Source organism: Ruegeria sp. AL7 (assembly GCF_056536105.1).
The window spans coordinates 452109-1362763 of sequence record NZ_JBQFJF010000001.1 but is presented as its reverse complement, the minus strand read 5'-3'; the positions used below and the strand labels follow the sequence as shown (position 1 = coordinate 1362763).

The following is a 910655-nucleotide window of genomic DNA, read 5'->3' as shown; positions in this document are numbered from 1 at the left end:
ATTCAGTAAACAAATGGGCAGTATCTGAACCCCGAACCAACTATGGTGAGTGAAATGACCCCAAATATCAAAAAGATATCGGTTGCCGCCTTTCTGACTGCCACGGTCGCTGTTCCGGCAGCCGCAGAGCTGAAATACGAAAATAACAGCGGCGGCTATGTGCTGCTTTACGGGCAGTTAAACCCGGCCTTGATTTCGGTTGATGACGGCCAAGATACCGAGACCCGAGTCCTCGACAACGATCTGTCGAACAGCCGGGTTGGCCTGCGTCTGATGCAGCCATTTGGCCAGAACGAGTTTACCTTCCGCTTGGAATCGGCGTTGGGCTTGCCGAACTCGACTGAATGGAACCAGAACGGTACAAACTTTAGCGGCTGGACCCGCGACGATATCCGGTTTGTGGATTTTGCCTTGAAGGGCAGCTACGGCAAGTTCTCGGCAGGTCAGGGCAGCATGGCGGCAGATGGTGCTGCAGAAGTGGACCTGTCCTATGTCGGCACCGCGCTGTATTCGTTTACAAACGATGAGAACTCTGGCTTTTTCTATCGCGGCACAAACGGTGTGCTGAGCGGTATTACGGTTGGTGACAGTTCCAGCAACTTTGATGGCTCACGTCGTGGGCGCGTCCGGTATGACACTCCAACGGTTAACGGATTCTCGGCCGCTTTTGCATATGGTCAGAACATTCTGTCCAGCAGTGACGATGATGACTACTACGATGTCGGCGTGTTCTATGAAAACACCTTTGTAGGCGGTGTAGAGTTTGCGGCAGCTGTCGCGTATTCGGTGCGGGAGCGGGATGACAATTCAGGAGATCGCAAGGATACAATCGGTTCGGCCTCGGTGCTGTTGCCCAGCGGTCTGGGGTTCACGATTGCCGGCGGCACGCGTGACGATGACCGAGCTGGCCAGACGGACCCGAATTACTGGTACGGCAAGGTCTCGTACGAGGGGAACTGGGTATCCTGGGGTAAGACAGGTGTCGGCATCGACTATTATGACGGCGCGGATTTCGAGACCAACGGGTCCGACACCAAGGCATGGGGTATCGCTGTCGTGCAGAAGGTCGAAGCGATCAATACCGATGTTTATCTGAAGTATCGCAACCACGATTTCGATGACGGAACGTCGTTCGAAAACAACGAAGCCTGGGTACTGGGCGCGCGCTGGAAGTTTTAATTGCCTTCCAGCGAGCCAACACGAACGCCCCGGTTTTCGGGGCGTTCTTTTTTGCCAAAACCAGGTTGATTCAGCCTTTGCCCCTTGCACGTTGGCGGCAGGGCAAATAGAAGGCGTCAAATTTGCCCGGCGCGCCCGTTTTGCGCGCCCCGAATCCTATGGGGACTACCAAAATGCAGGTTACCGAGACGCTGAACGAAGGTCTGAAACGCGGCTACAACATCGTTGTGACCGCAGCCGAACTGGACGACAAGGTCAATGAAAAGCTGACCGAAGCACAGCCGGAAATCGAAATGAAAGGCTTCCGCAAAGGCAAGGTGCCGATGGCGCTGCTGAAAAAGCAGTTTGGCCAGCGCCTGCTGGGTGAGGCGATGCAGGAATCCATCGACGGTGCGATGAACAAGCATTTTGAAGACAGCGGCGACCGCCCCGCGCTGCAGCCCGAAGTCAAGATGACCAACGAGGACTGGAAAGAAGGCGACGATATCGAGGTCGCGATGTCTTACGAAGCGCTGCCCGCGATCCCTGAGGTCGATCTGAAATCGGTCGCGCTGGACAAGCTGATCGTCAAGGCGGATGACGCCGCTGTCGAGGAAGCGCTGAACAACCTGGCTGAAACCGCTCAGGACTTCAAAGCCCGCCGCAAGGGTTCAAAAGCCAAGGATGGCGACCAGATCGTGTTCGATTTTGTCGGCAAGGTTGATGGTGAAGAATTCGAAGGTGGATCGGCCGAAGATTACCCGCTGGTTCTGGGCTCGAACAGCTTCATCCCCGGTTTTGAAGACCAGCTGGTCGGCGTGAAGGCCGAGGAAGAAAAAGACGTCAACGTGACCTTCCCGGAAGAATATGGTGCCGAACACCTGGCCGGAAAAGACGCGGTCTTTACCTGCACGATCAAGGAAGTGAAAGAGCCGGTAGCAGCCGAGATCAACGATGATCTGGCGATGAAGTTCGGCGCCGAGGATCTGGCCGCTCTGAAAACTCAGATTTCGGAACGCCTGGAAGCAGAATATGCGGGCGCGTCGCGCGCTGTCATGAAGCGGGCCCTGCTGGACGTGCTGGACGAAAAAGTGTCGTTCGACCTGCCGCCGTCGCTGGTCGAAGCCGAAGCCAAGCAGATTGCACATCAGCTGTGGCACGAGGAAAACCCTGAAGTAACCGGTCATGACCACGATGAGATCGAACCCACCGATGAGCACAACAAGCTGGCCGAACGCCGCGTGCGTCTGGGTCTGTTGCTGGCCGAGCTGGGCCAGAAGGCAGAGGTGGAAGTCACCGACGCCGAGATGACCCAGGCGATCATGAACCAGGCGCGTCAGTACCCGGGTCAGGAACGCCAGTTCTTCGAGTTCGTGCAGCAGAACGCTCAGATGCAGCAGCAACTGCGCGCGCCGATCTTCGAAGACAAGGTTGTCGACTATGTGTTTGAGCTGGCCCAGGTCAGCGACAAGGAAGTCAGCAAGGATGACCTGCAAAAAGCCATTGAGGCACTGGAAGAGGAATAATCCTCTTCCTTCCCTCTTTGCTAAGAGAGGGGTAAAAAAAACGGAGCCGCCTGAGATCAGACGGCTCCGCATGGGTGGCTTTTGTGTCTATGAGGTGAGGGGGTCAGGCCTCATGAGCAAAAGCACGGGGGGTATCTAGCAGAGCGATCTTCTGCTCTGGTGTGAACGTATCCGAGAGCGCTTCGATCAGCTTCAGAACGTCTTGGCGTTCAGCTTCGTTTCTTGCGGCGCTCATCTGTTCCACAAAATACTTCTCAAGATCAGTCAGTGGCTTGTGATCCTGATTGGCCGGGCTCTGGGTTGCTGCCTTCTTGGCTGCAAACAGTGCCAGTGCCTCTTCGTCATCCATAAAGACGTTCTCATGGATGCCTGCAAACTCACGCAGGCCCGAGATGCGTTCATCAGTACAATCCAACAGCGCGGCCAGTGCCGAAACTTTCCCCATGGGAACCGTTTCGCCGACATAGTCATATGGCGCGCAGTTCGACCGTTTCAGGACCCGGTCCATAACCGGATCGATTACGGTGATGATATCCTGAATGCCTGCGTTCTTGGCATATTCCAGAGAGCCGATCATCAGCTCGCAGGTGGCATAAGAGACAGAATTCTTTTCCTTGCCGCGTGTAAGACGCTGCGTGTCCACGCAGAAGCGTGTCGATTCCCACATGGTTGCGCTGCGAAGTGGTGCTTCCCCGCAAAGGATTGCCGAAAACACATCCGACAACATATGAGGTCCTGTGGTCTGAAGGGCACGCACGGCTGCGACGACATTCCCCCCGTCGTCGAGTCCGATTACATATGCCGGGTCCAGATGATCGAATTCATCAATTTCCTTACCGTCTTCGATCTTTACGTCCCATCCAAGACGTCCGCCAAAAACACGTGCTCTCAACTCGAACATTTCGTCAAGAACTTCGCTGAACATATGTCTGTTCAGGCCATCTACCACGATGATCATTTCTTCCCCCTTCGAGTGGTTGTTCGGTAATATTGACGTTACCGCTCTCGAAGGATTTTTCTATTGGGGGATTCCCGTATTTTGGCGGAATTTGGGGATTTTTTTGTTTATCCCGGGGTAATAAGCCCGATCGCTATCGCCCGCCCTACGGCCTGAGGGGTGGTCAGCGCACTAAGCTTTTCCCGGCTCGAACGCAAGTGTACTTCTACGGTTCGGTGCGAAATCGACAAAATATCGCCGATATCCTGCTGCGACTTACCTGCAGCGACCCATTGCAGGATTTCCGCTTCGCGAGAGGACAATGTCGGATGATATAGTGCGCCGGTCAGCTGATCCGAGGACACGACGTTGTCGTGGATGTGCACGGCCATGGCCTGCAAATCGCCGATAAAGTTCGTGTAAAGCTTACGCCACTCTTCCTTGCTGCAATTTCGGGTAGCGCTCAGCAGGCCAATATCACCGTAAGGGCCGCGTACCGGGATCGTAACACCCTGACTAGGCAAGCCAAAATCATGAGCATCCCGGAACACGCGTTGAAAGTCCGGACTTCTTTCCAGACGGCTCCAGTCCACCGGCGCAATACTGCGGCGAGCCATGTGGATGGTCGGATCAATCATGATCAGACCCTGTTTCTGGTAGTGCTCAGTCCAGGCGTCGTCATAGGTGACAAAGCCAGCCACAGTTCCTGCCGCCGGATTCATACCAGCATAGGCAGCATGATCCATGTCATGCTTCTCACAGATTTGCCTTAGAAATTCGGTATATCGAACTTCTGAATCCGGCAGGGTGCTCAGATCGACAATTTCCATGTGGCGCCTACCAGCTGTGGCCCATCTTGCTGCCCGATGGTGTCGTCGAGCATGCGTATTACACAGAGTGGAACCCGTTTACCTCACCAAGTCAGAACATCATACTTTTCTAAACATGACAAGGAGAGGTCTAAATTGTCTGTGCAATATCGCATATTGCGACACCCAATAGAACATTTTTGTCACTATTCAGTTTCAAGTGCTGATTCCGATCGAATTCTGACGCGAATGACCGTCAGGGTGTTGGCCTAAGCCCGGTTTCGACCAGCATTCCTCGGGCTTTAGCTTCGGGATAAAAACCTTTGGCGTACAGAAAAATTGCCCTGCGTTGGTCCCCATCTGAAAGCATCCACGCCCCGCGCAAGTACTTCCCGGCAAACTCAAGGTTGGTGTCGGCGTCCAGCAAACCTTCGGCTTTGCCGGTGTATCCCATCGAGCGCGCCGTGGCTGGCAGGATCTGAAGAAGGCCGTAATAGGGCCGGTTGACGGCCCATGGTCGATGTGTGCTTTCGCGAATGGCCAGCTTGTGAACCAGCTCCCGCGGAATTTCGTAATGGTCCGCCCATCTGTTGATCGAAGCTCTCAGCTCGGGCGTTTCATTCGGGTGGAGCGGCGGGTCAAAATGTGGCGTACCCGCCTTGGAGACCTGGTCTGCCCCGCAGGCAACCAACGACACAAATAGAAACAGTGCCAGGAAACTATGGCGCAGATAAACAAGCATTTTTCGGTCCTCTGGATTTCGGCGGCAATGATACGGAACGACAATGAGCCTTCAAGCGTACACGGGAAAATGGGCTGAAACTTGCCGGTACGACTTGTGAATACAAAGGGAAAAAAGAAAAGGCCGCGCGTTGCGCGGCCTTTAGAATGCTCACAAGCAGCCAGATCAGGCTTTGGCTTCGTCTTCCGCAACCGGTGCCGCGTCGGCAACCATGTCATCATCATCCGAAGCGGCCGAGCCGATGTCGTCGAACAGTTCGGCGATCTCGAATTCAGCAGCGGCTTCTTCTTCAGCAGCCAGTTCCTGAATCGATTTGCCCGAAGCCTGCAGTTCGGCTTCTTCTGCCGAACGGGCCACGTTCATTTTGATTTCGACTTCAACCTCGGGGTGCAGTTTCACTGCGACAGTGTGCAGACCCAGTTCCTTGATCGGGGCGATCAGGACAATCTGTTTCTTGTCGACGGTGAAACCTGCTTCGGTTGCGGCGTCAGCGGCGTCACGCGGGGTGACCGAACCGTACAGAGCGCCGGCATCCGATGCCGAGCGAATCACGATGAACTGCTGACCGTCCAGCTTTTCAGCCAGTGCTTCAGCTTCTTTCTTGGTTTCCAGGTTGCGGGCCTCAAGCTGCGCTTTCTGGGCTTCGAACGACGCGATGTTGGCGTCGGACGCGCTCAGGGCTTTGCCTTGGGGCAGCAGGAAGTTGCGGGCGTAGCCGGGCTTAACGTCAACGACATCGCCCATCTGACCCAGTTTCGCAACGCGTTCCAGCAGGATAACTTGCATGTCAGTCTCTCCTTACTTCACAGCGTAGGGCAGCAGGGCGAGGAAGCGGGCGCGCTTGATAGCACGGGCCAGTTCACGCTGCTTTTTCGCTGAAACGGCGGTGATGCGCGAAGGCACGATCTTGCCACGCTCAGAGATGTAGCGCTGCAGCAGACGGGTGTCTTTGTAGTCGATCTTCGGCGCGTTCTCACCCGAGAACGGGCAGACCTTGCGGCGGCGGAAAAATGGTTTTGCGGCCATGGTTTAGAGTCCTTTTCTCAGGCGTTGATCAACGGCGCTCGCGGCGTTCGCCACGTTCGTCACGCTTCTGCATCTGAACCGACGGACCATCTTCGTGGCCGTCGACCTTGATGGTCAGAACGCGCATGACATCTTCATGCAGACGCATCAGGCGTTCCATTTCCTGCACCGCGCCCGAGGGGGCATCGGTTTTCAGAAAGGCATAGTGGCCCTTGCGGTTTTTGTTGATCTTGTAGGCCATCGTCTTGACGCCCCAGTACTCGCTATCAACCAGCTTGCCGCCGTTGTCAGCCAGAACGGTGCCGAAATGTTCGACGAGGCTTTCCGCCTGCGCGTTGGACAGATCCTGACGCGCGATCATTACATGCTCATACAGTGGCATGTGCACTCCTGTTTATATCAAGGCGCATTTCATAGGCGGGGCCAAACATTCCTTCGCGACCCTGCCACGAGAGGCTGCGCGATTCATATGACTGCGAAGGATGGCCCCGTATACACGTCTGAGCCGCAAGGGCAAGCCCTGCCACACATGCCTCTGAGACGCCGCCCAAATTCCTTTGGGTCGCCCAATTGCTGACGCTTTTCGGCTCAAAGTTGTTTTGCATACCGGGCATCAACCGGATCAACAGAATTTCGAAAGTAACCTTAAAAGGGTGACGCGTTATGACCGCTACTAACACAAACGCATATCAGGAAAACGTTGCCGGCTCGCGCTTTGAGAATTCGGTGCCGGTAATGATCACATTTGCACCGAACTGGAAGGCCCGCCTGATACTGGCGCGGATGGTCGGGGCGTTTTTGATCGTTTCCGCGTTTTCAATGTGGTTGATGCCCGGATCGGTCGTTGGCGCAGATGTTTGGCCGATCAAGATGGCGGCATCCATGCTGTTTCTGGTCGTTGGCGTCGCCTTGTTGACAATCGAGGTTTTCGACCCGCGCCCTGACGCCTATTTCGACCCGATCCGCCGCGAAGTCCGGGTATTGCAAAAGAACGAAGACGGACGCCCTCAGACTGTCCTGCGCCGCAGCTATGACTCGCTGGGTGGGGCGCGTTTTGAAGAGAATGAGGTTCACCTGTTTGACGTGGACGGAAGTCTTTTGATGAAGCTGCCGCTTGAATCGGCGGATGTCAGCCGGGCGCTGAAAGGGCAGCTCAGCAAAAGCGTAACAATTTTCGGTTGATTTTTATTCTGTTCAAAAAAGAACAGAAGTTGTGAATCAAAAAAGGTTGTGTGCCGCCCTTGGGCGGCACATTTTGTATTCAAGCAGTCCTGACGGACTGCATTCACAAAACCGCGGAGATTGATATGAAATCCACCCTTCTTGCTGCTGCATTGGCCGTATCAGCGACAACGGCATTCGCCAGCGCCGAGAAATACGTGTTGGATCCCAGCCACAGCCAAGTCATTTTCAGCTATGACCACCTTGGGTTTTCAACCACGACTGGCATGTTTTCCGGCTTTGAAGGCGAGATCATGTTCGACCAGGAAAACCCCGCCGCTTCGAGCGTGAGTGTGTCGATGCCCGTTTTGGAGATGTTTACCGGCTGGAAACCCCGTGAAGATCACTTCATGACCGAGGATTTCTTTGGCGCGGCCGAAGGAGATTTGATCACCTTTACTTCGACAGGAATCGAGGTGACTGGTGAAAACACCGCGAACATCACCGGCGATCTGACGATGAACGGTGTGACCAAATCGGTTGTTCTGGACGCAAAGCTCAACAAGGCTGACACCCACCCGATGGCAAACAAGCCCTGGGCTGGTTTCAACGCGACAACAACGCTTGTCCGTAGCGAATTCGACCTGGGTCAGTTTGCACCGTTTGTCAGCGACGAAGTGCAAATCCAGATTTCGGTCGAGGCACAAAAAGCCGAGTAATCACAGAATCACGAACAGAAAAACGCCGGTGATCAAATCACCGGCGTTTTTTTTGCCTTACTGACCGCGTCCCGCTGTGAGTTCTACGGATACTGCGACGGTAAAGCCCAGCGAGTCTTCGGTAGGCTGCGATGTGCCTACATCAAACTCCAGCCGGTTAAGCTCGATTGTGCCCGCCATGGTGGCTGTGTCGCCCTGAAGATCCAGCGAGAAGGGCAAAACGACATCGATCGACTTGTCGCGAATTGTAAGCGGACCGCGCGCCTCGTAACCATTTTCGGTTTTATAAAGGTCGGCTTTGAACTGAGCAGTCGGGAACCGGGCGTTGTCGAAGAAATCCGGTCCCATGGCCTGATCGGTTACGGTTCCAAGACTAAGCGAGCTGATGGCTATCGTGACATCGACAGACCCTGCCGGGCCCGGCTCTGTGGGTTCGTCAAAAGTAATTGCGGCCGTCCAGTCCGAAAACGAACCTGTGACGGGGCTATTCAGTTGCGAAATCGTAATCGACAGCGTGCCGTTCTGAACCTGCCATTCGGATTGAACCTCGGTCAGTTGGACATCCGGTGCTTCACCTACGTTAGGGGTAAGCTTACCCGTTGCCCAGCCTCCGGTGACGACGACACCCCAGACCACCAATGCGGCGACGGCTGGAATCAGTGAATGGGTTTGATGTGGTGGTTCCGGCACATCAGACAGGCCCGGTAACATCCGGCGCAATGTGCCGTCCTTGTCGATGACGTGATGTTTCAGCGCACCTGCAACGTGTAGGACAAGGGAAACAACCAGAACCCACATGAAAAGCCAATGCAGAACTCCTGTAACCTCGGCCACGGCGGTGGATTTCGGTACAAAAGGCAGATTTTGGCCGAAGGGCCAAAGGATTGGGGCAAAGCCTTCGGTCGCGGCGTGGTGAATCCAGCCGGTCAGCGGCACAAGGACCAGCGAACCGTAAAGCAGCCAGTGGACGGTTTCAGCGGCAAAGGCTTCGGGCTTGTTGTCAGCATTCAGAAGGCCGGGCTTGGTTTGCGTGAACGCCCAAAGAATGCGGGCCAATGCCACGAAGAACACGGTAACCCCCACGGTTTTATGCAATGAGAACACGCGCGCCGCACGGGCAATTTCCAACTCGGTAGGGGCCGTTGCCGAGTGCAGTACCGCATGCGCCAGATTATCTGCGACCCAGCCGAGGGGCAAAGCCGTGAAGATCAGCAACGCGGTCAGCCAATGAAACGTCTTTGCGATGCTGCCGTAGCTTGAAAAGGAATTGGTCGATTGCATTTGTCGCGCGCTCCGGGATTCTTGGGTGTGCCCAAGGTAAAGCCGGATGAAACAGACACAAGTGAGCGCGGGTGCACACAAAAGGTGCCAGAATGCAGAAAGCAGGCAATGCTTGTGCCAGACGGTCAGTCAGTTTACACCCCGCCGCAACCTGACACCATCCATGAGGTTGCAATGACACTCGCGTTCGTTTTCCCGGGGCAAGGCGCCCAGACCGTAGGTATGGGCAAAGCTCTGGCTGAGGCTTACCCGGCGGCTCAGGCCATCTTCGATGAGGTGGACGACGCGTTGGGCGAGAAGTTGAGCAGCCTGATCTGGGATGGCGATATTGCTGACCTGACACTGACCCAGAATGCCCAACCCGCGTTGATGGCAACATCGATGGCAGCCATGCGCGCTTTGGAAGCCGAAGGCGTATCTGTCAGCAAGGCGGCTTTTGTGGCGGGGCATTCACTGGGTGAATACTCGGCCCTGGCCGCGGCGGGTGCCTTGTCTGTTGCAGATACAGCGCGTCTGTTGCGCACCCGTGGTCAGGCCATGCAAAGCGCCGTACCCGTGGGCGAGGGGGCCATGGCCGCCATTCTGGGGCTGGATCTGGAGGCCGTGCGCGCTGTGGCGGAAAAAGCCGCACAGGGCGAGGTCTGTCAGGCCGCAAATGACAACGATCCTACGCAGGTCGTCGTGTCGGGTTCAAAAGCGGCTGTCGAACGCGCAGCCGAGATCGCCAAGGAAAAAGGCGCAAAACGTGCTGTTATGTTGCCTGTAAGTGCTCCATTTCACTGCGCGCTGATGAAACCTGCTGCAGATGTAATGGCAGAAGCGCTTGCTGCCGTCGAAATTAAGGCCCCTGTCATACCTTTGGTGGCTAATGTGCGCGCCGAGGCTGTCAGCGATCCGGATCTGATCCGTCAATTGCTGGTCGAGCAGGTGACAGGTTCGGTTCGCTGGCGGGAAAGCGTGCAATATATGGCGGCACAAGGCGTGACCGAAACATGGGAAATCGGCGCTGGCAAAGCGCTGTCCGGTATGATCCGCAAGATCGATCGCGAAATCGCGGGTAAGGCTGTGGGCACACCGGAAGACGTCCAGAAGGCCATTCAGGCCGAATCGTAAGCTCAATTCGCGTTGTAACCGACGCAGCAAGAGGGAAACCGAATGTTTGATTTAACAGGTAAGAATGCGCTGATCACCGGTGCTTCGGGCGGTATCGGAGGCCACATCGCACGTGCGTTGCATGGCGCAGGTGCAACGGTTGGGTTGTCCGGTACACGCGTTGAACCGCTTCAGGCTCTGGCCGACGAACTGGGCGAACGCGCACATGTTCTGCCTTGCAACTTAAGTGATCCGGAAGCCGTTGAAGCGTTGCCAAAGCAAGCGGCCGAGGCGATGGGATCGGTGGACATTCTTGTAAACAACGCCGGAATCACGCGCGACAATCTATTCATGCGCATGTCTGATGAAGAATGGCAAAGCGTCATTGATGTGAACATGACCTCGACCATGAAACTGTGCAAAGGGGTGATCCGGGGTATGATGAAGGCGCGCTGGGGCCGGATCGTCAATGTCTCGTCCGTGGTGGCCGCAATCGGTAATCCGGGGCAGGCGAACTATGCCGCGTCGAAGGCCGGTATGATCGGGTTTTCCAAAGCTTTGGCTCACGAAGTTGCGACGCGCGGAATTACTGTGAATGCCGTGGCACCTGGATTTATCACGACGGCAATGACAGAGAAACTGACCGAGGAACAGAAAAAGGGTCTGTTGCTCAAGGTTCCAGCCGGGCGCATGGGCGATCCGGAGGAAATTGCAGCTGCGGTTCTGTATCTTTCCAGCCCCGAAGCGGGCTATGTTACCGGAAGCACCTTGCATGTGAATGGCGGTATGGCCATGTTGTGAGCGCGACAGGGGCGAGTGCGAAAGCGTTTGCCTCTTGCGTCGACTATGCTATAGGCGGCGCATCTATGCGGGGCCGGTCGTTCAGGTCGGCCTTCTATTTCCCGGTTCGCCGGGACCGAAACCGCCCAAAACGGGCAAACCAAAGCCAACCCGTGCGGGCAAGGGCAGAATCGGGCGGACCGCCCTGTAAAGGAATGAGGAATAGACATGAGCGACGTCGCAGATCGCGTTAAGAAGATCGTTGTTGAGCACCTGGGTGTTGAAGAAGATAAAGTCGTGGAAAACGCGTCCTTCATCGACGATCTGGGCGCAGACAGCCTGGACACTGTTGAGCTGGTCATGGCCTTCGAAGAAGAGTTCGGCATCGAGATCCCCGATGACGCAGCCGAGACCATCCAGACCTTTGGCGACGCCGTCAAGTTCATCAGCGAAGCGTCCTAAGCGTTTCTTTCTGATTAAAATCGGCGCTTCCGGGCAACGGGGGCGCCGTTTTTTTATGCCCGGCCGAATTTCGGGCTTGCGTGGCTATTGTGGCCTGCGCACTGTTTCCACTGAGGCAAAACTCAAAGTGGACAGGGCATGATAAGATCCACTCCGATGATAAATACCGCGCGTTTGACGCTGTGCGCTATGCGCCCAGAGGACTTTGACCGGTTCGCGGAAATCTGGCGTAACCCTTGCGTCGTGCGGCATATCGGCGGTTCTCCCCGATCGCGTGGCGAAGCGTGGGATTCTTTCCTGCGTAATGCGGGGCATTGGCAGATGGCCGGTTTTGGTCAGTGGGGCGTAATGCAGCAATCGAATCGCAAGCTGATCGGGCAAGCCGGATTCTTCTATAGCAACCGATGCATGGGCGACGATTTCGACGGCTTCCCCGAGGCAGGGTGGGTTCTGGTCCCCGAAGCACAGGGGCAGGGATTGGGATACGAGGCCGCCAAGGCTGCGCATGACTGGTTTGACCGGGTGATTCCCGGACCGTTGGTCGCGATGATAAACGCGTCCAACACGTCTTCGCAGAAACTCGCCAAGAAGCTTGGCTATGTTCTGATGCGGGAAGGGGTGTATAATGAAACCCCGGTGCATTTGTTACGACGCAACGGACCGCCAGCCCGCGCATAGATTCGCCACTTAATCAGTATGCCGCAAAATGGCCAAACTGTGCCGATCCCGGAGATTTCGGGCGGGCTTTCTGGATGTATGCTGCCGGGGATTTTCAGAGCGATTGAGCGGAGGACCAAGCTCATGAGGATTTACCCCACGATGGAACTGCAGAACGGCCGGTGCGTCTCGCTGGACAAGGGTCGTCTGGAAGAAGCGATGATCTGGCACGTGAATCCGGTAGAAACCGCACGGAGCTGGGCAGAGGCGGGTGCCGAATGGATGCACCTGACGGATTTCGACGCGATCGAGGGCAAGGATACCAACGCGCAGCTGGTCGAAGATATCATTCGCAAGGCCGAGATTCCGGTGCAGTTGGCGGGTGGCATGCGCTCGCGCGAGCAGATTGAGCGCTGGATCGACAAGGGCGCGGGTCGCATCGTGGTTGGTACGCTTGCTGCGCGTGAACCGAACCTGGTCAAGGATCTGGCCAAGCTGCACCCGGATCAGATCGTGCTGTCGGTTGATGTCTGGCAAGGCTTTGTCATGACTGACGGCTGGCGCAGCCAAAGTGCGTTCACGCCCGAAGCCTTTATTGACGCGTTCGGTGATGCGCCTTTTGCCGCCATCGTGGTAACCGATATCGACAGCGACATCGAAGATGTCGAGGCAAAGCTGGGTCTGATCTCGCGATTGGCAAACCATTCGCGTACCCCGGTGATTGCCAGCGGTGTCGTGCGCACGGCAGACGATATCTCGCGGCTGGCATACATCCCCAATATCTCGGGCGCGATTGTCGGGCGCGCGTTGTTCCGCAAGACACTGGACTTGGCCAAAGCACTTGAAACTGCCAAATCGGCCCACGAGCCAGTCGCGCAGTTTCAGTAAGCAACTCCGCCCTTTCGGCTGAACGCGCGAAAGGGCGGTTTTGACAAGCGCCGAATTTCCGGTTTCCTTGGGCATTCGGCGGCAGAACGCCGGGGCGGAAAGAACCGTTGCTCTTGCCCCCGCACCCCGGGCCGGGGTATGAGCGGTTCTCATAACAGGAAGCAGGCAAGAGGCACTTCATGCGCAGAGTCGTTGTAACCGGTCTTGGATTGGTCACTCCTTTGGCCAGCGGGGTCGAGGAAACCTGGTCGCGGCTGCTGGACGGAGAGTCCGGCGCAGGCCCAATCACGCATTTCGATGCAGAGGCAAGCGGGGTCACAACGACCTACGCCTGCGAGGTGCCGCGCGGCGACGGAACCAACGGGACCTTCAATCCCGATGACTGGATGCCGCTGAAAGAGCAGCGCAAGATTGAGGATTTCATCCTGTATTCCATCGCGGCCGCCGAAATGGCCTGCAAGGATGCAGGCTGGCTGCCGGAAGACGAAGAATCGCGCCTGCGTACCGGTGTTCTGATCGGCTCGGGCATTGGTGGTCTGGGATCGATTGCCAATACCGCGAACCTGATCCGCGACAAGGGTCCGCGTCGGGTATCTCCGTTCTTCATTCCGGGCGCACTGATCAACCTGGCCTCGGGTCAGGTATCAATCCGCCACGGGTTCAAAGGGCCGAACCACTCGGTCGTGACCGCATGTTCAACCGGGGCGCACGCAATCGGCGACGCCAGCCGCATCATCCGGGCGGGTGACGCGGATGTCATGGTGGCAGGTGGCGGCGAGGGCTGTATCTGCGAGATCGGTATCGCCGGGTTCAACGCATGTAAGGCGCTGTCGACCAAATATGCAGATAATCCCAAGGCTGCCAGCCGACCCTATGACGTGGACCGTGACGGTTTCGTTATGGGAGAGGGCGCTGGCATCGTGGTTCTGGAAGATTACGAGCACGCCAAGGCGCGTGGTGCCAAGATTTACGCCGAAGTTCTGGGCTATGGTATGTCGGGCGACGCCTATCACATCACCGCCCCGTCCGAGGATGGCGACGGGGCCGAACGCTCCATGAGAGCGGCGTTGCGCAGCGCCGGGCTGGAGCCGAAAGACCTGGATTACATCAACGCGCATGGCACCTCGACCATGGCGGACACGATCGAACTGGGTGCTGTCGAGCGCCTGTTGGGCGAGCATGCCGGGAATGCGACGATGAGCTCGACCAAGTCGGCAACCGGTCACTTGCTGGGTGCTGCGGGTGCGATTGAGGCGATATTCTCAATCCTGGCGATCCGCGATCAGGTCGCACCGCCAACAATCAACCTGGACAACCCGGCAGTTGAAACTCCGATTGATCTTGCCCCCAACGCCAAGCGCGAGCGTGAGATTAACGTGGCGTTGTCGAACTCGTTCGGGTTTGGCGGAACCAATGCCAGCGTGATCTTCGGAAAGGTCAGTTAAATGTGGCGGGCCATCGCTTCGAATGCGCTGACCATCCTGGTGGTCGGCCTGTTTCTGGTGGGCGGTCTGATCCTGTGGGGACAGTCGCAGTACAAGGCCGAAGGCCCGCTTGAAACTGCGATTTGCCTTCAGGTCAAAAGCGGTTCGAATATGACACGTGTTAGTCGCGATCTGGAAGATCAGGGCGCCATTCGCAGTTCAATTCTGTTTCGGATGGCCGCTGACTATACCGATCAGGCGCAGCGGTTGAAAGCGGGCAGCTTTCTGGTGCGCGAAGGCGCGTCGATGGCGCAGATCATCGAAGAGATCACCAGCAGCGGCGCCAGCACTTGTGGGTCGGAAATCGAATACCGTATCGGTGTGACACGCACCCAAACCCGCGTGCGTGAACTGGACCCGGCAACATTGGATTTCGTCGAGATTGCTTCATTTGATGCGGCAGAGGAAGAAACGCCTGATGCCTATACCGAGAAGCGCAACGAGGCTGACACGCGCTATCGCGTGTCGCTGGCCGAAGGTGTGACCTCATGGCAAGTGGTTGAAGCTCTGAAATCATTCGAAGCGCTGTCAGGTGAAGTGACCGAGATCCCGGCTGAGGGCATGTTGGCCCCGGACAGTTACGATGTTGTGGCCGGACAGGATCGCAATGCGATTTTGCAGGCCATGCAGGACAAGCAACAACTGCGGATCAACGCGGTTTGGGAAAGCCGCCAAGGCGGGTTGCCGCTGGACACTCCGGAAGAGATGCTGATCCTTGCGTCTATCATCGAAAAGGAAACCGGTGTTCCGGAGGAACGCGGCCAGGTCGCCAGTGTGTTCGTGAACCGCCTGAAACAGGGAATGCGGCTGCAAACAGATCCGACCGTCATCTATGGCGTGACAAAGGGGCAGGGCACATTGGGTCGCGGGTTGCGGCGCAGCGAACTGAACCGTCCGACACCGTGGAACACCTATCAGATTGACGGGCTGCCCCCGACGCCGATTGCAAATCCGGGTCTGGCGAGCCTTGAAGCTGCGGTTGCGCCGGATGACACCAACTATGTGTTCTTCGTCGCCGACGGCTCGGGCGGTCATGCGTTTGCAGAAACCCTGCAGGAGCATAATCGCAACGTTGCCAAATGGCGCGAAATTGAGGAACAGCAAAGCTCGGGGAATTAAGCCCGGCGGGTTGCTGGATTTGCCAACGAAAACGCCGACGCCGGTATAGCAACTGGCGTCGGCGTTTTCTTTGGCAGCCTCTTCAGCCCTTAGGCGGCTGAACGTCTTTTGTTGGGACGGCGCCGTCTGCTGCTGGAAGGTTTCCCATCCCCGTTGGCTGGTTTGGGCTTGAACCCGCGACGGCGGTTGTTTTGACGACGTGCAGGTTGCTGAACCTCGACCCCTTCCGGCATGGTGCCGCTTGTGATAGGGATTTCAATTTTCATCAGCTTCTGGATCTGACGCAGCAGGTCAACTTCTTCCGGTGCACAGAAAGCGATCGCTTCCCCCTCGCGCCCGGCACGGGCGGTGCGCCCGATACGGTGGACGTAATTGTCGGGTACGTCGGGTAGGTCGAAGTTGATGACATAGGCGACACCGGGGATGTCGATGCCACGCGCGGCAACGTCGGTGGCCACCAGTATGTTCACCTCTCCAGCGCGGAAGGCATTAATGGCCCGGTCACGCTGGCCCTGGCTTTTGTTCCCGTGAATTGATGCTGCGTTGAAGCCATCGGCGACCAGCCCTTTCATCAGCCGTTCAGCGCCGTGTTTTGTGCGGGTGAAGACCAGCGTCAGTGCATCCGCGTCCTGAGACAGGATTTGGCGAAGTTTAGAGGGTTTTTCGGCTTTTGGAACAAAATGAAGGGACTGAGTGATCTTGTCCGCCGCCTTGCCCGGGGGCGAAACCTGCACCCGCTGTGGATTGTTCAGATAGGCACGGCTGAGCTCCTCCATCTGTTTTGGCATTGTGGCCGAGAACAGCATGGTCTGGCGGGGTGTTCCCAGTGCAGGCGCGATGCGACGCAGAGCGTGAATGAAGCCCAGGTCAAGCATCTGATCTGCTTCGTCCAATACCAGATGGCGCACCGAACCAAGGTCAACAGCGCCGCGTTCCATCAGGTCAATCAGGCGCCCCGGGGTGGCGACCAAAATATCGGTGCCGCGGGCAAGGAACATCACTTGTTTGTTGATCGACTGGCCACCAACAACTGTGGCGACCCGCAGCTTTGTTCCTTTGGTGAGGGTGCGCAAACTGTCGGCGATCTGGTTCACCAACTCGCGGGTGGGGGCGAGGATCAGCGATTTGGCTGTTTTGGGATCGGGCTTGCCGGGCTGCGCCAGCAGGTGGTCGATCAGGGGCAGGCCAAAGGCCAGTGTCTTGCCGGTGCCGGTTTGGGCCAGCCCGAGGATGTCATGCCCGTTCAGGGCCAGCGGAATGGCCTGGTTCTGAATCGGGGTGGGTTGAGTAAAATTGGCGCGTTTCAACGCGTCGTTCAGTGTCGGCGCGAGGCCGAGCATGTCGAAGTCGAACAAAAAATTATCCTTTACAGCCCGCAGGTTAAGCCCCGCGAGCAGGTGATGACTGGCCACGTTCATGTGACCGGCAGGGTTGAGCGAGACCTCGGGATGCGCGAGCGAATCCAGCGCCATCCGGCCATCGCCTAAAGAACCCTGCGTGAAGGGGAACTGGGAGTTATGTGTTGGCGCTGTGGGGCCTGAAGCCCGACGATGCTCACGCGGTGGCGCCGTGATGAGGGGCACATGAGGGTTTCGGGGGGAAATGTCAAGGACTGGTTTTGCAGCGCGCCGGACCCTGCGGCGCCGAAATCGGGTGATGCGGGCGATTTTGAGCGCGATTTCGGAAAACGTCAGGTTTGTACACGCGTCCGCGCGGGGGTTGTGCAATTTGTACACGCTGAAAGCGGCACGGGGTAACCCTGTATTAACCCCTCTGGTCGGTGAGGCGGTCAGGGCCAGGGAGGCAAAAGGGCGGGGCGGCGTTTAGGCCGAGGGTTACTACAGCCGGAAATTCACTGTCCGTTAACCCGCACCGTACGATCCCTGTTGCGTACCTGTTGCGTAAACCCTTGACTTTGCGCGCTTTATCCCGTATAGGTTGTGTCATGCTAGAAGAAGTGGGCGAACGGCCTCGGGGTTACCCGGTGGCCGTTCTTTCGTTTCTCTCGTGCGGAGAACACTCACGCATGAGGTCACAGGCAAACATGACTTTGATTACCCCGGAAGAGCGGATTTCCCAGACGGCTGAACTGTTGCAGTCCCTGGAAAGGTCCATTCGCGATCTGCGGCAAGCGGCAGAAGACCTGCGCAAACAGATCGGTGCCGGGGAGGATGCAGATCTTGCTGGTTCAGCCAAGCAACTCGGTCAGCTGGAGGGGCTGATCCGAAGTTGCCAGAAAGTGGAGACAAGCTTTGTCGAACAACATTACAGACAAGCCGGAATTGCCCAAGGAGGGTACGCGCTCGACCTTGAGCGGGCCCGATTTGAGATCGGGTGCAGGCTGGCTCGCCTCCGCCAATGCTGCGGTGCGGGAGAGATTTCTGAGTGAGATCGGGGAGGGGGGACTGTGTGCCCTCCCTTTCCTGTTTGAATTCTGGGCGCTGCCGCATCAATTGCCGCCTGAGGGCGACTGGCGGTCCTGGGTGATCATGGGCGGGCGTGGCGCGGGCAAAACGCGGGCAGGGGCCGAATGGGTCAGATCGATGGTCGAGGGGTCGAAACCGCTGGACAAGGGCGAGGCCAGCCGCGTGGCGCTGGTGGGTGAAACATTCGATCAGGTGCGCGATGTCATGATCTTTGGCGACAGCGGGATATTGCAATGCTCGCCCCCGGATCGGCGGCCCAAGTGGAAGGCATCCGAACGCAAGCTGATCTGGCCCAACGGGGCCGAGGCGCAGGCGTTTTCAGCACATGATCCCGAAGGGTTGCGCGGGCCGCAATTTGATGCGGCCTGGGTGGATGAGCTGGCCAAGTGGAAGAAGGCGGGCGAGACCTGGGATATGCTGCAATTTGCGCTGCGCTTGGGCGAGAGGCCCCGGGTCTGCGTGACCACAACGCCGCGCAATGTGAAGGTTTTGAAGGATTTGCTGGCGTCGCCGTCCACCGTGCAGACCCATGCGCCGACCGAAGCGAACCGGGCCAATCTGGCGGCGTCTTTTCTGGAGGAAGTGCGCGCGCGCTATGCAGGCACGCGGCTGGGGCGGCAGGAGCTGGACGGGGTGCTGCTGTCAGACGCGGAAGGCGCGCTGTGGACGGGTTCGATGCTGGAGGCGGCGCGCTGCACGCAGGTGCCCGAATTGGATCGCATCGTGGTGGCGCTGGACCCGGCGGTGACGTCTGGGTCAGGCGCGGATGCCTGCGGGATCGTGGTGGTTGGGGCGCAGGTACAGGGGCCGCCTGAGGCGTGGCGCGCCTATGTGCTGGCTGACCGAACGGTGCAGGGCGTGGGCCCGGCAGGCTGGGCGCAGGCGGCGATTGACGCGATGGATGAGTTCGGGGCCGAACGGCTGGTGGCCGAGGTCAATCAGGGCGGGCAACTGGTTGAAGAGGTGGTGCGGCAGGTGGACCCTCTGGTGCCTTATCGGGCGGTACGGGCTTCGCGCGGCAAGGTCGCGCGGGCCGAGCCCGTGGCGGCGCTGTACGAACAGGGGCGGGTGCGCCATGTGGCCGGGTTGGACGCGTTGGAGGAGCAGATGTGCCAGATGACCGCGCGCGGGTTTGAAGGGCAGGGCTCGCCCGACCGGGTCGATGCGCTGGTCTGGGCGTTGCATGAGTTGATTGTGGGGCCTGCGGGGGTGTATCGGAGGCCTAGGGTGCGGGCGTTGTGAGGGCAAGGGCATGAAATCCACACTTTTGAAATTACTTGAGGACTGTTAGGCCGCCTTCGTCTTTAGGGTGTTTATTTTGACACATTAACAACTTTTGATTTAACCGGGTTTGGCTATCTTGAGTTTTGATCTTCAAAATCAAATTGAAACAAGAGCTTATAGCTCCTACTTGTAAGTTCACTGAGGCATCCATGAAGAAAAAACTGTATTTGTTGGCAATCAGTTCGGGCATATTTTTCTTTGTTCTCGCCCTCTATTTCTTCGGCCACGCGATGTGGGACTTCCACGATGACGTCAATAATTTTGGCATAGCCTACAAGTTCTTCGCGGCGAAAATTTGCGCAATTTTTGGCTTGTTACTCATGACGTCAGTCTTGTTCAACGTTGTCGAAAGGTTTGTTTTTGCGCCGCTGATAATCTTGATAAGCGGCGCAATCGTGCTGCTTGTCGGTTTTTATGTGGTCAAAGACGAACCTTGGAGGTTTCAATACGTCGACGAAGTTGGGTTTCGCGTGCCGCGGGGATACGCTTCTGGTTTAGGCAATGAAGCGCCGGGCGCAGCTTTGATGGCTGTAATCTGCATTGATGATTTGAGCCCCGCTCGTAAACAAAATGGTGAACATTGCGAAGACACATACTTTTACTTGGCGCACACTACGTTCCCATTCTATCGAGTGCTTAGCGAAGATAGGGAAACATCGTGCACCACATATTCGGGCGGCGAAAGTTGTCGTTCCACAATCGACACTGAGATGGGACAACTGAATTATGGAGTAAAGTCCCTCGACGTAAGCCCCTTAGATGCGGAACAATATGAACGTAGGTTGCTTGAACTGATAAATAGTTGGCGGATTGAGAAAAACGCGGATGCGCTAAAGCAATGAGCTTTTAGACAACCCGTTGCCCTCCCCCCGTACGCCCCATTCCCAAGGCTTAAACGTCTTTCCGTCATAACTCCTTTCAACAAGCCGGGCAGAGCGGCGGCAGAAAGGAGCACAGATGGTATTCGATTTCTTGCGTCGTGGATCGGCTGGGAGCGCGCCCGAGGCGAAGGCGAGCGCGACGGGGCCTGTGGTGGCGTGGCAGACCGGCGGGCGCGTGGCGTGGAGCCCGCGGGACACGGTGTCGCTGACGCGGACGGGGTTTTCGGGCAATCCGGTGGGGTTTCGGTCGGTCAAGCTGATTGCTGAATCGGCGGCGGCTCTGCCTTTGATTTTGCAGGGTCAGGGGCAGCGTTTCGATGCGCATCCGATCCTGGCCCTGTTGCGACGCCCGAATGCGGCGCAGGGGCGGGCAGAGATGCTGGAAGCCCTGTTCGGGCAGTTGCTGCTGTCGGGTAATGCTTATGTCGAGGCGGTGCAGGCTGAGGACGGGCTGCCGGTTGAGCTGCATGTTCTGCGCTCGGACCGGATGAGCGTGGTGCCGGGGGCGGATGGGTGGCCCAAGGCCTATGATTACAGTGTCGGTGGCAAGACGCACCGGTTCGCGGCCGAGGCCATCTGTCATATCAAGACGTTCCACCCGCAGGATGATCACTACGGGTTCTCGCCGATGCAGGCGGCGGCGACGGCGATTGATGTGCACAACAGCGCCTCGCGGTGGTCGAAATCGCTGCTGGACAATGCCGCGCGGCCCTCGGGGGCGCTGGTGTGGAAGGGCGGTGATGGGCACGGAATGATGGCCGAGGAGCAGTTCCGCCGCTTGTCCGACGAGATCGAGCAGAACTATCGCGGGGCGCGCAATGCGGGTCGGCCGATGGTTCTGGAGGGGGGGCTGGATTGGAAGCCGATGGGCTTTTCCCCCTCGGACATGGAGTTTCAGAAGACCAAGGAAGCCGCCGCCCGCGAGATCGCGCTGGCCTTTGGGGTCCCGCCGATGCTGCTGGGGATACAGGGCGACGCGACCTATTCGAACTATCAGGAGGCCAACCGGGCGTTTTACCGCCTGACCGTGCTGCCCCTGGTGACGCGGGTGGCGGCGGCGGTGTCGGAGTGGCTGACGGGCTTTACCGGTGAGGATCTGATCCTGAAACCCGATCTGGATCAGGTAACGGCCCTGTCCGCCGAGCGGGATGCGCAATGGGCGCGGGTCAACCGGGCGGAATTCCTGAGCGATGTAGAAAAACGCAGGTTGCTGGGGTTGCCGGAGCGTGCCGATGGCTGAGGGGTATCCGCCGTTCGACTGCGCGCCGGGGCTACGTCTGGCCGCGCATGAGCGGGTGGCCGAGATCCAGCACGCGCATCTGTGCAGGCGGCTGGATCAGATCGAAGAGATGATGGAGAGGCTGGAGAAACGGCTGTGGCTGACGGTCTATGGCGTGGCCGCAGTGATCCTGGCGCAGGCGTTTCAGTCATTTCTGGTGGTAACGCCATAAGTTCAGTGGGTTACATGGAGAAGTTCATGGATTTAGAACATAAGTTCGCAGGGTTCGGTGACATCCTGTCAGTGACCGAGGATGCGATGATCGAAGGCTATGCCAGCCTGTTCGGGCAAGTCGATCAGGGCAGTGATACGGTGCAACGCGGGGCCTATCGCGCCTCGCTTGAGGGGCTCGCCAAGGCGGGTCAGCGGGTCAAGATGCTGTGGCAGCACGACCCGGCGCAACCCATTGGTGTCTGGGACGAGGTGCGCGAGGACGACAAGGGCCTGTGGGTCAAGGGTCGCCTGCTGGAAAGCACCCAGAAAGGCCGGGAAGCGGCCGAGCTGATCCGGGCGGGTGCGATGGATGGCCTGTCGATCGGCTATCGCACCAAACGGGCCGTAAAGAATGACAAGGGCCAGCGGGTCCTGACGGAACTGGAGCTGTGGGAGGTGTCGCTGGTGACCTTCCCGATGCTGCCCAGTGCGCGGGTGGCGGCAAAGGGGAGCGACCCCGACGCCGAGAACACCTGGCGCAGTATTGCCGAGGTGTTTGACCACGCCCGGCAGGAGCTGGCGCGGACCTAGCGCGCCTCAAACCCACCCAAAAACAGGACATGCTGATGAGCAAGACCGAGATCCCGGCCTTGACCGGAGAGGGTGCGCCCCTGGTTCAGGAGGTGAAGCAGGCGATGGCTGGCTTCGTGAATGAATTCAAGGGCCTGAAGGCTGAAGTTAAAACCAAATTGCAACAGACAGAAGAGCGACTGACCATGCTGGATCGTAAATCAACCATCGCGGCGCGCCCGCATCTTGCGGCCTCGACCCTGGACGGTGCCCCGCACCAGAAGGCGTTCGACGCCTATGTGCGCTCGGGCGAGGATGACGGGTTGCGCGGGCTGGAGATGGAGAGCAAATCGCTGTCCACAGCCGTCAACAGCGATGGCGGGTATCTGGTCGATCCGCAGACTGCCGAGACGATCAAGTCGGTTCTGAACGCAACTGCGTCGATCCGTTCGATTGCGTCGGTGGTGAATGTCGAGGCGAATTCGTTCGATGTGCTGATCGACCATACCGATGTCGGTGCCGGCTGGGCAGATGAGAATTCGGCCACTTCCGAAACCGGAACCCCGTCGATCGATCGCATCTCGATCCCGCTGCACGAGTTGAGCGCGCTGCCCAAAGCCTCGCAGCGCTTGCTGGATGACAGCGCGTTCGATGTCGAGGGCTGGCTGGCCGGTCGGATTGCCGACAAGTTCGCCCGTGCCGAGGCGGCGGCCTTTATCACGGGTGACGGTGTGGACAAACCCAAGGGTCTGATGATCCACCGTGCGGTTTCCGATGACACATGGTCCTGGGGTAGCCTGGGGTATGTTGCCACCGGCATCGATGGCGGCGTCGATGCGGATGCGATTGTCGATGTGGTTTATGCGCTGGGCGCGCAATACCGGGTCAATGGCACATTCGTCATGAACTCGAAAACGGCGGGTGTGATCCGCAAGCTGAAAGACAGCGATGGCCGTTTCCTGTGGTCGGACGGTCTGGCCGCCGGTGAGCCCGCGCGCCTGATGGGCTATCCGGTACTGATTGCCGAGGACATGCCGGACGCGGCCTCGGACAGCTTCTCGATCGCGTTTGGCGACTTCAAATCCGGTTACACCATCGCCGAGCGCCCCGATCTGCGCGTGCTGCGCGACCCGTTCAGCGCCAAGCCGCATGTCCTGTTTTATGCGACCAAGCGTGTGGGCGGCGATGTGAGCGACTTTGCAGCCATCAAGCTGGTGAAATTCGGCATCGCCTAAGCGGTGGCGAATCCGGGGGGCCATCGGCCCCTCGGGCGGCGGGCGCGGGCCGGGGTGAGATCCCCCGCGTTGTCTAGCTGCTCCCCTCCGTCCGAGCAACGTGGGGCGGCGCGTGCCCGTCATTTTCCTGACTGAGGCCCCCGGTGGGGTCCGAGATTGCGGAGTGAATGGATGATGTTGATCGAAGAAACCGCCATCGCGGATGCGGCGCTGCCGGTGGATCAGTTCAAGGCGCATCTGCGGCTGGGCAGGGGCTTTGCCGAGGATGACGTTCAGAACGAGGTGTTGAAGGGGTTCCTGCGGGCGGCCATGGCCGCGATTGAGGCGCGCACCGGTAAGGTTCTGATCGAGCGCGACTTTTCATGGAGCCTGAGCGGTTGGCGCGATCCGTCGGGCGAGGTTTTGCCGGTTGCTCCGGTGACATCGGTGCAGGCCGTGACGCTGACCGATGCGGCAGGTTCTGAAACCGTTGCGGATGCGGCGGTGTATCGGCTGGAACGCGATGGCCAGCGCCCGCGGTTGCGGCCGGTCGGGTCGGCCCTGCCTGCGATTGAAACGGGGGGTGCGGTGAAGATCTCCTTCACGGCCGGGATGGCCACGGATTGGGCCGGTTTGCCCGCCGATCTGGGCCAGGCGGTACTGTTGCTGGCCGCGCACTATTACGAATACCGGGACGAGACCGCGCTGGGCGCGGGGTGTATGCCGTTTGGCGTCACCAGCCTGATCCAGCGCTATCGGATGGTGCGCTTTGGTGCGGGGGTGGTGCAATGAATACGCCGCGTCTGAACCGCAAGCTGGTCCTTGAGGCCCCGATGCGCAGCGCTGACGGGGCCGGAGGATATACCGAGGCATGGGCCGCGCTGGGAACGCTGTGGGCCGAGGTCACGGCGCGCAGTGGCGCGGAACGGCAGATCGCCGGCGTTTCCGTCTCGCGCGTGGGGTATCGCATCGTGGTGCGGGGCGCGCCCGAGGGATCGACCATGCGCCCGGCGCCGGATCAGCGGTTTCGCGAAGGCAATCGCCGTTTCGTCATCCGCGCCGTGGCTGAGCGCGACGCGCGCGGCCAGTACCTGACCTGTTTCGCGGATGAAGAGGTGGCGGCATGAGTTATGGCGTATCAGCCGCCCTGCAGGCGGCGGTGTTTCAGCACCTGACCGGGGATGCGGATGTCAGCGGCCAGTCCGGTGGCGCGATCTATGACGCGGTGCCGACGGGAACGGTTCCGCAGACCTATGTGACATTGGGCCCGGAAGAGGTCCGCGACGCTTCGGACCGGTCGGGCGCGGGTGCGATCCACCGCTTTACGGTTTCGGTGGTGTCCGAAGCCGCCGGGTTTGGCGCGGCAAAGACGCTGGCTGGGGCGGTGTGTGACGCGCTGGACAATGCGCCGCTGGTTCTGAGCCGCGGGCATCTGGTCGGGCTGTGGTTCGAGCGCGCCTCGGCTCGGCGGACCGGGACCAGCGGCAGCATCCGCCAGATCGACCTGAGATTCCGCGCCCGCGTGGAAGACGACTAAGCAATCAACGGAGAGAGCACATGGCTGCCCAGAACGGAAAAGACCTTTTGGTCAAAGTGGATATGAACGGCACGGGCCTGTTCCAGACCATTGCGGGCCTGCGGGCCACGCGGATCAGTTTCAACGCCGAAAGCGTGGACGTCACCAGTCTGGAAAGTCAGGGGGGTTGGCGCGAGCTGTTGTCGGGGGCGGGGGTCAAATCGGCCTCGATTTCCGGCTCGGGCGTGTTCAAGGATGCAGGTACGGACGAACGTGCGCGGCAGCTGTTTTTTGACGGCGAGACCCCGGCGTTTCAGGTGATCATCCCCGATTTCGGCATTGTCGAGGGGGCGTTTCAGGTGACGGGCATCGAGTATGCGGGCTCACACAACGGTGAGGCGACCTATGAGATGAGCATGGCAAGCGCCGGTGCGCTGAGCTTTACGGCGCTGTAATCGCATGGCCAATCCGTGGACGGGCGAGGTGGCACTGACCATCGATGGAGAGCGGCGGGTGCTCAAGCTGACGCTGGGCGCTTTGGCGGAACTGGAGCAGGAGCTGAACACCGGATCCCTGGTCGAGCTGGTGCAGCGGTTCGAGGGTGGCGCGTATTCCAGCAGTGACGTGCTGGCGCTGATCGTTGCCGGATTGCGGGGCGGGGGCCGGGATACCAGCCGCGCCGACCTGCTTCATGCCGAAATCGAGGGCGGCCCGATGGCTGCGGCCAAAGCGGCGGCCGAGCTGCTGGCCCGCGCCTTTATGGTGCCGGAAACGACATGAGCGGGTTCGACTGGCCCGCCCTGATGCGGGCCGGGTTTCTGGGGCTGCGGCTGACGCCGGACCAGTTCTGGCGTCTGACCCCGGCAGAACTGCGGCTGATGCTGGGGCAGGGCGCCGGGATGCCCGCGATGAACCGGGCAGGCCTTGACGCGCTGCTGGCCGCCTTCCCGGACAAGCAACAAGGAGAGCGTGATGACGGATCGTGACGGGTTTGACGACTTGCAGGAACGGGGCGCAGCGCTGGGCGATGCCCTGGGTGATGCTGCGACGATGGCCGCGGCGTTTGACAGCCAGATGAAGCGGATCAGCGCCGCGTTCGAGGAAACCGGCAAGGATGTCGCCACGTTGGAGCGGGGCATGTCCAGCGGTTTGCGCAAGGCGTTCGATGGCGTGGTTCTGGACGGGATGAGCCTGTCGGGCGCGCTGGATGTGCTGAAGAACTCGCTGATCCAAACGGCTTATGCCGCCGCAATCAAGCCGGTGACGGACCATTTTGGCGGATTGCTGGCAAACTCGGTCGGCGGGTTGGTGCAGGGTCTTCTGCCCTTTGCCGATGGTGGCAGTTTCAGCCAGGGCCGGGTGATGCCCTTTGCCAATGGCGGCGTGGTCAGCAGCCCGACGATGTTTCCGATGCGGGGCGGCACCGGGCTGATGGGCGAGGCCGGCCCTGAGGCGATCATGCCGCTGGCGCGCGGCGCGGACGGCAAGCTGGGCGTGCGCACGCAGGGCGGCGGGCGTTCGGTGAATGTGGTGATGAACATCACGACCCCGGATGTGCAGGGGTTCCGCCGCTCGCAGGGACAGATTGCAGCACAGATGAGCCGTGCGTTGGGGCGCGGCAATCGCAACAGGTAAATCAGGGAGCAGGTGATGACTTTCCACGAGGTGAGATTTCCCGCCAGCCTGAGCTTTGGCTCGGTCGGGGGGCCCGAACGGCGCACGGATATTGTGACGCTGGCCAACGGGTTCGAAGAGCGCAACACGCCCTGGGCCCATTCCCGGCGCAGGTATGATGCGGGGCTGGGGATGCGCTCGCTGGACGATATCGAGACGCTGATTTCGTTCTTCGAGGCGCGGCAGGGCCAGATATATGGGTTTCGCTGGAAGGACTGGTCGGATTTCAAATCCGGCAAGGCCACGCTGGATGTCGATGTCGGAGATCAGGTTATCGCACGCGGCGACGGTGTGCGGACTGTGTTTCAGCTGATCAAGACCTATAGCTCGGGCGGGGTCAGCTATGCCCGCCCCATCGTCAAGCCGGTGCTGGGGACGGTGCGTCTGGGGCTGGATCAGGATGAGATCCGGGAGGGTGTGGAATTCGAGGTTGATCTGGCAACCGGCCGGATCACCTTTGCCGACCCGCCACCGGAAGAGGTGGATATCACCGCCGGATTCGAATTCGATGTACCGGTGCGGTTTGACACCGACAAGATCCATACCAGCGTCGCCAGTTTTCAGGCCGGAGAGGCGCCGAACGTTCCTGTGGTCGAGGTGCGTGTCTGATGGCTGTGGATGAACAGGGCCTGCACGCGCATCTGCAAAGCGGAATGACCACCGTGTGCCGGTGTTGGGCGATCAGACGCCGGGATGGTCAGGAATACGGGTTCACCGATCATGATCTGGAGCTTGGCTTTGACGGATTGACGTTCCGGGCCAGCACCGGATTGACGGCGGCGGCCATCGAACAGGCCACCGGCCTGTCCATTGACAACACCGAAGCCATGGGCGCGCTGTCGGATGCGGCCATTCGCGAGGAGGATATCGAGGCGGGGCGGTTCGACGGGGCCGAAGTGCGCGCGTGGCTGGTCAACTGGGCCGACCCGGATCAGCGTATCCTTCAGTTCCGGGGCTCGATCGGGGAATTGCGGCGCGCAGGCGGTGCATTCCACGCCGAGTTGCGTGGCCTGACAGATTTGCTGAACCGCCCGTTGGGGCGCGTGTATCAGAAGCCTTGTACTGCCGTATTGGGGGACCGGACCTGTCGGTTCGACATGGATACGCCCGGCTATTGGATTGAGGGCGCCGTCACCGGTTTTGATGGCGGAACCGTTCTGCTTGTTGCGGGCGGGGCAACCATCGATGACGGCTGGTTCGAACGCGGCAGGGTCGACGTTGTGTCGGGAGCGGCGAAGGGGCTCTGGTCATCAGTCAAGCATGACCAGCAGGTGGCGGACGGGCGGCAGATCACGCTCTGGTCCGGTTTCGGGGAAAGCCTGGTGCGGGGTGACACGGTCAGGCTGCGGGCGGGGTGCGACAAACGCATGGAGACCTGTCGTTTGAAGTTCAACAACCTGCTGAACTTTCAGGGCTTTCCCGATCTTCCGGGCGAAGACTGGGTGATGGCCGTTCCCAAACAGAGCAAAGCCAACAGCGGAGGGAGCCTGAGGTGACGATACACAGGCAGGATATTGTCGCAGAAGCGCGTAGCTGGCTGGGGACGCCTTATGTGCATCAGGCCTCGACCAAGGGGGCGGGCACGGATTGTCTGGGCCTGCTGCGCGGCGTCTGGCGCGCCGTGATCGGGCAGGAGCCCGAGGCGGTTCCGGTCTACAGTCTGGACTGGTCCGAGCCGCAGGGCGAGGAACGCATGTGGGCGGCGGCGCGGCGGCATCTGGTCGAAAAACCGGCCGCCGATTTTGCGGTCGCAGATGTGCTGCTGTTCCGGATGCGCGATGGCAGCGTGGCCAAACATCTTGGCATCGTCAGCGTCGCAGGCCCGGAACCAAGGTTCATTCACGCCTATTCCGGCCATGGCGTCGTCGAGAACGCGCTGAGCGGCCCATGGCGCCGCAGGGTCGTTTCCTGTTTCGAATTCCCGTTGGAGGTGCTCTGATGGCTACTATTCTTCTTTCCGCAGCCGGGGCGGCGCTGGGCGGGTCAATTGGCGGAACGGTCGCGGGCCTGTCCACCGCGATCATCGGCCGGGCCATTGGCGCGACGGTTGGGCGGGTCATCGACCAGAGGTTCTTCAGCCAGTCCGTCATGGGCAGTGGCAGCGAAGTCGTCGAAACAGGCCGCATGGACCGGTTCAGGCTGACGGAAACCGGCGAGGGTGCACCGGTGACCACGGTCTTTGGGCGTATGCGCGTGGGTGGTCAGGTCATCTGGGCGTCGGACTTTCTTGAGACCGAGACCCGGGAAACGCAGGGCGGCGGAGGCGGGGGCAAAGGCAAACCCAAGGCCCCCGAAGTGACCACCGTCAGCTACAGCTATTCGATTTCGCTGGCCATTGCCGTTGGTGCAGGCGAGATCGCCGATGTCGGGCGCATCTGGGCAGACGGGGAAGAACAGGACCGATCCGGGCTGAACATGCGCATCTATCACGGCACGCAGGATCAGTTGCCCGATCCCCTGATCGAAGCAATCGAAGGGGCGGGTACGGTGCCGGCCTATCGCGGTACAGCCTATGTCGTGATCGAGGATTTCCCGCTTGCGAGTTTTGGCAACCGGGTGCCGCAGTTCTCGTTCGAGGTGGTGCGCCCCGCGCAGCGCGACATGCCGGATTACCCAAGCGCCCTGCCGCAGATCGTGCGGGGCGTGGCGGTGATTCCGGGTACGGGCGAGTATGCGCTGGCCCGTTCGCAGGTGAATTATACGCAATCCGGGACAAGCTGGGCGGCCAATGTGCATTCCGCGTCGGGTGTATCGGATCTTGTGAGCTCGACCCGTGCACTGGAGACCGAACTGCCAAATTGCGACGCGGCCTCGTTGGTGGTTTCGTGGTTCGGTGACGATCTGAGATGCGGCACATGCAGGATCCGGCCCAAGGTCGAACAGAGCGACACGGACAGCCGCAACATGCCGTGGATCGTGTCGGATCAGGTCCGCAGCACGGCGGGCCAGGTCGCGCGGCAGGACGGCCGCCCGGTCTATGGCGGAACACCCGCAGACCCGGCGGTGGTCGAGGCGATCCGACACCTCAACCAGTCGGGAAAACGGGTCATGTTCTATCCGTTCATCCTAATGGAGCAATTGCAGGGAAACGGGCTGCCCGATCCCTGGTCAGAGGCCACAAGTCAGCCCCACCTGCCTTGGCGGGGACGGATCACGCTGGATGTGGCGCCGGGGCGCGCGGGGTCTGCTGATCAGACCGCGGCGGCGGACGCGCAGGTGGCCGCGTTCTTTGGGACGGCAAGTGCTGCGGATTTTACGATCAACGAAGGTTTTGACGCCCCGGTGGACATCGGCGGCGGCAGCGGCAGCAGTGGCTCGGGCCCGGTGCTTGGCGGGCGGCCGGATGATCGCGGGCCTGGCGATTTGCAATGGGTAAACGGTGGCGGCACGTTTGGCGGCTTGCTTGGCAATGGTCCGGTTCCGGCCACGAAGATCGTCAAATACTCTGGCCCGCAGGAATGGGGCCTGCGCCGGTTCATTCTGCACTATGCCATGTTGTGCAAAGCGGCTGGTGGGGTGTCATCCTTCTGTATCTCGTCCGAGATGCGTGGCCTGACCCAGATCCGCGGGGCCTCGGGGTTTCCCGCCGTTGCGCAACTGCGTGCGCTGGCGGCAGAGGTGCGCCAGATTCTGGGCCCGGACACCAAGATCGGCTATGCGGCGGATTGGAGCGAGTATTTCGGATACCAGCCGGATGGAAGCGGAGACAGGTATTTTCACCTCGACCCGTTATGGGCGGATGATAACATCGATTTCATTGGCATCGACAACTACGTGCCTTTGTCTGACTGGCGTGATGGAGAAAACCACGTGGACGCCGAGGCAGGTGCGCCGTCGGTCTACGACCTTGGGTATCTGCGCGGCAATATCGAGGGGGGCGAGGGGTATGACTGGTATTATGCCGCGCCGGAAGAGGCCGAGGCACAGATCAGAACGCCCATCGAAGATCAGGAGCATGATGAGCCATGGGTCTGGCGCTACAAGGACATGCGCGGCTGGTGGTCAAATCTGCATCACGAGCGGATCGGCGGTGTTCGTCAGCCCAATCCGACCGACTGGGTGCCCGGATCAAAGCCGATCTGGTTTACCGAGTTGGGATGTGCGGCAATCGACAAGGGCACGAACCAGCCGAACAAGTTTCTGGATCCGAAATCGTCTGAATCGCTGTTGCCTGCATATTCAAACGGGCTGCGTGACGATTTCATTCAGGTTCAGTACCTGGCGGCGACCCTTGGATATTGGAGCGACCCGAACGTCAACCCGGTGTCGCAAGTCTATGGCGGACCAATGCTGGACCTGGCGAATGCCTATGTCTGGGCGTGGGATACCCGCCCGTTTCCGACCTTTCCAAATCTGCGAAGCCAGTGGGATGATGGGTCAAACTATGACCGGGGGCATTGGCTGAACGGCCGGTCCGGCTCGCGGACGCTGGCCTCGGTCGTGACTGAAATTTGCCACGCGGCAGGGGTGACAGATATCGATGTTACCGGGCTTTATGGCGTGGTTCGGGGATATGTCATCGAAGATGTGACAAATGCGCGGTCGGCTTTGCAGCCGCTGATGCTGCGCTATGGGTTCGACGCGATCGAACGGAACGGCATCTTGCGCTTTCAGATGCGGGATGGCTATGGCGCGATTGCCCTGAACCCCGATCATCTGGCGATCAGCGGTGATCTGGATGGCACGGTTGAACACCGGCGTGAAGCCGAGGCCGAGATGACGGGCCGCGTGCGCCTGCGCTTTGTCCAGTCGGATGCGGATCACGATCTGGTTGCGGAAGAGGCAGTTCTGCCCGAGGACAGCACGCATTCTGTCTCGGTCAATGAGATGCCGTTATCCATGACACGCACCGAAGGCCGGCAAACGGCTGAGCGCTGGTTGAGCGAGGCCCGTGTTTCCCGCGATACGGTGCGGTTTGCCTTGCCGCCATCGCTGCTGCATCTGGGCGCAGGTGATCTGGTGCGGTTGTCAGAAACCGAAAACAGCCCCCTTTACCGGATTGACCGACTGGAATCGGCCGATCTGCAACTGGTCGAGGCGGTTCGGGTTGAACAGGGCGTGTATAAGGCATCGCAATTGCGCGACGACCCGGCGGTTGTCAGACCCTATGCCGCGCCCGTTCCCGTGCTGCCGATGTTTCTGGACCTGCCGCTGATCACCGGGGCAGAGGTCCCGCATGCACCTTATCTTGCGGTGACCGCTGATCCCTGGCCGGGGGCCGCGACGGTTTATTCCTCCTCAACCGATGAGGGGTACAGCCTGAGTGATGTGATCCCCGGTCAGGCCATTGTGGGCGTGACCGAAACACCGCTGAGGCGCGCCAGTATCGGCGTCTGGGACGAAGGCCCGGCCGTGAAGGTGCGGCTGTTGGCCGGTCAGTTGGAATCGCGTCCGCGTGGCGCGGTTCTGAACGGTGTCAATCTGGCGGCCATCGGCGACGGAACACCCGGCAACTGGGAGGTGTTCCAGTTCTCGGATGCCACGCTTGAGTCCCCCGGCGTTTACGCGTTGTCCGGGCGGTTGAGAGGCCAGTTGGGGTCGGATGCCCTGATGCCGGATGTCTGGCCGGACGGGTCCATATTCGTGTTGCTGAACGATCAGGTGCAGCAGACCAACCTGTTGCGCAACGAGCGGGGATTGGCCAAACACTATCGCATCGGCCCGGCGACCCGTGGTTACGATGATCCGGCTTACCAGCACCTGATCGCCTCATTCGACGGCAATGGTTTGCGCCCGTTTTCCCCGGTTCACCTCCGGGTGCGATCCGACGCAACCGGCGATCACCTGACCTGGGTGCGGCGCACCCGGTTGGATGGGGATGACTGGTCAGGGCTGGAGGTTCCACTGGGCGAGGAAAGCGAATCCTATCTTGTGCGTGTCTTTGCTGGGGGAACCCTTGTCCGTGAAGAGATGACATCCCTGCCAGGGTGGTCCTATTCGGCGGCATTGAAGGCGGCAGATGGTCTGACCGGGTCATATGAGGTCGGGATTGCGCAGGTGTCGGCCATTTACGGCCCCGGTGCGATGGCGCAACTGGTTGTCGGGTAAGCGGCCCGATGCGACCGCTATTGCACGGTGATGTAAGTGCCGCGGCGCGCGCCTTGTTGGCGGCGCCGCCGCCAGAGCGGACCCGCTTATGCGTCCGGATGATCCATGAGGCGGAACTGGCCGACAATCACCGCGCACGCACGGGTCGGCTGCATCCGGTTTACGGCAACGGATCGTTGATGGCGGTTGCGCGCAACCGGGTGCTGGCCGATGAGCCGGGGTTTGACGATTTGCAATATTGTCAGTGTTTCTCGCTGGTTTTGCACCATCTTGCCGAGTTTCTGATCACCCAGTTGCGCAGCTGACGCATTTGCTGGCGGCCAGATCCAGATACAATCGCCCATCGGGAATACGGTCGCCGCAATCCTCGCAATAGCCGTATTCCCCCTCGTCCAGACGCTTTAACGCGACCTGAAGGCGGCGGGTTTCGACATTGCGATTCACCTGTTGCGCCTTTGCCATCGCCTGGTTTTGCAACGCATCCATAAGGCTGAGCCGACCAACCGCCTGCTGATCCAGTTCAACAACGGCCTGAGCCTGCTGGCCTGATGCGGACAATTGATCCAGTTCGGCCAGACGCTCGTGAATTCGTGTTTCAAAATATGCGCGTTCGGACTCATTCATTTTCGTTGTATCGCGGATCACGGGTTTGCGTTTGGCCTTTTTGCCACTAAATGGCATTCTAGGCGCAGCAAAGGATCAAAAGCTATGTTTGAAAAACGCAGCCCCGTGACACCGGTCGATCCGGTCTGGAACCGTATCACATCCGAGGCCCAAGCAGCCGTCGAGACAGAGCCGCTTATGGGCGGGCTTGTGCACGCCTGTATCCTGCATCACCGCAGCCTTGAGCGTGCACTGTCCTATCGGATCGCGGCCAAGCTGTGTTCGAACGAAATGTCGATGATGGTTCTGCGCGAGATCGTGGACGAGGCTTATGCAAACGATCCCGGTTTGCTGGAAGCCGCCCGCGCCGATCTGATGGCGGTTTACGAGCGTGATCCGGCCTGCCATCGGTTGTTGCAGCCCATTCTGTATTTCAAGGGCTATCAGGCCATGCAGGCCTATCGCGTCGCGCATTGGCTGTGGCGCAAGGGGCGTTATGATCTGGCCTATTTCTTCCAGATGCGATCGTCGGAGATTTTCGGCATCGATATTCACCCGGCCGCGAGGATCGGCAAGGGGATCATGATCGACCACGCCCATTCCATCGTCATCGGTGAAACCGCCGTGGTCGGAGACAACGTGTCGATGCTGCATTCGGTGACGCTGGGCGGAACCGGCAAGGAAGAGGAAGACCGCCATCCCAAAATCGGAGACGGTGTTCTGATCGGGGCCGGGGCAAAGGTTCTGGGCAACATCAAGGTCGGCCATTGCAGTCGTATCGCCGCCGGTTCGGTGGTGTTGCAGGACGTTCCGCCGTGCAAGACCGTTGCCGGTATCCCGGCCAAGATCGTGGGCGAGGCCGGATGCGATCAGCCGTCGATCTCGATGGATCACATGCTGGGCAAAGATCAGTAGGTTGATTTGAACTAACAAAAAAGGCCGCCTTGATATTCGAGGCGGCCTTTTTTTTGCGAGCTCGGTATGGCTTACGCCAGCATGACCATCGGGTTTTCCAGATTGTCGACAATGGCCTTGAGCAGCTCGGCCCCCAGCGCGCCGTCGATGACCCGGTGATCAACGGACATGGTGACAGACATCACCGTTGCCACGGTCAGCTCGCCATCATCCCCGACAACCGGTTTCTTGACGCCGGTGCCGACGGCCAGAATACCGGCATGGGGCGGGTTCACGATGGCGTCGAAATTGTCGATGCCGAACATGCCCAGGTTCGAGATGGCAAAGGTGCCGCCCTGATATTCATGCGGAGCCAGCTTGCGTTCGCGTGCGCGGGCGGCAAGGTCTTTCATCTCGGTCGAAAGGGCTGACAGGGATTTCATGTCAGCATCTTGCAGGACCGGCGTGAACAACCCGCCTTCGATTGCGACGGCAACAGCCACATCTGACGGTTTCAGTTGCAGCACCCGGTCACCTGCCCAGACGGCATTACAAGCCGGAACCTGCTGCAACGCGTTGGCGACAGCCTTGATGATGAAGTCATTGACGCTTAGCTTGACGCCGCGGCCTTCGAGTTGCTTGTTCAACTGACCACGGAAATTCAGCAGCGCATCAAGCTTGATATCGCGGCGCAGGTAGAAATGCGGAATGGTCTGTTTGGCCTCGCCCAGACGTGCGGCGATGGTTTTGCGCATACCGTCGAGCTTGATTTCCTCGTACGGGCGGCCTTCGTACATCCGCGCGACCATATCCGCCGATGGACCAGACGGAGCTGCTGGGGCAGCTGCGGGCGCGGCGGCGGCGGGAGCAGTGGCAGGAGCTGCTGCCGGAGCGGTGGCAGTTGCGCCTTCAACATCAACCTTGACGATGCGACCATGCGGGCCGGAACCGGCAATCTGCGTCAGGTCGAGACCTTTTTGCGCAGCAATCCGGCGGGCCAGAGGCGAGGCAAAAATCCGACCACCATCAGCCTTGGCCGGAGCGGCCGGGGCAGGGGCGGCCGCCTCGGGTGCCGCCGGCGCGGCAGCCTCGTTGCCCGCGACGGCTGCGGGGGCAGCCGCCGTGGCTGCAGCCGGGGCCGTGCCAATGTCATCGGCGCTTTCGCCATCTTCCAGCAGAACCGCGATGGCGGTGTTGACCTTGACCCCTTCGGTCCCCTCGGGGATCAGGATCTTGCCGATGGTGCCTTCGTCAACGGCCTCGAACTCCATCGTGGCCTTGTCGGTTTCGATCTCGGCCAGCAGGTCACCGGAGGAGACGGTGTCGCCTTCCTTGACCAGCCATTTGGCGAGCGTGCCTTCCTCCATCGTCGGGGACAGGGCGGGCATCAGAATTTCTGTAGGCATCTGTCTGTCGCTCCTTACCGGTAGGTCACTTGTTTGACGGCGGCGATCACCTCATCGGTGGTGGTCAGGGCCAGCTTTTCGAGATTGGCGGCATAGGGCATCGGAACGTCCTTGCCGGTGCAGTTGATGACCGGTGCGTCGAGGTAATCAAACGCCTCCTGCATCACGACCGAACTGATGTAGCTGCCGACGGACCCCTGCGGCCAGCCTTCTTCCACTGTCACCAGACGGTTGGTCTTCATCACCGAGTTGATGATGGCGCCAGTGTCCATCGGGCGGATGGTGCGCAGGTCGATCACTTCGGCGCTGATACCATCTTCGGCTAGCTTGTCGGCGGCTTCCAGCGCGTATTGCATGCCGATGCCAAAGCTGACGATGGTCACGTCCGAGCCCTCGCGCCAGATGCGGGCCTTGCCCAGCGGAATGGTCAGGTCATCCACCTGCGGCACCTCGAAAGAGCGACCGTAGAGGATTTCGTTTTCCAGGAACACAACCGGGTTGGGGTCGCGGATGGCCGATTTCAGCAGACCTTTGGCATCAGCAGCCGAATAGGGCATGACGACCTTCAGACCGGGGATCTGCATGTACCATGCGGCGTAGTCCTGGCTGTGCTGTGCGGCCACGCGGGCGGCGGCTCCGTTGGGGCCCCGGAACACGATGGGGCAACCCATCTGACCACCGGACATATAGAGCGTTTTGGCCGCAGAGTTGATGATCTGGTCAATCGCCTGCATGGCGAAGTTGAAGGTCATGAATTCGACAATCGGTTTCAGACCGCCGAAGGCCGAACCCACCGCGATACCGGCAAACCCGTGTTCGGTGATCGGGGTGTCGATCACGCGTTTGGAGCCAAATTCATCCAGCAGGCCCTGCGAGATTTTATAGGCCCCCTGATATTCGGCGACTTCCTCGCCCATCAGATAGACGTTTTCATCGCCGCGCATTTCCTCGGCCATTGCATCGCGCAAGGCTTCGCGCACGGTTTCGGACTTCATCTCAGCATCCGCGGGCCAGTCGGGTGACAGGTCCACCGCCGGAGCAGCGGGGGCTGCTGCGGCAGGAGCCGGGGCCGCGGTTGCTGTGGGGGTGGCCTCGGGCGCCGCTGCGGCTGCGGGGGCTGCTGCGGGCAAGGCTGAGGCGTCTTCGCCTTCTTCGACCAGCACCGCGATGGGGGTGTTCACCTTGACCCCTTCGGTGCCCTCAGTGATCAGGATCTTGCCAACGATGCCTTCATCGACGGCCTCGAATTCCATTGTTGCCTTGTCGGTTTCAATCTCGGCCAGGATATCGCCCGAGGATACGGTGTCGCCTTCCTTGACCAGCCATTTGGCCAGCGTGCCCTCTTCCATCGTGGGGGAAAGGGCGGGCATGAGAATTTCGGTTGCCATGTCTTATTCGTCCTCTCAGGCGTAAATATCAGTCCAGAGCTCTTCGACCGAAGGCTCGGGGCTTTCTTTCGAGAATTCGGCGGCCTGATTGACGATCTCCTTGATTTCCTTGTCGATCGCTTTCAGGTCATCCTCGGTCGCGTGCTTGCCGGTCAGCAGCAGCTCACGCACATGTTCGATCGGGTCGCTTTGTTCGCGGACCTTCTGAACCTCTTCGCGGGTACGGTACTTGGCCGGGTCAGACATCGAGTGGCCGCGATAGCGGTAGGTCTTGATTTCCAGGATATAGGGGCCTTTGCCCGCGCGGCAGTGCGCGACAGCCTTTTCGCCTGCTTCCTTGACCGCCAGCACATCCATGCCATTGACGATCTCGCCCGGAATGCCGAATGCCTCGCCGCGATGGAAGATGTCCTTGGTCGAGGTCGAGCGGGACTGAGCGGTGCCCATGGCGTACTGGTTGTTCTCGATCACGAAAATCACCGGCAAGCCCCAGATGGCCGCCATGTTGAAGGTCTCATACACCTGACCCTGGTTCGCGGCACCGTCCCCGAAATAGGTGAAGGTCACGCGGCCGTTTTCCTTGTACTTGTCGGCAAATGCCAGCCCCGCGCCCAGCGGAACCTGCGCGCCGACGATACCATGCCCGCCGTAGAAGTGCTTTTCTTTCGAGAACATGTGCATCGAGCCGCCCTTGCCTTTGGACAGGCCACCGATGCGCCCGGTCAGTTCGGCCATCACGCCGCCCGGATCCATGCCACAGGCCAGCATGTGACCGTGGTCGCGATACGAAGTGATGCGCTTGTCGCCTTCCTCTGCAGCGGCCTCAAGCCCGACAACAACGGCCTCTTGTCCGATATAAAGGTGGCAGAACCCGCCGATCAGGCCCATGCCATAAAGCTGACCGGCCTTTTCCTCGAATCGGCGGATCAGCAGCATCTCGCGGTAGTATGTCTGGAGTTCTTCCGCAGAAACATTTGGTTTCTTTGTGGTTTTTCGCGCAGCCATCGTGGCGATCTCCCCCTTTCGGACAGATAGTTTAGCGTTAAACTATCTCATAAAGCATTTGGGGCTTTCTGGCGAGGGGAAATGTGACGCAGCGTTCGGCGCGGCGCATCCCGGCCGAAACGCCGGGCGTGTGTTGCTTTTTCTGAAAAGGGTCCTTGATCAGCGGATCACAATTTCGTCCGACCGGATCATACCCAGAACCGAGCGCGCCTGCTGGTCCAGCAGGTCCAGATCCAGATAGGTGTCGGACAGACGCCGTGTCAGGTTTTCCATCTCGGCGATTTTGACATTCAGTTTTTCCAGACTGCGTGACAGAGCGTCCCGTTCCGCCGCAATTTCGACCCGCCGAAACAGGCCGTAATCCCCCTGAACGGCGGCAAAGGTGAAATACACACCTAGCATGAAAGCCACCGAGAAGAAGAGAACTGCACCCAAACCGGGCCGATGGGAACGGGACACTCTGTTTACCGCCGTATGAAAACTTGCCTCAATAACGGGCTCTTTCCGAGCCTCTGATCGCACTATGTCACAGGCGATTCGGGTTGTGAATCCCCTGATTCGGTTTTTTCATCAGTATTTCGTGTGCGTCCCGGTCAAAGCTCAGCGCCAGGACTGAAGCTGCTGATTTCTTGCAAGCGTCTGCTCTTTCATACAGGTCCAGTAGAACATCGGCGCAGCGCTGCCGCCGCCGGATAGTTCCTTGTCGCAAGTGGCGTCCCGCGCCTTAAGCCACGCACGTTGTTCCGCCAGAAGGGCATCGCCGTTGCCGCGCGCATCAGCGACCGGCTTGATCTGTTTCCATAACCGGTTGAGGTCGCGGTCAACGGCTTCCCATTGTTCCTTGGCACAGAAATTTGCGTCAAGCTGTGTCTGGCCACCGCAACTGGATTGTGCCGTTGCAGGCCACGGCATTGCAAGAAGGATGAGCAGGTATAATGACCTCATGGTATAATCCCCCAATCAAATAGGGGATAATACCATGAACCGTGACAAACGGCCAAATGCGGCCAGCGTCACTTATTGTTCCAGCGCAGCGACACCGGGCAGGGTTTTGCCTTCCATCCATTCAAGGAACGCACCGCCTGCGGTCGAGATATAGGTGAAATCCGTGGCCGCACCCGACGCGTTCAGCGCCGCAACCGTGTCACCGCCACCCGCGACCGAAATCAGCTGACCTGACCGGCTGAGGGCTGCGGCTTTCAGGGCCGCGGCATTGGTGGCCGTGTCGAACGGCTCCAGCTCGAACGCGCCCAGCGGGCCGTTCCAGATCAGGGTCTGGCTTTTGTCGAAAATCGCGGTAATCGCGGCGACGCTTTCAGGGCCCGCGTCCAGGATCATGCCATCCTCGGGGCACTGGTCGGCTGGCAGAACCTTGTGGGGTGCGTTGGCTTCGAATTTCTCGGCCACCACAATGTCACGCGGCAGGACGATCTGGCAGCCCGAGCTTTCGGCTTTGGCCAGAATTTCGGCTGCGGTGTCCTTCATTGCGGTTTCAGCCAGTGATTTGCCAACGCTGATGCCTTGGGCGACAAGGAATGTGTTCGCCATGCCACCACCGATCACCAGGTAATCGACCTTGTCGATCAGATTGCCCAGCAGTTCCAGCTTGGTCGAGACCTTGGCGCCGCCGACAACCGCCGTTACCGGGCGCTTGGGCGCACCCAGCGCGCTTTCCAGCGCCTGCAACTCGGCCTGCATCAGACGGCCCGCACAGGCGGGCAGCAGACGGGCGATGGCCTCGGTCGAGCTGTGGGCGCGGTGCGCGGCTGAAAACGCATCGTTGCAATAGACATCCCCCAGCTTGGCCATGCCAGCGGCCAGATCGGCGTCGTTCTTGGTTTCGGCCGCGTGATAGCGCGTGTTTTCGAGCAGCAGGACCTGACCGGGTTGCAAGGCTCCGGCGGCCAGTTCCGCCTCGGCCCCGACGCAATCGGCGGCAAACAGAACCTTGGCACCAAAAGCGCTTTCCAAAGTCGGGACCAGTTGTTTCAGTGACAGGCTTTCACGCCGTTCGCCACCAGGACGGCCAAAATGGGCCAGAAGGATCGGTTTGCCGCCAGCGGCCAGAATATCGCGCACCGAGGGGACGATCCTTTGGATACGGGTGGCGTCGGTCACAACACCGTCAACCACGGGCACGTTGATATCCACACGCACCAGCACGCGTTTGCCGTTCAGGTCCATATCGTCCAGTGTTTTCCAGCCCATTGTGCGATCCTTGTCGTTGGCAACCGATTTAGGCGGTTCTTTTCCTGCATTTTGCCCTCAGGTCAATGCGTCACTTGGCATTCGCACGCGTGCGTCATAGGTATTTGCGCAAGATAAACGACAGGAGGGCCTCATGGCCGAGATCAAAGACCCCGAAAACACAATCATCATCGAGCTGAAAGGCGGCAATGTCGTCATCGAGCTGCTGCCGGATGTAGCGCCTTTGCACAGTGCGCGGATGAAGGAACTGGCCCGTGGCGGTGAATATGACAACGTGGCGTTTCACCGTGTGATCGACGGTTTCATGGCGCAAACCGGCGACGTGCAGCATGGCGATATGGAAGACGGGTTCAACCTGCGCATGGCGGGCACCGGCGGTTCGTCACTGCCGAATGTTCCGGCAGAATTTTCCAAGCTGCCCCATGATCGCGGCACGCTGGGCGCGGCGCGCTCGCAGAACCCGGATTCGGCCAATTCGCAGTTCTTCATCAACTTCAAGGACAATCACTTCCTGAACGGTCAGTACACGGTCTATGGCCGGGTCATCGACGGGATGGAGCACGTCGATGCGATTGTACGCGGCGAGCCGCCTGCAAGCCCGGACCGCATGATCAGCGTCAAGGTGGCCGCAGATGCATAAACTGGCTGCGGCTTTTGCCCTGCTGGCAAGCCCGGCGCTGGCCAGCGGTTTGCAGATCGAGGTCGAAGGGGAAGGGGCCAATGGCACAATCTCGATCGACCTGTTCGAAGATGTGGCACCCCAGCATGTGGAACAGATCACCGCTCTGGCTGCTGACGGTCAGTATGACGGCGTCGTGTTTCATCGCGTAATCGATGGCTTCATGGCGCAAACCGGCGACGTGCAATACGGCAACTCGGGCGCGGACGGCTTCGACATGCGCTATGCCGGGCGCGGCGGGTCGGATCGCGCGGATCTGCCGGCCGAGTTCTCGGACGTGAGTTTTGACAGGGGTGTTGTCGGCATGGCCCGGTCCAGCGATCCGGATTCGGCCAATTCGCAGTTCTTCATCATGTTCGCCCCCGGCCCGTTTCTGGACGGCCAGTATACCGTGGTTGGTCAGGTGACCGACGGTATGGATGTGGTCGACGCGATCAAGCGGGGCGATGGCCAGAACGGTGCGATCATCGGTGCACCGGATGTGATGAAAAAAGTTACCGTTACCGAATAAGATGATTTAGCCCGGCTCAAGCGCCGGGCTTTTTCTTTGGCCTATTGATCGATGAAATCGCGGATGGCACGGGTATAGGCACCGGGATCCTGAAAAGATGCGAAGTGGCTGACATCATCCAGAACAAGCAACTTGGCGCCCGGAATCGCGTCAGCAATTGCTTGTGAATGCGCCATCAGAATGGCCTCGTCATGTGCGCTTTGAACCACAAGTGTCGGGACGGTGATCGATGACAGCGCCTCAAGCCCACCGGGTTTTTCGGTGCCCCACATGGCGGCCACCCCACCAAGGAATGCCTCGAACCCGTCAGGAGTCGGGGACATGGCCGCATAATCTTGCGCCATCATGCCCACATAAGTGCCAAACACCTCGTTGGTTTCCACCGAAGGATCGATCCCGTCCAGTGTGACATTGCCTGCATGGGCAAAGTGACTGGCCAGCCGATCCGGGTTGGTTGTCGAGATTGAATACCCGATATTTGCCCCGTCGGACCAGCCGACCAAGTGCACCTGATCGACCCCCAGATGATCCAGCAGCGCCAGATAATCCTGCGACAACAACGCGTAGGAATAGGGGCTGCCATCGTTGGTGGATCGTCCATGGCCGCGCGTATCCGCCACAATCACCCTGTGGTCCTGCGACAGGTCGGCAACCTGCGCGGCCCAGACATCGCCATGGGCAAGCCCACCGTGGATCATCAGAACCGGGGTGCCGCCCGCCTCGCCATACGTGGCGTAATACATGTCTATGCCGTTGATCTCTACCGTGCCCGCTTCGGTGGCGGCGGGCATCTGGGGGGCTTGCGGGATGCTCAGCCATTTGTCTTCGGCCCAGCCTGCCGTCGCGGCGCAGCTTAGGAAAAGTGCTGTGGTAAATATCTTCATTGTATCCTCCCGTTGAACCAAAGGCCGTGACCTAGCCAGATTTGACGGAAGGATACCGTGTTTTTCAGAAAACGGGATAATTACCTTTCCCGCGCGGATCAGTCATCCGAGGACATTGCCTTCCAGATCAAAGCGCCGATTGCGCCGCCAATCAGGGGGGCCACCCAGAACAGCCAGAGCTGAGCCAAAGCAGGGCCGTCGGCAAACAGGGCAACGCCGGTTGAGCGCGCCGGGTTGACGGAGGTATTTGTCACCGGGATTGAGATCAGGTGGATCAGGGTCAGCGCCAGACCGATGGCAATCGGAGCGAACCCTGCAGGTGCCTTGTCCGACGTCGCGCCCAGAATGATCAGAATGAAGAAAGCCGTCATCACGATTTCGATGATCAAAGCCGACATCAACGAATATCCCTGTGGCGAGGCCTCACCATACCCGTTTGACGCGAACCCACCGACACCAGCGAAATCGGGTGCGCCACTGACGATCAGGTACAGAACCACTGCGGCGGCAATTGCGCCAATGACCTGTGCAACCCAATAGGGCAGAAGGTCTTTGGCCGGAAACCGCCCTCCAATCATCAGGCCCAAACTGACCGCCGGGTTGAAATGCCCGCCCGAGATTGGGCCGACCGTGTAAGCCATCGTCAAAACGGTAAGGCCAAAGGCAAAGGAAACACCAAGCCAGCCGATGCCGACATCTGCCACACCAGCCGCCAGAACGGCACTGCCGCAGCCCCCCAGAACCAACCAGAACGTGCCGAAGAACTCGGCAAGTAGTTTCGATGACATAGAAAATCCTCCGCCCAATAATGAGGTTAACCGTAATTCAAGAATTAGCTTATGTTAAATTGTTGCGAACGGGGAATTTTTTTCGACGCTTCCTCAATCGGGTCAGAACGGACCGCTGTGCCATTGAGCGGGATCAAGATGAAAAAGCTTTGACAGCTGTTCATAGATTGCCGGGTCAGAGGATTTCAGTTCCTTCGGCCGTTCAAAGAACACTTCGACCGAAACGGCAAAGAATTCTTCGTGCCCTTCCGCGCCGTAGGGATCGATCACTGTAGGTTTTCCGTTTTCCACGGCATGAACATGTGTCTTGTAACCGTTCAGAAAGGCGGTTTCCCACTCGCCAAAGCTTTGGCCATTGCTGAGCACGGGAACACCATTGGTTGCGCCCGAGAGGTCATCAAGCTGGTGCGCGAACTCGTGAAAGACGACGTTCCGGCCATCGTGATCATTCAGGGCACCGCGCTGGCTGTGGGCCCAGGACAGGATCACGGGGCCGCGGTTCCAGCTTTCCCCGCTGCGGATGATTTCCTGTTCGGTGACGACATAGCCACTGTGACGGCGCTGTTTTGATTTGAAGGCACCGGGGTAAACCAGAATGGTCGTCAGGTTGTCGTACCACTGGTCCGTATTCACCACGAGCAGACAGGCTTGCGCGGCAATCGACACCTGCATGTCTTCGGTGACGTCCAGCCCGTCGCAGCCGACGAAATCGACCTGATCAAGGAACAGGTTGATCTTTCCTTCCAGCGCCCCGCGCAAGTCTTTGGGCAGTTTCCGGATTATCGGCACCTGAGCGTTCACAATATCGCGCTGGTGCTGGGACAGCGATGTGGCCAGCAAGGTCAGGCGGGATTGTCTTTTCGACCAGAAGTGAAAGGCCGCAGCGCCAGCGATCAGCGCGACAACCGTCAGAAAAAGCAACATGGATCGACTGTAGCGCGATCAGAAAGGGACGAAAACGGGAAACCCGGACATAACGGCATGCAAAAGAAAAGACGCCACGGGTTTCCCCACGGCGTCCTGACAAGAAATGCAGTCTGCTTACTGTTTGACTTCTGCCGCCGGGTTCGATCCGGCTTTGGCACTGCGGCCAGGGTTGAGGGGGTCGTCCTGACGCTGAACCGAGCCTTCGAAATGCGCTCCGCTTTCGATGGCAATGGTCTTGTGGATGATGTCGCCTTCGACCCGGGCCGTCGATGTCAGGCGAACCTTGAGACCACGCACGCGGCCAACGATGCGACCGTTGATCACAACGTCATCTGCGGTGACTTCGCCCTTGATCGTTGCCGATTCACCAATGGTCAGCAGGTGGGCGCGGATGTCGCCTTCGACGGTGCCTTCCACCTGAATGTCACCGCTGGTCTTGATATTGCCGGTGATGTGCAGATCCGAGGACAGAACCGAGGCCGGCGGCTTGGGTTTGGGTGCCATTGCAGGTTTCGCGTCAGCCGGAGCAGGAGCCGCTGGGGTCGCCGGAGCGGCAGGTTTGGCCGCCTCAGGTGCTTTGGGTGCGGGCTCGTTGATTTTGCTTTTAGAAAACATTTTTCGCAGCCTTGATGTAAGTCATTGGGTTTACGGGATTTCCGTTCACGCGCACCTCATAGTGCAGATGCGTGCCGGTGGACCGTCCGGTGCTACCCATATCAGCAATATGATCCCCGCGCGAGACCCTTTGGCCGACCTTTACGTTGATCTTGGTGTTATGAGCATAAAGTGTCTCAATTCCGAACGCGTGCTTGATCTTCACAAGGCGTCCGAAGCCTGATTGCCAGCCGGCATGCGTGACCACACCATCAGCGGTCGCGAATATATCGGTGCCTTGCGGTCCTGCAAAATCGACACCGTTATGCTGCCGGCGACCACCGGACTTGGGGTCACGCCGGTTGCCGTAGCCACTGGTGAAACGCACGGCAGAATGTACGGGATTGGCGAAGGGGGCCTTTTCCGCAGCAATCCGGTACAGGTTCAGCTGATCCATCTGGCGCAACAACGTGTTTGCGCGGACTTCTTCGGGCGAAAGCTCGTCTTCTTCGCCGCGTGTGCTAAGGGATAAAGGGGTCAGCGGACCGCCCATACCGCTATATCCGCGCCGGACCTCTTCGATGATGCGATCGGTGGGCATTCCGGCCTGACGGAACATCTTGTCCAGAGGTTCGACCGAGATGACCATCGCCTCTTCTAGCTGGCGGAAGATCTCGTCGCTGCGTTCCTGCATTAGACGGATTTCAAGTTCCAGATCGTCCCGCTGTTCCAGCGCGTCCTGCGCGTTGGAGGCGATCAGATCGCGTTCTTTGGCCGTCCGCGCCAAAGCGTCGGTCATGAAGGCCATCTGTACCGGGGCGCTGGAAACCGCGGCATACATATCAGAGCCGCTGGTGTCCTGTTTCAATTGGGCCAGCTCTGAGCGCGCCTCTTCGCGCTGCTTCATCGTGGCGCGCAATGTCGTCTGGATAACTTCGATACCTGTCTCAAGTTCGCGGCGACGGTTTTCCGAGGCCAGCAGCTCCGACTGCATCGCGGAAATCTGGTCCAGCGCGGCATTGAACCGGTCCTGAGCGGCCAGTGCTTCATGCGCGCGGGAATCGCGTTCTGCCGACAGGGTGTTCAGGCGTTCCTGATAGATGGCTTGATCGCGCTTTGCCTGTTCCCGGAAATTCCCGGCCCCGATGCTGTCCATCAACAGTATGGCTGTCGCAACCGCTGTCCATCCGACCATGACGGCAACTCCGGCCACTGCGACCACCTGAGTTTCCGAACTGAGCCGGATAAACCTTGTGTCCTTGTCGGATTTCAGAAAGACCCGGCGTTCCGGGAAATGCCGCTCAAGCAGTGAGTGCAGTTTTATTGTCAGACGTGTTCGCACGCGCCCTACCTTTCATCCCCAAGATCGGAACCGGTCGTGAGTGCCTGCCGTCCCTTGGGCCGATTGCATAAAGCGGCAGCGGCGTTCGGGCAAGTTTGTTGACCAATCAGGTGCAAATGGCGCTGAAATCCCGCAAAGATCGGCGAGATTTTGCCGAAAATAACGCAAAAGTGTCAGTTCGAGAGGTCTCCGGGCGCAGGCAGGTCTTCGGTCAGGGGCCAGTAGAAATCGGGGGGCAACCCGGCCTCGGCCCGTTTTTTTTCGTTGAAGGGGGGCTTGAGAACACCGTGGAAGTACCGCCGGACCAGCGCGTGAAACACATCCTTGGGGTCGGCGTTTTCCCGGCCACACAGGAAGTGGAACCATTTTGAGCCGTAAGCGACGTGGCCGACCTCTTCGGCATAGATCACTTCGAGCGCGGCGATGGCCTGTTCGGCCTTGGCCTTGCGGAATATCTCGATCATGCCGGGCGTCACGTCCAGCCCGCGCGCCTCAAGCACCATGGGCACAACGGCCAGCCGCCCCATCAGATCTTCGGCAGTATCCTCGGCAGCGCGCCACATGCCAGCATGGGCGGGCAGGGCGCCGTAGTGGCTGCCCATCTGTTCCAGACAATCGCAAACCATCTCGAAATGGCGCGATTCCTCTTCGGCGCATTTCACCCAGTCATCGTAGAACCCGATGGGCATGGGTACATGGCCAAAACGCGCGATGATGTCCCAGTGCAGATCGACGGCGTTCAGCTCGATATGGGCAACCGCGTGCAGCAGGGCAATGCGCCCGGCTTCGGTACCCGGTTTCCGTTTGGGTACCTCACGCGGGGACAACAGCTCGGGCTTGTCCGGGCGCGCGGGGGACAGGGGCGGTGATGCGGTGCCGATCTCGATGGGTTCACCCTCGGCCTTGCGGGAGGCAAACCACGCGGCGGCATGGGCTTTGGACAGGGCGGTTTTGGCCCGCCCGTCCGCTGTTGTCAGAACCTCTGTCGCCATCTGTGTCAGTGTTTTGGGCACCGGGTCGCTCCGCCTTTGGCATGTCAGCGCGGGTGATAGACCGGATGGCGCGGCAGGTCGAGGGGGGCTTAGATCGCCTTCACCGCTTCCAGCACCTCATCCACATGGCCGGGCACCTTGACCTTGCGCCAGACCTTGGCAATGCGTCCTTCGCTATCAATGACAAAGGTCGATCGCTCGATCCCCATCGATTTCCGGCCATACATGTTCTTTTCAACCCATACGCCATAGTCCTCGCAGACGGTCGAGCCTTCGTCCGACAAGAGCGGAGTGGTCAACCCGTGTTTGGCGACAAACTTGTCATGCTTGGCGACGCTGTCCCGCGAAATGCCGAAAACGTGAGCCCCTGCCTCGGTAAACGCCTGAAGCTGCTCTGAGAAACCGATGGATTCCTTGGTGCAGCCCGGCGTATCATCACGGGGATAGAAGAACAAAACCACGGTGCCACCGCGCAACGCCGAAAGCGTCACCTCGCCACCGCCGTCGCGCGGCAAAGTGAAGTCGGGGGCGATGTCTGAAACGTCGGGCATTGGAAACTCCGCTAAAGGTTTTTAAAGGCTGCCCTTCATCATAGGGCAACGCGTGCGGGTTGGAAGGCGTGGATAGCAAATTGAAGCAGCACGAAGACGACGAAGCAAAGCCGGGCAAGCCTGTGCGCCGTCGGTCGCGCCGCCGCACCGCTGGTCTGTGGGCCATGCGTGGGGCCATCGTGCTGGTGCTTCTGGCGATGTTCACCGGTTTCATGGTCGTGGGGCAGAGGATGCACGCACCTGTGTGGCTGCGCGACAGGGTCGAAGCCCGGCTGGAACGGGCGCTGGGCGGGCTGCAAATCCGGTTTGGAGACGTCAGTTTCATCATCCACGAAGGCTGGCGCCCCCGTCTGCGGCTGACCGATGTTGCCATCAGTGACGCCGCAGGCCAGCAGATTGCGCAGGTATCCGATATGCGCGCCAGCCTGGCCATGCGTCCCTTGCTGCGCGGTCAGGTCCGGCCCAAGCGCATCATTCTGAGTGGCGCGCAGATCGCCATGACCCGCGATCAGGACGGGGCGCTGACCCTGACCGTGGGATCGGGCAGCGCGCCGGTGCAGGAAGCGCCGGACCTTGCACAGCTGATCGAGGGATCGGACGAGGTCTTTCAGTCTCCGCTCCTGTCGGCGCTGACCTCGGTCGAACTAGATGCGATTACGCTGGATTACCGCGACCTGCGGCAGGGGCGGTCGTGGGTTCTGGACGGTGGGCATATTCAGGCGAACCGCAGTGACAACGAAGTGCGGCTTGCGACCGGGTTTTCGGTTCTGGCCGGGCGGGACTATGTCAGCAGTATCGAAGCCAACTATACCAGCGTGCTGGGCACGCCTGCCGCCAGCTTTGGCATCTCGGTCACCGATCTTCCGGCCGAAGACATAGCAGGCCAAAGCCCGGCCCTTGCCTGGTTGCAGGTTCTACGCGCACCGATTTCAGGGGCTTTGCGGGGCAGTGTCGATGAGAACGGGGCCACAGGAACCGTGTTCGCAACCCTCAATCTGGGGGCCGGGGCGGTGCAGCCCAACCCGGAAACGCGCCCGGTTCCTTTCGAATCTGCCCGCACGTATTTCACCTATGACCCGAAAGCCCAGATGCTGGACTTCAATGAGGTATCGGTGGTGTCGGCCTGGGGCACAGTTCAGGCCGATGGAAAGGCGTTTCTGCAAGGGGCTGAGGACGGTGTGCTGGACAGTCTGGAGACGCAGTTGCGCTTGTCCGGGATCAATGTGAACCCGGCAAATCTTTTCCCGGAGCCGATTCAGCTGTCGCGTGCCAGCGTGGATTTCAAGATGGCGTTCAACCCGTTCCAGTTGCGCCTTGGCCAGATGACCATCGAGGATCCGGGTCATACCGTGCGCGCCTTCGGGGTTTTGCACGGTCGTCCCGATGGCTGGGCTGTGGCGCTGGATGCCCATCTGGATCAGATGAGCTCGGACAATGTTCTGAGTTACTGGCCCGAGCGTCTGGCGCCGAAGCCACGGGAATGGGTGACGGAAAACCTCTATCAGGGGGTTTTGTCGGACATGGATTTCGCCCTGCGTCTGGAGCCCGGTTCCAAACCGGACCTGTATCTTGATTTCGGGTTCGAGCAAGCCAAGGTTCGCTTTGCAAAGACCCTGCCGCCAATCGAAGATGCACAAGGTCAGGCCAGTCTGATCGACAGCCGGTTTACGGTCACCGCGCAGCAGGGGGTGGTGGTCGCCGATGACGGGGGGAGTGTGGATGCCGCGGGGACGTCCTTCATCATACCTGACACGGATATCAAGAAATCCGCACCCGGCATCGCGCGTATTCAGACAAAGGGCAGCGTGACCTCTGCGTTGTCGCTGCTGGACCGACCACCGCTGGAATTGCTGAGCAAGGCCGGGTTGCCCGTTGACGTTGCCACAGGCACGGTTGCGTTGACCGGAACGCTGTCTCTGCCGTTGATAAAAGAGCTGAAGTTTCAGGATACCGAATTTCACTTCAACGGAACGCTGGCCAATCTGTCCAGTGACCGTCTGGTACCGGGATTTTCTGTAATTGCCCCGATGCTGAATATTTCCGGCAATCAGTCGGGTGTTCAGATTCAGGGACTGGGGCAGTTCGGCGATGTTCCGCTAGAGGCGCTTTGGCAGCAGCCTATTGACGGCGAAACCGAACAGCGTAGCACCTTGACCGGCCAGATCGAACTGTCCCCGCGTCTGATGGATGAGATCAGGGCCGGCCTGCCGCCGGGGATGCTGACGGGCAAAGGGGTTGCCGATATTACACTGGGCCTGGGCGCTGGGGCACCTCCGAAACTGTCTGTTGTTTCGGACCTTCAGGGCGTGGCGCTAGCTATCCCTGAACTCGGTTGGCGCAAGGCGGCGAACACCAAAGGATCGCTGACTGCCGACGCGACGTTGGGCGCGCAGTTGAAGGTGGACGACCTGCGGATCAACGCAGCGGGACTGCGCACAACCGCATCCATTTCCTTTCACGAAAACGGTGAATATGACCGTATCCAGTTCAGCTCGTTCGATCTGGGGGACTGGCTGGCGGTTCCGGCGGAACTGATCGGGCGGGGGGCTGCTGTCCCGGATATCCGCGTCTTAGGCGGAGTGCTGAACATGGGGCGTGCAAACTTCGGGGAAAGCAGCGGAGGATCGGGTGGCGGCGGGGCCCCCGGGCCGAATCTGGACGTGGCACTGGACCGTCTTCAGGTCACCGAAACTGTCGCGCTGACAGGTTTCCGGGGGGCGTTCCAGACAACCGGTGGCGTAAATGGCACTTTCACAGCGCGGGTGAACGGCGGAGCGGCTGTTGCCGGTCAAGTGACCCCGCGGGGAAATCGAAGCGCCGTTGACCTGACGTCGAAAGACGCGGGGGCCGTTTTGCGATCAGCCGGGGTTCTGACGCAGGCGCGCGGCGGTGATCTGGACCTCAAGCTTGAACCGGTGGCTGCGCCCGGCAGTTACGACGTGATCCTGAAAATCGTAAATACGCGGATCACCGATGCCCCGGCCATGGCCGCGATCCTGAACGCGATCAGCCTTGTTGGTCTGCTGGACGAGATGGCCGGGCAGGGGATCTTCTTTTCGGCGATTGACAGCCGCATGAGGATATCGCCCACTGACATCAAAGTGCTGAGTGGCAGCGCTGTTGGCCCGTCAATGGGGCTTTCGTTTGATGGCACAATCGACACCGTGAACAGCCTGCTGAACCTGCGGGGGGCGATTTCACCAATTTACCTTCTCAATGCCGTTGGCAGCGTGTTTACCCGCAAGGGTGAAGGCGTCATTGGGTTCAATTACACGCTGACCGGGCCGATATCCTCGCCCAAAGTCGCGGTGAACCCTCTGTCCGGTCTGGCGCCCCTGTTTCTGCGTGATCTCTTGCGTCAGCCTGCGCCAACGGTCTCGGACGGCCCCAATGCTGCGCCGGTGGAACCAGACGAGCCAAAACCGACTTTTGGCTCTCCTCCCAGTGATCGCTGAGGGGATATGGCAGAATCTTTTTTGGGGTTGTAAGGCGCGGTCATGAAGCTCAGCGATTTTGATTTCGACCTGCCCGACGACCTGATTGCAACGCGGCCTGCCTGCCCGCGATCCTCTGCGCGCCTGCTTGTGGCGCAGGGGGGTGGTACAGTGGACAGCCACGTGTTCGATCTGCCCGATTTCCTGCGTCCGGGTGACCGGCTGGTGTTGAACGACACACGCGTTATCCCGGCGCGCCTGAACGGGCGGCGCCACAGGGACAGCGCGCAAGGCCCGGTTTCCGCCGGGATCGAGGCCACTCTGCTGGACCCACAGGCCGATGGCACTTGGTCTGCGCTCATCAAGCCGCTGAAGAAAGTGAAGCCGGGGGAAGAGATTGTATTTTCCGCCGATCTGAGCGCGACGCTGGATCGGGTGGAAGACGGGCAGGCCTTTTTGCGCTTCAATCTCAGCGGTCAGGATTTCGACAAGGCGCTGGATCAGGCCGGTGTAATGCCGTTGCCGCCCTATATCGCCGCCAAACGTCCGGCGGACGAGCAGGACAAGATGGATTATCAGACCATCTGGGCCCGCAGGTCCGGTGCGGTGGCAGCGCCGACCGCCTCGTTGCATTTTGACGATGCCCTGATGCAGGCTTTGTCGGAACGGGGTGTCGCCGTCACACATGTGACCCTGCATGTTGGCGCCGGAACCTTCCTGCCGGTCAAGGTCGAGGATGTGACAACCCACAAGATGCATGCCGAATGGGGGCAGGTCAGCGCCGAGGCTGTTGCCGAGATACAGGCCACAAAAGCTGCGGGCGGGCGTGTCATCCCGGTGGGCACCACTGCCCTGCGCCTGATCGAAAGTGCTGCGCGTTCGGGCGCGATCGAACCGTGGGAAGGTGACACCGATATCTTCATCTATCCCGGTTTCCGGTTTCATGTGACCGATGCGCTGATGACAAACTTTCATCTGCCAAAATCCACGCTGCTGATGCTGGTTTCAGCGTTAATGGGTCAGGACCGGATGCGCGAGGTTTACACCCATGCCATCGCACAGAAATACCGGTTCTTTTCTTATGGCGATGCGTCGCTTTTGATCCCCGGATAGGCGCGCATACGGCATCACCGACAGGGAATGTCGTAGACAAGCGCGATGGAAGCGGTCTTTGATCGCAGAACAAAACTCAAACAAGGTTGGCACCTATCGGAGGCCCAAATGATTCAGGTTCTGTCCAGCGCATGGGCATTGTTGCTCGGCATGGGGTTGCTGATGGTCGGAAACGGCCTTCAGGGCACGATCCTGGGTGTTCGTGGACAGCTTGAGGGATTTTCGACCCTTGAGATGTCTTTTGTAATGTCAGCTTATTTCGTTGGTTTTCTGGGCGGTTCACGGCTTGCGCCCGAGATGATCCGGCGTGTTGGCCATGTGCGGGTCTTTGCGGCACTGGCGTCTTTCATTTCGGCCGTGATGATCATGTATCCGATGCTGGCAGACCCGATTGCCTGGGTTCTGGGGCGCGTGGTGATCGGGTTCTGTTTCTCGGGTGTTTACGTCACTGCGGAAAGCTGGCTCAACAACGCAGCCAATAATGAAAACCGCGGGCAGGCCCTGTCGCTTTACATGATCGTTCAGATGTTGGGTATCATCGGCGCGCAGGGCCTTTTCCTGTTGGGCGACCCGGCCGGGTACGAAACATTCGTGATCGCCTCGATCCTTGTTTCGGTTTCTTTCGCACCGATTTTGCTGTCGATCTCACCAACTCCGGCGTTCGATACCACCAAGCCGATGACGTTGCGGGAGTTGATGAAAAGCTCTCCGCTGGGGTGTGTCGGCATGTTCCTGCTGGGGGGCGTGTTTTCGGCGCAGTTCGGGATGTCGGCGGTTTATGGGGCTCAGGCCGGATTGTCCTTGGTTGAAATCTCGGCATTTGTGGCGGCGTTCTATGTTGGGGCAATTGTCCTGCAATACCCGCTGGGCTGGTTTTCCGACCGGATGGACAGGCGTTTCCTGATCCTGTTGGTCGCGGCAACCGGTGCAGTTGGCGCCGTCAGTGGTATGCTTTATGGTTTTTCCTTCGAAATCCTTCTGGCGTCTGCTTTTGTGATCGGCGGAATGACCAACCCTTTGTATTCATTGCTAATTGCGCACACCAACGATTTTCTGGAATACGAAGATATGGCCGCGGCATCCGGCGGCCTGATCTTTATCAACGGCCTTGGTGCAATTACCGGACCTGTTATCACAGGTTGGCTGATGGGGGATGCAGTGTTTGGCCCTCCGGGCTTTTTCCTGATCATCGCCGTGTTGCTTGTCGCGTTGGCCGCCTATTCGGTCTACCGGATGACCCAGCGTGCAGCAGTTCCTGTTGATGAAACCAGCACCATGTCGACGCTTTATCCCACCGCGTCGCCCGTTGCATTCGAGGTTGCACAGGAAGTTGCGATAGAGGCGGCAGAAGCCGAGTTCGAAGAGGGCGCGCGCGAAACCGCTTGAGACACGAAATTATGTCGTTTGTGTTGCAATATGTTACTGTAACAGTTCTGTAAAAGGGACTTAAATGACGTTACGTCTGGGGCGCGGGCAATTGACGGAGTTTAAGGCAATGGTAACGCCTGAAGAAGTATTGAGTTTTTGGTTAGATGAAGTTGGCCCTAAGGGTTGGTATCTTGAAGATGAGGCGCTGGATGCAGACATTCGGGCGCGGTTTCAGTCAACTTGGGAAGCAGCGGCAGCGGGTCGGTTCTCGCTCTGGCTGACTTATCCCAGTGGGGCGCTTGCCTATATCATCCTGACAGATCAGTTCCCGCGCAACATGTTCCGGGGGGAGGCGCGTGCCTTCTCGACCGATCGTGCGGCGTTGGCGGCAGCAAAATGCGCAGTCGACAAAGGCTGGGACAAAAAGATCGACGAACCGGCCAGACAGTTCTTTTATCTGCCCATGATGCACTCGGAAAACCTGTGTGATCAGGAACGCTGCGTGCGTCTGATCTGCCAAAACATGAGCAGCGACGCAAGCAACCTGCTGCACGCCAGAGCGCATCGCGAGGTGATCCGCAAGTTCGGTCGTTTCCCGTATCGGAACGCGGCGCTGTCCCGCAGCTCGACCCCGCATGAAACTGCCTATGTCGATATGGGCGGGTACGGCACGACCGTGCGCGAACTACAGGCAACGGGCTGAACGCGAAGCCGCAACCGCGCTTTGGCCGCGGCTTCGCTTTATGACTCAGGTGTGCATCCCCGCAATGCCAAAACGCGTTCCGCCGCGATATCGGCACCGGTTTGGATCGCCTGCGCAATCAACACTTCTGGCGTGTCAGCAAGTTCCGAAATCCGCTCCTGAACCGTTTGCAGCTTCTGTTCTGCTGCATTCAGGCGCCCCAGCGTTGACCGGAGGTTTTGCGCGGCTTGGCTGTCTGCCAACGTGTCTTGTTGTAATAGTACCGTCAAATCAGTCCTCAACGCCGCAAGCTCGTCCCGAATGCCCTTTGCCTCATCCCGGATGGGGGCCACGGCCTGAACCGTTTGCGAGACTTCAGCAGTGATGCTTTCGGCTTTCGACGCCAGTTTCCAGCCCAGAAACAGGCACAGCGCAACAAGTATCAATGTGGCGTTGAGCAGGGCAAGCAGCAGATCTTTCAGAGTTTTGGCCATGGACAGCCCCTTGAATGGGTTGAGAAAAGAATAGGTCCGACCGGTGCCGGCGTTTCTTTTCTAGCCATTGCATGGCCCGGGGTATAGGCTGAAATCCGCAAGTTAAGGCATCGCTTACCCTGCGTCCTATTTGTCGCGGGACGGGTATATTGATGCGTTCCGAATAATAGTTTAATGGTAAACTAAATTTTCAACTCCTGCGCCGAGAGGAACACATGGCTGCACAATCCTATGATCTGATCGTAATCGGGGCTGGCCCCGGCGGCTATGTCGCCGCAATCCGCGCAGCCCAGCTGGGTTTGAAAACTGCGATTGTCGAGCGCGAGCATTTGGGGGGGATCTGCCTGAACTGGGGCTGTATTCCCACCAAGGCGCTGTTGCGGTCGTCCGAAGTGTTCCATCTGATGGAGCGCGCCAAGGATTTCGGTCTGAAAGCCGAAAAGATCGGATATGATCTGGATGCGGTGGTCAAACGATCCCGTGGCGTAGCTGCGCAGCTGTCAGGTGGCATCGGCCATCTGCTGAAGAAGAACAAGGTTGCCGTTGTGATGGGTCAGGCCACGATCCCTGCAAAGGGCAGGGTCAGCGTCAAGACCGACAAAGGCACCGAGGAACTGACCGCCAAGAACATCATTCTCGCAACCGGGGCACGGGCGCGGGAACTGCCGGGCCTTGAAGCTGACGGCGATCTGGTCTGGACCTACAAGCACGCGCTGCAACCGCCGCGGATGCCGAAAAAACTGCTCGTCATCGGGTCTGGTGCAATCGGCATCGAGTTTGCCAGCTTCTACAATACGCTGGGCGCAGACACCACGGTCGTTGAGGTGATGGACCGGGTGTTGCCGGTAGAAGATGCCGAGATCAGCGCATTGGCCAAGAAGGCGTTCACCAAACAGGGCATGACCATCATGGAAAAGGCCATGGTCAAGCAGTTGGATCGTGGCAAGGGGAAAGTGACCGCGCATATCGAGGTTAAAGGCAAAGTTGAAAAACAAGAGTTCGACACAGTGATCTCGGCCGTCGGGATCGTTGGCAATGTCGAAAACCTCGGTCTGGAAGCTCTGGGCGTCAAGATCGACCGGACACATGTGGTTACGGACGCGTATTGCCGCACCGGGGTTGAGGGCCTTTATGCGATCGGTGACATCGCGGGCGCGCCCTGGCTTGCGCACAAAGCAAGCCACGAGGGTGTTATGGTCGCGGACCTCATCGCGGGTCAACATGCGCACCCGGTCAAACCCGAAAGCATCGCAGGGTGCACCTATTGCCAGCCTCAGGTTGCCTCGGTTGGATATACCGAAGCAAAAGCCAAAGAGCTGGGTTACGACATCAAAGTCGGCCGCTTCCCCTTTATCGGCAATGGCAAGGCCATCGCTTTGGGTGAACCGGACGGGCTGATCAAAACCGTATTCGATGCAAAAACAGGCGAGTTGCTGGGCGCCCACATGATCGGTGCCGAAGTTACCGAACTGATTCAGGGATATGTGGTTGGTCGCCAGTTGGAGACAACGGAAGAAGACCTGATGAACACCGTCTTCCCGCACCCGACACTGTCAGAGATGATGCACGAAAGCGTGCTGGATGCCTATGGCCGCGTGATCCATATGTAAGATCGGCGTATTTGCCCCGACCGGGTGGGGGCTCTGCCCCCGCCGCGCGTGCCGCGCGCCTCCTCCGGGATATTTTGGGCCAGATGAAGCAGGGATCCTTTATTCATCTGGCTGCAAATACCCCGGAGCGCGAGGCAGAGCCCCGCAAAAGACCTATTTGTTCAAAGCATCCAGAATGCGCGCCCATGACCGGATGCCCTTGTGGAAGCTTTTCACGTCATATTTCTCGTTCGGCGAATGGATGGCATCATCTTCGTTTGCATAGCCAACCAGCATCGAGTCGAGCCCCAGAACGGTGTTGAAATAGCCGACAACAGGGATTGATCCCCCCATTCCAGTGAACACTGCCTCGCGGTCCCATTCATCCGACAGCGCACCGCGCGCGGCTTCGAATTCGGAGCGGGTGATATTCATGACCGAAGCGGGAGAGCCTTCCATGTCGTTGTCCCAGACCACTTTGGCGTCAGGGGAGAGCCGATCCTCGACATGTTTGCGGATTTTGGCGCGCAGTGCGTCCGGGTCCATGTCACCAACAAGGCGGCAGGTAATTTTGCAATGGGCCTTGGACGGAATAACGGTTTTGGAGCCCGCACCGTTATAACCGCCCCACAGACCGTTCACTTCGAGCGTCGGTCGTGCCCATTGTTGCTCCAAGGTGGAGTACCCCTTTTCGCCATGCGGTTGGGTGTAGCCGACCGAATTCAGATAATCCGCTTCGTCGAAGCCGCAATTCTGCCATTGGCGCAACTGGTCTTCGGGTACTTCATGCACACCTTCGTAGAACCCGTCGACCGCGACCCGCCCGGTTTTGTCGTCATAAAAAGAGGTCACGATTTTCGACAGTTCGCGCAGCGGGTTCAGGCCCGGGCCGCCATAGTGGCCGGAATGCAGGTCGATGCGCGGTCCCACGATGGTAAATTCGTCCTTCAGCATGCCCCTCAACTGCGCCGCAATCGACGGAACGCCGCGTGACACCATGGATGTATCGCAGACCAGCGCCAGATCCGCTTTGAGTTCGGCGGCATTTTCCTTGAGGAAAGGAACCAGTGAGGGCGAGCCCGATTCTTCTTCGCCCTCGAAAAAGAAAGTGATGCGGCAGGGCAAGGATCCGTGTACGGCCTTCCAGGCGCGGCAGGCTTCGACAAAAGTCATTAGCTGGCCTTTGTCGTCTGACGCTCCGCGTCCGCGGATGACCGGTCCGGTTTCGGTGTCCTCAATGGCGGGATCGAATGGATCCCGGTTCCACAGGTTCAACGGATCGACCGGCTGCACATCGTAGTGGCCATAAAACAGGAAATGCGGCGCAGTCGCGTCCTCACCCACGTGGCCAACAACCATCGGGTGGCCCGGTGTTTCCCGTTTCTCTGCCGCAATCCCGATGCTGTTCAGATCGGCGACCAGCCAGTCCGCGGCGCGGCTAACCTCGGCCTTGTATGCGGGGTCAGTCGAGATCGACGGGATGCGCAGCAGTTCCATCAGGCGGTCGATCGAGGTTTGCAGATCTTCGTCAATCCGGTTCAACACGGCGTCTAGCGACATGGGGGGCTCCTGCCTGTTTTTTGTTCCCGCGAACCCTAGCAGCGTTGTCGGCGCCGTCCAGAGTTGTTGACACGAATTGCGGCCCGGCGGTGTAAGCTTTGGGTAGGGAGGCGGGACCTGCGTCGTTTCCACGCGTTCGATGGCCGTAACTTTACTTGTCGGATGGGGTGCAAACTTATATTTGATGCAAATCAAAGTTGGGTTCACCTTTTCGGCTGTAACCAGCTGAATAAGGGAACACAAAGCCACCGAAACAGGGTAAGCTGTGGGAGGTGGCGAAAATATCGCCCAATGGGAAACCGGATACGGGCGTTCAAGGAGGGTCCTTTGGACTATACTGCTCAGCTCGATTCAGCGATTGCCAGGCTGCATGATGAAGGTCGTTACCGGACCTTCATCGATATCGAACGTCGCAATGGGTATTTTCCCCATGCGGTGCGCACACGTCCGGACGGGTCACAGCAGAACATCACCGTATGGTGCGGCAACGATTATCTGGGCATGGGGCAAAACCCGGTCGTTCTGAATGCAATGCACGAAGCTGTTGATGCAGCCGGTGCAGGTTCAGGCGGTACGCGCAATATCTCGGGCACCACGGTTTATCATAAAAGGCTTGAGGCTGAACTGGCCGATCTTCACGGCAAGGAAGCCGCGCTGCTTTTTACCAGCGCCTATATCGCCAATGACGCAACGCTCAGCACGCTGCCCAAACTGTTCCCGGGCCTGATCATCTACTCTGACGCGCTGAACCATGCCTCGATGATCGAAGGCGTGCGCCGGAATGGCGGGGCCAAGCGCATCTTCCGGCACAACGATGTGGCGCATCTGCGCGAGCTGCTTGAAGCGGACGATCCGGCCGCACCCAAGTTGATCGTATTCGAGTCGGTTTATTCTATGGACGGCGATTTTGGTCCGATCGAAGAGATCTGCGATCTGGCAGATGAGTTCGGCGCACTGACTTATATCGACGAAGTGCACGCGGTAGGCATGTATGGCTCGCGCGGCGGCGGTGTGACCGAGCGCGATAACCTTGCCCACCGGATCGACATCATCAATGGCACGCTGGCAAAAGCCTATGGCGTGATGGGCGGCTATATCGCGGCCAGCGCCAAGATGTGCGACGCCGTGCGGTCATATGCGCCGGGCTTTATCTTTACCACGTCCCTGCCACCTGCGGTTGCGGCCGGGGCTGCTGCATCGGTTGCCTACCTGAAAACTGCACCTGAACTGCGTGAGCAGCATCAGACGCAGGCCAAAATCCTCAAGCTGCGGTTGAAGGGGATGGGGTTACCGCTGATCGACCACGGAAGCCATATCGTGCCCGTGATCGTTGGAAACCCGGTCCATACCAAGAAGCTCAGCGATATGCTGTTGGATGATTACGGCATTTATGTGCAACCGATCAATTTCCCGACCGTTCCGCGCGGAACCGAGCGTCTGCGCTTTACCCCTTCTCCGGTGCATGGGCCTGACGAAATGAACCGTCTGGTACAGGCGATGGACGAACTTTGGTCACATTGTGCGCTAAATCGCGCCGAACTTGCCGGTTAACCTCACGCCAAAGTGTGCAACGTATTTGCCGCGTGTTAAGCTTACGCTAACAAAATCGGCGGACGAATCGTTTTGGGGATGATTCGCCGCTAACGCGAAACGCGCGACAGGCAGAATGGGGCAGCAGGAATGATTGGGCGCAGATCACAGCGCGAATCTGATGAGGATGTAGATGTCAGACCGAAAGGGTTTGACGACTACGAGGTACGCCTTGGTGACAAGATGCGCGGCGAACGCGCAACCATGGGCAAATCCCTGTTGGATGTTCAGCGCGAGCTGAGGATCAAAGCCAACTACATTGCTGCCATCGAAAACGCAGATCCTGATGCCTTTGACACGCCCGGCTTTATCGCCGGGTATGTGCGTTCTTACGCGCGTTATCTGGGGATGAACCCGGATGAAACCTTCTCGACTTTCTGCGCGGAAAGCGGTTTTTCGGTCGCGCATGGCATGTCGGCCGAGGCTTCGGTGGTGCGAAAGCCGACCGGCGCGCTTCCGGCGCGTGGGCCAATGGGGCGCGATCCCTTCATCTCGCCCAATACGCCGTATATTCCGGGCAAGGAATCTCTGGTCAGTCAGATTGAACCGCGCGCTATCGGATCGTCGCTGGTGCTTTTGGCGGTTATTGGTGGCATCGGCTATGGCGGGTGGGCGGTTCTGAACAAGATCCAGCAGGTACAGGTCAGCCCGGTTGAACAAGCGCCTGTGGTGCTTTCCGACCTTGATCCGCTGGATGCCGTGCGCGGCGGCGTTGTCGATGATGCGGTTGCTGCGGCGAACACCGAGGCACTGGACCGCCTCTATCGTCCGCAGGCCTTGGATGTTCCGGTTCTGGTTGCCCGCGATGCGCCAATTTCGACCCTTGATCCACGCGATGTCGGAACCTTCCGCCCGCCAAGCCTGCCGCAGTTCGAAGTCGCCGAAGTGCACACGGTTGAACGACCATCCTTGCCGCAGGTCGTGGAACAGATTGATACCATGCTGAAAATCGTTGCTGTCGATCCTTCTTGGATGCGGGTGACGGCGGCGGATGGCAGTGTTATTTTCGAAGGGACCCTTGGAACGGTCGAGCAAGGCAGTGTCTTTGAGGTTCCGCTAACGGAAGAACCACCGCTGTTGCGGGCAGGGGCGTCGGGATCGGTTTATTTCTCAATGAACGGTGAGCACTATGGCCCGGCAGGGGCACCCGGCACGGTTACCAAGGGGGTGATCCTTTCGAAAGACGCGGTGTCTGAAGTTTATGCCGTTGCCGATCTTGAGGCGGAACAGAACAGCGCTCTCAAGCAATTGGTGGCTGAACTGCAAACCGAGGCGACAGAAGCGCCCGCCGAGTGATCTTGCCATTGCGGTAACCCCTTTGCCGGACTATCTACAGTCGCAACTCAGGCAGACGCGGATCCGTCCTTATGTCCCTTAATCACGTGCGCCCCTGGCGTGACATATATCGTCGTAAATCCCGTCAAATCATGGTCGGTAACGTTCCCGTCGGGGGGGATGCCCCGATCGCCGTTCAGACCATGACCAACACCCTGACCACCGATGTGGCGGCAACGGTGGCGCAAGTTCAGGCCGCAGCCGAGGCTGGCGCGGATATCGTGCGCGTTTCAGTCCCAGATGAGGCGTCGGCTAAGGCATTGAAAGAAATCGTGCGCGAAAGCCCGGTGCCTATCGTTGCGGACATCCATTTTCACTATCGCCGTGGAATCGAAGCGGCCGAGGCGGGCGCTGCCTGTCTGCGTATCAATCCCGGCAACATCGGCGATGAAAGTCGGGTGAAAGAAGTCATTCAGGCCGCGCGCGACCACAATTGCTCGATCCGCATCGGCGTAAATGCAGGCAGCCTGGAAAAGCACCTGCTTGAGAAATATGGCGAACCGTGCCCCGAGGCGATGGTCGAAAGCGGGTTGGAACATATCCGCATCCTTCAGGACAATGATTTTCACGAGTTCAAGATCAGTGTGAAGGCCAGCGACGTATTCCTGTCCGCCGCCGCGTATCAGGGCATAGCCGAAGCCACTGATGCGCCCATCCATCTGGGTATCACCGAGGCGGGCGGACTGGTGTCCGGCACCATCAAATCTGCCATCGGGTTGGGCAACCTGCTGTGGATGGGGATCGGCGACACGATCCGCGTCAGCCTGTCTGCCGATCCGGTGGAAGAGGTGAAGGTTGGCTTTGAAATCCTCAAGTCCCTTGGTCTGCGCCACCGGGGCGTCAACATCATCTCATGCCCGTCCTGCGCACGGCAGGGGTTTGACGTCATCAAGACCGTCGAGGCGCTGGAACGCCGTCTGGAACACATCAAGACACCGATGAGCCTGTCGATCATCGGCTGCGTGGTCAACGGGCCGGGCGAGGCGTTGATGACCGATGTCGGGTTTACCGGTGGCGGGGCCGGGTCCGGGATGGTCTATCTGGCAGGCAAGGCCAGCCACAAGATGTCCAACGATCAGATGATCGACCACATCGTGGAACAGGTCGAAAAGAAAGCCGCGGAACTGGATGCGGCTGCGGAAGCCGCAGAGTAGTGTGGGGTTGGCTGTGTCGGTAAGGCAGGCATAGCGACCTTACTCATCCCTTGCCCTGATGCCTGAGCTGTTGCAAACTTGTTTCGTGACTGAACGATGCCTGTTTCGCCGCTGGTTCTGTTGGTAAACAGACCCGCGCGGACCCATGCTTTGGGAGGAGTGTGTCATGACATCCAAGACCGCAGGCCCTACGCCACCTGAGAACCTGACGCCACACCAGCAGGCCATGCCCAAGGTCAATCGGGTTACTTCGGATGACATAAAGGCGTCGCTGAAAGCTGGGTTTTCCGATTTTCTGGCGCGCCCCTTCATGAGCGGTTTCTTCGGGCTTTTCTATGCGGCTTTCGGAATCCTGATGGTCTGGAGCTTGGTCTGGCTTGGCAAAATCTGGATGATCATTCCTGCGATTGTCGGATTTCCTCTGGTCGCGCCTTTCGCCGCTGCAGGACTTTATGAGATGTCCCGGCGGTTACAGAAGGGCGAGAGTTTTGGCTGGTATGAAATCCTCACTGTCATGGCCGATCAACGCAAGCGCGAAATGGGCTGGATGGCCTTTGTCACGCTGTTCATTTTCTGGGTTTGGGTTTATCAGGTCCGGCTTTGGCTTGCGATCATCCTGCAGAATTCATCCTTTTCGGATTTTGACGGATTCTTGAACATCATCTTGTTCACTCCGCAGGGGTGGACATTCCTTGCAATCGGCACCTGTGTCGGGGCGTTCCTGTCGGCTGTCCTGTTTTCGGTCACTGTCGTCGCCATGCCTATGCTTCTGGACCGGGAAACAAATTTTGTTTCAGCCATGTTGACGTCTTTACGCGTCGTCTCGGAAAGCCCTGTGGTCATGCTCGGCTGGGCAGCGATCATCTCGGTCACAATGTTATTGTCGATGGTTCCGGCGTTTATGGGCTTGATCTTTACCTTGCCGATCCTTGGCCATACCACGTGGCATCTCTATCAACGGGCCGTGGAACCGGCAGACGGCTGAGGTCAGTGATCAGTCCGCCTTTTTGTCTGGGGGCAGCTGTGCCGCCCCCAATACCTATCAACCCTGTTCTGCGCGAACGCCATCTGCAATCTGCTGCATCTGATCGGCGGGCAGATAGCCGCGCAGCAACTCGGTTCCCAGCACGAATGAGGGCGTGCCCGAAATCTGCATCCGTTGCGCCAGGGCACGGGTGCGGCTGATCTCATCCGTGACGCTGTCGCTGTCCATCGCGGCGATGATCGCGTCACTGTCCAGACCCAGCCCGTCAGAGATGCGGCGAAGAGTTACTTCTGAGGGTTCACCGCCGAATTCCATCAGCGCATCGTGAACCTGTTTATAGGCGTCATTGCCCGCCACTTGCTTAGTTGCCACCGCAAAGCGCGAGGACAAAACAGATGCGTCGCCCAGAATTGGCAGTTCTTTGATCACAAAGCGAATGTTGCCATCGCTGGCCAGCAGGTTTGCCACTTCGGGCACCGCGCGGCGGCAATAGCCGCAGCGGTAGTCCATAAACTCGACCAGTGTAATATCGCCGTCCGGGTTGCCGCCGACCCAGCTATAGCCATCGTCGAACAGTTCTTCCGCATTGGCGGCGACCAGTTCTTTGTCGGCGGCCGCTTCGGCCACTGCGTTTCGCTGTTCGAGGATATTGATTGCCTCGATAATGACTTCGGGGTTTTCCAGCAGGTATTCGCGTACCTGAGCGCCAAACTCTGCCTTTTCGGCATCATTCATCGCGTTCAGGTCCAGCGCCTGTGCTGAGGTCGCCGCCATGGAAAGCCCCAGAAGGGCAGGTGCAGCATGTCTGAGGATCATTTCCGTTTCCTTTTGTCTTTCTTGAGTCGTTCTGAGGCAATCAGCACGTCTTGTGCCCTTTGCCAACCCGGAGAGCCTTCGGGCAATTGCGCCACGGCCCGTTTCGCGTGAATTCCGGCATCCTCCATCCGACCTTGCAGCGCGTAACGCTCTGCCGTCACGGTCGAAGCCATACCGTTATTTCCGACCTGCGCGTAAGCCACACCCAGGTCCTGCATCAGGCGTGCGTTACGAAAGTCGCGCGCACGCGCCTGTTCCAATGCATTCAATGCCTGTTTTGTTTCCCCTTGCGCCAGCAGGGCGCGCCCATAGCCCGCAAGGATCAACGCATTGTTCGGGGCCTTTTCAACAGCGCTTGCATAGGCTTTAACAGCCTCGCTTACCCTTCTGTTTTCCAACAGGATTTGCCCCTTTAGGTCGTAATAGAACGGGTCATCAGGACGTTCGGCAAGTGCCGCGTCTATCGCGGCACGGGCGCGGGACAGATCGCGGTTCTGATGATAGGCCGAAGCCTCTCGCATCAGGCGGATGTCGCGATAGGGTTCTTCACCGGCACGCCGCAAGGTCCAGCTGGGTGACCGCAGAAAGGCCGACAGCTTGCCTTTAACCCGCGCAAACCAGTAATCCGAATTGGGGTTTGGAACGGCGCGGTCGCCAAACTCGTCCAGGAACGCCTCGGCGGCGCGCAGACGATCACGGCTTGTTGGGTGTGAGCGCATATAGGGGTCCTGATTGGCGACACTCAGCAGTTCCTGACCGGCGAACTTCCGATGCAGTTCCACCATCCCGCTGGGTGAGATTTCGGCCCATCGCAGGTAACTTGCGGCGCTGCGGTCAGCGGATGCCTCTTCCGCGCGGGTGTGACCCAGAAAACCGCGAATTGCTGCGCCTTGGGTGCCAGCAGCGATCCCGATGGCGGCCTCGCCCCCACCTGCCGCAGCTGCCAGCAGGGCCAAAGCCGTGCCGAGGCTGGCGTTGCGCTGCGCCGCTTTCAGGTTCTCAGCCCGTCGTGCCAGATGACCATTCGAGATATGTGCGGCCTCGTGGGCGATGACAGCCTGCAACATCTCGGGGCTTTCGACGGTCAGAATCAGCCCGTAGTTCACATAAATCGCGTTGTAGTCGATGACGAATGCATTGAACGTGTTGTCGTTTACGACCAGAATCTGAACCCGGTTCGTGTTCAGCCCCGCAGCCCGCAACACCGGAAAGGCCAGTTCACGCAGGCCATGTTCGATATCAGGGTCGCGGATCAGGCTTTGCGCGTGCGATTGAACCGCTGCCGCCAGCCAGACGACAACGGCAACCATCAGGGCCGGGATTGACGCCAACCGGGATACGCGCTCAAAAGCCATGACTGCAACATGGGAGATGGGCATGAGAAACTCAACCCGGTCCGGGGTCGATCCCTTCATCGTGATGGATGTGATGGAGGCGGCACGCAAGGCCGAAGAGGCAGGTCGCCACGTGATCCACATGGAAGTCGGCCAGCCCGGAACCGGCGCGCCCAAGGGTGCGACCGAAGCTTTGGCCGCAGCGATGGAGCAAGGCCCGCTGGGCTATACGGTTGCCCTGGGTCTGCCCGCCCTGAGGCAGCGGATCGCCCGGCTTTACGGCGATTGGTACAATGTCGACCTGAACCCCGAGCGGGTGGTGATCACTCCTGGCTCGTCCGGCGGATTCCTGCTGACCTTTACCGCTTTGTTCGACAGTGGCGACCGTGTCGGTATCGGGGCGCCCGGCTATCCGTCCTATCGCCAGATCCTGAAGGCGCTGGGTCTGGTCCCGGTCGACCTGCCGACCGCGCCGGAAAACAGGTTGCAGCCCGTCGCAGCAGATATTCAGGGAATGGACCTGAAAGGGCTGATGGTGGCTTCACCCGCAAACCCGACCGGTACGATGTTGGATCGCGCCGCCATGGGTGCCTTGATCGAGGCGGCTCATGGGCAGGGCGCGTCATTCATCAGTGACGAGATTTACCACGGGCTGGAATACGAAGCCAAGGCCGTGACGGCGCTGGAACTGACAGATGAATGCTATGTGATCAACTCATTCTCGAAATACTTTTCGATGACCGGATGGCGCGTAGGCTGGATGGTGGTGCCCGAGGATCAGGTGCGCGTGGTCGAACGTATCGCTCAGAACATGTTCATCTGCGCCCCCCACGCCAGTCAGGTCGCAGCGCTGGCTGCCATGGACTGCGACGACGAATTGCAAGCCAATCTGGACGTGTACCGCCGCAATCGCGCGCTGATGCTGGACGGGCTGCCCAAGGCCGGGTTTTCGAACATCGCGCCGCCCGACGGGGCGTTTTATGTCTATGCCGATGTGTCTGATCTGACCGATGACAGCCGCGCATTTGCGGCCGAGATTCTGGAACAGGCCGGTGTGGCTGTGACACCCGGGCTGGATTTTGACCCGCAGCGCGGCCATACCACATTGCGTTTTTCCTATGCGCGCGCGACGGATGACATTCAGGAAGGGCTTGAGCGTTTGCGCCTGTTTATGATCCGGCGCGGTGCTGTCACGGAACGGGCCTGAGCCGTTCACAAACCGCCCCTTGTGGTATAGGGTGACCGACAAACGATCTCGGGAAAACTTGAGGCCATGAGCAGGATCTTCTTTAGCATTGCGCTGTTCTGGGCGTTGGCTGGTGGTGCCATTGCGCAGGATTTTAGCGCGTTGGCGCGTGTCCAGCCTGACCAGAGCCGTATTACGGATGTCGGGCGTACCGGTGTTCGGGTGGACATCGCCCTCAGTCAGGGCGTTCCCTACAGGATTTTCACCTTGCAGGATCCCTACCGTATGGTTCTGGACTTCAACGAAGTGGATTGGGTCGGGCTGACCCGCGAAGATTTCCTGCAATCCGATCGCATCAGCGGCGTGCAGTTCGGCGCATATGTTCCGGGTTGGTCACGTCTGGTGCTGGAACTGGGGGCACCGATGGCAGTGACGAAAGCAGAAATGTCGGTGGCAGAGGATTCGGGGGCTGCATTGTTGTCGCTCGACCTCAAGGGGACGGATTTCGATGCCTTCAACGCCTCGGCAGGTGCGCCGCGAAACCCGGGCTGGGACTTGCCGGAACCGGCGGATGTGCCGCAAGCCGCGGTGCGCAGTGCCGACCGACCCTTGCGTGTCATGCTGGATCCGGGCCACGGAGGCATTGATCCGGGGGCCGAGACTGACGCGATTGATGAAAAAACCCTGATGCTGACTTTCGCGCGTGAGCTGCGCGAAATCCTTCTAAGATCAGGCGGGTACGAGGTGGTTTTGACACGGGTCGACGATCAGTTCGTCTCGTTGGAGCGCCGAATTGCGCTGGCGCACCGGGCCGGTGCGGACCTGTTCATTTCGCTGCATGCTGATTCCCTGTCCGAAGGGCGGGCGCATGGCGCGGTGGTATATACCCTGTCCAACGATGCCTCGGATGTGGCCAGTGCGAAGCTGGCAGAACGGCACGACCGCGGGGATTTGATTTCCGGTATCGATCTGAACGGGGCAGATGATCAGGTCACGGATGTCCTTCTGGACATGGCCCGTCAGGAAACGATGCCACGCACAAGCACGCTGGCCAAAGCCATCGCAAATGGTCTGGCACAACAAGGCGGGCCGATGAACGGCAAACCCCTGCGTACCGCATCTTTTTCAGTACTCAAGGCGGCGGACATCCCGTCGGTTCTGGTCGAGCTTGGATTTCTGTCCAGCCCCAGAGACCTCAAGAACCTCAAAGATCCTGATTGGCGGGCAAGAATGGCGCTTGGAATTCAACGAGGGCTTGAGGATTGGCGCCATCAAGATGTGATCCGCAAATCCCTTATTGGCCAGTGACCTTGCGGCGCAAAACGGCTAGAATACGCTCGGTGTTTTGACCCTTGGGCGGCGCATCACTATATAGGCGGCACCGCGAGAAAAAGGCAGTAACGTGATCCGGTTCATTCTTTCGATTTTCGGGGCGATTTTCAGCCTCGTGACATTGGGTATTTTCATGGCCGCGCTGGTGATCGGTGCGGTGTTCTGGATGTATGGGCGCGATCTGCCCAGCCACGAGTCGCTGGCACAGTACAAGCCACCCACGATCAGCCGGATCTATTCGGGTGAAGGCAAGCTGATCGATGAATTCGCGCAGGAACGCCGCCTGTTTACCCCGTCCGAGGAAATCCCGGATCTGGTGAAGCAGGCGTTTATTTCGGCGGAAGACAAGAATTTCTACAACCATCAGGGCTATGACCCGCGCGGCATCATTGCCGCCGGGGTCGAGGCGGTGCGGACCAAGGGCGAAACCGTTCGCGGTGCGTCGACTATTACGCAGCAGGTCATGAAGAACTTTCTGCTGTCCGGTGACCGCCGGGCCGAGCGTAAGATCAAGGAAATCATTCTTGCGACCCGGCTTGAGGATACATTGGACAAGGAACAGATCCTCGAACTTTATATGAACGAGATCTTTCTGGGCCAGAACTCTTACGGTGTGACTGCCGCCGCGCAGACCTATTTCAACAAGACCCTGCAGGAACTTGCCCCGCATGAGGCCGCCATGCTGGCTGCCATGCCCAAAGCGCCGTCAGATTACCACCCCGTTTGGCAAAAAGAGCGCCTTCTGGCCCGGCGCAATTACGTGTTACGCGAGATGCAGCAGAACGGTTACATCGATCAGGCGACTTATGAGGCCGAGGTCGAATTGCCATTGCGTTCGGTCCAGAACGGAGATTTTGAAAGCTTCCGTACAGCCCTGCCGCCCCGCGACTATTTCACCGACGAAATCCGTCGCCAGCTGAGCGAAGATTTTGGTGAGGGCGAGTTCTTTACCGGCGGCTTTACCGTGCGTGCATCGGTGGATGAGGAAATGCAGGTTGAGGCCGCACGTGCCCTGCGCGAGGCGCTTGAGAAATACGACCGCTCCCGAGGCAAATGGCGCGGAACAGGTGACGTGATCCCGGAAGAACAACTGGCGGATGAGGCGCAATGGCGCGAGGCGCTGGCGGCCGTGGAAATTCCGCGCGACGTCATTCTGCCAACCCGGTGGTATCCCGCCGTGGTTCTGGGCATGACCGACCAGCAACTGACCGTTGGTGTCGAAGAAGGTCCTGCCGATGGGATAATCCCGCGCGCGGACATCAAATGGATGCAGGGTGATTTTGCGGCCAACTTCAAGCGTGGTGATGTCATTTTTGTCGTTGCGGGTGAAGATGGGCAATGGTCGGCGCGCCAGGTGCCCGAGGTACAAGGCGGCTTTGTCGCGATGGATGTGAACTCGGGTCGTGTTCTGGCGATGCAGGGCGGGTTCTCGTATCAGGATACCGTGTTCAACCGGGCCACACAGGCACAACGCCAGCCGGGATCGTCGTTCAAGCCGTTTGTCTATGCTGCCGCGCTGGACAGCGGATACAGCCCCGCGACCATCGTTGTCGATGCGCCAATCGAAGTGAACACGCCGCAGGGTCTGTGGCGCCCCAAGAACTCCTCCAACAAGTTCTACGGCCCTACACCTTTGCGAACAGGGATCGAACAGTCGCGGAACCTGATGACCATCCGTCTGGCGCAGGAAGTTACAATGCCTGTCGTTGCGGGCTACGCGGAACGGTTCGGTGTCTATGACCGGATGGGCGCGTTTTTGGCCAACTCGCTGGGGGCCGAGGAAACCACGCTTTACAAGATGGTCGCGGCCTATGCGATGTTCGCCAATGGCGGCCAACGTGTGGAACCGACTCTAGTCGACCGCATTCAGGACCGGTTCGGAAAAACCATCTATCGCCACGATGACCGTCAGTGTCTGGACTGTAACTCGACCTGGCTGGAACCAGATGAATCGCCGACCCTTGTCACGGATCGCGCGCAGGTCATGGATGCGATCACCGCCTATCAGCTGACATCGATGATGAAGGGCGTGGTGGATCGCGGGACAGCATCCGGCGTAGTGAATCTGCCGGTGCCAACAGCAGGCAAAACCGGAACCACCAACGACTCCAAGGATGCGTGGTTCATCGGCTTTACGTCGAACATCGTGGCCGGTTGCTACATCGGTTATGACCGACCGCGTCCGATGGGACGTGGGGCCTATGGTGGCACGCTGTGTGGCCCTGTGTTCCAGAGCTTCATGGAAAAAGCGGTCGAAAAATACGGCGGCGGTCCGTTCGAAGTGCCGGAAGGTGGTCATTTCATCAAGATCGACCGCTTCAGCGGGGCCCGTCTGCCCGATGATGCCACCGGTGACTATGTCGTGGCCGAATTCTTCCGCGACGGCGTCGATGGTTTTATCGACCGTGTCTATGATGGTGGTTTTGCCATCGGATCGGACCTGCCATTGTTTGAAGAAGTCCAGCGCGCGGGCGTACAGGTTCAGACGTCGACGGGCCAGACCGTGACCGTTGGTCCGAAAGCTTCCCAAGGGGACCTGAGCACCGGTGGGCTTTACTGACAAGGCGCGTTCCAATTGGCTAAAACCCCGCTGATTCCGCATTCTTTGTTGGGGGCACCCGGACAGTTGCGCATTTCTCCGGGCGTCCTCTCGGGCCAGCACGTGTTTCTCACCGGCATGACCGGAAGCGCGGCGGACGGCTCGATGCCAAGCGATCCGGAACAACAATTCCGAAACGCCTTTGCAAAGATTGCAGAGGTCTTGAAGGAAGCCGACCTTGGATTGGATGCGGTGGTCGAGATGACGACCTACCATGTTGAAATGCGAGATCATTTCGACGTGTTTGACCGCGTGCGCCTTGAGGTTCTGACCGCGCCTTACCCGGCCTGGACCGCAGTTGAAGTTGCGGGATTGCGACGGGAAGGGGCGCTGGTGGAAATTCGGGCGATTGCGCATCTTTCTGATTGAAAGCACGATAGCTGTTTCAGCATCCAGCCTGTCTTGTGGTGTCTCGCACCTCTTGCTATCACGCAGGCCTGATTGAGCAAGTTGGGACAAGACCATGCGCGCCGAAACCCAGAACATCGTGGCGGATATCAAAAAGTCACTGGAGCTGCTGGCGCAGCGTATGGACTATGAAACCGCGCCGCATCGCCTTGAGGAATTCAACGCGCGCGTCGAAGACCCCAACCTTTGGGATAACCCTGAAAACGCGCAGAAACTGATGCGCGAGCGGCAGATGCTGGTCGATGCAATCGAGACGTATGAATCCATCAAGACCGACCTCAACGACAATATCGAACTGATCGAGTTGGGCGAGATGGAGGAAGACCAAGAAGTCGTTCAGGATGCCGAAGCGGCGATCAAGACGCTGAAAGCCAGAGCCGCCAAAAAAGAGCTTGAGGCGCTGCTGGACGGTGAGGCCGACAGCAATGATACGTTCCTCGAAATCAACTCGGGCGCGGGGGGAACCGAAAGCTGCGACTGGGCGTCGATGCTGGCGCGCATGTATGTGCGCTGGGCCGAGAAAAAGGGTTACACTGTCGAGCTGCAATCCGAGACACCGGGCGAAGAAGCGGGGATCAAATCCGCAGCCTACAAGATTTCCGGTCACAACGCCTATGGCTGGCTGAAATCGGAAAGCGGCGTACACCGGCTGGTGCGGATCTCGCCCTATGACTCGGCAGCAAAACGCCACACGTCTTTCAGCTCGGTCTGGGTCTATCCGGTGGTCGACGACAATATCGAGATCGAGGTGAACCCGGCCGATATCCGCATCGACACCTACCGGTCTTCGGGGGCTGGTGGCCAGCACGTGAACACCACCGACTCGGCTGTTCGGATCACGCACATCCCGACCGGGATTGTTGTGACCAGCTCGGAAAAGTCGCAGCACCAGAACCGTGATATTGCCATGAAAGCCCTGAAATCGCGCCTGTACCAGCAGGAACTGGATCGCCGCAACGCGGATATCAACGCGGCGCACGAGGCTAAGGGCGATGCGGGCTGGGGCAACCAGATCCGGTCTTACGTCTTGCAGCCCTATCAGATGGTCAAGGACCTGCGAACCAATCACGAAACCTCGGATACCAAAGGGGTTCTGGACGGGGATCTGGACGGATTCATGGCGGCAACCTTGGCCCTGAACGTGGCAGGCAAAAGCCGATCCGAGGCGCAGGGCGACAGCTAAGGTGACACGCCAGCGTTCCTTTCCGGACCTGCTGAAAGGGCACTGGCAGCTAATCCTGATCACCGGTCTGGTCTTTGCGCTCTGGAACACGCCGTTTGTTGTTCCGCTGAAAATTCTGGTCGTCTTTCTGCATGAGCTGTCTCATGCCGTGACAATCCTACTGACTGGCGGTTCGGTCGAGAGTTTCACGATCTCACCCCAGCAAGGAGGGATGGTGATCGGCCGGGGCGGCAACAGGTTTCTCAGCCTGTCCGCCGGCTATCTCGGCTCGCTTGTGTTTGGCATGGCGTTTTTGATCATCGCCTTGAAAACAAATGCTGACCGGGCTGTTTTGGCTGTTTTCGGCGCAATCATGTGTCTGATCGCACTGCTGTACATACGCGATGCTTTCGCCTTGCTGTTTTGCGCAGGCGCCGGGGCCGCAATGATTGCGACAGCGTGGTTCATGAGCCACGAGGTCAGTGATCTGGTGCTGCGCGTCATCGGGCTGACCAGCATGATCTATGTCCCGTTTGATATCTTTGATGACACCATCCGACGGTCCGGCGCGCGCTCGGACGCGTTCCTACTGGCCGAGGAATTCGGCGGCACCGCGATGCTGTGGGGTGGGGTCTGGCTGGTGTTGAGTAGCGCGGCCATTGCCGTTTGCCTACGGTATTGGCTGGGCCGGGACAGCAACCTGCCATTGCACCGCAAAGCACTGTGATGCTGTTGTTAGTAAGACAAGAAAAGATACATCTAAACAGTGGGTTTAAATGAGGTGAACCGCTCGCTAGGCTGTCGAAGACCAACAACAGACTGGCGTGTTATGGACCTGACCCGGATATCTGCCACAGAGCTTCTGAACCAACTGGCTACCCGGCAGGTTTCGGCCACAGAAGTCATGCGGGCCACGCTGGATCGCACTGCCAAAGTCAACGGTGACGTGAACGCCATCGTGGCGCTGCGGGACAAGGGCGAGCTGATGGCCGAAGCGCAGACCCGCGACAGCGGCCCTGTCACTGGCCCGCTGCACGGACTGCCAATTGCCGTCAAGGATTTGGTCAATGTGGCAGGTATTGTCTCTTCGCATGGATCGCCTGTTTTCAGGGATGTCGTCCCTGACAGGGATGATCTGATTGCCGCTAGGATGCGGGCCGCGGGCGCCATCCTGATCGGCAAGACCAATACGCCGGAGTTCGGGCTGGGTTCGCACACGTTCAACCCGGTCTATGGTGCGACGCGCAACCCGTATGATGCCAGTTTCACCTGCGGTGGCTCATCCGGTGGTGCGGCAGTGGCTTTGGCAACGGGTATGGTGGCATTGGCCGACGGGTCTGACATGATGGGCAGCCTGCGCAACCCGGCGGCCTGGAACAACGTCTACGGCTTTCGCCCAAGCTGGGGCAGGGTGCCGTCTGATCCTGTGGGTGACAGTTTCCTGCATCAACTGTCCACGCTGGGGCCGATGGCGCGCAGTCCCGAAGATTTGGGTATCCTGCTCGACGTGATCTCGGGGCCCGATCCGCGCCTGCCATTGGTCGGAGAATATACACCGGTTTCCCCAGTGGTCGCAGCAGATCTGAACGGGCTGCGCATTGGCTGGCTGGGCGATTGGGGCGGGGCCTTTCCAGTTGAAGCCGGAATCCTTGAGCTGTGCCGGGATGCGTTGAAGGTGTTCGAAGCGCGGGGCGCGCGTGTTGAACATGTCGCCCCGCCTTTCGATGCCGAACGGTTATGGACCAGTTGGATCACCCTGCGGTCCTGGACTGTCGCCGCAGGGCTGGAACCTTTGGCTGAACGACGGGACCATCTGAAAGACACAGCCCAGTGGGAGCTGGACCGGGGTCTGACGATGAGTGCCATGGACGTGCATCACGCCAGCGTAATTCGGTCAGAATGGTTCCGGCGCGCGGCGGAACTGTTCGAGCAGTTTGATGCCCTGGTCCTGCCATCCGCACAGGTTTGGCCGTTTGGGATCGAAACGCCATACCCCACCCGGATCGCGGACCGCGCAATGGATACATATCATCGCTGGATGCATGTCACGGTACCGGTCAGCCTGATTGGCTTGCCTTGTCTGGCCGCGCCCGCCGGGTTTGGTGTGCAGGGCCTGCCCATGGGCTTTCAACTGTTTGGACCAAAAGGATCGGATCAGAAATTACTGTCGGTCGGGGCGGCGTATCACACCGAAACCGACTGGCCTAACAAGAGGCCGGCGATGTCATAACGCCGATCAGGGAGGAGACTAAATGGAAAAGCCATTTGGCGTTCCGGACATGCGTCCGGTAGATACAGCCATGCTGCGCACAGCGTTGAAGCGCGCCTGGGCCGACTTTCGGCGCGCGCCGCAGTTCGGGTTGATCTTTGCCGGGTTATACGTGCTTGCGGGATGGGCGATGGCATGGGTCACCATCCAGACTGGTACAACCTTCTGGCTGGTTCTGGCAGCTATCGGCTTTCCACTGATCGGCCCGTTTGCCGCTGTTGGCCTTTACGAGGTGTCGCACCGGCTGGAACAGGGCGAACCGCTGGATCTTGGTGCAATCTTTGGTGTCGTGCTGCAACAAAGCCGCCGGCAATTGCCGTCGATTTGCGCCATCATCGTCGTGGTGTTTCTGTTCTGGTTTTTCCTGGGGCACATGATCTTTGCCATGTTCCTTGGGCTGGCCACGATGACTAACGTGTCATCCTCGCTTGAGGTCTTTCTGACGGCGAATGGCCTGACAATGCTGGCTGTGGGCACGGTGGTTGGGGCGGTATTCGCAACCGTTCTCTATATGATCACCGTATTGTCGATCCCACTGCTGCTGGATCGCGAACTGGATTTTGTCACGGCAATGATTGCAAGTTTTACCTATGTGTCCGGGAATTTTCCGGTGATGCTTGCCTGGGGGGTAATCATCGCTGTTCTGACGTTCCTGGCCATGGTGCCCTGGTTTCTGGGCCTTTTGGTGGTTCTGCCACTGTTAGGCCATGCCAGTTGGCACCTGTATAGGCAAATCACCCAAGTCGAAGGGGAGGGCACATCGTCCTGAGAAAACCGCTCAGGGATACTGTGCCGGATTGTTGGTCGACAAGCGCGCAGCGGCGAAAATCGCCGTTGCATCGTGCCCGAGATATTTCAGAACCACGGGTTCCGGTGCCTCAGGGGCGGCCGGGCTTATGACCGTGCCGCGCCACTGAACCGCTGTTCCCGTGGGATCGGGTGAAATCATATAAACGCGGCTGTTCTGACCCGCTCGCTGAGAGGTCAGCATATAGACGGAACTGCCGGTGCAGGCGACGATCCCTTGTATTTCGCGCGCCTGCGGCGTTGCTTCGGGCATCGCGGCGCGCGAGACATATCCGCGTATCAATGTGCATTGGGCCAGTGGTCGGGCGTGCAGCAAGGTCATGCGGTGCGAGGCCGAGACGCTTTCGATCACGGCATAAAACCCCGGAGAAAACGCAGTTCTGGCGATCATGTCCACACCTGATCCCAGAAACTCAGTCAAGGCCGCCGCTGCGGGGTGGTCCTCGATCTTTTCAATTTCGTCCAGGGGCTTCAGGAGGATGCGCGCATCCACGTCGAAAAACCGGCAGATGCGATCCAAAACATCCGGCCGTGGAACACTTTCGCCCGAAAGATACCTGTTGAACTGCGTCCGATTCACGCCAAGCTTGCGGCACAGTGCCGAGACCGACCGATACCTTCGTGCCAGTTGCCGCAGATTCGCGCCAAACATAGCGCGAAGTTCAGCCGGGCTGCGAATGTCGTCGGTCATGGATGCCCACGCCTTGCTAAGTTTCCTGAAAAACCATCGCAGCACTGGAACCAAGCCCCGGCGCGCATTGAAAAATCGTACAGGTTGACCCCAAGCAACGTATCCCCACGTCGCGTTGCGCGTTGAGGCTAATGCCATAAAGCGCAATGGCAATAGGCTTTATCTGAAAATGCCTAATCTTTACCCGGAAAAGCTTACCCTATGGCAAATTTAGCGCATAGAAGGACGTGTGGGTTGATTTTGCAAATGCCCACCAACTCAAAGATGTGCTCCCGCCTTGGATGCAGGAAAAGCCCCAAGGCGGGTATATTGTTCAGTCGCCGCGCAGCAGGGCCGCCACGCCGGTGCGGGCGATTTCCATCAGGCCCAACGGGCGCATCAGGTCAGCAAAAGCGTCGATCTTGTCCGGCGCACCGGTGATCTCGAAGATGAAAGAGTTCAGGGTGCTGTCGACCACATTGGCACGGAAGATGTCAGCCAGGCGCAGCGCCTCGACGCGTTTGTCGCCTTCACCCACGACCTTGATGATGGCCAGTTCGCGTTCAACCGAAGGGCCTTCGACCGTCAGGTCATGCACGTCATGGACAGTCACGATCCGCCCCAGCTGCGCCTTGATCTGTTCGATCACCTGCGGTGTGCCGGTGGTGACAATGGTGATGCGGCTCAGGTGTCCTGTGTGATCCACCTCGGCCACGGTCAGGCTTTCGATGTTGTAACCCCGCCCCGAGAACAGGCCGATCACACGGGCCAGGACACCGGGTTCGTTCTCGACCAGCACGGCAATGGTGTGGCGTTCCTGCACGTCCGAAAAAGTAGGCCGTAGGTTATAGGCCGAATGGCGGTTGGAGCCTTTTTTGATATGTAGGGCAGACATTTATGTCCCTTTCATCATCCTGTGTTTGCCGGGCGCAACGGTCGCCCGGCGGTAATCCTCGGACGGTATCAGACCAGAACCGAACCTTTGCTGTCGATCACGCCCTGCGTCTCGGCCTCGCCCAAAAGCATCTCGTTATGTGCCTTGCCCGACGGGATCATGGGAAAGCAGTTCTCGTGCTTCTCGACCAAACAGTCGAAGATGACCGGGCCGTCGTAGTTGATCATCTCCATGATCGCGTCGTCCAGATCGGCGGGGTCGGAACACAGGATACCTTTGGCGCCAAACGCCTCGGCGAGTTTCACGAAATCGGGCAGGGCTTCGGACCAGCTGTGCGAATAGCGCTCGCCATGCAGCAGTTCCTGCCACTGCCGGACCATGCCCAGACGCTCGTTGTTCAGGATGAACTGCTTGACGGGCAGGCGGTACTGAACGGCCGTGCCCATTTCCTGCATGTTCATGAGCCAAGAGGCTTCACCGGCGACGTTGATTACCAGCGCGTCAGGATGAGCCATCTGCACACCGATGGAGGCGGGGAAGCCGTAGCCCATCGTGCCCAACCCGCCCGATGTCATCCAGCGGTTGGGATCTTCGAACCCAAGATATTGTGCCGCCCACATCTGATGTTGCCCAACCTCGGTCGTGATATAGCGATCATGCTTTTTCGTGAGCTCTTCAAGACGTTGCAGCGCGTATTGCGGTTTGATCGACTTTTCGCTGTTGGTGTAGGACAGACAGTTGATTTTGCGCCACTCGGAGATCTGCGCCTGCCATTTCTTGACGGCTGCCGCATCGGTCTTGCGCCCGCGTGACTTCCACACCTTCAGAATGTCTTCCAGTACATGCGCCACGTCGCCGACAATCGGGATGTCCACACGGATGACCTTGTTGATCGAAGACGGATCAATATCGATATGGGCTTTCTTCGACTTTGGAGAGAACGCGTCGATGCGCCCGGTGATCCGGTCGTCGAACCGTGCGCCGATGTTGATCATCAGGTCACAGCCATGCATCGCAAGGTTCGCCTCGTAAAGGCCATGCATCCCCAGCATCCCCAACCAGTTTTCGCCCGACGCCGGATAGGCACCCAGACCCATCAGGGTTGAGGTGATCGGGAAGCCCGTGGAATCCACCAACTCGCGCAGCAACTGGCTGGCTGCGGGGCCAGAGTTGATGACGCCACCGCCCGTATAGAAAACCGGCTTCTTGGCTTTTTCCATTGCTGCAACAAGCTCGTTGATTTCCTCCAGATCGCCTTTCAGCACTGGCTGGTAATGCGAGGTCGAAGGTTTAGGACTGTTGTATTCACCCGTGGCAAACTGCACATCCTTGGGAATGTCGATCAGAACCGGGCCGGGACGGCCCGACTTGGCCACATGGAAGGCCTCGTGCAGCGTCTCGGCCAGCGAATTCGTGTCCTTTACCAGCCAGTTGTGTTTGGTGCAGGGGCGGGTGATGCCAACGGTGTCGGCCTCCTGAAAGGCATCCGATCCGATCATGAAGGTCGGGACCTGCCCGGTCAGAACCACAATCGGGATCGAATCCAGCAACGCATCGGTCAGGCCGGTAACGGCGTTTGTGGCACCGGGACCAGAGGTTACAAGCGCAACACCAGGCTTGCCGGTCGACCGCGCATAGCCTTCGGCGGCGTGGATTGCACCCTGTTCGTGACGCACCAGAATGTGGCGAATGTCGTTTTGCAGAAAGATCTCGTCATAGATCGGTAGGACGGCGCCACCGGGGTATCCGAATACCGTGTCCACGCCCTGATCCTTGAGGGCCTGAACCACCATCTTTGCGCCGGTCATCTCACGTGTCATCTGCTTTGCTCCGTTCGCGACATGTGTCTTGCGTTTGACAAAAAAAAGCCCCCGAATTTTCGGAGGCGCATGGGTTCGATTATGGTTTACCGTTACCGGCCCATGCGCGTGGTTCCTACGATTACGACTAGCGTTCTCATCGCCAGAGGCTCCTTTTTGCTTGCAGGGGACATTATGGTCGGGGGGGAGGAGCGTCAACAGGCAAATCTACCAATTTTCTATCTCAATGGCGGTATTTTGCGAAATTTTGTTGCGCAGATTGCCGCATGCCCGGAATTTCCGGGAAAAGGGTGGGCGTTCTCCTGAGGGCGGGACATTTATGAAGGTCTGAATGCGGCAGGCCGATGTCTGAAACTGGCATGATCCGGCGTTTTGTCTGGGTCACGCTGACCTTGTGTGCGCAAACGAGGGAGGCAGAGCATGTTACAGGACCTGGTAGATCTGGGGCAGTATCCGATCGATCGCCCGGATTCGCCAGCTTACAGGCGATTGATCGGGGATTTGCGGCGCGAGTTGGAACAGGACGGATGTGCGGTTCTACCGGGTTTCGCACACGCGCAAGGGATCGAGCTGTTGGTGCAGGAGGCAGATGAGGTGGCACCCAATGCACACCGGTCTTTCAATCGCACAAATGCCTATTTCACCAAAGACGACCCACGGTTCGACGCCGCCCATCCGATCAGACGGTTCTATGACCGTTCGAACGCGTTTGTTCCTGCCGACAATTTTGCGCATTCCGGTCCTTTGCGCAGGATTTACGAGTTTAGCGGATTTCTTCCTTTCATTCGGGATGCGCTGGATGAGCCTGAGGACCGCTTCTTTCGTTACGATGATCCATTGGCAGACGTGATCATCAATGTCGTGGAGGAGGGGCGGGGCTTTCCCTGGCATTTCGACACCAACAACTACACCGTGACACTGGCGATCCAGAATGGCGAGCAGGGCGGTGCATTCGAATACGCACCCAATCTGCGCACAGCCGAGGATGAAAATTTCGATCAGGTCGCGTCGGTTCTGGACGGAAACAAGGCGCGCGTTCATCGGCTGGACCTGCAACCTGGGGACCTACAGATATTCAAAGGCCGCTATTCCCTGCACAGAGTCGCCCCGGTCAAGGGCACACGGCGGCGGTATGTGGGGATCTTTTCATTTGTCGAGGCCGAAGGCATGTGCGGCGGGATCGAGCGGACGCAGCAGCTTTATGGACGCGTGTTGCCGCACCATTACGAGCGTGCGGGTTTGCGAAGGGATCAGTTGCTGGATTAACAGATCATCACGGGTAAACTGAAACTATTTCCTGTTCGGAGCTTCAGATGCCCAAGATTTTGCAACTTACCCCATTTGTGCTGTGTTCATCCTTGCAGAACCAGATTGATTTCTACTGTAAGCGACTAGGATTTACCTGTAGCTTCAAGCAGGACAATTACGCATTTTTGTCACTTGGCCCGGTCGCCATTCGGTTGTTGGAATGCCCACCGCGAGAGGATGGCAAGGCGTTGGGCGACGACCAGTCGTTTTATATTGATGTAGACGATATCGACGGCTTTTATGAAAATTTGCGGGCTGGGTTGGCCGATCTGCCCGAGGGGCGCGTTCGGCCTCCGTTCGACCAACCTTATTTGCAGCGTGAGTTTCATATTCTGGATGAAGACGGAACACTTGTGTTCTTTGGTCAGGATATCAGACCCCGGGCGTGAACGCTCCCGCCTGTTATCGCTATGCCTGCGGCAAGCCTCCTCTAGTTGGGTAAGGCAGCACTGGGCTGCGACCGCGCATCGATCAGAAGCCGACCCCGGTGCCTTGCAGCATGCCATGTTCCAGCGCATAGCGGGTCAGCCCGGCGGTCGAGGAAATTCCCAGTTTGCGCTTGATGTTCTTGCGATGCGTTTCAACCGTTCGCACCGAGATATCCAGCTTTTGTGCAACCTCTTTGTTTGATTTGCCCTGCGCCAGTTCCAGCAGAATTGTTTGCTCGCGCCCTGTCAGCGCTTCGCGTGCGTTGTCGCCTTTGGGTTTCAGGGATCCACTTGCGCCGGTGCACAGATACTGCTCACCCCGCATGACCGCATCGATGGCCTGCTTGATCTCTTCGGTTGGGACATCTTTGAGAACATAGCCTTTTGCACCGTGGCTGAGCGCGGTCGAAATATATTCGGGGCTGTCATGCATCGACAGGATCAGGATACGCGTATCGGGCAGTCGTTCCAGAATGATTTCCGTGGCGCTGAGGCCGCCGAGGCCAGGCATGTTCAGGTCCATCAGGATGACATCCGGGGAAAGGCCAACCGCATGATCCACCGCGGCCTGACCGCTGCCGAGTGTCCCAACCACTTCGATATCGTCGTAGCTTTCAAGGATCGACTGAATGCCCTCGGCCACCATGGGATGATCGTCGACAATTAGAACTCGGATATTCTTGGCGCTCATGTACCGGCCTTTCGGTTCGGAGTTGCGTCTTCCTGCGGTGGCAACAGGTGGCTCAGCGGCAGACTGGCCTCGATCACCGTACCGCCGCGCGGCCCGCGTGATGACAGAATACGCAGCGATCCGTCAAGTTGTTCAATTCGTTCCTGCATGTTGCGCAGGCCGATGCCTGTGGTCGGGGTCCCGGATTCTGCGCGCAACCCACGGCCATTGTCGGTGATCCGCATGGTTGCGCCTTTCTTGTGGCCACGCAGGTCAATTGTAACATAAGAGGCATCCGCGTGGCGTTCGATATTTGTCAGCGCCTCTTGTGCGATGCGATAAAGCGCGATCTTGCTGTCCTGATCCAGCCGGTTTCGGAAAACGACGGTGGAAAATTCGGTCTCGATCCCGGTTCGTTCGCGAAAATCGTCGGTCAGAGCCTTCAACGCAGGTCCGAGACCAAGGTCGTCCAGCACGCCGGGGCGCAGGTCGCGGCTGATGCGGCGCACCTCGGTGATGGCGGTGCGAAGATGGTCGATGCCTTTGTCCAGCGGATCGCGCGCACCCGCATCATCGCCGCGCAACAGACGGCGGCGCGCATTGTCCAGCGCATAGCGTACCCCCACAAGGATCTGGCTGATGCCATCATGCAGTTCGCGGGCAACCCGGCCGCGTTCTTCTTCCTGCGCGTCGAAGACACGTTGCGTCAGTTCCTTCAGCTTGGCATCCGCCAACCGCCGCTCGCGAATGTTCAGCAACATGCCCGAGGCAAAGACAATCAGAACGGCAGCAACAACAATGGCGCCGATATACATGAAGGTGCGCTGCACGCGGGCCTCGACCTCGGCCCTTGCGTTGGCGACCGTGGCGACAATGTCGTCAATGAAGACCCCGGTACCCACGACCCAGCGCCAGTCCTGCAACCCGACGACATAGGCGATCATCTGCGCCTCATCCCCGGTCGAGGGTTTTTCCCACATGAAGCTGTGCCACCCGGCCCCTTGACGGGCGAGGCGAATGAACTCGTCAACGATGGGCGTGCCATCGCTGTCGGTCAGACCTTCCCAGTTGCGGTTGATAAATTGTGTCTGACGGGGGCTGACCAGATTGTTGCCATCATAGTCGTAAACAAAAAAGAACCCGTCCTGCCCATAGATCATTGCCGAGAGTATCTGCGAGACAAGGTTCTTTGATACCTCGTCATCCGGTTCAGCGCGGCCGTAGATATAGGCAAAACCATTGCGCGCCTGCGTCACGTAGTTGCGCAGTTCTTCTTTCTTGGCTTCGATCAGGCTGCGCTCCAGAGCTTCGATCTCGCGCTCGGCGGTCGCACGCGCCTCATATGCGACAAGCACAGCGATTGCGGCCACGGCCACAACCAGCGGGATTGCGGCCACCAGCGACAGTTTCTGCGCATAGGTCAGCGAGACCAGATGTCGAAGTCTTTGCATGGACGAATCGATACGCAAGCGGCGGCAAAAATGCAAAAAGATTGGCGTTGGTCTGTGAAATTCCGGTATTTGGGCCGTTTTTATTGGAGTTTTCATTCGGAAATTTCACCGCATCCCCAAAAGAAATCGGTTCTCTACGCAGTAGTAGGTATTCCCTTTCGCTTCGCTCACATTAGGCTGACGCGCACTGAATGCGACAGGTCCGGTACTGCCGGATCGTGACTATGAAGGGGAGGAACACTCATATGGATCGTCGTTCATTTCTGAAAAAATCCGCGCTGGGCGGCTCGGCAGCTGCAGCAACCGCTCTGGCGGCTCCGGCCTATGCGCAGGGACAGCGCACACTGACCATGGTGACCTCGTGGGGTCGTGGTCTGGCTGGCGTGTTTGACAGCGCGCAGCGTTGTGCCGACAGCATCAACGCGATGTCGGATGGCAGCCTGAATGTCGAGATCAAAGCGGCAGGCGAACTGGTTGGCGCGTTCGAGGTGTTTGACGCGGTGTCGTCCGGTCAGGCCGACATGTATCACGCCGCTGACTATTACTTTGTCGGTCAGCACCCGGGCTATGCGTTCTTTACGGCCGTGCCCTTCGGCATGACCGCACAGGAACTGGTGAACTGGTACTATCATGACGGCGGTATGGAGTTGCATGATGAGCTGGGCGAAATCTTTGGCCTGAAGTCCTTCCTGGCCGGCAACACCGGTGCGCAGGCGGGCGGCTGGTTCTCGAAAGAAATCAACAGCCCCGAAGACTTCAATGGTCTGAAGTTCCGTATGCCCGGTCTGGGCGGTAAAGCACTGGGCAAACTGGGCGCGTCTGTTCAGAACATCCCCGGTTCCGAAGTGTATCAGGCGCTGTCGTCCGGCGCGATTGACGGAACCGAGTGGATCGGACCCTGGGCCGACGAAAAGGCGGGCTTCCAGGAAATCACCAAGACCTACTACACCGCGGGCTTCCACGAGCCGGGCGCAGGTCTGTCGCTGGCAACCAACCGCGACGTGTTCAATGAACTGACACCGGCCCAGCAGAAGATCATCGAGATTGCTGCCGCAGAAGCACACCAGTGGAACCTGGCGCAATTCCTGGCCAACAACGGTGCAGCGCTGCAGCGCCTGCAGGCCGGTGGCGTCAAGGTCCTGGAATTCCCTGACAGTGTCTGGGATGCGTTCGGCAAGGCCAGCCAGGAAGTTCTGGACGAGAACATGGGCGATGAGCTGTTCAAGAAGATCCATGACAGCGCAATGCCGTCGATGGCGGCTTCGTCGGCATGGAACAACCTGTCGTCGGGTGTCTACACCGCACAGCGTGACCGTGTTCGCGGCTAATCCTTCCTGATCAAAGGAAAAACGGTTTCCCCGCGCCTTGCGGGGAAGCCTTTCCCGTTGCGTGAAAGGACTTGGGCAAGCCACAATGGGCCTGCGCGCAACTGAGACGACCTGGGGATAACATGCAGGACGAAAACGGTATCTCGTTCTTCGGCGCCCTGTGGAATGGACTGGTCTGGTTCATTCAGAACATTGCCGAAGCCTTCTATAATTTCGGATATGCGATCACGCATCCGCAGCTCTGGCTGGACTGGTCTGACAAGGCGTCGATCATGCGCTTTGTGTATTACGGCGGTTCGGTCGAGTTCTTCTTTGTGGTGTTCACCTTCTTTTTGGTTCTGACAGCCGTCGGGTTGTATTACCGGAACTTCATGTGGGCCATCGTGCGCGGCCTTGAAGGTTTTGCAAACACCACCGGGCGGTTCTTTGCCTGGGCGGGGCTGCTGATGGTGATTCAGCAAATTGTCATCGTATTCATGCAACGGGTCTTTACCCGTCCTGATATGTCCTTCGGTCTGGGCATACCGTTCCAGATGGATATCAGCTGGTTCGCGGAAGAGCTGAAACTGTATAACGCCATGGTCGTCTGCCTGTGCTGTACCTACACATTTGTGCAGGGCGGGCATGTGCGCGTTGATCTGATCTATGCCGGTATCAGCCACCGCGCCAAGCGTGTGGTCGATATGTGCGGCGCGTTGCTGTTCATGATGCCAATGGCGGTGCTGACCTGGATGTACGGCTGGTTCTTCCTGTGGCGTCACTTGATCGTGCCGAACCCTTCCGCCAGTGATGCGTTGGACCGTCTGGTTGCCAAATCCCGCGCCCTGCGTTGGAACGTGGAAACCATCGGGTTCAGCCCCAACGGGTTCAATGCTTACTTCCTGTTCAAGATCCTGCTGGTGGCGTTTGCAGCCATGGTGTTCCTGCACGCCATCGCGTTTTTGTACCGGTCGTATCTGGAATACGTGGAAGGACCGGACAGCGTTGGAAAATACCTCGACAAGGACAGCCTTGGTGAGGGTGAAGAAGCCTATGAAGGCGCGCATTAAGGGCGGAGACAAAGACAATGCTATTCGGACTTGATGGCGTCGAGATAGGCCTCATTATCGTATTCTTTTGCCTTTTCGGGGGCATTCTTTCTGGCTTTCCGGTGGCTTTTGCCATCGGCGGGGCAGGGATAATATCCTTTGGCATCATCGCCGCGCTGGACAGCGCGGGGTTGCTGATCCACCAGGCGATTGACGTCGGATCGCAAAGTTATCGGGACCTTGTGAACTCCGGGATCAAGCCGGACACCATATCCGTGTTCCGATACCCGGATTTGCCAAGGCTCGCCGAACCTGTTTTTGCCTCGGGCTGGGAAACCGCGCTGGACCGCAACGTGTCGTTCATCGTGAACCGAATGAACGAGCGCGTGCTGGCCGGGCAATCCATCGAGACCCTTCTGGCCGTGCTCATGTTCGTCCTGATGGGCATCACGCTGGAACGTTCAAAGATTGCCAACGATCTGCTGACGACGATGGCACGTGTTTTTGGCCCGCTTCCGGGTGGTCTGGCCGTGTCAATTGTGGTTGTGGGGGCGTTTCTGGCGGCTTCGACCGGTATCGTTGGCGCGACCGTTGTGACGATGGGCCTGCTGGCGCTTCCAACCATGTTGCGCAACAACTATTCGCCGGAACTGGCGACCGGTGTGATCGCGGCATCGGGCACCTTGGGGCAAATCATTCCACCGTCGATCGTGATCGTCCTGCTGGGCACATTGGCGGGGGATCTGTATTCGACAGCGCAGGAAACCCGGGCTGTTGAAGCCGGTTGTACCGACGCGCTGACCTATCTGGGTGAGCCTGCGGTTGTCTCGGTCGGGACGTTGTTCCAGGCGGCATTGCTGCCGGGGATCATGCTCGCGCTGCTCTACGCGCTTTACGCCTTTGGCTATGCATTGCTGAATCCACACAAAGCGCCCGCTGTGGCTGTGTCCGGTGGTTCCGGGGAACCCATTACGCGGTCAGAAGGCCTGACATGGTTGCTGGGTGCGCCTGTAGCCCTGATCGTCGGTGCGGTCCTTTTGGGCAATGTCGGTGTGATCGGAAGCCAGAATATCTCGGTCTCGGCCTTCTCGGATATCGGCGAGGGTGCGTCGCTGAGGACCAACGTTTCGGCAGAGTGCAAGGCGTCGATGATCGATCTGCACGGGCAAGTTGCCTGGGATCAGGCTGTTGCCGAGCAGGAGGCCATTGATGCCGCTGGCGGCACAACCGAAGCGCATCGCCTGACAGAAGAGGAACTGGCTGCTGAACAACAAAAAAGGATTGCCGACGCGGCGCCGATCGGCACTGGAGTGGCGGTTACCCTTGTTCTGCTTGGTCTGACCCTGGTTCTCGGCCGTGGTATCGCACCGTCGCGGTCACCGCAGCCGCTGATCCTTGGCGCGATCGGGCTGTTGCTGATGGCACTGGTCGATATCCTGATGATATCGCCGACCACATCCTCTGGCGTGACTTTCGTGCTGCTCGCCCTGCCGTTCGCGCTGGCCATGTATGGTTGCAAAGAGGCTGCGGCCCGCTGTGCCACAAACGATCTGATCCGCGTGGTCTTCCCGCCGCTTGTTCTGATCATAGCGGTGCTGGGCTCGATCCTGGGAGGTGTCACCAATCCGACACCAGCGGCTGCGCTGGGCGCGGGTGGCGCGATCATGCTGGCGGCCTATCGCAAGCTGCAGGATCAGGGCCGTTCGGGCAAAGTGGTCATCTGGTCGACCTTCGCCGTTGTCATTGCGCTGCTGATGGGGGTCAACTTTGACCTGCGTATCAATCAAGGCAGTGTGACGGTGGAAACCTGGATCGCCTTCATCATTGCTTATGCGGCCTATCTGTACGCCCTGTTCGGGCTGCTGTACGGATGCTGGGTGCTCTATTCCAGCGGTGTTTTGACCCCGGTGGTGCGTGAGACAGCCAAAGTGACCTCGATGGTGTTCACCATCCTGATCGGATCGCAGTTGCTGAACCTCGTGGTGATTTCATTCGGAGGGGAGCATTATATCCAGCAATTCCTGAAGAGCTTTGACAACGAGTTCACGGTTTTCCTGATCGTGATGCTGGTGCTGTTCATTCTGGGGTTCGTGCTGGATTTCCTCGAGATCATCTACATCGTGATCCCCATCGTGGGCCCGGTGATCTATGGCGGCTCGTTCGATCCGAAATGGGTCACGATCATGGTGGCGGTGAACCTTCAGACGTCGTTCCTGACGCCACCTTTCGGGTTTGCGTTGTTCTACCTTCGAGGGGTTGCGCCGAAAGAGGTCACAACAGGTCATATTTATCGCGGGATCGTTCCGTTTGTTCTGATCCAGGTGATGGGGATCGCGATCTTGTGGTTCTTCCCGACGATTGTCACGATCGTTCCGGACCTGATGCCAAACTGATCCGATCCGGAAGAGAATATTGCAAAGGGGGCCGGCTGGCCCCCTTTTCTGTTTATTTCGGGCAAGGGGCCAGCCCCTTCTTGGCCTGCGGCCAATTCATCCCCGGGATACTTATAGCCAGATGAAGATGCGGATCAGGTGAACTGGATCAGGTCCCAGCGATTGCCGAAGGGATCACGCCAGACAGCGACGATGCCATAGGGTTCGTGGCGTGGGTCTTCTTCGAAATGGACATCCCCGGCGCGCATATCTGCGTGGTCACGATAAAAGTCATCGGTTTGCAGGAAGAACCCAACGCGCCCGCCGGTCTGGTTGCCTATGGCGGCGGTTTGTTCGGGTCCGTCAGCCTTTGCCAGAAGAAGACAGCCGCTATCCGAACCGGGAGGCGCGACCAGAACCCAGCGCTTGCCATTGCCGAGGTCTATGTCCTTGATAAGTTGGAAGCTGAGCGTCTTTGTATAAAACAAGATGGCGTCGTCGTAATCCGGCACCACAAGGGTGACGGCATGCAGGCTTTGTTTCATCGCGCGGTCAGCCTTTGGTCGGGTGCCGGTCAGGGAGCTGGATATTGGCGACCTGTTCGGCGATTGGCGGCGCCGACAAGGGGTGATGCGATGTGCCGGTATAGGCATCCGGATCACTGATTTTTTGCCAGCCCCCCTGAATATAGGCCTCGAGCCCTGAAAACTTGGCTTTGTAGCCCATCTTGGGGCTGCCGGGGACCCAGTACCCCAGATAGATATAGGGCAGGCCCGCCTCACGTGCGATGTCGATATGGTCGAGGATCATGTAGGTGCCGAGTGAGTTCTGCGGCTGTTCCGGGTCGTAGAAGGAATAGACCATACTTAGCCCGTCATCGAGCACATCGGTCAGGCTGACGGCGATCAACTCGCCCGTTTCAGGATCGGCATATTCCACAACGCGGCTGCGGATCGGTGTTTCCTCGATCATCGCGGCGAATTCGAAAACATCCATGTCAGCCATGCCGCCATCGGCGTGACGGGTATCAAGATAACGGCGGAACAGCTCGTATTGCTCATCCGTGGCCCATGGCGAGGTTGCGCGGCGTTCCAGGTAACCATTCCGCCTTGCTGCGCGCTTCTGGCTTTTGGTCGGCCTGAAGGCTGAAACATCGATCCGGGCCGACAGGCAGGCTGCGCAATCCGTACACGAAGGACGGTAGAGTACATTCTGAGACCGGCGAAATCCTTGTTGAGACAGGGAGTTGTTCAGCTGTTCAGCCCCTTCGCCTTGCAGGGCGGTGAACAGTTTACGTTCCATCCTGCCGCCAAGATAAGGGCAGGGCTGCGGTGCCGTGACATAGAATTGTGGCGCAATTGGCAGCGTATGTCGCATGAAATCCCCATCCAACCTCGGGAGGGATGATAGCAACCGTTCCCGAGACCGCCAAGTGTTTCACGCAACCTTGCGTCAGGCCCGTTGGTTGATCATCACGGTGCCCAGAAAACTGTCGGTCAGACCCTGGCCACGGGCGCTGGTCATCATCATGATGACCGAGATGATCTGGACCACGGGAAAGGCCATGCTGACAAAATAGCCGGCAGTGTGGGCAAGCGCCTTGCCCAAGTCCATTCGTTCTCCGAACGCGTCACGCAGCTCGATCCCCATAAAGCGCATTCCCAGCGTGGCTGAGCCGTTGGCGATGGTCACCACCCGGTAGACGAAACTGACAACGGCGTAGATCAGGGCCAGGAAAAACAGACCCAGAAACGCAGTAAAGAGGATTGCCACCGTGCAAAGCAGCGAAATGAAGGCGATATCGAACAGCCAGGCGACAAAGCGTTTGGTTGTCACGGAACGATAGAAATCGGGTTGGGTGTCCGGGTTGGGCAGATGGTTCATTCGATAGGTCCGAAAAACTGGGGTAGGGGCACCCTGTCCCGAAACACCGGGGCAGGGCAAGGTCAATCAGGCGGGCTCGCCCTTGCCGTCTTCGTCATGGTTCTCGCGGGCGCGTTCATCCATGAATTGGTCGAATTCGGCCTTGTCCTTGGCGTCACGCAGGCGGCGCAGGAATGCTTCGAAATCCTGTTGTTCGCGTTCCAGGCGGGCCAGTGTATCTGCTTTGTAGGCGTCAAAGGCGCTGTTGCCCGAGGGCTTCATTGCACTCATGTGGCTGTGCCAGGATTTGCGGCGGTTGCAGGATTTGCTGAACATGCGTTTGCTCCAGATCATATAGGCCAGCAGGGCAAGTCCAACGGGCCAGAAGAAGATAAATCCAAGAACCATGGCGGCGATCCAGGCCCCTTTGCCTTTGTCATCCAGCCAGGCCTCGGTTCGATAAAGCCATCCCGGATTCGCGGGGACGGCGGGGTCGGACAATGCGGTCATTTGAGCTCTCCAGGGTTGATGTAAACTCTATTCACATTGCATAGATGGGGTATCGTTTGGTTGGGTGCAAGGGGTAATGTGAAAAAGATTTACATTAAGCAATCCGGTTGACGTTTCAGGATCTGGCTCGCAGGTTCTGGGTATGGATATGACGGACAACAAAGCTGCCCCTGCACTAAAGGACATTCTTGAACTGGAAACGCAGGTCTGGGTGGCGCTGGTTGAAGGCGATGCAAGCGCCGACCGCGCCTTGCTGAGCGCGGATTTTCTGGGCGTTTATCCCACGGGTTTTGCCAATCGGGACGATCACGGCGGGCAATTTGCAGATGCGCCAACGATGGCCGAGTTTGATCTGAGTGATGCCCGGTTACGCATTCTGACCCCGGATATCGTCTTGTTGTCCTACCGTGCCGACTACCTGCGCCCGGGCGCAGATCGGCGCGAGGCAATGCTGATTTCATCTTTGTGGGAAAGAAGAAACGACGTTTGGATCAACAGCTTCAGTCAGGATACGCCGGTTCAGGTAACCTGATCAGAATGCCCCATTGACGATTACGCGCCGCAATGCGCAGGGTGCGCGCATGACTGACGCTCTTGCCATTACCCGCCTTCCGCGTGCGTTTGATCCGTCTCTGGGCGATGAAACCCGCGCTCTGATACCTGATCTGTCGCAGGAGATGGGAGAGCTGGTGGCGGGAACCGCCGGGTCCAGCCCATATCTGAAAGGCTTGATCGAGCGTGAAAGGGAATGGCTGCCTGATGCCTTATTGCGCCCGGATCAGGCACTGTCTGAAGTCATGGCGGATGCGCGTAAGCTGCCGACGGATCAGCTGAAATCCGGCTTGCGGCAGGCCAAGCGGCGGGTGGCGCTGTTGACCGCGCTTGCCGACATTGCAGGTGCCTGGCCGCTTGAAAAAGTCACCGCGGCACTGACCGATTTCGGGGCACTGGCCGCGGATACTGCGGCCAAGGCCGAGATTGCGACGTTGATCCGGCGCAACAAACTGCCGGGTATGACCGAGGACGATATCGAAACTGCCGCCGGGATGGTCATTCTGGCCATGGGCAAGATGGGCGCGCATGAGCTGAACTACAGCTCGGATATCGATTTGATTGTGCTGTTTGATGAGACGCGGTTTGACCCCGATGACTTCTACGAGGCCCGGCAGGGCATGGTGCGGGCAACGCGGAACTTCTGCGCGACGCTCAGCGACAAGACTGCCGATGGCTATGTTTTCCGTACCGATCTGAGGCTGAGGCCAGATCCTGCCGTAACACCGGTCTGCATGGCGATGGAGGCCGCTGAACGGTACTACGAAAGCCTCGGCCGCACGTGGGAGCGCGCGGCGTATATCAAGGCCCGTCCGTGTGCCGGAGACTTGGCTGCGGGGCAGCGGTTTCTGGACAGTCTGCGCCCTTTTGTCTGGCGTCGCCATCTGGATTTTGCCGCCATTCAGGACGCGCATGATATGCGTCTGCGGATTCGCGAAAACAAAGGTACGGGCGGGGTCTTGTCGATCCCGGGCCACGACATGAAGCTGGGGCAGGGCGGTATTCGCGAGATCGAGTTCTTCACCCAGACCCGTCAGTTGATCGCAGGCGGTCGCGATCCGGATTTACGGGTGCGTGGAACGGTTCCGGGGTTGGCGGCGTTGGCGTCAAAAGGCTGGGTGCCGCAGGATGTTGCGGACAAACTAACCGATCATTACCGGGCGCATCGCGAAGTCGAACACCGCATTCAGATGGTTCATGATGCACAGACGCATAAGGTGCCGAAATCACCTGAAGGCATTGAACGTATCGCCTGTCTGATGGGGATCGAAAGTGATGAACTGAAACAGGACGTGAAGAACCGCCTGACCGAAGTGCACGAACTGACCGAAGGATTTTTTGCGCCCGGGCCCGGTCCTGCACCTGTGGCGGCGCAGGATGTAGAATTTGACCAGAGTGTTCTGGCCCGGTGGACGACATATCCGGCCTTAAGGTCCCAGCGCGGGTCGCGGATATTCGAACGGTTGCGGCCCGAGTTGCTGTCGCGTCTTGCCAAGACAGCCAAACCGGATGAGGCGTTGATGGCGCTGGATGGGTTTCTGTCTGGCCTTCCCGCCGGGGTTCAGCTGTTTTCCTTGTTCGAGGCCAATCCGCAACTGATCGACCTACTGGTCGATATCGTTGGCACGTCTCACGCTCTGGCCTCGCATCTGTCGCGCAATGCCTCGGTTTTCGACGCGGTGATCGGCGGCAGTTTCTTTGCCGATTGGCCGGGGCAGAAGGAATTGCAGGTCGAACTGGCCCGTGCGCTGGCGGAAGAGTCTGACTATGAAACCCGGCTCGACTTTGCGCGGCGCTGGTGTAAGGAATGGCATTTCCGGGTCGGCGTCCACCACTTGCGGGGTCTGATCGACGGGGCACAGGCAGGCCGGCAATATGCAGAGCTTGCACAATCGGTGATTGCCGCCATCCTGCCATATGTTGCCGAAAATTTCGCCCGCAAACACGGGCCCGCACCGGGGCGCGGAGCGGCGGTGTTGGGCATGGGGTCGCTGGGCGCAGGACGGATCAATTCGCAATCCGATCTGGACATGATTGTGATCTATGACCCGCAGGATCAGGACATGTCCGATGGTCCGCGCCCTCTGGCCACGCGCACCTATTATGCGCGGTTCACGCAGGCGCTGATCACAGCACTTTCAGCTCCGATGTCACAGGGGCGGCTGTATGAGGTCGACATGCGCCTGCGCCCGTCCGGCAATCAGGGGCCGGTTGCCACCAGTTGGGCCAGCTTTACCAATTATCAGCAGAATGAGGCCTGGGTGTGGGAACATCTGGCCCTGACCCGTGCTCATGTCGTTGCGGGTGATGCCGGTTTGGCAAATGATATCGAAGCGTTCCGCGTCGGGTTTCTGTCGCGCCCACGCGAGCGGGACAAGGTTTTGCGCGAAGTCGCCGAGATGCGAACGCGTCTGGCCGCAGCCAAGGCACCCGCCGGGATCTGGGATGCCAAAAACGGGCCCGGCCGCCTGATGGATATCGAACTGATGGCCGAAACCGGTGCCTTGCTGGCAGGGACTACCGCCCGCGACGTATCCTCGGGCCTCGATGGTGCCGTCGCTGCCGGGTTGCTGGATGTCGCGCAGGCGCAATCCCTGAAAGACTGCTACAGCCTATGCTGGTCGGTGCAATGTGCGGCCCGGCTTCTATCGGGCAAAGTCATCGAGGCGGAGCAGATCGGTGAAGGAGGTGTGGATTTCCTGTGCCGTGCCACCGGGTTTAAACAGGTCGATGCACTGCAACGGGCATTACAGAAGAGTTACACAACCGCGGCCGACCTGATCGGCAGCGTGATCCAAGAGGGCGAAGATGGCACGCAGCACTGATCCCAATGACCACAAAGGTCTGATCCAGGAAGCCTATCGCATCGAAGGCATCACCTTGCCGGAATGCCGCAGCATATTTCTGGACTGGGCGCTCAGCCTGCCCGAAGAGCGTGACCAGAACACGGCGCTGACCGAGTTGCATGCGGCATACGCGCTGCACAGCCCGGACCATCCCATGACTCAGGTTCTGTCCGAGGGCCTTCAGGGGGCCCAAACCCCGAAACGGCGTGGCGGCTGGCGCTCTCGGAACCGCTAGGGCTTTTCCATCGGCACATTCGCGACTAAGAGAGCGCCATGACCCAAACTGCCGACCGCCCCCGTATCCGCCTGAAACCCAAAGCCAACGCGCGCGGGCTGCGCCATGGCTTCCCCTGGGTCTATGCAAATGACATTGTCACAGACCGCCGCACGCGCAAGATCCCCGCGGGCGCACTGGCGATTCTCGAGGATGACAACCGCGCGGCGCTTGCGCTGGTGGCGGTCAACCCTGACTCAAAAATCATGTGCAGGGTGCTGGATCGTGATACCACCGCACAATTGGACAATACTTGGTTCGAAACCCGCCTTAGCCGCGCCCTTGCATTGCGTGAACGCTTGTTTGATGCGCCTTTCTACCGTCTGGTCCATGCCGAGGCCGATGGCTTTCCCGGTGTGATCATCGACAGGTTTGGCGATAGCTGTGTCATCCAGCCCAACGCGGCCTGGGCCGAGGTGCATCTGGATACGCTCACCGAAACGCTAGTCAAGGTCGCAGGCGTGACGACGGTGCTGAAAAACGCCTCGGGACGCACGCGCGGGCTGGAAGGGCTGGACGATGAGAACCTGACTTTGCACGGCACCGCACCCGACGCACCCCTGCCTGTGCCGATGAATGGTGCCACGTATATGGCCGACCTGACCGGAGGTCAGAAAACCGGCCTGTTTTACGATCAACGCCCCAACCATGCCTTTGCCGCACGGCTGGTACATCCCGGAGCGCAGGTGCTTGACGTGTTCAGCCATGTTGGCGGCTTTGGCCTGGCGATGCTGGCCGCAGGAGCCGGACAAGCCCTGTCCGTCGATGGGTCTGCTGCCGCGCTGGAACTGGCCGCCAAAGGTGCCGAGGCTTCGGGCCTTGGCGACAGGTTCCAGATACGGCAGGGCGATGCGTTCGATGTGTTGACCCAATTGGGGGACGAGGGTGCGGCGTTTGACGTGGTCATCTGTGACCCACCTGCCTTTGCCCCGTCAAAACAAGCACTGGATGCGGGATTGCGCGCTTATGAGCGTATCGCGCGGCTTGCCGCACCTCTGGTCAAATCCGGCGGCTATCTGGGGCTGTGCTCGTGTTCTCATGCCGCCGATCTGGGGCGGTTCCGCGATGCCTCCTCCCGCGGGATTGGCCGGGCGGGTCGACAGGCGCAACTCATCCACACCGGATTTGCCGGGCCGGATCACCCGCAACTGCCGCAACTGGCGGAAAGCGGCTACCTCAAAGCGGTGTTCTACCGCCTATGAAGGCTGTTCTCGACACTTGCGTCCTCTATCCCACGGTCATGCGCGAGATGCTGTTGGGTGCTGCGCGATTGGGGCATTTCACCCCGCTCTGGTCCGCCCGCATCCTCGAAGAATGGGCCCGCGCCGCCCGTAAGCTGGGCCCGACGGGTGAGGCGCAGGCGCGCGCCGAGATCGCGTTGGTGCAAGCGGCCTGGCCGGATGCTGAACGTCCAACGAATGAGGGTCTTCAAAACCGTCTGTGGCTGCCGGACGCCGCAGATATCCACGTGCTGGCTACAGCAATAGCTGCTTCCGCTGATCTGATTGTCACGGTTAATGCCAAGGATTTTCCCAGAAATATCCTGACTGATGAAGGGCTTGACCGGCAAGACCCCGACAGCCTGCTGTACGGCTTTTGGCAATCCAATCCAGAAGGCATGAGCACACTTGCCACTCAGGTCCTTGCCGAAGCCAATCGCCTCTCAGCCGAAAAATGGACCCTTCGCGCGCTCATGAAAAAAGCCCGGCTTCCGCGATTGGGCAAGGCACTCGCCACCTGAGTGGGATCCAGCTTCATCTGGCCCAAAATATCCCGGAGAGCGCGAGAGGCTGGCCTCTCGCAGCACAGGCTTCACTGCTGTGCCCAACGCTGTTCAAGCTTTTCCAGCGCCGCAACACGTTCATCTGTCTTGGGATGGCTCATCAGCCATGCCGGGACCACCCCGGCGCGTTGCTGTGTCAACTCTTCCAGCTTGTGAAACAGTGATTTCTGCGGACCGATTCCGATACCGGCTTTTGTCAGCAAGGCGGCCGCATATTCATCCGCTTCATACTCATCCCCCCGCGACAGGCGCGAGGCGATCAGTGCGGTCAACGCGTTGGCAATCATCGCTCCGACAAAAGGGATGAACCGGTTCAGGACCATGATCAGCGCCGTGCGCATCGCATTCTGCCCCGAAAAATCGATCATCCGCCGCCGCGCGTGACCTAGTGCTACATGGCCCAACTCATGCGCGATTACACTGGCCATTTCCTCAGCCGAAACCTCGCCGTTGCGGAACTTGCGGTAAAATCCCCGCGTGATGAATATCCGCCCGTCCGGTGCGGCCAGCCCGTTCACCGGGTCGATCTCATAGATATAAACCGGAACCCGCTCGATCTCGAGCGCGGCAGCCAGCCGGTCGGTCATGCGCTTGAGGGCCGGGTCAACAAGTTCGGTCGACTTTGCGTCCAGTTCCCGATGGGTGCGCCAGACGGAAATCCGGTACATCACAATTCCATAGGCAATGGCCAGCAGGATAGGGGTCAGACGCAGCATGGGCTAGATATGGGTTTTCAACACCCCAAGAGCAAATGGAAAATAGAAGCTTCTCACAATCCAGCCGCATTTCAAAGTGAGGCTGCAGAGCGCGACCGTGTTCATGGATCGCTTTCAGGTTGCGGAAGCGTACGTCCAATTTCATAGCAACGTTCCAAAAGCGCCTGTCGCCGCGGGGCTGATCCGGTCGCGCCATGCAACAGCTCGAGTTTCCGGGGTGAAAACCCGAAATACCCGAACGTGCCTTTGGTCCAGAGTGTCTCAAGCGCGTCGGTGTATCCTTTGGCTTCCATTTCGTCAGAACGCGCACCGGCTGGCACCAACAGTAATCCTGTTCGCGACCTCTGGAGGGACTTTTCCGGGTCGTCCAACTGATCGTAGGCCCAGTCCCACATCCACACGCGGTCGACCCAGCCTTTCATCATCGAAGGCATTCCCCACCAGAACAATGGAAAGGCCAGGCAGATTGCATCGGCGCGCGCAATCCGTGTTTGTTCCGCAAGTATGTCTTGCGGTGCGCCCGTGCCTGCTTCGCCTTCTATATCCGCCATTGACCAGCGTGGATCGAACCCTTCTGCATGCAAATCCGCAACCTCGGTGGTATGGCCAGCCGCCTTTGCGCCTTCGCAGAGTTTCGCGACAGCGGCGGCCGTAAAGGAGTTCGGCTTTGGGTGATCCAGGATTGTCAGCAGATGCACAGTCAGCTCCTCAGGTTTTCAAACGGCAACCGGGTTACTGTGAAAGCTCAACCCTGCTTGAGGTCAAGGTATTAATCAGCAGGAATACCTGATGGTGTGTTTCACCGCGTCAGCTCGCGCATTCCCTTTTCCAGACCAGCCAGTGTCATGGGCACCATGCGATCTTCAAAGATGTCGCGGATCATGCTGATGGAATGGGTATATTCCCAGTATTTCTCGGGCACCGGGTTGATCCACAGGTTTGACGCCCACTGTTCGCGCGCGCGTTGCAGCCAGACTTGCCCGGCTTCCTGGTTCCAATGTTCATTGGCACCGCCGGGATAGGCGATTTCATAGGGGCTCATCGAGGCGTCGCCGACAAAGATGCACTTGTAGTCGGATCCATAGGTGCGCAGCACTTCGTGGGTCGGGGTCTGTTGGTTCCAGCGGCGGCGATTGTCGCGCCAGACCCCTTCATACAGGCAATTGTGAAAGTAGTAATATTCCAGATGCTTGAACTCGGTTCTTGCAGCGGAAAACAGCTCTTCAACCACCTTGATGTGCGGGTCCATCGAGCCGCCGACGTCCAGAAACAACAGCACCTTCACCGCGTTGTGACGCTCGGGCCGGGTTTTGACATCCAGATAGCCATGCTCGGCCGTGGCGCGGATGGTGCCGTCCAGATCCAGCTCTTCGGCTGCTCCCTCCCGCGCCCAGCGGCGCAGGCGTTTCAGGGCGACCTTGATGTTGCGGGTGCCCAGTTCAACCGTGTCGTCCAGGTTCCTGAATTCCCGCTTGTCCCAGACCTTGACCGCACGCTGGTGGCGGCTTTCTTTCTGACCAATACGGACGCCTTCAGGGTTGTACCCATAGGCCCCGAACGGAGAGGTTCCGGCGGTGCCGATCCACTTGTTGCCGCCCTGGTGGCGGCCTTGTTGTTCCTTGAGTCGTTCGCGCAGTGTTTCCATCAGCTTGTCGAAACCGCCTAGCGCTTCGATTTCGGCTTTCTCCTCGTCCGACAGGTGTTTCTCGGCCATCTTGGCGAGCCAATCGGCGGGGATATCGACAGCTTCCAACACCTGATCGAAACTGATCTCGCCCAAGCCCTCAAAGCTGGCGGCAAAGGCGCGGTCGAACTTGTCGATATTGCGCTCGTCCTTCACCATCGACACGCGGGCAAGGTAGTAGAACGCTTCAATATCATAGGTGACCAGACCCTTTTTCATGCCTTCCAGAAAAGTCAGATACTCCCGGAGCGATACCGGGATGCCCGCTTTGCGGAGGTTTTCGAAAAAGGGCAGGAACATCGCGTCACGCCACCATGCGAAGCAGAACCAGCGAGATCACCAGCCCCACAAGCGCAAAAGCGATCCCATATCCGGCGGCATACTGCGCCATGTCGGCGCCGTTTCCATTGCGTTTTTTTGCGGTCAAAGCGCCCAGGATTGCACCCAGTATCGCCATTCCCAGTACTAGCAACATATGCGTTTCATCCGTCTTTCGTGCTGTCAGCGGGGCGTCGGCCACTGTTTTGAGCCAGAGATTGAGCCACCAAATCCGAACCGAACCCGTATCGCGCCCATCCAAGGCTGTCCAGCCTGACGGCACGTGCCTGCTGCAATTGACCGGCCTGTTTCAAGGCCTCGGATTTCAACAGCAGCAAGGTTGCCAGCAGCGAAGCGTTTTCCGCGCGGGCCATCACGTCGATGGCCTGATCCAGTTCGGGCAGGACCTCGGGCCCGCGATCCTGCGCAAGCGCAAAGGCTGCGGTCTGGGTTGAGACATAAGCCTGATGAACCTCGGTTCCGGGCGTCGCGCGAAGAAATTGTTGCGCGATCTTGAACTGCCGCTGGGCTTCTGCCGGATCACGAAACTGCTCCATCCGGCCCATCAGGTAGTGGGGATAGGCGCGGCGGTGATCCGTCCATCCCTGTTGCTGCCCGATGCGGGCTGCCTTTTGCGCGGCGCGCATCTGTCGGGGGGAACCCGGCCCCGGTCCCAGTGATTTCTGGATCGCGTTGATCCACTCTCGGGGGGTATTTGTGGGGGGTTGCGCAGCTAGTCGGTCGCCGCGTGGATTCAGACGGCTGAGAATTCCGGGGATAACGGCAGCGACCTGATCGCGGGTCATGCCGGTGTGCAGTTCGGGCGCATAAGCCGCGCGCAGGATCAGCATGTCGAACCCGGTCAAGACCGTATGAATATTGTCGTCGTTGAACACCGAATCCGGCAGATGATAGAGGTCGTTCAGAGGACCGAGGGCCTGTGCCAGTTCTTCGTGCAGACAATCGCGCATTTCCTGCGGGCTGACGTCGTAGGGGATAAAAATCCCCAATCTTTCGCGCTGGCGCAGCTCAACCCAACTGCTTTTGGGTTTGCGGCGGTCGCGCTGATACTCAGCCAGGCTGGACGCGTTTGGCACCACGAAACAGGCCGCGTTTGGCAGAATTTGCAGAATGTCCTTCTGGCTGACCGCTTCGATCGTGATATTGGTCTGCCCGTCGTTGATTTGTCGGATGTTGATACCCGCCTCGCGCTTCAGGCGGTTCAGCAGCCGGGTCAAATCCTGCTGCATACTTTGTGTCGGCGATCCGGTCAGGCGAACGGTGATCGGCGTTTCGAACCGGGTGAAAACGGGCAGGGCGGCCCCGCTTTCGAGTTCGAAATGCAGGGACAGGAAATCCGACGCGATGTTCGTATTGGACCGTGCCGGTGGAGAGGGACGCGGTGCCGCAAAAGACTTGGCCGGCGGCAACGCCACTTCGACATATGGGACATCGTTCCCGAGTTCGATTGTCTCGACAGATGTGCAGCCAGCGACAACCAGCGCCAGAAAAAGGGCGCCCAAACGCATCATGGGCGGGCGTACTTGATGAACGGTGTCAGGGTGCCGATGCGATCATAAAGGTGGCGTGCCGTGGTGTTGAATTCTTGCGTCAGCCAGTAAACGGATGGGGCGCCCTGGCGATCCGCCTCTTCATAAACCGCCTGAATCAAGGCGCGACCGACGCCCGTTCCTCGGGTTTCAGGTCGGGCGAACAGGTCTTGCAGATAACAGACCTTTTCCACTTTCCAGGCGTGGCGATGAAACAGGTAATGCGTCAGTCCGACCAAAACACCATCCTGTTCCGCGACAAAACAGGAAAAATCCTGCGGGTCGTCGCCGACCAATCTGGAAAAGGTTGTTTCATACACGTTTTCAGGCAGGGTGGTTTCATAAAACGCCAGATAATCCCGCCACATTTCGGCCCACTGATCTTTGTCCTCGGCCCGCAGGGTCCGGATTGTCAGAGCGTTCGCCAAGTGATGACCCCAATACTGCTTCTTTGCAACGCGGTTGCGTCAGGTATTTCGATGCTGACACCCGGGATACCCAATGGCAAGCCGTGATCACAGATTGTTCACACGCAGGCTAGCGTTTGCCACGTGCCATGAATGCAAGACGTTCGAACAAATGCACATCCTGTTCATTTTTCAGCAAAGCGCCATGCAGCTTCGGCAGCGCGCTGGCCCCGTCACGCCTGAGGTCTTCCGCCGTCAGGTCTTCGGCCAGCAACAGCTTCAGCCAGTCCAGCACCTCTGAGGTCGAGGGCTTTTTCTTGAGCCCTTGCGTCTCGCGGATTTCATAGAATTGCGTCAGTGCGGCAGTCAGAAGTGCGTCCTTGATGCCGGGGTGATGCACATCAACGATCCGGCGCATCGTCGCCTCATCCGGAAAGCGGATATAGTGGAAGAAACAGCGGCGCAGGAAGGCGTCGGGCAGCTCTTTTTCGTTGTTCGAGGTTATGATGACGATAGGGCGGTGCTTGGCCCTGACCGTCTCGCCCGTTTCATAGACATGGAACTCCATCTTATCGAGTTCCTGCAACAGGTCATTGGGGAACTCGATATCCGCTTTGTCGATTTCGTCGATCAGCAGAACAACCTTTTCGTTGGCGTCGAAGGCCTGCCACAACTTGCCCTTGCGGATATAGTTCGACACATCATGGACACGCTCTTCGCCCAGTTGGCTGTCACGCAGGCGGCTGACGGCATCATATTCGTAAAGACCCTGCTGCGCGCGGGTGGTGGATTTCACATTCCACTCGATCATTTTCAGCCCCAGCGCACCGGCTACCTGTCTGGCCAACTCGGTCTTGCCGGTACCGGGTTCGCCCTTCACTAACAGGGGGCGCTCAAGCGTGACAGCGGCGTTCACGGCAATGGTCAGATCGTCGGTGGCGACATATTCGGCTGTACCTTGGAAACGTGCGGTCATGGGCCTCTCGTGCGTATATTGCGTTGGACGGGCAGCTTGTGGTTTCCGGGTTACAGAGCGGCAAGGTTTTTTACAACCCGCGTCCCTGCGTCGCCCGGCGGGAATTGTGCTGCAACTCCAAGCCCTTTTGCTTGATTCCGATGTAGACCTTTCCCGGACGTTGTACCTCTCGCCCCAAAAAAGCCTGTCAAATTTCATAGAAATACAAGGTTTTGTTGATGTTTGTCTCATAGTTAGACAAATCCGCGGGGGTGCACTGTTGCGCAACGTTTGTGTAGTGACATTCCACCGCCCGTCGGCTAAACGCTGCGCAGAAGGGAGAGCCAAATGTCAGCTGAAACAGCCTCGAACGACGTTACTGGCCATACCGAGGGAGCAAATATGAAGCAGGAAGTTTTTCTGCCGGAAGATTACCGTCCGGCCGAAGATGAGCCTTTCATGAATGATCGTCAGCTTGAGTATTTTCGCCGCAAGCTGCTGGATTGGAAGACAGAGTTACTGGCTGGTAGCCGCGACACCATCGAAGGGCTGCAAGACAACACCCGTAACATTCCGGACGTCGCGGACCGCGCCAGCGAAGAAACAGACCGTGCGCTGGAACTTCGGACCCGTGATCGTCAGCGAAAGCTGGTCGCCAAGATCGACTCAGCCCTGCGCCGGATTGATGATGGCGAATACGGGTATTGCGAAATGACGGGCGATCCGATCTCGCTGAAACGTCTGGACGCACGACCGATTGCAACCATGACACTTGAAGCGCAAGAGCGCCACGAGCGTCGCGAAAAGGTCCACCGCGACGATTAATCGCCGGGTATGTGTGAGAAATCCAAACGCCGGGGCCTGTGGCTCCGGCGTTTTTGCGTTATGCGGGTGTCATGAAGATAGACGGATTGAAATTCTGTGTAATCGGCGGTGGAATCGGCGGCCTGGCCTCGGCACTGGCGCTGCAACACCGTGGCGCGCATGTCACGCTTCTGGAGCAAGCCCCGGCTCTGACCGAAGTCGGTGCTGGTTTGCAGATCAGCGAGAACGGGATGCGCGTTCTTCATGCACTTGGCGTCACAGGTCTTTCTGTCGGGCAGAAATCCCATGGAACTGTCTTGCGCGATTACCGAAATGGGCGCGTGGTCAGTCGGCTGCCAGGCCCCGCAGCTGGTCCGACCTACTACTACCACCGTGCCGACCTTCTGAACCTTCTTCATGATGCGGCTTGTGACGCAGGCGTGAATATCCGCTTGGGTGCCAAAGTTTCGCATGTGCAAAAGCACCCCAACGAGGCAGAGGTGGTCTTGGCGTCAGGCGAGCGAATTCGCGCAGAATGCGCCATTGCGGCCGATGGCGGCCGCAGCGTGCTCCGCCCGGCTCTGAACGGGGCAGAGGCGCCGGAGTTCACGCATCAGGTGGCCTGGCGCGCCACCATACCCTGGCAGCCCGGTCATGATCCGGTTTCAGCATCCCTGACGATGGGGCCGGGGCGGCATGTGGTGACCTATCCGTTGCGCGACGAAAGCATGATGAACATTGTCGCGGTCGAAGAGCGTTCGGACTGGCGGGAAGAAGGATGGCGTCAGATGGGCGACCCTGACGAGTTGCGTAGGCGATTTGCAGATTTCGGTGGCCCCGTGCGCGACATTCTGTCGAAAGTCACGGATGTGCATCTGTGGGCATTGTTTCTGCGGCCTGTCGCGCAAAACTGGCAGAATGGCCGATTGGTTCTGCTAGGGGATGCGGCCCATCCAACATTGCCATTCATGGCACAGGGTGCATGTCTGGCGCTTGAAGACGCCTGGGTGTTGGCGCGCGCGTTTGACGAACGATCGGGTATCACCAGCGCGCTGGCAACCTATGAAACGACCCGCAAACCAAGGGCGCAGCGCGTTGTCGCGGCGGCCGGGGCAAATGCGCGGAACTTTCATCTGCGCGGTCCAGCCCGATTGGCTGCGCAATGTGTGCTGAGGGTCGTTGGTGCCCGGTTGTCCCAACGCTATGAGTGGATCTACAGTCACGACGTCACGGCTGCTTAGGGCCTCAAAGATCCAGGTCAATCCAGACGGGAACGTGATCGGATGGCTTTTCGTGCCCCCGAACAGCCGCATCAATCTGGCAATCCCGCATGAGGTCGGCCGCTTGTGGCGTCAACAGGAAATGATCAATCCGAATTCCGTCATTCCGGTTCCACGCGCCAGCCTGATAATCCCAGAAAGAATAGTGGTCCGGACCCTGCATTGTCGCGCGGAAGGCCTCGGTATAGCCAAGGTTCAGTATTTTTCGAAAGGCGGCCCGGCTTTCCGGGCGGAACAACGCGTCTTCCCGCCAGGCATCGGGGCGTTTGGCATCCTCGGCCTGTGGGATGATGTTATAATCACCCGCCATTAGCGCCAGCTCTTCTGATTCCATCAGACCCTTTGCGCGCTCATAAAGCCGTTCCATCCAGGCCAGCTTGTAATCGTATTTCGGTCCGGGTGCCGGATTCCCGTTGGGCAGATACAGCCCACAGAGGCGCAAGGCCTTTTTGCCCACGACGGTCGCCTCGATCCAGCGTGCCTGTTCATCATTGTCATCACCGGGAAGGCCGCGTGATACATCCTCCAGCGGAAGCTTCGACAGGATCGCGACACCATTGAAGCTTTTTTGCCCGTGTGTTTCCACGTTGTACCCGCGATCTTCAAACATCTCGCGGGGGAAGTTTTCGTCGACGGATTTGATTTCCTGAAGAAGAACAACGTCGGGTTGGGCATCGTCCAGCCAGCGGGGCAGCGCCTCGGTTCGCGCCTTGATGCCATTGATGTTGTATGTGGCGATTTTCATGCGCGATCCTCCGAAGCCTTGTGGCAACCTATCGCTCAGAACGGGCCCAGCGGCAAGTCGGAGATCGGACTAGCGAGGCTCTGCCTCGCGCTCCGGGATATTTTTAGCCAGATGAAGAAACGGATCCTTAACCATTTTCTCGATACTTGAAAGGGCGGTACAGGCGGGGACGCCGATGACCTCGCCAGGTGAAGCTCTCTGGTCGTTATGGTCAGAGAGTGGATTCCTGCTTCATCTGGCTGAAAATATCCTGGGGGTGTGGGGGCAAAGCCCCCACCGGTTACATTGAAAACGACGTGCCGCAGCCACAGGACGAGGTGGCGTTGGGATTGTCGATCACAAACCGTGCACCGATAAGCTCCTGAGTGAAATCGATCACAGCGTTTTCAAGAAAGGGCAGAGAGACAGGGTCGACGATGACTTTCTGCCCTTTGCCTTCAAGAATGAGGTCGTCGGAGTTTGGCGTATCCAGAGCAATTTCATATTGAAAACCGGAACATCCACCGCCCTCCACTGCGACACGCAGGGCTTGCCCCTGTTCCGCGGCACCGATTTCGGCAAGGCGGTCAAAGGCGCGTTCGGTGACTGATGGGGGCAGATTCATGCCGGTCTCCAAAGGTTTATTTCCCAAGCGTCCTACAATATATGAAACCAAAAGACAGGCGACAAGGACAAGGCCTTTGGACAGAGCGGGTTTTGCTTCGGACCCAGACCGCGCAAGGGGGCGGCTGGTGCCAGAGGAAGAGAGCAGCTTCCGGTCAAGCTTTCAGCGTGATCGCGACCGGATCATTCACGCCAGTGCGTTTCGGCGGCTCAAGCACAAGACGCAAGTCTTTGTCGAGCATGAAGGTGACAGTTATCGAACACGGCTGACCCATTCCATCGAAGTTGCTCAGGTCGCGCGAACAATTTCAGGGGCGTTGGGCCTGAATGCTGAACTCACCGAAGCTGTAGCGCTGGCGCACGACCTGGGTCATACGCCCTTTGGTCATACGGGTGAGGACGCCCTCCACGCGCTGATGGCACCTTACGGGGGGTTTGATCACAACGCGCAGGCCATTCGGATCGTAACCAAGCTGGAGCGGCATTATGCCGGGTTTGACGGATGCAACCTGACTTGGGAATGTCTGGAGGGTATCGCCAAGCATAACGGTCCGGTTGTTGGCGATCTGCCCTGGGCCCTGGCTGAATGCAACCAGGGCTTTGACCTTGAACTTCATACCCATGCAAGTGCCGAGGCGCAGGTGGCGGCCTTGTCTGATGACATTGCTTACAACAATCACGACCTTCTGGATGGGTTGCGTGCGGGGTTGTTTGAAGATGATGATCTGCGCCACCTTCCGATCGTGGGGGCGTGTTACGCAGATGTGGATGCGAAATACCCCGGTCTTGATCCGTATCGGCGGCGTCATGAAGCACTGCGGAGGGTTTTTGGGGTCATGGTGGCGGACGTCATCACAACGTCGCGCGACTTGATCGCGGCCTCGGGCGCGCAGTCGGTCGAAGAGATTCGCCATCTTGGGCATCCTGTCATCCAATTCTCGGTCGGGACTTGGGCGGATCTGAAACAAATCAGGGCGTTCCTGTTCACCCGGATGTATCGCGCGCCCAGCGTCATGAAGGTGCGGGCCGAGGTTGCAACGGTTGTCGAAGACCTGTTCCCGATCTACCTGAACGATCCGAAACAGATGCCCGCACGCTGGCACGAGGATATTGAAGCTGCGGCGGACGAAACTGCTCTGGCCCGGATCGTATCGGACTATATTGCAGGAATGACCGACCGTTTCGCTTTGCAGGATCACGCGCGGCTGACGGGCTGACTGGGCCGCAATGACACGGGTAATGGTCCATGTTTGCGACCTTTATTGCGGGTTGATTAGTACCTTGCGCGGGCGGGAAGCGATGATCAGAAGCCGTACGACGGACAGCGCGCAGGGTATTTGAAATTTCAGACAGAGGATATCTGGGCGCCATTGGCAGACATTGGGCGCAAACCATGTCCAAACAATAGGCGTCCATTGACCTTGCCGTGATGCGTGGTAAACCGCCGGGCAAGCAAAAGGACATCCGAAATGAACCTGTTTTCCGAGATCCGCGGCCTTGTACTGGACGCGCTGGCACAGATGCAGTCCGAAGGCGCGTTGCCCGAGGGGCTGAATTTTGACAACGTGGCGGTCGAACCGCCGCGTGATGCGGCGCATGGCGACATGGCGACCAACGCGGCGATGGTGCTGGCAAAACCGGCCAGGATGAAACCGCGTGACATTGCCGAGGCATTGGCAGGGAAGCTGGTGGCGGATGATCGGATCACCAGCGCCGATGTGGCGGGTCCGGGCTTTCTCAATTTGCGGCTGGCACCGTCGGTCTGGCAAGGCGTGCTGGCGGCCGTGCTGGAGAAGGGCACCGATTATGGCCGCTCGACTATGGGCCATGGGCAAAAGGTCAACGTTGAATATGTTTCGGCCAACCCAACCGGTCCGCTGCACGTGGGTCATACACGGGGCGCGGTTTTCGGGGATGCTCTGGCAAGCCTGTTGGCCTATTCCGGCCATGACGTGACCCGTGAGTATTACATCAACGACGGCGGTGCGCAGGTGGATGTGCTGGCGCGCTCGGCTTACGAACGCTATCGCGAGGCCAATGGTCTGAGCCCCGAGATTGCCGAAGGTCTTTATCCTGGCGACTACCTGATCCCGATCGGTGAGGCGTTGAAAGAGAAATACGGCGACAGCCTGATCGACAAGCCGGAAAGTGACTGGCTGGAAGAGGTGCGTGAGTTCTCGACTGACGCGATGATGGATCTGATCCGCGCTGACCTGAAAGCGCTGGGCGTCGAGATGGATGTGTTCTTCTCGGAAAAATCTCTCTATGGCACTGGTCGGATTGAGGCCGCATTGCAATCGCTGACTGACAAGGGCCTGATCTATGAAGGCGTGCTCGAGCCGCCGAAGGGCAAAAAGCCCGAGGATTGGGAGCCACGCGAACAGACGCTGTTCAAATCGACCGAACATGGCGACGACGTCGACCGCCCTGTCAAGAAATCGGATGGCAGCTGGACTTATTTTGCCCCGGATATTGCTTATCACTATGACAAGGTGACCCGTGGTTTTGACGCACTGATCGACGTGTTTGGCGCCGACCATGGCGGCTATGTCAAACGGATGAAGGCGGCTGTTTCGGCACTGTCCGACGGTAAGGTGCCGCTTGATATCAAGCTGACACAGCTGGTGAAGCTGTGGAAGAATGGTGAGCCGTTCAAGATGTCCAAGCGGGCAGGGAACTTTGTCACGCTGCGCGATGTGGTCGATCAGGTGGGCCCGGATGTGACGCGGTTTGTTATGCTGACCCGCAAGAACGACGCGCCGTTGGATTTCGATTTTGACAAGGTGCTGGAACAAAGCCGCGAGAACCCCGTGTTCTACGTTCAGTATGCACATGCCCGTGTCATGAGCGTGCTGCGCCGTGCGGCCGAGGCTGGAATTGCGGCTGATGATGCGATCCTTGCGGACGCTGACCTGAGCAAGATCGATCATGCCTCGGAACTGGTTGTTGCCAAGAAGCTGGCAGAATGGCCACGGCTGGTCGAGATTGCCGCCCGGACCAATGAACCGCACAGGGTCGCCTTTTACCTTTATGAACTTGCAGGCGACTTTCACGCGTTGTGGAACAAGGGCAATGACGAGACGCAATTGCGTTTCATCCAGGATGGCGATGTTGCCACAAGCCAGTCAAAAATCGCTTTGGCCCGGGCCGTTTCTGTTGTGATTTCAGCGGGCTTGGGTATTCTTGGCGTTACTCCGGCGCAGGAGATGCGGTAAAAAATATCGCCCGAACCGCCGGTATGAGGTAGGCAAGAAATGACCCGCGGGCCTTATTTTCAGGCGCGAAACGGGCAGTGAGGCGGACATGGCGAGTTACGATTACTCGGGGCATCAAAGCCCCGGGCAGATTCATTACCCGAATCAAGCGCATTCTGATGATGTGTATGATTTTCCCGAAGATATGCAGGAAGATGACGCGCCGCGAGGCTCGTTTGGTCTGGGCAGGGCAGTCAATTTCCTGGGGGCTGTTGCTTCCTTGGCGCTGGTCGCTGGTGTCGGGGTCTGGGGCTATCAACTGATCATGCGCGATGTCAGTGGCGTGCCGGTTGTTCGCGCCGCCGAAGGGCCGATGCGTGTACAGCCGGAAAATCCGGGTGGAACACCCGCCGATCATCAGGGCTTTGCCGTGAATGCCGTCGCCGCCGAAGGCAGCGCTGCGGCGCCGGCCGACCGGTTGATCCTTGCACCGCGCCCGGTGTCCTTGACAGACGAAGATCTGCCCGCCGGAGAACTGAAGCCGACCCCTGCGCTGCATGTTGTCGAAGAACCTATCACCACGCAGGAGGCCGCGCGCCTGCGCCAGAACGCAGTAGATGCGCTGGTTGCGGAATTGGCGGGTGCGGCAGCAGAAACGCAGCAAGAGTTCGAAGACGGTGTGCAACTGGCATCGCTGACCACCCCTGATGAAGAACCCGCCATTGACCCGGCAGATTTTGCTGCGGCCTTGCCGGACCCGAGCTTCGCAGAGTTGCCGGGTGTGCGCCGATCGTTGCGCCCTGTGACGCGTCCGGCACGGTCCACCCGCAGTCAGGTCGCGCCCAGCGAGAATTCCGAAGACGCCATCAATGCAGCGGTGAAAGCTGCGGTCGGGGTGGATGTTGATCCGGATACACTGGCAAAGGGAACCCGGCTGGCGCAGCTTGGAGCTTATGACAGCACGCAAGTGGCACAGGCCGAGTGGGACCGATTGAATGGTCAGTTTGGTGATTATTTGTCGGGAAAACAACGAGTTATCCAGAAAACCTCAAGTGGTGGACGGACCTTTTACCGCCTGCGTGTTCTGGGGTTCGAAGACCTGAGCGACTCGCGCCAGTTCTGCGCTGCTCTGGTCGCGCAAGGCGCTGATTGTATCCCGGTGGCCGTGAGGTGAAGTTCGGAGCAGCGATCACAGATGCTGAAGGACTGCGCCTGACGCAGGAGGAAAGAGACCTGTTTCACCAGATGAACCCGTTTGGGTTCATCCTGTTCTCCCGCAATATTGAAAGCGCCGATCAGGTGCGGGCCTTGTGTGATGATTTCCGCGAGGCCGTTGGGCGCAACTGTCCCATTACCATTGATCAGGAAGGTGGGCGCGTACAGCGTTTGCGCGCACCCTTGGCTCGCGAATGGCTGCCGCCGCTGGATCATGTGATCAGGGCGGGTGATCAAGCGGAACGCGCCATGTACCTCAGGTACCGCCTGATTGCGGATGAGCTGTTTGGTCTGGGCATCGACAGCAACTGTGCCCCCATGGTCGATGTGGCGCGGCCCGAGACCCATGCGTTTCTGAAAAACCGCTGTTATGCCTTTGACCCCGAACAGATTTCCAGGGTCGGCAGGGCCGTGGCACAGGGCCTGTTGGACGGGGGCGTTCTTCCGGTTCTCAAGCACATTCCCGGCCATGGCCGGGCCACTCTGGACAGTCACCATGACCTTCCGCACGTTGATTTGCCGCTGGTAGAGTTGGAATACAGCGATTTCGCGCCGTTCCGCGCCTTGAACGACCTGCCGATGGGGATGACGGCGCATCTGGTCTTTGATCAGATCGATCCCCGGCCAGCCACCATTTCTGCGGCCATGATGGGCCTGATCCGAGACAATATCGGCTTTGGCGGCCTGATCATGACCGACGATATCTCGATGAAGGCGCTCAGTGGGGCGTTGACGGACCTCACTCGCCAATCTTTGCAGGCGGGCTGCGATGTAGTCCTGCATTGCAATGGCAGTTTTTCTGAACGTGCCGCTGTAATGGAAACTGCCGGAGAAATGTCGGATGTGGCACAAGCCCGCGCAGAACGGGCGCTGGCGACGCGCAAACGCCCGCGGGAACTTGACATCCAAGCCGCCGAAGCGGAACTATCTGCCCTAATGGGCGGGCAGGTATATGAACGATAATCTTTTTAGCGAAGACCCTGTCTCGGTCGCGGATCGTCTTGCGGCCGAAGCGCTGATTGTTGATGTCGACGGGTTCGAAGGCCCGTTGGATGTTTTGTTGACCCTTTCACGCACGCAAAAAGTGGATCTGCGCAAGATCTCGGTTCTTGCGCTGGCGCAGCAATATCTGGCCTTTGTTGAAAAGGCACGTGCGCTGCGCATTGAACTGGCCGCCGATTATCTGGTCATGGCGGCGTGGCTGGCCTTTCTCAAGTCCCGTCTACTGCTACCGCCAGACCCCGATGACGACGGGCCATCGGGTGAAGAGCTGGCCGCGCATCTGGCGTTTCAACTTGAACGCCTGCAGGCGATGCGTGACGTCGCTGCACGGTTGATGGCCCGCGACCAACTGGGGCGTGATTTTTTCAAACGCGGGCAGGGCGAGGACGTCACCCGCATTCGCACCGTGACTTATTCTGCCACGCTGCTGGACCTGATGCAGGGTTATGCCCGTATCCGCACCCGTGACGAATTCCGCCCCTTTGTGATGGACCGCGATGCGGTGTTCACGATGGAGCAGGCACTGGAGCGGATGCGCCCGCTGATCGGTTTTGCGGGGACGTGGACCGATATGGAAACCTATCTGCCCGATGGTTGGGATATTGACCCGGTGCGCCGCAGATCGGCGACGGCTGCGACTTTTGCGGCCTCGCTGGAACTGGTGAAAGAAGGACATATGGAGATCAAGCAGAGCGAGACATTCGCGCCGATCCAATTGCGCAAGAGGACCCAGACACGTGACTGACGCCCCAGAAGAAACCGGCACCCTGTTCGAGGCGCCACCCTTGGCGGAACAGGAGCGTATGGTCGAGGCCGTTTTGTTTGCCAGCGCCGATCCGGTGACGATTGCCGACCTTGAGGCGCGGATGCCGCATGGAAGCGACGCCGCGCAAGCCGTTGAACTGCTTCAAAGGCGTTACGAGGGGCGCGGCGTGCGCGTGGTACGCGTTGGTGAGGCATGGGCGATCCGTACGGCCCCTGATCTGGGCTTTCTGATGCAGAAGGAAACGGTTGAGACTCGCAAACTCAGCCGCGCCGCAATTGAGACATTGGCGATCGTGGCCTATCACCAGCCCTGCACCCGCGCCGAGATTGAGGAAATTCGCGGCGTATCAGTCTCTCGCGGGACGATTGATCAATTGCTAGAGATGGAGTGGATCAGGTTGGGCCGTCGCCGCATGACACCGGGTCGTCCGGTGACATTTGTGGTGACGTCCGAATTTCTGGATCATTTTGGGCTGGAGAACGCCCGCGATCTGCCGGGTCTCAAGGAATTGAGGGCTGCGGGATTGTTGGAAAACCGGCCTCCACCGGGGACGATCCCGCTGGGCGAGGGGCGCGAGGACGAAGTGGACGAGGACCAGTCGGAACTGTTTGAGGAATAATAACCCGGACAGGTCGCTACAGGTCAGGCGCGGATCCTGCGGCAGTAAACGCGGGTTATCCGACGCATGCACCGTTGAAAGAAATTCTGAGGATCAGACGGCCGCTTTGAAGTGCTTGGACAGTTTCAGGCCTTGCCCCTGATAGTTCGATGCAATCCCGGCACCATATAGCTGCGTGGGCATCTCAGCCATTTTCTCATAGACAAGACGCCCGACCACCTGTCCGTGTTCCAGCACGAAAGGCGCTTCGTGGCATCGCACCTCGAGCACACCACGTGACCCGGCACCCCCGGCGGCTGCATGGCCAAAGCCGGGATCGAAGAACCCGGCATAATGCACTCGGAATTCACCAACCATCGCCAGATAAGGTGCCATTTCGGCGGCATACATCGGCGGGATATGGACCGCCTCGCGGCTGACAAGGATATAGAATGCGCCGGGGTCAAGTATGATGCGACCGTCCTTGGTGCGCACTTCCTCCCAATAGTCCTGGGGGTCGTATTCGCCAATTCGGTCCAGATCGATTACCCCGGTATGGGGCTTGGCGCGATAGCCGACCAGATCGGTGTCGGGCAGTTGCAGATCGACCGAAAAGCCAAGACCATCATGAATCACAGCAGGCCCGTCCACCAACGGCGATTCGGCGTGCAGGGCGGTCAGTTCGGCGTCAGACAAGACGGCCTGACCCTGACGGAAACGAATCTGGTTTAGACGCATACCGGGTCGGACCAGAACCGAAAACGAACGTGGACAGATCTCGGCGTACAGCGGGCCTTTGTAGCCTGCGGGCACGCGATCGAACTCGGTGCCACCATCGGTGATGGTACGGGTCAGAAGGTCAAGCCGTCCGGTCGAGCTTTTGGCATTGGCGACGGCGGTCATGTCGCGGGGCAGGGCAAGCGATTCCATCAGAGGCACCAGATAGACGCAGCCCTTTTCCAGAACAGCGCCGTCCGAGATGTCGATGCGGTGCATTTCAAACTCGGCCAAGCGATCCGTAACGGTCTGTCCTTCGCCCGCGAGGAACGAGGCACGCACTCGGTAAGCAACTGTTCCTAAACGCAAATCAAGGCTGGCCGGTTGAATTTGCGCTGGCAGAACATCGGGGTTGGCGGCAATCTCTCCGCGCGCGATCATCGCTTCGATTTGCTGGTTCGCGCAAACACCTGTCATCTCGATCCCCTCATGTGCCAGAGCGGGATCTGGCCTTTGTGCCATAAACGTCGGTGTGATTTGGTCGGGCTAGCAGGACTCGAACCTGCGACCTTCCGTCCCCCAGACGGACGCGCTACCAGGCTGCGCCATAGCCCGACGTTGGGCCGTTCATAAAGATTTTCCCGGCAGGGGCAAGAGGAAAACACTGCCTTTTTTCCTAACCCGTCGCCTGTGTTTCAACACGATCCAGCCAACGGCGCAGGTCTTTTGCAATTGGTGCAATCCGGCGCAGAAGTTCGTCGTCAAAGTCGGCGCACTTCCACGCCAGCGAAGCAATTCCGCCCATCAGGGGCGTTGTGTTCAGGTCAGACTCTGGTTCTTGTTCTGACACAGCCGCGGGAAGTGCTTCGGCCTGCACACCTTCATTCACCGGCTGCTTGGCCGGTCCGTCCAGATCCATAGGGATTTGTTCGGTGGCTGCAGCTGGTTTGGGTTCGAACGGCACCACAGTACCTTGAACGGGTTCAATCAGGGCAGGGCCCGGTTCGTCCAGAGGCGGAGACAGTGCTGCGACATGTGCGACGCCTTGCTCGCGCAGGATTCGCTGCACGCCCTTGATTGTGGTCCCGTCTTCATGAAGCAGTTTCTTGATGCCCCCCAGAAGACGCATGTCATTGGGGCGATAATACCGGCGCCCGCCCGCGCGTTTGACCGGTTTGACCTGAGCGAACCTGCTTTCCCAGAATCGCAAAACATGGGCCTGAACCCCAAGCCAATCCGCTACTTCACTGATCGTGCGAAACGCGTCGGGAGACTTGCTCATATCCGCGTGACCCTGGGTTACTTGCGATTCCCGACGGCGACGCGATCTTTCATAAGATGCGACGGGCGAAAGGTCAGTACGCGGCGGGGCTGTATCGGAACTTCTTCGCCGGTTTTGGGGTTGCGACCGACTCGCGCGGTCTTGTCGCGAACACTGAATGTACCGAAGGACGAAATCTTCACCTGCTCACCGCGCACCAGAGCGTCGGACATGTGGTTCAGAACGCTTTCGACCAGCTGCGCACTTTCGTTACGTGAAAGCCCGACTTCGCGAAAGACGGCCTCGCTCAGATCCATTCGAGTCAGTGTATTGTCGCCCATGTCATTTCCCCTGTTGCTGTCAAAGCATATGGGTATGGCAAATTCGCTGTCAATATCAATGAATTGCAAGCAGCTGTGTAAGCTGGATTGCGCCGGTTACCAGCGCAGAACCACCGCGCCCCAAGCCAGACCGCCGCCAATCGCTTCGGTCACGATCAGGTCGCCGGGTTTGATCTGCCCGCGTTGTTTGCCAACCGACAATGCCAATGGGATGGATGCAGCCGAGGTGTTGCCGTGATCCTGAACGGTCACAACCACGTTTTCCATCGGCAGGCCCATCTTTTTGGCCGTGCCCTGAATGATGCGAATATTGGCCTGATGAGGAACAATCCAGTCGACGTCAGCGCATCTCAGCCCGGCGCGGCTCAGGGCTGTCTCAGCGGTTTTGGTAAGCTTTTCAACGGCATGTCGGAAGACCTGATTGCCCTGCATCCGCAGATGCCCGGTGGATTGGGTCGAAACACCCCCATCGACATAAAGCAGGTCCTTGAAGCGCCCATCCGAGTTCAGATCGGTTGCGAGTATGCCGCGATCCGCAGCGGTGCCTTCGCCGTCCTGCGCTTCGAGTACCAATGCGCCGGCGCCATCCCCGAACAAAACGCAGGTCGAGCGGTCGGTCCAGTCCATAATCCGGGAAAATGTTTCGGCACCAATGACCAGCACGCGTTTGGCTTGGCCGGACAGGATCAACGCATTTGCGTTGCTGAGCGCGAAAACGAATCCCGCGCAGACAGCCTGTACGTCGAAAGCAAACCCCCTGGTCATGCCCAGCCGGGCCTGAACCATGGTCGCGGCAGAAGGAAAGGTCAGGTCCGCGGTCGAGGTCGCCAGGACAATCGCGTCGATATCATCCGCTGTCAGGCCCGCATCGGCCAGCGCAGCCTCGGCAGCTTTGGTGGCCAGGTCCGACGTCGTTTCGTCATCGGCGGCAAAGTGACGGCGTTCGATCCCCGACCGGGTTCTGATCCACTCATCCGTCGTGTCCAGCGTTTTCTCGAACTCGGAATTTGGAACAATACGTTCCGGCAAATAATGCCCGACACCTACTACAACTGAACGGCCTGCCATTTTTGAGGTACTGCCTTTTTTGTTATTTATCGGTCTGCGGCGCAGCTTGCGCGGCATCTTGTGCAAGCTGGGCCGTGGATGCAACCCGCGCAGCTAATTTTTCGGCAAAGCCGGACTGTGCCAGGGTAAAGGCCAGTTTGATCGCCGCCGACACTCCGGTCGCATCTGCCCCGCCATGGGATTTAATAACTGTCCCGTTCAGACCCAGAAACACGCCACCGTTTACGCGCCGCGGATCAATGCGCTTTTTCAGGCGCTGTAGCGACGTGATGGCCAAGACCGAAGCCAATCGGGACAACGGAGAGTATTTGAACGCCTCACGCAGAAGATCTCCGATCAGGCTGGCGGTGCCTTCACCCGTTTTTATCGCGACATTGCCGGTAAACCCATCGGTAACAATGACATCTGCCTTGTCACCGGGAATGTCGCTGCCTTCGACAAAGCCAACAAATTCGAAATTCGCCTGTTCCGCGAAATCCGAGATCAAGGCGTGTGCTTCTTTCAGTTCCGCGCGGCCTTTATGCTCTTCTGTGCCAACGTTCAGCAGCCCAATCCGGGGTCGGTTCAGGGCCATGCCGTTGCGCGCATAAGACGCGCCCATCAGGGCGAATTGCAGCAAGTCCTTGGCGTCGGCGCGTACATCGGCGCCCACATCCAGCATTACATTGAACCCCTGCGGGTTGCGCGAAGGCCACAGGATCGCGATTGCGGGGCGGTTCACACCCGGCAATTTGCGCAGACGCATCATCGACAGGGCCATCAGGGCACCGGTGTTCCCGCAGGACACCGCGCCATGGGCTTCGCCCTGACGAACCGCTTCCAGCGCGGACCACATCGAGGTCTGCTTGCCGTTGCGCACAACCTGGCTGGGCTTGTCCTCCATCGTGACAACGTCGGGGCAATCACGAAAAACGACGCGCCCTTCAAGGACACGTCGTTTGGCAACCAGCTTGCGCAATACCTGTTCGGGCCCGTGCAGCAGGAACCCGATATTCGGGTTCTTGCCAGCCGATTTTGCCAGACCTGCAACGACGACAGCGGGGCCTGCGTCCCCTCCCATTGCGTCAACCGAGATGGTGATCCGTCCGGCGTGCGTGGGCTGATCGTTCATGCCTTGGCCTGTGCTCGATCAGGCTTAGGCTGCGTCTTCGTCCAGATCGATTTCGTCGGCCTGTGCGACGACTTCGCGATCGTCATAGTGGCCGCAAGATGCACAAACGTGGTGCGGGCGTTTCAGCTCGCCGCAGTTCGGGCATTCGTTCGGGTTTGCAGCAACCAGAGCGTCGTGTGCGCGGCGGTTGTTGCGACGCGACTTGGAAACTTTGTTCTGTTGGACGGCCATGGTCTCAACCTTTGTCTGACTGGGGGCCGCAGATTCGCTGCCGACCCGGGTTTCGTAGTTCGTTTATCGTGGTTTGACGCGCGTTTAGGCGACGAGCCCCGCAATGTCCAACCCAAAATCCGATGAGCGCGCGAAAATACTGCGATTCTCGGCATGTTCAAGCGATTTTTCTGACCGCCTGCTATGACAGGAAATCCGGCACCTGTCACTCGTCTTTTTTTAGCACATCGCGCAATCCTGCCAATCCTGCAAAGGGTTTGGCATCGTCATCCGTCATCGCCTGTTTGCCCGGTTCTGTGTAGGCAGCCTGACCCAGTTCCGCGCCGTCTTTCCGTGGATATTGTGGCAGAGCCAGAGACAGGGTCTCGATCATGACAAGGGCCGGATCGATTTCAGGTCCCAAAGGCTCAGATTCGTCATCTTCCGGGATCTCGAACTCTGGATCATCAGGGTCCGCCCAATCCGCAAGAAATGTCCGGTGCACTGGAATGTCGATCCTTGTCGTCACCGGTTCCAGCGTCACCACGCAAGGTTGGGTGACAGTTGCGCCGAGTTTGCCGTTCAATACCCAGTCCCGTTTGCCTTGTGCCCGCAGTTCGCCGGAAAAGCTGAGCTTTCGCAGCCCCAGCAGCCCAAGGTCTTGCCTGATTTGCTCAAGCACGGTGGTTGCAGGGCGCAGATCAAACCGTGTCGGGGCGTTCTGTGGCAGGTCAGACACCCGAAATGATGTCGTGTTGCTCATTCGTGAGCCTTTCTATGTGTTGAACCGTGGCAGCGGTTTATGTAATCGGATAGAAGCCGAAGAAGGCCAAGGCAAGAGGGTGCAGATGTTGAAGGTAGTGAACCAGTTGAAACCAGCTGCGAAATCGCTTGTGTTTGTTGCCTTTCTGGCTGCGACCGGAGCTTGTACGGCTGTCTTCAAGAATCACGGCTATGTGCCACCGGCCGAGGAACTGGCGGAAATCAAAGTTGGCGTAGACACGCGGGACAGCGTGCAAGAGGCCATCGGCGCGCCGGGCGCATCCGGCGTGGTTCGGGATTCGGGCTATTATTACGTCCGCTCTCGCGTGCGTCACTACGGTCCGAAACGGCCCGAGGTGGTATCCCGCGAGCTGGTTGCCATCAGTTTTGATCAGCGCGGTGTCGTCAGAAATATCGAACGCTTCGGTCTTGAGGACGGGAATGTGATTGCTCTGGAGCGCCGCGTTACCGATTCCAACGTTCAGGACAAAGGCTTCCTGCGTCAGCTGCTGGGCAATATCGGCAACTTCAATCCGGCCAACATTCCGGGCGCCAACTAATTTGCGCCAAAACCTTGCGGTGGTCACAGGGCAGTCACATGTCTTGTGCTAACGGTGTCGTACCGACGCCTGAGGGTCGGCAACCGTGGAGGACGCGACCGTGGCAACGGCAGTTTTGTTAAGCAAGGGGCGCTATCGCGCCAGACTGGCGCAATCGCCCGAGGATATCAGAACAGCTCAGGCATTGCGGACCTTGGCTTTTGGCACAGAGCAACCGGACAGCGACGAGTTTGATGCACGCTGTAGCCATATCCTGATCGAGGATATGCGCTCGGCAGACCGGCTGGTCTGCTGCTTTCGGATGCTGACCATGGATAGTGGCGGCGAGATCGGGCGAAGTTATTCGGCACAGTTCTACGACCTGACCTCGCTCGAAGGCTTCGAAGGCCGGATGGTTGAAATGGGACGATTTTGTATCCACCCCAATCACAGCGACCCCGACATCCTGCGTGTCGCCTGGGGGGCAATGACGGCCTACGTTGACCGGAACAACGTCGAGATGCTGTTTGGATGTTCCTCTTTTGCCGGAACCGAAACTGAGCAGTATCTGGATGCGTTTGCGATGCTCAAACACCGCCATCTGGGCCCGAAACGTTGGTTGCCGCGTGTGAAGGCTCCGGATGTGTTTCGATTTGCCGCGCGTCTGCGGCGCAGACCGGACGTGAAAAAGGCAATGCTGCGGATGCCACCCTTGTTGCGGACCTATCTGATGATGGGCGGTTGGGTCAGCGATCATGCAGTGGTGGATCGCCACATGAACACGCTGCACGTTTTCACAGGGGTGGAAATCGGTGCGATCCCCCCGGCACGCAAACGTCTGTTGCGGGCGGTGGCCGGGTAGATTGAGTATTTTTCAAAAGGTGAAGACGGGGCGTTGACGCAATGTGTCAGCCGGTTTAGCTGGCGCACATGGCGAGAATTCCTTTGTTGCAGATGTCCGGCATTTCCCTGACTTTCGGGGGTGACCCGGTGTTTTCCGAACTGGATCTGGTGGTTCAGCCCGGCGATCGTGTTGCGCTGGTGGGGCGAAACGGGTCCGGAAAATCCACGCTGATGAAAGTGATGGCCGGTCTGGTCGAGGCGGATCGGGGCGAGATTGTCGTGCCGCCCGGAAAATCCGTTGGCTATATGGAGCAAGATCCGACGATGGAGGGCTTTGCCACGTTGGGGGATTACGCGTCCAGCGGGTTGGAGCCGGGAGAACTTTACAAGGTTGAACGGGCCGGTGAAGGGTTGAAGTTCGATCCTTCACGGGCAGTTGAGACGGCTTCGGGCGGAGAGAGGCGGCGGGCTGCGCTGGCCAAGCTGATGGCCGAAGCACCGGATCTGATGTTGCTGGACGAGCCGACCAACCATCTGGATATCGAAGCCATCGCGTGGCTGGAACGCGAACTTGGCGCGACCCGAGCGGCCTTTGTGCTGATCTCGCATGACAGGGCCTTTCTAAGGGCGCTGACGCGGGCAACACTTTGGATCGACCGGGGGGCTGTTCGGCGACAGGAACAGGGCTTTGAAGCCTTTGAGGCCTGGCGGGACAAGGTATGGGAGGAAGAAGACCAGCAACGCCACAAGCTGAACCGCCTGATTAAGTCCGAAGCGAAATGGGCGGTTGAGGGCATTAGCGCCCGACGCAAACGTAATCAAGGCCGGGTGCGGGCCTTGCAGGCGTTGCGGGCCGAAAAGGCGGCGCAGATCAAACGTCAGGGTTCGGCTGCAATGGCATTGGAGGCCGGGCCAAAATCAGGCCGTAAAGTGATTGAGGCCAGGGCGCTGGCCAAAGGGTTTGGCGACAAGCAGATCGTTCGGAACTTTGATCTGCTGGTACAGCGCGGCGACCGGGTGGCCTTTGTCGGGCCGAACGGTGTTGGCAAAACAACGTTGCTGAAGATGCTGCTGGGGCAGGTGGAGTCGGACGAGGGCTCGGTTTCCTTGGGGACGAACCTTGAAATCGCGGTGTTCGATCAGACCCGTGCCCAACTGGACCCCGAGATGAGCCTGTGGGACAGTCTGACCGGCGATCCGGAAATGCGGGTGTCGGGCAAGGCCGATCAGGTAATGGTGGGCGGGCAGCCCAAACATGTTGTAGGGTATCTCAGGGAATTTCTGTTTGACGAACGGCAGGCCCGAGCAGCCATCAAATCCCTGTCCGGTGGGGAAAAAGCCCGATTGCTTCTGGCCAAGCTGATGGCGAAACCCTCGAACCTATTGGTGCTGGACGAACCGACCAACGATCTGGATGTCGAGACGCTGGACCTGCTGCAAGAGCTTTTGGACGATCACGACGGCACCGTTCTGCTGGTTAGCCATGACCGGGATTTTCTGGACCGCGTGGCGACAACCACCATAGCGATGGAGGGTAACGGACGGGCGACAGTCTATGCTGGCGGTTGGTCGGATTACATAGCGCAGCGCGGTGACGTAATCGAAAAAAGTGTAGAAAAAGCAAAAGCTCCAAAGCCAAAGATCAAGCAGGAAGAAAAACCGAAATCCGGCCTGTCCTTCTCAGAGAAGCACCGGCTGGAGAAACTGCCTGCCGAGATCGCGCGTCTTGAGGCCGAGATCGCCAAGCTGGAAGAGTTGATGTCCGATCCCGAGCTGTTCACGCGCGAGCCGGTGAAGTTCCAAAAAGCGACCGAAGCGCTGGTTGAGAGGCAGGAGAAACTCTCGGCCGCTGAAGAGGAATGGCTGACGCTCGAAGAGAAGGCTGAAAGCGCTTAGCGCACCAGACGCCTTGCCGGATTACCTGCCACGGTTTCTCTGGCGGGGACGTCTTTGGTAACGATGCTGCCTGCGCCGATTGTGGCGTAGTCGCCTATGGTTACGCCGGGCAACAGGATCGCGCCACCGCCAACCCAAACCTGCCTGCCGATGGTGACGGGCAGGCCGATTTCCAACCCTTGTGCCCGATCAGCCGGGTCCTTGGCATGATGGGCGCAGTAAATCTGAACATTGGGGCCGAACATCGTGTCGTCGCCGACTCGAACGGGGGCCGTGTCCAGAACCACGCATCCGGCATTGAAATAAACCCGGCTGCCCAGATGGATGTTCATTCCATACGCGCAGTGAAAAGGGGCTTCGAGAAAACAGTCCTCGCCGACATGGCCCAGCAGCGCGTGTAGTTCCGGGGCCATCGCGCCGCGTGTGTCGGGCGGACAGGTGTTGTGAGCGTGAACAGCCCGTCGTGCCCGCGCGCGCAGATCGTCCAACTCAGGATCGAGACAGCAGTACCACTGCCCGGACTGCATTTTCTGGCGCTCCGACATAGGGCTGTCTTACCGCATCCGCAGAGCGCCGTCGATGCGGATGACTTCGCCGTTCAGATAGCCCATTTCAACGATGAAACCGGCCAGCCGCCCGTATTCCTTAGGGTCGCCCAGGCGGACCGGGTTCGGGACGTCGGCGGCCAGTTGTTGCTGCACGTCTTCAGGAAGGCCCGCCAACATCGGGGTCATAAAGATACCCGGCGCAATGGTCATGACGCGAATCCCGGACGAGGCCAGATCGCGGGCCATTGGCAGGGTCATGCCAACAACCCCGCCTTTCGATGCAGCATACGCCGCCTGTCCCTTTTGGCCGTCGAATGCGGCAATAGATGCAGTGTTGATGATCACACCGCGCCCCCCGTCCGGTTCGGGTTCATTCTTTGCCATCTCGGCAGCGGCCAGCCTTGAGACGTTGAATGTGCCGACAAGATTGATGTCGATCGTACGCTGGAACGCGTCCAGCGGGTGGGGCCCATCCTTGCCGACTGTCTTGATTCCATAAGCGATACCCGCGCAATTCACAGTCGCGGTGATCTTGCCCATCTTGTCCATGCCGTGGCGCACGGCAGCTGCGACCGAGGTTTCGTCGGTTACATCCGTCAGCGCAAAATATCCGCCGATTTCGGAGGCGACTTGAGCGCCACGGTCCGCGTCACGGTCCAGAATAGTGACTTGCGCGCCCTGCGCGGCAAAGTGACGGGCGGTGGCTTCACCCAGACCGGATGCGCCGCCGGTGACAAGAGCGGCTGTGGTGGACAGGTGCATCGGAACTCCTCCCTGGGATATGAACAATTGTTCAATAACTGCTTTGCAGGGGCGGTGTCCACATCTTTGAGCCTGAACGCCTAAAGGGGCGGGGCGGACTGACCGCCGCCGGGTCAATACGCATCTTTAAGGCATCTTAATCCGCGCTTCACGAAAACGCGCCTGTTCGTGAACGAAGTAATCACAGCCATTGCGTGTTTTTTCGTCAGGAGGTTCCGATATGGTAAATGGTATGAAACAAACACTGGGCGCTGTTCTGGCTGCACCTGTCTTTGGGATTGTGGTTGCCGGCAGTGCTGTTGCAGCGCCGGAAACGTGTAACTGGAAAACGGCTCGAAATCTTGCGAATGCAGGCGACTATGCCGGTTTTTGCGATTGTGTTCAGGTGACCCCGAGCTTTCTGGACAGACTTCAGAAGCGACCGGATTTTGAGACAACGCTGCGCGTTACCGGGGCGCAATGCCCGGGCCTGGCCGCTTTGCTGACAGATGTGCCAACGGCAAGCCAGTCCGGTCTGGCAGAGAATCGGGGTGAAAGTCGCGGTTCAGAACCCGGCGGGGCGGGATTTGCGAACGCGGCTGGTCCAGACGGCCTCGGTGGTGGCGGAGAACCTGACAACGGCGGCCAAGAACCCGGTGGTGGCGGTGGACAGCCCGGCGGCGGTGACGGAGAGCCCGGCGGTGGTGGCGGAGAACCCGGCGGTGGCGGTGGAGAGCCCGGCGGTGGTGGCGGAGAACCCGGCGGTGGCGGTGGAGAGCCCGGCGGCGGTGGCGGGGAACCCGGTGGTGGTGACGGTGAACCCGGCGGTGGCAAAGGCAATAACGGCGGCGGAAAGGGCCATAACGGCGGCGGCAAAGGTGGCGATAAGGGTAACAATGGCGGCGGCAACGGCGGCGAGGGCAGCAGTCCGGGTCGCGGAAACAACGCCAATGACGACGAGGGCGAAAGCGACCGGCCCGGTCGCGGAAAGGGACGTCAGTAGCTTTGCCCATTCCAAAATAGATACGGCCACCCAATCGGGTGGCCGTTTCCTGCTTTGCAATCAAAGGTGAAAGGGGCGTCAGCCCAGTTGCACCAATGCGTGGCGTTTCTTGCCTGCACTCAGCTTGATCGGGGATGACAATGCGCCCGCATCGATCATCAAACCCGCATCCGTCAGCGGAGCGTCGTCCAGTTTGGCCCCGTTTTCGGCAATCAGGCGCTTGGCCTCTTTGCCGGATTTGGCCAGGCCTGATTTGACAATGATCTGGACGATGGACATGCCGTCGCCCAGTTCATCCGCGCTGAGGGTCAGGGTGGGCAGATCGTCTCCAACGCCACCTTTTTCGAACACTTCACGGGCCGTGGCTTCGGCCGTTGCCGCAGCTTGCGCCCCGTGGAGAAGGGCTGTCACCTCATTGGCGAGGCGGATTTTGGCCTCATTGATCTCGGACCCGGCAAGCGCGCCAAGACGGTCACATTCATCCACCGGCAATTCGGTATAGAGCTTCAGGAACCGCCCGACATCCGCATCGGTGGTGTTGCGCCAGAACTGCCAGAATTCATAGGGCGAGCGCATCTCGGCGTTCAGCCAGACCGCGCCATCCTGCGATTTGCCCATCTTCTTGCCGTCGCTGGTGGTCAGCAGGGGTGAGGTCAGGCCGTAGATTTCGTGATCCAGCACCCGGCGAGTCAGGTCGATACCGTTGACGATGTTGCCCCACTGGTCGCTACCGCCCATTTGCAGAACACAGCCATAGCGGCGGTTCAGCTCCAGAAAGTCATAGGCTTGCAGGATCATGTAGTTGAACTCGAGAAACGACAGCGATTGCTCACGATCCAGCCGGGATTTCACCGATTCAAAGCTGAGCATCCGGTTGACCGAGAAATGCCGCCCGATGTCGCGCAGGAAATCGAGGTAGTTCAGATCATCCAGCCATTCGGCATTGTTCAACATCAGCGCCTTGTTTTCGGCATCAGTGTCGTAATCGATATAGGCCGCGAACACTTTCTTGATGCCCGCGATGTTTTCGTCGATCTGTTCGGGTCCCAGCAGGGGGCGTTCATCCGCGCGGAACGAGGGATCGCCCACCTTGGTGGTGCCGCCACCCATAAGGGTGATCGGCTGGTGGCCGGTCTTCTGGAACCAGCGCAACATCATGATCTGGATCAGGCTGCCCACATGCAACGACTTGGCCGTTGCATCAAAGCCGATATAGGCCGGCTTGCACCCACTGATCAGCGCGTCGTCAAGGCCCTGATAATCGGTGCAGTCGGCGAGGAAGCCGCGCTCGATCATCGTGGCGATGAAATCCGATTTGGGGTGGTAGGTCATATCGTGCCCTCGGGGTTTGTGTTGCGCCGCACTGTATAGGCGGCGCTGCGGATGAGGAAAAGCCACCTTTTCACTCTAAAACCGCGTGCCGTGATATGCGCGCGCAACTAGGTGGCCGGGGTGTTGATCCTGAGGCGCGAAGTCGGAAAAAAACCGACGCCCCCAATCAGAAGGCTTGCCAAGGCGGCATAACAAAAGCACCTTGACCAAGCTGCAACCCAGAGGTGAAGTCCAGAACTCCGGGCACGGCGGAAACAATGCCAGATCAGGAGGCGGGCGTGGGCCAAACCATCAAGAAACACGGAATGGTTCGGGCATTGGGCGCGATGTCCGGTACGTCGCTGGACGGGGTGGACGCTGCGGTGGTGGAAACCGACGGGCATTCCATCGCTGGATTCGGGAAAAGCGGCTATCGCGCCTATACCGACGCTGAACGCGATGTGCTGCGGGCGGCTTTGGGGCAATGGCACGGCCCGCAGGTCGATGCGGCGGCTGAAATGGTAACCATAGCCCATGCCGAGGCGCTGTCCGAGTTCGAAGATGTAGATCTGATCGGCTTTCACGGCCAGACGCTGGCGCATGAACCGCGCGGGCGTGGCACATTGCAGGTGGGCGATGGTCTTGGTCTGGCGCAGGCGCTGGGGCGCCCGGTGGTCTGGGACTTCCGGAGCGACGACGTGGCGATGGGGGGCGAGGGTGCTCCGCTTGCGCCGTTTTTTCACTTTGCCTGTGCCAAGTGGTTTGGCGCGGACCGCCCCTTGTGTTTTCTGAACCTGGGTGGTGTCGGTAACCTGACCTATGTGGACCCAAGCTTTGATGGTCCCGAGGCGCTGGGGGCGCTGCTTGCCTTTGATACGGGGCCAGCGAACGCGCCGGTCGATGACCTGATGCAGGCCCGGCTGGGGCAGCCGATGGACCGGGATGGTGCGGTTGCGCGCAATGGCACCGTCGAAATGGGTGCGTTGGAGTTGTTTCTGGCTGAGCCTTTCTTTGCACGTATGCCGCCCAAGTCGCTGGACCGGAACGATTTCTCTGAGATGATCGACCTGGTGAAAGAACTGGGTGACGCTGACGCGGTGGCGACCCTGACCGGGATGTGCGCAGCGGGGGTGGTGCAGGGGATGGAACATTGTCCGCAACCGCCGTCTTGCGTGCTGGTTACAGGCGGTGGACGGCGCAATCCGGTTTTGATGGAGATGCTGCGCGTGTCCCTCGACTGCCCGGTCGAACCGGTCGAGGCCGTGGGGCTGGACGGTGATATGCTCGAGGCGCAGGCTTTTGCCTATCTGGCCGTGCGTGTGGCGCGGGGATTGCCAACCTCGTGCCCGGGAACAACCGGGGTGAAAGCGCTGGTGGGTGGCGGCATGGTCAGTACTGTGAACGCTCAACCGGTGGGTTGAGGTTGCATACAGGTAACGGCTAACGCGTTATCGACACACAGGCTTGCCACTGCGACGGGCTGTGTCGAAGTGAAAATGCCCTTTGTGATACCGGTCAGCATCAGGACCAAGAACAGTTCCAAACAGGCCACAGGCTCCGCTGTGCAACTCTCGTAACACGGTGCTTTGATCGGTGTCGCTCCATCCGTCCTGAACGGTGATCTGCGTTCCGTCCTGCAACACGAAGGTCGAGATATCGATGGCCCGACCTCGCGCATGTTCGGAGATGCGCGCATAGGGCTGGTTGTTCCGCGTCTTGCAGGCATAGTGGCCAACAACCCGCATCCCCTTGAGACCACCACCCAGTTCGGCGAAGGCGGGTTTGGCGACGTTTTCGATCCACGTTTTCAGCGTAACGGCTGTCTGACAGTCCATCAGCGAGAACTGGCTGAGCGCAATGTCCGAAATTCTGTAAATCCGAACCGGGTTGGCGATGCCGCAACCTTGCGCTTTTCCAGCCAAAGACGTGCGGGTTTCGCCCAAGATGGTCCAGTCACCACAGACCGCCCCGCGGTCACGCATACGCTGGCGACCCACTTCAAACTGGCGGAACTTGCAAGGGCGCAGCGCAGGGCGTTTCGAGATCAGCACCGCAGGTTCGACAGTCGCGGCAGGTTCTTTGTGTTCGGTTGCGACTTCCTCCTCCAGATCGGGCAGCGCCAATTCGGATGAAAGGGGGGATTCTGCACAGGCGATCTCGGCGTTTGCAAGACCGGTGTTTGCGAACAGAAGCAGATGGATCAGGAAGATGCGTTTCACAATCACTAGATGCTCCGTTGCCTGCGGTTGCGTTTACAGAATGATAAATGCGTAACTTTCTGTAAACTCACCTTTTCAGAGCATTCCAAGATCAGCTTATCCACGCGGGATATCAAACCCAGGTTCTGCCAGTTGGAATCCATCGAACTGAAATCCGGGAGACACTGTACAGCTGACCAGTGTATAATCACCGGTGCTGCGTGCGGCCTGCCAATGGCCGGTGGGAACAATCAGTTGAGGCGCGCCCCGAGACAAATCGGGCGACAGCACATGGTCGGACGCCGGACCCTTGTCTGTTGCGCTCAAGGACAGAATCAGTGGCGCGCCCGCGTGGTAGAGCCAGATCTCGGTCGCGTCGACCCGGTGCCAGTGGCTGCTTTCTCCCGCCTGCAGCAAGAAGTAGATGCAGGTGCCGGTCGGGCGGCCTTTGTTTTCGGCGCGCCAGGTTTCCGCGTACCAGCCTCCCTCGGGGTGAGGTTGCAGGTTCAGGCGGTCGATGATCTCTTGTGCGGTCATGTGGCCCCTCGTGTGTTTGGCGCAATTATGCACGGCAAGGTGTGATCCGCTATGGTATTCGTGCGCACGGGGAATATGTTTGCCGCATGACATTGACCATTCCTTTCGATAACTCATATGCCCGCCTGCCGGACGCGTTTTTTGCGCGACAGGAACCTGCGCCTGTACGCGCGCCCAAGTTGATCGCGTTCAATGATGATCTGGCACGGCTGTTGCAGGTCCATCCGGGCGACGTGCAAGAGATGGCGGAAGCCTTTGCAGGTAATCGCATCCCCGATGGTGCGGACCCCATCGCGCAGCTTTACTCCGGGCATCAGTTTGGCCAGTACAACCCGCAGCTTGGGGACGGGCGTGCGGTGCTGTTGGGCGAAACTGTCGGAACGGATGGCGTGCGGCGGGATGTTCAGCTGAAAGGCTCGGGCCCGACGCCGTTTTCTCGTCGAGGCGACGGCAGGGCTTGGCTGGGTCCGGTTCTGCGCGAATACGTGGTGTCCGAGGCGATGCACGCGCTGGGCATTCCCACAACACGCGCACTGGCGGCGGTAGAGACCGGTGAAACCGTGTTCCGGGAGGGTCCGATGCCCGGTGCGGTGCTAACCCGGGTTGCAACCAGCCATCTACGGGTAGGCACCTTTCAGGTCTTTGCAGCGCGGGGGCAGTTGGACAATCTGCGGCGCCTGACAGACTACGCAATCGCGCGCCACTATCCCGGGGCCGAAGGGCCAATGGGCCTGTTGCGGGCCGTTCGGGATGCGCAGGCCCGCCTGATCGCGCAGTGGATGAGCGTGGGCTTTATCCATGGGGTCATGAACACCGACAATTGCTCGATCGCGGGTGAGACCATCGATTATGGCCCCTGTGCCTTCATGGACGTTTATCACCCCAATACGGTCTACAGCTCGATAGATCGGATGGGCCGTTATGCCTATTCCAACCAGCCAGATATTGCTGTCTGGAATCTGGCGCAGCTGGCAACCTCTTTGATCCAGCAGATGGACAACAAGGACGCCGCTGTTGAGGAGGCGACCGAGATCGTGCATGCCATGCCAGACCTGCTGCAACAGAACTGGTTGGTCCGGTTCCGGGCAAAGGTCGGACTGACGACCGCTGAGGAAGGCGATCGGGCGCTGATCACCGATCTGCTAAAACGCATGGCCGAGGGGCAGGCTGATTTCACCAACACCTTCCGTGCGCTGGGCAAAGATACCGCGCGCGACCAGTTTATCGACCCGCAGGCCTTTGACAGCTGGGCAGAGGGCTGGCGTGCTCGCTTGGCACGTGAGGCGTCACCGCATGACGTGATGACCGCAGCGAACCCAGCCTTTTTTCCGCGCAATCACCGTGTCGAGCAGATGATCCAATCAGCGGTGGCGGGGGATTACCAGCCGTTCCATCGGCTGAACGCCGTCCTCGCGCGGCCTTACGACGATCAGGCAGATGCGGACGATCTGAAACGGCCCCCGACCGATAACGAGGTCGTGCACGCCACGTTCTGTGGTACGTGACGGTCAAACATCTCTGGTAGTCGCTCGGTGCGGTATGGTTTCGCGGGGAGGGGCGAATTGTTTTGTCCGGTCTAAATCGGTGTTGGATGCGCTGAAACTGCGGCACTTCCGTCCTGCCGCTCCCGGATGAAATGAGGGGAAACCCATTTGTTTCTGGCCGCGTCACGTGCCGGGTTTTTAAGCGAAATACCATTCCAAGGCGACTTCCCCGGTTGCCGTTGCTGCGAAGTGAAACTGAAGGGTTGCGTCCGGCGGCAGGCGTGTCACTTTGGGTCAAGCCCACTGGTCAGATCTATATGCAGTCATCTTCCACCCTTCGCATTGCCAGCTATAACATTCAGAAATGCCTCGGGCTGGATTTCCGGCGCCAGCCGCAGCGCATTTTGCAGGTCATCGAACATATGCAGGCCGATATCGTTGTGTTGCAGGAGGCCGACAAACGTCTGCCGCCGCGCCCGGCGGCCCTGCCGCATTTCATGCTGGATGAAGCCGGTTGGCAGATCGTCGATCTGGGCGGTGCCGGCAGTCTGGGCTGGCATGGCAACGCGGTGATCTGGCGTGGCGAGGGCCTTTCGGTCCGGCGGACCGGACATCACGAATTGCCCGGGCTTGAACCGCGCGGCGCGGTCCGTGTCGAATTTGATACCCCTATCGGGCCGTTGCGGGTGATGGGTATGCATCTGGGGCTGTTGCCCGCATCGCGACGTCAGCAGATCTCGCATATCAGGCGGTTTGATAAAGAGCTGGAGCAGATGCCGACTGTCTGGGCGGGGGATTTCAACGAATGGTCCCGACAGCCGATTCTGGATCACCTGGCACCCGAAATGCGTTTCCTGCCCCCCAAGCCAAGTTTTCCCGCCGCGCAGCCGCTGGGCGCGCTGGATCGGATCGCGCTGGGCGCGGGCGTCAGGGCCACTGCGCATGGTGTCCATGACGCGCGCCCCGCACATATCGCATCGGATCATTTGCCGGTTTGGGCTGATTTGGCGCGCGTGGCTTAACTTCAACGGAAAAGAAGAAATCCCTGTGGCGCAAAGTGCGCAGACATACTAAGACAGACACCCGAGCAATTCTGAGGGGCATCATGTCGGAAACGATTATTGGACGTTGTGAGGCCAAAGGTCTGCGCATGACCGGTCAAAGAAGGATCATCGCGCAGGTATTGGAACAAAGCGACGACCATCCGGATGTCGAAGAACTGTACGCGCGTGCTTCTGCCATCGACACAGGCATCTCGATTGCGACGGTGTATCGTACGGTCAAACTGTTCGAAGAGGCCGGTATTCTGGAGCGTCTGGAGTTCGGCGATGGGCGGGCCCGTTACGAGGATGCCGAGCGCGATCACCACGATCACCTGATCGACATGCAGTCGGGCGAGGTCATCGAATTTGTCGATCCCGAGATCGAAGCCCTGCAGGAAAAGATCGCCGCCAAGCTTGGGTACAAGCTGAAAGGGCATCGGCTGGAACTGTACGGCGTACCGCTCAAGCAGGAGTGATCCATCACAAATCGCGAACGGCCCCACCACGTTAATTCATTGAACGTTTCGGGAATTGGCTTGCCAGACGTCGCCGGTTGCGGTTCATGTGCCCGGACACTGCACCCCAAGTACCCTTTTCCTGTGGACGCGCGCATGAATAACGTAAACGGCATCCTTTTGCTGATCGGCTCGATGGCGGCCTTTTCGCTTGAGGATATGTTCATCAAGTTCCTGTCGGGCGCTGTGCCGACCGGTCAGATCATGGTGTGTCTGGGTGTGTTCTGCGGGCTTGTCTTTGCGGTGATGTCGGTGGTCACCCGCAAACGCATCTTCGATCCCGTGGCGTGGAAACTGCTGCCGATGCTACGCGCAGGGACAGAAGGATTCGGTGCCGTGACCTTTGTCACCGCGCTGTCGCTGATCGATCTGTCCACTGTCGCCGCCGTGTTTCAAGCCATGCCGCTTGCCGTGACCATGGGCGCGGCCCTGTTTCTGGGAGAGCAGGTCGGCTGGCGCCGCTGGAGCGCCATTGGTGTCGGCTTTGTCGGTGTTCTGATGATCATTCGCCCCGGATTGGAAGGGTTTCAGCCAGATTCACTGTTTGTCGTTCTGACCGTGTTTGCGATTGCGGCGCGTGATCTGATAACCCGCAAGCTGGATGTTCGGGTGGCTTCATCCGTTGTGGCGATGCAGGCGTATATCGCAGTGGCGCTGGCCGGGTTGCTGTTGATGGTTATTTCAGGAACACCCTTCGTGCCGGTACAAAGCGACCAGGCAGGTCCGTACCTGGGGGCGATCGGTTTTGGTGTTCTAGGGTATTACGGCATCGTCACGGCCATGCGGGTTGGCGAGGCTTCGGCCATGATGCCATTCCGTTACACGCGTCTGGTGTTTTCGATCCTTGCCGGAATGCTGATGTTCGGGGAACGCCCTGACGCGCTGACAATGGCAGGGGCGAGCCTCATCATCGGATCTGGCCTGTACACCTTTATCCGCGAGCGACGTTTGGCGCGCAATCTGGTCCCGGCGTGAACCTGTTGGCGCAAACAGCAAACTGTTAGCCCTAAAGGTCGGTAAATATGCGTGTTAGCGATAACGGAACCGGTTTACTTTTGGCCGGTTGCTGTTATGACGCGTGCAACCGACTGCAGCCATAGGGACAGACCTCATGAGCACCATTATTGACATCCACGCGCGCGAAATTCTGGACAGCCGGGGCAACCCGACAGTCGAGGTCGACGTGATTCTGGAGGACGGCACCATGGGCCGCGCCGCCGTACCGTCCGGTGCGTCCACCGGCGCACATGAAGCCGTTGAAAAACGCGACGGCGACAAATCCCGCTATATGGGCAAAGGGGTTCTGGAAGCCGTGGCCGCCGTGAATGGTGAGATCGCCGAGGAATTGGTGGGCTTTGACGCGACAGAACAAGTGGCCATCGATCAGGCGATGATTGAACTGGACGGAACCAATAACAAAGGCCGTCTGGGTGCCAACGCCATTCTGGGCGTCTCGTTGGCCACAGCAAAGGCAGCAGCCGATTTCACCACGCAGCCCCTTTATCGCTACGTCGGCGGCACCTCGGCCCGCGTACTGCCGGTGCCGATGATGAATATCATCAATGGCGGCGAACACGCCGACAACCCGATCGACATTCAGGAATTCATGATCATGCCAACCTCGGCCGCGAATATCCGCGAGGCCGTGCGAATGGGGTCCGAAGTGTTCCATACGCTGAAGAAAGAACTGTCTTCCGCGGGGCTGGCCACGGGCGTGGGCGATGAGGGCGGATTTGCCCCCAACATCGCCAGCACCCGCGAGGCGCTGGACTTCATCCTGAAATCCATCGAAAAGGCGGGCTACAAACCCGGCGAAGAAATCCACCTGGCCTTGGATTGCGCGGCGACCGAGTATTACAAGGATGGTAAATACGTTCTGGCGGGCGAGGGGATCACCCTGACATCCGAAGAAAACGCAGCCTATCTGGCGGCGCTGGTCAATGACTATCCGATCATCTCGATCGAAGACGGCATGTCCGAGGATGACTGGGACGGCTGGAAAGCCTTGACCGACGCCATCGGCGACAAGGTGCAGCTGGTGGGCGACGACCTGTTTGTGACCAATCCAGCGCGCTTGGCCGAAGGCATCAAGCGCGGCTGCGCGAACTCGATGCTGGTCAAGGTGAACCAGATCGGATCGCTGACTGAAACCCTGCGCGCCGTCGATATGGCGCACCGTGCGCGTTACACAAACGTGATGTCGCACCGTTCGGGCGAGACCGAGGATGCCACCATTGCTGATCTGGCGGTGGCGACCAATTGCGGTCAGATCAAAACTGGCTCGCTGGCGCGGTCGGACCGGTTGGCCAAATACAACCAGTTGATCCGCATCGAGGAATCACTGGGCGAGGTTGCGGAATACGCGGGCGCGTCGATCCTTCGCAAATAACGCGCGTGGTGCTAGGCTGGCCCCTGGGTTTAATCCGGGGGTCGCATTGTGCTGAACATCATCGAACCGGAAACGCCGGACCAGTTTGAAGCGGTTCGGCGTTTGTGTTGGGATTACAGGGATTTCCTGCTGGCACTGGATGAAAGAACCGCCCAAATCGTTCAGGCCTTCTACCCAAGCGAAAAATACACCCGTGTAATGGACAACATCGACGCGGAACACACGCCGCCGAACGGTGGGATCAAACTGGCATTACTGCATGGGGAACCGGTCGGCTGCGGCATGTTTCACACGTACGAGCCTGGTGTGGCTGAAATCAAACGCGTATTTGTAACTGACGCAGCAAGGGGGACCGGCGCAGGCTGTGCCATCATGCTTTCGCTGATCGAAATGTGTCGAGATCTTGGGTTCGACTATATTCGAATGGACACCGGCAAACCCCTGGAAGCGGCGACTCGGTTATACCTGTCTTTGGGCTTTCACCTGCGCGACGCCTATTACCAAACTCCTGAAATCGCACGTGACCACCTGCTTTTTTTCGAGATGCCGCTATTTGAGAATGACACGCGCGGGCCTGAGAAAAGTTAGAGTTTTCAGGGATATATCCGTCTGTTTTGGAGGTTTTTGACAATAAAAATGTGGCTTATCTATTCTTATGTGTGAACTTGTTACTTATCACGTCCACACCGAATGCCGTAGTTTGTCTTCATTGCAGAAAGGAGACTACGATGTCTGTATCCAAATTCCTTCTGATAATCGCCACAACGTCCATCACAGTATTGTCCGCCTGCGCGGGTCCGGGAACGTATCCGATAACCGGAGAACAGGTTTCGTCGAATGACCCGGTTCAGGACATGAATCCGGCAAATATCTTCCGCGGCGAGTCGCGCTAAAGTACCTTGCTCATCAGCATATACCTGTCACGTTGTCTGAACCCGGTGCGCAGATAGAGCTTTTGGGCAGATTCATTGTTTCGGTCGACTTCCAGATGAAGAGCCATCAGGCCTGCCCCGGCAAGAGCTTTGGGCAGGTCCAAAAGAACCTCGGTGGCAATGCCGCGGCCCCGAACGGCGGGGCGTATATAGATCTCGTCCACGAAACCGTCCATGCCGCCGAACTCGACTGACCAGCCAAAGGTCAGGATGATATATCCCAAAGGCGCGCGCCCGGGTCCGATCAGATAGACACAGCCATGAGGGATGCCATCCAGCATGGGGGCGAGGGCATTGCGTGTCTTGTCGGCGTCCTGTGTCAGCCCGGCCTCTGTATGAAAGGCGGTGACCAGCGTCATAAGGCGATCCAGATCTTCGGGGCGCGCAAGGCGGAGGGCGGCGCTCATAATCTGGCCAGCCTTTCTGTCAGCAAGGTGAAAAAGCCGTCAGCGTCGATTTCCCCCATGAACAACGCATTTGGTGCGCGGTTGGTGACACCCCACCAATCCGCAACGGTCATGCCCAGGGTCAGGTCGGACCCTGTTTCAATCTCGACATTCACGTGGCGACCCGAAAACAGCTCGGGGCGGATCAGATAGGCGGTGACGCAAGGGTCGTGCAGGGGGGCGCCTGCGCTGCCGTATTTCTCTTTGTCGAAGCGTTCAAAGAAATCCGTCATCTCGGCCACGGCATGTCCAACCTTGCTGTCCAATGCGCGGAACGCGTCGTTTCGTGATTTGGTCACCAGCGCTTTGTGTGTGACATCCAATGGCATGACAACGATTGGCCTTCCGGATTTAAAAACGATATCAGCAGCTTCTGGGTCGACATAGATGTTGAATTCAGCGGTGGGGGTGATGTTACCGACTTCGAAATATGCCCCGCCCATCAAGACGATTTCCTGCACGCGGTCGATAATATCGGGGGCTTTGCGAAATGCAGTCGCGATGTTTGTCAGCGGCCCCAGTGGACACAGGGTCACCGTCCCAGATTCTTCAGCGCGCAGGGTGTCGATGATGAAGTCCACAGCGTGACCTTCGGCCAAGGGCATCTGCGGATCCGGCAGGACCGGGCCATCCAGCCCGGTTTTCCCGTGCACGTGTTCCGCGGTGACAAGTGGGCGGTTCAGCGGTTTGTCGCAGCCCGCATAAACCGGCACATCCGTACGTCCGGCCAATTCACAAACGATTCGGGCGTTCTTGGCCGTGAGGGCGAGCGGGACGTTACCCGCGACGGCCGTGATACCCAGAACCTCGATCTCGTCCGGGCTGGCCAGCGCCAACAGTATGGCGACGGCGTCATCCTGACCGGGATCGGTGTCGATGATGATCTTGCGAGGGGGCATAGGCGTCTCCGGGGGGTCGTGAAGGTGGGACACTCGCAAGTGTCGGATCGCTTGTCTACCCGTTTCTGGTCGCCGCCAGTGCATCCACCGGCGGGAGTTTGCCGTTGGCGCGATGCTCTTCCGTTTTGACCTCGTCCCACAGCGCATCCATCTCGGCCAGATCGCTTTGCGTGGGGGTCTTGCCCCGTTCGGCCAGCCGGGCTTCGACCTTTTCAAAGCGACGGGTGAACTTGGCATTGGTGCGACGCAGGGCGGCTTCGGGTTCGATGCCAAGATGACGGCCCAGATTGACCATCACGAACAGCAGATCGCCGAACTCGTCTTCCAGCGCGTCGGCATCCATTTTGTCGCGCGCCTCTTCCAGTTCGGCCGCTTCTTCGGTGATCTTGGCCAGAACATGGCTGGCGTCAGGCCAGTCGAACCCCACCCGAGCGGCACGTTTTTGCAGCTTATGCGCGCGCAACAGGGCGGGCAGGTTTGCAGCCACACCGTCCAGTGCACCTTTTTGTTCTTTGCCCGCCCGCTCGGCGGCTTTGATGGCTTCCCAATCTTTGGTTTGCTGGTCGGCCGACTTGTCGCGGGATTCATCGCCAAACACATGCGGATGGCGGCTGACCATCTTGTCGGACATGGTGCGCACCACGTCCTGAAAGGTGAAATGTCCTGCTTCTTCTGCCATTTGGGCGTGAAACACGGATTGGAACAGCAAATCCCCCAGCTCTCCCTTAAGCTCGTCATAGGCTTCGCGTTCGATGGCGTCAGCGACCTCATAGGCCTCTTCGATCGTATAGGGGGCGATGGTCGCGAAATCCTGTTCGATGTCCCACGGGCAGCCAGATTGCGGATCGCGTAGGCGGCGCATGATTTCCAGCAGCCGTTCGATACCTGCATTGCTGTCATGGATCAGAGGATTTTCAGCCATTGCGAACCCTTTCATTCCGGTGTCAGATGCATCCATTCCGCAGTCCCGATCAGGAGTCCACCCCAGATGCCCGTCGTCAACCGAATTGCCGATTTCTCTGCCGACATGACCAGATGGCGCCAGTATCTGCATACCATCCCCGAGTTGGAATTCGAATGCCATGAAACGGCAGCCTTTGTGGCCGAACGTCTGCGTGAGTTCGGGGTTGATGAGTTGCATGAGGGGATCGCGAAAACCGGGATGGTCGCGATCATCAACGGGCAGGGCGACGGGCCGACGATTGGCTTGCGCGCTGATATGGATGCGTTGCCAATTACCGAGGAAACGGGCGTTGACTATGCCTCTCAGAACCCCGGAAAGATGCATGCCTGCGGCCATGACGGGCATACTACCATGCTACTGGGCGCGGCACGTTATTTGGCCGAGACGCGAAATTTCAGCGGTCGTGTGGCGCTGATCTTTCAACCCGCCGAGGAAGATGGCGGCGGTGCTGGTGTGATGGTCGAAGAAGGCATCATGGACAGGTTCGACATCTCGCAGGTCTATGCGCTGCACAACGCGCCGGGATTTGCCGAAGGGACATTCTATACAACGCCGGGGCCGATCATGGCGGCTGTCGATACTTTCGAAGTGCATATTCAGGGTGTTGGCGGTCACGGTGCGATGCCGCATGAAACCCGTGATCCGGTTATGGCGGCCTGTGGGATTGCGCAGGCCATTCAGACCATTGTCAGCCGCAACCATTATGCGCTGGATGATCTTGTCGTCTCGGTCACGCAGATCCACACCGGCACGGTCAACAACGTGATCCCGGATACGGCCTATATCAACGGTACCGTTCGAACATTCGACCCGAACGTCCAGCAGATGGTGATGCGGCGCATGGCCGAGATTGTCGAGGGGCAAGCCAAATCCTATGGGGTCGAGGCGCGATTGGAATACAATGTAGATTACCCTGCCACCATCAATGATGCCGAAAAGGCGGGATTTGCGACCGAGGTGGCGCGTGAAATATCCGGAGACGACCGCGTCACCGGCAATACCGGGCGCGAGATGGGGGCCGAGGATTTCTCGTACATGCTGCAAAAGCGCCCCGGTGCTTATTTGTTCCTTGGGCAGGGCGAAGGCGCAGGGCTGCATCATCCGAAATACAACTTTAACGACGAAATCGCGCCGGTGGGCGCGTCGTTTTTCGCGCGGATCGTGGAAAAAGCGCAGCCGTTGAGCTGATAAAGGTTCGGGAAAGGGACTACAGAAGACATGGCACTGGAAGACGCAAGAAACCAGGTGGATGAGGCATTCACCAATCCGGACCTCAAAGGGTTGTCTTATGAAAATACGTTCGGCGGGGCGACGTCTTTTCTGCGGCGGCTTTACACCAAGAACCTGAAGGGTGTGGACATCGCCGTTACTGGCGTGCCGTTTGATCAGGCAGTTACGAACCGGCCCGGCACGCGCCTTGGCCCGCGGGCGATCCGTGAGGCCAGCGCGCTTCAGTCGCCCGATGCGCCTTATGGCTGGCCCTTTGATGCGCTGAGTGAACTGGCGATCGTGGATTATGGCGATATGGCTTATGATTACGCCAATATCCCGGCCTTTCCTGACACGCTGACCGACCACATCCGAACCATTCTGGCTGCTGATGTGGCGTCGGTCGCGTTGGGTGGCGATCACTATATCAGCTTTCCGATCCTCAAGGCCTATGCCGAGAAATTCGGGCCAATGTCCCTGCTGCAATTCGATGCGCATACCGACACATGGGCCGACGACGACATGTCCCGCGTGGATCACGGGACAATGTTCTACAAGGCGGTAAAGTCGGGCATTGTCGATCCGAAACGCTCGGTCCAGGTGGGTATTCGCACGACGAATGAGGATACGCTGGGCGTGAACATCATCGATGCGCGCGAGGTTTATGAATCGGGACCAGCTGCTGTGGCAGAGAAGATCAAGAACATTCTTGGTGACAGCCCCGTTTACCTCAGCTTTGACATCGACGGTCTTGACCCGGCTTTTGCCCCTGGTACGGGCACGCCAGTCTGGGGTGGATTAAGCTCGATTCAGGCGCAAATCATCCTGCGCGACATTGCCGGGATCAATATCAAGGGCGGGGACGTTGTCGAAGTATCGCCGCCCTTTGACACCTCAGGTGCGACAGCGATTGCTGGGGCCCATGTGGCGACGCAGATCATTTGCCTGTTGGGGTGGAACAAGCTGGATAAAGCAGATGGGTAAACCCGCAAGGGTTCACGTTAACCAACAGTTAGCCATGCTTAAGGTATGTGCTGGATCAAGTGACGAACAGGGACGGGACCATTACGCACATGACCGAATTCAACCAACCACTTAGCGGGAATGATCTGGCCCGGTTTTCCGGGCCGAACACATTCATGCGCCTGCCGCAGGCCTCCTCGCTTGAGGGGTTGGATGTGGCGGTGCTGGGGGTGCCGATGGATATCGGCACGTCGTGGCGGTCGGGCACGCGCTTTGGCCCCAAGCAGATCCGCGGCGAAAGCGCGATGATCCGGCCCTATAACATGGCCACCAGAGCGGCCCCGTTCGACAGCTTGCAGATAGCCGATATTGGGGATCTGGCGATCAACACCTTCTCGCTTGCAGACAGCCTCAGGATCATCAAGGAAAGCTATGACGCCATTTTGGCGAAAGGCGTGATCCCTGTGGCGATGGGGGGCGATCATTCGATCACCCTGCCGATCCTGCGAGCCATCAAGGCAATACACGGGCCCGTGGCGCTGGTGCATGTGGACGCTCATGCCGATGTGAATGACGAGATGTTCGGTGAACGCGAAACCCACGGCACCGTTTTCCGTCGTGCATATGAAGAGGGGCTGATTGTTCCCGACAAGACGTTCCAGATCGGCATTCGCGGCTCGGGTTATGCAGCCTCGGATTTTACCGAGGCTAAGGACTGGGGCTTCCGCCAGTTCCCCGCATGGGAGCTGTGGCAGCAGAACCTGACCCAGATCGGATCGCAGGTTCGCAAGATCATTGGGGACCACCCGGTTTACATCTCGTATGACATCGACAGCCTTGATCCCGCATACGCTCCGGGCACCGGCACGCCGGAAATCGCAGGGCTGACGACACCGCAAGCGCTGCAACTGATCCATGCCCTGCATGGGGTAAACGTAGTGGGATGCGATCTGGTCGAAGTTTCACCCCCTTATGATCCATCGGGCAACACTGCACTGACAGCAGCCAACCTGATCTATGAGATGTTGTGCATCCTGCCGGGTGTGACGTCGCGGTAAGACGCGGTGGAATGTCTTGCCGCCGGTTTTGCTCCGCTTAGGGTTCACAAAAGGGATGGAGCGGGATGAAAAAGATGGCTTTGTGGGCAGTGGTTGCGCTTGTGGTTGGGGCGGGCGCCTATGTCCGGCTGGCACCGTCAGACCCTGCGCGGTGGCACGTCGCTTTGGTTTCGCCCGAAAGCCAGAACTTGCCGGGTGGTGCGTTGCGCGTTGTTGAAACCGGTCCCGACGGGTTGCAGCGTCTTGACAAGGTTGCCCAAGCCACGCCGCGCACCACGGTTTTGGCGGGTTCGGTCAGTGAGGGCATGATCACCTATGTTACCCGCACGAAATGGATCGGCTTTCCCGACTACACCACGGTACAGCAGGACGGCGACACGCTGCGCATCCATGGCCGCCTGCGGTTTGGCCGCAAGGATTTCGGGGTAAACAGGGCGCGGGTCGATGGGTGGTTGGCGCAATTCTAGTCGTTGCGCAAACGGTCAGGACGCATCGTCCAAATCTATGGGGTCGAAAGGCTCACTCTGTAATTTGGACGACAAACACCCTTCCTGAACCTCGCGCCACATAGGAACGTTCAGGGACATCTGGCATTGTGCGGTGAACATGCGTCCGTCGACCTGAAGGCAGATCATCTCACCCAGTTCGATGCGAGACCCGGATGTGTCGGTGCAATAGCAATCCCGCGTCTTGCCGTCAGGGCCGATGTAATCGGCGAGGGCAGGCGTGGTTGTCAGCAGCAGAGCAAGTAAAACCCGTTTCATGGCCGCGAGCTTAGCATGACGTTGCCCTTGACCAAAGCCCCCGGATGAGAGACACCGCCGGGATGATCCCCGAAGAACGTCTTGAACAGATCACCCAGCGTTTTCAGTACCTCGAAGCTGCCATGGCCGATGGCGCGTCGGGTGGTGATATTGCGGCGCTGGCCAAAGAATATTCCGACCTCAAGCCTGTGGTCGATCAGATCATGGCCTGGCGACAGCTGGTGGGGGATCTGGCCGAAGCGCAGGCGATGCTGACTGACCCGGACATGAAAGAGCTTGCCGAGGAGGAAATCCCCGAGTTGCAGGCCCGCATCCCCAAGGCGGAAAACGCGCTCCAACTGGCACTGTTGCCAAAGGATGCGGCAGATGCCCGTCCGGCGATGCTGGAAATTCGCCCTGGCACCGGCGGGGACGAGGCCGCTTTGTTCGCAAGCGATCTGTTGCGCATGTATCAGCGTTACGCCGAGGCGCGTGGCTGGAAATTCGAGATTATCGAAGAGCAGGCCTCGGATCTGGGCGGCATCAAGGAAGTAGTAGCCCATATCAAAGGCGACAACGTCTTTGCGCGACTGAAGTACGAATCCGGCGTCCATCGGGTGCAACGCGTGCCCGAAACCGAAAGCGGCGGGCGCATTCACACCTCGGCGGCGACTGTGGCGGTTCTGCCCGAGGCCGAGGATGTAGACATCCAGATCGACGCCAATGATATCCGAATCGATACGATGCGAAGCTCGGGCGCGGGCGGACAGCACGTGAACACGACTGACTCGGCTGTGCGGATCACGCATCTTCCGACGGGATTGGTGGTGACAAGTTCCGAGAAGTCCCAGCATCGCAACCGCGAGATCGCCATGCAGGTTCTGAAGACGCGCTTGTACGATCTGGAGCGGCAGCGGATTGACAGTGAACGCTCGGCAGATCGTGCCAGTCAGGTTGGCTCGGGGGATCGCTCGGAACGCATTCGTACTTATAACTTCCCGCAAGGGCGCATGACCGACCACCGGATCAACCTGACGCTCTATAAGTTGGATCAGGTGATGCAGGGCGATCTGGACGAGGTAATTGATGCGCTGACGGCGGATGATCAGGCCCGGCTGCTGGCTGAGATGGCACAATGACAGGTCTGCAAACAGCGGCACAGGCGATGGTGGCGGCGACAGCGCGCCTGCGTGCGGCCGGTGTGGACGATCCGGCGCGCGACGCGCGTTTGTTGCTGGCCCACGCTGCACGGATTGAAGCCAGCCGGGTGACGCTGATTGCCCCAGAAGAATTACAGCCTGAAATTGCCGAGCGTTATGATCAGCTGATCTCCTTGCGTGCCATTCGGGTTCCGGTGTCGCATCTGTTGGGTGAGCGGGAGTTTTACGGCCGCAGGTTCCGCGTCAGCCGGGATGTCCTTGATCCGCGCGCAGAAACTGAAACCCTGATCGAAGCGGCGTTGAGCGAACCATTTGATCATGTCCTCGACCTAGGGCTGGGCTCGGGGTGTATCCTGATAACCCTTCTGGCCGAACGCAGCAGTGCCACGGGCGTGGGTGTTGATCTGAGCGAAGCCGCCTGCCTGCAAGCCAGTGCCAATGCGGTTCAGCATCAGGTAGAGACGCGGATTGAGATCCTTCGATCAAACTGGTTCGAAAACATTGAAGACAAATTCGACCTGATTGTTTCCAACCCTCCGTATATCTCAGTGTGTGAGATGGAAGAACTGTCGCCCGAAGTGCGTGAGCACGAGCCGCGCATGGCCCTGACGGATGAGGGGGACGGGTTGGGCGCGTATCGTCGGATCGCGGCGGCGACCCCGGATTTTCTGTTGGCGGGCGGGCGAATTCTTGTCGAAATCGGTCCGACGCAGGCGGCAAAAGTGTCAGCCTTGTTCGATGCCGCTGGGTTGGTGGACGTCCGGGTAATCCCCGATCTTGACGGTCGCGATCGTGTCGTCGGCGCAAGAATGCCGGGATGAGCGGCGGGTTTGCGGCAAAAAACGCCGACCTGTAGAAAAAAGCTGGTGAAAATCCGAGATTCCTCTTGTCTGCGCCGTCAGGACATGCTTACTCAGGATTAGTCGGCGAGGTTGACGCTGTTGCAGCGCACCCCTGACGCCAAGCCCAAAAAGTCGACTTCCCGTCACGGCAAACGCCTTAGAGCAGTGCAAAACACGGGTTGAGCGACAGCGCATTGATAAGGCTGACGTAAAGTAAGATGAGATCTTCCAAACCCCGTTCGCGGGCCAAGAATAACCGCAATCGTCCTTCTGGCGGCAACGTCGTAAACCGGGTTTTTGACAGCTCGGGTCCCGAAGGCAAGGTCCGTGGCACGCCGCAGCAGATTATTGATAAATACAACCAGTTGGCACGTGACGCTCAGCTGTCGAATGACCGCGTGGCGGCAGAAAACTTCCAGCAACACGCGGAACACTACCTGCGGATGCTGAGCGAAGCGCAGCGCGAGATTGACGCGCGCCGTGAAGAGCAGGAGCGCCAGAACCGCGAACGCCAGGCCGAGCGCGACCGTGAACGTGCCGAACGTCAGGAACGCGAAGCGACCCGCCAGGCTGATCCGGCCGAAGCACCGCAGCCTGATGTGATGGACCTGTCTCAGCAAGTTTCAGAGCCCGATAGCGGTCTGGTGGAGACCCCGGAAAACAAAGAAACCCCGGCGGCTGAAACACCGGAAGAGGCGCCGCGCAAGGAAAAACCCGCGCGCAAGCCACGCGCCCGGAAGCCCAAAGCTGCACCCGAGGCAAAAGAGGATGCTCCTGCCGACACGGGGGACGCACCGGAGGCGGCAGAATAAAGCCGATGTCCAAAGAACCAAGCCCCGAGGTTTAACTCGGGGCTTTTTCGTTTGATCAGGTTTTCTTAACTTCGCGCGCCAAAGCGCAGAACGCTTCCAGCGGGACTTGCTCGGCACGGTCCGTGGGCTTGATACCTGCAGCCAGAAGGCGGTCTTCGATATCCGGGGCAACGCCTTTGAGTGAGGCGCGCAGCATCTTGCGGCGTTGGTTGAAGGCGGCAGCCACGACGCGCGACAGGGTGGCGGCATCGGCGGAATAGCGTGGCTCGGGCAAGGCGGTCAGGTGGACCACGGCGCTTGAAACCTTGGGCGGCGGAGTGAAGGCCCCGGGGGGAAGCAACATGGCGATACGTGCCTCTGCCCGCCATTGGGCAAGGATGGCAAGGCGTCCATAGGCTTTGCTGCCGGGTTGGGCAACAATACGCTCGGCCACTTCGCGTTGGAACATCAGCGTCAGGCTCTGCCAGAATGGGGGCCATTCGGGCGGTGTCAGCCAACGCACCAGCAGCTCGGTGCCGACATTGTAGGGCAGGTTGGCGGCGACGCGGATTGGCGGTGTCAGATATTCAAGCGGGTTGATCTCCAGTGCGTCGCCGTTGATCACCTCAAGCCGACCCGGATACGCGGCGGCGATGTCGTTCAGGGCGGCAATGCACCGTATATCTTTTTCGACGGCCACGACCTTGCGCGCGCCTTCGGACAGCAGGCCTCGTGTCAACCCACCGGGACCGGGGCCGATTTCAAGCACATCGCATTCTGACAAATCGCCGGCTTGTCGGGCGATCTTGGCAGTCAGGTTCAGATCCAACAGGAAATTCTGCCCCAGCGATTTGCGCGCCGAAAGCTGGTGGGTTGCGATGACCTCGCGCAGAGGGGGAAGCGTGTCTATAGCGCTCATGATCGGAATACCTTGGCGCCTGTGAAAGGGGCTGTGCCCGAGATTTTTGTGCCTCCGGCGGGGATATTTTCAGCCAGGTGAAGGATCAAGAGCTTTTTACCATGCGTTGGGCAAGTTTCAGGGCTTCGATAAGGCTGGAGGGGTTGGCGATGCCTTTCCCCGCGATGTCCAGTGCTGTTCCGTGGTCGGGTGAGGTACGGATGAACGGCAGGCCAAGGGTGACATTCACGCCCCGGTCGAAATCCAGCGTCTTGATCGGGATCAGGGCCTGATCGTGATACATGGCGATGGCGGCGTCATAGCGGGCGCGGGCGGCTGCGTGAAACAGCGTATCCGCAGGGTGGGGGCCTGTAATCGTCGCGTCCTCGGGGTTCAGATCAGCCAGCATCGGAGCAATCCAGTCGAGCTCCTCTGTGCCCATCTTGCCGCCTTCACCTGCATGCGGGTTCAGGCCTGCAACTGCGATCCGGGGATGCGCGATACCGAACTGATCACGCAAACCGCGTGCAGTGATTTCAATCGTTTCGCGCAGAAGATCAGGGGTAAGTGCCGCGGGAACTTGTGACAATGGAATGTGAATCGTCGCGGGAACGACGCGCAACTGCTCGCTGGCCAGCATCATGACTACCCGGCGGGTTCCGGAAAGGGCTGCCAGAAACTCGGTATGGCCAGGAAAGGTGAACCCTGCGCCGTCAATCAGGGCTTTCTTGTTGATCGGTGCGGTGCAAAGCGCTGCGGCCTCACCGGTCTGTACCAGTTCGGTACCGGTTTCGATGGCATCAACCACCGATGGCGCGTTGGCCGGATTCGGCTGGCCGAATACGTTCGCGGCGGGAAAATCCATCTGAAGAACGGGCAGGGCCCGGCCACAGGCTTCAGCAACCTGACTTGGGTGTTCGATTTTAGCAACGGGTGTGCCTGCTGGCAGGTGGCTGGCGTCCCCGATATAGAAGAACGGGCAGGCATCGCGCAGTTCAGCCCACGCCTTGGCCGCGATTTCCGGGCCGATACCGGCCGGTTCGCCGCAGCTGAGCGCGACGGGCCGTATCATTCCTGAGTAATGACAGCGTCAGCCCGCAGCTGCTCCACCAGACTGGCCGCAAAGGCCTGAAGACGTTGCTGCGCCAGCGCGTTGGCGACATCGCCCCGAGAGGTGTCTTCGCCCAGATCCCGCGTGCGGTTGCACAGCATCAGAAACACAAGCGTCTGACCATTGTTGCGGGTCAGAGTCGCCGACGCTTCGTTCCGGTCCAGCTTGGCCAGTTCCACGGCAATATCACCGGGCACCTCGGAAGGTGCGGCTTCGACCCGGTCCAGAACTTCGGCGGGCTGATCCTTGGCAATGCCATAGAGATCATCACAAGTGTCGATTTCTTCTTTCAACTTCGCGGCCCGCGAAAGGGTTTCGGCGCTGCGCCCGCCAGGCAGGTAATAGGCGGCATAATCCAACTTTGAAATGCGCGGAGCGCCGGTTGCGACTTCGCGCAAGCCCCGCATCTGAAACAGGGCAACCGCGTTCGGCAGGGTGATCGGGTCGGTGATCTCACCGGTCTGAAGCCCCAGGATGACAGGTTGAAGCGCCGGGGGCAGGTTCGAGATGTTCAGCCACTCCAGACGTCCACCCTGACCCCGTGTTGCGGCTGCGGAATACTGAGCGGCGGCAGCAGAAAACGCGTCCTGCCCTTCAAGGCGCGAGATTTCTTCGGCCAACAGCTCAGTCTGGGCAACCGTTTGCGGGTTTACCGGGATAATGATTTCGGACAGCAGGACCTGCAATCCGCCACCGCCCGTCTGGCCCAGCGCGCGATCAATCTCATCCTCGGTCGGGCGCGCCTGCGACAGATAGCGCGAGCTGATGTAGTCGCGCCATGCCAGTTGATCCGCGACATAATCCCGGACCGTTTCAGGGTCGACGCCCGCGTCGCCGAGAAGTTTCAGGAATTGTTCGGATGACAATTGTCCGCGCGAGGCGAATTCGTCGATGCCCAGCTGAACGGCCTCGGGCGTCGCTTGTACGCCGGCGCTGCGCATGACCTGCCTGCGCAGTTTTTCATCAATCAGGGCATCCCTGACGTCAGCTTCGTTACCACCGGGCAAACCCAGAACATTCAGGAATTGCAGGCGCTGTTCAAGCTCGTACCAGGTGACAATATCCTGATTGACGCGGATCGCGGGTGAGAACAGGCTTTGCGCGCTTCCCTGAAGAGGCGCGATTGCAAAAACTGCGGCAACCAGTGCCGGTGTGACCGGTTTAAGCCAACCGGAACGGAGAAACCTGGAGAAACCTGATATCAACTGCATGTTCTCTTGTATGTCTTGCCACCGCCTTCAAGGGCGTACCCTGTCAGAGAAAGGGTAAAGCCGAATTCTGTCGAAGGCTCAATAGTGGATGTTGAAGTAAAGCGCCGACTTACGGACATGTTAACCCGAACGCATTCGTTCTGATAGGTCACACCCAGACCCAACCGGATCGGTTCCGACTCAGCCAGATCGTAGCGCGCCAGAGCATTGGTCAGCCAGTTCTGATCGACCTGGTAGCGTCCGAGAAGCAGAATTTCCGAGATTTCTTCGGTGATGTTTTCCGCCGGGTCCGGTTCCTGCCAGATATAGCTGCCGGAAAGGCCGGCATTTTCGGATGCCCATGCGCCGCGCAGTTCGGCTTTGACAAAGCTGAAATCCCCGTCGATCAGACCGCGTCCGGCAAGTGACCAGCCATTGGCCGTGCTGATCTGCCCGGCCACCAGCAAATCCGACGATGTGCCCTGCAATCCCGATGTCAGCGTGAAGTTTGGATCGGCGTCGGCCCGAAACACTTGGCCCACAGTCGCTTGGGCCTGCCAGCCACCCGCGCCATACCGGGCCCAGTTCAGGCCAACCACACCAGTGGCACTGTTCTCGCGCTGATCTTCAGCAGGGAACCGCGAGAGGGACAGAAGGTTACCCTGATCGAATTCCTGAAAAGTGCTTTCATCATTCGGAACATCGGTGTCCGATACATGTGTCCATCCGAACTGCGCAATCGGTTCGAGGAACTGAACAGCCCCCGATTCCTCGCGCCGGGTCATTGGATAACGGAGAGTCAAAGCCGCGCGCGGCGTAGATCGGGTCACGTTGTCGGGGTAGTTGCTGTCGTGACGAATGTTGAAAGTGTCAACCGACGCCCCAAGCGTGGTATCGACCCGCAACCCCGATGAGAAAGTCCAGCTGCGTAGCCATTCGGCATCGAAGGTGGCCCGTGCCATGTCGCGACCAACAACATCTGTATCGCTGGTGCGTTCGTGCGCATGACCGATGAATGCCAGCCGAACCTCGCCCCCTAGCGTGCTGGGAAAATAGCGTTTTTCATAGTTGAGGTCGAAGACGCGGGACGGGATTTCGTCCTGATTTTCGCTGTCCCGAAGTGTTTTGTAGTAGATCAGGCCGGTTTTGAACGCACTATCGCGCTTGATCCGCTCCAGTGCGATTTCGCTGCGCAAGCGGTCCAGATCCGGCAAGCCGTAATCGGCCAGATAGGCATCGTCGGATGTAGTTTCCAGATTGAAGGTCAGACGGAAATCGTTCTTCAGATTGAACCAGCCGGTGGCAAACAGGTAGCCGCGATCCTGATCGGGTTGCACATCATCCCGTGTATAAGCGCCTTCCACCTGAATGCGTCCGTTCACAAAGGCCTGACGATAGCGGTATCCCAGAGTTGTCGTCTTGGCTGAGATGTAAGGCGTAAGTGTCAGGTCCTTGTGATCGCCAAGTTTGAAGAAATACGGAACCTGAACGCCAGTGCCCAATTGCGAGGTGCTGCGGATCGAAGGAACCAGAAAGCCGGTTGCCCTCTCTAGCGTTGGGTCGGGCAAGCGCAGATAGGGAAAGTAGAATACCGGATAATCCAGGACCCGAAGCTGCGCGCCTTCGAAATATAGTTGCCGTTCCAGTTGATCATGCGTGACTTTGCGCGCCCTGATCTGCCACAGAGGCGGCCTGCCGTCGGTGCAGACATGACAGGATGTGGCTGAAACCTTGCTGAATTGTGTATAACGTCCTGCGGCCCGTTTCGCCTGAACCGAGGCGATCTGTACCTGCTGTTCAAACACCATGCGTGCACCGATCAGCAGTCCGTTCTGAATTCCGCTGTCCAGTTGCCCTGAATCCGCCAACAGCGTGGTTTGACCACCCTGATCGATACGAATGGGGCCTTCCAGTGTCAGCTCGCCAGTCTCGCGGTCATACGTGATACGATGGGCGGACAACTTGGTGTCGCCCTGAAAGGCTTCGACATTGCCTTCAGCCACAAGTTTGCGCTCAGGCGTGATGAATACCTTGTCGGCCACCAGCAAGGCAGGCTCTTGTTGCGCTTGTGTGCCCTGTGGTTGTGGCCGGCCTTGGGATGTCTGTGCTGCAGTTCCCGCCGGTACGGACAAAGCCAGTGCACTGGTGAGCAATACAGGAACGATATGCCGCATCAGCCGTCCTCCGCATGCAGTAGCAGACCAAGAGACAGCAGAATTGCGGCAAAGGGCGGTGCCCAGGCAGCGATATAGATGGGCAATTGTCCGTTTTCCCCGAGGATTTGCGCGAAATTGCGCACGAAATAGATGGCAAATCCAAGCAGAACGGCTGTCAGGACGGCGATCCCTGTGCCGCCGAACCGAACGTGGCGCATGGTAAACGCGGCCCCGATCAGAACCATCGAGATCAGAAAGAAAGGCCGGGCCAGCTGTACCTGCAGCCAGACCTCATATTGTTTGGTCGAAAACCCCGCCTCGCGCAGGTCGCTGATCAACTGGGGCAGGTCATAAACTGAAACCGAATCCTGTTGCCCAAACGTATCCATGATCCGCTGTCGGGTCAGCGAGGTCGGCAGCTCCAGACGCTCGTGCACAACTGAATTGGATTCAGGGTTTTGCCCATCCTGCAAGGCCCAGGTTTTTGCCTGATACAGAACCCAGTTCCCGTCTTCCAACTCTGCCCGATCCGCAACAATTTGCTGGGTTGGTTTGCCATCCCGCCCAAAGGTGATGACGGTAACACCGTCCAGCCGCAGCTTGTCTTGGTTCGATGTTGCCCGGGCGTGGATAACGGCCTGCCCATTCTCGGCAGACTGGCGCAGCCACAGGCCCTCGCTGCTGATCGAAAGGGCCGAACTGCCGTTGTTTCGGTATGAATCCGACAAGCGGCGGAACTCTTCGGATGTGGCCGCCGCGATGGGATTCAACAGTGCAACGGCCAGAGCGCCGATGATCAGCGACAACAGGACAGGGGCGACCAAAGCGCGGATGCCCGAGCGGCCAGTTGCACGGGTCACCACAAGTTCGGACGTACGTGCCAGCCCAACGAACAGCGCGATGGTGGACAGGATGACCAGCAAAGGCAGCATTTCGCTGATGGCGGCCGGTGTATTCAGCAGTGTGAGGTGGAGCAGCTGGGCAAAAGACAGGTCGAAATCGTCAAAGCGGCGAATCTGTTCGATCAGATCGATGAGAATCATCAAGGTCAGGAAAATACCTCCGATGACCATGAAGCTTTGCAGAAACCGGCGGGCAAAATAACGGTCCAGGATCATAGGCGCGACCCCGCTGCGCCTGTAGTGCGGGGCGTCGGGCCGATATCGCGCCTGCGCAATGCTGTGCGCGACGGCGTATGCCTGCCCTCTCGTACCACGTCTTTCTCCCCCGAGCCTGCCGGTCATTTTTTCGGGACCTTAATGCAATTGAAAGGCGGGGAAAACTGCTATCTGGTCAATGCGTGCCCCGCGGGCTAGGTCTTGGGGAACAGAATTCGAGGAGTGTACAATGAGCAGTCTGATACCGATCCGTTTTCAGGAATTTGACCTGGAGGCTATGGCGCAGGCCGGAGGGCGCGTCGCCATCATCATTCCGGACGACGGTAAGATGGGCCCGGCAGCCCGCAGAGCCAACCGTCTGACGAAGGGCGGGTTGGCGCGGCTTGTTGAAAGCGAGAGTTTCAGAAAGTCGAAGACAGGGGACGTCATCTCGATGGCATGGCCCACAGGAATGGCGGCAGAGGCGCTGGATGTTCTGGTTCTGCCACGTCGCCCTGAGGTCGGCGAAGCCCGCAAGGCAGGTGCAGCCCTTGCCAAACTGGCGGGCGGAAAGGACATGCTGGTGATGGTTGGCAATCACGCGCGCGTCGAGGATCTGGCACTGGGGATTGTTCTGCGCAGCTATGAATTCGACGCGCATAAAACCAAGGAAAGCCAGAATGCTGGCACAGTGACAATCAGCCACTCAAAGCCTGCTGAGGCCGAGGCAGAATTCGCACCTCTCTATGCAATTGCTGACGGGGTTCGGATGACGCGCGATCTGACCAATGAACCGGCAAATGTTTTGACCACCACCGAATTCGCGGACCGCCTGGTTGAGATGCAGGGGCTGGGTCTTGAGGTCGAAGTGCTGGACGAAGACAAGCTGGCCGAGTTGGGGATGCGCACATTGCTAAGCGTCGGGCAGGGCTCGGACAGCCCTTCGAAAGTGGTGGTGATACAGTGGAATGGCGGTGCCAAGGACGACGCGCCTCTGGCTTTGGTCGGAAAAGGCGTAGTGTTCGACACGGGTGGTATCTCGCTCAAACCAGCTGCTGGCATGGAAGAGATGACCATGGACATGGGCGGAGCCGGAGTTGTTGCGGGCACCATGCGCGCGCTGGCCAAGCGCAAGGCAAAAGCCAATGTCGTGGGGCTGGTTGGTCTGGTCGAGAATATGCCATCAGGTAACGCCACCCGTCCGGGTGATGTGGTCAGGTCTATGAAAGGTGATACGGTCGAGATCATCAACACCGACGCCGAGGGCCGTCTGGTTCTGTGTGACGTGATGTGGTACGCGCAGGAACGGTTCAAGCCGGTCGGCATGATCGATCTGGCAACTTTGACCGGTGCGATCATTATCGGGTTGGGCCATGAGAATGCTGGTGTCTTTTCGAACAATGACACATTCTGCGATGCCTTCCTGAAATCTGCCAAGGCCGAGGATGAAGGCGCCTGGCGGATGCCATTGGGCGATGCCTATGACAAATTGCTGAAATCGCGCATTGCCGACATGAAAAACGTGGGCGGTCGTCCCGCGGGTTCAGTCACCGCCGCGCAATTCCTGCAGCGTTTCGTGAAAGAGGAAACGCCGTGGATTCACCTGGATATTGCGGGGGTCGCCTCGGTTGCCGACGAGACATCTTATGCGCCCAAAGGCGCCACCGGCTGGGGCGTACGCGCACTGAGCCGGTTTGTGCAGGACAATTTCGAGTAGGCATATGGGCGCTGTCTATTTCTACCACCTGACCCGCCAGCCGCTGGAGCACACCTTGCCTGCGCTGCTGGACAAGGCGCGGCAAGCCGGGTGGCGGATAGCCGTGCGGGGTACTGACCCTGCACGGATGGACTGGCTGGATGAAAAACTTTGGCTGGGACCCGAGGACGGGTTCCTGCCCCATGGTCGCGCAGGCGGTCCGCATGACGCGGACCAGCCGATCCTGCTGACCACCAGCGCCGTGGCGGGAAATGGCGCGACCTGCATCATGGCCGTGGATGGAGCGCCGGTCGAGGCGGAAGAAGTCGCCGCGCTGGAACGGGTTTGTATCCTGTTCGATGGCAATGACGACATGGCTGTACAACACGCGCGCGGGCAGTGGAAAGCGCTGACGGATGCCGGATGTTCCGCACAATACTGGTCGGAGGAGTCCGGGCGGTGGGAGAAAAAGGCCGAAGCCTGACCGGCCCGCAATTTTCAGGAGATACGACGATGCAGAAGAAGCCTTTGGGCCGTACCGGAATTATGGTGAGCGATCTGTGCCTTGGCACGATGACATTTGGCTCTCAAACATCTGAAACGGATGCGCACCGGCAGATGGATATGGCGCTGGACGCGGGGATCAACTTTGTCGACGCGGCCGAAATGTACCCGGTGAACCCTGTCGCGAAGGAAACGATCGGGCGCACCGAAGAGATTTTGGGAAACTGGAATGCCGCCAATCCTACCCGCCGGGGTGATTATGTTCTGGCGACCAAGCATTCCGGCGCGGGGCTGTCCTTTGTCCGTGATGGTGCGCCGATCACCGCCCGCACCATACCCGAAGCGATTGAGGGGTCTTTGCGACGATTGCAGACCGGGTACATCGACCTCTACCAGTTCCACTGGCCCAATCGGGGCAGCTATATGTTTCGGCAGAATTGGGATTATGCGCCGTCTGGCGAAAACACGGACGAAGTGCTGAGCAACATGCAGGAATGCCTTGAGGCATTGCAGGCTCAGGTGGACAAGGGCAATATCCGTGCCTTTGGCCTGTCGAATGAAAGCGCTTGGGGAACCGCGCAATGGCTGCGGCTGGCCGAACAGATGGGGGCGCCGCGCGTGGCATCGGTGCAGAACGAATATTCATTGCTGTGCCGCCATTTCGACACCGACCTGGGTGAGTTGAGTGTGCATGAAGATGTTGGGCTGATGGCGTTTTCCCCTTTGGCGGCAGGATTTTTGACCGGGAAGTATCAAAATGACTGCGTCCCCGACGGATCGCGTATGTCCTTTGTGCCCGAGATGGGAGGCCGGAAATCCGGTCGTGTTTTCGAGGCGGTTGCAGCTTATCTGGACATCGCCGCGCGGCATGGTCTGGATCCGGTGCATATGGCACTGGCGTGGTGCCGGACGCGCCCGTTCATGATGTCGGCAATCTTCGGGGCCACGACCGTTGCACAGCTGGATCATATTCTGGCGGGCGTGGATCTTGAATTACCCAAGGATGTGTTGGCCGAGATCAGCAGGGCGCATCGGGCGCACCCGATGCCGTTTTAGGGGCTCTGCCCCCGTCGCCTTTGGCGACGCCCCCGGGATATTTTGGGCCAGATGAAGGTGGATCCGGTCAGTGATGGGTGGGATGCGCGCGTTCGTGTCTCAGGTCGCGGGCCGATTGACCGTGGGCGGTGCGGAAAGCGCGGGCAAAGCTGGATTGTGAGGCAAAGCCGGTGGCGAGCGCCACATCCATCAATGGCATATCAGTGTCGGTGACCAGACGACGGGCCTCGGCCAGGCGCAGTTGCAGATAGTGGTCCTGCGGCGTCGTGTTCAGGCGCAGGCGGAACTGTTGTTGCAGCGTCCGCGGGCTGGTGCCTAGGCGATCTGCGATATAGGCCAGCGGCAGGGGATCATCCAGTGACGCCTGCATCATTGAGTTGGCCTTTGCGGTCAGTGCTGTGTGGCGATGGGGTACGCCTGTGCGGCTTTGCGGTTTTCCAGGGTCCGGAGCGCCATCGTAAAGGAACAGGCCCGCAACACGCGCGGCGAAACTCGCGCCGTGACGGGCGGCGATGATGTGCAGCATCATCTCGACAGCCGGAATTGCGCCACCCGAAGTCAGGCGGTTGCCCGAAACGGTGAAGCGGTCGGTGCGCACATCAACTTCGGGAAACCGGGTGGCGAAATTTTCGAGGTCTTCCCAATGGGTTGTTGCCAGGTGGCCGTCCAGTAGCCCGGCCTCGGCCAGAAGCCAGGGACCGCCATCAATGCCTGCCATCGTTGCGCCGGTGCCGGCGATGCGGCGCAGACCAGCCAGAAGGCTGGGGGTGGCGTGGCGGGCCAGTTGGAACCCGGCGACCACGATCATCAGGTCGCAGGATTGCAGCCGGGCCAGTGGAATACCGGGCACTTGCAACGCACTTGTCAGCATTGCGGGTTCTGGCGTCGCGGTCACATAGTCCCAGTCAAAGGCCGGGCGGTCTGCCAGACGGTTCGCGGCCCGCATCGGGTCCACCGCAGAGGCAAAGCTGAGCGTGTTGCATTCGTCCAGCACAAGCACCGCGGTTTTCAGGGCGCGGTGTTCCGGTTGCAGTATGTTTTTTGCGGATTTCATCAAGTTTGATTCGCATATTGCCAAGTGGTTTTCCCAAAGCTGCGCCAGAGTCGGGTCAGAACGCAAATCGGAATCCGGGGAAAAGCCTGGGGAAAACCCAAGGCAGAACCGGGTATAACTTGGGGAAAACACCATGCCTCTGGAAATGAACCGCGAAGTCTTTATTACCTGCGCCGTAACCGGCTCGGGCGGGACGCAGGACCGCAGCCCGCATGTGCCGCGGTCGCCGCGGCAGATCGCCGACAGCGCAATCGCTGCCGCCAAGGCCGGGGCGGCAGTGGTACACTGCCACGTGCGCGACCCCGAGACCGGTGCGCCAAGCCGCAGGCTGGATTTGTACCGTGAGGTGACAGACCGCATCCGTGACGCTGATGTGGACGCTGTTTTGAATCTGACCGCAGGGATGGGTGGCGATATCGTATTCGGCGGTGTTGAAAACCCGTTTCCTGTGGCCGAGGGCACCGACATGGTTGGCGCTTCGGAACGCGTGGCGCATATTGCCGAATGCTTGCCCGAAATATGCACCTTGGACTGCGGCACAATGAACTTTGCCGAGGCCGATTATGTTATGACGAATACGCCCGGTGCATTGCGCGCCATGGGCAAGATGATGACTGATCTGGGTGTGAAGCCCGAAATCGAAGCCTTTGACACCGGCCACCTGTGGTTTGCAAAGCAACTGGTGAAGGAAGGGATTCTGGCACCAAACGCTTTGGTCCAGCTGTGCATGGGGGTACCGTGGGGCGCGCCGGATGATCTGAATACCTTTATGGCGATGGTGAACAACGTGCCGGATGACTGGACCTTCAGCGCGTTTTCACTGGGACGGAACGAGATGCCGTTTGTCGCGGCTTCGGTTCTGGCGGGCGGCAATGTGCGCGTGGGGCTTGAGGACAACCTTTGGCTGGATAAGGGCGTAATGGCCGAGAACTGGCAGCTGGTGGAACGTGCGGGATCCATCATCGAGAATATGGGCGCGCGCGTGATCGGCCCTGACGAAGTCCGTGCGAAGCTGGGGCTGACCAAGCAGGCACCTGTTGCAAAATAATGGACACGCGGGTTTTGGGGGCCAGCCCCCAAGCCCCCGGAGTATTTCTAAAAAGATGAAACATGCGCAGCCAGTAGGTGGGAAATCATGAAAACGGCAGCAATTATTGGGGGCGGAGTTATCGGTGGTGGATGGGCCGCGCGGTTCCTGCTCAATGGCTGGGATGTGCGGGTGTTTGATCCCGACCCCGAGGCGGAACGCAAGATTGGAGAGGTGCTGGACAACGCAAGACGGTCCTTGCCGGGGCTGAGTGACGTTCCGTTGCCAGCCGAGGGCTTGCTGAGCTTTCACAGCGACATGGCCGAAGCGGTTAAGGGTGCGCGTTGGATACAGGAGAGCGTGCCGGAGCGTCTGGATTTGAAACTGAAGGTTTACAAAGGCTTGCAGGAGGCTTGCGATCCGGGCGCGATCATCGGATCCTCGACCAGCGGGTTCAAGCCGTCCGAACTTCAGGACGGAGCGCTGCGCCCCGAGCAGATCTTGGTGACGCACCCCTTCAACCCGGTTTACCTGTTGCCTTTGATCGAGCTTGTACCAACGGACAAGAACCCGCCCGAGATGATCGAACAGGCGCAGGACCTGTTGAAATCGCTCGGGTTTTTCCCGCTGCACGTCAAGAAAGAGATCGATGCGCATATTGCCGACCGGTTCCTGGAAGCTGTCTGGCGCGAGGCGCTGTGGCTGGTCAAGGATGGCATTGCGACGACCGAAGAGATTGACGAGGCCATCCGTATGGGGTTCGGCATCCGCTGGGCACAGATGGGTCTGTTCGAAACCTACCGCGTGGCCGGTGGCGAGGCGGGGATGCGGCATTTCATGGCGCAGTTCGGGCCTGCCTTGAAATGGCCGTGGACCAAGCTGATGGATGTTCCCGAGTTCACTGACGAACTGGTCGATTTGATCGCCAATCAATCTGACGCACAATCCGGGATGCATTCGATCCGAGAGCTGGAGCGTATTCGCGACAACAACCTTGTTGGCATGATGCGGGCCCTCAAGGCGCAGAATTACGGCGCGGGTGCGGTGCTGAACCAACATGACGCACGGTTGAAACCCGGTGCGCTGCCGACGCTGGATCAAGCGGATCTGAGCCAGCCCATCCTGACCCTGTCGCGGGCCGTTCCGCTGGATTGGACGGATTACAACGGCCACATGAACGAAGCGAAATATCTGGAGGCCTTTGCCGCCGCCACCGATCGGTTCATGGAAATCATCGGATGCGATGCGGATTACATCGCCTCGGGCGGCAGCTATTTCACAGCGGAGAACCACATTCGCTATGTGGATGAAGCTCATGCCGGTGCAAAAATCGACGTGTGCACGCAGATGCTGTTGGGGCAAGGCAAGAAACTGCATGTGTTCCACAGCATGTACGAGGGCGACAAGCTGCTGGCCACGGGCGAAAGTTTTCTGCTGCATGTCAGTCTGGAAACCCGTCGCCCCAGCCCGCCATCTGCTGAAATCGAGGCAGCTATGGCGCGGGTTGCAGAGGCTCAGGCCGGATTGCCTTATCCCGAGGGCGCAGGCGCAGCGATCAGGAAGCCTTCATGACGCGCCGGGTTCTGGTGACGGCTGGCGCGTCAGGCGTCGGCCGGGCCATGGCCGAGGCGTTTGACGCGGTTGGCTATGACGTCCGGGTTACTGATATCGATCAGGCGGCGTTGGATATTTTGCCCGAACATTGGACCAGGCACCGAGCCGATGTTGCGGACGAAGCAGACATGCGCACGGTATTTGACGCCGTCCGTTCGACGGGCGGGTTGGATGTGCTCTGCGCCAATGCCGGTATTGCCGGCCCGACAAATGCCATTGAGGATATTGATCTGGACGCGTGGCGTGCTTGTGTCGCGGTCAATCTGGACGGTGCTTTTCTGGCGGCAAAATATGCAGCGCCGCTGATGAAAACGGCGCGGGCGGGCAGCATCATTCTGACCTCGTCGACAGCCGGGCAGTATGGCTACCCGTTCCGGGCGCCCTATGCGTCGGCAAAATGGGCGGTCATCGGGTTGATGAAAACACTGGCGATGGAGCTGGGGCCCTATGGCATCCGTGCCAATGCCATTTGTCCAGGCGCAGTTGAAGGCCCTCGGATGGAGGGCGTCCTGACCCGCGAGGCCGCAGCCAAGGGCATGACCCGTGATGAGGTCTATCGGGGCTATGCCTCGGGCACCTCAATGGGGCGCTTCGTCGAAGCGCAGGATGTCGCCAATATGGCAGTCTTCCTTGCCTCAGATGCGGCACGTCTGGTTTCAGGTCAGGTGATTGCGGTGGATGGCCACACGGTCAACCCGGACCCGAAATTGTAACTCAGCCCTGGTTTGGACCACGGATCTGGCGGATGGTCTGACGGACTGCCTGCCAGTCCTGGGCTTCTTGCCGGTTTCCGGCAGCTTCGCAGTCGCGCATTTTTTGCGCGGCTTCGGCCTCGGCTTGGTCTCCATGGGCGGCAAAAAGTGCACGTGCGTATTGAGCGGTTTGAATTGCGTCCATTCCTGTGCTCCTCCGTCTGTGTTCGGAATGCCTTATGGTTCGCGCCACAGTAGAATAGCACAGGTTGGATGGCGCTGCATCACCAGTCGCGGGAAACCGCCGTTCTGAGGCGACGCAGATGGTTTGGAAAGTCCCGGGCGGCCACGTCGGCCTCGCGTACCAGTGTGTCGAAATGGCGTGAGAATGTCTCGATCCGATCCCGGTCGCGGAAGGCCATATAGTGACTTCCTGCGTAAAATACACAAAGCAGCGGGCCGAAAATCGTCACGGGTGCGGAATAAAGCCGTTTTGCGTCAAACAGATAGATACGCATCCGCGGATAGAGCTGTTCGCACAGCGCCAACAGGTGATCGATCTGTTCCAGCCGAACCTCGGGGCTGAGACCCTGATAATACCCAGTGGCGCTTGCAAAGCTTTCGATTTCGAATAACGGCATGGCGATCTCATAGTCTGACTGGGCGCTGCGCATCCATGCCAGACGATCCGCCGACGCGCCGATGGCTTGGTCAGCGGTCCGGCCCAGATGCGGGGCGTATTCCCATTCCAGTATCGAACGCGTCTTGAGCATGTCGGGCAGGGTGGCCGGGACATAGCGGATTTTGTACCCGGCGGCCTCCTGATGCCACTCGAAGATACGTTCATCGACAAGGGCGCGTGGGGCCTCGGTAAAGGTCAGCGAGCTAGCCAGAAGCTCAGCCGCGCTTTCCGGCCTGTCAGATAGGCTCAGCAACCAGTCGGCCGAAACGCCGAGCGCCGCTGCACATCCGCCAACAACATGGGCGTTGGGCAACCGCGCGCCATGATCTGTCAGCAATTGGGAAACGGTCGAGCGGTCAACGCCAATATTGCGCGCAAGGGCACTTTGGCTGACATGGCGCTCTTCCATCGCGCGGGCGAGGCGGAGACGAAATTGCGCGGCACGATCGCGCTTGTCGATATTTTCCTGCATGCCGTGATTTTTATCATATTTGATTAGTTTTGTTAATCATATTCAGAATTTTCAATGCCGGGGTCCGGATGTAACGCTTTGAGTAAGAAAAAAACGGGGTTCGGAATGGAAACGCGGCGAAGATCAGTCGTGAAAGCAATCGTTTGGAATGCGATGGGGTTGGCGATCATGACAATGGTGGGCCTGTTGGCAACAGGCTCGGCCGCTGTAGGAGGGGCGCTGGCGCTGGTGAACACGGCCATCGGCCTGACGATGTACGTGATTTACGAAAGAATTTGGGCGAACATTTCGTGGGGCCGAAATGGCTGACCCCACGACACCCAAATCGCCCGAATGGGGCACGTTTTTCCTGATCGTCTTGTGTTATGCTGCGTGGCTTGCCGGTCTGTTCTGGCTGGCAAACACATCCTTGTGGTTGGCTATCCCTGCTCTGGGTGTTGTTGCGGCTTTGCATTCGTCACTGACGCATGAGGCCCTGCACGGGCACCCATTTCGTGCCAAAAGGCTGAACGAGGCGTTGATGGCACTGCCGTTGACATTGGCAATTCCGTATAACCGCTTTCGGGACCTGCATCTGGCGCATCATCAGGATGCCACCCTGACAGACCCTTATGACGACCCGGAATCGAATTATCTGGATCCGCATATCTGGTCGGGATTGCCGCGGCTGGCGCAGATGATCCTGAGCCTGAACAACACGCTGTTGGGGCGGATGGTACTGGGGCCTGTCCTTGGTCAGGTTCTGTTTATGCGTGACGAATGGCGTGGGTTGATGCGCGGGGACAGGGCGATCCTGCTGGCATGGGCTGTGCACCTTCCCGGCGCGGCGGTGGTTCTGTGGGTAGCTGCGCAATCGGCCATGCCGGTTTGGGCCTATCTGGTCGCGGCCTATATGGGGCTGTCGCTTTTGAAGATCCGCACGTTTCTTGAGCATCGTGCACATGAAAAATCCCGCGCCCGCACGGTTATAGTCGAAGATCGCGGACCTTTGGCGTTTTTGTTTTTAAACAATAACCTACACGTCGTTCATCATATGAATCCGGCGGCTCCGTGGTATCGCTTGCCTGCATTGTACCGCGACGGAAAGGACAGGTATTTGGCTTGCAATGAGGCTTATGTTTACCGGTCCTATGCACAGGTTTTCCGGCAGTATTTCTTTCGCGCAAAAGACCCTGTGCCACATCCGCTCTGGCCAAAGCCTTGATTTGACGACACAACGGGTGGCATGAGTCTCTGGATCCCTGTCACAATTGCTGCCGCCAGTTTCCAGACTGTGCGTTTCATGCTGCAAAAGTCGCTGGCCAGCGTGAAACTATCCGCTGCAGGTGCAACTTTTGCGCGGTTTGCCTATTCCATGCCGTTGGCGGTTATCGGGCTATATGTTGCGTTGCAGATAACCGGGGCGAGCATGCCTCGGCTTGGCAGTTTGTTCTGGCTTTACGCGGTCATCGGAGGGACAGCGCAAATCCTTGCAACGATCTGCGTGGTGGCGTTGTTCAAACAACGCAATTTTGCCGTTGGAATTACCTTCAAGAAAACCGAGGTGATCCAGACCGCGATTGTTGGTTTTTTGGTCTTGGGGGACAGTGTGTCGCGGGGCGCATTGTTCGCGATCCTGTTGGGGTTGATGGCTGTTCTTTTGTTGTCAAAAACACCCGGAGGGGCCGGACCCTGGTGGCGCCATCTGACCAATCGGGCTTCGCAATTGGGGCTTGGATCAGGTGTTTTGTTTGCGTTTTCCGCCGTCAGCTATCGTGGGGCTTCACTGCAACTGGGCGATATCGATGCGTGGTTCCGAGCGCTGGTAACGTTGGCCGCAGTGGTGACATTCCAGTTCGCCAGCATGGGGATATGGCTGCTGTGGCGCGACCGGGCCGAACTGCGGGCAGTCTGGCAAACGAGAAAGACCGGGGTATTTGTCGGCCTGTCCAGCCTCGGCGGCTCGTTTTGCTGGTTCTGGGCCTTCACCTTGCAGAATGCGGCTTATGTCAAAGCGCTGGGGCAGGTTGAGCTGATCTTTAGCCTGATGGCGTCGATCCTGTTCTTCCGCGAGACGATCACCCGGCGCGAAATCGCCGGGATGATGTTGCTTGGGTTTTCGATTTTAGCGCTTGTTCTGGCAATTTAGCTGGCGCGACGTTCGTCAAAGCTGAGCGCGATGAAGCTGGGCAGGTGATCTCCCATGCCCACGACGGCCGGACCGGTGTCTTCCTTGCGCCCACGACTGCGCCCCTTCGGTTCGCGAACCTTTTTGCCTTCTTTCGGGCTCTCGGGGGCTTTGGCCTTTTTCTCAGGCTTTGGCTGTTCGGGTCTGGGGTCGTCCTGAACCGGGTTGTCTATGCGCGGGATGTCTTTCTGGATCAGCTTCTCGATCGCAACCAGTGCTTTTTCGTCGCGTCCCGAACAGATTGTGATGGCTTTACCTTCACGGCCGGCGCGGCCGGTGCGGCCAATGCGGTGCACATAATCCTCGGGATGGCCGGGGACGTCGAAATTGAACACATGGCTGACGGCTGGCACATCCAGGCCACGCGCAGCCACGTCTGAGGCGACCAGCAGGCGCAATGATCCCTCACGGAAACCGTCCAGTGTTTTCATCCGCTGCGACTGGTCCAGATCGCCATGGATGGCGGCCGCGTTGTAGCCGTGTTTTTTCAGGGATTTTGTGCAGATATCCACGTCAGTCTTGCGGTTGCAGAAGATGATCGCATTTGTGCATTTGTCGCCTTCAGCATCGATCAGCGCACGCAGAACCTTGCGTTTGTTGCTGGCTTCGCGGTCCCGACGGCCGCCTTTGAACATGACCACGCCCTGTTCGATGGTCTCGGATGCGGTCGCCTGACGGGCAACTTCGACCCGGGCAGGGGCCGACAGGAACGTGTCGGTTATCCGCTCGATCTCGGATGCCATGGTGGCTGAGAAGAACAGGGTCTGACGGGTGAAAGGTGTTAGTGAGAAGATGCGTTCGATATCGGGGATGAACCCCATGTCGAGCATACGGTCCGCTTCATCCACCACCATGATCTGCACGCCGGTCAGCAACAGCTTGCCGCGCTCGAAATGATCCAGCAGACGGCCCGGCGTGGCGATCAGAACGTCGACGCCACGGTCAATCAGGGCTTCTTGCTCTTTGAAGCTGACACCACCGATCAACAGCGCTTTGGTCAGTTTCAGGTGTTTGGTATAGGTGTCGAAATTCTCGGCCACCTGAGCGGCCAGTTCCCGCGTCGGGCACAAAACCAACGAACGTGGCATACGGGCACGCGCCCGGCCACGGGCCAGCAGTGTGATCATTGGCAGCGTAAAGCTGGCGGTTTTACCCGTGCCTGTCTGAGCTATGCCCAAAACATCGCGTCCTTCCAATGCGGGCGGAATCGCACCTGCCTGGATCGGAGTTGGGGTTTCGTATCCGGCTTCCTCAATGGCTTTGAGGACCTTCGGGTTCAGGTTCAGTTCGTTAAACTTTGTCATGTAAGTCCGGTTGAATGCGGACACTTGACCTGGCCCGCGCGTATAAGATGTGCCGGGCCCGGATGGCCATGCGCGTGATGCGACATTTCGGCTTGGACGCGGACATAACAAAAACGTTGGTCGGGGTCAAATGAAGACCGCTGCATCAGGGTTTCATCGAGACAGGTTCGAGTTTTGCGCAACAATTCAGCAACTTCCGGGAAAGTGTTTCGCCAATTTCCCGTCCAGATTCAACACGCGGTGGCGGATCAGCCCTTTCTGCTCCAGCCGGGCGCGGACTTCTGGGTCAGCGCCGCTCATCTCGTTGAAGAACGCGCGCAGCCCGTCCTCGCCGTGTTCGCTTTCAATCCAGCTGAGCAATTCATTCTTGTTCAGCCCCCCCATCTCGCGCGGGGCATTCGGGGCCATGCCAGCCTGATACGAGCCGCGATCCAAGCGGAACGGATAATGTGCAATCCAGTGATCCCAGTCCGGCGCGTGGCGGTGGCATAGATCGACCTGCGCAAGTTCGTATTTACACGGCAGCAATTTCCCGTTCTGAAACAGGTTGTGGATACGAAAACTCAGACGTTTCAATCCCGTGCGCGCAAACAACTTGCCCTGTACATGGCTGAGGAACCCGCCAAGGACGAAAGCCCCATAGTTGGGATAAAGCATCTCAATCAGCTGTGTTCGGGCCGGGCTTTGTGGAACATGCGCCTTGTACAGGTCTTCGCCGCCTGCCAGCGCCTCGATTGGGCGGACCCGGGCGGCGTGAACCTTGTCCCCGATATCGCGCAACACATCCGAGATTGGGGTCGGCGACCACAGAAACTCGTCAACATCGATATGGGCCAGCCAATCCAGGTGCGTTTCACGATAGGCATAGGTGGCGTTGACCGATTGGCGAACCTGGTGCTTGTCCGGTCGTGTGCGTTTTAGCTTTTGCCAATAGGCATCATCGCAAACCTGTACGCAAACACTGGGATGTGCCTTCAGCGCCTCGAACGTGCGCTGGTTCGGCTCATCCAGATAGATATAGATGGTCTCGGCACCCAGATCGAGGTGATAGGCTACGAACCGAAGGACGTCTTCGGTCGGTCCCCTGACCATCGACACGACACCCCATGTGGTCATGTGCGCTGCGCGCGCGCTTCGCGCATGAGTTTCAGGCGGCGAAAGACACCGCCGGGATCACTGTTGAGCTCGGTCATCAAGTGATCGACCAGTGGCGCGATGGTGGTGTCGCTTAGGGCTTTGGTCCAGACCGGAGCAATCAGATTGACGTCCAGTCCGCCACTTCCAAGGGAAAACCCTTTCATCTGATAGGGCAGCGGGACGTGTTTCAGTTTTTGATACGGAAATGGTGTTGCCGGGGGCAGCTGCGAAAAGCGCCTCTCGAACTCATAAAGCTTCATCATGCCGAACAACATGCGCAACGCATGACCAACCTCGCGCTGGGTTGCAGTTTGGCCGTGGTCCGCAAAGGTCTGAACCGACGAGACCAGCCACCGCAGATCAAGCGTGGACAGAAGGTGGTCCGACTGTTCGTCCCAAAGGCGGCAAAACAGAAGCGGGGCGTGGCGCGGGAAGGACCGCTTTCGCAGGTTCGAGATCAACTGGGCATTCAGGAAAGCAAGTTCTGAATTTCCGACAAATTCCCGCGCTATCTGAGCGCGCTTGCGATCCCAGCTTGTATTAGGCTTTGGCGGGGGCACAGTCGCACTTTCGGGCAATGCACGACCGGCCAGTTCAATGAGGTCGATGTCAAGGTCAGGCAACGAGGTGGTGCCGAACTGAAACGGGCTGCGCCGGTTTTCATACCTGTCCAGCATGTCGGGCAGACCGCCGGGGAAAGTCAGTTCATCCTTGCTCATGCGCGCAGAATTGCACAGGCAGACTCGGCTGTGCAATCAGTGAGTTGGATCACACCATCATCTCTTTGGTGGCGGTCAGGTTCAGGGCGGGATAGTCCCGAACCACCCGGTCGATGTCCCATTGCAGCCGGGTCAGATAGACAATGTCGCCGTCATGGTCGTGCGCGATGTGCTGCTTGTTTGCATTCACAAACTTTTCGACCTCGGCCTTGTCACCACTGACCCAGCGGGCCGAGGTGAACTGAGACGCCTCGAAACGCACGGGCAGGCCGTATTCCATCTCGATCCGGCTGGCGAGCACTTCGAACTGCAACGCACCGACAACGCCGACGATAAAGCCCGAGCCAATCGAAGGTTTGAACACCTTTGCCGCGCCTTCCTCGGCAAACTGCATCAGGGCTTTTTCCAGATGCTTGGCCTTCATCGGATCGCCCGCGCGGACGCCTTGCAGCAGTTCCGGCGCGAAAGAGGGGATGCCGGTGACGCGCAGCGCCTCGCCTTCGGTCAGCGTGTCACCGATGCGCAGCTGGCCGTGGTTGGGAATGCCGATGATATCTCCGGCCCAGGCCTCTTCTGCCAGTTCCCGGTCAGATGCCAGAAACAGCACCGGGTTTGAAATCGCCATCGGCTTTTTCGACCGTACATGGGTCAGCTTCATGCCGCGCTTGAAATGGCCGGAGGCCATGCGCACAAACGCCACCCTGTCACGGTGCTTGGGGTCCATATTGGCCTGCACCTTGAAAACAAAGCCTGCGACCTTCTTTTCATCCGGCGAAATCTGGCGGGGTTCGGCTGATTGCACTTGCGGCTGCGGGCCGTAAGCGCCGATGCCTTCCATCAGTTCCTTGACGCCGAACGAATTGATGGCCGAGCCGAACCAGATCGGGGTCATGTGCCCTTCAAGCACCGCCTGCGGGTTCAGCGCGGGCAGCAACTCGCGCGCCATCTCAACCTCTTCCAGCAGCTTTTCCAGCAGATGTTCGGGTACGTGCTCTGCGAGTTTCGGGTCATCAAGCCCGTTAATCTCGATGCTCTCTGCCACCTTGTTCCGGTCGGCGCGGTCCATCAGCTCCAGCCGGTCGCGCAGCATGTCGTAGCAGCCGATGAAATCACGACCTACGCCAATCGGCCATGCGGCGGGGGTGACGTCGATGGCCAGCATCTCCTGGATTTCGTCGATGATCTCAAACGTATCGCGGCTTTCGCGGTCCATCTTGTTACAGAAGGTCAGGATCGGCAGATCGCGCAGGCGGCAGACCTCGAACAGTTTTTGCGTCTGGCTTTCGACACCCTTCGCGCCGTCGATCACCATCACGGCCGCATCCACGGCCGTCAGCGTGCGGTAGGTATCTTCCGAGAAATCGCTGTGGCCGGGCGTGTCAACAAGATTGAACCGGAAATTGCCATAGTCGAACGACATGGCCGATGCGGAAACCGAGATTCCGCGATCTTTCTCCATCTGCATGAAGTCCGAGCGTGTCCGCCGTGCCTCGCCCTTGGCGCGCACCTGACCGGCCATCTGAATGGCGCCCCCGTACAGCAGGAACTTTTCAGTCAGCGTCGTTTTGCCCGCATCCGGGTGCGAGATGATGGCGAATGTCCGGCGACGGGCAATCTCGGGCGGCAGGGCAGGTTGGTTCGAGGTATCAAGCATGACCGCGCGTATAGGCGGGGAATCCTGCCGAGGCAAGACAAAGGGGCTGGTTCGAATCACGGCCTTGTGGCTATAAGAACATATAGTGAACAAATAATGGAGTAATTCGATGGATTTGAAAGAGATTGCCAATGAATTGGTGGCTGGCTGCCGTGAGGACCGCGCCAAGGAAAATCTTGAGAAATTGTATGCGCCGGACGCAGTTTCTGTTGAAGCGGTCGATTACTCAGGCATGGGGCGCGAAGTACAAGGGCGTGACGCGATCCGTGGCAAACATGAATGGTGGGAAGGAGCCCACGAGGTTTCTGGCGCTTCGGTCAGCGACCCGTTTGTGCACGGCGAGGACCGCTTTGCGGTGATTTTCGAAGTGCAGGGTAAGGTAAAGGAAACCGGCGAAGCCTTTGATATGCGTGAAGTGGGTGTCTATCACGTCGCAGATGGCAAGATCGTTCGCGAAGAGTTCTTCTACTGATCCCAAGCCATTTCTGGTCTTCCCTGTCTGGCCGATGCTAGACATGCGGCAATGACTGACAGGGAGGATCCGATGGACCTTGGTATAAAAGGAAAGCGCGCGCTGGTCTGTGCCAGCAGCAAAGGGCTGGGTTTGGGCTGTGCCGAGGCTTTGGCTGAGGCTGGCGTAAATCTTGTGATGAATGCGCGTGGTTCGGACGCTTTGGAGAGCGAGGCGGCACGCCTCAGGTCAGAGCATGGCGTCGAGGTACAAACAGTCGCGTGTGACGTGACGACTGCGGAAGGGCAGGCGCGGGTGATCGAAGCGGCGCAGGGCGTTGATATTCTTGTGACAAATGCCGGTGGACCGCCGCCGGGTTTATGGTCGGACTGGGAGCGTGATGATTTCATCAAGGCGCTGGATGCCAATATGTTGACCCCCATTGCGTTCATGAAAGCGCTGCTTCCCGGAATGATGGACAAAGGTTGGGGGCGGGTGGTGAACGTCACCTCACAATCCGTGCGCGCGCCAATTGCGGTGCTGGGGCTTTCGAATGCAGCCCGCACGGGTTTGACCGGATATGTCGCGGGAACTTCACGCCAGGTTGCACCGCATGGCGTGACCATCAACAACCTGCTGCCCGGCATTCATGCAACGGATCGCGCGGATGCGCTGGACAGCGGCGTGGCTGCCCAGCAAGGCATCTCGATCGAAGGCGCCCGCGCAAACCGTTCGGCGACCATTCCTGCACGACGCTATGGAACGCGGCAGGAATTCGGGGCTGCCTGCGCGTTCCTGTGCTCTCAACATGCGGGGTTCATCGTTGGTCAGAACATTCTGCTGGATGGCGGCGCAACCAATTTGACGATGTGACCATGGCGCAAGGGTTTTCGTTGAAAGATCAGATGTTCAACGCTGAGAAAGTGAATTATCTCAGCGGTTTGTTTTCCGGTTCTCGTGCAGAATTTGATGCTCCGGCATTCCGATCTGCGGTCATGTCGCGATTGCTGGAGTTAGAGCTGAAGGATCGGATCATCTGGATCGCCACTTGCCTGCAACAGGCGGTGCCCGGTGATTTGCCTGCCGTTGCCCCGACGATCCTGCGCGCCTTGCCCGCACCTTTGGATCCGACGAAAACGGATGACGATTTTGGCGATTTCATCTTTGCGCCGGTCGGTGAGTGGGTAGCGACCATAGGTCTTGAGCATGTTGATCTGGCTTTAGACGTGATGGAGGAACTGACACAGAGGTTTTCCATGGAATGGGCAATCCGACCGTTCCTGAACCATGACCCGGACCGGGTGTTGCGGCGGATGCAGGACTGGTGCTCTCATGACAGTTACCATGTGCGCAGGCTGGTCAGCGAAGGGACGCGCCCCCGATTGCCATGGGGGCAGGCGGTCGCATTGGGTTTGCAGGACCCGCTGCCATTGCTGGACAAGTTGCACATGGATTCGACGCGGTATGTCACCCGGTCCGTATCCAATCACCTGAATGACATCACCAAGAAAGACCCGGATCTGGTATTGGATCGCCTGAAGGCGTGGCGCAGCCAGGGGCATCAGAATCTGGACGAGCTGGACTGGATGACGTCACACACCCTGCGCGGGCTTGTGAAAGCGGGGCATCCTGAAGCGATGAAGATGTTAGGCTATGACCCGGACGCAGAAATTGAGGTCGCGGTCAACCTGACTTCCGAAGCTCGGATTGGTGACGCTTTGGCCTTTTCAGTCACTTTGAAAGGGGTTGGAGAGCTGCCAGTTCTGGTTGACTATGTCATTCATTTTCAAAGACCTGGCGGGAAAATCTCAGCCAAGGTGCACAAGTTGAAGCAGGCGGCTTTGAAGAACGGGGAACTGACGTTGGAAAAACGCCACAAGTTGAAGGGCGACGCCACAACATTCAAGTTGGTTCCCGGCGCGCACCGGCTGGAGGTTCAGGTAAATGGCAAAATTCGTGCAGGCGTGGACTTCGACCTGCTTGGGTAAAACCGCGCAGGACCGCTCACGCTTTCGTCAAAAACGCCTTCCCCGGATTGCGAACCCCCGGCGGCTGCATTAGCTCGTACATGACCATTTGCGAGGGAAAAGCGCGATGAAACATGAATCGGTGCAGAACTATTATGGTGAAGTCCTGCAAAGCAGTGCTGACTTGCAGACCAATGCGTGCTGCACGCCTGACGACATGCCCGACCATGTCAAAAAGATCCTTTCAAAGATTCATGACGACGTTCTGACTCGCTACTATGGCTGCGGTCTGATTGCCCCACTTGATCTTGAAGGCATGTCGATCCTAGATCTGGGGTGTGGGGCCGGGCGGGATGTATATGCCTTGTCCGCCATGGTCGGTGAGACGGGCCGGGTCGTGGGTGTCGACATGACGCCCGAACAACTGGACGTCGCCCGCGCGCATCAGGAATATCACGCCGAGGCGTTTGGATATGCCCGCAGCAATGTGGAATTCCATCACGGCTATATAGAAAAACTGGATGAGCTTGATCTGGAACCCGGATCGTTCGATATCATCGTCTCGAACTGTGTCATCAACCTGGCCGCGGATAAGAATGCGGTTCTGCGCGGCGCACATAGGTTGTTGAAAGAGGGCGGCGAGATGTATTTCTCGGATGTCTATGCAGACCGCCGTATTCCGCAGGCGATGGCCGAAGACGAAGTTCTTTATGGCGAGTGCCTGTCCGGCGCGCTTTATTGGAATGATTTCCTGTCAATGGCTCGAACGGCCGGTTTCGGCGACCCGCGCCGCGTGACACATCGTCCGCTGACGATCGAAAATCCCGTACTGGAAGAGCGTGTTGCGCCGTTGAAGTTCCTGTCCGCGACATACCGTCTGTTCAAACTACCTGCATTGGAACCGGCTTGTGAAGATTATGGGCAAGCCGTGATCTATAAGGGAACCGTGCCAAACGCACCGCATGAATTTGGTCTGGATGACCACCACGTTATAGAAGCCGGCAAGGTGTTTCCGGTTTGCGGCAATACCTGGATGATGCTGAAAGAAACGCGATTTGCCCGTCATTTTGACTTTATCGGCGATTTTTCGACCCATTATGGTATTTTCGAAGGCTGTGGTGGCGAAAGCCCGTTTGAAGCCATGGGTGCATCTGTCGCTTCTGGCGGGTGTTGCTGATCCCTTGCACCTGAGGGGCGGGGTTGCTATCCCCGCTCAAGCCCGATGGATTTGATCGGGAAAGGTAACGGGGTCCATCGGTGACAGGTAACGCAATTCCACCGCGTCTGGAAATTCGCAACATTATCCGTCGGTTTGAGGGGCGGGTTGTTGTGGATAATGTTTCGCTGACAGTTCAGGCAGGCAAGGTGACCTGTCTGCTGGGGCCGTCGGGCTGCGGGAAATCCACCACGTTGCGCATGATCGCCGGGGTCGAGATGCAGGACTCGGGTGAGATTTATGTTGATGGCAAGCTGATCTGCGACACCGTGTTCCGGGTGCCTCCGGAACGGCGCGAGATCGGACTGATGTTTCAGGACTTTGCACTGTTCCCACATCTGAGCGTGGCCAAAAACGTAGCCTTCGGCCTTAAGGGCAACAAGGACGAAAAACGCGCCCGGGTCGAGGAGTTGTTGCAGAAGGTCGACCTGATGCGGTTCATCGATGGTTTTCCGCATCAACTATCGGGTGGCGAGCAGCAACGCGTGGCGTTGGCGCGTGCCCTGGCGCCGCGCCCGCGCATTATGCTGATGGACGAGCCGTTTTCGGGCCTCGACAACCGTTTGCGTGATGGTATCCGTGACGAAACGCTGGCCATTCTCAAGGAAGAAGATGCCGCCGTACTGCTGGTCACGCACGAGCCGGAAGAAGCGATGCGCATGGCCGACGAGATCGCCCTGATGCGGCGTGGCAAGATCGTGCAACAGGGCGCGCCCTATAACGTCTATACGCGTCCCGCAGACAAGGCAGCGGTGGCGTTTTTCAGTGATGTCAACGTTTTGCGAGCGCAAGTGAATGGCGCATTGGCGGACACGCCCTTTGGTCAGTTCCTGGCGCCGGGCATTCCGAATGGTACGGATGTCGAGATCGTTTTTCGCCCTCAGCACATCAAGCTGGACTTTGACCGCAACGGCAAGGGGCCATTGCCGACACCAACAGATGGTGTGGCAGCCCGTGGTGTCGTTGAACGTGCGCGATTTCTGGGCAATGAAAGCCTGGTGGAGTTCCGCATGGACTATGATGGTTCGATCCTGAGGGCGACGGTTCCGAACGTGTTTGTCCCCAATCCGGGCCGGGTGATGTGGCTGACCATCCGCCGCGACAGATGTTTCGTTTTTCCCGAGACTAGGCGCTGATCCTTCGATTTCCGCCCAAGTGGTGCGCGAAATCCTCAGATTGCGGGGCCACGTCGCTTGCCGCAACGCAGGCCCGGGTCTATCAAGAGCCAAACGCGGGGGTAAATCGGGCACATGCGAATTCTTCTGACCAATGACGACGGGATCAATGCGCCGGGCTTGATCACGCTTGAGGCGATTGCAGCTGAGCTGGCCGGACCGGATGGAGAAGTCTGGGTGGTCGCGCCCGCGTTTGAACAGTCCGGGGTCGGGCACTGCATCAGCTATACCCACCCGATGATGGTCGCCAAGCTGGGAGAGCGGCGCTTTGCAGCCGAAGGATCGCCTGCCGATTGTGTATTGGCAGGGCTTCACGATGTCATGTTGGATACCCCTCCCGATCTGGTTCTGTCCGGCGTGAACAGGGGTAATAACTCGGCCGAAAACACGTTGTATTCCGGTACGATCGGCGGCGCGATGGAAGCGGCATTGCAGGGCGTCCCAGCGATTGCCCTGTCGCAATATTTCGGCCCTCGCAACCTGGGCCTAGACGACCCGTTTGAGGCAGCCGCCCGGTATGGTGCAGATCTGGTGCGCCGGATTCTGGACGCAACTCCGGCAGAACAGGGTGATTACCGGCTGTTCTACAATGTGAATTTCCCACCGGTTCCGGCAGACGATGTTCTGGGCACGCGGATTGCGGCGCAGGGGTTTCGGCGCGATACGCGTTTTTCGGTCGAACCGCACAGTTCACCTTCGGGGCGGCGGTTCCTGTGGATCAAGGGCGGCTATCAGCACAATCCGACCGCACCCGGAACGGATGCGGCTGTTAACCTGGAAGGCTATATCTCGGTCACGCCGATGCGCGCTGACCTGACTGCACATGACATGCTGGAGGCATTGAAGGCGGTCGAATGAGCGGACTGGACCCTGAAACTGTAATGCAATTCCTGTTTGCCCTGCGCAAACGGGGGGTCACGGATGCGCGCGTGTTGGCTGCGATGGAGCAGGTGGACCGCGGTCGCTTTGTCACCGGCCTGTTCGCAGGGCGCGCTTACGAGGACATGCCGCTGCCGATTTCCTGCGGTCAGACGATCAGTCAACCCTCGGTCGTTGGTCTGATGACGCAGGCCCTGAACGTGAGGCCCCGGGACACGGTGCTCGAGATTGGGACAGGTTCGGGTTATCAGGCAGCTATCCTGTCCAAACTGGCCCGCCGGGTCTACACAGTGGAACGCCACAGGCGGTTGGTGAGCGAAACAAGCAAGCTGTTTGCCGACCTGGGCCTGACGAATATCACTTCGATGTTGTCGGATGGGTCATTTGGCCTGCCGGAACAAGCCCCTTTTGACCGGATCATTGTCACAGCCGCAGCCGAGGATCCTCCGGGCCCGCTCTTGGCGCAGCTGAAAATCGGGGGTATTATGGTTTTACCCGTGGGCCAGTCGGACGCGGTGCAGCAGTTGATCAAAGTGACGCGCACCGAAGATGGTCTGGACTATGACGAATTAACGTCTGTCCGTTTCGTGCCCCTTCTGGAGGGGCTTGGAAAGGACGAGGCGTAATAGGCTTAAAGAATTGGTCGCCGGAACTCCGGGTAACAGGGGCAGGCGTTGAGGACAGAATTATGAGAGCAGTATCCAAATCAGCAATGCGCCGCTGTGCGACCGGGGTGGCCGCTCTGGCCATTCTGGCCGGGTGCGAGGGGCCTCTGGATTATGACCTTCGCGGGCAGATCGGTGGCTTTTCGACCACCAATGCAGCGCAATCCGCGACGGCATCCCGCCCGGCACCAGACAGCAGGGGTGTCATTACCTATCCGAACTACCAGGTGGTCGTGGCGCGCCGCGGCGATACGGTGCGGGACGTGGCCGCGCGGGTTGGCCTGCCCGAAGGCGAGCTTTCGCGTTTCAACGGTCTTCAGACAACGGACACGCTAAGAGAGGGTGAGGTTCTTGCACTGCCACGCACTGTTGGTGCTGGCAGCGGTGTGGACATCGCGTCGGTTGCCGGGTCGGCAATTGATCAGGTGCCGTCGTCGGGTTCGGTTCAGACCACAACACTGGAACCCGCGAAACCGGCACCAACACCCGCGCCGGTGTCAGCTGGGCCGGAGCCGGTCAGGCACAAGGTCAAGCGGGGTGAGACGGCCTATACAATCTCGCGCCTCTACCAGGTGCCGGTTGAATCTCTGGCGGAATGGAACGGGCTGGGATCTGATTTTACCGTGCGTGAAGGTCAGTACTTGTTGATTCCGGTCAAGAACCAGCCAGCGCCCAGGAAAAATGCGGCTAGTGCCGCGCCCGTTCCCGCCACGGAGGTGACGGAACCGGGACAGGGATCACCGACGCCGACGCCACCCAGCGCTACGCAGCCCTTGCCGGATGAAAAAGTTGCGCCTTTGGCCGAGGCCCCCGACGTGACCGCCGAAGCGCCAACCAATACGCGCACATCCGCGCTGTCCCTGCCGGTTGGCGGCACTATCATTCGCGGCTATGACAAGGGCAAGAATGAGGGCATCGACATCGCTGCCGCTCCGGGTACGTCGGTCACAGCTGCCGAGGCTGGTACTGTCGCGGCGATCACAGCGGACGCGGATCAGGTGCCGATCATTGTGGTCAAGCACAACAACGATCTTCTGACTGTCTATGCAAATGTCGACAAGATCACTGTCAAGAAAGGCGATAAGGTACGCCGTGGCCAGAAGCTGGCTCAACTGCGGGGCGGCGACAATGCCTATGTGCATTTCGAAGTCCGCAAAGGGTTCGAGTCCGTGGACCCCGAGCCCTATCTGAAGTGAAGCTGGATGGCCCGTACCGGGCCATGCCTTCGGCGAGAGTATTTCTGAAAAGATGAAGCCTGTCAGGCGTACGGGTCATAATCACTCAGGCGTTTTCCGGGTTCGTCGGCGAAGATCTCCGGAAGGGGTGAAACTGCTTCGATCAGGTCGATGCGAAAGACACGAAATCCATTGCGCAGCTCGCACCAGGCGGTAAGGGTCCAGACCCGCCCCCAGTATTCCATATGGAGCGGGCGGATGGTGCGTTCGGTCAAAACGCCGTCAATGCGGCGATAGGACAGGTGAAGTTTCTGACGTGATTTGATGGCTGCACGGATCGGGGCCATATGGGCAAGGCCCCTTGCGGCATCGGCAAATGGGTAGACCGCGAATTTCCAGCTGTCCGCCTCGGCCACGACCTGCGTTGGCAAAACAGCGTCGATCTTGTCGGCAAGCGACTGTGCGGCAGCCTTCAGGTCAGTATCCGCGGCCTCGGCCACGATGGCCATGCCAAGATTCAACGCCTCAAGCTCGGCTGTGGTCAGGTTCAACGGGGGCAGGGTGATCTGCTCGCGCACCATGTAGCCGACACCGCGCTCTCCCTCGACCGGAACGCCCGAGGCAACAAGCGTATCCATGTCGCGATAGATGGTGCGGACCGACACCTCAAGCCGGTCCGCAATGTCCTGCGCGCGGTGCAGTTTGCCATCGCGCAGGATCTGGATGATATCGAACAGGCGGTCAGTGCGGCGCATGACACGCCGTTCTGACTGCGTTTAGGCAGTCATGTTCCATAGGACTTTCTCGTGACGCATCTGGATACTATCGGGATTGATGACCGCCATCATGCCTGCCGCACATTCCTGTTGCGGAAACTGCGCAGCGGCGTCCTCTGCCGCTTTCAAATCTGTCCAGACAACATAATCGGTCCAGCGACCATCTTCGCCCTGGCTAAGCTGCCGATGGGCGAAGCCCGGCGCGCTGCGCACAAAGGCCTCAGAAGCCTGACTGAGTTTCACGAACTCTTCCGGCGTGGTGCCATTGGCCAGCGTGAAGGTGACGATTTCAGCAACGTGGGTCATTTAATTCTCCATTGACCTTGTTTCGATGCCAAAGCCCTAACGGATAACAACTGACATAAACCTGTCAGTTGAAAATTGCGACCCCTTAGGTTTCACGCGTTTTCCACAAATTTTGCCCGCAACCCGTTGCAGATCCCTTTTGAGACCAGCGATCGAGGCGTAAAGACTGAGTCAGTTCATGTTCCCGGCGCGCAAACGTGCCGACGAAAAAGGAGAGAAGACATGCTCAACAATATCGGCCTTCCTGGCCTGCTGCTGATCGCCGTTGTGGTTCTGGTTCTGTTCGGGCGCGGCAAGATCAGTTCGCTGATGGGCGAAGTTGGCAAAGGCATCACCGCGTTCAAGAAGGGCGTCAAGGACGGTTCGGAAGAGCTGGAAAAGGACGCTTCTGAGCTGGCCAAGGACGTCACACCTGAAGCCGAGAAAGACAAGGCGTAAGCGCAGATGTTTGATCTGGGCTGGACCGAGCTTCTGGTCATCGGCATCGTTGCCCTGATCGTTGTGGGGCCAAAGGACCTGCCGGTGCTGTTCCGCAATGTCGGACGTTTTGTCGGCAAGGCACGCGGAATGGCGCGCGAGTTCAGCAGCGCCATGAACGAAGCCGCCGATCAGGCAGGGGTGAATGAGATCAAGAAAGGTCTCAACGCTGCCGTGAACCCTGTGGGATCGGCCATGGACGGTGTCAAGCAAGCCGCGCAGGAGATGGCGAAAAGCATCGATCCCACAAAGTTCGATCCTGACAGCGAAACAGGGAAACTGGCGGCCGAGCGGGCCGAGCAGGCCAAAAAGGTTCAGGCGTCAGCCGCCCGGGCCACCGCCGAGCGCAAGGCCAAAGAAGCAGCCGATGCGCTGGCCAAGGCAGAAGAGGCCGAAGCCGCGCTGAACACTGAAAGCAAGACATGAGCAAAACCGACGAGATTGACGATTCTTCGGCCCCGTTGATCGAACATCTGGCCGAACTGCGCACACGGCTGATCCATAGCGTTGTGGCGTTTCTGGTCGGTATGATCATCTGTTTTTCAGTGGCGACGCCGATCTTTAATTTCCTGACCAATCCCCTGTGTGACGTTCTGGCTGAGCGCGGGCAGGATTGTAGCCTGATCTTCATCTCGCCACAGGAAGGGTTCTTTGTTGCGATCAAGGTTTCCCTATTGGGTGGGTTCATTCTGGCATTTCCCTATATCGGGATGCAGATGTGGCGCTTTGTAGCACCGGGCCTCTACAAGTCCGAGAAAAACGCGTTCCTGCCTTTCATGCTGGCTTCGCCCTTTATGTTTCTCCTGGGCGCAAGCTTTGCCTTCTACGTCGTCACGCCTCTGGCCTATGACTTTTTTCTCGGGTTCCAGCAATTCGGGGCTGAGGGTGAAGCCGTGGCCGACGGGGTCAACGCGGCACCGCTGAGTGTGGTGTTCCAGGGCTCAGCCCAGGAATATCTGAACCTGACGATCAAGTTCATCGTGGCCTTTGGATTGTGTTTCCAGTTGCCGGTTCTCCTGACTCTTATGGGGAAGGCAGGACTGGTCAGTGCCGAGGGGCTGGGCGCTGTTCGGAAATATGCGGTGGTCGGCATTCTGGTTCTGGCCGCAGTCGTCACACCACCGGATGTCATTACGCAGATCATACTGTTTGTGGTGGTGTACGGTCTGTACGAGATTTCGATCTTCCTGGTCGCGCGAGTTGAAAAGAAACGCGAGGACCAGTTGCGCGCTGACGGTTACTACGATGATGAAGCGGAAGCGGATGATGACCTGATGCAGGAGTTCGAAGACGACAAGTAAGTCTGCCGACGAAACCAAAAGGGCGCGCCATCCAATGGCGCGCCTTTTCCATTGGAAACTCTTGTTGTGCCAATTGGAACGTGCTTTGAACCCCTCAAGACAAAACCGGAGGCCCACATGGACGACCAAGCCCTGAACCGTATCGCCGAGGCGTTGGAACGCATGGCACCGGCTCCTTTGGTGGCGCCTGATTTTGCCGTTGCTCCAGCATTTGTGTGGCATGTCGAACCGGAACGACTGGAACCTGTTACGCAAGTCAACCGGGTCGATCTGGATCTCCTGGTCGGCATCAATCGCTCTCGCGACACATTGATGGACAATACGCGCCGGTTTGCAGCAGGGTACAAGGCAAATAATGCGCTGCTCTGGGGGGCTCGGGGGATGGGAAAGTCGAGCCTTGTAAAGGCCGTGCACGGCTCACTGAGCGCTGATTACGCCGATCTAAAGCTGGTCGAACTGCAGCGCGAGGACATGGGAACGGTCGCACGGTTGCTGAACCATCTGCGCGCAGCACCCTACAGGTTCATACTGTTTTGCGATGACCTGTCGTTCAGCCACGATGACCAGCATTATAAATCTCTCAAGGCTGTTCTGGATGGTGGCATTGAAGGCAGGCCGGAAAATGTGGTCTTCTATGCCACTTCGAACCGCCGCCATCTGATGCCGCGGGATATGATCGAAAACGAACGGTCCAGCGCCATCAATCCTTCCGAGGCGGTCGAAGAAAAAGTCTCGCTGTCGGATCGCTTCGGCCTGTGGCTTGGGTTCCATCCCTGTGATCAGGACGAGTATCTGGCGATGATCGACCGCTATTGCGCCTTCTATGGCGTTTCAGTTGATGCACAGACCCTGCGCGCCGAGGCAATTGAGTGGCAAGCCACGCGCGGGTCGCGCTCTGGCCGTGTCGCCTGGCAATTCTTCGTCGATCTGGCCGGGCGCAACGGCGTGCATATCGCCTGATCCCGGCTTCACCTGGCTGCAAATATCCCCGCCAGAGGCATGGCCCGTCAGGGCCATTTCCTAAAGCAGCGCCAGAATCCGCGCGGCTTCATCCTTGGTGCTGTTCAACACGCTCCGGTCTTCCCCGGGATGAAAGCGCGCGCGGACGGCCGTGGGCATCGGCGCGGGTTCGACAACCGAAACCCGCGGACCGGTGCGTTCAGTTTCGACGGCCCAGCTGCGGGCCAGAGCCATCTGCGCGGCCTTGGTGGCACCGTAGATGCCATAAAACTTCTCGCCAGCCTTCGGATCGTCAAAAAACACCGCATGGCCACTCTCGCCCAGAAGGGGTGAGACATAGGGGATCAGAACCGAGGTCGCGTTTGCATTTGTGTTGATCGCCTTGGCCCATTCCTTGGGGTCAACAAAATGCACTGGCGTCAGTGCTGATGTGTGGATGGCTGTGTGCATCCACAGGTCAACCTTGCCCCAACGGTCATGGATGCCACGACACAGGGTCGCCATGGCGTTTGGATCGGTGATGTCCATGGGGGCCAGAGTGGCTGACCCGCCCTTCGCCTTGATACGATCGTCCAGCTCTTCCAGCCCGCCGGTGGTCCGGGCGACGGCGACGATATGGTATTCAGGTGCCAGCGCTTCGGCCAGCGCAGCGCCCAACCCGCGAGAGGCCCCGGTGATAAGGGCGATTTTTGTCTGATCGGTCATGGCTGCGGTTTGAACCCCTGCGCGAGGGGCGTCAAGTCGCGATTAGCTTCCGGGAATGGCGATCCGCTTGGTCTGGCCGCTTTGTCGCAGCATGATACCCTGTTCGTCGATTGCTATCACCGTACCCGAGGCGACACGGCTTCCGGGTTCAACCTCTTTCACGCGGCCCGATGACAGGCGTACCAAGGCGTGCAGTTCGGTTTTGGGCCCGAACACCCCCAGAACAGAAACAGAGTTCTTGTTTAACGCGCCCTGCTGTGTGGCCGCGCTTTTGACATTGGTGTTTGACATGGTCCGTGGCCCGGCATGAGTTCCGAACCCCTTATTTCGAGTGAGTGGTTGCCGCCCGATATCAAAACGATCAGGTAAGCAAAAGACCCTCACGGACACGGGGCTTCACGACGTAGCGACCCATTTGTTAGTCCCTGTGATCGTGCAAGAATCGCCGGCGGGTTGTGGCAGATTTCCACTCATCGGTGGAACAGTATAGATGCGGGTTATACTGAACAGGGCTATCCTCTCTGGATGCCGAACGGTTTGATTCGCTGTCTGAAAAGTAACCGGACCTGCCCTAAATGGGCGAGGCCCTTCAGCCTGAGGCCAGTTTGGCCGCATTCCAAGACCCGCCCGGAACCTGCATATCCGCGCGTTTCTGGCTGACACGGCTGCTGTTTTCCAGACTGTCCAGGTAATCCGCGCTAACGCTGCCTGTAATGTAATTGCCATCAAAGCAGGAACAATCAAATCCCTGGATGTCCGGGTTGCCTTCCTGGGCCGCCCAGATCAGGTCCTCCAGATGCTGATAGAACAGTGCATCAGCGCCCAGCTCTTCACGGATCTCTTCGATCTCTTTGCCATTTGCGATCAGCTCGGCCTTGGTCGGCATGTCTATGCCATAGACGTTGGGGTATTTGACCGGCGGCGAGGCGCTGGCCACATAAACCTTCTTGGCCCCGGCGTCGCGGCACATCTGAACGATCTTTTTGATGGTGTTGCCGCGCACGATGGAATCGTCGATCAACAGAACGCTGTGGCCTTCGAATTCCAGCGGAACGGCGTTCAGCTTGCGGCGGACGGATTTCTGTCGCTCGGCCTGACCCGGCATGATGAAGGTACGCCCGACATAGCGGTTCTTCACCAACCCCTCGCGATAGGGGATGCCGGTGATTTTCGCCGCTTCCAGTGCCACGGGGCGGGCGCTGTCGGGTACGGGAATGATCCGGTCGATTTCCAGGCCCGAGTCCTGAATTTGTTTCGCCAGCGTCTGTCCCATGCGCATCTGGGTTTTATAAACCGAGACACCGTCCAGCAGTGAATCCGGACGTGCCAGATACACATACTCGAAGATACAGGGCGTCAGCTTGCCTTCGACCGCCTGAAACTCGTGCATGTTGCCTTTCAGGTCGATCAGGATGGCCTCGCCCGGGCGCAGATCGCGCAGCTTTTCAAAACTGTTGATGCCAAAGGCTACGTCTTCCGAAGCAAAGGCATAATCGTCCCCCTGACCGTCGACATTGCGTTTTGCGACCGAAAGGGGCCGAATGCCAAATGGGTCGCGGAACGCCAACATGCCAACACCTGCCACCAGACAAATGACTGAATAGGCGCCCTGAACCCGCTCCATCGTCATCTTCACACCGGCAAAGATGTTTCGGATCGGGTCCGAATTGCCGTTCACCTTGATAGCGTCAGCCACTTTGTCGGCCAGCACGTTCAGCAGGATTTCCGAATCCGATGTGGTGCGCAGGTGGCGGCTGTATTTCCCGGTCACTTTCTCGCGCTGTTCCGCTGTGTTGGTGATATTGCCGTTGTGAACAAGATAGATACCGTAGGGTGCGTTCACGAAGAAAGGTTGCGCTTCGGCCGCGCTGAGTGATCCGGCCGTGGGATAACGAACATGCCCCATGCCGACATGACCCAGAAGGGTTTCAGCATCCTGGGCGTTGAACACGTCCTTGACCAAACCATTGGCTTTCTTTTCCCGGAAGAATTCGCCGTTGTAGGTCACGATCCCGGAGGCATCCTGACCCCGGTGCTGTAACATCAGCAACCCGTCATAGATCTCAGCAAAGACATCATGTGTCCGGCTTGCGATTCCTAAAATCCCACACATTCAAGGGGCTCCAACTTCTATGACGATATCATTCGAGGATTGACCGCAGTTCGGCACCGAACTTTCTGCATCTTCAGCGCGGAAATGTTCGCTACACAGGAACAAGACGCCGTTAGGGCGACCATCACTGCGATCAGCGCGCATTCATACAGAAAGTACAAGATGGGTGGCTCCGATTCCGTGGCAGGTTGGCCCCCACATAATGCCTATTGGCGTGGCTGTCATCAAAGGATCACAATAGCCAAATGCCGCAGGCCAAGTTTGCGTATGTCGACGTAGAAAAACGAAGATGGTGACATGCGCAAACATATGTGCTGTCATGCATTTGATTGCATACATTAACTGCTAAAACTCAGCACCTCGGGGGGACCTGAATGTGGCAGCATAAACCTCCTCACAAGAACCAGGAACGGATCAGGCAGCGGTGCCATCGGTGCCGAGGATTGGGGCGCGCATCGTGCCAGATCTGTAACGGAGCGGGTGAGATCGCCAAAAGCAGAGATATCTTTGGAAAACCGATCTTCAGTCGATGTGACGGGTGCTTTGGTTTGAAAACAATCCGCTGTACCGTGTGCGGTGGCGAGGGGTTTGTCTGATCTGCAACAAAAAAGCCCGGCAGGGCCGGGCTTTCATGAATTGGTGATCTGCCTCTATCAGCCGTTGGAAGGTGCAGTTGTTGCCGGTTCAGCGTTTCCTGCCGTGCAACTGGCGACCAGCTGTTCATACTGAGTCGTAACCCACCCCAGAGCCGCCTCGGGGTTTTGTTCCTCAATCTGGCCGCTGAACTGTTCAAACACCTTGGCCGACCGGCTTTCATCAACAATTGTGTAAGACTGGCCGGTCATCACGGTGTCGTAAACGAAGAATGCGATCGCAACCAGAAGAATGCCACGAGCGATGCCGAAGAACAGCCCCAGAGCCTGATCCAGACCGCCAAGGGCCGAGCGCTGGACCAGTGATGAAAACAGCGGTGTGAAGATACTGACCACGATCAGCGCCACCGCAAAGACCGCTGCAAACCCGGTGATCACGGACAGTTCGCAACTGTCACGCAGGAAATCTCCGACGACCGGGATTTCCTTGACCAGAGGTACAGCCTGCGGGGCGAAGATGAACGCCAGAACGGCCGCCGCAACCCAACCCGCGATGGCCAGAACTTCGCGCATGAACCCACGCGAGTAGGCCAGCAAGCCTGACAGCACGATGATCAGGGCAACCACCCCGTCGATTATTGTAAAACCTTCCATGGCCCTCGCCTGTTCTTCTTCTGCCCCTCAAGGCGCGACTTTAACCTGCTCCGAAGGTTTCGCCAACAAACCCCACCAAATCTGAGGGTCGGGTGAGTGTCAGACCTGCCACAGTACCGGTTTTGCCACCTGCCGGAGCTATTGCCGCTGTGAAACCAAGTTTTTGTGCTTCTTTCAACCTGTTTTCTGTCTGCGGAGCCGGTCTAAGTGCCCCGGATAGCGAGATTTCCCCGAAAACGACGGTGTCTGAGGGCAGGGCCGTGTCTTCGCGTGCGCTCAGCAATGCAGCAGCAACGGCCAGATCGGCGGCGGGTTCACTGACTTTCAACCCGCCGGCCACGTTCAGATAGACGTCGAGACCGGCAAAGGGAATGCCGCAACGCGCTTCGAGCACGGCAAGGATCATCGCCAGCCGCCCGCTGTCCCAGCCCACCACTGTCCGGCGTGGTTGCGAATGGGGGGACGGGGCGACAAGGGCCTGCAATTCGACCAAAACGGGCCGTGTGCCCTCAATCCCGGCAAAGACCGCAGAGCCAGGGCTGGGCGTACCGCGTTCGGACAGGAACAAGGCCGAGGGGTTGGTGACCTGCGACAGCCCTTTGCCTGTCATCTCGAACACGCCAATTTCGTCGGCGGGACCAAAGCGGTTCTTGACCGCCCGCAGGATACGAAACTGGTGGCCGCGCTCGCCCTCGAAATACAGCACCGTATCGACCATGTGTTCGACAACACGGGGGCCTGCGATCTGGCCTTCCTTGGTGACGTGTCCGACCATGATGATCGACACGCCGTGCCGTTTCGCAAAGGCGGTCAGTTCATGAGCAGCCGCCCGGACTTGCGACACGGACCCCGGCGCGCTGTCGACATTGTCGGCCCACATGGTCTGGATCGAGTCGATGATCGCCAGACCGGGTTTCTCGGCTTCAAGCGTGGTAAGAATGTCGCGCAGGTTGGTTTCGGCAGCAAGTTGCACCGGCGCATTTTCCAGCCCAAGGCGGCGCGCCCGCATGCGAACCTGCGCACTGGCTTCTTCACCCGAGACATAGATTGTCTTGACGCCAGCACGGGCAAAGCGGGCGGCCGCTTGCAGCAGCAGGGTGGATTTACCGATGCCGGGGTCGCCGCCCACCAACAGGGCAGATGCGGGAACAAGCCCGCCACCAAGCACCCGGTCCAACTCTTCCACTCCGCAGAGTGTGCGGGGTGGCGGGGTTTCCTCGGTCGACAGGTCGGTGAGCGTCATCGACCGCCCGCGTTTCGAGCCCAGCGATTTCTTGGCTGGGCCTGCCGACAGAGGTACGTCCTGGATGATCGAGTTCCACTCGCCGCATCCGTCGCAGCGGCCCGACCAGCGGGAGTGGGATGCGCCGCAGGCGGAGCAGGAGAAGGTTGGTTTTGCCATGACGTCTTGGTGCCCGAGGACGGGCGGTTCTTCAAGCCCTTGCTGGGCTTTCCTCGTCGTCAGCGCCCTATGTCCGAGCGATGGATTTGCAGTGGCGTTCGGTGAGAATGCCCAAAGCGATGGAGGCAAGGATGCAGGCCGTGAACAGGTAGAGACCCCATGCGGTCTCAACAGTGGCGTAAAAGATGCCCTTGGCCAATGTGATGTAAAGCGCGATCAGGAAGATATCCGCCATCGCCAGCTTGCCTAGGATACTCAGCGCAGGCTGCACACGGGCATCTAGCAGGTTCCACTGTATCAGCGCGGTGCCAATGGTTTTGATGTAGGGCGCGAAGAGGGCAAAGATGGTGACGACCAGCGCAAGGAAGATGTCGGATTTCCAAAGCGACTGGAGGCCGGTGATGACGCTGATTTCGCTAAGGCCAAAGATCGGCAGGAACCCCGCGCGCATCAGCGGGGCGAACCACGCGACGGGGTAGAAAACCAAAAGTGACAGTGTTGCGAAACGCAATATCATGGCGGCCAACGCTATTAAGTGTGACCGCCTGACATTACGGTGTTGGATCGTGGGTTCAAGGATGCTTGTTCAAAAGCTTATCCTGCGCGCTTCATACGAGCCATCAGGTTGGTTTTGAGAATGAACTGATGGAACAAGGCAGCCAGAAAATGCAAGACAATCAGAACAAGCATTAGCGTTTTCAGGATCTCATGCACTTCGGCGGACGCTGCTATCCCACCAAACCAGGCCAAGGCACCTGAGGCGGGCACCAGCACCATCAACGCATAGAGTGAGAAGTGCGTGATATGTGCGGCGAGCTTCATCGCGGCTGTTTCTTTTTCCGGTAGCGGCGGCGCGCCGCGGGTCAGACGTAGTGCAATCCGCCAAATCGCGAGCGCAAGGACAAGCAATCCTCCGAATACATGAAGAGCAACTGGTGCTTGAAAAGAGACAGGCAATCCGCGTTCGAATTGATCCCAGGCTTCAGACATCGGCTCGTGAAAGAGAAATTGAATTGCGATCAGAACGAAAATGACCCAGTGAAGGGCGATTTGCGCGCGAGAATACGAATTGGGCATGGGGAAGCTCCGACAAACTTTAACGTTGCTCTGGTTTAACGCAAAACTGTCAGATTTCCGTCGATGATTTTTGAATTATTTGTCCAGCATCACTGCTATCACCGCACCGCCTCAATCGGCCCCACAGCGCTCCCACTGATGAACTGCTCCACATAGGGATCACCCGAGGCATCCATCTGGCTGACAGGGCCGGTCCACTGGATCACACCTCCGTGCAGCATGGCCACGTTGTCGGCAATCGCGCGGACCGAGCTCATGTCGTGGGTGATGGTCATCGCGGTGGCGCCCATCTCGGTCACGATTTCGCGGATCAGGTCGTTGATGACGCCGGACATGATCGGGTCGAGGCCGGTGGTGGGTTCGTCAAAAAAGATAATCTCAGGCTCGGCGGCGATGGCGCGGGCAAGGCCCACACGTTTTTGCATCCCGCCTGACAGCTCTGCCGGAAAGCGGTCGGCCACGTCGGATTTCAGGCCTACGCGGCGCAGTTTTTCGATGGCGATCTCGCGCGCTTCCTCGGTTGGGCGTTTCAGGGATCCACGCAGCAGGCGGAATGCGACGTTCTGCCAGACGGTCAGCGAGTCAAACAGGGCCGCACCCTGAAACAGCATCCCGAACCGGGCCAGAAACGCGTCGCGGTCGCCTTTGGTTGCGTCCTTGCCGTCGACATAGATCATGCCGCTGTCGGGTTTGATCAGGCCCAGGATACATTTGAGGGCAACAGATTTCCCCGTGCCGGAACCCCCGATGATGACCATCGAGGTTCCTATGGGTATCTCTAGGCTCATTCCACGCAATACGTGGTTGTCGCCAAAGGCTTTTTCTACGTTCTCCATCCGGATCATAGCGAGAAGAACACCCCTGTGAGAACAAAGTTTGCGGCCAGGATCAAAACGGCTGCGGCTTCGACCGAGCCTTTGGTTGCGCGGCCGACGCCCTGTGCGCCGCGGCCCGAGTTCATGCCGTAATAGCAGCCCATGATAGCCGCGATCACACCAAAGGCTGCGCCCTTGACCAGAGACGATACAATGTCGCGCATCTCGAGGAAATCGACGGTGTTTTTCAGATAGGCCGCCGGGTTGAAGCCCAGGTTCTGCGTGGCGACAGTGTACCCGCCCGCAATCCCGATAACGTCACCCACCGCGACCAGCGCAGGTACGGTGATCAGGGCGGCTAGCACACGCGGAGCAGTAAGATACTTCATTGGGTGGGTCGACAGCGTGACCAGAGCGTCGATTTGCTCGGTCACTTTCATCGTGGCGATCTCGGCCGCGATGGACGAGGTCACGCGCGCGGCGATCATCAGGCCGACCAGCACCGGGCCAAGCTCTCGCACCATGCCGATGGCGACAATCTGGGGCACGACGGCTTCGGCGTTGAACCGCGCACCGCCCGCATAGATTTGCAAGGCCAGCGCGCCGCCGGTGAAAATGGCGGTCAGGCCGACGACGGGCAGGGACAGCCAGCCGATATTCAGCAGGGCCATCCCGAATTCGCGCGGATAGAAGGGTGGGCGCAGGATGTGCGACGCTGCATCAAGCGCAAACAGGGCCACCCGGCCAAAGGCCGCAAGCAGGCCCAGCACGGTGCGGCCCAGCCCCCCCAGCGCGCTGATTGGGTTCATTCCACGTAGCCCCGCGAATAGCGATTGCCCATTGATGTCAGGATTTCATAGCCAATTGTACCAGCAGCCTCGGCCAGATCATCAACGGTTTGATGACCGTTGAGAATGCGCAGGCGCTCCGGGTCTTTCGGCAGGTCCGTGACGTCCACGGTGATCAGGTCCATTGAGATACGTCCAACAACCGGGCAGGGTTGGTCGCCCGCAAATGTGTCGATGCCGCCGCCAATGGCGCGATGCAGGCCATCTGCATAGCCGGCAGCAACGGTGGCGATCCGGGACGGCCGACGCGCCACCCAGGTGTTTCCATAACCCACGGTCTCGCCGACAGCCAACTTGCGCACCTGAATGACAGGAAGGTCAACGGTTACGACAGGCTTTGCACCGGCAAAGGGCATTCCGCCATAAAGACCAATACCCGGGCGACAGAAGTCAAAATGAAACTCAGGCCCCAAAAGCATCCCGCCCGTCGCTGCCAGGGAGCGCGGCGCAGCGACCCCATCAGTCATGTCGCGGAAGGTTTTCAGTTGTTGCTGGTTCATCGGGTGGTCCGGCTCGTCCGAGCAGGCCAGATGAGACATGATGAGCGCCGGGTTCAAGGCTTCGGCCTTGGGACGTAACTCAGCCCAGTCAGCAGGTTCAAGACCAAGCCGGTTCATACCACTGTCCAGTTGGATACCAAACGGGTGGTCGGGCAGGGCTTCTGTATGGCGTTGAAACTGTTCTGGCGAGTTGATCAGCGGTATCAGGTTGTTGCCGCGCAGCAGATCGGCATCGCCTTCCATATGTCCCGAAAAAACGAAAATCATCGGGCCGGGGCCAACGGCCTCGCGAACGGTTGTGCCTTCTTCTGCAGCAGCCACGAAAAACTTGCGAACACCTTCTTCTGCCAACGTGTCGCTGACAGGTCCTGCGCCCAGCCCATAGGCATCTGCCTTGACAACGGCACCGGTTTCGACCCCGGTCTTCGCGTCGAGTGTCCGCCAGTTTCTGGCGAGGGCCTGAAGATTGATCGTCAAACGTGCAGTACTCATGGGACTGTTCATGACATTGCGCCGTCCAAGGTCAAGAGGGAAAGGGCTTTTTCCGCGACAGATTGCGCCCATCAAACGAAAGGTACGGCGGAAAACACCCAAAAAAGCAGACATTTTGGCGACTTACTGCTGTGTTAAGCCGTTTTCGGGATTGTCTTCACATAGGTGTTAAAGTGATCTTGTGAACAAGATCGTCCCATCGCGGCAAAAATCGGTGCGGCGGCATATCCCGAGGAAATCATGGATTTTTATATCGATCAAACGCCAGACCCGTTCGAAACAGCCCGGTTTTTCGCAGATGTGTTTTCGGCGTCGGAAGGCCCGGACGAGGGGGCGGTTATCGAAGCTTTTGTTCAAGAGGTGATCGATACCACCCCACCACAGGATCTGATGGTGTGCACCGCGCGTCACGATCAGGTGCCGCTTGGCTGCGCCATCTTTTCCCGATTGCTGTTTCCACAGGACGCGCGCCGGGTTTTTATCCTGTCGCCTATGGCTGTCCGAACAGACAGGCAAAAAGCCGGGATTGGGCAGGCTTTGATTGCTTATGGTCTGGATTGCCTGCGGGCATCAGGCGTGAACGTGGCGCTCACCTACGGTGATCCCGCTTACTATCGAAAAACAGGTTTTGAACAGATTTCTGAGGCCACTGCACAACCGCCGCAAAAGCTGAGCCATCCGCACGGCTGGCTGGGGCAATCGCTGGATGGTCAGGCGCTTGCGCCACTCAGCGGCCCGTCGCTATGTGTTTCCGCGTTGAACAATCCGGCGCTTTGGTGAGTGCGGGGTTCAATCTGTCAGAAAACAGGCGGGCGGACCTCATTCTTGGTTCGCGCACCAGATCCTGAATCGCGCGAAAAGCTCAGAGAACGTTATTGCTTTGCCAACAATCAAAGGAAAGTCGGGAAAACCCAAGTAAGGCTGTCCTTTCGCGATCAATAACCTTCGATCTCACCACCCTGCTGCCACGGCTTGACCAGATTGCCAAACCGGGTGAATTGCGCCTCGAATGACAGCTCGACCGTGCCGATTGGACCGTGGCGCTGTTTGCCAACGATAATCTCGGCCTTGCCGTGCAGGCGTTCCATGGCCTGCTTCCATTCTTCCATCTTCTCAAGCTCGTGATCGCCGGGTTTTTCACGTTCTTTGTAGTATTCTTCGCGGAACACGAACATCACGACATCGGCGTCCTGTTCGATCGAGCCTGATTCCCGCAGGTCAGACAGCTGCGGACGTTTGTCGTCGCGGTTTTCGACCTGGCGGGAAAGCTGCGACAGGGCAATCACCGGAATGTTCAGTTCTTTGGCGATTGCTTTCATGCCCATTGAAATCTCAGCAATCTCGTTAACCCGGTTGTCGGACATGCCGCGGCACAGTTGCAGATAGTCGATCACCAGCAGGTCCAGCCCATGTGTGCGTTTCAACCGTCGCGCGCGTGCGGCAAGCTGAGAAATCGGAAGGGCGGGCGTGTCGTCGATAAAAAGCGGGCAGGCTTCAAGTTCTTTGGCCGCATCAACGAAACGGCGGAATTCGGCCTCGGTCATGTCGCCCTGACGGATCTTGTGGCTAGAGATTTCGGACGCCTCGGCCAGAACGCGCCCGGCCAGCTGTTCAGCGCTCATCTCAAGTGAGAAAAAGCCGACGACCCCGCCGTCAATTGCGCCTTCGGAACCATCCGGTTTCAGACCGCGTTTGTATGCTTTGGCCACGTTGAAGGCCACGTTGGTCGCCAGCGAGGTTTTCCCCATCGACGGACGACCTGCGAGAATGATCAGGTCCGAGGGGTGAAGACCACCCAGTTGTTTGTCGAGATCGACCAGACCGGTCGAGATCCCAGCCATGCCGCCACCGCGCTGGTAGGCTTCGTTGGTGACATTGACGGCTTCTGTGACCGCCTTGAGGAAGGACTGGAACCCCTGTTCGGTCTGGCCCTGCTCGGAAAGCTGATAAAGCTGTTGTTCGGCCTCGACGATTTGTTCTTTCGGTTCGCTGGCTACATCGACCCGCGCGGCCTTGTCGGAGATGTCGCGGCCCAAGCGGATCAACTCGCGCCGGATGGCGAGGTCATAGATCATCTGGGCGTAGTCATGTACCGCAAAGGCACTGATCGACGCGCCGGCAAGCTTGACCAGATAAGCTGGCCCGCCCAGTTCCTTCAGGCCCTCATCCTCGGCCATGAAGGATTTCAGCGTCACAGGCGAGGCCAGCGCGTTCTTTGCAATGCGTGCGGCGGCGACCTCATAGATGCGGGCATGAACCGGGTCATAGAAATGCTCGGACCCAATGATCGAAGCGACCCGGTCGTAAAGGTCGTTATTCGTCAAAATTGCACCCAGAAGCTGCTGTTCAGCCTCAATGGAATGCGGCATGGTTTCGGCGTTCTGAATATGCGCCGCTGCCTGCTCGATACTGCTGATCTCGTTCATCATGTCCCCGCTGCCCGTTCCGAGGTTCTACACGCCACACCCCGGTTCAAGCTATCTGCAAATGAATGGGGGTAAGTTGGTATAACTGCCCCCCGCCTTGGGATAACTGCCCACCCCAATGGGGATAACTTAGCCCTAGTTTTACACGGGCGCAGCGTTACCGCAACATTTGGTGTGTTGGCTGGATATCTTGACAAGATAGGCGCGCTTTGATGCGATTCGAAAATCAACTATCCCCAAGCCATCCACAGGCTGAAAATCACGATTTTCGCGCGTCCTGCCAGCCTCGCGGATCGTTCAGAAACGCCTCGACCCCGTCAAGTGTTTCCTGATCAAAGGCTTTTTGCGCCTTGGCCTCGGCCAGAACATCCCACCACGTGCAAAGGTGATGCAGCTTTACACCATGGTCGCCCAGCGTCTTCTCGGTTTCGGGGAAGATGCCGTAGTAGAAGATCACAGCCGTATGCCCGCAGGTGGCACCAGTTTCGCGAATTGCATCGACGAAGGACAGTTTCGAACCGCCATCGGTGGTCAGGTCCTCGACCAGCAGCACACGTTCACTTTCGCTCATTGCGCCTTCAATACGGGCGTTGCGCCCGTACCCTTTGGGTTTTTTGCGCACGTAGGTCATCGGCAATGCCATACGTTCGGCCACCATCGCGGCAAAGGGGATGCCCGCAGTTTCGCCGCCCGCAATGTTGTCAAAGGCTTCAAAACCTGCGTCCCGCATCACCGTAACGGTCAGAAAATCCATCAGCGTGGAACGAATTCGCGGGTAGGAGATCAGCTTGCGGCAATCGATATAGGTCGGGCTGGGAAGGCCACTTGCCAGCGTGAACGGCTCGCGCGCGTTGAAGTGGACGGCCTTGATCTCCAGCAGCATCCGGGCCGTCAGGCGAGCGATTTCAGTGCTATCGGGAAAAGAACTGGGGATCATGGCGGGACCTCGGCGATGAAATGATGTTTCGGGCTGATAGCCCGACCCTTGGCCCGGAGTCGAGAGCTGTTGGAACAAAAGAAAAGCGGACCCCCCTAAGGTCCGCTGTTTCCGGGTAGTCAGCTATGCGAACACCATTGTCGCTGCGTTACCCTTGCCCGAACATGTTGACCCACCGGATCAGCATTGGTGCCAGACAAATCAGCAACAGGACAGGCATCATGCACATGGCCATCACAGCAGACATCTGCACAGGCAGACGGTTTGCCTTTTCCTGGGCGCGAAGCTCTCGGTCAAGCCGCATGTCAGTGGCGAAGCGGCGTAACGATGCGGATATGCTGGTGCCGTACTGGTTGGATTGCAAAAAGGCGTTCGCGAACGAGTTCATCTCGTCGATACCGACCCGGTTCGCCATGTCCAGAAAGGCGGCCTGACGTTCTTTGCCTGCTTGCAACTCCAGTTGAAGAACCGAAAACTCCTGCGAGATTTCCGGAGCTGCCTTGGCCATTTCATGCGAGACCCGGATCATCGCCGCGTCAAAGCCCAGCCCGGCCTCGATAGCGACTTGCAACAGGTCGAGCGCGTTCGGCAGGCTGTGTTCGATGGCCTGGCGGCGTTTCTTTATGCGGCGCCGCAACCACAGTGCCGGGCCATAAAAGCCCAGAACCATCAGTGCCGTCACGATCTGCATCGTGTTAACCCACGTAACACCCTGCAAAAGGTCGGCGATCCCTAACTGAACTTGCGTTTCGATCGGCAAAGCCATGGTTGCGACGAACGCGGCAGGCAACACAAATCCTAGGACGACCCGAAAGGTATAATAGGTGCGAATGGCGTGCTTTTGCCGAATCCCGGCCTGTTTCAACAGCTTCCCGATCCTGGAGCGTTCGCGTTTTGACGACGGGACGAAGGCCTTCAGCAGCCCGTGCGGGTCGCTATTGTCACCCTGGATAAGGTCAAAATCCTGCCCATGCCCTTGTGAAACCGACCCAACGCGCATACGGCGTGCTGCCGTGTTTTCACTTGCCGTAAATCCGGAAAGGCCCATGACGACAAAGAAAACACTAAGGGCAATTCCGACCAACAGGATCAACTGCGGTGTGATGCGCGGATCGTTTAGAATGTCCTGAAATATATCCATATCCCAATTCCCCTTAGAATCTGAATTTAACCAGCCGCTTCAGGATGAAACCCTGGGCAATTGTCAGGCCAATGATCACCTGGGCGAAATACGGAAACAGCGGATCGCTGCGTACGTCGCCGTAAAATGTTGGGGAGGAGACCTCGATCGAAAGATAAATGATGACCGGCAAAATCGTGAGGATAAGGCTGCTCAGGCGACCTTCGGCGGAAATTGCCTTGATCTTCTTTTGCATCGTGTGCCGGTCCCGGATGGTCTGGGACAGAATGCTTAGAACGCGGGACAGGTTGCCGCCAGTTCCATGCTGAATGCCGATACTTACAGCAAGGTATTTTGCATCCTCTGTTCCGACGCGGTGCGCAAAGTCGTGAAAGGCGGTCGCGACGTCATCACCATAGTTGATCTGGTCTTTGATGATGCCAAACTCTGACCCGATCGGATCCGGCAGATCAGAGGCAACGTTTCCAACCGTCACTGCAACGGGATGCCCCACCTTCAGCCCCCGGGCCATCAGGTCTAACGCGTCTGGCAGTTGTTTCGTCAGTTTCTTCGCGCGGGCGTCTTTCATGGCGACCAGCACGATAACCGGGCCGATGAGGCCGAACACAGCGCTCAGAATGACTGCCAGTTCCGGTGCAAGGAACCGGGAGGCCCCGAAAAAGATCATCAAAACCAGAAGGGAGACGGCGAGAACCACCCAAACCGGGTTGACCGCCAAACCGGCTTGCACAAGCAGACGACGAAACCGCGTAATCAGCCCGGCTTTTTCACCAGCAGCCAGCATTGCTGGATCGCGAAGCAGCTGCAACACCTGATCCGTCGAAGCCCCGTTCTGGATCAGTTTCATGCGGCGGTTTCTGGCTTCGCCATGCGTTTCCTTGCGCGCCAGAAGCTGGTGAACGCCTTCGTAGGCGAGCAGAATACCCAGAAAAATCGAAATATAGATCAGGATGTTCAGTATGTTGGGCTGAAGGTCAATCATGATGTCGTCACCCCATGAATAAACATGTTGGTGTCCACATCGACACCCGCCGCCACCAGCTGGTCGAAGCATTTTGGCCGTATTCCGGTTGGCAGGAACTCTCCCAGAACGTCGCCGTTTTCAGACTTGCCACGGCGCTTGAAGACAAAGATGTCCTGCATCGTGATCGTATCGTCTTCCATGCCCGTGATTTCGGAAATACTGACGACCCTGCGTGTCCCGTCGCTCAGACGGCTGAGTTGCAGGACGATCTGAATGGCCGAGGCGATTTGAGACCGGATGGTTCTGACGGGCAGGTCCGCCCCCAGCATCGTCACCATCTGTTCGACCCGGCTGAGCGCATCGCGGGCCGAATTCGCATGTACGGTCGTCATGGAGCCGTCATGCCCCGTATTCATGGCCTGAAGCATGTCAAAGCATTCGGCACCACGGACCTCGCCGACAATAATGCGGTCAGGCCGCATCCTGAGCGCGTTGCGCACCAGATCCCGCTGCGTAATCACCCCTTGACCTTCCGAGTTGGGGGGACGGGTTTCCAAGCGGACGACATGGCTTTGCTGCAACTGAAGTTCGGCCGCATCTTCGATTGTCACGATACGCTGCTTGCCGTCGATATAGGATGAAACGGCGTTCAGCATTGTTGTCTTGCCCGAACCGGTGCCGCCAGAAATCAGAATGTTCAGCCTGGCTTCGACCAGCGCGGCCAGAAGCTTGGCTGCCTGTTCGTTCATGCTGTCCCGCTGGACCAACTTGTCGATGGTCAGAGGATTGCGCGAGAATTTGCGGATCGACAGCGCCGGCCCATCAACTGAACACGGGCGGATAATCGCGTTGACCCGGCTTCCGTCTTCCAGACGCGCATCGACCCATGGCTGGGATTCATCAATACGGCGGCCGACCCGGCTGACGATCTTGTCAATGATCCGAAGCAGATGGCGTTCGTCGCGAAAGCGCACGGAGGATTGCTCCAGCAGGCCAAATCGTTCCACATAGACCTGATCATAAGAGTTGACGAGAATGTCGTTGATGGTCGGGTCTTCCAAAAGGGGTTCCAGCGGGCCCAGACCCATCACTTCGTGAATGAGCTCATCAACAAGGGCCGTAAATGCCTCGGACCGTAAATGAAGGCGTTCGGCCTCGATCAGCCCTGTGACCAGCGCGGCGATCTGACGTTTCAGTTCGGACCGTTCGACCTTGTCGATCACTGACAGGTTCAGACGGTCGAGAAGCTCACTGTGCAGGCGGCTTTTAAGCTCTAGATGTGCTTGCAGGTCAACGTCCACCGGCTCTGGTGTTGCTTTGGACTTTGGCACCTCGATCGGCCGTTCCAGAACCAACACGTTCGACTTGGACGCGGCCCGGCGTGATTTGTACTCGTTAAACACGGCGATCTCCCATTATGCAGTTTTTTGTGTGGCTGGCCGGGTGCCTTCGGACATGGACGCAGCCAGTTTCGTCAGGGCCTTGCCAAGATCCGAATGCGGCTTCATGTCCACAATCGGTCGTCCCAGATCGACCGCGTTTCGCGCAATCTTGGGATTGTCCGGCAGCCAGTGCTTCAGTTTCGTTTCCAGCACTTTTTCGGCCTCGCGAACGTGTGCGGGTTTGATCAGCGTCTTCCGTTCGCGGTTCACGACAACCTCGACGGGCAGGGCCACGTTCGCCTCGCGATAGAAATCGATCAGGCGCCGGGTCTGGCGAACGCATGGAACCGTCGTGTCAGTAACCAGCGCCAGTTGGTTCGCGCGTTTGAAAATGGGTTCGACCCATTCCACAACGGCACAGGGCAGGTCGATGACAACATAATCGTACCGGCGCTGAAGCAGGTCGAGCATCCCTTCGATCAAGCCCGGTCGTATGGACTGAAGCGGAACCAACGGCGCGGGCGCGCACAACACATCCATGCCGAGCGTGTGGTTCTGAAGGATTGATGTCAGGAAATGATCATCCGGCTCTTCCTGGTTTTCGATGAGCTGGAGGCATCCTCCATTATCTTCAAGATCCAGAAACACGTTCGCGTTTCCAAATTGCAGATCGAAATCCAGAAGCGCGACGCGGCTTTTCGCCTTTTTCCTAAGGAATGATCCTTTTCCGCCCGCCAGCGAGCAGGCAAGGTTTACGGCGACCGTCGACGCTCCGATCCCACCGCGGGATTTTGCAACCGGGATCACCGTGCCAAGGGCAGAGGGGCCATTTTGAATGTACCCTTGCGGAAGTGAACGGGAGGAGATTTTTTCTGCTACTGCGGCTTTCAGCCCATCCTCGTCAATGGACAGGGGCAGAACCTCGTCGATGCCGATTTTCCGCAACTCGCGGGCGACCGAGATCGAAACGTCATTCTGCGTCAGCGCAACAAACAAGGTGTCGTCTTGTCGATGGGTCAGCAGGTCTTTGACAGCCAGAACCTCGCCCGCGTCGCAGGGGTCGATTTCAAAAATAACCAGGTCATGCTTGAATGCCAGATTGCGCGCCGTGCCGTTCAACGCTTTGAACGAACCCGCATTCTCTGAGATTTCGTTATTTTGACCGGCGGGAAAGGCATTGGCGACCACCTGAGCGACGGTTTCGCTTTCAGATACAAGCATGACGGAATGTGAATTGAGATTGGAAACGTTCTTAACCATTAACCTGACTCTCCTGATGCCAGGTCTTCGGCAGGCAGCGAAACGCTGAAATTGGAAAACCCGGCTGTTGAAGGAATTGTGCTGCTGGTCGCGCCCGCGGCATTTGCAAGCGCGGCCAGCGGCGACACGAACTGAAAATCATTCAGGTTCAGCTCAACCGTGACCATGGGTGTGTAAGGGCCACCCAGGAAGCCCAGATTGGAATTGAAGTCATAGGAAAACTGCAAGGCGTCAATCGTCGTGCCGGGGGGCAGCAACGGGTTGATGCGCCCCCAGATTTCAGATGCTGTGGTGTTGGTGGCGTCACCCACACAAGCTGGCGTTACGGGGTCGGCACATACGCCAGCCGACGCACTGCATGGGGTGCCAAAGCGAGGGGACAACGCGGATGTTCCCCGCGTGTGGGTTTGTGGCACACCCGGACAGGCCGCAGGGCGCACCACAGCGATGCGCGCCGCCAACTGTGCGGCTTTTTGCGCGTTCACTCCGCTGTATGATAGCCGGCCAAAGTCCAGCAATGCCAGGAACAGGAAGGAAAACAGGGACACAACCAAGGCAAACTCAACAAGAACCCCACCATTTTGGTCGCGCAGCATCTGGTCCGCGACCTGGCGCAAGATGGCGCGGTTATTTCGCAACCGTGTCATTGGCCAAATATCCGCGATGTGTCAGCGACGTCGGTGGTTATCGATGACGCGCCGCTGCCGAAAAGCTTCAGAATGCCCCCCAGCGGAAACTGAACGGTGATATTGGCGCTTACCTGACCGACGGGTGCCGGGTTTATGCGATACGTGCCCGACACGCAGGACAAGCTGGGCGTTACTGAGTTGACGGTTATACTGGGTGGAAACAGGCTGTTGCCATGAATGTCACGCTCGACAATCCCTTTCAGAGTTGTGCTGAGCCCCGCGACAGTTCCGCCAGACGAACAGATATCCGAGGGCGTGACGCGCGACATATAACGGCTGGCATCACGGACCCCGGCAATGACCGACTGGTACGACCACATGAGGCGTGCGGATTCCAATGTCACCGCCAACAGCAGCAGCATAATCGGCATGACAAGGCCAAACTCGACAAGGATCGCACCATCTTCGTTTTTGGCGAAGCGTTTGAAAGGGGATCTGAGGCGAATACACATGAACACTCTGCCCCTATCGATACAACTGTACGACGTCGCGAAAGATGCCGCCGAACCCGTTGCCGCCGCTGCCAACACCGGTCACATCGGGGAAACCGACGACCTCTCCGTGGATGTCGAAACTGGGGGGCGAGCCGCCGTCATCACCCACCGGTTCAGTCAGGAACACGGCAACAAATTTTGTGACTGGAACTCCGGTGGTCGAACCGGATACCGGGTTTTGCGCGCAATCAACACCAGCAGCCGTAACAACGCGCCGCGCCGGGTCTTCGGACATCTGGCTGGAACACATCGGGCGGCCGGTTTCAGCAAGCGAAGGGTCCAGAATGGAGCTTGCGTTCGGCGGCGCGTGTGGGTTTGAATTTCCGTAGGCTATTTCCCTCAGATACATTCCGTACCGCGTTCCTGCGAAAACGGTATCCGACCCGGACAGCGCGGGCAGATGTGTGTCGCTGCCGATGCCGTCGGCAATCCCATCTGCCAGATCGTGGTTTCGATTAAGGTACCCGGTTCGATCCCAGTTGCCGTCACCGAAACGGTTGTTTCCACCGCAGGTGCCCGCCGTCATGCACAGGTCGCGCCCCAAACCTGTTGTATCAGGGGTCGTCTGTTCATTACCCTGAATGCAAGCGCCGCCACCGTTGCTTTCAATCCCCTTGATCACATTTGGTGCGGGCGCGAAATCGATATTGTTCTTCTCACCGTTGAGAACCGAGCGGTAGATGTCAAAGCGGACGTTGAATGCAGCGTTGGTAATGCCGTTTTTCTGGCCGGGTTCGGTGTTCAGACCATTGGTCAGAACACATTGGGTGATCTGGCTTTGCGCCGCGATCAGACAGGCCAGCTTATTGCCCCCTTCGTCGGCACATACACCCGAGCTGTCTTGGAAATTCGCCAGATCAATAAAGCCGAAATTGCCCGGACCCCAAGCCGTTCCGTTGCCGCCACTGCGCAGCAATATCTGGTCGCCTACGGTCAAAGTGGATTCCCAATTCGGGGGCAGGCAGAACATTAGGGGTGAGATATCGCACGCCGCTTTCGAGTATCCGGCCACTGCCTCGGCTGAAACGCTGGCAGCAGAAAACCCAGCCCCACCAAGCATTTTGTCCAGCGCCGAAGCCAGGCTCATCGTCAGGGATTTAGGTGTCAACACGATCTGCGCGAACCTGGCCTTTCGTGGATCGGTTGTAATATCTGCGCCAAGCGGGGTCAGATCCGATGCCGGAAGCGCCGAGTGAAACAGGAGGGTATAATCCGAAGATCCTGAAAGCGTGGTCGCCCCGTTTGCGAATGTCTGGCTGTCGCTGACAAGATTTGCTGCTGCATTTGTGGCTCGCGTAATCGCGTCCGGTTGGCCGTCCAACTCTCCCGCTGCGGCCAAAGCTACGTTGTCGGCGAATGACTGAAGCTCTGCATGTGTCGAATTCAACCGGCCAACGTCCAGTGTGATTGCAAAGAACCCAAGGAATGCGACCAAAGCAGTGCCCCACAGGATCGCGACGGTGCCGTTCTCCTCTTGGGCGAATGCGGATATGATAGCGCGAGTTGGCATGGCTGAACTTATTGACCGGGTGTCTGACTGACTTTGATTGGGCGAATGCGGGGTTTGACGCGCGGAGTCGCGGACGCCGGCGCAAGCTGCGCATCTTTTTGGGTATCAGGTTGCAATTCGGCGGCGGGCGCAGTTTCTGTTGCCTGTTCCGCTTCTTCCTGTTGCCGCTGGATGGTCACAACCTCAGTCTCGGTTCCCCGGCGCAGCTTTACAGTGGGTTGAATATCCACCTTTTCTACCGGTCCTTCCTCCTGCAACAGATCGCGCAGGCGAACCATCTCCATGGGTTCATCCTCGACGCTGTCCAGGGTGCGCAGTGTCAGGCTCAGGGTTCCGGCCTTTTGAGCCAGGGCCAGACGTTGACCTTGCTGCGGGGTCACTTCCACCGTAATCGTGCGGGCGACCTCCGGCTGATCGCTTAATTCTTCCGACTGCTGGTCCACGCCAATGACGCGAATATTCTGCAAGATGGTGACCGCGCGCAGGTCCTGCTTGGCACCTTGGGTCAAGACGATATCAACGTGATCGCCTGGGGTAACAAAACCGCCCACGGCTGTTACAGCATCGACCTCGATCGCCATGGCGCGTGTGTTTTCACCCAACTTCTGAACAAGGGTGACTTTTTCTCCAAAGTTCGAAACCTTGGAAAGAAGCATTACTTCGCCGGGATAGAACCGGCCCTTGGCGCGCCGCAGCTGACGGCGATTGTTTGGAACAAGTACATCAATGTCCGTGAAAACTCCGGCCGGGAGCGCCTCGCGCGGCCAGGGGTGAATTGTGACGTCGTGCGCTTCGATCGTTTGACCAAACGCGATTTCTGATCGGGCCACGTAGATCTCAACCAGATCGGCATCTGGCGAGACACCGGCAGTGCTTGTCTTAAACTGAATGTGATCTTTCGCCAGGTAAACGGAACCGGACGCTATCGCAATTCCAAACAGTGTAGAAATGATTGGCCTGATACGCATCACTCTCTCCAACAATTACGTTCTGAAATATGGAACTTCGGTCGTCTTGTTTTCGCGAAATTCCTGGCGGTGAACTCTGCGCCGCAACAGTGGCGCGGCGGCACAGAGCTCTGTATTTTGGTAAGTGTGTTTGGGTCAGCAGGTCGCGCTACCCAGAGCAGCGCATGCACCAGTCACGTTTGTGTTGGTAGTGGTGCCCAGATACGAGAATGCGCCAACTGCAATCGACGCCACGACCAAAAGAGCCAGGCCATATTCGACAATTGCTGCACCGCTTTCATTCTTAACAAACTTCTTCATGAATTTAGTCATTATTTCCCCCAAATAGGTTAGACGTTATCAGCGCTCCGTATTCTTGAGCGCAAGCCAGGCGAAAATGCATTAGCTCGGGAATCAGAATAGGAACGGGGGAAATGCGTGCCTTCCTTCAAAGGTAATTGAAATACACCTTTTGGTTGAATTAATTTAAGAAAATCACCCTTTTGGGCGAATACATTTAACCCTGCGTTAACAACGTATTAACGTTCAGCGAATCGCCCTTTTTCGGAAACAATGAATTGAGCCGGGTCGCAATTGTGAGCGGGATGGTGGTTGATTTTTACTGACCGGTCTGGCGTTTGCGGATTGGCATCGTGCGGTTCAGTGATGACAAGACTTAGAAAAGCATATTAAAAACAGATATATAAAGTTTCTTAAAAGCCTTTGTTTGAAAACTTCCCGCGCAGACAAGCCGATAATTCCGGTTGCTGTGACTTCGAAAGGAACACAAATTTGTTGTAGTAACCCGAACCTGTTTGTTTGGTCGGTCTGTTTAGTTGAATGGTTAATTGTTATGAGTGTGAGTTTTTTAAAGAGCGCTCAGGCGAGGGAGAGTCTGGACTTTGTAGTGGAGTGGACTCAGGCCCTATGCGGTAATGGCTCCGTGTCTCGATCCGTAAATTGTTTAATGCGCCTGGCAAATGCTGATGCGGTTCTAATTGTCAGAATGCAGAAAAAGGATTGGAAGGCAAAGCATATTGCGCGCTGTTGTGTCCAGCAGGGGAAAATCTGGCCTTCACAGCCGCAAACGCAGGCAGAGTTGGTTATTGGAGAATGTATATCAACGGCAAGGCCGGGTTCAGTCTGGAAACTATCAGACTTGGTGTTATCCGACGCATCACCAATCTCCCATTGTCGGCCCCAAAGGCCTGAGGGGCTGGTGGAGGTTATCCTGATTCCGCTGGACGTAACCGGGGCGCAGGTTGATTACATTGAGCTTCACTACAGTATTCACCCGCAGACCTTCGAACTTGATCTGATAAGTGCGCTGGCTCCAACATTATCGTCTGGCTGGAGCAAACGCTTGCCTGGAACAGTTGCTGCCAACTCCGAGGTTCTTCGGAGTCACCGGTCCAAGTTCAACAGCAACAATCGCTTTGTTCCGATCCTTGATCCACATAATCCGGCCGACCTCAGCAGATGCGAGTTTCGGGTATGTGCGATGATGAAAGAGGGAATGACTGTGAAGACGATTTCGGAGACTCTGTCCATTGGCCCGACAACAGTTCGTTCGCACCTAAGTTCCATATTTTCCAAAACAGGGGCGACGAGCCAGGTCGAGCTTTTGCATCTATTGAACCGAAGCGTTGATGCTGACAGGGGTTTTGCTCAGATCGCGGGTTAGCGAACCGAATGGATTGCTATCAGGACGGTCTGAAGACCTTTTTTTGATCTTTTAAGGATCCATCTGTCGTCATGGTCCTACCCATTGTTGTTCCATGACGGTCGAACAACTGCTGAACTTAGTCGCAATTTCGTCGGCTGTCTTGTAAGTTTCTAAATTTCGGCCGCAATTTTGCTCTCTATAGCAATGTAGGGAATCTGACTCGTTCGCCATGACCAACTGCCGCTTTCGTGGGGAGGAAACAACCCTACGGAGTGGGGAGAGCGCGTCAGATTTTTATGCTCTTCCAGTTTGATTGTATCTGTTGACGAAAAAATATCCTGTTTTGTTAGCTACTTAGTCGTTGTTCATGATTTCGCGACAACATTAACATAATGTGAACAATGTATTCTCTGAGTGTTCAACTGGCTCGGGGCATACTGATCGCACAGGCCGGGCAAACCACGTCCGGTTGAATGGAAGGGGAACAGCATGATCAAGACTGCTATTGAGGTTGCGCCGTATGCATGTGCGACAATGCAACCCCATAATCCCGTCATGAACGGCGAAGTTTCAAGTAATACAAATTCGAGCAGCAGTCGCTTCCCTCCTATCGAAAATGCACTGACAGAAATCGTAAATAACAAGCGACTAGAAGAGGCGAACCGGGACTTCTGAAAATCAGACGTCCGATGGATTTCCGGATCAACTTGATCAGGGAAAGATAAAGCCCGCTCCGAATTGGAGCGGGCTAAATTTTTTCTCAGTAACCTTTGCCAACTTGCGTCGGGCATAAGCGCAATACAACCTGGCGGTCAGGATCTTAATGAGAAAGTCGGGCCAGCCAAACGGCTGGTAATCACTTAGCTGGCCCGGTCTTCTGCCCACTTCATGAGAATGAAGGCAAAAGCTATTAGCTATCCAATCCGAGCATTGCCTTTACAGCAGCCTCGACCTCGTCGGTGACGGGTTTGTTCGCAGCGTCTTCCAATGCTGCGCGCTCATCGAGTGACTGCTGCTCAACGGCGTCTGCCAGGTCTTCGACGTCTTGCACGGCTTCCTCGTACTCCAAGGCAGCCTGTTTTTCGGCATTCAGGCTGTCAGCGGCATCTTTGGAAGCTTGCAGATCATCGTTTGCGTCCTGAAGTGCGTCCTCGATATCAGGATTGGTGCCTCCCGCATCTGCCAGTTGCTGTTCGAGATCATCGACGATGTCCTGCTTTTCCTGAACATCGGCCAGCGCATCCTCAAGGTCGTCATTGATTTCAGCGCTGGAGCGCTCCGGCGGGGTCATATCATCCAGAAGGTCTTGTTTTTCGGCAAGCTCAGCTCGGATGCTGTCGCCAGCCAAAACCGTGTCGCGATAGGTTGCAATGCGACCGACGCGCGAATTCGGAGCAGCGTTCTGAAGGGCCTTCTCACTTGCGTTGGCTGCGTTCAGTGCGCCCAGTTCCGAAGGGTGGACGCCCAGCGCGGCAGCCAGTTTGTTCCCTTTCTTGTGGGAATCGGTCAGGTCCGTTTCCTCGACTTGAACCTTGGATTTTGTCGCGTGCGCTGACGGTGCGGTCTTGGTCTGAGTTTTCTTGGACTTCTTACCGGTAAACAATTCTTTCAAAGAGAACGATTTTCCCTTCGAAGATTTTGACTTCGAACCCTTTGCGCCAGAGGTAGTGCGCCCCGACTTACCGGCGGATTTTGAACCACCACTTTTAGCCGCCCCATTACCGCCGCCTTTGCCATTTCCGGCGCCGTCGCTGTTTCCTTTACCGCCGCCGTTTCCTTTACCGCCACCATTGCCCCCACCGTTGCCATTACCGTCTTTGGCATAGGCCACATCAGGAAGGGCAACTGCCGCCACAATTGCGGTGGAGCCCAACATTGCGATTGCGAGAGCGGAGGCCTTCAGCACGCCGGTCAAATTGGTTTTCATAGCGGTCCTCGTAGGTCGAACGCGGGTTTCATTTGGGCCGGCAGTGTGTTTCGCGCTTTGCACACACAGAAAACGCTTGCCGGAATCAATATCTGACAGGTGCTATCTAAACCCATCATCATTGAACCCACGCCGAACTGTTCGTTCATCGCCAGTTCATGTTGAAATCGATAGATTGTTAAGGTGGTTGCGCAGTAAAGAGTGCTGAAGATGAGAAAGCTCTTAACCATCTTGTTTCTTGTTGCCGTTCTCCAGCCCGGAGAAGGCAATGCAGCCGTTCGTGAGCTGAAGCAGGCAGAACTGCGCAAAGCAACAACCTCGGGCAACGCAATCCGGTTGCAGAAAGTCATCAAAGGGGTCGAACAGGTCTTTGGCGGTACGCCCATTGATGCGCGAGCTTTTCAGGCCGACAAAGTTTACTACCGCGTGCTGGTTAAAAAACCGAACGGGAAGATTGTCAGTGTTATTGTTAACGCAAAAACCGGCGTTGTCGTTTCCAACAGGTCCAAGATCGGCAAACAAATCTCAGAAGCGGCCAAATCTGCGCCCGGAAACTCGGCCAATGCGAAATCTCAAGGCAAGTCTTCTGCCAACGCAAATGGTGGTCAAAGCGGCAACCGTGGGAACAGCGGTGGCGGTCGCGGCAATGGTGGCGGCAATTCCGGAGGTAACGGTGGCGGCAACTCCGGTGGTAACGGTGGTGGCAACTCGGGTGGTAACGGTGGTGGCAACTCGGGTGGTAACGGTGGCGGAAACGGCGGCGGCAACGGGGGTGGTAAAAAGTAATGGTTAAACTGCCATTCGCACGCCTATAATTCCCAAGTATGAGAGTTTTACTGGCAGAAGACGAACCGCACCTTTGCGAGCAGATCAAGAAACTGTTGAACGCTGAAGGTCGGGTCGTGGACATTGTGAACAGCGGCCTGGAAGCTTTGCATCTGGGTGCAACAGAACCCTATGACATGATCATCCTCGATATTGGATTGCCGGAACGCGATGGCATTTCAGTTCTGCGGGAATGGCGCAGCGCGGGCATCAAGACCCCGGTGCTGATCCTCACGGCCCGCGATGGCTGGAGCGAAAGGGTCGACGGATTGGACGCAGGCGCGGACGACTACATGACCAAGCCATTCCATATGCCCGAACTGGCAGCGCGGGTCCGTGCCATACTGCGGCGGCAGAGCGGTCAGTTGAATCCCGTCGTCGAAATGGGAAATGTTGTGCTGGATACCCGCAACGGGCGTGTAACGGCGGATGGCGTGCCCATCGACCTGACCGCGCAGGAGTTGGCTGTTCTTACATATCTGGCCCATAATGTTGGGCGTATGATCTCAAGGACCGAGTTGTCGGAACATATCTACGAATACGATGGAGACAGGGACTCGAACACCATTGCCGTCTTCATAACCCGTCTGCGCAAAAAACTTGGCCCTGATCTGATCACAACGATTCGGGGCCGCGGATACATGATCGACTCTGCCTGATGTTATCCCTGCGTCAACGGGCTCTACTGGGGGGGATCGCGTCGGGTGCCCTTTCAGTGGGTGTTGGTACGCTGGCCGTGTTCTCGTTCATCAATGCCCGCGTTTCAGACAGGTTTGATACCGCACTACTTGATCGTCACACGCAACTGGTCGTTGGGTTGAGCGTTACGACCCATGACCCGGATGCGCTGCGGAATCTGATGTTCGATCCAGCCTATGGCACACCGTATTCCGGCAGATACTGGCAAGTCAGCAACAGCGAAGGTGAGATCTTTACGTCGGCTTCCTTGTTTGATGAAGTCATTGCCGAACCGCCGGGGAACCCTGATGTAACGACGCTTTGGAACACGCCTGGTCCGGAAAGCGAAGCTTTACGAGGAGCCTTTCAGAAAATTACCTATGAGGATGGAACGGTCTGGGGGGTCAGCGTTGCCGAAAGTCAGGCCCAGCTTGTCGCGGAACGCCGCGCTGCACAACAAAGCCTGCTTCCGGTTTTTGCGCTGGTTGGTCTGATCGGTGTCGTTGGGTCGCTACTTCTGACGTCAATCATCCTGACGCCACTCAGAAAGCTTCGGTCAGATGTGGCGCATCGTTGGGATCGGGACGAAGACCTTAGGCCAGGCGATTATCCAGAAGAGGTGTCTCCTCTGGTCGAGGATCTGAACCAGCTCTTGCGTCGAAACCGGGAAATCGTATCGGGATCACGTCGTCAGGCGGCAGATTTGGCCCATGCCCTGAAAACGCCTACTGCAATCATGCGCAATGAATTGGTGCTGTTGTCCGAAGCGGGAGGTTCTACGGAAACCGCTGTGGAAGCTCTCGACCGCATTGACGCGCAACTGGGCCGGTCTTTGGCCAGAATGCGGGCGCTGAACACTGCAGATTTGACCCATTCTCGTGCTGATCTGTCTCATTCGATTGATCGACTGGCGCGTCTGTTCACCACCATGGCCGAGCGCGAAGGAAAGTCATTGGAAATCGAACGCGACCCGGGTCTTTGGGTGCGTATGGACGCGCAGGATATCGAAGAAGTTTTGGGCAACCTGCTGGATAACGCGGTCAAATGGTGCAAACATAAGGTCCGCGTGACGGCCATGAGAACCTCGAACGGGATCGAAATTGTGATTGACGACGATGGTCCGGGAATTCCTCAGGACGCTCACCGCGAGGCGCTGCGATCGGGGGGGAGGCTGGATACCTCTGTTTCGGGCAGCGGCCTTGGGCTGGCCATCGCGGTTGATTTGTTAAAGGCCTATGACAGTCGACTTGATCTGGGTGCATCCAGCTCGCTTGGCGGTCTGGAATGCCGGATCGTAATTCCGAAGGGAACCAATGCGCATCCTGCGACGGGCTGATCATTTGCCCTGAAGGTTCAGGGTGCTTTGGGTGTGACGTAGGTGGACAAGGCGCCAAAACAAGAAAAGCGGACCCATGACAGGTCCGCTTTTGCCCTTGCGGGCGATAGGCAGCCAAGGTGGGCTTAGCTGCTCATGTCATAGGCCCGCTCACCATGTACCGAGAGGTCGAGGCCATTTGTCTCGGTCTCGGCGTTTACGCGAAGTGGTGTGATCAGTGCAACCAGTTTGACCAACACAAACGTGACAGCTGCCGCAAAGACACCCACGATAACCAGCCCGCCCAACTGTGCGGTCCATGTGCCAAGGCCGAACAGGGCGATCATGATGGTGCCGAAGATGCCTCCGACGCCATGTACTGCGAACACGTCCAATGTATCGTCGATATTCAGCTTGTTGCGCACCAGACTGACGGCTTCCTGACACAGAATGCCCGCGACAGCACCGATGATGAGGGCCTGAACCGGACCCACAAAACCCGAAGCGGGCGTGATCGAGGCCAGACCTGCAATTGTCCCGGTGACAAGACCCACCATCGAGGCTTTGCCAAAGCGGATGCGTTCCCAAAGCGCCCATGTCAGTGACGCAGTTGCGGCGGACAGGTGGGTAACGGTCATCGCCATCGCAGCGCCACCGTCCGCGGCCAGTTGCGAACCGCCATTGAAGCCGAACCAGCCGACCCACAGCATCGCGGCGCCGACCATGACATAGCCGGGATTATGCGGCGGGGTCGTTCGGTTTCGGCGCGGGCCAAGGATGACGGCGATGATCAGGGCTGCCAGACCAGCGGTTTCGTGCACCACGATACCGCCAGCGAAATCACGCACGCCAATGTCACCCAAAATACCACCATCGGACAGCATTCCACCGCCCCAGATCCAGTGAACCACCGGCGCATAGCACAGCAGCATCCACAGCGCCGAGAAGGTGAGCACAAAGCCAAAGCCCACCCGTTCAACATATGCGCCCACGATCAGGGCCGGGGTGATGATGGCAAAGGTCATCTGAAAGGCAAAGAACAGGATTTCTGGGAGAGTGCCAGCAAGGCTGTTCACATCAACACCGTTGAGGAAAGCCTTGCCCAAACCACCCCAAAGCCCACTTTCACCGGGTCCAAAGGCGATGGAGTACCCGGCCACCAGCCACAGAATGCTCATCAAACAGGCAATGGCAAAGCAATGCATAAAAACGCTGAGCACGTTTCGGGCACGTACAAGCCCGCCGTAAAACAAGGCCAGACCCGGTAATGTCATGAAAAGGACCAGTGCTGTAGCAACTATGATCCAGGCTGTATCGGCTCCATTCATGGGCCGCTCTCCTTTTCCCTGCATGGTTTCCCGGGCAGGTCATCTGACAACGCCCGGGATCGAGTGAGTGTATGTGCAGAGCCTTGAAGCGGAGGGCAGGTGAGGAAAAAAGAGGCAATACCCGAATTGGTCGCCTATTTTGTCGCCTTTTGTTCAAGTGATGACAGTTTTGGCGGCTATGGGCAGATAATGCCTAAAAAAGGTGCGCGTTATGAAAGCCCGGTCAGAAGCAACGCCAGCGCATGATCCCGCGCGGCGCGGCGCACCGCATCCCGCCCTTGCGCGCCAAACTCAATCGTTTCTGTTCGGGTTTCCCGGCCTTCTCTGGCCAGTCCGAAACATACGCGCCCTTCGGGTTTGAATTCAGACCCGCCCGGCCCGGCAATGCCGGTAATCGCGACGGCAAGCTGCGCTTGTGAGTTGCGCAATGCGCCTTCGGCCATTTCGCGAGCGACCTGCTCGGACACTGCGCCGAAAGCCTGCAGGGTTTCTGCCAGCACACCCAGCATGTCCTGCTTGGCCCCGTTGGTATAGGTAACAAAACCCCGATCCACGACGGCCGAGCTGCCGGGTATATCCGTCAGGGCCGCAGCGACCATACCGCCGGTGCAGCTTTCCGCAGTGGCGATCATAACGCCCTGCGCTTTGGCGCGGTTCAGCAGGTCGGGCACGTTCATAGGCCCAGAACCCCGTGCGTGATGCCAGCCAGAACCATCACGCCAACGGCTGCGAAAATACCCGCAATCACGTCGTCCAGCATCACTCCCATAGGATCGCCGCGACGATCTGCCCAACCGACGGGGCCGGGTTTGGTGATGTCGAACAGGCGGAACAGAGCGAACCCGGCAACCCAGCCGGGCCAGAGGGCGGTAATGTCGATCCCATGCGCCCAGGACGGATATGAGATCGCCCAGAGGGCAATGAACTGGCCCGCGACCTCATCGATGACGATTTCCGACGGGTCGTGATCGTCCTGGCCGTCGGTCATCACGCGCGTGGCCCACAGGCCGCCTGCGAACACCACGAGCGTTGCGATTGCCAGCAATGGGAATCCGCCCAGCGTGTGCAGGACCCAAGCCATCGGCAGCGCGGCCAGCGAACCCCAGGTGCCGGGGGCAGGGCGTATATATCCGACGCCGCCAACGGTGCCAATCAACTGCGCCGCGTTCATGATTTCACCAGACAGGCCGTCGCAATCGATGCGATGCCTTCACTGCGACCGGTGAAGCCCAGACGCTCGGACGTGGTGGCCTTGATCGAGACCTGATCGGCACGCAAGCCCATGATTTTGGACATTTCTTCGCGCATAACAGCGGCGTGAGGGCCAATCTTCGGGTATTCACAGACCAGCGTACAATCCACGTTCGAGATGCGATACCCCATCTGTCCAGCCAGTTCGACCGCGTGACGCAGAAAGATCTCGCTGGCGGCCCCTTTCCATTGCGGATCCGAGGGAGGAAAATGCTGTCCGATATCGCCTTGCGCCAATGCGCCATAAATCGCGTCGGTTACAGCATGCATCCCGACATCAGCATCCGAATGCCCCTGCAACCCGCGATCATGGGGAACCTTCACACCGCAAAGGACCACATGATCCCCGTCGCCAAACCGGTGCACGTCATAGCCGTTGCCAAGTCTTACATCCATATCCATTCCCATGATACGTTCCGCCCGGGCAAAATCCTCGGGGCGAGTGATCTTCAGGTTGTCCGCATCGCCCGGTACGATGCAGACATCTACCCCCGCAGCGCGTGCAACCTCAACATCATCAGCAGCACCGCCCGGATGCGCCGCATGGGCGGCGGTGATGGTGTCATAATGAAAGCCTTGCGGTGTCTGTGCCGCAAACAGGTTGCTGCGGTCTTGCGTGCCTGTCACGTCCCCGTCTTGTCCTATCCACAAGGCGTCAGTCACCGCTAGTCCGGGGGCCGCGGCCTGATGTGCATCCAATGCGTGCAAGACGTCCTGAATGGTGCGCGACGAAACGCAAGGTCTGGCAACGTCATGAATCAGGACGCGCTTCACGTCGAGGTGCGCCAGGGCCTTCAAACCATTGCGTACAGAACCCGTGCGATCTGTGCCGCCCGAGGCGAGGATCAGATCGGTGCCACGAAACTCCTCCCAGGCCAGAGTGTCTTCGTCGGATAAGACCAGAACGATATGAGCGACCTGTCCGCGGAACCGATCGATTGTCCAGTCTGCCACGCGACGACCTGCAAGGCTGCGCCACTGTTTTGGGACGTCGCCCCCTGCGCGCATGCCGCGGCCTGCGGCGACTATGATGGCAGCTGTGGTCATGCAGCGCGCCCTCCATTTTGTTGCGTTTGTTTAGGCGGCGGTGATTGCAGTGGCAATCACCTATGGTCTAGTGATTAAAAAATAGGCAGATGATGGTTTTGCGGGCTTGTTGCGCGTCGTTTTGTTGTTCATATGCGTGGAATTCGATATCAGAACTGCAACTGCCCAAGGATTAAGCACGTTGACTTTGCGCTTCGCTGACAAATTCGTAACATCGCCGGTTTTGCTGGCCCCGATGGCCGGAATCACAGATCGCCCGTTTCGGGATCTGGTTATGCGCTTTGGCGCCGGCATGGTCGTCAGCGAAATGGTCGCCAGTCAGGAAATGGTGCAGGCCAAACCCGGAGTGCGGGAGCGCGCCGAACTGTCTGCAGATGTGGAAAACACGGCGGTGCAACTGGCAGGGCGCGAGGCGCATTGGATGGCCGAGGCCGCCCGTCAGGTTGCTGATCGGGGCGCGCGGGTGATCGACATCAACATGGGGTGTCCCGCCAAGAAGGTGACAAATGGGTATTCCGGTTCGGCCCTGCTGAAAACACCGGACCACGCACTGACGCTGATCGAGGCCGTTGTCAGTGTAGTCGACGTTCCAGTGACATTGAAAACCCGTCTGGGGTGGGATGACACCCTGCTGAATGCCCCCGAGGTTGCGCGCCGTGCACAAGAGGCAGGCGTTCAGATGGTTACGATCCACGGACGCACGCGATGCCAGTTCTACAAGGGGCGCGCTGACTGGAGCGCAATCCGGGCCGTGAAACAGGCCGTGTCGATTCCGGTTATTGCGAACGGAGATATTGTAGACACAGCAGCCGCACGAACCGCATTGGAACAATCTGGTGCAGATGGGGTCATGGTCGGGCGTGGCGCACAGGGTAAACCCTGGCTACTGGCGCAGATCAGTCACGACCTTTACGGGGCGGATGCGCCGGATATTCCGGTCGGGAATGACCTGATCGACATGGTGCGCACGCATTATCAGGCGATGCTGGGATTTTACGGTGCCGATCTGGGCCTGCGTGTCGCCCGCAAGCATCTGGGATGGTACATGGATCAGGCCGCAACCCCTGCGCCGCTGCGGCGGGCGGTTCTGACGTCGCGCAGCACGGATGAAGTCCTGCGTCTGCTTGGGGACGCACTTGCCGAAACGGGCGAGGTGGCGGCATGAATTCCAACGCCAACATCTGGAACTCATTGCCGGTTCCGGCTTTTATTATTGATGAAAACGACCGCATCGCAGATGTGAATTCGGCGGGCGAGGGGTTTTTGAATGCCTCGCGCCGGTCGGTAATCGGGCACCCGGTATGGGACCAGATCGCCGTTGACGCGCCGCTGGAGGAAGCATTCCTGCGCGCCCGCTCGCAAGGCACGCCACTGTTCGTAAACGATGTGGATGCGGGTTCAGGGAACCGTGCGCCGTTGCAATGTGCGTTGCAGATCGCGCCTCTGGTCGGCCATCCGGGGTCGATGATCATGATCATATCTCCTCGTGAACTGGCGGGCAGGATGACCTTGGGCAACACGGTCAAGTCAGCGGCGCAGTCGGCGATTGGCATGGCCGAGATGCTGGCGCACGAGATTAAGAACCCGTTGGCAGGGATTACCGGTGCAGCGCAACTGCTGAGCATGAACATTTCGTCACAGGATCTTGAACTTACAGACCTTATTGTGGCCGAAAGCCGCAGGATCGTGAAGCTTCTGGAGCAGGTCGAGCAATTCGGCAACTTGCAGAAACCGGACCTCAGGCCGGTCAACATCCACGATGTGCTGGACCGTGCAAGGCGGTCCGCGCTGCTGGGATTTGGCGCGGATATGACAATCATCGAGGATTACGATCCTTCATTGCCGCTGGCCTATGGCGATCCGGACCAGTTTCTTCAGGTGGTTCTGAACCTGCTGAAAAACGCATCCGAGGCTGCGGGGCCGCAGGGTGGTACGATCCGTCTGCGCACTTATTTCGAACATTCCTTCCGCCTGCGCCGAAGCGACGGATCGGGTCATTCCCTGCCGTTGCAGATCGAGATCATCGATGACGGTCCGGGCCTGCCCGAGGATATCCGTGGTGATATCTTTGACCCGTTCGTGTCGGGCAAGGAAAACGGCACTGGTCTGGGGCTGGCGCTGGTCAGCAAGATCGTTTCCGACCATGACGGCTGGATTTCCGCCGACTCCGTGCCCGGCCGCACCGTATTCAAACTGTCGCTGCGCCGCGCGCCGCGAGATGCAACCGAACACAAGAAGGAGAGCACCTGATGGATGGCACCGTACTGGTTGCGGATGACGATCGCACAATCCGCACCGTTCTGACTCAGGCGCTGACGCGGGCCGGATGCAAGGTGCACGCAACATCTTCGCTGACCACCCTGATGCGTTGGGTCGGCGAAGGCAAAGGCGACGTGGTGATCTCGGACGTTGTCATGCCCGATGGCAACGGGCTGGAGATGTTGCCGAAGATAGCAAAGGATCGCCCTGGATTGCCGGTTATCGTGATTTCGGCGCAAAACACGATCATGACCGCAATTCAGGCGGCTGAGGCTGACGCATATGACTATCTGCCCAAACCGTTTGACCTGCCGGATTTGATGAAACGCACGGCGCGGGCGCTGGATCAGAAGCAGCGCGCACAGCCGGAACCCATACAGGCAGGTGGTGAACGCCCGGATGAGCTGCCTCTGGTCGGGCGCACGCCAGTCATGCAGGCCTTGTATCGGTTGGTCGCACGCGTGATGAATACCGACCTGCCGGTTATGATCTCGGGTGAAAGCGGAACGGGTAAGTCGCTGATTGCTCGGGCAATTCACGACTTTTCGGATCGGCGTACATTACCCTTTGTCACAGTCACCGCAGCCGACCTAAGCGATCTGGAGGGCCCGGCCCGCGTGATGGCGCGGGTGCGTGGCGGTACGCTGCTGATAGATGAAATCGCGGATATCGGCGATGAAATTCAAGCCCGCGTGGTGCGTATGATGGATACGCCCGGTGATCATGTTCCGCGTTTCATGGCAACCAGCCAGACAAACTTGACCGATGGGATGGAAAACGGCCGTATCCGTCAGGACTTGTATTATCGTTTGTGTGGGGCGACGATCCACGTGCCCTCATTGCGCGAAAGGGTCGACGATATTCCACTGCTGGCCGAACATTTTCTGGCCCGGGAGGAGAAGGAAAATGGCAACAAGCGGTGGCTCAGCCCGGAAGCGGTTGAGTTGGTGCGGCGCTATTCATGGCCGGGGAATGTGCGGCAACTGGAAAACGCCGTTCGCCGTTTGGGGCTGACCAGTCGGGCAGATGAGATTTCAAAGGCCGAGGTGGAAATGGTGTTGGGCAGCCAGCCCGAAGCTGCACCGGTTCTGAGCGGCGGCGAACGCGAGAAGCTTTCAACCTCGGTCGAGCGTCACCTGCGACGGTATTTCGATCTGCACGGCAATATATTGCCGCCACCGGGCCTTTATCAGCGGATATTGCGTGAAGTTGAGGCCCCGCTGATCGAAATCGCACTGGATGCAACTGGTGGAAACCAGGCAAAATGTGCTGATTTACTGGGGATTAACCGAAATACGCTGCGAAAAAAGATTACAGATCTCGATATTCAGGTGACACGGCGCCGCAAACTGATGTAATATCGCCACACAAACCGTGGCATCCCGGCATCTGTCGGGAATAGACCACGAAATATGGCGGTAAGCCGCACAAGCGGCACATCAGGATGAGGGCAGACGGTGGCAACCCGAGCACAGAGCGGGATGATCCCATCGATTGGTCGATGGCGTAAATCACGGAAACTGCGCAATTTCGGCACCTTTGGGCTGGTCCTCATGGGGCCTGTTCTGGCGCTTGCCACATATCTTGTCATTGGTCCCTTTGACCTAGGTGCGACCGCGCCGACATTGCGGCTGATTCTGCTGGCCGATCTTGTCTATGTTTTGGTCGTTGCGGCTTTGGTGCTCAGTCAGTTGGGCAGCCTAATTGCGGCCAGACGGGCCAAGTCGGCGGGCTCGCGCCTGCATTTGCGCCTGATCGGGGCGTTTACGCTGCTTGCGCTGGTTCCGACCGTTACGGTCGCCATTTTTGCCGGACTGACCGTGAATATCGGCCTGGAAGGCTGGTTTTCGGATCGCGTGCGCCAGGTTGTCGGGTCTTCCCTGACGGCGGCAGAGGCTTATGAGCAGGAACATCGCAGCGGTCTGACGCAGGACGCTACGGTTCTGGCGCGGTTCCTGAACAATGCACGTTCGGTGGAGTTTTACATTTCTGATGCCGAACTCCGCGAGGTTCTTGCGCAGGGGCAGGCCCGGATTCAGCGCGGATTGCGCGAAGCCTATGTCATCGACGGAACGGGCGAAATCCGGTCGCGCGGGGATCGGTCCTATCTGTTCAACTATGAGGCACCAACAGCCGAGCAAATGACGGAAGCGGTAGATAAGGGGCTGCTGATCATTGCCGACTGGCCGAATAATGAATTCCGCGCGCTTGTACCTCTTACCGCTTATCTGGACCGCTACCTCTATGTCAGCCGCGAGGTGGATGGGCAGCTGTTGACGCTGCTGGATGACACCAAGGAAACGGCGCAGTTCTATCAGCAGCTGGAAAGTGAACGGGGCAGGGTGTTGTTCGAGTTCGGTCTGCTTTATCTGGGCTTTGCGCTGATCCTGATCCTGGCTGCGATGTCGCTGGGGATGTGGTTTGCCGAACGCCTGTCGCGCCCGGTCGGACGTTTGACCACGGCGGCGCAGCGGGTCGGCGCTGGAGATTTGAGTGTCCAGGTCATCGAAGAGGCCAGCGACGACGAAATTGCGATGTTGGGCCGATATTTCAACCAGATGACCCGACAACTAAAAGGGCAGCGGGACACGCTGCTGGAAAATACCCAGCAAATCGAAAGCAGGCGTCGCCTGTTTGATTCCGTGCTCAGTTCGGTCACGTCCGGTGTTGTCGGCGTGGACCCCGATGGATGCGTTACGTTTGTCAATCGCTCGGCTGAACGCTTGCTGGACTGGTCGCGTGGTGAAGAACACCTGGCTATCGGCATTGCGGTTCCCGAGTTTTTGCCTTTGTTTGAAAGTCTCAAGGACAGCGGGCAGGAGGCTGTTCAGGGTGAGGTTAAGGTCACACGCAAGGGGCAGCTTGAAAACCTGCTGGTTCGCATGGCTATCCGTCGCGGAGAGGATGGCGGGCTGGAAGGCTATGTGGTTGCCTTTGACGATGTAACCGATCTGGTCAGCGCGCAGCGAATGGCGGCGTGGGGTGACGTGGCCCGCCGCATTGCACATGAAATCAAGAACCCATTGACGCCGATCCAACTCAGCGCAGAGCGCATCAAGCGCAAGTTCGCCCGCAAACTGGATGAGGAAGACAGCGGCAGCCTTGAATCGATGACCGGTGTCATCGTGCGGCAAACAAACGACCTGCGGCGTATCGTGGACGAGTTTTCCAAGTTCGCGCGGATGCCCGAACCCGTTCGCCGCGAAGAGGACTTAGTCGAACTGGTGCGCGAAGCCGTTCTTTTGCAGCAGGCGGGACAGCCGGACGTGCAGATTGACGCTGACCTGCCGCAGCAGCCAATCATGGCGGATGTAGATGCGACCATGCTCAACCAGGCGTTGACGAACCTGATTAAGAATGCCGGAGAAGCCATTGCAACTCTGAAAGAAAAAGGGGCCCCGGACAACCTGGTGCCACAGATCAAGGTGGCGGTTTCAAGCGATGATGCGGGTACAGTCATCACCATTGCAGACAATGGGATAGGTCTGCCGGAAGACCGGGCGCGTTTGTTTGAACCTTATGTAACGACACGCGACGAAGGGACCGGGTTGGGTCTTCCGATCGTCAAGAAAATCATAGAAGAGCATGGCGGCGCGCTGACCCTTGAGGACGCGCCCGTATTCGACGGACAGGACCATTTTGGCGCAATGGCTGTGATCCGTTTGCCTGGGGCAAGTATGTCCCCAACCGTTGCGCCGCAGAAGCAGGCAATTAGAACCAACAAACTGAAAGCAGGCCAAAGATGAGCGACATTCTGATCGTAGATGACGAGCGCGATATTCGCGAGCTGGTGTCCGACATTCTGGAGGACGAAGGCTATTCAACCCGGCTGGCAGCCAACTCGGACGAGTGCATGGCGTCGATCAATTCCGAACCGCCGGGTCTGTTGATCCTGGATATCTGGCTGAAAGACAGCCGCATGGACGGGATTGATATCCTCAAGACGGTAAAGCGCGATAACCCGGATGTGCCGGTGGTGATTATTTCGGGCCACGGCAACATTGAAATTGCAGTAGCGGCTATCAAACAGGGTGCTTACGACTTTATCGAGAAACCGTTTAACATTGACCAGTTGATGGTGGTGATCCGCCGCGCGATGGAGACGTCTCGTCTGCGGCGCGAGAACGCGTCGCTGAAGCGGAAAGAAGTCAACAACTCGGATATGATCGGCAAATCCGCGTCGTTCCGGGCCATGCAGGGGCAGTTGGACAAAGTGACCAAATCAAACGGTCGCGTCATGCTGCGTGGACCTGCGGGTTCTGGCAAGGAAATCGCTGCGCGTTATATCCATGCCCACTCCAACCGTGCGAACGCTCCGTTCGTGACCGTCAACTGTGCCGGGATTGAGCCTGAGCGTGTGGAAGAAGTTCTGTTTGGCCGGGAATCGGCCGAACGCGGTGTGGAATCCGGATTGCTGGAAGAAGCCCATGGCGGCGTGGTCTATTTTGATGAAGTTTCCGACATGCCTTTGGGCACACAGTCCAAAATCCTGCGGGTGCTGGTGGATCAGCAATTCCAGCGCGTGGGTGGCTCGGACAAGGTGCGCGTGGATCTTCGGGTGATCTCATCAACCAACAAGGATCTGGATGATGAAATCGCCGCCGAGCGTTTCCGGGAAGAGCTGTATCACCGTCTGAATGTGGTTCCGATCTCCGTTCCCTCACTCGAGGACCGGCGCGAGGATATACCGGTACTGGCCCAGCACTTCATCGAAATGTGCAACGAAACCCAAGGGTTGCCTATGCGGGAGCTGTCGGACGAGGCGGTCGCTTTGCTGCAGACAATGACCTGGCCGGGTAACGTGCGCCAGTTGAAGAACCTGATCGAACGTGTTTTGATTCTGGGCGACGGCACCGGCCCGATTGAGGCGCGCGAGCTGCCCAATGAAGAAGACAAGGCCGAAGAGTCGGGCCGCGTTGTCTTGTCGGGTGCGCTGGCCACTTTGCCGCTGCGCGAGGCCCGCGAAGCGTTCGAGCGGGAATATCTGCTGACCCAGATCAACCGCTTTGGCGGCAATATCAGCCGCACCGCCAGCTTTGTCGGCATGGAACGCAGTGCGCTGCATCGCAAGTTAAAGTCGCTGGGTGTTGTGACCTCGAACAAATCTGGTGCGCGGGTCGCGCAAATCGACGAACCCGAACCGGCAGAGTGAGTCTGGGGGCATAGTTCACGGGCAGACGGATGTGAGGAACTGATGGCGAGAACGGTGAACTCTGATCTGTCTGGCCGGTTCGTCGAAGGCTACCCGGCTTTTGGCAGGCGGTTAAAGCGACTTCGACGGTCGATCGGATTGAAACAAGCTGCGCTGGCCGAGGTTCTGCAGGTCGATCAGACCACGGTTTCCAGATGGGAGAACGGGGTTCAGCTTCCAACGCCTGATCAACAACACTCGGTGTTTGCTGCGCTGGCTCCTTTCAGGGCGGATGACAACGCGCTAAGACGGCTTGTCGTGAACTCGGCAGACTGCATCCATCTGGTTGAGGAGGCCAGCCACCTGTGCCTGGCCTATTCCCGCAGGCGGGCGCGGGACTGGAAAACCACCCAACGGGCACTGCTTGGCGTGTCCCTCTGGCAATTTGCGACGGACGAAATCCGTCAGGCTGAGGCCGAGCTACAGGACGAGGGATGGTGGGATTTGCAAGCGCCCAACCCCAAGGCGTTTGTAACCTCCGAAGCGCGGCACGACCGTATCCGGATCAGTGCCGGACAGATCACCTGGGAACGGTTGTACCTGTCGGATGGAACGCCGGTCCGGCTGGTCAGTGGGGCACGGTCGGGACGCGCATAATTTATGCGTATTCCTGTGCGGTCGGGTGCAGTAGAACCGGCTTATGCCCCATCCATTACGCATCTTGTTACAGGTTTTGTTGCTTTGGCTTGCCGGGCTAGGTGCGGCGACCCAATTCGCCAAGATTGCGGTTCCTTTTGCTCAGGTCGCAGCCCTCTATCCTGCGCACGCGGACAAGATTGGCTGGCTTTTGTCAGTCATCAGCCTGATTGGCGCGATTCTTGGTGCATTGTCCGGCGCGATAGCCGGGCGGGTTGGGCCTGTCCGGTTGCTGATGTTTGGCTTGACCCTTGGCGGGGCGGTGTCCCTGTTTCAGGCCAGTATCCCCGGTTTGGGCCTGATGCTGGTCAGCCGCGTTGTCGAAGGGGTCTCTCATCTGGCTATCGTTGTCGCAGCACCAACACTGATTGCGCAAATCACGATTGGAAAATGGCGCAACGCGGCAATGGTTTTGTGGAGCAGTTTCTTTGGTGTCGCCTTTGCCCTGAACGCATGGCTTGGGCTTCCCTTGATCGCTCAGGTCGGGCTGCCGGTTTATTTTGCTACCCATGGCGCGCTGATGTTTCTGATCGCCGTCCTGATCGTATCTTTCCGTCCCAACAGTGCATCGGATTTGGTAAACAATCCCTTTTGGAGCGTGCGAATACTGATTGACATACACGTACAGACCTATCGCTCTGCGTTTGTGTCCGCTCCGGCGCTCGGGTGGTTCTTTTACACGCTGACCTTTGTCTCGTTGCTGGCCATTCTTCCGGGAAGATTGCCGGACGATGTCAGTGCGATGATTGCTGGTCTGATGCCGTTGGCCGGGATCGTGATTTCCTGGCTTACCGTCCCGGTTTTGCTGAGCGTTTGTTCTGGTGTTTTTGTTATTAACCTCGGTTTCGGGCTGTCTATCCTTACGATAGGCGCCCTGTTTCTTGGTGCCCCGTTGCCCGTTGTCTGCGTTGCGCTTTTTGCGGTGCTGGGGCTTGTTCAGGGCGGCAGCTTTGCGGCGGTGCCGCAGTTGAACTCGACACCCGAAAACCAGGCGCTGAGCTATGGTGCCATGGCGCAGATGGGGAATGCGGGTAACCTTTTGGGCACACCTGTTTTGCTTGCAATACTGTGGCGTACTAGTGAAGCGGGCATGTTGATTGCCGTGGTCGGGTTCTATGCTGTTGCCATGGCGCTTCATCTGTGGCTTGCCGCGCGGCGCAAACGCGCTTCAACCGGACTGGAATGATCAATCGCGCGGTACCGTGGTTCTTCTTATCCGGATTGCCCCGGTGTGATGATCTGAAACGACCCGTCATCGAACTTCACAAAACATGAGGCACTGTTGAGGGGCGGCAACGTCGTTGTTCGCGCCAGTGGCACTCGCGATTTCACATTTTGCTTGCAGGGCGGCAAGCTGACAGGGCGAAATCCCTTTTCGGCCATGCATTGCGCCTCGACCGTGTTTCGCAGGCCCTGGTTCACATCGACGGTATATACCCTGCCGGGTTGCCACCAGCCTGGGGATTGATAGCAACGACCTCTGCCGTCACAATATGTGCGCCCGGGCCAATAAGTCGGCGGGCTTTGGCGGATCTGATTGGCAACCGGCACCTCTTTAACCGCCCTAAGCTGGCACTGGGTGGTCTCTTTTTGCAGACGTGATACGGTTTCACCCTCGCGATAGTAAAGCGAGAGCGGCCCGCACGAGGACAGCACCATCAGAGGCACGAGCATAGGAAACAGCGTTTTCATATGCTTATCTTGCCGCAGCTGATCGGCGATGACAATTCAATTGACCGCTTTGGGGCCATCTGTCATTCAATCCTTTCAGGCAGAAGGGCCAGAAACATGAAGGTCATTATTTGCGGCGCGGGTCAGGTCGGTTGGCAGATTGCGCGGCACCTTTCGGGTGAATTGAACGACGTCACCGTTGTCGACAACAATCCCGATCTGGTACGGCGGGCGACCGAAACGCTGGATGTGCAGGGGATCGCCGGGTTTGCAAGTTACCCCGATGTGCTTGAAAGGGCAGGCGCGCGCGATGCGGACATGATCATCGCTGCGACCCATTCGGATGAGGTGAACATGGTCACCTGCCAGATGGCGCATTCGGTCTTTTCGATCCAGCGCAAGATCGCGCGACTGCGGTCGAAATCATATCTTGAGGCGATCCACTCGGACCTTTACCGGCGCGATCATCTGCCGATTGATGTGGTGATCAGCCCCGAACGCGAAGTTGCCGCTGCTGCGATGCGCCGCCTGTCGGCCCCGTCCGCCTTTGACACCGAGATTTTCATGGACGGCAAGGCGCAGCTTTTGGGTATTCGCGTGGATGAAGACTGCCCGATCGTGAACACACCTTTGCGGCAACTGACCGATTTGTTCTCAACGCTCAGTTCGATCGTAGTGGGGGTGCGTCGCGATGGCACGCTGTTTGCACCAGAATCCGAGGATCAGCTGTTTGTGGGCGACGAATGCTACGTCTTTACCAATGTAAAAGACGTGGATCGCACTATGGAGGTGTTTGGCAAGACCCAAAAGCGTCAGGATCGTGTGGTGATCGTGGGCGGGGGCAATGTCGGGCTTGAAGTGGCGCGAACTCTGGAAGAACAAAAAAGCCGCGTGCGCGCCAAAATCGTCGAGCGGGATCGCCGATGCGCCGAGATCGCCGCCGAGGCGCTGGAACGAACGATTGTGCTGCACGGTGATGGCCTTGATGCCAGTTTGTTGAGCGAAGCCGGTATCGACAGAGCGGATGCAATGCTGGCGGTTACGGATGACGACCGCACGAACATGCTGGCCGCTGTACGCGCCAAGGCCGAGGGTTGTGCCCTGGCGATCGCTTTGATCAATGATCCCAGTATGGTGGCCCTGATGGGACCTTTGGGGATTGATGCGTATATCAATCCGCGGGCAACCACCGTCAGTTCGATCTTGCGCCACATCCGTCATGGCCGGGTGCGACAGGTCTACTCGATCGGAGATGCTGAGGCCGAAGTGATCGAGGCTGAGGTTCTTTCAACCTCTCCCATGGCGGGTCAAAAGCTGCGCGATATCGATTTTCCCGAGGGCGTACTGGTGGGGGCCGTGCGCAAAGGAGATGAGGTTATGCGACCGACGGGCAGCCTCAGGATCGATGAAAAGGATGTCGTCGCGATCTTTGCCATGGCCAACGACGTGCCTGAGGTCGAACGCCTGATGCAGGTTTCAATCGATTTCTTCTGATGGCGCATGCGGGGATACAACAGATCGGGCTATTGCGGCGGTTGCCGCTGTTTCTTCTGATCTGGGCTATTGCGTCACTGGCCATGTGGATTCCGGCAGTTTACGCGCTGGCGCTGGATGATCACGATACATCGCGGTCGTTTTTGTACTCCGGTATCATAGGGTTGTTTCTGGTCGTCAGTGTCGCACTGGCCTCGTCCAACCGTGTGCCAAGGCGCGGAACTTTGGGACAATTGGCGGTGATGCTTGCATGTTTCACCATTCTGCCTGTCTTTCTTGCGATTCCATTTCACGATGCGCTGGGAACGACCACATTCCTGAACGCCTATTTTGACATGGTCAGTGCCCTGACAACCACGGGGGCGGATCTGTTTCCGGATCCAGACCGCCTGACGGCCCCGCTGCACCTGTGGCGCGCCTTGGTTGGATGGATGGGCGGTTTGCTGATGTGGATTGCCGCCGCGGCAATCCTTGCGCCTTTGTCGCTGGGTGGGTTCGAGGTCACGGCCCGCGGTCAGCCGGGTCGCCCGGTATCGGGTGTTGCGCAAAGCGAACGCGTTGATCCGCGCGGTCGACTGATCCGTGTGGCAAAGGGACTGACCCCGGTCTATGCCGGGTTGACGGCTGTGATCTGGATCCTTCTTCTGATCGCAGGCGAAACCGGACTGACAGCCGTTTGCCACGCAATGTCGGTCATGGCGACGTCCGGAATTTCTCCGGTGGGCGGCATGGAAGGCGCGCAGGCGGGCTTCACGGGTGAGGCGATCTTGTTTTTGTTCCTGTTCTTTGCCCTTTCGCGCCTGACATTTTCGACCGACACGGCGACATCCGGTTATTCCCGACTGGATACGGACCCGGAGTTTCGCATTGGCCTGATGATTGTTCTGGCCGTTGCGGCGTTATTGTTCTTTCGCGTTATTGCTGGTGTTACGGAAATCGGTGGGCAAATCGAGCCTTTACAGGCATTGCAGGTCATTTGGGGTATGCTGTTCACCGTTCTGGCCTTTCTGACAACCGCCGGGTTTGAAAGCGCAAACTGGGATGATGCGCAGCAATTATCTGGTCTGGGAACGCCCGGATTGTTGCTGATGGGGCTGGCCCTGATCGGTGGAGGGGTTGCGACCACGGCTGGCGGCGTGAAACTGCTGCGGGTTTTTGCCCTGTACTTGAACGGTGCGCGCGAGATCGACCGGTTGATCTATCCCTCATCCGTCAGCGGGGTTGGAGGTGGCAACCGACGCATTCAAAGGGACGGCGCGTTTATCGCCTGGATCTTTCTGATGCTCTTTGCGCTGACACTGGCGGTGTTCAACCTTTTGCTGGCCGCAATGGGGGCTGGGTTCGAACAGGCCATGGTGCTCAGCGTCGCAACGCTCAGCACGACGGGTCCGCTGATTGAATTGGCCACTGATGTTCCAATCCGGTTGATCGACCTGTCCGCAGGGGCCAAGCTGACGCTGTGCGCGGCGATGGTCATTGGCCGGCTCGAGACGCTTGCGATCATCGCCCTGATCACCCCTTCGCTGTGGCGGGATTGAACCGGTTGGATCCCGTCGTCTTTAGTGCTTAATTTTTCGTCTGGAATATCTTACCGCGGCACTCCATACTCACCGGGAGGGAGCGCGTTGGTCCGCAACGCGTAGCAAGAACAATGGCGAGATTATCATAATATGGCTTCGGACAGACAGAATCTTCAGGATGCTTTCCTGAACAATGTACGGAAAGCTAAGGTTCCGGTTACAATTTTCCTGATCAATGGCGTGAAATTGCAGGGTGTGATCACCTGGTTCGACAATTTCTGTGTATTGTTGCGCCGCGACGGACAGTCGCAGCTGGTGTACAAGCACGCGATTTCAACCATCATGCCATCACAGCCGATCAACCTGTATGAGGGCGAAGACGCCTCTTGATGGAACATGACCGGACGCGCACCCGGGCCTGGGTGCTGCATCCCGAAATCAAATCAGATGAACAGCGCCGCGTTCCCGAACCTGCGCTGGCTGAGGCGGTTGCGCTGGCCGCCGCTTTGCCCGATCTGGATGTGATCGGGTCTGAAATCGTACGCCTGCAACGCGCCCAACCCGGCTATTTGTTTGGCAGTGGCAAGATCGAAGAACTGGGTGAGCGGCTTCGTGAAAACGAGGTTGAGCTGGTTCTGATCGATGGACCGGTAACACCGGTTCAGCAGCGCAATCTGGAAAAGGCATGGAAGGTCAAGATCCTCGACCGGACCGGGCTGATCCTTGAGATTTTCAGCGACCGCGCACGTACCCGTGAAGGGGTGTTGCAGGTCGAAATGGCTGCGCTCAGCTATCAGCGGACACGGCTGGTGCGGGCCTGGACCCACCTTGAACGTCAGCGTGGCGGTTTGGGATTTGTCGGCGGACCCGGCGAGACCCAGATCGAAGCCGACCGCCGCGCCATTGACGAACAACTGGTGCGTTTGCGCCGCCAATTGCAGAAAGTGGTCAAGACCCGCACCTTGCACCGTGCCGCGCGCGCCAAGGTGCCCTATCCGATCGTTGCATTGGTTGGATATACCAATGCCGGGAAATCTACTCTGTTCAATCGGCTGACCGGGGCCGAAGTGTTGGCCAAGGACATGCTGTTTGCCACGCTGGACCCTACCATGCGCCGCGTGCAACTGCCCGATGGCCCGGAAGTGATCCTGTCGGATACGGTGGGTTTTATCTCGAACCTGCCGACCGAGCTTGTGGCGTCTTTTCGGGCCACGCTTGAAGAGGTGTTGGGTGCTGATCTGATTGTTCACGTGCGCGATATCAGCCATGAAGAAACCGAAGCACAGGCGCAGGATGTCGAAGCAATCCTGACCTCGCTTGGTGTCGACGCAGAACGCCCCCGGCTTGAGGTTTGGAACAAGACTGACTTGCTGAGAACGGAAGAAAAAGACGCCGCGTTGGCGAGGGCGGATCGCGATCCGGCCATATTTGCCATTTCGGCAGTTACCGGCGAAGGCGTGACCCCTTTACTGTCCGAGATTGCAGCAATTCTGCAAGGGGCCCGGCACGAGGTTGTTCTGAACCTGACCTTTGCGGAAGGGAACAAGCGGGCGTGGTTGTTCCGGCAGGATGTTGTACAATCTGAAGAGCAGACCGAAGAGGGGTTTCGTATCACTGTTCTTTGGACAAATAAGCAGGCCGCCCAATTCGACACACTATAGATACAGTGAAATTGCGGAAGATGGCTGATACAATGGATCAAAGAGTATTCCTGACCGGATTTATTGATGTCCCGGCGGACCGCCTTGAAGATGTGCGCGCCGCTCTGCCCACGCATATCGCCCTCACAAAGGCGGAAGAGGGTTGCCTGTCGTTCGACGTTGTCGAGGATCAGATCACACCCGGACGGTTCACTGTTTCAGAGGTTTTTGTGAATCAGCAGGCCTTTGATGCGCATCAGCAGCGGACGAAGGCATCCGAGTGGTTTCTGATTACACAGGGAATACCGCGGAGTTACACAATTGAAACCGCAAGCGACCGTCTGGACTAGATTATCGCCCGTCTATCTGTCGCTGATAGTCATCAGGGTCGAACCAACCCAAGGATGACTGAACTAGATTGTCGGGTGTCAATTCCCATTCTTCCCAACCGCGCGCAACGACATGATTACCAGTCTGTGAGTGGTGCCCTTCCAGCGTCCAGACAAATAGGGCATGAGATCCGGCCCATCGCATCATGTCGCAGCGCACCTCCAGATCAGGAAAATCGGCGTAGAAACCCCGGGCCATATCGGCAATCGCTGCGCGCCCTTCGATCGGGTCACCTCTGTTGATTGTAATCCGTCCGTCCAGCGCGAAAAAACTGGCAACGGCATCGGCGTCACCTGAACTCCAGGCGATTGCGTAATCCCGGGCAAGGTTGTTCAGAGTATCCCGAATGCTGGCCATAGTTTCCCCCTGGTCCGAAACAGTTCGCCCGGTGATGGTAGGCGAAACTGCCGCATGGCGTCCACGGTCCGGACAAAAAGGGGCGGGGAGTCGCCGAAACCCTGATGCTTAACGTGGGATCAGATTGGTCACTCCGACAGCAGCGGCGCGGGCAAGGTCAAGGTCCAGCGACATGGGAATATACTCGCCACGCCGCCACAGCTGCGCCTGATCGTCGTAATAGCGCGACAGGAAATGGCCCGATTGGCCGGTAGCCGTGATAAAGACCGAACTGTTGGGATCAGCAAAGTCATACACACCGCGATACCCCGCCCCGTGCACGTTCTGAAACGGGTCGAGCCCTTCGCCCGACGTGCGCCCGCGCAGCAAGGTGTTGTCACCGCCACTGGTCGATTGGCGAATGTTCACAAAATACCGAAGTATCGGCACGTTCCCCAGAACCGGGTGATCGTGGGTTGCCTGATGGGCATCACCCCAGCGTAAGGATTCCAGTGCGCTACCGTAACGTTCAGTGATCCAGATCAGCGCATCATCCAGCGCAAGTCGAGCCATTTCGGTGCAGGTTTCAACCGGCGCGCTTTGTCGTACATCGCACCAGACACCGGCGCCATCAATGTCACGATAGACCCGTTCGATGAACAGGGGCTCGACATGTTTGAATTCGCTGGCCAGCGGCCCAAGCTCGTCCGAAATCAGGCGGATCTGAAGCGCCCGCACCCAGGCTGCATAGATCAGCGGTTCGGGCAGGTGCTCGTTCATCTCGCCGTTCCAGTCCGCCAGCAGCGACAGCGCAATCTGGCGCTGTCGTTCGGGCGTCCCTTCAGGGGCCGAGGCACCGGTGTACCAAAGGTCAGCACCGATCAGCGGCAGCAGAGAGCGCGCGGTGAAACTGACCGTATCCAGTTGCGCCTCAATGAAACTGTCGCGGGTATGCACCTCACGCGATTGCATCAGGCGTTCCCAGCGATGTACGCGCTGAGTGTCACCCCACTCGTAGGACACATGATCCGGGAACGGGCGGTCGATGATCTTGTTGTTGGTGTTGCCCAGAACGCCACCGGCTGGGGCCACGAATTCCGGGTTGTTGGCGTAGGGCAGGCGGCCTTGCCAGCGGTTTGCTTCGATCCAGCCGGGTGTCGGAATGCGTCCGCGGCTTTGGTTTTGCAGATCACGCCGGGGCATGGCGCCAATCAGTTTCATCCCTATTGTCGTTTTGTCGACCAGTGACAGGTTTTGCGAGGGCGCAATGAATTGCCGGGCCACGGTTACGGCGTCCTGCACGTTGTCCGCGTTCATCAGGGCCATGGACGCCGTCATCGAAGTGTCTTGCGGGCTGAGCGCCGTCCAGGACAAAGACGCAACATGGCCCGGCGGTGTGATGGTTTCCAGCTTGTAATCCGTACCGGGCAACACTGGCCCGTTTTCAGTCCAGCGCAGCGTCAGTGTAACCGGAGCTTCCCCTTTGATTTCAATGATCGAAGGACGGGTCTGGAATTCCTTATAGCCATCCGGGGTCAGGTATTCTTCGGGGTTTTCCGGGTTCAGCTGCTCAATATGAATGTCCTGATCGTCAAGATAGGATGACGTCACCCCCCAACCCAACCGGTCACTGCGGCCGGTCATGATTGCGGGAATACCTGGGATCGAGGCCCCAATGACGCTTCCCTTTGCCAGACCAAGATGCGCCAGATACCACACGCCGGGTGCTGTGAAGCCCAGATGTGGGTCGTTGGCCAGCAACGTCCCACCGCTTGCCGAGCGCGAAGGCGCAGCAGTCCAGGCGTTTGATGCCCCCGCCAGCCCGCGTTTGGGAAGGGGTGACAGAGGCGTTTCAGGAAAACTCGTACCAGCGGCATAGCGCGGAAGGTTGGGAAACAGCGAAGCGTATTCAGGCAGCGCAGCAATGCCGGGGCCGGGAACATCGGGCAGAATGTCTGCCAGTCTGTCAGGATTGCTCAGCATCAAAGACGTACGCGCGCGCAGAACCTCGTCTGTCAGGTGACCGGACAGTTGCAGTGCCATAAGTTTGATCACGGCAATACTGTCGCCCGGTTGCCAGGGTGAGACGGGGGCATTGAACAGGAACATTTCAGGCGCGCCGCGCCCCAATGCCTCGTCGTTGATCTCGGTCAGGCGTGCGTTGACCCCGGCCGCATAAGCACGAAGGGCGGCCTTAGTATAGTCGTCCTGTACCTCAACCGAGCGATGGGCAAGGCCGTACAGATCCAACCGGCGCAGCAGCTTGTCAACGCGCAGGGTGCGCGGTCCAAAGATCTCGGACAAGCGACCCTGTGCAGTGCGGCGCATGACCGTCATCTGCCACAACCGATCCTGCGCGTGGGCATATCCAAGACCGAAAAACACATCCGGGTCATTTTGGGCCAGAATGTGCGGCACATTGGCGGTGTCGCGCACGATCTCGACCGGAGCGGTCAACCCGTTGACTTCGAGCGTCTGGTCATAATCCGGCAGGGATTGGCTGGCCAGAAAATAGACAAGGCCCATTGCAGCGAGGATCAGCATGATCAGACCCGACACGATGCGCACCAGCCAGCGGAAAACAAGACCCATTACTGCCCCAAATTCTAGTACATGAAGGTTGCGCGGAGATTAGTGGATGGCGGGTCCAACCGAAAGAGGAACGCGGCAAGAACCTGTGCGGAAAGGATGAAAACAAACACCCCACCGCAGCATTCCGCCGTGATGGGGTTTGTCAGAAGAAGTGGGAAGCCCGAATTATGGAATAATGCGGGTATATTTCGTGCCTTCCACGGTCGCACCGATCTGAAGCCCAGCCTGTCCGAAGATGGCAGCCAGAACGGGCGTGCGCAGTGTCGTTGTGTCTGTCGACAGGGAATCGCCCTGATCGCTGACCACATAGCCAATATCCGCTCCGGCTGTCCAACCACTGGAGCGACGGAAGTCGTTCAGGGCGTCTTCGGTCATGAAAAACAGAACATGCGCATATTGCTGCGCACCGATCTGTAGCCCGGCCGTGCCCTTGACGGCCGAGTAAAAGTCAACTGTTGCACCGTTGATGCGCAGCGCGCCGCGACCGTAACCGCCACCGAACACGAAACCGGCTTCGGTAATCAGCGGCATGACCAGCATGCCGTTGGCCTTGTTCGCAATCTCAACCGTATTGGGATAGCGGCTGTACATCTCGGTCAGGGTGGCGTCGACACGGGCGTCGATTGTTGCTGCGTTGGAATTGCCGACACCGTTGCCGCAGGCGGCGGTCAAGCTCAGACCTGCCATGCCCAAGGCAAAGCCGCGACGATTCAGTCGGGGGGAGTTGGAACTGCTCATGGTTTTATATCTCTGTAACTGTGCCTGATATGCCGGGTGATCCCGGTCTTGGCGGCAAGGATACGCCGATCAGGGCGATGTGTCACGGGAAAGCTGCCCGATCGGGCAATCTTATCGGCGAAATATCGCGAAACTTGCGGGCTTTATCCCTGCAGGATGCGCGCAACCTGAGGAGAGAAATAGGTCAGAATTCCATCGCAACCGGCGCGTTTGAAGGCCAGAAGGCTTTCCAGCATCACCTTCTCGCCATCGATCCAGCCGTTCTGGGCTGCGGCCTGGATCATCGCGTATTCGCCCGATACCTGATAGGCATATGTCGGCGCACCGAAACTGTCTTTCACGCGGCGGCAGATATCCAGATAAGGCATGCCCGGCTTGATCATCACCATATCCGCGCCTTCGGTCAGATCGCGTTCGATCAGGCGCAAAGCCTCGTCCGAGTTTGCAGGGTCCATCTGGTATGTCTTCTTGTCGCCCGTCAGGGCCCCCGATGCGCCGACCGCGTCGCGGAAGGGTCCGTAAAACGCACTGGCATATTTTGCGGCATAGCTGAGGATCATCACGTTGTGATAGCCTGCACCTTCCAGCGCGCGACGCATTTCCCCGATCCGGCCATCCATCATGTCCGACGGGCCGATGATATCCGCACCGGCGTCGGCCTGTGCCAGCGTCATCTTTACCAGTGCCTCGACGGTCTGGTCGTTGACGATTTCGCCGTCAACGACATATCCGTCGTGACCGTTGATGTTATACGGGTCAAGCGCCACATCCGTCATTACGGCAATGTCCGGAGCCGCTGCCTTGATTGCCCGGATGGCCCGGTTTGACAGGTTGTCGGGGTTCCATGCCTCGGCGCAGTCTTCGGTTTTCAGTGCCGGGTCGGTGTAGGGAAAGATGCAAATCGCAGGAATCCCAAGGGCCTTGGCCTCGACCGCCGCTTTGGCAATCAGGTCAACCGATCTGCGAACCACACCAGGCATCGAGGGCACGGGCTCTTCAATGCCTTCGCCATCGCGTACGAAAACCGGCCAGATCAGGTCATCCGTTGTCAGAGTGTTCTCACGCACCAGCGCACGAATTGCCTGTGATTGACGGGCGCGGCGAAAGCGGGTCATGGGAAATGGGGCAATGGTCGGTTTCATGGCGCGTTCTCCTTGAACATTCGTGCATTGGGTGGCATGAATTCACAAAGGTCTCAAGGGTATCAATGGACGCGCGCCTAGATGGAACCCCCCTGAGTAGTGTGAATAAAGGGTTGGGTTTGGACTGGTACTCTTCGATCTTTGAACTCATCGACATGCGCAGCTTTTCGAATCTGTGGTTCTGGATCGTACTGGCGGTACTCTGGTCGTCGGCCAGCCACTGGGTGATGGGCATCCCATATGATCTGGTTGTCCGTGCCCGCCGGATCGGAGGTCAGGTCGAAACCGATCTGCTCGACATCGTTCGCATCCATACAAATCGGATTCTGCTGATTGTCGAGATGTCTGGCACCATCCTTTTGGCGTTTGGGTGTTTTCTGTTTACCGGGATGGCCACGCTTGGGTTCTATTATGACGTCGAATTCGCGCAGGCCCTGTTTTTACTTTTGTTCCCAATGACCTTGGTGCTTTTGATCAATATCGTGCATGCAAGGCGTCTTCGGCGGCAGGAATTGACGCTTGAAACTGTCTCAAAAACAATTTCCCGCTGCCGACTGTATACCCAGATCATTGGCATGATCTCGATACTGGTCACTTCGTTCTGGGGCATGTATCAGAACCTTTCGATTGGCGTTCTGGGATAGAAGATTCTGAAAGGCGAGGCGATGAAGGCTCCGAACCACGTGACAGTTGGCGGCGCCCCCGAAGGGTTTGACGCGCAGCTGGTGCTGAACGAGATTGCCCGCAGCAAGGGGCCGGTGGCCCATGTCGCACGCGATGACAAGCGGATGGAAGCGATGCGTTCCGCACTGGCGTTCTTTGCGCCTCAGATGCCTGTCTTTGTGTTTCCGGGCTGGGATTGCCTTCCTTATGATCGGGTCTCGCCCAATGCGGATATCTCGGCGGCGCGCGTCGCCACACTGGCGGCGCTGGTTCACCAGATGCCCCAACAGTATGTATTGCTGACCACGCTGAACGCCGCGACCCAACGCGTCCCGGCACGAGAGGTTTTGCGAGAGGCGGCGTTTACTGCCCGAGTTGGCCATCGCATAGATGAAACCGCTCTGCGAAACTTTCTGGTGCGTATGGGGTTCACACAAAGTCCAACGGTGATGGAACCCGGCGATTACGCCATCCGTGGCGGCATTATCGACATCTTCCCTCCGGGAGAGACGGGCCCGGTTCGGCTGGACCTGTTCGGTGACGTTCTGGACGGTGCGCGACGCTTTGATCCGGCGTCCCAGCGAACAACCGAAAAGCTGGACATCGTTGAACTTGCACCGGTGTCCGAAGTCATCCTGGACGAGGCCGCCATAACCCGGTTCCGTCAGAACTATCGCATCGAGTTTGGTGCCGCCGGTACAGATGACCCATTGTATGAGGCCGTAAGCGCGGGCCGCAAACATCAGGGGATCGAACATTGGCTGCCGTTCTTCCACGAAAAACTTGAGACGTTATTCGACTATTTGCCGGATGCGGTGATCACTGTCGATGATCAGGTGACGCCCGCGCGTCTGGCGCGTTGGGATACGATTGCCGATCAGTACGAAACCCGGCGACTGGCGCTGGAAAACCGATCCCGTATGGACACGGTCTATAAACCCACACCTCCGGGGTTGTTGTATCTTGACGATACCGCCTGGGAGGCGGCGGTCGCGGATCGTCGGGTTTTGCAGTTCAGCCCGCTGCCGCAAGCCTCTGGCCCCGGTGTCATAGACGCGGGCGGACGTATCGGACGCAACTTTGCACCGGAACGCCAGCAGGAAAGCATCAGCTTGTTCGGTGCTTTGGCCAGTCACATCACTGCAAAGCTCGACAAAGGACCGGTGCTGATCGCCTCATATTCCGATGGCGCGCGGGAACGCCTGACCGGCCTGATCGAAGACGAAGGGTTGGCCGAGGCGATACATGTGGCCAATGGCACCCGCATTGGAAAACGCGGCTTGCACCTTGCCGTCTGGGCGTTGGAGCATGGGTTCGAAACTCCTGATTTAGCGGTGATCGCTGAACAGGATGTGCTGGGCGACAGGCTGATCCGTCAGCCCAAAAAACGCCGCAAGGCCGAGAACTTTCTGACCGAAACCCAATCGCTCAGCCCCGGTGATCTGGTTGTACACGTGGATCACGGCATAGGTCGTTACATGGGCATGGAGGTCGTCACCGCAGCCGGTGCTGCCCATGAATGCCTGTTGCTGGAATATGCCGAGCGGGCAAAGCTGTACCTGCCGGTCGAAAACATAGAATTGCTGTCGAAATACGGACATGACGAAGGTCTGCTGGACCGTTTGGGCGGCGGCGCGTGGCAGGCAAAGAAGGCCAAGCTGAAAGAGCGCATCCGCGAGATGGCCGATAAGCTGATCCTCATCGCCGCTGAACGCGCGCTGCGCAAAGCCCCGGTCATGGATCCGCCGCCCCACGCGTGGGAGGAATTCAGCGCGCGATTCCCGTATCAGGAAACCGAAGACCAGTTGCGGGCGATCTCGGATGTAATGGAAGATATCCATTCCGGCGCACCAATGGATCGTCTGATCTGCGGTGACGTCGGCTTTGGCAAGACCGAGGTTGCCATGCGTGCCGCATTTGTCGCAGCCATGTCGGGCGTTCAGGTTGCGGTTGTAGCGCCCACCACCCTGCTGGCCCGCCAGCATGCCGCGAGTTTCAGGGAACGCTTTCGGGGGTTCCCGCTGGAGGTGCGGCAATTGTCACGCTTTGTTTCGGCGAAAGAAGCCCAAAAAACCCGTGACGGGCTGGCCCGCGGGACAGTGGACATCGTGATCGGAACGCACGCGCTTTTGGCCAAGAACATACGGTTCAACAATCTGGGGCTTCTGATCATTGACGAGGAACAGCATTTTGGCGTGGGTCATAAGGAACGGCTGAAACAGCTGCGCTCAGACATTCACGTGCTGACCCTGACCGCGACACCGATCCCGCGAACGCTGCAACTGTCGTTGACCGGCGTGCGCGACCTGTCGATTATCGGAACACCTCCAATCGACCGACTGGCAATCCGCACCTATGTCAGCGAGTTTGATGCAGTCACAATCCGAGAAGCGCTGCTGCGTGAACACTATCGTGGGGGGCAAAGTTTCTATGTTGTACCGCGCATCTCGGACCTGCCTGAGATCGAAGAATTTCTGAAAGATCAACTGCCTGAGCTCACTTACGTGGTTGCCCATGGCCAGATGGCAGCGGGTGAGCTCGATGATCGGATGAACGCGTTTTATGACGGCAAGTACGATGTGCTGCTGGCCACAACAATCGTCGAAAGCGGGTTGGACATCCCGACCGCAAACACGATGGTCGTGCACCGTGCGGACATGTTTGGCCTTGCCCAGCTCTATCAGATCCGGGGGCGCGTTGGGCGCTCGAAAACCCGTGCTTATGCTTACCTGACCACCAAACCGCGCCAGAAACTGACTGCTGCCGCCGAAAAACGCCTGCGTGTTCTGGGCTCGCTGGACACGTTGGGTGCCGGCTTTACTTTGGCCTCGCAGGATCTGGACATACGTGGTGCGGGCAACCTGTTGGGTGAAGAACAATCCGGCCAGATGCGCGATGTCGGCTATGAGCTTTACCAATCCATGCTGGAAGAGGCGATTGCCAAGATCAAAGCCGGCGAGATGGAGGGGCTGTCGGATGCAGACGATCAATGGGCCCCGCAGATCAATCTGGGTGTGCCGGTTCTGATCCCCGAGAACTATGTGCCAGATCTGGATGTGCGCCTGGGGCTCTATCGCCGCCTGTCATCGCTGTCGACAAAGGTCGAACTGGAAGGCTTTGCTGCGGAATTGATTGACCGTTTTGGCAAATTGCCGAAGGAGGTGAATACCTTGATGCTGGTTGTGCGGATCAAGGCCATGTGTAAACGCGCAGGGATCGCAAAGCTCGACGGCGGACCGAAAGGCGCGACCATCCAGTTTCACAATGACAAATTCGCTTCGCCGCAGGGACTGGTTGAGTTCATTCAAAATCAACGCGGTATGGCCAAGGTCAAAGACAACAAGATCGTCGTGCGCCGGGACTGGAAAAAAGACAGCGACAAGATTAAAGGGGCTTTTGCAATTGCCCGCGATCTTGCTGAAAAAGTGGTCGCCGCGCAGAAAAAGGTTAAAGCAGGTTGAGATGTGGGAGGGGGCTCTGCCCCCGCTGCGCGTTCCGCGCATCTCCCCCGGGATATTTACGGCCAGATGAAGAAGCGGATCCCTGCTTCATCTGGCTAAAAATATCCCCGCCGGAGGCATCGTGTGTCAGCACGATCAAGACATTTTAGCTACGCATTGCCGCCTGCGCACAGAAGCAGGACGCAGCTACCATTCGGTCGGCGCGGGCCAACGCCTGGTCGAGCCGCTGTTTGATCTGCAGGACTTCGACCTGTTCGCTGCGTGCCTTGAGGCAATCGTAAAGGCCCTTCAAACTCCATACGTTGTCAGGATGTATCGAGGCGCGACTTAGCGTGCCGCCCAAACCCAGATCTTCACGATAGACGTTTTCAGCTTCGGACAGCCGTCCTTGTTCGAAAAGAAGCGCCCCAAGCGCGTGGCGGGTCGGCTGCATCCATCCCCAGGGTTCGTCATAGGGCAAGGTATCGTCCAACTCGACCGAGCGGCGCAGATGGGCAAAAGCGATTTCAAAGTTGCCCTTGCGGTACTCGATCTCACCGCGCAGCATTTCCCGCGCAATTTCCAGCAGGTCAATCACACGGTTGTTGTGCAGCCTGCGTGTTTCCGGAACGCATTCCTTGGCAGCAAGGAACAGATTTTCTTCGGCCTCGGCATTGGCGATATCACCGGTTGCTGCATGAGCGATGGCGCGCGCGTAGTGCGTTGTGGCGGTCAGAGTGCGGAACAGGTCAGGATCTGAGGGCAGTTTCAGTGTCTTAGCCTCGTCCCAGCGGCCAAACCGGATCAGGATGTGAGGGCCCATGGACATGTAGCTTTCGAAGTAATCGGCCATCGGGGGACTTTCGACGCGCAGCAATTCTTCGGGCGTTGTATCCCACAATCCCTGATTTGCACGTAGGGCGGGTTCGATCTGTCCAAGAAAAAGCGCACCGTAGATGGCAAAGTGATAATTGTGCTGGCGATAGCCTGTGTAGATGTTGAACGCGCCTTCGCGCTCGTAATATTTCAGGTCGGCTTCCGAGGCTTTTTCGTTCCAGTGTACAACGTTGTGATAGTGTCCGCAAAGCACATCGATATGCGTCGGCATATGTACCAAGTGGCCTGCATCCGGAACCAATGTGCGCAGGACATCCCCTGCTTTCAGGGCTTTCTCTGGTGTTGGAGACATTTCCATCAGATGAACATAGAGGTGCAGCAGGCCTGGGTGAGACATCGCAGACGGATCGTTTGCCATGGCCCATTCAAGCGCATCCTGCGCTTCCTTCGTTGCCGCGCCCTGGGCGGGTTGGCCCGTTTTCAGATCCCACATCTGCCATGGTGTCAGGTTCAGCAGCGCTTCGACATAAATGGTACGCAAGTCGAGGTGGTCCGGGTGTGCCGCAAATGCCGTGCGCATCGCGTCGGCAAAACCGTGGTCCCATTGGTGCATGTCCTCCACCGGACTACGTTGCGGGTAACGCGCAGGTAGGGCCTGAATCAGGGCCTGTTCGACGGCAGTGCACCTTGCCAGCAGACCAAGGGCTTTCTGCATCGCGTCGTAAGACCGTGCCAACGCTTCTTCCCGACCTCTCTCATCCAGCAGGTCCCACGGGAGGTTGTAGTTTGGTCCGGCGGCATACGCGACACCCCAATAGGCCATCGCGCAATTCGGATCATGCTCGGCCGCGCGTTGAAAACAGACCAGCGCCTCTTCGTGATTGTAACCGTATGTCCAGTTTAGGCCACGGTCAAACCACAGCTGAGCTTCGGGACTGGATGTGGAAATCGCGCAGGAATAGCTGCCCAGATCGTAGTAATCGCACATCGCAGTTCCTCCCCTTAAGTTCTGGGTAGGATAGCGTGTTTCACCCGCGATTCACAGGTCAGGCTGGCAGCCGTTCTTCGATGCGACCCATGTGGATCATCAGGCCAAACGCCAGAACGCACATACTCAGGATGCCAATTGTCAAAGGCGCGATGGACCCGTTGAACAGAAGCCCGATCGGCGCGGCGATTGCCGCGGCCAGTACGGTTGAAATCGACCCGACAACCGACGCGGCCATGCCCGCGATGTGGCCCATGGGTTCCATGGCAATGGCATTCAGATTGCCGATGGTTACACCAGCCATGAAAAAGACCATCGTCTGCCAGAAGACAAACAGGGCAAATGACATCGCGGGCGAAAGGTTCGCCATGTTCAGGATGATGACGACAGACGTGATGGCTATCTGCGCGCCGAAGGCGAATGTGACCATCCGGCGCATCCCGACGCGCACCACCAAAGCTGCGTTCAAAAGGCTGGCCGAACCTGACATCAGGGCGACAAATCCGAACCAGAAGGGAAAGCTGTCGGCCCGATCATGGACCACATCATAGACCGGTTGCACCATAGTCAGCATGGTGAACAAGGTCCCCATGCACAAGGTTTGCACGAAGATAGACAAACGCACAGTGGGATGCGCAAACATTTCGTTCACAGCCGCAATCATCAGATGCAGACGGAAGGGGCGGCGGTCCTCGACAGCCAGAGATTCGGGAAGTCGTGTGCTCATCCACAACACGACGATCAGAGCAAACAGGATGAAGGACACGAAGATCCCGCGCCAACCGAAGAGAACGATAACACCAGCGCCCAGCATCGGAGCCGCTGCTGGTACCAACGTAAAGATCATCATGGCAATCGAGATGATGCGTGCCATTTCCCGGCCCGAATACAAGTCACGCGTGATGGCCATCGCCACGACACGTGGCCCGGCAGCGCCCAGACCCTGCACAACACGCGCAATCAGTACCAGTTCCAGCGAAGAACTGGCCCAGGCAACAGCCGAAGCCGCAATGTACAAAAGCGCTCCGCAAAACATCACTGGCTTGCGCCCCAGCGCATCCGATAGCGGGCCGGTAAAGAATGTACCGATACCCATTCCCAGAACGAAGGATGTCAAGATCAGTTGGGCGCGATTGACGTCATCGGGGCTAAGCTGCGCGCCGATTTCGGGCAGGGCAGGCAGCATTGAATCGATCGAAAACGCGATAGTGGCGAACATCATTGCGATCAGCGCAATGAATTCCGCCTTCGACATGCGGTTGGCCATGAAGCACTCCTAACCTGTTCGCGCTATCACGGTGAATCGGGTTAGACCAGACTGGAAATTCGCACAGACCTCTGTGCTATTCTGCAGGAGAAGCCTCAAGTTGAGACATGATCTCGGCGATCACTTTCTCCCACATTTCAGGTGGTTGAGCACCCGGAACGGCATGTTGGTTGGCAACTATGTAGGTCGGGACCGAACTGACGCCCATTTCGCGTGAGTGGGTGTCGCGGTTTCGAATATCCTCGCGGTCAGCGTCGGATTTCAGCAGCTTCATGACCACTGCGGCGTCCATTCCGGCGCTGTCTGCGATGTCAGCCAAAACTTCGGGGTCGCCGATATCGCGGGCCTGAACGAAGTAGGCATCGAACAGCGCATTGACGACAGCATTCTGTTTGCCTTCGATCCCGGCCCAATGGATCAGGCGATGTGCATCCAGAGTATTGGGTGTGCGTTTCATGCCTTCGAAGTCAATCTTCAGACCGGCGTTTTCAGCGTGTTCAACCACGGGCGCATAAGCACGTACGGCACCGTCCTTGCCACCGAACTTGCGTTCCAGATATTCGCGACGATCCATACCTGCGTCCGGCATATCAGGGTTCAACTGAAACGGATGCCATTCGATGACAAAAGGGTGCTCGGGCACATTGGCCAATGCTTTGTCCAGATGCGTTTTGCCGATATAGCACCACGGGCAGATCGGATCGGACAGGATGTCGAGCTTGACGGTCTGGGTCATGTGGCTGGTGCCTCGAAATAGGCCGGCAACGCCCGGCGCAGGAGTTTGCCATTGCCACCGGTGGGCAGCACAGGCAGGTGGATGAAGGCGCGCGGTTGTTTGTAACGTGCCAGATTGGCCTCGACATAGGCGCGCAGGGCCGCATCGTCCAGCTTTTCCGGGCCGGTATAGAAGGCTGCTATCACAAATGTGTCCGGTTTGACCTCGACCGCGGCCGCGCCGACCTGCGTGATACCGGGAAAACGGGACAGGGCGGCTTCTACCTCGACCGGAGACACGCGGTAGCCTCCGGCATTCATCATGTCGTCGTCCCGGCCCAGATAACAGATCTGGCCGTCCACAGCCATTGCCCCTTGATCTCCGGTCAGGAACCATTCGCCTTGCATCCGGGTTTCAACTTCATCCGGTGCATTGAGGTAGGTCAGCATCAATCCAGGGTCAGACCGATGAATGGCGATGGTGCCTTCTTGCCCCTGCAGCACCGGGCCGTCCGGGCCCAGAATGGCCACGCGACGACCCGGTTGCGGGTGCCCCAATGCGTCGCCGCGCGCAGGATGGGCCGGGCTGGAGGATATGAAGGTCGAGCATTCAGACATGCCATAGGCTTCGAACAACTCCGTACCGGTGGCGCTTAGCCATTTCTCGTGCAGTGCGCGCGACAGCTTTTCCCCCGCGCATAAACCGTGGCGAAGGTCAGGCAAGTTGATTTGCTCATACTCTTGCACCAATTTGCGAAAGACCCCCGGTGCCGCGGCAAAGATCGTTGCGCGATGCTGGCGGAGCAGAGCGGGCAGGGCGGAGATGTCCGTGCCCGGTTCCGGGATCAAGGCGGTTGCGCCGATGGTCCACGGGTCCATCAGACCGGTGCCAAGTGTATAGGTCCAGTTGAACGCTCCGGCGTGACACAGCCGATCGGACGCGCGCAGACCATACCAACCATCAACCATCATCTGCCGCGCCCAGATTGCCCGATGGGCGTGGGCCACGGCACGCGGACTGCCCGAGGTTCCCGAGGTGTAGACGACATATGCCATGCGCTCGGGGTCGCCCAGGTCATAGCTGGCGGGTGGAATTTCGCGCATGGCCTTTAATGCATCCAACTCGATCTGTCTGGGATGAGGCGCGCATGAGACAGCGGGATCACGAAGAACCGCAGCCGGGGACAGATCGTCGATCATTCTGGCGGTTTCGGGTTCCGTCAGTTGCGACGAAGTCGGCACCGGAATGATACCCACTGAAATCGCGCCCAGATAGGCAATCGGGAAATCCACCGTATTGCCGAGCCGCATCAGAACGGTATCGCCGGGTGTCAGACCTGATTGCAGCAACCCCGCGCCTGTGCCCAACACGGCAGATTGCAGGTCGCGATAGGTCCAGTCCTGCGCGCCGTGGGGCATTAGTACCGACAACGCCACTTTGTCAGGGACCTGATCGGCACGGCCAAGGACATGCGCCGCCAGATTGAACGGTGCGGGGCAGGGCGCGGGCGCCCCCTGATCGAAGACAGATAACATGGCCATTGGCTAACGCGGTGTCTGGCGCGTTGCAAGCGCGGCTGGCCAAGCCTATAGAGAATGGCATGAGCACCCAAGATCCCAAATCCCTGATCCGAATTGCCCGCGATTCCGGCGATCACACCGAAGTTGAACCGCTGGACCTTGGCGCGCGCGTGCGCGAATTGCGAAAAGCGCGGAAATGGACGCTGGAGCAGGCCGCCAGTCAGGCCGGTTTGGCCCGTTCGACGCTCAGCAAGATCGAGAACGGGCAGATGTCACCTACCTATGACGCGCTCAAAAAGCTTGCGGTTGGGTTGGAAATCTCGGTGCCTCAGCTTTTCACACCGCCGCAGCGGGACCAGGTCATCGGACGGATGGCGATTACCCGGATGGGCGAAGGGGCGGCCCACGCGACAACGACCTACGAGCATGAGTTGCTGGCCGAAACCCTGACCAAGAAGCACATGCTGCCCTACCGTGCGCGGGTTCGGGCGCGATCCATGGACGAATTCGACGGCTGGGTGCGCCACGATGGCGAAGAGTTCATGTATGTTCTGACCGGTGTTGTCCGGCTTTATACCGAATTCTATGAGCCGGTTGAAATGCGCAGGGGTGACAGCGCCTATTACGATGGCAGCATGGGCCACAACGTGATCTCCGTCAGCGACGAAGACGCGACAATCCTTTGGGTCACATCACTTGCTTAGCGACGCGCGGCAGAATTCTCTGTTCAGACCTTCGGTGAACAGGAAATCTTCGACCTCTTCATGAGCTTCGTTCATGGTCAACTGGTGACGCTCTGCCAGATAGGCTTCGAACCCTTTACGGTCTTTTGATACGCGCATCATGTCCTGGTCACGCAAATTCGGAAAACGCCGCTTTGCACGTGCGTAGGCCGCATTCCAGTCTTGTGTCAGATCCGTCCAGTTCATCATGTATGAGCTTTCCTTATGTAGCGATTAGGACTGCTCTCCCCCTCTTTAGGGTACGTAATGGGTGCCGTAAGGGAAGACATGACAAAATGTCGCAGCATGTCTCGGCATTCCTTTTACAAGATTGTGCCTCTGCAATACCTGCGGCAACAGGGCGGCAGGCTCGAAACTGTTGAAAGTACCTGCGGATCAGGAGACCTGTTTGGTGCGGAACCGGGTATTCCCGGCGCGCAGGTTGCAAAGGCGACCTCCATCTTTGGGCAATGTCTAACTACCGCAATTCAATGCAGCTTTTGACGTTGACCGAAGCAGGCTGAAGGAGGGTCTCATGGGATCGACCGGCATCCGATATGGCCTGCATGTGAGGCTGCGACCTGCTGTCGCCAAACGTAGACCTGAGTGTGATGGCCATGTGCTGAATTCCGCCGACAGGCGTAGTTTTCCGGGGCCAATCGTGCAGGGAGCGTAAAGGAATCGCGTATTTCAAGGGGTCCGCCAACACCCCGCGGTGAACAGCCGGTGTCGTGTAAAGCCCGGCTGTCCTGATGTTCAAGTGATTACCCGGCGTCGTACCACCACACTTCCGGCATGTATTGTGGTCCGTCGCCATAGATTGGCACAGTCTCAGGGAACTTGAGCTCGCGGATGTGGGCAATCCGCCCGACATCAAAACTCCAGATCGGGATGACATAGCGACCAGCCGTCAGAACCCGGTCAAGTGCGCGGGTTGCAGCAGTGAAATCTTCACGTGTTTCCGAGACAAGCATGGCGTCAATCATCGCATCAACAGCGGGCGAGGCCACGCCCATCAGGTTGCGTGTACCGGGTGTGTCCGCGTTCTCGCTTCCCCAATACAAACGCTGTTCGTTGCCGGGAGACAGTGAAAGAGCACGCCGGAAGGGCGTAACATCAAAATCCAGTTCCCCGGTGCGCCCGACATACTGCGCGTTGTCGACCTGCTCCGTCGTAACCTGAATGCCAAGCCGTTCCAGAGCGCGGGAATAAATCTCGACCACCGACGCCATCTCGCTATCCCCCTGCTGTAGCAAGACCGTCATTTTGAACGGGTCACCATTCGTGTTGCGCAAAACCCCGTCCTGAACGGTCCAGCCCGATTCGGTCAGCAGTTTGGTGGCTTTGCGGATGTTTGCGCGGTTGCGGGCTGAACCGTCGCCCTTCGGCAGTTCATACCCTTCCAGCGTGCCGGGGATCAGATCCGAGGCAAAGGGTTCCAGCAGGGCTTTTACCTGCCCTTGGGCCGGTCCGGGCTGCATGGCCAGGTCTGAGCCCGAGAAGTAGGACGTGATCCTTGGCTGCGTCCCACCAGTGATCGTGTCGTTGATGAATTCGAAATTGAAGGCCAGCGTCAGGGCCTCGCGAACGCGCCAGTCGTTAAACGGGGCTTTGCGGGTGTTCATCACGAACCCGGTCATGCCTGACGGTTTGCCATGCGGTATCTCGGTCTTGATGACATCACCGCGCTGAACGGCGGGGAAGCTGTATTGCGTGTCCCATTTGTCGCCGTTGAACTCACGCACCGCTGATAGTTCACCGGCTTTGAAGGCTTCGAACAGGACGCTGCCGTCGCCGTAGAACTCGATCCGCATTTCGTCCAGATTCATGGTGCCGCGGCGGAACGGGATATCCTGCCCCCAATATTCGGGGTTGCGACGAAGGTTCACATAGCGCCCCGCCTCGTAGCTATCGATCACATAGGGGCCGGTGCCGATTGGGACATCTTGCAAGGCGGCGTCGGCAAAATCCTTGTCCTGCCACTGCGCCTTTTGCAGGATCGGACGCATCCCTGCGAGCAGGGCAAGTTCGCGATCAGGCACGTTGAAAGTAATCCGAACCGAACGCGGGCCGGTCTGTTCGATCCTGTCGACTTTGTCCCAAAAACCGCGATAGCGCAGATGCCCCTGAGTGCCGAGCGTCTCATATGACCAAATCACGTCGTCAATCGTGACCGGGCTGCCGTCAGAAAACCGGGCCTCTTCCCGCAGGGTAAATTCAACCCACGACCGGTCCGGCGCCGTCTCAACTGATTCGGCTAACAGCCCGTAAAGTGTGAAAGGTTCGTCCCAGGATCGCCCCATCAGACTTTCATGGGTCCAAAATGGCAATTGCCAGGGCGAGGTGCCTTTTTGCAAAAACGGGTTCAGGCTGTTATAGCCGCCGGTATTTCCGAAAACGACTTTGCCTCCTTTGGGGGCATCGGGGTTGGCATAGGGTAGGGACACAAAATCCGGTGGTAGGGCCGGGTCCCCATACATAGCTATGCCATGTGACGATTCTGCATGGGCGACAGAGATCATGAAAATGCTTGCGATTCCCGCCGCAAGTGGTCGAAACGGTCGGAGAAAATCCGGGCTCATTTTGGAAACAATCCTGCTCTGGCCTTATTTTGTTGGGATTCACCGTAGTGATGATTTTTCATATTATCAAACTTTTAGCTTGGACGAAGGCGTGGAATTGCTTATAAAGGATGCACTGCTCGATAGGTTTCTTGCCTGTATGAAACCTGCCTCAATAACTTAACGCCCGCTTCGTGCGGGCGTTTTTTTTGGCTGCTTGAGAAGTGTCAGGCTGGGATTTCAGGCAGTTGTGTTTCCCCGTTTTCTTTGCAGGTGCAGCATGGCATTGTGCACCAAATCATCGCTTCAGGGAGAACGGTCATGAGCCTTTCCGGCAAAACAGCAATCATCACGGGGTCTAATTCTGGCATCGGTCTGGGGGTCGCGCGCGAGCTGGCGAAGGCCGGAGCAGATGTTGTCCTGAATTCCTTTACGGACCGAGACGAAGATCACGCGCTGGCCGCTGAGATTGCCAAAGAGACCGGAACCAAAGCGCGTTACATCAAGGCGGACATGTCAAAAGGCGAAGAGTGCCGGGCGCTGATTAAGCAGGCCGGAGCTTGCGACATACTTGTGAACAACGCGGGCATTCAGTTTGTGTCCCCGATCGATCAGTTTCCGGCGGAAAAATGGGATGCGATTATTGCGATCAACATGAACTCGGTCTTTCACACGACCGCTGCCGCACTGCCGATGATGCGCAAGGCGGGTTGGGGTCGTATCGTGAATATCGCCTCGGCCCACGGCCTGACGGCGTCGCCATTCAAGGCAGCCTATGTTGCCGCCAAGCACGGGGTGGTGGGGATGACCAAGACCGTTGCGTTGGAAACCGCGCAAGAACCTATCACCTGCAACGCCATTTGCCCGGGCTATGTGCTGACACCCCTGGTTGAGGCCCAAATCCCGAACACGATGAAAGAATACAATATGAGCCGCGAGGAGGTTGTAAAAAACGTGCTTCTGGAACGGCAACCTTCCAAGGAATTCGCCACGGTTGAGCAACTGGGCGGGACAACCATTTTCCTGTGCTCGGACGCAGCGGCGCAGATCACGGGAACCACGATTTCTGTCGATGGCGGCTGGACCGCCTTGTGATTGGCCTTGGGGGCGCTGCCCCCAAACCCCCGGAGTATTTCTGAAAAGATGAAGGGTGAAGGCGGTGGTACGGATCAATCTGGCTTTGCAGGGCGGCGGTGCGCATGGGGCGTTCACCTGGGGTGTGCTTGACCGACTGCTGGATGAGGAAGACATCGAGGTTGCCGCGATCACCGGTACATCCGCCGGTGCGTTGAACGGTGCGGCGTTCAAATCGGGGATGGTTCATTCAGGACGTGAGGGTGCGCGTGCGCAGCTGGACGGGCTTTGGAGGCGTATGGGTGCGATTGGAGACATGCGTATAGCCAATTGGTTTCGCGGGTTGGAACCGGCCGCAATCGCGCAGGCGATGGAATATTCGGTGCCGTTTTCAATCGGTGATGCCTGGTCGCGGATGGTGTCGCCTTATGCCTATGGTCCATTCTACAGCAATCCGCTGGAGCCGGTGGTGGACAGGTTCAATTTTGCGGAAGTATGCGCCGATGCGGGACCCCGCCTGTTTGTGTGCGCCACCTGCGTGAGAAGTGGGAAAATCCGCGTCTTTACTGGCGAGGAGGTCTCGACAGATGCCATTCTGGCTTCAGCTTGCCTGCCGACCCTGTTCAAGGCAGTCGAGATATTTGATCCAAATACTAACCGGGTCGAAGCCTACTGGGATGGCGGTTATACTGGTAATCCGGCGCTCTATCCGCTGTTCAACAATGACCTGCCGGATGACGTAGTGATCGTGAATATCAACCCGTTGGAGCGCGACGCGGTACCGGTCACACCGCAGCAGATCCAGAACCGGATCAACGAGATCAGCTTCAATTCCTCCCTGTTTCGCGAATTGCGGGCAATCAGCTTTGTTCAGCGGCTTCTGAAAGAGGGCAAGCTGAAGGCCGGGGACATGAGCCGCGTTCTGGTGCATATGATTGCGGATAACGAGTTGATGAGCAGCCTGTCTGTTGCCACCAAAACCGTGCCCAACCCGGTTATTTTGCACAAGCTGAAACAGGCGGGGCGGGCGGCAGCGGATCGTTTTCTGGCCAAGCACAAGAGTGATCTGGGCCAGACCAGTACAGTCGATCTGCCGACCATGTTCGGTTAATCACTCGGGTGGTTGCGTAGGGTCTTTTTCGTTAGGATAAACGAGCCCGGCCGAGATCACCAGTTTCGCGGCATCCTCAATTGTCATGTCCAGCAAAATTACGTCTTCCGCCGGGAAAAACAGCAAAAAGCCCGAGGTCGGGTTGGGGGTGGTCGGAACAAAGACGCTTAGCAGCTCTCCTCCGGTCTCTGCGCGTTTGCTGATTTCGCCCCTGGCGGTTGTCGAGACGAACCCAATGGCCCAGATCCCGCGGCGGGGGTACTGGATCAGGCAAGCCTTTTCAAAAGAGCGTTCGGTTTGGGCAAATACGGTTTCCGAGATTTGTTTGATCCCGGAATAGATCGAGCGGACGACCGGCATCCGATCTACCACGCTTTCGGCGAACAGGATCAGGGACCGGCCCAGAATGCCTTTGGCGATCCACCCTACAATCACGGTAAAGATCAGGAAGATCACGACGCCCACACCGCGCAGGTTGATACCAACGTATTGTTCCGGTTGGAACTGATGAGGCACCAGTGGCAAAACGGCACTGTCGATCCAGCCGACTACCGACCAGATCAGCCAAACCGTCAGCCAGACCGGTGCAATGACAACGAGGCCGGTCAGGAAAGATGCGCGCAGCCGTGCCAGCATGCCAGGGCGGCGATGATGCGGTTCTTCGTCGAACGGTGTATTCATCTTGGTTCCGAGTGGTTATCGGGATTTAGGTAGTCAATCGGTATCCATGGCACAATAGGCTTGCGTTATCCCTGTTCTGCCAGTGCCCGTGCAATCGCCGCCGCAAGGCGCGCATTGTTGCGCACGAGGGCAATGTTGGCGGTCAGCGAACGTCCTTCGGTCTTTTCAAAGATACGTTGCAGCAGATAGGGCGTTACATCTTTTCCGGTGATCCGATGCGCATCTGCATCAGCCTGTGCCTCGGCGATGATGGGGGCCAGTATTTCGGCAGGGATCTGATCCGAGATCGGGATCGGGTTGGCCACCAGCTGCCCGCCGGGCAGGCCCAACGCGCGACGGGTTGCATGGGCCTTGGCGATAGCCTCAGGAGTGTCCATGCGCAGGGGGGCGGCATAGGGTGATTTTGCAGACCAGAAGGCAGGAAACGCATCCTGGCCATGGGCGATGACGGGCACACCCAGAGTTTCCAAAACCTCAAGAGTTTTGGCCAGATCAAGGATGGCCTTGGCCCCGGCAGCGACGACAGTGACTGGAGTATGGCCAAGTTCGTGCAGATCAGCCGAGATGTCGAACGTGGTTTCGGCGCCTTGATGCACGCCACCGATGCCGCCGGTGGCAAATACCTCGATCCCGGCATAATGCGCGGCGATCATGGTGGCGGCGACGGTTGTGGCTCCGGTACCACCGGTCGAGATGCAGGCCGCCATATCTGCGCGCGAGATTTTGGCAACGCCTTGCGCCTGACCCAGCCATTGCAACTGGTCAGGCTCGAGCCCCACGTGCAATTTGCCTTCAATCACCGCCATGGTCGCCGGAACCGCCCCCGCATCGCGGATGTCCTGTTCGACCTGCGCCGCAACTTCGACGTTTTGCGGGTAGGGCATGCCATGGGTGATGATGGTGCTTTCCAGCGCAACGATGGGATGACCCGCGTCCTTGGCAGCTCGGACCTCGGCTGAATATTGAATGTCGATCACAGTGGGGTTTCTCCGGAAACGTAGGTTGCTGCGGCATGTAGAGCGCGGGTCAGAGCCTCATCACTCGATGCGCCGCCGGATTCTGAGGCGATATGAGCCGCCATGAAGGTATCCCCGGCGCCGGTCACACGGGTGACCAGAACGGAGGGGGGTGTTTGGGTCAGAATTTCGTCCGAACTGCCGACCGTGGCCGAGCTGCCGCCATCGGTGACCAGCACGCGCAGTGCGCCACGATCCAGAAGGCCCTTTGCGGCAGATTCAGAATCGGTGAATTCACGCTGGCACAATATTCCTGCTTCTTCGAGGTTCACATAAAGCGTGGCGCGGGCATGTTTCAGGAAGGGCAACAGGCGCTCGGCCTTACCGGGCGAGGCCGGGGCAACACGCAGATCGGCACGGGCAAATGCAGGGCTTTGGGCGATTTCTTCCAGCAGGTTCAGGGTCAGGTTGCCGTCAAGCGCAATGGGCCCCTCAAAGGGCGTGTTTTCATAGCCAAGCGGGCCGTGCATCAGCGGACGCAGAATCTTAGCGCCAGCGGCTTCCAGCGAATGCGCGTCGGCAATGGCCGCGATCAACCCGTTGGCACCTTCGACGGCCATATATCGGTCGGTTGGCAAGTCCTGCGAGCGATAGATGTGATCCGTGATCATACCAAGGCGGGAACAGGCATGAATCAACTCGTCGCCTTCGGGGTCGCGGCCAATGGCGGTCAGCAGGGTTGGCGTCATACCAAAACGCACCAGCGTCATGGCTATGTTCATCGCAACACCACCCGGCAGGCGGGTAATCCGGCCAGGCACGTCCGAGCCTTGCCGCATGGCACTGGCCGATCGCCCGATCACGTCCCACAGGACCGAACCGATACACAGGATATTACTGTTCTGAGTCATAAAGGACGTCATGCCGCAGCGGTGATGCCCATGCAAGTCAGAACGTTACCGCAATCAGAGATTTACGGTGCACAGGTCCGATATGACCTTTGGGCTTGCGATCTGCGGCCTTCGCGGGAACAATCGAAAGCAATGATTGGTGATTTGATTTTCCTGTTGGAGCTTTTCGTATGAATGGCCCTGTTTTCCGCGCCATCTTTCGAACCCTCAAAACCTGTGCCCTGAGTTTTTTTGTTCTTGTAGCTTTGCATCCCGGATCCGGCAGAGCGCAATCCGCCCCGCCGACCGTCGTTGATTTCTGGGTCAAGTCCGACACTTTGTTTCTAGAGTTGAAATGGAATGCCGAGGCCATGTTAACCGGGAACAATCCCGCGCAGCCCGCGGCGTTTTCCGACGATCCAAACTACAAATCCTTGCGGCGACTGGTTTCCTCTGAACTGGAACCCCAGATCAGAGAGTTCGTTCAGCTCTGGAAACATAATCTTATCGTGGAGGCACCAGAGCGATTGAGTTTGTCTTATGAAGGTGTGCGTATTCCTGTAGTGGGGGATACGGAAAAAGTACGCATTTCCAAACTGTTGCTGACTGCACCTTTACCCGATCAGGTGTCAAACCTGCGTCTGAGCTGGCCGTCAGAAAGCGGACCCATCGTTCTGCGACAGCAAAATGTCGCGGCCCCATACACCGGGTATTTGGCTGCCGGTGAAGCCAGCCCGCTGATCCCCTTGCAAGGCGGGGCGTCTCTGACAACGCAACAAACATTGCAGACATATTTCACAAAAGGGGTCGATCAGTTTCTCCGAAACCCAATTAAGCCATCCATTCTTGTTTTGGCGCTAGTGTTTCTGTCTTTGAAATTGCGCCCAGTGGTATCTCAACTGGTGTTCCTGTCAGCGGGCGCTCTGATCGGGCTTGGGCTGGGTTTGCATGGCGTATTGGATGCAGGAAAAGTGAGCGAGGCCCCGGTTCTGGTGGCTTCGACCATCGTTCTGGCGCTGTGGAACCTGGTTGCCCGGCGATTGCAGGTCTGGCGTTTGTTGGCGGTTCTCGCCATTGGCGGTCTTCAAGGTCTGGTAATTGCCTCGGCCCTGGTCGGGATCGGAGTGCCGCCAGATCATCTGCCCCCGGCCATCTTGGGCTTTGGCGCCGGGAATATTCTGCCGCTTTTTGCCGTGGCCCTTGCCGGGCTTGCTCTGGCGCTTTTGTTTTCTGGCGGCTCACACCGTATACGAGGCCGGGTATCGGTTCTGGCCTCGATGCTGATTGCAGGTGCCGGGGTCTACTGGATAGTCGAGCCTTGGGTGCAGGGTTAAGGCAACGCGGCCAGCAGCGTTTTCAGTGCGCCAAGCGGATCGTCACTGCCCCAGATCTCATCGCCGATGCCAAAGAAATCGGTGCAGGGGGCCAGATCGCGGATCAATTCGGGCGTCAACCCACCTTCGGCCACAACCGGAACCTCGATCATCTCGGACCACCATTGGAACAGGTCCTTTTCGGCGCGGGTCCCATCCCTCAGTTTGGCCGAGCCGACAGGACCGAAAGCCACATAATCCGCCCCGTTTTCACCAGCAGTCATGCCATCATGGCTGGACGCGCCGCAAAAGCTTCCGACGATTGCATCGGCGCCCAGTTCCTTGCGCGCGGTGCGGACCGAGCGTGCAGCATCATCCAGGTGCACCCCGTCCAGCCCCAAACGCTGCGCCAGCAATACATGGTTCGAGATCACGATGGCCACGTCGCGCGAATGGGCGACTTCGCGACAAGCGTCCGCTGCACGGGCGATGGTATCTTCGTCGCTTCCGGCCAACGCGAGGCGGATACAGGCAATCTCGACCCCGTCCAGCACAGTCGCCAGCTTGTTCGTGAACGTGCTCAACTCGATGGTCGGAGGCGTGATCAGGTAAATCTGCGGCTGCTCGGGGGTGTCCATGGGCGCGTCCTTCGGCTTTCAGTCTTTGGCGCGGTTTAGCGGATTGCGGCTGGGAAGCAAACTTTTATGGATCAGAGCCTGCAAATAACGCCCCTGCGCCTTGCCCTGCAAGAGCCTGCCAATTACAGCAGGCCAAGTTTTCTTAAGGTGAGCCATGCCCAGCGACAAACCCCAGCCTTCCTTCGTGCTTGTGCGCCCGCAAATGGGTGAAAACATCGGTGCTGCTGCGCGGGCGATGTGGAACTTTGGGCTTGACCGGATGCGTATCGTGGCCCCGCGTGACGGCTGGCCGAACCCCAAAGCGGTGGCAATGTCCAGCGGCGCAGGGCGCTTGCTGGATGAGGCGCAGCTGTTTGACGACTTGGCCGGGTCGCTGGCCGACAGCACGTTTGTCTTCGCCACGACAGCCCGTCAGCGGGGCTTGACCAAACCTGTCTACAGCCCAGAACACGCAATGAAGATTGCCGCCGGAAAGATCGCGGCAGGCGAGAAGGTTACCGTTCTGTTCGGCCCTGAACGCGCGGGGCTAGAGAATGAAGACATCGCCAAGGCCAACGCGATCATCTCGGTGCCGGTGAACCCGGAATATGCCTCGCTGAACCTTGGTCAATGCGTATTGCTGACCGCCTATGAGTGGATGCGCCAGACCGGGGATGTGGTGCATGAATCGACCGACCTGGGCAAAGGTGACTGGGCCACTGGGATCGAGGTCGAAAAACTTGTCGAGCATTACGAGGATAGGCTGGAGGAGGCGGGGTTCTTCTACCCTCCCGAAAAGGCCGAAGGGATGAAGGTTAACCTGCGCAACCTGTGGTCGCGGATGCGAATGACACGGGCCGATGTGCAGATGTTGCACGGGATCATGCGTCAGATGGTCCGCTGGAAGGATAAAGGCTGAGGCTGGACCTATCTTCACCCAAGCCCTAGCTTGCGACAAAATCAGGACATGAGGACAGCATGAGCGGTAAGCGCAGCATCTTCGAAGAGGTCACGGACACCAAAAAACAACAGGCGGTTCAACCCGGTATGATCGACCGGGGGCGCGGCGGCGCGCGCAATGCGATCCGCGTCTGGCTGATGATCCTGTTTGCTCTGGTCGTTGTGATGATCGCGGTTGGCGGCTTGACGCGCCTGACTGACAGCGGCCTCTCGATCACCGAATGGCGCCCGATCACCGGAGCTTTGCCGCCGATGACCGAAGCGGACTGGCAGGCAGAGTTCGACAAGTACAAGCAGATTGACCAATGGCGCATCCAGAACCAGTGGATGGAACTGGGTGATTTCAAATCCATCTATTGGTGGGAATGGGGCCATCGTCAGTTGGGCCGCATGATCGGTTTGGTCTGGGCCGTTGGATTTCTGACCTTTCTTCTCACCCGCAAGATCCCGACAGGGTGGATGGGAAAGCTGATCGTTCCGGGTCTTCTTGGCGGTCTGCAGGGCGCTGTTGGTTGGTGGATGGTGGCCTCGGGCGTCACCCAGGGTGAAGGCATGACGGCTGTTGCAAGTTACCGTCTGGCAACGCATTTGGGGCTGGCTTTTGTGATCCTGGGAGTCCTGGCCTGGTACATCTTTGAACTCGGCCGGGAAGAACGTGACCTGATGCAGGCGCGCCGGGCCAAAGAGGTCAGGCTGTTTTCATTGTCCACAGGGCTGATGCACTTCGCCTTTTTACAAATACTCATTGGCGCGCTTGTCGCCGGGATCGACGCCGGGCGGTCTTACACCGACTGGCCGCTGATGGGAGGGCAGTTGCTTCCACCGGATGCGACTATGTTGGAGCCGATGTGGCGAAACTTCTTTGAAAGCCCCGGTCTGGTACAGTTCATCCACCGATGTGCAGGGTATCTGCTGTTCATCTTCGCCGTTGTCGTCTGGCGACGTGGCAGCGGCAGCGCGCATCCGCAGACGCGTTTTGCCTTCAACGCTGCTTTCGCCGCGCTTTCGTTACAGGTCGTCGTCGGCATCGTGACCGTGGTTTACGGCGCGCCATGGCAGGTCGCTATCTTCCACCAGTTTATGGCCGTCATCGTTTGGACGCTGATCCTGCGCGCGCGGTTCCTCACGGCTTATCCAATCGCAACATCTGTGCGCGGAGTTTGAAATTATGACCGCTTTCAATGAACTGATGACCTTTCAGCGGGAAACTTCGGCTTTGGGCCAGATCGCCGGTCGGCTTGGCTGGGACCAGGAAACCGTTATGCCGCGCGGCGCTGCGCCACAGCGCGCCGAAGAAATGGCAGCTATCGAATCTGTCCTGCACGCACGTCGTTCTGATCCTCGTGTTGCCGAATGGCTGGATCAGGCCGCGCCTCAGGATGAGGTCGGCAAGGCGCAGATGCGTGAAATCCGGCGCGCATATGATCGCGCGGTGAAGGTGCCTGCCGATCTGGCGACGGCGATTGCCCGTGTGACATCCGCTGCGCAGGGAAAGTGGGCGCAGGCGCGCGCGGACGAAGATGTCTCGGCCTTTCTTCCGGTTCTGGAAGAGGTCGTATCGCTGAAACGACAGGAAGGCGAGGCGCTGGCGCAAGGGGGCGACGTATACGACGCCATGGTCGAAGATTACGAGCCTTACACGACCAGCGCACAGATTGCGGATATCTTCGACCAGATGCGCCCACGACTGGTGGCCCTGCGCGCCGCTGTGCTGGAGCGGCCCGAGCCCGCTGCCCTGAACCGCAGTTTTGATGAGCAGACCCAGATGCGTCTGACACAAAAACTGGCGGTCGCCTTTGGCTATGACCTGAACAATGGCCGCGTGGACAAGGCGGTTCACCCGTTCAGTTCAGGCAGTGGTCTTGATGTCCGCATCACCACGCGAACCAGCGAAACGGACCCGTTCAATTGTTTCTATTCCACCATTCACGAGGTGGGCCACGCCGCCTATGAACAGGGGATCGACAGGAAATACCTGCTGACACCGCTCGGGTCTGGTGTGTCGATGGGCGTGCATGAAAGTCAAAGCCGGATCTACGAAAACCAGTTGGGTCGGTCGCGGGCCTTTACCGGTTGGTTGTTCGAACAAATGAAAGAGGCGTTCGGCGAGTTCGGCATTGCCGATCCGGATGCGTTTTATGCGACGGTCAACCGCGTCCATAACGGCTATATCCGCACCGAGGCGGATGAGGTTCAATACAATCTGCACATCATGCTGCGGTTTGATCTGGAACGCGCGCTGATGGCCGGAGACTTGCAGGTCGGCGATCTGGAAGCCGCCTGGAATGATCGGTTCAAGGCAGATTTCGGTTATGCGGTCGACAAGCCCTCGAACGGTTGTTTGCAGGATGTGCATTGGTCGGTTGGGTTGTTCGGTTACTTCCCGACATACTCGCTGGGCAATGTCTATGCTGGGTGCCTCTATCAGGCTTTGCGCGGTTCAGAGCCCGATCTTGATGCGCAACTGGCTCGCGGCGACACCACCGGTGCAACCGGCTGGTTGCGCGAGCATGTGCAGCAGCATGGCGGCCTTTATGCGCCGCGCGAGGTGATTGCCCGTGCCAGCGGTGTTGAACCCGGACCGGACCCATTGCTAAGCTATCTTGAGGCCAAGTTCGGCGCGCTCTACGATTTGTGAGTTTCCGAATTGCCTCCCAAGCGTTAGAATCGGTGCACCGATACCATCGCCTGGGAGGCAACGATGACCGGAAAAGCCCGCAAGAAAGCCAGTGATTTTGATCCGCGTATCCTCGAGATATTCGACGGATATGTGCACGGCACGATGTCCAAGCGTGAGTTCATCTCAAAAGCCGGTAAATACACGGCTGCCGGAATGACAGGCGCAATGATTCTGGACCAGTTGCAACCCAATTACGCCTGGGCGCAACAGGTGGCCCCGGACGATCCCGCGATCCAAACCATGGTGGTCGCATATGACAGCCCGGATGGGCATAGCGAAACCAGCGGCCTGATGGCGATGCCGGCAAATGCCGAAGGAAAATTGCCAGCGGTACTGGTCGTGCACGAGAACCGGGGTCTAAACCCCTATATCGAGGACGTTGTGCGCCGCGCGGCCAAGGCCGGTTTTCTGGCTTTTGGACCTGATGGGTTGTCGCCCCTTGGCGGCTATCCCGGTACTGATGAAGAAGGGCGAGAAATGCAGCGCTCGATGGACCGGGAAAAGCTGATGGCGGATTTCTTCGCCGCCTTTGAATTCCTTCGTGATCATGAACTTTCGACAGGCAAGGTTGGCGCTGTCGGCTTCTGCTATGGCGGAGGTGTTTGCAACGCGTTGGCCGTAGCCTATCCGGACCTTGCGGCCTCGGTGCCATTCTACGGTCGGCAACCACCAGCCGAAGATGTTCCGTCCATCGAAGCACCTCTTATGATCCACTATGCCGGTCTGGATGAGCGTATCAACGCTGGATGGCCTGCATATTCAGAGGCGTTGAAAGCCAATCAAAAGAAATTCAGCGTGCACTTCTATCCGGACGTCAATCACGGCTTTCACAACGATACGACGCCCAGATATGACGAAGCCGCGGCAAATCTGGCATGGAGCCGGACCATCGCTTTTTTCAATACCTACCTGACATGAACTGAACCCCGGGAACCGTCGAACCGGTGCCCGGGGTTACTGTCATTCTTCCTCGTCGCCCTGATCGGCGATCCACGCGACGCTGACGACTTCTTCGCCCTTGCCGGTATTGAATACCTTCACGCCACCTGCGGAACGTGAGCGGAAAGAGATACCATCGACCGGCACCCGGATAGATTGGCCTTTCGATGTGGCCAGCATGATCTGATCGTCGATCTCGACCGGGAAGGATGCAACCAAGTCCCCGCCGCGCATGGCCTTGTCCATCGCCGCCACACCCATGCCGCCACGTCCGCGCACAGGGTAGTCGTGGCTTGAACTCAACTTGCCTGCACCACCAGCGGTGATAGTGAGGATAAGGTTTTCGGCAGCCGACATCTCGGCGTATTTCTCCTGACTGAAATCGCTGCTTGCTGCGGCTTCCTCGTCTTCACCAGCGTCTTCTTCGGTAAGCCCCGCAACCGCACGCCGCATCTTGAGATAGGCCACACGATCTTCGGGTGTCGCCTCGAAATGACGGATCACGGACATCGAAACGACGCGGTCACCGTTGGTCAGCCTGATCCCCCGGACACCTGTGGATTCCCGCGAGTTGAAGACACGCACGTCAGTTGTCCGGAAGCGGATCGCGCGGCCGGAATTGGTGACCAGCATCACGTCTTCGTCTTCCGAACAGATGCGCGCATTCACCAGTTCAATGCCGTCGGGCAGCTTCATGGCAATCTTGCCGTTACGCCGGACATTGGTGAAGTCCGACAACCGGTTACGACGCACGTCACCTGCGCTGGTGGCAAAGACGATCTGGAGGTTTTCCCATTCCTCGTCCGGTACATCCACGGGCATGATCGCGGCGATGGAAACGCCAGTTGGGATCGGAAGGATATTGACGATGGCCTTACCTTTGCCGGTGCGTCCGGATTGGGGCAAGCGCCAGGTCTTGAGCTTGTAGACCATCCCGTCCGTCGTGAAGAACAGCAGCTGTGTATGGGTGTTTGCAACGAAGAGGTTGGTCACAACGTCCTCTTCCTTGGTCTGCATCCCCGACAGGCCCTTGCCACCGCGTTTCTGGGCGCGGAAATCTGCCAGCGGCGTGCGTTTGATGTACCCGCCCGAAGTGACGGTCACGACCATGTCTTCACGCTCGATCAGGTCTTCGTCTTCCATGTCACCGGACCAGTCGACGATCTCAGTGCGGCGGTCGACCGCGAACTGTTCACGCACGCTGCGCAACTCATCAGCGATGATGCTCATGATCCGTTCGCGCGAGGACAGAATATCAAGGTATTCCTTGATCTTGGCCGCCAGTTCTTCCAGCTCGTCCGTAACCTCTTTGACACCCAGTTGGGTCAGGCGTTGCAAGCGCAACTCCAGAATGGCACGGGCCTGAACCTCAGTCAGATTATAGGTGCCATCGTCATTCATCTTGGACAGAGGATCATCGATCAGGCGCAAATAGCCTTCGATGTCGGAGGCAGGCCAGCGACGGGTCATCAGTTTTTCGCGGGCCTCGGCGGCGTCCGCCGACGACCGGATCGTTGCGACCACTTCATCGACATTGGACACGGCCACAGCCAGACCACACAGGATGTGGCTGCGTTCGCGCGCCTTGCGCAGGTCATAGGCCGTACGGCGGGCAACGACATCTTCACGGAAGTCGATGAACGAGGTCAGGAACCGGCGCAGGGTCAGCTGTTCGGGGCGGCCACCATTCAACGCCAGCATATTGCAGCCAAAGGAGGTCTGCATCGGCGAAAAGCGGTAGAGCTGGTTCAGCACCACCTCGGGCGTCGCATCGCGCTTGAGCTCGACCACAACGCGTACGCCGTTGCGGTCGGATTCGTCCTGTACATGGGCCACGCCTTCGATCCGCTTCTCGCGCACGGCCTCGGCGATCTTTTCAATCATCGCGGCCTTGTTCACCTGATAGGGAATCTCGTCGACAACGATGGCATAGCGGTCCTTGCGGATTTCTTCCACCCGGGTCTTGGCGCGGATGATGACGCTGCCGCGGCCCTCCAGATAGGCCTTACGCGCACCTGAGCGCCCAAGCATCACACCGCCGGTTGGAAAGTCGGGGCCGGGGACGTATTCGATCAACTGTTCTGATGTAAGGTCGGGATCGTCGATCAGCGCCAGAGTCGCATCGACTACTTCGCCAAGGTTGTGCGGTGGAATGTTTGTCGCCATCCCCACGGCGATACCTCCGGCACCATTGACCAGCATGTTCGGGAAACGGGCCGGCAGAACTGTCGGTTCCCGGTCCTTGCCGTCATAGTTGTCCTGAAAATCGACCGTTTCTTTTTCGATATCAGCCAACAGGGAAGCGGCGGGCTTGTCCATCCGCACTTCGGTATACCGCATAGCCGCCGGGTTATCGCCGTCCATCGAGCCAAAGTTGCCCTGACCATCCAGCAGCGGCAGAGACATCGAGAAATCCTGCGCCATCCGCACCAGTGCGTCATAGATCGCACTGTCACCATGCGGGTGGTACTTACCCATCACGTCGCCCACCGGGCGTGCCGATTTGCGGTACGCCTTATCGTGCGTGTTCCCCGTCTCGTGCATTGCATAAAGGATACGCCGGTGCACCGGTTTCAGCCCGTCGCGCAAATCAGGGATCGCGCGGCTGACGATGACCGACATGGCATAGTCCAGATAGGACGTGCGCATTTCGGATTCGATGGAAACCGTCGGGCCGTCATAGACTGGGCGCTCGGGCGGGGTTTCATCCATGTTTTCAGGAATTTCTGGCGTATCGCTCACGTAAACTGCCCGTGTCTTGTTCTGGGTCTATATCTTGTGGGTGTATCTTATCAGACCCGGCACATAAGGTGCAAGCAAGCAGCGCCTTTACGGGGAAATTCCCCGGTAATACTCAAGTAACATATTGTTATATAAGTATTAGAAGGTTTTCGTGGTATCTTGAGCAGGCCTTGTATCAAACAGGAGGTCTGCATGAATCCAAGCGAAACCGAATTGATGCTCAAGGGGTACGGGCTGACGACGGCGGAGTTTTTCTATCATATGCCAGACTATATCCACGTCTTGAACACGTTCATCTGGCAGGATTACGACCTTGCGCCGGATCATCCGAAGTTGTTCAAATTCATCGACTTCTGGCAGCGCGAAATCGAAGGCCCGCTGCATTCCGTCAAATTCACCCATCGCAAAATGATCGCACCGGGTGAGTGGCGCAACATGGTAGGAGAGTTTCGTGTGAACTGAGCGAGGGACAGGCGCAGTTTCCGTTGGTGCATGCTCTTCAAACAATGAACCGAAGCGGTCGGCGCGTGTCTGATGATGCGTCTGAAATGAAATCAGGAACTTCCTGACCCAATCAGCCAGAACAACTGGCGCCGCCCAGCACGCAGAATTTGGCACAGTGGGGGTGGTTCAGGTGAACGTCAGCCTCGGATTCGGCCAGAGAATGACCCATCTCGAACTCCGGCTCGTAGGGCAGCAGGGTGCAGGCCAACACGGCAGGCCGGTCAGCGCCTTTCCGTTTCACCACCATGCGGGCGCTGGCACACATCAATGCATCGGGTGACTTACTCAGTATTCCCCAGCAAGCCGTTGTAATCTCGGGTACTTCGACAGTTTCGTCCATCTCGGGAAACAGGACGGTCTGTGCCGGGTTATGCGGGTCAATGTCAAAGCCGTGATCTGAAAAGAATGCGGCGTAACCCGCGCGACTTTCCGTGTCAGACTCATCCCAAACGGTGCGTCCGGCGACAGCCATGTTAAAGCCGTGATCGCGCAGCCACTTCATACCCGTCAGGGTTTTTTCAAAGCTTCCTTTGCCGCGTTCAAGGTCGTGCAGTTCTGCCCGGTAATGATCTACGGAAACACGCAGGGTCATCTTGTCATTGAATGTCTTTTGCAATGCCAGCAGCCCGTCGCGCATCTTGCGGCGCATCATCGGGGCCATCGCGTTGGTCAGAATCAGCACTTCGTACCCACGCTCCAGCGCGTCGCGTGTCATGTCGATCATCTCGGGGTTCATGAAGGGCTCGCCGCCCGTAAAACCAATTTCACGCACCGGCCAATTGCGGGCTTTGATCTGATCAAGATAGTCACGAACCTCGTCCGCAGTGATATAAACCAGCGCGTCATTGGTCGGGCTGCTGGCGATATAGCAGTTGACGCATTCAATATTGCACAGCGTGCCGGTATTGAACCACAGCGTCTGAGGGTTGGTAAGGGAAACCTTTGCGCGGGTCTGGCCGTCGGCCGTTACCAGTTTACGCTGAAACTTGCCGACATTGGCAAGCTGAGGGGCGTTGTCTTTCATTCCCACATCCGGTTCGTTGAAGTTGTCGAACTGATCTAGCCCTTTGTCGCGGGTTTGGTAAGTCTGGCACAGGGGTTCTGACAGAGTTTTGAACAGCGAGATTTATTGAATTTTGGTTGCGCTAACATTGGACATGCTGGAAGTGTCAGGGTAAGGACAACTCATGGTTTCACGTGTCATCCCTGTTGATCCATTTGATCTGATCATTTTCGGCGGCACCGGTGATCTGGCGCAGCGCAAAATCCTGCCTGCGCTTTACCGTCGGTATTGTGCGGGTCAGTGGCACGAGGATGCCCGGATAATAGCAGCCGCGCGTGCCGGTCATTCGGCGGATGATTTTCGAAACATGGTAGCTGCGTCGCTGCATCGGCACGCTTCGGAACGGGCGCAGGATTCGCAAGCCCTGAACCATTTCCTGCAACGGGTCGACTATGTGTCGCTGGATGCCCTGACGACGGATGGTTGGGATGTACTGAGTGAAAAACTATCGCCCGACCGGGTTCGCGCTTTCTATTTCTCAGTCGGTCCCAGCCTGTTCGGACCATTGGCCCAGCGGGTTAGGGCGTATGATCTGGTGACAGAAGAAACCCGTATTGTGGTCGAAAAGCCGTTTGGACATGATTTGGCGAGCGCACGGGAGTTGAATGCAACACTGGCCGCGCATTTTGATGAAAATCAGATTTACCGTATCGACCATTATCTGGGCAAGGAAACCGTCCAGAATCTGATGGCGGTCCGGTTTGGCAATATGCTGTTCGAACCGCTGTGGAACAGCCAGTATGTCGACCATATCCAGATAACGGTTGCGGAAACTGTTGGTGTCGCAGGGCGCGAAGACTATTATGAGCGGGCGGGTGCGATGCGGGACATGGTGCAGAACCACTTGATGCAGCTGCTCTGCCTGATTGCGATGGAACCTCCGGCCAAGTTTGATCCTGACGCAGTTCGGGATGAAAAGCTTAAAGTGATCCGGGCGCTTGATCCGGTTGAACCGCACCACATCGTGCGGGGGCAGTTTGCGGTCGGTCCAGACGGGCCGGGGTACCGGGACTGCGTTGGCAATCCGCGATCAACCACCGAAAGCTATGTGGCGTTGAAGGCCCATATCAGCAATTGGCGTTGGGCAGGTACGCCGTTCTACCTGCGCACCGGTAAGCGTCTGGTGGCGCGCTCGTCGGTGATCAACGTGATGTTCAAGGACGCGCCGCATTCGATATTCGGGGAAGAGGCGGGGCGCCATGCAAATACGTTGTCGATCCGGTTGCAGCCGAACGAGGGGATCACGCTGAAGGTGACGATCAAGGAACCCGGGCAGGGGGGGATGCGACTGATCGACGTTCCCTTGGACATGAGCTTTGCCGAAGCCCTGGGCCCCGAAAATCAGGACCCGCCAGATGCGTATGAACGCCTGGTGATGGACGTGATCCGCGGAAACCAGACCCTGTTCATGCGCGGGGATGAGGTCGAGGCCGCCTGGGCCTGGACCGATCCGATCATCGCCGGATGGTTGGCACGTGGGGATGTGCCCAAGCCTTATGACAGCGGCAGCACGGGGCCGGGCGACGCCGAACTTCTGATGAAACGTGACGGACGTCACTGGCAAGGGATAAAGCCATGAAAATTCAGGAATATGCTGATCGCGAAATGCTTGCCATCGACGTGGCCAACGTGCTGGCGGGCGACCTTGAGGCCGCATTGCTGCACCATGATACCGTTGCAATGGCCGTTCCTGGGGGAACAACTCCGGGCCCTGTTTTTGATAGCCTGTGTGCCGCTGATCTTGAATGGGATCGTGTGCGTGTGTTGCCGACGGATGAACGCTGTGTGCCAGCAGATCATGACCGCTCGAACGAACGTTTGATCCGCGAAAGGTTGCTGACCAGCCGGGCCTCTGTGGCACAATACATTCCGCTTTATGTCCCTGATTCAGAACCTGAGGCAGCGTTGCCCGAAATCGAGTCGCTGATTGCGCCGGTATTGCCATTGTCGGTGCTGGTACTAGGAATGGGCGAAGACATGCACACGGCCTCATTGTTTCCGGGAATGGAAGGGCTGGACGAGGCATTGCGCAGTGATGCACCTACGTTGATCGTCGCCCGGACCGAAACGCAGCCAGAGGCGCGAATTTCCTTGACCGCTCCGGTCCTGGACGGGGCGCTGTCGAAACATCTGATCATCTATGGACAGGCAAAACGCGCCGTTCTTGAAAAAGCCATGTCGCTACCACCGGAAGAGGCACCGATCGCCGCAGTTCTTGGTGGCATGACCGTACACTGGGCGGAGTAAAGCAATGCATCTGGATGCTTTGAAAACACTGGCTCAGACGACAAGTGACCGTCGTATCCTTGACCTGTTTGCGGCAGATGCAAACCGGGCCGAAGTATTTTCAGCCTCAACCGGGGATGTGGTATTCGACTATTCAAAAACACAGATCGATGATGTGGTGCGATCCGCGCTCATTCAATTGTGTGCAGAGGCTGGTCTTGCGTCTCGGCGTGATGCGATGTTCGCGGGCGAGAAGATCAACGAGACCGAAGGGCGCGCGGTGTTGCACACGGCCTTGCGCAACCTTGATGGCGGGCCGGTTGAAGTGGACGGTCAGGACGTTATGCCCGAGGTTCTGGATACGCTGCAACGGATGCGCGTGTTCGCTGAGGAGGTGCGTGGCGGTGCTATCGCTGGAGCGGGGGGCAACTTTACCGATGTGGTCAATATCGGCATCGGCGGGTCAGACCTCGGCCCTGTCATGGCCACATTGGCGCTGGCACCTTATCACGATGGACCACGGGTGCATTACGTCTCGAACGTGGATGGGGCGCATATCGCGGATACGTTGCGGCAGCTCGACCCGACGCGCACGCTGGTCATTGTCGCCTCAAAAACCTTCACCACAATCGAAACAATGACCAATGCACGCACCGCCCGCGCGTGGATGTCCGAAGGCGGGGGCGATCCGTCGCGCCAGTTTGCCGCCGTTTCCAGCGCTTTGGACAAGACGAAAGCCTTCGGTATTCCCGAGGCGCATGTCTTCGGATTCGCCGATTGGGTCGGTGGGCGTTATTCGGTTTGGGGGCCGGTCGGCTTGCCGGTCATGATTGCTGTTGGTTCAAACGCATTTGACGCGTTTTTACGCGGCGGGCAGGCGATGGACCTGCACTTCCGCTCGGCTGACTGGGATGAAAACATGCCTGTGATGCTGGCATTGGTTGGCATCTGGCATCGTCAGGTTCTGGGGCATACAAGTCGTGCGGTGCTGCCTTATGACCAGCGCCTTTTGCGTCTGCCCGCTTATTTCCAGCAGTTGGAAATGGAATCGAATGGCAAATCCGTGGCGATGGAAGGCTCAACCCTCGCAATGCCTTCAGGTCCTGTCGTCTGGGGTGAGCCGGGCACCAATGGACAACACGCGTTTTACCAGCTGATCCATCAGGGTACGGATGTCATTCCCTGCGAATTCATGGTTGCGGCCGAGGGGCATGAACCCGAACTGACCCATCACCACCGTCTGCTTTTGGCCAATTGTCTGGCGCAGTCCGAGGCCCTGATGCGTGGCCGTTCGTTCGAAGAAGCGCGTCAGCGTATGGCGCAGCAGGGGTATCTGGGGGATGAACTTGATCGACAGGCCCGGCACCGGGTTTTCCCCGGCAATCGTCCCTCGACAACATTGATTTACCCCAAACTCACACCGTTTGTGTTGGGTCAGATTATTGCGCTTTACGAACACCGGGTGTTTGTCGAAGGCGTGTTGCTGGGCATCAACTCTTTCGACCAGTGGGGGGTTGAGCTGGGCAAGGAACTGGCCAACTCGCTTGGCCCCATCGTGGATGGCGAAGAAAGCGCCGAGGGCAAGGATGGGTCGACCGCAGCATTGGTCGCCTACGCGCTGAAACACCGGGATTAGGCGACGGGATGTATTCCGCTACCGGTGTGGGTTGCATTCTTTTATTGTCAGACAATTAAATGATTGGCAGGGTTCCTTATAGGAAACGGCTGGACTGACGTGACGGGGAACACCCCTGCCTGTCTGTGCCAGACGGAACAGGCAGGGGCCAGGCAAGGTCCCGCCCATGACGGGAGGATGTCCATGCTGGGACAGATGATGACACAGCCTTTGCTGATTTCGTCGCTGATTGATCACGCACAGCGTTACCACGGTCAGACCGAGATTTTCTCGGTCGAAACGGATGGATCAGTGACAGAAACCAATTGGTCCGAGATAGCCGTGAACGCCCGGCGTTTGGCGTCGGCCCTGACGCAGCTGGGTCTGGAGCCGCAGGACAGGGTCGGGACGCTGGCCTGGAACAATCGTCGGCATCTGGAGATCTATTATGCCACCTCGGGTGCGGGATATGTCTGTCACACGGTCAATCCGAGGCTTTTTCCTGAACAACTGACGTATATCATCAACCATGCTCAGGATCGGGTGTTGTTCTTTGATGCAACCTTCGTCCCGCTGGTTGCCGCTTTGCACGGTGCGCTGACGGATGTTCGCCATTTTGTTCTGATGGGCCCCCGCAATGATGACGCTGCAGCAAAGATACCCGACCTGAAATTTTATGATGAGCTGATCGAAACCGGTGACGCGGCCTTTGATTGGCCTGAACTGGATGAAAACACCGCGTCAGGGCTGTGTTACACGTCGGGTACAACCGGCCATCCCAAGGGGGTTCTTTATTCCCACAGATCGACGGTCCTGCACAGTTTCGCGTCGAATACGCGCGACGTGATAGGCTTTTCGGCGATGGATGTCGTGATGCCCGTCGTTCCTATGTTCCACGTTAATGCATGGGGCTCGCCTTATGCCTGCGCCATGTCCGGATCGCGACTGGTTTTACCCGGCCCGGATTTGCATGGCGAGGCGCTGGTCAATCTGATCGACACCTATGGCGTGACGCTGGCCATGGGGGTGCCAACCATCTGGCAGGGACTGTTGGCGCATGCGGCCAAATGCGGGACGAGTTTGAAAAGCCTCAAACGGACCGTGATTGGAGGTGCCGCTTGCCCACCTTCGATGATGGAGACTTTCCGGAATAAATATGGCGTAGATACGGTACATGCGTGGGGAATGAGCGAGATGAGCCCACTTGGTACGGCCAACTACCCATTGGCCAAACATCTGGTGCTGCCGCTTGAAGAACAACACCTTATCCGTCTGAGTCAGGGTCGGCCACCGTTTGGGGTTGAACTGAAAATCGTGGATGATGATGGCAAAGATCTGCCACATGACGGTGAAACGCAGGGCGATCTGATGGTGCGAGGGCATTGGGTACTGGACAGCTATTTCCTGATGCAGGATCAGGATCTGTTGCAAGACGGTTGGTTCGCCACAGGCGATGTCGCAACGCTGGACGCCGATGGTTACATGACCATCCGGGATCGATCCAAGGACATCATCAAGTCCGGAGGGGAGTGGATCAGCTCGGTCGAACTTGAAAATATCGCTGTTGCGCATCCGAAACTGGCAACTGCCGCCGTGGTCGGTGTTCCGCATCCGAAATGGGACGAACGCCCCTTGCTAGTTGCAGTAAGGGCCGAGGGCGAAAACCCAAGCGAAAAGGAACTTCTGGCCTTCTTCGAAGGGAAAATTGCCAAATGGCAGATTCCGGACAAGGTTGTTTTTGTTGACGCGCTGCCGCTGAACGCAACCGGAAAGGTGCTGAAACGCAACCTGCGTGCAGATTTCAAGGATGCCCTTGCGGGGTGAGATGTGATCTAGCGGGGTAAATTGGCTCCGGCGGTAGGGATCGAACCTACGACCAATTGATTAACAGTCAACTGCTCTACCGCTGAGCTACGCCGGAACGGTCCGCGCCGTATAGCAACCGGAGTATCCGGCGTCCAGAGGGCGGATATTATTTTTTCAACGAAAAAGCCCCAGAATACCGATGTGGTTTCTGACCCTGACAAAAGGTTGAATATTGGGAAGTTTTGGCTCCGGCGGTAGGGATCGAACCTACGACCAATTGATTAACAGTCAACTGCTCTACCGCTGAGCTACGCCGGAACTGAGGGGCGTATAGCAATCCGGATTCCCGGCGTCCAGAGGTTAAGCACGCGAACTTAAATTTTTTTTCGGGCGTCAAGGATCTCTGCGAAAAATTGCGGTGGCAGATAGTTCGCCGTGTGGTGACACCTGTTTTTTTCCAGTCAGATCAACGAGGTGGGCAAAAACGTTCCGCTCCGCGGCTGGCAGCAGGGTTGCGGGTGTGTCGGTGTAGATACGCTTGGCCAATTGCCGCGCCGTTCCGTCTGCATCCTCCAAGGCAGTCAGAATCTGAGCTTCGCGGTTTTGCCTGTGTCGGATCAGCCAGTCCAATCGCGCGGCAGGGTCTGAAATTGGCGCACCGTGGCCCGCGTGAAAAACCGACCAGTCGCGCGCGCGCAGGCGGTGGCAGGCTGTCATGAAATCGGTCAGGTCTCCGTCCGGTGGTGACACCAGCGAACTGGCCCATCCCATCACATGGTCGGCGGTGAAACAGGTATCCTGCCATGCCAGGGCAATGTGGTTTCCCAGATGCCCCGGAGTGTGAATAACCTCAAGCTGCCAGTCATCGCCAAAGATGACCTCACCATCCGCAACCTCGATATCCGGACGAAACGCGGTGTCGATGCCTTCGCCACCTCCGGCCAATCCACGCGCTGCAAGGGTCGCCATAACAGCGCTGCGACCGGATTCGGGACCACCAAACGCATAGATCGCAGCCCCTGTTCGCGCGGCAAGGGGTGCTGCCAAGGGTGAGTGATCCAGATGTGTGTGCGTGACGACTATGTGGCTGATTCTCTGGCCAGGTCGCAGTTCACTCAGGATCGCGTTCAAATGCTCTGCGCTTGCGGGGCCGGGATCAATGACGGCAATGTCACGATCGCCCAACAGATAGGTGTTGGTGCCGCGATAGGTCATCGGTGACGGGTTGGGGGCCAGAATGCGCCGAAGACCCGGTTGCAATTCTGTCGCAACACCAGCGGGTGGATTGAATTCGTCTGGTGCCTGCATTCTGTGCTCTTTCTCTTGTCCGGGCAGCCCGCTAGGTTTAGCGCATGTCCACGCACTGGCTCAAACCATATATGCCACGCAGCCTTTACGCCCGGGCAGCATTGATTCTGGTTCTTCCTGTGATCGTGCTGCTTCTGGTCGTTGGAGTTGCTTTTCTTCAAAAGCATCTGGAAGATGTCACTGACCAGATGACGCGCGCAGCCTCAAGGGAAGTGATGCTGATCACCACCATGATGGAGGGGGCCGAGACGCAGCACCAGGCATTGGCCGAAGTGCGCCCGGATCTTCTGGCGCTGGAAATGCAGGCCAGATTTCTGCCCGCCAACGAAACTCCCAAAATTGACCGTCCACGGTGGTACGACTTCATAGCACCGCAGGTCGAGGCCGAGCTTCGTGCAAGGTTGCCAGAGCTGAGTGCTGTAGCGTTGCCAAGCAGCCGCGAAGCGCGTCTGTACCTGGATACACATCTGGGGGTGCTGGAACTGACCTTTGACCGGCGCAGATTGTCGCCAGCGGCGCCGCATCAGTTGATCGTGACGATGCTGTTTTTCGCGATCATAATGACCTCGATTTCATTTCTGTACATGCGAAACCAGTTGCGCCCTATCACACGGCTGGCCAATGCGGCGCAGGCGTTTGGACGAGGGCGGAGCGTACCATATTCACCGGGCGGTGCCATCGAAGTACGCGCGGCGGGGAATGCGTTTTTGGATATGCGGTCACGGATCGAACGTCAGATCGAACAACGGACGCTGATGTTGTCCGGCGTCAGTCATGACCTGCGCACGCCTCTGACGCGCCTGAAACTTGGACTGGCAATGTTACCTGAGGATGAGGCACGACCTTTGCTACAGGACGTGGCGGAAATGCAATCCTTGGTTGATGCATTCCTCGAATTTTCGCGCGGGGCGTCCGAAGGATCGCCCGAGGAAATCAACCCGGCGGAATTTGTTCGACAGATTGTGGATGACGCCAATCGGGCAGGGCATCGGGCCGAGTTGGTCACTGTCGAGGGTGAGGGAACGGCAATGCTGCGCCCTATGGCTGTTCGTCGGGCCGTTGAAAACCTGATCGGCAACGCCGTGCGCTACGGCAGCCGTGCTGAGGTCAGCCTGTCGCTGAACGCCAAGTCGATGCGCATCCGTGTCGAAGATGATGGCCCTGGAATTCCCGCAGAGCAGCGCACAGAGGCGGTCAAACCCTTTACGCGGCTCGACCCAGCGCGCAACCAGAATCAGGGCAGTGGCGTGGGTTTGGGGTTGGCGATCGTGGCGGACGTTGCGCGCGCCCATGGTGGAACTCTGAGACTGGCCAAAAGTGAACGCCTGGGCGGTTTGTGCGCGGATATAATTATTGGCCGGTAAACGCCTGGCACCTTTGCCGCTCCAAACCTGCGCCAATATGACGATGTTCTGAGCCGAGGCGCTGGATTTCTCGCGAGATGATTTCGGAGTTTTTAGTAAGACCTGTCATCCCACGGCGATTAAACCGAAAGCGAAAATCGATGAACTGAATAAATTCTTCTGATTTCCAAGCGTATGTGGACAGGGTACGCAAGACGTGACGAACGCCTGAGGTCATAAATACAAACAAAACCAGCAGGATGGGCGGTGTGTTCAAGGAACGTGGCGGTGATTTGGTAGGCCCGGAGGGACTCGAACCCCCAACCAAAGCGTTATGAGCGCTCTGCTCTAACCAATTGAGCTACAGGCCCGCCTAGGCGCATTGCGTATCACGGTGAACAGCCGCGTCAAGCCTGACCGTTGCAACAAACGCCACAATCGAATAACCCGCCCGCAAAGCATTCAAAAGGAACTGGCCATGACAGCGGGCAAGAACGGAATCACCTATGCCGATGCAGGCGTGGATATTGACGCGGGCAATGCTCTGGTTGACCGGATCAAGCCCGCAGCAAAGCGAACCAACCGCCCCGGTGTGATGAGCGGTCTGGGCGGTTTTGGCGCACTGTTCGACCTGAAAGCTGCTGGGTATCAGGATCCCATTCTGGTTGGTGCCACGGACGGGGTTGGTACAAAACTGCGAATTGCGATCGATACCGGCGTCGTGGATGGGGTTGGCATCGATCTGGTGGCCATGTGTGTCAATGACCTGATCTGTCAGGGGGCCGAGCCCCTGTTTTTTCTCGACTATTTCGCGACAGGCAAGCTGGACACAGATACAGCCGCGCGGATCATTGAAGGAATTGCCGAAGGCTGTGCACAATCCGGCTGCGCTCTGATTGGTGGCGAAACTGCCGAGATGCCAGGCATGTACCCTGATGGCGATTTCGATCTGGCCGGCTTTTCGGTCGGGGCAATGGAACGCGGCGCTGACCTGCCTTCCGGAGTGCAGGCGGGGGACGTGCTGCTTGGTCTGGCCTCGAACGGAGTGCATTCCAACGGGTATTCACTGGTACGTAAACTCGTCGAACTGTCTGGTCTGGGCTGGGATGCACCGTGCCCCTTTGGTGAAGGTTCGCTGGGCGAGGCGCTGCTTACGCCAACGCGCCTTTATGTCAAACCGGCCCTGTCCGCGATCCGCGAAGGTGGAGTTCATGCACTGGCCCATATCACCGGTGGCGGTCTGACCGAGAACCTGCCGCGCGTACTGCCGGAAGGGTTGGGGGCCCAGATTGATCTGGACAGCTGGCAATTGCCGTCTGTTTTCAGCTGGATGGCGCAGATTGGCGGTATCGCGGAAGCTGAGATGCTCAAGACCTTCAACTGTGGCATCGGTCTGATCATGGTGTGCGATCCAGATAAGGCCGATCAGCTTTCGACCTTGCTGGCCGAGGCTGGCGAGACGGTGTCGCGGATCGGTACGGTCACCGAAACGCCCGGAGTTGCCTATTCGGGCAAACTGCTGTGAACCACAAGCGCGTCGCGATCCTGATTTCTGGGGGCGGGTCCAACATGGTGTCGCTTGTCGACAGCATGACCGGTGATCATCCGGCGCGGCCCTGTTTAGTCCTGTCCAACGATGCGCAGGCGGGGGGGCTGAAAAAAGCTGCGGACCGTGGCATTCCGACCGCAGTGGTCGATCACCGGCCATTCAAAGGCAATCGCGCAGCCTTTGAGGCTGAGTTGCTAAAGCCTTTGGAAGACGCGCGGCCGGATATTGTCTGTCTGGCCGGGTTCATGCGGGTCCTGACCGCGGATTTCGTAACGCGCTTTCAGGGGCGAATGCTGAACATCCACCCCTCATTGCTGCCCAAATACAAGGGGTTACATACCCACGCCCGCGCAATTGAAGCGGGCGATACGGAGCATGGCTGCTCGGTCCATGAGGTGACGGCGGCTCTGGATGATGGCCCAATTCTGGGTCAGGCACGGGTGGATATCGAACCAGCGGATACCCCGGAAACTCTGGCTTCAAAAGTTCTGATCCGGGAACATGAACTTTATCCAGCGGTGCTGCGCCGCATTGCCGAAGGCAACAGGTCACCCGTTCTCATGCAGTGAGGTTCCGAGGGTGATTTACACTCGCCTGAAAATCGTCCTATGGTCGTCGGTATCGCTTGGGGGCGAGGGAAATTACGGGCACTCACAAGAGCAAGAGCAAAACTAGTACGGCGCATGAAAACTCTGACGACGACGCAAGAACTGGCTGATTTCTGCAAGGCGGCCGCAAGCTATCCATACATCACAGTCGATACCGAGTTTCTGCGCGAGCGGACCTATTATTCGAAACTGTGCCTCGTGCAACTGGCGCTTCCCTCTGATGATGAAGACAGCGCGGTTCTGGTTGATCCGCTGGTTGATGGCCTGTCTCTCGAACCGCTGTATGAGCTTTTCCGAAACGAGAACGTGGTCAAGGTGTTTCACGCCGCGCGTCAGGATCTTGAGATTTTCTGGGTCGAGGCCGGTGTTTTTCCCAACCCGTTGTTCGACACACAGGTCGCCGCAATGGTCTGCGGGTTTGGCGAGCAGGTCGGCTATGAGACGCTGGTGCGGAAAATCTGCAAACAGGGCGTCGACAAGACGTCGCGGTTCACCGATTGGTCCCGTCGTCCTTTGACGGAAGCCCAGAAAACATATGCATTGGCGGATGTGACGCATCTTCGCAAGATCTACGAATATCTTGCTGCGGAACTCAAAAAGACGATGCGCAGCCACTGGGTGGCTGAAGAGCTGCGGACGCTGACACAGCCTGCCACGTATGACATTCGCCCCGAAGAGGCGTGGAAGCGGGTCAAAACGCGAACCAACTCGGCCAAGTTCTTGGCTGTTGTGCGCGAGCTGGCGCAGTTCCGCGAAAGGTATGCGCAGGAACATAATGTACCGCGCAACCGGGTCTTCAAGGATGACGCCTTGATCGAACTGGCGTCGACCAAGCCCAAGACAATCGCCGATCTCGGTGGATCGCGCCTTTTGTTGCGCGAGGCGCGAAAAGGACCGATTGCCGAAGGTATTCTTGCTGCGGTGACGAAGGGCACAAATTGTCCGCAGGAAAATCTGCCGAAGATCGACAATTCCCGTGACAACCTGAAGGTCAACCCGGCTTTGGCCGACTTGCTTCGGGTTCTGCTGAAATCCAAAACCGAAAGTTCGGGCGTTGCGGCCAAGCTGATCGCAACAAGTTCCGAGTTGGACCAGATTGCCGCGGGCGAGCGAGAATTGCCCGCGATGTCAGGTTGGCGTTACGAAGTCTTTGGTGAAGACGCGCTGAAACTGTGCGAGGGGAAAATCGCGCTGGCGGCCAAAGGGCAGGCGGTCAAGGTCGTCTCACTTTAACGGCGATTACCGCCGCCGCGATTCCAAGGTGTTCTGTTGCCCGACGACACGGATCAGGCGAATGCCTTCAAGATCCTGAGTCGAAACATTTATGGCATCCGACACCATTCTTGTTCGTTCAGATCCTTGCGGGGTCTCTGAGTTGGGGTAGTTCACGCGGAATACAAATTCCAGAATTCCCTTTTCTTTGTTTTCTTCTGAATTAACCGAAACCAAGCGTGCGTTATAGGCACCCTGCCGAAGCGCGGTGCCAGAGGAATAAATGATCGCGCCTGACGGTATTGGCTCGATCCGCAGCTCATCGATTTTGGCGATTGGAACACTGGTGTCTTCGGCATCTGGGCGCGAAAACAGGCCGCTTCCCTCTCTTGCCTTGGGAACCAACGCATCGGCGGCATTTGGGTCCGGCGGTGTTTCAGACTTCACAGACTTGCTGGAGCCAAACCAGTTTGACGGATTCACCCGCGAGTCGCGCCAGCTGCCGCAGGCAGTCAGGGTCAGCATGGCGATGATAAGAACGAACAGAGACTTTTGCATAGACCCACTGCTTTTCACACGAATTCAGACAATGGGTTAGCGTATATTCTTCGCGTTGAAAAGCCACAGCTGGGGCTGGACAGCAGGTGGTCGTCGGCATAGGTCACATTGTGATTTCAACGAAAGGATCACTGCGCCATGGCCACGCCTGCCTTTGAAGACATTGTCGAGGATTTCGAGTTTCTCGAAGACTGGGAAGACCGGTATCGCCATGTCATCGAACAGGGCAAGGCGATGGAGCCTTTGGATGACGCGTTGAAGGTTCCGGCGACAAAGGTTCACGGCTGCGCCAGTCAGGTCTGGCTGCACCCGATGATCGAAGCAGGTGTGTTCAAGTTTGATGGTGACAGTGACGCGCTGATCGTTCGCGGGCTGATCGCCGTGCTTCGGTCCCTATACAACGGTCTGCCGGTGTCCGAGGTGCCGCAGGTCGATGCGGCAGCGGAACTGGCCCGATTGGGCTTGAACGATCATCTGTCAGCGCAGCGGTCCAATGGTCTGCGGGCCATGATTGAACGCATCCGCCAGGTCGCGCAGGAAAACGCCTGAGGTCACTCAGGGCGGTTTGCCCAGTCTGACAAAGTGGTTTCCAGATCGCCGTAGCCGGTGAAACGCCGTTCGAACGCCAATCCCATGCGGTCCGCGCATTCCCGTGCGCGTTCGGTCAGTTTCGGATCGTCGATCTGGGCCTGATAAATCAGTTTGGTGTAATTGCCGAAATACATGTCCCGCAGTTCCGGGTGGCGATCCAGACCCAGTGGTTTCCAGACAAATGCGTCGAACTGGCGGGCCAGAAAATCAGTCAGGTAGAAGGCAGTTGTTTCGTCCTCGCCGCGTTCCTGAAAGGCCTGATTGCCTTCGAAGAACGAATAGCAATGAGGGCCTTTTACCATCTCGACGCCCAGTTTTTCACAAGCGGATTGCAGCAGACCTCCGGTTCCGCAATCGGCGTAAACCACATAGATTTTTTCGAACCTGTCGCGGTGTTTGGCCACGCTGTCTTCAACTGCTTGGGTGATCCGTTCCGGATGAACATGCAGGATTGCAGGCAGGCAGGTCAGCGCCATGTGATCCCAGCCGTTGCGCGTTTTGATATCCAGAATTTCGCGCGCAAGCGCCCCGCAGGCGATCAGCAGGATGCTTGCGTTTTCCACGCCGTCATAGCCTTTGGTCGTCAGGCTTGCATCATCTGGTAACGTATCGCTTGGCATGGATCGGCATCCTTATGGGCTCTTAGCACAAGAGAATGAAAACAGCTTGCAGGCAAGCCTTCTTCCGACATCTCGTGTCAGGCTGCCGACGTTCGTGTTTCGAATGCCGATAACAGAGGCCGAGCGGGCGGGCCGTAGGCGACAGTACCTTGCTTTGATATCTCGGGGAACAAGGACAGGATCTCTTGTCGGGCTGACTGTTCAAGGGCGTTCCAGCTTTGGGCACCGGGATGAAAGCTCTCGCTCAGGCAGCCTTCCGACCAGAGCAGCTCATGCTGATCAAACAGAATGTGAATGTAGGTTACGACCCCGCCGGGTTTGAGGATGATGTCATGTCCGTTGATCAGGTGTTTGGCGGGGGCCAGTGCTTCGTTTTGGCCGGTATGCAGTTCCAGGCGCCAGCTCTGGATCAGCATCCTGTGTTGCTGAGACACCAGCAGATCGCGGGTGTTCCCAAGCGCGCCTGCCTTGAACAGGACCGGCGCGAACACGCCAACCGCCTGAACCCGCCGCTGCCCGACCCAGCGCACCGTTTGAAACCCGTGATCAAGGGTTTCCACCCAGTCGCCGGGGCGCAGCGTTTCCACTGGGCGTTCCCCTTTGCGGGTTCTGATCAGCGTGCCAGAGGTAAAGCAGGGGACCAGGTCCCAGTCTTCACGGCTGGACACCATGCCTGAATATCGATTGCCAGCAAGGCTGTTGAAGGTGATCGAATGTATAGGCCCCGCTTCCAGAGCGGCTTGATCTGCATTGGCCGAGAACTCAGGCACCAAATATGTGTTGCCATCCACATCCTGCGCGACAACGGCAGTAATGTTTGCACTTGTGCCGTCAAAATAAGTGACGGTGGCGTGGTACACTGATGTGCCATCAAAGGTTTGCGGCGCGCCGCCGTCGATCGAAAACCGATCATTGGCAGATATGTTGTTCATGTCATAGGCAGAGCCGGAGTTTCCAACCACGTTCCACGTCACGCTGTTATGCGCCAACGGCGCGTCCGCGTGACCGAAGGTTTGCCCAACCAGGGCAGAGGCGTTTTCGGCGACATTGTTGCCCTCGGCGATATCGATATCGGCAAGTTTGCCCAACGAAATGGCTGTGAAAGACTGCGGCACGGAACCCCCGAAACTTGGACGTTTCGGTTTTTTAACCGCACTTTCGTTTACAAACGGATAAACGATACACCTCATGAAGGGGCGGAGCGCTAAAACGAAAAAGACCGCCCGAAATGGGCGGTCTTTTAAGAAAAACCTTAAAGGTCTTAGCCAGCCAGTTGGTTGTGCTTGCGGCCCACGAAATCCTTGGCGGTTTCCACTGCAACCGCAGCGTCACGGCAGTAGGCGTCTGCACCGATGGCTTTGCCGAACTCTTCGTTCAGCGGCGCGCCACCGACCAGAACAATGTAATCGTCGCGCACGCCCTGTTCGACCAGGGTGTCGATAACGACTTTCATGTAGGGCATCGTGGTGGTCAGCAGGGCGGACATGCCCAGAATGTCGGGCTGTTCCGTTTCCAGTGCTTCCAGGTAATTCTCGACCGGGTTGTTGATTCCCAGATCTACAACCTCGAATCCTGCACCTTCCATCATCATCGACACAAGGTTCTTGCCGATATCGTGGATGTCACCCTTCACGGTGCCGATGACCATCTTGCCAACACGCGGAGCACCGGTTTCGGCCAGCAGCGGCTTGAGGATCGACATACCGCCTTTCATCGCGTTGGCTGCCAGCAGAACCTCGGGAACGAACAGAATGCCGTCGCGGAAGTCATGGCCCACAATGGTCATGCCGCCAACCAGAGCTTTGGTCAGGATGTCATACGGCGTCCATCCGCGTTCCAGCAGGATATTGGTGCCTTCTTCGATCTCTTCTTTCAATCCGTCATAGAGATCGTCGAACATCTGATCGACCAGTTCGTCATCATTCAGTTCGGACAGGACGATATCTTCTTCGTCGGACATGGGGTATTCCCTGTGCTGGGCGGGCCATCGGCCCGTGGTGGCATTTTTTCCGTTTTGGCCAAAACGTCGCATTCTGACTGTGACGATTGCGACGTTGGTCGTTTCGGGACCGACCTATATGCCAAAAATGGCACCGGCTCGATTGAAAAGTCTGCAATATTATCCTGTTTATTTTTCATCAATGCTTCCCGGTTTCTTCGCGGGGCTGGCTTGCACAGGATTCGTTTCAGGCTTATCGTGCGGTAGGAACAAAAAGGGAACACATGTGCCGTGAGCATCGGGCATATCATCAAAGCAAGGGGGGTGACGTCCAATACGACCGGGCGTTTTGAACGGTTTGCAACGCAGGCTGTTGATGACGGGTGGGACATCGATGAAGAGTTGCCGCCCTTGCGAACCGAGACGCGGGATGAGGTGGCGCGCAGTGCCATCACCTTTAACCGTTCACCTGATTTGCCTTTTGATCGTTCGATCAACCCATATCGGGGGTGTGAGCATGGCTGTGTCTATTGTTTCGCCAGACCAAGCCACGCCTATCTGGGCTTGTCCGCAGGACTGGATTTCGAAACCCGCCTTGTTGCGCGCCCCAACATGAGCGTTGTTCTGCGCAAGGAACTGTCGGCGAAGTCCTACAAGGTCGCCACGCTCGCGATCGGGACAAACACCGACCCTTACCAGCCCATCGAAAAAAACCGCCTGATTACAAGGTCGTGCCTTGAGGTCTTGCAAGAATTCAACCACCCGGTCGCAATCGTGACCAAAGGAGCATTGATTGAGCGTGATCTGGATATTCTGGCTGACATGGCTAGCCGGGGATTGGCGCGGGTTGGTATATCGCTCACCACGCTGGATGCAGGTCTGTCCCGGCGGATGGAGCCTCGCGCACCGTCTCCGGCGCGTCGGTTGCAGACGATCAAAGCGTTGACCGATGCGGGCGTTCCGGTTCGCGTAATGACCTCGCCTATTGTGCCTGGGCTGACAGATCATGAGTTGGAGAACCTGTTGGACTCTGGAAAAGAGGCGGGCGCAGATGCGGCAAGCTGGATCATGTTGCGATTGCCCCGCGAAGTATCTCAGCTTTGGCAGGACTGGCTGGCAGAGCATGAACCCGCCCGTGCAGAAAAGGTCATGTCCAAGCTGCGTGAAATGCATGGCGGGCGCGACTATGATCCACGCTGGGGGCACAGGATGCGGGGTGAGGGGGAATACGCCGAGCTCATCGCCCTGAGGTTTGCTAAAACCTGCAAAAGACTGGGGCTTTCGATCAAATCCGCTCCGTTACGATGCGACCGGTTTGCAGTTCCGCCGCAACCCGGGGATCAAATGAGCTTGTTCTGAAACCAAACGCCGAACCGTCCGCTGCTTCAGTAACGAAAGCAAAAGACCCCGGTTTAACCGGGGCCTTCTGGATTGATTGCGAACTCAAACGGCTCAGCGGTTTTCGATGTCTACGTAGTCGCGCAGCGTCTCACCCAGATACAGCTGACGCGGACGGCCGATCTTGTTCTGTGGATCTTCAATCATTTCTTTCCACTGGCTTACCCAGCCAACAGTCCGCGAAAGTGCGAAGATTGGTGTGAACATTGAGGTCGGGAACCCCATCGCCTCGAGGATGATACCCGAATAGAAGTCAACGTTCGGGAACAGCTTTTTGTCGGCGAAATACGGGTCTTCCAGCGCTTCGCGTTCCAGCTCTTTAGCGACCTGCAGTTTCGGGTTGTCTTCAATGCCCAGGAGATCCAGAACCTCGTCGGCCGACTGCTTCATCACCTTTGCGCGTGGGTCAAAGTTTTTGTACACGCGGTGGCCAAAGCCCATCAGGCGGAACGGGTCGTTTTTGTCTTTGGCACGGGCGATGAATTCGGGAATGCGATCTACGGTACCGATCTCTTCCAACATTTCCAGACATGCCTGGTTGGCGCCGCCGTGGGACGGCCCCCACAAGCAGGCAATACCAGCGGCGATACATGCAAACGGATTTGCGCCCGATGACGATGCCAAACGCACGGTAGACGTTGACGCATTCTGCTCGTGGTCCGCGTGAAGCGTGAAGATACGGTCCATCGCGCGGCTGAGGATCGGGTTGACCTCATATTCTTCGGCGGGAACGCTGAAACACATGCGCAGGAAGTTCGACGCATAATCCAAATCGTTGCGCGGATACACGAAAGGCTGCCCTGTGTGGTATTTGAAAGCCCATGCTGCGATTGTCGGCATTTTGGCGATCAGGCGATGCGAGGCGACCTCGCGCTGGTGCGGGTCCGCGATATCGGTCGAATCGTGATAGAAGGCCGACATTGCGCCGACAACACCGACCATGATGGCCATCGGGTGCGCGTCGCGGCGGAAACCACGGTAGAAATACTGCATCTGCTCATGCAGCATGGTGTGGCGTGTGATTGTGGTTTCGAATTTCTCCAGATCTTTTGCGACCGGCAGCTCTCCGTAGAGCAGCAGGTAGCAGACCTCAAGAAAGTGCGATTTTTCGGCCAGTTGGTCGATTGGATAGCCGCGGTGCAGCAACTCGCCTTTTTCACCATCGATAAAGGTTATGGTGCTGTCGCAGCTTGCTGTCGAAGTGAAACCGGGGTCATAGGTGAATACACCTGCCTGACCGTAAAGCTTTCGAATATCAATGACATCCGGACCGGCGGTCGGGGTATGAACCGGCAACTCATACTCTTTGCCGTGAACGGTCAGAGTGGCTGTTTTGTTGCTGTCTGTCATGGTTATCCCTTCTTCATTCATACGCATGCCAAAGAAACCTCGGGCAGTGCGGGCAACGACTGCGCGCTTTCGCGCAGTCCGGGTGTTAGCGGAGCAGCGTTACCCGTTTATGAAATTCGGGTTACTTCGCTGCTTCTGAAAGCCGCGCCAGGGTTTCATCCCGTCCCAGCACAAGCATCATGTCAAAAACCGAAGGCGTGACGGCCCGACCAGCCAACGCGGCCCTGAGCGGGCCAGCCAGCTTGCCGAACGTGAGCTCCTTTGACTCGGCAAAGGAATTCAGGGTCTCCTCCAGTTCGTTCCGAGACCAGCTAGCATTTTGCAGCTGCGGCGTCAATTCTCCCAGTATACCGTCGGATACAGATGCCAGCGCCTTTGCCGCTTTCCCGTCGGGAACAATCGGGCGACCTGCCAGAACAAAATGAGCCTTTTCAAGGAGTTCAGGAAAAGTCCGTGCCCGATCCTTGAGGCAATACATCGCACGTTCCAAATCACTGGATTGTGAATCTGTCAGGGGCGGTAAAGCGGCTGCGGCCAAGTACGCTTCGATTTCACGCCGCAGCGCAGCATCATCAGAGATGGCGATGTGTTGACCACACAGGTTTTCCAATTTTTTCAGATCAAACCGGGCAGGGCTTTTGCCGATGCCGTTCAGATCAAACCAGTCCTTTGCCTGTGCATCCGTAAAGAATTCATCGTCACCATGACTCCAGCCCAAGCGGGCCAGATAGTTGCGCATTCCAGCGGCGGGATAGCCCATGGCCTGGTATTCCTGCGCGCCAAGCGCGCCATGGCGTTTGGACAGTTTCTTACCGTCTGGCCCGTGGATCAGCGGAATATGGGCCCAGACCGGAACATCCCAGCCCATCGCCTCGTAAATCATCATCTGGCGCGCCGCGTTATTGAGGTGATCGTCGCCGCGAATGACATGGGTAACACCCATATCATGATCGTCGACCACCACCGCCAGCATGTAGACCGGTGTCCCGTCGGAACGCAGCAAAACCATGTCATCCAGTTGGTCGTTGCGAATGGTCACGTTGCCCTGAACCTGATCGCGGATCACTGTTGTGCCGTCCTGCGGAGCCTTGATGCGAACGACAAATGGCAGGTCGGGATGTGCTGAAGGATCAGCGTCACGCCAGGGGCTGCGGAACAGGGTCGACTTGCCCTCGGCCCGTGCCTGTTCCCGAAAGGCGGCAATTTCGTGCTGCGTCGAGAAGCATTTATATGCCTTTCCCTCGGCCAGAAGCTGGTGCGCGACTTCAGCATGCCGGGCAGCTCCTTCGAACTGGCTGATTACATCGCCATCATGATCCAGTCCAAGCCATTCCATGCCCTGAAGGATCGCGGCGGTCGCCTCGGGGGTCGAGCGTTCCCGGTCGGTGTCTTCGATCCGCAGCAGGAACTTTCCACCACGTCCGCGGGCGTAAAGCCAGTTGAACAATGCGGTGCGCGCGCCACCGATGTGCAGAAAACCTGTGGGCGAGGGGGCAAAACGTGTGACGACCTGTTCGGACATGTTGAGGATTAACCTTTTGGTAACCGTATCTGGCATAGTTTGACGCCTGTCTAACGAGCCCGAAGGACGGGGGCAACCATGCGTGTTCTTGCACGGGTCGAGGCCGCGCTGCTGCACCAGACAGGGTACCTGTTTCCGTGGACGCCAGTCATGCTGGCAACGGGGATCGGTCTCTATTTCGGTGCCCGGAGCGAGCCCGGCTGGCCGGTATACGCAGGTCTGTTTTGCTTGTTCCTGGCTCTTTTTGCCTTAAGCCGCCGGCTGCCACCGGGGGTGGGAACGTTAGCGACCGGGGGGGCGCTGATTGCGGTCGGTGTCATACTGGCAGGTACTCGCGCCCATATGGTGGCAGAACCGGTTCTGTCCTGGCGGTACTATGGCCCTGTCGAGGGGAGGGTCGTCGCCATGGATCGGTCTGCCTCGGATGCGTTGCGGTTGACGCTCGATCAGGTGCGCGTAGGGGACGTACCGAATGAGCGCAGGCCGCGACGCATCCGTCTTTCTGTTCATGGCGCGACAGACCCATTTGCGCCTGGGCAACGGATCATGACCACAGCGCATCTTTCGCCGCCGCAGGGCCCGGTTGAACCTGGAGGGTTCGATTTTCGTCGCCATGCCTGGTTTCAGGGGCTGGGTGCAGTCGGGTATACCCGCGTTCCTGTTTTGACGATTGCGCCAGCCAAAGACGGTATTGGCGGTGTTCGGATTACCGCAATCCGAATGGCGATATCGCGGCGAGTGAAACAAATCCTGCCCGGAGAAATCGGTGGGTTTGCTGCTGCCGTCACCACAGGTGATCGCAGTGGTATGGGGCAAGAGACGCTCTTGTCCCTGCGCGCGTCGAACCTGGCGCATTTGCTTGCCATTTCCGGGCTTCACATGGGGTTACTGACGGGTTTTGTTTTTGTGGCCTGTCGCATTGGTTTGTCACTGATCCCCTACGTGGCATTGAGGCTACCTGTTCGAAAAGTTGCGGCTGTGTTCGCGCTGATCGCGGCAACGCTTTATTTACTGTTGTCCGGCGGGAATATCGCAACCGAACGCGCCTATGTCATGGTCAGTGTCATGCTGGGGGCCGTGTTGATCGACAGGCGTGCGATCTCGTTGCGTGCGGTTTCTGTTGCTGCGCTGATCGTTCTGGTTCTTTGGCCCGAGTCGCTGCTGAGCCCGGGGTTTCAGATGTCCTTTGCAGCAACGACAGCCTTGGTCGCCGTCTTCGGCGCATTGCAAAAGGTGGGTCCGTTACCGGGCCCGAATTGGTTAAAGCCGATTGCTGGCGTGGTTATGTCCTCGGCGATGGCCGGGCTTGCCACGGCCCCAATTGGCGCTGCGCATTTCAATACGATGTCTCACTATGGATTGCTGGCGAATCTGCTGTCCGTGCCCGTGATGGGCCTTGTTGTTGTACCTGCGGCAGTTGTCGCCGCACTGGCGGCCCCATTTGGGTTGGAGGCTGTCCCGCTGACCGTTATGGGCTGGGCTCTGCGTTGGATCCTGTGGGTGTCAAACTGGGTGTCGCATCTCGGCGGTGCTCAGGGTTTTGTAGTCAGTCCGCCCTGGTATGTATTGCCACTTGTTGCTGTTGGGGCTTTGTGGCTGGCCTTGTGGCAAGGGCGCGCGCGTTGGTACGGGGTCGGGCCCGTCATTCTTTCATTTTTGCTTTGGAATTCGGGCCACAGGCCAGATGTTCTGATTGCAGAAAACGGGGGGTTGGTCGGCGTGATGACCTCTCAGGGTCGGGCCCTGAGTAAAAGCAAAGGCAGTGGGTTTGTCGCCAGCGTCTGGCTGGAGAATGACGGTGACGGTGTTGATCAGATTGCGGCAGCAGGCCGATGGCCGGATAGCAGCACCGTTCAGCGATACCCTTATCAGGATATGGAAATCATCCATATTTCGGGCAAAAAGGCTGCGCGCGCGTTCGACGAATGCAAACACAACCAGATCATTGTTTCGACGGTCGCGCTGCCCCTTGCGGGCGCGTGCGCCATCTTCGATCCGGATCACCTGAGCGAAACCGGCAGCCTGTCATTGTCGGACGGAAAGCTGACTTCCAGCGCAGAACTGACAGGCCAACGGCTCTGGTCCCCGAAGCCCGCCGGGGACCGTCGTTTGAAGCAAGATTAATAGGTCCGGATCAGACCGACTAGGCGACCCTGAACCTTGACCATTTCTTCGGGAAGAACGCGCGTCTCATAAGCCGGGTTGGCCGCTTCGAGAGCGATAGCGTTGCCGCGGCGGAAAAATCGTTTCAGCGTTGCTTCCTGATCTTCTACCAGTGCAACCACGATATCACCGTTATCAGCAGTCGCGGTTTCGCGGATGACAACCACATCCCCATCATTGATGCCCGCGTCGATCATCGAGTCGCCGCGAACCTCAAGCGCATAGTGCTGGCCCTTCCCGGACACCATGGGGCCGGGGACCGCCACGTGATGCGACACGTGGCTGATCGCCTCAATGGGGACACCCGCCGCGATCCGGCCCATCACCGGCAATTCCAGCGCGTCCACAGCAACCGGCTCAATATTGGTCGGGCGGGGGCCTTTGGGTCGGTCGCCTTCGATCACGCGGGGTGAAAATCCGGTAGTTGGTTCACCGCCTAGGCTTTCGGGAAGCTTTACGATTTCAATCGCGCGGGCACGATGCGCGAGGCGACGGATAAAGCCGCGTTCTTCCAGCGCAGTGATCAGCCTGTGAATGCCGGATTTCGACCGAAGATCAAGCGCGGCCTTCATTTCATCAAAACTGGGTGGAACACCGTCCGCCTGCACGCGTTTTTGGATGAATTTCAACAAATCCAATTGCTTCTTGGTCAGCATCGCTCATACCTCGTCGCTCATGCGTTTTCTTTTGTTCTACGCATGTTCACGTTTTGTGTCAATAAATTTGGGCGAAGTTCAGATCGGCAGGTACTGAACCGTTTCCCCGGTCTTGCGGGCGGGATCGTTCGGGGGACGGACCAAAAGGGCGTTCGCCTGCGCCAGAACGCTAAGGAGAGAGCTGTCCTGATCTGCACAGGCCCGGATACCCGTTTCGCCCAGAACCGCGCGCATGTAATGCTCGCGCGGGCCATTTTCTGTCAGTGGTTCGGTCAAGCGGGCAGACCGAAACGGCGGCAGAACCATTTCCAGCCCCAACATCCGGCGCACCATCGGGGCAAGGAACAGGTAGCCACAGACCATCGCGCTGACCGGGTTTCCCGGAAGTCCGACCATCGCGGTGCCACCAATGCGACCAGCCATCAGGGGTTTTCCGGGGCGCATTCGGATCTTGTAGAAAGACCGATCCATCCCCAAGCCCTGCGATACATCAGACACAAGGTCGTAGTCACCAACCGACGCGCCGCCAATTGTCACGACGAGATCGGCCCCTCGCGCCAGATCAAACGCAGTCTCAAGCGATGAAACCGTGTCCCGTGCAATCGGAAGGACACGAACCACAGCACCGAGCCCTTCAAGTAATGCCCGCAATCCAAACGTGTTAGACGCGATAATCTGGTCCGGTCCCGGTTCTTCGCCGGGCATAACAAGTTCGTCGCCGGTCGAGATCAGAGCAATGACGGGTTTTCGAGAGACCGGGACCCACGCGATATTCATCGCAGCCATCAGGGCAACGTCTTCGGCGCGGATCAAACGCGGTGCCGTGATGGGCGTGCCTGCCATAAAATCCACACCGGCAGGGCGGATGTTCGTTTTGGGGCCGGGGTGGTCTGTGATCGTGATCAGATCGCCACGCCGGTCGGTATCTTCCTGAATCACAACGAAATCCGCGCCATCGGGAACCGGAGCGCCGGTAAATATACGCACGGCCTGACCGGGGCCCACCGAGCCGTCGAAACGACGACCCGCAGCGGATTCGCCCACCACTTTGAACATGGCATGAAGCTCGACTTCGTCGGCTTTGACGGCATAGCCATCCATCGAAGATGCGGCGAAAGGAGGTTGGTCGCGCGTTGCCACAACCGCGTGCGACAGAACACGTCCCGCGGACTGGGCCAGTGGAACCTGTTCCGAAGGTAGAGGGCCGACAAGATCGAACAGCAGGGCGCGCGCTTCTTCGACGGTAATCATTTCGCCTCGTAACGCCCTGATTTTCCGCCGTCTTTGAGGCTTACATGAATGCCGCCAATTTCCATCGCTTTGTCGACGGCTTTGGTCATATCGTACACAGTCAAGGCTGCGGTGGAAACGGCGGTCAGGGCCTCCATTTCAACTCCGGTTTGACCTGACGTCTTGACTGTCGCTTCGATCTGAACACCCGGCAGATCCGGGTCGAGGGTCAGTTCAACGGCAACCTTGGTCACTGGCAAAGGATGGCAGAGCGGGATCAGATCCGGCGTCTTCTTTGCACCCATGATACCGGCCAGGCGGGCAACGCCCAAAACATCGCCCTTTGCTGCGCGTTGTTCTGAAATGATTCCATAGGTTTCCGGCGCCATTTTCACGTGACCTACAGCTACGGCTATGCGATCTGTGACCTCTTTGCCCGAGACGTCGACCATGTGCGCCTGACCTTGAGCATCGAAATGGGTCAGCGGCATCACATCACTCCGGGGATAAGCGGATTGGACAGGATGTGGCGGGTGGCCGCTTCGACATCGTCCTGGCGCATCAGGCTTTCGCCGATCAAAAAGCACCGGGCGCCATAGCGCGCAATATCCCGCAAATCTTCCGGGTTGCCCAACCCGCTTTCACACACGATAGTACGGTCTGCCGGTACCAGTTTGGACAGGCGTCGTGTTGTATCAAGAGTGGTCTCGAAGGTTTTGAGATTGCGGTTATTTATGCCAATCAATGGGCTTTTCAGTTGGGCTGCGCGTTCAAGCTCGGCTTCGTCGTGCACCTCAATCAGAACATCCATCTCCCAATCGAAAGCGGTTTGTTCCAACTCGGCTGCCTGATCATCGCTGACGGATGCCATGATGATCAGAATACAGTCGGCTTCCAAAGCACGTGCCTCAACCACCTGATAAGGGTCATAAATGAAATCTTTGCGCAAAGCGGGCAGAGATGTCGCGTTACGCGCTTGTGTCAGATATTCCTTGGCACCCTGAAAGCTGGGCGTGTCGGTGAGCACGGATAAACACGCAGCACCGCCTTCTTCATATGCCTTAGCCAAGGCAGGCGGATCAAAATCAAGCCGGATCAAACCCTTGGAGGGACTGGCTTTCTTGACCTCAGCGATCAGGCCGTAACCTTGCCGGGACGCAGCTTGAAGCGCTGCGGCAAACCCGCGGGTTTCCGAAGCGGCACGTGCTTCACTTTCCAGCGTTTCCAAGGACTTCTGAGCCTTGTCTGCTGCGATTTCTTCCAGTTTGTAGGCTTTGATCTTGTCCAGAACGGTTTCGGTCATGCGGCCTCCTGAGTCTTGGCGGCCAAGGCCGTAATTTTGTTTTTGGCTTCACCGCTGTCGATGCTCTCGGCGGCCATGGCCACACCTTCGCGCAGATCACTTGCCGCATCAGCGACAACCAATGCCGCGGCAGAGTTCAGCAACACTGCGTCACGATACGCGGACGGGGCGCCGTCCAGCAGCGCACGAAATGCGATGGCGTTCTCTTCAGGGGTTCCGCCGAGGATGTCTTCGAAAGGGTGCACAGGCAGGCCAGCATCCTCGGGGTGCAGCTCGACCTCTTTGATCACGTCATCTTCCAAAGCGGCGACCCAGCTGATACCGGTGATCGTCAACTCGTCTGTCCCGTCCGATCCGTGTACCAGCCACGCGCGGTCTGACCCCAGCAAGCCTAGTGTTTCAGCCATGGGGCGGATCAGCTCGCGGCTAAAGGCACCCGTCAGTTGCCGTTTGACACCGGCAGGGTTGGTCAGCGGGCCCAGGATATTGAAAATCGTGCGCGTTCCCAGTTCCTGCCGCGAGGGCATAACATGCGCAATAGCCGGGTGATGCATCGGTGCCATCATGAAACCGATACCGACATCTTTCAGAGCACTTTCAACAACTTGTGGTCCAACCATAACGTTGATACCCATTTGCCCCAGTGCATCCGCTGCGCCGGATTTGGAGCTTAGGTTGCGGTTGCCGTGTTTTGCGACTGTCACGCCAGCACCTGCGACGACAAATGCAGTCGCGGTCGAGATGTTCAGGGTGCCTTTCCCGTCTCCGCCCGTGCCAACGATGTCGATCGCCCCTTCGGGCGCCCGCACGGCATTGCACTTGGCGCGCATCACAGCCGCGGCCGCGGCATATTCATCAACCGTTTCCCCCCTTGTACGCATGGCCATCAACAGCCCGCCAATCTGGCTTGGCGTGGCTTCGCCGTTGAACAGGATGCCAAAGGCGGTCTCGGCCTCTTTACGGGTCAGCGGACGATCGGCGGCTGCTCCGATCAACGGTTTCAGCGCGTCGCTCATGCGGGGACTTTCAGTTCTTGCAGGAAGTTCTTGAGAAGGGCGTGACCATGCTCGGAAGCAATCGATTCAGGGTGGAACTGAACACCGTGAATAGGCAGTTCCTTGTGTTGCAGCCCCATGATCGTGCCGTCTTCCAGCTCGGCTGTGATCTCAAGACAGTCGGGCAGCGTCTCACGCTCGACCACCAGCGAATGGTAGCGTGTGGCTTCAAAGGGCGATGGAAGGCCAGCAAAGACGCCTTTTCCGGTGTGGTGCATGATGCCCATTTTGCCGTGCACAATTTCGTGGCACCGAACCACCTTGCCACCGAACGCCTGTCCAATGGTCTGATGCCCAAGACAAACCCCCAAAAGGGGTGTTTTGGTCTCGGCCGCCGCTTCGGTCAGAGCCAGACAGATGCCCGCCTGATCCGGGTCGCAGGGGCCGGGGCTTAGCAAGATGCCAGCCGGGTTCATGGCCATTGCTTCCTGTACATCCAGCGCATCATTGCGGCGAATGACCATTTCGGCACCAAGTTCGCCCAAATAATGTACCAAATTGTAGGTAAACGAGTCGTAGTTGTCGATCAGCAGCAGCATATGGGCACTTATCTTCGCTTGGGCATTTCGGGCTGGCGATGCAACCCCGGGCCACGGTATAATGTCCGCACATACATGCTCAGGCTTGGGCGGCAGCGTCAAGAGGACATACGGTTTCTGACGCCTCCAATTGACCGAGCGCCACACCAGATGGCGCAGAGCAGGGCGAGGCAGGGAAAAGAGGCGAAAGGCAGGAAATATGGGCGGATTTTTCGGAGGAATGGTCGCAGGGGCGATCGTTGTTTTGATCTTGGGTGCGGTCGTGTCGCTCAACACGCCGATGGTCAATACGCCGGTTGTTGCGACCGAAGCACCAGCGCCGACGATTTCAGAAACACCAGAGGCGCCTAGTGAACTTGCCGAGGACGTTTCTGATGCCGATCTGGTGGAACTGGCCCCGCGTGCGCCAGAAGCCGCCGATAATGCCAGCGAAGATCTGGCCGACCTGTCCGGGCTGGAAGCGTCATCCGAGCCGCAGCCCGAGGTTGGTAAAGCGGCTGAGGCCCCGAACGAGCCCACTGCAACGGTGGCGACCGAAGTGTCTGTCATGACCGAAGCCCCCGCTGCGCCGCCCGAGCCTAGCCAGGTGCCCGCAGTTCAGCAGGAACAGTCGTTGCCGGTTGTAATTGATGAAACCCCCACACCGCCGATCGAGTCCGACACAACCGAGGTCGCAGTTCTTGAGCCCGAACCAAATCTGTTGCCACAGGTCGAGGCTGATCCACAAACAAATGACGCCACGACTGATAATTCATTTGAAAGCAGTCCGATTGCGGTGGAAGGGGATGAAGACACCTTGCCCCGCGAGCTTCCGCGCATTGCTGCGCTGCCTCAGATCGGGGGAGAACAGGAAGAAAGTACCAGTTCGATCGTCGGAAAACGTATCCTGCCGTTGACGGAACGAGATGATGAGCCTGTTGCAGAACAGGCGATTTCCGAACAGCCATCTGCGGAAAAACCGATTGAACGTTTTGCCGCCAAGTTCGAGAACCCGGAAGCTAAGCCGCTGATGTCGATCATTCTGATTGATGACGAAGGCGCATTCGGTGCCGAAGCGTTGCAGGATTTCCCTTACCCGATCAGCTTTGCCGTAAACCCGTCTGATCCGGATGCGGCGGAAAAGATGGCACGGCACCGCGCGGCCGGGTTCGAAGTTCTGGCCCTTGCGGACTTGCCCGAGGCAGCAAGCGCGCAGGATGCCGAAGTTTCCTTGTCTGTGTGGCTGGACACCTTGCCTGAAACAGTGGGTATTCTGGAAGGCGTGAACAGCGGCATTCAAGGAAATCGCAAGCTGGCCGATCAGGTCGCGGCGATTGCCGCCGGAACCGGACGCGGGTTGATCACACAGGACAATGGGCTGAACACTGTCCAGAAGTTGGCGGTTCGCAATGGCATTCCGTCCAGCGTAGTGTTCCGCGATATCGATGGGGCGCGACAGGATCCCAGAATCATGCGCCGGTTCCTGGATCAGGCCGCGTTCCGGGCAGGTCAGGAAGGAACCGTTGTCATGCTGGGGCGGGTACGGCCCGAGACAATCTCGGCCCTGTTGCTGTGGGGTCTTGAGGATCGCGGCAGCCGGGTAGCGATGGCGCCGATCTCGGCCGTCTTGATGAAACAGGTACAGTGACAGCTTGAAACAGGGCGGTGATCAATTGATCAGCCGCCCTTGTTTTTTTAACTGTTGCCGTTTCCGGTGAACCGAGCGGCATCTTCCGCCGCGCGCCGAATGGCGTTTGACTTATGGACAGTCTCCATAAACTCGGCCTCGGGGTCGCTGTCATAGACAACACCGCCGCCAGCCTGAATATAGAGTTTCTGATCCTTCACGATGGCCGTGCGCAGGGCAATGCACATGTCCATGTCACCGCCTGCGCTGAAATAGCCAACACCACCGCCATAGACGCCGCGTTTTTCCGGCTCAAGCTCGTCAATGATCTCCATCGCCCGCACTTTCGGCGCACCCGAGACGGTGCCCGCAGGCATCCCGGCAAAGAAGGCGTCCAGCGCATCTTTGTCTTCCGCCAGCTCACCCACCACGTTCGACACGATGTGCATCACATGGCTGTAGCGTTCGATGATGAACTCTTCGGTCGGGCGAACTGTGCCGATTTTGGACACGCGGCCGGTATCATTGCGCCCGAGGTCCAGAAGCATGAGATGTTCGGCTAGCTCTTTCTTATCGGCCAGCAGGTCAAGCTCGTTCGCTTTGTCTTCCTCGGGGGTCGCGCCACGGGGACGTGTGCCTGCAATCGGGCGAATGGTGACTTCGCTGCCGAACACCCGCACCAGAATCTCGGGGCTGGCCCCAACGACCTGAAAACCGCCGAAGTTGAAGTAGAACATAAACGGCGAGGGGTTGGTGCGCCGCAGCGAACGATAAAGCGCAAAAGGCGGCAGCGGAAATTCCTGCGTCCAACGCTGCGCTGGAACTACCTGGAAGATATCGCCAGCACGGATGTATTCCTTGGCCTTTTCAACCGCTTCCAAATAGCCGGATTTGGTGAAGTTCGACACCGGCGCCGCAATTTCGCGCGCGTCGCCCAGATCACGGGTTTCGGCGGGCATCGCGCGTTCCAGATCGCGGACCGCATCCATCACACGCTCGGCCGCCTGCGCATAGGCAGCTTTGGCAGATTGACCGTCGCTGGCCCAGGCGGGTGAAACCACCGTCACCTCGCCTTTGACGCCATCCAATACTGCGACAACAGACGGGCGCAACATGATCGCATCTGGCAGTCCCAGCGGATCGGGGTTCACGTTCGGCAGGTATTCGACCAGCCGGACCATGTCATAGCCCAGATATCCAAACAATCCGGCGGCAGCCTGAGGCAGGTCGTCTGGCAGTTCAATACGGCTTTCGGCCAGCAAGGCGCGCAGATTGTCCATCGGATTGCCGTCCTGCGCAGCAAAGGCGTCGGCGTCGAACCGCGCCGAGCGGTTCAACTCGCACGTTTCACCGTGACAGCGCCAGATCAGGTCCGGTTTCATGCCGATGATCGAATAGCGGCCACGCACCTCACCGCCCGTAACCGACTCCAGCATGAACGCATCTTTCTGCGCTCCCGTCAGTTTGAGCATCAACGATACGGGTGTGTCCAGATCGGCGGCGAGACGTGTGTAAACCACCTGGTTTTCGCCCGCTTCATAGGCGCGTGCGAAGGTATCGAAATCGGGTGTCAGGGCCATCTTGGTCTCGCTTAAAAGCTCGCCTGCACGGCGTTCAGCGCCTGCTGATCCACGACCGGGCGGGCGCGGGTCTGAGCGTCCCGTACGTATGCGTCAAAAATATTCTGTGACAGCGCCTGATCCATCTGCGTTGCCAGTGCGTCGCGCAACCGGCGCAGTTCGTCGGAATCCTCGGGGGGCAGAACCTCGTCCAGACGCACCAGCAAGGCTGCACCATTTCCACCAATGACACGCAACTCACCGAGTTCCATCTGAAACACTTCATTCATGAAACTGGCGGGGACGTCATCAAGAAACGCGGTACGCGTCAGTGCGTTTTCAACGCGGAAGGGCAGGCCAGTCGCTGCGAAGTCACCATCAGTGGCCAGTAGGCTCAATGCGGCGTTTGCTTTGTCCAGCAAGGCTTTGTTGGTCTCTGCCTGTACCCAGGCAGCGGCGACACGGTCGCGTGCGCTTTCCAGTGGTTCAGGGCGACGCGGCAGAACGTCGTTCAGGCGCAAGGCAAAGATCGATCCATCTTCGAGAAATGCGATTTCAGGGAAATCTCCTTCTTGCACGGCTTCGGCCGCCGCGCGGAACCCGTCATAGGCCGCTATGTCCTCGGCGCTGTCTCGGGTCCAGTCGATCTGACCCAGTTCCATTTCGGTTTCATTTGCCAGTTCTTCCAGAGTCGCACCGCCAGCCAGCATGTCGTTTATGTCTTCGGACTGAGACTCGATCAGGCGGCGGGCGCGTTCTGTCGCCAGTTCTTCGCGCAGGGCCGGTTCGGCCTCCTCAAAGGGAACGCTGTTTGCAGCCAGGGATCCGTTGACACGGAACAGGGCGGGGCCAAATACCGATGGCAGAGGGCCGACAACAGCATCAAGCTCTGCCGCGAACACGGCGTCGGCGGCCTCGCCCAGATCCTCACGCGTCAGGTCGCCGAGATCGATATCGGAAAGTTCCAGATCACGGTCACGAACCAGTTGTTCAAAGGTCGTTCCGCCGACCTCAAGTTGCGCCTTGGCGTCGTTGGCTGCTTGTTCATCCGGGAAATTCAGGCGCTCAACCAGACGGCGTTCCGGTTGATTATATTCGTCCGACCGCTCTTCAAAAAGTTTGCGAAGGGAATCTTCGTCAACCTTAACCGTGTCCACCAACATGTCCGGAGACAGAATCGCATAAGTCAGCTGTTTGGTACGGGGCAGGGTGAACTGTTCAGCGTTTTCGTCATAGAAGGTCTGAATCTGCCCGTCAGTCGGTTCGGCCACGGGGGTTTCCAATGCCTCGGCCCCTGCCGTCGCAACGGTAAAGCTGCGACGGGCGCCAATGTAGTTGGCCATCGTTTCTGTCACGGTGGCAGGCATTTCCACACCCCCCATGATCGCACCTTGAACGATCGTACGGGCGGATTCTTTGCGCAGGTCCGTCTCGAACTCGGAATCTGTCATGCCGACTTGTTCAAGCTGAAAGCGGTATGCCTCGCGGTCGAAACTGCCGTCTACGCCCTGAAAGGCCGGAACTGACACGATCTCTTTTTGCAGGTTCTCATCCCCTATGGAAATCCCAAGCTGGCTCACCTCGTTGTCCAGCGCCGCCAAGGCCGTCAGGCGAGCAAGCGCGTTTCGGTCCAGCCCCAGATCGCGTGCCTGCGACATTTGCAGGGGCTGACCCGATTGCGCCTCAACCGCGCGGATCTCGCGCTGTAACTCGCGGACAAAATCATCGATCGAGATGCTTTCATCACCAACTTGCGCCACGGTACGGACTGTGCCGCTCAGGTTGACGGCGCCGAACCCCGCGAGCCCCAGCATCAGCATGCCCATCAGAATCCAGACAAAGGTTTTCGAAAGACTTTTAGCGCCTGCGGCCATGGTGCCCTCTTGTTATTACGGCAGCGTTCTGCCCTGTCGGTTGCCGCCTTGAATACGACGCACACCGCCGGGGGGCAAGCTTAGAAGGACAGGCCCTGCAACCGTTCGAACAATTGGCCCAAACCTGTGCGGTCGAGGTTGGCGAAGGCAATGCGCACTTGCCGTTTCCCGTCCGGGTGGTGATCGGGCGTGAACATGGTGCCGGGCAATAGCAGAACACCGGCTTCACGCACCAAACGCCGGGCAAGTTCGTCGGACGGAATGTCAAACGGGTGCTCCAGATAGGCGAAATACGCCCCAAGTCCCAAAAGGCGCCAACCTTCGGATTCCAGCGCGGGCATACCCTCAAGGATGGCAGCACGACGGTCGAGTATTTCGTCGCGTTCCCCTGCCAACCATTGCGACAAGTTTTGCATACCCCACAGCGCGGCGAACTGTCCGATCTGACCAGGGCAAATGGCAACGGTGTCAAGAAACTTTTCGACCTCAGCCAAAAGGGAAGGGCCCGTTGCAATGGCGCCGACCCTGTGACCCGTCAGCCTGTAGGCCTTAGAGAAGGAATAAAGGTGGATCAGCGTCTGATCCCAGTCTGGTTGTTGGAACAGGTCATGTGGCGGCCCGCTGCGGCTGTCGAAGTCACGGTAGGTTTCGTCGACGATTAGGTGAATCCCGGTTTCGCGCGCCAGCTCAAAGAAGGCGCGGACAAGGTCCGCCGGGTATTCAACGCCGCCGGGATTGTTGGGCGTGACCAGAGCGATGGAACGTGTTTTGTCCGTGATCAGCGCGCGTGCGCGCTCAGGGTCGGGCAGTAAGTCGTCGCCGGTCTTCAGGCCAACTGCATGGACACCGGACATATCCAACCACATTTTATGATTGAAATACCATGGGGTTGGAAGAATAACCTCATCCCCTTCGCCGGTGATGGCCGAAATCACTGCTGAAAACGCCTGATTGCAGCCTGAGGTAATTGCAACCTCAGATGCCTCAACACTTGCTGCGTAATGCGCGCTGATCTGCGCAGCCAGTTCTGCGCGAAGATCATTATTTCCCAGCACAGGGCCATAAAGATGCGCATGGTCTTCGCGCACGGTAAATTCGGCCATAGCCTCGCGCAACGCCAGCGGCGGCGGGTCAACCGGTGCCGCCTGGCTGACGTTGATCAGCGGGCGTTCGGGTGGGAACGTAACGCCCTCGAGCCATCGGCGCGCTTCCATCACTGGCGGCGCGAATGTTGCGGCGGTCCGGCTGAGCGTCATGTGCTGCCTACTGATCTGAATTCAATCGGTGCCCCGATAGGGCTCGACATATTGAAGGGCCATATCCCACGGGAAAAAGATCCATGTGTCCTGACTGACTTCGGTGATGAACGTATCCACCATAGGGCGTCCCTTGGGCTTGGCATAAACCGTCGCAAAATGCGCGTTCGGATACATCTCTCGAACCAGTTCCAGGGTTTTCCCGCTGTCCACAAGATCGTCGATGATCAAAATTCCGGTTCCGTCGCCCATTAACTTGGCATCGGGTGCTTTCAGAACTTCCGCCTCACCCTGAGCTTGATGGTGGTAGGATTTGACGCTGACCGTATCGACGGTACGAATATCCAGTTCCCGGCTGACGATCATAGCAGGGGCCATGCCGCCACGGGTGATCGCCACAACAGCACGCCAGCTGCCATCATCGGGGCCTTGCCCGTCCAGACGCCACGCCAATGCGCGCGAGTCGCGGTGGATCTGGTCCCAGCTGATGTGAAATCCTTTTTCGTGCGGCAGGCGGTCCTTAGCGCTCATGTTCTTAACCTTTTTCCACGTCAGGGGCGTCAACGGCCTTCATTCCGACAATATGGTAACCCGAATCCACGTGCAGATTCTCTCCGGTGACGCCGCTGCTGAGGTCCGACAGCAGGTACAGGGCCGACTTGCCGACATCGTCAATGGTCACGTTGCGGCGCAGCGGAGAGTTGTACTCGTTCCATTTCATGATGTAGCGAAAATCGCCAATGCCGCTGGCAGCCAGGGTTTTGATCGGGCCGGCCGAGATCGCGTTCACGCGAATACCGTCCTTGCCCAGGTCCTCGGCCAGGTATTTGACCGACGCTTCCAGAGCGGCCTTGGCAACACCCATCACGTTATAGTGGGGCATCACCTGCTCGGCTCCGTAATAGGTCAGTGTTATGGCACTGCCGCCTTCGGACATCATCTTTTCCGCGCGCTGCATAACCGCGGTGAACGAATAGACGGAGACATCCATCGTCAGCGTGAAATTGGCCCGGCTGGTATCCACATAACGTCCACGCAATTCGTTCTTGTCAGAAAAACCGATGGCGTGAACGATAAAGTCCAGCTTGCCCCATTTCTCTTCCAGCGCCGAGAAAAGCCCATCAATTGAAGCCTCATCGCTCACGTCGCAGGGCAGAACGATTTCGCTGCCCAATTGCGCAGCCAGCGGGTCCACACGTTTTTTTAAAGCGTCACCCTGATAAGAAAAGGCAAGTTCAGCTCCGGCTTCGGACAAGGCGCGGGCGATTCCCCATGCGATTGATTTGTCATTGGCCAGTCCCATGATGAGGCCACGTTTGCCGGCCATCAACTGATTTGACATGTTTGGTTCTCCGCCTGTCTTCGCGTTAGATTGGCATGGTTTATGCCATTGGTAGCGCTGCATCAAGGCCGTGCGCTCTTGCTCGCAGCGGGTTCTCGCCTTAGGCTCGTCATTAATACTTTCCAGGGGATGGAAATGACCGAGCGTGATGGCATCTTTGCTGGCTCCGATCCGTTTAAAATTGCGGCCCGGTGGTTAGCTGAGGCTGAAGAAACTGAATTGAATGATCCGAATGCGATTGCGCTTGCAACCGTTGACCCGGATGGTTTGCCAAATGCACGCATGGTTTTGCTGAAAGAAATCGAAGCGGATTCATTTGTATTCTATACAAACTACGAAAGCGTCAAAGCGAATGAGCTGGATACGTCGGAAAAAGCTGCATTTGTAATGCATTGGAAATCTTTGCGGCGTCAACTTCGTGTTCGTGGTACAGTATGTCGTGAAAACGGGCCCCAGGCTGATGCGTATTATGCATCAAGGTCATTGAAAAGCCGGTTGGGTGCCTGGGCTTCAAAGCAGTCACAACCGCTTTCAAGTCGGACAGCTTTGATGGCAGAGGTCGCGAAAGTGACCGCTAAACTTGGGCCGAATCCACCTCGTCCTCCATTCTGGGGCGGGTACCGATTAACGCCGACAGAGATTGAGTTCTGGGCTGATGGAGCATTTCGCTTGCATGACCGGTTCAGATGGAAACGAATTGAGCCGGGATCGGCATGGCATGTTGAAAGGTTGAATCCATGACGTTCACGTGTCGTGAAATGCAACAGGCAGAAAGTAAACGATTTTTTCAGCTTGAATTTGCCCGCCAATCCCATAAACAACAGACCCTTAACGAACTGCTAAAATTCGCGATGGGAAAACCGTGCCAGAAGACCTGAACAACATGTATCGCGTCCGTGGACACGTGAAATGGTTCGATCCCGCCAAGGGATACGGCTTTGTTGTGTCTGACGAAGGCGGCCCGGATATTCTGTTGCATGTGAACGTATTGCGCAATTTCGGCCAAAGTTCCGTCGCGGACGGAGCGGGTATCGAGATCATGACACACCGCACGGACAGAGGTGTTCAGGCGGTTGAGGTTGTTGCAATTGACCCGCCAGCGCGCGCCGAGTCGATGATGTTGGCCGATTTCGCCGAGTTGGATCCGGACGCTATTGCAGAAGCCCCTCTGGAGGCCGCGCGGGTGAAGTGGTTCGACAAAGGCAAGGGCTTCGGGTTCGCAAATGTTTTTGGGCGCGGTGAAGACGTGTTCTTGCATATCGAAGTGTTGCGGCGCTCGGGGCTTGCTGACCTCCAGCCCGGAGAGGCGCTTGCGATGCGCGTAATTGATGGCAAGCGCGGCCGAATGGCGGCGCAGGTTCTCGCCTGGGAAGCCGCGCTGGACGGCTGACACTTCGATGACTCGTTTTCTGGTATTCTGGACACTTCTGATCACACTGTGGACAGGGGGGGCGTTTGCTGCGTGCAGCGTTGATCATATCACTCTCCGAAACGACAGCGCGACAATCCGATTTGACGTGGAATTGGCGGTTACGCCTCAGGAACGGTCAAAGGGGTTGATGTTTCGCGAGTCGTTGCCGAATCGATCTGGTATGCTGTTCGTGTTCGATCCACCGCAACCTGTCGCGTTCTGGATGAAGAACACACTGATTCCGCTCGACATGATATTTCTGGACCGTACGGGCACAGTGTCACACGTGCATGAGAGTGCGATTCCCGGCGATCTGACACCGATTGAAGGTGGGGATGCCGTTTTTGCGGTGCTGGAAATCAATGCCGGATTGTCCGCGCGCTACTCTATCGGCGTCGGCACTCAGATGCAGCACGAAATTTTTTCGCAAGGTCCTGCGATTTGGCCCTGTTAGGGCTTTTCAAATCAGATTGTCATCGTTAGGAAGGCGCACGGTCCGGGGCGTGGCGCAGTCTGGTAGCGCACCTGTTTTGGGTACAGGGGGTCGTAGGTTCGAATCCTGCCGCCCCGACCACTTCCTTCACATTCTCATGTGGGCGTTCCGCCCATCGCCAGATACAACGAGCTGATCGCCTGATCCAGCGCGTCACTTTCCAGTGGAACCTCAACGATTGCTCCGGTTTTCTGCGGCACTTTAAAGTACGATCGTGCGTCGACGCGATAGCCGGAACCTGTTTTTGACGATGTCAGGCGCATGACACTTTGGGGCAGGTCCTGCGGAAATCCGTCATAGTTCAGAATCAAATAGGCTGCCGCTTTTGGGGGCAGGTATTCGCTGCACTCAAAAGCCTGTTTGCCGATTTTCTCAAATACCTTGCCGGGTCCAGAACAACTGGATTCAAATGCCTCAAACAACCTTTGAGGCTGCGTTTCGAACAGCGCGCTACGTGACGGGGTGGGCGTTTCTTGTGGCGTGCAGGCCACGATACAGGCAAACGCGGGGATAAAGCGAAGCAACTTCATTCATTTGGCCTTTCTCATTCCGAAGTGAACCTTTGGTCGTTCAGCGTGGGTTCGACAGACCCGGCGAAGATGATTCCTTTACAGCCTAACCAGCGCGGCGTTGGTTGATCAAATACAGATAACTATGCTGGTAAAAACGGTAATTCGATTTGAGACTTCGAGTTGTGACCGAGAATTTGCCGAAGGCGAGCCTGTGGAGGAATCGGACCTTGAGTTTCACACCCCTCGTGTCCGGGTCTGGTCAACAAAAAAGATTTCAAATTTGGCTGAAAAAGGGCGTTGACCTTCTATGGCAATATACGCCAAATTGTATGAGCCGAAGAGATTGCCACAATATCTGGTGTTCAAGCCGGGACGGCAACAGGCGAGGGTCGGATAAGCACAGTCTATTAACGTGCAGCCGTTGTAACGGCTTTTTCGCTGTCCAAAACAGCGACCAGTACCTTTGTGCGCTTCTGTCGGCGTTGCGGTTGGTGCTCCGCAACTCAAAATGTAGTGCCGTGAACCGAAAATTAGGCGGAATTTAACTAGGGCTGCGGACATGAAGATTGAAAGAAAATTCACCAAACCAGATCAGGATGCCTATTCGGAACTGGATTTTGTGTCTGCGACATCTGAAATCCGAAACCCCGATGGAACCATTGTGTTCCGCCTGGAAGGGATCGAAGTTCCGTCAACCTGGTCGCAGGTGGCAAGCGATGTGATTGCCCAGAAGTACTTTCGCAAGGCTGGTGTCCCGTCCAAACTGACCAAAGTTAAGGAAAAAGACGTTCCTGAATTCCTGTGGCGGTCGGTTCCCGCTGAAGATGCTGAATTCGAAGGCGAAATTTCCTCCAAGCAGGTCTTTGACCGGCTGGCCGGTGCGTGGGCATACTGGGGGTGGAAAGGTGGCTACTTTTCGACCGAAGAGGATGCACGCGCCTATTTCGACGAAATGCGGTACATGCTGGCGACTCAGCGCGCCGCCCCAAACAGCCCGCAATGGTTCAATACTGGCCTGCACTGGGCTTATGGAATCGACGGTCCGGCGCAAGGGCACCATTATGTCGACTACAAGACCGGCAAACTGACCAAATCCAAATCCGCCTACGAACATCCGCAGCCACATGCCTGCTTCATCCAGTCCGTCGATGATGATCTGGTGAACGAAGGCGGCATCATGGATCTGTGGGTGCGCGAAGCACGGTTGTTCAAATACGGCTCGGGCACCGGGACCAACTTCAGCCATCTGCGTGCGGAAGGCGAGGCACTGTCGGGTGGCGGCAAATCCTCGGGCCTGATGGGCTTTCTCAAGATCGGCGACCGCGCCGCCGGCGCGATCAAATCAGGCGGGACAACCCGTCGGGCAGCAAAGATGGTTATTGTCGATGCGGATCACCCCGATATCGAACAATTCATCGAATGGAAGGTAATCGAAGAGCAGAAAGTGGCCTCGATCGTTGCCGGATCGAAGATGCACGAGAAGATGCTGAACGGTATTTTCGAGGCCATTCGCTCTTGGGACGGTGCTGCCGAGGATGCCTATGATCCCAACAAGAACGAAGCGCTGAAAAAGGCGATCCGCGAGGCGAAAAAGGTAGCAATCCCGGAGACTTACATCAAACGTGTGCTGGATTATGCCAAGCAGGGTCACGACAGCATCGAATTCCCGACATATGACACGGACTGGGACTCAGAAGCCTATAGCTCGGTTTCGGGCCAGAACTCGAACAACTCCATCCGCGTGACCAATGCGTTTCTGACCGCTGTTGAGAAAGACGCCGATTGGGAGCTGATCAACCGCACCGATGGCAAGGTTGCCAAGACGGTCAAGGCGAGGGACCTGTGGGAGAAAGTCGGTCACGCTGCATGGGCCTGTGCCGATCCAGGTATCCAGTTCCACGACACGGTCAACGAATGGCACACATGCCCCGAAGATGGTGAAATTCGCGGATCGAATCCGTGTTCGGAATACATGTTCCTGGATGACACGGCCTGTAACCTGGCCTCGATGAACCTGCTGACCTTCCTCAAGGATGGTGAGTTCCAGGCAGCCGACTACATGCACGCCTCGCGCCTGTGGACCCTGACGCTGGAAATCTCGGTGACCATGGCGCAATTCCCGTCAAAGGAAATCGCGCAGCTGTCGTACGACTTCCGCACTCTGGGCCTGGGTTACGCAAACATTGGCGGCCTGCTGATGAACATGGGCTACAGTTATGACTCGGATGAGGGGCGGGCAATCTGCGGTGCCCTGACCGCGATCATGACCGGTGTGGCATATGCCACTTCAGCTGAGATTGCCGGTGAGCTTGGCCCGTTCAAGGGATACAAGCGCAATGCCGACCATATGCTGCGCGTTATCCGCAACCATCGCCGCGCGGCGCAGGGGGTGACCGAGGGGTATGAGAAGCTGGCCGTCAAGCCGGTGCCTCTGGACCATGGTAACTGCCCCGACAAGCGTTTGGTCGATCTGGCCATGTCGGCGTGGGACGAAGCGCTGAGCCTTGGCGAGCAGAACGGTTACCGCAACGCACAGGCCACTGTGATTGCCCCCACCGGCACCATCGGTCTGGTGATGGACTGCGACACCACGGGAATCGAGCCCGATTTTGCGCTGGTGAAGTTCAAGAAGCTGGCAGGCGGCGGTTACTTCAAGATCATCAACCGCTCGGTACCTTCTGCGCTGGAAAAGCTTGGCTATTCCTCGTCGCAGATCGAAGAGATTGTATCCTATGCGGTCGGCCACGGCACCATCGGCAACGCGCCGGGGATTAACCACACCTCGCTGACCGGTCATGGCTTTGGCCCCAACGAACTGGCCAAGGTGGACGCCGCGCTGGAAAGCGCCTTTGACATCCGGTTCGTCTTCAACCAGTGGACCTTGGGTGAAGATTTCTGCACCGGCGTTCTGGGTATTCCGGCGACAAAGCTGAATGACCCAACGTTTGATCTGCTGCGGCATCTGGGGTTCACCCGCGCGGATATCGATGCGGCCAACGACCATGTCTGCGGAACCATGACATTGGAAGGTGCACCGCATCTGAAGGAAGAACACTACGCGATCTTCGACTGCGCCAACCCGTGCGGCAAGAAAGGCAAGCGTTTCCTTGGGGTTGACAGCCACATCACCATGATGGCCGCAGCGCAAAGCTTTATTTCGGGCGCGATCAGCAAAACGATCAACATGCCAAATGACGCGACCATCGAGGATTGCCAGAAAGCCTATGAACTCAGTTGGTCGCTGGGTGTGAAGGCCAATGCGCTGTACCGAGACGGCTCGAAACTGTCTCAGCCCCTTGCGGCTGCGCTGGTTGAGGATGATGACGAGGCGGCCGAGGTGCTGGAAAGCGGCTCAGCACAGGAAAAAGCCGTCGTTCTGGCCGAAAAAGTGATCGAAAAGGTTGTGGTCAAGGAAATCATCCGCAGCCATCGCGAGAAACTGCCGCATCGCCGCAAGGGGTATACTCAGAAGGCAATCGTTGGCGGCCACAAGGTGTACTTGCGCACGGGTGAGTTTGAAGACGGTCAATTGGGCGAGATTTTCATCGACATGCACAAGGAAGGCGCTGGCTTCCGGGCGATGATGAACAACTTTGCCATCGCCGTGTCGGTCGGCCTGCAATATGGCGTGCCGCTGGAAGAGTTTGTCGACGCCTTCACCTTTACCAAGTTCGAACCGGCAGGGATGGTGCAAGGCAACGACTCGATCAAGAACGCAACCTCGATCCTGGATTACATCTTCCGCGAACTGGCCGTGTCTTATCTGGACCGTACCGATCTCGCCCATGTGAAACCCGAGGGTGCTACCTTTGATGATCTTGGCCGCGGAGAAGAGGAAGGCGTTTCCAACGTCTCGGAAATCAGTGAAACTGCGGCGTCCAAGTCATTGGAAGTGTTGAAACAAATCAGCTCGACCGGGTATCTGCGCAAGCGTCTGCCGCAGGATTTGATGATGTTCAACGGCAGTTATGGCGACGTGGCCGGAATGTCGGAAACAGCAACTGTGTTCGAAGCGCCTGCCACCGAAACGGCAGTGGCAACCGGGATGGACGCCCGCACCAAAGCCAAGATGCAGGGCTATGAGGGCGACCCCTGTGGCGAATGCGGAAACTACACGCTGGTGCGTAACGGCACTTGCATGAAGTGCAACACCTGCGGCGCGACAAGCGGGTGTAGCTAAGAAATTGAAGGTTGGGGACCGGTGTTGGCGCACCGATCCCCGGCTGATCTCGCAATCGGTTAGCACGCTGCGAGATAAACCAAATCCGGCCCAAGAAGGGTCGACAGTTGAAAGGAAGACAGATCGGATTTTGGGGATCAATAGTGTGCTTGGAAATACAGAGTTGTCCCGAGACTTACCAACAAGAAATCGCGACCGCCTGTGAATAAGGAGCCAAATAAGATGGCGAATGAGAAGAACTATTGGACTCAGAAAAGGCCAGACGGCCAATGGGAATCTAAGCGCGAAGGAGCAACACGAGCTTCCAGCGTTTCGTCTACTCAAGCAGAGGCGTGGGAGAAGTCGAAAGACTTCGCGCGTGAACGCGGAGGAGAAGCATATCTCAAGGGTGAGAATGGCCGTATTCGCGAGCGTAACACTTATGGGAAGGACCCTTACCCTCCAAAGGGGTAGCTGACTTTAGCGCCCCGGCACCCCGGGGCGTAGGGGTCGGACGCTGCCCTAAGTAACCGACCCCGACGAATACGGAGAACAGGTCTGAGACTTACCGACTGACCTTTCTCCACTCGGCCGACATGCCCGTGTTGGCCGGGAACAGGGTGGGGCGGAATATTTGCTCCTTCCCACTCTTTCACGGGGCGGGTGCGCTCGCCCCATGCGCAGTCCAGGCCGCAGGCAAAAAAACACCGGGCGGTCAACGAAATGAGCCTGGAAGGCGAAACTGACAGGGGGCTTCGGCCCCCTTTCTTTTTACCCGCCGAGTCGTCCCGAATAAGCGCCACATTGCCGGATTGAGGTGGTCCTGTCGGGCAAGAGCCGCCGATACAGGTTTTGCCGCCTTCTTCAGGCGGAGGGCCGCAAACCCGACTCGGGCAAACACGCGAAGATTGGCGTGAAATCACGAAACTCTACCAAAGCGCGTGACGCGCCGGGGTGTCCATGTGCTTCTGGGCGCTGTCCGGACGTAAACACAAACACACCTTTCAGGAGGCACTGAAATGAAATCGCATTATTTGATCGGGCTTTCCGTGGCCGTTCTGGGCTTGCCCGGCGTTGCTTCGGCCCAATCCTCAGCCGATACCAACGGTGATGGTCTTTTGACCATCGAGGAAATTCAGGCAGTCGTACCGGAAATCAACGCTGACACTTTCTCGGCCATGGATGCCAATGGTGACGGAGCGTTGGATGCAGACGAGGTCGCGATCGCGCAGGAGGCAGGATTGCTGCCGCCCAGCGACGGGTAGGCATCGAGTGAACAGGCGGCCCGATCCATTTCGGGCCGCCTTTTCCATCACCTTAGGCGGGAAGATGGATTTTGAATTTTTTCCGAATCTCGGCGTCCAGAACCGGGTCGAACCTTGCAGGGGAAGGGGTGGAAAGGATTTCCTCTTTCCGGGCTACGGCTTTTTCCACCAGATCGGGCTTGCCAAGCTCCACCCACTCTTTCGGCGAGGAGCGATCTCCGAATGTTGGATAGACGTAATCTGACTGCATCCGGCTCAGCGTTGCGTCAGTTCCCAGATAGTGGCCTGGGCCGCCCATGCATACCGCCGCCATTTGATCCAGTGCCAGCGTGTCATCCGTCACCTCGATCCCGCGTACACAGCGTAGCGCCTGTCCGATCAGATCGTCGCTGAGGATCAGGCTTTCCAGGCAGAACCCCAGCAACGAGGCATGCATCCCGGCCGCCTCATATACCATGTTCAGACCGGACAGACCTGCCATGACATTCGAACACATCTGTTCCCAGCCGGCCTGCATATCGGGCAGTTTCGAATCCGATGCGCCAGCCGCAGCACCGCCCGGAAGGTCATAGAACCGGTGCATCTGGGCACATCCGGCAGTCAGAAGGGCCTGTTCCCCTGACCCGATCGACATGGCACCGGTCCGCAGGTCCAGACCAAATGGCCAGGTGCCAAAAATCGCCGGGGCACCGGGACTTACGGCATTAACATAAACCAATCCCGCCAGGCATTCCGCAGTTGCTTGCGTGATCGCACCGGCGATGGTCGACGGCGCTGTGGCACCGGCCATACCGGCAGATAGCAACAAGACAGGCATACCGGCCTTGATGCATGCTTCCATCACTTCGCAGCTTTCGGTTGCGAATTTCATTGGAGGAACAACAAAGCAGTTCGAGTTCGAAATGAAGGGTCGCTCGCGAAATTTGTCTTCACCGCCCGCAATCATATAGATCATCTCCATCGCCGGAGCGACGTGGCTTGGCTCGGTGAAGGATGTCCCGACATGTTTGAAGGACCCCGAACAGCAGGCGTAAATCGTGTTGAGGTCCATTTCGAGGTTGTCGGCGATGTCACGACAGACCATTGGCCGTTGCACAAAGTGAATGTTATCAAGCTGTTGGCAGATACGTGCGGCATCGTGCAGATCTTGCACGGTGGAATGGCGATATTCCCGACCGTGCACGTCAACCATGGACACGGCGGCTCCGGCCGTACCGTAGTGCACTTTGGTGCCGGACAATTCCAGATCGGTGTTTCCATCCCGGCTGTACAAAGTGACCGAGCGGTTCGCCTTTGCAATCGTGTCCTCGACAAGGGCGCGCGGGAAACGGATACGGCCATCGTCGCCCAAGGTGCAGCCCGCACCGACCAGATAGTCAATGCCACTTTGCGGGGCGTCCGCCAGGCCAATGGTTTCAAGCGCGGTCAGTGCTGCTTCGTGGATGCGTTCGATCTGCGCCTGCGTCAGTACATTCAGGACGCCGCCTTCCATTCCGGGGCGGACTGGTCGCAGGTGTTCGGGCAGCGCGGTTGCACGGGCAGCACGGCGCGCGGCGCGGCCGCCACTGCGCGATGAATTGCGGGGTTGGTCGTTCATTTCAAGAATCCGGTCGTTGAGTGATGTCTTAAGGTGTCAGCAAGCACACCTTTACGGCCGTCCTCGTGCGGCACGACCGCGATCTGCCCCAATGGTGCGGCTGATCAGGCTGATTTTCCAGTCGTCGTCTGCCATTTTGCCCCTCAACGTCTTGCGCGACCATTCCAAAACGCGGCGACACAATCTGTTCTATTTGCGACCTTTGATAATTATTCACATGGACAATTCTCACGGCTTTTGGGGTCAGAGAACCAAACGCCGAGATTTTCACACGTTTTGGAAGAAATCTGTTATACTGCATTCACTTACTTCCAAGGTCTGCTGAGCGGAGTTGAATTATGACCAGCAGGTCACAGATTGAATTGAAGTCATGCCTCTGATCGAAACCAGAGCGGTGTTGCATTGAGCCCGACTATGAACCCTTTTTCCGTCCTTGTTGTTGCGATATTGATCGCCGGAGCTAGCCCTGTTGCGGCTGAGGATTGGACTGGCGGGTATGCAGGCTTCAGTTTTGGATTTGCAGATGCCGACGGTCCGGGCGGTGCGAATGGCGATGATACGGCCTTTGGTGCGCATCTGGGCTATGATCAGGACTTTGGGAATTTCGTTCTGGGCGGTGAGTTGGAATATAACCGGCTGTCCCTGAACCTTGGCCAGTCTCAGGGCAGTCTCGACAGCATGACCAGCTTGAAACTGCGTGGCGGATATGAATTCGGTAACGCTCTGGGATACGTGGTCGTAGGCGCGGCGCGGGCTGATACGTCGATCGACAGTGACACGGCAGCGGTTTACGGAATCGGATTGGCCTATCCGATTGGCGAGAATTTCGTTATCAGCGGTGAAGCGCTGCGGCAGAATTTCGACGATGTCACCCGATCCAGCGGCAGTCTGGACACCAATGTTTTCAACCTGCGTACGACATTTCGGTTTTAGATGCGGCTATTCAGCCGCGTGTCGCTTGGCGAGCTGCGCTGAAAACGCGCACAGGGTTCTCAAGGCACTGACAAATTTCTCATCATCCACGGTCATGGCAACCCGAATGTGACCCGCTGCGGCTTTGCCAAAGCTTTCGCCCGGCATGACGGCAATCGCATGAGTGTCCAGCAGGGCGTTCGCAAACCCTTCGCCCGTCAGCCCGGTCGCCCGTATATCCAGCATCAGATACATAGAACCCTGCGCCGGGACGAGCCCCACTGTGTTCTGCGCCGCCAATATGTCGATCGCCAATGAACGGCGGCGACGGAATGGCGCGGCGATCTTGTTTTCAAGTTCGTGTCCTGCGGTCAGTGCAAAGCTGGCCGCGTCCTGAATGAACCCCGGAACGCCATAAGTTGTATGAGTAGCCAGATCTATCAGGTGGCGGATCACGTATTCCGGACCAACGATCCACCCGCATCGGGACCCGGTCATGGCATGTGATTTGGACATTGATCCAACCACTAAGGTACAGTCGGCCATTCCGGGCAGCGCGCGGGCAGACAGGTGCTCGCCCTCCCAGATCTGGGTGTCATAGACTTCGTCTGATATCAGCCACAGGTCACGGCGTTGGCAAACATCGGCAATGGATTCAAGTGACTGACGGGAATACACCACTCCGGTCGGGTTGTTCGGCGTGTTGATCAACAGCGAAACCGCGCCTTCCGCCGCTGCATCAATCAAATCTGCGCGCGGTTGAAATGCATCTTCTGCGGTGGTTCGAACAGCGCGGGCAATGGCCCCGGCACCGCGAATCGTTCCGGGGTAGGTGGCATAATACGGGTCCAGATACAGCCCGGTGTCGCCGGGATCGCACACCGCCATATGCGCGGCGAAAAGGGCGGACTGCCCACCGGGCGTGATCAGTACATTGTTACGCGTCGTTGGGATACCTGTGCGGGACTGAACCCGGGCAGCAACCGTATCGCGCAGCAAATCTGTTCCGGGCACCGTGGCATAACCGGTGTGACCGTTGCGGGCCGACAGGTCCATAGCGTGCCGGATCGACGGGTCGGTACGAACGTCATGCTCGCCGATTGTCAATTCTGTCACGGCATGCCCTTCATTCAGCATCCGTCGGGCCCGATTGAACACCTCCCACCCGTCGCTGCCGCCGGTGATCTGCGTGATGCGCTTGGACAATTCCATGACAAGGGCCCCGGTTACTCTGCGCTGAATGGGGCAGAGCGGCGGACGTTTGTCAATCAGCTTCGCGGCGCTATCGAGGCCTGAAGTTTTTTGGTCAATGATGCGCGGACAAGGTCATAGGACACAGTCAAACGATGGCGCATTTCGTCTGCACCGGTGTCAAACGGAAGACGCACCCAGCTGCGGTGGAAATAGGGGGCTTTTACGCCGATCCCGGTGTCTATCAGCATCTGCGCCGTTTCGATATCGGGCGTTTTTACGGAAACACCGTCATTTGCGATCCCGATACAGGCGAACATTTTGCCACCAATTTTCCAGGCGTCATGGCCACCGCCCCAGGGATCGGACAGTTCAGCGCCGGGCAGCGTTTTGCAGATGGAATTGACGAAATCTCGGTCCATGTTCGGCACTGTGCCGAACGGGGATGGCAAACTCAACACTTGGCTTGGGAATGATCCCATGCTAACCGATGTCCCATGAACCCGGTGACCTGCATCATTATTATCTGCTGCATTACCTGCTGATTTATCAAGCGGGCCGGTTTCTTTCGTTTTCATCCCTGAGACAAGTTGCTAAGCCCGCGCCAACGCGTAAGCCTTTACTGTTTCTTAGGAGCCCGACCGATGACGACGATCAAGCTGCACAACACACGGACGCGGACGAAGGAAGACTTCGTACCGATCGATCCTGAAAACGTGCGGATGTATGTCTGTGGCCCAACGGTCTATGATCGTGCCCATTTGGGTAATGCCCGCCCGGTGGTTGTGTTCGATGTGCTCTACCGCGTGTTGCGCCATGTCTATGGCACAGAGCACGTGACCTATGTGCGCAACTTCACCGACGTGGACGACAAGATCAACGCAACGGCATTGGCGCGCAAACAGGCGGGCGCAGAAGGCACGCTTGAGCAATTGGTGCAGGAGCGGTCGGACGAGACCATCGATTGGTACTTGCACGACATGGGCGCGTTGGGAGCGTTGGAACCCAACCAGATGCCACGCGCGACCCAGTATATCGCCCAGATGATCGCGATGATCGAAGACCTGATTGCCAAGGGTCACGCCTATGCCGCCGAAGGTCATGTTCTGTTCGCGGTCGACAGCTGGAAAGAAAGCTATGGCAAACTGTCTGGCCGGTCGGTCGATGACATGATTGCGGGCGCGCGGGTCGAGGTGGCTCCATACAAGAAAAACCCGATGGATTTCGTGTTGTGGAAGCCTTCGACTGATGATCTGCCGGGCTGGGACAGCCCGTGGGGCCGGGGACGTCCGGGCTGGCACATCGAATGCTCGGCCATGAGCTATGAACTGCTGGGCGAGAGCTTTGATATCCACGGGGGTGGCAATGACCTGATGTTCCCGCATCATGAAAACGAGATCGCCCAGAGCAAATGCGCTCACCCGCATGGGGAGTTTGCGCGGGTCTGGATGCACAACGAGATGTTGCAGGTTGAGGGCAAGAAGATGTCCAAATCGCTGGGCAATTTCTTTACCGTGCATGATCTGTTGGAGCAGGGTGTGCCGGGCGAGGTAATCCGCTTCGTCTTTCTGCAGACGCACTATCGCAAGCCGATGGACTGGACCGAGAAAAAGGCGCGTGAGGCCGAGGCGACGCTGCGCAAGTGGCGGGCGCTGACAGCGGGCATCGAGCCCGCAGCCAGCGCGGCACCTGAAGTCATCGCAGCACTAAGTGACGATCTGAATACGGCAGGTGCCATGAGCGAGCTTTATCGTCTGGCTTCAGACGGTGACGCCGCAGGTCTGCTGGCCAGTGCGCAACTGCTGGGTTTGCTTTTACCTGAGATGAGCGACTGGGCAGATACCGCATCTGTCGATTTGACCTCTCATGCGGACCGTTTAGCGAAGGCACGCGAAATCGCGATGCAAAGCAAGGACTTCTCAGAAGTTGATCGCTTGAAGGCAGCATATATTGCGGCGGGGCTTGAGGTTCGAATGAGCAAGGACAGTGTCGAACTGGTGCCTGGCGCTGGTTTTGATGCTGCCAAGCTGGAGGAGGTCTGATGACTAAGGAACGCCTCTACCTCTACGACACAACCCTGCGCGATGGGCAGCAAACGCAGGGCGTGCAGTTTTCGACCGCAGAAAAAGTGCAGATCGCGCAGGCGCTGGACACTTTGGGCGTGGATTACATCGAAGGCGGTTGGCCCGGCGCCAACCCGACCGATAGCGCGTTTTTCGAGGTGGCCCCAAAGACCGCGGCCCGGTTGACGGCGTTCGGCATGACCAAACGCGCAGGACGATCAGCCGAGAATGACGATGTGCTGGCAGCCGTGATGAATGCGGGAACGCAGGCTGTTTGTCTGGTCGGCAAGTCGCATGATTATCACGTCACCCACGCGCTTGGCATTTCACTGGAAGAAAACACGGAGAACGTGCGCGCCTCGGTCGCGCATATCGTCGCGCAGGGGCGAGAAGCGCTGTTTGATGCGGAACATTTCTTTGACGGCTACAAGGACAATCCGGAATATGCCGTGGATGTTTGTCGCGCAGCGCTTGAGGCTGGCGCGCGGTGGGTTGTCCTGTGCGACACAAATGGTGGCGCTTTGCCGTCCGAGGTCGGGCGGATTGTATCCGAGGTGATCGCAGCCGGGCTGCCCGGTGATCGGCTGGGCATTCACACCCATAACGATACCGAAAATGCCGTTGCCTGTTCTCTGGCTGCTGTTGAGGCCGGTGCACGGCAAATTCAGGGTACATTGAATGGTTTGGGCGAACGTTGCGGCAATGCGAACCTGACCGCTTTGATCCCGACGCTGTTGTTGAAGGAACCCTATGCGTCGCAGTTTGATATTGGTGTCAGCCGTGAGGCTTTGGCTGGTTTGACCCGGATCAGCCGGATGCTGGATGATGTCCTGAATCGGGTGCCCAGCAAGCAGGCGGCTTATGTCGGGGCGTCGGCTTTTGCACATAAGGCCGGACTGCACGCCAGCGCGATCCTCAAGGACCCATCGACATATGAGCATGTGGACCCCGCAAGCGTCGGGAACGCCCGCATCATTCCGATGTCGAACCAAGCTGGTCAGTCAAACCTGCGCAAGCGTTTGACCGAGGCTGGTTTGCGTGTTGAGGCAGGTGACCCCGCACTTGGCCGCATCCTTGACCAGATAAAGGCCCGCGAGGCGGATGGATATTCCTATGACACCGCTCAGGCCAGTTTTGAACTGCTGGCGCGGGAAGAGCTGGGTCAATTGCCTGAGTTCTTCGAGGTCAAGCGTTACAAAGTCACCGTTGAACGGCGTAAGAACAAATACAACAAGATGGTCAGCCTGTCCGAGGCCGTTGTTGTCGTAAGAGTGGATGGTGAAAAGAAGCTGTCTGTCAGCGAATCCATGGACGAGTCAGGCAGCGACAGGGGGCCGGTGAACGCCTTAGCCAAAGCCTTGGCCAAGGATCTGGGCCAGTATTCACAGGTGTTGTCAGATATGCGTCTGGTCGACTTCAAGGTGCGGATTACGCAAGGCGGCACCGAAGCGGTCACGCGTGTCATCATCGACAGCGAAGACGGGCAGGGGCGGCGCTGGTCCACCGTGGGCGTCAGCGCGAATATAGTCGATGCGTCTTTCGAGGCGCTTCTGGATGCGATTCAATGGAAACTGGTGCGCGATTGTGATCCGAAAAAGGCAGCAGCCGAGTGAGCGTGGTCTTTGACCAAGACGTCAAGGCCTGCGCGGAACTTGTGCAACGGGCTGATCCAGATCGTTTCCGCGCTGCGATGGCTGCACCGGTGGCAGACCGTGCAGTCCTATTCCCGATTTACGCGTTAAACGTCGAAGTTGCCCGCGCGCCCTGGGTGACGCAAGAGCCGATGATCGCCGAGATGCGGCTGCAATGGTGGCGTGACGCGCTACAGGAAATTGCTGAAGGGGCAACCGTACGGCGGCACGAGGTAGTAACACCCTTGTCACAGGTTCTTTCGCCCCATCTGGCTGGTGTTTTGGATGAATATGTGGCCGTAAGGCGTTGGGATATATATCGTGATCCGTTCGAGGATCAGGAGCACTTTGACGCCTACATCGATCACAGCACGGGCTCATTGGTTGTTGCATCAGCCCAGGCGCTGGGGGTGGCCGATGAAACTGTGTTGCGTGACTTTGGATATGCGGTTGGGGTGGCGAACTGGCTCAGGGCTATTCCTGAACTGGAACAACGCGGGCGGATACCGCTTTTGGACGGTACCCCTGAAGGGGTGCGTGCCTTGGCCGGAACCGCATTAAATCGCCTGCAAAAAGCCAGATCGCATCGGGCTGAGATTTCGGCCGAGGCACGGCCAGCATTATTTTCCGGGTGGTTGGCCGAACGGATTTTGAAGCAAGCAATAGCTAGCCCAGAACGTGTTGCCTCCGGTGATCTTGTTCCGGGAGAAATACAGCAACGGCTGTCCTTGATGTGGACTGCGGGCAGCGGGCGCTGGTGATCAGGCCCGTTCCGGGTCGGCCGGTCGCAGAACCAGCCACAACAGGGCGCCGCCTGCCAGTGTCAGCAATGGGATCATAGCAAGATTGACTGCTGTCCACCCTTCGACCGGGGAACCGCCCGAGCAGTTCATCAATCCACCCGAAGCCAGCGAGGCCATAGTCACTCCGCCAAACACCAGCAGGTCGTTGAGGCCCTGCATCCGGCCGCGCTCCTGCGGCTCATGCGATGCGGCCAGCATCGTGGTCGCGCCGATAAAGCCAAAGTTCCACCCAACACCAAGAAGAATGAGAGCGACGAAAAAGTTCCCTAAATCAACGCCCTGCAAGGCGACCAGTCCAGCGGCTGCAAGAATTGCCAGACCCAGCGCCACAATCCTTTCGATGCCAAACCGGGCGATCAGGTGACCCGTAAAGAAACTGGGCACATACATGGCCAGCACGTGGCTGGTGACGATGTCAGCCGCGTCATTGGCCGAGTAACCACAACCTACCACGGCCAACGGCGTCGAAGTCATCACAAGATTCATCAGCGCGTAAGATACCATGGCACATATGATGGCCACGGCGATGCGGGGTGTTTTCAGCAATTCCAGTCGCGACCGCCCCTTGGGCTCGGTGCCGGTGGGTTTTGCAGGTGTTGGGATATCAAGGAAGAAGAACAGGGCGGACCCCAGAACATTGATCCCAATAACAGCCAGATAGGTGCCCAGAAACGGGATGACGTAGGCTTCGGACGTGAGCTTTACGATCTGCGGGCCAATGATGGCAGCTGCCAATCCACCAGCCATGACATAGGAAATCGCTTTGGGGCGGAACTCGTCCGATGCGGTGTCCGCTGCGGCGAACCGGTAGAATCCGTGGGCGCTCATGTAGATGCCTGTTAACAGGCTGCCGACAAGGAAGACGGGGAAAGAGCCAAGAAACAGGCCATAGGCTCCGATCAGCCCGCCCAACGCACCGGATGTTGCGCCAACAAGGAACCCGACCCGACGCCCCCATTTTTGCATGATGGCCGAGATCGGCGTGGCTGCCAGCATCGATCCCAGAACAATCAGCGAAATGGGCAATGTTGCCAGGCAGGGATTGGTCGCCAGCGACTGACCCGCCAGCCCTCCGACGATGAACATCATTGGCATCTGTGCGCCCAGAATGGCCTGCGCCGCCACCAAGACGGCAACGTTGCGTTTGGCCTGACGGTCATCGGGAAGGGTCGAGATCATGGTCATGGCGGAATGGTTATCGGCTAAGTGTTTGCGGCACAAGCCGGTTGCATCTGCGGCACATGCGCCTAACGTGCCAGTGACAACCGAGCAGGGAGGCTACATGCCCGTTGGCCGCATCATCGAAACGCCGGATTGTGTGGCGGAAGGGGCTGATTGGCTGGCCCAGAGCTGTCCGCGCATGGCCTATGCAATGGAACAGACTGGCCCATTGCCGTTACGTCGCCGTCCCGACGGGTTCGCGCAACTGCTGAGTGCCATTGTCAGCCAACAGGTCAGTGTGGCTTCGGCCAATGCAATATGGAAACGCCTGCAAGATGCCAAATTAACGGGTCCGCGAAAGATCATGTGGGCAACGGATGACGATCTGCGGGCCGTAGGGTTAAGCCGTCAGAAGATCCGCTATGCAAAGGCGTTGGCAGAAGCGCGTATAGATTACAAAGCGTTACGTGATGCCTCTGATGCGGAAGTTGTGGCCACGTTGACGCAGGTGTCTGGCATCGGCGTCTGGACTGCGGAGATATATGCCATGTTCTCGCTTGGTCGCGCTGATGTGATCGCACCTGGTGATCTGGCGCTGCAAGAGGCCGCGCGCATCCTTTATGACCTGCCCAACCGCCCAATGGATAAAGAACTGCGCAAGATGGCCGAGGCCTGGTCGCCATGGCGCTCGGTTGCGGCGCGGGTGCTGTGGGCCTATTACCGGGTTGCAAAGCAAAGAGAAGGGATCAGATGACACGGGTTTTGAATGCGCTCCGGAAAGAGCCTGTTTCGGGCGACACGCGCTCGGTTGTGGTGTTCGTGCATGGCTATGGCGCAAACGGTGCCGATCTGCTGGGTTTGGCCGACCCGCTGGGTGAACATCTGCCCGACACATTGTTCGTGGCCCCGGACGCGCCCGAGCAGATCCCCGGAATGCCGAATGGCTTTCAGTGGTTTCCGATTCCCTGGATTGACGGGTCGTCTGAGGAAGAGGCGCGCAGGGGCATGGAAATGGCGGTCGAGGACTTTAATGCCTTTCTGGATGCGCTGATGGTGGATGAAGATGTTCTGCCCGAACAGGTAGTCCTGTTTGGTTTCAGTCAGGGCACGATGATGAGCTTGTATGTCGCGCCCCGCCGCGAAGACCCCGTGGCCGGAATTGTCGCTTTCTCAGGCCGTTTGCTAGAGGCGGACCTTCTGGCAGACGAAACTGTCAGCCGGATGCCGGTATTGCTGGTGCATGGCGACGCCGACGACGTCGTCCCGCCGCAATCCTTGCCCGAAGCGGCAGAGGCCCTGCAATCCGCCGGTTTCAAAGAGGTCTACGCTCATGTCATGAAGGGCACCGGGCACGGCATCGCCCCGGACGGGCTGAGTGTGGCCCTGGCCTTCATGCGCGACAAGCTGAGCCTTTAGCCGGTAAGATTAAATCAGCAGAACACTGTCGTTTCGCATCGGATTAAGACCAAAGATGCGCTTCCGCAAACTCGACTGAGTTTCCGGCCGGGTCGCGCACGTACAAAGATCGTGCGCCTCCGGGCCAGTCAAATTCTGCGTCTACGGGGACATTCCAGTCCAGAAGGTGCTTGCGCATTACCGCGATTTCATCACGGGTCAGTACAAGACACACATGCCCGGCACCACGGGCGCCATGTGGCGGAACGGGCATGTCCGGGTTGAGGGGCGGCTGTTCCGTCTGTTCCGGGTTAAAGATCAGCAGGACCGATCCGCCAATTCGGTAAAACACGTGGCGGTCGGCGACACGCTGAATGCGTTTCAGGCCCAGTACTTCGCCGTAAAACTGTTCTGCTGCGTCCAGATCATCGACATAAAGCGACGCTTCCAGAATCGCCGAAGGGGCCGGTATTCCGGGAGTTAGTTTCATGACTCAAGTTTAGCAGATCAGGGCAGGGTATGTCACCGGCGCGGTCGACGGTCGCGTTTTCGTTGCGGTGTGGTGTTCAGGGATGGCATGGGCAGGCTGTCCCACTGGCCCGGTTCCAGATCGTCCAGAGTCCAGTCTCCGATTCGATAACGGATCAGGCGCAGGGTCGGCAGGCCCACGGCGGCCGTCATTCGACGCACCTGACGGTTTTTGCCCTCGCGTATGGACAGTTCTATCCAACTGTCTGGAACTGTCTCGCGTTCGCGGATTGGTGGGGTGCGGGGCCACAGGTCGTCTGGCTCGTCGATCTGGCGCACCTTCGCCGGACGGGTCAGGCCGTCTTTCAACTCGACGCCGTTTCGCAGCGCTTTCAGGGCGGTTTCGTCCGGGATGCCTTCGACCTGAACCCAATAGGTTTTTGCCATCTTGTGCTTGGGATCCGATATCTGCGCCTGCAACTTGCCGTGGTCAGTCAGCAGCATCAAACCTTCGCTGTCACGATCCAACCGACCGGCGGGATAAACCCCGGGCAGATCGATGAAATCGGACAGTGTACTGCGCGGAGTATCCCCATTGTCGCGGTCGGTGAACTGCGGCAGCACATCATAAGGTTTGTTGAAGCGAATGAACCAGGACATGACCCGCGCATACCCCGAAGAGTGCGTCCCGCGCAAGCTGTGGATAACTGTCATGCGCCTGTTACGGATTCGCATTACCCAGTTTGCGACATATTGTGGAAAATCAGGGCTTGTCAGAGTATTAACACGATATATAGTTATACTAAGGCCGGGGCGGGTGTTCCCCGCTCTGATGTCAAAAACGGGCAGAGCAGAGCGAGGAGCGATTCTGATATGGACGGAGACTTCAGGACCGAATTTGTCAGGGAGCCTGGTGCGCTGAAGCATCATCCGGCATTGGTTTTGAACGCCGATTATCGCCCCCTGTCTTATTACCCGTTGTCCCTGTGGCCCTGGCAGGAAGCGATCAAGGCCGCCTGGCTGGATCGCGTCGACATCGTGGCCGAATACGACGAAGTGGTTCGCAGCCCAAGTACTCAGATCCGAATACCTTCGGTCGTTGTTCTGAAAGACTATGTAAAACCCAGAAAGCGCGTGGCCTTCACGCGCTTTAATTTATTTCTGAGGGACGAGTTCCGGTGCCAGTACTGTGGCAGCCGCGGTGATTTGACCTTTGATCATGTGGTGCCACGCGCCGCCGGTGGGGTGACCAGTTGGCAGAACGTTGTGGCGGCGTGCAGCCCGTGCAACCTGCGCAAAGGGTCGAAATCGCTGCGTCAGGCAGGAATGAGCCTGCGAAAGCCGCCCCGTCAGCCTGACGCCGAAGCACTGCGCAATGTTGGTCGGAAGTTTCCGCCCAATCACTTACACGAAAGCTGGATCGATTTTCTGTATTGGGATGCTGAGCTGGACGAATTCTAGGCCTTGCTTGCCCGCCACGCCGCGAGCCAGATCAGTACCAGAACAGCCGAGGCAATGGCATTCCATCCGGCCATCGAGATGTTGAACATTTCCCACGGGATATCGTCGCAGCGAACCAAAGGCGCAGACATAATCTGATCGAACAGATCGTCATTCGACATCCCACTGATGCTGCCGGATGTGCAACTGGTCGGACCTTCCCACCACCCTTGCTCAACGCCAGCGTGATAGAACCCGATGCCCGAAGTGGCGGCGGCGGCCATTGCACCACAGAGGGGCAGGAAACTTAGCCTTGGTAAGGCCAACGCCAAAACGCCAATCGCGATTGCGACCCCATGCGGGTAGCGCTGCCATATACACATTTTACACGGGGCAAGGCCGCCCAGATATTGAAAGCCGAAAGCTGCCAGCAGAAGGGCCAGGGACCCAAGACTTGCCAGTGCGATAAGTTGTGAACGTCTCGTCATAGGTATTTCACCACCAGGAAGCCGCCGAACAGGAGGACGATGAACAAGGTGAACATCAGCCCCAAGCGTTTTTCAATAAATTCACGGATCGGCTCGCCAAAGCCCCAAAGCAAGGCCGCAACAAGGAAGAACCTGAGCGCTCGTGCCAGTATCGACGTTGCGATGAATGTCCCAAGCGGCATTCCTGTCCAGCCGGACATGATGGTGATGACCTTGTACGGGAAAGGCGTCACTCCGGCGGCCAGGACCGCCCAGAACCCGAAATCGTTGAAGCGGGTGTTGAATTCTTCCATCGCATGGGCCTTGCCCATGGATTCAAGAATGGGCTGCCCCAGACTTTCATAGAAAAACGCACCAATCGCATAGCCCAGCATCCCTCCCAGAACCGAAGCCACCAGAGCAACAGTTGCAATCAGCCAGGCGCGCGACGGGCGCGCAAGGATCATCGGAATCATCAGAACGTCGGGGGGGATTGGAAAGAACGAGCTTTCGACAAAAGCCACTACGGCCAGCGCCCACAGCGCATGAGGGTGTTCCGCCAGACGAATTGTCCAGTCATAAAGCGATCGCAACATTTAGCACTCAAATCCCGTTCTCGACCCGGGAAAGCCAAACCACGCACCTGACGGCCCGTCAACCATCGCAGTGGAAACAAATGGATTATTGGATGATTTTTGCCTCTGGACCTTCCCTTTGATGGGCGCTAATCCAGTGTCCGTGGCCCAAGTGGCGGAATGGTAGACGCAGGGGATTCAAAATCCCCCGGTAGTGATACCGTGCCGGTTCGAGTCCGGCCTTGGGTACCAAAGTAAAAACAGGGAGTTAGGGGAACCTGCTTCCTGTTTTTTCTTTTCGGGCCACTTGCGTGTTCGCACACTTAATTCTTACTTTTCGATCTGGTCTGGTTCCTTTCAGTCCTCTGGTATCAACTTCTCCCTGCGAAATGGCACCATATACGACCCGCTGTTGAACCGACCTGAACAAATTTGGGAGCAAAGATCAGGAAGACCGATCTGGCGGGTATTCCTGTGTGCCAGAGGGGAAAATTCGAAATTTGCGCTCATATATGCGGATTGATGCGAGTCAGGCTGGCGCTGGCCTTGACATTGAAAGTATCTGAATGAACCCTCAAAGGGGTTGGGAGAAACTGGAAAATTCAACAGGTTGCACCTGCTGTAAGGCGGGCCGATCATCGTTATCGGCACAGTTTTATGGGCAGATGATCGATTTGAATTCCAACTGCCAGACAAAAATGTGGGAGTATTGAAATGAGAAACAGCAGCAAATTGAGCCTCGGCGCGTTTGTAACCGCAGCCATGTTGGCTCCGGCGGCTTATGCCGAAGAGTTCATTACAATCGGTACCGGCGGCGTGACCGGTGTTTACTATCCGACAGGTGGCGCGATCTGCCGTCTGGTGAACAAAGGCCGGAAAGAACACGGTGTCCGCTGCTCGGTCGAATCGACCGGTGGCTCGGTCTACAACATCAACACAATTCGCGAAGGCGAGCTGGAATTCGGTGTTGCCCAGTCCGACTGGCAGTATCACGCGTATAACGGCACCTCGAAATTTGAAGAGGCCGGTCCTTTCGAAAATCTGCGCGCCGTCTTCTCGGTCCACCCCGAGCCCTTTACCGTTGTGGCCCGCGCCGATGCAGGCATCACAAACTTTGAAGACCTGAAAGGCAAGCGCGTGAACATCGGGAACCCCGGTTCCGGTCAGCGCGGCACCATGGAAGTTCTTCTGGGCGAAATGGGCTGGACGACCGATGATTTCGAACTGGCGACAGAGCTGAAAGCGGCTGAACAATCGGCTGCCCTGTGCGACAACCAGATCGATGCTATGGTTTATACCGTTGGTCACCCGTCTGGTTCGATCCAGGAAGCCACCACAGCCTGTGACTCGGTTCTGGTGAATGTCAGCGGTGAAGCCGTGGACAAGCTGGTCAACGACAATTCGTTCTACCGTACTGCAACCATCCCCGGTGGCATGTACCGTGGTTCTGACGGCGACACCCAGACATTTGGCGTAGGAGCGACTTTTGTGACTTCGGCAGATGTGTCGGACGACGCGGTATATGCGGTGGTCAGCTCGGTCTTTGAAAACTTCGAAGACTTCAAAAAACTGCACCCGGCGTTTGCCAACCTCAAGCCCGAAGAGATGATCGCAGATGGCCTGTCGGCACCGCTGCATCCGGGGGCCGAGAAGTATTACAAAGAAAAAGGCTGGATTCAGTAAACCAGACCTGACGCAGGGCGCTTTTTAGGGCGCCCTGCACAACGCCTGTACCAAGCAGGTGAGTCAGAAGGTCAAAAATGGCCACGACGGGGAGACATTTGATGAATTCCGACACTCAATCCAATCGTCCGCTTTCCGAAGAAGAGCTTCAGGATCTGGTCGCATCATCCGACGCGGGCGGGCGTAATCCGGTCGGGAATGTAGGTGTCTTCCTGGCCATTGTAGCCGCGATCTGGTCGATTTTTCAGGTTATCCTGGCGTCGCCGCTCGCGAACTACGTGTTGCCGGGCAGTGTGGTAAACAATGCGCGGCAATTCCATCTTGCCTTCGCTCTGTTTCTGGCATTTGCGGCATATCCAGCGCTGAAAACCAGCCCGCGTGGCTTTATCCCGATTCAGGATTGGATCATGGGCTTGGTCGGTGCGTTCGTCGCGCTGTATGGCTATTTTTTCTATGACAAGATCGTAAATGCAGGCGGTTTGGCCGACGATACGGACAAATGGGTCGCGTTGCTTGGCTTGGTGCTACTGTTCGAGGCCGCGCGACGCGCGCTTGGCCCGGCCATGGCAATTATCGCGACGATCTTTTTGGCCTATGTCTTCTTTGGCGCATCTGAATGGGTGCCGGAAGTTATCCGCTGGAAAGGTGCGAGTCTCAAAAAGGCGATGAGCCATATGTGGATCACGTCTGAAGGCGTGTTTGGCATCGCATTGGGCGTTTCCACGAAGTTTGTGTTCCTGTTCGTGCTGTTTGGCGCGCTGCTGGATAAGGCCGGGGCAGGGAACTATTTCATCAAGATGGCCTTTGGTGCGCTCGGGCATCTGCGCGGTGGTCCGGCAAAGGCGGCCGTTGTTGGTTCTGCCGCAACCGGCCTGATCTCGGGCTCGTCGATTGCCAACGTTGTGACAACCGGAACATTTACCATTCCGCTGATGAAGCGAGTGGGCTTTAGCAGTGAACAGGCCGGATCGGTCGAAGTGGCCTCATCGGTCAACGGTCAGATCATGCCACCTGTGATGGGCGCGGCTGCCTTCCTGATGGTGGAATATGTGGGCATCTCATATGTCGAGGTGATCACCCACGCCTTCCTCCCTGCGGCGATTTCTTACATCGCGCTGGTCTATATCGTGCATTTGGAAGCTGTGAAGCGAAACATGCCGACTTTGGGCGACCGTGACGTGCATCTGGCGCGAACCGTTGTGGGTATGTTGGCTTTCTTCCTGGTGTTTGCAGGGCTTTGTTACGGCTCGCAATTCCCGGTCGATGCTGTAACAAGCTGGGTACCGTCTGCGGCAGGCCTGGTGCTGAGCTTGATCGTCTGCGCGGTTTATGTCGGATTGCTCTATCTGGCCGCTCAGGTGCCGGACCTTCAGCCGGACGATCCGAATGCAAAAGAGGTCACGCTTCCTGTTATCGCTGATATTTATAAGGCAGGTTTGCATTACCTGCTGCCGATCATCGTTCTGGTTTACTTCCTGATGATCGAACAGAAATCGCCGGGACTGTCGGCGTTCTGGGCGACCGCTTTGCTGTTCGTAATCCTGCTGACGCAGAAACCGCTCAAGGCTCTTTTCCGGGGGCAGAGCAATCTCAAGAACACCTTTGTCGATGGCGTCGCTGACCTGTGGCAGGGGTTGATTGATGGTGCACGGAACATGATCGGTATCGCGCTGGCAACTGCCACTGCGGGCGTGATCGTCGGCACAGTGACTTTGACGGGTGTTGGTCAGGTAATGGCTGACCTGGTCGAGTTCCTTTCAGGCGGCAATCTTATCCTTATGCTGGTCATGGTTGGGCTGCTCAGCCTGATTCTGGGCATGGGTCTGCCGACCACGGCGAATTATATCGTTGTCAGCTCGTTGATGGCCGGGGTCGTCGTTGAACTGGGCGCGCAAAGCGGGCTGATTGTACCGTTGATCGCTGTGCACCTGTTTGTGTTTTACTTCGGGATTATGGCCGATGTTACACCGCCTGTTGGGCTTGCAAGCTTCGCGGCGGCTGCTGTGTCGGGCGGTGATGCGATCAAAACCGGTTTCACGGCGTTCTTCTACAGCCTGCGCACCGTGGCACTGCCTTTTGTGTTCATCTTCAACACTGATCTTCTTTTGATCGACGTTACATGGCTTGAAGGGATCACGGTGGCCGTTTTCGCGACCATAGCGATTCTGGTCTTCACGGCGGGTACGATGGGGTATTTCCTGACCCGCAGCCGTATCTATGAAAGTGTCGCGCTCGTTCTGGTGGCATTTGCCCTGTTCCGACCGGACTATTTCATGGATCGCATCTCGCCTCCGTTCAAATCGGTTGAACCTGCTGCATTTGAAGAGACCATTGGTCAGACACGGCCGGGAACAGATGTACGCCTGGTCGTCGCGGGCCCCGATTTCGATACGCTCGAGATGGTGGATACAACCGTTGTTGTCACTGTGGGCGACGAAGAAGGAGGGGCCGCGCGAGCCGAGGCGATGGGCTTGCTGCTGGTCCCCGAGGACGGACTGATCAAGCTTGACGAGCCGCTGTTCGGCACGCCAGTGGCCGACGATCTGGGCATCTTCGACTACTATGGCGATGAACCCGTACGCCTGGCCTCGGTCAGCTTACCGTCCGACCAGCTGCCCAAGCAGTTGGTTTATATCCCAGCGATGATCCTCTTGGGACTTATCGCGTTCCTGCAACGCGGCCGTGCCGCCAGACAAGGGGTGCCCGCATGACACGTTCTGTTCTGTGTGCCATTGATATCAGCAATGGCGAGATTGATGCTCCGGTCCTGAAGAAAGCCGCAGCTTTGGCGGATCTGGAAGGGGCACAGTTGGATGTTGTGACTGTGTTGCCCGATTTCGGGGAAAGCTGGGTGTCCGGGTTCTTTGAATCCGATTTTCACGACAAGGCGTTGGCTGAGGCGCAGGCCAAACTGACGGCGCTGTGTATTTCGGCATTGGGGGCCGAGCGCAATGAAAGCATCCGCCATGTCGTTGCGACAGGCACAGCCTATCAGGAGATTCTGAAAACCGCCGAAAGCGCCGGTTCCGATCTGATTGTGATCGGCGCGCATAAGCCGGATTTTAAGGACTACCTGCTTGGCCCGAATGCCGCGCGAGTGGTGCGGCATTCCAACGTCTCGGTGTATGTCGTTCGCTGACTGATTTTCCAGCGCGCAAAAGATCGCGTCGCTGGTCGTGAACAAATATCGGGTTGGTTCAGTAGCCTGTCATCTCAAGATAGCCAACGCCTTCATGGCTGCCGGTTACGGTGACAGGGCCTTCCCAGTATTCGAAACTGGTACCCATCCACACATCAGGTGTCAGGGCGGAGACCTGAATTTCTATGCCCCGGTCCACAAGATCGACTTGCCAGTGTGTCGGGATGTCACGCCCGGCAACCTCGTTGGTACTCAGCGGCAAAAGGCTGATTGAGCCGTTGGGGATGGCCTCAGTACTGCCGTCTGAATTGATCCAGGTGGCCGAAGTGAAGTCGCCTCGGTCCCCGCGCAGGCGAAAAGCCATCAATTTATCGCCGCCCTCAAAACTGAGCGAGAACCAATCCCAACCCCTCTGATCTGCCGCCAAGGGTTGTGAGGACCATTCCCGATCCAGCCAGCCCTGACCGGTTACACGGACTTCACTATCCGGCAAATGCAGCACGCCTTCGACAGAATAGAAGGGCTGCGAGTAATAGTAACTTGCCTGCCCATCAGAAGATTTGACCGAATAGCCCGCGTCTCCGTGAAGAACCAATGGCCCTTGCGCAGTCAGCGAAAGGTCATAGCCGAAGTCTTTACCATTTGCCGTCAGCGACAGGCTGTCCAAATCCGATCCGGCCATGCGCCATTCATCAATCCAGGCCTCAAACGGTTGTGCAGTTACACCGGCCTGCCCAATCCCCCCGCGTGATAATCGCTCGGTAAAAAAATGAGCCTTGGGGGTCGTAACAGCAGCATGACCCATCCAAAGTTGCGGGCTTTGCCATCCGTCGCTGTCATAGGGCTTCAGGGCTGACCGGAACAGGGTCCATTGAATGCCATAGTCCAGGCCGTCGTCCCCTTGGAGATTGGCCGTCAGATACCACCATTCGATGCGGTAGGCCGGGTGGGGGCCGTGGTCCCTTGGGAAATCAAACTCATACCCGGCTACTGGCACGTCAAAGCCTTCGGCCGACCCGCCGAGACCTGCGTAGCCCTGCGCCCAAAGCGGTATCGGGTGGAGCCACATAAGAAGGAACAGGAGGGTCCTAACGTTCATTGGCGAACACTCTCAGCAGATCGGCGGGTGGCAGGCGCAGCATCCGTAGCGCGGGCAGGGCGGCGGCAAGCAGGGCAGCAAGAAGGGTCAGTAGAAACAGCCACAGCCAATCCCAGGGGAAGACGAACATCGGCAGGCGCCAACCAAAAGCCTGAACGTTGATCACCGTCAGCAGAACCCATGCCAGAACAAGCCCAAGTGGCAACGCCAGACAGGCGGTCAACGCAGCCAGCAATAGGCTGCGCAACAGTTCCAGCCCTGCAAGTTGCGCCCTGTTCAGCCCCAGCGCCCAGACCGGTGCGATCTGTGGCAGGCGCTGGGTCCACAGGGTCAGAAGACTGGTGAGAATGGCAAATCCCGCCACGCCGAGGGTCAGCACATTCAAGGCCGAGGTCACGACAAAAGTCTTCTCAAATATCGACAGCGACTGCGCCTTCATTGCAGCTTGCTGTACGACAGCCTGACGTGGAAGGTTGAACCGTTCCCTCAAGGTTTGCGCCATTTCGGTTGCGTTTTCGGGGTTTAGACGAATGCCAAAACGGCGGGCCTCCGTACCCGGAGCGATCCGGTTCAGTTGGTCCATCGAGACGATGGCTTGCCCGGTAGGATTCCCATAATCCGAATAGACCCCGGCGATGGTCAGGATGTGGTCCGGCGATAAGGCCAAAGCACCGCCGGGCCAGAGATCGGCACGTCGCGCCAGTTGCTCGTTGATCAGAACCGCACGTCCGGCCATGACGTCATCCCATGCATTCGGCGTTGAGGTGATCACTGGCCAGTTCTGCCGATAGACCGGATCATCCACGACACCGTAAAGAAACAGAGGCCCCGTTTCGTGCGACAATTCCACATTTCGGATTGGCAGAATGGCTTCGACCTGAGGGCGCAGCCAGTCGGTAATCTCCTGCCCCTGATCGTCGTCGCTGGCAGTCAGGTAGAGTTCTGACGTCAGGCGCTGGTCAAGCCACCCGACGAATGTCAGCCGGAAGCTGGACACCATCGTGCCTACGCCGACATTCGCTGCCAAAGCCAGCAACAGCGCCATCAGGGCAAGTGACAATCCGGGCAATTGTGCCCGCATATCTGCCCAAACCCATTGGGCAACAGGCCCCCGCGCCGCGCGGCCGCAGAGTGAAAGCGTTAGAGACAAAAGCGCAGGCAACATCAACGCTGAACCGGTTAGCAAGCCAGCCAACAGGGCAAACCCGGCGATCAGCCCCCCGAAAGTGACATAGGCCAAACCGCCACCCAGAATCATGATCAGACCCATCGCCGCAGCAAGATGGCGCGCGCGGGGGTCGCCCCGCCACGCTTGAACGCCCGGACTTGCCAGCAGGGGCATACGCGACAGGCGCCACAATGCGTGACCGCTGGCCAGTAAAGTGCCAAAGACTGCCATGGCGATCCCTGCCAAAACCCATTGCAGTTGCAGCGTCAGTTGCCCTGTTACTGGTGCGCCGTAAAGGCCACGCAACGTGGCTGCGACATCAGGCAGAAGTGCTCCGGCCAGAAAGAAGCCCAAAAGCAACCCGACGAGCCCACCGATCAGGGCCAGAAAAGTCAGCTCGGCAAGGATCAGCCAGACCAACAATCGCATCGAAACACCCAATGCCCGCAGGGTACGGATGATGCCTCTGCGTTGTGCAAAGGCCAGCCCGACCGTGCCGTTGACGATAAAAAGGCCGACCGCAAAGGACAGCAATCCAAAGGCTGACAGGTTCAGGTGGAAACTGTCGGTCAGCCGAGCAGTGTCGATCTTTTGTGACGGGCTGATGCGTTCCAGCTCTGGCGCGATCGTGGTCAGGGGCTGAAGCCCGCGGGGTTGATCGGGCAGAATAATGAGCCGCGAGACTGAACCGGGCTGATTCAGAAGACGTTCGGCAACGCCGATATCCGTCAGGATCACATCCGGCGGCAGCGCTGAGGTACTGAGAACCGGGGGCAGAGTATCGTGACCGCGCAACAAGTGCTCCAACTCTGTCGAAACCAGCAGGCGGCCCGGAGCAGTCAATATGTCCGCCGGGTCGGGCGGCGCACCGCTTTGCTGGGCCTCGGTAATTGCGGGCAAGGCGGGATAGGCCACCATATCCACGCCCATCAAACGCAACGTACGTCCAGCGACCCGATAAGGGCCTTCCAGTACGGCGGCCACCTGCCATCCTGCGCGACGCAGGTCGACATAACGGGACATGGGGATGAAACCGGCTGGATCGCGCAATTCGCCAAACTGCCCAAGTGCCAGTTGGGCGTTGGCACGGGAATAGCTGGCGCGGGCCTCCGCATTGATGGCCTGTACAGCGGACCACAGACCAGTTGCCAGGGCGATACCGATCAGCAGCGTTGCCAGTTGCAACCAATGCACCCGCCAATGGGACAGCAGGGCCTGGACGACGGCAGATGTCATTGGATGCACCCGCCGCTCAGGCGTAGGTGCGTGTCCAGTCGGGCCGCGATCTGCGGGGAATGCGTCACCAGCAGCAAAGCTGCGCCAGTATCAGAAACAAGTGACAGCATCAGGTCCAGCACTTTGGCGCTGGCGGTTTCGTCAAGATTGCCTGTCGGTTCGTCCGCCAGCAACAGTTTCGGGCGCGCTGCCATGGCGCGTCCGATGGCCACCCGCTGTTGCTGTCCGCCCGACAAGCTTTCGGGGTAGCGGTCCAGCAAATCCAAAAGCCCAAGCCGTTCGGCCAGTTGCCCAGACCAATTGACATCCTCTGTACCTGCAAGGCGGGCATGAAAGGACAGGTTTTGCCCCACGGTCAGCGATGGGATCAGGTTGAACTGCTGGAACACCAGCGAAACCTTACTGCGCCGCAACTCGGCCCGGCCCGCATCATCTAAAGGGGATAGCGGCGTGCCATCCAGCGTGATTTCTCCACCGTCGAAACTGTCCAGGGCGGCGGCCAGGTTCAGCAAAGTGCTTTTTCCACTGCCGCTTTCACCGGTCAGTGCAAGCGTTTGTCCCTGATCCAGTGTCAGAGACACGTCGCGCAGAACGGGCCGCCCGCCGGGGTAAGTTTTCTGAACTCGGTCGATGATCAACAGCATGAAGCGCCCTTTTTGCAGAGGATGTGCGTTGGACTTCCCAACTGTCCAGTGCAGACCTTACTCCGGTTCCTTTCGCCGCAGGCTACTTCATCTGGCGGCGGGGTTGTGCCTTGTGGTTCTAAAGGTCATTGTGCCCAGGCAATCCATGGTCGAAATTCAGGGTGAGAATACATGACGTTGCTGCATCAGATCGTTTGGGGCAGTACCTTTCTGGGTATTTGCATCCTGATCGAGATTCTCTTTCTGACCTGGTGCACGATGTCCATAATCAAGATGGATAAAAAATGGGTCACACGCGGGGTGTTTGTGGCAACCGCGGGGCCGATTGCTGTTGCCTTGGGGTTCATTATCGCGACGCACACCATACAGGTCTGGATTTGGGCTATCGTCTGGGTATTGCTGAATGTGCTGCCGGACTGGAACTCGGCCATCTATTTCTCGTTGGTGACGTTTACGACGCTCGGATACGGCGACATCGTTCTGGGTGAAGGGCTGCGCATCTTCGGCTCGTTTGCTTCGGTCACCGGGCTGTTGGCGTTTGGATTGTCGACCGCGTATCTGGTCGCATTGATGACCCGCGTTTTTCAGGAGAAGTTCTTTTCCTAAAGGATCGGTGCAAACAACCGCGCCAGTGGCGCACCAAAGCGGATGTGGGCCGGTTGTTGACGCAACCTGCGGGTCAGTTCGTAACTAGATTCGAAATCTTGTTGTAGCATCTGGTCGACGGCCTGCGCAGCCCGGGCATCAAAGAACAGCGCCATTGCTTCGAAGTTGAGGCGGAAGGATCGGTTGTCGAGGTTTGTTGTTCCAACAGCGGCCAGCGTCTCGTCAACAACGAACGCCTTTTGATGCATGAACCCACCGGTATAGCGGAACACGCGTACGCCGCAGTCGCGGATTTCATCGAAATAGGCAAACGCGGCCAGCCAGGGCAGGCGATGGTCGATCATGTCAGGAACAAGGATGCGTACATCCACACCGCGCATCGCGGCATGTTGCAGGGCTGTCATGACATCGATGTCGGGTACGAAGTAAGGCGACGCAATCCACAACCGTTCTTTTGCCTCGGCGATTGCCGCAAAGAACATCATGGCGCCAGTTTCGGTTTCGTCTCCGGGCCCGGTCGCAACCAGCAGGGCATTCATGTTCTGTTCGGATTCACTGCCCGCCCAGTCAAGTTCATCAATCAGGTCTTCGTTATGTGCCCAATGCCAGTCTTCGGTGAAGATAAGCTGCAATTGCCGGACGACATGACCGGACATCATGATGTGAGTGTCGCGCCAGTGGCCGAAATGCGGATGCTTGCCCAGATATTCCTCGCCAACATTGTGGCCACCGATAAAGCCTGTCTCGCCATCGATAATGACGGTTTTGCGGTGGTTTCGGTAATTCAGCTGAAACCGAAAATTCGGGCCGCGTTGTTGACGAGGGTCGGCGACATCAATCCCGGCTTCACGCATGGTATCCAGATACGCGCGCGGCAAACCATAACTGCCGACTGCATCGGTCATGAAACGGACGTGAACCCCACGCTTCGTCGCCTCGATCAGCTTGGATTGCAGTTTGCGGCCCAGTGCGTCGTCTCTGATGATGTAGAACTGAATGAGGATATAGTTCTTCGCCTTGTCGATGGCGTCGAAAATGGCGTCGAATGTGGCGTGCCCGTCAACCAGCAGCCGGGCACCGTTTCCGCTGGACACAGGAAGATGCGCCAGAAACTCGAACGGGCGCGGATTGATCGACATAGACGAGGGATCGGGCCTTGAGTAATCGGCAAAGGTTTTGATCCCTTCAACAACCCGCTCACTTTTCTGGCGCGCGATGCGATATCCGTGAAAGCGATGGTGTCCCAGAAAAAGATACAACGGCACCGCCAGGAAAGGTGCTGATACCAGAAAGACCACCCAACCAACTGCACCCTGCGGTGTCCGCGCGGTTTGCGCCGCTCGGATCGAAAACACAAATGCAGCCACGTACAACGTGAATACAAAGATAGATACCAGCGCTGTCCACATGGGGTCTTACGTCTTTCGGGCCGTTCAGTTTGCCCCAGTGTAGATGCGTGACCAGTCTTGCGCCATATCGACAATGATCCATCCCTTGTCAGAACCCTGATCCAGCCCGTCTGCCAGCTTTCCTATTGGGCTTTCGCGGTCATAGGCCCATTCGCGTTCGGCGTCCGTGTGGTGGATCAGAATTCCCAAACGCGGGCCATCACCCGACGTTGTCCAATCCAGCATAGCGAAATCTCCGTCCGAGTTGCCTGCGGCCAGAATCGGGCGTCTGCCAATCGTGCGTTCGATATTGATCGGCTTGCCTTCCTTGTCATCGATGAAGGCTAGCCCCGGTGCCTTGATGATCGTCGGGTTGCCGTCGATCACCTTATAGGTGCTGTCTGCATAGCTCCCCAATATCTGTTCCGGCGGGATACCATATGCATCCTCGGCAAAGACGCGCATGAAATGAATGCCACCGCCGGATACGATGTAGGTCTTGAAACCTTCGTCACGTAGATAACGCAGCAACTCGACCATCGGCTGATAGGTCATCTGGTCATAACGAAGGCCGGTGTTGGGGTGGCGTTCGGTTTCCAGCCACTGCGCAACAGCTGCCTGAAATTCTTCGACGCTGGTGCCAGAATGCGATGCGTTGACAACTTCGATCAGCGCCTCATGCCCGCCTTCAAGAACGGTCGCTAGATCACCCTTTGCAGCAGCTTCCAGAGCAGGAGTTGTCAGGATCGACGGGTCCCGCTTGGCCAGATCGGCCAGACGATCCATGGCGAAAAGGAACTGAAAATACACCGGCTGTTCGGCCCAAAGCGTTCCGTCATTGTCGAATACGGCGATCCGATCATCAGGCGTCACGTAATGAGCTGAGGCAGGGTCGGTTACCTCGTCAACAAACGAAACGATTTTCGCTTTAGATTCTAAATTGTTCCATGACGGCAAGGGGTCAGCGATGGCGACCGTCGCTCCTAGCACACTGCACAATATCAAAAATAGACGCACGGATTATTCCTCAATTTTCAACCGCTAATGAGAAGGGCCGGGGCCCCGGTATCGGGACTCCGGCTTTGCTGTGTCTTGGATCAAACAGTCAGGTTCACGGTGCGCCCGGAGGTGACGTCAACTTCTCCATCACCTTGTCGAGGCTGAAGCTCGCCGCTTCCTGTCGGGGTGGGTATTCCTTGAAGGTTTCAAGGAACTGCGCGACATAGGCCTGCGCAGGTACCAGCATGTAGGCACGGTCGAGCATCCAGTCATAGTAGGTGTTCGATGTGCGGTAGCCACGCTCGTACGGGTCGCGTCGCAGGTTGGTGATCAATGGCACGCGCAGAGGGGTCAGTGGCTCCATCCAGGCGCGCAAAGTTGCCCATGCCTTCTGTTCCAGGAAGGTGATTTTCCAATCACCGAAGCGCAGTGCCGCAAGGTCACCATCGTCCGTGAAATAGAAGATTTCCCTGCGCGGACTCTTGTCTGTTTCGCCGGTCAGCAACGGCAAGATGTTGTAGCCATCCAGATGCACGCGATAGTCGCGCCCGCCGCCAACTTCGGCCACGGTGACACCTTCCAGAAGATCTTCTTTCACGGTTTCGTTGCCAGCTGCAGCCAGGAATGTCGGTAACCAATCCATATGATGCACGATCTCGTTCGACACAGCACCTTCGGTAATCTTGCCGGGCCACCGAACCATGGCAGGTACGCGCCATGCGCCCTCCCATTGGGTATTCTTTTCACCCCAGAACGGGGTCATCGCGGCATCTGGCCAAGTATTCATGTGCGGACCATTGTCGGTCGAGTAAAACACGATGGTCTTGTCGGCGATGCCCAGCTCATCCAGCGCAGTCAGGAAGTCGCCAATATGCATATCATGTTCGATCATGCCAGCCGTATACTCATCTACCTGCTTGCCGACGATTTCATTGGCCTTTGCCCATTTCTCTTCGGAAACATGCGTGCGGAAATGCATCCGGGTGCCTGACCACCAGACGAACCACGGCGTGCCGCTTTCCTCTTGTTTGCGGATGAATTCAATCGCAGCTGCCGCGGTTTCATCGTCGACCGTTTCCATACGCTTCTTGGTCAGCGGGCCGGTATCCTCGATCTCACCACCCGCTGTCGACTTGATTACACCGCGCGGGCCAAAAGCTTGTCGGAAGGTTCTGCCATCGGGCAGAACAGCATCATTGGGATAGTCGATGTTTTCCGGCTCTTCCTCGGCGTTGAGATGGTAGAGGTTGCCAAAAAATTCGTCAAAACCGTGGTTTGTCGGCAGATGTTCATCCCGGTCGCCCAGGTGGTTTTTTCCGAACTGACCCGTGGCGTAGCCTTCCGCTTTCAGAAGGCCCGCAATGGTCGGGTCTTCGATCTGCATGCCTTCCTCAGCGCCCGGCAGGCCAACTTTGGACAGGCCCGTGCGGAAAACGGATTGCCCCATGATGAAAGATGATCGCCCAGCCGTGCACGACTGTTCACCGTAGTAATCCGTGAACATCATACCTTCTTCGGCGATACGGTCGATATTGGGTGTCTGATACCCCATCAACCCCCGCGTGTAGGCCGAGATGTTGGACTGACCAACATCGTCGCCCCAGATCACAAGGATATTCGGTTTCTGGTTCTGCGCCCAGGCGGGTATGGCCAGTGTCAACGTGGCGGTTACCACGGCAAGTCGGCGCAAGTTACTGCGCCAGGTGCCGGATAGCGAACGTGGAGGTAACATGGTTTGCTCCTGATCTGAGAGGATCTTGGCGACCCCAAAGGAAATGAATCACCCGGCGTTCAAATGCATGAACAACGCGGCAGCAAAGTGTTGATTCCCATATTGAAAATCTTTGGTAGCAGGAATCGAACACCATTAGCATAGGTTACTTCTTGCGTCGGAAACTCATCATATGATTATATCGCAAAGTACAAATGTGAGACAAAATGAATAATCTGAAGCTATTACGAAACACCGGATGGTTCAGTGAACGCTCGTCAGAGTTTCAGGCCGATTTGGCAGCCCTTGGCATACCGAAATCGGTAGAGGCGGGAGAGACGCTGTACCACTACGGTGATCCGGCAAATGGAATCTACGCGATTCTCAGCGGTGGTGTGCAGATAACGGCCCCAGCGGACGATGGTCAGGAGTTCGTTTTGCACCGCGATGGCGCTGGGTTCTGGATCGGCGATCTTGCGTTGTTTGCTGGTGCACTGCGTCTGGTCAGTGTTGTCACGACGCAAGCCACTCAAGCCTTGTTTTTCCCTAACCTGAGCATCTCGCGGTTGATTCAGAACAATCCTGACTACATCCGGGATTTCTATGCGTTGACGCATGAGAATATGCGGACCGCTTTGCGCATCATGGCAAATCTGGCTGTGACGGGAACGGAGAAGCGGCTGGTCTTGAGGTTGCTTCACTTGGACGAAGGGACCTCGAAAACCGAAGGCTGGATTGATGTTTCGCAAGACGATCTGGCAGCGATGATTGCTGTATCGCAGCCGACTTTGCACAGGAACCTTCACCGGCTTGTGGATTTGGGGTTAATCGAACTGGGGTATGGCCGGGTTCGACTGCTGGATCGGGGCGCATTGATAGCCAGTTGTCAGACCTGAGGTTTCGGGTAGCGACACCGGCATGCGGTTCAATATACGCGGACAGGCTGGCCGCTGTGTACGGTACCCGACGAACTTAAGCCTACGCCACGCCGTGGTTCAGTTTTTCGCACGCGCCTGACTGTCCTCCTCGCCCAATTGGCCGTCCAGAGACATCATGATTGCGACCGGGCGTAAAGCAGGGATGTGGCTGAACACGATCAGGATGCAGACCGTCAGTGGCACGCTCAGGAAAGCACCGATCAGGCCCCAGACAGTTGTCCAAAAGGTCAATGCCAGAATAACTAGGAATGTCGACATGTTCAGCGAACGTCCCAGCATGGCCGGATCAAGGAAGTTACCGATCAGGAATTGAAGGGTGCCGCACCCAAATAAGATAATCAAAAACGGAACGATCGTATCAAACTGAACAAGCGCGATCATGGCTGGGAAAAACACCGCTATGATCGACCCGATCGAGGGTATGAAGTTCAGAGCAAAGGTCAAAACGGCCCAGGTTTCCGCATATTCCAAGCCAAGAACCCTGAATACAAAATAGCTGATGCCCGCTGTGATCAGGCTGATCAGCGTCTTTACCCCAACATATCGTTGCAGGCTGATCGATATGGCATCAAGCATGGTCGCAAAATCTGCGCCGGTTTGGGGGTCACCAGCCGCAAGTTGAATTTTCTTGCGAAAGGCCAGACGCTCGGCCATCAGGAACGCGACATAGAGGCTGATCAGAAAGAACTGGTTTAGCAGGGACGTAGCGCTGCCCAGCAACAGGCGTGCGACATAGGTCATGTCGATGCTGACCAGATTGTCGCGGATGAAAGTGGTGACATCGTTGCCGACAAGACCGGTTATGCGCTCAACCGCCCCGTCGAACTGGTTTTCGTAGGTGCTGACGGACCGAGCAAACTGCGTTGCCTGACTGCCCAGCACGTACATGATCATGAACAATCCCACCAGAACCACGGTCACTCCGGCGATATTGGCCAACCAGACCGGAGCACGGGTCAGCGCGGTAACGCGGTCGCTCAGCGCAATGATCAGAACGTTGACCAGCAGCGCCATGGCAAGAGGGATCAGGAAGTTCGCCCCCGCATAAAGCCCCAACACTATCAGCGTCGCGATAATGCAGGTGTCGCGGACAACAGACAGTTTTAGCCTGGGGCGAGCCGTGAAATCTTCCTGATCCGGGATCATTCAGTATCCTGTTTATCTGTTCTTACGCAGGCTGGTGATCGCCCCGCTTTTTCCAATCCTGCACCTGCAATCCGTTTTTAGCAATGCAGTCAGCCGTTTGCAGATCGGCATTTGTCACTTTGATACCGATGACGGGTTCTGTGTTTTATTTCGGCAGGTTAGGGTTGCAGGATGACAAAGCCCACGATTCCCCCGTTTGGCCGCCCGCTTCAGGCACTGTGGCTGGCACTTCGCCGGTTCGTCAGGAAAAACGGACCTGTCATGAGCAGCCACGTCGCCATGTCGCTGATGATGGCCCTGTTTCCCTTTGTGTTGTTCACCGTGGCGCTGGCCGGGGCATTGTCGCAGGACTATGTCACTGATGAGTTGATTGATCTGCTGTTCGGGGCATGGCCCAAGGATGTTGCGGACCCTATCGTGGCCGAATTGCGTGCCGTTCTGGCCGGGGCAGGGTCGGGTGTGATTACGCTGGGTGGCTTACTTGCGATCTACTTTGCCTCCAACGGGGTTGCCGCAGTTCGCGCTGCGATGAATCAGGCCTATCACGATCAGGACAGTTGGCCTTTTTGGAAGACCCGGCTTTTGTGTCTGGTTCTGGTTATCCTTGGCGGTTCGGCAATCCTTGTTATTGCAACGGTCGAGGTGGTCTTGCCGGTCTACACGAAACTGGTGGCAGAGCATACCGAAGCTCCGGTAGCGGACTGGCTGTCCGTAGATCGCCTGCGGTGGACGTTTACCGTGGCCGTTCCGGCAGGCACCGTCCTGCTGGCTCATCTAATCCTGCCAACCCGCAGGCACAGCCTGACCCAGATCCTGCCCGGCGTCATACTGACATTGGTTTTGTGGGCAGCTGGCGGATGGGCATTTTCAGTCTATATCAGCCAGTTCGCCACCTACAGTGCCACATATGCGGGTTTGGCCGGGGCAATGGCTGCGCTGATCTTCCTGTATCTGTGTTCTGCGATGCTGATCCTTGGCGCTGAATACAACGGCGCATTAATCGACCTTCGGAACGCCGCTGAAGGAGATATGGCATGAGATTTGCCATTCTGGCGGCTTGCTTAACCCTCGCAAGTGAAGGGCAGGCGCAGTCACTGGAATATGTCGGGTCGGATCAATGTTCGGACTGCCATCAACGCGAGGCCGAGGCATGGGCTTCGTCTCATCATGCCTTGGCCTGGACGGAAGTTGGCGACGGCCATCTGGTCGCCGATTTCGATGGAACCCGGTTCGTGCAGAACGGGATGACGGTTGAATTCACTAAACAGGCAGACAGGTTCACAGCTCGTGTAACTGAAAAAGACGGTGCGACGACGGCATATGATGTGCATTCCGTCGTTGGGATTACGCCTCTGCAACAATTTCTGTTTGAAACCGAACCGGGGCGGTTGCAAAGTTTTGATGTGGTCTGGGATACCGAGCAGAAGCGCTGGTATCACTTATACCCCGATCAGGATCTGCCGCCAGAAGACGGGCTGCACTGGACGGGCCCTTACAAGAACTGGAACGCGCGCTGCGCCGAATGTCACGCCACAGGGTTTGAAAAGAACTACGACGCGCAATCCAGAACATACTCTTCCCGACAGGCTGAGATTGGAGTTGGCTGCGAAGCTTGCCATGGACCGGGGTCGGCACATATCGATTGGACCAAAGGGCAGGGCGTTGCCGGGGGTCTGAGTGATAGAGGCTTTTCGATGAGCTGGGGCAAGGGCCAGACCGAGGCCGAGATCCAGCAATGCGCCGGATGTCATTCGCGGCGCGAGGCGCACGGCAACGGAAATCCTTTGCCGGGAACCCCGTATCATGATGCCTATAACCTGGCTGTGTTGCGGCCCGGTTCGTATCATCCGGACGGGCAAATACTTGATGAGGTCTACGTTTACGGCTCATTCCTGCAATCCAAAATGTATGCCCGAGGGGTCGGGTGTATGAACTGCCACGAGCCACACAGCGCGCAGTTGAAGGCCGAAGGCAACGGTATTTGCACGCAATGTCATTCCACGGCCGCAAACCCTGAATTCCCGACGCTAGCGAAACAGGAATACGATACCCCCAGTCACCATCATCACGTTATGGATAGCGCGGGTGCCCAGTGCAAAAGCTGCCACATGATCGAACGCACTTATATGGGAGTGGACGGTCGCCGGGATCACAGCTTTCGCGTGCCGCGACCGGATTTGGGATTAGGGGCTGATGCCTGCACTGATTGCCACCAGAATAAGGATCAGGTCTGGGCTGCCAGCCGGATCAAAGGGTGGTTTCCTGACACAGCCAATCGGGGCGCACATTTTGGTACGGTATTCAAAGCTGCTGCCGATGGTCAGTTGAATACGCCAGAGGGTTTGATTTCTGTCGCAACGGATCCCTCGCAACCCGCTATCGTGCGCGCAACAGCGGCGTATTTGCTGCAACCTTTTGGCTCGCCCGAAGTTGCCGCGCGCACAGCGCCACTGTTGCAGGAAGACGATCCGCTGATACGCGCAAATGCAGCAGCCTTGCAGCGTCAGGCGAGCCCTACGGATCGTGCGCAAAGGTTAGAGCCACTTTTGTCTGATCCTTTTCGCAACGTTCGCATTGCCGCCGCCAAGGAGTATCTGAGTATCCCTCCTCAAGCTCTGACGCCTCAGCAACAGGGTCTGGCCGGGCAGGGTATGGCCGAGTGGCAGGCGGCGATCTCGAACAGGCTGGATGCCCCTGAAACGCATCTGGTTCTGGGGGGCATGGCGTTGACGCTGCGCAACGCCCCGGCCGCCGAACGGGCCTTTCGCGAGGTTGTCGCGCTGGACCCTCAGCGCGCCGAAGCGTGGCCCATGGTGGTACAGCTGGCTCAGATCAACAGCGGCCCGGAAGCCGCACGTATCGCCTTACGCGAAGCCTTGATCAGGTTGCCCGATGACCCGGCCTTGCTGCAATTGTTGCAACAACTGGGCCCCTGATCCGGCACAGGCTTGCCCGATTTGTTCCATCTTCACGGCAAGATTTTACGCTAACAGCATTTCAGAACTGTTGTATTGAGGTGATGCATGTCCACTGAGTCAACAAGACAGAAAGCAACCGGGCCGAACCCTGCTACGCTGGCGCAGCGCATTGAAGAGCTGCGCAATCGCGAGCCTGTATATGTTTCGCACGGGGATACTCTGATGTTGCAGGGTATGGCGGCCACGTCGTTGCGTGAACAACGTCTGACCGGAAACCGTATCCGTTTGGAAGATTAAGTTCAGCCGCGAAACCCGGTTGCTATAACGAATTTCTCGGAGCTGTCCGAACGGGATGCGGGCGGTTTCACATGCGCCACTTTCTGAAATTTCTGCTTCAGAAGTTTTTGCAAATCGCCCTCGGCGCCGCCAGCAAGAACCTTGGCTATAAATGTGCCACCTTCTTCCAGCACGTCAAAGGCGAAATGGGCCGCAGTTTCACACAGCGCGATGATCCGCAGATGGTCGGTCTGCTTGTGACCCGAGGACGCTGCGGCCATGTCCGACATTACAACATCCGCCTTGCCACCCAGCCAGTCCTTGACCTTCTGGTCGGCGTCATCCTCCATGAAGTCCAGCACATGGGTATCGGCACCCGCAACCGGTTCGACTTCCTGTAAGTCGATGCCCAGCACCGTTCCGATCCGTTTCCCCGATTTTTCACCAAGCGCGTTTACCCGTTTGACTGCAACCTGGCACCAGCCACCGGGTGCGCATCCCAGATCAACAACCCGTGCTCCGGGTACGAGAAAGCGGAACTTGTCGTCAAGTTCCATGATCTTATACGCGGCCCGCCCACGGTATCCTTCGGTCTGGGCGCGCTTGACATACGGGTCGTTCAATTGCCGTTCGAGCCAGCGGGTCGAACTCAGCTTGCGACCACGAGCGGTTTTTACCTTTACCTTCAGGTCACGTTGCCCGCGCCCCGAGTTGTTTTTGCCAGTTGGTGTCTTCGCCATCAGAACGGTCCGTCTTCCAGTACCCCGTCCGCGCTCATCTGTGCATAAAGCAGGCCCTCGCGCAGCCCCCGATCTGCCACGGAAAGGCGATCAGTGGGCCAACAGCGTAACAATGCCTGCAAAATGGCCGAGCCGGACATGATCAGGGCCTGCCGGTCTTCCCCAATCCGAGGATCCCGGCGGCGCCCATGAGGGCCGAGTTCTAAATACCCGCGTATCACTTTGTCAATCTGGTCACTGGTCATACGCAGCCCGTCAACTTTGGTCCGGTCATACCGCTTGAGCCCCAGATGCGATGCCGCAACCGTAGTGACAGTTCCGCTGGTGCCGACGATCTGAAAACCTTCACGGGTTTGTTCATCTTTGTAAGGTGCGAAATCGGCCAGGTTTTCTTCGAAAAACCAGCTCATTAACGCAAACCGCGCGGCGTCGTTTTCGACGTCATTGAACTGATCCCGCAACGTGGCAACACCCAGCGGCACGCTGATCCAGTCCACGACTTTTGCAGCCGGAAAAGGGCTGTCGACCGTGTGAAATCCGTTATGCAAACGCATGATCGCAGCCGGGCGGTCACGGCGAGGGACAGACGAAATGTCGATCCAGACCAGCTCGGTCGAACCGCCGCCAATATCGACAACCAACAGCTGTTCGGTCTTGGTGGACACCAGCGGGGCGCAGGAAATCACCGCCAAACGGGCTTCTTCTTCGGGTTGGATGATTTCAAGCGTCAGCCCGGTTTCGCGTTTGACCTGTCGGATGAATTCGCGGGAATTCTTGGCGCGGCGGCAGGCCTCGGTTGCGATCAGACGCATCCGTTTCACTTTGTTCCGTTTCAGCTTTTGCTGACAGATTCGCAGCGCTTGAACGGTGCGTGCCATCGACGCCCGCGACAGACGTCCGGTGCGTTCCAGACCCGCGCCCAGCTGCACGGACTTGGAGAAGCTGTCAACCACATGAAACCCGCTGCCCTTGGGCTGGGCTATCAACATGCGGCAACTATTTGTTCCCAAATCCAGAGCCGCATACAGGGCATCCGGATCGGGTCTTGCCGGCGCGGGGCTTTCGACCGCTTGCGGGAACGCGCCCGCACCTTTGGGACGCTTGGGCGCCATCGTAACGCCCTCCGATTTTCGAGTTGATTTGACCCTAGGCGGCGCATCGCCGACGTGCAAGCGATTTCCATTTCGAATTTAGTCTGGATGTCACACGCCGTTCATACTGAGGTGCGATTTGAACTTTGATCCCGGTTGAGGGATTCTTGATCGCAATTAGCCGCAGACGGAGCCTGCCATGAAAGATGAACGTGTCCTGACCTTTGACGAATTCGATGAAGTGGTGAATCCGCGCCCAGAGGTATGTGAGTTTGACCGCGTCGTTGAGCGTGCCTTATCACGTCGTGGGTTTCTGGGCGGCGTATTGGCGATGGGAAGTTTCACGGCGTTGGGTGGGGCGCTGCTTCCGACTGGTGTACGTGCAGCCGCAGATCGCTTTGCGTTCGAGGCGATTCCGGCGTCAACTGCCGATGACGTCATCGTGCCGCCGGGCTACCAGGCCGAGGTGATGGTGCGCTGGGGTGATCCGCTTTGGTCTGATGCGCCCGAATTCGATCCGGCCACCCGTGGAACTGCCGCCAGTCAGGAACGTGCATTCGGTGATAACACCGACGGTCAGGATGTGTTTCTGCACGAGGGTCACGTTCTGCTGGTCGTAAACAACGAATACACCAATCGCGATATCCTTTGGGGAAACAACCCGGACGCCAAGGCCGCCTCGGATGACGATGTTGCCAAAGGCATGATGGCGCATGGTGTGACGGTGGTCGAGATTGCAGCTACCGATGGCAAGTGGGGCATTGTTAAGGATAGCCCGTATAACCGCCGCATCACGCCGCAGACAGACATGTCACTGACGGGCCCTGCCGCGGGCCATGATCTGTTGAAAACTGCCGCTGATCCGACAGGCACCACCTCTAAGGGCACCTGGAACAACTGTGGCAACGGCATGACCCCATGGGGGACGTATTTGGCCTGTGAAGAGAATTTCAACGGCTACTTCTCGGCTGAAGACGAAAACCATGAAGTCAGCGCCGAACTTCAGCGCTATGGCGTTTCGTCCAAAGACTGGGGATACGGATGGGCCGGAATTGACGAGCGTTTCGATGTCTCGAAAAACCCCAACGAGCCGAACCGCGCAGGCTATGTTGTCGAAATCGACCCAACCGATCCGGCCTCGACGCCTCGCAAGCTGACCGCGCTTGGTCGGTTCAAGCATGAAAACGCCGAGGCCATTGTGAACAATGACGGTCGCGTCGTCGTCTACATGGGCGATGATGAACGGGGCGAGTTCCTGTATCGCTTCGTCTCGGAAGGTGTTTATGCCGCTGGTGTGGATACGAATGCGCTGCTTGAGAACGGTACGTTGTCGGTTGCAAAGTTCAACGACGACGGGACTGGTGAGTGGCTGGACCTGACCCCCGAAACAACTGGTATGACGTCGCAGGCCGAAATCTGCATCCATACGCGACAGGCAGCGTCGGCCGTGGGCGCGACCACTATGGATCGCCCGGAATGGGTTGCGGCCAATCCGAACGCGCCCGAGGTCTATTGCTGCCTGACCAACAACAAGAACCGCGGTGTGAAACCGAATGCCGGTGGCGACGACACTTCGGTCAACGGGCCGAATCCGCGCGAGGCGAACAAGTACGGTCAGATCGTGCGCTGGCGTCCTGAAGGCGGAGACCATGGCGCATCGGGGTTCGGATGGGACCTGTATGTACTGGCCGGAAACCCGACCGTGCATCAGGATGCGTATGGCGGTTCGGACAATGTCAACGCCGACAATATGTTCAACTCGCCCGATGGGCTGAAGTTTGACAGCAACGGCCTGCTGTGGATCCAGACCGACGGCAAATACAGCAACGAGGGCGACTTCGAAGGGCAGGGGAATAACCAGATGCTGGCAGGCGACCCTGTTACCGGTGAAATCCGTCGTTTTCTGGTTGGCCCGAACGAGTGTGAGATCACTGGGCTCAGCTGGTCGCCGGATCGCCGCACCATGTTTGTTGGTATTCAGCACCCCGGTGAAGACGGCAACAGCCACTGGCCCGACGGTGGTAGCTCGGTTCCACGTTCAGCCATCATTGCGGTTACTCGTCAAGACGGCGGGCTGGTCGGTTAACCCTGGCAAGACGCGCTGAATCAAGCTTCGGGCGGGTCATGCCGTCCGGGGCTTTTTGTTCATTATGCAGCGCTCTCATAGTGACAATGAGAATTTTGGTATGCGTTTTCGCCGCGAGACGGGTTAAAACCCCGCCACGCCACCGTGGGCGAAAACGTCGCTTGAAAAGCGCCGGGTGTCGAAAACCGACCGACCCATCCCCACATTGAAGTTTAGAACCGGCCCATCGGGTTAGGAGGAATCACAGTAATGCCTGACGTCACCATCGTGTATTGGCGCGACATTCCCGCTCAGGTCATCGTCGGCAAAGGCCGTCGCGGCGCGAAGCGGCAATTGGAAGAACGGTTCGAGCAAGCCATCGACCGCGCCGCCATGAAGGTAAACGCCAAGGACAGTGATGCCTATCTGGCCGAATGGCGCAAGGCCGAGCCTTTTGCGGTTGATGGCGACCCGGCAGAAGTAGCCGAGGCCGAGGCCCTGCGTCTGGAAAAGGAATACGATCAGGACCGCATTAAAGCGCTGATCGCAAATGACGGTTGGGCATAAGCCCGGATCTTAATGGGAGGCCTCAATGGCTTTGCTGAACTTCAAGAAACGTGATGTGGTCGAAAACAGCCCTGTGAACCCGACCGTCGAAGCCTTCCTGCAAGGCTATTCGATCGAGGTCATGCCGCGGACCGCCGAAAAGGTCGAGGATTTCCGCGCTCTGCTGCCCGAGGGCACACGCGTTTACATTGCCCATATCGAAGGTACCCCGATTGAAGATATGGTCAAGACAGCCAAGCGGATTGCAGCCGAAGGCTATCCTGTCATGCCCCACTTCCCGGCGCGGATCATCAAGGATGCGGCGACGTTGGAAAACTGGATCTCGATGTACCAGGGCGAGGCGGGCGTCGAGCAGGCGCTGTTGCTGGCCGGTGGCGTGACAAAGCCGCATGGCGATTTCGACAGTTCCATGCAGCTGATGGAAACCGGTCTGTTCGACAAGGCAGGGTTCAAACGTCTTCATGTTGCCGGTCACCCCGAGGGGAACAAGGACATCGATCCCGATGGGTCCACCAAGAATGTCGATGACGCCCTGCGCTGGAAACAGAAATTCAACGAGACCACGGATGCCGAGATGGCGCTGGCAACCCAGTTTGCCTTCGATGCCAAACCGATCATCGCCTGGGCAGATAGTCTGAAAGAGGCGGGTATCGACCTGCCCATCCACATCGGTATCGCCGGTCCGGCCAAACTGCAGACCCTGATCAAGTTCGCAATTGCCTGCGGCGTCGGCCCGTCGCTGAAAGTTCTGCAAAAGCGCGCCATGGATGTGTCGAAGCTTCTGCTGCCCTATGAGCCGAATGATGTTGTGACTGAATTGGCCAACCACAAGGCGGCCAACCCGGATTTCAACATCACCAACGTGCACTTCTTCCCGCTGGGCGGGATCAAAACCAACGCCAACTGGGCGATCAATAACGGCGGTGCCGCGGCGCAGCCTGCAAACTCCTAAGGAACGGACATGACCCGAACAGTCGTAGAATCAAAAACAAAAACAGCCGTCCTGGGCTTTGACGAACCGTTCTGCGTGATCGGTGAGCGGATCAACCCGACCGGTCGGAAAAAGCTGGCGGCCGAACTGGAAGCAGGCGATTTCTCGACCGTCGAGAAGGATGCCCTGGCGCAGGTGATGGCGGGCGCGACCGTTCTGGATATCAATGCGGGCGTCGTCTACAACTCGAACCCCAACCCGAACGAGACCGAACCGCCACTGATGCGCAAGATCGTTGAGCTGGTGCAGGGTCTGGTCGAAGTTCCGCTGTGTATCGACTCGTCGGTTCCCGGTGCTCTGGAAGCGGGTCTTGAGGCGGCGGAAGGTCGCCCGCTGCTGAACTCGGTCACAGGTGAGGAAGAGCGTCTGGAGCTGGTTCTGCCGCTGGTCAAAAAATACAACGTTCCTGTTGTGGCAATCTCGAACGACGACACAGGCATCTCGGAAGACCCCGATGTCCGTTTCGAAGTGGCCAAAAAGATCGTTGAACGTGCCGCTGATTTCGGCATCCCTGCGCACGACATCGTTGTTGATCCGCTGGTCATGCCGATCGGCGCGATGGCAACTGCCGGTCAGCAGGTGTTTGCTCTGGTCCGTCGCCTGCGCGAGGAGCTGGGCGTTAACACCACCTGTGGCGCGTCCAACATCTCGTTCGGCCTGCCGAACCGCCACGGCATCAACAATGCCTTCTTGCCGATGGCAATGGGTGCCGGCATGACCTCGGCGATCATGAACCCGGTGGCTCTGCCAGTGACGCAGGCGAAGATTTCCGAGAAAAAAGAAGCCGTTGCCGCGGCGGGCATCATCCTGCCCGAAGGCATGGATGACGAGGCGTTCGTTCAGATGTTCGGCCTGGGCTCCACCAAGCCGCGCGCCGGTAAGGAGATGGAGGCCATCCGCGCCGCCAACCTGCTGACCAACAACGACCCGCATGGTGGGGAGTGGATCAGGTTCAACAAATCACCTGACGAGGCCGGTGGCGCAGCCGGTGGTCGTCGCGGCGGTGGCCGTCGTCGCCGCGCCTGATTGCATCAACAAAAAACAGCAAAGGCCGGGCACTGTGCCCGGCCTTTTTCGTTTGCCCCTGATCAATGTCGATTTTGCGCAAGGGTTCAGGATATCTTGATCCGGGACGCAACGATCAGGTGGCACCATGCGTAAATATCACCCCCCGAAACTCTCAGAAGCGGATCTGACCAAGAGGTTGGGCAAAAAGGAGTATTTCGAGCAACTGATTGATCTTCAGGCCAAGCTGGCCAGGATTCAACAAGCGTATCTGTTTCACGGGCTCAAGGGTGTGCTGGTGTTCGAGGGTTGGGATGCGGCAGGCAAGGGGGGAACCATTCGCAGGATCAGCCAGGCTCTGGACCCGCGCAGCTTTAAGGTCTGGCCAATTGGGGCACCCCGGAACTACTACCTCAACCGGCATTACCTGCTGCGGTTTTGGGAACGTTTGCCACCGTCCGGAGCAATATCCGCATTCGACCGCAGCTGGTACGGGCGCGTGTTGGTCGAGAGGATCGAGAACCTGACCCCGGAAATACGCTGGCGCGCTGCTTATCAGGAAATCAATGATTTCGAACGCATGCTGGTCGACGATGGTGCCCGGATCGTCAAGCTATTCTTCCACATCTCTGAAGATGAACAGATGCAGCGGTTTACTGAACGGCTGAGAAACCCGCTGAAGCGCTGGAAATTGACATACGAAGATTTCAGGAATCGCGAGAAATGGGATGTTACCGAGATCGCCGTGGATGAAATGCTGGCCCGGACGTCGACCGATCTGGCACCGTGGCACGTGATACCGGCCAATAACAAAAGATACGCGCGCATCAGCGCCATGAAAGCCATTGTCAAAGCGTTTTCAGCCGGGGTCGATCTGAACCCGCAACATCTGGACAGCCGCACGCTTGAGGCGGCCATCCAGGCTTTGGATGTAGATGACTCGCTGATCGACAGTCTTCGTGCGCGGACCGAGTGACTTTTTCCGGGCAACCTGAAACGATCCGGCTTGCGTGTCAGGGAACTCTGGTTATATCTCAGGGGTGCGGCGGGTATGATGTAATGGTAGCCTGTCAGCTTCCCAAGCTGAACGCGCGGGTTCGATTCCCGCTACCCGCTCCAGAACTTTCAGGTCAGACGGCGATTTCCGGTGAAGGCCTGCTCCGGCAGGCATGGGGGTCGTATCGGGACGTTCCACCAAATTGACTTGTGCCAGTGGATATCTCCGGTTTTGGGCATCCCTCTCGCGATTGGTAGGATTCCGGGCGTCTTATGATAGAGTGACCCCATCACTGTTGAGCAGAGCCCAACTATGCGGGAAATTGATCAGACCGGCACGAGTACACCCCAAGAGCCTTGCGCAGGTGATGTTCATGCCTTTCTGGAGAGCCTGACCGGCCCGTCCCGTGGAACGGTTTCCTGGCTTGTTGACAGCGCATTGACTGTTTCTGTTGGCGAAGGCCGTGCGCTAGGTCTGCGCCTGAAAGACAACACGCCGCCCCATGACGAAGATATCGCAACGCTTCAGTGGACCGAGGGGGGCTATGTGCTCAACGCGCTGGCAGGGCAAGACATCTGGGTCAATGGCCACAAGATTGTCTCGGCAACGCTGAAACACGGCGACATGATCGAATTTGGCGAATTGGGTCCGATATCCCGGTATCGCATTTGTACTCAGAGGTTTCCCATTCGTCACACGGTCGAGGATATCCTGAGTGACGCCTATGCCTATGCGCGGTCAAGTCGCCGACCCTTTGCCCAAAGAATGTCGGGTGCGCTGCGTGAGAGTGGGCGAAGGCTTGTTTCTCAAACCACTATGTTCTTCAGGATTACGGTAGTAGCCGCGATTGCGCTGATCGCAGGTCTGCTGTTCCTGCTTTATCAAAACGACCGGAGACTGGCCGACAGCCTGCAACAGGAAGCTCGCAAGATTGAAGCTGTGGCGACCATGCTTAGCCAGACGCGGGAAGATGTTCTAACCCCCGAAGACCTTGTGGCGTTGAGGGAAGCCTTTCAGAACCAGCTGATATCAACCGAGCAGCGGTTGGGTACCCTTGAACAACGCGCGGGGGCGTCTACGCGGGTCATCACCGCCTCTACTCAATCCGTGGCTTTCATTCAGGGCGCCTACGGATTGCGTCATATCGAAAGCGGTAAACTGCTGCGCCACGTGTTGGGGCCGAACGGAGAGAAGTTGCAAACACCCTTCGGACAACCCTGGATCGAACCGGACGCAACAGGCGAGCCCGCGGAGTTCCAGTTCACTGGCACCGGATTTCTGCTGGAGGGTACGCCGCTGATGGCCACCAACCGCCACGTTGCCTTGCCCTGGACATCCGGCGACCAAGCTCAGGCACTGAAAAACGCAGGTCTTGAGGCCGAGATGCTTCGGTTGCTGGCCTATCTGCCAGGTCAGACCGATCCGATCGAGGCTACTTTGGACCGGTTCAGTGAAACCGCTGATCTGGCACTTTTGTCGGTTGATCCAAACCGTATCGAGGGGCTGGGATTGCCACTGGCGGAAGATCTTCCACGAAGCGGTGACGAAGTCTTTCTGCTGGGGTATCCTACTGGCCTGAAATCATTAATTGCGCAGGCGGGGCCGGAATTTCTGAAAACGCTCGAGAAAGACGGGTCCGTCAATTTCTGGACGATCGCCGCACGGTTATCTACGCAAAACCAGGTTCAACCTCTCGCCAGCCGAGGAATCGTGGCGCAGACAAGTCCAGGTGCAGTCGTTTACGACGCAGAAACAACGTCAGGAGGAAGCGGAGGGCCGGCCCTGAACCGCAAGGGAGAGGTGGTCGCGATTAACGCCGCGATCCTGCCAGAGTTCGGGGGTTCAAACATCGGGGTTCCGGTTTTGCACCTGAAAACCTTGCTGAATGAAACTGTCAGCCAGTAATCAATCACTGGTCTGGAACGGCGATTTTTGAACAAAGAATACGACCACCAACGGAACGATCACAGAAATCACGGCCACGGCGACCAACAGGTGTCCAAGTTGGCTGTAATCGGCAATCGATGTGACGACACCGGTTTCCGGGTTGGTTACCGCGCGCGACACCACGAAAATCTGGTTCAGGTATTTCGTTGCCAAACTGCTGGCCGACAATGCCATGTTGGTGAATGACGCCATGACGGCAAAGAAAGTTGCCTTCAGATGCACAGGAGCATTCCGTGCGATCCAGGCCAGCATCGGAACCATCGCGATTTGACCCAGCGGAGATTCAACTGCGGTGTCGAGGACTGCGATGAACCTTGCGTCTACGATCCCGCTAGTATGCGCAGATGTCCATTCATGCACGCCGTAATACAGCGCTAGGTTGGGCAGGGCGAGGACCCCCGACGCGATGGTCAGAATGATGACGACCTGCGCAATCGAGCGGTTGGCCATAAATGGTCTCAGGACGATGAGGCCCACCAATGCAAGCAGGGACGTCAGAAGCGCCAGGATTGCCAGGAACTGCTCGTCAAACCCCAACTCGTCGATTTCGAACCAGGTCAACCCCGGCCCGGGCAGAGGAACCGCACGAAACACGAAAATGATTATCGCCGTACCAATCAGAGCCTTTGCCTGATTTGGGTTCAGTTCCTTCACCAAGCGCGACATCAGGTACAAAATCACACTCAGTGAGACTGCAAAAATAGTTTCCTGGGCGAGTTGGAAATTCGATGTTCCCAACACAATGCTCAATACGACAAAGGCGAGACCGCCCAGCAGGATCGGCCATTTGACCTCGGTGGTTTCGTCAGGGGTATGCGGGGGATGACCAAGGCGAAGACGTTGACGCTGTATCAAACCGTGCAAAACCACACCGCTGACGGACAACAGGGGAATGACAAGCGCGATCAGATAGACGCTGCCATACAATGCAAGGCGGTCTGATTTCTGCATGCCCTCGGTTCCCGAGAACACCCAGATATTGACCGCGGCAACGGCCGCGAACCCAGAGAAAATGGCGATCCTTCCCAGTGTTTGCATAGTTGTATGCTGTGCACGGGTTTCCTCGGGCGAAAACGGCTGCCCGTCGGGATTGATCTTTGGAACGGCTTCGACTGTCATCGCGTCGGCGACAACATCCTGAATGGCATAGCCGGAAGGCGCCAAGAGCAGGGCAATGATGTACCAATGTTCCAGCGGCATGACATCAGCCATATGTCCGGGAAAGGCTACAAGCCCGTACATGGTGAGCAGGGACAAGGTGATCAGGGTTGCCCCCAATAGGATCAGCAATGACTTCCACCGCCAAAACAGATCAACAATATGACCCAGCGGCATTTTCAGGATCCAGGGAAGCCCGGCCCAAAACGCCAGCCCGGCAACAAAGGATGCGGATAGGTTAAGGTAGTCCTTAAGAAAGAAGGCGCCGACGACCGATGTCAGACCAGAAACACCGGCGGCAAAATAGACCATGAGCGGTGGCAGGTAGGACCATTGCATCTGTCGGGCCAGATCAACAAAGGTTCTATGCCACCATGCAGAAAGCCGCGCTCCTGTAGAAGGCTGGTCAGTGGTCATGTTCACGTAAATCGCATCGCAGGATTTCCTTGACCCAATGATACAGGCTTACAGAAACGCGGACGCAAAAAGCAACAAACTGGTCACCACCCCAAAGAGGGGAACAACAAGAGGCACGCGGAACTGCGGTTCTTCGAATTCAGCCCTGGTCTTCAAAAGGATCAGTGACAGATTGACCAGCACAAAGACTCCCAGAACAATTTGAGACGTCCGCTCGGCCAGAATGGCGATTGGAAGCGTTTGGGTCAGCAACAGGATTATTGCCGTGACCATGATTGTCGCTACCGTTGGTGTCTGAGTGACCTGAGATACCGTAGCCAGAAACTTTGGCAAATGATCCCGATCCGCGAGCCCGTAAATCACGCGGGATGCCATGATCATCTGGATCAGAACACCATTGATCGTCGCAACGATGGCAATGGCTGAAAACCCCTGCTGGATAACATCGGGCGCGTCCGTAAAAATCAGGGCCAGCGGCGCGGCGGACGTCGAAAGGACATCGATCGGCACCACATACAGAACAGTCATGGACGTACCAAGATACAAGACCGTAGCCAGAATAAGCGTCAACAGGATCGCTTTCGGGATTGTTCCGGCGGGGTCTTTAACTTCTTCAGCGACATTCGCCATGTCCTCGAAACCCACAAAGGCGAAAAACGCCAGAAGCGAAGCGGCCAATATCCCTCTCCAGGCGGTTGGGTCCAGCCCGGGAACCATCTGGGTGAGCGCATAGCCCTGAGGCTCAGGAAGGGACAGGCCCCAACCAATAACGACAAGTAGCCCGCTGATTTCTATGATGGTAATGACTGCCGCCACCATTACCGACTGCGTGATCCCCCATAGGGCGATCAGCCCCATGATCAGAACTACACCGATTGTCAGACTTGAAATGCCTAAACCTGTAAGCGTTTGAAGGTACGACGCGGCCCCGATAGCCACGGCCGAGGCCGAGATGATGCCCGAGGCGGCCACCGCGAGACCGACCAGCACGGCCATCCAGCTTTTCTGAAACCCAGCTTCGACATAGGCGGCCTCACCCGCACTCACAGGATATCGGGTTGCCAGTTCTGCGTATGACAGGGCGGTCAGCGCAACAACAAGCGCAGCAATCAGGAACGAAACCGCGGCATACGGGCCCGCAATCCCGGCCGTCGCACCAACAAGCACGTAAATTCCAGCGCCCACGGTTACCCCAAGCCCATAGAGCGTAAGCAGCGGGGTCGTCAGCGCCCGCCGCAGCTTTGGTGTCTTTTGTTCAACGATGGACATCATCTATCCGCCAATTGGAATGCGTTGCGTGTCTTGGTTTGACATTAAAGTTTCTCTGCTTGGTCCCGTTGCCTCGATCATATGAGTGACTGACGTGCGGTTGGCCCCGAGAAGCCAGAGCGTAGTCGGCAGAAGAGCGCGCCTCGCATTTGCCGCGCCCGTGGAGTGAAACCTTCGCGCCGTTGAAGTACTGATCACCGGTAAATTTGCTTGGGGTCAGGCAGGTGAGCGTCGGGCCCGTTGATATATTCGTACTTCACTATGTGGTCACTTTGCGTGCTTTGACTCAGGTCAATGAAAGCGGATCGTCACACTGAATCGTAGACCGGTGCGCCTTTTACACGCAATGAACCGCCGAACTTTCTGAGCCTTAAGGAATGCGGTCAAGCAAGGAGTCTCGGGTGACCAAATGGGTCAAAAGCTCCAAAGACTGGCCCGCAGAGTTCGTTTCGATCATTCGTATCAACTCCTGCGCAGCCTTTTGACCCATTTCACGGTGGGGCACGTGAACCGTTGTCAGGGCAGGGCTGACAATGCGCGCGATTTCGATGTCGTCAAAGCCTGTAATCGACACGTCTTCGGGCACTCGGAGCCCCATTTTCTGCGCCTGCCTCAATGCGCCGACTGCCAGAACATCGTTTCCGCACAAAACTGCGGTCGGCGGCATGTCAGTCGCCATGAGATCCCTGAATGCCGTCGCGCCATTTTCGAATTCATACGTGGTTTCGATCACCATTAGGTCATCCGGCTGCAGGCCGTGTTCAGCCATGGCGCTTTTTATCCCAGCGATCCTGAGCCGCGCCCGGTCATTACCCGAACTGATACCCGATATCGTCGCAAGACGCGTATGTCCCTGTCTGATGATCTGGTCTGCCAGCGCTTTCATGGCCTTGCGGTTGTCGAACCCAACTGACGGCACAGGTTTATCCGGCAGAAAGGACCAGGCAACCAGCGCGGGCACTTTCCGTCTGTCCAGATAATCGTAAATATCTGCGTCCCTGTCATGACCGATCAATAACAGCCCATCCGCACCCCGTGCGACCAGGGTTCGGATCTGATCCTTTTCCGCTTCGGGCTCATAGGCTGAACTGGAGACCAGCAGCGTGTAACCACGCTGATGTATCTCTTCCTGAAACGCCTGCAACCCCCTTGCGAATATCGCGTTTTCCATGGTGGGGATGATGGCGCCAATGGTAAATGACCGCTTGGCCGCCATCACGCGGGCCGCGAAATTTGGCGTGTACCCCAATTCCTCGACCGTCGACAGGACACGCTTGCGCGTTGCTTCAACAACTTGTTGCGGGTTGTTCAGACACCGGGACACTGTCGCGGTCGAAACACCCGCGGCCTTGGCAACGTCATCCAGTGTCGGAGCAGACCGATGTTTTGACATTCTCGAACTCTCAATTCCAGTTGGCTTAAGTTAATCGCATTTTTCAAATGATGAAAGCACCAATGTAAGCGCTTGCAATATTGATGTAAGCGCTTACAAAGGTGTTGAGCCGATTCTGAACGGGAGTCCCGGAAATGGTCCTTGCTGCATCTGTCGTCGTTTTCGCGATCTATTTCGCCAACGTTGCTTTGGGTGCTTTCGCAGGCCGCGCGTTTCTTGGTGACGTAGGAGAGATGTTGGTTCTGTTCGCGGCGTCGATTTTGTTCGTTGTCGCGATTCTGAAAAAGGAAGCTGACCGAAACGCAACAGACGGCAGCTGAACTTTTGCTTGGGAGGGCAATTCATGAACAACGACGAGATTGAACTGACGTCAACAGAACGTCGCAACTTTCTGAAGCTGAGCGCAAGTGGCGCGTTCACGGCCGCATTGGTTGCCGGGGCAGGGGGTGTTTTGTGGTCTTCCGAGGCTGCCGCGCAAACCGCAAAAGAAGAGAGTGAGCGCGAAAAGGCCGCAGACCACGTTATGACGGTGGCCACAGCCTATGTGCTGGGTGCGTCGCGCAGCTATCCGATCATGCAGCTGGATCTGAAGGAAAACATCCAGAATGCTACCAACGGCAAGGTCTATGTCAAATTGGCCCCCGGTGGTCAGCTTGGCGCGGGCGGTGCGCTGGTGCAGAAAGTACAGGGTGGAACCATTCAGGCCGCGCAGCACTCGCTGTCGAATTTTGCGCCTTTTGCGTCCACGGTCGACCTGATCAACATGCCGTATCTGTGCGGGTCGAACCAGCGCTTCACCAACCTTGTCCATTCGGACACGTGGAAAAGCGAAGTCCACCCCAAGGTCGAGGCGGCAGGCTTCAAGGCGTTGTTCTACGTGAATATCGATCCGCGTGTTGTCGCAGTCCGGCAGGGTGGCAATGCGGTCATAACACCGGGGGACATGGGCGGGATCAAGTTCCGCGTTCCCGGTTCGAAGATGCTGCAACAATACTATCGCATGGTTGGTGCCAACCCGACGCCTGTGGCATGGGGTGAAACACCTTCGGCGATCAAGCAGGGTGTTGCCGACGCGCTCGACCCGTCAGTTGGAGCACTGTATGTCTTTGGTTTCAAGGACATCCTCAGCCATGTGACCTTCACGCAGGCCGTTCCGGACAGTCAGGTTTATTCCTGTAATCTGGAGTGGTTCAACTCGATGCCTGCTGACGTGCAGGAAGGCATCATGTGGGGTGCCGAGATGACTGGTCATCAGAACCTGTCCAAGGTTCCGTCGGCCCGCGCCTATGCCATGGCCGAGTTGAACAAAGCTGGTGTTGAATTCCATTCGCTCAGCGATGATCAGCTGGCGGAATGGCAGGATGCCGGTGGGTATCAGCGTTCGGAATGGGATCCGTTCAAGACGGAACTGGCCGGTTCGATGGACAACTTTGAGAAGCTGGTCGAAGCGGCTGGTACGCAGGGCAAATACTACGTCCACGACGCCTAAGGTGAAACCCGTGGGCGCCTGTCGGCGTCCACGATTCTTGTACCGCGCGGCCGACAGTGGCCCGTCAAGGCAGGTACGGACCGGGCTGTCCCATCGCCGGAGGATCAGATGACCGTTCTTCAGAACATTGACCGAAACGCCGAACGCTGGTTGCTGCTGGTGTTCTACGTGATGCTGGTGATCACCATGGCCATCGAGGTGCTGCGGCGCGAGATATTCGCCTATTCCTCGATCTGGGGCGAGGAAATCGTGCGGTATTCCTTTATCTATCTGGCTTGGATCGGTGCTGCTGCCGCGGTGAAAGAGCGCGCTCATATCCGGATCGATGTGATCATGCACTATGTCGGGCCGCGCCCCAAGGCACTGCTTTATATCTTCGGCGATCTGGTGATGTTCCTGGTGGCGATCATCGCACTCTACTGGTCGTATGAAGCCGTGCACGTTTCAGCCAAGTTTGGTTCCGTTACGGACGGATTGCGGATTTCCAAGGTTTGGTTCCTGATGGCCGTGCCGACCGGGTTTGCCCTGATGATCTGGCGGCTGATCCAATCCCTGTTGCGCGATCTGAAATGTCTTCGCGACGGCACGCCCGTCTTCGAAGGCGACAAACTGTTTGACTGAGGAGAGACCGGATGCTTTGGAACTCCCTCAATCAAACCGTTGAACTGGGCTGGGATTTTTATCTGCCGGTGATCCTGTTTGTTGCCCTGATCGCTTTGGCCGTACCGGTTTGGGCGGCCATTGGAATGGCTGCGATCGTAATGCTGATCATGTCCGGTGACCTTCCACTCAGCCTTGTCGGAGAGAGCCTGTTTACCGGCATCGACGCTTTTGCCCTGACTGCCGTGCCCCTGTTTATCCTGACCGGGGATGTTCTGGTTCGGACGGGGTTGTCACGCAAGTTTCTGGATGTTGCCGAGGCTTTGACATGCTTCGCCAAGGGCGGCTTCGGATCGGCCACGGTGCTGGTCTGCGGAATGTTTGCCGCGATTTCGGGATCGGACGCCGCCGGGGCTGCTGCGGTTGGCAGGATGACCATCAACCGGTTGGTGGAAAGCGGGTATCCGCGCCCCTACGCCTGTGCTCTGGTCGCGGCCGGTGCCTGCACCGGCATCCTGATACCGCCCTCGATTGCCTATATCATCATCGGCCTTGTGCTGGGTATTTCCGCATCGACTCTTTTTCTGGCCGCCCTGATCCCGGGTCTGGCTATCCTGGTGTCGATCCTGATCACCAATATCATCATGAACCGCCTTTATGCATACGAAGGCGGCGGCATGATGACCATGGGGGAGTGGTTGGCCAATCTGGGCAAGGCGCTCAGGTCTGGCTGGTATGCCTTTATCGTGCCTGGGATTATCTTTTATGGCATCTTTTCGGGCCGACTTACGCCGACTGAGGCTGGTGCCACGGCTGTTGTCGTCACCATCATCATGGGCTTCATCCTGCGTACGCTGACATTGGCGGATTTTCCGTCGATGCTGGTCAGCTCTGCAAAGGTGAACGGGGTGATCCTGCCGATCATCGCGTTTTCCGCTCCGCTGGCCGAGGCGCTGGCGATCATGGGTGTTCCTCAGGGGTTTGTCACTTCGGTGACCTCGCTGACAGACGACCCATATCTGCTGATCCTGTTGATGATCGGCATCCTGATCGCAGCGGGCTGCGTCATGGAGACGACGCCGAATATCGTCATCCTGGCACCTATCCTGAAACCACTAGCGGACAATATCGGCATGAATGAGATCCAGTTCTGCATCATGATGATCACCGCGCTGGGAGTGGGTTTTATCACCCCGCCGCTGGGGCTGAACCTGTTCGTCGTATCTGGCATTACCGGTGAATCCATTCTGAAGATTGCCGCCCGAGCCGTGCCTTTCGTATTGACCATGCTGATCGTGGTGATCCTGATCGCCTACGTGCCAGCCGTGTCGACAACATTGCTCCCTGAAATCTACCAATAGGACCTGCTGAACATGCCTCGTGAATATCTGAAAAAGGCAACTTTAACGGCTCAATCACACGCCTCAGAGGTGCATGATACGGTGAAGACAATTCTGACCGATATCGAGGCGGGCGGTGATGCAAAGGCAAGAGAATACGCCGCCAAGTTCGACAAGTACGAAGGGAATGTCTTGCTGACCCCGGCTGAGATTGAGGCCGCCTGTGCAAAAGTTTCCGAAAAGCTGAAGGCCGACATCCGTTTCGCCCACGACAATGTGCGGCGCTTTGCCGAGACGCAGAAAGCGACCGTATCTGACGTTCAGACCGAGATCGTTCCGGGCTTCGTTGCTGGGCAGAAGGCAATTCCAGTGGATGCTGCAGGGTGTTACGTGCCAGGGGGGCGATACAGCCACATCGCCAGTGCGATTATGACAGTGACCACCGCGAAAGTTGCGGGATGTCGCCACATCACGGCCTGCTCGCCCCCGCGTCCCGGCGAAGGGGTCGCGCCTGCCATCGTTTATGCGGCGCATATCTGCGGGGCCGACAGCATTCTGGCCATGGGGGGCGTGCAGGGTGTTGCCGCCATGACCTACGGCCTGTTTGGTCTACCGCGCGCCAACATCCTTGTGGGCCCCGGCAATCAGTTCGTGGCCGAAGCCAAGCGCATCCTTTACGGCAAGGTTGGTATCGACATGATCGCAGGTCCGACCGACAGTTTGATCCTTGCCGATCAGTCCGCCGATGCGCATGTCGTCGCCACCGATTTGGTCAGTCAGGCCGAGCACGGATACAACTCGCCGGTCTGGCTGGTCACCGATGATCGCGACCTTGCGCAAAAGGTGATGGAACTGGTGCCTGCGCTGATCGCAGATCTGCCGGAACTGAACCGCGAAAACGCCTCGGCCGCATGGCGCGATTATGCTGAGGTTATCGTCTGTTCCAACCGCGAAGAGATGGCCGCCTGTTCCGACGAATACGCACCTGAGCATCTAACGGTTCAGGCTGAGGATCTGGATTGGTGGCTGGAACGGCTGACCTGTTACGGATCGCTGTTTCTGGGCGAGGAAACAACCGTGTCATACGGAGATAAAGCGACCGGTACGAACCATGTTCTGCCAACCTCGGGCGCGGCCAGCTATACTGGCGGGCTGAGTGTCCATAAATACATGAAGATTGTGACGTGGCAGAGGGCCACGCGCGAAGGGTCGAAGCCCATTGCCGAAGCGACCGCGCGGATATCGCGGTTGGAAGGAATGGAAGGTCACGCCCGTGCCGCAGATGTGCGTCTTGCAAAGTATTTCCCGGACGAGCAATTCGACTTGACCGCCGATGGATGACCCGCGCTCATTGTTTGACCTGACTGGCCGGGTGGCGTGTATCACCGGTGCCAGCTCGGGACTTGGGCGGCAAGTGGCACGGACTCTTGCCGCAGCAGGTGCGCGTGTTGTCGGTATAGCCCGGCGCAGCGAGGCATTGGCGCAGATGCAGGCCGAGATTGGCACGCGCGCTGCAACGGTTGTTGCAGACGTTGCAGATCGAGATGGGGTAAATGCGTTGACACAGGCCGTCGCTTCCAAGTTTGGCCCTCCGGACATACTGGTCCATGCGGCTGGGGTGAACACGCGTGAGGCTGCGGATGATGTTACTCCTGAGGGGTGGGATGCCACGCTTGCCCTGAACCTCAGCGCACCGTTCTTCCTCAGCCAGGCGATGGTTCCGGCGATGAAGGAAAAGGGGTGGGGGCGAATTGTCAATTTCGCCTCGCTGCAAACAACGCGCGCTTTTCCAGGTGGTATCGCCTATGGCGCGTCCAAGGCGGGGATCGGGCAGTTGACACGCGCCATGGCCGAGGCGTGGTCGCCCTTTGGCATAAACGCCAACGCCATCGGACCGGGGTTCTTTCCCACCGAACTGACGCAGGCTGTGTTCGACGACCCCAAGCGCGCGGAACGGAACGCCGCGCAAACCTGTATCGGACGCAATGGGCGGATGCAGGATATCGACGGGCCGATCCTGTTCTTATGCTCTCGGGCATCTGACTATGTCACGGGACAGGTTCTGATGGTTGACGGAGGGTTTACTGCCAAATGAAGGCTCTGGTTTACAAAGGTGTTGAACACATGGTTTTTGACGATGTGCCGAATGCCGAACCGGGCGCATCGGAACACCTGATCCGGGTCGAGGCGGTTGGCATCTGCGGATCGGACATGCACGCCTATCTGGGCCATGATGCACGTCGCCCAGCGCCCCTGATCCTCGGGCACGAGGCAGCCGGTGTCATAGCTGATGGTATCCGCGCCGGTGACCGGGTGACGATCAACCCGCTGGTAACCTGTGGCCAATGCGCGGCATGTCGGGCGGGTCGCGAGAATCTGTGCCCGGACCGCCAGATCATCTCGATGCCACCGCGCGAAGGGGCGTTCGCGCAATATGTCTCGATGCCAGGCAGAAATCTTGTCGACGTGCCCGATGATGTCCCTTTCGCCAAGGCTGCGCTGGCCGAACCTCTGGCGGTAAGCTGGCACGCAGTCAGACTGGGGATCGAGGCTCTGCATTCTGCGATGGACCGCCGCGCCTTGGTGATTGGCGGAGGGGCTATTGGCCTTGCGGCGGCCTTGGCCCTGCGGGCGCAGGGTATTGAAGACGTTACAATCGCGGAACCAAACGCGTTGCGCCGGACTTATCTGGCGGAAATCGAAAGTTTTGCACTTGTGGATGCGCCCAATGGGTCTTTCCCGTTGGTCATTGATGCTGTTGGATATGCCGCGACACGGTCGGTCGCTTCGGCTCTGGTCGCGCCGGGTGGCGTGATCGCGCATGTCGGATTGGGTGAAGATGCCGGAGGTCTGGACGTGCGTCGCATAACCTTGCAGGAGATCACCTTTATCGGAACCTACACCTACACCGCGCAGGATTTCCGCGACACGGCTCAGGCGATCTTTGACGGCCGTCTTGGCGCACTGAATTGGGTTGATGAGCGTGCACTGGCCGATGGCGCGCAGGCGTTTCGCGATATCCGCTCTGGCTCTGTAGCCGCACCAAAGATTATCCTGAGACCCTGGGGATAAACCTGACAGAACTGGAGGCCACCATGTATAAGAAAATTCTGGTCCCGATGGCTTTGGATCACGGCATATCACAACATACGCTGGAGGTCGCGCGTGGCTTGTCCGAAAACGGGGCCGAGATCATCGGATTGCATGTCTACGAAATGCCACAGGGATCAGTCAGCGCCTATCTCGACAAATCCGCAGTGGCCGAAGGGTTCGAGCGCGCGAGGCGGGCATTGTTGCAAAAAGTTGACGGGCTGGATGGTGTGAAAGCCGAAATTATCAAAGGACACACCGCCCGCACCATCATTGACTACGCTACCAGCAACAATGTGGACTGCATTGTTATAGGTTCGCACAAACCGGACCTGAGCGACTACTTTCTGGGATCGACAGCGTCACGCGTTGTTCGTCATGCCCCCTGCGCTGTACATGTGCACCGCAGAACCTGATTTCCTTAATCGCGCCAAGCGCCCCAACAGGACCAACAGCCCGACCATGAACATAGACAAGAAGATAACCGACGATCTGGTGGCCAACGATATCTCGTTCGTCACCACCGTCCCGTGCAAGCAACTGGCAGGTGTCATCGCTGAAATCGACCAGCGAGAGGACATCCATCACATCCCGTCCAACAAGGAAGACGAGGGGATGGGCCTGTGCGCCGGGGCATGGATGGGCGGCAAGCGTCCCGCGATCATCATGCAAAACACCGCAATCGGTGTGACGATCAACACACTGGCGACACTGATCCAGTTTTATCGCATGCCATTGCCGATGCTGATTTCCTATCGCGGAGAGCTGCGCGAACCGGTTGCCTGCCAGGTTGAAATGGCTGTGCACACCAAAGCGCTGCTGGCTCAGCTGAATATTCCGACTTATCACTTCCACCATCAGTCAGATGTTGAGGAGCTCGACACGATCCTCAAATACACCTTTATGTGCAACAAACCGGTCGCCATTCTGACCGATGCCAGTTTCTGGGGAGGCTATGGCGACCAATGATCCGCTCTGAAATTCTGAAAGAAATCGCTCCGATCCTGCGCGATCAGCTTGTTGTTTGCAACATCGGCATTCCAAGTCAGGAACTGCATGCCATCGACGACCAGCCCACCAATTTCTACATGCTGGGCACGATGGGACTGGCCTCATCCATCGGTCTGGGTCTGGCCTTGTCGCAGCCCAAACCGGTTATCGTGATCGATGGGGACGGGTCGGTTTTGACCAATCTGGGTACCTTGCCGACCATCGCCAACAACGTGGCGGACAACTATATCCTGTTGATCGTCGATAATGGGTCGTACGGGTCCACTGGGGATCAGCCGACATATGCCGGGCAGAAGACCTCTCTAGCGAAAATGGCGGAAGCCGCAGGATGCGAGCGCGTTATCGAATGCCAGGCCGAAGACACCGGCCGCGTGCTGCAAGAAGCGCTGGATTCGAAACAGATGACCATCATCGTGGCCAAGTGCGAAAGCGGAAATGCCAAGATGCCTGTTATCACTATGGATCCGGTGGTGATCCGCGACCGGTTCATGAAGGCCGTACAGGCCTGATGTTATCCAGCGCTATCCACAGTTCCGAGGACGCCCGCCGCCTCGCGCGGCGGCGTCTGCCGTGGATGGTATTTGACTATATCGACGGTTCCGCCGGGTCCGAGGTTGGCGCAGCCCGAAACAGGGCTGCACTGGATGCGCTGACCCTTCGCCCTAGAATTCTGAAAGATGTCAGCGAAAGGTCGCTTACTTGTTCCGTCTTTGGGAGGTCGACCCAACGCCCGTTTGGCATCGCACCGATGGGGATGTGCAACCTGTCGGCCCCCGGTGCAGATCTGATGCTGGCACGCCTTGCGGCGCGGTACGAGGTGCCGCTTGGGGTCTCAACCGTCGCATCGACGCCAATGGAAGACCTGATTGTCGAGGCAGAGGGACATGCCTGGTTTCAGCTGTATTTCAGCGGCGATGGCAGTGGCACCTTCAAGTTGGTCGAGCGCGCAAAGGCTGCGGGGTACGAAACGCTGGTGCTGACGGTGGACGTGCCCGAAGTGGGACGTCGACCGCGTGAATTGCGCCATGGGTTTAGGATGCCATTCAAAATGGGCCCGAAACAGGTGCTTGATTTTGCGCTTCACCCCCGGTGGTCGCTATCAACGCTACTGCGGGGCAAGCCCGAAATGGCGAATTTCCTGATGGACGGATATGATTTTGATCGCCGGGAAAGCCGGGCCAAGGCGACTTGGGAGACACTGGCCCGTCTGCGCGACCAGTGGGCCGGGAAACTGGTGGTCAAGGGCGTTCTGGATGCAGAGGACGCGCTGAACCTCAAGTCGGCAGGTGTCGATGCCATTCAGGTCTCAAGCCACGGTGGCCGCCAGTTGGACAGTGCGCCCGCGCCGATTGCCGTATTGCCTGAAATTCGGAACGCCGTCGGTCCGGAATATCCGCTGTTTTACGACAGCGGTTTGCGCTCGGGCGAGGATGTTTTGAAAGCCTTGGCAAACGGCGCAGATTTTGCCTTCTTCGGCCGCATCCTGCAATTTGCAATCGCGGCAGAAGGGGAAGAAGGGCTTGAGCAACTGTGGTCTGTGCTGAGTGATGAAATGAGTATTGCCATGGCGCAGATGGGCGTTTCGTCGCTGGGCGAGGTGCGTCTCGAAACCTGAAACCAGTTTGGGGAACGACCCGAGGCGTACCTGCGAGTCGTTCCTATGCTGGTTTAACCGCGGCGTCTGCGACGGCGCCCACCGCCTGTTTCGCTCTCTCCACCTGTGTTGAAGCTTGGATTGGGCAGCGTGACAACCTGCGCCAGTTCCGGAAACGGATCGGTTTTGTGCGGGATCGCGTTGGCGGCCACGAAATGATCCTGGAACTTCGGCTCAATGGCGGTTTCGATCTTGGTGATCTCGCGCACGACGCGTTCGATTTCAGCGCGTGATCCGATATTGCACAGCGCAATCCGTGCACCTGTACCAGCGGCGTTACCCGCGCTGGTGACCTTGTCAAGCGGTGCATCAGGGATCATGCCCAGAACCATGGCGTGCTTGGTCGAGATATGAGCGCCAAAGGCACCGGCCAGAACCACACGATCCACCTTGTCAACTTCCATCTCGTCCATCAGAAGGCGCGCACCGGCATAAAGCGCGGATTTTGCCAGCTGGATGGCGCGGATGTCGCCCTGCGTGACAGTGATGCGGGGGCCGCCTTCGGCGCTGGCGTCGTGAATCAGGTAAGCATGTGTGCGGCCTTCAGGAATGCAGCGGGCCGTTCCAGTCTGCTCGGCCGATCCGATCAGGCCGCTTTCGTCCAGAAGTCCAGCCATACGCATCTCGGCCACAGCTTCGATAATGCCCGAGCCGCAGATGCCGGTGATACCAGTGGTGGCGACATCAAGGTCAAAGCCGTCTTCGTCCGACCATTTCTCGGACCCGATGATGCGAAAGCGGGGTTCCTTGGTAAGGGGATCTATTTCGATCCGCTCGATCGCACCGGGTGCAGCGCGCTGGCCAGAACTGATCTGAGCGCCTTCAAACGCAGGCCCGGTAGGTGAGGAACAGGCCAGAACGCGGCTGGTGTTGCCCAGCAGGATTTCGGCATTGGTGCCCACATCGACGATCAGAACCAAATCCTCGGATTTGCCGGGTTCTTCGGACAGGGCAACCGCCGCACAATCCGCGCCTACATGGCCCGCGATGCAAGGCAGGATGTAGACCTGCGCGCGGGGGTTCATGGTGGTCAGTTCCATCTCGCGTGCGGGCAGGGACATCGACTCGGACGTGGCCAGGGCAAAGGGCGCCTGACCCAGCTCGACGGGATCCAGACCCAGCAGCAGATGGTGCATGACCGGGTTGCAGACAAACACCGTTTCAACGATCAGCGCGGTGTCAATGCCAGCTTCTTCGGCGATTGAGGTGGTCAGATCATTGATCGCCTCGCGCACGGCTTTTGTCATTTCCCGATCCCCGCCGGGGTTCATCATGGAATATGAAACACGGCTCATCAGGTCTTCGCCAAAGCGGATTTGCGGGTTCATCAGACCCGATGACGCTTTGACTTCGCCGGTTTCCAGGTCGGTCAGATGAGCCGCAATCGTAGTTGAGCCGAGGTCGATGGCCAGCCCATACATCCCGCCTTCGTGCAGGCCGGGCCAGATTTCGACAATGCGTGCGACGCTGTCCTTGTGGCCTTTGTGAACTGCCACAGTGACCTCCCATTTGCCTTTGCGCAGAACCGGTTGCAGCTTGGACAAAAGTGACAGATCCGCTGTGACCGCGTCAATTTTCCACTGCTGGCGCAGTGCGCGCTCAAGGCGCTCCAGATCGCCGGTTGGCGAATGCATGTCGGGTTCTTCGACCACCACGAAATACAGACGCGTTGCTGAATCCATGGTGATGGCGCGTGCCGTGGCGGCCTTGCGAACGACCTGACGATGTACCTGGCTTTCTGGCGGTACGTCGATCACGACATCGCCCTGAACCGAAGCCTGACAGCCCAGTCGACGACCGGGTTTCAGACCGCGCTTGTCGTCGTATCGTTGCTCGACAGCGTTCCATTCGCTCAGCGCATCCTTGGCCACCGTGACGCCGTGCTTGGGAAACTCGCCATAGCTTGGGGTGATCTGACACTTTGAACAGATACCACGGCCCCCGCAAACCGAATCCAGATCCACTCCCAATTGGCGGGCTGCGGTCAGAATGGGCGTTCCGACAGGAAAATGCCCGCGTTTGCCGGACGGGGTAAAGACGACAAGTGGGTCGGTGGTCATGAGTGACATGCCTTTTTGTGTTCGCGCGTTTTCCCGGCAAGATATGGGTTTGAGCGCAAAGGGAAAGGGCTATCAGCGGCACGATTTGCGCGGCATGCGTCGTTTTCTTCGGCTGTATAGGCAACTGGAGCCACAGAGTTGCCCCCAAGGGCTTTTCCTTTGGTTCAATCCATGCAATAGGGTCACCGCCAAACGGGCTTTTGCATGGGGTATTCAGATGCAGATTCGTGAGGCACTCACCTTTGACGACGTTCTTCTGGTTCCGGCCGCATCTTCAGTGCTGCCGGCAACAGCGAACACCACCACGCGTGTCACGCGTGAGATTACCATGAACATCCCGCTGCTGAGCTCGGCCATGGACACTGTGACCGAGGCGCGCATGGCCATTGCCATGGCACAGGCGGGAGGTATCGGGGTCATCCACAAGAACCTTTCCGTAGAAGAGCAGTCTCGCGAGGTTCGCCGCGTCAAACGGTTCGAATCGGGTATCGTCTACAACCCCGTTACCTTGCGTGCGGATCAGACCCTGGCCGATGCGAAGGCTCTGGTCGAGCGCTATAATTTCACCGGTTTCCCGGTGGTTGACGCAGATGGTCGCGTGGTTGGTATCGTGACCAACCGGGATATGCGCTTTGCCAATTCAGACGACACGCCGATCAAGGCGATGATGACCTCGGAAAACCTGGCAATGCTGAAAGAACCCGCTGATCTGGAAGAGGCCAAAAGCCTGATGCGGGCCCGTCGTATCGAAAAACTGCTTGTCGTTGATGGCACGAGAAAACTGACAGGTCTGCTGACGCTGAAGGACACCGAACAGGCCGTTCTGAACCCAACTGCGTGCAAAGACCGGCTTGGCCGCCTGCGAGTGGCTGCCGCGACTTCGGTTGGAGACGCGGGATTTGAGCGGTCCGAGCAACTGGTGGCTTCGGGCGTGGATATCATTGTTGTCGATACGGCGCATGGTCACTCTCAGGGCGTGCTGGATGCGGTGAGACGGGTCAAAACCCTGTCGAACGAGGTTCAGATCATTGCCGGAAACGTAGCTACAGGCGAGGCGACCAAGGCGCTGATCGACGCAGGCGCTGACGCCATCAAGGTTGGTATTGGCCCCGGCTCGATCTGTACAACACGCATGGTGGCGGGCGTTGGTGTCCCTCAGCTGACCGCGATCAGTGATTGTGCCGCCGCGGCGGGGGATGTTCCGGTCATTGCGGATGGTGGCATCAAGTTTTCGGGCGATTTTGCCAAGGCAATTGCCGCCGGTGCGTCGTGCGCCATGGTGGGTTCGATGATCGCGGGCACAGACGAAAGCCCGGGTGAGGTCATTCTGTATCAGGGCCGGTCGTTCAAATCCTATCGCGGTATGGGCAGTCTTGGTGCGATGGCGCGCGGATCGGCGGATCGGTATTTCCAGAAGGACGCGGCAAATGACAAGCTGGTACCCGAAGGGATCGAAGGGCAGGTTCCTTACAAAGGATCAGCCAGTGCAGTGATCCACCAGCTTGTTGGTGGTTTGCGCGCTGCAATGGGATACACCGGCTGCGCGACCGTCGAAGAGATGCGCAGAAACTGCCAATTCGTGAAGATCACGGGCGCAGGTCTGAAAGAGAGCCACGTGCACGATGTTCAAATCACACGTGAAAGCCCGAACTACCGGGTGATGTAAGCCGTTGCGCATGACATACGGCACCCTAGCACGGGGTGCCGTAGTGATTTTGGATTGGCCTGTCACGGCCTTTTTCAGCAAAGGTAATCCGTGATGACACCTGCTGCCCGCGTTCAGGCCTCGATTGAAATTCTGGATGAAATTCTCGCCGGGGCCCCGGTTGAAAAGGCGCTGACCGGCTGGGCGCGGCGCAGCAGGTTTGCGGGCTCCAAGGATCGGGCAGCTATTCGCGATCATGTGTTTGACGCTTTGCGGTGCAAACGCTCATTTGCTGCGTTGGGTGGTTCCGGAACTGGTCGCGGCCTGATGATCGGCGCCTTTCGCGCATCGGGTGAAGATCCGGTTGAGTTGTTTACCGGCGACCGCCACGCGCCCGAAGCCCTACAAAATGAAGAAGTATCAAGGGATTTTGAATCCGAAGCCGAGAGATATGATTTTCCTGACTGGCTGTGGCCAAAGCTCGTCTCATCCTTGAACGATGCCGCCGTTCCTTGCGCATTGGCATTGCAGGAACGCGCTCCGGTTATTCTGCGGGTCAACTTGTTGAAAACGGATGTAACCCGGGCGATTGATGCTTTGGCGACCGACGGTATTTCAGCCCGTCCAACGCCGATATGTGAAACCGCTCTGGAGGTGACAGAGGGCGCGCGTCGGATCGCGCAAAGCCAGGCATACGCTCAGGGTTTGGTCGAGCTTCAGGATGCGGCAAGTCAGGCGGTTGTTGCTTCCTTGGATCTGCGCCCTGGAATGCGCGTTTTGGACTATTGCGCTGGGGGCGGCGGCAAGTCGCTTGCGATTGCTGCCTACAAGGGTGTCGAGGTTTACGCTCATGATGTGAATGCGCGCCGAATGAAGGATATTCCAGCGCGGGCAGAACGGGCAGGGGCCAGAATAACCATCCTGAACAGCGCGGAACTTGCTGGTCACGGGCCTTTTGACGTCGTTTTGGCCGACGCCCCGTGTTCTGGCAGCGGTTCGTGGCGGCGCGCACCGGCAGGCAAATGGGCGTTGACTGAAGACCGTTTGCAAGAACTCACGGTCATTCAGGCTGACATTCTCGCAGATATCACGCCATTGGTCCAAGCAGGTGGAGTGCTGGCTTATGCAACGTGTTCGGTTCTTGCCGACGAGAACGATGCGGTTGTCGACAGGTTTCTGACAAAACATGCGGGCTGGCGTGAAACCTTCCGGCAGGCATGGCAGGTAACTCGCGGGTCCGACGGGTTCTTTACGTCACACTTGACGCGCTGATCTTTCGGTAAATACAACCTTGGGTAGCTAACTTGTTTTTTAACGCCGTTAGGCGAGTGTTAACCAATTCTACCTGTTATTACCGCAAAACCTGTGCCCGAGCCGTTTATGCCTGACATCACTGAATTTGTTCCAGCCCCTTCAGCCGCCAATACTCCATCGGTGTTTCGGATCGGGTCGTTAGTGTTTGTGGCGCTGTTGATCAGCCTGGCACCTGCGGTTGGGTTTCTGCCGTCGGATTGGACAAAAGGTTTGCTGGCAACAGGCATTTCCCTTTTGGTTGTGGCGCTCTTGTTTGGGATCAAGGGGGCGATTACGAACAGGCATTTGCAACAGATATCAGCCCTTTTGGCCGCTTTCGCAGAGCGCGAGGATGCTCCGGTCGTGATCTCAAACGGGTATGGTGACATATTGGCCGCGAACGTCCTGGCGGACAAAAAGCTGGGGGCCATACGAGGCGAAAACCTAGCCCGCTGTTTGCGCTCCAGGTTTGCTAACCCTTCGGCGATCTTGTTGAGCCTACAATCGCGGGCGCAATCCACAGGAAGCGCCCAGAGCGAGTTTCCCGGTGGCGATCGGACTATTTCGGTTTCCGTGCACCGATTGCGGCCGGGACTGTTCTACTGGAACTTTAGCTGTGTTCAACAGGATAGCTGGCAAACCCTTGGCTTGCCGGTCGTAACCCTTGGACGCGCAGGTGACGTATTGCGCGTCAATGCCACGGCCGAGCGTTTGTTTGGTGCGCACCCTGCCAGGGCGCAGGATATTTTCAGCGAAGCCGAACCGCGGACCGGGGCTGTCAACGCAGTCAGGACCCGCGATGGTCATATTCTGGCAGCCGTGTCCGAATTTTCTCAATCCGGGTCGGAACGAAGCCTTTGTTTGTTACCGATTACGCAGATGCCCGCACAGGATGCGGTCATGTCCTTCTCTGACCTCCCGGTTCCAATCCTCAGACTTTCCGAGGACGGCATCATTCTGGACAGTAATCGGCTGGCGGCGAAACTGTTGGGAAAGAAGCAGCTTGAAGGCAGTAACATCAGCGACATCATGCGGGGCGTAGGGGGCCCTGTGCTGGATTGGTTGAAACGAACCGAGGCGCATGAAGAAACGCAGCGATCAGAGTTTTTGCAGTTCATTAGGGACGACAAGGAAATCTTTGTTCAAGTCACCCTGAGCCGTGTGTTTGTCGATGGAAAGATATGCCTGATCGCGGTTCTGAACGATGCGACTGAACTGAAGACTCTGGAAGCTCAATTCGTTCAGGGCCAGAAGATGCAGGCCGTAGGGCAATTGGCCGGAGGTGTTGCACATGATTTCAACAACCTGCTGACGGCCATTTCCGGTCACTGCGATCTGCTGCTGTTGCGCCATGACCAGAATGACCCGGACTACGGGGATTTGGTGCAGATCAATCAGAATGCCAACCGGGCCGCCGCGCTGGTCAGTCAGCTTTTGGCGTTTTCGCGAAAACAGACCCTCAGGCCGGAAGTGTTGGATCTGCGTGACACGATCTCGGACCTTATTCACCTGCTGAACCGTTTGGTTGGCGAGAAGGTGCAATTGACGCTGAGCCACGATCCGGTGCTCAAACCCGTGCGGGCGGACAAGCGTCAACTTGAGCAGGTGCTGATGAACCTTGTCGTTAACGCACGAGATGCCATGCCGGACGGTGGTGAAATTCGCATTGAAACCAGTGTGTTGACCCTTTTGCAGCCTCTCATGCGGGACAGGGCAACCGTACAACCGGGCGACTATGTGACAGTCAAGGTTGTGGATGGCGGTGTTGGTATCCCAGCAGATAAGCTGCAGAAGATTTTCGAACCCTTCTACACCACGAAACGAACTGGTGAGGGCACCGGGTTGGGGTTGTCAACGGCCTACGGGATCGTAAAGCAAACCGGTGGGTTTATCTTTGTCGACAGCGCAATTGGACGGGGCACCGAGTTCACTGTCTTTCTTCCGGTTTGCGCGACGACGTCCGAGGTCGAAACTGAATCGCCAGTCCAGCCCGAAGCCCAGAGCGCCAGGCAGGGCGAAGGCGTGGTGCTGCTGGTCGAGGATGAGGCGCCTGTTCGCGCCTTTGCGACCCGCGCCCTGCGGCTGAAAGGTTACACCGTGCTCGAGGCGGACTCGGCGGAAGAGGCGCTTCGACTGCTTGAAGATTCCGCGTTAAGTGTTGATGTATTCGTCACAGATGTTGTCATGCCAAGAATGGACGGGCCCACTTGGGTGCGCAAGGCCATGGAGACGCGCCCGGATGCGCGTGTGATTTTCGTGTCCGGGTATACCGAAGGCGTTTTCGGCGATACCGGTCCGGATATTGCCAACTCAACCTTTCTGCCCAAACCGTTTTCCCTCACCCAACTGACAGAGGCCGTGTTTCAACAACTCAACTGATGGATCACAATGCGGCTTTGTGCAGCGCAAATTCTTCCGGGCAGGCATTTCGAAACTTCTGTTCGGTAGCAGGTGACAGATGCAAATCTCCCGGAGGCGATACGTTTTCGCGCTTCAGGTCGATCTGCATGTCCAGACGTGTTTGCAGAAAGTCCAACACCTTGTCCTGATGTTCGTATTTGAAGATATGACGAGCGCCAGCACTGTCGTTGCGGGTACGGAAGAATTGCGCCTGGCTGCCGACATTTGCGAACTCGGGACGTGTGTCCAGCAAATAGGCTTGAACGAATGCGTCAAAACTCATGTCACGTGTCGAGCGCGGTTGACCTATCAAGTCTTCACGACTGCGAAACCGGTACCAGCTGCCCAGCCAATCCAACGGCTCGCGCACAACGGCCATAATTTCCATCTCGGTATCAAACAGTTTTCGAAACATGGTCTGGAAAAACCGGTCATACCGACGCACCGGGGCGTGTTTCAGCTCAGGTGGATGTGTCACGATGAGATCGGCCCGGTCACGCAACGCCGTGTGATAAGCCGTGCTTCCGGTCTTGGGGACTGAAAGAAAAGCAAGTCGTTCTTTATAAAAAACAAGCATTTATCGGTTCCCAAGGTTGCCATGCTTCTTATGCAGATTGTCGTAAACGACTCTTTAACACAATTGCAGAAGACTGATTTCTGTAAGTTTTAGTTGAAATGTTCTCTTTTTGATCTCATAAGGAACAAGAGGCGAACAAAGCAGCGATTGCCGCCCGATTAAGGGTGTGACAAAAGGGAAGGCGACAGGACAATGGCGGATCTTCTGACAATGAGCGACAAGAAAAACGCAGACAAGCAAAAGGCGCTCGACAGTGCGCTGGCCCAGATCGAACGGCAGTTCGGCAAGGGGTCGATCATGAAGCTGGGAGAAGATGCCCGGCAGGATATCGAGGCGAGCTCGACCGGGTCGCTGGGTCTGGATATCGCGCTGGGTATCGGCGGGCTGCCGATGGGGCGTATCGTTGAGATTTACGGGCCTGAGAGCTCGGGTAAAACCACTTTGACCCTTCATTGCATTGCTGAGCAGCAAAAGCGCGGCGGAGTTTGCGCGTTCGTAGATGCGGAACACGCTCTGGACCCGCAATATGCCCGCAAGCTGGGCGTTGATCTGGATGAGCTTTTGATCTCCCAGCCTGACACCGGTGAGCAGGCGCTTGAAATCACAGATACTCTGGTACGCTCGGGCGCAGTCAATATGGTTGTTGTCGACTCGGTCGCTGCCCTGACGCCGAAATCGGAACTCGAAGGGGACATGGGAGACAGCAGCGTGGGTGTTCAGGCCCGGCTGATGAGCCAGGCAATGCGCAAACTGACAGGCTCGATCAGCCGTTCGAACTGCATGGTCATCTTCATCAACCAGATCCGGATGAAGATCGGCGTGATGTTCGGCAGCCCGGAAACCACAACCGGTGGCAATGCGCTGAAATTCTACAGCTCGGTTCGGCTGGATATCCGCCGGATTGGCGCGATCAAGGACCGGGATGAAGTGGTCGGGAACCAGACCCGCGTCAAAGTTGTGAAGAACAAGGTCGCACCGCCGTTCAAGCAGGTCGAGTTCGATATCATGTATGGCGAAGGCATCTCGAAGATGGGCGAATTGCTGGATTTGGGTGTTAAAGCTGGTGTTGTCGAAAAGTCCGGGTCCTGGTTCAGCTATGGTGATGAGCGGATCGGGCAGGGGCGTGAGAACGCCAAACAATACCTGCGGGAAAACAGCCGGGTGGCGCTGGACATCGAAGACAAGATCCGCGCGGCGCATGGGCTGGAATTCGATATGTCGCCAGGCGTTGCCGAGGATGACGATATTCTGGAGGCCTGATGTCCTGAGGTGGGTAACCCCTGACATCTGCGCAAAGACTGTAACACTTGAAACAAGGCGGCTTGATCGGGTCGCCTTGTTTCGTTCCTGTGTGCCTCTGCTGTGGACACTCACCTGACACGGGGCTAAACCAACGGAGACCAAGATATATGTGCGCCGAGAGAGCCCTATGCCAACCCTGAACGACATCCGATCGACTTTTCTGAACTACTTTGAAAAACAAGGGCATGAGATCGTCGCGTCCAGCCCGCTGGTGCCGCGCAATGACCCGACACTGATGTTCGTGAACTCAGGCATGGTGCAGTTCAAGAACCTGTTTACCGGTCTGGAAACCCGCGATTACAAACGCGCCACCACGGCCCAGAAATGTGTGCGTGCGGGCGGCAAGCACAACGATCTTGACAATGTTGGCTATACGGCGCGTCACCACACGTTTTTTGAGATGCTGGGAAACTTTTCATTCGGGGATTACTTCAAACATGAAGCGATCCCTTTTGCCTGGGAACTGATCACCAGGGAATTCGGTATCGACAAGACCCGCCTGTTGACCACCGTCTATCATACCGATGATGAAGCCTTTGAAATCTGGAAAAAGGTCGGTGTGCCCGAGGACAGGATCATTCGCATCGCCACCAATGACAATTTCTGGCAGATGGGTCCGACCGGACCTTGCGGCCCGTGCACCGAGATCTTCTATGATCACGGCGATCACATCTGGGGCGGCCCTCCGGGATCACCCGAGGAGGATGGCGACCGATTCATCGAAATCTGGAACGTCGTTTTCATGCAAAACGAGCAGTTCGAAGATGGCTCGATGGTCGAACTTGACATGCAGTCGATCGACACAGGTATGGGGCTCGAACGGATTGGGGCGCTGTTGCAGGGCAGCCATGATAATTACGACACCGACCTGTTCAAAACCCTGATCGAGGCTTCGGCGGATGCGACCGGTGTCGACCCCTATGGCGACCAGAACGTGCATCACAGGGTGATCGCGGATCACTTGCGGTCGACCTCGTTCCTGATTGCAGACGGTGTGATGCCCAGCAATGACGGCCGGGGATATGTTCTGCGCCGGATCATGCGCCGCGCCATGCGCCATGCGCACCTGCTGGGCGCCAAGGATCCTGTCATGCATCGCCTGGTGCCTACGCTGGTGCAGCAGATGGGCGGGCATTATTCTGAACTGAAACAGGCGCAACCGCTTATCGAAGAGACGCTGCTGCTGGAAGAAACCCGGTTCAAGCAGACGCTGGACCGTGGTCTGAAGTTGCTGGATGATGAGGTTTCAGGGCTTTCCGAGGGGGCACCCCTGTCAGGTGAAGCGGCCTTTAAGCTTTACGACACGTATGGCTTCCCACTGGATCTTACGCAGGATGCGCTGCGTGAAAAGGGCCTGAGCGTCGACACGGACGGTTTTGACACCGCGATGGCTGAACAGAAGGCCAAGGCACGTGCTGCATGGGCCGGGTCAGGTGAAGCAGCGGATCAGGTTGTATGGTTTGATGTGCTGGATACCGCCGGTGCGACGGATTTTCTGGGCTACGATACCGAGAAAGCCGAAGCGCAGGTTGTCGCCCTGGTTGTTGATGGCGCACTGGTTGACAAGATCGACGCGGGCAGCAGCGGTTGGGTCGTCGTGAACCAGACCCCGTTCTACGGGGAGGCCGGCGGTCAGGTCGGCGATACTGGCGCGTTGCGTAGGCTGGAGGATCGCGATCACCTGAGCCGCGTGGAGGACACGAGGAAGTTTGCCGACGGCAAGGTCTATGCTCATAAGGTAGCAGTTCAAAGCGGCGTTGTTTGCAAGGGCGACGCGGTAGAGTTTGAGGTTGATCACGCCCGCCGTTCCGCCATTCGCGCCAATCACTCGGCCACGCACCTGCTGCATGAAGCCCTGCGCGAAACGCTGGGTGACCACGTGGCGCAGCGCGGCTCGCTGAACGCGGCGGATCGTCTGCGGTTCGACTTCAGTCATTCCAAAGCGCTGAGCCTGGAGGAAATCCAGAAAGTCGAACGTGAGGTGAACGATTTCATCCGCCAGAATTCGACTGTTGAAACCCGGGTCATGACACCCGACGACGCGCGCGCATTGGGCGCGCAGGCCCTGTTCGGCGAGAAATATGGTGACGAGGTTCGTGTCGTCTCCATGGGCAAGGCACCAACAGGCAAAGGCCATGACGGCGATACGTGGTCGATAGAACTCTGTGGCGGCACACATGTGCGCCAGACAGGTGATATCGGCACCTTTGTTGTGTTGGGTGACAGCGCCAGCAGTGCAGGTGTGCGCCGGATCGAAGCGCTGACCGGGGATGAGGCCTTCCGCTATCTTTCGGCACAGGATCAACGTCTGGCTCAGGTGGCATCGGAACTGAAGGCGCAACCGGACGACGTGGTGGCGCGCGTGAAAAGCCTTCTGGACGAACGCAAGGCCTTGCAGAACGAAGTGGCTCAGTTGCGCCGGGATCTGGCTATGGCTGGCGGGGCCGGTCAGGGCGGTGATGCCGAGGCGCGGGATGTAAACGGTGTGAAATTCCTGGCACAAGCGCTCAGCGGTGTTTCAGGCAAGGACCTTCCCGCGTTGATCGACGAACACAAAAGCCGCCTTGGATCGGGTGCGGTGTTGCTGATTGCGGATACGGGCGGCAAGGCGGCCGTTGCGGCTGGTGTGACAGAAGACCTGATCGGACGGATTTCGGCGGTGGATCTTGTCAAAGCTGCGGTAATCGAGTTGGGCGGAAAAGGCGGCGGCGGTCGTCCTGATATGGCCCAGGGCGGCGGCAAGGATGCATCAAATGCAGATGCGGCAATCAAGGCCGCACAACAGGTTTTGGGAGGTTAATATGGCTGCTCTTTGGATTGCGCATGTCACGGTGACGAACACTGAGGCTTACGGCAAATACGCGGAACTGGCCGGACCGGCCATCGCCAAGCACGGGGGCGAGTTTATCGCCCGTGCTGCACGGTACGTTCAGCTGGAAGGTAAGGAACGTCCACGAAACGTAGTGGCGCGCTTCCCAACGCTGGAGGCTGCGGTTGAATGCTATAACTCGGATGAGTACCAGCAGGCCCTGAATCACGCGCGCGGCGCAAGTGAGCGTGAACTGGTTGTGGTGGAAATCACCGAGTGACATATGGGCCTTGCGTCCAAGGCGCTGATATTTCCAAGAAAACCGGCAGTGAATAAGCAAGATTCGGCTTATGTCATGTTTGGTTGATACTGATTAGCACGCGACAGCGGGCTGTTTTTTGTTTAATTGATTTAATTCAATCACTTACCCTTTGATGCTCCTGTTCTGTCGAATGGGTCCTGGCAGAATTGTGGCCGCGCCAACAAAATTCTTACGTGAAATTGTCAGATTCTCGGACGAATTTTCGCCCCGTTTCCTTTGCAGGTTCTCAAGAGATTGCGCGAAACGCCTGATCACAGATAGTTTCAAGAAACAGAATGTGGTGCAGTTGGACATGCAATCGTTCGAAGAACATCGGATCGGGGAACTCGCATGATTTCATTCGCGAATTTAGCCAAGAGGTGTGTTGCCGCTCTTGCATCGGCTGCGGCGCGCGCATTGGGTATCTGCACCGTGTGTATCGGCGTAATCGCCTCCGCACCTGTCGCGCAGGCATCCGACGGCGTCTTTATCCCAATCGTTGCGTCTTCACCTCCGCCCTCAGGCGCAATCAACCTATGCAACCAATATAACTGGGCTTGCACTGCAAAACGCTCGGTCACGTTGTCCAGCCACCAAGAGCTGACGGTGGTAAATCAAGTGAATCGCCGCGTAAACGCGTCGACCCGGGAAGTTACGGATCAGTCCCAGTACAAAACGCGCGAGCGATGGGCCTTGCCAACACCCAGAGGCGGTGATTGTGAAGACTTTGCATTGTTGAAGAAGAGGGATCTGATCCATGCCGGGGTTGATCCAAGTAAGCTTTTGATTGCGACCGTTCTGGACACACGCCGGACGCCTCATGCGGTTCTGGTCTACCGCTCGGCGCAGGGCGACCTGATCTTGGACAATCTCACAAACCGGATCAAACCCTGGACAGCTACGCGCTATTTGTTCCTGCGCATGCAAGATCCGAAGCGGCCCAGTCAATGGGTCGGCGTTTACGGGCGCAGCTGACCTCAGCGGTATATTTACCTACCCAAAATCTTACCCTTGGACGCAGATTTGGTCTGCGCCCAAGAGTGTAGTCTTTGACCTTACGCTTGGACGGATTAATCCGAACGTTTTGCGTATCGACGTATTCCAGCCCCGAAGCCTCGACCAGCAGAGTTTTTTCTATCGAATATGCTCCGCGTTCCTAGGGCCGGTTCGCTGGTATTCGGTTTCGTCTTTATCAGTCTTCTTCGTGCTCTTCACCACCGGGCTCTTCACCACCGGGCTCTTCACCACCGGGTTCTTCCCCACCGGGTTCTTCTCCACCGGGTTCTTCGCCACCGGGTTCTTCGCCACCGGGTTCTTCGCCACCGGGTTCTTCACCACCGGGTTCTTCACCACCGGGCTCTTCACCACCGGGTTCTTCACCACCGGGCTCTTCGCCACCGGGTTCTTCACCACCGGGCTCTTCGCCACCGGGTTCTTCACCACCGGGTTCTTCACCACCAGGCTCTTCGCCACCGGTTGGGTTACCGCCGCCACCATTGGGGGGCGTGCCATTTTCCTGGGAAGGTCCGTCGCCGGATCTCTGGTCTGAGACACCGATCGATGCGGTCGGGAAGTCACTTAGCAGACCTGCCAGCGGGGCGCATTCTGCACCGACGCGCGCCAGAATCTGATCGAAGTCATGACGGCGTTGAATGTAGCGGATCATGCCGGATGTCACAGCATCGCATTCGCACAAAACCTGCGCGGACGCAGCGGATTGCCGTGCTGTTGCAACCGTACATGTCCCAGCGGCAAAGGTTTCACCGGCAGGTGAAAGCAGAAAAGTTGTCGCAATAAAAAACAGTGGAAACTTGCGAGCTCTATTACCCATTTTGAACTCCTTGGAACTCGATAACTAAACTACGTCCTTCTATGCACCATTCCCATATCGGTGTTTGTGAAGGACGTCACACTTCTGACGTGTTTTGACCATAATTCGAGGGCGCCTACAATATCTTGTTGGTGAGGCCCGGGGCGGAAATTTTCAACCATGCGGAGAAAGGTGTTAGTTTTCAAATAAAAACCGGGCAGTGAGCCCGGTTTTTCTGATTTCGTCTTTTGTCGTATTGGAAGCAAATATGCCACACTATTGCCATTGTTTCCGTTTGGTCAGTTTGCAACCTGAGGGTGTTCTAGGCAGATTTGGCCATCCGCTTACGCTCGTGCGGGTCAAGAAAACGCTTCCGCAGGCGCACCGCGTTTGGTGTAACTTCCACCAGTTCATCATCGTCGATATAGGCAATTGCCTCTTCCAGTGAGAACTGAATATGCGGCGTCAGGCGGACCGCGTCGTCGGATCCACTGGCGCGCACGTTTGTCAACTTCTTGCCTTTGAGCGGGTTCACTTCCAGATCGTTGTCTCGCGAGTGTTCGCCGATCACCATACCCTGATATACGTCTGTTTGCGGACCAACAAACATACGGCCACGTTCTTCCAGGTTCCACAGCGCATAAGCCACAGCCTGACCTTTCTCCATCGAGATCAGAACGCCTGCGCGACGGCCCGGAATTTGCCCCTTATGTGGCGCCCAATCGTGGAACACACGGTTCAGTACACCGGTACCGCGCGTGTCGGTCAGAAATTCGCCGTGGTAACCAATCAGACCACGGGACGGGACATGGGCGATGATCCGCGTCTTGCCGGTACCAGCCGGGCGCATCTCGACCAGTTCACCTTTGCGGGCGCCGGTGATCTTTTCGATAACGGAACCAGAATATTCGTCATCCACGTCGATGGTGACTTCTTCGATGGGCTCAAGCCGCTGCCCGTCTTCCTGACGGAACAGAACCTGAGGGCGCGAGATGCTAAGCTCAAAGCCTTCTCGGCGCATGTTCTCGATCAGAACGCCCATTTGCAGCTCTCCGCGGCCCGCAACTTCGAACGCCTCGCCGCCGGGGGTGTCGGTGACACGGATGGCGACGTTCGACTCGGCTTCTTTCATCAGGCGGTCACGTATGACGCGAGATTGAACTTTTTTGCCGTCACGGCCTGCTAGTGGAGAATCATTGATACCGAAGGTCACGGTAATGGTCGGCGGATCGATGGGCTGCGCGGGCAGGGCCTCAGTGACCTGAGGGGCAACCAGCGAATCCGCTACGGTGGCTTTGCTCATGCCAGCGATGGTCACGATGTCGCCTGCTTCGGCCACATCGATGGGCTGCTGGGCCAGTCCCCGGAACGCCAGGATTTTCGTGGCGCGGAAGTTTTCGATGACCGAACCATCGCGGCTGAGCGCCTTGAGGCTGTCGCCAGCCTTCAGCGTACCGCTTTCCACACGGCCGGTCAGGATACGGCCGATGAAGGGATCGCTGCCCAGTGTCGTGGCCAGCATCCGGAAGGGTTCATTTTTGTGATCGACCTGCTTCGGAGCAGGAACATGATCGACGATCAGGTCGAAAAGCGCGCTCAAGTCCTTGCGGGGGCCGTCCAGCTCCATATCCGCCCAGCCCGAACGGCCCGAGGCGTACATTGAAGGGAAATCCAACTGGTCGTCATCCGCGCCGAGGTTGGCGAACAGGTCAAAGCATTCGTCCAGCGCGCGATCCGGTTCGGCATCCGGCTTGTCGACCTTGTTCAGAACCACGATCGGGCGTAGGCCCAGCGCCAGTGCCTTGGACGTTACAAACTTGGTCTGGGGCATCGGGCCTTCTGCGGCGTCCACCAACAGAACAACACCGTCGACCATGCTGAGAATGCGCTCGACCTCGCCGCCGAAATCGGCGTGGCCAGGGGTGTCGACAATATTGATGCGCGTGTCTTTCCACTCAACCGAGGTGGCCTTGGCCAGGATGGTGATGCCGCGTTCACGCTCCAGGTCGTTACTGTCCATGGCGCGTTCCGCGACGGCCTGATTTTCCCGGAATGCACCGGATTGTTTGAGCAGCTCGTCCACCAGGGTCGTTTTGCCGTGGTCCACGTGAGCGATGATTGCGATGTTGCGCAGGTCCATGAGAGGTCAGCCTTTGAACGGGAAGTTGCCGCGCGCATAACGCGGCGCGGCAAAATATACCAGCCCTAACCGGCCTTCAGTGCCCGGCAGTCTTTGAAAAGAGGTGAATGATCAGGATTCCCGCCAGAATCATCGCCAATCCGAGTATTGCCGGCCAATCCAAACGCTGACCGAAAACGATAAAACCGATGAGCGCGATCAGAAAGATGCCTAGTCCGGACCAGATAGCATAAACAATGCCGACAGGCATGACCTTCAACGTCATCGCCAAAAGGTAGAATGCAAACGCGTACCCAACGATAACGATCACGGATGGCCAGAACCGCGTAAACTGCTGGCTGGCTTGCAGGGCCGTTGTGCCAATGGTTTCAGCCAGCACAGCCAGCAACAGATACAGATAGGCTTGGGGCATTTGAATACCTCGGAAAAGGGTGCGTCGGGTGGCCTGAGGGTGATTTGTGTGAGTGAAATACGCGGGCCGTCATGTTGTCTACAAGATTACCTTGGGTCAGGTATACCTGACTGTTTTTTCAGTCGAATGAATGTAATATTCGCTGCATATTTTTTCATTTTGTTAACGAGTTTTGAGCGATGACGTTATTTGCGAAATCAATCATATTTGCTTCGGGTCTGATAGTGGCGATTGGGTGGCTTGCTGACGGGGGGTCCGTCGAAGTGAATGCAGCCAACTTGGTTCAACAGTTTGATGGTAGTAGTGTTTTTTGAACGCCGCTAGAAACCAAGCAAGAAAGAAGGAGCCTTCAGGCTCCTTTTTTTATGCTTGAGGATCGGCTGTTTTACCATTTTCGAAATGCGCAACCAGTTGCGGTTGCAGCCAGTCCCATAGCTGAGGCGCTCCCGCTGCAATAGCTGGTCGGACACGCGTTACAATCTGGTCGAATTTCACTTTGTATTCGACCCATGACCCGCCACCTGTTTCCAGATTTGCTATGGGTGTCTGAAAGCGGTCAACAGCCTTTGCAAACCTGGCTTCTGCGGTCTCAGCCGCCTCAAACTCGTGCCAAAGTTCAGTAAATGGCCTGTGTTGACAGTCAGGCAAAAGGCCAAACAATCGCTTGGCGGCGGCCTGTTCCTTGGCTTCCTGTTCCGCGTGGTCGACATGTCCGTGGATCGGGTGGTCGCCCGCGTCGATTTCGACAACATCGTGCAAAAGCAACATCTGGAGGGTTCGGTCCACTTGAACGTCCGAATGCGCGTATTCTGACAATACCCATGCGTAGAGCATGACATGCCACGAATGTTCCGCCGAATTCTCGAACCTGTCACTGGCCATCAGGCGTGACGCGCGCAGAACGGATTTCAACTGGTCCGCTTCTGTAAGAAACGCCAATCTTTTCGTGAAGGCGTCATCCTGAGGGTCCGAGTTGGTCAAGAGGTTTGTGGCATGCTGGTGGGCCAATGGAAACGCATGGGCCAGATACGCTGCGCGACCGTCTGCCAGATTCGACCGCGCAATCTCCACATGATCCTCTCGTGGGTCGGCGGCGCACAGAACCTGAAACAGCGGCTGGCAGCGATCCAGAATCTTGGCAAACCGGGCATCCGGGGTTTGGTCCGCCTCGAATTCGTGCCAGAGCGAAAGAAATTCCTGCGCCTGTTCGTCGGGCAACAGGCCAAACAATTCTTGTGCTGCGGCCTGTTCAGCCTCGGCCACGGTGTCCCAATCCGTGTTGAGGTGAATCGGGTGATCACCTGTCACGATCTCAACCAGATCATGCAGCAGCAACATGCGGATGACCCGGTCGACCGAGATGTCCGGCCCGGCCAGCGGTGCCATGACCATTGCCCACAAAGCCAAGTGCCAGCTGTGTTCAGCAGAGTTTTCCGGCCTTGATTGGTCAAGCAGGACATTTGCCCGCTCGACCAGTTTCAGATTGTCGGCCCGTTTCAGAAATGCGACCTGCGCAACCAGGCGATCGGTCATTGCTTTTCAATCGCCTTGAGTTTCGCGCGATGCGAAGCGAGGCGCTTGATCACGAATTGTCTGGCCTTGCGTTCAGCCAGACGCACGCGGATTTCTGTCAGGAAAGCCTCTTCCAGAGATTGAGACGCCGCACCAAGAACTTCACCCACTTCCACAAAGAACCGGTCTTCGCCGGTTTCGTCCATGACCTTCATCGTATCTTCGGCCAGTTTGGCCGCGAGCGATGTGATGGTGTCGGACATTAGCGGGTGTTCTCAGTCAGCCGACGTTTCACATAGTCGCTGACATCTGTGATCAGCGTGTCCATGTGGCGATCCTGGAAGAAATGATCCGCGCCCTCAACCTCGTTATGGGTGATCGTGATCCCTTTTTGCTCGTGCAACTTGTTGACCAGCGCGGTGGTATCCGCTGGTGGTGCCACACGGTCAGCCGATCCGTTGATGATCAAGCCCGAAGACGGGCAGGGCGCAAGGAAGGAAAAGTCATACATGTTGGCAGGCGGCGACACGCTGATGAAACCCGTGATTTCGGGGCGGCGCATCAGCAACTGCATTCCAATCCACGCCCCAAACGAAAAGCCCGCAACCCAACAGTGTTTCGAGTTGTTGTTCATGGATTGCAGGTAATCCAGGGCAGATGCTGCATCGCTCAGCTCGCCTACGCCCTGATCATATTCGCCCTGGCTGCGACCGACTCCGCGGAAGTTAAAGCGCAGCACGGTGAAGCCCATGTTGTAAAAGGCATAGTGCAGGTTATAGACCACCTTGTTGTTCATGGTCCCGCCGAACTGAGGATGCGGGTGAAGCACGATAGCGATCGGTGCGTCTTTTTCCTTTTGCGGGTGGTAGCGGCCTTCCAGGCGGCCTTCGGGTCCGGGAAAAATCACCTCGGGCATGTGTGCTTTGGTCCTGTCATTTTCGTGCGGGTATCCGGATATACTTGACTATAATCGTCGGACACCTTAGAACGGTTCTAATTACATTGCTTGGCGCAATCGCGCTGTCAGTCGGAGATACGCACTGGCAGCGTCGGCGTCAATGATTTCGCGCAGATCCGGCTAAAAGGGGGCAGGGCATGAAGCTTTCGACCAAAGGGCGTTACGCGATGGTCGCTTTGGCGGATATTGCGCTTCAGCCAACAGACCGGCTGGTAACCCTGGGCGAAATCTCGGAACGGCAGGACATTTCTCTGCCGTATCTTGAGCAGCTTTTCGTCAAGCTGCGTCGCGCGGAACTGGTTGCTTCTGTCCGTGGGCCCGGAGGGGGGTATCGTCTTGCACGCCCCGCGTCCGAGATTCGCGTGGTCGAGGTTCTGGCCGCTGTGGATGAGACAGTTGATGCGCTGCAAAAAGGGGCCGGAGCATCCGGTGCGTCATCGGGTAGCAGGGCGCAATCCCTGACGAACCGCTTGTGGGAAAGCCTGAGCGCGCATGTTTATGTCTTCCTGCACCAGACGCGCCTGTCGGATGTGATCAGAAACGACCTTGCGCCTTGCCCGGCAGTTCCAAGCCTGTTTTCCGTCGTCGATGAATGAGCTGGGTAAGTCGAACATGCATATGACTTCTGTGCAGGAAAAGATGTATCCATGAAACGTGTTTATCTGGATCATAACGCGACTACGCCGCTGCGACGCGAAGCGCGCGAGGCAATGATCGCGGCGATGGATGTGGTCGGGAACCCGTCATCTGTTCATGCGGAAGGACGTGCCGCAAAAGCGCTGGTCGAACGCGCGCGGGCGCAGGTCGCCGAGGCCGTCGGTTGCCGTCCGCAAGAGGTCATATTTACCTCTGGCGCGACTGAAGCGGCGCGGGTTCTGCAAAATCGCCCCGAAGGCTGCGACGTCTTTGTCGACAGCACTGCCCACGATGCGCTGTGGTCGCATTTCGATCTGACCCATTGTAGCGAGCATCCCTTTGGCCCTGGGCACATATTGGCGATGGGGCTTGCGAACTCCGAAACCGGAGTCATCACGCAGCCGCCACAGAAAGTTGAGAACCAGTGGCCCTATGGCGCGCGGCGCGCGGACTGGCTGTTGCTGGATATTACGCAGGTTGTCGGACGTATTCCATTTTCCTTCGCCTGGAGCGGCGCTGATATGGCGATCCTGTCGGCGCATAAGATTGGCGGGCCAAAAGGTGTTGGCGCTTTGATCCTGCGGCAAGGTATCGATATCGAACCTTTGGCCAGCGGTGGCGGACAGGAAATGGGCCGAAGATCTGGTACTGAAAATGTGGTGGGCATTGCCGGATTTGGCGCGGCTGCCGAGGCTGCTCAGCGCGATCTGGCGGATGGAGTATGGGAAAAAGTCAGAGAACTTAGAAATATTCTAGAAAACGCCCTTGAGGCTGGTGCAATATCTACTATTTTTGTCGGGAAAGATCAGGAGCGACTCCCGAATACCCTCTGTTTCGCGACGCCCGGCTGGAAAGGCGAAACGCAGGTGATGCAGATGGATTTGTCTGGCTTTGCCATCAGTGCGGGATCCGCCTGTTCCAGCGGCAAGGTCAAAACCAGTCGGGTTCTGACGGCAATGGGATTTGATGAGACGGTGGCGTCATGCGCAATCCGCGTATCGCTGGGGCCAGAGACGACTGAAGAAGATGTGCTGCGTTTCGCCGAAACGTGGCTTGAAAAAGAGAAAAAGCATCGCGCGCGGGCTGCGTGATCTGACGGAGGGTAAGTCATGGCCGCTTTGGACCAGACCCAGGTAAAAGAAGGTGTCGATCAGGAAACCGTGGACGCGGTTCGCGAGGTCGGCACATACAAATATGGCTGGGATACCGATATCGAGATGGAATACGCGCCCAAAGGCGTGAACCCGGATATCGTCCGTCTGATCTCGGGGAAAAACGATGAGCCCGAGTGGATGACCGAATGGCGTCTGGCCGCGTTCGAGCGTTGGACCAAAATGGAAGAACCCAAATGGGCGATGGTTCACTATCCGCCAATCGATTTTCAAAACCAGTATTACTATGCCCGCCCCAAATCGATGGAAGAGAAACCCAAATCTTTGGATGAGGTTGATCCAAAGCTGCTCGCCACTTACGAGAAGCTTGGTATCCCTCTGAAAGAACAGATGATTCTGGCTGGTGTTGAAGGGGCTGAGGATGCACCTGCCGAAGGCCGCAAGGTAGCGGTCGATGCAGTGTTTGACTCGGTTTCCGTGGGCACGACCTTTCAGGCCGAACTGAAAAAGGCAGGCGTGATCTTCTGCTCGATCTCTGAGGCGATCAAAGAGCATCCCGAATTGGTCAAGAAGTACCTGGGAACCGTGGTTCCGGTTTCAGACAACTTCTATGCGACACTGAACTCGGCTGTGTTCTCGGATGGTTCGTTCGTCTACATCCCGCCGGGGGTTCGCTGCCCGATGGAACTAAGCACCTACTTCCGGATCAACGCCGAAAATACCGGTCAGTTCGAACGCACTTTGATCATTGCTGATAAGGGCTCGTACGTCTCATATCTGGAAGGCTGTACCGCACCCCAGCGCGACACGGCGCAACTGCATGCCGCTGTGGTCGAGATCATCGTCGAAGAAGATGCCGAGGTGAAATACTCGACCGTTCAGAACTGGTTTCCGGGGGATGAAAACGGCAAGGGTGGTATCTATAACTTCGTGACCAAACGCGCCGACTGCCGGGGTGACCGGTCCAAGGTGATGTGGACACAGGTGGAAACCGGATCGGCCGTGACATGGAAATACCCGTCCTGCATCCTGCGCGGCAATGAAAGCCAGGGTGAGTTCTATTCGATCGCGATAGCCAACAATTATCAGCAGGCCGACACCGGCACCAAGATGATTCATCTGGGCAGGAACACCAAGTCGCGCATCGTGTCCAAGGGCATCAGCGCGGGCAAGGCCCAGAACACCTATCGTGGGCTAGTGTCGATGCACCCGAAAGCCAGGGACAGCCGGAACTACACGCAGTGTGACAGTCTGCTGATCGGCGACAAATGCGGCGCACATACGGTTCCCTATATCGAGGTCAAGAACAACTCGAGCCGCGTTGAGCACGAGGCGACGACGTCAAAAGTGGATGACGATCAGCTGTTCTACTGCCGTCAGCGCGGCATGGACGAGGAAGAAGCCGTGGCTCTGGTGGTCAACGGGTTCTGCAAAGACGTGCTTCAGGCGCTTCCGATGGAGTTTGCGATGGAAGCACAGCAGTTGGTGGCCATCTCACTTGAAGGTTCGGTTGGGTGATGACGCGGTCACCCGGAACCCGCATCCGTAAGGATAATGTGCTGACCTGGCTTGGGTACGCATTGCCGGTTCTGGGCGGTCTGCTTGGCGTGGCCTACGTCAACACCCATTACATGGAATTCATCAACCCGGTTTGGGCGGTAGGTGGCGGGGCAATCCTGGGTTGGATTCTCGCCAGACTGATCCGCAGATTGCTGGGCTAGAACAATGCGGGGTCACAGTGCCCCTTGCGATACGCAAAAGGACAAAAAATGCTGGAAATCAAGAATCTGCACGTGAAACTTGAAGAAGAAGACAAGCAGATCCTAAAGGGTGTGGACCTGACGGTTGAAGCCGGCAAGGTACACGCGATCATGGGGCCGAACGGGTCAGGCAAGTCAACACTCAGCTACGTGCTGTCGGGCCGCGACGGGTACGAAGTAACCGAAGGTTCGGCCACTCTGGACGGTCAGGACCTGCTGGAGATGGAACCGGAGGAACGCGCAGCAGCAGGTGTTTTCCTTGCCTTCCAATACCCGGTTGAAATCCCCGGAGTTGGCAACATGATCTTCCTGCGCACCGCAGTAAACGCGCAGCGCAAGGCCCGTGGAGAAGAGGAACTGTCTGCCGCAGACTTCCTGAAAGAAGTGCGTGCCAAGGCCAAGACGCTAAAGATCGACGCGGATATGCTTAAGCGCCCGGTCAATGTTGGTTTTTCGGGCGGTGAGAAAAAGCGTAACGAAATCCTGCAGATGGCTATGCTTGAACCGAAGATGTGCATCATGGACGAAACCGACTCGGGCCTTGATGTGGATGCGATGAAGCTGGTCGCCGAAGGTGTGAATGCCCTGCGGGACGAAGGCCGTGGGTTCCTGGTCATCACCCATTACCAGCGCCTGCTGGATCACATCAAACCTGACGTCGTGCACATCATGGCCGATGGCCGCATTGTCAAAACCGGAGGCCCGGATCTGGCGCTTGAGGTTGAAAACAACGGTTATGCCGACATTCTGGCCGAGGTGAACTGATGGCTTTGCCGCAAGCGAAACAAACCGCAACCGAGGCGCGTCTGGCTGCGCTGACCATGCCTGACGCGGGCTGCACCCGCGGTGCACGCGAAGACGCTCTGGCGCGTGTTCTGGAATCCGGGCTGCCGGGGCGCCGGGATGAGTATTGGAAATACACCCAGCCCGACAGTCTGATTTCTGCCGAGGCTTTGCCTGCGGCGGTGTTTGTCAATGATGAACCGGTACTTTTCAACGACCTCGACCGTTTGAAAATAGTCTTTGTCGACGGGGTGTTCAGCGCCGAGGAATCCGATGAGCTGTCGCTGGACGGTGTCAAGATCGACCGGATTGAAGACATCTGCTGCAAAGACATTCATTGGGCAAAAGACCTGTATGGCGTTCTGGAAGCGCGTGGCCAGTCCCCGGTTCAACGTCCGTTGGCTGCATTGAACACGGCCTTTGCGTCGGACGGTGTCGCCATTCACGTTACGGGCAAACCCTCTAAACCGATCAACCTGATCTATCGTCATGCCTCACCGACATCCGACGCGATCCTGCATCACGTTATTCGTGTGGAAAGCGGGGCCGAGGTGACAATTCTTGAATCCGGTCCGGCGGCGTCGCGTTTCAACAAATGCATGGAGATTGAAATCGCCGACAAGGGGACGCTGCATCATGTGCGGGCACAAGGCAGGGACCATGAACGTCGCGCCGCGACCCATATGTTCACGCGTTTGGGGGCAGAGTCGGTCTACAAGTCCTTCACCTTGACAGCGAATGGGGTGCTGACCCGTAACGAACAGGTTGTTGAACTGACCGGCGACAATGCTGTGGCGCATGTGGCCGGGGCCTGTGTTGGGGATGGTGATTTCCACCATGATGACACGGTGTTCATCACCCATGACGCGGTGAATTGCGAAAGCCGTCAGGTCTTTAAGAAAGTGCTGCGCAACGGTGCGACCGGAGTGTTTCAGGGCAAGATCCTTGTAAAGGAAGGGGCCCAGAAAACCGATGGGTACCAGATCAGCCAATCGCTGCTTTTGGATGATGACAGCCAGTTCCTCGCCAAGCCGGAGCTAGAGATCTACGCCGATGACGTGGCGTGTTCCCACGGCTCAACCTCGGGGGCGATTGACGAAACAGCGCTGTTCTATCTTCGGTCTCGGGGTGTACCGGTCAAGGACGCGACCAACATGTTGACGCTGGCATTCCTGGCCGAAGCGGTGGACGAAATCGAAGACAGTGCTTTGGCAGATGAAATCGTAAGCCGTCTGGAAGGGTGGCTGGCGCGCCGAAGCTGATGGCCCTGTCGTCGGATATCCTGGCAACGTACCGGGGGCCGGGGCGCGTGGTGCGCAGGCTTCTGGATATGGGTCAACGAGAAGACCGGGCGCTGATCTTTGTCATGGCGTTTTGTGTGGTGGCATTCATCGCCCAGATGCCTGGCCTTGCCCGTAAAGCGCATCTGGAAGGCGTTGAGCTGAATATGCTATTGGGTGGTGCTCTGCTTGGATCAGTGTTCATTCTGCCCTTGGTTTTTTACACGCTGGCACTGGTATCTCATTGGGCGGCACGCCTGTTTGGCGGGCAGGGAAGCGCTTATGGTGCGCGCCTGGCACTGTTTTGGGCGCTGTTGTCCTCTGCGCCGCTGGTTCTGCTGAACGGCCTTGTCGCCGGATTCATCGGGCCAGGGCCTACCTTGACGTTTGTAGGTCTCGCCTGGGTTGCTGTTTTTGTCTGGTTCTGGGTATCCGGTCTCAGACAAGTGCAAAGGTCCGTCGCATGAATTCGAGTTTTCTGGGAAATCTGGCGGTCTTGACGATCAAGAACCCGGCCGAAGCGGCGCGACGGCTGATGGCGCTCAAGCTGGGGCGAGAAGTGCTTTGGTTGGCATTTGCGCTGGCGGTCGTTTTGAACTGCGTTGTCCAATTGGGAATTGATCTGTCGATAACAATGGCGGCGGGTCAACCCTCTCCTGCGCTCGAAAGCATTCCCATGGTTTTGGTGCGCTCGGCCGGGGCCATGATGCTGAGCATTGTCGCGTTCCTGCTGGTCGGGCGAATGCTTGGAGGTCTGGCGAGGTTCGATGATCTGATGGTTCTGACGATCTGGCTGCAATTCCTGCAAATAGCCGCCTTGGTCGTGACGCTGATCTTGAGCCTGACCCTACCGTTCCTGATGATGATGACATTGTTGGCGACAGCAATCCTGAGCCTTTACGTCACGCTTCATTTTCTGAACGAAGCGCATCAGCTCGGGTCGCTCTGGAAATCCTTTGCGGTAATTGTGTTGTCAGCCCTTGTCGCCATCCCTTTTGTTCTGTTTCTAAGCCCAACCGGGCCCGTCTAGGAATACCACTCTTATGTATGATGTGCAGAAAATCCGCTCTGACTTTCCGATCCTGTCGCGTCAGGTGAATGGCAAGCCTTTGACGTATCTCGACAATGGTGCTTCGGCTCAGAAACCTCAGGTGGTCATTGACGCGGTGACGCGGGCCTATGCCGAGGAGTATTCGAATGTCCATCGTGGCCTGCATTTTCTGTCCAATCTTGCGACAGAGAAATACGAGGCCGTTCGTGGCACGATCGCGCGGTTTCTGGGGGCATCGAACGAGAATGAGATCGTCCTGAACTCTGGTACCACCGAAGGGATAAACCTGATCGCCTATGGCTGGGCTATGCCGCGACTAGAAGCGGGGGATGAGATCGTTCTGAGTGTGATGGAGCACCATGCAAACATCGTACCCTGGCATTTCCTACGCGAACGACAGGGTGTCGTGTTGAAATGGGTCGATGTCGACGCAGAGGGCGGGCTTGACCCTCAGGCGGTAATCGATGCAATCGGGCCGAAAACCAAGCTGGTTGCTGTGACACACTGCTCGAACGTGCTGGGTACGGTCGTGGATGTGAAAGCCATAACTAACGGCGCACATGCCAAGGGCGTTCCGGTTCTGGTTGATGGCAGTCAGGGTGCCGTTCACATGCCAGTAAATGTTGAAGAGATTGGGTGCGATTTCTACGCAATCACAGGCCACAAGCTTTATGGTCCGTCAGGGTCGGGTGCGATTTTCATCAAATCCGAACGCATGGCCGAGATGCGCCCCTTCATCGGTGGCGGCGACATGATCAAAGAGGTCAGCAAGGATCAGGTCATCTATAATGACCCGCCAATGAAGTTCGAGGCCGGCACGCCGGGGATCGTACAGACCATCGGTCTTGGCGTGGCGCTGGAGTATATGATGGACCTGGGGATGGAAAACATCGCTGCCCATGAATCCAGCTTGCGCGATTACGCGATACAACGTCTGACCGGACTGAACTGGTTGCAGGTTCAGGGCACTCGCCCGGACAAGGCAGCGATTTTCAGCTTTACGCTGGACGGTGCTGGCCATGCACACGACGTTTCTACCATTCTCGACAAGAAAGGTGTTGCGGTTCGTGCCGGTCACCACTGTGCAGGGCCGCTGATGGACCACCTGGGGGTGACGGCAACATGCCGCGCCAGTTTTGGTCTCTATAACACTACCGATGAAGTAGATACGCTGATCGAAGCGCTTGAATTGGCGCATGATCTGTTTGCCTGATTTTGGTCTTGATAAGGGTGCGGCAATCGCGATTTGCAGTTGCACCCGGATTGGAACAAGGTTAGCTAACGGCCAAGGCACCTGTAGCTCAGCTGGATAGAGCGCTGCCCTCCGAAGGCAGAGGCCAGAGGTTCGAATCCTCTCAGGTGCGCCACCCAATATTCAACGTCGGATTGAAATCGGAAGCCCTGAGCAGCGGACTTGTCGATTGGATTGCTTAATGCGTTGATCGTGCAGTCATCACAACGGCCCATGAGTGCAAAAATACTGCTGAGTTGCAGTATTTGAGGGAGGGATTCGCTGTCGGGTATCGGGAGTTATTGTAGTAGTTGATTTGGCGGCTCTGCCGCCAATCGCCACAAATGTTAGAAAACCGAGTGGGAAACTCAGTCAGTCAAAAATTCCAAACAGAACCGATGTGTTCAGGTTTTACCCGCGCCAGGTGCGAACCACGCCGCAATCCATGTGTACGAAGTTCGATCCATAATACTGACCAACACCGCCTGCGCGGCACGACATCGCCGCCTTGGCCATCTGCGATACCGAGCGGGAGGCAAGGCGCAAATCAGCTGCTTGCCCTTCCATGTGAAGCGAGTTGCGCGCCACACGGCGGGATCGGGAACGCAGCATTGCGTTGGTCTGAGGTGAGCGATATCCGGACAACAGCATGTAGGGTTCGTTGACATCCAGCAAGCTGTGTGATGCCGCCATGATATCAATCGTGCGTAAATCGATGGATTTTACCTGATCTGTGCGCCAATCACGCATGAAGTTGTTCACTTCTTTGACAGCGTCCTTGATATACTTACCATCGACCCAATAGATCATATCCAACCGTTCGCCAGTGCGACCGGAATACATACGAATGCGACGAATATCGCCGCCACCGCGTAAAAAGCCTGCTGCGTTGGAGTAGGTGGGTGCTGCTACGACTGCCGTTGCTGCAAACGCTCCCAATAGGGCACGCCGGGTCAAGCCCGAGGAACTGCTCTCTGTCATTTTGGTTTCGTCCCGTACTGTTCCTGCCTGCACACGATGTTACGTGCACTGTCTTAATTATTCCCATCCCAGATGCGGGATTTATGGCACAATCGGAATCGACGGCCAAGAAGTGTTTCATTTTTACCTTTTCAAGGGGGAATTTTCGGCAGTTTTTTGCGCATTTGCCACAGAGCATCACAAATATTTCGCAGTTGTGGGCTTTGGGCCGCGCAGCCGATGCAAACGCGCATCAGGCCCACGAAGAAGCGATTTGGTAAGGATATCGTGAGTGGACAAGCGTTCTGGCACGACTGCATAGTTGATCGACGTATAAATCACCAGTTCAAACTATTGAATTCCAAGGCCATCCTATGTTTTCTGTTCTCCGCACCAGTACCAGCATCCTGTTTGCCGCGTGTTTCGTGGCTACCGCATCCGTCGCCAATGTGTCGTCTGAAGCTACGCCAGGAACTGCGTTTCAGATGGCGATGGCTGAACATACTCAGCAGGCGCCGCAACTGGTTGAGTTCTACCGGGCAAACGGGTTTTTGCCGCTTTGGGTCGGCGATACGCCTGAACACACTCAACGCCGGGCGGCGCTGATCAATGCGCTTACGAATGCGCATCTGCACGGCCTTCCACAGGCCGAGCCGACTGTTGCCGCCGTGATGGAGAAGATGGAAAAGGCCCGTTCGGTGCGCGATCTCGGTGCGGTTGAAGCAGAACTTAGCCGTATCTTTGTCGAATATGCCGACGCGCTTTATGCGGGCGCAATCCGGCCCGGCAGTGTGGATGATGGGCTGGTTCGGTCCGTAGAACGACGCAGCACTGTTGAGCATTTGCTGGGAATAAGCACTCTGGGCGCGGCCTACTTTACAGTCTTGGCGCCGCAATCACATCAATACCGCGCATTGATGAAGCAGAAGCTGTCCTTGGAAAAGCTGGTATTTCAAGGGGGATGGGGGCCAACAGTTCCCGAAAGCAAACTGGAATACGGCGACACGGGACCGAATGTTGTCAAGCTGCGCGACCGTCTGGTGGTGATGGGTTACATGAAACCGTCCGCCAGCCCGTCTTTCGACAGCGCGTTGCTTGAAGGCGTTCGTGCCTTTCAATCCGCGCATGGGCTTGAAACCGATGGTGTGGCGGGCAAGGGGACGATTGCCGAAATTAACCGTCCAGCCACAGACCGGTTGAAAGCCGTTTACGTTGCGTTGGAACGCGAACGCTGGCTGCCTCGGGAACGCGGCACGCGTCATATCCTTGTGAACCAAGCCGACTTCACGGCCAAGATCGTGGACGAAGGGCAAGTCACTTTTGAAACCCGCGCAGTCATCGGTAAAAATGTGCATGATCGAAGAAGTCCGGAATTTTCGGATGAGATGGAGCATATGGTGATCAACCCAAGCTGGCATGTTCCCCGCTCGATCGTGACCAAGGAATACCTTCCGAAACTGCAATCAAACCCGAATTCCGTGGGACATATTCTGATAACTGACAGAAGCGGCAGGCAGGTCGATCGGGGTGCGGTGGACTTTACCCAGTTTACGACCAGCAATTTTCCTTTCGCAATGCGCCAACCGCCCAGCCAAAGCAATGCGCTGGGTCTGGTGAAGTTCATGTTCCCCAATAAGCACAACATCTATCTGCATGATACTCCACAGAAAAACCTGTTCTCGCGCGAAGTTCGGGCCTTTTCACATGGGTGTATCCGCTTGGCCCAGCCATTTGAATTTGCTTACGCCTTGCTGGCCAAACAAGAGGAAGATCCAAAGGCATTCTTCCATCGCGTTCTGAACACCGGAAAAGAGACCAAAGTCAATTTGGAACAGAAAGTTCCGGTGCATCTGATTTACCGCACGGCCTATATCGGGCCCAAAGGCGAAGTGCAGTATCGTCGCGATGTCTATGGGCGGGACGGCAAGATTTGGGATGCCCTACAAAAGGCAGGGGTGGCCCTGCCGGACGTTCAGGGGTAAGCACAGGGCAAATCCTGCCAAAAGGAAGCCCGCCATGCAGTTTACCGTACAACAGATCGCCGAGTCTCTGGGTGCCGAATGTCAGGGTGATGGCGGCCTGACGATTGTGCGCGCCGCCGAACCAGGCGACGCGGGCCCGACAGATCTGGCGATGGCTATGTCTCCGAAATACGCCGAGGCACTTACCAACGGAGCCGCTCGTGCGGCCGTCCTTTGGGAAGGGGCCGATTGGCAGGCGATGGGATTGCGTGCTGCGATCTTTGTCAAACGTCCACGTATGGCGATGGCTGGCATTACTTCCATGCTGGACCGGGGGCAGGGGGTCGAGCCGGGGATACACCCTTCGGCCGTGATCGATCCAACAGCTGAAATCAGTCCTGACGTCGCGATTGGACCGTTGGTTGTTGTGGGCGCGCGCGCCCGGATCGGCGCAGGCTCTGTCATAGGGGCACATTGCGCGGTGGGAATGGATGCCATATTGGGCGACCAGGCAGTGTTGCGCGAAATGGTCAGCATTGGCGCGCGGGCGCAGATCGGAGATCGTTTTATCGCTCAACCCGGTGCCCGGATCGGAGGGGACGGGTTCAGCTTCGTAACACCCGAAGTCTCGGGCGTCGAAAATGTACGCAAGACAATGGGCGATCAGGGTGAGGCCAAAGCTCAGAGCTGGCTGCGCATTCATTCGCTGGGTGCGGTGGAAATTGGTGATGACGTCGAAATTGGTGCGAATTGCACAATCGACAATGGCACGATCCGAAATACGTATATTGGCCACGGTTCCAAATTGGATAATCTGGTCCATGTCGGGCACAACACCCGAGTCGGTCAAGACTGCCTGTTGTGCGGTCAGACTGGTGTGTCGGGTTCGGTTGAGATCGGAAACAACGTGGTTCTGGGCGGTCAGACCGGCGTTGTCGACAACATTTTCATCGGGGACGGGGTTATTGCCGGAGGCGGCACCAAGATACTTTCCAACGTACCCGCTGGTCGCGTGATCATGGGGTATCCCGGCGTCAAAATGGAAACGCATACAGATATTTACAAGGTGCAACGGCGCTTGCCCCGTATCGCCCGCGACGTCGAGGCATTGAAAAAGGCTGTTTTCAAACAGAACCCGAGCGATTAAATCAACCTCAAACTGATAATCAGGGGATCGACATGAGCATCAGCGACCGCGTCATCGCGATCATTGCAGAGCAGGCCGTTCTGGAGCCATCGGATGTAACGCCCGAAAGCACGCTGGAAGATCTGGGTATCGACAGCCTCGGGCTGGTCGAAAGCATATTTGCCATCGAGGAAGAGTTCGACATTTCGATTCCTTTCAATGCCAACGAGCCCGAGGCCAATGACTTCGATATCTCCAATGTGGCCGCGATCATCTCTGGGATCGAAAAGCTTGTGTCGGAAAAGGTCTGACACACGCTCATGAAACGCGTTGTCATTACCGGAGCAGGTACGATCAATTCGCTGGGCCATTCGGTCCCTGACACGCTGGAAGCAATGCGCGAAGGTCGTTGTGGTATTTCGGAACTTGAATTCCGGGATGTTGATCGGTTGGCCATCAAGATCGGCGGACAGGTCCGGGGTTTCGAGGCGGAAGGGCGGTTCAACCGACAGCAGATGTCGCTGTACGACCGCTTCACGCAATTCACCCTGACAGCAGCCAAAGAGGCGATTGAACAGTCGGGCATCGAATTTCACGGCGAACTCGCGGCCAGATCAGGCGTCGTTCTGGGGACCGCGGGCGGTGGTGTTTCGACCTGGGATGACAATTACCGTTCCGTTTATGAGGACGGGAAGAACAGGGTACACCCCTTTGTCGTTCCAAAGCTCATGAACAATGCCGCCGCCAGTCATGTTTCAATGGAACATAACCTAAAAGGCCCCAGTTTCACCGTGTCGACGGCGTGTGCGTCATCAAACCATGCGATGGCTCAGGCTTTTCAGATGGTGCGCAGCGGCGCGGCTCCGGTCATGGTTACGGGCGGGTCCGAATCGATGTTGTGTTTCGGCGGTGTAAAAGCCTGGGAAGGGCTGCGCGTGATGTCGAAAGACGCGTGCCGCCCGTTCAGTGCCAACCGCAACGGAATGGTGCAGGGCGAAGGGGCTGGCGTCTTTGTCTTTGAGGAATACGAACACGCCCGCGCCCGAGGGGCCGAAATACTGTGCGAAGTTGTCGGCTTTGCCATGTCATCGGATGCCTCGGACATTGTGATGCCCAGCAAACAAGGGGCCGCGCGTGCCATGGCCGGTGCCTTGGCCGATGCGAAGTTGAACGCAAAAGATGTGGGTTATATCAACGCGCATGGCACCGGAACAGCTGCAAATGACAAGACCGAATGCGCAGCCGTGGCCGACGTGTTTGGGCCGCACGCAGACGATCTGATGATATCGTCCACGAAGTCCATGCACGGCCACCTGATAGGCGGGACCGGAGCTGTTGAGCTGCTGGCCTGCATCATGGCACTGCGGGACGGTGTCATTGCACCGACGATTGGATATGAGGAACCGGACCCGGAATGCGCGTTGGACGTGGTACCGAACGAAGCACGCGAAGCAAAGGTCGACGTCGCGCTTAGCAACGCATTCGCCTTTGGTGGGTTGAATGCCGTACTGGCCCTGAAGCGGGTTTAGTGAAAAAGCCGCCGTTAATAAAACGGCGGCTTCCACGGATGTTTTTTCTTAGTTTGTGTTGACGTTCAGAGCGTCAAAGCCCGATGTGAAGCCGGAGAGCGACATGTCCATTTCAAGAACCTGATCCGGGAAACGGGCGGGAACCAGTGAAAACGTCGCTTTGGTACCAGCTTTCATCGCGTCGATATCCCCTTGGCTAAGACCTAGTTGCGCGATGCAGCCCACGGGAACGCATTGGTGGTAGTTGTACAATTTACGCGGCGCGCCATCGATTGACAGGGCCAGTTGCGCTTGCAGCAGAGTTTCGAGGGGTACGATCACATTTGCCCAAGCAACGGCGGCACCACCTTCTGGCAGTTTCCCGATGGATACTTCTGCGATCGGATCACCATTTTTACCCTCCAGAACCTGAACGATGGCGCAAGGATCCTCGCCTTCCTGTGCCTTGATACAGGATACGTCCCAATCGCCGAATTCTTCCTTTACGAACTGTTCTCCGACCCGGGGGCCTTCCTGACCAAGGTCCAGACCGGCGTCTGGCGCGGTTGTGGTTGTGTCTTGTGCATACGCTGCGCCGGATAGCAGAACAGCGGCGACCGTGTTGAACGAGAGGATTTTCTTGAACATGAATGCCTCGGGTTGATGATTGATCTTTTTGCTTCGTTTAACACTCTTCTGAACCAGTGTCAGGCACTAACAGAACAGCCTTTGCGAACGTGAACGGATTCTTGCCTGAGGCCTGGAACCGCACCTTCGGAGATTAGAAAAAGGGAGCTGTTCGACCAGCTCCCTTCCCCATAAGTTTCTCCCCGTCGGACTGGCCGACTTATTTATGCGCAAACCCTACGGAAGGGGCGCACACGGGTCAACAGCTATCCTCATTTTTTAATCTATGCGCCAGAATAATAATCCGATGGCCAAACCAAAAAGGCCGTGCCAGCAGGCACGGCCAGTCGACAGGGAGGAAGTCTGCCCCGCACTGCAAGGCAAATAGACTATCGCAGTCAAAGGTTAACTTTGTATGCTGGCGGCAGATCGGTGAACAATAAGGCAATGTTAATGGGCACGAATATCTTTTTGGGCGGTGGCGGTGAAAACTATGGCCAGCCGCAGGAACTGGCGTTGAAATATGCCAACCGCCACGGGTTGATTGCCGGGGCAACCGGTACCGGCAAAACCGTGACATTGCAGATTCTTGCAGAAGGTTTTTCTCAGGCGGGTGTCCCGGTATTCCTCTCGGATGTGAAAGGGGATCTGTCTGGTCTGGCCCTTCCTGGAAGCGAGGCCCACAAACTGCATCAGGCCTTTCAGGACCGGGCCAGTCGGATCGGGTTCGAGGATTTTGCCTATTCTGCCTGCCCGGTGACATTCTGGGATTTGTTCGGTGAACAGGGCCATCCAGTGCGCACGACGGTGACAGAAATGGGCCCGCTGTTGCTGTCGCGGTTACTGGAGTTGAGCGACGCGCAGGAAGGTATCCTGAATATCGCATTCCGCGTGGCCGACGAAGAAGGGATGCCGTTGCTGGACCTCAAGGATCTACAGGCGCTGCTGGTCTGGATCGGAGAGAATCGGGCGCAACTGTCATTGCGATACGGCAATGTATCCACGTCCTCGATTGGGGCGATCCAGCGACGTCTGTTGGTTCTCGAGAATCAGGGCGGAACAAAACTGTTTGGCGAACCGGCGCTGGATTTGGCCGATCTGATGCGAACTGACGAAAACGGGCACGGAATGGTGAACATTCTGGCATCAGACCAGCTGATGGCAGCCCCACGGCTATATGCAACGTTTCTGTTGTGGCTGTTGAGTGAACTGTTCGAAGAGCTGCCAGAGGTCGGAGACCCCGAAAAACCAAAGCTGGTGTTCTTTTTTGACGAAGCCCATCTGTTGTTCGACGATGCGCCAAAGGTTCTGGTGGACAAGGTCGAACAGGTCGCCCGCCTGATCCGTTCAAAGGGTGTGGGTGTATACTTCATTACTCAGAGCCCCGCCGATATCCCGGAAGATATTCTTGGACAGCTGGGCAACCGTATACAGCACGCATTAAGGGCATTCACGGCGCGGGACCGAAAGAACCTGCGGCTGGCCGCTGAAACCTATCGCGAGAACCCGACTTTTAACACGGAAACGGCAATTCGCGAAGTCGGTGTGGGGGAGGCCGTCACCTCAATGCTGCAAAAGAAAGGTGTTCCGGGCGTGGTCGAGCGTACGCTTATTCGTCCGCCGGGATCTCAGCTGGGGCCAATTTCAGATGCCGAACGCCGGGATATCCTTGCCGCCTCGGCGATGGCAGGAAAATACGACAAGAGCGTAGATCGAAAATCTGCCTTCGAGATTCTTCAGGCGCGGGCCCAAGCTGCGGCCAATGCCGCAGAACTGGCCGAATCCGACGAAGTTCTTGAAGCGCAATCGCCGATCGAACGCGAATATTCTTCGGCCCGCAGATATTCGGGCAGCCGGGTCGGCCGGTCCTCCTCCCGGGTTGAGCGCAAGCAGGACACGTTTGCCACGGCAATGACCGAAGCGGTGATCAAAGAGCTTAAGGGCACAACCGGGCGCCGGATCGTGCGCGGTATCCTCGGCGGATTGTTTCGCAACAGGTAAAAACGTAGCGTCCTTGGTGGGCGCTACAGCGTTTACTTCAGTCGGCGTTGGCCTTCCTGGCGACAATAGGCGTCAGCCTCGGGAACAGACATCTTCGTGGCTGGGAAGTCGATTGCACGGTCCCAGGTCACGCGATCCTGACGATACAACTGACAGGTCACGACACCTTTAGGTGTCTGAACCTTGACGGGCGTCGTCTCAAGATCTTCGGGGCTGGGGACACAAGCGGATACCGCAACCGCAATAGCCGGAAACAGAATGAGTGATTTCAGATGTGGTGCTTTCATTTTCTACTCTTGTCTACTCGTCTTGTTGATCGATTGAAACGGCATAGGCGAGGGTGAGTGCCAGCAACCTGCCGCAAATCGAAAACACTGTGGTGGGTTCGTTTATTCAGAAAAACCTTAAGAATCAAGAAACCGCGCCAGATAAGTGGCGCGGTTTTGCGCATTGGAACGTGGCGCGGACCTATTTCTCGGGGATCAGACCCCTTGGGCTGAATCTGAGAACAATCAACAGGATCAGGCCCATCGTGAACAGGCGCATATGTGCGGCACTATCAATAAGATGTGCCTTCAGCGCGCTGCCATCCGGCAAGCCTGCAGTGATAACACTCATCAACCACAAGCCAATCGGTTCGACCTGAACCCACAAGAACCATATCAGGAACGCACCCAAAACGGCCCCGAAGTTGTTGCCCGAACCGCCAACGATCACCATGACCCAAACCAGGAAGGTAAAGCGCAGCGGATTGTAAGTGCCCGGCGTCAGCTGTCCGTCCAGAGTGGTCATCATCGCGCCTGCGATGCCGCAAATGGCCGACCCTAATACGAAAATCTGCAAGTGGCGACGGGTGACGTCCTTGCCCATCGCTTCGGCTGCAATTTCATTGTCGCGGATTGCGCGCATCATACGGCCCCACGGGCTTTTCAGCGCCATTTGCGCCATCCAGAGCAGCACCAGAAGAACCAGCATGAACAGCAGCGAATACCCAAGTTTCACCGAGAGGGTGGATGCAGTGACCGGATCCAGCCCCAGCCATTCGGCGCGGGCAAGAAAAGCCGGATCTTGCTGCAAGTCAACTTCATACCCGACAACCGGGGAGGGACGCGGGATGCCATAGACGTTCTTCACGCCGCGGGCCAACCAGTCCTCGTTCTTCATGACGGCGATGATAATCTCGGCGATACCCAGTGTGGCAATTGCCAGATAATCTGACCGCAGCCCTAGCGCGGTTTTGCCAATCAGCCACGCCGCCCCGGCAGCCAGCAGACCTCCGGCAGGCCAGGCCAGCAAAACGGGCAGGTTCAGTCCACCGATGTTACCGGCAATCGCCGGGTCAATGGCCTCGACCGCGGCAACATTGGGGTCGAACACGGCCCTGTAGAGGAAGAAGCCGACGATAAGGACAGTGATTATTGTGAGCGTTTGCACCCGGCCTTTGGGTATTCTTGTTGCCACCAGTACGGCTGCAACAACGGTGGCAGCCCCCAGTAGCAAGGACAGAACGATACCATAACCGCCTGCGCCCCAGGCGCCCGGAGTAGGCTCTGTCGAAACCAGAACCACGGCCAGACCACCCAGCGCGACGAAGCCCATAACCCCTACGTTAAACAGGCCCGCAAAGCCCCACTGCAGGTTCACACCGATCGCCATGATGGCCGAGATCAGCCCCATGTTCAGGATCAGAACGGCAGTGTTCCAACTTTGCGTGAAACCGGTCAGCAGAATCAGACTGCCAACAGCTATGAAAAGCAGAGTGTTTTTGACAGATTCGGTCATACTGCTTTTCCCTTGAACAGGCCCGTGGGCTTAAACAGAAGCACGATCAGCAGGATGACAAAGCTGACAGCGAATTTGTAATCGGTGGACAGGAGCTGGACCAATCCGGACGGCTCCAGGTTTTCGGGGGCCACATAGGTCAGTACTTTTTTCCAGGCATAGGTGATCGTCACCTCGGAAAACGCGATGATGAACCCGCCGGCAATTGCGCCCAGTGGGTTACCAAGGCCACCCACGATGGCCGAAGCGAATATCGGCAGCAGAAGCTGGAAATAGACGAAGGGTTTAAAGCTCTTGTCCAACCCGTAAAGAACACCCGCTGTGGTCGCCAAGGCGGCCACGATGATCCAGGTGATCATCACAACACGTTCAGGGTTGATGCCGGACAAAAGCGCCAGATCCTCGTTGTCGGAATAGGCGCGCATCGATTTCCCGGTTCGTGTTTTATTGAGGAACCAGAACAACAAGGCCACGGCAATAACGGCCACTATCAGTGTAATCCCTTGCGAGGTCTTGATAGCCAGCCCCTCTTGTAGGCCTGTCATGGATTTGAAGTCCCGCGCGGATATCAGGAATCTTGCACCGTCCGAAAACTTTTGGTCATCCGGCCCGATGATAAAGCGCACCAAACCGTTCATGATGAACATTACACCCATTGATACGATCACAAGGATAACCGGCTTGGCCTTTTGTTCGCGGTAAAAGCGGTAGACCAGCCTGTCCGTGACCAACACCAGCAGGATGCAGCCAAGGATGGCAAAGGGCAGGGCGAGCAGGGCAGTCGGCAACGGCCCAAAGCTGACACCAGCGGCCTGTAAGCCCCAAGTGACAAGCACAGCGATCATCGCCCCAAAGGCCATGGTGTCACCATGGGCAAAGTTCGAAAACCGCAGGATGCCGTAGATCAGGGTCACGCCAAGCGCTCCCAATGCCAGCTGGCTGCCATAGGCAATCGCAGGCACGATGACAAAGTTGGCCAGTGTGACCAACGCGTTCAGTAAATCCATGAATTCTTCTCACTGTCCGGGTGCGGCTTTATGGCATGTGTACCATTGGTAATTCAACACACGGCTATGGTTTTCAACGAATTGGGCGAACGTTTTTTGCCAGGGTAACGCGGAACCAGCAAGGCTTGTGAGTTTCCGAGAACCAAACGCGCAGGTGAAGCCGCGCGACTTTTGAGGTCAGCGTGGCCACCCGGCAGTATTGCTTGGATGCAAAGTCACGCCTGAACGTCTTGGCATTTGCCGAAATCTTCGTCGGCATGGGGACCTTTGACAGACAGATCATAGGACATGTCGTCAAGTTGAACCACCAGCGTCATCACGTTCTGACCTTCGATATACATGAACGTCATGCTTCCCACGCCTTTGAGGATCACTGCATCGCCTGCGGCTATTGGGGTTTCAATGTTACCTTTGTCACCGTCCGCGGCACGGCTAAGGCGGATTTCGCTGCCGTCGCGGTCGGAGGTGCACAATAGGTGGCGTTCTTCGGCTACTGCCTGAGTGGCCGAAAATAGGGCAAGCGGCAAAGCGATCCAGAGTTTCATAGTCTGCGGGTCCTTGTCTTCGATTTTGCATTCGCCTTCGAACTGTCGAGCCATTGGTTCAGTAATATGGCCCGACCGGCGTGGATGGCCCGCCTAAAGCTCCATTATGTCACAAATTGAACTTAAGCGTGTTTTTTGCCCTTTGAATCACGCGTGAAAATAACCGATTTGGTCTCGTGAAAGAGCCATTAAAACAAATAAATAATAGTCATGTTTAACGTCCTCAAATTTAACGCACCATTATCCTGACATATTGAAAACACAATCAGACATGGGTTGAGCGATTCAGGTTCAAAGTGACCCGCGCCGGGCCGTTTTGTCTGCCAATCTAGGGCCCCAGATTGTTTTTGTCTCAAGCTGAGCGCACACCACCTCACCAGGCCTCAAGTTCCGGTGAAATAGCTGGTTCAGGTCTATGATACGAAAGGGTTTTTCCTAAGTTCACTTCGTTGAGCTGCGGAAGATGTGATTGTCGAGCGCAGCCAGTACCGAAATATAAGGCTGATCTCGCGAGCGTAATAGCGCGCGAGGGCAGGCATAAGTAACCGAAGGAAGAAACTCATGAGATTTACCGCGCTGATCACGGCTGGCCTGTTGATGCCCACATTCGTACAAGCTGCAATCGACGACCCGCTGAATGGCGCGGATTTTGTCGTCAATTGCCTCTCCGACAAAAACGGGGGATCGGTGACTCTGGCGCGGTCGGGTGAGACGGACAAGGGGTTCATCGTGGCCGAAAACATCAAGGGCGAGGCGCAGATTATTCCCGGTCTGAACTCGCTCACCTTCCTGCATATCATGGATCAGGACGTGGTGACCTTTGTGGTGGATTTCGATAACCTGCACTATGACATGTCGGTCAAAGGTCCACATGCCGCGAATGACTCCGGATATTGTAGCAATCCGGCGGGGTGAGAATTAGGAAGGCGGTTGCACTTAGTTATGCAGTGATTTTCTACACTGTTTTCCTTGAAGCAACGTGTTTCTGCGAACCCACTGCTAGAATGAGGAGGACGGTGCGCACCAAATGGGAGTTTGTGCGCCGTCTCATCCTCAACCGCCCAAGAAACTCTTTCTCACTTCCGGATCAGCCAGCAATTCCTTGCCCGTACCGGTATAGGCGTTTCGCCCCTGAACCAGCACATATCCCTTATCGGCAATCTCCAGTGCCTGGCGGGCGTTTTGTTCAACCATCAGGATCGGCAGGCCGGTGCGTGCGACCTCGATGATGCGGTCAAAAAGCTCATCCATCACGATGGGTGAGACACCTGCGGTGGGCTCGTCCAGCATCAGGACCTTGGGTTGCGTCATCAGCGCGCGACCCACGGCAACCTGTTGGCGCTGACCGCCAGACAGTTCGCCGGCAGGTTGGTTGCGTTTGTCACGCAGAATTGGGAACAGATCATAGACCTGCTCCATCGTGTCCGAGAAATCGTCGTGACGGATAAAGGCACCCATTTCCAGATTTTCCTCGACAGTCATCGAGGTGAAAATGTTCGATGTCTGAGGAACAAAGCCCATACCGCGGATCACGCGATCTTGTGGGGTGAGGCTGGTGATATCCTCGCCGTCCAGACGTACAGAGCCCGCGCGCACATCCAGCATCCCAAACACGGCCTTCATCGCCGTTGACTTGCCCGCACCGTTGGGGCCGACGATAACGGCGATCTCACCCTTGTCCACGGCAATGGTGCAGTCATGCAGGATATCCGGGCCTTTGCCATAACCGCCGGTCATGGTGTCGCCGATCAGAAACGGGCCGCCTTCAACGCGATGAGTCGTCCCGCTTTTACGATGGGCAGGCGTCATTGTTCCGATACCTTGCGTGTTGGTAATCGATGCGTCCTTGTTGCCCTTGTCGTCCTGATAGGGGTTGTCGCTCATGCCAGCGGTCATGTCTGGGCCTCCAGCTTGTCTTTGTTTTTGAGGCCGGTGCCAAGATAGGCTTCGATCACGTGCTCGTTTGCCTTGATCTCATCCAGAGTACCCTCGGCCAAAACCTTACCCTCGGCCATGCAGATGACCGGGTCGCAGATCTTGCCGATGAAATCCATGTCGTGCTCGATGACAACAAACGTATAACCACGCTCTTTGTTCAGGCGCAGGATCGTATCAGCGATGGTCATCAGCAGGGTGCGGTTCACGCCTGCTCCGACCTCGTCCAGAAATACGATCTTGGCGTCCACCATCATGGTACGACCAAGTTCCAGCAGTTTCTTTTGACCGCCCGAAACCTGACCGGCCTTGTGATCGGCCAGATGTTCGATGGTCAAAAACTCCAGCACCTCGTCTGCCTTGGCTTTCAACGCGCGCTCTTCATCAGCGATGCGCTTGCGTCCGAACCAGGTATTCCACAGCGCCTCACCCGATTGCGCACCGGGCACCATCATCAGGTTTTCGCGGCAGGTCATCGACGAGAATTCATGCGCGATCTGGAACGTGCGCAGCAAACCTTTGTGAAACAGCTCATGCGGAGGCAGGCCAGTGATATCTTCACCATCCATAACCACCTTTCCGCTGGTCGGAGGCAAAACACCGGCGATCACGTTGAACAGAGTGGTTTTTCCGGCCCCGTTGGGCCCGATCAGGCCGGTGATCGACCCTTTTTGGATTTCCAGCGACGCCCCGTCCACCGCGTGAAACCCGCCGAAATGCTTATGCACGTCCTCGACGACGATCATGGTATCCCCTTGCCTTGTCCCCGTGAAACGAGGTGCAGCCTTTTGTCATTGAAACAGCCCGGACACAAGGCCCGGGCTGTCTGATTTTATAGCTTGATATGCGGGATCAACGGAAGTTGACGGTCTTGTTTTCGCCGTCGGTCACTTCGATCTCGCGGTACGACCCTGCGCTTTCGCCGGGGCCGATCAACTCGACACCGGACGCGCCGACATAGTCGATGTCCTGACCGGCGGCCAGCAGTTCCAGACCTTTGGCCAGTTCACCCGGATAGATCTTTTCACCCGGCGCATTGGCGACGTCCATAACTTTGCCCGCGTAATCTGCCGGGTTGGTCGAACCGGCGGCTTGCATGGCGAACATGAACAGCGCTGCCGCGTCATAGGATTCGGGCGAATAGGGCGACGAACCGTCAAATCCGGCTGCTTCGGCCAGTGCAAAGTACTTTTCTGCACCTTCACCACCCGACCCGGCGATCTGACCGAACGAGCCGTTCAGGTCGGGGCCGACATTTGCGGGCAGCGAGTCGCCAATCATGCCACCGGGCAGACCAAAGGTGTCAAACGCACCGCTGTCCAGCGACGACTGGATGATGCCCAGACCACCCTGGTCCAGATAACCCGCGACAACCAGAATGTCTCCACCGGCCGAGGCCAGCGCGCCAACTTCAGCCGAATAGTCGGCCTTGCCGTCTTCATGCGCCGTAACGATGGTCACTTCACCGCCAACCGCTTCGAAGGACGTCTGGATCGCATCGGCCAGACCTTTGCCATAGTCGTTGTTGGTATAGGTCAGCGCGATCGAGTTGATGCCGCGATCCTTGAGGATATCAGCCATAACCTGACCTTCGCGCGCATCCGACGGTGCGGTGCGGAAGAACAGGCCGTTGTCCTCCATGGTCGACAGGCCGGGCGAGGTCGCCGAAGGCGAGATCATGACCATGCCGTTTGGAATGGCAACGTTTTGCAGAATCGCGCCGGTTACACCCGAACAGTCGCCACCGATGATGCCTGCAACGCCGTCTGCGATCATACGCTCGCCGTTCGAGGTGGACAGACCATTGTCGATACAGCCGGTATCAGCACGTACACCAGCCACGCTGGCACCGTTCATGAACTTGCCGGATTCGTTGACTTCGGCGATTGCCAGTTCCGCGCCCGATCCCATGGCAGGGGCCAGCGATTCAATCGGGCCGGTAAAGCCGATCAAAATCCCCAGTTTGACATCTTCGGCCATGGCTGCGCCGGCCAGCAATGCAGTTGCTGCAGTTGCAGTAAGCAGCTTTTTCATATGGTTACTCCCAGTTGTGAACGTATTCGTTCTGGCGACGACCCTAGGCAAGCTGTTCGGAAAAGAAAAGTCCTAACGCAAACCTGTCTTTTTCGTTTGAAATCCTATCTGTTTTGTTGGGACTCACCCCTGATTGTCACCGAAAGGGACCAGAATGCTCAGAACGGCGATGATTCTGTCTTTCTCACTCTGCGCCTGGAATGCCGCAGCCCAAACGTTGTCGGTTTCAGCCGGGATGGTCCAGCTGGAAGAAATGGTCGGCGGGTTGGAGACCCCATGGGCGGTTGGCATTTTACCCGATGAAAGCTTCCTCGTCACGGAACGGGATGGAAGGTTGCTGTATGTGCGAAATGGACAAGTTGGGGATGTTTCAGGCGTTCCAATGGTTGCGGCTTTGGGGCAGGGCGGATTGCTGGACGTCACGATCTCACGCGATTTCAATCAAAGTCGAGAGGTCTTTCTGACCTTCGCAAAACCTCAGGGCGACGGTGCAGGGACTGCGGTTGCGGTTGCGCGCCTGTCCGAGACTGGCAAAAACCTTCAGAACCTTCGAGTAATTTTCGAGGCATCGCCAGGTGGTACGGGTGGTCGGCATTTTGGCAGCCGTGTGGTCGAAGCGCATGATGAGACATTGTTCGTGACCTTGGGCGAGCGGGGACAGGCGGAGAATGCACAGGATCGGTCCAATCCTTTGGGCTCGGTCATTCATATCAACCACGATGGGACGGTTCCGGCAGATAACCCCTTTGTCGGGCAATTGAATAGCGAACCCGAGATATGGTCATACGGTCATCGAAATCCACAGGGCGCGGATTTGGACGCGCTTGGCCGACTTTGGATCTCGGAACACGGGGCGCGGGGTGGAGATGAAATCAACCAACCCCGCGCAGGTGCCAATTACGGCTGGCCTGTTATCTCGTACGGCACACATTATTCGGGTGAAAAAATCGGCGAGGGCACCAGCAAGCCTGGCATGGAGCAGCCGCGCCTGTACTGGGACCCGTCCATCGCGCCGTCGGGGTTGATGGTCTATTCCGGCGGCATGTTTCCCGAATGGCGGGGCGACATTTTCGTGGGCTCGCTGAAATTCGACTATATCGCGCGGCTGTCTGGGGATCCACTGCGCGAGGTCGAGCAGATCAGGGGACCCGAAACCGAACGGGTCCGCGACATCGTGCAGGCCCCTGATGGGGCAATCTGGTTCATCTCGGTCGGGAAAGGGGCGGTTTACAGGCTCGCCCGTTCGTCCTAGGAGTGTCGGAATGCACTTCATAGAGGATTGATATGTTCCGCATTCTCGCAACGATAATCTTGTGCCTTTTGGCGGTTCCCGCTGCGGCGGACGAGGTTTTTCCGACCTATGCCGATTATGAAACCTTCGTCGATACCAAGATGAAGAACCGCGAATTTTCGAACGTCGTCAAACGGTTGGGAGGCGCTGATGAATACACGCCGCAGGAGATGGAGGTTCTTCAGGGCCAACTGCGCGACCTTGTTCCATATTACCTGACCCACGCCAACGTGGCCAAGCGGGTCGAGCTTGAAAACGGCTTCACGCAGGAGATGCGGGTGTATTGGAATGACAAGAACAGCTATGTTTTCATCTACACGGTATTGCACGAACGTGACGACGGTCTGATGGTTCTCAGTTTTTCCCTCAACACCAATGTTACGCCCATTCTGGAGAAATTCTAGGCGCTCAGACCGATAGCCGCCCGCTCTGCGCACCACGCTCGCGATAGGGCGTGGTGTTGTAATGCGCGCGGTAGCATTTCGAGAAATGGCTAGGCGAGGCGAACCCACAGGCCAGGGCTACGTTGATGACGCTCATATCGGTTTGCATCAGCAGGTTCCGCGCCTTATGCAAACGAAGCTCCATATAGTACCGCTTGGGCGAGCGGCTGAGATAACGCCGGAACAGTCGCTCAAGTTGGCGGGTCGACATGCCGACTTCCTTGGCCAGAATCGAAGGTGAGATCGGCTCTTCTATGTTCTTTTCCATCATCAGGATGACCTGACTCAACTTGGGGTGACGTACGCCAATACGCGTCGGTGTAGACAGGCGCTGCGTGTCCTGATCTGTCCGGATAGACGAATAGATCATCTGATCCGCCACCGCATTTGCCAGGTCTTCGCCGAAATCGTCTGCAATCAACTTGAGCATCAGATCGATAGAAGAGGTCCCCCCAGCCGTCGTCATACGACTGCCGTCAATCTGAAAGACTGCTTTCGTCAACTCGACCTCATCGAATTCTTCGATGAAACTGTCGGAGTTTTCCCAATGTATCGTCGCCCGCTTGTTGTCCAGCAGACCGGCCTTGGCCAAGGTATAAGCAGCCGTGCACAGACCGCCGATCCGCAATCCGCGCCGTGCCTCGCGCCGCAACCAGTTCAGAATGCGTTTGGTGGTCGCGGCTTGTACGTCAACGCCCCCGCAAATCAGAACGACATCGTCGCGTTGCAGTTCGTCCAGGTCACGATCCAGTTTGAATTCGGTTCCGGCTGAACATGAAATCGAATCTCCGCCTTCACCTGAAAGCGTCCATGTATAAAGTTGTTTGTCGGCCATGCGGTTTGCGATGCGCAGGCTGTCGAGCGCCGACGCAAAAGACAGCAGCGAAAACTTGTCCAGCAGGACAAAAACGAAATGGCGGGGTGTGGCCCCAGCATTTTCCACCGTGACTGCTTGGCGTTGCACTTGCATGACAAAATGTCCCTAATTCTGCGCGGGAAAACCTGGTATCCGGCGACGTATTTGGCAGTCACCATGATCAAAGCTTGTTTGCGGCGTCAAGAGGCGCAAATGGGATATGGTCACTCTTCATTGCTTTTTGTATAGAGGCGACCTGAACACTTCAGCGGAGATCAAAGCTATGACCGAATGGCAAAAGTCGAACTGGCGCAACAAGCCCCGGGTTCAGATGCCAGACTATACCGACGCGGCCGCATTGGCCAAGGTCGAGGCCCAGCTTTCGCAGTATCCCCCGCTGGTCTTTGCCGGTGAAGCGCGGCGCCTCAAGCAACATCTTGGTGCCGCCGGTCGCGGCGAGGCCTTCCTGCTTCAGGGCGGGGATTGTGCTGAAAGCTTTGAACAATTCAGCGCCGATGCGATCCGTGACACCTTCAAGGTGATGCTGCAAATGGCGATGGTTCTGACCTACGGTGCCAAGGTGCCCGTGGTAAAGGTCGGTCGCATGGCCGGTCAATTTGCAAAGCCGCGCAGCGCCCCGACAGAGGTTGTGAATGGTGTAGAACTGCCCAGCTACCGCGGTGACATTATCAACGAATTGGCGTTCACGCCCGAAGCGCGGATTCCGAATCCCGGCAAGATGTTGCAGGCCTACACACAGGCGGCGGCCACGTTGAACCTGCTGCGTGCCTTTTCAACCGGTGGCTTCGCCGACATGAGCCGTGTTCATTCGTGGACGCTGGGCTTTACCGACGAACAGGACGTTCAGAAGTACTCCGAGGTGGCAGACCGCATTCAGGACACCATCGACTTCATGGAAGCAGCTGGCATCACGGCAGACACGACGCACGAATTCTCTACTGTTGAATTCTACACCAGCCACGAAGGTCTGTTACTGGAATATGAAGAGGCGCTGACCCGTCTGGATTCGACCTCGGGCAACTGGCTGGCCGGGTCTGGCCACATGATCTGGATCGGCGACCGTACACGCCAGCCTGACGGCGCACATGTCGAGTTCTGTCGTGGCGTTCTGAACCCGATCGGTTTGAAATGTGGTCCGACGACGACGGCCGAAGACCTCAAAGTTCTCATGTCGAAGCTGAACCCTGAAAATGAAGAGGGCCGCCTGACCCTGATCGCGCGCTTTGGTGCAGGCAAGGCGGGTGAACACCTTCCGCGTCTGGTCAAGGCCGTGAAGGAAGAAGGCGCCAAGGTCACCTGGGTCTGCGACCCGATGCACGGCAATACGATCAAATCGGCCACGGGCTACAAAACCCGCCCGTTCGATTCTGTCCTGCGTGAGGTGCGCGATTTCTTTGGTGTGCATCAATCCGAGGGCACGATCCCTGGCGGTGTCCATTTCGAGATGACCGGTCTCGACGTTACCGAATGCACCGGTGGTGTGCGTGCCGTGACCGAAGAGGATCTGTCGGATCGTTACCACACCGCCTGCGACCCGCGCCTGAACGCGTCTCAGTCTCTGGAACTGGCGTTCCTTGTCGCGGAAGAACTGACCAACCTGCGCCGTAACGGATCAAAACGCGCCGCAAGTTAAGCGATAGAAAAGAAAGAAAAACAGCGGGCCAACGGTCCGCTGTTTTTATTGTTCCGGGTGTTCAAACTGGTTCAGTCATCGCGCGACACGACCAGACGGAGGTGTTTGGCCGCGCGTTTGAAATCCGTTTGGTCTTCGGCAAAACCGTCAACGGTTTGAGGCACAGCAGGAACTGGTGCCTGAACTTCCGAAAACGATTTGATCCGCGTATCCGTAATCGAAAATCTGCGTGGGGTTTTACCAATCGCACCATCCGCAACCATGACGCCCAGAACCCGGCTGACGTCGCCCAGATCGCTTTTGAGCGGCAAAAGGATCATGCAGGCCTGCATCCGGGTACGTCCCAGTATCCCGCTCGAATCCAACCCCAGTTCGGCAACGGCGGGTGCTGCGAAAACCTGCTCCAGAACGTCCTTAAGACTGGCGCGGTCATCAGGTTGAAAAAAGGCCGTCACAGGCATGCCGCGAACCTCCATCCCCGCAAGCGCGTTCAAGTGGCTTCCGGCAAGACGAAACCGGGCCAGTCCGGGCGCGATCCGTTCAAGAATGAAAGTATATTCAAGTATGTTTTCCAGTCCACGCGGGTCGACCTGAGACCGCATCGGAACACCGTCACCGCTCAGCAATGCAGTCCAATACGCCTCGGCCTGGCGGATCGGCGTAAGGCTGCGCCCACTGTCAAAGCGATCCATTGCGACGATCTTTCCAAATTCTGACCCGGAACCAGTCCCGAAAAAGGTTTTCATTTTCTTCACCCGAACGTCAATTGGCCGCCATTTTCATAAAATGCAACACAACCGGAGCATTTGTGGCCTGCAAGCCATTACCAGGGGTAGTTTGACTCGGGTTTATTCAATTTTGGAGTAATTCTTTAACGAATGGTTAACTTACGCCAAACAAATGCTGCCTCAGCAAACTCTTGCTCTGCACCGGCCAATCGCATTAGGTGCGGCACACATCCAAAAGGGTGAGGTCACAGGAAAGGACAGTCATGATCAGATCCATGACCGGGTTTGCCTCGGGGAAAGGGGAATACGGACCGCACAGCTGGACGTGGGAGTTGCGCAGTGTTAACGGCAAAGGCCTTGATATGCGCCTGCGCGTCCCTGATTGGCTGACCGGGCTTGAGGTGGCCCTTCGGGCCGCGCTGTCAATATCCCTGAGCCGTGGGAATGTGACCCTGTCAATGCGTCTGACCCGCGAGGACTCTGCCTCGGAACTGGCATTGAACGAGGTCGCTATGGCCGCTGCCCTGAGCGCTTTGGAACAAACACACAAGATGGCAGCTGCGCGCGGTATTGCTCTGGAACCGGCGCGCGCCTCGGACCTTTTGGCACTCAAAGGCATGTTGGATGCAACCGCAGATGCGGATGATCCCGCGCCGCTGGTTGCGCGCCTGACCGAAGATTTCAACGTCCTGTTGGCCGCTTTTGTCGATATGCGCCGGGCCGAGGGCGAGGCGTTGGCTACTGTGCTGAACACACAGCTGGACCAAGTTGCGGCGCTGACAGCTCGGGCAGCTGATCTGGCCGTGCATCGTAAGGACAAGATGGCCGCGACATTGCGGGACAATCTGGCGCACGTACTGGACAACGCGCAGGGCGCGGACCCGGATCGCGTCGCGCAGGAACTGGCTTTGATCGCGGTCAAAGCCGACATTACCGAAGAGATCGACCGCCTGTCTGCACATGTGGCCGCAGCAAGAGAGCTGCTTGTGCAGGACGGGGCTGTCGGACGCAAGCTTGATTTCCTGATGCAAGAGTTCAACCGCGAAACCAACACGCTATGTTCCAAGGCTCAGAGTACGGAGCTGACGGCTGTCGGGCTGGAACTGAAGGCGGTGATCGATCAGATGCGCGAACAAGTGCAAAACGTAGAATAAAGATGGGAACGACTGATATGGCGGATCGCCGAGGCCTTTTAATCATCCTGTCTTCCCCGTCCGGGGCAGGCAAATCCACCCTGGCAAAGCGGCTGATGGACTGGGACAAGGACCTTGAGTTTTCGGTTTCGGCCACAACCCGTGCCCCGCGTCCGGGGGAAGAAGATGGGCGGGACTACTATTTTCTTTCTGAAGACGAGTTCAAGCAGAAGGTCGCCGATGGCCAGATGCTGGAACATGCGCATGTCTTCGGTAACTTCTACGGCTCACCCGCTGATCCGGTTCGCAGTTCGATCCACGCAGGCAAGGACGTGCTGTTCGACGTGGACTGGCAAGGCGAGGTTCAGATCCGCAACTCGGATCTGGGTAAGCATGCGTTGTCGATCTTCATCCTGCCGCCTTCGATCCCCGAACTGCGCCGCCGTCTGGAATCACGTGGGCAAGATAGCGATGAAGTTATCGCAAGGCGGATGCTCAAAAGCTGGGACGAGATCAGCCACTGGGGCTATTACGATTATGTCCTGATCAATGACGATCTTGAGGCGACCGAGAAGAAGCTGAAGACCATCGTCAGCGCCGAACGGATGCGCCGTATTCAACAGCCAAATCTGCAACAGCACGTGCGCAAACTTCAAAACGAATTCGAGGGGCTGTCATGACGATCTACGCTTTAGGCGAGCACATGCCCGAAATTCACGAGGACACGTGGGTTGCGCCCGATGCCAACCTGATCGGCAAGGTTGTGCTGGAACAGGGCGCCTCGGTTTGGTTCGGCTGCACGATTCGCGCAGATCACGAGGAAATCCGCGTTGGTGCAGGTAGCAACGTTCAGGAAAACTGCGTCATGCACATCGACGCCGGGTATCCTTTGTCGATCGGTCCGAATTGCACCATCGGACACAAAGTGATGTTGCACGGGTGCACAATCGGAGAAAATACTCTGATCGGAATGGGCGCGATTGTTCTGAATGGTGCCCGGATCGGGCGGAATTGCCTGATCGGGGCAGGGGCCCTGATCACGGAAGGCAAGGAGATTCCGGATAATTCCCTTGTGATGGGGTCTCCGGGCAAAGTGGTGCGCCAGCTTGACGAGGCCGCAGCAAAACGGATTACCCTAAGCGCGCTGCATTATCAGGAAAACATGCGCAGGTTTCGGGACACTCTGAGACCTGTTCAATAAAGCGCGCGGATTGATCGGGGTTTGAAGCATGTCAGATGACCTTCTAGACGGATTTGTTCAGGCCATCCCAATGCCCGCGCTGATGGTGGATCAGACCGAACGGATCATTGCCGCCAATACGGATGCGAAAACCCTTTTGGGGCAGAATATCGTGGGGCGGCATTTTGCGACCATCCTGCGGCAGCCACAGGTTCTTGAAGCGATTGAACAAAGCCTTCAGTCCAAAGGAACCAAGGCAGCGCGTCATCTTTCCAATGATGGCGCGCAAGACACAACGTTTGATGTGCAATGCCGGTATATGAACGGGGTCGGAGCCGTGTCGGGCGGGGCCGTTCTGTCCACTTTTCAAGATGTCACGCATCTGGAGCAGGCAAGTCAGATGCGCCGCGACTTTGTTGCCAATGTCAGTCACGAATTGCGGACGCCTTTGACGGCGCTGATGGGCTTCATTGAAACCTTGCGCGGCCCTGCACGTTACGATCCGGCTGCGCGCGACCGGTTCCTGCAAATTATGGCCGATGAAGCCAACAGGATGAACCGGCTGGTTGGCGATCTTTTGTCACTGAACCGCGTGGAAAGCGAAGAAAGAGTTCGCCCAAATAAACAGCTGGAGCTGACAGGGCTGCTGCAATCCACCATGAACTCGTTGCGCCCCCTTGCGGAAGAGGCGGGCGTGACGCTGACGCTTGACGCACAGGACGGCCCACTTTCCGTGATCGGAGACAGCGATCAGTTACGGCAGGTATTCACCAACCTGATCGAAAACGGAATAAAATACGGTGCCAGCGGTGGCAGCGTCACAGTCAGCGTTCTGTCATCAGAGCGTGACGCGGCGATGCGTGGACCTGGGGTGCGGGTGAAGGTCATCGACAAGGGGCCAGGAATTGATTCCGTACACCTGCCACGTCTGACCGAGCGATTCTATCGCGCCGACAATCACAGATCCCGGCAGTTGGGTGGAACGGGGCTGGGGCTGGCCATCGTCAAGCACATCGTCAATCGCCACCGCGGACGGTTGCGCGTGGAAAGTGAGTTGGGAAAAGGTTCCGTCTTTACGGTCATCTTACCACGGTAGCCCTTCCCACATTACCGCCCTTCAAAATCTGCCTCGTTTCGATTTTCTGACTCGAAATCTCAGGATATTCGAGAGTTGTCATAAAAGCGTTACACACTTGTCACAAAAGGCTTACGCACGACCCCTAGGGGTGCACGCAGGATCATCATGGGGGTGATCAATCATACCTTTTCAAGGAGACTGAAATGTCCTTTGTGAAACTGTCGGCTTCTGCGCTGGCAATCGCCGCCGTCTCGGCAACCACCGCTGCTGCCCGTGACAACGTTCAGGTTGCCGGTTCGTCGACCGTTCTGCCATATGCCTCGATCGTTGCGGAACTGTTTGGTGAGAACACCGATTTCCCGACCCCGGTTGTTGAATCGGGCGGTTCGTCAGCTGGTCTGAAGCGTTTCTGTGAAGGTGTTGGTGAAAACACCATCGACATTGCAAACGCATCGCGCGCGATCCGTGAAAAAGAAATCAAAGCCTGCGCCGAAAACGGTGTGACTGACATCATGGAAGTCCGCATCGGTTATGATGGTATCGTTTTTGCAAGCCAGCAGACCGGTCCTGCCTTCACCGCTTTTGAACCTGCCGACATCTTTAACGCTTTGGGCGCAAAAGTTCTGAAAGACGGTGAAGTGGTTGATAATCCTTACACTACTTGGGCCGAATTCAACCCTGAACTGCCTGATGTAGAAATCGCTGGCTTTATTCCGGGCACCAAACACGGCACCCGTGAAGTGTTCGAAGAAAAAGTTCTGCTGATCGGTTGTGAAGCGACCGGCGCGATGGAAGCCATGATTGCTGGCGGTATGAGCGAAGACGACGCAGAAGATGCATGTCTGGCCGTTCGTACCGACGGGAAAGCGGTCGACATTGATGGTGACTACACCGAAACGCTGGCGCGTATCGACACCAACCCCAATGGCATCGGCATCTTCGGCCTGGCGTTCTACGAGAACAACACCGATAAGCTGAAAGTGGCAACCATGTCGGGTATCGCTCCTTCGACCGAAACCATCTCGACCGGTGAATATCCGGTTTCGCGCCCGCTGTTCTTCTACGTGAAGAAAGCCCATATCGGCGTGATCCCCGGCCTGAAAGAATATGCCCAGTTCTTTACCCACGACGAAATCGCAGGCGCTTCGGGTCCTCTGGCAAACTATGGTCTGGTTGCGGACCCTGAGCTGGCAAAAACTCAGGATGCAATCGCCAACGAAGTAACCATGGGTTCGGGCAGCTAATCCCGCCTTTGGTTCGAAATACCGGGGGCGGCATTTCTGTCGCCCCCACATTTTTCAGCTTTCCCGGCCAAGACCAAATGGGGGTTTCATGCCGATAGTATGGCTCGTTCTGATCGTGCTAGCGATTGCTTCAGTCGGTTACGTGTTGGGGCGCTCACGCGCCCTGCAAAGCGCCACAGGAGATATCCGGGCTTTGCACTCGCTGCCGTCGTATTATGGCGCAAATGTCGCTCTCAAGACGATCGTACCCGCATTCGGCCTTATGATCCTCTGGTTGCTGGTACAACCGCTTTACGTGAACTCTCAGGTTTCTGAAACGATCTCGGGTTCTGCCATCCAAGACGGCTCGTCCCTAAATCTGGTCATGGCCGAGGTCCGTCGCACCGCGTACGGTCTGGACAACGCGGTTGCCGCCGGGCAGATACCCGAGGAACTGGCGCGCAACGCGCGCGCGGATGTAATCGACATGACCCAGCGTCTGAAGGATGCCGGGCAGGTGGTGACGTCGGATATCACGCAACCTGTGCTGCGCGCGGCGCAAACCTATCGGATCATGAATGCGACCGGCTATTCGATCATGGCAGTCGCCGTCATACTGACCGCACTCGCCGGTGCTGCGGTCAGCTGGTTTCAAACTCGCGCGGAATACCGCGCGCGTAATGTGGTCGAGCAGGGGGTGCGTATCCTGTTGCTGGCGGCCGCATCCATCGCAATTCTGACCACTGTCGGGATTGTCCTGTCCCTGGTTTTCAACACTTGGGAATTCTTCAAGCTCTACCCTGCTACCGATTTCTTTTTCGGTACGACATGGGCCCCCAGCTTTTCGGGGCGCGGCGGGTCGTCTGAGCTTGGTATTATTCCCTTGTTGTGGGGGACATTCTATATCTCGCTCGTTGCCCTGCTGGTGGCCGTCCCGATCGGGTTGTTCGCCGCGATTTACCTCAGCGAATACGCCTCCCCCCGTGTCCGCGCCGTAGCAAAACCGCTGCTCGAGATTCTGGCCGGTATCCCGACCATCGTTTACGGCCTATTTGCGCTGCTGACCGTTGGTCCGCTTTTGCTTGGCCTGTTCGGGGATGAGGGGCTTGGCTGGATGAAAGCTGGCACGGCAGTCATGACCGCTGGGTTGGTCATGGGCATCATGCTGATCCCGTTTGTGTCCTCTTTGTCCGATGACATCATCAATGCGGTGCCGCAGGCCATGCGCGACGGCTCTTACGGATTGGGCGCAACGCAATCGGAAACCATCCGTCAGGTCGTTCTGCCAGCTGCGCTTCCGGGTATCGTGGGGGCGATCCTGCTGGCCGCATCGCGCGCCATCGGTGAGACTATGATCGTGGTTCTTGGGGCAGGGGCGGCAGCACGGCTGAGCCTGAACCCGTTTGAAGCCATGACGACGGTCACCGCAAAAATCGTGAGCCAGCTAACCGGAGACGCGGATTTCGCTTCGCCCGAAGCGCTTGTGGCCTTTGCACTGGGCATGACCCTTTTCACCCTCACGCTTGGGCTGAACATCTTTGCCCTCTACATCGTGCGTAAGTATCGGGAGCAATACGAATGACCGACGCCAGTATGCAAAGTCCTGAAACAGGTCATCGCTCTGTCTCGCTGACTGTAGCGGATGCACATACCAAAAAACGCGCAAATGCAGAGAAACGATTTCGGGCCTACGGGATTGTCGCTATTGCAACGGGCCTGTTCTTCCTGATCGTTCTGTTCGCCTCAATCCTGTCGCAGGGTATTCCGGCCTTTCAGCGCACTGTTGTCAGCGTGGATTTCACCTTGTCCGCTGCGCAGCGAGACGAGGCGGAAGGTACGTTGTTCAAGACCAAGGCCTATTCCAACCTGTTCATCGCTCAGCTGAGCAAGGAACTGGAAGACCAAGGGATCAGCGTTGATTTCGACGAAGAGGCGATCGAACGTCTTCTTGGTAAAATCGGCGGTACAATCCGAACTTACTATGCCGATAACCCCGGCAAGCTGGGTGATCCGGTCAAGTTTGATCTGGCCGCCTCCAGCCGGGTCGACGGGTATTTCAAAGGCCGCGTGTCCCGTGACTCCTTGCAGGACAGCCGGTTTCTACAGCTAAGCGATCTGGATCTGGTTGATGCGCTGGAACAGGCGGGCATCATCAAGCAGGCTTTCAACTGGCCGTTCATCACCGGCGCGGATTCTGGCGTTGACAACCCGGGCGGTGCCGGCATCGGCGCCTCGGTCATTGGGTCGTTTTTCATGATGCTGGTGGTTTTGGGCCTGTCGCTGCCCATTGGTGTGGCAGCGTCGATCTATCTTGAAGAATTCGCTCCACAGAACAGGTTCACCGACCTGATTGAAGTGAACATCTCGAACCTTGCAGCCGTGCCGTCGATTGTGTTCGGTATTCTGGGTCTGGCCGTGTTCATCCAGTTCATGCACCTGCCACAATCGGCGCCGCTGGTTGGAGGTCTGGTTCTGACCCTCATGACATTGCCGACGATCATCATCTCGACCCGCGCCTCGCTGAAAGCGGTTCCGCCGTCGATCCGTGATGCAGCGTTGGGGGTAGGGGCCTCGAAAATGCAGGCTGTGTTCCACCACGTACTGCCTTTGGCCGCACCAGGCATTCTGACCGGCACCATCATCGGTCTGGCACAAGCCTTGGGTGAAACTGCACCGTTGTTGCTGATCGGCATGGTAGGCTTTGTGGCGCGGGGATATCCCGACGGGTTCCTTGCCGGCTTTACCGAGCCGAACTCGGCAATGCCCGCCCAGATTTACACTTGGGCCGCACGCGCTGATGTCGGGTTCTACGAAAAGGCCTGGGGCGGAATCATCATCCTTTTGATGTTCCTGCTGACCATGAATATCATCGCTATCATCCTGCGCCGCCGCTTTGAACGCCGCTGGTAATTGGGGGCAATAATGAACGACATGACACGAGTGGAGAGAACCGTGGACTCCAAAGACATCAAGATCAACGCGAAGAAGGTTCAGGTTTATTACGGTGATACCCACGCCATCAAGGACGTGAGTGTTGAGATCGAAGACAAGACCGTCACGGCCTTTATCGGCCCTTCGGGTTGTGGAAAATCGACCTTCCTGCGGTGTCTGAACCGGATGAACGACACCATCGATATCTGCCGTGTCGAAGGTGATATCCTGTTGGACGGCGAAGACATTTATGACAAGCGGGTCGACCCCGTTCAGTTGCGCGCCAAAGTCGGCATGGTGTTCCAAAAACCGAACCCGTTCCCCAAGTCGATCTACGACAACGTGGCCTATGGTCCGCGCATCCACGGCTTGGCCAAGAATAAGGCGGAACTGGATGAGATCGTTGAGAAATCCCTGCGTCGAGGCGCAATCTGGGATGAGGTCAAGGACCGTCTGGATGCGCCTGGCACGGGTTTGTCAGGGGGGCAACAGCAACGTTTGTGTATCGCGCGCGCCGTGGCAACCGAACCGGAGGTCCTGTTGATGGACGAGCCGTGCTCGGCGCTGGACCCGATTGCAACCGCACAGGTCGAAGAGTTGATCGACGAATTGCGTTCCCGATATTCGGTTGTGATCGTCACACACTCGATGCAGCAGGCCGCGCGCGTCAGTCAGAAAACGGCCTTTTTCCACCTGGGTAATCTGGTGGAATTCGGTGAAACCGGTCAGATTTTTACCAATCCGGTCGATCCGCGCACGGAAAGCTACATTACAGGCCGTATCGGCTAAGCACAGGTATCAAACAATGAGCGAACAACATATTGCATCTGCTTTTGACCGCGACCTCGAAACAATCCAGGCGCATATCATGAAGATGGGCGGTCTGGTTGAGGCCGCTATCATGGGCGCGGCGCGCTCGCTTGAAAGCCGTGACGTTGAGCTGGCCCAGGAAATACGACAAGGTGACAAGGCCATCGACGCGTTGGAAGACCTGATCGACGAGGAAACCGCGCGTCTGATTGCATTGCGCGCGCCCACGGCCAGTGACCTGCGACTGGTTCTTTCGGTCCTGAAAGTATCCGGTAATCTCGAGCGGATTGGCGATTACGCGAAGAACATCGCCAAGCGTACGACCGTTCTGGCCAATGCGGGCGAGATCAGCGGCAGCGCAGCTGCCTTACGCCGCATGGCGCGCGAAGTTGAACGTATGCTGCGCGACGCGTTGGACGCCTATATTCAGCGCGACGCGGAACTGGCCACCGACGTCATCAACCGCGATGAAGAGGTCGACCAGATGTATAACGGCCTGTTCCGCGAATTCCTGACCTTCATGGCTGAAGATCCGCGCAATATTTCGGCCTGTATGCACCTGCATTTCATCGCCAAGAACATCGAGCGTATGGGCGACCATGTAACCTCGATTGCCGAGCAGGTGGTGTATCTGGTTACAGGCGACCGCCCGACCGAGGCTCGGCCCAAGGCCGATATAACGTCGCAAACAGCGTAGGAGAGGCTTGAGATGTCCGCAGATCAACCGACGGTTCTGGTGGTCGAGGATGAGTTGGCCCAACGCGAGGTGCTGGCCTACAACCTTGAAGCCGAAGGTTTTCGCGTCTCAAAGGCGGCCAACGGTGACGAAGCTATGCTGCTGGTCGACGAAGACTGCCCGGATATCATTGTTCTGGACTGGATGATGCCCAACCTAAGCGGGATTGAGGTTTGCCGCCGGCTCAAAAGCCGTCCGGACACACGCTCGATCCCGATAATCATGCTGTCGGCCCGATCAGAAGAGGTAGACAAGGTTCGCGGGCTGGAAACTGGTGCCGACGATTATGTGGTCAAACCATATTCGATCGTCGAACTGATGGCGCGTGTCCGAACACAACTGCGCCGCGTCCGACCGGCAACTGTTGGCTTGCGACTGGAGTACGATGACATCATTCTGGATTCGGAAACCCACAAGGTCAGCCGTGACAGCAAGCCCTTGAAACTGGGTCCAACCGAATTCCGGCTTCTTAGCACGTTCATGGAAAAGCCGGGCAGGGTCTGGAGCCGTGAACAATTGCTGGATCGGGTCTGGGGACGCGACATCTATGTCGATACGCGTACCGTTGATGTACACATTGGACGACTGCGCAAAGCCTTAACGCAACATGGCGGGGATGATCCGGTTCGCACAGTCCGCGGTGCCGGTTACGCGTTGGGATAATTCGCATCAGACCTGTGTTGATCGCATTGGTCTGATGGCTGATTGCAATGGAATCTGAGTATATCTCGGTTATTTCCTATTAGCGTGTAATTTGTATTATGGTAATAATGCAATACTTGTAATACAGAACGCAAGCCAACACATTGATAACACTGTAACGAACCTGCCCGGAATACGCATGGAGCTTGAGAACAAAACTGTCGTTGTCACCGGCGCTGCCCAAGGTATTGGTCGTGGTCTTGCAGAACGGTTTTCCCAAGAAGGTGCACGTGTAATCTGCTCGGATGTCGATATCGCTGGCGCAAATTTGGTCGCAAAGCAAATTGGTGGTCAGGCGTATCCCTGCGACGTTTCCAGCGAAGCGCAGATCAAGGCTCTGATTGATTTTGTTGAAGAAACTGTCGGTCCAATTGACCTGTTTTGCGCAAATGCCGGAATTCTGACGCTTGGCGGTCTCGATGTTGCGGACGAAGATTGGGATCGGATCTGGAAGATCAATGTCATGTCCCATGTCTGGACTGCTCGCCATCTGGTTCCACGCATGGTTCGTCGCGGCGGCGGATATATAATGATAACTGCGTCTGCGGCAGGTTTGCTGAACCAACCTGGTGCAGCCCCATATGGGGTTACCAAACACGCGGCTGTAGGATTTGCCGAATGGCTTTCGCTGACATATGGCGCTGAAGGATTGAAAGTCTCGGTCCTGTGTCCGCAGGCGGTACGTTCGAAAATGACCGAAGGCCATGAAATCTCAGTAGCTTCGATTGATGGGATGCTTGAGCCCAGAGATGTGGCTGAATCCTGTGTGCAAGCTATTCGAAATGAACGGTTTTTGGTTCTGCCTCATCCACAAGTCGCTGATTATTTGCAATTCAAAGCGGCTGATTACGATCGGTGGCTTATCGGAATGCAGAAGTTAAATCAAAGGTTTATGGGCAATACTTAAGGTTGTGCGCGAATTCTGCGCATCAATCCTTCCTGTGCGACAGATGCAACAAGGGTACCGTCCTCGGAATAGATCGATCCACGGTTAAAACTGCGTCCCTGCCCCGTCCACGGCGAATCCATCACGTACAGATGCCAGTTCTGAAAATTCACCGGCGCGTGAAACCATAGCGCGTGGTCCAGACTTGCGCCGTTGAACTCTCCGCTAAACCAGCTCAGACCGTGTGGCCGCAATCCAGAGGACATCAGGTTCATGTCAGACGCATAAGCCAGCAGTAAGTGCTGTGTTCTGGCGTCAACGGAAGCGGCTGCAGGCATACGGAACCAAGTCTGGTTTCGATCATCAGAGACTTTCGGTGTGAATGGATCCAGGTGATCGACTTCCCGAACCTCGATCGGGCGCTCGCGCAGCAATTCGCCTCGTAACCTTTCTGGAACACGTTCAACATATGTTTTACGCAATTCAGATCGGGACGGGTACGCTTCCGGTGCGTTCACGACGGGCATCGGATGCTGATGGTCCCAACCTTCGTCCCGGACATGAAAGGATGCCGACATGTTCAGGATTTGCTTTCCATGCTGAATCGCAACCACACGGCGGGTTGTGAACGAACCTCCGTCTCGCGCGCGATCAACTTGATAAATAACGGGTTTCTCTGGATCTCCCGGGCGAATGAAATAGGCGTGTAGCGAATGGCACAACCGCTCTTCAACAGTCCGATACGCCGCAGCGAGCGCTTGCGCGATGACCTGTCCGCCAAAGATGCGTGTGGGCGTTTCACCGCCCGACCCTGTCCCGCGAAACAGATCGACCTCAAGCCGTTCAATATCCAGAAGATCCAGTAAGATACGTTCCGCTTCGGTCATCGTCTGCTCGCAAGTTGTGTCGTCCGGCACCGGGTATCAGTACAGAGGAAATCATTCAATCATGGCCGCATGAACCAGTGCCTTGAGTTCGGCGCGGGATGGGTACGAACTTGAGGGGGACAGTTGGGTAAAGAAAATCGCCGTCAGGTCATTCTGCCAGTCAATCCAGAAATAGGTCGACGCCATTCCACCCCAGCTGAAATCCCCGATAGAGCCGGGAACCCTTACCAGACCGGGATTCAGAACAACCGCACCGGCTAGCCCAAAGCCCATTCCTTCCATCGGTTGCTCTGCGAAACTCTGCGGACCCATTGAAGCAATGTCCCCGGGAAGGTGATTGCGCATCATGAAATCGACGGTTTTCGGGCCAAGTATGCGGTACCCGTTCCCGGCCCCCCGATTTCGAAGCATGTCCGCGAATTTGGCATAATCATCGATTGTCGAAATCAGACCGCCACCGCCGGAAAAGGTCGTCGTGTTTTCGAACGGGGATTCTATGTGGGAATCGAACAGTCTAAGGCTTTCGCTACCGTGATCCGCGGAATTCAGCGCCATCGCGTCGCCAGCCAATGGGGTGTAAAGCGATGCGAAACGATCCCCTGCCCCAGCGGGTACGGAAAAACCTGTTTCGCGCATGTCCAGCGGCTCAAGGATTTCGCTTCGAAAGAACTGCTCCAATGACTGGCCCGAGACCAACTCGATCACACGACCCAGCACGTCAATCCCGACCGAGTATTCCCAGCGAGCACCGGGTCGGAACGCCAGTGGCAGCCCTGCCAGATCGCGCACAAGGTGTTCCAGAAGTCCCTGATTAGGTTTGAAAATAAGGTCCTGTTCATCCATCGCTTGGGGCAAAAGCCCGGAGTTGAACGGATAGCTTAGCCCACTGGTATGCGTCAGTAACTGATGCAGAGTGGGAGGCGGTGCAGCCTCGGTCTGATCCAGTCTCTCCGCCCCCGGGACCAGCGCGTGCATATCTTTGAATTCAGGCAGAAACTCAGACACAGGCACGTTCAGGTGAACAAGCCCGCGTTCGACCAATGTCATCAACGCGACCGATGTGACCGGTTTGGTCATGGAATAAATGCGCACCAACGTGTCCCGTTGGAAGGGCCGGCCAGTCTCCAGGCTGCTGAGACCACAGGCATGAAAAAAGGCCTCATTCCCTTTTTGGCGCAGCAAAAAGGATGATCCGGCATATTTGCGCTGCTCAACATAGTTTTCCATCCAATGGCTCAGCCGATCTAGCCGGTTTTGATCAAACATGGATTGCCTGTTGGACATTTGGGAACTTCCGTGAGGTTCTAAACTGCGACTGTTTAAGCTTGTGACCTGAAATAGCAGCAAAAAGTTGCGTGTTGCAGAGAAATTCGTGAACGGACTTCATCAGCGTGCCTCACAATGGAATGCTAGACTGATTTCGACGCAGATTCGCCTGAAGTTCAATGAACAAGATTTCAAGGGACCGAAAGGGAGGAACCCCATGACGCAGACCATAGACTTCATTTACGATTTTTGCAGCCCGAACGCGTTTCTCGCCCATAAGATGCTCCCCGATCTTGCCGAGCGCTATGACGCAAGCATTACTTATGTTCCTGTCCTGCTGCCTGCGGTGTTCAAGGCGACGCATAACCAAAGCCCATTTCAGGCGTATTCCGAAAACCGACAGAAGACAGCCTATTTGACGCATGATCTGCACCGGTTTGCCCGCCGTCGTGGGTTGAGCTTTCATATGAGCCCGCATTTTCCGATCAACACAAAACTTGCCATGCGCGGCGCGTGTTTTGCCAATGGAAAACCTTGGGAAGTCAGATATATAAACGCGGTTTTTGATGCAATATGGGTACATGGTCAGAAGGCGGACGAGATCGGTGTTCTTTCGGATATCCTGCATGAAAATGACTTGCCCGTTCGCAAAATTCGCGAAGCCATGGCGAGCCCCGACGTTAAACTGAAACTGAAAGAGATAACCAAGTCGTCGGTTCGGCGAGGTGTGTTTGGGGTTCCCAGCATGTTCACCGGGGCTGAGCTGTTTTTTGGAAAGAACAGCCTGCCAAACCTTGAGGTTGAGCTTTCAAGGCAAGATAGTGACACAAAAACAGCTTGATAGGTCGTCATTCTAATGTGGACTCAAGAGCTTTCAGGCCGTGCTGGGCGAATATAGGAACATATGCGCCAAAAGCCTTTGCGTGGTCGGGGTCTGACGCGTTCCCATTCAGCGCGCGTTTGTAGACACCCTGTAGAATGCCCGCCATGCGAAAGAAATTGAAGCCCAGATAAAAGCCGAAATTGTCTATGCCATCCAGGCCTCGACGTCTGCAGTATTGGGCGATGAAAGCCTCATCGCTGGGCAGGCCTAGACTATTTCGATCCACACCCGCCAGCCCCCGACCCTGTTTTCCCGGCGGCAACTGCCATTGCATGATTACTGCGGCCAGATCCGCATAAGGGTGACCGATCGTCGACAGTTCCCAATCCAGCACCCCGATACATTCCGCCCGGTTCGGCGCAAACATCAGGTTGTCGATGCGGTAATCCCCATGCACCAGCGTGCGCTGCCCGTCATCGGCCGGTACCGAGGTCTCGAGCGCTGAAGCCAGCGCATCCATATCCGCAATGGCCGAGGTCTCGGACGCGCGGTATTGCTTGGTCCAGCGCGCGATCTGACGCTCGTAATAGTTGCCAATCGGCCCATAGTCAGACAGGCCAACGGCATCGATATCCACCATGTGCAATTGGGCAAGAACCCTGTTCATTTCGTCAATGATGGCGGCGCGGGTTTCGTTGCTTTCTTTGGGCAGGGTTGGGTCCGGAAACACCCTGCCCTGCAAGCGTTCCATCACATAGAAGGCCGAGCCGATGACGTTGTCGTCTTCACACAGCAGATACATCTTGGGCACCGGAACCTCGCTCCCGGCAAGGGCGCTTTGAACCCGAAATTCGCGATCAACGGCATGTGCCGATTTCAGCAATACGCCGGCGGGCTTTCGGCGCAGCACATAGGCTTTCTCTGGTGTGCGTAACTCAAACGTCGGGTTGGATTGCCCGACATCAAATTTCCTCGCCTCCAATGGCCCGTTGTAGCCGGAAAGATGCGCGCTCAGATACGCATCTACCGCCGCCAGATCCAGTTTGATTTCGGTTTTCATTGGCTGTCTTCCCGTCACAGGGCCTCGGCAAAGATGTTTCCGGCGGTCACCACGTTGATCCCACCCGAAACCGGGATCACTGCGCCTGTCACATAGCTGCCGCCGCGACCGCACAGGAACAACATACAGCCTGCAATATCCTCGTCCCGTCCGACGCGACCCAGAGGTACAGACTTGCCAACCCGTTCTCTGGTATCTTCATCGGCTGTCGCAAAGGCAGTCATGCGCGACACAAACGGCCCCGGAGCGAGTGCGTTAACCGTGATGTGGTGCGGTGAAAGTTCCTTGGCCAAGACCTTGGTCAGGTGCAAAACAGCAGCCTTTGAGGCCGAATAGCTGTAGGCCCCATCGCCCATTGGGACTTCACCCATGACTGACCCCACATTGACAATGCGCGCCGGGTCTTCGGCGGTGCCTGATTTCATTAGCATTGGCAAAAGCCGCTGGGTCAGTTCGAATATCCCTGTCACGTTGACAGACATGACCTTTTCCCATGCATCGTAGGGAAATTGCCCCATAGGGGCACCCCAGGACACCCCCGAATTGTTCATCAGGATGTCCAGTGTGTCCGTACGCTCCTGAATGTCAGAGACCAGCTTGCCTATACCGGCTGCGCTGCCAATGTCACCGGCAAAGCCTTCGGCGCTGCCCGGCGCGTCCAGCGCGTTCAGTTCTGCAGCGACCTCGGCACAGGCGTCTCCTTTTCTTGAGGCAATGAGCACGCGCGCACCCGCCCGTACCAGCGCCTCGGCTGCCATGCGGCCAATACCTGTAGACCCACCTGTTACCAATGCGGTTTTGCCGTGAAGCGAAAAGAGGGTGTCGGGGGTCATTTTGTGCTCCTCAGTTTCTTTGGCACCGGTTCATCGTGATACAAATTGCATTCCTCTTGCCGTGGCGGCAGGCGTTGGACCGCAGCGTTGACAAAAAACCATGCTGCACCAAAACTTCCTCGACACAAAGTACAGGCAGAACAGAGGCGGTATGCAAGCATTACTCAGCGTCGCACCGGGCGGTCCCGAAACCCTGGAGCTTACGACCCTACCCGACCCGAAGCCGGGCAAAGGTCAGCTTTTGATCGGTGTGAAAGCAGCGGGCGTGAATTTTCCGGACACGTTGATTATCCGCGATCTGTACCAGATGAAGCCGCCACGGCCCTTTGCTCCGGGCGGTGAAATTGCGGGTGAAGTTCTGGCTGTGGGCGAAGGCGTCAATGGATTTAAGCCAGGCGACCGTGTTTTGGCCCTAACCGGGCATGGTGGGTTTTCGACCCATGTCACGCTCAAGGCGGACACTGCAATCCGAATTCCTGATGCGATGCCCTATGAAGATGCCGCCTGTTTCATTTTCACCTACGGCACGTCCTACCACGCGTTGAAGGATCGGGCGGAGATTCAACCCGGTGAAACCCTGTTGGTACTGGGTGCCGCCGGAGGTGTGGGGTCAGCCGCCATTGAACTGGGCAAAGCCATGGGTGCCAGGGTGATCGCAGCCGTTTCATCACCGGAAAAGGCCGAATTCTGCCGCCAGATTGGCGCTGATGACGTGGTGATTTACCCGCGCGACATGGACAAGGAAGCACAAAAAGCCTTCTCAGCCGAAGTTAAGAAACTTGCCGGTCCTGACGGCGTAGACATCGTCTACGACGCTGTTGGCGGTACGCTGGCCGAACCGTCCCTGCGCAGCATGGCCTGGAAAGGTCGTTACCTTGTCGTCGGTTTTCCAGCGGGCATTCCGCGGATTCCCTTGAATCTGGCCCTTTTGAAAGGATGTCAGATCGTTGGTGTGTTTTGGGGCGCGTCAGTTTTCCGCGACCCAATCGACCATGCTGACAACGTCAAGAACCTGTTCGATCTTTACACAGCCGGCAAAATCAAACCGCGAATTAGCGCGCGGTTCCCGCTTGCCCGCGCGCACGAGGCGCTTGAACAATTGTCGCAACGTTCCGTTCTGGGAAAAATCGTTGTCACCATGGCGGAAAGTTGAAGCCGGGAATAAAACAGCGACCCGCTTCGTACACCGGTTTTTCGACTGTACTCGATCCGGCAAAGGCAGGTAGACAACCCAACCTTTAGGCGTCTATGTACCATTAATGGGGATCGTGAAGACATGCACAACGTTTTGGTATTGAATGGCCCAAACCTCAACCTGCTTGGCACACGGCAGCCCGAGGTTTACGGCAGCACCACTCTGAAGATGATCGAGGAGGAGTGCCAGCGCCATGGCGCGTCCATTGGCCTTGAAGTCTCGCATCTGCAATCCAACCATGAGGGTGTGTTAATTGATGCGATCCACGGCGCACGCGGTGTGCAGGATGGCCTTGTGATCAATGCGGGGGCGTTCACACACACGTCGGTTGCGCTGATGGACGCCATCGCGTCAGTTGAACTGCCGGTTGTCGAAGTTCACCTATCCAACATCCATGCAAGGGAAGCATTCCGTCACAAGTCCTATATTGCGCCTGTTGCTCTGGGTCAGATCTGTGGCTTTGGCGCCCAAAGCTATGTTCTTGCTCTGGACGCGCTGGCCGCGCATTTGAAAGCAGGTGGCACGGCATGACCCTCAGGGAATATCTGCGGTTTGTCAGCTATGCCAAGACCCTGGAAGACCTGTGGGATGCGCATTGCCGACAGATGGCGGAATTCGGGTTCGATCGTCTTATCTACGGCCACACGCAATACAGGACGGCAACCTCATTGGGTGATCCAGAGGACTTTGTCATTCTGACTAACCATAACCGTGCCTATGTGGATGGCTTCATCAAGGACGGTTTGTATTTTCACGCCCCCATGTTGAAATGGGCGCTGGACAATGAAGGTGCCGCCAGCTGGAAAATGTTGCTGGACATGCATTCTCGCGGGTCGATGACCGATAAAGAGCGTGAGGTTTTCGAGTTCAACAAGTCCATGGGCGTCGTTTCTGGTTACACCATCAGTTTCAACTCGGTCTCTGTGCGCTCGAAAGGGGCGATTTCCCTATCCGCCAAGGAAGGGATGAGCCAGGAAGACATTGACGCGATCTGGCAAGAGCATGGTGAAGACATTCTTTTGATGAACAACGTTGCGCATCTGAAGATCCTGACATTGCCTTTCAACCCACCGAACCGGGCCCTGACAAAGCGTCAGCGCGAGGCGTTGCAATGGGTTGGTGACGGAAAAACCACGCAGGACATAGCCTTGCTGATGGGCCTGACAGCGGCAACTGTCGAAAAGCATCTTCGACTCGCCCGTGAGGCGTTGTCGGTTGAAACGACGGCTCAGGCTGTTTTGAAGGCATCTTTGCATAATCAGATGTTCATTATGGAAGTTTAGGAGTGTTTTTATGACGCCATCCCGCGTCAGTTTACCCTAGGTAAGGAAATCACTACTTTTCAAATCTAACCTAAAAGTTGCAAAGTGAGAGTGTTCCGTGAGTGGTGGCTTTAGCCAGGGAACATTCGGTTGGATCTTTGCGATTTCAAAGCTCTCCAATCACTCTGACAAGGGGGCGCCTATTCGTCCGCGTACCTGTGTCGGAATTTTGGGGGGCCTCGACCATCCCCATCATGCGGGGCCCTCCAATCCTTCACTTCTTTGCCAATTCTCTGATGTGCCACCAACAAAAAAGGGCTACGCGACGCGTAACCCTTTCACTTTGTTCAGCAAGGCCCCTGTCGGAGCCTTTCTTTAGCCCTGAGCAGCTTTTGCGACTTCGGCAGCGAAGTCTTCTTTTTCCACAACGATGCCTTCGCCAACTTCCAGGCGAACAAAGCCGGTGATGGTTGCGCCGGCTTCTTTTGCAGCGGCTTCAACGGTCAGATCAGGGTTCACAACGAATTGCTGGCTCAGCAATGTCGATTCGGCGACGAATTTTTTCATGCGACCTTCGATCATCTTTTCGATCACCTGCTCCGGCTTGCCGGATTCGCGGGCGATGTCCATCTGAACCTGCTTTTCCTTCTCGACAATTGCCGGGTCCATGTCGGCCTCGGATAGGGCAGCCGGGTTCACAGCGGCGATGTGCATCGCAACCTGCTTGCCGATAGCTTCATCACCACCCGACAGTGCAACCAGCACACCGATTTTGCCCATGCCGCTGGTCGCAGCGTTGTGCACATAAGACACAACTGTTTCACCTGACAGTTTGGCCATGCGGCGCACCGACATGTTTTCGCCAATGGTGGCGATCTTGTCGGTCAGCGTGTCGGCAACGCTTTTTCCGCCCAGATCAGCGGCCAGCAGTGCTTCGATGTCGTCCACACCTTCAGCAGCGTTTGCAATCTTGCTGACCATTTCCTGGAACTCAGCGTTTTTCGCAACGAAATCGGTTTCCGAGTTCACTTCGACAGCAACACCGTTGCCACCGTTGACGTGAACAGCAACCAGACCTTCTGCTGCGGTACGGCCTGATTTCTTGGCCGCTTTGGCCAGGCCTTTGGTACGCAGCCAGTCAACGGCGTCGTCCATGTTGCCGCCGGTTTCGGTCAGCGCTTTTTTTGCGTCCATCATGCCTGCGCCGGTCGAGTCGCGCAGTTCTTTAACCATTGCTGCTGTGATTGCCATCTTTTGGCTCTCCTCAATTCAAACGGAATTGGGGCAGGTCATACCCTGCCCCATATGTCATTTACGTGACGGGCAGCTTACGCTTCGGCAGGGGCTTCTGCGGCTTCTTCCGCAAGAGCTTCTTCAACCGGAGCTTCTTCGAATGCGCCCAGATCAACGCCTGCTGCGCCCATCTGCGCGGTCATACCGTCCAGAGCGGCGCGTGCGGCCAGATCACAGTACAGAGCGATTGCGCGTGCCGCGTCGTCGTTGCCGGGAATGATGTAGTCAACGCCATCGGGCGAGCAGTTGGTGTCGACTACAGCCACAACCGGGATACCCAGTTTGTTGGCTTCTGCGATGGCCAGTGCTTCTTTCTTGACGTCGATGACGAACAGCAGGTCCGGAACGCCGCCCATTTCGCGGATACCACCCAGCGACGCCTGAAGTTTGCCTTGGTCACGTTCCATGCCCAGACGCTCTTTCTTGGTCAGGCCTTCTGCGCCCGATTCCATGGCTTCGTCGATCTGGTTCAGACGGTTGATCGACTGGGAAACGGTTTTCCAGTTGGTCAGCGTGCCGCCCAGCCAGCGGTGGTTCATGTAGTACTGAGCCGACTTTTCAGCCGCTTCAGCGATCGGGCCAGCTGCCTGGCGCTTAGTACCAACGAACAGAATGCGGCCACCTTTTGCGACGGTGTCACGAACAGCCTGCAGAGCCTGATCCAGCATCGGAACGGTCTGGGTCAGGTCCATGATGTGGATGCCATTGCGCGAGCCGTAGATGAACGGGCCCATGCGGGGGTTCCAACGCTGTGTCTGGTGACCAAAGTGAACGCCAGCTTCCAGCAGCTGACGCATGGTGAACTCGGGAAGAGCCATGCAATTTTCCTTTTCCGGTTTACGCCTGGGCGGGGGTGAAAGAAGCGGACGCTCCAACCGGCGGTCTTGATGAGGATGTCTCCCTCAAAAAGGCCAAACCCCGCCTGCGGGTTTGAATGGCGCGCGTATAAGGCAGGTTTGCGCGCTACGCAAGGGCCAATCGCCCCTATTTTTCAAGCTGCGCCAATGCGTGCGCATGCCTGACGGCGTCTTCACAATGGGCGGCCAGAGCCTTGCGGTTTTCAAAGTCGCTGACCCGCGCTGGCGCATGATATATTAGTTCAACAGTTCCTTGCCGACGTGCGCCAAGGGTCTTCAGCAAATGCGGCCCGAACTCCATATCCCCCCACCAGCCATAAAAGCGTTCTGGCTGGCCTTTGGGCGCGTGAAACACCACAGAAACGGGTTGGATATACATGAAATCACGCAACTCATCTGCAAAGAACGCGGCGAAAAGCGTTGTTTTGAAAGGTAAAATGCGAAGCCCGTCGGTTGAGGTGCCTTCGGGGAAAAACAACAGTTTGTGACCCACTTTCAGGCGGGTTTCAAACAGCTTGGTTTGTTCCTTGGCTTTCTTGCGATCCCGTTCGATGAACAGCGTCCCGGTCGCACGGGCCAGCCAGCCGATACCGGGCCATTTGGCAACTTCTGCCTTGGAGACAAAATAGACCCGCTTGCGCGCGTTCAGAGCAAAGATATCCAGCCAGGACGTGTGGTTTGCCACCACCGCCCCCCTCTCTTTCATCAGCGCGCCTGATGTGCGGAACCCGATGCCAAGAATTCGAAACGCGTTGCGGCAGACAAACTGTGTGATGAACGGCGTCACAGGTCGCCGGACGCCGAAAATCGGATACTCGATCAGGCGAACGGCCAGAAGGATGATCAGGCCACCAAAGACAAGGGCCGCCAGCGGGACTCCGCGCAGAATGACCAGAACCCATCCGGTAACGCCCAGCTCGATCGGATCGGGCGCGTCTTCACTATTCCAGAGCGGGTCGTTCACAGCGTCACGCCCCGCCATAAATTCGACGCTGCCGTTCATTCATGCGCGTCGTGTCGAGGATCAGGCACACATCCGTTGTGTTGAAGGTGTGGTCGATAAAGGCGCCCTCGCCCACGAAACCACCCAAGCGAAGGTAGGCTTTGATCAATGCTGGCACCTGAACCATGGCGGCGCGGCGGTCCAAAGCCTCTGGTTTCACAAGGTCCATCGACTGAAAAACATCGGGCTGCGCCCGTACGCGCAACTCTGGCGGAGCCAGATGGTTGTGGTGAAGCATCGACAAGGGCTGCGCCAATGTGGCCACGTCTGTTCCGTGAAAACTCGCAACGCCGAACAGCACCTCAATGTCACGTTCCGCTACATAAGCGGCCAAACCGTTCCACAGGTGGTACATTGCCGTACCCCCACGGTAGTCGGGGTGCAGGCACGACCGTCCCAACTCCAGCAGTTTGCGCCCACTGTTCTTGAGAACGGTCAGGTCATATTCATCTTCGGAATAGAATTGTCCCAGTTCCGCAGCACGTTCGCCCGGTAACATCCTGTAGACGCCAATAATTTCGCCGGTGTGATCATCATAGGCCAACATATGATCGAAATACGGGTCGAAACGGTCTTTCTCGAGGCCAGCATCGTGATCAACCATCTCTCCGCCGCCCCCCAACTCACGCACGAAGACGTCATAGCGCAGGCGTTGAGCTGCTTGCAGGTCGGCTTCGGTCTCGGCCAGTTTTACGGTGAAAGAAGGGCCAGTATCCGGCATATGGGGTGATCCGTGTTCTTTTGGCTGCTGATACCGCAGTTTTTCAGCCAAAGGCAACAAGCCCCGCTTCGGTCAGCGTTGTTAACCTTTCCTAAACCACTTTCACAGATCAAAGACCGGCATCAGGGCGATGCGCGTTCCGTCGATCACCACTTTTCCCTGCTCGCGAAAGTTCACGGTGATCTTGCCTGCAATGTTGGACTGAACCTGTCCGACGCCCCATTCGGGAAAATCCGGGTGGCGGACAAACATGCCCGGTGCAAGTATAGCATTCATGTCTGTCATAGGGGCCTCCGGGACGTGCGGCAGATACAGTCGGAGGTACGCATGGGCGAGAGCAACGTCAACCTGGCCGAATTGATCGGTTCGCGGATTTGCCATGATCTGATCAGCCCGATCGGCGCGATCACCAACGGGCTTGAGCTGTTGGATATGGTGGGCGCCGTACAGGGCCCCGAGATGGAACTGATCTCGGGCAGTGTCGGAAGTGCCGGGGCACGTATACGCTTTTTCCGCGTTGCCTTTGGCTCGGCCAGTGATCAGCCGCTTGGTCGGACCGAAGTAACCGAACTGCTGAAAGATATCGAGCGTGCCGGGCGGATACGGGTCAACTGGAACCTGACCGGGCCTGTGCCGCGTAATCAGGTCAAACTGGCCTTTCTGGCGCTTATGTGCTGCGAAAGTGCCATGCCGCTGGGCGGCGCAGTCGAGATCGTCAATCAGGGCAACAATTGGATAGTGACCGGGGTTGCAGACCGGTTGAATGTCGATAGTGATCTTTGGAAGAACGTCGTGACAGGTCGGTTTCCCACCAAGATCACGCCCGCGCACGTTCAGTTCGCGTTGTTGCCTGAAACGGCAGCTGCGATGGGCCGGCGGATTGCCGTTGAAACCTCGGCAACCCGCGTGTCACTTCGGTTTTAAGCCCGGATCGTTCCGTTCCCGCGCACGAGATATTTGAAACTGGTCAATTGCGCCGCCCCAACCGGTCCGCGCGCGTGCATCTTGCCCGTCGCGATTCCGATTTCTGCCCCCATGCCAAACTCGCCACCATCCGCAAACTGAGTCGAGGCATTGTGCATCAGGATTGCGCTGTCCAGACGCTCAAAGAAACGGGCCGCAGCCGTGTCTTTCTCGGTCATGATGCAATCGGTGTGGTTCGAGCCGTATTGCTGAATATGAGCAATCGCGGCATCAATATCGGCAACGGGCTTCGCCGCGATCACGCTGTCGAGGAACTCTTTTCCCCAGTCTTCCGCCGTAGCAGCAACTGTACCCTCCCCAGCGAGGACACCGTCGGCGTGAACCTCGACGCCTGACTGGACCAGTGCCGCAACCACGTCACGCCCCAGTGTGTCGGCGATATCCTGATGAACCAGCAAGCATTCAGCGGCTCCGCAAATACCAGTGCGGCGAGTCTTGGCATTCAGTACCACTTCCAGCGTTTTCTGCGGATCAGCAGCCTTGTCGATGTAAATGTGCACGATGCCTTCGAGATGGGCAAAGACCGGCACACGGGCCTCTCGTTGTACAAGGCCCACCAGTCCCTTGCCTCCGCGTGGAACGATGACGTCGACATAGTCGGTCAGCGTCAGCAGCTCCTGCACCGCGGCGCGGTCGCGTGTGGGCACAAGTTGAATGGCGTCTTCAGGCAGGTTCGCGGCCTTCAGCCCTTCGACCAGACAGGCATGGATCGCGGTTGAGGAATGAAAGCTTTCGGATCCGCCACGCAGGATTACCGCATTGCCCGATTTCAGGCACAGCGCCCCGGCATCCGCAGTCACGTTGGGTCGGCTTTCGTAGATCACGCCAATAACCCCCAACGGTGTCCGGACGCGCTGGATGTTAAGGCCCGTGGGCATATTCCACTCAGACAGAACCTCACCCACCGGGTCGGCCTGCTCCGCGACGGTTCTCAGTCCGTCCACCATGCCCTGAACACGCGCCTCATCAAGCATCAGGCGATCCATCATTGCGGAGCTCAGTCCCTTGTCGCGGCCGAATTCCAGATCTTTTTGATTGGCTTCGATGATCCGTGCCCGATTGGCCCAAACCGCATCTGCGGCTGCAATCAGCGCCGCGTGCTTTCGTTCAGCTGTTGCGAAAGCCAGTTCACGCGAAGCGGCTTTGGCACGTTTCCCAAGATCTTCCATCAGAGCAGGAATGCTGTTGAAGTCTTTCATATCGCGTGCCTTTCAGATCATCTTATTGAAGGTTAAAGGGCCAGGTCGTCCCGGTGGATCAGGGCTGCGCGACCGGGATAGCCCAGCGTCGCTTCAATCTCAGAAGACTTACGCCCCTTGATCGCATCGGCTTCCTGCGCCGTATACCGGCTGATCCCCTGAGCCAGACGGCGGGATTCCAGATCAAGGACGGCGACAGGATCGCCACGACCGAAATCTCCGGTCACTTCCACAATCCCGGCAGGGAGCAGGCTTTTGCCATTGGCCAGTGCCTTGGCCGCCCCCTCGTCCACGGTAATTTCACCCCGAGGTTTCATCGCCGAAATCCAGCGTTTGCGGGCTGCATGTGGATCCAATGTCGCGGTAAACCATGTGGAATTGGCACCGTTTTCGAGCGTTTTCAGAGGGTTCAGAACCGACCCTTCGGTAATCGCCATGGCGCAACCGCCCGCGGTTGCCATCTTGGCCGCCAATAGTTTTGTCTTCATCCCGCCTTTCGACAGGCCCGAGCCCGCATCACCGGCCATGGCTTCAATCTCGGGTGTGATCCTGTCGATTGTCTCGAAGCGCTTCGCCGAAGTGTCTTCCTTAGGATTGCCCGAATAGAAGCCATCCACATCCGACAGCAGAATCAGTTGGTCGGCCCCTACTGTCACGGCGATTTGCGCGGCCAGACGGTCATTGTCGCCATACCGGATTTCGTCCGTTGCAACCGTGTCGTTTTCATTGACGATCGGAACGACGCCCAACCCAAGCAGAGTTTCCAAGGTTGCGCGTGAGTTCAGATACCTGCGGCGATCTTCGCTGTCTTCAAGCGTCACCAGAACCTGCGCCGTGGTGATCCCATGGGGTGCCAACGCTTCTTCATAAGCGCGTGCAAGCCGGATTTGCCCAACCGCAGCAGCTGCCTGTGACTGTTCCAAGGGCAGTGCCGCCATCGGCAGGCCCAGAACGCCGCGACCCAGTGCAATCGAACCGGACGAAACAAGGATTACATCTTTCCCCTGCCCCTTGAGCCAGGAAACATCCTGCGCCAACGACAGCAGCCAGTCAGACCGCAGCAGGCCGGTGTCGCGATCAACCAGCAAAGCCGACCCGATTTTTACCACCAAACGGCGTGCCGAGGTCAGGGTTGCCAAGGCTGTGCCTCCTCAGCGGGTTTCTGACGCACACGGTTGTCGTCAATCTGGCTGCGCAGCGCCCGCAGAACTTCGGTTACACCCAGATGTGCCACACCGGACATGGTCATGACGGGGCCGCCCACGGCCTCCTCAAGCTCTGCGACGGCATGGGCACGTTCTTCGTCATCGAGCGCGTCGATCTTGTTCAAAACAGTGATCCGGGGCTTCTCAGCCAGTTCACCGCCATAGGCTTCTAGCTCGTGAATGATCGTGCGGTAATCATCGGCGACCGTCGCAGAGGTGCCGTCGACCAGATGCAACAACACGGCACAGCGTTCCACGTGACCCAGAAAACGGTCACCAATGCCACGGCCTTCATGAGCGCCTTCGATCAGGCCCGGGATATCGGCCACAACAAATTCGACGTTGTCCACGCCGACAACGCCAAGATTGGGGTGCAGCGTGGTAAACGGATAGTCGGCAATCTTGGGCCGCGCATTCGACGTGGCCGCCAGAAAGGTCGACTTGCCTGCATTCGGCATACCCAAAAGACCCACATCGGCGATCAGCTTGAGCCGCAGCCAGATTGTGCGGTCAATCCCCGCCTGCCCCGAATTGGCGCGGCGCGGGGCCTGATTGGTGGCAGATTTGAAATGCAGGTTGCCAAAGCCGCCATTGCCGCCCTTGGCCAGCAGAACGCGTTGCCCGACTTCGGTCAGGTCGCAGATGACGGTTTCTTCGTCTTCGTCCAGGATTTCAGTCCCAACCGGAACACGCAGAACGATATCGTCCCCATCCTTGCCGGTGCGTTGCTGCCCCCGGCCCGGTTGCCCGTTTTTGGCGAAGAAGTGTTGCTGATAGCGGAAGTCGATCAGGGTGTTCAGCCCATCCACAACTTCGGCCCAGACAGACCCGCCTTTGCCGCCGTCCCCGCCATCGGGGCCGCCGTATTCGATAAACTTTTCGCGTCTGAAGCTGACGCAGCCGCTACCGCCGGCCCCGGACCGGATGTAGACCTTTGCGAGATCGAGAAATTTCATGTGTGTCCCCTACTGCAAAGGCCCCATCGGCCACAAGTCAGAGTTTTTTACTGTATGTCCAGGTGGGCACATTCGCATCGCGCGCCACCGAATAGCTTTCCGCATCGCCCAGATACTGGAACCCGCAATGGGTCAGGACCCGGGCCGAGGCCGGATTATCCTGAAACACACTGGCAAACATCGTCGCGTTTTCCAGCGGGTTGGCGTTAACAAGCGCTTCCACAGCCATCGAGGCAATGCCCGTGTTCCAATAGATCGGCGCGACCCAATAGCCGACTTCAGACTGATTCCGATCGAGCCGTTTCAGCGAAATCACACCGATCAGTTCCGGGCCACCGTCCTTGGTGGCATCCATGACCCAGACGTCCTCGTCCCGGTTGTCAGCCATCGAACGGGTTACAAAGGCTTCGATCGAACCGGGGGCCAGTGGATGTGCAATACTGGTGGTCATCCGCGCCACGCGCTCATCACCTGCATAATGCTCGATAAGGCCCATATCTGACCGGCGCAGGGGGCGCAGGTCGAAACGCTCGGTTTCAATGACCGGCTGATTTATTATTGTCTCAAGCTTCATTGGTGTGTTCCTCCTCCGAACAACACGAATAGTACGGACGCGACCGTAAGACCCGCCAACGTCCACATCAGATATTTTTCCGCCGGGCGACCTTCAACCGCATGCGCGATTCTATCCCCCGCAAAAGTCCAGATCGGGTGCAAAACAATCTGGCAGATCAACAAACTAAGAGCGATCGTGAGCGTTGCGTCAAAGCTGGACGTCCCCGCCGCGACAAAGCCCGTAAAACCTGCAACAATCATGGCCCAGGCTTTTGGATTCAGCGGATGCACGATCAACCCTGCCCAGAATCCCGGAACATCACCAACCGCAGTTTCGCGCGACAGTCGCAAATTCGCGATCTTCCACGCCAGCCAGCAAATATATGCAGCCGAAGCATATTTCAGCGCCGCAAAGACCGTCGGAACCTGTTCCGCCAGTTCCAGCAGACCAAAGCCCACGGGCCAGATAATCAGCTGCTTACCAAGCACGACACCGGCCACAAAAGGCAATGCGGCGCGAAACCCATAGCGCGCACCCGTTCCCAGCAGGACCATGTTGGCCGGCCCTGGCGTGCCAACCTGAGAGGCGGCAAATATCAGGAAACTGGTGGTTGCGACTGTCATTGGTTCTTTCGATCACGACTGCGTTAAAACGAGAAAGGGGACCGGCACTTTGTGCCGGTCCCCCATGAATTTTTCTTAAACCTTCTGGGTCTCGGCTTACTCTGCGGCCTCCGCCACTGGCAGGACCGAAATAAAGGTGCGGTTTTTAAGTCCCTTGTGGAACTTCACGGCGCCATCGACAGTTGCAAAGATGGTGTGATCTTTGCCAATGCCTACGCCTTCACCCGGCCAGAACTTGGTGCCGCGCTGACGCACGATGATGTTGCCTGCGATAGCGGCCTGGCCACCATACAGTTTTACGCCAAGGCGACGACCAGCTGAGTCGCGACCGTTACGGGAGGAACCGCCAGCTTTTTTATGTGCCATTCTCTCTCTCCTTAGCCTTTAGCCAATTCTTTGGCTTGCTCAACCCATTCGGGTTTCACTTTGACCGTTTCGATAGCAGCAATCTGCTCATCCGACAAGGCGGCCAGAGCGGCAAAGCTCTCGATACCGGCCTCAACCAGCTTCTTGGCGGCGGCAGGGCCGACACCGTTCAGTTGGGTCAGATCGTCAGCAGCGGCAGCAGCGGGTGCTTCAGCCTTGGCTTCGGCTTTCTTGGCAGGCTTTGCAGCGGGTGCCGCCTCGCCAGCCGGAGCGGAACCGGTTGCAGCTTTGATGCCCGATTTGTCGGCGCCCGACGCAAGAATGTCGGTGATTTTGACCAGTGTCAGTTTCTGACGGTGGCCAACGGTACGCTTCGAGCTGTGCTTACGACGGCGTTTGACGAACTTGATGACCTTGTCACCTTTGATCTGTTCGATCACTTCGGCCTGAACGCCTGCGCCTGCAACGAAAGGTGCGCCAACGACCGGAGCGTCACCGCCCAGCATCAGAACATCGTTGAATTGAACTTTTTCACCTGCGTCGGCAGCCAGTTTTTCAACGCGGAGGATATCGCCCGCCTGAACCTTGTACTGCTTGCCGCCAGTCTTGAGGACCGCAAACATGCGTCTTTCCTTTTCTAACCCGCGTTCTGTGGTCCCCGGTTGGGTGTTTTGGCCCCAAGAAACTTGAAAGCCACCTCGAACAGCGCGCCCTTTTCGGGCTGTGTGAATGGCCCCTGACAACGTCATGAGGGCCAAATAATAACGATACCCGGCGCGGAAAACCGGCCGGGATGCGCGCTTATCCATAGATTACAGGTAAAAGTCAACACCAAAGCGGTGTCAAAGATCGGACGCCCTCAGCGCCTGTGCAACCGCCTGCCCCAGGCGATAGGAAATATCATTGAACATGCGATCAAAGCCGTCAAACACGGCGTCATTCAGGGCCTGTCCCGTCTCGGTTCTGGAAAACGCGATATTTTCGCGCATCTGAGCCTCGTCCAACGGGCGGTAGGCCATAAGAAGAAACGAGAAAAGCCACTCTTCGGTGTCCTCGGCCCGGCTGTCTTTCTGCAACAAAAGCTCTGCCAGCAGTTCCTGATCATCGGTCCGCGCATCAATATCAAGTCCCTGAAAGAAGCTGTAGTCAGACGTCAATGCCCCCTGAACATTCTTTTCGATCAGGTCATTTGCCTCGATATATTCCTTGACCAAAGCAAACTGAGCGGTGCTGCGTTCTGCGGATTTGTAGGCTTCTCGGGCCATGTCTTCGATTGCCTGATCCGACAGGGCGCGCCGGGCCGAGTTTTCCAGTGTTACGATGGTCTGGCCAAGATCGCTTTCAAAAAACAAGATGGCCTGATCAAGCTGAACATCGGACAAACCATCTTTGAAGGCGTTCGTCATGTGTTGCCGCATCCAAAGTGGATCGTAGATACGATTGACCTGCGACTCGAAAAAAGCGCCGCCCTTGTTGTCCAAAAAAGTATCGTCAAGAGTCTCGCGGTGGCCCTGCCCCTCGTGAACAAGGATTTCCATCACCTGTGTCAGACGCATGGCTTTTGCCAATCGATCGACTTTTCCATCGGCATAAAGCGGCAGTGCCCAACACAAGGCGACCACAAATGCCAGAATAGCGCGCTGCATCAAATGTCCTGTGCCGGGTGCAATTCGGCCATCCGCGCCGCCAGAACCTCGAACCTCATGGCCATGATCTCATATTGGATGGCGTTCAACAGCTCGTAGACTTCCTGCATCAGCGGCTGTTCCAGCGCGTCAACATAAGTATCCACATCAGCGTCGGAAAAATCCTGATAGGTGTAGGCCGCACCCGCCAGATTAGAAAGTTGCAGTGACTGACGCATTGCCGGTTCATTTCGCTTGATCAATTCACGCAGTTCATCTCCGTTCAGCTGCAACTCGATGACGCCCGATGCGCTGGCCGCCAGCAGGAAGCGCACCTGAATTTCCTGCAAGGCACGCAACGCCGTACCTGTGGAATCGATCGCCGTGTTCATGCGTTTAAAACTTTCGACCCGTTTCGATCCGCTTTTGATCAGGTCAGAGATGATCCTTTGGCCTGCCAATTGCTTGACGTCATCGTCTTCTTGCATGTGTGAGGCATTTTCGGCCTCGACCAGACGCTGCCCCAGATCAGACGCGTAAAACTCCACCGCGTGTAAAAGGGCCTCGTCGCTTAGGGTCTGCTCCAAAATGGACACCGCGGTGTCGTGCATTGCACCGACTTCAAAAACCTCGTCCGTCAAACGAGACCAGTCCGAACCGAACCCCTCGGGGTCGACACCCAACATCTGCGGCGCGGACCGTGAACTCAGGGCGATGCTTTCAAGAGCTACGTCAAAGCCCGTTGTGATCAGAAAAGCCTCAATCCGATCCCGGTTCGCTGCGGAAAGCTCAGGAGGAACCAGAACGAGTGCCAGAAACGAGGCGAGAAACCAAAAGGCGATGCGGCGTGCAAACTGTGTCATACCTTTCAGAGTAGGTGTTTTGCGCTGGCAGGCAACGGAAAATCCCGGCAATCACGATTTCCGGAATTTTCTGCTTGCGCCCCCGTTCGTTCCTGACTAAATCCCCCCCTCACAGACCCCCGCGGAGAGGTGCCGGAGTGGTCGAACGGGGCGGTCTCGAAAACCGTTGTGGGTGCAAGCCCACCCAGGGTTCGAATCCCTGTCTCTCCGCCACATTCCCAATATCGAAGGCCGTCAGAAAACGTCTTCCGGTCTGATTTGGGTTCTCAACAAATTGCAAGTGGTCCGCTGTAAGAAACTATAGTGGCCTGGGTCACCCGGCGTGTTCTTGCCGTGAAATCTGGTGCAATCAGCGTAGCACGGCCCAAACCTGTATTCTGCTGAGAATTCACAGGAATTCCCCTTTGTATATCCGCTACATTTAACGCATCCCGGCGACACATTTTCCAAAGGAGACACACATGTCGCGTATTCTCATCCTCCTCATCATCGCCGCTGTCGGTGTTGGTGGTTACTACTATCTCAACCAGTCCGAACAAACCCCGGCTGAACAAGTGCAATCCGCAACGCAGGAGGCGGGCGATGCAGTGGCTGATGCCGCGTCAACCGCTCAGGAAGCTGCGTCTGATGCGCTGGAAGGTGCAACAGAACAGTCCAGCGAGGCAGCTTCATCCTTGACCGAACAGGCGCAGGAAGCCGCATCGTCGGTTGCCGACCAAGCCAGTGAGGCAGCTTCGTCTGTTGCGGAACAAGCATCCGAGGCAGCACAGCAAGCCGGTGATCAGGTGGCGGCGCTGGCGGGTCAGGGACAGGAATTGCTGAGCTCCTGGATTCAGGAAGGCAAGCTGGACCCCACCAATTTCGACTATGAAGGTATCATGAGCTCGATTCAGGACAGCACATTGGCCACGGATCTGAAAGAACAGGCGATCAAGATTGTAAATGACATTAAAGAGTCGCCTGAAACCATCGCCTTGAAGATTCAGGAACTGACCGCGCTGTTGACGCAGCAGTAACAAAGAAGGGGCCGGTTGCCAGTTTCCGGCCCCTACCCCGCACGCCAATTTTCCAGTCGTGCCCTTACGTTATCGTTTCTCTGAATTGACCCAGTGTTCGGCTTTTGATTGGCTGCCCCGACAACACATCCTCACCCCGAGGTCGCCCGTTGGCAATCTCCTGTTTAAGGGGGTGTGCGCATTGAACAAGCCATCTTGAGGATGATCCCATGACTGACCTGCCCCAAACAATGAAAGCTGCCATCCTGAAACACGGCGGGTACTCGGCCACTTCGACCGGACCGGTTATCGAGGATGCAGCAGACTGGCTTGAAGCAGCAGAGCTGCCCGTTCCCAATCCCGGCCCCGGTCAGGTTTTGATCCGCCTGCGCGCGTCGTCGGTCAATCCATCCGACCTCCACTTCATCAAGGGTGAATACGGTCAGCCGCGCGTCAAAGGTGCCGCGGCCGGTTTCGAAGGCTGTGGCGACGTCGTTGCAACCGGAAAAGGTGCCGAGGCGCTGAAGGGACAGCGTGTCGCTTTCGTGGCCGCAGGTTCCGGTGCCTGGGCGGAATACATCGTGACGCAGATGCAAATGTGTATTCCCTTGCGTCCGGATATTTCAGATGATGACGGGGCCGCGCAAATCGTCAACCCTCTCACCGCGATGGCGATGGTGGATATGGCAAGGGAAGACGGCGATGCATTTGTGATATCCGCAGCGTCCAGTCAACTGGGAAAACTGATGTGCAGCCTCGGGCGTGATCTGGGGTTGAAACCCATCGCGCTGGTGCGCCGGGCCGAGACAGTCGATATGCTGAAAAGTCTTGGAGCAGCCGAAGTGCTTGTGACGTCCGATCCTGAAATCGTCGAGAAGTTTGCCGCGATAAGCGCCACGCTGAAACCTCGGGTCTTCCTTGATGCGTTGACGGATCAACTGTCCGAGAAACTGTTCTGCACCATGCCCAACCGGGCGCGCTGGGTCAGCTACGGCAAACTTTCGACCGAAGCGCCAACGCTTTCTCAGACCGGCCAGCTGATCTTCATGGGCAAACGGATCGAAGGTTTCTGGCTGACGCACTGGATGATGTCGACGCCGCCCGCTGACCAGATGCGGGTTGTGGCCGAAGTTCAGGCCCGCTTTGCCGATGGTCGCTGGAAAACGGATGTTTCCGAACATCTTACACTCGAAAATCTTGTGTCGAATCTTGCCGATGCGCTGAAAAAGAGTGACGGAAAGGTGATTATCACCCCATAGTAGAACTCACCTGCGTTACCGGAGGATACACGCGGGCGGACGAAGACGCTGGAAAACCGGTGGAGGGAGGACAGTGTGGATAACGCGCAGCTGCTGATTAGCGGGCTGGCGAACGGGTGTGTCTACGGCCTGATCGCGCTTGGCTTTGTACTGATCTACAAGGCTACCGAAGCGGTGAACTTTGCGCAGGGCGATATCATGATGCTGGGCGCATTTGTGACCATCGGCCTGACAAATACCGAACACATGGGGTTGCCGTTCTGGCTCGCTCTGCCGGTATCATTGGGAATCATGGGCGCGCTTGGTTTTCTTCTGGATCGCCTGATCATTCGCCGCTTGTTCGGTGAAAGCCAGACCGCCGTTGTCATACTGACCATTGCTTTGGGCTTTGTGATCCGTTTCATTGCCGGTCTGATCTGGGGGCACGAGCCGCAAACGCTGCAAAACCCGCTTGCGGGCAAAGAAGTGCGCATGGGCGGTCTTGTACTGGGGATGGAGGATGTCGCGATAATCGTTGTTACGGTGCTGCTGACATGGGCACTCTATGTTTTCTTCAGCCGCACCAAGCTGGGTCTGGCGATGCAGGGCGCCTCGCAAAACCAGCTGGCAGCTTATTACATGGGCATTCCCGTCAGGCGTGTTCAGGGATGGGTCTGGGCTTTGGCCGGAGGCGTTGCAGGAATTGCCGGAATTCTCTTTGCTGCAAAAGGGGCTGTGGATCCGACAACAGGATTGCTGGGCATCAAGGCGTTTGCCGCCGCCGTTATCGGCGGGTTCGGCAGTTTGCCGGGTGCATTGGCCGGAGGGCTGATTGTCGGCATTATCGAACCCTTCGCCAGCCGGTACATTGCGGCAGGTTACAGCCAGGTCGCACCATACGCTTTGCTGCTTGCCGTCCTGATCTTCCGGCCAAACGGGCTGTTCAGTCAGGTCCGGGTCAAGAAGGTCTGAGCCATGCGGATCGTTTTCAAAACCGACTACATACAGGATATCCGCCCCTGGAAAGACGGGTTCCAGCTGCGCCTTTATCTGCTTCTACTGTTTGTCGTAGCGGCCGCGCCTTTCGCACTGGACGATTTCTATCTGGGTGAACTGACAAACGTTCTGATCTGGGCCATCGCCGGTCTGGGTCTGATGATCCTGACCGGACATACAGGGCAAGTCAGCCTGGGCCATGCGGCCTTTCTGGCCTTTGGCTGTTACGCCAACGTGGCCCTGATTGAGGCAGGCGTTCCTTTTCTAGTCGCGTTTCCGCTGGCCGGAATTCTGACCGGGATCGCGGGTGTTACCGTCGCGGTCCCTGCCCTGCGGCTTCACGGTATCTACCTGGCGATCTTTACCATGGCGCTGTCCATCCTGATGGATGACATCATCGTTCTGTCCGAGCCGATCACTGGTGGTGTCGCGGGTAAATATATCGGCGGGGTCGAGATCTTTGGCCTTACGGTTGATCGCTGGGGGACGCCTGATCTTTTTTACTGGCTGGTTCTGTTCGTCACCGTTCTGGTCACGTTGGGATATATAAACCTGCTGCGGGCCCCATTGGGTCGCAGCTTCATCGCCGTGCGCGACTCCGAGGTTTCGGCGCAGGCGATGGGTATAGATATCGCGCGAACAAAGATGATTTCATTCGCCCTGTCCTGTGCGGTTACAGGTTGGGCCGGCGCGTTGATGGGTCTGTTTGCTGGTGCGTTTAACAATGAAACCTTCAGCGTCCTGATCTCGATCCAATTGCTGATGATGATTGTTATTGGCGGGCTGGGCTCGATCCATGGCGCGTTTCTGGGCGCGATTGTCATCGGGTTCTTGCCGCAGTTTCTATCGATTTCAAAGGAATATGTCGGCGCGATCATCGGCGGAAACACCGTTGCCATTCCGGGGCTGGAGTTCGGCATCTTTGGCATGATCCTGATCGGCTTCATCCTTTTCGAACCCATGGGCATCTATGGCCGCTGGCTGAAAATCCGCACCTGGTTCGAACTGTTTCCCTTCTATCGCAAGGACATGTTCAAACGGCAGAAATCCTATCTCAAGACGGAGCGTCTGAGATGAGCTTGCTGGAATTTGAAAACGTTACCCTGAAATTTGGTGGTCTGACGGCCGTGGACAATTTGTCCTTCGAGGTTCAGAAGGGCGAAGTTTTTGCCATAGTCGGGCCGAATGGCGCGGGCAAATCGACGGTCTTCAACCTGATCTCGCGCTTTTACGAACCGTTTTCAGGGTCGATTAGGTTTGATGGTCACGATCTGCTTCAGGTCAAACCGTCTGGCGTGGCGGCCTTTGGTGTGGCGAGAACCTTCCAGAACATCGAGCTCTTCGAACACGCAACTGTCCTGCAAAACCTTTTGGTCGGACGACACAGGCATCGGACTACGAACCTGATTTCAGAACTTTTGTTCACCCCTGCAGTTCGACGGCAAGAGCTGGAGAACCGGGAAAAAGTTGAAAAAATCATCGATTTCCTCGACCTGCAGGCTTATCGCGACAAGATGATTTCAGGGCTGCCTTACGGCGTGCGCAAAGTGGTCGAAGTGGCACGTGCCCTGGCGACTGATCCCAAGCTACTGTTGCTGGATGAACCGGCGTCGGGGCTGTCGGTGGAAGAGACGACCGATATGCGCTGGTGGATCGACGATATCCGGCGGCAAATGGGAATTACCGTGCTGATGGTCGAACACGACATGGGATTGGTATCAGGCGTGTCCGACCGGGTCCTGGCCATGGCAGATGGGGCAAAGCTGGCCCTCGGGCCACCTGCAGACGTGCAATCGCATCCGGCCGTGATCGAGGCATATCTGGGGAAAGCCTCATGAACGCTCCGATCTTGCAAGTTCGCAATATCGAAAGTTTCTACGGTCCGATCATGGCCATTCGGGGCGTTTCTCTGGATGTGCACGAAGGAAAAATCGTGTCGATCCTTGGCGCAAACGGCGCAGGCAAAACCACTTTGATGAAAACCATATCTGGAGTGATGGACCCGGAAAAGGGAACGATTACCTTTGACGGCGGTGACATCCAGGGCTGGGAGCCGCACAAGGTTGTCCAGCGCGGGGTGGTCCACATCCCGGAAGGGCGCGAAGTGTTTCCTCTGTTAACGGTTGATGAAAACCTAAGCCTCGGCGCCTACACCCGCAAAGACAAAGACCAGATCGAACAGGATCGTGAGCTGGTTTTTCGTTATTTTCCGGTTCTGAAAAGCCGTCGGTCGCAAGAGGCCGGAACCCTTTCGGGTGGGCAGCAACAGATGCTGGCCATAGGGCGCGGATTGATGGCCAGACCTCGTATCATGTTGCTGGATGAGCCGTCTTTGGGCCTGTCCCCTCTGCTGGTGCAAGAGATCTTCGGCATTCTCAAGCGCTTGAACGAAGAGCAGAATATGACGATGTTGCTGGTTGAACAGAATGCCAATGCGGCGCTGGAACTGGCGCATCACGGCTATGTCATGGAGGTGGGTCGCATCGTCATGGACGGGGCCGCGGACGCGCTTTTGCGATCCGACGATATCCAAAGCTTTTATCTTGGAAAACAGGAAGAAGGCGCGCGCGAAAGCCGCCGCTGGAAGCGGAAAAAGACGTGGAGGTAAAACGGATGGACGCCACGCCCCTACCCCCTCAGGTCGTGATAAACGGCGTTCAGTTCAACGCAACAACGGGTCAGCGACCGGTACGAGTTGATGGCTGCATCACCATTGCCGAGTTGTTCCAAAGCCGATGTGCCGAACTGGGCAGCCGAACGGCGCATCGCGAAAAAGACCTGGGTATCTGGAAATCCTATTCCTGGGCCGATTACTGGCAGCATGCCAAATGGATCGGGCTGGCCTTGCGCAAGCTGGGACTGGAACGCGGCGATGTGGTTTCAATCCTGTCCGAAGATCGCAAGGAATGGGCTTGGCTCGACATGGGTATTCAGGGTGTTGGCGGTATCGCTTCCGGCGTCTACACCACGGATTCCGCCAGTCAGTTGCAGTATCTGATCAACGACAGCGGCAGCCGGTTTCTGATTGTCGAGGACGAAGAACATCTGGACAAGTTTCTGGGAATTGAGACCGAGGTTCCCGATCTGATCAAGGTAATCATCCTTGAGGACGAAGGATTGCATGACCTGAACCATCCGCGCTGCATGATGATCGACGAGCTGTTCGCCTTGGGCCAAAAGGCAGAACTGGCCGAGCCCGGGCGCTTCGAAGCGGAAATTGCATTGGCCAAACCGCAGGACACTGCCTTGCTGGTCTATACGTCGGGAACAACGGGTCAGCCGAAAGGCGCAATGCTTAGCCATGAAAATATTCTGGCGGCCATCGAATCCGCGGCACGGGCGCTGCCAGCGCTGCCCAGCGATGAACAGCTGTGTCTCCTGCCTCTGTGTCACATTCTGGAACGTAATGTCTCGGTCTATTTTCCTTTGGCGGCCCGCTGCACTGTCAATTTTGCCGAAAGCCCTGAAACTGTTTTTGCAAACCTTCAGGAGGTTTCGCCGACAACCTTCACAGCGGTGCCAAGGGTTTGGGAAAAGATCTACTCACATGTCCAGATCCTAACACAGGAAGCCACGCCTTTGGGGCGGCTGGCATTCGGTTTGGCATTGAAAGCTGGTGCGCGCCGTGCCGGATATCTGAGCGCAGGCCAACCAGTTCCATCCGGCGTCGCCACCAGATTCTGGTTCTGGGATCAGCTGGTTTTGAAAAACCTGCGCCGGATGCTGGGTCTGGATAAACTGCGACGAGGCGGAACAGGTGCCGCCCCAATCTCGACTGATCTGCTGAAATGGTACTGGTCCATCGGCGTGCCGTTGGTGGAAGGGTTCGGGATGACCGAAACTTCGGGCCTTGCCACGCTCAACACCACAGACAGCAATAAGATCGGAACCATAGGCAAAGCCGTCGAAGGGTGCGACATCCGCATCTCGGACGATGGTGAAATCCAACTGAAGGGCCTGAACATTTTTCAGGGATACTGGCGCAACAACGCGAAGACGGCAGAAACCTTCACCGCCGATGGCTGGCTGCGTACCGGGGATATGGGGTCAATAGATGAGGATGGCTATGTCACCATCACGGGCCGCCTGAAGGATATCATTATCACCGCGGGGGGTAAGAACGTCACCCCAGCCGAGATCGAAAGCCGCCTTAAGTTCAGTCACTATGTCGCGGACGCAATCCTCATCGGGGACAGGCGTAAATTTCTGACGGCACTGATTATGATTGATCAGGAAAATGTCGAAAAATACGCGCAGGGCCATAAAATCCCCTTCTCGAATTTCGCCTCGCTATGCGCAGCACCGGAAATCAGGCAGTTGATCAGTTCAGAAATTGCCGCTGTGAATGCAGAGTTTGCGCGGGTCGAGCAGATCAAGGATTTCCGTCTGATTGACGTCCTGCTGACCGCTGAAGACGACGAGCTTACAGCCACGATGAAGCTGAAGCGCGGACTGGTCGAAAAGAAACACGGGCATCTGATCGAAGACATGTACACTTGACCAAAAGATTAACGGGAGGAAAGAGATGAAGAAATTACGTAACAGGCTGGCGGCTGCATCACTGCTGACAGCATCGGCAACACTTGGTTGGGCGCAAACACAGGGCGTGACCGATGATGAGATTGTCATTGGTTCTGTCAACGACCTGAGCGGGATTTTTGCCGCGGTTGGTGTTCCGGCAACCAAAGGTGCAAATGTCGTCTTTGATCGGGTGAATGCGGCTGGCGGCGTGCACGGGCGCAAAATTCGTTACGTGGTCGAAGACAACGGCTATCAGATGCCGCGAGCCATGCAGGGCTATAACAAACTGCTGAATCGCGACAAAGTATTCGCCATGCTGCAATCGCTTGGCACGCCGATGAACATGGCAGGGTTCAAGCTGTTGGATCCCAAAGGCATTCCCAACGTAGCGCCTCTTACAGCTGCGCGTCAGATGTTGCAGGAACCCATGCGGAACAAGTTCACCTCCTTCTCGACCTATTTCGATCAGGCGCGCGTTGGCGTGAACTATCTGGCAGGCGAGTTTGGCTCAAAGACGGTCTGCACCATGTACCTGCCGACAGATTTTGGTGAGGAAATTCTAGAAGGCAGCAAGGCCGGAGCCGAAGAGGCCGGGATCACTTTTGGATCAGAAACCACCCATAAACCGGATGAAACGGACTTTGTCGGATCGCTGAGCAAGCTCAAGGAAGAGGGTTGCGATATCGTCACCATGGCGCTTGGGGTGCGGCAGGCAATCACCGTCGTGGGCACCGCAAAGAAAATGGGCCTGACTGATATGAAATTTCTCGGCACCTCGGCCAGTTTCCTAACGGTCGTGGCGCAGGTGCCCGGTGGCGTGACTGATGGATTCTACGCGGCAGCTTCGTGGCAGGATCTTTGGGCGCGTGCGGATCAACCTGCCCCGGCCGCATTTATCGAGGAATACAAGGCAGCCACAGGCGAAGATCCGGTCGGATTTGCCATGCTGGGTTATTCGGCGGCTGAAATGATGGTTAAGGCGTTGGAGGCCGCAGGCCCTGATCTGACGCAGGACAGTTTCATCGCAGCGATGGAAACGCTGGATTATCAGGACGATCTGGTTGGCAACCACATCACCTATGGTCCTGAGGATCATCAGGGCGCGGATACTGTGTTCGTCAACGTTGTTGAAAACGGTGCGTGGAAACTCGTTCACGAAGAATGAATCCCTGACCCGCGCAAAGCAAAAGGGCTCGCAAGTGCGAGCCCTTTCTTTTTGGTATTCCCGGCGAATTAACGCTTCGAGAACTGGAACGAACGGCGGGCTTTGCGCTTACCGAATTTCTTACGTTCCACAACGCGGCTGTCGCGGGTCAGGAAGCCAGCGGCTTTCAGTGCGCCACGCAGGTTCGGATCATAGAGTTGCAGCGCTTTCGAGATGCCGTGCTTAACCGCACCGGCCTGACCGGTCAGGCCACCGCCTTTGACGGTTGCAACAACGTCGAATTCACCTTCTACGCCGGCAACCTGGAACGGCTGGCGCAGGATCAGCTGCAGAACGGGGCGTGCAAAATAGACGTCCTGATCTTTGCCGTTCACGGTGACCTTGCCGGAACCCGGCTTGATCCAGACGCGGGCAACAGCGTCTTTACGCTTGCCAGTGGCATAGGAACGGCCCAGCTCGTCACGTACGGGTTCACGCACGATGACTTCTTCGGCCACGGTTTCAACGCCTGCGACGGCGCTCAGCTCTTCGAGAGTATTGATCTGATCAACCATCGGTCATTAGCTCCGGGTGTTTTTCTTGTTCATGGACTTGACGTCCAGAACTTCGGGGGCCTGGGCCTCGTGCGGGTGCTCGGCACCGGCATAGATACGCAGGTTGGTCATCTGCTGGCGCGACAGGCGGTTGCCTGGCAGCATGCGCTTGACGGCCTGGAAGACCACGCGCTCGGGGTGCGCACCTTCCAAAATCTGCTGTTTGGTGCGCGACTTGATGCCGCCCGGGTGGCCAGTGTGCCAGTAGAAGTTTTCTTCGCGCTTCTTGCCGGTCATCTGGATTTTGTCAGCGTTGATCACGATGACGTTGTCGCCCATGTCCATGTTCGGGGTGAACGACGCTTTGTGCTTGCCACGCAGGCGCATGGCGACGATCGAAGCAAGACGGCCCAGAACAACGCCTTCGGCGTCGATCAGGATCCACTTCTTGTCGATGTCTGCAGGTGTTGCAGAAAAGGTTTTCATGGCAGGATAGTCCTGTTTGATGTGAAAGACCGCCCCAGCGGAGCGGCCCGAATTCGATGGACGGGTTTTATGAGGTGCCTGCACGCAGGTCAAGCAACACTTGTCTTATTTATGTATGTAAAAACAAGAACTTAAAAAATAGGTATTATTTTACCCCACCCTCAAACGCTGATTTGTTCAGGCGGATTGTCCAATAGTATGCGCAGGCGTTGCATCGCGTCCTCGAACCGTTCCAGCGACACATGGCCATTCATGGCAATACGTACCGCGTTCGGCGCGCGCCCATCGCGCAGCGCGAATTCGTCGGCGGATCGGAGCTGTATCCCTTCCCTCTCGGCCGCGCGACTGAATGCAGCCGACCGCCAGCCAGACGGAAGGCTCAGCCAGACAAAGGGAACGTCCGGGCCCCAGTTCAGATCAAACCCACCCAGGGTATTGACGGCAACGCGTAGATAATCCCCCATCCGCGTGCGCACATCCTTGGCGATCTGGCGCGTGCGCGGATCGGACAGCAAGTGACGGGTTAATTCCGCCAAGGGTTGGGCTAATCCGAAATATCCGTATTCAGCGGACCGGCGCAAATCCACACTTCTTTCTCTGGGGGCGATAGCAAAACCCACACGCAATGCCGGTGTCAGAATCTTCGAGATTGATGACACGTGCCATCCCCGTTCAGGCGCCAGCGCCCGAAAGCTGGGCTCTCGGGCTTCGCCCATGCGATAGCAGTCATCTTCAATGATCTGCAAATCAAAGCGACGGGCAATCTCAACGATCTCTTTCCTCCGCTCCAACGGTGTGTGCGCGCCCGTTGGGTTCTGAACTTCTGGCGACACACAGACGGCCTGCGCTGTGGTCTGGCGCAGAACATGCTCCAACGCTGCGGGATCGACACCCCATTTGTCCATCTTCACACCGACCACTTCCGCGCGCATCAGTTCGCCTGCGCGACGGAACCCGGCATAAGACAGGTCCTCGACCAGTACGACAGGTTTGGGCCCGCGCAGGATCGTCTGAAACACAACGCAAAGCCCGTTCTGGCCACCATGTGTCAACACAATATCATCATGGGTCAGTGCACCCAGCGGAAGATCTGACAACCAGTCCACAACCGCCTGTCGCACGGGCTGGTACGCATCGCGCGTCGGGTAATTCAGAAACAAACCCGGATCGGCTTGCGACACTTTTTTCAGACATTCACGGATCAGGGACACCTGCCCCATATCCGCCAACCTTGGGCTGAACAGGCTTACATTGGCATTGTACTTGTCGTCGCGAAGATGCAGTTGCCGCGCCCAAACGTCGTCAAGAATGGGCGATTTCGGCGGCGCAACAAATGTACCACGTCCGACTTCGGCTTGTAACAACCCCTCATCTGTCAGGATTGTATAGGCGCGCGCGACTGTACCAGGTGTTATTTGCAGACGATACGCCAGTTCGCGCACCGGAGGGAGTTTGACACCGACTTCCAAAGATTTGTTATCTATGGCTTTTCGAATTGTGTCAGCAACCAGAGTGTATTTCGGTCCTTTAGATTTTGACAGCGCCTCTGGCCAAATTGTATCCATTACAATTCTTCCTTTGCTTTTGACACAATTTCGAATGTATCAGTCATGTGTACCAAGTACAGCTAATTTGTGTCAATACAATTTGAAAGGAATTCCGAGATGACACGCACAATGCACACCCCCGCCCTTCTGCTGCTGACCGACAGCCCCCGGCTGCCTCTGGCCGCTGCACTGGCCGTGCGGTTTGCGGCAGCGGTCACTCAATGGGAGCGTCGTCGCCGCAGCCGCGTCAATCTTAGTTATCTGGATGACCGCTTGCTGAAAGACGTCGGTCTGACCCGTCATGATGCGCGCCGCGAAGTAAAGCGCCATTTTTGGCAGATTTAACTGATCCCCAGTCCCATTATTGGGACCTCTTCCTGGGCCGGGGCTTGTCCCCGGTCTTTTTATCCGAATTTCGCGGCTGCAGACCCTGCAGGTGGCAGGGAATAGGTCATCGTCGCTCTGGCAACTGGGTCTTCTGCGCCATCGGAATACATAAGCACGTCACCGACGGCCAAAGTCCGGCCCAGTTTCAGCAGGCGACATTTGGCGATCATGTCCGTGTTGCCTTCTGGTTTGCGCAAAAAATCCAGGGAACTGTTCGTTGTGACCGCCAGGGATTGACGCCCTTTTCGCGCCAGAACCATTGCGTATACACAAACATCGGCCAACCCAAACATGGATGGCCCCGAAACCGTGCCCCCCGGCCGCAAATGCTGATCCTGCACAACAAGGCGCATGGTGATTGTATCTTCGGTCAGGTCCTCGACGACAAAGTCTTTGTGCACCTGCGGGAAAACCTGCTTAAGGTATTGTGACAGTTCGTCCCGGTTCAATGCCAAAGCCATGCTTTCCCTCCTGCTCATACCGACCTAGAGTTGGCCCAACATGGGATCGGAGGGCAAGATGGCAATTCTGGAACGTAACGACACTGGCGCTGTTGCGCGGCTTACAATGAACGCCCCAGAGCGGCTGAACGCGCTGAGTGACGAGATGCTGTCGGCGTTTCAGGCTGAACTGGACACGTTGCGTGAAGACACGTCGATCCGGGCAGTGATCCTGGCGGGTCAGGGCAAGGCTTTTTGCGCCGGTCACGACCTGAAACAGATGACGGCCGGACGCCAGTCCGAAGATGGCGGCAAAGCTTATTTCAATGACCTGTTTTCGCGCTGCGCGAAAGTGATGATGTCAATCCAGTCCCTGCCCCAGCCCGTCATCGCACAGGTCCACGGCATTGCAACCGCCGCCGGGTGTCAGTTGGTGGCCACCTGTGACATGGCCGTCGCCGCCGAAGACACGCGGTTTGGAGTGAACGGGGTTAATATCGGCTTATTCTGCTCCACCCCAATGGTGGCCCTCAGCCGCAATATCCCCAGAAAGCAGGCATTTGAGATGCTGACAACAGGAGACTTCATATCAGCTGAACGTGCTGCCGATTTGGGTTTGGTCAACCGCGTTGTCCCCGAGACGCGGCTTGAACACGAAGCCAATGCGCTTGCAGAACAGGTTGCCTCCAAGCTGGGAGTCGCTGTCAAAATCGGTAAAGAGGCTTTTTATCAACAGCTTCTGATGCCGCTGGATCAGGCCTATGCCTATACCGGCGACGTAATGGCGCAAAACATGCTGTACCGGGATACAGAAGAAGGCATTTCAGCTTTTATCGAAAAACGTCCCCCAAATTGGTCCCAATAATGCAATTGTTTTGCACATTTTTCGCCACTGTTTTGAATTTTGCACTTTTCAAAAGGGCGACACTGTGGCAAAGCTGGGTCGAGGCCAAGGCCTCAGGACACTTTTGGGTCGCCGTGGGCGGAAGGTCCCTCCAGCTGGTCTCTCTCACCAGCGCTGACAATCCCGCAGCGGCGACCCCAAGACCCCTTTCATAAAATTCGCGAAACCGCTTTGCCTCAGTTGCGCCCGATTGTGGTCTGCCCTATGTGGCATCGCATGACACAAGTTTTGCATATTGTAGGCGGCGGCATGGCCGGGTCAGAAGCGGCCTGGCAAGCTGCTGAAATGGACGTGGATGTTGTGATCCACGAAATGCGTCCGACCATCGGCACCTTTGCACACCAGACCGGCAATCTGGCGGAAATGGTGTGTTCGAACTCGTTCCGCTCGGATGATGATGAGCAGAATGCCGTGGGCCTGCTGCATTGGGAAATGCGCGCCGCCAATGGGTTGATCATGACAACGGCCGATGAACACCGCCTGCCAGCCGGTGGAGCGCTGGCTGTGGATCGTGACCCGTTTGCAGAAAGCGTGACCGCAAAACTTCGCGCCCACCCGCGCGTGACGGTAACCGACGAAGAAGTGACGACCCTGCCCGACGAAGGCCAGTGGATCTTTGCGACCGGCCCCCTGACGTCGCCCGTGCTGGGCCAGGCCATCCAGACCGAGACAGGGTCTGACGCACTTGCCTTTTTCGACGCCATCGCACCGATCGTCTATGCCGAGAGCATCGACATGAGCAAAGCGTGGATGCAATCACGCTACGACAAGGGCGAGACCGAAGAAGAACGCACAGCCTATCTGAACTGTCCGATGGACCGGGATCAGTATGAAGCCTTCATAGACGCGCTTCTGGCAGCAGAAAAAACTGAATTTCACGAAGGAGAGACAGCAGGTTACTTCGACGGTTGCCTACCCATCGAGGTTATGGCCGAACGCGGTCGCGAAACGCTGCGCCATGGACCGATGAAACCGGTCGGGCTGACCAACCCGCATGAGCCCGACGTGAAACCTCATGCGGTGGTGCAGCTGCGCCGTGATAACGCTTTGGGCACCTTGTTCAACATCGTGGGTTTTCAGACCAAGATGAAATATGGTGCCCAGACCGAAGTGTTCCGTATGATCCCGGGTTTGGAAAATGCCAGCTTTGCCCGGTTGGGTGGCATCCACCGCAATACGTTCATCAACTCTCCCACGCTTTTGGATTCGCAAATGCGGTTGAAATCCAAACCCAACATCCGCTTTGCCGGACAGATCACGGGTGTGGAAGGCTATGTAGAAAGCGCCGCGATGGGGTTGCTGGCTGGTCGGCTTGCCGCTGCTCAGATTTTGGGGCGTGACCTACCCGCTGTTCCGCAAGACAGCGCAATGGGTGCTTTGATTCACCACATTACGGGTGGTGCCGAGGCTAGGACCTTTCAGCCGATGAACGTGAATTTCGGCCTGTTTCGCCCCGTGGATGGTCTGAAAGGCGGGCGTCGGGGTCGTAAAGACCGGTACAAGGCCTATACCGACCGGGCCAAAGCCGAATGGAGTACCTGGTTGGAGCATTGCTGACTGGACGCGTAATGCGGTCTCAGCCTAGCATGCTGGAATGAACGACACGTTTCTGAACAGCACATACAATCTCGGCACGCCTGAAGCGACTGAAGCGCATTATCAGAACTGGGCTGCAACCTATGAAAAGGAAGTTGGTGAACACGGTTACGCCACGCCGGGCCGTGTAGCAGCGGCTTTGTGGTCTTTCGCACCGAAGCCTCAGACACCTATTCTGGACTACGGCTGCGGCACCGGGTTGTCAGGGCTTGCCCTGCGCGCAGTTGGCTTTGAGGTCATCGATGGGATGGATCCAACAGAGAACATGCTTCAGGAAGCCGCCAGCAAAGGCGTTTACCGAGCATTGACCGGATTCGATATCGCCAAACCCGCGCCGTTGAAGCGTGGGGAGTACACGATGATCACAGCCATAGGAGTGATCGGAAAAGGTGCTGCCCCGCCCGAGACACTGGATTTGTTGATGCACGCACTGCCCAAGGGTGGTTTGCTTGGCTTTTCGCTGAACGATCATGCGTTGGCGGACCATAAATTCACTTGCCGTCTGACGGATTGGGTCGACATGGGGGCAGCACGTTTGTTATTTCGTGAACACGGTCCCCACCTGCCTGGTATCAACCTTAACTCTGACGTGTATGTATTAGAAAAAGCGTGACTCTTGTAACGCGCTTTGCGCCATCTCCAACAGGCCCCCTTCACCTTGGGCACGCGTATTCTGCGTTGGTTGCCAGCGATAGGGCCGCTTCTGAAAGCGGCCGGTTCTTGCTGCGAATTGAGGATATCGATCGATCCCGCTCACGACAGCTATGGGAGGATCAGATATACAGCGACCTCAGATGGCTGGGGCTGACATGGCCTGAACCCGTAATGCGCCAATCGGATCGTATGTACGTTTACCATAAGGCGCTGGACCAGCTATGGGCGCAGGGGCTTTTGTATCCGTGCACGTGTAATCGCAAAGATATCGCAGCAGCAGCCAGTGCGCCGCAGGAAGGCGCACCCATGCTTGGACCCGACGGGCTTGTTTATCCCGGGACCTGTCGAAAAAGGTTTGCTGGCAAAGATTTATCGAACCTTCCTCGTCCAACTCAGGACCCCTTGCGATTGGACGTGGTCAAGGCGTGTCAGGCGGTCCGCAACCCGGACAGGTACCAATTTCTTGAGTTGGGATCGGGTCCGGACGGCGAAACCGGCATTATCACTTTCACGCCTGATGAGGTAGTTACCACCATAGGTGATGTAGTTCTGTCCCGCCGCGACATGGGGACGTCGTATCACTTGTCCGTTGTGCTTGACGATGCCGCTCAGGGCGTAACACAGGTGGTTCGAGGGCGGGACTTGTTCGAAGCAACCCGCATCCACGTTCTTTTGCAGGCGTTGTTGAACCTACCGACACCCGAGTATTTCCATCATGATCTGATCCGCGATGATGCCGGCAAACGGCTGGCCAAACGCGACGATGCCCGCGCAATTGCAAAGTACCGGGCCGACGGAGCCAGCCCAGATGACATACGCCGAATGGTTGGGCTTTGACCCCCTATTCCATTGGCGCCATCAGTTCAGTTTCCACCCCACCCCGAACGGCGGTAAAAAAACAGGTTCGTCGGTTGGTATGACAGGCTGCTCCGGTTTGACGGACGAGAACCAATAGGCAGTCCCGGTCGCAATCGATCCGGAAATCCACCAATTCCTGCACATGGCCCGAGGTTTCGCCCTTGATCCAGAAAGCCTGCCGCGAGCGTGACCAATAGGTCACCCGCCCGGTTTCGAGGGTCTTTTCAACCGCCTGTACATTCATCCATGCCATCATCAGAACCTCGCCTGATGTTTCATCCTGCGCAATCGCCGGGATCAGACCCGCCTCATTAAATCTCAAAGTAGAAGGATCAAACACGACTGGGTCAGACATCTCAAAAACCTTTTGCATCCGGTGGGCTCGCCACTATGTATGGGTAACACACGACGAGGGAAAGCCATGAGCGGCGAGAACGACCTGATTAAGCTGTACTCTGGGCGCATTCTGGCGCTGGCTGCGGATATTCCGCATCTTGAGCGACTGGAAGATCCCGATGCAACCGTCAAGAAACGCTCACCTTTATGCGGATCGACTGTAACTGTGGACATCAAGGTTCGCGATGGTCAGATCAGTGCCTTTGGTCAGGACGTCAAAGCCTGCGCTTTGGGGCAAGCGTCCGCCTCGGTCGTTGGGGAAGCGATAATTGGCGCGTCGCGGGCGCAGGTCGAAGCTGCGCGCGATCAGTTGGCGGCCATGCTCAAGACTGGCGGCCCTGCACCTGATGCGCCGTTTGATGGGCTTGAGGTGCTTATGCCCGCACGGGATTATAAAAACCGCCACGCGTCGATCCTGCTGGTTCTGGATGCCACGGCTGAGGCCATGGCGCAGGCTGAACAGGCAAACTGCGCCTGATTATAGCTATTTGGCGTAAACCCGTTTACCCTCTGCCCAGATTTCAGGAGGGATGGGTTTGAATAATTTGCTCGAGCATTTCGTGACGCTTTGGGTCGTTATCGACCCGATTGGAACAATTCCCGTTTTCATTGCAGTTACGGCCGGATTGGACGCGGCAGGTCGGCGGCGGACAGCGATGTTAGCAGCCGTGATAAGTGCTGCCGTATTGCTGTTCTTCCTTGTATTTGGTCAGGTGCTGATCGAAGCGCTGGATATCGGGTTGAATTCGTTTCAGGTCGCTGGCGGCATTATCCTGTTTTTGTTTGCCCTGACGATGATCTTTGGTGAAAGCAAACAAGAGATCGAACAACGGCAAGCCGAAGAAGATCGTGAAGACGCGTATCACCAGCAGAACCCGGCGATTTTCCCACTTGCCGTGCCTTCACTGGCATCCCCCGGCGCAATGCTGGCAATCGTTATCCTGACTGACAACCACCGTTACAGCATCGCGGATCAGGGTATCACAGCGCTTGTCATGCTTTCCGTATTGCTGGTTGCGTTTGTACTGATGCTTTTGGCCGAGCCCATTATTCGGCTGATCGGTCATTCAGGCGCGGCAATCATCAGCCGTGTCATGGGGATGATTTTAGCCTCGGTTGCTGCCAACTCAGTCCTGTCCGCGCTGTTGGAGATCTTCAAAACCGGCCAATTGTAAAAAAAGCCGCCGCGCTTTCCGGGCGAAAGGGCGGCGGCAGGTATTGCGTGTCTCGTGTGGGGTCCGGTGTACCGCGCGGGGCCGAGGCATGGCCCCTCAAGGGGTTTGGGACAGGCAGGTCACCCTTGACTGAAATGGGGATGACAGCGCGGATTTTTCGGCACGAGATCGCAGGCAGAAAGGCTTAGAAACCAACCGGTAGGTGAAGGGCCACCATCAGCATCACGACCAAAGACAACACGCCAACGGCATCCTGCAGGATGGTCGATTGCGCGCGGCTGAAAGCGGTCTTGATCTGGGTCAGCATAGGGTCACCTCCGGTCAGAGTTTTAATCCTTTGTTGACCTTTTGTTCTCATATTTCCAAGCGCAGGTAAAGAACTTTTTGAGAACATTTGTGAACTTTAGAGAACATTATAGCTAACCCACTGAAATCAAACGGATCGCCTGATCCTGTTTCATCAACCACAACAGTACGCGTGCGGCCCGTCCCCTGTCCGAGGTCAGTTTGGGATCGGTCGTTAGCAGCGCCCGCGCATCGGATTGGGCGACGGCCATCAATCCTGCCTGACGTTCCAGGTCCGCGATATGGAATTTTGGCAACCCGGATTGCGCAGTCCCGATCAGATCGCCCGCGCCTCGCATCTCAAGGTCAGTTTCCGAGATTCGGAAGCCATCTTCTGTCTCGCGCAGAACCTCCAGCCGCTTACGCCCCCCCTCGCTGAGCGGTGGTTGATACATCAGCAAACAAGTGGATTCCGCATCCCCGCGCCCGACGCGCCCCCGCAACTGGTGCAATTGCGCCAGCCCAAAGATCTCGGCCCGTTCAATGACCATGATCGTTGCGTTGGGTACGTTCACGCCGACCTCGATCACCGTCGTGGCAACAAGGACCTTTGTTTGCCCGTTCTGAAACGCGCTCATCGCGGCGTCTTTGTCGGCGGGTGGCATCTGTCCGTGAACCAGTCCCACCACTCCCTCGCCTAAAATGGCCCGCAAACGTTTGAAGCGTTCCTCGGCCGCCGTCAGGTCCGAAACTTCGGATTCGTCGACCAGAGGGCACACCCAGTAACACTGTCGCCCCTCATCAATCGCTCGCCGCAGGTGGGCGATGACTTCGTCCATGCGCTGTGTGTTGACAATCGCCGTTTTGATCGGTTTTCGCCCCGGAGGCTTTTCATCCAGCACCGAAACATCCATGTCGCCATATTGCGCCAGCGCAAGACTGCGTGGGATCGGGGTGGCGGTCATTACCAGAACATCGGCCCCCTTGCCTTTTTCCGACAATTCCATTCTCTGCCGCACGCCAAACCGGTGCTGTTCGTCGACGATGGCCAATCTCAGCGCCTTGAATTCAACATCACTTTGAAACACTGCATGTGTGCCAACCAGAATGTGAATATCGCCTTGTTTAAGTGCCTCAATCTTGGCACGCCGCTCCGCGCCCTTATCACGTCCGGTAAGCAGTTCCAGAACCACTCCGGCCTGCTCGGCCAGTGGGCGCAACCCTTCCAGATGCTGGCGTGCCAGAATTTCGGTCGGGGCCATCATCACGCCCTGCCCGCCTGCCTCAACGGCGATCAGAAGCGCCATGAAGGCCACCAGCGTCTTACCGGCGCCGACGTCGCCCTGTAACAGTCGGTTCATTCGGGCGTCAGACGCCATATCAGCCGAAATCTCATCAATAGCGCGCGTTTGTGCATCAGTCGGGCGATAGGGAAGGCTTGCCAGCACTTTAGATTGCAGTGCCCCGGTTCCCACGCTGACGATCCCCCGCGACTTGCGCTCTCGCTGCCGGGCCAGAGCGAGCGTCAGCTGATGCGCAAACAATTCGTCATACGCCAATCTCTGACGCGCAGGGGCAAACGGCGCGACATCATCAGCGCCGCGCGGATTGTGACCGGCGTGAATGGCCGCAGACCAGCTCGGCCAGTTTTGCTGTGACACCTGCGCCGGATCGATCCATTCCTCTAGCTTGGGTGTGCGTGTCAACGCGCTGCGGCTGGCCTTGAACGCTGTTTTCTGGGTCAGCCCTTGCGTAAGGTGGTAAACCGGTTCGAATTCCGGGATATCTCCGGCTTGTTCAACGGGCAGCATGTGGTCAGGGTGCACCATCTGCGCCATGCCGTCGAACAGTTCCAACTTGCCGGAAACCACGCGGCGAGATCCTTGCGGCAAAACTTTTTTCAGATATTCACCACGTGCGTGGAAAAAGACCAGATGGAAATCGGCCTGACTGTCTTCGACATGAACGCGATAAGCCCCTCCCTTGTTGTGAGGCGGCCTGTGCGGGCCGACTGTCACTTCCACGGTCAGAGTGGCTGGCAGGTCCACCCCCTGAATTGTATCCCGCCTGCGCCGGTCCACCACGGCATAAGGCAGGCTGAACAGAACATCGCGCGGGGATTCCACCCCGGTCTGCGCCATGGCCTTTGCCGTCTTGGGGCCGACGCCATCCAACGTTTCCAGCCCCGCAAATAGCGGGAAAAGCTGTTCGGGGCGTCCGCTCATGCGCCTTCTATCAGCTGAAGCCAGCCATCCTCGTCCAAAGTTTCGATCCCAAGTTCCGCCGCCTTTTTCGCCTTTGACCCGGCTCCGGGCCCCGCGACCAGAATATCGGTTTTCTTGCTGACAGAGCCGGAAACCTTAGCGCCCAACGCCTCGGCTCGCGCTTTGGCTTCGGCGCGGGTCATCTTTTCCAGCGTTCCGGTGAACACTACGGTTTTACCCGCCACCGGACTGTCCGAGGCTGGCGCGTCGGGGGCGATAACCGTCAATTCGTTGCGCAGCGTGTCGAAAGCCCGTCGTTCCTCTTCATTGGCAAATGCGTCCGACAGTGAAAGGCCAAGCGTTGCGCCAATACCGTCGATGCCGATCAGCTCTGCCCAGGCGGCATTGGCGTCGGCTGCGACATTGGCCTCCGCGGTGGCTGCGTCCCGCACTTCTTTCACGCGCGCGCGACGCCCTTCAAGCTGCGCTGCCGCACGCTCTGCATCTTCCGCCTCATCGGCCTGCCGTTGGGCCAGCGCGGCCGGGCGCGCAGTGTCCAACGCGAGTGCCATCGCATCCCAATCGCGGTAAAAAAGCGCCAGATCGCGCGCACCGACTTCACCAACATGTCGAATGCCCAGTGCGAACAACAAGCGCGCAAAGGGAATTATCCGCTTTTCATCAATGGCTTCGAACAGGTTCCTGGCGGATGTTTCGCCCCACCCGTCCCGGTTTTTTAACCGCGTCAGACTGGCTGCGTCCCGTTGTTCCAGCGTGAAGATATCAGCTGGCGCATTGATCGGAAGGGTTGGATCCCCATAGAACATTTCAATCTGTTTTGCACCCAGCCCTTCTATATCAAAGGCTTTGCGCGACACGAAATGTTTTAGTTTTTCAACGGCCTGCGCGGGACAGATCAGGCCGCCGGTGCACCGTCGAACCGCGTCGCCTTCTTCGCGGATCGCATCACTCCCGCATTCGGGGCAATGTGTCGGAAAGGCAAAGGGGCGTGCATCGGCGGGGCGTTTGGGCAAGTCGACATCCGACAGTTTGGGGATCACGTCGCCCGCGCGATAGACCTGAACCCAATCGCCCACTCGGATATCTTTTCCATCACGGATCGCGCCGCCTTTGGCATCGCGCCCTGCGATGTAATCTTCGTTGTGCAATGTGGCATTGGAGACGACCACTCCGCCAACCGTTACAGGATGCAACCGTGCCACGGGGCTAAGCGCCCCTGTTCGACCAACCTGAATGTCAATCGCCTCCAATCTGGTCCAGGCCAGTTCGGCTGGGAACTTATGCGCAATTGCCCATCTTGGCGTCGTTGAGCGGAAACCCAGACGTGCCTGCAAAGACAGATCGTTTACCTTGTAGACGACCCCATCGATGTCATACCCCAAGGTCGCACGCTGCGCTTCGATATCCCGGTAATGAGCGATCATGTCCTCAGTCGTGGCACATAGGCGCGTCAAGGAATTCGTGGGGAACCCAAGCGTCGCAAGACGCTCAATCGCTCCCATCTGGGTATCCGCCAAAGGCTCTGACAGTTCACCCCAGGCATAGGCGAAGAAGCGCAATGGGCGGGATCGGGTAACTTCCGAATCCAGCTGGCGCAGTGACCCTGCCGCCGCATTGCGCGGGTTGGCAAAGGGTTTGCCCCCCCGTTCAGCCTGCCGCTCATTCAACGCTTCGAAATCAGAGTGGGACATGTAAATCTCACCCCGAACCTCAAGAACGTCAGGCGCGTTTTCAATCTGCTGTGGAATATCAGAGACGGTGCAGGCGTTGGCGGTTACGTTCTCGCCAACTTCACCGTCGCCCCGCGTTGCGGCCTGAACCAGCTGTCCGCTCTCATAGCGCAAGGACAAAGACAGGCCGTCAATCTTGGGTTCGGCTGTGAAAGCCAGCGGCGCGCCTGCATCAAGGCCCAGATATTTGCGAATCGAGGTGTCGAAATCGGCAATGTCCCCATCGTCGAACGCGTTGCCCAGTGACATCATTCGGACGGCATGAGTAACTTTCGAAAACCCGTCCGCCGGTTTGGCACCGACTTGCTCTGTTGGGCTGTCAGCACGTTTCAAGTGGGGGAAACGCGCCTCGATCTCGGCGTTTCTGCGTTTGAGGGCATCATAATCCGCATCCGACAACTCGGGCGCATCTTCTGCGTGATACAGCGTGTTGGCTCGGGACAGGATGTCCGCCAACCGCGCCAGTTCGGCACGCGCCTCATCATCCGTCAGGTCTGATATGGGAATGGAATTGGTCATGGCCTCGCCCTGTCACGCGTTCTTGGACCTCAGTGATAGGGCGAGGTCATGGCCAGGTCCAGATGTGCTGAGCCGTGAGTGCAACGTGCCGCCCTGGACTACCAGCGACACAAACGGTTCAAATCAGAGGCCGACCGCCATTCTCGTCTCGTCCAGAGTGTTGCTTTGCGGATCGCGCAACACGTAACCCCGGCCCCATACGGTTTCGATATAATTCTCGCCACCCGTTGCGTTGCTGAGTTTTTTGCGCAGTTTGCAGATGAAGACGTCGATGATCTTCAACTCGGGTTCATCCATGCCGCCGTATAGGTGGTTCAGAAACATTTCCTTGGTCAGAGTCGTGCCCTTACGCAAGCTGAGCAATTCCAGCATCTGGTACTCTTTTCCTGTCAGGTGCACGGTTTTTCCGTCCACCTCAACGGTCTTGGCGTCCAGATTCACAGCCACGCGACCAGTGTGGATGATGGACTGCGAATGCCCTTTCGACCGGCGGATGATGGCATGAATGCGAGCCACCAGTTCTTCGCGATGGAAGGGTTTGGTCAGATAGTCATCCGCGCCAAACCCGAAACCTTTGATCTTGCTGTCCGTATCATCTGCGCCCGAAAGGATCAGGATAGGTGTTTCCACCCGGGCAATCCGCAACTGGCGCAACACTTCATGCCCGTTCATGTCCGGCAGGTTCAGGTCCAGCAAGATCAGGTCGTAATCGTAGAGCTTTGCCAGATCGATACCTTCTTCGCCAAGATCCGTTGCATAAACGTTTAGGTTCGCATGCGTCAGCATCAGTTCGATGCTTTTAGACGTGGTCGGATCATCCTCGACAAGAAGTATACGCATTTTCACTGCTCCAATTCGGGTCAATAATTCCAATTAAAATCAAACCTGACCAAGAATGGTTAATCTGACGTTACCGTTGAATCATTTATTCTCGCTCTCCTTTAAGTTGTCGATACTTTTTTAAGGCCGTGGCTTTCAAAGCCTCGACACCGTGTTCCGCGACCAGGGAAACCCAGCCGTTGAACTCTTCGTCACTTATGCCGTATTTCTGTTTTGCCTCAGACAGGCTGATCAGCCCGTAAAGCACACCACGCACGACCAGAATCTTGCGTGAGGCCACCCACCGCCTTGTGCTTGTCGGCGGCAGATCGGCGCGCGTCAGTATGGACCCATCCGGCAAAGAAACAGACCTTGGCCCTTCCACTTTGTGCAAATACATCGCTTTACCCTTTTTGCTGCATCAAAGCTGGCACCAGCCTACTTAAGGTCGTATGAAACCGCCCCTTGAGAGTGTGTAGAATTTTCCTATATTCTGCCGGTCTTTCTTAACCCGGACAGGAACCGCCAATGGCCCTCGACACCGAGACCCCGCTGAACTCGCTTGGCTTTGCCAAACCGCCCTCGGAAACGCGGGTGGTTGTGGCCATGTCAGGGGGCGTCGATAGCTCCGTCGTCGCGGCTTACTTGGCCGATCAGGGCTATGATGTGGTGGGGGTGACACTGCAACTCTATGACCATGGCGCGGCTTTGGCCAAGAAAGGGGCGTGCTGTGCCGGGATCGATATCCACGATGCGCGCCGCGTGGCAGAAGAGCGTGGGTTTCCCCATTATGTTCTGGACTATGAAAACATCTTCAAGGACGCGGTGATCGATGAATTTGCGGAAAGCTATCTGGCAGGCGCAACACCCGTCCCCTGCATTCGCTGCAACGAGCGCGTAAAATTCAAGGACCTTCTGGAAACCGCCAAGGATCTTGAGGCCGACTGTATGGCCACCGGGCACTATATCCAACGCAAGATGGGGCCAAACGGCCCGGAACTGCACAGCGCCGAAGATGCCAACCGGGACCAATCCTATTTCCTGTTTTCGACGACGCCGGAACAGCTTGATTTCCTGCGCTTCCCGTTGGGTCACCTGCCCTCAAAAGACGCGACCCGCGAAATGGCGGCTCAATATGGGTTGTCTGTGGCGGACAAACCCGACAGTCAGGACATCTGCTTTGTGCCCGACGGCAATTATGCCAGCGTCATTGAAAAGCTGCGCCCCGGTGCTGCGGAACCGGGTGAGATTGTTCATGCCGATGGCCGCGTTCTGGCACAGCATAACGGGGTGATCCATTACACGATCGGCCAAAGGCGCGGCTTGGGCATCGGCGGCCTGAGCGAGCCGCTTTATGTGGTCAAGCTGGACGTGGACAAAAAACAGGTCGTTGTCGGCCCCAAAGAGATGCTGGCAACGCGTGTCGTTCCCGTGCGTGAGATCAACTGGCTGGGCGATGAAGCCTTCACATCGCGCGAAGAATGGCACCTGTCAGTCAAGGTCCGTTCGACCCGCCCCCCGCGCGAGGCCATTATTCGACCGCTGTCCGACACCACTGCTGAGGTGGAATTGCTGACACCCGAAGAAGGCATCTCGCCCGGTCAGGCCTGCGTCTTCTATGCCTCGGAAGGCAGCCGCATTTTTGGTGGCGGCTGGATCTGGCGCGGATACTAGGCCGAAACCGGTTCAACCTCTGGTTCGATCTGGATCTGAAGCGCATCGTTGAACCGGTTGAATGCACCGCACAATGCGATGCGCCAGGTTAACTCGACAATCTGGGCATCGCTGAACCAGTCCCGCAGGTTGAAAACTTCGGCGTCGCGCATGCGACCTGAACGTGTCGTTACCGCCTCGGCGTATCGCACGACAGCCTTGTCGCACGCGTCCAATTCAGGGTGGTTTTCGACATCTGGCAGGCGCGCCGCGCCTTCGGGGCTGAGACCTGCAACCGTCAACAGCGGAGTATGATGCGAGACGCAGTAGTCACAGGCGTTCAATTTGGAAACCGTTACCATGGCCAGTTCCAGCGCACGACGCGGCAAGGTTTGCTGTTCCCGCAACGCCGTCAACATCCCTGCGACATGTTCCAGAACCGGTGGGCAATGTGCGGCAACCCGGGCCCAATTGTCGAACGGGCCATAAGCACCCAAAGCCGCATGTGACGCGCGTGTCTCGTCTGCCATCTCGGCATCTGCCAAAGGGGGGATGCGGGTCATGATGAAAGCTCCTTTTCCGCGAGGATATCTTAAGTCCGCTCCGCAGCAACAGACGCTCGCGGATCACAAACCCGAGACGGAACGCCGGAACAAGCCTGTTACAGGGTATCCGTGGGCGAATTGAAGAGGATATAGAGCCCGACGCAGACCATGATGTATGGGGCGATCCGATCCATACGGGCAACGCGTGGCCCCAGGCTTTTGGCCCGAGGGGCGCCCCAAGCCGCGGTAAAGACCAGAACTGAAGCAGCCAATGCTGCGCCGATCAAAGCGGCAACACGGTATGAAGGGGCAGAATCCGCCAATAGCGGTGTCATGACCGCGAAACTGTCAATCGACAGGCTCAGGAACAGGGTAACCACCGATGTTACGGCCCCTTTTGCCTCGGTTCCTTCAGAATTGGCCCCGAAAAACTGCCGCCAGATTCCGCGCAAACCAAAGGCCAGTGGTACAAGACCCAGAAACCCGATCCAAAACGGTGCGCCGCTCTGGTCAACACCCAATGCGACGGTCATGGCCAATGTCAGAACAATTGTCTGCGCGACGGCAAAGCCAATGATGGCGCGGCGTTGCTCGATCACCAATATCAAACCCAGTAGGACGGCCAGATTGTCCAGATTGGTGGATATCATGGCAACCCCGGCTGAAGCGGCGAACAGCGTGTGATCAAGCATGCTCAATCTGCATTCTGTCCAGCACAGCTCGTGCCGCCCTCAACCCCGGTGCTTCTCCTCCGCGCCCCAACCGTTCCATTGTCAGGTTCATCGCGAGTTGCTGAGCGTCAGGGGCATTGGTCACATCATGCAGGGCTTTGGCGATCTTGTCCGGCTGGCAATCGTTCAGCAGGCATTCAGGCACGGCGCGTGTTTCAGATACCAGATTGACCAATGTAACAGTGTCCAGCTTGACCATGCGTTCGGCCATTTTCTGGGTCAGCCAATTGAGTTTGTAGGCGATCACCATAGGTGTATTCTGCGCCGCCAGTTCCAAAGAAACCGTACCCGAAGCGGCCAGCGCGATACATGCCGTGCCAAAAGCCGCGCGTTTTTCGACCGTGGCTTGCCCGGCCCCCATTTGTCGCGGGTCGAGCACTATTGGTGCGCCCGGCCAGCTTTGCGTCAGAGCGTTGACCAGGTCAGTTGTCGCACCCACGGTTGGAACCACGACACGATAACTGGGATGGTCCGTCAAAAACAGCCGCAATGCCTCACCGAACGTGTCTGCCAGACGTTCGATCTCACCCCGTCGCGATCCGGGCAGAGCCAGCAGGACTGGTGCATCCCCTAGGTCGTACCTGCTCCGGAAGGCCGCAATCTCGGCCTGTGTTGCCGTCGGTTCGCTGGCAACAGGGTGGCCGACAAAGTCGCACTCCATCCCTGCCCGCTCCATGTATGGCGGCTCGAACGGAAGCAGTGCCAGCACATGGTCGATGACCTTTGCCATTTTATCCGCCCGCCCCGGACGCCAGGCCCAGACACTGGGCGCAACGTAATGCACGGTGCGAATACCACTGGCGACTTTGACGATTTTGGCGACACGCAGGCTGAAATCGGGGCTGTCGATGGTGATCAGAACGTCCGGCCGCGTGTCCAACACTGCTTGCGCGGTCTCCGAGATTCGACGCTTGAGGTGGAAAAACTTCGGCAGAACCTCGATCAAACCCATCACCGAAAGTTCCGACATCGGAAACCGGCTGGTCAGCCCCTGAGCAGCCATCAAAGGTCCGCCCACCCCGTCGAACTCAATATCGGGGATCAGGGATTTCAGCCCCTCCATCAACGCGCCGCCCAGCCGGTCGCCCGAAGGTTCACCGGCGACCAGAAAGACGCGCATCAGACCGCCCGCTCGCGAATATACAGGAACAGCCCAAGACGGTTACATTCGGCGATGACCTGTTCTTTTTCCAAAACCAGCACACCGCCCTTTTCCAGAACGATGCCAGACAAGCCTGCCGCGACCGCATCCGTGACGGTGTCGGGCCCGATGGCAGGCAGATCAGCACGCCGATCTTGATCGGGCTTTGGGCCTTTGAACAGTATGCCACCCCCCGCGTCCGGGCGTTGCGTCAGGGATTGAAGCATCCAGGCGGTTCCAAAGCTGCCCTCGACTGCCAACACCTGCCCTTTTGAGACAGCACAGGCCTGACCAATATCCGCAGCCCCCATGGCCCGCAGAATTCCGGCAGCACGATCTGCATCTGTCATGTCACTTTCGGATGGATGCACTTCGGTCAGACAGCCCAAAGGCGGTAAAAGGCTTGGGGCGATTTCCTGCGCTGCCCGGACTCGCATACCTGCGCTTTCCAGCAGGCCAATGACAGCCCGCAAAGCTCCGTCATCACCCGACAGCATGGCCTGTTGGATCACCGGAACCAACGGCATCGTTGCCGCGTCAATACGCTTGGGATCAACCCGCGGGCGCCGAACGGCGCCGGCCATACAAATCTCGGTCACGCCCTTCGCCTGAAGCCCGGCAATAAAACTGCCAAGCTGTTCAAGCGGAAACACGATATCTGCGACCAGATCATCCGGCAGGAACCCTTCCATCGCGCAGATCAGCGGACGTTCTGCCAGCTGGGCAACCAATTCGGTCGGCAGCGCCCCGGTTCCCGCAATCACCGCAAGCATGTTCCTATTTCCTCGGTGTCAGGAACGACCGATCGCTGTGTCCGGTGACAAAATCAACGATCCGCTGCACATAGTCGCTGTCGTTACCCTGACCAAGACGGTTGGCGCGATCCATGAACGTTCCATCGCCTTCAGACAGCTCCTTGAACGCGGCACGCAATGCCGAGATGTCTTCGCGCGAAACACCTTTACGCTTGAGACCCACGAGGTTCAGACCTTCAAGCTCACCCCGGGAGGCTTGTACCAAACCGTAGGGAATGACGTCCTTTGGCACCATGGTGAGCGCACCGATGATCGCCCCGCGACCAACACGCACCCACTGGTGCAGGCCCGAAATGCCACCGACGATCACATCATCCTCGACGATGCAGTGACCAGCTGCCCCTGCGTGGTTCACCATGATAACCCGGTTGCCGATCTGCACGTCATGGGCCACATGAACGCCTGCCATCAGCAGGCAATCATCCCCGATCCGGGTTACACCGCCGCCACCTTCGGTCCCGGTATTGATCGTCACGTGCTCGCGAATGCGGTTGCGCTGACCGATTTCAAGGCGCGTGTTTTCACCGCCGAATTTCAGGTCCTGCGGAATCTCACCGATCACCGAAAAATTAAAGATCACGGTGTCTTCGCCAATCGATGTGTCACCGGTCACAACGACATGAGACTTCAGTTCGACCCGATCAGCCAGTTTTACATTGGCGCCCACATAGCTGAAAGGACCGATGACGCAATCCTGCCCGATCTGCGCCCCGTCTTCGATAATCGCGCTGGGGTGGATACCGCTCATGTTGTTTTTTCCATATCCCAATCGACATAGGCCGAGAATTCTGCTTCCGCTGCCACTTCACCATCAACAGTGGCCCGGCCACTGAACTTGAAAAGCTTGCCACCCTTCTTGCCGCGAACCGTTTCGACATGCATCTCCAGCACGTCGCCAGGAACAACTTTCCTGCGGAATTTGCACTTGTCTATGCTCATGAAATAGATCAGCAACTCGGTGTCGATGACATCCATCCCAACGCCCAGCATTACGCCTGCTGTCTGCGCCATCGCCTCGACGATGGTAACACCCGGCATGATCGGTGTTCCCGGGAAGTGGCCCTGGAAATGCGGCTCGTTCATGGTGACGTTCTTGATACCTCGGGCTGATTGATAGCCAGAGATGTCCACCACCTTGTCGACCAGCAAAAAAGGATAACGATGCGGCAGGATCCTTTGGATCAACTGAATATCGGCGCTTTTGGGTTCCGTTGTCATGATTCAGGTATCCCGTTCTGAATGTTTCTTTTTCAGCGTGGTTAGCAATACAGCCTCGCAAGGGCAAGCGAACCTATTCGCTTGTGTCCTTCTGCAAACCGCTGCCATCGCCAATTGCCGTGTTCACACGGATTATCGCGGCCTCGGTGATATCTGACGTGCTTACAACGACATTGGAGCGTTCGATGATCACGCTGGCCCCGAATTCGCGTAGCAAATCAACAAGGATCGGGCGAACAATTTCAAAAAACGTTTGCTGCGCGTCCTCGCTGCGACGTGCCAGCGCGTCCAGCTTTGCCCTTTGTCCGTCTCGATGGGACTGAACCTTGACATCGAACGCTTCGGCCAGCGGGCGAAACTCCTCTGCTGGCATGGTCGTGCGCTTTTCGGTCAGGTCTTTTTCTTCTCGGCTGAGTTCCGCGACAATCCGTTCATTTTCTTCCGCAAGCATTGCGCTTTCTTTTTCGATCTCGCGCAACACACGTTGCCCAAATGCGGAATTCTTGAACAGCTGCTCACCGGACAACGTAACCACGCTGGCTTGCGGAACACCCAGCTGCTGCGCATCAGCCGAAAGGGCCTGAAACAGCATCATAAATGCACACAGGGCCCAAAGCGGGCCCTGTATCGAGGTAAAGAACCTGTTCGTCATCGCAGATCAGAACCGGGCCTGAATGGTCAGGTCAAAGTTCTGTTCCTTGTCGAACGTCTCCTTTTTCAGAGCCTTCGAAAAGTTGAACTGCAAAGGTCCAAACGGCGTTTCCCACAAGACCGAGATACCGATAACGTGACGAATGGACCCGTCTGCGCCAACGATATTTGCCCCTGCGGTGTTCACATCGTTGATGTTGTAAAGGTTTCCAACGTCATAGAACAGACCGCCCCGCAGGCCCAGTTCCTCGGGCAGACCCAAGGGAAAATCGGTTTCAAAACGCGCGACCCAGTAATAGTTGCCGCCGATGGCATCGTCCTGACCATTGGACAAATCACGCGGGCCAAGACCCGCAGGCTCAAAACCGCGGAAAGTACGAGGCCCCAACACAAAACGGTCGACGGTGCGGCTGAAGTCATTTCCACTCCAATTCAACGCACCCAGCTCCAATGTGGCCCGTAGTACCACTTCTTCATTCCAGACCCGCGTTTGAGCGATACCGCGCGCAGTGGTTTTGAAATACTTGTTATCACCGCCAAGGCCTGCCGCGTCGACGCCTACCTCGAACAGAACACCAGAATTCGGGTCCAGACCACCAATCCGGCTGTCATAAATGTAGGACAGTCCCAGTGAACTGGACGTCCGTTTGCCTTGTGCGATCTCGGATGCGATCACTGCGCCATTGGTCTGATTGCTTTGTTGCGTCATCTCGCTGCGGTCCCAGCCATAGCGCAGACGAAGAGCGGACAGTTCACCGATTGCATAGGTCAGCTGAGGTGTGAAGAACAACGAGCTCGTGTCGTAGCTGGCAAAGCCGGAATTGGTTGCCGACAGTCCCAGTCCAAGATCGAAACGCAGCTTTCGGCCCAGCAAATAGGGTTCGGTAAAGTTAATCGTGTACTGTTCTGAATCCTGTGCTGTCGAGATCGAAACACCAAGATTCTGACCGCGTCCCAGGAAGTTTGCCTCGTTCAGGCCGATTGCAATCCCGAAGCCGTCTGTGACCGAATAGCTGCCGCCAAGGCTCAGCGAACCTGTAGGCTGTTCCTCGACATCCACATCCAGAATGACCTGGCTGGGTGACGATCCTTCCCGAGGCTCGACCTCCGCAACTGCAAAGAACCCAAGCGCATTGATGCGTTCCGCGGCCTGACGGATTTCACGCGGGTTGAAGGGGTCACCTTCTACAGTGTCAAACTGGCGGCGGATCACACGGTCCAGCGTGGTGGTGTTGCCTTCGATATCGATCCGTTCAACAAAAATCCGCGGACCTTTCGTCAGAACAAATTCAATGTCCAGGGTAAGATCACGGTCATTGCGCGTCACACGCGGTTCAACCCGCAGGAAATCGACACCCTGTTTCAACCCAAGGCGTTCTTGCCGCGCGATCGAGTTTTCCACCAGCGTCGGCGTATACGTCACGCCCGGTTTGATTTTCAGCACATCCTGATAAGGCGCTGCATCAACGCCGGCGATTTCACTAACCGTCGTGATCTTTCCAAACGAGAACTTTTGGCCTTCGGTGACGTTCATCACCAGAAAGAACGCATCCCGTTCGCGGGTAAATTCGACGTTGGCGCTGTTCACACGGAAATCGATATAGCCCCGCGAAAGGTAGAAATCGCGAATGACCTGTTTGTCGAATTCAATGCGGTCGCCGATAAACGTGTCGTTGCGGAAGAATGTCCGCAGGAAGGTTGCCTGCTTGGTTTCCAGAACCCGGCGCAACCGGCGGTCCGAATAGGCGCGGTTGCCGACAAAGCTGACGCGCTCGACCTCAATGGTCGTGCCTTCTGCCACTTCAAAGACCAGATCAACCCGGTTGTCGCTGCGACGGATAATGCGAGGAATAACGGTTGCCGCGACGCGACCCTGGGCGGAATACACTTCGGCAATGGTGTCGGCGTCTGCTTCGGCCGCCTGTGGCGTAAAGACCCGGCGGGGTTGCGACGAGATCACGTCCAGAAGAACGTCGTCTTTGACGCGAGCGTTCCCTTCGATGCTGATCTGGTTGATCGTTGGATATTCCTGGACCTGAATGACCAGAGTCGTGCCGCGCGGCGTCAGTTCAACTGTCTCAAATACACCACTGTCAAGCAAACGCTGATAGGCATCGTTAAGCTGCCCGGCAGTTACAGTCTGGCCCGGTTCGATTCCGGTCCGAGCGATAATTGTTCCGGTTTCGATCCGGCGGTTCCCTTCAACATCGAACGAGTTGATTGTGTAGTTTTGCGCCGATGCCGCATGCGGAAACGCCAGTAAACTTACCGCAACAAAAAGGAAAAAAACCGTTAGCGCCTGCCACAAAATATTGTTTGTCGGCATATGCCCCCCGCAGGATGTGCCTGCGTCTCGCCTGTCAGTCATTTTATGCTCTACCCAGAATTTTGAGACTTTAATGCTGAGTAACGGGATTGAATGAGCTTGTCAAAAGGCGATATCGAAGCAGTCAGGCAGACGACCACGCGACAACAGACCTACGATTTTCCCGAGAATCACATTCCCGCCAGATAGGCGGCTCCAGCCATCGCCAACGCTGTAACGGCAAAACTCAGCATAACATCCCAATTCAACATGAAGAGGAAGCTAAAGCTTTGATACGATTTTTTCAGCGTTTTGGACATGACTGTTCCCTTTAGACGGGAATATTGTAGCGCTGAAATATGGCGGTAATGCGGCTGGAATCTGCTCCAGCCGCCACATTCAGCAGAACAGGTCGTTGCTGACCGAAAACAGCATCAGGGTCAGAATGATCGAAATTCCAATGCCCATGAGTATGCGCATCGCCCGGTCGCTGGGCGGTTTCCCGGCAATGGCCTCGTAGGCGTAGAAGACGAGATGTCCGCCATCCAGCGCCGGAATGGGAAACAGGTTCAACAACCCGACCGCCGTCGACAGGACAGCAATGAAGAAGATAAAATTCTGTGCCCCCTGGCTGGCCATCGCCCCCGAGGTTTCGGCAATTCCGATTGGCCCCGAGATGTTGCAGGTGCTGATTGCACCCGTCACCATGTGCCACATGCCGGATAAGGACCCTTCGATGATGCGTCCAGTCTGGATGACACCGCCCTTTAGGGAATCGAAAAGACCAGCCGGTACGGTTGCAGGCTCAAGCATCATGCCGCCGACGATTCCGATGCGCCAATGGGTGACAAAACCACCATCAGGCTGCGGTTCATCCGTGCGCCGGGGCGCCAGGGCAAATTCCAACTCGGACCCATCCCGCCAGACTTCAAGCAGCAAGACGCGGCCGTCCGATCCTTCGACATGATCCTTTAGCTGTTCGAAGGCAAAGATCGGTTCACCATTGACCGAGGTGATGACATCCCCTTGCTTCAGTTGGATATCCATAGCCGCGCTACGCGGAGCAACCTGACGGATCAGCGGCGGAAGCATCCAGGGGGCCTGAACCTCAAGGGGTTGGCCATCGCGGATCACGGAATAATCCAGAACCGGTTGAACAGGCAGCTGATCGATGAATTCCTTCCATGCGACTTCTTCGTCATAGTCCGGTGTCGGACGACCGGCGATAGCCGTAATCACATCGCCTTCGCGCAATTCCTGCACGGTGCCTGGCAAAGGCTGCAACGCGCCAACGGTCAGGGGTTCGCGCGACACGCCCTGTGACCAGAAGATCAGGCCAAAAACCAGAATGGACATGGCGAAATTAAAGACCGGGCCAGCCGCGACAGTTGCTGCCCGTGCCCATAGCGGGGCGCCGTGCATGGTGCGGCGCAACTCCTCAGGATTTTGGGTCGCGATGTCTTCCATCGCCTCTTCATCCTTGCCCGAGGCCGCATTGGCATCGCCCAGAAATTTCACGTATCCACCAAAAGGCAACACTGCGATCTGCCACTTGGTTCCGCGTTTATCCTTGCGGCTCCAGAGCACCGGCCCAAACCCGAGCGAAAAGACTTCGGCATGGATACCAGACCACCGGCCCACAATGTAATGGCCATATTCATGCACGGCCACAATGACCGACAGCGCAATAACAAAGGCAACAATCGTCCACAGCAGATTGCCGAATTGCGGGATCAGCGAAAGTACGTCCAAATTTCTATCCTGCTCGTTCCATCACAGTGTTATCGACCCACTGACGTGCCAGATGGTCGGTTTGCTGCACGTTATCAAGTGTCATCGGGGCATCAATAAGGCCACCCGTTGCGTCAAACCTGTCCAATACGGCAGAAACGGTATCCGCCATATCAAGAAAGCCGATCCGGCCCGCAATGAAGTGATCCAGCGCGCGTTCCTTGGCGGCATTGAATACTGCGCCAGCCAGCCCACCACGCTGCATCACGTCCCAGGCGAGTTTCAGGGCTGGATAGCGTGTCAGATCCGGTTCGTTAAAGCGCAGCTGTCCCAGCTTTGCGAGGTCCAGCCGCTGAACCGGCAGCTCCTGCCTGTCGGGCCAGTGCAACGCATACCCAATGGCGTGGCGCATATCGGGGGCGCCCATATGTGCCATCATCGCGCCATCCCGAAACCCGACCATTGCATGGACAATGGATTCGGGATGAACCAAAACTTCGATCTGATCCGGGGAAACTCCGAAATATTCTTTTGTTTCTATGACTTCCAGCGCCTTGTTGAACATCGAGGCACTGTCGATCGTGATCCGCTGGCCCATATCCCAATTCGGATGGCTGGACGCTTGTTCGACGGTGGCGTTTGCCAGATCTTTCAGCGGCCAATCGCGGAACGCTCCGCCACTTGCGGTGATAATCACCCTCTCGACAGCGTCGATATCTTCACCAACCAATGCCTGAAACACCGCCGAATGTTCACTGTCGACAGGAAGCAAACGCGCGCCATGGTTTTTTGCAGTGTCCAGAACCAATGATCCTGCGCAGACCAATGTTTCCTTGTTGGCCAAGGCCAGTGTTGTTCCTTGTTTCAGGGCTTCGATCCCAGGCGCAAGGCCCGCTGCTCCGACGATGGCTGACATGACCCAGTCCGCCGGGCGCGCTGCGGCCTCGGCGATCGCACGCGGCCCGGCCGCCGCTTCGACCCCACTTCCGGCCAGTGCGGCACGCAAATCCTCCAACCTGTCTTCGTGTGCCGTGACAGCTAGATCGGCGCGCAACCGACGAGCGTCATCGGCAAGTTGTCGAATATTTGCGCCGCCTGTAAGGGCCACCACATCATAGTCTTCGGGTTTACGCGAAATCAGATCAAGCGTGTTTTGCCCGATCGAACCCGTGGCCCCAAGAACGGAAATCCGTCGCATTACATCTCACCCGGCGTGTACAAAAGCCCTGCGATCAGAACAAACACCGCAGCCCCCATCATGCCGTCGAACCGATCCAGAAAGCCGCCATGGCCGGGGATCAGATTTGAACTGTCCTTGACCCCGAATTTACGTTTGATCGCGCTTTCGATTATGTCACCCGCCTGACTGGCCATTGATGCGAGAACGGAAACAACAACAAAGGCAAACCCGAAACCCGCGTGGCTTGCGAAGACGATACCGACACAGGCCGCGGCAGCCCATCCGCCTGCCGTTCCCGACCATGTTTTCTTGGGGCTGACCTTTGGCCAGAACTTGGGTCCACCGACCATTTTACCCACAAAATAGCCCGCCACATCGGTGGCAACCACCACCGCGATCAGCCAGACCATCCAGCCAAAACCCGAGTTTTCGCGAATGGAAATGAAACCCAGACCAGCCGCAACAATCCAGACCGCGAACATTCCGTACAGGGGTTTCGAGCGGCTGATCTGTCCCATACCCACCAAAGCCGGCGCAAGCACGACCGGGAGCGTGTACAGCGCTGGCAGGTGGTAGCTGAGGATAACGGCAAACGCAGTCAGAACGCCCAACTGGACGGCCACACCCTGGCTTTCAGGGTCAATCATCCGAACCAGTTCCCAGGTCATCAGGCCACAAGCAGCCGCAATGAAGACCTCGAACCAGAGACCGCCAAGCCAGACTTCGATGGCCCCTATTGCAACCAGAACGGCGGCAGAAAGGACCCGGCTCGTCAGATCAGACCACCGGCCATCACTCATGCCAGAACCGCCCCGTACCGACGCTCTCTGGCCCCATAGTTGCGACAAAGCCTTTCGAGTTCTGCGGCAGTGAAATCCGGCCACAAGGTATCTATGAATTCGTACTCGGAATAGGCGGACTGCCACAGCAGAAAGTTCGAAATCCGTGCTTCTCCACTGGTGCGAATGACAAGGTCAGGATCCGGAAGAACGCGCGTGTCCAGGTACTTAGGTAACGTTTCTTCATCCACATCCTCGGGTTTAAGCCGCCCGTCGGCCACATCCCGCGCGAGACGTTTGGTGGCGCGCGCCACCTCGTCCCGACCGCCATAGTTCAGGGCGACCGTCAGATGAACAAGGTCGTTGTCCTTGGTTTCCTCTTCCAGTGAATCCATCAATTCGATCAGTTTCGAATCCAACCGTACCCGATCACCTATGAACCGAACCCGGATGCCATTGTCCGCCAGGGTCCGTGTCTCCTTGATGATGTAGCGCCGAAACAGGCTCATCAACCCGGCTACCTCAACCTGCGTTCGTTTCCAGTTCTCGGTCGAGAATGCAAACACTGTCAGATACTTGATCCCCAGATGCGGGCAGGCCTCGACAACCTCGCGAACACGCCGCGCACCGGCATGGTGCCCAAACAACCTGGGGCGACCACGCGCCTGCGCCCAACGGCCATTGCCATCCATGATGATAGCGACATGGCGCGGGCCGCAGACCGGATCGGTTTGGGGATCTTTCGGCATCAGACCAGATCAGACCTGCATGATTTCAGTTTGCTTGGTTTCAAGCGCCGCATCGACCGCCTTGATCATCGCATCCGTGAGATCCTGCACTTCGCTTTCCCAAAGCTTCTGGTCGTCTTCAGACATACCATCCGCTTTTGCCTTCTTGATCTGATCCATGCCGTCCCGGCGCACATTGCGGATCGCGATCCGGGCGCTTTCCGCATATTGGCCAGCGACCTTGCCCAGTTCACGGCGACGCTCTTCGTTCAACTCGGGAATCGGCAGCATTATGATTGTGCCGTTCAGCTGTGGGTTGATGCCCAATCCGCTTTCGCGAATGGCCTTTTCAACCTTTCCTACCAATGACTTATCCCACACATTTATAGTGACCATGCGCGGCTCTGGCACGTTGACGGTGCCCACCTGGTTGATCGGTGTCATCGAGCCATACGCGTCGACCATGACAGGTTCCAGCATCGAGGCCGAGGCGCGCCCGGTTCTCAGCGAGGCAAATTCGGTTCTCAGATTGGCCATTGCGCCATCCATACGGCGTTTCAGGTCATCGGTGTCCAGTTCGAAGTCGTCAGACATGCTGCTCACTCCCCGTATTCAGGTACTCTTTGGATGGGTCTTACGCCATCACATTTGGGATGTATAGCAATCATGAGGCGGTTTTGTACCAATGGCCAGAGGTGTTGCGATCATTTTGTACCAAACGCGCCTGCGCAAAACCCGACACGGCGTCGTATCGGGTTTAGGCTGTCAACTGCGCTCAGGCATTCACATCGACAACAACGCGCCCTTTGACCTGCCCTTTCAGGATATCGGCACCCAGTTGCGGAAGGTCGGACAAGGCCGCTGGTTGAACCATCGACTCAAGCTTGTCCATCGGCAGGTCGGTGGCAATCCTTTTCCAGGCACGAACCCGGTTTTCATAAGGCTGCATCACACTGTCGATGCCAAGAAGGTTCACACCGCGCAACAGGAAGGGAATCACCGTTGCAGGCAGCGCCGCGCCACCCGCCAGACCCACGGCCGCGACCGAACAGCCGTATTTCATTTGCCCAAGCACACGCGCCAGCATCGCACCGCCCACGGCATCCACGCAGCCCGCCCAGGTTTCACTTTCCAGCGGGCGCTTGGTTGTCTCATTCAGCTCATCGCGGGGCACTATTGTCGTTGCGCCCAGCGATTCCAGATAATCCCCGGTTTCAGGTCGCCCGGTCACGGCCGCCACTTCATACCCGAGATGGCCCAGAATGGCAGTCGCCACCGACCCAACACCACCGGCCGCCCCGGTTACCAGAACCGGGCCGCGATCGGGGGTCAGCCCGTGATCCTCCAGCGCCATCACGGCCAGCATCGCGGTAAACCCGGCGGTGCCTACGGCCATCGCCTGCCGGGCATCGAGCCCATCCGGCAGAGGCACAAGCCAGTCCGCCTTGGCACTGGCTTTCTGCGAATATCCACCCCAATGCGCCTCGCCTACCCGCCACCCGGTCAGAACAACCTTGTCACCCGGCTTGTAACGCGCATCGGTCGATGCCTCGACGGTACCGGCATAATCAATTCCGGGAACATGCGGATACGCCCGCACCAAACCGCCCCCTTTGGGGGACAGACACAAACCATCCTTGTAGTTCACTGTGGAATATTCAACCGCGACCGTGACGTCGCCATGCGGCAAATCATCCAGCGTAAGCTGCCTGACCGACGCGCTCGCCAAACCGCTTTCTTCGTCCTTGTCCATCACAAGTGCATTGAACATCTCTCAATTCCTTTCGTGTTTCTGTAACCGGCCCGCTGCTTCACCTGGCCCCAAATATCCCGGGGGAGTCGCGCAGCGACGGGGGCAGCGCCCCCAAAACCCCCCTTTAAATCCAGAAATGCGACTGCACGGTCGCGCGGCGCATCCCATCTGGCGTTTCCACGTCCAGCTCCGTTCCCGCATCCCAATGGCTCAGGCGTACCATGCCAATGGCTACGTTGGTGTTGAAATCGGGTGACCACGCGGCCGAGGTCACCTGCCCCACACGCTTGCCGTCGCCGTAAAGGTCCCATGGACGGTCGCAGCCAGGCACCGGATCGCCCGCAATGGCGATGGGGCGGATTTGCTGAACGGGCCCCTCCTTGGCCACACGCAGCAACGCGTCCCTGCCGATACAGCCAATCGCGGTATGTGTGTTGCAGAACTTGCCCAGACCGCACTCATGCGGGGTGTTGTCGTCGGTCATGTCATTGCCATAGGACAGCAGACCGCCTTCAATCCGTTCGATCAGGTTCGGGCATCCGGCGCGCACCTGCAAATCTTCCCCTGCCGCAAACAGAGCGTTCCACAGGGGCATGCCGATATCGCTGCCTTCCACATAAATCTCGAACCCGCCCTGTTTGGAATAACCGGATCGCGCCACAGCCAGATCGCGACCTTCAAACTGGAACATATCGAATTTGAAGAACCGGATGTCGCGCACCCGGTCGCCAAAGACACGCGCCATCAGATCGTCAGCTTTGGGACCCTGAACAGCAAGAGGTGACACATCCGGTTCGTCCACCAGCACATCCAGACGATATCCAACGGCGATTCCCTTGACCCACAACAACAGATCGCTGTCAGCGATTGAAATCCACCAGCGGTCTTCGGACAGTTTTACCGCAACCGGGTCATTCAGCATACCGCCGGTTTCATCCACGATGGGGACATAGAAACATTGCCCCGGCAGCATTCCCCGCAAATCGCGCGGGGTCAGCATCTGCATCAGGCGCGCGGCGTCCGGTCCGCGCAGCTCGATCTGCCGCTCGCACGCGACATCCCAGACCTGCACATGGGATTTCAGATGCCGGTAATCGGCTTCGACGCTTTCGAAGACCGTGGGCAACAGCATACGATTATAAACCGTGTACCCCTTGACCCCTGCGGCCTCGACCCCATCTGAAAACGGTGTGCGCCGCAAGCGGCGAGAGGCGGAAATCTGCGGCATTCAAACCTCCTTGGGCATAAAGACGATATCGCTGACGGGCGCTTGCGACCCAACTTCGGTCAGCATCTTGCGCATTTGACCCCGGTGGTGGGTCTGATGGTTGAAGAAATGGATCACATAGTTTTTGTAAGGCATTGTGACATCGATCTCTTTTACGATTAAGCAACAGGTGATTGGCCCGATAAACAGGTCAGTTCCTGATGCGACAACTATTGCAGAAACGCGGCCAACTGCGAGTTTTGCCAGTGTTTCTAGCGCGCCACATCTTGCGCAAACGCGCCTGTGATCATCACTTGGGCCCGTGCCAATCAATCGGACAGATTTCAGCCGACTTGCCGCCAAAATCCCAAACGCGCCCGTAGTCGCGCACTTTCGACTTGGTGCCACGCGCCACGATGATGTCAGGACCCATCCAGTATTTTGAGTTTGAAACCATCACGGGATGCTCGGGGTCTTTGCCTGCCAGCATCTCGATCTCACCCTGAATCTTGCGACCTATCATGATGCGACGTTTGGTGCCGTCACGCTCGATCTGAACCGGCGCCCGTTCGGCCCCGATGATTTCACTGACGAGCATGGTGAACAGACCGGTGGTGCCGCCCGCCTGCCCGCTGAAGATTTGCAGCAGCCCGTTATAGGCTTTGCCGCTGGCGCGTTCATCTACGTAAGCCGCCACTTTCCACTGGCCTTCACCCATCCGGCCGGGAATATCGACCAGCAGGCCGACATTCAGACCCGACAGGTCCTCGCCCTCGTAATGGCCCTCATCAACGATAATACCCATCCAGGCATGACAATGCCCTTCGGTCGGAGGGTGCGCGCCCAGTGAAACGACGCAGGGACAGAACACATCGCACGAGCAGTTCAGGATCAACTCCCCCTTGATGGCCCAGTCCGTCGGGCTCATCTCGCGCCGTTTGGGATTAGGCATACGGCTGTCGATACGCTGGCTGACGGGCAACCGATCGGCATCTGGTTTTCTGTTCTTAGCCATTGGCTTATCCTCCGTAGCTAATAGGGTAGACGAGCAGGAAAAGACCGCCCGCAATCAATGCAACTCCCACCGGTCGGGTTACAGCATGCCCGATCTGGGGAAGTTTTTCCAAAACCATGAACAGGGTCGCAAGACCCATCCACAACAGGCTCATGACGCCGCCTACAAAACCCAGCGCCATGAAACCCCAGCAGCATCCGACGCAGAAGGTACCAAGGCCCAGTCCCATGCGAACGCCGCCCGCAAATCCGGTTTTCCAATGGCCCAGGAAATAGGTCATCGGGGCGTGGCACACGCCATGGCAGACCTCTTTGACGCGCGAGAACTGAAACGCGCCAACCGCTATCATCAACCCGCCCGCAACCCAGCCGGATCTGGCAATGCCTAGCATGTCGATCACGCCACCAAACAGCAAAGCCAGTTGCGTTCCCGCGATCACAGCCGCAAACCCGACCCAAACCAAGGAATACCCTGCAAGCACACCCAGCCACCCGGCACGGGTGCCATTGGCACTGCGGATCAGGTCGTCATAACTGCGCAGGGTTGGCACAAGCGTCGGCAGCATCATGGCGGCCATCATGATCGCCCACATCCAGAACAGCGTGCCAAACTCGGCCATCGGCATGTACATGTCCATGCGCGGGTCCATCGCAGCCATCGCCTGCCCCATGGGCCCCGGACGACCGATCAGGTCAAGATCCATGTCGCGGCCCATCGCGAACATGACCCACCATGCCCACAGGATCAGGACATAAAAGCCCAGCCACATTCCGCTGCGTAGCCAAGTACGACTCACTTCGGCCTCCCGACTCAACTCTCTTGCTTTTCAAATGTCAGACTTTTAAATGTCAGACAAATAAAAATTTGCTCAGGGTCTTCTGAACATGAAAACCGCGCCTCGGAAAACCGCCGACCTGTCTGCCCAGATTGCACATGCCATCCGGGACGCGATTGTCTCAGGCGAGTTGATCGTGGATGCGCGCCTACCCTCGGAAGCGGAACTTTCCGAGCAATTTCAAGTCTCGCGCCCAACTGTGCGTGAGGCTTTGAAACGACTGGCGGCGCAATCCCTGATCCGCACGCAGCGTGGCGCAACCGGAGGTGCGTTCGTAAACCGTCTGAGTTTCGAAGATGCCTATTCGCAGCAGATCACTACCTCGACCCTGCTGCTGTCGATGAACGCGGTCAGCTTTGATACGGCCTGCGAGGCCCGCTATGCGCTGGAACGGGCCTGTGCCCCCCTGTCTGCCCAAAGACGAACGGCGGATCAGCTTGCCACGATGCGGGCGGAAATCTTTCGCCAGTCCCAGCCCGGTCTGACGGATGAGGCGTTTTGTGCTTCAGACGTCACCTTTCACAGGGCCCTGGTAGACGGGGCCGACAACCCTGTCCTGTCCTATCAACTGGCTGGCGCGGTCGAGGCGATGCAACCTTTGATGAACATGATTACCTTCACAGCTCGGTCGCGCGAAGAAATCATCGCATTGCACACCAGAATTGCGGACGCGCTTGAAGCCAGAGACGCAGATATTGTCGACACGGCGTTGGTCGACCTGGAGCATTACACACAGCAACTGGCCCACGATGTGGCCGAACGCAAACGCAAACCGGCCTGAAGGCTTAGACGGAAACATACTTTCAAAGGCAGAGGTACGAGCAGGCAGAATGTCATCCGGCGCCAAGACCGGAACTCTCAATAAGAATTGAATGACAATGATTTACGGGAGGACGTTATGAACAAAAGACCGGACCCAACCTTTTATCCGTCGGCCAAGCTGGCGATGGAAGGCCCCGCTGAAACGCTTGCATTCACGCTGATGCTCAGCCCCGATTTTTCGCAACCTGACGGGCTGGCAGTTGTGAATGTCGATCCGACCTCGGCCGATTTCGGGAAGATCGTGCACCAGGTGATCATGCCCGAAAAAGGCGACGAGTTTCACCATTTCGGTTGGAATGCCTGTTCCTCGTCGCTGTCTCCGCTCAGCGGTCATGCCTTTCTGGAACGACGCTATCTGATTATCCCCGGCATCCGTTCCAGCCGGATATATATCATCGATGTAAAGAACCCGCTTGAGTCGAAGATTCATAAGATCATCGAGCCCGAGGAAGTCTTTGACAAAACCGGGTATTCACGACCGCACACGATTCATTGCGGGCCGGAAGGCATCTATGTCAGCACGCTGGGCGGCGGCGGCGCGGACGGCACCGATGGCCCTCCAGGTATTTTCATCATGGATTGTGAAACCTTCGAGATCATCGGGCGCTATGAGATTGAGCGCGGCGTGCAGGACAAGCACTATGATTTCTGGTGGAATCTGCCGCGCGATTACATGGTCAGTTCCGAATGGGGCCTTCCCCCGCAATTTGAAAACGGGTTGGTGGCCGAGGATCTGCTTTCGAACAAATACGGTCACCGCATCCATTTCTGGAACCTGCGCAACCGGACCAATATCCAAACCATCGATCTGGGCGAAAACCACCAGATGGCGCTGGAAATCCGGCCCGCGCATGACCCGGTCAAACAATACGGGTTCTGTGGTGTTGTCGTCGATACCACCAACCTGCAAGGCGCAATCTTTACGTGGTGGCGCAATGAAGATGGCACGTTCGAAGCCAAGAAAACGATCACCATCGACCCACAACCCGCTGATCCAGATGATCTTCCTGAACTTCTGAAGGGGTTTGCCGCCGTACCACCACTGGTCACCGATATCGACCTGAGCCTGGATGACAAATACCTTTATGTCGCTTGCTGGGGCACCGGCGAGATGCATCAATATGATGTATCCGATCCGATGAACCCGACCCTTGCCGGGAAAGTTGAAATCGGAGGTATTGTAAAAAAGACCAAACATCCGAACGGACAGACCTTTGGCTATGGGCCACAAATGGTCGAGATCAGCCGCGATGGTAAACGCGTTTATTGGACCAATTCACTTTATTCCACGTGGGACGATCAGTTCTATCCCGAAGAAGGCGGCGCGGCCATGGTCAAGGCCGATGTCGGCGAGAATGGCGGGCTGGTTTTGGACCCGAAGTTCTGGGTTGATTTCCCCAAAGGATATCGCAGCCACCAAATCCGGCTGGAGGGTGGAGATTGTTCAACCGACAGTTTCTGTTACCCTTCGGTCTGAATTGGAGATCCTGATGACATCAACGGCTGGCCTTTGGCTGGCCGTTGTTCTGAGCGGCGCGTATCACGGGCTGAACCCCGGGATGGGCTGGCCGCTGGCGGTTTCCTCGGCCCTGATGGAGCAGCGCCAGTCCGCCCTGTGGCGCGCGCTGGCAGCTTTGGCCGGCGGGCATTTTGTTGCCATGCTGGGTGTCCTTCTGCCCTTTGCCCTGATGGCCGTTCTGGTCGATTATCAACGGGAAATCCGCATCGGGGCTGCGTTGATTGTCGTTGCAATGGGGCTTTACATTGCGATCACCCGCCGTCACCCCCGTTTTCTGTCGCGCATACCGCCCAGCAAACTGGCGCTGTGGTCGTTTCTGGTGGCTCTTGCGCACGGGGCCGCCCTTATGCTGGTTCCGATCTATCTAGGCCTGTGCCAGTTGGATGAACTGGATGCCGGTCATCAGGCGATTTCCAAAATCATGACAACAAACGGTCTGCTGGTTCTGGGAGTTGCGGCCTTGCATACCGCCGCCATGGTTCTGGGCGGAGGGTTTCTGGCCTTCGCTGTCTATCGTTGGTTGGGGCTGCGTTTTCTGTCCCGCAGCTGGTTCAACCTTGAACTCATCTGGGCGCTCAGCCTTGTTTTGGTTGGTCTTTTGGGGCTGTGGTCGGCGGTTTAATCGCTTTCCTTTGGGCCGCAACACACTATCCTCAGGTGCTGATATTACAATTCAATGAGGCCCGGATGATCACGACCCTGAATGTCATTGCCGCGTTGCTGACAATCGGTTTTGGCCTGTTCGGCTTTCTGGCGCCAGTTCATACCGCCAACGCGCTGGATCTGGCACCCACCAACAGCACCATGGGTCTGAGCGAACTGCGCGCTTCGGTCGGAGGGCTGTTTGTCGTCTCGGGCATTGCTGTCATCTGGCTGAATTCTCCGATGGCCTACACGATGTTGGGCATTGTCTATGCCGGTGCCGCACTGGGCCGCTTCCTGTCACTGGCGCTAGATAACCCGCCTTTTTTGAAGGCAGCGACTTTTGGAGGAATCGAACTGGTTCTGGCGACATGGTTGATCGCCGCCAACTTCAATAGGGCCGCGTAACGATCTGTAATTAAAGCTAACAAAGATGTGCAATCCAGGTTTGCATCCGTCGCTGACCTCACCTATATATGAGGTGTCCTTCGGGACTATGGACATAAACGCGCTCGTAATAAGCGGATCGGACCCGGGGGCGGTACCCGGCGGCTCCACCAAAATCCTTCGTTTGAGGATCACGGGGCCGAAACAGGATCGACGAACGTCTAAAGGGGTAAGCTTTGTCTCGGCTGTCTGCCACCGTTACCGGCGAAAACAGTACAATTGCAAACGACAATCGTGCTCCGGTTGCAGTTGCTGCGTAAGCAGTAACAAGACCGAAACTTAAGTCCTTGCGCCTAGCCGCGTAAGGCGGGGTTCGCAGGTACCTGGCAACAGAAACCTGCACTTCCCCCCAATATGTCTGAGATTTATGCCGCCTTTGCGCAGATTCAGAGTTTGTTCATTCCTTTTTGCCATCGTGTTCGCAGTTGGACAGGAGCGTTGGGATGACGAATTCAGAGATACTCAGATCCTGGTATTCTGAGGTTTGGGAAAACGGAAACACCGAGGCGATCGATCAGTTCTTTGCGCCCGAAACCATGGCCGAGGGGCTGATCCCCGAAATGCAGGTGGGTGCAGACGATTTTCGGGATCTCGTCACGGCATTTCGCCATGTCCTGGGGGATATCAAGGTGGATTTGCCCAAGATCATCGAGAATGGCGATTGGGTATCCGCAATCCTGCATGTGCAGACGTGCCGGGCCGATAACGGTGCCCCTTTGGAGGTGACCGGTCAGGTCATGGCCCGGTTCAAAGACAATAAGATGGTCGAAGCGTATAATCATTTCGATTTCATCTCGTTTTTTGAAGAGATGGGTCAGTTTCCCGCCGATACCCTTCCCGTGTGCATGACCGGTCAGCGGCTCGACTGGTCCTGACGGTTCAAACCGCAATCTTGACCCCCTATGTTCTTGCGCGGTAGCACTGACTCAGGGGGTCAGCTTGCGAACACCCCGTGAGGCGTCAGCCCAAGCTTCGCATGGATCCGAATGACTAAAGGAGACATGCTATGGCTGCTCTTAACGCCATTACACCGACCCAATTGAGCCGGTTAATCGGAACGCCTCAGGCGCCTGTTCTGATCGATATACGCACTGATGCGGATTTCAGTAAGGATCCGCGGCTGATTCCGGGATCAATTCGCTGTCCGCACACGGAAATCGACGCGATGAGTCGTCTGATTGGTAACGACCCTTGTGTAATAATCTGCCACAAGGGCAAAAAGCTCAGTCAGGGGGTAGCGTCCTGGCTACGAGGGGCGGGCAAAAACGCCGAACATCTGGAAGGTGGGTTTGAAGGGTGGCACGAACAGCGTGAGGCGCCGTTGATCCCCCAGTCGGTATTACCGGCGCGCGTTAATGGCAGCACATTGTGGGTTACGCGCCAAAGACCCAAAATTGACCGCATCGCCTGCCCCTGGCTGATCCGCCGGTTTGTCGATCGCAATGCACGGTTCCTTTTCGTCGCGTCGGAAGAAGTTCAGGGAGTCGTTGATCACTTTGGTGCCACCCCCTTTGACGTTCCGGATACATTTTGGACGCATCAGGACAGCGGCTGCACATTTGACACGATGATCCGGGCATTTGACCTGCGAACCGAGGCGCTTGAGCGTATGGCCCGGATCATTCGCGCTGCAGATACCGACCAGCATGATCTGGCCCCGGAAGCCGCTGGGTTGCTGGCGTTCTCGGTCGGTTTGTCCCGCCAGTATCGCGATGATCATGCTCAGCTTGAAGCCGGGTTGCACCTTTATGATGCCCTGTTCCGCTGGGCACGCGACGGGTTTGATGAAAAGCATGACTGGCCATCGGGTCATGGCGCATGAGACCTACGGCACTGGACCTTTTCAAGGTATTCGGACGGATCGGCCTGTTGTCATTTGGGGGCCCGGCTGCCCAGATCTCGTTGATGCATCAGGAGCTGGTCGAGCGCAGGCCCTGGCTGGATGAACAGACCTATCTGCGCGCGCTTTCCTTGTGCATGTTGCTGCCCGGTCCCGAGGCAATGCAATTGGCTACCTACGCAGGCTGGCGCTTGCGCGGTGTCGCGGGCGGGTTGATTGCGGGCAGCCTGTTCGTTTTGCCAGGGGCGTTTGTCATTACTGTTCTGGTCGCGCTTTATTCAGCATACGGCGACATTCCACTGGTGCAATCCGCATTTACCGGCATCAAGGCGACCGTCATCGTGATCGTCCTGCAAGCCCTGCGCAAGCTGTCAGGTAAGGCGCTGACGGATATGGAACATCGTGTCATCGCAGGCCTGTCGTTTCTGTCAATCTTTCTGTTCAACCTGCCCTTCCCGCTGATCATTCTGATCGCGGCCCTGTGGGGGTATTTGCGTTATAATGGATCCATTGGGGCAACCGATGTTCAGGACACGCCGAACTTTGCCCGTTCGGCCCGGACGATAGCGGTCTGGTTGCCGCTTTGGCTGGGGCCGCTTGTTGCGTTAACACTCAGCGGCCATCAATTGCTCAGCGATCTGGGGTGGTTCTTTGCCCGTCTGGCTGTTGTGACCTTTGGCGGCGCCTATGCCGTTCTGGCCTATATGTCGCAAACGGTTGTGGATCAGTATCACTGGATCAGTGCAGACCAGATGATTGACGGATTGGGTCTCGCAGAAACCACCCCCGGGCCATTGATACTGGTTACACAGTTTGTCGCCATGCTGGCGGGACAGATCAACGGTGGGTTCTCACTGGCGCTTGCTGCGGGCGCTGTTGCGCTATGGGCAACGTTTGTGCCCTGCTTTTTGTGGATTTTCCTGACGGCCCCTTACCTTGACCGTCTGGCCACACGTCCCCGCCTGTCTGCCGCCCTTCACGGTATCACCGCCGCTGTTGTCGGAGTGATTCTCAACCTTTCCGTGTGGTTTGCCCTGAATGTTCTTTTCGAATCGGTGCCAAACATGAATTTGGGTCCGGCGGCAATACCCGTGCCCCAAGTGTCTTCGCTGAACATTCCGGCTCTTGCATTAACCTTTATCGCTGGCATATTGATATTTCGACTAAAATTGGGGATCGGAACAGTGTTGGTTCTGATGTCACTGGCAGGGCTGGTTGCGCATAATATCTGATCAATCCGATCATACCTGCCCTTTCGTTTCCGAACAAAACCCCTATGCTGAGCTTAACCACTTTTGAGGATGACACATGTCGCAAGGCATCGACTATGGCAATCTGATGCACACCGCCATGCGCGGGCTTATCAAGACTGTGCTGACGGATGTATCGAAATCCGGTCTGCCCGGAGCGCATCACTTTTTCATTACCTTCGACACACGCGAAGATGGCGTGGATATCGCCGATTGGCTGCGCGACCGGTATCCGGAAGAAATGACAATCGTCATGCAACACTGGTTTGAAAACCTCGAGGTCGGAGAGAACGGATTCGCCATTACCCTTAATTTCGGAGACGCGCCGGAACCGCTTTACATCCCCTATGGCGCGATCAAGACCTTTGTCGATCCATCGGTGGAATTTGGACTGCGGTTCGAAAGCCCGGACGACGAAGATGAGGACGATTATGTTGCAGAGGACTTGATCGAAGTCGAAGAGGAAGAACAGGCGCATCACGACGCCGATGTCGTGTCGCTGGACAGCTTCCGCAAATAAGCCTTTGAGCCCCGCCCTGCGCGGGGTTCAGCGTTTCATCAGAAATGTTTCGACAGATCGGGATTTCTGACCGTCTATGAAGCGCGAGAATGACAGGTTCAGCCCGTCTTCGGCCAGGGTTCGGTCGAACTGCTGCAATTCATATCCGCCGTCAACGTCAATGAACAACGAAAACACCGTCAGCGTTTCGCCTTCGATACGCCCCCAGACGAAGGGTTCACCTTTCATCGGATCCAGCGGAACCTCATGACCGAACACGTTGCGTTTCATTGCGGCCGAAAATACATCCGGGCGGTCCGAGGGCACGAAGTCGATGGAAAACTGCTGTTCTTTTACCCGCCCGTCCAGCTTGTAGGTCGTGGTTTGCCAGCTGACGTTGAACCCGTTTTTGGTCTCGAAAATGGAAACGCTCATATCCCGCGGGGTTGAGGTTCCGTCCGCATCCACGACATTTGCCGAGCCCACATAATCCCCTAGGAACGGGGTAATGTCCGCGGCGCGCGCAGATGCGCCCAGAACAGACAGCCACAAAGCACAGACAGCAAATAACACGATCGCTTTTTCAAGCGTAATGCGATGGAAATTCGACATCTTGTCCTCCAAGGCGGCTACGAACCTATTGTAGCTGAGAGGGGGCCGCGCACAATGGCACATTCCCTGACGATAACAATAAAAGTGACGCACCCCGCGCCTATACCTTTGACGCCCTTGGGTTTAAGGTGCGCGCAACTGGCCGATTGCGTCACGGCTTGGCTGCGGCTAAACGGCATACAACAGCATACCAGACGGAGTGACAGATGTCTCAGACCCGCACCGAATCCGACAGCTTTGGCCCGCTCGAGGTTCCTGTCGACAAGTATTGGGGCGCGCAAACGCAGCGTTCGATCATGAACTTCCCGATCGGTTGGGAGAAACAACCCATTGCCATTGTGCGTGCGCTGGGCGTGATCAAGCAAGCCTGCGCGATGGAGAACAAGGCGACCGGAAAACTGGATGCCAGGATTGCCGATGCCATCATTCAGGCCGCGGGTGAGGTGATCGAAGGCAAGTTTGACGACAACTTTCCGCTGGTCGTCTGGCAGACGGGTTCCGGCACCCAGTCGAACATGAACTCGAACGAGGTCATCGCGAACCGCGCCATCGAAATTCTGGGCGGTGTCATCGGTTCAAAAGACCCCGTGCATCCGAACGATCACTGCAACATGGGTCAGTCGTCGAATGACACCTTTCCCACCGCGATGCACATCGCCACAGCGATGAGTGTTCGTGACGTCCTTCTGCCTGGGCTTGAAAAACTGGCCTCTGGTCTTGAGCAGAAGGCTGATGAGTTCAAGGACATCATCAAGATCGGCCGGACTCATACGCAGGATGCAACGCCTCTGACACTGGGGCAGGAATTCAGCGGTTATGCCCACCAGATCCGTCAGGGGATTGCACGCGTTCACGCAGCGCTGCCCGGCATCTACGAACTGGCGCAGGGCGGCACCGCCGTCGGCACCGGCCTGAACACCCAAAACGGTTGGGGCGAAGCGGTTGCAGGCCATATGGCGCAGATCACCGGCTTGCCCTTCGTGACTGCGCCGAACAAGTTCGAAGCGCTGGCCGCCCATGACGCCATGGTCTTTATGTCCGGGGCTTTGGCGACCATCGCGGGCAGCTGCTATAAAATCGCCAACGACATCCGTTTCCTGGGCTCTGGCCCACGTTCGGGGCTTGGCGAACTGATCCTGCCCGAGAACGAGCCCGGCTCGTCCATCATGCCCGGCAAGGTGAACCCGACCCAGGCCGAGGCGCTGACACAGGTTGCGGCGCATGTGATGGGCAACAACGCCGCGATGAATTTTGCAGGCAGTCAGGGCCATTTCGAGCTGAACGTCTATAATCCGATGATGTCCTACAACCTGTTGCAATCCATCCAGTTGTTGGGCGACGCTGCCGACAGCTTTACCGAGCGGATGTTGCTGGGCATCAAGGCCAATGAGCCGCGCATCGACAAGCTGATGAAGGAATCGCTGATGCTGGTGACGGCGCTGGCCCCGACCATCGGCTATGACAACGCCACCACGGTCGCCAAGACCGCGCATAAGAACGGCACAACCCTCAAGGAAGAAGCCATTGCGCTGGGGTTTGTGGACGAGGCAACCTTTGATGCCGTTGTGCGCCCCGAACAGATGATCGGCCCGAAAGACTGATGGGCAAGCCGGTCAACCTGAACCGGTATCGAAAAGAAAAGGCGCGGGCCGAAAAGAAGGCCCGCGCAGACCAGAATGCCGTCGCCTTTGGGCGCACCAAGTCCGAGAAAACAATCGTCAGGCTTCAGCAGGACAAGCAGAGGCGTGACCTTGACAATCACGAGCTGGATGAATGAGCGGTCGACCGATAAAACGTTCATTGACCCTCAAAGGACACCGGACATCAGTCTCGCTTGAAGATGAGTTCTGGCGGGCATTTCGCGACATTGCGAAAGAAAAAGATCAGCCAATCAATGCACTGGCCGCGCAAATTGATGTTGACCGCGACCCGGAAACCGGATTGGCCTCGGCTATTCGCGTGTTTATTCTGAACTGGTACCGAGACAAGGTTTAACGCTTGTCAGATCTTGGCTGTTGGGTATAACGTCCTCAAGGAACAAAAGGGGTACATTCATGGGTAACACGGTATTGGGACCTGACGGTCAACCTCGGTGTTCCTGGTGCCAGGCAGCGCCGGAATTCTTTGACTATCATGACAACGAATGGGGGTTTCCGGTCTCGGATGATCAGCGATTGTTCGAAAAACTGTGCCTGGAAAGTTTTCAATCGGGTCTTAGCTGGCGCACGATCCTGAACAAGCGCGAGAATTTCCGAGAAGCGTTTTACGGGTTTGATTTCAACAAGATGGCCGAGTTCTCTGAAGCCGATGTTGAACGTCTGCTGCAAAATGATGGGATCATTCGCCACCGGGGCAAGATCGAGGCGGTGATCAACAACGCCCGCCGCGTGCAGGAACTGGTGGCATCGGAAGGATCGCTGGCGGCTTATGTCTGGCGGTATGAGGCGGAAACCCCGCCGCCGCCACAATCGACATCCACATCGCCCGAGTCGGTGGCAATGTCGAAGGACCTCAAGAAACGGGGCTGGAAATTTGTTGGTCCCACGACGGTGTTTGCGTTCATGCAGGCCATGGGGCTGGTCAATGACCATGCCAAAGGCTGTATCAGCAGAAAAAAAGCGGCACAGTTGCGCCGCTCTTTCACGAAACCTGTCTGAGGATCAGACAGAGGCTTTGAAGATCTTGTCGATATTGCCGCCCAAGGCGGCGTTGAAATCGGCGTCCGACTGCTGTTTCGAGAGACCTTCGGTCAGTGCGCGCGAGAAAGACGCAATCATCTTGCCGTTTTGCCCCAACAGGTCGCAGGCCTCTTCGGTCGAATACCCACCTGACAGCGCAACAACGCGCAGAACGCGAGGATGGTCGGCCAGTTCGTCATACAGGTTTGCCTGTGTCGGGATCGTCAGCTTCAGCATGACCTCCTGCCCCTCACCCAGCTGGTCGAGGTTCTTCAGGATTTCAGCTTTCAGAATCTCCTCGGCCTCAGCCTTGGTTTCTGATTGAATGTTGACCTCAGGCTCGACGATCGGAACCATTCCGGCGTCAGTCACTTCGCGGGCAACGTCGAATTGCTGGGCAACCACGGCCGCGATGCCTTCGGCATTGGCCTCGTGGATGACCGAACGTTCTTTGGTACCGAACACGCCTTCTGCCTTAGCCAGCGTGTCGGCCAGACCGGGGATCGGTTTCATCAACTGAACACCGTTGGCCTGATCCTCAAGGCCCTTGTCGATTTTCAGGAATGGCACGATTCCTTTGACCGACCAGAGGTAATCAGCGACTTTGCGGCCCTCGATCTCTTCACCAAGGGTGCGTTCGAACAGGATCGCACCGATGACTTTGTCTTTGGTGAAGTCATTTGCCAGAATGATCCGCGCGCGCATCTTTTGAATTTCGCCGAACATCTCAGCGTCCGAGCCGTAGGTCGACGCGTCAACGCCGTACAACGCCAGAGCTTTCGGGGTCGAGCCGCCGCTTTGATCCAATGCCGCGATAAAGCCTGCGCCGTTGATCATCTGCGCGCGCTGTTCTGCTTTGGCCATAATGTTTTCCCGTTCAATGATGATTCCGATGTCTTCCCCCGCATACATCACAGTCAGGACCGATGGTAGTTTGTTAGCGCTCAACCAGCCGCAACCATATGCCATCCCTGGATCGAACGGTCAGATGGGCCACCGGAACCGGCGTTTTGCCGCTGATTGTTTCGAATTTGAAATTCCGCACCAGCATCGACAGGATCAGCGGCCCTTCGACCATGGCAAACCCGGCCCCGGTACAGACGCGGGGACCTGCGGAAAATGGGATATATGCCTTACGCTGGCATGTTTTGCCGTTTTCACTGTTCCAGCGGGTGGGGTCAAAGCCGTCGGGGTTTTCCCATAACCGTTCGTGACGGTGCAGGTGCCAGGGGCTGATTACGATTTGTGACCCGTTGGGAACGTCCCTGTTTCGGAACTGGTGTGGGCACTTGGCCTCTCGCACCATCATGGGAACCGGCGGGTAAAGGCGCAGTGCCTCGCGAAACACGTCGCGGCTGATCTTGAGTTTGGAAACCGAGGCAAAGGTCGGATCGTCCAGAGCGGCAGCTTCGTCAGCAATCCTTTCCTGCCATTCGGGATAAAGCGCCAGCAGATACAATGTCCACGCCAGGGCCGATGCGCTGGTTTCATGGCCTGCCAGAAAGAAGATCGCGACCTGATCAACCATTTCCTTGGGCCCGAAAAACTGACCGGTTTCAGGGTCAGCGGTCGTCATGATCTTGGTTGCCAGATCGTAGGGGGCGGTTCCGGCCTTGATCGCCTCTGCCCGCTCATGGGTCAGGTCAGTGATCAGGTTACGAATGTCTTCGGCGTTTATCCGTGTCGTCCGGGAGTGGAATCGAGGCATCCATTTGGGCAGCGGAACGAAAGCTGCAAGGTTCAGCAGAGGTTGTTCACGCTGGTAGTTGCGGAACTTTTCAAACACCTTGCTGGCTATGGCGTGGTCGATCGGCACCGAAAACAAGGTGCGAAAAATCACATCTGCTGCGGCGTGGTTTGTCTGTTCTTCGACTTCGATCTGTTTACCGACATGGGGGCGCAACCGCTCAACACAAGCGTCTGCCGCGGCCAGCATGGCGGGAAACGTGTCTTTCAGCCGCCCGCCCTCAAATGCCGGGTCAATGATGCGCCGCTGTCGTTTCCACGTCTCTCCATTGGTTAGGAACACCGAATTTCCAAGCAAGGGGCGCAGGCCTTCGCTGATCCGGCCCGATTTAGGAAAATCTTCGGGGCTTTTCCTGAGGACGATGTCAATCAGGTCCGGTTCATTGACCAGGAAAGACCGGAAGAAGGGTGTCCTGAATTCGGCCATCCACGCGCGATAAAGGCGCGCTGGCTGTGCAGACAGCAGATCCTGACGAAACAGTTTCAGGTAACGCAATAGGGAAACCTTGTCTGCGCGCGGCTGGGGCTTGGGCGGGATCATGGGCGAACCGAAGTGTATTTGGACACAGGCGTCTCAATCCGGCTGCGTGAGGGGGCACGTCCTCGGAAACGCTGTTTCAGCGTCAAAGGGCCTGCTGTAATTCGGAAATAGTCGTAAATACCCGGCGTATCGAATGCGCAAAGGTACTGAAAATGCAGCCGGAAGAACCGCCAGCGCAGGGCTTTCCAACGTTCAGGCGCCAGAGTTTGCGTAAAGGCCGCCGACAGGACAAGCGGCCAGCGTTTGTCCGGCCTGGCCACCCCTGTAACGGCCACCGGATCACACAGCGCAAATGCGCAGCCATCCCCGGGGGCCGAGACATCGACCCATGTGATGGCTGAACTGGGGGAAAGGAATTGAAGGTCGGACCGAAGGTCCTGCGCATTTGGCAGAAAGGACACCATAGGCACCACCTGCCCCAGGCTGAGGAACGACAACTCTGCCCCTTGTTGCGGCACCGCCCTGTCGCGGATCAGGTCGGCCAGAACAGACACCCCCAGGTGCGCGCCCGAACTGTGGCCTACCACCAGAACCTCATCTACACCGGATATCAGCGCCGCTTCAATCGCCTTGCGGAATGCGGCCAGCCTGTCTTTCAGTTCGCGCGGAGTTTCCCCCTTCAGCTGCGCGGAATAGGCATAATCATGCATCAGGTAGTAGGCAAACAGCCGGTTGTCGATTTTGCGGAACCACAGCATCAGCGCAACCGCAACGGCGATACCCGGAAACAGGCCCCACCAGCCGGCCACAACCACAGATGCCCACACGACCGCAAGCGCAACCAGCAACTGAGACACCAACATCGCCACCGGATAGAGCGCCGCAATCACCGGGCCTTTGCGCAACCGCATGAGGCGCCACAAAGCACCGGTCGAAATGTATATCCACGCCGTGTGCGCCAACTTCGCATAGGTTGCTGGGATCGATGCGGACATGCTGTCGCGCACGATGTCTGACCAGACCAGTACTTCGATCTCTGTCTCAACAGACGCACCGTCCTGCATTGATGTCACGGACCAGCCGAACAGACCTTTTGCGGACTTAGGGGCAATCGTGATCTCATATCCTGAAATCCGGGCCTGCGCTTGCGACTCGGTTCGGTAAAGCTCGCGATATCGTCGCGGCGGCATCGGGTCATAACCGGGGATGTAGAACACCCGGCGTTTGCGCACCTGTGACTGATTTCTCTGACTGCTCATGCCTTTACCTTCTGCCGCGCAGGTTAACGCAGGCTTTAGGTCAAGGTAAGGGGGGCAGACGCTCAGCCGAAATTCGCAAGTGCCGGGAAGGTTTCCAGCAACCACCAGCTAAAGCGTGTGAACAGGCCTGTCACCAGCATGATGCCCACGAACAGCAGCAGCCCGCCCATGACCTTTTCGATCACACCCATATAGGGCTTGATCCGGTTCATCACCGTCATAGAGCGGTTGAGGAACATGGCAGCCAGCAGAAACGGAATACCCAATCCAGCCGCATAAACACCCAGCAACAGCGTTCCACGCGCCACCGAGGCCTCGGATGCCGCAAGGGACAGGATCGCGCCCAGTTGGGGCCCGATACAGGGCGTCCAGCCGAATGCAAAGGCCAATCCAAGAATATAAGCACCAAAGACCGAGCCACCGGAATCACCGGTTTCGATCCGCGCTTCGCGGTCCAGAAAGGGGATGCGGAAGACGTTCAGGAAATGCAGACCAAAGACAATGACAACGGCACCGGACAGTTTGGCGAAAAGTACCTGATTTTGCAGCACAAACGCCCCGAAGGCAGATGCAGTGAAACCCAACAGCAGGAAAACCGTCGACAGGCCCAACACAAAGAACAGCGCTGACATGGTTGCCTTGCGCCGGGCGCGGGCCTCATCCTGCATCTCGTTGATCGTGACACCGCTCATATATGCCAGATAGGGCGGCACGATGGGCAGCACACAAGGCGACAGAAAGCTGATCAGGCCACCCAGCAGGGCAACAAACATGGCGGGCAGCAGCCCCGCGTCTATGATTTCTATTCCGAACATGTTTTAGCACATAAGTGATGAATGGCGGTCCGTCACGGGGCCAATGAGTCACATCCTCGTGCTTAGAATCTGGACAATATTACAACTTCGCCCTATCCCGAAAATCATGTCAGAGATTACAGATACGCTGGATGCGCTGGGCCTTCTGTGCCCCCTGCCCGTCCTCAAGGCCCGCAAACGGCTAAAATCCATGCCGCAAGGTTCTGTGCTGCGTGTACTGGCTGATGACCCGGCAGCCATCATCGATGTCCCGCATTTTTGCGCCGAAGCTGGCCACACATTGCTGTCTCAGGATTTGGATGGCGAACATCAGGTCTATCTGATCCAAAAATCCGACTGACTTAATGATATGAAAAAGGCGGGCAAATCTGCCCGCCCTTTCATCAGTTGCCCAACGACCACCATCCGCGCCGTTTGGGCCTGTCGGATTCTGGCTCAGGTTCATCTGCCACAGTTTCAAGCACCGGTTCAGGTTCTGCTGCCACGGGTGTTTCTTCCACGGGCGCGTCTTCGACCGGCTCATCGGCAGATTGAACTTCAGGTTCTTCCACCGCAACGATCGCTTCAGCTTGGGCGACTTCCTCAGTCTGCTCGGCAACCTCTGTTGCTTCAGGCGCAGCATCAGCGGCCTCAGCGGCTTCGCTTTGCTCGGCGACAGTCGCCTCGGCAGGTTCGGATTCAGCGTCTGAGGCCGCCTCTTCAACCGTCGGTGCATCAGCCCCGGCATCGGCATCAGTTGCTTCTGTCTGTTCCGAAGCCTCTTCTGCCACCGCATCTTTCTTACGACGGCGCGGAGCGCGCTTGCGTTTGGGTTTGGCGGGTTTTTCCTCTTCCGTCGCTTCGGCTTCGGTTGCCTCGACGGCGGTCTCGGTTTCAGCGGATTCGCCTGCGGCATCCTCCTGCTCTGCCCCTTCACCGTCATCCGCGCCCTGTTCCGGCGCGTCACCATTGCCCCCGCCCTTCTTGCGACGACGACGGCGGCGCTTGCGCTTGGGTTTGGTGTCATCTTCGGTCGGCGCGATATCCTCTTCGGTTTCGTCATCTTCCGAAGAATCGACCAGATCCATCAGCGAGGCATCGACCGACACAACAGGTGCTGTCGCTTCGGGAACGATGCGGCTGGCGGTCTTGAATTTCTCCATCGAGAAATCCGGGCTGACCAGATGCACATCGCCTTCGATCCGTACAGACAGGCCATAGCGCGATTCGATCTGTGCAATATGCTCGCGCTTCTGGTTCATCAGGAAGTTCGCGATACTGACCGGGCAGCGCACCAGAACCTCGCGTGAGCGGCGGCGGGTGCCTTCCTCTTCGATCTGACGCAGGATCGACAGTGCCATGTTGTCGTCCGAACGGATCAGGCCGGTGCCGTGGCATGCCGGGCATGGCTGCGTGGTCGCCTCGATCATACCGGGGCGCAGCCTCTGACGGCTCATCTCGAGCAGGCCAAAACCTGAAATCCGACCGACCTGAATGCGGGCACGGTCGGTTTTCAGTTTGTCCTTCAGACGCTTTTCAACGGACGCATTGTTCTTGCGCTCGTCCATATCGATGAAATCGATGACAATCAGACCGGCAAGGTCACGCAGACGCAACTGGCGGGCCACTTCTTCCGCAGCCTCAAGGTTGGTTTTCAGCGCCGTTTCCTCGATCGAGCCTTCTTTCGTGGCCCGGCCCGAGTTCACGTCGATTGCCACCAGCGCTTCGGTCACGCCGATCACGATATACCCGCCAGATTTCAGCTGAACAGTCGGGTTGAACATCCCCGCCAGGTAGCTTTCCACCTGATAGCGTGCAAACAGCGGCAGCGCGTCCTCGTACCGTTTCACATTCTTGGCGTGCGACGGCATGATCATCTTCATGAAGTCTTTGGCGATGCGGTATCCGCCTTCGCCCTCGACCAAAACCTCATCGATATCGCGGTTATAAAGGTCCCGGATCGACCGTTTGATCAGATCGCCTTCTTCATAGATCTTCGCAGGTGCGATGGATTCCAGGGTCAATGCCCGGATCTGCTCCCACAGGCGTTGCAGGTATTCATAGTCGCGCTTGATTTCCGATTTGGTGCGCTTGGCTCCCGCAGTCCGGATAATCAAACCCGCCCCTGTGGGCACATCAATATCCGCGGCGATTTCTTTCAGTTTCTTGCGGTCAACCGCGTTGGTGATCTTGCGGCTGATCCCACCGCCACGGGCGGTGTTTGGCATCAGAACACAATAGCGACCGGCCAGCGACAGATATGTCGTCAGGGCCGCCCCTTTGTTGCCGCGCTCTTCCTTGACGACTTGCACCAGCAACACCTGGCGCACTTTGATCACTTCCTGAATCTTGTACCGGCGCGGGCGTGGCTTGCGCGGAGGGCGGATGTCTTCGCTGTCGTCTTCCTCGGCCACGGATTCAATCGTGTCATCTTTCGCGGCAGCGTCAGCGTGTTCTTCATCCGCGTCGCCATCTTCTGCGTCCTGGTCATCTTCAGACAATTCAGACGCTTCATCGCCATCGTCAGCGCTTGAAGCATCCGCCGCGTCATCAGAATCCCCTGCTGCGTCGTCTTGTGAAGACTCAACTGTTTCAACCTCAGCCTCGTCTTCCGAAGCCGCTTCCTCTGCAGTGTCATCTGACACAGCTTCCGGCGCTTCGTTGTCCTCAGGCTCCTCAACAGGTGTTTCAGCGACGACTTCCATTGGCGATGTCCCCTCGGGCACCTCCATGTCCGCTTCGTCACTGTCGTCAAAATCGATGGTTTCCATACCGGTCGGCTCGGTCGAAACTTCCATCGTTTCGACCAAATCGTCCGACTTCAGATCCGCGGCCTTCGATCGGGACCGCGAACGTCGCTTTTTCGGCTTGCCCTCGTCGGCCTCATCCCGCGCCTTCATGGCCTCGGCATAAGCGCGCTCTTCCTCCATCAACGCCTCGCGGTCGGCGATGGGGATCTGGTAATAGTCCGGGTGAATTTCCGAGAACGCCAGGAAGCCGTGCCGGTTCCCGCCATAATCCACAAAGGCCGCCTGAAGCGACGGCTCAACCCGTGTTACTTTTGCAAGATAGATGTTGCCAGCAAGCTGGCGCTTGTTTTCGGATTCAAAATCGAACTCCTCGACCTTGTTTCCGTCGACCACCACGACGCGGGTTTCCTCCGCGTGGGTGGCATCGATAAGCATTTTCTTAGCCATGTGTCCTTGGTGCACCGCGCCAAACGCGTTGTCCTGACCCGTCCAGGTGGACAGGCACATTTGGGGAGGTGTCTTGTCAGGGCGATATTGGACGGCGCGCGGCAGGGTCTGGCGCTGTGGCCCCCTGCCCGGTCACTCAATCGTTGCGCGCGCGTCATCGCGGTTCTTCTCCGACAGGCGCGTTAGCCGCAGCCTGCCCATTATTCCTTTCGCCCGACATGTCGGACTCAGGTACTACATTGCCCCAAATGAGGCACAATCGGTCTGCTTTGCGGCGAACAATCCGTCATCACCATCAGCAAAGCAGCGAAACTCAATGATTCGGGGCTTATGGACACAAAACTGGCCCGGCCCGTCCGGACACAATAAAAGCAGTCCTGTGGAAAAGACAATGGGCAAACTGCACCGCCCCTGCGACGGCGTGCGGGATCGCCTTCATCTGGCCAAAAATATCCCGGGGGAGTCGCCAAAGGCGACGGGGGCAGAGCCCCCGCCACAAAGTTTACAGATAGTCCGACCGCTGGAGGCCGTATTTGGCCATCTTTTCATTCAGCGTCCGGCGCGGCAGGCACAGCTCATCCATCACAGACGCGATTGAGCCTTTGTGCCGCCGCATAGTGTTATCGATCAGCATCCGTTCAAAGGCTTCGACATATTCCTTCAGCGGCTTGCCTTCAGTGGTCATGACCGGCTGCATTTCCTCGTGATCCGACATCAACAGCGAGGCGATCGTTCCGGACCCACGGCGCGATTGCAGCACCGCGCGTTCGGCAATGTTGATCAACTGGCGCACGTTCCCCGGCCAGGGTGCCTGCAACAGCTGCGCGGCTTCCTGAGCGCTTACCTGAGGCGCATCGCAGCCGTATTCTTCGGCGAACTGCTCGCTCAGACGGGTAAACAGGGTCAGAATATCCTCGCCCCTCTGGCGCAGGGGCGGCATGGTGATGCGCAAGGCGGCCAGTCGGTAGAACAGGTCCGGCCGTAAGACATCTTCGGAGGTTTTTCCCGCCTCTTGCAGGTTCGAGATCGCTACGATGCGTGTCTCGGCCGGCGTGCCCTGCTCGTTCATCACGCTGAGCAGCTTGGCTTGCAGGGAATCGTTGAGCGCTTCGACATCTTCCAGAACCAGCGTTCCGCCCCGCGCCTCTTCGATGGCGGGCAATTGGGCGTCTTCAGGCATCATCGGCCCAAACAGACGTTTGGCCAACGCGTCTTCCTCGTGCGCCGCGCAGGACACCAGCACAAATTTCTTGCCGGCACGGCTTCCAACCGCATGCAGGGCGTGTGCGACAAGCGTCTTTCCGGTCCCTGTCTCTCCGTCGATCAGCACATGGCCATCCGCCTGACCTAGATCGAGGATATCCTCGCGCAGGCGTTCCATAACCGGGCTGGCACCGATCAGTTTGTTCATGATCTGGGTGCCGCCGGACAATTCCCGGCGCAGCGCGCGGTTGTCCAGCGTCAGACGCCGCGCATTGCTGGCCCGTTTGGCCAGTTCAGACATGCGGTCGGGGTTGAAGGGTTTTTCAAGGAAATCGAATGCACCGACACGCATCGCCTCGACAGCCATCGGAACATCGCCGTGACCGGTGATCATGATCACGGGCAAGGTGCTGTCAGCGCCCATCAGCTTTTTGAGAAGCTGAATGCCGTCCATTCCGGGCATCTTGATGTCCGAAATCACTATCCCCGGATAATCCGGACCCAACACCTTGAGCGCATCTTCCGCGCTGGCGAAGGTTTCCGTGTCATAGCCGGACAAAGCGAGCCACTGGCTGATCGATTGGCGCATGTCCTGTTCATCGTCAACAATGGCAATTTTCATGGCTTGTGCCATAGTCATTCCTCGTTATTCCGCGGCTTCAAGGCCGTCGCTTCCCAGTGCAGGCAACTGCATTTCAAACACCGCACCGCCATATTGGCCGTTGCGTGCAGTCAGCCGTCCCCCATGGTCGTTCACGATCCCCGACGAGATGGCAAGCCCCAGACCAACACCGTCTCCGGGCTGTTTGGTTGTGTAGAACGGCTCGAACAGGTTTTCGATATCCTCGATTCCGTGCCCGTTGTCGCGTACGGTCAGCACAGCCGTGTCACCAGCTGCCAGGATGATTTCCACATCTGGCTCCGCCACTGATTTGGTGGCGTCCAGCGCGTTTCGCAAGAGGTTGACCATGACCTGCTCGATGCGCATTCGGTCCCCCATCACGATCACGGGTTCCTCTGGTACGATCTGTGTGATCTTCACGTGTCGCTGACGCAATTGCGGCTCCATCATCGACAGCGACGAGGCCAGCGCTTCACCAAGATTTACTGGTGAAAACGCATCCGCACCCTTGCGCGCATAAGACTTGAGCTGCCGGGTAATTGCCCCCATCCGTTCGATCAGACCATCGATGCGGCCAAAGCTGGCAAGGGCCTCTTCCGGGCGGTTGCGGCGCAGCAACAGGCGGGCCCCGGCCAGATAGGTTTTCATCGCCGCCAGTGGCTGGTTCAGCTCGTGACTGACCGCCGCCGACATCTCGCCCAGGGCAGCCAGTTTCGAGCTTTGCGCAAGAGTCTGTTCTGCCAAATCCAGCGTCTTTTCAACCCGTTCACGTTCAGCGATTTCCCGCTGCAGCCGCGCGTTCAATGCGCGAAGCTCTGCCGACTCGCGCTGGAACAGGGTCATGCGCAACGTGGCACGGCGGCTCAACGCATAGAACGCAAGCGCCAGAAGAATCGCAAACCCCATGATTTCCAGCGCCAGAACGCTGTTCACCTTTTCCCGGATCGAGGCATAGGTCGTGAACGAGGTCATCTGCCAGCCGCGGAACGGAATGCGCGTCTCGATCCGCATCACCGCTTCGCCCTGAAGATAGGCATCAGGCGGCAGCGCGGTCCAATCGGTTGTTGCCCGGATGGCGCGCTGGATCGCACCTTGTGGCGGTTGGCGCAGCATCGCCGTGTTCTCATCCAGCCCGCGCCACCGGGGTTCAGTAGACAGAATGATGTTGCCGGTGCTGTCGGTAACCATCACTGCATCCGAGATACCGGCCCAGGCGCGTTCGAACTTCTGCAGGTCAACCTCGACGACGATCACCCCCAGAAACTCCGCCCCGTTCTCCAACCGGCGCGAATACACAAAGCTGTATCCGCCTGCATCCTTGGGAATAACGGAAAATATCGTCGCGTTCGAGCGGATCGCATCCACAAAATAGGGTGTGTTCCGGTGCCCCTCGCCCAACCTGTTCCGGTCGGTCGCGGCAACTGTGCGCCCGTCGCTGTCCAGCAATACCAGTGAGGCCGCGCCGATCTCTTCCACGAATGAAATAAGGCGCTGTGTCGACAGGGTGTAATCGCCTGACTGCAATGCCGAAATCAACGTCGGGTCGCGGGCAAGCAATTGCGGAACAATCGAGTTGCGGCGCAGTTCACTCAGCAAGTTGCCCGAATACAGCGTCAGCCGCAGTTCCGCCCGGTTGCGCGTGGATTCGGTGAACCTGTCGGTCAACAGCCGGTTCGTGACCCACACCGTTGCAATTGTAGCGACCAGCAGAACAAGAACCGCCAGCCGCAACCGCCAGCCCAGCGGTGCACCACGAAACGGTTTCAGCATATTTGACCAGCCAGATCGAACTTCGGGGTTCATGGCGAAAGGTTACGCCCCGGCGGGCGAGACCTCAAGTCACGCCGCTTCAAACACACCTGACAATGCGCGGAACAACGCCACCCCGTCTGTGCCGCCATGACCCTGATCAGCTGCGCGTTCGGGGTGCGGCATCATGCCAAGAACGCGGCGGTTTTCCGACAGGATTCCGGCGATATCCCCGATCGAGCCGTTCGGGTTTTCGACATAGGTAAAAGCGATCCGGTCCTGATCTTTCAGCGCGGCCAGTGTCGCGTCATCCGCAAAATAGTTGCCATCGTGGTGCGCAATCGGAATACCGATCACATCGCCTGCGTTGTAACCGCTGGTAAACGCGCTGTCGCTGGTTTCGACCTTCAGGCCGACGGTCTTGCAGATATATTTCAGCCCGGCATTGCGCAGCAACGCGCCCGGCAAAATGCCGGTTTCGGTCAGAACCTGAAAACCGTTGCATATTCCAACGGCATAACCGCCACGTTGCGTGTGTTCGACCACGGCCTTGCAAATCGGCGATTGCGCCGCGATTGCGCCGCAACGCAGGTAATCTCCGTAAGAGAACCCGCCGGGAACACCCACGATATCAATACCTTCAGGCAAAGCCGCGTCTTTGTGCCAGACCATATCGACCTGAAAACCGGCCTGCTCAAAGGCGACGGCAAGATCTCGGTCACAGTTGGATCCGGGGAATACGATTACGGCTGCACGCATGGTGGGCCCTCCTACGAGACAAAATCTGTGACAACCGCAACACCCGGAGGCGTTGGATGGTCAAAAGCGGCAAGCTCGGCGCTTACCTGGTTCAGGGTTATTTTCCGGGTCACCAGCGGGCTCAGGTCGACCCCTTGACCCGCGATCAGCGACAACAGCGACGGATAGCGCCAGCTTGGCATCCCGCGGGTGCCAAATACGGAGAGCTGACCAGAATAGAGCACATCCATCGGCAGCGACATCTGCGCATGGTCCCCCGCGGGCATTCCGATTTGCACCATGCGGCCCATTTTACGCAGGGATCGCATGGCGGAAACGGTCGTGGCTTGGACGCCAAGCGCCTCGATCGCAACATGTGCACCGCCACCGGTGATGTCTTTCACCGCCTGAGGGGCATCACATGTCGCAGCGTTGACCACCGCATCGGCGCCCAGAGTTTTGGCATAGGCCAGCTTGTCCTCGACGATATCGACAACGATTACACGCGCGCCAAGCGCCTTGCCCAGAAGAAGTGTTGATATTCCGACGCCGCCGCCGCCAAAGACAGCGATCCACTCACCACCCTGCACTTGCGCCCGGCTAACAAGCGCCTGCCACGCCGTGGTTACGCGGCACCCCAATGCGGCAGCGATTTCAGGCGCGATGCTGTCGGGCAAGGATGTCAGGTTGGCATCGGCATGAGCCACGGCAATATATTCAGCAAAAGCCCCGTCACAGGTAAAGCCGGGTACGACCTGGTTCGGACAGATTGTCTGATGACCCTGCGCGCAGTCCGGGCAATGCCCACAGGCAAGGATAAAGGGCGCAATCACCCGGTCCCCGACACGCCACCGTGTGACGCGCACACCGACCGAGACCACCTCGCCGCAAAACTCGTGGCCGGGTGTCATGGGCAGGACAACGTCGGGGTCTGAGCCCGACCAGGCGTGCCAGTCGGACCGGCACACGCCGCAAGCCAGCACCCGCACCACAACACCGTCTTCGGTGGGAACCGGGTCGGGGATCGTCGACACCTCAAGCGGTTGACGATAGGTGATCAGACGCGCGGCCCGCATTAATCAGACCAGTTCGATCTCGTAGCGTTCGATGACGGTGTTGGCCAAAAGCTTTTCGCACATCTCGGTCACGTCTGCCTCGGTCGCGCCATCGGCAAGCTCAAGATCGATGACTTTGCCCTGACGTACGCCTTCGACCTGATCAAAGCCCATTGCACCCAATGCGTGCCGTACTGCTTCGCCCTGCGGGTCCAGCACCCCGTTCTTGAGCATCACATGAACCCGTGCTTTCATTTTGGCAACTCCAACTGTGGGCCGCATACAAGGCCCATTTCGTTGCGCGGGGGATAGCGCGCCTGATGGGTTTCGACAACCCTGTTTCAAACGCAGTTTGCCGCAGGCGAGTGACGATCCTGCGCCGTCAGTTGGACCTGAGTAGTTTTGTTGGCGCAGCAGCTGGAAACTTCGGAATAGTCATCTGATCAAACGGCCCGGCCACACTCAAACACCCTGCTCGGCCAACAACTTGGCAAAGGCAAAACGCCGCCCTGAGTGGGCGGCGCTGCTGAGAAGGAGTGTTTAGTTGATCAGCGTCGGCTTGGTGACATTACTGGCAGGCAGCACACCCAGCCTTCGGGCGACCTCGGAATAGGCATCTGTCAGACTGCCCAGATCGCGGCGGAATACATCCTTGTCCAGTTTCTGACCGGTCTTGATATCCCACAGGCGGCAGCTGTCCGGGCTGATTTCATCCGCAACGACCAGCCGCTGATAGTCGCCTTCAAACACGCGCCCGATTTCGATCTTGAAGTCAACCAGACGAATACCCACCGCCAGCATCACGCCGCTCAGGAAATCGTTCACGCGCAGCGCAAGGCTGAGGATGTCGTCCATGTCCTGCTGGCTGGCCCAGCCAAACGCGGCGATGTGTTCCTCGGTGACAAGAGGATCGCCCAAGGCATCATCCTTGAAGCAATATTCAACGATCGGACGTGGCAATTGCGTCCCTTCGGCAATGCCAAGACGTTTCGACATCGAACCGGCCGCGTAATTGCGCACGATCACTTCCAGCGGAATGATCTCGCAATTGCGCACCAGTTGTTCACGCATGTTCAGGCGCCGGATGAAGTGGTTCGGAATGCCAATCTGGGTCAGCCCGGTCATAAAGAACTCGGATAAACGGTTGTTCAGCACGCCTTTGCCGTCAATCACGTCCTTCTTCTCGGCGTTGAATGCGGTGGCGTCATCCTTGAAATACTGTACGATGGTGCCCGGCTCGGGGCCTTCATACAGAATTTTGGCCTTGCCTTCGTAGATTTTCTTGCGACGCGCCATAAGCGACCTTTCCAGACTGGCGAAAGGGAATGAGTCCCTTCACGTTGGCGTCCTCATAGTGCAAGCCCTGCGTTCCCGCAAGTTCGCTGCCCCGAGGGCCTTTGACGCAGCGCAAATACCTTGCACCCAGAGTGTCCTATTGTCATATCATCAGTGAGAAACGGTAATCCAAGGGGTCCCCAACCAATGACCACATTCGACGAACGTGAAGCCGCGTTTGAAAGCAAATTCGCCCATGACGAAAAGATGCAGTTTATCGCACGGATGCGCCGCAACCGCTTTATGGCTGTCTGGGCGTCTGCGCTGAAGGGCGAAACTGTTGAACAGGCACGGAAATACGGACAGGAACTGGTTCATACCGACCTGCAGCATGTCGGCGAGGACGATGTTGTCGAGGCAGTCAAAGCCTACTTGGGTGATCTTGCAGATGAAGCCACGATCCGTTCGAAAATGGCCGAGCTTCTGGTTGAGGCCAAAGAACAGGTGATGGCGGAAGGCGAGCATTGATTGCCTGAAATGCAAAACTCATGATCTTCATGAGTTTTATGAATTTGATTTGACGCCCTGGTCATGAGACATGGGGCGTCTCTGTTTTTTTGCAGCGTTTATACGCTTTTTCTGGAATAACCCTATGACAAACGCGCTGAGCAAACTTCTGGACACCAAAGACGCCATCCTTGCGGACGGTGCAACGGGGACCAACTTATTTAACATGGGTCTGCAATCAGGTGATGCACCTGAGCTGTGGAACGTGGATGCTCCGGACAAGATCAGGGCGCTGTATCAGGGGTCAGTCGATGCGGGCAGCGACCTGTTTCTGACCAATACGTTTGGAGGCACTGCGGCGCGTCTGAAACTGCATGATGCGCAGAACCGCGTGGGCGAGCTGAACCGTATCGGCGCAGAACTTGGACGTGAAGTCGCAGACAAAGCCGGGCGCCCTGTTGTCGTGGCCGGATCGGTTGGACCCACCGGCGAGATTATGGAGCCGGTCGGCAGCCTGTCGCATTCCGAAGCGGTTGAAATGTTTCATGAACAGGCCGAGGCTTTGAAAGCGGGCGGGGTTGACGTTCTTTGGGTAGAAACCATCAGCGCGCCCGAGGAGTTCCGCGCGGCAGCCGAGGCCTTTGCACTGGCCGACATGCCCTGGTGCGGCACGATGAGCTTTGACACGGCCGGGCGCACAATGATGGGTGTCACCTCGGCCGATCTTGCGCTTTTGGTTGAAACCTTGCCAAACCCACCGATCGCTTTTGGGGCCAATTGTGGTACCGGCGCGTCGGATATCCTGCGCACGGTTCTGGGTTTTGCTGCGCAAGGCACCGAGCGCCCGCTGATCTCAAAGGGCAATGCGGGCATTCCGAAATACGTGGATGGCCATATCCACTATGACGGGACACCCGAACTGATGGGTCGGTATGCTGCCATGGCGCGGGATTCGGGCGCCACAATCATTGGCGGGTGCTGCGGCACCATGCCCGATCATCTGCGCAAAATGCGCGAAGCGCTGGATACCACTTCGCGCGGCGAGCGCCCGACACTGGATCAGATCACCGAGGCATTGGGGCCGTTTTCGTCGGCTTCCGACGGAACCGAGGACGACGCGGGCCCCGAACGCCGTACGCGTCGCCGCCGCCGCGCCTGACGCTTATCAACGCCCTTCGAATTTCGGAGGGCGTTTTTCCATGAACGCCACTACACCTTCAGCAAAATCCCGCGACCGGCCACATTCACCTTGAAGATGCGCCTCGGTCGCAAGCTGCTGCTGCAATGTGTTTTCGTACGTCCCGCGAATGGCACGTTTGATCGCGCCATAGGCCGCCGTTGGACCTTTGGCCAGATATTCTGCCCTTTTGTGCCAATGTGCGGCAAACGCATCATCGGGCACAGCTTCCCAGATCATACCCCATTCTTCGGCCTGCCGGGCGCTGATCTTGTCAGCAAACAAGGCGGCCCCCATCGCTTTGGCCAAGCCCATCTGGCGCGGCATGAACCAGGTGCCCCCGGCATCGGGCAGCAAGCCGATACGTGCAAACGCCTGCAGGAAGTACGCACTCTCCGTTGCAATAACCACATCCGCACACAGCGCAAGGTTGGCCCCTGCCCCCGCAGCAGGTCCGTTTACAGCAGCGATCGTCGGAACCGGACAGCTGTGGATGGTTTCCAGCATCGGCTCGTATTCGTCGCGCAATGATCGTTCCAGATCGATCTTACCGGTCGATGATGCATCGCCCAGATCCTGCCCGGAACAAAACGCCGGACCTGCCCCGGTGATAACGATACAGCGCGCTTTAACCGCAGCGTCTTTCATCGCGTGGGTAATCTCTGCCCGCATCCGAGTGGTCAGCGCGTTCATCTTGTCCGGTCTGTTCAGGGTCAGAACCGCCAGACCGTCCGATATGTCCAATAGAACCGTTTCGTAATTCATGAAGACTTTTTCCCTCGCGCCACGTGTTTCAGCACATTTACTTGTCCGGGCAGGTTGGGAAAAGCAGAACCAAACGTCAGTCTTCAAGAATTTGGCGAAGGCGTTCCTGTTCTTCTGCGCTTAGAGCTTCGGTTTCACCTGAAACCTGCGCCCTGGCGCGTGTGCGAAGAAAGTTCAACCCGACTGCGGCAGCGATCAGCAACATGATTGGCCCGGCAAGCCACAACAGCAGATTCGAACCGCTGGTGGTGGGCTTGAGCAAGACATATTCGCCGTAGCGGTCAACGATAAACGCGACAGCCTCTTCGTCGCTGTCACCCGCAACCAGGCGTTCACGCAAAAGCAAGCGCAGATCGCGTGCCAGTTCAGCGTTGCTTTCGTCAATGCTTTCATTGCGACACACCAGGCATCGCAACCCAACACTCAGGTCGCGCGCGCGCTGCTCCAGAACAGGGTCGTCCAGAACTTCGTCAGGTTGTACCGCAAACACCGGCGCTGCCAGCAGCAGCAGGATCAATACAAGGCGTTTCATTCTGCGGGTACTCCGCCAGCGGGGGATTTGCGCGCACCTGCGGCGACACGGAACCGCCTGTCGCTCAGGCTAAGGACACCGCCGAGCGCCATCAGGATACATCCACCCCAGATCCAGTTCGCCAAAGGCTTGATATAGGTGCGCATGACCCAGCCGCCATCTGCCTGCTGATCCCCGATGACGACGTAAAGATCACCAAGAAAACGATAGTCAATCGCGGCCTCGGTCGTCGGCATGCGTGCAACGGGATAATCCCGTTTCTCGGGATGCAGCGTTCCGATGACGCGACCGCCCTTTTCGACCAGAACATCAGCCGTGGTTGAAAAATAGTTCGGCCCCTGAACCCGTCGCACGTCCTGCAATGTCAGTGTAAACTGACCCACTTCGAACGGCTGGTTCAGTTGCGCCACACGGATATCTTCCGCCTCCCACGCGGTCAGACCGGCAATCGCAAAGATCGTGACCCCAAGACCGGTATGGGCAACTGCCTTACCCCAATCGGCTCCCGGAAGTCGGATCAGACGTTTGAAGCTGCCATTGCGGCCTGTCCGGCTCCACAAATCAATGGCGGCGCCGAATGTAATCCAAGCCCCCAGGAACAAGCCTACGGGTCCTAACGCGCTGCGACCGGTCTGCATCGCCCAAACCAACAGCGCAATCGCCAGCGCCAAACCAAAGGCATAGCGCAGGGACCAGGCCGTTTTGCCCAGCCGACCGCGTTTCCACGGCAGCATTGCCCCGATTGGCAGGATAAGCCCCAGCAAAACCATGAACGGAGAAAACGCCGCGTTGAAAAACGGTGCCCCAACCGAAAGTTTGCGGTCAAACATCATCTCGGCCACCATCGGCCACATCGTCCCAACAAAAACGACGAAGCAACTGACCGCCAGAAGGACATTGTTCACGATCAGCGCGCTTTCGCGGCTGACCATGCCAAAAACGCCCTTGGCCTCCATCGCTTGCGCGCGTGCGGCAAACAAGGTAAGCGCGCCGCCGATGAAGAAGACCAGAATGATCAGGATGAACACACCGCGTTCCGGATCATTGGCAAAGGCGTGAACCGAGGTCAGCAGCCCTGATCGTACGATAAACGTACCGATGAGGGAAAATCCAAACGCGATGATTGCCAGCAGAATGGTCCAACTTTTCAATGCTTCGCGCTTTTCCACAACAATTGCCGAGTGCAACAGCGCCGCCGCCAGCAGCCAGGGCATGAAGGACGCGTTTTCGACCGGGTCCCAGAACCAGAAGCCGCCCCAGCCCAGCTCGTAATAGGCCCACCAGGATCCCAGCGCGATACCGATGGTCAGGAAAACCCAGGCCGCCAGCGTCCAGGGGCGTACCCACCGGCCCCAGGCCGCATCAATGCGCCCTTCGATCAGGGCAGCAATCGCAAAGCTGAATGCCATGCTCAAGCCGACGTAGCCGAGGTACAGAAACGGCGGGTGGAAGGCCAGCCCGGGGTCTTGCAGCAGCGGGTTCAGGTCGCGCCCGTCAAACGGAGCGATGGCAAGCCGGTCAAACGGGTTCGACGTGAACAGGATAAAACCGAAAAACGCCACGGCAATAGCCGATTGAACGGCCAGAACACGGGCTTTAAGTGTCGGTGGCAAGCCGCCACCAAAGAAGGCCGCCATCGCACCAAACAGGGTGACAATCAGCACCCACAGCAGCATAGATCCTTCGTGGTTGCCCCATGTTCCACTGATCTTGTACAGCATCGGCTTTGCTGTGTGGCTATTCTCGACCACAATCCTGAGGGAGAAGTCAGACGTTACAAACGCCCAGATCAATGCACCAAATGCAAACGCTGTCAGCAGGAACTGGACGATCGCGGCGGGCTCTGCAAAGCCCATCCAGCCGGCCCAGCGTTTTGAGGCGCCGATCAGGGGAACAACGCTTTGCACAATTGCGACAAAGAACGCGAGGATCAGGGTGAAGTGGCCAAGCTCTGTAATCATGCCCCGGAATATACGCCGGTGCGGAACCGGGGGCCATGACCTTTAGCTTGTTCTGCACGCACAAAGTGTCGCGGGTCAGATACCGCGAAGCTTTCGCCAATCGTTCAGCGCCTGGTTTTCCTCGGGACGTATGACATCGATGTTCAGCACAGCATCCGGACCGGGATCAGCAACTCCCGGGCTGTCGCTCTGCATCGTGCGCCAGGCCTCGATATTGCTCATGACCGTTGGCAGTTGCGTCATGGTTGAGCGGATATCCCGCTGAAAATCCTGCATTTTACTTTGGTGACGCGCGCCAAAGTAAAACGATACGATCACGCCCAGCAACCACCACAGCGGCTCTGGGACCAAGGCTATGCCCTGCATCCGTGCGGCAAACCATATTGGGTCGACCATGGCGGCAACAAACAAGCCAAGCGTTCCCAATGCCAGCGCCGGGCGCGGTAACCTGTTCACGCCGTCCATGACACGGTCAAAAAGACCCTTCTGAGGTGCCTGAAATTCGCTACCGAACTGCACCATGGCCTGAGTTTGAATCTCATTGGCGCGTACTGCGCCTGCTTCGGTGTTTTCACGATAGAGTTCTGCGGTTTCCTGTAAGACGTTGCGCCCGTTACCAAACAAAAGCGCCAGCACACCTGAAATCAGCCCCATGCCGCGATCCTTCTGGTAAATTCGCTGTCCGAAAGATGATAACGCGGCGAAAGAAATTCTTCGGCCCGTTTTATCCAGCCACCTTTGCCGCCTGATCGGCTACGCGCGTATTTTCTGGATGCAGGCCGCTGATCAGCAAGGCGAAAATAGTAGTTTCGCCGCGCAATCCCGTAGGCGTCGCGCAGGACATCGGGCTCTGGCTGCGCCGCGCTTTGGCAGGCCGCCACGGTTTGCGGGCCTATCACGCCGTCGGCGGTGACGTTAAACCCCATTTCCTGTAGCAGCCGCTGAAGGATCTTCACCGCCTGCGCACCGGCATTCACATACATGTCGAAAACCGAAGCATGCAGGGTTTCGGGAAGCTCCGCAATGTGCGGCTTGTCGAAATAGTGCTGCACAAAGATGTCGACCGCTTGTCGAGCGGACACTGCGCGCACATCCGCCTCGTCAACCCGACCGTCGCCAGTCAGATCCAAACCCAGCCTGCGCAGGGTGTGAATCGTGACCCCGAACTTGGTTGCCCCGCCCGGATCGTCGGGGTCATCAACAAAGCCCCCTTCACGGGCCACAATCTCTTTGGCAATTTGCCGAACCGTTTGCATACCACCCTCGTAACGTTAGGTGGCCACACCGTTTCCGACAGAAATTAATGATTTAAAACGAAACGGAGCGCTGCATGCACCATGCACGCAACGCTCCGTAACAGAGTCAAACGGCTTCAGCTTTCTTCCGCGCCTTTGTAGACACCTTGCTCTTTCAGAGCGTCCATGACCTCTTTCGGCATGTAGGTCTCATCATGTTTGGCAAGAATTTCAGTCGCTTCAAAGACGCCGTTCACGTAACTTCCCGTGCCGATCATTCCCTGATTTTCCGAGAAAAGGTCAGGCAGAACACCTGTGAACGAGACCGGAACGCTTTCGCCGCCATCCGTTACAACAAAACGGATGGTTTCGCCCTGTCCGCGGATGATCGAGCCTTCTTCAACCAAGCCGCCAATCCGAAACACTTCGGTCGGTTTCGGCGGCTCTGCAATCACCTCGCTGGGCGAGCGGAAAAAGTTGATCCCGTCCTGCAATGCCCAACCAATCAACGCAGTTGCCGCCACCAAGGCAACAACTGCCACCAGAATGACTTGTACGCGCCGACGTTTCTTGAGCGTTTTCATACCATCCTCACGGGAAAAGCGGGGCCATCATCAGGCCCAGAGTTTCATCTTCACCTAACATCAGGTTCGCGTTCTGCAAGGCTTGCCCACTGCTACCTTTTGTCAGGTTATCCAGCGCCGCAATCACAATTGCGCGCCGCTCAATCCGATCGGCCACAACACCGACGTGACAGAAATTCGACCCCCGCACATGGTGGGTCGAAGGGGTCTCACCCATCGGCAGCATCTGGATGAACGGCTCATCCGCATAGGCTTTGGCAAGCGTTTCGTAGATGCTGTGCGGGTCACCCTTCACATAGGTTGTGGCCAGAATACCCCTGTTTGCAGGAATAAGGTGAGGCGTGAACTGCACATGCACAGCCCGACCGGCAAGTTTCGAAAACTCCTGATCGAACTCGCCAAGATGCCTGTGTGTCCCTCCGACGGAATAGGCATTGCTGCCTTCGCTCAGTTCAGCGTGCAGCAGGTTTTCCTTCAGTGACCGCCCTGCCCCTGATACGGCGCATTTCAGATCAAGAACGATATCGTCCAGATCAATGACCCCGGCGGATATCAGTGGCCGCAGAACATATTGCCCGGTCGCCGCATTGCACCCGGTACCCGCAACAAGCCGTGCCCTCTTGATGTCTTCGCGGTAGAACTCGGTCAGACCATAGATCGCCTCTTCCTGCTGTTTTAGCGCGGTATGCGGATTACCGTACCATTTTTCGTACTCGTCGGGGTCTGCCAGCCGGAAGTCTGCGGACAGGTCAATGATTTTCAGGCCTTTCGGCAAGTCCCGGATCACTTCCTGACTGGTTTTGTGCGGCAAGGCGCAAAAACACAGGTCGACCTGCGCAAAGTCGATCTCGGAGATTTTGCACAAGTCCGGCAGATCCAAGTGGCGCAGATGCGGGAAGACCTGCGCCATTGTCATGCCAGCCTTACGTTCGGCGGCCAACGCGACGATATCCATGTTCGGGTGCTCGGCGATCAGCCGCACCAGTTCAGCGCCGGTATAGCCCGAAGCGCCCAGAATTGCGATTTTATGGGTCATTTCAGACCTCTTTCACTTGAGTGTCACATGTTTCGACCGCCGATGCGACGGCCTTGAAATAAGGGAAGCAGAGCGGCTGCGTCCTTGACCTAAGTCAGGCAGCCTGGAACGTGATTTGTCGTCGGAGGAACTGCGTCGCCCGGTCGCTGACAACATTGGGTTTGCCCGTTGTCAGAAAACCACTTGGGCCCTCGCCCAACATGGTGGGATGACGTTGCAGGTAATCTGCCAGACTGTCAGCAACAAGCGCACCCTGGCTGTAAACCTGCACATCTTCACCCAACGCAGCCTGGAATGCTTCGGCCATCAACGGGTAATGCGTGCAGCCCAGAATAGCGGCCTGAGGTTCCGGCATCTTGCGCTTGAGCGCATCCACATGGCTGCGCACCAAGGCTTCGGCCAGGATCATGTCGCCGTCTTCTATGGCATCCACAACGCCGCCACAGGCCTGTGCCTCGACATCCACACCGATGGCCCGAAAGGCCAATTCACGCTGAAAGGCCCGACTGGATACCGTGGCAGGCGTTGCAAACAATGCCACATGTTTGACGGCCACTTCGCGCGGCGGAGAATTGTCGCCCCATTGCCGTTCGGTCAGTGCTTCGATCAACGGGACAAAAACGCCAAGAACGCGTTTGCCGCTGGGCACGCCTTCTTCCTGCATCCGCCGCAACGCTGCGGCGCTGGCCGTGTTGCAGGCCAGAATCACCAGATTGCAGCCACGCGACCACAGATCCTGAACCGCCTTGCGGGTCAGTTGATAGATATCCTCGGCATCACGCACACCGTATGGCGCGTGTGCACTATCTGCAAAATACAGGAAATCAACGTCCGGCAGACGTTGCTGCGCGGCACTCAGGACGGTCAGACCGCCCAAACCGGAATCGAAGATACCTACTGCCATTAGATCCTTCAGGCGCGATGCCGTTCCTCAAACTCATAGCCGTAGTCATAAGACTTCAACGGCGTTGGAGACAGCTCATACGTGGCTTTGCGCAGGAAATCCATCATCTTGCGCGTATCCTTGCTGAGCGGGTCCAGAATGTCACGGCGTATCGGCTCTCCGATCACGACTTTCACCGGTGTATCAACGCGTTTCTTGAACTCTTTGATCAGCAGGCCCATCCGCAAAGTACTGTGCAGATGGCTGGCGATCTGAAACAGACGAGACGTGTGGCCATCAAAGAAAACCGGGACAACTGTGGCATTCGATTTGGCCACCATCCGCGCGGTAAACCCGCGCCAACCCGGATCCATGGGGTGGGAAAACGGCTTAACCCCGGTGCTGACCGTCCCGCCGGGAAAAATGCCGATCGCCCCGCCTTCGCCCAGATAGCTGAGCGCGGTTTTGCGGGTCTCAAGGTTCAGCTGCATCGCCTCTTTCGTTTCATCAAACGAAATTGGCAGAATGATGCGATTCAGGTCTTCGGCCTTGCGAAACACCCGATGGGCCAGAATGCGGAAATCACCCCGTGTCTCGGACAGGATATGTCCCATCATCAGGCCATCCAGAATTCCGTAGGGATGATTGGCAATCAGGATCAGAGGACCGTCTTTCGGAACATTCGAAAGCGATCCCCCTGCCACGTCCAGTGTCAGCCCATAACGTTCAACCATCACGGCCCAAAAGTCGCGCCCATTGGCAACGTCTTTCTCGTACCCGTCCGCACGTTTGATCAGGCGCATACGGCCTGTGGTGTTCTCCATCAGCTTGATAACCATCCGCCCGCCTTTAGTATCGGCGGAATGCGCGTAGGAAATGTCGCGAACGGCATGACGACGAGAAGGCATATGGGTCTCCGGTTTGTTGCCTGCAAAATAGGTGCAAGTAACAATTTTGCCTAGCTATCGTGACACGCTTGTGACGTTTTATTCCGCTGCAGTCTGCAACCCTGCCCCCCCGCCGCGAATGACGGCCAGCAACTCCTCGCGCCGCTTGGCTGCTTTGGCCTCGTTCTCGCGCAATACCGGGCCAAATCCACGGATATCCAGCGGCAAACGGGCCAGGGCGGCAATCGCATCGCGCGTGGTCTGCGACACAAGCGGCAGAACTTCGCGCATGTCCTTTTCATATTGACGGATCAACGCACGCTCCATCCTGCGTTCCGACGAATAGCCAAATATATCCAGCGGCGTACCGCGCAGCGCCTTCAACCGGGTCAAAAGCTTCAATGGGCCAATGACCGACTCCCCGAAAGCACGTTTGCGCGGTCTGCCGTTGCTGCCCGATCCCCCCAAAAAGGGCGGGGCCAGATGGAATGTCATCTTGAAATCGCCATCGAACTCGGCAGCCGCTTTGTCACGGCTTGTCAGAAGAAGGCGCGCGACTTCGTATTCATCCTTGTAGGACAACAGCTTGTGATAGCCTTTTGCCACCGCTTCGCGGATATCCGCATCCTCAACACTGTCGACCAGCTTGCGATACCGCTTGGCCAGCCGCGCACCTTGGTAGTCGGTCAGATGGCTTGCGCGGAATTCGATCTTCTGATCCAGCGATTTGGGAATCTCGGTCACGGTCGGGGACAGAATGGACTGTACCTCTGCCGGATGAAGAACCGCCCAACGCCCGATATCAAACGCACGCTTGTTCCGTTCAATCGTAGTTCCGTTCAATTCGATGGCATCAAAGATCGCCTGATGGCTGACGGGCAACAACCCGCGCTGCCAGGCCGCGCCAAAGATCATCATGTTGGAATAGATCGAGTCGCCCATCACGGCGCGTGCCAACTCGGTCGCGTCAAACAGCGAGACATCTTCTTTCAACCGAGCCTGGAGGGCCAGTTCCAGCTGGTCGGCAGGAATGCGGAACTCGGTATTGCGCGTAAAGTCGCCTGTTACCGTCTCATGGCTGTTCACAACGGCGCCTGTATGGCCTGTGCGCGTCAGGCCCAATGTTTTGGCTCCGGCGGACACCACCAGATCACCGCCGATCAACGCATGGGCTTCGCCGGTTGCGACGCGGATGGCGCTGATGTCTTCGGGTGCGTTGGCCAGACGGCAATGGATGTGTACCGCGCCGCCTTTCTGCGCCAAGCCCGCCATTTCCATCATGCCCGCGCCTTTGCCGTCAATCTGGGCAGCCTGCGCAAGAATTGCGCCCAGCGTGACAACACCGGTTCCCCCGACACCCGTGATCACCACGTTATGCGTACCGCTGATTTTGGGCAGCACCGGCATTGGCAGGTCCGGCAAGTCGATTTCGGTTGTTGCCTCTTTGCGGATCTTCGCCCCCTCAAGCGTAACGAAGGACGGGCAAAAACCGTTCAGGCAGGAATAATCCTTGTTGCAGCTTGACTGATCGATGGCCCGCTTGCGCCCGAGTTCTGTTTCCTTGGGTACGATCGACACGCAGTTCGATTGCACCCCGCAATCGCCGCAGCCCTCGCAGACATCGGTATTGATAAACACGCGCTTGTCCGGATCCGGGAACGTGCCGCGTTTGCGGCGGCGGCGCTTCTCGGCCGCACAGGTCTGAACGTAGACAATGACCGAAACACCCTCGATCTCGCGGAACTTCTCCTGCACCTGCATCAGTTCCGCACGCTCGAACGTCTGAACACTCGACGGCAGAGCCTTGAAGTTCACGTCTTCTTTTTCGTCATAGACCAGAGCAACCTCACGGACACCCATGGCTTTGACTTCGGCAACGATCCGTTCTGCAGTCAGATCGCCTTCATTCTCCTGCCCGCCCGTCATGGCGACGGCATCGTTAAACAGGATCTTAAAGGTGATGTTCGTGCCCGCAGACAACGCCGCACGGATCGCCTGAACGCCCGAGTGGTTATAGGTGCCATCGCCAAGGTTCTGGAACACGTGTTTGGTGGTCGAAAACGGGGCCTCACCGATCCAGTTCGCGCCTTCACCGCCCATCTGGGTAAAGCCGGTGGTATTCCGGTCCATCCACTGAACCATGTAATGACAACCGATCCCTGCATAGGCACGGCTGCCATCCGGGACTTTGGTCGAACTGTTGTGCGGACAGCCCGAGCAGAAATACGGAAGCCTTGTTGCGATTTCCTGTGCGTTGTCGGCCCGGCGCGCCTCGGACAAAGAGGCCAGCCCGGCCCGAATACCATCGGTTTCACGCCCTTCTTCGATCAGGATTTCACCCAGCTTTTCAGCAATCATGATCGGGTCGAGCGCGCCACGGGTCGGAAACAGTTCGTCGCGGTGCAACGTACCGGCACCGCCCTTGTACCACCCATAAACCCGGCGGCCGCGACGGTCGTCAAAGATAGCCTCTTTGACCTGAACTTCGATCAGCTTGCGCTTTTCCTCGACGATCACGATCAGGTCCAGCCCTTCGGCCCAGTCGTGGAACCCGACCATGTCCAGCGGGAAGGTCTGCCCCACCTTGTAGGTGGTGATCCCCAGCCGTTCGGCTTCGGATTCATTGATATTCAAAAGCGACAGCGCATGGGTCAGGTCCAGCCAGTTCTTGCCCGCCGCAACAAACCCGATCTTTGCACCCGGTTTGCCCCATATCCGCCTGTCCAGCTTGTTGGCATGCGAAAACGTCTCGGCTGCAAACCTTTTGTAATCGATGACGCGCGTTTCCTGCAGGTGCGGCGTGTCCCCCAGGCGGATATTCAAACCGCCTTCCGGCATATCGAAATCAGGTACGACGACCTGCATTCGGTCGGGGCGACCATCCACAACCGAGGTAACCTCGATTGTGTCCTTCATGGTCTTTAGCCCAACCCAAACCCCAGCAAAACGGCTGAGCGCAAAGCCGTATATTCCGTAGTCGAGGATTTCCTGCACACCCGCCGGGCTGACGACAGGCATATACATATCTACCAGTGACCATTCGGACTGATGCAACACGGTCGAGCTTTCGCCGGTATGATCATCACCCATCGCCATAAGCACACCGCCATGCTTGGCGGTACCGGCCATATTCGCGTGGCGCATGACATCACCGGACCGGTCTACGCCCGGCCCCTTGCCGTACCAAAGCCCAAAAACCCCATCGAACTTGCCGTCTCCGCGCAAGCCGGCCTGTTGGCTGCCCCACAGCGCCGTTGCCGCCAGATCTTCGTTCAATCCGAACTGAAACGTAACATCGCTTTGGGATAACTGCTTTTGCGCCCGCATCATCTGCTGATCAACAGCGCCAAGTGGCGAGCCACGATATCCAGTCACCAGCCCCGCAGTGTTCAGTCCCGCCAGCCGGTCTCTGGCCTTTTGCATCAGCATCAACCGGACAAGCGCCTGTGTTCCGTTCAGAAGAACGGGGCTTTTCTCAAGATCGAACCGGTCGTTTAACGTAATCTGTGGCTGACTCATCAGACGTCTCCCCTCGCCAGATCAGTGTGCATGTACTCAGCGCATTTTAGGTCATAATTTCTGACCTGTATAGGTTTTATGCACTGAACCGTAACGATTTCGGCCTTTGATTGTAGAACTTGTTACCTGTTTCATATAGGCGTTCGAAAAGATAACGAAAGTTGCGGCGATGGATTGGGACAAGCTTAGAATATTTCACGCGGTGGCCGATGCGGGCAGCCTCACACATGCCGGGGACAAGCTCAATTTGTCTCAATCCGCCGTGAGCAGACAGATCCGTGCGCTGGAAGAGTCATTGGATGCCACCCTTTTTCACCGTCACGCCCGGGGGCTGATTCTCACCGAACAGGGTGAATTGTTGTTCGACGCCACATCCGCCATGTCAAAACGGCTGGACGCAGCTGCCGCACGCATTCGCGACAGTGAAGAAGAGGTCTTTGGCGTTCTTCGGGTCACGACGACCTTTGGGTTCGGCACACTGTGGCTCGCCCCTCGCCTGCCCAAGCTTTATGAACAATATCCTGATCTGAACATCGACCTGATGCTGGAAGAACGAGTTCTGGACCTTCCCATGCGAGAAGCGGATGTCGCCATTCGCATGAAGGAACCCAGCCAGGCAGATCTTGTGCGAAAACGCCTGATGACGGTTCAGATGGCGCTTTACGCGACGCACAACTACATCGAAGCCCATGGTGGAATGCTGAAATCTCTGGAGGATATCCAAAATCACCGGCTGATCTGTCAAACACCCGCGGCACCCCAGGTGGGCGCCAGCGCGGCCATGGTTCGCCACCTTATGACCTACAATCCCGCATCCCTGTTGACGGTAAACAACTACTTCGGCGTCCTTCAGGGAGTGTTGCACAATCTCGGCATTGGGGTTCTGCCAGATTACGTCACACAGGATTTCCCGCATCTTGTGCCAGTTCTGTCGGATGTCGAAACCGCTGACGTGCCGGTCTATCTGGCTTATCCCGAAGAACTCCGACACTCCAAACGTGTCGGGGCGTTCCGCGACTTTGTGCAGGACGAGATCATCGCACAGCGCAAACAACTGAAAAAGATGGGAAAACTTTAGCTATGCATAAATGGCATAGCGGGCATGAGGACATTTCAGGGTTAAATTCCTTGAACGTTTACAATCTGACCCCTAAATGAGCACTCGAAGGCGGTGATGCTGAAACGCTCATCATCTTCATACCTCCCTGTTGGACTACGGCCGAGCTTATTGCTCGGCCTTTTTTTTGCTCTAGGCGTTGCATCAAGTCAGCGAAAGCTCTGGGAAAAATACACGCATAGGCATATGATCCCAAAAAAACGAGATAATTTCGTGTTCGAGGGAGAATCATGTTCCACCCATTCCGCCTTATGTTGGCGATTGTCTGCACTCTATTTTTGGCGGTTCCGCTTTATGCGCAAGATACCGGCTCAACTTCTTCAGTGACCATTCCGGACGATCTAACACCTGAGCAGGTCGATGGTCTGGTTGCCCGCATGTCAGATGACCAGGTGCGCGCCATTCTGTTAGAGCGCCTTGATGCGGTCGCCGAAAAGCAGGCTGCCGAGAAGGCGAACGTGGAAGACCCGCTGACCGAAATCAGTGAGATATGGGCCGAGATGGTCTCGTCCTGGACACATGTTCTGACCACGCTTCCCAATATTGTCACGGCACAGATAACTGCGTTTGGCAATTTCAGCGACACGTTTGGAACGTCCGGCGTCCTTACCCTGTTTGGGCTTATTCTTTCTGTGTTGATTGCGGGTTTCATAGCCGAGAAACTGTTCATTTTCCTGACCCGTCGCTGGCATGAAGCGACCGAAGTTGGGGATGAGGCCGATCTCAGGGGCGCCATCAGTTACCTGTTCCGCAGGTTCTGCCGCGAAATTGCCGGGCTGATCGTGTTCTATGTTGTCATTCGCGCGATTGGTCGCGGGCTTCTGACACCCGAACAGATCACTTATGCCGCTCCGTTTGTTTTCTATCTGATCTGGATTCCACGCCTGGGGGCTGCGGCCTCACGTTTTGTTCTGGCACCGGAGAAGCCAAAATATCGGCTGGTGAGTATTGACGACCATTGGGCAAAATATCTGCATCGCAATCTGATCGGGCTGTTGATCCTGATCGGGTTCACACTGTTTGTTGTGCGATTCAACGCCCTAAATGGTATCACAGGGGACGACACACGCATCGCCTTCTGGCTGAATGCGGCAATCCATGTCTATATCGCCGTCATCGCTTGGACCGCGCGCGACGGGTTGTCTCAGATGATGCTGGGAACAGACCCGGACCGCACAAAATTCGATGAAGAAGTTGCGCATTATTATCCCTACTTCGCCATTGGCGTTTCGGTGACAATCTGGCTGCTGGTCGAATTCCTGGTCGCGCAACGCGATCCGTCGACGCTCAGATTGCTTGGAGGTGGTGCGCATTTCACAACCATGTTCTGGTTGCTGATTGCCCCTGCCCTCGACACTTTGATCCGCGGGCTGGTGCGCCACTTGCAGCCGCCAATGTCAGGAGAAGGCCCGCTGGCCGAACGCGCTCATCGCGCGGCCAAGCGCAGCTATATCCGGATTGGGCGGGTTATTGCGGGTTTGGTCGTGGTTTTCATGATCGCCCGCACGTGGCATCTTGACCTGCGCAATGTCGCCTCGGCCGGTGTCAGTGCCGAAGTTGGCGGCGCTGTCATTGAATTCCTTCTGATCATTGCGGTCGGCTACATCCTGAACGAGGTTGTTTCACTATGGATCAACCGCAGGCTGGCCAAGGAACAGACCGCAGCTGAAGCAGTCGACGAGGAAGCAAGCGGTGAAGGCGGCGGTGCCGGGGGCTCTCGTCTGGCGACGGTTCTGCCGCTGATGCGGATTACGGCCCAAGTCACAATTTCGGTAATCTTTGGCCTGCTGGCCTTGGGTGCGCTGGGTATCAACATCACACCGCTTCTGGCCGGTGCCGGTGTTCTGGGTCTGGCCATCGGCTTTGGTGCTCAGAAACTGGTGGCGGATATCGTCGGTGGTGTTTTCTTTCTGGTCGATGATGCCTTCCGCGTCGGCGAATATGTCGATGTGGGCGGAACCACCGGAACGGTCGAAAAAATCTCGATCCGTTCAATGCAACTGCGTCATCACAGGGGGCCTGTGCACACAATCCCTTATGGTGAAATCCAGAAGCTGACGAATTACAGCCGTGACTGGGTGATTATGAAGCTGAAGTTCACCGTGCCCTTCGATACCGATCCCAACAAGGTCAAGAAAATCTTCAAGAAGATCGGGGCCGAGATGATGGAGGACGAAACCCACAAAGAAGGCTTCCTGCAACCCTTCAAGTCTCAGGGTGTGTTCGACTTCGACGATGTGGGCATGATCATTCGCGGTAAATTCATGGCCAAACCGGGCAAGCAGTTCACCTTGCGCAAGGAAATCTTCAACAAGGTCAAGGCCGAGTTCAAGGCCAACGGCATCGACTTTGCCCGCCGCGAGGTGCGCGTTGCAATTCCCGGGCTGGAAGAGGTCGAGCATCTGACGCCCGAACAGAAGACTGCTGTTGGCGCCGCAGCTGCTGCCGAGGTCAACAAAGACCAGGGATCGGCGTAACCTTCGGGGTTTACGTCGGCGATTTGCAGCAGGACTGCTGTACGGTTATTCGGAACCGGCTGTGATGCCGGTTCCGTTTTTCTTTGAAAGACGCGACCTGCGCCGACTTGACCCTTTCCACACGCGCGTGCTTGCCCTACAAGGCGCGCAATCTCGGCCCACTTGGACACAGGACAGAAGATGCAAGAGCCCGCCATCACACCCGATCTGATTGCCGCACATGGGCTCAAGCCCGAGGAATATGACATGATCCTCGAGATCATCGGGCGTGAACCGACCTTTACCGAGCTTGGCATTTTCTCGGCTATGTGGAACGAACATTGTTCTTACAAGTCGTCGAAGAAGTGGTTGCGCACTCTTCCGACCTCAGGGCCTCAGGTCATTTGCGGACCGGGCGAGAATGCCGGTGTTGTGGATATCGGCGACGGTCAGGCCGTTGTTTTCAAGATGGAAAGTCACAATCACCCGTCTTACATCGAGCCCTATCAAGGCGCGGCAACGGGTGTCGGCGGCATCCTTCGGGACGTGTTCACCATGGGTGCCCGCCCGATCGCTTCGATGAACGCGCTGTCCTTCGGTGAACCCGGCCACCACAAAACCCGCCAGCTGGTCAACGGCGTGGTCGAAGGCATTGGCGGCTATGGCAACTGTTTCGGTGTGCCTTGCGTTGGGGGCGAGGTCCGCTTTCACCCGGCTTACAACGGCAACTGCCTTGTGAACGCCTTTGCCGCCGGTTTGGCCGACAGCGACAAGATTTTCTACTCTGCCGCGTCGGGCGTGGGAATGCCTGTGGTTTATCTGGGTGCCAAGACCGGACGCGACGGTGTTGGCGGCGCGACGATGGCCTCGGCCGAGTTTGACGACACCATCGAGGAAAAACGCCCTACTGTTCAGGTGGGTGATCCCTTCACCGAGAAACGCCTGATGGAAGCAACGCTTGAGCTGATGCAGACCGGTGCCGTGATCTCGATTCAAGACATGGGTGCTGCGGGCCTGACCTGTTCCGCGGTTGAGATGGGCGACAAGGGCGGTCTGGGCGTACGTCTGGATCTGGAAAACGTCCCCCAGCGCGAAGAGAACATGACAGCTTATGAAATGATGCTGTCCGAATCTCAGGAACGCATGCTGATGGTTCTCAAACCCGAACTTGAGGCCGAGGCCCGCGCCGTGTTCGAAAAATGGGATCTCGATTTCGCAATCGTTGGCGAAACCATTGCCGAAGACCGCTTCCTGATCATGCACAACGGTGAGGTCAAGGCCGATCTCGTCCTGTCCAAACTGTCTTCGACCGCGCCCGAATATGATCGCCCTTGGGTGCCGACGCCCGAAGCCGAAGAACTGGCTGAAGTGCCTCAGATCGACCCGATTGACGGCCTGCGCGCCCTGCTATCGTCGCCCAACTACGCGGGCAAGCAGTGGGTTTATGAGCAATACGACACGATGGTGATGGCGGATACAAACCGGACACCGGGCCTGGGTGCGGGTATGGTGCGCGTGCACGGCACCGACAAGGTGCTGGCGTTTACCTCTGACGTGACCCCGCGCTACGTCCGCGCCAACCCGGTTGAAGGCGGCAAACAGGCGGTGGCCGAAGCCTACCGTAACCTGACGGCTGTTGGGGCGAAACCGTTGGCTACCACCGACAACCTGAACTTCGGCAACCCGGAAAAGCCCGAAATCATGGGCCAGTTTGTTGGCGCTATTCAGGGCATCGGCGCCGCAGTCGGCGCGCTGGATATGCCGATCGTGTCCGGCAACGTGTCGCTGTATAATGAAACCGACGGTCAGGCGATCCTGCCCACCCCAACAATCGGCGCTGTCGGGCTGCTGAACCACAGCGATGAAATCATCGGCAACGAGGTGCGTGAGGGTCACGTGGCTTTGGTGATCGGTGAAACCAAAGGCCATCTGGGTCAGTCAGCCCTTCTGGCCGAAGTCTTCAACCGAGAAGATGGCGACGCGCCGCATGTGAATCTGGACGCTGAAAAACGCAACGGTGATTTCATTCGCGCCAATCGTGGAATGATCAAGGCCTGCACAGACCTGAGTGATGGCGGCCTTGCGCTGGCGGCCTTCGAACTTTCCGAGGCCGCCGGGGTTGGCGTGTGCCTGGATGATGCACCGACGGAATTCCTGTTCGGGGAAGATCAGGCGCGGTATCTGGTCGCGTGCAACTTTGATCAGGCCGAGGCGTTGATGATCGCGGCGGGTCAGGCAGGTGTGCCGCTGGTCTCGGTTGGCCGTTTCACCGGCGATACGATCAGGATCGGCGGCTCGGAGGCCTCGTTAGAAGACTTGACGGCCATTTTCCGCAACAGTTTTGCCGACGCCGTCGCCTGATCAGGCTGAATAAAACTCGCTCGAAACCTGCGCCCTGAATAAGCGCAGGTTTCGTCGTTTTGGCGCATTCATGTGCACTTGCGCGCCCGGTTCAGGCGCTCTACATCTTTGGAAAGACCTTCAGGAGTTACCTACATGCCGATGAGCGCCCATCAAATCGAACACCTGCTGCGAGAAGCTTTTCCTGACGCGGATATTCAGGTCGGCGGCAACGACGGTGTTCATATGTCCGCCATGGTGGTGGACGAAAGCTTTCGCGGCAAAAACCGGGTGCAGCAGCAACGCGCGGTTTATGCGGCCCTGAAGGGCAAGATGGATGGCCCGGATGGAGAGCTGCACGCACTGGCGTTGACGACGAAAGTGCCTGAGTGAGTGCAACGTTTTGGGCATATGCAATTTGGAGCGCCGTTTTTGTCGCGGTTCTCGGAATTTATGTGCTGGCAATATTTCTGCGAAGCCGATCGACGAGAAAACCCAATACGCGCCGTCCCAAAGGAGCGACACCCAGCCAAAACTCAAGCGTGGTGACGTCGACAACAGGTACAGGCAGGGGTGGCCATGTAAGCACCGTGGTCATCCCACGTGACCCCCAGGCCTACGCAAAAGCGATGGTTCCCAAAAAATGAGTTCATGGCAGGTTTGGATATCAGCAATCGCAGCCTTGATAGTTGCCGCCGCGCTGATCGAAGCCTATGTGAAGCGGAACAGAAAACGCAACCTCGCCGACATGCGTCCAGATCCGGGTAAACTCAGCAAAGTGGGCGGCCTTGAGAGATACGGGCTTGATCCGGTGAAAATGGCGCAGGCCGAACACCGGCGGCTTGAAACGGAAGGATGGGCACCCAGTTTGCCCAGTGATGGAACAATCCCCGCAGATGCGGATGAAAAGGAAAAACAAGATGACCGACGTTAAGACCCAGATCGACCAAACCGTCAAAGCCAACGATGTGGTGCTGTATATGAAAGGCACTAAGGAAATGCCGCAATGCGGGTTCTCCTCGCGCGTGGCTGGCGTGTTGAACTACATGGGCGTTGAATACACGGATGTGAACGTTCTGGCCGATGAAGAGGTGCGTCAGGGGATCAAGGATTATTCCGACTGGCCCACTGTGCCCCAGCTTTACGTCAAAGGTGAGTTTGTTGGCGGCTGCGATATCATAACCGAGATGACTCTGTCGGGCGAACTGGATGCGTTGTTCGACGAAAACAACGTCGGCTACAACAAGGAAGCAGCCGACAAAATTCGCGAAGCAAACGCGTAATCCAGCCTAACGGCTGGAACAACCCCGGTAGATCTCCTGCTCAACGGCGGCGCCTGCCGCCAAATAGCTTACGGACGCGTCCCACCCTTTCGAGCGCAGGATGTAGGTTCCACCATCACCAATGGATTCGTAGCGGATACCAGACCCGCTTTGGACCTGACGCATCACAACCAGAGAATTGTCCACCAAGGTTGCCGCTGCACCCGTACTGTCCGGCGCGTTGAAATAGGTGACAGGCAGCGGTATTCCGTTCTCGCAGGTGAAAGTGACAGACAGAATATCGATTTCAGCCAATGCTGTTGTCGCGGGCGTAACCAGCGCCGCCGCACAGATGAATTTGCGCAGGAACCTCATCGTGCCTTTTTCTCCTCAACTACTGCGGCCAGTGCTTCGGCCCGTGCGGCCAGTTCGGCCAGCGTATCCGTAACGGATGGCGGAACCACGGCCACTTCGATGCGCTCAGGTTCGGGCGCCGGGGCGCTTCGCAGCGCCTGAAGCTCGGCTTCGGCTGCGGCCAGTTTCCCTTCGAGCGATTTGACCTTGTCCTCTGTCGCCGCAGTCTTGTCGGCCAGCATCAATCCGGCCATCAGCAACATGCGGGATTCCGGCATACGACCGATCTGATCGGACAACACCTGCGCCTCGTCGTCCAACACTTTGGCAGCAGCGTGCAGAAAGGGCTCTTCCCCGTCCCGGCAGGATACGTCAAAACCGCGCCCGCCGATATGAATGGTCACTTCGGGCATTACTCTACCTCACCTTCAACAAGTTTCGCCTGCGACAGCAGAGGTTCCAACCTTGCAAGAACGGCCTGCGCTTCGGCGGCGTCTGACGCCTGTGCCGCGCGCGTTGCTTCCAGTTCCGCGACGGTGGCCCGGTTCAGCAGCTCGGCATCTGCGACACCTTCGGCGGCGGCGGCGCGCAATTCGTCTATCGCAGTGCGCAACTGCTCGTTTGCCTTGCGCATCCGTTGCAGATCGTCGTCCAGCCGCGACATTGCAGCGCCGTGGCTGGTCCGTTCAGCGCGCAGCATCTCAAGCTCGGCGCTCAGGTCGTCGACGCGGACAGTGTCTGACAGTTCTTCCTTTAGACGGCTGTTTTCCGCCTTCAGCGCCTCCAGCTCGGTGCTATTGTCCAATGCGGCCTTGGCTTCGGCCAATTCAGCGCGCGCGGCTTCGACCGATGCGATTTTCGCACGGGCTTCTTCCAGCTCGGATCGCAGAGCGTCTGTTTCGGCTGTATCGGCCGGAGCGGTTCGCAACTCCTCAAGATCGGCACGCAACCCGTCCACTTCCTGTTCGTGCTGTTCCTTCAGGGTTCTCAGACGTTCCTGAAGCTGCGCGTTCGCAACTTTTTCATCTTCAAGCGCTGCCTGGAGGCCGTCATCTGGCCGGGCATCTACGGTCGCACCGCCCAATGCGTCGACGCCCGCTCCGATACGGTCCATCGCCGCAATAATGCGGTGCTGTAATTCCTCAAGTTGGCTCATGCCCCTGTCACCTCTTTATCAAGGTTCATTCTGTCGCGAAGCGATCCGAATCAAAATCGAATCCCGCCTGCCGCCAGTCTAACGGAATGCGACAGAAAATACCCACTGTTTGCTTTCAACCACTTGGGCCGCGCACTTCAAGCAATCCAAGCGGATAAACCCCGGTTCTGCTTGCACTTTGAGTGCTGAGTGGTATTGAGCCCGCAATCTGCTTTTTATCCAAAGGAACAACGCCCGTGGACCTGACTGCGCTGCGCAATGCCAACCCCGAACACTGGGACAAAGCTGCGGCCATCCGCACATTGACCCTTGATGCCGTCGCCGCTGCAAACTCCGGACATTCCGGTATGCCCATGGGCATGGCTGATGTCGCCACCGTCCTGTTCGAAAAGCATCTGAAGTTTGACGCCTCGGCCCCGAACTGGCCGGATCGCGACCGCTTCATCCTGTCCGCAGGCCATGGTTCGATGCTGGTTTATTCGTTGCTGTACCTGACGGGATATGCAGATGTGACACTGGAGGAGATCAAGAATTTCCGTCAGCTGGGCGCAAAAACCGCAGGCCACCCCGAAAACTTTCTGGTCGCTGGTGTTGAGACCACGACCGGCCCGCTGGGTCAGGGTATCTCGAACGCCGTGGGCTTTGCGATGGCCGAAGAAATCCAGCGTGCACATTATGGCAAGAAGGTTGTTGACCACTATACCTATGTCATCGCAGGCGACGGTTGCCTTATGGAAGGCGTAAGCCAGGAGGCAATCACGCTGGCCGGTCGTCACGAGCTGAGCAAGCTGATCGTCTTCTGGGATAACAACAACATCACCATCGACGGCACCGTCGATATCGCGGACCGCACCGATCAGGTTCGTCGCTTTGCGGCCTCGGGCTGGCATGTGATCGAAATCGATGGTCATGATCCCAAGGCCATCGACGCGGCCATCGTTCAGGCGAAGAAGTCGAACAAGCCGACCATGATTGCGTGTAAAACCCACATTGCTTTGGGCCACGCGGCGCAGGACACGTCAAAGGGGCACGGCGCGCTGACCGATGCGGATCAGCTGAAGGACGCCAAAATGGCCTATGGCTGGGCGCATGATGCGTTTGACGTGCCTGCCAATGTCAAATCCGCATGGGAAGCCATCGGATCGCGTGGCGCTGCCGAGCGTGCGGAATGGGAAGCGCGTTTTGCACAACTGTCCGAGCGCAAGCAGGCTGAGTTCACTCGCGCTTATGCGTTCGAGGCCCCCAAACGTCTGGCCGGAGCCATTCGTGCCTTCAAAAAACAGATGTCCGAAGATCAGCCAAAACTGGCCACCCGTTCGTCGTCGGAGAAGGTCCTGAACGTTGTGAACCCGATCATGACCGAAACCGTTGGTGGTTCGGCGGACCTGACCGGATCGAACAACACAAAATCGGCTGATATGGGTGTATTCCTGCCGGAAAACCGCAAGGGCCGCTACATCCACTACGGTATCCGTGAACACGGCATGGCGGCGGCGATGAACGGTATGGCCCTGCATGGTGGTATCCGTCCCTATGGCGGCACGTTCATGGCCTTCACAGATTATGCCCGCCCGTCCATGCGCCTGGCGGCACTGATGAAGATCCCGTCTGTCTTCGTAATGACTCATGACTCGATCGGTCTGGGCGAGGACGGCCCGACCCACCAGCCGGTCGAACACCTGGCGATTTCGCGCGCAACACCCAACACTTTTGTGTTCCGCCCCGCTGACACCATTGAAACCGCCGAGGCATGGGAACTCGCGCTGACCTTCAAGGACAGCCCGTCGGTCCTTTCGCTGACCCGTCAGGGTGTTCCAACGGTACGTACCGAGCACAAGACCAAGAACCTGACCGCGCAGGGTGCTTACGTTCTGGCCGAAGCAGAAGGCAAGCGTCAGGCGATCCTGATTGCCACAGGTTCCGAAGTGTCGCTGGCCATGGAAGCCAAAGCGATGCTCGAAGCCGAAGGCATCGGCACCCGCGTCGTCTCGATGCCCTGCATGGAGCTGTTCGCCCAACAGGACGAAGCCTACCGCAAGCGCGTCCTTCCGGCAGGTCCGGTCCGCGTTGGCATCGAGGCTGCGGTTCGTGCTGGTGGTTGGGATCGTTGGTTGCTGGGTGAACGTGGCCGCGAAGCCAAAGCCGGGTTCATCGGCATGTCCAGCTTTGGTGCCTCGGCCCCTGCCGGTGAGCTGTACAAGCATTTCGGCATCACCGTCGAAGCAACCGTGGCCAAGGTCAAGGAATTGTTGGGGCTGTAAATCAGTCCCATCTGATCGAGCAAAGGGCGGCCTTGGCCGCCCTTTTCATTTGGGTTCAGCCTTAACCCGAAGTGCAAGTTCTTCATAGGCTTTCAGAGCGTAATCCAACCGCAACTCATACCGTCCTTGCACCACCACTTTCTCAGGTGCTTGCAGGCCGAGGCAAGACAACGCTTGGCGAAGATGTGTTCCAGACAGCGGGACATAATTAGCCGATTGACCCACTAAAGCGTTGTAAAAGCGTCCCCCGAACCAACGGCTACGCTCCTGCGCCCTGAAAGCGGAATCAACACGAAAATGCAAGAAACTGAGAAGCTCGGATTCATCGAATGGGACTTCGTCGGCCGCAACATTCAAAGCAGAAATAATTGTGGATCTGCCTTTTGATCCGCGCGTGCCCACTTTTCGAATAAGCGGGCCATCGATGGTCGTGCCCAGACGGTAACGGGTCAATTCAGTGTTTCGCATTCTTACTTAACAGTGGTGCTATGATCCGGGTCGCAACAGGGATCAAAACCAATCCCCAAGCCAAACCAAATACGCCATCCATCGTGGCCTTGGATACCCACTCAACCGCACCAACCCATTGATCAGACACAGAATGCCCAATTGCATAGGCCCAATCATGGATATGATGGCCCAACCATCCAAAGCCCAACACCTCCATCCCGTGGATCACAATTGACCCGCCGACCCACAGCATCGCCGCAGTTCCGACAACGGACAATGTTTTCATCACCCCGGGCATTGCCTTGACCAACCCTCGGCCCAGACCGCGACCGATAGGTGTTGGCGCGTTCTGCGCCAGATAAAGCCCAACATCATCCATCTTCACGATCAGAGCCACCGACCCATAGACGGCCACCGTCACGCCGATCCCTACAACGGCCAGCGTCGCGGCCTGCATCCATAGGTTCGGGGCTTCAATCGCCGCCAGTGCAATGGTCATAATCTCGGCAGACAGAATAAAATCGGTCTTGATCGCGCCCTTGACCTTCTGCTCTTCCAGATGGCCAGGGTCCCGGTTTTTCATATCCTCTTCAATGACATGGCTACCATGAGGAAACAGGACGTGAAAAATCTTCTCGGCGCCTTCAAAACACAAATATGATCCACCCAGCATCAACAGGGGGGTAATCAGCCACGGGGCGAAATTGGCCAGCAACAAGGCCACCGGCAACAGGAGTATGATTTTGTTGAAAACCGAACCGCGCGCGATACGCCAGATGATCGGCAATTCGCGCGCCGGGGCAAAGCCCTGAACGTATTTCGGTGTCACTGCGGCGTCGTCGATGATCACTCCCGCAGTCTTGGCCCCAGCCTTGCCCGCCGCAGCCACGACATCATCCACCGATGTCGCCGCAACCTTGGCGATCCCGGCCACATCGTCCAACAAGGCCAAAAGACCACTCATTGCGTTTCCTTTCCCTTTCGCTGCCGCATCTGGACCCTACCTGATCCAACGGCTAGCGCAAGCGTTAGCGCAACCGTCGCAGGTTTGCGCTAACACCTTAAAAATATGCCGTTTTTGCCCTTTTGAGATTCCCATTTCGCCGCTATATGGCCCTCAACGCAAGCGCATCAGGAGACGTCACATGACCATCAAGGTCGGTATCAATGGTTTTGGCCGTATTGGCCGCTGCACCCTGTCGCACATCGCCGCGTCGGGGCGTAACGACATCGAAGTGATCAAAGTCAATGCAACCGGCCCATTGGAAACCTCTGCGCATCTGCTGAAATATGACAGCGTTCACGGGCGTTTCCCGCGCGAAGTTTCGATCGAAGGCAACACAATGGATCTGGGCCGTGGCCCGATGCAGATGTTTTCGACCTACGATATGAATGAACTAGACTGGGAGGGCTGTGACGTCGTTCTGGAGTGCACCGGTAAATTCAATGACGGCAACAAGGCCAAAACACATCTGGATCGCGGTGCAGGTAAGGTGCTGCTGTCCGCCCCCGGTAAGAACGTGAACAAGACCATCGTTTTTGGTGTGAACCACAACACCCTGACCGCGAACGACAACATGGTGTCGAACGGCTCCTGCACCACAAACTGCCTGGCCCCGCTTGCCAAGGTGCTGGACGAAGGTGTCGGCATTGAACACGGTATCATGACCACCATTCACGCCTATACCGGAGACCAGCCCACGCTGGACCGTCGTCACAGTGACCTCTATCGCGCCCGCGCTGCCGCGATGTCGATGATCCCGACCTCAACCGGTGCTGCCAAAGCTTTGGGTGAAGTTCTGCCAAACCTGAAAGGCCGTCTGGACGGGTCCGCCATCCGGGTCCCTACCCCGAACGTTTCTGCGGTTGACCTGACCTTCCGCGCGTCGCGTGACACTTCGGTGGCCGAGATCAACGCAATCGTCGAAGAAGCAGCCAAAGGGCCGATGCAGCGTGTTCTGGGATATGAGCCCGCACCGCTGGTATCAACCGATTTCAACCACACCGAAGAAAGCTCGATCTTCGCACCCGATCAGACCCGCGTCGTCGATGATCGCATGGTGCGCGTGCTGGCCTGGTATGACAACGAGTGGGGTTTCTCGGTTCGCATGGCAGACGTAGCCGTCGCCATGGGTCGCCTTAACTGACCTTTCGGACTTCGCTTGTACGTTGGTGCCCGCTCAGGTTATCTGGGCGGGCATTTTCGTTCGGAACCGACATGAACAATCAAATCGCTATCTGGCTTGGCGTCCTGTTGCTTGGGGGCATAATGCTGGACGTAGCCTTGTATGGAACCGAGCACATGTTGTTCCTCGGTAAGAAGCTGTACGACTTTCTGGACTGGCTCGCTTTTTGGCGATGAGAGAGGTTTTTCTTGACATTTCGCTTGATCTGTAATTGTTAGCGCTAACTCATAAAGCTGAGATATTGTACGGAGCGAACCATGACCCTGAAACTAGCGATCAACGGATTTGGACGGATCGGGCGCGGGGTTCTGCGCGCGGTGATGGAAAGCGGGCGTACAGACGTTGAGATCGTTGCGATCAACGACTTGGGCAAGCCCGACATGAACGCGCATCTGTTCGAATTTGACAGCGTTCATGGCCGTTATCCCACCCCTGTCACGCTTACAGACGCCGGTCTGGATGTGGGGCGCGGCCCGATCCGCCTGAGCAGTGAGCGTAATCCCGAAGACCTGCCCTGGTCTGACATCGACGTTGTTCTGGAATGCACCGGTGTTTTCCGCACGCGCGAAGCGGCTGAACGTCACTTCAAAAACGGTTCACGGAAAGTTCTGATCTCAGCCCCTGCACGGGGTGACGGCGTTGTGAAAACCATCGTCTTTGGCGTCAACGACAGCGAGTTGACGGCCGAAGATCTGGTCGTTTCGAACGCATCCTGCACCACGAATTGTCTTTCTCCCGTTGCCGCTGCTCTGGACGCAGGTCTTGGTATCAAACATGGCAACATGACCACCGTTCACGCTTACACCGCCAGCCAGCCTGTGCATGACACGGTTGGAAAAGACCCCTACCTGTCGCGCGCCGCAGCCCTGTCGATGATCCCTACCACAACCGGTGCAGCCGCCGCTGTGGGGCTGGTACTGCCGCAACTCAAGGGCAAATTGACGGGTCAGGCCATCCGGGTACCAACCCCGAATGTTTCAGTCGTTGATCTGGTTGCCGAGGTTTCGCGCCCAACGACCGAAGATGAGGTCAATCAACTGTTCATTGATGCCGCAGCAAAGATTCCCGGTGTTCTGGCGGCGGAAAGCCGTCCTCTGGTCTCGGTCGATTTCAACCACGACTCGCACAGCTCGACGGTGTCACTGGCAGAAACCAAAGTCACCGACGGTACGCTGGTTCGCGTGTTGGCCTGGTATGACAACGAATGGGGCTTTTCGAACCGGATGCTGGATACGGCCGCCGCGATGGGCGCCCTAGCCTAACCGCTCACGCAGTGCCGCATTGACACGGGGCGTGACGAATTTCGACACGTCTCCGTTCAAACGGGCAATTTCTTTCACCAGTTTTGAAGCAATCGCCTGATGGCGTGCCTCGGCCATCAAAAAAACAGTCTCGATCGAGTCGTCCAGTGCGCGGTTCATACCAACCATCTGGAATTCATACTCGAAATCCGCGACAGCGCGCAAACCGCGGACGATGATCTGCGCACCGACATCCCTTGCGCAATCGATCAATAGATTTTCGAAGGGATGAGCGATAATTTCAGTGCCGGTTTGTTCGGTCAGTTCGGCGCATTCGGCCTCGATCATCGCGACGCGCTCTTCCAGCGAGAACAACGGGCCTTTGTCCCGGTTGATGGCGACGCCAATGACAAGTTTATCCACCAATGCAGCCGCCCGGCGAATGATATCGATGTGCCCTATGGTGATAGGGTCAAAGGTTCCCGGATACAAACCAACCCGCATCACGCCCTCCTGCGCAATAAAATTTCTGCGCAAGCAAACACAACTTTGCTGCAGGTGCAAGTGATTGCTTTGGCACCCCTTGCTGTTAGTGCCCCATTATCATGCCTTCCAGGGCATCTTTTTCCATCGCCAGTTCGGCCAGCTGGGCCTTTACCACGTCACCAAGTGTGACGATGCCGATCAGTTTACCGTCTTCGACAACCGGCATATGGCGAAAGCGCCCTTCTGTCATGCGGGCCATGATATCCTGAACCGAGGCCTGACGCGTCGTCGTGATCAGGTCCTGCGTCATGTAGGATTTTACAGGCTGGTCGAGACAGCCACTACCGCTGGCGGCAAGCTCGCGGACGATGTCGCGTTCAGACAGAATTCCAATCGCGGTTTCTCCGCCATCGTCAGAAACAACAACCGTCCCGATCCGCTTTTCCGCAAGAATCTTCGAGGCTTCTGAAACCGTCGCCATTGGCGCCACCGTTACAACGCCGTCTGTCGCTTTGGACGTCAGGATAGCCTGTACCAACATGAAGAATTCCTCCGGAATAATAACACTTATTCCAAAGCGTTGCGCGATTGTGGCGACCTGTCAAGCACCGGCATCTGCTTCCAATCGAAGCACTTCCTCGCGAATACCGCGCGTCAGGGCATCGGCAAAGCGGTTCAACCGTTCGTTGCGCTGATCTCCTTCATGCCGGACCAGATAGAAACTGCGCGTCAGACTCACTTGATCCGTCAGGATTTTCCGAAGCCCCTGATGGAAAGGCAACGTAAAGTCATGTGCCACGCAAACGCCAGTTCCCAAACTGACCTGCCGCAATTGCACCGAGACCGAGTTCGATGCAAGCGCGACACGGTCAACCCCAATATCGTTCAGGTAATCCAGTTCCCGGTCAAAGATCATGTCGGGAATGTAACCGATCAATCGGTGCCCCTTGAGGTCAGCGACCGAGTGGATTGGATCGTGACGTTTCAGATATTCATCGGTCGCGACCATGTGCAATTTGTAATCACTGACTTTTTTGACCAAAAGCTGCCCTGCGGTTGGCGCGCTGACAGTCACGGCCATATCGGCCTCGCGACGGGACAGGTTGATCACCCTCGGCAGAGCCAGAATCTGAATATCCAGTTCCGGGTTTGAATCACTGATCCTGGCGCAGACCTGGGGCAACAGGTAATTTGCGCTGCCATCTGGCGCGCCGATCCGGATTTGCCCGCTGAGTGATTTCGTGGATCCCGCCACGGCTCCGGCCGCTGCGCGCATCGCCTCTTCTGCATGCAACCCATGCTCCAACAGGCGCTGCCCTGCCGGTGTCAGGACATAGCCCTGCTGCGACTTGGTGAACAACGCAGAATCCAGCGTCGTTTCCAATCGCGCAACACGTCGCCCCACGGTGGCGGGATCGATTTTCAGGATACGACCAGCGGAGGAAAGACTTTCCTCGCGCGCCACGGCCAGAAAGATCCGCATATCGTCCCAGTTTGGAGTCACACCGTTTCCTTTTGCATTTTTGCAAAACTCTTTTGAGACATTGCCTCTGTTCGCGGGATTTCTGCAAGCCTATTGTGCGCACAAATCTATCGGAGGAGTTATTGATGCAAGATCTGACCCATTTCCTGAACGGCGAAATGGTCGCCGGTACATCCGGTCGTTTCGACAACGTCTACAACCCGGCAACGGGCGAGGTTCAATACAAGTGCCCGATGGCAAGTGCTGCGGAAACCACGGCGGCGATTGAGGCCGCAGCCGCTGCCCAGCCGGAATGGGGCGCAACCAACCCTCAGAAACGTGCACGTGTCATGATGGCAATGGTCGGCCTGATGAACCGCGACATGGACAAACTGGCCGAGGCACTAAGCCGCGAGCACGGCAAGACCATTCCCGATGCCAAGGGCGACTTGCAGCGTGGTCTGGAGGTGATCGAATACTGCATCGGTGCACCGCAGATGCTGAAAGGCGAGTTTACCGACAGTGCAGGCCCCGGCATCGACATGTATTCCATGCGCCAGCCGCTGGGTGTCGTGGGTTCGATCATGCCCTTTAACTTCCCTGCGATGATGCCCCTGTGGCATGTCGGTCCTGCACTGGCCTGCGGTAACGCCGTTGTTCTGAAACCGTCCGAGCGCGACCCCTCGGTTCCGCTGATGCTGGCCGAACTGTTTATCGAAGCCGGTCTGCCCAAGGGTGTGTTCCAGGTCGTGAATGGTGACAAAGAGGCCGTTGATACGATCCTCGACAGCGAGATCATTCAGGGTGTCAGCTTTGTAGGGTCTACCCCGATCGCTCAGTATATCTACAGCCGTGCCACCGCAAACGGCAAACGCGCCCAGTGTTTTGGTGGTGCCAAGAACCACATGATCGTCATGCCCGACGCCGATCTGGATCAGGCCGCCGACGCGCTGGTCGGTGCCGGGTTTGGCGCAGCAGGCGAACGCTGCATGGCAATCTCTGTTGCGGTTCCGGTTGGTGAAGAAACCGCGGACAAGCTGATCGAAAAGCTGATCCCGCGCGTCGAAAAGCTGAAAGTGGGCCCCTACACCGCTGGTGACGATGTCGACATGGGCCCTGTAGTAACCGCCGCCGCGAAAGAGCGTATCCTTGGTCTGATCAATTCGGGTGTCGAGCAAGGCGCAAAGCTGGTCGTCGATAACCGTGATTTCAGCCTGCAAGGTTATGAGGACGGCTTCTTTGTCGGCCCGCACCTGTTTGACCACGTCACTCCGGACATGGACATCTACAAACAGGAGATCTTTGGCCCGGTTCTGTCGACTGTCCGTGCAGGTTCCTACGAAGAGGCGATCGGTCTGGCGATGGACCACGAATACGGAAACGGAACAGCGATCTTTACCCGCGACGGTGACACAGCGCGCGACTTTGCCAGCCGGATCAATATCGGCATGGTGGGCATCAACGTTCCGATCCCCGTTCCGCTGGCCTACCACACCTTTGGAGGTTGGAAAAAATCCATGTTTGGTGATCTGAACCAGCATGGCCCGGACAGCTTCAAGTTCTACACCCGCACCAAAACAGTGACCGCACGTTGGCCGTCGGGCATCAAGGAAGGTGGCGAGTTCAACTTCAAAGCCATGGACTGATTTCAGCCTGCACGACTATGAAACCCGGCCCCATTCAGGGCCGGGTTTTCGCATTTTTCCGCCGACCGGCTTTCAAATTCCCCGCGCTCACAAGAAATTCAGGTGCGTCACTCTGGAAAATTGCGACCAATGGAAATATCTTGCCGCCAAATACACAGCGAGCAGTGAAATTACCGGAGGCAACCTTGTCCCAATCCCGAATAACCCGTCGTTCCGCCCTGCTGGGCGTTGCATCCCTGATGGCGACCCCCGCCCTTGTTCGGGCCCAAAGCACTGATGCTTTCCCGCAAACCGAAGACGCGATCAGCACACAGTTGCCGGTACGGCGCAATGTATCGTCCTTCGCGCAACAAAACTGGCAGGACCATTTTGATGAGCTGGGCGTAGGTTGCCTGTTGGCCGACATTACCAGCCGCGCGGTTCACTATTGGGCGCCGGATGGCACTTATAAGCTGTACCCCAGCTCTGTGCCCATGAGCGAAGAGCTTACAAAACGCGGCTACACAAAAGTTGTGCGCAAGACCGAGTTCCCAAGCTGGACACCGACCGCCTCGATGCGCGAGCGTGACCCCAGCCTGCCCATTCGGATCGATGGCGGTGATCCCGGAAACCCACTGGGCACCCGCGCGATGTATTTGGACTGGCCCGCTTACCTGGTTCATGGCACGCATGATACCCGCAAGATCGGCCGGCAGAGCTCGTCTGGCTGTATCGGCCTGTACAACCAACATGTCGAGGAACTGTATCCGCTGGTCCAGATTGGCACACAGGTTCGTTTGGTCTGATCTACCAGCTCAGAAAAGCAAAAGCCCCGGTCATACGCCGGGGCTTTTGACTCTTCAGGAACAGAGCATCATTCCGGCAGGATAACAGTGTCGACCACGTGGATCACACCATTGCTTGCTTCAATATCTGCCTGTATGACCTTGGCGTCATTCACTTTGACGCCGTTTTTGGCATTCACGCTCAGCCGATCACCCTGAACAGTCAGAACCTTCGCGCGCTTGCCAGCGATGTCGCCAGACATCACCTTGGCTGGTACAACATGGTACGTCAGGATCGACACGAGCTGATCTTTGTTCTCCGGCAACAACAACGTTTCCACCGTGCCTTCGGGCAATGCAGCAAACGCCTCGTCTGTTGGGGCAAAGACGGTGAATGGACCTTTTCCTTTCAGGGTATCTACCAAACCTGCAGCTTGAACTGCGGCAACCAACGTGTTGAATGATCCGGCCGCTACAGCGGTATCAACGATATCTGCTGCCTGCGCCTTGAGCGGCATGGCAAATGCAAATGCGGCGGCTGCGCCCATAAAAGTACGACGTAACATGGCTGTCTTCTCCTCTCCAGCTTGTTATGGAAAGAGGTACGGGGCTTTCGTCACGCCGGATCAGTCTGAGATCACTTTTCTTTTAGCTGCACCCAGATGCTTTGCGCGCGCCCTTCAGCCAAAAAGGGCAAATTGGCGACAGCATCGGGCCGATCCTGTTGCAGGTAATATCCCGGCCAAAGCATTGAATACGCGCCAGATTGCAGCAAAGCGTGCAACATGTACTGCTCACCCCAGCCCGGGCAGTCATAGAAGAACCGCTTGGGGTATTCGTAGGGCAGAAAAACATCGTGCACATGGATCACTACTCCGGGCTTCAGTGTCGGAATGATGCGGCAGAACAAGTGCGCGACGTCGTTGCTCATCCGCACAACATGGCTGGAGTCGATAAACAGGACGTCGCCGGCTTCCAGCTCTGAAAACAGTACCGGGTCGGCCTCTTCCAGCCGTTTTTGTTCGAACCGATTAACAACATGGGCAATGTCAGCGCGGGGATACGGATCGATTGCCGTAATCGTGGTGTCAAACCCGCCATCGATGGCCGCCTGCCGGGTTACTCGGGTCGAATTACCACATCCAACCTCGATCACCCGCCGGGGCTGAAACCGTCGGATCATCAGATACAGGGCATCCGCATCCGGGCTGTCGTAATAGCCGTTTCCAGCACGATAGCCGGTCTGATTGCGCTCAGGATCCTTCAGCGCCTCTAGCGCATTCTTGTGTGCAGCGTATTCACTGACCAGCTGAGAGATATCAAACCCGTCCATTCCCGGCGACAGGGCATAGACGGGGCGCGTCAGACCTCCGGCAGCCTCAAAGGCTTCCAGCCGCGCGCGCTCATCCTGTTCGGTGATCTTGTCGACCAGTCTTACCCCCAGTTCATCCAGGGCGGCGTTGATCTGTGGGAATTTTCTGGGTTTCAAGTCGCTGGCTCCGTAGTCTTTGCTGCGCTATTCCATACCTTTGCTGGTCGTTCCTCTGCAAGGACAAGCCGGGCAAACCCTTGGCAAAAAGAAAATTTCCGTATTCACTAATCAAAATAACTACCGCGAGGGCCGCCATGCAGCAGGAATTCACGATCGGGATCGAAGAAGAATACCTTCTTGTAGACCGCGACAGCCTCCAATTGTCCGAAGCTCCCGAAGCGCTGATGGAAGCCTGTCAGAATGATTTCGAAGGACAGGTCAGCCCCGAATTCCTGCAATGTCAGATAGAAGTCGGCACCCGCCCGCATGCAACCGTTGCTTCGGCGCGCGAGGACCTGAAACGCCTGCGCTCCTGTGTATCGGAACGGGCTGCGGAATATAACCTGTCACCAATAGCCGTGTCGTGCCACCCTTTTGCGAACTGGAAGGATCAGCATCACACCCGAAAGGAACGCTATGATGCGCTGCAACACGCGCTTGGGGGCGTGGCCCGCCGGATGTTGATCTGCGGCATGCATGTTCATGTCGGGATCGAAGACCGAGCCTTGCGTTCTGATCTGATGCCGCAATTGTCTTACTTCCTGCCGCATCTTCTGGCGTTGTCAACGTCCTCGCCTTTCTGGAACGGCGAGGATACGGGCCTGTCGTCGTACCGTCTGACCGTCTTTGACAATCTGCCACGTACCGGTCTGCCACCGGTCTTTGCAAGCTGGGGCGAATATGAGCGCACCACGGGTATTTTGATTGAACTTGGGGTCATCGAAGATACCACTAAGATCTGGTGGGACCTGCGCCCCTCGCATCGCTTTCCAACGCTTGAAACGCGGATTATGGATGTCCAGCCAAGGTTGGAACACACGCTTTCACTGGCCGCCCTTGTTCAGGCGTTGACCAGAATGTTGTGCCGCTTGAAAGATCGCAACTTGCGCTGGCGGCAATATGATCGCTTTCTGATAGGTGAAAACCGCTGGCGCGCGCAGCGATATGGTGTGGGCGAAGGATTGATCGATTTCGGCGATCGCTCGATCAAACCCATGTCCGACCTGATCGGTGATCTGATGGGATTGCTGGCCGAAGACGCCGAGGCACTGGGCACAATGTCGGAACTGGCCCGCCTGCGGCAGATCGCCGAAAACGGCACCTCGGCCACACGCCAGCGCCGCGTTCATGCCGAGGCTTCCGCGCGCGGGGAAGATCCTGGCAAGGCCGTCGTGCGCCACCTGATCGAAGAGTTCCACGCGGATCTTTAGACACTGGCGACAACAGTCCCCTGCCCAGAGCCATTGTTGAGCCTGCAAAATTTCTGTAAGAATTCAGAAATAAACAACTGTTCAATTCATTGCCGATGGGAGGGAGCGCCATGGATTTCGCACTCAGCGAGGAACAAACAGCCATTTTCGACATGGCACATGCCTTTGGTCAGGAACATATCGCCCCTTTTGCCCGGCAATGGGAGGCTGATGGAACGATCCCCAAAACCTTATGGCCCCAAATCGGAGAGCTTGGCTTCGGCGCCCTTTACGTGTCCGAGGCCAGCGGTGGGTCAAACCTGACCCGTCTGGATGCAACTCTGGTTTTTGAGGCCCTATCGATGGCCTGCCCGTCGGTCGCGGCGTTCCTGTCGATCCATAATATGTGCGCCAAGATGCTCGACAACTTTGCAGACGATGACCTCAAGGCGCGCATCATGCCCGATGTTCTGAGCTTGAAAACTGTGTTGAGTTATTGCCTGACCGAGCCCGGTTCTGGATCGGATGCGGCAGCGCTGAAAACACGCGCCGAACGGACCAACGAAGGCTATACGCTGAACGGAACAAAGGCCTTCATTTCAGGCGGCGGATATTCCGACGCTTACGTCTGTATGGTGCGTACCGGCCAGGACGGGCCCAAAGGAATTTCGACCGTTTACGTTGAAGACGGCACGCCCGGCCTCAGCTTTGGCGCGCTCGAGCAGAAGATGGGCTGGAAAAGCCAACCCACCGCGCAAGTTCAGTTCGACGATTGCAAGATACCGGCCGGAAACCTTGTGGGCACGGAAGGTGACGGATTCAAATATGCGATGATGGGGTTGGATGGCGGACGGCTTAACATTTCTGCCTGCTCGCTTGGGGCCGCTCAGGCCGGGCTGGATATGACGCTGCAATACATGTCCGAACGCAAGGCTTTTGGCCAGTCCATCGACCAGTTTCAGGCCCTTCAATTCCGTCTAGCGGATATGGAGATCGAATTGCAGGCCGCGCGTACGTTCCTTCGGCAGGCAGCCTGGAAGCTGGATCAGGGCGCGCCGGATGCCACGAAGTTCTGCGCCATGGCCAAGAAGTTCGTTACCGAGACTGGATCGAAAGTTGTGGACCAGTGCCTGCAATTGCATGGCGGTTATGGCTATCTTGCGGATTACGGCATCGAAAAGCTTGTGCGTGATCTTCGTGTGCACCAGATATTGGAAGGCACGAACGAGATCATGCGTGTGATTGTATCACGCCAATTGCTTGCCAATCGCTGAGGCACCCATGTCAGATATCGATATCCGCACCACAGGCCGTGCCGGGCGTATCACCCTGACCCGTCCTCATGCGCTGAACGCGATGACATATGACATGTGCATGGCTATCGACACAGCGCTGCGCAACTGGCGCGAGGACGATGAGATTGACCTGATCATCCTGGACGCCGAAGGGGAAAAGGCCTTCTGCGCGGGCGGTGATATTGCTGAACTTTATGAAACTGGAACCAAGGGCGATTTTTCTTACGGTCAGATATTCTGGCGTGACGAATACCGTCTGAATGCCCTGATCTTCGAATATCCAAAACCGGTCATCAGCTTTCTTCAGGGATTCGCGATGGGCGGCGGTGTTGGCATCGGATGCCATGGCAGCCATCGAGTTGTGGGAGAAAGCGCAAAGATTGCCATGCCAGAATGCTCCATCGGACTGGTGCCGGATGTCGGCGGCTCGTTGATGCTGGCCCTTGCACCTGGACGCGCGGGTGAGTTTCTGGGAACAACGGGCTATCGGATGGGGCCTGCGGATGCGATCTATGCAGGGTTTGCCGACCTTTTCATCCCGCAATCACAATGGTCCGATCTGATCGAGTTGCTCGAAGCCTCTGGAAACGCTGAACTGTTGGCTGACCACGCCGATACACCGACTGATGGTGAATTGGCGAACTTGCAGGCGCAAATCGATCAGCATTTTTCCGGTGAAACCCTTGGCGACGTTCTGAACAGTCTGCGCAGCGACGACAGTGAGTTTTCAGCGAAATCTCTGGGCATGCTGAGGAAAAACGCACCGCTTTCCGTGGCTTGCACAATCGAGGTTCTTCATCGCCTGCGCTCCCCTTCTCTGACCATACGCCGAGCTCTGGAGATGGAGTATCGTTTCACCCACCGCGCGATGGAGCATGGCGATTTTCTGGAAGGCATCCGCGCACAGATCATCGACAAGGATCGCAATCCGAACTGGCAGTTTCCTGACATGAACGTCCCTCTGGTGGCCGTGTCGAAAATGCTGCAGCCACTGGGTGCGGACGCCCTGACTTTCGAAGAGGATTAAGAGATGCAAATCGGTTTCATCGGACTGGGAAACATGGGCGCGCCAATGGCGGCCAATCTTGTAAAAGCCGGTCATCAGGTTATTGGCTTTGACACAGCAGGCGTGACGGTTGAAGGGGTAACTCAGGCCGCAACCGCTTCGGAAGCTGTTGCAACGGCCGATGCTGTCATCACGATGCTGCCAAACGGTGCGATTCTGAGGGCTGTTGCCGATCAGATCATTCCCGCAATGGCACAAGGTACCGTGCTGATCGATTGCTCGACAGTTGATGTGGAAAGCGCGCGGGCGGTTGCCGATCAGGCCATCAACGCCGGACTGTTGTCCGTAGACGCGCCGGTTTCAGGCGGCATCGGTGGTGCTGCGGCTGGCACGCTGACCTTCATGGCTGGCGGATCAGAAGCCGCGTTTGCCAAGGCATCCCCTCTGTTCGACATCATGGGGCAGAAAGCTGTTCACTGTGGTGAGGCCGGTTCCGGTCAGGCTGCCAAGATCTGCAATAACATGATCCTTGGTGTCACCATGATTGCAACCTGTGAAGCCTTCGCATTGGCCGACAAGCTGGGTCTGGACCGGCAAAAGATGTTTGACGTGGTAAGTACGTCGTCCGGATACAGCTGGACGATGAACGCCTATTGCCCTGCCCCCGGTGTCGGCCCGCAAAGCCCTGCGGACAATGGGTACGCCCCCGGTTTCGCGGCCGAACTGATGCTGAAGGACCTGCGCCTCAGCCAGCAGGCGGCAGAGAGTGCAGATGCAGATACGCCAATGGGTCAGGTTGCCACCGCGCTTTATGAGCAATTTGTCGAGAACGAAGATGGCAAGGGACGCGATTTCAGTGCCATGCTGCCACGGTTCGAAAAGCGCAGACGTGACTAAGACAACTGGCGGCATCTTGCCCAACGATTTGACAGATGTTGGGCAAGCGACCATCTAGGCAGTCATGAACAAAAGGCCCCGGCTGGCCAAATCGCAAAGGAAGGCGACATGACGAGATTTTTGGTGACGACGGCAACTCTGGCGGCTTTGGCCCTTTCCCCGATTGCCGCGGGTGCAAAGAACAAGGCCGGGCATTGCCCTCCGGGTCTGGCCAAGAAATCCGTTCCCTGTGTGCCGCCGGGTCAGGCAAAGAAAATCTATCGCGATGGTGACTTCATTACCAACGATTACCGCTGGATCAATGACCCCTATCGCTATGGGTTGAACCGAAACTACTCATATGTCCGTGCAGGTGACTACGTGTACCGGGTCGACCCCGAGACACGCAAAGTATTGAACCTGATTGGTGCGATCGCAGATATCCTGAACTGAGGCCGCGTCTGGGCACTTATTCTGCCGCGACGCGCGCCCCTTTCAGCATCGGCTTCAGGTATCGCCCGGTGTGGCTGCGTTCAACATCGGCTATGTCTTCCGGTGTTCCGGTGGCGACGATTTCGCCACCGCCATCACCACCTTCAGGCCCAATGTCGATGATATGATCCGCGGTTTTAACCACGTCCAGATTATGTTCAATCACCACGACCGTATTGCCCTGATCGACAAGTTCGTGCAGCACTTCCAACAGCTTGCGCACATCTTCGAAATGCAGACCTGTTGTCGGTTCGTCGAGAATATAGAGCGTTCGTCCGGTTGAACGCTTCGACAGCTCTTTGGACAGCTTTACCCGCTGCGCCTCGCCACCTGACAACGTCGTGGCTTGTTGACCCACCTTGATATAGCCAAGACCCACACGCGCAAGGGCGTCCATCTTGTCCCGGATTGAGGGCACGGCCTTGAAGAACTCCTGCGCATCTTCCACTGTCATATCAAGCACATCCGCGATGGATTTGCCCTTGAACTTGATCTCAAGCGTCTCGCGGTTATACCGCGCCCCCTTGCAAGTTTCGCAAGTCACGTAGACGTCAGGCAGAAAGTGCATCTCGATCTTGATGACACCGTCACCCTGACATGCCTCACACCGCCCGCCTTTGACGTTAAAGCTGAAGCGACCGGGTTTGTACCCGCGTGCCTTAGCCTCAGGCAGGCCGGCAAACCAATCTCGGATCGGGGTGAAGGCCCCGGTGTAAGTCGCCGGGTTTGAACGCGGCGTTCGCCCAATGGGGCGCTGGTCGATGTCGATGACCTTATCGAGGTGTTCCAGCCCCTTGATGGTTTCACAGGGTGCTGGTGTCTGACGCGCCCCGTTCAGCCGCATTGACGCGGTTTTGAACAATGTCTCGATCGTGAGGGTGGATTTACCCCCGCCCGACACACCGGTGACACAAACGAATTTGCCCAAGGGGAAGTCGGCTGTGACATTCTTCAAGTTGTTGCCCGTGGCTTTGACCACCGTGACTTTCTGCTTTTTGCCTTTACGGCGCTGCACCGGAACCGCGATTTCACGCGTTCCCGCAAGGTACTGCCCGGTAATAGAGGCCGCATCTGCCGCGATTTCCGCAGGCGTTCCGTGACTGACCACCTGCCCGCCATGTACGCCTGCCCCCGGACCGATGTCGAAAACATAGTCAGCTTCACGGATGGCTTCCTCGTCATGTTCTACAACGATCACCGTATTGCCCTGATCCCTCAGGTTCTTGAGCGTATCCAGAAGCCTGTCATTGTCACGCTGATGCAGTCCGATCGAGGGCTCATCCAGCACATAGAGAACCCCGGTCAGCCCCGAGCCGATCTGACTGGCCAGACGAATACGCTGGCTTTCGCCACCCGACAGTGTTCCGCTTGAACGGGACAGCGTAAGGTATTCCAAACCAACGTTATTCAGGAAACCAAGTCGCTCGCGAATTTCCTTGAGGATGGCGCGGGCAATTTCGTTTTTCTGGGCGCTCAGGTGGTTGGGCGCATCTTCGATCCACGCCAGAGCCTCACGGATCGACATCTGCACCACCTGCCCCACATGCAGCCCGGCGATCTTTACCGCCAGCGCTTCGGCCCGCAGCCTGTAGCCTTCGCAGGCGCCGCAGGGGCGATTGTTTTGATATCGTTCAAATTCCTCACGAATCCACGCGCTGTCAGTTTCGCGGTACCGCCGTTCCATATTCGGGATCACGCCTTCAAAACTGCGGGTCACTTGATAGACGCGCCCGCCTTCGTCGTACCGGAACAGAATTTCATCATCCCCGGACCCTCGCAGAAAGACCTCCTGCACATTTTTAGGCAGGTCTTTCCAGGGCGTGTTCTTGTCAAATTCGTAATGGCGCGCGATGGCCTCGATGGTTTGCAGGAAATATGGTGATTTGCCCTTGCGCCACGGGGCCAAAGCACCATCGTAGAGTTTCAGCGTCTGGTCCGGCACCACCAAGCGTTCATCGAAAAACAACTCGACCCCAAGACCGTCACAATCCGGGCAGGCACCGAATGGCGCGTTGAACGAAAACAGGCGTGGTTCGATTTCGGGAATGGTGAAACCGCTGACCGGGCAGGCAAAATTCTCGCTGAATGTGATGCGTTCCGGATCACCTTCACGCGGGGCAGTTTCCAAAATGGCAATCCCGTCCGCCAAGTCCAGAGCGGTGCGCAGGCTGTCGGCCAGGCGCGTTTCCATTCCTTCCCGTACAACCAGTCTATCAACAACCACATCGATATCGTGACGGAATTTCTTATCCAATACAGGCGGTTGATCCAGTTCGTAGAACTCTCCGTCCACCTTGACGCGTTGGAAACCCTGTTTGCGCAGCTCCAGGAATTCTTTTTTGTACTCACCCTTCCGGTCGCGCACGATGGGGGCCAGAAGATAGCCGCGTGTGCCGTCTTCCATTGCCATGATCCGGTCGACCATGTCCTGCACTTGCTGCGCCTCAATCGGTTGCCCGGTGGCTGGGCTGTAGGGCGTTCCGGCGCGGGCAAACAGCAGACGCAGATAGTCATAGATTTCGGTTACCGTGCCCACAGTTGAACGCGGGTTCTTGGACGTCGTCTTTTGTTCAATCGAAATTGCCGGAGACAGGCCGCTGATATGATCGACATCCGGCTTTTCCATCATATCCAGGAATTGCCGGGCATAGGCCGAAAGGCTTTCGACATACCGGCGCTGGCCTTCTGCATAGATGGTGTCAAACGCCAATGAGGACTTCCCCGAACCCGACAGTCCGGTGATGACCACCAACTGGTCCCGAGGGATATCAACGTCTATACCTTTGAGGTTATGTTCGCGCGCGCCGCGCACCTCGATATTCTTCAGCTCAGCCATATGCGGCCCCCAACAAACAAGTGGTTAAGAGATAGGCGAGCCAGACCAAGACTCCAACAGAAAAGTTAGAACATTTAGTGAACAGTCGAAATTTCGCCGATTAGAACCTTCAATGATCAATGGATTGGGAAAAGGTGCCCGTAAAGGCGCAACCGTTGATCTGTTTGAGGAGGAAAATGGCGCGGTTGACGGGGCTCGAACCCGCGACCCCCGGCGTGACAGGCCGGTACTCTAACCAACTGAGCTACAACCGCGCATCTATTTTCGTGGCCTTTTGCCTGGACCAAGGTTGGCAGCGGTGGCGCGGTTGACGGGGCTCGAACCCGCGACCCCCGGCGTGACAGGCCGGTACTCTAACCAACTGAGCTACAACCGCCCGCTGCATGTTCATTGCTGAACGTTTGGGTGTATTATGGCTACGCTCGGGCAGCGTCAAGCGGCGTTTTCAAGTTTTTTGCCAGATTCCAGAATTTTGTATACGGCGCGATTTTTTGCGGATGCCACGGGTTCTATTTCCCTTGCAGCCAACCTTCGGGAAAGATATCACCCGGTCCCATGGGTGATTAGCTCAGTGGTAGAGCGCTTCGTTCACATCGAAGATGTCAGCGGTTCAAATCCGTTATCACCCACCATTTTCCAGATCACACCGATGCCCAAAATGAAACGCTGGTTTCATGCAGCGTCTTGGCGCTGCATGGTGCGGTCTTCACTACATCCCTCAACAAAAAAGGCGAAGCTATTGCTTCGCCTTTTTTTGATTTACCAAAGACTTAATGCGCGGTCGCGGAAGGTCCGGTATTACCGGGCGACGCGGCCGCCGCTGCTGCGGCCTCTTCCGCGGCTTCGTCCCATTCGATCGGTTCCGGTTTACGCACCAAAGCATGTTCCAGAACTTCCGAGACATGTTTGACCGGGATGATCTTCAGCCCTTCTTTGACGTTGTCCGGGATATCCGCGAGATCCTTTTCATTCTCTTCCGGGATCAAAACGGTCTTTATCCCACCACGCAGCGCGGCCAGCAGTTTTTCTTTCAATCCACCAATCGGCATCGCATTCCCGCGCAGTGAGACTTCGCCGGTCATAGCAATGTCTTTCCGAACCGGAATACCGGTCAGAACCGAGACAATCGAAGTGACCATGGCCAGACCAGCCGATGGGCCATCCTTGGGTGTCGCGCCATCCGGCACGTGAACGTGAATGTCGATCTTGTCAAACTGCGGCGGTTTCACACCGATCTGAGGTGAAATCGACCGCACATAAGACGAGGCCGCGTCGATGGATTCCTTCATCACGTCGCCCAGCTTGCCGGTGGTCTTCATCCGCCCTTTGCCGGGCAGTTTCAGCGCCTCGATATGCAGCAGATCACCCCCTACCGAGGTCCAAGCCAGACCGGTAACAACACCAACCTGATCGTCCTGTTCAGCAAGACCATAGCGGAACTTCGGCACGCCCAGGAATTCATCAAGATTGTCCGGCGTCACCGTGACGGATTCAGCCTCTTTCTTGATGATCTTGGTCAGCGATTTCCGCGCCACCTTGGCGATTTCACGTTCCAGGTTCCGCACCCCGGCTTCACGGGTGTAGATGCGAATGATCTTTTGGAGCGCCTCGTCAGTCAGATCAAACTCCTTGGTTTTCAGACCATGGTTCTTGACCTGTTTGCCGATCAGGTGCTGTTTGGCGATCTCGCTCTTTTCCTCTTCTGTGTAGCCGGCCAGCGGGATGATCTCCATCCGGTCCAGCAGAGGCCCGGGCATGTTGTAGCTGTTCGACGTGGTCAGGAACATCACGTTCGACAGGTCATATTCCACTTCAAGATAGTGGTCCATGAACGTGCTGTTCTGTTCCGGGTCCAACACTTCCAGCATTGCCGAAGCCGGGTCGCCACGGAAGTCCTGCCCCATCTTGTCGATTTCATCGAGCAGGATAAGCGGGTTCGTGGTCTTCGCCTTTTTCAGCGCCTGGATGATCTTGCCGGGCATCGAACCGATATAGGTGCGACGGTGACCGCGGATTTCGGATTCATCGCGCACACCGCCCAGCGAGATGCGAATGAACTCGCGCCCCGTGGCTTTAGCAACGGATTTACCAAGCGAGGTCTTACCCACACCCGGAGGGCCAACGAGGCACAGGATCGGACCTTTCAGCTTCTTCGAACGCTGCTGCACCGCGAGGTATTCAACGATCCGCTCTTTGACCTTCTCGAGACCATAGTGATCAGCATCCAGAATGTCCTGCGCCCGGCCCAGATCCTTTTTGACGCGGGATTTCGTGCCCCAAGGCAGCGACAGTATCCAGTCCAGATAATTGCGCACAACGGTCGCTTCGGCAGACATCGGCGACATGTTCTTGAGCTTCTTCAGCTCGCCTTCCGCCTTTTCCAGCGCCTCTTTCGACAGCTTGGTCTCGGCGATCTTGGCTTCCAGTTCGGCAACTTCATTGCTGCCGTCTTCGCCATCGCCAAGTTCCTTCTGAATGGCCTTCATCTGCTCGTTCAGATAATACTCGCGCTGCGTCTTCTCCATCTGGGATTTGACGCGGGTCTTGATCTTCTTCTCGACCTGCAGAACAGACATCTCGCCCTGCATCAGGCCATAGACCTTCTCAAGCCGCTCGCTGACGCTGAGGGTTTCCAGAAGCTCCTGCTTTTGTTCGACTTCGATGCCCAGATGCCCCGACACAAGGTCGGCCAGCTTCGCAGGCTCGGTTGTATCGCCTACTGCGGTCAGTGCCTCTTCGGGGATGTTCTTGCGCACTTTGGCGTAACGCTCGAACTCGTCCGCGACAGTGCGCAACAGTGCTTCGGTCGTGGTGACATCGCCGGGAATTTCTGTCAGGTATTCCGCACGGGCTTCGAAAAACTCTTCGTTCTCCAGAAACTCGGTGATCTGAACGCGCGCCTGCCCTTCGACCAGCACTTTTACCGTGCCATCGGGCAGCTTCAGCAGTTGCAGCACATTTGCCAGAACGCCGGTGCGGTAGATGCCTTCTTCATCCGGATCGTCAACGCCGGGATCGATCTGGCTGGACAACAGAATTTGCTTGTCATCCTGCATCACCTCTTCCAGCGCGCGGACCGATTTGTCACGGCCCACGAAAAGCGGCACGATCATATGTGGGAACACCACAATATCGCGCAGCGGCAGGACGGGGTAGGAGGAATTCAGAGGCTCTTGCATGCTCTATCCTTATCATTGGCAAGACGGCACTTGTCCCTCATCGAGGCAACATTTGACCGTCTCCTGTCTTGGACGATAAAGGTGGGGCCTCATCGCCCGTTTTCAACCTTACCGCCATGTATCACCAATCAGAATGAACCGAGGTTTGGCGGACTGCAAGGCGTGCCGGGAACATATCCACCAAAATAGTAGAATACGCCCCGGTCTTGCGCGATCAATCGTCAGAAAACAGCCCGGCTGCGCAGAACTCGCGGTTTTCGCCTTGGAGGCGGCAAAACATCACAGCGGTTCGATATCCCCCTGCGCGCGCTGCGCGTGGAAATCGGCTTGCCAGACTTCGAACGCACCCGCGGCAATCGCGTCGCGCATGCCGGCCATGATCTCCTGAAAATAATGCAGGTTATGCCATGTCAGCAACATGCCGGAAATCATCTCATTCGCACGGAACACGTGGTGCAGGTAAGCGCGGGAATAATTCGAACAGGCTGGGCAAGTGCACTGCTCGTCCAGCGGCCGCGGATCGTCTGCGTGACGGGCATTCTTGATGTTCACCACACCGTAGCGGGTGAAAACCTGCCCTGTACGCCCGGACCGCGAGGGCAACACGCAATCCATCATGTCGATCCCGCGGGCAACAGCACCGACGATATCGTCGGGTTTGCCAACGCCCATCAGATAGCGCGGCTTGTCCGATGGCAGGAAATCGGGGGCATAATCGAGGCAAGAGAACATGGCCTCCTGCCCTTCGCCGACGGCCAGGCCACCAACTGCGTAGCCTTCGAAACCGACAGATTTCAGCGCCTCGGCGCTTTCTTCGCGCAGGTCTTTTTCCAGCCCACCCTGCATGATGCCAAACAGCGCATGCCCCGGACGATCGCCAAACGCATCGCGCGACCGTTCGGCCCAACGCATCGACAGGCGCATCGACTCGGCAATGCGGTCACGATCCGCTGGCAGCGCAGGGCATTCATCGAAACACATGACAATGTCCGAGCCCAACAGGCGCTGGATCTCCATCGACCGTTCCGGCGTCAATTCGTGCTTTGACCCGTCAATATGGGATTTGAAGGTCACGCCCTTTTCAGTCAGCTTGCGCAAACCGGCCAGCGACATGACCTGAAATCCGCCGGAATCTGTCAGAATGGGCCGTTCCCAGTTCATGAATTTGTGCAGTCCACCCAGTCGATCAATACGCTCAGCGGTCGGGCGCAGCATCAGGTGATAGGTGTTCCCCAGCAGGATGTCTGCCCCCGTCGCGCGAACGCTTTCCGGCATCATCGCCTTGACCGTTGCCGCAGTGCCAACCGGCATAAAGGCAGGCGTTCGCACGTCGCCGCGCGGTGTGCTGATCACACCGGTTCGGGCTTTGCCGTCTGTGGCTTTCAGATCAAAAGAAAACTGTTGGGTCATGTCATCGCCTCGGGTCGCCGAACCGGGCAGGCTTTGCCCGATCCGGTCGGTCTTTGCAACCCGTCAGGGTAGCGAGGCAACACGGTCTGTAAACAGTTGAACAACCCCTGCCCCATCCACGTCGCGGCAGACCCGAACTGCGGGACGTTCCGGGTCAGGTTGCGTCGCCCCCTTCTGGTCGCCTTCGGTGACAACCCGAAGACCTGTTTCAACCATGTCGAACATGGCACCGTGAGAACAAGCAATCACAGCGGTCGAATCGTGCAGGCCGCAGCCTTCCAGACCACCGACGTCCTTGTAGAACTTCAGGTAAAAGCGTGAGATATCGCGCAGAAAGGATCCCATGTCAGGTGATCGCATTGCCAGGCTTTCGAAATCTGCAGTCTCGTAGAGCGTTTTCAGCGTGACATCCAAGCCGACCAGTACGGTTTCCGGCGGTGTGGCAAAGACCTCTTCAGCGGCAATCGCATCATGATAGATGTTGGCCTCGGCATGTACTGTAATATTACCAGGGCAGTACACCGCCCCGCCCATAATCACCAAACGCCCCAGATTGTCGGCGAATTCCGGATCCAGACGAATGGCGTTGGCGATGTTGGTCAGGGGGCCCACGGCGCACACCACCAGCTCTTTCTTGTGGGTTCGCGCCATATCAACCAGAAATTCAGCAGCCGGCAGGGCGTGGTTGCTTCCAATTTCGGGAATTTCAGTCAGGTCACCGAATCCTTCGGGACCATGCACATGTTCGGAGGGCGAATGCGTATCGGCACCCAAGGCAACCGCAGCCCCTTCCGCGACAGGCAGATCCAGACCCAGCTTATCAAGCAGGAACCGGGCATTGCGGCTGGATTGGTGAACATGCGTGTTTCCGAACACGGTGGTCAGGCCGATCAGCTCGATCTCGGGCGCTGCGGCGGCATAGGCGATTGCCATGGCATCATCGATGCCAGGATCTGTATCGATTATCAGTTTCATCCAAGCCCGATACCGCAAACAATTAGGGATGCAAAGCGGTCACAGCACTATTTTTCGATACAGCGTTTTACTATTGGAGCATTTGCATGGGGCTGCTTTCCACTCATACCAGAGTTGAAATCGGGCGACTCAATCGCCACATGTATACTATAGTACACAAAAACAAGAGGACAGTATGACCGAAGACCAAATCATCGGATTGCTTTCGTCAAACATCATTTACCTGCTGGCTGCGGTGCTGGTAATTGTTATCATTTTCAAAGGCATCAAGATTGTGCCTCAGTCCGAAAAATACGTAGTTGAACGGTTTGGGCGCCTGCATTCCGTGCTTGGCCCCGGCATCAACTTTATTGTTCCGCTACTGGACATTGCGCGTCACAAGATCTCGATCCTGGAACGCCAGCTGCCAAACGCGACGCAGGACGCAATCACCAAGGACAACGTTCTGGTGCAGATCGATACATCGGTCTTCTACCGTATTCTCGAACCTGAAAAGACGGTCTACCGAATTCGTGACGTAGATGGCGCGATTGCCACCACTGTCGCCGGGATCGTTCGCGCCGAGATTGGTAAGATGGATCTGGATGAGGTTCAGTCGAACCGGTCCCAACTGATCACGCGTATTCAGGAAAGCGTTGAAACAGCTGTCGATGACTGGGGTATCGAAGTCACCCGCGCCGAGATTCTGGACGTAAATCTGGATCAGGCCACCCGTGACGCCATGCTGCAACAGCTGAACGCCGAACGAGCCCGCCGCGCACAGGTGACAGAAGCCGAGGGCAAGAAGCGCGCAGTCGAGCTGCATGCCGACGCCGAGCTTTATGCGGCGGAACAAACCGCCAAGGCGCGGCGCATTCAGGCCGAAGCCGAAGCTTATGCCACAGGTGTGGTCGCCAAGGCCATTCAGGATAACGGCATCGAAGCTGCTCAGTATCAGGTTGCCTTGAAACAGGTTGAAGCCCTGAACGCGCTTGGAAACGGTACTGGCAAGCAAACCATTGTTGTGCCTGCCAACGCACTGGAAGCCTTTGGTGACGCGTTCAAAATGTTAAAAGGAGGAAAGTGATGGCTGACCCCTTCTGGTTGACCTGGTGGATCTGGCTGGCCGCCGCATTGGCGCTGGGTATCCTTGAGATTTTCCTGCCCGGTTTCATCTTTCTGGGCTTTGCAATCGGAGCCGCAGTCACGGGCCTTATCCTTGCCGTATCCGGAATGGCTCTGTCTTTGAATGTATTGGCGCTGATCTTTGCAGTGATGTCACTGATTGCGTGGCTTGTTTTGCGGAAACTGTTTGCGTTGCCGAACGGTCAGGTCAAAACTTTCAACCACGACATCAACGACTAAATTGCCGCGGCGCCCCAATCGGCGCCGCCGCCCTACTGGACCCTGTTGCTCCTATTCCCTATATAATCGCTCAGGCAACTGACCCGAGGCAAAGATGACTCACCCGAGCGAACAGTTTGAAGGCACACCGCTGATTGCGCCGTCAACCATTGAGCACCCCCTGTACGAGCCCGTGGTCGAGGCGTGTCGCACGGTCTACGATCCGGAAATCCCGGTGAACATCTATGACCTCGGCCTGATCTACACGATCGACATTTCCTCGGACAACGCCGTGAAGGTGATCATGACACTGACAGCACCCGGTTGCCCTGTTGCCGGCGACATGCCCGGATGGATCATGGAAGCGATCGAGCCTGTTGCAGGCATCAAAGAGGTTGACGTGGAACTGACCTGGGAGCCGCCCTGGGGTATGGAGATGATGTCAGACGAAGCACGTCTGGAACTGGGATTTATGTAGGCACCTGCCACAGTTTCCCGGCTATTTGTCACAAAACATTGGCGTTTTTGTTACCTGCTCGTGCTGTCCCTGTCACAATGATGCAGGAAAAGACCTGTGGACGGCACCAATCAGTGTCGCCTCGGGCCAGACATGATTTGACCGCCCCCCGAGTTCCGGCCCCGAAACACGGACCGTTCTTGCCCGAGAACGGTCCTTTTCTTATCCAGATCACCAATCGTCGGGTAATCAGTTCAAGTTGCAGGTCTTTTTGATTTCCGCAGATCTGGCATCCAGTTGATTGATGTAGTCCCCCGATAGCATTTGCAGCCGTTTGTGCTCGGTTCCCGTCACCAGCCCCAAAAGTGCTCCGGCGGGGGTTATGGCGGCAACGCTTTCCAACTGTTGGTCCTGCGCGTGTTTCCTCTCGGCCGCGATGGCGCGCAGATCGCCCTCGGCGGTCGCGCAGTTTACCGGATGCCTCTCTCCATCATTGGTGGCCACCGCACCATCCGGGACAAACAGAAGAACTGCAACAGCAAGTACCGCGCCCGTCAAGATCGAATTAAAAATCGCCTGTAAGCTTTTCACAATATTATCCTTTCCGACGGTATACCAAAGCAAACCGAGTAAACGGCCGACTAACTTGAACCTATTCAGTTCCACGACCTTACGGTCGAATGTTTTCAGCGAACCCATTCTGAATGCCGGGTTGTTTCATCCGGATAAAACTCTTTATAACACACCGTCTTGAGCCTTGGCCCCCTGAGCCCTAAATTAAACGCAACGCGCGACAACGGAGACTTACATGTTCGGCATTCCCGGCAAGCAGGCTGTGACCATGACGCCTAAAGCCGCAGAACAAATCACCCGCCTGATGAACTCGGGTGGCCACGCTGGCTTGCGCATTGGCGTCAAGAAAGGCGGCTGTGCGGGCATGGAATACACCATGGAATATGTCGATCAGGCTGATCCGCATGATGAAGTTGTCGAACAGGATGGAGCACGCGTCATGATCGCGCCAATGGCGCAGATGTTCCTGTTCGGCACTGAAATCGATTACGAGGTGTCGTTGCTGGAATCAGGATTCAAGTTCAGGAATCCGAATGTCGTCGACGCCTGCGGTTGCGGTGAATCCATCAAATTCGATGAAAGCATCACGCAGCAATCCTAGTTTGCGCCGGATAATCCCGTGACACGGGCCAGACAGAACGCAGTATTGTCGATCATAGCGCTTGAACTCACCCGATCCGTGGAATTGTAAGATCGCGTCGACAATGCTATCCGCATCCTAAATCATCGAATGATCAGGGAGATACGGGTATGCGGCGCAGGCTTGCGGCAGGAAACTGGAAAATGAACGGAACCGGTGCTGCGCTGAGCGAGCTTGAAGCACTGTGCAAGTCCTACCCAGACGCTTCGGTCGATATCCTGATCTGCCCTCCGGCAACATTGCTCAGCCGCGCAGCGGACACCGTACGCGGGTCAGCGGTTACCGTCGGCGGGCAGGATTGCCACGCGGCAAGCGCGGGCGCGCATACAGGCGATATCAGCGCCGGGATGCTGCTGGACGCGGGCGCGACGTCAGTCATCCTGGGTCATTCCGAACGTCGCGTAGACCATGAAGAGCATGACGAGGATATACGCGCCAAGGCCCGTGCAGCGATGGACGCGGGGTTAAAAGCGATCATTTGCGTAGGCGAAAGTCTGGAGCAACGCGAGGCGGCCAATACGCTCGACATAATCGGCGGTCAGATGTCGGGGTCGATCCCGGATCAGGCAACCGGCGAGAACCTGATCATTGCATATGAGCCGATCTGGGCCATCGGCACCGGCAAGGTTCCGACGCTTGATGAGATTGGGGAAGTTCACGACTTCATCCGCGCCCGGCTAGAGCGCCGCTTTGGCGAAGGTGTGGGCCGCTCTGTCCGTCTTCTGTATGGTGGGTCGGTCAAACCCTCCAACGCGGCGGAGATCTTTGCGGTTTCAAATGTCGATGGTGCGCTTGTGGGTGGCGCCAGCCTGAAGGCCGGGGATTTCACGGGCATTATTCAGGCGCTGGAGAGCGTCTAGGATTCGCCTTTACTCGGCAATATCTTCGGCCCAAAGCTCTGGCTTTTCTTCGATGAACCGCTGCATCAGTGCGATGCAGTCAGGATCGTTGACTATCACCACCTCGACACCGCGTTCGCGCAGGAAGTCTTCGTTGCCACCAAAGTTCTGGGTATCGCCGATCACCACACGCGGGATACCAAACTGAACGATAGTGCCCGAGCACATCATGCAAGGTGACAACGACGTGTAAAGAACCGTATCCCGATAGGTTTTCTGACGTCCCGCTTTACGCAAGGCATCCATTTCGCCATGTGCGATCGGATCCCCGCCCTGCACACGTTGATTACGCCCTTGTGAAACAATATCGCCACCCCGCGCCAGAACTGACCCGATCGGGCATCCACCTTCGTCAAACCCGGCTTTGGCCTCGTCATAAGCAACGCGTAGCAGGCGCTTGTCGGTCTCGGTCAGCATTCCGGTCTCCATTTCCCGTGTTTCCTGAACCCTGCCCAAGCGCAATAGCTTGGTCAATAAAGGGCTCATGCCAGCTTCATCAGGATAAGACCCGACACGATCAGAAGGGCCGCGAGAATCCGCGCAGGGCTTAGGGCTTCGCCCAGAAACAGGATACCGACACAGAACGCCCCCACTGCCCCAATACCCGTCCAGATGGTGTAAGCCGTGCCTAATGGCAGGTCGCGCATCGCCAGCGCCAACAGGCCGAAAGAGCCGATCATCGAAAGAGCCATCAAGGCCGTAGGCCACAATCGGGTGAAACCAGCCGATTGCTTCATCGCTACAGCCCAGACGATTTCCAACAGGCCAGCAAAAAGAAGAAAGATCCAGGGCATATGACAACCTCGTATTCGTTCGGGTCGTCCCGAAAGATGTCCCATTATGGGGAGGTCGTCCTCTGAACCCTAGTTAAGCACTTGATGCCGGGGTTCAAGATACGAAAAAGCCGGGCAGTCGAAACCGCCCGGCTACGTGCATCGTCAAACCACCTAATTGGTTATGATTTCCGGGCCCATGAAGGTGTTGGGCAGGAATGTCGAGATCCACGGAATATACGTCACCATAATCAGGAAGACGAAGAGAACAGCGAGGAACGGCAGCGCCGCCTTCACAACGCTCATCATCGGCATACCCGCAACACCCGACGTTACGAACAGGTTCAAACCGACCGGAGGTGTGATCATCCCGATCTCCATATTCACAACCATGATGATGCCCAGATGGATCGGATCAATACCCAACTCGATGGCAATCGGGAACACCAGCGGTGCGACGATCACCAGCAAGCCCGACGGCTCCATGAACTGACCACCGATCAGCAGGATTACGTTGACCACGATCAGGAAGGTTACCGGTCCAAGACCCGCTGAAAGCATGGCGCTAGCAATGTGCTGCGGCACCTGTTCGTCCGTTAGAACATGCTTAAGGATCAGCGCGTTGGCGATCACGAACAACAGCGTCACCGTCAGCTTTCCTGCCTCGAACAGAGTATGCTTGGTGTCGGGATGAAAGAACGCCGTGACCAAAGCGTAGGGCTTTTTCAGCAGCGGCAGGTTCTCTGCGTCCCCTTCCGTACTCAGCGGCCCCATGTCCTTGTAGACGAAACTGGCGATGAAGAAGGCATAGACGGCAGCAACAGCGGCGGCCTCGGTCGGGGTAAAGATACCCCCATAAATGCCACCCAGAATGATAACGATCAGGAACAGGCCCCAACCGGCCTCGCGGGCCGAGGTAAAGACCTCACCCCACCCCTTCCATTCACCCTTGGGCAGGTTCTTGACCTTTGCCATGACATAGATGGTGATCATCAGCATGAAGCCAGCCATCAGACCGGGAATAACGCCAGCCAGGAACATACGCCCAACCGAAACTTCGACGGCGGCAGCATACACAACCATCACGATGGACGGAGGGATCAGGATGCCCAGCGTACCCGCGTTACAGATCACACCAGCGGCAAACTCTTTGGAATACCCAACCTGGCGCATACCTGCGATGACAATCGATCCGATCGCCACAACCGTGGCCGGGGACGATCCTGACAGCGCGGCAAACAGCATACAGGCAAACACGCCCGCAATCGCCAGACCGCCGGGCAGATGCCCCACGCATGCAATCGAGAAACGGATGATCCGACGCGCTACACCACCTGTCGTCATAAAGGACGAGGCCAGAATGAAGAACGGGATCGCCAACAGGGTGAAATGCCCCTCGAACGCCTCAAACAGCGTGCCTGCGACAGAAGCCAGCGAACTGTCGGAATAGATCAGCAGGAACAGGGTCGAGCTGAGGCCAAGTGCTACCGCAATCGGAACCCCGATCAGCAGCAGGCCGATGACCATCGAGAAAAGAAGGATAACGTCCATCAGTCATGCACCCCTTGTTGTGCGCGGACTTCTTCAATCTCGTCCTCGACTTCGTGGCTGGCGACAAGGCGATCGGTCTCACCACGCCAAATTTGAACGGCGACCTGCGTAAACCGGATCACGAGCAGCAGCATGGATACCGGCAGAACCAGGTAAGGTACGACCTTGGGCAGTTTTTCATACCCCTCGCCATAGTTGATCAGGTCTTCCAGAAAGCGCAGCGGCGCGACCATGGGGATGTCGTCTACCTCGTAGAAACTCTGGCTGCGTGCGCCGAAATCAAACCCGGTAGGGAACCAGCGGCCCGATGTTGGCGGCAGATCTGCAAAGACGGCCCAATAATCATATGCCCCTTTGAGCATCAGCAGAGAAAACACCAGACAGCATCCAACCGAGACCAGCGCCATTAGGCGCCTCGGTGCTGGCGCCAGCATGTTCAGGATTGCATCCACGCCCAGATGAGCATGTTTTTTGACTGCGTAAGACGCGCCCAGCAGCACCAGCCAGCCAAACGTGAACACTGTCAACTCAAGTGCCCATAGGATATTGGAATTAAAGACAAACCGCGCAATCACGTTGGCAAATGTAACGACCGTCATAAGGCCCAAAAGCAACGCGATCAGGGTTTCTTCGATATGGTCGATCAGCCCGCCCTGGCCGGAGTTCGCACCAGACATCTTTCAGTCCCCGCATTTTATTGAAGAGAGAGTTGAGAATGGGGCGGGCCATTTCAGCCCGCCCGGCCTGCGCGTCGAATACTCCCCAGTCCCCGGACGCGCGGTCTTTGACCGGATCAGAACCCGGCGTTGATGGCCTGTGCCGCGTCGATCTTGTCCTGACCCACGTCACCGGCGAATTTGTCCCAAACCGGTTTCATCGCGTCGACCCAGGCCTGACGCTGTTCAGGGGTCAGTTCACGGATGACGCCGCCTGCATCGATGATCGACGCTTTGGCCGCTTCGTTCACAGCAAAGGCTTCTTTGTTCCGGGTCTCTGTAACTTCGGCCAGAATAGTCAGGAACTGATCCCGCACCGCCGGATCAAGACTGTCCAGCCAATCCACCGATGTCACGACCAGATAGTCGATGATGCCGTGGTTGGTTTCGGTGATACCGTCCTGCACCTCAAAGAACTTCTTGCCGTAGATGTTCGACCAAGTGTTCTCCTGCCCGTCCACAACGCCCTGTTGCAGCGCGCCATACACTTCCGAGAATGCCATTTTCTGCGGGCTACCACCGATGGCTTCCATCTGTGCCACCAGCACATCTGACGACTGCACGCGGAACTTCAGACCGTTTGCATCCGACGGATCAACCAAAGCCTTGTTGGCCGACATCTGCTTCATGCCATTGTGCCAGAACGCCAGACCTTGCAGGCCACGACGCTGCATGCTGTCTTTCATCGCCTGCCCCTCGGCCGAGGCCTGGAACGCGTCTACAGCGTCGACATTCTTGAACATGAACGGCAGGTCAAACAGGCGGAACTGTTTGGTGAACTTCTCGAATTTCGACAGCGAGGGCGCGGCCAGCTGCACGTCGCCCTGCAACATCGCTTCGAGAACTTTGTCATCGTTGTAGAGAGTCGAGTTCGGGTAGACCTCAACACACATCGTGCCGTTCATTTCATCGTTGACCCGCTGTTCCAGCAGCGAGGCCGCGATGCCTTTGGGGTGTTTGTCGGTGTTCGTCACATGCGCGAACTTAACGACGATTTCGCCTTCATCGCATGCAGCCATACCAGCCGTTGCGGTTACCGTCAGAGCAAGCGCAGTTGCTGCCGTTGTCAGAAGCTTCATCTGATATCCTCCCAGAGTTCTTTGAAACTTGCAGTCGACGCTGGGTAAGCGCCGTATGGTGTGCAGTGAAGCGACTCAGGGTAAAGCACACAACTTTTGACTGCGATTACAGGAAATGTCTGATTACCTGTTTGATACCAAGGCGTTACATCTTTGCTGGTTCGGGTTCTGCACTTCACAGTTCTGAGCCGTGCGAAAACTCGCACATTCTCAGAGAGGCTTGTGCGGATTTCCGCACAAATTTCGAATCAGTTCATCCGAATCAGATGCGCCATTCCGGTTCCTGCTTATCTGCGGTAATCCTCGGGACGAATCTGATAGCGCGCCAGCTTGTCGTAAAAGGTCTTGCGCGGCAGCTTCAGCGCCTTGGCCGCATCTGACGCTTTTCCATTGTGGCGGCCCAAAGCTGCAATCAACAAGGATCGTTCAACCCGCGCCATCTGTTCGCTCAACCCCAGATCCGTTGCCTGCGTAACCTCCTCGGGCATTCCAAGAACAAACCGCATTGCTGCTGACATCAGAGAACGGGCGTTGCCCGGCCAATCGCTGGCCATCAAGGCCGCCAGATGTTCAGACGAAATCTCGGGAATTGCGATGCCTGCCTGCTCGGCCGCTTGCGCCACATAGTGGCGAAAGATGACCGGAATGTCGTCGGGGCGTTCCGCCAGTGAAGGAACACGCACCCGCATTACATCCAAACGATAAAACAGATCAGCGTTGAACCGCCCTTCCGAACTTAACGCGGATAGGTCGGCGGTTGTTCCTGCAATAATACGCCCCCCCGGACCGCGCTCGATGATCTCCAACGCCGCAAACTGCGTGGCTTGGGGCATGGCGGACACTTCGTCCAGAAACAGGGAACCACCCACGGCATCGCCGCAGCTTCGGGCAAGATCATCGGGGCTTAGGCTTGAAGCCGGACGTTTGACAAAAGGCCCCTGACCAGCGGGTGACATCAGGTGAACCACTTCGGCCACTTTGGATATGCCGCTGCCCGGTGGGCCTGTAACAAGAACTTCGGCCCCTGTCGGTGCGACGGTCCGCACGCGGTCCCGCAGCGCTTCGGCTTGCGGAGACAGACCAAAAAGCAAACGTGCTGCCGGGTCCCCCCTTTCAAGTTCGGATTTTAAGGCGCGCTGTTCCAACACTTGGGTGCGGGCTGCGAATGCGCGTTCAAGAACGTCCATCAGGTCAGACGCAGCGCAGGGTTTTTCGAGAAAATCAAACGCTCCTTTTCCGATGGCTTCTACGGCCATTGGGATATCACCTTCTCCGGTCAAAAGGATCACCGGAAGCTCGGGGTCGATGTCCCGAGCATACGCCAACAAGTGGAAGCCATCCCGCCCGGGCATTCGAATGTCCGAAATAATCACACCGGGGAAATCCCGCCGAATATGATCCTTGGCCGCCACAAAAGAACCGGCTGTTGTCGGTGCGTAATCTGCAAGTTCAATGGTTTGCGCCAATGCCTCGCGAACAGCTGCGTCATCATCGACCAACAGAACCCTGCGCATCATGCTGCCTCTTCTTTCCCGTAGGGCTCCAGCTCGACGGTAAACACTGCGCCATCAGCCGTGTTTGCCCCGCGGATTTCACCCCCAAAGCTTTGAACAAGACCATATGATATAGAAAGACCAAGCCCCAGACCTTCAGAGGAACCTACGCTTTTGGTCGAGTAAAACGGCTCGAACACCCGGTCGGGGTCTTCGATCCCCGGTCCGGTATCCTGCACAGAAACGCGCAACCGGTCTTCTTCGTGCATCACAATCGAAATGTACCGCTTGGGTCTCCCCAGCATCGCATCCGCCGCGTTATTGATCAGATTAACAAAGACCTGCACCAAGCGGACTTCACCCCCCCAAACATAAACCGCAGCCTGTCCCGGTTCCCATTCCAGCGTCACATCATCGTCACGCAATCGGGTTTCGGTCAATTCGACGGCAGTTTTCAGAACCTGCACCAGATCGACCCGGCCCATCGGTTCGCTTTCGTTGCGGGCAAACGCGCGCAGGTTCTTGATGATCCGGGCCATGCGGGCGGCCATTTCCGAAATACGCCCAAGGTTTTCGCTGGCCCTGTCGCCTTTGCCGCGTTCAAGAAAGGCCGTACCATTGTCGGCGAACTGCTGGATTGCCATCAACGGTTGGTTGAGTTCGTGGCTGATCCCCGCCGACATCTGCCCCAACGCGCTGAGCTTACCTGCCTGCACCAGCTCTGCCTGCGCTTTTTTCAGTGCTGCTTCGGCCTCCTGACGCTCTGCAACTTCGCGGCGCAATGCGGTGTTTGCTTGGGTCAAAGCACGGGTACGCTGCGCCACCCGGCTTTCCAGAACCGTGTTGGCATTCGCCAGCGTCCGTCGCCGTTCCATCGCAAGATACAGCATCGCGCCAAACGCCAGGCAGATCGCTGCGACCGCCGCCGCCTGCAACCCGGCAAGTCGCCGGGCCGGGGCCACGTCCACCAAAACCTCGGCGGTCATATCGATCACAGGCAATTCAAGCGTTAGGTGCAACGCATCGCGTGGCAAATACCGCCCCCAGTTCAGCCGCCACAATTCATGCTGGCCGACCCGCGTCGCGGCAAAATCCACCGAGGCACCCTCTGGCGGTGTCAGCCCGGACTGGCCAACCTCGCGGCTCCAGAACAGCAAGTCCGACCGGTTTGAGATGAAGACGACGCCGTCAGAATCAACAAAGAAAACGGCTTCGGTACTGCCCCGCCAAGTTTGTTCAATATCCTGGACATCGGCAACCACCATCACTGCACCTTCGACTTGCCCGGAGGCGGCAAAAGTCGGAGCGGCATAGGAATATATCCGGTCGCCACTGTCCGGAGCTACCTCATGCGCTGTGCCAGCCGCACCCTGCATGGCGCGCCTGAACGCTGGATGTGCGGACATGTCTCGCTGTGCCACTGGCTGTGCGGCGACCAGAACCCGACCGCTGCGATCCAGGTACATCATGTTGACGGCCGCTGTCTTGTCGGCAACGTCCAGCAACATCGCTTGCGCGTCATGTATTTGTGTCGGTGTATCCAACGCGTGCAAGGCGGGATGTGTCGCCATCAGAACCGCCAGTTCCTGGTAGACCTGCATCTGGGTGCTGAGCCGATCCGCCGCCAGTTCAAGGTCGGCTTCGGCCTTGTCGCTTAGCTGAGACAGCGCCTGACGATAGCCATAAGACCAAACAAAACCTGACAGCAGCCCGACAGCGGACAAAAAACCGACAATGATCCAAACTCTCTGCATAGACAGGGTCTTGCATTCAACGCGGCTCGTGGCAAGTGTGCGTCGCATGAAGTCATTCTCGCAATCCCCGACAGACCCGGGTTTCGTTCAGAACCCCTACCCTTTCTATGATCAGGCCCGCGCTGCTGGTGATCTGTTCTATTGGCGCGACTACGATATGGCTGCTGCGACGTCCTGCCGTGCCGTGCGGGCACTTCTTCGCGACCGCCGGTTTGGGCGGGAAGTTCCGCCTGAATGCGCGATACAGGGCCCCGCCCATTTGGCCCCCTGGCTGGCTATCGAAGCCCATTCGCTGCTTGAAGCTGAACCCCCGCGACATACCCGCCTAAGGGCGCTTGTTATGCGCGCTTTCACGTCGCGGGAAATATCTGCGTTGCAGCCTTCCATAGAATCGCTATGCCACAGTCTTGTCGAGGCGTTTCCGAATACACCTTTCGATCTGCTGAGCGCTTATTGCACTCAGGTCCCGGTGGTAACTATCTGCCGACTGTTGGGCGTTCCCGAAGACATGGCGCCCAACCTGTTGCAGTGGTCGCATGACATGGTCGCGATGTATCAGGCCAACCGGACACAGGCGACCGAGGATAAGGCCGCCAAGTCCTCTCAGGAGTTCACGGATTTCCTGTTGGGATACATTAAACAACGACGCAACGATCCGCGTGACGATTTGATCACCCGGCTTATCAGCGCCGAGAAGGAAGGCGAAAAGCTGTCCATCGACGAACTGGTCGCAACATGCATCTTGCTGTTGAATGCAGGTCACGAAGCAACGGTGCATTCGCTGGCGAACGGTGTGAAAACCCTGTTGCAAACACATACCAGCCCCGACGTTCTAGGCCCGGACCAGATCGACGCAACGATTGAAGAAATCCTGCGCTATGACCCGCCCCTACACATGTTCACACGCTATGCGTATGAAGACGTTGATATGTTTGGGCATTCGTTCAGACGCGGTGATCAGATCGCACTTTTGCTTGGCGCTGCAAACCGCGACCCTGCGGTCTGGGATGAACCCGACAGGTTTGATCCGACGCGCTCGATTGAGGTCAACACAAGTTTTGGTGGAGGCATCCATTTTTGCGTCGGCGCACCTTTGGCAAGGTTGGAAATGCGCATAGCTCTGCCCATTCTGTTCAACAGCTGCCCGAACCTGCGGCTTGCCGATCCGCCGACCTATTCAGACAGCTATCACTTCCATGGTCTGGAACGGTTAATGGTTCAGGTCTGACCTGTATAAGGCGCGGATCGATCCGGCGCTGGCAGTACCTGCCTTCTATGCCCCTTCAACCAATGCGTTGAGGGGAAGCATCGTTGTGGACTTGATTTCTTCCATCGACAATAGCGCGGTCACATTGTGCACCCGTACCTCCGAAATCAGCGACTGGTAGAATTGATCATAGGCGCGCGCGTTCTTGACCCGAACCTTGAGAATATAATCAATGTCGCCTGCCAGCCGATGCGCCTCCTGCACTTCGGGATGTTCGCGCAATGCCTTAAGGAACTTGCGCTGCCACTCAGCCTCGTGTTCCGACGTGCGGATCAAAACAAAGAAAGTCGCCTCAAACCCTAGCGCTTCGGCATCCAGCAAAACCGTTTGCTGACCAATGATTCCCGCACTCTTGAGCTTACGAATACGATTCCAGACAGGCGTCTTTGAACTGCCGACCCGAGCCGCTATTTCGTCCAGTGACTGCCCTGCATCACGTTGCAGCTCGGCCAGAATTTTCCGATCCGTATCATCTATCCGCACCGACATTCCAATATTCCTTCCACATCGAAGCTTTCGTTCCAAAATTTTGTTTCGATGGAACGTTTGTCCTTATTTGAGCGCCCATATGGCGCTTTGGTGGGAATATTTCCTATATTGAGGGTCAAGTCAAACCACACCCGAGATGATCCGATGCAGGACGTTCGCACAACAGGCACCAAAGGGCATGTCGACTTTGTCGGCGCAGGTCCGGGCGACCCCGAGTTGCTGACACTCAAGGCGCTGACTGCGTTTGAGCAGGCTGATGTTGTGCTGCATGACCGCCTTATCAGTGAACCCGTTCTGGACATAGCCGGTCAAAGCGCCGCTTTGGTTGATGTCGGCAAAGTCGGGTTCGGCCCATCCTGGAAGCAAAGTGATATCGACGCTCTTTTGGTCGAATATGCCCTGAAAGGTAACCGCGTGGTCCGCCTGAAGTCCGGCGATCCCACTGTCTTTGGTCGTCTGGATGAAGAGATTGAGGCCGTCGAGGCGGCTGGAATCACGTGGCAGATCATTCCCGGTATCACGGCGGCCTCTGCCGCGGTGGCTGGTATCGGCCAAAGCCTGACTCAACGCGGCCGGAATTCCTCGGTGCGGTTCCTGACCGGGCATGACATGAAAGGTTTTGCCGATCATGACTGGAATGCCCTGGCACGGGCCGGTTCGGTTGCTGCGATCTATATGGGCAAGAAATCTGCCCGCTTTATCCAGGGTCGCCTGATCATGCACGGTGCCGATCGCGCCACTCCAGTCACACTGGTCGAAAACGCCTCGCGTCCGAACCAGCGGATTCTGGCCACCACACTGGATCAACTGCCCGCCGATCTGGCCGCCGCCGAAATGGACGGACCAGCCCTGACATTCTATGGCCTTGCCCCGCGCGAAGCAACGCAGGCCGTAACCGAATTCAACAAGGAGCTTGCCTGATGGCCCGCGCTTTTACCCCCAAAGTCGTCACCGCAAATGATTTGCTGATAGGTGACGTCATTTACCAGACCGAAGATGACAGTTGGACGCGTGATCTGTCGCAAGCGGAACTGATCACTGACGAAGCACATGCACAGGTGCGTCTGCTGGATGCGGCGCGTCAGGCAAATAAAGTCGTGGGCACTTATCTGGCCGATGCCGTTGCGGGCAAGAACGGCCCCGAGCCCACCCATTTTCGGGAAGATTTCCGCCGGACTGGTCCGTCCAACTATGCCCACGGCAAACAGGAAACTTCCCCGCAGCCCCGGGCCTGACCTCTGGCCATCTCTCTCCCCTTCAAGGCCCCAAGGTTCGGGGCTGCAAACAAGGACAGCTAGACATGTATCGCTACTCCGAGTTCGACACAGCATTTTTGGCAGAACGTAACGCGCAGTTCCGCGCCCAGGTGGAACGCCGCATCGACGGCTCGTTGACCGAAGACGAATTCAAGCCGCTGCGCCTGATGAATGGGCTGTATCTGCAGCTGCACGCCTACATGCTGCGCGTCGCCATTCCCTATGGCACGCTGAACAGTGCACAGATGCGTCAACTGGCGCTGCTGGCCGAGAAGTGGGACAAAGGCTATGGCCATTTCACCACCCGTCAGAACATCCAGTACAACTGGCCAAAGCTGAGCGACGTGCCGGATATGCTGGACGCGCTGGCCGAGGTTGGCATGCACGCCATCCAGACTTCGGGCAACACCATTCGCAACGTGACCGCCGACCACTTTGCCGGTGCCGCTGCAGATGAGGTCGCTGATCCCCGCCCTTACGCCGAATTGCTGCGCCAGTGGTCGACCGACCACCCGGAATTCCAGTTCATGCCGCGCAAATTCAAGATCGCCATCACTGGCAGTGAAAACGACCGCGCCGTGATCAAGGCGCATGACATCGGCCTGCAACTGGTTGAGCGTGACGGCGTTCTTGGCGCGCGCGTCATTGTTGGCGGTGGCCTTGGCCGTACGCCCATGATCGGCAAGGAATTGTCCGAGTTTGTCGCCTTTGACGACCTGCTGGCTTATCTGGAAGCCACCGTTTCAGTTTGGAACCAGATTGGTCGCCGTGACAACAAGTACAAGGCACGTATCAAGATCACCGTGCACGAGCATGGCATCGACGCTATCCGCGCCAAGGTCAACGAACGCTTCCTGAAGGTCCGCCCGCAGTTCAAAGGCGCGGATATGAACCTGCTGGAAGAGATCAAGGGCCACTTTGCACCGCCTGCCTTCCGCCATGCTTCGGTTGCGTCGTTTGAAAGCGCCTATACCAACGATCCGGTCTTCCGCTCGTGGGTCGACACCAACATCGCGCCGCACAAGAATGCGGACCACGCGATTGTAACGATCTCGATCAAGAAGCATGGGGCAACACCGGGCGATGCAACTGCCGAGCAGATGCGCGTTATGGCCGATCTGGCCGAAGAGTTCGCCTATGACGAGCTGCGCATCAGCCATGAGCAGAACGTGATCCTGCCGCATGTCCACAAATCGGACTTGCCTGCAATTCACGCCAAGCTGAAGGAATACGAGCTGGCAACCGCCAATATCGGTCTGATCAGCGATATCATCGCCTGCCCCGGCATGGATTATTGTGCGCTGGCGACGGCGCGTTCGATCCCGGTTGCTCAGGAAATTGCAACGCGGTTCGAGGACCTGAAGCTCGAGCATGACATCGGCCACCTGAAGATCAAGATCTCAGGCTGCATCAACGCCTGTGGTCATCACCATGTCGGCCATATCGGCATTCTGGGTCTGGACCGCGCAGGCGTGGAAAATTACCAGATCACTCTGGGTGGCGATGCGACCGAAACTGCGGCAATTGGTGATCGCACCGGTCCGGGCTTTGCCTATGACGAAATCGTTCCTGCCGTAGAGCGCATTGTCGACACATATCTGAACCAGCGTGCAAGCGCAGAGGAGACATTCCTGGAAACATATCGCCGGGTGGGCATGGCGCCGTTCAAAGACGCCCTCTACCCCGAGGCCCGCGCAAATGCCGCTTGACCTGATCCAGACGGAACTGGGCCGGGACAGACGCGAACTGACTGAACGTGTCGAAGACCTGAATGCCCGGTTCCGGCACCACAGCGCCCATGATGTCATGCATGGAGCAATTGATGAGATCGATGAGCTTGCTCTGGTCTCGAGCTTTGGTGCGGAATCCGTCGTTCTGTTGCACATGGCGGCGGTGGTGAACAAGGCAACGCCCGTTCTTTTCGTGGACACGCAAATGCTGTTCACCGAAACGCTGGAATACCAGCAGGAGGTGAGCGAGCGTCTGGGGCTTACCAACATTCGCATCATCCGGGCCGAGGATGCAGAGGTTGAACGCGAAGACCCATACGGCGCATTGCGCCTGCGCGACACGGACGCGTGCTGCAACCTGCGCAAGACTTTCCCGCTGCAAAGGGCACTGGTGGGGTTCGATGGCTGGATAACCGGACGCAAGCGGTTTCAGGCAGGCACGCGCGCTGCGCTGGAATTCTTCGAGGTCGAGGACGGAACAGGCCGGATCAAGGTCAACCCGCTCGCCCATTGGGCGCCCGAGGATGTGCGGGCCTATATGGAAGAAAACAACCTGCCCCGGCATCCGCTGGTGGCCAAAGGATACCCTTCGATCGGCTGTGCGCCCTGCACCTCGCCTGTCAAAGAGGGCGAAGACCCCCGCGCCGGACGGTGGCGCGACCAGAACAAGGAAGAATGCGGCATCCATTTTGTCGATGGCAAGATGATGCGCATCGGAGAGAAAACATGAACGTAATCGTAACGGATGAGGGCTTTTCGCCCGATGACTGGACCGACGGCTTTGTCACTCTGGATGATGCCGCCAATGACGTGGTCGCGCTGGACGTGAGCTCGGAGACAGACCCGGACGAACTGTTTGACCGGTTGGGCGGCACGAGGCTGGTTCGGGTAGACTTCCCGTCTTTCGCAGATGGTCGCGGATTTACCATCGCCCGCACATTGCGCCTGAAGGGCTACAAAGGCCGGCTGCGCGCCAAAGGGCATGTGCTTGCCGATCAATACGCCATGGCGCGCCGCAGCGGCTTTGACGAGGTCGAGATCGACGGAGAACTGGCAGACCGCCAATCCGAGGATCAGTGGCTGGCCCGCGCGAACTGGAAAGAGAATAACTATCAGGCCCGCCTGCGCGGCTGATCCCGCGATTGCCAGCCTGTGACGCAAAGGGGGCAATCTGTCCCCTTTTCCTGACTTGGATCAAAGATTAAACGGAGATGTCGGTTTAGCAGACCGGCAGGTAAACGATGACAGAGATGAAGCCCGTGAGCGAAGCAACCGCCGTAAAAATCCCCGTCCTGCCGGACGCGCAAACTGTAACCGATGTCAAACACTGGACCGACAGCCTGTTTTCATTCAAGGTGTCTCGCCCGGCCTCGCTGCGTTTCCGTTCGGGCGAGTTTGTGATGATTGGTCTTCTGGGTGACAACGGCAAGCCGTTGCTGCGCGCCTATTCCATCGCCTCGCCCTCGTGGGATGAAGAGCTGGAGTTTTATTCGATCAAGGTTCAGAACGGCCCGCTGACCTCGAAATTGCAACATATCAAACCGGGTGACCAGATTATCCTGCGTCCCAAACCGGTTGGCACATTGGTGCATGACGCCCTGCTGCCCGGCAAGCGCCTGTGGTTTTTTGCGACCGGCACCGGCTTTGCGCCTTTTGCCTCGCTGCTGCGTGAACCGCAGACCTATGAGGACTATGACGAGGTCATCATCACCCACACCTGCCGCGAAGTGGCAGAGCTGGAATATGGCCGTCAGCTGATCGACAGCATCCGTCAGGACGAACTGTTGGCCGAACTGATCGGTGAAGGATTTGCCGACAAGATCCGCTATTACCCGACCACCACACGGGAAGAGAGCCCAAAGATGGGTCGCATCACCACTTTGCTTCAGGACGGCACCGTGTTTTCCGACTTGGGTATTGACGGTGGCATCAAGCCCGAAACCGACCGTGCAATGGTTTGCGGTTCGTTGGCTTTCAACCTGGATATCAAGGAAATCCTCGAAGGGTTTGGATTGCGTGAAGGTGCAAACTCAGAACCCAAGGAGTTCGTGATCGAAAAAGCCTTTGTCGGCTAAAGCAACCCTGCGTTCAGGGCTTTGCCACCCTGAACGCGAAAAACACCGGCAGAAAACAAGTTTTTTCGCATTACCCTGTATTTATGCCGCTTGAAGTGCGGCTCTGCCCGGTTTAAATTCCGGGCTCGAAATTCTGCAATCATCAAAGGAATGAACCCATAGCTCGCAGACCTCACAACGCGCCGCCACAGAGAGACACCGGCCCGCGCGTCAATGATAAGATCCGTGCCCCCGAAATTCGCCTGATTGGCGCCGAAGGTGAAAACGTCGGGGTGGTTCATCCCGCCAAAGCCATGCAGATGGCCGCAGATGCAGGTCTTGATCTGGTCGAAATCTCGCCCAATGCGAACCCACCGGTCTGCAAGATCATGGATTTCGGCAAGTACAAGTACGAAACGCAAAAACGCGAAAACGAAGCGCGCAAAAAACAAAAAGTCATCGAAGTGAAAGAGGTCAAGTTCCGACCGAACACCGATACGCATGACTATGACGTCAAAATGAAGAACGTCTTTAAGTTTCTGGAAAAGGGCGACAAGGTCAAAGTCACCCTGCGCTTTCGTGGCCGTGAAATGGCACACCAGAACCTGGGTCGCGAATTGCTGGAACGTGTGGCCGAAGACATCAAAGAGGTCGGCAAGATCGAAAACATGCCGAAGATGGAAGGCCGTCAGATGGTCATGATGATCGGCCCGCTTCCGCATAAGTAATCTGCTTAAAAGACAGAAACGATCAAAGCCCCTTCGCTGCCGAAGGGGCTTTTTTGTTCAGGTCGCGCGTCTGCTTCGTAACCAGTTGACCGCATCTCTGAAGTCGAAAAGCAAGGAAATTATGTCAACGATCAGAAGCACCCAAAGAAACTTGATAAAGGCAATGCTCAGGGTCGCATCGGAAAACAACAAAAGCGTTACGATGACAACCAGTGGAACCCAGCACAGAATGTGCGGCAAAGCCATCGCACCGCTCATCCCGCGCGCAACCGCCATGATGGGTATGTTCAGCGCCATACCGGTAATCGCCAGAACAGCGATGAGCATCCCCTGCGGCTGATCCAGGAAAGCAAGCGGAACCAAATTAACCGGCACCAATATTACGGCCACCCAGATCTGCACCCAAAGGGGAAGCGCGCGGAAACTGCGCCAAATATCCAGCGCCATTGATTTCGCCTTTTCAGATACTTCTCCCGCGACACTAACAAATAACCTGCGGGCGAACAGTGCGCTCACGGTAATGTCAAAGCACGGCGGAAATGGCGCGTTCCAGTTTGCTGACGAGTTCGCCTATCTGTTCCTCTTCGATGATAAAAGGCGGCGCCAGCAGGACGTGATCGCCGTTCCGGCCATCCCGCGTGCCTGCCATGGGATAGCAAATCAACCCTTCAGCCAGTGCTGCCTTTTTCACCTTACCTGCGATGCCGCGTGATGGATCAAAAGGTTCCTTGGTGTCACGGTCAACGACCAGTTCAACACCTCGGAACAACCCACGACCACGGATATCTCCCACGTTCGGGTGCTGTCCGAATGCTGCCTCAAGGGCAGATTGCAGCTTGTTGCCCATGACCCCGGCACGCGCAGGTAAATCCCGTTCGGTCAACTCACGGACCACCGCCAATGCGGCGGCTGTGGCGACTGGATGACCGACATAGGTGTGCCCATGCTGGAAAAACCCTGATCCATCGCGGATCGCGTCATAGATTTTACCGGTGCACAGCATGGCTCCGATTGGTTGATATCCAGCCCCCAACCCCTTGGCAATACAAAGAATATCCGGTTCGATACCGTCATGATCGCAGGCAAACATGTGACCGGTTCGGCCCATACCGCACATCACCTCATCCAAGATCAGCAACACACCATAGTGGTCGCAAATCTCGCGAATACGCTTGAAATATCCTTCAACCGCAGGAACTGCGCCAAGGGTGGCCCCGACCACTGGTTCGGCCATAAATGCCATGACCGTATCGGGACCCAGCCGCAGGATTTCAGTTTCCAATTCATTCGCCACACGCTGGCCGTAGTCAAAACTGCTCTCGTCTTCCGGTTTTTCAGCATATTCGTAGCAGGCAGAGATATGGGTCATCTCGATCAGCATCGGAGCGAATTGTGCCCGTCTCCATGCGTTACCCCCTGCGGACAAAGCCCCCAAAGTGTTGCCGTGATAGCTTTGCTTTCGCGCGATAACGTGACGGCGTTCAGGTTGTCCGATTTCTAGAAAATATTGGCGCGCCAGTTTGATCGCCGCTTCGGTCGCCTCCGACCCGCCCGAAACAAAATACACACGGTCCAGATCCCCCGGTGCATGCCGGATCAACAATTCGGCCAAAGCCTCGGCCGGTTCCGATGTCATGAACCCGGTATGTGCAAAAGCGATCTGTTCCACCTGTTGCTGTACCGCTTGGATCACGGCCTGATTCGAATGACCCAGACATGATACCGCGGCATCACCGCAATCCAGGTATCGCTTGCCCTCTGCATCAATCAGATAACAGCCATCGCCGCCAACCGCGACGGGGAGGTCCGATTTCGTGTGACGTGGGAAAACATGACTCATTTCTTTGCCCTTCCAAGCAATTCAACTAATGCTGCGACCGAAGCCGCGTTATCTGCCCAAGGTCTGCCATCCGGCCCCGTCAGACTGTTCTCAAACCCAACCCGCACGTCACCACCGCGTCGTGCAGCCTCGGCCAGACAGGCATGTTCTTGCGCACCAAAGGCGCACACCATCCAACGAGCCGGGCTTTTTGGAAAAGCCTCGAGATCGGCTGGCATAGATTGCTGTCCATCGCTGTATCGCCCCAGAACAAGCAAACGGTCTGTCTGGTTCGCCTGTACGATGCCCTGAGCGCGCCAATGGTCCAGTAATCGTGCGTCCTCTGCATCATACAAAATGTGCTGAACCCGTGTGCCCTGATCCGCGCATTGTGCATAGACCCTGGGTGCAAGGTTAAGGTCGCGGGCGATTTCACGCACCGAGATTGAGGCCCATTCAGGTCGCACCTTTCGCAGACAGTCCAGTTGCGATGCTACGTCGAACTGCCCGGCGGCTTCAGTCGTGATCTGTAGCTTCATTTCTGGAACCTCGCGCTGCAATTCCGCGAGCGTTTCCCGGTACAATCCGGCGTCCAGTGAATGCCGTCCGTCTGCATCTCGAATATGCAGATGCAACCCGTCCGCACCCGCAGCATGACAATCCCGTGCTGACGTGACGATCTGATCAATCCTGAGCGGTAAGGCGGGATGATCCAACGCGCTCCGCCGGGCGCCGTTTGGCGCAACCAGAATGTAGGGCCTGTCCAAGCTGTCGGTTGTTTTTGATGTCATAGCACCACCCAAGTCTTTGCCTTCAGTTAGAGTCGCCGGAAGACGTTTTCAATTTACACAAAAGAAAACATATGTTTCTTTTCTGCATGGCACCTACCCTTGCAGCCTTGACCAGCCAAATTCGGCGCGAGATCGACGAGATGCCTGCGCAGATGCAAGTCGCGGCGAAGTATATCATCGACCATCCCGGTGATTTCGGCCTGAACCCGGTCCGGGTGACCGCTAATCGGATCGGCATCAGCACCAGTGTTCTTGTTCGACTGGCACAGCGTATGGGTTTCGACAGTTTTGACGCCTTCCGCCACCCATTTCGCCTTGCCCTCACAACAGACAGCGAAGACAGGATAGGTCAAGAGTGGCTAACCACATCACCCGGCCAAGACCTTTTCCACGGCGCACAGGCCAGATTCGCGCGCAATGAGATGAATGTTGTGTCCCGCTCTCTGCGTCTGATGGAGCCGAATTTGGCCAAGCGTGCCGTTGAGTACATGGTGTCTGCACGTCGCTGTTATGTGACCGCCACAAGGGCCAGCCATGCGCTGGCCTATTACTTTCACTACGCCGGCCGTATGGCCCATCCCGGATTACAGCTGATACCTCGGCACATGGGCTCGGCCATCGACGACCTAGTCGAGGCCACGTCCGAGGATTGTTTGTTTGCCGTCACGGTCCATCCCTATTCCGCAGATACGATCCAGTCGATGCGCTTTGCCCGCGACCGAGCCATGAAGATTGTGTTGCTGTCGGATAGCGAGGTGATTGCCCCCGGCGTCAATCCGGATGTGGTTCTTAGCGTCAGCACCCGCACATTACATCCGTTTTCAAGCTTTTCTGGCGCGATGGCGGTTCTGGAATGCCTGCTCGGTCATCTCTTCGATGCAGGGGGCGAAGCTGCCCGGGATAGGGTCGAACAGTTTCAGAAAGCGCGGGAGGACACCGGCGCGTATTGGCGACCCGGCGTGTTGCCAAGGATGAGAAAACCCTAGAATATCAGTAATAAACTGGCCGCAAGCGCGGTGTGATAGGCCGTATCACGAACCTTGGCGGCGGTCAGTCGTTTCGTTTCGCTCGCGGCTGGGGTCTGGTTGGGATTTCCTTCAGCAATCCGCCAACACCCATTCCGGCAATATCTGCGCCTGTTGTTTCAATCCCGCATGCGACACGCGACAGCACCCAATCCGCCCCATTCAACGCCGGAGAGCGGGCGCATCCCGGCAAACCGATCACAGGTCGGCCTTGCAGGTCTCCCAGAAACAGCAGGTTTCCCGGATCAACCGGCATACCAAAGCGATCAATCGTCCCACCGGCCTGCCGAACGGCCGACGGTGCGACATCGTTTGGGTCCGAGGTGGCCGAACCCGTCAATATCATTAGCAGATCACCCTTCCCCTTAGAAATCGCGCTGGTCAAGGAATCTGTTCGATGCGGAACAATCTGCACATCCGAAAGCTCCATTCCCAATGCCTCGACCCGTCCCCGAATGGCGGCAATCCCCTTTTCGTTCGGTGGCCCACCGGGTATCTCTGAGACAACAAGACCGGCTGTCCGATGAACTGGCCGCGCCAAACGCACAGCCCCTTGTGCCAGACCGGCGGCACGCTGAACATCAGCCTCTGGCACGGCATATGAGATGACCTTGATGGTCGCCACCATGCCGTTCGCACCCATTTGCTGGTACTGCGGAACGGTCGCAACGGTAATCATTGGATTGACCAGATTGAACAATTCAAGTGCACGAACATCGAGCACGGCAACCCCTGGCCCCTCGGCCAAAAGGTTTACCCGCCCGGTAAATGCCTCGGTAACCCGCAAGTTGGCTGATGCCGGATCAGGTGCCAGCGCAGACGCCAGTTTGCGTGCCGCCTGATCTTCATGGCAATCACCGGTATCCAGCCGGGCAACAATGACCTCGCTTAGACCAGCCTTTTCCAGTTGCGCCAAATGTTCCGAGCGCAATTCAAGCCCTTTGCGAAACTTTCGCCCATCCGCTGTAACCGAATGCGCCAGAATGGCCCCCTCTGCCTGGGACACCGGCACAGGCCCAAATTTCATGCTTTCCCTCGCAGAACGGCCGTTATCTGTGCCAGTATCGCAACCGCGATTTCCGAAGGACCGGCGGCCCCGATATCCAGGCCAATGGGACCATGAATGCCAGAGATTTGCGCATCGGTGAAACCGGCCGCTTTCATACGCTCAATGCGCTTGGCATGGGTGCGTGTTGACCCCAATGCACCGATATAGAACACATCGGCGTCCAACGCGGCTTGTAGCGCCGGATCATCGAGTTTTGGGTCATGTGTCAGCAGGACAATAGCGGTCCGCGCGTCCAGTCCAAGATTCGCAACGGCTTCATCCGGCCAATCCGTCAGGATCGTTTCACCGGGAAAACGCGCACTGGACGCGAAGGCGTCACGCGGGTCGATAATTGTTGGATCATAGCCCGCAATCCGCGCCATCGGCACCAGAGCCTGCGCAATGTGAACCGCCCCAACAACCAGCAACCTCAGCGGTGGGTTATGTACTGCGACAAAGGTCTGGCCATCCTCTTCGAACCCTGACCGATCCATACGCAGCCTGTCGGCATAAGCGTTGCGGCGCAGCGCCCTGCGCCCGGTCTCGATGTTGACTTCGTAGGCAACGGGCGTTCGAGCGGCCCGAGCGGCAACCAGTTCCGCCAACATAGATTCTGGCAGGACTTTTCCTATGGGTTCGACAAGAATGCGTATGGTCCCCCCACAGGCCAAACCAACCGCGAAAGCATCGTCGTCACTGACCCCGAATTCAAGCAAACGCGCTTCGCCTTCATCAATGGCTTCAAGCGCCTCGACGATAACAGCACCTTCGACACATCCACCAGAAACGGAACCTTCGATCCGACCATCGCCGCCAATCACCAATTGGGATCCCACCCGCCGCGGCGCACTGCCCCAGGTTTCGACAACTGTAGCGAGCGCCGCGCCGCGCCCGCTGCGGTGCCAGTCAAGCGCCGTTTCAGGACTGTTGTCGAATCGCTTCATCGGAACCTCTGGATGACCTATTACACCAACATAAGCGGGATTTGCGGGATGAAAAGCGCACCAAGCTTACCAAAAGGTCTATATTGGACCCCATTAGGCAACGCCACGGCCTGAAAGATATTCAACAAATCATAGCATTGATTGTTTGTGACCCGAGTTCTAGCCTGTACAGGCAACCGGCATCGGGTCTGGCTTGCATACCAAACAATTCATAGATCGGAGACATGCAGTTGAAACGTATTCTTGCACTGGGCGCGGCAGTTGGTCTTTTGACGTCAACCGCAGCGTGGGCTGACACATTCCAACGCTATGGAGAGGTTGAAGGCTGGAAAGTCTTCATCGACAATGAAAAGAAATCCTGCCTGATCGAGGCCGTCGATGATGCGGAAAACGTCGTTCAGATGGGACTGACCGAAGATCGCGGTGTCGGATATGTCGGCGTGTTCACCAAGGCTGAAACCGATATCAAACGTGGCGAGACGCAAGAAGTTGCTATCCTGCTGGGCGACAACATCTATCTGGGTGAAGCGACCGGCATGAAAGGTAACATCACCAAAGGCTATTCCGGTGGATATGTCCTGTCGGACAGCCCTCAGTTCGCGGATGATCTGGCCAAGAAAAAGGTCATGATCGTTTTCCCTGAGACAACATATGCCTTCACAGTCGATCTGACAGGCACTTACAAAGCCATGGAGATGGCCCGCAAGTGCAATGAAGAACAGCTGTCGTAAGCTGCTAGTCGGAAAGCGCGGCCATCAGCCGCGCTTTCTGCCCATGATCGTCGGGTTGTGAAATCGCTGTGGCCAAGTCTTCGAGTGAGGCAATCGAATGCCCTGCGCGAAAACTGTCAACATGCGGCAGCATCGCGGCAACCCCTTGCGCCCTGGGCGCGAACCCGTCCCAACGCAACAAGGGATTCAGCCAGATCAGGCGTTTTGAGGACAGGTGCAGACGCTCAATCTCTTTCCTGAGGAGCTCGGGATCACCTCGCTCGAGCCCGTCGGTGATCAGCAGAACAACCACCCCTTGCCCCATCACCCGGCGTGACCAGTCCCGATTGAATTGATGCAGGCACTCGCCGATACTAGTGCCGCCCTCCCAATCCTGTGCCTCGGCACCTGCGGCGGCAAGTGCCGCGTCTACATCTCGTTGGTGCAGGTGGCGCGTTATGTTGGTCAGGCGTGTGCCGAATGTGAAGGCATGGACCTTGGCCCAACCCGCTCCCTTGGTGTTCGATACCGTGTGCAGGAAATGCAGGATGATCCGACTGTACTGGCTCATCGAGCCGGAAATATCGCAAAGTGCGACAAGATTTGGCCAGCGCGGTTTGGGTTGTAGTCTGGCAATATCGCGCAACTCACCCCCTTGCCGCATGGCCGCGCGCAAGGTGCGGGCACGGTCGATGCGGTGCCCCAGATGGCTGGTCTGCCCGCGGCGTGATTCAATTGGCTTTACTGGCAGTGTCATCCGCGCCAATACGCGCTTGGCCTGCGCGATTTCGGCGGTGCTCATCTGCTCGAAGTCCAGATTGCGCAGCCGCTCCTCGGACGATGCAGTCTGGGTTGCGTCGATTTCGATCTCGGTTTCGTCTTCCCCTTGTCCTGCAGCGTCCGGCAAATCACGCTCAACCCCGTCCAGCAGCGCCTCAGCTGCGCGCTTTTCACCGGCATCGGCCTTGCGTTCTTCCTGAACGCCGCGAATTGCAGGAAGCATCATAGCCATCATGTGTTCCATGTAACGCGGATCTCGCCAGTACATTCGGAAGACTTGCGCAAAAACCACGCGGTGTTCCGGGCGGTTCACGAAACAGGCGTGTAAGGTCCAATAGAAATCCTGTTTCTCGGAAAAACCTGCCGCCTGCACCGCACGAATTGCGTCGATCACACGACCGGGTCCGATTGGCAGCCCAGCCTTTCTGAGTGCGCGGGCAAAATGGGTGATGTTGTGCGCCAGCTTTGGGTTGTCTGGGATATCCAGCGGAAGTTGTTCGGCCATCAGACGTTATGGGGGCTCTGCCCCCATACCCCCGGAGTATTTGGAAAAAGATGAAACATCAGACCGGTTCGAGCGTGGCCTTGGCCTCGTCGAGGATGCGTTTGGCCTCGGACCCCTGAAGTTTTTGAATGTCGTCCTGATATTTCAGGATCGCACCCAGCGTGTCGCCGATCACCTCGGGGCTGAGGTTCAACACATCCAGCGCCAACAGGCATTTCGCCCAGTCGATGGTCTCGGCCACACCGGGTTTCTTGAACAAATCCTCGGTGCGCAAACGTTGAACGAAGGCTACAACCTCGCGACTAAGCCCTTCCGCAGCTTCAGGCGCGCGCGCATGCAGAATTTCGATCTCACGTTCGAAATCAGGATAATCAACCCAGTGATACAGGCAGCGACGCTTGAGGGCATCGTGCACTTCGCGGGTCCGGTTCGACGTGACAATTACAATCGGTGGTTCGGGTGCTACAACAGTGCCCAGTTCAGGAATCGTGACCTGAAAATCACTCAGAGCTTCCAGTAGAAAGGCTTCGAACGGTTCATCGGTCCGGTCCAGTTCGTCGATCAGAAGAACCGGCGCTCCATTTTCGTCCGGGCGCATTGCCTGCAACAAGGGGCGTTCGATCAGGTATTCATCCGAAAACAGTTCCGCCTGCAACGCGCCCCGGTCGGCCCCACCTGCGGCCTCGGCCGTTCGGATCGCGACCATCTGCGCCGGAAAGTTCCATTCGTAAACGGCAGAAGACGCATCCAGACCTTCGTAGCATTGCAGACGGATCAGGCGCCGGTTCAACCCGGATGCCAGAGCCTTGGCGATCTCGGTCTTTCCCACCCCTGCCTCGCCTTCCAGAAACAACGGGCGTCCAAGCTTCAGCGACAGGAACACAACCGTCGCAAGGGCGCGACCACAGACATAGCCCTGACGACCCAGCATCTGCTGCACGGCATCGATGGAAACTGGCTGTGTCATGGAACCCCTTTCTGCTTTAGGGATAAACAGGTCATGCAACCGTCTGGCCGTCAAGGCCTCAACCTTTCTCAGAGCTACGACGTTCAGGTCGGTTGACAAGATTTTCTTTGTGGCTTGCGCGGACGCAGTTGGTCTTTCGCAACAGCTATGTTAGCGGAAGGCCATGACCGACACCCTTACGCTCCACCGCCCCGACGACTGGCACCTGCATCTGCGCGATGGCGCGATGCTACAAGCCGTTCTGCCCGAAACCGCGCGCCATTTCGCCCGTGCGATCATTATGCCGAACCTAGTGCCGCCGGTTGTGCGTGGCGACCAAGCTGTCGCCTATCGAGACCGCATTCTGGCGGCCCTTCCCGACGGTATGACGTTCGAGCCGCTGATGACCCTGTATCTGACCGAAAATACAGATGCCGCAGATGTCGCAGCGGCCCATGCCAGCGGTGTGATCAAAGCCGTCAAACTGTATCCTGCCGGGGCTACGACCAACTCTGCCTCGGGTGTGCGCGATTTCGACAAAGTGCGCCCGGTGCTTGAGAAGATGGCCGAAATCGGCTTGCCCATGTGCGTACATGGCGAGGTGACGGATCCCGAGATCGATATATTTGACCGCGAAGCCGTGTTCATCGACCGGGTTCTTGATCCGATCCGCAGATCGACACCAGGCTTGCGTGTGGTGATGGAACATATCACCACGTCCAATGGTGTGGATTATGTCAAAGCCAACGTGATTGATCTGGGTGCAACGATCACGGCGCATCACCTGATTATCAACCGCAACCACATCCTGGTTGGTGGCATCAAACCGCATTACTACTGCCTTCCCGTTGCCAAGCGCGAAGAACACCGTCTGACCCTGCTATCCGCTGCAACATCGGGCGATGCGCGGTTTTTTCTGGGTACAGACAGCGCCCCGCACACGGATGCAAACAAGGAAATGGCTTGTGGCTGTGCCGGTTGTTTCACAGCGACCAACACTATGTCTTTGGTCGCCGAGATGTTTGACCGGGAAGGTGCTTTGGACAAGCTGGAAGGATTTGTGTCGCTCAACGGGCCAGGTTTCTATCGCTTGCCCGTGAACCAGGAGATGATCACCCTGACCAAGGGTGAGCCCGTTTCGTATCCCTCAAAGATTGACACAGGCGATGGACCGGTCACTGTGTTTGACCCGGGCTTTCCGTTGCACTGGCGCGTGGCTTAACCCGCCACTTGTTCGGCCAAATCGCAAGCACGTCCCCCGGTGCGCAGCATCGACCAGATCGAGTCCGCCTCATCCGCGCCGATCAGCTTGGTCGCTTTGTCGCGCACGCGATCCTCGCGGTCAGACAGCGGCATTGGGTTCAGCAGATCATGCGTTGCTTCGCGGCGAATGCCATCGCGACGCAGCAGGGACAGATGCGACTGCGTTTCTGACAGGCTTTCATCTGCCTTGACCGTGATGCGGTCGCGCAAAGACGTTATACGCGGGTCGAGGCAGACCTTGTCAGTGAAACTGCCTGGCAAAGCCGTATCATATCCCAGCGCCTGCATCGCGATCACTGTCCGATAGGAAAACTTGGCTCCCAGTCCGGTTGTCGGCGACAGCTGATTGCACACACTCATCCAGCGCGGATGCGTTTTTATCTGGATCTCGGCGACCTCGGGTTCTGCTATGTCCAACTCCCGCGCAGCTTCCAGCGCGGCGTGAAGACCGTGGCAACAGGCGTGAAACTTGTGGCTGACCGTTTCAAACAGCCATTCATCGCCCAACCCATCCAGAGCAGTTTGGTCTGCTGCGCCTTGATGCGTTGCGCCAAACCCAAAAGGACCTTCCAGCGCGTCGGCGTTGACCTGAAAACCGCGCTGCACCAGCAAGGCGGTCTCGACCCCTGCCGAGGCGGCAAGTCCGGCGTTATACGGCTTGCCCATGGTTCCGAACTGCGCCTTCAGCCCCGCCGCACGCGTTGCCGTCAGACCCAGAACCATTCGCATCTGGTTTGCGTTAAACCCCAGCAAACGGCCAACAGCAACTGCCGCCCCGAAGGCACCGGATGTTGCCGTCTGATGAAACCCTGCCTGATAGTGGCCGCGTCCCAGCCACAAGCCAATTCGGATTGAGGTTTCCATACCCACCAAAACGGCTTCGAGCATGTCGACTAGAATACGGTCATCCCATTCGGCCACAGCAAGGGCTGCGGGCAAAATGGCGACGGAAGGATGCCCGATATGGGCGAAATGCGTGTCATCGTAATCCAGCGCGTGGGACACCGTGCCGTTGACCAAAGCCGCACCGCGCAGCGGTGCCGAGTCGCCGCCAAAGAGATGTGCCTGAGGATTCCCACCCTCGGACAGTATCATGTCGCGAACCGTGGCTGAGACGGGTTCGCGCACGCCTGCCCGGCCCACAGCGACCCAGTCAAGAACGGAAAGCGACGTGACGATTCTTGCCTGAGACGACGTCGAAACCGGGCCTGCCGCAAATGCGGCCAATGATGCTGTAAATTCCGTCATGCGCGTAGTCTAGCGTGCGCCTGACAAGGGTAAAGACCTAGCTGTAGAGTTGTTGCGCGCGCGCCTCGAACGCGCGCACGATCCGATGCATGGCTTCGTTGAATACCACGCCGATAATCCCTTGCAGGATGGCATTCTTGAATTCGAAGTCCACATGGAACGAGACGTTGCAACCCCCATCAGGCGCGTCCTCGAACTGCCAGTCGGATTTCATGTATTTGAAGGGGCCGTCCAGGTATTCGGTGTCGATTTTCTTTTGATCCGCAAACAGGGTTACCTTGCTGCCAAATCGTTCCCGGAAAACCTTGAACGAGATGACCAGATCTGCCTCCATCACCTCAGCCTCTTCCAGCGCATAGGTCTTGCGAATGCGGGCAGCAGCGCACCACGGCAGAAATTGCGGGTACTTGGCCACGTCGGCAACCAGGTCGTACATCTGCTGGGCTGTATAAGGCAGGTGGCGGGTTTCCGAATGGATAGGCATGACGTCCGGTATTTGCAGGTGACAATGGCGCGTCATGTCGTATGTTGCGCGCCAAAGATCAAGGGGGCTGCGATGACTGACCGCGCATATGTGATAGATGAGATGATCTCGGCAAAGGCCATCGCTGCTCGAATCGAGGAGCTGTGTCGCGACATTTCGGCAGAGTTCGAAGACACCGACAAGCTGGTGGTCGTGGGTCTGCTGCGCGGCAGCTTTGTATTCATCGCCGACCTTGTGCGCGAACTTGACCTTCCGATCGAAGTGGATTTCCTTGAAGCTTCTTCTTACGGAGACGCGATGGAGAGCAGCCGGGAAGTTCGTATTCTCAAAGACTTACGCGGCGCAATTGAAGGGCGCGACGTGCTGGTTGTCGAGGATATCGTTGACACTGGCCATACGTTGAACCATGTCACCAAGTTGCTGCAAAGCCGTAACCCCGCGCGCCTGAAATCCATTGCCCTGCTGGACAAGCCGAGCCGCCGCGAAGTGGATTTCCGATCAGACTGGATCGGGTTTGAGATTCCAGACGAATTTGTCGTGGGATATGGAATTGACTACGCCCAACGCAATCGCAACCTGCCCTATATTGGCAAAGTCCGCTTTACAGACGAATAGCTGAGCGGGCAATTTACAGATCTCGTGCTCAGACCCGTTTAAAAATTCAATTTTTAGAATATCATTGGACAATTATCGCCTCGTCGCTTTATCTTTCAGGAAGTAGCAGGAGTATTGATAATGAAGCGGTTTTTCGCGATAGCGGGCGTCTTTTTGGCGATCGTGTCCCTTGCAGGTGCGTCTTATGCAAAAGACAACAAAGGCAAAGGGCAAGGTGCCAACAAAACCAAAGTAGAGAAATCCATTAAGTCAAACGGCAAAGCTGTTCCGCCTGGTCAAATCAAACGATACACCCGAGGTCAGAAATTGCCGAACGACCTGCGTTTTGATTATATTAACGACCTCGACAACTGGAAGCTCAAGCCACTGAAGCCGGGGCAACGGTATATTCGGGTCGACGACGAAATAATCTCGATATCGGATGATACGAAGACTGTAATAGAAGCTGTTGGAATCGTTGGCGATCTGATGAACTGAAAGCCTCGGTCCTAGCAGTCGCGGCCTAACACAGCTTCGATGGCCTTCAAAAATACCCCGGTCCCAATCGGAATAAGCGCATCCGGGAAGTCGTAGTCCGGGTTGTGCAACTGGGGATGGTCGCTCCCCGACCCCAACCAGAACATGGCGGTTTTCGCGCTTTTTCCAAACTGGCCGAAATCTTCTGAAAACCGCTGTGGCTGATCGGTCAACCTGCAAGAAACGCCCTGCTCCGTGCAGGCCTTGGACAGGATCGAAACTGCTTCCGGGTGATTGGCACAAGCCTCAAACACTTCGTCATAACTGATTTCGACCGCCAGCCCTTCGGCTTTGGCCGCTTCGCGGACCAGCGACTCAGCGTCGGTGATCAGTTGCGCCATTCTCGCGTCCGTGACGGTGCGAAGCGTCACCCACAGCTCGGCCCGCCCCGGTGCTACTCCGACCGTGCGCTCACCCAACGTGGCATGTGTGACGGTCGTCAACGCGTAATCGTCATTCAGATCCCCGCCGCCGCCTAACGCGGTCAAAGCCGGCATCAGGCGTGCCAGCGCACCGGCAGGTGACACCCCATCTTGCGGAGCGGCAGCATGTGACGTCTTTCCGGTCAGAACGATCTGCATCCCGCGTGAGGCGCAATTGGCAGAACCGCTGCAAATTTCGACCGCCCCCAACTCCAATCCCGGTAAGTTGTGCAAAGACAACACCAGGTCGGGCGCAACCTCGGCGTATTGGGGATCAGCTCGGAAAGCGATTGCACCATGGCCGGTCTCTTCGGCTGGCTGGAAAATCAATACGACGCGGCCCTTTTTGGGGCGTTGATGATTCAACACGTCTGCCACGCCCAGAACCATTGTCATATGACCGTCGTGGCCGCACAAATGCCCTTTGCCCGCGACCTGAGATACATGGGAATGGTTCGCCAACTCCTGGATCGGCAGCCCATCCAGTTCGCAGCGAATGCCCAGCGTGGGACCGGGTTGGCCACTTTCGAAAACAGCAGCGATCCCGTGCCGACCTATTCCGGTCATAACATGGTCAGCACCAGCGTCGCGCAGAAATTCAGCCACCCGCGCCGCGGTTTTCTTTTCTTGTCCCGAAAGTTCGGGGTGTTGATGCAGCTCGTGGCGCAGACGAGTCAGTCGCGCGATCTTATCCGGTGTCACGCTTTTTGTAGCTTTTCTAGACGCGCCGCGCGCAGTCGGGTGAAATCGTCACCAGCGTGATAAGAAGACCGGGTCAAAGGTGTCGCAGATACCATCAGAAAGCCTTTGCCGTATGCCGCCTTTTCGTATGACGCGAACTCGTCGGGTGTAACGAAACGATCAACGCCGTGGTGTTTCGGCGTTGGTTGCAGATACTGGCCAATCGTCAAAAAATCGATATCCGCCGCGCGCATATCATCCATGACCTGGCGCACCTGCTGTTCGTTTTCGCCAAGCCCAACCATGATGCCAGACTTGGTAAAGATCGACGGATCAAGTTCTTTCACCCGCTGCAAAAGACGCAGGGAATGGAAGTACCGCGCACCAGGGCGAACCTCGGGGTACAAACCCGGTACGGTTTCCAGATTGTGATTGAAGACATCCGGCTTCGCCTGAACCACAATTTCCAGAACATCCGCATCGCATTTCAGAAAATCGGGTGTCAGAATCTCGATCGTGGTTTTGGGAGAGCGGTGCCGCACCGCGCGGATGGTCTGCGCAAAATGCTCGGCTCCTCCATCGCTCAGATCATCCCGGTCGACAGAGGTGATAACCACATGGTTCAGGCCAAGTTTTTCGACTGCATGTGCCACCCGGCCGGGTTCAAAGGCGTCAAGGTCGTCTGGGCGACCGGTAGCGATATTGCAGAATGTGCAGCCACGGGTACAAATCTCGCCCATGATCATCATGGTGGCGTGACCCTGGCTCCAGCATTCGCCGACATTGGGGCATCCTGCCTCTTCGCAGACGGTGACCAGATTGTTGTCGCGCATGATCCGACGCGTATCTGCATAACCTTTGCCGCCGGGTGCCTTGACCCTGATCCAGTTCGGTTTCTTGGGCTGCGCATTATCCGGGCGGTGCGCTTTTTCCGGATGGCGCTGTTCGGGGATCTTCAGATCTCGCACGGGCAATTTTCCTGACTTTGGGTCAATCCTGTCGCTCATAACATAGACAGATGCGCAGTGTTACACCAGCGGCGCATAGCCGCTATGCAACGCCGCCGTGCATAAGCAAGAGCACGATTGCAAATTCCCGTTTTACCGCATGTTTTCAATGCCTAATGAGAAGAGATTATTAGTTCAAAATGCGGCGTTTCGTCGATTGAAGGTAGTTTGGAACTGTTTTAAGTCACAACAAAATCACAAGTGAATCACAGGAGCTTGACCATGAAATCCGGCGCAATTCTGCCCAACGTGACCTTTCACACCCGTGTCCGTGATGACTCAATCGAAGGACCAAACCCATTCCGTTGGGAAGACAAGTCCACCGCTGACTATTTTGCAGGAAAACGCGTGATCCTGTTCTCGTTGCCCGGTGCGTTCACGCCCACCTGCTCGACATATCAACTGCCCGGCTTTGAAAACGGGTATAGCGATTTCATTGCCCGGGGCGTCGATGAAATCTACTGCATGTCTGTCAACGACAGCTTTGTGATGAACAAATGGGCGCAAGATCAGGGCCTGACCAACGTAAAGGTCATTCCGGATGGATCGGGCGAGTTCACCCGCAAAATGGGTATGCTGGTTGACAAGGATAATCTGGGCTTTGGCATGCGGTCATGGCGCTATGCGGCCATCGTAAACGACGGCGTTGTCGAAGCTTGGTTCGAAGAACCTGGCCTGATGGATAACTGCCCAGAAGATCCCTATGGCGTGTCTTCGCCCGAAAACCTGATGAAACATCTTCAGGCAACGGCAGAGCCCGAACTGGCCTGAGTATCAACAAGACAAATAAAGGCCCGTTATGACGGGCCTTTTTTTGTGCCTTCAGCCAATCATGCGGTCGCGTTCAGCCTGATCCTGATAGTGGCGTTTCAGCCGCTGTAATGCGATCCGCAGAACAATCTTGCCGGATCGTGCAGACCAGCCCATACGCTTTTCCGCCAGTTCCAACCCTTCGAGATAGCAACAACACCGCAGGGCAACGTCACTTAGTCCGGGGCCAAGATCAGACAAGGCCCGCGCCACGCGATCCCGCGCATCGGATGACCCCTTTCCTCCGTGGCTTTCACTGTCATAACAGCCACGGCCACCAGCCGTAAGAAACCGGTCCCAGTTCTGTGAAACCTGTGGGCCAATCTGCGCCAATTCGAAATCTTCGCGCAAACGCTCTCCGGCGCTGACAAGCGATTCATCCAGAAAAGGCTTGCCATCGCGGTCACGCCTGCGTGCAAGGGCAACCAACGGGCTTTCCGTGGCGCTATAGCGAATGCGCTTGATCCGGTCAGCCGCCCCGGCCGACGTCTTAGACTGAAACAACGACTGGGCTTCGGCAAATCCAAATTCAGTCCCCACCCGCGCCTTGTTTTCCGCTTTCGCAATCAGGTGGCTCAGGGCCGTTCGGCCAGCTGCAGAAATCCGATACCGTGAAATACGACCGGGGTTATCGCAGGAAATCCAGTCCTTTAAGGCCAGAGCCTGAGCGATCTCGCAATCGACGACCGCGGTTCTGGTCGCTCCGGCGTTGCCGGTGTCGCGAACGACTACCGCTTTGTCCATTTCTTCAGCCACGGCAAGAACCGAACCGGTTTCACTCAGGCGGCGCAAAATGCGCAATGCTTCTCTTTCGAACGCTTCTTCCTGGGCAGCTTCATCCGCGATCACGACCGCGTCGCCTGCGTCATCGGACATGGAAAAATGTGTTTCTGCCAGCGATTGCAAAGCAGCATCCACCAATGGATCGTCACGGCGCATCTCGATACGCCGGATTTGCCGGAGGATGGTTGACGCATGGCAGCCTGCCGATCTCGCGATATCGCGGATCGAGCGTCCGGTTTCGGTATGAGCAAGGTATCTTTGCGCCCCCTCTGGAACCCATGCCGGAATGGTGAAAGCCATGTTGTTTTCCATGATTATTTGCCCTCGTCGACAAAACAAAATGTCACTTTTCGCCCTCGGATTGCGGGTTAACCAAATCTAACTAGAGGTCCATTCGTTACTCGTTCGTTAACCTCACAAGGCGCGAACCAGATTTGATTCAAAAAGATAAACAGTCGTGAAACCATCGTTCGGAGAGGCTGTCACGCAGGCAACACCCGCTTAGGTTGTGCATTTAATGGTCCCGTAAACCCTCAGACACAGGACACATAAGATGCAGGACCTGATGACAATGATCTCAACGCTTCACCGCCCACGCATGTTGGCAAGAGCCGCCAATTTCGGAGCGAGAGAGTACAACCGGGACAGGCATCTGCAACGTATTCTGGGATACGGATCATTGCCGGGTTCAGGTCAGGCCCTGCTGCGACTGATGGAGATGGAAAAAGAGGTAAATGAACTGCGCAAAGAAGATGATGCCGCATACTCTCTGGTCCGGCATCTCGACATTCTTATCGCGCTGTTGGGTGAGGCGCGGCTGTATCAGGCCAGCCGCGCCCCGGTCCTTCAGTAATCAGGAGAACGCATCCGGCAAGGAGGCCTTTTTCTCGGCGATATAGGCTTCCAGCGCTGCGGCTGTATCCGGTTCCATATGCGGTTGCTGGTAATTAGCCAGCAGGTGTTCAACCCGCGCAGAGGCCAGAGCCCGCGTATCACGCGCGCCTTCTTCCTGCCAGGTTTCATATGGCTTGTAGTCCAGCAGATCGGACTTCCAGAACGATTCCTTGAAGTTCGCCTGCGTGTGGGCACATCCTAGGTAATGCCCGCCCGGGCCAACTTCCCGGATCGCATCCATGGCCTGCGCGTTTTCGTCATAGGCCACGCCCTTGGCCAGCGAATGCAAAACACCCAACTGGTCGGCATCCATAACGAATTTCTCGAAGTCGGCCACCAGGCCGCCTTCCAGCCAGCCGCAGGCATGCAACATGAAGTTCACGCCAGCCAACAGTCCCATATTCAGCGAGTTCGCTGTTTCATAAGCCGCCTGCGCATCCGGAAGTTTCGAGCCACAGAACGATCCTGCGGACCGATAGGGCAAGTTCAGACGCCGCGCCAGCTGACCCGCGCCATAGGTGATATGCGCAGCTTCTGGTGTTCCGAAGGTCGGGGCACCTGAATTCATGTCGATCGAAGTCACGAATGCACCAAAGATCGCGGGTGCACCGGGACGGACGATCTGGCTGTACGCCACACCGGCAAGAACCTCGGCCAGAACCTGTGTCAAAGTACCGGCTACCGAGACCGGCGCCATCGCGCCGCCCACAATAAAGGGCGAGATGATGCAGGCCTGATTGTTACGTGCATAGACTTCCAGCGAGCCCATCATCACATCGTCGAATGTCATCGGCGAGTTGATGTTGGTCAGCGACGTCATCACCGTGTTTTGCTGAACGAACTCCTTGCCGAACAGGATTTCGCACATTTCGACCGAATCCTGCGCCCGGCTGGGATCGGTCACAGAACCCATGAAAGGCTTGTCCGACAGGGTCATGTGCGCCTTCAACATGTCCAGATGGCGCTTGTTCACCGGAATGTCGGTCGGCTCACACACAGTACCGCCCGAATGGTGCAACCACTTGGACATATAGGCGAGTTTCACGAACTTGTTGAAGTCGTCCATCGTCGCGTATCGACGGCCGCCCTGTGCATCGCGCACGAAAGGAGGGCCGTAAACCGGGGCCAGAACCATGTTTCGACCACCGATTACGACCGATTTCTCGGGGTTGCGGGCATGTTGGGTAAACTCGCTGGGCGCAGTTTTGATCAGCTCACGAGCCAGGCCACGCGGAATGCGCACGCGTTCACCGTCGATATCCGCGCCAGCGTCGCGCCAGCGTTCCAGAGCGGCAGGGTTATCAACAAAGTTAACACCGATCTCTTCCAACACGGTTTCCGCATTGTTTTCGATGATCTCCAGTGCCTCTTCATTGAGGATTTCGAAGTTCGGAATGTTGCGTTCGATGTATTTCGCGGTCTCGATACGAACTGCAGTCCGCTCGGCACGGCGGGCAGCGCCACCGCCACCTCTCGCCCTGCGCCGGGTGTTTGCCTCGGTCATGAGAAGATCCCGTGTTGTTGGTTAGATTGAGCGTTTGATACAGGTTTGCCGGAACGCAAGCATAGGGATTGCGGCACGTTGGGGGAAAAAGCGACATTGCCGTTCTGCAATCCCGCCAACGGGCTGCCATTGGGGATAATCGGATTTTGGAAAGTGCGGCCCAATTGTTACCGCACCTGTCTACTTCGGATCACGAACGGCGGGAAACACGAGTGCCGAAGGCCTGTGTGGCGATCTTCATCGAATCCCGCGCCGGAATCGGACCTCGCTCTTGCGAAATGTGCAGGCTTGCCCTAAGGCGCTGACATGACCCAGACATCCCACGACCGCCTTCTGATCATCGACTTCGGCAGCCAGGTTACGCAGCTTATTGCCCGCCGCCTGCGCGAACTGAATGTCTATTGCGAAATTCACCCTTACCAGAATGTCACGATGGATTTCGTGCGGGAAATGGCCCCGCGCGCCGTGATCTTCTCGGGCGGGCCGGACAGTGTGACGCGCGAAGGGTCGCCCCGTGCTCCGCAAGAGATTTTTGACTACGGCGTGCCGATTCTGGGCATCTGTTATGGCCAGCAAGTGATGATGCACCAGCTTGGCGGCAAGGTCGAAAGTGGCCATGGCACCGCCGAGTTCGGTCGGGCTTTTGTCACGCCAAAAGACGAACTGGAAATTCTGAAGGGCTGGTTTGACGACGGGGATGAACAGGTCTGGATGAGCCACGGTGACCACGTCAGTGAAATCGCGCCGGGATTTCAGGTCTTTGGCACATCGCCTAACGCGCCCTTTGCGATCACAGCCGATCCAGCGCGCCATTTCTATGCCGTGCAGTTCCACCCCGAGGTGCACCACACGCCCAAGGGCGCGAAGCTGTACGAGAACTTCGTCAAGCTGGCCGGTTTCAAGGGCGACTGGACCATGGGGGCCTATCGCGAGGAGATGATCCGCAAGATCCGCGAGCAGGTTGGTGACAAGAAGGTCATCTGCGGTTTGTCGGGCGGCGTTGACAGCTCGGTCGCGGCGATCCTGATCCACGAGGCGATTGGAGACCAGTTGACCTGCGTCTTCGTTGACCACGGGCTGTTGCGCAAGAACGAGGCGACAGAAGTCGTCGGCATGTTCCGCGACAACTACAATATCCAACTGATCCACGCGGACGAATCCGAACTGTTCCTTGGCGAGCTTGAAGGGCAAAGCGACCCGGAGACCAAACGCAAGATCATCGGCAAACTGTTCATCGACGTGTTCCAGAAACACGCCGATACCATTGAAGGGGCCGAGTTCCTGGCCCAGGGAACGCTTTATCCGGATGTAATCGAATCGGTGTCATTTTCGGGCGGTCCTTCTGTAACCATCAAATCGCACCACAATGTCGGTGGCTTGCCGGAAAAGATGGGCCTGAAACTGGTCGAACCCCTGCGAGAGCTGTTCAAGGATGAGGTTCGCGCGCTTGGCCGTGAACTTGGCCTTCCGCAGAGTTTCATCGGGCGTCACCCCTTCCCCGGCCCCGGTCTGGCAATCCGCTGCCCTGGTGAAATCACACGTGAAAAGCTGGGTATTTTGCGGGAAGCCGATGCAATTTATATCGACCAGATCCGTAAACACGGCCTCTATGATGACATCTGGCAGGCTTTTGTCGCCATCTTGCCAGTGCGCACCGTAGGCGTCATGGGTGATGGACGCACCTATGACTATGCCTGTGCCCTGCGGGCCGTAACATCTGTCGATGGCATGACCGCGGACTACTACCCGTTCAGCCATGATTTCTTGGGCGAAACGGCAACGCGGATCATCAACGAAGTCAAAGGCATCAACCGGTGCACCTATGACATCACATCGAAACCACCCGGCACCATCGAGTGGGAATAACCGGTGGGTATCTGCGTAAAACTTAACTGATTGAGCTGCAAAACGTCCTTCTCATTCAAGCTATTGTTCAGGGCAGTCATCTATACGACCTTGAATCTGGTGCACCTTCGACGTTTGAATGGCCGGGCAAACCTAGCCTGCTTATCATAAGCTCTTGGCCTTGCGGTCTTTTGGCCGCGCGGCTACGCGACGAACCTGAGGGACGCCCGAAATGAGCCATGCGCAGAAAGACGTGTTGAAGGCCGGTCTTTGGATGACGGGTGCGATCGCCTCATTTTCATCCATGGCGGTTGCAGGGCGTGAGCTGAGTTCTGCGCATGATACCTTTGAAATCATGATGTATCGCAGCATCGTGGGGTTCGTCGTTGTTGCAACAGTCCTGACTTTAACTCGCAACTGGCATCAGGTTTCAGCCGAACGGCTGGGGTTGCACGCCCTACGAAACACTTTACATTTTACAGGGCAAAATCTCTGGTTCTACGCCGTTGCAGTGGCTCCTTTGGCACAGGTTTTCGCGCTGGAGTTCACTCAGCCGCTTTGGGTGATCCTGCTCTCGCCGCTGTTTCTGAACGAACGGTTGACCCCGCTCCGGTTGATAGCGGCGCTAATTGGGTTTTCAGGGGTTCTGATCGTCACGCGCCCAGGCGCTGCCCCGTTGAGCCCCGGCTTAATAACAGCGGCGGCATCCGCGGTATTCTTTGCTTTTACAACGATTACCACTAAGAAGCTCACGCGTTTTGCCAGCATTGGGTGTATCGTTTTCTGGCTGACTGCAATGCAAACGGTCCTTGGGGCCACAGCCGCTGGCATCGACGGTCAGATTGTGCTTCCGACAATGCAAACCGCGCCCTACTTGATTCTGGTTGGGTTGGCGGGTTTGCTGGCGCATTTTTGCATTACCAATGCCCTGTCTATCGCCCCGGCAACCGTCGTCATTCCCTTTGATTTTGCACGCCTTCCGACAATCGCGGTGATCGGAATGATCCTCTATCACGAGCCCATCGACCATTGGGTGCTGATCGGCGCCGCTATCATCTTTGCAGGCATTTTCCTGAACATCTGGTCCGAAAATCGTAACAGTTTAGCAACAGTTCAGAACTGTAGTGGCAACAAGTAACGCACCGTCACCAGTTGACCTTAAACTAACTGAAAAGAAAGTATCGCGCATTACACACGAGTAGGCGCTGGACTCACTCAATTCTTCGCCAGGCAAATACTCGAAAAAGTTCGGGAGGACAGAATGAAAACAACACTACTCGCAACGTGCGCTTTGTGCGTTGGAGCAACGGCTGGTTTTGCAGGCGGCCTGGACCGCAGCGGTCAGGGTATCAACCTGATCTTTGAAGAAGGCTCTGCAGTTCAGTTTCGGTTGGGGTATACCGACCCAAGCGTGACCGGTACGATGCCAGACGTTTTTGGCACAAATGGTGGCCAACCCGTTGATTCAGGTGAAGTTGCGAACGACTTTTTTACACCGCACTTGGGGTACAAAACGGCGCTTACAGAAAAGCTTGATTTCGCCATCATGTATGATCAGCCCTTCGGTGCCGATATTCAGTACGCGAGCACGTATCCCTTGTCTATCAACCCAATTCCCGGCGGTCGAACCGACAGCCTGAGGGCGACAGCGGATACAGATGCCATCACAGCGCTGCTGCGCTACAAATTCGATGGCGGGTTCAGTGCGATCGGTGGTATTCGCGCGCAGCGCGTCAAGGCCTCGATAACTGTTCCCATTACCGCAGGCTATCAGGTGGATACCAGCGCTGATACCGCATTTGGGTATGTTGTTGGTGTCGCCTGGGAAAAACCCGAAATCGCAGCACGTGTATCGCTGACTTATAACTCCAAGATCAGCCACGACCTTTCGCAGACAGAATCGCTCAATCCGCCTCCTATCCCACCAATTCCGCCGGGGACTGTGGCAACGTTCAACACCACAAGTGAGATTGAAACACCGCAGTCAATCAACTTGGATTTCCAGACCGGTGTGGCGCCCAAGACATTGTTGTTTGGCTCGATCCGTTGGGTCGACTGGCCACAGCTTGTGTATAACCCGCCAAACTATCCGCCGACCACGAACCTGGTTGACTATGACGAAGCCACCTTCACCTACTCTCTGGGTTTGGGCTATCAGTTCTCGGAAGAGTTTTCTGGTGCTGTGACACTGGGCTACGAATCTTCCCAAGGTACGCCGGTGTCGAACCTCGGCCCGACAGATGGGTTCTGGAGCATCGGTCTGGGTGGCACCTATTCTCTTGAGAATGCCAAAATTTCCGGTGGTGTACGTTACACGGATATCGGAGATGCCACCGCGAATGGCGCCGGTCCGGCGGCACGTGGTACATTCACAGGCAACAGCGCCTGGAGCGTTGGTTTCCAGATCACATACGCTCTGAACTGATCTGAGTATCATATGTTCCTACAAAGCCTCGCAGTTTCTGCGGGGCTTTTTCGCATGAACCGGGTCGCCGTTGGTTAACTTCAATGAAACAGTGCCCGTATGGATGCACAAAAACACCTCTCTCTTCGCGCCTGGGCCGAGCTTTTGTTGCTTGGACTGATCTGGGGCGCCTCCTTTGTTTCCATCCGGGTCGCTCTGGACACGCTTCCCGTGATGACGTCGGTTTTGCATCGCACATTCTGGGCCATGCTTGTCTTGTGGCTGGTGACTTGGATCAAGGGGATCAAGGTGCCGCGCTCGCCCGGTATCTGGGGCGCTTTTTTGGTCATGGGGCTATTGAACAACGTCATCCCCTTTAGCCTGATGGCTTGGGGGCAGCTGTACATTGACACGGGTCTGACGGCGATCCTGAACGCGGCGACTGCGATCTTCGGCGTTCTGATTGCAGCACTGTTATTTCGCGACGAACGATTGACAAAGACCCGGCTACTGGGTGTCTGCTTGGGCTTTCTTGGTGTCTCAATCGCGATCGGAGTGCAGAATTTCTTGAATTTCAGCCTGCAAAGCACCGCTCAGATTGCAGTGTTGACCGGAACAGTTTCCTACGCATGTGCCGCGGCTTGGGCGAGGCAAACGTTATCGCACCTTTCCCCAGTGATTGCCGCCGCCGGTATGCTGACGGCTTCGACAGTGCTGGTATTACCAATAACACTAGCAGTTGATGGAATACCCAGCTTGGCGTTACCCGCGATAACCTGGGCGGCCATCGGGTATTATGCGATAGTCGCAACGGCCGGCGCATATCTGCTTTACTATCGGGTTTTGGCAATGGCCGGCAGTGGCAATCTGATGCTGGTGACGCTTGTCATACCCCCGGTCGCTATTGTTCTGGGCGCATTGCTGCGCGAAGAGTCCCTGTCCCCAAACGCCTTTCTGGGCTTTGCCGTTCTGGCGATTGGCCTTTTGGTTCTGAATCGTTCGTCCCGGCCCAATTGACGCCGTGCGCTGCCCGATTTAGCTAGGGCAAAAAGGACAGCGCAAAATGATCTACACCTCAGCCAATGACTGGCGCACCGCAAGCCGCAAGAAAGTGCTGTTCTTTGGCATGTCAGGATTAGGCAAGACCTACGTATCCAACATCCTCAGAGATTCCGGGAACTGGTTCCACTACTCGATCGATTACCGGATCGGAACGCGCTATATGGGCGAGTACATCACCGACAATGCCAAGGCCGAGGCCATGAAAGTTCCGTTCTTGCGTGAACTGCTGTTGTCGGATTCGATCTATATCGGTTCGAATATTTCATTCGCCAATCTGACACCTGTTGCTGCTTATCTGGGCAAGCCGGGAAACCCCGATCTGGGCGGCTTGGACATGCCGGAATACCGCCGCAGGCAGGAACAGTTTCGCTTGGCCGAAATTCATGCGCTGCTGGACACCGAATACTTCATCGACCGCGCCGAGCGTCTGTACAAATATCCTCACTTTATCTGCGATACGGGCGGATCCATCTGCGAGTGGGTGGATCCCAAAGACCCAAGGGATCAGGTTTTGTCCGAACTCGCGCGGCACACCCTCATGATCTGGCTGAAGGGTGACGAGGGTCATACGGCCGATCTTGTGCGCCGTTTCGACAAGGCCCCAAAACCCATGTCCTATCAGGCCGATTTCCTGACCCGTTCCTGGACAGAGTATCTGGATCAACACGGCTGTGCAGAGACCGAGGTCAACCCCGATGATTTTGTCCGCTGGACCTATGCACAAGCCCTGGCCCATCGTCAGCCCCGGTACGAGGCGATGGCAAAGAACTGGGGCGTGACGATTGATGCCAATGACATCGGCAAGATCCGCGATGCGGCCGATTTCGATGAGTTGATCGAACGTACCCTTGAGGCCAGACGCAATAACGCCTAACTACCAGTTTTCCCTAATCTCTTCGAAGTCAGACACATGCCCATCAAAATCCCCTCAGATCTGCCCGCTTTCGACGTCCTGAACAAAGAGGGCGTTATGGTCATGTCCGAGGATCAGGCAATGCGTCAGGATATTCGCCCCCTGCGCATCGGGTTGCTGAATCTGATGCCGAAGAAGATTCAGACGGAAAACCAGTTTGCGCGCCTGATCGGCGCAACCCCGTTGCAGATCGAACTGTCTTTGATCCGTATGACGGAACACCAGACAAAAACCACCGCCGCCGAGCATATGTCCGAGTTCTATCAGCCTTTTCAGGAGGTCAAGGACCATAAATTTGATGGCCTGATCATTACTGGCGCGCCAATCGAGCATCTGGAATTTGGTGACGTCACCTATTGGGATGAAATCAGCGAAATCTTTGACTGGACTCAGACAAACGTACATTCAACCTTTGGAGTTTGTTGGGGCGGGATGGCGATGATCAACCATTTTCATGGTGTCCGAAAACACATGCTGGATGCCAAGGCCTTTGGCTGTTTCCGTCACCGCAACCTGAACCCTGCATCACCTTTTTTGCGTGGGTTCTCAGACGATTGCGTTATCCCAGTCAGCCGCTGGACGGAAATGAAACAAGATGAGATCGACGCCGCGCAGGGTTTGACGACCCTGCTGGGCAGCGACGATGTAGGCCCTTGTCTGGTCGAGGATCCCAGCCACCGCGCGCTGTATATCTTCAACCATTTTGAATATGACAGCGACACGCTGAAACAGGAGTATGATCGCGACGTCGCCAATGACACGCCCATCAACGTGCCGATCAACTACTATCCGGATGATGACCCATCCAAGACACCTCAAAACCGTTGGCGCAGCCACGCGCATCTTCTTTACGGAAACTGGATAAACGAAATCTATCAGACGACGCCTTTTGATATGAGCGAAATTGGCCGCTAAAACATTGATATCCTTTGGCCTCATCATTCTGGGCCTTGCCGTTGTGACTGCGTGGCGCAGCGCCCGGAACGAAGCACAGGCAGAAGCGGCTTTCCCACCCGAAGGCCAGATTCTTGATGTCGACGGGATCGCCGTTCATGCGGTTATCATGGGGAATGGGCCGGATGTTGTCCTTCTTCACGGCTCAAGCGGCAACACCCGCGACATGACCTTTGCGCTGGCACCCATTCTGGCGGAAAACTACCGCGTCATCGTTTTTGACCGGCCCGGCCTGGGGTTTTCAGAAAGTTTCAACCCAGACGGTGAAACGATCACGGAGCAAGCGGATATCCTGCAAAAAGCTGCTGCCCAACTTGGGGCGGAAAAGCCAATCGTTGCGGGCCAAAGCTATGGCGGTTCAGTGGCACTTGCATGGGCGGTCACAAGGCCCGAGGATCTCTCGGCGCTTGTTCTGATCGCACCTGCTGCCATTCCGTGGGAAACGCCGCTGGATGGGTTTAACCAATTGGCATCTACCACGGTCGGCAACGCGCTCGCCCTGCCCCTGATCTCTTCCTTCGTGCCCGATTGGTACGTGACACGGGCATTGGACACTGTATTTGCGCCCCAATCGGCCCCCGCTGGATATGCTGAACATTTTGGGCCCGGCCTGACCATTCGGCGCAGTTCCATGCATGCAAATGCCAAGCAACGGGCCAACCTATTGGATGAGATAACCCAATTGCAGCCGCGATACGGTGAGATTTCAGTGCCAACCGAAATCGTTCACGGCACCGCCGATGACACTGTCGGCCTTGAATGGCATTCGCAACGTCTGATCCAGCAAATCCCGCAGGCCGAACTGGTCGCGTTACCGGGGATCGGTCACATGCCGCAGGTTGTCGCAGCGCCCGAAGTTGCTGCCGCAATTGATCGTGCAGCGCAGCGTGCAGGTTTGCGTTAATCCAAGCTCTAATCCATAGTCGGATATGGGTTTTATCGCGAGGTGACATATGGCTCGGACCGAAAAAGGTTCTATCGAGAAGTATTTTCAGGATAGCGCGCCCAAAGCTATGCGGGATGAGATCGAGAATTCGAAGAAAGGCGATATCCTGAACCCGACCTACCCATATAGCGAGAAGATGAAACCCAAGGACTATGAAGAGCAGATGGAACTGCTCCAGATCGAGCTGGTCAAAATGCAGTCTTGGGTCAAGGACACGGCGCAACGGATCGCCATCATCTTCGAAGGCCGCGATGCTGCCGGTAAGGGCGGAACGATCAAACGGTTTCGCGAAAACCTGAACCCGCGCGGCGCGCGCAATGTGGCGCTCAGCAAACCCTCGGAAACTGAACGCAGTCAATGGTACTTTCAGCGCTACATCCCGCACCTGCCTGCAGCCGGCGAGATCGTGTTCTTTGACCGCAGCTGGTACAATCGCGGCGTGGTCGAAAACGTCTTTGGTTTCTGCACCCGGGAAGAGCGCGAGCGGTTCTTTCGTCAGGTTCTGCCGCTTGAAACGGGTCTGGTCAATGATGGCATCAAACTCTTCAAGTTCTGGCTCAATGTCGGGCGCGCTGAGCAACTAAACCGTTTTCTGGCCCGTGAAACCGACCCGTTAAAGCAATGGAAACTCAGCCCGATTGACGTGGCAGGGTTGGACAAGTGGGATGAATACACACAGTCGATTTCGGAAACTCTTACCCGGTCACATTCAGACATATCTCCTTGGACAATAGTCCGGTCCGACGACAAGAAACGCGCCCGTCTTGCAGCAATTCAAACGGTCCTGCACACGCTGGACTATGATGAGAAGGACGCAAAATGCATTGGTGGCATTGATCCCCTGATCTGCGGTGGTCCGGATGTCTGGGAAGCGTAGATTGCGTTTTCGCCCTGCCCGGCCAAGGCTTTCAAGGGCAAGTGTTGGACGACCGGGTGTATTTGGTCTATCCCCTTGTCTTCCAATACCTAATCGAAGAACCTGAGGCCGGGATGTCGAAACGCGGTTATCATCACGGAAACCTAAAGCAAGCTCTGATCGAGGCAGCCTTGTCCTTGATCGAAGAAAAGGGGCCGACAGGTTTTACGCTATCTGAAGCCGCCAAAACCGCTGGCGTAACACCAGCCGCAGTCTATCGCCATTTTGAAGGGCGCGAAGACCTTATCGCCGAAGCCGCACGGCAGGGATTCGAGATGTTCGCGGACCTGATGCAATACGCTTATGACACAGGCCAACCCTCTGCCCTGTCCGCCTTCGAGGCAACCGGGCGGGCCTATCTGGCTTTTGCCCGGAAGAACCCCGGCCACTACATCGCCATGTTTGAAAGCGGAATTTCGTTGAATCGCACCCCAGAATTATCCATGGCCGCCAATCGGGCCAAATCGGTTCTCGAGAAAGCAGCCGCTGACTTGTCGCAACATATTCCACCAGAAAAGCGCCCGCCCGCGTCGATGTTCAGCGCGCACATCTGGGCGATGAGCCATGGCGTGGTCGAATTATACGCGCGCAATACCGGGGCGACGTCTCCCTTCCCCCCGGAAGACCTGCTGGAAAGCGGCATTGGTATCTATCTGCGAGGGCTGGGTCTGATCCCTCAGGATGACTGACACCTTTCAAAAAGTTCGACTGCTTTGCGGTAAGCTCAGCCCGGACGTTACGTTGATAAGATTCATCTCGCCCATTCCCTTTATGTCGACACGTCCCAGGTCCGAGACCTGAAACTCGTCAATCAGGGCGTATTTCATCTCTTCCGGCGCAACGATTTTCATAGGATTGGCGAATATTTGCAGTCGGGACGCGATATTTACCGCCGGACCGAAAACGTCGTAGACGTATTTCTGAATGCCCACGACAGACCCGACTGCGGCCCCCATGCCCAAACCGATCCGGGCCTGCCATTTGTGCGGATGGCTTTCGTTACGGCGTTCGAGATAACGCAGGAAACGTACCGCGCAATGAGCCACTGCAGTCGCGTGATCGGGTGTCGGGTCAGGCATGCCTGAGACCGCAAGATATGCGTCACCTATTGTTTTGATCCTTTCACACCCGAATTGTTCAACGATCCTGTCAAACGCCGTGAAAATGTCGTTCAACTCACTCAGGGTCACTGTCGGGTCGGTCTTGGCCGCGAAATCGGTGAAACCCACAAAGTCCAGCATGACCACAGACACCTGCTTGTAGAGCTGCGGAGTGACGACACCGAAGGTTTTGAACTCTTCATAAACAGCCCGTGGCATCAGGTTCAGAAGCAGGCGTTCAACCCGTTCTTTTTCGCGTTCCAGTTCTCGTGTGTTGCGTTCTACCATGGTGGAATAGCTGTCGATCATGCTTTCCAGCTCGCGAATGCGCGTGATGTTCTGGCATTCGACAATCAGAACCTGCTCGGACAATCCGCTTGCCAACGAAACTGCGACCGCAAAGATCAAGGTCCGCCGCTTTGGTTTGATCTGCAACTCAACCGAATATCTCAGGCCCGATTGCTTGACGTCTTCCAGTTCTTTGGGATCAAGGGCAGGCAGAATGTCCGTAAGAGTACTGCCGTTCTCGGGGGTTCCAAACCACTCTGCGAAAGGTCCGTTATGAAACACGAACTGAAGATCCGAGGCGCGCACCACGGCAATGCCGACACCGATGGCGCGTAACAGCTGTTCGTTTATCGCATGAATGCTCATGCCGCGTTTCGGGCGACGATAATTGAACGCTTCCCTTCAATTGCAGCCAGCGCGGTTTTGATATCCTGATCGGACATACCATGCACGCTCAGCGCTTCGCCAAACAGCTCAGCCATCACATCAAATTCGTCGTGTGAAATACCCAGATGCCTGTGAACGGCTTCGATCCTGTCATCACTGAATGACGCCGGTCCGCCAATCAGGGACGATACGAATTTCGTCTGATGATCAATCAGCCGAGGCATGTCGATATCTTCAAAATAATGGCCGATATCATCCGAATCCAACGCCATTTCATAGAAGGTCATCACGACACGGCTGATTGTTTTGAAGCCACCGTATTTATCATAAAGCGTTTGCGCCACACGAAAACCCAAGAGTTACCGAACAAAAACACTGTAATTCTATATCAAATGGACATTTTTGTTAATGTTTATGGTATTTTTTTCGTTTTCCGGCTTAACGCGCGTTCATTTTAGGAAAAGCAAAAGTGTCCGGGATTTAAAATCCTGCGCTTTCGAAGACCCGGCGTGGTACACGAAACCAAGTTGTACACAGCCAAGACGCCGGGGCTGGTTTGGGTTTCTGTCTAAGGGGGTAATGGCGGAGAGACAGGGATTCGAACCCTGGAGACGGTTCCCCGCCTACACACTTTCCAGGCGTGCGCCTTCGACCACTCGGCCACCTCTCCGTGCCGGCGATGTTTGGACCAATGTCATGAGATTTGCAAGGCCCCAAATCGGTGAAATCACCGGAAAGGATCAATTAAATCCGGTAGTCTACCCAGAGCGTCAAGCGACCAGAAACGCGACCTTTCAGCTGTCGGACTGGTCGTCAGATTTCATCGCCCGCGTCAGGGTCCAGATCAGATTCTGTCAGTTCAACTGGCTTTCCTGCCGTTGAATCGGTTGTGTTCTGTTTGGGCGCAAGGCCTGCCTCTTTAACCTTGTTCGAGGTCTGCAAAGCTTCGGGATTGCGCAACCAGATATCACGCTGTGCAAACGGCACCTCGATACCCGCTTCCAGAAAGCGCCGATTGATCTCGTGGTTCATGTCGGATTTGACGGATAAAACCCAGTTCACATCCCGTAGGATCGCTCTGATCTCGAAATCCAACGCATCCGCTCCAAATCCCTGAAACACTACACTGGGCGCCGGGTTGGCCAGAACCATCGGGTGGTTGTTTGCGACCTCGCCCAGAATGGTCTCGACCAGCCGTGTATCTGTTCCGTAGGCGACACCGACCGGTACAATCACCCTACCGATGGTATTGCCACGTGTGTAGTTGGTGACGACGCCGCTGATCAGGTCCGAGTTTGGAATGATCACATCCGTTCTGTCGAACGTCTCGATCCGGGTCGATCGGACGGAGATGTCACGCACGTAGCCCATCATCCCGTTCACATCTATCCAGTCACCCTTGGAGATCGGCCGTTCGACCAGAAGGATGATGCCGGACACGAAATTAGACACAATCGTTTGCAGGCCAAAGCCAATACCGACAGACAGTGCACCAGCGACAATTGCCAGCGACGACAGATCAAACCCCGCGACCATGATCGCTGCCAACGCAGCCAGAAAGATCCCGATATACCCAGAGCCAGCGACAATCGCATTCTGCCCGCCCGGATCGATGCTGGTTTTGGGCAACAGCGAGTTGCGCAACCCGCTTTGCAACAACCGTGTCAGCGTATATCCGATTGCGAAAACAGCGATAAATGTCAGGAAATTGCTGGGCGAGATCATGACACCGCCGATGTCAAAGCCAAGCAGCAGACGTGACCACACCTCAAGCAGGTCCGTTTCGCGCGCGCCCCAGTATATCGCCAGAACAGGCAGCGCGACGATGGCGAGTGCAAAGCCCACCAGGACCGAAAAAAGAGAGTCGCGCGCAGCGTCGCCCTGCCCTGTGATCCATCCGTATATCTGACTGACGAACCGTTGGAAAATCGCCAGAGCGGCAATCAGAACCAGCGTTTTTACCGCCGGAAACACGATCGCTTCGGCCGCATTGGTATAGCCGGCCAGTGCCAGTACGGGTGTTGCGATCCCCAGCAGGAACATGGCCTTGCGCAGGAATTCCAACAACTGGCTGAATCCGGCGGCCCGGGTAGACGCCGTCTGGTCCAGCAGGCGGTCGTTCGTTCTGATCTGCCGCACGCGGAGCAAAAGCAATGCCGTTCCAACAATCACGGGAAAGCTGATCACCGCACGAGTCGCATCCGAGACGTTTTCGATCTGCTGAAACAGAAGCGCCAGTTCGTGCAGGATCAACATCAAAGCCAACAGATCAATGTATATCCGCAATTCGGTAATCCGAGCAGCAGACAGGCGCTTGAATCCTTGTGAAGCGCCAATCACGTAAATCTGTCGGCCAATCCAGTCGTAGAAGAAGGCAATTGCCGCCCAGTAGGGGATTTTTTCCAGCAACAAACTGCCTCGCAGACCCGGAATACCCGAAAGACTGATTGCGGCGATGGCGGCAACGACACCGATCCATGGCAACAGAATCCGCAACAGAGAAATGATGAAGGACCAAACACCAGTGCCCGCTCCGCCCAGCAACCTCAGATAGTCGCCGCCCCGTTCGGACCAACGTTTGCCGAAGATCAGTAAAACCGCGGCCAGGATCACCAGAAACAAGATTCCCAAGCCACGATCACGGATACGTTCTTTCACTACGTCCGAACGCAGGTTGGTAATTGTTTCATTTGTCAGGCTCTGAAGCGCCTCTTTTACGTCTTGCCAAGCAGGTCCCCAATATACGGGGTTGATCGGTGACGGCCCGCGCTCAAAGAATTGTTTTGTCTGCCGCGTCCGGATGATCCGATCGATTTCACTGATCAATCCATTTGCGCGGGTATAAGCTTCTTCGGAAATGATGCGCGGCACCCGCAAACTGTTGAGCTGCTCATTAAGATGAGTTCGCAATTTAGCGATGTCTTCAGGTTCGGCCGCGTCCCCTTCGGGTTTTGGACCAAGCGCCTTGATCTGGCTTTCCAGCGTTGCGATACGGTCTGTGTTGGCGCTGCGTGCCTTGTTAAAGTCCTCTCGGTAACCGTTTATTTCAGAACGTAAATTCTCAAACGCAGCGTTTGACGCACGGTTCGCTTCAATCACGGACTCGGCACGGTCAGCCGTTTTTATCCAGCCCCGGTAATACTCACTTTGCCTGTCGGTCAGCTGCGCGACAGCACCGCCTGCGAGCCCGACAAGACACAGGAATACCAGTGTCAGAAACAGGCGAACCTGCCTCGGCATCACACGTCCTCGAAAACGCCGGGAATGCTGCGCGGTGCTTCAGTCATCCAATCCGGCACCGGCAATTCTTTCTCGCGCAGGAAATCCGGGTTGAACAGCTTGGACTGATACCGCGTGCCATAGTCGCAAAGGACAGTCACAATCGTGTGGCCCGGCCCCATTTCTTTGGCCAGACGCACGGCGCCCGCCATGTTGATCGCGGTTGACCCGCCCATGACCAGCCCCTCGTCACGGAGCAGGTCAAAGATATAGGGCAACGCCTCGGTGTCAGTGATCTGATAGGAATGATCCGGCGTGAACCCTTCCAGGTTCTTTGTTATCCGAACCTGTCCGATACCTTCGGCAATCGATCCGCCCTCCATCGCGATTTCACCGGTGGTGTAGTAGGAGTAGAGACCCGCACCCATAGGATCGGCCAGACCGATTTTCACACCCTTGGGCTGCAACGCTTCGGCAACCCCGGCCAACGTACCGCCCGACCCGACAGCACAGATAAACCCGTCGACCTTACCGTCTGTTTGTTCCCAGATTTCGGGTCCAGTGGTTTCAACATGGGCCTGACGGTTCGCCACGTTGTCAAACTGGTTGGCCCAGATTGCCCCATTGGGTTCCGTCTGCGCCAATTCCTCGGCCAAACGCCGGGAATAATGCACGAAATTGTTGGGATTGCGATAAGGTGCAGCCGGAACTTGAACCAGTTGTGCACCGGCCAGCCGCAGCATGTCTTTCTTTTCTTCCGACTGGGTTTCCGGGATCACAATCACGGTCTTGAACCCCATTGACGCCCCCACCAGCGCCAGACCAATACCGGTATTGCCGGCGGTGCCTTCCACAATGGTGCCACCGGGCTTCAAATCGCCCCGCGCAATGGCATCACGGATAATATAGAGTGCAGCACGGTCCTTGACGGATTGACCGGGGTTCATGAATTCGGCTTTGCCGAGAATTTCGCAACCAGTTTCTTCACTGATGCGGCGCAGCCGGATCAGCGGTGTTTTTCCTACTGCGTCAGCAAGATCTCGTGCAATGCGCATGATGGCCCCTTGTCGTTTTGTACCATCGAAGATTTACAGCCGCACCGCCGCGACCACAAGCGGGATAGTCACCCGCGCAATCTGTCCCGGTGGCGGGCCAGCCAATAAGCCAGAGACACCAATTGTAGATCCTTGAAAACATGGCGATCCGTCATGTCTATGAATTCGTCGAACGGCAGGATTTGACTGCGGATGTCTTCACCTTCTGTGTCCAGGCCACCGGTGATTGTGGTGTGCGTCAACTCACCCAGACCAACATAAAGATACATGAACCCGGTGGAAGATCCGCTCGAGGTGTAGGCACCGCCAGCATATTCCAGCCTGTCAAAACGAATACCCGCCTCCTCCATCGCCTCTCGATGCGCGGCCTGTTCGGGTGTCTCGCCCGGATCAATCATCCCGGCCACCGCTTCCCAAAGCCAGGGTTCCGGATCGTTGTTCAGGAAAACCGGCGGTCTGAACTGTTCCACGATCAAAACGGTATCACGGACCGGATCATAGGGCAGAACGCCGACCGCACTGCCCTGCAACAAGCTTCCACGGCGCAGCACCGGACCCATGCTGCCGTCATGCCGCCGGTGTTGCAGATCGATTTCCTCCATCCCGAAATAATCGAGATACACCCGGTCATGGCGATGCACGATCACGTCATTTGCAATGTCCCGCGGATCACCGGTTCGCCGCTGCCCGGCCATAATCTTCGACCAGGCACGCGTTTGAGTGGCGCGAATACTGCGGGCCATGACCCGGGGGGCGACCTTCCCGAAATAGGCCATCTCCTCCTCAGCCGCGAGCGTTGTGAGTTCGCCCAATCTGTCCGCCCAGTTCTGAAGCGACCACAAATCACCCGGTCTCCAGGCATCGGGTGCCGGAAAAAAGACCTGCGCTTCGGCCTCGGTCCCGTCTTCTAATTCGACTTTCAAAGGCTTCAGATCATAGTCGAAAGACCCTTCGTAATAATCCAGCCTGGCCAGATCCTCAGGCGACAAGTCCTGCACGAGCAACCCTTCGGCACTGGCGCCTTCCGTTTCCAGGATCATCGGGAAATCCTGCCCCTGGACAGAATGGACAGCATGACCTCGAAGTCGGGCGGGCCGTGCTTTGCTTTCGCTCAGAGGATGACCAAGAACGCGTTCCAACAACGGCAAGTGCCGCAGCGTTCCATAAAAAAACAAATCAGACAAATTCGATCTCTCTTGTAAGGAAACGGATCAGCGCCACGAACGGTTGGCCTGTTCTGTGGCCAGCCCCGAGACAACGGCACCAATCAGGAATGCAATCAGGATTTCCGGATAAATCAGCAGCTTACCGTACTCAATCCCGATTTTGAAAATGGCCAGTATGGCCTCGAACGGGCCACCGTAACGATTGCGCATGGCAAGCCGGAACATTTCATAACAGCCCTGCACGAACAGCGCCCAGAAAATCAGCGAGGCGACACCAGTCAGCCCATTGTTGATCCCAGAGATCCAGCCGCGCCCTGCACGCTTGCCCATGATGCCCCACCCGCAAACCGCGCCAAGGCCCATGTTAACCAGGGTAAAGTACCCATAATCCTTACCTTCTTCGCCGTTCTCGATAATCATGCCAGAGACAATGAATGCCAGCACGATGAGGCAAACGGCGGCTACAAGACGCGAGGCAGTGGGCATGTTTCGGTCCGTCAGTTAACTTGCTTTGCTACGGTGATCTGTGTCACATCGCAATTGCGCGTGTCAAAGGCTGCGCCACACGCTGTCAAATAATAATTCCACATGCGGCGAAAACGCTCATCAAAGCCCAGGTCTGCGATCTGTTCCCATTTTGCATTGAACGTTTCATACCACCGCCGCAGCGTCAGGTCGTAACTTTTGCCGAATTCTTTCGACTTCACCACATTCAGACCGGCCTGATTGATCTGCTGCCGCAGGATCGAAGGTGAAGGAAGCATTCCACCCGGAAAGATGTATTTCTGAATGAAATCAACACCATTCTTGTAATAATCCCAGCGGTGGTCACCTACGGTTATGATTTGCAAGGTCGCTTGCGCCCCTGGCTTCAGCCTCTCACGAACGGTTTCAAAATAAACCGGCCAGTATTTTTGACCGACCGCCTCGAACATCTCGATAGAGGCGATGCCATCATATTGCCCACGCTCGTCTCGATAGTCTTGCAGCTTGAATGTCACCTGATCAGAAAGTCCTGCTTTTTCAATACGTTCATTGGCAAACTTGAACTGCTCCTCACTAATCGTAAGGCCGGTTACATGCAAACCCCGCTCTTTCGCGGCATATTCGGCAAAACCGCCCCAACCGCATCCGATTTCCAGAATGTGGTCACCGGGTTTGGCCCCCATTTCATCGACAAGGCTGGCATATTTGGCAGTTTGCGCCTTCTCAAGACTTTCTTGCCCGGTCTCAAAAATGGCGCTGGAATAAGTCATCGTGTCATCCAGCCACAAACCGTAGAAGTCATTGCCCAGATCATAGTGGTACGAGATATTCTTTTTCGCCTGCGTCCGGTTATTGCGATGAAGCCAAAACCGCAGCCGTTCATAGGCCTGGACAAGGAACTTTCCAGTAAACCCGTCATAGACGGTTTCGGACCCCAGATGGACAAGATCCATGAATGAGCGCAGATCAGGCGTGCTCCAATGTCCTTCAAGGTAGGCATCAGAAAACCCCAGTTCGCCTTCGCGGATCAGACGGGCAAAAACATCTCCGTCGTGGATATCGATCTGAGCAACAGGCCCTGCCTTTGGCCCCTCTGCGCGAAAGATGCGGCCATCGGGCAATGTTATGTCTAGTCGCCCCGACTCCATTCGGGCCAGCATCTTGAAGACCTGGGCGAAATACCTGGGCAGGTCCGACTGCCCCTCTATCGTCGTCAGCACCATCCGCTCTCCCCTCTGCGGCACGGGTATCAGGCTAGGCCGCGATTTTGTTTCTGGCAAGTTTTCAGTTCCTTAGTGGGATTTTCGGCTTTCATACGCACGCAAGGCGCGGTTTCGTCCATCCGCCAGTTTCACGACAGGTTCGGGATAATCCGCCTGCGGACACAGGTTCCATGACCCGGGAACCGCAGCGAAATAGGAAAGTGCAACGTCACTGGGTTTCGTCTGGCCTTCGGCGATCCAGCGCCGCAGGTAAGACCCCTGCGGATCAAACTTTTCGGCCTGCGTTTCGGGGTTGAATATACGAAAGAAGGGCGACGCATCGGGGCCTGATCCCGCAACCCACTGCCAGCCCATGGCGTTACAGGCTGGGTCCCAGTCAATCAGGCAATCCTCGAACCAGTTCATCCCGATTTTCCAGTGTGTCATCAGATGTTTGGTCAGGTAACTGGCAACAATCATCCGGGCCCGGTTATGCATACGGCCTGTCACATACATCTGCCGCAGGCCAGCATCGACGACAGGAATTCCGGTTCGGGCCTGCCTCCAGGCGGCAACTTCAGGGTGGTCCGGATCGATATTCCACGGGAAATCATCCCATTCCGCTTTCCAGTTATCAGTCAGCAGATGCGGTGAGTGATACATCAGGTGATAGGCAAACTCACGCCAGACCAACTGCCGCAGAAATGCCTCGGCGCCGGGGGTTCCCGTCATCGCAGCCTGTTGAACCCTGTGCCAGACCGTGCGTGGCCCGATCTCGCCCAATGAAAGGTATTCTGACAGGTTTGATGTTCCGTCCAGATCCAACCGGTCACGGTCATTGGAATAACGGGGGACCTGGTCGAGAAAGTGCTCAAGTCGATCGCGGGCGGCCTTCTCTCCGGGTTGGACATAGGGGCGCACGATTGCAGCGCCTCGGTACATGTCCGCACCCATATGCCAGGTACTCAGTTTATCACTGGAAGGCCAGGTTGCAGGCCCCGCCAAGCGTGACACCAACGCATCCGGCGCTGGCACGTCCCGCCGCTGAACCGCGCGCCACATAGGAGTGTAGACACGAAACGGCTGGCCCTGCTTTGTTGCGACCGTCCAGGGCTCAAAAAGCAAATGACCAGGAAAGGACTTTGCGCTTACACCCAGTTCGGTCAGCGCCGTTTTGATCTGTGTATCGCGTCTGATCGACGCTGGATCATAGGCCCGCGACCAATAGACAGCCTTTGCGCCCGTCTCTTTGACAAGTGTCCGCAATTGCTCAAGCGCATCGCCACGCCGCAGGATCAGACGGCTACCAAGCCTCGTCAGAGCGTCGCAAAAGACCTCCAGACCCAACCCCAACCGCCATTTTGGGGCCGCGCCAAGGTGTTGCACAAGAAGGTCATGAACAAAGACTGGTATGATCGGACGGCCGCTTGCAACAGCAGCAGTCAATGCCGGATGGTCCGACAGGCGCAGATCCCGTCGGTACCATAAGATGATCGGAGACCGCTCGTTTTCCATATCCACCCTGAGGTTTTCTTCGTTCTACGAAGCCCCAAGCTGAGTGGATCACAAAACGTGTTCAAGCGCCTCCAAAAGCTGATCAATCTCCTGCTGCGAGGTATAATGTGTAAAGCTGACCCGCAAAACGCCCTGTGCCAGATCCACGCCCATCGCTTGCAATGGGCGCACAGCATAAAAGTCGCCTCCCCCCGCCATAACACCGTATTGCGCCAGTTCTGCTGCAACTGACTCAGCGGGACGGTTCAGCGACAGCGCTACCGTCGGCGCACGCCGGGTGGCATCTGAAGTGCCGATCAGACGTACCGCGTTGCGGTCCTTTACCGCATCCAGAACCGGTTGAAGTAAGGACACCTCATGCGCGCGCATCAGGTCATGGGCAAAGGCACCCTGCTCTGCTGCACCGGCGTCAGGCCCACCGTGATGCGTGCACAGGAGCTCGACGTAATCGGCCATACCTGCACTTGCCGCAATCTGAGCATGATCCGGGCCTGCCGGGGTAAAGCGCTTGTAAAGAACGTCGGCGTTGAAGTAGTGCGCTTGGTTGGGCAGCAACTCTCCCAGTGTTCGGCGAATGACCATGCAGCCTTGATGCGGGCCAAAAGTTTTATAGGCTGAAAACAGATAGATATCCGGCCCCAAATCGCCAACATTCGGAAACCCATGCGGGGCGTAAGATACGCCGTCCACGCAGACAAATGCACCAGCCGCGTGGGCAATCGCAGTGATCTCGGTGACCGGGTTAATCTCTCCAACGACATTGGAACAATGCGGGAAACAGACCAGACGCACTTTTTCGTCCAGCATATTTTCCAGATCCTGCGGGTTCAGTGATCCGGTTTCAGGATCGATCTGCCACTCCCGCACTTCAATCCCTGCCTCGGCCAGACGACGCCATGGGCCCGAATTTGCCTCGTGATCCTGATTGGTCACGACAATCGCCTCGCCAGGTTTCATCCATTGCCTGAACGCCTGTGCCAAAACATAGGTATTCTGTGTCGTCGAAGGGCCAAAGCTCAGCTCATCGGTTTCAACACCCAGGATGGCGGCCATGCGCACGCGTGCCTCATCCATCTCGGCACCTGCAAGACGGCTGGCCTCATAAGGGGCGTAGGGCTGAACCTTTCGCTGCGTATAGAACCGCGTCAACCGGTCGATCACCGGCTTGCAGGTATATGACCCGCCCGCATTCTCAAAAAACGCCTGTCCTTTCAGGCTGGGTTCGGAAAAAGCCGGAAACTGTGCCCGAACGAAATTGATATCCAGAGAGCTCATGCCTCATTGCTCCTTAGTTGTGCTGTCATATCAACAAGATGCCCGCTCATGTTTCCGGACATCTCAGAAATCATGGCAGGTCTTCCAGCCCAGCCTGTGCTTGCGCCATGAGCTGACGAAACACCGGGCAGCCCTTCACTTCGGAAGGACAACGCTACTTAGACAGCACCATCCGCGACCGTCAAGCTGAAGCAAAAGAAAAAGCCCGGCGGGGTTGCCGGGGCTGAATTTCTAACACTCTGGGGCAGGTCTCGTTCGGGCCTCAACCCTGAACTTTGGTATATGTCCCCTCGCCTGCAAGAATACCACGGAAACCTCCGGGCTCATCCAGACCAAAGACGATCAGAGGCAGGTTGTTGTCACGCGCCAGCGCGATGGCTGACGCATCCATGACCCGCAACCGCTTGGCTAGAACGTCGTCATAGGTGACCGTGTCATAACGCACCGCGTCGGCATGTTGTTTGGGATCCTTGTCGTAGACGCCGTCGACACCGTTCTTGCCCATGAAAATCGCCTCACACGCCATTTCATTGGCGCGCAAGGTCGCCGCGGTGTCGGTGGTGAAATACGGGTTGCCGGTGCCGGCCGCAAAGATGCAAACCCTTTTCTTTTCAAGGTGTCGTACGGCGCGGCGGCGGATATACGGCTCGCACACTTCATCCATGCGAATGGCCGAAATGACCCTGGTGAACACCCCAATCTCTTCCAGGGCAGATTGCATACCCAGTGCGTTCATCACCGTGGCCAACATCCCCATATAGTCTGCTGTCGTCCGCTCCATACCCTGAGCAGATCCACTCAGGCCCCGGAAAATGTTTCCGCCACCGATAACCATGCAGATCTCAACGCCCAGATCGTGAACCGATTTCACCTCTTGCGCGATGCGTTGAACTGTCGGCGGGTGCAGGCCAAAGCCCTGATCCCCCATCAATGCCTCTCCTGAAATTTTCAACATGACACGTTTGTATGTGGTTTTCGGGGTTTCGGCAGTTTCAGAAGACGGGGAAAGGCTCATGTTGCGCTCCGGGCTGGCACGGGGTTAATTTCCGGCGCAAAATGAAGCAAAAGCTCCGCAGGTTCAATGCGGTTGGTGAGGATTGAGGCAACCGCATATGACCCGGCGATCAACAGACGCGATATTTCAGCAATTACCCCCTATTCCCGACGACAAACCTGTCCTGATTGCAGGGCCGACGGCATCCGGGAAATCAGCACTGGCGCTGGAGATCGCCGAACGGCATGGCGGGGTCGTCGTCAATGCAGACGCAAGTCAGGTCTATGACTGCTGGCGAGTGATCTCGGCCCGACCATCTGTCGAAGAAGAAACACGCGTGCCGCATCTGCTCTATGGTCACATCGCCTATGATCAGGACTATTCTGCCGGTCACTGGCTGCGAGAAGTGGTGCCACTGCTAACCGGGGGCCAGCGGCCAATCATTGTCGGCGGGACAGGATTGTATTTCTCGGCCCTGACCGAAGGCATGGCCGAAATTCCTGCGACCCCAGCGCAGGTGCGGGCCGAAGCAGACTTGCTGACCGTTGCCGAGCTGGTCGCCGGGGTCGACGAACAGACACTGTCTGGCCTGGATATGCAGAACCGCGCGCGCGTGCAGCGCGCTTGGGAAGTGCAGCGCGCCACTGGTCGCAGCCTGTTATCTTGGCAGGTCGATACGCCACCGCCAATTTTACGGCTGGATGATGCGGTTCCTATCGTTTTTGACGTCGACAAAACGTGGCTTCTGGATCGGATTGAACGCCGTTTTGATCAGATGCTGGAGCTGGGCGCAATCGACGAAGTACGCGCCATGCGGGATCGTTTCGACCCCGCTCTTCCCGCCTGCAAAGCCATTGGTGTGCCAGAGCTTATGGCCTATCTGGATGGAACACTGACTTTGGATCAGGCCCGTGAACGGGCCACAATCTCGACCCGGCAATTTGCCAAACGTCAACGCACGTGGTTTCGGGCAAGAATGAAAACATGGAATCACGTCGATTTCTCAAAGTGATATCTGGTGTTGTTCATTCCGCTGGATTTGATAGCGAAAGCAATTTGATCAACAGATAAAGAAGAAGTTTCTCGTCTTTTATCAGTAATTTGACATCGAAATTCCGCAAGAGGCTCCCCCTGCGGTGTGTCATATAGGTATATCCCTATCGAAATATCAACAATGCGGTAACGTCGTTTTTGTGCATTTTATGTCGATTCCGAACGTTGACGTTGAGTGATTTCTGGTGCCGAATGGCGGCATGGGGATGCACAGAGTCCAAAAACCGGAATCCTTCTTTCTTTCGACCGGACAAGCCCGCGTCGCTTAGAACAAGAACAAATCAACAAAATCAATGTCACAGGGAGACATTTATGACCAATACGGCAATCACCAACGACAAGGTGCACTGGGCGGCCGAGATGCACGCGCAGGAATACCGTGACGGCAAGCTTAGCCGCCGGGAATTTCTGGTCCGCGCGACGGCGCTGGGTGTCGCTGTACCGACGGCCTATGGTTTGATCGGTCTGCAATCGCCTGCGGCGGCACAAGAGCCGCAGCGCGGTGGTACCATCCGCTACCAGATGGAAGTGCGCGCGCTCAAAGATCCGCGAACCTATGACTGGACGCAAATTGCCACTTTCACAGCAGGCTGGCTGGAGTACCTAGTTGAATACAACAACGACGGCTCGTTCAAGCCAATGCTGCTGGAAAGCTGGGAAGCCAACGCCGACGCCACCGAATACACATTGAACGTTCGCAAGGGCGTAAAGTGGAACAATGGCGATGACTTCACAGCCGAAGACGTGGCCCGCAACATCGAAGGATGGTGTGACGCTGGTCTGGAAGGCAACTCGATGGCATCGCGTATGGCGTCGCTTATCGACGAAAGCACTCAGAAAGCTGCGGACGGCGCAATCACCGTTGTCGACTCCCATACTGTCAAACTGAAGTGCAACGCGCCTGACATCACGATCATCCCGGGCATGGCGGACTATCCCGCCGCAATCGTTCATAGCAGCTTCGATGCGAACGACATGCTTTCAAACCCGGTCGGCACAGGTTTCATGCTGCCTGACAGCCACGAAGTTGGCGTTAAAGGCGTGCTGGTGCGCAACGAAGGCTTCGACTGGTGGGGATATGAGGCCGGAAAAGGCGGCTATATCGACCGCATCGAGTTCATCGACTACGGCACTGACCCGGCTGCATTCCTTGCGGCTTATGAGGCCGAAGAGATCGACATGAACTGGGAATCTGTTGGCGAATTCGTCGACATCTTCGACGGAATTGGGCTTGTGCGCTCGGAAATCCCGTCGGGCTTCACCATCGTTATCCGCCCGAACCAGTTGGCCGAAGACGAAAACGGCAACAAGATCTACGGCGACAAGCGCGTTCGTCAGGCTTTGGCCATGGCGGTGGACAACGAAGTGTGCCTGGAGCTGGGCATGTCAGGCTACGGCATTCCGGCTGACAACTGCCATGTCGGGCCGATGCACCCCGAACATGACTCGGCCGTGACTCGCATCCCGTACGATCCTGCCGGGGCGAAAGCCCTGATGGATGAAGCGGGTATGGGTGACTTTGAGCACGAAGTTCAATCGATCGACGATGACTGGCGCCGTAACACTACGGCAGCGGTTGTAGCGCAACTGAACGACGCGGGTATCAAGGCCAAGCATACAGTTCTGCCGGGATCGACCTTCTGGAACGACTGGACGAAATACGCCTTCTCGTCGACGAACTGGAACCACCGCCCATTGGGTACGCAGGTTCTGGCGCTGGCCTACAAGTCAGGCGTTGCCTGGAATGAATCAGGTTTCGCCAATGCAGAGTTCGACGCCCTGCTGTCCGAAGCGAACTCGATCGCAGATGTCGACAAACGTCGTGAAGTGATGGCCAAACTGCAGGGGATCATGATCGACGAAGGTGTCACGATCCAGCCTTATTGGCGGACAGCGATGCGCCATCACCGCGACAATTTGGTGGGTGTCGAAAAGCATATCGCAGACCTGCCGCAGCTTTATAAGTTCGGCTTTACGTCCTGAGCCAAAACGCAAAAGGCCGCGCCACCCTGGCGCGGCCTCTTCGTCCTGAATGCGACGAACAAATAATAACAGCTAAGCGTGGCGTTCCATGAAACCCGCGCTAGCCGACCCACAGGGGCAAATATGGGACTTTTCATTCTAAGGCGCGTTGGCATCATGCTGTTGACGGCATTGTGTCTGACATTCCTGGTTTTCTTCTTGACCAACCTCTATCCGAATCTCGAGAAGCTGGCGAAAACGCAGGGCAACTTTCGGATGTCGGATGAACAGGTTGAGAGCTACCTGAGCAAAAATGGTTACCTCCAATCCACTCCGATAAAATACGGCGAATGGCTGGGTGTCCTACCATCTTATCGGTACACGAATGAAGACGGAACCGTTCAGGGAAGATGCATCCTGCCGGGCAAAACCGCCGAAGAATCTCCGAATTTTTGCGGAATCCTGCAAGGGTATTGGGGCTATTCGACTGTCTTCAAAGAAGAGGTTTCGACCGTTGTTGGCAACAGATTGGCTCTGACTGGCCGTCTGATGCTCTGGGTCATGCTGCTGATGGTTCCGTCTGCGTTGATCCTTGGTGTTTTGGCAGGAATGAAAGAAGGATCTGCCACCGACAGGACGCTGTCGACCTTCGCCATCACAACGACGGCGACACCGGAATACGTCTCGGGCGTGATCTTTATCGCCATCTTCACCTCTTCTGCAGTTGGATTGAAGTGGTTCAAGGGTACGGCCACGCAAGCGATGGAGAACCCGACCTTTGAAAACTTCTTCCTGCCGGTCCTGACCATTGCGCTTTATGGGATGGGCTATATTGCACGGATGACCCGCGCCTCGATGACCGAAGTGATGACGGCGCAATATATCCGCACCGCGCGCCTGAAGGGTGTTTCGTTCCCGAATATCGTCATGAAGCATGCGTTGCGTAACGCGCTGATCGCACCGTTCACCGTCATCATGCTGCAGTTCCCCTGGCTGCTGAATGGTGTAGTGATCGTCGAGACCCTGTTCAACTACAAGGGCTTCGGCTGGGCGCTGGTTCAGGCCGCGGGCAATAACGACATTCAGCTGTTGCTGGCGATTTCGGTCGTGTCGGTCTTTGTGGTGCTGGTGACCCAGCTGATTTCGGATATCGGCTATGTCTACCTCAACCCGCGCATCCGCATTTCTTAAGGAGGGTTAGATCATGGAACCACTTACCTGGACCGGCTCTATCGCCTTCCTGAACCCGCTTTTTGCCCTTGGCCTTGCGCTAATGCTCTTGTCAATTGCCGTCTGGATGCTGGCCAGCATCGTGCTGCCCGAAGACCAGATGACGGTGAACCCGGACGGTACGTTAAGCTCAAGCTCGGGCCTGCGAACACTGATACAACTTGCACTGCGCTACAGTTTCTTGGCCAGTGTCGGAATCGCACTCGCCTATATCGTACTGGGCGTACTAATGGGCACCAGCGCCGGGATTATTGGCGCCATGTCCCAGCAGTTTTTGCCCGTCTGGGTGTCGTTGATCATCCTTTATGCCATGTCGATCGCTTTCAAACGCAAGCTTGGCCTCTACGGCAAACTGTTTGACAGTCCCATCGGCATGATTGGCTTTGGCCTTGTGATGTTCTGGGTTTTCACCGGGGTATTCGGCGCGATGGATTTGATCGTCACGCATGACCCGCTGTCGCAGGTTTCGGGCATGAAGAACAAAGTGCCAGGTACGCCACTGTCCAATCTGGAGGACGGTCAATACGCCTGGTATCTGCTGGGTGGCGACAATCTGGCCCGCGATGTGTTCAGCCGCATGGTCAAAGGGGCATGGATTGTTGTTCAGATCGCCCCGCTTGCCACGATGTTTGCCTTCATGGTTGGCATCACGCTGGGTCTTCCGGCAGGCTATTATGGTGGTCGGCTGGATACTTTGCTGTCGTTCCTTGCGAACCTGATCCTGGCCTTCCCGGTGATCCTGCTGTTCTATCTGCTGGTCACGCCCGAGATCGTTGCGACCGGTGTACCGAACTATATGGCGGCCGTCTTGTTCGTATTCCCGATCATCTTCCTAGGTGTGCTGCTGAACTCACGCTACTATACCAGACCGAACTTCCGAACACCGCTGCTGATCGGAGTTTTGGGGGTAGCGGGTTGGTTCTACCTGTCTCTGATTTCGACCGGTGGCTACATCATCAATACCGACGCCTATCGTATCTGGGGGCTGCCGACCTATCTGGATCTGTTCGATATTCCAGGCGGTATTCTGGTGGTCTTTGTCTCGGTGGTCTTTGTGAATTCGCCGACCGTGTTCCGCATCGTGCGCGGACTGGCGCTGGACATCAAAACACGGGACTACGTGGCGGCAGCACAAACCCGTGGCGAAGGTCCGTGGTACATCATGTTGTGGGAAATCCTACCCAACGCGCGCGGCCCGCTGATCGTCGATTTCTGTCTGCGTATTGGCTATACCACCATCCTACTGGGAACCTTAGGTTTCTTTGGTCTGGGCCTGCCACCTGAAAGCCCTGACTGGGGTTCGACGATCAACGAGGGGCGCAAGCTTTTGTCGATCTACCTGCACCCTGCTCTGCCACCCGCGCTGGCCTTGTTGACGCTGGTTCTGGGTCTGAACCTGCTGGCCGACGGGTTGCGCGAAGAAAGTCTGAAAGACTGATGTGAAAGCGACCGGGGGCCAGCCCCCCGGACCCCCCGAGATATTTTTAGCCAGATGAAGAGGATCCCCTCGATCTGGCGAGGAGATACAAGATGAGCAAGATGGCGGATTATGACGGCCCGATCCTTGAGATCGACAAGCTGTCGATTTCCTTCTTTACCCGCCTGCGGGAAATTCCGGCCGTGATGGATTTCTCTGTCAGTGTGCAACCCGGTGAAGCTGTTGGTCTGGTCGGTGAATCCGGTTGCGGCAAATCCACGGTGGCGCTGGGTGTCATGCAGGACCTTGGCAAAAACGGTCGCATCGTTGGTGGTACGATCAAGTTCAAGGGTCGTGATCTGGCGGAAATGAGTTCAGACGAATTGCGCGACATACGCGGCAATGAGATCGCGATGATCTATCAGGAGCCGATGGCCTCACTGAACCCGGCAATGAAGATCGGTAAGCAGCTGATGGAAGTGCCCATGATTCACGAGGGCGTCAGCGCGGAAGAAGCGTATTCGCGCGCGCTGGAAGTTGTCACCGATGTGCGCTTGCCGGACCCCGAGCGAATGCTCAACTCGTTCCCGCACCAGCTGTCAGGCGGTCAACAGCAGCGCATCGTGATCGCGATGGCCTTGATGTCGAAACCGGCGCTGCTGATCCTTGACGAACCAACAACGGCACTTGACGTGACGGTTGAGGCTGCCGTGGTCGAGCTGGTGAAGGATCTGGGCAAGAAATACGGCACCTCGATGCTGTTCATTTCGCACAACCTCGGGCTGGTTCTGGAAACCTGTGACCGGCTTTGCGTGATGTATTCGGGTGAGGCGGTCGAGCGCGGCTCGATCAAGGATGTGTTTGACGAGATGCAGCATCCTTACACGCAGGCCCTGTTCCGGTCGATCCCGCTGCCGGGGGCCGACAAGAATTCGCGTCCGCTGGTGGCTATACCGGGGAACTTTCCCCTACCCCATGAGCGGCCCCCTGGTTGTAACTTCGGTCCGCGCTGCGACTATTTCGAAGAAGGTCGCTGTGACGCCAAGGACATCCTGATGGAGGCGGTGCCCGGAAATGACCGGCACCATACCCGTTGCCTTAAATTCAAAGAGATTGACTGGAACGCACCAATCACGGTGGGTGAACAGAAAGAGAAAGGTGAGATCGGCAGGGTCGTTCTGAAGATGGACAACCTCAAGAAATACTATGAGGTTGCAGCAAATGCCCTGTTCGGCGGTGGCGAAAAGAAGGTTGTGAAGGCAAACGAAACGCTCAGTTTCGAGGCGCATGAATCCGAGACATTGGCCATTGTGGGCGAATCCGGTTGCGGCAAGTCCACCTTTGCCAAAGTTCTCATGGGTCTTGAGACGGCCACGGACGGGCAGATTCTTCTGGACAACCGCAATATCGAACAGGTGCCCATAGAAGAGCGCGACGCAAAGACCGTTGGTGAAGTTCAGATGGTGTTTCAGAACCCGTTCGACACGCTGAACCCGTCGATGACCGTTGGGCGCCAGATCATCCGGGCATTGGAAATCTTCGGTGTTGGCAATTCCGAGGCCGAGCGCAAGAAGCGGATGCTGGAGCTGCTGGATCTGGTAAAACTGCCGCGCGCCTTTGCCGACAGAATGCCGCGTCAGCTGTCGGGTGGCCAGAAGCAGCGCGTAGGTATCGCGCGCGCCTTTGCCGGCGATGCGCGCATTGTGGTAGCCGACGAGCCCGTATCGGCACTGGACGTTTCGGTGCAAGCTGCGGTGACCGACCTGCTGATGGAAATTCAGCGCGAGCACAAAACCACGTTGCTGTTCATCAGCCATGACCTTTCCATCGTGCGATACCTCAGCGACCGAGTGATGGTGATGTATCTGGGCCACGTGGTCGAGCTGGGCACAACTGATCAGGTTTTTGCCCCCCCCTACCACCCTTATACCGAAGCGCTTCTGAGTGCTGTTCCCATCGCCGATACATCGGTCGAAAAGCAGCACATCGTACTGGAAGGTGATATTCCTTCAGCCATGAACCCGCCACCGGGATGCCCGTTCCAGACACGGTGTCGCTGGAAATCCGAAGTGCCTGACGGCCGCTGCGAGTCACATGTGCCACCGGTGCAGACATTGGCCGAGGGTCATCAGGTGAAGTGCCACTTGTCCGAAGAGGTGCTGGCACGGATGCAACCCGTGATCAAAGTCGCGGCCGAGTAGGTTTGCGGATCTTCACTGGAAAGGGCCGGTCGTTGACCGGCCCTTTCTGTGAGCGCCGCGTTTCACGAGGAAACTGGCGGCGCCTGTGAGTGGTGGTTCCCTGTAAGACTCTCAGCCGGTCATGACATTGTTGCCGAAATGCATGAACTCCTGGTTCATACCAGCAATCTCTCCGGCCTCCAGTTTCAGGCTGGAACTGTCAAGCATCTGATAGCTTTGCTGTCCCTTTACCCACTCGTCTGCTGATTGCAGCGTGGTCAGCGTATAAGACGTGACTTCGTTCAGGTAATGAGTTGGGATAATGATCTTGGGCTTTAGCTTGGCCACGATGTCATTACCCTGATCGAAACTCAGGATATGTTGCGACCCGTCTACCGGAAGGGTCAGAACATCGACCTGTCCGACGGCGTCCCAAAACTCCTGAGGCGGATTGTGGCGATTATCACCCCAGATCAGCGTACGAATGCCGCCTGTTTCCACCAGATAGACCACCATATCCATATGACCCACATTGTTCGGTGGGCAGGCTTCGACCCCAAACTCGGCCAGTGCATTGGTCCAGTTGTACCACCCCGGCGCCACGCAGGCATGTTTATCTGCAAAACCGGTGATCTTGATATCGGCGAACTCGAAATTGCCCACCATCCTGTCCAGCACCATGGTCGAGCTTGGTCGTTCGATCGCGTCGTGATCGAAATGCGCATGTGTCGACAAGGTAATGTCCACCGGGATCTGGGGGAATTCATTGCGGAACCAAAGCCCCCACGCGCCCGACGGGTCATCACGCCAGGGGTCGAACAGGACCGTTGCGCCGTTGGGCGAGGTGATCTTTATGGCGCAATGGCCATAATAGTCGATACCGACAACTCCGGCACTGGCCTGACCCGTCGATCCCTGCAGGTCGATCACGTGGTTATTGTTTCCTGGCTGCAACCAGGCTTGCGATTGCGCCTCGGCCGGTTTTGCCCCCAGCACTGAAGCTGTCGCGCCAACACCGGCAGCACCTGCCGCCATGAAAAATGACCGCCGAGACAGCCCCGGTGCCAGATGATCCCTGTCCCCTTTCAGGATGGTCGGTTTCAGATCCTTGCGATCCATATCTTTGTACCTCTCTGTTGGACGTGCGCCGTTTTTCCGCACCTCAACCCAGAGGGTAACAAGCCAAAGCACATCGGCTCAGACCGAAAAAATGGGGGTGAAATATGGGGGCAATCCCCATATTCGGCATTCACGAAATCGAGAGCAAATGACTGCGCAGGTTTTGATCCCGTCCCTCAAGTCCTAGTTTTCGACGAATGTTGTTGCGGTGAAAATCGATTGTCGACGTCTCTCGGGACAGGGCCTTGGCAATGTCCTTTGTGGTTTTCCCAAACATGACCATCTGTGCAATTTCCATTTCGGTCGGGGTCATTGCCGCGAAGGCATCCGTCAACTTGTCAGACAGCGAAGATGTGATCTCGTTCAGGTTCTTTTCGACCAGCTCAAGATAGACAAATTGCGCCTCGTCGCCGGAAAGCTGCGCCCGAACCTTTTCAAGATACGGCAAAACTCTGCTTCGAACCTGCTCGACGATTTCGTGATCCCGGTTCTTGCGGTCATCGTCGAGACTTGAGAGCAATACGCGCAACGCTGTGTTCGTCTCCTGCAACTCTCGGGTTCGATCCGAAACACGCGTTTCAAGCTGGGCAAGTGTTTCGTTCAGTTTCTCCTCCAACGCGCGTCTCAGATAAACCTCTTGCAACAAAGCCAAATCCGACTCGACCATGCGCGCGAACTGCGCCAGCCCCTCTCGGAACAACAAGGCCCGCCGGTTCTGTTTACGGTCCAGAACACAGATTGTGCCAAACACCGAGCCATCGGGCCATTTCAGCGGTAAGCCGATGTAAAAGGTCATTCCGTGTTCCAGGTCGTCGTTGTCCGCCCAAACCGGATCACATTTGGCGTCCTCGACCACCAATTCTCCGTCACGCTCCAGAACACCCTGGCAATATAGCTTGGGGTTCAACTGGAAACTCAGACCGACCGGATATGGATTCTCGGGGTGATCGGATGTGATCAAAACCGCATGATCCGGCGCGTCGGTTTTCATGATCAGGCTTGCGGGCACGTCGGCCAGTTCTGCGACCAGATCAACAAGTTGCTGCCAGTTTGCCAGCGTTTCTTTGGGAATCTGCGGGTGATCAGCAGGCATAAGGGGCCTCACCAGTTATTGGGCGATACCCTGTCAGGTTAGTTGGAGGCGTTACACTGAATCAAGAATACGACACTCTGCGGCGCAGCATCGGTTTCAGCCGCCCCAGATAATCTTTACGTAGTTCTGGGTTTCCTTGTACGGCGGGATACCACCATGCTTTTCAACCGCATCAGGCCCCGCGTTATAGGCCGCCAGCGCTAAAGGCCACGATTTGAACTTGCGGTACTGCCAGGACAGATATCTGGCACCGCCTTCGAGGTTCTGCTTGGGATCATGCGGGTTTACGCCCAAAAGCTCAGCCGTTTGTGGCATAAGTTGCGCCAATCCCAACGCACCTTTATGTGACTTCGCCTGAGGGTTCCATCCACTTTCCTGCTGCACAAGACGCAAGAACAGATCTTCAGGGATGTTGTGAAGGCGGGCAACACGCCGCGCGATTTCCAGATACTCTCCGCGATATTTTCCTGAATATCGTTTGCTGACCTGATCGCGCGTTGTTTTGGGTTTCAGCCGGGCCGAGTCGCGGTACTGGGTTGCCGCACGAGAATCCAGAACCTTCGCCTGTTTCAGGAAAATATCCTTGCGGCTTTTGCTGGACAATGTTTGTGCCTGCACCGGCGCAACGGCCAATACAAGGCAGGCAACGGAAAACCCAGCAACCCAAGAACGCATCTTTGCTTATCCTGCTCGATCAAAACCAGTGGGAGTATAGGTATTCCCGCAAAAAATGAAAGCTTGGTAAATAGTACAGTAAGACTCTTGTTCGACAGTGTTGTATCAACTGTTTTCAACCATGATGCAGGCCGTATAGGGTCTCACGAAACTCATTGCGCCAGATTCGGTGCATTTACGCAGAACAGAACGAGGATTTACATGGCGGGTTCAGTCAACAAGGTCATTCTGGTGGGAAATCTTGGCCGCGACCCCGAAGTCCGGTCGTTCCAGAACGGTGGCAAAGTGTGCAACCTGCGCATTGCCACCTCGGAAAACTGGAAAGACCGCAACACGGGTGAACGTCGTGAACGGACAGAATGGCATTCGGTTGCTATCTTCTCGGAACCGCTGGCCCGCATCGCCGAGCAATATCTGCGCAAGGGCAGCAAGGTTTATATCGAAGGCCAGCTGGAAACCCGCAAATGGCAGGATCAGTCCGGTCAGGATCGGTACACGACCGAGGTTGTCCTGCGCCCTTATCGCGGGGAACTGACCCTGTTGGACGGTCGTAGCGAAGGCGGTGGCGGCAGCGGCGGCGGTTATGGTGGCGGCCAGGCCGGTGGCGGTTACGGTGACCCCTATGGCGGTCCATCCAGCTCTCCGGCGCCTGCATCGGGCGGAATCGACGACGACGAGATTCCGTTCTAAGTAAAACGGAGAAACAACATGACATGGTCCTTCTCTCTCGGCCGATTGCTCGGGTCCGAATTGAGGGTCCATGTCACCTTTTTTCTGCTGCTTGCATGGGTCGGTTTTGCCGCGTTCTCAGCCGGTGGCATGCCAGCCGCGATAGAGAACCTTCTCTTTGTTCTGGCGCTGTTTGCCTGCGTTGTCGCGCATGAGTTCGGTCACGCCCTTATGGCGCGGCGCTATGGTATCAAAACCCCCGACATCACCCTTCTGCCCATCGGCGGCCTGGCCCGACTTGAGAGAATGCCGGAAAAACCCATGCAAGAGGTTCTGGTGGCGCTTGCGGGTCCGGCAGTGAATATCGCAATCTTTTTTGGCCTTGCCGTGCTTGGCGCAGGGATGCCGCTTGAGACCCTCGCGCAATTGGAGTCACCAAATGTGAGGATTGTGGACAAGCTGGCCTATATCAATCTGCTCTTGGCCATCTTCAACTTGATCCCGGCATTCCCAATGGACGGAGGCCGCGTCTTTCGCGCCCTTCTGTGTTTACGCATGAATCGTGTCAAAGCCACCCGAATTGCAGCCGTTGGTGGCCAGGTTGTTGCCATCGGGTTTGGATTTCTAGGGCTGAGCTCCGGCAATCCAATTCTGGTATTGATCGCCGTATTTGTGTTCTTTGCAGCCAATGCAGAAAGCCAGGAAGTCGCTTTGCGATCTGCGGTTCGTCGTGTTCTGGCCCGTGACGCGATGATCACTGAGTTTCACGCACTTTCTCCCAGTGATACGCTGAGCACAGCGGCACAAGCCGTCATTCACACCACTCAGCACGAGTTTCCGGTACTGGACTCAAATCATACTTTGCTGGGTTTTGTGACACGCGATCACCTGTTCACTGCCCTGGCAAGCGACCAGCCCAGAACTGCGCCCGCGACCTCGATCATGGATGCCAACGTTCCCGCAGTCTTGCTGACAACCGGCCTTGAGGACGTGCTGGAACACCTGCACAATGGGGCGCCAGCCATTGCAGTTCTGACCCATGGCGGTCACATGATCGGTTACATAACCCGCGAAAACATTGGCGAGCTGATGGTTATTCAGGGCCGTTAATTCCCTGCGTCACACCGGGGCCAGCGCGTCCGACAGAACCGACAAGACCGCATCCTTCGGCACATCCGAGGTCACAAAAGCCTGACCAATTCCGCGGGCCAGGATAAACCGCAGCTGGCCGTCCACAACCTTTTTGTCCTGCCCCATCAGATCCACCAGCGCCTCGGCACTTGGCAAGTCACCGGGAATATCAGCCAGGTCCGTTTTCATGCCCATCGCCCGCAGATGCGCGCGTACCCGGCTTGGGTCTTCTTGCGAACACAGGCCAAGGCGGGACGAAAGCTCGAACGCAAGTGCACAGCCGATGGCCACGCCCTCGCCATGCAAAAGACGGTCGGAATAACCTGTGGCGGCCTCCAAGGCATGGCAGAAGGTGTGCCCCAGATTCAGCAGGGCGCGGTCACCTTGTTCGGTTTCATCCCGAGCCACAATATCGGCTTTCATCTGAACCGAGCGGGTTACCGCACGCACACGTGCGGCCATGTCGCCCGAGGAGACGCTTTGCCCGTTCACCTCAAGCCATTCAAAGAATTCCGCATCCCCAAGCAAGCCGTATTTCACCACCTCGCCATACCCTGAAAGAAAGTCCCTCTGGGTCATGGACTGCAACACAGATGTATCTGCCAGAACCAGCGATGGCTGATGAAAAGCGCCGATCAGGTTCTTCCCCTGAGGGGCGTTGATCCCTGTTTTCCCCCCGACAGAGCTGTCGACCTGCGCCAGCAAAGACGTGGGGATTTGCACGAACCGAACGCCTCGGCGCAGGACGGCCGCGGCAAAGCCTGCAAGATCACCAATTACCCCACCACCAAGGGCCACAACAACGTCGCCGCGTTCAACCTTTTCAGCCAACAGCCACTCAACCGCGCGTTCAAAATGTGGCCAGCTTTTTGTTGCCTCTCCGGCGGGTAAGGCCAGCGCGGACATTTCGGTCCCGGTGGCTTTCAGACCCGCACGCAGCGTTTCCAGATGCAGATCAGCGACACTTTCATCTGTCAGGACGGCCACCTTAGGACGCGCCAATAGCGGTGCAATCCAATCGCCCGCGCGCGCCAGAAGATCCGGACCGATTTCTACGTCATACGACCGGTCCCCAAGTTCAACGTGTACTGTTTGATGCATTATCTGATTTCCAAAACATCAGGGCGCGCCAACAAGGCGTCGACAACCCGGTCCACCATATTCTCGATCGAAGTTTCGCCATCCGAATCCACGATCAGATCCGCCTCGGCGTAAACCGGAACACGCGCCTCGTAGAGGGCTTTCAATGTCGCATAAGGATCGGCAGTACGAAGCAGCGGGCGCGTGTCCTTGTGGCGGACACGGCTCCACAGAACTTTCAGGTCTGCCCGCAGCCAGACCGACGCACCCCGCATGGTGATCATACGCCGGTTGTCAGGCTGAAGAAACGCCCCGCCACCCGTTGAAAGTACGCCTTTTTTGTCATCCAGCAGGCGGCTGATAACCTGTGATTCTTTGGTGCGAAAAAAAGGTTCCCCGTCCCGCTCAAAGATTTCGGGGATGGTCATGTTCGCAGCTGATTCGATTTCGGCATCGCTGTCCAGAAAGGGAACACCCAGTCGAGCGGCCAAAGCACGACCCACGGCTGACTTTCCGGCCCCCATCATACCGACCAGGACCACGGTTTTGTGCAGATCAAACCGGGTCTGCGCGTCCGCTGAGTGCGTGTTATGCTTAATTTCGCTCATTTCACCGTGAATGACGTGATCTTGGGAAAAATGCCAGTTATAACTTGGTCAAAATCAAAAATTGAGGCAGCGTGACGCCATGAGCCGTCTGATCAAATTCCTGATATATGTTCTGTGCCTGGCATTCATCGGGCTGGTCGCCTATGCCTATGTCGGTCCATTCTTTGGTGCGGATTTCTCTGCGCCTCAAAGTGAAATTCGCGAGCCGGTTGCACTGGATGTCAACTAAGCAACTGCTTTTGGCAATCACACTGGCCGGGTCGGCACATGCGCAGGAACCTTTATCCGCCATCGAATGGCTGACAGACCCGCCGGAAAACCTGCCGGGAACCGTTCTGCTGGAACCACCGGTTACGCAAGATGGCGCATTGCCGGAAATTGAGGTGACTTCGCTTGAGGCACTGTCGCAGCCGCTGGGCCTTGTTTCGTCCTCTGTCACCGGTCTGCCCGTCGACCTTTGGCAGGGCAGCGATGCGGATCGCCTGGCCGAACTGATCGCCGACGTCCACGTGCGTGACAACCCGGCCATGCAGCGATTGTTGTTCACGCTGCTCTTGTCTGAAACCCGCGCGCCGTCAGGGCCTCTGGCCGAAGAAATCCTTTTGCTTGCACGGCTGGACCGATTGATGCAACTGGGCGCTGCTGATCCGGCGCAGTCGCTTGTTCAATTGGCCGGGCCCACTGACACGCAGGACCGTTTCAAGCGCTGGTTCGATGCGACGCTCTTGACCGGGGATGAGGATCGTAGCTGTACCGCCCTTATTGCTGAACCGCATCTTTCGCGGGACTATGCGGCTCAGATCTTCTGCAAGGCCCGCCGCGGGGATTGGGTTTCAGCCGCGCTGACACTTGAGGCAGCGCATGCGCTTGAAATCCTTCCACCAGAGGATCTGGCGGTTCTGGACCGTTTCCTCAGCCCGGAACTGTATGAAGGCGCAGCTTACCTGCCGCAGCCGGAAAACCCTGATCCCCTGACGTTCCGTTTGTTTGAGGCAATTGGCGAACGGCTTCCCTCCGCTCCGCTGCCACGGGCGTTTGCCAATGCGGATCTGCGCGATGTCGCAGGTTGGAAAGCACAGATTGAAGCAGCGGAGCGGCTGACCCGAATTGGCGCATTAACCCCCAATCAGCTGCTGGGTCTTTATACTGAGCGTGATCCGGCAGCCTCAGGTGCTGTCTGGGACCGGGTTGCTGCCGTTCAGCGATTTGAAAGCGCGTTGGACACCGGGAACGCGGAAGCGATAGGAAAGACTTTGCAGCCGGTCTGGCAACAGATGCGTGGTGTCGGGCTTGAGGTTCCGTTTGCCGAACTGTTCGCCGAGCGCTTGTCATCTGTCACATTGCCGGTTGCCACCACCGAAAGCCTGCGCTGGCGTATTCTGATGCTGTCCGGGCTTTACGAACAGGCCGCCTTGTCAACACCTGACACATCCAACGACACCCAGTTTCTTGCCGCTTTGGCACAAGGCGACCCCGGGCGCGCGGTGTCCCCGTCCCCTTTGGCTGATGCCGTCGCTCAGGGGTTTGAATGGGCAGCGCCTGTGCCAGGCGACATTGATGCGTTGCTGGCCAACGGTCAATTGGGCGAAGCCATTATTGAAGCCATGCAATTGTTTGCACATGGCGCGCGGGGCAATCTGGTGGATATGACAGCGGCAATTGCAACATTCCGGCGCGTTGGGCTGGAGGACACCGCGCGACGTGCGGCCCTGTCCCTTTTGATCCTGCAAGAGCGTTGATCATGGGCTCTCCGGCGTCAGATGCACTGTGGATTTCAACGTTCTTGCAGGCGCAGGCGGCAGAGCTTGGCGCTGCGACCAATACGCTGCTGGCCTATGGGCGCGACCTGAAAGATTTTACCGAATGGCTGGACCGCAAGAAATCCGGATTTGATCAGGCAGATCGCGACCTGATCGAAGCCTACCTGATCGACTGCGATGCACAGGGCTTGTCACGTTCGACCCGCGCGCGGCGTTTGTCTGCTATAAAACAGCTGTACCGGTTTGCCTTTGAGGAAGGCTGGCGCGCGACCAATCCTGCCATTCAGATCAAAGGTCCCGGCCGGCAGAAACGGTTGCCCAAGACGCTGGATGTGCTCGAAGTTGACCGTTTGCTGGAGGCCGCCAGACAAACCGGGCGAACCGAAGCTGACAGGCTAAGAAACACCTGCCTGATGGAAGTTTTGTACGCCACAGGAATGCGGGTGACTGAGCTTGTCTCCCTGCCCGTCTCTTCGGCCCGTGGCGATCCCCGGATGCTGCTGGTGCTGGGGAAAGGGGGTAAAGAGCGAATGGTCCCCCTGTCGCCCCCGGCCCGGGATGCTTTGGCCGCGTGGCTGACCGCGCGGGACGAGGCCGAGGACTTGGCCGCGGAAAAAGGCGCTCAGCGCTCGCGCTTTCTGTTCCCATCACGCGGAAAGTCCGGTCATCTGACACGGCACAGGTTCTTTTTGCTGGTGAAAGAGCTGGCTGTACGGGGTGGTGTTTCTTCTGAAAAAGTCACACCACACACGCTGCGCCATGCATTCGCCACGCATCTGCTGGCCAACGGCGCTGATCTGAGATCGATCCAGACGTTATTGGGCCATGCAGACGTGGCGACGACCGAAATCTATACGCATGTTCTGGATGAACGTCTGGCGGAACTGGTGTTGCAACATCACCCGCTGAGCAAGGACCGCAATGAGGACAAGGGCTAAGACCTTGATTCAGCGGGGCGACGTCCCCATAACGGATGCAGTACACAAATCTATCAAGGACCAATGGAACCCTCACCTTCTATGTTCGACGGCGCATTCTGGGTTACGACCGGCGCTATCCTGTTCCTGCTTATCCTGTCCGGATTTTTCTCGGGCTCGGAAACGGCGCTGACCGCCTCGTCAAGGGGGAAACTACGCGTTCAGGCCGACAAGGGATCGCGCGGGGCTAAAAAGGCGCTGGAAATAACCGACGACAACGAACGTCTGATCGGGTCGGTTCTGCTGGGCAACAACCTCGTCAACATTCTGGCCGCGTCACTGGCGACGGCGTTGTTCACACGTCTTTTCGGTGAAAGCGGCGTGGCATTGGCAACGCTGGTCATGACCTTTCTGGTGTTGATCTTTGCCGAAGTGCTGCCCAAGACATACGCCATCACCAATTCCGAAAAGGCCGCTGCGGCCGTTGCGCCGATCATTAGCGTGGTCGTGACAGTGTTTTCGCCTGTTGTCGCGGCCGTACGTTTGTTAGTGCGTGGCGTATTGCGCCTGTTCGGAGTTCAGATCGATCCTGACAGCAACATTCTGGCCGTGCGCGAAGAAATCGCAGGCGCCCTGCAACTGGGCCATTCGGAAGGGGTTGTCGAAAAAGAAGATCGCGACCGCATCCTCGGCGCACTGGATCTGGGCGACCGCACGGTGGAAGAGATCATGCTCCACCGTTCCAACATCGAAATGATCGATGCGAACGCCCCACCCGAAGCTATCCTAAGGCAATGCCTTGAAAGCCCTCACACTCGTCTGCCTGTTTTCAGGGACGAGCAGGAGAACATAGTTGGCGTTGTTCACGCCAAGGACTTGTTCCGCGCGATGTATGCACAGGCTGGCAGCAGCGATGGCGGCACCGACCGGCTGGCCAGCTTCGACATCGGCAAGGTCGCAAATGCCCCCTATTTCGTTCCGGAGACCACAACTCTGGATGACCAGATGCGCGAGTTTCTGCGAATGCACGGTCACTTTGCGCTGGTGGTGGACGAATACGGCTCATTGCGTGGACTGATCACGCTTGAGGATATTCTGGAAGAAATCGTGGGCGAAATCGCCGATGAGTTCGATATCGCCGAAGAGGTGCCGGTCGTGCGGACGGATGATGGCCAATTCCTTGTCGAAGGTGCTATGACCATTCGCGATGTCAATCGTGCGCTGGACTGGTCGCTACCGGATGAAGAAGCCAACACTCTTGCTGGTCTGGTCATCCACGAAGCCCAGATGATCCCGGTTGTTGGGCAAGTGTTCTCGTTCCATGGCTTCCGGTTCGAGGTTACAGCACGCGAAGGCAATCGTATCACAGCCCTGAAAGTGCGGCCCTTATAGGGTTTGGACGCTAGACAAAAACGACGCGCTCTGTCGCTCGTTTGACAGAATGCTTTGCCATTGATCTGCACCGTCCTACCAGAAAAGGAGGAGCGGATGAAAAACACATGCCAGGTGGTCGTCATTGGTGGCGGTGTGGTCGGATGTTCGGTTCTTTATCACCTGACCAAGCTCGGGTGGTCGGACGTCATGTTGCTGGAACGGTCCGAACTGACCAGCGGATCGACCTGGCATGCGGCAGGCGGGTTTCACACCCTCAACGGCGACACCAACATGGCGGCGCTACAGGGATACACGATCAGGCTGTATAAAGAACTGGAACAGATCACCGGCATGTCCTGTGGCCTGCACCACGTGGGCGGTGTGACACTTGCCGACAATCAGGACCGGTTTGATATGCTGCTGGCGGAACGCGCCAAGCATCGGTTCATGGGGCTTGAAACAGAAATCGTCGGCCCGGAAGAAATCAAAAAGATCGCGCCCATTACAAATATCGACGGAATTATCGGTGCTCTTTATGATCCGCTGGATGGACATTTGGACCCCTCAGGCACCACCCATGCCTATGCCAAGGCCGCGCGAATGGGCGGTGCCACAATTGAAACCCATTGTATGGTGCGTGAAACCAACCAGCGCCCCGATGGAAGCTGGGATGTCGTCACCGACAAGGGCACAATCCATGCCGAACACATTGTTAATGCAGGCGGGCTTTGGGCACGTGAAGTTGGCGCCATGGCCGGTGTCTATTTTCCCCTGCACCCGATGGAGCATCAATATCTTGTCACCGACGCGATCCCACAGATCGAAGCAATTATCGATGCGGGTGGCGAGCATCCGCATGTCATGGATCCGGCAGGTGAAAGCTATTTAAGGCAGGAAGGGCGTGGCCTGTGCATCGGGTTCTACGAACAGACCTGCAAGCCCTGGGCAGTAGACGGCACCCCGTGGGATTTCGGGCACGAGTTGCTGCCCGATGACTATGACAAGATCACCGACAGTATCGAATTCGCGTATCGCCGCTTTCCTGTGCTGGCTGAGGCTGGGATAAAATCGGTGATCCATGGGCCGTTTACCTTTGCCCCTGATGGCAACCCGCTGGTCGGCCCTGTACCCGGAATGCGCAACTACTGGTCGGCCTGCGGTGTCATGGCCGGGTTCAGTCAGGGTGGCGGCGTTGGCCTGACGCTGGCGCAGTGGATGATCGAAGACGAGCCCGAGCGCGATGTGTTTGCCATGGATGTTGCCCGCTTCGGAGACTGGATCAGCCCAGGTTACACCCGCCCCAAAGTCATTGAGAATTATCAGAAACGCTTCAGCGTCGCCTATCCGAACGAAGAACTGCCTGCCGCGCGCCCCAACCGCGCAACACCAATGTATGACATCTTCAGCGAGCTGGGCGCGGTCTGGGGGCAGCAATACGGCCTTGAGGTCCCAAACTATTTTGCGCAGGAAGATGAGCCGGAGTTTGAAACGCCATCCTTCCGCCGCTCGAACGCGTTCGCGGCGACAGGGCGCGAAGTGCGGGCGGTGCGTGAAGCTGTGGGTATCAACGAAGTCCACAATTTCGGCAAATACCGCATCACCGGACCCGATGCTCGGAACTGGCTGGACCGGATCATGGCTGGCCGCATTCCGAAACCCGGTCGGCTGTCTTTGGCCCCGATGCTGTCGCACAAGGGCAAGTTAATCGGCGATTTCACTGTTTCCTGCCTGACTGAAACCGAGTTCCAGCTTACGGCGTCTTATGGCAGTCAGGCCTTCCACATGCGGTGGTTCCAGCAAAACGCTCAGGACGGCGTGAGGATTGAAAACGTCAGCGACCGGTTGAACGGCTTCCAGATTGCCGGCCCGAAGGCAACGCAGGTTCTGGCAGCCTGCACCCGAGACGACTTGGCCGATTTCAACTTCCTGAACGTGCGCCGGATGACTGTCGGCATGACCGACTGTATCGTTCAGCGTGTCAGCTATACGGGTGATCTTGGTTATGAAATCTATTGCGACCCCTTAGCGCAGCGTCAGCTTTGGTGGACGCTGTGGGAGGCCGGACAACCTCACGGCATTGTTCCGTTCGGAATGCGCGCAATGATGAGCCTGCGGTTGGACAAGTTCTTTGGCTCATGGATGCGAGAGTATTCGCCAGATTACACCGCCGCGGAAACGGGATTGGATCGTTTCATTGCATTCAGCAAAAACACCCAATTCATCGGCCGCGATACAGCGGAAGCAGAACGGGCCAATGGAACCACCCGCCAGCTGGCAGCCTTCGAGGTTGAAACAGACGATGCAGACGTCAACGCCTATGAACCGATCTGGCTGGATGGTTCGGTTGTCGGTTTTTGTACCTCCGGCGGCTATTCTCATTTTGCGCAAAAATCCGTCGCCATGGGCTTTCTGCCGTCCGGGCGCATAGAAGATGGTCTGGAGGTTGAAATCGAGATTCTGGGGCAGATGCGCAAAGCAAAGGTTATCTCGACACCTTTGTTTGACCCAGATGGCACACGCATGAGGGGATGACAGCACACATGACTGACAGCAGTGTGGCGCAATGACCGAAATCCCCATCATCCTGCTTGCCGCCGGTCATTCCAGCCGTATGGGCGGGCTGGACAAGCTTATGCAGCAAATCGATGGCATTCCACTGCTGACCCGCACTGCGACCATTGCGCGTGGTGTGGCGCCTGTCCTTGTCGCCCTGCCACCGCGCCCGCACCCAAGATATGATGCTCTTGCAGGAATGGACGTACAGACCATTCCCGTTCCGGACGCGGCAGAGGGAATGAACGCCAGTTTGCGCACCGCTATCGAATACCTTCCTGTAGACGCACCCGCAGTCATGGTTTTGCTCGCTGATTTACCTGACCTGACCCAAACCGATCTGAGAACGATCTTTAAAGCACGCCAATTGCATCCCGACAATGTAATCTGGCGCGGAACAACCACAGATGGAAAGCCCGGGCACCCGGTGATCTTCGATCGGACGCTTTTCACTCAGCTTTCGGCATTACACGGCGATCACGGCGCGCAGGCGGTGGTTCGGTCACAACAGGGTGGCGTATTCCTGCAACCCCTTCCCGGTCAAAACGCGGTTATGGATTTGGATACGCCGGAAGATTGGGATGCTTGGTGCAAGAAGCGTACTTCTTGAATAAACACGGCCCGGTCGATATCGACCGGGCCGGTGCCCAATACAGGACTACCACTTTCCACAATTCCAAAAGTTTGACCAATAGGTCTTAAAGACACTCTGGTTCCCTAGCAGCTAAACCTAAACAAGACCCCCTCGTTAACACGCCGCTAAAACTTCCGGTAACTGAGTTAGCCGCCAGCGCCCCCTAGCGCTTTTGGCTTCCCCTCACTTGGGCAATTTCATCCTCACTTATCCGATCCTTAGAAACAACGTAAAATTGGAAGAATAGGTTAATTTCGCGCACCTCGATTTGGCTTTTAGGCAACATAGCCCCAGGGCTTGTTCAACCTATAGGCGATCCAAGTCCGGTGCGCATATCAACGATTCGGGATTAAGCGCAAACTTATGCACCCATTCAGCTGCCTGTCAGCAAAGTTACAGCGTCAAGTCCGATGACTCCCGGACTCGCCCACAACCATTGGAAGAGCAGCATTTTTCCCCACTGTTCAGTGAAAGCATTGTCAACAAAACAATGAAAATTCAACTTTTTTGAAAGTTTGACGTCTGTTTTGGCAACAATCCTCCGATTCGCCTTCGACCTACCCGGTTAAATAAGCGAATCCTGATCAACGTCCTTCGCCACAAAACACCCGCTTTGTGGCAAAATTAAGATTTATTAATTGATCAGTCAGGAAACCCCAATCCTGCCAGTGCATCTCATGTCTCAACGCGCAACGGAAATTGCGTGATCAAACCAGGAGACAGAAATGAGCATCCGAAAATCTTCGCTTTTACTTCCCCGCACATCCAACTGGATGGGGGTCAGCGCATTGGGCGCAGCCATGCTGGCCACAACCGCTTTACCTTCGATGGCGGATGAGGCGCTTGCCGATCTTGTCGAATCCGTTTCCCCTTCGGTTGTAACCATCATTGCCGAACAAAAGGCCGCCCCAAGCCCCGCACAGGGGCAGAATTTTGATTTCGACGGTCATCCGTTTGGGGAATTCTTCAAGCGCTTTGGTGGGCCTGAAGGATTCAACATGCCTCAACGCGGGCCGGCACAAGGGCTCGGGTCAGGGTTTGTACTGGATGAAGCCGGTTATATCGTCACCAATCACCATGTGGTGGACAATGCCGCGACTGTAATCGTTCGCCTAAGTGATGACCGGACATTTGAGGCCGAGGTAGTTGGCACCGACCCGCTGACAGACATCGCAGTCTTGAAGATCGATGCAGGCCCGGGTCTGCAAGCTGTCGAACTGGGTGACAGCGATGCAATCCGCGTAGGCGAAGATGTCGTAGCGATCGGCAACCCGTTTGGTTTGAGCTCGACGGTCACTACCGGCATTGTGTCGGCTAAAGGTCGCAATATCTCGGACGGGCCTTATGCCGAGTTCATTCAAACGGACGCCGCCATCAACAAGGGCAACTCTGGTGGCCCGCTTTTCAACATGGACGGCGACGTGATTGGTGTAAACTCGGCCATATATTCCCCCAGTGGCGGATCTGTCGGGCTGGGATTTGCCGTAACCTCGAACATCGTTGAGCATATTGCGGCCGATCTGCAGGATGACGGGCAGGTCAGCCGTGGGTGGCTGGGTGTATCTATCCAGAATATCAGCCCGCAGCTTGCGGCGGCACTGGGAATTGATGCCTCCTCGGGCGCACTGGTGGCAGATGTTGTCGCCGACAGCCCTGCAGATGGCGTTCTGGAGCAAGGCGATGTTATCCTGTCCTTCAACGGCGAAGCCGTAGACTCCAGTGGTGACCTGCCCATTCTGGTGGGCACAACCAAGGTCGGCACCGCCAGTAATTTGACCATTCTGCGCGATGGCAAACAGGAAACGGTCACTTTGACCGTTGGCCAGCATCAGGCAGCGGCGGCTCAGTCCGACACCCCTGTCGAATCCGAGGCGGCAGGCTCGTCGCTTGGTGTCACCGTGGCCCCCCTGACCGAAACGGTGCGGGCCGAGGCAGGTATCGCTAAAGCCGTCGAAGGTGTGGTCGTCACAGACCTGCAACCGGACAGCCCTGCGGCTCGGGCGGGTCTGCAACGTGGTGACGTGATCGTGAAACTGGGCAACCAAGACACGTTCACACCCGAAGCGCTGAAGGCGGCACTGGACAGCGAAAAGACGGACCCGGCACTGGTATTGATCAATCGGGCCGGCAGCCAGATCTTCGTTGCCGTCGAACTGGTCTGACCAACACTATGCGCGCGCCGCTTGATGGGGAGATCCGGCGCGCGCCTCACCCGGCGGACCTGAGTTGTCCGCTGTCCGTCGGGCTTGCCGGGTGCGTGCCCAGCACCCGGCAAGATATTCTGCATTCCATGGGCTTTGTTTGGATAATGTGTTTAAATCCCAAGGGAAAAGGAGCCAGATCATGAGCCGCCGTCTGTTGATCGTCGAAGATGACACTGACACCAGGGATTTCATTGCCAAAGGGTTTGGCGAAGAAGGCTATGTGGTCGAAACGGCTGCTGATGGCCGCGAGGGATTGTACCACGCAACGGATGGCGGGTTTGACGCCATTGTGCTGGACAGGATGCTTCCCGGTCTGGACGGGCTGTCCCTGATCAAATCCCTGCGTGCAGCAGGGCTGAAAACACCGGTCTTGATGTTGACGGCCATGAGCGCAGTGGACGAGCGCGTCAAAGGATTGCGATCAGGCGCCGACGATTATCTGGTCAAGCCCTTCTCGTTTCAGGAACTTCATGCACGGATCGAAGCCCTGTTACGACGTCCGCAAGAATCCGAGGAAACGCCGACTCTGACCTGCAAGGATCTTGAAATGGATCTTCTGACCCGCAAGGTTACGCGGGACGGCCATGAGATCACGCTGACGCCCCGTGAATTCCAGATTCTTGAATTCTTCCTGCGCCGCAAGAACCGTGTCGTGTCGCGTACCATGCTGCTTGAGGGCGTCTGGGATTATCATTTCGACCCGAACACCAACGTTGTGGATGTTCACATCTCAAAGCTGCGCCGCCAGTTGGATGAAGGCGGAGACACACCTTTGATTGAAACTGTTCGCGGAGCAGGTTACATGATGTCCGATGGATAACCTTCGGCTTTCCCTTAATAATTCACGAACAAGACTTGTCGCCACCAGCATGGTGCTAAGCACGTTCCTGACCGCGTCCGTGCTGGCATTGGTCTATGTGACGGCCAACAGAAGCATCGAATCCGAGACCCGATCAGTCGTGTCCGCCGAACTGACCGGGCTTGCAGATGAATATGAACGGCGCGGGCTGATCGGGCTGATCACAGCGATCGAACGCCGTCTTCCAAGCGCACCCGACCGAGACGCGCTGTATCTTCTGGCGGATCGGCAAGGCGTCAAGCTTGTGGGTAACCTGAAAACCTGGCCGGTCAATGTGACCGCCGGAAGCGGTTGGGTCGACCTTGAGTTGCGCAGGGCTGACAATGACCAACTGGTGCCTATCTCGGCGGCATCGATCCGCCTGCCCGGTGGCGAACGCCTTTTGGTGGGACGGGATGCGGCGGCCCGTCAACAATTCGACCGAGTGTTGTTCCGATCTCTGGCACTGGCGCTAGGGATAGCATTTGTTCTGAGCGTGATCACCGGCTGGCTATTCACACGCCTGGTGTTTTCACGCCTGTCGGACATTGCAAGCACAGCCGAAAACATCGTTTCCGGCGATCTTTCCAAAAGGATGCCCCTGCGCGGAACCGGAGATGAATTTGATCAGGTCTCTGGAACGCTGAACAACATGCTCGACAGGACCGAAGAGCTGGTCAGTAATCTGCGCACCACCTCAAACTCTATCGCACATGATTTGCGCTCTCCTTTGTCCCGTCTTCGTCAACGGGTCGAATCCCTTTCCGAGCCCGGCAAAAGCGATCTGGACCGCGAAATCGACATTGCGCGGGCAACGGGAGAAATCGACCATGTTTTGCGGGTCTTGGGACAGCTTACCGAAATTTCGCGGGCCGAGGCTGGTCTGGGTCGCGAACAATTCGAAGACATTGATTTGCAGCAACTGGTTGGCGATGTCGTAGAGCTTTACGATCCGGTGGCCGCGGATCAGGACATCCGTCTTGAGGTTATAGGCTCTGCCCCCGCAATTCAGGGGCACCGGCCCCTCCTCTCGCAGGCTCTTTCCAATCTGCTGGAAAACGCTATGCGCTACGCACCGGCAAATACCACAATCACGATCTCAATCGGTACCGAGGACGGATTTGCCCAATTGCAGGTTCGGGACCGTGGTCCGGGTGTTCCGCCCGGAGAGTTGGATCGCCTTCAGCTTCCGTTCGTCACGCTTGATCCGGCGCGCACGGAACGCAATGCGGGATTGGGGCTCGCGCTGGTTGCCGCGATTTCTCATATGCATGGCGGGACATTCGCAGCCCGAAACTGCAACCCAGGTTTGGAAACCACGATCAATCTGGCAATTCAGAGTTAACCCGGCAGTCCGTTTACCGCCAATATCATGTTTTTATAACGTTTATCCTCGGTGACATCCGCACCGAACCAATCCGGTGGGACATAGGCATTTGCGGCTTCACTGGTATGGAATTCAACTTCAACCAAACACAGGGGTTCCAGGCCGCCTGAGAAAACATCCAGCTCGAACTGGTGGCCGTCCGGCATTTGATCCGTGTAACGTACCTTCTCGACCCGGCGTCCTCGAGTTTCCGGCCAGAAGGTTTCAAACTGGTCCCGGGTTATCTCTGTCTCACGCTCAACACGTACAAGATCACCGCCTCCTTTTAAGGTCAGGAAAAACACATCGTTCTTTTGCCGCAGACGCAATTCGGTCGAGTCCTCCGGCGCGGTGAGGTACCCCTGACGCACCACTGCTTTTTCTGCACGGCTCAAGTCCGGTAAATTTGCCACCAGAAACTTGCGCTCAATTTCTGTGCTCATCGGAGCGCCCCCACTCAATCTTCCAGCTTATCAAACAGCACCCGATATGCCGTACCAGCCGCGCCGCGATCTGCGTAAGTATTGGCAAAGGCCCGATGCTGCGCCATTGAAAAGAACGCCCGCAGCTTATCTGATGCATATTGTGTTTGTCGAAAATGCTAACCGGTTGACCAAATAACCGCTCGGTCAAGGTTGTGCGACTGACGGGAACAACGATCTCATCGGCGGCTCGAAAACAGACCCCAGACGCACCCCCAGAATCGCGATTGCACAGCAAAACCTGCCGACCGGTTTGCACACAGACATAGGCAAGGTTCACGGAAGTCTCGGTTTGTCCAACACCGCCCTTATTGCAGTAAAAGGCAATGATTTTCATTCCTTACTCCTTTTTGTGGTGAAACAGACTGCGGAACATGTGCCGGATTTCTTGCCCGTCAAACTGATGGAAACTTGCGACAACGCGCTTTCTTTCCGTCTTTTGGTGTTGATCAAGCACAGCGATTAGGCCGCCCACGGACAAACCGATCTGCGCGTCCACGCGGCCTTGCGTATCGGCGCGAGACGCAACAAAGGTCATCAACGCATCTTGCTGAACAGAATAGTCGTTGAACAAACCAAGACTATCCTGAAGTTTTTTCAATGGCTTAAGGATCATTTTCAAACCATTCCAATCGAATAATGGGGCAAACAATTCCATCAGATATCTTAGTTTTTTGCATTCGATACGAAGGTCATGCACCGTCCTGTCTGGTTTATCGTCGCTTATGCCGCGCGCCAGTTTGCACACCTTGCGATAGCGCTTCCAGATCAGCGCGCAGGCATAGTCATACGCACCGAGATGCGCGTTTGGCCCAAGGTCCAAGTGATCTGAACCTGCGAACATTGCGGTCAGGTCGGTCATGGACGTCGTGTAGTCGGCGCTGCGCAACCAGCGTGACAGGCGCAGTTGCTCTTGTGTACGATCCGTTTGAAACTGATCAAACATCTCGGACAGTCCTGAGTGAAGGTTCGGCGGGATAAGATTGAAATACTTGTCTTTTTCCAGAAGGTAGACATCCAAATCACGCAGAGGTCCGGTACGGGTCATGAGGTCGGAAAAGACCCGCTTCAGCTCGGCCGTCTGGGCCTCGGACAACACACCCTTGAACAGGCTGATCACTGACCTGATCTTGCGCAACGATACCCGGTAATCGTGCAAAAACTCAGTGTCGATATCAGCGATCACGCCCTCTTCGTTTTGCCGCGCAACTCGCAGATATGTTTGAATGATTTTTGCAGCGACTTCGATGGAAGGTTCTGCTTGACCAATCTTCAATTCAGGCTTGGCCTGATAGGGAACCATGTCTGGAACCAGGCTGGAATAGAGCGTTTCAATATCATGAACACCGCCCGTAATGCTGGCGAGAGCAGAGCAGACCAACTGATAAGCCTTCTTGTACCCACGCAACTGCTGAATTCGTACAATGGTCGCCTGCCCTGATTGCGTTGACATGTACGTTAAAGTTCCCCTGACTTGAATCTTTTGCTGATCATCAAGCACGGTAATGGTCTTTGCCTTGATCTCCCCAACACCGATCTGCGTCAGCGCCCGCAGTTCAGGAAAGTCGCTCAGCGCCTTCTGAACCGGCCCTTCTGGCAAGTCCCGCGCAAACCGCAGATGCCCCGAGTATTGCTGAGACAAAGGGCCGTGATCCTTCCGCAGCAGGTGCAACATCCCGCCAGTATGGATTAAAGCACGACCGGAGGCGCGCAATGACTGATCGTGACAATCGAGCAATGCGAAAGCTGCGACGGAGCTATCGGGTGAAGCTTTTCGGGAAAACCCGGCAATGGCATGTGCCAGAGCCGTTTCGTCAATCTTCGCTGGGAAAATGAACTGATCGCCTGACGATCTGGTCATGATAGGCCTTTCCAGTTCAAATTCAGAAACCCCTTTACAGGTTTCTCAACGGTCATTTGCGCGCCCGCCCCTTTGTTTAGTGGGCTGCCCCAACGCCATTCTGGGTTTTCTTGTTCAGTCTCGGCGGAACCCGAAAGGACATCAAGGCATTATGACTGCGACCGAGTGTATTCACGGGGTGACAGGCCCCGGGCGCCGAAGTAAGACACCGCTATGAGCGAACCAGTATCTTCAATCCGAAACCTTGGCCCCGCCTTTGAACAGGCCTGCGCCCGCGCTGGTATTCATTCGGCTGAGGCGCTGCGTGAACTGGGGCCGGACGAAGCCTATGCTCGCCTGTTGCGCGCCGGCACCAGGGCGCATTTCATCGGATATTACGTTCTGGTGATGGGATTGCAGGGCCGGCCGTGGAACGACTGCAAGGGTGACGAGAAAAAAGCCCTGCGCGAAAGGTTCGACACAATCAAAGCCGGTAACGGGGCTGCTCCGGAAAACCAGATGATTGCAGATCTGGACGCCATCGGGGTTCGTGTTGCACCAAAGGACCTAAAGCAGGTCTGAACGATTAAGGCCGCACCCAACCAAGGATGCGGCCCCAATCTGTCGGCAATGGCTGTGGCTTAGCCGACCAGCTCAATGCCCGAGAAGAAATATGAGATTTCAACCGCTGCGGTTTCCGGAGCGTCCGAACCGTGGACCGAGTTTTCACCGACCGATTCCGCGAATTCGGCGCGAATGGTGCCGGGGGCTGCGTCTGCAGGGTTGGTTGCGCCCATGACTTCACGGTTCTTTGCAATGGCACCTTCGCCTTCCAGAACCTGAACAACAACCGGAGCCGACGACATGAATTCGCACAGTTCGTCATAGAACGGACGTTCGGCATGAACGTCATAGAACTTGCCAGCCTGAGCTTTGGTCATGTGAATGCGCTTTTGCGCCACAATGCGCAGGCCAGCTTCTTCGAACTTGGCGTTGATCTTGCCGGTCAGGTTGCGGCGGGTTGCATCGGGTTTGATGATCGAGAATGTGCGTTCCAGTGCCATGTCGGCCTCTCCTTATAATGTGACGCGGGACCCGCGCCGAAATCCATCGCGCGCCGGGTATCACGGACTTTGGCCCATGAAAAGTGTAATGATGCCTTGCCCGTGGCTTTGCAATTCAGATTGTGTCCGGCAAAGGGTCGACGCGGTCCAGTCGACGGACGTAAAGCACCGCCAGTAAGCCAGCAAAGCTACACGCCCACATCATGCCCAGTACCAGATACGGCCCATTTTCGGGGCTAACGAACGCGCCGGTCATTGAGGTCAGAACAGCGCCCAAAGCCACGATCATTGCCCCCGACAGCCCTGCCGCGCTTCCTGCCAGTCCGGGGCGTACTGACATGACGCCAGCCGCGGCATTGGCATTGGTCAAACCGTTGCCAAAGCCGACACAGATTGCCGAGCCGAAGAAGACCCAAACCGATCCCAGATCAGCGAGAAACAGCATCAATCCACAAAACGGCCCGGTCGAGGCCACGATCCGCCCCGACAAGATCATCGTCGTCAGCCGCGTCCGAGCCGCAATCCGACCGGTGACAAAATTGCCAACCATGAACCCGCCGGTGATGATGCCAATCCCCAGCCCCAGCGTTGCTGGGCTCAGGTCGAACCACGCTGCAGCAACCAGCGGCGCACCGGTGATAAAGCTGTAGAACCCCCCAATCGAAAACGCCGCGCATAAGGCGTAACCCCAGAACCTGCGGGCACGGAACAGGTGTGGATACTCGCGCAGTTGGGCACCAAATGTGGAAGAGCGGTTGGTGTTGGTCTCGCCCATGTCGAACCAAAGCAGCACCAGCAACCCTGCCCCAAGCAACGAGTACAGGACAAACCCCGAGCGCCAACCAAAAAGCATATCCAGCGCCCCACCCAACATCGGCCCAAGCATCGGGGCCAAAGCCATGGCCATTGCGACGTAACCGAGTTTGCTTGCCGCCTCATTCGGTGCGTAACGGTCTCTGATCGACGCGCTGGACAGGACCGAGCCCGCGACGACAGCAGCCTGAAGCAGGCGGAAGCCAAGAAAAACCCAGATCGATCCGGCCAATGTGCATCCGACCGACGCGAGGGAAAATATTGACATACAAATCAAAAGGATAGGCCTGCGCCCAAAGCGATCCGATAACGGGCCCATGATCAGTTGCAACACTGCCGAAATCGCCAGATACCCCGCGACCGACAGGTTCATTAGGCCGTAATCCACGGCGAAATCTTCGCTCATATGCGCGAGCGACGGCAGGAACATGTTGAGCGTCAGCACCGACAGCGCCGTGGCAAAGATCAACGTGATCAGGGATGGAGGCGTCCGGGCCGCGCGCATGTGGAAAACCGCTTCAATAAGCAAACGAGACAGCGCTAACACATTGCTTGACGCTTGAAAACGCCAAGCCGCTGGCGGCGGCATCACACCTCTGCTAAGAGCGCCCCATGTTACGGATCGAAGACATCACCTATGCCGTTGAAGGCCGCCCATTGTTTGATGGTGCCAGCGCAACCATACCAGACGGTCACAAGGTTGGCCTTGTGGGCCGGAATGGCACGGGAAAGACCACGCTTTTTCGCCTGATCCGCGGGGAGCTGGCGCTGGAATCGGGCAATATTGCGGTCCCCAAGCGCGCCCGCATTGGCGGGGTCGCGCAAGAGGTCCCCTCGTCCAACGTTTCGCTGATCGACACTGTTCTGGCTGCCGATACCGAACGCAGCGCCCTGATGACCGAGGCTGGCGACGCAACGGATCCCACGCGAATTTCCGAAATTCAGACCCGGCTAGCCGATATCGACGCCTGGTCAGCCGAGGCGCGCGCAGCCTCGATCCTCAAGGGGTTGGGGTTTGACGACGCAGACCAATTGCGCCCCTGCTCGGATTTTTCCGGTGGCTGGCGGATGCGCGTGGCCTTGGCGGCGGTTTTGTTCTCGCAACCGGATTTGTTGCTGTTGGACGAACCGACCAACTATCTGGATCTTGAAGGCGCGCTATGGCTGGAAAGCTATCTGGCGAAATATCCGCACACGGTCATTATCATCAGCCATGACCGGGGCCTGTTGAACCGTGCCGTAGGGTCGATCCTGCATCTGGAGGATCGTAAACTCACCTATTACGCGGTGCCTTACGACAAGTTCGCGGAACGGCGGGCGGAACGTCTGGCGCAGGCGGAATCGGAAAACGCCAAAGCCAAGGCCCGCATCGCACACCTGCAAAGCTTTGTGGATCGCTTCCGCTACAAGGCGTCAAAAGCTGTACAGGCCCAATCGCGCCTGAAGATGATCGAACGCATCCAGTTGGTCTCAACCCCGCAAGAGGCCGCGCTGCGTGCGTTTTCCTTCCCCGAACCCGAGGAGCTGTCGCCGCCGATCATCCAGATCGAAGGCGGCGTCACCGGCTATGGCGAGATCGAAGTACTGCGCCGTCTGAACCTGCGCATCGATCAGGATGACCGCATCGCGCTATTGGGTAAGAACGGTCAGGGCAAATCCACCCTGTCCAAACTGCTGTCAGACCGCCTGCCCCTCATGGCGGGTAAGATGGCCCGCAGCAACAAGCTGCGCATCGGGTATTTCGCTCAGCATCAGGTGGACGAGCTTTATGTGAACGAAACGCCACTGGACCACCTGCGCCGCCTGCGCCCGGACGAGGCGCCTGGCAAGTGGCGCTCGCGTTTGGCGGGGTTCGGCCTGAACGCAGCTCAGGCGGAAACCGAGGTTGGCCGCCTGTCGGGTGGGCAAAAAGCACGCCTGTCGCTGCTGCTGGCCACCATCGACGCACCGCATATGCTGATCCTCGATGAACCGACGAACCATCTGGATATCGAAAGCCGTGAGGCGCTGGTCGAAGCACTGACCGCCTATTCCGGCGCTGTCGTGCTGGTCAGCCACGACATGCACCTTCTGTCGCTTGTTGCCGATCGGTTGTGGCTGGTCTCGGACGGTACGGTCAAATCTTATGACGGTGACCTTGAATCCTACCGGGCCCTTTTGCTGGCGCGTGACAAGCCGGTGAAAGAAAAGCCGCAAACAGAGAAGCCCAAACGTACCTCGCGCGATACCATGCTGGCACTGCGGGCGGACCTGCGCAAATGCGAGGACCGGGTCGAGAAACTGACAGAGATGCACGACAAGCTCGCGGCAAAACTGGCCGACCCGGCTTTATACGAGGACGACAAGATCAACGATCTGGAAACCTGGAACCGCAAATTCGCCGAGGTGGTCGAGGCCATGCAAAAAGCAGAAGCGCTTTGGATCGCCGCTGCCGAGCGACTGGAACAGGCAGAAACGGTATGAGCGATCCCGTTGTTGAAACCAAAGCGATGATCGCGGGAATGCACCCCGAAATTCAACCCGACGAATTCGCATTTGTGGTCTGGCCCGAAGATATGGACTGGCCCGACGGGACACGCGCCAGTTATGTCGAGGCCGAAGGGCTGTCTTTAATCGTTCCGATTAATTGTGCACCAAAAGAGGCGGTCGCTATGCGTTGTATCACGCTTCAAGTGCACTCCTCGCTCGAAGGCGTGGGTCTGACCGCTGCGGTCTCAGAGGTGTTGGCACAGGCCGGAATTCCGGCGAACATGGTTGCGGGCTATCACCACGATCATGTTTATGTTCCCTCCGGACGGGCCGAAGACGCCCTAAAAATTTTGAAACATCTGCAACAGAGTAGCAAAGAGTGATTGACACCGCATTTCTGATCACTGCGTTCACAACGCTTTTCGTGGTTCTTGATCCACCGGCGCAAACGCCGATTTTTGTGGCCCTGACCCAGAACATGGATTGGCACACGCGCCGCTCTGTCGCGATACGCGCATGCCTGACGGCAGGCGGCATTCTGGCCATGTTCGCGGCCTTTGGCGAAGCGTTGCTGGGTTTTGTCGGCATCTCGATGGAGGCGTTTCGCGTTGCGGGAGGTGTTCTTCTGTTTCTGACCGCGCTCGACATGCTGTTTGAACGCCGGACCAAACGTCGTGAAAACAGTGCCGAAGAAGAAGAACATCCGGACCCGTCGGTGTTTCCGCTGGGCATCCCACTGATTGCAGGACCCGGTGCGATTGCCACCATGATCCTGCTGGCCGGTCAACATCCCGGCATTCAGGGTCTGGCGGTTGTCATCGGCGTTATGCTGGTCGTTCTGGCAATGGTTTTTGTGATGTATCTTACATCCGGGGCCGTGGCACGGCTTTTGGGGAAAACCGGGCTGAACGTGTTGACCCGGCTTCTTGGGATGCTGCTGGCTGCATTATCTGTTCAGTTTATTCTTGATGGCCTCAAGGCCTTTGGATTCGCATCTTAAGCCCCCATATTAACAAGGTTAAGGGGATTTCCGGGAACCGCATGGACAGTTTCGATATTGGACGCCTGATCTATCTGGCCCTGCTGGGGGCGGCGCTGCTGATGTGGTTTGTCACGCATAATCGGCAGTCGCTTGGCAAGACGTTTCAGCAGGTCATGGCATGGGTGTTCATTTTTGTCGGGGTCATTGCACTGGTCGGTCTGTGGGAGGATATTCGTTCCTCGGTCGCTCCCGCGCCGCAGATGAGTGTCACCGGTAACTCGGTTGAGGTTCCCCGCGCTTATGATGGCCATTATTACCTTCCGGTTCTGGTGAATGGTGAGCTGATCACCTTTCTTGTCGACACCGGTGCCAGCCAGATCGTGTTGAACGCGCGGGATGCCAAACGGGCAGGCATTGATCCCGATCAGCTGAACTATTTCGGGCGCGCCTTGACTGCAAACGGTGAGGTGCGTACCGCGCCGGTGCGGCTTGAGACCCTGACGATAGGACCCATTACGGATCAGAACGTTTCGGCCTGGGTCAACGAGGGCGAACTGGATAAGTCTCTTTTGGGGATGGAATATCTGCACCGTTTTTCAAGCATTCAGTTTGCGGATGGCAAGCTGATCCTGTCCCGTTGATGCTCCTCACCTCTTGAGAACAAAAGTGGAACATGATAGCTTGCGGGCATGTCTGCTCAGCTTCTTGGTCCCAAACCTGCACGTCAGATCCCGGGGATAAATCTCCATTCGCAGATCACCCTGCAACCGGGTCGCGTGCACGAGGCTTGCGGCCCCGCCCGACGCAGCTTTGCCATCTGGCTGGCCGGTCAGACACAGGGTCCCGTGCTGTGGATTTCCCCCGCGTGGGAGCCCGCCCAACTGAACCCCGACGGAATGATGGCCTTTGCTGATCCGGCGCGTTTTCTGTTCGTCCACCCCACCCGCGCCGAAGATCTGCTATGGTGTATTGAAGAGGCGCTGCGCAGCGGGGCCATCCCGCTGATCATAGGCGACCTGCCCGGCGCGCCGGGGCTGACGCCGGTGCGGCGGATGCATCTGGCCGCAGAACAAGGCGGTACGATGGGCCAAGCCCCGCTTGGCTTGCTGCTGACGCCCGGTGATGGCGGCGCACAAGGGGTTGAGACACGCTGGCACATGGCCGCCGCCCATCAGGGGGATGCCAGGCACTGGACCCTGACCCGCCGCCGCGCCCGCGCCCTGCCCCCGGTCAGCTGGCAGGCCACTCAGACTGCTGCCCGCACCGGTCTGCACCTGAAACGCATTGAAACAGAGGACATTCTGACGTGAAGCCGCAAGGATCACGCAAGATGTGACTCGCCAAACTCCGGATCGCACCCTAGCGTCGCCGCATGCGCCATCCGATCCATGACAGCCGCTATTCCTGGATTCGCCTTCTGATCACGCTCGCCATCGCAACTGTGGCGAATGTAGGGATGTGGGCGGTCATCGTGGTCATGCCTACTGTCGAAGCAGAATTCGGCGCCAGTCGCGCTGAAGCCTCGATGCCATATACGCTTACGATGATCGGATTTGCGCTGGGCAATATGTGGCTAGGACAACTGGTGGACCGGCTGGGCGTGACACGCGCCCTGATCGGCGCCGCTGTATTAAGCGCCTTCAGCTATCTATTGGCAACGCTGGCCCCGAATATAACACTACTATCTGCGGCGCATCTGCTGGTCGGGCTGGGAACGTCGATCGGGTTTGGCCCCTTGATCGCCGATATCTCGCACTGGTTCATGAAGCGGCGTGGGTTCGCCGTCGCATTGGTGGCCAGCGGAAACTATATCTCTGGCGCAATCTGGCCCACCCTGCTGTCCGGCATTCTGTTACGGGATGGCTGGCAACAGGTCTACCTGACATTGGCGCTATTGACGCTGCTGGTTGTCATCCCCCTGTCCTTGCTGTTGCGTCGTCAGGTCCCGGTCGAAGCACACAGCACAGCCGCGGCCACAGCCCGGATCAACGCGCGCACTGTCGGCGTTTCACCACGCGTGTTACAGTACATCCTTGGCCTGGCTGGTATTGGATGCTGCGTAGCGATGTCCATGCCACAGGTCCATATCGTGTCGTATTGCGTCGGGCTGGGATACGGCCCCGCAGTGGGGGCCGAAATGCTATCGCTGATGCTGCTAGGTGGCGTCGCCAGCCGTATTCTCTCGGGCCTGTTGGCCGACCGTCTGGGCGGCGTCATGACGCTCTTGATCGGCTCAGTCTTGCAGTGCATCGCCCTGTTCCTGTTCCTGCCATATGACGGGATGGTCTCACTTTATGTGATCAGCTTGCTGTTCGGTCTGGCACAGGGTGGCATCGTGCCCAGCTACGCTTTGGTTGTCCGTGAATACATGCCGCCGCAGGACGCCGGGGCGCGGGTCGGATTCGTCCTGATGATGACCATCCTTGGCATGGCGCTTGGCGGATGGATGTCAGGCTGGATTTACGATGTCACCGGAAGTTACCAACTGGCCTTCGTCAACGGAATTCTTTGGAACGGTTTGAACATTGCCATCGTTCTGATGTTGATCAAAAGATCCCGCCCCAGACGGGACACGGTCATGGCGTGACACACCTGACCCGCCGCTTGGTGCTTGCAGGGATGGTGGCTCTGCCTTTGGCCCGTACGGTGCAAGCCGCGTTGCAGCCATACATTTTGTCAACGAAAGCCACCGTGGTTGGTTTTACCTTTGATCTGTCAGGTATCCCTCAGACCGGATCAATGCCGATTCGGCAGGCGGACGTACAGATTGACATACACCGCCTGCAAAACAGCCGGGTCACGGTGGTGCTGGATGTCAACAAGGCCAGAACACGCTTGCCCTTTGCCCGCATGCCGATGCTCGGCCCCGGTGTTTTGGGCGCCGAAACCTACCCGACAATTCAATTCGTATCGACTGACATTCAATTGGGGGCCGATGGGCGCATGTCGAATGGTGCTCGTGTCACGGGGGAACTGAGTATCCGAGATGTGACGCACCCCATAACTTTGGATGCCAACCTATACCGCCAGCCCGGAACAGCCGCGAACGACCTCAACCGCCTGTCCATAGGTTTGACCGGGACATTGAACCGGCACGATTTCGGTGCCTCGGGTTATCCCGATCTGGTAGGACAAAACGTCGGACTGGACATACGTGCCGAGATCATTCGTGCAACCTAATCGACAAAAAGCAAAAAACGACTGGATAAAGTCGAATAGTTGCGCGCATTGTCCGGTGACGCCGCCTATCTGAGAAAACCATGCGCACGATCATTTCATTTGCCGCCCTGTTTCTTTCGGTCATTCTGCTTCAGCTTTCAACGGGCGGCGTCGGGCCACTTGATGCCATTTCCGGGATCACCTTAAGCTTTTCGACCGAACAGATCGGTATGCTGGGTTCAGCGCATTTCCTTGGCTTTTTCATAGGTTGCTGGTGGGCGCCGCGTCTGATGGGCAGTGTCGGGCATTCCCGCGCATTTGCCGTATGCACAGCGCTGGGCGCGATGGGGTTGATCGGGCACACCCTGACAGACAATCCTTATGTATGGGCGGCGTTGCGCATCGCCTCGGGCACATGTGTGGCAGGTAGTTACACCGTCATCGAAGCCTGGCTGAATGCAAAAGTGACCAATGAGACACGTGGACGAGCCATGGGCACCTATCGCATCGTCGATATGGGTGCCTCGCTGAGTGCTCAGTTGATCATCGCCGTCCTGCCACCCGCCTCGTATGTTTCCTATAACCTCTTGGCGATCCTTTGCTGCGCCTCATTGCTGCCGCTGACACTGACACGCGCAAGTCAGCCGAAGACGCCCGACGCCCCGCGCCTGCGCCCGAAACTGGCATGGCACAGTTCGCCGTTGGCCGTTGCGGGCGTCATTGTTTCGGCACTCAGTTCAGCATCTTTCCGAATGGTCGGGCCCGTCTACGGTCAGGAAGTCGGGTTGGGAGTGGATCAAATCGCCTTCTTCCTCGCCTCTTTCGTTCTGGGCGGGGCGCTGGCGCAGTATCCGATGGGATGGCTCGCGGACAAATACGACCGGCGCTGGGTCTTGATCTGGCTTTCGGTCGCGGCGGTACTAAGCTGCGGGGTCACAATGGCGGCAAGCGACACGGGAACCGTCGGTGTCATGCTTGCAGCGGCGCTTTTTGGGTTCACGACATTCCCAATCTTTTCGGTGTCATCCGCACATGCCAACGATTTTGCGACAACCGAACAAAGGGTCGAGTTGTCTGCCGCCTTGATGTTCTGGTACGCGCTGGGGGCTATTGCGTCACCCTATATCACGTCAACACTGATCCAGGATTTTGGACCCAGCGCGCTGTTTGCATTTGTCGCGGTCGGCCACATATTCCTGATCGGCTTCGGCCTGGCCCGGATGCGGTCGCGTCCAACACCCGCGGAGAGAACCAATTACGTCTACGCACCGCGTACATCCTTTACGGTCGGAAGGTTGCTGAAACGCGCCCGCGAGGAATGAAAAGCGGACCCGCAGCCCTGCATTGCGCAGAGTCTGCGTATTGGCTGACCACAATCTGACCGGTTGACAACGGCCATCGGCGGCTGGGTCGCCCTATCAGGCGCGCGTTACAAATCAGAGTTATTCCAGTCATCTACGAAACCGGGCTTTTGCTGAGCGGTGACTTAGGTTAGACGAACGCGCAGTTAGATACGCGGAAACGGAATATGGCTCGGATTCTCATCACCTCGGCGATCCCTTACATCAATGGGATCAAGCATCTCGGCAATCTGATCGGCTCGCAACTGCCTGCCGACTTGTATGCACGCTACCAGCGTGGCCGGGGGAACGAGGTCATGTTCCTGTGTGCCACCGACGAACACGGCACCCCGGCCGAACTGGCCGCTGCCAAAGCTGGAAAGCCGGTGGCCGAGTATTGCGCGGGCATGTACGAAATTCAGGCCGACATCGCCAAGCGTTTTGGGATGAGCTTTGACCACTTTGGCCGCTCATCCAGCGAGCAGAACAAAAAGCTGACCCAACATTTCGCCGGGAAACTGGATGCGGCCGGGTTGATCCGCGAGGTCACGGAAAAGCAAATCTATTCCAACGCAGATGGTCGCTTTCTTCCCGACCGCTATATCGAGGGCACCTGCCCCAATTGCGGGTATGAGAACGCACGTGGCGACCAGTGTGAAAACTGCACCAAGCAGTTGGATCCGACCGACCTGATTGAACCGCGCTCGGCCATTTCGGGCTCCACCGATCTGGAAGTGCGTGAGACCAAGCACCTCTATCTGCGCCAATCGGCGATGAAGCATCAGCTGGATGCCTGGATTGACAGCAAAACTGACTGGCCGATCCTGACCACATCCATTGCCAAGAAATGGCTGCATGATGGCGACGGGCTGCAAGACCGGGGGATCACCCGCGATCTGGACTGGGGCGTTCCGGTCAAGAAAGGCGAACAGGACTGGCCCGGTATGGAAGGCAAGGTGTTCTATGTCTGGTTCGATGCGCCGATTGAATACATCGCCTGTGCCAAGGAATGGGCGGATTCGACCGGGAAACCCGATTCCGAGTGGGAACGCTGGTGGCGTACCGATAAGGGTGCGGACGATGTGCGATATGTCCAGTTCATGGGCAAGGACAACGTGCCGTTTCACACGCTTTCTTTCCCCGCCACTATTCTGGGGTCGGGCGAGCCGTGGAAAATGGTCGACCACCTGAAATCCTTCAACTACCTGAATTACGACGGCGGCCAGTTCTCGACCTCGCAGGGGCGTGGCGTTTTTATGGATCAGGCGCTCGAGATTCTGCCAGCCGACTACTGGCGGTGGTGGCTGCTGAGCCATGCGCCGGAAAGCAGCGACAGCGAGTTCACGTGGGAGAACTTCCAACAATCGGTGAACAAGGATCTGGCCGATGTTCTAGGCAACTTCGTCAGCCGCATCACCAAGTTCTGCCGCTCGAAATTCGGTGAGGTGGTGCCCGAAGGCGGTGACTTTGGCGAGCGTGAGAACGCTCTGATCGACGAACTCACCAAACGCGTCCGCGCTTACGAGGCGCATATGGAAGCAATGGATGTCCGCAAGTCGGCTCAGGAACTGCGTGCCATCTGGGTGGCTGGCAACGAATACCTGCAAGCAGCGGCACCGTGGTCAACCTTCAAGGAAGACCCCAAACAGGCCGCTGCACAAGTACGCCTGGGCCTGAACCTGATCCGGTTCTATGCCGTGCTCAGCGCGCCGTTCATCCCTGATACCTCGGCCAAGATGCTAAGCGCCATGAACACGCTCGACACCAGCTGGCCGGAAGACGTGGCCGCAGCGTTGAACGCGCTACCCGCGGGTCACGACTTTACCGTGCCAGACGTTCTGTTCGCCAAGATCACAGACGAACAGCGCGAAGAATGGCAGGCAAAATTCGCCGGTAAACGCGGCTGACCGCCCTGATATTCGAAAGCTCGAACGGGGGCCGTTGGCCCCTGTTTTCGTTCGGCACCTCGGAACGGGCCGACACCTAAACCAGCTTAGTTGCTGTAATTTTTGGCGTCATCGCAAACCACCTCGGGATTCATCGCGCTTGAGAATTCGTGGCAAACAAGCCATCCTGCAAACAAGTTTTGTCGACTCGCGCGTTTGTGACCGCCGGGATGGACACCAATTGTTTCTGAAATGCACGAGGCTTTCGCCATGTCCCAAGTTTTCCCTTTTCTAACTCAGGTCCGCAATCCAATCGCCACCGCATTATTGCTGATATCCCTGGGACTGGCCCAACCTGCAACTGCACAGGACGAAGGGGCGGCACCGAAAGTTACGATTGCGGCCGCCTACACCGAGGAAATCACCGACGAGGCTTCCTTCATAGGGCGCGCTCAGGCGATCAATAAGGTCGATATCGTGGCCCGCGTGAACGGTTTTCTCAACAGCCGGAATGTCGAGGATGGGGCTACGGTCAAGGAAGGCGACCTGTTGTTCACCATCGAACCTGACCTTTACGAGGCGACATTGGAGGCCCGAAAAGCCGATCTGAACCGGGCCGAGGCTAATCTTGAGTTGGCCAAGGTGGACCTGGCGCGTAAGGAAGAGCTTTACAAGCGCGACGCGACACCTGAATCCGAACGCGACATCGCGCGGGCCAACGAACTGGTCGCCGAGGCTCAGGTCAAGGCCGCAAATGCAGCGATCCAGCAGGCCGAACTGGACCTCAGCTATACACAGATCCACGCGCCTTTTGATGGACGTATAGGCAGCATCACCACCAGTGTCGGTGATGTGGTCGGCCCGACCAACCCGCCGCTGGTGAACATTGTAAGCGAGACGCCGATCTATGTGAATTTCTCGCTCAACGAAAAACTCTTTACTTCGGTTCTTCAGACCGTTGGCGCAAATTCCGCTTCTCTTGCGGACAGCCCGCAAAGCCCCAATGTGCATATCACGCTGCCAAATGGAACAAAGCTGGATGAAACGGGCAGGATCGTATTTGTTGACAATCGTATCGACCCGTTGACCGGCGCGATCACAATGCGCGCCCAGTTCGAAAATGCCGACCGTTTGATCCTGGACGGTGCATTCGTGAATGTGCAGATCGAAGCGTTGCAACCGACCTTGCAAGTTCTGGTGCCGCAAGCTGCGCTGCAACGCGACCAGCGCGGTGACTTTGTGCTTGTAGTAAACGACAAACAGATGGTGGAGCAGCGATACATCACCACAGGCAACACGGAAGGTACCGCCATCATCGTTACCGAAGGTTTGCGTGAAGGCGAAAGCGTGATTGTCGAGGGCCTGCAACGGGTCCGCCCCGGCGTGGCTGTTGACGCGGTCGTCGCCTCTGAACAGCCGGGAGAGTAATCGATGTTCTCAGCCCTGTTCATCAGCCGGCCAAAGCTGGCGTTTGTCATCTCGCTGGTGCTGACCATCATGGGTGGCATCGGTTATCTGGTGCTGCCGGTCGCGCAGTTCCCGGACATTACCCCGCCCGTGGTCAACGTCTCCACCAAATACACCGGCGCAAATGCGGAGACAGTGGAAAACACCGTTGCCGCACCGATCGAGGCGCAGGTCAACGGTGTGGACGACATGATCTACATGACGTCCAGATCGTCTGACAACGGCTCGTATTCGTTGGACGTAACCTTCGAAGTTGGCACCGACCCCGATATCGCCTCGGTCAACGTGCAGAACCGGGTGGCGCAGGCAATGTCGTCGTTGCCCGCCGAAGTGACATCTTCGGGCGTTGTCACACAAAAATCGTCGACCAATATGCTGATGCTGGTCACGCTGACCTCGCCCAATGGCACCTATGACAGCGTGTTTCTTTCCAACTATGCCTCAATCAACCTGCGCGATGCGCTGGCGCGTGTGCAAGGCGTGGGTAAGGCTGATGTTCTGACCAACCTTGAATACGCCATGCGGGTCTGGATGGACCCTGACAAGATGGCAGCCCTGTCCATCACACCAGGCGATGTAATCAACGCGATCCGCGAACAGAATATCGAAGTGTCCGCCGGTTCGATCGGTGCGCCACCTGTTCCCGAAGGCCAGACCTTTCAATACACGATCAAGTCCAAAGGGCGACTGACATCCGCCGAAGAATTTGGCGATATCGTGATCCGTACCGGAGATGCTGGCGCAATTGTCCGCGTAAGGGACATCGCCCGGGTTGAGCTTGGCGCACAGTTCTACTCGGCATCCGGCTATTTTCAGGCCGTGCCTGCCACCGTCATCGGCATCTATCAAGCCCCCGGCGCAAACGCCCTCGCCGTTTCAGAGCGCGTGCAGGCGGAACTGGAGCGGCTGTCCCGCGCATTCCCGTCGGATGTCGAATATGATGTCCCCTTCAACACGACCGACTTTGTCGAAGCCTCGTTGAATGACGTTGTTTCCACACTGATCCTGACCTTCACACTTGTGATCTCGGTCGTTTTTGTGTTCCTCGGCAGTTGGCGTGCCACGATCATTCCGGCGGTTGCCATCCCGGTCTCACTGATTGGCACGTTTGCTTTCTTGCTGGCCTTCGGCATGTCTTTGAACACGATCTCGCTGTTCGCACTGGTTTTGGCCATCGGCATCGTGGTTGATGACGCCATTGTCGTGGTTGAAAACGTCGAGCGCATCATCGCTGATGAGGGGCTGCCCCCGGCAGAAGCCACCCGTAAGGCAATGGGGCAGATCACAGGCCCGGTCATCGCGACCACGCTGGTTCTGTTGGCGGTTTTCGTGCCGGTGACATTCATGCCGGGCATCTCAGGGCGGTTGTACTCTCAGTTCGCTGTCACGATCTCGACCGCTGTTGTGATCTCGTCCATCAACGCGCTGACACTGTCACCTGCCCTGTGCGGGCTGGTCCTTAAGGCCCGCTCAGGGCCGCCCAAAGGGCTGCTTGCGCTGTTCGAAAACTTCATTGGTGGCGTTCGTAACTGCTATGTCGCTATTGTGCGCAAACTGCTTGTCTTTCCGGCTATCGCGCTGGCCATCGTGGTTGGTCTCGGCATGGGAACAGGGGCAATCATGTCGAACACGTCCGCCGGGTTCATCCCGCTGGAAGACAATGGCTATCTCTTTGTCGACGTGCAACTGCCTGACGCCGCGACGCTGGAACGGACCGAGGCCGTGACAAAGCGCCTTGATGACCAGATACGCGAGATCCCGGGTGTGTCCAGCACCGTTCTGATCAATGGCTTCTCATTGCTGAACGGCACAATCACCAACGGCGCTGCGATCTTCGTGAACCTCGACAACTGGAGCGAACGGCAGGAGGAAAACCTGAGCGCCGAAGCCATTTTGGCTAAGGTGCTGGCCATCGCGAATAATGAGACCGCAGCCTCGACCGTTGCCTTCAACCCGCCACCAATTCAGGGTCTCGGCATGTCGGCCGGGGTCGAGATGGAGGTGCAGCAAACCGGTGGCGGTTCACCGCAGGATCTGGCATCGGCTGTGGGGTCGTTTGTCTATTCGGCCAACCAACGACCCGAGATCGGGCAAGCCTATACGACATTCCGTGCCAACGTTCCGCAGCTGTTCGTGGATCTGGACCGCGAGAAAGCCAAGACACTGGACATCTCGGTGGCTGAAATCTTCCAGACCATGCAGGCCCAGCTGGGGTCGTATTATGTCAACGACTTCAACCTGTTTGGTCGCGTCTATCGCGTAATGATCCAGGCGGAAGGCAGCTATCGCGACAATGTCGATGACATTGCCAGCCTCTATGTGCGTTCACAGAAGGGCGACATGGTGCCATTGGGTACCCTGATTGACGTGGAAAACGTTTTGGGGCCGGTTCTGCTGAAGCGGCATAACCTGTTCCGGTCGGCAACGGTGACAGCGGTGCCAGCGCCGGGCCTGTCCAGCGGCGATGCGATCACAGCGATGACAGAGGTCTCTGCTTCGGCTCTGCCGCCGGGATACTCGTTCGAATGGACGGGAACGGCACAACAACAATTGGCGTCCGGCAGCTTGGTGATCGTCATTCTGGGGCTGGCTATCCTATTCGGTTACCTGTTTCTGGTTGGACAGTATGAAAGCTGGACTATGCCGGTCTCGATCCTGCTGTCTGTGGTCGTGGCCCTGTTCGGGGCGGTGGCCGCGGTTGCCATCGTTGGCAGTGACATCAACCTCTATACGCAGATCGGTATGATCATGCTGGTGGGCCTTGCTTCGAAGAACGGCATTCTGATCGTCGAGTTTGCAATGGAACAGCGCGCCAAGGGTCTTTCGATCAAGGACGCTGCCGTCGAGGCAGCTCATCAGCGGTTCCGCGCTGTCATGATGACCGCCCTGTCTTTCCTGCTAGGCGTCGTACCGCTGCTGGCTGCCAATGGTGCGGGTGCGGCCAGCCAAAAAGCCATCGGTGTCGCCGTGTTCGGTGGCATGTTGGCCGCGACGCTGGTTGGCGTAATCGTGGTGCCTGTCCTCTACGCTCTGATGCAAAGCATGCGCGAGTGGCTGAAAGGCAGTAAAAACGATCCCGGCCCTTCAGAAGAAGCGGCCTGATCCGATCAAAGCCCCGCCCATCAGCGGGGCTTTTTTCTGGTGTCAGTCTGATCTTTCCCGCCGCCGTTCAGAGAGTTCGCGGATCACCACCTTTGCCTCTGGTGTCGGTGCCTGCTCGACCCGGCGATAATCCGATCCATCCCGGTTCCGTGTCAGCAGCCCACATGAAATCATGGTCCGGCGCAGGGTTGCAGGGTCATCAAAACAATGTTCGGCATTGAGGCACGTGTTGACCTCACCCTCTTGCAGCACCGCGGCTGCCGGTACCGCAGACCAGAGCCCCCACAAAGACAAAGTCTGCACCGATCGTTTTGACGGCCATTGTCGAAGCCTGCCTTGTGCGTCGAACAGGTGCAATGTACGCTCAACCGTGCGCATTTCAGCAGCCGGTTGTTTCGGACGGGCCTTGATCCGCCTGGCAGCAGCACTGGTGGCGCGCATATGTTGCACGTTCTGAAACCCGGCGGCACGAGCGACCATATTCATCAGTGTCAGGTGCGACGGGCTGGAGTCGCCAAGCTGTTGGGACAGGGTGCGCACGAATCCGGTCAAATCATCGGCGTGCAAGGGTACAGGAGTTTTGCTCATCACAAATCCATATCGGGCGTTTGCGCGATCGTTGGTCGCTGACTTGACGAAACAACGCCCTGATGGTTGCGATAGTTTCACATACATTGGCAGGTTTAGCACTCTGGGTAAGAGCAGCGACGCCTCGGTGTCTGCCGACCGTGACCAACGGCTAGCACAACACGCATCACCCGCCAAGAGGATAGAAAGATGGATCAGGCCTTGCCGGGGGCCAGCCGTTCAGCCATCCAACCGTCGATCCGCGCGATCTGCTCCGCACTCAGTCGCAGGCCCAGCTTGTTGCGCCTCCAGACGACATCTTCGGCGGTCCGTGCATATTCCTTGTCGATCAGCCACGCGACCTCCCGCGCGGTCAGGGTTGCGCCAAAATCCTCACCCAGATCAGACAGCTGCTGCGCATCCCCAAGGACATCTGTTGCTTCGGTTCCATAGGCCCTGATCAGGCGTGCAGCCCAGGCGGCACCCAGAAACGGATACGCGGCCTGAAGCTGATCAGTCAGGGCTTCAACAGCGTCAACCGGAAAGTCACCGCCCGGCAGCGTCACACCGGCGGTCCAGGGGCCCGGCATATTCGGAAAAAATTCACCAACCTTCTCCAGAGCACTTTCCGCAAGCCGTCGATAGGTGGTGATCTTGCCGCCAAACACGTTCAATACAGGCGCCCCACCCTGCGCATCGACCTTCAGCGTGTAATCCCGCGTTGCGGCGGTGGCACTGCTGGCGCCGTCATCATAAAGCGGCCGCACACCGGAATAGGTCCACACAACATCTTCGCGGGTCACAGCGCGCTTGAAATACTTCGATGCGAAAGCGCACAGATACTCCTGCTCGGCCTCGGTACAGACGGGTTTCGTGTCAGGGTCTGGGTGATCCTGATCCGTTGTGCCGATCAGGGTAAAATCCTGCTCGTATGGTATGGCGAAAATGATGCGGCCGTCTTCGCCTTGAAAAAAATAGCACTTGTCGTGGTCATACAGCCGGGGCGTCACAATATGGCTGCCCCGAACAAGCCGAACACCCTCGCGTGAGTTGACACGGATCTTGGTCTGGATGATGTCACCGACCCAAGGGCCACCCGCGTTGATCAGCATTCTGGCCCGGACAAGACGGGTTTCGCCGCTGTTGCGATTACGAATGGATATCTGCCAAAGGTCGTCCACCCGCTCGGCCGAAATCACCTCGGTTCGCACCATGATCTGCGCACCGCGCGCCTCGGCGTCGCGGGCATTCAGGACCACCAACCGTGAATCTTCGATCCAGCAATCAGAGTATTCATAAGCCGTTTCGAACTTGTCCTGTAACGGGACGCCTTCCGGAGCCGATCGCAGGTTCAGTGATGTGGTGCCCGGCAGAATTTTGCGGCCACCCAGATTGTCATACATGAACAAACCCAACCGGATCAGCCAAGCCGGACGCCGCCCCCGCATCCACGGCATGACCGTACTGAGCAGCCGGGAGGTCGGCGTTTCCGAGTCAAACCGCATGTCCTTGTGGTAGGGCAGCACAAAGCGCATCGGCCAGCTGATATGCGGCATCGCGCGCAACAGGGTTTCACGCTCGATCAGAGCCTCACGGACCAGACGGATTTCGAAATACTCCAGATAGCGCAAACCGCCATGAAACAATTTCGTCGAGGCTGATGACGTGGCCGAGGCCAGATCATTCATCTCTGCCAAAGCAACTGACAGCCCGCGACCAGCAGCATCCCGAGCGATGCCGCAACCATTGATCCCACCACCGATGATAAAAAGGTCCGTTGTCTGAACGTCCGCTGACTGCATGCCAATGATTCCTTGTCAGGATGGATGATAGGCATTTGCCAGAACATCCTTCGTATGGTCAATGTTTATGTTCGATTTTTTTCGTTTTGCAACATGAACCTGAAATTTTCTAATACCTTCCTTGCAAAATCGGCCAAAAAGAACAAAAACGAAAGGAACACTTCAAGTTTGGAAACACCATGTCCCTATCTTTCCGCCAATCTGACATTCTGGACATTGCCGGGGCCGAAGGCCGCGTCACCGTTGACGGGTTGGCCGAAAGATTTGGTGTCACGGTCCAGACGATCCGGCGCGACCTGACCGAGTTGGCCGAGGCAGGTAAACTGGATCGGGTGCATGGCGGCGCGGTGCTTCGCTCGGGCGTGTCAAACATCGGCTATGAAGACCGCCGTGCCCTGAACGCCGACGCCAAGACCCGTATCGCACAGGCTTGCGCCACCGATATCCCCGACGGCGCATCGATCTTCATGAACATCGGAACCTCGACCGAGGCCGTGGCGCGGCAATTGCTGATCCACAAGAATCTGATGGTTGTGACCAACAACATGAATGTCGCAAACATTCTGATTGAGAACCCGGATTGTGAGGTCGTCATGGCCGGTGGCGTTCTGCGGCGCACCGACGGCGGGTTGATCGGAAATCTGACCGTATCGACCATTCGGCAATTCAAATTTGACCTTGCCGTAATCGGCTGTTCAGCTTTGGACACTGACGGAGATCTTCTGGACTTCGACTTTCAGGAGGTACAAGTCAGCCAGACCATCATTGCGCAGGCACGCCGCACATTTCTGGTTGCCGACCATTCAAAGTTTTACCGCTCGGCCCCGGCGCGCATCGCTTCTTTGGCTGAAATCGATGCGATTTACACGGATGCGCCGTTACCTGGCGATCTGCACCTGCGCGGTCAGGAATGGCAAACGGACATCGTCCTGTGTAACTAGCGGACATTAAGAATAGTCCCCAAATTACCGCGCCGCTTGCCAGATGCCACCCGGCCTGACACTATCGTTTGCATAAAGATATGTGCACGGGAGGGGAGCACCGGGCCATGATTGCGCTTTTATTTGCGTTACTTACTGCCACGATGGGGCTCAACTATTTCAACATGACGAAGGCAGGCAATGCGCTGTTCTTCCTTACGATAGCCCTGAGTATCTACTGGTTGAAATTCCACGCCACCAGTCAGCTGACAATTCAGCTTTGAGGGCCTCATCATGACACCCGAACTGTCACGTACACTAAACGCGATCGGAATGCTGGCCGTCAGTCTCGTTCTGGCGCTGGCGTTCTTCTATCAACTTGTCCTTTACGAACTGCCCTGCCCGCTTTGCCTGTTGCAGCGTGTCGGCTTTGTAGCCGTCGGCGTCGGGCTGGGCCTGAACCTGCTTTATGGCGCGCGACCGCAGCACTATGCCATCATGCTGATTGCAGCTTTGTATGGCGGCAGTGTTTCGATCCGGCAAATCCTGTTGCACATTGTGCCTGGAACCGGCCACTACGGATCGCCCGTTCTGGGGCTGCACTATTACACTTGGGCGGGCATCGCCTTTTTCCTTGTCCTGCTGGGTACTTCGTTCATGCTGCTGTTTGATCGCCAATATGACTCGGGCGCGGCCAGCGAGGTACGTTTTGGGGGAAACAAGCTGGCCAAAACCGCCTTCTTTGTCATGCTGGCACTTGCCGTACTGAACGCCGGTTCAACTCTGCTGGAATGCGGACCGGGCGTTTGTGATGACCCGCCCACGGATTACAAGTTGATTGACGAACTGAAAACGAATGATTGAGGATACCCTAACCTTCCCCTGATGGAGGCACACAAATGGGACTATTGGGCCAGCCGCTGGGCTATTATGACTATCTGACATTGGTCGCGCTGATCCTGCTGCTTGCAGCAGTTATGGCGCTGTTCCTGTTCATTATGGGCCTTCCGGGGCGGATCGCGATCAAACGTAATCATCCCCATGCCGAAGCCGTAAAGATCATGGGATGGATGGGGTTTTTGGCTGTCGTGCCTTGGGTTCACGCCTTCATGTGGGCTTTCCACGATGGCGTCACGGTCGATATTCGCCGCGGCCCGGACGAGGAAAAAGATGCCATCCGCGATGAAATCAAACGCCTGGGCGGTAGGGTCAAACCCGAATACCAGGATCGTCTGGACACAGATGACACACAACCCAGTTAAGACCGAAGGACCCTAATTCCTATGTTCGTCGCCCTCGGCATCACGCTGTTCTACATCATTTTCGTCTGGCTCATTTTTTTCAAGCTGGAATGGCTGAAGTTCAACATTGCCTGGGGCATTGTTTCGTTCTGGGTGGGTGCACACCTGCTGTTGATCTTCCTTGTGGCATTGCGCTTCTTTCAGCCGTTTTCAGCAGACAGCCACGTGGTACGTTCGACCATACAGATCATCCCCAAGCTGACACAGCCGACGATTCTGTCCGAGGTTCTTGTTGAACCGAATACACCGGTCGCAAAGGGCGATCCGCTGTATCGGTTCGATGATACGGTGTTTTCGCTGGCGGTCGATAATGCGCAGGCCCAGTTGGTGGCGGCACAGCAGAATGCCAAAATCCTTGAACAGGATGTCATTGCGTCGACCGAAGCTGTCGAACGGGCCAATGCGCAATTGGCCTATGCGCAAACCCAACAGGCGCGGTATGAGAATCTTGTTCCGGCCGGAGGCGCCCGTCAGGACGATCTGGATCGATGGAACGAACAGGTGACGGAAGATCAGGCCGCCCTCAAACAGGCTGGGGCCAACCTGACCAAGGCTCAACTGGCGCTGGAATCGCAGATTGACGGCGTGAACACGGGCATCCTTCAGGCGCAGGCGCAATTGGCCGAAGCCGAGTATTTTCTGGAAAACACAACAATCTATGCGCCTGAAAATGGCATGATCGTCTCACAGCAGGCCCGCCCCGGATTGGTAGTCGGTGACGTCCGGTTGGGTGCGATTGCCAGCTTCGTGACTGATGAAAGCCCTTATATCCTTGCCACATTCCGCCAGCAGAACCTGAAATTTGTCGAACCGGGACAAGAGGTCGAAGTCGCGCTTGATCTTTATCCCGGTGAAATCCTGACGGGCAAGGTCGAAGCGATCTGGTGGGCCACCCGTCAAGGGCAACTCATCCCGTCGGGCCGCCTGCCCGGTTTCGAGCTGCCCAAACTGCCCGGTCGGATTGCGGTTCAGATCACCGTCGATGTGCCGGAAGACCACATCTTCCCAGCGGGCGGCCATGCCGCTGTGGCAATCTATACAGGCCAGGGCAAAAGTTTTGAGTTTCTGAGGCGCATCAACATCCGCCTTTATTCCTTCGCCAACTTCATCCGACCCCTGGATATCTGAGGATGCGCGCCATGACACTCCGCAGGTTGTTGGGAACCGCCATTTGCGCCGCCACTCTCGCGGCTTGCACACCCGTTGGACCGGATTTTGTGCGCCCCAATTCACCTGTCGTAAAACAATGGATTGAGGTCAACAACCCCAGCGCCAGTCAAAGCGGGCTGACGTCGCGCAGTGCGCCTGTCGTGAAATGGTGGCAGACATTCAATGATCCGACCCTTAACAAACTGATTGCCGAGGCCTACGCCCAGAACCTGACACTTCAGGTCGCTGGTGCGCGGGTTTTGCAGGCGCGCGCGCAACTGGGTATCGCCTTTGGCGAGCTTTACCCGCAGTCGCAGGCCACTGGCGGCTCGCTTGAACGGCGCCAGATCAGCGACAATCTGGGGCCAATTTCGGATGTCAATCGCGTCATCCCGCTGGATACCGAGTTCTCGACCTCGCAAGTCGGCTTCGATGCCCAGTGGGAGTTGGACGTCTGGGGCGCGCAGCGGCGCGGCGTTCAGGCCGCGCGATCCAATCTGGCCCTGCAAGTAGCAAACTACGACGACGCGTTGGTTACGCTGACCGGGGACGTCGCCGCGCTTTACGTCAATATCCGGGCGTTGCAGGAGACGCTGGCAATTGCGCGCGAGAACATCAAATTGCAGCAGGACTCGGCAGACCTGACTCAGCTGCGGTTCAACAATGGCGTCACCACGGAACTGGATGTGCAAGAATCCACCGCCCTACTGAACAACACTAAGGCGCTGGTACCGGAACTGGAAAGCGACCTGCAACAGACCAAGAACGCGCTTGCGGTGTTGTTGGGCACGACACCTTCACGCATGACCGGTCTGTTGGGCAATACCGGACGCATTCCATCGGCCCGGGCAAATGTGGCTGTGGGCGTTCCCGCTGAATTGCTGCGCCGCCGCCCGGATGTGCGCGCGGCTGAACTGGCGGCAGCCACGCAATCAGCACAGGTGGGCATCGCGATGGCGGATCTGTATCCCCAATTTATCCTGTCGGGCGCGATCGGTCTGCAGGCATCCGGCGGGCGCGATCTGTTCAGCGGTGGCAGCACCACCGGTCTGGCCAGTGCCGGTGTGGTCTGGAATGTGCTGAACTATGGCCGCATCAAGAACAATGTTCGCGCGCAGGACGCCGCTTACCAGGCGCTGATTGCGAATTATCAGAACACTGTGCTGACCGCTTATTCCGAGGTTGAAAGTGCCATGGTCGCTTATGCGCAGGCACGTAAGCAGGTCGGGTTCTATCAGCAAAGTGTCGAAGCCTCACGCAAAGCTGCCGAAATCGCCGTCAGCCAATATACAGATGGCATTGCCGATTATTCGCGCGTGCTGAACACCCAGACCGCACTATTGCGGTCGCAAGCCAATCTGATCGAGGCGCGGCAGCAGGTATCCAGCAACCTGGTGGCGGTTTACAAGGGTCTGGGCGGCGGATGGCAAATCCGTCAAAATCAGGAATTCCTGCCTGAAACCGTTCTGGCCGAGATGGCCTATCGCACGGATTGGGGCGATCTGCTGCAGAAAACCCCAACCCGCGCAAGCCTGAATTAGGTGCTACTTGGTTAATCCACGCAATCCGCCCGAGATCAGAATATTAACCTCATAGAGGATGCGGGGCGCGGCCAGCCCACCGGGGCTGGCCAGATAGTTCGGGCTCCATTCCGGATCGAACTTCTGCTTGAACGCACGAAGGCCCTCAAAATGGTAGAACTGTTCGCCATGTTCGTAAACGAACCCACCGATGCGGTTCCAAAGCGAAGCAAGCTGACGGTTTTCGATCCCTGAGAACGGTGCGGCACCCAGTGAAAACCAGTGAAACCCCTGCTGCGCCCCCCAATCCATCATGTCGGCGAAAAGAGCGTCCATGACGAAACTTGGGCTATCGGGTTCATAACGCATGAGGTCCAGTGACAGCTCGGACTTGTTCCCTCCTTGGAACAGATTGGCAAAGGCCATGATCTTGCCGGTATTGCCATCACGCAGGATCGCATGATCGAAATAGGACAGGTATTGATCATCAAATCCCCCCAGTGCAAAGCCCTTTTCTGCACCGGCCTTTTGCGCAAGCCAGCGGTCTGAAATCCCACGCAAATCTGACAACAGAGGCGCCAGTTCTTCCTTCGGAATGATCTCGAACACATATCCTTCGCGTTCAGCACGGTTCTTGGCCTGCCGGAACCGCTTGCGCGACTTTCCGTCCAGCGAGAAATCGTGCAATGACACCCGCGCAACCTCGCCAATCTTCAGGATCGACAGTCCAAGATCCAGAAAAGTCGGCAGATATTTGGTCGAGACACTGTAGAACGCGCAAAGTTTACCTTCGCGATCCGCCATTTCCCGGAGCTGCCAAATCAGTTGCTGCCCGGCCCTCTCGTCACCAACCGGTTCTCCTTTTGAAATCAGCGCATTGCCCGTGTCTGCATACGCTAAGAATGCGGTCTCATCCGGTGAGATCAGGAATTGCTTGTCACCGGTGAGCGAGATTTGCGACTCCGTATCCTCACTCTCCATCACCAGCCGCTCGACAACCTCTGGGATTTCAACCCGCTGTGGTGTCGGAACCTCACGCCCGAACAGAGAGTTCACGGCAACAATGCCCACGATCACGGCCACAACAAGGCTGGACCGCAGAAAGCGCGAGGCGTCACCGTTCCAGGCAAACTGCCACCACAGATCGTTTTGGTATTCGACATGTGAATATGCAAACAGCCCGATCCAGAAAATCACTGCCAGCAGAACCACGACACTGATCAACCATGGGATGTTCAGCCGAAATATCGACGCACCACTGACCCGGTAGAACGCGCCACGAAACATAGCCAGCAGCCCAATCGTTCCCAGCATCGAAAGCGCTTCGTGGATGTCGAGCCCCTTTGCAAGCGAAGCGAAAAACCCTGCCCCCATCAGCACCATCGCAACGATCCATGCCCGGTAGAGCTTGCGGAACAACCCGCGCGAGACCAGCAACAACAATACGCCTACGACGCTGCCTGCAAGATGCGAAGCCTCAACAAACGAAAGCGGCAGCATATCTTTCAGCGTGCCGAGCTTTTGCGCCCCAGCTGGCAAAGCGCCCGACACCAGCAAGATCACTCCGGCCACTGCCGCTACTCCGGCCGCGACCATCGGAACCATGGGACGGATCACGCGATAGACCCAAATAGCGGCACCGCCGATCATGTGTCTTTGGGTCAAGACCGATGCAACGGCAATGGAAAGGCTGGCGACTGCAAATGGCAAAAAAGTGTAAACCACCCGGTACAGCAGCAACCCAGCAATCACATCCGAACGACCCGACGCCCCCAGACCGGCAATCAATGTCGCCTCAAACACGCCGATCCCACCCGGCGCATGGCTTAGGATCCCAACGGCAATGGCAGCGATATAGATCGTGAAGAAGTACGGGTACCCGACACCCAGATCATCCGGCATCAAAACGTAAAGCACCATGGATGCGCCAAATAGGTCGCCAATGGCAGCCAACGTCAGCAGGCCCGCCAGTTTCCCTCCGGGCAGATCGAAACCGACGCCCGCAACAGCCAACCGCCGGCCACCGCTGGACAACCATATGAACATCGCGACAAATGCAGCCAGCAAGCACAATCCTATGATGGTTTCGGCCGTTTCGCTGACGGGCATCACCTTGGATATTCCATCCGGGTGCAGGGTCAGCAATAAGCCCAAAATCAGGATCAGACCCATCCAGAACGCCACCCACGAGGTCGCGATTACGCCAGCCACCCGGCCAAGGTCCAAGCCAAGCGACGCGTATATCCGATACCGGATCGCGGTTCCCGTGATGTAGGAAAACCCAAGGCAGTTCGACACCGCGTATCCGCTGGCTCCGGCCATCCCCGCCACAGGTAACGGCACCTTGCCATCTGCCACGCTCTGTACCGCGAACACATCATAGAGCGACAGCGACAAAAAGCTGAACGCTGTCCAGCACATCGCAAAAACCATCAATTTCCATGATGTCGCCGAAATATCGGTCTGGACATCCGACCATTTCACATGGGCCGACAGATCGTGCAAAACCGAAAGGGCAATCCCGGTAATAACGACCGGTATCGCGATGCGCAGCCAGGGTTTTTCCAGCAGACCAGCAAGTCGTTCGGCCCACTGTCCGGCCAAAGGTTCGTCACCATTTTCAGATGTGGTCATGCCGCAAGCCTTCCGGAAATACTGAACCCTTAGTCAGCAAGCGGCCTACCTAAGGGTAAGTCGCACCCTGTCTACTCACAAACTCTGGCACAAGTCGCATTCATCTCAAAGCACTAGAGCCGCCCCTTGCGTGTTGACAGCAGCAGGTTCGTTTCCGAACGTGTAACGCCGTCGATCCTGCGAATATGAAACAGAACCTCGTCCAGTTCGGCCAGAGTTTCAGTACTGATTTCGGCAATCAAATCCCAACTGCCGTTGGTCGAATGGACCGCCGTGACCTGCCGCATGGCTCCGATCCGGGACATCACGCGCTCGGTGCCGCGCCCCTCGATTTCCAGCATCATCAGCCCACGTACCGGGCTTTGTGCCAGATCCCGACGCGTCAACACGGTAAAACCGACGATCTCACCGGATTGCTTGAGCCGTTGCAAACGGCTGCGCACCGTCGTGCGGGTCACACCAAGCGTTTCCGACAGCTCTGACAGGCTGGCGCGCGCGTCGCGCTGCAATGCGCCCAGCAGACGACTATCCAATTCGTCCATATCACTTTCCCATTAAGGAACTTCCTGAACCATTTTGAGCATTTTGTGCTCTTCACGCAAGACACAGTGACGGCCTAAATGAACCACATGGAACGCAAAAACATCATTTTAGTCGGCGCGCCGATGGACGCCGGAAAACGGCGTCAGGGTTGCCGAATGGGTCCCGACGCATATCGCGTGGCCGGGCTGGATCAGGCCTTGACCGATCTTGGTCACTCCGTTTGCGATTGGGGCAACGTACAACCTGAAGAAACCGGCTTGCCTGAGCATCCGCACCTGTTCGCGCTGCCCGAATGCATCGGTTGGACACAAGCGCTGAGCAAGGCCGCATTAACAGCGGCTGAACAGGGCATTCCAATCTTCATGGGCGGCGATCACGCATTGTCCATGGGAACCGTGACCGGGATGGCCGCCTATGCTGCTAAGGTCGACCGCCCACTGTTCGTTCTGTGGCTGGATGCCCATAGTGACTTTCACACCCCCGACAGCTCAGACAGCGGCAACCTGCATGGCACACCCGTCGCCTATTTCACAGGAAGGTCGGGATTCGAGGCGCTTCCGCCCTTACCCGCTGTCGTGCCAACGGACCGAGTCGGCATGATTGGCCTGCGCTCTGTCGACCCGGCGGAACGTTTGGCGCTGGAACAGGACCGCGCCATGCTGGCCGACATGCGCAGCATTGACGAACATGGGATCAAGGCGCCGTTGCTGGCGTTCCTGGATCGCGTGAAAGCCGAAAACGCTCTTCTCCACGTCTCGTTGGATGTTGATTTCCTGGATCCGGCCATTGCCCCTGCCGTCGGCACCACTGTTCCCGGCGGTGCGACCGAACGCGAGGCTCATCTGGTCATGGAACTGCTACATGAAAGCGGACTGGTCAGTTCTCTGGATCTTGTCGAACTGAACCCGTTTCTGGATGAACGTGGCCGCACTGCAAAGCTGATGGTCGATCTGGCCGCCTCACTTATGGGCCGCCGCATCTTTGACCGCCCCACCCGGAGTTTCTGATGACCCAACCTTCTGAAAAGGCGCTCGTGCCTTTCGTGTCCGTCGACAACATGATGCGGCTGATTCACCACATAGGTGTCGAACAGATGATCGTACAGATCGCCGATCAGATCGAATCCGATTTCAAACGGTGGGAAAGCTTTGACAAGACCCCGCGCATTCCGGCGCATTCACCCCACGGAGTGATTGAACTGATGCCCACCTCGGATGGGGAGGCATATGGGTTCAAATACGTGAACGGACATCCCAAAAACACCTCCGAGGGTCTGCAAACTGTGACCGCATTCGGATTGCTGGCGGATGTTTACACCGGGTATCCCACTCTGCTGACCGAAATGACGATGCTGACTGCATTGCGCACGGCGGCGACGTCCGCTCTGGTCGGGCGCTATCTTGCCCCAAAGAATGCCACGACCATGGCCATGATCGGCAATGGGGCGCAGTCCGAATTCCAATGCCTCGCTTTCAAGGCAATGTGCGGGATCGACACTGTCCGGCTTTACGATACCGATCCCGGTGCAACAGCGAAATGCACCGCAAACCTGCAAGGCAAAGGCCTGACGGTCATCCCATGCAAGACGCCGGAAGACGCTATTGAAGGTGCTCAGATCATCACCACTTGCACGGCCGACAAGAAATACGCCACCATCCTCACCGACAACATGGTCGGCCCCGGCGTCCACATCAACGCCATCGGTGGCGATTGTCCCGGCAAGACTGAATTGCATCGGGATATCCTGCTGCGCTCGGACATCTTTGTCGAATACCCCGAGCAAACCCGGATCGAGGGCGAGATTCAAGCGCTGGATGCTGATCATCCCGTGACCGAGATGTGGCAGGTTATGACCGGAGCTGTCAAAGGGCGCACAGACGACCGCCAAATCACCCTGTTCGACAGTGTTGGCTTCGCGATCGAAGATTTCTCAGCCCTGCGCTATGTCAAGCAGGTGATCGAAGGCACTGCGTTCTTTGAGCCTCTGGACATGTTGGCCGACCCGGACGATCCGCGCGACCTGTTCGGAATGCTGATGCGGGCCGGTTAGGCGCGCCTAAGGGGGCTCTGCCCCCGCCGCCCGTGCCGGACGCCTCCCCCGGGATATTTATTGGCCAGATGAAGCAGGGGATCCGTTCTTCATCTGGCTTTAAATATCCCGGAGCGCGAGGCAGAGCCTCGCATCCTACCTACCCCGCAAGCGATGGCAGGTAGAGTACAATACCAGGAAATGCCACAAGCATTGCTATGGTCAGGGCGTCGGCCACGAAGAAGGGTGTCACACCCCGGAAGACATCCTGAACACTCAAATCCGGGCGCACCCCGGCGACGACAAAGCAGTTCAACCCAATTGGCGGCGTAATCAGGCAAAACTCGGCCATCTTGACGACCAGAATTCCAAACCAAATCGCGCACATCGGCCCGGACATGCCAAACGCACTGTCTGCAGCACTGACCGTTTCACCACCGTTCAGCGCCATGACCGCCGGATAAACAACAGGCAAGGTCAAAAGAAGCATTCCTATCGCATCCATGAACATGCCAAGCACCGCGTAAGCCAGCAGAATGCAGATCAGGATCATCATGGGTGACATTTCAAGGCTGGTTATCCAGTCAGAAAAGGCGCCGGGAAGATCTGCGAACCCTAGAAACCGCACATAGATCAGAACGCCCCAGATGATCGAAAAGATCATTGCGGTAAGCTTGGCCGTCTCCAGCAGCGCGGATTTGAACTCGCTCCAACGCATCCCGTGAAACAGGGCGAAGCAGAAGACAATGAAAGCGCCGATTGCGCCGCCTTCCGTCGGCGTGCCCCACGCTTTTTCACCAAACGGGTTATAGACAAAGCAGATGATGATCAGGATGACGGCGACAATAGGGATGGCTCCGGGAAGGGCCGAAAAACGCTGTTTCCATGTAAAGCCTGTGACCGGGGGACCGACGGATTTGAAAATCACGGCGATCCCGACAATCAGCACGGCATAGATGATCGCGGAAAACGCACCCGGAATGAACCCCGCCAACAGCAGCTTCCCAACGTCCTGCTCGACGATGATCGCGTAGATCACCAGAATGGCCGATGGTGGAATCAGTGATGCCAGCGTTCCTCCGGCGGCCACCACACCAGCAGCAAAGCGTTTGTTGTAGCCAACCTTCAGCATTTCCGGGATCGCGATGCGGGCGAAGACGGCAGAGGTGGCAACCGAGGCACCCGAAACCGCGGCGAAACCGGCGGTGGCGAATACGGTTGAAACCGCCAACCCCCCGGGAACCCAGGCGACCCAGCGTTTGGCAGCTTCAAACAACGCCCGCGTGAGACCTGCATAATAAGCCAGATACCCGATCAGGATAAAGGTCGGGATCAGGCTAAGAGTATGAGAGGCAACTTTGGAATGCGGCACTTGCCCGGCGGTTTTGACCGCAACAGTCAGCGCTTTACCGAACCGCGCCGGATCATACCCAAACTTGGCCCAAAAAATCCAAACAAGTCCAATTAGCCCGGCCAAGCCCGCAGCGAAGGCCACGCGCATGCCGACCACGACAAAGACCAGAAGCCCGCCCGTGACCCAGAGGCCAATTTCTATCGTGTCCATAAATCAGTCCTGCCCTTCGAACTGTTCGGCCTCAGCCGCTGCTTGTGCTGCCGCGTCCTGTATCAACGGAACGGCCACCGGAGCTTCCAGTCCCAGCCATAATGCGCGGCCATAGCCCCAAGCCTGCAAAGCAAGCCGCAGGCACAGTACGGAAAACGCGATGGGGGCCAGTAGTTTCGCCGGCCACAATGGAATTCCGATATCAATGGAACTGTCGCGGCTCCACAATGGTGCGCCCAAGTCAAAGGAGCGGTCGAAGTGAGACCAACTGCCCCAAACCAGTGCAAGCATCAGAAGCAGGATCAAAACCACCGAGACAAGTTCGAACAGCCACAACCCTCTGCCGTGAAGGCGCGACAGAACGATGTCCATGCGGATGTGGCCGCCATCGCGCTGAACATAAGAAATGCCCAGAAATGCGATCAGTGGCATCGCCTGTTCGATCCAGTCAACATATCCCGGCAATGGGGCATTCAGAGCATTGCGCCCACTGACCGAGATAACGGCCAGGACCATCAAGCCAAATACTGCCAAACCGCTGATGAGCGCCAGAAAACGCTCCAGTTTCAACAACTGCTGATCCAGCTGGCTCAGACGGCTTCCGTCCACCAGCACTGTGGCCTGTCCTGCCATTCCAGTGTTCCCCAATATTCGTGTACCGGGTGCCTGGCAGGCACCCGGGCTCAGGATCAGTTGCCGCCGCGCTGTTGCGTCAGCGTCATCTGCACGAGATCATAAAGATCCTGCGCTGGCAGCCCCTGTTCCGTCATTTCCGCGATCCACTTTTCACGGATCGGGTCGGCTGCTTTGGTGCGGAATTCTGCAATCACGGCATCATCAATCATGACTTTCTGGACACCCTTTTCTTGCAGAACGCTGTCCCATTGCTCGAGCAATCCGTCGTAATTTGTCAGGTAGTGGTCAATCGCCTCATCAATCGAGCTATCCAGCGCCTCGCGATGCGCGGCTGGCAGGGCCTCATAGGCGTCAATGTTGACCACGACCGGGCAGTTTACCGTTCCCGGGTTCAGGTTTGCCGTCCACCAGTCGGCTTCGTTGATTGTTCCGAAAGACAGGTGTGCGTGCTGGGCAAAGGCCACGGTGTCGACGACACCGGATTCCATGGCATTGAACGCCTCGGTTGCGGGAACTGATGTCGGAACACCTCCGACCGCCTCGAAGGCTTGCCCCAAACCGCCAGTTGCACGGACCCGCATTCCGTCAAAATCAGCCAGTTCATCGCGCGGCTCGCCAGTGCCGACCAGATTATATTGCGGCATCGGTGAGGTCATGATGATGCGGGCGTTCCATTGCGCCATCTCATTCTTGACTGCGGGGTGGTCATAAACCGCATGACTGACCGCCACCTCCTCCTGCAGGTTGTTCACGCCAAGGAAGGGCAGCTCCAGAACAGTAATCGCGCGGTTTTTGTCGCGGTGGTAACCTGCACAGAACTGAGCCATCTCGAAGGCGCCGATTTCAATGCCGTCCAGATTTTCGCGCGGCTTGGACAACCCGCCATAGCTGACATTGATGGTGAATTCACCACCGGTTTTTTCGCTAACAAGTTCGGCCAGTTTTTCAACATGTTCAGTGAAGGCACGACGCTTACCCCAGACCGATGCGTTCCACTCAGTAGCAAAAGCTTCACCGACAAAGGCAAAGCTCAGGGCGGCGACAGCGGCGCCGCTCAACATCTTTTTCATCATTTGATCTCCCATTGATGCGCCTCCTCCCGAGGCGCTTGAGGATCAAGCTAGCGCCAACATTCTACTGTGCCAACCCTGCCTTGGTTTTCCGCTGGTATCAGAAGAAGTTCCCGATTGGATTGCGCATGCAGGAAAACCAGGTGTTCGTGAACTGACCCCCGCATGTGTCAAGTACTGCAAACAGGGCATGTGTTACACCTATCCATTTACTTTAAAAAGATTTTTACGAAATTTGCGCTTTTTCTTTACTAGATGTGGCCGCAGTTAGAAATTTTTTTACAAATAAATTCAGGGATTCCGGCAATTTATTTATTTATTTTCAGAACTCGGTAATATTCGACCTTGGGGAGGAACGGGATCGACATTGCCGGACCAAGTGGCAAAAAATGTCCCAACGCAATCCAGTCCAGAGGGAGGAGCCTCAAAAATGACCACCGCTGCCCAGGCAGATGCCAAGACCTATCCGCCATCCGCAGAAACCGTCGCCCGTGCGCATGTTGATGCCGAAAAATATGCCGACATGTACGCCGCTTCGATCAGTGACCCCGACGCATTCTGGGGCGAGCAAGGCAAGCGCGTTGACTGGATCAAACCCTTCGCCCAGGTCAAAGACGTTAACTACGATTTCGGTTCGGTTAAAATAAACTGGTATGCTGATGGCACCTTGAATGTCTCGGCCAACTGTCTGGATCGCCACCTGAAAACCCGCGGTGATCAAACGGCAATCATCTGGGAACCGGACGATCCAAATGACCCGGCTCAGCATATCTCTTACGCAGAACTGCACCGCCGCACCTGCCGCATGGCCAACATCCTTGAATCTATGGGTGTGCGCAAAGGCGATCGCGTCGTCATTTATCTGCCTATGATCCCCGAGGCCGCTTATGCCATGCTGGCCTGTGCGCGGATCGGCGCAATTCACTCTATTGTTTTTGCGGGCTTCTCGCCGGACGCACTGGCTGCCCGGATCAATGGCTGTGACGCCAAGGTTGTGATCACAGCGGACGAGGCTCCGCGCGGTGGTCGGAAAACGCCGCTGAAATCCAATGCCGACGCGGCGCTGCTGCACTGCAAGGATACGGTCAAGTGCCTTGTCGTCAAACGGACCGGTGGCCAGACCACCTGGATCGACGGTCGTGACTTTGACTACAACGAAATGGCCCTTGAGGCGGACGACTACTGCGCGCCTGCCGAAATGAGCGCCGAAGATCCGTTGTTCATCCTATACACCTCCGGCTCGACAGGTCAGCCAAAAGGCGTTGTTCACACAACCGGCGGTTATCTGGTTTACGCCGCAATGACGCACGAGATCACCTTCGATTATCACGAAGGCGACGTGTATTGGTGTACTGCGGATGTGGGCTGGGTGACCGGCCACAGCTATATCGTCTATGGCCCCCTGGCCAATGGTGCGACCACGCTGATGTTTGAAGGCGTTCCAACTTTCCCCGACGCGTCGCGCTTCTGGCAGGTTTGCGAAAAACACAAGGTGAACCAGTTCTACACCGCGCCCACAGCGATCCGCGCCCTGATGGGTCAGGGCAAAGAGTTTGTCGAGAAATGCGACCTCAGCGATCTGCGCACTCTGGGAACCGTGGGTGAACCGATCAACCCCGAAGCCTGGAACTGGTACAACGAAGTGGTCGGCAAGGGCAAATGTCCCATCGTGGATACATGGTGGCAGACGGAAACCGGCGGTCACCTGATGACCCCCCTGCCCGGCGCCCATGCAATGAAGCCCGGATCGGCAATGAAGCCGTTCTTTGGCATCGAACCAGTGGTGTTGGATCCGCAGTCCGGCGTCGAGATCGAAGGCAATGGTGTCGAGGGTGTGCTCTGCATCAAAGACAGCTGGCCCGGCCAGATGCGCACCGTCTGGGGCGATCATGAGCGGTTCGAAAAGACCTATTTCTCGGATTACAAAGGCTACTACTTCACTGGTGATGGTTGCCGTCGCGATGAGGATGGCGACTACTGGATTACCGGGCGCGTGGACGATGTGATCAACGTGTCCGGCCACCGCATGGGAACGGCCGAGGTGGAAAGCGCACTGGTAGCACACGCCGCCGTCGCAGAAGCCGCTGTTGTCGGATATCCTCATGAAATCAAGGGGCAAGGCATCTATTGCTATGTCACTTTGATGAATGACCGTGAACCAAGCGAAGAGCTCCGCAAGGAGTTGCGCACCTGGGTCCGGACCGAGATCGGACCGATCGCCAGCCCCGATGTGATCCAGTGGGCCCCGGGCCTGCCCAAAACACGCTCGGGCAAGATCATGCGTCGCATCCTGCGCAAGATTGCCGAAAACGATTTCGGTTCGCTGGGTGACACTTCGACACTGGCCGACCCGTCGGTGGTCGAAGACCTGATCGAAAACCGCGCGGGCAAGTGAGGATGTGATGGACGCTGCTACGATCACCACACCCGCAGTACTTATCCTTCTCGGCCCTCCGGGCGCCGGGAAGGGCACGCAGGCCCGGATGCTGGAAGAGAAATTCGGACTTGTTCAACTCAGCACGGGTGACCTGCTGCGCGAAGCCGTTGCCGCAGGCACCGACGCAGGCAAAGCCGCCAAAGCCGTGATGGAAGCCGGTGATCTGGTCAGTGACGAGATCGTCATTGCGATCCTGCGCGACCGTATGGCGCAACCAGATTGCGCCAAGGGTGTCATTCTGGATGGGTTCCCACGCACAACGGTTCAGGCCGAGGCGCTTGATGGTTTGCTTGCGTCCAATGACCAAAAGATCAACGCAGCAATCAGCCTGGAAGTGGAAGATGCCGAAATGGTGATCCGCATCTCGGGCCGCTACACCTGCGCGGGCTGCGGTGAAGGGTACCACGACCAGTTTAAGAAGCCTGCCGAAGACGGTAAGTGCGACAAGTGCGGCAGCACCGAATTCAAGCGCCGCGCGGATGACAACGCTGAAACCGTGGCTTCGCGTCTGGCAGCTTATCATGCGCAGACCGCGCCGCTGATCACCTATTACGACGGTCACGGTGTTCTGAAACGCATCAATGCCATGGGCAGGATCGAGGATATCGCGGGCGATCTCGAAGGGATCGTCAGCGACGTGATGAGTTAAGGGGAGGAGATAAGCCGCAAGGCTTTGATCCTAAAAAGAATACTTCAAAAGACCGCTTTGGCGGACTGGTGGAGTTTTGCCTGACACCACACGGTGTTGGGCATTGTCGAGAAGCGGACCGACGCACTGGAGGAGTTGGGCACCGGGCCGCCAAACGAGGAAGCGAAGGAGGAACCCGCAATGGCGGATCAATCTACAAACTCCGCGCAGGCAGCCGAAGCCGATAAGGGCTATTGGCAGGCCAACCTGCGCCTCATCTACATCAGCCTCGTGATCTGGGCGCTGGTGTCATTTGGATTCGGCATCCTGCTGCGTCCGCTGCTGTCGGGCATCGCCGTCGGTGGTACTGATCTGGGCTTTTGGTTCGCTCAGCAAGGATCGATCCTGGTCTTTCTGGTGCTGATCTTCAACTACGCCTGGCGCATGAACAAGCTGGACGCCGAACACGGCGTGGATGAAGAGTAAGGGAGAGCGGGGATAATGGATCAGTTTACCATCAACCTGCTGTTTGTCGGCGCATCCTTTGCGCTGTACATCGGCATCGCGATCTGGGCCCGCGCGGGTTCCACATCAGAGTTCTACGCCGCCGGTCGCGGCGTACACCCGGTCACCAACGGTATGGCGACAGCGGCAGACTGGATGTCTGCGGCCTCGTTCATCTCGATGGCGGGCCTGATTGCCTTTACCGGCTATGACAACTCGACCTTCCTGATGGGATGGACGGGTGGCTACGTGCTGTTGGCCCTGCTGCTTGCGCCTTACCTGCGGAAGTTCGGCAAGTTCACCGTATCGGAGTTCATCGGCGACCGCTTCTACAGCCAGACAGCACGCATCGTTGCGGTGATCTGTCTGATTGTTGCATCGGTGACCTACGTTATCGGTCAGATGACCGGTGTTGGGGTTGCCTTTGGCCGCTTCTTGGAAGTGTCGAACACCACCGGGCTGTTGATCGGTGCAGGCGTTGTGTTTGCCTACGCGGTGTTCGGAGGGATGAAGGGCGTGACCTATACACAGGTCGCTCAGTACTGCGTGCTGATCACCGCCTACACCATCCCTGCCATCTTTATCTCGCTACAGCTGACCGGCACTCCGATTCCGGCACTGGGTCTGTTTGGCGACACTGCAAGCGGTGTACCGCTGCTGACCAAGCTGGACGGCATCGTGACAGAGCTGGGCTTCAACGAATACACGGCCCATCACTCGAACACGCTGAACATGGTGCTGTTCACCCTGTCGCTGATGATCGGTACCGCCGGTCTGCCGCACGTTATCATGCGCTTCTTCACCGTTCCCAAAGTTGCTGATGCACGCTGGTCGGCTGGCTGGGCGTTGGTTTTCATCGCGCTGCTGTATCTGACCGCTCCGGCTGTTGGCGCAATGGCCCGCCTGAATATCACCGACATGATGTGGCCCAATGGTGGCATCGAAGGTGGTGCCGTTACAGTCGAACAGATCGACAATGATGCTCGGTACGACTGGATGGCCACATGGCAGAAAACCGGTCTGCTGGATTGGGAAGACAAGAACGGCGACGGCAAGATTCAGTACTACAATGACAAGTCTGAATCGATGCAGGCGATTGCGGAACAAAAAGGCTGGGTCGGTAACGAACTGACCAAGTTCAACCGCGATATCCTGGTTCTGGCCAACCCCGAGATTGCCAACCTGCCCGGTTGGGTGATCGGTCTGGTCGCTGCTGGTGGTCTTGCGGCTGCTCTGTCGACTGCTGCGGGCCTGCTGCTGGCGATTTCGTCGGCCGTGTCTCACGACCTGATCAAGGGCGCAATCAACCCGCAGATCTCGGAAAAAGGCGAGCTTCTGTCGGCACGGATTGCGATGGCTGTGGCGATTGCTGTAGCGACCTGGCTGGGTCTGAATCCTCCGGGCTTTGCAGCACAGACTGTTGCTCTGGCCTTTGGTCTGGCGGCAGCCTCGATCTTCCCGGCACTGATGATGGGGATCTTCTCGACCCGCATCAACAACACCGGTGCTGTTGCCGGTATGCTGGCAGGTCTGGTCGTTACACTGGTCTACATCTTCCTGCACAAGGGATGGCTGTTCATTCCGGACACCAACTCGTTCACCGATGCTGATCCGTTGCTGGGTCCGATCCAGTCGACCTCGTTCGGCGCTGTCGGTGCCATGGTCAACTTCGCTGTCGCCTATGTTGTGGCTGGCATGACCAAGGAAACTCCGCAGGAGATCAAGGAACTGGTCGAAAGCGTTCGCATTCCCCGTGGTGCGGGTGCAGCTCAGAACAAGTGAGCATGATGCGGTCGTTGGCTCTTGCCTTCGACCGCGTCTTTCGATCCACTACTCCCGCCCGGCATACCACTGGGCGGGATTTTTTCACCAGAACATCGGAGACATCAGATGCCCCTGTCCCATGATGAAATCGCCCGGTTTCTGAAGTCCGTTCATCCCTATGACGCGTTACCGGCTGATGCGCTGGATCAGATCGTAAAACAGATCGAGGTCTGGGAAGTCGAGGAAGACACCTCGGTCTATGAACTTGGCCATGCACTTCCCGGCGTGTTCGTGATCTATGAAGGACAGGTTGAAATCACCGATGAAAATGGTGCTGTTGTCTCTCAACTGGGCTTGCGCAATTCTTTTGGAGAGCGCGGGCTGCTGAAAGACGGCAAGGCAGCCACCAAGGCGCGTGCGCACACTCCGTCGGTCCTGATAGTATTGCCACCGGATCTGGTGCGCGAGTTGATCGATGGTCACGATGTGGTCGCCAAATTCTTCGACCGGACACGCGGCGACCGCAGCAGCCCGCAAAGCCTTGCGACCAGCTCCATTGATATTCTTATGGCACCTAACCCGGCCACCTGCCCCGCAGACACGCCTGTTCAGAAAGCGGCGCAGATCATGCGCGACAAGCACATCTCGTCGCTGTGCATCACGGACGGCGACACGTTGCAGGGCATCGCAACGCTGCGGGATATCTCGGGCAAATACGTTGCGGACGGACTACCTCCTTCCACGCCAATTTCCGAGATCATGACCGCGAACCCCGTCACCCTGTCACCCGGCGACATTGGTTCAGACGTGTTGCACATCATGATGGAACGCGGCATCGGCCACGTCCCGATTTCCGAGGGCGGTCGGCTGGTCGGTATTGTCACACAAACCGACCTGACACATTATCAGGCCGTGAACTCGGCCGAACTGGTGCGACGCATCGCGCAGGCAAATACCGCCAAAGATATGGCGCGGGTAACGGCGGAAATCCCACAGCTGCTGGTGCAACTGGTTGCAGGCGGGAACCGGCACGAAATCGTCACGCGCCTGATCACCGACATTGCTGACACGGTTACCCGGCGCCTTCTGGCCCTTGCCGAACAGAAACTGGGCCCGCCCCCTGTGCCGTATCTGTGGCTGGCCTGCGGCTCGCAAGGGCGGCAGGAGCAGACAGGCGTGTCGGATCAGGACAACTGCCTGATGTTGGATGACGGCGTGACCGATGCGGATATGGAATACTTTACAAAGCTGGCCAGGTTCGTGTCGGACGGGCTGGATACCTGTGGCTATTTCTATTGTCCCGGCGACATGATGGCGACCAATCCGCGCTGGTGTCAGCCGGTGCGTGTCTGGCGCGACTATTTCAAGGGATGGATCGCCAAACCGAACCCCGAAGCGCAGATGCTAGCCTCGGTCATGTTTGACTTGCGCCCGATTGGCGGCGCGTTCGACCTGTTCGCCGACCTGCAGGCCGACACATTGGCCGCAGCTCGGGCCAATTCGATCTTCGTCGCACATATGATCTCGAACTCGTTGAAACACACGCCGCCGCTGGGTTTGCTGCGTGGTTTTGCGACCATCCGGTCGGGCGAACATCGCAATACGCTGGATCTGAAACACAATGGTGTTGTTCCGGTCGTGGATCTGGCGCGGATCTACGCCTTGCAAGGCGAACTGCCCGAGGCCAATACCCGCGCCCGCCTGAAAGCGGCTGAGGCCAATGGCGTTCTCAGCGCGTCGGGCGCACACGACTTACTGGACGCCTATGATCTGATCGCCGAAACCCGGCTTGAACATCAGGTCCAACTGGTCAAATTGGGCAAGAAACCAGACAATTATCTGCCACCTTCCGATCTTTCGGACTTTGAGCGAAGTCATCTTCGTGATGCCTTCGTTGTGGTAAAAACGATGCAATCGGCGGTCGGCCACGGCAAGGGAATGCTGGGCTGACATGCATCTGAAGAACGGAGTGACACGATGTTTCTGGAATTGATCGGCACTGTTTTTGCGGGCTTCGCTTTTGCGGGTATCGTTCTTGTGCTGAACAAGCTGACCGGAGGGCGGTTGCCGAAATGGGTTACTCCGGTCGCGGCGGGTTTGGGGATGATCGCTGTGACCATCTCCAGCGAATATTCCTGGTATGACCGTACGCGCGAACAGCTTCCCAAGGAGATGGCAATCGTGCAAGAGGTTGAAAGCCGCGCCCTCTACCGCCCGTGGACCTACGCCATGCCCTTCGTCGACCGCTTTGCCGCCATCGATACCGTGTCGGTGCGAACAAACGAAAACGTGCCAGATCAACGGCTTGTCGATCTTTACTTCTTCGGCCGCTGGGCCCCGGTTTCAAAACTGCCCGTGGCCGTAAACTGTGCCGAGAATCGTCGCGCCAACCTTGCGGACGGTGCTGAGTTTTCCGATGACGGACGTCTTCTGAATGCAGACTGGATATCTGCCGGGCCTGCCGACCCCATCATCGACGCCACCTGCGGGGTTTGACCATGCTCACAGGGTTAAGCCTCAGGCTCCGGATATTTTTGTTTTTCTGTCTGCTTGCGCTCGGCGGGATATCAATCAGTTCCGCCGCCCTGTGGATCACCTATGCCCGGGCCGCACAACCTGACCTGTTTGATGACTTCATCTTTGCCGAAGTTCTGATCGGGTTTGGATTGCTGGCTTTGATCGCAGGTGTCTGGCTGTTGTTTGACGACAATGTCGCCAAGCCGATCGAACGGCTTTCAGCGCAATTGCGGGCCCGCGCTCATGCCGGTGTCAGCACCGATCTGGATATGCAGGCCGCGCGATACCTGGGCGATCTGGCCCCGGCAGCGGCCGGCCTGGCCGAGCAACTTGCCGCGAATGCCATGCACACGGCCGAGGCGGTGGCAGCCGAAACCGCTCATCTGGCGGCAGAAAAACAGCGCCTCACCGCCCTTCTGACCGAAATCCCGGTCGCCATGTTGCTGGCCAGTCCGAAACACCAGATCGTTTTGTATGACGGACAGGCGGCCGAGGTGCTGGCCCAGATCGCGCATCCCCGCCTGAACGCCTCGCTCTTCGAATACATCGAATCGACGGGGTTGACGGACGCGTATGGGAAGTTGTGCAAATCTGGTAAGGATGTCTTCTGCACCCTGACCAGCGTGGACGGCCGACAAACCTATTCGGCCCGCATGAAGCCACTGGGGGACGCACCCGGTTACATGCTGGTGTTCGAAGACAGCGTTGCCCGTATGTCGCCAGATGAGGCCCGCCCGCTGGTCTATGATTTCGAGTTGCTGGACACACCGGGTGACGGCGCGTTCGAAAACCGCTCTTTGCAGGATCTGTGTTTTGTGGTCTTCGACACGGAAACAACCGGCTTGCTGCCACACAAGGATGAGATCGTTCAAATCGGCGCGGTCCGCGTTGTGAAAGGCAAGATCGTCGCGGGCGAGCATCTGGACATGCTTGTTGATCCGGGCATTCCGATCCCTGCCGCCTCGACACGCGTGCACAAGATCAGTGATCGCATGGTTCAGGGCGCGCCGGATATCGTCAAAGCCGGGCGTGTGTTTCACCAATTCTCGCGCGATGCGGTGATCGTGGCGCATAACGCCCCGTTCGACATGGCGTTCCTGCGCCGCCATGCCATGCGTATGGAAGTCGAATGGGATCACCCGATACTCGACACTGTTCTGTTGTCGGCTGTTTTGTTCGGCGCGAGCGATACACATACACTGGACGCACTTTGTGAACGGCTGGACATCACTATCCCCGAGGCGCTGCGCCATACGGCATTGGGTGACGCAGTGGCAACAGCCGAGGCACTGGTCAAGATGCTGCCCATCCTGCAGGCCCGCGGGTTGAACACCTTTGGCGAAGTCATCGTCCAGACCCGCAAACACGGGCGTCTTCTGGAAGACCTGAATTAACGCTGAAATTTGCAAACGCCGTTCAGCTTTTCGTGGACAATCCGGGCCACGCATGGCACCTGATGCGCGGCCAAGGAACACGCGCGCGATATGACGGAAAAGATTTTCACACCGACCCCGGATCAAAGCCACGCCTTTCGTGAGGCGCTGGGATGTTTCGGAACGGGCGTCACCGTGATAACTGCGCAAACCGATGACGGCCCACGTGCAATCACCGTAAACTCGTTTGCGTCGGTGTCCCTGGACCCGCCGCTGGTGTTGTGGTGCCTGGCCAGAGAGTCAAACCGCTTCGACACTTTCAGCACCTGCACGCATTACTCGATCCACGTCATGGCTCAGGATCAACAGGATCAGGCGCTAAGATTTGCTCGTGACGGTGTCGATTTCACCCATGCCGAGTGGACGACGGACGAGGCTGATCGCCCACAGCTGGCCAATTGTCTGGCACGGTTTGACTGCCGGTTGCATGCCCGGCACGAGGCCGGAGATCATCTGATCATTGTGGGTCATGTGGATCAGGTCATGTACCGCACCGGCAAGGGTCTGATCTTCAAGCGCGGTCAGTTCGGCGGGTTTGTCGACCCTTTCTAGTCGTCCAGCGACCCATGCACCGCCAGAACCTCTAGCTGTGCGTCTTGCGGAGTGATCACACGAAAGGCTTCGTGCACTCCTGTCTCAGACAATTCTCTGGCGACGGTCAGCAGCGTGTTGGCGGCATGGTCTTCACACAGCTCTGACATGTGATCGATTTCGTTCTGTGCCACGCTCAATGCCGCTTCGACCGAGGGCGCTCCGTAATACTGCACGAAATGTTCTGCCAGATTGCGGGTGACCTGATCCCTTTCAGCCGCTTCGATCTGAGTTACCGCCACAAATGTCACCCGGCCAAAGGTTTCCAACCCCAGCCAGCCATTCGCAAAAGCCTGACGCGCCTTACCTTCCAGATCCGCGCCGCTCCAGTTCGAAAACTCGAACCCGCCCGAAACGCACCATTCGCCGGTACGTGCCGGAGAATGGAACACGTTCATGTCGCTTTCATCGAAATGGATCGCGCGGGCCAGTTTCATCGTCCGTTCTCCAATAGTTCCGTCAGCGGGCGCAGGCGGGTGTTGACCCCGTCGCGGATCAGCATTCCAAACCTCTCATCCGTGCCAAGGAATACACCGCCATCGTCCAGTGGCTCACCTACCCCACGCAGCAGGCCCATCCATTCGGCATGCAGGGGCGCGTTGCCATCCTCCTGCCAGCGGTTGAGCCAGGTCAGCATATGGCGTGACCAGCTTTCGACCAGTTGCGTGGCCGAAACCTCGGCACAACCTTCATCGTAAAGGGCTGTGACATCCGGCGTTTCGCCGGGCGCGCTGCTGGTTTGCATCAATGCGAGCTCCCAGCCGACAATCAGCCAATCCGGTTCTTCTTCCGCGTTTTCCCCGGAGGCCGAAACGCGGAACACACCGCATTTCGCACCATTCACACAAATCAGACCATCCCACCCCAGATGCACTGCCACTTCGGGTGGGGCCAGAGCGCCCAGCGCATTCTGAAACCCAACGGCACAAAGCGGCAGCATCGCCATCGCGTCCCGAAGCGGCACCTCGGGCGCGAAAACGATCGCGACACGCAGGTAATCGGCCTGAATGTTATAAACAACCGCCCCCGCATCGCAGCCCAAAGCCGCCATAGCCTGGGCGCGTTCAAACGGGTCTTCCCCACCCTGAACCGGGTGACCCGTCAACAAAGGGGGAAAGACCGGTTGGCTCATGCGGTGCCTTTGGCGATCATGTCGCGGGCGATCTTGCGGAAAGCCTCAGCCTGAGGGCTGTCTGGTTTGCTGACCACAATAGGCGCACCCCCGTCTGCGGCGATACGAATGTCCAGATGCAACGGGATTTCACCCAGCAGCGGCACGCCCATCGCCTCGGCCTCGGACTTGACACCACCATGACCAAAGACGTGTTCTTCATGCCCACAGTTCGAACAGATATGCGTGGACATGTTTTCGATCATCCCAACGATAGGCGTCTTGAGCTGATTGAACATATCGATTCCCTTGCGGGCATCAATCAGCGCCACGTCCTGCGGCGTCGAGACGACAATAGCGCCGTCCACCTTGAATTTCTGGCTCAGCGTCAGTTGCACGTCGCCGGTACCGGGCGGCAGGTCGACGATCAGCACGTCCAGGGCACCCCATTGCACCTGGCTCATCATCTGTTGCAGCGCCCCCATCAGCATCGGCCCGCGCCAGACAACGGCCTGCCCTTCATTGGTCATCAACCCCATCGACATCATGGTGACGCCGTGGTTGCGCAGCGGCAGGATAGTCTTGCCATCGGGGCTGGCCGGACGGCCCGAGACACCCAACATCCGAGGCTGCGACGGCCCATAAACATCCGCGTCCAGCAATCCCACGCGCCGCCCTTCTGCGGCCAGCGCACAGGCCAGATTGGCCGACACGGTGGATTTGCCCACACCCCCTTTGCCAGACGCAACCGCGATGATCCGGTCGACACCGGGAACGGCCTGCGGTCCAGTTTGCGAGGGCTTGGGTTTCGGCTTCAGATCCGGCGGCGCCTTGTCGGAATGAGCAGTCATCAGGGCCGATACATTTGCAACGCCCTCAACCATCTGTGCGGCCTTTTCAGCTGTTGCGCGCACAGGTTCCATCTTTTCGGCATGCTTCGGGTCGATCTCAAGGACAAAGCGAACCGTATCGCCCTCGACATTCAGCGCACGCACGATGCCCGCACTGACAATGTCCTGACCTGAAACCGGATCGGTGATCTTTTTCAGGTTCGCCAGAACCGCGTCACGAACACTCATGCTGTTCTCTCCTTGGTATGCCCCGCCGACAGGGGCGTGCGTGTCGACATGTATTGGTCGCCGCTCATTGCATGTGTCTCCGTCTCTTTCTGTTCATTTGACGCGTAACAGCCTTCATAGTTAGGCTAAACCATGCGCCTTGTCTTGTTGTGCCTGAGCCTGACGCTCACCGCCACCCCCTCCTTGTCGCAGGAGGCGATTGGCCTTGCGGCTCCGGCAGAGGTTAACGACTCCGGTCTGTTGCAACATATCCTTCCTCGCTTCTCTCTCAAGACCGGGATACGCGTTGTCGCAGATGATGCCGGTGCCATGGTGCTGGTAACCGAACCACCCGGCGATCCTGTCTTTGCCCGTGGTGGCGTGGTTTATCACCTGCGGATCGAAGGCGATGATCGTCAAATCCGGTTTCGCGACTGGCTGCAATCAGAGATCGGCAAGCGCACTGTCGAAAGCTTTCCTCCTGTGGTGGGTGAACCGTTCAGCGCCAGCTTTGATCCCAAGGTCACCCAGTCGGACGATACCCTGGACGGCAACACCGTGTTGGGCGAAGAACTGTCGATGACCCATTGTGGTCGATGTCATGTGATTGGCCCCCGCAATCGGATGAACGGGCTTGGCTCGACCCCCTCTTTCGCCGTCCTGCGCGCGATGCCGGATTGGTCGGAACGGTTCGAAGCGTTCTTTGCCCTCAATCCCCACCCCGCATTCACGCAGATCGACGGGTTGACACCGCCCTTTGATCCCGAGCGCCCATCCCCAATTCACCCGGTCAAGATGACGTTGAACGATCTTGAAGCCATCCTGGCGTTTGTTTCGCGCATAGACGCCGCTGATCTGGGCGCGCCGCTAAAGCTTCAGTGATCCTTTCTATCCGAATAGTAATCCTCGGTGGTAACGACCCGAGGCTTGGGTTTTGACTGGAACGGATTGTCCTGCTGCTGGAAATGAGCATTCACCCGGCAATTGTCGCACATCTGGATCATCCGTGCCTGATCCGATGTGGCAAACATCGGGTGCGTGCCCGAAAGCTTTTCCATGATCCGTTCAACGGTTGATTTAACCCCAAACAAAGCCCCGCATTCGATGCAGGCAAATGGCTCTTCCTCGTTCAACACCTGCTGAGACAGAGCAGCTTCGCTCAGGTCCAGTTGCGGCACCAAGGTGATCGCGTCTTCGGGGCAGATCGTCTTGCACAATCCGCATTGCAGGCACGCATCCTGCTGAAAGTTAAGCTGGGGCTTGTCAGGGTTATCCATCAAAGCCCCGGACGGGCACAGCGACACACAACTAAGACAGAGTGTGCAACTGTCTGTATTCACTGCAACTGCACCGTAAGGCGAACCTTCAGGCAATGGCAGCGGGGCACCAGCCTGCGGGTTAAGGGCCTGTGCTGCCAGCCGTGCGATTTGTCGGCGGTTGCCAAGCGGCAAGACCGGATCTGCCAACGGTTGGGGTACCTTTTGCGCATACAGCAAGTCTGCCATCCCATCAGGGTCCACCTCTTCAATGAACCCGATTCCATCCGAACTGGTTATGGCACGTGCCAGTTCAATTTCGCGATCCAGCGCATCCCGTTCCGTTGTCGGTGCCAGCAGCACATCCACACGCGCAAATCCATGCGCCAGCGCGGCCAGCATTTCCGAATGACCGAACCCGGATATCACTTTCAATTCCAGCGGGATAACATCCGAAGGTAATCCCCGGCCGAACCTCGCTGCAAGCCTTATCATTTCGGCCCCGTGGGCGTCGTGCACAAGCAACCGGGGTGCGATACCGCCTGCCCTTCGGTACGTGCGCGCCAGAATATGCATACGTGACAATAAGGCCGAAACAGGTGGATCTTCATAGGTTATCGCTGTTGACGGGCAGACCGCCGCGCATTCGCCACACCCGGCGCAGACCATCGGATCAATCGCCACATGCTCGCCCGAGGGTGTGATTGCACCGGTTGGGCAGATATCCAGACAGTTTGAGCATCCGACCTGTTCCGCCCGCGAATGGGCGCAAAGTGTTTCCTCCAGTCGCACGTACAGAGGTTTTTCGAATGTTCCGACCAGTTGGGCGGCGTCAAAAGCCAGACGTTCTACAGAAACCGCATCCTTGGGATCAGCCCGCAAATACCCTTCGCGCTTGGCCGGAGCCTGCACAAAGGGCGTGCCCCCCGTCAGGTCAACAATGATATCGCAGGCCGATTGCGCCCCATCTCTTGGTTCCGTCCAATTGAAAGCACCTCTGCCTGCGGGAACCACTTGCTGCACATTGTCCAGACGCAAGGAAAACCCACCCAGAGCACCCGAAACAGACCGCAATTGTCCCCGAATGACATCGAAGGCCCGAGAGTCTGGCTCAGCCTGATCCGTGACCAGAACGGTTACCGCCAGTGTTCGGGCCAACCTTTCCGCCAGTCCAAAGGCAACGGTACCAGGACCAATGATAAAACACGTGCCTTCGCTGATAACATCAACGCTGGGCGTCACCGGTTGCGGCAGGAACGCTTCGGCAGCTAAGGCAGCCATTTTGGCCGTCGCATCCGCGCCCTGATCGGACCAACCGGCGCGATCCCGCAGGTCGACAAAGCCGGGAATTTCGACATTCATATCTTCGGCAAGCGACCGGAACACCTCTTGTTCCTGCAGACAGGCGATGACGGTATCGCCCTCTTGCATCAAGGATGCAGCAGATTGCAGTTCTTTTGTGCAAAGCGCGGTATGCACCTTTGAACAGGTAATTCCGCAGGCGCTTTCGATTCTGTCCGGATCCAGCGCCTGAGTTCCCGCGCAATCGCAGAGCAAAAGTTTCGTGCCCATGTCCCCTCCCTCGGGAAGCAATCCTGATCCTTTGCACTTTAGGGTGCATTCCCGATGAGGCAACTTCAACCCTGCACAGCATGCAATTCGCCGGTCAGAATTTCGCGGCAAAATCCCCTAAAACAAAAGCCTTCTCAGACTTTGATCACGAAGACGCTACTGGGAATACGACCAAAGTATTAACGCGCAGGCTTGGCACGCGGCTATTTTGTGTACCATAGTGGACATGGAAAGGCAGGGGAGAGCCTTTCGGGGAGGATCCAGTGGCCAAGGCCGCAAGCCAGATCGACATGCCGGTTGGCGTCATTGTGCGCAAAACACCCGGGGTCACACGTTGGGCCCGCTGGAACTGGCGCGCGGTCGCCGTGTTGCCCGGTGCAGGGCCAGCCGATTGGCAGGAACTGCGCCGCGAAGGCGAGGCGGTCGAATACCACGCTGCCACCCTTCCCCTGACCCTCTGGGCGGACGAGACTGAAGCCTACCTGGTCAACCTGTCGGACGGGCAACCCTCGATCTATCTTGTACTGCGGAATGAGCTGAAGGGCGACACGCCCCTGAATGCAGTTCTGATCACCGCTTCTCCGTTCCAGGGGCAGGATTACGCGGACACCGGCGAAGAGATTGTCGAGAAAATCCCAATGACCGAAGGGTTGATCGCCTGGGTACGGGATTTCACCCTGAAACATCACCAGCACGAAGTGTTCGTCAAGCGCCGTCGCGACAGAAAGCGAACCGATTTGGTGGAGGATGGTAAGGGCGACGCGCGCATCCGTCAGGCATCGGATGTATTTCGCGCACCAAGACGGGTGCTGCAATGACAGAGCGGCGTGATTTCTGGTCGCGCCGAAAGGCAGCCGTTCAGGCCGAAGCTGAAGCCGAGGCGCTGGTCCTTGAAGAACAGGTGATCGCAGCCCATCACGCCGAACTTGAAGAAAAGAGTGACGCCGAGATTTTGGCCGAATTCAACCTTCCCAATCCCGATACCCTCGGACCCGGCGATGATGTTTCCGGCTTTATGTCCAAGGCAGTGCCTGATCGCCTGCGGCGCCGCGCCCTGCGGCGGTTGTGGCGGTTGAACCCTGTTCTGGCCAATGTCGACGGGCTGGTTGATTACGGCGAGGACTACACCGATGCGGCCTGCGTGATCGAAAACATCCAAACCGCCTATCAGGTTGGAAAAGGCATGCTGGCGCATGTCGAAGCACTGGCCGCCGACCCCCAAGAAACGGAAGAAAACGAAATCGAGGCTGATACGCTCTCTGAACCAGAGGTCGTGCCGGTTGACCCTGATCCCGTGCCACAGCCGGTTTCAGTTGCTCAGGTAGAAGAGCCGGAAGAACTCGAGCGTCCCCCGTCGCCACGTCGAATGACATTTGAATTTGAAGGATGACCGAATGACCGCAAGTGACGCGCACACTCTAGATGTTTCAGCCGAGGATCGACTGCGCGCGGATTTCTATAACTTTCTGGGTCTGTTACTGGCAGGTCCTCCGGATCAGATGTTGCTGGACCAAATGGCTGGTCTGGTCGGAGATGACACGGATCTCGGCAAGGCCGTTCAATCCATGGCACGGGTTGCTAAGGTCACCAAGCCAGCCGCTGCCGAACGGGAATTCAATGCGTTGTTCATCGGATTGGGCCGGGGTGAGTTGCTGCCATATGCCAGCTTCTACCTGACGGGCTTTTTGAACGAGAAACCCTTGGCTCAGCTGCGCAATGACATGGCGGTTCGCGGGATCACACGTGCCCAAAACGTGTTCGAGCCCGAAGATAACATCGCCTCATTGATGGAGATGATGGCCGGAATGATCGTCGGGCGTTTTGGCGGCCCGGCTTCCCTGGATGACCAAAAGGCATTCTGGAGCAAGCACATCGGCCCCTGGGCCACGCATTTCTATTCGGATTTGGAAGCAGCCGAGAACTCGGTCCTTTATGCATCCGTCGGCACTGCCGGGCGGGTGTTTATGGAGATCGAGCGCGAAGCGTTCCGGATGACGGCGGGGTAATCCGCACATCGCCGGTGTCCCATGGGCACCAAACCGCAATTGGGAAAGGAGGTTCCCATGAGCAAGACCAAGGAAGAAGGCGCCACGCGCCGTGACTTCCTCAAACTGGCCGGTACCGCAGCGCCTGCTGCCGTTGCCGCCGCCAGCCTGACCGGGAAGGCCGAAGCCGCGGCGCTACCGACCGACGAAACCCGCATTCAGGATACTGCGCATACACGCGCCTACATCGAGAGCACCCGGTTCTAGGACCGGACGCTTTCACACCCGGCAGACGGTTGCGATTGGCCCTGACGTCGGTTTCAGCAGTACCAAGCCAGCCGTGGCTGACACGGCGCGCAAGGGAGGAAAGACATGCTTAGGAAAAAGACCAACGGGGTTGCGAGACGCCCCCAGCGGACAAGTATCCTGTCCCAGGTCGGCGAGAAAACCGTCGATCGCCGCGCATTCCTGCGTGGCTCGGGCCTGACGATCGGCGGCCTTGCCGCGATCAGCGCCACAGGTGGAACCGTGACGCCAGCCAGTGCCCAGACAGCGGCCAATCAGGCCGTCGAAAACATCAAATCCGTATGCACCCACTGTTCGGTCGGCTGTACTGTCGTCGCCGAAGTACAGAACGGTGTCTGGGTCGGGCAGGAACCCGGCTGGGACAGCCCGTTCAACCTGGGTGCACATTGTGCCAAGGGGGCTTCGGTTCGCGAGCACGCCCACGGCGAGCGCCGCCTGAAATATCCGATGAAAAAGGAAGGCGGCGAGTGGAAGCGCATCAGCTGGGAAGAGGCGATCAACGAGATCGGCGATGGCATGATGTCGATCCGCGAAGAATCCGGGCCCGACAGCGTGTATTGGCTGGGCTCTGCAAAGCACAATAACGAACAGGCCTATCTGTTCCGCAAATTCGCCGCCTACTGGGGCACGAACAACGTGGACCATCAGGCCCGTATCTGCCACTCGACCACGGTTGCGGGTGTTGCGAATACATGGGGCTACGGCGCCATGACCAATTCGTATAACGACATCCACAACTCGCGCGCCATCTTCATCATCGGCGGCAACCCGGCTGAAGCGCACCCTGTCTCTCTGCTGCACGTTCTGCGCGCAAAAGAGCAGAATAACGCACCGCTGATCGTCTGCGACCCGCGATTTACGCGCACCGCGGCCCATGCGGATGAATATGTCCGTTTCCGCCCGGGCACAGACGTTGCGCTGATCTGGGGCATCCTGTGGCACATCTTCGACAACGGTTGGGAGGATAAAGAATTCATCCGCACCCGGGTCTGGGGCATGGACCAGATTCAGGATGAGGTGGCCAAATGGACGCCTGAAGAAACAGAACGCGTCACCGGCGTGCCTGGCTCGCAACTGAAACGCGTTGCCCGAACTATGGCGAACAACCGCCCCGGCACGGTCATCTGGTGCATGGGCGGCACACAGCACACCAACGGCAACAACAACACCCGCGCCTATTGCGTGCTTCAGCTTGCGCTGGGCAACATGGGTACCTCGGGTGGCGGTACCAATATCTTCCGCGGCCACGACAACGTGCAGGGCGCGACAGACCTTGGTGTTTTGTCCCACACCCTGCCCGGCTATTACGGCCTGTCTGCGGGCGCATGGGGCCACTGGAGCCGCGTCTGGGGTGAAGACCTGGATTGGCTGAAGGGCCAGTTCGCCACGATCAAGGGCAAAGACGGCAAGGACAAACCGCTGATGAATGAAAGCGGTATCCCGGTATCCCGCTGGATCGACGGTGTTCTGGAAGACCCTGCGAACATGGATCAGGACAACAATGTCCGTGCCATGGTTCTGTGGGGTCACGCGCCGAACTCGCAAACGCGGGGTCCGGAAATGAAAACGGCAATGGAAAAGCTGGACATGCTGGTCGTGATCGACCCGTATCCCACTGTCTCGGCCGTTCTGCATGACCGCACCGATGGCGTCTACCTTTTGCCTGCCTGTACGCAGTTCGAAACCCGTGGCTCGGTCACCGCGTCAAACCGCTCGTTGCAGTGGCGTGACAAGGTCGTTGATCCGCTGTTCGAAAGCCTGCCGGACGAGGTCATCATGGCCAAGTTCGCCAACAAGTTCGGCTGGGCGGATCGCCTGTTCCGCAATATCGAGATGGAAGACCCCGAGACCCCGAATGTTGAAAGCATCACGCGTGAATTCAACTCGGGCCTCTGGACCATCGGATATACCGGGCAGTCGCCAGAACGCTTGAAAAGCCATATGGCCAACCAGCACACGTTCGACCGAACCACGCTGCAAGCCATTGGTGGACCAAACGACGGCGAATATTATGGTCTGCCCTGGCCGTGCTGGGGAACCGCTGAGATGGGTCATACGGGGACTCCGAACCTCTATGACATGTCCAAACCGGTGGCCGAAGGCGGCTTGACCTTCCGCGCCAGGTTCGGAGTGGAACGCGATGGCGACAACCTGCTGGCCGAAGGGGTCTATAGCGTTGGATCAGAAATTCAGGACGGATACCCTGAATTCACGATGCAGATGCTGATGGACCTTGGCTGGGACGGCGACCTGACGGCTGAAGAACGCGCTGCAATCGATGCCGTTGCAGGCCCCGAGACCAACTGGAAAACCGACCTTTCAGGTGGTATCCAGCGGGTGGCGATCAAGCATGGCTGTGCGCCCTTCGGGAACGCCAAGGCCCGCGCGGTCGTCTGGACCTTCCCGGATCCGATCCCACTGCATCGCGAGCCGCTTTATACGAACCGGCGTGATCTGGTGGTGGACTATCCAACCTACGAAGACCGGCACGCCTATCGCCTGCCCACCCTTTATGCTTCGATCCAAAAGAACGACTTTTCAAAGGATTACCCGATAATCCTGACGTCAGGTCGTCTGGTTGAATATGAAGGCGGCGGCGAGGAAAGCCGGTCTAACCCATGGCTTGCTGAACTTCAGCAGGACATGTTCGTCGAGATCAATCCGCGCGATGCCAACAACCTTGGCATTCGGGACGGGCAACAGGTCTGGGTCGAAGGTCCGGAAGGCGGTAAGGTCAAGGTGATGGCGATGCTGACCAATCGGGTCGGTGCCGGTGTCGCCTTCATGCCTTTCCACTTTGGCGGCCATTTCCAGGGCGAGGACTTGCGGCACAAATACCCCGCCGGTGCTGACCCCTATGTTCTGGGCGAAAGTTCCAACACCGCCCAGACTTATGGCTATGATTCAGTGACCCAGATGCAGGAGACCAAGTGTACTCTCTGCAAGATCTCGGCAGCGTAAGGAGGACGATTAATGGCTAGAGCAAAGTTTCTCTGCGACGCTGAACGCTGCATCGAATGCAACGCCTGCGTAACCGCGTGCAAGAACGAGCATGAGGTACCCTGGGGTATCAACCGCCGCAGGGTGGTGACGATCAATGACGGCAATCCGGGCGAACGCTCGATCTCGGTGGCCTGTATGCATTGTTCGGATGCGCCCTGCATGGCGGTGTGCCCGGTCGACTGCTTCTATCAGAACGAAGAAGGTGTTGTCCTGCACTCCAAGGACCTGTGCATCGGTTGCGGTTATTGCTTTTACGCATGCCCGTTTGGCGCGCCGCAATACCCGCAGGCAGGCAATTTCGGTTCACGCGGCAAGATGGACAAATGCACCTTCTGCGCCGGTGGTCCCGAAGAAAACCACTCGACCGCAGAGTTCGCCAAATACGGTCGCAACCGGATCGCCGAGGGCAAACTGCCCATCTGCGCCGAAATGTGCTCCACCAAGGCCCTGCTTGCCGGTGACGGCGACGTGGTGTCGGCTGTTTACCGCGAACGCGTCGTGGCGCGCGGTTTCGGCTCGGGCGCCTGGGGCTGGGGTACTGCCTACGACCAGAAAGACGGCTAAGCCGCTGTCTGCACAAAGCAATGGACAACCCGCTCGGCGCGGGTTGTCCGATCTTGGAATTTGACCGAGGTTCAGATGCTCCGCTTTCTCATCGCTTTTCTGTTCACCCTTGGACTGACCTTTTCGGCAGCCGCCCAAACGACCGATGACAGCAACGCCACGCCTGAAAGGGCGGGAACCGGCGGAGCGACGACCCTCGAAGACATTCTCGCCCGGCAACGTGGTGAGCAGGTGGATAACGGATATCGCTCCGGCAATACCGGCCAGAGCAATGTCGAGGGTCTGATGGGTCAACTTGGCACCCGTGGTGTCGCGTCGGACAGTGATGTATATCGTGCGTTGCGCTATGGCTCGGCCAATGTGACCGTATCGTCAAACGGCCCCGCTGCAAGCGTGTTGATACAGGATGGCGGCATGTGGTGGCTGAACTTCCGCAGCGGACCGCTGCGCGAATATGGCACTTACATCATCGCCGGGATGCTGGGCATCATTCTGCTGTTCTTCCTGATCCGTGGGAAAATCCGCATCGATGGAGAGAAAACGGGCCGCACGGTTACCCGCTTCAACGGGATTGAACGTTTCGGTCATTGGCTGTTTGCAGGATCGTTCCTAATCCTCGGCATTACTGGTTTGCTCACGCTCTATGGCCGCGACTTCCTGATTCCGATCTTCGGCAAGGAAGGTTTCGCTACCATCGCACTGGGCTGTAAGTGGCTGCATAACAATCTGGCCTGGGCCTTTATGCTGGGTCTGATCATCGTCACGGTGAACTGGATTGCTCATAACATTCCCAACCGGACCGACCTGAAATGGCTCGCCGCCGGAGGGGGGCTGTTCACCAAGGGCAACCACCCGCCCGCCCGGAAATTCAATGCGGGGCAAAAGATCATTTTCTGGGCCTGCATCCTTCTGGGCGTGTCGATCAGCCTGTCCGGCTTGTCACTGCTGTTCCCGTTCGAGATGCCCCTGTTCGCCAAAACCTTCTCGGTCGCAAACGCCACGGGCATTCCGCAGGCGCTGGGTCTGACCTTGCCGGTGCAGATGTCACCGCAGGAAGAGATGCAATTCGCCCAAGTCTGGCATGTCATGATTGCCTATGTGTTCATCGCGATCATCGTCGCTCATATCTATCTCGGCTCGGTCGGGATGGAGGGCGCGTTTGACGCCATGGGAACCGGAGAGGTCGAGGAACAATGGGCGCGCGAGCATCACTCACTCTGGCTGGAAGAGGTGCAGAAAAAAGAGGCTGACACAGCAGCCGCCTCACCCGCTGAATAGATGCGTGGGCTGGTTCTGGCGCTGGTGCTGGTGCCCCTGCCCGCCGTGGCAGAATTCTTCACGCTGAAAGGGCATGGCGGCCCCATCATGGGCATCGCCGCCGCGCCTGACGGTCGCATCGCAACAGCCAGTTTCGACAACTCTGTGGGCCTTTGGACCGGGCAAACACCAGAATGGTACGAAGGGCACGAAGCCGCCGTGAACACAGTCGCGTTCAACGGCTCCGCTTTCTATTCTGCCGGAGACGACTTCACCCTGCGCAAATGGCCCGGCGGTGAAGTCATTGGCCGACACAAGGGCAAGATTGTCAGCCTTGCGGCTTCAGAAACCGTAATTGCGACCGCCAGCTGGGATGGAACAATCGGCCTGTGGCCTATCGATGGCACAGAACCCGCGCGGCTTGGACCGACCGGCAGTGGCGTGAATGCGGTCGCATTCTCACCTGACGGCACACAGCTATTTTCGGCGGGCGTCGACGGCGCTTTGCGGCTATGGGATGTATCCAGCAGGCAGGAAAAAAGGCGTCTGGTCGAGCACGGGTTCGGCATCAATGAACTGGCCCTGAATGCACAGGATAACTGGATCGCCTATGGTGCGGTTGACGGTGTTACGCGTATCCTTGACCTTGCCACCGGGGAAGAGCGCGATTTCACTCTGGACCGCCGCCCGATCCTTGCCCTTGCGCTCAGCCCGGATCGGAAACTTTTGGCCGTAGGCGATGGCGAAGGGTATATTATGGTCATCGACACCGTCGATTGGCGCATTGCACAGGATTTTCGCGCCACGTTGCGCGGTCCGGTCTGGGCTTTGGCATTTTCCAAAGACGGTAAAAACATCCATGCGGGCGGACTTGACGAGGCGATGTACAGCTGGCCTGTGGACGCTCTGTCCGACCAACACCAGATGGCCTCGGCAGAACCGAGTTTCCTGAAAAATCCTGATGAGATGGATAACGGGGAACGCCAGTTTGCGCGCAAATGCTCGATCTGTCACAGCCTGTCTTCCGATAACGAACGACGTGCAGGCCCCACCCTGCACGGTGTATTTGGACGTCAGGCCGGCACGGTTCAAGGATATTTGTACTCGGATACATTGCAAGGCTCTGATATCATTTGGAATGACGAGACAATAAATGCCCTTTTCGACGAAGGGCCAGACCACTACATTCCAGGGTCGAAAATGCCGATGCAGCGGATTGCCAAATCACAGGATCGCCAGGACCTTATCGCTTTTCTGCGTCGCGCAACAACTGACCGGAACTGAACCGGAGGAGCCCATGAAAGCCTTTCTCGCCGCTGTCGCCGCGATGGTCGTTATTGCAGGCGCAGCCCCATTTGTGCTGGAACAGATCGGGTTCAGCACCGCTGACACCACATCCGGCGCCGCCGTGCGCCTCGACTGAATGCCACAATACCTGACCACCCGTGAACTGGCCGATCTGCTGCGCATTGGCGAGCGGAAGGCTTATGACCTTGCCTCGTCAGGCGAAATACCGTGCGTGCGCGCCATGGGTAAGCTGTTGTTTCCGCGGGCCGAGATCATTGCCTGGCTCAACGCGTCGCGATCCGGCCCACAGGTTGCCGAACCGCCCCTGCCCCCGATCATAGCGGGCAGCCACGATCCCTTGCTGGACTGGGCGTTGCGTGAAAGTGGATCGGGGCTGGCCACCTATTACGACGGTTCTTTTGACGGGCTGATCAGGCTCAGCGAACGCAGCGCGCAGGCCGCTGTGTTGCACATCCACGAAGATGGCGGATTCAACAAAGAATCCCTGCAAGACACTTTGGGCGAAGCCCCGGTAATCCTGTTTGAAATCGCCCGACGTGAGCGTGGATTGCTTCTTGCTCCGGGCATATCCGACATCATTTCCTTTGACGACCTCACGTCCCGCACCGTCATTCTGCGTCAGGACAGTGCGGCGAGCCAGCGCCTGTTTGACGCCCAACTGGACGCCCACGGCCTGCGCCGGGATGATCTGGATATTCGACCAGGCTGCGCACGCACAGAAGAAGAGCTTGCGATCGCGCTGCATGACCGGAAGGCCGAGGCCGGTTTTGGGCTTGGCGCCCTAGCCGGTCTCTACAACTTAGGTTTTGTCCCCACTCATTCCGAGCGGCTGGATCTTGCCATCTGGCGTCGGGCCTTTTTCGATCCGCCGATACAGAAACTGCTAACCCTGTTGCGCTCGGGTCAGTTCGCCCAGCGGGCGCGCGAGTTCGGCGGCTATGACCTGTCTGGTCTTGGCACGATCCACCACAATGGGGCCAGCGGGTGAAAATCCACCCGCGCCTTCATCTTTTCAAAAATACTCGCCCCGCAGGGGCTGGCCGCAGGCCAGCTTATTGCGCATTGGGGAAAAACACCTGCTGACCGTCCAGCTGGAAAGAGGCGATCGCCTGCTGCCCGTCGAGCCCGGTCAACCAGTCGATGAAACGCTGACCAGCGGCCGCCCGTACATGCGGATGCTTTTCAGGATTCACGAGGATCACACCATATTGGTTGAATAGACGCGGGTCGCCTTCGACCAGGATCTCAAGATTGCCTCTGTTACCAAAGGACAGCCACGTCGCCCTATCTGTCAGAGTGTACGCGTCCATGCCGCTGGCAACGTTCAGCGTCGCCCCCATACCTGAACCGGTTTCCCGATACCAACTGCCGGACGCGCCGGTTGGGTCAAGCCCCGCAGCCGACCAATTCCGCAGCTCGGCCTTGTGCGTTCCACTGTCATCACCGCGCGACGCAAACGGGGCTTCAGCCTTTGCAATCGCTGTAAGAGCGCTCAGAATGTCGGCACCACCGCGAATTCCGGCGGGATCTGCCTTGGGGCCCACCAATACAAAATCGTTATACATCAGGTCCTTCCGCTCCACGCCATATCCATCAGCGACGAATTTCTCTTCGGCGGATTTGGCGTGAACCAGCAGGACGTCCCCGTCACCATTGACCGCATTGCGGATTGCCTGACCGGTTCCTACGGCCACAACCCGCACGTCAATGCCCGACTCGGCCTCGAACCACGGCAGTATATAGTCCAACAGCCCCGAGTTCTGGGTGGATGTCGTAGACTGCACGACAATGAACGGTGTCTCTGCCAAGGCCGCATTTGCCGACAGACCAAGGGCCATCACTGCCGCCCGAAGTATTGCGCGGAACATCATTTTCTCCGTTTTATCTTTTAGGTAACCAATCCACCCGCGAGGTAGCGACGCGATGCTTCGCTTTCGGGGGTATCCAAAACCTGTTTTGCTGGGCCGTGTTCAACCACATGACCGCCCTGCATCATGACCACATCCGAGGCCAAACGACGGGCCTGGCCAATATCATGTGTCACCATCACGATCCGCACACCCCGCGCCGAGGCGCGCAGAACCATACGTTCGATCATCTGTGTCGCGCCGGGATCAAGGGCACTGGTGGGCTCGTCCAGAAACAGTGTTTCGGGCTCCAGCGCCAAGGCACGCAAAATGGCCAACCTCTGGGCCTCGCCGCCCGAGAGAGACCGGGCGGATTGCCGGGCCTTCCCCTCCAGCCCGCCTTCAGCAAGCAACTCAGCGATACGCGCCTTTCTTGCCGTTCGCCCCATGCCCTGACGCTTGAGGACAAAGCCCAGGTTGGCAGCAACAGACCGTCGCAACAGAACCGGTCTCTGAAATACCATGGCTTGGCGCGTTTTCTGCGCGGCGCCCAGAGGGTTTCCGTCCTGCACCACCCGCCCGCGATCCGGCGAGATCAGGCCATGCAAGCACCGTAGCAACAGACTTTTTCCCGCACCGTTGGGGCCAAGAAGCAACGTCGGCCCCGGACCATCCAGAACCAATGAAGGAACATCCAGCAAAACCTTGCCGTTGCTGCGAATTTGCACTTTTTCAACCGTCAGACAGTTCGACATCTCGCAGATCACGTCACGCATGGCGCAACCCCTCCTGTTCGGCCCGCAAACTGACCGCGCTGACCATCGCGTTTACCGCAATTGCAATCCCGATCAGGATCGCCCCCAGCGCCAGTGCCAGCGACAGATTTCCCTTCGACGTTTCAAGCGCAATGGTTGTCGTCATCACGCGGGTCACATGATTGATGTTTCCGCCAACGATGATAACCGCGCCCACCTCGGCGATGGCGCGTCCGAAACCGGCAAGCAAGGCCGTGACAAGTGCCAGTCGCGCATCCCACAACAAAACCGGGACCGAGGCCAGCCGTGACACGCCCAAGGACCGCAGCTGTTCTGAATATTCCTCAGCCAACGTTTCAACAACCTGGCGCGTCAGAGCCGCGACAATGGGAGTGACCAACACCACCTGCGCGATGATCATGGCGGTCGGAGTGTACAAAAGCTCAAGCACCCCCAAGGGGCCCGAACGGGACAGCATCAGATAGACCAGCAGGCCCACGACAACCGGTGGAAACCCCATCAGTGCATTCATCAGGACGATCAGCATCCGGCGGCCGGGGAACCGGGCGACGGCCAACGCAGCCCCCACGGGCATTCCGATCAGAGCAGAAACAAGCACCGCAAACACGGACACTTTCAGAGACAACAGCACAATTGCCCACAGCTCAGAATCTCCCCCAAGGATCAAGGCAATCGCAGCGCTGAATTCTGATGAAAATTCCTGCATTTTATTCCCTATAGTCGACCCTTCGTATAAAAACGCGTAAGTTTACAGGGAAATACTACTTTATATCGGTGCCAAGTACAGACACAATTCCGACACCACGAATGCGAAACGCGGCCCCGATTGGGACCGCGCTTTTGACCTTCAAACTAACGGTTAGCGTCAGTTCAGAGCAGCGTCCGTAATCTGGTGCGTCCAGGCCCCTTCAGGTGTCTTGGTGATCACCGGGTCAGAACCTCCGGCCAGCAGGGTACCAACGGTGCGATCAAAATCCGCCGGGTCCAGCGCGCCGTTCGAACCTGCGGTCAACTTGGCGATCTCACCCATCATGCGTTTCTGATGTTCTTCCGTCTGCGCACCCGTTGCATCGTTCTCCAGCACGATATCCGCTGCTTCATCGGGGTTCTCCTCGGCGTATTTCCATCCTTTCATCGAGGCGCGAACAAACCGCTGCATCTTGTCGGTGAAGGCCGCATCGCTGAGATTTTCTTCCAGAACGTAAAGACCATCTTCCAGCGTCGCGACACCCTGGTCTTCGTATTTGAAGGTTACCAGTTCATCCGGGCTGACACCGGCATCGATGACCTGCCAGTATTCATTGTAGGTCATGGTGCTGATACAATCCGCCTGACGTTGCAGCAGCGGATCGACGTTGAAGCCCTGTTTCAGAACTTCCACACCGTTGTCGCCTTTCCCATCAGTGCTGATGCCCAACTGGCTCATCCAGCTCATGAACGGAAATTCATTGCCAAAGAACCAGACACCCAGCGTGCGATTCTTCAGGTCCTCAGGCGACGAAATACCGGCATCTTTCCAACAGGTCAGCATCATGCCTGAGCTTTTGAACGGCTGGGCGATGTTCACCAACGGCAACCCTTTTTCACGTGCGGCCAGAGCGGCAGGCATCCATTCAACGGTCACATCAGCACCGCCGCCCGCAATCACCTGTGTCGGAGCGATGTCAGGCCCGCCGGGCAGAATGGTAACGTCCAGCCCTTCTTCCTCGTAAAAGCCCTTATCCTTGGCAACGTAGTAGCCCGCGAATTGTGCTTGCGTGACCCATTTCAGTTGCAGTGTCACTTCATCCGCCGCCAGCGCCGTACTGGCTGCCAGACCAAAGGCGGCAACCGCCCCGCTGAATAGCTTATTCATCTTCATTTCTCCTAGTTGCTTGTTGCGCCCCGATTTTCAGGGTCTGTTGATTTTCTTCGTCTTATCCGCGTTGTGAGGGGTGCCAGAACGTCACCACTTTTTCGATTCCCGCCACCAGGCCATAAAAAGCCGTACCCGCGATAGCGGCAACAACGATTTCGGCCCAGACCATATCCAACGACAATTGACCGACGCTGGTGGATATCCGAAATCCCATGCCCAGTGTCGGCGATCCGAAGAATTCAGCCACGATGGCGCCAATCAAAGCCAAAGTTGTTGAAATCTTCAACCCGTTGAAAATGAAAGGCATCGCCGCAGGCAGCCGCAGCTTCAGAAAGCTCTGCCAATAGCTTGCTGCATAGGTTTCCATCAAGTCACGCTGCATCGCGGTGGCCTCGCGCAGTCCGGCCACGGTGTTGACCAGCATCGGAAAGAACACCATCACAACGACCACCGCCGCTTTGGAATGCCAATCAAACCCGAACCACATGACCAGAATGGGTGCCGTCCCAACGATGGGCAAAGCCGCGACGAAATTCCCGACTGGCAACAGCCCCAAACGCAGGAAATCCCACCGATCGACGGCAATCGCCATAAGGAAGGCCGATCCACAGCCGATGACATATCCGCTGAGCGCCCCTTTCAGGATTGTCTGAACAAAGTCGGCCCAAAGAATGTCAAGGCTACCTGCAAATCGCACTGCTATGGCAGACGGTGCCGGCAGAATGACCAGCGGCACTTCAAGCCCACGGACCACCAGCTCCCAAGCTCCAACAATGGTCAGACCAAAAATCACCGGTGCCAGAAAGCGTACCATCTGGCTGTCGGCTTGCGGGCCACTGGCCAATCGGCTGTTCAACCACCAGCCGAAAGCCCACAGCAGCAAAGCAAAGACAACCAACATCATTGCGCCATCCCCATCCGCTTCAGAACCGACCGTTCAATCAATCCCAACAAACCGACCAGGCAGGCAGCCAGAATGGCCGCAGCAAACAGCGCTGACCATATCTGCACGGTTTGACCATAGTAACTGCCTGCCAGCAACCGAGCACCCAATCCTGCGACAGCGCCTGTCGGCAGCTCACCCACGATTGCGCCGACCAACGACGCCGCAATACCGATCTTCAACGAGGTGAACAGGTATGGCATCGACGCGGGCAGGCGCAGTTTCCAGAACCCCTGCGATTGGCTGGCATTATAAGTCCGCAACAGGTCAAGTTGCATCGCGTCAGGGCTGCGCAATCCTTTGACCATGCCGACGACAACCGGGAAAAAGCTCAGATACGCTGATATGATCGCCTTGGGAATGATCCCCTGAACCCCGACCGAGTAAAGAACCACGATAATCATCGGAGCCAAAGCGATAATCGGGATCGTCTGGCTAACGATAGCCCATGGCATGACCGACAAATCCATCACGCGGCTATGCACGATCCCAACGGCCAACAGGACACCCAGCCCGGTCCCGATGACAAAGCCCAGCATCGTAGCGCTGAGTGTCACCCACCCATGAAAGATCAGCGATCTTTTCGAGTTGATTTTCTTCAGGACGGTTGTATCCCACAGTTCAATCGCAACCTGATGAGGTGATGGCAAACGGGGCTTGCCTTGCTCCCAAGCTACTGGAATCGCGAACGAATTATTCAGAACCAGACCGAACTCTCCCAGATCCCGGCGCGCACTTGCGGTGGGTGGCTGAACCTCGGCACCGCCACGTTCAAGCTCGGTCAAAACCCCTTTGATGTTCATCGGAACGCAAGCGACATACCAGAACAGAACGATCACGGCGACGACGGTGAAAACGGCTATGATCTGCTTCATGCGTGCCACTCCATTCGATAGACGGGCACTGTATCCGGCGGTACGGGTGGTTCTTCGGCAGTTACCTCGAACCCTTCACGGCGGTAAAACCTCTGCGCTGCCTGATTGGGTTTGTGTGTTGTCAGCCAAAGATGGGTCCGACCCTGCTTCGCCTTGGCAACGAAACGCTTGCCAATTCCCTGCCCCGTCCGGCTGCAATACAACGCACCGATTTTACACTGCGCCGGATCTATGGACATGTAGCAATCAACCGGATCACCCGCGACCCAGATCTCGCGACTGTCGAACGCTTCGTGGATCAGGGTCGCCAATTCCTCCACCGGCAATTCATCAGGCATCCATTCCGTCTGCGAGGCCCAGTTGTAAATCACGCGGGCACAAGCCGGCACGTCACCTACCACGGCCCGTCTGATGGTTTCTGCCGCCGGATCAGTCGTCATAAGAATGCCCCGCCCGCAACCCGTCACGAACACGATGGGCCACTTCGATGAATTCCGGAGTGTCACGAATGTCCAACGGCCGTTCCTTTGGCAGCGGGCTGTCGATCACATCCGTAATCCGCCCCGGCCGTGGGCTCATCACGACAATTTTGGTGCTCAGATATACGGCTTCGGGAATCGAATGCGTCACGAATCCGATGGTCTTTTCAGTTCTTGCCCAAAGCGCCAAAAGCTGCTCGTTCAGGTGGTCGCGCACAATCTCATCCAAAGCACCGAACGGTTCATCCATCAACAAGATATCAGCATCAAAGGCCAAGGCCCGCGCGATGCTGGCGCGCTGCTGCATCCCGCCGGATAACTGCCATGGAAACTTTCCGCCAAATCCTTCAAGATCAACCAGTTCCAGGACTTTTCTCACCCTTTCTTCCTGCTCGGACGCGGAATAGCCCATGATCTCAAGCGGCAACTTGATGTTCTTTGCTATGGTGCGCCAGGGGTAAAGGCCCGCCGCCTGAAAGACATACCCATAGGCCCTGTTCCGCCGCGCTTCGTCCGCGGTCATTCCGTTGACAGTCAGCGACCCGCCGGTCGGTGTCTCCAAGGCCGCGATGCAGCGCAGGAAAGTGGTTTTTCCACAGCCCGAGGGGCCAATGAAACTAACAAATTCACCCTTGTCGATCGTCAGGTTCACGTCTTTCAACGCGTGAACAGGCCCGTCATTGGTTTGAAAGGTGAGGTCAAGCTGCCTTGCTTCGATGACGTGCTGGGTCGTGCTTTCAGTGGTCATTCTACTGCCTTGAAAAGAGTGGTGCCGGGGCCGCCCAGATAGCGGCCCAACGGATCAAACCCCCGTCGCCGGGATACCTGTCCGCTCAACTGGCCGAGGGGCGGTTAGTTCTTTCCACGCGCTCAAAGCCTTGTTGACGGTCGTATTTGCCTCGCGCGCAACGAACTCGCCATGGCCTTCCTGCGTGCGGATTTCACCATCATGTACCGCAACCTGTCCGCGGGTCAGCGTAAAGCGCGGCAGGCCTTTGACCTCTTTGCCCTCAAACACGTTATAGTCAATCGAAGATTGCTGCGTACTGGCTCTGATCGTTTTCGTTTTTTCAGGATCCCACACGACGATATCTGCATCCGCTCCAACAAGGATCGCGCCTTTTTTCGGATAGCAATTCAGTATCTTGGCGATGTTTGTTGAAGTCACCGCAACAAATTCATTGGGCGTCAGGCGTCCGGTATTCACACCATGCGTCCACAGCATCGGCATCCGATCTTCCAGACCACCGGTCCCGTTCGGGATCTTGGTAAAATCCCCAACTCCAAAGCGTTTCTGTTCGGTCGTAAAGGCGCAATGGTCGGTTGCCACAACACTCAGCGATCCTGATTGCAGGCCATTCCACAGGCTGTCCTGGTGCTGCTTATTGCGGAACGGGGGGCTCATGACCCGCCGCGCGGCGTGGTCCCAATCCTGATTAAAATATTCGCTTTCATCGAGGGTCAGATGCTGAATCAGCGGCTCTCCCCACACCCTCTTGCCCTGCATTCGGGCTCGGCGAATGGCCTCATGAGACTCTTCGCAGGATGTATGAACAACATACAGCGGCACGCCCGCCATATCTGCGATCATAATGGCCCGGTTTGTGGCCTCACCCTCTACTTGCGGCGGTCGGGAATAGGCGTGCGCTTCCGGGCCAGAGTTCCCCTCGGCCAGAAGCTTGGCACTCAGTTCGGCAACGACGTCTCCGTTCTCGGCATGCACCATTGCGATGCCGCCCAGTTCGGCCAAACGCCTGAACGAAGCATAAAGCTCATCGTCATTCACCATCAACGCGCCTTTATAGGCCATGAAATGCTTGAACGTGTTGATGCCGCGCGTCTCGATCACGGTCTTGAGGTCGTCAAATACCTGTTCCCCCCACCATGTCACCGCCATGTGGAACGAGTAGTCGCAATTCGCCCGTGTCGATTTGTTGTCCCAACGCTTCAGGGCATCCAGCAGGCTTTCGCCCGGATTGGGCAGTGCGAAGTCAACAACCATAGTCGTGCCCCCCGCCAGGGCCGCCCGCGTACCGCTTTCGAAATCATCGCTGGAATAGGTGCCCATGAACGGCATTTCCAGATGGGTATGCGGATCAATCCCACCGGGCATCACATAACAGCCGGTCGCGTCCAGCTCGTTATCACCTTTCAGACCCATCCCGATCCCGGTGATGACGCCGCCTTCGACCAATACATCCGCCTTGTATGACAAATCCGCGGTGACAACGGTTCCGTTTTTTATAACAGTACTCATTTTGAACTCCCTGATGCGGTCTGCGCCGCTTGCTTCATCTGGCCAAAAATATCCCGGGGGAGTCGCCCTTGGGCGACGGGGGCAGCGCCCCCTATTCCACGATTTCGGCAGTCTCGACCACGGCATGCAGCAGGACATCTGCCCCGGCTGCCGCCCAATCCTTGCTGATCTCTTCAGCCTCATTATGGCTCAGCCCGTCGACACAGGGGCACATGACCATGGCGGTCGGGGCCACACGGTTGATCCAGCAGGCATCATGCCCCGCGCCCGAGATGATGTTGGTATGCGAATAGCCCAGCCTTTCAGCCGCATCGCGCACGGCAGACACGCAATCGTCGTCGAACTTCACCGGATCGAAACCGCCGACTTTCTCGAATTCGATCTGCAGGCCCATTTCTTCGACAATATCTTCCGCCGCCACCCGCAGGCGATTTTCCATGTCGGTGATCACCTCCAGCTCGGGCGAGCGGAAATCGACTGTGAAAACGACTTTTCCGGGGATTACGTTGCGAGAATTCGGGAATACGTCGATATGCCCCGCGGCACCCACCGCATGCGGTGCATGAGACCAGGCGATTTCGTCCACTTTCTCAAGAATGCGCGCCATCGCAAGCCCGGCATTCTTGCGCATCGGCATCGGGGTTGAACCGGTATGGGCATCCTTGCCGGTCACCGTGACCTGTGTCCAGCTCAGACCCTGCCCGTGGGTGACGACGCCAATATCCTTTCCTTCGGCTTCAAGGATCGGGCCTTGTTCGATATGCAACTCAAAGAAAGCATGCATCTTGCGCGCGCCGACTTCTTCTTCGCCGCGCCAACCGATCCGGTTCAGTTCATCCCCGAATTTCTTACCCTCGGCATCTTCACGGTTATAAGCCCAATCCTGCGTGTGCATTCCCGCAAAGACACCAGACGACAGCATGGCGGGCGCATATCGCGTCCCTTCCTCGTTGGTCCAGTTGGTCGCCACGATGGGATGTCTTGTCTTGATCCCGAGATCATTGAGCGTGCGGATAATCTCTAGCCCGCCCAGAACGCCCAGAACGCCGTCATATTTTCCGCCGGTCGGCTGCGTATCCAGGTGCGAACCCACATAGACCGGCAAAGCGTCCGGGTCGGTGCCCTCACGATGCGCAAACATGTTGCCCATCTGGTCCAGCCCCATGGTGCATCCAGCCTCTTCACACCATTTCTGGAACAAGGCGCGGCCTTCGGCATCCTCGTCAGTCAGAGTTTGCCGGTTATTCCCCCCCGCAACACCGGGACCGATCTTGGCCATCTCCATCAGGCTGTCCCACAACCTGTCGCCATTGATCCTGAGATTCTGCGCCGGAGCTGCCATTGTCTTATTCCCTGTTTGCTTGCGATTTTGCTCGCTCTTGGTGTCTTGATTTGACCAACTGGTCAAACTCACGCTATCACGGGTTCGGTATCAGTCAAGAAATTGCGCGGCAAAGCCTGAAATTTCAGTGTAATCCGTGCCTATCCGACGAAAAAAGAGACACACTGAAATCATGCCGAAAGACCGCGCACCAACTCGTATCCAGAAGAAGAACCGAGCCGCGATTCTCGAGGCTGCCCTGAATGTGTTTTCCGCACACGGGTTTCGTGGGGCAACCGTCGATCAGATTGCTGCCGAGGCGGGGTTGAGCAAACCCAATCTCCTCTACTATTTCGCGTCGAAAGAAGCGATCCACACCGAATTGCTTTCGGGCCTGTTGGAAACCTGGCTGGCGCCCCTGCACGATCTGGATGAGACCGGTGATCCAATGGAGGAAATGCTGGCCTATATTCGCCGGAAACTGCAAATGAGTCAGGAGCTACCACGGGAAAGCCGCCTTTTTGCCAATGAGCTTGTGCAAGGAGCGCCCCGCATTCACGACGCTTTGTCCAATGATCTCAAACAACTGGTTGACGAAAAGGTCACCATTCTCACCAATTGGATGGATCAGGGCAAAATCGCGCGGTTGCACCCTTATCATCTGATGTTTTCGATCTGGGCGTTGACGCAGCATTATGCCGATTTCGACGTTCAAGTGCGGGCTATTCTGGGTGACGAAAACCCGTTTGAGGGTGCAGAACCCTTTGTCGATACGCTGTACCGAAAGCTTCTGACGCCATGAATGCAGGGGCCGCGTCAGCGGCCCCTCAGGGATATTCCCTGTCTCAATCATTCCGCTGCTTTGGCCATCGGATTGTTCGGGTGCGTGGTCCAGTTCGCATAGGTCGGCTGAACCTCTTTCCCGGTGCGCGGATCGATTTCACCCGCCGCCATCGGCACCATCGAAATACAGCCTTCCACCGGGCAGACATCAACGCAGAGGTTACAGGCGACGCATTCGTCATCCATCACCTCGAACACACGGTCATCCGACATTGAAATCGCCTGATGGCTGGTATCTTCACAGGCGGCATAGCATCGGCCGCATTTGATGCACTGGTCCTGATCGATCTTGGCTTTGGCGATGTAGTTCAGGTTCAGGTATTGCCAATCGGTGACATTGGGCACCGCGCGCCCGATCACCTCATCAATGCTGGTATACCCCTTTTCATCCATCCATTCCGACAGACCTGCAGTCAATTCATCAATGATCTTGAACCCATAGGTCATCGCAGCGGTACAGACCTGCACCGTGCCACAACCCAGTGAAATAAACTCGGCCGCATCACGCCATGTGGTGACACCCCCGATGCCCGAGATCGGCATGCCATGCGTCGCCTCGGCCCGAGCGATTTCGGACACCATCGACAGGGCGATCGGTTTCACGGCAGGGCCGCAATATCCTCCGTGGCTGCCCTTGCCATCGATCGAGGGTTCTGGGCTGAACGTGTCCAGATTGACGCTGGTGATCGAATTGATCGTATTGATAAGCGACACCGCATCCGCGCCACCATTTCTGGCCGCCGCCGCAGGTTTCCGGATGTCGGTGATGTTCGGCGTCAGCTTCACGATGACCGGACGGTCATAGTATTGCTTGCACCAACGCGTGACCATCTCGATATATTCCGGCACCTGCCCCACGGCGGACCCCATGCCGCGCTCACTCATCCCGTGCGGGCAACCGAAGTTCAGTTCGATTCCGTCCGCGCCGGTTTCAGCCACGCGCGGCAGAATGGCTTTCCAGGCTTCTTCCTCGCAGGGCACCATGATCGAAGCGATCAGGGCGCGATCCGGATAGTCGGCCTTGACCCGCGCCATTTCCTCGAGGTTCACCTCAAGCGGGCGGTCGGTGATCAGTTCGATATTGTTCAGTCCCAGCAAACGGCGGTCGGCACCGTAAATCGCGCCATACCGCGGGCCGTTCACATTTACGACCGGCGGTCCCTCGGACCCCAGCGTCTTCCACACAACACCGCCCCAACCGGCCTCAAACGCGCGACGAACATTGTATTCCTTGTCCGTCGGCGGCGCAGAGGCAAGCCAGTAAGGGTTGGGGCTGGAAATGCCCAGAAAGTTAGTCGTCAGATCGGCCATGGCTTCTCCCTTCCCGGCTCAGCCGGATTTTTTGAATATCATTTCGGTCGGACGTATGCGCCCGGCCTTGAGGTTTTTGACGTAGTTCTGGAACTTTTCGGGTGCCGTCTCGCCCATCATCAGGTGAATGCCCAGCGGTGCCGGGCCGGATTCGGCAATCTTTGCAAAGACGTCCTCGAAGAACTGTATCGCGAATTCGGTGCGATCCGTTTCTTTCACCAGTTCAAAACCCGCGGCGCTTGCCGCAGACTTGTAAACATCCGGCGCATCCACGAACGAGGTTTCGGCAACAGTGGACCACGGCAGAGGGAAAGCCAGCGGCTCGTCCACGTCTCCGGCCATCACATCGAACAGGGCAAAAGTACCGCCCTTGGCCAGCGCCCGCGACACTTCGGCGAACAGCCCGGCCTTGTCCTTTATGTTCATGCCCACATGCATCATGACGGCCAGGTCGAACCCAGCATCCGGCACCGGCATGTCCAATGCGCTGCCCACATGAAAGCTGGTTTTCGAGGAATGCCCGACCATATCGCTGAGCACCTTGGCGGTTTCAACGAATTCCGGTGTCAGATCGACGCCTGTTACTGTCGAGTCATAGCGATCCACGACATAGCGAGAGGTCCCGCCGATACCGCATCCGACATCCAGAACACGGGTCGCATGGGTCGGCGACAACTGCGCAAACAGGTTGTTGGTCGCCAGAACGCCGCCCGTATGGAACTCGTCCCCTGCTTTCAGGTCTGCGACCGTGGCCGCATCCGGATCGATACCGCTGGCCTCAAGCGCCGCGCGGACGCGGTCGGTCAGTGCTCCGGTGGTGTAGTGTTGCGCTACGGCTTGTTCGATCTGGGACATGGGAATACCTCAGCAGCGAAAGGAATGGGGTGAATACCCCATCCTATCACGAAACCAGCGTCGCGTGGATGTCCATCGCTGCATCCCGGCCTTCGGCAACAGCCGTAACGGTCAGGTCTTCGCCCCCCGCCGCGCAATCTCCGCCTGCCCAGACACCGGCCACAGAAGTGCGTCCCGCACCGCTGACAGCGATCTTGTTGCCGTCCAGCTTCAGCCCTTGCGGCGCACCTTCCAGCGTCTGACCGATGGCTTTGAGAACCTGGTCTGCCCGCAGCCGGACCGTCTCACCGGTTCCGGTGAGTTGGCCGTTCTGGCTTGAGGTATACTCCAGTTCTATCTCGGCGGCAGTCCCATTGCCGTGTACCGCCACCGGCTGCACGTTGGTCAAGATCTGAACCCCGTGCGAGGCTGCCAGATCCTGCTCGTACCGGCTGGCACCCATGGCGTCGCGGCCCCGGCGATAGGCAATGGTGACATTCTCGGCACCTAACAATTTGGACTTTACCGCTGCGTCCACGGCAGTCATGCCTCCGCCAATCACGACGACGTTCCGCCCGACAGGAAGCTGTGCAAGATCACCAGCCTGCCGCACGTCCGAGATGAAATTGACGGCATCCCGCACGCCGTCCTTGTCAACACCATCCGCGCGCAGGGCATTCACCCCGGCAAGTCCGATGGACAGGAACACCGCGTCGTAGTTTTTGACCAGACCATCCAGTGAGATGCTTTCACCCAGAACCGACCCGGTTTCAATCGAGATACCACCGATTTTCAGCAGCCAGTCGACCTCGGCCTGCGCAAAATTGTTGGTCGATTTATAGGCGGCAATCCCGTATTCATTCAGACCGCCCGGTTTGGGTTTGCCTTCGTGGATCACCACGTCATGGCCCAGCATGGCAAGGCGATGCGCGCAGGCCAGACCAGCAGGCCCTGCCCCCACGACAGCAACCGTTTTCCCGGTTGATGCCGCACGCTCAAACGGATGCGCGCCCAAGGACATAAGATCATCCGTCGCAAAGCGCTGTAGTCGCCCGATCTCGACCGGCTTACCTTCGGCCGCCTCACGAACACAGGCCTCTTCGCACAGTGTTTCCGTCGGACAGACACGGGCGCACATCCCGCCCAAGATGTTCTGCTGAAAGATCGTTCGCCCGGCTGACTGCGGCTGTCCGGCCTGAATCTGACGGATGAATAGCGGAATATCGATGTCTGTCGGACACGCTGTGACGCAAGGCGCGTCATAGCAGAAATAACAACGGTCTGCTGCAACTGCGGCCTCATGCGGGGCCAATGGCGGATGCAGATCGGTGAAATTCGAGGTCAGCTCATCGCTTGAAAGCCGCCCGGCGACGATGCCGGGTGCCATCTGGCCCTGTGCCATCACTCTACTCCCTGTAGATATGTTTGTTATGATCTCAGCTTGCCACAAATAAATTTTTTATCAATTGGTAAAATTTGTCAGGTGATCAAAAAATTGAAAATCCGGGCCTTAAAACCCGGATTCACTGGCATTTTGGTTAATTTCAGGGCCGAAAAGCTTTCAGACCATTTCGCCAAGATGGTGGGACTTGGTCCAAACCCGGGCGCCGTCAGGCCCTGCAACGGCCCGCGAGTGCGTTCCGGGCGGCAAGCGCAACCAGTCCCATGTCGAAAATTCCTCCCCCGATTCACAGAAACTGCCGCTTATGACAAACACTTCCATTCCGTCGCGCGCATCCAGCTCGACCACGTCCCCCGCCGCCCATGTCCGCACAAAAACGTCCTCATGTTCATCTTTGAACAGTTGTACGTCAGAATCGCCATTTATCGAGCGGCGCACCTCGGTACGGTCTTGCGGGTCAAACTGGTGCAGCTTGACCAGAATGGTCGCGCCTTCCGCTGCAGACGGAGTGTGCGAGGACGTCGGTGGATTGCGTACATAGCTGCCGACGGGGAAATCTCCGGTCTCGTCCTGAAACACGCCGTCCAGCACCAGATATTCCTCGCCGCCGTCATGGGTATGGGCAGAAAAAGCGCTGCCGGGCGCAAAGCGGACAATGGTCGTTGCGCGGGCCACCTCATCACCAATCCGGTCCAGCATTTTACGCTCGACGCCAGCCGCAGGGGAAGCGACCCATTCGCTATTGTCAAAATGAACTGCGACCCGTTTTGTGAAATCCGCATTGATCCACATGTGTAACCCTTTCTGCTACGACCCCTGAAAGAAATGGGATCGCGTGATGAAATTTCAAATTTTCCGCTTTTGACGCCTTGGGCCGCTTGCTGTAATCCGAACTTCAAGGTGCACGGTCAAACACCTGTCGGGAAACGGGCATAGATGCAGGCAACGTCACAGAAATTCAACATCGCGGTCGTCGGTCAAAACAACCGCCTGCAATACGAAGCCCTGTTGTTTGCGGCTTCACTGCGCCATTCTTCGCCGCAATTCGAGGGCAAACTGTTTGTCGCCACGCCCAATCCGGGGCCACGCTGGAAACAGGATCCCCGCATTCAGGACGAAGAAGTTCTGAATGCCCTGAAACAACTGGATGCCGAAATTCTGCCCTTCGACTCGCATGTATTCGGTGAAAGCTATCCCTACGGCAACAAGATCGAAGCGCTGATGGCCCTGCCGGAAGATGAGCCCTTTGTGTTCTTTGACACCGACACGCTGATCACTGGCGAGATCACATCTGTACCTTTTGACTTCGACCGCCCCAGCGCATCACTGAAGGTTGAAGGGACATGGCCCAAACCAACGCTGTATGGCCCCGGCTTTGACGGTATCTGGCGCGCGCTTTACGCCCGGTTCGGGTTGGATTTCGAAAGCTCGCTGGACACCGATCAACCCCATGATCACTGGCGGCGGTACCTGTATTTCAATGCAGGCTATTTCTTCTGCAAATGCCCGCGGAAATTTGGTGAGCGTTTTCTGGACTACGCCAGGACAATCCGCGACGAAAACATTCCGGAGTTGACTGGCCAAAGCCTTGACCCCTGGCTGGATCAGGTCGCCCTGCCCCTTGTCATTCACTCGTTCGGTGGCGGTCGTGATGTTTTGCCCCCCGGTTTGCTGGACGGGTCCGTCAGTTGCCATTATCGCCTGTTTCCCTTGCTTTACGCCCGTGAAAGCGACCATGTGATAGACGTCTTGGAAACCGTCGTCGCTCCAAACAAGGTCAAGAAGGTTCTCAAGCAATACGAGCCACTGAAAAAGATGGTGCTGCAGGGGAAAGGCGCAAAAGTCCGCGCCCTGTTTGACCGGGATCATCTGCCACGACGTGAACAGGCCATCCGCAACACGATCAAAAGCAAGGGCCTCTGGCTGCGCTGACAGGATCGTTGTGCGCAGGCGGGCAATGGCCTACAGATTTCGCAAGACAAATTCCAACAGGAGATTTCAAGATGTCTGACGGCCCCACCTACGGTTTCGACACGTTGCAAATTCACGCGGGCGCCCGCCCCGACCCGGCGACCGGAGCGCGCCAGACACCGATCTATCAGACAACTGCCTATGTGTTCCGCGATGCAGACCACGCAGCGGCCCTGTTCAACCTGCAAGAGGTGGGCTTTATCTATTCCCGCCTGACCAACCCAACCGTCGCCGTTCTACAGGAACGCGTGGCGACTCTTGAAGGCGGCGTTGGTGCTGTTTGCTGTTCGTCCGGGCACGCGGCCCAGATCATGGCGCTGTTCCCGCTGATGGGTCCGGGTTGCAATGTGGTCGCCTCAACCCGTTTGTACGGCGGCACGGTCACGCAGTTCAGCCAGACGATCAAACGTTTTGGCTGGTCTGCCAAGTTTGTCGACACCGATGATCTGGACGCGGTGAAGGGCGCAATCGATGAGAATACCCGTGCGATTTTCTGCGAGTCCATCGCCAATCCCGGCGGCTATGTGACGGATATCCGTGCGCTGGCGGACGCGGCTGATGCAGCGGGCATTCCGCTGATCGTCGATAACACCTCGGCCACGCCCTATCTGTGCCGCCCGATTGATCACGGCGCGACCCTGGTCGTGCATTCAACCACCAAGTACCTGACCGGCAACGGTACGGTCACCGGCGGTTGCATCGTGGATTCGGGCAAGTTCGACTGGTCGGCAAATGACAAGTTCCCCTCGCTCAGCCAACCCGAACCGGCCTATCATGGACTGAAGTTCCACGAGACCTTTGGCCCGCTGGCCTTCACCTTCCATGGCATCGCCATCGGTCTGCGTGATCTGGGCATGACCATGAACCCGCAGGCAGCCCACTACACGCTGATGGGGATCGAAACACTGTCGCTGCGGATGGAGCGCCACGTAGAGAACGCCCAGAAAATCGCAGCGTGGTTGGAAGCGGATGACCGGGTGGACTACGTCACCTATGCGGGATTGCCGTCATCGCCTTACAAAGACCGGGTCAAATCGCAATATCCACGTGGCGCTGGCGCATTGTTCACCTTTGCAGTGAAGGGCGGCTATGACGCCTGTATCAAGCTGGTCAATGCGCTGGAAATCTTCAGCCACGTAGCCAATCTGGGCGACGCGCGCTCGCTGATCATTCATTCGGCATCGACCACGCACCGTCAGTTGACCCCGGAACAGCAGGAAGCCGCAGGCGCAGGTCCGGGCGTGGTGCGCGTGTCCATCGGGATCGAGGACGTGAACGATCTGATTGCCGACCTTGATCAAGCCTTGGCCAAAGCAACCGCCTGACCATGACCCAGCACGACACAAACAACCTTGGCCAGCCCATCGGTTTACCGGTTTCGGGTGACTTTCCACGCCCGACGCCACCCTATACGCCGATGGTGGGCCGGTATTGTTCTGTCGTGCCCCTTGATGTGAACAGACATGCGCCCGGATTGTTCCGGGCGTTTGCAAAGGACACGGATGGCCACAACTGGACCTACCTGCCCTACGGCCCGTTTGCTGGCGAACCTGAATTCGAAGACTGGGCGCGCGCCAACTGCATGGATGCGGACCCGATGTTCCATACTGTTCTGGACGGTGATGACATACCGTTGGGCATGGCTTCATATTTGCGGATCGAACCCGCTGCCGGAGCGATTGAGGTCGGGCATATCCATTTTTCACCCCTGCTTCAGCGCAAACCGCAATCAACCGAAGTCATGTATCTTATGATGCGGCGCGTGTTCGATGAACTGGGTTACCGGCGTTACGAATGGAAATGCGACGCGTTAAATGGTCCGTCGCGCAGTGCGGCAGAGCGGCTTGGGTTCACCTTCGAAGGCGTGTTTCGCCAAGCGACCCACTACAAAGGACGCAACCGCGACACAGCCTGGTATTCAATCATAGATACCGAATGGCCACGCATCCGCGATGCATTCGAGGCCTGGTTGTTACCCGAAAATTTCGACGCTTCGGGCCAACAACGAAAACCGCTGATGGCCCGCGCGAAGGGTTGATTTCATTCCGAAATCTCGAACACCATCGAGACGCTGACAGACACCGAAACCTCGCCACCTGCCACAGGAACACCCCCTGCGTCAGCCATGCTCATCATGCGCATCTCGGGCATCGGGCGCACGCCCCCCGTTTGTTCCGAAATCGTTTGCACCGCGCCAAGGGTTACACCCGCGGCCTGCGCCAACTGCTCGGCCTTGGCCATAGCTTCGCCGACAGCTTGCGCGCGCGCTTGGGCTTCGATTGGTTTGGTATCCTGCACCCCAAAGCTCAATCCACCAAAATCGTTGGCGCCATCCTGAATGACCGCATCCATGATGCTTCCAAGCTTGGACAGATCACGCACACGCACAAACACGCGGTTCGAGGCTGCGAACCCCGAAATTTCCGGTGTTTCCCCATTCTGCCCGTGCCGCCCAGACCAAACAGGGGAAAGCGACAGATCGCGGGTCTGAATATCGCGGTCTTCAATCCCCATCCCGGTCAGGCGCGCAAGAACCTTCGCAACTGCGTCCGAGGTGGCCTGCATCGCTGCCGAAGCCTCGGCATTTTCATTTGTCACACCCAATGTGATCGTCGCCATATCGGGGGCAACATCGATGGTTCCGGTTGCGTCAACGGTGATGCGACGTTCTTCCGCATGGGCAAGTCCAGCGGTCGTTGCGGCCATCATTGCGGCCAGAAAAGCGAATGTCTTCAATGTTATCACTCCGATTTGCTTGGGTTAAAGATGGGTCGGCGATGCATTGCCATACAAGAGGAGAGTTTGCCTTTTTCTTTCCCTCGGCAAGTTCCTGCTTTAATGTCGGTCTGCGAACGCCATGGTGTTTGCATTGACGTTGATAATTATGGTTCCTGCGGATTATGAAACCTGCCTTTGCGCTGTCTTTTTCTGCGACCGGAATATCACTGTATCATCACTCGGATGACGAATGGTTCGTTATCGGCTCGATTCCCTTGGATTCGCCGGACCTGTCCGGTCAGATGCAGGTTTTGCGGGAAAACGCCTTTGCGTTGGAAAACGACCTAAGCTGCAAGCTTGTTTTGCCTTCCGAACAGGTTCGATACCTTCAGGTTGCAACCGATGACTTGCCCCCCGAAGACACGGTCGAACGTATTGAGAGCGCACTTGCCGACGCAACGCCTTACGCTTTGTCCGAGCTCAGCTACGACTATCAGACCGAAGGCGGCACCACCTATGTTGCAGCTGTCGCGCAGGAAACGCTGAGCGAGGCGCGGGCCTTTGCCTCGGACCATGGATTCGTACCGGTTTTGTTTTGCGCCGAGGAAGACGCAGACGCATTCCCCCGAGAAGCATTGTTCGCGCAGCGTTCAGGCACATCGGAAACCCGACCAGCAGAGCTACCGCTGTCGGTAAAAAACGCAGACCAGCCCGAACCGGCAAAATCCTCTGGGAAACCAGCGCATCCCATTGCAGGCGCAGCGGCACCAAACGTGTTTCTGACCCCCGAAACACCTGACAATAAGTTTGCGACTACGAAAGCGCAGGCACCGCGTTTTGCTATCCCGGCATTTGCCGCGGCGCTTCTTCTTGGTGGCGCTTTCGGCGTTTGGCTGGCCTTGGACAGCGGTGGAGAAACAGATCAGGCCGCACCGAGCCCAATTCCAACCGAGACAGGTGTTTCCGAGCCGGTTATCGACGCCCTGCCACCGATAGTGCCCGAAGTTGCGGCAATTGCCCCCCCGGAAAACTTGCCCGCTGACCCTGCTCTGGACAGGGACGTGCCCCCAACTCCGGAACCTACTGACGCCGAAGCCGAAGAACAACCGGAACTCACGCCTACCGACGCGGCAATCCTTGAGGCGCTCAAGGTGGCCCCGACCCCTGTTGAATCTGTGGCTCAGGACCCCGAGGCAGATGAGAATATCAGCGCTGCCTCCGGTGTGAATGTAACGCCTCCGGCCGCTTTGGACGTGCCAGAAGCCCCGGAACCGGACGATCTGTATCTGACGTCGATTGACAAATCCGACCTGTCCAGCGATGCGGTTGCCCTGCCTCCGGCTTCCAGTTTCGATACTGACGAACCCTTTGTTCGGGACGTGCAACATGGCATAGCAGGAGCGCGGTTCAATCTGGATGATCGCGGGCTGGTAACGCCCACGCCGGAAGGGACGCTGAACCCGGATGGGATTGTCGTTTATCAGGGCCGACCGTCGAAGGTTCCGCCAGCAACGCCAGTGCGTTTCGAAGATGAACCCGTACTTGACGAGGTCGACGAAAGACTGGCCGGTCTTCGCCCCAAACCTCGCCCCGCAGATCTGGTCGAGAGCTTCGAACGCGGGCAGTTGGGGGGGCGGTCGCTGGCAGAGCTTTCGACCAAGCGACCAAAAGCACGCCCGGACAGTCTGCAAGCGCGCACAGAAATCGACGAGACGCCAACCGCATTGGCCGTTGTCCGCGTCCCGCGCCCCAGAGTGCGCCCGGCGGGTCTTGTTACTGCAAAGGCATCTGCTTCTGGTAACTCCAATCTTGGATCAACGGCCGCGCTGGACCAGAGTTCAGACGACGCCGGATCGTTTCAGGCGAAATCGGTCGCGCCCAAGATTCCCTCAACCGCGTCTGTAGCCCGGCAGGCCACGCTCGATAACGCGATCAATTTGCGTCGCCTGAATCTGATCGGCGTTTACGGCACACCCGCAAATCGGCGCGCCTTGGTCCGGCTTCCCAGTGGGCGCTACAAAAAACTGAAAGTTGGGGACAGTATTGACGGCGGCAAGGTCATCGCTATCAGTGACAGTGAACTGCGTTATCAAAAGAAAGGTCGCAACGTGACCCTGGCGATGCCACGCAGCTGACATAGGCGCTCAAAACCGTGTCCGATCACCTGTAGACAGGCACGTCAGAGGCAGCAGAACCGCCCCCGACTTATTGGTTCATTTGGATCAAGCCGCGGAAATCTCGCCGCTTTCGATCTGTTCGCGCTCGATGGATTCAAACAGCGCCTGGAAGTTCCCTTCGCCGAAACCATCATCACCCTTGCGCTGAATAAACTCGAAGAAGATCGGGCCAATCACCGTTTTCGAGAAGATCTGCAACAGAATGCGCGTCTCGCCCCCGTCAACGACACCTTCACCGTCGATCAGGATGCCGTGTTTCATCATCCGGTCCAGCGGCTCTTCATGGCCGACCACGCGGGTCCTGGACATCTCGTAATAAGCTTCATTCGGACCCGGCATGAACTTCAGGCCGTTTTCAGCAATAGCATCGGTTGACGCGTAGATGTCGTCGCTGCCCACTGCGATATGCTGAATGCCTTCACCTTTGTATTTCTTCAGATAAGACACGATCTGCCCGGTCTCACCGCGGTCCTCGTTGATCGGAATACGAATACGACCGCAGGGTGATGTCAGCGCGCGGCTATAAAGGCCGGTGAATTTTCCCTGAATGTCAAAGAAACGAATTTCACGGAAGTTGAACAGGTCGCCATAGAACTTGAACCACTTGTCCATGTTGCCTTTGTAGACATTGTGCGTCAGGTGATCGAGATAGAAGAACCCCTCGCCCCGAGGTTTGGATTCCTTGATCCATTCGAATTCCTGATTATAGGGCGATGTGTCGTAGTACTGATCAATGAAATAGATCAGCGACCCGCCAATACCCTTGATCGCAGGCACATTCATGGTTTTGTCAGCGTGGTCGTAAGGTTCCGCACCTTTTGACACGGCATGCTCGTACGCTTTTTGCGCGTCCACGACCCGCCAGCCCATCGACGGCGCACAGGGCCCATGTTCAGCCACGAACTTAGCCGCAAAACTGTCCGGGTCAGCATTCAGGATATACGTCACATCCCCTTGCTGCCATAGCTCGACGGCAGGATCTTCCTTGTGGCGGGCCACCAGATCAAACCCCATCTTTGCGAACAGATCACGCAGCTCCTGCGGTTCTGGATGGGCGAATTCGACGAATTCAAACCCATCTGTACCGGCAGGGTTTTCTTCGCTGATCACGGATTTCGGGGCATTGTGCGGGAAAGGACCCATGGCGCGTCTCCTACGAAAACAGGAATTTCTTTGCTGATTCAAAAATACGACTTTTCTGACGCTGTTTCTGCGCATTGTTTTCGTATAAACTGCAAGATGACGCGCAAAACGCGCATAAAAGTTAATAAAACCAGGATTTTTCCGCACATGCTGGATGCAACCGACAAGCGACTGCTTTCCGCGCTGCAAAAAGACGCGCATCTGACGGCCCATCAACTGGGTGAAATGCTGAACCTGTCGCCCAGCCAAGCGGGACGTCGCCGACAGCGGCTTGAAGTCGAAGGGTACATCACCGGATATGCTGCCCGGCTGGACCCGCTGAAACTGGGCCTGCAGGTGCAGGGGTTCGTTCAGGTGCATCTGGGCACCCATGGCCCCGAGCAATCCGCAAGCTTTGCCCGCATGGTCGACACCCGCCCCGAGATTACCAGCGCATGGACGATGACGGGCGAGGCTGACTATCTGCTGCACATCTACTGTGACGACCTGTCCGCCCTCAACAGCTTGCTACATCAGGTGATCCTGCCGCATCCTGCCGTTGCACGAGTACAGAGCCAGATTGTAATGGATCAACTTAAACGCGACGCCCCCCTTCCCACCTGAAAAGGTTCCGAGGACACACATGGACGACTTTCTATATCAGGCTTCAATCTATCTGGCAGCGGCAGTCATTGCCGTTCCCCTGTCTGCCAGACTGGGGTTGGGATCCGTGCTGGGTTATCTTGCCGCCGGGATCATTATCGGACCCGCACTGGGCCTTGTCGGAGCGGAAACCGAAAATCTTCAGCATGTGGCCGAATTTGGCGTGGTGATGATGCTGTTTCTCATTGGTCTGGAACTGGAGCCACGCGCCCTGTGGGACATGCGCGACAAGTTATTGGGTCTGGGCGGATTGCAGGTGTTGCTGTCAACAGTCGCGATTGCTGCCGTGGCCATGTACGCCAACCATCCCTGGTCGGTTGCCCTGGCGGTAGGGTTGACCCTTTCGCTTTCATCGACCGCGATCGTTCTTCAAACCCTGTCAGAAAAAGGCCTGATGCAGACAAACGGCGGCCGCGCGACATTTTCGGTTCTGTTGACGCAGGACATCGCGGTGATCCCAATTCTGGCTTTGTTGCCACTGCTGGCGCTGCCCGCCATGCCACGTTTCCAAGCAGATGGATCGATTGACCGGGGGGCTGGAGGATCACATGGCGCAGGCGATCACAGTTTGTCACTGGTCGAAGGGCTGCCGGGCTGGGCCGTCACCCTTGTCACAATCGGCGTGGTGGTGTTTGTCATTCTGGCCGGTGTCTACCTGACAAGACCGTTGTTTCGCTTCATCCACGCAACCCGTCTGCGCGAGATGTACACCGCACTGGCACTGATGATTGTCGTGGGCATTTCGTTTCTGATGACACTGGTCGGCCTGTCACCTGCCCTGGGCGCGTTCCTGGCAGGCGTTGTTCTGGCCAGTTCTGAATTCAGACATGAAATGGAAAGCGACCTTGAGCCGTTCAAAGGATTGTTTCTGGGGCTGTTTTTCATCACGGTCGGTGCCGGAATAGACTTCGGTTATTTTTTCAACGACCCGCTGGACCTGATTGGACTGGCGCTGCTTGTGATACTTGCCAAGGGGATCATCCTATTTCTGGTGGGCAAGGCCTTCAAACTGCGGGGGCGTGATCACTGGTTGTTCACCCTTGGGTTGGCGCAGGCTGGTGAGTTCGGTTTTGTCCTGCTGGCATTTTCGACGAAACAGAATGTCATTCCGCCCGACCTGTCGCAGAAACTGCTAATGATCGTTGCTCTGACGATGTTAATCACGCCTCTTCTTTTCATCGTCTACGATGCGTTGTCGCGGAAGATTGGCGATTCCGCGGCCAGCCCTGAACCTGACGTGATTGACGAAAAGGGCCCGGTCATCATCGCCGGCATTGGTCGCTTTGGTCAGATCGTCAACCGGCTGGTGCGGGCCAGCGGTTTCAAGACAGTCGTTCTGGACCACAATATTGAAACCATTCAGCTGATGCGCCGATTTGGCGTCAAAGGCTTTCTGGGCGATCCCACTCGGCCGGAACTGCTGCGCGCGGCGGGATTGGACAAAGCATCCGTTCTTGTCGCCGTTATGGACGATCACAAGCAAGTCACGCGGCTTGTCAGCTATGCCAGACGGCAGCGTCCTGACCTTCACATCATCGCACGCGCCCGCGACCGGACCCATGTGTACGAGTTGTATCAGGCGGGTGCCAATGACATCGTGCGGGAAATGTTCGACAGTTCGCTGCGCGCAGGTCGCTATGTTCTGGAGAATATCGGACTGAGTGAATACGAAGCAGCCCAGGCCGAGCAGACGTTTTACAACCATGACAGGAAGGCAGTGCGCGATCTGGCCGAGCTTTGGGTCCCCGGAATGCCAATCGCCGAAAACAGGAAATACATCGAGCGTTCGCAGGCGCTGGAAAAGGATCTGGAAACCGCGCTGCTGGAACTGGCTGAAGAGCACGCCAAGAAATCGGCCTGACCCAAGCCTTTGCCCGGGTCAGGTGCGAGTTCAGCCGTCAGAAACCCCAGCTTCGGCAAAGGTAGCCATGCCGGAATGACAGGCGACGGCACTTTTCAGAATGTTGATCGCCAAGGCCCCGCCGGACCCTTCGCCCAACCGCAGGCCAAGGCTCAGCAACGGCTCTTTACCCAATTTTGCCAGCACGGCACCATGGGCCGCTTCGGCGCTTTGGTGGCCTGCCACGGCATGATCCAGCGCGCCATCGGACAGCTTCCATAAGCAGGCTGCGGCGGCCGAACAGATGAACCCGTCCAGGATCACCGGGATGCGCAACACCCGCGCGGCAGCAATTGCACCCGCCATCGCAGCAATCTCGCGCCCGCCAAGACAGCGCAGGATGTCCAGACCATCATTCGACGTGTGTTTCGCGACGCCCTCGGCCACGACACGGGTTTTGTTGACCAGACCGGCGTCATCCACACCGGTTCCGCGCCCTGTCCAATCGGACGCGTCGCCACCAAACAGCGCGCAGGCAATAGCCGCAGCCGGGGTGGTGTTGCCAATCCCCATTTCGCCGACCACCAAAAGATCGGATTGCGGATCAACGGCCAGCCAGCCAGTGCGCAACGCGGCCAGCAATTCATCCTCTGTCATGGCTGGGGCTTGGGTGAAATCCGCGGTCGGCTTGTCCAGATCCAGCGCGTGAACATCCATCTTCGCGCCTGCCGCCCTTGCCAACTGATTTATCGCCGCCCCGCCATGTTCGAAATTCATCACCATCTGCACGGTTACTTCCGGCGGAAAGGCCGAAACACCCTGCGCGGTAACACCGTGATTTCCGGCAAACACAATGACCTGAGGCGCGCTGATTTGTGGACGGGCGTCCCCTCGCCATCCTGCATACCAGACCGCAAGATCCTCAAGCCGACCAAGCGCACCAGGGGGTTTGGTCAATTGTCCATTTCGTTCGGCCGCGCCCTGCACCGCAGCGGCATCCGGGCCCGGAGCCCCCGCCAGGACAGCACGGAACGTGTTCAAATCATTCAGTTCAGGCAGCATGAAAGCCTCATTGCATCAGAGTGGTCCTGCGTGTTTAACCGAAGGATCGAAACCAACAAGACCCCGAAAGGCACGGGCGTGCAAAAAAACGACACCAAACCGTTTTCCCTGTGGGATGTTCCGCTGGCCCTGGTGCTGTTGACCCGCCTGCCCCTGCCCCGTTTGCCCAAAGCCGTGTTTGCCCGGCAGGCACAATCGGTATGGGCATTTCCACTGGTTGGGCTGGTCGTTGGCGGGCTGGCATGCCTGACCGGTTGGCTGGCGATGGGGTTTCAACTGCCCCCGTTTGTCGCAGCCTCGTTGCTGGTCGCGGTACTGATCCTGTTGACGGGCGCTATGCACGAGGATGGTCTGGCCGACACGTTCGACGGGCTTTGGGGCGGTTTCACCGCTGAACGTCGGCTGGAGATCATGAAGGACAGCCAGATTGGAACGTACGGCGTGCTTGCCTTGATGATCTCGCAGATTTTACGAATATCCGCGATTTCCACCATGCTGGCTGTTGGTCCGATCTGGATGGTTGTTGCAGCTTGCGTATTTTCCCGCGCCCTGATGCCAGCTCTAATGGTTCTTCTTCCAAACGCCAGAAAGTCGGGCCTGAGCCATTCAGTTGGCACCCCCGGCGCAGGATCAGCCTGTATCGCTGTGGGCATCGCGATTCTGGTCGCTTACAGCTTGTGCGGAAGTCTGGCGCTTACCGCGATACTCTTCGCGGCTTTGATCGTCGCTGTTTTGGGGCTCGTCGCGAAGACCAAGATCGGCGGTCAAACCGGAGACATTCTGGGCGCATCACAACAATTGGCGGAAATCACATTTCTGCTTGCCATCAGCGCCCAGATCTAAGACGCGCCCCCGGTTTCAATTCGCAACGTATCGCCGCAATGTTTGCAATGCACGGCGTCGGGGTCGTGCCGGTACAGCCCGCAGCTGGGGCATTTGTGGCGGACCTTCTGTGGCGCGAAAATCGCCTGCGCCAGCCGGACGAACAAGGCTACGCCAACGACCATAATGAAGACGGAAAACATTTTGCCGCCCGGTGTGACCAAAGTGATGTCGCCAAACCCGGTCGTGGTGAGCGTCGCCATGGTAAAATACAGCGCGTCTATGTAAGGCGTTTGCGCGTCTTCGGGGATAAAAAATACCAAAACGGCCGTCGAGGTGGCAAAAACAAAGACCAGCAGGTTGATCGCCGCAATAACTGCGTCCTCGTGCGTGCGGAAAAAACGGCTGTCGCGCCGCAGATCCCAGAGCAGGTGATATGAATGGATCAGACGCAGGGCACGTAAAATCCGCAGGAAAGCGAGGTTGCCTGTCAAAAACGGATCAAGCACCAGCGAGAGGATGACCACGATATCCGCCACTGTGTAAATCTGGCGCAAAAATCTCCAGCGGTCTTTTGAGATCCAGAGCCGCGCAGAGAAATCCAGAAAAATCAGCACACCGACCAGTTGGCTTGCAACGGTTAAGCCCGGCCCATGCGGGATGTGCGCCGTCCCGACAAAGAAAATGATTGTCGCAACATCGAACAGGATCAGCGCATACCGAAACCAGACCGAAACAGGGTCGTGTCCGATGTACAGGTATTTCACAGTCTGCTTCATGTGCGTCCGGTAATCTGCTGCATACACAGTGAAATTAGCGCCACTTGAACAATTCACCAAGCCACGAAAAAGGCCGCCCCAAATTTGGAGCGGCCCGTATTGTCAATGTATCTTCGATCAGGCAGCGCGTGAGGTCAGAACCTCGTCAACTTGTTTGGCGGCTGACACCTCGCCAGCGCCCGAAACAGCCGCGACCTCACGGGTCAGACGCTCCAAGGCAGCTTCGTACAGCTGGCGCTCAGAATAGCTCTGCTCGCGCTGATCATCGGTGCGGTGCAGGTCACGGACCACTTCGGCGATCGAGATCAGATCACCCGAGTTGATCTTCTGCTCATATTCCTGCGCACGGCGGGACCACATGGCGCGTTTCACCTTGGCCTTGCCTTTCAGCGTTTTCATCGCCTGGCTGATCACATCGGGCGAGCTGAGCGACCGCAGACCGGATTCGGTTACCTTGTTGGTCGGCACGCGCAACGTCATCTTGTCTTTCTCAAATGAGATGACGAACAGCTCAAGCGAGAATCCCGCGACATCCTGTTCCTCGATCGAGATAATCTGGCCCACGCCATGGGCGGGGTAGACAACATAGTCGTTCGGGCGGAACTCGAGCTTTTTCGACTTTGTCATTCAGTTTTTTTCCTTGCTAGCGGACGGGACACGGACAACAAAAGCACCACATGCGGGGACTGTCTCAGCCCCGTCAGGCGGCGATATTGTCACAAATTCAAAACTCCAAAGTGAGCATACTTACGGAGCGCATCCCAATCTCGGTCATCATGTGGAAATAGTATATCACAAATTTACGACGCCCGAAAGTTTACCTTACGGGAATCTTTTGTATTCAACCTTGATTCAACAGGTTGTACTGCGACCTTTATGTCAAAAACAGGCTGCTTGGAACGAATCACTCAGCCGCCTTCGCCGGGCGCTTCCGAGAAATACTTCTCCATCTTGCCCTCTTCACCGTCACGCTCCTCCGCATCTGGCAGCGGGTCTTTCTTGGTGACGATCACCGGCCATTGTTCGGAATACTTGCGATTGAACTCGACCCACTCCTCCATACCCGGCTCGGTATCGGGGCGGATCGCGTCGGCGGGGCACTCGGGCTCGCACACTCCGCAGTCAATGCATTCGTCAGGATGGATGACCAGCGTATTTTCACCTTCGTAGAAACAGTCCACCGGACACACTTCGACACAGTCGGTGTATTTGCAGGCGATACAGTTTTCGGTGACTACATAGGTCATGGTCGGATTCCTGTTTGCGGTTTGAGCGACTAGCTAATTCAGTCTGGCCCGCTCTTCAAGACAGGATCAGTGATCTTCCGGGCGAGAAAGATCAATAGCGCGTCGATCTTTCTTGGTTGGTCGACCTTTTCCCTCGAAACCCGGATTTACAGGAGGCGCTTCCTGCTTTTCGGTCATATCAAAGTACAGCGTTTGCGCCTCGGGCGCCGGACCGCGGCGTTCCCCCAGTTTTTCCACACGTATAACGCGGACAATGCGGCCCTGCGAGAAGGTCAGAACGTCACCGGGGACCACGGCCTGCGCCGGTTTCAGCACCCTGTTTCCATTCAGCCGGACATGGCCACCACTGACCTGTTTGGCGGCAAGGCTGCGGGTCTTGAAGAACCGCGCCTGCCACAACCATTTGTCAATTCGCAGTTTGGCCTCGGCCATCTTGCGTCAATTGCCGTCCTTCAGACCCATAAGCGCTGCGGCGAACGGGTTGTCGGGATCAATGGCCTTTTCCTTTTTCGGTGGCCGTGACGAGAAGGTCTTGGCACCCTGCGGCTTGCCGCCCTTCTTGCCGTGCGGTTTGCCACGGCCGTCCTGCGGTTTGCCCCGTGGTTTCCCCTTGCCCTGCCCCGGCTCGCGGCGCGGGCCACGGTTCGGCTGGCGCTGACGACCCCAGGTGAAGGTGTAGAACACTTCAACCTCGGGTTCATCCGACGCAGGTTCCGCAACCTGACCTTCTGCGACGACCTCTGCTGCCGCCTCAGTGCTTTCGGTGGCCTCGGCTGGCGCGGCGACCTCTTCTGAGGCCGTGTCAGGTGCTGGCGTCTCATCGATAACGGCTTGTTCAGCCGCCTCTGTCTCAGGCTGCTCTACCGGGGCCGGTTTGACCTTGTCACGCTCGCCGCGCTCGGCTTTGTAGCCGAGCCCCTGCATCAGGTCTGCAAACTGTTCAAGCGTCATGCCAGTGATCGACAGCATATCCGGCTTGGCTTCGAACCCGCCACGGCTATCTTCCGAACGAAGCATGTCCGCCAGACGTTCCAGCATATCGATACGGATCGATCGGTCGCCCGCATCGCGGTAGCCGCACATGGTATCGTAACCCTGCGGTGCATCCTTGGCGACCGGCACTGTTACCAACCCCGGAGGCGGTGCTTCGGGGAATTCCTGCAAACCGCCATACAGCGCCCACAACACCAGGCGCAGACGCGTCGGTGCGGGCTTCAGCAAGAGCGGCATGAAGATGGTGAACTGGCCAAACCGGATACCGTGCTTGCGCAAGGCGCCGCGGGCGTCCTGATCCAGATCCTTGACCTCTTGCGCGACACCGGCGCGCGGAAGAACACCCAGCGCCTCGACCATGCGGAAGGCAAATCCTTTGGCCAGCCCGTTGAGTTCCTCATCGCGCGACAGATTTAGCAATGGCTCGAACAGCGCAGCGATCTTGCGGTCGATGAAGTGCTGCAACCGGCGCCGCACCTTCTGTTCAACATCCGGACCGGCGGCCTCATCCACAAAAACCTCGACCACGGGCTTGAGAGGTTCGGCCCCGGCAACCAATTTGCCAACGGCATATTCGCCCCACATCAGGCCGCCCTGATCGGTGAAATCAATTTCGGTATCGGGCGCATTGTAGAAGCGATCGGCACGCAGATGGAATTGCGGCGCGAGTGCTTGCAAAGATGCCGATTTGAGCGCTTTCGCTTCGGTTCCTTGCGCGCTTTTGTCCGGGCTGAACCGGAACCCTTCCAAACGACCGACGAATTCGCCTTCGACGGTCACTTCACCCTTGTCATTTACTTCGGCCAAAAGGGCCTCCTTCTGTTTGAGCCGCCGCAACAAAACCGATGTACGCCGGTCCACAAATCTTTGAGTCAGTCGCTCATGTAGTGCGTCAGACAGTCTGTCTTCTACAGTGCGCGTTTCGTCACGCCAATGTGATTCGTCACGCACCCAACCGTTTCGTTGCGCAACATATGTCCAGGTGCGAATATATGCCAACCTTTTGGATAACGCATCGATATCCCCATGGGTTTGGTCAATCCGCCGTATCTGCCGGGCCATGAAATCATCAGGAATACTGCCGCGTTCGTGCAGGTGGCCATAGATCACTTCCAGCAGACTGGCGTGCTCTGCATGGCTGATGCCGCGAAAATCAGGGATTCTGCACACATCCCACAGCAATCGGATGGATGGACCGTCACTTGCACGGGCGGCAATCTCGGCCTGTTGTGACAGCGATTTCAACACATTCAGGTCATCAGCAGGGCGGGCTTTGATCAGGTGTTCGTCACTCGGGCTGACCTCAAGCGAGCTGATCAGCGCATCAATCGAACCAAACCGGAGGGCGGCATTCCGCCAGTTCAGCTTTTTCATCGGCGTAAACCGGCTGTCCATGATTGCCTGCGCGACACCTTCGTCCAGCGGCGGCGCCTCTCCGGTCACGCCAAAGGTGCCGTCCGACATGCCACGCCCGGCACGGCCTGCGATCTGGGCCAGTTCATTCGGGGCCAGCGGGCGCATCCGCCGCCCGTCGAATTTGGTCAGGGATGAAAATGCAACGTGGTTTACATCCAGGTTCAAGCCCATGCCGATGGCATCTGTGGCAACCAGATAATCAACCTCGCCATTTTGATAAAGTTCCACCTGGGCATTCCGCGTCCGTGGGCTCAGGGCCCCCATGACCACCGCCGCGCCACCTTTCAGGCGGCGCAGAAGCTCCGCGATGGCATACACATTCTCAACCGAAAACCCGACAATAGCGCTGCGGGCCGGCATCCGGCTGAGTTTCTTCGAACCGGAATAGACCAGCTGCGACATCCGCTCGCGTCGGACAAACTGCGCCTCGGGCACCAGCGCCGCAATCGGGCCGCGCATCGTGTCAGACCCAAGAAAAAGCGTCTCGTTTGTTCCGCGCGACCGAAGCAGGCGATCTGTAAAGACATGGCCGCGCTCGGGATCGGCACACAACTGGATTTCATCAATCGCCACGAAATCCGCACCCATACCTTCGGGCATCGCCTCGACAGTACAGACCCAATACTGGGTCCGGGGGGGTACGATCCGCTCTTCACCGGTGACAAGCGCAACAACCGACGGCCCGCGGATGGCGACGATCTTATCGTAGACCTCGCGCGCAAGCAGACGCAGCGGCAGACCGATGACACCTGTGCGGTATCCCAGCATCCGTTCGATTGCGTAATGGGTTTTACCTGTGTTCGTAGGGCCCAAAACGGCCACTATTCGGGATGACCCGCTCACCTTTGCCCCCTGCCCGGACCTTACAGCGCTGCGCCGTCAATCTGCGGCTTCAGTCGATTCACCGCATTGGTTACTTCTTCGTGGTGGGGATGTATAGCCAATGCCCGTGAATAGGCCTCGTAAGCTTTGTCAGGTTGTCCGATAATCTCAAAGATCAGGCCCAGACCGTAGATTGCCTCGTAATTGTTGGGGTTCAGGGTCAGGGCATGTTCCAGATCGGCAGCGGCCATGCCAAACCGTTCGATCCCGAAAAAGGCCGAAGCGCGCAGGTGCCAGCCTTCAGCAAAATCGGGCGCATGGTCCGTCAGGGCGGTCAGATGTTCCAGTGCCGCACTTACGTCTCCGTCATCCAACGCTTCGCGGCCACGTTCCAGCAGCAGATCGGCCGATGCTGAACCGGACTGGGCCCACAAAGCTTGCAACTGCCGATCCAGAGCAATGGCCTGATCGGGCGTCGATTGGGCAAGTTGTTGCAGCAATTCGCCCTCGTCCCGTGAATCCGCCTGTTGCGCAAGGCAAGTGGAGGAAATCGTGACTAGGACAAAAAGTGCCGCGACGATACCTTTGAGATTGTGGATTGCAATGCTCATAACAATAGTCAGTGTAGCGTTGCGACCGGGGATGTCCATTCACGGCGCACTAACAATATGAGGAAAAACATGAGCGAGACACTTGAAAAGGCAGCCGCCGCTTTGAATGAAAAACTGGAAGGCGGCGCGTTTGATGCCTCGGCCAAGTTTGATATCGCCGATCTGGGTGCCATTGTCCTGGATTCCAACGGCGCGCGGGTCAGCGACGATGATGCTGATGTCACCCTAAGCGCGGATGCCGACACGTTTGAACAGATCCTCAGCGGTGAATTGAACCCGACAGGTGCGTTCATGTCCGGCAAGCTGAGCATTGATGGCGACATGGGTGTTGCCATGAAGCTGGCATCGGTACTGGCCTGATGGAGTTCTCGCCGGCCCCTTTGTTTGAAGACGTGGCCGGCGGCCCCGCCGGTGGAAAGGCCCACTGGTTGACGACGTCGGATCAAAAACGCATCCGCGTTGCTCACTGGCTTCCGGACGGAAAGGCACATGGCACTGTCATGATGTTTCCGGGACGCACGGAATACATTGAAAAATACGGCAATACTGCCAGCGAATTCGTAGAGCGTGGGTTCGCCATGCTGGCCGTCGACTGGCGCGGTCAGGGTCTTGCAGATCGGTTGCTGGACGATGCTCGGGTCGGACATGTCGATCAGTTCACCGATTACCAGCAGGACGTTCAGGTCACCCTGAAACTTGCAAGCGCGCTGGACCTGCCGAAACCATGGTACGTGGTCGGGCATTCGATGGGCGGTGCAATCGGGTTGCGTGCCGTCATCGAGAATGGCTGCTTTGCCGCGTGTGCCTTCACGGGCCCTATGTGGGGAATTTTCTTTACTCCGGTCATGAAACCCCTAAGCCGCGTGACAGCCTATTGGGGCACAGCACTTGGCCTGGGCGAGCGCACACCCCCCACCACAACGCTCAAAAGCTATGTTCTGTCGCAACCTTTCGAGGGAAACATGCTGACCCGCGACCCGGACATGTACCGGATGATGCAGGATCAGTTGAACGCACATCCTGAACTCGCGCTGGGTGCCCCTTCAAACCTGTGGCTGCGCGAGTCGCTGGACGAATGTGCATGGTTGATGGAACAGCCCGCCCCGAAAACTCCTTGCCTGACATTTTTGGGCAGCCATGAGCAAATTGTGGACCGCAAGGCAATTCGTGCGCGCATGGCCAATTGGCCCAACGGAACGCTGATCGAAATTCCGGATGGTGAACACGAGGTGCTGATGGAAGCACCCGAGGTTCGAGGGCCTGTTCTGGACCAGATCGCGGCGCATTTTCTGGCCAACCAGGCCAATGGCGCTTCCAAGCTGGTTTCCTCGTAAACCTTTTCACCTTTGGGATTGGCCGCTTGTGATCCGGGCGCGCCAGCCCTAGATGTTTGCAAAAGCAGTCTACTAAAGGTGACCCATGCGCGACCTTCCCTTCCCTGTCCGTGACGCGAACGCAACCGGTGGTTCCGGCAATCTGGGCAATCTTCCGGAATGGGATCTGAGTGATCTCTATACCTCGGAAGACGCACCCGAATTAGCGCGCGATCTGGATTGGCTGGAAGGTGAATGTGCCGCGTTTGCTGCTGATTACGAAGGCAAGCTGGCCGATCTGGAGGCCGCAGACCTGCTGACCTGTGTGCATCGCAACGAAAAGATCAACGCCATCGCCGGGCGTATCATGTCCTTTGCCGGTCTGCGCTATTATCAACTGACCACAGATGCAGAGCGCGCCAAATTCCTGTCGGACATGCAGGAAAAGATCACGATCTTCACCACTCCGCTGGTGTTCTTCACGCTCGAGATCAACCGGATCGAAGACGATGTTCTGAAAGCGCATTTTGCGGCGAACACGGATCTCGCCCGCTACGAACCTGTGTTCCGTCGCATCCGCGCAATGAAGCCCTATCAGCTGTCTGATGAACTGGAAAAGTTCCTTCATGATCTGGGGGTTGTCGGCGACGCGTGGGAACGTCTGTTCGACGAAACGATTGCCGGACTGGCATTTCATGTCGACGGTGAAGAACTGAACATCGAAGGCACCCTGAATCTGCTGACGGAACAGGACCGCGCGAAACGTGAGGCCGCGGCGCGTGAACTGGCATCGGTTTTTCAGGACAACATCAAAACCTTCGCCCGCGTTCACAACACGCAGGCCAAAGAGAAAGAAATCGTTGATCGCTGGCGCAAGATGCCGACCGCTCAGACCGGGCGTCACCTGTCGAACGACGTCGAACCCGAAGTGGTCGAGGCCCTGCGCGAGGCGGTCGTGGCCGCCTACCCCAAGCTGAGCCACCGCTACTATGAGCTGAAGCGCAAGTGGCTTGGACTGGACGTCATGCAGGTCTGGGACCGCAACGCGCCCCTGCCCATGGAAGACACGCGTATCGTGAATTGGGAAGAGGCCCAAAAGACGGTGATGAACGCGTATGATGCCTTTGATCCCCGCATGGGCGAAATCGCGGCGCCTTTCTTCTCAAAAGGATGGATCGACGCGGCGGTGAAACCGGGCAAAGCGCCGGGGGCCTTCGCCCATCCGACGGTCACCGATGTCCACCCCTATGTGATGCTCAACTATCTGGGCAAACCGCGCGATGTGATGACGCTTGCCCATGAACTGGGTCACGGCGTCCATCAGGCGTTGGCCGCCGGTCAGGGCGAGATGCTGTCATCCACCCCGCTGACGTTGGCGGAAACCGCCTCGGTCTTTGGTGAGATGCTGACATTCCGCAAGATGCTGGACCAGGCCGAAACCCCGGAACAGCGCAAGGTACTGCTGGCCGGCAAGGTCGAAGATATGATCAATACGGTGGTCCGCCAGATCGCCTTCTACGACTTTGAATGCAAGCTGCACGCCGCCCGACGTGAGGGCGAGCTGACCCCGGATGACATCAACGCCCTGTGGATGAGCGTTCAGGCCGAAAGCCTTGGCCCCGCATTTGAATTCATGGACGGGTACGAGACCTTCTGGGCTTACATCCCGCACTTCGTCCACTCGCCCTTCTACGTCTATGCCTACGCCTTCGGCGACGGCCTCGTGAACGCGCTCTATTCCGTTTACGAAAGCGGCGCGGATGGGTTTGAGGACAAGTATTTCGACATGCTGCGCGCTGGTGGTTCAATGCACCACAAGGAATTGCTGGCCCCGTTCGGCCTGGACGCCAGCGATCCCAAGTTCTGGGACAAAGGCCTGTCGATGATCTCAGGCTTCATTGACGAGCTGGAGGCGATGGAGGGCTGAGACACCCTCGACAGAGGGTGGCGACATCTGCCTAGCTGAAATAACCTGCCATGCTTGGCAATGTCACACCCAAGGGGCTCCTGAATGCCCGCTAAGCGGACAATGCCGACCTTGAGCGAGTGGCGCTAGGATGCCAAAACATCTCATGGAAAAAATTAGTCAACAGTTGCTTTACCAGAGGCTTCGAAATCGAGTGATCGAACTGCTCGATACGTATTCCTCCTTGGATGGCATCGCTACTCTCGGCACCTACGAGACGATTGAAATGGTCAGTGACTGGTTGCCGCTCGACTACGCAGAGGCTCCCAAGGTATTCAGCGAAAAAGAAAAAGTGGTCATTGAGAAATTCATGGCGCTTGCCACCGCTGCAGCTGACGTAACTGAAGAAAACACATGGAACATTGATTGGTTTAAGAATTCCGAGGAATGGGTACGCGTGTCCGAATTTGCCGAAAAAGCGTTAGCTGTCTTCTCTGAACGCGGTCGATTTTCTGAGGAAACTGAAGAAGTCTTTTCAAACTAGCAACCGGTCAATCAGGGCTCAAAGCAGCCGCACCTGAGATCACTTCAACTGGCTGTCCTTCGACCCCCGCCGATTGACGCCGCCACGTGCCTTGAACGCACCATCCCGTTCCTGCTGGCAATCAAGGCACAGCTTCACGCCCGGCAAAGCAACGCGGCGTTTTTCAGGGATCGGCTCTTCGCATTCGGCGCAATGGGTCAGGCTTTCACCAACAGGCCGCTTTTGCGCCTGCATCCGCGCCAGTTCATCCGAAATCGACGCTTCGATCTGTTCGCTCACTGCGCCGTCGCGCGCCCAGCCTCCGGCCATGGGTCATCTCCTGCTAAACGTAAGCAAAAGGATAGCCGAGCCTGCGCGCAAAGGGCAAGTTACAGCGAAACTGCGCCCTCGAACACGCGGTCAATCACCTCTTGCGTCCCCCGAGAGAATTCCAGCGGACAGGGATATTCTGCCCCTTCCCTGACCGAGCGGCAGAAGGCCTCGACCTGAAGCTTGTAATGGTCTGCGCCGGGGAACCGGGTGACCAGCACCTCAAGCCCCGGACGATGCAACTCGACCCGGGCTTCACCAAACACACGCGCATTAAACGGTGTAGTCAGGCGGATCAGGCCATTTTCCCCGTGAAACACCATTTCCTGATGGGGATGCATCCGAATGGACACGTAGCTTGAGTAGGTAAAACCGGGGAACTGCGCGCGAATTTTGGTGAAGATGTCGATATCATCCTGCCAACGGATGGCTGACTGTATCGCCACCGGTTCCTGCCCCGTTGCAAACCGGGCTCCGCCAATTACGTAAACACCGATGTCTCGCAATCCGCCGCCGCCCGTTTCAGCGCGGTTTCGAATATTCTGGGTATCTGCCCGATTGTCGAAACTGAACGCTCCGGTTACGTGCACCAGATTGCCGATTGCACCATCCGCAATCAGTTTACGTGCCAGTTGCCACTGGGGGTGATGCACGATCATATACGCCTCGGCGGCAAGCAAGCCGCTTTCGTCGCGCTTTTGGATCAATGCGTCAAACTCGTCCGCCTTCATAGTCATCGGCTTTTCGCACAGCACATGCTTGCCGGCATCCAACGCTTTCAGGCTCCATTCCACATGAAGATGGTTGGGCAGTGGTATGTAGACCGCATCAATACCAGGGTCCGCCAACAGCGCATCATAGCTTTTGAACACGTTCAGATCGGGACAGAAAGACGAAAAAGGTTCAGCCTTTGCCGCATCTGACGTCGCCAGTGCAGCCAGTCGCGCCCCGTTGGCGGCATGTATCGCCGGTGCCATGTATTCACGCGCGAATTTCGCGGCACCTAACACGCCAAACTGAACCGGTTTTTGCATAACGCTCTCCATAGATGTTTGAACCCCAAAGGGTTCGTGACCCTGCGAGATCCGCAGGATCGACCTGTCACACCTTCATCGAAATGAAACGCGTCCTTGCAGTACCATAGCTTTGGCCCTGCGGCCATTCTTTTGGCTTCACAGTCCGGATAGCGGTCATACGCGTTCAGCAGGAAATGATCTGTCAGGACGCGCCGGGCATGTGCGCGAAGAGGCGGTTTCTTCGCACAGATGAAATACCAGCCCGCAGCTATTGCAGGCTGGCATTGTGGTCAGCTGACACCCAGCATCCCTTTTTCACGTGCCAGATCCCGCATTTTCTTTTGCAGCTTCTCGAACGCGCGAACTTCGATCTGACGGATCCGCTCGCGGCTGACATTGTATTGGGCGCTGAGGTCCTCCAGCGTAACCGGTTGATCCAGCAACCGGCGCTGGGTCAGGATGTCCTTTTCACGGTCGTTCAACACGTCCAGCGCCGCAGCAAGCAACTCGCGACGCGCTTCCAGCTCATCGCGCGCCTCATAATCTCCGGCCTGGTCGGCGTCTTCATCCTCAAGCCAGTCCTGCCATTGCATCGTGCCTTCGCCTTCGGACCCGACCGTGGCGTTCAGAGACGCGTCCCCGCCGGACATACGGCGGTTCATGCTGATGACTTCCTCTTCGGTCACGCCTAGATCATTGGCAATTTGCGCGACGTTTTCGGGGCGCAAGTCGCCCTCTTCCAGTGCACCGATGCGCGCCTTGGCTTTGCGCAGGTTGAAGAACAGTTTTTTCTGCGCCGAAGTTGTGCCCAGTTTCACCAGCGACCATGACCGCAGAATATATTCCTGAATCGAGGCGCGAATCCACCACATGGCATAGGTGGCCAGACGGAAACCCTTTTCAGGGTCAAAACGTTTGACCGCCTGCATCAGGCCCACATTGGCTTCGGAAATCACTTCGGCTTGCGGCAGACCGTAGCCGCGATATCCCATGGCAATCTTGGCCGCCAGCCGCAGGTGCGATGTCACCATCTTATGCGCGGCTTCTGTGTCCTGCTCTTCAACCCAGCGCTTGGCCAGCATGTATTCTTCTTCTGGCTCAAGCAGGGGAAACTTGCGAATCTCCTGCATATAGCGGTTCAGGCCGCCCTCGGGCGTCGGCGCGGGGAGATTTGCGTAATTTGCCATTATGATGTCCCTCCGACAAATGTTTAAGTCTTTAACATAGGATATGGGTAAAGAACCCATCCTGTTCAAGAGGTGCTGCTAACAGTCTGAAATTAATCTTTCATGAAGGAAAGATAAGAAACTCTTACTCACAGGACTTTGCTTATTATGTCAGCGGTGCACGAAGCGCGGCAATCAGGTTCTCCATGTCTTGCGGCAGTTCGGCTTCAAACCGCAGGTTTTCGCCGGTCACCGGGTGCTCGAACCCCAATACGGCGGCGTGAAGCGCCTGCCGGGGAAAGCCGGACACGCATTCGGCGGCGGCAGGCACAAACGCCTTGGTCGCCAGTTTCCGCTTTCCACCATAGACCGGATCCCCGACAAGCCCATGCCCGGCATGGGCCATATGAACGCGGATCTGGTGCGTTCGCCCGGTCTCGAGCCAGCATTCGATCAAAGCCAGACCAGCAGGCGCACCAAATGTTTCAACAACCCGCGCGCGTGTCACAGCGTGGCGCCCGCCATGAAACAACACCGCCTGCCTTTGACGGTCGGTCTTGTGCCGCGCAAGCTGGGTCGTCACACGCATGATGTTGCCCGGCTCAAAGCTGACACCTTTGACGCCGCGCAAACGAGGATCACTTGCATTCGGAACCCCGTAACACACAGCACGGTAATAGCGCTCGACGCTATGTGCTGCGAATTGCTCGGCCAGCCCGTGATGCGCGGCGTCCGTTTTAGCGACCACCAGAAGACCGCTGGTTTCCTTATCGATCCGGTGAACGATACCGGGGCGTTTCACCCCCCCAACACCTGACAAAGCGTCACCGCAATGGTGTAGCAAGGCGTTGACCATCGTACCCCCGGGCGAGCCCGGCGCGGGGTGCACGACCATGCCTGCTGGCTTGTTGACGACGATCACGTCTGCGTCTTCGAAAACAACCTCAAGCGGGATGTCTTCAGCACCGATATGGCTGTCTTCCGCCTCGGCTACAGTTATGGCGACCTGCGCCCCTTCGGACACTTTGGCCTTTGGGTCCTGAATCCGGGTCCCGTCGATCCGAACCGCGCCATCCTCGATCAGGCGCGCCAACCGCGTGCGCGACAGGTTTTCACCGTCTGGCACATCCCGCGAAAGCGCCTTATCAAGGCGAGGCGGCGGATCGGCCGCGATCTGAAACTCAATCTGGCGGGTGCCCATGACTGTCCCTTCCGAACCCCAAGAACCGCAGGAAACCCCGCAGCTACGATTGCTGCGGCGGATGGTCATGCTGCTGACCGCGGTGATGATTGGCGGGGTTCTAGTGACATTCGCCCTGATTGTCATCCGCCTATCAGACCGCACCCCCACCCTGCCGGATCAGATCGACTTACCCGATGGTGCCCGAGCGCAGGCCCTGACCATTGGATCCAACTGGTATGCGGTCGTGACCGACGACAACCGCGTCCTGATCTATGACAAGACAACAGGAAAGCTGCGTCAGGAAATCGCCGTCGAGTAACCGGATCAGTTCGGGAACAGACGGGTGCCGACCCAGGCCTCACCCATCTGCACATCCAGTTCGGGCGTACGCATCTTGCGTTTTCCGCCAAACGGGCAGAGCGTGATTTCGCCCAGATAAATCTTGTCGCCAATTACATAAAGGTCCACCCGCGCAAACTCGACACGTTGCCCGACGGCTTCGGCAATTGCGACCATATCGTCAAACACCTCTGGCTTGGGCTCGGTGTCATCGCTTGTCTGGAAATACAGCTCTTTCGGGATGAAGTTGAAATCCCGGTCGTGGATCATCTGCACATGCCCTCGAGAGCGGTCCCGGTCGACCTGAACAATCTGGACCTTTCCGGCGACAACCCAGAATTTCCAGTCGATGATGTCCTGACCTTCTGCCGCCAGATCCTCTTCAAGGAAATAGCGCGTTTCGATCGTGGAATACCACCATTCTGCCGCCCAGAAGCCGTGGGGAATGGGTTTATTGCTCCAATTGGTAAGCTTTTCCTGGGCCAGGTTGCGGTCTTCTGTGTTCATGGGCCAGGTGATCCTGTGGTTTTGCCCCTGCCCGTTATTGCATTTGAGCCAATAGCTGCCGGGCTCGAGGTCGAGGTCTTCCGGCAACTCAGGCGACGATGAAACCCAATAGCGCTTCACCGGTGTAACGAGGTTCCTGGCTGGTTCTGGGATATAACTTTCCGCCGTCAACTTATCCGCCGCCGACACTTCGGGCATCTCGGCAAACAGCTTCATGACCAGCATCTTCTCAGTCACGGTCTTGGGGTTGCTCAAGTCAGGCAAATAGCGCTGATTGTTGGCAAACCTCGACAATGACATAGACATGGCATTCAACCGCAATGCGTCATTGGCATAGTGATCCCAACCTCGCTGATGACCCGATTGGGGTTTGTCATTCACCCCATAAAGCCCTTTGTCTTTTATCTTATCCAATTCAACCTGGGCCAATTTGAAGAACTGCTCAGAATTTGCGACCTGAGCTACGGACATCACGCCGTTGGTGGCCTCACTGATTTCCTCTTTGCTGATCCGCAAATCCGGAAGCGAGTCGGGAAACTCAATTTTCTGCGGCGCGCCCCGCCCTCTGCGTGGCAAAGGTGCATTGGCAGGACTGATCCCCAAACCGCGCAGCCTTCGATCCAGAAATGAATGACGTTTTACACCCTTGGCAATCCACCAACGCATCCGACGGCCCCAAAGATGGACGGCCTGCGTCTGATCCGTAAGGTACTTTTTTCGAAACTCCCGCGCTGGAATGTCGTTCGCCTGCCCCGTTTGCCGAAACGGCAACGGGTAAAACACCGGGGGTGGGCTGGCGTGTTCTATCTCGCCATGATGTCGCAGAAACCACGTCATGACACCGGGTCCGTAAACACTGTGTGCCTGATCCGAGGCATGAGGCAACTCACCGGCCTTTTTCTGGCGCTCCAGATTCTCGCGTTCCTCACCTTCTACCCAAGGACGGATCGGGAATGGATCAAGACTGTATTCCGTATACGCTTTCAGCGCGGGGCTGTCGGACGGCAACCGCATGATCGCATTGCAGATCGTATTGCGATTGAAGAAGCCGAAAATATGATCCGCTTTCGGGATCGGTTTCAAAGAAATCACATCCGTATCGCACCAGAGAAAATCGGTTTTTTGCATCAGCTGCAGCCTGAAAATATCAGATTGCGGAACCGGTGTTTTAAACTGGTTGTTCATAATGAACCGCTGCGGTTCGTGAATTTCGTTCGCCGAAACCAGTTCGATACCTTCGGGTACATTCTCGACTTCGTCATAGTGGAACAGCACGACCCTGTGTCCGTTCGCGACAAAAGACAAAAGGCACATCTGTTCCAGAAAACTGAGAGGACCTTCCAACCAGAGCATTCCGATTGTGGGAAGAGTATTTTCCGCGGCCATATGCAGTTTCTCCGAAGGCGGGTTTTTCAGGATTCAGGCTGTTTTTCGCTGGAAGACGGTTGCTTGTCTGCCGAAAGACGCGCGTGCAATCCGCGGTCTTTAGCAACAAATTCTACAGCCGGCTTATTAACAAGCGTCTGGTAAAGCGCGTTGTATTCTGGCTGTTTGAGAAGGTCTTCGATCAACGCCTTGTGCCACAGGAATGCTTTTCGGTGCAGCCGCGCAAGCCGTTCGTCGGACTGAAACTCCGCCATCAATGCGTCAACTTCGTCCTTGTACCTGAGGATCGTCTCATCCGCCGCCCCACCCCTGTTCCAACGGTCCCAGTATTCCGTTCCCAACGTCTGGGACGAGTGATTAGCTCGCCCACGGCTGCGCTTTGCCAGATAGGCTTGTGTGGAGCGGACCGCATAGTGATTGATCTGTGCAATCTCAAATCCAAAAGGCGGTGCAACATGATTCCCAAAAGGTGCGGGTTCTTTCGCGTGCCCCCCGGGAACAGACCGGAACACACCTGCCTCAAACTCGGACTTGGGATGCGGGTTGTGCATACCATAGCGGAGATAGACTTCACCCTGCCGGAAAAGCGATTTGACGAACCGGCGCCCCGCCCCGCCCTGCTCATACTCTAACTCACCATCGAAAAACTGCTGCGTCACTGGCGCGTCGCGCAACACATGGCGACCGCTGTTCGAGAATATCTTCCATGGAATGGAAATGACATCCACACCCGGTGTGGCCTCGATCAGGTCGTCCACCTTATGGTTTCCGACATGAATATTCAGAAACTCATCCGCATCGCAGACATAGACCCACTTGGCTTCTTTCACTACGGGCAAACGGCGGGCCTGCCTCAGAGCTGATCTGTGAATCCCGCCTGTTCCCACGCGGTTTCTGTGAAACTCAACATGACCCAGGGCCTCAAGACGGCGCAGAATTCTGTTCGTACCGTCCGTGCAATCGTTGGTGTAAACAATGATCCGGTCGAAACCCAAAGCTTTATGATGAGCCACCCATTCCAGAATATATGGGCCCTCATTTTTCATTGCAGAGATGAGGATTTTTTCAGGCTTGTTCGTCACTGCCATTCACCCCAGACGCTTAGTCGCCCTGTTTCTTGCTGTCGTCTTGCGGAGTGATTTTTTCTATAGCGATCTGCGCACCAGCAATTGCCCGGATACGCAATTCACGGGGGTGTTTGCCCAGAAACTCGTTGACGGCCCGGATCACCCCGTCGCCCCACCAACCGCGACGGTGGTAATCATCAAACGCCATGATCCCACCCGCTTTGATCTTGGGAAACAACGCCTCCAGGTCCGCAGTTACTCCTTCGTAAGAATGATCCCCATCGACATAGGCAAATGAAATGCTCTCATCGTCAAAGAGCTTTAATGCCGGCACCGAGAAATCGCGAATGATGCCAACCTTGCCTTCCTCGATCTCTTTTTCGAAGGACGCGACGACCTTCTGGAAGATGGCTTCCATCTTTTCGTCTTCGGTCCGACCGACAAACGCCGTTGTATGCGATTCCTCGCCAATATGTTTCCAGGGATCGATCAGAAACAACTGACTGGGTTCAAGCAATTTGAGGATTGTCGGAGAAAACTCGCCCTGCCAGACACCGATCTCAACAGCCACCCCGCCCTTGGGAAGGCGCGTCAGGAACGTACGACGTATCGCGTCTTTTGTATTCTTGCGCTTGGTTGCCTTGTCTGCGTTCGGTTTATTCTGGCTGCCGGGAACAGCACCGATCACTCTGGGTTCGTTTGACATCTCGACCTCACTTGCAGACGGGTATTGAATTCACACGAAACCCGTTTTGTTTATTGGGCAATGGCTAACATGTCGTTGCTTCAAGAACCAGAAGCTATGTGTCGTTTTTGGAAAGTGGTGGCAACTTGTCGATACCAAGCCACGGAGGCTCGAGGCTTGTAATCCGATAGTCACTCGCTTTACTCGCAAGAAAACGGTTAATAGCCGAAGACATTCCGGAATAAGACCCTTTGCCCCGCCTGTAGGATGTAAAAGCGATACTTCCGCCCGGAGCCAGAACCCTGTCGATCCGGTTCAGCAATTGCAACATGACACGCTCGGCGCGAACGCCGCGTATGATCACGACGCCCACACTTTGATCCTGAAACAGCTTCAGCATCAAAGGCGGCAGCGCCCGGTAGACCCTCAGACGCCCCGCAATGATCGGTTCGCGGAAGTACTCCAGCAATGCATAGAACGTGCGATCCAGGGCCTGTAGATTACTATCTTGCGTTGTATCCTTGCAGGCGAATGTATCCCACGACAGCCCCCATGGCCCGATGATCGTCAATTGAGCAACTGCATCCAATGCGAGTATTTCTTCTACAATTTCGGTTTCGACATGCCCGATCAAAACCCAGTTCTTCTTGCCGCTGATTGACCGCAAGAACCGCTGTCGCTGCTCTTTCGTTCTTTCAACCTCCGGAGACACTGGCGGCAGGAAAGATGGGTCCTTCGGATCGAACGGCAAGTCCACCTGTTTTGCATTAGTGATTAATGCATGCTGCGCCGCCGCTTCTTCGTACTCCATGGCCGTTCCCAGAGAATCCAGCCGGGTAAACCAAGGGTAGTTATTGGGTTTTGAGTTTTCAGGTTTGGACATCTTGCCCAAGCGCGTCCATTTCGCAACTTGCGCGAAAGAAACTTCGGGGTCTTTGTAGGTCTCGGCATCAAAGGAAAGATCGCCTTCTTCCATCACGCCCAGATCCAGCGCCTTGATATATCGCCCCCCGGCAAAATTCTTGTACCGAGTTATGAATCCCTGCGCGGCCTCTGTTTCACGTATCTCCGAGATACGGCGCTTGTGATAAGCAACAGCTTTTTCGTGCAAGTCTCCCAGAACACGATCCGCACGTAGTTCATCATACGATTTTCCAAGGCGGTCCAATTTGGAAAGGACCGATAATTCTTCAACCTTGTTGAAGCAATGCATGTGCCAATAGGCTTGTCCCGTTGCCTCCATCTTGGGATGAAACGCGGTTGTGTTTACATCCCCCCGCAGCCGCTTCATCAGATAACTCTCAATGGACCGGACGGCATAGTGGTTCATCCTGAAAAACTGCTGCCCAAAGGCCGCGCCAGTCGTGGAATGAGACCAACCGTTTCGCCGCATTGCAGGTGGCAAGGGATCTCCGTCACCATCGATCCATGCAAAGCTTTCAGCCTTGCCGGCGATTGGGCCACGCGGACGGTGTGTGTTGATCGCCCGATAAGACCCGTTGTTTCTGACAAGCGATTTGAAGGCACGCACATTCTGCGGTGTGACCACCCCCAACTCTGCTGCAGATGTGAATTGTTCGATCACAAACTTGTCTTCAAACTCGACAATCCCATTGTGTCCGAACATCTGCCATATCGCGGCAAATCCGTCTGCATGTGGAAAGGTGCGAAACATATCGTCCAGCGTGCCGTCCCCAACACGGATATCGAGAAATTCGTCGACATCACAAACCAGAATCCACTCGGCCTCAGCGTACCAGGGATGTTCCATAGCGTTCGCATAGGCCGACGCCTGCGGCCCATGCTTCCAGGGACCGGGGTTATCGATATGCACCAGAAAACCCAGTTCCTCGCATCTTTTCAGGATCGCATCGGTGCCATCAGAACAGTCATTCGAATTGACTATGAAATGCGTGAACCCGATCGAAAGGTAATAGGCGATCCATTCAAGGATGAACGGCCCCTCGTCTTTCATCGTTGATATGACAAGTCTCATCGCACCTACCCGCAACCTTGGCTCGCAAACTCAGGACGAAGGGAAAAATCGCATCATTGCAGAGGTATGGCGCGCTTCCCAACACCTGGCTTAGTTACGGGCCTCGGATTTGCAATGCAAGAGAACAGACCAGAACGGCAAAGCCTGCTTCGCGTAAGCCAATTAGAATATCACAAGATACGAGAAGATTTGGTGCGGTCGAGAAGACTCGAACTTCCACGGGAGTTACCCCACAGCGACCTCAACGCTGCGCGTCTACCAATTCCGCCACGACCGCACTGCCAGTGACTTGGTAGAGCGGCGTATAGACGTTGGCGCGCGCGATGTGAAGAGGCAAAAACACGCTGGTTTAAAAACCTTCGCGGCAGCCTTATCTAAGCCGGTAAACAACACAGTTTCGATCTGACAGGAGCCGCAGATGACTTCGCCCGACACCCGCCCCATCATCCAAATCGATATCGTGTCAGACGTCGTGTGCCCGTGGTGCATAGTCGGGTTTCGCCAGCTTGATGCGGCTTTGAAACAGCAGGGCATCCAGGCCCAACTTCGCTGGCACCCGTTCGAATTGAACCCGAACATGCCGCCTGAAGGGCAGAACCTGCGGGAACACATCACTGAGAAATATGGCTCGACCCCTGAACAGAGCCAGCAGGCACGCGACAGGCTAACGGCGATCGGGGCGGAACTGGGGTTCACCTTCAACTTTGATGAAGACAGCCGGATCGTGAATACATTCAAGGCGCATCAGTTGCTGGATTGGGCCGAAGGTCAGGGCCTGCAACATCAATTGAAACTTGCGCTTTTCGACGCGTATTTCACCCGGCAACAGGATGTTTCCGACATTGAGGTTCTGTTGCAGGCTGTTACTTCTGCCGGGCTGAACCCTGATTCCGCACGGCAGGTGCTTGAGACCGGGGAGCATATCGCTTTGGTGCGAGAGAAACAGCAGTTCTGGACCAGCCGGGGGATCTCTGGTGTGCCGTCCATGGTATTTGGCGGAAAATACCTGCTGACGGGCGCACAAGGGGTCGATACCTATTCTCGGGTGCTGCAACAGTGTTTGGCCGAAGCGGCCTGACCCCTCTTCCCCTGCCCGCTTTGGGCGGATATGAGGCCGCCATGGAATGGAAAATCACCGATGGTCTGACCAGTTATGACGACGCCACCGCCTTTATGGAGGCGCGCGTCGCCGGGATTGCGCGCGGCGACGCGGAGGAGTGCATCTGGTTGCTGGAACACCCGCCGCTTTATACAGCAGGCACGTCGGCAAAGATCGAAGACCTGACCGATCCTGACCGCTTTCCGGTTTATGCAAGCAAACGCGGCGGCGAGTACACCTATCACGGGCCCGGTCAGCGTGTGGCCTATGTCATGTTGGACCTGAACAAGCGCGGGCGCGACGTGCGCCAATTTGTGAAGCAGCTGGAAAACTGGGTGATATCGGCACTGGCTGAATTCAACGTACACGGCGAAATACGCGACGGACGCGTTGGTGTCTGGGTGCGGCGCGACGACAAACCGCTGACGGTGACCGGCAAACCGGCAGAGGACAAGATCGCGGCAATTGGCTTACGTTTGCGAAAATGGGTTAGTTTTCATGGCATTTCGGTCAATGTCGAACCGGACCTGGAGCATTTTTCGGGCATTGTTCCCTGCGGGATCAGCGAATACGGCGTGACCTCGTTGGTGGATTTGGGTCTTCCGGTCACCATGGATGATCTTGATGCGGCCTTGAAGACAACCTTTGAGGAGGTTTTTGGCGCTTCGGAAACCTGATTCTGTCTGGGGTTCAGCAGTCGTCGAATCAGATTCTGTCGCTCCCCGATACAACAATATGGATGGGCGGAAGGCTCTGTTTCCGAAACACGTCGCAATTTACCAAGAACGATCCAGTTTTACGGTATTCTTTAGGCAAATTTTAATTCTCTGGGATACACCGGAGTTGTTAACGAGTAATATGAAACTGCCAATCAAGAGTGAGTGGTATGTTAAACCGGTGATCAAGGGCTCGCCCTCGAAATCCGAGAAGTGTTTGGTTACGAGTCTGCCGTTCCGACCCCAAATCGGAACGGCAATTCATTTCCCCCTTCCCGCTTAATCTTATGGCCAATTCGCGTTGCAAGGGAGCAGGCGATTTCTGCGTTATCCGGCTATTGAGTCACTTGGTCGGTCCCAAGGAAGGGTTTCGGGATATCTTGTCTCCGGTCGCGGCGATATGCGCGGGCGGGTGTGGGTAATCGTCCGGATTATCACCTCACAGACAGACCGTAAAATATTGACTACAAAGCGAGTTTTATCTTCTCCGCATGTTCGGCAATCAGGTCGAAATCACCCATTTTACCAGACGGGCGCATCGACACGCCGTCATGACGCGGCAGGATGTGAAAATGGAGGTGGAAAACCTCCTGCCCGCCTGCGGTTTCGTTGAATTGCTGAATGGTTACACCGTCCGCCTCGAAGGCTTTCATCACTGCACGAGCCATCTTTTGAACGGTGTTCATAACCGCCGCCAGTTGGTCGGGCGTGGCATCCAGCACATTGCGGCAGGGCGTTTTGGGGATCACCAGCAAATGCCCATCGGCACGAGGCATGATGTCCATAAAGGCCAGTGTGTCGGCGTCTTCGTAAACTTTTGACGAAGGTATCTCGCCGCGCAGAATTTTGGCGAAGATGTTGTCGGGATCATAATCCATGGTTGCCATCCGTTCCTTGAGGGGCTTTTGCCCGAGTTGTGGTCCACCCGCCCCGCCGGGTCAAGCCGGGGGATTGAGCCGTGAAATGTACAAAATGTACCGGGTTTTCAGAGGGCGTTGTACGTTTTGTACACTTGGATTTGGCATGAGATCACATCCTCAGAGACAGATGCGGCGCGTTCCCGACAGGTGATGCCTGCCTAGGCAGCAGAGTACAGATTTCGCAACTCTTAATCGGACGTAAACTGGTTAAGTTTTTGAGAAATTCATCCAGGTCGAGTCAAAGGTCCGCCAGATGGACGAAGCTGACGTTCGTCAACTAGGCCGCGCCGACGCCTTTTAACGTTGTCAGAGCGGCTCTTGGGATTTCCGACGGTCGGAACGTGAAGTTGATCAGAGTTATATACAGGTATAGCGTGAAAGAGCATCTTCAGACCGTTCAGACTTCAGAAGGATTTCGTAAATGCCGGCTCTCTTCCGTATTCCAATAACCGTGCTGTCGTTAGCCTTGGCCTGGTCACCGGCAATGTCTCAGGATGGATCATCCATCCTGTTCACCAACGTGAACGTGTTTGACGGCGAAAGCGAACAACTACTGGAAGGTGCGAATGTCGTCGTAACCAACAACTTGATTACTGCGGTTACCACGGAACCTCTCGCTGTAGCGGGCGGGACAGTCATCGATGGTGGCGGGCGCACGATGATACCGGGGCTCATCGACGTCCACTGGCACACTTCATATTGTTGCGCGGCTCAAACCACCGTGATTTCCGGAGATATACTCGAGATCGCAATCCGGGGTGCCATGGGATCGGAAGACACGCTGATGCGCGGATTCACGACGGTGCGAGACGTCGGCGGCAATCCCTTCGCGACAAAGAAGATGATCGATGCGGGCGAAATTCCCGGCCCACGAATCGTGCCTTCTGGCCCTCCGATTAGCCAGACGGGCGGTCATTTTGACTACGGTGCCTACCAGGACGCGCCTTCAAACCCGGGTGACTCGCTTTGGTATTGGAACCGTGTGGGGCTGATGCTGATCGCGGACGGGGTTGACGACGTCACACTGCGCGCCCGCGAAGTCATGCGCATGGGCGCTTCGCAAATCAAGATTTCTGGCGGTGGCGGTGTTTCGTCGGTCTATGACCCGCTCGACATGAGCCAATACACGCTCGAAGAGTTGAAGGCATTCGTCGCGGTTGCAGAAAGTTACAATACCTACGTCGCCTCGCATATCTTTACCGATGCAGCTGCCCAAATGGCGATTGAAGCCGGGGTCAAAACCATTGAGCACGGCAATTTGCTCAGCAGGGAAACCCTACAGATGATGAAGGACAACGGCGTCTGGTTGTCTGTCCAGCCATTGCTTGACGACGAGGACGCTTTCTCATTCAGCGACCCAGTTAGCACAGCGAAATGGGTGGAGGTTACTGATGGCACCACGACCTCAATCGATATGGCCAAAGAGATCGGCGTGAAGGTCGCATTCGGCACAGATATGCTTTTCGATGCGGAGCTTGCGAAAAAACAAGGCAAATTCCTGGCGAAGATGAAGACTTGGTACACGCCATACGAGGTTCTGAAAATGGCGACCTCGACAAATGCTGAATTGATAGAACTCGCCGGACCGCGCCACCCGTACCAGGAAGGCCCGCTTGGTGTGATCCGGGAAGGCGCTTATGCTGATCTGATCCTCGTCGATGGCAATCCTATGGACGATATCGATCTGGTCGCGGACCCCGATGCAAACTTCGACCTGATCATGAAGGACGGCAGGATATTCAAAAACGAGATCGAGTGATCAGCATTTCTTCAAGGTGTTCCGAACGCTGTGTGAGCCTATTAGATGGCAGGCTAACTCGATGCGCCTCAAGGTGCGCGACAAGGGCGGGGTGGGCCACAGGTAGTTCGCTGCGCAAGCACGAATGTCTTAGAAGGTCTCGGCGCTCCCCCCTTCCCTGTCCTCGGTTCGGGTGATTGGCCAGAGGCAAAGGTTCACGCCTTTCCGGTCAGCTTTGAGAGACGGACCCATTGCGGGCGACCTGAACACAGGCGCCAGGCCCGCTGTATCACCAGCCCCCCCGAACGCTCAGATCCCGGCTTCTCGAACACCCGTTTTCAAGGGGGGTGCGGCCATTTATCTTGATCCAGATCAAACTCGGCCATTGAAGGTCGCCCCTACGCATTCTAAAACCAGCAGGAATCCCGCGCGTTGGAGAGGTCCGGCTGCGCGGTGTAGTTGCAACAGGAGGCACCTATAATGGCAGACGCAGCCATTCATGGTCACGACCATGAAGACCAGCGCAGCTTTTTCCAGCGCTGGTTCATGTCGACCAACCACAAGGACATCGGGATTCTGTACCTGATCGTTTCGGCTCTGGCCGGTCTGATCTCGGTTCTGATGACCGTTTACATGCGGCTTGAACTGATGCACCCCGGTGTTCAGTACATGTGCCTGGAAGGCTTCATGGCCGACCCGTGTACGCCCAACGGGCATCTGTGGAACGTGATGATCACCTATCACGGTGTTCTGATGATGTTCTTTGTTGTCATCCCTGCCCTGTTCGGCGGATTTGGCAACTATTTCATGCCGTTGCAGATCGGCGCGCCGGATATGGCGTTCCCGCGGATGAACAACCTGTCCTTCTGGCTTTATGTTGCCGGTACCTCGCTGGGTGTGGCCTCGCTGCTGAGCCCGGGTGGTAACGATCAGATGGGTTCGGGCGTGGGCTGGGTTCTGTACCCGCCGCTGTCCACGACCGAGGGCGGCATGTCCATGGACCTTGCGATCTTTGCCGTACACGTATCGGGCGCCTCCTCGATCCTCGGCGCGATCAACATGATCACCACCTTCCTGAACATGCGTGCCCCCGGCATGACCCTGTTCAAGGTGCCGCTGTTCAGCTGGTCGATCTTCGTCACCTCGTGGCTGATTCTGCTGTCGCTGCCGGTTCTGGCGGGCGCGATCACCATGTTGCTGATGGACCGCAACTTTGGCTTTACCTTCTTTGATCCGGCCGGTGGCGGCGATCCGATCCTGTATCAGCACATCCTGTGGTTCTTTGGCCACCCGGAAGTGTATATCGTGATCCTGCCCGGTTTCGGCATCATCAGCCATGTCATCGCGACCTTCTCGCGCAAGCCGATCTTTGGCTATCTGCCGATGGTCTGGGCGATTATCGCAATCGGTGTGCTGGGCTTTGTCGTGTGGGCGCACCACATGTACACCGTTGGCATGTCGCTGCGTCAGCAGGCCTATTTCATGCTGGCCACGATGGTCATCGCGGTTCCGACGGGCGTTAAGGTCTTCTCGTGGATCGCGACCATGTGGGGCGGTTCCATCGAGTTCAAGACACCGATGCTGTTTGCCTTTGGCTTCCTGTTCCTGTTCACCGTTGGCGGTGTGACCGGTGTGGTGCTGTCGCAGGCTGGCGTGGACCGTGCCTATCACGACACCTACTATGTGGTGGCACACTTCCACTATGTGATGAGCTTGGGTGCTGTCTTTGCGATCTTTGCGGGGATGTATTTCTACTTCGCAAAAATGACCGGTCGCCAGTATTCCGAGTTCTGGGGCAAGGTTCACTTCTGGATGTTCTTCATCGGCGCCAACCTGACCTTCTTCCCGCAGCACTTCCTGGGTCGTCAGGGCATGCCGCGCCGCTACATCGACTATCCCGAAGCGTTCGCGCAGTGGAACTATGTTTCGTCGATCGGCGCGTTCATCTCGTTCGCCTCGTTCCTGCTGTTCTTCGGCATCGTGATCTACGCCCTGCTGCGTGGCGCACGCGAGACCCGGCCCAACTACTGGAACGAGTATGCGGATACGCTGGAATGGACCCTGCCCACGCCGCCGCCCGAGCACACGTTCGAGCAGCTGCCCAAGCAGGAAGACTGGGACAAGGGCCACGCGCACTGATCCCGACCTGATCCAAGAAACCCCGCCCAGGTGGCGGGGTTTTTCTTTGCCCTCACCTCGCGTTCGCCAAGTGCCCCGAAATCAGCTATGATGTGCGGACGGAACAGTCGGAGGGTCGGCAATGCCCGAGATCGACTTTTGGTATTCCATTGGCAGCACGTACAGCTTCCTGACCGTGATGCGTCTGGAGGAATGGTGCGCCCAGCATGACGCCACGGTGAACTGGCGCCCGTTCAACGTGCGTACGGTGATGTCGGCCCAGCAGAATATTCCTTTTGCCGGAAAGCCTGTGAAATCGGCTTATATGTGGCGCGACATCGAACGCCGCTGTGCCAAGTACCACATCCACGCCAACCTGCCCGCGCCCTATCCGATTTCCAATCTGCCACTGGCCAATCAGGTTGCGTTGCTTGGAATGATGGATGGCTGGGGCGTGACGTTCACCCAAACGCTCTATCGCATCTGGTTCGAGGAAGGGGTGGAAGCCGGTCGCGAAAGTGCGCTGTCCGAGGCGCTTTTGCGGTGTCAGCAGGACCCCCGACTGACCCTGGCACGCGCGCAAGGCGACGACATTGTCGCAGCCCTTGAGGCGGAAACCGAAACCGCCGTCAAACTGGGTGTTTTCGGCGCCCCCAGCTTTGTTGTCCGGCAGGAGGTGTTCTGGGGTGACGATCGTCTGGATGACGCCCTGTCCTGGTCTCGGGTCGGCCACGTCGTCTGATCAAAACCCGTCGACATGAGGCGGCGCTGCGCTATGTTCGCGGTATGCCCTATACGTGGAATCAGACCTCGGAAACCGAACAGGAACTGCGGCTTTGGCCGCATAACTCGCTGCCGCCGCGGGGGGCGATGATCACGATCCTGTCGGTGTTCCTGTTTGGCCTGATCCCGCTGCTGGCCACGCTTGGTTCCGTGATCCTGTGGGGGTTGCTGCCGTTTCTGCTGATCACTGTGCTGGGGCTGTGGCTGGCCATCAAGACCAACTACCGCGCCCGCAGTGTGTTCGAGGTACTGACCCTGTCGGGCACACATGCGCGGCTGGTGCACCACACCCCCGGCAAAGAGCAGCACGAATGGTCTTGCAACCGCTATTGGGCGCGGCCCGCGATGCACGAGAAAGGCGGCCCGGTTCCGCATTATGTCACCCTTGTCGGAGACGGGCGCGAGGTCGAAATCGGGGCGTTTCTGTCCGAAGATGAGCGGATCACGCTTTATGACGAGCTGGTCCTAAGACTGCGCGAGCCGGTCGCGCAGTAATGTTTTCCGAGGCCCAGTGCCTCAGCAATCTCCGTTTGAGGCTGCGCACAGGTGATCCTTGACCATAGGACCGACCTTGCCGAAATCCATCTGGCCGGTATAGCGCGTTTTCAACTCGCCCATCACCTTGCCCATATCGCGGATCGAACCCGCGCCGGTTGCCGTGATGGCGGTTTGAATGGCCTTGCTGACCTCATCGTCATCCAGCTGTTTGGGCAGAAATTCCTCGATCACCTCGACTTCGCGAATCTCGCGTTCGGCCAGATCCAGGCGACCGCCCTCTTCGTAGGCGCGGGCGCTTTCCTTGCGCTGCTTGGTCATTTTACCAAGGATTTCAAGAACCTCTGCGTCGCTGCATCCCTTTGCTTCTTCATTTTCGGACGCACGTGCCGCGATGTCGCGGTCTTTGATGGCGGCGTTGATCAACCGCAGCGTCGACAGACGCTCGGCTGCTTTGTCTTTCATTGCTTGCTTCAGGGCGGCATTCACCCGTGATCGCATGTCCATTTGGTTTGTCCATCCCCATGACAACGGAACCCCGACCATATCGAAACAAAAAGCCTGACACAACCGGGGGTGAATACAGCTAAACCATTGAAAAACAACAATAGCCCAAAAATTGAACAGACTTGACCCAGACGCGCAACCCCCTTAGGTATGCGCCGATTTACCCTACAGGAGAGTCGCGCCATGGCCCCGAATGCCCCGTCCAAGCCCACCGCATGTCTGGCTTTGGCCGATGGAACCCTGTTTTACGGCGCAGGCTTCGGCGCGACCGGGCAAACCGTGGCCGAGCTGTGCTTTAACACGGCGATGACCGGATATCAGGAGATCATGACCGACCCGTCTTATGCCGGGCAGATCGTGACCTTTACATTCCCTCATATCGGCAATGTCGGCGTGAACCCGGAAGATGACGAAACCGGTGATCCGGTCGCGGCGGGCATGGTCGTGAAATGGGATCCGACCGAGCCATCGAACTGGCGCTCGGCCGAGGAGCTCAAGGGCTGGCTGGCGCGTCGGGGGCGCATCGCCATCGGGGGTGTCGATACCCGCCGCCTGACCCGTGCCATCCGCCAGCAGGGCGCGCCGCATGTGGCGCTGGCCCATGATCCCGAGGGAAATTTCGACATCGAGGCGCTGGTCGCCGCCGCGCGTGGTTTTGCAGGGCTGGAAGGCATGGACCTGGCCAAGGATGTCACCTGCGCCCAAAGCTATCGCTGGGATGAGATGCGGTGGGCCTGGCCGGATGGGTACCAACGTCAGAAGGCCCCTGCCCACAAGGTCGTTGCCGTTGACTATGGCGCCAAGCGCAACATCCTGCGCTGCCTCGCATCCGCTGGGTGTGACGTTACCGTTCTGCCCGCGACTGCCACCGCAGCCGACGTGCTGGCGCATCAACCTGACGGTGTGTTCCTGTCGAACGGCCCCGGCGATCCGGCGGCAACGGGTGAATACGCCGTGCCGATGATCAAAGAGATTCTGGAGACGACAGACCTGCCTGTGTTCGGCATCTGCCTTGGACACCAGATGCTGGCGCTGGCGCTGGGAGGTCAGACGGTCAAGATGAACCATGGCCACCATGGCGCGAACCACCCGGTCAAGGATCTGGACACCGGCAAAGTCGAGATCACGTCGATGAACCACGGTTTTGCTGTCGATGCGCAATCCCTGCCGGATGGCGTCGTGGAAACCCACCGGTCGCTGTTTGACGGTTCGAACTGCGGTATCCGCATGGCGGATAGGCCGGTTTATTCGGTGCAATACCACCCCGAGGCATCGCCCGGACCGCAGGACAGTTTCTATCTGTTCGAGCGTTTCGCCGAGGCCATGGAAAAGAAGAAAATTCAGGCATAACTGCTTGTCTGTGCAGTGTTAACCGGGTGTTAACCCTGATCGAACAACCCTGAGCGCAGGTAACTGCGCCAGGGTTTTGTTATGGCTGAGCTTGATCTTCTGGATTTCACGTCCGCCGCACCGATCCCCGCGCCCGGGTATCGGAAACCGTTGGGCACCTGCCTGCTGGAAACCGGAGCTATCACCCGATCCCAGCTGGACCATGCGCTGAGCCAGCAAACCAGACAGAACGCACCGCTGGGAGAGATACTGGTCGGAGAAGGCTATGCCACCCGGCAGGACGTGTTGAGCGCGCTGTCTGCGCAATCCGGCTGGCAGATTGCCGATCTTGAACAGATCCCGCCGATGCCGGAACTGAGCGGGTTGATGCCGGTCGACTTCTGGCTGAAACACAATGTCATCCCCTGGATGCGGATTGGCCCCCTTGTTCTGGTGGCCACTGCCCGGCCCGACCGGTTCGCGACCGTGACCGCCGGGATGCGGGAGTGTGATTACGCCGTGATCCCGGTGCTGGCGGCATCCGATCAGATCGACCGCACGATTGCGCGGCAATTCTCGGGGTCTTTGGCCAGATCGGCGGAAACGCGGGTTGATCCCGCGCAAAGCTGCCGCAACTGGACCCTCAGGTCGCGCGTGGGGCCTTCGGTGGCCCTGTTGTGTGTGCTGGGGCTGTTTGCCGTATTCCCGTCCTTTGGTCTGCTGGCGATGCTGGGCATGGCTGTGGGAACTCTGGTGCTGTTTGCGGTCTTTCGGATGGCTGGCACGCTGGCTTATCTTTGGCATCGCCTGAGAACGCAGCCGGACCACACCGAAGCGGCCATCACATTGCGGCAGCCCTGCGTGTCGATCATGGTGCCATTGTACAAGGAGCGCGAGATCGCGAACGCTCTGGTGCACAGGCTGCAGCGGCTGACCTATCCCAAGGCGTTGCTGGATGTCATCCTTGTGCTTGAGGAAAAGGATGACGTGACGCGCAATGCCCTTGCACAGGTGAGCCTGCCCAGCTGGATGCGCATCGTCGAGGTGCCCGAGCTGAACGGGCTGACCACCAAACCCCGCGCCATGAATTACGCGCTGGATTTCTGCCGGGGCGACTTCGTTGGCGTCTGGGATGCAGAGGACGCCCCACAACCGGATCAGATTGAGCGCGTGGTGGCGCATTTCACCCAGGCCGCGCCGGATGTGGTGTGCCTGCAAGGAGTTCTGGATTACTACAACCCGCGCACCAACTGGCGGTCACGCTGCTTTACCATCGAATACAACAGCTGGTTCCGCGTGATCCTGCCGGGGATCGCCCGCATGGGGCTGGTAGTGCCACTTGGGGGCACCACGTTCTTTTTCCGTCGCGACAAGCTGTTGGAACTTGGCGGCTGGGATGCCCATAACGTCACCGAGGATGCTGATCTGGGCGTAAGGCTGTACCGGGCCGGGTACCGGACCGAAATGGTGGATACCACAACATATGAAGAGGCGAATTTCCGGGCCTGGCCCTGGGTCAAACAGCGCTCGCGCTGGCTCAAGGGGTTCATGGTCACGTATCTGGTGCATATGCGCAGCCCGCAAAAGCTGTGGCGTGACCTTGGAGGTGCCAGATTTCTGGGCCTTCAGGCGTTCTTTCTGGGTACGCTGGGGCAATTTCTGCTGGCACCCGTTCTCTGGGTATTCTGGCTGTCGAGTCTGGGGCTGGCCAATCCGATGGGACCTATTCTGCCGCAATCCATCTCAAACGCGCTGATCGGGCTGTTTCTGGTGGCAGAGGGGCTGAGTATCGGCGTTGGCCTGATCGCCGTATCCGCGCGTGAGCGGCGGTTTCTTTTGCTTTGGGTTCCGACGATGTTTCTTTATTTCCCGCTGGGCGTGATTGCCGGTTACAAGGCGCTGTGGGAATTGGCGACCAACCCGTTTTTCTGGGACAAAACCCAGCACGGGCAGGCCAGCGAAGACGAGCCGCTGACCTGATAATCACTTGTCGCGGCGGCTTGCGTCCTGTTTCAGGCGCGTCATGAACGCGATCGAGATATGGTCCTTGAGCGCCCGCCCCGCCGCCTCTTCATCGCGCGCGGCAATGGCTTCGACAATGCCTTTATGTTCGCTCTGGGCAATCTCTCCGCGCCCCTGCACGGCCAAGGACGTAGTCGCCATCAAGGCCATTGTCCGGTGCACCAGATCAAGCTGCTGGACAAGGTAGCGGTTGTGCGAGGCCAGATGGATCTGTTCGTGAAAGCGCCGGTTGGCACGTGACAGCGCCATCGGATCGCCCACCAGCTTGTCATCTTCGAGAACCATGTCCTGAAGAACCCTGATCTCTTCTTCGGTGGCGTGTTTGGCAGCCAGCCGCGCGGCGAGCCCTTCCAGTTCGCGCCGCACGATATAAAGCTCGGCCATCTGGTTGTGGTCCAGCGACGCCACGATCAGTGACCGACCGTCCCGTTCCAGCAGAGACTGGGTTTCCAGGCGTTGCAACGCTTCGCGGATCGGGGTGCGCGACACCCCGAACCGTTCTGCCAGCTCGCTTTCCACCAGACGATCGCCGGGCTTGTAGACGCCGACATCAATGGCTTCGAGTATCAGGCTATAGGCATCCTTGGTGGGGGATCGGGTCTGGCTCATGGGGTATTCTGTCTCCTCGTTCGGACATGTCTATCCGTCTCTGGGGGCGTCAATCAAGTACGGCATTGAAAACACCCCGCCCGCGCCCTAAACCCAAGCCATGGTCAAACCGTCCTTCAGTCATGTCACGCAATGGGTGTTCGATCTGGATAACACCCTCTATCCGCCGCATATGCAGCTGTTCGATCAGATCGAAGTTCTGATGACGGATTACGTGGTGCAGGCCATCGGCGTGGACCGGGCCGAGGCCGACAGGCTGCGCGGGCAGTACTGGCGCCAATACGGCACTACGCTGGCCGGGTTGATGGCCGAACATGATCTGGACCCCGAGCCCTATCTGCACGCGGTGCATCAGGTGGACATGAGCCATATGGACCCGGATGCAGAGCTGGCCGATCACATTCGCGCCCTGCCCGGACGGCGCATCGTCTACACCAATGGCAGCGCACCCTACGCCGAGCGGGTTTTGCAGGCGCGCGGGCTTTCGGGGCTGTTTGATGCAATCTATGGCGTCGAACATGCCGGGTATCGGCCAAAGCCCGAGAAAGCCGCCTTTGAAGCCATCTTTGCACAGGATGGCATTCAGTCTGACAAGGCCGCCATGTTCGAGGATGACCCGCGTAATCTGGCCGCCCCGCATGAGATGGGAATGCGCACGGTTCATGTCGCCCCGGACCCGCATGAGGCCGATCACATCCACCATCACACGGATGATCTGACCGCATTTCTGGCCCGCCTGCGGTAGCCTGTCACACTGCGACGATCCGTACGTTCTGCACCCGCATGCGCAGCCCTATATGCGCTGGAGCGACGAACAGAACGGAGAGCCCCATGAGTGCGATCGAGATGCCCGGACGCCTGCCGGTTTGGCAGCGCCTATTCTTTGCAATTCCGGTTTTCGGGTGGCTGGCCCGCGACGCCGCCAACGCCAAGGCGGAGGACCTGTATTATACCGTCGGCGCGGTCCTCAGCATGTGGGGCTGTTCCGCCATGGTGTTCGGCCTTCCCGGCCTTTACATCCCTGCCCTGATGATGGTGCCGGTGATGTTCCTTGTCCTGATCCTGATCTCACGCGGCTGAGATACGGGACAGGATGTCACTTGGCGCAGGGGGCGGAACCGAACTAGGGTCTGCCCGAACTGATGAGAGGCGCCATGACTGACAGTTGTGACATCCTGATTTCCGGCGGTGGAATCGCCGGTCTGACCGCAGCGGCGGCGTTTGGAACCGCCGGGTTTGACGTGGTGTGTGTAGATCCCGCGCCACCGATCACCGAACGGGATGTGGACGGGTCTGACCTGCGCACCACCGCCTTTCTGCAACCTGCGCGCGGCCTGCTGGAGCAATGCGGCCTGTGGGCACGGCTGGATGCACATGCGGCCCCCTTGCAGATCATGCGTATTGTCGATGCCGGCGGGGACGTGCCCGAACCCCGCGTCATACGCGATTTCAACGCCGCTGACATTTCCGAGCAACCGTTTGGCTGGAACCTGCCCAACTGGCTGTTGCGCCGGGAGATGGTCGCGCGGCTGGCAGAGCTGCCGAATGTCGATTTCCGCCCCGGCACCGGCACCGTCAGCCTGTTCACCCGCACTGCCGAAGCCCGCGTTGGCCTGAGCGACGGCAGCCGCATCCGCTGCAAGCTGGTGCTGGCGGCAGATGGGCGCAACTCTCCCATGCGCGAGGCCGCCGGTATCAAAGTGCATACAACACGGTATGGGCAGAAAGCGCTGGCGTTTGCGGTGACGCATCCTGTTCCTCACGAGAATGTCTCGACCGAGATACACAGGTCTGGCGGGCCGTTCACGCTGGTTCCGCTGCCCGATTGGCAGGGGCAGCCTTCGTCCGCCATTGTCTGGATGGAACGCGGGCCGAATGCCGTTGACCTGTTGACCCTTGATGCCGAAGCGTTTGAGGCTGCGATGACGGAACGGTCCTGTGGCCTGTTTGGCCCCTTGAGGCTGGCATCGCGCCGGACGATCTGGCCGATCATCAGCCAGTCCGCGGAACGGCTGGCGGGTGAGCGCATTGCCCTGATGGCCGAGGCCGCGCATGTGGTGCCACCGATCGGCGCGCAGGGGCTGAACATGTCATTGGGCGATCTGCGCTGCCTGCTGGATCTGGCGCAGTCCCGGCCCGAAGATCTGGGCGACGCGCAGATGCTGGACGCCTATCACAAGGCGCGCCACACCGAGATCGAGATGCGGGTCAAAGGGATTGATCTGCTGAACCGCGCCTCGATGATCGAGGCGCGCCCGCTGCGGGATGCGCGCGCAATGGGGCTGAGCGCGCTGTATTCCCTGCCGCCTGTGCGCAAGACGCTGATGCAGATGGGCCTTGGCGTTCGCTAAGGCCCGGCCCGTTTACAGAACCTGATCCAGCACACGCTTCAGGCGCGCGATGGTGGCGTCCACATCATAAAGCTTGTCCAATCCGAACAGGCCCAGACGGAAGGTGCTGAAGCCTTCGGGTTCGTCACATTGCAGCGGCACCCCGGCCGCGATCTGCATCCCCAGAGCGGCAAATTTCTTGCCGTTCTGGATTTCGGGGTCCGAGGTGTAGCTGACCACAACGCCGGGCGCGCCGAAACCGTCAGCAGCCACCGAGACAATACCATACTCCTTCAACATCGCCCGCACGCCGTCGCCCAATGCCCATTGCGCCTTGCGCAGCTTTTCGAACCCGTACCCCCTGGTTTCTGCCATGGTATCGCGGAAAGCCAGCAGCGCATCGGTGGGCATTGTGGCGTGATAGGCGTGACCACCGTTTTCATAGGCCTGCATGATCTGGCGCCACTTCTTCAGGTCGATGGCGAAACTGTCCGAGCTTGTCTGTTCCAGACGCGCCTCGCCCCGTTCGGACAGCATGACCAGACCGGCACAAGGCGATGCGCTCCAGCCCTTTTGCGGGGCCGAGATCAGCACGTCGACGCCGCTGGCTTTCATATCCACCCAGGCACACCCGGATGCGATGCAATCCAGCACCATCAATGCACCCACCTCATGCGCCGCGCTGGCCAGGGCGGTCACATAGTCATCCGGCAGGATGACACCCGCCGCCGTTTCAACATGCGGTGCGAACACAACGCCGGGTTTCTGTTCGCGAATCGTTGCGACGACCTCGTCAATCGGTGCGGGCGCAAAGGGGGACGGGCTGGCATTGCCGGTCTCGCGCGCCTTCATCACAGTGGTCGAGCTGGTCAGGGCGCCGCTTTCGATGATCTGGCTCCAGCGGTACGAAAACCACCCGTTCCGGACCACAAGAACATCCGCCCCGCGCGCGAATTGCCGGGCAACCGCCTCCATCGCATAGGTACCGCCGCCCGGAATGATGGCCACCCCGTCTGCCTTGTACACCTCTTTCAGCATGGCCGAGATGTCGCGCATTACCCCCTGAAACTTTTGGGACATGTGGTTCAGCGAGCGATCGGTGAATACGACCGAGAATTCTTCGAGCCCGTTCGGGTCAACGTTCTTCAGCAAGGCAGGCATATGGCGTCCTTTCAATATCGTCAGTGCAGTCTTGGTCTCTTTACCTTGGCCAGTAAAGCCATTTCGCGACAAAAAGTGACGCGACGGAATGCGGGTAAAATCGACCCATTCGGTGCTGTATAACACTGGGAACACAAGAAAATGACGCCAACCAGTGTCACTTCCCCTTTACACTTCTGCTTGCTTCTGAACAGATGCGCACACTTTTTACTTGAAGGGATATTTTTCCTGTGACGATACAAAAGCGTATTAACTTCCAGTCCGTTCGAGATGAAGTAAAACGACGTATTGAAAGCCGCGTGTGGCCTCAGGGATCATTGCTGCCGACCGAAACGCAACTGGCCGAAGAATTCAATTGCGCCCGCGCGACGGTGAACCGCGCCCTCAGGGAACTGGCCGATCAGGGTTTCATCGAACGCAAGCGCAAAAGCGGCACGCGGGTCAAGAAAGAGCCCAGCAAACACGCCAAGCTGGAATTCTCGCTGGCGCGACAGATGGTCGAAAGCCAGAATGCCGCCTATCGCTATGCGCTGGTGGAACGGACTGTCGAGGCCTGCCCCCGCTGGCTGTCCTCTCAGCTTGATGTCCCCGCCGAGACGCGGGTTCTGCATGTCGTCTGTATGCATTACGCAGACAACCGCCCTTTCCAGCTTGAAGAGCGCTGGATCAATATCGAAACCGTCCCCGATGTGGAAAACGCCGACCTGACCCAGCAAGGACCGCATGAGTGGCTGCTGAATGCCGCTCCGTTCAACGATGCCGAGGTTGCGTTCTGCGCGATTTCCGCTGACGCAAGGCTGGCGGAATTCATGGGCACCACGGCGGGCGCGTCGATGATCCAGATGGAGCGCACCACCTGGAAAGAAGACAAACCGATCACGTTTGCCCGCCTGACCCATCATCCCGGATACTACATCCGCACCAGATATTAAGGCACGTCACCCAATCGGACCGGGCAGCCGTTCCTCGCTCAGCAGGACGTTCGCCTCGACATCGCCTGCGCCGGGCAGCGTCATGATCCGGCGCCGCAACACGCGTTCGAAATCGGACAGGTCCCGCGCCACGACGCGCAAGCGGTAATCGTACAGACCCAGAACATGCTCGACGGTCTGTACTTCGGGGATGGCGCTGACGGCGCGTTCGAAATCCTCAAGGCTGATCTGACCCTTGCGCGCCAGCTTGACCCCCAGAAACACGGTCACGCCGAACCCCAGCGCCTCGGCATTCAGGCGCAGCCTTCGGCCCTTGATGATCCCGGCGTCCTCCAACCTGCGGATACGCCGCCAGGTGGCGGGCTGAGACAGGTTGAACCTCCGACCCAGCGCACCTGCGCTTTGGGTGGCGTCCTGTTGCAACGCGCGCAGCAAACGGCGGTCGATCTCGTCCAGCTCGATCATACCGGTAACACCTCGTCCCGTTTGACCCGCGCGATATGCATCAGCGCTTCGATATCGGCGATATGCGGCAGGGTCAGGATCCGGTCCCGATAAAGCTGCTGATAGTGCTTCATATCCCGCGCTATCACCGACAGGCGGACATCCACCCGGCCCAGAAATGTCTGGATTTCGATCACCTCGGCCACGTTGCGGGCCTCTTCCATAAACTCGTCAAAGGCGCGGGCCTGTGTCTTGTCCAGGGTGATCCGAAGCGAGACTTCGACCGCATAGCCCGTCGCGGCCCAGTCGATCACCGCCTCCTGCCCTTCGATGATCCCGGCCGCCTGCATCTTTTCCAGCCTGCGCCAACAGACACCTGCGCTGATCCGGCACAGATCGGCCAGTTCCGCAGTGGTCAGGCTGGGGTTCGCCTGAAAGTGGCGCAAAATGCGCCGGTCGATATCGTCAAGCATGATTTTTTCAGTATTTTCCGTTTTCAGGAATTATTCTTCATCTTTTTTGCAAATACTCAAGTCCAACCCTATCGCCAATCCGACGCACGGCAGGTAGAACCGCCCCAACCAAACCAGAAAGGACCGGCAAAATGCGCGTCTATTACGATCGCGATTGCGACATCAACCTGATCAAAGACAAGAAAGTGGCTATCCTGGGCTATGGCAGCCAGGGCCACGCCCATGCGCTGAACCTGCGCGACTCGGGCGCCAAAAACCTGGTCATCGCCCTGCGCGAAGGCTCGCCCTCGGCCAAGAAAGCCGAAGCGGAAGGTCTGCAAGTGATGGGCATTGCCGAAGCGGCTGCCTGGTGCGACGTCATCATGTTCACCATGCCCGACGAATTGCAGGCCGAGACCTACAAGAAATACGTTCATGACAACATCAAGCCCGGTGCCGCCATCGCGTTTGCCCACGGCCTGAACGTCCACTTCGGCCTGATCGAGCCGAAGGACGGCGTTGACGTCATCATGATGGCCCCCAAAGGCCCTGGCCACACCGTGCGCGGCGAATACACCAAAGGCGGCGGTGTGCCCTGCCTGGTCGCGGTTCACAACGATGCAACCGGCAAGGCGCTGGAAATCGGCCTGTCCTACTGCTCGGCCATCGGTGGCGGCCGTTCGGGCATCATCGAGACCAACTTCCGCGAAGAATGCGAAACCGACCTGTTCGGCGAACAGGCCGTTCTGTGCGGTGGACTGGTCGAACTGATCCGCTGCGGCTTTGAAACTCTGGTCGAGGCCGGTTACGCACCCGAGATGGCCTATTTCGAGTGTCTGCACGAAGTGAAGCTGATCGTTGACCTGATCTATGAAGGCGGCATTGCCAACATGGATTACTCGATCTCGAACACGGCTGAGTATGGCCAGTATGTCACCGGTCCGCGCATCCTGAAATACGACGAGACCAAAGCCCGTATGAAAGCGGTTCTGGACGACATCCAACAGGGCAAATTCGTCCGCGACTTCATGCTGGAAAACGCCGTTGGCCAGCCGACCATCAAAGCGTCGCGCCGCGCCAATGACGAGCATATGATCGAAGAGACCGGCGCCAAGCTGCGCGGCATGATGCCGTGGATCTCGGCCGGCAAGATGGTCGACAAAGAAAAGAACTAAGTCTGACCGATGTCAGGCAAAGGGCGGCCCAGGCGGTCGCCCTTTTTCATTTTAAGACCGCTTTGGCAAAGCATTCACCCAGAACGATATCCCATCCCGTATCGTAGCCGCCGCGCTTTTCGGGCGCTTCCCCTGCCCAGACGTCCCAGCCGGAATGCGTCAGGGTGACTTTGGCCTGCCCCGAACCACAATCCTCAAAACGCACATCGACGCGCGTTGGAGACTCCCTGCTGGTGCCCGGATGCCAGGTGAATGCCACGGATTGGCCGGGATCAATTGCCAGCACCTGACCCCAGTCGGCACGGGTTCCGTCGAACATGACCTCATAGACCGCGCCACCGATCCGGGGTTCAATAACCACGTCCCTTGCCGGTTGTCCCTGCGATGCGGAAACCGCGTGGCTGTCCAGCGGCCACCATGTCCCGATGCGGTTGACGAAGATATCGAAAGCGCGCGCAGCAGAGGCACTTACGACAATTGTTTTGACAATCGGGTCTGTCATGGCCTCTCTCCTGCTCTGGTCACCTCATCTGCAAAGCTGTTCATCACGTCGGTCCAGTACCGGTCGAGCCATGAGCGCAGCTCTGCCAGCCCCTCGGGGCGCACCGCATAGATCCGGCGCGTCCCTTTCGCGTGGCATGTCACCAGTCCGGCATCCGACAGCACCTTGAGATGTTGAGAGACGGCCGGTCGGCTTACCGGCAGCTTTGACGCAAGCTCACCCACTGCCTGAGGCTGGCTGGCGACGGCTTCGAACACCTGCCTGCGGGTTGCATCGCCCAAAGCTGTAAATGTCATATCGTAAGTCATTGCTTACGGTAAGTGTAAACTAACGTTAAGTCAAGATCAGCCCGTGACACCGGCGCGCACGCGGGATAAGGGGATGGAATGGTTGAACAACCCACGAAGCAGGACTGGAGCGGCGTTTTTACGCTGGGGCTTATTTGGGGCGGCACATTCATGGTCGTCGCGATGGCTTTGGAAGGTTATGGCCCGATTACCGTGGCGACATCGCGCACCACATTGGGGGCGGTGACGTTGCTTGTCCTGATGCGGATCACCGGGCGCCGCATGCCGGTTTTGACACCCGCGCTGACAACATCAATCCTGCTGATTGGCGTGTTGTCGACTGCGGTGCCTTTCATGCTGCTCAGCTGGGGGCAGCAATATGTACCCTCGGCCTTTGCAGGGTTGTCCATGGCTGCAATTCCGCTGATGGTGCTGCCGCTGGCGCATTTCTTTTCCGATGAGCCGCTGAACCTGCGTCGGTTTCTGGGCGTGTGCCTTGGGTTTTCCGGCGCATTGGTCCTGATCGGACCCGGTCTGGCAAAACTGGGTCAAGGGACCGAGCCGCTGGCGCAGCTGGCCTGTGTCTCGGCTGCCCTCTGCTATGCCTCGACATCGATCCTGACGCGGCGTTGCCCGCCGGTCGAGCCGCTGGCGCTGGCCGCGCTGACCCTGCTGGTCGGCGCTGTTCTGCTGGTGCCCATCATGCTGCTGGTCGAAGGCATCCCCACATGGCAGGGCAACCGCCCATCGCTGGCCCTGATCGTGCTTGGCCTGATCCCCACAGCATTCGCCAATTTGCTGCGGGTTTCGATCACCCGCAGCGCCGGGTCGGTGTTCCTGACACTGGTGAATTATCAGGTGCCGATCTGGTCGATGGTGTTCGGGGCCTGGATCCTGTCCGAGGCCCTGCCCCTGCGATTCTACGTCGCCCTGGCCCTGATCCTGACGGGCATGGCCATCAGCCAGTGGTTCAGCCTGCGCAGAGTTCTGTTCGGGCGCTAGCCTGCGGCGGCTTCGACCTCGGCCACGATACTGTCGACGACCTGGACCAGCAGCGCGTCATCCTCGCATTCGGCCATAACGCGGATCAGCGGCTCGGTGCCGGATTTACGGATCAGCAACCGTCCCTGCCCGTTCAGCCGCGCCTCGGCATCGGCAATGGCAGCTTTAACGCTTTGAACTTCAAGCGGAGTTTGACCGTTGGCATAGCGGACGTTCTTCAACAGCTGCGGCACGGTTTCGAACTGCTTGGACAGGTCCGAGGCTTTGCGACCGGACAGAACCATCTCGGCCAGGAAATGCAGACCGGCCATCAGGCCATCGCCGGTGGTGGCATAATCGCTCATCACGATATGACCGGATTGTTCACCGCCCAGGTTGAAGCCACCTTCGCGCATACGCTCGACCACATAGCGGTCGCCGACCGCCGTGCGTTCCAGTCGCATACCATGTGACGAGAGGTGCCGTTCAAGCCCCAGATTGGACATCACGGTGGCTACTAGGGCATCGCCTTTCAACTGCCCGGATTTTTTCCAGGCCGTCGCCAGCAGTGCCATAAGCTGATCGCCATCGGCGACCTGACCGGTTTCGTCGACGATAACGACCCGATCCGCGTCGCCGTCCAGACAGACACCAACGTCAGCGCCATGCGCCACGACGGTTTCGGCAGCCAGTTGCGGCTTGGTCGATCCGCAGTTGAGGTTGATGTTCTTTCCGTTGGGCGCAATGCCAACCGGGATCACGTCTGCGCCCAGTTCCCAAAGAACCTCGGGCGCGGTGCGGTGGGCGGCGCCGTTGGCACAGTCGATCACCACCTTCAGGCCATCCAGACGCACATCGCGCGGCAGCGAGGATTTCACACGCTCGCCATATCTGAACCGGGCGTCATCAACACGGCGCGCCCGTCCGATGTTCTGGGCCTGAGCAGGCCGGACACCTTCGTCGATCAGCTTTTCGATGTCTATCTCGGCCTGATCGGACAGTTTATAGCCGTCGGGGCCAAAGAACTTGATACCGTTGTCCTCTGCCGGGTTGTGGCTGGCCGAGATCATGACACCCAGATCGGCCCGCATCGAGCGCGTCATCAGACCCACCGCAGGCGTGGGGACCGGCCCCAGCAACAGCACATTCATTCCTGTTGAGGTCAAACCGGCGGTCAGCGCGTTTTCCAGCATATAGCCGGACAGGCGCGTGTCCTTGCCGATGACGACCCGGTGCACACCGGTCGCATCGCGCCGGAAATAGCGCCCCACCGCAGCCCCGATGCGCAACGCCATTTCCGCCGTCATCGGATGCGTGTTGGCCGTGCCCCGCACCCCGTCGGTTCCGAACAGCTTGCGCATTGGTGTCACTCCGTGATTTTCCGTGAGACCGGATTACCGGACAGCAGCCCATAGGCGCAAGGCCTGAGCAGTCTCGGCGACGTCGTGAACGCGAATGATCTGCACGCCCTGGGACAATCCGGCCAAAGCCACGGCAATTGAACCCGGAGCGCGGGCAGTCTTGTCCGGTTCGCGTCCAATTGTTCCGATAAAGCCCTTGCGGGACACGCCCAGCAGGATCGGGCAGCCAAGCCCGTGAAACAGGCTGAGATTGCGCAGCAAGGTCAGGTTATGATCCTCGGTCTTGCCGAAACCGATGCCCGGATCGACCATGATCAGGTCGCGCCGAAGCCCCAGGCTTTCCAGCAGAGCGATCTGGGATTCGAGGAAGTCGTAAACATCCAGCAACACGTTGTCGTAGCTGGGGTTTTCCTGCATCGTGGCCGGATCGCCCTGCATATGCATGACGCAAACTGGTGTGCCCTTGGCGGCGCAAAACGGCGCCAGTTCGGGATCGAAGGTGAACCCCGAGACGTCGTTGACCAGCCCCGCGCCCGCCGCATACGCCGCTTTGGCGACGCTGGCTTTGCGGGTGTCGATTGAAATTAGGGCATCCGTTTGAGCGCGAATCGCCTCGATCACCGGGCGGGTGCGGGTAATTTCCTGATCTGCCGGAATGAAATCCGCGCCCGGGCGCGTTGATTCCCCGCCGATATCCAGAATGGTGGCCCCATGCGCCACCATCCTTGCAGCGGCATCGCGGGCGGCCTCGACCGAGCTGTGAACGCCCCCGTCCGAGAAACTGTCAGGCGTGGTGTTGAGAATGCCCATGACATGCGGCACCTGCATATCCAGCCCGGCGATGGGTGCGCGCGGGCCGGTCAAACGCGCCAGCGCCCCACCGGGAATATCCGATGCCGACATGATCTGCGGTGTAGTATCGCGCCCAAGCGTTTCGACATGGGTAAACCACAGGGGCTGACCGGCCAGAGAATACGCGCCAGCGGGCCGGGTCTGGCCGTGCTGAACCAGCGGTCTGAAATAGATGCTCACAATTGGGCCTGATCCACGGCCACAGCCCGCAGGGGGGTTTTGGGCGCTTTCGGCAATTCGCCGCCGATGACCATCATCTCACTGGCTTCAAAGGTCGCGGCAAACCATGCGGCCAGAGCCACGGCGTCGGAGGGCGCGGCAGAAGGGCCATCCACCGCGTCCAGAACGATCTTGGACGGGGCCCAGACGCAGATCTGGCCGTTCTTCATGGCCCAGTCCAGTTCCGTCCGAGTTGAAACCACCTTGCAGCGGTGATCGCGTGCGGCCAGAACCCACGCGTTTTGCTCGATCGCAAGCAGGTCAATCCGGCGCTGTGTCATTGCGTGGCCGGTTTGCGGCGCAGCCAGGTCTGACGCCCCCACACACAGGATCAGCGGGCGCTGGCGGTTCTGCAACTGGTCGATCCACCCGGTCAGATTGTCCGAGGCGATGGCGTCATTCGACAGGTAGACCAGACGGGGATGCGGGCGGTCTTCCTCGGTCACGTCGTGATGAACCGAGTCTTTCCCGCGCACGATCTCGACCCCAAGAGCGCCCGGACCACGATCCAGTTTTTCGATGCGAACAAAGACCCTTACAGCCTGAGGTTCATGCAAGATACGTTCGGCCACACGTTCGGCCAGGGTTTCAAGCAGGTTCAGACGCTCGGCCGCGAGCTCATAGGCAATGGATTCCGTCACCCGGTCATAAGACAGGATGCGATCCACATCGTCGTCAATGGGGTCAGTAAGAGGCCGGACTTCGACGACGATATTGAAACAGATCCGCTGGGTTGTTCCCCGCTCGGCCTGAAACGCACCGATTTCAACCTCGACAATATGGTCGCGCAGGGAAATGCGGTCCAGCGGCCCTCGGGGCGAGGTCGCCTCGGACCGTTCGGACGGGTGCGCAAATGCCAGTCGGATTTCAGAACTCATGGGTCCGGCCTTTTCGGCTTGTTGCAGGGCTTGCCCACTATAGGCGTTGCAAGCGCCTATAACATTCAAACAAACGCCATTCCAACCGCCGAATGCGGCGTCAGGTGACGCGAAACCAGCTCATCATACCCGAAGCGGCATGGCCCAGCATATGGCAATGCAACAGCCAGTCCCCCGGATTATCCGCGACCAGCGCGATCTGGCGGGTTTGTCCGCGATCAACCAAAACAGTGTCGCGCCACGGGCCAAGCGATCCGTCCGGCTGGATCAGTCGGAAGTGGTGGCCGTGCAAATGCATGGCATGTGGAAAGACTGTTTCATTGACGAACTCGATCCTGTGAAGGCCGCCGGTCCGGGCGTCCAGAAACGGATCGGACGGGCGTTCCGCATAACCGTTCAGGGCCCAGAACCGGCCCAACTGCGCCAGTTCCTGGCCTGACAATTCAGTGTCCCCGATCCGGGCGTTGTCCAGCCAGCGCATCGCCCCGCCTTGCAGGGACATCCGGTGCAATGGAGCGGATGAGACATCCTCGATGACCGGCAAAGGGTTGGGCGGCAACGCTGCCACGCCTTGTCGTGGCGCGGGTGAGAGAGGTTCGTCGACATCGAACCGAACGATGCCAAAGGCACCGTCGCGTTCAACACTCACCAGACTTGCCGTATCGCCCGCAGCCACGACATCCACAACCAGATCGATACGTTGTGCGGGGGCGATTGGGAAAGCCCCCGACAATGGGATCGGCGTTCCCAGTGGCATACCGTCAAGGGCGACGATCCACCCTGACAACCCGTCGAGATCCAGGTCGAAAATCCGCGCGTTGGAGGCGTTGATCAGGCGTAGCCGGAGACGGTCGTTCCGTCGCGCCTGAACGCGCGGGTCAAGGGATCCGTTAACAGTGATGATATTCCCCAGTCGGCCAGCGTGGCTGAGATCATGGCCATTGTCGAAATCATCCGTGATCTGGGCGGTTTCAGGATCAAGCCTCCAGTCGTCCAGCATCAGCACCAGATCCTGATCCACATCGGAGGCCGCGGTTTCTTCGACGATCAGCGGCCCGTAAAGCCCGCGCGCAACCTGTTCCATCGACTGGTTATGCGCATGATACCAATAGGTCCCTGCGTCGGGAACGACGAAGGAGTAATCAAAGCTTGCGCCCGTCTCGACCGCGTCCTGTGTCAGGCCGGGCACGCCGTCCATGGCGTTTTCAATGCGAATGCCGTGCCAATGGACCGACGTGGCTTGCGGAAGCTGGTTCATCAGGGTGCGCTGGATGCGGTCGCCCTGCCTGACACGCAGTTCAACGCCGGGGACAGACCCGTCATATGTCCAGACTGCCGTTTCAGGATAACTTGCAGGCGCGATCGGGTGTTTGGTTACACGCGCATTAAGCGGTGCAAAACCCGCGCTGGCCACACGCGGCATCAGCAATGCAGCGGCGGCGGATTGCAAAAGGTGTCTGCGGTTCAAAATCATCACGGGCCTCCTGGCCCGCAATATAGGATGCAACCTGCCCCGCGCCAGCAAGCTTCCAGCGCGGGTGCGTCAATCAGTTGCTCGCTGTCCGGTAGTTGTGGCGGTAAAAAACATGCACGCCGATTTTCGCCGTCTGTTTATAGACCCGCGACCAGGATGGGCGAACCGACGTCGTGTGATAGTGCGTCGCCCCTTCGGTCAACTCATCCGCCACACCATCAATGGCTGCCCGCGCGACTTTTGCCACACGCTCATACGCCGTTTTCTCGTGGATGACCTCTTTGCGGCCATCGCAGGTGTATGTGAACTGGCACTGGTATTTCTTGCCGGTCCCCTGATGGATCACCCCGCACAGGGAATCCGGGAAACGGCTGCTTTTGACCCGGTTCAGGATCACTTCGGCAACCGCGAACTGGCCGCGCACGCTTTCGCCGCGCGCCTCGAAGTACAGGGCTTCGGACAGGCATTTCCAGTTTTCACCACCAGAGGCCTTTGGTTGCTGGTCAAGCCAGTCTTTGGAGAAGGACACTTCGACAGGTTCAGCCGCCTTGCGTGGCTGGAACAGCTTGAAATAGTCCCGAAAACTTTGCGCCGGCAGTTCACTGCGGGCGACAAGTTCTTGTTTTGCAGTATCAGTCGCTTCCTTCTCGGCGAAGGACGCACTCGGCAGCACGGTTGCCGCCACTGCGGCAACAGCCAATATGTAACGTAGCATCAGATAACCTCGCACAGGCACATCACGCGCCATACCCTCCCCCGGCGGGCGCGACGAGGCTGATACCCCAGACTGAGGCAAAGGTCCAGTATCTTGAAAAAAGCAAGTGGAAAATCGCCCGTAGCGAAAATATTTTTCGCCTACGAGTGACCGTATAACCCACTATTTCTTGGGGTTCGGCGCAGTGTCAACCCCCAAGTCTGGAGGAAATCGCCAGTTGAGCGGCAGCCAGCCGAGCGACCGGAACCCGGAACGGTGAGCATGACACATAGTCGAACCCAAGATCGCGACAGATGGCAATTGATTCGGGGTTCCCGCCGTGTTCGCCACAGACCGAAAGGGTCACATCCGGTTTCGCGGCACGCCCGCGCTCTGCCCCGAGTTTCAGCAACTCGCCCACCCCGTCCGGATCAAGAACGTGGAACGGATCTTCGGTAAAGACCCCCTGTCGCACGTAAGCGGACATGAAACGACCGGCATCGTCGCGGGACAGGCCGTAAGTCATCTGTGTCAGGTCGTTTGTACCAAAACTCATGAAGGCGGTCTGCGGCGCGATCTCTTCCGCGCGCAGACAGGCGCGTGGCGTTTCGACCATGACGCCCAGCCGGTATTCAAATTTCTGCCCCCGTTCCGATTCAACGGCGGCGGCGACCGAGTCGATGCGGGATTTGACCAGTTCAACCTCGCGCTTGGCGGAAACCAGCGGGATCATCACTTCGGGCACCACCGGGGCACCGTTTTTTCGGGCCTCAAGCGTGGCTTCGAAAATCGCACGCGCCTGCATGTCGTAGATCTCGGGCACGGTGACACCCAGACGAACGCCGCGCAGGCCAAGCATGGGGTTGTATTCTGTCATCGCCTCGACCCGGCGTTCGACGTCGGACACGGGCAGGTCCAGCGCTTCGGCCAGTTCCCGTTGCCCGGTGCGCGTTGTCGGCAGGAATTCATGCAAGGGGGGATCGAACAGGCGGATGCAGACAGGCTGGCCTTCCATGATCCTGAACAGCTGAACAAAATCCTCGCGCTGCATCGGAAGCAGGCGTGCCAGCACTGCCGCCCTGCCCGCCGAGGTTTGCGCAAAGATCATTTCGCGCATCACGATCAGACGACCGGGGTCAAAGAACATATGTTCGGTCCGGCACAGACCGATCCCCTGAGCCTGAAAGTTCCGGGCCGTCTGCGCGTCAGCCGGTGTGTCGGCATTGGCGCGGATGTCGATGTCACGCTCGGCATCGGCCCAGCCCATCAGCGTCTGGAAACAGTCATCCAATGCGGCCTCGAGCATGGCGGGCTGACCGGCCAGCACCTGCCCCGAGCTGCCATCAATGGTGACAATATCGCCGGTTTTAAACACCCGCCCATCCGGTGCGGTCAGCATCTTGTCTTTCGTCTGAAACCGCATTTCCGAGGCCCCGACGATACAGGGCAGACCCAATCCGCGCCCGATCACGGCCGCGTGGCTGGTCATGCCGCCCTTTTCGGTCAGAACCGCTACAGCGGCGTGCATCCCGCGCACATCCTCGGGCGAGGTTTCCCGGCGCACCAGAACACATGCCTCGCCACGGGCGGCGCTGGCCTGTGCTTCGGCCGAGGTGAACACGATCTTGCCGGTCGAGGCACCGGGGCTGGCACCAATGGCCGTGGTCAGCACGTCGCGGCGTGCATCGGGGTGGACCTGACGGTGCAGAAGTTCGTTCAGCGCGTGCGGGTCGACACGCATCACCGCTTCTTGCGGCGGTATGATACCGTCTTCGGCAAGACGTACGGCAATGCGCATGGCCGCGCGGGCCGATCTCTGCACCCGGACGCCATCCAGAATATGCACAGTGCCATCCTGAATGACGAATTCGACCTGCATCTCTTCGCGCAGTTTCTGGCGCATCAGGGCGGCATGCGTTTTGACATCGGCAAAAGCATTGGGCGCGACCTCTTCCAGCGAGGGGCCGCGCGGGTCTTTTTCCAGAAACAGGGCGGCCACATCCTTGCCCAGTGCATCGCGCCCCTGGCTCTGGCTGAGGTAGCGACCGGTGATCTGTGGCATACCGGTTGTGGAATCAACCAGTTGCAGAACACCCGATCCGCATTCCCCTTTGCCGACGCCGGGGATCATCTCTTGAATGACCAACCCAAGTCCGGCATCAGCGGGTGCCCCCTTGGCCTGCCGCAGCAAGCGCGCGGACGTCCCGTCCCATGCACGTGCCATTGAGCGCAAAACGCCGATCAGCTGTTCGCCCCTGTCCTGCGGAAAGACCTCGTCGGTTTCATCCTCGTAGGCGCGCAGCGAATGGCGCAACCCCTCGCGGCCATCAGCGTCAATGTCATCAAACACATCCGCATCCAGCCGCGCCACGTGGATCGCATAGCTTTGAACGAACCTCAGATACAGGGCTGCGGCGGCCTCGGCCCCCATGGTGTCGGACAGGTCGACATAACGGGCATCGTTCATTCCGATATTGAGAACCGCGCCGGGACCACCCCAATCGGGGTCTTCGGAACTGGGTCGGACGCATAGCAACGAGGTCGGGTCGAACTGTTCGAGGATCGCCGCAATATCCGGGATCGCCCCTTCTGCAATCTGGTGAACGGCATCAAATGACAGCGCAACGGTTCGGGGCACCGGCAGGTCCAGCCGGACCAGACGTTGCAGACATTTGGCCCGCCCGCCATGTGTATGGGCGGTGACAGGCGCGTCGGATGTAATGAGCGTTGTATTCGGATTATTCTGCACTGCAGCACCTTTTGGTTTGCGTGCAGCATAAGCGCTTGCGCCCTTCACGCAAGTGCGTTGTGGGCGCGCCTTCCAGCGCGCCCGGTCGTTTACCCTTCGATCCGGGTCAGATCGGCCACGCTGGAGCAGATCTGCCGGATCTGGCTGAGCAGGTTCAGCCGGTTGCGGCGAACGATATCATTGTCGGTGTTGACCTGCACATCCTCAAAGAACGCATCCACCGGCCCGCGCAGCCCCGCCATGGCGGCCATGGCCGTGGGGAAATCTTCGGATGTCAGCGCGGGTTCGATTTGCGCCTGTGCTGCATCCAAGGCCGCAAACAAAGCCTTTTCGCTGTCTGTTTCGGCGAATTTCACATCCGCACCGTAGGAATACTCCACCCCGTCCTTTTCCTCGGCCTGGGTCAGGATGTTGTTGGCGCGCTTGAAGCCCTGCACGAGGTTTTCGCCATCTTCAGTCGCGATCACCGCGTTCAGCGCGCGGGCGCGTTTGACCAGCAGATTGAGGTCGTCATTGCCCTCCATCGCGATACAGGCATCGATGACGTCGTGGCGGATGCCTTCGTCGCGGAGGAAGACCTTGAGGCGGTCGTGGAAGAACGAGAGGAGATCGTCGGATGCGTCGGGGATCTTCTTTTCAAGGCTCAGGAAATCGGCACCTGACACTTCGCCCAGCCTTTCCTTGACAGTCTGGAAGGCTGCGCCAAACACGCCGTGATCTGCGATTTCATCCAAAAGTTCGTCAACGTTTTCCGCCGCCAGCGCCTCGTTTGCAGCGCTTTCAGCACGCAGCAGCTGTCCGTCGAAAAACCGATCCAGATGCAGGCGCAGGTCATTGTCGAGCACCAACCGAATAACCCCCAACGCAGCACGGCGCAGGGCAAACGGGTCTTTTGAGCCGGTAGGCTTTTCATCAATCGCCCAGAACCCCGCCAGCGTGTCCAGCTTGTCGGCCAATGCAACGGTCACCGACAGCGGAGCCGTGGGCACATCATCCGACGGCCCCAAAGGCGAGTAGTGCTCTTGCGCGACAGCGGCCAAGGCGACATCTTCGCCTGCCGCTTCGATGTAATACCGCCCCATAAGGCCCTGAAGCTCGGGGAATTCGTAGACCATTTCCGAGCTGAGGTCGGCCTTGGCCAGGCGCGCGGCTTTTTTGGCCTGATCGGCATCGGCACCGGTCACTGGCGCCAGTTCGCGGGCCAGCGCGGCGATACGGCCGATCCGGTCGGCCTGCGTTCCCAGTTTGTTGTGGAAGGTGACGTTTTCCAGCGCGCGGGTCCATTGTGCAATGTCCGATTTGGCGATGCGCAGGTCATTTTCCCAAAAGAACTTGGCATCCGCCAGACGGGCCGACAGAACTTTCTGATTGCCCGCCAGAATGGTCGCGCCATTGTCAGCGGTTTCGCGGTTCGCAACAGTGACGAACCGTTCAATCCGGCCCGTTTTGGGATTGCGGACCGAGAAGAACTTTTGGTGTTCCTTCATCGAGGTTTGCAGCACCTCGGGCGGCAGGTCGAGAAATTCGTCGTCAATCTGTCCCATCAGGACGACCGGCCATTCGACCAGCCCGGCGACCTCGGCCAGCAGGCCCTTGTCTTCGACCAGCTCAAGACCAGCGGCAAAGGCCATGTTCTGGGCGTCGTTCCAGATGTGCTGGGCGCGTTCCTCGGGGGAAAGAACCACGAAAGCCCGCTTCAGCTTGGCCGCGTAATCGTCGAAAGAAGTGACCGAAAAGCGGCTGGGCGCCATGAAGCGGTGGCCTGCTGTGGTGTCGCCGGACGAAATGCCGTCGACATCCATTGGCACGACTTGCGCCCCGGTCTCATCCGTCAGAATGCACAGGATCGAATGCAGCGGGCGCACCCAGCGCAAGCTGCCACTGCCCCAGCGCATGGATTTTGGCCAAGGGAAATTGCGGATGGTGGTTTCGAGCACCTCGGCAATGATCTCGGCCGCGGGGCGACCAGCCCTTTCGATGGTGGCGAAATAGATGGCGCCCTTGGGGGTTTCGCGTTCTTCCAGCTGATCACGGGTCAGTCCCGCGCCGCGCAGGAACCCTTCGATTGCTTTATCAGGCGCGCCGACCTTTGGACCCTTGCGTTCTTCCCGGATGGTGGGGCTTTTCGCCAGCAGCCCCTCGACCGCTAGCGTCAGGCGGCGGGGCGTGGTCAGGGCGGCCGCGCTTGCATAGGTCAGACCGGCCTCGACCAGACCATCGGTAATCCGCTTCTTCAGATCCTCGCCGGCACGGGCTTGCATCCGTGCGGGGATCTCTTCGGAGAACAGTTCGATCAGCAGGTCGGGCATTGTCGGTCCTTAGAAATTGACGATCGTCTGAATGACGATGGCATTGGCGATATCCACAAAGAAGGCGGATACAAGGGGCAGCACGATAAAGGCAATAGGCGATGGGCCATATCGCTTGGTCACGGCTGTCATATTTGCGATAGCGGTGGGGGTGGCCCCCAACGCAAAGCCGCCAAACCCAGCGGCCAGTACAGCCGCGCGATAGTTGGACCCCATGACCGGGAACAGCACCCAGAGGACGAACAGCACCGCAAAGAGCGTCTGCGCTGTCATGATCACGGCAATAGCCATGCCCAGCTGCGCGATGGTCCAGAGTTGCAGGCTCATCAGCGACATTGCCAGAAACGCGCCCAGCGCAAATTCCGAAATCAGCGCCAGCGATGGTGTGCGCGACACTTTCGGAGCGCCGGGAAACAGCGCGTCCCGCAGATTGGCGATCACGATGCCCATGATCAGGCAGGGCACGAACAGCGGCAGTTTCAGCCCGGCGGCGGCAATTGATTCATTCAGTGCATATCCCAAGATGATCGCCAGGTTCAGGTGCAGCAGGACGCGCATGACGGTCAGATGATCGATGCTTGTGGTGTGCCCGTCATGCTCATCCGGCAATCCGACGCTGGGTTCTTCGTCAGGGCGGTCAGACGTCAGGCCGCGCCGTTCGACCAGCAGGCGCGCAATCGGGCCGCCAACCAGCGCGGCAAGCACCAATCCAAGGGTGGCGACGGCCACACCCAGTTCGGTCGCGCCGTCAAGCCCCGTTGCCTGCGCCACGTCCGGCGCCCATGCGATTGCCGTACCGTGCCCACCGATCAGGGCGGCCGATCCGAACAACACACCGGCCTGTGCGGGATAGCCGAAGATCGCCGCCCCAGCGGCACCAATCACATTCTGAAAGACAATCGTCGCCAGTGTGAGAATCAAAAGCAAGATTAACGGCTTACCGCCCGCAATGAGGTCAGACAGGCGGGCATTCAGGCCGATCCCGGCAAAAAACAGGACCAGCAGGAAATCGCGGGCTGTCAAGCCAAAGGACAGTTCGATCCCGAAGACCAGATAGAGCGTCAGAACCACCAGCGAGGCCAGCAGGCCCCCTGTTACGGGTTCGGGGATGTTGAAATTGCGCAGTGTAGCGACACGGGCATTGATCTCGGCCCCGATCAGATAGACCGCAAACCCCAGAGTGGCCGTCAGGAAATCGGGGATTTCTATGACATGGCCCAAGGTCTGCTCCTTCAGTTTTCCGGGCGCGGCGGACATTCCTCGCCCACGACGGTACCGTCATAGGCTTTTTCACCGCAATTGTTCAACGCGTGCCAGACATAACCCTTGCCATCCGCGGTGATCGCCACAATCCGGTCGACACCGAAATGGATGTTCTTCACCCCCATGAACGCCCGCGCCTGCCCGGATTCAAGCGCTTCCGCCAAAGACACCGCATCGTAGCATTCAAACCATCCCGGTGCGGTCAGGGGTTCGGAGTTTTCGACAGGCACGTATCCAGCCATCTGGTCCGGCGACAATTCGGTCTCGAAACAGGCGCGATACCGGATAGGCGAACTGTCGGCGTCGATTGCCTGAAACCCGGAATAGGCGATGGGTTCCGGCACACCGCCTGCATCCGTCATCAGGGCAACGTCCTGCCCCGGTTGCGGTTCGACCTCATAATAATAGCCGTAGACCTGTAGATAATACATGCCGAGGCCTGCCACGATGGCCGACAGCAGCAGAAGAATTGCCAGCAGTTTTCCCGTCATCTTTCAGGCCGCCTCTTTCAAGTTCTTGTAAAATAGGACAGGTTTCATCGGGGAACAGGCAGAAACGAGGTCAACACGATGGAATCCACCCTTGCCGTCGGATTTTTCGGCGCATTGTTTGCGATCATGAACCCGGTCACCAACCTGCCGGTGTTTCTGAGCGTCACTCAGGACCTGTCCGCCGCCGAACAGCGCAAGATAGCGGTCAAAACCGTGATCTACTGCCTGATCCTTGGCGGTGCCTTTGCCCTGGTCGGCAGTCAGGCGCTTGGCCTTTTTGGCATCAGCGTCAATCATCTGCGCGTCGCCGGTGGTCTGGTTGTCATGATGATCGGTCTGAACATGCTGAACGGGCACGAAAGCACCTCTCATCACGGGACGAAGGGGGAGAAGGACGCTTACCCCGAACCCGACACCGTCGCCTTTTATCCGCTGGCCTTTCCCATTCTGGTCGGCCCCGGCACCATCACCACGCTGATCCTGTATGCACACCAGATCAAGAAGCCCATAGAAGCCCTTGTTTATGCAGGCGTATTCCTTGCCGTTGTTGGCCTGCTTCTGATCACGTTCTGGAACGCGGCCTGGCTGGCCCAACGCCTGTCCGACACCGCGCGCGTGATCATGAGCCGCTTTATGGGGATGATTCTGGCGGCTATCGCCGTCAGCATGATCGCGGACGGCCTGAAAGCCCTGTTGCCGGGGCTGGCCTGATCGCCTCATCCGGCGCTGAACCCGGCGGCCTCGGTCTGCACAAAGGCATCCGCGCATTGCTTGGCCAGCGCCCGCACGCGTCCGATATAGGCCTGTCGTTCGGTGACCGAGATCACGCCCCGCGCATCCAGCAGGTTGAAGATGTGTGACGCCTTGATGCATTGGTCATAAGCCGGGTGCGCCATGATGATGCGCTTGCCAGTTTTCGGATCGTCATGCGCCTGCGCCAGGATAGTGGCGCATTCAGCCTCGGCCTCTTCGAAATGGCGCAACAGAACCTCGGTATTGGCCACGTCAAAGTTCCAGCGGGCGTATTCCTCTTCCGTCTGTTTGAAGATATCGCCGTATTTCAGCGGGCTGGGCGATTGCGGATCGTTGAACGGCATGTCCATCACGTGGTCGATGCCCAGCACATACATGGCCAGACGCTCGAGACCATAGGTCAGCTCACCCGAGACAGGCGTGCAGTCATGGCCGCCGACCTGCTGGAAATAGGTGAACTGGCTGACTTCCATTCCGTCACACCAGACTTCCCAGCCAAGCCCCCATGCGCCCAGTGTGGGGCTTTCCCAGTCGTCTTCGACAAAGCGGATATCATGCAGATCCATGTCGATGCCAATGGCCTGAAGGCTGCCCAGATACAGCTCTTGCAAATCCGGAGGGCTGGGTTTGATCAGCACCTGATACTGGTAGTAATGCTGAAGCCGGTTGGGGTTTTCGCCATAACGCCCATCCGTGGGACGGCGCGACGGCTGAACATAGGCTGCGGCCCATGCCTTGGATCCCAGCGCCCGCAAGGTGGTTGCGGGATGGAACGTCCCTGCCCCGACCTCCATGTCATAGGGTTGCAGAATCGCACAGCCTTTCGAGGCCCAGTAGGACTGAAGCCTGAGGATGATTTCCTGAAATGAACGCGGTGCGCTGGTCGGTTCGGTCATGACATTCCCTCTGGGCGCCCCGTGCGCCCGGTTCCGGTCGGTTTGGCCCTTCCTATGCAAGGGGCCGAGGGGCGTCAACGGGGCTTTGGGCTGTGGCTGTATCTGCGCGGCCACACCACAAATTCCCCGCATTCTCAGCATGGTATTTGGCAAATGAAATCGCGTATTCTGCACCTCAGTACAAACACCGCATAACACGGGCAGACAATGACACGCGTATTTTCAGCAATTCTTTTGTTTCTTCTGGTCGGCCTGCGCGCCGCGACCGCACAACAAGACCCCGGCGTCTGGGTTCAGGTCGAGGCGCAGCCCTCGCTGCGCGAAGCGCAGGACCGGGCGCAAGCCTATGCCAGCACCCTGCCCGATGTGAACGGGTTTCGGCTGAACAGTGGCTGGTATGCCATCGTCATTGGCCCCTATTCGCGCGGCGATGCCGAGCAGGTTTTGCGCGTATACCGGGCTGAGGGACAGATCCCGCGTGACAGCTTTGTCGCGTTTTCAAGCGCGTTGGGGCAGCAATTCTGGCCCGTCGGCGAAAACGCGGTAAACCGCGACGTCGTAAGCGCGCCGACGGAACCGGCAGCACAGGCGGAAGAACCCGTGGCGGTTACGACCCCACAGGTTTCGGATGAAACCCGCGCACAAGCGCTGCAATCCGAGCGTCTTTTGACCGCGCAGGAACGGAAAGACCTGCAAACGGCCCTTCAGGCGGCGGGTTTCTATAATTCGACCATCGATGGCGCTTTCGGTCAGGGAACCCGCCGGTCGATGGGCGATTGGCAGCGGTTCAACGGCTATGAGGCGACGGGCGTTCTGACCACGGTGCAGCGCAAGGCCCTGATGGATGAATACAACGCGCCGCTGATCTCGGCCGGGATGGACCGGTATTCCGACGACGCGGCCGGAATTGCGCTGGACATGCCGTTGGGTACAGTCAGCTTTGACCGCTATGAAGCTCCGTTCGTACATTTCAAAAGCGCCTCGGATCTGAACACCCAGGCCCTTTTGATCAGTCAGGAGGGTGACAAGAACACGCTGCGCGCCCTTTACCAAGTGATGCAGTCGCTTGAAATTGTTCCGCTGAACGGCCCGCGTGAGCTGGGCCGCGACCAGTTCACCCTAGAAGGGCGCGGCAATGGGATAGTGTCATTCACGCAGGCGCGGCTGGCCGATGGGAAAATCAAGGGCTTTACGCTGGTCTGGCCCGAAGGGGACGAGGCGCGCCGCCTGCGTGTTCTGGCTGCGATGGCGACCAGCCTGAGCACAACGGACGCGGTTCTGGATGCCGCCGCCGGTGCGGATGCGGAACAGCGCATCGATCTGGTCTCGGGTCTTCAGATCCGCAAGCCCCGGTTGTCGCGGTCGGGCTTTTTCGCTGGCGCGGACGGTACGGTTCTGACGGTATCCGAAGCCGCCGAAAGCTGCACCCGGATCACCCTGGAGGGGGATCAGGAGGTGCAACTGGCGCTGACGGACCCGGAACTTGGTGTTTCGGTCCTGCGCCCTGCAAAAGCCCTTGCACCGATGAGTGTTGCTGCTTTCAGCACCACCCAGCCGCGCATCCAGTCCGAAGTGGCCGTATCCGGCTTTTCCTATCAGGGGGCTTTGGGCGCACCGACGCTGACCTACGGCCAAATCGCGGATATCCGCGGCCTGAACGGCGAGACAGGTGTCAAACGGCTGGCGCTGAACGCTCAGCCCGGAGATGCGGGCGGGCCGGTCTTCAACGACAGCGGCAACGTGGTTGGTATGCTGCTGCCCACACCGTCCGAGGGGCGCACCCTGCCCGCGTCTGTCAGCCTTGCGGCGACGGTCGAGCGGTTGACAGAAATCCTGACGAAAGCCGGTGTTTCCGGGCAGTCGAGCGAGGAAACCACCCGGATTTCCCCTAACGAGCTGAACCGGCGCGCGACCGGAATGACGGTTCTGGTACACTGCTGGGACTGAGCCCGCGCAGACATTGAAACCAGACGTTGAAACACCAAAGCGCCGCATGAAGATGCGGCGCTTTTTGTTACAGAATGTCCGGGGTCACGTGGATCAAGGTCGGGACAGGCGCATCGAACGCCGCGCGAACCGCGCTCTGCATCTCAGCCAGAGATGAAGGGGCTGAGGAAAGCGCGCCAAAAGCCTCGGCCAGTTTGCAGAAATCCGGGTTATACGCCACGACCGCATTGGGCGCGATCTGGCTGCGGACCATGCTGTCTTCGATTTCTTTCAGCTTGCCATTGTCCCACAGGATGATCGGCAGCGACAAACCCAGTTCGACCGCAACACCCAGTTCCTGCATCGTATAGTGGAACCCGTAATCCCCGGCGATAACCGCCGTTGGTTTGCCGCGCCGCGCCACCGCGCCGCCAATTCCAGCCGGCAAACCATAGCCCAGCGTTCCGAACCCGGTCGGATGATGCCAGTGATGCGGATAGGCCATGTCCCACACTTCTTTCGCGACATAGGCGAATTGGGTCATGTCGGAATAGATCATGGTATCTGCGGGCATCGCCGCGCGCAGCGCATCGGCCACTGCTACAATTCCGGGCCGTTCGGCATCCACCTCGGCCCGCCACCGGGCACGGGTTTCGGAAATTTCGTCGGGCGACCAGCCGGTTGCCGGTTTCAGGTTTTCGGTCGCCTGCCACAAGGCGCGGGCAAAGCTTTCGCTGTCGGTTTGCAGTTTGATCGCGGCGCGATGGTGGTCGGACAGGACTTCGGGATCAAGGTCAACCCGGATCAATGTTGCCGAATGCCCAAGGTCGCTGCGCCACAGATCGACCTCGCCCAGTTCGGCGCCGACCGCGATGACCAGATCCGCTGAGGCGATAACCTCGGCGCTGCCGGGGCGCGGCAGGGATGCGCCGAAATCCAGCGGATAGTTTGCGCCTGGCAGCCCGCGCCCTGCATAAGTGGTAAAGCAGGCAGCCCCAAGCTGTGTCAGAATCTGCCGCCAGTCGCTGGACTTGCAACCGCCCCCCAGAATGAACAGCGGCCTGCGCGCAAGGTTCAGCATCGAGACAACAGGCGATACGTCAGGCGGCAACGCTTTGGTGCGCAACGCGGGCTGGCTGGGGAAAGGTGCCGGATCAGCCTCGGCCTGCAACTGCGCGATTGGCACCTGAATGTGCTTGGGGCGCGGGCGCGACAGCTCGAATTCTTCAAAGGCGCGTTCGACCAGCGCATAGGCGGCCTCGGCCGTGTTGGCCTGTGCCGACCAGTCGGCAACGGTTCCGGCCGCAAGGCGCTGGTCCTTCATCTGGTGCAACTGGCCGCGCAAGGCCTGTGTTTCATCAAGGCAGGACGACACCACCAGCATCGGCACCGAGTCGCTGTAGGCTTGTCCGATCGGCGTCATGATGTTGCACAGGCCGGGCCCGGTGATCACATAGGCAACCCCCGGCTTGCCGGTTGCGCGGGCATACCCATCGGCCATGAACCCCGCCCCCTGTTCGTGACGGGCCAGAACATGTTGGATGCCAGCCTCTTCGATGCCGCGGTACAATTCCTGATTGTGAACGCCGGGTATGCCGAAAATCACGTCCACGCCACGATCCTTGAGCATATGCGAAATCTGCGCGCCAAGGGGTCTTTTCATCAGCCTCTCCAGAATTGAACGGTGAAGATCGCGTAAACGGCCAACAGCTCGAGCCGCCCGACCAGCATCCCGATTGTCAGCAACCATTTGGCCGTGTCGTTGAGATTTGCGAAATTACCCGCTGGTCCGATCTGATCGCCCAGACCGGGACCGACATTGGCCAGCGCGGTCGCCGCCCCGGAAACGGCTGTGATGAAGTCCAGGCCGGTCAGCGCCAGCGCCCAGGACAGCACGCCCATCGACAGGACGAAGAACATGAAAAAGCTCATCACCGAGGTCAGAATGCCCTGCCCCACGGGCCGCCCATCATAGAGCGGCACGAACACGCCATGCGGAGACCTGATCCGTTTGATCTGACTTTTGATCGAGGCGAATAGCAGCTGGTAGCGGAATATCTTGATCGAGCATGCGGTCGAACCCGCGCAGCCGCCAATCAGGCCGATCAGGAAGAACATCATGATCGGAAAGCTGCCCCAACCCATGTAATCGACACTGGCATAGCCGGTGCCCGAGATGATCGAGGTGATGTTGAACAGAGATTCCCGAAACGCCTGTTCCCAGTGATGCGGAAAGACCGATGTCAGGAAAATCGACATGATGATGACCAGAACCAGAATGGTCGCCAGAAACGCGCGAATTTGACTGTCTTTCCACAAGGACGCTGTATGGCCGTTTGCCAGCTGGACATAGCGCACAAAAGGAAGCGCCGCCAATATCATGAACACCGACGCCGCATATTCGGCGGGGCCCGAAAAGGTTCCGAACGAGGCGTCATAGTTCGAGAACCCACCGGTCGAAAGCGTTGTCAACGCATGTACCAGCGCATCGAAAAAGTTCATTCCCAGACCGGCGTAAACCAGCGCGCAAACCAGTGTCAGGAAAACATAGATGAGCGAAATCTGACCCGCGATCTCTTGCGCGCGAGGCAGGATTTTACCCATTGTTTCAAAGCCTTCCGAGCGGAAGATCTGCATGCCGCCGACACGCAGTTCGGGCAGGAACACCATGGCGACAACGATGATCCCGATACCCCCCAGCCATTGCAGGATACCACGCCACAGCAATAGCCCCTGCGGCAGGGTATCCAACCCGGAAATCACCGTTGAACCTGTTGTTGTCAGGCCGGACATCGCCTCGAAATACGCGTCGACAAAGCGCAGCTCGGTTTCACCGAACAGAAACGGAATTGCCCCAAACAGGGGCAGCGCCGCCCAAACACCGGTTGTCAACAGGAAGGTCTGGCGGATGGTCAGCCCTTCGCCCACACCGTTCGAGCAGCTCATCGCCAGAACGGTCCCGGTCAGCGTCGTGATAATGGCGCTTTCCAGAAATACCGGCCATTCGCCGCGCCCCTCGATCAGGTCCGCGAGCATAGGCAGCAGCATGGTCGCCCCAAGAATGGCGACCAGCAAGCCAATCACATATCCGACCGGGCGAAGATCCATCATGACGCGCAGGGTTGGCGTGCCAACCCGACCGTGTCAAGCAGATGATCCCGGTTTACCCGTCAGTTTTTGACATCTGTTCCGGGCATCACAGGCGGTTTTGACGGGGCGCGTGATTTTCGCGCCTGCGGTTTGCGCGGTTCCGTCGCCGGGGCTGGTTTCGCCTGCACCTTGGCCGGGGCAGGATCGGCCTGTGTCGGCTTGACCTGCGCTGCCTGAACAGGCGCCGGTGTCGCAGGGGTGGGCTTGGGCGTTACGGGCGACACGGTTTCGGTCGCAGGTGTCGCCGCGGATTCAACAGGCTTCACTGCTTTTTCATCACTAACCGCTGGTGTCGGTTTGGCTGCCGCCGGGGGTGCCGCCGTGGGCCGCGGACTGGCTGAAAACTCAACCGGTTTGGCTACCGGCTTGGCCAGCGCAGGTTTGCGGGCCAGCTTTTTCTTGGGCGTTGATGATTTCACCGGTACGCGTTTCGTGCGCGCCACGGCGGGTTTGGGTTTGGCCGCCGTTTTTTCCGCCGGAGCTTCCACAACTGGACCCGGTGCTGATGCTGCCAGATGCAGGGCGTGGACCGGCACCATCGGCAGTTCAAGCGCCGAACGGGTCATGATCTGTGCAATCTTGATCTGGTTGACGATCGCATAGCCAGCCATGCGTATAGCCGCGGCCTGAAGCTCCAGCGGTTGGGTAATCGGATTCATTCCATAGATCTCCTGTGAAAACGATGCAGCCAGAAAAGTAAGGGTAAAGCGCCCTGCCCGCTCGGGGGGTCCGGGCGGAGGTTGGGGTCTTGCAGTCCAAGGCGTCTCACGTCTCGGCTTCCTTTCGGGTGACACACCATTGAGCGCGCCGGTGTGCCGAAGCTGCATTCCCCGTCAGGATACAGGAGTTTTTCACGCAATTGCAGCATTTTTGCTGCACTGCGGCGAATGAGCGCCGATCAGGTAAATCTCTGATTAAATTCTAGCCACTTACCCGAGACGTTCAGCCAACGTGAAACAGGGTCGTAAACAGTTTCGGGTCAAGGCTGGACGCGGCGAAGGTTGGGCCTTCGGTCAGAATCGACACGGCGTCATGGCTGTGCAGGCTTTCCTGATGGCTTGCGACAACGCGAAAATCACCGACGTGATGATCTGCCAGCAACTCGGCACAAAACAGGCGCGCGGCATCTTCGACGAAGATCGGATTGGCTGCGTTCAATTCGGCGAAAGCCTGTTCATCTTCGCGCTTCACCATCACCTGCGTTTCCGTCGGAACCGCACGGCGGCACAGCGCAATCAGGTCTTCAAACCACAGGCAATCCGCATCGCAATCCACGACAACCGAAATCCGCGCGACGGAGCGCTGCGAATGCGGCGTCGCCAGCTGACCACGCATCGACCGGGCGTGTTCGCTGAGTTCCAGCGAACAGGGGCAGGTCGAGGAATAGACATAGTCAAGGTGCATGATCTTCTGACGCACACCGTTCTGTTCGACCAGTTCCAGGGCGATGTCGTAATACTGGTACCCCTCAAGGCCCGAGCGCAGGCTTTTGATCCTGTCCGGGTAGGAAAAGCGCATCTGGATACGGGCGTCGAAGCTGTCCAGATCGGACATGTAATCGTCCAGAGCGGATTCCATAACCTCAAAGCTGAACGTCCGTTCCGCATGTTTGTAGAAAGACCGCATGATCCGGGACATGTTGATGCCCTTTTTCTCGGCCTCGAGGCTGACCGTGCCGGTGATCGAGGTTTCCAGCGTCAGGTCTTCGCCCTCTTTCCGGTGGAACCGGATCGGCAGGCGGAAGTTCGAAATACCCACATGTTGGATCTGCTGTTTGGCCCCACGGATCAGGCTGGACGGGCCGTTCTGCAAATCTGGCAAGGATGCGCGGTACGCCGCATCGACGGTAAAGTCATCGGGGTAAGCGCGCGAAAAAGGCGGATAGTTGCCCGCTGCCAAACCGGGCAGCAGCCGGGCCACAGCCGGGTCAAGCTGGTTTATCTCGGCTTCCGAGGCAGATTTGGCCCATTGCCGCAGAACGTTCAAAGCCTCGGCAGCCTTGTCCCGATCCGGTTTTTCATCAATGTCGCGCGGGTGAACATTCATCAGCGGCGGTTCCTTGGTTGGTCGTCGGACTATATATGACTGATGGTCTAATACCAGTCTAACCCGATACGTCGGCAATAGCAGCCCGGATTGAAAAATCCGGCGCAAAACCGTCATCTCGCAACAGTTAGCGCCTTTTAAAGGTGGGAACAGCGGGCGGCACGCCTGGCTGCCGCCCGAAACAAAGTGGCCGCTTAGGCACGCAGCCTGCCCCCCAGTACAAAAAGCGGGGGGCTTTGGTTTATTTCTGCGAGGCTTCCAACGCTTGCCGAAGGTCGGCCAGCAAGTCACCGGCATCCTCAAGCCCGACGGAAAAGCGGATCAGACCCGGTGCAATGCCCAACTGGTCCTTCTGCGCGTCGCTAAGACGCTGGTGCGTTGTTGTCGCCGGGTGCGTCGCGATGGATTTGGCATCGCCCAGATTGTTCGAAATCACCGGGATGGTCATCGCATTCAGGAAGGCAAACGCTGCATCCTTGCCGCCCTTGATGTCCAGCGACAGCACGGTTCCGCCCTTGCCGCCCAACTGGGTCTGAACCAGCGCGTTCTGGGCATGGGTTTTCAGACCGGGGTAAAGTGTACGTTCCAGCGCCGGGTGCCCTTCCAGCGCCTCGGCAATCTTTTGCGCGCTTTCGGCTTGAGCATTGACCCGCAGCGCCATCGTCTCAAGACCCTTGAGCATGATCCACGCATTGAACGGGCTCAGCGCGCCGCCGGTATGCTTAAGATAGGGTTCAACGGTTCCTCGGATGAAGTCCTTGGTTCCGATGATCACACCGCCCAGCGCACGGCCCTGCCCATCGATATGCTTGGTCGCTGAATAGACGATCACATCCGCACCCTGCTGGATCGCGCGCGAGAACACCGGGGTCGAGAACACGTTGTCCACCACGACAACGGCTCCGACCGCATGGGCCAGATCGGCCACGGCGGCGATATCGATCACCTCAAGCGTGGGGTTCGACATGGATTCAAAGAAAACGGCCTTGGTGTCCGGGCGGATCGCAGCCTTCCACTGTTCCAGATCGGTGCCGTCAACAAAGGTCACGTCCACGCCATAGCGGCTCAGGATGTTTTCAAGGATATAGAGGCACGAGCCGAACAGCGCCTTGGCCGAAACGACATGGTCCCCGGCCTTCAGCATCGAGGTCAGCGCGCCGTTGACGGCGGCCATACCCGAGGCCGTCGCAAACGCATCTTCGCCGCCTTCCAGCGCCGCGATGCGCTGCTCGAACATGGACACGGTCGGGTTGCCGTAACGGGCATAGATGAACTCGTCCGGGCCACATTCCAGAAACCGGGCCTCGGCCTGTTCAGCGTTTTCGTAGACGAAACCCTGCGTCAGAAAAATCGCCTCGCTCACCTCGTTATACTGGCTGCGACGGATGCCGCCATGGACGGCTTGGGTGCGTTTGTTCCAGTTCTCGCTCATCTCAATCCTTTCAGCCTCGGGTGGAGGCAAACAAAAAACCCCAGACGCGGCCAAGCGAAAGGGGTCTTTCATCCTGACCTTTTAGCGGTGTTGTTTAGCGTGGCCCGCAATCCGGTAACAAATCGCCACGTAGCTTCAGGATCGCAATACGCCTCGGGCGGTTCTCGGTCAAGCCCGGCCTGCGGTTCGGTCACGCTTTCGTAAGCGGTACTTGCCGAACCGGCAGAAACCCGCATGATCCCCGTCAACATCAGGAGAACACATGGCTGACCCGATTGATCTGTATTTCTGGCCGACACCGAATGGCTGGAAAGTTTCCATCGCTCTGGAGGAGATGGAGCTGCCCTACACCACCCATCTGATCAATATCGGCAAGGGTGACCAGTTCGACCCCGCGTTCCTGAAAATCGCGCCCAACAACCGGATGCCCGCCATCGTCGATCCCGACGGGCCGGACGGCGCACCTGTTTCGGTTTTTGAAAGCGGCGCGATCCTGATGTATCTGGCCCGCAAGACCGGGCGGTTCTATGGCAGGACCGAGCGCGACCGGATCGCGGTCGAGGAATGGCTGATGTGGCAGATGGGAGGCGTTGGCCCGATGGCGGGTCAGGCGCATCACTTCCTGAAATACGCCCCGCAACTGGACCCGCCGCAGGACCTGCCCTATGCCAAGGACCGCTACCGCGCCGAGGTCGCGCGCCTGTACGGCGTACTGGACAGGCGGCTGGCCGAAAACGAGTATGTCGCGGGCGATTTCTATTCCATCGCCGACATGTCGATCTGGGGCTGGGCCAGCCTGTGGGAAGGCCAGCAGCAGGTGCTGGAGGACAAACCGCACTTTGCCCGCTGGCTGGAGACCGTCAGCGCCCGCCCAGCCGTTCAGGCCGGACGCGCGTTGTATGCCGAGTTGCGAGGGGATCACCGGGACAAGCAGGCGCAGAGCGTTTTGTTCAAGCGGTAAGACTTATGGGCTGCTTTGAGGCCTCACCTGACCTTGAATTTTCGTGCTGCATGCGCTCGCAGAACAGAAAATTTTTGCATGCGCGCAAACTCTCGTGTCGCGGCGCGGCGGGAAATCCGGCCATTCATGCAACATGCAGCAATTCTGAAACCGCGAAATCACACAGCGCGGACCTTCCAGACCTTGAGGTTTTCGCATACTGCTGTCGCAGAAAGACCCGTGCAGTTGCAGCATCACGCTCGTGGCGCCGCAGCAGATTTCCCGTTTCCGGCCATTCACCCGTGCAGCTTTGGCCAATATCCATACCGACCATTCGCTGCAGGCTGATCGTGCGATTGAGGCGCGCAACAAACCGATCTTTGTGAGGGAAAAAATCAACGGCGAGCGCGATTTTGTCCCATTCATGGCTCCGGTGAAATTCAGCTCAACCATTTTGCCTGCGAGTTAGGCTGTGCATGGTTTGGCTTGAGGAGCACACATGGTCGACGTGCAGGGCCAGGATCTCCCTAAAACAGTCTGCGGCCTCGTTGGGCTTTTGCACCTTAGGGAGTAACAAACCAAACGTCATCCATCTCTCGGGCTCGATTGGAACCACAGAAACCCTGCATCGAAACGGGTGGGCAACCATCTCATCCGCAATCGTGATCCCAGCACCTTCCGCGACCAGAGCGCAGGCCAGCTGCGATGCAGAAACTTCGTGCGTTTTGCGCGGCGTCACGCCTGCCGAATTGAATGTGTCATCCAACTGATCGCGCAGCAGCAGCCCATGCATCAAACGAATGACGGTATCGTTGGCGAGCTGATCGGCGGTCACTTGGTCTGCATCCGACAACGGATGGTCCTTCGGCAGAATGGCCAATGCCCGGACCCGGACCAGCGGTGCCGTCCGAATATCAGGATGGCTGACCGGAAGGGCCGCGATGCCGATGTCGTATTCCTGCCCGGCCAGCCATTTTCCAGCCTCGCGGCGGGCGCGCACATCGAGGGTCACGTTTACGTCAGGGTACGCTTGAATGAACTGCCCGACAGCGGGCGCAGACAGGAATTGGGCAATCCGTGGCATCGTCACGATCCTGAGGCTTTCGGTCCGGCCCGCCCGGATTTCCCCTGCAATCCGGGGAATCTCGTCAAGATTGTCGAGGATGCGCCCGGCCTCGCGGTAGAACGCAATCCCTTCTGTGGTGGGGGACAGGCTGCGCCCGCTGCGGTCAAACAGCCTTAGTTTCAGTTCAGCTTCCAGACCGCTGATCAATCGGCTGATGGCAGGCTGGCTCAGATGCATGACCTCAGAGGCGGCGGCGACGGAGCCTTCGGAAAAGGCATAGCGGAAGGCGCGAAGCGCTTTGATGTTCATAGCCTCGACTCTTTACTATTTTGCAGTATTAGATGCTATCTTTGCAGAAATCGCAATCCAAGCGCCTGCTAGAAAGGCTGCGTCACTATTTTTGGAGGAGCCCAAATGAAACGCAGAGCATTCCTTGGTGCTGTTACAGCTGCGGCGGCGCTGGTCGCGACCGCCACTGCCAGCCACGCGGCTGACTGGCCAAAACGCCCCATCAACCTGGTCGTGCCTTACAAGGCCGGGGGCGGGACAGACGCCTATGCGCGTGCCATCTCTGCCGCCGCAGAAGGTGTGCTGGATGTGCCGGTTGTCGTCGTGAACAAGCCCGGCTCGGGCGGGCTCAATGGCGCCAATGCCGTGGTCGGGGCCCGGCCTGACGGATACACGATGATGATGACCTCGGGCGGGTCGTTCCTGCTGTCGACCATGACGCGCGACACCAAAATCGACGCGCTGGACAGCTTTGATTTCGTGGCGCAGGTTGGTCAGTTGCGCACGTCTCTCATGGTGCCGACGGGCAGCCCCTATCAGACCGTGCAGGATGTCATTGACGCGGCAAAGGCAGATCCTGGTTCGCTGCGTTGGGCCCATTCCGGTCGCGGTGGATTCCACCATGTGGGCGGTCTCGGCTTCCTGGCCAATAACGGGATCGAAGCGCAGGATGTCCCATTCAAAGGCGGCGGCCCAACCCGTGCGGCCCTGATCGGTGAGCAGGCCGATTTCGGCTTCCTTGGGGTGCAGCAGCTTCGTGGATTTGAAGAGCAACTGCGCGCCCTGGCCGTCAACAGCGCTGACCGCGACACGATCATGTCCGATGTTCCCTCCTTCGGAGAGCTGGGCGTTCCCTTCGCCGCCGTGTCGTCTCCCGTGATCGTATTCGCGCCCAAAGGCACACCGACCGAAGTCATTTCCGCCATGGAAACGGCACTGGCCGAGATTGCCGCCAAGCCGGAATTCGCCGAGCTTCTGGCCGAACGCGGCACCGGCCCGGTCTACGCAAGTGGGGCAGACGCCAAGGCCACATTGACCGCAATGAAAGCGGATGCCGCTCCGTTGGTCGAGACCTTGAACAACTGAGCCGGGCGGTGGTCTGGCCGGCATCAGCTCCGGCCCGGCCATCCCATCTCAACTATTTCCGAAGGAGGACGCCATGCGGGATATGGTCGAAGGAATTGTACTCGCGCTATTGTCTCTGATCGCGATCTGGGGCGCCTGGCAGGTCCCTGCCGCAAGCCCCGGCGACACCTGGGCCGGCGTCGTGCCATTCGCTGCCTCGGTTGCCCTTCTGGCGCTTTCAGGCCTGTTGTTGTTCAGCGGGATGCGCGCCACGCAGACAGGTCACGACGTTGCCCAAGAACGTGACACCGGCACGCTCGACATCCTGATCCTGTTTGCGGTTGCGCTGATCTATCAGCAATCCTTCCGCTGGTATGGCTATGTCCTGCCCACGGCAATTGTTGCTCCGGTGGTTCTCTACATCTTCGGTGTCCGCAACTGGATCGAGCTGGCTGTATCCATGATCGCCTGCCCGCTCATCTTCCACATCATCTTCTTCGAGCTGCTCGGTGTCTTCCCGCCCTATGGCGAGGTGTTCGACCTGCTCGACTGGTTCCGGGGGTAAACCTAATGGAGATCTTTCCCGCCCTTCTGTCGGTCATCACCGATCCGACGCTTCTGTTCGCCATCGTTCTGGCTGCTGCCGTCGGCATGATCGTCGGCGCCACGCCCGGCCTCACCGCCTCCGCGGCCATCGCAATGCTCCTGCCCATCACCTTCTACATGTCGCCACTGTTTGCGCTGGCGTTCCTCTATGTGATCGGCAAATCCGGGCGTTATGGCGGCTCGGTTGCCGCGATCCTGTTCAACACGCCCGGAACGGCGGCAAGTGCCGCAACGCAGATCGACGGCTATCCGCTGGCCCGCGCCGGCAAGGCCGGAAAGGCGATGAAGGTCGCCACAATCTCGTCGGTCATCGGTGATTTCATGGGTGATGTCATGCTCGTGATCGGCGTAGGGTTCATCGCCGCCATCGCGCTCAAGCTCGGCCCGCCCGAAACCTTCGCCATCTATTTCGCAGCCTTCGTGGTGATCGGGTCGGTGATCGGAAAATCGGTCACCAAGGGCCTGATCTCGGCCCTGCTCGGCATCCTCGTGGCCATGGTCGGCCTCGATCCGATCTCCAGCGAGGAACGGTACACGTTCGGTTCGTTCGAGCTGTCGAACGGCATCGGCCTAGTCCCGCTCATGATCGGTGTCTTCGTGCTGGGCGAGGTCTTTGCCCAACTCGAAGAGCGCAAGAAGGCAAAAGGCGAGGTCCGGGAAAACGAAAGCGATCCCACCGGGCACAGCCTCACTTACGAAGAATACAAACCCTGCATCCCGCACGCCGTCCGGGGCGGGTTCATCGGGGCGGGGATCGGCGTTCTGCCGGGGCTCGGCTCGGCCATCGCGGCCTTCATCTCCTACGGCGAGGGTAAGCGCCGCGCCAAGAACCCCGAGCAATGGGGCAAGGGCGCATTGGAGGGCGTCGCCGCGCCCGAGGCCGCCAACAACGCTGTGTCCGGCCCGTCGATGGCACCGCTTCTGACCCTCGGCATCCCGGGTTCGACCATCGGGGCCATCCTGCTGGGCGTCTTCCTGATCCACGGCATTCAGGTCGGCCCCACCCTGTTCCTAACGGACAAGGAACTGGTCTATCAGCTCTTTGCCTGCGGGATGTTGGGGATCCTTGCCTACGGGGTGATCGGCTATTTCGGCGCCACGCAGGTCGCGCGCCTGATCCTGAAAGTTCCGGTCAACGTGCTCTACCCGCTGATCTTCATGACCGCCTTTGTCGCCGCCTATTCCGCCCGCGGTTCGATGTTCGACGTGACCGTCATGACCGTGGCCGGTTTCGTGGGCTGGCTGATGCGCAAGTTCGACTTCAACGTTGCGGCGTTCGTGATCTCGTTCGTGCTGGCCAAGGGGGCCGAGGAAACGTTCCGTCAAGCATTGCTGATGTCCGATGGCGGCGCGCTCATCTTCATCGAACGCCCCATCGCCGCCGGTTTCCTGCTGCTCGGGCTCGTCGCCATGGGCTTGCGCATCCGGTCGATCATGAAGGAACGCCGGATCGCAGAGGGTGGGCTGGACGATGCTTGATTACCGAATCTACCGCAACTGCTTCTCCTCCGCCGAAATGCGGAGGATCTGGTCCGAGCCTGCCACCATCGCCGCCTGGCTGAAAGTCGAACAGATCCTTGCCCGCTGTCAGGCCGATCTGAAACTGATCCCCGATAACGCGGCTGCGGTGATCGAAACTGTCGGCGTCTCCGATCTGGACACCGAAGCGCTGGCCGCCGAGATGGACCTGGTCGGCCGCCCCATCGTGGGGCTGGTGAAACAGCTGCGCGCGCTGGCGGGCGAGCACGGGTGCCACGTTCACCACAGGGCCACCACGCAGGACATCATGGATACGGCCACGGTCATGCAGATGAAGCTTGGCCTTGCGGAAATTGAGACCGGCACAACCCGGCTGATCGGTCTGCTGGACGGCCATATCCGCGCCCACCCCTCGACCGTGCTAATGGGGCGCACCAATGGTCAACACGCCGTTCCCGTGAAATTGGCAACCAAGCTGACCGTCTGGCGCTCGGAGCTTGTGCGGCGCAACGAGGCTTTGCAGCAAGCCGCTACCCGAGGTCTCAACGTGCAGATCGGCGGCCCGGTCGGAGACCTGCGAGGTTATGAGAACGGTTCCGGAGAACGGGTCAAATCCGCTGTTGCGGAACGTCTCGGCCTTGGCGTTGTCGAGCCGCATTGGCAGAACGCCCGCGATAGCATAGCGGATATCGTCGCTGCGCTCGGCGTCCTTTGCGCCTCGCTCTGCAAGATTGCCCACAATATCAACCTGCTGTCATCATCCGACATTGCCGAGGTCTCCGAAGATCATGTCAACGGCAAGGGTGCGTCCTCGTCCATGCACCACAAGCGCAATCAGCGGGCTTCCGAATTCATGGAAGCAGTCTCCCGCCTTGGCCGGCAGCAAGCCGAACAGATCGGAGAATTCACGCTGCATGAACATGAAAGGTCGGGCGGTGCCTGGATCGGAGAATGGGTGATCGTGCCCGAGGTGTTCCTGCTCACCTCCGGGGCTTTGCACTGGGCTCAGGCACTGTTTGAGGGGCTGACCTTCCATCCCGACATGATGGCGGAGCGGTGCCGGGCTTCGGTCGCTGAGCCAGCCGTCTGATGTGCTGGCGCTGCCGCCGCTTTCTAAACATTTGCTGTCATCATTGACAATCAACTCGCATCTCCCTAAATGCTGTCAAAGATGACAATTTAAGGTGACCCGATGCGATCTTTCAAACTCCCCTCAGCCGCTGGCCTTGCCGCAGCCCTCGGATGCGGGGCGCTCGCCCAATCGCCCGAAACCGCTCCCCTCTCTGTGACCGTCGACGGGCTTCGGAACGGGAACGGCGCGGTGATCGTGGCAGCCTTCGATCAGGCCGAAGCCTTTCAGGCGATGGACATGACCAAGGCCGCCGCGATGGCCCTTGTTCCGGCCGCAGGCACAAAGGTCGCGGTCACCTTTCACGATCTGCCGCAGGGGGCTTATGCCTTTGCCGCGTTGCATGACGAAGATCTGGACGGCGACCTGGACATGAAAGGCGAAGTGCCGACCGAGGGCTACGCCTTTGCCGCCATGGGGCGCCGCGGCTTGCCGTCGAAATTCGAGGATGCGGCGGTTACCGCTGGCGAGGCCGCTGTATCGACATTGCGGCTGAAATACTGGAACTGACATGGTTGGGCGTCCTTCAAACCGCGACGAACGCTATGCGCAGGTGATGCAGGCACTGGTGCGATGTGTGGCACGCTTTGGATTAGAGGGCGCCTCTCTGACCCAGATTGCAGCCGAGGCCGGGCTGACCCGCCCGCTGATCCGGCACCATCTGGGCAATCGCGAAGAAATGATTGCGGCGCTGCAGGACTATGTTCTGCACAGCTTTGCCGAACAGACCGAGGCCCTGATCGAAGCCCTGCCGCCGGACGCGGCCGGTGCGGCGCTGGTCGATCTTCTGTTTGCCGACACCGCCGGGTCGTCCCCGGATATGGTGCTGGCCTTCGCTGCGCTGACAGCACGCGCTGCCGAGGACGCCGACCTGCGCGCCGCCTGCCGCGAGTCCATGCTGGGCTTCGAGGCCGCGATCACCCAAGTGCTGCGCAAAGACTACCCGCAAGCCGACCATCACGCCGTCGACGCCGCGGCCCATGGCATTATCGCGCTGTATCTGAACGTGGCGTCCCTGGCGCCGCTGAGCATGCCGCAAGACTGGACGCAAACCGCCTACACCCTCGCGCGTAACCTGCTGGAAGGATTGAACGACCCATCATGAATCAGACCCGCGCACTCAACTACGTCGCCTTCGCCGCGCTGATGATCACGACGGCACTTGGCTATCAGTCGCTCTGGGGGCTGCTGTTCCTCTACTGGACGGTCCAGAGTTACCACACGGGCTATGCGTTCCTGCTGTCGGACGTGACGCGCGAAGAAGACCCGGTTCTGTACTGGCTGATCCTGATCGCCTGGATCGTCTTCTGCATCCTGCTGGTGATGGCCGATTTTCTGCCCGGTTGGGGCTGATACCATTCTTAGGAGTACTTGAATGACCCGAATGCTGCACCTGCTGCCCGTCGAGGCCTATACCTCGCAGGCGTGGTTCGACCGCGAAATGCGCGACATCTTCTCAAAAACCTGGCGCTACGCGGGGTTCATGGAGGATGTCAGCGAACCCGGTCAGTACATCACCGTTCAGGCCGGACTGAACAACATCTTCATCGTGATGGGCCGCGACCGCCGCCTGCGTGCGTTTCACAACATCTGCCGCCACCGCGGCACGCAACTGATCCGCGCCGTCGGCAAGACGCAAAAGGCGCTGACCTGCCCCTATCACGACTGGACCTATGATCTGGAGGGCAACCTGATCTCGGTGCCCGAAGAACAGGAAGAATTCGGTCAGGTCGACAAATCCTGCCTGGGCCTGAAACCCGCCAGGGTCGACATCTGGAAGTCGATGATCTTTGTGCACCCCGACCCCGACGCGCCCTCGATCGCCGAATGGTTCGGGCCGGTCGAGCCGCATATCGGCCCGCACGTTCCCGAAGAACTGGTCGAATACGAAGAACTGAACAACAGCTACGAGATCAAGGCCAACTGGAAGGTGGTGGTCGAGAATTACATCGACGTCTACCACCTGAGCCATCTGCATTCGAACACGCTGCAGATGTATGACCACAAGGCGGCGAAATACCACTGGGAAGGCCCCCACTACATGTTCTGGGAACCGCCGGTCGAGGCATTCCTAAAGGATCAGGAGGCCAAGCTGATCGCCCCACGGGTGATCCCAAAGGACATGAACGGCGCCTGGGTACCGATGCTGTTCCCGGGGATCGGGCTGGCCGGGTCCGAGGATGGCTGGAACATCTTCATTGTCGAACCGCTGGGCCCTGAACTGACCCGCGTCAGCAACCGGGGGCGGGTCTCGAACAGCTCTGGCTGGGATTTTGCCAAGCAGGAAATGCGGTCCTCGAATTTCTGGACCAAGTTCGGCCTCAGCGGCAAGTACGAAGACCATGACGCCATGAGCGAGGATGACCCGATGGTCGCGGGCGACTTCACCGGCGAGGATATCTATGCCTGCGAACAGCAGCAGAAATCGTTGAAATCCCCTTATTTCGAAACTGGTCCCGCCGCCGTCGGCGAAAGCCCGGTGGTCGATCACCAGAAGGTCGTTCTCGAATGGTTGGGAGAGGGCAAATGAACGCACGCAGCTTCCACCCGCTGACCGTTCTCGACACCCGCGACGAAATCGGCGGCATGGCCAGGACGGTCATGTTCGACGTGCCTGACGGCCTGCGCGAAACCTTCGCCTGGCGGCCCGGCCAGCACCTGTCGTTCCGCATTGCAGTGAACGGAGAGGAACAGCGCCGCAGCTACTCGATCTCGTCCTCGCCTTTCACCGGTGATCCGCTGCGGATCACAGTGAAGCGGGTTCGGGACGGTGTGGTCAGCAACCACATCAACGACAACGTGCGGAAAGGAGACGTGATCGAGGTGATGCCGCCCTTTGGCGGGTTCTGCCTCGATCCCGGCGCAACGTCGCGACGCACGCATTACTTCTTTGGCGCCGGCTCTGGCATCACACCGCTTTATGCGATGCTCAGCTCGGTCATGGCGGCAGAGCCCAACTCCTTCGCGCATCTGGCCTATGGCAACAACAACGAAAAATCCATTCTGCTGCACGATGAACTGAACGCCGTCTGGGAAACCAATCCCGAGCGGATGACGGTCCATCACATCTTTTCCAAACCCGGTTTCTGGTCCTCTGCCGATTACTGGCGCAAGGGCATTATCGACAAACCCGCGATCGAGGCGCTGATCGCCGAGAACCCACCCTATGCGCAGGACGCGCACTACTATATCTGCGGGCCGGGCGGGATGAACAAGGCAGTCAAGGCCGCATTGATGTCGCTCGACGTGCCCGCCAACCGCATCCACATGGAAAGCTATGGCGGCGTGGCAGAGCTCGACACCAGCGTTGAAGGCGTGGCCGCAACGGCAGACATCACACTCGGCGGCACCCGGCATTCCATCGACGTGGCCAAGGGGCAAACGGTTCTCGAAGCGGCCAAATCCGCAGGGCTGAAACCACCCTTTTCCTGCCAGTCGGGCGTCTGCGGCGCCTGCCGCGCCAAGCTGACCAAAGGCGATGTCCACATGCGCGCCCGCATGGCGCTCGAGGACGCGGATATTGCGAAAGGGGCGATCCTGACATGCCAGTCGCTGCCGGTGACGGAAGCCCTGACGCTCAGCTATGACTGATCGCTTCAAGGGCGACGAGGCCGGTACATTCTTCATCGCATGTATCGGCCTCACCCTGGTGACCTGGCGCATAAGCTTCACACTCGGCGCCTATGGCGAGGTGTTCTACACTGATTTCATCACCATCTGGCTCGTTTCGCTTGCCGCATTGGCTGCAGGTATGGTGATCGAGCGGACAGAGGACAACGTGCGCTATCTGACGTGGTGGGGCAGTGTTCTTCTTCTGTTGCCAAGCACGATGATGACCGCAACATTCTGGGCTCCTGACGTTACCGCGCTGCAAGGTGTCTTGCCATTGCTCCTTCTACCATCCATCCCTTACATCGCGTACATTCTGCTTTCCGTCGCAGTGCCAGAAGCGATTGAATTGCACAACCGCCGCCTTTTGCTCAGGCTGATTGTCATTGTATTCTCAGTCAACGTGGTCAGTTTTCTGGTCGGCATATTCAACTATGTGTTCATGTCCTGCGATGATTTCGCCTTGGCCGGAGATCTACCACCAAAAAACTGCTGGAGCGCTGCACCAAATTGAGTTGTTTGGGTACGCGTATGAACATGAAGGCCAATGTATTGACTACAGCCGTTCTTATTTGGCATCGCCTGCGATGGTTTCTCTGCGATCAGTTCCAGTGACCGGTTCTCCCGCTGCCTTGCAGCGATAAGGTTCGGACCTGTGTGAAACTTCTAGTGCCGTGTGCATTCGCAGCGTGAAAGTTAAATTCACAGGTTGGGCTCGAAGCTGCCCAATGCGTTTGCGTCGTTCGCCAATGAAGCAGCAAGCTGACAACGGCCATTCAAACCACCAGTAAACTGAGGCGTCAGCGCTGTGCTGATGTCTGGGTTTGGCGGGAGGATTGGAGGGCGCACAATGCCAAGAGTCCAACTTCCCGCTGTCACCCCGAAACGAAGAGCCTGGAACAAGGGCCGGATTATCGGCCAGAAACGACCACTGTTGCCGAAACAGGTCTGGGCGATCCGCGCGCGGCTCGAGCTGGCGGGCAACCTGCGCGATCTTGCGCTGTTCAACGTGGCCATTGATAGCAAGCTTCGCGGATGCGATTTGGTGAAACTGGCCGTCGCCGACCTGGTGAGGGATGATCGCGTTCGCGAACGCGTGTCCGTGATCCAGAGCAAAACCAAGCGGCCTGTTCAGTTTGAACTCTCTGAAAACACGCGGGATACCATTGCCGCATGGATCAAGTCACCGGAGATGCTCGGCTGCCGTTTCATGTTTCCCAGCCGGTTTCACGACCGCCCGCATATCTCAACACGCCAATATGGCCGGCTTGTGTGGGATTGGGTGGCCGCGATTGGGCTGGAGCCCAGCGGATACGGCACCCATTCGCTGCGCCGGACCAAAGCAGCGGAAATCTACCGCAAAACCGGAAATCTTAGGGCGGTTCAACTGTTGCTCGGGCACACAAAGGTTGACAGCACAGTCAGATATCTTGGTGTCGAACTTGAAGATGCGCTGAGTATCGCCGAGCAAATCGACATTTGAACCACCATGGCGGGCGGCTCTTGCCGTTCGCCAATTCAGACCAGACCTACGGTCGCACCGCGGCAGTGGTTCGGTTCGAGCCCAGAGTGCCGGATGCTGCGCAGACGTAATTGCCGGACAACCATTGAAACCCGACGTTAGCGATATTGAGGACGGCCCGGAGCTGCCGTCCATTGGACAACTTCAATGCTGCGTTGCGGTTCGTCAAACCTGCAGTTCGCTGCCAGCGCGAGACAGGGGGAAGGCCAGTCGAACAGTTCGCGGATTTTCCGGGCCTTCAGCCAAACGCCTTACACGCGCGCAAACAGTCCCAGCAGTTTCAAGGCCGCATCGGAGCTTGGCTGAAGCGGCCAATAGTCCAGTTCGGACACCGAAGTTACGAGAGGTTGAGTACACGATACTGAATCTTGGGTGTAGTTTGCTATCTGCCCCCAAGAAATCCAATTCTATATCGCTACACAGTACTCAAACCGACCGCTCAGACCTAGATCCATCTATCTGCTCAATGTTAACCTCGGCCAGCGAAGAAATGACGCAATCCGCAGCCGTTAGTTCACTCTCGTGATCTTCATGAAGAAGACCTACGCAATAGAAACCACCATTCTTTGCCGCTTCGACACCGGAAGAGGAATCCTCGATCACGATACATTCATCCACATTAAGCCCCAGCCCGCTGGCGGCGGTGAGGAATATATCAGGGTTGGGTTTCCCTTTTTCGACATCGTCGCCTCCGATAACAACCGGAAAGGCATCCAACAAACCAGCTTTTTCGAGAACGGCTCGGACATTGGCGCTGCTGGAAGCGGCCGCCAGCCCGTAACCCTCCGACTGGCATTGTCTTACGAGGTGCACAGCAGCATCGAAGACACGAAATTCGCCTCGCTCGATCATTTCAACATAATAGTCATTTTTTTTGTCTGCGGCGGTTCTGACTTCATTCTCCGAATGCCGGGTCATGACCGCGCGCGCGCCGTCATAACGAGGGCGCCCATCGACAAGTCGCCGGTATTCCGCCCTTCCAAACTCATACCCGTATTCTTCGAACATGCGTTTCCAAGCAGCAAAATGCGCCGGTACGGTGTCGACCAAAACACCATCGAGGTCAAAGATCAGTCCTTTGATCGGCATGCTGAATCTCCTGGTTCGAGCCTGTGCAAGAAACACGTAGCATGTAAGGATTTTTCTTCAATCGGCTGGCATGTGAATGTTTATATGGCATAGTTATTCACGCTGTCAGGATCCTGCTAACGAACAATATTGAACAAATGATCGACGTTAAAAAACTTCCATTTGAAGAACGCGCCCAGTGCGCTGCCTATATGCGCGCAACGCACAACATGTCGCAGGTAGAGATAGGAGCAATTCTTGGTGGCCTGTCTCAACCGCATGTATCGCGGTTACTGAAACACGCTGAACGCCAAAACTACTTGGTCATCGAACAACGCTTCGTCAAAGAACAATTCTCAGACGAGTGGATTGCCCAGATGGACGAAATGCTGGCTCCTTCAGGGTTGAATTCTGATCTGAAGCGATATTGCAACAGGAACAAGCTTAGACCGCCTCGGCTTGGGGTGTTTGAAAGCGGCCCGGGGAACACCGAGGCTGCGCTGTCACAGCGCCGTACCAGGTTTGGACGAACCGCATCCGGACGATTGATAGAACTGATCGAGAAATCGAACGTCATCGGCGTTGCGTGGGGTCGAACAATCAAGTCTCTGGCAGAAGGGATTGCAGCCTCAAGGCAGCCCATAGATAAGTCGCAAAAGACTGAGTTTGCAGCGGTTTGCGCAGAATTGATGTCGCTGGCTCAGCATGGATACTCTGCCAGCCGGCTTGCCGGAACGTTTGATGAGCTATTTAACGATCAGCCGGAGGATAGCCCTCAGCTCACTGGTTTCCCGGCATACATACCCCGTCACTACGATGAGACCATGCGCCGTTCCATTTGGCAGTACATCTCTGACACCCCGGGATTTCACCGCGTGTTTTCGGGTCCAGACGCATTGATTGATAAAATGGATATGTTGATTTCCAGCGTCGGGTCTTCAAGCACTCCGGTTCTGGGCAGTTTTGAAGAGCTGGTTCAGGCTGGCGGGTTAAGGGCTGACGATCTCCGGCAATTGGTCGTCGGGGACCTTGGCGGTATTTTGATCCCGAGAACCGAAATTTCACAGGCCAAGATGGACCTGATTGACGAGCTGAATGGGCTGTGGACCGGGATCAAAACAGAGCATGTCAAAGCCATCGCAGATCGGGCATTTGACGATCCTGATCAAAGTGGTGTTGTGGTCGTCGCGATTCAGAAGGAACGAGGCGATACGGTATTCGAACTGATCACCCGGGGACTTGTTAACGAATTGCTCATCGATCACGCGGCAGCGGAACAACTGCACACGCGCGTTGCTGAGGCTCTTGCAGACTGACGATAGCACCTCGGCACACCTTGACCATTCCTGCGAGAAAAATCTTGGTTGTCACGCAGGCTGCGGTGCTAAGACCGCTTCCTCTCCGGAAATCAAAGTAACAGGATGGCCCATCACCTCGATATCCTCTTTCGTGCCGGACGGAGCAATCAGCTTAAACCGACACTCGTCATGAGAAATCAGAACTTCGACGTCATTCCCCTGCCACTTCAGATTAAACCGGATGCCGGACCATGCCTCGGGCAGCCAGGGTTTGAACGTCATCTTGCCGTGCTTGACCCGGAACCCGCCAAACCCACAAACAAGCGACTGCCAGGTGCCACCGGCCGATGCGATATGCATCCCGTCCTGTGTGTTTCCCTGATTGTTGACCAGATCAACAAAGGCAGAACGTTCGAAATAGTGATGGGCCGAGGAAATGTCGCCAACTTCAATCCCCATGATCGAATGAATGGCCGGGCTAAGTGATGACTTGTGCATCGTGCGTTTCTCGTAAAACGCGTAATTCGCCTTTTTGATTTCGTCTGAAAACTCGTCGGGCAAGAGATAATTCAACATGATCACGTCAGGTTGCTTGAGCAGCATCGAGCCATTCAGTGAAAAGTGATCATGCCCCTCGGGGTAGACTGGCATACGGTTTTTGTCCCATTCGGTGATGGGAATGTCCTTGAGCTGGAAATACCCTTCAAACTGTTCGATCAGATTGCGGGAGGGATCAAATGGAACATAGATTTTTTCCGCTGTTTCCAGCCACTGATCCACTTCTTTTCGGGTTAAATCCAACCGTATCAGCAATTCGTCATGAACTGCTGAAGTGGTTTTGCTGAATTCTGCGAAAACGCGAGCCGATTGTTCAAGGTGCCATTTCGCCATCCGATTGGTGAATGTGTTGTTGTCGACATGTTCGTGGAACTCGTCCGGCCCGATAACATTTGTCAGCTCGTACCGGTCCTTGTCTTTGTTCCATTCCAGCCGACTGATCCAGAACCGGCTGGTTTGATACAAAACCTCGGCACCGAAATCGCGAAGGAAATCTCTGTCTCCGGTCGCCGCAACATAACTGAGGATGCCATATGCCACGCATGCGGTGACGTGAATCTCTTCTTCTCCGGTCCAGATACGGTTCGCACCGTCCGCTGTCCATTTTGGCGTTGTCTCTACTCCGGTATCAGCAGATTCCCACGCGTACTGCGCGCCCTTAAGCCCATTCATTCGGGCGTTCTCAAGTGCGCCGTTCAACGTGTTGAAACGGTATTTCAGAAGGGCTTTGGCTGTATCCGGCTGCGTGAAAATGTAGAATGGCAGCAGGAAGATCTCGGTATCCCAGAAAACGTGCCCTTTATACCCCTCGCCTGACATGGACTTGGCGCCGATGTTCGCGCGCGGGTCGTTTTCGTTTGCGGCAATCAGCAGATGATAGATGTTGAAACGCATTGCACGCGTTGCTTCTAGATCACCCGTCACCACACAATCACAGGCGTCCCATTTTTCGCGCCAGGCTGCGGCGCTTTCGCTCAGACAGGCGGAAAATCCCTTGGCATGCGCGGTCTCAAGGGAGGCTTCGCACTTGGCCGCCATTTCCGCGCCGTTCAGATCTCGCGATGTATAAATCGACACCAGCTTTTCGAAAGTCAGACTTTGCCCGTTGAGCGCCTCGACAGAAACGGTTTGTGAAACCTGCTCATAGCCACGATTTGCGACTTTGAACTCGCTGAAGGCAGGACAATCCAAGGCAGACGCCATGCCAATCGAAATGCCAGTGTCCAGTGTCAGAGTTTCGATATAGGACGCATCGCTGCTTGCATGTGACTGAGTGACCTTCATGTGCCGGCTTTTGGCCCACTTCTCCCATTTAACTTCGGGGTGGAAGACGGGATTTCCCTGATAAGCTGGCAGGCGGTCCAGATTGTATCGATGGGCATCAAGGGCGCTTTCGACAGTGATCTCCGAGGAGTAGTTCTCAGGCGTAACCGTCAGGCGAATGCCACAGATGTGCTGATCGGCAAAACTCGCAAATCGGATGCTGGTGATGCGAGTGCGACGGCCTTTGCTATCTTCAAAAACCGTATCTCGGTGGAGAAATCCGGTCTGCAGATCCAACACGCGCTTGTGTTCGACCACTTTACACGTTTGGACATCCAGAATTTCACCTTCGACACGAACCCGAAGCGGCAGCCAGGTCGGCACATTGACCTGATCGATCACCGTCGAGTCATGGTGATCGTAAACACCAGCCAGATAGGTGCCAGACAGCTCTCCTTTGTGACCCTCTTCCAGCGATCCACGTGTGCCCTGATAGCCGTTGCCGACCGTGAAAATGGTCTCCTTGAAGTTCGCTTCATCCAGATTGAATTGGGTTTCTTCAATCAGCCAGTCGCTACTGCTCAGCATTGTCTGCATGTCAGGGCTCCATTCGGGTGATATTTCGGGTAATTCAGTCGCCGTAGGTTTCGGCAATCTGACGTTCGGTTTCTTCCAGTGATCCGTAGACATCCAGCTCGCTGCTCGAGCAGCGCTGCGCCCCGGCACAGTTGCCGAACTGGCAGGCTTTGACGAAGTCGCGGGTCTTGAGGTAGCCAAAGGCCAGGCCACCAGCAAAGCTGTCACCGCAGCCCGTGGTGTCGACCACATCCTCGACAAGCACCCGCTTGACCAGATGTTCCCGCATCCGGCCGGTTGCATCCTTGTGGTAGACGGCGCAGCCGTGTTGATCCAGCGTGACGTAGAGCGCCTTGACGCCCAGATCCAGGCAGTGTTGGGCGAACTTGGGCAACTGGTCCATCGTGAGTTCGCTTATTTCCTGCAACTCGTCAGAACCGTATTCTCCCTTGAACCAACTGCATTGAGCCTCTTCCAAATTCATCTTTAGAAGGTCGATATGTGGAAGCCAGCGATCTCGGTCGATCCAGAATTTATGATACCGTTCGCCATGTGCAGAACACCCGCTGGTGGGGCCATGCGCATCAAATACAACCAGACCATCGCTGTTGGCCTTGATGTATCGAATCGTTTCCAACGGAACCTCGAAATCCGTGATCGGAACGAAAACGAAAGCCTCGCAATCCATCAGGTCTTCGATGTCGTCGGGCAGGATCGGGTTCATGAAACCCGTTTGCTTTTCGTTGCGATGGTTCTGATCGACGTAGACAAGATCGATCACCGCGCCCTGATCAGCGTCGCCCGTAACATGGCCGACATCCAGATACGGAAACTCAGACAGCAAGTTGCGAACATTATCGACGTCTGACCGGCGTACATGGCTGACGACGTTGATCCGCGAACCCGGACCGGCCAGCGAGGACATACAGACCGCTGTATAGACCGCGCAGCCAAATTTATTGAATTTCTCACCCTGATAGCTGGTGATGTTGTCCCTTGGGATCGGGCCAAGGACTGCGACATTGATCTTGTCAGACATTTCGGTCCCTTGCTTTTATTCGCTGTTTTGTCGACGGGCGTATGCGTGATTATAGCAGCTTCAGTTCTGATAGATCTGTTCGCTGGTATAGAACCCGCCGTCGATCAACGTGCTGTCGATCGTATCTTTTGACACTGCAAAAACAGGAGTGATAACCGTCGGGATTTCCGTGAAACCGTTGTCAATTAGCGTATGGTCTCCGATCAAATCACTAACTTCCGCATCCGGAGACTGCGCAATTTTCACGGCAATATCCGCCGCCTCATAGGCCAAAGGTTTAATTTGCTTCCAGATTTCCAGCGCCTGCACATCGTTTGCGACCATCTGGACATTCCGCAGATCAGCGTCTGAACCGGCAACAAAGACCTGATCCGCCGATGCCAGATCCTCGTCCGACAATGCTGCCAGAACCCCGAAAGCAAGCCCGCTGTTATTGGCAATGAATGCATCGATGTCGTTGTCATATTCGACCAGAAGGTTTTCGGCAGTGTCTCTGGCCATATCCGGTGACCAGTCCACGTGGCTGCGATCTGCAACAAGTTCGAGCCCCGGATGATCGGCAATCACTTTCAGCACACCGCTGCTGAGCGCTTCGGCATTGGCATCACCGGGCTGACCGCGGATCAGGGCAACCCGACCCGCCACTTCACCACGGGTATCATTCAGCCAGTCCACCATCGCTTCGGCCTGAAGCTGCCCGACAGCCCAACTGTCCTGCATGACCATGACGTCAAGCGGCCCGTCCTGCAGCATCGAGTCGTATCCGACCACTTTGACGCCCTGTTCGTGGGCCAGATCAACCAGTGCTCCGGCGGTTGCGGTGTTGACAGGTTGCAGAACCAGAACGTCCACCCCCGATTCCAGCATTTCCTCAACCTGCTGCAACTGACGCAATGGATCATTGCCGCTGCTATCAAAGATCACATCTGCGCCTTGGGATTCCGCGCGTGCAATGAATAGGGATTTGTCAGTCTGGTATCTGGCTTCCTGCATGGTCTTGAGCAGGAACCCGATTGTAGCGTTGTCCTGCGCTGCCGCGATCATTGGTAGCGATGCGGATAGAAGGCCGGCCAAACCCAAAGCTCTGAGGCCGTTTGTGCGTAAGGTTGCTAAAATGGACTGGACCATCGCTTACCTCCCAACTGTCATTCAAGTTTTCGGGGATTTTGGCTTTGCCCCCGGTGCGTGTGACCGGGGGCAGGCCAGCAACATTATTTCTTCTGCATCACATCGAACCAGACGGCGAGGATGATGATCAGGCCCTTGATGATCAACTGATAGAACGTGACCACACCAAGCAGGCTCATGCCGTTGTTCAGGACCCCGATCAGCAGGGCACCGATGATGGTTCCACTCACCTTGCCAGAACCACCCGCCAGACTGGTACCGCCGATAACGACCGCGGCGATCGCGTCAAGTTCGAACATCGTTCCAAGATTGGGCGAGGCACCGTTCAGACGCGAGGCCAGGATAATTCCAGCTAGGGCCGACAGGACTGAAATGACCGTATAGACAATCATCTTGGTGCGGACGACGTTGATGCCGGACAGGCGAGCCGCATCTTCGTTTCCGCCAAGCGCATAGAGGCGGCGACCAAAACGGGTGCTGTTCAGCGTATAGATCCCGGCAAATGCAATGACTGCAAAGATCGCAACAGGAACGGGGATCCCTTTGTAGCTGGTGAACACGTGGAAGGCCAAAGCAAAACCACCAATCATCACCGCCCCATTGACCAGCAGCTCCTGCATATTCACTTCGACGCCATGCGCCTTGCTTTGCTGAACATCTCGGAAGATCGAATAAACAGCAAGCGCAGCACACACGATCAGCACGATACTGGACATCATCGGCGGGATATAAGCACCACCAATCAATGGAAACACATTACTCGTTACCGGTACAGAACTGCCATTGGTCAGGGTCAGTGCCAAACCGCGTGCGATAGTCAGCATTCCAAGGGTTATGATGAATGGGGGTATGTTGAACTTGGCTATCCAGAACCCGTTCCACAGACCTATTCCAACACCCACGATCAAAAGGGTTGCAGGTACCGCCAATATGGTCGGCACGCCCCATTGCATCATGAGCGTACAGACGACCGCTGATAACCCGACGACAGAGCCAACGGATAGGTCAATACCCGCAATCAGAATGACCATGGTCATGCCTACGGCAATGATCCCGATGATGGTAACCTGACGGGATAGGTTGCTAAGGTTCCTTGCGGTGAAAAATGCGTCGTCGGCAAAGCTGAGCCCAACGACAAGCACGATCAACGCAATTAGCGTCGCGTTGTCCTTTATGAAGTTTATCAGGTGGTTTTCCTTGGCGCCATTGACGCCAACACCTGCAACGTTGCTGTCAGCACTCATTTGCTTCCTCCCTTATGCGCTGCCGGTGGCATACGCCATGATTGCTTCTTTCTTCGCATCGTCCCGTCCAAAGTTTGACACGATCTCGCCTTCGCACATCACCAGAATCCGGTCACACATGCCCAAGACCTCAGGCAGTTCCGAAGAAATCATGATGACGGTGACACCTTGTAGGACCAGTTCGTTCAGCAGCTTGTAAATCTCGACCTTGGCACCGATATCGATCCCACGTGTGGGTTCATCCAAAATGAACACATCCGGCCGTGAGTTCAGCCACTTACCCAAGATGACTTTCTGCTGGTTGCCGCCGCTCAGCGTACCGATGACCGTGTCAATCGACGGTGTTTTAACGCCCAACTGGTCGACATATTCCTTAACGATCTTGCGCTCCTGCTGGGTGTTGATAATGCCCAGAACCTTTGAACTGATCGTCTCAAGCGAGGAAATCGTCGTGTTGAAGGAAATGGATTTGTCCAAAAACAGCCCCAAAGCCTTACGATCTTCGGTCAGCAGCGCGATGCCGGCATCAATGGCGTCCTTCGGCGATTTGATGTCCAGCTTTTGCCCGTTCAGCTTCACTTCACCGGTGGTCTGGTCCGGATAAGCACCGAATACACCGCCAACCAGTTCGGTCCGGCCAGCGCCCATTAGCCCGGAGATGCCCAATATCTCGCCTTTGCGGGCAACGAAGCTGGCGTTCTTGACCAGATAGCTGCCAGGCAGGTCGGGGTTTGTGACGGACAGATCGTTGACCTCCAAAGTCACCTCACCCGGTGTGAAATCGACCTTGGGGAACATATCTTTGATGTCGCGTCCAACCATTCGGGCGATGATCTGATCAAGCGTGATATCCGCGATAGGCGTGACGTCACCGATGGTCTGGCCATCGCGCAGAACCGCAATCCGGTCGGCGATCTGCTCAATCTCTTCCATTTTGTGCGAAATGTAGCACATGCAGACACCGTCGGCTTTCAGCTTGCGGATGATACGGAAGAGATCCTTGACCTCCTTATCTGTCAGCGCCGACGTCGGTTCGTCCAGCACCAGTATCTCGGCCTTGAGCGACAAAGCTTTGGCAATCTCAACCATCTGTTGTTTGCCCACAGTGATGTTCTGCACCAGATCGGTCGGGCGAATGTCATTGATGCCCAGTTCGGTCAGCAGCTTCTGGGTTTCGGCAAAGGTCTGGTTCCAGTTGATCCTGCCCTTGGCATCGGTGAACTGGCGATCCAGAAAGATGTTTTCGGCGACAGACAAACCGGGGATCAGGTTGAGTTCCTGGTAGATGATACCGATGCCTGCTGCCTCGGCCTCTTTTGTATTCGCGAATCGGACCTTTTCGCCGCGCAAATAGATATCGCCTTCGTAGGTCGGATAGGGCCAAACTCCACTGAGCACTTTCATCAACGTGGATTTGCCCGCTCCGTTTTCTCCCATCAGCGCCAGAAGCTCACCCGAGCGGGCTTCGAAATTGACATTATTCAGGGCGCGGACACCGGGAAAATCCTTGATGATACCCTGCATTTTCAGGACGACTTCAGACATGCTTTTTCCCATCACATTCAGAAAGGTATTTCGGACGTTCCCCACCCTGACCGGCAGTTTCTCCGTGACGGGTTAAGGAAGGAGGGCACCATAAAGCTGCGCGCGGGGAGTACACGCATAGGGAGCCAGATGGCGAAACGCCCTCCTTCAGGAAAAGGTCCCGAGGATCAGTTCCCGTAGACTTCTTCCTTGGAGTAGAAGCCGCCAGCGATGATCGTGTCATCGATGTTGTCCTGTGTCACAAGCGTGATCGGGGTCACGATTGTTGGCACATCGGTGAAGCCGTTGTTGATAACCTTGTCCACCTCGACCAGATCAGCAGGAGCAGTGTCCGGCGCTTTAGCCAAAGCCACTGCAACTTCTGCCGCGGTTTCAGCCAAGGGATCGATCTGTTTCCAGATTTCAACGGCTTGCTTGCCTTGCGCGACGTATTGGATGTTGGCCAGGTCGGCATCAGATCCGGCTACAAACACTTTGTCTGATGAAGCCAGCCCCTGTGCTTCCAATGCCGCGATAACTCCACGGGCCATGCCACTGTTGTTGGCGATAAACGCGTCGATGCTGTTGCTGTTTGAGGTCAGCGTATTTTCCGCAGTCGCCATGGCCTTCTCAGAGGACCACCCTTCATGGGCCTGATTTGTTACCAGCTCAAGCCCCGGGTTCGCTTCGACAATCTCCAACACACCGCTGCTCATGGCAATCGCGTTAGAGTCGCCGGGTTGACCTTGAATCAGGGCGATCTTGCCGGACACCTCTCCGTTCTTCTCCTGCAACCATTCGACCATGGCTTCGCCTTGCAGGCGACCCACGGCCCAGCTGTCTTGCATCACCATCGCATCCAGCGGCCCGTCCACAAGCATCGAGTCATACCCGACAACGCGCACACCTTCGCTGTTTGCCATGCTGACCATGCTACCAGCAGTACCGGTATTCACCGGCTGCAACACGATGACATCTGCTCCCTTGGCGAGCATGTTTTCAAACTTAGCCAGCTGGGTCAGCTCGTCATTGTTCGCTGAATCAAAGATAACTTCGGCGCCCAGTTCCTCAGCTTTCGCAGTAAACGCGGCGCGGTCGCGCTTGTAGCGCTCTTCCTGCATGGTTTTCAGCAGAAAGCCAATTTTGACATCGCCTGCAAACGCTGTCCCGGCAGTTAGTGCGACAGCGGCGACAGACAGCAAGGCGGCTCTACGGGTAATGGTCTGCAAAAGGGACATATTTCCTCCAGTGTATGTTCCTTGGCTGCCGGTCCAATTGGGTCGGCAACGCTAAATGCTTCGCAAATTGTGCTGGATATCGGCTAACCGGTAAGAACAAGCATCAATCCCAAAGCGATAACGCTAACATAGCGGTGAAGTTTGAGAGGAGAATTTGTATATTTAGAAAGCATAAATATTCACAATGCCATTGAGACTCCTGCGCCCAAAGGAATTTTACATATTTAACAACACCATAATAGATTGCCACTCACTAATTGAATACATTGAATCCTCTTGGGCAGGCCGCGACAGAGCTGTGCCATAATCGCAAAGCGGGTTGCAAAGCCGCGAATTCGGCAATCAAACATCCTGATGAGATAGCCAGGCCGACACCGTCCGGTGGTTTCTCTGTTTGCGTGCTCAAGCGGACCAATAAGTTAATTCACGCAGACGTCGTCGAATGACCGCTAAGCAAGACTGGGAATGGCTTTTCGCGAGAGCAGCGAAGGTCCGGTTTATCCTTGCTGTTTTCGCCGCCGGCGCGAAGGACAAAAAAGCGGCCGTTCAGATCACGAACGCCAATGACGGTATATTCCCGCTTCTCGTTAGTCGGTCGTGGTTGCAGCGAAAGGGCGGTTCGAATTTCGCGCCTCAGACTGGCATTGAATGACCGCTCTGACGACATCGGCTGCATCGCAGCGATGAGCGTGCCGCAGCTGCAATAGAATGCTGCATTAGCAAACACCTGAAATGGCAATGGCAGCAAAGTCCGCTAAGCGGACTAACCCTCTCCCCCACACCAACACATCCTGTATCCCCGGAATATCCTCGATCCTTGCCGCGATCGCATGGGTTACCAAATGCGCCCTCTGCATCCGGCCCTGCAACGCCCCCGGCGGAGAATCCTTGGCGTGGGGCGACCTGTCAGCGAAACTGGAATTCAGGTTCCGCGGGGAAAGACATGGAAATTCCTGTCCAGTGCCCATTGCGCAGCCTTGCAACGTTCCGCCCGTCAACACGCATCCGGGTCGTCAGGACAAATGCGGCCTGCCCTTTGCGCGCCCCGGCTTTCTGGGCTGCGCCGTCAGAACGCTCGGCCCTGTCGAACAGCATCCCATCGGGTTTTGCCGACCGCCGGGACCGAAAGTTCGGAACCAAATGCGGCTTTCGATCCGTTTCGTCAGACGAGCGCGACGCCTCAATCCGCTTGAGTTGCTGCAACTCTGACCGAAGCCTTTTTGCAGTCTCAGCCTGTCTGCGTTCGAAGGAATAAGCGCTTAGCGCCTCATCGATCATTCGGGCGGTATGAACATATCCCGCTGAACGCGTGAGTTCCGAGAGCTCTGCCAGACGGTCGGAAATCCGGCTTTCGTCCCGAGAGACGGTATTTTCGAGCGATCCTTGGTGCGTTGCGTTGGGCATCCGAACTGACTCTGAAAAGACGTTGAGTGATGCGCAATCCGGCCCGAGCTTTGACACAAGCCGATGCGCAAAGATGCGTGTCACTACGCGCCCGGCGCCGGAGAGTCGACCATCCCGCGTTCAAGTGGCGGAAAAGCGCCTTAATCGCGCATTTGAGGCAAAGAAAACATATCGCCCGTTCTTCAGGCGCGGGTTTGCGGCACGGCGACGGACAATTTAGGATTGATCCGCACGACAGACCTAACCCTGCCCCTGCACCAGCAGGTCCAGCATGCCCGAGATATCCTCGATCTCTTCCGCGATCACGTGGGTCACCGAATGCGCCCGCTGCATCCGGCCTGTCACCTTCAGCAACCGCCCCGAGATCACCGCACGGCGGAAGCGTTCGTAGATTTTGCGCCAGACCACCACATTGACGATCCCGGTCTCATCCTCAAGCGTCAGAAAGATCACGCCTTTGGCCGTCCCCGGCCGCTGCCGCAGGATCACCAGCCCGGCCACGGCCACACGCGCCCCTTCGGGCGGGGCCTCCAGCTGGGCGGAGGACAGACAGGACGGCGGTCGCGGCCAGTCCCGGTTTGAAACCGCGCGGAGAAAAGGGGCAACAAGCATAAGAACAAAGATAGAACAAAATACAGGAAAGTCCAGACACGGCGTGAGGAGTCGCAAATGAGGCTGGAAACACCTAACTCCCTTCACTAAGGAAGGTTTCGAACATCGCAAAAGGAAGACGCACGCAATGGCAAAGATCACCTATGTCGAGCATGGCGGTACCGAGCACACTGTCGAGGTCGCCAACGGACTGACCGTCATGGAAGGGGCCCGTGACAACAATATTCCCGGCATCGAGGCCGATTGCGGCGGTGCCTGCGCCTGCTCGACTTGCCATGTCTATGTCCACCCCGACTGGGTCGAGAAGATCCCGGCCAAGGACGACATGGAAGAGGATATGCTGGATTTCGCCTATGAGCCTGACCCGGCCCGCTCGCGCCTGACCTGCCAGATCAAGGTGACCGACGCGCTGGACGGTCTGATTGTCCAGATGCCCGAAAAGCAGATCTGATGCTGTCCAAAGCGCCGCGTCAGCCCGCCCGCCTGTGGCAATGTCGGGTGCGCAGCGCTTTGCTCCCTTTTGGCCTGTGGTGCGCGCTGCCAATCGCTGTCACGGCAGACACCATCACCGACGCCCGCTTCACGGAACCAACCACGCGATACGCGCATGGTGTTTTGGGCGACAATATCGAATACGGCGCTTTGGAGCTTGTGGTCGATGACACAGTCGTAACGGTTCGTCTGCCACAGGACCGTGTATTCGAAGACCTTGCGCCGCGTCTGGCAGACATCGACAAGGACGGCGCGGTTGAAGCAATTGTCGTTGAAACGCAGAACACAACAGGCGCTCAGCTTGCGATCTACAACGCCGCTGGCGAAAAAATAGCGGCCACTCCTCATATCGGCGCACGTTTCCGCTGGCTCGCCCCGGTCGGTGCTGCTGATCTGGATGGTGATGGCAATATCGAGATCGCCTATGTCGACCGCCCCCACCTGGCCAAAACCCTGCGCATCTGGCGCTTCAAAGATGGTGGACTGACCGAAATCGCTGTTCTGCCCGGCCTGACCAACCACAAGATCGGTGAGGATTTCATTTCCGGCGGCCTGCGGAGCTGCGGCGACCATCCCGAAATGATCCTCGCCAGCGCCGACTGGTCGCGGATCATCCGTGTTTCCTATCAGGATGGCTGGCACCTGACGGACTTGCGCCCGCTCAAACAGCGCGACAATCTCACATCAGCCCTGAAGTGCTGATCAGCCTCTTCATCTGGCCAAAAATATCCTGGAGGGTGAGTGGTTGAAAAGAAATCGTCCAGCGGACGATTTCGACCGCGAACCCGCGCAGTGCCGGGAGGCCGCAAGGCCGAGGGGGCAAAGCCCCCTGCCCGATCATCCCTCCAAAGCGCGCCAGCCGATATCGCTGCGATAGAACCCTTCAGGCCAATCCACGGCATCAACCATCTGGTACGCCCGGTCGCGCGCCTCTTGCAGCGTTTTTCCGCGCGCGGTCACGTTCAGAACGCGCCCGCCGACGGCCTGCACCTGCCCCGCAGCCTCGCTTGTGCCCGCATGAAACACCATGTTGCTGCTGTCCTCGGGCAAGCCGTCCAATCCTTTGATGACCGTGCCCTTCTCGTAGGTTCCCGGATAACCTTTGGCCGCCATCACGACCGTCATCGCGTGATCATCGGCCCAGTTGACCCGCATTTCGCCCAGCCGCCCTTCGGCGGTGGCATGCAACAGGTCCATCGCCTGCGCGCCCAGACGCATCATCAGGACCTGACATTCCGGATCCCCGAAACGGACGTTATATTCCACAAGGCGCGGCTGGCCGTCCTTGATCATCAGCCCCGCATAAAGAATTCCCTGAAACGGTGTGCCCCGGCGCTTCATCTCGGCGATGGTGGGGCGCACGATCTCTTCAATCGCGCGCGCTTCAACTTCCGCGCTCAGAACCGGCGCCGGAGAATAGGCACCCATCCCCCCGGTGTTCAGACCGGTATCCCCTTCGCCCACCCGCTTGTGGTCTTGGGCCGTGCCGATGGACAGGATGTCTTGGCCGTCGCACAGAACAAACAAAGACGCCTCTTCGCCGTCCATAAACTCTTCGATCACGACCTCGGCCCCGGCCCCCCCAAAGGCACCGCCGAACATGTCGTCAATGGCGTCAAGCGCCGTGTCTTCGTCCATGGCCACGATCACGCCCTTGCCGGCGGCCAGACCATCGGCCTTGACCACGATGGGCGCGCCCTGTTCGCGGATATAGGCCTTGGCGGGCTCGGGCGCGGTGAACCGCGCATAAGCGGCGGTGGGCGCGTGTGCCGCGTCGCAGATTTCCTTGGTAAAGCTTTTCGAGGCCTCCAGCCGGGCCGCTTCGGCAGACGGTCCGAAAACCAGCACCCCGGCTTCGCGCAGGCGATCCGCCACTCCGGCGGCCAAGGGAGCCTCGGGGCCGACAATCACGAAATCAATCGCGTTTTCCTCGGCAAAGCTGACAACTGCCCCACCGTTTTCGATATCCAGAGCGGCACACTCCGCGATCTGAGCGATCCCGGCATTGCCCGGCGCCACGATCAGACGGTCGCATTTTGGGTTTTGCATCACTGCCCAGGCCAGGCTGTGTTCGCGCCCGCCGCTGCCGAGAATAAGGATGTTCATGGGGTCGTCTCCGATCTGCTTGGCCTCGCCTGCGCGGCGTTCTAAGCTGGGTGAGCAATTGAAACAAGGCGCTGAAATGTCCGACCTGCTTGATGACCCGATTCCGGGCCAAAACACACCTGAATACACGGTTTCCGAGGTCTCGGGCGAGGTGAAGCGCACGCTGGAAGGCGCGTTCGGGCGAATCCGTGTGCGCGGCGAAGTTGGCCGCGTGTTCAAGGCCCGGTCCGGGCACCTGTACTACGACATCAAGGACGACCGGAACGTTTTGGCCTGCACGACATGGAAAGGTCAAGTTTCCAGCCTCTCGGTCGTGCCAGAGGAAGGGCTGGAGGTTGTCGTCACTGGTCGCCTGACCGCTTTTGGCGCGCAATCCAAATACAACCTGAATGTCGATGAAGTTGCCGTTGCCGGTCAGGGCGCACTTATGGCCTTGCTGGAAAAGCGCAAGAAACAGCTTGAGGCCGAAGGTTTGTTTGCGCCCGAGCGCAAGAAGCCCCTGCCGTATCTGCCGCAGATCATCGGCGTCGTGACATCGCCTTCGGGCGCGGTGATCCGTGACATTCTGCACCGGCTTCGGGACAGGTTCCCGCGAAAGGTGCTGATCTGGCCCGTGGCCGTGCAGGGCGCAAACTGCGCCCCCGAGGTTGCCCGCGCCATCGAAGGGTTCAACCAGTTGACACCCGGCGGCGCACTGCCCCGTCCTGACCTGATCATCGTGGCCCGTGGCGGTGGGTCGATCGAAGATCTTTGGGGCTTCAACGAAGAGAGTGTCGCGCGAGCCGCCGCCGCATCGGACATACCGCTGATTTCGGCCGTTGGGCATGAAACCGACACGACCCTGATCGATTTCGTCTCGGACCGCCGCGCGCCTACACCCACAGCTGCGGCAGAGCTGGCCGTGCCGGTCCGCATCGAACTGCTGGCCTGGACCGGCGAGCAAGGCGCCCGCCTGTCGCGCGCGGCAACGGACGCGGTGCAGCGCCGTTCGCAAAGGCTGCGCGATTTGTCCCGCGCCCTGCCGCGCCCGGACAGCCTGTTGAACTCCCCCCGGCAACGCCTTGATTTGATTGCGGATCGCCTGACCCCGGCTTTGACGCGAGGAGTGCAAAACCGCCGCCTGCAAGTTGTGGAACTGTCAGCCCATCTGCGCCCGTCAACTCTGCGCGGTCTGGTCTCGGCCCGGCAGGAATCACTGCGCAACCTGTCGTCGCGCCTGTCCCTGCGCCCAATTCAACGCGAGATCGGCCAGCACGCGCAAAACCTTGCCCGGCTTGGTGACCGGATGAACGCGGCGCAGACCACGCGGCTGGATCGTCTGAAACATCAGCTTGAGGCCACAGACCGCCTGCGCGAAACGCTCAGCTACAAGGCGACGCTGGAACGCGGATATGCCGTGGTTCGCGCAGATGGGAATGTCATCACGACCAAGGCCGAGGCCGCAAAACACACGGTGCTGGACATCGAATTCGCCGATGGCATTCTTGGCACCGGGACAGCCGCAAAGCAGACCAACCGGAAATCCAAACCGGATACACCAGATCAAGGATCGTTGTTCTAAGCCATGCTGACAATCTGGGGCCGCAAAACGTCATCGAATGTTCAGGCCCTGATGTGGTGCGTCGGAGAGATGGATCTGCGCTTTCACCGCCACGATGCAGGGCACAGATTCGGCGGGCTGGACACCGATGCCTTTCGCAAGCTGAACCCGAACGGCACCATCCCAGTGCTACAGGATGGCAATCACCCACCGCTGTGGGAAACCGGCGCAATCCTGCGCTACCTGGCGAATGCCTATGGCGGGAATGCGTTCTGGCCACGCGACCCGGTTCAACGGGCCGAAGTCGACAAATGGGCGGAATGGGCCAAGATCAACGTTGCGATGGATTTCACGGTGCCCGTGTTCTGGCAGGTTGTCCGGACCGCCCCGGCAGAGCAGGACCAAAACGCGATTGAGCAGGCCGTTGCCGCGCTGGATAGCAAACTGGCACTTGCCGATACCCGGCTGTCAGAAAACACCTACCTGTGCGGGCCCGATCTGACGGTGGCCGATATTCAGCTGGGACATATCCTTTATCGCTATTACGACATCGCGATATCCCGCGCGGTCCTGCCCAACCTGCGGCGCTATTACGATAAGCTGACAGAAAGACCTGCATATCAGGAGCATGTCATGCTCAGCTATGATGAGCTTCGGGTAACCTAGTCAGACACCGACGTCGGGGCCATAACACACCATTTCTTCCCCGATATCTTCCGCCTCGTACAGCTCGGTCGCCTGCGGGTCGCCTTCAAACTGCGCGACAAGGCCACCACCGGATCGCGTAAAGACCCAGCATTGCGGATCAAACCGGTCTTCATAGATGAAACAAATCTGTTCTTCCTGCTGATACCATACACCTTCCTTGCAATCGCCATCCAGAAAAGACCAGATCACGCGGCGGTTGGGCAAATAACGTTCGACCCCGTAAACCTGCCCTTCGAACCCGTAAAACAGGGTCTTGCCCTGCGTATAGGTGTCGAATTCGGGGCCGGACAAAGGGGTCTGGGCCGCAGCGGGCGGTGCGGCAAAACAGGCGAGAATCATCAGCGCTCGGAACATATGCCCATTGTGTCAGATGCGATCCCGCTATGCCATTCACCCTTTGGCCAGGGGTTGGGGAAACATGCTTAACTCAACGTAAGCGCTTGATTATATGCCGCGCTCGGGATGAAGGTATTCGAAAACCGCGGTGAGGTGACATGACAACCCTTCTCTTCTGGATCGCCCTTGGCTGCGCATTGGGATACCTGCCCCTGACGGCCCGACCAGCCAGTTCCTTGCGCACTGTGCTGAAAACCACCTCGGTCGCCGCGCTGGCAGTCATTGCGGTTCTGCAGGGCAGCCCATGGATGCTCGCCGTTGCACTTGCCCTGTGCGCAACCGGGGACGCGCTGTTGTCGCGTGAAACGGATGCCACGTTCATGGCCGGCATTGCCGCATTTGCCGCCGGGCATCTGGCCTATATCGCCCTGTTCCTGTCGCATCCTGCCAGCTCCGCCAGCCTGATCTGGGATGCCCCCGCGATCGTGTGGTCTCTGGTCATTCTGGGCATTGTCATGGCCACACTGCTTGCCCCCCGCGCCGGAGACCTGAAAGGCCCTGTTCTGGCCTATATCCCGATCATCCTTGGCATGGGGATCACCGTGCTGGCGCTGCCCCAGACAGGTGCCTTGCGATGGGCATTCCCGGCTGCAATCGCCTTCATCGCGTCCGATCTGATCCTTGCTACGGAAAAGTTCCTGCTGCCTGCGAACCACCCCGCCCACAAGCTGACGCCCTATCTGATCTGGCCGCTCTACTGGGGCGCGCAATTTGGTTTCGTCTTTGCTTTTGCGTGACCCTTTGCAACTGCCGCAAATCCGCATTAGGTGAAAGGAACACCTGCGGAGACCAAATATGGCGTTTTTCTCAAAGCTAAAGGACAAGCTGTTCAAATCCTCATCCCGCCTCGAACAGGGGCTGGACGCCATCGTCGAGGATGGTGGCGAGGAAACCGCCGTTCCCGACCCTGTCCTCCCCGAACCTGAGCCCGAACCGCAACCGGTTCCCGAAATCCCGACCCCTGAACCGGCGCAGGAACCGGCTGAACAACCTGCCCCCGCCCCGGCGGATCCCACACCAGCTGCCCCGCCACCAGAAGTCCCTGAATCCAAAGGCATCCTGAACCGCTTGTTCAGCCGTGGCAGCGCTGCCACAGAAATACGCCGCACGCTGGATGACGACATGCTCGAGCAACTCGAAGAGCTGCTGATCGCTTCTGACATGGGCGTCGACACCGCCCTGCGTGTCACCTCGAACATGGCCGAGGGGCGCTTTGGGCGCAAACTCTCGACCCGGGAAATCAAACAGTTGCTGGCGCAGGAAGTGGCCCGCGTGATGGAGCCCGTGGCCAGGCCCCTGCCGATCTATCCCAAACGCCCGCAAGTGGTGCTGGTCGTCGGCGTCAACGGCTCGGGCAAGACCACGACCATCGGCAAACTGGCCAGCCAGTTCAAGCAGGCTGGCAAAAAAGTCGTCATCGCCGCCGGTGACACCTTTCGCGCGGCGGCCGTCGAACAATTGCAAGTCTGGGGCGATCGCGCCGGGGTTCCGGTTCTGACCGCGCCCGAGGGCTCGGACCCCGCCAGCCTCGCCTTTGACGCGCTGACCCGGGCTCAGGCCGAAGGCGCGGATCTGCTGATGATCGATACCGCCGGACGCCTGCAAAACCGCACCGACCTGATGGAGGAACTTGCCAAGATCGTCCGCGTCATCCGCAAGGTTGACGAGACCGCACCGCACAACACCTTGCTGGTCCTTGACGCCACCACAGGTCAGAACGCGCTGAGCCAGGTGGAAACCTTTCGCAAGCTGGCCGATGTCTCGGGCCTGATCATGACCAAGCTGGACGGAACCGCCAAGGGCGGTGTGCTGGTCGCGCTGGCCGACAAGTTCGGCCTGCCGATCCACGCTATCGGGGTGGGAGAACAGATCGATGACCTTGCCCCCTTCGATCCCGAAGAATTCGCCGCCGCCCTGACCGGGCTCGACAAGGGCTGATCCGCCACTTCATCTGGCCCCAAATATCCTCGGGGGTGTGGGGCAGACAGCCCCCACCCCTCTCCGCCCTACAAAAGGTCTGCGTATTTGAGCGACTGGCTGATCTCACTAGAAGGCACCGAAGCCGGTCACCAACTGGCGCTGGCACTGGCGTTGATGGCCGCTTTCCTGCACGCCGCGTTCGGAGCGCTGCAGAAAGGCCGTCATGATCCATGGCTGTCCCGCGGCGCTATTGACGCCAGCTATGGTCTGATGGCCGCCCCGTTTGCCTTTTTCGTGGTACCCTGGCCTGAACCTCATATGTGGCCGATCTTCGCCCTCGCCTGGCTGATCCACATTGCCTACAAGACGCTGCAGGCCGCGGCGTACACCAAAGGGTCCTACACTGTCGTCTATCCCGTCGTGCGCGGGACAGGCCCGCTGTTCACTGTCATCGGTGCCTATCTTCTATTCGGCGAAACATTCTCGACCGTTCAATGGCTGGGCGTCGCAACCCTGTTGGCCGGGATATTTGGGTTGGCCGCCTATAATTTCCGGTTTCTCGAAACCAACCGGGATACGCTGGGCATCGCGTTGACACTGGCGATCATCACGGGCCTGTTTGTCGCCCTGTACACCACCTATGACGCTTATGGCATACGCGCCACCGCCGACCCGTTCACATTTCTAGCCTGGTTCTTCATGATCGACGGTGCGGCCATGCCGGTCTATGCCTTCCTCAGATGGCGCGCGATGACGCATCGCCCTGCGCCCGGCCCGCTGATGTTGCGGGGGCTGGCCGGCGGGATCATCGCGCCTTTGTCCTTTGGGTCGATCATGCTGGCCACACGACTGGACAAAGTCGGCGAAGCCGCCGTGCTGCGCGAAACCTCAACCGTCTTTGCGGCGCTGATCGGCTGGCTTGTCCTGAAGGAAACCGTTGGCCCAAGGCGCATTGCATTGATGGCATTGATTGCACTCGGCGCCGTAATAGTTGAAATGGGCGGGTAAGCAGCAGGACATACCGATGACAGGCAAAAAAGACATCAACCCATTTCTGAAACAGGCGTTGGAGCTTGGCCCGCCGCTGGCCTTCTTCTTCATCTACCTGCGCTTGCGTGATGACAGCTTTCTGATCGGTGGCACCGAGTATTCCGGCTTTATCATCGCCACGATTATCTTCGTCCCTTTGATGCTGGGGGCAATGGGTATCCTGTGGTATCTGACCGGCCAGCTTAGCCGGATGCAGATTTTCACGGCCTTCATGGTCATTTTCTTTGGTGGCCTGACCGCATGGTTCAATGACGAGCGGTTTTTCAAGATGAAAACCACGCTTGTCTATGGCCTGTTCGCCCTGATCCTTGGCATCGGGTTGCTGCAAAAGAAATCTTATCTGGCTTATGTACTGGATGAATTGCTGCCGATGAAGCACGAGGGCTGGATGATTCTGACGCGCCGCCTATGCGCCTGTTTCGCTGTTCTGGCCGCCGCAAACGAGTTTGTCTGGCGCACCATGTCGACCGACCTTTGGGTCAAGATCGAAACCTTCGGATTTCCCATCGCGCTGATGGCCTTCCTGATGCTGCAATTCAGCATCTTGCAACGCTACATGGACGACCCGGAACAGAAATAACTGCCCTGACGTCGCCATACCTGCAAAAACAAACAAAATTCTTGGCTTAGCCGCCGAGCTATGGGAAGTTGTATCACCACCCACACTCACACCTTGCCCAAGATCGGTGTATACATGACGGCCTTTCCCACCAGCGGCTTCCTTTCCGAAGCCTCCGACGGGCTTAGAGAGATGCTTTCGGCGCAAGCGACCGACATCTCGCTGGCTCAAGGAGAAACCCTTTTCGAACAAGGCGATGAAGGGGATTCGCTCTATGCCATTCTGGAAGGCACGCTTGAAGTGTCCTTTCTGGCGATGAGCGGTCGAAAGCTGACATTGACGCTGATGCGCCCAGGTGAAGTTTTTGGCGAGATCGCTCTGTTTGACAACGGCCCGCGCACGGCGACTATTGCCGCGGCCGAGCCATCGCGCGTCCTGCGTGTGCGTCGCAATGACGTCATGAACCAGATCAGAAAACAGCCTGACCTTGCCGTGGATCTGATCCGGTTGGCCGGACTGCGGATGCGATGGATGGGGTTGCAGCTGAACGAGCAGGTCTTTTTGCCCATGCCCATTCGACTGGCCCGAAAGCTGCTGCATCTGTCGGAATTGCAGGACGACCCGACGCAGCGCATCACCCTGTCGCAGAGCGAACTTGCCGAATTTGTCGGGGCCACGCGCGAGGCCGTTTCCAAGACAATCTCGATCTGGAAACGCGACAATATTGTCGAATCCTCGCGCGGCGGATTGCTGATTCAGGATTTCGATGCTTTGCGGGAACTGGCCGATTCCGAACTTATCTGAACCAGTGTGATCTGGTTCACATACGAGAGGGTTTGTGTTGACCTAAGGTGAAGTTGTTACCGTAGGAGGTCAGAGAATCATCCCCGATATCTGTCCACTGATCTCTCCCTGTATCTGAGCCATACGCAATTACTGCGTATGGCTCATTTTCTTTCTGCATGCCTCTTCAGGTGTTCAGGCAATGAAAAAGGCCGGGCGCTTGTCCCGGCCTATTCAAATCACTCTTCCAGGCTTAGCGCCACAAATCGCGGCTCGCCCCCCCTGCGGACCAAAAGCAGCAGGGATTTCCGCCCAGCCTCTCGCGATTGGTCCATTCGGGCTTCCAGGTCCGCGATGGTTTCCACCTTTTGCTGACCCGCTTCCGTGATCAGGTCACCCGCACGCAACCCTTTCGCGTAAGCCTCAGACGCTTCATCGACATTCGAAATCACCAGACCTTGGGCATCTGCATCCAATCCCATATCCGCACGCAGCGTATCTGTGAGCGGGGAGATGGTCAGCCCGAGAATATCGGCGTTTTCTTCGACCGGAGCATCCTGCGTTTCTTCTTCGTCATCTTCTTTGCTTTCTGCGTCCTCGCGGCGTCCCAGCGTGACCAGAATTGTCTGTGTGCCGCCATCGCGATGCACAATGACCCGGACAGCTTTGCCGACTTCTGTTTCGCCAACCTGACGGACCAGACCACGGGTGTCTTCGACCTCGACACCGTCAAAGCTGATGATCACGTCGCCTGCTTTCAGACCGGCCTCCTGGGCGGGGCCTTCCGGAACATCGCTGATCAGCGCGCCACCGGGCTTTTCCAGCCCCATGGCCTCGGCCATGTCCTCGGTCACGTCCTGAATGCGGACACCCAGCCAGCCGCGCCGGGTTTCACCAAACTCGCGCAGCTGATCGACAACCTTCACTACCACGTTCGACGCCATCGAAAAGCCGATGCCGATCGAGCCACCGTTGGGCGACAGGATGGCGGTGTTCACGCCGATCACTTCGCCGTCCATGTTGAACAACGGACCGCCCGAGTTGCCCCGGTTGATCGCCGCATCCGTCTGGATGTAGTCGTCATAAGATCCGCTGAGCGCCCGGTTGCGGGCGGATACGATACCAGCGGATACAGAAAAGCCCTGACCAAGCGGGTTGCCCATGGCAATAACCCAATCACCCACACGCGCCACGTCGCTGTCGCCGAATTGCACGTATTTCAAGGGGCCGGACGCTTCGACCTTGAGCAGCGCGATATCGGTTTTCTCATCGGTTCCGATGACCTTGGCCACCAGTTCTTTTTTGGGCTGCCCGTCGCCGGGGAAGAATTCCACAAGGATTTCATCAGCTTCCGCAATGACGTGATTGTTGGTGACAATGTAACCATCTTCAGAGATCACAAAACCCGACCCAAGGGCGTTGCTGCGTCGGGGCGGGCTGTTGTCATTGCCGCCATTGCGATCCTGAAACTCGCGAAAGAAATCCTCGAACGGAGACCCCTCGGGCACGATACCCTGTGGGCCTGTCTGACCTTCGATCAGGGTGCTTGTGGTGATGTTCACCACGGCCGGGCTGATCTTTTCCGCCAATGGCGCCAGGCTTTCGCCTCTGGCCTGGGCGGAAACCGACTGCGCCAGCACAAGCAGTGTACCGGCAAAGGCCAGCCACAACAGCCGCATCCAAACACTCACGTCGTCCCACCGGACGGATAAACTGCGCGCTTTCGCCTGCACTTGAGCTCTCCTTGTCGACAATCTTGCCAAGGCCTGTTTCGGCCTTTCTTAGTTTCCAATGTAGTCAGTTTGACCCGGTGAGCAACTCGGGATCGCAGCGAAATCACCCGCACGTGAAACCGCCCCGTCAAAAGCCCAGTTGATATGCCCCCCAGAGCAGGATCAAACCGCTGACAACACAAAGTAACCCGGCCAGTCGCCGGGCCTGTACGGGCATGGCGCGCAGCGCCTCCAGCATCCGTTCGATAAGCGAAGGGGCCAGCGCATAGGCCAGCCCCTCGACAATCAGTACCAGCCCGAAGGCCAGAAGGATCATGCCCATCATTCGGACGGTGCCGCCGGAACACTCCGCCCTGTGGGTGAACCCAGGTAATTGAAAAATTCGGAATCCGGGCTCAACACCAGCGAGCTGTTACCGCCTTGCAGCGCATTCTGATAGGCCGTCAACGAGCGGTAAAATTCAAAGAACTCCGGATCGGCGCTATAAGCTTCGGCAAAGATCGCGTTGCGTTCGGCGTCGGCTTCACCGCGGGTGATCTCAGCCTCACGGCGCGCATCCGACACCAGTTCAACCACAGTCCGGTCAGCCTGCGCGCGCACACGTTGCGCCGCCTCGTTACCACGTGCGCGTTCATCTGTCGCTTCACGTTCCCGCTCGGCCTTCATCCTGTCAAATGTGGCCTCAAGGTTGGCCTGCGGCAAGTCGGTCGCTTTCAGGCGCACGTCGATTACGGTGACGCCTAACGCCTGCGCTTCGGCAATCGCGCTATTTCGAATGCGCAGCATCAAGGCTGCACGGTCCGAGCTGAGGATGTCACGCGAGGAAACCGAACCCAGTACTTCGCGGGTTTCAGCACGCAGAATGCGGTCCAGACGATCCTCGGCCACCGGGATACCACCGACGCCAACGGCCTGACGGAACTGTTCCAGATCAGAAATTCGATAACGCGCAAACGCATCAACCACCAGACGACGATCATCCAGCGGAGTAACTTCCAGCGGGTGGACATCGATGGACAGGATGCGGTTGTCATAGCGCACTACTTCTTGAATCACCGGTATCTTGAACGCCAGACCTGGCTCCTCCTTCACCGCGACAACGCGGCCAAATTGTAGAACCAGAGCACGTTCGCGCTCGTCCACGATGAAAATCGAGGAAAGAACACCGACTACCGCGATGAAAACGATCGGCAAAATAAATGTCGTCTTACGCATCAGTTGCTCTCCCCAGAAGGACTACGGCGCAGCTCATTCAGCGGCAGGTAGGGCACGACGCCCTGCCCTTGTCCACTCGAACTCGGGTCTAGAATGATCTTGTCGACGTCACCCAAAATCTGTTCCATCCGCTCCAAGTACAGACGCTTGCGAGTCACGTCCGGTGCCTTGGAGTATTCTTCCAGAACCGCGCTAAAGCGGCTGGCCTCACCCTGAGCACTATTGATTTGTTGGGCGCGGTACCCTTCAGCCTCTTCCAGAATCTGTGCGGCTTCACCGCGTGCCTCGGCCAGCACACGGTTGGCATAAGCGTCTGCCACGTTCTGCAACCGGTCACGTTCTTGCGCGGCAGCCTGGACATCGCGGAAGGAGGCGATCACGTCCTGTGGCGGGTCGGCTTTGTCAAAGTTGACGCGAATGATGTTCACACCCGAATCGTAGCTGTCCATTGTATCCTGAATCAGCACCTGCAAACGGTCGGCGATTACGCCGCGATCACGGTTAAGGATCGGTGCAAGCTCGCTTTGCGCAATGATCTCACGCATCGCGGATTCGGACACGGCTCGGATCGTCTGGCGCGGATCACGCAGATTAAACAGGTACTTGGCCGGGTCGTTGATGTTCCAGACAACCTGATAATCTATGTCGACCACATTCTCGTCGCCGGTCAGCATCAGGCCATCGTCGCTACCACGCGCGCCACCCATGTCTTCGTTCTGTTCGCGGGTCACCGGTATGACCTCGGCGGTTACAAACGGCCATGGCGCAAAGTTCAGGCCCGGATTGCCGACGGCCGAGAATTCGCCCAGAAACAGTTCGACAGACTGTTCTTCGGGTTTGACAGTATAAAAGCTCGCAAGCCCCCAGACTACTGCAGCTGCAACAAGGCCAATCGCAACTGTGCCCTTGGTAAAGGCCGGACCGCCACCGCCCTGATCACCGCTACCGCCACGGCCACCGCCGCCACGGCCGCCCATGAGGACGCGCAGCTGTTCCTGGCCTTTTTTCATCAGTTCGTCGATCTCGGGGATATGCGGGCCATCGCTTTCGGGGGGCTTGCGCCCGTCCCCGTTGTTACCCCGATTTCCTCCGCCACCGGATGAGCCTCCGCCCCCCCAGGGGCCGCCGCTGTTGCCCGCCATAAGTATCTTTTCCTTCGTTTTGGACCGTGTGATCACGGGTTCCCTTGTAACGTGTGTGCGCGCGCTTGCAAATCAAGCCGTGCGCACAGGTTGCCGCATTGTCACCAGTTCTTCGGCCATGACCGGGTGAACTGCAACCGTACGGTCAAAATCTTCCTTGGTCGCGCCCATCTTTACGGCGATTCCCGCCAGCTGGATCATCTCGCCGGCACCGGGGGCGACAATATGGCAACCCAACACCTTGCGCGTCGCCTGAGAGACGATGAGTTTCATCAGCACCCGCTGCGTGCCGCCAGCAAAAGATTTCTGCATCGGCTTGAAAGATGTGGCATAGACCTCGATTGGTTCCTGCGCTGCCGCCTCTTCTTCGCTGAGGCCTACGGTACCCATCTCAGGCTGAGTGAAGATCGCAGTCGGGATCAAGTCGTGATCCACCGGTGTCGGATTGCCTTTGAATACGGTTTCCACAAAAGCCATCCCTTCACGGATCGCAACCGGTGTCAGGTTCACCCGGTCGGTCACATCGCCAATGGCATAGATCGAGGGCACAGCGGTCTGGCTGTATTCATCCACGATGATCTCGCCCTTACGGCCGCGTTCAACGCCCAAAGCCTCTAGCCCAAGGTTATCGGCATTCGGCGCACGGCCCGTGGCATACATCACCACATCAAAACTCTGCTCGGAGCCGTTGGTGGCCTTGACCCAGATCTTGTCGCCCTGCTTTTTCATCTCGAGCACATTGGTGCCCAGATGCAGGTCGATGCCGTTCTGACACATTTCTTCGCTGATCAGTCCACGCGCCTCGTCATCAAACCCCCGAAGGATCTGTGCGCCGCGATAGAACTGAGTCGTCCTGACCCCCAGCCCGTTCATGATCCCGGCAAATTCACAGGCAATATAACCGCCCCCAACGATCAGGATGCTTTCGGGCAGCTTGTCCAGGTGGAATATCTCGTTCGACGTAATCGCCAGTTCCGAGCCCGGAAAATCCGGAACAACCGGGCGACCGCCGGTGGCGACAAGAATGTGTTTGGCCGTTTTGCGGGTTCCGTCGGCCAGCTCGACCGTGTGGGCATCCACAAGGCGCGCACGATGGTCAAAGCTTTCGACGCCGTTGTTCTTCAGGATATTGCGATATATCCCTTCCAACCGATCAAGCTCGGCCACCAGCTTGCCGTGAAAACTGTTCCAGTTGAACGCGCCGGGCTGAATGTCCCAGCCATAGGCCTGCGCGTCCCCGACCATGCCCGAGTATTCGCTGGCAAAGACCATCAGCTTCTTGGGTACGCAGCCCCGGATCACACAGGTGCCGCCATACCGGTCTTCTTCGGCCAGCGCGACCTTGGCGCCGGTTTCACCCGCCGCAACACGCGCCGCGCGGACCCCGCCCGAACCTCCACCGATGACAAAAAGATCATAGTCAAAGCTCATGCCGGGTTCCTTCGTTCAACTTGCAAAATTCTCTGGATATCTGGGTGTAAAAAACCCTGTGCCAACCCCCGGCGTGGAAAATTCGAACTTTCATAGCCACTTGCCGGAGGGACCTGCACGATACTCAGTCCGAAAAATCGGAAAACAGGTTATCGCGCGATCTGCTGAGCAGCTGATCCATTGCGACCGTACCCGCGTTGATATCACGCAGCTCGACCCGGCCATCGCCATGGCCGATCACGACCTTGTCGCAGATGTCGATGAACAGGCCATTTTCCACAACACCGGGCACCTGGTTCAGGATCAGCGCCATCTGGCGCGGGTTGCCGATGCGCTTGAGGTGCAGGTCAAGGATGTGGTTGCCCTCATCGGTCACAAACGGGGCCTCGCCATTCATGCGCAGCGCCGAGGATGTCCCAAGCACATCCATCGTATCCAGAGCTTCCTCGATCAATGTGCGTGTTGTCTGCCAGCCAAAGGGAATGACCTCGACAGGCAGCGGAAAGGCCCCCAGAGTTTCAACTTCTTTGCCTGCATCGGCGATGACGATCATCTGGTCGCTGGCCGTGGCCACAATCTTTTCCTGCAGATGCGCACCGCCACCGCCCTTGATCAGGTTCAGGTCCTGATCGAACTCATCCGCGCCGTCGATGGTCATGTCCAGCCAACCGGCCTGATCCAGTGAAATGACGTCGATACCAACCTCGCGGGCAAGCTGCGCCGTGCGGGTCGAGGTTGGAACACCCTTGATCCGCAGTCCGTCTTCGCGCACCCGTTCACCCAGACGGCGCACCAGCCAGGCGGCTGTCGATCCTGTTCCAAGACCGACACGCATCCCGTCTTCGACCATGTCGGCGGCACGGTACGCGGCAACATATTTCGCGGTGTCGATTGGCGACAGATCTCTGGTCATGGCAGCTTTCCCAGTTTATTCTGACCGAGTTATAGGGAATGCGTCAGACGACTGCGACCCCATTTTGCGATCCGACTGGTGTTAAGATGTCTCAGGACTACGCGTTTCCTGTCGGAAAAGTCGCAATCATGTCTTACACCCACATCTTTGCGCTGTAAGTTGCGCGCATGTTGACCCGGTACCGCCTGCATTACGCCCCTGACAACGCCTCGCTGGTGATCCGGCTGGCGCTGAACGAGATGGGCGTAGCTTATGAAACCGTGGTGGTGGACCGCCGCCAGAACGAGCAGGACAGCGACGCGTATCGGTCGCTTAATCCCAACGGGCTGATCCCGGTTCTGGAAACGCCGCAGGGCCCGATCTTTGAAACTGCGGCGATCCTGCTTTGGCTGACAGAGCGCCATGGTCAACTGGCCCCGACGGCGGATGATCCTGAACGCGCCGGATTTCTGAAATGGCTGTTCTTCGCGTCCAACACGTTGCATGCGGATCTGCGCATCCTGTTCTACGCTGAAAAATACATAGACGCCTCACAGGCCGACACGCTGCGCGCGGGCATCCGACCCCGGTTGCTGCAGCACCTGCGGCTGCTGGATGCGCTGGCGCAACGCGGGCCTGAGTGGTTTCGCGCAGGTGTCCCATCGGTTCTGACCTATTATGTCGCCTGCATGATGCGCTGGATGGCCCTGTACCCCGTAAGTGCTGACCGCAGCTGGTATCAACTGGCCGACACGCCGCATCTGCAGAAAGTGCTTCTGCACCTTGAGACATGCCCCGCCACCCGTTTGGCAATCGCTGCGGAAGGTTTGGGCGTTACACCCTTCACATCCCCTACTTACGCTAATCCCCCGGAAGGCTCGGCTATCTGATATGTTCCTATCTGTCTTCGATATGTTCAAAGTGGGCATTGGCCCGTCTTCATCTCACACAATGGGCCCGATGGTGGCTGCGGCGCGCTTTCTGGACATGATGCGCGCGTCCCCCTTTGAATTTACGGGTCTGAAAGGTTCACTGCACGGCTCGCTGGCCTTCACCGGCGTCGGCCACGCGACCGATCGGGCGACCATTCTGGGTCTGGCGGGCTTTGTTCCCGACACCTATGACAACGAAAAGGCCGAGGCCGCGCTGGCCGATATAGCACGCACGCACACCGTAACGCCCGAAGGCCTGCCGACGCTTCATTTCGATCCCAAGGCGGATCTGATTTTTGACTACGACAACAATTTGCCCGGGCACGCCAACGGGATGATCCTGATGGCTACCGACGCACAGGGCGATGTCATCCTGCGGCAGGTGTTTTATTCGATCGGCGGCGGCTTTGTCCTGACCGAGGAAGAACTGGCCGAAGGGAAAGACACCGATGAAGGCGACCCGGTCCCGTTCCCGTTCAAATCCGCCGCAGAAATGCTTGAGATGGCCAAATCCAGTGGCAAGACCATAGCCGGGATGAAGCGCGCGAACGAGATCGCGCGGGGCTGCGCTGACAGTTTTGCCAAAGGCTCGGCTCGCCTGTGGGACGTCATGAATGCCTGTATCGAACGCGGCTTGACCACCGACGGCATCCTTCCGGGCGGTTTGAAAGTGCGCCGCCGCGCGAAAGGCATCTATGATGCGTTGATGGCCGAACGCGGCATGAACCTGACCGCGCCGCACACGATCAACGACTGGATGAGCGTCTATGCCATGGCGGTCAACGAGGAAAACGCGGCGGGCGGGCAGGTTGTCACCGCGCCCACCAACGGGGCCGCAGGTGTTCTGCCCGCTGTTCTGCGCTATTACCTGGATCACGTACCGGGCGCGTCCGAAAGCCATATCGAAGATTTCCTGCTGACCGCAGCGGCCATTGGCGGGTTGGTGAAATACAACGCCTCGATCTCGGGTGCCGAAGCGGGATGTCAGGCCGAAGTTGGCAGCGCGGCTGCCATGGCGGCAGCCGGGCTTTGCGCCGTGATGGGGGGAACCCCCGAGCAAGTGGAAAATGCCGCTGAGATCGCGCTGGAGCATCATCTGGGCATGACCTGCGACCCTGTTGCCGGTTTGGTTCAGGTTCCTTGTATCGAACGTAACGGGCTGGGGGCCATCAAAGCGGTCTCAGCCGCCTCGCTGGCCTTGCGCGGGGATGGTCAGCATTTCGTGCCGCTGGACGCAGTGATCGAGACGATGCGCCAGACCGGCCATGACATGCATGAGAAATACAAGGAAACGTCGCTGGGTGGTCTGGCTGTGAACGTACCGAATTGCTGAAACAGAAAGCGAGGGGCGACATGCGTGGACATTGTCTGTGCGGCAAGATCCGGTTCGAGGTCGACCCTCCGGTACTGTCATGCGTCACCTGCCATTGCGACAGTTGCCGTCGCCAATGCGCAGCGCCGATGACAACGTATTTCGGAGTTCGGGATGGCCATTGGCGGTGGACCGGTGAAGAGCCCAAGCATTTCAACTCCTCTCCCGGTGTCGAGCGCAGCTTCTGCCCGCACTGCGGCACGCCAATGTCCTTCCGTTCAACCGCCATGTCGGATGTGATGCACCTTTATGTCGCGACACTGGACTCTCCTGACACACTGGAACCTACGTTGCATGTCGCGCATGAAGAAAAGCTGAAATGGCTGAAATTGGAGGATGGTTTGCCCACCTGCATCGGGCCGGATTACACCAAGGTTCATCCCCTGCCCGACCGCTGACAACAGCGCTTCCCTCTGCGTCGCGAAACAGATAGCGTCGCGCTCATGACCCAGGACAGACCCGTCTTTGGCATCTTTTTGATGCTTGGTTTTTGCGTGCTCGCACCCTTGGGGGATGCGATGGCGAAGCTGTTGGGTGAAACCACACCGCTGGGTCTGCTGGTCATGGTGCGTTTCGCGGTGCAAGCGGTGATCCTGATCCCCCTGGTTGCGGTGACGGGGCGACCCTGGCGGATGCGCGGCCGCATCCTGCGGCTGACCCTGCTACGGACGCTGCTGCATATCATCGGCATTTCGGCCATGTTCAGCGCGCTGCAATTCCTGCCCTTGGCGGATGCCGTTGCAATTGCCTTTGTCATGCCATTCATCATGCTGCTGCTGGGCAGATATGTTCTGGAGGAAGAGGTCGGTTCCCGCCGTCTTGCCGCCTGCGTCGTTGGGTTCATCGGCACATTGCTGGTCATTCAACCCAGCTTTGCCGAGGTGGGTGCACCTGCGTTGCTGCCACTGATCGTTGCCGTGGTTTTTGCCTTGTTCATGCTGGTCACCCGGCAAGTCGCGAAAGAGACCGATCCGGTGTCGTTGCAAGCCGTGTCCGGCGTATTTGCGACGATCCTTCTGGCACCGCTCCTTCTGATTGGCACGCAAATGAACATTCAGGAACTCTCGATGACCCTGCCATCCAGCGATCTGAACTGGCTGCTGATTGCGATCGGGGTGTTGGGTACGGTCGCGCATCTGCTGATGACGTGGTCGCTGCGCTATGCGCCCTCTGCCACACTGGCCCCGATGCAATATCTGGAAATCCCGGTTGCAACCCTGATCGGATGGGTGATTTTCAACGACCTGCCCGATGGATTGGCTGCGGCTGGCATCGTCATCACCATTGCCGCAGGCCTGTACGTCATTCTGCGCGAGCGGGCCAGCGCCCGGTCTGCCCCGACAGAAACACCTGCATAAGCGGATCAAGTGCTGTGCGCGGGATCATCACCAGCAGGCCCGGCCCATCCATCTTCAGCTCGACAGGCGCCAGTGCACGGTTGGATGTTCCCACCTGCCCGTCCGGCTGAAAGGCCAGATTATCAATCGGCCATTCCAGCCCGGTACTGCGCCCCGTCACCGGCTGCATCGGAAACAGCGAGACCACATCGCCGGGCGCAACCGGCAGCTTGATCTCTGGCGGTGCGTGAAAAACCAATTCACGTTCGCCCAGCAATATGCAGGCCTGATCCTGCCGCCGGACCAGAACGTTCAGAACGGCCAGTTGATGATCAAGCCGCCCGCCAAGAAACCCAGCCCCCAGAACCAGCGGAGCGTGCAGATTGCGCAGAGCCTTGTCGAAATCGGTGCTGTCCTGTTCACGGATGGCAAACAGGCGATCCGCGGGGATTTTTGCTTGCGTCGCTTTGCTCAGCGAATCGAAGTCACCAATCACCGCATCGGGAATCCGGCCTGATTCTGTCAAAACGTCCGCTCCGCCATCGGCGGCAACGACCGAATTGACGCGATTCAGCACCAGATTCAGGTCTCCAGATCCGATAAATCCCCCTCCGAACAGCCCAATTGGATCGGCAGAGCGTACAATTGGCTCGATTTCCCTAAGATTGGCCATTTTTCCCGGATTTGGACACATTAAGACCACAAAATGATAGGTTCATGCATAAAGTTCAGAGCCTTCGTGTGCTCCCGATTCCGGGTAAGTGGGCTCTCGTAGTTTGTAAAGGACGTGCGTCTGATGGTACAGAATAACAAGGTACTAACCGTTTCATATGGAACCTTCTCCTGCACTTTGGAAGGATTCGATGATTCCTTTGAAACGATGAAAGCCATCGCCGAATATTTCCGCGATCTCGCAGCGGATGATCGTTACTTCGGCTCGGAACCCCCGCAACCTGATGCCGAAATGCTGACCCGCATCGCCCGGCGCGATGCGTCGCAGCGCGTCGAAGCCCGTCAGAACGAATCCGGCCTGTTGCTGCGCGCCACTCAGACAACCGAAACCCCTGTCGCTGCTGAAGAGCCGGCCCCGCACACGGCCACGATCAATGTTGCCGAAACTCCCGCTCACGTTCAGCCACAGCCGGCCCCTGCGCAGACCGGGTTCGCCGAAGCGGAACCTGTCGCGGACACCCCACCCCCGGCCGCTGACAGCATCGCGGCGAAACTGCAACGCATTCGCGCAGTCGTCTCTCATTCCGATGTGCCCGCGGCCGAGTATTCCGAAGACGAAGACTCACCGCTGTTGGCCAATACCGCCCCCCCGGTAGATGCAGTGGCCGCCGCGTTTGAGGCCGGTGCGCTCAGCGCGGAAGACTTTGCCGAGCCCACAGAGCCTGAAGCCCAAGAAACCGAAGTGCCTGCGGCACCTGCGATTGACGAGATGCAGGATCAGGAAGCTGAAGAACCGCAAGCGGCTGAGACAGCTGATGCGCTGATCCCCGAAGTTGCTGAAACTCAGATCGAAGAAGACGTTGACCTGCAGGCGCCCCTGACCCCCCAGCCCTTGCAAATCGACGAGATCGAAGACACACCGGTGGCGGATCAGACCGCCGCCGAGCCTCTGTTCGCTGATCTTGCAGACGTTGCCGAAGACGATTTCGACGAAGAGGATGCCCCCAACATCCTCAACGTAGAAGACGTAGCAATTGAATCCGACGATGAACCGGTCGAGGAAGACCTGGCGCAGGGTGTTTTGACGGCAGACGACGAAATGCACCTGCTGACCGAAATTTCCGAGATCGAACAGCACCTGTCCGGTCGTTCGAGCCAAAAACTGGCGGACGATGCGGATCCCGATCAGGATATGTCGCGCCTGATGGCAAAGACCGGCGAGCATATGGATGACCCCAGCAGCAGCGATGCGCGCGAAACCTATTCGCACTTGCGCACCGCCGTCGCAGCCACCGAAGCCGACCGCGACGGTCAGGCACGCTCGGAAGAGGCGGCCGACCGGGAATATCGCGGCGATCTGGCATCCGTGGTCAGCCCACGGCGACCCGAAATCAAGGTAACCAGCATGCGTCCGGCACCGGAAGCTCCAGCGCCGCTCAAGCTGGTGGCCGAGCAGCGGGTGGATGAACACGGAACATCCGCAAGCCCGGTCTCGCCACGTCGTGTCACCGCAGACCAGGAAGCAACCGGATCGGAGGAAGGCGGTTTCGCACAGTTTGCACAGGAACAGGGTGCGCAATCGCTGCCTGATCTTCTGGAAGCGGCTGCCGCATATCTGTCCTTCATCGAAGGTCAGGAGCAGTTTTCGCGCCCGCAGCTGATGAACAAGGTGCGTTCACTGAAACAGGACGAGTTCAATCGCGAAGAAAGCCTGCGTTCTTTTGGACAGTTGCTGCGCGATGGCAAGATCGAGAAAGCCGGAGGCGGGCGTTTCGCGGCGTCCAACCTGATCGGTTTTCGCCCCGATGACGAGCGTGCCGTTGGCTGATCACACTGGAAGGTTCACAAGCGAGGCCGGGTTTACCCCCGGCCTTTTTGCTTTTTGCCGTTGGACCATACTCCTGCCCTGAATGACAAAGCCCGAGCGTTTCGACTGATACCAGACAGCCGACAAAATACCTCCGAGGACCGCGCGTAATCCTGCGCAGTGCTCAGCAGGCCCGGTCATTTACACGTACCTGACGAGCGCTAGGACTGATCGGGGTCTTCTTTACCGACGCCGCGAAACACAAACTTGAACGGCAGGGCCCAAAGGATGCCCAGCACGATATAAACCAGCAACTCAATCCAGATCGGAGGACGCCCCAGCAAGTTCACGATCGTCACAACAGCGATGATGTACAGCGGAAGGCCAAGCACAAGGATCACCAGCGACCAGCGCCGGCGTGCCTTGTAACTCAACCCTGTCTTCTGTTTTTCGCTCATCAGTCGGCAAAGGGGTCTGTCACCAGAATGGTGTCATCCCGCTCCGGGCTGGTGGACAAAAGTGCCACCGGGCATTCGATCAGTTCTTCGACCCGACGTACATATTTGATCGCATTTGCAGGTAAATCGGCCCAGCTGCGCGCGCCTTCGGTCGATTCGCTCCACCCCGGCATTTCTTCATAAATCGGGGTACAGCGGGCTTGCTGATCAGCTGCGGTTGGAAGGTAATCCAAACGCTCGCCATCCAGCTGATACCCCGTGCAGATCTTAAGGGTCTCAAACCCGTCCAGAACATCCAGCTTGGTCAGCGATATGCCGTTCACGCCGCTGGTTGCGCAGGTCTGGCGCACCAGACAGGCGTCGAACCAGCCGCAGCGGCGCTTGCGGCCTGTTGTCGTCCCGAATTCGTGCCCGCGTTCACCCAGACGCTGACCGTCTGCGTCTTCCAACTCGGTCGGGAACGGCCCTTCTCCAACGCGGGTGGTATAGGCCTTAACAATGCCAAGCACGAAATTGATCGAGCCCGGACCGATTCCAACACCGGTTGCCGCCTGACCCGCAATCACGTTCGAAGACGTTACAAAGGGATAAGTGCCAAAATCGATATCCAGCAGCGCGCCCTGCGCCCCTTCAAACAGGATGCGTTTCCCGGCCTTGCGCTTTTCGTTCAGCACTTTCCAGACAGGTGCCGCAAACGGCAGAATTTGTTGCGCGATCTCTTTGAGCTGAGCAACCAGCGCGTCGCGGTCAACCGGTTCGATACCCAGACCCTTGCGCAACGGATCGTGATGTTGCAATGCGCGGTCCACGCGGGCCTCCAGCGTGGCTTCGTCCGCCAGATCGGCAACGCGAACGGAACGCCGCCCAACCTTGTCTTCATAGGCCGGGCCAATTCCACGACCGGTTGTTCCGATCTTGGTGCCTTTGCTCGCAGCTTCCTCGCGCGCACGATCCAACTCGCCGTGAATCGGCAGAATCAACGGCGTGTTTTCGGCAATCATCAGCGTGTCGGGCGTAATCTCAACACCCTGCGCCCGGATGGTTGCGATCTCATTGACCAGATGCCAGGGGTCCAGAACCACCCCATTGCCAATAACGCTCAACTTGCCGCCGCGTACCACACCCGAAGGAAGCGCGTGCAGCTTATAGACCTCGCCGTCGATCACCAGCGTATGACCGGCATTGTGACCGCCCTGAAAACGCGCGATTACGTCCGCCCTTTCGCTGAGCCAGTCGACAATCTTGCCTTTTCCTTCGTCGCCCCATTGGGCGCCGACAACAACCACGTTGGCCATATCCGGTCCTTTTCGTGCTGAGTGATCAAACCCGGCTCATATAGCGGGGCAAAAACGGCAGGGAAACCGATATTTCGCCGCAGAGGAAAATCGCGCAGGCGCGCGATGCCTCCGGCGGGGATATTTGTAGCCAGATGAAGAGCGGATCCCCTGCTTCACCTGGCTTTAAATATCCCGGGGGAGGCGCCCGGAACGGGCGGCGGGGGCAGAGCCCCCTACCCTGTCATCGTAAGTGGACAGGTTGCCCGTGCGGAGTGGTCAGGTAAGCCTCTTCCCAGGCCTTATGCAGATCCTGCACATCTTTCGGCATGGCAGCGCCCTGTTCGACCAGCAATGCCTCAAGCGTTTCCAGCCATGCGTGGAAGTAATCGTCACCGCCATCCAGTTCCCGGGCAAGCCCGTTGCGTTTCAATGTCGCTGAAAAACGCGCCGCCCAATCCGCCCATTCGAACCGCCCGGCCTCGTTCAGCGCGACTGTGACGGCAAAGACCTGAGCGTGCCAGGGCTCAGCAAAAACCGGCTCGGGGGCTCCGTATGTGATGCAGTCGTTCATTCCGGTTGCAGGTAGCTTTGCCAGAGGTCCAGAACCACCTGGTCAGCGGGATGTTCGGGGGCGGCCCAGAGTTCTGATGCCGCAAAGACCACTGCATAAATCGGCTCTGGCGCCTCACCCAACCCATGCGCATTGGAATCGGGCAGAACATGGGTTCCGTGCAGGCGCAGGATTCGGCCCCTGGCACCGGATGCATAGACAGGCAGGCGCGTGTGACCTCCATCCACGAGGCGATTTGCCGCCGGTCGGACCGTGACAACCTCTTGCCCCACAGAATACAGCGCCGCGACATTGGAAGGCCTGTCCGCAGGCCCGCCTTTGGCCAGCGCAGCGGACACCGCTTCCGCCTTGAGTGCTCTGTCCGCCAAGGGGTGCGGTTCGTCGCCGCTCACGCCACGCAGATCATCCAATGTCAGAACACCCTTTTCGACCAGCAGATCGGTCAGACCGGATATCCATTTCTCATAATAGGAAAACCGGGTGTAATCCTTCGGGGACAGGCGTTCGCGCGCGTGGCGCGAAACGTCGATGTTCCACTGCCCCAGAAAACCAGATGCAAGTGTCACCGCAAGAGCGCGGGCGTGCCAGTCTTCGGCAAAGACCGGCGCATCCTCTGTCTCGGGGTTTATCGGACCGTCACCGAAACGTCCTCCCATATCGTGAACGCGGGTCATGCGGGCACCCTTGGAAGGCCCGTGCCAATCATGCTGTCGCGCGTCACAAGCGCGGCAAGCCCCTCTTCGCTCATCCCGTCTGTGCCTACAGGGCGCATGGGCAAGACGAGATAGCGAACCTCGGCTGTCGAATCCCAAACCCGTACAGATGTGTCTTGGGGCAAGGTGACGCCGAATTCGGCCAGCACCTTGCGCGGTTCTCGCACTGCGCGGGCGCGGTAGGCGTCGGATTTGTACCATCCGGGCGGTATGCCCAGCAGCGGCCAAGGGTAACAGCTGCACAGCGTGCAGACGACCATATTGTGCCGGTCCGGTGTGTTCTCAACCACTACCATATGTTCACCCTGGCGGCCATAATAGCCAAGGTCGGCCACGACCGGAGTGGCGTCTTCAAGCAGGGCAGCTTTGAAGGCAGGGTCGCTCCAGGCTTTGGCAACAACGCGCGCGCCGTTTTGCGGCCCGATCCTGTTCTGATAAGTGTCAATAATCTCATCCAGAGCCGCCGGATCGATCAGCCCTTTGCGGGTCAAAATCGTCTCGAGCGCTTTGACGCGCAATGCGGGTTCAGGTGGTAACAGGGCATGCGGGTGGTCGTGATCGTCATGTGGCATGGCCGCAGCCTGCGTCACAAATCGACACACTGTCCAGTCCCTTTGACGTGATGGGATACATCAAAGAAGTTGATGCCAACTCCTGACTTGCCCCCGCTGGCAAACTTGCATAAGTACCACGCGATACACGCCACGCTGTACAGGACCACCATGGAAAACGTCGTTCTCATCATCCATCTTCTTCTGGCTCTGGGCCTGATCGCCGTTGTCCTGATGCAGCGGTCCGAAGGCGGCGGCCTGGGTATGGGTGGTGGCGGTGCCATGGCTGGTCGCGCAGCAGCGACGGCATTGGGCAAGGTGACCTGGATTCTGGCGGCCTGTTTCATCGTCACCTCGATCACGCTGACCATTCTTGCGGCTCAGAAATCTTCGGGCAGCTCGGTAGTCGACCGTCTGGGTGTTCCAGCGCCAGCTTCGACAGAAGAAACCACACCGGCGATTCCGTCGGTTGATGATCTTCTGCCGCCGGCACAGGACGACAACGCGCCACTGATCCCGCAGGCGGATTGATCCACAAAACCTAGAAACCTGAAAGAGGACTGCAACAGCATCTTGCGGTTCTCTTGCGCTTTTGGCGCGAATCCTTTATATGTGAAGTCCCGTGATGCAGCGGTTTTTCGGAACCGTCGGGCAGCTGATTTTGACGTCTCACGGGAGCAGCCGAAAAACTATGGCACGTTTTATTTTCATCACCGGTGGTGTGGTTTCGTCCTTGGGCAAAGGGCTGGCTTCGGCAGCATTGGGCGCATTGTTGCAAGCCCGCGGTTATTCGGTGCGTCTGCGCAAGCTGGACCCCTATCTGAACGTCGATCCCGGTACGATGTCGCCCTTTGAGCATGGCGAAGTGTTTGTCACCGATGATGGTGCCGAGACCGATCTGGACCTTGGCCACTACGAACGGTTCACCGGAGTCGCCGCGCGCAAGACCGACTCGGTCAGTTCCGGGCGGATCTATTCGAACGTGCTCGAGAAAGAACGCCGTGGCGATTACCTTGGCAAGACCATTCAGGTGATCCCGCACGTCACAAACGAGATCAAGGATTTCATCGCCATTGGCGAGGATGAGGTTGATTTCATGCTGTGCGAGATTGGCGGCACTGTGGGCGATATCGAAGGCCTGCCCTTCTTTGAAGCCATCCGTCAGTTCAGTCAGGACAAACCGCGCGGGCAGTGCATTTTCATGCACCTGACGCTGCTGCCTTACATCAAGGCCTCGGGTGAGTTGAAAACCAAGCCGACCCAGCACTCGGTTAAAGAACTGCGTTCGATCGGTCTGGCCCCCGATATTCTGGTCTGCCGGTCCGAAGGGCCGATCCCGACCAAGGAACGGGAAAAGCTGGCCCTGTTCTGTAACGTGCGCCCAGACAGCGTGATCGCGGCACAGGACCTGTCCACCATTTACGACGCGCCGCTGGCCTATCACCGCGAGGGGCTGGATCAGGCGGTTCTGGACGCGTTCCAGATCAGCCCCGCCCCCAAGCCCGATCTGGCCAAATGGGAAGATGTGAGCGACCGCATCCACAACGCCGAAGGCGAAGTGAAAGTGGCCATTGTTGGCAAATATACGCAGCTTGAAGACGCCTATAAGTCGATTGCCGAGGCGCTGACCCATGGCGGTATGGCCAACCGCGTGAAGGTCAAGATCGAGTGGGTGGATGCCGAGGTTTTCGATACCGAAGACGCGGCCCCGTATCTGGAAGGCTTCCACGCCATTCTTGTCCCCGGTGGTTTTGGCGAGCGTGGCACCGAAGGCAAGATCAAGGCGGCGCAATATGCGCGCGAGCACAAGGTTCCCTATCTGGGCATTTGTCTCGGCATGCAGATGGCGGTGATCGAGGCTGCGCGGAACGCTGCGGGAATCGCCGAAGCCGGGTCCGAGGAATTCGACCATGAGGCCGGGAAGAAACGGTTTGAACCGGTGGTCTATCACCTCAAGGAGTGGGTACAGGGCAACCACAAGGTCGAGCGCAAGGTCGGCGACGACAAGGGCGGCACAATGCGCCTTGGGGCTTACAACGCAGTATTGGCGGATGGATCCAAAGTGGCCGAGGTTTATGGCGGCACGCAGATCGAGGAACGGCACCGCCACCGCTATGAAGTGGACATCAAGTATCGCGACAAGCTTGAAAAAGCGGGCCTGAAGTTTTCGGGCATGTCCCCGGACGGTCGTCTGCCCGAAATCGTGGAATGGGCGGATCACCCGTGGTTCATCGGCGTTCAGTACCACCCGGAACTGAAGTCCAAGCCGTTTGACCCGCATCCGCTGTTTCGCGAATTTGTGCGGGCCGCAAAAGACACCTCGCGGCTGGTCTAATCTCTGACTGTGTCGGACTGTCACCCCACGTTGTTTCGTGGGGGCTGACCTCTTAACTGTGTGGAGAGGCAGGTTTTCTGCTTTTGCATTTCACGGTTTCAGGAGATTTCCGATGAGCAACGCAACAACGATCACCAACCTTCAGCAAGCGCTTCATATGGAGCTTACTGCCGCGCACCAATACCAGTTGCACGCGCATGTTCTGGACGACTGGGGCCTTGATATTCTGGCCGAGAAAATGCGGGGCGAGATGCAGGAAGAGTTGGTGCATTCTGACGCCTTTATCGAACGTATCCTGTTTCTGGGTGGAACCCCCGAGCTTGCGTTTCAGAAAAGCCTAGCCGCAGCGGGCACGCTGGAAGAGATGTTCGCCTCTGATCTCAAAGACGAGAGTGAGGCCGTCGACTTCTACACCAATGCAGCGCAACAGGCGGCCGAAGTTGGTGATGTTGGTTCGCGTACACTGTTCGAACGCATCCTGATGGAAGAAGAAGGTCATAAAGCCTGGCTGGAGACACAGCTGAGCCTTCTGCAACGTCTGGGCGAATCTGCGTTTAGCGCGAAATTCGTCTCTGGCGCTGCGGGCGACGCCTGAGACCTTGGTTTCAAACCGGTGGATGTCACAGGTGCTTTGCGAAGCTGACGCAATCTGTGCCTGTGCCGTCACCTTAAATTGACCTGGCTGGGTGCAAAAACTCTGGCCGGGTCATTTTCTCAGCGTTAGCTGTAGGATACGTGACAACAGGAGAGTTCCGATGACCAGCCAGTCCCAGAAAGCCGTGACCTTTACCAGCCTTCACAAGAAGGGCGATCCTGTCATTCTGTTCAATATCTGGGACGCTGGCAGCGCTGGCGCCGTTCGGGACGCTGGTGCCCAGGCCATCGCGACCGGCAGTGCCCCTGTTGCCATGGCGCAGGGCTATGGCGACGGGCAGAACATTCCACTTGAGGCCGCGTTGGACAATGTACGCCGCATCGTTGCGGCGATTGATTTGCCGGTAACACTGGATTTCGAGGGGGCTTATGCCGAAGACCCGCAAGGGATCGCGCAAAACGTTCGGCGCGCACTTGACTGCGGTGTTGTCGGGTTCAACTTTGAAGACCAGATCATCGGTGGTGACGGTCTCTACGATATCGCCACTCAGGCCAAACGCGTTGAAGCGATGTGCGACGCTTGCGCGCGCGCAAGCATTCCCGGCTATGTCAATGCGCGCACAGATATCTTCCTGAAGGCCGCAGCGGACACCCATGACGACACGATGCTGGATGAGGCCATTGCCCGTGCCAATGCCTATGCTGACGCAGGCGCCAGCGGATTCTTTGCCCCCGGGCTAAAGAACGAAGCCCTGATCGCCCGGCTTTGCGAATCCACCACGTTGCCGGTCAATATCATCGCTCTGCCCGGCACGCCGGATACGGCCACACTGGCAAAGCTCGGGGTCGCGCGGATCAGCTACGGCCCGGTCCCCTATCGGCAGATGCTGGCCTGGTTGCAGAACGCAACCAAAGAGGCGCTGACCTGGTAAACGCAGGCCTTTGTTTCTTAAGGACAAATTGAAACTCATGGATATTGGGCAATGATTGATTGTTGGCCGGTGTGTACCCGGTGCCGCGCAGCTCTGGTTCAGCGCGGGACACACGCAATACTATAGCAAGACCGGCATTTCGTGCTTGGCCGATCACGACCTGTCGTCTAGGTGTTTGTTATGTTGAAAAGGTTCTTTAAGGCGCTCAGACCGCCTCATCATGAACAATTGCCGGACCCGGATGCAGAACTTGCTCTGGGTGCTCTGATGGTGCGCGTCGCGCAGGCAGATCGCGATTATAAGCTGGAAGAGATCAGTCTGATCGACAAGATACTGGCTCGTCTTTACCAGCATAACGCGATTGAGGCGGCCAAGGTTCGGGCCACCTGCGAAAAGCTCCATGCTGCGGCACCGGAAACTGATACGTTCGGCAAACTGATCCGGGAAACCACGGACCTAAAAGAGCGGCTGGCAGCCCTTGACGCGTTGTGGGAAATCGTTCTGGCAGATGGCAGTTCGGACGAGGGCGAGATAAAGATCGTCGAAGAAGCCCGCATTGCCATGGGCCTGAGCTATAATGACAGTCAGGCAGCGCGCGAGCGCGTCCAAAGCCGCTTGGATGTGAGTTAAGCGCCCGCTATATCTTACCCATGTTCAGCGACTTTCTTTCCAGGCTCACACAGCCCAAGCCCGACCCGCTTGTCGAAGATGATGCCCGCCTGGCCCTGACGGCCCTGCTGGTGCGTCTGGCACGATCTGACAACGATTATTCTGATTCTGAGATGGCGCGCATCGACCGCATCTCGGCTGAACGATACGGTTTGTCCCCGTTCGAAAGCGCGGCTTTGCGCGCCCGTGCCGAAGATCTTGAGGCCGAGGCCCCCGACACGGTCCGTTTTACCCGTGCCATCAAAGAAGCTGTCGCTTATGAAAACCGGCTGGCGGTGGTTCAGGCGCTGTGGTCGGTGGCGCTGGCTGATGGCCACCGTACGGGTGAGGAGGACTCGCTGCTGCGTCTGGTTGTCAGCTTACTAGGGGTCAGCGACGTGGATTCGGCTTTGGCCCGGCAAAAGGCCGCTAAATCTTGATCGCCATGCTTGGCATGTATGACATGCCCGAGGTTCAGGCCGCCAATGATCGGTTCTGGGGGTTGATTCGTGCGCATTTGGGATGCGGGCCAGAACAGCTGACCCGAGACACCGATGTTTGGCAGGTCTGGCTTGATCCCGAACTGGTGCTGGCGCAGACCTGTGGAATGCCCTATCGCACACGCTTGCATGGTCGGGTTCAACTGGTGGGCACCCCGGATTACGGCCTGCCCGGTTGTCCTGCCGGGCATTATTGCTCGGTCTTTGTGGCGCGGCGCGACGACAACCGCACGCTGGCGGGCATGACTGACGGTATCTTCGCGTATAACGAAGCGCTGTCTCAATCCGGCTGGGCAGCACCGATCACGCATCTATCCCGAGAGAACCTGAATCCTGCGTCGTTGTTGGAAACAGGCGGTCACGCGCTGTCAGCGCAGGCGGTCTCGGACGGGAAGGCAGATTTCGCCGCGCTGGATGCATTGACCTGGATGATGTTGCAGGAACATACCGATCTGGGCAAAAGCCTGCGCGAATTGGCAAAAACCTCTCCTACACCAACCCTGCCCTATATTACTGGACCCGACCAAAACGCGGATCTGGTCGCAGACGCAGTTCGAACCGCAATAGTCGGCCTTGCCGAACACGACCGCAAAACGCTGCATATTCAGGGGCTGATCGACATCCCGGCGGAGGAGTACCTGTCCGTACCGACCCCGCCACCGCCATGCGCACAGCGGATAATCTGATGACCAAATTGTCCGGTGCATTTGGTCATTTTGGCTGTTTCCGACCCTGAATTTACGAATTGCGCATTGCATTGAGCAAATTTTTCGGCCCTATTACCGCACCAACACCACAAACTACTGGACTGCCCGTGACAGAAATCGCTCCCGTCATCGAAATCAAAAACCTTCACAAAAGCTTCGGCAATCTGGAAGTGTTGAAGGGGGTGGATATCACAGCACATGGCGGCGACGTGGTCTCGCTGATCGGGTCATCGGGGTCAGGAAAATCAACTTTGCTGCGCTGCTGCAATCTGCTGGAAGACAGCCAGCAGGGTGAAATCCTGTTCAAAGGCGAGCCTGTCAAATGGTCGGGCGATAGCCATGGGCGTCGCCCCGCGGACCCCAAGCAGGTTCTGCGCATCCGCACCAACCTGTCGATGGTGTTTCAGCAGTTCAATCTGTGGGCGCATATGACCATCCTGCAAAATGTGATGGAAGCCCCCGTGACCGTTCTGGGCCGCGACAAGGCCGAAGTGGAAGACAGCGCGCGCAAATACCTTGAGAAAGTTGGGATTGGCGACAAATGCGACGCCTATCCGGCGCAATTGTCCGGCGGTCAGCAACAGCGTGCCGCGATCGCGCGGGGGCTGTGCATGGAACCGCAGGCGCTGTTGTTCGACGAACCGACCTCGGCGCTGGATCCCGAACTGGAACAGGAAGTGATCAAGGTGATCAAGGATCTGGCCGCAGAAGGGCGCACCATGATCATCGTGACCCATGACATGAAAATGGCGGCAGATATCTCGAGCCACGTGGTATTTCTTCATCAGGGCCTGATCGAGGAAGAAGGTTTGCCCGAAGATATCTTTACGTCACCCGAATCCGAACGGCTTCGGGGCTTTCTCTCCGCTACTCAAGCGGCTTAACTTCAAGAACAGAACCAAAACTGGGGAGTAACCAATGAAAAACCTGATTCTGTCCACTGCAGCCCTGGCGCTGACTGCTGGTATCGCGATGGCCGACACGGTCCGCATGGGCACCGAGGGCGCCTACCCTCCGTACAACTTCATCAACGATGCAGGTGAAATCGACGGGTTCGAGCGTGAAGTCGGCGACGAGCTGTGCAAACGCGCTAACCTGGAGTGTGAATGGGTCAAGAACGACTGGGATTCGATCATTCCGAACCTGGTCTCGGGCAACTACGACACCATCATCGCCGGTATGTCGATCACTGCCGAACGTGATGAGGTCATCGACTTTACCCAAGACTATTACCCGCCGACCGCGTCGGCCTATGTCGCGACCTCTGACTCGGCAGACGTAACCGGTGGTGTCGTTGCTGCGCAAACCGCCACGATCCAGGCAGGCCACGTTGCCGAATCCGGTGCAACCCTGGTTGAATTCGCGACCCCGGAAGAAACCATTGCAGCCGTCCGTAACGGCGAAGCCGATGCCGTTCTGGCCGACCGCGACTATCTGGTGCCGTTGGTCGAGGAATCGGGCGGTGAGCTGGTCTTTATCGGCGATCCGGTTCCGCTGGGCGGCGGCGTCGGCATGGGCCTGCGTGAAAGCGACGGTGAACTGCGCGGCAAGTTCGACGAAGCCATCACTTCGATGAAAGCTGACGGCACGCTGAACGAGATGCTGATCAAGTGGTTCGGTGAAGGCACCGCCACATACGGTTCTGACGGTTCGGTCGTCACCAACTAAGACCTGACCAATCCCGGTCCGGTGCTTTGGCGCCGGGCCGCTTCCGGCCTAGCCGGAACAGACGTTGGAAAGACGCCATATGTTCTCGTACTGCGCTGATCCTGACACGCTGGGCACGTTCCGCTGGTTTTCATGCTACCTGACCAATGGCGTCCACTGGTCGTTCTACCTGTCTTTCATCAAGGTTTTGGCCTTGCTGGCTGTGACCGCGCCCGTCGCTCTTGGCTTCGGGTTTGCAGGTGCCATGGCGGCGCGCTCGCATTTCCCCCCGCTCAGCTGGCTGGGCAAAGGGTATATCGCGATTGTGCGCGGCGTGCCCGACATTGCGTTTTTCCTGTTCTTCGTCATAGCGTTGGATCAGGCGTTTGAGTGGACGCGGCATAAGATATTGTGCCCGGACTGGACCGACCCAATCCGCCAGGGCAATGACTTCCTCGTTTGTCAGGCCGCCAAGCTGCCGCTCGGAACCGCGCCTGAATGGGTGCATGAAACCTATGGGTTTTTCCTTGCGGTCATCACCTTCTCTATCGTTTTTGGCGCCTTTGCGGCCAATGTCCTGTTCGGCGGAATGCGCGCCGTACCACATGCGCAACTGGAAACGGCCGAAGCTTATGGCATGAATCGCCGCCAGACCTTCTGGAAAATCCTCGTACCTCAGATGTGGGTTTACGCGCTGCCCGGCCTGTCCAATCTTTGGATGGTGCTGATCAAGGCGACACCCCTGCTCTTCCTGCTGGGCGTCGAAGATATCGTGTATTGGGCGCGCGAACTGGGCGGCACCAAAACCTCGAAATTCACGCAATACCCGCATGGCGACTGGCGCATGTGGTATTTCCTGTTCCTGCTGATCTTCTACCTTGGCATGACCCGTTTCTCGGAACTTGGGCTTGAAAAACTGATGCGGCGATTGTCCCACGGACAGGCCACTTCCGGCGGAGAGCTTCTGCGCAAGGAGACCACGGCATGATGATCCGCGTTCCAGACCGCAACCGGGTGCCGCACGCGATTGCACAGCAATCTCTCTCGCGCCCGCAATCTCCTTTCCAAGGAGCCCGATCATGAGCTGCATCCAGACCATTCAGGATTACGGCCTGCGGTCGCTTGGCTTTGGCGAACGCCTGCTGCCCAAGACCGATTTCACCCTGTGCGAACAGTTCACCCTGATCGGCTCGGGCATGATCTGGAACATCTATTTCGGCGTCATGGCGCTGGCGACCGGGTTCTTTCTGGCCACCGCGCTGGCCGTCGGCAAAGCCTCGACCAACAAATGGCTGCGCAAACCTGCCGAATGGTTCATCTTTCTGTTCCGGGGCTCGCCTCTCTTTATCCAGTTCTTCTTTGCTTATTTCTTCTTCCTGTCGCTGAAGAAAACATATCCGATGTTCGACGCCTTCACCTCGGCCTGGCTGGGGGCGCTGATCGTGCTGTTCCTGAACACCGCAGCCTATTCGGGTGAGATTTTTTACGGTGCCCTGCGCTCGATCCCCAAGGGAGATATCGAAGCGGCAGATGCCTATGGCATGTCCGGCTGGTCGCGGTTTCGGCGGATCGTCTGGCCCACCATGCTGCGTCTGGCCTGGCCGGCCTATACGAACGAAGCGATCTTTCTGTTCCATGCCACCACGCTAGTCTTCTTCTCGGCCTTTCCGGCCTGGCAACAACGTGGCGACGCGCTCTATTACGCCAGCTATTTCGCGGACAAAACGTTCAACCCCTTCATCCCCTATCCAATTCTGGCGTTCTATTTCATCCTGCTGACATTGGTGATTGTCGGGGGATTTGGCCTGATCAACAAACGCCTGAACCGCCACCTGCCCACCGCCAAACGGGCAAAAATGCGGTTCAAACTGAACCTGGCGCGCTAAAAGACGGCGCGCCGCAAATTCCGGCGTTCAAGCCTACACTACGCTTGTAATACGCTTGGTGATGCGAGCACGGACAGTCGATTTGGGGGGAATGGTACCGCCTCCCTGGCTTGAACAGGGGACCTCTGGATCCACAATCCAGCGCTCTAACCAACTGAGCTAAGGCGGCACTTTGTGAGGGGCGATGTACCGAACGCGCCGGGGGAATGCAAGAGGATTAAAGCCGAATTCTCCAGCTTTGTTCGACAAGATCGACGCCAAAGGAATGCACCGGTTTGCTGTCGATCAGTTCCCAGCCAAACGCCCTGTAAAGCGCGCAGGCAGCCGTATGGCTTTCATGGGTCCACAAAACCATTTCCCGATATCCAGCCTCGCGTGCGAAGTCTGTACAGGCCTGTAACAGCCGTTTCCCCAACCCAAGTCCGCGCGCCTCGGGGACAAGCAGGAAGAGGCGCAGTTTGGCGGTTTTCTGGTCAACACGCACGCAGAAAATGCTACCCAGTCTTTGCCCAGCCCGTTCAGCAATCCAGCCTTTTTCAAAGGACGGGTCATTGTCGGCAATGAACTCCTCAAGGATGCGCGCAACCAACGGGGCAAAGCTGTCATCAAATCCTTCGTCGTGCGCATAGAGCAACCCGTGCTGTTCAACCAGCCACGCGGCATCATCGGGGCGAAACGTTCTGAGAATCACTTCTTCCATGTCTTATCTGACCGCAAAGGTGACTTGATTCTCAACCCCGTGCGCGCTAGCACGAACGCTCAGTCTCGGAGGCACAGATGGGCATCAATACCGAACGCGATATTCAGGCCAACCTGCAAATCGGCCCGACCGATCAGGGGATGGTACGCTTGTTCATCGAAGCCGACGGCATCGAGATTCCGATGGATTTCGACCCCGAGGAAGCCGAAGAAATCGCCGACGAGATCCGCGCCGCGATACAGGCCGCCCTCGCCGTCAAAGGCTGAGGTTTTACAAGCGCGGATCGCGCAGCGCATGCAGACGGCGTGCTGCATCTGTTGCAAATTTCTGGATCATCTTCTTGCGCCGCGCCGGGGCAAGCTTGTCCTCGGGCGCCATGCGCACGATCTCGGCATCATAGGCGTCAGCAATAATCAATCCTGTTTCGTCAGGTAACAGATCGGTCGGAAACTCGGTATCCACGGCCCAGAAGAATCGGTCACACCATTCCAGATAGCCCTGCCATTTGGCATCCGATTGATAATCGGCACGGCTGGATTTGCATTCGATCACCCAAAGCTCACCTTTGGGACCCAGCCCCATCACATCGACACGCAGACCACGTGCCGGAACGAATTCTTCAACAGAAACAAAACCATGCGCGGCAAGGTGGCGTGCGACGCCACGCGCGAGCTTCTGTCCGGGCTGCAAATCTAACAACATACCCCAAATGTGAACAATTGGTGAACAAAAGTAAAGTACTGCATCGCGCTTGACATGGTACCATTTGGTATCGCATTAATATGATACCAAATGGTATCTGTTCTGGGGTTGCTTATGGATAACCGAACTCAAAACGCGTTCCGTGCGCTGGCCGATCCCACACGTAGGGACATTGTACAATTGCTCTCGTCTCAGGACATGACCATCGGGCAGTTGACAGACCGGTTCGACATGACCCGGGCCGCGGTCAAAAAGCATCTGACCGTGCTATCCGACGGCGGCTTGATCACCGTTGAAACCCGTGGCCGCGAACGCATTAACCGACTTGAACCACAAGGCATGGCCCCCGTTCTGGACTGGCTCAGATATTTTGACCAGTTCTGGGACGATCGCCTCAACTCTCTCAAGGAAGCTGTTGAAAGGAAATCGAAATGACCGATGCAGTTCTGAAGAAATCGATCTTTCTGAGGGCCGAGCCGGAAACGGTTTGGGCTTATCTTACAGACCCGGATCGCCTGGCGGAATGGTTCCACAAACCGAAACATCCTCTGACCGCGGGTCAAAAGCTGGAGATGTTTGGCACAACAAGCGGCGACCTGTTGATCTGGGGTGAGGTTCGCGTTGCCAACCCTCCAAAATATCTGGAATACACGTTCACCGTAAAACCGATGGGCGACGCGGTGAGCGTCGTCAAGTGGACCCTGGAACCCGTGGCAGGCGGGACGCGCCTTGACCTGCGGCATGAAGGCCTGCCGCAGGGGGCCGATGCCTTTGGCCTGATCCTGGCGCTGGACAAGGGTTGGGACGAGCACTTTGGCAAGATGCGCACGGCATTGCACGAAACTGTTGATGCCTGACCCCTTGTGCGAACCCGTCAGACGCCCTACTTAAGCGCGTGGCGGGTTCTGCCCTTCTTGTGACAGGTAGCATTCTGGTGGCCTTAAGCAATTCCGAGGGGGCTGGCTCTGTTCAGGTCCTGGCCTGATTACCTGGCGCCCACCTGTATATACAGGTCCTCGGGAATCAAACCACACGGTTGTTTGGTGGTCCCGCCACATTGCTGAATTGGCTCAGAGCACCACCAACGTCGGTCTTTACACGCCTGGATGCCATGCAGATCAAATTAATCCGCTCTGATAGCCCAATTCTTCCAAAAGCAATGCTGACTTAGTGTACCAGCCTTCCTGTTGAAACATAGCACCCATTCCCTGGCCCCAAGAATATTCATGCAAACTGGTTCAAGGCTATCCTTCGATGAGAGAAAACAATTCGATTGGATTAGCAAGGCCACGAACTTCGTGAACCCCACAAGGCAAAAACAGATCAGGTGAGGTCCCAGCAATCGCTGATGTTACCAGCACTCTGTGACCGATAGACTTGGTTAGACCTTCTATGCGACTGGCAACGTTCACTGCGCCCCCGAGAACCGTGAAATCAAGCCTTCCCGGACTGCCGATATTGCCATAGCTGACTTGCCCAACATTGATCCCGATTCCTACATCCAAAGACGACTTATTAGCCTCAACGCGGCGACTGTTGAGCGTCGTCAAACCGGCCAATACACTTTGTGCGGCTTGCGCAGCCTTTCGGCATCGGTCGGCGTGGTCAACCTGAGTTGCGATGGTGAAGATCGAGAGAATACCGTCACCCATAAACTTGAGAACATCGCCGCCGTTCTCTTCTACGGATTGCACAACCAGATCAAAGTAACCGCTCAGCGCGTCAAAAACATCCACCTCGGGAGCGGCTTCCGAAAGAGCCGTGAAACCTCGCAAATCAGAAAACATGACAACTGCATCAACTGTCGTTCGTTCGCCCCGCTTGATCCGCCCATTCCAAACCGCATCAGAGGGCCCATCACCAAGATATGTTCGTAGCAGCCCCTTGGCTGACTTGCGCATTGTGACGGGTTCCAAGGCGGACGATAGAGCAGGCAGAGCTTCCTCAATCAATTCCAGATGTTGCGGTGAAAAACCGTCTGGGTCCTGTGTAACAAATGTACAGCCGTGCAGAGATCCATCACCATAATACATAAGGGTGGCATAGTAGTCTGTGCCACCCGACTCAGCGAATTCAAGATACGATGAATGCTCGGTCCTTGGATCAAGTTGTCGCAGACTTTTATGAAGTGGCTTTCTGTGCTCCAGAATGTACTCAAATGAGCTGCCAACATACCCGTCTGTCGACATCGTTTCATGAGTTACGTCGTAGCTGTCGGTCCGGTCAGGGGTCCAGACTATCCCCCATGCAATAAGTAACGGATTGGCGAACCGCTGACCAATATTGACTCGCCAGAGTGGAACGCCTTCGTCAACTAATGACGAGCAGAAATGAGAAACTACTTTCACGGGGTCGCCTGAGCGGCGTCCTTCGGTAATCATCCAGTCGGTTAATTGTGGTACGGAGGCCATGTTGTCAAACTAGTCGCATGGACAAGATGATCAAAGTCCCTTCCTATTAGCAGGTTATTCAAAGCGCTATATTGAAGGAATATGTTCAGACCAAGGCCCCAGATACGCCATTCTGAATATCCGCGATAGGCTGAAATCAACCGCATACAAACGTGACAGCGGCTGCATCTGCTTTGAAGCTGCAACAGTCAATGTCGGCGCAACCATCTCACGTTATGCCAGAGAACCCATAAGAGGCTTGGTGTGATAAAGCCTGGCATCAAAATTAGCGTGAAACACTCGCCTCTTGCTTGATCGCAACTGGTTTCAAATCATCTAAAACCGGTGTTCCCCGGCGCGGGCCTTGCGGCTTTTCTGCCATGCTCATGATCTTGTAGGCGAACTGGACACCGGCAAAGACAATGCCGTTCATGAACCAGATCATCACCAAAGCGATAAGACCGATTTCCGAACTGGTTATCAGATGGCGCAGGTTTGCGACATTCAGCGCCAACAGGACGCCGACAAACACAGCCGAAATGACAAAGCCCCAGGCAACTTGCGTGATATAAAGGCGGATCAGTTTGGGCATGGCGAACCTCTTTGCGCTATGACATTCAAGTTAGCGCATATCTGGTTCTCGTAAAGGCGTCAGAATGCCTCGGGCTGTGCCTCGCGGGCCATATGATCCAGCACAGCATTGACGAATTTCGGCTCTTTGCCTTCCGGGAAAAACGCACGCGCAACGTCAACAAATTCAGTGATGACAACCTTTGGCGGCGTGTCGCTTTGGGTCAGCTCTGCCCCAGCCGCACGGAACAGCGCCCGCAAGGTCGGGTCAATCCGAGCGATCGGCCATTTGGCGACCAGCGCACGGTCCGTCATCTGGTCGATGGCCGCCTGATAGTTCACCGCATTATCGACCAACGAGCGGAAGACGCTGATATCACCGTCCAACATTTCCTCACCCTCATAGACAGCGCCAAAACGGTGATCCAGAAACTCATTCACGACAGCTTCGGTCGTTTGCCCGGACTGTTCCATCTGGAACAGCGCCTGCACGGCATAAAGCCGGGCGGCGGATTTCATCAGGCGTTTCTGGTTGGCCGGTTTCGGCGCGTCTGTCTTGGTCATGCTGTCGAGGGTCCGTTGCTGTCGCCCGCCACGAGGATGGACTCGGACGGCGGTTTGAAACCAACGCCCTTTTTGGAAGAGCCCCACTTACGGCTGAGCGCGATCAGATGCAAGGCCGCAGCAGCAGCCCCACCCCCTTTATTCATCTTTTTCGGGTTCGCGCGGACTTCGGCCTGCGCGTCGTTTTCCACAGTCAGAATGCCATTGCCGATGCACAGGCCCTGTAGGCCCATCAACTGGATGGCCCGGCTGGAGTCATTGCAAACGGTTTCGTAATGCGTGGTCTCGCCGCGAATGACGCAGCCCAGCGCGACGTAGCCATCAAAGTTGCACTGACGGTCGGCCATTGCGATGGCGGTCGGGATTTCCAGCGCGCCGGGCACCTCGACCACTTCGCAGGTTCCGCCCGCGGCTTCGATTTCGGCCTTCGCGCCCGTGATCAGGTTATCGGCAATCGCACGATAAAACGGCGCCGCCACGATCAGCAGCTTGACCGGCTTGTCAAATGTCGGTGTCGGCAGAACGCCATGTTCGTCTTGAGCAGCCATGATCAGTCTTCCTTCAAAATCGAACGGGTACCGACGATGGACAGGCCAAACGCGTCAAGCCCCAGATATACGGTTTCTGGCGAGTCGGTCAGCAGAACCAGTTCCTGAATTCCCATCTTGGACAGGATCTGGGCCCCCAGACCGGTTTGTTTAATGGTGCGCGGCCCCTCGTCACCCGTCGCATATAGCGAGTTGCGCGGTTGACGGAACAGGCAGACCACGCCCCGTCCTTCTTCAGCAATCTTTTCCATGGCGCGCGGCAGTTCGCGCGAGGATTTCGGACCAAGACCCAGAATATCGGGGGCCTCGTGCAGAGCATGGGTGCGGGTCAACACCGGTTCGGGTGTGGTGATGTCGCCCTTGATCATGACCACATGTTCGATGCCATGGGTCTGATCGGTGAACAGCCGCATCTCCCACTCGCCGCCATATTCTGACGTCACCATCTGACGCGAGGTTTCAACCACCAGATTGTCGTTGCGCGACCGGTAGGCAATCAGGTCACTGATCGTGCCGATCTTCATGTTGTGCTCTTGCGCAAACTCAACCAGATCAGGCAGACGCGCCATGGTGCCGTCGGGTTTCATGATCTCGCAGATCACGCCCGAGGGGTTTAGACCGGCCAGACGCGAGATATCAACGGCAGCCTCGGTATGACCAGCACGCACCAGCACCCCACCCCGCTTGGCGCGCAAGGGGAAGACGTGGCCTGGTGTTGCGATATGGGCCATTGTGTTCTGCTCATTGATCGCAGTCGCCACGGTCAGCGCACGATCGGCGGCAGAGATCCCGGTGCTGACCCCTTCGCGCGCCTCGATGGACACGGTGAATGCGGTTTCGTGCCGGGACGAGTTGTTCACCGCCATCATCGGCAGCCCAAGCGCTTCGACCCGTTCTGCCGTCATAGGCAGACAGATCAGGCCACGACCATGGGTGGCCATAAAGTTAATGGCCTCGGCATCGGCGAACTCGGCAGCAATCACCAGATCGCCCTCGTTTTCGCGATCCTCGTGGTCGACCAGGATATACATCCGGCCCGCACGCGCCTCTTCAATAATGTCTTCGATCGGGCTGATCGCGTCGCGCAGCCGGGCCTCGACCGGGCCGGGTGTCTCAAAGCTCATTGGGCAGCCTTTCGCATGGCATGTTTGAACGGCGGAATAGACCACTAAGGGCACAAAGACCAGTCCACAAACGGCGCAGGTCTGTTCCGACGCGACGTATCGTATCAGGACATTTCGGCCAGACGCGCCACATAACGGGCCAGCGTATCGATCTCAAGATTGACCCGGTCACCGACCCGCACGTCACCCCAAGTGGTGACCTCTTTGGTGTGTGGAATGAAGTTGATGCCAAAATCGCAATCTGTCACGTCATTGACCGTCAGGGATGTGCCGTTCAGTGCCACCGACCCTTTGGGCGCGATGAACCGTGCAAGATCCTTTGGCGCGCGCAAGGTGACGCGGGTGCTGTCGCCGTCTTCCTTGATCGCGATCACCTCGGCTACGCCATCCACATGGCCCGAAACGATGTGACCGCCCAGTTCGTCACCAACCTTCAGGGCGCGTTCCAGATTGACACGCTTGCCGACAGCCCAGGTGTCGAGATTGGTTTTCGAAACGGTTTCCGCGCTGATCTGGACGTCATACCAATCGTCGCCCAACGCGATCACGGTCAGGCACACACCGTCACTGGCAATCGAGGCCCCGATATCGATGCCCGCAGTGTCATAGGTGGTCCTGATCCGCGCACGCAGGTCTCCCTGCTGCTCCAGCTCGGCGACGGTGCCCATGTCGGTGACGATCCCTGTAAACATTCCGTTAACCCTCAGTTCCTAACCTGTGCCTGACTTTCACCGTCGAGGTAAGGCCAACGGGCCGCGCGGGCAAGCCCTGCCTTGCCGTACACCCACCAAACGGGCATAGTTTTGGCAACAACAACAATACGAGCAGTTCGGATGCCGCACCCGCCTTCAAGGTCTCATGATCGGGTCTTCCTGTTCCTTCAGGGCCCGCACGGACCTTTTTTCCCGGCCTTGGGGCGTATGTTACGCGCCACGGGGGCCCGGGTCTGGCGGGTTGGGTTCAATGCAGGTGATCAGGCGTTCTGGTTCGACAAGGCGAGTTACATCCCGTTTCAGGACAAACCGGAAAACTGGCCCGCAACACTGTCCTCTTTGATCGCTGAAAAAGCCGTTACGGATATTGTTCTATATGGCGACACCAGACCCATCCATGCGCGTGCAGTCGAAATCGCGCGGTCGTGCGGAGTTACCGTACATGTATTCGAGGAAGGGTATCTGCGCCCCTGGTGGGTGACTTATGAGCGGAACGGGTCAAATGGAAACTCAAGGCTGATGTCGCTGGATATTCAGCAAATGCGTCAGGCCATGGCCCTGTCCGACCGAAAGGCACCGCCGCCCCCGTCGCATTGGGGAGACATGCGGCACCATATCTTCTATGGCGCCCTTTATCATTGGTTCGTGATGGCCCTGAACAGTCGTTACCGCAACTTTCAACCGCACAGGGAATTGCCTGTCTCGCAGGAATTCAGATTGTACCTCAAGCGGCTGTTTTTGATGCCTTTTCACCGTCTTCAGCGAAGTTTGGCGACGACGCGGGTCAGGTGGGGCGGATACCCCTATCATCTGGTACTGTTGCAGCTTGGGCATGACAGTTCGGTGCAGGCTCATTCCAGCTTTTCGGGTATGTGTGAATTTCTTGAGCTGGTAATCGAAGGATTTGCACAAGGCGCGCCCGCCCATCACAGGCTGGTGGTAAAGGAACACCCGTTGGAAAACCATCGCGAACCGTTGCGACGCCGGGCCCGCGAGATAGCCGGAAAACATGGCATCAGCGACCGGGTTCATTATGTGCCGGGCGGCAAGCTGGCCAGATTGCTGGATGAGGCAAGTTCGGCCGTCACCGTGAATTCCACCGCTGGACAGCAGGTCCTGTGGCGGGGTATTCCATTGCGCATTTTCGGGCGTTCGGTTTACGACAAGCCCGATTTCGTCTCACAGCAGCCGATCGCAGCGTTTTTCGCCGATCCCCGCCACCCGGATGCCGAAGCCTATCGCTGTTATCGGCAGTTTCTTCTGGAAACCAGTCAGGTACCCGGCGGGTTCTATTCAAGACGAGGGCGCCGACAGCTGCTGCGCCGCGCCGTGGATATGCTTTTGGACACCAACGATCCTTACCAATCGGTCCTGAATACGAACGAGGCGCGAACGACACAGTTGAAAGTCGTCGAATGAAACGGGTGGTGTGTGACTGGAAGTTAAGCAACTTACCAGCTAGTCTGCACGCAACTACAAAAGACTGAGGATATCGGGCGGTGAAAGTCTCTCCTAGGCGATGGATGCGGGGTGTGTCCCTTGTGGCTGCAATTGGTCTGCTGGCTGCGTGCCAGTTGCCAAAATCCGGACCGAACAAATCCGAAATTCTGGCCGGTTCAGTTCAAAACGGGGGCAACGCATATGTCGTTGAAGTTGACGACAATGTCACACGCGCGACGTCCGCCATTCCTCAGTATGGCTTTTCGTCCTCCTTCAGCAGTGCCCAGACATTGACCGCAGATACCGTCCGCCCTGGTGACGTGCTGGGGCTGACCATCTGGGAAAACGTCGACGATGGCTTGCTGTCAGGCGAAACCGGTCTTGCGACCGCGTTGAACGAGGTTCAGGTCGATAGTGACGGATTTATCTTTGTCCCCTATGCAGGCCGGATTCGGGCCGCGGGAAACACGCCGGAACAGCTGCGCGTTCTGATCACAGACAAGCTTCAGGAACAAACGCCGGACCCACAAGTCGAAGTGCGGCGCGTCGCGGGTGACGGGTCCACCGTCTCGCTGACGGGCACGGTCGCCGCACCGGGCATTTATCCGATTGAACGGCCAACCCGATCGCTGCTTGGTATGTTGTCCCAGGCGGGCGGGGTCTCGGTCGCGTCGGACATCGCGCTGGTGACCCTGATCCGGGGCGATCAGAAGGGTACCGTTTGGTACGAGGACCTGTTCCGCAACCCCAAGCTGGACGTCGCCCTGCGCGGTGGCGACCGCATTCTGGTGGAAGAGGACAGCAGATCGTATATCGCCCTTGGCGCAACCGGGGGCCAGTCGCGCGTGGCATTTGAAAGTCAGGACCTGTCGGCTCTGGAAGCCTTGGCGCAGGTCGGTGGTCTGCTGACGCTTTCCTCGGATCCAACGGGAATATTCATTCTGCGCAAGGAACGTCAGGATGTCGCCCGCAGTATCACCGGACGCGCCGACCTCAAAGGGGATCAGCGCATGATCTACCTGCTGAACCTGACAGCCCCCAACGGCCTGTTCATTGCACGCGATTTCGTGATCCGGGATGATGATACAATCTACGTGACCGAAGCGCCCTATGCGCAGTGGAGCAAGTCGATCTCACTTATCGCTGGCGGTCTGACGCCCGTTGCAAACGTTGCCACGCTAACCGGCAATTGATGCATGCGGCCCGATCCCGACACGTCAGCCGGGAGCGGGCAAAATCGGCTGTTCGTCTATAACGGCGGCTTTCTGACCCAGAAACGTCTGAGACGAATACTGGCGCTTTCGGGTTACGACATTCGTCTGGGAATTCCGAAAGAAGGCGATTGCGTAGGCGTCTGGGGCAACAGCCCGACAGCACATCGCGGTCTTAAGATTGCTGAAAAACACGCTGCCCCGATTCTGCGGGTCGAGGACGCCTTTCTCAGATCTCTGCACCCGGGCCGGAATGGCGAGCCCCCTTTGGGGTTGTTGCTGGATCGTTCCGGCCTGCATTTCGATACCGCCACGCCGTCTGAACTTGAAACAATGCTGGCCACGCACCCTCTGGATGACACGGCCCTGCTGAACCGGGCCCGCGCCGCGATCACGCGGATCAGAGAGCTTAACCTCAGCAAGTATTCCGCCTTCGATCTCGATCTTGAACCACCCGATCCGGGCTATGTTCTGGTGATTGATCAGACGGTCGGCGATGCGTCGGTAACAGCAAGCAGAGCGGACCGCGCCCGGTTTCTTGAAATGCTTGTCTTGGCGCAGGAGGAAAACCCCGGCGCACGTATCCTGATCAAGACGCATCCTGAAACACTGGCGGGTCACCGTCAGGGGCATTTTACCGATCAGGACCTGTCAGACCGGATAACGCAGTTCAGCGACCCGATCAGCCCATGGCCGTTGCTTGAAGGGGCTGTTGCTGTCTACACCGTGTCCTCGCAACTGGGGTTCGAGGCAATTCTGGCAGGCCACAAACCGCGTGTGTTCGGCCAACCTTTCTATGCCGGATGGGGCCTGACGCAGGATGACAGACCCGTTCCGCGCCGCCAGCGCAGCCTGACACGGGCGCAATTGTTCGCGGCCGCCATGCTGCTGTACCCGACTTGGTATGACCCCTATCGCGATCAGCTGTGCGAGCTGGAAACGGTACTGGACACGTTAGAGGCAAAGACCCGCGCCTGGCGACAGGACAAGAACGGCTGGACGGCATCCGGGATGCGCTTGTGGAAACGCAGGCATCTGCAACAGTTTTTCGGGCAACATGGAAAGCTGCGCTTTACGGCATCTCAACCCGGCACACCGGACCGCCCCCACATGGTCTGGGCCAGCCAGGCAAGGAACACCGAACGGGCGGTTCGGGTCGAAGACGGGTTCCTGCGTTCACGCGGGCTTGGGGCGGCACTGGTCCCGCCATTGTCGCTGGTGACGGACGAAATCGGAATTTATTACGACCCGACAAAACCCAGCCAGTTGGAAGAGCTGATCACTTTGCGTGAAACGTTGAGGCCGGATCAGGACCTGCGCGCGGAACGTCTTGTCGAAAACCTTTTGGCCGCCGGCCTGAGCAAATACAATACCGGCAATCCGACCAGCCCCCTGCCCGAAGGCCATCGTATTCTTGTGCCCGGACAGGTCGAGGACGACGCCTCGATCCTGTTGGGTACCAGCGCGGTCCGCAACAATCTGGACCTGCTGAAAACTGTGCGCGATGCCAATCCCGACGCGATCCTGATTTACAAACCCCACCCCGATGTCGAAGCGGGTCTGCGCGAAGGCAGGATCGATGCCGAGGCAATTGCCGACATTGTTTTAACCCAAACAGACCCCGCATCATTGTTGCCGCACGTGCAGGAAGTATGGACCATGACATCGCTTCTGGGGTTCGAGGCTTTGCTGCGCGGCGTGAAGGTTACAACTCTGGGCGCGCCCTTTTATGCGGGTTGGGGGCTGACCACGGATCTGGGGGCTGTTCCTGCCCGGCGTGGTGCGCGACCGACGTTGATGGGCCTCGTCCATGCCACCCTGATTGATTACCCTCGCTATTTCGACCCGGTCACGGGGCAACCCTGCCCCGTCGAGGTTGCCGTTGAACGTCTGGCGCAGGGCACTTGTGCCCCGACCGGTCCCTTCAATCGTGTTCTGTCAAAACTTCAGGGCGTGTTTGCGACACATGCGCACTTGTGGCGCTAAACCTAGTCAGACGCCCTGCGCCAACGGTGCAGGATATCCCCATCCACCCTATTGGTTTCCGTCAGCTCGAATCTTGGCGCAGCGTCCAGCGTCGTTAACCCCAATGTTCCAACTGCCGCCAGCCCCTCGGCACCGATGGTCAATCCGGCAGTAAATCCGACCAGTTCATCCACCAGATCCTCGGCCAGCAGTGACGCCGCCAGCGCCGCCCCCCCTTCGCAGAAGACGCTAGTCAGACCGGCTTGCCCCAACTGATGGAGCAGATCGACCGCGTCAATCTGATGATCTTTCAACGCGCAGGGGATCAGCCTTGCGCCCAATCCTTCCCAGGCTTTCGCGCGCTCGGAATCCGGGTGATGCGCATGGCAGAGCCAGACAGGTGTCTTTGATGCCGTGCGGGCCAAATGTCCCATCAGGGATATGTCCATATGGCGCGAAACGACAACGCGCACCGGTTGATGTTCAACGCCAAGATCCCGAACCGTCAGTGACGGATCGTCGGCCCGCGCTGTACCCGCTCCGACCATCACCGCATCGTGACGCGCACGCATGGCATGGACAACACGACGCGCCTGTGGCCCGGTAATCCATTGGCTGTGTCCGGTCGAGGTTGCGATCCGCCCATCAAAACTGCTGGCCAGCTTGAGGGTCACGAAAGGTCGGCCCTGCTCGGTTTTCAGGAAGAAGCCTTCCAGATCACGTTCCGCCTGCTCTGCGAGGACACCGGTTACGACCTTAATTCCGGCCTCGCGCAGCTTGGCAAAGCCCTGCCCTGCGACGCGCGGATCACTGTCTTCCACGGCGGCCACGACACGGGCGACACCCGCAGCAATCAAAGCCTCGGCACAGGGGGGTGTCTTGCCGTGATGGGCGCAGGGTTCCAAAGTCACATAGGCGGTCGCGCCATGTGCGGCCTGCCCGGCTTGCGCCAAAGCCTCGGTTTCGGCATGGGGGCGGCCGCCCGGCTGGGTCCAACCGCGCCCGACAATCCGGCCTTTGCGCACGATAACACACCCCACCGCAGGGTTTGGCCAGCACATCCCCTGACCGCGCCGCCCCAGTGACAGGGCCAGCGCCATGAAACGCTTATCTTTTTCGCTCACTCGTCCGTCGGTGGCTGCGGCGGGCGCAGTTCGTGGACAAACTCCTCAAAATCATCGGCCGCCTGGAAATTCTTGTACACACTCGCAAAGCGAACATACGCGACGGTATCGATCCGCGCCAGAGCTTCCATAACGATCTCACCGATCTTGTGGGACGGGATATCCGTGTCGCCCATGCTTTCCAGCCGACGCACGATACCCGAAATCATCTGATCGATCCGCTCGGGATCAACTGGCCGTTTCTGCATCGAGATGCGGATCGAACGTTCCAGTTTATCGCGGTCGAAATCCTCGCGCTTACCATTGGTCTTTATGACAACCAAATCACGCAGCTGCACACGCTCATAGGTCGTGAACCGCCCGCCACAGGCCGGGCAGAACCGGCGTCGGCGGATTGCCACGTGGTCCTCTGCCGGACGTGAATCTTTTACCTGAGTATCGATATTTCCGCAAAACGGGCAGCGCATCCGCCGTCTCCTCGTCCCTTGTTCCGCCTCTTTTTGTAAGCGCTGCGACTTACTTATCCACAACTATAGGGCAGCAACTAGAGTTTGGGTAGTCGGAAATTTCAACCGCTAGATAAAGGGTCAGACAAGGTGCGCTGCAATCCGTCTCTGGTGTGGTGCCGTGCGGTGTTCAAACAGATATATTCCCTGCCATGTTCCAAGGCATGGGCGACCCTGCACCACAGGTATCGACAAGGATACCGGCAACAGCGCAGCCTTTATATGCGCTGGCATGTCGTCGGGGCCTTCATAAGTATGCCGAAGATACGACATTGCCGGGTGATTGGACGGCGGCACCAGCCTTTCGAAAAACGCCCGAAGATCAGATTGAACTTCGGGGTCTGCGTTTTCCTGAACAAGCAATGAACAGGAGGTGTGGCGAACAAAAAGCGTCAGTAAGCCATCCGTCGCCACCTGCCCCAGCCACTGCGTCACCTCGGACGTGAATTCGTAAAGACCTGATCCTTGGGTCCGGATTACAAATTCAGTCTGCATTCGCGGTGTCTCGCCGTTCTGTCAATCGTTATAGAACGGTCGATAGTTACACCTGGCATTCGCGCCTTGTACAGACATGCTGGCGCCAGGTTGAAAACCGATTGTAACAAAGCTGCTTGGCTGTGCATCGACATTCTGGGGCGGCTTGGTTGAGAACTGAACCGCCGTTTTACGACCGGTGGTGACGCTTGGCCCATACCCGCGCAACACGTAGATGGGATCGCGCCAGCCCGCGCCCAATGTACGCCGTGCATAATCCGCTGCCGCGCACCAGTATCCTTCGGTACGCTGGTCGCCGCGCGGAATAACTTCGAAATCGGTGGCGTTTATCGGCTCGGTCCGGTACCCGTGCGGTGCCGCGTCAGACGTCATTGGAATGCTGAACGCCAGGGCGGCAATCGCGGCAAATGTCCGTGCATGTTTCATTGTCATTTCTTCCCTGATTGTGTGTCTCAAAAAGGTTAGGCCATAAGCTTCGTCGGCACAGGGTCGCTCACGTTCTGTTTAATCCGTCTCATGCGTTGCGTGAACCGGCGTGAGCCATCCCTGGTATCTGATCAACAACCCCAGTCCCGGCGCGTCCGCAGACACATCAAACCGAAAGCGCCCCGCTTTGTCCTGCCATTCGTACGTTCTTGAACGCGGCAAGGTAAAAGATGGCATCGGGATGCCAAACACGGTCAGGCGGAGAATTTTGATATGCATCCCGTTTTCCTGCCAAACGGGCCTTAACCAGATCGAGACCGCGCCGAAAGATTCCCGGACACACTCGCTTTTCGTATCATACTTCAGAGTTGATCGGGTTTTGTGGCCCGCGAATTTCCGGTCCCATGACCAGATTTCGCCATTTGAATCAATCTGCAGGGAAACGGGGATGTCTTTGCCGTTTTGCGGAAACCCTGCCAGACGTGTTACAAGGGCAACCCATATCCCTTTGCCACGTTCGATGTCGCAGCATCCTGCAAAGCAGCCCTCGCTCATGTGCAGATCTCGAACCGCCTTTGGCAACCTTTCGGTCGATCCTATCGCCTTAAGAAAGGGATCGCCCATCGCTAGTACCCGTTTTCGGCAAAACGAGCGCTGATATCGGGACCGGGAACCAGACATGTCTCGGAACGCCCGAAGAACGCGTATCTGTTTCGTGCGATCAGGCGATAGGCGGGATCCTTGATAAGCCGAGGCAGAAACCGGCACATTGAGAACAGCGACCACGGGCCGCGCAACTGTTTCATCGCCGCTGCAAACGCATCCAGACGCTGAAAAACAGCGCCATCCACAACGACCAGATTTGTTTGAAAATCCTGTGTGGGAAGGCCAAGATCACGATATAGTTTTTGCCCAAGCGGGGATTGCGCCGTTGCAAACTGGAAAACTTGGCGCCGGTCACGTTTCAGCATAAATTGGAAAAACCCCGAACACAGCACGCATTCGCCGTCAAACACAATCAGGTTTTGGTCAGAAACCCCTGTATTCTTGAAAATATCTTGCAAGGTTTTACACCGGAATTATTGACTTAAAGCCAGCCTGACAAAACCACCTGAGCGAAGCAATGCGACATGTACGAAAGGTGTGGGGGCGTGCCGGGGAGCCTTGACCAGAGGCTGGTGATTTCCCCGAGGCTCTGACCTCATCCCCATAAAGGTCTGGACCCGGCAACACTGCTGAAGTGGTTCGTTACACGTGGCGACGCTTGTCCATATTGGTCAAAAATTTTCGAGATACCGCCAGAGATGGCTTGTTTTAGCGAAGAACCCACTTGTCAGCACCGTCGATCATGAAAGAAAATTCTCTGATAGTCTGCCTATGTATTTGAAAATTTGAGGTACTGTTTCGCGATGGATGTCGATATCGGCCGTCTTCATTTGTTTATTCAGGCACTGGACCGCCATTCCGGTAATGGCGACATGTCCCGCGATGTCCTGAATATGGCGGGGCTGCGCCCTCAGGATATCGCACCGCCGGTCACTACCTACAGCGTACAAAGCGAGGCTTTGTTTATCCGTTATGCATGTGACGCCACCCACGACGTCACATTTGCTGCCCGCACGGGGCTTGAGGTTACGTCAGCCTCGACCGTGACCGCCTATATCAGCAAGTATTCCCGCGACCTGAAACAGGTGATGGAGAACCTCACGCGCTTTCACGGCATCATCGACCCTGCCATCGCGCTTAACCTGCGCGTCGCGGGTAATTTTGCGACCTTGGAAGCCGAGTGGAAAGATCCCGGGTATGCGCGGTATCACAGACGCACCGAATTCCTGATTTTTGCTGCCCTGGCCAGAATGCGGAACCTGACGCAAGTCAATCTCTATCCGATAGAAATTCGGTTTCAGCACAGGGTCGGCGACCACGCCCGAAGATTTGAAAAGCTTGCCGGTTTTCCCGTGACCTTTGGGGCTGAGAACCTCGAGATTATCCTGCCTCTTTCAGCGCTGGACCTGCCCGTACCGACTTATGACCCCCAACTCAGAGAGCATTTGCTGGAATATGCAGATCGCCTGCTTTCTGAGAGAGGCGCGCCCAAACATCTGACCCGCGCCAAGGTCGAAGGGCTGGTTACCCGTTCCCTGCCCGGCGCAATCCCGCAGGCCGAAAGCCTCGCGGCTGATCTGGGGATGAGCCTTAGAACCTTCAGCAGGCGCCTCAGGGACGAAGGCACCAGCTATCGCGATGTTGTCGACGATCTGCGGTGCGACCTGGCGCAGACCTTTATCAAGAATGAAATGCCCTTGTCCGAAATCGCCTATTCGCTGGGCTATGCCGATCAGGCCGCATTTTCGACCGCTTTCAAACGTTGGACAGGCCAGCCGCCCAGCGCGTTCAAGACGCGATTGGAACACCCGATACGGACGTGAGACCGGGGGTCATCAGCTTGAAAAACCTCGCCCCGGCCCGTCCCATGAGTGGACAGAACGGATATAGAAGGACAGAAGGTCCAGCCCTTGTGCGTTCCCGCCAATGTGATGGGAGAACAGGCCATCGTGAAGAGTGTCCGGATTAAAAAAGGCGCCTCGGGAGAGGCGCCTTGATACTTACTGATCCAGGAAGGACCGAAGTTTTCGGGATCGGCTGGGGTGCTTCAGCTTCCGCAGCGCCTTCGCTTCGATCTGGCGGATACGTTCGCGGGTCACGCTGAACTGCTGACCCACCTCTTCCAGCGTGTGGTCGGTGTTCATACCGATGCCGAAACGCATCCGCAGCACACGTTCTTCACGCGGGGTGAGCGAGGCCAAGACCCGTGTGGTGGTTTCCTTGAGGTTCTCCTGAATGGCGCTGTCCAGAGGCAGCACGGCATTCTTATCCTCGATGAAATCACCCAGCTGGCTGTCTTCTTCGTCACCAATCGGAGTTTCCAGCGAAATCGGCTCTTTGGCGATTTTCATCACCTTGCGAACCTTCTCAAGCGGCATTTGCAGCTTTTCGGCCAGTTCCTCAGGTGTCGGTTCGCGGCCGATCTCGTGCAACATCTGGCGACCGGTCCGGACCAGCTTGTTGATCGTTTCGATCATATGAACCGGAATACGGATCGTGCGCGCCTGATCCGCGATTGAACGCGTGATAGCCTGACGAATCCACCACGTTGCATAGGTCGAGAACTTATAGCCGCGGCGGTATTCGAACTTGTCTACCGCCTTCATCAGGCCGATATTACCTTCCTGAATAAGATCAAGGAATTGCAGGCCGCGGTTCGTGTACTTCTTGGCGATCGAAATCACCAGACGCAGGTTGGCTTCGACCATTTCCTTCTTGGCCTGCCGCGCCTCTTTTTCGCCCTTCTGGACCTGCTGAACGATGCGGCGGAATTCGCTGATGTCCAGACCCACATATTGGCCGACCTGAGCCATGTCGTTGCGCAGCTCTTCGACCTTCGCGGTCGAGCGTTCGATGAACATCTGCCAGCCCCGGCCCGGCTTTTCCGCCATTTCGGCCAGCCAGTTGGGGTCCAGTTCACGCCCGCGGTATTCGTCGATGAACTCGCGACGGTTGATCCGTGCCTGATCGGCCAGCTTCACCATCGAACTGTCCAGCGACATGACGCGACGGTTGATACCGTAAAGTTGGTCGATCAGCGCTTCGATCCGGTTGTTGTGCAGGTGAAGACCATTCACCAGTTGCACAATCTCGGCCCGCAACTTCTGATAGGTCTCTTCGTCTTTTTCGCTGAACGTGCCATCCTCGTTCAAGGTGGCCGAAATGCGGCTGTCCTGCATTTCGGACAGCATCGCGAAATCGGTTGAGATCCGCTCCAGCGTGGTCAGAACCTGATCCTTCAATGCCGCTTCCATCGCAGCCAGCGACATGTTGGCCTGATCGTCTTCGTCATCGTCGTCGTCGCTGGTGATCGGGTTGCCATCGGCATCCAGTTCCGGCCCAGCCTCTTTCGCGGGTTTCGCAGCCTGCACGGCAGACGCGTCAACGACTGGCGCGTCGCCATCTTCGTCCAGCTGGTTGCCGAATGTGGTTTCCAGATCGATGACATCCCGCAGTAGAATATCCTCGGACAGCAATTCGTCATGCCAGATGGTGATCGCCTGAAAGGTCAGCGGGCTTTCGCACAGGCCGGCAATCATGGTATTGCGCCCTGCTTCGATCCGCTTGGCGATGGCAATCTCGCCCTCACGGCTCAGCAGTTCGACCGAACCCATCTCGCGCAGATACATGCGTACGGGATCGTCGGTGCGGTCCAGCTTTTCGGTGGCGGCCCCGGCCAACGCAACCTCGCGGTTGCTTTCGGTGGTCGTCAGTTCGGTCGAGCCCTTGTTCTCTTCTTCTTCAGCCTCTTCATCTTCGATGATGTTGATGCCCATCTCGGAGAGCATAGACATAACGTCTTCGATCTGTTCCGAGCTGACCTGATCGGGCGGTAAAACCTGATTGAGCTGATCGTAGGTGATGTAACCTTTCTCGCGGGCCTCGGCGATCATCTTCTTGACGTTGGCCTGGCTCATGTCCAGCGAGATTTCCTGGTCCTGCTCGTCGGATTTGCGATCTTCGGTCGTGTCTTTGGCGGCCATTCAATGCTCCTGCAGGGATGGGTGATTCGATTGAACCGAATCATTAGCGCGTAGAAGTGATTCGGCCACCCGTTTACCCGTTTTTCTTTTCCAGTGCCTTACGAAAACACCATTTTACCGGCGTTTCCGCTCGAATTTGATGCCGGACATGATTGCCTCGAACGCGTCTTTCTCGTCGCGGTTGATTCGCGCCCCGTTGTCGGCGATGTCGAATATGGCCCTGTCTTCATTCTGGCTTCGGTTTGTCCGGTTGCGTTCTTCTGCCGCTTGCGCCAGCCGATATGTCAGCGCCTCATCGGCCAGATCGGACAACTCCTCTGCGGCTTCGGCAATCTCAGCATCCAACCCCCGGAGCGCTTTGATTTTCGCGAGTTCTTCGGCCAGAGTCATCTCGGCCTTTTCAACGTCGCCCGGTTTGAACACACAGGGGATTACGGCGACATGGCGAAGGGCCAGCAGGTTTTCAAGGGCCTCAGGCCCTAAAGTTTCGGCAATGTGGTCCTTCAGATTGTCCGGGTCATCGATCGCGTGGCGCAGAATTGCAGTTCGCAATGCGGCGTGATCAACATCGCGGCATTCCATCTCTTCCAGTTGGTGTTCGAACTGCACGACGACTTGGGGGTTAAGCGCGGCAATAGCCAGAATGGCCGCTTCGCGCAGTTGAATCTCGGCATTCTCGGACGAGGCCAGAAACGAGGACCGCGCGCCGGGCGTGGCGGGTTGTTTTGGCGGCACCCATTTGCCGCGCGGTTGCCATTGCCGGGATTGCGGCTGCCGTTGCGGACGGAACAACTGCCAGCGCAGGTCCTTGATTTCTTGCCCATAATGCGCCCGTATCGATGGGTCGCGGATCAGCTTGATTTTCTCGCGCAGGGACTTGTCCAAAGCCGCCTTGCGTTCAGGACTGTCGAACACCTTGCCGTCGGTCTCGCGCTGCCACAGCAGCTTGACCATCGGAATGGCACCATCCAGCACGGCCTTCACAGCGCCTGCCCCTTCGGCGCGCAGCAGGTCGTCGGGGTCTTTGCCCTCGGGCATCAGGGCAAACCGCAGCGACTTTCCAGCTTCGAGCATCGGCAAAGCCAGATCAACCACCCGCATCGCAGCGCGCAGACCTGCTGTGTCGCCGTCCAGCGCAATGATCGGCTCGTCCGATATCCGCCAGAGCAGTTGCAGCTGATGTTCGGTTATGGCGGTACCCAATGGGGCAACCGACGCGCCAAAGCCTGCTTCGGCCAGCGCGATCACATCCATATAACCTTCGGCCACGATCAGCGGCTGCCCCTTACCTGCCGCCTGTCGAGCCGGGCCTTGATTGTAAAGACTGCGCCCTTTGTCGAACAGCTCGGTCTCGGGCGAGTTCAGGTATTTCGCGTTGTCATTGGGGTCCATCGCCCGCCCGCCAAACGCGATGCAACGTCCGCGCGGGTCGCGGATCGGGTACATGATGCGGTTGCGGAAGGTGTCATAAGGCTTTTTGCCCTTGTTTGACGGCTTGGCCAGCCCGGCCCCAAGGATCAGGTCCTCGGCCACGTTCTTGCCGCGCAGATGGTCCCACAGCGCCTGCCAATCGTCCGGGGCAAATCCAATCTCCCACCGGTCCAGCGCTTGCGCGTTCAACCCGCGGCGCGTGAGGTAGTCTCGTGCGGCGGCTCCTGCCCCGGTCTTGAGCTGCAGGCGGAAGAACTGCGCTGCCTGCTCCATCACTTCAGCCAGCTGTGTGCGGTGGTCCTGTTTTTCCTGCGCCTTCGGATCGCGCGCAGGCATCGGCATCCCGGCTTCGCGGGCCAGAATCTCGACTGCTTCGATGAACGAGACATTCTCGGTCTCTTTCACAAAACTGATCGCGTCGCCTTTGGCGTGACAGCCAAAGCAGTAATAAAACCCCTTCTGATCATCCACGTGGAACGAGGCCGTCTTTTCATGATGGAACGGGCAAGGCGCCCACATGTCCCCTTTGCCCTGATTGGACTTGCGCTGGTCCCACATGACTTTGCGCCCGACAACCTGAGACAGGCTGAGCCGCGTGCGCAATTCGTCCAGAAATCCGGGGGGCAATGACATCTGCTAAACCTGCCAGAAATGAAAACGCGCGCCAAGAGGAAGGCGCGCGGTTGTCCACAAGGAAATGTCCGAGTTGTGGATTATTGTTGCAGGCACAGTTCAAGCCACGCCGCGCCCAGGTCTTTCTTGCGCACGTCCCGCATCTTTTGCTCATAAACCCAAGGTGTGATCAGCGGGATTGCAGCATTGTAGTTTTCGGGCCATGTCGGGCCGCTATCCGCCACCGCTTGTACAACGTCACGTTCTTTTACACGGTCCAGTCGCGCCTTTTGAACCGCAGCCACCACATCAGCTTGGTACTTGCAGCTTTGTTCCTTGGTTTCCTGAGCGGCCAAAGGGGTGGCCAACAGAGCCGCGACAAAAGCGATACGCAACATGGAATTCTCCGGAGATTCGTTTCTTTGAAGTAGATTGCCCGTCAACCTAACGGGCTGTCAGGGACATTCAAGCCGCAGCACATGCTGGCGGGGCGAATTGATCACCCCGCCTGTCCGTTTCAGAGACCTTTGGCGCGGTAGCTTTTCGCAACGCGGTCAATCGCCACGATATAAGCCGCCGTACGCAGGTCCTCGACATCATCACGACTGTGCCAAACCTCACGCATCGACTGATAAGCAATACGCATTGTGTCATCGAGACCCGAGCGCACCAACTCAAGCTCATCCGCGCCTTTGAGGTATTTGGCCTTGAAGTCCGGCGACATCGACCACGCATCCCCCAGGTACCGGTCCAGCCGTTCCAGCTCGCTGACGATCAGTTCGTGACGCGACTCTTCCTGACGACGCTGCATCCGGCCAAAGCGGATATGGCTAAGGTTCTTGACCCATTCGAAATAGGATACTGTCACACCGCCTGCGTTGGCATACATGTCGGGGATGATCACTGTGCCCTTCTTACGCAGGACTTCATCCGCGCCAGCGGTTACCGGACCATTGGCAGCTTCGATAATCAGCGGTGCCTTGATCCGATCGGCGTTCGACAGGTTGATGACACCTTCCAAAGCCGCCGGGATCAGAATGTCGCATTCAGCCTCCAGCACTGCCGCGCCTTCAGCGGAATGGGTCGCGTCGGGATAGTCTTTTACGCCGCCATGTTTGACAATCCACTGACGCACGGCTTCGACGTCAATCCCGTCGGGATTAAATAGCGCACCATCCCATTCGATGATTCCGGTGATGCGCGCGCCATCTTCCTCGCTGAGGAACTTTGCAGCGTGATAACCTACATTACCAAGCCCCTGCACGATAATGCGCTTACCATCCAGTTTACCTGACAAGCCTGCTTTCTGGATGTCTTCAGGGTGGCGGAAAAACTCGCGCAACGCGTATTGAACACCGCGCCCAGTCGCTTCGACCCGCCCCGCGATACCACCGGCATTCAGCGGCTTTCCTGTCACACAGGCGCGCGCATTGATGTCCGTTGTGTTCATCCGCGCGTATTGGTCAGCCATCCAAGCCATTTCACGCTCCCCAGTGCCCATATCGGGCGCAGGCACGTTTTGCGATGGGTTTATCAGGTCTCGCTTTGCAAGCTCATACGCAAAGCGCCGCGTGATCTGTTCCAGCTCATGCTCTTCATATTCTCGTGGATCAATGCAAAGCCCACCCTTGGAGCCACCAAACGGTGTTTCGACAAGTGCGCACTTATACGTCATCAGCGCAGCCAGAGCTTCGACTTCGTCCTGGTTAACCGCAGTGGCATATCGAATACCGCCCTTGACCGGTTCCATATGCTCCGAGTGGACAGACCTGTAACCAGTGAAGGTATGGATTTCACCACGCAGCCGCACGCCAAATCGAACTGTGTAGGTTGCGTTGCAGACACGGATCTTTTGCTCCAACCCCGGCGGCAGCTCCATAAGGGCGGCTGCCCTGTTGAACATCAGGTCAACACTTTCACGAAAGCTGGGTTCTTTGATGCCGGTCATAAAATCCTCCGTAGCGGTACATGACGATGCGTCACGACGTTTTGTCGCACCACTGGCGGCCTGCTGCAATCAAACAATGCACTTTTTTTAATCATTTTATGAACGCACGCTTAGTTGCCCTAGGGTGAGTCGCTCAGATCGGCCAACTCCTTAACGAATTGTTTTCATTTCATCGACAGATCACCTGAAACGGTCCAAATTATACCCCTTCGGCACGTAAAAAGGCCAAAACCAAGCCTTTTTCGCCCAATTCACGCCACGTTTGAAAATTAACTTTGTCCCAAATCTCTTTTTCTTTGACGCACGAATTCGACGTGTGAGGCGGAGTAACCAGAATGCTAAATTCCTTGCTTTGTAACGACGGCTCGAAACCGAAGCGCAAAACGTTCAAGTTAGAGCAGTTCGCTCGGAACGAAGATGGCGTCTTCACTATCTTCGTATTGTTCATGGTGGTCCTGATGCTGGCAATTACCGGCATGGCCATGGATGTCATGAAGTATGAGCGTGACCGCGCCAGCCTGCAATCCACCCTGGACCGCGCTGTGCTTGCTGCCGCTGACCTTGACCAGGATCTTCCTGCCAAGGCGGTTGTCGATTCTTACATGGACAAGGCCGGGCTGGGCAATCTGAACGCCATTACGACGGTTGTTGAAGGGTTCGGCTCTAAAAAAGTAAGTGCTACAGCCGAAGCGGTTGTTCCGACCCGCTATCTGAGGTTCGGCAAAGTCACTGAACTGGGCCTTGTTGCCAGCAGTGCGGCTGAAGAATCCATTGGCGCTGTAGAAATCTCGTTGGTTCTCGACATTTCCGGCTCTATGTCGCGCTCGTCTGCCACACCATCGAAAACAAAAATCGCAGTGTTGAGAGAAGCTGCGTCGGAATTTGTAAGGCTCATGCTGGACAAACCTGACGAAACACAGATTTCAATCTCGATTGTTCCTTATGCAACGCAGGTCAACGCGGGTGCGCCAATCCTGGACAAGTTCACAAATGTCACGCAGGAGCACAGCTATTCGCACTGCGTAAACTTCATTCCGGAACAGTACAGCGATTCTGATCTGGAACGCGATGACACGTTGGAGCGCACCGCCCATTTCGATCCTTTCACCTATTCTGAAGGGTCAATCGACCTGCCCGTTTGTCCCGTCCGCGCAGGAAGTGCAATCACCCCTGTCACCGACAATATGAACAAACTGCTTGCTCAGATTGCGTCCCTCACCCCCGGTGGGAACACGTCGATCGATATTGGGATGAAGTGGGGAACTGCCCTGCTGGACCCGAGCATGCGCGGAATTGTTCGCGACCTGTCGCTGGAACAGGATCCATCCTATGCAGGTACAACAATTGTGCCATCAAAATTCTCGGTCCGTCCCTCGGACTATGGCACCGACGTTCTGAAGATCGCCATTGTTATGACCGATGGTCAGAACACCGATCAATACATGCTTAACCCATCGCTGCGCGAAGGTATGTCAGACGTTTGGTACAACCCGGAAGCTGATGAATACACCGTGTACCATTCTCAGGGTCGTCCGAATTTTTTCTGGCCTCAGCAAGACGTTTGGGCGGATCATCCCTACGGAAACCCGGAACCTGAGACGCAGCTGAACGAAGAACCTGGAACAGCCGTTCGGTTGTCATATCCTGAACTGTTTAACCGAGTATCATTGGCATGGAACGCACGGTACAACTATTACTGGCAGTCCAGCGGTTGGGCGGAATGGTATTCAAAGGCCTACGCGAAAGTTGAAACGTCGGCCAAGAACCAGCGCACCAAGCACATTTGTGATGCGGCCAAGGATCAGGGCATCATCGTTTACGGTATCGCGTTCGAGGCGCCCAGAAGCGGGTACAGGACCCTCAAAGACTGTGCCAGCTCTGACAGCCACGTCTATGACGTAAGTGGCCTGAACCTTGAGAAAGCCTTTGAATCCATCGCATCGTCGATCCGCAAGCTGAGGCTAACCCAATGATCAGCAGAAAGCTGTCGATGCTCCGCCTATTTCGACAATCCGAGGCAGGCAATGCGACAATCGAGTTCATCATGCTCGTACCCTTCTTCCTGGCGCTTCTCGTGGCAGGAGCCGAACTGTCCATCATCACGATGCGGCATGCTGCTTTGGAGCGTGGGGTGGACCTGATCGTAAGGGATATTCGGCTGGGCACCGGTACGAACTGGGATCACGACGTAATCAGAAATCGGATTTGCGAAGTGTCCGGAATCAAGGATTGTACAGGGAATTTGCGACTGCAAATGGTCAAGCAGGACGCGTTCGCTGGTATCGTGCTTTCAGACAGCATCCCCTGCACGGACAGTTCCGAAGATCCCAAACCGGTTCTGGATTTCAAAAGCGGGCAATCCAACGAGTTGATGATCTTGCGGGCCTGTTTGCGCATAGATCCGGTTCTTGAGACCTCAGCCATTGCCAAGCTTGTCCCGGACGCTACCGGTCACTACGCGGTGACCGCAACAACAGCATTCGTACAGGAGCCACTGTAAGATCATGTCTGTATTCCGAAACCTGAAGAAGCGCTTCAAAGTCTTCAAGAAAGACGAAAGTGGCATTCTGACCGTAGAAGCCCTCATGATTTTTCCGCTGATGTTATGGACGATTACGTTCACGTTCACAGCATTCGAGGGGTTTCGTCAAAGCGCATCCAATCTGAAGGCAGCTTATACGATCAGCGACCTGATTTCGCGTGAAACGCAGGCCGTGACCGATGTGTATATCGACTCGTTGCACGATTTGGCGGGCAAGATGATCAATAACCGGTCAGACGTGAAAATGCGGGTTTCTCTTATCGTTTACGATGAGGACGATAAACGCCATTATGTGCGCTGGTCGACCGTACGCGGCTTTGATCAGGAATGGGATGACAACAGGATCGATGAAATCGAAGACCGCCTGCCGCCAATGCCCAATCAGGACACCGTTATTCTGGTTGAAACGTCCAATGAATACATCCCCACGTTCCGACCGGGCTGGGATTTTGCGACAGGTATCACCTTTGAGAACTTCATCTTTACCCGTCCCCGCTTTACAAACGAAGTTGCTTGTAACTTAACCCAGACCCCGTTCGTCTGCACAAATAGCGGATAGAATTTCGGACATGAACTTGGCTTCGGCGGCAGATGTCATGCCGCCCACGCCAACCCGGTGACCAACCCGCCACCACAATCCCGGAGCCCAGCGGTTCGCTGCTTTGTTTCGCGTACGGACCAGAAAGCCGTTTGACGGTTTGAACGCGAACACACCCCGATCTACCGTTTCAATATCGGCCACTTCTGCGATGATCTGACCCGACCCCGTTCGCAACTCGGTCCGCGTCAGTTCGATCCAGTCTTCTGTGGCGCGCCAGACACGAAGCGCCAGCCAAAGCGATGCACCGCCAACGACAAACAGAAACACCTGCCAAACCGGTTCGGGTGGCGATGCCAGCGCGACATAGGTAACCAGCATTCCAACCGTTGTCAGCATCCCTACCCCGGTCCATCGTCTGGGGGATGAGGCCTGAATCGTTGCCAACACGTCGTCCTGCATGGAAGTCTCCTGTCTGATCCGCTTCGATCTAGCCATTTTGCGCCGGAAACAACAGAGGCTTGGCCGCAAAACAATTTCGCACAGGTCCGGTTATTTCATGCAAATTGACTGCCGTGGCGCAGAGATTACATGCTGCCCGGATGAAACGGAGGCGAACATGTCCCTTAGACCGACGTTGGAAACACGCAAAGCCATCCCCACAATGGAAGGGGCTGGTGTCAAACTTCACCGTGCATTCGGGTTTCAGGATCCGTCCGAACTGGATCCTTTTCTGCTGTTCGATGATTTCAGAAATGAACGCCCGCAGGATTACCAGGCCGGGTTTCCCTGGCACCCGCACCGGGGAATTGAAACGATCACTTACGTTCTGACCGGCTCAGTCGAGCATTCGGATTCGCTGGGTAACACCGGCACGCTTGGCGCCGGTGATGTGCAATGGATGACCGCAGGATCCGGTATCCTGCATCAGGAAATGCCAAGCGGCAACATCTCGGGCCAGATGCACGGCTTCCAGTTGTGGGGCAACCTGCCCTCGGATCAGAAGATGACCGCCCCGCGCTATCAGGACGTTCAAAGCAAGGACATCCCCGAAATCACCGATGACGATGGCACCACAGTGCGGGTGATCGTAGGTGAGTTCTGGGGTAAGACCGGACCCGTTGACGGGATAGCTGCTGACCCGCAGTATCTGGATATCTCTGTCCCGGCAGGTGTGAAGAAAACCCTCCGGATCGATACGTACCGCCGTGCCTTCGCCTATGTGTTTCAGGGTCAGGCCGCCTTTGCCGATGCCTCGCAGCCGACAGGTGTGCTGTTGGAAAAGGAAATCGCCGGGCAAGAGGTCAATATCCGCGACATGTCAGGGGACCGCACGCTTGTCCGTTTTGGCACGGGCGATGAAATCACCGTTCAGGCTGGCCCCCAAGGTGTGCGGTTCCTGCTGATCTCTGGGGCTCCGATCAACGAACCCGTCGCGTGGCATGGCCCCATCGTGATGAACACGCGGGCCGAACTGGAACAGGCATTTCGCGAGCTGCGCAATGGCACGTTCATTCGCCCCGCGCACTAACAGCGTGACGGTTTGACCCTGTCAGGCCGTCACGGCCTTGTGCACCATGTTCCAATAGATCTCTTCGACTTCGTCCAGTGACAGGCGACCGCCCGAACGGTACCAGGTCATCACGCCGTTAAGCATGGCAATCACGGCCAGCGTTGCAATCTTCGTGTCCGAAATTGCGAATTGTCCGGCCTGCTGCCCTGAATCCAGGATGCTTTCCAGCACGTTTTCGTATTGGCGCCGCAAGTCTTCGATTTCAGCAAAGTTTTCGGGCGAAAGATTGCGCAACTCCATATAGGCGATGAAAACTTCGTCCGGGCGCTGCAAATGGAAGCGGATGTGAAAGCCGATAAACTGGCGCAAGGCGTCTTCAGCATCGTCGCAACGGCCCATTGCATCAAGCGCCTCAAGCAGGTCCTGCATGTGTTCGCGCATCAACCGGTGCAAAAGGCTCTGTTTGTCGGGCGTATAGTTATAAAGCGCGCCTGCCTGTACGCCGACCTCTTTTGCGATCTGCCGCATCGAGACAGCGGCATACCCATAGCGCGCAAACAGGTGCAGCGCGGCCTTGCGGATACGTGGGCCGGTTATGTCGGAATGTGAGCCTTGAGTGCGTGCCATGGGTCTACAGTATATGAACAGATGTTCATATAGAACCCCGCTTGAACGATGTCGTCAAAACGTGCATCACGATGGGGCAACAAAGACCGAAAAGCCTGCGACATGAAACTGCTGCCTGTTTTGCCCCTTATTCTATTTTGCGCCGCCTGTGCGGACATTCCCGAGTTGGAAGGCAGCGAACCGGCTGCAGTCAGATCCGCCCCCTACCCGCGCCTTATTCCGTTGCAGGAAACCTTAGGGCCACCGGTGGACCCGATCCATCAGGCAGCAGCAGTCGAAGACGATCTGACCCAACGCAGCAATGCCTTAGCCCAAAAGGCGCAGGCGCTACAAAACGCGCAAACCAACTGACGCGTCATAAATCACCCCCACTATCCCCCGGTGACGGATTGCACCCTTGGCCTGAACCCGCTAAGGCAGCGCTGATTGGACTAGCATCCGACACCAGAAAAATTCGAGCGGAAAAGGACCCACGACATGACACAGGCACTGCGGCTGGGAATTGCGGGCTTGGGAACGGTCGGCGTGGGTGTCGTCAAGATCGTCCGCCGCCATGCAGAATTGTTGCAGGCCCGCACAGGCCGTTCGATTGAAATCGTGGCTGTATCCGCGCGCGACCCGAACAAGGACCGTGGCGTGAATCTGTCGGATTATGCCTGGGAAACCGATCCGGTTGCACTGGCAAAACGCGACGACATAGACGTTTACGTCGAATTGATGGGTGGCGAGAACGGTCCTGCCAAAGCCTCGGTCGAAGCAGCATTGGCCAGTGGCAAGGATGTGGTCACCGCCAACAAGGCGTTGCTGGCCATCCACGGGCAGGAACTGGCTGAAAAGGCCGAGGCCGCCGGTCGTGTGATCCGGTTTGAGGCCGCTGTCGCTGGTGGTATCCCGGTGATCAAGTCCCTGACCGAAGGTCTGGCGGGCAACGAGATCACCCGCGTGATGGGTGTCATGAACGGAACGTGCAACTACATCCTGACCCGGATGCAATCGCAGCGTCAGGGCTACAATGCCCTTTTCGATGAATGCGCCGAATTGGGATACCTTGAGGCCGACCCCAATCTGGATGTCGGAGGTATCGACGCTGCGCACAAGCTGGCTCTGCTATCCTCGATTGCGTTTGGGACCAAGCCGAATTTCGACGGGATCGAGATTGAGGGTATTCAGCAGATCAGCCTGGACGACATTGATCAGGCCGAAGACATGGGCTTTCGCATTAAATTGCTTGGCGTGGCGCAGCGCACCGCGCGCGGGCTGGAGCAACGCATGCAGCCTTGCCTGGTACCCAGCGACTCGCCACTGGGCCAGCTGGAAGGCGGCACCAATATGGTCGTGATCGAAGGCGACGCGGTTGAGCAGGTTGTTCTGCGCGGCCCCGGCGCAGGCGAAGGTCCGACAGCCAGCGCTGTGATGGGCGATGTCTGCGATCTGGCGCGTGGATTGCAGATCCCGACCTTTGGCCGCCCAGCCACCACGCTTGAAACCGCAGTTCCCGCCGTCACCGGTCGACCTGCGCCGTATTATCTGCGGCTGGGCCTGCTGGATAAACCTGGTGCATTGGCCAAGGTTGCGGCCATTCTGGGCAATGCCGGGGTGTCAATCGACCGGATGCGCCAATATGCACATGCCGAAAGCACAGCGCCTGTGCTGATCGTCACCCATAAGACCACCCGAACGGCGCTGGACGTCGCATTGGAGGGTTTCCGCGAAACCGATGTGGTTGCAGGCGACCCAGTTGCATTGCGGATTGAAGCGGTTTGACCTTGCGGCCTGCATGAAACGCAAGCTATGCCGGAAGACACGGCTATACTGACCAGAGGATACAGAAACATGAGTGCTGCCAAGACCGATTTCAATGACCGCCTGCTGTCTCTGGGGCTGGCCAGGGTGGCGGAACAGGCTGCACTGGCCTCGGCTTCGCTGGTAGGCCGGGGCGATGAGAAAGCCGCGGATCAGGCCGCTGTGAACGCAATGCGCGAACAGCTGAACCTGCTGGATATCGCAGGTGTCGTTGTCATCGGTGAAGGCGAGCGCGATGAGGCGCCGATGCTGTATATCGGCGAAGAGGTTGGCACCGGCAATGGCCCCGGTGTGGATATTGCACTGGATCCGCTGGAAGGCACCACGCTGACTGCCAAGGACATGCCGAACGCACTGACCGTCATCGCCATGGGCCCGCGCGGCTCGATGCTGCACGCGCCGGATGTGTATATGGACAAACTGGCGGTTGGCCCGGGGCTGCCTGAAGGTGTCGTCAACCTGGACATGTCGCCACGCGAGCGTGTCGAAGCGCTGGCCAAGGCCAAGGGATGTAAAGCCGCTGACATCACCGTCTGCATTCTGGAACGCCCGCGCCACGAAGCGATGATTGCCGAAGTGCGCGAAACCGGTGCCGCGATCCGTCTGATCACTGATGGTGACGTGGCGGGTGTCATGCATTGCGCTGAAAGCGAAGTAACCGGCATCGACATGTATATGGGTCAGGGTGGCGCGCCCGAGGGTGTGCTGGCCGCCGCTGCGCTGAAATGTATGGGTGGGCAGATCTTTGGTCGCTTGTTGTTCCGTAACGATGACGAACGTGGCCGGGCCGCAAAGGCAGGCATCACCGATCTGGACCGTGTTTATGCACGCGATGAGATGGTGACGGCGGATGTGATCTTTGCCGCCACCGGTGTGACCGGTGGCTCTTTGTTGCCCCGGATCAAGCGCGAGCCCGGCTGGGTGGAAACCACGACGCTGCTGATGCGGTCCAAGACCGGGTCGGTGCGCCGCATGTCCTACCGCACGCCGACATGGCCGCATGACAACACGTAACGGCTTGCGCCGTTGCCTTCGGCGAGAGTATTTCTGAAAAGGTGAAGAGGCCGGGTCCGCAAGGGTCCGGCCTTGGCGCATGAGAGGCGAGCAATGAGTTTTCTTGGAGTCGAGCAATCACTGACGGGACGGCTTTGGGTTGGACCCAGCCCGGAGATTGAGCGGGCGGCCGAGATGATGGCGCAGCAAACCGACCTGCCCCGTGCCGTTTGCCAGGTTCTGGCCCGGCGCGGCGTGCCGGTATCGGAGGCGCCCGGCTTTCTTGACCCAAAGCTGAAGGAATTGCTGCCTGATCCGCGGGCCATCAAGGATATGGAAGTTGCCGCCACGCGCTTTCTGGAAGCCGTCCGCAATCGTCAAAAAATTGCGGTGTTTGCGGATTACGATGTCGATGGCGGCAGCTCTGCCGCGTTGCTGCTGGTCTGGCTGCGGCAGATGGGCGTGCAGGCGACGCTTTATGTGCCGGACCGGATCGACGAAGGGTATGGCCCCAACGTTCCCGCGATGCAGGGGCTTGCGGCTACGCATGATCTGATCATCTGTGTTGATTGCGGCACGCTCAGCCATGATCCGATTGCGGCGGCTACGGGGGCGGATGTGATCGTTCTGGACCACCATCTGGGGGGCGAGACGCTGCCCGATTGCGTCGCAGTGGTGAACCCAAATCGACAGGATGAAAGCGGCGATCTTGGTTATCTTTGCGCGGCGGGCGTTGTGTTCCTGATGCTGGTCGAGGCCGGTCGGCAGCTGCGTGACGCGGGCGCAAGGGGACCGGACCTGATGGCCCTTCTGGATCTGGTGGCCCTGGCGACCGTTGCCGATGTGGCACCACTGATCGAGGCCAACCGCGCCCTGGTGCGACAGGGGCTGAAAGTGATGGCACAGCGGCAGCGCCCCGGCCTTGTCGCGCTGTCCGATATCTCGCGCATGGATACCGCGCCGAACAGTTATCACCTCGGGTTTCTGCTTGGGCCCCGCGTGAATGCCGGTGGACGGATCGGTCAGGCCGATCTGGGTGCGCGCTTGCTGAGCACCGATTCTCTGCATGAGGCGCAGGCGTTGTCCGAACGTCTGGATGCCTTGAACACCGAGCGCCGTGACATTGAAAACACGGTACGTGCCGCCGCGCTGGAGCAAGCCGAGGCGCGTGGCTTGGACGCCCCTTTGGTCTGGGCGGCAGGCGAAGGCTGGCACCCCGGTGTCGTTGGTATCGTGGCCTCTCGGCTGAAGGAGACAGCCGATCGACCGGCGATTGTGATTGGCTTTGACGGGGATGAGGGCAAGGGTTCGGGCCGCTCGGTTTCCGGCGTCGATCTTGGGGCTTCGATCCAGCGTCTGGCGGCCGAAGGGTTGCTGGTCAAAGGAGGTGGCCACAAGATGGCCGCAGGTTTGACCGTCATGCGCAATCAGTTGGAACCCGCAATGGAACGCCTGAGCGAGTTGCTGGCCAGACAAGGGGCGAGCCAGGGTGGACCTGCGGATCTGAAATTGGATGGCGCGTTGATGCCCGGCGCGGCAACCGTGGAACTGATCGAGCAGATCGAACAGGCCGGACCGTTTGGCGCCGGTGCCCCGGCCCCGCGCTATGCGTTGCCTGACCTGCAGGTTCGCTTTGCCAAGCGGGTCGGTGAATCGCATCTGAAACTGTCGCTGACCGATGGAATGGGCGGCGGGCTGGATGCGATTGCCTTTGGTGCTTTTGACGGGCCGATGGGCGAAAAACTGTCAAATCACGGCGGTGCACGCTTTCATTTTGCGGGTCGGCTAGAGGTCAACACCTGGGGCGGTCGCCAATCTGTGCAGCTCAGGCTGGAGGACGCGGCGGAAGCCCGTTAACACGCGGCTTTGGTGCGTTAAAAAACTTTCCCGTCCCTGCGTTTTTACGCTTGCGGGGGTCACGGCGAAACCGTAAAAGGCCCTCCACAAGCCAGCGTGGCCCGTTCGTCTATCGGTTAGGACGCCAGGTTTTCAACCTGGAAAGAGGGGTTCGATTCCCCTACGGGCTGCCATTTGCGCTTGTGACCTGATACCAAGTGGCCCGTTCGTCTATCGGTTAGGACGCCAGGTTTTCAACCTGGAAAGAGGGGTTCGATTCCCCTACGGGCTGCCACTCTTCCTTAGCTTCTTCCATCCCAAAGCAGCAAGATCATCCGGGCCGCGTCTGGAAACAGCAACCTAGCTGTCATCAGCGATCTGAATTTCGATGCCCCAACGGTCAAGGAATCTGGCCACCCCACCCTTTGGCACAGCATCCGTGACCAGCGAATGCACCAGCCGAGGATCCGGCCCCACATAAGGTGCCCTTTCACCAAACTTGGAATGTGCTGCAGCCATGACAACCTGGTCCGCACACCTGACCACCACCGATGCAAGATCCGCTTCGACCGCGCTGTGGTAGAGAAACCCTTTGCTGTCGGAAATCGCGTCCGTGCTCAGGATCACGATGTCAAAAGCATAGCGTTGCAGCTGCTTGTGGGTGACGTGACCAAACGTCCCCCTTTCATCGATCTGCAACTCACCCCCCAAAAGGTGCACACGGTTTCCGTTGACCCCGGCCAAGGTCTGAACGACACCGATGGAGTTGCTGACTACCGTGAGGTTGCTGACCTGTCGCAGCTCTTCCGCGACGAAGGCGGTTGTCGATCCCACATCCAGGAAAACGGTCATCTGATCGCGAACCAGTTTCGCGGTATGCCCGGCGATCAAACGCTTTTCATCCGCGTCTTGTGATATCCGGTGAAAGAAGTTGGGGGCGCCCTGCACTCCGGCAAGGTAAGCTCCGCCATGAACGCGTTCGACCGTACCCGCCTTTGACAAGGCTTTGATCGTTCGGCGCACCGTCTCTTCGGATACGCCGAGCATATTCGCCAAATCCGAATTCCGGGCCGTTCCACCCAAACGTCTGAGGGCATCAAGCAATTCCAGCTCACGATGGGTGTTGAGGGTATTCTTCTTCACGAACCGGCTCCGGAGATTTTCTTTATATGGACACGGAATACCGTGAACGGCAAGGCAGTGCTACATCCGCATTGCCACAACTGGCCTTTTGTCGGAACGGATTGGTGCCATGTGAGCACTGAGTTTCAGCAGTAATGATCCGGGAAGCTGGTTTGCCTGACTTCTCACGAGTGCCGGATCAGTGTCCATGCCTCTCGCAACGCGGATGCAATTCAACGCACCCTCTGTCATCTCTTGCTTGCAATGGGTCTCAGTGGAGTTCCCTATTTCCCTCGCGGAGAAATTTTGAAATTTCGATAACATAATTATATAGTTACAATCATTTACAGCGGTGGAAACAAATTCAATTCATGCGGCTCCGGAGTGCCTGAACGTCAATTACTAAAAATTTAGTTTGACACATACGCAAAAAATCGCTGATGCTGTTCTGCATCCGGTTCCCGCCGGAGAACCATAATTTTTGGGAGGAGACAGATGCGGAGACATCTACTTTCCGCAGTGGCGGCGGCTGCCGTCATTGCGGGGCACGGGTCCGCTTGGGCCGACGAAGCCGCAGCACAACGTTGGATCGACGACGAATTCCAGCCATCGACCTTGTCGAAAGACGAACAGATGGCCGAGATGCAATGGTTTATCCAAGCTGCACAGCCCTACGCTGGCATGGAAATCAACGTCCTGTCCGAAGGTATTCCGACGCATTCCTACGAGTCGGAGGTTCTGACCAAGGCGTTTGAAGAAATCACCGGCATCAAGGTCAATCACCAGATCCTTGGCGAAGGCGAAGTGGTCCAGGCTGTTCAGACCCAGATGCAGACAGGTCGGAACCTGTATGACGGCTATGTCAACGACAGTGACCTGATTGGTACCCACTCGCGTCTGCAACTGGCCTATCCGCTGACCGACATGATGGGCGGCGACTGGGCGGCGACAACCTCGCCGACAATCGATCTGGATGACTTCATGGGCATTCAGTTCACCACCGGGCCGGACGGCAAGCTGTATCAGCTGCCCGACCAGCAGTTTGCGAACCTTTACTGGTTCCGCAAGGACTGGTTCGATGACGAGGCCAACAAGGCCGCGTTCAAAGAGAAATACGGCTATGATCTGGGCGTTCCGGTCAACTGGTCGGCCTATGAAGACATCGCCGAGTTCTTCACCAATGACGTGAAAGAAGTCGACGGCGTGGCGATCTACGGCCACATGGATTACGGCAAGCGCGCGCCCGACCTTGGCTGGCGCATGACCGACGCCTGGCTTTCGATGGCCGGTGCTGGTGACAAGGGCGAGCCGAACGGTATTCCGGTTGACGAATGGGGCATCCGCATGGAAGCGGGCACCTGTAACCCGGTCGGCGCCTCGGTGTCGCGCGGTGGTGCTGCAAACGGTCCGGCTGCGGTCTATGCGATCCGCAAATGGGACGAATGGCTGCGGGCCTACGCGCCTCCGGGTGCGGCGTCTTATGACTTCTATCAGTCGCTGCCGGCACTGAGCCAGGGCAACGTGGCCCAGCAGATTTTCTGGTACACCGCCTTTACCGCCGACATGGTGAAGCCGAAGTCCGAAGGCAACAACACCGTGGATGACGAAGGCACGCCGCTGTGGCGGATGGCGCCCAGCCCGCACGGCCCCTACTGGGAAGAAGGCCAGAAGGTTGGCTATCAGGACGTGGGTTCCTGGACGTTCCTGAAATCGACCCCCTCGGATCGTGCGCAGGCAGCCTGGCTTTATGCCCAGTTCGTGACGTCCAAGACTGTTGATGTGAAGAAGTCCCATGTGGGTCTGACCTTCATCCGCGACAGCTCGGTCAACCACGAGTCGTTCACCGAACGCGCATCCAAGCTGGGTGGCCTGGTCGAATTCTATCGCTCGCCTGACCGCGTGGCATGGTCGCCAACCGGCATCAACGTACCGGACTATCCAAAGCTGGCCCAGATCTGGTGGCAGCAGATCGGTGACGTGAACTCGGGCGCCTTCACCCCGCAAGAGGCGATGGACCGTCTGGCCGAAGAGATGGACATCACCATGGCCCGTATGCAGGCCGCGGATGAAAGCGCCGGTGTCTACGGCGGCTGCGGTCCACGCCTGAACGAGCCGCAGGACCCATCTTTCTGGCTGGAAAAAGCGGGCTCGCCCAAGGCCAAGCTGGAGAACGAAAAGCCGCAGGGCCAGACCGTCAACTATGACGAACTGGTTAAGCGCTGGCAGTCCCAGTAAAAGCAACATCGTAGGCCGGGCTTAAGCCCGGCCTACCCCTGAATGCCCCGCGAGTTTCCCAGATGATTGAACTTCAAGACGCGACCAAACGGGTCGGCAACGTCATCCATATCAAGCCAACCAACCTGACGCTGCAAACCGGCCATTTCAACGTGCTATTGGGCGCGACAGGTTCCGGAAAAACGTCACTGATCAAAATGATGGCCGGGTTGGACCCGATCGCCTCAGGCAAGGTCCTGATGGACGGGCAGGACGTGACACGGTTGAACACGCAAAAGCGGCAGATCAGTCTGGTGCACCAGTTCTTCGTGAACTACCCGCATATGACTGTATTCGACAATATCGCCTCGCCCCTGCGCGTGGCTGGCATGGCTAAATCGGAGATCGATGGCCGCGTGGAAGAGGCCGCCGATCTGCTGCAACTGCGCCCCATGCTGCACCGCCGCCCACACGAGCTGTCGGGCGGGCAACAACAACGAACCGCGCTGGCGCGTGCCATCGCAAAAGAAAGCCGCGCCGTCTTCCTGGATGAGCCGCTGGCGAACCTTGATTATAAACTGCGCGAAGAGTTGCGCGAACAACTGCCCGATCTGTTCGCTGGTCGCGGGGCCGTCGTTGTCTACGCCACCTCGGAGCCTGAAGAGGCATTGCTGCTGGGAGGCTACACCGCGCTGATGGAAGACGGCCGCGTGACCCAGTTCGGCCCAACCACCGACATCTATCGCAATCCGGAAAACATCGCCGCGGCGCGTGTATTCTCGGACCCGCCTATCAATGTGGCCCGTATCACTGTTTCCAGCGCCCGGGCGCAATTGGCAGGCAATGTCGGCTGGGCAGCCTCGGGCATGGCCGACGGGGAATATATGATCGCCGTTCGCCCTCATCGCGTGACGCCATTTCGTACGTCTGACGCCGATGTCGAACTGACCGGACGTGTGATCGTGACCGAACTGTCAGGTTCGGATTCCAGCGCGCATTTCCAGCATGGTGACGAAGCCTGGGTTTCACTCGCCGCTGGTGTGCATCCCTATCAGGTCGGCGAAGATCACAGTTTCTATATGAACCCGGCGCATTGCCGGTATTTCAGCCATGACGGCAAAAGGGTGGCCTGACATGGCACAGATCAAGCTTTCAAACCTTCGACACAGCTATATGCCGTCACCAAAAGGCCCCGAGGACTATGCGCTGAAGGAAATCGACGTCACGTGGCGCGATGGCGGGGCCTATGCGCTGTTGGGGCCGTCAGGTTGTGGCAAGTCCACGCTGCTGAACATCATATCCGGTCTTCTTACCCCCTCGGAAGGTCGGATAATGTTCGATGATCAGGACGTCACCGCCCTGCCCCCGGACCAACGCAACATCGCGCAGGTCTTTCAGTTCCCGGTGATCTACGACACGATGACCGTGGGCGAAAACCTGGCCTTCCCGTTGAAGAACCGGGGTGTCGACGCCGAAACCATCAAGCGTCGCGTTCTGGAAATCGCCGAGATGCTGGACGTCACGGACATGCTGAACACCCGCGCGTCAGGTCTGAGCCCGGACAACAAACAGAAGATCTCGATGGGTCGCGGCCTTGTTCGCGACGACGTGAATGCGGTGATGTTTGATGAACCGCTGACCGTGATCGACCCGCACCTGAAATGGAAACTGCGCTCCAAGCTGAAAGAGCTGCATCAGCGCGTGCAGGCAACCATGATCTACGTGACACACGACCAGACCGAGGCGCTGACCTTCGCCGACGAGGTGGTGGTAATGCAAGACGGTGAAGTGGTTCAGATCGGAACACCTGTCGAATTGTTTGAACGGCCCCAGCACACATTTGTCGGCCATTTCATCGGCTCGCCGGGCATGAATGTCCTTCCATGTGAAGCCAAAGGCGACCGCGCCGTTTTTGAAGGGCACGAGGTCATGCTGGAAGGTCCCACACATGGTGACGGCGGACGCACCGATCTGGGTATCCGCCCGGAATATGTAGGTTTCGGCGACACTGGCATTCCGGCGCATGTGACCAAGGTCGCCGATATCGGCCGTCATTACGTGGTCAGCGCCGTGGTCGGCAACACCGCCCTCAAGGTCGTGACCGAACACGGTGTACCGGAACCGGGATCACAGGTCTTCTTGCAATTCAAACCCGAACAATCCCGCGTCTACCGCGACGGCTGGATCGCAACTCAGGAGCGGGCGCAATGAGAACGGAAAACCAAAAAGCATGGTTCTTTGTCCTGCCCGTTCTTGCGCTGGTGGCGTTCAACGCGCTGGTGCCCATGATGACGGTGGTCAACTACTCGGTGCAGGAAACCTTCGGCAACAACCAGTTCTTCTGGGAAGGTTTGGGCTGGTTCGAACAGATCCTGCGATCCGACCGTTTTCAGGCAGCACTTGGACGGCAATTCCTGTTTACCTTCCTGATCTTGCTGATCGAGGTGCCCTTGGGCATCATCGTCGCCCTGTCGATGCCACGCAAAGGGTTCTGGGTGCCGGTCTGTCTGGTGCTGATGGCCTTGCCGATGCTGATCCCTTGGAATGTGGTTGGCTCGATGTGGAACATCTTCACCCTGCCCAAGATCGGATTGCTGGGATATTTCCTGAATGACGTGCTGGGCATCAACTATGACATGACGCAACAGCCGCTGTCGGCTTGGATAACCGTTATCGTCATGGACGTCTGGCACTGGACCTCGCTGGTCGTGCTGCTGTGCTATGCCGGCCTCGTCTCGATCCCCGACGCCTATTATCAGGCCGCCAAGATCGACGGCGCCAGCCCATGGTCGGTGTTTCGTTACATCCAGTTGCCCAAGATGAAGACGGTTCTGACCATCGCGGTTTTGCTGCGGTTTATGGACAGCTTCAATATCTATACCGAGCCTTTTGTTCTGACCGGCGGCGGTCCCGGCAACTCGACCACCCTGCTGTCGATTGACCTTGTGAAGATCGCACTGGGGCAGTTCGACCTTGGCCCGGCGGCAGCGATGAGCCTGATCTACTTCGCCATCACGCTGCTGGTGTCGTGGCTCTTCTACACTCTGATGACAAAGGACGACGCAGAATGAAAAAGCGGTCCATCATCCCGATCCTCTATATCGCGTTCCTGATGCTGCCGATCTATTGGCTGGTGGCGATGTCCTTCAAGACAACGAACGAGATTCTGTCGGGCTTTTCCCTGTTTCCCCAGACTTTTACGCTGGAAAACTATATTACAATCTTCACAGACCCAACCTGGTATTGGGGTTACATCAACTCGATCACCTATGTGACTCTGAACACAGTACTTTCCGTCTGCGTTGCCCTGCCTGCGGCTTACGCCTTCTCGCGCTATCGGTTCCTCGGTGACAAGCAACTGTTCTTCTGGCTGTTGACCAACCGCATGGCCCCAGCGGCGGTGTTCGCCCTGCCGTTCTTCCAGCTCTATTCGTCGATCCACCTTTTCGACACCTATCTGGCCGTGGCTTTGGCCCATACGCTGTTCAACGTGCCGCTGGCGGTGTGGATTCTGGAAGGTTTCATGCGTGGTATCCCAAAGGAGCTGGATGAAACCGCCTATGTGGATGGATATTCGTTCCCGCGCTTCTTCGTGACAATCTTCCTGCCCAACATCAAGGCAGGTGTCGGTGTCGCGGCATTCTTCTGCTTCATGTTCTCATGGGTAGAAATGCTGCTGGCCAAGACCCTGACCGCGGTTGAGGCCAAACCCATCGCTGCCGTGATGACCCGCACAGCATCCAGTGCCGGGTACGAATTGGGGCTGCTGGCCGCCGCGGGCACCCTGACCATCATCCCCGGTGCCATCGTCATCTGGTTTGTTCGCAACTACATCGCGCGTGGCTTCGCGATGGGACGTGTGTGAGGTTCAATATGCGAAAACTGCTTCTCACCCTGCCCTTCCTGCCCTCAGCAGCCTTTGCCCAGGCCAAGGCCGGATGGGGCAATGTCGGACAAGAGGCCGAAAAAGGGTTCTCGTGGACGGACCCCCTTTGGCCCGATTTCTGGATGGCATGGACACCTGCCACGCTGGCCGTGTTTGTCGGTATCTTCTCGGCCATTGCATGCATTGGCTTGCTGGAAGGCTTCAAATTCCGCGACGGGATCGAGCGACGCGGGGTTCTGGGGCTGACGACCACGCTGGGGGATCGCCTGTTCATCACCCTTCTGGGGTCCGCATATATTTTCCTGGCGTGGCTTGGATTGATTGGGCAACCCGTCTGGACACCACTATTCCTGTCCATTGGCTGGGGCGTTTTTGTGTTCTGGAAAGTTTAGACTTTGAGAAATCGCGAAAGGATGCTTGTCTGTCAGGCATACTAACCATGACGACACCGAGACCAATGCGAAAGAAAAAGACAACAAATCTGCTGACCGAGGTCGAACTGGAGTTCATGAACGAGCTCTGGGCCCTCGGGCAAGGCTCGGTGCGTGATGTCCTGGACCGCCTGCCGTCAGAACGCAACCTGGCCTATACATCCGGGGCCACGATCCTGCGCATTCTGGACGAGAAGGGTTTTGTGGAAAGCCACAAGTCGGGAAAGACCCTGATCTATACGCCGCTTCTGGAAAAGGACAGATATCAGGCCCGTTCGCTTCAAAATCTGTCGCGCACGCTTTTCGACGACACCCCCGCCACACTGGTGGCGCGGCTGGTCGACGACGCGGGGCTGAGCGAAGCCGACCTGGAGGAAATTCGAGCACTGGTAGAGAGGAGACTGCAAAATGACAGCGGTTAGACCGGTTCTCGACGCATTCATCGAACTCAACATCGTGCTGGCCTTTTCGGCGGTGATCTGGCTGGTGACCCGCACGGCCCTAAGCCGCACCGCCCTGCGCAATGGCTATGTCGCACAGTTGCGGGCGCTCAAGACCTTGTGCATCTGTGTTCTTGCCAGTCCTTTTCTCGCGGTTTGCGTGTCGTCGCTGGCGACTTACGCTTGGCCGGGCAGTGCCGTGGCCCTTGGCGATATCGCCGTTGCAGCCTATCTGCGCGGTGACATCGCAATGCCTGCCACGCAGTTCGAAGCACTGCTGAACACCCGCGAAAGGTGGGTTGATCTGGCATTGTCCGGACAGCAGCCTGTGATCACCCTCGTTGCCGCCATACTTGCCTGTATCGCAGCCGTGTACGCTGCGCGTGCCTTGCGGGACGCAATGACGATCCGTCAGACTGTCAATTCCAGTTTTCTTTGGCGGCGGTCCGCCAAGGTGGATATTCGACTTTCCGATCGCATCACTGTGCCCTTTGCCGTGCGAGGACTTCGCCGCCGCCACGTCGTTCTACCCAGCCATCTGCTGGACACCCCGCGCGAGTTGCGTTTTGCACTTGCCCACGAGTTTCAGCATATCCGTACGGGTGACGTCGAATGGGAACTGGGGTTTGAGCTGCTGCGTCCGCTGTTGTTCTGGAACCCCGCCTATCTGATGCTCAAGTATCAGTTCGGCCGGCTGCGCGAGTTGGCCTGCGACCAGTCGGTTGTTGCGCGCAAACGGATTGATGCGCGGGAATACACGGCGTGCCTGCTGGACTATTGCGCCCGGACAATCTCAACCAACAGCCCACGCGTTCTGAATGTTGCCTTTGTGACAGGCGGCAAGGCAAAACGCGTGTTGCGGCAACGTGTAATCGCGCTGACCGATGTTCAGCCATCGGTACCTGCCCTACCGGCAGTGTTCCTTGGAATGACGCTGATCTTTGGTGCGCTTTTGGCTCTGGGGTCGGCCTCAATCCAGCAGACACGGGATTGGAGCCATGACCGCCTGATGCTGTCGACAGTGGTCAACCTGGAACGGCTGGAAGCGCGCAATCAGGGGAACTGACCTGATCGCTTACCAGCCGCGACGCCCGAACAGCGAGTGAAGCCGCCCCTGATCGGCAAAAGGCTCGGGCGTTTGCACGCGTTCCAGCCGTGCCACTACGCGCGCGACAAGAACCCATCCTATGACAGCAAAGATGACGCCCCCAAAAGCCTGACCCAGCAGAACGCCCGAGGCCCCGGCGATTTGTGAGCCAATCATGGCAAACACCCATGTGCCAATAGTGTGACGACCCCAGTTTATCCATGTGGAATAGACCGGATGGCCCAGATTGTTGAAACTGGCATTTGTCACAAAAATCACACCGTTGAAGAACGAAGCCAATGCCAGCGGGCCGCAGAACAGATAAATCAGTACGCGCGTTTCCCCCTGGGCTGCGAACAAATTCGCAATTGGCGAACGCAGTAAAAACAAAATGGCCGACATGCAAAGAACGTAGATTGCGGTGAACTTGATCCCGGCCAAAAACGCGGCACGCACGCGATCAAATTTTTCTGCCCCGAAATTCTGCCCGATGATTGGCCCTATCGCGCCGGACAGCGCAAAGATGACCGAAAACGCCACCGGCAACAGCCGCCCAATCACCGCCATGCCCGCAACCGCATCCGTTCCAAACTGTGCAATTTCCCGCACTACGATGGCATTCCCGATCGGCGTGGCGACATTCGTCAGAACGGCAGGGATTGCGATGGCCCGCACGGGCCGAAAATCCTGTGCCACCTGTTTCAGCGATGGGCGTGCAAATCCCTGATGCACCCGCAGCGCGGGCCACAATGCTGCGCCTAACATACATAGCCGCGCCAGGACCGAGGCTATCGCGGCCCCATCCAACCCCAGCCCGACGGCAAAGATCAAAATCGGGTCAAGAACTGCATTCACAACGCCGCCGTAAATCGTTGCCATCATTGATCGGCGCGCATCGCCGTGCGCGCGCAGCACAGCCATCGCCGCCATCGCAATCGACATCACCCACATGGTCGGCAGAATGATCGACACATAGCGCGTCGCCAGCCGCAAAACCTCGCCTTCTGCGCCAAGCAGCGACAACAGAAAGCTGACGTTCAGCAACACCAGAACAGAGGTAACCAACCCGACGATCAGCCCCAGAACGGCGACACTGGATGCGTATTGCCTTGCCTGTTCGGCCCGCCCGCCGCCCAACTCACGCGCGACCAGCGCCCCGGCAGAAATCGACAGACCGATATTGATTGCGTTGGTGAAAAACAGCAGCGTCCCGGCATAACCTACCGCTGCGGCCAGCGCGTCGTTGCCCAGCATCGAGATAAAGACCATATCGACAAAATCGACAGCAAATATCGCCATCAATCCAATGCTCGTGGTCAGCGACATGCGCGTCACATGTAGCATCAGGTTGCCACTTAGAAAGATTGCCTTACCTGCCGATTTTTCCACCAAGTCTTTGGTCGTCCCACCTGCGCGACCCGGACGGGCCCATGATGCCACTGCGTTCGACAAGGGAAAGCCCCGGACAACGCCTAAGTAAACTCACGCGTTTCCGGGGCTTTGTACATCGAATATTTCAGTTCAGGCTCAGCCGACCGGAATTACACAAAGCGGTTCACGTAGTTCTCAAGCACTTCCTGACGCCCCGAGCGTGGCTGAGGATTGAGGTCTTCGGCAAGTACCCGCGCTGCAATCTCGTCGAGGCCAGAGGTTAGCATCGCCTGAGCTTTAGGCGTTTTCCAGCCTGCATACCGGTCGGCCAGCGCCTGTTCCAGACCACCATCTTCAAGCATCGCAGCTGCCGCCTTCAGGCCCCGGGCGCAGATATCCATCCCGCCCACATGCGCCGCGATCAGGTCTTCGGCATCGATGGATTGCCTGCGAAGCTTGGCATCGAAATTGGTACCACCCGTGGTAAACCCGCCCGCTTTCAGGATGTGATAATAGGCCAACGCAACCTCGGGCGTGTTGTTGGGGAACTGATCCGTATCCCACCCGGACTGGTAGTCGTTCCGGTTCATGTCGATGGATCCAAGCATACCTTCGGCCGAGGCAACAGCGATCTCATGTTCAAAGCTGTGTCCTGCCAGGATTGCGTGCCCTTGTTCCAGGTTCAGCTTGACCTCATCCTCAAGGCCGTACTTGCGCAGGAAACCGATGCAGGTTGCCGCATCGAAATCATATTGATGCTTGGACGGCTCCTGCGGTTTGGGTTCTACAAGGATCGTGCCTTTGAAGCCGATCTTGTGCTTGTACTCGACCACCATGTTCAGGAACCGGCCCATATGATCCAGTTCAGCCTTCATGTCGGTATTGAGCAGCGTCTCGTAGCCCTCGCGCCCGCCCCAAAGCACATAGTTCTCGCCGCCCAGCTTGTGGGTCGCGTCCAAACAGGATTTCACCGTTGCGGCGGCAAATGCAAAGACATCAGGGTCGGGGTTGGTGCTGGCACCGCCCATCCAGCGACGATGGCTGAACATATTGGCTGTACCCCACAGCAGCTTGGTGCCGGACACTTGCATCTTTTCACCGATATAATCGGTGATCTCGTTCAACGTGCGCAGATTGTCGGCGAAGTTCCCCTGCTCAGGGCGGATATCGGCATCATGCCAGCAGAAATAGGGTTGGCCAAGGATCTCGAACATCTCAAAGGCGACGTCGGCCTTCACTTTGGCGCGGCCCATGTCGTCTTGCGGATGCCATGGGCGCTCAAAAGTCGAGCCACCAAACGGATCCCCTCCTTCCCAGGCAAACGAGTGCCACCACGCCACGGCAAAACGCAGGTGATCCTCCATACGCTTACCCATCACGATCTCGTCCGGGTTGTAGTGACGGAATGCGAGCGGGTTCTTACTGTTCTCGCCCTCGAACTGGACCTGCTCGATCCCCTGAAAGAAACCGCTCGTCATCTCGTTTACCTCATTCCGTCTTTTCGCCGGGCTTCTTGCCCAAAATGATCATCGACAACAGATCGTCATCCGTGACATCGGCGATGTCGACAGTGCCAACCAGTTGCCCGTTTTTCATGACCGAAGCCCGGTCGCACAACTCCATCACTGCATGCACGTCGTGGTCGATCAGGAAAATCCCGATCCCCTGCGCCTTGAGCTGCTGGATCAGGTCCGCCACCATCTGTGTTTCGTGTGGGCCAAGCGCGGCTGTGGGCTCGTCCATGATCAGGATACGCGCGTTGAAGTACACCGCACGCGCGATGGCCACCGACTGCCGCTGACCGCCGGACAGCGCCGAGACCGGGTCATTGAACTTCTGAAAGTTCGGGTTCAACTGTGCCATGATCTTGCGGCATTCGGCCTCCATCGCGGCATCGTTGACCAACCCGAAGGGCGTGACCATCTCCCGCCCCAGGAAAAGGTTCGAACTTGCATCCAGATTGTCCGCCAAGGCCAGCGTCTGATAGATCGTCTCGATATTGTTTGCACGCGCATCGCGGGGGTTGTTGATCTCAACCCTCTTGCCGTCGATCAGGATCTCTCCGTGGTCCTTCTGATAGGCACCCGAAAGCACCTTGATCAGCGTAGATTTACCGGCCCCGTTGTGGCCCAGAAGGCCCACAACCTCGCCCGGGTACAAGTCGACCGAGACACGGTCCACCGCCTTGATGCCGCCGAACGAAATCGAGATATCGCGCATTTCGACAAGCGGAGGCTGGCCGGACCCACGGCCCGAAGTTTGGTTCTGTGTTTCTTGTGCTTGCATCATTTCGCTCCCAGACGTTTGCGATAGACGATGTCGATATAGACGGCCAAAACCAGAACGGTGCCCACGACGATGTTCTGAAAGGGTGCGTCCACGCCAACCATGGCCATGCCCGATTGCAGCGCCTGCATGATCAGCGCGCCTAGGATCGCGCCGTAGATCGTACCAATACCGCCGGACAAGGCGGTGCCGCCGATCACGGCCGCAGCAATCACGCGAAGCTCATCCAATGTGCCGATATCGTTCGAGTGGTTGGCCAGACGGGCCGAGGCCACGACCGCCGACAGCGCACACAGGAACCCCATCAGCGCAAAGATCTTGACGGTCATCATGCGGGTATTGATGCCCGACAGTTCCGCCGCATCCGGGTTGCCCCCCGTGGCAAAGATATAGCGGCCAAATCGGGTTTTGCGGGCCACAACAGTCAAGGTTACTGCAACAAGGATCAGGATCAGAACCGAGATCGGGATACCGTAACCCACAACAAGCCCTTCAGGCATGGTCTCGCCCCGCGCTTCGAACATACGTTCCAGCCTGCGTGTGGGGATCGAGTAACTGTTGACGATCAAGACATAGCCCATAATGGCGATGCCAATGATCCCCGCCAAAGTTGTTTCGGCCCAAACCGGTTTCACAGGGAACCCATGGGCAGCCTTGGAGCGGCGTCCGCTCCACAACGCCCAGACCGCAATAGCGGTGGCGGCAAGGCCGAACAGAAGGCTGACCGTTGTTCCCAACGTCCCGTTGGTTCCGCCAAATATCAGGAACGTGCTGTCCAGCGGGCCGATTGTCTGGCCGTCTGTCATGTACCAGGCGACGTTGCGCCAGACCAGAAAACCGCCAAGCGTCACGATAAAGGCCGGTATCGTCAGATAGCCTACCATCCAACCGTGGAATGCGCCGATCAAGGTTCCGACTGCGAGACCGACAACAAGGGTGATTGCCCAAGTCGCCGGGTGATTTAAACCTAACCCCAGCACGTTCGGCAAAAGCTCGGTTTGTGTCATCGCCATGACGGCGGATGTGGTCGCCAGCAGCGCGCCGACCGAAAGATCAATGTGGCGCATCACGATAATGAACACCATGCCGCAGGCCATTATCGCGACCGAGACGGTCTGGATCGACAGGTTGAACAGGTTTCTGGGCGTCAGAAAACGGCCATCCGTTACGATGTTGAAGCCGATGCACAGGATGATGAAGGCGCCGATCATGCCCAATAGCCGCATGTCCAGTTCCAGTTGCTGGAACAGGTTGGCCTTTGCTTTTTGGGGTACCGGCTGAGACGAAGTTTCGGTCATATCCGATCTTTCATGTTCAGCTATGGTCTCTGGCCCGGCCTTGCGGGCCAGAGACGTTATGGTTTGGAGACTTGACTTAGTTGCAGGGTGCAGGGCCGTTTTCGACGCCCTGGCACAGGTCTTCCAGCGGAATCCAGCCAGCATCGACCACAACGGAAAGGTTGTCTTTTGTGATCGGCACAGGCGCCAGGAAGACAGACGTCATCTCAGTCCCACCGGGCGAAGTCCAACTGACCGCGCCTTCGACGTCCGCCGCAGCCGTTCCACCGCTCAGCGCGACCGCGATTTCACCTGCGGCCTTGCCCAGCTCACGTGCGTCTTTCCAGACCGAAACGGTTTGCGTGCCTTTGGCCACCCGGTTCAGCGCCGCATGGTCGCCATCCTGACCCGACACCGGAATGCCGTCCATACCTTGTGCGGTCAGTGCAGCAACTACACCGCCTGCGGTTCCGTCATTTGACGCGACCACAGCATCAACTTTGTTTTCGTTGGCGGTCAGGATCTGTTCCATGTTGCGCTGCGCGTTCGCAGGCAGCCAGCCGTCGGTATAGGCTTCGCCAACGATCACAATGTCACCACTGTCAACAGCGCCCTGAATGATCTCCTGTTGACCACCGCGCAGGAAATCCGCGTTCGGGTCGGTGGGCGAGCCCTTGATCATCACATAGTTGCCTTTGGGCATGGCGTCGAACACCGCACGCGCCTGCATACGACCGACTTCGACATTGTCGAAAGTCAGGTAGAAGGCCCGATCATCTTCGATCAGACGGTCATATGCGATGACTGGGATACCTTCGTCGGCCGCTGCCTGAACAGCTGGACCGATGGCCTGGGAATCCTGCGCCAGAATGATCAGCGCATCAACGCCCTGGGCGATCAGGCTTTCAATATCCGACAATTGTTTGGCCGACGACGATTGCGCATCTGCCGAAATATACTCGGCACCGCCTGCCTCAAGCGCGGCTTTGATTGCCGCTTCGTCGGTTTTCCAGCGCTCTTCCTGGAAGTTCGACCAGCTGACACCGACCGTGGTTTCTGCAAACGCAACCGTCCCCATCAGGACGGCCACAGCAGAAGCGCTGAGAATTCGTTTCATGATTTCCTCCCGGTTTATCGAGCCATCGCTTCATGATTCGTGGCTCTCACAATTCTGAGTATCATATTTATTTCAGTCAGTAAAATATTTATGCTACCGGAAAGAAGAAAAACCGCTTACGCTTGGGAAATCATCAGATTCGCGAGGGCAGGATGCTGAAAAGCAAGGTTTCTTCAAACGCTACGGATCAACGAAACATCACCCGTTTGCGCGTGCTGGAACAAATCCGGTCGACCGGGGCGATATCGCGGATCGACATTGCAAGCGCGCTTGAGACCAGCCCGGCGACAGTGACAGCGGCAACGTCAGACCTGCTTTCAGCTGGTTTGATTCAGGAAATCGAAAGCGAAACACCGTCAAAATCCGCGCGCCGCGGCAGACCACGTGTGTTGCTGAAACTGCATGGCGGAAGTCACCTGATTGCCGGTGTGAAAGTGGCCCGGCACCAGATTTCAGTCATCCTGGTCGATTTTGAAGGCACTGAGATCACCTCTTACACTCATCCGCTGGAAGAGGCCCGGATGGCCCCGGAGTCTTTTGCAAAAAAGATATACGCGGCGCTGGAACAGGCCTGCACCTCTGCAAGCAGGTCCCTGACAGAGGTTTCCGGCGTCTGCATCGGAATTGCCGGACTGGTCGACGCAGAGCGGAATTTTGTACATTGGTCATCTTCGCTGACAGTGCGCAATGTGGATCTGAGCCCGCTTCTGTCCCAAGTGCTCCCCTGCCCTGCGTTTATCGAGAATGACGCCAATCTGGTTGCAAAGGCCGAACAGCTTTTCGGGCTTGGCAAAGGGCTGAAGAACTTTCTGGTTGTCACGATAGAACACGGCATTGGTCTGGGCATTGTGTTGGATGGCAAGCTATATCGCGGCGAGCGCGGTTGCGGCGCGGAATTCGGGCATGTCAAAGTTCAACTGGATGGCGCGTTATGTCAGTGCGGGCAACGCGGATGCCTTGAAGCTTATGTTGGGGAATATGCCCTGATCCGCGAGGCAACCATTGCCAGCCAGGCTACTGACCCGCACACTCTTGCTGATATTCACGCCGCCGCCCAATCCGGTGATGCCCGGTCCATTTCAGTTCTGTCCCGCGCTGGACAGATGTTTGGAATGGGGCTTTCCAACCTGATCAATCTGTTCGATCCGGAATGTATCATCCTGTCCGGCACCCGAGGGAGCTTTGAATACCTGCATTCTGAGGCAGTGATGACCCGTATCAAAAACGGTGTCGTCAGCGTTGACGCGCCACTGCCTGAAATCAACGTAAACCATTGGGGGGATTCAATGTGGGCAAAAGGGGCAGCAGCCTATGGGATCGAACAAGTCTCGATCCTGAAAGTCAGGGAACTGGCGGAAAATGCGAGTTGAACTGACGATCCTGCTAGCGACAGCGTCTGCCGCCATGGCTGACATCAGCCTGCCGCAGTTTCACAGTATCGACGTCCCCAGCCATGTTTACGACGGAGGATGGGAGCACTTCGTCGGCGGAGGCGTCGCCGTTTTCGATTGCAACGGCGATGATCGGCCCGAGCTGTTTGCCGCAGGGGGAACCAATCCGGCGCAATTGTTTGTCAACACATCAGGACCCAATGTCAGTTTTCGGCCAGAAACGCCAAGCGCGCTATCCCTGACCGGCGTGACCGGCGCCTACCCAGTGGATATCGACGGGGACGGATTTGTGGACTTGGCGGTTTTACGCGTTGGCGAAGACGTTTTGTTGCGTGGCAAGGCGAATTGCGCATTCGAACCGTTCACCTCGTTGAATTTCCAGTCTCAGGATCACTGGACCACCGGTTTTTCCGCCACTTGGGAAAGCGGTCAATCCCTGCCGACACTGGCTTTTGGAACATATGTCGACCGAACCAATCCCGATGGCCCGTTTGAAGCCTGCGGGCCGACGCTTTTGTATCGCCCCGAAGGGACGGCCTATGGCCCGCCTCTCCACCTGGTGCCGGGCCATTGTTCCTTGTCCATTCTGTTTTCCGACTGGGCGCGCACCGGGCGCGCGGACCTGCGTGTCAGTAACGACCGCCATTACTATGTGCGCGGCGGGCAAGAGCAGCTTTGGGCTATGGAAGACACGCCACGCCTTTACGCGCCGGAAGATGGGTGGCTGCCCTATTCGATCTGGGGCATGGGGATTGCATCAAGGGATGTATCAGGGGACGGCTTTCCTGATGTTTACCTGACCTCGATGGGGGACCAGAAGTTTCAGATCTTTGATCCCACGGCCGAGGGACCGACATGGCGCGACGCGACTTATGACCGGGGGACAACGGCGCACAGGCCGCATGTTGGTGGCGATGGTCGCCCCTCAACCGGCTGGCATGCGCAGTTCGGCGACGTCAATAACGACGGGCGCGACGACATATTTGTCGCCAAGGGCAATGTCGAACAGATGCCCGATGCGGCGCAAACCGACCCCAACAACCTGTTGCTGCAATCCGCAAATGGCCAGTTTTTCGAAGCTGCCTCAGCGGCGGGTGTCGCCTCCATGGGCAAGTCCCGCGGTGGGGCCTTGGCCGACCTGAATGGGGATGGATCACTTGATCTGGTGGTGGTCAATCGCGGGTCAGAGCTTGAGATATTTCAGAACGAACAACAGCTTGGAAACTGGGTTCAGGTTGATCTTGGCCAGGATCGTCCCAACCGCGCAGCTGTCGGCAGCTTCATCGAAGTCAAAACCTCCGACAGAGTCCAAACGCGGGAAGTGACCATTGGCGGTGGTCACGCAAGTGGCATCTCTGGGCTTCACCACTTTGGTCTGGGCAACGCGGACGAACTGGAGCTGCGGGTTATCTGGCCAGACGGCACGGTTGGTGATTGGCAGACCTTCAGAAGCAACCAAGTGCTTCGCATCGACCGCTGATCATTGATCAACAGGCAAACCGCTGGGCACGCGCGCAGGCACACCCAGCCGGACTGCCGGGTCTTCCAATGTGCTGAGAAAACTCAGAATGGCGTTCACCTCGTCATCACTCAAGCTGATTGGGGCCAGTTCATTCGACGCTGCAATCGCCTCGGTCAGCGTGGGGTCGAGCAAGGCTTTTTGATCTTCCGCGCCCGGAAACTCTGGCAACGCTGCTTTTTCGACCGAATAGCTGCGCAAAGCTGCGACCGGATCCAGATGATGACGGACAACATCTTCAAGCCGCGCGTAGGCTCCGTTGTGACCATAGGGTGCCGTAAGGGTCACATTGCGCAAGGATGGCGTGCGAAATGTGAAGGCGTCATCCGCATTGCCCGTCACACGCAATCGCCCGTCATCGCGAACATGGTTCTCGAACCGGGCGGCTTTTCCCGGCCCGATTTGCGGCATGGCGATAGAATGAAATCCATGATCCGTCTGGAACCAGCCGGAATGGCAGGTGCTGCACCCGGCTTTGCCGTAAAAAAGGTCGAGCCCCATCTGTGCCTGCTCGGGCAGCGCTTCTTTCCCCTGCATCGCGCGATCAAACAGGCTGTTGTCAGCGCGCCATTCAAAGGCGATGAAATCGGCAATGATATTGGCGATTGCGGTAAAAGTAATCTCTTCTCCGGGCGCGAGCTGGTCAAAGCGCGCCCTGTATTCCGGGATTGCGGCAACACGCGCCGCGATAAGGTCCCATGCGCCGTCCTTTTGGGTCAGCAACCCAAGACGTACGGCTTTGCTCACTTCGTTTTCCGAATAGTGGCCGGCCATTTCGTCAGCCGACAAGACCGGGAACATCGCTTGCGCGGCCAGTGCAGATTGGAAGCCCGGCCTCATATCTGTGCCCAAGGGCGTTCGGAACCCGTCAGGCTGTGACGGGTCTGCCTCAAGACGCCCGTCATGAAAGAAGGTGGTGAATTCCAGCGCCCCAAGATTCCACAGCCCCGGTGCATTTCGGGGAATGCGCTGCTCGGGCATGTTTTCCTGATCAAGCCTGCGCGCTGCCCCCAGCCCCACACCGCCTTCGCCGATACCCAGAGACAGCGCGTCTGACGTTCCCAGTTTCGGATGATGACAAGTGGCGCAGCTGATGTTTTTGTTCCCCGACAGGATCGGGTCGTAAAACAGCAACTGTCCCAGTTCGACCTTGGCAAGGTCCCGTTCTACAAATTGAGGAAGCGGCCCGAGGTCCTGCGCCTGCGCCGCCGACAGTGTCACGCAAAAGGCCAGAGCATACACCGATATCGCAACTTTCATGCCTGATCCTCTGCGATTTCCAACGTCAGAACTTGTTTATACGGATTGTCCGGAGAATAGATGACGGACGGAAACAAGGGGTGGTTCACAGCGTCCGTGTAACCGGAAGGCTCAATGCAAAGCCCTGCGCATGGCGTGAAAGGATCGGACAGGTGCGCGGCGGAATAGACCTGCGCGCCGGGCTGATCAGAGTAGGTATTCATGCGCAAACCTGACGGTGTTTCGACTGTGGCAACCGGTCGATCGAAATTGCCCGCCTCTTCAAACACGAAGTAGTGGTCAATGCCACGCCCCTCATCACCGATAACGCGCGGGGATGAGAAATCCAGCGCTTGGTTTTCGATCTCATCCACGACGCCTGTCGGAGTGGAGCTGTCGTCCAGTTCCAGTACCCGCTTGGAATTCAGGGTCAATCGGCTGTCAAGAATACTGCTATGACATCCCAGAGAATAGTAATTGTGCTGCGCAATGCTGATCGGCGTAGGACGGTCCGGCCATGCGGTGATCGTGTAAGTCAGCCGTGGAAAAGCCAGCTCGACATGAATCTCGAACCTGATTTCTCCGGGAAAACCGTCAGCGCCGTCAGGTGACGTCAAGGACAGAACCGCACGGTTCAACTTGGTCTTCCTGATAATCCAGTGGCTGCGTGACAGCCCGACCACACCGCCATGCAGCGTGTTTTCCCCCTCATTCGCCGTCAGGCGATAAGCGGCATCCTGCATATTAAACTTTGCGCCACCGATCCGATTGGCGACGCGACCCACGATTGCACCCAGAAAATACGGGTCCGTCAGATATTCCTGCGGGTTTGGATAGCCCAGGATCAATGGCGTTTCACCGATCCACCACCCTTGTGTGATCGCCCCATAGCTCAGCAGGGAAACCGACATCGCACCATCTTCCAGAACAACCTGTTCGATGGGTAGGGAAGTGACGCCCTTCATCATGGCGCAGACAAGGGGGATAGTGCCGCATAAAACTGGCGGTATCTTTGATATTCAGCCTCATATGCATCGAATAACCCCGCGCGCGGCTGAACAATTTCAGAGATTTCTGGCGATGTCATGAGTTCCACCGGGTCTGCGCCGTTTACTGCACAGGCAGCAAGGCGCGCCGCGCCGATGGCGGCTCCGAATTCACTGCCTTTGGGCAAGGCAAGCGGGACACTCAGAACAGTTGCCAGCGTCTCGACCCAGAACCGGGATCGTACGCCCCCGCCGACGACCATCAGGCTTTCAGGCTTGGTTCCGGTGCTCCTGAGGGCCTCAAGGCAATCGCGCAGCGCGAATGAGACACCTTCCATCACGGACTGTGCAAGGTCCGCTGGACCCGACGCAATATCCAACCCAAGAAACGCCCCCCGGATGGCGCTGTCATTATGAGGGGTACGTTCCCCCGACAGGTATGGCAGGAACTTGGTCTTCGACGGCCCGGTGACGGTATCCGGCAAAGCCGATGCGAGTGCACCAACGGATTGGCCGAGGTTCCGGGACAGCCAGTTCAGGCTGTTGGTCGCCGACAGGATGACGCCCATTTGGATCCAGCGCTCCGGCACCGCGTGGCAGAAGCAGTGAACCGCCGTTTCCGGTGCGGGCGCGTAACTGTCCTTGGCAACCAGCAGCACACCCGACGTTCCCAGCGATAGAAAACCGCTGCCTTCGGCGATGCTTCCAATACCACAGGCCGCCGCCGCGTTGTCGCCAGCCCCGCCGGCAACAACAACGGGTCCGGTCAGACCCCAGTGCTGCAAAATCTCCGCCCTCAGCTCGCCCCCGGCAGCGCTGCCTTCGACCATTTCGGGCATCTGATCCCGACGCATATGGCTGAGCTCAAGCGCTTTTTCTGACCATTCCCGACGTCCGACGTCTAACCACGCTGTACCCGCGCTGTCAGACATGTCGCTGATGTATTCTCCGGTCAACCAGAAGCGCAAATAATCTTTGGGGAGCAACACTTTGGCAGTCTTTTCAAAAACGTCAGGTTCATGCCTGCGCACCCATTCCAGTTTAGGCGCAGTGAAGCCGGGAAAAACGATGTTTCCGGTGATTGATCGCATCGCGGAAAGCGCATCCAGTTCGGCAGCTTCACGGGCAGACCTGGTGTCGTTCCAAAGGATACAGGGCCTCAAGACGCTACCATTTCGGTCCAGAAGCGTCGCGCCATGCATATGCCCGCTAAGACCAATGCCACGCACTGCCGAAACCGCAGCGTTGTTTTGCCCGCGCAACTGGGCAACGACCTTTTGACACGCTTCAACCCAATCCGCAGGTTCTTGCTCTGACCAGCCCGGATGCGGTGTCGATGTATTCACGCTTGCTTCGGCCTCGGCAACGACGTCGCCGTCTTCACTGACCACAATTCCCCGAAGACCTGACGTCCCCAAATCAAGACCGAGATACACCTGTTCCTCCCACTTGTAAGCCGCAATACGTAGGCAACAGAAACCCAGTTTTGCAAAGGTATCAGGCTTCACTGGCACAGTTTGCGCTAACATAACAAGGTGAAACAACACAAGGCACATAAAAATTGATGCCGTGCTGGACAGCACCGAATGACCGGGACCCAGACAGCGACCAATGCGAAGGCACCCGGTGAGAGGTGACCTGAACTAAGCCGCAGGAGAGATTTTTTGCGATTGTCTGGCAACATGTTTCCGTAAAAACTTCGGAACGTTCTCATCTTACTGATTTCGGGCAGGCAGAGCGTCTGACACCATGATCAGTCGCAAGAAGGAAATCGGCGAATGAAATCACATGCCAAAGTTGTTGTCGTTGGCGGCGGATGTGTGGGCTCGTCCATTCTGTATGGGCTGACACAGCACGGCTGTAGCGATGCGGTGATGCTGGAACGAACCACGTTGACCTCAGGCTCGACCTGGCACGCCGCAGGTCTGCTGGTCACCTTCGTGCGGTCCCGAAACGTGTCGAAGATGACGATGGAAACCATCCGCATCTATTCCGAAGTCGAACAGAAGATGGGTGCGTCGGTAGGCTTGCGCAAAGTGGGTCAGCTGCGCGTTGCCAACACCCAGGAACGTTGGGATGAATTCCAGTCATATATCTCGATTGCCGAGGCCGCCGGTGTGCCCTGCAAACTGTTGACGCCGGCGGAAATTGCCGATGTTCACCCCCTTTTGAGCCAGTCCGAGCATATTCGCGGCGGTATCCTGCATACCGAGGACGGCTATGTGAACCCGGCCGACATCACCATGGCAATGGCAAAACTGGCGCGGGATGCAGGCGCCACAATCTGTCAGAACACCGAAGCACAGGCGTATGAAAGGCTGGAAAGCGGTCATTGGAAAGTGACCACCAATCAGGGTGAGATCACGTGCGAGCATCTGGTTTTTGCCACCGGCAACTATGCCCGTGAAAATGCCCGGCGCGTTGGGCTGGACCTGCCCTGCATTCCTATCGTTCACCAGTACTGGACCACGGAAACCGTTCCACTGCTCAAGGAACGTCGCGCGCAGGGTTTGCCCGAGTTCCCGATCCTGCGGGATGAGGATTACGGCGCATATCTGCGCGAAGATGTCGGTGGCATTCAGTTCGGGCCCTATGAATTCACCAAGGACCTGAAACTGTTTGCCGAAGACCGCGTGCCACCTGACTTTGGCGCAGACCTCTTGCCCGAGGATTTCGATGCCGTGGAAACCCAATGGGAACGGGCGATCGAACGGGTGCCAGTGCTTGGCGAGGTGGGCATCAAGGCGAACACGCGCGGCCCCTTCCAAATGACGCCGGACGAATTGCCACTTGCCGGGCCAGCGCCGGGGCACAAAAACCTGTGGTTGGCCGAAGGGATGCCCGGTGGCATTCTGTGGGGCGGCACCGTGGGCGAACGGCTGGCCCGCTGGATCGTCGACGGTGATCCGGGCATGGACATGTCGGAACTGGACCCGCGCCGTTTCTCTGACTACGCCTCCAAACGCTGGACCATGGATAAGGTTCGCGAAACCTGGGGCACACATATGAACGCGCATATCCCCGGCGAAGATTTCCCGGGCGCGCGCCCAATGAAAACCGTGGGGTCTTACGATCTGCTGACGGCGCATGGCGCAGTCTGGACCAGCTTCAACGGCTATGAATTCCCGCGCTGGTTCGCCAAATCGCCGCAAGAGGCGATCCCCGAACATTCTTTCCGCCGCACCAACCACATGGAACGCGTTCAGGAGGAAGTGCACACCACCCGCGAAGAGGCCGGGTTCATCGAGATGTCGCCGATGACCAAGTTTACTATACGCGGTCCCGGCGCTGCGCGGTGGCTGGATGGTCTGATGGCAAACAAATTGCCCAAAGTGGGCCGGATGAACCTGTCGCTCTTGTTGAATCCAAAAGGTGGCATGGATGCGGAATACACAGTTGTCCGCTATGCCGAGAATGATTTCTATCTGGTCTCGACCCCGAATTGGCGCGCCTATAACTGGGATCAGCTGCAACGTCTGTTACCACAAGATCAATCGGTTATCCTTGAAGACGTTTCGGAACAGTTGGGTGTGATCGCTCTGGCCGGTCCCAAGGCGCGCGAGATTTTGCAACCGCTGACCGACAACGATTTGTCGAATGCTGCTTTTCCCTGGCTCTCTGCGCAAAAGGGTGAAGCGGGCTATGCCAAAGACGTAAACCTGCTTCGGGTATCTTACACAGGCGAGCTGGGTTGGGAACTGCACCATCCTGTCGGGTATAACCGACACCTTGTCGACCTGCTTTTGAAAGCCGGTGTAAAACCCTTCGGGCTTGAGGCGTTGGAGTCCATGCGCCTTGAAAAGTCCTATCGCGCCATCAACCGCGAGATTTGCAAGGACATGACACCGTATGAGGCCAGCCTTGATCGGTTTGTCGTCACCGAGGGGCGAGAGTTCATCGGAAAAGCGGCGCTGGAGAAGCAGAGAAGCGAGGGCAATCACAAACGGTTGGTCACGTTGAAGCTTCCCTTTGGCGAAACATCGGTGATGTTCGATGAGGGTGTTTATGCAAACGGTGAACTGATCGGGCGCGTTACGTCGGGTGGGTTCTCTTATTATTGCAACCACGACATAGCGATGGCACTTGTACCAAACGATATGACCGCGCCGGGTACAAGGATGCAGGTGTTGGTCCATTACGAAATGCGCGATGCCGAGGTGATCGATACTTGCGCCGTTGATCCCACCAACGCGCGTGCGCGTGCCTAACCCCTGAAGTAAAAAGACTGGATTTGAAATGATGACCGAACAATCGACCAAAACGCTTACTCTTGCCGAGGTTCGGGCGCTGGCGAAATCCGTACTTGTTTCTGCCGGAGTTAATGCACAGGGCAGCGATATTTTGGCCGACATTGTTACCCGGTCCGAGCGGGACGGACCGCGCAGCCACGGATTGCGTATGCTACCGGTCTATGTCCAAAGCTTCACCTCGGGCTATGCAAACGGCAATGCGAAACCCAAGGTAGAAAAGGCTGCCCCGGGCGTTTTGCGCGGTGATGCCGATAACGGATATTATCAGGTCGCCGCAGCAGAAGCCCGCGACACGTTGATCGAAATGGCGCAGGAATACGGCATTGCCGCGTTCACCTGCGCAAATTGCCACCATCTGGGCGCGTTGCGGTTTGACACCGAACCGCTGGCCGAGGCTGGTCTGGTAGCTTTCGCCGTGATCAACTCATTGTCCATGGTGGTGCCGCAAGGCGGGGTGCGCCCGGTTTTTGGCACCAACCCGATGTCTTTTGCCTGCCCGCGCGAGGACGGTGCGCCGATAGTCTGGGATCAGGCGTCTTCAATGGTTGCTTTGATGGATATCCGCATGGCCGCAGCCGAGGGGCACGACCTGCCCCGCCCCGCCGGGCTGGATCCTGACGGCCAACCCAGTACGGACCCGAACGCCATCCTGGAAACCCGTAGCCTGTTACCTTTTGGCGAGCACAAGGGCGCCGCAATCGCTTTCATGGTTGAGGTGTTGGGTGCCGCCCTGGCTGGTGGAACCCTTTCCGTGGACAATCAAGAACGCGAGACGTTCGGAGCCCTTAACATCAAAGGCGGTGCGACACTGATTGCGATTGATCCGACGAGGTTCGGCAACGCGGCCTTCAATCAATATATCACGCGCATTTGCGCAGAAATTGTCGGCAATGGGGAAGCCCGTGTTCCGGGTGACGGGCGTCTGGCCAAACGGGCGGCAGCCGAAGCTGACGGTGTTGTGGTCAGCACCGAGGTTCTGGCCGCGTTAAACGCGTCCTGAAATACCCGCGCTTAGCTTCCTGGCTAGAGAGCCTTCCTGCGACATGGGCGGCTTCAGGCGCCAATCCAGATTTGCCCAGGCGGCAATCCTGCAGAACCAAGCACGGATGCGACAAACCATTCTCCCCTCGGAACGGCGGTCCGTTGTGACCTGAGACGTCGTACTTATCGACCGCCGCCCGAAACAAATAGTCTGGAGAAGAAATCAAACAGGTCAGCGTGACACTCCAGAGGCAAAACATGCGCCACATATTGGTCCGGTCTGACGACGACCATACAGCCCTTTGTCCGGTCAATTCCGCGCATTTCGTAGATGTCTTCGCGCCTCTTGTGATCAACGCAAAAAACCTTCTCGAAGTCGCGCAGACCATACCTGCCTTTCTCGGGTTTCAAAAGAGACGGCATATCCTCATAGGCCAGCGATTTGAAATCCTGTGGGAAGATGGCCCGTAGATCTATCAAACCGTCGATGTCTTCGTCAGGGCGCGTAAACCGTCGCAGAGGAGAGTTCGGATCGCTTTGCAAAGCCTCGCAAAGGTGATGGATCGATCCGTCTTGCCTACCTGCGTCTCCCTGTTCTGCGAAGGCATAGAGCCTCCAGCGCGCATCCGCTTCGGCCACATGTCCCAATTGCATAGGCATGGCATCCGCAAGCCGGACAACTGGTGCGGAATGAAATCGCTTGCCTATAACCAGCCCACGCGCCAGATGCTGGTGAACCGGTTCGGCGACCAAGTCCGAAGGCCCATAGTGAACCGAAAGCCCGCCGGTGAATTCCAGATTTTCGATAAACTGTTTTTGAAATCGGGGCATGTCGGTGCCGTCAAGCTCTGACTCGCCCGGTGGCGCACTCATGATCCGGGCCCATTTATGGTCGGTTTCGACCAGTCTTTTGGCCTCTTGCAAACGCTCGGCCGAGTAGCTGTGAAGAAGGTCAGGCATTGACCTTCCTGTCAGCACATGCACCAGTTTCCAACCCAGGTTGAATGTATCGCCCATCGACACGTTCATCCCCTGACCCGCCTTGGGGCTATGGGTGTGGCAGGCGTCGCCCGCCGTGAACACGCGTGGGGTACGTGTTGCAATTTCATGCTGCGGGACATCGTCGAACTTGTCGGTCAACCTGTGGCCGGTCTCGTAGACCGACCACCAAACGACTTCTTTTACGTCGATGGAATAAGGACGCATGATCCGGTTCGCGGCAGCGATGATATGGTCAGCCGTTAGATTGCGGTTGGCGACCCGCTCATCCGGGTTCAGCTTGTCAAGCTCGACATACATTCGGAACAGGTATCCGCCTTCGCGTGGAAGGATCAGAACGTTTCCCTCCGAAGCCGATTGAACAAGGCATTTCCGCCGCAAGTCGGGGAAATCGGAATTCGCCAATATGTCCATAACGCCCCACGCCTGGTGTGCGGCGTCGCCTTGCAGCTTACCCCCGATAGCCCTGCGCACATTGCTGCGTGCACCGTCACAGCCTACGACATAGTTCGCACGTACTGTAAGCCGTTCAATCACGTCGCCATCATCGCCCAGGCGTTCAAGCTGGGCTGTGACGGAGTGATCTGTGGAACCGGCATCAATCGTCAAATCGCTGACACGAAGCCCGTAATGGGGTTGCAGCCGCGTTGGAGCGTTTCTCATCACCTCCAGAAACAGCTCATGAATCCGGGCCTGATTCATCAAGGTATGTGGCATCTCGGATTGATCGTCGGCCACGTCCTGCACCGTGCCCGCCCGGCGGATGTGGTCCGGGTTTGCGGGATTGGGCGTCCAGAATGCCGTTTGGTTGACCCAATACGCTTCGCGCTTCACTTTCTCAGCGAAACCAAACGCCTGAAACATCTCCATCGAACGGACGTTGACACCGTCCGCCTGGCCTTTCTCCATCGGACCCGGTTTTTGATCCACGATCATTGTCGAAATTTCGGCGAACCCGGCCAGTTGCGCCGCAAGGCAAAGCCCGGCCGGTCCACAACCCGCGATCAGAACATCAACCTTTTCGGGGAGGGTTGTGGGGTGGATGTGGTGACCGAACGCAGCCGGTTTGATATCCGGATCACCCGGACGAAATCCATCAACGTAATATTGCATTGTCCCCTCCTCCGCAGGTTCACGCAATTTTAATAACTATACTTACTAATTCCTGTCAACAAAGATATGTACACTCACTAATTGCCGCGGTAGTTCTGAAAAAGTGACGGCGTAAAGTGATTTCGGAGGTTTTGAATGAGTATTTACGGAATGGCGGGGCACCTCATCCGAAGGCTCAATCAGATTTCAACCCACGTGTTCTCGGTCCGGATGCAGGAGGCCGGGATCGACCTTACATCCGTTCAGTACGCAGCACTTGAAACAATTCGCGCCGAACCCGGCATTGATCAGGCGACAGTCGCAGCGAAAATCGCCTATGACCGCGCAACAATCGGCGGGGTTATCGACCGGCTGGAGCAGAAAAACTATGTCAAACGCTCGGTCAGTCAACGTGACAGACGCGCGCGAGAGGTCACCTTATCCGAAAAAGGAAAAGACATCCTAGCGGCAGCTGCGCCAGTCGTAATTGACCTGCAAAACGAGATCCTCGAAGGGCTAACTCCGAATGAACGCGAAACTTTCCTGAAGCTCGCAGGCAAGGCAGTTGAAGCTGTCACCAACGATAACACACGGTCTTGAATTCCACCGCGGGCGCTGGTCCAATTGAAACAGGGAAAGCAAATCCACCGTTTTCGCGCTTTAGTTACCGAAAACAGAAACTAAAATCTAAGAAATCTCAATTTACCTTTGAGCCAACCGAGGGCAATGTAATCCTGAGAGGATAACTTGGCGTCCGCGCATAACCTGTCTGTTGCGTAGCGTTTCGACGAAAAGGTTCACATGTGTGAGCATTCTGTTTTCCGAAAAGGACCTGAAACCAAACACTAAGAAAGTGGATCAAAATCGTTATAAAACATAACTAATATGAGCAATCATGAACAGGGATGATACTCATAGGTCATCTAGGGAGGAGACCATGACCAACTTGCGCAGAACCATACTCAAATCTGCAGTGGCGGCGATTGCTTTTGGCGCCATGTCAACCACTGCCATTGCGGCCGAAGTGACACTGCGGATGCACCAGTTCCTGCCGGCACAAGCCAACGTACCCAAGAACGTTCTGGATGTCTGGGCCGACAAGGTCGAAGCGGATTCGGATGGCCGGATCGAAATTCAAAGGTTTCCGTCCATGCAGCTTGGGGGCAAACCCCCCGAACTGATCGACCAGGCCATTGATGGTGTGGCCGACATTGTCTGGACGGTGTCCGGATATACGCCGGGCCGCTTTCCCCGGACCGAAGTGTTCGAACTGCCGTTCACCATGACGAATGCAGAAGCCGTCTCACGCGCCTATTGGGATCTGGCCGAAGAAACTATGATGGACGATGACTTCAAGCAATTCAAAGTTCTCGGGCTCTGGGTGCACGGGCCCGGTCTAATCCATTCAAAGGAGCCGATCGAAAGCATCGAAGATCTGAACGGTGTAAAGCTGCGCGCACCGACACGCGTAACGAACGGCCTTTTCAGCTCGCTTGGGGCAACCCCCGTTGGCATGCCTGTTCCCGCGGTACCTGAAGCGCTGTCTAAAGGCGTGATCGACGCAACTGTGATTCCCTGGGAAGTGACAGGCGCCCTGAAGGTCAACGAGCTGGTCGGGAACCACACGACCTTTGGCGACGACACGCTATATACCACCACCTTCATCTTCGCGATGAACAAGGACCGCTGGGATGCACTGCCGGATGATCTGAAGGCCGTCATCGACGCCAACTCGGGCGCTGAATTCTCGGCCTTCGCAGGCAAGCAGATGCAGGCCGATGATGACGGACCGCACAAGCAGGCAATGGAACGCGGCAACAACATCATCACGCTGAGCCCGGAACAGGTTGCGGAATGGAAGGCAGCATCACAGCCGACCACTGACGCCTGGATCGCCGAGATGGATGAAAAAGGTCTGGACGGAACCGGCTTGCGCGCCCGCGCGCTCGAACTGATTTCGCAATACTCCGGCAACTGATCCGGTCGCTCTTCCGGCGCTATTTCCCGCTGGGAGAGCAATCCCTTTGGAGTTGATCATGCAGAAACTGGTTGAGCGCATCGCGCGCTTCATGGCCGTTCTCGGCGGTGTGGTTCTGACTGCGCTGGTCCTGCTGACCTGTGTCAGCGTGCTGGGGCGCGGCTTGAACACGCTGGGTCACTCGGACATTCTGACGTCACTGTCGGAAGCAGCAGCAAATGCGCTGATTGCATCGGGCGTCGGGCCGGTGAATGGCGATTTTGAACTGGTCGAAGCCGGCGTTGCATTCGCCATTTTCTCGTTCCTGCCGATCTGCCAGCTCTACGGCTCTCACGCCACGGTCGATGTATTCACAAACGCCCTTCCGGCTAAGGTGAACAAGGTGATCATCACGTTCTGGGAAATCATCCTGTCGCTTGTCATCCTTTTGATTACATGGCGCCTGTTTGTCGGCATGCAAAACAAGCTGGACTATGGTGAAACGACCTTTCTGCTGCAATTTCCTGTTTGGTGGGCCTATGGGCTAAGCTTTGTTGCCGCCCTTGTCGCATCACTTGTTGCTGTCTATTGCGCCGTCGCGCAGGTCATCGAGCTTGTCACCGGGCGTCATATCCTGCCCTATCGCGGGGAGGCCGCACATTGACCATGCTCGAACTGGGCTACGTGTCCTTTCCCGTACTTCTTATCATGATTTTCCTGCGCGCGCCGATTGGCCTTGCCATGTTGCTGTGCGGGATTGGCGGGCTGTATTTTGCCATGGGTGGCACCAGCATGTTCATGGCCAAGCTCAAAACCGAAACCTACTCTACCTTCTCCAGCTATTCGCTGACGATCATTCCGATGTTCCTGCTGATGGGGCAGTTCGCGACATTGTCGGGCATGTCTTCGGCCTTGTTCAAAGCGGCCGAAAGCTGGTTGGGCCACCGTAAAGGGGGCGTCGCCATGGCGGCAGTTGGCGCTTGTGCCGGATTTGGCGCAATCTGCGGGTCCTCCCTGGCCACCGCCGCGACGATGAGCCGTGTCGCGCTGCCCGAACTGCGCCGCTACGGCTATTCCGGCGGGTTTTCGACCGCAACGCTTGCTGCTGGCGGCACATTGGGCATTCTGATCCCGCCTTCGGTGATCCTTGTGATCTATGCGATCCTGACGGAACAGAATATCGCCAAGCTGTTTCTCGCGGCCTTTGTCCCCGGCATTCTGGCAGCGCTCGGCTATATCATCACGATTTCGATCTATGTGCGCATGTATCCTGACGCCGCGGGCACCCGCGAAGCGATCCCATATCCTGAACGCGTTCGGGCACTGCTGGATGTCTGGCCTGTCCTGCTGGTTTTTGGCCTTGTTGTCGGTGGCATCTATCTTGGCTGGTTCACCCCAACCGAAGGCGCAGCCGTGGGGGCGGCGGGAACCGGGTTGATCGCTCTGATCTCGGGCAATCTGAACTGGCAGGTCTTCGTCGAAAGCATCATTGCCACGGCCTCAAGCACGGCGATGATCTTCTTCATCGTGTTGGGCGCAGGGCTGTATAACAGTTTCCTAGCGCTCACTCAGGTACCGCAGGAACTGTCTGGCTGGGTCGTTGGACTTGGGCTCAGCCCGTGGATGGTGTTGTGCCTGATCCTGGTGTTCTATCTGATCTTCGGGTGTCTGATGGACAGCCTGTCAATGATCCTGCTGACAATCCCGATCTTCTTTCCGGTCATCAGCGCACTGGATTTCGGCATGAGCCCCGAACATGTGGCCATCTGGTTCGGTATTCTGGTTCTGATCGTTGTCGAGGTCGGGCTGATCACCCCTCCGGTCGGAATGAATCTGTTCATTATCAACGCTATGGATCGTTCAACCCCGATGACCCAAACTTACAAGGCAGTGATGTGGTTCGTCACCTCTGACATCATTCGGGTCATGATCCTGGTGCTGTTTCCAGCCATTACCCTGTTCCTGATCCCCTAGCTTAGACACCAACAGCGGTCCGGAGCAGGCCCATCCGAAAATAGGTATGAGATACAACAATGATTGAGCATAATAAATTGGAGAGAGCACCATGCAGCTAAGTGGATGTATCGCCCTGGTCACCGGCGGTGGAAGCGGACTGGGCGCTGCAACGGCAAGGCATTTCGCCGCCAGCGGAGCAAAGGTTGCCGTTTTGGATTTCAATGCCGACGGTGCGAAGGCAGTCGCTGACGAAATTGGTGGCCTTGCCCTGCAAGCCGATGTCAGTGACGAGGCCTCCGTCAGTGCCGCGTTTGAGACGGCAGTATCCCATTTCGGGTCGGCGCCCAGAATCGCCGTCAGTTGTGCAGGCGTCGGCATGGCGGCCAGGATCGTTGGGCGCGAAGGCAAGCTGTCATTCGACGTGTTCGAGAAAACTCTGCGCGTGAACCTTTTTGGCACCTACAACGTGATGAGCCACGCGGCGAGACACATGGCCGGTCTCGACCCGTTGGCTGACGGTGAACGCGGTGTGATCATCAACACGGCGTCGGTTGCGTGGCAGGACGGTCAATTGGGTCAAGCCGCTTATGCCGCGTCCAAAGGGGCAATCGCTTCGATGTGCCTGCCTGCCGCGCGGGAACTCGCACAGTCGGGTATTCGGGTGATGGCCATCGCACCCGGCCTGTTCCACACGCCAATGATGGAAGGCTTGCCGGAAGAGGTCACTGCCAAGATCACTGCGAACATTCCTTTCCCTGCCCGCCTTGGCGAAGCGCGCGAGTTCGCAATGCTCGCCGAACAGATCGTTGAAAACCCGTTTTTGAATGGCACCACTATTCGACTTGACGGCGCCGTTCGTCTGCCGCCCCGGTAAGGAGTTCCCCATGGACAGCCAAATCCTGAACATTGAGGTCAACGGATCCATCGCGACCCTGACCATGAACCGCCCAGACAAGCGAAACGCGATGTGCGAGGAACTGTTGGGCGCGCTGGATGATTTCTTTTCTGCACCACCCAAAAATGTGCGTGTGGTGATCCTGACCGGAACTGAAGGGCACTATTGTTCCGGGTTGGACCTGTCCGAGCATGTTCATCGTACAGCCGAGGAAAACCTGCATCATTCCCGCCACTGGCACAGTGTCATGGACAAGATCCAGTTTGGTGGGCTTGCGGTTGTCTCGGCCATGTTTGGTGCCGTGATCGGCGGCGGGCTGGAACTTGCCGCGGCAACACATGTTCGCATCGCCGAACCGTCAACGATCTTTCAGCTTCCCGAAGGTCGGCGCGGTATATTTGTCGGCGGCGGTGCGACCGCGCGGGTCGGTCGCCTGCTGGGGGCCGATCGGATGACCGAGATGATGTTGACCGGCCGCAAATATGGTGCCGATGAAGGGGTATCGCTGGGGCTTGCACATTATAGCGTGGGTGAAGGCGAGGCTTTGGCGCTGGCCCAAAAGCTGGCAGGTAAGATTTCCCGAAACGCGCCACTGTCAAACTATCTGATGATTCAGGCGGTCGCGCGGATCAATGAAATGTCGCAGAACGACGGACTGTTTACTGAATCGCTGGCCGTGGCCCTGTCGCAAACAACACCGGATGCGCAGGAAGGACTGCGGGCCTTTCTTGAGAAGCGCGCCCCGAACTTCAGGTGAACACATGAAAAAGAAACATGAACACACGCCAGAAGACGGCGCGCCTAACACGATCAGCGATGCCACGCTGCGGGGGTTTGTCGGTTATCGCATGAAACGGACCTTCAATGTGGTGCAGGAAGACCTGACAACAACTCTGCGTCCCTTTGGTCTGCGAATGCTGACTTATACGGCACTGGTTCTCATCGTCGATAACCCCGGTTTGCGGCAGTCCCAACTGGCTGACGCAATGGATATCGAGCGCCCGAACCTTGTCGTCATCATTGATGAACTGGAGCGCAGGGAACTGATCGTCCGCGACCGGGTACCGACCGACCGGCGCGCCTATGCGCTAAGGACGACACTGGCGGGCAGGCAATTATATGAAAAGGCCGTCGCCGCGGTTACCGCCCACGAAGGCAAGCTGCTGGCCGGTTTGGATGACGCAACCATCACCACCGTTTTCGATGCCCTCAGGACGATCGAAAAAGCGAGGAAAAGGGGCTGATCATGCAACGCACATCGGAATACCTGGTGCATTCTGTTTCGCGCGAAGATCGGGCCGACGGTTCCATCCTGCTGAAATCGAACCACACTCTTGGTCCTGTCGTCGACAAAACCGGTGTCTGGCTGCACGCCTGGGCCTCGGACGCGCCTGACCGCACGTTCATTGCTGAACGCAGCGGCGCAGGATGGCGCAAGGAAAGCTATGCGACCACGCTTGAAAAGGTGCGGGCAATCGCAAGCTCGCTATTGGCGCGTGGGATGGGGCCTGACACACCGATCCTGATCATGAGCGGTAACGGCTTGGATCATGGCCTTCTGAGTCTGGCTGCTCAGTATATCGGCATACCAACAGCCCCCGTGGCTGAGCAGTACGCGTTGATCCATGGCGCGCACGGCCGCCTGCGCCATGCCATCGAACTGGCGCGCCCGAAGATGGCCTATGTCGTCGATGCGGATAAATACCGAGAGGCGCTGGAACTGGATGCGCTTCAAGGGGTCGAAATCGTAGCCAGCCGACAAGGCAGGAACAGTCAGGTCACAGCGTTCGACGAACTTCTCAAAGGGGATGTCAGTGTCGATCTTGGGGCCGCCTATGAACTGGTTGGCCCCGCCTCCGTCGCCAAGATCCTGATGACCAGCGGTTCAACCTCGGCCCCGAAAGGGGTCATCACGACCCAACGCATGATGTGTGTGAACCAAACCATGCTGGCCGACGCGTTGCCATTTCTGCGCACGCGTCCGCCCCGAGTGGTCGATTGGCTGCCATGGAACCACGTCTTTGGCGGATCACATAATTTCAACATGATGCTCGCCAACGGCGGAAGCTTCTACATCGACGACGGCAAACCGGTAGCTGGTCTGTTTGAGAGGACGCTGGAAAACCTGTCCATGGTCACCGGCACGCTCAGCTTCAATGTTCCCGTAGGTTACGGCATGCTGCTGGGCGCATTGCAGCGGGATGGCAATTTGCGGCGGCGGTTCTTCGAAGAACTTGATCTGATCTTTTATGCGGGCGCTTCACTGCCACAGGACATCTGGTCTGGATTTGAACAGATGGCGCTGGATGTCAAAGGTGAGATACCGCTGATGACCTCATCCTGGGGACTGACCGAGACAGCGCCCGCCACAATGATGCAGTCCGAGCCCATTGATCGTTCCGGGGTTGTTGGCGTTCCGATGAACGGCGTGACACTCAAGCTGATACCGGATGAAGACATGCGGTGCGAAATGCGCATCAAAGGGCCAAACGTGATGCCCGGGTATTTCAACGAACCCGAAAAGACGGCCAGTGTTTTCGATGAAGAAGGGTTTTTCATTACCGGCGACGCCATGCGGTTCATCGACCCGCAGGACGTAAACAAAGGTATGAAATTCGATGGCCGGATTTCTGAAGATTTCAAGTTGCTGACCGGTACATGGGTGCGTGCCGCGCAATTGCGGATGGACTTGTTGACCTGTCTTGCGCCTCTTGCTTCAGATCTGGTCATTACAGGTGCCGACCGAAATGAGATCGGCGTCCTGGTCTTTCCCGATGTCGCCGAGTTGAAGCGGGAAGGATTTGACCTGAGCGACGACAGTGGCGCCTACCGCTGCGCACTGTTGCAAGGCGAAATCCACCGCCGCCTGACAGAGCGCGCACGCGAGTTATCGGGCAGTTCCACACGGATCGGGCGCGCCATTGTCCTTAGCGAGCCCGCCTCGATGCCCGAGGGCGAAATGACCGCCAAGGGGAACCTCAATTTCCGCAAAATACTGACACGGCGGCAAAATTTACTTGTGCGTCTTTATGACGACGCCGACCCGGCAATCGTAAAGATCTGAGAAAGGAACGAACAGATGGTCGATATCTCCAAGGTTCGCGCAATCGACATTCACACCCACGCTGAAGAACCCTGCGGGTGCCACTCGGATGATGGCTATGACGACCTGCAGGCAACCATGGCCAACTACTTTGGCGCTCCGTGGAGCCACCCGCCTACGGTTCCCGAAACTGCACAGCACTATCGTGAGCAAAACATAGCCGCGGTGATCTTCCCGGTCGATGCCGAGCGGGAGACCGGCTATCGGCGCTACAAGAACGAAGAAGTTGCCGCTTTGGCGGCGGAAAATGACGATGTGCTCATCCCGTTTGCGTCAATCGATCCGCACAAGGGCAAGATGGGCGCACGCGAGGCGCGCCGCCTGATCCGCGAATTTGGTATCAAAGGGTTCAAGTTTCATCCGACGATGCAGGGGTTCTACCCCAATGACCGTATGGCTAATGACCTTTACGAGGCAATCGCCGAGGAAGGCTGCATCGCCCTGTTTCACACGGGCCAGACCGGTGTCGGTTCGGGCATGCGCGGCGGTAACGGAATGCGGCTTAAATACTCGAACCCGATGTTCATGGATGACGTCGCCGTCGATTTTCCGGATATGAAGATTATCCTCGCCCACCCGTCATTTCCCTGGCAGGAAGAGGCTCTGTCCGTGGCGCAGCACAAGCCCAACGTCTATATCGACCTGTCCGGTTGGTCACCAAAGTACTTCCCCGAGATCCTGGTGAAATACTGCAACTCGATCCTCAGGAAAAAGGTTCTGTTTGGGTCCGACTGGCCAATGATCACTCCTGAACGCTGGCTGTCGGATTTCGAGAAGATCAATATCAAGGACGAACTGCGCCCGGACATCATCAAAGGCAATGCCGCGCGCCTGCTGGGACTGACCCCGTGATGCTGCCCCCTGCCCCATCGCGTCCCTACCCAGTCACTTTGAGATTCGACAGTGCCAAACCGCCAGAACCGGGCCGCGTCGTGACCGCCGAACTTACCAGCTGTCGGGTGATATGATCATGAAGCCATTCGAAGCCCCGCTTACGGACATCTTATTCACGTTGAACCACGTAGCCCGGGCTACCGAGCTTCCAGACTGGGACGCTGACCTGGCTGGTGAGATCGGCGAACATTTTGCCGCCTTCGCACAAGGTGAAATTGCCCCGCTGGACGAGCCGGGAGACAGGCAGGGATGCACGCTGGAAAACGGTCGCGTATCCATGCCGGCTGGCTTTGCCCAAGTTTATGCCACGTATTCGGAACAGGGCTGGCCTGTCCGCCATCAGCACCCATGGAACAGACTAGGTTGATTGCGTAGCGGAGGATTTCAGGCTCATCGTAACCATCAGAGAGTGGAGATGAGAATGAAATCCGGGAAACAGAAAGCGTCAGCAGAGAGAGTTGTCAAAGACATCCGCAGGAAGACACGGCGCCAGCATTCGGCAGAGGAGAAGATCCGTATTGTGTTGGATGGGCTTCGTGGTGAAGACAGCATAGCGGAGCTGTGTCGCCGTGAAGGAATAGCTACGAGCCTGTATTACAGCTGGTCGAAAGAGTTCCTTGAGGCCGGTAAGAAGCGGTTGGCTGGCGATACCGCACGCCAGGCTACCAGCTCTGAGGTGAAGGATTTGAGAGCGGAATCGTCGGCGCTGAAAGAGGTAGTCGCCGACCTGACCCTTGAGAACCGGCTGCTCAAAAAGCATGTTCGAGGATGGGGAGACGACGAATGAGATATCCCGCATCCGAAAAGCTTGAGATCATCCGGCTGGTTGACGGTTCGCACCTGCCGATCAAACGCACACTGGAAAAGCTCGGCATTCCCAGAACGACCTTCTACCGCTGGTACGACAGGTATCTGTCTTTCGGCGAGGCCGGGCTTGAGGATCGCCATTCCCGGCCGGTAGGGTTTGGAACCGCATCCCCGACAAGGTGCGCAAGCAGATCGTGGAACTGGCTCTGGAAGAACCCGAGTTATCGCCCCGCGAGCTTGCGGTGCGGTTCACCGACACCAGGCGCTACTTCGTTTCTGAGGCCAGTGTTTACAGGCTTCTGAAGGCACAAGATCTGATCACTAGCCCAGCCTGCATCACCATCAAAGCGGCGGATGAATTCCATGAGAAGACTGTGCGGCCGAACCAGCTTTGGCAGACCGACTTCACCTATCTCAAAGTCATCGGTTGGGGCTGGTTCTACCTGTCTACGATCCTGGATGATTACAGCCGTTACGTTGTCTCTTGGCGCCTTTGCACCACGATGAAAGCTGACGATGTCACAGGAACGCTGGAAGACGCTTTGGCTGCATCAGGTTGTGACAGTGTCACCGTTGCCCACAAGCCCCGGCTGCTCAGCGACAACGGCAGCAGTTACATCTCTGGCGAGTTGGCGAAATGGCTGGATGAGCAGGGTATGGATCATGTTCGGGAGCGCCCAACCATCCGCAGACCCAGGGCAAGATTGAGCGATGGCATCAGACGATGAAGAACCGTGTCCTGCTGGAAAACTACTATCTGCCAGGAGCGCTCGAACAGGCCATCGGCGACTTCATCAATCACTACAACCACAACCGATACCACGAGAGCATCAGCAATCTGACACCCGCCGATGTCTATTTCGGTCGAGCCGAAACAATCCTCAGACGCAGAAAGGAAATCAAACACCAGACAATCCAGAAACGCCGCTTGCTGCATCATCAGAACGCGGCGTAGATTGAAACTGCGGCGAGCCTGATCCTCCTAAGCCAATCAAACGCTCGTGTTCCAAATCATTCGATGACGGACAAGGGCTGGCCCTCTCTCACCGTGCCTGAGGAATATGGCGGTCAAGGGCTTGGAGCCTTGATGCTGGCCATCACGTCCGAGGTTTTTTCGGGCGCAAACCACAGCCTTCAGATGGTTACGGGGTTGGTTCCGGGCGCGGTGCGTACCTTGTTGCGCTTTGGCACAGAGGATCAGCAATACCGGTACATTCCGTCTCTGGCCTCGGGTGAAACTCTGGCCACCATGTGCCTGACCGAACCCGGGGCCGGATCTGACCTTTCACGCGTGCGCTGCCGGGCGGAACCTGCCGAGGATGGCTGGAAGGTCACGGGCGGAAAAATCTTTATCTCTGGCGGTGACCAGGACATGAGCGATCACATCCTGCATCTTGTGCTTGCGCGCACGTCCGATGACGGCGTCAGAGGTTTATCGCTGTTTCTATGCCCCAGCTCCTGCACAGACGGCAGCCGCAACCAAGCTACCGTAACGCGCATCGAGGAAAAGATGGGCCTGCATGCCTCGCCCACGTGCCAGCTGGCATTTGATGGTGCCAAAGCCGAATTGATTGGGGCCGAGGGTGAAGGTCTGATGGCCATGTTCACCATGATGAACCACGCCCGGCTTGATGTCGCCCTACAGGGCGTCGCGCACGCCGCGCGGGCTTATGACATTGCCAGTACTTATGCCAGTGAAAGGGTACAGGGACGCAATCCCGACGGTCAACCGGCAACACTGGATCAACATGCCGACATCCGCCGCATGCTGGATCAAATCGATTGGCTGGCGGTCAGTAGCCGCAGTCTTGCACATCTTGCATTTGTCACCATGGAACGGGGCACATCGCCTGACCTGGTCGATTTTCTGACCCCGGTCGCCAAGGTCTATTGCTCCGACGCCGGTATCAAGGCCGCCGAATTGGGTATGCAGGTTCTGGGCGGCTATGGCTATTTGCGCGAATACCGGCTGGAGCAGACCTATCGTGACGCCCGAATTACCTCGATTTACGAAGGGGCCAACGGCATACACGCGCGTATGCTGGCAACACGTCTGGCCGCAGGGCCTGCGGGCGACGCCTTTGCCGAATTTGTTGCGCATGAAGCCGAGCATTGGACATGCGATGCGATCTCGGACGCACTGGACAATTGGCAATCCGCTCGCAGAAAGCTGAAACAGGGTGACAGCGCGGCGATGGCGCATGGGTTCATGCATACGACGATTGATACCGCTCTGACTTGTCTGCGGGTGCGGCTGCGCAACGCCGCAAGCCTTCATCCATCCCCGGAACGGATCAAACGCATTTGCGGTTGAGGCTGGATCCAAGCGCGCAGATTATCGACAACCAATACCCGCCACCAATCGGACTGAAAGGAACGTAACATGACAGATCCAAAAGTGCTGATCGCGGGCGGTGGTATTGCCGGGTTGTCGCTGGCACTGACACTGCATCAGATTGGCATCGACTGCACTGTCTTTGAAAGCGTTCGGCACCCGCGCCCGCTGGGTGTCGGAATAAACCTGCAACCCAACGCCGTGCGCGAGTTGTACGATCTGGGTTTCACGGCTCAGGATCTGAATAAGTTCGGCGTCCCTGCGCAGGAATGGGCGCTTGTTGGTTTGAATGGGCACGAGATTTACTCGGAACCGCGCGGAACATTCGCTGGTTACAACTGGCCGCAATACGCGGTGCATCGCGGCGCGTTTCACATGGCGCTTTACAAGCGGTTTGTCGAACGCGCAGGCCCGGATGCCGTACGCCTTGGCGCTCGGGCCACTGGGTACCAGATCAATGCGGACGGGACGGTTACAGTGCGGCTGCAAACTGACGAGGGGGCTAACCGCGAAACCGGTGCCATTCTGATCGGTGCCGACGGTATCCATTCAGCCATCCGCGCCCAAATGCATCCAAGCCAACCTCCGATCCATTGGGGAGGTGCCGTCATGTGGCGCGGCACAACACTGGCAAAGCCCGTGCGCACGGGTTCTTCCTTTGTCGGACTGGGTACGCATAAGAAACGAATGGTGATCTACCCGATCTCACACCCCGATCCCGGAACCGGCATGGCGCTGATAAACTGGATTGCCGAAGTCACCTACGATGACCCGGACGCGCATGTGGCAACCGGGTGGTTCCGGCAGGTCGAGGCCAAGGATTTCGCGCACCATTTTGACGGATGGACCTATGACTGGCTGGATGTTCCAACTCTGATCCGCGGTGCGGATGTGACATATGAAAACCCAATGATCGACCGCGATCCGGTTGAAACGTGGGTCGACGGGCCGGTTGCCCTGATCGGAGACGCCGCACACCCGATGTACCCTACCGGTTCGAATGGGGCCAGCCAGGCGATCATGGACGCCCGCATATTGGGGGCCAGCTTGCTCAAGCATGGCGTGGGCTCAACCGCGCTGGCGGCCTATGATGACACGCTGTGCGGTCCGGTGTCAGACCTTGTCCTTCGCAATCGGGGTGCCGGGCCTTTTGGCCTGTTGAATTTGGTCAACGACCGCTGTGGCGGTGTGTTCGACGATATTGAAACAGTCATTCCCTTGGCTGAAAGGGCCAGTTTCATGGCCAAATACAAAGCTGCCGCCGGTTTCGCGCGTGACGCCCTGAACAGTGCACCGCCAACGATTGCGCCCGGCTCGCAACTTGTGCGGCAGGTGTAATGTATGAGCCGTCGGAAATAGAACACCTGCGCCCATGACAACAGCGTTTCGCCGGGCCTGTGTATCGCTCGCAAAATCACGCGCTGCCGTGAACGATTTTGCGGGACCACAGCTTGCCCCTCTGAATTTTCGTTTGTGGCGAAACGACCAACAGCTAAACGGAAAGAATGCACCGGATCAGACCTGTCTGAACGCCAGACATGGTTTGATCGAAGAAAATTAATTTCATTGCACCGCCTTCTCATGTTCAATTGCACGCAAGGCGGCATGACCAGCGAAAGGATTGATAATGCAGGATCATGGATATGCGTCAGGACGACTGAACCTACCTTTCGTTGGAATATCGACCTTTGGAAAATCTCCGTATGTCGAGGATTGGGACAAAATTGATGCGGATGTTTGTGTCCTAGGTGCCCCCTTTGATTTCGGCACCCAATGGCGCGCCGGGGCAAGATTCGGCCCTCGGGCCGTGCGCGAGGCTTCGACCCTGTTCAGTTTTGGACATGCCGGTGCTTATGACCACGAAGACGATGCTACCTATCTGGACAGTTCCGTGCGCATCGTGGATTTGGGGGATGCAGATATCGTCCACACAAAGACCGAGGTCAGCCACGAAAACATCGCCTATGGTGTTCGCAAAATTCTGTTCGCCGGGGCGCTGCCGCTTGTGATCGGCGGCGATCACTCTGTCAACATTCCCTGCATTTCCGCGTTTGAAGATGATTGTGCACAAAATGGCCCGATCCACGTGGTTCAAATCGATGCGCATCTGGATTTCGTAGACGAGCGTCACGGTGTCACCAATGGCCACGGCAACCCCATGCGACGGGCGATCGAGAAAGACTATGTCTCGGGGATGACCCAGTTGGGCATTCGAAACGTCTCGTCAACCGCCAAGGAAGGATACGAGGACGCACGCGCACGTGGATCAGACATCCTGTCCGTGCGTCAGGTGAGAAAGCTGGGAACCGGGGGCGTTCTTGAACGCATTCCTGAAGGTGCTCGGTACTATGTGACAATAGATATCGACGCCTTTTGCCCCTCTATCGCGGCGGGGACCGGGACACCCAGCCATGGCGGATTTCTGTATTATGACGTACTGGAAATCCTTCAAGGCCTCGCTAAACGCGGCAATGTCGTCGGCATCGACCTTGTCGAAGTGGCACCAGCCTATGACCCCAGCGAAAGCACGCAGATTCTGGCTGCGCAGCTATTGTTGAATTTCCTAGGTTTCATCTTTCACGAACGCGCCGGTCGCGAAAAATGAAGGGGGAACGTATATTCCCCCTTCTTTGTATCAGGCACCGATGATGTTGTGGCCGGGCCCATATGGGAAGCCGGTGATGTTCTCGGCCCCGTCTTCGCCCACCACCAGAATATCATGCTCGCGGTAGCCCCCTGCACCGGGTTGCCCTTCGGGGATCCACAGCATGGGCTCGATTGAAACGACCATTCCAGGTTCCAGCACGGTGTCGATATCCTCGCGCAGTTCCAGACCCGCCTCACGCCCGTAATAGTGGCTGAGAATGCCGAACGAGTGGCCATACCCGAACGAGCGGTATTGCAGTAGCCCCTCATCGGCAAAGAAACGGTTGATCTCGGCGGTGATGCCTGAACAGGTCGCACCGGGTTTGATCAGGCTCAGGCCCAGTTCATGGGCCGCCACATTGGCCTTCCAAAGGCGCAGGCTGTCAGCGTCCGGCTCACCCAGAAACAGGGTACGTTCCAGCGCGGTGTAATAGCCCGAGATCATCGGGAAAGTGTTCAGCGACAGGATATCGCCTTTTTGCAGAGCGCGTTTTGTAACCGGGTTATGTGCGCCATCGGTGTTCAGCCCGGACTGGAACCAAACCCAGGTGTCGCGATATTCGGCGTCTGGATAAGCGCGCGCGATTTCCTCTTCCATTGCGTCACGGCCCGCCATGGCAATCTCGATCTCAGTTGCGCCTTCACGGATGGCGGCATGGATCGCCGCCCCGCCAACATCCGCGGTGCGAGCCCCACCCTTGATCAATTCAATCTCTTCAGCGGATTTGACCATGCGCGCGGTCATTGTATCCGGCGCGATGTCAACCAGCTCGGGGGTACCCAGCATCCGCAGGGCGGTGTCGCGGGCGGCCAGCGTCATGTGGTCACCTTCAATGCCGATCCGCTTAACATTGCCGATCAGGCTTGCAACCGCACGCCAATAGTTGTCGCGCTTCCAGTCAGTATAAATCACGTTGTCTTCGACCGACCGGCGCCACGGTTGCCCGGCGTCGATGTTGGCCGAAACGGTGGTGCAGGCCTCTTGGGTGACCACGCAGCCATACGGACGGCCAAAGGAACAATACAGAAAGCCCGAGTAGTAGGCGATATTCTGCATCGATGTCAGCAGAATCGCAGGAATATCACGTGCGGCCATGATGCTGCGAAGCTTGCTGAGACGGCGATCATACTCCCCCTTGCTGAACGGCAAAGGCGCTTTGTCACCATTGTGACAGGTAAAGAATTCGGGGCGTTTTGATGTGTCGGTCATCACTTGGTCTCTCATCTTTGCCGGGCGACAAATCCCGGCCACATGTCCCGGCGTTCAGGACAGGCGGTCTCGGGGTCCGAGAGCCGATCATCCCCTTAAACGCCGCGACGCCATCGCAGCGGAGATGAACACGTGAATCGTTAGATCAGACAGAATGCTCCGTCAAGCGGGTGAAAGCCCCCGCAAACGTTCGGACCGACGACGCAGCAATTCAACCGTAGTCAGTAACGCAATCGACAGAACCACAAGGATCGTCGCAACCGCCAGAATGGTCGGGCTGATCTGTTCCCGCAGGCCCGTGAACATCTGCCACGGCAGAGTCTTCTGACTGGCCGAGCCCACGAACAGAACCACCACAACTTCGTCGAAC

The 910655-nt window shown here is 57.5% G+C and carries 887 protein-coding genes, 17 tRNA genes, 1 other RNA gene, 4 pseudogenes and 1 riboswitch (1 of these 910 only partly in view); of the genes and pseudogenes, 479 read left to right on the top strand and 430 right to left on the bottom strand.

Annotated features, from left to right (window positions below):
- Positions 1–54 precede the first annotated feature (54 nt).
- Together ACR3E2_RS06825 and tig are read left to right on the top strand one after the other, a co-directional pair.
- Complete coding sequence (locus tag ACR3E2_RS06825) at positions 55–1179, top strand: porin (protein ID WP_480480378.1); 1125 nt, start codon at positions 55–57, stop codon at positions 1177–1179.
- A 173-nt stretch (positions 1180–1352) separates the two neighbouring features.
- Positions 1353–2684 (top strand): trigger factor, encoded by a 1332-nt coding sequence (tig, locus tag ACR3E2_RS06820; protein WP_480480380.1) that lies wholly within the window; start codon positions 1353–1355, stop codon positions 2682–2684.
- Positions 2685–2787: 103 nt separating this feature from the next.
- Here the strand turns inward: tig and ACR3E2_RS06815 are convergent, their stop codons facing one another.
- The 6 genes from ACR3E2_RS06815 to rpsF form a co-directional block, all read right to left on the bottom strand.
- Positions 2788–3642, bottom strand: a complete 855-nt coding sequence (locus ACR3E2_RS06815) for an acyl-homoserine-lactone synthase (RefSeq protein ID WP_480480382.1) — start codon at positions 3640–3642, stop codon at positions 2788–2790.
- Between the two features lie 107 nt (positions 3643–3749).
- Positions 3750–4451, bottom strand: a complete 702-nt coding sequence (locus ACR3E2_RS06810; protein WP_267364591.1) for a LuxR family transcriptional regulator — start codon at positions 4449–4451, stop codon at positions 3750–3752.
- Positions 4452–4686: 235 nt separating this feature from the next.
- Entirely contained in the window at positions 4687–5172 is a 486-nt protein-coding gene (locus ACR3E2_RS06805) for a transglycosylase SLT domain-containing protein (RefSeq protein WP_480480384.1), read from the bottom strand.
- Positions 5173–5337: 165 nt separating this feature from the next.
- Positions 5338–5958 (bottom strand): 50S ribosomal protein L9, encoded by a 621-nt coding sequence (gene rplI, locus ACR3E2_RS06800; RefSeq protein WP_267364588.1) that lies wholly within the window; start codon positions 5956–5958, stop codon positions 5338–5340.
- 12 nt (positions 5959–5970) lie between these two features.
- A complete protein-coding gene (rpsR, locus tag ACR3E2_RS06795; RefSeq protein ID WP_005608650.1) occupies positions 5971–6198 on the bottom strand; it encodes a 30S ribosomal protein S18 in 228 nt (75 codons plus the stop codon).
- 28 nt (positions 6199–6226) lie between these two features.
- Positions 6227–6580, bottom strand: coding sequence for a 30S ribosomal protein S6 (gene rpsF, locus ACR3E2_RS06790; protein WP_209503558.1), 354 nt, complete (start codon positions 6578–6580; stop codon positions 6227–6229).
- Between the two features lie 281 nt (positions 6581–6861).
- Here rpsF and ACR3E2_RS06785 point away from each other — a divergent pair, with 281 nt between their 5' ends.
- On the top strand, positions 6862–7380 hold the full coding sequence (locus ACR3E2_RS06785) for a hypothetical protein (RefSeq protein WP_209596809.1): 519 nt from the start codon (positions 6862–6864) through the stop codon (positions 7378–7380).
- Positions 7381–7505: 125 nt separating this feature from the next.
- On the top strand, positions 7506–8078 hold the full coding sequence (locus ACR3E2_RS06780; protein WP_209503563.1) for a YceI family protein: 573 nt from the start codon (positions 7506–7508) through the stop codon (positions 8076–8078).
- 57 nt (positions 8079–8135) lie between these two features.
- Here the strand turns inward: ACR3E2_RS06780 and ACR3E2_RS06775 are convergent, their stop codons facing one another.
- Positions 8136–9359: a cytochrome b/b6 domain-containing protein gene (locus ACR3E2_RS06775; RefSeq protein WP_480480387.1), complete on the bottom strand. Its 1224-nt coding sequence runs from the start codon at positions 9357–9359 to the stop codon at positions 8136–8138.
- A 174-nt stretch (positions 9360–9533) separates the two neighbouring features.
- On the opposite strand from ACR3E2_RS06775, the gene fabD reads away from it, so the two are divergent.
- The 7 genes from fabD (at position 9534) to mltG (ending at position 15841) form a co-directional block, all read left to right on the top strand.
- The gene (fabD, locus tag ACR3E2_RS06770) at positions 9534–10472 is read left to right on the top strand and encodes an ACP S-malonyltransferase (protein ID WP_480480389.1); all 939 of its coding nucleotides are present in this window, start codon (positions 9534–9536) and stop codon (positions 10470–10472) included.
- 42 nt (positions 10473–10514) lie between these two features.
- On the top strand, positions 10515–11252 hold the full coding sequence (gene fabG, locus ACR3E2_RS06765) for a 3-oxoacyl-[acyl-carrier-protein] reductase (protein WP_209596801.1): 738 nt from the start codon (positions 10515–10517) through the stop codon (positions 11250–11252).
- Positions 11253–11459: 207 nt separating this feature from the next.
- A complete protein-coding gene (locus ACR3E2_RS06760) occupies positions 11460–11693 on the top strand; it encodes an acyl carrier protein (protein WP_050602116.1) in 234 nt (77 codons plus the stop codon).
- Between the two features lie 138 nt (positions 11694–11831).
- The gene (locus ACR3E2_RS06755) at positions 11832–12371 is read left to right on the top strand and encodes a GNAT family N-acetyltransferase (protein ID WP_267364575.1); all 540 of its coding nucleotides are present in this window, start codon (positions 11832–11834) and stop codon (positions 12369–12371) included.
- 123 nt (positions 12372–12494) lie between these two features.
- Complete coding sequence (locus ACR3E2_RS06750) at positions 12495–13238, top strand: 1-(5-phosphoribosyl)-5-[(5-phosphoribosylamino)methylideneamino]imidazole-4-carboxamide isomerase (protein WP_480480391.1); 744 nt, start codon at positions 12495–12497, stop codon at positions 13236–13238.
- A gap of 179 nt (positions 13239–13417) precedes the next feature.
- Positions 13418–14683 (top strand): beta-ketoacyl-ACP synthase II, encoded by a 1266-nt coding sequence (fabF, locus tag ACR3E2_RS06745; RefSeq protein ID WP_480480393.1) that lies wholly within the window; start codon positions 13418–13420, stop codon positions 14681–14683.
- Positions 14684–15841 carry an endolytic transglycosylase MltG gene (gene mltG / locus ACR3E2_RS06740; protein ID WP_480480395.1) on the top strand — a complete coding sequence of 386 codons (1158 nt, stop codon included), beginning with the start codon at positions 14684–14686 and terminating at the stop codon, positions 15839–15841.
- Positions 15842–15930: 89 nt separating this feature from the next.
- Here mltG and ACR3E2_RS06735 read toward each other — a convergent pair whose 3' ends face one another.
- Entirely contained in the window at positions 15931–17196 is a 1266-nt protein-coding gene (locus ACR3E2_RS06735) for a DEAD/DEAH box helicase (RefSeq protein ID WP_480481645.1), read from the bottom strand.
- Between the two features lie 689 nt (positions 17197–17885).
- Between ACR3E2_RS06735 and ACR3E2_RS06730 the strand changes: the two genes are divergently transcribed.
- The 20 genes and pseudogenes from ACR3E2_RS06730 (at position 17886) to ACR3E2_RS06635 (ending at position 33191) form a co-directional block, all read left to right on the top strand.
- On the top strand, positions 17886–18230 hold the full coding sequence (locus ACR3E2_RS06730; protein WP_480473381.1) for a hypothetical protein: 345 nt from the start codon (positions 17886–17888) through the stop codon (positions 18228–18230).
- Positions 18166–19509, top strand: coding sequence for a DNA-packaging protein (locus tag ACR3E2_RS06725; protein ID WP_480492714.1), 1344 nt, complete (start codon positions 18166–18168; stop codon positions 19507–19509). Before ACR3E2_RS06730 ends, ACR3E2_RS06725 begins: the two co-directional genes overlap by 65 nt.
- A 191-nt stretch (positions 19510–19700) precedes the next feature.
- On the top strand, positions 19701–20393 hold the full coding sequence (locus ACR3E2_RS06720) for a hypothetical protein (protein WP_480480399.1): 693 nt from the start codon (positions 19701–19703) through the stop codon (positions 20391–20393).
- A gap of 115 nt (positions 20394–20508) precedes the next feature.
- Entirely contained in the window at positions 20509–21672 is a 1164-nt protein-coding gene (locus ACR3E2_RS06715) for a phage portal protein (RefSeq protein ID WP_267365008.1), read from the top strand.
- Positions 21665–21883: a GTA head formation protein, RCAP_rcc01685 family gene (locus ACR3E2_RS06710; protein WP_480480401.1), complete on the top strand. Its 219-nt coding sequence runs from the start codon at positions 21665–21667 to the stop codon at positions 21881–21883. Before ACR3E2_RS06715 ends, ACR3E2_RS06710 begins: the two co-directional genes overlap by 8 nt.
- A gap of 14 nt (positions 21884–21897) precedes the next feature.
- Positions 21898–22455: an HK97 family phage prohead protease gene (locus ACR3E2_RS06705; RefSeq protein WP_480480403.1), complete on the top strand. Its 558-nt coding sequence runs from the start codon at positions 21898–21900 to the stop codon at positions 22453–22455.
- 35 nt (positions 22456–22490) lie between these two features.
- Positions 22491–23669, top strand: a complete 1179-nt coding sequence (locus ACR3E2_RS06700) for a phage major capsid protein (RefSeq protein ID WP_267365002.1) — start codon at positions 22491–22493, stop codon at positions 23667–23669.
- Between the two features lie 171 nt (positions 23670–23840).
- A complete protein-coding gene (locus ACR3E2_RS06695) occupies positions 23841–24440 on the top strand; it encodes a head-tail connector protein (protein ID WP_480480405.1) in 600 nt (199 codons plus the stop codon).
- Positions 24437–24775, top strand: coding sequence for a phage head closure protein (locus ACR3E2_RS06690; RefSeq protein WP_480480407.1), 339 nt, complete (start codon positions 24437–24439; stop codon positions 24773–24775). The genes ACR3E2_RS06695 and ACR3E2_RS06690 overlap by 4 nt, the downstream gene beginning before the upstream one ends.
- Complete coding sequence (locus tag ACR3E2_RS06685; RefSeq protein ID WP_480480409.1) at positions 24772–25185, top strand: DUF3168 domain-containing protein; 414 nt, start codon at positions 24772–24774, stop codon at positions 25183–25185. The genes ACR3E2_RS06690 and ACR3E2_RS06685 overlap by 4 nt, the downstream gene beginning before the upstream one ends.
- Positions 25186–25205: 20 nt before the next feature.
- On the top strand, positions 25206–25619 hold the full coding sequence (locus tag ACR3E2_RS06680; RefSeq protein ID WP_267364994.1) for a phage major tail protein, TP901-1 family: 414 nt from the start codon (positions 25206–25208) through the stop codon (positions 25617–25619).
- A gap of 4 nt (positions 25620–25623) precedes the next feature.
- A complete protein-coding gene (locus tag ACR3E2_RS06675; protein ID WP_267364992.1) occupies positions 25624–25944 on the top strand; it encodes a gene transfer agent family protein in 321 nt (106 codons plus the stop codon).
- On the top strand, positions 25941–26150 hold the full coding sequence (locus ACR3E2_RS06670) for a rcc01693 family protein (RefSeq protein ID WP_480480411.1): 210 nt from the start codon (positions 25941–25943) through the stop codon (positions 26148–26150). Before ACR3E2_RS06675 ends, ACR3E2_RS06670 begins: the two co-directional genes overlap by 4 nt.
- Positions 26137–26799, top strand: a complete 663-nt coding sequence (locus tag ACR3E2_RS06665) for a phage tail tape measure protein (protein WP_480480413.1) — start codon at positions 26137–26139, stop codon at positions 26797–26799. The genes ACR3E2_RS06670 and ACR3E2_RS06665 overlap by 14 nt, the downstream gene beginning before the upstream one ends.
- Before the next feature lie 15 nt (positions 26800–26814).
- The gene (locus ACR3E2_RS06660) at positions 26815–27447 is read left to right on the top strand and encodes a phage distal tail protein, Rcc01695 family (RefSeq protein WP_480480415.1); all 633 of its coding nucleotides are present in this window, start codon (positions 26815–26817) and stop codon (positions 27445–27447) included.
- Positions 27447–28334: a DUF2163 domain-containing protein gene (locus tag ACR3E2_RS06655; RefSeq protein ID WP_480480417.1), complete on the top strand. Its 888-nt coding sequence runs from the start codon at positions 27447–27449 to the stop codon at positions 28332–28334. The genes ACR3E2_RS06660 and ACR3E2_RS06655 overlap by 1 nt, the downstream gene beginning before the upstream one ends.
- A complete protein-coding gene (locus ACR3E2_RS06650; protein ID WP_480480419.1) occupies positions 28331–28777 on the top strand; it encodes a C40 family peptidase in 447 nt (148 codons plus the stop codon). The genes ACR3E2_RS06655 and ACR3E2_RS06650 overlap by 4 nt, the downstream gene beginning before the upstream one ends.
- Positions 28777–30108: pseudogene (locus ACR3E2_RS06645) on the top strand (baseplate multidomain protein megatron); the annotation flags it as partial. The gene ACR3E2_RS06650 and the pseudogene ACR3E2_RS06645, both read left to right, overlap by 1 nt.
- A 162-nt stretch (positions 30109–30270) precedes the next feature.
- Positions 30271–32886: pseudogene (locus tag ACR3E2_RS06640) on the top strand (baseplate multidomain protein megatron); the annotation flags it as partial.
- Between the two features lie 8 nt (positions 32887–32894).
- Positions 32895–33191: a DUF7742 family protein gene (locus ACR3E2_RS06635; RefSeq protein ID WP_480480421.1), complete on the top strand. Its 297-nt coding sequence runs from the start codon at positions 32895–32897 to the stop codon at positions 33189–33191.
- Here ACR3E2_RS06635 and ACR3E2_RS06630 read toward each other — a convergent pair.
- A complete protein-coding gene (locus ACR3E2_RS06630) occupies positions 33172–33567 on the bottom strand; it encodes a TraR/DksA family transcriptional regulator (protein ID WP_480492701.1) in 396 nt (131 codons plus the stop codon). The two genes, ACR3E2_RS06635 and ACR3E2_RS06630, sit on opposite strands and share 20 nt — an antisense overlap.
- A 27-nt stretch (positions 33568–33594) precedes the next feature.
- On the opposite strand from ACR3E2_RS06630, the gene cysE reads away from it, so the two are divergent.
- Positions 33595–34404 carry a serine O-acetyltransferase gene (gene cysE / locus ACR3E2_RS06625; RefSeq protein ID WP_267364267.1) on the top strand — a complete coding sequence of 270 codons (810 nt, stop codon included), beginning with the start codon at positions 33595–33597 and terminating at the stop codon, positions 34402–34404.
- 71 nt (positions 34405–34475) lie between these two features.
- On the opposite strand, the gene ACR3E2_RS06620 is transcribed toward cysE, so the two are convergent.
- From ACR3E2_RS06620 to ACR3E2_RS06595, 6 genes are all read right to left on the bottom strand, one after another.
- Positions 34476–35789 carry a pyruvate dehydrogenase complex dihydrolipoamide acetyltransferase gene (locus tag ACR3E2_RS06620; protein ID WP_480480425.1) on the bottom strand — a complete coding sequence of 438 codons (1314 nt, stop codon included), beginning with the start codon at positions 35787–35789 and terminating at the stop codon, positions 34476–34478.
- Between the two features lie 14 nt (positions 35790–35803).
- Positions 35804–37177 (bottom strand): pyruvate dehydrogenase complex E1 component subunit beta, encoded by a 1374-nt coding sequence (locus ACR3E2_RS06615; protein WP_480480427.1) that lies wholly within the window; start codon positions 37175–37177, stop codon positions 35804–35806.
- Between the two features lie 15 nt (positions 37178–37192).
- Positions 37193–38182, bottom strand: a complete 990-nt coding sequence (gene pdhA, locus ACR3E2_RS06610) for a pyruvate dehydrogenase (acetyl-transferring) E1 component subunit alpha (protein WP_209503593.1) — start codon at positions 38180–38182, stop codon at positions 37193–37195.
- A 159-nt stretch (positions 38183–38341) separates the two neighbouring features.
- Positions 38342–38641 (bottom strand): FtsB family cell division protein, encoded by a 300-nt coding sequence (locus tag ACR3E2_RS06605; protein WP_480480429.1) that lies wholly within the window; start codon positions 38639–38641, stop codon positions 38342–38344.
- 141 nt (positions 38642–38782) lie between these two features.
- Positions 38783–39127, bottom strand: coding sequence for a lysozyme inhibitor LprI family protein (locus ACR3E2_RS06600; RefSeq protein ID WP_480480431.1), 345 nt, complete (start codon positions 39125–39127; stop codon positions 38783–38785).
- 72 nt (positions 39128–39199) lie between these two features.
- A complete protein-coding gene (locus ACR3E2_RS06595; RefSeq protein WP_480480433.1) occupies positions 39200–40390 on the bottom strand; it encodes a phosphoglycerate kinase in 1191 nt (396 codons plus the stop codon).
- Between the two features lie 133 nt (positions 40391–40523).
- Between ACR3E2_RS06595 and ACR3E2_RS06590 the strand changes: the two genes are divergently transcribed.
- Both ACR3E2_RS06590 and ACR3E2_RS06585 read left to right on the top strand, forming a co-directional pair.
- Entirely contained in the window at positions 40524–41030 is a 507-nt protein-coding gene (locus ACR3E2_RS06590; RefSeq protein WP_209503601.1) for a peptidylprolyl isomerase, read from the top strand.
- Positions 41023–41580: a peptidylprolyl isomerase gene (locus ACR3E2_RS06585; RefSeq protein WP_480480435.1), complete on the top strand. Its 558-nt coding sequence runs from the start codon at positions 41023–41025 to the stop codon at positions 41578–41580. Before ACR3E2_RS06590 ends, ACR3E2_RS06585 begins: the two co-directional genes overlap by 8 nt.
- Before the next feature lie 41 nt (positions 41581–41621).
- Here the strand turns inward: ACR3E2_RS06585 and ACR3E2_RS06580 are convergent, their stop codons facing one another.
- The 7 genes from ACR3E2_RS06580 to ACR3E2_RS06550 all read right to left on the bottom strand — a co-directional run bounded on the left by ACR3E2_RS06580 (position 41622) and on the right by ACR3E2_RS06550 (position 47658).
- Positions 41622–42464 (bottom strand): alpha/beta fold hydrolase, encoded by an 843-nt coding sequence (locus tag ACR3E2_RS06580; protein WP_480480437.1) that lies wholly within the window; start codon positions 42462–42464, stop codon positions 41622–41624.
- Positions 42465–42562: 98 nt separating this feature from the next.
- Positions 42563–43252 carry an aquaporin Z gene (gene aqpZ, locus ACR3E2_RS06575; protein WP_209503607.1) on the bottom strand — a complete coding sequence of 230 codons (690 nt, stop codon included), beginning with the start codon at positions 43250–43252 and terminating at the stop codon, positions 42563–42565.
- A gap of 102 nt (positions 43253–43354) precedes the next feature.
- Complete coding sequence (locus ACR3E2_RS06570) at positions 43355–44176, bottom strand: M90 family metallopeptidase (protein ID WP_480480439.1); 822 nt, start codon at positions 44174–44176, stop codon at positions 43355–43357.
- Between the two features lie 117 nt (positions 44177–44293).
- On the bottom strand, positions 44294–44794 hold the full coding sequence (locus tag ACR3E2_RS06565) for a bactofilin family protein (RefSeq protein ID WP_209596778.1): 501 nt from the start codon (positions 44792–44794) through the stop codon (positions 44294–44296).
- Positions 44784–46115, bottom strand: coding sequence for a DUF5930 domain-containing protein (locus tag ACR3E2_RS06560; protein ID WP_209503613.1), 1332 nt, complete (start codon positions 46113–46115; stop codon positions 44784–44786). The genes ACR3E2_RS06565 and ACR3E2_RS06560 overlap by 11 nt, the downstream gene beginning before the upstream one ends.
- Positions 46116–46288: 173 nt before the next feature.
- Positions 46289–47107: a ferritin-like domain-containing protein gene (locus tag ACR3E2_RS06555; protein WP_480481647.1), complete on the bottom strand. Its 819-nt coding sequence runs from the start codon at positions 47105–47107 to the stop codon at positions 46289–46291.
- Positions 47108–47196: 89 nt separating this feature from the next.
- A complete protein-coding gene (locus tag ACR3E2_RS06550; protein WP_480480442.1) occupies positions 47197–47658 on the bottom strand; it encodes a peroxiredoxin in 462 nt (153 codons plus the stop codon).
- 68 nt (positions 47659–47726) lie between these two features.
- On the opposite strand from ACR3E2_RS06550, the gene ACR3E2_RS06545 reads away from it, so the two are divergent.
- The 4 genes from ACR3E2_RS06545 to ACR3E2_RS06530 all read left to right on the top strand — a co-directional run bounded on the left by ACR3E2_RS06545 (position 47727) and on the right by ACR3E2_RS06530 (position 54276).
- Positions 47727–51113 (top strand): YhdP family protein, encoded by a 3387-nt coding sequence (locus tag ACR3E2_RS06545; protein ID WP_480492700.1) that lies wholly within the window; start codon positions 47727–47729, stop codon positions 51111–51113.
- A gap of 42 nt (positions 51114–51155) precedes the next feature.
- On the top strand, positions 51156–52205 hold the full coding sequence (gene queA / locus ACR3E2_RS06540; RefSeq protein ID WP_480480446.1) for a tRNA preQ1(34) S-adenosylmethionine ribosyltransferase-isomerase QueA: 1050 nt from the start codon (positions 51156–51158) through the stop codon (positions 52203–52205).
- Positions 52206–52313: 108 nt separating this feature from the next.
- Positions 52314–53591: an MFS transporter gene (locus ACR3E2_RS06535; protein ID WP_480480448.1), complete on the top strand. Its 1278-nt coding sequence runs from the start codon at positions 52314–52316 to the stop codon at positions 53589–53591.
- Between the two features lie 109 nt (positions 53592–53700).
- On the top strand, positions 53701–54276 hold the full coding sequence (locus ACR3E2_RS06530; protein WP_209504864.1) for a DUF924 family protein: 576 nt from the start codon (positions 53701–53703) through the stop codon (positions 54274–54276).
- 38 nt (positions 54277–54314) lie between these two features.
- Here ACR3E2_RS06530 and ACR3E2_RS06525 read toward each other — a convergent pair whose 3' ends face one another.
- Entirely contained in the window at positions 54315–54749 is a 435-nt protein-coding gene (locus ACR3E2_RS06525; protein WP_480480450.1) for a hypothetical protein, read from the bottom strand.
- A gap of 215 nt (positions 54750–54964) precedes the next feature.
- Between ACR3E2_RS06525 and lpdA the strand changes: the two genes are divergently transcribed.
- On the top strand, positions 54965–56359 hold the full coding sequence (gene lpdA, locus ACR3E2_RS06520; RefSeq protein ID WP_480480452.1) for a dihydrolipoyl dehydrogenase: 1395 nt from the start codon (positions 54965–54967) through the stop codon (positions 56357–56359).
- A gap of 153 nt (positions 56360–56512) precedes the next feature.
- On the opposite strand, the gene ACR3E2_RS06515 is transcribed toward lpdA, so the two are convergent.
- On the bottom strand, positions 56513–57898 hold the full coding sequence (locus tag ACR3E2_RS06515) for a M20/M25/M40 family metallo-hydrolase (protein WP_480480454.1): 1386 nt from the start codon (positions 57896–57898) through the stop codon (positions 56513–56515).
- 327 nt (positions 57899–58225) lie between these two features.
- Here ACR3E2_RS06515 and hemA point away from each other — a divergent pair, with 327 nt between their 5' ends.
- The 4 genes from hemA (at position 58226) to ACR3E2_RS06495 (ending at position 62962) form a co-directional block, all read left to right on the top strand.
- Positions 58226–59449, top strand: a complete 1224-nt coding sequence (gene hemA, locus ACR3E2_RS06510; RefSeq protein ID WP_480480456.1) for a 5-aminolevulinate synthase — start codon at positions 58226–58228, stop codon at positions 59447–59449.
- Between the two features lie 129 nt (positions 59450–59578).
- Positions 59579–60784 carry a helix-turn-helix domain-containing protein gene (locus tag ACR3E2_RS06505; protein WP_480480458.1) on the top strand — a complete coding sequence of 402 codons (1206 nt, stop codon included), beginning with the start codon at positions 59579–59581 and terminating at the stop codon, positions 60782–60784.
- A gap of 71 nt (positions 60785–60855) precedes the next feature.
- Positions 60856–61977, top strand: a complete 1122-nt coding sequence (gene ispG / locus ACR3E2_RS06500; RefSeq protein ID WP_480473338.1) for a flavodoxin-dependent (E)-4-hydroxy-3-methylbut-2-enyl-diphosphate synthase — start codon at positions 60856–60858, stop codon at positions 61975–61977.
- A 166-nt stretch (positions 61978–62143) separates the two neighbouring features.
- Positions 62144–62962: a DUF2189 domain-containing protein gene (locus ACR3E2_RS06495; protein WP_480480460.1), complete on the top strand. Its 819-nt coding sequence runs from the start codon at positions 62144–62146 to the stop codon at positions 62960–62962.
- A 57-nt stretch (positions 62963–63019) separates the two neighbouring features.
- Here ACR3E2_RS06495 and ACR3E2_RS06490 read toward each other — a convergent pair whose 3' ends face one another.
- On the bottom strand, positions 63020–63778 hold the full coding sequence (locus ACR3E2_RS06490) for a DsbA family protein (RefSeq protein WP_480480462.1): 759 nt from the start codon (positions 63776–63778) through the stop codon (positions 63020–63022).
- Positions 63775–65157, bottom strand: a complete 1383-nt coding sequence (locus ACR3E2_RS06485; RefSeq protein ID WP_480480464.1) for a M48 family metalloprotease — start codon at positions 65155–65157, stop codon at positions 63775–63777. The genes ACR3E2_RS06490 and ACR3E2_RS06485 overlap by 4 nt, the downstream gene beginning before the upstream one ends.
- On the opposite strand from ACR3E2_RS06485, the gene ACR3E2_RS06480 reads away from it, so the two are divergent.
- The 8 genes from ACR3E2_RS06480 to ACR3E2_RS06445 all read left to right on the top strand — a co-directional run bounded on the left by ACR3E2_RS06480 (position 65156) and on the right by ACR3E2_RS06445 (position 74837).
- Positions 65156–66319: a pyridoxal phosphate-dependent aminotransferase gene (locus ACR3E2_RS06480; RefSeq protein ID WP_480480466.1), complete on the top strand. Its 1164-nt coding sequence runs from the start codon at positions 65156–65158 to the stop codon at positions 66317–66319. The two genes, ACR3E2_RS06485 and ACR3E2_RS06480, sit on opposite strands and share 2 nt — an antisense overlap.
- A 66-nt stretch (positions 66320–66385) precedes the next feature.
- Positions 66386–67606 (top strand): N-acetylmuramoyl-L-alanine amidase, encoded by a 1221-nt coding sequence (locus ACR3E2_RS06475; RefSeq protein ID WP_480480468.1) that lies wholly within the window; start codon positions 66386–66388, stop codon positions 67604–67606.
- Between the two features lie 94 nt (positions 67607–67700).
- Positions 67701–70190 carry a penicillin-binding protein 1A gene (locus ACR3E2_RS06470; RefSeq protein ID WP_480480470.1) on the top strand — a complete coding sequence of 830 codons (2490 nt, stop codon included), beginning with the start codon at positions 67701–67703 and terminating at the stop codon, positions 70188–70190.
- Between the two features lie 15 nt (positions 70191–70205).
- Positions 70206–70598, top strand: a complete 393-nt coding sequence (locus ACR3E2_RS06465) for a RidA family protein (protein WP_245220397.1) — start codon at positions 70206–70208, stop codon at positions 70596–70598.
- A 94-nt stretch (positions 70599–70692) separates the two neighbouring features.
- Positions 70693–71820 (top strand): peptide chain release factor 2, encoded by a 1128-nt coding sequence (gene prfB, locus ACR3E2_RS06460; RefSeq protein WP_267364019.1) that lies wholly within the window; start codon positions 70693–70695, stop codon positions 71818–71820.
- 1 nt (position 71821) lies between these two features.
- Positions 71822–72526 carry a M50 family metallopeptidase gene (locus tag ACR3E2_RS06455; RefSeq protein ID WP_480480472.1) on the top strand — a complete coding sequence of 235 codons (705 nt, stop codon included), beginning with the start codon at positions 71822–71824 and terminating at the stop codon, positions 72524–72526.
- A 102-nt stretch (positions 72527–72628) separates the two neighbouring features.
- Positions 72629–74029 carry an amidase gene (locus tag ACR3E2_RS06450; protein WP_480480474.1) on the top strand — a complete coding sequence of 467 codons (1401 nt, stop codon included), beginning with the start codon at positions 72629–72631 and terminating at the stop codon, positions 74027–74029.
- A 22-nt stretch (positions 74030–74051) separates the two neighbouring features.
- Positions 74052–74837: a DUF2189 domain-containing protein gene (locus ACR3E2_RS06445; RefSeq protein ID WP_480480476.1), complete on the top strand. Its 786-nt coding sequence runs from the start codon at positions 74052–74054 to the stop codon at positions 74835–74837.
- A gap of 9 nt (positions 74838–74846) precedes the next feature.
- Here the strand turns inward: ACR3E2_RS06445 and ACR3E2_RS06440 are convergent, their stop codons facing one another.
- The 3 genes from ACR3E2_RS06440 to ACR3E2_RS06430 all read right to left on the bottom strand — a co-directional run bounded on the left by ACR3E2_RS06440 (position 74847) and on the right by ACR3E2_RS06430 (position 78260).
- A complete protein-coding gene (locus ACR3E2_RS06440) occupies positions 74847–75566 on the bottom strand; it encodes a helix-turn-helix domain-containing protein (RefSeq protein ID WP_480480478.1) in 720 nt (239 codons plus the stop codon).
- 313 nt (positions 75567–75879) lie between these two features.
- Positions 75880–76440 (bottom strand): acetolactate synthase small subunit, encoded by a 561-nt coding sequence (ilvN, locus tag ACR3E2_RS06435; RefSeq protein WP_209503637.1) that lies wholly within the window; start codon positions 76438–76440, stop codon positions 75880–75882.
- Positions 76441–76508: 68 nt separating this feature from the next.
- A complete protein-coding gene (locus ACR3E2_RS06430) occupies positions 76509–78260 on the bottom strand; it encodes an acetolactate synthase 3 large subunit (RefSeq protein ID WP_480480480.1) in 1752 nt (583 codons plus the stop codon).
- A gap of 69 nt (positions 78261–78329) precedes the next feature.
- Between ACR3E2_RS06430 and ACR3E2_RS06425 the strand changes: the two genes are divergently transcribed.
- The 3 genes from ACR3E2_RS06425 (at position 78330) to ACR3E2_RS06415 (ending at position 79957) form a co-directional block, all read left to right on the top strand.
- The gene (locus ACR3E2_RS06425) at positions 78330–78566 is read left to right on the top strand and encodes a hypothetical protein (protein ID WP_480492699.1); all 237 of its coding nucleotides are present in this window, start codon (positions 78330–78332) and stop codon (positions 78564–78566) included.
- A 114-nt stretch (positions 78567–78680) separates the two neighbouring features.
- Complete coding sequence (locus ACR3E2_RS06420; protein WP_480480482.1) at positions 78681–79526, top strand: HalD/BesD family halogenase; 846 nt, start codon at positions 78681–78683, stop codon at positions 79524–79526.
- Positions 79527–79573: 47 nt separating this feature from the next.
- Complete coding sequence (locus ACR3E2_RS06415) at positions 79574–79957, top strand: bleomycin resistance protein (protein ID WP_209596686.1); 384 nt, start codon at positions 79574–79576, stop codon at positions 79955–79957.
- Between the two features lie 82 nt (positions 79958–80039).
- On the opposite strand, the gene ACR3E2_RS06410 is transcribed toward ACR3E2_RS06415, so the two are convergent.
- Positions 80040–80687, bottom strand: coding sequence for a response regulator transcription factor (locus ACR3E2_RS06410; RefSeq protein ID WP_480480484.1), 648 nt, complete (start codon positions 80685–80687; stop codon positions 80040–80042).
- A complete protein-coding gene (locus ACR3E2_RS06405; protein WP_209503642.1) occupies positions 80684–82117 on the bottom strand; it encodes a cache domain-containing protein in 1434 nt (477 codons plus the stop codon). Before ACR3E2_RS06405 ends, ACR3E2_RS06410 begins: the two co-directional genes overlap by 4 nt.
- A 245-nt stretch (positions 82118–82362) precedes the next feature.
- On the opposite strand from ACR3E2_RS06405, the gene ACR3E2_RS06400 reads away from it, so the two are divergent.
- The 3 genes from ACR3E2_RS06400 (at position 82363) to ACR3E2_RS06390 (ending at position 86866) form a co-directional block, all read left to right on the top strand.
- A complete protein-coding gene (locus tag ACR3E2_RS06400) occupies positions 82363–83445 on the top strand; it encodes a TRAP transporter substrate-binding protein (RefSeq protein ID WP_267363846.1) in 1083 nt (360 codons plus the stop codon).
- A gap of 122 nt (positions 83446–83567) precedes the next feature.
- Complete coding sequence (locus ACR3E2_RS06395) at positions 83568–84494, top strand: TRAP transporter small permease subunit (RefSeq protein WP_267363848.1); 927 nt, start codon at positions 83568–83570, stop codon at positions 84492–84494.
- Positions 84495–84511: 17 nt separating this feature from the next.
- Positions 84512–86866, top strand: a complete 2355-nt coding sequence (locus ACR3E2_RS06390; protein ID WP_480480486.1) for a TRAP transporter large permease — start codon at positions 84512–84514, stop codon at positions 86864–86866.
- Positions 86867–87000: 134 nt separating this feature from the next.
- Here the strand turns inward: ACR3E2_RS06390 and ACR3E2_RS06385 are convergent, their stop codons facing one another.
- The 4 genes from ACR3E2_RS06385 to ACR3E2_RS06370 form a co-directional block, all read right to left on the bottom strand.
- Complete coding sequence (locus ACR3E2_RS06385; RefSeq protein ID WP_480480488.1) at positions 87001–87390, bottom strand: VOC family protein; 390 nt, start codon at positions 87388–87390, stop codon at positions 87001–87003.
- 7 nt (positions 87391–87397) lie between these two features.
- Positions 87398–88222 carry an arginyltransferase gene (locus ACR3E2_RS06380; protein WP_480480490.1) on the bottom strand — a complete coding sequence of 275 codons (825 nt, stop codon included), beginning with the start codon at positions 88220–88222 and terminating at the stop codon, positions 87398–87400.
- A gap of 75 nt (positions 88223–88297) precedes the next feature.
- Positions 88298–88729 (bottom strand): RDD family protein, encoded by a 432-nt coding sequence (locus tag ACR3E2_RS06375; RefSeq protein ID WP_209596678.1) that lies wholly within the window; start codon positions 88727–88729, stop codon positions 88298–88300.
- Positions 88730–88795: 66 nt separating this feature from the next.
- Complete coding sequence (locus ACR3E2_RS06370; protein ID WP_209503649.1) at positions 88796–89218, bottom strand: DUF2852 domain-containing protein; 423 nt, start codon at positions 89216–89218, stop codon at positions 88796–88798.
- A gap of 148 nt (positions 89219–89366) precedes the next feature.
- On the opposite strand from ACR3E2_RS06370, the gene ACR3E2_RS06365 reads away from it, so the two are divergent.
- From ACR3E2_RS06365 to ACR3E2_RS06345, 5 genes are read left to right on the top strand one after another with little or no spacing between them, the layout of a single operon-like run.
- Positions 89367–89750, top strand: a complete 384-nt coding sequence (locus tag ACR3E2_RS06365; protein WP_480480492.1) for a DUF4440 domain-containing protein — start codon at positions 89367–89369, stop codon at positions 89748–89750.
- Between the two features lie 49 nt (positions 89751–89799).
- Entirely contained in the window at positions 89800–92595 is a 2796-nt protein-coding gene (locus ACR3E2_RS06360) for a [protein-PII] uridylyltransferase family protein (protein WP_480480494.1), read from the top strand.
- A complete protein-coding gene (locus ACR3E2_RS06355; RefSeq protein ID WP_209503652.1) occupies positions 92579–92851 on the top strand; it encodes a hypothetical protein in 273 nt (90 codons plus the stop codon). Before ACR3E2_RS06360 ends, ACR3E2_RS06355 begins: the two co-directional genes overlap by 17 nt.
- A 38-nt stretch (positions 92852–92889) precedes the next feature.
- Complete coding sequence (locus ACR3E2_RS06350; RefSeq protein ID WP_480480496.1) at positions 92890–94092, top strand: RSP_2647 family RNA methyltransferase; 1203 nt, start codon at positions 92890–92892, stop codon at positions 94090–94092.
- Positions 94089–94631: an RSP_2648 family PIN domain-containing protein gene (locus tag ACR3E2_RS06345; protein ID WP_480480498.1), complete on the top strand. Its 543-nt coding sequence runs from the start codon at positions 94089–94091 to the stop codon at positions 94629–94631. Before ACR3E2_RS06350 ends, ACR3E2_RS06345 begins: the two co-directional genes overlap by 4 nt.
- A gap of 71 nt (positions 94632–94702) precedes the next feature.
- Here the strand turns inward: ACR3E2_RS06345 and ACR3E2_RS06340 are convergent, their stop codons facing one another.
- The 7 genes from ACR3E2_RS06340 to ACR3E2_RS06310 form a co-directional block, all read right to left on the bottom strand.
- Positions 94703–95389 (bottom strand): M48 family metallopeptidase, encoded by a 687-nt coding sequence (locus ACR3E2_RS06340; protein WP_480480500.1) that lies wholly within the window; start codon positions 95387–95389, stop codon positions 94703–94705.
- Positions 95390–95490: 101 nt separating this feature from the next.
- Entirely contained in the window at positions 95491–96087 is a 597-nt protein-coding gene (locus tag ACR3E2_RS06335) for an NAD(P)H-dependent oxidoreductase (protein WP_480480502.1), read from the bottom strand.
- A gap of 101 nt (positions 96088–96188) precedes the next feature.
- The gene (locus ACR3E2_RS06330; RefSeq protein WP_480480504.1) at positions 96189–97373 is read right to left on the bottom strand and encodes a vWA domain-containing protein; all 1185 of its coding nucleotides are present in this window, start codon (positions 97371–97373) and stop codon (positions 96189–96191) included.
- 4 nt (positions 97374–97377) lie between these two features.
- A complete protein-coding gene (locus ACR3E2_RS06325) occupies positions 97378–97548 on the bottom strand; it encodes a hypothetical protein (RefSeq protein WP_209503658.1) in 171 nt (56 codons plus the stop codon).
- 7 nt (positions 97549–97555) lie between these two features.
- A complete protein-coding gene (locus ACR3E2_RS06320; protein WP_480480506.1) occupies positions 97556–98923 on the bottom strand; it encodes a DUF2927 domain-containing protein in 1368 nt (455 codons plus the stop codon).
- Positions 98920–99369 carry an N-acetyltransferase family protein gene (locus ACR3E2_RS06315; RefSeq protein ID WP_480480508.1) on the bottom strand — a complete coding sequence of 150 codons (450 nt, stop codon included), beginning with the start codon at positions 99367–99369 and terminating at the stop codon, positions 98920–98922. The genes ACR3E2_RS06320 and ACR3E2_RS06315 overlap by 4 nt, the downstream gene beginning before the upstream one ends.
- A gap of 109 nt (positions 99370–99478) precedes the next feature.
- Positions 99479–100324 (bottom strand): AAA family ATPase, encoded by an 846-nt coding sequence (locus ACR3E2_RS06310; RefSeq protein ID WP_480480510.1) that lies wholly within the window; start codon positions 100322–100324, stop codon positions 99479–99481.
- Positions 100325–100705: 381 nt separating this feature from the next.
- Between ACR3E2_RS06310 and dksA the strand changes: the two genes are divergently transcribed.
- Together dksA and ACR3E2_RS06300 are read left to right on the top strand one after the other, a co-directional pair.
- Positions 100706–101128, top strand: a complete 423-nt coding sequence (gene dksA / locus ACR3E2_RS06305) for an RNA polymerase-binding protein DksA (RefSeq protein ID WP_209504868.1) — start codon at positions 100706–100708, stop codon at positions 101126–101128.
- Between the two features lie 71 nt (positions 101129–101199).
- The gene (locus ACR3E2_RS06300; protein ID WP_480480512.1) at positions 101200–102348 is read left to right on the top strand and encodes an FAD-dependent monooxygenase; all 1149 of its coding nucleotides are present in this window, start codon (positions 101200–101202) and stop codon (positions 102346–102348) included.
- Between the two features lie 4 nt (positions 102349–102352).
- On the opposite strand, the gene xth is transcribed toward ACR3E2_RS06300, so the two are convergent.
- On the bottom strand, positions 102353–103132 hold the full coding sequence (gene xth, locus ACR3E2_RS06295; protein ID WP_480480514.1) for an exodeoxyribonuclease III: 780 nt from the start codon (positions 103130–103132) through the stop codon (positions 102353–102355).
- Between the two features lie 280 nt (positions 103133–103412).
- Positions 103413–103736 (bottom strand): HesB/IscA family protein, encoded by a 324-nt coding sequence (locus ACR3E2_RS06290; RefSeq protein WP_480480516.1) that lies wholly within the window; start codon positions 103734–103736, stop codon positions 103413–103415.
- 76 nt (positions 103737–103812) lie between these two features.
- On the opposite strand from ACR3E2_RS06290, the gene ACR3E2_RS06285 reads away from it, so the two are divergent.
- The 6 genes from ACR3E2_RS06285 (at position 103813) to scpB (ending at position 110531) form a co-directional block, all read left to right on the top strand.
- The gene (locus ACR3E2_RS06285) at positions 103813–104952 is read left to right on the top strand and encodes a deoxyguanosinetriphosphate triphosphohydrolase (RefSeq protein ID WP_480480518.1); all 1140 of its coding nucleotides are present in this window, start codon (positions 103813–103815) and stop codon (positions 104950–104952) included.
- 252 nt (positions 104953–105204) lie between these two features.
- Positions 105205–106950: an arginine--tRNA ligase gene (gene argS / locus ACR3E2_RS06280; RefSeq protein WP_480480520.1), complete on the top strand. Its 1746-nt coding sequence runs from the start codon at positions 105205–105207 to the stop codon at positions 106948–106950.
- Between the two features lie 88 nt (positions 106951–107038).
- Positions 107039–108103, top strand: coding sequence for an SPOR domain-containing protein (locus ACR3E2_RS06275; protein WP_480480522.1), 1065 nt, complete (start codon positions 107039–107041; stop codon positions 108101–108103).
- Positions 108100–109107: a beta-N-acetylhexosaminidase gene (nagZ, locus tag ACR3E2_RS06270; RefSeq protein WP_480480524.1), complete on the top strand. Its 1008-nt coding sequence runs from the start codon at positions 108100–108102 to the stop codon at positions 109105–109107. The genes ACR3E2_RS06275 and nagZ overlap by 4 nt, the downstream gene beginning before the upstream one ends.
- Positions 109097–109891 (top strand): segregation and condensation protein A, encoded by a 795-nt coding sequence (locus ACR3E2_RS06265; protein WP_480480526.1) that lies wholly within the window; start codon positions 109097–109099, stop codon positions 109889–109891. Before nagZ ends, ACR3E2_RS06265 begins: the two co-directional genes overlap by 11 nt.
- Entirely contained in the window at positions 109884–110531 is a 648-nt protein-coding gene (gene scpB / locus ACR3E2_RS06260) for an SMC-Scp complex subunit ScpB (protein ID WP_480480528.1), read from the top strand. Before ACR3E2_RS06265 ends, scpB begins: the two co-directional genes overlap by 8 nt.
- A 93-nt stretch (positions 110532–110624) precedes the next feature.
- Here the strand turns inward: scpB and ACR3E2_RS06255 are convergent, their stop codons facing one another.
- The 8 genes from ACR3E2_RS06255 to ACR3E2_RS06220 all read right to left on the bottom strand — a co-directional run bounded on the left by ACR3E2_RS06255 (position 110625) and on the right by ACR3E2_RS06220 (position 115981).
- Complete coding sequence (locus ACR3E2_RS06255; protein WP_480480530.1) at positions 110625–111704, bottom strand: 2'-deoxycytidine 5'-triphosphate deaminase; 1080 nt, start codon at positions 111702–111704, stop codon at positions 110625–110627.
- Between the two features lie 61 nt (positions 111705–111765).
- Positions 111766–111842, bottom strand: a tRNA-Pro gene (locus ACR3E2_RS06250).
- 61 nt (positions 111843–111903) lie between these two features.
- Complete coding sequence (locus ACR3E2_RS06245) at positions 111904–112509, bottom strand: MerR family transcriptional regulator (protein ID WP_480480532.1); 606 nt, start codon at positions 112507–112509, stop codon at positions 111904–111906.
- 17 nt (positions 112510–112526) lie between these two features.
- Positions 112527–112829 (bottom strand): integration host factor subunit alpha, encoded by a 303-nt coding sequence (gene ihfA, locus ACR3E2_RS06240; protein ID WP_209503673.1) that lies wholly within the window; start codon positions 112827–112829, stop codon positions 112527–112529.
- Between the two features lie 96 nt (positions 112830–112925).
- Positions 112926–113897, bottom strand: coding sequence for a beta-ketoacyl-ACP synthase III (locus tag ACR3E2_RS06235; protein ID WP_480480534.1), 972 nt, complete (start codon positions 113895–113897; stop codon positions 112926–112928).
- 22 nt (positions 113898–113919) lie between these two features.
- Positions 113920–115008: a phosphate acyltransferase PlsX gene (gene plsX, locus ACR3E2_RS06230; RefSeq protein ID WP_480480536.1), complete on the bottom strand. Its 1089-nt coding sequence runs from the start codon at positions 115006–115008 to the stop codon at positions 113920–113922.
- Between the two features lie 24 nt (positions 115009–115032).
- Positions 115033–115239 carry a 50S ribosomal protein L32 gene (gene rpmF / locus ACR3E2_RS06225; protein ID WP_008756996.1) on the bottom strand — a complete coding sequence of 69 codons (207 nt, stop codon included), beginning with the start codon at positions 115237–115239 and terminating at the stop codon, positions 115033–115035.
- A 205-nt stretch (positions 115240–115444) separates the two neighbouring features.
- Positions 115445–115981, bottom strand: a complete 537-nt coding sequence (locus ACR3E2_RS06220; protein ID WP_480480538.1) for a YceD family protein — start codon at positions 115979–115981, stop codon at positions 115445–115447.
- A gap of 85 nt (positions 115982–116066) precedes the next feature.
- Here ACR3E2_RS06220 and ACR3E2_RS06215 point away from each other — a divergent pair, with 85 nt between their 5' ends.
- The 3 genes from ACR3E2_RS06215 (at position 116067) to ACR3E2_RS06205 (ending at position 119258) form a co-directional block, all read left to right on the top strand.
- Entirely contained in the window at positions 116067–116540 is a 474-nt protein-coding gene (locus tag ACR3E2_RS06215; RefSeq protein WP_209596647.1) for an outer membrane protein assembly factor BamE, read from the top strand.
- A 100-nt stretch (positions 116541–116640) separates the two neighbouring features.
- Positions 116641–117381, top strand: a complete 741-nt coding sequence (locus ACR3E2_RS06210) for a GNAT family N-acetyltransferase (RefSeq protein ID WP_480480540.1) — start codon at positions 116641–116643, stop codon at positions 117379–117381.
- 68 nt (positions 117382–117449) lie between these two features.
- Positions 117450–119258, top strand: a complete 1809-nt coding sequence (locus ACR3E2_RS06205; RefSeq protein ID WP_480480542.1) for an ABC-F family ATP-binding cassette domain-containing protein — start codon at positions 117450–117452, stop codon at positions 119256–119258.
- Here ACR3E2_RS06205 and ACR3E2_RS06200 read toward each other — a convergent pair.
- Together ACR3E2_RS06200 and ACR3E2_RS06195 are read right to left on the bottom strand one after the other, a co-directional pair.
- Positions 119255–119785: a sugar O-acetyltransferase gene (locus tag ACR3E2_RS06200; protein ID WP_480492698.1), complete on the bottom strand. Its 531-nt coding sequence runs from the start codon at positions 119783–119785 to the stop codon at positions 119255–119257. The two genes, ACR3E2_RS06205 and ACR3E2_RS06200, sit on opposite strands and share 4 nt — an antisense overlap.
- A 27-nt stretch (positions 119786–119812) precedes the next feature.
- On the bottom strand, positions 119813–120568 hold the full coding sequence (locus ACR3E2_RS06195; RefSeq protein WP_480480546.1) for a 3-hydroxyacyl-CoA dehydrogenase: 756 nt from the start codon (positions 120566–120568) through the stop codon (positions 119813–119815).
- A 232-nt stretch (positions 120569–120800) separates the two neighbouring features.
- Here ACR3E2_RS06195 and ACR3E2_RS06190 point away from each other — a divergent pair, with 232 nt between their 5' ends.
- Positions 120801–121550 carry a hypothetical protein gene (locus ACR3E2_RS06190; protein ID WP_480480548.1) on the top strand — a complete coding sequence of 250 codons (750 nt, stop codon included), beginning with the start codon at positions 120801–120803 and terminating at the stop codon, positions 121548–121550.
- A gap of 78 nt (positions 121551–121628) precedes the next feature.
- Here ACR3E2_RS06190 and tyrS read toward each other — a convergent pair whose 3' ends face one another.
- Positions 121629–122882 (bottom strand): tyrosine--tRNA ligase, encoded by a 1254-nt coding sequence (tyrS, locus tag ACR3E2_RS06185; RefSeq protein WP_267363943.1) that lies wholly within the window; start codon positions 122880–122882, stop codon positions 121629–121631.
- Between the two features lie 257 nt (positions 122883–123139).
- Between tyrS and ACR3E2_RS06180 the strand changes: the two genes are divergently transcribed.
- On the top strand, positions 123140–124282 hold the full coding sequence (locus ACR3E2_RS06180; protein WP_480480550.1) for an anhydro-N-acetylmuramic acid kinase: 1143 nt from the start codon (positions 123140–123142) through the stop codon (positions 124280–124282).
- A gap of 27 nt (positions 124283–124309) precedes the next feature.
- Here the strand turns inward: ACR3E2_RS06180 and ACR3E2_RS06175 are convergent, their stop codons facing one another.
- Positions 124310–125086 carry an extensin-like domain-containing protein gene (locus ACR3E2_RS06175; RefSeq protein ID WP_480480552.1) on the bottom strand — a complete coding sequence of 259 codons (777 nt, stop codon included), beginning with the start codon at positions 125084–125086 and terminating at the stop codon, positions 124310–124312.
- Between the two features lie 90 nt (positions 125087–125176).
- On the bottom strand, positions 125177–125596 hold the full coding sequence (locus ACR3E2_RS06170) for a cupin domain-containing protein (protein ID WP_480480554.1): 420 nt from the start codon (positions 125594–125596) through the stop codon (positions 125177–125179).
- An 86-nt stretch (positions 125597–125682) separates the two neighbouring features.
- Between ACR3E2_RS06170 and ACR3E2_RS06165 the strand changes: the two genes are divergently transcribed.
- The 7 genes from ACR3E2_RS06165 to ACR3E2_RS06135 all read left to right on the top strand — a co-directional run bounded on the left by ACR3E2_RS06165 (position 125683) and on the right by ACR3E2_RS06135 (position 131920).
- On the top strand, positions 125683–127101 hold the full coding sequence (locus ACR3E2_RS06165; protein ID WP_480480556.1) for a protein adenylyltransferase SelO: 1419 nt from the start codon (positions 125683–125685) through the stop codon (positions 127099–127101).
- Positions 127102–127397: 296 nt separating this feature from the next.
- The gene (locus ACR3E2_RS06160) at positions 127398–128102 is read left to right on the top strand and encodes an endonuclease/exonuclease/phosphatase family protein (protein WP_480481649.1); all 705 of its coding nucleotides are present in this window, start codon (positions 127398–127400) and stop codon (positions 128100–128102) included.
- Positions 128103–128185: 83 nt separating this feature from the next.
- Positions 128186–128599: a Fur family transcriptional regulator gene (locus tag ACR3E2_RS06155; RefSeq protein WP_209503686.1), complete on the top strand. Its 414-nt coding sequence runs from the start codon at positions 128186–128188 to the stop codon at positions 128597–128599.
- Between the two features lie 135 nt (positions 128600–128734).
- Entirely contained in the window at positions 128735–129613 is an 879-nt protein-coding gene (locus ACR3E2_RS06150; protein ID WP_480480558.1) for a DMT family transporter, read from the top strand.
- Between the two features lie 136 nt (positions 129614–129749).
- Complete coding sequence (gene eno / locus ACR3E2_RS06145; protein ID WP_480480560.1) at positions 129750–131027, top strand: phosphopyruvate hydratase; 1278 nt, start codon at positions 129750–129752, stop codon at positions 131025–131027.
- Between the two features lie 48 nt (positions 131028–131075).
- The gene (locus tag ACR3E2_RS06140) at positions 131076–131615 is read left to right on the top strand and encodes a GNAT family N-acetyltransferase (protein ID WP_480480562.1); all 540 of its coding nucleotides are present in this window, start codon (positions 131076–131078) and stop codon (positions 131613–131615) included.
- A gap of 140 nt (positions 131616–131755) precedes the next feature.
- Positions 131756–131920 carry a hypothetical protein gene (locus ACR3E2_RS06135; protein ID WP_480480564.1) on the top strand — a complete coding sequence of 55 codons (165 nt, stop codon included), beginning with the start codon at positions 131756–131758 and terminating at the stop codon, positions 131918–131920.
- Here ACR3E2_RS06135 and ACR3E2_RS06130 read toward each other — a convergent pair.
- From ACR3E2_RS06130 to mazG, 3 genes are read right to left on the bottom strand one after another with little or no spacing between them, the layout of a single operon-like run.
- Complete coding sequence (locus ACR3E2_RS06130) at positions 131917–132366, bottom strand: GNAT family N-acetyltransferase (protein ID WP_480480566.1); 450 nt, start codon at positions 132364–132366, stop codon at positions 131917–131919. The two genes, ACR3E2_RS06135 and ACR3E2_RS06130, sit on opposite strands and share 4 nt — an antisense overlap.
- Entirely contained in the window at positions 132363–133304 is a 942-nt protein-coding gene (locus ACR3E2_RS06125) for a nucleoside hydrolase (RefSeq protein WP_480480568.1), read from the bottom strand. Before ACR3E2_RS06125 ends, ACR3E2_RS06130 begins: the two co-directional genes overlap by 4 nt.
- A gap of 55 nt (positions 133305–133359) precedes the next feature.
- Entirely contained in the window at positions 133360–134226 is an 867-nt protein-coding gene (gene mazG / locus ACR3E2_RS06120) for a nucleoside triphosphate pyrophosphohydrolase (protein WP_480481651.1), read from the bottom strand.
- A gap of 66 nt (positions 134227–134292) precedes the next feature.
- Between mazG and ACR3E2_RS06115 the strand changes: the two genes are divergently transcribed.
- The 4 genes from ACR3E2_RS06115 (at position 134293) to ACR3E2_RS06100 (ending at position 137965) form a co-directional block, all read left to right on the top strand.
- The gene (locus tag ACR3E2_RS06115) at positions 134293–135456 is read left to right on the top strand and encodes a M20 aminoacylase family protein (protein WP_209503692.1); all 1164 of its coding nucleotides are present in this window, start codon (positions 134293–134295) and stop codon (positions 135454–135456) included.
- 30 nt (positions 135457–135486) lie between these two features.
- Positions 135487–136461 carry an agmatinase gene (speB, locus tag ACR3E2_RS06110; protein ID WP_480480570.1) on the top strand — a complete coding sequence of 325 codons (975 nt, stop codon included), beginning with the start codon at positions 135487–135489 and terminating at the stop codon, positions 136459–136461.
- An 89-nt stretch (positions 136462–136550) separates the two neighbouring features.
- Positions 136551–137498, top strand: a complete 948-nt coding sequence (gene speB / locus ACR3E2_RS06105) for an agmatinase (protein ID WP_480480572.1) — start codon at positions 136551–136553, stop codon at positions 137496–137498.
- Positions 137499–137563: 65 nt separating this feature from the next.
- Complete coding sequence (locus ACR3E2_RS06100) at positions 137564–137965, top strand: DUF1499 domain-containing protein (protein WP_480480574.1); 402 nt, start codon at positions 137564–137566, stop codon at positions 137963–137965.
- A 15-nt stretch (positions 137966–137980) separates the two neighbouring features.
- Here ACR3E2_RS06100 and ACR3E2_RS06095 read toward each other — a convergent pair whose 3' ends face one another.
- Complete coding sequence (locus tag ACR3E2_RS06095) at positions 137981–138262, bottom strand: hypothetical protein (RefSeq protein WP_480480576.1); 282 nt, start codon at positions 138260–138262, stop codon at positions 137981–137983.
- Positions 138263–138324: 62 nt separating this feature from the next.
- Here ACR3E2_RS06095 and prfA point away from each other — a divergent pair, with 62 nt between their 5' ends.
- The 3 genes from prfA to ACR3E2_RS06080 all read left to right on the top strand — a co-directional run bounded on the left by prfA (position 138325) and on the right by ACR3E2_RS06080 (position 141055).
- Complete coding sequence (gene prfA / locus ACR3E2_RS06090; RefSeq protein ID WP_480481653.1) at positions 138325–139380, top strand: peptide chain release factor 1; 1056 nt, start codon at positions 138325–138327, stop codon at positions 139378–139380.
- On the top strand, positions 139377–140222 hold the full coding sequence (prmC, locus tag ACR3E2_RS06085) for a peptide chain release factor N(5)-glutamine methyltransferase (RefSeq protein WP_480480578.1): 846 nt from the start codon (positions 139377–139379) through the stop codon (positions 140220–140222). The genes prfA and prmC overlap by 4 nt, the downstream gene beginning before the upstream one ends.
- A 239-nt stretch (positions 140223–140461) precedes the next feature.
- On the top strand, positions 140462–141055 hold the full coding sequence (locus ACR3E2_RS06080) for a DUF4167 domain-containing protein (protein ID WP_267364566.1): 594 nt from the start codon (positions 140462–140464) through the stop codon (positions 141053–141055).
- Between the two features lie 55 nt (positions 141056–141110).
- Here ACR3E2_RS06080 and rsmA read toward each other — a convergent pair whose 3' ends face one another.
- The 5 genes from rsmA to lptG form a co-directional block, all read right to left on the bottom strand.
- Positions 141111–141953, bottom strand: a complete 843-nt coding sequence (rsmA, locus tag ACR3E2_RS06075; protein WP_480480580.1) for a 16S rRNA (adenine(1518)-N(6)/adenine(1519)-N(6))-dimethyltransferase RsmA — start codon at positions 141951–141953, stop codon at positions 141111–141113.
- A gap of 85 nt (positions 141954–142038) precedes the next feature.
- Positions 142039–143004, bottom strand: coding sequence for a 4-hydroxythreonine-4-phosphate dehydrogenase PdxA (gene pdxA / locus ACR3E2_RS06070; RefSeq protein ID WP_480480582.1), 966 nt, complete (start codon positions 143002–143004; stop codon positions 142039–142041).
- Positions 143001–144254, bottom strand: coding sequence for a peptidylprolyl isomerase (locus tag ACR3E2_RS06065; RefSeq protein ID WP_480480584.1), 1254 nt, complete (start codon positions 144252–144254; stop codon positions 143001–143003). Before ACR3E2_RS06065 ends, pdxA begins: the two co-directional genes overlap by 4 nt.
- Positions 144245–146407 carry an LPS-assembly protein LptD gene (locus ACR3E2_RS06060; protein ID WP_480480586.1) on the bottom strand — a complete coding sequence of 721 codons (2163 nt, stop codon included), beginning with the start codon at positions 146405–146407 and terminating at the stop codon, positions 144245–144247. Before ACR3E2_RS06060 ends, ACR3E2_RS06065 begins: the two co-directional genes overlap by 10 nt.
- Positions 146407–147507 carry an LPS export ABC transporter permease LptG gene (gene lptG, locus ACR3E2_RS06055; RefSeq protein WP_480480588.1) on the bottom strand — a complete coding sequence of 367 codons (1101 nt, stop codon included), beginning with the start codon at positions 147505–147507 and terminating at the stop codon, positions 146407–146409. The genes ACR3E2_RS06060 and lptG overlap by 1 nt, the downstream gene beginning before the upstream one ends.
- 229 nt (positions 147508–147736) lie before the next feature.
- Here lptG and ACR3E2_RS06050 point away from each other — a divergent pair, with 229 nt between their 5' ends.
- The 3 genes from ACR3E2_RS06050 to ACR3E2_RS06040 are packed head-to-tail and all read left to right on the top strand — an operon-like array spanning position 147737 to position 150742.
- Entirely contained in the window at positions 147737–149203 is a 1467-nt protein-coding gene (locus tag ACR3E2_RS06050; RefSeq protein WP_480480590.1) for a leucyl aminopeptidase, read from the top strand.
- A gap of 4 nt (positions 149204–149207) precedes the next feature.
- Positions 149208–149666 (top strand): DNA polymerase III subunit chi, encoded by a 459-nt coding sequence (locus ACR3E2_RS06045; protein WP_480480592.1) that lies wholly within the window; start codon positions 149208–149210, stop codon positions 149664–149666.
- A 29-nt stretch (positions 149667–149695) separates the two neighbouring features.
- Complete coding sequence (locus ACR3E2_RS06040) at positions 149696–150742, top strand: aldo/keto reductase (RefSeq protein ID WP_480480594.1); 1047 nt, start codon at positions 149696–149698, stop codon at positions 150740–150742.
- A 67-nt stretch (positions 150743–150809) separates the two neighbouring features.
- Here the strand turns inward: ACR3E2_RS06040 and ACR3E2_RS06035 are convergent, their stop codons facing one another.
- Positions 150810–151796 (bottom strand): GlxA family transcriptional regulator, encoded by a 987-nt coding sequence (locus ACR3E2_RS06035; RefSeq protein WP_480480596.1) that lies wholly within the window; start codon positions 151794–151796, stop codon positions 150810–150812.
- Between the two features lie 133 nt (positions 151797–151929).
- On the opposite strand from ACR3E2_RS06035, the gene bcoG reads away from it, so the two are divergent.
- From bcoG to ACR3E2_RS06020, 3 genes are all read left to right on the top strand, one after another.
- Entirely contained in the window at positions 151930–152844 is a 915-nt protein-coding gene (gene bcoG, locus ACR3E2_RS06030; RefSeq protein WP_480480598.1) for a 3-dehydrocarnitine:acetyl-CoA trimethylamine transferase BcoG, read from the top strand.
- An 84-nt stretch (positions 152845–152928) separates the two neighbouring features.
- On the top strand, positions 152929–154395 hold the full coding sequence (locus tag ACR3E2_RS06025; protein WP_480481655.1) for a carnitine 3-dehydrogenase: 1467 nt from the start codon (positions 152929–152931) through the stop codon (positions 154393–154395).
- The gene (locus ACR3E2_RS06020; RefSeq protein WP_480480600.1) at positions 154392–155150 is read left to right on the top strand and encodes an SDR family oxidoreductase; all 759 of its coding nucleotides are present in this window, start codon (positions 154392–154394) and stop codon (positions 155148–155150) included. The genes ACR3E2_RS06025 and ACR3E2_RS06020 overlap by 4 nt, the downstream gene beginning before the upstream one ends.
- Position 155151: 1 nt before the next feature.
- Here ACR3E2_RS06020 and ACR3E2_RS06015 read toward each other — a convergent pair whose 3' ends face one another.
- Together ACR3E2_RS06015 and ACR3E2_RS06010 are read right to left on the bottom strand one after the other, a co-directional pair.
- Complete coding sequence (locus ACR3E2_RS06015; protein ID WP_267366128.1) at positions 155152–155334, bottom strand: hypothetical protein; 183 nt, start codon at positions 155332–155334, stop codon at positions 155152–155154.
- A 79-nt stretch (positions 155335–155413) separates the two neighbouring features.
- Positions 155414–156283, bottom strand: coding sequence for a helix-turn-helix domain-containing protein (locus ACR3E2_RS06010; protein WP_267366129.1), 870 nt, complete (start codon positions 156281–156283; stop codon positions 155414–155416).
- Positions 156284–156388: 105 nt separating this feature from the next.
- Between ACR3E2_RS06010 and ACR3E2_RS06005 the strand changes: the two genes are divergently transcribed.
- From ACR3E2_RS06005 to ACR3E2_RS05995, 3 genes are read left to right on the top strand one after another with little or no spacing between them, the layout of a single operon-like run.
- A complete protein-coding gene (locus ACR3E2_RS06005) occupies positions 156389–156592 on the top strand; it encodes a DUF2061 domain-containing protein (RefSeq protein ID WP_267366130.1) in 204 nt (67 codons plus the stop codon).
- Entirely contained in the window at positions 156585–157487 is a 903-nt protein-coding gene (locus ACR3E2_RS06000) for a fatty acid desaturase (RefSeq protein WP_480480603.1), read from the top strand. The genes ACR3E2_RS06005 and ACR3E2_RS06000 overlap by 8 nt, the downstream gene beginning before the upstream one ends.
- Before the next feature lie 21 nt (positions 157488–157508).
- A complete protein-coding gene (locus tag ACR3E2_RS05995; RefSeq protein ID WP_480480605.1) occupies positions 157509–158411 on the top strand; it encodes an EamA family transporter in 903 nt (300 codons plus the stop codon).
- On the opposite strand, the gene ACR3E2_RS05990 is transcribed toward ACR3E2_RS05995, so the two are convergent.
- The 4 genes from ACR3E2_RS05990 to ACR3E2_RS05975 form a co-directional block, all read right to left on the bottom strand.
- Complete coding sequence (locus ACR3E2_RS05990; protein ID WP_267366133.1) at positions 158408–159754, bottom strand: DEAD/DEAH box helicase; 1347 nt, start codon at positions 159752–159754, stop codon at positions 158408–158410. The genes ACR3E2_RS05995 and ACR3E2_RS05990 overlap by 4 nt on opposite strands.
- Before the next feature lie 186 nt (positions 159755–159940).
- A complete protein-coding gene (locus ACR3E2_RS05985; RefSeq protein ID WP_480480607.1) occupies positions 159941–160870 on the bottom strand; it encodes a glycosyltransferase family 2 protein in 930 nt (309 codons plus the stop codon).
- A complete protein-coding gene (locus ACR3E2_RS05980) occupies positions 160867–161610 on the bottom strand; it encodes a hypothetical protein (RefSeq protein ID WP_480480609.1) in 744 nt (247 codons plus the stop codon). Before ACR3E2_RS05980 ends, ACR3E2_RS05985 begins: the two co-directional genes overlap by 4 nt.
- Positions 161611–161659: 49 nt before the next feature.
- Positions 161660–163264: a peptide chain release factor 3 gene (locus ACR3E2_RS05975; RefSeq protein ID WP_209503717.1), complete on the bottom strand. Its 1605-nt coding sequence runs from the start codon at positions 163262–163264 to the stop codon at positions 161660–161662.
- Between the two features lie 109 nt (positions 163265–163373).
- Between ACR3E2_RS05975 and ACR3E2_RS05970 the strand changes: the two genes are divergently transcribed.
- From ACR3E2_RS05970 to ACR3E2_RS05935, 8 genes are all read left to right on the top strand, one after another.
- Entirely contained in the window at positions 163374–163736 is a 363-nt protein-coding gene (locus ACR3E2_RS05970; protein WP_480480611.1) for a SnoaL-like domain-containing protein, read from the top strand.
- A gap of 72 nt (positions 163737–163808) precedes the next feature.
- Positions 163809–164588 (top strand): SDR family oxidoreductase, encoded by a 780-nt coding sequence (locus tag ACR3E2_RS05965; RefSeq protein WP_480480613.1) that lies wholly within the window; start codon positions 163809–163811, stop codon positions 164586–164588.
- A 2-nt stretch (positions 164589–164590) separates the two neighbouring features.
- Positions 164591–165703 (top strand): hypothetical protein, encoded by a 1113-nt coding sequence (locus ACR3E2_RS05960; protein ID WP_480480615.1) that lies wholly within the window; start codon positions 164591–164593, stop codon positions 165701–165703.
- A 106-nt stretch (positions 165704–165809) separates the two neighbouring features.
- The gene (locus ACR3E2_RS05955) at positions 165810–166859 is read left to right on the top strand and encodes a methyltransferase domain-containing protein (RefSeq protein WP_480480617.1); all 1050 of its coding nucleotides are present in this window, start codon (positions 165810–165812) and stop codon (positions 166857–166859) included.
- Positions 166860–166966: 107 nt separating this feature from the next.
- The gene (locus ACR3E2_RS05950; protein ID WP_480481657.1) at positions 166967–168034 is read left to right on the top strand and encodes an ABC transporter ATP-binding protein; all 1068 of its coding nucleotides are present in this window, start codon (positions 166967–166969) and stop codon (positions 168032–168034) included.
- A gap of 114 nt (positions 168035–168148) precedes the next feature.
- Positions 168149–168931, top strand: coding sequence for a 5'/3'-nucleotidase SurE (gene surE / locus ACR3E2_RS05945; protein WP_267364192.1), 783 nt, complete (start codon positions 168149–168151; stop codon positions 168929–168931).
- Positions 168928–169578, top strand: a complete 651-nt coding sequence (locus tag ACR3E2_RS05940) for a protein-L-isoaspartate(D-aspartate) O-methyltransferase (RefSeq protein WP_209503723.1) — start codon at positions 168928–168930, stop codon at positions 169576–169578. Before surE ends, ACR3E2_RS05940 begins: the two co-directional genes overlap by 4 nt.
- Before the next feature lie 62 nt (positions 169579–169640).
- Entirely contained in the window at positions 169641–170813 is a 1173-nt protein-coding gene (locus ACR3E2_RS05935; RefSeq protein WP_480480620.1) for a peptidoglycan DD-metalloendopeptidase family protein, read from the top strand.
- Between the two features lie 62 nt (positions 170814–170875).
- Here the strand turns inward: ACR3E2_RS05935 and ACR3E2_RS05930 are convergent, their stop codons facing one another.
- Both ACR3E2_RS05930 and ACR3E2_RS05925 read right to left on the bottom strand, forming a co-directional pair.
- A complete protein-coding gene (locus ACR3E2_RS05930) occupies positions 170876–171547 on the bottom strand; it encodes a helix-turn-helix transcriptional regulator (protein ID WP_480480622.1) in 672 nt (223 codons plus the stop codon).
- Between the two features lie 21 nt (positions 171548–171568).
- Positions 171569–171874: a hypothetical protein gene (locus ACR3E2_RS05925; protein ID WP_267364188.1), complete on the bottom strand. Its 306-nt coding sequence runs from the start codon at positions 171872–171874 to the stop codon at positions 171569–171571.
- A 222-nt stretch (positions 171875–172096) separates the two neighbouring features.
- Here ACR3E2_RS05925 and ACR3E2_RS05920 point away from each other — a divergent pair, with 222 nt between their 5' ends.
- From ACR3E2_RS05920 to ACR3E2_RS05905, 4 genes are all read left to right on the top strand, one after another.
- Entirely contained in the window at positions 172097–172312 is a 216-nt protein-coding gene (locus ACR3E2_RS05920) for a twin-arginine translocase TatA/TatE family subunit (protein WP_480473142.1), read from the top strand.
- A gap of 6 nt (positions 172313–172318) precedes the next feature.
- Complete coding sequence (tatB, locus tag ACR3E2_RS05915; protein WP_267364187.1) at positions 172319–172777, top strand: Sec-independent protein translocase protein TatB; 459 nt, start codon at positions 172319–172321, stop codon at positions 172775–172777.
- Positions 172774–173652 (top strand): twin-arginine translocase subunit TatC, encoded by an 879-nt coding sequence (gene tatC, locus ACR3E2_RS05910; protein ID WP_480480624.1) that lies wholly within the window; start codon positions 172774–172776, stop codon positions 173650–173652. The genes tatB and tatC overlap by 4 nt, the downstream gene beginning before the upstream one ends.
- Before the next feature lie 117 nt (positions 173653–173769).
- Positions 173770–174612, top strand: a complete 843-nt coding sequence (locus ACR3E2_RS05905; RefSeq protein WP_480480626.1) for an ATP-binding protein — start codon at positions 173770–173772, stop codon at positions 174610–174612.
- 60 nt (positions 174613–174672) lie between these two features.
- Here the strand turns inward: ACR3E2_RS05905 and ACR3E2_RS05900 are convergent, their stop codons facing one another.
- From ACR3E2_RS05900 to alr, 10 genes are all read right to left on the bottom strand, one after another.
- A complete protein-coding gene (locus ACR3E2_RS05900; RefSeq protein WP_267364183.1) occupies positions 174673–175317 on the bottom strand; it encodes an SDR family NAD(P)-dependent oxidoreductase in 645 nt (214 codons plus the stop codon).
- A gap of 42 nt (positions 175318–175359) precedes the next feature.
- A complete protein-coding gene (locus ACR3E2_RS05895; RefSeq protein ID WP_209503732.1) occupies positions 175360–175608 on the bottom strand; it encodes a hypothetical protein in 249 nt (82 codons plus the stop codon).
- Between the two features lie 298 nt (positions 175609–175906).
- The gene (gene purF, locus ACR3E2_RS05890; RefSeq protein ID WP_480480629.1) at positions 175907–177430 is read right to left on the bottom strand and encodes an amidophosphoribosyltransferase; all 1524 of its coding nucleotides are present in this window, start codon (positions 177428–177430) and stop codon (positions 175907–175909) included.
- Between the two features lie 653 nt (positions 177431–178083).
- Positions 178084–178677, bottom strand: coding sequence for a CvpA family protein (locus ACR3E2_RS05885; protein WP_267364181.1), 594 nt, complete (start codon positions 178675–178677; stop codon positions 178084–178086).
- Between the two features lie 40 nt (positions 178678–178717).
- Positions 178718–180079, bottom strand: coding sequence for a DNA repair protein RadA (radA, locus tag ACR3E2_RS05880; protein ID WP_480480631.1), 1362 nt, complete (start codon positions 180077–180079; stop codon positions 178718–178720).
- Positions 180080–180146: 67 nt separating this feature from the next.
- Entirely contained in the window at positions 180147–180596 is a 450-nt protein-coding gene (locus tag ACR3E2_RS05875; RefSeq protein WP_480480633.1) for a paraquat-inducible protein A, read from the bottom strand.
- 77 nt (positions 180597–180673) lie between these two features.
- A complete protein-coding gene (locus tag ACR3E2_RS05870) occupies positions 180674–181156 on the bottom strand; it encodes a cytochrome b (protein ID WP_480480635.1) in 483 nt (160 codons plus the stop codon).
- Between the two features lie 98 nt (positions 181157–181254).
- The gene (locus ACR3E2_RS05865; RefSeq protein ID WP_480480637.1) at positions 181255–182001 is read right to left on the bottom strand and encodes an ABC transporter ATP-binding protein; all 747 of its coding nucleotides are present in this window, start codon (positions 181999–182001) and stop codon (positions 181255–181257) included.
- Positions 181998–182780 (bottom strand): MlaE family ABC transporter permease, encoded by a 783-nt coding sequence (locus ACR3E2_RS05860; protein WP_480480639.1) that lies wholly within the window; start codon positions 182778–182780, stop codon positions 181998–182000. The genes ACR3E2_RS05865 and ACR3E2_RS05860 overlap by 4 nt, the downstream gene beginning before the upstream one ends.
- Positions 182777–183811 carry an alanine racemase gene (gene alr / locus ACR3E2_RS05855; RefSeq protein ID WP_480480641.1) on the bottom strand — a complete coding sequence of 345 codons (1035 nt, stop codon included), beginning with the start codon at positions 183809–183811 and terminating at the stop codon, positions 182777–182779. Before alr ends, ACR3E2_RS05860 begins: the two co-directional genes overlap by 4 nt.
- A gap of 240 nt (positions 183812–184051) precedes the next feature.
- Between alr and ACR3E2_RS05850 the strand changes: the two genes are divergently transcribed.
- Complete coding sequence (locus ACR3E2_RS05850) at positions 184052–184591, top strand: GNAT family N-acetyltransferase (RefSeq protein ID WP_480480643.1); 540 nt, start codon at positions 184052–184054, stop codon at positions 184589–184591.
- A 155-nt stretch (positions 184592–184746) separates the two neighbouring features.
- On the opposite strand, the gene ACR3E2_RS05845 is transcribed toward ACR3E2_RS05850, so the two are convergent.
- The 11 genes from ACR3E2_RS05845 to ACR3E2_RS05795 form a co-directional block, all read right to left on the bottom strand.
- Entirely contained in the window at positions 184747–186237 is a 1491-nt protein-coding gene (locus tag ACR3E2_RS05845) for a replicative DNA helicase (RefSeq protein WP_267366870.1), read from the bottom strand.
- 259 nt (positions 186238–186496) lie between these two features.
- Positions 186497–187174 (bottom strand): orotate phosphoribosyltransferase, encoded by a 678-nt coding sequence (locus ACR3E2_RS05840; protein ID WP_480480645.1) that lies wholly within the window; start codon positions 187172–187174, stop codon positions 186497–186499.
- Between the two features lie 148 nt (positions 187175–187322).
- A complete protein-coding gene (locus tag ACR3E2_RS05835) occupies positions 187323–188315 on the bottom strand; it encodes a type II secretion system F family protein (protein ID WP_480480647.1) in 993 nt (330 codons plus the stop codon).
- Positions 188316–188328: 13 nt separating this feature from the next.
- Positions 188329–189297 (bottom strand): type II secretion system F family protein, encoded by a 969-nt coding sequence (locus tag ACR3E2_RS05830; protein ID WP_480480649.1) that lies wholly within the window; start codon positions 189295–189297, stop codon positions 188329–188331.
- A complete protein-coding gene (locus ACR3E2_RS05825; protein WP_480480651.1) occupies positions 189294–190682 on the bottom strand; it encodes a TadA family conjugal transfer-associated ATPase in 1389 nt (462 codons plus the stop codon). The genes ACR3E2_RS05830 and ACR3E2_RS05825 overlap by 4 nt, the downstream gene beginning before the upstream one ends.
- A gap of 12 nt (positions 190683–190694) precedes the next feature.
- On the bottom strand, positions 190695–191882 hold the full coding sequence (locus ACR3E2_RS05820; RefSeq protein ID WP_480492697.1) for a CpaE/TadZ family protein: 1188 nt from the start codon (positions 191880–191882) through the stop codon (positions 190695–190697).
- A gap of 38 nt (positions 191883–191920) precedes the next feature.
- Entirely contained in the window at positions 191921–192568 is a 648-nt protein-coding gene (locus ACR3E2_RS05815; RefSeq protein ID WP_480480656.1) for a TadE/TadG family type IV pilus assembly protein, read from the bottom strand.
- Positions 192565–193062 carry a TadE/TadG family type IV pilus assembly protein gene (locus tag ACR3E2_RS05810; RefSeq protein WP_480480658.1) on the bottom strand — a complete coding sequence of 166 codons (498 nt, stop codon included), beginning with the start codon at positions 193060–193062 and terminating at the stop codon, positions 192565–192567. The genes ACR3E2_RS05815 and ACR3E2_RS05810 overlap by 4 nt, the downstream gene beginning before the upstream one ends.
- A gap of 13 nt (positions 193063–193075) precedes the next feature.
- The gene (locus ACR3E2_RS05805) at positions 193076–194614 is read right to left on the bottom strand and encodes a pilus assembly protein TadG-related protein (protein ID WP_480480660.1); all 1539 of its coding nucleotides are present in this window, start codon (positions 194612–194614) and stop codon (positions 193076–193078) included.
- An 8-nt stretch (positions 194615–194622) separates the two neighbouring features.
- The gene (cpaB, locus tag ACR3E2_RS05800) at positions 194623–195582 is read right to left on the bottom strand and encodes a Flp pilus assembly protein CpaB (RefSeq protein WP_480480662.1); all 960 of its coding nucleotides are present in this window, start codon (positions 195580–195582) and stop codon (positions 194623–194625) included.
- Positions 195583–195717: 135 nt separating this feature from the next.
- A complete protein-coding gene (locus ACR3E2_RS05795; protein ID WP_209503749.1) occupies positions 195718–195894 on the bottom strand; it encodes a Flp family type IVb pilin in 177 nt (58 codons plus the stop codon).
- Between the two features lie 673 nt (positions 195895–196567).
- Here ACR3E2_RS05795 and ACR3E2_RS05790 point away from each other — a divergent pair.
- Positions 196568–197245 (top strand): helix-turn-helix transcriptional regulator, encoded by a 678-nt coding sequence (locus tag ACR3E2_RS05790; RefSeq protein WP_480492696.1) that lies wholly within the window; start codon positions 196568–196570, stop codon positions 197243–197245.
- A gap of 471 nt (positions 197246–197716) precedes the next feature.
- Complete coding sequence (locus ACR3E2_RS05785; protein WP_480473092.1) at positions 197717–197902, top strand: hypothetical protein; 186 nt, start codon at positions 197717–197719, stop codon at positions 197900–197902.
- Positions 197903–198137: 235 nt separating this feature from the next.
- Here the strand turns inward: ACR3E2_RS05785 and ACR3E2_RS05780 are convergent, their stop codons facing one another.
- On the bottom strand, positions 198138–199154 hold the full coding sequence (locus ACR3E2_RS05780; protein WP_480480667.1) for a hypothetical protein: 1017 nt from the start codon (positions 199152–199154) through the stop codon (positions 198138–198140).
- Between the two features lie 210 nt (positions 199155–199364).
- Between ACR3E2_RS05780 and ACR3E2_RS05775 the strand changes: the two genes are divergently transcribed.
- From ACR3E2_RS05775 to ACR3E2_RS05765, 3 genes are read left to right on the top strand one after another with little or no spacing between them, the layout of a single operon-like run.
- Positions 199365–199940 (top strand): PepSY domain-containing protein, encoded by a 576-nt coding sequence (locus tag ACR3E2_RS05775; protein WP_480480669.1) that lies wholly within the window; start codon positions 199365–199367, stop codon positions 199938–199940.
- 38 nt (positions 199941–199978) lie between these two features.
- Entirely contained in the window at positions 199979–200638 is a 660-nt protein-coding gene (locus ACR3E2_RS05770; protein ID WP_209503754.1) for a response regulator transcription factor, read from the top strand.
- Complete coding sequence (locus tag ACR3E2_RS05765) at positions 200638–201993, top strand: sensor histidine kinase (RefSeq protein WP_480480671.1); 1356 nt, start codon at positions 200638–200640, stop codon at positions 201991–201993. The genes ACR3E2_RS05770 and ACR3E2_RS05765 overlap by 1 nt, the downstream gene beginning before the upstream one ends.
- Before the next feature lie 125 nt (positions 201994–202118).
- Here the strand turns inward: ACR3E2_RS05765 and ACR3E2_RS05760 are convergent, their stop codons facing one another.
- The 4 genes from ACR3E2_RS05760 to ACR3E2_RS05745 form a co-directional block, all read right to left on the bottom strand.
- Positions 202119–203300 (bottom strand): ammonium transporter, encoded by a 1182-nt coding sequence (locus tag ACR3E2_RS05760; protein WP_480480673.1) that lies wholly within the window; start codon positions 203298–203300, stop codon positions 202119–202121.
- Between the two features lie 209 nt (positions 203301–203509).
- The gene (locus tag ACR3E2_RS05755) at positions 203510–203977 is read right to left on the bottom strand and encodes a CinA family protein (RefSeq protein ID WP_480480675.1); all 468 of its coding nucleotides are present in this window, start codon (positions 203975–203977) and stop codon (positions 203510–203512) included.
- Complete coding sequence (locus ACR3E2_RS05750; protein WP_480480677.1) at positions 203974–204471, bottom strand: phosphatidylglycerophosphatase A family protein; 498 nt, start codon at positions 204469–204471, stop codon at positions 203974–203976. Before ACR3E2_RS05750 ends, ACR3E2_RS05755 begins: the two co-directional genes overlap by 4 nt.
- The gene (locus ACR3E2_RS05745; RefSeq protein ID WP_480480679.1) at positions 204468–205598 is read right to left on the bottom strand and encodes a bifunctional 2-C-methyl-D-erythritol 4-phosphate cytidylyltransferase/2-C-methyl-D-erythritol 2,4-cyclodiphosphate synthase; all 1131 of its coding nucleotides are present in this window, start codon (positions 205596–205598) and stop codon (positions 204468–204470) included. The genes ACR3E2_RS05750 and ACR3E2_RS05745 overlap by 4 nt, the downstream gene beginning before the upstream one ends.
- A gap of 181 nt (positions 205599–205779) precedes the next feature.
- Between ACR3E2_RS05745 and dusB the strand changes: the two genes are divergently transcribed.
- From dusB to ACR3E2_RS05710, 7 genes are all read left to right on the top strand, one after another.
- Positions 205780–206763 carry a tRNA dihydrouridine synthase DusB gene (dusB, locus tag ACR3E2_RS05740; RefSeq protein WP_480480681.1) on the top strand — a complete coding sequence of 328 codons (984 nt, stop codon included), beginning with the start codon at positions 205780–205782 and terminating at the stop codon, positions 206761–206763.
- On the top strand, positions 206760–207848 hold the full coding sequence (locus ACR3E2_RS05735; RefSeq protein WP_209503761.1) for a two-component system sensor histidine kinase NtrB: 1089 nt from the start codon (positions 206760–206762) through the stop codon (positions 207846–207848). Before dusB ends, ACR3E2_RS05735 begins: the two co-directional genes overlap by 4 nt.
- Positions 207848–209215: a response regulator gene (locus ACR3E2_RS05730; RefSeq protein ID WP_480480683.1), complete on the top strand. Its 1368-nt coding sequence runs from the start codon at positions 207848–207850 to the stop codon at positions 209213–209215. The genes ACR3E2_RS05735 and ACR3E2_RS05730 overlap by 1 nt, the downstream gene beginning before the upstream one ends.
- Positions 209216–209338: 123 nt before the next feature.
- Positions 209339–211603 carry a sensor histidine kinase NtrY-like gene (locus ACR3E2_RS05725; protein WP_480481659.1) on the top strand — a complete coding sequence of 755 codons (2265 nt, stop codon included), beginning with the start codon at positions 209339–209341 and terminating at the stop codon, positions 211601–211603.
- Positions 211600–213009 carry a nitrogen assimilation response regulator NtrX gene (ntrX, locus tag ACR3E2_RS05720; protein ID WP_480480685.1) on the top strand — a complete coding sequence of 470 codons (1410 nt, stop codon included), beginning with the start codon at positions 211600–211602 and terminating at the stop codon, positions 213007–213009. The genes ACR3E2_RS05725 and ntrX overlap by 4 nt, the downstream gene beginning before the upstream one ends.
- A gap of 42 nt (positions 213010–213051) precedes the next feature.
- Positions 213052–213645 (top strand): helix-turn-helix transcriptional regulator, encoded by a 594-nt coding sequence (locus tag ACR3E2_RS05715; protein WP_480480687.1) that lies wholly within the window; start codon positions 213052–213054, stop codon positions 213643–213645.
- A 43-nt stretch (positions 213646–213688) separates the two neighbouring features.
- The gene (locus ACR3E2_RS05710; protein WP_480480689.1) at positions 213689–214870 is read left to right on the top strand and encodes an MFS transporter; all 1182 of its coding nucleotides are present in this window, start codon (positions 213689–213691) and stop codon (positions 214868–214870) included.
- Positions 214871–214896: 26 nt separating this feature from the next.
- Here ACR3E2_RS05710 and ACR3E2_RS05705 read toward each other — a convergent pair whose 3' ends face one another.
- Complete coding sequence (locus tag ACR3E2_RS05705) at positions 214897–215376, bottom strand: hypothetical protein (protein WP_480480691.1); 480 nt, start codon at positions 215374–215376, stop codon at positions 214897–214899.
- A gap of 96 nt (positions 215377–215472) precedes the next feature.
- On the opposite strand from ACR3E2_RS05705, the gene trkA reads away from it, so the two are divergent.
- The 5 genes from trkA to ACR3E2_RS05680 all read left to right on the top strand — a co-directional run bounded on the left by trkA (position 215473) and on the right by ACR3E2_RS05680 (position 220359).
- The gene (gene trkA, locus ACR3E2_RS05700; RefSeq protein ID WP_267366209.1) at positions 215473–216849 is read left to right on the top strand and encodes a Trk system potassium transporter TrkA; all 1377 of its coding nucleotides are present in this window, start codon (positions 215473–215475) and stop codon (positions 216847–216849) included.
- A complete protein-coding gene (locus tag ACR3E2_RS05695; RefSeq protein WP_480480693.1) occupies positions 216849–218387 on the top strand; it encodes a TrkH family potassium uptake protein in 1539 nt (512 codons plus the stop codon). Before trkA ends, ACR3E2_RS05695 begins: the two co-directional genes overlap by 1 nt.
- A 132-nt stretch (positions 218388–218519) precedes the next feature.
- A complete protein-coding gene (hfq, locus tag ACR3E2_RS05690) occupies positions 218520–218759 on the top strand; it encodes an RNA chaperone Hfq (protein WP_005982826.1) in 240 nt (79 codons plus the stop codon).
- A complete protein-coding gene (hflX, locus tag ACR3E2_RS05685) occupies positions 218759–220030 on the top strand; it encodes a GTPase HflX (RefSeq protein ID WP_480480695.1) in 1272 nt (423 codons plus the stop codon). The genes hfq and hflX overlap by 1 nt, the downstream gene beginning before the upstream one ends.
- A 20-nt stretch (positions 220031–220050) precedes the next feature.
- Positions 220051–220359, top strand: a complete 309-nt coding sequence (locus tag ACR3E2_RS05680) for a putative quinol monooxygenase (RefSeq protein WP_480480697.1) — start codon at positions 220051–220053, stop codon at positions 220357–220359.
- A 1-nt stretch (position 220360) separates the two neighbouring features.
- Here the strand turns inward: ACR3E2_RS05680 and ACR3E2_RS05675 are convergent, their stop codons facing one another.
- The 4 genes from ACR3E2_RS05675 to hemB form a co-directional block, all read right to left on the bottom strand.
- Positions 220361–220756 (bottom strand): nuclear transport factor 2 family protein, encoded by a 396-nt coding sequence (locus tag ACR3E2_RS05675; protein ID WP_480480699.1) that lies wholly within the window; start codon positions 220754–220756, stop codon positions 220361–220363.
- A gap of 108 nt (positions 220757–220864) precedes the next feature.
- A complete protein-coding gene (locus tag ACR3E2_RS05670; protein ID WP_480480701.1) occupies positions 220865–223327 on the bottom strand; it encodes a penicillin acylase family protein in 2463 nt (820 codons plus the stop codon).
- 165 nt (positions 223328–223492) lie between these two features.
- Positions 223493–224065 (bottom strand): lipid-binding SYLF domain-containing protein, encoded by a 573-nt coding sequence (locus ACR3E2_RS05665; RefSeq protein ID WP_480480703.1) that lies wholly within the window; start codon positions 224063–224065, stop codon positions 223493–223495.
- A 143-nt stretch (positions 224066–224208) separates the two neighbouring features.
- Positions 224209–225207: a porphobilinogen synthase gene (hemB, locus tag ACR3E2_RS05660; RefSeq protein ID WP_480480705.1), complete on the bottom strand. Its 999-nt coding sequence runs from the start codon at positions 225205–225207 to the stop codon at positions 224209–224211.
- A 119-nt stretch (positions 225208–225326) separates the two neighbouring features.
- Between hemB and ACR3E2_RS05655 the strand changes: the two genes are divergently transcribed.
- The gene (locus ACR3E2_RS05655) at positions 225327–225851 is read left to right on the top strand and encodes a component of SufBCD complex (RefSeq protein ID WP_480481661.1); all 525 of its coding nucleotides are present in this window, start codon (positions 225327–225329) and stop codon (positions 225849–225851) included.
- A gap of 21 nt (positions 225852–225872) precedes the next feature.
- Positions 225873–229331: a transcription-repair coupling factor gene (gene mfd, locus ACR3E2_RS05650; protein ID WP_480480707.1), complete on the top strand. Its 3459-nt coding sequence runs from the start codon at positions 225873–225875 to the stop codon at positions 229329–229331.
- A 145-nt stretch (positions 229332–229476) separates the two neighbouring features.
- Here the strand turns inward: mfd and ACR3E2_RS05645 are convergent, their stop codons facing one another.
- The 4 genes from ACR3E2_RS05645 to ACR3E2_RS05630 all read right to left on the bottom strand — a co-directional run bounded on the left by ACR3E2_RS05645 (position 229477) and on the right by ACR3E2_RS05630 (position 234652).
- The gene (locus ACR3E2_RS05645) at positions 229477–231135 is read right to left on the bottom strand and encodes a hypothetical protein (protein ID WP_480480709.1); all 1659 of its coding nucleotides are present in this window, start codon (positions 231133–231135) and stop codon (positions 229477–229479) included.
- A gap of 58 nt (positions 231136–231193) precedes the next feature.
- On the bottom strand, positions 231194–232402 hold the full coding sequence (locus tag ACR3E2_RS05640) for a multidrug effflux MFS transporter (RefSeq protein WP_480480711.1): 1209 nt from the start codon (positions 232400–232402) through the stop codon (positions 231194–231196).
- Positions 232403–232478: 76 nt separating this feature from the next.
- Positions 232479–233138, bottom strand: a complete 660-nt coding sequence (locus ACR3E2_RS05635) for a DsbA family oxidoreductase (RefSeq protein ID WP_480480713.1) — start codon at positions 233136–233138, stop codon at positions 232479–232481.
- The gene (locus tag ACR3E2_RS05630) at positions 233135–234652 is read right to left on the bottom strand and encodes a class I adenylate-forming enzyme family protein (protein WP_480480715.1); all 1518 of its coding nucleotides are present in this window, start codon (positions 234650–234652) and stop codon (positions 233135–233137) included. The genes ACR3E2_RS05635 and ACR3E2_RS05630 overlap by 4 nt, the downstream gene beginning before the upstream one ends.
- Before the next feature lie 65 nt (positions 234653–234717).
- On the opposite strand from ACR3E2_RS05630, the gene ACR3E2_RS05625 reads away from it, so the two are divergent.
- Positions 234718–235341 carry a helix-turn-helix domain-containing protein gene (locus ACR3E2_RS05625; RefSeq protein WP_209503779.1) on the top strand — a complete coding sequence of 208 codons (624 nt, stop codon included), beginning with the start codon at positions 234718–234720 and terminating at the stop codon, positions 235339–235341.
- Here ACR3E2_RS05625 and ACR3E2_RS05620 read toward each other — a convergent pair.
- On the bottom strand, positions 235330–235569 hold the full coding sequence (locus ACR3E2_RS05620) for a hypothetical protein (RefSeq protein WP_209503780.1): 240 nt from the start codon (positions 235567–235569) through the stop codon (positions 235330–235332). The two genes, ACR3E2_RS05625 and ACR3E2_RS05620, sit on opposite strands and share 12 nt — an antisense overlap.
- 554 nt (positions 235570–236123) lie before the next feature.
- Entirely contained in the window at positions 236124–237941 is a 1818-nt protein-coding gene (locus ACR3E2_RS05615) for an extracellular solute-binding protein (RefSeq protein WP_480480717.1), read from the bottom strand.
- Between the two features lie 300 nt (positions 237942–238241).
- Here ACR3E2_RS05615 and ACR3E2_RS05610 point away from each other — a divergent pair, with 300 nt between their 5' ends.
- Together ACR3E2_RS05610 and ACR3E2_RS05605 are read left to right on the top strand one after the other, a co-directional pair.
- On the top strand, positions 238242–239015 hold the full coding sequence (locus ACR3E2_RS05610) for a 3-hydroxybutyrate dehydrogenase (RefSeq protein WP_480480719.1): 774 nt from the start codon (positions 238242–238244) through the stop codon (positions 239013–239015).
- 64 nt (positions 239016–239079) lie between these two features.
- Complete coding sequence (locus ACR3E2_RS05605; RefSeq protein ID WP_480481663.1) at positions 239080–240105, top strand: patatin-like phospholipase family protein; 1026 nt, start codon at positions 239080–239082, stop codon at positions 240103–240105.
- Here ACR3E2_RS05605 and ACR3E2_RS05600 read toward each other — a convergent pair whose 3' ends face one another.
- The 3 genes from ACR3E2_RS05600 to ACR3E2_RS05590 form a co-directional block, all read right to left on the bottom strand.
- Positions 240106–240786: a DUF502 domain-containing protein gene (locus tag ACR3E2_RS05600; RefSeq protein ID WP_267365243.1), complete on the bottom strand. Its 681-nt coding sequence runs from the start codon at positions 240784–240786 to the stop codon at positions 240106–240108.
- Positions 240787–240851: 65 nt separating this feature from the next.
- The gene (locus tag ACR3E2_RS05595) at positions 240852–241763 is read right to left on the bottom strand and encodes a pseudouridine-5'-phosphate glycosidase (protein WP_480480721.1); all 912 of its coding nucleotides are present in this window, start codon (positions 241761–241763) and stop codon (positions 240852–240854) included.
- A complete protein-coding gene (locus ACR3E2_RS05590) occupies positions 241760–242653 on the bottom strand; it encodes a PfkB family carbohydrate kinase (RefSeq protein WP_480480723.1) in 894 nt (297 codons plus the stop codon). Before ACR3E2_RS05590 ends, ACR3E2_RS05595 begins: the two co-directional genes overlap by 4 nt.
- A 170-nt stretch (positions 242654–242823) precedes the next feature.
- Here ACR3E2_RS05590 and ACR3E2_RS05585 point away from each other — a divergent pair, with 170 nt between their 5' ends.
- Positions 242824–243966: a HupE/UreJ family protein gene (locus ACR3E2_RS05585; RefSeq protein WP_480480725.1), complete on the top strand. Its 1143-nt coding sequence runs from the start codon at positions 242824–242826 to the stop codon at positions 243964–243966.
- Here ACR3E2_RS05585 and ACR3E2_RS05580 read toward each other — a convergent pair.
- On the bottom strand, positions 243963–244583 hold the full coding sequence (locus ACR3E2_RS05580) for a thiamine phosphate synthase (RefSeq protein WP_267366340.1): 621 nt from the start codon (positions 244581–244583) through the stop codon (positions 243963–243965). The two genes, ACR3E2_RS05585 and ACR3E2_RS05580, sit on opposite strands and share 4 nt — an antisense overlap.
- Positions 244584–244737: 154 nt before the next feature.
- Here ACR3E2_RS05580 and ACR3E2_RS05575 point away from each other — a divergent pair, with 154 nt between their 5' ends.
- The 4 genes from ACR3E2_RS05575 (at position 244738) to yghX (ending at position 249120) form a co-directional block, all read left to right on the top strand.
- Entirely contained in the window at positions 244738–245481 is a 744-nt protein-coding gene (locus ACR3E2_RS05575; RefSeq protein WP_480480728.1) for an RNA methyltransferase, read from the top strand.
- Positions 245482–245540: 59 nt separating this feature from the next.
- Positions 245541–246686 (top strand): heme A synthase, encoded by a 1146-nt coding sequence (ctaA, locus tag ACR3E2_RS05570; protein ID WP_480480730.1) that lies wholly within the window; start codon positions 245541–245543, stop codon positions 246684–246686.
- Positions 246687–246690: 4 nt separating this feature from the next.
- The gene (locus ACR3E2_RS05565; RefSeq protein ID WP_480480732.1) at positions 246691–248160 is read left to right on the top strand and encodes a carboxypeptidase M32; all 1470 of its coding nucleotides are present in this window, start codon (positions 246691–246693) and stop codon (positions 248158–248160) included.
- Between the two features lie 63 nt (positions 248161–248223).
- Positions 248224–249120 carry a YghX family hydrolase gene (gene yghX, locus ACR3E2_RS05560; RefSeq protein WP_480480733.1) on the top strand — a complete coding sequence of 299 codons (897 nt, stop codon included), beginning with the start codon at positions 248224–248226 and terminating at the stop codon, positions 249118–249120.
- Positions 249121–249162: 42 nt separating this feature from the next.
- Here the strand turns inward: yghX and gyrA are convergent, their stop codons facing one another.
- Positions 249163–251883: a DNA gyrase subunit A gene (gene gyrA, locus ACR3E2_RS05555; protein WP_480480735.1), complete on the bottom strand. Its 2721-nt coding sequence runs from the start codon at positions 251881–251883 to the stop codon at positions 249163–249165.
- A gap of 192 nt (positions 251884–252075) precedes the next feature.
- Between gyrA and ACR3E2_RS05550 the strand changes: the two genes are divergently transcribed.
- Positions 252076–252345 (top strand): usg protein, encoded by a 270-nt coding sequence (locus ACR3E2_RS05550; protein ID WP_267366492.1) that lies wholly within the window; start codon positions 252076–252078, stop codon positions 252343–252345.
- Positions 252346–252457: 112 nt separating this feature from the next.
- Here ACR3E2_RS05550 and ACR3E2_RS05545 read toward each other — a convergent pair whose 3' ends face one another.
- Positions 252458–253411 carry a radical SAM protein gene (locus ACR3E2_RS05545; protein ID WP_480480738.1) on the bottom strand — a complete coding sequence of 318 codons (954 nt, stop codon included), beginning with the start codon at positions 253409–253411 and terminating at the stop codon, positions 252458–252460.
- Positions 253412–253574: 163 nt separating this feature from the next.
- On the opposite strand from ACR3E2_RS05545, the gene zwf reads away from it, so the two are divergent.
- The 4 genes from zwf (at position 253575) to ACR3E2_RS05525 (ending at position 259115) form a co-directional block, all read left to right on the top strand.
- Complete coding sequence (zwf, locus tag ACR3E2_RS05540; RefSeq protein ID WP_480480740.1) at positions 253575–255029, top strand: glucose-6-phosphate dehydrogenase; 1455 nt, start codon at positions 253575–253577, stop codon at positions 255027–255029.
- A complete protein-coding gene (pgl, locus tag ACR3E2_RS05535) occupies positions 255026–255697 on the top strand; it encodes a 6-phosphogluconolactonase (protein ID WP_480480742.1) in 672 nt (223 codons plus the stop codon). The genes zwf and pgl overlap by 4 nt, the downstream gene beginning before the upstream one ends.
- Before the next feature lie 4 nt (positions 255698–255701).
- Positions 255702–257312: a glucose-6-phosphate isomerase gene (gene pgi / locus ACR3E2_RS05530; RefSeq protein WP_480480744.1), complete on the top strand. Its 1611-nt coding sequence runs from the start codon at positions 255702–255704 to the stop codon at positions 257310–257312.
- Between the two features lie 183 nt (positions 257313–257495).
- Positions 257496–259115: a long-chain-fatty-acid--CoA ligase gene (locus ACR3E2_RS05525; RefSeq protein ID WP_480480746.1), complete on the top strand. Its 1620-nt coding sequence runs from the start codon at positions 257496–257498 to the stop codon at positions 259113–259115.
- Between the two features lie 22 nt (positions 259116–259137).
- Here ACR3E2_RS05525 and ACR3E2_RS05520 read toward each other — a convergent pair.
- The 3 genes from ACR3E2_RS05520 to ACR3E2_RS05510 all read right to left on the bottom strand — a co-directional run bounded on the left by ACR3E2_RS05520 (position 259138) and on the right by ACR3E2_RS05510 (position 260405).
- Positions 259138–259212 (bottom strand) — tRNA-Asn (locus ACR3E2_RS05520).
- 128 nt (positions 259213–259340) lie between these two features.
- Positions 259341–259415: transfer RNA gene (locus ACR3E2_RS05515), tRNA-Asn, on the bottom strand.
- 75 nt (positions 259416–259490) lie between these two features.
- Positions 259491–260405 (bottom strand): MBL fold metallo-hydrolase, encoded by a 915-nt coding sequence (locus tag ACR3E2_RS05510; RefSeq protein ID WP_480480748.1) that lies wholly within the window; start codon positions 260403–260405, stop codon positions 259491–259493.
- 44 nt (positions 260406–260449) lie between these two features.
- Here ACR3E2_RS05510 and ACR3E2_RS05505 point away from each other — a divergent pair, with 44 nt between their 5' ends.
- Positions 260450–261769, top strand: a complete 1320-nt coding sequence (locus ACR3E2_RS05505) for an ATP-binding protein (protein ID WP_480480750.1) — start codon at positions 260450–260452, stop codon at positions 261767–261769.
- Between the two features lie 273 nt (positions 261770–262042).
- Here ACR3E2_RS05505 and ACR3E2_RS05500 read toward each other — a convergent pair.
- Positions 262043–262119: transfer RNA gene (locus ACR3E2_RS05500), tRNA-Ile, on the bottom strand.
- Positions 262120–262226: 107 nt separating this feature from the next.
- Between ACR3E2_RS05500 and purM the strand changes: the two genes are divergently transcribed.
- The 3 genes from purM (at position 262227) to rnd (ending at position 265138) form a co-directional block, all read left to right on the top strand.
- Positions 262227–263273: a phosphoribosylformylglycinamidine cyclo-ligase gene (gene purM / locus ACR3E2_RS05495; protein ID WP_480480752.1), complete on the top strand. Its 1047-nt coding sequence runs from the start codon at positions 262227–262229 to the stop codon at positions 263271–263273.
- Positions 263270–263866 carry a phosphoribosylglycinamide formyltransferase gene (purN, locus tag ACR3E2_RS05490; RefSeq protein WP_480480754.1) on the top strand — a complete coding sequence of 199 codons (597 nt, stop codon included), beginning with the start codon at positions 263270–263272 and terminating at the stop codon, positions 263864–263866. Before purM ends, purN begins: the two co-directional genes overlap by 4 nt.
- A 114-nt stretch (positions 263867–263980) precedes the next feature.
- Positions 263981–265138, top strand: a complete 1158-nt coding sequence (gene rnd / locus ACR3E2_RS05485) for a ribonuclease D (RefSeq protein WP_480480756.1) — start codon at positions 263981–263983, stop codon at positions 265136–265138.
- 6 nt (positions 265139–265144) lie between these two features.
- Here the strand turns inward: rnd and ACR3E2_RS05480 are convergent, their stop codons facing one another.
- Positions 265145–265675, bottom strand: a complete 531-nt coding sequence (locus tag ACR3E2_RS05480) for a hypothetical protein (protein ID WP_480480758.1) — start codon at positions 265673–265675, stop codon at positions 265145–265147.
- Positions 265676–265813: 138 nt separating this feature from the next.
- Between ACR3E2_RS05480 and ACR3E2_RS05475 the strand changes: the two genes are divergently transcribed.
- Positions 265814–266224: a SufE family protein gene (locus tag ACR3E2_RS05475; RefSeq protein WP_267367543.1), complete on the top strand. Its 411-nt coding sequence runs from the start codon at positions 265814–265816 to the stop codon at positions 266222–266224.
- A 2-nt stretch (positions 266225–266226) separates the two neighbouring features.
- On the opposite strand, the gene ACR3E2_RS05470 is transcribed toward ACR3E2_RS05475, so the two are convergent.
- The 3 genes from ACR3E2_RS05470 to ACR3E2_RS05460 all read right to left on the bottom strand — a co-directional run bounded on the left by ACR3E2_RS05470 (position 266227) and on the right by ACR3E2_RS05460 (position 268846).
- Positions 266227–266886, bottom strand: a complete 660-nt coding sequence (locus ACR3E2_RS05470; protein ID WP_480480760.1) for a DUF1638 domain-containing protein — start codon at positions 266884–266886, stop codon at positions 266227–266229.
- A gap of 77 nt (positions 266887–266963) precedes the next feature.
- Positions 266964–268001 (bottom strand): Hint domain-containing protein, encoded by a 1038-nt coding sequence (locus tag ACR3E2_RS05465; RefSeq protein ID WP_480480762.1) that lies wholly within the window; start codon positions 267999–268001, stop codon positions 266964–266966.
- 146 nt (positions 268002–268147) lie between these two features.
- On the bottom strand, positions 268148–268846 hold the full coding sequence (locus ACR3E2_RS05460; RefSeq protein ID WP_209503809.1) for a corrinoid protein: 699 nt from the start codon (positions 268844–268846) through the stop codon (positions 268148–268150).
- A gap of 270 nt (positions 268847–269116) precedes the next feature.
- On the opposite strand from ACR3E2_RS05460, the gene ACR3E2_RS05455 reads away from it, so the two are divergent.
- On the top strand, positions 269117–270184 hold the full coding sequence (locus ACR3E2_RS05455; RefSeq protein ID WP_480480764.1) for a PA0069 family radical SAM protein: 1068 nt from the start codon (positions 269117–269119) through the stop codon (positions 270182–270184).
- 93 nt (positions 270185–270277) lie between these two features.
- On the opposite strand, the gene gltA is transcribed toward ACR3E2_RS05455, so the two are convergent.
- Both gltA and gltX read right to left on the bottom strand, forming a co-directional pair.
- A complete protein-coding gene (gltA, locus tag ACR3E2_RS05450; RefSeq protein ID WP_480480766.1) occupies positions 270278–271573 on the bottom strand; it encodes a citrate synthase in 1296 nt (431 codons plus the stop codon).
- Positions 271574–271694: 121 nt separating this feature from the next.
- On the bottom strand, positions 271695–273095 hold the full coding sequence (gene gltX / locus ACR3E2_RS05445; protein ID WP_480481665.1) for a glutamate--tRNA ligase: 1401 nt from the start codon (positions 273093–273095) through the stop codon (positions 271695–271697).
- 78 nt (positions 273096–273173) lie between these two features.
- On the opposite strand from gltX, the gene ACR3E2_RS05440 reads away from it, so the two are divergent.
- Positions 273174–275219, top strand: a complete 2046-nt coding sequence (locus ACR3E2_RS05440) for a ComEC/Rec2 family competence protein (protein ID WP_480480768.1) — start codon at positions 273174–273176, stop codon at positions 275217–275219.
- On the opposite strand, the gene lexA is transcribed toward ACR3E2_RS05440, so the two are convergent.
- The 6 genes from lexA to ACR3E2_RS05410 all read right to left on the bottom strand — a co-directional run bounded on the left by lexA (position 275216) and on the right by ACR3E2_RS05410 (position 280041).
- A complete protein-coding gene (gene lexA / locus ACR3E2_RS05435; RefSeq protein WP_480480770.1) occupies positions 275216–275914 on the bottom strand; it encodes a transcriptional repressor LexA in 699 nt (232 codons plus the stop codon). The genes ACR3E2_RS05440 and lexA overlap by 4 nt on opposite strands.
- 78 nt (positions 275915–275992) lie before the next feature.
- On the bottom strand, positions 275993–277165 hold the full coding sequence (locus ACR3E2_RS05430; protein ID WP_480480772.1) for a molybdopterin molybdotransferase MoeA: 1173 nt from the start codon (positions 277163–277165) through the stop codon (positions 275993–275995).
- Positions 277162–277635, bottom strand: a complete 474-nt coding sequence (gene moaC, locus ACR3E2_RS05425; protein WP_267364518.1) for a cyclic pyranopterin monophosphate synthase MoaC — start codon at positions 277633–277635, stop codon at positions 277162–277164. The genes ACR3E2_RS05430 and moaC overlap by 4 nt, the downstream gene beginning before the upstream one ends.
- Entirely contained in the window at positions 277635–278447 is an 813-nt protein-coding gene (gene trpC, locus ACR3E2_RS05420) for an indole-3-glycerol phosphate synthase TrpC (protein WP_480480774.1), read from the bottom strand. Before trpC ends, moaC begins: the two co-directional genes overlap by 1 nt.
- Positions 278444–279463 carry an anthranilate phosphoribosyltransferase gene (trpD, locus tag ACR3E2_RS05415; protein ID WP_480480776.1) on the bottom strand — a complete coding sequence of 340 codons (1020 nt, stop codon included), beginning with the start codon at positions 279461–279463 and terminating at the stop codon, positions 278444–278446. Before trpD ends, trpC begins: the two co-directional genes overlap by 4 nt.
- Complete coding sequence (locus ACR3E2_RS05410; protein ID WP_480472961.1) at positions 279460–280041, bottom strand: anthranilate synthase component II; 582 nt, start codon at positions 280039–280041, stop codon at positions 279460–279462. The genes trpD and ACR3E2_RS05410 overlap by 4 nt, the downstream gene beginning before the upstream one ends.
- Positions 280042–280240: 199 nt before the next feature.
- Here ACR3E2_RS05410 and ACR3E2_RS05405 point away from each other — a divergent pair, with 199 nt between their 5' ends.
- Positions 280241–281668, top strand: a complete 1428-nt coding sequence (locus ACR3E2_RS05405) for a divergent polysaccharide deacetylase family protein (protein ID WP_480480778.1) — start codon at positions 280241–280243, stop codon at positions 281666–281668.
- Positions 281669–281715: 47 nt separating this feature from the next.
- On the opposite strand, the gene trpE is transcribed toward ACR3E2_RS05405, so the two are convergent.
- From trpE to fabI, 5 genes are all read right to left on the bottom strand, one after another.
- On the bottom strand, positions 281716–283227 hold the full coding sequence (gene trpE, locus ACR3E2_RS05400) for an anthranilate synthase component I (protein ID WP_480480780.1): 1512 nt from the start codon (positions 283225–283227) through the stop codon (positions 281716–281718).
- A gap of 11 nt (positions 283228–283238) precedes the next feature.
- Positions 283239–285080, bottom strand: a complete 1842-nt coding sequence (locus ACR3E2_RS05395) for a SurA N-terminal domain-containing protein (RefSeq protein ID WP_480480782.1) — start codon at positions 285078–285080, stop codon at positions 283239–283241.
- Positions 285081–285160: 80 nt separating this feature from the next.
- Complete coding sequence (locus ACR3E2_RS05390; protein ID WP_480480784.1) at positions 285161–286336, bottom strand: aminotransferase; 1176 nt, start codon at positions 286334–286336, stop codon at positions 285161–285163.
- A 21-nt stretch (positions 286337–286357) separates the two neighbouring features.
- Positions 286358–286867 carry a xanthine phosphoribosyltransferase gene (gene gpt / locus ACR3E2_RS05385; protein WP_267365342.1) on the bottom strand — a complete coding sequence of 170 codons (510 nt, stop codon included), beginning with the start codon at positions 286865–286867 and terminating at the stop codon, positions 286358–286360.
- 4 nt (positions 286868–286871) lie between these two features.
- Positions 286872–287678 (bottom strand): enoyl-ACP reductase FabI, encoded by an 807-nt coding sequence (gene fabI, locus ACR3E2_RS05380; protein WP_267365343.1) that lies wholly within the window; start codon positions 287676–287678, stop codon positions 286872–286874.
- A gap of 135 nt (positions 287679–287813) precedes the next feature.
- On the opposite strand from fabI, the gene pdxH reads away from it, so the two are divergent.
- The 4 genes from pdxH to ACR3E2_RS05360 all read left to right on the top strand — a co-directional run bounded on the left by pdxH (position 287814) and on the right by ACR3E2_RS05360 (position 289663).
- A complete protein-coding gene (gene pdxH / locus ACR3E2_RS05375; protein ID WP_480480787.1) occupies positions 287814–288419 on the top strand; it encodes a pyridoxamine 5'-phosphate oxidase in 606 nt (201 codons plus the stop codon).
- Between the two features lie 142 nt (positions 288420–288561).
- Entirely contained in the window at positions 288562–289068 is a 507-nt protein-coding gene (locus ACR3E2_RS05370; RefSeq protein WP_245220458.1) for a cold-shock protein, read from the top strand.
- A 7-nt stretch (positions 289069–289075) separates the two neighbouring features.
- Entirely contained in the window at positions 289076–289543 is a 468-nt protein-coding gene (locus ACR3E2_RS05365; RefSeq protein WP_267365345.1) for a DUF192 domain-containing protein, read from the top strand.
- A gap of 43 nt (positions 289544–289586) precedes the next feature.
- Positions 289587–289663 (top strand) — tRNA-Pro (locus ACR3E2_RS05360).
- Positions 289664–289677: 14 nt separating this feature from the next.
- On the opposite strand, the gene ACR3E2_RS05355 is transcribed toward ACR3E2_RS05360, so the two are convergent.
- Entirely contained in the window at positions 289678–290112 is a 435-nt protein-coding gene (locus ACR3E2_RS05355) for a hypothetical protein (RefSeq protein ID WP_480480789.1), read from the bottom strand.
- A 541-nt stretch (positions 290113–290653) separates the two neighbouring features.
- Here ACR3E2_RS05355 and ACR3E2_RS05350 point away from each other — a divergent pair.
- From ACR3E2_RS05350 to ACR3E2_RS05340, 3 genes are all read left to right on the top strand, one after another.
- Entirely contained in the window at positions 290654–294274 is a 3621-nt protein-coding gene (locus ACR3E2_RS05350; RefSeq protein ID WP_480480791.1) for a vitamin B12-dependent ribonucleotide reductase, read from the top strand.
- Between the two features lie 222 nt (positions 294275–294496).
- Entirely contained in the window at positions 294497–294727 is a 231-nt protein-coding gene (locus tag ACR3E2_RS05345) for a DUF2188 domain-containing protein (RefSeq protein ID WP_480480793.1), read from the top strand.
- A 545-nt stretch (positions 294728–295272) separates the two neighbouring features.
- Positions 295273–295518 (top strand): EF-hand domain-containing protein, encoded by a 246-nt coding sequence (locus ACR3E2_RS05340; RefSeq protein WP_480472945.1) that lies wholly within the window; start codon positions 295273–295275, stop codon positions 295516–295518.
- Positions 295519–295570: 52 nt separating this feature from the next.
- On the opposite strand, the gene ACR3E2_RS05335 is transcribed toward ACR3E2_RS05340, so the two are convergent.
- Positions 295571–297115 carry a trimethylamine methyltransferase family protein gene (locus ACR3E2_RS05335; protein WP_480480795.1) on the bottom strand — a complete coding sequence of 515 codons (1545 nt, stop codon included), beginning with the start codon at positions 297113–297115 and terminating at the stop codon, positions 295571–295573.
- Positions 297116–297529: 414 nt separating this feature from the next.
- Here ACR3E2_RS05335 and ACR3E2_RS05330 point away from each other — a divergent pair, with 414 nt between their 5' ends.
- On the top strand, positions 297530–298048 hold the full coding sequence (locus ACR3E2_RS05330) for an outer membrane protein (RefSeq protein WP_480480797.1): 519 nt from the start codon (positions 297530–297532) through the stop codon (positions 298046–298048).
- 6 nt (positions 298049–298054) lie between these two features.
- Here ACR3E2_RS05330 and ACR3E2_RS05325 read toward each other — a convergent pair whose 3' ends face one another.
- Positions 298055–299239 (bottom strand): pyridoxal phosphate-dependent aminotransferase, encoded by a 1185-nt coding sequence (locus ACR3E2_RS05325; RefSeq protein ID WP_480480799.1) that lies wholly within the window; start codon positions 299237–299239, stop codon positions 298055–298057.
- A gap of 56 nt (positions 299240–299295) precedes the next feature.
- Positions 299296–299640 carry an MmcQ/YjbR family DNA-binding protein gene (locus ACR3E2_RS05320; protein WP_480472937.1) on the bottom strand — a complete coding sequence of 115 codons (345 nt, stop codon included), beginning with the start codon at positions 299638–299640 and terminating at the stop codon, positions 299296–299298.
- 222 nt (positions 299641–299862) lie between these two features.
- On the opposite strand from ACR3E2_RS05320, the gene cysS reads away from it, so the two are divergent.
- Genes cysS through ACR3E2_RS05305 form a run of 3 tightly spaced genes read left to right on the top strand, consistent with a single transcriptional unit; the run spans position 299863 to position 303673 of the window.
- On the top strand, positions 299863–301260 hold the full coding sequence (gene cysS / locus ACR3E2_RS05315; protein ID WP_480480801.1) for a cysteine--tRNA ligase: 1398 nt from the start codon (positions 299863–299865) through the stop codon (positions 301258–301260).
- Entirely contained in the window at positions 301260–302894 is a 1635-nt protein-coding gene (cimA, locus tag ACR3E2_RS05310) for a citramalate synthase (protein WP_267364474.1), read from the top strand. The genes cysS and cimA overlap by 1 nt, the downstream gene beginning before the upstream one ends.
- Before the next feature lie 2 nt (positions 302895–302896).
- Complete coding sequence (locus ACR3E2_RS05305) at positions 302897–303673, top strand: squalene/phytoene synthase family protein (RefSeq protein WP_480481667.1); 777 nt, start codon at positions 302897–302899, stop codon at positions 303671–303673.
- On the opposite strand, the gene ACR3E2_RS05300 is transcribed toward ACR3E2_RS05305, so the two are convergent.
- A complete protein-coding gene (locus ACR3E2_RS05300) occupies positions 303674–304900 on the bottom strand; it encodes an MFS transporter (protein ID WP_480480803.1) in 1227 nt (408 codons plus the stop codon).
- Positions 304901–304997: 97 nt separating this feature from the next.
- Between ACR3E2_RS05300 and ACR3E2_RS05295 the strand changes: the two genes are divergently transcribed.
- Both ACR3E2_RS05295 and ACR3E2_RS05290 read left to right on the top strand, forming a co-directional pair.
- Positions 304998–305630, top strand: coding sequence for a DNA-3-methyladenine glycosylase family protein (locus ACR3E2_RS05295; protein ID WP_480480805.1), 633 nt, complete (start codon positions 304998–305000; stop codon positions 305628–305630).
- The gene (locus ACR3E2_RS05290; protein ID WP_480472927.1) at positions 305627–306292 is read left to right on the top strand and encodes an alpha/beta hydrolase; all 666 of its coding nucleotides are present in this window, start codon (positions 305627–305629) and stop codon (positions 306290–306292) included. The genes ACR3E2_RS05295 and ACR3E2_RS05290 overlap by 4 nt, the downstream gene beginning before the upstream one ends.
- 43 nt (positions 306293–306335) lie before the next feature.
- On the opposite strand, the gene ACR3E2_RS05285 is transcribed toward ACR3E2_RS05290, so the two are convergent.
- Together ACR3E2_RS05285 and ACR3E2_RS05280 are read right to left on the bottom strand one after the other, a co-directional pair.
- Positions 306336–306761 (bottom strand): VOC family protein, encoded by a 426-nt coding sequence (locus ACR3E2_RS05285; protein WP_480472925.1) that lies wholly within the window; start codon positions 306759–306761, stop codon positions 306336–306338.
- A gap of 32 nt (positions 306762–306793) precedes the next feature.
- Positions 306794–307399 (bottom strand): rRNA large subunit pseudouridine synthase E, encoded by a 606-nt coding sequence (locus ACR3E2_RS05280; RefSeq protein ID WP_480476745.1) that lies wholly within the window; start codon positions 307397–307399, stop codon positions 306794–306796.
- Between the two features lie 213 nt (positions 307400–307612).
- Between ACR3E2_RS05280 and ACR3E2_RS05275 the strand changes: the two genes are divergently transcribed.
- Positions 307613–308200 carry an HNH endonuclease gene (locus ACR3E2_RS05275; RefSeq protein WP_209503840.1) on the top strand — a complete coding sequence of 196 codons (588 nt, stop codon included), beginning with the start codon at positions 307613–307615 and terminating at the stop codon, positions 308198–308200.
- On the opposite strand, the gene ACR3E2_RS05270 is transcribed toward ACR3E2_RS05275, so the two are convergent.
- Positions 308197–308667 (bottom strand): disulfide bond formation protein B, encoded by a 471-nt coding sequence (locus ACR3E2_RS05270; RefSeq protein ID WP_480480807.1) that lies wholly within the window; start codon positions 308665–308667, stop codon positions 308197–308199. The two genes, ACR3E2_RS05275 and ACR3E2_RS05270, sit on opposite strands and share 4 nt — an antisense overlap.
- The gene (locus ACR3E2_RS05265; protein ID WP_480472921.1) at positions 308664–309242 is read right to left on the bottom strand and encodes a YqaA family protein; all 579 of its coding nucleotides are present in this window, start codon (positions 309240–309242) and stop codon (positions 308664–308666) included. Before ACR3E2_RS05265 ends, ACR3E2_RS05270 begins: the two co-directional genes overlap by 4 nt.
- A 145-nt stretch (positions 309243–309387) precedes the next feature.
- Between ACR3E2_RS05265 and ACR3E2_RS05260 the strand changes: the two genes are divergently transcribed.
- The 4 genes from ACR3E2_RS05260 to ACR3E2_RS05245 all read left to right on the top strand — a co-directional run bounded on the left by ACR3E2_RS05260 (position 309388) and on the right by ACR3E2_RS05245 (position 314043).
- Positions 309388–309473 (top strand) — tRNA-Leu (locus ACR3E2_RS05260).
- Positions 309474–309935: 462 nt separating this feature from the next.
- A complete protein-coding gene (locus ACR3E2_RS05255) occupies positions 309936–310904 on the top strand; it encodes a TAXI family TRAP transporter solute-binding subunit (RefSeq protein ID WP_267364467.1) in 969 nt (322 codons plus the stop codon).
- 101 nt (positions 310905–311005) lie between these two features.
- Positions 311006–313615, top strand: a complete 2610-nt coding sequence (locus tag ACR3E2_RS05250; protein ID WP_480480809.1) for a TRAP transporter permease — start codon at positions 311006–311008, stop codon at positions 313613–313615.
- Positions 313612–314043, top strand: coding sequence for a universal stress protein (locus ACR3E2_RS05245; protein WP_480480811.1), 432 nt, complete (start codon positions 313612–313614; stop codon positions 314041–314043). Before ACR3E2_RS05250 ends, ACR3E2_RS05245 begins: the two co-directional genes overlap by 4 nt.
- 58 nt (positions 314044–314101) lie before the next feature.
- Here ACR3E2_RS05245 and ACR3E2_RS05240 read toward each other — a convergent pair whose 3' ends face one another.
- From ACR3E2_RS05240 to ACR3E2_RS05230, 3 genes are read right to left on the bottom strand one after another with little or no spacing between them, the layout of a single operon-like run.
- Entirely contained in the window at positions 314102–315142 is a 1041-nt protein-coding gene (locus tag ACR3E2_RS05240) for a lipocalin-like domain-containing protein (RefSeq protein ID WP_480480813.1), read from the bottom strand.
- Positions 315132–317546, bottom strand: a complete 2415-nt coding sequence (locus ACR3E2_RS05235) for an FtsX-like permease family protein (RefSeq protein ID WP_480480815.1) — start codon at positions 317544–317546, stop codon at positions 315132–315134. Before ACR3E2_RS05235 ends, ACR3E2_RS05240 begins: the two co-directional genes overlap by 11 nt.
- Positions 317543–318190, bottom strand: coding sequence for an ABC transporter ATP-binding protein (locus tag ACR3E2_RS05230; RefSeq protein WP_480480817.1), 648 nt, complete (start codon positions 318188–318190; stop codon positions 317543–317545). The genes ACR3E2_RS05235 and ACR3E2_RS05230 overlap by 4 nt, the downstream gene beginning before the upstream one ends.
- Positions 318191–318361: 171 nt before the next feature.
- Here ACR3E2_RS05230 and ACR3E2_RS05225 point away from each other — a divergent pair, with 171 nt between their 5' ends.
- The gene (locus tag ACR3E2_RS05225) at positions 318362–318796 is read left to right on the top strand and encodes an ion channel (RefSeq protein WP_480472907.1); all 435 of its coding nucleotides are present in this window, start codon (positions 318362–318364) and stop codon (positions 318794–318796) included.
- Here the strand turns inward: ACR3E2_RS05225 and cls are convergent.
- The 3 genes from cls to ACR3E2_RS05210 all read right to left on the bottom strand — a co-directional run bounded on the left by cls (position 318793) and on the right by ACR3E2_RS05210 (position 322915).
- Positions 318793–320205, bottom strand: a complete 1413-nt coding sequence (gene cls, locus ACR3E2_RS05220) for a cardiolipin synthase (protein WP_480480819.1) — start codon at positions 320203–320205, stop codon at positions 318793–318795. The two genes, ACR3E2_RS05225 and cls, sit on opposite strands and share 4 nt — an antisense overlap.
- 24 nt (positions 320206–320229) lie before the next feature.
- Positions 320230–321201, bottom strand: a complete 972-nt coding sequence (locus ACR3E2_RS05215; protein WP_480480821.1) for an HAD family hydrolase — start codon at positions 321199–321201, stop codon at positions 320230–320232.
- Positions 321202–321295: 94 nt separating this feature from the next.
- Complete coding sequence (locus ACR3E2_RS05210) at positions 321296–322915, bottom strand: arylsulfatase (protein ID WP_480480823.1); 1620 nt, start codon at positions 322913–322915, stop codon at positions 321296–321298.
- Between the two features lie 206 nt (positions 322916–323121).
- On the opposite strand from ACR3E2_RS05210, the gene ACR3E2_RS05205 reads away from it, so the two are divergent.
- Positions 323122–323790 carry a Crp/Fnr family transcriptional regulator gene (locus tag ACR3E2_RS05205; protein ID WP_480480825.1) on the top strand — a complete coding sequence of 223 codons (669 nt, stop codon included), beginning with the start codon at positions 323122–323124 and terminating at the stop codon, positions 323788–323790.
- A gap of 99 nt (positions 323791–323889) precedes the next feature.
- Here ACR3E2_RS05205 and ACR3E2_RS05200 read toward each other — a convergent pair whose 3' ends face one another.
- Positions 323890–324978 carry an AI-2E family transporter gene (locus tag ACR3E2_RS05200; RefSeq protein ID WP_480480827.1) on the bottom strand — a complete coding sequence of 363 codons (1089 nt, stop codon included), beginning with the start codon at positions 324976–324978 and terminating at the stop codon, positions 323890–323892.
- A gap of 171 nt (positions 324979–325149) precedes the next feature.
- On the opposite strand from ACR3E2_RS05200, the gene ACR3E2_RS05195 reads away from it, so the two are divergent.
- The 3 genes from ACR3E2_RS05195 (at position 325150) to ACR3E2_RS05185 (ending at position 328193) form a co-directional block, all read left to right on the top strand.
- Positions 325150–326016 (top strand): YihY/virulence factor BrkB family protein, encoded by an 867-nt coding sequence (locus tag ACR3E2_RS05195; protein ID WP_480472895.1) that lies wholly within the window; start codon positions 325150–325152, stop codon positions 326014–326016.
- Positions 326013–327914: a multiheme c-type cytochrome gene (locus tag ACR3E2_RS05190; protein WP_480480829.1), complete on the top strand. Its 1902-nt coding sequence runs from the start codon at positions 326013–326015 to the stop codon at positions 327912–327914. The genes ACR3E2_RS05195 and ACR3E2_RS05190 overlap by 4 nt, the downstream gene beginning before the upstream one ends.
- 87 nt (positions 327915–328001) lie before the next feature.
- Positions 328002–328193: a hypothetical protein gene (locus ACR3E2_RS05185; protein WP_480480831.1), complete on the top strand. Its 192-nt coding sequence runs from the start codon at positions 328002–328004 to the stop codon at positions 328191–328193.
- Between the two features lie 2 nt (positions 328194–328195).
- Here the strand turns inward: ACR3E2_RS05185 and ACR3E2_RS05180 are convergent, their stop codons facing one another.
- Complete coding sequence (locus ACR3E2_RS05180) at positions 328196–328912, bottom strand: RlmE family RNA methyltransferase (protein WP_480480833.1); 717 nt, start codon at positions 328910–328912, stop codon at positions 328196–328198.
- On the bottom strand, positions 328912–330024 hold the full coding sequence (locus tag ACR3E2_RS05175; RefSeq protein ID WP_267365936.1) for a Ppx/GppA phosphatase family protein: 1113 nt from the start codon (positions 330022–330024) through the stop codon (positions 328912–328914). The genes ACR3E2_RS05180 and ACR3E2_RS05175 overlap by 1 nt, the downstream gene beginning before the upstream one ends.
- Positions 330025–330202: 178 nt before the next feature.
- On the opposite strand from ACR3E2_RS05175, the gene ACR3E2_RS05170 reads away from it, so the two are divergent.
- The 7 genes from ACR3E2_RS05170 (at position 330203) to ACR3E2_RS05140 (ending at position 337533) form a co-directional block, all read left to right on the top strand.
- Positions 330203–332089, top strand: a complete 1887-nt coding sequence (locus ACR3E2_RS05170) for a PhoX family protein (protein ID WP_480480835.1) — start codon at positions 330203–330205, stop codon at positions 332087–332089.
- A gap of 249 nt (positions 332090–332338) precedes the next feature.
- Positions 332339–332635, top strand: a complete 297-nt coding sequence (locus tag ACR3E2_RS05165; RefSeq protein WP_209503861.1) for a virulence factor — start codon at positions 332339–332341, stop codon at positions 332633–332635.
- A gap of 25 nt (positions 332636–332660) precedes the next feature.
- Positions 332661–333587 carry a methylenetetrahydrofolate reductase gene (locus ACR3E2_RS05160; protein ID WP_480480837.1) on the top strand — a complete coding sequence of 309 codons (927 nt, stop codon included), beginning with the start codon at positions 332661–332663 and terminating at the stop codon, positions 333585–333587.
- A gap of 9 nt (positions 333588–333596) precedes the next feature.
- Positions 333597–334652 carry a methyltetrahydrofolate cobalamin methyltransferase gene (locus ACR3E2_RS05155; protein WP_480480839.1) on the top strand — a complete coding sequence of 352 codons (1056 nt, stop codon included), beginning with the start codon at positions 333597–333599 and terminating at the stop codon, positions 334650–334652.
- Between the two features lie 127 nt (positions 334653–334779).
- Complete coding sequence (locus ACR3E2_RS05150; protein ID WP_480480841.1) at positions 334780–335607, top strand: polyphosphate kinase 2 family protein; 828 nt, start codon at positions 334780–334782, stop codon at positions 335605–335607.
- 69 nt (positions 335608–335676) lie between these two features.
- Positions 335677–335750: transfer RNA gene (locus ACR3E2_RS05145), tRNA-Gly, on the top strand.
- A gap of 190 nt (positions 335751–335940) precedes the next feature.
- Positions 335941–337533, top strand: coding sequence for a trypsin-like peptidase domain-containing protein (locus ACR3E2_RS05140; protein ID WP_480480843.1), 1593 nt, complete (start codon positions 335941–335943; stop codon positions 337531–337533).
- Here ACR3E2_RS05140 and ACR3E2_RS05135 read toward each other — a convergent pair whose 3' ends face one another.
- From ACR3E2_RS05135 to ACR3E2_RS05125, 3 genes are all read right to left on the bottom strand, one after another.
- The gene (locus tag ACR3E2_RS05135; RefSeq protein WP_480481669.1) at positions 337534–339150 is read right to left on the bottom strand and encodes an MFS transporter; all 1617 of its coding nucleotides are present in this window, start codon (positions 339148–339150) and stop codon (positions 337534–337536) included.
- Positions 339151–339198: 48 nt separating this feature from the next.
- Entirely contained in the window at positions 339199–340419 is a 1221-nt protein-coding gene (locus ACR3E2_RS05130; RefSeq protein WP_480492695.1) for an APC family permease, read from the bottom strand.
- 370 nt (positions 340420–340789) lie between these two features.
- Entirely contained in the window at positions 340790–341812 is a 1023-nt protein-coding gene (locus ACR3E2_RS05125) for a LacI family DNA-binding transcriptional regulator (RefSeq protein ID WP_480480847.1), read from the bottom strand.
- 134 nt (positions 341813–341946) lie between these two features.
- Here ACR3E2_RS05125 and ACR3E2_RS05120 point away from each other — a divergent pair, with 134 nt between their 5' ends.
- The 11 genes from ACR3E2_RS05120 to ACR3E2_RS05070 all read left to right on the top strand — a co-directional run bounded on the left by ACR3E2_RS05120 (position 341947) and on the right by ACR3E2_RS05070 (position 350957).
- Positions 341947–342132 (top strand): hypothetical protein, encoded by a 186-nt coding sequence (locus tag ACR3E2_RS05120; RefSeq protein WP_267366030.1) that lies wholly within the window; start codon positions 341947–341949, stop codon positions 342130–342132.
- Between the two features lie 23 nt (positions 342133–342155).
- Positions 342156–343301 (top strand): TRAP transporter substrate-binding protein, encoded by a 1146-nt coding sequence (locus tag ACR3E2_RS05115; RefSeq protein ID WP_480480849.1) that lies wholly within the window; start codon positions 342156–342158, stop codon positions 343299–343301.
- A 108-nt stretch (positions 343302–343409) separates the two neighbouring features.
- Positions 343410–343922 (top strand): TRAP transporter small permease, encoded by a 513-nt coding sequence (locus tag ACR3E2_RS05110; protein WP_209503870.1) that lies wholly within the window; start codon positions 343410–343412, stop codon positions 343920–343922.
- Between the two features lie 11 nt (positions 343923–343933).
- The gene (locus ACR3E2_RS05105; protein WP_480472864.1) at positions 343934–345262 is read left to right on the top strand and encodes a TRAP transporter large permease; all 1329 of its coding nucleotides are present in this window, start codon (positions 343934–343936) and stop codon (positions 345260–345262) included.
- A 12-nt stretch (positions 345263–345274) separates the two neighbouring features.
- The gene (gene hisD, locus ACR3E2_RS05100; protein ID WP_209503872.1) at positions 345275–346582 is read left to right on the top strand and encodes a histidinol dehydrogenase; all 1308 of its coding nucleotides are present in this window, start codon (positions 345275–345277) and stop codon (positions 346580–346582) included.
- Positions 346575–347336, top strand: a complete 762-nt coding sequence (locus ACR3E2_RS05095; RefSeq protein ID WP_480480852.1) for an SDR family NAD(P)-dependent oxidoreductase — start codon at positions 346575–346577, stop codon at positions 347334–347336. Before hisD ends, ACR3E2_RS05095 begins: the two co-directional genes overlap by 8 nt.
- Positions 347333–348313 carry an alcohol dehydrogenase catalytic domain-containing protein gene (locus ACR3E2_RS05090; protein ID WP_480480854.1) on the top strand — a complete coding sequence of 327 codons (981 nt, stop codon included), beginning with the start codon at positions 347333–347335 and terminating at the stop codon, positions 348311–348313. The genes ACR3E2_RS05095 and ACR3E2_RS05090 overlap by 4 nt, the downstream gene beginning before the upstream one ends.
- 23 nt (positions 348314–348336) lie before the next feature.
- Positions 348337–348747 carry a universal stress protein gene (locus ACR3E2_RS05085; protein WP_480480856.1) on the top strand — a complete coding sequence of 137 codons (411 nt, stop codon included), beginning with the start codon at positions 348337–348339 and terminating at the stop codon, positions 348745–348747.
- A gap of 46 nt (positions 348748–348793) precedes the next feature.
- Complete coding sequence (comD, locus tag ACR3E2_RS05080) at positions 348794–349300, top strand: sulfopyruvate decarboxylase subunit alpha (RefSeq protein ID WP_267365987.1); 507 nt, start codon at positions 348794–348796, stop codon at positions 349298–349300.
- Entirely contained in the window at positions 349297–349851 is a 555-nt protein-coding gene (comE, locus tag ACR3E2_RS05075) for a sulfopyruvate decarboxylase subunit beta (protein WP_209503877.1), read from the top strand. The genes comD and comE overlap by 4 nt, the downstream gene beginning before the upstream one ends.
- Complete coding sequence (locus ACR3E2_RS05070) at positions 349851–350957, top strand: alpha-hydroxy acid oxidase (protein WP_480480858.1); 1107 nt, start codon at positions 349851–349853, stop codon at positions 350955–350957. Before comE ends, ACR3E2_RS05070 begins: the two co-directional genes overlap by 1 nt.
- A gap of 53 nt (positions 350958–351010) precedes the next feature.
- On the opposite strand, the gene ACR3E2_RS05065 is transcribed toward ACR3E2_RS05070, so the two are convergent.
- Positions 351011–353056, bottom strand: a complete 2046-nt coding sequence (locus ACR3E2_RS05065; protein WP_480480860.1) for an ASKHA domain-containing protein — start codon at positions 353054–353056, stop codon at positions 351011–351013.
- Between the two features lie 217 nt (positions 353057–353273).
- Between ACR3E2_RS05065 and guaB the strand changes: the two genes are divergently transcribed.
- From guaB to ACR3E2_RS05050, 3 genes are all read left to right on the top strand, one after another.
- Entirely contained in the window at positions 353274–354722 is a 1449-nt protein-coding gene (guaB, locus tag ACR3E2_RS05060; protein ID WP_209596318.1) for an IMP dehydrogenase, read from the top strand.
- Between the two features lie 93 nt (positions 354723–354815).
- Positions 354816–355973 carry an RsmB/NOP family class I SAM-dependent RNA methyltransferase gene (locus ACR3E2_RS05055; RefSeq protein WP_480480862.1) on the top strand — a complete coding sequence of 386 codons (1158 nt, stop codon included), beginning with the start codon at positions 354816–354818 and terminating at the stop codon, positions 355971–355973.
- 108 nt (positions 355974–356081) lie between these two features.
- Complete coding sequence (locus ACR3E2_RS05050) at positions 356082–358373, top strand: ATP-binding response regulator (protein ID WP_480480864.1); 2292 nt, start codon at positions 356082–356084, stop codon at positions 358371–358373.
- Positions 358374–358377: 4 nt separating this feature from the next.
- Here the strand turns inward: ACR3E2_RS05050 and ACR3E2_RS05045 are convergent, their stop codons facing one another.
- Entirely contained in the window at positions 358378–358971 is a 594-nt protein-coding gene (locus tag ACR3E2_RS05045; protein WP_480480866.1) for a sulfotransferase family protein, read from the bottom strand.
- Positions 358972–359163: 192 nt separating this feature from the next.
- On the opposite strand from ACR3E2_RS05045, the gene recA reads away from it, so the two are divergent.
- From recA to ACR3E2_RS05025, 4 genes are all read left to right on the top strand, one after another.
- Positions 359164–360231: a recombinase RecA gene (gene recA, locus ACR3E2_RS05040; RefSeq protein ID WP_267366220.1), complete on the top strand. Its 1068-nt coding sequence runs from the start codon at positions 359164–359166 to the stop codon at positions 360229–360231.
- A 169-nt stretch (positions 360232–360400) separates the two neighbouring features.
- Positions 360401–363073 carry an alanine--tRNA ligase gene (gene alaS / locus ACR3E2_RS05035; protein ID WP_480480868.1) on the top strand — a complete coding sequence of 891 codons (2673 nt, stop codon included), beginning with the start codon at positions 360401–360403 and terminating at the stop codon, positions 363071–363073.
- 1 nt (position 363074) lies between these two features.
- Positions 363075–363362, top strand: a complete 288-nt coding sequence (locus tag ACR3E2_RS05030) for a DUF1330 domain-containing protein (RefSeq protein ID WP_480480870.1) — start codon at positions 363075–363077, stop codon at positions 363360–363362.
- A gap of 372 nt (positions 363363–363734) precedes the next feature.
- Positions 363735–364358, top strand: a complete 624-nt coding sequence (locus tag ACR3E2_RS05025) for a transglutaminase-like cysteine peptidase (RefSeq protein WP_480480872.1) — start codon at positions 363735–363737, stop codon at positions 364356–364358.
- A 217-nt stretch (positions 364359–364575) separates the two neighbouring features.
- Here the strand turns inward: ACR3E2_RS05025 and ACR3E2_RS05020 are convergent, their stop codons facing one another.
- From ACR3E2_RS05020 to ACR3E2_RS04995, 6 genes are all read right to left on the bottom strand, one after another.
- A complete protein-coding gene (locus ACR3E2_RS05020; RefSeq protein ID WP_480492694.1) occupies positions 364576–365214 on the bottom strand; it encodes a hypothetical protein in 639 nt (212 codons plus the stop codon).
- A 301-nt stretch (positions 365215–365515) separates the two neighbouring features.
- Entirely contained in the window at positions 365516–367333 is a 1818-nt protein-coding gene (gene typA, locus ACR3E2_RS05015) for a translational GTPase TypA (protein ID WP_480480876.1), read from the bottom strand.
- 76 nt (positions 367334–367409) lie between these two features.
- Positions 367410–367745: an SMR family transporter gene (locus ACR3E2_RS05010; protein WP_209596305.1), complete on the bottom strand. Its 336-nt coding sequence runs from the start codon at positions 367743–367745 to the stop codon at positions 367410–367412.
- Between the two features lie 363 nt (positions 367746–368108).
- Positions 368109–369278, bottom strand: a complete 1170-nt coding sequence (locus ACR3E2_RS05005; protein WP_480480879.1) for an HD domain-containing protein — start codon at positions 369276–369278, stop codon at positions 368109–368111.
- Positions 369275–369520 (bottom strand): hypothetical protein, encoded by a 246-nt coding sequence (locus ACR3E2_RS05000; protein WP_267366187.1) that lies wholly within the window; start codon positions 369518–369520, stop codon positions 369275–369277. The genes ACR3E2_RS05005 and ACR3E2_RS05000 overlap by 4 nt, the downstream gene beginning before the upstream one ends.
- Positions 369520–370173 carry an alpha/beta hydrolase gene (locus ACR3E2_RS04995; RefSeq protein ID WP_170424714.1) on the bottom strand — a complete coding sequence of 218 codons (654 nt, stop codon included), beginning with the start codon at positions 370171–370173 and terminating at the stop codon, positions 369520–369522. Before ACR3E2_RS04995 ends, ACR3E2_RS05000 begins: the two co-directional genes overlap by 1 nt.
- Positions 370174–370352: 179 nt before the next feature.
- On the opposite strand from ACR3E2_RS04995, the gene iscR reads away from it, so the two are divergent.
- The 10 genes from iscR to ACR3E2_RS04945 all read left to right on the top strand — a co-directional run bounded on the left by iscR (position 370353) and on the right by ACR3E2_RS04945 (position 378204).
- Positions 370353–370811 carry a Fe-S cluster assembly transcriptional regulator IscR gene (gene iscR / locus ACR3E2_RS04990; protein ID WP_209596301.1) on the top strand — a complete coding sequence of 153 codons (459 nt, stop codon included), beginning with the start codon at positions 370353–370355 and terminating at the stop codon, positions 370809–370811.
- 51 nt (positions 370812–370862) lie between these two features.
- On the top strand, positions 370863–371942 hold the full coding sequence (locus tag ACR3E2_RS04985; protein ID WP_480480881.1) for a cysteine desulfurase family protein: 1080 nt from the start codon (positions 370863–370865) through the stop codon (positions 371940–371942).
- Positions 371943–371960: 18 nt separating this feature from the next.
- The gene (sufB, locus tag ACR3E2_RS04980; RefSeq protein WP_480480883.1) at positions 371961–373481 is read left to right on the top strand and encodes a Fe-S cluster assembly protein SufB; all 1521 of its coding nucleotides are present in this window, start codon (positions 371961–371963) and stop codon (positions 373479–373481) included.
- A complete protein-coding gene (locus ACR3E2_RS04975) occupies positions 373481–373684 on the top strand; it encodes a hypothetical protein (RefSeq protein ID WP_480480885.1) in 204 nt (67 codons plus the stop codon). The genes sufB and ACR3E2_RS04975 overlap by 1 nt, the downstream gene beginning before the upstream one ends.
- Before the next feature lie 48 nt (positions 373685–373732).
- Entirely contained in the window at positions 373733–374488 is a 756-nt protein-coding gene (gene sufC, locus ACR3E2_RS04970; RefSeq protein ID WP_480480887.1) for a Fe-S cluster assembly ATPase SufC, read from the top strand.
- A complete protein-coding gene (gene sufD / locus ACR3E2_RS04965) occupies positions 374488–375768 on the top strand; it encodes a Fe-S cluster assembly protein SufD (protein WP_209596296.1) in 1281 nt (426 codons plus the stop codon). Before sufC ends, sufD begins: the two co-directional genes overlap by 1 nt.
- Positions 375768–376253 (top strand): YIP1 family protein, encoded by a 486-nt coding sequence (locus ACR3E2_RS04960; protein ID WP_267365776.1) that lies wholly within the window; start codon positions 375768–375770, stop codon positions 376251–376253. Before sufD ends, ACR3E2_RS04960 begins: the two co-directional genes overlap by 1 nt.
- A complete protein-coding gene (locus ACR3E2_RS04955) occupies positions 376250–376816 on the top strand; it encodes a YIP1 family protein (RefSeq protein WP_480480889.1) in 567 nt (188 codons plus the stop codon). The genes ACR3E2_RS04960 and ACR3E2_RS04955 overlap by 4 nt, the downstream gene beginning before the upstream one ends.
- Before the next feature lie 13 nt (positions 376817–376829).
- Positions 376830–378050, top strand: coding sequence for a cysteine desulfurase (locus ACR3E2_RS04950; RefSeq protein WP_480480891.1), 1221 nt, complete (start codon positions 376830–376832; stop codon positions 378048–378050).
- Between the two features lie 77 nt (positions 378051–378127).
- Positions 378128–378204, top strand: a tRNA-Arg gene (locus ACR3E2_RS04945).
- A gap of 275 nt (positions 378205–378479) precedes the next feature.
- Here ACR3E2_RS04945 and mepK read toward each other — a convergent pair.
- Positions 378480–379049 carry a peptidoglycan L,D-endopeptidase MepK gene (gene mepK, locus ACR3E2_RS04940; RefSeq protein WP_480480893.1) on the bottom strand — a complete coding sequence of 190 codons (570 nt, stop codon included), beginning with the start codon at positions 379047–379049 and terminating at the stop codon, positions 378480–378482.
- 353 nt (positions 379050–379402) lie between these two features.
- Here mepK and ACR3E2_RS04935 point away from each other — a divergent pair, with 353 nt between their 5' ends.
- The 4 genes from ACR3E2_RS04935 to ACR3E2_RS04920 are packed head-to-tail and all read left to right on the top strand — an operon-like array spanning position 379403 to position 383644.
- Positions 379403–381010, top strand: coding sequence for a L,D-transpeptidase family protein (locus ACR3E2_RS04935; protein ID WP_480480895.1), 1608 nt, complete (start codon positions 379403–379405; stop codon positions 381008–381010).
- A gap of 34 nt (positions 381011–381044) precedes the next feature.
- Positions 381045–382136 carry a UDP-3-O-(3-hydroxymyristoyl)glucosamine N-acyltransferase gene (lpxD, locus tag ACR3E2_RS04930; protein WP_480480897.1) on the top strand — a complete coding sequence of 364 codons (1092 nt, stop codon included), beginning with the start codon at positions 381045–381047 and terminating at the stop codon, positions 382134–382136.
- A 32-nt stretch (positions 382137–382168) separates the two neighbouring features.
- A complete protein-coding gene (locus tag ACR3E2_RS04925) occupies positions 382169–382426 on the top strand; it encodes an acyl carrier protein (RefSeq protein ID WP_171723262.1) in 258 nt (85 codons plus the stop codon).
- Positions 382427–382435: 9 nt separating this feature from the next.
- The gene (locus ACR3E2_RS04920) at positions 382436–383644 is read left to right on the top strand and encodes a beta-ketoacyl-[acyl-carrier-protein] synthase family protein (protein WP_267366704.1); all 1209 of its coding nucleotides are present in this window, start codon (positions 382436–382438) and stop codon (positions 383642–383644) included.
- 48 nt (positions 383645–383692) lie between these two features.
- On the opposite strand, the gene ACR3E2_RS04915 is transcribed toward ACR3E2_RS04920, so the two are convergent.
- Positions 383693–384271, bottom strand: a complete 579-nt coding sequence (locus ACR3E2_RS04915; RefSeq protein ID WP_480480900.1) for an invasion associated locus B family protein — start codon at positions 384269–384271, stop codon at positions 383693–383695.
- Between the two features lie 432 nt (positions 384272–384703).
- On the opposite strand from ACR3E2_RS04915, the gene ACR3E2_RS04910 reads away from it, so the two are divergent.
- On the top strand, positions 384704–386251 hold the full coding sequence (locus tag ACR3E2_RS04910; RefSeq protein ID WP_480480902.1) for a helicase HerA-like domain-containing protein: 1548 nt from the start codon (positions 384704–384706) through the stop codon (positions 386249–386251).
- Positions 386252–386283: 32 nt separating this feature from the next.
- Here ACR3E2_RS04910 and ACR3E2_RS04905 read toward each other — a convergent pair whose 3' ends face one another.
- The 4 genes from ACR3E2_RS04905 to ACR3E2_RS04890 all read right to left on the bottom strand — a co-directional run bounded on the left by ACR3E2_RS04905 (position 386284) and on the right by ACR3E2_RS04890 (position 389585).
- Positions 386284–386538: a hypothetical protein gene (locus tag ACR3E2_RS04905; RefSeq protein ID WP_209503910.1), complete on the bottom strand. Its 255-nt coding sequence runs from the start codon at positions 386536–386538 to the stop codon at positions 386284–386286.
- 181 nt (positions 386539–386719) lie between these two features.
- Complete coding sequence (locus ACR3E2_RS04900) at positions 386720–388033, bottom strand: branched-chain amino acid ABC transporter permease (protein ID WP_480480904.1); 1314 nt, start codon at positions 388031–388033, stop codon at positions 386720–386722.
- Positions 388030–389040 carry a branched-chain amino acid ABC transporter permease gene (locus tag ACR3E2_RS04895; protein WP_267366195.1) on the bottom strand — a complete coding sequence of 337 codons (1011 nt, stop codon included), beginning with the start codon at positions 389038–389040 and terminating at the stop codon, positions 388030–388032. The genes ACR3E2_RS04900 and ACR3E2_RS04895 overlap by 4 nt, the downstream gene beginning before the upstream one ends.
- Before the next feature lie 215 nt (positions 389041–389255).
- Positions 389256–389585, bottom strand: coding sequence for a hypothetical protein (locus ACR3E2_RS04890; RefSeq protein WP_480480907.1), 330 nt, complete (start codon positions 389583–389585; stop codon positions 389256–389258).
- Between the two features lie 561 nt (positions 389586–390146).
- Between ACR3E2_RS04890 and ACR3E2_RS04885 the strand changes: the two genes are divergently transcribed.
- Positions 390147–390500, top strand: a complete 354-nt coding sequence (locus tag ACR3E2_RS04885) for a hypothetical protein (RefSeq protein WP_480480909.1) — start codon at positions 390147–390149, stop codon at positions 390498–390500.
- A 138-nt stretch (positions 390501–390638) separates the two neighbouring features.
- Here ACR3E2_RS04885 and ACR3E2_RS04880 read toward each other — a convergent pair whose 3' ends face one another.
- The 3 genes from ACR3E2_RS04880 to ACR3E2_RS04870 all read right to left on the bottom strand — a co-directional run bounded on the left by ACR3E2_RS04880 (position 390639) and on the right by ACR3E2_RS04870 (position 393554).
- The gene (locus ACR3E2_RS04880; RefSeq protein WP_267366696.1) at positions 390639–391469 is read right to left on the bottom strand and encodes an ABC transporter ATP-binding protein; all 831 of its coding nucleotides are present in this window, start codon (positions 391467–391469) and stop codon (positions 390639–390641) included.
- Positions 391470–391477: 8 nt separating this feature from the next.
- Positions 391478–392266, bottom strand: coding sequence for an ABC transporter ATP-binding protein (locus ACR3E2_RS04875; RefSeq protein WP_209596275.1), 789 nt, complete (start codon positions 392264–392266; stop codon positions 391478–391480).
- Between the two features lie 106 nt (positions 392267–392372).
- Positions 392373–393554 carry an ABC transporter substrate-binding protein gene (locus tag ACR3E2_RS04870; protein WP_209503916.1) on the bottom strand — a complete coding sequence of 394 codons (1182 nt, stop codon included), beginning with the start codon at positions 393552–393554 and terminating at the stop codon, positions 392373–392375.
- A 169-nt stretch (positions 393555–393723) separates the two neighbouring features.
- On the opposite strand from ACR3E2_RS04870, the gene ACR3E2_RS04865 reads away from it, so the two are divergent.
- Complete coding sequence (locus ACR3E2_RS04865) at positions 393724–394806, top strand: PQQ-dependent sugar dehydrogenase (protein WP_480492693.1); 1083 nt, start codon at positions 393724–393726, stop codon at positions 394804–394806.
- A 32-nt stretch (positions 394807–394838) separates the two neighbouring features.
- Positions 394839–395249, top strand: a complete 411-nt coding sequence (locus tag ACR3E2_RS04860; protein WP_480480913.1) for a hypothetical protein — start codon at positions 394839–394841, stop codon at positions 395247–395249.
- Between the two features lie 4 nt (positions 395250–395253).
- Here the strand turns inward: ACR3E2_RS04860 and ACR3E2_RS04855 are convergent, their stop codons facing one another.
- Positions 395254–396258: a GlxA family transcriptional regulator gene (locus ACR3E2_RS04855; protein WP_480480915.1), complete on the bottom strand. Its 1005-nt coding sequence runs from the start codon at positions 396256–396258 to the stop codon at positions 395254–395256.
- 169 nt (positions 396259–396427) lie between these two features.
- Here ACR3E2_RS04855 and ACR3E2_RS04850 point away from each other — a divergent pair, with 169 nt between their 5' ends.
- Positions 396428–397798, top strand: coding sequence for a class II 3-deoxy-7-phosphoheptulonate synthase (locus ACR3E2_RS04850; protein WP_480480917.1), 1371 nt, complete (start codon positions 396428–396430; stop codon positions 397796–397798).
- Between the two features lie 71 nt (positions 397799–397869).
- Here the strand turns inward: ACR3E2_RS04850 and ACR3E2_RS04845 are convergent, their stop codons facing one another.
- Positions 397870–398544 (bottom strand): PAS domain-containing protein, encoded by a 675-nt coding sequence (locus ACR3E2_RS04845; RefSeq protein ID WP_480480919.1) that lies wholly within the window; start codon positions 398542–398544, stop codon positions 397870–397872.
- A gap of 245 nt (positions 398545–398789) precedes the next feature.
- On the opposite strand from ACR3E2_RS04845, the gene ACR3E2_RS04840 reads away from it, so the two are divergent.
- From ACR3E2_RS04840 to ACR3E2_RS04790, 11 genes are all read left to right on the top strand, one after another.
- Positions 398790–399680, top strand: coding sequence for a YicC/YloC family endoribonuclease (locus ACR3E2_RS04840; protein WP_480480921.1), 891 nt, complete (start codon positions 398790–398792; stop codon positions 399678–399680).
- 17 nt (positions 399681–399697) lie between these two features.
- A complete protein-coding gene (gmk, locus tag ACR3E2_RS04835; protein ID WP_209503922.1) occupies positions 399698–400339 on the top strand; it encodes a guanylate kinase in 642 nt (213 codons plus the stop codon).
- Positions 400336–400860, top strand: coding sequence for a gamma carbonic anhydrase family protein (locus tag ACR3E2_RS04830; protein ID WP_480480923.1), 525 nt, complete (start codon positions 400336–400338; stop codon positions 400858–400860). Before gmk ends, ACR3E2_RS04830 begins: the two co-directional genes overlap by 4 nt.
- Before the next feature lie 28 nt (positions 400861–400888).
- Positions 400889–401935 carry a sensor histidine kinase gene (locus tag ACR3E2_RS04825; RefSeq protein WP_480480925.1) on the top strand — a complete coding sequence of 349 codons (1047 nt, stop codon included), beginning with the start codon at positions 400889–400891 and terminating at the stop codon, positions 401933–401935.
- Between the two features lie 185 nt (positions 401936–402120).
- Complete coding sequence (locus ACR3E2_RS04820) at positions 402121–403161, top strand: substrate-binding domain-containing protein (RefSeq protein ID WP_209503925.1); 1041 nt, start codon at positions 402121–402123, stop codon at positions 403159–403161.
- A gap of 88 nt (positions 403162–403249) precedes the next feature.
- Positions 403250–404722 (top strand): phosphate ABC transporter permease subunit PstC, encoded by a 1473-nt coding sequence (gene pstC / locus ACR3E2_RS04815; RefSeq protein ID WP_480480927.1) that lies wholly within the window; start codon positions 403250–403252, stop codon positions 404720–404722.
- Complete coding sequence (pstA, locus tag ACR3E2_RS04810) at positions 404719–406050, top strand: phosphate ABC transporter permease PstA (RefSeq protein ID WP_480480929.1); 1332 nt, start codon at positions 404719–404721, stop codon at positions 406048–406050. The genes pstC and pstA overlap by 4 nt, the downstream gene beginning before the upstream one ends.
- A gap of 12 nt (positions 406051–406062) precedes the next feature.
- The gene (gene pstB, locus ACR3E2_RS04805) at positions 406063–406860 is read left to right on the top strand and encodes a phosphate ABC transporter ATP-binding protein PstB (RefSeq protein WP_480480931.1); all 798 of its coding nucleotides are present in this window, start codon (positions 406063–406065) and stop codon (positions 406858–406860) included.
- Between the two features lie 16 nt (positions 406861–406876).
- Entirely contained in the window at positions 406877–407578 is a 702-nt protein-coding gene (gene phoU, locus ACR3E2_RS04800) for a phosphate signaling complex protein PhoU (RefSeq protein ID WP_480480933.1), read from the top strand.
- 12 nt (positions 407579–407590) lie between these two features.
- The gene (phoB, locus tag ACR3E2_RS04795) at positions 407591–408280 is read left to right on the top strand and encodes a phosphate regulon transcriptional regulator PhoB (protein ID WP_480480935.1); all 690 of its coding nucleotides are present in this window, start codon (positions 407591–407593) and stop codon (positions 408278–408280) included.
- Positions 408281–408458: 178 nt separating this feature from the next.
- Positions 408459–409226: an SDR family oxidoreductase gene (locus ACR3E2_RS04790; RefSeq protein WP_480481672.1), complete on the top strand. Its 768-nt coding sequence runs from the start codon at positions 408459–408461 to the stop codon at positions 409224–409226.
- On the opposite strand, the gene ACR3E2_RS04785 is transcribed toward ACR3E2_RS04790, so the two are convergent.
- Together ACR3E2_RS04785 and ACR3E2_RS04780 are read right to left on the bottom strand one after the other, a co-directional pair.
- Complete coding sequence (locus ACR3E2_RS04785) at positions 409223–410092, bottom strand: acyl-CoA thioesterase (protein ID WP_480480937.1); 870 nt, start codon at positions 410090–410092, stop codon at positions 409223–409225. The two genes, ACR3E2_RS04790 and ACR3E2_RS04785, sit on opposite strands and share 4 nt — an antisense overlap.
- A 51-nt stretch (positions 410093–410143) precedes the next feature.
- Entirely contained in the window at positions 410144–411319 is a 1176-nt protein-coding gene (locus tag ACR3E2_RS04780; RefSeq protein WP_480492692.1) for a serine hydrolase domain-containing protein, read from the bottom strand.
- Positions 411320–411464: 145 nt separating this feature from the next.
- Here ACR3E2_RS04780 and ACR3E2_RS04775 point away from each other — a divergent pair, with 145 nt between their 5' ends.
- Complete coding sequence (locus ACR3E2_RS04775; RefSeq protein ID WP_480480941.1) at positions 411465–412199, top strand: DsbA family protein; 735 nt, start codon at positions 411465–411467, stop codon at positions 412197–412199.
- 7 nt (positions 412200–412206) lie between these two features.
- On the opposite strand, the gene ACR3E2_RS04770 is transcribed toward ACR3E2_RS04775, so the two are convergent.
- Entirely contained in the window at positions 412207–413241 is a 1035-nt protein-coding gene (locus ACR3E2_RS04770; protein ID WP_480480943.1) for a phosphotransferase family protein, read from the bottom strand.
- Positions 413242–413255: 14 nt separating this feature from the next.
- Positions 413256–414074, bottom strand: a complete 819-nt coding sequence (locus tag ACR3E2_RS04765; protein ID WP_480480945.1) for an SDR family NAD(P)-dependent oxidoreductase — start codon at positions 414072–414074, stop codon at positions 413256–413258.
- 151 nt (positions 414075–414225) lie between these two features.
- On the opposite strand from ACR3E2_RS04765, the gene ACR3E2_RS04760 reads away from it, so the two are divergent.
- The 3 genes from ACR3E2_RS04760 to ACR3E2_RS04750 all read left to right on the top strand — a co-directional run bounded on the left by ACR3E2_RS04760 (position 414226) and on the right by ACR3E2_RS04750 (position 416552).
- Positions 414226–415227: an NADPH:quinone oxidoreductase family protein gene (locus ACR3E2_RS04760; protein ID WP_480480947.1), complete on the top strand. Its 1002-nt coding sequence runs from the start codon at positions 414226–414228 to the stop codon at positions 415225–415227.
- A 123-nt stretch (positions 415228–415350) separates the two neighbouring features.
- Positions 415351–415800 carry a type II 3-dehydroquinate dehydratase gene (aroQ, locus tag ACR3E2_RS04755; RefSeq protein ID WP_480480949.1) on the top strand — a complete coding sequence of 150 codons (450 nt, stop codon included), beginning with the start codon at positions 415351–415353 and terminating at the stop codon, positions 415798–415800.
- Positions 415797–416552: an autoinducer binding domain-containing protein gene (locus ACR3E2_RS04750; RefSeq protein WP_480480951.1), complete on the top strand. Its 756-nt coding sequence runs from the start codon at positions 415797–415799 to the stop codon at positions 416550–416552. The genes aroQ and ACR3E2_RS04750 overlap by 4 nt, the downstream gene beginning before the upstream one ends.
- 354 nt (positions 416553–416906) lie before the next feature.
- Here ACR3E2_RS04750 and tsf read toward each other — a convergent pair whose 3' ends face one another.
- The 5 genes from tsf to ACR3E2_RS04725 all read right to left on the bottom strand — a co-directional run bounded on the left by tsf (position 416907) and on the right by ACR3E2_RS04725 (position 420690).
- Entirely contained in the window at positions 416907–417782 is an 876-nt protein-coding gene (gene tsf, locus ACR3E2_RS04745; RefSeq protein ID WP_480480953.1) for a translation elongation factor Ts, read from the bottom strand.
- A gap of 77 nt (positions 417783–417859) precedes the next feature.
- A complete protein-coding gene (gene rpsB / locus ACR3E2_RS04740) occupies positions 417860–418642 on the bottom strand; it encodes a 30S ribosomal protein S2 (RefSeq protein ID WP_209503940.1) in 783 nt (260 codons plus the stop codon).
- Positions 418643–418808: 166 nt separating this feature from the next.
- The gene (olsA, locus tag ACR3E2_RS04735; protein ID WP_480480955.1) at positions 418809–419684 is read right to left on the bottom strand and encodes a lyso-ornithine lipid O-acyltransferase; all 876 of its coding nucleotides are present in this window, start codon (positions 419682–419684) and stop codon (positions 418809–418811) included.
- The gene (gene olsB / locus ACR3E2_RS04730) at positions 419650–420405 is read right to left on the bottom strand and encodes an L-ornithine N(alpha)-acyltransferase (protein ID WP_480480957.1); all 756 of its coding nucleotides are present in this window, start codon (positions 420403–420405) and stop codon (positions 419650–419652) included. Before olsB ends, olsA begins: the two co-directional genes overlap by 35 nt.
- 102 nt (positions 420406–420507) lie before the next feature.
- Complete coding sequence (locus tag ACR3E2_RS04725; RefSeq protein ID WP_267364751.1) at positions 420508–420690, bottom strand: DUF3553 domain-containing protein; 183 nt, start codon at positions 420688–420690, stop codon at positions 420508–420510.
- Between the two features lie 42 nt (positions 420691–420732).
- Between ACR3E2_RS04725 and ACR3E2_RS04720 the strand changes: the two genes are divergently transcribed.
- Entirely contained in the window at positions 420733–421329 is a 597-nt protein-coding gene (locus ACR3E2_RS04720) for a histidine phosphotransferase family protein (protein ID WP_480480960.1), read from the top strand.
- Here ACR3E2_RS04720 and ACR3E2_RS04715 read toward each other — a convergent pair.
- The 9 genes from ACR3E2_RS04715 to ACR3E2_RS04675 all read right to left on the bottom strand — a co-directional run bounded on the left by ACR3E2_RS04715 (position 421326) and on the right by ACR3E2_RS04675 (position 428782).
- Positions 421326–422588, bottom strand: coding sequence for a glutamate-5-semialdehyde dehydrogenase (locus ACR3E2_RS04715; protein ID WP_480480962.1), 1263 nt, complete (start codon positions 422586–422588; stop codon positions 421326–421328). The two genes, ACR3E2_RS04720 and ACR3E2_RS04715, sit on opposite strands and share 4 nt — an antisense overlap.
- A 32-nt stretch (positions 422589–422620) precedes the next feature.
- Positions 422621–423727 (bottom strand): glutamate 5-kinase, encoded by a 1107-nt coding sequence (gene proB / locus ACR3E2_RS04710; protein WP_209503945.1) that lies wholly within the window; start codon positions 423725–423727, stop codon positions 422621–422623.
- Positions 423715–424749: a GTPase ObgE gene (gene obgE, locus ACR3E2_RS04705; protein WP_480480964.1), complete on the bottom strand. Its 1035-nt coding sequence runs from the start codon at positions 424747–424749 to the stop codon at positions 423715–423717. The genes proB and obgE overlap by 13 nt, the downstream gene beginning before the upstream one ends.
- A gap of 37 nt (positions 424750–424786) precedes the next feature.
- Positions 424787–425323 (bottom strand): GNAT family N-acetyltransferase, encoded by a 537-nt coding sequence (locus tag ACR3E2_RS04700; protein WP_480472732.1) that lies wholly within the window; start codon positions 425321–425323, stop codon positions 424787–424789.
- A complete protein-coding gene (locus tag ACR3E2_RS04695; RefSeq protein WP_480480966.1) occupies positions 425320–425928 on the bottom strand; it encodes a LysE family translocator in 609 nt (202 codons plus the stop codon). Before ACR3E2_RS04695 ends, ACR3E2_RS04700 begins: the two co-directional genes overlap by 4 nt.
- Before the next feature lie 96 nt (positions 425929–426024).
- Positions 426025–426294, bottom strand: a complete 270-nt coding sequence (rpmA, locus tag ACR3E2_RS04690) for a 50S ribosomal protein L27 (RefSeq protein WP_050602452.1) — start codon at positions 426292–426294, stop codon at positions 426025–426027.
- Between the two features lie 11 nt (positions 426295–426305).
- Positions 426306–426917 carry a 50S ribosomal protein L21 gene (locus ACR3E2_RS04685; protein ID WP_480480969.1) on the bottom strand — a complete coding sequence of 204 codons (612 nt, stop codon included), beginning with the start codon at positions 426915–426917 and terminating at the stop codon, positions 426306–426308.
- A 219-nt stretch (positions 426918–427136) separates the two neighbouring features.
- Positions 427137–427940 (bottom strand): DUF2059 domain-containing protein, encoded by an 804-nt coding sequence (locus tag ACR3E2_RS04680; RefSeq protein ID WP_480480971.1) that lies wholly within the window; start codon positions 427938–427940, stop codon positions 427137–427139.
- Positions 427940–428782, bottom strand: coding sequence for a DUF2059 domain-containing protein (locus ACR3E2_RS04675; protein WP_480480973.1), 843 nt, complete (start codon positions 428780–428782; stop codon positions 427940–427942). The genes ACR3E2_RS04680 and ACR3E2_RS04675 overlap by 1 nt, the downstream gene beginning before the upstream one ends.
- 123 nt (positions 428783–428905) lie before the next feature.
- Here ACR3E2_RS04675 and ACR3E2_RS04670 point away from each other — a divergent pair.
- The 9 genes from ACR3E2_RS04670 (at position 428906) to ACR3E2_RS04630 (ending at position 437697) form a co-directional block, all read left to right on the top strand.
- A tRNA-Ser gene (locus tag ACR3E2_RS04670) sits at positions 428906–428995 on the top strand.
- Between the two features lie 248 nt (positions 428996–429243).
- Positions 429244–429798 (top strand): hypothetical protein, encoded by a 555-nt coding sequence (locus ACR3E2_RS04665; protein ID WP_480480975.1) that lies wholly within the window; start codon positions 429244–429246, stop codon positions 429796–429798.
- Between the two features lie 209 nt (positions 429799–430007).
- Entirely contained in the window at positions 430008–431036 is a 1029-nt protein-coding gene (locus ACR3E2_RS04660; protein ID WP_480480977.1) for an alcohol dehydrogenase catalytic domain-containing protein, read from the top strand.
- A gap of 75 nt (positions 431037–431111) precedes the next feature.
- Positions 431112–431987 (top strand): branched-chain amino acid ABC transporter permease, encoded by an 876-nt coding sequence (locus tag ACR3E2_RS04655; RefSeq protein ID WP_480480979.1) that lies wholly within the window; start codon positions 431112–431114, stop codon positions 431985–431987.
- 3 nt (positions 431988–431990) lie between these two features.
- Positions 431991–433088 carry a branched-chain amino acid ABC transporter permease gene (locus ACR3E2_RS04650; protein WP_480480981.1) on the top strand — a complete coding sequence of 366 codons (1098 nt, stop codon included), beginning with the start codon at positions 431991–431993 and terminating at the stop codon, positions 433086–433088.
- Positions 433085–433849, top strand: a complete 765-nt coding sequence (locus ACR3E2_RS04645) for an ABC transporter ATP-binding protein (RefSeq protein ID WP_480480983.1) — start codon at positions 433085–433087, stop codon at positions 433847–433849. Before ACR3E2_RS04650 ends, ACR3E2_RS04645 begins: the two co-directional genes overlap by 4 nt.
- On the top strand, positions 433846–434619 hold the full coding sequence (locus ACR3E2_RS04640) for an ABC transporter ATP-binding protein (RefSeq protein ID WP_480480985.1): 774 nt from the start codon (positions 433846–433848) through the stop codon (positions 434617–434619). The genes ACR3E2_RS04645 and ACR3E2_RS04640 overlap by 4 nt, the downstream gene beginning before the upstream one ends.
- A gap of 5 nt (positions 434620–434624) precedes the next feature.
- On the top strand, positions 434625–436511 hold the full coding sequence (locus ACR3E2_RS04635; protein WP_480480987.1) for an AMP-dependent synthetase/ligase: 1887 nt from the start codon (positions 434625–434627) through the stop codon (positions 436509–436511).
- A gap of 25 nt (positions 436512–436536) precedes the next feature.
- Positions 436537–437697, top strand: a complete 1161-nt coding sequence (locus tag ACR3E2_RS04630) for an ABC transporter substrate-binding protein (RefSeq protein ID WP_480480990.1) — start codon at positions 436537–436539, stop codon at positions 437695–437697.
- A 68-nt stretch (positions 437698–437765) separates the two neighbouring features.
- Here the strand turns inward: ACR3E2_RS04630 and rpsI are convergent, their stop codons facing one another.
- From rpsI to ACR3E2_RS04615, 3 genes are all read right to left on the bottom strand, one after another.
- Positions 437766–438251: a 30S ribosomal protein S9 gene (gene rpsI, locus ACR3E2_RS04625; RefSeq protein WP_209503959.1), complete on the bottom strand. Its 486-nt coding sequence runs from the start codon at positions 438249–438251 to the stop codon at positions 437766–437768.
- A 6-nt stretch (positions 438252–438257) separates the two neighbouring features.
- Entirely contained in the window at positions 438258–438716 is a 459-nt protein-coding gene (gene rplM, locus ACR3E2_RS04620; RefSeq protein ID WP_209503960.1) for a 50S ribosomal protein L13, read from the bottom strand.
- Positions 438717–438877: 161 nt separating this feature from the next.
- Positions 438878–440281, bottom strand: coding sequence for an aminotransferase-like domain-containing protein (locus ACR3E2_RS04615; RefSeq protein ID WP_480480992.1), 1404 nt, complete (start codon positions 440279–440281; stop codon positions 438878–438880).
- Between the two features lie 99 nt (positions 440282–440380).
- Here ACR3E2_RS04615 and ACR3E2_RS04610 point away from each other — a divergent pair, with 99 nt between their 5' ends.
- On the top strand, positions 440381–440608 hold the full coding sequence (locus ACR3E2_RS04610; RefSeq protein WP_480472702.1) for a DUF1127 domain-containing protein: 228 nt from the start codon (positions 440381–440383) through the stop codon (positions 440606–440608).
- A 59-nt stretch (positions 440609–440667) separates the two neighbouring features.
- Here ACR3E2_RS04610 and ACR3E2_RS04605 read toward each other — a convergent pair whose 3' ends face one another.
- Complete coding sequence (locus ACR3E2_RS04605; protein ID WP_480480994.1) at positions 440668–441111, bottom strand: PaaI family thioesterase; 444 nt, start codon at positions 441109–441111, stop codon at positions 440668–440670.
- 58 nt (positions 441112–441169) lie between these two features.
- Here ACR3E2_RS04605 and ACR3E2_RS04600 point away from each other — a divergent pair, with 58 nt between their 5' ends.
- The 4 genes from ACR3E2_RS04600 to gluQRS all read left to right on the top strand — a co-directional run bounded on the left by ACR3E2_RS04600 (position 441170) and on the right by gluQRS (position 445081).
- Positions 441170–441955, top strand: coding sequence for an enoyl-CoA hydratase (locus ACR3E2_RS04600; protein WP_480480996.1), 786 nt, complete (start codon positions 441170–441172; stop codon positions 441953–441955).
- Positions 441956–442210: 255 nt separating this feature from the next.
- Positions 442211–443551, top strand: coding sequence for a methylenetetrahydrofolate--tRNA-(uracil(54)-C(5))-methyltransferase (FADH(2)-oxidizing) TrmFO (trmFO, locus tag ACR3E2_RS04595; protein ID WP_480480998.1), 1341 nt, complete (start codon positions 442211–442213; stop codon positions 443549–443551).
- A 37-nt stretch (positions 443552–443588) separates the two neighbouring features.
- Positions 443589–444203, top strand: a complete 615-nt coding sequence (locus tag ACR3E2_RS04590; protein ID WP_480481000.1) for a class I SAM-dependent DNA methyltransferase — start codon at positions 443589–443591, stop codon at positions 444201–444203.
- Positions 444200–445081 (top strand): tRNA glutamyl-Q(34) synthetase GluQRS, encoded by an 882-nt coding sequence (gluQRS, locus tag ACR3E2_RS04585; protein WP_480481002.1) that lies wholly within the window; start codon positions 444200–444202, stop codon positions 445079–445081. The genes ACR3E2_RS04590 and gluQRS overlap by 4 nt, the downstream gene beginning before the upstream one ends.
- Positions 445082–445085: 4 nt before the next feature.
- Here the strand turns inward: gluQRS and hisI are convergent, their stop codons facing one another.
- Entirely contained in the window at positions 445086–445475 is a 390-nt protein-coding gene (gene hisI, locus ACR3E2_RS04580; RefSeq protein WP_480481004.1) for a phosphoribosyl-AMP cyclohydrolase, read from the bottom strand.
- Between the two features lie 48 nt (positions 445476–445523).
- On the opposite strand from hisI, the gene ACR3E2_RS04575 reads away from it, so the two are divergent.
- Together ACR3E2_RS04575 and ACR3E2_RS04570 are read left to right on the top strand one after the other, a co-directional pair.
- Complete coding sequence (locus ACR3E2_RS04575; RefSeq protein WP_267366385.1) at positions 445524–445976, top strand: iron-sulfur cluster assembly scaffold protein; 453 nt, start codon at positions 445524–445526, stop codon at positions 445974–445976.
- 58 nt (positions 445977–446034) lie between these two features.
- Positions 446035–446673 (top strand): MarC family protein, encoded by a 639-nt coding sequence (locus ACR3E2_RS04570; protein ID WP_267366387.1) that lies wholly within the window; start codon positions 446035–446037, stop codon positions 446671–446673.
- 184 nt (positions 446674–446857) lie between these two features.
- Here ACR3E2_RS04570 and ACR3E2_RS04565 read toward each other — a convergent pair whose 3' ends face one another.
- The 5 genes from ACR3E2_RS04565 to sciP all read right to left on the bottom strand — a co-directional run bounded on the left by ACR3E2_RS04565 (position 446858) and on the right by sciP (position 452651).
- Positions 446858–446980 (bottom strand): hypothetical protein, encoded by a 123-nt coding sequence (locus tag ACR3E2_RS04565; RefSeq protein WP_267366389.1) that lies wholly within the window; start codon positions 446978–446980, stop codon positions 446858–446860.
- 112 nt (positions 446981–447092) lie between these two features.
- Positions 447093–449183: an ATP-dependent DNA helicase RecG gene (gene recG / locus ACR3E2_RS04560; protein ID WP_480481007.1), complete on the bottom strand. Its 2091-nt coding sequence runs from the start codon at positions 449181–449183 to the stop codon at positions 447093–447095.
- Positions 449180–451432 (bottom strand): NAD-dependent DNA ligase LigA, encoded by a 2253-nt coding sequence (gene ligA / locus ACR3E2_RS04555; protein WP_480481009.1) that lies wholly within the window; start codon positions 451430–451432, stop codon positions 449180–449182. Before ligA ends, recG begins: the two co-directional genes overlap by 4 nt.
- Positions 451433–451555: 123 nt before the next feature.
- The gene (ctrA, locus tag ACR3E2_RS04550) at positions 451556–452272 is read right to left on the bottom strand and encodes a response regulator transcription factor CtrA (protein ID WP_267364745.1); all 717 of its coding nucleotides are present in this window, start codon (positions 452270–452272) and stop codon (positions 451556–451558) included.
- An 85-nt stretch (positions 452273–452357) separates the two neighbouring features.
- Positions 452358–452651, bottom strand: a complete 294-nt coding sequence (gene sciP, locus ACR3E2_RS04545) for a CtrA inhibitor SciP (protein ID WP_480481012.1) — start codon at positions 452649–452651, stop codon at positions 452358–452360.
- A gap of 128 nt (positions 452652–452779) precedes the next feature.
- Here sciP and mnmA point away from each other — a divergent pair, with 128 nt between their 5' ends.
- Positions 452780–453925: a tRNA 2-thiouridine(34) synthase MnmA gene (mnmA, locus tag ACR3E2_RS04540; protein ID WP_480481014.1), complete on the top strand. Its 1146-nt coding sequence runs from the start codon at positions 452780–452782 to the stop codon at positions 453923–453925.
- Here the strand turns inward: mnmA and ACR3E2_RS04535 are convergent.
- The 19 genes from ACR3E2_RS04535 to ACR3E2_RS04445 form a co-directional block, all read right to left on the bottom strand.
- Complete coding sequence (locus ACR3E2_RS04535) at positions 453922–454467, bottom strand: carboxymuconolactone decarboxylase family protein (RefSeq protein ID WP_480481016.1); 546 nt, start codon at positions 454465–454467, stop codon at positions 453922–453924. The two genes, mnmA and ACR3E2_RS04535, sit on opposite strands and share 4 nt — an antisense overlap.
- Positions 454468–454565: 98 nt before the next feature.
- On the bottom strand, positions 454566–455141 hold the full coding sequence (locus tag ACR3E2_RS04530) for a hypothetical protein (RefSeq protein ID WP_480481018.1): 576 nt from the start codon (positions 455139–455141) through the stop codon (positions 454566–454568).
- Positions 455134–456300: a lipid-A-disaccharide synthase gene (gene lpxB, locus ACR3E2_RS04525; RefSeq protein WP_480481020.1), complete on the bottom strand. Its 1167-nt coding sequence runs from the start codon at positions 456298–456300 to the stop codon at positions 455134–455136. Before lpxB ends, ACR3E2_RS04530 begins: the two co-directional genes overlap by 8 nt.
- Positions 456300–457094: an LpxI family protein gene (locus ACR3E2_RS04520; protein ID WP_480481022.1), complete on the bottom strand. Its 795-nt coding sequence runs from the start codon at positions 457092–457094 to the stop codon at positions 456300–456302. The genes lpxB and ACR3E2_RS04520 overlap by 1 nt, the downstream gene beginning before the upstream one ends.
- A 4-nt stretch (positions 457095–457098) precedes the next feature.
- Entirely contained in the window at positions 457099–457884 is a 786-nt protein-coding gene (lpxA, locus tag ACR3E2_RS04515) for an acyl-ACP--UDP-N-acetylglucosamine O-acyltransferase (protein ID WP_267364736.1), read from the bottom strand.
- Positions 457881–458354: a 3-hydroxyacyl-ACP dehydratase FabZ gene (gene fabZ, locus ACR3E2_RS04510; RefSeq protein WP_480481024.1), complete on the bottom strand. Its 474-nt coding sequence runs from the start codon at positions 458352–458354 to the stop codon at positions 457881–457883. Before fabZ ends, lpxA begins: the two co-directional genes overlap by 4 nt.
- Positions 458355–458427: 73 nt before the next feature.
- Positions 458428–459006, bottom strand: a complete 579-nt coding sequence (locus tag ACR3E2_RS04505) for an OmpH/Skp family outer membrane protein (RefSeq protein ID WP_480481026.1) — start codon at positions 459004–459006, stop codon at positions 458428–458430.
- Between the two features lie 6 nt (positions 459007–459012).
- The gene (gene bamA, locus ACR3E2_RS04500; RefSeq protein WP_267364733.1) at positions 459013–461373 is read right to left on the bottom strand and encodes an outer membrane protein assembly factor BamA; all 2361 of its coding nucleotides are present in this window, start codon (positions 461371–461373) and stop codon (positions 459013–459015) included.
- A gap of 128 nt (positions 461374–461501) precedes the next feature.
- Entirely contained in the window at positions 461502–461630 is a 129-nt protein-coding gene (locus ACR3E2_RS04495; RefSeq protein WP_267364732.1) for a hypothetical protein, read from the bottom strand.
- A gap of 79 nt (positions 461631–461709) precedes the next feature.
- Positions 461710–463062, bottom strand: a complete 1353-nt coding sequence (rseP, locus tag ACR3E2_RS04490) for an RIP metalloprotease RseP (protein ID WP_480481028.1) — start codon at positions 463060–463062, stop codon at positions 461710–461712.
- A gap of 4 nt (positions 463063–463066) precedes the next feature.
- Positions 463067–464239 (bottom strand): 1-deoxy-D-xylulose-5-phosphate reductoisomerase, encoded by a 1173-nt coding sequence (gene dxr, locus ACR3E2_RS04485; protein WP_480481030.1) that lies wholly within the window; start codon positions 464237–464239, stop codon positions 463067–463069.
- Complete coding sequence (locus ACR3E2_RS04480; protein WP_480481032.1) at positions 464239–465021, bottom strand: phosphatidate cytidylyltransferase; 783 nt, start codon at positions 465019–465021, stop codon at positions 464239–464241. Before ACR3E2_RS04480 ends, dxr begins: the two co-directional genes overlap by 1 nt.
- Positions 465018–465749, bottom strand: a complete 732-nt coding sequence (locus tag ACR3E2_RS04475) for an isoprenyl transferase (RefSeq protein ID WP_480472659.1) — start codon at positions 465747–465749, stop codon at positions 465018–465020. The genes ACR3E2_RS04480 and ACR3E2_RS04475 overlap by 4 nt, the downstream gene beginning before the upstream one ends.
- Before the next feature lie 9 nt (positions 465750–465758).
- Positions 465759–466322, bottom strand: coding sequence for a ribosome recycling factor (frr, locus tag ACR3E2_RS04470; protein ID WP_480481034.1), 564 nt, complete (start codon positions 466320–466322; stop codon positions 465759–465761).
- 181 nt (positions 466323–466503) lie between these two features.
- Positions 466504–467499, bottom strand: coding sequence for an acryloyl-CoA reductase (gene acuI, locus ACR3E2_RS04465; RefSeq protein ID WP_480481036.1), 996 nt, complete (start codon positions 467497–467499; stop codon positions 466504–466506).
- 106 nt (positions 467500–467605) lie between these two features.
- Positions 467606–468709, bottom strand: coding sequence for a dimethylsulfoniopropionate demethylase (locus ACR3E2_RS04460; protein WP_480481038.1), 1104 nt, complete (start codon positions 468707–468709; stop codon positions 467606–467608).
- Complete coding sequence (locus ACR3E2_RS04455; RefSeq protein WP_480481040.1) at positions 468710–468844, bottom strand: DinB family protein; 135 nt, start codon at positions 468842–468844, stop codon at positions 468710–468712. It lies immediately after the preceding gene.
- Between the two features lie 154 nt (positions 468845–468998).
- On the bottom strand, positions 468999–469703 hold the full coding sequence (locus ACR3E2_RS04450; RefSeq protein WP_209596177.1) for a DUF1326 domain-containing protein: 705 nt from the start codon (positions 469701–469703) through the stop codon (positions 468999–469001).
- Between the two features lie 4 nt (positions 469704–469707).
- Complete coding sequence (locus ACR3E2_RS04445) at positions 469708–470472, bottom strand: DUF2182 domain-containing protein (protein ID WP_480481674.1); 765 nt, start codon at positions 470470–470472, stop codon at positions 469708–469710.
- 115 nt (positions 470473–470587) lie between these two features.
- Between ACR3E2_RS04445 and ACR3E2_RS04440 the strand changes: the two genes are divergently transcribed.
- From ACR3E2_RS04440 to ACR3E2_RS04400, 9 genes are all read left to right on the top strand, one after another.
- Positions 470588–471319, top strand: coding sequence for a FadR/GntR family transcriptional regulator (locus ACR3E2_RS04440; protein ID WP_480481042.1), 732 nt, complete (start codon positions 470588–470590; stop codon positions 471317–471319).
- Between the two features lie 117 nt (positions 471320–471436).
- Entirely contained in the window at positions 471437–472837 is a 1401-nt protein-coding gene (locus tag ACR3E2_RS04435; protein WP_480481044.1) for a selenium-binding protein SBP56-related protein, read from the top strand.
- A gap of 13 nt (positions 472838–472850) precedes the next feature.
- Positions 472851–473501, top strand: a complete 651-nt coding sequence (locus tag ACR3E2_RS04430) for a hypothetical protein (protein WP_480481046.1) — start codon at positions 472851–472853, stop codon at positions 473499–473501.
- A gap of 65 nt (positions 473502–473566) precedes the next feature.
- A complete protein-coding gene (locus ACR3E2_RS04425) occupies positions 473567–473929 on the top strand; it encodes a DUF4345 family protein (protein WP_480481048.1) in 363 nt (120 codons plus the stop codon).
- Positions 473930–473965: 36 nt separating this feature from the next.
- Positions 473966–474312, top strand: a transfer-messenger RNA (tmRNA) gene (gene ssrA / locus ACR3E2_RS04420).
- Between the two features lie 99 nt (positions 474313–474411).
- Positions 474412–474843: an ester cyclase gene (locus ACR3E2_RS04415; protein ID WP_480472641.1), complete on the top strand. Its 432-nt coding sequence runs from the start codon at positions 474412–474414 to the stop codon at positions 474841–474843.
- A 131-nt stretch (positions 474844–474974) separates the two neighbouring features.
- Positions 474975–475790: a chromate resistance protein ChrB domain-containing protein gene (locus ACR3E2_RS04410; protein WP_480481050.1), complete on the top strand. Its 816-nt coding sequence runs from the start codon at positions 474975–474977 to the stop codon at positions 475788–475790.
- Entirely contained in the window at positions 475787–477040 is a 1254-nt protein-coding gene (gene chrA / locus ACR3E2_RS04405) for a chromate efflux transporter (RefSeq protein ID WP_480481052.1), read from the top strand. Before ACR3E2_RS04410 ends, chrA begins: the two co-directional genes overlap by 4 nt.
- 76 nt (positions 477041–477116) lie before the next feature.
- A complete protein-coding gene (locus tag ACR3E2_RS04400) occupies positions 477117–477578 on the top strand; it encodes an SspB family protein (RefSeq protein ID WP_480481054.1) in 462 nt (153 codons plus the stop codon).
- A gap of 27 nt (positions 477579–477605) precedes the next feature.
- On the opposite strand, the gene ACR3E2_RS04395 is transcribed toward ACR3E2_RS04400, so the two are convergent.
- The gene (locus ACR3E2_RS04395) at positions 477606–478169 is read right to left on the bottom strand and encodes a hypothetical protein (RefSeq protein WP_480481056.1); all 564 of its coding nucleotides are present in this window, start codon (positions 478167–478169) and stop codon (positions 477606–477608) included.
- A gap of 206 nt (positions 478170–478375) precedes the next feature.
- Between ACR3E2_RS04395 and fumC the strand changes: the two genes are divergently transcribed.
- The 4 genes from fumC to ACR3E2_RS04375 are packed head-to-tail and all read left to right on the top strand — an operon-like array spanning position 478376 to position 480826.
- Positions 478376–479770 (top strand): class II fumarate hydratase, encoded by a 1395-nt coding sequence (gene fumC / locus ACR3E2_RS04390; protein ID WP_480481058.1) that lies wholly within the window; start codon positions 478376–478378, stop codon positions 479768–479770.
- Positions 479770–479946, top strand: coding sequence for a DUF4169 family protein (locus tag ACR3E2_RS04385; protein ID WP_480481060.1), 177 nt, complete (start codon positions 479770–479772; stop codon positions 479944–479946). The genes fumC and ACR3E2_RS04385 overlap by 1 nt, the downstream gene beginning before the upstream one ends.
- Entirely contained in the window at positions 479943–480164 is a 222-nt protein-coding gene (locus ACR3E2_RS04380) for a ribbon-helix-helix domain-containing protein (protein WP_267364385.1), read from the top strand. Before ACR3E2_RS04385 ends, ACR3E2_RS04380 begins: the two co-directional genes overlap by 4 nt.
- A 59-nt stretch (positions 480165–480223) precedes the next feature.
- Positions 480224–480826, top strand: coding sequence for a DNA-3-methyladenine glycosylase I (locus ACR3E2_RS04375; protein ID WP_480481062.1), 603 nt, complete (start codon positions 480224–480226; stop codon positions 480824–480826).
- A gap of 3 nt (positions 480827–480829) precedes the next feature.
- On the opposite strand, the gene ACR3E2_RS04370 is transcribed toward ACR3E2_RS04375, so the two are convergent.
- From ACR3E2_RS04370 to ACR3E2_RS04355, 4 genes are all read right to left on the bottom strand, one after another.
- Positions 480830–481711: a fructose bisphosphate aldolase gene (locus ACR3E2_RS04370; RefSeq protein WP_480481064.1), complete on the bottom strand. Its 882-nt coding sequence runs from the start codon at positions 481709–481711 to the stop codon at positions 480830–480832.
- Positions 481712–481784: 73 nt separating this feature from the next.
- Positions 481785–483134 (bottom strand): cytochrome P450, encoded by a 1350-nt coding sequence (locus ACR3E2_RS04365; RefSeq protein ID WP_480481066.1) that lies wholly within the window; start codon positions 483132–483134, stop codon positions 481785–481787.
- On the bottom strand, positions 483131–484333 hold the full coding sequence (locus ACR3E2_RS04360) for a hypothetical protein (protein ID WP_480481068.1): 1203 nt from the start codon (positions 484331–484333) through the stop codon (positions 483131–483133). Before ACR3E2_RS04360 ends, ACR3E2_RS04365 begins: the two co-directional genes overlap by 4 nt.
- A 62-nt stretch (positions 484334–484395) precedes the next feature.
- On the bottom strand, positions 484396–485148 hold the full coding sequence (locus ACR3E2_RS04355; RefSeq protein ID WP_480481070.1) for a cytochrome c biogenesis CcdA family protein: 753 nt from the start codon (positions 485146–485148) through the stop codon (positions 484396–484398).
- A gap of 106 nt (positions 485149–485254) precedes the next feature.
- Between ACR3E2_RS04355 and ACR3E2_RS04350 the strand changes: the two genes are divergently transcribed.
- Positions 485255–485488, top strand: coding sequence for a sulfurtransferase TusA family protein (locus ACR3E2_RS04350; RefSeq protein WP_480481072.1), 234 nt, complete (start codon positions 485255–485257; stop codon positions 485486–485488).
- A gap of 43 nt (positions 485489–485531) precedes the next feature.
- Here ACR3E2_RS04350 and ACR3E2_RS04345 read toward each other — a convergent pair whose 3' ends face one another.
- From ACR3E2_RS04345 to purC, 7 genes are all read right to left on the bottom strand, one after another.
- Positions 485532–488324: an Rne/Rng family ribonuclease gene (locus tag ACR3E2_RS04345; RefSeq protein WP_480481074.1), complete on the bottom strand. Its 2793-nt coding sequence runs from the start codon at positions 488322–488324 to the stop codon at positions 485532–485534.
- Positions 488325–488826: 502 nt separating this feature from the next.
- Positions 488827–490161 (bottom strand): sigma-54-dependent transcriptional regulator, encoded by a 1335-nt coding sequence (locus ACR3E2_RS04340; protein WP_480476731.1) that lies wholly within the window; start codon positions 490159–490161, stop codon positions 488827–488829.
- Positions 490162–490173: 12 nt separating this feature from the next.
- The gene (locus ACR3E2_RS04335; RefSeq protein WP_480481076.1) at positions 490174–491919 is read right to left on the bottom strand and encodes a sensor histidine kinase; all 1746 of its coding nucleotides are present in this window, start codon (positions 491917–491919) and stop codon (positions 490174–490176) included.
- 69 nt (positions 491920–491988) lie between these two features.
- Positions 491989–492657, bottom strand: coding sequence for a phosphoribosylformylglycinamidine synthase subunit PurQ (purQ, locus tag ACR3E2_RS04330; RefSeq protein WP_480481078.1), 669 nt, complete (start codon positions 492655–492657; stop codon positions 491989–491991).
- A gap of 11 nt (positions 492658–492668) precedes the next feature.
- Positions 492669–493712, bottom strand: coding sequence for a zinc-dependent alcohol dehydrogenase family protein (locus ACR3E2_RS04325; RefSeq protein WP_480481080.1), 1044 nt, complete (start codon positions 493710–493712; stop codon positions 492669–492671).
- 3 nt (positions 493713–493715) lie between these two features.
- Positions 493716–493946 carry a phosphoribosylformylglycinamidine synthase subunit PurS gene (gene purS / locus ACR3E2_RS04320; RefSeq protein ID WP_117872765.1) on the bottom strand — a complete coding sequence of 77 codons (231 nt, stop codon included), beginning with the start codon at positions 493944–493946 and terminating at the stop codon, positions 493716–493718.
- Positions 493947–494231: 285 nt separating this feature from the next.
- Positions 494232–494987 carry a phosphoribosylaminoimidazolesuccinocarboxamide synthase gene (purC, locus tag ACR3E2_RS04315; protein ID WP_209504015.1) on the bottom strand — a complete coding sequence of 252 codons (756 nt, stop codon included), beginning with the start codon at positions 494985–494987 and terminating at the stop codon, positions 494232–494234.
- Positions 494988–495173: 186 nt separating this feature from the next.
- On the opposite strand from purC, the gene ACR3E2_RS04310 reads away from it, so the two are divergent.
- Complete coding sequence (locus ACR3E2_RS04310; RefSeq protein WP_267364605.1) at positions 495174–495494, top strand: DUF1476 domain-containing protein; 321 nt, start codon at positions 495174–495176, stop codon at positions 495492–495494.
- Positions 495495–495618: 124 nt separating this feature from the next.
- The gene (gene bmt, locus ACR3E2_RS04305) at positions 495619–496632 is read left to right on the top strand and encodes a betaine--homocysteine S-methyltransferase (protein WP_267364607.1); all 1014 of its coding nucleotides are present in this window, start codon (positions 495619–495621) and stop codon (positions 496630–496632) included.
- Positions 496633–496638: 6 nt separating this feature from the next.
- Here bmt and ACR3E2_RS04300 read toward each other — a convergent pair whose 3' ends face one another.
- From ACR3E2_RS04300 to ACR3E2_RS04255, 10 genes are all read right to left on the bottom strand, one after another.
- Positions 496639–497415: an enoyl-CoA hydratase-related protein gene (locus ACR3E2_RS04300; protein ID WP_209504018.1), complete on the bottom strand. Its 777-nt coding sequence runs from the start codon at positions 497413–497415 to the stop codon at positions 496639–496641.
- A 76-nt stretch (positions 497416–497491) separates the two neighbouring features.
- Positions 497492–497947, bottom strand: a complete 456-nt coding sequence (locus tag ACR3E2_RS04295) for a cytochrome c-type biogenesis protein (protein WP_480481083.1) — start codon at positions 497945–497947, stop codon at positions 497492–497494.
- A complete protein-coding gene (locus ACR3E2_RS04290) occupies positions 497944–499908 on the bottom strand; it encodes a heme lyase CcmF/NrfE family subunit (protein WP_480481085.1) in 1965 nt (654 codons plus the stop codon). The genes ACR3E2_RS04295 and ACR3E2_RS04290 overlap by 4 nt, the downstream gene beginning before the upstream one ends.
- 75 nt (positions 499909–499983) lie before the next feature.
- Positions 499984–500562, bottom strand: a complete 579-nt coding sequence (locus ACR3E2_RS04285; protein ID WP_480481087.1) for a holin family protein — start codon at positions 500560–500562, stop codon at positions 499984–499986.
- The gene (locus ACR3E2_RS04280) at positions 500553–501164 is read right to left on the bottom strand and encodes a holin-associated N-acetylmuramidase (RefSeq protein ID WP_480472597.1); all 612 of its coding nucleotides are present in this window, start codon (positions 501162–501164) and stop codon (positions 500553–500555) included. Before ACR3E2_RS04280 ends, ACR3E2_RS04285 begins: the two co-directional genes overlap by 10 nt.
- Positions 501165–501280: 116 nt before the next feature.
- Positions 501281–501727 (bottom strand): cytochrome c maturation protein CcmE, encoded by a 447-nt coding sequence (gene ccmE / locus ACR3E2_RS04275; RefSeq protein ID WP_209504023.1) that lies wholly within the window; start codon positions 501725–501727, stop codon positions 501281–501283.
- A 7-nt stretch (positions 501728–501734) separates the two neighbouring features.
- Positions 501735–502763 (bottom strand): N-acetyl-gamma-glutamyl-phosphate reductase, encoded by a 1029-nt coding sequence (gene argC, locus ACR3E2_RS04270; RefSeq protein ID WP_480481089.1) that lies wholly within the window; start codon positions 502761–502763, stop codon positions 501735–501737.
- Positions 502764–502857: 94 nt separating this feature from the next.
- Positions 502858–503667: a glutamate racemase gene (murI, locus tag ACR3E2_RS04265; protein ID WP_209596136.1), complete on the bottom strand. Its 810-nt coding sequence runs from the start codon at positions 503665–503667 to the stop codon at positions 502858–502860.
- An 8-nt stretch (positions 503668–503675) separates the two neighbouring features.
- Positions 503676–504554, bottom strand: coding sequence for a lysophospholipid acyltransferase family protein (locus ACR3E2_RS04260; protein ID WP_480481091.1), 879 nt, complete (start codon positions 504552–504554; stop codon positions 503676–503678).
- Positions 504555–504632: 78 nt separating this feature from the next.
- Positions 504633–508052, bottom strand: a complete 3420-nt coding sequence (locus ACR3E2_RS04255) for an indolepyruvate ferredoxin oxidoreductase family protein (RefSeq protein ID WP_480481093.1) — start codon at positions 508050–508052, stop codon at positions 504633–504635.
- A 169-nt stretch (positions 508053–508221) separates the two neighbouring features.
- Here ACR3E2_RS04255 and ACR3E2_RS04250 point away from each other — a divergent pair, with 169 nt between their 5' ends.
- The 6 genes from ACR3E2_RS04250 (at position 508222) to grxD (ending at position 515248) form a co-directional block, all read left to right on the top strand.
- The gene (locus ACR3E2_RS04250) at positions 508222–509130 is read left to right on the top strand and encodes a LysR family transcriptional regulator (RefSeq protein ID WP_480481095.1); all 909 of its coding nucleotides are present in this window, start codon (positions 508222–508224) and stop codon (positions 509128–509130) included.
- Between the two features lie 269 nt (positions 509131–509399).
- The gene (locus tag ACR3E2_RS04245) at positions 509400–511646 is read left to right on the top strand and encodes a mechanosensitive ion channel family protein (protein WP_480481097.1); all 2247 of its coding nucleotides are present in this window, start codon (positions 509400–509402) and stop codon (positions 511644–511646) included.
- Between the two features lie 180 nt (positions 511647–511826).
- A complete protein-coding gene (purL, locus tag ACR3E2_RS04240) occupies positions 511827–513986 on the top strand; it encodes a phosphoribosylformylglycinamidine synthase subunit PurL (RefSeq protein ID WP_480481099.1) in 2160 nt (719 codons plus the stop codon).
- 135 nt (positions 513987–514121) lie between these two features.
- Positions 514122–514358 (top strand): BolA/IbaG family iron-sulfur metabolism protein, encoded by a 237-nt coding sequence (locus ACR3E2_RS04235; protein ID WP_267363417.1) that lies wholly within the window; start codon positions 514122–514124, stop codon positions 514356–514358.
- Positions 514359–514608: 250 nt separating this feature from the next.
- On the top strand, positions 514609–514899 hold the full coding sequence (locus ACR3E2_RS04230) for a hypothetical protein (protein WP_480481101.1): 291 nt from the start codon (positions 514609–514611) through the stop codon (positions 514897–514899).
- Positions 514886–515248 (top strand): Grx4 family monothiol glutaredoxin, encoded by a 363-nt coding sequence (grxD, locus tag ACR3E2_RS04225; protein ID WP_480481103.1) that lies wholly within the window; start codon positions 514886–514888, stop codon positions 515246–515248. Before ACR3E2_RS04230 ends, grxD begins: the two co-directional genes overlap by 14 nt.
- Before the next feature lie 6 nt (positions 515249–515254).
- Here the strand turns inward: grxD and ACR3E2_RS04220 are convergent, their stop codons facing one another.
- The 3 genes from ACR3E2_RS04220 to ACR3E2_RS04210 are packed head-to-tail and all read right to left on the bottom strand — an operon-like array spanning position 515255 to position 516737.
- Complete coding sequence (locus ACR3E2_RS04220; RefSeq protein ID WP_480481105.1) at positions 515255–515602, bottom strand: MliC family protein; 348 nt, start codon at positions 515600–515602, stop codon at positions 515255–515257.
- Positions 515599–515994 carry a cell division protein ZapA gene (locus ACR3E2_RS04215; protein ID WP_480481107.1) on the bottom strand — a complete coding sequence of 132 codons (396 nt, stop codon included), beginning with the start codon at positions 515992–515994 and terminating at the stop codon, positions 515599–515601. Before ACR3E2_RS04215 ends, ACR3E2_RS04220 begins: the two co-directional genes overlap by 4 nt.
- Complete coding sequence (locus ACR3E2_RS04210) at positions 515994–516737, bottom strand: hypothetical protein (RefSeq protein ID WP_480481109.1); 744 nt, start codon at positions 516735–516737, stop codon at positions 515994–515996. The genes ACR3E2_RS04215 and ACR3E2_RS04210 overlap by 1 nt, the downstream gene beginning before the upstream one ends.
- 236 nt (positions 516738–516973) lie before the next feature.
- Here ACR3E2_RS04210 and tkt point away from each other — a divergent pair, with 236 nt between their 5' ends.
- The gene (tkt, locus tag ACR3E2_RS04205; protein ID WP_480481110.1) at positions 516974–518998 is read left to right on the top strand and encodes a transketolase; all 2025 of its coding nucleotides are present in this window, start codon (positions 516974–516976) and stop codon (positions 518996–518998) included.
- Positions 518999–519043: 45 nt separating this feature from the next.
- Here tkt and ACR3E2_RS04200 read toward each other — a convergent pair whose 3' ends face one another.
- Entirely contained in the window at positions 519044–519466 is a 423-nt protein-coding gene (locus ACR3E2_RS04200; protein ID WP_480481111.1) for a hypothetical protein, read from the bottom strand.
- On the bottom strand, positions 519453–520412 hold the full coding sequence (locus ACR3E2_RS04195; protein ID WP_480481112.1) for a DUF808 domain-containing protein: 960 nt from the start codon (positions 520410–520412) through the stop codon (positions 519453–519455). The genes ACR3E2_RS04200 and ACR3E2_RS04195 overlap by 14 nt, the downstream gene beginning before the upstream one ends.
- A gap of 181 nt (positions 520413–520593) precedes the next feature.
- On the opposite strand from ACR3E2_RS04195, the gene gap (ACR3E2_RS04190) reads away from it, so the two are divergent.
- Positions 520594–521595: a type I glyceraldehyde-3-phosphate dehydrogenase gene (gene gap, locus ACR3E2_RS04190; RefSeq protein ID WP_267363431.1), complete on the top strand. Its 1002-nt coding sequence runs from the start codon at positions 520594–520596 to the stop codon at positions 521593–521595.
- Positions 521596–521891: 296 nt separating this feature from the next.
- Positions 521892–522896 carry a type I glyceraldehyde-3-phosphate dehydrogenase gene (gene gap, locus ACR3E2_RS04185; RefSeq protein ID WP_480481113.1) on the top strand — a complete coding sequence of 335 codons (1005 nt, stop codon included), beginning with the start codon at positions 521892–521894 and terminating at the stop codon, positions 522894–522896.
- On the opposite strand, the gene coaD is transcribed toward gap (ACR3E2_RS04185), so the two are convergent.
- The 3 genes from coaD to ACR3E2_RS04170 all read right to left on the bottom strand — a co-directional run bounded on the left by coaD (position 522888) and on the right by ACR3E2_RS04170 (position 524844).
- Positions 522888–523379 (bottom strand): pantetheine-phosphate adenylyltransferase, encoded by a 492-nt coding sequence (gene coaD / locus ACR3E2_RS04180; RefSeq protein WP_209596116.1) that lies wholly within the window; start codon positions 523377–523379, stop codon positions 522888–522890. The genes gap (ACR3E2_RS04185) and coaD overlap by 9 nt on opposite strands.
- 85 nt (positions 523380–523464) lie before the next feature.
- Positions 523465–523902, bottom strand: coding sequence for a CBS domain-containing protein (locus ACR3E2_RS04175; RefSeq protein ID WP_267363439.1), 438 nt, complete (start codon positions 523900–523902; stop codon positions 523465–523467).
- A gap of 60 nt (positions 523903–523962) precedes the next feature.
- Entirely contained in the window at positions 523963–524844 is an 882-nt protein-coding gene (locus ACR3E2_RS04170; protein WP_480481676.1) for a LysR family transcriptional regulator, read from the bottom strand.
- 125 nt (positions 524845–524969) lie between these two features.
- Here ACR3E2_RS04170 and ACR3E2_RS04165 point away from each other — a divergent pair, with 125 nt between their 5' ends.
- Together ACR3E2_RS04165 and ACR3E2_RS04160 are read left to right on the top strand one after the other, a co-directional pair.
- Positions 524970–526469, top strand: a complete 1500-nt coding sequence (locus tag ACR3E2_RS04165) for a CoA-acylating methylmalonate-semialdehyde dehydrogenase (protein WP_480481114.1) — start codon at positions 524970–524972, stop codon at positions 526467–526469.
- Positions 526470–526708: 239 nt separating this feature from the next.
- Entirely contained in the window at positions 526709–527254 is a 546-nt protein-coding gene (locus ACR3E2_RS04160; RefSeq protein ID WP_480481678.1) for a L,D-transpeptidase, read from the top strand.
- Positions 527255–527322: 68 nt separating this feature from the next.
- On the opposite strand, the gene ACR3E2_RS04155 is transcribed toward ACR3E2_RS04160, so the two are convergent.
- Complete coding sequence (locus ACR3E2_RS04155) at positions 527323–527799, bottom strand: fasciclin domain-containing protein (protein ID WP_209504046.1); 477 nt, start codon at positions 527797–527799, stop codon at positions 527323–527325.
- Positions 527800–527870: 71 nt separating this feature from the next.
- Positions 527871–528722, bottom strand: a complete 852-nt coding sequence (locus ACR3E2_RS04150) for a class I SAM-dependent methyltransferase (protein WP_480481115.1) — start codon at positions 528720–528722, stop codon at positions 527871–527873.
- Between the two features lie 137 nt (positions 528723–528859).
- On the opposite strand from ACR3E2_RS04150, the gene ACR3E2_RS04145 reads away from it, so the two are divergent.
- The 5 genes from ACR3E2_RS04145 (at position 528860) to ACR3E2_RS04125 (ending at position 533584) form a co-directional block, all read left to right on the top strand.
- Complete coding sequence (locus ACR3E2_RS04145) at positions 528860–529975, top strand: carboxylate-amine ligase (RefSeq protein ID WP_480481116.1); 1116 nt, start codon at positions 528860–528862, stop codon at positions 529973–529975.
- Positions 529976–530085: 110 nt separating this feature from the next.
- The gene (locus ACR3E2_RS04140; RefSeq protein ID WP_209596109.1) at positions 530086–531228 is read left to right on the top strand and encodes an acyl-CoA dehydrogenase family protein; all 1143 of its coding nucleotides are present in this window, start codon (positions 530086–530088) and stop codon (positions 531226–531228) included.
- Positions 531229–531235: 7 nt separating this feature from the next.
- Positions 531236–532276 carry a 3-hydroxyisobutyryl-CoA hydrolase gene (locus ACR3E2_RS04135; RefSeq protein ID WP_480481117.1) on the top strand — a complete coding sequence of 347 codons (1041 nt, stop codon included), beginning with the start codon at positions 531236–531238 and terminating at the stop codon, positions 532274–532276.
- 3 nt (positions 532277–532279) lie between these two features.
- Positions 532280–533152: a 3-hydroxyisobutyrate dehydrogenase gene (mmsB, locus tag ACR3E2_RS04130; protein WP_480481118.1), complete on the top strand. Its 873-nt coding sequence runs from the start codon at positions 532280–532282 to the stop codon at positions 533150–533152.
- A gap of 108 nt (positions 533153–533260) precedes the next feature.
- A complete protein-coding gene (locus ACR3E2_RS04125; RefSeq protein ID WP_480481119.1) occupies positions 533261–533584 on the top strand; it encodes a hypothetical protein in 324 nt (107 codons plus the stop codon).
- A 16-nt stretch (positions 533585–533600) separates the two neighbouring features.
- On the opposite strand, the gene uvrA is transcribed toward ACR3E2_RS04125, so the two are convergent.
- The 3 genes from uvrA to ACR3E2_RS04110 all read right to left on the bottom strand — a co-directional run bounded on the left by uvrA (position 533601) and on the right by ACR3E2_RS04110 (position 536835).
- A complete protein-coding gene (uvrA, locus tag ACR3E2_RS04120; RefSeq protein WP_480481120.1) occupies positions 533601–536459 on the bottom strand; it encodes an excinuclease ABC subunit UvrA in 2859 nt (952 codons plus the stop codon).
- A 177-nt stretch (positions 536460–536636) separates the two neighbouring features.
- Positions 536637–536713, bottom strand: a tRNA-Asp gene (locus ACR3E2_RS04115).
- Positions 536714–536758: 45 nt separating this feature from the next.
- Positions 536759–536835, bottom strand: a tRNA-Asp gene (locus ACR3E2_RS04110).
- A gap of 181 nt (positions 536836–537016) precedes the next feature.
- On the opposite strand from ACR3E2_RS04110, the gene ACR3E2_RS04105 reads away from it, so the two are divergent.
- Positions 537017–537091: transfer RNA gene (locus ACR3E2_RS04105), tRNA-Val, on the top strand.
- Between the two features lie 138 nt (positions 537092–537229).
- On the opposite strand, the gene lon is transcribed toward ACR3E2_RS04105, so the two are convergent.
- The 3 genes from lon to ACR3E2_RS04090 all read right to left on the bottom strand — a co-directional run bounded on the left by lon (position 537230) and on the right by ACR3E2_RS04090 (position 542023).
- The gene (gene lon, locus ACR3E2_RS04100) at positions 537230–539638 is read right to left on the bottom strand and encodes an endopeptidase La (RefSeq protein WP_480481121.1); all 2409 of its coding nucleotides are present in this window, start codon (positions 539636–539638) and stop codon (positions 537230–537232) included.
- 279 nt (positions 539639–539917) lie between these two features.
- On the bottom strand, positions 539918–541048 hold the full coding sequence (gene tgt / locus ACR3E2_RS04095) for a tRNA guanosine(34) transglycosylase Tgt (RefSeq protein WP_480481122.1): 1131 nt from the start codon (positions 541046–541048) through the stop codon (positions 539918–539920).
- 63 nt (positions 541049–541111) lie between these two features.
- Positions 541112–542023 carry a nucleoside hydrolase gene (locus tag ACR3E2_RS04090; protein ID WP_480481123.1) on the bottom strand — a complete coding sequence of 304 codons (912 nt, stop codon included), beginning with the start codon at positions 542021–542023 and terminating at the stop codon, positions 541112–541114.
- A 175-nt stretch (positions 542024–542198) separates the two neighbouring features.
- Here ACR3E2_RS04090 and ACR3E2_RS04085 point away from each other — a divergent pair, with 175 nt between their 5' ends.
- From ACR3E2_RS04085 to ACR3E2_RS04075, 3 genes are all read left to right on the top strand, one after another.
- Positions 542199–543089, top strand: coding sequence for an SPFH domain-containing protein (locus tag ACR3E2_RS04085; protein ID WP_480472533.1), 891 nt, complete (start codon positions 542199–542201; stop codon positions 543087–543089).
- Entirely contained in the window at positions 543089–543367 is a 279-nt protein-coding gene (locus ACR3E2_RS04080; protein ID WP_480481124.1) for an NfeD family protein, read from the top strand. Before ACR3E2_RS04085 ends, ACR3E2_RS04080 begins: the two co-directional genes overlap by 1 nt.
- Positions 543368–543461: 94 nt before the next feature.
- Positions 543462–543824, top strand: coding sequence for an SUF system Fe-S cluster assembly protein (locus ACR3E2_RS04075; protein ID WP_480481125.1), 363 nt, complete (start codon positions 543462–543464; stop codon positions 543822–543824).
- Between the two features lie 228 nt (positions 543825–544052).
- Here the strand turns inward: ACR3E2_RS04075 and ACR3E2_RS04070 are convergent, their stop codons facing one another.
- On the bottom strand, positions 544053–544502 hold the full coding sequence (locus ACR3E2_RS04070) for a hypothetical protein (protein ID WP_480481126.1): 450 nt from the start codon (positions 544500–544502) through the stop codon (positions 544053–544055).
- 109 nt (positions 544503–544611) lie between these two features.
- On the opposite strand from ACR3E2_RS04070, the gene ACR3E2_RS04065 reads away from it, so the two are divergent.
- A complete protein-coding gene (locus ACR3E2_RS04065) occupies positions 544612–544977 on the top strand; it encodes a HesB/IscA family protein (RefSeq protein WP_480481127.1) in 366 nt (121 codons plus the stop codon).
- A 149-nt stretch (positions 544978–545126) separates the two neighbouring features.
- The gene (gene tpiA, locus ACR3E2_RS04060) at positions 545127–545876 is read left to right on the top strand and encodes a triose-phosphate isomerase (RefSeq protein WP_480481128.1); all 750 of its coding nucleotides are present in this window, start codon (positions 545127–545129) and stop codon (positions 545874–545876) included.
- 9 nt (positions 545877–545885) lie between these two features.
- Here tpiA and ACR3E2_RS04055 read toward each other — a convergent pair whose 3' ends face one another.
- The 7 genes from ACR3E2_RS04055 to ACR3E2_RS04025 all read right to left on the bottom strand — a co-directional run bounded on the left by ACR3E2_RS04055 (position 545886) and on the right by ACR3E2_RS04025 (position 553281).
- Positions 545886–546401, bottom strand: coding sequence for a nucleoside deaminase (locus ACR3E2_RS04055; protein ID WP_480481129.1), 516 nt, complete (start codon positions 546399–546401; stop codon positions 545886–545888).
- Entirely contained in the window at positions 546398–546709 is a 312-nt protein-coding gene (locus ACR3E2_RS04050) for a DMT family transporter (RefSeq protein ID WP_480481130.1), read from the bottom strand. Before ACR3E2_RS04050 ends, ACR3E2_RS04055 begins: the two co-directional genes overlap by 4 nt.
- A gap of 153 nt (positions 546710–546862) precedes the next feature.
- Complete coding sequence (locus ACR3E2_RS04045) at positions 546863–548239, bottom strand: TRAP transporter large permease (RefSeq protein WP_480481131.1); 1377 nt, start codon at positions 548237–548239, stop codon at positions 546863–546865.
- A complete protein-coding gene (locus tag ACR3E2_RS04040; RefSeq protein WP_209504065.1) occupies positions 548239–548916 on the bottom strand; it encodes a TRAP transporter small permease in 678 nt (225 codons plus the stop codon). The genes ACR3E2_RS04045 and ACR3E2_RS04040 overlap by 1 nt, the downstream gene beginning before the upstream one ends.
- Before the next feature lie 116 nt (positions 548917–549032).
- Entirely contained in the window at positions 549033–550034 is a 1002-nt protein-coding gene (locus ACR3E2_RS04035) for a DctP family TRAP transporter solute-binding subunit (protein ID WP_209504066.1), read from the bottom strand.
- 287 nt (positions 550035–550321) lie between these two features.
- Positions 550322–551551: a sigma-54-dependent transcriptional regulator gene (locus ACR3E2_RS04030; RefSeq protein ID WP_480481133.1), complete on the bottom strand. Its 1230-nt coding sequence runs from the start codon at positions 551549–551551 to the stop codon at positions 550322–550324.
- On the bottom strand, positions 551548–553281 hold the full coding sequence (locus ACR3E2_RS04025; RefSeq protein WP_480481135.1) for a sensor histidine kinase: 1734 nt from the start codon (positions 553279–553281) through the stop codon (positions 551548–551550). The genes ACR3E2_RS04030 and ACR3E2_RS04025 overlap by 4 nt, the downstream gene beginning before the upstream one ends.
- Positions 553282–553327: 46 nt before the next feature.
- On the opposite strand from ACR3E2_RS04025, the gene ACR3E2_RS04020 reads away from it, so the two are divergent.
- A complete protein-coding gene (locus tag ACR3E2_RS04020; RefSeq protein WP_480481137.1) occupies positions 553328–554509 on the top strand; it encodes a cytochrome P450 in 1182 nt (393 codons plus the stop codon).
- A 45-nt stretch (positions 554510–554554) separates the two neighbouring features.
- Here ACR3E2_RS04020 and ACR3E2_RS04015 read toward each other — a convergent pair whose 3' ends face one another.
- A complete protein-coding gene (locus tag ACR3E2_RS04015; RefSeq protein ID WP_267365581.1) occupies positions 554555–555037 on the bottom strand; it encodes an Lrp/AsnC family transcriptional regulator in 483 nt (160 codons plus the stop codon).
- 174 nt (positions 555038–555211) lie between these two features.
- Between ACR3E2_RS04015 and cobA the strand changes: the two are divergent.
- From cobA to infC, 7 genes and pseudogenes are all read left to right on the top strand, one after another.
- Positions 555212–555958 (top strand): annotated as a pseudogene (gene cobA / locus ACR3E2_RS04010) (uroporphyrinogen-III C-methyltransferase); the annotation flags it as partial.
- A complete protein-coding gene (locus ACR3E2_RS04005) occupies positions 555958–556272 on the top strand; it encodes a DUF2849 domain-containing protein (protein ID WP_480481139.1) in 315 nt (104 codons plus the stop codon). The pseudogene cobA and the gene ACR3E2_RS04005, both read left to right, overlap by 1 nt.
- 65 nt (positions 556273–556337) lie before the next feature.
- On the top strand, positions 556338–558002 hold the full coding sequence (locus ACR3E2_RS04000) for a nitrite/sulfite reductase (protein ID WP_480481141.1): 1665 nt from the start codon (positions 556338–556340) through the stop codon (positions 558000–558002).
- Positions 557992–558753: a phosphoadenylyl-sulfate reductase gene (locus tag ACR3E2_RS03995; RefSeq protein WP_267365586.1), complete on the top strand. Its 762-nt coding sequence runs from the start codon at positions 557992–557994 to the stop codon at positions 558751–558753. The genes ACR3E2_RS04000 and ACR3E2_RS03995 overlap by 11 nt, the downstream gene beginning before the upstream one ends.
- A complete protein-coding gene (locus ACR3E2_RS03990) occupies positions 558750–559157 on the top strand; it encodes a DUF934 domain-containing protein (protein WP_480481144.1) in 408 nt (135 codons plus the stop codon). The genes ACR3E2_RS03995 and ACR3E2_RS03990 overlap by 4 nt, the downstream gene beginning before the upstream one ends.
- A gap of 107 nt (positions 559158–559264) precedes the next feature.
- Positions 559265–560098, top strand: a complete 834-nt coding sequence (locus tag ACR3E2_RS03985; RefSeq protein WP_480481146.1) for a ferredoxin--NADP reductase — start codon at positions 559265–559267, stop codon at positions 560096–560098.
- 116 nt (positions 560099–560214) lie between these two features.
- Positions 560215–560805, top strand: coding sequence for a translation initiation factor IF-3 (gene infC / locus ACR3E2_RS03980; RefSeq protein WP_480492811.1), 591 nt, complete (start codon positions 560215–560217; stop codon positions 560803–560805).
- A gap of 57 nt (positions 560806–560862) precedes the next feature.
- On the opposite strand, the gene ACR3E2_RS03975 is transcribed toward infC, so the two are convergent.
- From ACR3E2_RS03975 to ACR3E2_RS03965, 3 genes are all read right to left on the bottom strand, one after another.
- A complete protein-coding gene (locus tag ACR3E2_RS03975) occupies positions 560863–561252 on the bottom strand; it encodes a hypothetical protein (RefSeq protein WP_480481147.1) in 390 nt (129 codons plus the stop codon).
- A gap of 76 nt (positions 561253–561328) precedes the next feature.
- A complete protein-coding gene (locus tag ACR3E2_RS03970; protein ID WP_480481149.1) occupies positions 561329–562645 on the bottom strand; it encodes an aspartate aminotransferase family protein in 1317 nt (438 codons plus the stop codon).
- Complete coding sequence (locus tag ACR3E2_RS03965) at positions 562642–563415, bottom strand: beta-keto acid cleavage family enzyme (RefSeq protein ID WP_480481151.1); 774 nt, start codon at positions 563413–563415, stop codon at positions 562642–562644. The genes ACR3E2_RS03970 and ACR3E2_RS03965 overlap by 4 nt, the downstream gene beginning before the upstream one ends.
- Positions 563416–563501: 86 nt before the next feature.
- Between ACR3E2_RS03965 and ACR3E2_RS03960 the strand changes: the two genes are divergently transcribed.
- On the top strand, positions 563502–564401 hold the full coding sequence (locus tag ACR3E2_RS03960; protein WP_480481153.1) for a MurR/RpiR family transcriptional regulator: 900 nt from the start codon (positions 563502–563504) through the stop codon (positions 564399–564401).
- Positions 564402–564465: 64 nt separating this feature from the next.
- On the opposite strand, the gene ACR3E2_RS03955 is transcribed toward ACR3E2_RS03960, so the two are convergent.
- Complete coding sequence (locus ACR3E2_RS03955) at positions 564466–565467, bottom strand: molybdopterin-binding protein (RefSeq protein WP_480481155.1); 1002 nt, start codon at positions 565465–565467, stop codon at positions 564466–564468.
- Positions 565464–566432: an XdhC family protein gene (locus tag ACR3E2_RS03950; RefSeq protein WP_480481157.1), complete on the bottom strand. Its 969-nt coding sequence runs from the start codon at positions 566430–566432 to the stop codon at positions 565464–565466. Before ACR3E2_RS03950 ends, ACR3E2_RS03955 begins: the two co-directional genes overlap by 4 nt.
- 224 nt (positions 566433–566656) lie before the next feature.
- On the opposite strand from ACR3E2_RS03950, the gene ACR3E2_RS03945 reads away from it, so the two are divergent.
- Positions 566657–567163, top strand: a complete 507-nt coding sequence (locus ACR3E2_RS03945; protein WP_480481159.1) for a hypothetical protein — start codon at positions 566657–566659, stop codon at positions 567161–567163.
- Between the two features lie 4 nt (positions 567164–567167).
- On the opposite strand, the gene ACR3E2_RS03940 is transcribed toward ACR3E2_RS03945, so the two are convergent.
- Both ACR3E2_RS03940 and ACR3E2_RS03935 read right to left on the bottom strand, forming a co-directional pair.
- Positions 567168–568427 carry a vWA domain-containing protein gene (locus ACR3E2_RS03940; RefSeq protein ID WP_480481161.1) on the bottom strand — a complete coding sequence of 420 codons (1260 nt, stop codon included), beginning with the start codon at positions 568425–568427 and terminating at the stop codon, positions 567168–567170.
- Positions 568428–568485: 58 nt separating this feature from the next.
- Entirely contained in the window at positions 568486–569394 is a 909-nt protein-coding gene (locus ACR3E2_RS03935; protein WP_480481163.1) for an AAA family ATPase, read from the bottom strand.
- 163 nt (positions 569395–569557) lie between these two features.
- Here ACR3E2_RS03935 and pyrC point away from each other — a divergent pair, with 163 nt between their 5' ends.
- Positions 569558–570595 (top strand): dihydroorotase, encoded by a 1038-nt coding sequence (gene pyrC, locus ACR3E2_RS03930; protein WP_480481165.1) that lies wholly within the window; start codon positions 569558–569560, stop codon positions 570593–570595.
- Here the strand turns inward: pyrC and ACR3E2_RS03925 are convergent.
- Together ACR3E2_RS03925 and ACR3E2_RS03920 are read right to left on the bottom strand one after the other, a co-directional pair.
- A complete protein-coding gene (locus ACR3E2_RS03925; protein ID WP_480481167.1) occupies positions 570592–571884 on the bottom strand; it encodes an MmgE/PrpD family protein in 1293 nt (430 codons plus the stop codon). The two genes, pyrC and ACR3E2_RS03925, sit on opposite strands and share 4 nt — an antisense overlap.
- A 37-nt stretch (positions 571885–571921) precedes the next feature.
- Complete coding sequence (locus ACR3E2_RS03920; RefSeq protein ID WP_480481682.1) at positions 571922–572368, bottom strand: type II toxin-antitoxin system RatA family toxin; 447 nt, start codon at positions 572366–572368, stop codon at positions 571922–571924.
- Positions 572369–572440: 72 nt separating this feature from the next.
- On the opposite strand from ACR3E2_RS03920, the gene hpt reads away from it, so the two are divergent.
- Entirely contained in the window at positions 572441–572983 is a 543-nt protein-coding gene (gene hpt / locus ACR3E2_RS03915; RefSeq protein WP_480481169.1) for a hypoxanthine phosphoribosyltransferase, read from the top strand.
- 120 nt (positions 572984–573103) lie between these two features.
- Positions 573104–573460, top strand: a complete 357-nt coding sequence (locus ACR3E2_RS03910) for a hypothetical protein (RefSeq protein ID WP_480481171.1) — start codon at positions 573104–573106, stop codon at positions 573458–573460.
- A gap of 11 nt (positions 573461–573471) precedes the next feature.
- Here the strand turns inward: ACR3E2_RS03910 and ACR3E2_RS03905 are convergent, their stop codons facing one another.
- Both ACR3E2_RS03905 and lipA read right to left on the bottom strand, forming a co-directional pair.
- Positions 573472–574623, bottom strand: coding sequence for an amidohydrolase (locus ACR3E2_RS03905; RefSeq protein ID WP_480481173.1), 1152 nt, complete (start codon positions 574621–574623; stop codon positions 573472–573474).
- Positions 574620–575570, bottom strand: a complete 951-nt coding sequence (gene lipA / locus ACR3E2_RS03900) for a lipoyl synthase (RefSeq protein WP_480481175.1) — start codon at positions 575568–575570, stop codon at positions 574620–574622. The genes ACR3E2_RS03905 and lipA overlap by 4 nt, the downstream gene beginning before the upstream one ends.
- Positions 575571–575831: 261 nt before the next feature.
- Between lipA and ACR3E2_RS03895 the strand changes: the two genes are divergently transcribed.
- Complete coding sequence (locus ACR3E2_RS03895) at positions 575832–576380, top strand: redoxin family protein (RefSeq protein WP_480481177.1); 549 nt, start codon at positions 575832–575834, stop codon at positions 576378–576380.
- A gap of 51 nt (positions 576381–576431) precedes the next feature.
- Here the strand turns inward: ACR3E2_RS03895 and ACR3E2_RS03890 are convergent, their stop codons facing one another.
- Entirely contained in the window at positions 576432–577514 is a 1083-nt protein-coding gene (locus ACR3E2_RS03890; protein WP_480481179.1) for a DUF6456 domain-containing protein, read from the bottom strand.
- A gap of 241 nt (positions 577515–577755) precedes the next feature.
- Between ACR3E2_RS03890 and ACR3E2_RS03885 the strand changes: the two genes are divergently transcribed.
- Positions 577756–578055 (top strand): DUF6477 family protein, encoded by a 300-nt coding sequence (locus tag ACR3E2_RS03885; protein ID WP_480481181.1) that lies wholly within the window; start codon positions 577756–577758, stop codon positions 578053–578055.
- Here ACR3E2_RS03885 and ACR3E2_RS03880 read toward each other — a convergent pair whose 3' ends face one another.
- The gene (locus ACR3E2_RS03880; protein ID WP_480481183.1) at positions 578056–579600 is read right to left on the bottom strand and encodes a trimethylamine methyltransferase family protein; all 1545 of its coding nucleotides are present in this window, start codon (positions 579598–579600) and stop codon (positions 578056–578058) included.
- A gap of 306 nt (positions 579601–579906) precedes the next feature.
- Between ACR3E2_RS03880 and guaA the strand changes: the two genes are divergently transcribed.
- The 9 genes from guaA (at position 579907) to ACR3E2_RS03835 (ending at position 589329) form a co-directional block, all read left to right on the top strand.
- Positions 579907–581466, top strand: a complete 1560-nt coding sequence (gene guaA, locus ACR3E2_RS03875) for a glutamine-hydrolyzing GMP synthase (RefSeq protein WP_480481185.1) — start codon at positions 579907–579909, stop codon at positions 581464–581466.
- A gap of 211 nt (positions 581467–581677) precedes the next feature.
- The gene (locus ACR3E2_RS03870; RefSeq protein WP_480481187.1) at positions 581678–582583 is read left to right on the top strand and encodes a DMT family transporter; all 906 of its coding nucleotides are present in this window, start codon (positions 581678–581680) and stop codon (positions 582581–582583) included.
- Between the two features lie 123 nt (positions 582584–582706).
- The gene (locus ACR3E2_RS03865) at positions 582707–583870 is read left to right on the top strand and encodes an OmpP1/FadL family transporter (RefSeq protein ID WP_480481189.1); all 1164 of its coding nucleotides are present in this window, start codon (positions 582707–582709) and stop codon (positions 583868–583870) included.
- 99 nt (positions 583871–583969) lie between these two features.
- Positions 583970–584866 (top strand): DMT family transporter, encoded by an 897-nt coding sequence (locus ACR3E2_RS03860; protein WP_480481191.1) that lies wholly within the window; start codon positions 583970–583972, stop codon positions 584864–584866.
- Positions 584867–584912: 46 nt separating this feature from the next.
- The gene (locus ACR3E2_RS03855; protein ID WP_480472449.1) at positions 584913–585785 is read left to right on the top strand and encodes an ATPase; all 873 of its coding nucleotides are present in this window, start codon (positions 584913–584915) and stop codon (positions 585783–585785) included.
- A gap of 36 nt (positions 585786–585821) precedes the next feature.
- Positions 585822–586739 (top strand): homoserine O-acetyltransferase MetA, encoded by a 918-nt coding sequence (metA, locus tag ACR3E2_RS03850; RefSeq protein ID WP_480481193.1) that lies wholly within the window; start codon positions 585822–585824, stop codon positions 586737–586739.
- Positions 586729–587682, top strand: coding sequence for an alpha/beta fold hydrolase (locus ACR3E2_RS03845; RefSeq protein ID WP_480481195.1), 954 nt, complete (start codon positions 586729–586731; stop codon positions 587680–587682). Before metA ends, ACR3E2_RS03845 begins: the two co-directional genes overlap by 11 nt.
- 49 nt (positions 587683–587731) lie before the next feature.
- The gene (ppk2, locus tag ACR3E2_RS03840; RefSeq protein WP_480481197.1) at positions 587732–588601 is read left to right on the top strand and encodes a polyphosphate kinase 2; all 870 of its coding nucleotides are present in this window, start codon (positions 587732–587734) and stop codon (positions 588599–588601) included.
- A 113-nt stretch (positions 588602–588714) separates the two neighbouring features.
- Positions 588715–589329, top strand: a complete 615-nt coding sequence (locus ACR3E2_RS03835) for a TetR/AcrR family transcriptional regulator (RefSeq protein ID WP_480476721.1) — start codon at positions 588715–588717, stop codon at positions 589327–589329.
- A 6-nt stretch (positions 589330–589335) separates the two neighbouring features.
- On the opposite strand, the gene ACR3E2_RS03830 is transcribed toward ACR3E2_RS03835, so the two are convergent.
- The 11 genes from ACR3E2_RS03830 to pyrH all read right to left on the bottom strand — a co-directional run bounded on the left by ACR3E2_RS03830 (position 589336) and on the right by pyrH (position 601348).
- On the bottom strand, positions 589336–590394 hold the full coding sequence (locus tag ACR3E2_RS03830; RefSeq protein WP_480472441.1) for an adenylate/guanylate cyclase domain-containing protein: 1059 nt from the start codon (positions 590392–590394) through the stop codon (positions 589336–589338).
- A complete protein-coding gene (locus ACR3E2_RS03825; RefSeq protein ID WP_480492691.1) occupies positions 590391–590771 on the bottom strand; it encodes a group I truncated hemoglobin in 381 nt (126 codons plus the stop codon). The genes ACR3E2_RS03830 and ACR3E2_RS03825 overlap by 4 nt, the downstream gene beginning before the upstream one ends.
- 224 nt (positions 590772–590995) lie before the next feature.
- A tRNA-Ser gene (locus tag ACR3E2_RS03820) sits at positions 590996–591085 on the bottom strand.
- A gap of 143 nt (positions 591086–591228) precedes the next feature.
- Entirely contained in the window at positions 591229–593655 is a 2427-nt protein-coding gene (locus ACR3E2_RS03815) for a DUF3772 domain-containing protein (protein WP_480481201.1), read from the bottom strand.
- Entirely contained in the window at positions 593655–594689 is a 1035-nt protein-coding gene (locus tag ACR3E2_RS03810; RefSeq protein ID WP_480481203.1) for a cysteine synthase A, read from the bottom strand. The genes ACR3E2_RS03815 and ACR3E2_RS03810 overlap by 1 nt, the downstream gene beginning before the upstream one ends.
- A 68-nt stretch (positions 594690–594757) precedes the next feature.
- Entirely contained in the window at positions 594758–595864 is a 1107-nt protein-coding gene (locus tag ACR3E2_RS03805; protein WP_480492810.1) for an NUDIX domain-containing protein, read from the bottom strand.
- Positions 595865–595900: 36 nt separating this feature from the next.
- A complete protein-coding gene (locus ACR3E2_RS03800; protein ID WP_480481207.1) occupies positions 595901–596341 on the bottom strand; it encodes a TrgA family protein in 441 nt (146 codons plus the stop codon).
- Between the two features lie 11 nt (positions 596342–596352).
- Positions 596353–597564, bottom strand: coding sequence for a class I SAM-dependent methyltransferase (locus tag ACR3E2_RS03795; protein WP_480481209.1), 1212 nt, complete (start codon positions 597562–597564; stop codon positions 596353–596355).
- 69 nt (positions 597565–597633) lie between these two features.
- A complete protein-coding gene (locus ACR3E2_RS03790) occupies positions 597634–599058 on the bottom strand; it encodes a cryptochrome/photolyase family protein (protein WP_480481211.1) in 1425 nt (474 codons plus the stop codon).
- A 48-nt stretch (positions 599059–599106) separates the two neighbouring features.
- Positions 599107–600333, bottom strand: coding sequence for an aminotransferase class V-fold PLP-dependent enzyme (locus ACR3E2_RS03785; protein WP_480481213.1), 1227 nt, complete (start codon positions 600331–600333; stop codon positions 599107–599109).
- Positions 600334–600595: 262 nt separating this feature from the next.
- Positions 600596–601348: a UMP kinase gene (gene pyrH, locus ACR3E2_RS03780; protein WP_209504110.1), complete on the bottom strand. Its 753-nt coding sequence runs from the start codon at positions 601346–601348 to the stop codon at positions 600596–600598.
- A 97-nt stretch (positions 601349–601445) separates the two neighbouring features.
- Between pyrH and miaA the strand changes: the two genes are divergently transcribed.
- The 5 genes from miaA to ACR3E2_RS03755 all read left to right on the top strand — a co-directional run bounded on the left by miaA (position 601446) and on the right by ACR3E2_RS03755 (position 609190).
- On the top strand, positions 601446–602339 hold the full coding sequence (gene miaA / locus ACR3E2_RS03775; RefSeq protein WP_480481215.1) for a tRNA (adenosine(37)-N6)-dimethylallyltransferase MiaA: 894 nt from the start codon (positions 601446–601448) through the stop codon (positions 602337–602339).
- A gap of 353 nt (positions 602340–602692) precedes the next feature.
- Complete coding sequence (locus ACR3E2_RS03770) at positions 602693–604363, top strand: ABC transporter substrate-binding protein (RefSeq protein WP_480481217.1); 1671 nt, start codon at positions 602693–602695, stop codon at positions 604361–604363.
- A 123-nt stretch (positions 604364–604486) separates the two neighbouring features.
- Positions 604487–605533, top strand: coding sequence for an ABC transporter permease (locus ACR3E2_RS03765; protein ID WP_209504113.1), 1047 nt, complete (start codon positions 604487–604489; stop codon positions 605531–605533).
- Positions 605534–605546: 13 nt separating this feature from the next.
- Entirely contained in the window at positions 605547–607010 is a 1464-nt protein-coding gene (locus ACR3E2_RS03760; protein WP_480481219.1) for an ABC transporter permease, read from the top strand.
- A gap of 92 nt (positions 607011–607102) precedes the next feature.
- Positions 607103–609190, top strand: coding sequence for an ABC transporter ATP-binding protein (locus tag ACR3E2_RS03755; protein ID WP_267363907.1), 2088 nt, complete (start codon positions 607103–607105; stop codon positions 609188–609190).
- A 111-nt stretch (positions 609191–609301) separates the two neighbouring features.
- On the opposite strand, the gene ACR3E2_RS03750 is transcribed toward ACR3E2_RS03755, so the two are convergent.
- From ACR3E2_RS03750 to ACR3E2_RS03740, 3 genes are all read right to left on the bottom strand, one after another.
- Positions 609302–610288, bottom strand: coding sequence for an MBL fold metallo-hydrolase (locus tag ACR3E2_RS03750; protein WP_480481221.1), 987 nt, complete (start codon positions 610286–610288; stop codon positions 609302–609304).
- Positions 610289–610418: 130 nt separating this feature from the next.
- The gene (locus ACR3E2_RS03745; protein WP_480481223.1) at positions 610419–611381 is read right to left on the bottom strand and encodes a LuxR C-terminal-related transcriptional regulator; all 963 of its coding nucleotides are present in this window, start codon (positions 611379–611381) and stop codon (positions 610419–610421) included.
- Between the two features lie 96 nt (positions 611382–611477).
- Positions 611478–612056 carry a lytic transglycosylase domain-containing protein gene (locus ACR3E2_RS03740; RefSeq protein ID WP_480481225.1) on the bottom strand — a complete coding sequence of 193 codons (579 nt, stop codon included), beginning with the start codon at positions 612054–612056 and terminating at the stop codon, positions 611478–611480.
- Between the two features lie 201 nt (positions 612057–612257).
- On the opposite strand from ACR3E2_RS03740, the gene ssb reads away from it, so the two are divergent.
- Together ssb and ACR3E2_RS03730 are read left to right on the top strand one after the other, a co-directional pair.
- On the top strand, positions 612258–612746 hold the full coding sequence (ssb, locus tag ACR3E2_RS03735) for a single-stranded DNA-binding protein (protein ID WP_209504119.1): 489 nt from the start codon (positions 612258–612260) through the stop codon (positions 612744–612746).
- An 18-nt stretch (positions 612747–612764) separates the two neighbouring features.
- Entirely contained in the window at positions 612765–613835 is a 1071-nt protein-coding gene (locus ACR3E2_RS03730) for a site-2 protease family protein (RefSeq protein WP_480481227.1), read from the top strand.
- 9 nt (positions 613836–613844) lie between these two features.
- Here ACR3E2_RS03730 and aroB read toward each other — a convergent pair whose 3' ends face one another.
- Together aroB and ACR3E2_RS03720 are read right to left on the bottom strand one after the other, a co-directional pair.
- Positions 613845–614957, bottom strand: coding sequence for a 3-dehydroquinate synthase (aroB, locus tag ACR3E2_RS03725; RefSeq protein ID WP_480481229.1), 1113 nt, complete (start codon positions 614955–614957; stop codon positions 613845–613847).
- On the bottom strand, positions 614957–615544 hold the full coding sequence (locus ACR3E2_RS03720; protein WP_209504122.1) for a shikimate kinase: 588 nt from the start codon (positions 615542–615544) through the stop codon (positions 614957–614959). The genes aroB and ACR3E2_RS03720 overlap by 1 nt, the downstream gene beginning before the upstream one ends.
- Before the next feature lie 79 nt (positions 615545–615623).
- On the opposite strand from ACR3E2_RS03720, the gene ACR3E2_RS03715 reads away from it, so the two are divergent.
- From ACR3E2_RS03715 to ACR3E2_RS03675, 9 genes are all read left to right on the top strand, one after another.
- Positions 615624–615773, top strand: coding sequence for a hypothetical protein (locus tag ACR3E2_RS03715; protein ID WP_209504123.1), 150 nt, complete (start codon positions 615624–615626; stop codon positions 615771–615773).
- On the top strand, positions 615763–617283 hold the full coding sequence (locus ACR3E2_RS03710) for a hypothetical protein (protein ID WP_480481231.1): 1521 nt from the start codon (positions 615763–615765) through the stop codon (positions 617281–617283). Before ACR3E2_RS03715 ends, ACR3E2_RS03710 begins: the two co-directional genes overlap by 11 nt.
- Positions 617284–617285: 2 nt before the next feature.
- Complete coding sequence (locus tag ACR3E2_RS03705; protein ID WP_480481233.1) at positions 617286–618242, top strand: site-specific tyrosine recombinase XerD; 957 nt, start codon at positions 617286–617288, stop codon at positions 618240–618242.
- A gap of 81 nt (positions 618243–618323) precedes the next feature.
- A complete protein-coding gene (locus ACR3E2_RS03700) occupies positions 618324–619613 on the top strand; it encodes an HlyC/CorC family transporter (RefSeq protein WP_480492690.1) in 1290 nt (429 codons plus the stop codon).
- 96 nt (positions 619614–619709) lie between these two features.
- Positions 619710–622127: a GcvT family protein gene (locus ACR3E2_RS03695; RefSeq protein WP_480481237.1), complete on the top strand. Its 2418-nt coding sequence runs from the start codon at positions 619710–619712 to the stop codon at positions 622125–622127.
- Positions 622128–622158: 31 nt separating this feature from the next.
- Positions 622159–622758 (top strand): nucleotidyltransferase family protein, encoded by a 600-nt coding sequence (locus tag ACR3E2_RS03690; protein ID WP_480481239.1) that lies wholly within the window; start codon positions 622159–622161, stop codon positions 622756–622758.
- 749 nt (positions 622759–623507) lie between these two features.
- Positions 623508–624944: a DegQ family serine endoprotease gene (locus tag ACR3E2_RS03685; RefSeq protein WP_480481241.1), complete on the top strand. Its 1437-nt coding sequence runs from the start codon at positions 623508–623510 to the stop codon at positions 624942–624944.
- A gap of 181 nt (positions 624945–625125) precedes the next feature.
- Positions 625126–625806, top strand: coding sequence for a response regulator transcription factor (locus tag ACR3E2_RS03680; RefSeq protein ID WP_480481243.1), 681 nt, complete (start codon positions 625126–625128; stop codon positions 625804–625806).
- Entirely contained in the window at positions 625799–627169 is a 1371-nt protein-coding gene (locus ACR3E2_RS03675; protein ID WP_480481245.1) for a sensor histidine kinase, read from the top strand. Before ACR3E2_RS03680 ends, ACR3E2_RS03675 begins: the two co-directional genes overlap by 8 nt.
- Here the strand turns inward: ACR3E2_RS03675 and ACR3E2_RS03670 are convergent.
- Genes ACR3E2_RS03670 through ACR3E2_RS03660 form a run of 3 tightly spaced genes read right to left on the bottom strand, consistent with a single transcriptional unit; the run spans position 627166 to position 629272 of the window.
- Positions 627166–627633 (bottom strand): CYTH domain-containing protein, encoded by a 468-nt coding sequence (locus ACR3E2_RS03670; RefSeq protein WP_480481247.1) that lies wholly within the window; start codon positions 627631–627633, stop codon positions 627166–627168. The two genes, ACR3E2_RS03675 and ACR3E2_RS03670, sit on opposite strands and share 4 nt — an antisense overlap.
- The gene (locus ACR3E2_RS03665) at positions 627617–628009 is read right to left on the bottom strand and encodes an AAA family ATPase (protein ID WP_480481249.1); all 393 of its coding nucleotides are present in this window, start codon (positions 628007–628009) and stop codon (positions 627617–627619) included. The genes ACR3E2_RS03670 and ACR3E2_RS03665 overlap by 17 nt, the downstream gene beginning before the upstream one ends.
- 3 nt (positions 628010–628012) lie before the next feature.
- Positions 628013–629272, bottom strand: coding sequence for a CHAD domain-containing protein (locus ACR3E2_RS03660; RefSeq protein ID WP_480481251.1), 1260 nt, complete (start codon positions 629270–629272; stop codon positions 628013–628015).
- Positions 629273–629746: 474 nt separating this feature from the next.
- Here ACR3E2_RS03660 and ACR3E2_RS03655 point away from each other — a divergent pair, with 474 nt between their 5' ends.
- Complete coding sequence (locus ACR3E2_RS03655; RefSeq protein WP_480481253.1) at positions 629747–630094, top strand: TfoX/Sxy family protein; 348 nt, start codon at positions 629747–629749, stop codon at positions 630092–630094.
- Positions 630095–630153: 59 nt separating this feature from the next.
- On the opposite strand, the gene ndk is transcribed toward ACR3E2_RS03655, so the two are convergent.
- Positions 630154–630576 carry a nucleoside-diphosphate kinase gene (gene ndk, locus ACR3E2_RS03650; protein ID WP_480481255.1) on the bottom strand — a complete coding sequence of 141 codons (423 nt, stop codon included), beginning with the start codon at positions 630574–630576 and terminating at the stop codon, positions 630154–630156.
- 115 nt (positions 630577–630691) lie between these two features.
- Complete coding sequence (locus ACR3E2_RS03645) at positions 630692–631894, bottom strand: multidrug effflux MFS transporter (RefSeq protein WP_480481257.1); 1203 nt, start codon at positions 631892–631894, stop codon at positions 630692–630694.
- Positions 631895–632001: 107 nt separating this feature from the next.
- Here ACR3E2_RS03645 and ACR3E2_RS03640 point away from each other — a divergent pair, with 107 nt between their 5' ends.
- The 11 genes from ACR3E2_RS03640 to ACR3E2_RS03590 all read left to right on the top strand — a co-directional run bounded on the left by ACR3E2_RS03640 (position 632002) and on the right by ACR3E2_RS03590 (position 645794).
- Entirely contained in the window at positions 632002–633852 is a 1851-nt protein-coding gene (locus ACR3E2_RS03640) for an ABC-F family ATP-binding cassette domain-containing protein (protein WP_480481259.1), read from the top strand.
- Entirely contained in the window at positions 633849–634241 is a 393-nt protein-coding gene (locus tag ACR3E2_RS03635; RefSeq protein ID WP_480481261.1) for an ACT domain-containing protein, read from the top strand. Before ACR3E2_RS03640 ends, ACR3E2_RS03635 begins: the two co-directional genes overlap by 4 nt.
- Positions 634238–634858 (top strand): MarC family protein, encoded by a 621-nt coding sequence (locus ACR3E2_RS03630; protein WP_480481263.1) that lies wholly within the window; start codon positions 634238–634240, stop codon positions 634856–634858. Before ACR3E2_RS03635 ends, ACR3E2_RS03630 begins: the two co-directional genes overlap by 4 nt.
- 41 nt (positions 634859–634899) lie before the next feature.
- Positions 634900–635481, top strand: coding sequence for a retropepsin-like aspartic protease family protein (locus ACR3E2_RS03625; RefSeq protein WP_480481265.1), 582 nt, complete (start codon positions 634900–634902; stop codon positions 635479–635481).
- Between the two features lie 48 nt (positions 635482–635529).
- Positions 635530–636150, top strand: coding sequence for an ImuA family protein (locus ACR3E2_RS03620; RefSeq protein ID WP_480481267.1), 621 nt, complete (start codon positions 635530–635532; stop codon positions 636148–636150).
- 62 nt (positions 636151–636212) lie between these two features.
- On the top strand, positions 636213–637427 hold the full coding sequence (locus ACR3E2_RS03615; protein ID WP_480481269.1) for an MFS transporter: 1215 nt from the start codon (positions 636213–636215) through the stop codon (positions 637425–637427).
- On the top strand, positions 637424–638020 hold the full coding sequence (locus tag ACR3E2_RS03610) for a YceI family protein (protein ID WP_480481271.1): 597 nt from the start codon (positions 637424–637426) through the stop codon (positions 638018–638020). The genes ACR3E2_RS03615 and ACR3E2_RS03610 overlap by 4 nt, the downstream gene beginning before the upstream one ends.
- Before the next feature lie 80 nt (positions 638021–638100).
- Entirely contained in the window at positions 638101–639321 is a 1221-nt protein-coding gene (locus ACR3E2_RS03605; protein WP_480481273.1) for an MFS transporter, read from the top strand.
- A 206-nt stretch (positions 639322–639527) separates the two neighbouring features.
- Positions 639528–641246, top strand: coding sequence for a methionine--tRNA ligase (metG, locus tag ACR3E2_RS03600; RefSeq protein ID WP_480481275.1), 1719 nt, complete (start codon positions 639528–639530; stop codon positions 641244–641246).
- 249 nt (positions 641247–641495) lie between these two features.
- Complete coding sequence (locus tag ACR3E2_RS03595; protein ID WP_480481277.1) at positions 641496–642653, top strand: efflux RND transporter periplasmic adaptor subunit; 1158 nt, start codon at positions 641496–641498, stop codon at positions 642651–642653.
- Between the two features lie 3 nt (positions 642654–642656).
- Positions 642657–645794, top strand: a complete 3138-nt coding sequence (locus ACR3E2_RS03590) for an efflux RND transporter permease subunit (protein WP_480481279.1) — start codon at positions 642657–642659, stop codon at positions 645792–645794.
- 42 nt (positions 645795–645836) lie between these two features.
- Here ACR3E2_RS03590 and ACR3E2_RS03585 read toward each other — a convergent pair whose 3' ends face one another.
- Together ACR3E2_RS03585 and glpD are read right to left on the bottom strand one after the other, a co-directional pair.
- Positions 645837–646382 (bottom strand): DUF2087 domain-containing protein, encoded by a 546-nt coding sequence (locus ACR3E2_RS03585; RefSeq protein WP_480481281.1) that lies wholly within the window; start codon positions 646380–646382, stop codon positions 645837–645839.
- A 194-nt stretch (positions 646383–646576) separates the two neighbouring features.
- Positions 646577–648163, bottom strand: coding sequence for a glycerol-3-phosphate dehydrogenase (gene glpD / locus ACR3E2_RS03580; protein ID WP_480481283.1), 1587 nt, complete (start codon positions 648161–648163; stop codon positions 646577–646579).
- 179 nt (positions 648164–648342) lie between these two features.
- Here glpD and ACR3E2_RS03575 point away from each other — a divergent pair, with 179 nt between their 5' ends.
- From ACR3E2_RS03575 to ACR3E2_RS03550, 6 genes are all read left to right on the top strand, one after another.
- Positions 648343–649104, top strand: coding sequence for a DeoR/GlpR family DNA-binding transcription regulator (locus tag ACR3E2_RS03575; RefSeq protein ID WP_480481285.1), 762 nt, complete (start codon positions 648343–648345; stop codon positions 649102–649104).
- A 107-nt stretch (positions 649105–649211) separates the two neighbouring features.
- Positions 649212–649367: a DUF5993 family protein gene (locus tag ACR3E2_RS03570; protein WP_209595994.1), complete on the top strand. Its 156-nt coding sequence runs from the start codon at positions 649212–649214 to the stop codon at positions 649365–649367.
- Positions 649368–649377: 10 nt separating this feature from the next.
- Positions 649378–649947 carry a disulfide bond formation protein B gene (locus tag ACR3E2_RS03565; protein ID WP_480472351.1) on the top strand — a complete coding sequence of 190 codons (570 nt, stop codon included), beginning with the start codon at positions 649378–649380 and terminating at the stop codon, positions 649945–649947.
- 35 nt (positions 649948–649982) lie between these two features.
- A complete protein-coding gene (locus tag ACR3E2_RS03560; RefSeq protein WP_267366156.1) occupies positions 649983–650345 on the top strand; it encodes a DUF3302 domain-containing protein in 363 nt (120 codons plus the stop codon).
- Positions 650346–650366: 21 nt separating this feature from the next.
- Positions 650367–651512, top strand: coding sequence for an HlyD family secretion protein (locus tag ACR3E2_RS03555; RefSeq protein ID WP_480481287.1), 1146 nt, complete (start codon positions 650367–650369; stop codon positions 651510–651512).
- Between the two features lie 11 nt (positions 651513–651523).
- Entirely contained in the window at positions 651524–653074 is a 1551-nt protein-coding gene (locus ACR3E2_RS03550; RefSeq protein WP_480481289.1) for an efflux transporter outer membrane subunit, read from the top strand.
- Between the two features lie 3 nt (positions 653075–653077).
- Here the strand turns inward: ACR3E2_RS03550 and mprF are convergent, their stop codons facing one another.
- A complete protein-coding gene (mprF, locus tag ACR3E2_RS03545) occupies positions 653078–655687 on the bottom strand; it encodes a bifunctional lysylphosphatidylglycerol flippase/synthetase MprF (protein WP_480481291.1) in 2610 nt (869 codons plus the stop codon).
- Between the two features lie 113 nt (positions 655688–655800).
- Complete coding sequence (locus ACR3E2_RS03540) at positions 655801–656229, bottom strand: Lrp/AsnC family transcriptional regulator (RefSeq protein WP_480472343.1); 429 nt, start codon at positions 656227–656229, stop codon at positions 655801–655803.
- Between the two features lie 87 nt (positions 656230–656316).
- On the opposite strand from ACR3E2_RS03540, the gene rocF reads away from it, so the two are divergent.
- Positions 656317–657237, top strand: a complete 921-nt coding sequence (gene rocF, locus ACR3E2_RS03535; protein ID WP_480481293.1) for an arginase — start codon at positions 656317–656319, stop codon at positions 657235–657237.
- Positions 657237–658280: an ornithine cyclodeaminase gene (locus ACR3E2_RS03530; protein WP_480481295.1), complete on the top strand. Its 1044-nt coding sequence runs from the start codon at positions 657237–657239 to the stop codon at positions 658278–658280. The genes rocF and ACR3E2_RS03530 overlap by 1 nt, the downstream gene beginning before the upstream one ends.
- 139 nt (positions 658281–658419) lie before the next feature.
- On the opposite strand, the gene ACR3E2_RS03525 is transcribed toward ACR3E2_RS03530, so the two are convergent.
- The 3 genes from ACR3E2_RS03525 to ACR3E2_RS03515 are packed head-to-tail and all read right to left on the bottom strand — an operon-like array spanning position 658420 to position 661529.
- Positions 658420–659823 carry a TRAP transporter large permease gene (locus tag ACR3E2_RS03525; protein ID WP_267364043.1) on the bottom strand — a complete coding sequence of 468 codons (1404 nt, stop codon included), beginning with the start codon at positions 659821–659823 and terminating at the stop codon, positions 658420–658422.
- Positions 659824–659826: 3 nt separating this feature from the next.
- A complete protein-coding gene (locus ACR3E2_RS03520) occupies positions 659827–660456 on the bottom strand; it encodes a TRAP transporter small permease (RefSeq protein ID WP_480481297.1) in 630 nt (209 codons plus the stop codon).
- Positions 660457–660512: 56 nt separating this feature from the next.
- Complete coding sequence (locus ACR3E2_RS03515) at positions 660513–661529, bottom strand: C4-dicarboxylate TRAP transporter substrate-binding protein (protein WP_480481684.1); 1017 nt, start codon at positions 661527–661529, stop codon at positions 660513–660515.
- A gap of 430 nt (positions 661530–661959) precedes the next feature.
- Here ACR3E2_RS03515 and acs point away from each other — a divergent pair, with 430 nt between their 5' ends.
- From acs to ACR3E2_RS03475, 8 genes are all read left to right on the top strand, one after another.
- Positions 661960–663924 (top strand): acetate--CoA ligase, encoded by a 1965-nt coding sequence (gene acs / locus ACR3E2_RS03510; RefSeq protein WP_480481299.1) that lies wholly within the window; start codon positions 661960–661962, stop codon positions 663922–663924.
- A 7-nt stretch (positions 663925–663931) separates the two neighbouring features.
- A complete protein-coding gene (locus ACR3E2_RS03505) occupies positions 663932–664615 on the top strand; it encodes an adenylate kinase (protein ID WP_267364040.1) in 684 nt (227 codons plus the stop codon).
- Positions 664616–664795: 180 nt separating this feature from the next.
- A complete protein-coding gene (locus tag ACR3E2_RS03500; protein ID WP_209504901.1) occupies positions 664796–665080 on the top strand; it encodes a DUF4212 domain-containing protein in 285 nt (94 codons plus the stop codon).
- Between the two features lie 15 nt (positions 665081–665095).
- Positions 665096–666880: a sodium:solute symporter family protein gene (locus ACR3E2_RS03495; protein WP_480481301.1), complete on the top strand. Its 1785-nt coding sequence runs from the start codon at positions 665096–665098 to the stop codon at positions 666878–666880.
- A 108-nt stretch (positions 666881–666988) separates the two neighbouring features.
- Positions 666989–668812, top strand: a complete 1824-nt coding sequence (locus ACR3E2_RS03490) for a DUF294 nucleotidyltransferase-like domain-containing protein (protein WP_480481303.1) — start codon at positions 666989–666991, stop codon at positions 668810–668812.
- Positions 668813–668839: 27 nt separating this feature from the next.
- On the top strand, positions 668840–669358 hold the full coding sequence (locus ACR3E2_RS03485) for a hypothetical protein (RefSeq protein WP_480481305.1): 519 nt from the start codon (positions 668840–668842) through the stop codon (positions 669356–669358).
- Positions 669359–669360: 2 nt separating this feature from the next.
- Positions 669361–670773 (top strand): 3'-5' exonuclease, encoded by a 1413-nt coding sequence (locus tag ACR3E2_RS03480; RefSeq protein WP_480481307.1) that lies wholly within the window; start codon positions 669361–669363, stop codon positions 670771–670773.
- A gap of 90 nt (positions 670774–670863) precedes the next feature.
- Complete coding sequence (locus ACR3E2_RS03475; protein ID WP_480481309.1) at positions 670864–671364, top strand: flavin reductase family protein; 501 nt, start codon at positions 670864–670866, stop codon at positions 671362–671364.
- Here ACR3E2_RS03475 and ACR3E2_RS03470 read toward each other — a convergent pair.
- Genes ACR3E2_RS03470 through ACR3E2_RS03460 form a run of 3 tightly spaced genes read right to left on the bottom strand, consistent with a single transcriptional unit; the run spans position 671361 to position 673593 of the window.
- Entirely contained in the window at positions 671361–671840 is a 480-nt protein-coding gene (locus tag ACR3E2_RS03470; protein ID WP_480481311.1) for a DUF6505 family protein, read from the bottom strand. The two genes, ACR3E2_RS03475 and ACR3E2_RS03470, sit on opposite strands and share 4 nt — an antisense overlap.
- Positions 671837–672535 carry a biotin/lipoate--protein ligase family protein gene (locus ACR3E2_RS03465; RefSeq protein WP_480481313.1) on the bottom strand — a complete coding sequence of 233 codons (699 nt, stop codon included), beginning with the start codon at positions 672533–672535 and terminating at the stop codon, positions 671837–671839. The genes ACR3E2_RS03470 and ACR3E2_RS03465 overlap by 4 nt, the downstream gene beginning before the upstream one ends.
- Positions 672532–673593 carry an Mrp/NBP35 family ATP-binding protein gene (locus ACR3E2_RS03460; RefSeq protein WP_480481315.1) on the bottom strand — a complete coding sequence of 354 codons (1062 nt, stop codon included), beginning with the start codon at positions 673591–673593 and terminating at the stop codon, positions 672532–672534. Before ACR3E2_RS03460 ends, ACR3E2_RS03465 begins: the two co-directional genes overlap by 4 nt.
- A gap of 132 nt (positions 673594–673725) precedes the next feature.
- On the opposite strand from ACR3E2_RS03460, the gene ACR3E2_RS03455 reads away from it, so the two are divergent.
- Positions 673726–674454, top strand: coding sequence for a hypothetical protein (locus ACR3E2_RS03455; protein WP_480481317.1), 729 nt, complete (start codon positions 673726–673728; stop codon positions 674452–674454).
- On the opposite strand, the gene ACR3E2_RS03450 is transcribed toward ACR3E2_RS03455, so the two are convergent.
- A complete protein-coding gene (locus ACR3E2_RS03450) occupies positions 674448–676400 on the bottom strand; it encodes a 4Fe-4S binding protein (RefSeq protein ID WP_480481319.1) in 1953 nt (650 codons plus the stop codon). The two genes, ACR3E2_RS03455 and ACR3E2_RS03450, sit on opposite strands and share 7 nt — an antisense overlap.
- Positions 676401–676663: 263 nt before the next feature.
- Here ACR3E2_RS03450 and ACR3E2_RS03445 point away from each other — a divergent pair, with 263 nt between their 5' ends.
- The 10 genes from ACR3E2_RS03445 (at position 676664) to ACR3E2_RS03400 (ending at position 685811) form a co-directional block, all read left to right on the top strand.
- Positions 676664–677218 carry a DUF3305 domain-containing protein gene (locus ACR3E2_RS03445; RefSeq protein WP_267365561.1) on the top strand — a complete coding sequence of 185 codons (555 nt, stop codon included), beginning with the start codon at positions 676664–676666 and terminating at the stop codon, positions 677216–677218.
- On the top strand, positions 677215–677790 hold the full coding sequence (locus ACR3E2_RS03440; RefSeq protein ID WP_480481321.1) for a DUF3306 domain-containing protein: 576 nt from the start codon (positions 677215–677217) through the stop codon (positions 677788–677790). The genes ACR3E2_RS03445 and ACR3E2_RS03440 overlap by 4 nt, the downstream gene beginning before the upstream one ends.
- Positions 677791–677794: 4 nt before the next feature.
- Entirely contained in the window at positions 677795–678406 is a 612-nt protein-coding gene (locus tag ACR3E2_RS03435) for a TorD/DmsD family molecular chaperone (protein WP_209595960.1), read from the top strand.
- 57 nt (positions 678407–678463) lie between these two features.
- Positions 678464–678652 carry a ubiquinol-cytochrome c reductase iron-sulfur subunit N-terminal domain-containing protein gene (locus ACR3E2_RS03430; RefSeq protein WP_209504175.1) on the top strand — a complete coding sequence of 63 codons (189 nt, stop codon included), beginning with the start codon at positions 678464–678466 and terminating at the stop codon, positions 678650–678652.
- A 105-nt stretch (positions 678653–678757) separates the two neighbouring features.
- Positions 678758–681652, top strand: a complete 2895-nt coding sequence (locus tag ACR3E2_RS03425) for a formate dehydrogenase subunit alpha (RefSeq protein ID WP_267365565.1) — start codon at positions 678758–678760, stop codon at positions 681650–681652.
- A gap of 12 nt (positions 681653–681664) precedes the next feature.
- Positions 681665–682258 carry a formate dehydrogenase FDH3 subunit beta gene (gene fdh3B, locus ACR3E2_RS03420; RefSeq protein WP_209504177.1) on the top strand — a complete coding sequence of 198 codons (594 nt, stop codon included), beginning with the start codon at positions 681665–681667 and terminating at the stop codon, positions 682256–682258.
- Between the two features lie 75 nt (positions 682259–682333).
- Positions 682334–683536 carry a formate dehydrogenase subunit gamma gene (locus ACR3E2_RS03415; protein ID WP_480481324.1) on the top strand — a complete coding sequence of 401 codons (1203 nt, stop codon included), beginning with the start codon at positions 682334–682336 and terminating at the stop codon, positions 683534–683536.
- Positions 683537–684799, top strand: a complete 1263-nt coding sequence (locus tag ACR3E2_RS03410) for a c-type cytochrome (RefSeq protein WP_480481326.1) — start codon at positions 683537–683539, stop codon at positions 684797–684799. It abuts the gene before it with no gap.
- 13 nt (positions 684800–684812) lie between these two features.
- Positions 684813–684938, top strand: coding sequence for a hypothetical protein (locus ACR3E2_RS03405; RefSeq protein WP_280922366.1), 126 nt, complete (start codon positions 684813–684815; stop codon positions 684936–684938).
- The gene (locus ACR3E2_RS03400) at positions 684939–685811 is read left to right on the top strand and encodes a substrate-binding domain-containing protein (RefSeq protein WP_480481328.1); all 873 of its coding nucleotides are present in this window, start codon (positions 684939–684941) and stop codon (positions 685809–685811) included.
- A gap of 64 nt (positions 685812–685875) precedes the next feature.
- Here the strand turns inward: ACR3E2_RS03400 and ACR3E2_RS03395 are convergent, their stop codons facing one another.
- From ACR3E2_RS03395 to ACR3E2_RS03350, 10 genes are all read right to left on the bottom strand, one after another.
- On the bottom strand, positions 685876–686694 hold the full coding sequence (locus tag ACR3E2_RS03395; protein WP_480481330.1) for an ABC transporter substrate-binding protein: 819 nt from the start codon (positions 686692–686694) through the stop codon (positions 685876–685878).
- A 17-nt stretch (positions 686695–686711) separates the two neighbouring features.
- Positions 686712–687446 (bottom strand): ATP-binding cassette domain-containing protein, encoded by a 735-nt coding sequence (locus ACR3E2_RS03390; RefSeq protein ID WP_480481332.1) that lies wholly within the window; start codon positions 687444–687446, stop codon positions 686712–686714.
- Positions 687439–688152 (bottom strand): ABC transporter permease, encoded by a 714-nt coding sequence (locus ACR3E2_RS03385; protein WP_480481334.1) that lies wholly within the window; start codon positions 688150–688152, stop codon positions 687439–687441. The genes ACR3E2_RS03390 and ACR3E2_RS03385 overlap by 8 nt, the downstream gene beginning before the upstream one ends.
- A gap of 159 nt (positions 688153–688311) precedes the next feature.
- Positions 688312–689301, bottom strand: coding sequence for an ABC transporter substrate-binding protein (locus ACR3E2_RS03380; protein ID WP_480476654.1), 990 nt, complete (start codon positions 689299–689301; stop codon positions 688312–688314).
- A 61-nt stretch (positions 689302–689362) separates the two neighbouring features.
- Positions 689363–690208 (bottom strand): ABC transporter permease, encoded by an 846-nt coding sequence (locus tag ACR3E2_RS03375; protein WP_267364134.1) that lies wholly within the window; start codon positions 690206–690208, stop codon positions 689363–689365.
- Positions 690205–691122, bottom strand: a complete 918-nt coding sequence (locus ACR3E2_RS03370; protein ID WP_480481336.1) for an ABC transporter permease — start codon at positions 691120–691122, stop codon at positions 690205–690207. Before ACR3E2_RS03370 ends, ACR3E2_RS03375 begins: the two co-directional genes overlap by 4 nt.
- On the bottom strand, positions 691119–691562 hold the full coding sequence (locus tag ACR3E2_RS03365) for an N-acetyltransferase family protein (RefSeq protein ID WP_480481338.1): 444 nt from the start codon (positions 691560–691562) through the stop codon (positions 691119–691121). Before ACR3E2_RS03365 ends, ACR3E2_RS03370 begins: the two co-directional genes overlap by 4 nt.
- The gene (locus tag ACR3E2_RS03360) at positions 691552–692349 is read right to left on the bottom strand and encodes an ABC transporter ATP-binding protein (protein ID WP_209595940.1); all 798 of its coding nucleotides are present in this window, start codon (positions 692347–692349) and stop codon (positions 691552–691554) included. The genes ACR3E2_RS03365 and ACR3E2_RS03360 overlap by 11 nt, the downstream gene beginning before the upstream one ends.
- A gap of 54 nt (positions 692350–692403) precedes the next feature.
- Complete coding sequence (hydA, locus tag ACR3E2_RS03355; RefSeq protein ID WP_480481340.1) at positions 692404–693858, bottom strand: dihydropyrimidinase; 1455 nt, start codon at positions 693856–693858, stop codon at positions 692404–692406.
- Between the two features lie 91 nt (positions 693859–693949).
- Positions 693950–695200: a Zn-dependent hydrolase gene (locus ACR3E2_RS03350; RefSeq protein ID WP_267364141.1), complete on the bottom strand. Its 1251-nt coding sequence runs from the start codon at positions 695198–695200 to the stop codon at positions 693950–693952.
- Between the two features lie 172 nt (positions 695201–695372).
- Here ACR3E2_RS03350 and ACR3E2_RS03345 point away from each other — a divergent pair, with 172 nt between their 5' ends.
- Entirely contained in the window at positions 695373–695981 is a 609-nt protein-coding gene (locus ACR3E2_RS03345; RefSeq protein WP_209504191.1) for a TetR family transcriptional regulator C-terminal domain-containing protein, read from the top strand.
- 47 nt (positions 695982–696028) lie between these two features.
- On the opposite strand, the gene preA is transcribed toward ACR3E2_RS03345, so the two are convergent.
- From preA to ACR3E2_RS03325, 4 genes are all read right to left on the bottom strand, one after another.
- Complete coding sequence (preA, locus tag ACR3E2_RS03340) at positions 696029–697333, bottom strand: NAD-dependent dihydropyrimidine dehydrogenase subunit PreA (RefSeq protein ID WP_480481342.1); 1305 nt, start codon at positions 697331–697333, stop codon at positions 696029–696031.
- Between the two features lie 18 nt (positions 697334–697351).
- The gene (locus ACR3E2_RS03335; protein ID WP_480481344.1) at positions 697352–698188 is read right to left on the bottom strand and encodes a class I SAM-dependent methyltransferase; all 837 of its coding nucleotides are present in this window, start codon (positions 698186–698188) and stop codon (positions 697352–697354) included.
- 46 nt (positions 698189–698234) lie between these two features.
- Positions 698235–699569 (bottom strand): NAD(P)-dependent oxidoreductase, encoded by a 1335-nt coding sequence (locus ACR3E2_RS03330; RefSeq protein ID WP_480481346.1) that lies wholly within the window; start codon positions 699567–699569, stop codon positions 698235–698237.
- Positions 699570–699728: 159 nt separating this feature from the next.
- Positions 699729–700361 carry a cupin domain-containing protein gene (locus ACR3E2_RS03325; RefSeq protein WP_480481348.1) on the bottom strand — a complete coding sequence of 211 codons (633 nt, stop codon included), beginning with the start codon at positions 700359–700361 and terminating at the stop codon, positions 699729–699731.
- A gap of 144 nt (positions 700362–700505) precedes the next feature.
- Here ACR3E2_RS03325 and ACR3E2_RS03320 point away from each other — a divergent pair, with 144 nt between their 5' ends.
- The 3 genes from ACR3E2_RS03320 (at position 700506) to ACR3E2_RS03310 (ending at position 703578) form a co-directional block, all read left to right on the top strand.
- Positions 700506–701501 (top strand): hypothetical protein, encoded by a 996-nt coding sequence (locus ACR3E2_RS03320; protein WP_480481350.1) that lies wholly within the window; start codon positions 700506–700508, stop codon positions 701499–701501.
- A gap of 71 nt (positions 701502–701572) precedes the next feature.
- The gene (locus ACR3E2_RS03315) at positions 701573–702865 is read left to right on the top strand and encodes an O-acetylhomoserine aminocarboxypropyltransferase/cysteine synthase family protein (protein WP_480481352.1); all 1293 of its coding nucleotides are present in this window, start codon (positions 701573–701575) and stop codon (positions 702863–702865) included.
- Positions 702866–702867: 2 nt separating this feature from the next.
- Positions 702868–703578, top strand: a complete 711-nt coding sequence (locus ACR3E2_RS03310; RefSeq protein ID WP_480481354.1) for a GNAT family N-acetyltransferase — start codon at positions 702868–702870, stop codon at positions 703576–703578.
- Positions 703579–703580: 2 nt separating this feature from the next.
- Here ACR3E2_RS03310 and ACR3E2_RS03305 read toward each other — a convergent pair whose 3' ends face one another.
- Positions 703581–704285, bottom strand: a complete 705-nt coding sequence (locus ACR3E2_RS03305; protein WP_480492689.1) for an SIMPL domain-containing protein — start codon at positions 704283–704285, stop codon at positions 703581–703583.
- 155 nt (positions 704286–704440) lie between these two features.
- On the opposite strand from ACR3E2_RS03305, the gene ACR3E2_RS03300 reads away from it, so the two are divergent.
- Positions 704441–706393: a hypothetical protein gene (locus ACR3E2_RS03300; protein ID WP_480481358.1), complete on the top strand. Its 1953-nt coding sequence runs from the start codon at positions 704441–704443 to the stop codon at positions 706391–706393.
- Positions 706394–706480: 87 nt separating this feature from the next.
- On the opposite strand, the gene hppD is transcribed toward ACR3E2_RS03300, so the two are convergent.
- Positions 706481–707578 carry a 4-hydroxyphenylpyruvate dioxygenase gene (gene hppD / locus ACR3E2_RS03295; RefSeq protein ID WP_480481360.1) on the bottom strand — a complete coding sequence of 366 codons (1098 nt, stop codon included), beginning with the start codon at positions 707576–707578 and terminating at the stop codon, positions 706481–706483.
- Between the two features lie 147 nt (positions 707579–707725).
- On the opposite strand from hppD, the gene ACR3E2_RS03290 reads away from it, so the two are divergent.
- Both ACR3E2_RS03290 and ACR3E2_RS03285 read left to right on the top strand, forming a co-directional pair.
- On the top strand, positions 707726–708181 hold the full coding sequence (locus ACR3E2_RS03290) for an Lrp/AsnC family transcriptional regulator (RefSeq protein ID WP_267364492.1): 456 nt from the start codon (positions 707726–707728) through the stop codon (positions 708179–708181).
- Positions 708182–708200: 19 nt separating this feature from the next.
- The gene (locus ACR3E2_RS03285) at positions 708201–710081 is read left to right on the top strand and encodes a monovalent cation:proton antiporter-2 (CPA2) family protein (RefSeq protein ID WP_480481362.1); all 1881 of its coding nucleotides are present in this window, start codon (positions 708201–708203) and stop codon (positions 710079–710081) included.
- A gap of 30 nt (positions 710082–710111) precedes the next feature.
- On the opposite strand, the gene cobT is transcribed toward ACR3E2_RS03285, so the two are convergent.
- Entirely contained in the window at positions 710112–711122 is a 1011-nt protein-coding gene (cobT, locus tag ACR3E2_RS03280; protein WP_480481364.1) for a nicotinate-nucleotide--dimethylbenzimidazole phosphoribosyltransferase, read from the bottom strand.
- Positions 711123–711200: 78 nt separating this feature from the next.
- Here cobT and cobS point away from each other — a divergent pair, with 78 nt between their 5' ends.
- On the top strand, positions 711201–711965 hold the full coding sequence (cobS, locus tag ACR3E2_RS03275) for an adenosylcobinamide-GDP ribazoletransferase (protein WP_480481366.1): 765 nt from the start codon (positions 711201–711203) through the stop codon (positions 711963–711965).
- On the opposite strand, the gene ACR3E2_RS03270 is transcribed toward cobS, so the two are convergent.
- The 6 genes from ACR3E2_RS03270 to ACR3E2_RS03245 form a co-directional block, all read right to left on the bottom strand.
- The gene (locus ACR3E2_RS03270; protein ID WP_480481368.1) at positions 711962–712723 is read right to left on the bottom strand and encodes a potassium channel family protein; all 762 of its coding nucleotides are present in this window, start codon (positions 712721–712723) and stop codon (positions 711962–711964) included. The two genes, cobS and ACR3E2_RS03270, sit on opposite strands and share 4 nt — an antisense overlap.
- A gap of 117 nt (positions 712724–712840) precedes the next feature.
- Positions 712841–713350 carry a CarD family transcriptional regulator gene (locus ACR3E2_RS03265; RefSeq protein ID WP_209504207.1) on the bottom strand — a complete coding sequence of 170 codons (510 nt, stop codon included), beginning with the start codon at positions 713348–713350 and terminating at the stop codon, positions 712841–712843.
- A 281-nt stretch (positions 713351–713631) separates the two neighbouring features.
- The gene (gene fdxA, locus ACR3E2_RS03260; protein WP_170616129.1) at positions 713632–713970 is read right to left on the bottom strand and encodes a ferredoxin FdxA; all 339 of its coding nucleotides are present in this window, start codon (positions 713968–713970) and stop codon (positions 713632–713634) included.
- A gap of 66 nt (positions 713971–714036) precedes the next feature.
- Positions 714037–714402 (bottom strand): RNA-binding S4 domain-containing protein, encoded by a 366-nt coding sequence (locus tag ACR3E2_RS03255; RefSeq protein WP_480481370.1) that lies wholly within the window; start codon positions 714400–714402, stop codon positions 714037–714039.
- A gap of 6 nt (positions 714403–714408) precedes the next feature.
- Complete coding sequence (locus ACR3E2_RS03250; RefSeq protein WP_480481372.1) at positions 714409–717222, bottom strand: helicase-related protein; 2814 nt, start codon at positions 717220–717222, stop codon at positions 714409–714411.
- Positions 717223–717242: 20 nt separating this feature from the next.
- The gene (locus ACR3E2_RS03245; protein ID WP_480476608.1) at positions 717243–717812 is read right to left on the bottom strand and encodes a tetratricopeptide repeat protein; all 570 of its coding nucleotides are present in this window, start codon (positions 717810–717812) and stop codon (positions 717243–717245) included.
- Between the two features lie 69 nt (positions 717813–717881).
- Here ACR3E2_RS03245 and ACR3E2_RS03240 point away from each other — a divergent pair, with 69 nt between their 5' ends.
- From ACR3E2_RS03240 to ACR3E2_RS03225, 4 genes are all read left to right on the top strand, one after another.
- On the top strand, positions 717882–718172 hold the full coding sequence (locus ACR3E2_RS03240; protein WP_209504212.1) for an SCP2 sterol-binding domain-containing protein: 291 nt from the start codon (positions 717882–717884) through the stop codon (positions 718170–718172).
- On the top strand, positions 718172–719146 hold the full coding sequence (locus ACR3E2_RS03235; RefSeq protein ID WP_209504213.1) for an alpha/beta hydrolase: 975 nt from the start codon (positions 718172–718174) through the stop codon (positions 719144–719146). Before ACR3E2_RS03240 ends, ACR3E2_RS03235 begins: the two co-directional genes overlap by 1 nt.
- Positions 719147–719231: 85 nt before the next feature.
- Positions 719232–721052: a M3 family oligoendopeptidase gene (locus ACR3E2_RS03230; protein ID WP_480481374.1), complete on the top strand. Its 1821-nt coding sequence runs from the start codon at positions 719232–719234 to the stop codon at positions 721050–721052.
- A gap of 193 nt (positions 721053–721245) precedes the next feature.
- Positions 721246–721575, top strand: a complete 330-nt coding sequence (locus ACR3E2_RS03225; protein ID WP_480492688.1) for a hypothetical protein — start codon at positions 721246–721248, stop codon at positions 721573–721575.
- A 39-nt stretch (positions 721576–721614) separates the two neighbouring features.
- On the opposite strand, the gene ACR3E2_RS03220 is transcribed toward ACR3E2_RS03225, so the two are convergent.
- The 4 genes from ACR3E2_RS03220 to ACR3E2_RS03205 all read right to left on the bottom strand — a co-directional run bounded on the left by ACR3E2_RS03220 (position 721615) and on the right by ACR3E2_RS03205 (position 725267).
- Entirely contained in the window at positions 721615–721884 is a 270-nt protein-coding gene (locus ACR3E2_RS03220; RefSeq protein WP_480481378.1) for a DksA/TraR family C4-type zinc finger protein, read from the bottom strand.
- 59 nt (positions 721885–721943) lie between these two features.
- Positions 721944–722918: a Gfo/Idh/MocA family protein gene (locus ACR3E2_RS03215; protein WP_480481380.1), complete on the bottom strand. Its 975-nt coding sequence runs from the start codon at positions 722916–722918 to the stop codon at positions 721944–721946.
- 272 nt (positions 722919–723190) lie between these two features.
- Positions 723191–724087 (bottom strand): RNA polymerase sigma factor RpoH, encoded by an 897-nt coding sequence (gene rpoH, locus ACR3E2_RS03210; protein ID WP_267366971.1) that lies wholly within the window; start codon positions 724085–724087, stop codon positions 723191–723193.
- Between the two features lie 145 nt (positions 724088–724232).
- Positions 724233–725267: an RluA family pseudouridine synthase gene (locus ACR3E2_RS03205; protein ID WP_480481383.1), complete on the bottom strand. Its 1035-nt coding sequence runs from the start codon at positions 725265–725267 to the stop codon at positions 724233–724235.
- Between ACR3E2_RS03205 and ACR3E2_RS03200 the strand changes: the two genes are divergently transcribed.
- Positions 725266–725568, top strand: a complete 303-nt coding sequence (locus tag ACR3E2_RS03200) for a DUF6476 family protein (protein WP_209504220.1) — start codon at positions 725266–725268, stop codon at positions 725566–725568. The genes ACR3E2_RS03205 and ACR3E2_RS03200 overlap by 2 nt on opposite strands.
- A gap of 5 nt (positions 725569–725573) precedes the next feature.
- On the opposite strand, the gene ACR3E2_RS03195 is transcribed toward ACR3E2_RS03200, so the two are convergent.
- From ACR3E2_RS03195 to ACR3E2_RS03175, 5 genes are all read right to left on the bottom strand, one after another.
- Entirely contained in the window at positions 725574–727481 is a 1908-nt protein-coding gene (locus tag ACR3E2_RS03195) for an ATP-grasp fold amidoligase family protein (protein ID WP_209504221.1), read from the bottom strand.
- 26 nt (positions 727482–727507) lie between these two features.
- Positions 727508–728527 carry a glycosyltransferase family 2 protein gene (locus ACR3E2_RS03190; protein WP_480492687.1) on the bottom strand — a complete coding sequence of 340 codons (1020 nt, stop codon included), beginning with the start codon at positions 728525–728527 and terminating at the stop codon, positions 727508–727510.
- A gap of 55 nt (positions 728528–728582) precedes the next feature.
- Positions 728583–729254 (bottom strand): class I SAM-dependent methyltransferase, encoded by a 672-nt coding sequence (locus ACR3E2_RS03185; protein WP_209595900.1) that lies wholly within the window; start codon positions 729252–729254, stop codon positions 728583–728585.
- Positions 729255–729348: 94 nt separating this feature from the next.
- Positions 729349–731229 carry a glycosyltransferase family 2 protein gene (locus ACR3E2_RS03180; protein WP_480481388.1) on the bottom strand — a complete coding sequence of 627 codons (1881 nt, stop codon included), beginning with the start codon at positions 731227–731229 and terminating at the stop codon, positions 729349–729351.
- A 190-nt stretch (positions 731230–731419) separates the two neighbouring features.
- Positions 731420–731506, bottom strand: a tRNA-Leu gene (locus ACR3E2_RS03175).
- 141 nt (positions 731507–731647) lie between these two features.
- Between ACR3E2_RS03175 and ACR3E2_RS03170 the strand changes: the two genes are divergently transcribed.
- Positions 731648–732307, top strand: a complete 660-nt coding sequence (locus ACR3E2_RS03170) for a DsbA family oxidoreductase (protein WP_480481390.1) — start codon at positions 731648–731650, stop codon at positions 732305–732307.
- A gap of 41 nt (positions 732308–732348) precedes the next feature.
- Entirely contained in the window at positions 732349–733005 is a 657-nt protein-coding gene (gene lipB / locus ACR3E2_RS03165; protein ID WP_480481392.1) for a lipoyl(octanoyl) transferase LipB, read from the top strand.
- A 503-nt stretch (positions 733006–733508) separates the two neighbouring features.
- Here lipB and ACR3E2_RS03160 read toward each other — a convergent pair.
- Positions 733509–733931 (bottom strand): HIT family protein, encoded by a 423-nt coding sequence (locus tag ACR3E2_RS03160; RefSeq protein WP_480481394.1) that lies wholly within the window; start codon positions 733929–733931, stop codon positions 733509–733511.
- Between the two features lie 553 nt (positions 733932–734484).
- On the opposite strand from ACR3E2_RS03160, the gene ACR3E2_RS03155 reads away from it, so the two are divergent.
- The 4 genes from ACR3E2_RS03155 to ACR3E2_RS03140 all read left to right on the top strand — a co-directional run bounded on the left by ACR3E2_RS03155 (position 734485) and on the right by ACR3E2_RS03140 (position 739098).
- On the top strand, positions 734485–735723 hold the full coding sequence (locus ACR3E2_RS03155; protein ID WP_480481396.1) for a metal-dependent hydrolase family protein: 1239 nt from the start codon (positions 734485–734487) through the stop codon (positions 735721–735723).
- 459 nt (positions 735724–736182) lie between these two features.
- The gene (gene ctaD / locus ACR3E2_RS03150) at positions 736183–737841 is read left to right on the top strand and encodes a cytochrome c oxidase subunit I (protein ID WP_267366169.1); all 1659 of its coding nucleotides are present in this window, start codon (positions 736183–736185) and stop codon (positions 737839–737841) included.
- Positions 737842–737962: 121 nt separating this feature from the next.
- Positions 737963–738562, top strand: coding sequence for a 2-hydroxychromene-2-carboxylate isomerase (locus ACR3E2_RS03145; protein ID WP_209504229.1), 600 nt, complete (start codon positions 737963–737965; stop codon positions 738560–738562).
- A 44-nt stretch (positions 738563–738606) separates the two neighbouring features.
- Positions 738607–739098: a DUF2244 domain-containing protein gene (locus ACR3E2_RS03140; protein ID WP_209504230.1), complete on the top strand. Its 492-nt coding sequence runs from the start codon at positions 738607–738609 to the stop codon at positions 739096–739098.
- Between the two features lie 21 nt (positions 739099–739119).
- On the opposite strand, the gene ACR3E2_RS03135 is transcribed toward ACR3E2_RS03140, so the two are convergent.
- Positions 739120–739605 (bottom strand): GatB/YqeY domain-containing protein, encoded by a 486-nt coding sequence (locus tag ACR3E2_RS03135; RefSeq protein ID WP_480481399.1) that lies wholly within the window; start codon positions 739603–739605, stop codon positions 739120–739122.
- A 183-nt stretch (positions 739606–739788) separates the two neighbouring features.
- On the opposite strand from ACR3E2_RS03135, the gene carA reads away from it, so the two are divergent.
- Both carA and ACR3E2_RS03125 read left to right on the top strand, forming a co-directional pair.
- Positions 739789–740955: a glutamine-hydrolyzing carbamoyl-phosphate synthase small subunit gene (gene carA, locus ACR3E2_RS03130; RefSeq protein ID WP_480481401.1), complete on the top strand. Its 1167-nt coding sequence runs from the start codon at positions 739789–739791 to the stop codon at positions 740953–740955.
- An 81-nt stretch (positions 740956–741036) separates the two neighbouring features.
- Positions 741037–742914, top strand: coding sequence for a glycosyltransferase (locus ACR3E2_RS03125; protein WP_480481403.1), 1878 nt, complete (start codon positions 741037–741039; stop codon positions 742912–742914).
- 3 nt (positions 742915–742917) lie between these two features.
- Here the strand turns inward: ACR3E2_RS03125 and ACR3E2_RS03120 are convergent, their stop codons facing one another.
- Positions 742918–743565 carry a GntR family transcriptional regulator gene (locus tag ACR3E2_RS03120; RefSeq protein WP_267363400.1) on the bottom strand — a complete coding sequence of 216 codons (648 nt, stop codon included), beginning with the start codon at positions 743563–743565 and terminating at the stop codon, positions 742918–742920.
- A gap of 100 nt (positions 743566–743665) precedes the next feature.
- On the opposite strand from ACR3E2_RS03120, the gene ACR3E2_RS03115 reads away from it, so the two are divergent.
- The 3 genes from ACR3E2_RS03115 (at position 743666) to ACR3E2_RS03105 (ending at position 745916) form a co-directional block, all read left to right on the top strand.
- Positions 743666–744310, top strand: coding sequence for a pyrimidine 5'-nucleotidase (locus ACR3E2_RS03115; RefSeq protein WP_480481405.1), 645 nt, complete (start codon positions 743666–743668; stop codon positions 744308–744310).
- Between the two features lie 86 nt (positions 744311–744396).
- Positions 744397–744645: a hypothetical protein gene (locus tag ACR3E2_RS03110; protein ID WP_209504235.1), complete on the top strand. Its 249-nt coding sequence runs from the start codon at positions 744397–744399 to the stop codon at positions 744643–744645.
- A 74-nt stretch (positions 744646–744719) separates the two neighbouring features.
- Positions 744720–745916, top strand: coding sequence for a UbiH/UbiF family hydroxylase (locus ACR3E2_RS03105; protein ID WP_480481407.1), 1197 nt, complete (start codon positions 744720–744722; stop codon positions 745914–745916).
- A 12-nt stretch (positions 745917–745928) separates the two neighbouring features.
- Here ACR3E2_RS03105 and ACR3E2_RS03100 read toward each other — a convergent pair whose 3' ends face one another.
- Positions 745929–747056 carry an aminotransferase class V-fold PLP-dependent enzyme gene (locus tag ACR3E2_RS03100; protein ID WP_480481686.1) on the bottom strand — a complete coding sequence of 376 codons (1128 nt, stop codon included), beginning with the start codon at positions 747054–747056 and terminating at the stop codon, positions 745929–745931.
- Positions 747057–747373: 317 nt separating this feature from the next.
- Here ACR3E2_RS03100 and ACR3E2_RS03095 point away from each other — a divergent pair, with 317 nt between their 5' ends.
- Positions 747374–747988, top strand: a complete 615-nt coding sequence (locus ACR3E2_RS03095; RefSeq protein ID WP_480492686.1) for a GntR family transcriptional regulator — start codon at positions 747374–747376, stop codon at positions 747986–747988.
- A gap of 6 nt (positions 747989–747994) precedes the next feature.
- Here the strand turns inward: ACR3E2_RS03095 and ACR3E2_RS03090 are convergent, their stop codons facing one another.
- Together ACR3E2_RS03090 and ACR3E2_RS03085 are read right to left on the bottom strand one after the other, a co-directional pair.
- The gene (locus ACR3E2_RS03090) at positions 747995–748453 is read right to left on the bottom strand and encodes an Lrp/AsnC family transcriptional regulator (RefSeq protein ID WP_209504239.1); all 459 of its coding nucleotides are present in this window, start codon (positions 748451–748453) and stop codon (positions 747995–747997) included.
- Entirely contained in the window at positions 748450–748905 is a 456-nt protein-coding gene (locus ACR3E2_RS03085) for an Lrp/AsnC family transcriptional regulator (RefSeq protein WP_480481411.1), read from the bottom strand. The genes ACR3E2_RS03090 and ACR3E2_RS03085 overlap by 4 nt, the downstream gene beginning before the upstream one ends.
- A 131-nt stretch (positions 748906–749036) precedes the next feature.
- Here ACR3E2_RS03085 and ilvC point away from each other — a divergent pair, with 131 nt between their 5' ends.
- Entirely contained in the window at positions 749037–750059 is a 1023-nt protein-coding gene (gene ilvC / locus ACR3E2_RS03080) for a ketol-acid reductoisomerase (RefSeq protein WP_209504241.1), read from the top strand.
- A 46-nt stretch (positions 750060–750105) separates the two neighbouring features.
- On the opposite strand, the gene ACR3E2_RS03075 is transcribed toward ilvC, so the two are convergent.
- Positions 750106–750561: an SRPBCC domain-containing protein gene (locus ACR3E2_RS03075; protein ID WP_480481413.1), complete on the bottom strand. Its 456-nt coding sequence runs from the start codon at positions 750559–750561 to the stop codon at positions 750106–750108.
- Entirely contained in the window at positions 750558–750869 is a 312-nt protein-coding gene (locus tag ACR3E2_RS03070) for an ArsR/SmtB family transcription factor (protein WP_480492685.1), read from the bottom strand. Before ACR3E2_RS03070 ends, ACR3E2_RS03075 begins: the two co-directional genes overlap by 4 nt.
- Before the next feature lie 78 nt (positions 750870–750947).
- Here ACR3E2_RS03070 and ACR3E2_RS03065 point away from each other — a divergent pair, with 78 nt between their 5' ends.
- Entirely contained in the window at positions 750948–751850 is a 903-nt protein-coding gene (locus ACR3E2_RS03065) for a DMT family transporter (protein ID WP_480481417.1), read from the top strand.
- Here the strand turns inward: ACR3E2_RS03065 and glmM are convergent.
- The 9 genes from glmM to ACR3E2_RS03020 form a co-directional block, all read right to left on the bottom strand.
- Positions 751847–753190 carry a phosphoglucosamine mutase gene (gene glmM / locus ACR3E2_RS03060; RefSeq protein ID WP_480481419.1) on the bottom strand — a complete coding sequence of 448 codons (1344 nt, stop codon included), beginning with the start codon at positions 753188–753190 and terminating at the stop codon, positions 751847–751849. The two genes, ACR3E2_RS03065 and glmM, sit on opposite strands and share 4 nt — an antisense overlap.
- 33 nt (positions 753191–753223) lie before the next feature.
- Positions 753224–754222 (bottom strand): dihydropteroate synthase, encoded by a 999-nt coding sequence (gene folP / locus ACR3E2_RS03055; protein ID WP_480481421.1) that lies wholly within the window; start codon positions 754220–754222, stop codon positions 753224–753226.
- The gene (locus tag ACR3E2_RS03050; protein ID WP_209504247.1) at positions 754219–755139 is read right to left on the bottom strand and encodes a dihydroneopterin aldolase; all 921 of its coding nucleotides are present in this window, start codon (positions 755137–755139) and stop codon (positions 754219–754221) included. The genes folP and ACR3E2_RS03050 overlap by 4 nt, the downstream gene beginning before the upstream one ends.
- Before the next feature lie 100 nt (positions 755140–755239).
- The gene (locus ACR3E2_RS03045; RefSeq protein ID WP_480481423.1) at positions 755240–756613 is read right to left on the bottom strand and encodes a multicopper oxidase family protein; all 1374 of its coding nucleotides are present in this window, start codon (positions 756611–756613) and stop codon (positions 755240–755242) included.
- Between the two features lie 73 nt (positions 756614–756686).
- Positions 756687–757361, bottom strand: a complete 675-nt coding sequence (locus tag ACR3E2_RS03040; RefSeq protein ID WP_480481425.1) for a cell wall hydrolase — start codon at positions 757359–757361, stop codon at positions 756687–756689.
- 154 nt (positions 757362–757515) lie between these two features.
- Positions 757516–760056: a putative PEP-binding protein gene (locus tag ACR3E2_RS03035; protein ID WP_480481427.1), complete on the bottom strand. Its 2541-nt coding sequence runs from the start codon at positions 760054–760056 to the stop codon at positions 757516–757518.
- Between the two features lie 89 nt (positions 760057–760145).
- A complete protein-coding gene (gene glyS / locus ACR3E2_RS03030) occupies positions 760146–762365 on the bottom strand; it encodes a glycine--tRNA ligase subunit beta (RefSeq protein WP_480481429.1) in 2220 nt (739 codons plus the stop codon).
- A 9-nt stretch (positions 762366–762374) separates the two neighbouring features.
- Positions 762375–763622, bottom strand: coding sequence for a sodium/glutamate symporter (gene gltS / locus ACR3E2_RS03025; RefSeq protein WP_480481431.1), 1248 nt, complete (start codon positions 763620–763622; stop codon positions 762375–762377).
- On the bottom strand, positions 763598–764119 hold the full coding sequence (locus ACR3E2_RS03020) for a DUF6446 family protein (protein WP_480481433.1): 522 nt from the start codon (positions 764117–764119) through the stop codon (positions 763598–763600). The genes gltS and ACR3E2_RS03020 overlap by 25 nt, the downstream gene beginning before the upstream one ends.
- A gap of 78 nt (positions 764120–764197) precedes the next feature.
- Between ACR3E2_RS03020 and ACR3E2_RS03015 the strand changes: the two genes are divergently transcribed.
- Positions 764198–764830 (top strand): MarC family protein, encoded by a 633-nt coding sequence (locus tag ACR3E2_RS03015; RefSeq protein WP_480481435.1) that lies wholly within the window; start codon positions 764198–764200, stop codon positions 764828–764830.
- Between the two features lie 5 nt (positions 764831–764835).
- On the opposite strand, the gene ACR3E2_RS03010 is transcribed toward ACR3E2_RS03015, so the two are convergent.
- A complete protein-coding gene (locus ACR3E2_RS03010; protein WP_267363360.1) occupies positions 764836–765768 on the bottom strand; it encodes a glycine--tRNA ligase subunit alpha in 933 nt (310 codons plus the stop codon).
- A gap of 207 nt (positions 765769–765975) precedes the next feature.
- Between ACR3E2_RS03010 and ACR3E2_RS03005 the strand changes: the two genes are divergently transcribed.
- On the top strand, positions 765976–767715 hold the full coding sequence (locus ACR3E2_RS03005; protein WP_480481437.1) for a serine protease: 1740 nt from the start codon (positions 765976–765978) through the stop codon (positions 767713–767715).
- Between the two features lie 67 nt (positions 767716–767782).
- On the opposite strand, the gene ACR3E2_RS03000 is transcribed toward ACR3E2_RS03005, so the two are convergent.
- From ACR3E2_RS03000 to metZ, 5 genes are all read right to left on the bottom strand, one after another.
- Positions 767783–769357 (bottom strand): 5-guanidino-2-oxopentanoate decarboxylase, encoded by a 1575-nt coding sequence (locus tag ACR3E2_RS03000; protein WP_480481439.1) that lies wholly within the window; start codon positions 769355–769357, stop codon positions 767783–767785.
- Entirely contained in the window at positions 769357–770805 is a 1449-nt protein-coding gene (locus tag ACR3E2_RS02995; RefSeq protein ID WP_480481441.1) for a TrkH family potassium uptake protein, read from the bottom strand. The genes ACR3E2_RS03000 and ACR3E2_RS02995 overlap by 1 nt, the downstream gene beginning before the upstream one ends.
- Positions 770806–770864: 59 nt before the next feature.
- Positions 770865–771503, bottom strand: coding sequence for a hypothetical protein (locus tag ACR3E2_RS02990; protein ID WP_480481443.1), 639 nt, complete (start codon positions 771501–771503; stop codon positions 770865–770867).
- A gap of 283 nt (positions 771504–771786) precedes the next feature.
- The gene (gene folE2, locus ACR3E2_RS02985; protein ID WP_480481445.1) at positions 771787–772890 is read right to left on the bottom strand and encodes a GTP cyclohydrolase FolE2; all 1104 of its coding nucleotides are present in this window, start codon (positions 772888–772890) and stop codon (positions 771787–771789) included.
- A gap of 241 nt (positions 772891–773131) precedes the next feature.
- Positions 773132–774322 carry an O-succinylhomoserine sulfhydrylase gene (gene metZ / locus ACR3E2_RS02980; protein ID WP_480481447.1) on the bottom strand — a complete coding sequence of 397 codons (1191 nt, stop codon included), beginning with the start codon at positions 774320–774322 and terminating at the stop codon, positions 773132–773134.
- A 61-nt stretch (positions 774323–774383) separates the two neighbouring features.
- Positions 774384–774461, bottom strand: a riboswitch (SAM riboswitch).
- A gap of 123 nt (positions 774462–774584) precedes the next feature.
- Between metZ and ACR3E2_RS02975 the strand changes: the two genes are divergently transcribed.
- Positions 774585–775283 carry a glutathione S-transferase N-terminal domain-containing protein gene (locus ACR3E2_RS02975; protein WP_480481449.1) on the top strand — a complete coding sequence of 233 codons (699 nt, stop codon included), beginning with the start codon at positions 774585–774587 and terminating at the stop codon, positions 775281–775283.
- 241 nt (positions 775284–775524) lie between these two features.
- On the top strand, positions 775525–775731 hold the full coding sequence (locus ACR3E2_RS02970) for a hypothetical protein (protein ID WP_480481451.1): 207 nt from the start codon (positions 775525–775527) through the stop codon (positions 775729–775731).
- On the opposite strand, the gene ACR3E2_RS02965 is transcribed toward ACR3E2_RS02970, so the two are convergent.
- Positions 775708–776637: a LysR family transcriptional regulator gene (locus tag ACR3E2_RS02965; RefSeq protein WP_480481453.1), complete on the bottom strand. Its 930-nt coding sequence runs from the start codon at positions 776635–776637 to the stop codon at positions 775708–775710. The genes ACR3E2_RS02970 and ACR3E2_RS02965 overlap by 24 nt on opposite strands.
- A 105-nt stretch (positions 776638–776742) precedes the next feature.
- Between ACR3E2_RS02965 and ACR3E2_RS02960 the strand changes: the two genes are divergently transcribed.
- From ACR3E2_RS02960 to ACR3E2_RS02910, 11 genes are all read left to right on the top strand, one after another.
- Positions 776743–777702 carry a tripartite tricarboxylate transporter substrate binding protein gene (locus tag ACR3E2_RS02960; RefSeq protein ID WP_480481455.1) on the top strand — a complete coding sequence of 320 codons (960 nt, stop codon included), beginning with the start codon at positions 776743–776745 and terminating at the stop codon, positions 777700–777702.
- 73 nt (positions 777703–777775) lie between these two features.
- Complete coding sequence (locus ACR3E2_RS02955) at positions 777776–778246, top strand: tripartite tricarboxylate transporter TctB family protein (protein ID WP_480481457.1); 471 nt, start codon at positions 777776–777778, stop codon at positions 778244–778246.
- Positions 778247–778251: 5 nt separating this feature from the next.
- On the top strand, positions 778252–779766 hold the full coding sequence (locus ACR3E2_RS02950) for a tripartite tricarboxylate transporter permease (RefSeq protein ID WP_480481459.1): 1515 nt from the start codon (positions 778252–778254) through the stop codon (positions 779764–779766).
- The gene (locus ACR3E2_RS02945; RefSeq protein WP_480481462.1) at positions 779759–780856 is read left to right on the top strand and encodes a lyase family protein; all 1098 of its coding nucleotides are present in this window, start codon (positions 779759–779761) and stop codon (positions 780854–780856) included. Before ACR3E2_RS02950 ends, ACR3E2_RS02945 begins: the two co-directional genes overlap by 8 nt.
- A 102-nt stretch (positions 780857–780958) precedes the next feature.
- Positions 780959–781405, top strand: coding sequence for a DUF2141 domain-containing protein (locus ACR3E2_RS02940; protein ID WP_480481464.1), 447 nt, complete (start codon positions 780959–780961; stop codon positions 781403–781405).
- Between the two features lies 1 nt (position 781406).
- Entirely contained in the window at positions 781407–782000 is a 594-nt protein-coding gene (locus ACR3E2_RS02935) for a TetR/AcrR family transcriptional regulator (RefSeq protein WP_480481466.1), read from the top strand.
- The gene (locus ACR3E2_RS02930; RefSeq protein WP_480481468.1) at positions 781997–782248 is read left to right on the top strand and encodes a hypothetical protein; all 252 of its coding nucleotides are present in this window, start codon (positions 781997–781999) and stop codon (positions 782246–782248) included. Before ACR3E2_RS02935 ends, ACR3E2_RS02930 begins: the two co-directional genes overlap by 4 nt.
- Positions 782249–782270: 22 nt before the next feature.
- The gene (locus tag ACR3E2_RS02925) at positions 782271–783425 is read left to right on the top strand and encodes an aromatic ring-hydroxylating oxygenase subunit alpha (RefSeq protein WP_480481470.1); all 1155 of its coding nucleotides are present in this window, start codon (positions 782271–782273) and stop codon (positions 783423–783425) included.
- Positions 783422–784486, top strand: coding sequence for a 2Fe-2S iron-sulfur cluster-binding protein (locus tag ACR3E2_RS02920; RefSeq protein WP_480481472.1), 1065 nt, complete (start codon positions 783422–783424; stop codon positions 784484–784486). The genes ACR3E2_RS02925 and ACR3E2_RS02920 overlap by 4 nt, the downstream gene beginning before the upstream one ends.
- Positions 784479–785018: a hypothetical protein gene (locus ACR3E2_RS02915; RefSeq protein WP_480481474.1), complete on the top strand. Its 540-nt coding sequence runs from the start codon at positions 784479–784481 to the stop codon at positions 785016–785018. The genes ACR3E2_RS02920 and ACR3E2_RS02915 overlap by 8 nt, the downstream gene beginning before the upstream one ends.
- A 336-nt stretch (positions 785019–785354) precedes the next feature.
- Positions 785355–785987 (top strand): tyrosine-type recombinase/integrase, encoded by a 633-nt coding sequence (locus ACR3E2_RS02910; RefSeq protein ID WP_480481476.1) that lies wholly within the window; start codon positions 785355–785357, stop codon positions 785985–785987.
- A 465-nt stretch (positions 785988–786452) separates the two neighbouring features.
- Here ACR3E2_RS02910 and ACR3E2_RS02905 read toward each other — a convergent pair whose 3' ends face one another.
- Complete coding sequence (locus ACR3E2_RS02905; RefSeq protein WP_480492684.1) at positions 786453–787151, bottom strand: HAD family hydrolase; 699 nt, start codon at positions 787149–787151, stop codon at positions 786453–786455.
- A 155-nt stretch (positions 787152–787306) separates the two neighbouring features.
- Between ACR3E2_RS02905 and ACR3E2_RS02900 the strand changes: the two genes are divergently transcribed.
- Entirely contained in the window at positions 787307–788410 is a 1104-nt protein-coding gene (locus tag ACR3E2_RS02900) for a sugar-binding transcriptional regulator (protein ID WP_480492683.1), read from the top strand.
- A gap of 51 nt (positions 788411–788461) precedes the next feature.
- Here the strand turns inward: ACR3E2_RS02900 and ACR3E2_RS02895 are convergent, their stop codons facing one another.
- The 8 genes from ACR3E2_RS02895 to ACR3E2_RS02860 all read right to left on the bottom strand — a co-directional run bounded on the left by ACR3E2_RS02895 (position 788462) and on the right by ACR3E2_RS02860 (position 798978).
- Positions 788462–790810, bottom strand: a complete 2349-nt coding sequence (locus ACR3E2_RS02895) for a glycoside hydrolase family 65 protein (protein ID WP_480481480.1) — start codon at positions 790808–790810, stop codon at positions 788462–788464.
- 34 nt (positions 790811–790844) lie between these two features.
- Positions 790845–791828, bottom strand: a complete 984-nt coding sequence (locus ACR3E2_RS02890; RefSeq protein WP_480481482.1) for a carbohydrate kinase family protein — start codon at positions 791826–791828, stop codon at positions 790845–790847.
- A gap of 60 nt (positions 791829–791888) precedes the next feature.
- Positions 791889–792872, bottom strand: coding sequence for a substrate-binding domain-containing protein (locus tag ACR3E2_RS02885; protein ID WP_480492682.1), 984 nt, complete (start codon positions 792870–792872; stop codon positions 791889–791891).
- A gap of 167 nt (positions 792873–793039) precedes the next feature.
- Complete coding sequence (locus tag ACR3E2_RS02880; protein WP_217354249.1) at positions 793040–794200, bottom strand: sugar ABC transporter permease; 1161 nt, start codon at positions 794198–794200, stop codon at positions 793040–793042.
- Positions 794201–794212: 12 nt separating this feature from the next.
- Positions 794213–795745, bottom strand: a complete 1533-nt coding sequence (locus ACR3E2_RS02875) for a sugar ABC transporter ATP-binding protein (RefSeq protein WP_480481486.1) — start codon at positions 795743–795745, stop codon at positions 794213–794215.
- 167 nt (positions 795746–795912) lie between these two features.
- Positions 795913–796962 (bottom strand): sugar ABC transporter substrate-binding protein, encoded by a 1050-nt coding sequence (locus ACR3E2_RS02870; protein ID WP_480481488.1) that lies wholly within the window; start codon positions 796960–796962, stop codon positions 795913–795915.
- 906 nt (positions 796963–797868) lie between these two features.
- Entirely contained in the window at positions 797869–798366 is a 498-nt protein-coding gene (locus tag ACR3E2_RS02865) for a hypothetical protein (RefSeq protein ID WP_480481490.1), read from the bottom strand.
- Between the two features lie 240 nt (positions 798367–798606).
- Positions 798607–798978, bottom strand: a complete 372-nt coding sequence (locus ACR3E2_RS02860) for an OB-fold nucleic acid binding domain-containing protein (protein ID WP_480481492.1) — start codon at positions 798976–798978, stop codon at positions 798607–798609.
- A gap of 127 nt (positions 798979–799105) precedes the next feature.
- On the opposite strand from ACR3E2_RS02860, the gene ACR3E2_RS02855 reads away from it, so the two are divergent.
- Both ACR3E2_RS02855 and ACR3E2_RS02850 read left to right on the top strand, forming a co-directional pair.
- Positions 799106–799429 (top strand): 2Fe-2S iron-sulfur cluster-binding protein, encoded by a 324-nt coding sequence (locus ACR3E2_RS02855; RefSeq protein WP_209504265.1) that lies wholly within the window; start codon positions 799106–799108, stop codon positions 799427–799429.
- Positions 799429–800172, top strand: coding sequence for an FG-GAP repeat domain-containing protein (locus tag ACR3E2_RS02850; protein ID WP_480481494.1), 744 nt, complete (start codon positions 799429–799431; stop codon positions 800170–800172). The genes ACR3E2_RS02855 and ACR3E2_RS02850 overlap by 1 nt, the downstream gene beginning before the upstream one ends.
- Positions 800173–800307: 135 nt before the next feature.
- On the opposite strand, the gene purD is transcribed toward ACR3E2_RS02850, so the two are convergent.
- Positions 800308–801576, bottom strand: coding sequence for a phosphoribosylamine--glycine ligase (purD, locus tag ACR3E2_RS02845; RefSeq protein ID WP_480481496.1), 1269 nt, complete (start codon positions 801574–801576; stop codon positions 800308–800310).
- 76 nt (positions 801577–801652) lie between these two features.
- Here purD and xseA point away from each other — a divergent pair, with 76 nt between their 5' ends.
- Both xseA and ACR3E2_RS02835 read left to right on the top strand, forming a co-directional pair.
- The gene (gene xseA, locus ACR3E2_RS02840) at positions 801653–803137 is read left to right on the top strand and encodes an exodeoxyribonuclease VII large subunit (RefSeq protein WP_480481498.1); all 1485 of its coding nucleotides are present in this window, start codon (positions 801653–801655) and stop codon (positions 803135–803137) included.
- Between the two features lie 3 nt (positions 803138–803140).
- A complete protein-coding gene (locus ACR3E2_RS02835; protein ID WP_480481500.1) occupies positions 803141–803782 on the top strand; it encodes a glutathione S-transferase family protein in 642 nt (213 codons plus the stop codon).
- Here ACR3E2_RS02835 and ACR3E2_RS02830 read toward each other — a convergent pair whose 3' ends face one another.
- Positions 803783–804178 (bottom strand): hypothetical protein, encoded by a 396-nt coding sequence (locus ACR3E2_RS02830; protein ID WP_480486031.1) that lies wholly within the window; start codon positions 804176–804178, stop codon positions 803783–803785.
- Positions 804179–804318: 140 nt separating this feature from the next.
- Between ACR3E2_RS02830 and ACR3E2_RS02825 the strand changes: the two genes are divergently transcribed.
- The 5 genes from ACR3E2_RS02825 to ACR3E2_RS02805 all read left to right on the top strand — a co-directional run bounded on the left by ACR3E2_RS02825 (position 804319) and on the right by ACR3E2_RS02805 (position 808553).
- Positions 804319–804957 (top strand): lysoplasmalogenase family protein, encoded by a 639-nt coding sequence (locus ACR3E2_RS02825; protein WP_480481502.1) that lies wholly within the window; start codon positions 804319–804321, stop codon positions 804955–804957.
- A gap of 58 nt (positions 804958–805015) precedes the next feature.
- The gene (ftsY, locus tag ACR3E2_RS02820) at positions 805016–806158 is read left to right on the top strand and encodes a signal recognition particle-docking protein FtsY (RefSeq protein ID WP_480481504.1); all 1143 of its coding nucleotides are present in this window, start codon (positions 805016–805018) and stop codon (positions 806156–806158) included.
- Positions 806159–806245: 87 nt separating this feature from the next.
- The gene (locus ACR3E2_RS02815; RefSeq protein ID WP_480481506.1) at positions 806246–807148 is read left to right on the top strand and encodes an EamA family transporter; all 903 of its coding nucleotides are present in this window, start codon (positions 806246–806248) and stop codon (positions 807146–807148) included.
- Between the two features lie 16 nt (positions 807149–807164).
- A complete protein-coding gene (locus tag ACR3E2_RS02810; protein WP_480481508.1) occupies positions 807165–807770 on the top strand; it encodes an inner membrane-spanning protein YciB in 606 nt (201 codons plus the stop codon).
- A gap of 114 nt (positions 807771–807884) precedes the next feature.
- Positions 807885–808553: a Crp/Fnr family transcriptional regulator gene (locus tag ACR3E2_RS02805; RefSeq protein ID WP_480481510.1), complete on the top strand. Its 669-nt coding sequence runs from the start codon at positions 807885–807887 to the stop codon at positions 808551–808553.
- 218 nt (positions 808554–808771) lie between these two features.
- On the opposite strand, the gene ACR3E2_RS02800 is transcribed toward ACR3E2_RS02805, so the two are convergent.
- From ACR3E2_RS02800 to rpiA, 6 genes are all read right to left on the bottom strand, one after another.
- Positions 808772–810265, bottom strand: a complete 1494-nt coding sequence (locus ACR3E2_RS02800) for a DegQ family serine endoprotease (RefSeq protein WP_480481512.1) — start codon at positions 810263–810265, stop codon at positions 808772–808774.
- A gap of 127 nt (positions 810266–810392) precedes the next feature.
- Positions 810393–810587, bottom strand: coding sequence for a DUF2065 domain-containing protein (locus ACR3E2_RS02795; RefSeq protein WP_480476484.1), 195 nt, complete (start codon positions 810585–810587; stop codon positions 810393–810395).
- Positions 810587–811480 carry a protease modulator HflC gene (gene hflC / locus ACR3E2_RS02790; RefSeq protein ID WP_480481514.1) on the bottom strand — a complete coding sequence of 298 codons (894 nt, stop codon included), beginning with the start codon at positions 811478–811480 and terminating at the stop codon, positions 810587–810589. Before hflC ends, ACR3E2_RS02795 begins: the two co-directional genes overlap by 1 nt.
- Entirely contained in the window at positions 811480–812622 is a 1143-nt protein-coding gene (gene hflK, locus ACR3E2_RS02785; protein WP_480481516.1) for an FtsH protease activity modulator HflK, read from the bottom strand. The genes hflC and hflK overlap by 1 nt, the downstream gene beginning before the upstream one ends.
- A gap of 72 nt (positions 812623–812694) precedes the next feature.
- Complete coding sequence (gene gor / locus ACR3E2_RS02780) at positions 812695–814053, bottom strand: glutathione-disulfide reductase (protein WP_480481518.1); 1359 nt, start codon at positions 814051–814053, stop codon at positions 812695–812697.
- Positions 814054–814177: 124 nt separating this feature from the next.
- On the bottom strand, positions 814178–814966 hold the full coding sequence (rpiA, locus tag ACR3E2_RS02775) for a ribose-5-phosphate isomerase RpiA (protein ID WP_480481520.1): 789 nt from the start codon (positions 814964–814966) through the stop codon (positions 814178–814180).
- Between the two features lie 167 nt (positions 814967–815133).
- Here rpiA and ACR3E2_RS02770 point away from each other — a divergent pair, with 167 nt between their 5' ends.
- The 4 genes from ACR3E2_RS02770 to ACR3E2_RS02755 are packed head-to-tail and all read left to right on the top strand — an operon-like array spanning position 815134 to position 818607.
- Entirely contained in the window at positions 815134–815835 is a 702-nt protein-coding gene (locus ACR3E2_RS02770) for a glutathione S-transferase family protein (protein ID WP_480481522.1), read from the top strand.
- A 1-nt stretch (position 815836) separates the two neighbouring features.
- Complete coding sequence (locus ACR3E2_RS02765) at positions 815837–817210, top strand: L-serine ammonia-lyase (RefSeq protein ID WP_480481524.1); 1374 nt, start codon at positions 815837–815839, stop codon at positions 817208–817210.
- 20 nt (positions 817211–817230) lie between these two features.
- Entirely contained in the window at positions 817231–817647 is a 417-nt protein-coding gene (locus ACR3E2_RS02760; RefSeq protein ID WP_480481526.1) for a GFA family protein, read from the top strand.
- A gap of 45 nt (positions 817648–817692) precedes the next feature.
- Positions 817693–818607, top strand: coding sequence for a DMT family transporter (locus ACR3E2_RS02755; RefSeq protein WP_480481528.1), 915 nt, complete (start codon positions 817693–817695; stop codon positions 818605–818607).
- On the opposite strand, the gene ACR3E2_RS02750 is transcribed toward ACR3E2_RS02755, so the two are convergent.
- Positions 818552–819259: a thiamine diphosphokinase gene (locus ACR3E2_RS02750; RefSeq protein ID WP_480481530.1), complete on the bottom strand. Its 708-nt coding sequence runs from the start codon at positions 819257–819259 to the stop codon at positions 818552–818554. The genes ACR3E2_RS02755 and ACR3E2_RS02750 overlap by 56 nt on opposite strands.
- Positions 819260–819466: 207 nt before the next feature.
- On the opposite strand from ACR3E2_RS02750, the gene ACR3E2_RS02745 reads away from it, so the two are divergent.
- Positions 819467–821086, top strand: a complete 1620-nt coding sequence (locus ACR3E2_RS02745) for an RNA polymerase sigma factor (protein ID WP_480492681.1) — start codon at positions 819467–819469, stop codon at positions 821084–821086.
- A 200-nt stretch (positions 821087–821286) separates the two neighbouring features.
- Here the strand turns inward: ACR3E2_RS02745 and ACR3E2_RS02740 are convergent, their stop codons facing one another.
- The 5 genes from ACR3E2_RS02740 to nthA all read right to left on the bottom strand — a co-directional run bounded on the left by ACR3E2_RS02740 (position 821287) and on the right by nthA (position 824656).
- Positions 821287–821523 (bottom strand): DUF2842 domain-containing protein, encoded by a 237-nt coding sequence (locus tag ACR3E2_RS02740; protein WP_480481534.1) that lies wholly within the window; start codon positions 821521–821523, stop codon positions 821287–821289.
- Positions 821523–822818, bottom strand: a complete 1296-nt coding sequence (locus ACR3E2_RS02735) for an adenylosuccinate synthase (RefSeq protein WP_480481536.1) — start codon at positions 822816–822818, stop codon at positions 821523–821525. The genes ACR3E2_RS02740 and ACR3E2_RS02735 overlap by 1 nt, the downstream gene beginning before the upstream one ends.
- Before the next feature lie 223 nt (positions 822819–823041).
- On the bottom strand, positions 823042–823371 hold the full coding sequence (locus tag ACR3E2_RS02730; protein ID WP_480481538.1) for a nitrile hydratase accessory protein: 330 nt from the start codon (positions 823369–823371) through the stop codon (positions 823042–823044).
- Positions 823368–824045 (bottom strand): nitrile hydratase subunit beta, encoded by a 678-nt coding sequence (gene nthB / locus ACR3E2_RS02725; RefSeq protein ID WP_480481540.1) that lies wholly within the window; start codon positions 824043–824045, stop codon positions 823368–823370. The genes ACR3E2_RS02730 and nthB overlap by 4 nt, the downstream gene beginning before the upstream one ends.
- Positions 824042–824656: a nitrile hydratase subunit alpha gene (nthA, locus tag ACR3E2_RS02720; RefSeq protein WP_480481542.1), complete on the bottom strand. Its 615-nt coding sequence runs from the start codon at positions 824654–824656 to the stop codon at positions 824042–824044. The genes nthB and nthA overlap by 4 nt, the downstream gene beginning before the upstream one ends.
- 150 nt (positions 824657–824806) lie before the next feature.
- Between nthA and secG the strand changes: the two genes are divergently transcribed.
- The 11 genes from secG to ACR3E2_RS02665 all read left to right on the top strand — a co-directional run bounded on the left by secG (position 824807) and on the right by ACR3E2_RS02665 (position 833884).
- Positions 824807–825166 (top strand): preprotein translocase subunit SecG, encoded by a 360-nt coding sequence (gene secG, locus ACR3E2_RS02715; RefSeq protein ID WP_480481544.1) that lies wholly within the window; start codon positions 824807–824809, stop codon positions 825164–825166.
- A 160-nt stretch (positions 825167–825326) separates the two neighbouring features.
- Positions 825327–826970, top strand: a complete 1644-nt coding sequence (locus tag ACR3E2_RS02710) for a CTP synthase (protein ID WP_480481546.1) — start codon at positions 825327–825329, stop codon at positions 826968–826970.
- A gap of 112 nt (positions 826971–827082) precedes the next feature.
- Complete coding sequence (locus ACR3E2_RS02705) at positions 827083–827565, top strand: bacterioferritin (protein ID WP_480481548.1); 483 nt, start codon at positions 827083–827085, stop codon at positions 827563–827565.
- 160 nt (positions 827566–827725) lie between these two features.
- Entirely contained in the window at positions 827726–828496 is a 771-nt protein-coding gene (locus ACR3E2_RS02700) for an isocitrate lyase/PEP mutase family protein (RefSeq protein ID WP_480481550.1), read from the top strand.
- 180 nt (positions 828497–828676) lie between these two features.
- On the top strand, positions 828677–829126 hold the full coding sequence (locus tag ACR3E2_RS02695) for a tellurite resistance TerB family protein (protein ID WP_209504295.1): 450 nt from the start codon (positions 828677–828679) through the stop codon (positions 829124–829126).
- Between the two features lie 20 nt (positions 829127–829146).
- Entirely contained in the window at positions 829147–829584 is a 438-nt protein-coding gene (locus ACR3E2_RS02690; RefSeq protein ID WP_209504296.1) for a tellurite resistance TerB family protein, read from the top strand.
- Positions 829581–830330, top strand: coding sequence for a phosphate/phosphite/phosphonate ABC transporter substrate-binding protein (locus ACR3E2_RS02685; protein ID WP_480481552.1), 750 nt, complete (start codon positions 829581–829583; stop codon positions 830328–830330). Before ACR3E2_RS02690 ends, ACR3E2_RS02685 begins: the two co-directional genes overlap by 4 nt.
- Before the next feature lie 128 nt (positions 830331–830458).
- Positions 830459–831235: an ABC transporter ATP-binding protein gene (locus ACR3E2_RS02680; protein ID WP_267365283.1), complete on the top strand. Its 777-nt coding sequence runs from the start codon at positions 830459–830461 to the stop codon at positions 831233–831235.
- A 34-nt stretch (positions 831236–831269) separates the two neighbouring features.
- Positions 831270–832019 (top strand): transporter substrate-binding domain-containing protein, encoded by a 750-nt coding sequence (locus tag ACR3E2_RS02675; protein WP_480481555.1) that lies wholly within the window; start codon positions 831270–831272, stop codon positions 832017–832019.
- A 79-nt stretch (positions 832020–832098) separates the two neighbouring features.
- The gene (locus tag ACR3E2_RS02670) at positions 832099–832986 is read left to right on the top strand and encodes an ABC transporter permease (RefSeq protein WP_480481688.1); all 888 of its coding nucleotides are present in this window, start codon (positions 832099–832101) and stop codon (positions 832984–832986) included.
- Between the two features lie 91 nt (positions 832987–833077).
- Positions 833078–833884: an ABC transporter permease gene (locus ACR3E2_RS02665; protein WP_209595834.1), complete on the top strand. Its 807-nt coding sequence runs from the start codon at positions 833078–833080 to the stop codon at positions 833882–833884.
- A 92-nt stretch (positions 833885–833976) separates the two neighbouring features.
- On the opposite strand, the gene ACR3E2_RS02660 is transcribed toward ACR3E2_RS02665, so the two are convergent.
- A tRNA-His gene (locus ACR3E2_RS02660) sits at positions 833977–834053 on the bottom strand.
- 48 nt (positions 834054–834101) lie between these two features.
- A complete protein-coding gene (locus ACR3E2_RS02655; RefSeq protein ID WP_480481557.1) occupies positions 834102–834584 on the bottom strand; it encodes an N-acetyltransferase family protein in 483 nt (160 codons plus the stop codon).
- A gap of 77 nt (positions 834585–834661) precedes the next feature.
- Between ACR3E2_RS02655 and ACR3E2_RS02650 the strand changes: the two genes are divergently transcribed.
- A complete protein-coding gene (locus ACR3E2_RS02650; RefSeq protein ID WP_117869403.1) occupies positions 834662–834850 on the top strand; it encodes a DUF6324 family protein in 189 nt (62 codons plus the stop codon).
- Between the two features lie 4 nt (positions 834851–834854).
- Here the strand turns inward: ACR3E2_RS02650 and ACR3E2_RS02645 are convergent, their stop codons facing one another.
- Positions 834855–835286 carry an MmcB family DNA repair protein gene (locus tag ACR3E2_RS02645; RefSeq protein ID WP_480481559.1) on the bottom strand — a complete coding sequence of 144 codons (432 nt, stop codon included), beginning with the start codon at positions 835284–835286 and terminating at the stop codon, positions 834855–834857.
- Between the two features lie 114 nt (positions 835287–835400).
- Here ACR3E2_RS02645 and ACR3E2_RS02640 point away from each other — a divergent pair, with 114 nt between their 5' ends.
- Positions 835401–835721, top strand: a complete 321-nt coding sequence (locus tag ACR3E2_RS02640; RefSeq protein ID WP_480476940.1) for an ArsR/SmtB family transcription factor — start codon at positions 835401–835403, stop codon at positions 835719–835721.
- Positions 835718–836143: an SRPBCC family protein gene (locus ACR3E2_RS02635; RefSeq protein ID WP_267365293.1), complete on the top strand. Its 426-nt coding sequence runs from the start codon at positions 835718–835720 to the stop codon at positions 836141–836143. The genes ACR3E2_RS02640 and ACR3E2_RS02635 overlap by 4 nt, the downstream gene beginning before the upstream one ends.
- A gap of 387 nt (positions 836144–836530) precedes the next feature.
- Here ACR3E2_RS02635 and ACR3E2_RS02630 read toward each other — a convergent pair whose 3' ends face one another.
- From ACR3E2_RS02630 to ACR3E2_RS02605, 6 genes are all read right to left on the bottom strand, one after another.
- Positions 836531–837697, bottom strand: coding sequence for an adenylate/guanylate cyclase domain-containing protein (locus ACR3E2_RS02630; protein ID WP_480492680.1), 1167 nt, complete (start codon positions 837695–837697; stop codon positions 836531–836533).
- 265 nt (positions 837698–837962) lie between these two features.
- Positions 837963–838268 carry a hypothetical protein gene (locus ACR3E2_RS02625; protein WP_480481563.1) on the bottom strand — a complete coding sequence of 102 codons (306 nt, stop codon included), beginning with the start codon at positions 838266–838268 and terminating at the stop codon, positions 837963–837965.
- 59 nt (positions 838269–838327) lie between these two features.
- On the bottom strand, positions 838328–838810 hold the full coding sequence (gene nusB, locus ACR3E2_RS02620) for a transcription antitermination factor NusB (protein ID WP_480481565.1): 483 nt from the start codon (positions 838808–838810) through the stop codon (positions 838328–838330).
- Positions 838807–839358 carry a 6,7-dimethyl-8-ribityllumazine synthase gene (locus ACR3E2_RS02615; protein WP_209504307.1) on the bottom strand — a complete coding sequence of 184 codons (552 nt, stop codon included), beginning with the start codon at positions 839356–839358 and terminating at the stop codon, positions 838807–838809. The genes nusB and ACR3E2_RS02615 overlap by 4 nt, the downstream gene beginning before the upstream one ends.
- A 2-nt stretch (positions 839359–839360) precedes the next feature.
- Entirely contained in the window at positions 839361–840482 is a 1122-nt protein-coding gene (gene ribB / locus ACR3E2_RS02610; RefSeq protein ID WP_267365297.1) for a 3,4-dihydroxy-2-butanone-4-phosphate synthase, read from the bottom strand.
- 104 nt (positions 840483–840586) lie between these two features.
- Positions 840587–841174: a riboflavin synthase gene (locus ACR3E2_RS02605; RefSeq protein ID WP_480481567.1), complete on the bottom strand. Its 588-nt coding sequence runs from the start codon at positions 841172–841174 to the stop codon at positions 840587–840589.
- 141 nt (positions 841175–841315) lie between these two features.
- Here ACR3E2_RS02605 and ACR3E2_RS02600 point away from each other — a divergent pair, with 141 nt between their 5' ends.
- From ACR3E2_RS02600 to ACR3E2_RS02590, 3 genes are all read left to right on the top strand, one after another.
- The gene (locus ACR3E2_RS02600; RefSeq protein ID WP_480481569.1) at positions 841316–842614 is read left to right on the top strand and encodes a capsule biosynthesis protein; all 1299 of its coding nucleotides are present in this window, start codon (positions 841316–841318) and stop codon (positions 842612–842614) included.
- 80 nt (positions 842615–842694) lie between these two features.
- On the top strand, positions 842695–843828 hold the full coding sequence (locus tag ACR3E2_RS02595) for a polysaccharide biosynthesis/export family protein (RefSeq protein WP_348540319.1): 1134 nt from the start codon (positions 842695–842697) through the stop codon (positions 843826–843828).
- A gap of 3 nt (positions 843829–843831) precedes the next feature.
- Positions 843832–845832: a capsular polysaccharide biosynthesis protein gene (locus ACR3E2_RS02590; RefSeq protein WP_480481571.1), complete on the top strand. Its 2001-nt coding sequence runs from the start codon at positions 843832–843834 to the stop codon at positions 845830–845832.
- 2 nt (positions 845833–845834) lie between these two features.
- Here ACR3E2_RS02590 and ribD read toward each other — a convergent pair whose 3' ends face one another.
- The 6 genes from ribD to ACR3E2_RS02560 form a co-directional block, all read right to left on the bottom strand.
- The gene (gene ribD, locus ACR3E2_RS02585) at positions 845835–846935 is read right to left on the bottom strand and encodes a bifunctional diaminohydroxyphosphoribosylaminopyrimidine deaminase/5-amino-6-(5-phosphoribosylamino)uracil reductase RibD (RefSeq protein WP_480481573.1); all 1101 of its coding nucleotides are present in this window, start codon (positions 846933–846935) and stop codon (positions 845835–845837) included.
- Positions 846932–847402 carry a transcriptional regulator NrdR gene (gene nrdR / locus ACR3E2_RS02580; RefSeq protein WP_267367325.1) on the bottom strand — a complete coding sequence of 157 codons (471 nt, stop codon included), beginning with the start codon at positions 847400–847402 and terminating at the stop codon, positions 846932–846934. The genes ribD and nrdR overlap by 4 nt, the downstream gene beginning before the upstream one ends.
- A 120-nt stretch (positions 847403–847522) precedes the next feature.
- A complete protein-coding gene (locus tag ACR3E2_RS02575) occupies positions 847523–847936 on the bottom strand; it encodes a secondary thiamine-phosphate synthase enzyme YjbQ (protein WP_480481575.1) in 414 nt (137 codons plus the stop codon).
- 21 nt (positions 847937–847957) lie between these two features.
- A complete protein-coding gene (locus ACR3E2_RS02570; RefSeq protein ID WP_480481577.1) occupies positions 847958–848362 on the bottom strand; it encodes a hypothetical protein in 405 nt (134 codons plus the stop codon).
- A gap of 78 nt (positions 848363–848440) precedes the next feature.
- Positions 848441–848986 (bottom strand): DUF4166 domain-containing protein, encoded by a 546-nt coding sequence (locus ACR3E2_RS02565; protein WP_480481579.1) that lies wholly within the window; start codon positions 848984–848986, stop codon positions 848441–848443.
- A 2-nt stretch (positions 848987–848988) separates the two neighbouring features.
- The gene (locus ACR3E2_RS02560) at positions 848989–849378 is read right to left on the bottom strand and encodes a thiol-disulfide oxidoreductase DCC family protein (protein WP_480481690.1); all 390 of its coding nucleotides are present in this window, start codon (positions 849376–849378) and stop codon (positions 848989–848991) included.
- Between the two features lie 393 nt (positions 849379–849771).
- On the opposite strand from ACR3E2_RS02560, the gene ACR3E2_RS02555 reads away from it, so the two are divergent.
- Positions 849772–850791 (top strand): helix-turn-helix domain-containing protein, encoded by a 1020-nt coding sequence (locus ACR3E2_RS02555; RefSeq protein ID WP_480481581.1) that lies wholly within the window; start codon positions 849772–849774, stop codon positions 850789–850791.
- 177 nt (positions 850792–850968) lie between these two features.
- Here the strand turns inward: ACR3E2_RS02555 and rpoD are convergent, their stop codons facing one another.
- The 4 genes from rpoD to ACR3E2_RS02535 form a co-directional block, all read right to left on the bottom strand.
- Entirely contained in the window at positions 850969–852951 is a 1983-nt protein-coding gene (rpoD, locus tag ACR3E2_RS02550) for an RNA polymerase sigma factor RpoD (RefSeq protein ID WP_209504318.1), read from the bottom strand.
- 114 nt (positions 852952–853065) lie between these two features.
- On the bottom strand, positions 853066–855015 hold the full coding sequence (gene dnaG / locus ACR3E2_RS02545) for a DNA primase (protein ID WP_480481583.1): 1950 nt from the start codon (positions 855013–855015) through the stop codon (positions 853066–853068).
- Positions 855016–855095: 80 nt separating this feature from the next.
- The gene (locus tag ACR3E2_RS02540; RefSeq protein ID WP_267366003.1) at positions 855096–855392 is read right to left on the bottom strand and encodes a hypothetical protein; all 297 of its coding nucleotides are present in this window, start codon (positions 855390–855392) and stop codon (positions 855096–855098) included.
- Between the two features lie 119 nt (positions 855393–855511).
- A complete protein-coding gene (locus ACR3E2_RS02535; protein WP_480481585.1) occupies positions 855512–856942 on the bottom strand; it encodes a Glu/Leu/Phe/Val family dehydrogenase in 1431 nt (476 codons plus the stop codon).
- A gap of 335 nt (positions 856943–857277) precedes the next feature.
- Here ACR3E2_RS02535 and ACR3E2_RS02530 point away from each other — a divergent pair, with 335 nt between their 5' ends.
- Genes ACR3E2_RS02530 through ACR3E2_RS02520 form a run of 3 tightly spaced genes read left to right on the top strand, consistent with a single transcriptional unit; the run spans position 857278 to position 860043 of the window.
- A complete protein-coding gene (locus ACR3E2_RS02530; protein ID WP_480481587.1) occupies positions 857278–858915 on the top strand; it encodes a pilus assembly protein TadG-related protein in 1638 nt (545 codons plus the stop codon).
- Complete coding sequence (locus ACR3E2_RS02525) at positions 858912–859442, top strand: TadE/TadG family type IV pilus assembly protein (protein WP_480481589.1); 531 nt, start codon at positions 858912–858914, stop codon at positions 859440–859442. Before ACR3E2_RS02530 ends, ACR3E2_RS02525 begins: the two co-directional genes overlap by 4 nt.
- A gap of 4 nt (positions 859443–859446) precedes the next feature.
- Positions 859447–860043, top strand: coding sequence for a TadE/TadG family type IV pilus assembly protein (locus ACR3E2_RS02520; RefSeq protein WP_480481591.1), 597 nt, complete (start codon positions 859447–859449; stop codon positions 860041–860043).
- On the opposite strand, the gene ACR3E2_RS02515 is transcribed toward ACR3E2_RS02520, so the two are convergent.
- A complete protein-coding gene (locus tag ACR3E2_RS02515) occupies positions 860005–860484 on the bottom strand; it encodes a hypothetical protein (RefSeq protein ID WP_480481593.1) in 480 nt (159 codons plus the stop codon). The genes ACR3E2_RS02520 and ACR3E2_RS02515 overlap by 39 nt on opposite strands.
- A gap of 157 nt (positions 860485–860641) precedes the next feature.
- Here ACR3E2_RS02515 and ACR3E2_RS02510 point away from each other — a divergent pair, with 157 nt between their 5' ends.
- Positions 860642–861553 carry a pirin family protein gene (locus ACR3E2_RS02510; RefSeq protein ID WP_480481595.1) on the top strand — a complete coding sequence of 304 codons (912 nt, stop codon included), beginning with the start codon at positions 860642–860644 and terminating at the stop codon, positions 861551–861553.
- Positions 861554–861574: 21 nt separating this feature from the next.
- Here ACR3E2_RS02510 and ACR3E2_RS02505 read toward each other — a convergent pair whose 3' ends face one another.
- Positions 861575–862162 carry a TetR/AcrR family transcriptional regulator gene (locus tag ACR3E2_RS02505; protein ID WP_267366137.1) on the bottom strand — a complete coding sequence of 196 codons (588 nt, stop codon included), beginning with the start codon at positions 862160–862162 and terminating at the stop codon, positions 861575–861577.
- 102 nt (positions 862163–862264) lie between these two features.
- Between ACR3E2_RS02505 and ACR3E2_RS02500 the strand changes: the two genes are divergently transcribed.
- The 6 genes from ACR3E2_RS02500 (at position 862265) to ACR3E2_RS02475 (ending at position 867089) form a co-directional block, all read left to right on the top strand.
- The gene (locus ACR3E2_RS02500) at positions 862265–862513 is read left to right on the top strand and encodes a hypothetical protein (RefSeq protein ID WP_480481597.1); all 249 of its coding nucleotides are present in this window, start codon (positions 862265–862267) and stop codon (positions 862511–862513) included.
- A gap of 126 nt (positions 862514–862639) precedes the next feature.
- Positions 862640–863926, top strand: a complete 1287-nt coding sequence (locus ACR3E2_RS02495) for a homoserine dehydrogenase (RefSeq protein ID WP_267366139.1) — start codon at positions 862640–862642, stop codon at positions 863924–863926.
- Between the two features lie 69 nt (positions 863927–863995).
- Positions 863996–864979, top strand: a complete 984-nt coding sequence (gene glpX, locus ACR3E2_RS02490) for a class II fructose-bisphosphatase (RefSeq protein ID WP_267366140.1) — start codon at positions 863996–863998, stop codon at positions 864977–864979.
- A gap of 93 nt (positions 864980–865072) precedes the next feature.
- A complete protein-coding gene (gene recJ, locus ACR3E2_RS02485; RefSeq protein ID WP_480481599.1) occupies positions 865073–866815 on the top strand; it encodes a single-stranded-DNA-specific exonuclease RecJ in 1743 nt (580 codons plus the stop codon).
- A gap of 98 nt (positions 866816–866913) precedes the next feature.
- Positions 866914–866988: transfer RNA gene (locus tag ACR3E2_RS02480), tRNA-Glu, on the top strand.
- A 26-nt stretch (positions 866989–867014) separates the two neighbouring features.
- A tRNA-Glu gene (locus ACR3E2_RS02475) sits at positions 867015–867089 on the top strand.
- Positions 867090–867154: 65 nt separating this feature from the next.
- On the opposite strand, the gene ACR3E2_RS02470 is transcribed toward ACR3E2_RS02475, so the two are convergent.
- Entirely contained in the window at positions 867155–867937 is a 783-nt protein-coding gene (locus tag ACR3E2_RS02470; RefSeq protein WP_480476380.1) for a DeoR/GlpR family DNA-binding transcription regulator, read from the bottom strand.
- Between the two features lie 474 nt (positions 867938–868411).
- Here ACR3E2_RS02470 and ACR3E2_RS02465 point away from each other — a divergent pair, with 474 nt between their 5' ends.
- From ACR3E2_RS02465 to ACR3E2_RS02430, 8 genes are all read left to right on the top strand, one after another.
- Positions 868412–870151, top strand: a complete 1740-nt coding sequence (locus ACR3E2_RS02465) for an ABC transporter substrate-binding protein (RefSeq protein ID WP_480481601.1) — start codon at positions 868412–868414, stop codon at positions 870149–870151.
- A 62-nt stretch (positions 870152–870213) separates the two neighbouring features.
- Positions 870214–871263, top strand: a complete 1050-nt coding sequence (locus ACR3E2_RS02460) for an ABC transporter ATP-binding protein (protein ID WP_480481603.1) — start codon at positions 870214–870216, stop codon at positions 871261–871263.
- A gap of 1 nt (position 871264) precedes the next feature.
- Positions 871265–872341, top strand: coding sequence for an ABC transporter ATP-binding protein (locus tag ACR3E2_RS02455; protein WP_480481605.1), 1077 nt, complete (start codon positions 871265–871267; stop codon positions 872339–872341).
- A complete protein-coding gene (locus ACR3E2_RS02450) occupies positions 872338–873201 on the top strand; it encodes a carbohydrate ABC transporter permease (RefSeq protein ID WP_209595792.1) in 864 nt (287 codons plus the stop codon). Before ACR3E2_RS02455 ends, ACR3E2_RS02450 begins: the two co-directional genes overlap by 4 nt.
- On the top strand, positions 873198–873995 hold the full coding sequence (locus tag ACR3E2_RS02445) for a carbohydrate ABC transporter permease (RefSeq protein WP_155139158.1): 798 nt from the start codon (positions 873198–873200) through the stop codon (positions 873993–873995). The genes ACR3E2_RS02450 and ACR3E2_RS02445 overlap by 4 nt, the downstream gene beginning before the upstream one ends.
- Positions 873996–874003: 8 nt before the next feature.
- Positions 874004–874408 carry a DUF2160 domain-containing protein gene (locus ACR3E2_RS02440; protein ID WP_209504336.1) on the top strand — a complete coding sequence of 135 codons (405 nt, stop codon included), beginning with the start codon at positions 874004–874006 and terminating at the stop codon, positions 874406–874408.
- 65 nt (positions 874409–874473) lie between these two features.
- Positions 874474–874869, top strand: coding sequence for a BlaI/MecI/CopY family transcriptional regulator (locus ACR3E2_RS02435; RefSeq protein WP_209504337.1), 396 nt, complete (start codon positions 874474–874476; stop codon positions 874867–874869).
- Positions 874856–875953 carry a M56 family metallopeptidase gene (locus tag ACR3E2_RS02430; RefSeq protein WP_480481607.1) on the top strand — a complete coding sequence of 366 codons (1098 nt, stop codon included), beginning with the start codon at positions 874856–874858 and terminating at the stop codon, positions 875951–875953. The genes ACR3E2_RS02435 and ACR3E2_RS02430 overlap by 14 nt, the downstream gene beginning before the upstream one ends.
- Positions 875954–875962: 9 nt before the next feature.
- On the opposite strand, the gene ACR3E2_RS02425 is transcribed toward ACR3E2_RS02430, so the two are convergent.
- The 5 genes from ACR3E2_RS02425 to xylF all read right to left on the bottom strand — a co-directional run bounded on the left by ACR3E2_RS02425 (position 875963) and on the right by xylF (position 882025).
- On the bottom strand, positions 875963–877318 hold the full coding sequence (locus ACR3E2_RS02425) for an MATE family efflux transporter (RefSeq protein ID WP_480481692.1): 1356 nt from the start codon (positions 877316–877318) through the stop codon (positions 875963–875965).
- 197 nt (positions 877319–877515) lie between these two features.
- On the bottom strand, positions 877516–878823 hold the full coding sequence (xylA, locus tag ACR3E2_RS02420) for a xylose isomerase (protein WP_480481609.1): 1308 nt from the start codon (positions 878821–878823) through the stop codon (positions 877516–877518).
- Between the two features lie 10 nt (positions 878824–878833).
- Entirely contained in the window at positions 878834–879631 is a 798-nt protein-coding gene (locus ACR3E2_RS02415) for an ATP-binding cassette domain-containing protein (protein ID WP_480481611.1), read from the bottom strand.
- On the bottom strand, positions 879631–880929 hold the full coding sequence (locus ACR3E2_RS02410) for a sugar ABC transporter permease (RefSeq protein WP_267364641.1): 1299 nt from the start codon (positions 880927–880929) through the stop codon (positions 879631–879633). Before ACR3E2_RS02410 ends, ACR3E2_RS02415 begins: the two co-directional genes overlap by 1 nt.
- Positions 880930–881005: 76 nt before the next feature.
- Positions 881006–882025, bottom strand: a complete 1020-nt coding sequence (gene xylF, locus ACR3E2_RS02405) for a D-xylose ABC transporter substrate-binding protein (protein WP_267364640.1) — start codon at positions 882023–882025, stop codon at positions 881006–881008.
- 152 nt (positions 882026–882177) lie between these two features.
- On the opposite strand from xylF, the gene ACR3E2_RS02400 reads away from it, so the two are divergent.
- Together ACR3E2_RS02400 and ACR3E2_RS02395 are read left to right on the top strand one after the other, a co-directional pair.
- Positions 882178–883395: an ROK family transcriptional regulator gene (locus ACR3E2_RS02400; RefSeq protein ID WP_480481613.1), complete on the top strand. Its 1218-nt coding sequence runs from the start codon at positions 882178–882180 to the stop codon at positions 883393–883395.
- Positions 883385–884896, top strand: a complete 1512-nt coding sequence (locus ACR3E2_RS02395) for a CRTAC1 family protein (RefSeq protein WP_480481615.1) — start codon at positions 883385–883387, stop codon at positions 884894–884896. The genes ACR3E2_RS02400 and ACR3E2_RS02395 overlap by 11 nt, the downstream gene beginning before the upstream one ends.
- Here ACR3E2_RS02395 and ACR3E2_RS02390 read toward each other — a convergent pair whose 3' ends face one another.
- Genes ACR3E2_RS02390 through xylB form a run of 3 tightly spaced genes read right to left on the bottom strand, consistent with a single transcriptional unit; the run spans position 884897 to position 888596 of the window.
- Positions 884897–886195, bottom strand: coding sequence for a cytochrome-c peroxidase (locus ACR3E2_RS02390; protein WP_480481617.1), 1299 nt, complete (start codon positions 886193–886195; stop codon positions 884897–884899).
- The gene (locus ACR3E2_RS02385; protein WP_480481619.1) at positions 886192–887142 is read right to left on the bottom strand and encodes an aldose epimerase family protein; all 951 of its coding nucleotides are present in this window, start codon (positions 887140–887142) and stop codon (positions 886192–886194) included. The genes ACR3E2_RS02390 and ACR3E2_RS02385 overlap by 4 nt, the downstream gene beginning before the upstream one ends.
- Entirely contained in the window at positions 887139–888596 is a 1458-nt protein-coding gene (gene xylB, locus ACR3E2_RS02380) for a xylulokinase (protein ID WP_480481621.1), read from the bottom strand. Before xylB ends, ACR3E2_RS02385 begins: the two co-directional genes overlap by 4 nt.
- A gap of 342 nt (positions 888597–888938) precedes the next feature.
- Here xylB and ACR3E2_RS02375 point away from each other — a divergent pair, with 342 nt between their 5' ends.
- Positions 888939–891368: a GcvT family protein gene (locus tag ACR3E2_RS02375; protein ID WP_480481623.1), complete on the top strand. Its 2430-nt coding sequence runs from the start codon at positions 888939–888941 to the stop codon at positions 891366–891368.
- A 31-nt stretch (positions 891369–891399) separates the two neighbouring features.
- Positions 891400–892410 (top strand): Ldh family oxidoreductase, encoded by a 1011-nt coding sequence (locus ACR3E2_RS02370; protein ID WP_480492679.1) that lies wholly within the window; start codon positions 891400–891402, stop codon positions 892408–892410.
- A gap of 164 nt (positions 892411–892574) precedes the next feature.
- On the opposite strand, the gene ACR3E2_RS02365 is transcribed toward ACR3E2_RS02370, so the two are convergent.
- Positions 892575–894503, bottom strand: coding sequence for an FAD-dependent monooxygenase (locus ACR3E2_RS02365; RefSeq protein ID WP_480481627.1), 1929 nt, complete (start codon positions 894501–894503; stop codon positions 892575–892577).
- A 135-nt stretch (positions 894504–894638) separates the two neighbouring features.
- Between ACR3E2_RS02365 and ACR3E2_RS02360 the strand changes: the two genes are divergently transcribed.
- The 14 genes and pseudogenes from ACR3E2_RS02360 (at position 894639) to speB (ACR3E2_RS02295) (ending at position 909034) form a co-directional block, all read left to right on the top strand.
- Positions 894639–895082 carry a MarR family winged helix-turn-helix transcriptional regulator gene (locus tag ACR3E2_RS02360; protein ID WP_480481629.1) on the top strand — a complete coding sequence of 148 codons (444 nt, stop codon included), beginning with the start codon at positions 894639–894641 and terminating at the stop codon, positions 895080–895082.
- A gap of 337 nt (positions 895083–895419) precedes the next feature.
- Complete coding sequence (locus ACR3E2_RS02355; protein ID WP_480476338.1) at positions 895420–896460, top strand: TRAP transporter substrate-binding protein; 1041 nt, start codon at positions 895420–895422, stop codon at positions 896458–896460.
- A gap of 58 nt (positions 896461–896518) precedes the next feature.
- Positions 896519–897103, top strand: coding sequence for a TRAP transporter small permease (locus ACR3E2_RS02350; RefSeq protein ID WP_480481631.1), 585 nt, complete (start codon positions 896519–896521; stop codon positions 897101–897103).
- Positions 897100–898413 (top strand): TRAP transporter large permease, encoded by a 1314-nt coding sequence (locus ACR3E2_RS02345; RefSeq protein WP_209504353.1) that lies wholly within the window; start codon positions 897100–897102, stop codon positions 898411–898413. Before ACR3E2_RS02350 ends, ACR3E2_RS02345 begins: the two co-directional genes overlap by 4 nt.
- Before the next feature lie 91 nt (positions 898414–898504).
- The gene (locus ACR3E2_RS02340; protein WP_480481633.1) at positions 898505–899269 is read left to right on the top strand and encodes an SDR family NAD(P)-dependent oxidoreductase; all 765 of its coding nucleotides are present in this window, start codon (positions 898505–898507) and stop codon (positions 899267–899269) included.
- 10 nt (positions 899270–899279) lie between these two features.
- Positions 899280–900047 carry a crotonase/enoyl-CoA hydratase family protein gene (locus ACR3E2_RS02335; RefSeq protein WP_480481635.1) on the top strand — a complete coding sequence of 256 codons (768 nt, stop codon included), beginning with the start codon at positions 899280–899282 and terminating at the stop codon, positions 900045–900047.
- 4 nt (positions 900048–900051) lie between these two features.
- On the top strand, positions 900052–900534 hold the full coding sequence (locus ACR3E2_RS02330) for a MarR family winged helix-turn-helix transcriptional regulator (protein WP_480481637.1): 483 nt from the start codon (positions 900052–900054) through the stop codon (positions 900532–900534).
- Positions 900535–900536: 2 nt separating this feature from the next.
- Positions 900537–902354, top strand: a complete 1818-nt coding sequence (locus tag ACR3E2_RS02325) for a feruloyl-CoA synthase (RefSeq protein WP_480481639.1) — start codon at positions 900537–900539, stop codon at positions 902352–902354.
- A 15-nt stretch (positions 902355–902369) separates the two neighbouring features.
- Complete coding sequence (locus tag ACR3E2_RS02320) at positions 902370–903245, top strand: amidohydrolase family protein (RefSeq protein WP_480481641.1); 876 nt, start codon at positions 902370–902372, stop codon at positions 903243–903245.
- Between the two features lie 118 nt (positions 903246–903363).
- Positions 903364–903654, top strand: coding sequence for a hypothetical protein (locus ACR3E2_RS02315; RefSeq protein WP_480481643.1), 291 nt, complete (start codon positions 903364–903366; stop codon positions 903652–903654).
- Between the two features lie 48 nt (positions 903655–903702).
- Positions 903703–905049 (top strand): annotated as a pseudogene (locus ACR3E2_RS02310) (IS3 family transposase).
- Between the two features lie 63 nt (positions 905050–905112).
- On the top strand, positions 905113–906408 hold the full coding sequence (locus ACR3E2_RS02305) for an acyl-CoA dehydrogenase family protein (protein ID WP_480481695.1): 1296 nt from the start codon (positions 905113–905115) through the stop codon (positions 906406–906408).
- A gap of 69 nt (positions 906409–906477) precedes the next feature.
- On the top strand, positions 906478–907767 hold the full coding sequence (locus tag ACR3E2_RS02300) for a flavin-dependent oxidoreductase (protein ID WP_480481697.1): 1290 nt from the start codon (positions 906478–906480) through the stop codon (positions 907765–907767).
- A 289-nt stretch (positions 907768–908056) separates the two neighbouring features.
- Positions 908057–909034: an agmatinase gene (gene speB, locus ACR3E2_RS02295; protein ID WP_480481699.1), complete on the top strand. Its 978-nt coding sequence runs from the start codon at positions 908057–908059 to the stop codon at positions 909032–909034.
- 30 nt (positions 909035–909064) lie between these two features.
- Here speB (ACR3E2_RS02295) and ACR3E2_RS02290 read toward each other — a convergent pair whose 3' ends face one another.
- Positions 909065–910285 carry an aminopeptidase P family protein gene (locus tag ACR3E2_RS02290; protein WP_480481701.1) on the bottom strand — a complete coding sequence of 407 codons (1221 nt, stop codon included), beginning with the start codon at positions 910283–910285 and terminating at the stop codon, positions 909065–909067.
- Between the two features lie 162 nt (positions 910286–910447).
- Positions 910448–910655, bottom strand: the end of a protein-coding gene (locus tag ACR3E2_RS02285; RefSeq protein ID WP_209504363.1) for an ABC transporter permease. Its footprint extends 1004 nt past the window's final position; the window shows 208 of its 1212 coding nt (coding positions 1005–1212); its start codon lies beyond the right edge, outside the window; the stop codon is at positions 910448–910450.

Bases quoted from the DNA above. Each gene is read 5' to 3' on its own strand.
- lpdA (WP_480480452.1), top strand. From the start codon at position 54,965: ATGGCTGCACAATCCTATGATCTGATCGTAATCGGGGCTGGCCCCGGC.
- ACR3E2_RS02360 (WP_480481629.1), top strand. From the start codon at position 894,639: ATGAGTATTTACGGAATGGCGGGGCACCTCATCCGAAGGCTCAATCAG.
- ACR3E2_RS06480 (WP_480480466.1), top strand. From the start codon at position 65,156: ATGAGAAACTCAACCCGGTCCGGGGTCGATCCCTTCATCGTGATGGAT.
- recJ (WP_480481599.1), top strand. From the start codon at position 865,073: ATGAGTTTTCTTGGAGTCGAGCAATCACTGACGGGACGGCTTTGGGTT.
- nusB (WP_480481565.1), bottom strand. From the start codon at position 838,810: ATGACCAAGACAGACGCGCCGAAACCGGCCAACCAGAAACGCCTGATG.
- ACR3E2_RS02415 (WP_480481611.1), bottom strand. From the start codon at position 879,631: ATGCAAGCACAAGAAACACAGAACCAAACTTCGGGCCGTGGGTCCGGC.
- ACR3E2_RS05995 (WP_480480605.1), top strand. From the start codon at position 157,509: ATGAGTCTCTGGATCCCTGTCACAATTGCTGCCGCCAGTTTCCAGACT.
- ACR3E2_RS02520 (WP_480481591.1), top strand. From the start codon at position 859,447: ATGTCTGTATTCCGAAACCTGAAGAAGCGCTTCAAAGTCTTCAAGAAA.
- ACR3E2_RS05275 (WP_209503840.1), top strand. From the start codon at position 307,613: ATGGACGGAGACTTCAGGACCGAATTTGTCAGGGAGCCTGGTGCGCTG.
- ACR3E2_RS04870 (WP_209503916.1), bottom strand. From the start codon at position 393,554: ATGAAAAAGCTGCTTACTGCAACTGCAGCAACTGCATTGCTGGCCGGC.
- ACR3E2_RS04955 (WP_480480889.1), top strand. From the start codon at position 376,250: ATGAATTCGAGTTTTCTGGGAAATCTGGCGGTCTTGACGATCAAGAAC.
- ACR3E2_RS03360 (WP_209595940.1), bottom strand. From the start codon at position 692,349: ATGACCACTGAAAGCACGACCCAGCACGTCATCGAAGCAAGGCAGCTT.
- ACR3E2_RS06290 (WP_480480516.1), bottom strand. From the start codon at position 103,736: ATGAATCTGCCCCCATCAGTCACCGAACGCGCCTTTGACCGCCTTGCC.
- rpmF (WP_008756996.1), bottom strand. From the start codon at position 115,239: ATGGCCGTCCAACAGAACAAAGTTTCCAAGTCGCGTCGCAACAACCGC.
- ACR3E2_RS05590 (WP_480480723.1), bottom strand. From the start codon at position 242,653: ATGACTCAGAACAGTAATATCCTGTGTATCGGTTCGGTCCTGTGGGAC.
- ACR3E2_RS04935 (WP_480480895.1), top strand. From the start codon at position 379,403: ATGTTTTCTGTTCTCCGCACCAGTACCAGCATCCTGTTTGCCGCGTGT.
- ACR3E2_RS05365 (WP_267365345.1), top strand. From the start codon at position 289,076: ATGACTCGTTTTCTGGTATTCTGGACACTTCTGATCACACTGTGGACA.
- ACR3E2_RS04565 (WP_267366389.1), bottom strand. From the start codon at position 446,980: ATGCTGACCCAGATCAAGACCGCTTTCAGCCGCGCGCAATCGACCATC.
- hflX (WP_480480695.1), top strand. From the start codon at position 218,759: ATGGAACATGACCGGACGCGCACCCGGGCCTGGGTGCTGCATCCCGAA.
- ACR3E2_RS04015 (WP_267365581.1), bottom strand. From the start codon at position 555,037: ATGTCGGTGCGGATAGATGATACGGATCGGAAAATTCTGGCCGAGCTG.
- ACR3E2_RS04435 (WP_480481044.1), top strand. From the start codon at position 471,437: ATGAACAAAAGACCGGACCCAACCTTTTATCCGTCGGCCAAGCTGGCG.
- ACR3E2_RS05965 (WP_480480613.1), top strand. From the start codon at position 163,809: ATGGACCTTGGTATAAAAGGAAAGCGCGCGCTGGTCTGTGCCAGCAGC.
- ACR3E2_RS03325 (WP_480481348.1), bottom strand. From the start codon at position 700,361: ATGTGGATCAATGCGGATTTCACAAAACGGGTCGCAGTTCATTTTGAC.
- cls (WP_480480819.1), bottom strand. From the start codon at position 320,205: ATGTGGACAGCGCTGGTATCTATCTTTGTATTCACGTTGTACGTGGCT.
- ACR3E2_RS05030 (WP_480480870.1), top strand. From the start codon at position 363,075: ATGGCTGCTCTTTGGATTGCGCATGTCACGGTGACGAACACTGAGGCT.
- ACR3E2_RS04520 (WP_480481022.1), bottom strand. From the start codon at position 457,094: ATGCTTGCGGTGATTGCGGGAACCGGGGCGCTGCCGACCGAATTGGTT.
- fabG (WP_209596801.1), top strand. From the start codon at position 10,515: ATGTTTGATTTAACAGGTAAGAATGCGCTGATCACCGGTGCTTCGGGC.
- cysE (WP_267364267.1), top strand. From the start codon at position 33,595: ATGTTTGAAAAACGCAGCCCCGTGACACCGGTCGATCCGGTCTGGAAC.
- ACR3E2_RS03005 (WP_480481437.1), top strand. From the start codon at position 765,976: ATGACACGCGTATTTTCAGCAATTCTTTTGTTTCTTCTGGTCGGCCTG.
- ACR3E2_RS06150 (WP_480480558.1), top strand. From the start codon at position 128,735: ATGAATAACGTAAACGGCATCCTTTTGCTGATCGGCTCGATGGCGGCC.
- ACR3E2_RS02665 (WP_209595834.1), top strand. From the start codon at position 833,078: ATGAGCTGCATCCAGACCATTCAGGATTACGGCCTGCGGTCGCTTGGC.
- ACR3E2_RS04770 (WP_480480943.1), bottom strand. From the start codon at position 413,241: ATGAAAACCGAAATCAAACTGGATCTGGCGGCGGTAGATGCGTATCTG.
- trpD (WP_480480776.1), bottom strand. From the start codon at position 279,463: ATGAGCGACGCGCTGAAACCGTTGATCGGAGCAGCCGCCGATCGTCCG.
- ACR3E2_RS04860 (WP_480480913.1), top strand. From the start codon at position 394,839: ATGTTCCGCATTCTCGCAACGATAATCTTGTGCCTTTTGGCGGTTCCC.
- ACR3E2_RS04430 (WP_480481046.1), top strand. From the start codon at position 472,851: ATGACATCAACGGCTGGCCTTTGGCTGGCCGTTGTTCTGAGCGGCGCG.
- ACR3E2_RS02920 (WP_480481472.1), top strand. From the start codon at position 783,422: ATGAACGCACGCAGCTTCCACCCGCTGACCGTTCTCGACACCCGCGAC.
- ACR3E2_RS05230 (WP_480480817.1), bottom strand. From the start codon at position 318,190: ATGCTGTTGATCATCGACCGAGTTCAGAAAACTTACCCCGGCGGGCGG.
- ACR3E2_RS04450 (WP_209596177.1), bottom strand. From the start codon at position 469,703: ATGGCTAAGAACAGAAAACCAGATGCCGATCGGTTGCCCGTCAGCCAG.
- ACR3E2_RS05665 (WP_480480703.1), bottom strand. From the start codon at position 224,065: ATGAGCAGTTCCAACTCCCCCCGACTGAATCGTCGCGGCTTTGCCTTG.
- ACR3E2_RS04880 (WP_267366696.1), bottom strand. From the start codon at position 391,469: ATGAGCGACAACCCCTATCAGGACGACAAGGGCAACAAGGACGCATCG.
- ACR3E2_RS04220 (WP_480481105.1), bottom strand. From the start codon at position 515,602: ATGAGGTTCCTGCGCAAATTCATCTGTGCGGCGGCGCTGGTTACGCCC.
- ACR3E2_RS03690 (WP_480481239.1), top strand. From the start codon at position 622,159: ATGACCGAAATCCCCATCATCCTGCTTGCCGCCGGTCATTCCAGCCGT.
- ACR3E2_RS03745 (WP_480481223.1), bottom strand. From the start codon at position 611,381: ATGCCTGCTGATCACCCGCAGATTCCCAAAGAAACGCTGGCAAACTGG.
- ACR3E2_RS05025 (WP_480480872.1), top strand. From the start codon at position 363,735: ATGATTTCATTCGCGAATTTAGCCAAGAGGTGTGTTGCCGCTCTTGCA.
- ACR3E2_RS04845 (WP_480480919.1), bottom strand. From the start codon at position 398,544: ATGAAAACCTTTTTCGGGACTGGTTCCGGGTCAGAATTTGGAAAGATC.
- ACR3E2_RS04910 (WP_480480902.1), top strand. From the start codon at position 384,704: ATGGGCACGAATATCTTTTTGGGCGGTGGCGGTGAAAACTATGGCCAG.
- ACR3E2_RS04535 (WP_480481016.1), bottom strand. From the start codon at position 454,467: ATGACCCGCATCCCCCCTTTGGCAGATGCCGAGATGGCAGACGAGACA.
- ACR3E2_RS03040 (WP_480481425.1), bottom strand. From the start codon at position 757,361: ATGGCGCGTGATGTGCCTGTGCGAGGTTATCTGATGCTACGTTACATA.
- ACR3E2_RS03115 (WP_480481405.1), top strand. From the start codon at position 743,666: ATGGTCAAACCGTCCTTCAGTCATGTCACGCAATGGGTGTTCGATCTG.
- ACR3E2_RS06215 (WP_209596647.1), top strand. From the start codon at position 116,067: ATGTTGAAGGTAGTGAACCAGTTGAAACCAGCTGCGAAATCGCTTGTG.
- ACR3E2_RS04820 (WP_209503925.1), top strand. From the start codon at position 402,121: ATGTCCTTTGTGAAACTGTCGGCTTCTGCGCTGGCAATCGCCGCCGTC.
- ACR3E2_RS05395 (WP_480480782.1), bottom strand. From the start codon at position 285,080: ATGGCCGCAGGCGCTAAAAGTCTTTCGAAAACCTTTGTCTGGATTCTG.
- ACR3E2_RS03170 (WP_480481390.1), top strand. From the start codon at position 731,648: ATGACTTCGCCCGACACCCGCCCCATCATCCAAATCGATATCGTGTCA.
- rnd (WP_480480756.1), top strand. From the start codon at position 263,981: ATGAAAACTCTGACGACGACGCAAGAACTGGCTGATTTCTGCAAGGCG.
- ACR3E2_RS02765 (WP_480481524.1), top strand. From the start codon at position 815,837: ATGTTCCTATCTGTCTTCGATATGTTCAAAGTGGGCATTGGCCCGTCT.
- ACR3E2_RS06780 (WP_209503563.1), top strand. From the start codon at position 7,506: ATGAAATCCACCCTTCTTGCTGCTGCATTGGCCGTATCAGCGACAACG.
- ACR3E2_RS03240 (WP_209504212.1), top strand. From the start codon at position 717,882: ATGAGCGAGACACTTGAAAAGGCAGCCGCCGCTTTGAATGAAAAACTG.
- ACR3E2_RS02440 (WP_209504336.1), top strand. From the start codon at position 874,004: ATGCGAAAACTGCTTCTCACCCTGCCCTTCCTGCCCTCAGCAGCCTTT.
- ACR3E2_RS02495 (WP_267366139.1), top strand. From the start codon at position 862,640: ATGACACAGGCACTGCGGCTGGGAATTGCGGGCTTGGGAACGGTCGGC.
- ACR3E2_RS05460 (WP_209503809.1), bottom strand. From the start codon at position 268,846: ATGTCCGACGAAGAAGATATCGTCCTGTCCGAACTGAATGATGACGAA.
- ACR3E2_RS05845 (WP_267366870.1), bottom strand. From the start codon at position 186,237: ATGAACGAGATCAGCAGTATCGAGCAGGCAGCGGCGCATATTCAGAAC.
- pgl (WP_480480742.1), top strand. From the start codon at position 255,026: ATGAAAATTCAGGAATATGCTGATCGCGAAATGCTTGCCATCGACGTG.
- ACR3E2_RS03640 (WP_480481259.1), top strand. From the start codon at position 632,002: ATGTTACGGATCGAAGACATCACCTATGCCGTTGAAGGCCGCCCATTG.
- ACR3E2_RS03315 (WP_480481352.1), top strand. From the start codon at position 701,573: ATGTCTGACGGCCCCACCTACGGTTTCGACACGTTGCAAATTCACGCG.
- ACR3E2_RS03855 (WP_480472449.1), top strand. From the start codon at position 584,913: ATGATCTACACCTCAGCCAATGACTGGCGCACCGCAAGCCGCAAGAAA.
- ACR3E2_RS04505 (WP_480481026.1), bottom strand. From the start codon at position 459,006: ATGACGAACAGGTTCTTTACCTCGATACAGGGCCCGCTTTGGGCCCTG.
- ACR3E2_RS04415 (WP_480472641.1), top strand. From the start codon at position 474,412: ATGACGAATTCAGAGATACTCAGATCCTGGTATTCTGAGGTTTGGGAA.
- nthA (WP_480481542.1), bottom strand. From the start codon at position 824,656: ATGCCACATGACGATCACGACCACCCGCATGCCCTGTTACCACCTGAA.
- ACR3E2_RS05010 (WP_209596305.1), bottom strand. From the start codon at position 367,745: ATGCCCCAAGCCTATCTGTATCTGTTGCTGGCTGTGCTGGCTGAAACC.
- ACR3E2_RS04685 (WP_480480969.1), bottom strand. From the start codon at position 426,917: ATGTTTGCGGTCCTCAAGACTGGCGGCAAGCAGTACAAGGTTCAGGCG.
- ACR3E2_RS04000 (WP_480481141.1), top strand. From the start codon at position 556,338: ATGTATCGCTACTCCGAGTTCGACACAGCATTTTTGGCAGAACGTAAC.
- ACR3E2_RS06040 (WP_480480594.1), top strand. From the start codon at position 149,696: ATGCAGAAGAAGCCTTTGGGCCGTACCGGAATTATGGTGAGCGATCTG.
- ACR3E2_RS04480 (WP_480481032.1), bottom strand. From the start codon at position 465,021: ATGAGTGATGGCCGGTGGTCTGATCTGACGAGCCGGGTCCTTTCTGCC.
- hydA (WP_480481340.1), bottom strand. From the start codon at position 693,858: ATGAGTACTGTTATAAAAAACGGAACCGTTGTCACCGCGGATTTGTCA.
- ACR3E2_RS02395 (WP_480481615.1), top strand. From the start codon at position 883,385: ATGCGAGTTGAACTGACGATCCTGCTAGCGACAGCGTCTGCCGCCATG.
- ACR3E2_RS06505 (WP_480480458.1), top strand. From the start codon at position 59,579: ATGATTGGGCGCAGATCACAGCGCGAATCTGATGAGGATGTAGATGTC.
- ACR3E2_RS02450 (WP_209595792.1), top strand. From the start codon at position 872,338: ATGAGAACGGAAAACCAAAAAGCATGGTTCTTTGTCCTGCCCGTTCTT.
- ACR3E2_RS04410 (WP_480481050.1), top strand. From the start codon at position 474,975: ATGGCTGCTCTTAACGCCATTACACCGACCCAATTGAGCCGGTTAATC.
- ACR3E2_RS03435 (WP_209595960.1), top strand. From the start codon at position 677,795: ATGACCGCAAGTGACGCGCACACTCTAGATGTTTCAGCCGAGGATCGA.
- ACR3E2_RS05050 (WP_480480864.1), top strand. From the start codon at position 356,082: ATGCCTGACATCACTGAATTTGTTCCAGCCCCTTCAGCCGCCAATACT.
- ACR3E2_RS03815 (WP_480481201.1), bottom strand. From the start codon at position 593,655: ATGCCGAGGCAGGTTCGCCTGTTTCTGACACTGGTATTCCTGTGTCTT.
- ACR3E2_RS02895 (WP_480481480.1), bottom strand. From the start codon at position 790,810: ATGCAGACAATGCTGAGCAGTAGCGACTGGCTGATTGAAGAAACCCAA.
- ACR3E2_RS04605 (WP_480480994.1), bottom strand. From the start codon at position 441,111: ATGGCTTTGGCATTGAACCGGGACGAACTGTCACAATACCTTAAGCAG.
- ACR3E2_RS04575 (WP_267366385.1), top strand. From the start codon at position 445,524: ATGAGCGGCGAGAACGACCTGATTAAGCTGTACTCTGGGCGCATTCTG.
- ACR3E2_RS02290 (WP_480481701.1), bottom strand. From the start codon at position 910,285: ATGACCGACACATCAAAACGCCCCGAATTCTTTACCTGTCACAATGGT.
- ACR3E2_RS06620 (WP_480480425.1), bottom strand. From the start codon at position 35,789: ATGCCTACAGAAATTCTGATGCCCGCCCTGTCCCCGACGATGGAGGAA.
- ACR3E2_RS06060 (WP_480480586.1), bottom strand. From the start codon at position 146,407: ATGCGGCATATCGTTCCTGTATTGCTCACCAGTGCACTGGCTTTGTCC.
- ACR3E2_RS02830 (WP_480486031.1), bottom strand. From the start codon at position 804,178: ATGTTCCGAGCGCTGATGATTCTCGCCTGTTTTGCCGCACCGCCCGCT.
- ACR3E2_RS05405 (WP_480480778.1), top strand. From the start codon at position 280,241: ATGGGCGGATTTTTCGGAGGAATGGTCGCAGGGGCGATCGTTGTTTTG.
- ACR3E2_RS02990 (WP_480481443.1), bottom strand. From the start codon at position 771,503: ATGAATCCGATTACCCAACCGCTGGAGCTTCAGGCCGCGGCTATACGC.
- plsX (WP_480480536.1), bottom strand. From the start codon at position 115,008: ATGAACGATCAGCCCACGCACGCCGGACGGATCACCATCTCGGTTGAC.
- ACR3E2_RS04380 (WP_267364385.1), top strand. From the start codon at position 479,943: ATGAGCGGTCGACCGATAAAACGTTCATTGACCCTCAAAGGACACCGG.
- ACR3E2_RS02445 (WP_155139158.1), top strand. From the start codon at position 873,198: ATGAAAAAGCGGTCCATCATCCCGATCCTCTATATCGCGTTCCTGATG.
- cimA (WP_267364474.1), top strand. From the start codon at position 301,260: ATGACTAAGGAACGCCTCTACCTCTACGACACAACCCTGCGCGATGGG.
- ACR3E2_RS03865 (WP_480481189.1), top strand. From the start codon at position 582,707: ATGAAAACAACACTACTCGCAACGTGCGCTTTGTGCGTTGGAGCAACG.
- ACR3E2_RS02695 (WP_209504295.1), top strand. From the start codon at position 828,677: ATGTTGAAAAGGTTCTTTAAGGCGCTCAGACCGCCTCATCATGAACAA.
- ACR3E2_RS06395 (WP_267363848.1), top strand. From the start codon at position 83,568: ATGCAGGACGAAAACGGTATCTCGTTCTTCGGCGCCCTGTGGAATGGA.
- ACR3E2_RS02605 (WP_480481567.1), bottom strand. From the start codon at position 841,174: ATGTTTACAGGGATCGTCACCGACATGGGCACCGTCGCCGAGCTGGAG.
- ACR3E2_RS06165 (WP_480480556.1), top strand. From the start codon at position 125,683: ATGACATTGACCATTCCTTTCGATAACTCATATGCCCGCCTGCCGGAC.
- queA (WP_480480446.1), top strand. From the start codon at position 51,156: ATGAAGCTCAGCGATTTTGATTTCGACCTGCCCGACGACCTGATTGCA.
- dnaG (WP_480481583.1), bottom strand. From the start codon at position 855,015: ATGTCATTGCCCCCCGGATTTCTGGACGAATTGCGCACGCGGCTCAGC.
- ACR3E2_RS02330 (WP_480481637.1), top strand. From the start codon at position 900,052: ATGAAAAAGAAACATGAACACACGCCAGAAGACGGCGCGCCTAACACG.
- ACR3E2_RS05695 (WP_480480693.1), top strand. From the start codon at position 216,849: ATGGCGCATGCGGGGATACAACAGATCGGGCTATTGCGGCGGTTGCCG.
- ACR3E2_RS02515 (WP_480481593.1), bottom strand. From the start codon at position 860,484: ATGCAGGACGACGTGTTGGCAACGATTCAGGCCTCATCCCCCAGACGA.
- ACR3E2_RS05680 (WP_480480697.1), top strand. From the start codon at position 220,051: ATGGCTGATACAATGGATCAAAGAGTATTCCTGACCGGATTTATTGAT.
- ACR3E2_RS04905 (WP_209503910.1), bottom strand. From the start codon at position 386,538: ATGAAAGCACCACATCTGAAATCACTCATTCTGTTTCCGGCTATTGCG.
- ACR3E2_RS03465 (WP_480481313.1), bottom strand. From the start codon at position 672,535: ATGAGCCAACCGGTCTTTCCCCCTTTGTTGACGGGTCACCCGGTTCAG.
- ACR3E2_RS02455 (WP_480481605.1), top strand. From the start codon at position 871,265: ATGGCACAGATCAAGCTTTCAAACCTTCGACACAGCTATATGCCGTCA.
- metA (WP_480481193.1), top strand. From the start codon at position 585,822: ATGCCCATCAAAATCCCCTCAGATCTGCCCGCTTTCGACGTCCTGAAC.
- ACR3E2_RS04920 (WP_267366704.1), top strand. From the start codon at position 382,436: ATGAAACGCGTTGTCATTACCGGAGCAGGTACGATCAATTCGCTGGGC.
- ACR3E2_RS03440 (WP_480481321.1), top strand. From the start codon at position 677,215: ATGACAGAGCGGCGTGATTTCTGGTCGCGCCGAAAGGCAGCCGTTCAG.
- ACR3E2_RS03960 (WP_480481153.1), top strand. From the start codon at position 563,502: ATGGCACCTACCCTTGCAGCCTTGACCAGCCAAATTCGGCGCGAGATC.
- ACR3E2_RS02995 (WP_480481441.1), bottom strand. From the start codon at position 770,805: ATGATGGATCTTCGCCCGGTCGGATATGTGATTGGCTTGCTGGTCGCC.
- ACR3E2_RS04295 (WP_480481083.1), bottom strand. From the start codon at position 497,947: ATGAAACGCCTTGTATTGATCCTGCTGCTGCTGGCAGCGCCGGTGTTT.
- mfd (WP_480480707.1), top strand. From the start codon at position 225,873: ATGAAGGCTCCGAACCACGTGACAGTTGGCGGCGCCCCCGAAGGGTTT.
- ACR3E2_RS05255 (WP_267364467.1), top strand. From the start codon at position 309,936: ATGAGAAACAGCAGCAAATTGAGCCTCGGCGCGTTTGTAACCGCAGCC.
- ctaA (WP_480480730.1), top strand. From the start codon at position 245,541: ATGAGCGGTAAGCGCAGCATCTTCGAAGAGGTCACGGACACCAAAAAA.
- gap (WP_267363431.1), top strand. From the start codon at position 520,594: ATGACCATCAAGGTCGGTATCAATGGTTTTGGCCGTATTGGCCGCTGC.
- ACR3E2_RS03675 (WP_480481245.1), top strand. From the start codon at position 625,799: ATGGATAACCTTCGGCTTTCCCTTAATAATTCACGAACAAGACTTGTC.
- ACR3E2_RS06180 (WP_480480550.1), top strand. From the start codon at position 123,140: ATGCCAGATCAGGAGGCGGGCGTGGGCCAAACCATCAAGAAACACGGA.
- ACR3E2_RS04460 (WP_480481038.1), bottom strand. From the start codon at position 468,709: ATGCCGCAGATTTCCGCCTCTCGCCGCTTGCGGCGCACACCGTTTTCA.
- ACR3E2_RS06310 (WP_480480510.1), bottom strand. From the start codon at position 100,324: ATGACCGCACGTTTCCAAGGTACAGCCGAATATGTCGCCACCGACGAT.
- ACR3E2_RS03975 (WP_480481147.1), bottom strand. From the start codon at position 561,252: ATGGCGCTGGATATTTGGCGCAGTTTCCGCGCGCTTCCCCTTTGGGTG.
- ACR3E2_RS06555 (WP_480481647.1), bottom strand. From the start codon at position 47,107: ATGGCGACAGAGGTTCTGACAACAGCGGACGGGCGGGCCAAAACCGCC.
- ACR3E2_RS06125 (WP_480480568.1), bottom strand. From the start codon at position 133,304: ATGCCCCCTCGCAAGATCATCATCGACACCGATCCCGGTCAGGATGAC.
- ACR3E2_RS05900 (WP_267364183.1), bottom strand. From the start codon at position 175,317: ATGACCGATCAGACAAAAATCGCCCTTATCACCGGGGCCTCTCGCGGG.
- ACR3E2_RS03895 (WP_480481177.1), top strand. From the start codon at position 575,832: ATGAAATCCGGCGCAATTCTGCCCAACGTGACCTTTCACACCCGTGTC.
- ACR3E2_RS06255 (WP_480480530.1), bottom strand. From the start codon at position 111,704: ATGACAGGTGTTTGCGCGAACCAGCAAATCGAAGCGATGATCGCGCGC.
- ACR3E2_RS02575 (WP_480481575.1), bottom strand. From the start codon at position 847,936: ATGCAGACTGAATTTGTAATCCGGACCCAAGGATCAGGTCTTTACGAA.
- ACR3E2_RS06445 (WP_480480476.1), top strand. From the start codon at position 74,052: ATGGAAAAGCCATTTGGCGTTCCGGACATGCGTCCGGTAGATACAGCC.
- ACR3E2_RS04290 (WP_480481085.1), bottom strand. From the start codon at position 499,908: ATGATTACAGAGCTTGGCCACTTCACCCTGATCCTCGCGTTCTTTGTC.
- ACR3E2_RS02810 (WP_480481508.1), top strand. From the start codon at position 807,165: ATGACAGGCAAAAAAGACATCAACCCATTTCTGAAACAGGCGTTGGAG.
- gpt (WP_267365342.1), bottom strand. From the start codon at position 286,867: ATGAGCGCTAAGGACCGCCTGCCGCACGAAAAAGGATTTCACATCAGC.
- ACR3E2_RS06710 (WP_480480401.1), top strand. From the start codon at position 21,665: ATGGCTGAGGGGTATCCGCCGTTCGACTGCGCGCCGGGGCTACGTCTG.
- ACR3E2_RS05830 (WP_480480649.1), bottom strand. From the start codon at position 189,297: ATGATTGACCTTCAGCCCAACATACTGAACATCCTGATCTATATTTCG.
- ACR3E2_RS04840 (WP_480480921.1), top strand. From the start codon at position 398,790: ATGATCAGATCCATGACCGGGTTTGCCTCGGGGAAAGGGGAATACGGA.
- ccmE (WP_209504023.1), bottom strand. From the start codon at position 501,727: ATGAAAACGCTCAAGAAACGTCGGCGCGTACAAGTCATTCTGGTGGCA.
- fdh3B (WP_209504177.1), top strand. From the start codon at position 681,665: ATGGCTAGAGCAAAGTTTCTCTGCGACGCTGAACGCTGCATCGAATGC.
- ACR3E2_RS03950 (WP_480481157.1), bottom strand. From the start codon at position 566,432: ATGAAGCGATTCGACAACAGTCCTGAAACGGCGCTTGACTGGCACCGC.
- rplI (WP_267364588.1), bottom strand. From the start codon at position 5,958: ATGCAAGTTATCCTGCTGGAACGCGTTGCGAAACTGGGTCAGATGGGC.
- ACR3E2_RS02735 (WP_480481536.1), bottom strand. From the start codon at position 822,818: ATGGCCAACGTGGTTGTTGTCGGCGCCCAATGGGGCGACGAAGGAAAA.
- ACR3E2_RS02855 (WP_209504265.1), top strand. From the start codon at position 799,106: ATGGCAAAGATCACCTATGTCGAGCATGGCGGTACCGAGCACACTGTC.
- ACR3E2_RS02465 (WP_480481601.1), top strand. From the start codon at position 868,412: ATGCGGAGACATCTACTTTCCGCAGTGGCGGCGGCTGCCGTCATTGCG.
- ACR3E2_RS06680 (WP_267364994.1), top strand. From the start codon at position 25,206: ATGGCTGCCCAGAACGGAAAAGACCTTTTGGTCAAAGTGGATATGAAC.
- ACR3E2_RS02700 (WP_480481550.1), top strand. From the start codon at position 827,726: ATGACCAGCCAGTCCCAGAAAGCCGTGACCTTTACCAGCCTTCACAAG.
- ACR3E2_RS05345 (WP_480480793.1), top strand. From the start codon at position 294,497: ATGGCGAATGAGAAGAACTATTGGACTCAGAAAAGGCCAGACGGCCAA.
- ctaD (WP_267366169.1), top strand. From the start codon at position 736,183: ATGGCAGACGCAGCCATTCATGGTCACGACCATGAAGACCAGCGCAGC.
- ACR3E2_RS02300 (WP_480481697.1), top strand. From the start codon at position 906,478: ATGACAGATCCAAAAGTGCTGATCGCGGGCGGTGGTATTGCCGGGTTG.
- murI (WP_209596136.1), bottom strand. From the start codon at position 503,667: ATGGCAGTAGGTATCTTCGATTCCGGTTTGGGCGGTCTGACCGTCCTG.
- ACR3E2_RS04135 (WP_480481117.1), top strand. From the start codon at position 531,236: ATGTCAGATATCGATATCCGCACCACAGGCCGTGCCGGGCGTATCACC.
- ACR3E2_RS02335 (WP_480481635.1), top strand. From the start codon at position 899,280: ATGGACAGCCAAATCCTGAACATTGAGGTCAACGGATCCATCGCGACC.
- ACR3E2_RS03070 (WP_480492685.1), bottom strand. From the start codon at position 750,869: ATGACTTACGATATGACATTTACAGCTTTGGGCGATGCAACCCGCAGG.
- ACR3E2_RS05225 (WP_480472907.1), top strand. From the start codon at position 318,362: ATGACGTTGCTGCATCAGATCGTTTGGGGCAGTACCTTTCTGGGTATT.
- ACR3E2_RS03215 (WP_480481380.1), bottom strand. From the start codon at position 722,918: ATGCAAAAACCGGTTCAGTTTGGCGTGTTAGGTGCCGCGAAATTCGCG.
- ACR3E2_RS03540 (WP_480472343.1), bottom strand. From the start codon at position 656,229: ATGGACGAATTGGATAGTCGTCTGCTGGGCGCATTGCAGCGCGACGCG.
- ACR3E2_RS05045 (WP_480480866.1), bottom strand. From the start codon at position 358,971: ATGCTTGTTTTTTATAAAGAACGACTTGCTTTTCTTTCAGTCCCCAAG.
- ACR3E2_RS06350 (WP_480480496.1), top strand. From the start codon at position 92,890: ATGACCCAAACTGCCGACCGCCCCCGTATCCGCCTGAAACCCAAAGCC.
- ACR3E2_RS03525 (WP_267364043.1), bottom strand. From the start codon at position 659,823: ATGGACACGATAGAAATTGGCCTCTGGGTCACGGGCGGGCTTCTGGTC.
- gltA (WP_480480766.1), bottom strand. From the start codon at position 271,573: ATGACAGACAGCAACAAAACAGCCACTCTGACCGTTCACGGCAAAGAG.
- ACR3E2_RS05510 (WP_480480748.1), bottom strand. From the start codon at position 260,405: ATGCAGGCACCAGACGAATTCAATCCACCCGCTGGTGTTGCGACAGAA.
- ACR3E2_RS06320 (WP_480480506.1), bottom strand. From the start codon at position 98,923: ATGATGCGTTTGGGCGCCCTTTTTCTGGCGCTGGTTGTCGCTGGCTGC.
- ACR3E2_RS02320 (WP_480481641.1), top strand. From the start codon at position 902,370: ATGGTCGATATCTCCAAGGTTCGCGCAATCGACATTCACACCCACGCT.
- ACR3E2_RS03515 (WP_480481684.1), bottom strand. From the start codon at position 661,529: ATGAAAAAGATGTTGAGCGGCGCCGCTGTCGCCGCCCTGAGCTTTGCC.
- ACR3E2_RS06220 (WP_480480538.1), bottom strand. From the start codon at position 115,981: ATGAGCAACACGACATCATTTCGGGTGTCTGACCTGCCACAGAACGCC.
- pstA (WP_480480929.1), top strand. From the start codon at position 404,719: ATGACCGACGCCAGTATGCAAAGTCCTGAAACAGGTCATCGCTCTGTC.
- pdxH (WP_480480787.1), top strand. From the start codon at position 287,814: ATGACCGAGCGTGATGGCATCTTTGCTGGCTCCGATCCGTTTAAAATT.
- ACR3E2_RS06755 (WP_267364575.1), top strand. From the start codon at position 11,832: ATGATAAGATCCACTCCGATGATAAATACCGCGCGTTTGACGCTGTGC.
- ACR3E2_RS03410 (WP_480481326.1), top strand. From the start codon at position 683,537: ATGCGTGGGCTGGTTCTGGCGCTGGTGCTGGTGCCCCTGCCCGCCGTG.
- ACR3E2_RS03140 (WP_209504230.1), top strand. From the start codon at position 738,607: ATGCCCTATACGTGGAATCAGACCTCGGAAACCGAACAGGAACTGCGG.
- tsf (WP_480480953.1), bottom strand. From the start codon at position 417,782: ATGGCAATCACAGCAGCAATGGTTAAAGAACTGCGCGACTCGACCGGC.
- ACR3E2_RS04995 (WP_170424714.1), bottom strand. From the start codon at position 370,173: ATGCCCGAGGTGATTTTTCCCGGACCCGAAGGCCGCCTGGAAGGCCGC.
- ACR3E2_RS05135 (WP_480481669.1), bottom strand. From the start codon at position 339,150: ATGACCACTGACCAGCCTTCTACAGGAGCGCGGCTTTCTGCATGGTGG.
- hflC (WP_480481514.1), bottom strand. From the start codon at position 811,480: ATGCGTAAGACGACATTTATTTTGCCGATCGTTTTCATCGCGGTAGTC.
- ACR3E2_RS04915 (WP_480480900.1), bottom strand. From the start codon at position 384,271: ATGTTCAAGAAAATCCTCTCGTTCAACACGGTCGCCGCTGTTCTGCTA.
- ACR3E2_RS03245 (WP_480476608.1), bottom strand. From the start codon at position 717,812: ATGAGCATTGCAATCCACAATCTCAAAGGTATCGTCGCGGCACTTTTT.
- ACR3E2_RS04715 (WP_480480962.1), bottom strand. From the start codon at position 422,588: ATGAAAGACTTCAACAGCATTCCTGCTCTGATGGAAGATCTTGGGAAA.
- ACR3E2_RS04760 (WP_480480947.1), top strand. From the start codon at position 414,226: ATGCAAGCATTACTCAGCGTCGCACCGGGCGGTCCCGAAACCCTGGAG.
- ACR3E2_RS05745 (WP_480480679.1), bottom strand. From the start codon at position 205,598: ATGACCACAGCTGCCATCATAGTCGCCGCAGGCCGCGGCATGCGCGCA.
- rpoH (WP_267366971.1), bottom strand. From the start codon at position 724,087: ATGGCAAATTACGCAAATCTCCCCGCGCCGACGCCCGAGGGCGGCCTG.
- ACR3E2_RS02540 (WP_267366003.1), bottom strand. From the start codon at position 855,392: ATGTTGCGTATCGCTTTTGTCGCGGCTCTGTTGGCCACCCCTTTGGCC.
- ACR3E2_RS05760 (WP_480480673.1), bottom strand. From the start codon at position 203,300: ATGAATGGAGCCGATACAGCCTGGATCATAGTTGCTACAGCACTGGTC.
- ACR3E2_RS03685 (WP_480481241.1), top strand. From the start codon at position 623,508: ATGAGCATCCGAAAATCTTCGCTTTTACTTCCCCGCACATCCAACTGG.
- ACR3E2_RS05115 (WP_480480849.1), top strand. From the start codon at position 342,156: ATGAACAACGACGAGATTGAACTGACGTCAACAGAACGTCGCAACTTT.
- ACR3E2_RS06485 (WP_480480464.1), bottom strand. From the start codon at position 65,157: ATGCCCATCTCCCATGTTGCAGTCATGGCTTTTGAGCGCGTATCCCGG.
- ACR3E2_RS06410 (WP_480480484.1), bottom strand. From the start codon at position 80,687: ATGAGCGCCAAGAATATCCGAGTTCTAATTGTCGACGATCATCCCATG.
- ACR3E2_RS06750 (WP_480480391.1), top strand. From the start codon at position 12,495: ATGAGGATTTACCCCACGATGGAACTGCAGAACGGCCGGTGCGTCTCG.
- tyrS (WP_267363943.1), bottom strand. From the start codon at position 122,882: ATGACCTACCACCCCAAATCGGATTTCATCGCCACGATGATCGAGCGC.
- ACR3E2_RS02640 (WP_480476940.1), top strand. From the start codon at position 835,401: ATGGATAACCGAACTCAAAACGCGTTCCGTGCGCTGGCCGATCCCACA.
- ACR3E2_RS03220 (WP_480481378.1), bottom strand. From the start codon at position 721,884: ATGGCCGGAGGCTGGGCGCGCGACGGCGCAGTGAGCGAACAGATCGAA.
- gor (WP_480481518.1), bottom strand. From the start codon at position 814,053: ATGAGCTTTGACTATGATCTTTTTGTCATCGGTGGAGGTTCGGGCGGG.
- ACR3E2_RS05290 (WP_480472927.1), top strand. From the start codon at position 305,627: ATGACACGGGTTTTGAATGCGCTCCGGAAAGAGCCTGTTTCGGGCGAC.
- ACR3E2_RS04210 (WP_480481109.1), bottom strand. From the start codon at position 516,737: ATGAGCCAACTTGAGGAATTACAGCACCGCATTATTGCGGCGATGGAC.
- typA (WP_480480876.1), bottom strand. From the start codon at position 367,333: ATGGACCTGCGCAACATCGCAATCATCGCTCACGTGGACCACGGCAAA.
- ACR3E2_RS06655 (WP_480480417.1), top strand. From the start codon at position 27,447: ATGGCTGTGGATGAACAGGGCCTGCACGCGCATCTGCAAAGCGGAATG.
- ACR3E2_RS05545 (WP_480480738.1), bottom strand. From the start codon at position 253,411: ATGAAAGACAACGCCCCTCAGCTTGCCAATGTCGGCAAGTTTCAGCGT.
- ACR3E2_RS04375 (WP_480481062.1), top strand. From the start codon at position 480,224: ATGGGTAACACGGTATTGGGACCTGACGGTCAACCTCGGTGTTCCTGG.
- ACR3E2_RS06630 (WP_480492701.1), bottom strand. From the start codon at position 33,567: ATGCCATTTAGTGGCAAAAAGGCCAAACGCAAACCCGTGATCCGCGAT.
- ACR3E2_RS02755 (WP_480481528.1), top strand. From the start codon at position 817,693: ATGACCCAGGACAGACCCGTCTTTGGCATCTTTTTGATGCTTGGTTTT.
- ACR3E2_RS04145 (WP_480481116.1), top strand. From the start codon at position 528,860: ATGCAGCAGGAATTCACGATCGGGATCGAAGAAGAATACCTTCTTGTA.
- ACR3E2_RS03405 (WP_280922366.1), top strand. From the start codon at position 684,813: ATGAAAGCCTTTCTCGCCGCTGTCGCCGCGATGGTCGTTATTGCAGGC.
- ACR3E2_RS05940 (WP_209503723.1), top strand. From the start codon at position 168,928: ATGAGCGGACTGGACCCTGAAACTGTAATGCAATTCCTGTTTGCCCTG.
- ACR3E2_RS04875 (WP_209596275.1), bottom strand. From the start codon at position 392,266: ATGATCGTCGTCGAGGACGTGCATAAGCATTTCGGCGGGTTTCACGCG.
- ACR3E2_RS02655 (WP_480481557.1), bottom strand. From the start codon at position 834,584: ATGGAAGAAGTGATTCTCAGAACGTTTCGCCCCGATGATGCCGCGTGG.
- ACR3E2_RS03965 (WP_480481151.1), bottom strand. From the start codon at position 563,415: ATGACATCAAAAACAACCGACAGCTTGGACAGGCCCTACATTCTGGTT.
- ACR3E2_RS05990 (WP_267366133.1), bottom strand. From the start codon at position 159,754: ATGACAAAGTTTAACGAACTGAACCTGAACCCGAAGGTCCTCAAAGCC.
- ACR3E2_RS05265 (WP_480472921.1), bottom strand. From the start codon at position 309,242: ATGTTGCGATCGCTTTATGACTGGACAATTCGTCTGGCGGAACACCCT.
- ACR3E2_RS02425 (WP_480481692.1), bottom strand. From the start codon at position 877,318: ATGCTACATGTGACGCGCATGTCGCTGACCACGAGCATTGGATTGATG.
- ACR3E2_RS03120 (WP_267363400.1), bottom strand. From the start codon at position 743,565: ATGAGCCAGACCCGATCCCCCACCAAGGATGCCTATAGCCTGATACTC.
- purL (WP_480481099.1), top strand. From the start codon at position 511,827: ATGCAAGAGCCCGCCATCACACCCGATCTGATTGCCGCACATGGGCTC.
- ACR3E2_RS04850 (WP_480480917.1), top strand. From the start codon at position 396,428: ATGACCGAATGGCAAAAGTCGAACTGGCGCAACAAGCCCCGGGTTCAG.
- ACR3E2_RS02890 (WP_480481482.1), bottom strand. From the start codon at position 791,828: ATGTCTGACAAGATCAATGTCGCAGTCCTTGGCCCGATCCCAAGGGAC.
- ACR3E2_RS03000 (WP_480481439.1), bottom strand. From the start codon at position 769,357: ATGAAAAGACCCCTTGGCGCGCAGATTTCGCATATGCTCAAGGATCGT.
- ACR3E2_RS02505 (WP_267366137.1), bottom strand. From the start codon at position 862,162: ATGGCACGCACTCAAGGCTCACATTCCGACATAACCGGCCCACGTATC.
- chrA (WP_480481052.1), top strand. From the start codon at position 475,787: ATGAGACCTACGGCACTGGACCTTTTCAAGGTATTCGGACGGATCGGC.
- ACR3E2_RS03615 (WP_480481269.1), top strand. From the start codon at position 636,213: ATGCGCCATCCGATCCATGACAGCCGCTATTCCTGGATTCGCCTTCTG.
- ACR3E2_RS05005 (WP_480480879.1), bottom strand. From the start codon at position 369,278: ATGACCGATCGCCTGGTTGCGCAGGTCGCATTTCTGAAACGGGCCGAC.
- ACR3E2_RS03985 (WP_480481146.1), top strand. From the start codon at position 559,265: ATGACAGAGATGAAGCCCGTGAGCGAAGCAACCGCCGTAAAAATCCCC.
- alr (WP_480480641.1), bottom strand. From the start codon at position 183,811: ATGAGTACTGCACGTTTGACGATCAATCTTCAGGCCCTCGCCAGAAAC.
- ACR3E2_RS05805 (WP_480480660.1), bottom strand. From the start codon at position 194,614: ATGCCAACTCGCGCTATCATATCCGCATTCGCCCAAGAGGAGAACGGC.
- ACR3E2_RS05985 (WP_480480607.1), bottom strand. From the start codon at position 160,870: ATGACCACATGGGGTGTCGTGTCGATGGTCAGGGGACCGACCGAAGAC.
- ACR3E2_RS04830 (WP_480480923.1), top strand. From the start codon at position 400,336: ATGACGATCTACGCTTTAGGCGAGCACATGCCCGAAATTCACGAGGAC.
- phoU (WP_480480933.1), top strand. From the start codon at position 406,877: ATGAGCGAACAACATATTGCATCTGCTTTTGACCGCGACCTCGAAACA.
- ACR3E2_RS04680 (WP_480480971.1), bottom strand. From the start codon at position 427,940: ATGCAGCGCGCTATTCTGGCATTTGTGGTCGCCTTGTGTTGGGCACTG.
- ACR3E2_RS06115 (WP_209503692.1), top strand. From the start codon at position 134,293: ATGCCCGTCGTCAACCGAATTGCCGATTTCTCTGCCGACATGACCAGA.
- nthB (WP_480481540.1), bottom strand. From the start codon at position 824,045: ATGACCCGCGTTCACGATATGGGAGGACGTTTCGGTGACGGTCCGATA.
- ACR3E2_RS06675 (WP_267364992.1), top strand. From the start codon at position 25,624: ATGGCCAATCCGTGGACGGGCGAGGTGGCACTGACCATCGATGGAGAG.
- ACR3E2_RS03800 (WP_480481207.1), bottom strand. From the start codon at position 596,341: ATGCCCACTGCCTCGCGTCTTGTAGCCGCCGTTTGCCTCATCGTGCTG.
- ACR3E2_RS05725 (WP_480481659.1), top strand. From the start codon at position 209,339: ATGATCCCATCGATTGGTCGATGGCGTAAATCACGGAAACTGCGCAAT.
- ACR3E2_RS02960 (WP_480481455.1), top strand. From the start codon at position 776,743: ATGAAACGCAGAGCATTCCTTGGTGCTGTTACAGCTGCGGCGGCGCTG.
- ACR3E2_RS04610 (WP_480472702.1), top strand. From the start codon at position 440,381: ATGACACGCACAATGCACACCCCCGCCCTTCTGCTGCTGACCGACAGC.
- tpiA (WP_480481128.1), top strand. From the start codon at position 545,127: ATGCGGCGCAGGCTTGCGGCAGGAAACTGGAAAATGAACGGAACCGGT.
- ACR3E2_RS02835 (WP_480481500.1), top strand. From the start codon at position 803,141: ATGCTGACAATCTGGGGCCGCAAAACGTCATCGAATGTTCAGGCCCTG.
- ACR3E2_RS03770 (WP_480481217.1), top strand. From the start codon at position 602,693: ATGACCAATACGGCAATCACCAACGACAAGGTGCACTGGGCGGCCGAG.
- ACR3E2_RS05325 (WP_480480799.1), bottom strand. From the start codon at position 299,239: ATGGAATTGTCCAAGCGCATCACGCAGATCACCGGCGGCAGCGACGGG.
- ACR3E2_RS03680 (WP_480481243.1), top strand. From the start codon at position 625,126: ATGAGCCGCCGTCTGTTGATCGTCGAAGATGACACTGACACCAGGGAT.
- ACR3E2_RS05675 (WP_480480699.1), bottom strand. From the start codon at position 220,756: ATGGCCAGCATTCGGGATACTCTGAACAACCTTGCCCGGGATTACGCA.
- ACR3E2_RS03620 (WP_480481267.1), top strand. From the start codon at position 635,530: ATGTCTGCTCAGCTTCTTGGTCCCAAACCTGCACGTCAGATCCCGGGG.
- ACR3E2_RS02860 (WP_480481492.1), bottom strand. From the start codon at position 798,978: ATGCTTGTTGCCCCTTTTCTCCGCGCGGTTTCAAACCGGGACTGGCCG.
- ACR3E2_RS05205 (WP_480480825.1), top strand. From the start codon at position 323,122: ATGAATAATCTGAAGCTATTACGAAACACCGGATGGTTCAGTGAACGC.
- ACR3E2_RS05390 (WP_480480784.1), bottom strand. From the start codon at position 286,336: ATGACGCTCAGCCGGACCGCCGCAACATTCGCGCCGCCAGTGATGGAA.
- ACR3E2_RS05475 (WP_267367543.1), top strand. From the start codon at position 265,814: ATGGCCACGCCTGCCTTTGAAGACATTGTCGAGGATTTCGAGTTTCTC.
- ACR3E2_RS03485 (WP_480481305.1), top strand. From the start codon at position 668,840: ATGTTTCTGGAATTGATCGGCACTGTTTTTGCGGGCTTCGCTTTTGCG.
- recA (WP_267366220.1), top strand. From the start codon at position 359,164: ATGGCGGATCTTCTGACAATGAGCGACAAGAAAAACGCAGACAAGCAA.
- metZ (WP_480481447.1), bottom strand. From the start codon at position 774,322: ATGAGCGAGAACTGGAACAAACGCACCCAAGCCGTCCATGGCGGCATC.
- ACR3E2_RS05935 (WP_480480620.1), top strand. From the start codon at position 169,641: ATGAGAGCAGTATCCAAATCAGCAATGCGCCGCTGTGCGACCGGGGTG.
- ACR3E2_RS05955 (WP_480480617.1), top strand. From the start codon at position 165,810: ATGAAACATGAATCGGTGCAGAACTATTATGGTGAAGTCCTGCAAAGC.
- ACR3E2_RS03265 (WP_209504207.1), bottom strand. From the start codon at position 713,350: ATGACAAAGTCGAAAAAGCTCGAGTTCCGCCCGAACGACTATGTTGTC.
- ACR3E2_RS03190 (WP_480492687.1), bottom strand. From the start codon at position 728,527: ATGAAAAATGAGGGCCCATATATTCTGGAATGGGTGGCTCATCATAAA.
- ACR3E2_RS02430 (WP_480481607.1), top strand. From the start codon at position 874,856: ATGACAGCGGTTAGACCGGTTCTCGACGCATTCATCGAACTCAACATC.
- ACR3E2_RS03390 (WP_480481332.1), bottom strand. From the start codon at position 687,446: ATGCGTGACGTGATCTGCGAGATGTCGAACTGTCTGACGGTTGAAAAA.
- lpxB (WP_480481020.1), bottom strand. From the start codon at position 456,300: ATGCGCGTCTTTCTGGTCGCCGGTGAACCTTCGGGCGACCGGCTGGGC.
- xseA (WP_480481498.1), top strand. From the start codon at position 801,653: ATGTCCGACCTGCTTGATGACCCGATTCCGGGCCAAAACACACCTGAA.
- ACR3E2_RS03565 (WP_480472351.1), top strand. From the start codon at position 649,378: ATGACACCCGAACTGTCACGTACACTAAACGCGATCGGAATGCTGGCC.
- ACR3E2_RS02675 (WP_480481555.1), top strand. From the start codon at position 831,270: ATGAAAAACCTGATTCTGTCCACTGCAGCCCTGGCGCTGACTGCTGGT.
- ACR3E2_RS04005 (WP_480481139.1), top strand. From the start codon at position 555,958: ATGGCCCGCGCTTTTACCCCCAAAGTCGTCACCGCAAATGATTTGCTG.
- ACR3E2_RS06530 (WP_209504864.1), top strand. From the start codon at position 53,701: ATGGTAACGCCTGAAGAAGTATTGAGTTTTTGGTTAGATGAAGTTGGC.
- ACR3E2_RS06390 (WP_480480486.1), top strand. From the start codon at position 84,512: ATGCTATTCGGACTTGATGGCGTCGAGATAGGCCTCATTATCGTATTC.
- ACR3E2_RS02950 (WP_480481459.1), top strand. From the start codon at position 778,252: ATGGAGATCTTTCCCGCCCTTCTGTCGGTCATCACCGATCCGACGCTT.
- ACR3E2_RS02340 (WP_480481633.1), top strand. From the start codon at position 898,505: ATGCAGCTAAGTGGATGTATCGCCCTGGTCACCGGCGGTGGAAGCGGA.
- ACR3E2_RS04440 (WP_480481042.1), top strand. From the start codon at position 470,588: ATGAAAACCGCGCCTCGGAAAACCGCCGACCTGTCTGCCCAGATTGCA.
- ACR3E2_RS05150 (WP_480480841.1), top strand. From the start codon at position 334,780: ATGCGTAAATATCACCCCCCGAAACTCTCAGAAGCGGATCTGACCAAG.
- ACR3E2_RS02410 (WP_267364641.1), bottom strand. From the start codon at position 880,929: ATGACCGAAACTTCGTCTCAGCCGGTACCCCAAAAAGCAAAGGCCAAC.
- ACR3E2_RS03480 (WP_480481307.1), top strand. From the start codon at position 669,361: ATGCTCACAGGGTTAAGCCTCAGGCTCCGGATATTTTTGTTTTTCTGT.
- ACR3E2_RS05840 (WP_480480645.1), bottom strand. From the start codon at position 187,174: ATGATCCCCAGTTCTTTTCCCGATAGCACTGAAATCGCTCGCCTGACG.
- ACR3E2_RS04280 (WP_480472597.1), bottom strand. From the start codon at position 501,164: ATGCAAACGGTTCGGCAAATTGCCAAAGAGATTGTGGCCCGTGAAGGG.
- ACR3E2_RS05085 (WP_480480856.1), top strand. From the start codon at position 348,337: ATGTATAAGAAAATTCTGGTCCCGATGGCTTTGGATCACGGCATATCA.
- xth (WP_480480514.1), bottom strand. From the start codon at position 103,132: ATGAAAATCGCCACATACAACATCAATGGCATCAAGGCGCGAACCGAG.
- ACR3E2_RS02670 (WP_480481688.1), top strand. From the start codon at position 832,099: ATGTTCTCGTACTGCGCTGATCCTGACACGCTGGGCACGTTCCGCTGG.
- ACR3E2_RS05270 (WP_480480807.1), bottom strand. From the start codon at position 308,667: ATGACGAGACGTTCACAACTTATCGCACTGGCAAGTCTTGGGTCCCTG.
- lptG (WP_480480588.1), bottom strand. From the start codon at position 147,507: ATGATCCTGGACCGTTATTTTGCCCGCCGGTTTCTGCAAAGCTTCATG.
- recG (WP_480481007.1), bottom strand. From the start codon at position 449,183: ATGAGCGGACGCCCCGAACAGCTTTTCCCGCTATTTGCGGGGCTGGAA.
- ACR3E2_RS05895 (WP_209503732.1), bottom strand. From the start codon at position 175,608: ATGTCAAACACCAATGTCAAAAGCGCGGCCACACAGCAGGGCGCGTTA.
- ACR3E2_RS02870 (WP_480481488.1), bottom strand. From the start codon at position 796,962: ATGTCCCTTTTGCAGACCATTACCCGTAGAGCCGCCTTGCTGTCTGTC.
- ACR3E2_RS06405 (WP_209503642.1), bottom strand. From the start codon at position 82,117: ATGCAAAGACTTCGACATCTGGTCTCGCTGACCTATGCGCAGAAACTG.
- ACR3E2_RS05285 (WP_480472925.1), bottom strand. From the start codon at position 306,761: ATGAAACTAACTCCCGGAATACCGGCCCCTTCGGCGATTCTGGAAGCG.
- ACR3E2_RS06815 (WP_480480382.1), bottom strand. From the start codon at position 3,642: ATGATCATCGTGGTAGATGGCCTGAACAGACATATGTTCAGCGAAGTT.
- miaA (WP_480481215.1), top strand. From the start codon at position 601,446: ATGACCCGGCGATCAACAGACGCGATATTTCAGCAATTACCCCCTATT.
- ACR3E2_RS06525 (WP_480480450.1), bottom strand. From the start codon at position 54,749: ATGGCCAAAACTCTGAAAGATCTGCTGCTTGCCCTGCTCAACGCCACA.
- ACR3E2_RS04250 (WP_480481095.1), top strand. From the start codon at position 508,222: ATGGATTGGGACAAGCTTAGAATATTTCACGCGGTGGCCGATGCGGGC.
- ACR3E2_RS03365 (WP_480481338.1), bottom strand. From the start codon at position 691,562: ATGACGACTGATCCGGCGGCAGAAACCATCAGACGGGCCGTGGTAGGT.
- yghX (WP_480480733.1), top strand. From the start codon at position 248,224: ATGACCGGAAAAGCCCGCAAGAAAGCCAGTGATTTTGATCCGCGTATC.
- ACR3E2_RS04030 (WP_480481133.1), bottom strand. From the start codon at position 551,551: ATGATGCGCAGGGTTCTGTTGGTCGATGATGACGCAGCTGTTCGCGAG.
- frr (WP_480481034.1), bottom strand. From the start codon at position 466,322: ATGTCTGACGACTTCGAACTGGACACCGATGACCTGAAACGCCGTATG.
- ACR3E2_RS05755 (WP_480480675.1), bottom strand. From the start codon at position 203,977: ATGAACGTGCCCGACCTGCTGAACCGCGCCAAAGCGCAGGGCGTTATG.
- glpX (WP_267366140.1), top strand. From the start codon at position 863,996: ATGAGTGCTGCCAAGACCGATTTCAATGACCGCCTGCTGTCTCTGGGG.
- ACR3E2_RS04355 (WP_480481070.1), bottom strand. From the start codon at position 485,148: ATGTTCGGAATAGAAATCATAGACGCGGGGCTGCTGCCCGCCATGTTT.
- ACR3E2_RS05565 (WP_480480732.1), top strand. From the start codon at position 246,691: ATGACCGCTTTCAATGAACTGATGACCTTTCAGCGGGAAACTTCGGCT.
- ACR3E2_RS02590 (WP_480481571.1), top strand. From the start codon at position 843,832: ATGCGGCCCGATCCCGACACGTCAGCCGGGAGCGGGCAAAATCGGCTG.
- ACR3E2_RS06330 (WP_480480504.1), bottom strand. From the start codon at position 97,373: ATGTTCCTGCCCTTTTTCGAAAACCTCCGCAAAGCGGGCATCCCGGTA.
- ACR3E2_RS05610 (WP_480480719.1), top strand. From the start codon at position 238,242: ATGAGCCTTTCCGGCAAAACAGCAATCATCACGGGGTCTAATTCTGGC.
- sufC (WP_480480887.1), top strand. From the start codon at position 373,733: ATGCTGGAAATCAAGAATCTGCACGTGAAACTTGAAGAAGAAGACAAG.
- ACR3E2_RS06195 (WP_480480546.1), bottom strand. From the start codon at position 120,568: ATGCACCTGTCCACCACAGCCGCTCTTGTCACCGGCGGCGCATCCGGT.
- ACR3E2_RS05525 (WP_480480746.1), top strand. From the start codon at position 257,496: ATGCTGGGACAGATGATGACACAGCCTTTGCTGATTTCGTCGCTGATT.
- mmsB (WP_480481118.1), top strand. From the start codon at position 532,280: ATGCAAATCGGTTTCATCGGACTGGGAAACATGGGCGCGCCAATGGCG.
- pyrC (WP_480481165.1), top strand. From the start codon at position 569,558: ATGACCGACACCCTTACGCTCCACCGCCCCGACGACTGGCACCTGCAT.
- ACR3E2_RS03555 (WP_480481287.1), top strand. From the start codon at position 650,367: ATGTTCGTCGCCCTCGGCATCACGCTGTTCTACATCATTTTCGTCTGG.
- ACR3E2_RS06370 (WP_209503649.1), bottom strand. From the start codon at position 89,218: ATGACCGCATTGTCCGACCCCGCCGTCCCCGCGAATCCGGGATGGCTT.
- grxD (WP_480481103.1), top strand. From the start codon at position 514,886: ATGACCGACGTTAAGACCCAGATCGACCAAACCGTCAAAGCCAACGAT.
- ACR3E2_RS06475 (WP_480480468.1), top strand. From the start codon at position 66,386: ATGAGCAGGATCTTCTTTAGCATTGCGCTGTTCTGGGCGTTGGCTGGT.
- ACR3E2_RS04650 (WP_480480981.1), top strand. From the start codon at position 431,991: ATGCGGATCGTTTTCAAAACCGACTACATACAGGATATCCGCCCCTGG.
- ACR3E2_RS04615 (WP_480480992.1), bottom strand. From the start codon at position 440,281: ATGGATACAATTTGGCCAGAGGCGCTGTCAAAATCTAAAGGACCGAAA.
- fabZ (WP_480481024.1), bottom strand. From the start codon at position 458,354: ATGACAACGGAACCCAAAAGCGCCGATATTCAGTTGATCCAAAGGATC.
- hflK (WP_480481516.1), bottom strand. From the start codon at position 812,622: ATGGCGGGCAACAGCGGCGGCCCCTGGGGGGGCGGAGGCTCATCCGGT.
- ACR3E2_RS02615 (WP_209504307.1), bottom strand. From the start codon at position 839,358: ATGGCTGCTCAAGACGAACATGGCGTTCTGCCGACACCGACATTTGAC.
- speB (WP_480480572.1), top strand. From the start codon at position 136,551: ATGACCGAATTCAACCAACCACTTAGCGGGAATGATCTGGCCCGGTTT.
- ACR3E2_RS04590 (WP_480481000.1), top strand. From the start codon at position 443,589: ATGAACGACACGTTTCTGAACAGCACATACAATCTCGGCACGCCTGAA.
- ACR3E2_RS03715 (WP_209504123.1), top strand. From the start codon at position 615,624: ATGAGCCGTCTGATCAAATTCCTGATATATGTTCTGTGCCTGGCATTC.
- ACR3E2_RS05470 (WP_480480760.1), bottom strand. From the start codon at position 266,886: ATGCCAAGCGATACGTTACCAGATGATGCAAGCCTGACGACCAAAGGC.
- ACR3E2_RS05905 (WP_480480626.1), top strand. From the start codon at position 173,770: ATGGACGACCAAGCCCTGAACCGTATCGCCGAGGCGTTGGAACGCATG.
- ACR3E2_RS03560 (WP_267366156.1), top strand. From the start codon at position 649,983: ATGGGACTATTGGGCCAGCCGCTGGGCTATTATGACTATCTGACATTG.
- ACR3E2_RS04080 (WP_480481124.1), top strand. From the start codon at position 543,089: ATGGCTGACCCCTTCTGGTTGACCTGGTGGATCTGGCTGGCCGCCGCA.
- ACR3E2_RS03500 (WP_209504901.1), top strand. From the start codon at position 664,796: ATGGCGGATCAATCTACAAACTCCGCGCAGGCAGCCGAAGCCGATAAG.
- ACR3E2_RS02365 (WP_480481627.1), bottom strand. From the start codon at position 894,503: ATGCAATATTACGTTGATGGATTTCGTCCGGGTGATCCGGATATCAAA.
- ACR3E2_RS06450 (WP_480480474.1), top strand. From the start codon at position 72,629: ATGGACCTGACCCGGATATCTGCCACAGAGCTTCTGAACCAACTGGCT.
- rocF (WP_480481293.1), top strand. From the start codon at position 656,317: ATGGAACGCAAAAACATCATTTTAGTCGGCGCGCCGATGGACGCCGGA.
- ACR3E2_RS02525 (WP_480481589.1), top strand. From the start codon at position 858,912: ATGATCAGCAGAAAGCTGTCGATGCTCCGCCTATTTCGACAATCCGAG.
- ACR3E2_RS04245 (WP_480481097.1), top strand. From the start codon at position 509,400: ATGTTCCACCCATTCCGCCTTATGTTGGCGATTGTCTGCACTCTATTT.
- ACR3E2_RS03605 (WP_480481273.1), top strand. From the start codon at position 638,101: ATGCGCACGATCATTTCATTTGCCGCCCTGTTTCTTTCGGTCATTCTG.
- ACR3E2_RS06100 (WP_480480574.1), top strand. From the start codon at position 137,564: ATGAAAAAGATGGCTTTGTGGGCAGTGGTTGCGCTTGTGGTTGGGGCG.
- ACR3E2_RS04200 (WP_480481111.1), bottom strand. From the start codon at position 519,466: ATGCGAAACACTGAATTGACCCGTTACCGTCTGGGCACGACCATCGAT.
- ACR3E2_RS03920 (WP_480481682.1), bottom strand. From the start codon at position 572,368: ATGCCTATCCATTCGGAAACCCGCCACCTGCCTTATACAGCCCAGCAG.
- ACR3E2_RS06340 (WP_480480500.1), bottom strand. From the start codon at position 95,389: ATGCTGCGTCTGACCCCTATCCTGCTGGCCATTGCCTATGGAATTGTG.
- ACR3E2_RS02690 (WP_209504296.1), top strand. From the start codon at position 829,147: ATGTTCAGCGACTTTCTTTCCAGGCTCACACAGCCCAAGCCCGACCCG.
- ACR3E2_RS02955 (WP_480481457.1), top strand. From the start codon at position 777,776: ATGCGGGATATGGTCGAAGGAATTGTACTCGCGCTATTGTCTCTGATC.
- pgi (WP_480480744.1), top strand. From the start codon at position 255,702: ATGCATCTGGATGCTTTGAAAACACTGGCTCAGACGACAAGTGACCGT.
- ACR3E2_RS05505 (WP_480480750.1), top strand. From the start codon at position 260,450: ATGTCCACGCACTGGCTCAAACCATATATGCCACGCAGCCTTTACGCC.
- ACR3E2_RS02900 (WP_480492683.1), top strand. From the start codon at position 787,307: ATGCGCGCAACGCACAACATGTCGCAGGTAGAGATAGGAGCAATTCTT.
- fdxA (WP_170616129.1), bottom strand. From the start codon at position 713,970: ATGACCTATGTAGTCACCGAAAACTGTATCGCCTGCAAATACACCGAC.
- ACR3E2_RS03125 (WP_480481403.1), top strand. From the start codon at position 741,037: ATGGCTGAGCTTGATCTTCTGGATTTCACGTCCGCCGCACCGATCCCC.
- hemB (WP_480480705.1), bottom strand. From the start codon at position 225,207: ATGAAACCGACCATTGCCCCATTTCCCATGACCCGCTTTCGCCGCGCC.
- ACR3E2_RS03700 (WP_480492690.1), top strand. From the start codon at position 618,324: ATGTTCGACGGCGCATTCTGGGTTACGACCGGCGCTATCCTGTTCCTG.
- ACR3E2_RS06005 (WP_267366130.1), top strand. From the start codon at position 156,389: ATGGAAACGCGGCGAAGATCAGTCGTGAAAGCAATCGTTTGGAATGCG.
- ACR3E2_RS02315 (WP_480481643.1), top strand. From the start codon at position 903,364: ATGAAGCCATTCGAAGCCCCGCTTACGGACATCTTATTCACGTTGAAC.
- ACR3E2_RS04445 (WP_480481674.1), bottom strand. From the start codon at position 470,472: ATGTGGCTGGGCTTTTATGTCCTGATCCTGTGGGCATGGTGGGTCATG.
- ACR3E2_RS06235 (WP_480480534.1), bottom strand. From the start codon at position 113,897: ATGGCAGGCCGTTCAGTTGTAGTAGGTGTCGGGCATTATTTGCCGGAA.
- ACR3E2_RS02795 (WP_480476484.1), bottom strand. From the start codon at position 810,587: ATGGGCATGATCCTTCTGGCCTTCGGGCTGGTACTGATTGTCGAGGGG.
- ACR3E2_RS03575 (WP_480481285.1), top strand. From the start codon at position 648,343: ATGTCCCTATCTTTCCGCCAATCTGACATTCTGGACATTGCCGGGGCC.
- ACR3E2_RS03330 (WP_480481346.1), bottom strand. From the start codon at position 699,569: ATGGCACAGGGCCAGATGGCACCCGGCATCGTCGCCGGGCGGCTTTCA.
- ACR3E2_RS03255 (WP_480481370.1), bottom strand. From the start codon at position 714,402: ATGGCCGAGGCCAAACTGCGAATTGACAAATGGTTGTGGCAGGCGCGG.
- ACR3E2_RS06045 (WP_480480592.1), top strand. From the start codon at position 149,208: ATGGGCGCTGTCTATTTCTACCACCTGACCCGCCAGCCGCTGGAGCAC.
- ACR3E2_RS05870 (WP_480480635.1), bottom strand. From the start codon at position 181,156: ATGCCCAATTCGTATTCTCGCGCGCAAATCGCCCTTCACTGGGTCATT.
- ACR3E2_RS05750 (WP_480480677.1), bottom strand. From the start codon at position 204,471: ATGAACGCGGCGCAGTTGATTGGCACCGTTGGCGGCGTCGGATATATA.
- ACR3E2_RS03925 (WP_480481167.1), bottom strand. From the start codon at position 571,884: ATGACGGAATTTACAGCATCATTGGCCGCATTTGCGGCAGGCCCGGTT.
- ACR3E2_RS02370 (WP_480492679.1), top strand. From the start codon at position 891,400: ATGACCGAACAATCGACCAAAACGCTTACTCTTGCCGAGGTTCGGGCG.
- ACR3E2_RS02600 (WP_480481569.1), top strand. From the start codon at position 841,316: ATGCCGCACCCGCCTTCAAGGTCTCATGATCGGGTCTTCCTGTTCCTT.
- ACR3E2_RS03010 (WP_267363360.1), bottom strand. From the start codon at position 765,768: ATGACCGAACCGACCAGCGCACCGCGTTCATTTCAGGAAATCATCCTC.
- ribB (WP_267365297.1), bottom strand. From the start codon at position 840,482: ATGAGCTTTGAGACACCCGGCCCGGTCGAGGCCCGGCTGCGCGACGCG.
- ndk (WP_480481255.1), bottom strand. From the start codon at position 630,576: ATGGCACTGGAACGCACATTCTCGATCATCAAACCCGATGCAACCCGC.
- purD (WP_480481496.1), bottom strand. From the start codon at position 801,576: ATGAACATCCTTATTCTCGGCAGCGGCGGGCGCGAACACAGCCTGGCC.
- ACR3E2_RS05280 (WP_480476745.1), bottom strand. From the start codon at position 307,399: ATGTCCTGGTTCATTCGCTTCAACAAACCTTATGATGTGCTGCCGCAG.
- rpmA (WP_050602452.1), bottom strand. From the start codon at position 426,294: ATGGCACATAAAAAAGCTGGCGGTTCCTCCCGTAACGGTCGCGACTCA.
- ACR3E2_RS06190 (WP_480480548.1), top strand. From the start codon at position 120,801: ATGAAACAAACACTGGGCGCTGTTCTGGCTGCACCTGTCTTTGGGATT.
- ACR3E2_RS02930 (WP_480481468.1), top strand. From the start codon at position 781,997: ATGAATCAGACCCGCGCACTCAACTACGTCGCCTTCGCCGCGCTGATG.
- gap (WP_480481113.1), top strand. From the start codon at position 521,892: ATGACCCTGAAACTAGCGATCAACGGATTTGGACGGATCGGGCGCGGG.
- rpsI (WP_209503959.1), bottom strand. From the start codon at position 438,251: ATGGTTGATCAGATCAATACTCTCGAAGAGCTGAGCGCCGTCGCAGGC.
- ACR3E2_RS05210 (WP_480480823.1), bottom strand. From the start codon at position 322,915: ATGTTACCTCCACGTTCGCTATCCGGCACCTGGCGCAGTAACTTGCGC.
- ACR3E2_RS02435 (WP_209504337.1), top strand. From the start codon at position 874,474: ATGCGAAAGAAAAAGACAACAAATCTGCTGACCGAGGTCGAACTGGAG.
- ACR3E2_RS04340 (WP_480476731.1), bottom strand. From the start codon at position 490,161: ATGGCACAAGCCATGAAAATTGCCATTGTTGACGATGAACAGGACATG.
- ACR3E2_RS06275 (WP_480480522.1), top strand. From the start codon at position 107,039: ATGGCGAGTTACGATTACTCGGGGCATCAAAGCCCCGGGCAGATTCAT.
- ACR3E2_RS02770 (WP_480481522.1), top strand. From the start codon at position 815,134: ATGTTGACCCGGTACCGCCTGCATTACGCCCCTGACAACGCCTCGCTG.
- ACR3E2_RS04360 (WP_480481068.1), bottom strand. From the start codon at position 484,333: ATGAGCAGTCAGAGAAATCAGTCACAGGTGCGCAAACGCCGGGTGTTC.
- ACR3E2_RS03050 (WP_209504247.1), bottom strand. From the start codon at position 755,139: ATGAGTTCTGAAATCCGACTGGCATTTGCGCACCCGTCCGAACGGTCC.
- ilvC (WP_209504241.1), top strand. From the start codon at position 749,037: ATGCGCGTCTATTACGATCGCGATTGCGACATCAACCTGATCAAAGAC.
- bamA (WP_267364733.1), bottom strand. From the start codon at position 461,373: ATGACTGACAGGCGAGACGCAGGCACATCCTGCGGGGGGCATATGCCG.
- ACR3E2_RS04020 (WP_480481137.1), top strand. From the start codon at position 553,328: ATGAAGTCATTCTCGCAATCCCCGACAGACCCGGGTTTCGTTCAGAAC.
- ligA (WP_480481009.1), bottom strand. From the start codon at position 451,432: ATGACCAATTCCATTCCCATATCAGACCTGACGGATGATGAGGCGCGT.
- ACR3E2_RS02710 (WP_480481546.1), top strand. From the start codon at position 825,327: ATGGCACGTTTTATTTTCATCACCGGTGGTGTGGTTTCGTCCTTGGGC.
- ACR3E2_RS06430 (WP_480480480.1), bottom strand. From the start codon at position 78,260: ATGACACGTGAGATGACCGGCGCAAAGATGGTGGTTCAGGCCCTCAAG.
- ACR3E2_RS04825 (WP_480480925.1), top strand. From the start codon at position 400,889: ATGTCAGATGACCTTCTAGACGGATTTGTTCAGGCCATCCCAATGCCC.
- guaB (WP_209596318.1), top strand. From the start codon at position 353,274: ATGCAGATTCGTGAGGCACTCACCTTTGACGACGTTCTTCTGGTTCCG.
- ACR3E2_RS06080 (WP_267364566.1), top strand. From the start codon at position 140,462: ATGAGATCTTCCAAACCCCGTTCGCGGGCCAAGAATAACCGCAATCGT.
- ACR3E2_RS02805 (WP_480481510.1), top strand. From the start codon at position 807,885: ATGACGGCCTTTCCCACCAGCGGCTTCCTTTCCGAAGCCTCCGACGGG.
- ACR3E2_RS03945 (WP_480481159.1), top strand. From the start codon at position 566,657: ATGCAGTTGAAACGTATTCTTGCACTGGGCGCGGCAGTTGGTCTTTTG.
- ACR3E2_RS03495 (WP_480481301.1), top strand. From the start codon at position 665,096: ATGGATCAGTTTACCATCAACCTGCTGTTTGTCGGCGCATCCTTTGCG.
- pyrH (WP_209504110.1), bottom strand. From the start codon at position 601,348: ATGAGCCTTTCCCCGTCTTCTGAAACTGCCGAAACCCCGAAAACCACA.
- ACR3E2_RS02460 (WP_480481603.1), top strand. From the start codon at position 870,214: ATGATTGAACTTCAAGACGCGACCAAACGGGTCGGCAACGTCATCCAT.
- ACR3E2_RS05970 (WP_480480611.1), top strand. From the start codon at position 163,374: ATGGATTTGAAAGAGATTGCCAATGAATTGGTGGCTGGCTGCCGTGAG.
- ACR3E2_RS04040 (WP_209504065.1), bottom strand. From the start codon at position 548,916: ATGTCTGGTGCGAACTCCGGCCAGGGCGGGCTGATCGACCATATCGAA.
- ACR3E2_RS05580 (WP_267366340.1), bottom strand. From the start codon at position 244,583: ATGGACACCCCCGAGCAGCCGCAGATTTACCTGATCACGCCTCCGACC.
- acs (WP_480481299.1), top strand. From the start codon at position 661,960: ATGACCACCGCTGCCCAGGCAGATGCCAAGACCTATCCGCCATCCGCA.
- ACR3E2_RS03310 (WP_480481354.1), top strand. From the start codon at position 702,868: ATGACCCAGCACGACACAAACAACCTTGGCCAGCCCATCGGTTTACCG.
- folE2 (WP_480481445.1), bottom strand. From the start codon at position 772,890: ATGAATGTTCACCCGCGCGACATTGATGAAAAACCGGATCGGGACAAG.
- ACR3E2_RS05110 (WP_209503870.1), top strand. From the start codon at position 343,410: ATGACCGTTCTTCAGAACATTGACCGAAACGCCGAACGCTGGTTGCTG.
- ACR3E2_RS05550 (WP_267366492.1), top strand. From the start codon at position 252,076: ATGAATCCAAGCGAAACCGAATTGATGCTCAAGGGGTACGGGCTGACG.
- ACR3E2_RS06660 (WP_480480415.1), top strand. From the start codon at position 26,815: ATGACTTTCCACGAGGTGAGATTTCCCGCCAGCCTGAGCTTTGGCTCG.
- ACR3E2_RS03180 (WP_480481388.1), bottom strand. From the start codon at position 731,229: ATGAGACTTGTCATATCAACGATGAAAGACGAGGGGCCGTTCATCCTT.
- ACR3E2_RS03570 (WP_209595994.1), top strand. From the start codon at position 649,212: ATGATTGCGCTTTTATTTGCGTTACTTACTGCCACGATGGGGCTCAAC.
- ACR3E2_RS05640 (WP_480480711.1), bottom strand. From the start codon at position 232,402: ATGGCCAACCGCATGTCGAAGGCGGAATTCATTGCGCTGATCGCAATG.
- ACR3E2_RS05920 (WP_480473142.1), top strand. From the start codon at position 172,097: ATGCTCAACAATATCGGCCTTCCTGGCCTGCTGCTGATCGCCGTTGTG.
- ACR3E2_RS05355 (WP_480480789.1), bottom strand. From the start codon at position 290,112: ATGAAGTTGCTTCGCTTTATCCCCGCGTTTGCCTGTATCGTGGCCTGC.
- ACR3E2_RS05575 (WP_480480728.1), top strand. From the start codon at position 244,738: ATGCCCAGCGACAAACCCCAGCCTTCCTTCGTGCTTGTGCGCCCGCAA.
- ACR3E2_RS06325 (WP_209503658.1), bottom strand. From the start codon at position 97,548: ATGTTGCTAGTACTGGGAATGGCGATACTGGGTGCAATCCTGGGCGCT.
- ACR3E2_RS05320 (WP_480472937.1), bottom strand. From the start codon at position 299,640: ATGGACCGAGATTTCGTCAATTCCATCTGCAAAACGCTGCCCGGCGCT.
- trpC (WP_480480774.1), bottom strand. From the start codon at position 278,447: ATGACCGAAACCGTTCTGGACAAGATCAAAGCCTACAAACTGGAAGAA.
- ACR3E2_RS06345 (WP_480480498.1), top strand. From the start codon at position 94,089: ATGAAGGCTGTTCTCGACACTTGCGTCCTCTATCCCACGGTCATGCGC.
- ACR3E2_RS03530 (WP_480481295.1), top strand. From the start codon at position 657,237: ATGACCCAACCTTCTGAAAAGGCGCTCGTGCCTTTCGTGTCCGTCGAC.
- ACR3E2_RS06705 (WP_480480403.1), top strand. From the start codon at position 21,898: ATGGAGAAGTTCATGGATTTAGAACATAAGTTCGCAGGGTTCGGTGAC.
- ACR3E2_RS04725 (WP_267364751.1), bottom strand. From the start codon at position 420,690: ATGACAGACATGAATGCTATACTTGCACCGGGCATGTTTGTCCGCCAC.
- obgE (WP_480480964.1), bottom strand. From the start codon at position 424,749: ATGAAATTTCTCGATCTCGCAAAGGTCTACATCCGGTCCGGGGCCGGC.
- dksA (WP_209504868.1), top strand. From the start codon at position 100,706: ATGAAGCAGGAAGTTTTTCTGCCGGAAGATTACCGTCCGGCCGAAGAT.
- ACR3E2_RS04345 (WP_480481074.1), bottom strand. From the start codon at position 488,324: ATGGCTAAGAAAATGCTTATCGATGCCACCCACGCGGAGGAAACCCGC.
- ACR3E2_RS05835 (WP_480480647.1), bottom strand. From the start codon at position 188,315: ATGGATATATTTCAGGACATTCTAAACGATCCGCGCATCACACCGCAG.
- ACR3E2_RS02965 (WP_480481453.1), bottom strand. From the start codon at position 776,637: ATGAACATCAAAGCGCTTCGCGCCTTCCGCTATGCCTTTTCCGAAGGC.
- ACR3E2_RS04660 (WP_480480977.1), top strand. From the start codon at position 430,008: ATGACTGACCTGCCCCAAACAATGAAAGCTGCCATCCTGAAACACGGC.
- ihfA (WP_209503673.1), bottom strand. From the start codon at position 112,829: ATGGGCGACAATACACTGACTCGAATGGATCTGAGCGAGGCCGTCTTT.
- prfA (WP_480481653.1), top strand. From the start codon at position 138,325: ATGATCCCCGAAGAACGTCTTGAACAGATCACCCAGCGTTTTCAGTAC.
- ACR3E2_RS04160 (WP_480481678.1), top strand. From the start codon at position 526,709: ATGGCGACCCCCGCCCTTGTTCGGGCCCAAAGCACTGATGCTTTCCCG.
- ACR3E2_RS05600 (WP_267365243.1), bottom strand. From the start codon at position 240,786: ATGAATACACCGTTCGACGAAGAACCGCATCATCGCCGCCCTGGCATG.
- ACR3E2_RS02740 (WP_480481534.1), bottom strand. From the start codon at position 821,523: ATGAGCGAAAAACAGAAGACAGGGTTGAGTTACAAGGCACGCCGGCGC.
- ACR3E2_RS03085 (WP_480481411.1), bottom strand. From the start codon at position 748,905: ATGCTTGACGATATCGACCGGCGCATTTTGCGCCACTTTCAGGCGAAC.
- ACR3E2_RS03665 (WP_480481249.1), bottom strand. From the start codon at position 628,009: ATGAAAATCATTGCCTTTTACTGCAATAAGGGCGGTGTTGGACAAACC.
- sciP (WP_480481012.1), bottom strand. From the start codon at position 452,651: ATGTATTTGCACAAAGTGGAAGGGCCAAGGTCTGTTTCTTTGCCGGAT.
- ACR3E2_RS04640 (WP_480480985.1), top strand. From the start codon at position 433,846: ATGAACGCTCCGATCTTGCAAGTTCGCAATATCGAAAGTTTCTACGGT.
- ACR3E2_RS04235 (WP_267363417.1), top strand. From the start codon at position 514,122: ATGCCGATGAGCGCCCATCAAATCGAACACCTGCTGCGAGAAGCTTTT.
- xylF (WP_267364640.1), bottom strand. From the start codon at position 882,025: ATGAAACGAATTCTCAGCGCTTCTGCTGTGGCCGTCCTGATGGGGACG.
- comD (WP_267365987.1), top strand. From the start codon at position 348,794: ATGAACATAGACAAGAAGATAACCGACGATCTGGTGGCCAACGATATC.
- ACR3E2_RS06810 (WP_267364591.1), bottom strand. From the start codon at position 4,451: ATGGAAATTGTCGATCTGAGCACCCTGCCGGATTCAGAAGTTCGATAT.
- ACR3E2_RS02705 (WP_480481548.1), top strand. From the start codon at position 827,083: ATGAGCAACGCAACAACGATCACCAACCTTCAGCAAGCGCTTCATATG.
- rpsF (WP_209503558.1), bottom strand. From the start codon at position 6,580: ATGCCACTGTATGAGCATGTAATGATCGCGCGTCAGGATCTGTCCAAC.
- ACR3E2_RS04395 (WP_480481056.1), bottom strand. From the start codon at position 478,169: ATGTCGAATTTCCATCGCATTACGCTTGAAAAAGCGATCGTGTTATTT.
- ACR3E2_RS03110 (WP_209504235.1), top strand. From the start codon at position 744,397: ATGAGTGCGATCGAGATGCCCGGACGCCTGCCGGTTTGGCAGCGCCTA.
- ACR3E2_RS03670 (WP_480481247.1), bottom strand. From the start codon at position 627,633: ATGAGCACAGAAATTGAGCGCAAGTTTCTGGTGGCAAATTTACCGGAC.
- ACR3E2_RS05975 (WP_209503717.1), bottom strand. From the start codon at position 163,264: ATGCTTGATACCTCGAACCAACCTGCCCTGCCGCCCGAGATTGCCCGT.
- prfB (WP_267364019.1), top strand. From the start codon at position 70,693: ATGCGCGCCGAAACCCAGAACATCGTGGCGGATATCAAAAAGTCACTG.
- ACR3E2_RS03910 (WP_480481171.1), top strand. From the start codon at position 573,104: ATGAAGCGGTTTTTCGCGATAGCGGGCGTCTTTTTGGCGATCGTGTCC.
- ACR3E2_RS05295 (WP_480480805.1), top strand. From the start codon at position 304,998: ATGCCCGTTGGCCGCATCATCGAAACGCCGGATTGTGTGGCGGAAGGG.
- ACR3E2_RS03505 (WP_267364040.1), top strand. From the start codon at position 663,932: ATGGACGCTGCTACGATCACCACACCCGCAGTACTTATCCTTCTCGGC.
- ACR3E2_RS02730 (WP_480481538.1), bottom strand. From the start codon at position 823,371: ATGAACGACTGCATCACATACGGAGCCCCCGAGCCGGTTTTTGCTGAG.
- ACR3E2_RS05160 (WP_480480837.1), top strand. From the start codon at position 332,661: ATGGCTTTGCTGAACTTCAAGAAACGTGATGTGGTCGAAAACAGCCCT.
- ACR3E2_RS06805 (WP_480480384.1), bottom strand. From the start codon at position 5,172: ATGCTTGTTTATCTGCGCCATAGTTTCCTGGCACTGTTTCTATTTGTG.
- mltG (WP_480480395.1), top strand. From the start codon at position 14,684: ATGTGGCGGGCCATCGCTTCGAATGCGCTGACCATCCTGGTGGTCGGC.
- rpiA (WP_480481520.1), bottom strand. From the start codon at position 814,966: ATGACCAGAGATCTGTCGCCAATCGACACCGCGAAATATGTTGCCGCG.
- ACR3E2_RS03335 (WP_480481344.1), bottom strand. From the start codon at position 698,188: ATGTCCCAGATCGAACAAGCCGTAGCGCAACACTACACCACCGGAGCA.
- ACR3E2_RS04055 (WP_480481129.1), bottom strand. From the start codon at position 546,401: ATGAGCCCTTTATTGACCAAGCTATTGCGCTTGGGCAGGGTTCAGGAA.
- ACR3E2_RS02650 (WP_117869403.1), top strand. From the start codon at position 834,662: ATGGGCATCAATACCGAACGCGATATTCAGGCCAACCTGCAAATCGGC.
- ACR3E2_RS03075 (WP_480481413.1), bottom strand. From the start codon at position 750,561: ATGACAGACCCGATTGTCAAAACAATTGTCGTAAGTGCCTCTGCTGCG.
- ACR3E2_RS04215 (WP_480481107.1), bottom strand. From the start codon at position 515,994: ATGCCCGAAGTGACCATTCATATCGGCGGGCGCGGTTTTGACGTATCC.
- ACR3E2_RS03870 (WP_480481187.1), top strand. From the start codon at position 581,678: ATGAGCCATGCGCAGAAAGACGTGTTGAAGGCCGGTCTTTGGATGACG.
- ACR3E2_RS04025 (WP_480481135.1), bottom strand. From the start codon at position 553,281: ATGCAGAGAGTTTGGATCATTGTCGGTTTTTTGTCCGCTGTCGGGCTG.
- ACR3E2_RS02530 (WP_480481587.1), top strand. From the start codon at position 857,278: ATGCTAAATTCCTTGCTTTGTAACGACGGCTCGAAACCGAAGCGCAAA.
- carA (WP_480481401.1), top strand. From the start codon at position 739,789: ATGGCCCCGAATGCCCCGTCCAAGCCCACCGCATGTCTGGCTTTGGCC.
- ACR3E2_RS04195 (WP_480481112.1), bottom strand. From the start codon at position 520,412: ATGAGTGGTCTTTTGGCCTTGTTGGACGATGTGGCCGGGATCGCCAAG.
- mnmA (WP_480481014.1), top strand. From the start codon at position 452,780: ATGGCCCTCGACACCGAGACCCCGCTGAACTCGCTTGGCTTTGCCAAA.
- ACR3E2_RS04070 (WP_480481126.1), bottom strand. From the start codon at position 544,502: ATGGGTTCGCTGAAAACATTCGACCGTAAGGTCGTGGAACTGAATAGG.
- ACR3E2_RS03350 (WP_267364141.1), bottom strand. From the start codon at position 695,200: ATGGCAGCTCCGGCGCAGAATCTCAGGATCAATGGCGACAGGTTGTGG.
- ACR3E2_RS03160 (WP_480481394.1), bottom strand. From the start codon at position 733,931: ATGGCAACCATGGATTATGATCCCGACAACATCTTCGCCAAAATTCTG.
- purC (WP_209504015.1), bottom strand. From the start codon at position 494,987: ATGGCGCGTCGCAAGAAAATCTACGAAGGCAAGGCCAAAATTCTGTAT.
- ACR3E2_RS04035 (WP_209504066.1), bottom strand. From the start codon at position 550,034: ATGAAGCTTCTGACAACGGCAGCAACTGCGCTTGCTCTGACGGTAACC.
- ACR3E2_RS05185 (WP_480480831.1), top strand. From the start codon at position 328,002: ATGTCCACTGAGTCAACAAGACAGAAAGCAACCGGGCCGAACCCTGCT.
- ACR3E2_RS06590 (WP_209503601.1), top strand. From the start codon at position 40,524: ATGGCCGAGATCAAAGACCCCGAAAACACAATCATCATCGAGCTGAAA.
- ACR3E2_RS06355 (WP_209503652.1), top strand. From the start codon at position 92,579: ATGGCACGCAGCACTGATCCCAATGACCACAAAGGTCTGATCCAGGAA.
- argS (WP_480480520.1), top strand. From the start codon at position 105,205: ATGAACCTGTTTTCCGAGATCCGCGGCCTTGTACTGGACGCGCTGGCA.
- ACR3E2_RS06095 (WP_480480576.1), bottom strand. From the start codon at position 138,262: ATGAAACGGGTTTTACTTGCTCTGCTGCTGACAACCACGCCTGCCCTC.
- ACR3E2_RS05670 (WP_480480701.1), bottom strand. From the start codon at position 223,327: ATGGGTCTTGTTTTCCGCTGGCTGGTGCGCATCGTGTCGGGTCTGATC.
- ACR3E2_RS05000 (WP_267366187.1), bottom strand. From the start codon at position 369,520: ATGTCCGACACCATCACATCGCTCGCGGCCAAACTGGCCGAAGATACG.
- ACR3E2_RS06155 (WP_209503686.1), top strand. From the start codon at position 128,186: ATGTCGGAAACGATTATTGGACGTTGTGAGGCCAAAGGTCTGCGCATG.
- ACR3E2_RS03430 (WP_209504175.1), top strand. From the start codon at position 678,464: ATGAGCAAGACCAAGGAAGAAGGCGCCACGCGCCGTGACTTCCTCAAA.
- ACR3E2_RS05850 (WP_480480643.1), top strand. From the start codon at position 184,052: ATGGATTTTTATATCGATCAAACGCCAGACCCGTTCGAAACAGCCCGG.
- purM (WP_480480752.1), top strand. From the start codon at position 262,227: ATGACAGCGGGCAAGAACGGAATCACCTATGCCGATGCAGGCGTGGAT.
- ACR3E2_RS05630 (WP_480480715.1), bottom strand. From the start codon at position 234,652: ATGTTATCTGTCTTCGATCAGGGGGCGCCCGCGCCCTGCCCCGCACCG.
- ACR3E2_RS02630 (WP_480492680.1), bottom strand. From the start codon at position 837,697: ATGGCCTCCGTACCACAATTAACCGACTGGATGATTACCGAAGGACGC.
- ACR3E2_RS04050 (WP_480481130.1), bottom strand. From the start codon at position 546,709: ATGCCCTGGATCTTTCTTCTTTTTGCTGGCCTGTTGGAAATCGTCTGG.
- rpsR (WP_005608650.1), bottom strand. From the start codon at position 6,198: ATGGCCGCAAAACCATTTTTCCGCCGCCGCAAGGTCTGCCCGTTCTCG.
- ACR3E2_RS04170 (WP_480481676.1), bottom strand. From the start codon at position 524,844: ATGCGGATCTTTCTGGCCGTGGCGCGCGAGGAAAGTCTTTCCTCCGCT.
- ACR3E2_RS04125 (WP_480481119.1), top strand. From the start codon at position 533,261: ATGACGAGATTTTTGGTGACGACGGCAACTCTGGCGGCTTTGGCCCTT.
- ACR3E2_RS03625 (WP_480481265.1), top strand. From the start codon at position 634,900: ATGGACAGTTTCGATATTGGACGCCTGATCTATCTGGCCCTGCTGGGG.
- guaA (WP_480481185.1), top strand. From the start codon at position 579,907: ATGACCCAGACATCCCACGACCGCCTTCTGATCATCGACTTCGGCAGC.
- ACR3E2_RS02850 (WP_480481494.1), top strand. From the start codon at position 799,429: ATGCTGTCCAAAGCGCCGCGTCAGCCCGCCCGCCTGTGGCAATGTCGG.
- glpD (WP_480481283.1), bottom strand. From the start codon at position 648,163: ATGCAGTCAGCGGACGTTCAGACAACGGACCTTTTTATCATCGGTGGT.
- ACR3E2_RS06585 (WP_480480435.1), top strand. From the start codon at position 41,023: ATGCATAAACTGGCTGCGGCTTTTGCCCTGCTGGCAAGCCCGGCGCTG.
- ftsY (WP_480481504.1), top strand. From the start codon at position 805,016: ATGGCGTTTTTCTCAAAGCTAAAGGACAAGCTGTTCAAATCCTCATCC.
- ACR3E2_RS02915 (WP_480481474.1), top strand. From the start codon at position 784,479: ATGACTGATCGCTTCAAGGGCGACGAGGCCGGTACATTCTTCATCGCA.
- ACR3E2_RS05875 (WP_480480633.1), bottom strand. From the start codon at position 180,596: ATGATATTGCGTTTCGCAACACTGTCACTTTTGGTTTTCTACCCCGTC.
- ACR3E2_RS05625 (WP_209503779.1), top strand. From the start codon at position 234,718: ATGAGCACCCAAGATCCCAAATCCCTGATCCGAATTGCCCGCGATTCC.
- ACR3E2_RS05780 (WP_480480667.1), bottom strand. From the start codon at position 199,154: ATGAAAACCAATTTGACCGGCGTGCTGAAGGCCTCCGCTCTCGCAATC.
- ACR3E2_RS05980 (WP_480480609.1), bottom strand. From the start codon at position 161,610: ATGAGCAAGGATGAACTGACTTTCCCCGGCGGTCTGCCCGACATGCTG.
- ACR3E2_RS05815 (WP_480480656.1), bottom strand. From the start codon at position 192,568: ATGACACGGTTGCGAAATAACCGCGCCATCTTGCGCCAGGTCGCGGAC.
- ACR3E2_RS05930 (WP_480480622.1), bottom strand. From the start codon at position 171,547: ATGCGCCGCACTGACCGCCTGTTCGATATCATCCAGATCCTGCGCGAT.
- ACR3E2_RS06715 (WP_267365008.1), top strand. From the start codon at position 20,509: ATGGTATTCGATTTCTTGCGTCGTGGATCGGCTGGGAGCGCGCCCGAG.
- ACR3E2_RS05140 (WP_480480843.1), top strand. From the start codon at position 335,941: ATGCGGGAAATTGATCAGACCGGCACGAGTACACCCCAAGAGCCTTGC.
- tig (WP_480480380.1), top strand. From the start codon at position 1,353: ATGCAGGTTACCGAGACGCTGAACGAAGGTCTGAAACGCGGCTACAAC.
- ACR3E2_RS04765 (WP_480480945.1), bottom strand. From the start codon at position 414,074: ATGACCCCCGACACCCTCTTTTCGCTTCACGGCAAAACCGCATTGGTA.
- ACR3E2_RS04720 (WP_480480960.1), top strand. From the start codon at position 420,733: ATGGGCGAGAGCAACGTCAACCTGGCCGAATTGATCGGTTCGCGGATT.
- ACR3E2_RS05765 (WP_480480671.1), top strand. From the start codon at position 200,638: ATGTTATCCCTGCGTCAACGGGCTCTACTGGGGGGGATCGCGTCGGGT.
- ctrA (WP_267364745.1), bottom strand. From the start codon at position 452,272: ATGCGTATACTTCTTGTCGAGGATGATCCGACCACGTCTAAAAGCATC.
- ACR3E2_RS04310 (WP_267364605.1), top strand. From the start codon at position 495,174: ATGACCACATTCGACGAACGTGAAGCCGCGTTTGAAAGCAAATTCGCC.
- ACR3E2_RS05865 (WP_480480637.1), bottom strand. From the start codon at position 182,001: ATGATCCGGATGGAGAACGTAGAAAAAGCCTTTGGCGACAACCACGTA.
- iscR (WP_209596301.1), top strand. From the start codon at position 370,353: ATGAAGCTTTCGACCAAAGGGCGTTACGCGATGGTCGCTTTGGCGGAT.
- ACR3E2_RS03375 (WP_267364134.1), bottom strand. From the start codon at position 690,208: ATGATGTTGGTTGTCTTTGCTTTGCTGCTGTGGGCTTTCGGCTGGTGG.
- surE (WP_267364192.1), top strand. From the start codon at position 168,149: ATGCGAATTCTTCTGACCAATGACGACGGGATCAATGCGCCGGGCTTG.
- ACR3E2_RS04155 (WP_209504046.1), bottom strand. From the start codon at position 527,799: ATGTTACGTCGTACTTTTATGGGCGCAGCCGCCGCATTTGCATTTGCC.
- ACR3E2_RS03345 (WP_209504191.1), top strand. From the start codon at position 695,373: ATGCCGAAAGACCGCGCACCAACTCGTATCCAGAAGAAGAACCGAGCC.
- ACR3E2_RS04370 (WP_480481064.1), bottom strand. From the start codon at position 481,711: ATGGCCAAAGCAGAACAGCGCGCGCAGATGATCAACGGCGCAGGCTTT.
- sufD (WP_209596296.1), top strand. From the start codon at position 374,488: ATGGCTTTGCCGCAAGCGAAACAAACCGCAACCGAGGCGCGTCTGGCT.
- ACR3E2_RS02385 (WP_480481619.1), bottom strand. From the start codon at position 887,142: ATGATGAAGGGCGTCACTTCCCTACCCATCGAACAGGTTGTTCTGGAA.
- ACR3E2_RS02555 (WP_480481581.1), top strand. From the start codon at position 849,772: ATGGATGTCGATATCGGCCGTCTTCATTTGTTTATTCAGGCACTGGAC.
- ACR3E2_RS06420 (WP_480480482.1), top strand. From the start codon at position 78,681: ATGTTACAGGACCTGGTAGATCTGGGGCAGTATCCGATCGATCGCCCG.
- ACR3E2_RS03740 (WP_480481225.1), bottom strand. From the start codon at position 612,056: ATGCGTTCTTGGGTTGCTGGGTTTTCCGTTGCCTGCCTTGTATTGGCC.
- ACR3E2_RS03090 (WP_209504239.1), bottom strand. From the start codon at position 748,453: ATGATCGAGCTGGACGAGATCGACCGCCGTTTGCTGCGCGCGTTGCAA.
- ACR3E2_RS02750 (WP_480481530.1), bottom strand. From the start codon at position 819,259: ATGGCCAATCTTAGGGAAATCGAGCCAATTGTACGCTCTGCCGATCCA.
- ACR3E2_RS06170 (WP_480480554.1), bottom strand. From the start codon at position 125,596: ATGACCGCACAAGAGATCATCGACCGCCTGAACCTGCAACCTCACCCC.
- aroB (WP_480481229.1), bottom strand. From the start codon at position 614,957: ATGCATCAAACAGTACACGTTGAACTTGGGGACCGGTCGTATGACGTA.
- ACR3E2_RS06300 (WP_480480512.1), top strand. From the start codon at position 101,200: ATGAAGATAGACGGATTGAAATTCTGTGTAATCGGCGGTGGAATCGGC.
- ACR3E2_RS06065 (WP_480480584.1), bottom strand. From the start codon at position 144,254: ATGCAGTTGATATCAGGTTTCTCCAGGTTTCTCCGTTCCGGTTGGCTT.
- rsmA (WP_480480580.1), bottom strand. From the start codon at position 141,953: ATGAGCGCTATAGACACGCTTCCCCCTCTGCGCGAGGTCATCGCAACC.
- ACR3E2_RS05585 (WP_480480725.1), top strand. From the start codon at position 242,824: ATGAATGGCCCTGTTTTCCGCGCCATCTTTCGAACCCTCAAAACCTGT.
- ACR3E2_RS06265 (WP_480480526.1), top strand. From the start codon at position 109,097: ATGAACGATAATCTTTTTAGCGAAGACCCTGTCTCGGTCGCGGATCGT.
- ACR3E2_RS06000 (WP_480480603.1), top strand. From the start codon at position 156,585: ATGGCTGACCCCACGACACCCAAATCGCCCGAATGGGGCACGTTTTTC.
- ACR3E2_RS06015 (WP_267366128.1), bottom strand. From the start codon at position 155,334: ATGGACGCAATTCAAACCGCTCAATACGCACGTGCACTTTTTGCCGCC.
- ACR3E2_RS03045 (WP_480481423.1), bottom strand. From the start codon at position 756,613: ATGATTTTGAACCGCAGACACCTTTTGCAATCCGCCGCCGCTGCATTG.
- ACR3E2_RS03235 (WP_209504213.1), top strand. From the start codon at position 718,172: ATGGAGTTCTCGCCGGCCCCTTTGTTTGAAGACGTGGCCGGCGGCCCC.
- rpsB (WP_209503940.1), bottom strand. From the start codon at position 418,642: ATGGCTCTTCCCGAGTTCACCATGCGTCAGCTGCTGGAAGCTGGCGTT.
- ACR3E2_RS05620 (WP_209503780.1), bottom strand. From the start codon at position 235,569: ATGATGAACTGGACGGATCTGACACAAGACTGGAATGCGGCCTACGCA.
- ACR3E2_RS06635 (WP_480480421.1), top strand. From the start codon at position 32,895: ATGCGACCGCTATTGCACGGTGATGTAAGTGCCGCGGCGCGCGCCTTG.
- hisI (WP_480481004.1), bottom strand. From the start codon at position 445,475: ATGCAAAAGGTTTTTGAGATGTCTGACCCAGTCGTGTTTGATCCTTCT.
- hpt (WP_480481169.1), top strand. From the start codon at position 572,441: ATGACTGACCGCGCATATGTGATAGATGAGATGATCTCGGCAAAGGCC.
- ACR3E2_RS02880 (WP_217354249.1), bottom strand. From the start codon at position 794,200: ATGAGTGCTGACAGCAACGTTGCAGGTGTTGGCGTCAATGGCGCCAAG.
- ACR3E2_RS05790 (WP_480492696.1), top strand. From the start codon at position 196,568: ATGCAGAAAAAGGATTGGAAGGCAAAGCATATTGCGCGCTGTTGTGTC.
- ACR3E2_RS06245 (WP_480480532.1), bottom strand. From the start codon at position 112,509: ATGAGCAAGTCTCCCGACGCGTTTCGCACGATCAGTGAAGTAGCGGAT.
- olsA (WP_480480955.1), bottom strand. From the start codon at position 419,684: ATGAACGGCAGCGTCGAATTTATGGCGGGGCGTGACGCTGTGAACGAC.
- ACR3E2_RS06495 (WP_480480460.1), top strand. From the start codon at position 62,144: ATGACATCCAAGACCGCAGGCCCTACGCCACCTGAGAACCTGACGCCA.
- aqpZ (WP_209503607.1), bottom strand. From the start codon at position 43,252: ATGTCATCGAAACTACTTGCCGAGTTCTTCGGCACGTTCTGGTTGGTT.
- ACR3E2_RS04895 (WP_267366195.1), bottom strand. From the start codon at position 389,040: ATGGATTTACTGAACGCGTTGGTCACACTGGCCAACTTTGTCATCGTG.
- ACR3E2_RS05635 (WP_480480713.1), bottom strand. From the start codon at position 233,138: ATGACCCAGACCGTCAAGCTCGACATCCTGTCCGATCCGATCTGCCCG.
- ACR3E2_RS06550 (WP_480480442.1), bottom strand. From the start codon at position 47,658: ATGCCCGACGTTTCAGACATCGCCCCCGACTTCACTTTGCCGCGCGAC.
- metG (WP_480481275.1), top strand. From the start codon at position 639,528: ATGGCTCGGATTCTCATCACCTCGGCGATCCCTTACATCAATGGGATC.
- hppD (WP_480481360.1), bottom strand. From the start codon at position 707,578: ATGGGTCCTTTCCCGCACAATGCCCCGAAATCCGTGATCAGCGAAGAA.
- ACR3E2_RS04600 (WP_480480996.1), top strand. From the start codon at position 441,170: ATGGCAATTCTGGAACGTAACGACACTGGCGCTGTTGCGCGGCTTACA.
- ACR3E2_RS06580 (WP_480480437.1), bottom strand. From the start codon at position 42,464: ATGAAGATATTTACCACAGCACTTTTCCTAAGCTGCGCCGCGACGGCA.
- ACR3E2_RS04230 (WP_480481101.1), top strand. From the start codon at position 514,609: ATGAGTTCATGGCAGGTTTGGATATCAGCAATCGCAGCCTTGATAGTT.
- prmC (WP_480480578.1), top strand. From the start codon at position 139,377: ATGACAGGTCTGCAAACAGCGGCACAGGCGATGGTGGCGGCGACAGCG.
- lexA (WP_480480770.1), bottom strand. From the start codon at position 275,914: ATGCTGACCAAGAAGCAATTGGATTTGTTGAAATTCATCCAAAAACGC.
- ACR3E2_RS06600 (WP_480480431.1), bottom strand. From the start codon at position 39,127: ATGAGGTCATTATACCTGCTCATCCTTCTTGCAATGCCGTGGCCTGCA.
- ACR3E2_RS05300 (WP_480480803.1), bottom strand. From the start codon at position 304,900: ATGACCATGATCTCGACCCTTCCCGATGACCGTCAGGCCAAACGCAAC.
- ACR3E2_RS05715 (WP_480480687.1), top strand. From the start codon at position 213,052: ATGGCGAGAACGGTGAACTCTGATCTGTCTGGCCGGTTCGTCGAAGGC.
- ACR3E2_RS02570 (WP_480481577.1), bottom strand. From the start codon at position 848,362: ATGAAACATGCACGGACATTTGCCGCGATTGCCGCCCTGGCGTTCAGC.
- ACR3E2_RS03790 (WP_480481211.1), bottom strand. From the start codon at position 599,058: ATGGAAAACGAGCGGTCTCCGATCATCTTATGGTACCGACGGGATCTG.
- ACR3E2_RS02635 (WP_267365293.1), top strand. From the start codon at position 835,718: ATGACCGATGCAGTTCTGAAGAAATCGATCTTTCTGAGGGCCGAGCCG.
- ACR3E2_RS02925 (WP_480481470.1), top strand. From the start codon at position 782,271: ATGACCCGAATGCTGCACCTGCTGCCCGTCGAGGCCTATACCTCGCAG.
- ACR3E2_RS03490 (WP_480481303.1), top strand. From the start codon at position 666,989: ATGCCCCTGTCCCATGATGAAATCGCCCGGTTTCTGAAGTCCGTTCAT.
- ACR3E2_RS06375 (WP_209596678.1), bottom strand. From the start codon at position 88,729: ATGAACCATCTGCCCAACCCGGACACCCAACCCGATTTCTATCGTTCC.
- ACR3E2_RS04790 (WP_480481672.1), top strand. From the start codon at position 408,459: ATGGAGCTTGAGAACAAAACTGTCGTTGTCACCGGCGCTGCCCAAGGT.
- ACR3E2_RS04900 (WP_480480904.1), bottom strand. From the start codon at position 388,033: ATGACCGAATCTGTCAAAAACACTCTGCTTTTCATAGCTGTTGGCAGT.
- ACR3E2_RS06035 (WP_480480596.1), bottom strand. From the start codon at position 151,796: ATGAAATCCGCAAAAAACATACTGCAACCGGAACACCGCGCCCTGAAA.
- ACR3E2_RS04255 (WP_480481093.1), bottom strand. From the start codon at position 508,052: ATGAGTCAGCCACAGATTACGTTAAACGACCGGTTCGATCTTGAGAAA.
- ACR3E2_RS03885 (WP_480481181.1), top strand. From the start codon at position 577,756: ATGCAGGACCTGATGACAATGATCTCAACGCTTCACCGCCCACGCATG.
- ACR3E2_RS02510 (WP_480481595.1), top strand. From the start codon at position 860,642: ATGTCCCTTAGACCGACGTTGGAAACACGCAAAGCCATCCCCACAATG.
- ACR3E2_RS02375 (WP_480481623.1), top strand. From the start codon at position 888,939: ATGAAATCACATGCCAAAGTTGTTGTCGTTGGCGGCGGATGTGTGGGC.
- ACR3E2_RS03590 (WP_480481279.1), top strand. From the start codon at position 642,657: ATGTTCTCAGCCCTGTTCATCAGCCGGCCAAAGCTGGCGTTTGTCATC.
- cpaB (WP_480480662.1), bottom strand. From the start codon at position 195,582: ATGCGTATCAGGCCAATCATTTCTACACTGTTTGGAATTGCGATAGCG.
- ACR3E2_RS06690 (WP_480480407.1), top strand. From the start codon at position 24,437: ATGAATACGCCGCGTCTGAACCGCAAGCTGGTCCTTGAGGCCCCGATG.
- ACR3E2_RS05350 (WP_480480791.1), top strand. From the start codon at position 290,654: ATGAAGATTGAAAGAAAATTCACCAAACCAGATCAGGATGCCTATTCG.
- ACR3E2_RS06570 (WP_480480439.1), bottom strand. From the start codon at position 44,176: ATGTTGCTTTTTCTGACGGTTGTCGCGCTGATCGCTGGCGCTGCGGCC.
- ACR3E2_RS05770 (WP_209503754.1), top strand. From the start codon at position 199,979: ATGAGAGTTTTACTGGCAGAAGACGAACCGCACCTTTGCGAGCAGATC.
- alaS (WP_480480868.1), top strand. From the start codon at position 360,401: ATGCCAACCCTGAACGACATCCGATCGACTTTTCTGAACTACTTTGAA.
- ACR3E2_RS03395 (WP_480481330.1), bottom strand. From the start codon at position 686,694: ATGATGTTCCGCGCAATACTTCGGGCGGCAGTGATGGCCCTTGGTCTG.
- ACR3E2_RS04400 (WP_480481054.1), top strand. From the start codon at position 477,117: ATGTCGCAAGGCATCGACTATGGCAATCTGATGCACACCGCCATGCGC.
- ACR3E2_RS02625 (WP_480481563.1), bottom strand. From the start codon at position 838,268: ATGCCCAAACTGATCCGCCTTTATATCACGCAAGTTGCCTGGGGCTTT.
- ACR3E2_RS03415 (WP_480481324.1), top strand. From the start codon at position 682,334: ATGCTCCGCTTTCTCATCGCTTTTCTGTTCACCCTTGGACTGACCTTT.
- ACR3E2_RS03995 (WP_267365586.1), top strand. From the start codon at position 557,992: ATGCCGCTTGACCTGATCCAGACGGAACTGGGCCGGGACAGACGCGAA.
- ACR3E2_RS03460 (WP_480481315.1), bottom strand. From the start codon at position 673,593: ATGAGTGTTCGTGACGCGGTTCTGGCGAACCTGAAAAAGATCACCGAT.
- hfq (WP_005982826.1), top strand. From the start codon at position 218,520: ATGGCTTCGGACAGACAGAATCTTCAGGATGCTTTCCTGAACAATGTA.
- ACR3E2_RS06365 (WP_480480492.1), top strand. From the start codon at position 89,367: ATGACGGACAACAAAGCTGCCCCTGCACTAAAGGACATTCTTGAACTG.
- coaD (WP_209596116.1), bottom strand. From the start codon at position 523,379: ATGCGGGTTGGTTTGTATCCGGGAACCTTTGACCCTATCACCATAGGG.
- ACR3E2_RS02355 (WP_480476338.1), top strand. From the start codon at position 895,420: ATGACCAACTTGCGCAGAACCATACTCAAATCTGCAGTGGCGGCGATT.
- hisD (WP_209503872.1), top strand. From the start codon at position 345,275: ATGCCTCGTGAATATCTGAAAAAGGCAACTTTAACGGCTCAATCACAC.
- ACR3E2_RS05245 (WP_480480811.1), top strand. From the start codon at position 313,612: ATGACACGTTCTGTTCTGTGTGCCATTGATATCAGCAATGGCGAGATT.
- ACR3E2_RS04630 (WP_480480990.1), top strand. From the start codon at position 436,537: ATGAAGAAATTACGTAACAGGCTGGCGGCTGCATCACTGCTGACAGCA.
- ACR3E2_RS06595 (WP_480480433.1), bottom strand. From the start codon at position 40,390: ATGGGCTGGAAAACACTGGACGATATGGACCTGAACGGCAAACGCGTG.
- ACR3E2_RS04950 (WP_480480891.1), top strand. From the start codon at position 376,830: ATGTATGATGTGCAGAAAATCCGCTCTGACTTTCCGATCCTGTCGCGT.
- ACR3E2_RS03425 (WP_267365565.1), top strand. From the start codon at position 678,758: ATGCTTAGGAAAAAGACCAACGGGGTTGCGAGACGCCCCCAGCGGACA.
- ACR3E2_RS02305 (WP_480481695.1), top strand. From the start codon at position 905,113: ATGACGGACAAGGGCTGGCCCTCTCTCACCGTGCCTGAGGAATATGGC.
- fabF (WP_480480393.1), top strand. From the start codon at position 13,418: ATGCGCAGAGTCGTTGTAACCGGTCTTGGATTGGTCACTCCTTTGGCC.
- ACR3E2_RS06205 (WP_480480542.1), top strand. From the start codon at position 117,450: ATGGCGAGAATTCCTTTGTTGCAGATGTCCGGCATTTCCCTGACTTTC.
- ACR3E2_RS05125 (WP_480480847.1), bottom strand. From the start codon at position 341,812: ATGTCAAAACATCGGTCTGCTCCGACACTGGATGACGTTGCCAAGGCC.
- ACR3E2_RS05200 (WP_480480827.1), bottom strand. From the start codon at position 324,978: ATGATCCCGGATCAGGAAGATTTCACGGCTCGCCCCAGGCTAAAACTG.
- speB (WP_480480570.1), top strand. From the start codon at position 135,487: ATGGCACTGGAAGACGCAAGAAACCAGGTGGATGAGGCATTCACCAAT.
- ssb (WP_209504119.1), top strand. From the start codon at position 612,258: ATGGCGGGTTCAGTCAACAAGGTCATTCTGGTGGGAAATCTTGGCCGC.
- ACR3E2_RS04350 (WP_480481072.1), top strand. From the start codon at position 485,255: ATGTCAGAGATTACAGATACGCTGGATGCGCTGGGCCTTCTGTGCCCC.
- comE (WP_209503877.1), top strand. From the start codon at position 349,297: ATGATCCGCTCTGAAATTCTGAAAGAAATCGCTCCGATCCTGCGCGAT.
- mepK (WP_480480893.1), bottom strand. From the start codon at position 379,049: ATGACAGAGAGCAGTTCCTCGGGCTTGACCCGGCGTGCCCTATTGGGA.
- ACR3E2_RS03955 (WP_480481155.1), bottom strand. From the start codon at position 565,467: ATGAAATTTGGGCCTGTGCCGGTGTCCCAGGCAGAGGGGGCCATTCTG.
- ACR3E2_RS03370 (WP_480481336.1), bottom strand. From the start codon at position 691,122: ATGAAGCAGATCATAGCCGTTTTCACCGTCGTCGCCGTGATCGTTCTG.
- ACR3E2_RS03645 (WP_480481257.1), bottom strand. From the start codon at position 631,894: ATGCGCGCGGCCCGGACGCCTCCATCCCTGATCACGTTGATCTTTGCC.
- ACR3E2_RS06825 (WP_480480378.1), top strand. From the start codon at position 55: ATGACCCCAAATATCAAAAAGATATCGGTTGCCGCCTTTCTGACTGCC.
- ACR3E2_RS03015 (WP_480481435.1), top strand. From the start codon at position 764,198: ATGGAATCCACCCTTGCCGTCGGATTTTTCGGCGCATTGTTTGCGATC.
- ACR3E2_RS04075 (WP_480481125.1), top strand. From the start codon at position 543,462: ATGACTCACCCGAGCGAACAGTTTGAAGGCACACCGCTGATTGCGCCG.
- purQ (WP_480481078.1), bottom strand. From the start codon at position 492,657: ATGCGTGCAGCCGTAATCGTATTCCCCGGATCCAACTGTGACCGAGAT.
- purS (WP_117872765.1), bottom strand. From the start codon at position 493,946: ATGAAAGCACGGGTTCATGTGATGCTCAAGAACGGGGTGCTGGACCCG.
- ACR3E2_RS06135 (WP_480480564.1), top strand. From the start codon at position 131,756: ATGTCTGTATCCAAATTCCTTCTGATAATCGCCACAACGTCCATCACA.
- ACR3E2_RS03720 (WP_209504122.1), bottom strand. From the start codon at position 615,544: ATGAGCGAAATTAAGCATAACACGCACTCAGCGGACGCGCAGACCCGG.
- ACR3E2_RS05175 (WP_267365936.1), bottom strand. From the start codon at position 330,024: ATGGCGCCCAAGCGTCCCAAAGGTGCGGGCGCGTTCCCGCAAGCGGTC.
- tatC (WP_480480624.1), top strand. From the start codon at position 172,774: ATGAGCAAAACCGACGAGATTGACGATTCTTCGGCCCCGTTGATCGAA.
- ACR3E2_RS04495 (WP_267364732.1), bottom strand. From the start codon at position 461,630: ATGTCCAAAACGCTGAAAAAATCGTATCAAAGCTTTAGCTTCCTCTTC.
- ntrX (WP_480480685.1), top strand. From the start codon at position 211,600: ATGAGCGACATTCTGATCGTAGATGACGAGCGCGATATTCGCGAGCTG.
- ACR3E2_RS05645 (WP_480480709.1), bottom strand. From the start codon at position 231,135: ATGTGCGATTACTACGATCTGGGCAGCTATTCCTGCGCGATTTCCACA.
- bmt (WP_267364607.1), top strand. From the start codon at position 495,619: ATGACAAACGCGCTGAGCAAACTTCTGGACACCAAAGACGCCATCCTT.
- ACR3E2_RS03385 (WP_480481334.1), bottom strand. From the start codon at position 688,152: ATGCAGGAATTTTCATCAGAATTCAGCGCTGCGATTGCCTTGATCCTT.
- ACR3E2_RS06385 (WP_480480488.1), bottom strand. From the start codon at position 87,390: ATGAAACAAAGCCTGCATGCCGTCACCCTTGTGGTGCCGGATTACGAC.
- ACR3E2_RS03635 (WP_480481261.1), top strand. From the start codon at position 633,849: ATGAGCGATCCCGTTGTTGAAACCAAAGCGATGATCGCGGGAATGCAC.
- ACR3E2_RS04175 (WP_267363439.1), bottom strand. From the start codon at position 523,902: ATGTTGGTACAGGCTATCCTGACGTCCAAAGCGACAGACGGCGTTGTA.
- preA (WP_480481342.1), bottom strand. From the start codon at position 697,333: ATGGCCGATCTGACGACTAACTTTCTGGGCATTTCCAGCCCCAACCCT.
- dxr (WP_480481030.1), bottom strand. From the start codon at position 464,239: ATGCGACGGATTTCCGTTCTTGGGGCCACGGGTTCGATCGGGCAAAAC.
- purF (WP_480480629.1), bottom strand. From the start codon at position 177,430: ATGTGTGGGATTTTAGGAATCGCAAGCCGGACACATGATGTCTTTGCT.
- ACR3E2_RS03860 (WP_480481191.1), top strand. From the start codon at position 583,970: ATGGATGCACAAAAACACCTCTCTCTTCGCGCCTGGGCCGAGCTTTTG.
- gltS (WP_480481431.1), bottom strand. From the start codon at position 763,622: ATGTCCGCCGCGCCCGGAAAACTGAAGGAGCAGACCTTGGGCCATGTC.
- ACR3E2_RS05070 (WP_480480858.1), top strand. From the start codon at position 349,851: ATGTTATCCAGCGCTATCCACAGTTCCGAGGACGCCCGCCGCCTCGCG.
- ACR3E2_RS06785 (WP_209596809.1), top strand. From the start codon at position 6,862: ATGACCGCTACTAACACAAACGCATATCAGGAAAACGTTGCCGGCTCG.
- ACR3E2_RS03750 (WP_480481221.1), bottom strand. From the start codon at position 610,288: ATGGATCGCAAGGATCTGAAACCGACCATCCTGAAAGGGGACAGGGAT.
- fabI (WP_267365343.1), bottom strand. From the start codon at position 287,678: ATGTCAAATCAGTTGATGGCCGGCAAACGTGGCCTCATCATGGGACTG.
- ACR3E2_RS06665 (WP_480480413.1), top strand. From the start codon at position 26,137: ATGACGGATCGTGACGGGTTTGACGACTTGCAGGAACGGGGCGCAGCG.
- ACR3E2_RS02940 (WP_480481464.1), top strand. From the start codon at position 780,959: ATGCGATCTTTCAAACTCCCCTCAGCCGCTGGCCTTGCCGCAGCCCTC.
- bcoG (WP_480480598.1), top strand. From the start codon at position 151,930: ATGCCTCTGGAAATGAACCGCGAAGTCTTTATTACCTGCGCCGTAACC.
- ACR3E2_RS05240 (WP_480480813.1), bottom strand. From the start codon at position 315,142: ATGAACGTTAGGACCCTCCTGTTCCTTCTTATGTGGCTCCACCCGATA.
- ACR3E2_RS03595 (WP_480481277.1), top strand. From the start codon at position 641,496: ATGTCCCAAGTTTTCCCTTTTCTAACTCAGGTCCGCAATCCAATCGCC.
- ppk2 (WP_480481197.1), top strand. From the start codon at position 587,732: ATGGCTCGGACCGAAAAAGGTTCTATCGAGAAGTATTTTCAGGATAGC.
- ACR3E2_RS05180 (WP_480480833.1), bottom strand. From the start codon at position 328,912: ATGGCGAAGACACCAACTGGCAAAAACAACTCGGGGCGCGGGCAACGT.
- ACR3E2_RS04045 (WP_480481131.1), bottom strand. From the start codon at position 548,239: ATGGACGTTATCCTTCTTTTCTCGATGGTCATCGGCCTGCTGCTGATC.
- ACR3E2_RS03970 (WP_480481149.1), bottom strand. From the start codon at position 562,645: ATGAGTCATGTTTTCCCACGTCACACGAAATCGGACCTCCCCGTCGCG.
- ACR3E2_RS03400 (WP_480481328.1), top strand. From the start codon at position 684,939: ATGCCACAATACCTGACCACCCGTGAACTGGCCGATCTGCTGCGCATT.
- ACR3E2_RS06010 (WP_267366129.1), bottom strand. From the start codon at position 156,283: ATGCAGGAAAATATCGACAAGCGCGATCGTGCCGCGCAATTTCGTCTC.
- ACR3E2_RS04335 (WP_480481076.1), bottom strand. From the start codon at position 491,919: ATGCTGAAACCGTTTCGTGGTGCACCGCTGGGCTGGCGGTTGCGGCTG.
- ACR3E2_RS04960 (WP_267365776.1), top strand. From the start codon at position 375,768: ATGGCCCTGTCGTCGGATATCCTGGCAACGTACCGGGGGCCGGGGCGC.
- ACR3E2_RS03065 (WP_480481417.1), top strand. From the start codon at position 750,948: ATGGTTGAACAACCCACGAAGCAGGACTGGAGCGGCGTTTTTACGCTG.
- tatB (WP_267364187.1), top strand. From the start codon at position 172,319: ATGTTTGATCTGGGCTGGACCGAGCTTCTGGTCATCGGCATCGTTGCC.
- ACR3E2_RS04090 (WP_480481123.1), bottom strand. From the start codon at position 542,023: ATGAAACTGATAATCGATACAGATCCTGGCATCGATGATGCCATGGCA.
- ACR3E2_RS03100 (WP_480481686.1), bottom strand. From the start codon at position 747,056: ATGCCTGCCTTGCTGAAGAACGTTGACCCGAACGGGCTCGAAGAATTC.
- olsB (WP_480480957.1), bottom strand. From the start codon at position 420,405: ATGCCGGATACTGGCCCTTCTTTCACCGTAAAACTGGCCGAGACCGAA.
- lon (WP_480481121.1), bottom strand. From the start codon at position 539,638: ATGCAAGAGCCTCTGAATTCCTCCTACCCCGTCCTGCCGCTGCGCGAT.
- ACR3E2_RS02745 (WP_480492681.1), top strand. From the start codon at position 819,467: ATGAAAGCCATCGCCGAATATTTCCGCGATCTCGCAGCGGATGATCGT.
- glyS (WP_480481429.1), bottom strand. From the start codon at position 762,365: ATGCCCGACCTGCTGATCGAACTGTTCTCCGAAGAGATCCCCGCACGG.
- ACR3E2_RS06360 (WP_480480494.1), top strand. From the start codon at position 89,800: ATGACTGACGCTCTTGCCATTACCCGCCTTCCGCGTGCGTTTGATCCG.
- ACR3E2_RS03940 (WP_480481161.1), bottom strand. From the start codon at position 568,427: ATGGCCGAACAACTTCCGCTGGATATCCCAGACAACCCAAAGCTGGCG.
- ACR3E2_RS06760 (WP_050602116.1), top strand. From the start codon at position 11,460: ATGAGCGACGTCGCAGATCGCGTTAAGAAGATCGTTGTTGAGCACCTG.
- ACR3E2_RS04785 (WP_480480937.1), bottom strand. From the start codon at position 410,092: ATGACCGAAGCGGAACGTATCTTACTGGATCTTCTGGATATTGAACGG.
- ACR3E2_RS05440 (WP_480480768.1), top strand. From the start codon at position 273,174: ATGCGTGTTCTTGCACGGGTCGAGGCCGCGCTGCTGCACCAGACAGGG.
- ACR3E2_RS03795 (WP_480481209.1), bottom strand. From the start codon at position 597,564: ATGGTGCTGACGACGATAGAGGGGCAGTCGGACCTGCCCAGGTATTTC.
- ACR3E2_RS03760 (WP_480481219.1), top strand. From the start codon at position 605,547: ATGGAACCACTTACCTGGACCGGCTCTATCGCCTTCCTGAACCCGCTT.
- ACR3E2_RS05795 (WP_209503749.1), bottom strand. From the start codon at position 195,894: ATGACTAAATTCATGAAGAAGTTTGTTAAGAATGAAAGCGGTGCAGCA.
- ACR3E2_RS04140 (WP_209596109.1), top strand. From the start codon at position 530,086: ATGGATTTCGCACTCAGCGAGGAACAAACAGCCATTTTCGACATGGCA.
- ACR3E2_RS04285 (WP_480481087.1), bottom strand. From the start codon at position 500,562: ATGGGGCTGATTTCAGGTGTGCTGGCGCTTTTGTTTGGTAACGGGCGC.
- ACR3E2_RS04675 (WP_480480973.1), bottom strand. From the start codon at position 428,782: ATGACACAGTTTGCACGCCGCATCGCCTTTTGGTTTCTCGCCTCGTTT.
- ACR3E2_RS03830 (WP_480472441.1), bottom strand. From the start codon at position 590,394: ATGAGCATTCATGCGATAAACGAACAGCTGTTACGCGCCATCGGTGTC.
- gltX (WP_480481665.1), bottom strand. From the start codon at position 273,095: ATGTCCGAACAGGTCGTCACACGTTTTGCCCCCTCGCCCACAGGTTTT.
- ACR3E2_RS05710 (WP_480480689.1), top strand. From the start codon at position 213,689: ATGCCCCATCCATTACGCATCTTGTTACAGGTTTTGTTGCTTTGGCTT.
- ACR3E2_RS03475 (WP_480481309.1), top strand. From the start codon at position 670,864: ATGACGGAAAAGATTTTCACACCGACCCCGGATCAAAGCCACGCCTTT.
- ACR3E2_RS03195 (WP_209504221.1), bottom strand. From the start codon at position 727,481: ATGGCCGCGGAAAATACTCTTCCCACAATCGGAATGCTCTGGTTGGAA.
- ACR3E2_RS02390 (WP_480481617.1), bottom strand. From the start codon at position 886,195: ATGAAAGTTGCGATATCGGTGTATGCTCTGGCCTTTTGCGTGACACTG.
- ACR3E2_RS06200 (WP_480492698.1), bottom strand. From the start codon at position 119,785: ATGCAGTCCGGGCAGTGGTACTGCTGTCTCGATCCTGAGTTGGACGAT.
- ACR3E2_RS04975 (WP_480480885.1), top strand. From the start codon at position 373,481: ATGACGCGGTCACCCGGAACCCGCATCCGTAAGGATAATGTGCTGACC.
- ACR3E2_RS06565 (WP_209596778.1), bottom strand. From the start codon at position 44,794: ATGTTTTCTAAAAGCAAAATCAACGAGCCCGCACCCAAAGCACCTGAG.
- ACR3E2_RS05735 (WP_209503761.1), top strand. From the start codon at position 206,760: ATGAATTCCAACGCCAACATCTGGAACTCATTGCCGGTTCCGGCTTTT.
- ACR3E2_RS05615 (WP_480480717.1), bottom strand. From the start codon at position 237,941: ATGAGCCCGGATTTTCTCCGACCGTTTCGACCACTTGCGGCGGGAATC.
- ACR3E2_RS04885 (WP_480480909.1), top strand. From the start codon at position 390,147: ATGAGATTTACCGCGCTGATCACGGCTGGCCTGTTGATGCCCACATTC.
- ACR3E2_RS02400 (WP_480481613.1), top strand. From the start codon at position 882,178: ATGCTGAAAAGCAAGGTTTCTTCAAACGCTACGGATCAACGAAACATC.
- ACR3E2_RS05960 (WP_480480615.1), top strand. From the start codon at position 164,591: ATGGCGCAAGGGTTTTCGTTGAAAGATCAGATGTTCAACGCTGAGAAA.
- lpxD (WP_480480897.1), top strand. From the start codon at position 381,045: ATGCAGTTTACCGTACAACAGATCGCCGAGTCTCTGGGTGCCGAATGT.
- ACR3E2_RS02875 (WP_480481486.1), bottom strand. From the start codon at position 795,745: ATGTCTGAAGTCGTCCTGAAAATGCAGGGTATCATCAAGGATTTTCCC.
- ACR3E2_RS05410 (WP_480472961.1), bottom strand. From the start codon at position 280,041: ATGCTGCTGCTGATCGACAACTACGACTCGTTTACCTACAATTTGGTA.
- ACR3E2_RS06720 (WP_480480399.1), top strand. From the start codon at position 19,701: ATGAAGAAAAAACTGTATTTGTTGGCAATCAGTTCGGGCATATTTTTC.
- ACR3E2_RS03185 (WP_209595900.1), bottom strand. From the start codon at position 729,254: ATGTCAAACGAACCCAGAGTGATCGGTGCTGTTCCCGGCAGCCAGAAT.
- ACR3E2_RS02910 (WP_480481476.1), top strand. From the start codon at position 785,355: ATGCCAAGAGTCCAACTTCCCGCTGTCACCCCGAAACGAAGAGCCTGG.
- ACR3E2_RS04695 (WP_480480966.1), bottom strand. From the start codon at position 425,928: ATGACAGTCGCAACCACCAGTTTCCTGATATTTGCCGCCTCTCAGGTT.
- ACR3E2_RS03730 (WP_480481227.1), top strand. From the start codon at position 612,765: ATGACATGGTCCTTCTCTCTCGGCCGATTGCTCGGGTCCGAATTGAGG.
- ACR3E2_RS03695 (WP_480481237.1), top strand. From the start codon at position 619,710: ATGAAAAACACATGCCAGGTGGTCGTCATTGGTGGCGGTGTGGTCGGA.
- rpoD (WP_209504318.1), bottom strand. From the start codon at position 852,951: ATGGCCGCCAAAGACACGACCGAAGATCGCAAATCCGACGAGCAGGAC.
- ACR3E2_RS06615 (WP_480480427.1), bottom strand. From the start codon at position 37,177: ATGGCAACCGAAATTCTCATGCCCGCCCTTTCCCCCACGATGGAAGAG.
- ACR3E2_RS06695 (WP_480480405.1), top strand. From the start codon at position 23,841: ATGATGTTGATCGAAGAAACCGCCATCGCGGATGCGGCGCTGCCGGTG.
- fabD (WP_480480389.1), top strand. From the start codon at position 9,534: ATGACACTCGCGTTCGTTTTCCCGGGGCAAGGCGCCCAGACCGTAGGT.
- ACR3E2_RS03380 (WP_480476654.1), bottom strand. From the start codon at position 689,301: ATGAATAAGCTATTCAGCGGGGCGGTTGCCGCCTTTGGTCTGGCAGCC.
- ACR3E2_RS04750 (WP_480480951.1), top strand. From the start codon at position 415,797: ATGACCCTCAGGGAATATCTGCGGTTTGTCAGCTATGCCAAGACCCTG.
- ACR3E2_RS06415 (WP_209596686.1), top strand. From the start codon at position 79,574: ATGCCCAAGATTTTGCAACTTACCCCATTTGTGCTGTGTTCATCCTTG.
- ACR3E2_RS04700 (WP_480472732.1), bottom strand. From the start codon at position 425,323: ATGAAGCTTGAGACAATAATAAATCAGCCGGTCATTGAAACCGAGCGT.
- fumC (WP_480481058.1), top strand. From the start codon at position 478,376: ATGTCTCAGACCCGCACCGAATCCGACAGCTTTGGCCCGCTCGAGGTT.
- ACR3E2_RS04865 (WP_480492693.1), top strand. From the start codon at position 393,724: ATGATTCTGTCTTTCTCACTCTGCGCCTGGAATGCCGCAGCCCAAACG.
- ACR3E2_RS04530 (WP_480481018.1), bottom strand. From the start codon at position 455,141: ATGCTTGATCACACGCTGTTCGCCGCTTCAGCCGGGGTTGCCATGATA.
- ACR3E2_RS03710 (WP_480481231.1), top strand. From the start codon at position 615,763: ATGTCAACTAAGCAACTGCTTTTGGCAATCACACTGGCCGGGTCGGCA.
- ACR3E2_RS03205 (WP_480481383.1), bottom strand. From the start codon at position 725,267: ATGGGCACCCGCCAGATTGAGTTTCAGATCGCGGCCGATCCGCCGCCT.
- pstB (WP_480480931.1), top strand. From the start codon at position 406,063: ATGAACGACATGACACGAGTGGAGAGAACCGTGGACTCCAAAGACATC.
- ACR3E2_RS03585 (WP_480481281.1), bottom strand. From the start codon at position 646,382: ATGAGCAAAACTCCTGTACCCTTGCACGCCGATGATTTGACCGGATTC.
- ACR3E2_RS05120 (WP_267366030.1), top strand. From the start codon at position 341,947: ATGGTCCTTGCTGCATCTGTCGTCGTTTTCGCGATCTATTTCGCCAAC.
- ACR3E2_RS03785 (WP_480481213.1), bottom strand. From the start codon at position 600,333: ATGAGCTCTCTGGATATCAATTTCGTTCGGGCACAGTTTCCGGCTTTT.
- argC (WP_480481089.1), bottom strand. From the start codon at position 502,763: ATGACCCATAAAATCGCAATTCTGGGCGCTTCGGGCTATACCGGCGCT.
- speB (WP_480481699.1), top strand. From the start codon at position 908,057: ATGCAGGATCATGGATATGCGTCAGGACGACTGAACCTACCTTTCGTT.
- ACR3E2_RS04300 (WP_209504018.1), bottom strand. From the start codon at position 497,415: ATGAATTACGAAACGGTTCTATTGGACATATCGGACGGTCTGGCGGTT.
- ACR3E2_RS03835 (WP_480476721.1), top strand. From the start codon at position 588,715: ATGTCGAAACGCGGTTATCATCACGGAAACCTAAAGCAAGCTCTGATC.
- secG (WP_480481544.1), top strand. From the start codon at position 824,807: ATGGAAAACGTCGTTCTCATCATCCATCTTCTTCTGGCTCTGGGCCTG.
- ilvN (WP_209503637.1), bottom strand. From the start codon at position 76,440: ATGTCTGCCCTACATATCAAAAAAGGCTCCAACCGCCATTCGGCCTAT.
- ACR3E2_RS02935 (WP_480481466.1), top strand. From the start codon at position 781,407: ATGGTTGGGCGTCCTTCAAACCGCGACGAACGCTATGCGCAGGTGATG.
- pstC (WP_480480927.1), top strand. From the start codon at position 403,250: ATGCCGATAGTATGGCTCGTTCTGATCGTGCTAGCGATTGCTTCAGTC.
- sufB (WP_480480883.1), top strand. From the start codon at position 371,961: ATGGCCGCTTTGGACCAGACCCAGGTAAAAGAAGGTGTCGATCAGGAA.
- ACR3E2_RS05250 (WP_480480809.1), top strand. From the start codon at position 311,006: ATGAATTCCGACACTCAATCCAATCGTCCGCTTTCCGAAGAAGAGCTT.
- gmk (WP_209503922.1), top strand. From the start codon at position 399,698: ATGGCGGATCGCCGAGGCCTTTTAATCATCCTGTCTTCCCCGTCCGGG.
- ACR3E2_RS03145 (WP_209504229.1), top strand. From the start codon at position 737,963: ATGCCCGAGATCGACTTTTGGTATTCCATTGGCAGCACGTACAGCTTC.
- ACR3E2_RS02535 (WP_480481585.1), bottom strand. From the start codon at position 856,942: ATGACCGGCATCAAAGAACCCAGCTTTCGTGAAAGTGTTGACCTGATG.
- ACR3E2_RS04085 (WP_480472533.1), top strand. From the start codon at position 542,199: ATGACCGAAGACCAAATCATCGGATTGCTTTCGTCAAACATCATTTAC.
- ACR3E2_RS06050 (WP_480480590.1), top strand. From the start codon at position 147,737: ATGAGCAGTCTGATACCGATCCGTTTTCAGGAATTTGACCTGGAGGCT.
- ACR3E2_RS05340 (WP_480472945.1), top strand. From the start codon at position 295,273: ATGAAATCGCATTATTTGATCGGGCTTTCCGTGGCCGTTCTGGGCTTG.
- ACR3E2_RS06380 (WP_480480490.1), bottom strand. From the start codon at position 88,222: ATGCGACATACGCTGCCAATTGCGCCACAATTCTATGTCACGGCACCG.
- trpE (WP_480480780.1), bottom strand. From the start codon at position 283,227: ATGGCCCTGACACCCGATTTCGATACCTTCGCACGCGCCTATGAAGCG.
- ACR3E2_RS06440 (WP_480480478.1), bottom strand. From the start codon at position 75,566: ATGACCGACGACATTCGCAGCCCGGCTGAACTTCGCGCTATGTTTGGC.
- ACR3E2_RS06425 (WP_480492699.1), top strand. From the start codon at position 78,330: ATGGGTTCGATTATGGTTTACCGTTACCGGCCCATGCGCGTGGTTCCT.
- ACR3E2_RS04260 (WP_480481091.1), bottom strand. From the start codon at position 504,554: ATGCCTTCTCGTCGTCATGCCGTTCGCGACATTTCCTACGCGCATTCC.
- ACR3E2_RS06730 (WP_480473381.1), top strand. From the start codon at position 17,886: ATGACTTTGATTACCCCGGAAGAGCGGATTTCCCAGACGGCTGAACTG.
- ACR3E2_RS03020 (WP_480481433.1), bottom strand. From the start codon at position 764,119: ATGACGGGAAAACTGCTGGCAATTCTTCTGCTGCTGTCGGCCATCGTG.
- ACR3E2_RS04455 (WP_480481040.1), bottom strand. From the start codon at position 468,844: ATGCCTTACAAAAACTATGTGATCCATTTCTTCAACCATCAGACCCAC.
- ACR3E2_RS03755 (WP_267363907.1), top strand. From the start codon at position 607,103: ATGAGCAAGATGGCGGATTATGACGGCCCGATCCTTGAGATCGACAAG.
- ACR3E2_RS02760 (WP_480481526.1), top strand. From the start codon at position 817,231: ATGCGTGGACATTGTCTGTGCGGCAAGATCCGGTTCGAGGTCGACCCT.
- ACR3E2_RS02565 (WP_480481579.1), bottom strand. From the start codon at position 848,986: ATGGGCGATCCCTTTCTTAAGGCGATAGGATCGACCGAAAGGTTGCCA.
- ACR3E2_RS05810 (WP_480480658.1), bottom strand. From the start codon at position 193,062: ATGTGTATTCGCCTCAGATCCCCTTTCAAACGCTTCGCCAAAAACGAA.
- ACR3E2_RS05705 (WP_480480691.1), bottom strand. From the start codon at position 215,376: ATGAAAACGCTGTTTCCTATGCTCGTGCCTCTGATGGTGCTGTCCTCG.
- ACR3E2_RS02325 (WP_480481639.1), top strand. From the start codon at position 900,537: ATGCAACGCACATCGGAATACCTGGTGCATTCTGTTTCGCGCGAAGAT.
- ACR3E2_RS04925 (WP_171723262.1), top strand. From the start codon at position 382,169: ATGAGCATCAGCGACCGCGTCATCGCGATCATTGCAGAGCAGGCCGTT.
- ACR3E2_RS03135 (WP_480481399.1), bottom strand. From the start codon at position 739,605: ATGGACATGCGATCACGGGTGAATGCCGCCCTGAAGCAAGCAATGAAA.
- ACR3E2_RS06700 (WP_267365002.1), top strand. From the start codon at position 22,491: ATGAGCAAGACCGAGATCCCGGCCTTGACCGGAGAGGGTGCGCCCCTG.
- ACR3E2_RS06670 (WP_480480411.1), top strand. From the start codon at position 25,941: ATGAGCGGGTTCGACTGGCCCGCCCTGATGCGGGCCGGGTTTCTGGGG.
- rplM (WP_209503960.1), bottom strand. From the start codon at position 438,716: ATGAAAACCTTTTCTGCAACACCTGCAGACATCGACAAGAAGTGGATC.
- ACR3E2_RS05885 (WP_267364181.1), bottom strand. From the start codon at position 178,677: ATGGAAGGTTTTACAATAATCGACGGGGTGGTTGCCCTGATCATCGTG.
- ACR3E2_RS03890 (WP_480481179.1), bottom strand. From the start codon at position 577,514: ATGGAAAACAACATGGCTTTCACCATTCCGGCATGGGTTCCAGAGGGG.
- ACR3E2_RS05155 (WP_480480839.1), top strand. From the start codon at position 333,597: ATGACCCGAACAGTCGTAGAATCAAAAACAAAAACAGCCGTCCTGGGC.
- ACR3E2_RS03765 (WP_209504113.1), top strand. From the start codon at position 604,487: ATGGGACTTTTCATTCTAAGGCGCGTTGGCATCATGCTGTTGACGGCA.
- ACR3E2_RS05860 (WP_480480639.1), bottom strand. From the start codon at position 182,780: ATGAACCCAATCAGCGCGCTGGGGGGGCTGGGCCGCACCGTGCTGGGC.
- ACR3E2_RS06490 (WP_480480462.1), bottom strand. From the start codon at position 63,778: ATGATCCTCAGACATGCTGCACCTGCCCTTCTGGGGCTTTCCATGGCG.
- ACR3E2_RS03320 (WP_480481350.1), top strand. From the start codon at position 700,506: ATGCAGGCAACGTCACAGAAATTCAACATCGCGGTCGTCGGTCAAAAC.
- ACR3E2_RS03520 (WP_480481297.1), bottom strand. From the start codon at position 660,456: ATGGCAGGACAGGCCACAGTGCTGGTGGACGGAAGCCGTCTGAGCCAG.
- ACR3E2_RS05785 (WP_480473092.1), top strand. From the start codon at position 197,717: ATGATCAAGACTGCTATTGAGGTTGCGCCGTATGCATGTGCGACAATG.
- ACR3E2_RS02865 (WP_480481490.1), bottom strand. From the start codon at position 798,366: ATGCCCAACGCAACGCACCAAGGATCGCTCGAAAATACCGTCTCTCGG.
- ACR3E2_RS03450 (WP_480481319.1), bottom strand. From the start codon at position 676,400: ATGGGCACGAAACTTTTGCTCTGCGATTGCGCGGGAACTCAGGCGCTG.
- ACR3E2_RS03200 (WP_209504220.1), top strand. From the start codon at position 725,266: ATGACTGTCCCTTCCGAACCCCAAGAACCGCAGGAAACCCCGCAGCTA.
- ACR3E2_RS04325 (WP_480481080.1), bottom strand. From the start codon at position 493,712: ATGCGGGCCGCGCGTCTGATCACCTATCGTCAACCGCTTGAGGTGTCG.
- ACR3E2_RS04645 (WP_480480983.1), top strand. From the start codon at position 433,085: ATGAGCTTGCTGGAATTTGAAAACGTTACCCTGAAATTTGGTGGTCTG.
- zwf (WP_480480740.1), top strand. From the start codon at position 253,575: ATGGTTTCACGTGTCATCCCTGTTGATCCATTTGATCTGATCATTTTC.
- acuI (WP_480481036.1), bottom strand. From the start codon at position 467,499: ATGTTCAATGCACTTGTGATGGACAAGGACGAAGAAAGCGGTTTGGCG.
- ACR3E2_RS03550 (WP_480481289.1), top strand. From the start codon at position 651,524: ATGACACTCCGCAGGTTGTTGGGAACCGCCATTTGCGCCGCCACTCTC.
- ACR3E2_RS04665 (WP_480480975.1), top strand. From the start codon at position 429,244: ATGTCGCGTATTCTCATCCTCCTCATCATCGCCGCTGTCGGTGTTGGT.
- ACR3E2_RS04780 (WP_480492692.1), bottom strand. From the start codon at position 411,319: ATGGAAAACTATGTTGAGCAGCGCAAATATGCCGGATCATCCTTTTTG.
- ACR3E2_RS03300 (WP_480481358.1), top strand. From the start codon at position 704,441: ATGAAACCTGCCTTTGCGCTGTCTTTTTCTGCGACCGGAATATCACTG.
- uvrA (WP_480481120.1), bottom strand. From the start codon at position 536,459: ATGGCTGAGCTGAAGAATATCGAGGTGCGCGGCGCGCGCGAACATAAC.
- phoB (WP_480480935.1), top strand. From the start codon at position 407,591: ATGTCCGCAGATCAACCGACGGTTCTGGTGGTCGAGGATGAGTTGGCC.
- ACR3E2_RS04985 (WP_480480881.1), top strand. From the start codon at position 370,863: ATGAAACGTGTTTATCTGGATCATAACGCGACTACGCCGCTGCGACGC.
- moaC (WP_267364518.1), bottom strand. From the start codon at position 277,635: ATGCCGCTGACCCATTTCGATGCTCAAGGTCAGGCGCACATGGTCGAC.
- mazG (WP_480481651.1), bottom strand. From the start codon at position 134,226: ATGGCTGAAAATCCTCTGATCCATGACAGCAATGCAGGTATCGAACGG.
- trmFO (WP_480480998.1), top strand. From the start codon at position 442,211: ATGACACAAGTTTTGCATATTGTAGGCGGCGGCATGGCCGGGTCAGAA.
- ACR3E2_RS05095 (WP_480480852.1), top strand. From the start codon at position 346,575: ATGGATGACCCGCGCTCATTGTTTGACCTGACTGGCCGGGTGGCGTGT.
- ACR3E2_RS04165 (WP_480481114.1), top strand. From the start codon at position 524,970: ATGCAAGATCTGACCCATTTCCTGAACGGCGAAATGGTCGCCGGTACA.
- ispG (WP_480473338.1), top strand. From the start codon at position 60,856: ATGTCCCTTAATCACGTGCGCCCCTGGCGTGACATATATCGTCGTAAA.
- ACR3E2_RS06160 (WP_480481649.1), top strand. From the start codon at position 127,398: ATGCAGTCATCTTCCACCCTTCGCATTGCCAGCTATAACATTCAGAAA.
- ACR3E2_RS02825 (WP_480481502.1), top strand. From the start codon at position 804,319: ATGACAACCCTTCTCTTCTGGATCGCCCTTGGCTGCGCATTGGGATAC.
- ACR3E2_RS03810 (WP_480481203.1), bottom strand. From the start codon at position 594,689: ATGCGCATTGCACGAGATCTTGCTGACGCAGTAGGAAAAACACCGCTG.
- ACR3E2_RS03990 (WP_480481144.1), top strand. From the start codon at position 558,750: ATGAACGTAATCGTAACGGATGAGGGCTTTTCGCCCGATGACTGGACC.
- mprF (WP_480481291.1), bottom strand. From the start codon at position 655,687: ATGACCACATCTGAAAATGGTGACGAACCTTTGGCCGGACAGTGGGCC.
- ACR3E2_RS04425 (WP_480481048.1), top strand. From the start codon at position 473,567: ATGATCACGACCCTGAATGTCATTGCCGCGTTGCTGACAATCGGTTTT.
- ACR3E2_RS06020 (WP_480480600.1), top strand. From the start codon at position 154,392: ATGACGCGCCGGGTTCTGGTGACGGCTGGCGCGTCAGGCGTCGGCCGG.
- ACR3E2_RS02945 (WP_480481462.1), top strand. From the start codon at position 779,759: ATGCTTGATTACCGAATCTACCGCAACTGCTTCTCCTCCGCCGAAATG.
- glmM (WP_480481419.1), bottom strand. From the start codon at position 753,190: ATGCGCAAGCTGTTCGGAACCGACGGGGTGCGGGGCACGGCCAACACG.
- ACR3E2_RS05105 (WP_480472864.1), top strand. From the start codon at position 343,934: ATGCTTTGGAACTCCCTCAATCAAACCGTTGAACTGGGCTGGGATTTT.
- ACR3E2_RS06685 (WP_480480409.1), top strand. From the start codon at position 24,772: ATGAGTTATGGCGTATCAGCCGCCCTGCAGGCGGCGGTGTTTCAGCAC.
- ACR3E2_RS05335 (WP_480480795.1), bottom strand. From the start codon at position 297,115: ATGAACGACCAACCCCGCAATTCATCGCGCAGTGGCGGCCGCGCCGCG.
- ACR3E2_RS02500 (WP_480481597.1), top strand. From the start codon at position 862,265: ATGAAACTGCTGCCTGTTTTGCCCCTTATTCTATTTTGCGCCGCCTGT.
- ACR3E2_RS05190 (WP_480480829.1), top strand. From the start codon at position 326,013: ATGAGATTTGCCATTCTGGCGGCTTGCTTAACCCTCGCAAGTGAAGGG.
- ACR3E2_RS05165 (WP_209503861.1), top strand. From the start codon at position 332,339: ATGCCTGACGTCACCATCGTGTATTGGCGCGACATTCCCGCTCAGGTC.
- ACR3E2_RS03880 (WP_480481183.1), bottom strand. From the start codon at position 579,600: ATGACCGAGGCAAACACCCGGCGCAGGGCGAGAGGTGGCGGTGGCGCT.
- cysS (WP_480480801.1), top strand. From the start codon at position 299,863: ATGACGACGATCAAGCTGCACAACACACGGACGCGGACGAAGGAAGAC.
- ACR3E2_RS03935 (WP_480481163.1), bottom strand. From the start codon at position 569,394: ATGACACAGCCAGTTTCCATCGATGCCGTGCAGCAGATGCTGGGTCGT.
- ACR3E2_RS03230 (WP_480481374.1), top strand. From the start codon at position 719,232: ATGCGCGACCTTCCCTTCCCTGTCCGTGACGCGAACGCAACCGGTGGT.
- nrdR (WP_267367325.1), bottom strand. From the start codon at position 847,402: ATGCGCTGCCCGTTTTGCGGAAATATCGATACTCAGGTAAAAGATTCA.
- ACR3E2_RS04635 (WP_480480987.1), top strand. From the start codon at position 434,625: ATGGACGCCACGCCCCTACCCCCTCAGGTCGTGATAAACGGCGTTCAG.
- ACR3E2_RS03270 (WP_480481368.1), bottom strand. From the start codon at position 712,723: ATGAAGCAGACTGTGAAATACCTGTACATCGGACACGACCCTGTTTCG.
- ACR3E2_RS06130 (WP_480480566.1), bottom strand. From the start codon at position 132,366: ATGAGCGCCGCCCTCCGCCTTGCGCGCCCCGAAGATCTGGATCGCCTT.
- tgt (WP_480481122.1), bottom strand. From the start codon at position 541,048: ATGACCCAACAGTTTTCTTTTGATCTGAAAGCCACAGACGGCAAAGCC.
- ACR3E2_RS03290 (WP_267364492.1), top strand. From the start codon at position 707,726: ATGCTGGATGCAACCGACAAGCGACTGCTTTCCGCGCTGCAAAAAGAC.
- ACR3E2_RS02645 (WP_480481559.1), bottom strand. From the start codon at position 835,286: ATGTTGTTAGATTTGCAGCCCGGACAGAAGCTCGCGCGTGGCGTCGCA.
- ACR3E2_RS05235 (WP_480480815.1), bottom strand. From the start codon at position 317,546: ATGACATCTGCCGTCGTCCAGGCCCTGCTGTCCCATTGGCGGGTGCAT.
- aroQ (WP_480480949.1), top strand. From the start codon at position 415,351: ATGCACAACGTTTTGGTATTGAATGGCCCAAACCTCAACCTGCTTGGC.
- ACR3E2_RS03705 (WP_480481233.1), top strand. From the start codon at position 617,286: ATGGGCTCTCCGGCGTCAGATGCACTGTGGATTTCAACGTTCTTGCAG.
- ACR3E2_RS06400 (WP_267363846.1), top strand. From the start codon at position 82,363: ATGGATCGTCGTTCATTTCTGAAAAAATCCGCGCTGGGCGGCTCGGCA.
- ACR3E2_RS03470 (WP_480481311.1), bottom strand. From the start codon at position 671,840: ATGAAACTGGCCCGCGCGATCCATTTCGATGAAAGCGACATGAACGTG.
- trkA (WP_267366209.1), top strand. From the start codon at position 215,473: ATGAAGGTCATTATTTGCGGCGCGGGTCAGGTCGGTTGGCAGATTGCG.
- ACR3E2_RS03455 (WP_480481317.1), top strand. From the start codon at position 673,726: ATGCGCCTTGTCTTGTTGTGCCTGAGCCTGACGCTCACCGCCACCCCC.
- ACR3E2_RS04385 (WP_480481060.1), top strand. From the start codon at position 479,770: ATGGGCAAGCCGGTCAACCTGAACCGGTATCGAAAAGAAAAGGCGCGG.
- ACR3E2_RS05370 (WP_245220458.1), top strand. From the start codon at position 288,562: ATGTATCGCGTCCGTGGACACGTGAAATGGTTCGATCCCGCCAAGGGA.
- ACR3E2_RS04065 (WP_480481127.1), top strand. From the start codon at position 544,612: ATGTTCGGCATTCCCGGCAAGCAGGCTGTGACCATGACGCCTAAAGCC.
- ACR3E2_RS02975 (WP_480481449.1), top strand. From the start codon at position 774,585: ATGGCTGACCCGATTGATCTGTATTTCTGGCCGACACCGAATGGCTGG.
- pdhA (WP_209503593.1), bottom strand. From the start codon at position 38,182: ATGGCTGCGCGAAAAACCACAAAGAAACCAAATGTTTCTGCGGAAGAA.
- ACR3E2_RS03105 (WP_480481407.1), top strand. From the start codon at position 744,720: ATGACTGACAGTTGTGACATCCTGATTTCCGGCGGTGGAATCGCCGGT.
- ACR3E2_RS04855 (WP_480480915.1), bottom strand. From the start codon at position 396,258: ATGCAAGTGCAACGCCAAGCAGTCACGGTGGAAAATGCTGGGGCCACA.
- ACR3E2_RS05775 (WP_480480669.1), top strand. From the start codon at position 199,365: ATGAGAAAGCTCTTAACCATCTTGTTTCTTGTTGCCGTTCTCCAGCCC.
- lpxA (WP_267364736.1), bottom strand. From the start codon at position 457,884: ATGAGCGGTATCCACCCCAGCGCGATTATCGAAGACGGGGCGCAGATC.
- ACR3E2_RS04890 (WP_480480907.1), bottom strand. From the start codon at position 389,585: ATGAAACTCTGGATCGCTTTGCCGCTTGCCCTATTTTCGGCCACTCAG.
- lipB (WP_480481392.1), top strand. From the start codon at position 732,349: ATGGAATGGAAAATCACCGATGGTCTGACCAGTTATGACGACGCCACC.
- radA (WP_480480631.1), bottom strand. From the start codon at position 180,079: ATGGCAAAACCAACCTTCTCCTGCTCCGCCTGCGGCGCATCCCACTCC.
- ACR3E2_RS05130 (WP_480492695.1), bottom strand. From the start codon at position 340,419: ATGTCCATCGTTGAACAAAAGACACCAAAGCTGCGGCGGGCGCTGACG.
- pdxA (WP_480480582.1), bottom strand. From the start codon at position 143,004: ATGATACGGCCCGTCGCGCTCAGCTGCGGCGAACCGGCCGGTATCGGC.
- ACR3E2_RS05055 (WP_480480862.1), top strand. From the start codon at position 354,816: ATGACACCTGCTGCCCGCGTTCAGGCCTCGATTGAAATTCTGGATGAA.
- xylA (WP_480481609.1), bottom strand. From the start codon at position 878,823: ATGACGAGCGGTTTCTTTCAGGGGATCGAGCAGGTCCAGTTCGAGGGC.
- ACR3E2_RS02885 (WP_480492682.1), bottom strand. From the start codon at position 792,872: ATGATCGCGGCAGCGCAGGACAACGCTACAATCGGGTTCCTGCTCAAG.
- ACR3E2_RS03655 (WP_480481253.1), top strand. From the start codon at position 629,747: ATGAGCGAACCAGTATCTTCAATCCGAAACCTTGGCCCCGCCTTTGAA.
- ACR3E2_RS05020 (WP_480492694.1), bottom strand. From the start codon at position 365,214: ATGGGTAATAGAGCTCGCAAGTTTCCACTGTTTTTTATTGCGACAACT.
- ACR3E2_RS04475 (WP_480472659.1), bottom strand. From the start codon at position 465,749: ATGCCGAAAGATCCCCAAACCGATCCGGTCTGCGGCCCGCGCCATGTC.
- ACR3E2_RS05065 (WP_480480860.1), bottom strand. From the start codon at position 353,056: ATGACCACCGACCCACTTGTCGTCTTTACCCCGTCCGGCAAACGCGGG.
- ACR3E2_RS05820 (WP_480492697.1), bottom strand. From the start codon at position 191,882: ATGCTTGTATCTGAAAGCGAAACCGTCGCTCAGGTGGTCGCCAATGCC.
- ACR3E2_RS06535 (WP_480480448.1), top strand. From the start codon at position 52,314: ATGATTCAGGTTCTGTCCAGCGCATGGGCATTGTTGCTCGGCATGGGG.
- ACR3E2_RS05730 (WP_480480683.1), top strand. From the start codon at position 207,848: ATGGATGGCACCGTACTGGTTGCGGATGACGATCGCACAATCCGCACC.
- cobT (WP_480481364.1), bottom strand. From the start codon at position 711,122: ATGCTGCCTGAACTGAATGATTTGAACACGTTCCGTGCTGTCCTGGCG.
- ACR3E2_RS05480 (WP_480480758.1), bottom strand. From the start codon at position 265,675: ATGCAAAAGTCTCTGTTCGTTCTTATCATCGCCATGCTGACCCTGACT.
- ACR3E2_RS06775 (WP_480480387.1), bottom strand. From the start codon at position 9,359: ATGCAATCGACCAATTCCTTTTCAAGCTACGGCAGCATCGCAAAGACG.
- ACR3E2_RS05925 (WP_267364188.1), bottom strand. From the start codon at position 171,874: ATGACCCACGTTGCTGAAATCGTCACCTTCACGCTGGCCAATGGCACC.
- ACR3E2_RS03285 (WP_480481362.1), top strand. From the start codon at position 708,201: ATGGACGACTTTCTATATCAGGCTTCAATCTATCTGGCAGCGGCAGTC.
- ACR3E2_RS06515 (WP_480480454.1), bottom strand. From the start codon at position 57,898: ATGTCGCTAGACGCCGTGTTGAACCGGATTGACGAAGATCTGCAAACC.
- ACR3E2_RS05330 (WP_480480797.1), top strand. From the start codon at position 297,530: ATGAACCCTTTTTCCGTCCTTGTTGTTGCGATATTGATCGCCGGAGCT.
- ACR3E2_RS05195 (WP_480472895.1), top strand. From the start codon at position 325,150: ATGACAAAGCCCACGATTCCCCCGTTTGGCCGCCCGCTTCAGGCACTG.
- eno (WP_480480560.1), top strand. From the start codon at position 129,750: ATGAGCACCATTATTGACATCCACGCGCGCGAAATTCTGGACAGCCGG.
- ACR3E2_RS02350 (WP_480481631.1), top strand. From the start codon at position 896,519: ATGCAGAAACTGGTTGAGCGCATCGCGCGCTTCATGGCCGTTCTCGGC.
- ACR3E2_RS05430 (WP_480480772.1), bottom strand. From the start codon at position 277,165: ATGATTACCGTCGAAGAAGCGCGCGCCCTGCTGTTCGATCTTGTCGGC.
- ACR3E2_RS05170 (WP_480480835.1), top strand. From the start codon at position 330,203: ATGAAAGATGAACGTGTCCTGACCTTTGACGAATTCGATGAAGTGGTG.
- ACR3E2_RS05090 (WP_480480854.1), top strand. From the start codon at position 347,333: ATGAAGGCTCTGGTTTACAAAGGTGTTGAACACATGGTTTTTGACGAT.
- ACR3E2_RS04365 (WP_480481066.1), bottom strand. From the start codon at position 483,134: ATGATCCCGCCCAAGCCCCAGCCGCGCGCAGACAAGGTTTCCCTATTG.